The sequence below is a fragment of the Klebsiella scottii genome (assembly GCF_036561945.1).
In the GTDB taxonomy this organism is placed as follows: domain Bacteria; phylum Pseudomonadota; class Gammaproteobacteria; order Enterobacterales; family Enterobacteriaceae; genus Klebsiella; species Klebsiella scottii.
The window spans coordinates 1257634-2174529 of sequence record NZ_JARXNI010000020.1 but is presented as its reverse complement, the minus strand read 5'-3'; the positions used below and the strand labels follow the sequence as shown (position 1 = coordinate 2174529).

The window sequence follows — 916896 nt, the reverse complement described above, 5'->3', positions numbered from 1 at the left end:
GAGAACGGTGCGGGTGCGGCGCTGGCAATGGTTAACGCCATTCGCGATGCGGGCATTGAGCCGGGCCAGATTGCCTACGTCAACGCGCACGGTACTTCGACGCCAGCGGGCGATAAAGCGGAAACTCAGGCCGTTAAGTCAGTCTTTGGCGATGCGGCTCGCCGCGTGATGGTCAGCTCGACCAAATCGATGACCGGGCACCTGCTGGGCGCCGCAGGGGCGGTAGAGTCTATCTACTCAATCCTCGCGCTGCGCGATGGCGTGGTTCCGCCGACCATCAACCTGGATAACCCGGACGATGGCTGCGACCTGGACTTCGTCCCGCACGAAGCTCGTCAGGTTTCCGGCATGGAGTACACCTTGTGTAACTCCTTCGGCTTTGGCGGCACCAACGGTTCGCTGATCTTTAAAAAGGTCTAAGCCGTTAATCTCGTCACCCAGCCATGACTGAGGCCTGCATTTATTGCGGGCCTTCTTTTTTCTTCAGCTTTCTCTGCTTGTCCTGCGTAATTCATCCTGCGACACTGGCGGGCCACCGATAAGGAGCCACTATGTTCTTGATTAATGGCCGCGAACAGGACGTCCTGGCCGCTAACGACCGGGCGATACAGTTTGGCGACGGATGCTTTACCACCGCGCGTATTGTGGAAAATAGCGTGCAGATGCTGCCTGCCCACCTTCGGCGTTTGCAGCAGGCCTGCGAAAAGCTGATGATCCCCTATAGCCACTGGCAAACGCTGGAACAGGAAATGCTGCGCCTGGCGCAGACCGAGAAAAGCGGCGTCCTCAAGGTTATTCTGACGCGCGGTTCCGGCGGCCGCGGCTATAGCGGCACGCTGTGCCAGGCGCCGACCCGCATTCTCAGCGTATCCCCGCTACCGGCGCACTATTCCCGCTGGCGCGAAGAGGGCATCGCTCTGACCCTGAGCCCGATACGGCTGGGGCGCAACCCGTCGCTTGCCGGCCTGAAGCACCTTAACCGCCTGGAGCAGGTGCTGATCCGCTCTCATCTTGAGCAGACGGAGGCTGACGAGGCGCTGGTTCTTGACAGCGACGGGTGGCTTACGGAATGCTGTGCCGCGAATCTGTTCTGGCGCAAGGGAATGGAGGTATTTACGCCGCGTCTTGACCAGGCGGGCGTGAACGGGATTATGCGCCAGTATTGTATCGCGAGGCTGGCACAATCGCCGTTTCGCGTTGTCGAAGTCACCACGGGCCCTGATGCGTTGCGCGATGCCGATGAAGTGCTGATTTGCAATGCCCTGATGCCGCTGGTGCCGGTTCGCCGTTGGGACGAGAGCCGTTGGTCCTCGCGCGAGCTTTATCATTTTTTAGCCCCACTGTGTGAGCTGTCTGGTTAGTCATGAAGAAAATGTTACGTTTTATCCTGCTGTTGTTAGTGGTGTTCGGCATTGCCGCAGGCGTGGGCATGTGGAAAGTCCGCCAGCTCGCTGACAGCAAGCTGCTTATCAAAGAAGATACCATCTTTACCCTTGAAGCCGGCACAGGGCGCATCGCGCTGGGTCAGCAGCTGTACGGTGATAAGGTTATCAACCGGCCTCGCGTCTTCCAGTGGCTGCTGCGGATTGAGCCGGAGCTGTCGCACTTCAAAGCCGGTACCTACCGCTTCACGCCGAAAATGACGGTGCGCGAAATGCTCCAGCTGCTTGGCAGCGGCAAAGAGGCCCAGTTCCCGCTGCGTTTCGTTGAGGGAATGCGGGTGAGCGACTATCTGCGCCAGCTGCGCGACGCGCCGTATGTCAAGCATACGCTGGCCGACGACAGCTATGAAACGGTAGCGAAAACGCTCGATCTTGAACACCCGGACTGGGTGGAAGGCTGGTTCTGGCCGGATACCTGGATGTATACCGCCAATACCAGCGATGTGGCGATCCTCAAGCGGGCGCATCAGAAGATGGTCGCCGAGGTGGACAAAGCGTGGGAAGGGCGGATGGATAACCTGCCGTACCAGGATCAAAACCAGCTGCTGACCATGGCGTCAATTATCGAAAAAGAGACGGCGGTGCCGGAAGAGCGCGACCGCGTGGCGTCGGTATTTATCAACCGCCTGCGTATCGGTATGCGTTTGCAAACCGACCCGACGGTGATTTACGGCATGGGTGAGGGTTATAATGGCAAGCTGACGCGCAGGGATCTCGAAACTCCGACGGCCTATAATACCTATGTGATTAGCGGCATGCCGCCGGGGCCGATCGCCGCGCCCGGAGAGGCCTCGCTGACCGCCGCCGCGCATCCGGCGAAAACGCCGTACCTCTATTTTGTCGCTGACGGTAAGGGCGGGCATACGTTTAATACCAATCTGTCCAGCCACAACCGCTCGGTTCAGGATTATTTAAAAGTTCTTAAGGAAAAAAATGCGCAGTAATTACATCGTTATCGAAGGCCTGGAGGGCGCAGGAAAAACCACCGCACGTAACCTGGTGGTAGAGGCGCTGGAGCAATCCGGCGTCAGCGATCTGCTGTTTACCCGCGAGCCGGGCGGCACCATCCTTGCCGAGAAACTGCGCAGCCTGGTTCTCGATATCCAGTCCACCGGCGATGAAGTGATTAATGATAAAGCCGAAGTGCTGATGTTTTATGCCGCCCGCGTTCAGCTGGTGGAAACGGTAATTAAGCCGGCCCTGGCCCGCGGACAGTGGGTGATTGGCGACCGCCACGATCTCTCGACCCAGGCGTACCAGGGCGGCGGACGCGGCATTGACCAGACGATGCTGGCGACGCTGCGCGACGCGGTGCTCGGCGATTTTCGTCCGAACCTGACGCTCTATCTCGACGTGACGCCTGCGGTGGGCCTCAAGCGCGCGCGCGCGCGCGGCGAGCTCGATCGTATTGAGCAGGAGTCGCTGGACTTCTTCAACCGGACCCGCGCGCGCTACCTTGAGCTGGCGGCGCAGGACCCGACGATCCGCACCATTGATGCCACCCAGCCGCTGGAAGCGGTCGCGCGCGATATCCGCGCAGTTATCAGCCAGTGGGTGGCGGAGCAGCGCGCATGAAATGGTATCCGTGGTTACGCCCGCCTTTCGAGCAATTAGTCACCAGCTATCAGGCCGGGCGGGGTCACCATGCGCTACTGCTGCAGGCCCTGCCGGGAATGGGTGGCGATGCGTTGCTCTACGCGCTGTGCCGCTACCTGATGTGCCGACAGCCGGAAGGACACAAAAGCTGCGGCCACTGCCATAGCTGCCAGCTGATGCAGGCCGGTACGCATCCTGATTACTACACGCTGGTGCCGGAGAAGGGAAAAAGCGCCCTCGGCATTGACGCCGTTCGCGAAGTGAATGAAAAGCTCTACGAACGCTCGCGCCTCGGCGGCGCCAAGGTGGTGTGGATTAGCGACGCGGCGCTGCTGACCGATGCGGCGGCGAATGCCCTGCTGAAGACGCTGGAAGAGCCGCCGGAAAATACCTGGTTCTTCCTCGCCTGCCAGGAGCCGGCGCGGCTGCTGGCCACGCTGCGCAGCCGCTGCCGCCTGTATCATCTTGCTCCGCCTGCTGAATCCTATGGTCTGGCGTGGCTGGAGCGCGAGGTGAGGCTGGAGCAAAACGCGCTGCTGGCCGCGCTGCGCCTGAGCGCCAATGCGCCAGCGGCGGCGCTGGAACTGCTTGAGGAGAGCCGCTGGGCCTCCCGGCAGCAGCTAATCCAGACTCTGGCAAACGTACTAACCGACGGCGACTGGCTAACGCTGCTGCCGATTCTGAATCATGAACAGGCCGCCGTTCGCCTGCACTGGCTGGCATCGCTGCTGCTGGATGCGCAAAAAAGGCAGCAGGGGATCGCCCTGGTGAGCAACCCCGATGCCTGGACGCTGATAAACCAGCTGGCGCATGCGCTGCCGGCCAGCCGCCTGCAGGCTATTGCGCGGGACGTCAGCGCCTGCCGCGAGCAGCTGCTGAGCGTGGTCGGCGTCAACCGCGAACTGCTGCTAACCGAGCGCCTTCTGCGCTGGGAACATTACCTGCAACCTGGGGCGGTTCTCCCCGTTTTCCACCTCTGAGCGAGACATTATGTTTTTAGTCGACTCCCACTGCCATCTTGATGGCCTGGATTATGAAACCCTGCATAAAGACGTGGACGATGTGCTGGTGAAAGCCGCTGCGCGTGACGTGAAGTTCTTCCTTGCCGTTGCCACGACGCTGCCGGGATATCGCGGGATGCGCGAGCTGGTCGGGCGGCGTGACAACGTGGTTTTCTCCTGCGGCGTGCATCCGCTCAACCAGGATGAAGCGTACGACGTCGGCGAGCTGCGCCAGCTGGCCGCGGAAGAGGGCGTGGTGGCGATGGGGGAGACCGGGCTGGACTATTTTTACACCCCGGAAACCATGCCCCGCCAGCAGGAGTCCTTCCGCGATCATATCCGCATCGGTCGTGAGCTAAACAAGCCGGTGATTGTGCACACCCGGGACGCGCGGGCCGATACGCTGACAATTTTGCGGGAAGAAAAAGTGACGGATTGCGGCGGCGTACTACACTGTTTCACAGAGGATAGAGAGACAGCGGGTAAATTGCTGGACATGGGGTTCTATATCTCGTTTTCCGGTATTGTCACGTTCCGTAACGCCGAACAGCTGCGCGACGCCGCGCGCTACGTTCCCCTCGATCGCCTGCTGGTGGAGACCGATTCGCCTTACCTGGCGCCGGTTCCCCATCGTGGTAAAGAGAACCAGCCGGCGATGGTTCGTGACGTTGCCGAATACATGGCGGTTCTGAAGGGCGTTTCGCTGGAGCAGCTGGCGCAGCAGACCACCGATAATTTCGCCAGATTGTTCCATATCGACCCCTCCCGCCTGTAACCTGCCGATCTTCCTATTATTTTAAGGCTCGTAATTAATACTTAAAGCGAGTAAAGTTCACCGCCACAAAAGGGGCGGTGACGTGCTTTTGGTTACATTTAGATACAGCTTATGTAAGTTGATGTAAACTTTCCCACGCCGACTGATTGAAACGTGATAGCCGTCAAACAATCATTCCGCCAATTATTTTACTCTGTGTAATAAATAAAGGGCGCTTAGATGTCCTGTCCACGGCACGGTTCTCCCCCCGTGCCAATGCGTGAAAACGTAAAAAAGTACCAAATACTCAGGAGCACTCTCAATTATGTTTAAGAATGCATTTGCTAACCTGCAGAAGGTCGGTAAATCGCTGATGCTGCCGGTCTCCGTGCTGCCTATCGCAGGTATCCTGCTGGGCGTCGGTTCCGCAAACTTCAGCTGGCTGCCAGAAGTCGTTTCCCACGTCATGGCAGAAGCAGGCGGTTCGGTATTCGCTAATATGCCGCTGATCTTCGCTATCGGTGTGGCGCTTGGCTTCACCAATAACGACGGCGTATCCGCGCTGGCTTCGGTCGTTGCTTACGGCATCATGGTGAAAACCATGGCGGTTGTTGCCCCTCTGGTTCTGCATCTACCTGCTGAAGAGATTGCGGCTAAGCACCTGGCTGATACCGGCGTACTCGGCGGTATTATTTCCGGCGCAATCGCGGCATACATGTTCAACCGCTTCTATCGCATCAAGCTGCCAGAGTATCTGGGCTTCTTTGCGGGCAAGCGTTTTGTGCCGATTATCTCCGGTCTGGCCGCTATTTTCACCGGCGTGATCCTCTCCTTCATCTGGCCTCCGATCGGTACTGCTATCCAGACCTTCTCTCAGTGGGCTGCGTACCAGAACCCGGTTGTGGCGTTCGGTATCTACGGCTTCATTGAGCGTTGCCTGGTACCGTTTGGCCTGCACCACATCTGGAATGTTCCTTTCCAGATGCAGATTGGCGAATACACCAATGCGGCGGGTCAGGTCTTCCACGGCGATATCCCGCGCTACATGGCAGGCGACCCGACTGCGGGCAAACTGTCCGGCGGCTTCCTGTTCAAAATGTACGGTCTGCCGGCTGCTGCTATCGCTATCTGGCACTCCGCTAAACCGGAAAACCGCGCGAAAGTGGGCGGTATCATGATCTCCGCGGCGCTGACCTCGTTCCTGACCGGTATTACCGAGCCGATCGAGTTCTCCTTCATGTTCGTTGCGCCGATCCTTTACGTTATCCACGCAATTCTTGCAGGTCTGGCATTCCCGATCTGTATCCTGCTGGGTATGCGTGACGGTACTTCGTTCTCCCACGGTCTGATCGACTTTATCGTTCTGTCCGGCAACAGCAGTAAGCTGTGGCTGTTCCCGATTGTCGGTATCTGCTATGCGATCGTGTACTACGTTGTCTTCCGCGTGTTGATTAAAGCGCTGGACCTGAAAACTCCGGGTCGCGAAGATTCAACTGAAGACAGCAAAGTGGGCGCAACCAGCGAAATGGCTCCGGCCCTGATCGCGGCGTTCGGCGGTAAAGAAAACATCACTAACCTTGATGCGTGCATCACCCGTCTGCGCGTTAGCGTGGCTGACGTAGCGAAAGTTGATCAGGCTGGCCTGAAAAAACTGGGCGCTGCCGGTGTGGTCGTTGCAGGTTCAGGCGTTCAGGCAATCTTCGGGACTAAATCCGATAACCTGAAAACTGAAATGGATGAGTACATCCGCGCTAACTAAGTTGTGATGTGGGGAGACTAAGGCAGCCGAATGGCTGCCTTTTTTAATGGATTCAGCGAGTAAAAAGGGAGCCGGCTGGCTCCCTGGTTTTTTTATGGTCAGCGCTGAGGATAAATCAGAACTGATAGCTGGCGGTGATGCTGAAGTTGCGCGGTTCGCCGTAAACAATCGAGCCGTCAATGTTGGTATCGTAGGTTTTATCGAACAGGTTGTTGATATTACCCTGTAAGGCGAAGTTTTTGGTGACCTGGTAGCGGCTGAATAAATCAACCAGCGCGTAGCTGCCTTGTTCCGCGCGGAAGGTACCGTACGGCGTGACGGTATCTTTATAGACCCGGTTCTGCCAGTTCACGCCGCCGCCAACGGTCAGCTCGGGCATCGCCGGCAGACGATAGCTGGTGAACACTTTGACGCTGGTACGCGGCAGGTTCGGGTTCACCGCGTTGCCTTCATTATCTTCCGCGACATAGCGCGTGGCCCCGAAGGTCATCTGCCAGTTATCGGTAATCGCCCCGTTAACTTCGAACTCGACGCCTTTACTCACCGTACCGTTGACGGTTTTGTAGGCCGTATCGCCGTTGCTGCCGGCAATCGGGGTTCCGGTAGACTGCCCCAGGTTATCCTGTTCGATACGGAACACGGCCAGCGTCGTGGTCAAACGGCTGTCCATCCAGTCTGATTTCAGGCCAAGCTCATAGTTGTTGCCGGTGATCGGCGTCAGATATTTACCCGAGCTGTCGCGGACGTTCTGCGGCTGGAAGATTGAGGTGTAGCTGGCGTAGGTCGACCAGTTATCATCAATGTCGTAAACCAGGCCGGCGTACGGCGTCGTATGGTTTTTCTCCATGCTGTAGGAGAGGGTGTCGATACGCCAGTTGGTATAGCGCACGCCGAGAATTAAGTGCAGCGGGTCGGCCAGGGAGAAGCGCGTCGCGGCATATAGGGACTTCATCCGGGTGGTGTCGTCCTGGGCGAGGCTTTGCGGGCCCCAGTTCGTTTCAGGGAAACTCCCCGCATTGAAGTTATTAAAGCTGCCGATTTCATCCGGGAACACGTTGGCCCAGGAGCTGAAATAGCGATTATTTTGTTTGCTGTAGCTGCCGCCGACTATCAGGTTATGCTGGCGCCCGAACAGATCGAAGCCGCCATCGGTAAACAGATCTACGGCATCGATTTTACGTTTGCCGCTGTTCCAGCCCGTCCCGCCAACGTAGTCATAGCCTGGGCCATAGTTGCCGTATGGGCCGACCAGCATGCCGGTCTCTTTGTTGACGTACGCATCGACGTACATCATTTTGCTGTCGAATTTGACCTCGGAGTGCGTCGCGGTCATGGTCGCCTGCCAGGTATCGGCAAAGCGCTGCTTCAGCGTGACGAAGACTTTGTTGAACTCTTTATCGTTATAGGCCCAGTCCGGAGAGGTGCTGTGGGCGCGATCGTAGTGGTTCTTGCTGCCGTCGGTATTCCAGCGCGGCAGGCCGCCCCAGGTTGGGCTGTCGACGTCGATGCGCTGGTATTCGTAGCCGGCGGAGAGGCTGGTTGAGGTGCCAAGGTCGGCATCGAGAATGCCGGAAAAGAACGTTTTTTCGCTGTTGTAACGATCGAGCCAGGAGTCATTATTCTGATAGCCAGCGACGATGCGCGCCCGGACGTTACCGTCCTCGGTCAGCGGGCTCTGCACGTCCGCGACGTAGCGCTGCTTGTTCCAGCTGCCGTACTCCGCCGAAAGATTACCTTTAAATTCCCGGCTGGTGGCATGTTTACGAATCATATTGATTGAAGCGGAGGGGTTGCCCGTACCGGTCATCAGACCGTTGGCGCCGCGCACGACTTCAACCCGCTCAAAGAGCGCGGTATCGGAGAGCGCGTCCCCCAGGTTCCAGCGGGATTCAAAATAGGTTGGAATACCATCAACCATATAGTTGTCTATCTGAAAACCGCGGGAGTAATAGCTGCTGCGATCGGAGTCCGCCTGGCTGCGGCTGATCCCGAGCGTGTTGTCCATGACGTCGCCAAGGGTTTGCAGCTGCTGATCCTGCATCCGCTGCTCGCTGATGATGCTGACCGATTGCGGAATATCGCGCTGGGTCATCAGCATTTTTGTTCCGGCTGACGTGGTTTTAACGCTGTAATCCTGCTGCTGTTCGCCGACGCCGGCTGGCGTTGTCCCTTCTACAATGATGGTGTCGTCGGTCGTACCGGCGGCAATGCCGAGGGCGGGGTGGAGCGCCAACGCAATGCCGACGGCGAGTAGAGACGGCGCGCGGCGACCATCCCGTAAGCTGGTAGTGAAAGACATTATTAACCCTTAATTAGGAGACAATCGTTATACGCCGAGGCTCTTTGGCCGCGGTCGAACCATTCCTGAAGTGCGCTGTAACCACATAGTGAATACAAATGAGAAATATACGCATTTATATTTAATGTGTAAACAGAGGTAAGAATGGCGGTCAAAATGGCGTTTATCGGCGTCGGCGGCGGGTCCCGATCCGGGATATGCTTAATCCGTCATCAGCCAGGCCCGCCGCCGCGTAAGAAAAAGTGCATTCGGGTTGAAAGAGGGGGAGTAACTCGCTCATACTCTTAGATGAATCCTGTGCATCCGCGTTTATCTGCAGAGGCAGGCCAGAGCACGGTATAAAAATTAATAAGGAATCAGTCATGGCAGAAGAAACGATTTTTAGCAAAATCATTCGCCGGGAGATCCCGTCGGATATTGTTTATCAGGATGAGCTTGTTACCGCCTTTCGCGATATTTCTCCACAGGCGCCGACCCATATTCTGATTATCCCCAATATCCTGATTCCTACCGTCAACGACGTCACCACGGAGCACGAGCTGGCGCTGGGACGGATGATGACCGTCGCGGCGAAAATTGCGCGTGATGAAGGCCTTGCCGACGATGGCTATCGTCTGATCGTCAACTGTAACCGCCACGGCGGCCAGGAAGTTTACCATATCCATATGCACCTGCTGGGCGGTCGCCCGCTGGGTCCAATGCTGGCTCACAAAGGCTAATCAATGCGCGCAGCTCATTTCGGCACTCTTCTGGCGGCGGCGCTGCTGGCCGGCTGCGGTTCTCACGCGGAAATTCCGGTGGGAGAACAGCAGACGCTGGTGATGGAGTCTAACGTCTTAGCCGCAGGTATCAGCGCCGATGCGCCTGAGGTCACCGCCTCACAGATTCAGGCCACCGCGACTTCAAGGCTGTTCAACGAACGCCAGGAGCCGATCGTCGTGCATTACCGATTTTTCTGGTATGACGCCAGAGGACTGGAGATGCACCCGCTGGAGCCGGCCCGCAGCATAACGGTGCCCGCACGCTCATCCGTGACGCTTTACGGTAGCGCGAATATTTTGGGGGCGCACAAGGCCCGACTTTATCTTTATCTGTAAGAGGTAATTGTGATGATTAAAATGTGTCGCTATGCGTTGATCACAGCACTGGCGATATTCCTTGCCGGGTGCGTCGGGCAGCGTCAGGAACCCGCGCCGGTAGGGGAGGCGCAGCCGAAGCCGGAACAGCCTGCGCAGCCGCAGCCTACGGTGCCGACCGTGCCGGGCATTCCGGCAGTGCCGGCGCAGCCTGGGCCGATTGAGCATGAACAGCAGCCGACGCAGCCGACGCCGCGCGTTCGCCACTATGACTGGAACGGCGCGGTGCAGCCGATGGTCGGGCAGATGCTGCAGGCGGGGGGCGTGAATGCGGGCAGCATTCTGCTGGTCGATAGCGTCAACAACCGCACTAACGGGACGTTGAACGCCGGCGACGCGACCGCGGCCCTGCGCAATGCGCTGACGGGAAACGGCAAGTTTACGCTGGTCTCGCCGCAGCAGCTCGGCGTAGCGAAACAGCAGCTTGGCCTGTCGCCGCAGGATAGCCTCGGTAGCCGCAGCAAAGCGATGGGCATCGCGCGCACCGTTGGCGCGCAGTACGTGCTCTACTCTAATGCCACCGGCAACGTCAATTCACCTGAGCTGAAGATGCAGCTGATGCTGGTGCAAACCGGCGAGATTATTTGGTCAGGTAAAGGTGCAGTTCAGCAACAGTAAGCTTACGCGCGATGAGGTATTGTCGCGCTTTTTCCCCCGCTATTCGCCGCTCGACGATCCGGCCTTTGCCGGTCTGAGCGGCGGTAGCTGCATTATCAGCAACGGCACCCGGCGGCTGGTACTACGCCAGCCGCACGATCCTGCCGCGCCCGCCAGCGATTTCCTTCGTCAATATCGCGCGTTATCCCGGATGCCGGATACGCTTGCACCGTCGCCAGTTTTTTACTCGCCGCGCTGGATGGTGGTGGAATATTGCGTCGGAGAAATGAAAAGCGCGCTTCCGCCGGGCCCGCAGCTGGCCGGGGTGTTGTATCATCTGCACCAGCAGCCGCGCCTGGGCTGGCGTATCGCGCTGGCGCCGCTGCTGGAACACTACTGGCAGCAGAGCGACCGCTCGCGACGAACCCCGCTCTGGCTGCGTTGGTATAAGCGCCTGCTACGGCGCGGAGAGCCTCGCCCGCTGCGCCTGGCGCCGCTACATATGGATGTGCATGCGGGCAATCTTGTCCATACCGAGGGCGGGCTGCGGCTGATCGACTGGGAATATGCCGGCGACGGCGATATTGCGCTGGAGCTTGCTGCCGTGTGGATTGATTCCGCGCAGCATCGGCAGCTGGCAGCGGAGTACGCCCGACAGGCGAACATTAATGAGCGCCAGCTGTGGCGACAAATTCAGCGCTGGCGCCCGTGGGTATTGATGCTAATGGTAGGCTGGTATGAGCGTCGCTGGCAGCAAACCGGCGACCGGCAGTTTATCGCCCTGGCAGATGCGGCCTGGCGTCAGTTAGACAAATAATATAAGAGAGGTCAGTGTGGGTCCGGTAATGTTGGATGTCGAAGGTTTTGAACTGGATGCGGAAGAGCGGGAGATCCTCGCGCATCCCTTGGTTGGAGGGCTGATTCTCTTCACCCGCAACTATCACGATCCGGCGCAGCTGCGCGAGCTGGTGCGGCAGATCCGCGAAGCTTCGCGCAATCATCTGGCGATCGCGGTCGATCAGGAAGGCGGGCGCGTGCAGCGCTTTCGCGAGGGCTTTACCCACCTGCCGGCCGCGCAGTCCTTTGCCGCACTGCTGGGGATGGAAGAGGGCGGCAGGCTGGCGGCGCAGGCCGGCTGGCTGATGGCCAGCGAAATGATCGCTATGGATATTGATATCAGCTTTGCGCCGGTGCTCGACGTCGGCCACATTAGCGCCGCCATCGGCGAGCGCTCCTATCATGACGATCCCGAGAAGGCGCTGGCCATCGCGCGCTGCTTTATTGACGGTATGCATGAAGCGGGAATGAAAGCGACCGGGAAGCATTTCCCGGGCCACGGGGCGGTAACCGCGGATTCTCATAAAGAGACGCCGCGCGACCCGCGCGCTGAGGCGGAAATTCGCGCCCGGGATATGGCCGTTTTCCGCACGCTGGTTGCGGAGCAGCGGCTTGATGCGATTATGCCTGCCCACGTTATTTACACCGACGTCGACCCGCGTCCGGCCAGCGGCTCGGCGCACTGGCTGAAGACGGTGCTGCGCGGGGAGTTAGGCTTTGACGGCGTGATTTTCTCCGACGATCTGTCGATGGAAGGCGCGGCGATTATGGGCAGCTACGCCGAGCGCGGGCAGGCTTCCCTGGACGCGGGTTGCGATATGATCCTGGTCTGTAATAATCGTAAGGGTGCGGTCAGCGTGCTGGATAACCTGTCGCCGATCAAAGCAGAGCGTGTTACGAAATTGTATCATAAAGGTTCCTTTACCCGTCAGGAACTAAGGGATTCCGCCCGTTGGAAGGCGGTCAACGCGCAGCTGGAGCAGCTCCACGCGCGTTGGCAAGAGGCGAAGTCCGCGTAGCAAACCTGAAGGGCGTTGTTGTCTGGTGAGGATACGATGATTATCTATTTACACGGTTTTGACTCTAACAGCCCCGGTAACCATGAGAAGGTGCTGCAGCTGCAGTTTATCGACCCCGACGTGCGGTTGATTAGCTACAGTACGCGGCATCCGAAGCATGACATGCAGCACTTGTTAAAAGAGGTCGATAAGATGCTGCAGCTCAACGCCGACGATCGGCCGCTGATTTGCGGCGTTGGTCTGGGCGGCTACTGGGCGGAACGAATTGGCTTCCTCTGCGATATCCGCCAGGCGATTTTTAACCCGAACCTGTTTCCCGATGAGAACATGGAAGGGAAGATCGATCGGCCGGAAGAGTACGCGGATATCGCCACCAAGTGCGTGAATAACTTCCGTGAAAAAAATCGCGATCGTTGCCTGGTGATGCTTTCCCGCAAGGATGAAGCGCTGGACAGCCAGCGTTCCGCTGAGCTGCTGCATCACTACTATGAAATTATCTGGGATAACGAGCAGAGTCATAAATTCAAGAGTATCTCCCCGCATCTGCAGCGGATAAAGGCCTTTAAGACCCTCGGCTGATCGCCTCCCTCCAGCCCGCTGTGTGAACGCACCGCGGGCTTTTTTTATCCATTCTGTGATTGCTTGCACAAAAAATGTGCGGTAAAACTTGATGCATATCAATTTTGGTATGACCAATGAACCGTTCATGTTATTCTCGATTTCGCTGAATGGTTTCAATGCTGTAACTTGTTGTTAATTAAAGGCTATTTATATAACTTTTAATTAACAATTGGTTAATAATTTTAGGGGGTCACGTGACTACACCATTGAAAAAAATAGTAATCGTTGGTGGCGGTGCCGGCGGACTGGAACTGGCTACTCAGTTGGGTAAAAAGCTGGGCCGTAGCAAAAAAGCGAAAATCATCCTGGTGGATCGCAACCATAGCCATCTGTGGAAACCGCTGCTGCATGAAGTGGCAACGGGTTCGCTCGACGAAGGTGTAGATGCGCTGAGCTACCTGGCTCATGCCCGCAATCACGGTTTCCAGTTCCAGCTCGGTTCCGTCGCGGATATCAACCGCGAAGCAAAAACCATCACGCTTTCCGAACTGCGTGACGAAAAGGGCGAGCTGCTGGTGGCCGAGCGTAAGCTGCCTTACGACACGCTGGTCATGGCGCTGGGCAGTACCTCTAACGACTTTAATACGCCGGGCGTTAAAGATAACTGTATTTTCCTCGACAACCCGCACCAGGCGCGTCGTTTCCATCAGGAAATGCTGAACCTGTTCCTGAAATACTCCGCGGATCTCGGCGCCAACGGCAAAGTGAATATTGCTATCGTCGGCGGCGGGGCCACCGGCGTTGAGCTTTCTGCCGAGCTGCATAATGCGGTTAAGCAGCTGCATAGCTACGGCTACAAAGGGCTGACCAACGAAGCGCTGAACGTCACTCTGGTTGAGGCCGGGGAGCGTATTCTGCCGGCGCTGCCGCCGCGTATTTCCGGCGCCGCACACAGCGAGCTGACCAAGCTCGGCGTGCGGGTGCTGACAAAAACCATGGTCACCAGCGCCGATGCTAACGGCCTGCACACCAAAGACGGCGAGTTTATTAATGCCGATCTGATGGTATGGGCTGCCGGGATTAAGGCGCCGGACTTTATGAAAGAGATCGGCGGTCTGGAAACCAACCGCATCAACCAGCTGGTGGTCGAGCCGACGCTGCAAACGACCCGCGATGCGGATATCTATGCCATCGGCGACTGCGCTTCCTGCGCCCGTCCGGAAGGCGGATTCGTGCCGCCGCGCGCGCAGGCCGCGCACCAGATGGCAACCTGCGCGTTGAATAACATCCTTGCGCAGATGAAAAACAAACCGTTGAAAACTTATACTTATAAGGATCACGGTTCGCTGGTTTCGCTCTCCAACTACTCGACCGTCGGCAGCCTGATGGGCAACCTGATGCGCGGTTCAATGATGATCGAAGGCCGTATTGCGCGCTTCGTTTACATCTCCCTGTACCGCATGCACCAGATTGCGCTGCACGGCTACTTTAAAACCGGCCTGATGATGCTGGTGGGGCGCATCAACCGCATCATTCGTCCGCGCCTGAAGCTGCACTAATTCTCGGGCGCTCTGCTCCCGGATGACGGCGTTAACGCCTTCTCCGGGTTGCGGAGCGCGGCGAGCCGCCGCCCGGTCGGATAACGCGCTGCCGGGCGGTTACCTGGAATATCCTTCTGTAATATTCGCTATATCCTCTCGGATTCCTCTGAATCCCCGCTGTTTGCTGCAGATCCTCGCATTTTTCATCCGCTTTCTGATTTGCAAGCTCCCCGGGTAGATAGCAAAATTATCGCTATCAGCAACAAAGGAGGATGCCCCGTGAATAAATCAATGTTGGCGGGTATAGGGATTGGCGTGGCTGCCGCGCTGGGCGTGGCAGCTGTCGCCGGTCTGAACGTACTGGATCGTGGACCGCAGTATGCGCAGGTGGTCTCCAGTACACCGATAAAAGAAAGTGTTAAAACGCCGCGTCAGGAGTGCCGCAACGTCACCGTCACCCATCGTCGTCCCGTGCAGGATGAAAACCGGATTGCCGGCTCGGTGCTCGGCGCGGTTGCCGGTGGGGTTATCGGCCACCAGTTTGGCGGCGGCCGTGGCCGCAGCGTTGCCACCGTAGTGGGCGCGCTGGGCGGCGGCTATGCCGGTAACCAGATTCAGGGATCGATGCAGGAAGGCGATACCTACACCACGACGCAGCAGCGCTGCAAAACGGTGTACGACAAATCGGATAAAATGCTGGGCTATGACGTCACTTACAAAATCGGCGGACAGCAGGGCAAGATTCGCATGGAACATGACCCCGGCACGCAAATTCCGCTGGATAGCAACGGTCAGCTGATTCTGAATAACAAAGCGTAAAAAAGACGTTTATTGATGTTTGCCCCTCATCACTCAGGATGAGGGGCTTTTTTTATCAGAAGCTCAGGGCGTAGTTCAGACCAAAGGTGCGGCCACGGCCTTTGTACTCATACAGCGAACTGCTGCCGTAGGTTGGGCTGTAAAGCAGCGGTGCGCGCTGGCCCCAGATGGTAACGTAGTCTTCGTTCAGCAGGTTTTCGATGCTGAAGGTGAGCTTACCCAGCGGGAGCGCGTAGCTGCCGATAAAGTCGACGGTGTTGTAGCCATCAAGCTTGTTGCCGCTGGCGTCGCTAAGATCGAACACCTGCTGAGTTTGCACGCGCAGCGACCACGGGTCCGGCGCCCAGCCGACCCAGGCGGTGGCTTTCGACGGAGAGGCCAGGGTCACATCCCATTTCTGCCAGCTGCCGTCGCTCTTCACCTGTGATTTCAGAACGTTGAAGTTAGCTCCTGTGCTCCAGTCGCTCTCCGGGAAGGCGTAATCCACCGCCCCTTCAACGCCGTAAATACGACGCTTATCGGACTCAACGTCAATCGTCATATCGGTGCGGTTGACGACGATGGTTTTATCCGACGTAGAGTAGTAGGCCGCCAGCTGCGTACGCAGGTTGTCGCCGGTGTAGCGCCAGCCCAGCTCGTAAGAGTTGACTTTAATCCCCTGCAGCGGCGAGTCCCCGACGTTGACGCTCGACAGCAACGGAAGGTTGCCGTTAACGGCGGTGCCGTATTTACCAATGCCGTAGTATTTACCCGGATCAGGCAGCTCGACGCCCTGGGAGAAGTTAAACCAGGTCTGCTGACGGTCGGTAATGTGGACGACAATCCCGGCGTTAAACAGGAAGTTATCGTAATCCGTTTTCCCGCCAGGAATGGCATCCGCCGAGCTGGCTTTACCGTTGGCGACGTCCTGCTGCTGCGCGTAGCCGACAAAATCATTAACCCGGTTTTCCGTCCACTGGTAGCGCACGCCGCCGCTGAGGGTGAAGATATCGTTCAGGTCATAGCTGCTCTGCAGGAACGGGGCGAGATTGGTGATGCTGTAGCCCGGGTAGCGGCCGGTGGTGTAGATGGCCTGATTGTTCAGCCCGCCGGAGGCCATCGATTCGTTGAGGTCGAAGAACATCTGGTTGGCGTTGAAGGTTTCATGATCGGCATCGAGCCCCCAGGTCAGATCCCAGCCGTCCAGCGGCTGGCTGTTGAGGGTAATTTTGGCCCCGTACTGATCGGTATCCTGCTTCGAGGAGGAGAAGCTGCTGACCTGGCCCTTAGCGAGGGTCGGGAAGGGGTAAAAGGTCAGGGATTCGTCGCGATAGTAGATCTGGCTGACCAGATTCTGGCCGTAGAAGTCGGCATCGGAATACTGCAGGCTGATCAGATGACGCTCGGTGCCGGGGACGCGGTCGGAATCCAGCCCGTTGGTGGTGTAGGCCTTGCCGTCACCGGTCACCGCCGACATATTTTTCCCGAGGTACAGGCCGTAGTCGTCGCCCTGGCTTTTGTAGTATTGCGTCACCAGCTGGAGCTGACGATTGTCGTCAATGTCGATGGTGCCAGTACCCATCACGTCGAGGCGGTCGGAGTGCTGCAAACCGGTCTGGGTGTTATCGAGGATCAGCGCATCGTTATTGCCGTCATACCAGCCGCCGAAGCGTTGATAAGCCACCGATAATCTGCCGGAGGCGTGCTCGGTACCGCCGCTCACCGCTGCCGCCACGCGTTCATCATGGTCGTTGCTGTTAGCAAAACCCGTTTTGCCGCCCAGTTCGAGATCGACCTGACGATCCTGCTGGCCTTTTTTGGTCACAATATTAATCAGGCCGCCGGTACTGCCGCCGCCGTACAGCGAAGTTGCGCCGGAGATGACCTCGATATGCTCAATATTGAACGGGTCGATCGAGTCCAGCTGACGGCTGTCGGTGCGGGAGGAGTTAAGCCGTACGCCGTCGATCAGCACCACGATGGCGCGACCGCGCATATTCATGCCGTAGTTCGTCCGCCCCTGGCTGCTGACGTCGATGCCTGGAATGAGCTGCGCCAGCACATCTTTGAATTCCTTGCCGCCCTGAACCTGCTGTTCAATTTCGTGACCCTCAATAACCCAGGTGGTCTGCGCCATTTCGGCAACGGTACGGTGCGTACGGTTGGCGCTAACGATAAGATTTTCTTCGGCCGCCTGGGTGGTAAAGACGGGGAGGGTGGTGGCCAGCAGCAGTGGGTTAAGAACCCAGAGACGCGTGTTCATTCGCATTCCTTTTATGAGTTAACGGCTTGGTTGTAAGCGTTGTTGTTTTATTTTTTCGGCGCGGGTGCACCGATTGTTACAGGGTGAAATAAATTGTAAAAACTCAAATGCGAATTCTGCACGTAGTGATTATTGTTATCAATATCATTTACAACAAATTAACACTTAAGGATGTGAAAACATTAGTAAAATTGGGGTTAAGGCGGAGGGGGAACGCAGGCCCGGTGACTTACGTCACCGGACAGGGGAGCGGATTAGTGCTGGAGGATTTGCGGCCACAGGCGCAGGGTGGTGTCGGCAATTTGCATCAATTTAGTGAAATCGGCGCCTTCGCGAGCGCTGATCGACATACCCTGCAGCACGCAGCTTAAGAACTGCGCGAGCTGGCGAACGTCGCCATTTTCCGGGAGCTCACCGCGCAGCTGGCGCTGCTGCAGGAACTGGGTCAGGGTCTGCTCCTGCATAGCGTGCCGCGACTTAATGGTGTTGGCGATATCGGTAGAGGAGGCTGCCAGCGCCGCGGAGGTATTGATCATAAAGCAGCCCGCCGGGGTGTCTTTACTGGTGAAGCAGGTGGCTATCGCGGTGAAATAGTCCCGCAGCGCCTGGTCGACGGACTTCTCTTCGGCAAACAGCTGCGCTTCGTGTCTGGCGGCAAAACGCGAAATATAGCGATCCAGCACCGCGCGAAACAGCCCCTCTTTATTGACGAATTCGGCGTAGAGCGTAGGGGCCTTTGCCCCGGTGGCTTCCACCAGATCGGCAAGGGAGGTTGCCTCATACCCATGCTGCCAGAACAGTGCCATGGCCTTATCCAGCGCCGCTTCCTTGTCGAACACTTTAGGTCGGCCACGGCTTTTTTTTGTGCAACTTTGAACGTCAGTTGTCATGATGCCGCCTGTACCTATGTTGGTTTGTTGAGAGGCCATTATAAAAATAAACGACATAACCTGCCAGCAGAGTCAGTCCAAAAATAAATAATTCATATATATATGAATTTTAAGTTGTTTATAAATAATTAAACGATCGTTATAAAAATGCGTTGACGTGTGATGTGGGTCACATTATTATTTACCTATCGATCGTTAAGTTAATTCTTACGACCCTACTAAAAAAATCATCTGCATAGGTATAATAATCATGAAAAACATCAAAACGCTGACCCTCGCTGCCGTTCTGAGCTCGCTCTCTTTCGCTAGTTTTGCCGCCGTTGAAGTGCAATCCACTCCTGCTGGCCAGCAAAAAATCGGCACCGTTTCCGCTTCCGCCGGCACCAACCTGGGTTCTCTGGAAGATCAGCTGGCGCAGAAAGCTGAAGAAATGGGCGCGACTTCATTCCGCATTACGTCGGTAACCGGTCCTAACACCCTGCACGGGACTGCGGTTATCTACAAATAAGTTGTTCCCTCTGTCATGCCACTGACAAACGCGGTTCTGACCCCTTTATCAGGCCGCGGTAGTACGCAGTAAGCTGTTCCCCCTGTTGTGCCAATATTGCGAAGCGGTCCACCCCCTTATGGGACCGCGACTCGCTGTCTGAATGCTCAGCTATCCCCCAAACAAAGCGCCATAAAGAACCTGTCGGTTAAGCCGATGACGGGAATTTTCTGCTGCGCGGGATAACTGTTTCCTCGTGTATGCCAGGGCAATCTCTCCGCGCCTTTGAGGCTGATGATTCGGTCGTTTCAGCCGCCATTTTCGCGCTGATGAACCCGTACTGAGGGAAAGGCGTACCGCGAGGATTGTTAAGGGGAAGACGGCTGTCTTCCCCTTAACCCGGTCACCTGGCGCCCGGCAGACATGTTCTGCCTGGCGTAGGGCGAACGGAATAGCACTGCACTGTCAGGCAGAAGATAGCGATTACAGCGCCTGCCCGGCGTTCGGGTGGTGACGGGTGACGTCAATCGGCATACCCGAGCGCAGTTCGATCGCTCGATCCATGACCTGCTGGTCGGTCAGCTGCGCCTGCTTAAAGGCCTGCATTGCCGCATCAAGCACGATTGGCAGCGTCTGCGGATCGTCATCAAGATGCTTTGACAGCGGCTGATGAATCTCTACCAGCCGGCTGCCGTTTGGCTCAACGGAGGCCTTAATCGGCGCGTTGATGATATTGACCCTGGTCCCGGGGGTCACTTTATTGAACAGCGTCTTAATATCATTATCGCGCAGGCGAATGCAGCCCGAGCTCACGCGCATACCGATACCGAAATCGGCGTTGGTGCCGTGCAGCAGATAGACGCCGCCGTAGGCCGCCAGGCGGATCGCGTGGTGCCCCATCGGGTTATCCGGCCCGGCGGGAACCACGGCTGGCAGTTCGATACCCATCGCCTTATAGCGTGCGCGAATATTGGCCGTCGGCGTCCAGGTCGGGTTGGCGCGCTTATCTGACACGGTAGTCACCATCGTTGGCGTGAGGGTATCGCCCCCGAGCTGGCCGATACCGATAGGGTAGACGGTCACCTCATTCTTGCCCGGCGGGTAGTAGTAAAGACGAAGTTCGGCGAGATTAATCACCAGCCCTTCGCGCGGCGCGTCCGGCAGCAGCGTCTGCAGCGGAATGGTCAGCACGCTGCCCGCCCGGGGAACGTAGGGGTCGACGCCGGGGTTGGCCTGCAGGAGCGCCAGAAAACCAACGTTATACTTTTTGGCAATGGCCTCCAGCGAGCCGCCGTTATTCTGCACCACGTGGAACTGGTTTTGCCCCACCAGGCGGCTGCCCGGCGGCGGTAAAGGCCAGGTGTTAGCGCGGGCCGGAAGCGCCAGCGCGGCGACAACGGCAAACAGCGTCAGCCACAGAGAGATACGCGAAGAGTTTATGACCATAATAAGTAAGTGGTTATTTTTCTACGAAAACAGAGCCAAATTATGGCGTGGGGGAGTGTGGGGAAACCTTGGTGGATTGCAAAACATTTGTAAAGTTTGCTGAATGTGTCAGGTGAAAAATGGATACGATGAATATCACCGCATCCATTTTCCCGGTCACGGTCAGGCGACGGCGTTCTCTTCCAGCTGGCGCATAAACTGACGAACCCAGTCCATACGCGTTTTACGCTCGGCGAGATCCTGCATAAACTTCAGGCGCGTCGGCCCGTCAAGGCGGAAGTGCTGCGGCTGTTTCTGCAGCAGGCCAATCAGCCACACCGGGTTGACGTGGTTCTTTTCATTAAACTCAATGATGCCGCCTTTTTCATTCCCCTCCAGCTTGCGGATGCCAAGCTTTTGCGCCTTCTGGCGCAGGCGGGCGATATCCAGCAGATTTCTGGCCGCATCCGGCAGCAGGCCGAAGCGGTCGATGAGCTCAACCTTGATCTCTTCCAGCTCGTGCTCGCTTTTGGCGCTGGCGATGCGCTTGTAGAACGAGAGTCGGGTATTTACATCCGGGATAAAGTCGTCCGGCAGCAATGACGGCATGCGCAGTTCGACCTCCGTTTGCTGGCTGGTGAGATCTTCCAGCGACGGCTCGCGCCCGGCCTTCAGCGCATCAACGGCGTTCTCCAGCAGCTCCATATACAGCGAGAAGCCGATGGTGGTCATCTGCCCGCTCTGGTCCTCGCCAAGCAGCTCGCCGGCGCCGCGAATTTCCAGATCGTGGGTTGCCAGGGCAAACCCGGCGCCGAGGTCCTCCAGCGAGGCGATCGCTTCCAGACGCTTTTGCGCATCGGTGGACATCGCCTTCGGATGCGGAGTCAGCAGCCAGGCATAGGCCTGATGGTGTGAACGCCCGACGCGCCCGCGCAGCTGGTGCAGCTGAGCAAGGCCGAAATGATCGGCGCGCTCGATGATGATCGTATTGGCGGTAGGAATATCGATCCCGGTTTCAATAATGGTGGTGCAGACCAGCACGTTAAAGCGCTGGTGGTGGAAATCGTTCATCACCCGCTCGAGCTCGCGTTCGCGCATCTGCCCGTGACCGATGGCGATACGGGCTTCGGGCACCAGCTCGGCCAGACGGTCGGCGGCTTTCTGGATGTTTTCTACGTCATTGTAGAGATAGTAAACCTGGCCGCCGCGCAGTATTTCACGCAGCATGGCCTCGCGTACCACCAGCGCATCGTACTCGCGCACGAAGGTTTTCACCGCCAGACGGCGCGCCGGAGGGGTGGCGATAATCGACAGATCGCGCATGCCGCTCATGGCCATATTCAGGGTGCGCGGGATGGGCGTCGCGGTGAGCGTCAGAATATCGACATCGGCGCGCATGGCCTTGATGCGCTCTTTATGCCGCACGCCAAAGCGGTGCTCCTCATCGACGATCAGCAGCCCAAGATCGCGCAGCTTCACTTCGCTTTGCAGCAGCTTATGGGTGCCGATCAGTATATCGATTTTGCCCTCGGCCGCCTGTTCCAGAATCTGCGCCTGTTCTTTGGCGCTGCGGAAGCGAGACAACATTTCGATGCGCACCGGCCAGTTGGCGAAGCGATCGCGGAAGTTGTCGAAGTGCTGCTGAGCGAGCAGGGTCGTCGGCACCAGCACCGCCACCTGCTTATGGTTTTCTACCGCCAGGAAGGCGGCACGCATCGCAACTTCGGTTTTACCAAAGCCCACGTCGCCGCAGACCAGACGGTCCATTGCCAGCGGCTGGCACATATCGCTCAGCACCGCATTGATGGCCTGTGCCTGATCGGGGGTGGTCTCAAACGGGAAGCCGTCGCAAAAGAGCTGATACTGTTCACGATCGTGCTTAAACGCAAACCCGGATTTGACCGCGCGCTGGGCGTAAATATCCAGCAGCTCCGCCGCCACGTCGCGCACCTTCTCCGCCGCTTTTTGCCGCGCTCGCGCCCAGGCGTCGCCGCCGAGCTTATGCAGCGGGGCGCTCTCTTCCGCGCCGCCGGCATAGCGGCTAATCAGATGGAGCGAGGAGACCGGCACGTACAGTTTGGCGTCATTGGCGTAGGTGAGCATCAGGTATTCACCCTTGATGCCGCCGGCCTCGAGGGTGGTCATTCCCGCATAGCGGCCAACGCCGTGCTCAAGGTGCACCACCGGCTGACCGATGTGCAGCTCCGCGAGGTTGCGAATCAGAGTATCGGGATTGATGGTGCGCCGCGAATCCTGACGTCGGCGCGCCACGCGCTCGCCCAGCAGATCGCTTTCACAAATCAGCGCCAGGCCGCGCGGGCTATCGATAAAGCCGTGCTCGGCGGCGCCGATCATCAGATAGCGGCCGCTGCCGGTTGCCTCTTCAAGACGCCGGATATGCTTCGGCGCAACCTTAATGCGCGCCAGCATTTCGCCCAGCGCTTCGCGGCGGCCCTCGCTCTCTACCGAGAAGATAACCGGGCCGGTGAAGGATTCGAGGAAGCGGCGCAGGTTATCCAGCGGCGCTTTGTTCTGCGCCTGAATCGCCAGATCCGGCAGCTTCTGATAGCCGAGGTTGGTATGGGCCGCTTTCTCCGCCAGGCGGTCGGTTTTTAGCTGCACGCGCGGCCATTTTTTCAGCTCGCTGAACAGCTCTGCGCTGCGCAGCCAGAGCAGCTCCGGCGGCAGCAGCGGGCGCATTGGATCAACGCCGCGGCTTTCAAAGCGGGCGCGCGTTTCGCTCTGGAAACGTTCGGCGCTGGCTTCCAGCTCGCCGGTATTGACGATCAGCGTGTTCGCCGGGAAGTAGCTGAACAGCGGCGGCAGCGGCTCGTTGAAAAACAGCGGCTGCCAGTATTCGATGCCGGTAGGCAGGGTGCCTTTGCTGACCTGCTGATAAATATGTTCGGCATCGCGCTTGACCTCGAAGCGATCGCGCCACTGGCTGCGGAACAGCTCGATGGCGGTCTGATCGGTCGGGAATTCGTGGGCCGGCAGCAGATTGATCGCCGCCACCTCTTCGAGCGTGCGCTGGCTGTCAACGTCAAACAGACGCAGGCTGTCGATTTCATCATCGAAGAAATCGAGGCGATAGGGCTGTTCGCTGCCCATCGGGTAGAGGTCGAGCAGGGCGCCGCGGGTCGCGTATTCGCCGTGCTCCATAACCTGATCGACATGGCGATAGCCCGCGCTATCCAGCTGCTCGCGGAGGGTATCCCGCGACAGGCGCTGGCCTTTTTTCATCACCAGCGCGTGGCCGTGCAGGTAGTTATGCGGACAAACGCGCTGCATCAAGGTGCTGACCGGCACGATCAGCACGCCGCGCTGCATGGTCGGCAATTGATAAAGGGTCGCCAGCCGGGAAGAGATAATATCCTGATGCGGCGAGAAGCTATCGTAGGGCAGGGTTTCCCAGTCCGCCAGGGCGATGACCATGCTGTCGGTAAACTGCCGAATTTCATCATTCAGGCGCAGGGCGTTTTGCATATCGGGGGCGACGAGGATCACCGGGCCGTCGTGACGTTCGGCCATTTCCGCGACCAGGGTCGCGCAGGCCGCGCCGGTTAATTCGCCGAGCTGCCGCTGATCGCCGGGTTTCACCGGCAGTGAGTATCGATATTGTTGAGACATAGCGGTTGTCAGGATCCCTTAGAGCCTATCCCATTAGGCTTTTTTATTTGCCAGCAAAGTACGCCTACCGCAATAGGCTCTGAGTGTTTCGCTCTACGATGTAAGGGCAAATCGCTGATATTCAATGCCTCTGATTATCCGCGATTGGCCTTAATTCGCCAACCCGAATGACAAAAGGAAGTTCGGCTGCGGGGAAAGATTCTGATAGATAAGAACTGACATATCAAATATCCGGTTGATTTATCTTTGTTTTTCCCCCATCTGACGACAAAAACTTACCGTTTCAGTGATTTACGCGTTGTGCTATGACATATATACTCGTGCATCGGCTATCAGCAACCAGATGGAATACATGTACCAACCTGCCGCACTCTTTATCGGCCTTCGCTACATGCGCGGGCGCGCAGCTGACCGCTTCGGTCGTTTCGTCTCCTGGCTCTCAACCATCGGCATTACGCTCGGCGTGATGGCGCTGGTGACCGTCCTGTCGGTGATGAATGGCTTTGAACGCGAGCTGCAGAACAACATCCTGGGGCTGATGCCGCAGGCCATTCTTAGCGCCCAGCAGGGCTCAATCAATCCGCAAACGCTGCCGGAAAGCGCCGTGAAGTTACAGGGCGTCAGCCGGGTAGCGCCGTTGACCACCGGCGACGTGGTGCTGCAAAGCGCGCGCAGCGTCGCGGTTGGGGTGATGCTTGGCATCGATCCGGCGCAAAAAGATCCGCTGACGCCGTACCTCGTTAACGTCAAGCAGAGCGATCTGCAGGCCGGGAAATATAACGTTATTCTCGGCGAGCAGCTGGCCGGCCAGCTCGGAGTTAATCGCGGCGACCAGATCCGCGTGATGGTGCCTTCCGCCAGCCAGTTTACGCCGATGGGCCGGGTGCCGAGCCAGCGCCTGTTTAACGTCATCGGTACCTTCGCCGCCAGTAGCGAAGTCGACGGCTACCAGATGCTGGCCAATATCGACGACGCGTCGCGCCTGATGCGCTACCCGCTGGGGAATATTACCGGCTGGCGCCTGTGGCTCAATCAGCCGCTGCAGGTGGATACGCTCAGCCAGCAAACCTTGCCCGCAGGGACGAAGTGGCAGGACTGGCGCGAGCGCAAAGGCGAGCTGTTCCAGGCCGTGCGGATGGAAAAAAATATGATGGGCCTGCTGCTGAGCCTGATTGTGGCGGTGGCCGCCTTTAATATCATCACCTCGCTCGGGATGATGGTGATGGAAAAACAGGGCGAGGTGGCGATTCTGCAAACCCTCGGCCTGACGCCGCGGCAGATTATGCTGGTCTTTATGGTGCAGGGCGCCAGCGCCGGCATTGTCGGCGCGCTGCTCGGCGCGCTGCTCGGCGTGCTGCTCGCCAGTCAGCTGAACAATTTGATGCCGATTATCGGCGCGTTTCTTGACGGCGCCGCGCTGCCGGTCGCCATTGAACCGCTGCAGGTGGCGATAATTGCGCTGGTGGCTATGGTGCTGGCATTGTTATCTACGTTGTATCCTTCCTGGCGCGCTGCCGCCACCCAACCCGCTGAGGCTTTACGTTATGAATAAGATCCTGCTGCAATGCGACAACCTGTGCAAACGCTATCAGGAAGGCAACGTGCAAACTGACGTGCTGCACGATGTCAGCTTCAGCATCGAGGAGGGCGAGATGATGGCGATCGTCGGCACCTCGGGTTCCGGTAAAAGTACGCTTCTGCATCTGCTCGGCGGCCTCGATACGCCGACCTCAGGCGACGTTATTTTCTCCGGCCAGCCGATGAGCCAGCTCTCCGCTGCGGCCCGCGCCGACCTGCGCAACCGCGAGCTGGGCTTTATCTATCAGTTCCACCACCTGCTGCCGGATTTTACCGCCCTGGAAAACGTGGCGATGCCGCTACTGATCGGCAAGCAGAAGGCTGCCGATATCGAACGTCAGGCCAAAGAGATGCTGCGCGCGGTCGGCCTTGAACACCGCAGCAGCCATCGTCCGTCCGAGCTTTCCGGCGGCGAACGCCAGCGCGTGGCGATTGCCCGCGCGCTGGTCAACAAGCCGCGGCTGGTGCTGGCGGATGAGCCGACCGGCAACCTTGACGCCCGCAATGCCGACAGCATTTTCCAGCTGCTGGGCGAGCTCAATATCGCGCAACGTACCGCTTTCCTGGTGGTGACTCACGATCTGCAGCTGGCGAAACGGATGAACCGTCAGCTGGAGATGCGTGATGGCCACCTGAACGCGGAACTGACCCTGATGGGGGCCGAGTAATGGCCTCTCCGTTATCCCTGTTGATTGCCCTGCGCTTTAGCCGCGGCCGCCGACGCGGCGGCATGGTATCGCTTATTTCGGTGATTTCGACCGTCGGCATTGCGCTGGGAGTGGCGGTGCTGATCGTCGGCCTGAGCGCCATGAACGGCTTTGAGCGCGAGCTCAATAACCGCATTCTGGCGGTGGTTCCCCACGGGGAAATCGAGCCGGTTAAGCAGCCCTGGAGCAACTGGAACGACGCGCTGGCGAAGGTTGAGAAGGTCAAGGGCGTCGTTGCGGCGGCCCCCTATATCAACTTTACCGGGCTGGTGGAGAGCGGCAGCAACATGCGCGCCATTCAGGTGAAGGGCGTCGATCCTCAGCAGGAGAGCCGCCTGAGCTCGCTGCCGACCTTCGTGCAGAATAACGCCTGGGCCGGCTTTAAGCCCGGCGAGCAGCAGGTTATTTTAGGCAAGGGCGTCGCCGATGCGCTGCACGTCAAGCAGGGCGACTGGGTGTCGATAATGATCCCCAACTCCGACGCCGATCACCAGCTGCTGCAGCCGAAACGCGTCAGGCTGCACGTGACCGGGATCCTGCAGCTGAGCGGCCAGCTCGATCACAGCTTCGCCATGATCCCGATGCCGGATGCTCAGCAGTATCTGGATATGGGCAGCAGCGTCACCGGGATCGCGATTAAAGTCACCGATGTCTTCCACGCCAACACCCTGGTGCGCGACGCCGGTGAAGTCACCAACAGCTACGTCTATATCAAGAGCTGGATCGGCACCTACGGCTATATGTATCGTGATATTCAGATGATCCGCGCCATTATGTATCTGGCAATGGTGCTGGTTATCGGGGTCGCCTGCTTTAACATCGTATCCACCCTGGTGATGGCGGTGAAAGATAAAAGCAGCGATATTGCGGTGCTGCGCACGCTCGGTGCGAAAGACGGCCTGATCCGCGCTATTTTCGTATGGTATGGTTTACTTGCCGGCTCGGTCGGAAGCCTGATTGGGGTCGCCATTGGCGTGGTTTGCGCGCTGAAGCTGACGTCGATTATTAACGGCCTCGAATATCTGATTGGGCATAAATTCCTGTCCGGCGACATTTATTTTATTGACTTCCTGCCGTCTGAACTGCACTGGCTGGACGTCATTTATGTGCTGGTGACGGCACTGTTGCTGAGTTTGCTGGCCAGCTGGTATCCCGCCCGCCGCGCCAGCCGCATTGACCCGGCGAGGGTGCTGAGTGGCCAGTAATTTATCGTCATGACCCGTTAATGCGCTTCATTTTGCAAGCTGAAGCGCAGGGTTAGAAAGAGGAATTGCTGAAATGTATTACGGATTTGACATTGGCGGCAGCAAGATTGCGTTAGGCGTATTTAACAAGGAGCGACGGCTGCAGTGGGAAAAGCGCGTCGCCACTCCGCAAGCGAGTTATGAGGATTTTCTCCAGGCGGTAGAAGCGCTGGTGCTTGAGGCGGACGCCCGCTTTGATTGCCAGGGTTCGGTAGGGATAGGTATCCCGGGAATGCCGGAAACCGCGGACGGCACGCTATACGCCGCCAACGTGCCTGCCGCCAGCGGTAAACCGCTGCGCGCCGACCTCAGCGCCCGGCTGGGGCGTGAAGTGCGTCTGGATAACGACGCCAACTGTTTTGCGCTCTCGGAGGCCTGGGACGATGAGTTTACCCGCTATCCGCTGGTGATGGGGCTGATCCTCGGCACCGGCGTAGGCGGTGGCCTGATCCTTAACGGCAAATCGATTACCGGACATAGCTATATCACCGGCGAATTTGGCCATATCCGCCTGCCGGTGGATGCGCTGGAGGTGGTCGGGCGCGATTTTCCGCTGACCCGCTGCGGCTGCGGCCAGCTGGGCTGCATCGAAAACTATCTTTCCGGCCGCGGCTTTGCCTGGCTGTACGAACACTTTTACCAACAATCCCTCACCTCACCAGAAATTGTCGCGCTGTGGCAGCAGGGCGATGAAAAAGCGCGCGCCCACGTCGAGCGTTATCTTGACCTGCTGGCGGTGTGTCTGGGTAATATTTTAACCATCGTCGATCCGGATCTGCTGGTAGTTGGCGGAGGATTGTCTAACTTTACTGCAATAAGCGAAGGGCTGGCGCAGCGCCTGCCGCGTCATTTACTTCCCGTTGCCCGGGTGCCTCGGATTGAGCGGGCGCGCCACGGCGATGCGGGAGGAATGCGCGGTGCGGCCTTCCTTCATTTGACTGATTAATCACAGAGGTAGCTATGTTGTCGCGCCGCTTACATCGATTGAGCCGTTTTCGCCGCAATAAACGTCGCTTGCGCGAGCGCCTGCGTCAGCGAATTTTCTTTAAAGAGGATAAGGTGGCTCCGGAAACGATGGATAAACCCAGGATAGTGGTACTGACCGGCGCAGGCATTTCGGCTGAGTCGGGGATTAAAACCTTCCGCGCGGCCGACGGCCTGTGGGAAGAACATCGGGTGGAAGACGTGGCGACGCCGGAAGGCTTTGCCCGCGACCCGGCGCTGGTGCAGGCATTTTATAATGCCCGCCGTCGTCAGCTGCAGGGGCCGGATATCGCACCTAACGCGGCGCATCTGGCGCTGGCGCGGCTGGAAGAGGCGCTGGGCGATCGTTTTGTGCTGGTGACGCAGAACATCGACAACCTGCACGAGCGCGCCGGCAACCGCCGGGTGATCCATATGCACGGCGAGCTGCTGAAGGTGCGCTGCGCGTGGAGCGGGCAGGTGCTGGAGTGGACCGGGGACGTTACCGTGGACGACAAGTGCCACTGCTGTCAGTTCCCGGCGCCGCTGCGCCCGCACGTGGTCTGGTTTGGCGAGATGCCGCTGGGGATGGACGACATTTATAGCGCGCTGACGGATGCCGATGTTTTCATTGCCATCGGTACTTCCGGGCACGTCTATCCGGCGGCGGGTTTCGTTCACGAGGCCCGCCTGCAGGGGGCGCATACGGTTGAGCTCAACCTGGAGCCGAGCCAGGTGGGCAGCGAGTTTGCCGAAAAACGCTATGGCCTGGCAAGCCAGGTGGTGCCGGAGTTTATCGACCAGCTGTTAAAAGATCTCTGATCGATCGGCGCACCGGCAGGCCGCTGCGGGTGCGCATTTCAGGGCCGGAGGGCGTGACCGGGCCGCGTTCTGCGGCGTATTGCCCGTCGGCGCTCCCGGCATTTTCGTCTGAAGTTGTGGAATTGATGCGATGATGTGACAGGGAAAATGGTATTGCATGCTTTTTTATGACATCTTTCTACATTCTTGTAACGGAAAGGGAGTGTTAGCGTGCACCCGGAGTATTTTGACTACCTGATCCTCGGCGATGAACATCACGGCGAAGTCTACAGCGGGGTTAAAACCCACCGTCTTGCCGTTCGTTCGAAATACCCGCTGGCGAAACATGCCCGTTCCCCTGCCGAAGAGGCCTCAGGCTCCCAGCCGCGCATGGTGAATTACAACGTCCATGAATATCCGGCGCAGGACGGCCGCTTCTATATGGTGGCGACAAACTACCCGCTGAGCGATTTTGACGTGGAAGATGCGTTGATTAAATCGCGGGCGCATCCCGTGCGCGCCTGATCTGTGGCCGCGAAAAAGAACCCGGAAAATTTGCATATCCCATAAGGCGCCCGTACCGGCGCTTTTTTTTGCCCGAAAAGCGCGCCGACGCCGCGGAGAACCTGCCATGCACCCATCGATGATGTATCAGGATTTAACCACCGGAACGTTAATTAACCACGCGGCGCGCTATCATGCCGATAGCGAAATAGTCTCCGTGAGCACGAGCGGGGAGACGGAATACAGCAGCTGGGGAGCGGTGGCGGATAACGCGCGCCGTCTGGCATCCGCCGTCGAACGGCTGGGCATTCCCGCCGGCGCGCGCTGCGCAACCCTGGCGTGGAATAATCGCCGTCATCTGGAGATCTATTTTGCCATCGGATCGGCAGGCCGGGTTACCCATACCCTCAATCCGCGACTGTCGGTTGAGCACCTGACTTTTATCATCAACGACGCCGCGGACCAGGTGCTGTTTTTTGACGCCACCTTCCTGCCGCTGCTGCGCCAGCTGCGGCCCCATCTGCCGACCGTTCGCTACTTTGTCCTGATGGAAGCCCGCAGCGAAGGCGCCCTCAGCGAGCTCGATTCGCTGCTGTTTTACGATGAGCTGCTGGCCTGCGGGGATCCCGGCTACGACTGGCCGGCGCTGAGCGAAACCACCCCCGCATCGCTGTGCTACACCTCGGGCACCACCGGGAAACCCAAAGGAGTGCTCAATACCCATCGTTCGCTGGTGCTGCACGCGCTGAGCGGCAATCAGCCCGATGCCGCCGGTATCTCGGCCCGCGACTCCCTGCTGCCGGTGGTGCCGATGTTTCACGTCAACGCCTGGGGCACGCCCTTTATCGCCGCGATGGCCGGGGCGCGGCTGGTGCTGCCAGGGCCGCATCTGGACGGCGAGAGCCTGCTGCGGCTGCTGAGCGCCGAGCGGGTCAGCGTGGCCTTTGGCGTGCCGGTGATTTGGGCCGGACTGCTGGCGGCGCTGCGAAAATCGGATATCCGCTTGCCCTGCTTTAAACGCTCATTCGTCGGCGGTTCAGCGCTGCCTCCTTCGATGGCGGAGGCGTTTCGTTGCGACTACGGTATCGAGCTGATCCACGCCTGGGGGATGACCGAAACGTCGCCCATCGGCACCATCAATACGCCGCTGGGTAAGCATCAGGCGCTGACGGAGGCGCAGCGCCAGCGGGTGGCCGAGGGGCAGGGAAGGGCTATCTTCGGGATCGATCTGCGGGTGGTGGACGTCGACGGAGAGCCGCTGCCCAGCGATGGTGAAAGCCAGGGGTATCTGCAGGTACGCGGTCACTGGGTGGTGGCGAACTACTTTGGCCGCAGCGAAACGGCGCTCACCGACGACGGCTGGTTTGATACCGGCGATATCGGCACCGTCGATGAGAATGGCTATCTGATCATTCAGGATCGGGCTAAGGATATCATCAAGTCCGGCGGGGAGTGGATCTCAACGGTCGAGCTGGAAAATATTGCGCTTGCCCACCCGGCCATTCGCAGCGCGGCGGCGATTGCCGCCCGGCATCCGCGCTGGGATGAGCGTCCGGTGCTGCTGTGCGTCAGGGCGGAAGGGGCTGAAATCGAGGAGCAGGCGCTGCTGGCGTGGTACCAGCAGCGGGTGCCGAAATGGCAGGTACCGGACCGCGTCGTTTTCATTGACACCCTGCCGGTGAGCGCCACCGGCAAGGTTTTGAAGAATCAGCTGCGGGCCGAATTCGGCCAGATACTGATGGGCGAGGGGCGCGATCCCGGCGGGATTAACGACCGGCCTTGAGCTTTTGATAATACTCTTCGTACAGGGTGCTGGCGCTGCCGACATCGTTCTGCCATTCGCCCTGCTGGATGGTTTCCGCGTCCGGGTAGAGCGATTTATCGTTGGCAACGCTCGGGCTGAGCATCCGGCGCGCGGCGAGGTTCGGCGTCGGATAGCCGATGGTTTCGGCAACCTGTTTGGCTACTTCCGGACGCAGCAGGAAGTTAATCAGCTTCAGCGCGCCGTCGACGTTTTTGGCGTTGGACGGAATCGACAGGCTATCCATCCAGAAGATCCCGCCTTCTTTCGGCCACACCACCTCCAGCGGCGTCCCGGCCTGGCGAGCGACGAACGCCGAACCGTTCCATACCATACCGAGATTCACTTCACCTTCCATATAGGGGTTCGCCGGGTTATCCGAGTTGAACGCCGCGACGTTTGGCATCAGCTTTTTCAACTCGCTATACGCGGCGGCAATCTCTTTGGGATCGGTGGTGTTGCCGGAATAGCCCAGCTTACGCAGCGCAATCTGGAACACTTCCCGGGCATCGTCGGTCAACAGCAGGCTGCTTTTGTACTCAGGCTTCCACAGGTCGGCCCAGCTGCTCACGGTTTTAGGGTCGATGGCCTCGCTGTTGACGCCAATAGCCGTTGCGCCCCAGATGTACGGAATGGAGTAGTCGTTGTTCGGGTCGAACGGCTTATTCAGCATCTGCGGATCGAGGTTGCTGAAATTAGTCAGCTTGCTCTTATCGATCTTCTGCAGCATGCCTTCTTTGCGCATCTTATCGACGAAGTAGGTCGACGGCACCACCAGGTCGTAGGCGCCGTCTTTGTAGGTTTTGAGCTTGGCGTACATGGTTTCATTCGATTCGTAGGTCGAATAGATAACCTTGATCCCGGTCTCTTTGGTGAACTGTTCCAGCAGGCCCGGCGGTACGTATTCGGTCCAGTTATAGAAATAGAGCGTTTTGCTATCGTCCGCGTGCGCGGCGCTCATCCCGACTGCCAGAGCACCCGCCGCGAGCAGGTGGCGTGACCATTTTTTCATTTAACGTCCCCTGGTTTAAGCCTGTTCCACAGGCTGTGGTAGTTGCCGGCCCGGGACGAGGGCCCGAACCGGCTGCAGTTATCAGGCCCGTTTGGGCGAGCTTTTGGTGCCGTCGCGGGCAATGAGCTGGCTGGCGATAACCATCACCAGCGACAGAATCAACAGGATGGTTGCCAGCGCGTTCACTTCCGGCGACACGCCCACCTTGACCATCGAGTAGATCTTCAGCGGCAATATTTCGTAGCCCGGTCCGGTGACGAACGATGACACCACGACGTCATCCATCGACAGCGTAAAGCTCAGCAGCCATCCCGCCGCCACCGCCGGCAGCGCCAGCGGCAGGATAATCTTACGCAAAATGGTTAACTCGCTGGCGCCGAGATCCTTCGCGGCTTCCAGCATCCGCACGTCGAAACCCTTGAGCCGCGAAAATACCGTGACCACCACGAAGGGCAGGCAGAAGGTAATATGCGAGAACAGCAGCGACCAGAAGCCCAGCTGGATGCCAATCAGCATAAACAGCACCAGCAGAGAAATCGCCATCACAATGTCCGGCGACATCATCACCACAAACAGCATTCCGCTGACGAACGGCTTACCGCGAAAGCGGTAGCGGTATAGCGCGACGGCGGTCAGCGAACCGATCAGGGTGGCAAAGGTCGCCGACAGCACCGCCATAGTGAGCGAATGCTGCGCGGCCTGCAGCAGGCTGTCGTTGTTCATCAGCAGGCTATACCAGCTGGTGGTAAACCCCTGCCAGCTAATGCCAAAACGCGAACTGTTAAACGAGTTAACGATCAGAATAATAATGGGAATGTAGAGATACGCGTAAATGGCGGCCATAAAGCCGCCGCGCAGCAGTCGACCGGTCATTCCAGATCCACCTTATTGTTGAGCAGTCTTGCCGCGCGCCAGTAAATCAGCAGCATCAGGCCCATCACGAGGGTTAACGTAATGCTGGTGGCCGCGCCAAACGGCCAGTCGCGAATATTGAGGAACTGGCTCTTAATGACGTTGCCGATCAGCAGGTTCTTCGCGCCGCCCATCAGGTCGGAGACGTAGAACAGCCCCATCGCCGGCAGCATCACCAGCAGGCAGCCGGCGATAATCCCCGGCATGGTCAGCGGAATAATAATGCGGATAAAGGTTTGCAGCCGGCTGGCGCCGAGGTCTTTCGCCGCTTCCAGCAGCGGGCGATCCAGCTTCTCAATGCTGGAGTAGAGCGGCATCACCATAAACGGCAGCAGAATGTAGACCAGGCCGATAATCACCGCCGACGGGGTGTACATGATGCGCAGAGGCGTTTCAATGACCCCCAGCCACAGCAGAAACTCGTTGAGGTAGCCTTTGGTGCTGAGGAAGATTTTCAGCCCGTAGATACGGATCAGCGAGTTGGTCCAGAACGGGACGATCAGCAAAAACAGCAGCAGCGGACGGACCTTCTCCGGCAGCCTGGCGAGAAACCAGGCAAAGGGATAGCCGAGCAGCAGGCAGGCGAGCGTCGCCAGCAGCGCCATATTCAGCGAGTGCAGCAGCACGGCGTAGTAGAGCGGGTCCAGCAGGCGCGCATAGTTATCCAGCGTAAAGACCATTTTGACGAAGTTAGCGTCGTCGCGGGTCAAAAAGCTGGTGCCGATAATCATCAGGTTGGGCAGGAAAACAAACAGCACCAGCCAGCCGACGATGGTGGCAATCACCACATTTTGGAATTTACTGGTGTTCTTCATCAGCCAGTACAACCTCCCAGCTCTCTACCCAGTTAATGGTCATTTTCTGGTCAAGCGGGTGGTCAAAATCAGGATCGTCCTCGTTGAAGAATTCGCTGACCAGCACCATTTTGCCGTTTTCCAGTTCGACCACCGATTCCAGGGTCATGCCTTTGTAATTGCGTTCACGGATGTAACCGATCAGGCCATCGGCTTCGCTGGCGTCGTGGACCTCATCGACGCGCAGGTCCTCAGGGCGCAGCATGACGTTCAGCGACTGCCCCTTCTCAACGGCAAAATTAACGTAGATATTGCATTCGCGCCCTTCAACGCGGGCGCGGACGCGCTGCTCGTCGAGGCGCTCAATCACCGTCGCGTTAAAGATATTGATCTCGCCGATAAAGCTGGCAACGAACAGGTTCTTCGGCTCTTCGTAAATTTCGCGCGGGGTGCCGTCCTGCTCAATTTTGCCGTCGCGCATCACCACGATGCGATCGGACATCGTCAGCGCCTCTTCCTGATCGTGGGTGACGAAGACGAAGGTAATGCCGAGCTTGCGCTGGAGCGCTTTCAGCTCGTTCTGCATCTGCTTACGTAGCTTATAGTCCAGCGCGGAGAGGGATTCATCGAGCAGCAGCAGGCGCGGCTTGTTGACCACCGCTCTGGCAATGGCCACGCGCTGCTGCTGGCCGCCGGAGAGCTGGTGCGGTTTGCGCTGGGCAAACTCTTCCAGCTGCACCATGCGCAGGGCATCGACGACGCGAGGCGCTATCTGCGCCGCCGGCGTTTTTTGCATCCGCAGGCCGAAGGCGACGTTTTCGAACACCGTCATATGCGGGAACAGGGCGTAGCTTTGAAAGACGGTATTGACGTGGCGGTTTTCCGCCGGAACGTGAGTGATGTCGTGGTCTTCGAGATGAATGTGTCCGCTATCGACATTTTCCAGCCCGGCAATAAGACGGAGAACGGTTGTTTTACCGCAGCCAGAAGGGCCAAGCAGAGTGAGAAACTCACCGTTATTGATGGTCAGATTCAGGTCGGAGATCACCGTTTTGCCATCAAAGCTTTTGCCAATTCCCGCCAGTTGAACCAGCGGCGAACGTGAACGCGGTTGTATATTCAATTTTTGACTCTGTCCCATGTAGACGCAGCGGAAGGCTTACCGATGCGGGGTTTGTGGTTAACCACCTTTGGGGCTGCACATAATTAATAAGGGCAAGCATTCTACGGCAAACGCTACCGATCGCCAATCCTTGTCGCCTGCAGATACCTTACCTTTACAACATTACGCGAGTTAATGTATTAAATTCCTGTTTGCCGGGCTAAAAATGACCTGACGCAATATTTGTCTTTTCTGGCTTATGAATAATGTTGTCACAAAAGATGAGGGTGGCCACATGGATAAATTGCTTGAGCGTTTTTTACAGTACGTTTCTTTAGATACGCAGTCGAAGGCTGGCGTGCGCCAGGTTCCGAGCACGGAAGGGCAGTGGAAGTTGTTGCGCCTGCTGCAGGCACAGCTGGAAGAAATGGGGCTGGTTAACGTGACGCTAAGTGAGAAAGGGACGGTAATGGGGACCCTGGCAGCGAACGTGGCGGGTGATATTCCCCCCATTGGCTTTATCTCCCACGTCGATACGGCTCCTGACTTCAGCGGTAAGCACGTCAACCCGCAAATAGTAGAAAACTACCGCGGCGGCGATATTGCGCTCGGCATCGGCGACGAGGTGCTCTCGCCGGTGATGTTCCCGGTGCTGCATCAGCTGCTGGGGCAAACGCTGATTACCACCGATGGTAAAACGCTGCTCGGCGCGGACGATAAGGCCGGTATTGCCGAGATCATGACCGCGCTGGCTACGCTGAAGGCAAAAAATATTGCCCACGGTGATATCCGCGTGGCGTTTACTCCGGACGAAGAGGTGGGGAAAGGGGCGAAGCACTTCGACGTTGCCGCCTTCGACGCGCGCTGGGCCTACACCGTTGACGGCGGCGGCGTGGGCGAGCTGGAGTTTGAAAACTTCAATGCCGCCTCGGTGACCATTAAGATCGTCGGCAATAACGTTCACCCCGGCACCGCCAAAGGCGTGATGGTCAACGCCCTGTCGCTGGCGGCAAGAATTCATGCCGAAGTCCCGGCCGATGAGGCGCCGGAAACCACCGAAGGCTATGAAGGCTTTTACCATCTGTCGAATATCAAAGGCACCGTCGATCGCGCCGAGATGCACTACATTATTCGCGATTTTGACCGCAAGCAGTTTGAAGCCCGTAAGCGCAGGATGATGGAGATCGCCAAAAAGGTCGGCAAAGGGCTGCATCCGGACTGCTATATCGAGCTGGTGATTGAAGACAGCTACTACAATATGCATGAAAAAGTGATGGCGCATCCGCATGTCGTGGAGATCGCCCGCCAGGCGATGGTCGATTGCCACATCGAACCGGAAATGAAGCCCATTCGCGGCGGCACCGACGGGGCGCAGCTCTCTTTTATGGGATTACCCTGCCCGAACCTGTTTACCGGCGGCTACAACTACCACGGCAAGCATGAGTTTGTGACGCTGGAAGGGATGGAGAAGGCGGTACAGGTTATCGTGCGGATAGCCGAGCTGACGGCGAAGCGGGGCGCGCGATAGCGCCATGCTGAACCGGGCTACCGGCAACGCGCAGGGAGCCCGTAGTCCGGCCAGGGCGCTGGGCGCCGCAGGCCGGGGAATGGTGCCTTAGTCTTCGAAGAACCAGTAGCCGCTGTTGACCAGCGCCGCCAGCATCGCGAGGAAGGACGGATCTTCCAGCGCATCGCCGAAGTGCGCCGCGTTGAGCGCCAGGTGCGTAGCCAGCGCGTCCAGCGCCGGACGATGCGGAGAGTTAATCTGCTCGCCGTTGACGAACACTTCGCCGTCAATGCGCACCACGCGCAGCCCGCCAAGCCTCACCAGCTTATCGCCCTGCTGCAGCGCGTCGTAAATTTCATCCGGCTGATAGGGCGGCTCCGCAGGGGCCACGTCCAGCTCGTGACGGGACTGGGTAATAAACTCGCCAAACCACTGTTTGAAATGCTCTGGCTGATTAATCAGGCCCAGCATCATATCGCGCAGGCGATCCAGCTCGACCGGTAAAATATCCGCCGGATGGTCGCGCGACGGCACGTCGGGATCGGCATAGCGCTGGCTGCCGAGCTCGCGCTGCAGAATATAGTCGGCGAAACCGCTGAACAGCTCGCGGGCGTTCGGCGCGCGGTAGCCCACGGAGTAGTTAAGCGAGTTTTCCAGCGAATAGCCTTCGTGCGGGAATCCTGGCGGAATATAGAGGATATCGCCGGGCTCCATCTCTTCATCGATAATCGCTTCGAACGGGTCAACCTGCAGCAGATCCGGATGCGGGCAGTGCTGTTTCATCGGCACCTTGTCGCCCACGCGCCAGCGGCGGCGGCCGGTTCCCTGAATAATAAACACGTCGTACTGATCGAGATGCGGGCCTACGCCGCCGCCGGGAACGGAGAAGGAGATCATCAGATCGTCGATGCGCCAGTCCGGCAGGGCGCGGAAGGGGTGCATCAGCGCCGCAGTCGGCTCGTGCCAGTTGTTGACCGCCTGCACCAGCAGCGACCAGTTGTTCTCGCTCAGGTGATCGTAGCTTTCGAACGGGCCGTGGCTGACCTGCCATTTTCCGTCCTGATGGCTGACCAGGCGGCTATCGACTTCGTTTTCCATCGCCAGCCCGGCCAGCTCATCCGGGCTAATGGGATCGACGAAATTGGCAAAGCCCCGCTTTAATACCACCGGGCGTTTTTGCCAGTAGCGTTCGATAAAGTCAGGCCAGTTAAGCGTTAATTGATAATCCATTTTTATATTCCACAGCAGGTGTCTGTTTGGGATTATACACGCCATCCCTCAAACTGCCTCTTTGTTGGCAGCGTTTGTTCGTCGGGTCACAGAGATCCGCGACGCCCGCGGGACGCAGGCGTCACTGGGAGAGAAAGGCGGTTAGCCTTCGCTCTCGTCGGGCAGCTGGCGGCCGAAAACCACCTCCATACAGGCGCCGCCGAGCAGGCTGTCGCCGGTAAGAATATCGCCGTCATACTGCTCGACAATATCGCGGGCGACGGCGAGGCCCACGCCCTGGCCGGGACGCAGCGTATCGGCACGCTGTCCGCGATCGAACACCACGCTTCGCTGGCTGTGCGGGATCCCCGGGCCATCGTCCTCCACCAGAATGTGCAGGTAATTATCGTTGGTCTGGCGTACGGAGACTTCAACAAACTCCAGACAATATTTACAGGCATTATCCAGCACGTTGCCCATCACCTCCATAAAGTCGTTCTGTTCGCCGACAAAGCTAATTTCGGGAGAGATATCGAGGGTGATGTTGACCCCTTTGCGCTGATATACCTTATTCAGCGCTGAGGTGAGGCTATCGAGCAGCGGGGCAATGGGATGCAGCTCGCGGCTGAGCAGGGTTCCGCCGCTGCGCATGCTGGCGCGATGCAGGTAGTAGCCAATCTGCTGCGAGATGCGGCTGATCTGTTCCAGCATCACCGGCTCCGCCGCGTTGACGTCAATCTTTTCGCTACGCAGCGAGCGCAGGGTGCTTTGCATGACCGCCAGCGGCGTTTTCAGGCTGTGGGTCAGATCGGTCAGCGTCGTGCGGTATTTATCGTAGCGCTCGCGCTCGCTTTTCAGCAGGCGGTTCAGGTTGCTGACCAGCCGCGTCAGCTCCCGGGTGGTATTCGGGTTGAGCATTTCGCGATGGTGCTCTTCCAGCTCGCGGACCTCTTTCGCCAGCGATTCGATGGGCCGCAGGCTCCACCATGCGGCGACCCACAGCAGCGGAATCACCAGCAGCAGGTTGGCGACCAGCACGTAGATAAACCAGCTCCACACCATATAGGAGCGTTTGAGCTCCACCGGGATGGTGTCGACCACCACGATGCTCAGCTGCGGCATCTTGTCGGTTGCCGGATAGATATTGATGGCCACCGAGTGGGTCATCTCGGAACCATCGTCCTGCTGGCGCAATGCGTCCAGCTCCTCCTGCACTTCGTGGTTATTGCGCAGCAGCATGCTGGTGCTGTCGACGTCGGATTCAATTTCGTGAAAGCCGTTGCTTTTCAGCCATTCCGGCTGAATGCGTTTTGTCAGCCAAGGTACGTCGTGCTGGGTCCACAGCAGCTTGCCGCTGGCGTCGTAGATCAGCGTGACCGTCGGGCTCTGCATATTGAGGTTTTCGGGGATATCAACGTCAATACGGTTGTTCTCCCACTTCGCCAGCATATAGAACAAATTACTTTCGCCGCGCAGCAGGCGGAAGGTGGTTTTGTCGAAGCTGACGCTATAGCCGACCAGCGCGACCATGCCGTAGGCCAGCGAGAGCACCAGCACCACGGCAGCCGTCGCCAGCAGAAAGCGGACGCGCAGGGAAAGCGGCAAAATATGCCGTAGCGGACCTTTCATCCGCGCAGTTCAAATAAATAGCCCTGGCCGCGCACCGTGGTAATCACGTCGTGCGGATGCTGGGCCTGGATTTTTTTGCGCAGACGGCCCATCAGCACGTCGATGGTGTGGCTTTCGCGCAGCTCGGCGTCAGGATAGAGCTGCAGCATCAGCGAATCTTTGCTGACCACTTTGCCGCGGTTGCGGATCAGCGTTTCCATAATGGTGTACTCAAACGCCGTCAGCTTAATCGGCTGCTCGTTGACCGACAGCTCGCGCCGCGACAGGTCGACCTGGAAAGGCGGCAGGGAAATAACCTGCGACGCCAGGCCGCTGTTGCGGCGCAGCAGGGCCTGCATGCGGGCGGCGACCTCTTCGATATGGAAGGGTTTGGTGACGTAGTCGTCCGCCCCGGCGCTCAGCACCTCGACCTTATCCTGCCAGCCTTCGCGGGCGGTGAGCACCAGCACCGGCACCGACACCTCGTGGCTGCGCCAGCGGCGGATCAGCGACAGGCCGTCTTCATCCGGCAGGCCGAGGTCGACAATCGCGATATCCGGCACGTGTTCGCCGAGATAGTAATCGGCTTCTTTTGCATCTTCCGCCGCATCGACCTGGTGGCCTAACTCCTGGAGCTGAACTTTCAGGTGATGGCGCAGTAAAGCGTTATCTTCAACCACGAGTACGCGCATGCCGGTTCTCCATATTCATTATTTGATTTGAATAGTTTAGCGCTAATTATACACGTTGAATATAAACGGCTGTTAAATAACGAATTTCAATTGATTTTTCGCGAGTTTTCCCGCTGAGCCGCCATTTTTGTACCAGGTCATTGATAAGCTGGCGGAATATTGAAACGCGCGGCGCCAGCCGTTATCCGTCCGACTGCACTTTGCGGACTTCGGTCGCCGAAGGCGCCAGCGGGGTGCCGTCTTCGGCAGCCGGCGCCATTGGCGGAACCGCCTGCCGCGTGCGCTTATCGATCAGGACGGAATGAGGCTCGCCGCTTGCGAAAAGATAGTGCTCTCCCCACTGACGCAGCGCGACCACCAGGGGAAACAGGCTTTCTCCTTTTGCGGTCAGGACGTACTCCTGATACGCGGTGCCATCCGAGGCGGCCTGGGTCCTGAGAATACCGGCATCAACCAGCTTATGCAGGCGGTCAGAGAGAATATTGCGCGCCATTCCCAGGCTGCGCTGAAAGTCGCTAAACCGACTCATGCCATCAAAGGCGTCGCGCACGATCAGCAGCGACCAGCGATCGCCGATAATATCCACGCTGCGGGCGACGGGACAGGTTTCGTTTTTCATCATTTTACGCGGCACGATGCGCGCTCCTCGGCGTCATGTAATCTGGTTGCATTTTAAAACTACATGTTCTAGCCTTCAAGTGGTTTTATTTTGAAACCAGATTGCCGAGGCCGAGAATCATGAAGACATCCGTCGTATCGCTATCACCCACCGACCCGGCGGCGGCTATGCCCGCCGGCCTGGTATGGCTGTTCGCTATCGCCAGCGGCCTGAGCGTAGCAAACGTCTATTACGCCCAGCCGTTGCTCGATGCGCTGGCGCGGGAGTTTGCGATCAGCGACGCCGCCGTCGGAGGCGTGGTAACGGCGACCCAGATTGGCTGCGCGCTGGCTCTGCTTCTGCTGGTGCCGCTTGGCGATCGGCTAAATCGCCGGCGGCTGATGGGCGCGCAGCTGATCCTGCTAATCGCCGCGCTGATTGCGGTCAGCGCGGCATCTTCTGCGCTTATGCTGCTGGGCAGCATGCTGGCGGTGGGCCTGTTGGGCACCGCGATGACGCAGGGCCTGATCGCCTATGCCGCCAGCGCGGCCAGGCCGCACGAGCAGGGGCGGGTGGTCGGAGCCGCGCAGAGCGGCGTATTTATCGGGCTGCTGCTGGCTCGGGTATTTTCCGGCGGCATTAGCGATCTCTTCGGCTGGCGCGGGGTCTATCTGTTCGCCGCGCTGCTGGTGCTGGGTATTGCCCTTCCGCTTTGGCGACGGCTGCCGGCGCTGGCGGCGGCAAAGAGTACGCTGAGCTATCCCCAGCTGCTGGCATCGATGCTGACTCTGCTGCGTCAGGAGAAAATACTGCAGGTTCGCGGCGTGCTGGCGCTGCTGATGTTCGCCGCCTTCAATATTTTCTGGTGCGCTCTGGTGCTGCCGCTGAGCGCGCCGCCCTACGGCTTTTCCCATACCGCGATCGGCGCTTTGGGGCTGGTGGGGGTTATCGGGGCGCTGGCCGCCGGGCATGCCGGAAAGTGGGCCGACAGGGGCTACGGGCAGCGTACCAGCGCCGCGGCGCTGGTGATACTGCTGCTTGCCTGGTGGCCGCTATCGCTGATGGCGTGGTCGCCGGTAGCGCTGCTTATCGGGATCGTGCTGCTGGATCTGGGGGGCCGGGCGCTGCATGTGACTAACCAGAGTATGATTTTTCGTACCCGACCCGAAGCCCACGGCCGGCTGGTGGGTCTCTATATGCTGTTTTATGCGGTTGGCAGCGGCCTGGGGGCCGCCGGTACGACGGCGGTTTACGCCGTCGCCGGATGACAAGGAGTGTGCATGCTGGGGGCCGCCGTCAGCCTGCTGGCGCTCATTTTCTGGTTTGCGACCCGCCGCGTGGCGTCTGGCAAATAAAATCCATTCCCCGCGCGCGCTTATACGGTTGGGATGGTGCCGCCGTCAATAACGTACTCGGCGCCGGTTATGGCGCTGGCGCGGTCGGAGGCCAGAAAGGCGATCAGACTGGCTATCTCATCTGGCCGACACGGCCGGCCGAGCGGAATGCCGCCGAGGGCGTCCATAATGATCTTTTGTCCGCCGGCATAGTCGGTACCCGCCTGCGCCGCCAGCCGGTTGGCCAGGCCGACGGCGGCTTCAGTTTCAATCCAGCCGGGGGATACGCTAAGCACGCGCACGCCTGCCGGCGAGACCTCTTTGGACAGGCTTTTGCTGTACACCGATAGCGCGGCTTTGGCAGCGGCGTAGGCGGTGGTTGCTTCCGGCAGCGGCAGCGTCCGCTGAATGGACGAGACGTGGATGATCACCCCGGACTTCCTTTCGACCATCGCCGGCAGCAGCAGCCGATCCAGGCGCACCGCCGGAAACAGATTAAGCGCCAGCTCCCGCTGCCACTGCGCGTCGTCCAGCGCGGCAAACCCGCCGGCCGGCGCGGAAGAGCCCCCAAGCATATGCACGATAATATCAACGCCCCCCAGCTGCTCCTGTACGCGCTTTGCCAGCAGGGCGCAGCCCGCTTCCTCGCTCAGATCGGCGGTGACAAAAAGCGCCTCGGCGGGGCCGGCGGGCGGATGGCGGGCGCAGGTTAGCACCCGCGCGCCGAGCTGGCTGAACAGCGCGACGGTGGCCGCGCCCGCGCCTTTGGTGCCGGAGGTGATCAGGACGCTTTTGCCGCTGAAGGTCAGAAAATCAGCCATTATTTAATCTCCAGACGGGCGATGCGCGCATCCGTCAGCTGAAAGCGGTAATCGAGCACCACAGGGCTGCCGGGGAAATTACCGCTCACCTTAGCGCGCACCGTAACGGTATCGTCACGGCTCAGCGCTTCAAAGGGTTCGGCAACGAACTGGTATTGCTCTCTGGCCGCGACCCGCCATGCCCGAATGGCCTGACGTCCGCGGTAGGTATGACCTTCATCGCGGACGACGGCGTCAGCGGTGAAGGCTTCGGCAATCGAATCCGCATCGTCGGCGGTGAAAAAAACCTGTACAGCTGCTGGCATATCCATCGATAAACTCCGGTAATTAAATGACCTGCTTACTCTAAGAAGTCTTTATAATTTAAACAATTGGGCCCAACCGGGATGCCACAATGAAGGAATCGGGATAATGTCGCGTATTGCGCTTACGGATTTAGATGCTGTTATGGCGATTGCCCGCCGCGGAACGTTTCGGGCGGCGGCCATTGAGCTCGGGGTGTCGACCACCGCGCTGAGCCATGCCGTCGCCAAATTTGAGGCTAGCCTCGGCGTGCGGTTATTTAATCGGACCTCGCGCAGCGTGGCGTTGACCGACGCCGGGCAGCTGTTTATTGCGCGAATGGGCCCCTCGCTGCAGGGCGTTCACGACGCGCTTGAAGAGGTTCGTTCGCGGCGGGAGACCCCTTCGGGCGTGCTGCGGATAAACGCGCCGCCGTTTGCCGGGCGCGCGATTCTGACGCCGCTGGTGCTGGAGTTCCTGCGGCGCTATCCGGAGATGCACGTTGATCTGGTGACGGAAGGTCGGCTGATTGATATCGTCGCCGAGGGGTTTGATATCGGCGTTCGCGTCGCGCATTTGATACCCAATGACATGATCGCGCTCTCCCTCGGGCAGCCGCAGCGCTATGCGGTGGTCGCATCTCCGGGCTATCTGATGAACCGCGAGGCGCCGCGCGAGCCTGCGGATCTGCAAAATCATCCGTGCATTCGGGTGCGGCTGCCCGACGGCTCTCTCTATCGCTGGCATCTGGAAAAGCAGGGGGAGGTGGTCCATCCGGAGGTCGATGGCCCGCTGACGCTGGATGAAGCTTCGCTGGCCCGCGCTGCGGTCCTTGAAAACGTCGGGATCGGTTTTTTTCTTGAGCAAAACGTGATTGACGATATTGCCGCCGGGCGGCTGGTTCGGCTGCTATCGGACTGGACGCCGCCGTTTCCGGGGCTGTGTCTTTACTATCCCGGAAGGCGCAATCCGTCTGCCGGGCTGGCCGCTTTTCTGGCGCTGGCGCGCGAGGTCGGAAAACCCTCTTCCCTTGCGGAAAGAGGGTAGCGGGGCTTACTTCAGCTCATCAACCATAGTGGCCGCGCGGCCGATGTAGTTGGCCGGCGTCATGGCCTTGAGGCGCACTTTTTCATCTTCCGGCAGCGGCAGGCTGTCGATGAACTGCTGCATGCCTTCGGCGTCCACGCGCTTGCCGCGGGTCAGCTCTTTCAGCTTTTCGTACGGCTTTTCGATTCCGTAGCGGCGCATCACGGTTTGAATCGGCTCGGCCAGCACTTCCCAGTTGTGATCCAGCTCATCGAGCAGGCGATCGCCGTTGAGCTCCAGCTTGCTGATGCCTTTCAGGGTGGACTGGTAGGCGATCAGAGAATAGCCGATACCCACCCCGAGGTTACGCAGGACGGTGGAGTCGGTCAGGTCGCGCTGCCAGCGGGAGACCGGCAGCTTGCTCGCCAGATGCTGCATCATGGCGTTAGCCAGCCCCAGGTTGCCTTCGGAGTTTTCGAAGTCGATAGGGTTCACTTTATGCGGCATGGTGGAAGAGCCGATTTCGCCGGCGATGGTTTTCTGCTTGAAGTGGTTGAGCGCGATATAGCCCCACACGTCGCGATCGAAATCGATCAGGATGGTGTTGAAGCGCGCCATGCAGTCGAACAGCTCGGCAATATAGTCGTGCGGCTCGATCTGCGTGGTGTACGGGTTCCACTGAATACCCAGGGAGGTGACAAACTCTTCGCTGAACTGGTGCCAGTCAACTTCCGGATAGGCGACGATATGGGCATTGTAGTTGCCGACCGCGCCGTTAATTTTGCCGAGGATCTCGACCTGGTTCAGCTGACGATACTGACGCTCCATGCGGTAAGCGACGTTAGCCATCTCTTTACCCATGGTGGACGGCGTCGCCGGCTGGCCGTGAGTACGGGAGAGCAGCGGCACGTCGCGGTACTGCGTTGCGAGGTTTTTTACCGCGTCAATCATCTGGCGCCAGTAGGGCAGGACCACTTCGTCACGGGCGGTTTTCAGCATCAGCGCGTGGGACAGGTTGTTGATGTCCTCGGAGGTGCAGGCGAAGTGAATGAATTCGGAAACCGCGTGCAGCTCGGCAACGTCGGCCACTTTTTCCTTGAGGAAATACTCTACCGCTTTCACGTCGTGGTTAGTGGTGCGCTCGATGGTTTTGATACGCTGCGCGTCTTCTACGCTGAAATCGGCGACGATTTTATCAAGGAAACCGATTGCGTCGGCAGCAAAAGCAGGAACTTCCTTGATCGCTGCGTGCGCGGCTAGTTTTTGCAGCCAGCGTACTTCTACCTGAACACGGAACTTCAGCAAACCGAATTCGCTGAAGATACCGCGCAGCGCGCTGACTTTATCGCCGTAGCGTCCATCGACAGGGGAAACGGCGGTCAGTGAGGATAATTCCATAGATCACAACTCCGGGGTTAAATGAGCAAGAATTTGTTTTGCCTGGTTAACCAGACGATTACGAGAAAACATGAGCTGCAGACGTCCGCCGCCAACCTGGTTCCACAGCACCGCCGCGCGGATGCCGGCCAGCAGCGAGGCGCGAACTTTCGCCTGCACCTGCGGGCTTTGCAGCACGGCGGGAGAACCGGTGACCTGGATGCGCGGCCCCAGCGGGCTGATGACGTCAACGTAGATGCCCGCCATCGCGCTAAGCAGGGTTTCGGACTGCAGATCGAAATGTTCCAGCTGGCGGTGCAGGCCGGCGATGCGGTTGCCGAGGGTATCCATCGCGCCTTTACCTGCCGCAAGCTTACGTTCAAGCACCATCATGCTTAAGGTGTAGCGGGTCAGTTCGGCGTTCAGCCCCTGACGGCTGCCGGTGTTGAGTACGCCGAGCAGGGTTTCAAGCCCGAGGCGAAGATTGGCTTCACTGCCACCGAACACCGCCAGCGTTGAATCCGGGTTGAGGTCGATGATGCTGTTCAGCGAGACGTGCAGGGCATCGCTATCGCAATGCCCCTGGTGCGCCAGCTGCTGAACCAGACGGGCTGCCTGGCAAACGCCAGCCAGCGCCAGCGTGATGTCATAGTAATTCTTCGCCACACGTACTCCTTGTAAGCCGCCGGTAGCCGGTTCAGCTATCGGCGGTAAAAACTGTCTGTCAGGCCTGCAGCGGCAGGCGCTGTTCGATAATGCCGCCGCCGAGGCACACTTCGCCGCTGTAGAAGACCGCCGACTGGCCCGGCGTTACCGCCGCAACCGGCTCATCAAAGATGACTTCGATGCGGTCGTCGTCCAGCGCCTTCACGGTGCAGGGGATATCGGTCTGGCGATAGCGGGTTTTCACCGTACAGCGCAGCGTGCCTTTCACCGGCTCGCGATCGACCCAGTGCAGCTGCTGGGCAATCAGCCCCACCGACATCAGGCGCGGGTGATCGTGACCCTGAGCGACCACCAGAATATTTTTTTCGACGTCTTTATCGACGACGTACCACGGATCTTCGCTGCCCTCTTTGGTCCCGCCGATGCCGAGGCCCTTGCGCTGACCGAGGGTATGGTACATCAGCCCCTGATGCTCGCCGATCTCTTCGCCGTCCACGGTGAGGATTTTACCCGGCTGGGCGGGCAGGTAGCGGCCAAGGAATTCGCGGAACTTACGTTCGCCGATAAAGCAGATGCCGGTCGAGTCTTTTTTCTTCGCGGTGATGAGGTCCAGCTCTTCGGCGATTTTGCGTACCTGCGGCTTTTCCAGTTCGCCCACCGGGAACAGGCTCTGGGCAATCTGTTCGTGGCCGAGGGTGTAGAGGAAGTAGCTCTGGTCTTTGTTACCGTCGAGCCCGCGCAGCAGCTGGCTTTTACCGTTAACGTCGGCGCGGCGCACGTAGTGGCCGGTGGCGATATAGTCGGCCCCAAGATCTTCCGCCGCGAACTCGAGGAAGGCTTTAAATTTGATCTCTTTATTGCACAGAATATCCGGGTTCGGCGTGCGTCCGGCTTTATATTCAGCCAGGAACAGTTCAAACACGTTGTCCCAGTATTCGGCGGCAAAGTTTACGGTATGAAGCTCAATTCCGAGCTTATCGCAGACGGCCTGAGCGTCGGCGAGGTCGGCGGCGGCTGTGCAGTATTCCTCACCATCGTCTTCTTCCCAGTTCTTCATGAACAGGCCTTCGACCTTGTAGCCTTGCTGGATCAGCAGCCAGGCGGAAACCGAGGAGTCGACGCCGCCGGACATGCCGACGATCACTTTTTTTGGATTTTCTGACATTGGAATACTCACCACATTGAACTTCAAGGCGGCATATTCTAGCACGCAGTCGCGCCTCAGGCACCCCCTCAAGGGGGCATAGTTTGCGTGCCGCTGCGCTGACCGGCCTTATCTCCGCAGGGGTAGCGCGCGTGCGCGACAAATGCGCCGCTGCGTCCCGGGAGCGCCGGCCCCTGTTTTGCGTGTTAAAACGGCCAGTTAAAGGCCCCGATCAGCGACAGCGGGTGGCGCTGATCGTGCTGATAGCTGCGGATACTTTCCGCTACCAGCTGCGAGCGCAGGTTGGGCGCATTGAGAATTTCCTCGGCGCTGAGCCACAGGCAGCGGTCGATATCGCTATCGTGCGGCTCGGTAGCGCACGTATCGTCAAGTTCGATGGCGAACAGAAAGCGCAAAAACGGCGTGCTGTCCGGCGCGATCCACTGATGCATGCGGATAAAGTGCTGCGGAGTGGCGCGGATCCCGGTCTCTTCCCACAGCTCGCGCTCGGCCGCCTGCACCAGGGTTTCATCTGCTTCAAGATGACCGGCCGGCTGGTTCCACAGCGCCTTGCCGTTGATGGTCTCTTCGACCAGCAGAAATTTGTCTTTAGCGTGCACGATGCAGGCTACGGTGACGTGCGGTTTAAACATATTCCACTCCTGGGATGATTATTCGACCTGGCGCCACTGGCCGTTGCTCAGGCCGTCGAGAGTATAGCCGCCCATAGCGTAGCGAATCAGGCGCAGCGTAGGATAGCCCACGTGCGCGGTCATGCGGCGCACCTGACGGTTGCGGCCTTCATAGAGGGTGATTTTCAGCCAGCTGGTGGGGATCGCCTTGCGTTCACGGATCGGGGGAGTGCGCGGCCACAGCCACTCAGGTTCCGCGACCCGTTCAATTTCTGCGGGCAGGGTGGGGCCGTCGTTGAGCGTAATGCCGTTGCGCAGCGCCTCCAGCGCCTCCGAAGTCGGCTCGCCTTCAACCTGAACGTAGTAAATTTTACCGGTGCGTTTGCCCGGCTGCGTGAGCCGCGCCTGGAGCGCGCCGTCGTTAGTTAACACCAGCAGCCCTTCGCTATCGCGGTCAAGCCGGCCCGCGGCGTAGACATCGGACTGCGGAATAAAATCTTTTAGCGTGCTGCGCCCGGCTTCGTCGGTAAACTGTGGCAACACATCGTAGGGTTTATTGAACAAGATCACGCGGGTTGGTTGGCGTTCTTTGCGTTGTCTGGTGACTTGTTGTGAGCTGAATCGCTCAACGCGATGTTTTCTAAATGAAGTTTTCTGCATGGTATTTTCAGGCCCCGTCAATTGCCGCATTATAGCCTAATTACGAATGCCTTTCATGGACGCAAACATTCAGGTAGTATCGACAGGCTCATCACAATTTTTTAACAAAAATATTGCTCAAACTGATTCGCGCTACCAGAAGGCGGCACGGACGCGGATCTCCGGTTAGCGGGATCACCCGGTAGCGGAGTGGGCGGATAAAGCCAACGCTCGGTTAGTGTGAAAAGGAAGAGCAGAACCAGAAGCGCTCGAAGGAGAGGTTAATGGAAAGCAAAGTAGTAGTTCCGGCGGAAGGTCAAAAAATCACCCTGCAAGATGGCAAGCTGAACGTCCCTAATAACCCGATTATCCCGTTTATCGAGGGTGATGGTATCGGTGTTGACGTGACCCCAGCGATGCTGAAAGTGGTGGATGCCGCCGTTGAGAAAGCCTATAAAGGCGAGCGTAAAATTTCCTGGATGGAAGTTTACACCGGCGAAAAATCGACCCAGGTTTATGGCCAGGACGTCTGGCTGCCTGCCGAAACTCTTGATCTGATTCGTGATTATCGTGTTGCTATCAAAGGCCCTCTGACGACGCCAGTTGGCGGCGGTATTCGTTCTCTGAACGTTGCCCTGCGCCAGGAGCTGGATCTTTACGTCTGCCTGCGTCCGGTGCGCTACTACCAGGGTACACCGAGCCCGGTTAAACATCCTGAACTGACCGATATGGTTATCTTCCGTGAAAACTCAGAAGATATCTATGCGGGCATCGAATGGAAAGCTGACTCCGCTGAAGCCGAGAAAGTTATCAAATTCCTGCGTGATGAGATGGGCGTGAAGAAAATTCGCTTCCCGGAACATTGCGGCATCGGCATTAAGCCGTGCTCCGAAGAAGGCACCAAACGCCTGGTTCGTGCTGCTATCGAATATGTCATCACCAATGACCGTGATTCGCTGACGCTGGTACACAAAGGCAACATCATGAAGTTCACCGAAGGCGCCTTTAAAGACTGGGGCTACGAGCTGATTCGCGAAGAATTCGGCGGCGAACTGATTGACGGCGGCCCGTGGCAGAAGGTCAAAAACCCGAACACCGGTAAAGAGATCATCATCAAAGACGTTATCGCTGACGCCTTCCTGCAGCAGATCCTGCTGCGTCCGGCCGAGTATGACGTTATTGCCTGTATGAACCTGAACGGCGACTACATCTCCGACGCCCTGGCGGCGCAGGTCGGCGGCATCGGTATTGCTCCGGGCGCTAACATCGGTGACGAGTGCGCGCTGTTCGAAGCGACTCACGGTACTGCACCGAAATATGCCGGCCAGGACAAAGTGAACCCAGGTTCCATTATCCTGTCCGCTGAGATGATGCTGCGCCACCTGCAGTGGTTCGAAGCCGCAGACCTGATCGTTAAAGGCACCGAAGGCGCTATCGCCGCTAAGACCGTGACCTATGACTTTGAACGTCTGATGGAAGGCGCTAAGCTGCTGAAATGTAGCGAGTTTGGCGACGCGATTATCGCGAACATGTAATCCAGTTTCTGGGTTAGACAAAAACGGGAGCCAATGAGCTCCCGTTTTTTATTATATGCTGTTCATTTTTGACTTTTATTAGTTTCAATTATCCGGTTTTTTTCTTACTTAAAATCATCTTAAAGCGACTTACCTCGCGGGTAAAAGCGTAAAACAATTTCGCATGCTTCCTCTATTAACCCGGTCAGGCATCTCTGCTCAGTTTGCGCTTTATTCAAAATTAAGTTGGCTCACTATATCCACGATAGTGAAAAGGCTATTTGATCCTGGGCCCTGACCGGAAATTCCTGATTATGGGCGAGGCCAGGTCACAACCTCAGATTTAACTGATTCACCCGACCGGTATTACGGCGTTACCAGGCGGTAACCCGTGCACTATTGTTGATGAGGGAACGCATCAGCGAAATAATGACGATCAATGTAAAGGTTTGTATGATCCTGAGCACAGTTTCTCCTCAATTTACCCTCACCCAGGGCCGCTGTTTCAGGCGTAACGCCGAAGTTAAATGAAAAGACCGATAATTTCAATACGTTATTACTATTCCCATCGCTATGATTTATAAGCAGATTAGTGACTTTTTTTTGCCTGCTTATTATAGGTGTCGTTTTGCGATTTTACTTATTAGCGCACTTACGTTTATTTACATATAAAGCGCAAAGCCATCAAATAATGTAGAAAAAAAGGAGGAGCTATTTCACTGTGTGTACAGTGATAATCATTCTCATTATCATAAGCATTTACTTACAAATATTAACTCTTCTGGGGATTATCTAAGTGAATGTAACTTTATGTAAGAAGCGCCCGATTGCGCTGTTTTTGGCTGGCTTCCTCACCTCACCGGCTTTTGCGGAAGAACCCACGGAGAAACTGGCTGACGATGAAACGATGCTCGTCACCGCTGAGCAGGGCCTGAAACAGCAGCCCGGCGTCTCGATCATAACTGAAGAAGACATTCAAAAAAGCCCTCCCGTGAACGATCTCTCCGACATCATCCGCAAAATGCCCGGCGTGAACCTGACCGGCAATGGCGCCAGCGGCAGCCGCGGTAACAACCGTCAAATCGATATCCGTGGCATGGGGCCGGAAAATACCCTGGTGCTGGTTGATGGCGTGCCGGTGAGTTCTCGTAACTCCGTGCGCTACAGCTGGCGCGGCGAACGCGATTCTCGCGGCGATACCAACTGGGTGCCAGCGGAAATGGTGGAACGTATTGAAGTGATCCGCGGCCCGGCAGCGGCCCGCTATGGTTCTGGCGCTGCGGGTGGCGTGGTAAATATTATTACTAAACGCCCCACCAATGACTGGCACGGCTCGCTGTCACTTTTCACCAATCAGCCGGAAAACAGCAAAGAAGGTGACACCCGCCGCGCGAACTTCAACCTCAGCGGCCCGCTGGCGGGTGACGCGCTAACGATGCGTCTGTATGGCAATATCAACCGCACCGATGCCGATGCCTATGACATAAATACCGCACAAAACGGCTCCTATGCTGCCGGTCGCGAAGGCGTGCGTAATAAAGATATCAGCGGCGTGCTGTCCTGGAAAATGACGCCAGCCCAGATCGTTGATTTCTCCTATAGCTATAGCCGTCAGGGCAATATTTATGCGGGTGATACGCAAAACAGCAATGGTAATAGCAGCGCTGGCGGTTTAGTTGAGTCGCTGTATGGCAATGAAACCAACCGTTTATATCGCCAAAACTATGGCATCACCCACAACGGTATTTGGGATTGGGGAACGTCCAGACTTAATTTTAACTATGAAAAGACCAATAACACGCGTTTAAAAGAAGGTACTGCCGGCAGCGTTGAAGGGATGATCAACAGCGATGTCTATTCGACCAGCCGTCTGGAAAGCTATCGCGCGGGCGGAGAAATCAACTTCCCGCTGCAGCTGCTGGTTGATCAAACGGTGACCCTGGGCGCGGAGTGGAACCGCGATGAGCTCAACGATCCGGCCTCTATGCAGTCGTCAAGCACTAACTTCTATTTACCGGGTAGCTCAGGCGATCCTTCTCAACGCAGCAGTAAAAATTCCGCAACGATTAGCTCGCTCTATTTCGAGGATAATATTGCCGCGACCGACAGCACCGAGATTATTCCGGGGCTGCGCTTTGACTATCACGATAATTTCGGCGCGAACTGGAGCCCAGGCCTGAATATTTCGCAGGGACTGGGGGAATATTTCACCATGAAAGCCGGTATTGCACGCTCGTTCAAAGCGCCTAATCTTTATCAGTCAACGCCGGGCTACCTGCTTTCTACGCGCGGCAACGGTTGCCCGATTGGCCTCAGTCAATGTTATTTACTGGGTAACGATAATCTCGATCCTGAAATTAGCGTGAACAAAGAGGTGGGGATTGAATTCAGTCATGCCGGCTACGCCGCTGGCATTACCTACTTCCGCAATGACTACAAAAATAAAATCGTGTCCGGCACCTCGGCCATTTACACCAACGGCACCTATAACGTGCTGCAGTGGGAGAATGGCGGTAAAGCCATCGTTGAAGGGCTGGAAGGCAACCTGACCATTCCTCTGATTGCCGATACGCTGGAGTGGCGCTCTAACGCCACCTACATGTTCCGTTCTGAAAGCAAGAAGACCGGCAATCCGCTGTCGGTGATCCCGGAATTTACCATCAACTCCCAGCTGGAATGGCAGGCCACTGAAGATCTGAGCGCGAACGTTAACTGGACGCAATATGGCCGCCAGAAACCACGCCAGTATGCGGAAACGTCCCTTGAAAACAATAACGGTCTTTCACAACGTGAAATTAGTCCTTATTCCATCGTTGGCCTGAACGTTAACTACGATATCACCAAAAATCTGCGCGCCAATGCGGGTATCAACAACCTGTTTGATAAGCAGATCTACCGTGAGAACGCAGGGGCTTCGACGTATAACGAACCGGGTCGCGCTTATTACGCCGGCGTAACCATGTCGTTTTAATTAATGGTGGGCGGCCTGAGGGCTGCCCCCACTATTATTTACGGTCCGGCCGATTAATGCGCGATAGCGTTCCTGGCGATGGCTCCCGTTTCTTATGCCGCGCAAAAATTCCCCTCAGCCCTGCTAACCAAACTGGCCGCTACTGAGCCTGTTTTCGCGTCAACGATGATTTGCCTGGGTGGCTTTTGTTTTATCGGCCAGCTATTGGCGCGTGAGCTCAATCAGGGCGCTGATCGGATGAAGGGGAGGCGTTATCCGCCGCTTCCTGGTTTATCTCATCGCCATGCGTGCTGATCAGCTGCGTTAGCGCGATTTGCTCATGGAATTTTGTCAAAAGAAGCTCAGCGTCCGTTTTCAGGAGGTCTTCGGAAGATTCAAGAACCGAATTTATCGCCTTAGAGACGCTGCCTACCAGTTCTGATACGCCGCCTTCTTTGCCGATGGCAAGCATTAAGGCGCTGATCAGTAAAGACTGTGCTTCAACCTGAGCCGCAAGCTGTTTGCTCTCCGCGTCCATAGAAGAGATTTTCGCGATGATGCTGAGAATGACATTGTTCATGATACTCCTCAAATCAATAAGATAAACGGGGTTGCCGATGGCTATCTTCGTTGTTGGTGCGGCGAAATACCCATAGCACATAAATATGCCAGAAAAAATATCTTCAGTGTTAGCAGGGCCGCGATCTTGCAGGAATGCCGCAAGGAAACGGGCGAATATGCTTAACCGCGGTTCATCCGCGCGCGAGGGTCAGGAAGCCGCCTTTTTGCGTTCGGCAAAATAGTGCGCCGGCGTGCTGCCCATCATTTTTCTGAACATGGTTATGAAGGCATTAACGGACTCATAGCCTAATTGCGTCGCGACGTTTTGTACGGACGTACCGCTGGCCAGCTCCTGTAGCGCAATAATCAAATGCAGCTGCTGGCGCCAGCGCCCGAAGGTCAGTCCCGTCTCCCGCTGCATCAACCGCGCCAACGAGCGCTCGCTGAGCGCCAGCCGCTTCGCCCACTCTTGCTGCGTGCTGCGATCTTCCGGATGGCTCACCAGCGAATCGGCCATAGCGCGTATTTTGGCATTGGCTGAGACCGGCAGGCTGAAGTTCTGCTGCGGCATAGCGGCTAACTCATCGAGCGTCACCCGGGTCAGCCTGGCCGCATGGCTATCCGCTGGATACCCGACGTCCTCGCGGGTTAACCGCTCGACCAGCTCTTTGATCAGCGGAGAAACCTCGAGGGTACAGCAGCTATCCGGGAGCGCCGCGGCCCCGGGTTCAATAAATAAATAGTTGAGGTGCGCATTCCAGGTGGCTTTAGCGCTATGGGGGATGCCGCCGGGGATCCACACGGCACAGTCGGGGGGGACGATCCACAGGTTATTTTCCGCGCGACAGATAACGGCGCCGTAAAGCGCGATGATCAACTGCCCCTTACGGTGGGTGTGGACCGGCACTTCCGCGGCGTAGTCAACGAAATCAAGATGCCGGGCGACCGCCGGGCACCCGGCGGCGTCAGGATCAAAGAAGGTGGTGGCGTATTGAGGTTGCATCGCATTGGCAGTATTTAGGGATTTTTTGACAGAATATAGTATTTAATGAGATGTACAAGCCGGTAATAATTGCCGGCATGAGCAAAATATACGTTCGTCCTCCCCGCCTGCTGCGGGCTAAAAGCGTGGTCTTCCGTCGTGCGGGAGCGATACTGGCCTCGCCCGCCTTCCTGAGCGATGCCAATGCCTTGCTGTACTCCGCCAGGAGCTTTGCGGCCGCGATGCTGGCTTATTACATCGCCTTATCTATTGGCCTGGAAAGGCCCTCCTGGGCCATCATTACCGTCTATATTGTGTCGCAAACGTCGGTTGGCGCGTCGCTGAGCAGATGCGTCTATCGTCTGACAGGGACGCTGGCGGGCGCCGGGGCAACCGTTTTAATCGTGCCGGTTTTTGTCAATACGCCGATAGTTTGCAGCGTGGTGCTCACCGGCTGGATTACCTTCTGCCTTTTCCTGTCGCTGCTTGAACGCACGCCCCGCGCTTATGCCTATGTATTGGCCGGTTACACCGCCAGCCTGATTGGCTTTCCCGCGGTACTCGCTCCCGGCACAATTTTTGATGTCGCCATCACCCGGGTGCAGGAGATCGCGATCGGCATCCTCTGCGCCGCCCTTGTCCACAGGTACGTTTTGCCAAAACGGCTATCAGGACTGTTTAACGGCAAGGTAGCGGAAACGCTGGGTTCTGTACGCCAGACGATCGCCCGCGCGCTAACGGGTAAACCCGATGAGGCCTCAGAGAGCCTGCGGCTGGCGCTGGCGCTGCAGTTCCTGCAGGGGGTCAATCACCATCTCCCCTATGACTTTGCGCTCCCGGGTTCCGCCCTGAAGGGGAGAAAAGCCATCCATGACCGGCTGGCGCAGCTGCTGGTGGTCAGCGGCGAATTGCGCGATCGCCTGCAGACGATCGATGCAGTACCTGGCGACCTGCAGCGGCTGCTGGACGATGTCATAAAATGGCTGGCCTGCGAGGAGGCGGGAGAGCGAAAAATAGCGGGAGAAGCGCTGGAAGAACGCAGCGCCCGGCTAACGGCGCGGCTCGCTTCGGATGCGCAGACGTTCGCACAAGAGCTGCAGGTGAGCCTGGCCCGTCATCTCCGGCAGGCAATCAGCCTGCTGCTGCACTGCGAACGACTCGCTGACGCCATCCGCCATGCGCAACCCGCGCAAATACCGACCGAAAGCAGGGCGGTAAAGGGCTACGTTTTCCACCGTGACGGCCTCGCGGCTGCGCGTACCGCGCTGGGGGCTTTCACGATAATACTGAGCGGCTGCCTGGTATGGATTTACTCTGCCTGGCCCGATGGCGGCACGGCGGTTTCCATTCTCGGGGTCTGCTGCACGCTGTTTGGCAGTTTCGATACTCCGGCACCCAATATCGTGAAGTATATCGTCGGCTCAGCCTATGGCGTGACGGCGAGCCTGATCTACAGCTTCGTCCTCCTTCCTCAGATTACCGATTTCAACGTGCTGGTTGCGGCGCTTGCTCCGGTCTATTTACTGGCCGGATCGCTGCAGGCGCGGCCGCCCACCACGTTTATGGCTATGGGGATTACGCTGACGCTGCCCATTTTGTGCGAGCTAGGCGCCCACTACAGCGGAGACTTCGCCGTGGCGGTCAATACGGCCATCGCCCTATTTGCCGCGACCGGTTTTGCCGTGGTGAGCATGAGCGCGCTGCAAACGGTGCAGGCAGACTCCGCCATCAATCGCCTGCTGCGCATTTGCCGGCGCGACGTCAGGCGCAGCCTGAAGGGGACTTTTGCGCCGGATGAGGCGCGGTGGACGAATTTGATGATCGACCGAACGGCGCTCCTGCTGCCGCGCCTGCAGCGAAGCCGGCAATCGTCGGGGCAGGCGCTCAACCAAATGCTGCACCATCTGCGCGTGGGGCTCTGCGTTATGCGGTTACGCCGTTTACGCCTTCAGATGGGGAGTGAAGCGGTAACGGAGATTGACGAGCTGCTTTCCCGGCTGGCCCGCAGGGAAAACACCGCGGCGTTACGCCAGCGAATCGAAGCCATAGCTGAGCGTTATTCTCCGACGACGGATGATCCATCGCGCCGGCTGACAGACGAGCTGGTTGATCTGCACTGTGCCTTGAGAGAACAAAACAGGGAGCCATCCGATGATGAGCGACGTTAATTTTGGCGGAGTCTTCGTCCCCGGTCTGCTGGTGGTCGCTCTGGTGGCCTTAGCGTGTACGCTGCTGCTGGTGCCGCTTTTCACTTTCAGCAGGCTGTACCGCAGTTTGCCCGCTCGCCCGCTGATCGGGTTCGCAACTTATATTTTTACCTTTTTCCTGCTTATGCAGGGACTTAACGCGCTGGGGTTATTAGCATGAAGTCATTTCTATCTCTGTTGAGCCGCTACGCACTGACGCTAAGCGCGGTCGCGGCGGCGTCCATTCTGGCTTTCACGATGTGGCAGCATTATGCCGAGAAACCCTGGACCCGGGATGGTCGGGTTCGTGCGGATGTAGTGCGGATTGCGCCGGATGTTTCCGGGCCCGTAAACGGCGTGGCAGTGAGGGATAATCAGTGGGTCAATCAGGGCGATATTCTCTATACGATCGATCCGCACTGGCTGAAGCTGGCGGTGGTAAGCGCCCAGGCCGAAGTTGAAGCCAGGCGCCATGAGATGTCCATGCGCCAGGATGCCGCCCGTAGACGCGTACAGCTCAGAAGCGTGATTTCAAAAGAGGATCTCCAGCAAACGGACAGCGCGGCGAACGTCGCGGCGGCGAACTATCATGGCGCGCTGGCGTCGCTGGAGCTGGCGCAGCTTAACTTATCCCACGCCACGGTTCGGGCGCCGGTCGCGGGCTACGTCACGCATCTCAGGCTGCGTCCCGGTGATTACGCCACCGCCGGAGTGACCACCGTTGCCGTTATCGATGCGCAGAGCTTCTGGATTGTGGGCTATTTTGAGGAGACGAAGCTGCGTCATATTCGCGTGGGCGATACCGCGCAGATCGCGCTGATGGGATTTGAACCGGCCATAACCGGCCACGTTGAGAGTATCGGACGCGGGATAGGCGACAGCAATGACGAGACGGGCGGGCTGGGTCTACCGGAGGTAAACCCGACCTTTAGCTGGGTGCGGCTTGCGCAGCGAGTGCCGGTACGTATCCATATAGACACGCTACCGGCGGGGATCGAGCTCGTCGCCGGCCTGTCCGCGAGTATCGCCATCATCCCTTAATGGCGAATAATCTGGCGATGTTACTTGTTTGCAAGTTCCCGGCGAACGATCTCTGCGCCTGCGCTTAAGGCATGGAGTTTACCCGTGGCTACCCGGCGGGAGAGGGGAGCCATGCCGCAGTTGGTAGAAGGATAGAGCTTGTCGGCATCGACAAACTGCAGCGCCTTACGCAGGGTACCGGCGACCTCTTCTGCCGTCTCGATGGTGTTGGTCGCCACGTCGATGGCCCCGACCATCACTTTTTTACCGCGGATCAGCTCAAGCAGATCCATGGGAACGCGCGAGTTATGGCACTCCAGGGAGATGATATCAATATTAGAGGTTTGCAGTTTAGGAAACGCTTCTTCATATTGGCGCCACTCTGAGCCTAAGGTCTTTTTCCAGTCGGTGTTGGCCTTGATGCCATATCCATAGCAGATATGTACCGCTGTTTCGCATTTCAGCCCTTCAACGGCTCTTTCTAAAGCGGCGATCCCCCAGTCATTGACCTCATCAAAAAAGACGTTAAAGGCGGGCTCATCGAACTGAATAATATCGACCCCGGCCGCTTCCAGCTCTTTCGCTTCCTGATTGAGAATTTTTGCGAATTCCCAGGCGAGTTTTTCGCGGCTTTTGTAGTGGTTATCGTACAGCGTATCGATCATCGTCATGGGGCCAGGCAGGGCCCATTTAATCGGTTGAGTGGTCAGCTGACGTAAAAATCGGGCATCTTCGACAAAAACGGGCTTTTGCCGAGCCACGGCGCCAACCACCGTCGGCACGCTCGCATCATAGCGATTACGAATTTTAACGACCTCGCGTTTCTCAAAATCAACTCCGCTGAGGTGCTCAATAAACGTGGTGACAAAGTGCTGCCGCGTTTGCTCGCCGTCGCTGACGATGTCGATGCCCGCACGCAGCTGGTCTTCCAGGGACAAGCGCAGAGCATCCTGTTTCCCCTCGACGAGCTCCTCATTGTGCAATTTCCACGGCGACCACAGGGTCTCAGGCTGCGCAAGCCAGGAAGGTTTAGGTAAGCTGCCGGCGGTTGAAGTGGGTAATAATGTTTTCATAATGGATGACCTTTTATTTTCGATTAATCAACGAGGGCAGCTAGCAGACCATTGCGCAAGAATATTCTGGTATGGTTTGATGAAATGCTCTTCGGTAAATTTTCCCTGTTCAATAGCCAGCCGGCTACGCTCTTCCCGGTCATAAACGATTTTGGTCAATGAATGATCCTGGTGATTCAGGTTGGGCTGATAGTATTGTCCTGCCGCCGAGTTGGCATTGTAAATCTCCGGGCGGTAAATCTTTTGGAAGGTCTCCATTGTGCTGATGGTGGCGATCAGTTCAAGATCGGTGTAGTCACTCAGCAAATCCCCGGTGAAATAAAAGGCCAAAGGCGCGGCGCTATTTTTAGGCATGAAATAGCGAACCGCTAAGCCCATTTTGCCAAAATACTCTTCGGTCAAAGATGAACCATTTTGCTGGTATTCGATGCCTAATACCGGATGCTGATTGCCGGTCCGCTGATAGGTGTCCTTACTTGAAATACTTAAACAGATGACCGGCGGCTTTTTAAAGTTCGCTTTATACTCGCTGGAATTGACAAAATGTTTAAATATATTGCCGTGCAGGACGCCAAAGTTGTCCGGGATGCGAAACTGCGCCTGGTTCTTATTGTGCTCTAACAGCACGACGCTAAAGTCATAATCTCTCACGTAGGACGAGAAATTATTCCCCGCAATACCGTCAAGGCGTTGCTGGGTCTTTTTATCAATAATATAGGGTTTTAAAATTTCGATCGCCGGGAAGGTTTCGCCATTGGCTTCGAGCTTCATTTCAACAGAAATAATTTCAAGTTCGACGGCATAGCGATCGCCTTTAGGGTTATCCCAATGCGCCAGCGTATTAAAACGATTGTCAATCATCACCAGGGTATTGCGCAAATTCTGCTGACGCTCTTTGCCACGGGCTAAATTCGCGAAGTTGGTGGTAATACGCGTATTTTCAGAAGGGTTATAGTTTTCATCGAAAACAGTGCTCTTAACCGTAAACGTAAAGTCTTTATTCATCGCGATCTTGTATCCCAGGTTCTGACATGAAAACTGAATTTCTTCGGTGGTTTTTCAGCAGCGGTTGGTTTGCTCAGCCACCACTCTTCATGTTGTCAATAAGTTAATATTGTGTATTTTATGCCAGAGGCGTTGGATGAGTGAAAGCGACTTAATTTCATTACAACATGAGCCATCTTCATGATCCGGGATGAGGCCGGGGACGGCGGCGTCGCACGCGCCCCCGGCCTGCAAGATTTCCCCCGGAAATCGACGGGGAAAGGGGCGCTGCGAAGAGATGACGCGGGGATCAGCTTTGGCAGAAACGCAGCCTGTTGCCAAAAGGATCGTGAACCTCAAGGGTTTTTCCCCAATCCTGGTGCGCGATTTCTGGCCGTCCGTAGCCGTAATTTTTGTGCCTTAACTCATCCCTGAACAATTCAATGTTGCGCATCGGTATAAAAATTGTCGCACCCGGGCTGGCGTCGCCGTGATGTTCTGAGAGGTGCAGCTGCAGGCCGTTTCGGCCGATGCCCATATAAAGGGGGAGGTCAGCCGCAAAACGATGTTCAAATTCAACGCTGAAGGCGAGAAAATCCACATAGAATTCCCGCGCTTTGCGCTCGTCAAACATGCGTAAAATGGGAATGCTTTTTTCAAAAGACACGGACGCGGGCGCCGCCGGGGGATCTAACCGTGCCGATGCCGTATTCCAGTCCTTATAGCCCAGCTGCTGCGCCACGATTTCAAGCGCGGAAGAGTGGGTTATTTTGACATTGCGCGACTCAAGCGAGTTGCGCAGTTTTGTCGCCATAAGTTTTGCCTGCTCGATCGAAAACATCTTTTCTCCTGTCGTCAGGGTATTTTGGCGCTCGCATTACCAAACCCCGATCGTCACAAGATGTGAGCTAAGCAACGTGGAATAATGACGTGCTTTCACCCTTTCCCGAAGGAAGCGAGCGGCAGGCAGCACGGGCCGAAGATTAAAATATATAATGAGAGTTAAGGACGCAAGCGCTACGCCAGGCATCCTGGACGTCGGTCCGGGATTAAAGGAGTCGATAAACGCGGGCGTCGCTTTCTTCACCCGACCGGCGCCAGCAGCCTGGTACATCGGCAAAAATTACAGGTATAATCCCACGCATTATTCAACGGGTTCAGAAGCGGAAATGACAAAACTTACCTTACAAGAGCAGATGCTAAAAGCGGGTCTGGTGACCAGCAAAAAAATGGCTAAAGTCCAAAGAACGGCCAAAAAATCACGCGTTCAGGCGCGTGAGGCGAGAGAGGCGGTGGAAGAAAACAAAAAGGCGCAGCTTGAGCGCGATAAGCAGCTAAGCGAACAACAAAAACAGGCCGCCTTATCGAAAGAGTATAAGGCTCAGGTGAAGCAGCTGATTGAAATGAACCGAATCAGCGTCTCAAGAGGCAATATCGATTTTAACTTCACCGATAACAATTTAATTAAAAAAATCGTGGTCGATAAGCCGACCCACGCCCAGCTGATTAGCGGCCGCCTCGCTATTGCGCGCCTGATTGCTGAGGGCAGCGGCGAGAGTGAATACGCGATTATCCCCGCCGTCGTCGCCGATAAAATTGCGCAGCGCGATGCGAACAGTATTGTCTTAAACAGCGCGCTGAGTCAGGAAGAGCAGGATGAAGACGATCCGTACGCCGACTTTAAAGTGCCTGATGATTTGATGTGGTAAGCCGGCTTTTGCCGCGGCTTGCAGATGAAAAGTCCTGCAGGACTTTTCATTCAGTTTTGCGGGCGGAGAGCTTTTGGCGAACGTGGCCCTGGCCCTTCGGCACGGGGCCGCTCCGCGCGATCTCAGACCTTGAGCATTTTCACCGTGGCATCGACGTCTATCTCATCTTCCGAGAAGATTAGCGTCGTTCCCTGGAAGGTGGTGATCGCCAGTTTTTTCAGCGCGCGCATTTCACCCGGCTCGGCGGCTGACTTCGGCCGGATACTCCCCATCAGCGCCCCCACCGAGAGCACCGCATTTTCTTTATCGATACGGATATCGGCAGGCACTTCTTCGCTGTAGACCAGGTAAGACTTGATCGACGTGAGCTTAATGCGCTCGCCGGCGATATAGATATATTTGCTTTCCGGGACGACCTTCACCGCATAGGCCGACAGGCCCTTGTTATTGGTCGTGGGTTCGAAAGTCACCGCCGCATCTTTCTTAATCAGCTCCGGATTGGCGACCTTAATCACATGAAAATAACGGTTATCGCCGTTTTCATCTTTGATAAATCCAAAACCTTTATCTTTAAACCAGGTTGTGATTGTTCCGTTCATCGCCATTACCGCCTACTTAATCGTTTATCTACTGAGTTTTTGCAGCGCGCAGTGTAAAGCACAATGCCTGCGCAGACTACGTCTTTGCTTTAAGTCTGGATGATAAATTTCAGGTATGCGAGCAGGCGGCGGCCGGCTAACGGCGAATCAGCCGCGGCCTGGCTCATTGAGCACGGGTTGACGAGCGCATACGTCGTTCAGGGAATGAGCCTCATCTGGCGAAACCGGGTAAACAGCTGATAGAACATCTGCTCGGTTTCACGGTAATCATGGAAGCCGGCGCGGCGGATCTTGCTGCCATCGGCGAACATGTCGTAGTCCCAGCTAAAAACAAAATCGACGAATTCCCAGCCGGTAATTTGGCCGATATCGCTCTCCCTGAGCCGATATTTTGCCGCCATTTTTTGCCAGATGGCCGCTTTATCCGCCATCACCTCCCGCAGCGACATCGGCAGGGGCGGGGCGACCGGCAGTTCGAACCAGGCCGCAATGCGGGGCCACATCTCCTGCCAGCGGAACAGATCGCCGTTATTGATGTTGAAGGCCTGGTTCTCAGCCGCCTCGCTGGTGGCCGCCCACAGCGTCGCTTTGGCCAGCAGGCCGGAGTCGGTCATCTCAATCAGGCTCTGCCAGGCGCCCGGCCTGCCGGGGAAGCGCAGCGGAATGTTTAACTCCTTGCAAATAGCCGCATATACCGCCAGCGACAGGGCAAGATTCATCGGGTTGCCGGTGGATAGCCCGCCCACTACGGAGGGACGTAACGCCGTCCAGTGCCAGCTTTTCCCTCGCTGACGCTCCTCCAGCAGCCTCTGCTGGGCAACGTTGAACTCCGGCGGCATATGCCCCGCGTCGCTTTCGCGCGCCGGGGTCTTAAACGGGCCAAGATGCGCACCATAGACCTTATAGCCCTGCATCAGGCTGACGTGCGCCAGCCGGGGCGACTGCTCGGCGGCGCTGAGCGCGTTATCCAGCATATTGAGATTCGGCTCCACCAGCCCGGCCCAGCTATCGGCATGCTGATAGGCGGCATAAAACAGATGGCTGACCTCCAGATGCTCCAGCGCCGCCATCGTCGCCTGTCGGTCATGCAGGTCTACCGCCAGGTAGCGCACGCCGGGACGCGAGATGCCTCCCCGCCGCGACAGCCCAATGACCTGCCAGCCGGACTGCTCCAGCTCATCGATAAGCTTGTTTCCGGCGACGCCGTTGGCGCCGGCAACCACGGCCAAACGCTGATGTTGTTGAGTCTTCATGCTAAGCACCTCTTTTCGGGTCGAAAGTGAAGCCAGAGCATGATTCATTAGCGATGAAGGCAGAAGATAGGCATATGTAATAAGATTAATAACAAAACCTTTGAAGTGAAGATGATGAACAAGCTCAAAGCGATGGAAATTTTTATCCGGGTGGCTGAAACCGGCAATCTCTCGGCCGCAGCCCGTAGCCTGGGGCTGACCCAGCCGGCGGTCAGCCAGCAGGTCATGGCACTCGAACAGAGCCTCGGCGTGGCGTTACTGCTGCGCACCACCCGCTCGGTTACCCTCACCGAGCCGGGCGAGCGCTACTATCAGCAGATTCGCCCGATCCTCGATGCGCTGACCGAGACCGAGGAGACCTTGCTCAGCCAGCAGCAAAAACTCAGTGGAACGCTACGCGTGCAGGCGCCCACCGGGATCGGCCAGCATCTTCTGACGCCGATCGTTATCGCCTTTCAGCAGCGTAATCCGCAGCTAAGCGTCGAGCTGATGCTGGAGGACCGGCTTGCCGATGTGGTGAGCGAAGGGATCGATCTTGCCATCCGCCTGGGAGAACCCACCGGGCTCAGCCAGGTCGTCAGACGGCTGGCTAAAGTTCAGCGCGTGCTGGTGGCCGCGCCGCATTATCTGCAGCAGGCAGGGACGCCGTCGCGGCTGTCAGAGCTGGCGCAGCACCGGACGCTTCGCTACAGCGGCCTGGCCGCCGGGGATGAGCTGACGCTGGATGGGCCGGGCGGAAAAGAGACCGTGCGCCTGAACGCCGTTTTCCGCGCCAACAATAGCTTTTCGCTCATTGCCGCGCTGGAAGCGGGAGGCGGGATCGGCGGCATTCAGCAGCCGCTGGTGGCCAGCCAGCTGGCACAGGGAACGCTGATCCCGGTGCTGCCGGATTACCGCTGGCAGCCGCTTGCGCTGTATGCGCTCTATCCCGCCAGGCGCTTTATCCCGCTGAAGGCCCGGATGCTCACCGAGGCCATTATCAGCGGATTGAACAACGTCAGCGGGATAGCAATGCATAGGTCCCTCGACCCTCGCGGTACATCGTTTGCCGGTCTCTGAACGCCCGAGCTGGATACTGCTCCGAACCTGCCGCTGAAAAGCCGGATCGGCAAGCGAGGTTGGCGAACGTTGCTGAGCGGGGATAGGCGACTCGCCGTCAGTCGGTCTTGAGCATCCCGAAGCTGACGATCCGCGAGCGGCCGAGCTCTTTTGCCCGATACAGCGCGGCGTCGGCGGCGCGCAGCAGGCTGTCGCTTTGCGTATGCTGCGGGAAGCTGGCAATCCCGATAGAGACATCTATCTGACCCATCTCGCTCAGGCCGTAGCGCAGCGTCATGTTGCGGACGTTGTTGTAAATATCCTCGGCGCACGCCAGCGCTGACTCTTCGTTGGTGCCGGCGAGCAGGACTAAAAACTCTTCGCCGCCGTAGCGGAAAGCCATGCCGATGTCGCGCACCGCGCGCTGCACGATGGACGCCACGTTTTTAATCACCAAATCACCCGCTTCGTGACCATACCTGTCGTTAATCGCTTTGAAGTGGTCGATATCGATCATCAGGCAGCTCAGCGGCGTGCCGTTGCGTACCGCCAGATTCATTTGGGTATGCAGGGCGTCTTCAAGGTGGTGGCGGTTGCGCAGCCCGGTCAGCGAGTCGAAAAGCGCCTTTTCCAGCAGCGCGTTGCGCAGGCGCTGGTTCGCCAGCGCCAGGCCCAGCGCTTCGGCCATCAGCTCAAGATAGGCGCGTGAAGGGGCCGTGGCCGGCGTGACGTTTCTGAAGGAGAGCAGGCCGATGGCTTCCCCCTGGGCAATCAGCGGGACGCAAAGCGACCACTCCGCGCTCGACTCCGGCAGGTGGTAGCAGGCAATATCCGGCTCGCCGTTAACCGGAGGATGGCTCAGACCGCGCCGCACGGCCCAGCAGTTTTCGGGATGAAAGACCTCCGGTTCATCCGGCGGCGAGAGCCAGCGGGCGACGCAGCGCATCTGCCAGGGGTCGAGGTCGAGAATATACAGCCGCCCGGGGATCTCCGGCGCGATATTGGGCGCGAAAAGCTCGGCCACTTTAATCACATCCTCGAAAGACTCGCATCCCTGCAGGCGCTGGGTCATCCGCGCCAGCAGCTCGCGGATCGCCCAGTCGGCGTCGCGCTCCTGTTCAAGGCGCTGGCGCGCCAGGCCGTTCTCGCGGAAAATGCGGATCGCCTGCGCCATATCGCCAATCTCATCAATCTGGGTGAAATTAGGCGCTTCGACCGCATAATCCTGCGAGGCGAGCCTTTGCACGACATCGCTCAGGCGCACAACCGGATACAGCACCCGGCGTTGCAGAATAAAACCAAGTACAAACAGGAACATCAGCGCCGTCAGTCCAACCATCAGCTCTGACAGGCTGCGCCAGGTATGGGACTTTTCGGTGGCTTGCGCAATAGCGCTGTTGGCCCGGCCTTCCAGCAGCAGCCGGAAGTGGTCGATCTGCGTCTGAACCCGCTCCAGCTCCTGCTCATAAGGCTTACCGTACAGCAGGCCGACCGCGTCTTTATCCTCACCGCGGGCGATATTAGCCAGCGCCGCCTGCTGCTCGTCCTGCAGCTCGTCGGCAATCCGCAACCCCTCGCGCAGCAGCCCCAGCTCCTCGGCGGTCGCGCCGTTATCTTTAAGCTTTCCTAGCCGCTGCTCGATGGCGGTCATCACCTGAGCCTGCTGGCGATACTCCTCCAGGACCTCAGGGCTTTTATTGATGACATAGGTTCGCGCGAGGTCCGAAAGCGCCCAGGCGTCCGTTTCAACTTCTTCGGTGAGCTGGTCGAAAATCTGGCGCTGTTGCACCGCCTGGCGTTCGGCAGTATCCGCGTTTGAGGCCATCAGCATCGCAATGCCTGAGGCGAGGGTCAGGGCGACGGTGATGCCGTAGGCCCAGTTGGTCATGGTGGCGATTCTCACCCGTGTTTTCCTTGCGTGCAGATGAATTTATAATGTCATTTTTTATTATAGAACCCCGTCCTGTCCGCCGGCTGCTGGCAGGTCACGGTGGCGACTGGTCGCGTTTTTTGCCGATAATTTCGCGATGGAGCGTTGCGGCATGCTGGCGTAAAACGGCAAAAACATTCGCATCCAGCGCGCCATTTATAACATCGTTTTCAATCAGCCGTAATGCCTGCTGATAGCTCATCGCCTGGCGATAGGGGCGATTTTCGGTCAGCGCGGTAAAAATGTCGGCGACGGCGATGATTCTGTCCGGCAGATGCAGATAATCCGCGCTCAGATGCAGCGGATACCCGCTGCCGTCGAGCTTTTCATGATGGTTGGCGGCCCAGTTAATAATCTCGCCAAGTTCGCTAAAGGCGCTGAGAAGCTCGCCGGTCATATAGCTGTGTTCGCGCACCTGCAGCCGCTCCTCCGGGGCCAGCTCTCCCTGTTTTTCCAGAATATTTAGCGGGATAAAGATCTTGCCAATATCGTGCAGGTAGCCGGCGGCCTCGATTTTCTTACACTCTTCTACCGGCAGATCCATGTAGCGTGCCAGCTGCCAGGATATTTCGCCGACCATAATACTGTGGCTGGCGGTGAAGCTGCTGTAGGTATCAACGATTTTGGCAATCAATAAGCAAATATCCTTCAGGCCGTCGATATCGATATACAGATCGTTAATCGGGCCGATAATTTCCAGCATCCGCTGGATATGGCCGGGATTAAGATGCAGCCAGAAGTGTTCCTTTTTCGCCAGCTGACACAGGGTACGGCACAGCTGCGGGTCCAGCTCCTGATGCAGGGTGCGGAATTTATCAATAATAATATCAGTCTGATACGCGGTCGCCGTCTCGTCTTCGGAGAGCAGACGTTCGAAGGAGTCGGCAAAACAGACGATATGCTCGTCGAGGCTACCTTTATAGTCCACGCTGAAGTGGTGGTGACGAATAATGGGCAGGATCGGCGCGAAGGTGGCGAGGCCGCTGAGCATTTCCACCCCTCGCTGCTGGTGAGGATCGTCAAGGTTATCTATCGCATTGAGCGAGGTAATCATCCGCTTATCGCCCAGCACGCCGATATCGTGCAGCAGCGCGGCGCAAAAGATGGTCTGCTGCTGCTGACGCGGCAGCCGTAACGCCAGCGAAAGCTCAAGGGCGATGAGGGCCGTTCGCTGCATATGCAGATGGAGTTCGGGATTGATTATCTGTATGACACGAGTGGTAAGCATCAATGCTGATTTTAAGGCGAGACGCATCGTTTTTCCCTCTTCGCGATATCCACATAAAATAGGTCGATCATGGCCGTTACTGTCGTGATAATTTAATGGCAACGCGTCTGAAGTGGGACGACGAAAATAATAAACGCTTAGTCCGGCGGCAATTTCATTGTCAAAACATGCCCATCCTGGAGCATCGCTGCACCAAATCTGCGCGAGAAATGAATGAAAAAGCCTTTACTGCCCGATAGTTAACCATTTTGCCTGTAAAAAGAAAATAAATAGTGGCAAGCCGTTTGCATTAACTCTCCGCCAGTTTGATTAATATCTATTTTGGGGATGAGTGAATATGAATTTTAGAGCATTACTTGCGATTGCGTTACTGACAATGAGTTCGTTGGCTGCCAGTGAAACGCGCCTGCCGCATATCGTGATCCTCGCCACCGGCGGGACCATTGCCGGGTCGGCGGCCAGCAATACCCAAACTACCGGCTATAAAGCCGGCGCAATTGGCGTCCAGACCCTGATTAACGCGGTGCCTGAAATGAGCAAGGTTGCGCGGGTGGACGGCGAGCAGGTGGCGAATATCGGCAGTGAAAATATGACCAGCGATATTATCCTCAAACTCTCTAAGCGGGTGAATGAACTGCTGGCCAGAGACGATGTTGACGGAGTGGTGATCACCCACGGTACGGATACGCTGGATGAAACGCCTTACTTCCTCAACCTGACGGTGAAAAGCAATAAGCCGGTCGTCCTGACGGCGGCGATGCGGCCGGCAACGGCGATAAGCGCCGATGGCCCGATGAACCTGCTGGAGGCGGTCACCGTCGCGGCCGATCCTGAGGCGAAGGGGCGGGGAGTGATGGTGGTGCTGAACGATCGCATCGGCGCCGCGCGCTTTGTGACCAAAACCAACGCCAACTCCCTCGATACCTTCAAAGCGCCGGAAGAGGGCTATCTGGGCGTTATCGTCGGCGGCAAGCCGCAGTTTGAAACGCGCGTCGATAAGATTCATACCCTGCGTTCGGTATTTGACGTTCGTCAGCTGAATACGCTGCCGAAGGTGGTGATCATTTACGGCTATCAGGACGACCCGGAATATATGTACGATGCGGCGATTGCTCACCACGTTGACGGCATTGTCTATGCCGGAACCGGCGCCGGTTCGGTATCCGTGCGCAGCGCCGCAGGGATCGAAAAAGCGCAAAAAGCCGGCATCGTGGTGGTGCGCGCCTCTCGTACCGGCAGCGGCGTGGTCCCGGCCGACGATAGCCAGCCTGGGCTGGTGGCCGACTCGCTGAACCCGGCAAAAGCGCGCATTCTGCTGATGACCGCCCTGACGCAAACGCGTAACCCGGAGGTGATTCAGAACTATTTCCATACTTACTGATCGCCCTGTTAGCCGGAGGCGTGCGCTATTTCATCACGCACATCGGGCGCTTTGAGATAGGGTCGGGGTGAATTTCCGCCTCCAGCTGGAAAACGTTGCGCAGCAGCGCGGGCGTCAGCACCTGCTCCGGCAGGCCCTGGGCCCGCACTTTACCGCTTTCCAGCACCACCAGATGGTCGCAGTAGCGGCTGGCCTGATTAAGATCGTGAAGGACGGTAACCACCGTCTTTCCGCACATCTGCAGCTCGCGCATCAGCTTCATCAGCTCCACCTGATGATTGATATCCAGCCAGGTTGTCGGCTCATCAAGCAGTACCAGCGGCGTATCCTGGGCAAGGATCAGCGCCACAAACGCCCGCTGTCGCTGCCCACCGGAAAGCTCGCTAAGCGGCTGCCCGGCGAGCGGCGTCATGCCGGTACGTTCAAGCGCGTCGGCAACGATCCGCCGATCCTCGGCGTTGAGGCGTCCCCACAGCGGCAGCCACGGGCTGCGGCCGTAGCTGACCAACTCGCGTACGCTAATCCCTTCGGGGGTATGGTGCTGCTGCGGCAGCAAAGCCAAATGGCGGGCCAGCAGGCGCGGGCTAAAGCCCGACAGGGCCCGCTCGCCGAGCCATATTTTACCCGCCGTCGGCGTCAGCAGCCGCGAGAAGCACTTCAGCAGGGTTGATTTACCGCAGCCGTTTGGCCCGAGCAGGGCGCTGATCTGCCCGCCGGGAAGGGTCAGATCCAGCCGGTCGATAATGCGTTTGGCGCCGTAGCCGGCGCTCAGGTTTTCAGTTCTCAGTTCCATTCAACGTACTCTTACCAGCAGCCAGATGAACCATGGCGCGCCGATAACGGCGGTTAATACGCCCGCCGGCAGCTCCATTGGGGGATGAATCGTACGGGCCAGAAGATCGGCCAACAGCAGCACCAGCCCGCCGGTCAGCGCCGAAACGGGCAGCAGGTAGCGGTGGCTGCCGCCCGTTAAGCGGCGCACGAGGTGCGGCACCACCAGGCTAATAAACGCGATCGGGCCGCAGACGGCGACGCTAACCGAAGCCAGGGCTACCGCCAGCAGCAGGCCGCCGCGGTGGAGCAGCCGGAGATTGACGCCGAGGGTCCCGGCCCGCTCATGGCCAAGCGCCAGTAAATCCAGGCTGCGGCTAAGCAGCAGGCTTAACGGCAGCAGGATCGCCAGCACGGGCAGGGCGATAGCGACGAATGAGCCGTCCCGCGCCCACAGGCTGCCTGTCAGCCACAGCAGCGCGTTGTTGATCTCCTGGGGCCGGGAGAGCAGCAGGTAGTCGGTAAGGCTGGCCCAGCAGGCCGACAGCGCCACGCCGGTGAGCGCCAGGCGCATCGGACGGGCAAAACCGGCCAGTGCAATCAGCGCCAGCATTGCCGCCATGCCGCCGCTAAACGCCACCAGCGGTAGCCACAGCACGGACAGTGACGGGATAAAATAGAGCGCGGTGACCGACGCCAGGCTGGCGGCATGGTTGATGCCGAGAATATCCGGCGACGCCAGCGGGTTGCGGACCAGGCCCTGAATCAGCACCCCGGAGACCGCCAGCGCGGCGCCGACGATCTGCGCCAGCACCACCCGCGGCAGGCGATACTGCATCAGGACGTAGTGGTACTCGCTGGTTTTGTGCCAGCCGTCGAACAGCGCCTGCCAGGGCAGCGGAACGGCCCCCATAAGCAGGGAGATCGCGTTTAACGCCAGCAGCGCCAGCAGCAGGCAGGCGATGCGCATTTTCATCCGCGCCTCCTGACCAGCCAGACAAAGCACGGCGCTCCGACCAGCGCCAGCACTGCGCCCGCCGGGAGCTCTCCGGGCCAGGCCAGCGCGCGGGCGAGAATATCCGCCAGCAGCATAAATATGCCGCCCAGCAGCGCCGCCATCGGCAGCAAAACGCGGCAGTCCTGGCCAACCCACAGGCGCGCAAGATGCGGTACCAGCAGGCCGATAAAGGCCACCGGCCCCGCCACGCTGACGCAGGCGCCGGTCAGCAGCAGCACCGCCGCGTTGATCGCCAGCCGCAGCCGGGAGAGATTCACCCCCAGCGAGTGGGCGGTGCTATCGCCGACGTGGAGTAAATTCAGGGAGTTTGCCAGCAGAAATACGCCGGGAATAATCAGCGCCGCAAAGGGAAACAGCTGCCAGAACTCCGGCCAGCGAACGTGCGAAACGCCCCCGGCCAGCCAGTATAAAATTCCGTAGGCGTGATCTTCGGCCAGCAGCAGCGTAACGCGGGTCAGCGCCATGCACAGCGCTGACAGGGCGATCCCGGCGAGGATCAGCCGGTTGCGGTCGAGCTCCTGACGCCAGCCGCCGCCGGCCGCCATCACCAGTAGCCAGCTGACGCCGCCGCCGCAGGCGGCAATCAACGCCAGAGAATAGCCCGCCAACGGCGCCGGGCTGAAGGCGCTGGTTAGCGACATCGCCAGCGCCGCGCCGCTGTTGATGCCGAGCAGGGACGGCGAGGCCAGCGGATTATGGGTTAAGATTTGCAGCAGAGAGCCAGAGAGCGCCAGGCTGCCGCCGAGCGCGATCGCCACCAGGCTTCGCGGTAGGCGAAGATTAAGCACCAGCGCCTGGGCCAGAGAGGGCGTTTTGGGGACCAGCAGCGCCCGCAGGGCTTCCAGCGGCGCAACGGGGATCGCCGAATAGCTAAACAGGCTCAGCCACAGCAGACCGGCCAGCCCGACCAGCGGCAGCCCCCAGACCAGCAAAGCGGAACGGGATGATTTCATTGCTGCACGTCGACCGCCTGGTGGTGAATAATTTTAACCGCATCAGCGGCGATGCGTTCGGCGGCAAACATGCCGCGCATCCGCGCCCAGCTGTTGCTGTCAACGGCGGCCACCTGCTGCTTCTGCTGCGCCTGCAGCATCTGCCATAGCGGGTCCCGCTGCCATTTGCGCACGATGCTTTCCGTCCGATAATGAGCAACAAACAGCCACTGCGGGTTGATGGCCAACAGCTGTTCGAGGCCGATCGTCGCCATCGGCGCGCCGGCGATGGCCGCCGGAACCGACAGCCCCAGCGCGCTCAGCACGCTGCCGGTATAGGTATCGCGCGAATGCAGGTTGAACTGCTGTTCGCGGGAGGTGCCGAATACCACGCTGGCGCCGGCCGGCAGCTGGCCGGCGAAATCAGCCATCCGCTGGCGATGCTGCGCCAGGCGCTGCTGCATAAGCGGGTCCTGGCCGACGACTTTGCCGATAATGGCCGCCGACTGCAGGTTTTCTGCGTAGGTTTCATTGCGCGACTTCAGCAGCAGCACCGGGGCGATTTGCCGCAGGGCGGCGTAAATACCGCGATGGCGGCTGCTATCGGCCACGATCAGGTCCGGGCGCAGGGCGCTAATCGCCTCCAGAGAGGGCTGGGCGCGGGTGCCGACCGACTGCCACGGTTTCAGGTGCGCGCGGACCTCGGGCAAAATGCGCGCGGGGTCGTTATCGTCGGCGATGCCGACGGGGCTGACGTCAACCGCCGCCAGCGCATCGGCGAAGGAGAGCTCCAGCACGACGATCCGCTGCGGGGGGGTATCGAGGGTAAATCGCCCCTGCTGATCCTCGACCGTCACGGCAAAAGCCGCGCCGCTGAGCGCCAGCTGCGCGGCGAATAGAAGACGTAAAATAACCAACATACTCACTCCAGAATGGCGGGACGCCGGGATCGTCCCGCCGATATCATCCACAAACATCACCGCCTCAGGCTGAGGCGGTGAACGGCCATCGTCAGAATTTCATCGACCCCTGCAGGTACAGGGTGCGCGGCTGACCGGCGTAAATGCCTTTGTTGTTATCGTCGTATGAACGGGTGTAGTACTCGTGGTCGAAGATATTCTTCACCCCGACCGCCAGGTTGAGGTTGGCCATTTGTGGACCAAAATCGTAGGCGACGCGCGCGCCCCACAGCATAAAGCCCGGGATGCGGCCGGTGCTGCCGTCGGCGCTTTCCGCAACCGTGTTGGCGTTGTCGGCAAACTGGCTGGACTGGAAATCGCTATTGAGGTTGAAGGTCCAGCTGCCCGGCTTATAGTCCACGCCGAGGGTGCCTTTATGCTTCGGCGAGAACGGGACCTGATTGCCGTAGGTGTCCCCTTTTTCACGGATTTCGGCGTTAACGTACGCGTAGCTGGCGTATACCGACAGGTTGTCGAGGCGCGGCGTGAGATCGCCAAGATCGTAGCGTGCCTGGGTTTCCAGCCCGCTATGGCGGGTTTTACCGCGCGCGGTGACGGTATCGTTGGTCTGGTTGGAGTCGTACTGATTATTGAAGTTAATCAGGAACAGGCCCATTTCCGCGCTCAGCGCGCCGTTGTCGTAGCGGCTGCCGATTTCCCAGGTGCGGGCCTTTTCCGGCTCCACATTGCCGCTCTGCACAGCCTTGCCAATTTGGCTGTACTGTACGGTGCCGAACGATCCTTCGGTGTTAGCATAAAGATTCCAGCTGTCGGTGAGATGATAAAGCACGTTGAGCGCCGGCAGCGGGGCGTTGTAGCTGACCTGCTCGCGGGTGCCCTTCAGGTTATTATCCTGATAGGACTCAATATGTTCGAAGCGCATGCCCGGGGTGATCGTCCAGTCGCCGATATCAATGCGGTCGTCGATATACCAGGCGTGCGCCTCGGTACCGGAACGGGTATCGCGATCGTAAGGGCTGGCGGTGCTCGGCAGCTCGCCGCTGGCGGTCGTGGTGTAGTAGCGCATCTCATGGGTGGATTCATTCACGTAGCGATAGCCGACGCCCACTTCATGCGCGGTAGCGCCGAGCGTAAAGCTCTGGCTGTAGCGCGGCTCGATCCCCCGCACCCAGTATTCGCGCGGAGAAAGCGTAATGCGCTTGCCCTGCTCAAGGTAGCCGCTGCGCAGCGTGTGGGTATAGAAGCCCTGAATATTGAACTTATGCATGGCGTCCGGCTGAAACTGATAGCCGAGGCTGGCGAGCTGGCGGCGCCCCCAGAAGCGGTCGTACGGGCGGGTAGACTGCCAGCGGTCGGCATCATAATCGGCGCGGGAGAGCCCGCCGGGCATGTCGGCCTCGCCGTCATAATATTGCAGCAGGCTGTTAAAGGTATGCACCTCGTTTGGCGCATATTTACTTTTCAGCATCACGTCGTCAATGCGGGTGGCGCTGTGCTCGCGCCAGTCGCTGCCGCGCGTTCCTGAATAGAGCAGCGCGGAGCCAAACCCGTTATCCGCCGTGCCGCCAATCATCAGATTGTGCGTCTCCTTGGGATTGTTCTGCGAGGAGGTTGGGCTTAGCTGGCCTTCGATGCCGCCCTCAATGCCAAAATCCTGCGGAATAGCGCGGGTGACGAAGTTAACGACGCCGCCAACGCTCTGCGGTCCGTAGCGCACGGCGCCCGCGCCGCGAACAACGTCGACGGCATCCATATTGCCCAGCGATACCGGAGCCAGCGACAGCTGGGGCTGGCCGTAGGGGGCGAAGGGCACCGGGATACCGTCCATCAGTACCGTGGAGCGGCTGGCCAGGCGCGGGTTCAGGCCGCGGATGCCAAAGTTCATCGCCAGGTCGTGGCTGCCGGTGCCGGTATTATCCGGGGCGTTGACTCCCGGGATGCGGTTCAGCACCTCACGCATGGTGGCGGCGCCGGTTTTGGCAAACTCGTCGCGGCGGATGACGTCGCGGGCGCCGGCGTGTTCAAAGACATCGTTTTCCCGCGCGTCTCCTAGCCAGTCGCCGATAACCGTCAGCGACGCCTCATTCTCAACGGGTGCGGGCTCCAGCGTCCAGGCGTTATGGCCCAGCGCTTTGAGCCGCAGGCCGCTGCCGTTCAGCAGCGTTTGCAGACCATCCTCAACGTCGTAGCTGCCGTGCAGGCCATCGCTATGCTTGCCCCGCGTCAGGCTGGCGTCGGTTGAGAGGGTGATGCCGCTGCGGGCGGCGTACTGATTGAGCGCGGTATCTAAATCTCCGGCGGCGATATCAAACTGAGCGGCGGCAAAGACCGGCGCAGCGGCCAGCGCCGCCAGCGGCAGCAGGCTTAAACGGATTGCCATCACCAGAGGCATTGGTTTGCGTAGAACGCGTAAAGGCGTCATGTGTTCTCCACGATTGTTTTGGTTGTTTTCACCTGTTAAGTCGAACGAGCAGGGGAAAAGGGACAATGGAGAATGAGAATTTTTTGTATTTTTTTTCTCAGGCGGGGACGACGGTGACCCAATAGCGGGTGGCAAACTGCAGTTTTACCGGCAGCGTTTGCGTAATAACCTGCAAAATCGTCCCGGTATCGTTCAGCGGGAAGGTGCCGCTCAGGCGTAAATCGGCAACGCGGGGATCGCAGCGCAGAATGCCGGGGCGATAGCGGGACAGCGTGGCGATAACCTCGCGCAGGGGGCGGTCGCGAAAGCTGAGCACGCCCTGAGTCCAGCTATCTTCACCGGCGCTCAGCGTCTGTATCGGGGAGAAGGCTTCAGCGCTGAAGCGCAGGCTTTCTCCGGCTTCCACCCTCCGGTACTGGCCGTGCGCTAATCGCACCTCAACGGCGTGCTGCTGTACCGCCAGGCGGGTTTCATCGGCAAACTGGCGAACGGTAAACTCCGTGCCCAGAGCGGTGAGGTTGCCGTCGCGGGTCTGTACGCGGAACGGCCGCTGGAGAGCGTCGCGGGCGGTGCGGATGGCAATTTCGCCGTAGCGCAGGCGCACCAGGCGCTGCTGCGCGTCGAAATAGACGTCGGCGGCGCTGTCGGTGTTCAGGGTCAGAACCGAGCCATCCGCCAGCGGCTGGCGACGCGTCATCCCCTTGGCCGTGCGGTAGTCGGCGCGAAGCCCCTCCGCCAGCTCGCTGTCCCACAGCCGCCAGCTCCCGCCGGCGATCGCCAGCAGCATCAATCCTTTCAGCACCTGACGGCGGGCTGCCCGACCGTCGTTGAGGGCCCGGCTGGCAAGCGCGCCCGGAAGGTGGCCCATCTGCTGACGCAGGTTTTCGACCTGCTGCCAGGCCCAGCGGTGGTCAAGGTCCTGCTCATACCACTGCTGCCAGCGGGCTTCCTGCTGCGGATTGGGGCGCCCGTCGCTTAGCAGGGCATACCAGTGGGAGGCCGACCGCAGGGCCTGGCGACGCGAGTCGGTAAGTTTCGTGGTCACAGGCCGTTCTCCAGGCGAAAGAGCAGGCAGTGCTCGGTCGCTTTGGCCACATATTTTTTCACCGAACTGACGGAGACCGTCAGGCGTACGGCGATCTCGGCGTAGGTCAGGCCTTCCAGCTGCGAGAGTAAAAACGCCTCCCGCGCCTTCTGGCTCAGGCCATCCAGCATCGCGTCGATCTGCTGCAGCGTTTCCAGCTGAATTTGCTGCTGCTCGGCAGAGGGCGCCAGCGCCTCGGGGAGCTGGGCAATCATCTCAAGCCAGGCGCGCTCCAGCGCATTGCGGCGAAACAGATCGATCATCACCCGTTTCGCGATGGTGCACAGAAAGGATTTCGGATCGCGGATGGTCGTTAAGGATTCACCGGCCATCACCCGCATAAAGGTGTCCTGGGCGACGTCATCGGCGTCGAACGAGGATTGCAGTCTGCCGGTCAGCCAGTTTTTCAGCCAGCCGTGATGGGCGTGATACAGCGAAGCAAGCGTCAGCGGTGCGGCGGTGGCGGAAAGTGAGGACATGGCCGAATTCAGAAAAATGGAACGATAGCGCATATGTTAATATGAGAATGTTTCTCATTACAATTAAAACGCAGCGTTAAGTTCGTCTCCAGGCCGGGTGGTTACTTTAAGTAATTGTTATCAATTGCAATTGATTTTACCGGCGCGCGGCGGCGGCTTGCGAACGGTCAAATGCAAATAAAAGTCATTATCAATATTCCCTCGTCAAAGATAATGATGTATTTATAATGCATCTTATAAATCATGAGGTGCTGCAGATGAATGCGAGTGAAAAGGCCGGACACACATTTTTAGCCAGTCTGGGAAAAACCCGGCTGCGGCCCGGCGGCGTAGAGGCGACGGAGTGGCTGTTCCGCCAGGCCGATTTATCCTCCGAGAGTACGGTGCTGGAGGTGGCCTGTAATATGGGAACCACTTCGATAGAGCTGGCGAAACGATTTGGCTGCCGCGTGTACGCCATCGATATGGATAAAGATGCGCTGGCGAAGGCCCGGCAAAATATCGTTCTGGAAGGTGTGGATAATAAGGTGCTGGTGATGGAAGCTAACGCCACCCGGCTGCCGTTTCCCGATGCCACCTTTGATGTGGTGATTAATGAGGCGATGCTGACCATGTATGCCGATAAAGCCAAAGAGAAGCTGGTGGCGGAATACTATCGCGTGCTCAAACCCGGCGGCCGCCTGCTGACCCACGATATTATGTACACTCAGCAGGCGCTGGGGGAGGGGGAGCGCATGGAGCTGCAGGGGGTGGTCAAATCTCACGTCAGCCCCATGAGCCAGGCGCGCTGGCAGTCTCTCTTTGAAGAGGTGGGGTTTGACTCCGTTCGCTGCCACGCGGGGCCGATGTCGCTGATGTCGGCGCGGGGGTTGATCAAAGACGAAGGTTTCAGCCAGGCGCTGAGAATCATCTGTAATGGCCTGCTTAGGCGGGAGAATCGTCCGCGTTTTCTGGCGATGATGCGCTTTTTCCGGCGTCAGCGGCGGCAGCTGAATTTTATTGCCTGCTGTTCGGCGAAAGGCATTGCTGTACATAAATAATGCGGAATAAGCGTTCGAAATAAAAGCAACCTTATATATCTGTCATTATTTGTCAGGAAGATAAAATAAGCCGAGTCTTATTTTTGTTCTCCCCGCCGGCGATAAATTTTTGTTCCAATATGAACGGGGAGAATTATTCGCACCGATGCCGCCCTGGACCTCGCGGCTGCTTACTCTGCGTCCCGGCCCGCGTCATTATTACACCGCGCCAGGGGTCGCTGAACGCGCTGACAGCGCCGGGGCGCTGGGCCTTTGCTGAACGGGCGCGGTGCCGGGTGCGAGGCGAGGAGCGGCGGCACAAAGGGGCTCTTCTGCAGGTGCAGGCCCATCACCTGCATAAATGAATAGCATGGAAATGATTTTACAGAAGAATACTTTTAATTTATTATTCATTTTTAATTTACATTTTGTAACAAGTATGCTGGTATTATGTTTTTTTCCCCTCCCTGTTCATTTTTACTTGCCCGAGTGAATTTAGGCAGATTACTATTGTCGTACTAGCTATATGTACCGCCTAACGACTGATGAAAGGAATCGTTTTTTCCTTAAGCGTTACCTCATTTAGGATGTTTACAGGAAAAATCATGCCTTCCGCTTTTAATAAGAGTCTTTTGCATCCCCGCAATTGGGGGACCTGGTTTGGCCTGGCCATTCTCTGGTCAATCGTGCAATTACCCTATCCGCTCCTGCACAGCATCGGCACCACCGCCGGTAAGGCCTCGCGACGCTTCCTCAAACGCCGGGAGCATATTGCCAGAAGAAACCTTGAGCTCTGTTTCCCCGACATGTCTGCTGAAGCGAGAGAAAAGCTGATCGAGCAGAACTTTATGTCGCTGGGAATGGGGTTGATTGAGACCGGCATGGCGTGGTTCTGGAGCGATGAGCGCGTCAGGAAATGGTTTGACGTAGAAGGTCTCCAAAATCTCGAAAAGGCCATGAATGCTGGTAAGGGCGTAATGGCGGTCGGCGTACACTTTATTTCTCTTGAGCTCGGCGGTCGTACTATGGGCCTGTGTCGGCCGATGATGGCGACCTATCGTCCGCACAACAGCCCGCTGATGGAGTGGGTGCAGACCCGTGGACGCCTGCGCTCGAATAAAGCGATGATCGATCGCCGTAATTTGTCCGGCCTGGTGCACGCGCTGAAGGCCGGCGAAGCGGTGTGGTTTGCCCCCGATCAGGATTACGGCCCGAAAGGCAGCGTCTTTGCCCCGTTTTTCTCCGTGCCGCAGGCCGCGACGACCAACGGTACCTACGTCCTGTCGCGTCTCTCCGGCGCCAAAATGCTGACCATCAGCATGGTGCGTAAAGCGAGCGGCCAAGGCTACACCTTATATATCAGCGAGACGCTGGACGATTATCCTGGCGAAGATAAGCAGGAAGCGGCCGGCTACATCAACAGGGTTATCGAAAGAGAGATTCTGCGCGCGCCCGAGCAATACCTGTGGGTTCACCGGCGTTTCAAAACGCGTCCGCTGGGCGAAGGTTCTTTGTACTAAGCCAACAGGCACCGTAAGCTCTTTCAAAATCACGTTAGTTGCGTTAACGTGAGCGCGATCATATTGTTTGTTGAACGCGAAGGAGTGCAGTGTGTTCGCTGAGTTTGGTGTTTTGAACTATTTGACCTACCTGGTCGGGGCTATTTTTATCATTCTGGTGCCTGGCCCAAATACCTTTTTTGTCCTGAAAACCGGCATCGCGCACGGCGTCCGGAAGGGCTATCTGGCGGCGGCCGGCGTGTTTATCGGCGACGCGGTGCTGATGCTGCTGGCCTTTGCCGGCGTAGCCACGCTGATTAAGACGACGCCGGTACTGTTCAATATTGTGCGCTATCTCGGCGCCATCTATCTGCTGTGGCTGGGCGGGAAAATGCTCTACGCGGTGCTGACGCAGCGGGAAGGTCATGCCGACACCGACGCCGAGCCGGCGAGCGCGATCCTGAAACGTTCGCTGACCCTCAGCCTGACCAACCCGAAGGCTATCCTGTTCTATGTTTCCTTTTTCGTCCAGTTTATCGACGTTACTGCGAAGACGCCGGGCCTGGCCTTCTTTATTCTTGCGCTGACCCTGGAAGTGATTAGCTTTATTTACATGAGCTTCTTAATTGTTTCCGGCTCTTTTGTGACGCGCTACGTTAAAACGAAAAAGAAGCTCGCCAAAATTGGCAACAGCCTGATTGGCCTGATCTTTGTCGGTTTTGCTGCTCGCCTGGCGACGCTGCAGTCGTAAACGGTCGGCCGGTATCGCTGAGCCGGCCTGGCAGCGATAATCTCTGGCTTGTAACAAAAGCCCTTCAATTTTAATTGCGTTGGTGTTACATATACAGCCGATTATCGGTCAGATAAAAGGGAACCCGGATGATTCTGCATAAGCTCATCAGCAATAAAAACAGTAAGAAATTTTTCCTGTCGGTAACGGTGGTGTTTGCCATCGCTCTTGCCGTAGTTGGACGTGCGACGTTTGGCGGCGTGGTGAGTGAGTACAATATGCCGTACTCCGAGTGGACAACCTCGATGTTCTTCCTGCAAGGGGCGATGGTGACGGTCTACAGCATCGTGTTTACGCTGCTTTTCTCCATTCCGCTGGGCTTCGTCTTTTTAGGTTCTGACCGCCAGGACTAAATGAAACAAGGCGAACGCCGGTTCGCCTTGATCCGCCTTTTTTCACCAGCCTCTGCCGTCGTAATGATGGTGGTGGTGTCTGTGATGATAGCCATCATCAACGATACATCCCGATAACAGCGTGCATAGCGCGAGCAGCAACGACAACACGATCGGTTTTTTCATTCTCACTTCTCCGTTAGTCCGCCGTCCGCCCGCGACTGGCGGCGGGTTCGGCTGGTGAAGTGAGTGTATCGCGTTAAGTTATTGAGTGGATAAGACAACTCTGCAATTTAAGCGCGACGGCAAAGGGCGGTTACCACCAGCCAAATTGCACGCCAGCTAGCGCGATAGCGGCGATAATAACCATCAGAATGGTGCTTTTTTTCACGATGCGCCGCCCGGTGCCGCGTAGCCGCCAACAAAGAACCAGCCAAGAAAAATAACGGCGATGATAAAAATTACTACCGGAAAAAGAATACCCAATTTCATTGTGTTGTCCCTGAGCATGCGAGTGATGTCCGCTATCATACTGGAAATACCGGCAGTTTAGTCAATATCCAGGAAGGTCTCTTTACGGCGCGACTTTTTATCCTGATACATCGCATCGTCCGCGGCCCGCAGCGCGCTCTCCATATCCATCGTTTGCGGATTGACGTCAATCACGCCAAAGCTGGCGCCCGGGTAGCTGATACGATGCCCGGCCAGGAAGTAAATTCCGCTGATCTCTTTGCGCAGAGCGGCGATAAACGCCCGCTGCTCTTCGGCGTCGAGACCCGCCCCGACAATCAAAAACTCGTCACCGCCGAGGCGACCCACCAGATCCCCTTCGCGCACGCGGGCGTTTAAGCGTTCGCCGATCTGGATCAGGAAGCTATCGCCGCACGGATGGCCGAACCGATCGTTGATCGCCTTAAAGTCATCGAGATCGATAAAGATCAGTAAAATATTGCGCTGCAGTTCGCGCGCGCGCGGGAACATCGCCGAGAGGTGCTTGAACAGCGCGCGACGATTGGGTAGGCGGGTTAATTCATCGGTGTAAGAGTGCATCTCCAGCGCCGAGTTGGCGGCGCGCAGCTGTTCGACCAGCGTCTCTTTCTCAACGTAATGGGAGATGAGGTTGGCGAACAGGCTCATCACCTGCTCACCTTCCAGGTTGTAGGGCTGTTTCTGACGGCTGGTGGCGCAGAGCGTGCCGTACAATGAGCCGTCGGTCAGGCGAACGGGAATGCTGAAAAAGGTGGCGATACCGAGCTCCTGGGCGGCAATGCACGAGCGCCAGCGGCTGGCAACGTCGTTGCTGAACAGGCAGTTATCATCGATGGCACGTTTGCACAGCGACTCATTCCACGCTATGGAAAATCCTTCTGGGATCGTCATTTCGCTACTGTTGTGCGCATACATAACCAGCTGGCGCTGAGCGCTAAGATCAATACGAGTCAGATAGGTTGACTCCATTCGGGTCACAAGTTCCAGCATTTCAAGCAGTTGTCGCACTAACAGCTCCAGCGAATGTTCGTTGGCGAGCGTTTGCGAGACGCGGGCAAGAATAAAATCTGACATGAATGTACGGCTCCCGATCGCCGAGCGTTATCGCCGGTAAAGAAGGCTGAAAACGGCCAACAGCGAAAAGTAAACATAGATACAACAAATTTAACACATTAGCTGAGGGAATACCTGCGGTCGCAGCGGGAAAAAAGCCCCGTCGGGGGCGACGGGGAAAACTCATTGATTATGGAATGATCTGTTCTCTGGTCAATTAGAGAACAAGCGCTACTCTACGGCGCAAAAGTGTAGTTAAAATGGAGAAACCGTGAAGAATCAGGGCACCATAGCGGCTTTGATCAACAAAAGGAGTCAAAATGAAGTGGATGACCATACTACTGCCTCTGGCACTGGCCGGATGCGCGAAACAGCCGCAGCCGCAGGATGCGCCGCCGCCGCCGAAGTCTATCGGCATGGCGAACCCGGCCTCGGTCTACTGCGGTCAGAAGGGCGGTAAGCTGATACCGGTACAGACGCCGCAGGGCGTACGCAGCGACTGTAAGCTGCCCGGCGGGGAAACCCTCGATGAATGGGAGCTGTGGCGCCGGGATCACCCCGCTAAGGCGTAACCTCGCCGGCAGGCAGGTTTTCCAGCCACTCAGCCAGCACCAGCGCATGGTTTTGCCGGGTATTTTTGGCGGCGTAAATCAGCGTTAGCGGCTGCTGGCGAGCCAGCGCGGCAAGGCGCAATCCTTCGTCACGGTGGCTTTCCAGCTCCCGGCAATACTGCTCGCGGAAGCTGGCGAAATCGATGACTTCACCGTGCAGGGCCTTGCGTAACTCCGCGGAGGGGGTCAGGGTTTTGCACCACTCATCGTAGCGCAGAGCCTCCTTTTTAATTCCCCGAGGCCAAAGCCTGTCGACCAGCACGCGATAGCCGTCGCCGGCTTCAGCCGGATCGTAGACGCGTTTACATTGGATCATCGCTATTCTCCATCTGTTCCATCCAGGCAAGCAGCTGCGGGATCTGCCCGTCGGAAAAAACCGTAATACCGTGTTGGCGCAGCAGGGCGGCCGCCACGCCGGAGCCGGGCTTACGCTGCCCGCTAAAGGTGCCGTCGTAGATAAACTGGCTGCCGCAGGTCGGGCTGCCGTCGGTGAGCAGCGCCGCCTGACAGCCTCCCTCCTGGGCGGCCTTCAGCGCCAGCCAGGCCGCCAGCTGATAGTGCGCGGTGACGTCGTGGCCGTCGCTTTCAACGATGCGCCCGCGATTTTGCATCACCTCCGCGCCCTGGGCATCGAGAATTTCTGCCGGCAGTCTTGGCACCGGTAGCCCGGCGGCCAGCTCAGGGCAGTGGATCACCAGCCGGTTTTCGCGCTGCCAGCGTGCCAGAGTCTCGGCCAGCTGCGCCTTGTCGCTGCCGTTATAGCGTACCTGAAACCCCATCAGGCAGGCGCTCACCAATATTTTACCGCCGGTAATAGCGCCAGGCTGCTCCGGCCGGGGCGAAAGCGAACGGGTCGTCCCGTCATCATCCATAATGGGAAGTGGTTTTAGCATCGGTATCTCCGGTATAAAAAATTCACTGTGATGCCTCAGTGATATCGCGGCAGGCGCGCAAAGCAGTCCGCAGCGTTTGGCAATGCAGATATTATCATCTGCCATGACCGACTGCCAAAGCGTGTCAGGGCGTCGCTGCCGGCAGGGGGTGGTCTTGTTGCAACGGCTGCAATCCCCCTGGAATCAGGAGTGTTATTTTTTTGTGCAACGCATAGAATAGATCAGGACACATTGAGTTGTTATTGCTACAAATGGATTTTGCTCTTGAATCAGCCCGTATCTCTGCGGGTTTTTTTTATTTAAAAAACGGGGCTTTTCTACGCCACGCGGCTCTTGTAATATATTATTTGCACGACTATCTGAAGCTCTTTTTATAATAACGTATTAAAAATGATACCTTAAAAATATATTAAATCTCAGGTGCTATTTTTGATACTTTAAAAGTCCTCGTGATAAATCAGGTTATGTGATCGCCGTATGTACATCAGTTTGGCTTAGTTTAATAAAATAGCAAAACAAACACTGCGATTTATTACCTGAAACAGAGCCCGTTAAATTGGGTTCCACTCTATATTATTGAGGCCATATTATGGAAAGCGTTCAAAATACCCTCGTCGCTCGCGAGAGCAGCGGCTGGAGAAAAAGTGACACCGTCTGGATGCTGGGACTGTACGGGACGGCTATTGGCGCCGGGGTTCTTTTTCTGCCGATTAACGCCGGGGGTGGCGGTTTAATTCCGCTGATCATCATGGCTATTCTCGCATTTCCGATGACCTTTTTTGCCCATCGCGGTTTAACCCGTTTCGTGCTCTCAGGTAAAAACCCTGGCGAAGATATTACCGAAGTGGTGGAAGAGCATTTCGGCATTGGCGCCGGCAAGCTTATTACCTTGCTCTACTTCTTTGCTATTTACCCGATTCTGCTGGTTTATAGCGTCGCGATCACCAATACCGTCGACAGCTTTATAACCCATCAGCTTGGCCTGGTCTCTCCGCCGCGCGCAATTTTGTCGCTGATTTTAATTGTGGGCATGATGGGCATTGTGCGTTTTGGCGAAAAAATGATTGTTAAGGCGATGAGCGTGCTGGTGTTCCCGTTTGTGGCGGCGCTGATGATCCTGGCGCTGTATTTGATTCCACAGTGGAACGGTGCGGTTCTGGATACCCTCTCGCTGAGCAGCGCCTCCGCAACGGGGAACGGCCTGTGGATGACGCTGTGGCTGGCTATTCCGGTGATGGTGTTTTCCTTCAACCACTCGCCGATTATCTCATCCTTCGCGGTGGCGAAACGTGAAGAGTATGGCCAGGACGCCGAGCGTAAATGCGCCCGCATCCTCAGCTATGCGCACATCATGATGGTGCTGACGGTGATGTTCTTCGTCTTCAGCTGCGTGCTGAGCCTCTCCCCGGCAAACCTCGCGGAAGCGAAAGCGCAAAATATCTCCATCCTCTCTTACCTGGCGAACCACTTCAACGCGCCGCTGATTGCATGGATGGCGCCGATTATCGCCATGATCGCGATTACCAAGTCCTTCCTCGGCCACTACCTCGGCGCGCGTGAAGGCTTTAACGGCATGGTGATCAAGTCTCTGCGCAGTAAAGGCAAATCTATCGAGATTACCAAGCTGAACAAAATCACCGCGCTGTTCATGCTGGTGACCACCTGGATAGTGGCGACCCTGAACCCGAGCATTCTGGGTATGATTGAAACCCTTGGCGGCCCGGTTATCGCCATGATCCTGTTCCTGATGCCGATGTACGCCATCAATAAAGTACCGGCCATGCGTAAGTACAGCGGCCACATCAGCAACGCGTTTGTGGTGGTGATTGGCCTGATTGCCATCTCCGCCATCTTCTACTCTCTGTTCAGCTAAGCCCCCGGCGCCTCCTGTCACAGGAGGCGCATTCGTTTTGCTTTGTAACCCTATGGGTGCCACATGATTAGCGTTTTCGATATTTTCAAAATCAGTATCGGGCCCTCCAGCTCACACACCGTCGGGCCGATGAAGGCGGGGAAACATTTTGTCGATACCCTGCAGGAAAAAGGCCTGCTGCATAAAGTGACTCGCCTGGTGGTGGACGTATACGGCTCCCTTTCGTTAACCGGTAAGGGCCACCATACCGATATTGCGATTATTCTTGGACTCTCCGGCTATTTGCCGGATACCGTCGATATCGACGCCATTCCCTCGATTATTCGTGACGTTAATACCCTGCAGCGTCTGCGTATTGAAGAGGGCCAGCGGGAAATTGCGTTCCCGGTGGTGGAATGCATGCGTTTTCATAATGAGTTTCTGCCGCTGCATGAAAACGGTATGAGCATTACGGCGCTTTGCGACGGAAAAATCGTCCACTTCCAGACCTATTACTCCATCGGCGGCGGCTTTATCGTCACCGAGGAGGAGTTCGGCAAGAGCCAGGATGCTGAAGTCGACATCCCTTTCCCGTTCTACTCAGCCCGCAACCTGCTGGCGCACTGCCACGACAACTGCCTGTCGATTTCCGCGGTGATGATGAAAAATGAGGCCGCCCGCCACGGACGAGACAGCGTTGAGCAGAATATGGCGAAAATCTGGGAGACCATGAGAAACGCCATTAACCGCGGCATGAGTACCGAAGGCCTTCTGCCGGGGCCGTTAAAGGTGCCGCGTCGCGCCTCGGCGCTGCATCGCGTGCTGGCTCCCCAAAGCCAGTCAATTACGCCGCTTAGCGCAATGGATTGGGTCAACATGTTCGCGATGGCGGTGGGGGAAGAGAACGCCTCCGGCGGACGGGTGGTCACTGCGCCCACCAACGGCGCCTGCGGCATCGTGCCGGCGGTGCTGGCCTATTATGACCGCTTTATCAAAACGGTGACGCCGGAAATCTATATGCGCTACTTCCTGACCGCCGGCGCGATAGGCATATTGTACAAAATGAATGCCTCTATTTCCGGCGCGGAAGTTGGCTGCCAGGGAGAGGTGGGCGTGGCGTGTTCCATGGCTTCCGCCGGGCTGGCGGAGCTGCTGGGCGGCAGCCCGGAGAAAGTTTGCATTGCCGCTGAAATCGGCATGGAGCACAACCTCGGGCTGACGTGCGATCCGGTTGCCGGTCAGGTACAGGTACCTTGTATTGAGCGCAACGCGATTGCGGCAGTGAAGGCGATCAACTCGGCCAGCATGGCGATGCACCGCACCAGCGATCCGAAAGTTTCGCTGGATAAAGTCATCGATACCATGTTTGAGACGGGGAAAGACATGAACGCGAAATATCGGGAAACCGCCCGCGGCGGGCTGGCGATTAAAGTCGCGGTCTGCGAATCCTGAAGTCCGCCAACGCCGCCTGCGCCGCAGGCGGTTTTTTTTCGGCCCTCCTCCTGAACGACTACTCCAGCCCGCGGGCTGTTTCCCTTATCAGGCTAGCTTTTTTTCTCTGCCTCCGACGGCAGAAAAGACCAGACAACGCTGTGGGACGCTGACGAGGTGTACCATTCGTTAATGGTGGCGTTCGCTTCGCTGGCCTGTTCGGCGACGGCGCATTTCTCTTTTGGCGGCTGCGCTTTTTTGCGAATACGGATGCGGGGAGGGGCGGTGGCATTGATTTGCGCATTAAAAGTTCGAATGTGCGAATCGAATAAAATCGACTCCAGCTGATGCAGCCGATCCAGACCGCGCAATATTCCGATCAGCGTGCTGAGGGTAACGGATTCACCTAATTCTACGCGTTTGATGGTTGCCGCCCCGACCTGCGCGCGCTCGGCGAGTTCAATTTGGGAGAGCCCGAGCTGCATGCGAGTTTCTTTAATTCTGCGGCACAGTTCAGAGATAATTTCGCTATCGGACATCGTACTGAAACGCATCTTGCTGCCTCTACTGCTTAATAAATCGTTACAGATTATTTAACAGGCTAATTTATAAATAAAGCGAATAATTTCTTTTTTGCGATAGTAATAACACTGTTTTTTATTTAACAAAATAGCTACAGAAAAAGGGATAAATAAATAGCGGGAATTGAACAGGATAGTGAAAGACAAGCTATATTTTTTTATTTATTTCTCCCGCGGATAACGCCCCTCATGCCAAACGCCGGTTGTCCGACGGGCGAAAAATAAGGATTGTGTTCCGTGAGGGAGATCGCTAATCTGAGGCTCCTTGTGTTGCCCGAAAATCGTTCTGACATAAGGACCCTGCTATGAACACTCCCCTGCGTATTGCCCTGGTTGGCGACTACAACCCTGACGTTATTGCTCACAAAGCGATTCCCCTCGCCATCGACGATGCTGCTGCCGTGCTGGAACTGCCCCTGCGCTATGACTGGCTGGCGACCAGCGATATCCACGATGCCGAGGCGCTTGCCGGTTACGACGCCATCTGGGTCGTTCCCGCCAGCCCCTATAAAAATGCCGCCGGCGCGTTTATCGCGATCCGCTATGCGCGCGAAAACAGCATTCCGTTCCTCGGCACCTGCGGCGGTTTTCAGCACGCGATCGTCGAGTATGCGCGCAACGTCATGGGCTGGCAGGATGCGGGGCATGCGGAAACGGATAGCGAAGGGCGAATGGTTATCGCGCCCCTGAGCTGCTCGCTGGTGGAGAAAACGGCGGCGATTGAGCTGCGCGCTAATACGCTGATCGCCCGCGCCTACGGCCGCGACAGCATCGAAGAGGGCTATCACTGCAGCTACGGTATTGCCGAGGAGTTTGCCCGCGAGCTTGAGCAGGGCGACCTGCGGGTGACGGGCTGGGACGAAGAGGGTGATACTCGGGCGGTGGAGCTGGTGACGCATCCGTTCTTTGTCGCGACGCTGTTCCAGCACGAGCGCAACGCGCTTGACGGACGTCCTTCGCCGCTGGTACACGCCTTTTTACGCGCGGCCAGCCAATAATTAACCCTGGCCCGCACGACGACCCCGGAACGCCGGGGCCGTCAGGGCGAGGGCAAAAGAGCGCTTTAGCCGTTAATTTCCCTGGCGCGGCCGGCAAGGGCGCCAAATATGGCCATCGCCACGGCGCTCAGCGCCACGGCGATTAACGGAATATGCCAGTCGCCGTTGGCATCATGGATTTTCCCCATCACCGGCGGCCCGCAGGCGGCCAGCAGATAGCCGACGGCCTGCGCCATACCGGAAAGCGCCGCTGCCTGGTGCGCCGAGCTGGCGCGCAGGCCGATAAACGTCAGTCCCAGAATCATCGTCGCCCCGGAACCGAAACCAAAGACCAGCGCCCAGATAACCGCCTGCCCGGGTGCCAGCCACAGCCCGGCGGAGCTGACGGCGCACATTAGCGCCACCAGCACCGCGATGCCGCGCTGGTCTTTCAGTCGGTGCAGAATCAGCGGGATCGCGAGGCCCGGCGCGGCGGTGGCCAGCTGAAGCAGACCGTGCAGGGAGCCGGCCTGCGCTTCGCTATAGCCAAGGCTCTGCAAAATTGCCGGCAGCCAGCCGACTATCACGTAATACACCAGCGAGTTAATGCCGAGGAACAGCGTCACCTGCCAGGCCAGCGCCGAGCGCCAGATCCCGCGGTTGTGCATTGCGCCTGACGCGGTCAGCGGAGCGGCGACCTGCCTGCGCGACTGCGGCAGCCAGAAGAACAGCGCCAGCAGCGGGAAGGCCATCAGCATGAGCAGCGCGCCGCGCCAGCCAAAGCCGGCCAGCGCCAGCGGGACCACCACGGCCGAACCCAGCGCCGCGGCGGCGCCCATGGTGAGCGAATAGGCGCCGGTCATCTTAGCGACGTGCTGCGAAAAATCGCGCTTGATTAAGCCCGGCAGCAGCACGTTCCCTAAGGCGATACCGCAGCCGATCACCGTCGTACCGCCAAAGAGCATCGCGGCGGAAGGCAGCGAGCGCAGACCAATACCGAGGCAAATCAGCCCCAGCGCGATCAGCAGGCTGCGTTCGATACCAAAGCGGCGGGCTACGCCTGCCGCCAGCGGCGAAACCAGACCAAAGGCCAGCAGCGGTAGGGTGGTTAGCAGCCCGGTCTGGGCGGTGGTCAGACCGTACTCCGCGCGAATGGCGTCCAGCAGCGGGGCGGCGCCGGTAAAGGTCACGCGCAGCGTGGTGGCGATCAGTAAAATACCGGCAATCAGCAGCAGATTACGGCGGCCGGCAGTGGGAGGAACAGAACTCATGGCTATCTCAGACCAGTAAACAGGGTGGCTACAATAGCGCGTTTGCCGATTGTTTAAATCAAGCTAAAATGACAGATTATCGCTAATATCGGACAATCTGATGATTGGTTTGAGCCTTGACGGCTATGACCCGGACAGCGGGCGCGAAGCGGCCCTCGCGTTTCATATTCAGGTGGTTGAGGATGAGCAGTTTATTCCGCGCCATCAGCACCGCAAAGGGCAGCTGATCCTGGCGCTGCACGGCGCGCTAACCTGTGAGGTGGAAAACGGGATGTGGATGGTGCCGCCGCAGTATGCGGTGTGGGTCCCGGGCCAGCAGCCCCACAGCAACCGCGCAACGCCGGGAGCGCGGATCTGCTTTTTGTTTATCGAGCCGGGAGCGGCCCCGATGCCGCAGCGCAGCTGCACGCTGAAGATCTCTCCGCTGGTGCGCGAGCTGATCCTGACCCTTGCCGGGCGCAGCGCGACGGAGAGTGACAATCCCACGACCCGACGGCTGGTGCAGGTGCTGTTTGACGAGCTTCCGCAGCAGCCGGAGGAGCATCTGCAGCTGCCGGTTTCCGCGCACCCGAAAATCCGCCAGATGGCGGAGCTGATGGCGGTATCTCCGGCGCAGTGGCAGACCCTCGGCCAGTGGGCGGCGGAGTTCGCGATGAGCGAGCGTAACCTGGCGCGGCTGGTGGTTCGCGAAACCGGCCTCAGCTTTCGCCGCTGGCGGCATCAGCTGCAGCTGATCCTGGCGCTGCAGATGCTGATCCGCGGGCAAACGGTGCAGCAGGTCGCGCACGGCCTGGGGTATGACTCGACGACCGCGTTTATCACCATGTTCAAAAAGGGCCTCGGCCAAACTCCCGGACGCTATCTTGCCAGCCTGACTACGACTTTCCGATAAACAGCGAGATGATCCCCGCGGCGATCAGCGGGCCGACGGGCACCCCGCGGAACAGCGCGACGCCGAGGACGGTCCCCACCAGCAGTCCGGCGACCAGCTGCGGCTGAGAACCCATCAGCGAGACGCCGCGTCCGCCGAGCCAGGAGACAAACACGCCGACGGCGATAGCCAGCAGCGACTTCCAGTTAACGAACGAGTGCAGCAGCGTCGAGGGGGGCAGAGTGCCGCTGGCGATGGGCGCCATCACGCCGATGGTCAAAATGATAATACCGATCGTCAGCCCCTGTTTTTCAATCCACGGGAAAAAGACGTTGAGCGGCGTGACGCGCACGATAATTAAAACCAGGATAGAAATTGCCACGGTGGTGTTGTGGCTGATAAAGCCGAGCGCGGCCAGCCCCAGAAGCACGAACAGGGTGGTATCGAACATGTCAGGAGATCCTTGCCAAAATAATAAGCCCGTCTACTTTACGCATAATAGCGTGAATAAACAGGCTTATTTGTCACGCTGGCGCGCTTTCAGGAGGCAGATAATACGAGACCGCTCAGGCTTCCCGGCGAAAGGCGACCAGTTCGGGGCGGGCGATGCGGAGATAGTCGGCCGTATCGAGGATAATTGACCTGTCCAGCCGTCCGGCGTTAAAGGCGATTTCGCTGAAGTTTTCGAACAGCAGCGGGTCGGCCACCAGGCGCAGAGCCGGATGGAAGCTGAAACGGGGAATGGCGCCAAAGACGCAGGCCGTCAGGGCATCGACTTCGGCGGGGCTGGCCAGCGAGGCTTTGCTGCCGCCAATGTGCAGCGCCAGGCGCGAGAGATCGGCCTGCTGGTCGGCGGCGAGGATCGCCAGCACATGCTGATTTATGCCGTGGCCTTTCACTTTGCAGACCAGCGCCTTCGCCCCTTGTCCGAGAGCGGTGCCGCGAATTTCAGAAACCGCCTCGCATTTTCCCACCGCCTCATGCTCTACCAGCCGGTAGCGGGCCTGGCGTTCGTCGAGTAACGCCAGCAGCCGGCGGTGGGTGTTCGGTTTTTCAGGTGCATTCATGCGCGGTTCTCTCCGGGGACAAAACGGCAAGTTTAATCTTCTCCGCGCCGGATGAAAACCGTCGGCCGTTGCCGCGATCTTCCACATTAAATTCATATTTCACTCATTTTATCTCCGGAACGATATGCTGGAATAGTGAAAAGTATTACTATCCTCCCGCTGCTCAAAGCGAAAGGAATTTATTAATCAAGCGAACTTTTCTCATTTTCTTTAGTCCTTAATCAGACTAACGAGGTGCTGTTGATAGTGGTAACGAGGTTATGATGATGGAAAACGCAGCGGTGCAGGTATCCCCCCGGAAGTTCAAAAAAATAAGGGAACTGAACAGGCGCCGTAATTATTTTATAAAGAAAGTCCGCAACGTGATGCGTGTTTATATTGCTAAAGCGTTCTGGGACAAGCATACCCGTCGGGAGGTCGACGTCAGTTCGGCGAAAACCGTGCTGCTGATGCGTAACGAAGGCGCGGTAGGGGACGTGGTCGTTGATTCCGCGCTGGTCAAATGCCTTCATGAATCCGGCTATATCGTGGATTTCCTGCTGACCAAATCGAATAGTCAGGTGATGCGCCATAACCCGCGAATCCGCCACATTTATGAGGCTGACAATGTCGATTCCGCCGCTTTTCTGCGCAAGTTTACGCACAATGTTCCTCAGTCTGTTATTAATGAGCTGGCGAATAATAAGTACGATATCGTTATTGACCCCTCTTTGTTTGATATGCCCGTACACAGAATGTTGCTTCTCCGACAAATAAAAGCAAAATCAGTGCTCGGCTTTAATAAATGGCCATCAATTAACCATTACACCACCTCGTTTAAATTTGATTGCGAAAACTGGCATGTCAGCAAAACGTTTGATTTTATTGCTGAGCATATGAATCTGGATAAGAAACATCTCACAACCTACGACCTGCATATTCCGCAGGATGTCCACCAGCAGGTTCGCCAGCATCTGGCCGCTATCGACGGACCCAGAGCGGTGGTGAACATTTTTGCCGGCCATCAGGATCGCAGCCTGTCGCAGGAGCAGCTGTCGGCGCTTATCGCCAGGCTGCAGGCGGAGTATCCTCGGGTTAACGTTATTCTGCTCGATCATCGCAACGAAATTCGCATTCCGCTGCCGGAGAAGGTGAGCGTGAATCCGTTTAAAACCCTGCATCATGCGATGGCGCTGATTGCCGAAGCCGACCTGGTTATCTCGCCGGATACGTCGATCGTGCACATGGCGGCGGCGTGGAAGAAACCGCTGGTTGCGGTCTATAAAGATGTGCGGATGAACAACCGGCTGTGGGCGCCGGGGTATGACAACGCGCGGCAGATCATCGTTAAATGCGGCAAGGTACACCAGCAGCACGATATCGCCGATCTGATCGTGGCGCAGATCGATCCTCAGGTGCTGAAAAACCGCTAAGCGCAAAATCGGCCCGGGCTACCGCCCCTCGCTAAAGTTCGGCGGCGGGGCCTACGCCCGACGATGGACGTGCCCGATAGGCCGCCCCGGGGAGATAAAACCTGGGGCAGGCACTCCCGCAATCACGTACGGCAGTTGCCGGTGAATTTACTCCTGCTGCAGATCCCGCAGCGCTGCAAGCAGATGCTGCGTCGATAGCTCGTTTTCACTCTCCCGCCAGGCTAATCCTAGCTCTCTCCACAGCGCCGGCTTTAAGGGACGAATGGCGATACGGCTATCGGCGGAGATCTGGGTACCCGATTCAAGAGGCAGCAACGTGGCGCCATACCCTGCACCCACCAGGCTTTTAATGGCATCGTTGTAATCAAGCTTGATCCGCGGCGTGGGGCTATGGCCCGTATCGGCAAACCAGCCGCTGGTCAGCTGCGACAGGTGGGTGCCGGAGCCGTTCAGCACCAGGGGCTTTGCAATCATCCATTCCGGCGTCACCACGTCCGGCGCCGCCCAGTCCGCAGGCAGGAACGCGACAACGGGATCTCGCCGCCAGGCATCAATTTTCAGGCCGCTGCTCCGGGGCTGTGGAAGCGCCACGATACCGATATCGAGCGAACCGGATTTCAGCTGCTCAAGGGTCTGCTGCGACGTCAGGACGGTAATGTGTACGTCAATACTCGGATGGGACTGCGCCAGTTTTTCAATCGCCCGCGGCAGCAGATAAGCAATGGCTCCGGTCGACGCCCCAAGCCTGACCTGACCGCTCAACCCCTGAGCCTGGCGGGATATGTCGTCAAGCGCATAGGCGACGTCGGCAAGGAGCCGGCGGGCGTGCGCGACCATGTTCTCTCCAATGGCCGTCGGCCTGACTTTGCCGCGGGTGCGGGAGAGCAGCTTAGCCCCGACGCGGCTTTCAAGCTCGGAGATATGCAGGCTGACCGTCGGTGGCGCCAGGTGCAGCAGGCGGGCGGCTTCGTTGAAAGAGCCGGTATCGGCAATGGTGATCAGCGTGCGCAGCTGATCGAGGTTGATCTCCCGCATAGGCGTACCTCAGAAAAACTGAATTTGACGTTAGGATAATTCAACTTTACCAATACTTAAACCAGGCACAACATTCATGCACTGAAGTTCTGTCTGGTTTAAGGAAACGACGATGACTCACGTATTTATTGATGGCGAGCAGGGCACAACGGGTTTGCAAATCCACGATCGTCTGCGCCACCGTTCAGATATTAAACTGATGACTCTGCCCGTATCCCAGCGCAAAGACCGACGGCTTCGGGCGGAGATGCTGAACGGCTGCGACATCGCGATTCTGTGCCTGCCCGATGAGGCGGCGCGCGAGTCGGTCGCGATGCTGGAGAATCCACAGGTGCGCGTTATCGATGCGAGTTCGGCGCATCGCACTCTGTCCGGATGGACGTACGGTTTCCCGGAAATGAGCGCCGACCAGCCCGATCGCATCAGAGCGTCGAAGCGCGTAACCAATCCAGGCTGTTACCCAACCGGCGCCATTGGGCTCCTGCTCCCGCTGGTGAACGCCGGGCTGCTGCCCGCTGATTATCCCGTTTCCATCCATGCCGTATCCGGCTATTCAGGAGGCGGAAGGGCGGCGGTCGAGCTGTACGAAGGCGGAGAGGCGGGCTCCGGGCCTGCTTTTCAGGCGTATGGTTTAGCTCTCAGGCACAAGCATGTGCCGGAGATCGCGCGCTATGCCGGGCTCTCCACGCCGCCGTTTTTCATGCCGGCTTACGGCGCGTACCGTCAGGGGATTATCTTGAGCGTGCCGTTACAGCAGCGCCTGCTGCCTGAACGTGCCGATGCAGCAACAATACACGCCTGTCTGACGCAGCATTATCTCAGTAGCGGGCAGGTAACGGTGCTGGCGCCTGAAGTCGCCGGCGAGACCGAACGCCTCAATCCGGAGCATCTGAACGGCACCAACGATATGGAACTTGGCGTATTTTCAAATCCTGAGAGCGGGCAAATACTGCTGACGGCGGTTTTCGATAACCTCGGCAAAGGGGCATCGGGAGCCGCGGTACAAAACCTGAACCTGATGATCGGCGCCGGCTAACTTTCGCATGGCGCGACACAACGGTGTTCTTCCAATGGTTCGGCAAGGCGAAAGATATCATATCCGGGCCCGTAAGAGGCGTTAAATACCTTTTTTTCAACGAGTTATGAACTAATACGCCCGGCTCATTGTCCGCGTCGGGCGCCGCGTTGTCCTGCGCATCCGCTCTCCTCAAAAAAGCCATCCGCGCTGCATCCATGCGTTAATTCCCAAACGGAATATTTTCGCCGAACAATTAAGTTGACAGATTTCAGTGATGCGATCAAAACTAAACCGTACAGTTCACATTGGGTGTGAATTTGACTGTTTTTACGCAAGGCTGGCCGGTAGGCGCAGCCCTTAACCAAAACGAAAGGATCTGCACATGAAGATGTTAAGGCAAATCGGTGGGCTGGCGGTTATCGGTGTCACCCTGCTGTTGGCGGGCTGTGCCGGTAATGAGCCCGTGCGTTACAGCGGTATCGACTCGGCTTCAAAGCTGACGGCAAACACCGATGATAATGCCGATCGCATGCCATATCGTTATTCGCCTCTGGTGGACTGGCGTAAGTACGACAGCATCATCATTGACCCGGTGAGAATTTATCAGGGCAACGATGGACAGTTTGACGATATGGCGCAGGCCGATCGCCAAACGCTTGCCGCTCACATGCAACAGGAGTTCAGCAAAGCGCTTAGCGCGCGCTTTAAAGAGCTCAAAGAGCCCGCGGCGAATACCTTGCGTCTGAAGTTGACGCTGACCGGGGCTGACACCACCCCGCAGGTGATCGGAACGTTCACCAAATTCGATCTGGCAGGGGGCCCCTACAACATTGTGCAATCGGTGCGCGGCGGTCGGGGGCTGATGAGCGGTTCGGTGGATTATGCCGTCGAAATTTATGACGCAAACAGCCACGAACTGCTGAAAGCCTACGTTGCCCGGCAGTATCCGAATGCCATGAATATCTCTGCCAGCATCGGCTCGCTGAGCGCCGCAGAAGTCGGTATTGAAAAAGGGGCGGAAGAGCTGGCGGAAGCGCTCAGGTAGCCTCAGACACAGTACGCGCAGCCGGAAGCTTTTAAGCGCAACCGGCTGTGATTTTCCCCATTAGCAACGTCCTGGCGGCCCGGCGTTATGAAGACATTCCCTCATCTGATCATCTGCCCACATTGCGACAGCGTTTACCAGAGATTACCCTGCGCGTCGGGCGAAATCGCGCTCTGCCAGCGTTGTTATGCAGTGCTATGGCGTGGTCATCGGCGTGTGCCTGGCCATGTACTGCCCCTGATGCTGACGGCGGCAATCATCCTATTTCTGGCCTGTATTTTTCCGGTTATATCCGTTGGGTTTCACGGGATGGCGAACGACGTCACGCTGTGGAATGTGGCATGGGCGCTGGCTGCCGGAGACGGCAATCCGATTATGGCGGTCTGTACCGCTTTTCTTCTGGTTATTGCCCCTTTCTTGCAGATAACCCTAACGGTATGGCTGCTGAGCTTTGCGTATTTCGCGCGTCCGGCACCGGCGTTTATCTTCATTATGAGAGCGCTCAAGTGGCTGCATCCCTGGAGCATGGTGGAAGTTGGCGTGCTGGGGTTTCTTGTCGCCGGGATAAAGCTCTCGTCACTGCTGGATGTCTCCATAGGGCCGGGCGGTTGGGCGCTGGCCCTATCTTGCGTGCTGGTTGTCCTCATCAACAGCCACGATCTGCGTCCGCTGTGGGATCTGCTTACGGTCGAGGAGAAGGGCCGTGGTGAGTAATCCCCCCTTTGCCCGTCAGATGCAGGTGTGCCGCTGTTCTCTGTGTGGCCTGGTGTGCGCCGACGAAACGGCGTTCGGCGTGCGTGGTAAATGTCCTCGCTGCCAGACGGTGCTGCCCGGCTGCCAGTCCGGGCGTCCGCATTTGAGCTGGGCGCTGCTTTTAACCTCCATGATCCTATACGTACCCGCCAATATTTTCCCGGTAATGTACACAACGCTTCTCGGTCATGGCAGTGAAAGCACGATCCTTTCCGGCATCGTGGCCTTCTGGCGAAGCGGGTCGTGGGGCATTGCGGCGATCATTTTTATTGCCAGCGTGATGGTTCCCTGCCTGAAATTTCTGTCAATGAGCGTATTGCTGATCTCAACTGCCCGAAAGAGCCGCTGGGCCAGATGCGAACGGGCCAGGCTGTACCGGATAACGGAGTGGATTGGCCGTTGGTCGATGCTGGATGTGGTGGTGGTGGCCGCAGTGTGCGGCCTGCTCCGCTTTCATGTGCTCAGCGAGGCCGAACCCCGGGTTGGGATTCTGCTTTTCGGCCTGGTGGTCATTTTGACTATGTTTTGTGCGCTGAGTTTTAAACCAAAAACGCTATGGGAAGACAAGCAATGAAGCCTCCTGTTTCGGGTATTCCTCTTTTTCGTCACGGCCGCTGGCGCAATGCCGTCATCTGGCTGATCCCCGCGGTCGCGTTTGTGGTCGCCGTGTCGATGGTTATCCAGGCACGCCTGTCCGTCGGGCCGGAGGTGGTGATTACGTTTCGCAGCGCCGCCGGTCTCGAAGCCGGAAAAACAGCGGTGAAATATAAAGATGTCACAGTCGGGCTGGTGAAGGAAATCACCCTCAGCCCCGATAACACCCAGGTGTTAGTACGGGTCACGCTTGGCAGAAGCGCTCAGCATCTGGCGCTCGCCGACACCCGATTTTGGGTGGTCAGGCCGCGAGTCGGGATGAGCGGCGTCAGCGGCATTGATACGCTTTTGTCAGGGGCCTACATCGGCGTGGACAGAGGGAAGTCCGATGAAAGTAAATACCAGTTCACCGGAATGGAAACCCCTCCGGCTATTGTCAACGACATGACGGGCAGCCAGTTTATGCTGGAAGCGGACGACCTTGGATCGCTGGATATTAACTCTCCGGTTTACTATCGCCGCATTCCGGTGGGGCGGGTCACCTCCTGGCAGCTGCGCAAAGACGGCAGGGGAATCGATCTCAACATCTTTATTGATGCCCCTTATGACCGCCTGGTCACGGCGGATTCGCGATTCTGGAATGTGAGCGGCGTGGATCTCTCGGTAGGGAGCGACGGTTTTCAGCTTAAAACCCAGACGCTCGCCGCCATCATGGCGGGGGGGATCGCGTTCTCAAGGCCGGATGACCCAACCCGCGGCGTGCTCTATAAGCAAACGCGTTACAAACTGGCAGCGGATCGGGAAAGCGCGATGGCGCCTGAGGATGGTCCGCCGGTGCGTTTTCAACTGCGTTTTGAACACGGCTTACATGGCCTGAACATTGGCGCTCCGGTTGAGTTTTCCAGCGTGCGGATCGGACGCGTTGCCGCCGTCGAGCTTGACTATAACCCCGACGGATATCGCTTTCCGACCATTGTGGATATTGACGTTTATCCCTCGCGGATGGGCAATGTGCTGGAAAAGCTGCCGAAACCAACAGGCGACACGGACCTCAATACGGCCCTTTTCACGCGCGAGATGATCGCGCACGGGCTGCGAGCGCAGGCCACTTCCAGCAGTCTGCTGACGGGGCAACTTTACATCTCGCTCGATTTCTTACCGGATGCGCCAAAAGTGAACTTTGATGCGACCAGGCGCCCGGTTGAGCTGCCCACCGTGAATGGCGGGCTGACAATCCTTCAGGACCAGCTCACGGATATCGCCAGGAAAATAAACAAAATGCCGCTGGATAAGATCGGGACCAACATGAATAACACGCTGGAAGAGCTGAATAAAACTCTGCGAATGGTGAACAATCAGTCTCTGCCCGCCGCCAACCGCCTGATGCAACAGACTCAGAAAACGACACAAGACGCGCGGAACCTGCTGGCGGAAGATTCCCCCCTGATGATTAACCTCCTGCAGTCCTTACAGGAGACCACGCGAACGCTGCGGGCCGTCCGCAGCCTGACAAACCAGCTGGATCGCCAGCCGGAATCGCTATTGCAGGGCCGCTCCGCAGATGCGGAGCTGAACGATCCCCGTTCACTTAAGGCAGGAGAACGACCATGAGAACCGTTTTATGTCTTATCCTCGGCGTCATGTGCCTGCCGGCAGGATGCTCATCTCCCCAGGTGCGCTACCACTCGCTGGTCAATTCTGACTCCGTTTCCCGCGCCGTCGCGCAGGCCGACTTTGTGATTGATCTGCTGCCCGTTGGCGTTCCGGCCCAGCTGGACACTCAACAAGTTGTGGTTCGCCAAAGCGACAGTCGCATCGTCGTTCTGGACAACGATCGCTGGCTAAGCCCGCTGGGCGATGAGCTGCAGACGGCGCTGTCCCTCAGCATGACGCAGCAGCTTAACACTGTGGATGTGGCGGGGCTGGCGCGGGATAACAGCAAACCTGTGGTACGGGTTCTGCTGCAGGTTCGGCGTTTTGATAGCTGGCCCGGCAAGGCCGTCAGCCTGGATGCTGGCTGGAGCCTATCCACGCAGCGAGGGGACGAAAATCGCCGGCTGGTGTGCAAAAGCCACCTGTCGCAAACTCTCTCCGGCGATCAGGCGCAGATGTTTGCTGCCTGGCAGCGCGTGGTTGAGCGCCTGGCGAGCCAGATAGGACAGACCGCGACGGACTGGGTGGCGACGGACGCGGCAGTTTGTCGCCGTGACTAATCTTTCTTAGCGTATAAACAACCGGGTTCGCGGCGGCGAACCCGGTCTTCACATGCCCGCTGGCCGGGCAGGGGCTATTCAGGTTTTTTAAGCGCGCCGTCGAGAAACAGCCGCACGCCATTCCTGACCATCTCACTGACTTTTTCCTGAGTAAAATCGGGCATATTGCGCAAGAAAAACAAGACCTCGGTTTCCGCTTTGATCAGCGATGTAAACTGGATGGCGCGAAGCATTGGCTCCGACGGCGCCAGTTCACCCCGTTCCATCGCCGCCTGCATTTCCTGGGCCAGCGCCTCCATGCTTTGGCGGATGCCGGATTCCAGAAACAGTTTCCCGATATCGGAGTGGCCGGCTTCGCCCAGCACAACGCGATAGATCTGCAGCGCCTGGTTATCGCATGCCACTACCCGCAGCATATCTTCACCAAAGCGGATGAGTTTTTGTTCCAGGGAGAGGTGCTGGTTTTCCGGTTGAGTCAGCCCGCTTGCCGCTTCGGTGAGAAACCTGGCGCTGTAGTTGCGCACAACCGTTTCAAACAACGCCTCTTTTGAAGAGAAGTATTTATAGAGCGTGGCCTTCGAGCCACCGGCACGTCTGGCTACTTCATCCATTGAGGCACGTTCGTAGCCAACCTCCAGAAACACCTCGGCGGCGGCGGCCACGATCCCCTCGCGGCGCGCTTGCGTCAGTACCTTCATGTTGAACCCTTAGCTGGTTAAAAAATGAATAACTATACCGTACGGTATTCACGCATTATGCCACGGTAGCGCGCTGAATGCCTTGACCGGGATCGCTCTCTGCGGGCAGCGCCGTCACGTCGCCGGCGGTATTTGCTGCCCGATATTGCTTTAAACCGTCGTGGCCGGGAATTTCGCGGCCGGTTGAGCTCAACGGACATGTTTCCCGTGGTCATTACCGGGTGAGAAGGTATTGATTGATGCTATAATTGCCGTCACTTGTTGGTGGTACGACAGGGAGTTAGCCATCTTGTCCAGTCAAAAATATATCAGCGCAATCGTACTGATCGTGGTTTGCACTACGGCTCTTTTTACCGCGTTGGCCGTTCGTGAAGGGCGTGCTTTGCAGAATTATATGGGATATGTTGCCGAAAATGGTAAATCAGCACTTTTCCATGAAGAGTCCATTAACCAGAATATTGCCACCCGGCTTTCGCGGGCATTTTATACCCAGGCATTTTCTGCCCCCTCAAGCGAACGTGAACGGAAAAATGTCTGTCAGTCCCTTGAAACTGAAGGCGACATCCACGGCTTCAATCTGCTGAAAAAGAACAGAAATAACCTGCAAGGTACCCTGCAAACCCGCAATGAATCGTGTGAAGAATGGGCGGGTGATATTAATGCGCTGGCGGTTATTCACTCCGCGGAGAGCGCGGCTATATCGAAGTACAGCTTTTCAAACTATGCCGGTTATACTTTCAGGAATATCAGATACTATATCGATCTTTCTCATAACTATATTTATATTAATCATTTGATTAATACTCAGAATTACACTTTTAGTAACTGGTTAGTTGGCGATAATAGCAGCATCAATATTGCGCGCAGCGCGCACACCATTTCTATTGATGACAACGCCCTGAATGACCTGCTTAAAGGTGAAAGCACGTTGTCTCATATCTATCATGATGGATATACCCAAAACAATATTATCAGCATGCTTACCCCGGTGTTTTTGGGGGATAAGGTGAAGGGCATTCTGATTACAGACATCAATATTAACGATCTTGTGGTTTCGTTTAAAACCGTCGATCGCCCGCTGCTGTGGCGCTTCCTCTCGTTGTATGTTACTGATAATGTGACTGGAACGCATATTTTTTTCCATAAACCCTACGTCAAAACTTATGATTTGATCAGCTACGCAGACTCGCTTACCCAGTATTACACCCTCCATGCGAAGCTGGACGCCATCTACGTTATTATTGCCAATTTATGGCTGTTCATGCTTTATATCCTGGGAACCTGGGCGCTATGTCGCTATGCCCGTAAGCAGTTAATCAGGCATGAATCGCTTTCCCGGGATAACGTGACGGATGCGATGACCGGACTGTGTAACAGAAAAATCATGACGCCGGAGTTTGAACAAAAAATCCGCTCCCTCGTTGAGCGAAATATCCCGGTCACGGTTATTGCAATTGACAGCGATGGGCTTAAAAAAATTAATGATACCCAGGGCCATCATATGGGGGATAAAGCGATACAGATGCTGGGTTCAGCGCTGGGGAGCGCCATTCGTAAGAGCGACTACGGAATACGGCTGGGCGGCGATGAGTTCTGTCTGGTTCTTATTGATTATTCCCTGAATAAATCCCGCGATGTTATTGCCCGCGCGCAGGAACATTTGCTCACCATCGATCGTGATAGGCTGGTGGCGTTTTCCTGGGGCGCGTATCAACTTCAGTCGGGGGATACGCTGGCGCAGGCGATGCTCAAAGCTGACGATTTACTCTATCAACATAAACGCAGCAAATATGCCGAACGGAGATGAGGATATTAAGAAGGCGTCGCTGACGATAATAACAGCGACGCTGCTCTGTAAAGTGAAAAGTTAATCAGAAGCAGTGGCTCATGCCGATATGCAGTATCAGGTCTTTATTTTCTCGCCACATGAGAAATATCAGCAGCAGGAGGGCCAGAATGAGGCAAGCCGCTACGGTCCTGAATGAACAATTCATACTTTCAGCCCCGTCAGCGCACGCTTTGAAACTTCCCGAATGGGCCAGTTCAGCGCCGCAGCGATAACGCTGAGAACGATACTTACGTACCAGACAATGCTATAGCTTCCGGTGATATCGTAAAGATATCCTCCCAGCCAGCCGCCAAGAAAAGCGCCTGCCTGATGCATCAGGAAGATAATTCCCCCCAGCATTGATAAGTTCCTTACGCCAAACATTGTTGCTACCGTTCCGTTAGTTAACGGTACGGTTGAAAGCCAGAGAAGCCCCATAGCGATACCAAAACAGTAGGCCGACCAGGTTGTAACCGGGAACGAGATAAACAAGGTAATGATTACCGCCCTGACAATGTAGATCAGACTCAGTAGCTTTGTTTTTGAATAGCGGCTGCCAAGCATCCCGGCGAAATAGGTCCCGAAAACATTAAATAAACCGACCAGAGCCAGCGTGGTGGTTCCGGCGATGACCGGGAGATGGTTATCCATAAGATATGAGGGTAGGTGAACACCAATGAAGACGACCTGGAATCCGCAGACGAAGAACCCGAGGGATAAAAGCCAGAATCCGGAGTGTCCCAGAGCTTCCCGTAATGCTTCGCTCATCGTCTGATGCGGTTCAGAATGCGCCGCTTCCTGACGCTGAAACAGCGCCGCGGCGGGCAGCATTAGCATAGCAATCATGCCGAGAGCGATCAGGGCCGATGCCCATCCCAGCCAGTGGATCAGCACCATGCTGCCGGGCAGCATGGCAAACTGCCCAAATGACCCCGCCGCGGCAGTGAGCCCCATCGCCATGCTACGTTTTTCAGCGGGAACGGCGCGGCCAATCGCCCCGAGGATGACAGAAAATGAAGTACCGGACAGACCAATACCAATCAGTAATCCGGTACTGAGCGAGAGCAGCAGGGGGGTATGCGCAAACCCCATTAGCATCAGTCCCGCAGTATAAAAAATCGCCCCCGTGATGATGGTCCTGCGAGTCCCGAAGCGATCCGCCAGCGCCCCGGCAAACGGCTGCGCAACTCCCCAGATAATATTCTGTATTGCCATCGCAAACGCAAAAACTTCGCGTCCCCAGCCAAACTCAGCGCTCATAGGATGCAGAAAGAGGCCGAATCCATGCCTTATCCCAAGGGAGAGAAAGAGGACCAGCGCCCCGCCAGTAATCAGCCAGAAGCTTTTATTCTGCGAAAATGTCATTAAAAACCCTCGAGGTTAATTGATAAAACGTCATCAACGACTTTATTTTTCACTTCTGACCGCACCCCGTAGCCCGGGATCATTCGTCCGCGTACTGCGCCTCACCGTTGCCGAAGGACCAGTTTTCTTTTTTGACTTCCACCAGACTGATAAAGACATCTTGTTGACGAAGTCCCACCGCGTGGTGGAGTCCGTCTGCAATAGCCCGGTACAGCGCCTTTTTTTGCTGCGTGTTACGCCCTTCGTTCCAGGTTATCTGAATGGCAACGAAGTCATCGGTGCGATTTATGCCGAGGTAGCCCGGATCATAAATCAACCCTGCCGGCTCATATTCACCGATCGCCTGAAAACGGTCATTCTCCGGGACGCCCACGCTCACCAATGCGTCGTAGACCGCGTCAGCCACTTTCTGACGATAGTCGGCGGGCTTCCCTTTACGTAAATCGATGCGAACAAATGGCATAACGTCTCCTCACGGCTGATTGAAAATACGTGCATATGCTCTTATTTGCAATATCAGCATATGCTGGTAAAATCAAGACGTCAACGTTAATCAGGAAGGGGATGTATGTCTCAGAATGAGGGTATCGGCGCGTCGCCTGGCGTAAGTTGTCACTGCACTACCTTGCGCAAAGCCTCCCGACGTCTGTCGCAATATTACGACAGTATTTTGGCTGAAAGCGGGCTCAAGACCACCCAGAGGGCGATTCTGGCCCAGCTGCGGCGAGCTGGCAGCCTGTCGGTCAGCCATCTGGCTGAGGCCCTGGTCATGGATCGGGGAGGACTTGCCCATACGCTCAAACCTCTCCAGCGGGATGGCCTGATAAGCGTCGACGCAGACCCCTCCGATGGGCGCTCGCGTCTGGTGTCACTGACTCCGGCCGGCAGGGAAAAACTCGGCGAGTCGGATGCCAGCTGGGCGCAGGCGCAGCAGCAGTTTGAACAAAAACTTGGGAAGGCGGAGGCGGCGACGCTGCAGGCCCTGTTGTCCCGTCTTGTGGCAGCCGAATTTGAACAGGACAACATCTAATAATGCAGGCAGTCAGGCTGATTCTCCGTCGATCTTTGTCAGAGCGTGGTTATGTCAGAAGTTGCTGAACAGGCGATGCCTGGAGACTGGCTCGATTTTCGTCGTGATGCCGAAACGGGCATTGAAAGCGTTAACGCCCACTTTACGGGTCACGCCTATGATAGCCACGATCATGAAGAGCTACTTCTGGGCGTAACCCTGCAGGGTTCACAGCGCTTCAGCTGCCATCGCACGGTACATACCAGCACGCCGGGCAAGGCCATCCTCATCGAGCCCGGCGCTGTGCATGATGGTTACGCCGCCCAACGCGATGGCTTCACGTATGCCATGTTGTATATTCCGCAACGGTGGGTGTCGGACAGCTTCCGCCAGCGTGGTATGGGGGATATTTCGCTAATACAGGCGGCTTTTCGCCATACCCTCACGGATGACCGCGCGTTAATTGCGTCGATCTCCCGGGCTTTTGATGCGCTACACAACGGCGAGGGGAGGCTTGCGCGGGATGAAAGTCTGGACAGATTGCTGGTTCACCTCACACCCCATGTCGAACTGAAGCCCTCGGAAGAGCTGACCGACTCTCGCATCAAAATGAACCGGGTCAGGGATTATTTGTATGAGCATCTGGCAAGAAATCCCGGACTTGATGAGCTGGCAAAGGTCAGCGGTATCGATCGCTTTCGCTTAAGCCGCCAGTTCAAGGCTGCATTCGGTCAGTCGCCTCATGCCTATCTCGTCAGGCTACGCCTTCGCACCGCGCGCGGGCTGTTGGCCCGAGGATTTGCTCCGTCGCTGGTGGCGTCGCAGACGGGGTTCGCCGACCAAAGTCATTTAGGCCGCTGGTTCAGACGCGCTTACCGCATGTCTCCTGCGGCATTCCAGAACCACTGCTCAAACGTTCTATACTGATATTCCGCCGTCATGTGAACATGCCTGCTTCGTAGTTAAAGACGGGAATATTTGAATGACGTTTGACACCAAAATTGCATTTATCGTGAGAGATGACTTACCTGACTGGCAGCGCCTGAATGTTGTGGCATTTCTGGCTACGGGGATTGCTTCTGCGGCTCCGGAAATTATGGGTAAACCTTACGTCGATTCGCTAGGCCGGCATTATGGCAACATGTCCGGCCAGCCCATGCTGATTTTTGAGGCGGACCTTGAAAAACTGCAGGCGGTTCACCGTAAGGCGCTGGAGCGGGAAGTGACCATCATTCCTTATATTCATGCCATGTTCTCCACCGGGCATGATGAGGCAAATCGCGAAGTATTTATGGCCGCCGATGCGGATAATCTGGACTTCGTCGGTATCGGTATCCGCGGCCATAAAAAAGCGGTGGATAAGGTTATAAAGGGTTTATCCCTGCATAAATAGTTTACCGCCACAGCGGGGCCTGGCAGCGATTCCTTTCCTGAACCTCTGCACTTCGTCAGTCCGAAAGTATCCCGGCCCCGCATCAACATCACTTTTCACCTGATTGCTGCCTGACGGAGATGAAACGCGTTGCTTGCTCTCTTTATGGCCGGTGTTTTCCGCATAGTCAGGCGCCGGCGGCGATTCAAACTGGGGAATGTTCCGTTATGGGCGGCTCAATATGAGCTACTGAGCCGATGTAAAGTCAGAAAATATTTTCGAGCAGCGGAGCCTTCATACTGGCATCGAAGGGAATAATTTCCGCTTTAGCTATTTTTAATTTTTGGAATGGGTCCTGGCTGAGACGTTCTTCCAGAGATTCGAGGCTGTCAGATTTTGCAAGTATGACGCCGCCATTACGGGGAATTCTTCTTCCTGATGCCAGAAACACGCCATCGGAGTAGCCTTGTTTAAGCCACTCAACATGTGCAGGTATTTGAGAATCAACTTCTTCGAGTGGTTTTATATAAGTTAAAACAACTACATAAATGATGCTCATTTTAAAGTCCTTATGGAAAGAAAGCCTTAAAATGCTACCACCGCAGGAAGTAAAGCTGAAGCAGTAAGATAAGCGCCCGGCATATTAGCGTCGCAGACGGGATGGCGACAGCGACGCTATTATGGCGGTGGAAAATTACCGATATAAGGACATATGGGGGTTGGCTATAAAACCGACCTTAATTACTTCTGCAGGATCTGCCCAACATCGATACGATTTCCATCCGGGTCGGCGAAAACAAATGCCCGAATACCATAATCTTTATCTTCCAGGCTTTTAATAATCCTGGCGCCAATTTCCTGACAACGGGCGTACAGGGCATTTGCATCATCAACCAGAAGATGTGCGACAGGCGACGAGGACGCTTTGTGCCGCGGCTGGAGAGTCAAATGTAGCTCAGCCTCTTCACGCTTTATTATCATAAAACCCAGCGGATCTCCGTTTTCAAAAACGGCCTTGAAGTTCAGCCCGTTGATATAGAACTCTTTGGCAATCATGATGTTTTTAACGGGTAACACGGCGGCTATACGACCAAATCTGACAAGATGCTGCATGATCAACCTCAATATTGTTAATCAATGAATAGCATAGCGCTGGGCGGTGCTGGAGCTACGCGGCTGGGCGGTGCCAGATGATTGATGAAGATATAATATTTCCCCTCGGGGTGAAATTGAAACTTTTGCGGCTCGTGACCAGACCTTATTTACCCGCGCTCCGCCGGGTCATTAACGCCGGCCTCCGGCGCTGGGCAGGCTATTTGATAAACCGCGTTCGGCATCCGCGCCGGCTGCGCTTTCCTTGCGGAGCTGGCTGACGCAGGGGCAGGGCGGCCCCTGATGATTATTTAGTAAAAAATCCGCCTTTATCCGGAAGGGGCGGGCAGCGTTTTGGCGCCGTTAGTCCATCCAGTCGTCGATAATCGCCCCGTACAGCCGCTCAGCCTCGTCCAGCCGGCTGAGCAGGCAGTACTCGTCGGTCTGGTGGGCCATCGACGGTTCGCCGGGGCCGAGAATAATGCAGGGCGGATTATCCAGCGCGGGCAGCAGCAGGGAGGCGTCGGTAAAGTAGGGCACAACGCGCGGCTCCAGCGGCCTGTCGTGCAGCGGCTGGCAGCGCCGATAAATCTGCGCTATCCATGCGTGCCTCTCTTCGCTCAGAACCGCGGGCAGATCGACCAGCGTGGAGAGCGTCACGCTCTCGCCAAGCAGCGAGCTCAGCCGCTGTCGAATGGTGGCGTGCTGTAAATTGGGCGCGCTGCGGATATCTACATCAAAACGCGCGCGGTCCGGCACGGAATTAATATTTAGCCCGCCCTCAATGCGCCCGACGTTCAGCGTGGGCTGCTTCATCAGCGGATGCGGCGCACCCGGCGAAAAATGGCGGATCTTACCCAGGGCATCCGCCGCCAGATAGATAGCATTAATCCCCAGCTCCGGCATCGCCCCGTGGGCGGTTTTCCCCCGGGTTTCACAGCGCAGCCACAGCGCCCCTTTATGCCCGATAACCGGGTAGTTGGCGGTGGGCTCGCCGACGATCAGCGCGCCGATCTCCGGCAGCGGAGCGGACTCGATCAGCGCCCGCGCGCCGTCGCAGCCGGTTTCTTCCCCGCCGGTGATGAGCAGCACCGCGCCGCGTCCGGCGCGGATCTCCTCCCGCCGCCGGACGCAGGCGACGGCGAACGCCGCTATCGCCGCTTTCATATCGCTGGAGCCTCGTCCGTAAAGACGCCCGTTCTCGATCTGCGAGCCGAAGGGGTCATACCGCCACCGCGCATTGCCGAGCGGAACGGTATCCAGATGGCCGGTAAAGGCCAGCGGTTTACCGGCCGCCGCTCCCGGCAGCTGAGCAATCAGATTGCTGCGCCCTTCGCCGAACGACGACAGCGAAATCTCGAAGCCGCTATCGCGAAGCCAGTCGGCAAAAAAACGCATGCAGTCGGCTTCGTTTCCCGGCGGATTGATGGTGTTAAAGCCCAGCAGATGCCGGGCCAGTTCGAGGGTGGTGGTCGCCATCAGCTGCGTTCCGTCAGCCAGTCGAGGCAGTTAATCCACAGCTGGCGATAGCCGGGCCATTTGGCAAACTCCTCGGGCAGCCAGTGTGCGGACATATCGCTGGTCCACACCAGCGAACGCCCCTGCTGATATTCGCGCACCGCCAGCAGCGGATGCCCGGTGCCGGCAACGGTCGCCAGCAGCCTGCCTTCCGGGTGCATTTCCACTTCGTTATAGCCCAGCAGCCACGGCCACTCGCCCGGAATATCGTTAAACAGCGCGTGGGATTCGGTCACTTCGGCATAGCAGCCCTCCGGGGTTTCAATGCGATCGTCCCACGCCAGGCAGCGCACCGGCAGAACTTTCTCCACCGCGGTATGGCGATAGCGCGCGCTGCCGTTAATCCCCTGGAAGCTGTAATAGCCGCCAATCATCATCAGCGAGCCGCCGGCAGCAACGTAGTCATGCAGCAGCGTCAGACGGTTGGCGGTACGGCGGCTTTTCAGCCAGGTGTCCGGGTGCAGCAGCAGCGTGTTGGCGCCAATATCCGACAGGATAATCGCATCCCACTGCTGCAGTTCCTCCTGCGTCAGCGGGAACTCGGTTGCCGCCGCGTGGGCCGGCATATAGGTGATGGCATAGTGGCTATCGGCCAGCGCCGCCAGGAAATCCGTCGCGCCGTTGTGCCAGGTAGCGGTAGCAAACTGATCGAAGCCTTTAACGTGCGTTGAGGTGCTGGTCCAGGATTCACCGACCAGTAAAATTTTCTTCTTCATTATGACCTTTCCTTTTTATCCGCCAAATACCCGCTGGGGATTTCTAATCATCAAGGTTTCAAGCTGTTCGCCGCTGACGCCGTGGCGCCGCAAGCGAGGAACAAAATGCTTGAGTATGTAGCCGTAACCGTGGCCGCCGTAGCGGGTGAGCATGGTTTTCAGGAAAACGTCCTGCGACAGCAAAACCTGCTGGATATAGCCGTCGTCAATCAGCTCCCGAATGGCGCGGGCGTTCTCCTCATCGGAGGGCGACTGCGCCGACTCATCGGCGTAGTAGTAGCTCATGCCGATCATGTCGTATTCGAGAAACGCCCCGCGCTGCGCCAGCTCGCGCTGATAGCGCTTATCGGCAAAGCTGGGATTCATATGGCACAGCACCGTATGGCGCAGATCGGCCCCTTCCTGTTCGAGAATATCCAGCACCCGATGACCAAGCCGCTCCCAGCCCGGCAGGTGGACCTCGATCGGTACGCCGGTCGCGGCGCTGGCCCGGCCCGCCGCGCGCAGGGACTTCTCTTCGTCCGGGGTGAAGCGGCTGGAGATGCCGATCTCGCCGATCAGCCCGGCGACGATCTCCGGCTTCTCCTCCGCGCCGCCGAGGTCGTAGATCAGCCGCTCGGTCAGCTGTTCGACGCTGCTGCTCTTCACCCACTCGGGGTGCGACGGCTCCAGATAGAAGCCGGTGCCCATAATAATGTTCAGCCCGGTCAGACGAGCGATGCGCGCCAGCGCCTGCGGATCGCGGCCAATGCCGATATTGGTCGGATCGACCACCGTTTCCCCGCCAAGGGCGCGATATTTCATCAGCTCTTCAATCGCCACGTCGACGTCAAACAGCTGGCAGTTATCGCGGCTGATCAGCGGGTTCAGCGACAGCTCGCCGAGGTTTTCCATCTTCACCGGCATTTCGGCAAGATGGCGATCGCTACAGCAGCAGGGCGGAACCCATTTGCCGGAGGCATCCAGCAGGATATGCTCATGCATCAGCGTTACGCCCATCTCGCTGACCGGCAGCGGGCCAAGCACCGTCATCACGTAGCCGCTGCTGATGCCGACCGGCAGCGGAGTGGGGTGGCGAAAAATTGATCCTTTCATGAGCTATCCTTTCGCCGCTGAGCGCGTGGGGTTAAGAATGCGGGTGTTCAGCCAGATAGCCAGCAGGATAATGGTGCCGGTGGCGATCTGGGTGTAGAACGGCGAGATATGCGACAGGATCAGCCCGTTCTGAATGACCGCAATCGACAGCGCGCCGAGCAGCGTGCCGATAATGGTACCGAAGCCGCCGAACAGGCTGGTGCTGCCGAGTACAACGGCGGCAATGACCTGCAGTTCGAAGCCTTCCCCTTGGTTGGATGAGCCGCTGCCGAGGCGCGCGGTAATAATCATTCCGGCCAGCGCGGCGGCCATTCCGCTGATGATGTACACCCTCATAGTCACCGCTTTGGTGTTAATCCCGCTGCGCCGCGCGCCCTCGGCGTTGGCGCCGATAGCCGTAACGTAGCGGCCAAAGCGCATATGATTCAGCACGATATGCCCGATAACCAGAACCATAACGCCGATCAGCGCCGGCATGGGGATACCCACGACCCAGGCGCGCCCGATAAAGGTAAACAGGCTGTCGGCGGGAACCGGAATCGAATAGCCCTGGGTCACCAGCAGCGCGATGCCACGAACAACGGCCAGGGTGGCGAGGGTGACGATAAACGCCGGAATGCCTTCATAGGCAATAAAGAAGCCGTTAATGGCGCCGACTAATCCGCCGAGCAGCAGACCGCCGAGCAGCACCACCGGCCACGGTAAACCCCAGCTGTTGAGGGCGATGGCGGAGAGCGCGCCCACCAGCGCGAGGGTGGAGCCCACCGACAGGTCGATGCCGCCGGTGGTAATCACCAGGGTCATCGCGGTCGCCACGATCAGCAACGGGGCGCTCTGGCGAATGATATTCAGCCAGTTGGTACCGGTAAGGAAGTTGCTGGTAATGAGCGAAAACACCACGCAGCAGAATACGAAAAACAGCGCGATGCTGACCACGCCCGAGTGGTTATGCAGCAGGCGCCGGGGCAGCGAATGCTGGATCATGCGGGAGCTGCTTAAGTTCATGATACTCATCCTGTTACCTCAGTGTGCAGCCGCAGAGCGGGCGGTGAATTTTTCGCCCACGATCAGGTTAACGATATCGCTCAGGCTGGTGTCGGCCACCCGGCGGTCGGCGACGTTGGTGCCTTCATACATCACCATGATCCGGTCACAGACCAGGAACAGGTCCTGCAGGCGGTGGGTGATCAGAATGACGCTTACGCCGCGAGCGGAAACGCGGCGGATAAGCTCCAGAACCGCTTCCACTTCCGCAACGGCTAGCGCGGCAGTGGGCTCATCCATAATCAGCACCTTGGGGTCAAAAGCCGCCGCGCGGGCGATGGCGATGGCCTGGCGCTGGCCGCCGGAGAGATTGCGTACCAGCAGACGGGTATCGGGAATAGAAATACCCAGCCCCTTTAGCATCTCCCGCGCGTCGGCGTGCATTTTGGCCTCGTCGAGGAAGGGGATGCCGAGCACCGATTTCATCGGCTCGCGGCCCATAAACAGGTTACCCGCGACGTCGACCGTGTCGCACAGCGACAGATCCTGATACACCATCTCGATATGGCAGCGGCGAGAGTCCGCCGGATTGGTAAACTGGTGCTGTTCGCCATCGATGCGGATGGTGCCGCTGGTGGGGATCACCGCCCCGGATAGCACTTTGGTCAGGGTTGATTTCCCCGCGCCGTTATCGCCCACTAAGCCCAGCACTTCGCCCGGAGCCAGCTCCAGGTTCACGCCGCGCAATGAGCGTATCGACCCGTAGGTCTTGGTGATATTGATCATCTCTACCCTTGGCGGGGTAGTTTGTGGCTGCTGCATCCGATCACTCCCATCGCTATTGCCGGGAAAATGTTCGCCCTTCCGGGTAAAAGAACTCCATCCAACACGGCTTACACCCTTGTAAACCGGTTTACCTGCGGAGTGGAGCTTTCACAAGCACGGTCAGGTCAAACGCTATTTAAGATATTTGTTCGCCAGTTAGAACATTGCAGCATCCGTGCCAGGGCAGAAAAAACACAGCAGCCCCATTACTTAACTCTCTGTAAAAGAAAGAATTTATTAACGGTTTATAAGTAAACCGGTTTACTAATTATAATCAACAGATTTTGAGTTGAACGTTTTTTGCGCCAAAACTGGGCGCTTTTGCGCCATTTTGGGACGCGCTTAACAAATCTTGATCGAATCGCGACCGATCCATTCCACCGGCAGGCGGGTTTCCGCCGGGATATCTTTCTCGTTATTCAGCAGGCGCAGCATGATGCTCACCGCGGTGCGGCCCAGCTCGCGCGCGGGCTGGCGAATGGTTGAGATGCGCGGCTGGGTAAAATCGGCATAGTTTGCGTCATCGAAGCCGACCAGCGACAGCGCCTCCGGCGCCTGCAGCCCGCAGGCGCGCAGCCCGTCGAGCAGGCCAAGTACCAGATAGTCGCTGGCGGCGAAGACGGCGGTGGGGCGAAGCGGCTGGCTGAACAGGTGCCGCAGCGCCTGCTGGCCGAACTCGCGCTGGTAGTCGCCGTACATTACCCACTCGGGGGGCCAGCTCAAACCGGCCTGCTCCATCGCGGTGCAGAATCCCTGGTAGCGTTCACGGACGCTCATCAGCTTGTCCGGCCCGCCGACGAAGGCGATACGGCGGTGCCCGGCGGCGATCAGCTTTTCCGTCGCAATCCGCCCGCCCTGGACGTTATCGGCAAAGACTTTCGGCACCTTGCTGCCGGGAATATCCTCGTCCAGCAAAACGATGCGCTCGTGACGCTGGATCTCTTTACGCAGCAGGCCGTTATCGGGGCGGTTGGTGGTGAACAGCAGGCCGTCGACCTGGCAGGTATCCAGCCAGCGAATGAACTGGCACTCTTTTTCCGGATTATTGCGGGTGATGCACAGCACCAGGCTGTAGCCGCTGGCCGAGGCGGCCTCTTCGGCGGCATCGGCCAGTTCGGCGAAGAAGGGGTTGGTAATATCGGGGAGTACCAGCCCGAGGGTTTCGCTGCCCCCTTTGCTAAGGCGGCGCGCCAGGCTATTTCCGCGATAGTCCAGCTCGCGGATCGCCGTTTCAATGCGGTCGATAGTTTCCTGCGGCAGCACAATATTGTTGTTCATATAGCGAGATAAAGTGGCCTTCGACAGTCCCGCCAGCTTTGCCACATCGGATAACAATACGCGTTTTATACTCATTTCCTGCGCCATTTCTACCAGAGTCGGCTATCTGTAACATAGTTAAGCGCGGTCAATACAGCAATTTCTCGGGCAACAACGACGTTAAATAAATGCTTGACAAAATTTAATCGGCGGAGAATTGTATAGGCAGTTTACCGCATCATCCGGGAAGTGATTCCCAAACCCGTTTAAGTCATTCCAGTCGCGCACCGACACGGACCGGTTGCCGGAATGAAATTAAGCAGGTCCAGCCGAACAATCGACGATCGTTCTGGCCATCTGGACGATATTTGCCCGCCAAAAAATAATCCTTCTGCGTTCGCACCGCGGCGCGGAACTCTGCTGGCTATCAACTATTCCCGATGAGGATACTGATGATGTTATTTAACACCGGAAAACTGCGTTCTATTGCTATTGCAACGTCTCTGCTGGCATCGCTTAGTTTTATTTCTTCCGCCAGTGCCGCCAATCCAACCTATGCTTTAGTTCAAATTAATCAGCAGGCTTTGTTTTTTAATCTGATGAATAAAGGCGCGCAGGATGCAGCCAAAGCGAGCGGAAAGGATTTAGTCATTTTCAACTCCAATGATAATCCCGTCGCGCAGAATGATGCGATTGAAAACTATATTCAGCAAGGAGTTAAAGGCATCCTCGTCGCCGCCATCGACGTTAACGGAATTATGCCAGCGGTAAAAGAAGCCGCCGCCGCTAACATTCCGGTGATTGCTATCGATGCCGTATTACCGGCGGGGCCTCAGGCGGCTCAGGTCGGCGTGGATAATATCGAAGGAGGCAGAATCATTGGTAAATACTTCGTTGACTACGTGCAGAAAGAGATGGGCGGCCAGGCGCGGCTGGGTATCGTCGGCGCCTTGAACTCGGCGATTCAGAACCAGCGGCAGAAGGGCTTCGAAGAGACGCTGAAAAGCAACCCGAAAATTACCATCGCCAACGTAGTCGACGGGCAGAACGTGCAGGATAAAGCGATGACCGCGGCGGAAAACCTGATTACCGGCAACCCGGATCTGACGGCGATCTACGCCACCGGCGAACCCGCTCTGCTGGGCGCCATTGCCGCAGTGGAAAACCAGGGGCGCCAGAAGGATATTAAAGTCTTCGGCTGGGACCTGACGGCGAAGGCGATTTCGGGCATTGACGGCGGCTACGTTACCGCCGTGCTGCAGCAGGACCCTGAGCAGATGGGGGCTGAGGCCCTGAAGGCGCTGAACGCGATCGCTTCGGGTAAAACCGTGCCGAAAACCATTCTGGTTCCGGCTACGGTGGTGACCAAAGCGAACGTGGATACCTACCGCTCGCTGTTTAAGTAATCTTCAGGCATCGCCCGTCGCTAACAAGGCGGCGAGTTCCTGGCCGTCGGGGAATGCGCTGAACGTCCCTCGGCGGCTCACGGTGATGGCGGCGGCGCGGCTGGCATGAGCCAGCGCCAGGGCGTCCGGCGCCACTCCGCGCCGCAGCGCGGAGGCCAGCATGACGGCGAGAAAAGTGTCGCCGGCGCCGGTGGTATCAAGCGCCTCGACGGCGGCGGCGGGCGAGAAGCTGCGCTGGCCTTCGCGGACCAGCCAGGCGCCGGCGGCGCCCTGGGTAATGACTAAGGTCTGCACGCCGTACGGCTGTAGCTGCTCCGCCTCTGACTCATTGACGACCGCGATATCGACCAGCGGCCACAGGAGAGAAAAATCAGGATTGACCGGCGAAGGATTAAATACCGTCGTCATACCGCGCGCTTTGGCGAACTGAAACAGAGCCCGCGTTTTTTCCAGCGAGAAATTACCCTGCTGCAGCAAAATATCGCCTGCAGCGCCGTCTGCCAGATGCGGAATAATATCATCGAGGCTAAATGTATCGGCGGCGGCGGTAGTGGTAATAATCGCATTATCGCCGTCGGCGCTATTTAAGATAATCGAGGTGTCGCTATGTTGGTTGAAATGTCCGGTGGGTAGCAGCGTCAGTGGTTCATTTATTAGCTGCTGGCGTATCCAGGCTCCGTTGCTGTCATTTCCCGTGGCCGCAATTAAGCGTGTATCTATGCCGCAGCGGGATAATATAATCGCCTGATTCGCGCCTTTTCCGCCGAGATCCTGCGAAACTTTAATACCATGAATTGAGGCGCCTTTTTTCGGGATATCCGAAATGGACCAGGTTTCATCTACGGTAATATTACCGATAACGTAAACACGCATAGTGTTCCCTTAACAGGATGGATAACATGACTTCTATATCAGCAGAAAAGACCAATGCAATACAAGATATTTTTTCACGTAGTAAAGTAGTCATTGGTGTGATTCACTGCGACCCATTTCCTGGCACGCCTAAATATCGTGGTAAATCAGTAAGTGGTATTATTGAACGGGCGCTTCGTGATGCGGAAAATTATATTGCGGGCGGCGTTCACGGTCTGATTGTTGAAAACCACGGCGATATTCCCTTTTCCAAACCAGAGGATATCGGTCCTGAAACATCGGCGCTGATGGCGGTCATTACCGAGAAAGTTCGCGAGCGCTTCGGCGTGCCGCTGGGCATTAACGTGCTGGCCAACGCCGCTATTCCGGCGCTGGCTACCGCGCTGGCGGGGGGGGCCGATTTCGTCCGCGTAAACCAGTGGGCCAACGCCTATATCGCCAACGAGGGGTTTATTGAAGGGGCGGCGGCGAAGGCGCTGCGCTATCGCAGCCAGCTGCGCGCGGAGCATATTCGCGTCTTTGCCGACAGCCACGTCAAGCACGGCAGCCACGCAATCGTGGCCGACCGTTCGATTCAGGAGCTGACCCGCGACGTGGACTTCTTCGAAGCCGACGCGGTGATCGCCACCGGCCAGCGCACTGGCGATAGCGCCACCACGGAGGAAATCGATGAGATCCGCGCCGCAACCGCGCTACCGCTGCTGGTGGGCTCCGGCGTGACGCCGGCTAACGTCTGCCAGATCCTCGGACGCACCCAGGGAGTGATCGTCGCCAGCACCATGAAGGTGGACGGCGTCTGGTGGAACGATGTCGATCTGGCGCGGGTTAAGCACTTTATGTCGGTCGCCCAGGCCGTGCTGGAGGATGCGTAATGGAAGCGTTTAGCGAGCGCCTGCTGCGTGAACATCAGCAGGTCTGGCAGGCGATGCAGCAGCACCGCTTTGTGGTTGATATTGAGCAGGATCGCCTGCCGGAGACGGTATTTAACCGCTATCTGGTTTTTGAGGGCAACTTCGTCGCTACGGCGATTGCGATTTTTGCCCTCGGCGTCAGCAAGGCGCCGGATATTCACCAGCAGCGCTGGCTGATCGGCGTCCTCAATGCGCTGGTGGACACGCAGATCGCCTGGTTTGAACAGGTACTGGCCGAGCGCCGGGTTAATCCCGCCGACTATCCGGACGATCGGCCCGGGGTGCGCCGCTTTCGCGACGGCATGCTGCGGATAGCCCGGGAGGGGAGCTATGAACAGATTATTACCCTGATGTTCGGCGCGGAGTGGATGTACTACCACTGGTGCCGGCGGGTGAGCGGGGGCAGCCAGAGCGATGCGGACCTCCGGCGCTGGGTAGAAATGCATGCGGAAGAGGAGTTTTACCGCCAGGCCCGCTGGTTGAAGGAGGAGCTGGACCGCTGCGCGATGGCGCTTAATGAAAGCGAAAAGCAGGCGCTGTCAGCGCTGTACGGCGAGGTGCTGCAGTGGGAGATCGATTTCCATACCGCGGCGTATGAGGCGTAGCCGCATCGATAAACACGAGGTGAGCTGAAGCGGCGCCCCGATCCCTGGGGCGTCAAATACCGCATCCGGCGCGTTGTGCGGCAGAGGGGGAAACATATGCCCCTCTGTGCTGACAAACTAAATGCAAACGGACTGCCGGGGCCGTAGCGTGCCGCCAGCTGAGGCTCGGCGCTCTAACGGCGGGTGATATGTTTGACGTTGTATTTGTTGGTATTCTGGTAGATATCGGATAAATCGACGCAGATATTATTCTGCGCATAGCTGAGCGACTGCACCCGCAGCAGGAGGCTGTTTTGCGGCACCTGCAGGAACTCCGCCTGTTCCCGGGTTGCCAGAACCGGCGAATAGCTACGATGGCTCTCGAGAATGGAAATATTGCACTCTTTCTTGAAATAGTTAAATTTCGATCTTTCCAGATTGCCGATGCTTAACCACGGAAAAATCGCCACCGGGATATAGCTGTTTTCAATCAGAATGGGCACGTCGTCGATAAGGCGAATGCGTCGGACGTAATAGACTTTTTCCCCAGGCTCAATTTTTAACTGCTGGGCGATAGCTAGAGGGGCGTTGATCATGGTGAATTCAATCACCTTATTGCGATAATTGGTCACGCCGACGACATGCATCTGGTAGTTAAACCCATCGAGCTCCCCTCCATGATAGTTGCTCTTGCGCGCCACATACGAGCCGCTGCCGTGCCGTTTGACGATCAGTTTTTCCTCTTCAAGCAGCGTTAGCGCCTTACGGATAGTCATCACCGAAGCCTGAAGCTCCTGCGCCAGCGTCTTTTCGCTGGGTAACGCATCCCCGATTTCGTATTCGTCGCTGTTGATGCGATTTTTTAACTCACCTGCAATTGATTTGTATATCACTTATAGATGTCTCTGATGGATGAGTTGCTGCGAGATTATAATTTAATTCATTGATTAATAATAAAATAAATAAATTAACCGTTACAGATATCGAAATGTCATCTAAAAACAGGCTTTTACATATATATCTATTCCATTCAAAGGTATATGACTTTCATCACAAATGATGATTTTGCCGATCTGATTTATTTCGACCCCGACATAAGCTGGGTTCCATGTTCCGCGGCGCTGGCAGGCGCCGGATGGTAAAGGGGTCGATAATGGTTGGGGTTAAAAAGTTACAGGACTTTTCAAAAGCGATGATTGGGCCAGTTTTATATCTGCCGGTTATTGGCCTTTTGATTGCATTGCTCAGCATCACTAGCAATAAAATATGGGTGGCCGAAAGCAGCACGCTTTATCTACTGGGTAAATATGTTTCCAGTATGCTTTGGGCAATCATGAATAATCTCGGCTTTTTCTTTTGCCTGGGGCTGGCCAGCGGGCTGGCGAAAAGCCGTAAAGCGGAAGCGGCTTTCGTTGCATCCATGACCTGGTTTATGTATCTGGCGGCGAATAACAGCTGGCTAACCCTCACTCAACGACTGGCCGCAGGCAGCAGTAATGCGCAGCTATACGGCAGCGGCCAAACCTTTATTTTTGGCTTCCAGGTTATTGATATGGGAGTGTTTCTCGGCATTATTCTTGGCTGTGCCGTGGCGTTTATCCACAACCGATTCGTAGATATCGAGTTTCGCGGCGCATTCTCCATCTATGGCAACAGTAAGCTCGTGCTTATCATCATGATCCCGCTGGTGGGCCTGTTTGCCATCGGTACCGTTTACTTCTGGCCGATTGTTGAACATGGGATATCGGCTCTCACCGGAGTAATGAAAACCTTCGGTGCGGCGGGCGTGTTTCTCTATGGTTTCCTTAATCGTTTCCTTATCCCGACAGGATTACACCACCTGATCTGGTCGCCCTTTGTGTTTACCTCCATCGGCGGGCAGCTGCTGATAGAGGGACAAACGGTGGTCGGCGCGAAACCCATTTTCCTCGCTGAAATCGCCAGTAATACCGGCGGCGCGTTAAGCGATTCGGCGCGTTTTTTAACCTACGGGATGGTGAAAATATTTGGTACAGCGGGCATGGCCCTGGCATTTTATAAAACCGCCAGAGCAGAAAATAAGCAGAAATTAAAAATCACCCTGATTCCATTGATCGTGACCTCGTTTCTGGTCGGCATCACCGAGCCTTTTGAGTTTTTATTTATCTTTACCGCGCCGCTGCTCTGGCTGGTTTATTCGCTGCTGGATGGATTTTTCCAGATGCTTGCCTGGCTTCTTAACGTCCGGGTATGTGCGACCAACGGCATTATCGATTTCATTGTTTATAACATTCCGGCAGGCGCGCACCTGACGCGCTGGCCCATCTTTGTGGCCCTCGGCTTAATGGAAACGGCGACGATGTACTTTGTCGGTAAATTCATGATCACCCGCTTCAGGATGAACACGCCGGGCCAGGAGCAGGGAGAGCCCGTCGGCGAAAAGCAAGCGAGCGCCGCTCCTGCCGGTAAAGCATCCGGTGAACAGGTCGTACTTGGGCTGGGCGGAAAAGAGAATGTCTGCTCCGTCGAGAGCTGCTTTACCCGACTTCGGGTCGACGTGCGGGACCCCGCTTTGATTCAGGAAAGCATACTGAAGAATAGCGGTGGCGCCAGCGTCATTATCAATGGTCATCACGTTCAGGTTATCTACGGCTTAGGGGTAAATAAAGTTCGCAATGCCGTAAATAGCTATTTAGATATTCATGAATAAAGAGGTGGAGAATGAAAGATAAATTTGTTGTCACTATTGCCGGCGGCGGAAGCACCTATACACCGGGTATTGTAATGATGCTGCTGGAAAATATGGACCGTTTCCCCCTGAGTGAGATTCGGCTCTATGACAATAATCACGATCGTCAGCGCGTTATTGGCGAAGCTTGTACCATTCTGGTGGCGGAGCGCTATCCGCAGGTCGCCTTCAGCTTCACCACCGATCCGCAGGAGGCGTTCAGCGGCGTCGATTTTGTGATGGCCCATATTCGCGTTGGCCTCTATGAGATGCGTGAAAAAGACGAAAAAATCCCCCTCAAATATGGCGTTATCGGCCAGGAAACCTGTGGGCCGGGGGGAATTGCCTATGGTATGCGCTCCATCGCCGGCGTGCTTGAGCTGGTGGACTATATGGAAGCCTACTCGCCTGGGGCGTGGATGCTTAACTATTCCAACCCGGCCGCTATCGTTGCCGAGGCGACGCGCCGCTTACGGCCCGCGGCCAAAATCATTAATATTTGCGACATGCCTGTGGCGATTGAAGGGCTGTTTGCCGACATCCTTGGGCTTCCCTCGCGCAAAGAGATGAACGTGAGATATTTTGGCCTGAATCATTTCGGCTGGTGGACCAGTATTACGGATAAAGCCGGCAATGATTTAATGCCCGCCTTGAAGAGTCATGTCGCCGAGCTGGGTTATTGCAGTCCGAAAGAGGATTTTCAGCATAAAGCCCCGAGCTGGATTGAAACCTTTAAAAAGGTGAAAGACGTCTTTGCGCTCGATCCCGAGACGCTGCCAAATACCTACCTGAAATACTATTTCTATGCGGATTACGAGGTTGCCCACTCCGACCCTGACTTTACCCGCGCCAACGAGGTCATGGCGGGAAGAGAAAAAGAGGTGTTCGATATGGCCAGAGAGATAGTCGTTCGGCAGAGCGCGAGGGACGCCCATTTCCATGCCGGCGCGCATGCCACCTTCATCGTCGACCTCGCCTGCGCAATCGCGTTTAATACTCAGGAGCGGATGCTGTTGATTGTGGAAAATAACGGCGCTATCGCTAATTTTGATGATACTGCGATGGTTGAGGTTCCTTGCCTGGTGGGCATTAACGGCCCGGAACCGCTGGCGATGGGGAAAATCCCGCTTTTCCAGAAGGGGATGATGGAGCAGCAGGTGGCCGTCGAGAAGCTGGTTGTTGATGCCTGGGTTGAGGGCAGCTATCAGAAGCTCTGGCAGGCAATAATCTTATCTAAAACGGTGCCGAGCGCCTCGGTGGCCAAAGCTATTCTCGATGATTTAATTGTCGCTAACCGCAGCTACTGGCCGGCGCTGAATTAAGCCCCGCCTGCCGATAATCTTATCTATGCCCGATGAAGCTGGTCGGGCATTTTCATCATGGCTTTGCACAGCAGCGGAGCGCAGGCGGTCGCGATCCGCGATCTTAGCTGGAAAAGGTGCCCAGGGTACCTTGTGAGGATGCATTAACTTGCCCACAAGGCTCGCAAACACAACATACCTGAACTCCGTCCTTAGCCCTTATCGGGGAGCAGGGGGCAAAAAAATCGTGCACCTTACTCCCCCCTCGAGGCCAATTTTTGCAGTGCGGTCCGGATTACCTGAACGGAGAGCTCAGAGGGACTTCTGCGTCGGGTTGGTGAGTAATACGGTTACGCAGATCGCGACGGATCATCTCAATCGCCCAGAACCAAAATATATGTCCGACAAGTTCAGAGATATATTCACTGGCGGGGATATTGAGCAATGATGGCGTCAGGCCCAGTAACGGGAATGAGATCCAGTGAACAGCAATGGTGGCGACGATCCCCGCCCATGCCCCTTGCCATAATTTCACTTTAGGAAATACCTCAGCGACTACACAATAACCAATGGCGAACACCAGAGAGAAAATAATATGCGTAACCATGACCGGGTTAATAATGTGTTCTGAAAAAGTGTAGACCGTATGAGTAGGATCAATGCCAAGATAATCACGCAAGAAAATGTACGGCGGGTTAAACTCATCCCGGCCGCCGGAAAATGTTCTCGGCGGCAAAGGAACCTCTGCTCCCCATTTTACAAACGCCGACATTACCCCGGCAATAATACCTACAAATAACGCGACGCCATAACGACGCCGGCCGGGTTCCGTCTGCACAAAAAAATCTTTAACTGCCATTTCTACCACCTCGGAATTACATAAGTTTACGATTATTCATACTCATAAATATGTAGATTCAATTCTTTGATCTCGATCACGCTAAGCTCATAGAATCGCACTGGTATTTATCATGAAATGAGAGTATATCGAGGGCCAGTAATGGTAGTTGACAAACCCTATGCTGGCGCAATCGTGAATATTCCATCGGAATGGCTTTCGTTCACAGGTGGGCTTATCATGCCCAAACCCGGTGTCTGAAAGGGAGAGAGTTTCAGCGTGGATGGGCTATTTTTCAATCGCGTCAGCCCCCCCTCCAGCGGCGATTTTAATAAATTTAAATAGCTTCCCCGGTACCGTTTTCCATATTATACCGGGGCCGTGCGTTTTATTTAATCACCTCTGGAACATCATCGCCCGCGTATTTTTATGCGTGTCCAATAGCGCAATACATTGCGGAAACATAATGCCGATAATGTCCTGTACAGGCTTACTGTAATTTATATACCCCCGCTTGCCACGGACTCAATGCGATCGCGGTACTTTCTTTTGCTGTATCACGGCGCTGATTCGTCTCGATAACAACCTGCTCAACGGCGTCCTTAGACGGCAGGATATAGCGAACCGGCTGTTCTTTAAAGTTCACCACCACCAGATAACGTTCATTATCCAGGGTTCGGGTATAAGCGTAAACGGTATTATCCTGCGGGTCGAGGTCCTGATACGCGCCATAAACGAGCGCCGGGATTTGATGACGCAGGTGAATCATTTGTTTGTAGTAGTTCAGCACCGATTTATCCTCAGTTAACTCGCGTTCAGCGTTGATTTGCACATAGTTCGGATTGACGTGAAACCAAGGCGTAGCGGACGTAAACCCTGCATTATGGCTGTTATCCCACTGGAAAGGCGTTCTGCTGTTATCCCGGCTGGTCAGGCGCACGTTGTCGAGAAATTCCGCTGCCGTCACTTTCCCGCTTTCGACATAATCATGCCAGAAACCTTTAACTTCAATATCGTCAAATTCGCTTAGCTTTTTAAAAGGATAGTTGGTCATTCCCAGCTCTGACCCCTGATAAATAAACGGCGTCGCCCGCTGGGTGAGGGTGATTGTCGCCAGCGCTTTAGCCGATGCTTCCCGCCACTGCGGTTTGTCATCGCCGAAATGAGATACCGCGCGGGGATTGTCATGGTTATCGAGGAAGAACGTGTTCCATCCGTACTCCCCGACGGTGGTATCCATTTTACTGATGATCTGACGGAACTGAGAGAGCGTCCACGGCTTATGGCGCCAGCGCTCATTGCTGTCGCGGTCAAGACGAATTAAGTCAAACATAAAAGCCATGTTCAGCTCATGGCGCCGGCGGTCAAAAAACTGCGACGAGCGATCCAGCGGCACGCCAAAGATTTCCCCTGCGGTGGCGACATCATAGCGGGAAAGGACCTCCCGGTTCATTTCCTGAATATATTGATGAATATTGGGGCCCATGGTGTATTGTTGGGCAAAATTTTTCTGTTGCTCAGGAGTCAGGTCGGGGAATCCAGGTATTTTTGAATAGGTCGCCACGGTGTCAAAGCGCATCCCTGAAACGCCTTTATCCAGCCAGAAACGGAGCATTGCGTAGAGATCTTCGCGGACCTTCGGGTTATCCCAGTTGAGATCGGGCTGCTGTTTGGCAAAATAGTGCAAATAGTATTGTCCTGACTTCGCCTCTTTTTGCCACGCCGAGCCGCCAAAAAAGGAAGGATAGTTATTCGGTGGCTGATTATCCTTTCCGTCACGCCAGAAGTAGTAGTCACGATAAGGATTGTTTTTATCACTTTTACTTTGAATAAACCACGGATGCCGATCGCTGGTGTGATTGATGACGACGTCGATCATTAAGCGCATATTTCGTTTTTTCATTTCGGCGATGAGCGTATCGAAGTCCGCCATAGTGCCGTACTCTTTCATGATCTGACGATAATTGCTGATGTCATAACCGTTGTCGGTATTCGGCGAGTCATAATGGGGATTTATCCAGATAGCGTCAATGCCGAGTGATTTGAGATAGTCCAGTTTTTCGATAATGCCTCGAATATCGCCAATGCCATCGCCGTTGGTATCTTTAAAAGAACGCGGATACACCTGATAAAAAACCGCCTCTTTCCACCATGCCGGGAAAGTATTTTCCTTATGAACGCCGATATCCTCGGCGAAGGAGGCGGGGGCGCTGAAACCCGGACAAGCCCAGGTCATCATGAGAGATGATAGTGCAACCGCAACCGCCGTGCGGCGTTTAACAAAAGACATAATTTTTTCCTTATGAAGTACGTTGTGAATGCTTAAATTTTTTATCGTTAAATAAAGGCGTAAATCATCAGCAGCCAAAGTATGGCGCCAACGACAATGATAAATTTCAGCAGGAGGTTATTCCCCGGGAAGGTATATACCGGAGGCAGCGACGAGCGTCGGGCCTTAATGAGCAAGGAGGGCGGGAGTAATATACTCCACAGCACTAATGAGAGTCCGCCAAAGGCCAGAGCAGATAAAAAACCTTGCGGGGTGAAAATGCCGGCCAGGGCCGGAGGAAAATATGTCAGAAATATCGCCAGCGGCCGCGAGGCGCGGCGGTACCGGTTATTAAGCATATCCTCAAGACAATCACACAGGCCGATTGAGGCTGACATCAGAGAGGCCAAAACGGCAATGCATCCGAATGATATGAACATCAGACCGGTGCCGGACGCGGGCTGGTTGATTTTGAGGGCCGCCATAAACGCGCCGATGTTTCCACCTTCGTCGCTGACATGCTGAATAGCCTGAGGAGTGAGTACTCCCATGATAATGGTCAGCCAGAAGGCGTAGATGAGCAACGAAACGGCAAAGCCGTAATAGAGAGACCGCGTAATAGCGCGGTGATTGTCCCGTCTGTACATCCTCGTCAGGGAGGGAATGCGGCCATGAAAACCAAAGGCAATAATACATACCGGAATGACTGGCAGGTAGTACTGTAGCGACGTTTCACGGCTGGTTTCCATCAGCCTGAGCAGCTGCACGCCGCCGGCAGCGCCTGCGAACAGCAGCAGAAAGAGGCTAAACTTCACCGCAATCAGGCAGGAGAGAATATAGCCGGGTAGTCTGCCGCCTGCCCACAGAATAAGCGAGGTCGTCAGCGACAGCAGGGCAATCGGGAGCCAGCCGCGGCCCATCCCGGCGGGAGGCAAGAGGCCGTTTAATATTGACGCCGCGCCTGATATATACGCATAGGTGAGCAAATAAAGCACAACACAAAACGCGATACCGATGACTACGCTGGCGCCGGGGCCGAGCAGCGCCTTCGTGAAGGTGTGAAAGCTTGCTCCCTGGGGAAATCGCATATTGATATCGACGAGGATCGGCCACGTCACCAGCATCAGGAGCCCTGTCGCCGAGGGTGCCTGTCTATTTTCTTTTTTTGCCAGTTTTCCATTGTGTTACCTTCATTGAAGTGACTACCAGAAGAGACAGGATCGCCAGCGATAAGCTGCTTACGCCAAGCGTCCTGTCGAAACCAATACCGGTATCCGTCAGTTTTACCGCGAAAAAGCTAATCGTTCCGGCGCTCGCTGTTTGAATAAAGCCGGTGAGGGATGCGGCAACCCCCGTCTTATTGCCTTTAATTTGCAGAGCGATAAAGTTAGCGGTCGGATAATAAGCGCCAAGGCTGAAGTTAAAAACCATCGCGCCGACAATGCATAAAATAAGCGAGTGGCTGCCGAGGATAAATGGCGCAACCGACAGGGCGTTTAGCAAAAATAAAACCCACGGATTGATGAACTGTTCGAATTTCGCAGCCTGATTACCGATAATGAAAAACAACACCGATGCTGAAAACAGCAGGGAATAGTTCATCGTACTCAGACCAAGCTGCTGCATAAAGATCGCCGGCGACAGCGAGATATAACAAAACAGTGAGCTCAGGATCAGCGAAACCAGCAAGGTTCCGTGGATAAATGCCGGAGTGATAAATCCGCCGGTTGAGGAAGTGGCTACGCGATCGTGATGCGCGAGGGCGCGCGGGGACAGTAGCATGGTCAGGACGCTAAATAGCGCCATGACCAGGAAAATCACGTTCCAGCTCAGATGCCCGAGGATCACCGCGCCCGCCAGCGGGGCAATAAGAGGAACGACGGCACTGGCTGAGGATATATCGGAAAGCGCGCGTTTTAGCTTCAGCGGGGGGAACGTTTCTTTGGCGATGGCTTTTGAAAGCACGGGGCCGGCACCGGCGCCCACGGCCTGTAATACCCTGCCAGACAGGAGCATCATTAAATTCTCGGCCATAAAACAGAGGATGCTTCCGGCGAGGAAAATGGCAAAGCTGAGCGTCAGTACCCGTAATTTACCAAATTTATCACCGACAAATCCCGATACTAACTGGCTCGCTGCGTATATCACAAGAAAGCCGCTAATAGTCAACTGGATGGTTGAGTAATCTGTATTAAAGGCCGTTTGTAGGATCGGCAGCGCGGGCACGATCATATCCGTTGCCAGCGCCGATACCGATGCGGCAAGAATAAGATACAGATACATCCTGAGCATAATAAACGCTTCCTTCATTTAGCGGGTTAAATCATCGGGAATTGTTATTTAATTTCTTATGGATTTTTTCTCGACGGAACAGATGCCGATCCCTGTCATTATTAACAGAGCGCTTGCCAGATGATATAAATGCGGTTGGGTATGTAAAAACAGGATGCTTAATATACCGCCAGAAAGAGGGATTATATGAGTGTAAATTTCACCGCGAGTAGCGCCAATCGCGGCAATGCCTTTATTCCAGAATAAATAGGCCAGCCATGAGGGGAAAATAACCAGGTACGCCAGGCCGCTGAGGAAAAAAGCATCGTGATATGCGCTGAAGGAGATGGCCGGCTGTCGCGATAGCCAGACTATCACCACCGGAATCAGAAGAAGGGCGCCAACAAGCGAGCTGACGGCGACGAAAGCGTTCGCAGGGATGCGTCGGTCTTTATTGCGCAGCAGAGAACAGTACAGTGCCCAGCTCAGCGCCGATCCCATAGCCCAGAGATCCCCCGACCTGAAACTCTTCAGTCCCTCCGGGTGCAGCAGGTTGCCCTGCAAAAGGAGGATCAGCACGCCGGCCGTACTGAAGATAACGCCCAACCAGTTACGTGCCGAAACCCGGTCGCGGAAAATAAGACGATTAATAATAAGAACCATGCAGGGGGTCGCGGACATATAGATCGCGGCGTTCAGCGCGGAGGTGGTCTGCAGGCCTATATAGAGCGTTAAGGGGAAACTAACCTGTCCACAGAGCGTTAAGATCAGCAGCGTGGCCGCGTTTTTACGCAGCAGCATGCGACTCTCCCCGATTTGCTGATGATAAAGCACAACCAGCAGCAGCGCCGTCAGCGCCCATCTTGCTTCGGTCATCAGAATCGGATCTGCACCCTGAACGAGAATATGCCCTACGACATAATTCCCTCCCCAGAACAGGGCCGCCAGCGTGAGTAACAGATAAGGCATGCTAATTCCTTGCATCGCTTAAAACTGTACTAAATGGTAACGTTAAAATTTTAATAACATCAACTTTTTTTTAAATGAAAATGAAGTTTTTAATTTTAATTAACATTATCATTTAGTTAACTGTTTTTAATGGAAGTGATAAAAATCTCATTGCAGCATGTTTGGCTGTACTATAACGTATATATACCATGCATTTTACAGGGATAAATTAATGCGTACCATTGAGAATGATGTCACCGGCAACAAGCGTAATTCCTCTCTCTCAATGCCTTCTCTGGATGAAATGATTGACCAGCTCATCCACAGCAATGCACTGTCGCTGAAACTGACGGCCAATCCGCTTCTTGCAGACAGGCTCTGGCATCTTACGGAGAATACCTGCGTCAGGGCTTTTTCCGCTGCCGATCCCGAAGCACGAAAGTGCGCCCACGGCGCGCTGTTCATGCTTTATCAGGCCTGGCTGGCTGAGCCGCTATCCGCGCCGGCGAATAACCAGTTCCACCCTCTGCTCAGCGCAGTAAGGACCTATATTGAGTCAGAGTGGCTTCGGGCGGAAAAGAAACGTTTTATTTCGCATAAGCCCGTACTTAACGCCGGTAATATCGTGGATGAGCTTCGTGATTTATGTCAGAAGCATCCAGCTTCACACCATCCGCTTTTCGACTTTCTCTCCGCTTCAGCTTCCGCAGCGCAAATAGATTATTTTTTCAAAAGCGATAGCGCGCTTAATCTTCTGTTTTTCGATCTGGTCGCGATGGGGCTGGTGGGCTCCCTGCCGGAAACGCGGGCAGAGATTGCCCAAAACCTCTGGGATGAGATAGGGCAGGGAAGTAACGAAATCACTCACGTCAATTTGTATAAGGATCTACTGAAACGCAGAGATATCGCCTTACCCGAAAATCATTTCGCTCACCTGTATGAGTGGCAGGGGCTTGCCGGGTATAACGCGTTCATGCTCGGCGGCGTGAACCGGCAGCATTACTATAAATCGCTTGGCGTGATGGCGATGACGGAGCTACTGGATCCGCCGCAGTATCAGAAACTCGTCGAAGGGTGCCGCCGCATTGGCCTGACGGAACGCGATGTGCATTATTACTCGGAACACATCACGGTGGATATCGGTCATGCCGATGGATGGCTGAATAACGTGATTGTTCCCATCGGCAAAAAATATCCGGCAGCACTGGAGGAAGTCTACGTGGGCGCAGCGCTGCGTCTGCAAACATGCTGCGATTACTACGATTGCCTGCTTGAGTCCCTGCAGGCGCTGAAGGCTTCCGACGCCGTGTGAAGGTCAGAGCGTCCCGCCTTCGGAGTAAATAAGCGCTTTCGCCGCGCTCCAGGCCGTCATTCCCGGGGGGATCTCCCGACACTCTGACGACTCTGCCTGCTGGGCGGCGATTGCGCCATCGATAAGAATGAGCATCATCATCGCCACCCGTTCCGCCGGTTCCGGTTTTAATATCAGCACGAGAATATCGCGGAAAAATTGGTAAAGGCGCGATTTAAACTGCGAACATTTCTCCCGGATTGCCGGGGATGAGGTGCCATATTCGAAGAGCGCGCGGGTAAACATACAGCCATGGAAATCCTCACAGGTGAACCAGTTGTTATAGTACTCAAAAACGGCAAACAGCTTCTCCCGCGGGGAGGATTTATCCGCAGTAATGCTCTGCAGAGCCTGCATAAACTCGTACTCTTTCAGCTGTAAAATGGCAAGGATGAGCGCTTCTTTATCCGGATAGTAGCGATAGAACGTCATTTTGGAGATGCCCGCGCACTCCGAAATACGATCGATGCTTGGCGACTGATATCCCTCCCTGTTAAACAGAGACATGGACTGGCGGATGATTTCCGCTTGTTTTGGCTTCATGCTGGTTCCTGCCGGGTTATTTAACGTCATCTCTGTTCTCTTGTTCCGCGTCATTCACCTTGCGGTATCTTTAGCCGGTTGCGCAAAATTATTCAGGGTGTCACGAAGCGCTTCAAGCTCGGCTTCCGACAGCTGGCTGGCGGATTCTATGCTGCCACTGATGCACCAAAGTTTGTCCTGCAGGGCATTTCCTTCATCGGTCAGGGTGATGAGAACCCGCCTTTCATCCGTATTGTCACGGGTACGACATATGCGCCCTGCGCGCTCAAGACGCTTCAGTACCGGCGTGATGGTCCCGGTGTCCATGCCGAGATTATTACCGATTTCACCCACCGTGCGGGGAGTTATACGAAAGAGTTCAAGCATGACCAGATACTGGGGGAAGGTAAGCCCCAGCGGATCAAGGAAAGGCTTATGCAATCGGTTCATCCGGCTGGCCGCGCCATAAAGCGCGAATGAAAGCTGGGTTCCGATTTCCCGTCGAGTCTGCGTTTTCATGTTCGAGAAAGTTACCTTGCTGTTGATTATCTAGCGCAACAGATAAAATCGTAAAGTAATTTATCTGAGAGATAAAGAGCGACCTCCCGGTATTCTGGCACAAGAGACATCGGCGTTTGCCAGCTGATATCAGGCTAATGGCATCAACTTCGGCAATGACCGCCGCAGGACTTCCATATACAAGGTCACCGGGACCCCGATGGCGCGGAAATGACAAAAGCGATTCAGCGAGCCGTGGCAAGCTATGGCGGCGTGGCTAAAATAAAACCATTTCCCTGGTGGTTCATTTATATGCCCGCGCCTTTCAGGGCGACCTTGCGCGAAATTTTAGAGATGCGCTACCTGGGGCGTCAGCCGGTGCGCCTGCACATAAGTTTCTGGGCTCCGAGCCGCATACTCCTCTTGATGACGCTGTTCACATGACGCTACGAGGCCTGGGCTGGATTGCGGACAGACCCGCAGGAACGGGCGCATAAATCGTTCTTAAACTCTACGGGCTATATCTCAGCTAAAGGAATGATATGTAGCTGCATCCAGGATGAGGTATTCTTCGGCAGTCTGTCATCGGGCCGCTGTTGATAAACGTTATGCCGTCGGCAATCGGCCACTTCAGGAAAAGAGCGAACATGGTGATAATCCTCGGCGTCCCGCAGGAGAGCCCGCGCAACTCCGACGCAAAAAATTTACGGCGGGCTAAAGCCGGGCAAAACCCGGGAGCCGGTGATTTTCTGCGTATCGCGTCCTTATTCAAGCCAGGCGCCGGGAAGTTTGCTGAGCGCCATATGCGGTATAACAGGAAAACGCTATGACCCGAACGCAAAGGCTGCTTGAATTGCTCCAGATACTGCGCGAGCACCGGTATCCGGTAACAGCATTGACCCTTGCAGAAAAATTAGGAATAAGTGTGCGTACCGTGTACAGGGATATTCAAACGCTCCAGCAGCAGGGCGTGTGTATTGAGGGCAGTTCCGGCATTGGATATATTATTAAGTCTGACTATCATTTACCCCCGCTGACTTTTACCCCGCAGGAAATTAACGCCCTCACTCTCGGGCTAAACTGGGTATGTCATAACACCGATTCTGATTTTAAAAAGATCGCCAAAAGCACGCTGGCTAAAATACGCTCAGTTATGCCGGATAAATTAAAGGAGCACATCGAATATCAATCTTTTCTGACCGGGCCGGATGAAAAAGATGAGGCTTTTTTTGCTGAGCTACGTCATGCAATTAACTACAGAAATAAAATTGAAATAACCTATTGCGATAAAAACGATCGGCGATCTTCCCGGGTAATATGGCCGGTGGCGCTGGTCTATATGGAGGAGTGTTGGCTGCTGGCCGGATGGTGTGAGCTGCGAAGCGATTTCCGTCATTTCAGAACCGACAGGATCGTTCGGATCTCGATGCTTGCCGATAAATATAATGAAAGCAGGGTCCACCTGTTGCGAAAATGGAGGAAGCAAGAGGGCCTTAGCCTGGATGATGAGTACTGACAAAAGCTGTCACTGCCATTTTATATGCTGCTGTAGAGCAAAAACATCATGATTCTTTACAGGAGCGAGCATGAATTTTCAGGACAAAGTCGCGGTCATCACCGGAAGCACCGCCGGTATCGGGGAGGTGGTCGCAGAGCAGTTACATAAATCGGGCGCGAAGGTGATCGTGGTCTCCAGATCGCGCGAACAGGCGGAGCAAAAGGCTAAATCGTTGTCACCCGACGGGCGGACCGCCTTGGGCATCGCGTGCGATGTTTCGCAGCCGGCGCAGGTGGAGCGTATGATTGATGAAGCCGTGGGCCGTTTTGGCAGGCTTGATTATGCGGTTAATAATGCAGGTATAACCGGCGATCATAATAAAAATATTACGCAGCAGACCATCGAAAACTGGGAGAGGGTGATCGCGACCTCCTTGAGCAGCGTTTTTTACGGTATGAAATATGAAATTCCGCAGATAGTAAAATCCGGCGGCGGTGCGATCGTTAATTTATCCGCAGTCAATGGGCTGGTCGGTATTCCAGGGTTGGCACCTTATACCACGGCCAAACACGGCGTTATTGGCTTAACCCAAACGGCAGCGCTGGAGTTTGCGGAGCAGGGCCTCCGGGTAAATGCGGTGGCCCCTGGATACGTCAGCACGCCGCGTATTAATGAGCTCCCGGCATCTATTCAACGCGCGTTTGCAAATAGCCATCCTGTAAAGAGAATGGCTAAAATGCAGGAGGTGGCGGATTTTATACTGTTCTTGTTGTCAGAAAAGTCAGGGTTCTGTAACGGAGGCGTTTATCCCATTGATGGCGGCTACCTGGCGGAGTAAATCTCTTACCTGAAATGCGGGTAGCGTAAAAAAGGAGCAGGGCGATGATTTCAAAAGACAACGCCGGGCATTATGTCTGGGGTGATAATTGCGACGGTTGGTATCTGGTAAACCGCCAGGATATGCTGGTCATTCACGAAAAAATGCCGCCAGGCACATACGAAAAGCGACACTATCATTCCGTTTCCAGACAGTTTTTCTTCGTGCTTCAGGGCGTGCTGACAATGGAACTGGCAGGTAAGAGGCACGAGATCTGCGCTCAGCAGGGGTTAGAAATCCCTCCCGGTTCAGAGCATCAGGCCAGAAACGATAGCGTATTTCCCGTCGAATTTATCGTTATCTCTCATCCGACGACACGCGGAGATCGTACGGATCTTCCGCAATCCTGACGATTATTCCGGGACTCTGGATCTGTCGCCGGGCGCGGTGAACCAACGTCGTTAACCGCGCCCGTTCATGACACAAGACGGGCCGTCACCTCGGCTCAGGGTTGCCGGGAGCGAAAGGGTACGCAGCCGATGTTCTCAGCGTCCTGAGCAGCGACTCATACAGACTCCCGACCGCCAAAGAGTCTTTCGATGCCCGGCTTCGGTACAGGGCCACGGCCATCGGCTCCAGCGGCCCCAAAAGCTGCTCCCTTCCCAAAATTTGCAGGTGAGGCGGGGCGCTACACTGGGTAAGGACCGCGACCGCCAGACCGCTCTCCACCGCCGCAATCTGGCCTGAGAGGCTGGAGCTGTTGTACACCACTTTATACCGCCGGCCCTGTAGCGCTAACGCGTTGATAGCGCTGCGCTTTGCCATGCTTGTGCTTTCATATACCGCAACAGGTAGCGGGTCGCGCCTCCAGACCTCAAATTGCGCGGAACCCACCCACACCATCGGTTCATAAAATAATAAAGTCCCCTGGCTGGCATATTCCCGGGAGACCAGCGCAAGGTCTAAATCGCCGCTCTCCACGCGAGGAATAAGCGACGTCGATTGTTCGCAACTTAACTCGATCTCTATCGAGCCAAAGTTTGGCGCAAATCTCTTGAGGGCAGGCGTCAGGTATTTTGCAGCATAGTCATCCGGAACGCCCAGGCAAATGCGCCCCGTTAGTTCCTCGCCGTGAAATGCGGCCTGCGTCTCAGCGTGCAAATCGAGCATCCGCCGGGCATATCCCAGCAGTTTTTGTCCTTCAGGCGTGAGCTGGTTTTGCCGGGGGCCGCGCAGTAAAAGCTGGCAACCCAAAGCCGATTCAAGCTTTTTAAGCTGCATGCTGACCGCCGACTGGGAACGATGAACTTCAGGCGCCGCCGCAGAAAGCGACCCCGCATCCACGACTGCGACAAAGCATTTGAGCCAGTCCATCTGCAGATCCTGACAATGCACGCTGGTTCCTTGTATTCGATAATCAAATAGTATTATCAATTATTATGCGTTTTTGTTGAGTGCGCAATGCCGGCATAGTGACTCTCAGTTCAGGTTTACGCGACCGGAAGAATACGATGCCCGAGATGACAAAAAAGAACCCCGATTTATATCTGCTGAGCCGCTCATCAATTTGCTCTGGTTTTCGCCAGCTGGTGCCGATTTCATTATTTGTGGCTGTTTTTGGCGCCGCCTTTGGGCTCGCTGCGTCGCAGGTAGGGTTAAGCCATCTTACGGCGACCATGATGAGCCTGCTGGTTTTCGCAGGCTATGCTCAGTTCGCCACGCTCGGTCTGTGGGGCGAGCAGGTACCGTTATTCACCCTTATGGCGACCGTTTTTGCGATTAATGCCAGACATCTTTTAATGGGGGCCACGCTGTACCCCTGGTTACGTTATTTATCGCCGGCGAAGCGCTATGGGATCATGATGGTCGCATCCGATGCGAACTGGGCCATGTCCATTCAGGCATTTAGCAGGGGAAAGCCGGGGCTGGGTTTACTCTTTGGCGGCGGTCTGGCGCTGTGGTTTTTTTGGGTTATCGGCACGATGGCGGGGCTTTATTTCGCCAGCGCCATCCGCGATCCCAAAAGCTATGGTCTCGATATGGTGATGGGATGCTTTCTCCTCTCAATGGTGTTTGAGGGGGAAAGAAACCCGCGGACGTTCATTATCTGGGCGGTGGCGGCCGGCGCATCGCTGATGGCCTATAAATGGCTGCCAGCAAATAGCCACGTCATTGCCGGAGCCCTGGCCGGAGGGATCGTTGGGATCGTGCCGGGAGGTAAAAATAGTGAACATTGAGATGTCGGACGCAGGTGCCTTAATTATTATCATCGCGATGGCGCTGGTAACGCTCGCTACCCGCTGGGGCGGCGTATACGTGATGTCTTTTGTGCCGTTCAACAGCAAAATAAAAAACTTTATTCAGGCCATGTCCGGTTCCGTACTCGTGGCAATTCTCGCTCCCACAGCAGCAGCCGGTGACCGCGGCGCGCAGATGGCGTTGCTGACAACCGCCATCCTGATGCTGGTTCTTAAACGGCCCTTAATTGCTATCGCCTGTGGAATCTTTGCCGCAGCGTGGGTGAGGCATTGAAAATATGATGAACAGCGCTGGCATCGCCGCCATTATTTGAGCCGCTGGTCGTTGAAGCATGTCGCGAGCGGCAGAGTGCAGTTAAGATATTCTGCAATAATGGCGTTGTTGAGGATGACGATGGAATATCAGAAGGCGTTACAGAGATTGTTGTCAGAAGATCCCGGGAGGATGAAGGCTCTTTATGCCGTTCAAACCTTAAGGCTCAACGACGGCTGGATCGGCGCCGGATTTGTGCGGGATGCGGTCTGGGATCACCTGCATGGATATGGCCAACGGCCTGTCTGCGGAGACGTTGATGTTGTCTGGTTTGACGCAGCGCGCTGCACTCCTGATTACGATCGCCATCTGGAAGCAACGCTTAGCCAAATGACCTCAACGTTCGACTGGTCGGTGAAGAACCAGGCCAGAATGCATCACCATGGCGGCAATGCGCCGTATCACTCTACGGAGAATGCTATCCGCTACTGGCCTGAAACGGCCACGGCTGTCGCCGTCAGAACCGGCGATACGGGCCTTATTGAGATTATCGCCCCATATGGCCTCGCTGATTTGTTCGAGCTCCGTTTAAGGCCGACGCCTCAGTTTGCGGATGAAAAGTTGCTCGTATTTAAACAGCGGGCTGCCGCCAAAAGATGGTTGGAGCGTTATCCAATGCTGCAGCTTATGGTTCCCACATAGTCAGAACTTGTCGAACGGGTTTTTCATTCTTCAGCAACGCCTGCTGATAGCCGGTGGAGGACGCACTTTATCGGCGGTCACCGAAAGCTCTGCCCGTTACCGTTGTCTTCAGACGTTCAGACCGGGCTGTTCCCGGAAATACAGCATACCCGGACCGATCCCGTGAACACCTGGTACCGTCGGTGGGCCGATGAATTCGACGCGGTAGCGCCTGGACCTGTATTCTGGCGCGGGCAAACGCGGCTCTCATCGCTGGACGTCCCGGCGTGGCTTCACTACCGCCGGGAAGGGTTTACATGTACCAGCATGCAAAGTCTTTGAACTAAACGCTGGTGTTTAAACAAGGGTGTTCCCGGCCTTCAATATGGTGGTTTGTTAAGGTTTACCTTAGGGGTTGGCAACACCGTCGAAAGGGACGGTGCGTTTACCGGGGTGGAGTGCATCAGAAAAGATATCTAAGATGGCTGCCAAATCCGCGAGGATTCATTAACTTTTTATGGTAAGAACTCCATCCTGATATTTTTGAATTTCAGCCAGGTCTCTTCATCCGGCGGGGGCGGGAGCTGAGAGTTTAATACTACGGTTCGGACCATGTTACAAAGCTCAGGGTCACCTTTATTGATGGTTGCATCTTCAACACTGCCATCACGAAATAGTTTAATATTCAGGTCACATTCTTTCCCTTTGTATACTTCGTAGTTTTCTATTTTGCTACGAATGGCGGTTTGTATCTGTATAGAATAGCGATACGGTTTTGATCTGTTTGGTTGGCTGGCTAACCCATTGTTTATAGATAATAAATCATCCAGCTGTCCCTTTTCTATATCGGATTCCTTTGACACGGTTTCATGTGCGTTCTTCACCTCATTCTCTTTTGTGTGTGTGCATGAAGTAATAAATAAACAGGACAGTAATACAACTGAATATAAAGGGGCGCGTATCCGTCTCATTGTCAACTCCAGATATTTAATAGCTCATTTAGTAGATTCTGGTTTAACTTAGCATACATTAATTATGATAGAGAAACACTGTTGGCTGAGGCATTATCAAATCTGTCCGGGCAAATATGGATATTTTTAAAAAGAAATTCGCGAGGGATTTACTGATATACGCATTATGTGTTACCAGCCTTTGCGCGATTTTGGTATCCCCGGAATGGACGATGGCGCGCTGGTTCTCTCCTTAATCCCCCCCAAACAGGGAGGCGTATTTTTATGCCGGGCGTCATATAATAACTTCCGGTTATTATGATGTTATTTGCAGTAAATGGATTTTACGCTCTTGAATCAGCCCGCCCATATCTCTGCGGGTTTTTTTTCGTCCCGTTTAGCCCTGATCGACTATAGCGCTCGATCATCAGGCTGCTTAGCTTTCGGTCAGCTGCGCACCCGTAAGGCTTTGGCGAATCACGTGGTGGTTGGTGGTGGTTTCATCCTACGCCTGTCTTTCACCATGAATTTTCCCCGGCCACTTCACAGGCGCCATTAGGGGAGCGCCTGGAAAATATCTTACGTTAAGCCCGCTGCTCACGCTGGCATGACGGGCTGCTTTGAAGGAGAAGCTGGCTGAGTAATGTGCCAACGGCTCCTCAATTGCATCACTGAACAGCACCTGAGGATAAGGTGATTTTTAAGACAATCAATTAATCTAAAGATCCTTAATTACGATTACTGAGACTGACAGGTTATGACAATTCAAACTCCCCAGGCAGTAACGGAAGCTTTTTTTCATCGTATAGCCACGGCAGAAGATGTTCATGAAATAGCTGAACTGGTTAGTGAAAATGTAGACTGGCTGGTTGCGGGAAATACTCGTGTAGTTCCCTGGATTGGTCGCAAACACGGAAGAAAAGGTGCGGCAGAATTCTATGCGCAAATCAGGGCGCAGATTTCATCAGAACATTTTGAAATTAAAGATATACTTATCAAAGATAAGCGTGTCGTGGCTATCGGTGAGCTTGCATCACGCGTTAAAAAAACAGGTAAGTTGATTGAAACCGAATTTGTATTCGATATGTGCATTGAAGATGGTCTCATTACCCGTTTTCGCATGTTCGAGGACAGCCACGCAGTTTCTGAAGCATGCCTTTGATTTATAAATTAATTTACTCCCTCAGGACATTACATTCAAACGAGCGTACAGCGAACCGTTTAGTTATTGAGAGTTCGCTGTCCTGATACTGTATTCAATACTGACCTGCTCTTGTTCAATGATACATAGCAACGTCTGCGCCTGGCGCAAAGGGCACGGGCCGAGGCGTAAGACGCGTGCTATGGGTAAGAAACCGACGTTGTGCTTACGGTGTCAGGCAGGTGAGGGGGTTTTAATTTTTAGGTGTCGATACAACACCAGAACCACTAAATAGCATTCGAACGCCAAGTGCCACCATGACAACACCTGTAAATCGCTCCTGCCATTTAATAAATGCAGGATGTTTACCTAACCAGTTTCCGAACGTTCCTGACGCCATTGCGACAGAACCCAGAGATATAATCCCGGCCAGCTTTTGTATACCGCCTAAAACAAGCAGCTGTAGCCAGACAGGTCCGGCGGCGGGGTCGACGAACTGGGGCAGAAAAGCAAACATGAATAGAAGAGATTTTGGATTAGTCAGGCTGTTCAGCGCGCCCTCTTTGACCGCATTCCAGTCAGAAATTCTGACTGTTTTCCGCAGTCGGGTATCTGTGCCTGATGTCGCGATCATCTTAAATCCCAACCAGATCAGGTAAGCGGCACCTACCCACCTCAGCAGATCCAGCGCAACCGGCCAGGCGTGAACAACGGTTACAAGCCCCAGAACCAGAAAAGATACCTGCACAGATCCTGCAACGAAAACATTCCCCATGACTGTAAGCAAAGCAATACGCCTTCCCTGACCAACTCCCCTCGCGATGGTCAGCATCATGTCTGGGCCCGGAGAGATCTCCAGAAGTGTAAGAGCTAACAGGAAAGTCATAAACGTTTCGATGGAAGGCATGTTGATTGCGTCCGGTAAAAATATTCCTGTACGTTACCTCACTCCGATCGGAGCCGAAAGCGGAACATATCGCGACGTCCTCTTCAGGCACAATGCCGCCCCCTAAGCGGAAATCTACAGCTCGCTCACAAGCTATACATAAAACGCCCTGCATTTAAGATACCACCCAAAACAGTAATGATAACTATTTACATCGTTGTGGTATGTTAAATGCGCTTATAACAAGACATATTTCTCATGGCAGAAGGTAAGACTCAGCGCATGGGGTATAACCGGTGGCTGCGTTGAGATGCAGCATCAATACAATTTATGGAGATAAGATGAGAAGAATTTCAGTGCGTTCAGTGCTGTTGGCCTCCGCTATTGCGATGTCAACCGCCACAGCGGCATACGCCGATAGCCAATGGGCAACTGCTACCACGACGTTCCCTGGCAGTATCCGTGCCGGGTCACGGGACGTTCCCGTTAAGCCCGGAGATAAAACTGTCATAGCGATTAAGAGCCTGCAGGCGGGCACGACCGTCACCATGCTGAATGGCACTGAAGTCCTGACACCGAAACCATTGACCGCTGACGAAAAGGGAAACCTTACTATTCCGCTAACCGTTCCGGCCGATGCCGCTACAGGCCTTCATCCACTCACTGTTATCACGCAAAATCCCGCGAGCGTTTCGCAGGTCATGTTGAAATTGTCCCAAATTGTTCCCCCGAAAAACACCGAGGCTTTCAGGCTGCAAACAATTCCCGTGGGTGAGCGGGCTTACCAGTCGGCAGTTTCGGCCGACGGGAAGCTGTTCGTGACCTCTGCACGCGGCCCGAAGGATGGTAGCCGCCTGATGAGGCTGAACGCTGGAACGCTGGCTGTCGAAGCGGAGGCTACTCTGCCTAAAGACAAAAAGGGTGAGCAAATTGGTGTCTTCGGCGTCGGTGTTGATAATGTCCATAATCATGTCTGGACGACGAACACGCTTGCCGAGACGGTGACCGTCTATGATGCAAAAACGCTTTCCGTCGTGAAAGTCTTTCCGGAAGGGTCGGTCACACATCCACGCGATGTGGTTATTGATGAAGCCCGCAATCGGGCTTATGTCAGCGCAGCGCTGACCGGTTTTATCGAGGTATATGATACCAAAACGCTGGAACATATCGGTCAGATGGAGTTCGTGACGAACCGCGGCCGCGACCAGTTTTACAGTACAGATCTTGCCCTCGACAGTACCGGTGGGAAACTCTATGGCGTCAGCCGCGATACGCCCTGGGTGGGCTGGATTGATCTCAAAACGGGCAAGAGTACGACGGTGAAAATACCTCAGGCGCAAGGTGCAACCGACATCGCTCGCGATCCGGAGACCGGCCGTCTTTACGTCGCTTCCCAGGAGACAAACAATGTCGTGGTTCTTGATGCGGACGGCAAGGTTCTCGCTGATACTTACATTGGCGCCGGGGGAGTCTCTGTTGCCTGGGATCCCGTGACGTCGCAGGTTTTCGCCGCCACGCGTGCAGGCGGAACCGTTGCTGTTCTGGACAAGGACGGTAAACTGGTCGCTAATATCCCGATGGATGATACGCCAAACCACCTGACCGCCGGGCCTGATGGTGCCGTTTATCTGGTGTCTATGTATGGTACTACCGGGGATAAAGCTCAAACAGGCTCAGTGACGAAAATCACCCCCATAAAATAACGGCTTTAATCCGCTATGTTATTCGCGGGCAGGTCAGCCTGGCATTATTACTAGCTCTCAGCAGCATATGGGATGGGGGTGTGTTCCCGGCATAACTGGCCGGTATTCACATCCTCTTCCCCGAGCCAGGCTGACGTCCATCGTTCTCCATAAACACAAATTTTTAACAATACGCCGTGTGTAATGTCTGCTGCACGAAGCCGCCGCGTGCAACTCTCTAAGAGGCTGCTTTGAGCAAGCAGCAGACATTATTCATGTGCGCCTTTGATTAAGCTGTTAATGGAAATCAGGGAACTTTTCGAACCAACTACCGCCCTCGCCAGATACTTAAACCATCGATGATTTATACTTCTTATCTATACTTCAGCTTAAAAAATCAATGACAGACCTCAGATGATAGCTGATAATTATTAGTTGTTATGTAACATCAGCGTGAAAAATGGCAATGAATCACTATAATAAAGGTGGGAGTCTTAAAAAATCAGGAGTTATGCCTAGATGAAGTTTTATGGAATAAATTATCTACAAATGCAGTCTAATATAAATGATTATTTAAAATATATTATTATATTTAGCACTTTGTTTATCCTCATTGTCGTTTTTAGCCTGTATATGCGTCATCGCCTGCAGACTAAATATCGGGACTTAACGATTATCGCCTTCTTATTTTTACTCTTCATTTCGGGTGTTCAGTATGCAGATTATACAGATAGCCAAAATGTACACTCACAATCATCGCAAATGGTTAATTTTGTGAGGTTGTTATCAAAAGAAAAAGATGTGAGTGTAAACTCGATCTTTCCCAGTTCAGTACAATTATCGGATGGCGTCATTGTTAAAATTAATGATTCCTATTACCGTATTAACTTAAGTGTGGATCAAAAGACTTACAGGTTAGTAGAAGTCTCGTTAATAAATCCCGAAATAGAAATTATAAGAAATTGAGGAATAAAATGATTGTTTACACACCTATCATTATAAAGTTGGGGTTGGGAATACTGTGTTTGATTGTTCAAATAAATCTCATGGGAAAAGGGAATCTGGCCCCCTCATCCGCAATGGATCAGGTTCAAAACTATGTATTAGGCGGGATCATCGGTGGCGTAATTTACAATGAATCGATAACCGTACTACAATTTATACTAGTGTTAATTATCTGGACCTTGCTTGTTTTTGTTCTTAAGTTTTTAAAAGAGAATAATCGCTTCGTTAAACGAATTATTGATGGCAAGCCTATTACCTTGGTACATAATGGCAGCGTTAATGTTAAAGAGTGTTTAAGAAATGGTGTTTCCGCAAATGATTTGATGTTTAAATTAAGAGCAAATGGCATATATGAAGTGGAGCAACTAAAACGCGTGGTTCTCGAACAGAATGGGCAGTTGACTATTATCCAAAGTGGCGATGAAAATATACGTTACCCAATTATAGTAGATGGGTTAGCTAACCATGATCTGCTTGAGATTATTAACAAAGACAGTGATTGGTTAGAAGGTGAAATTGCGGAGCAAGGCTTCAATAAAATCAGTGAAGTATATTTAGGTGAATATTTGTCAGGCAGGATTAATTTATACGGATATGAAAAATGATATCCAAAGTTAACTCTGCCTTACTACCCTTATGCTATTGATAACATTGTTTTTTTGAAGTGTTTGATTATCAGGGGCAGTGATTCCACGTCTGACTCTGTCTAAGGATACTGACATTAACGTCCGCTTCAGGTATGGAGCGGACAGGCCCGAGGCCATATGACGACGGCTATGAGCGAGGAGCGGAAATTACGTCTGTGAGGGGCCGGTCAATGCCGCCGAAGAGGGTATGGCTCGTTTACACCTTGTATCTTTTTTCTTTCATGTGCCTGCATGTTATGGCGCGCAGGATAAATAACGGTAGGGCTAATATTTAACGGCGTATGTTAACGTTGATGATGCTCATCTATTTAAATGGAATCGCCAAAATGCAGAGTTTAGTCAGGGCCAGAAATTATAACTTTTCGGTTTGCATCAGTAAAATATCCCTCTGGGTTATTCTATATATGCCAGTAATGTTCATGGAATTGTCTGGCGGATTCCTTTTCGTCAAGGTATTCAAACCCGAGCAGGCGAATTTTTTCATGGTTGTAAAACCATTCGTTCCCGTGCCGTTCAATGATCTCCCCTGGCGTGAAGCACTGTCCTGATGCTACCCGCACAATCGCATATTTATCATTGCTAAATCTGACTCTGTGAATGCAGAAAGGTTGATTTATTTCGCCGGAAAGACGGCAGCCAATGATATCTCCTTCAATAAGAACAACTTTACTGGTTTTCATAAGCATAACCTTCATTACAGGAGTAAAACAGGTAGGTCGCCATTTTCCCATTTGTGTATCTTTAAAATGCGAGACCGCCGATCAGCCTCCAATACACCAGCATTCTGACGGTCTGAATAATAGCCCGCAGGCGGGGCACTCCAGAACCGCATTTTTCCGTAATTTACCTGCTTTCTGATCGGCCCGGTGGGCACATACCGGGCAAGCCACGTGAACGGGTCTCTCTTTAAAATGCCTGAGTCCATTTGTATAAGACATAAATTGATACTCTATGGAATGTAATATTCATTATACGCCTTTAAACAAGATTATTTAGATAATGTTATGTGGATTTATTACTAAATCAGCAAGTCAGACCCGCAGACCACCTGGGTGATTTGTGATATAATACCCTTCCGTGAGAAATTTATAATGAAATCAGAAGACATCCTCGACTGGTACCCGGCGCAATTGCCGCCAGTGAAAATTATCCTTGGTGAAGCCGTGCTGGCCGTCGGCAAACAGGGCCGCCCCATTAACACCCGGACGTTGCTTGAGTACCTGCAGGTGATGCAGGACAAACAAAAAAGAAGGGATGACAAAACCGCGATGAAGACCGCAATTGATGTTCTCCGGGACAATCAGCGCACTAACGGCAGACGTTAATGCGCACGCTAAGCCAGCGTCAGTTCTGAATGATATCAATGGTATGGAATTGTCCGTCATCCATCAGCGGAATGCTGTCATCGGGGAGGATGATGCCGTCCAGAGTGGTCTGGTATTTCCCGACGCCACGTGAAACGCTAATGTGATACTGACTGTCGCCGTACTGATATGTCATGGAAAACGACGGCCAGTTGTCCGGCAACAGAGAATGAACGGTAAGGGAAGTACCGCAACGTTTTATCCCCAGCAGCTCCTCTGTCAACAAACGGTATGCCCAGCCTGCGGAACCGGTATACCAGCTCCATCCGGCACGACCCGTATGCGGCGCGACGCTGTACACATCAGCGCTCATGACGTAGGGCTCTGCTTTATATTTTTCCACTCCACCGGCATCCAGCGTGTGGTTTATCGGGTTGATCATTGACCACAGCTGCCACGCGCGTTCTGCATTCCCCATCCGGGCAAACGCCATCACCGCCCAGATGGCGCCATGAGTATACTGCCCCCCGTTTTCCCGCACTCCTGGCAGATAGCCCTGGATATATCCCGGATTCAGCCCGTGCCCATCGAAAGGTGGCGTTAACAGTTTGATTAGCCCGGCCTCGTTATCCACCAGATGCTTATCCAGCGCCTGCATCGCCATGACGCTACGCGCCTGGCTGGCGACCCCGGACAGTACCGACCAGCTTTGCGCAATCGCATCAATTCGACAGTCCTGCGACGCTTTTGAGCCCAGGGGAGTACCGTCGTCAAAATATCCTCGCCGGTACCATTCACCGTCCCATGCCGAGGTTTCGAGATTTTTTTGCAGGCGCAGCGCCTCTGAACGACACATTGAAGCGACGCTGGCATCCTGTCGCCGATCGGCAAGCGAAGCGAAGCGTTGTAAAATATCGTACAGGAAGAAGCCCAGCCAGACGCTTTCACCTTTCCCCTCAATGCCAACCTGGTTCATCCCGTCATTCCAGTCGCCGGCCCCCATCAGCGGGAGACCGTGCTGCCCGAAGCGTAATCCATGCTGAATAGCTTTGACGCAGTGTAACCATAGCGTCTCTTCGCTGCTGCTGATGACCGGCGTGTCGTAGACGGACTCTTCACCCGGATGGAGCGGGCGACCTTGCAGATAAGGAATATTCAATTCCAGTATTTCCGTGTCCCCGATCGTTTCGACATAGTGACAGACTGCGAGCGGGAGCCAGAGATAGTCATCCGAACAGCGTGTACGCACGCCGTTACCGTGAGGAGGGTGCCACCAGTGTTGCACGTCTCCCTCAACAAACTGCCGTGTTGCGCACAGCACTATCTGTTCGCGCATCCTTTCCGGGGCGGCGTGACTGAGCGCCAGCGTATCCTGCAGCTGATCGCGAAAACCAAATGCGCCGCCGGACTGATAGTAACCGCTACGCGCCATAAGGCGACTGGCCATCGTCTGGTACAGCAGCCACCCGTTGACCAGTAAGTTCACGGAGGTATCCGGGGTATTGACCACCATTTTATCGAGTACGTGATGCCAATAGCGGTGAACGTTGTTCAGCTCCTGGCGGACGTTATCCTCATTCAGATAGCGGGCCAGGGTCTCCTGAGCCCGGCTATGATTTTCATCCACGCCAAGGACAAAAATAAACGTTCTCTGGTCGCCATCAATTAGCGTGGCCGCGGATTGTACTGCTGCGCAGGGATCCAGCGCGGCCCCCGTTTTCCCCGAGAGCCTGCGCAGCTTCATGGCGTCCGGATTTTGCAATGAACCGTTTCGGCCAATAAACTCGCGGCGGTCGCCCGTCAGCGAGCAGTAGGAGCCGCTGACGGCAAAAAATGCCGTGCGCTCGCCGCCGTTAGCGCCGTAAAAGTTGTTGGCCATCACCCCGCAACCGCCAGAAATGTTGACTGGATACGTAACGATATGGGAGGCCGAACGGGTTCGTAAATCCCCAAGCGTCCACTCCGCATAGCCGGTGACGGACAGTTTACGCGTTCGTCCCGAATTATTACTGAGCGTCAGGATCGCCAGTTTAACCGGTGCCTGTTCGGCGACCAGTATCGTCAACTCACTGTCTATCCCGCTCTCCCGGTGGGCAAACACGCTGTAGCCAAAACCATGACGGGTCAAATAGTCGCCGTGGCCGCGCACCGGCAGTATCGTCGGCGACCAGCACGCACCGCTCTCTTCATCACGCAGATAGAAGGCTTCACCACTGCGGTCGCTCACCGGATCGTTTTCCCAGGGCGTTAAGCGGTATTCATGGGCATTTTCATACCAGCTGTAGGCCTGTCCCGCCTCTGAGATAACGCTGCCAAAATCGGCGTTTGCCAGCACATTTGACCACGGAGCTGGCGTCGGCTCGTTTTCCCTGAGGACAATCTGATACTCCCGACCATCCTGAGAAAAGCCGCCGAGCCCATTGAAATGGCGCAGCTGATGGGTATCAGGCGTCCAGTCGGTATGTCGATTGCCCTCTGTTGCAGGGTGCGGAATTAGCAACCTGGCCTGGGGTTTTAGGGTATGAATGCGCTGGTTAAGCTGTTCACTTAGCCCGCCGGCTCGATCATCAAGGTACAGGCAGGCGACGCTCATCAGAAGCTGCTTATCCTCGGCGGAGAGATGCTCGCCATTACGGACAAAAATCCCGCCTGATTTATCCAGCAGGCTGGCTCCCGACCTGGCATAAATCAAATCCATAATCTGGTTTTGCAGCGCCTGCTGGTAGCCGCCGGGGCTCTCATTGAGGATCACCAAATCGACCTCCAGCCCTTTCTGGCGCCAGTATCGGTGCGCCTGAATAAGTGTTGTTACCGAGGCGATACCCTCTTCGCTGGTGATACTGAACAGCACTATCGGCAGATCGCCTGAAATCGCCCAGCCCCACAGGCCGGACTGACCTCGCCGGTTACGGCTGATAATCTGGCCGTCGGCGCGCAGCTCGTGACAGGGGTAAAGCACCGCGCTGGCGAGACGGTTAAACAGCGTGGCATCATCTTCACTGGCGTTCATCTGGCGTAACACCACCAGACTGTGGGACCAGGCCAGTTCAAAGATGCGGTCAGCAATGGGGTGATCTCTGTATTTTTCAAGCAACGCCAGGCTGTGCTGGCGGCTTTCGCTGATACCGTAAACGATATCGATAGTGACGGGCTGTCCCGGCAGTAGCGTGATAGCGTGGCGAATCGCCAGTATCGGATCAAGTACGGCCCCCGAGGTATTGCTGAGCGGTCCTTTTTTTACGCTTGTCAGCGCATTTGAAGGGGTTCTGCCGCGGCCAATAAATGCTGCCCTGTCGGTTTCAAACGAGATGCTCTTACTGTTATTGCCATGCACGACCACCATGTGAAACATGCACGGGTTCTGTTCGTCCAGCGAACGCGGGCGGCGATGGCACAGGATCGCGTCACGATCGGGGTTAATCTCGGTCTGGATAAATAAATTGCTGAATGCCGGATGGGCCCGATCGCTGGCGTCGGACGCCAGCACCACTTCGGAATAGGTTGTCAGTTCAAGGTCGTGCGGCATTCGCCCCCTGTGTACCAGCGTGAGCCTCCGTAGTTCAATATCATCTTCCGGGGAGACCACAATCTGGGTTCTGACACTCAGCGATCCGAAAGTACGCCTGTATTCAGCGCCGGCATCGGTAAAGATCGCCTCGTCGCCGTTATCGGCGTCTTTGCCGGTGGGATGCCAGGTATTGCTCCAGACTTCGCCCGTTTGCGAATCGCGGATATAGCAGAATGCTCCCCAGTTATCCCGGGTCGTATCGCTGCGCCAGCGCGTGAGGGCAATATTGTTCCAGCGGCTATAGCCACCGCCACCGGGGGTCAACATCAGATGGTAATGGCTGTTGGACAACAGCTGAACTTCAGGCACCGGCGTATCTGCTCCGGTGAAAATACGCGGTTCGTAGCGAACGGGTTTGACCCTTCCTTCATGGGATTCGAAATGACGGCGCGGGCTGTAGAGATCGACCGCATCCGGCACGCGCTCCTGTAACAGCAGGCTCGCCGAGCGGAAGACGGTACTGGACATGAATCGCTCCGTCATCGGGGCGTTAAGCAGCACGTGAGCCAGCGCCTGAAATGCCATCCCCTGATGGTGCGCCATCCAGGACTGCACGACGGCATACAGCTGCCCGGTTGCGAGGCGGGAGGGAGTATAGTCCAGCGCTTCATAAAAACCGTATTCGCCGCGCGCGCCGTTTTTTTCCAGGCTGAGCAGATTCTCGCAGGCTTTCTGCGGAGAGATCGTTAGCGCCAGCAGTGTCGCATACGGGGCGATGACCATATCGTCAGCAAGTCCTCGCCGCAGACCGAGGCCCGGTACGCCAAATGCCTGATACTGATAATTATGTTGAACATCAAAAGCATGATAACCGGACTCCGATACCCCCCACGGCACCCCACGCTCTTTGCCCCAGCGTATCTGACGCTTAACCGCGGACTGGCTCATTTCATCGAGAAGGCTACCGGGCCAGGTGGGCATCACCAGGTTCGGCATCAGGTATTCAAACATCGAACCGCTCCACGACATCAACGCGGTTTCATGGTCAATGGTGGTGAACAACCGTCCCAGGGCATACCAGCTTTTTAACGGCAGCTGGTTAGTCGCGATGGCGAGAAAACTGGTCAGACGGATTTCAGACGGCAGAAGATCGTAATGGCTTTTATCGGGTGTATTTGTATCACAGTTGTAGCCGACGCTGAGCAGGCTGGTCGCCTCGCTGTACAGAAAAGCAAAATCCATTCTCGCATGATCGTTCAGCCGCTGTTCAAGTTCAGTGATAATCTTCAGCCGCATGCGGGCCAGCGCCGTAGCCGATGCCGGAGGCGTTCCTTCGCCGCAATAGCTCGCGCCGGCAAGCCAGCTCAATGTCGGCAGCATCTGTTCGCTATACGTCTGAGGTATCCAGCCAAGCAAATGCGACCATTCATGGCAAAGCTGCACCAGCTGATGCTCAAGGTGTCCTGTCCAGCGCACCACAAGGCTGCTCTCCTGAGCGCACTGCGTCGTCAGATGGTTACACTGGGCGCGCATTTTTTTAAGTTCGCTGAACAGCTGCGCCGGACGCAGCGACGCTGCGTTCAGGCAGTGCTTGCGCAGCAGTCGCAGACCGGTTGGCGCGTTCTGACCCCAGTGTTTTTCCAGAATGATTATCGTATCGTTCAGCCCGGCCAGGATCTGCTCGCTGTTCAAAACCGGCTGATGACGCATGGCGGACAGGCCTTCGCGCAATGTCAGTAAATGGCCGGCCATATTGCCGCTGTCAACGCTCGAAACATAGCGTGGGCTGAGGGGCGCAAGCGTGCGGGTGTCATACCAGTTAAAGAGATGGCCCCGGAAGTGTTCCATTTTATCCATTGAGTCGAGAGTCATCGTCACGCGCTGTAAAACCTCTCCCCCGGGCAGGTAGCCAAAATCCCAGGCGGTCAGATTGGCCATCAGGGAAAGTCCGATATTGGTGGGGGAGGTGCGATGTGCGATGGTTGGCTGCGGTATTTCCTGGTAATTGTCCGGTGGAAGCCAGTTCTCTTTTGCCGTGGCAAAGGTTTCAAAGAAGGCCCAGATTTCGCGACTCGTCTGACGCAGCAGCAGCTTCTGTTCCTGGTTCAGCGAAATCGCCTTACGTTCAGGCTGGCGGCTTAGCCAGCTCAGCAGCAGGGGGGCCAGACACCATAGAACGCCGACGGGCAGAGCGATAGTCAGAAGCCGTGGGGAAAAATGAAAAGTCATCATCGTCAATGCCGCCCCGGCGACAACATTCAGCCACATCGCCCGATAAAAACGAATCACCGAAACGCCGGGCTGATGGCCGTCGGGGCTGTGGCTGGTCCACTGGATGAGATTGCGCTGACTGACGCCAAGACGCCAGAGCGTCACGGCAATGGCGTACAATGAGTATCCGGCCTCATGCGGCAGTATCGCAAAATTGAGCCCGATACGGGAAAACCGTTTCAGCGCCCCGGCCGCGACGAGTGGAATATGCAGCCGCAAAGGGCGGCGAAGAGGTTTATGCAGAAGGTCGTGACTGATGCTCAGCGCTGAAGGCAATAACCACACCAGCGCCAGCGCGCCAAGCCAATAAAGCGGGTTGGGGACCAGCAGCAGGGAGCAAAAAAGAAGCGCCAGCAAAGACGGGCTGACCAGGCTGCGGCGTAAATTGTCGAATAACTTCCAGCAGGAAAGCGCCGATAGCGGATTTTTATCCCGGGTTCCATCCGCTTTTCTGACGTACGGGCTGAGCCAGTTAAGCAGCTGCCAGTCGCCACGGATCCAGCGCGTGCGGCGGGCAACGTCTGACAGATAGTTGTTCGGGTACTGCTCGTAGAGTAAAACTTCACTGAGTAGCCCGGAGCGAGCGTAGCACCCTTCGAGTAAATCATGGCTGAGGACCAGATTTTCCGGGCAGGCGTTGGCGGTGGCCAGGACAAAGATATCGACGTCATAAATGCCCTTACCAACGAACGATCCTTCGCCGAAGAGATCCTGATAGATATCTGAAGACATCATCGAATAGGGATTATTACCCGGCACGCTGCTGCGCATGGCGGCATAGCGTCCCTGTCCGTTGCGCGGCATTTCCTCCGCCAGCCCGGGCTGTAAAATGCCGTACCCTTTGACGACCCTCTGCCGTAGCGGATCATACTCTGGCAGGTTGAGCGGATGCGCCATTGTCGCGACCAGTTTATGCGCCGTGTCGCGCGGTAACACCGTATCGCTGTCCAGGGTGATGACATATTTAATATGACCCGGCAACAGATGCGCTGGCGCATCTGCGACGCTGGAAAATTGCGCCGCGGGATGGCGCAACCAGTTGTTCAGCAACGCCAGCTTTCCCCGTTTGCGTTCATAACCCATCCATTTTTCCTGCGTGGAGGCCCATTCTGGCTGTCGGTGCAGAAGATAAAAGCGTGGGCGGCTGGCTGGATAGCGGCGGTTAAGATCCTCTGTTTCCGCGATGGCCTGTCTGAGCAGCCCGCTGTTTTCTGGCGGTTTTTCAACGGCGGAATCGGCAAAATCGGTGAGAAGGGCGAAGCGGAGGTTTTCGTTCTGATTACCCAGCCAGCACACTTCCAGGCTGGTGAGGAGCTTGCTGATGCTTTCGTGACTTGTCAGCATACAAGGGACCACTACCAGGGTCGCGCAATCAGCCGGAATTCCAGCGGAAAAATCCATTCGCGGCAGCGGTCTGGGTATTCGAAAGCGGGTGGTCGCTTCGCTCAACAAATCGTTCATTAACTGACTGACCGCCAAAATAAGCGGCAACGCCAAAAGTATCAGCATCCAGCCCATTCCCTGCTGCGCGGTTTCGTGCAAAATTCCGGCCGTCACCGCTGTCGTCAGCAGGCTCAGGCTGCCAAGCCATGACAACAAGGGGATTTTGTTGAAACTATGCCGCAGGCGTATCAGCCCTGAGGTATCTGCGGAAAGCTGCACTTCCAGCAGCTCGCGGCCTCCACCGGCCAGATAATAACCAATATGATGCCCCGGCGTGCCGGGCGCATTTTCCACAGAAAGCGCCAGTACCCGGCTGGCTACCTCTGACTCGCTGAAACGACTGTCTCTGGTCAGGATCTCGATGACGTGGCGGTAATGATCCCGGGTATCAAAGTGCATACGGGAATAGGTGCCGGCAGGATCGAGACGCAATGTCTGTTCTACGACGCTGATTGCCTCGGCGAAATCAGCCCAGTTCGTTTCGCTCAGCAAACGCAAGCCCGCGATGCTGTTGCTGACGGAAAGCTGGCTGGCCGCAAGCTGTTGATTGAAGCGGTGAATAAGAACCTCGGTTGTCACGCCCTGTTCAGCAAGACGCTGGTCCACCCAGGTCAGCGGCAGTGCCAGCGCATTGCCGCGCCCCTGCAGGCGGCGTACCAGTTCTGCGACAAACGCACTGCTCAGCGGCGGCCGCGCGCGCGCCATGTCGGCGACCACCATGATTAAGTCTGCCGGAGTATTCTCGGCACATTCGAAAATCCGCGTAATCCATGTATCTGCCAGGCTGCGCTCTTGCTGGGCTTTTACTACTTCCATACTGACGCGACGCAGATTTTCGATCAGAGACAGACGCAGCATGCCCGGTAGCGCCCAGACCTCGCCTAACGTCAGCGGCGTCACCTGCTGATAGGCCGCAATATAGCTGGTCAGGCTGGCCACGTCCCAGCGCCCGTCACCGTGGGCAATAGCTTCAGATGCGATATCGTAAATACGCGGGCAGTGGTGAGGCGATGCCAGGGACGGGAGGCCTTTGCCAAAGCTTTTTGGCAGATGCTGGCGGACAATGCGGATTTGTTCCTCAATCAGGTAGTAATTATCAAGCAGCCACTCACCCGCGGGCATGATGCTCGATTTTTTCCCGGCATTGAGCGCATAACAGTTTTGCGTGATCGCAGCCTCATTATCCCCCAGCCGTTTAAGAAGATAGTAAGGCAGCTTGTCCGGCGACAACTTATGAGTATGCGCCAGTTTCTGGCCGTAACGTTCCATCTGAGGCGTCGAAAACAGCTCTGAGCGCAAGCTATTTTCGCTTGTTGAGTCGTTGGCAGGAAACGGCACCAGTTCAGGGGCTTTCGTAGACATACGGGAGCGGCTAAACCATGCTCGGGGATTCATTTTCATAGCGTTGCTCTGATGCGACATTAACGCGCAGGAGCAGTTGCGAAATCAGTTCAGAAACGTTCTCTCAGGATGGGCGTAAGGCATCAGGGATTTAACAGCTGCCGGTCTTTATTTCAGTATAGAACACCGGTTTGTACGTGAGCCGGCGTAAGGGGTTAGCGTGGCGAGACAAAAAGGGCCTTACATCCCGGGCATAGCATTGCCTGCTTTAACCGAATCTTTGATGCAGGCTGGGGGGATTTTAAGCCGCAGATGGGGCAGGTGGCGGTGGACGTTCCACCGATGAGCTTCATTGCGTAATCGAGAAATGACATGATGATTAACCTTTCAATGAATGTGTTTCAGTCTACCACGTCTGGATAAAATTTAATCTATATAAAAACCTCCCCGTTTATATTTGCTGCTTCTCTCCCTCATCTCAGGCCGCAGCGGTAGTCCACCTCTGCCATAAAACTGCCCGCGACCCTCCTTTGACTTTCCCGAGGGAAGGGCGGACCGTCGTGCACTTCCCGAGAGCAAAGGCTATGATGCTTGCAGAAAATGACCAGCGTCAGCGCTATCCCAACGGAGAACGGGCCTGATGACGCTGAGGTATCATTCATCCCCGGCGAGTCAGTATTCGTTTTAACTAAGAGGCGCGTATGTTAAAAGTCACTGCCGAAGATTTTATAAAACCCGAATGCGTTGAAATCGTTCTCCCTTTGTACCGGGAACTGGTATCGGCAACGAAGAAAGAGCCGCGCTGTATCGCTTATGATTTATATATTGATGAGAAGGATCCCGGACATTTCATTTTTATTGAGGAGTGGCCAGACCACGCGGCCCTTGACGCGCATTGCGCCAGCGAGCATTTCAGACGACTGGTCCCTTTAATCGACCAGCATAAGCGAAAAGACGCCCGCTATATCCTGATGAATTGCCGGGTGAATCCGGAGGAATAGCCAGGCCGGCGGTAATGCGGCGTCATCATTGTAGTTCAGGCGGCCCGCAGCGGGTTAACGCGCATTGATTTAGATTCCGAATTATCTTCCCCGGTGATGGATGGCCTGAGGCGGTTTTGGGCGAAGCGTCACTCACGACCGCCAACGCAACGCCGCTTCCGTTATTCTGCTCCCGCCGGAGCCTTGCGCCTTATTTCAATCATATGGACATAAAAGTCATGGAACTCCTGGTCCTGTTTGGCAACCATTTCAGGAGGCAATGATTTGCGCTCGTCTCTCCACAGCCTGAGCGCTTCCTCGCACTGCCGGTAAGCGGCGTCAACAATCTCAATGGCTGGCTTATCCGTTTTAATGAACGGGACCGTGTGATTATCAAGGCAGATTGATACGGGAGTGCCAAATTGCTCTGCTGATGCGCCGCCCGCGATAGCTCCCAGCAGCCAGCACATGTTCTGAAGCTTTTTTCTCATTACTCTCAACCTCTTAATAAGCCGAAGCAGCAAATTAGCACGGTAGGTCCTCGCTGTCCCCAGGGATAATAACCGTGGCGTTGGCTAAGCGTGATAATGGCGCGACCGAGGACGCGGCGTACGGGAAACGAAAAGGGGAGCATGATGCCGGAACAGGCGCTAACCATTGCGTCAGCGGGAGAATAATATTGCGTGCTAGGGATAGAAAATCAGCCAGAAAATATAATTAACTGGCTGATTTATTTACGTTAGCTGGTGGTATTGGCACTCTGCTTATGGAACAGCTCGCGGAATACCGGATAGATATCTTCCTGGTCGCGTATATGCTGCATGGCGAAGTTTTCAAAGGTCGTCTGCAGGTGTTCATATTCACGCCATAACGTCTGGTGGGCGCGACGGGTGATTTCAATATAGCTGTAGTAACGCACCACCGGCAGGATGTTCTTCGCCAGCAGTTCGTGACACAGCGGCGAGTCATCCGCCCAGTTATCGCCGTCCGACGCCTGCGCGGCGTAGATATTCCACTGCGACGGGTCGTAGCGCGCTTTAACCACTTCATCCATCAGCTTCAGCGCGCTGGAGACGATCGTGCCGCCGGTTTCCTGCGAATAGAAAAACTCGTGTTCGTCCACCTCTTTTGCCTGGGTATGGTGGCGGATATAGACCACCTCGACGTTTTTATAGGTCCGGCTGAGGAACAGATACAGCAGGATGTAAAAACGTTTGGCCATATCTTTGGTGACCTGATCCATGGAGCCGGAAACGTCCATCAGGCAGAACATCACCGCCTGGCTGGAGGGCTCGGGCCGTTTTTCATAATTCTTATAGCGCAGATCGAAGGTATCGATAAACGGCACGCGGTCAATCTTCGCCCGCAGCTCGGCTATCTCCTGACGCAGCCGCTCTTCTTCCAGCAGCTGTGCCGGTTCGCTTTTAGTGATGACGTCCAGATCCGCCTCCAGCGCGCGCAGCTCGCGTCGCTTACCGGCGGTCATGGCGGTACGTCGCGCCAGGGAGTTTTGCAGCGAACGCACCACGCTGATGTTAGCCGGGACTCCGTTAGCGGTAAAACCCGCCCGATGCGTTTTAAACTCGGTAAGCTGCCGCTGCTGGTTTTTCTTCAGATTCGGCAGGGCGAGATCCTCAAACAGCAGGTCGAGATACTCGTCTTTGGATATCTGAAAGACAAACCCATCCTCGCCTTCGCCATCGGCGCTGGCTTGCCCCTGGCCGCTACCTCCGCCGCCGCCACCACCCTGCGGTCGTTCAATACGGTCATTTTGCACAAAATGGTCGTTGCCGGGATGCACGCGATTGCGCAGGCCGCCGCGACCCTGATGAAACATCGGTTCGTTGATATCATCCGTCGGAATAGAGACGGATTCTCCGCTCTCAATATCGGTCACCGAGCGCTTGTTGATCGCCTCGGAGATCGACTGTTTGATCTGCGCCTTGTAGCGACGCAAAAAGCGCTGGCGATTCACCGCACTTTTATTCTTCCCGTTCAGGCGCCGGTCTATAAACCAGGTCATATGCCCCCCGTACTGCATTTGCCAACCATACACGTCATACTTCAAGCCGCATTGTGCGTTGCTTACCCCGGACGCTTACCTGAGTAAACCTCCGGGGCTCCCTGCAACTCGAATTGTTGGTATCTCTTTTTTGCCCCGCAGCGATCGGGCTTGCCGCACGTCAGGACGATTTACGTACGCGCAAATACCATTCGCACAGCAAACGTACCTGCTTACGGGTGTAGCCTTTCTCCATCATCCGGTCGACGAAGTCATCGTGCTTTTTCTGCTCGTCGGTAGAGGTTTTGGCGTTGAACGAAATGACCGGCAGCAGCTCTTCGGTATTGGAGAACATTTTCTTCTCAATAACCGTGCGCAGTTTTTCGTAGCTGGTCCAGTTCGGGTTGCGTCCGCTGTTGTTTGCTCTGGCGCGCAGCACGAAGTTGACTATCTCATTACGGAAGTCTTTCGGGTTGCTGATCCCCGCCGGTTTTTCAATTTTCTCCAGCTCCGCGTTCAGCGATTCGCGGTCGAACAGCTGGCCGGTATCCGGATCGCGGTATTCCTGATCCTGAATCCAGAAATCCGCATAGGTGACATAGCGGTCAAAAATGTTCTGCCCGTATTCGGAGTAGGATTCGAGATAGGCGGTCTGGATCTCTTTACCGATAAACTCGGCATATTTCGGGATCAGATAGCCTTTGAGGAATTCCAGGTAGCGCTCCGACTGCTCCTGCGGGAACTGCTCGCGCTCAATTTGCTGTTCCAGGACGTAGAACAGATGAACCGGGTTAGCGGCAACCTCGGCATGATCAAAGTTAAATACCCGCGACAATATTTTAAAGGCGAAGCGGGTGGAGAGACCGTTCATACCTTCGTCGACGCCGGCATAATCGCGATACTCCTGGTAGGATTTCGCTTTCGGGTCGGTATCTTTCAGGCTCTCGCCGTCATAGACGCGCATTTTGGAGTAAATGCTCGAGTTTTCCGGCTCTTTCAGGCGCGACAGAATCGAGAAGCGCGACAGCGTTTCAAGGGTGCCAGGCGCGCAGGGCGCATGGGTCAGCTCGCTGTTATTCAGCAGTTTTTCATAAATACGCATCTCTTCAGAAATGCGCAGGCAATAAGGCACCTTGACGATATAGACGCGGTCGAGGAAGGCCTCATTGTTTTTGTTATTACGGAAGGTCACCCACTCAGATTCGTTCGAGTGCGCGAGGATAATCCCGTTAAACGGCAGGGCGGAAATCCCTTCGGTGCCGTTATAGTTGCCTTCCTGAGTGGCGGTCAGCAGCGGATGCAGCACCTTAATCGGCGCTTTGAACATCTCGACGAATTCCATAATCCCCTGGTTGGCGCGGCACAGGGCGCCGGAATAGCCGTAGGCATCCGGATCGTTCTGGGCGTAGTGCTCCAGCTTGCGAATATCAACCTTACCGACCAGGGCAGAGATATCCTGGTTGTTCTCATCGCCGGGTTCGGTTTTGGCGATGGCAACCTGCTCCAGAATCGACGGCCACACCTTGATGACGCGGAATTTGGTGATATCGCCGCCAAACTCATGCAGACGCTTGGCCGCCCACGGCGACATGATGGTGCCGAGATAGCGGGTTGGTACGCCATATTCCTTCTCGAGGATCTGCGCATCTTCCCGCGGATTAAACAAGCACAGAGGATGGTCGTTCACCGGGCTGCGCTCGCCGTTCGCGCTCAGCACGTAAACCGGTACGCGCTGCATTAATGATTTCAGACGCTCGGCAAGGGATGATTTACCGCCGCCCACCGGCCCCAGCAGATACAGAATCTGTTTCTTCTCTTCCAGACCTTGCGCAGCATGCTTCAGGTAAGAAACGATCTGTTCAATGGCATCTTCCATACCGTAAAACTCTTCAAATGCCGGATAGCGTGCGACAACCCGGTTTGAAAAGAGACGGGACAGCCTTGGCTCCAGGGCCGTATCGACCATTGCGGGTTCACCAATGGCCATCAGCAGCCTTTCTGCCGCGTTGGCATAAGCACTGCGATCTTGCCGGCAGATGGTAAGAAACTCCTGCAGTGTGAACTCTTCGTCCTTGGCAGCTTCATAACGCTGGCGATAGTGATCGAATATATTCATGGCATGCCGTCCTTTCGTATTTAGCACAAGTTGAGAGCGTTCATATGAATAGTGGGTGCTCCCGGAAGAGGCAAGCAGAGCGCGACGTCTACTGATTCTCCAGCAACCCTTATGCCAGGTTGTCGACAAGATTAAGATAACGTGCCCTGCAATGACATCTTCTAAATTAAAGCGTAGATGCATTTAGAAAACTTGCATGCAGCGAAAAATCAATTTCAATGACATATCAATAACTCATCCTAAAAAAGGCCGCTTTTTCGCACGTCCTGCCGGGGGCCTTCATCGTGTTGTCATGAAGCTGCAGGTCCGAAACCCTGTATTGATGAGCGGGGGAGTCATTTTTTGTAATGACGGGTAAAGAATTTGAGGCATGAGGGCTACGACGTTAAACTGCCTGCGCGGATTATTTGACAAACGGGAATATGGATTGTGAAGAAGATCAAATCTCTGGCACCAGGCGTGTGCCTTTTGGCTTGTGTGTCGGCAGCGCACGCCGACGGGAAGTTAACGCTGGGGGCCGGCGTGGGTATCGTCGAAAGCCCGTATAAGCAATATGACGTCGATGTTTACCCGGTGCCGGCAATCAGCTACGAGAGCGACAGCTTTTGGTTCCGTGGCTTAGGCGGCGGTTACTACTTATGGAATGACGAGAGCGATAAGCTGTCGGTTACCGCCTACTGGTCGCCGATGTACTTTAAGCCGGGCGACAGCGACAGCGAACAGATGCGTAAGCTGGATCGGCGTAAATCGACGATGATGGCCGGGCTGTCTTATGTCCACAACACCCCGTATGGCTTCCTGCGTACCACCCTCGCCGGCGATACGCTGGATAAAAGCAACGGGATTACCTGGGACATGGCCTGGCTCTATCGCTACACCAACGGCAACCTGACCTTAACGCCGGGTATCGGCGTGGAGTGGAGCAGCGACAACCAGAACGAATACTACTACGGCGTTTCGAAGCGCGAATCCGATCGCAGCGGCATGCGCAGCTACGACCCGGATAGCAGCTGGAACCCGTATCTCGAACTGTCGGCAAACTATCGCTTCCTCGGCGACTGGAGCGTATACGGCGCGGCGCGCTACACCCGCCTCTCCGACGAAATCACCGACAGCCCGATGGTGGACAAATCCTGGAGCGGTCTGATCTCCACCGGGATCACCTACACTTTCTGATTGTGCATCTTTATAGACACATCTGTGCATCAAAACAGGGCGTAGCGCCCTGTTTTGCATTACGGTGGTGCAATAAGCGACGGGAGGTAGCGATGACGGTAAAAATGGGCCGCTTTGGCGACCAGCAGGCGGTTCCTGCCATCGGGCAGGGGACCTGGTATATGGGACAAAACGGCGCGCATCGCTCGCAGGAAGTGGCTGCACTGCGAGCGGGCGTTGAGCTCGGGCTGACGGTTATCGATACCGCCGAAATGTATGCCGACGGCGGGGCGGAAGAGGTGGTGGGCGAGGCGCTTCTCGGCCTGCGCGACCGCGTGACGCTGGTTTCCAAAGTCTATCCGTGGCACGCCGGTGGGCGCAGGATGCGCGAGGCCTGTGAAGCCAGCCTGCGTCGTCTGAAGAGCGATTATCTCGATCTCTATCTGCTGCACTGGCGGGGTGATTTCTCGCTGGCAGAAACCGTCGAGGCGATGGAGGCGCTGGTTGCTCAGGGCAAAATTCGCCGCTGGGGCGTCTCCAATCTCGATACCGACGATATGCAGGCGCTGTGGCAGGTGCCCGGAGGCAGACGCTGCGCGACCAACCAGGTGCTGTATCATCTGGCATCGCGCGGCATTGAACACGATCTGCTGCCGTGGTGTCAGCAGCAGCAGCTGCCGGTTATGGCCTACAGCCCGCTGGCCCAGGCCGGTCGCCTGCGCGATGGCTTAATGAATCATCCCGCCCTCAGCAGCCTGGCGCTGGAAAAGGGCGTCACGGTCGCGCAGCTCCTGTTAGCGTGGGTAATCAGCCACAAAGGGGTGATGGCGATTCCAAAGGCCGGAAGCATCGCGCACGTTAAAGAGAACGCGGCCGCGCTCGAGGTGGTGCTGGATGAGAACGATATCGCGGTGATGGAAAGGGCCTTTCCGGCGCCGGGGCGCAAAACGCCCTTAGATATGGTGTAAAGGCGCTGATTTTACAAAGACATCTGCGGGTTTCGTTGATGGATATCAATGCTCAGTTGTGATTATCCTTTTAAAGATAAAAGAAAAAGGAGAATGACATGACTGAACCTAACAAGCCTCTGGACGTGAAGCTGGCTTTTCCCCTCTGGAAAGCCGCCCTGACAATCCTGTTCGGCGCAATTATCTGGTTTACCCCTCCCCCAGAAGGGTTGGCCATTCATGCATGGCAAATGTTTGCTATTTTTGCCGCAACGATCTTTGCCATCATCCTGAAGGTGATGCCGATGGGGGCGGTGACGATGATTGCGCTGATCGTCTCCGCATTTTTAGGGGTGACGCCTCTCTCACCGGGTAAAAGCGACAAAATCGCGGCGCTTTCCGGGTTTGCCAACGGTACGATCTGGTTGATTGGTATCGCGATGTTCATCTCCCGGGCGGTGATTAAGACGGGGCTGGGCAAGCGGGTGGCGCTGTGGTTTATTTCCAAATGCGGTTCAAGCATGCTGGGCGTAGCCTATGGTCTGGCCCTGTCTGACGTTGTCCTGGGGCCGGGCATTCCCTCGGCGTCGGCGAGGGGCGGCGGCATTATGTATCCTATTACGCAGTCCATTGCGACCGCATACCAGTCGGAACCTGGCGCGACGGCCAGAAAAGCCGGCGCCTTTTTAATGCTCTGCGTTTCTCAGATTGACGCCATTGTCTGTACGATGTTTTTAACGGCGATGGCGGGTAACCCGCTGATAGCCGAACTGGCGAGAAGCCAGGGCATTGAAATCACCTGGACGACCTGGTTTGTCGGCGCGATCGTGCCGGGGATTGCCTCTCTGATCCTGCTGCCGCTGGTGCTGTACGCTATTTATCCGCCGCAGCTGAAGAAAACGCCGGAAATTCCCGCGATCGCCAGAGAAGAGCTGCGCAAAATGGGGCCGATGTCGCTGGCGGAAAAAATCCTCGCGCTTGATTTTGTCCTGCTGATCTTGCTTTGGACGGTGGGCGACATTTTCTTTGCCATTCCCGCCACCCTTTCCGCGTTTATTGGGCTGATGGTGCTGCTGGTCAGCAATATCATGTCGTGGAAAAACATTATTGAAGAAAAAACGGCCTGGGATACGATGTTCTGGTTCGCCGTACTGGTGATGATGGCCAACGCGCTCAACAAGTACGGCATGATTAGCTGGATATCGGAGCGGATTGTCGGCTATGTCGGCCACTTCGAGTGGATAACGGTCTTCTTACTGCTGGTCGCGGTCTATTTCTATACCCGCTATTTCTTCGCCTCGGCGATGGCGCATATTTCCGCTATGTACCTGGCGTTTCTGGCCGTTGCCGTTTCCGTCGGCGTGCCGCCGCTTTTCGCCGCCCTGGTGCTGGGCTATACCTCGAACCTGTCGATGGGGCTGACGCAGTACTCTGGCGGCCCGGGGCCCGCTCTGTTTGGTTCCGGCTATAACACCACGGGTCAGTGGTGGGGCGTCAGTTTCGTGGTGTCGATTGCGTCTATCTTCATCTGGCTGGTGCTGGGGGGCGCGTGGATGAAGCTGGTGGGGTTCTGGTAACGGAACAACGTCGCATGCGGCATCAGTAAAAAAACAGGGCGATTGCGCCCTGTTTTTGATCCCGCGTCTCCGGTTCAGGAGCGCAGCGGCATTAGCCTCTTTTCGCGACGCGGATAGTTTGCGCCAGGCGAGACGGTTTTTCTTCGCTGGCTTTCTGCGATCCGGTGACGCAGCAGGTTTCGACGCAAACGAAGGTTTTGTAGCCGTCGTCCGGCATATCGCCCATGCTCACGGAAAGCGCCGGGCCAGGGTTCCAGCCCACCACGTTGCTGTTATGGTGATGAATAACGTCAATGCTGCGGTTCAGCGCGCCGTCGTGAATAACGCTGCAGGCATCCGCGTTCAGATAGACGCGGTCGGTACGATCCGGGAAGGTCTCCTCGCCGTGGCTTAGCACGCCTTCCTGCGCGTTGTTAACCTTATCAATATAGCGATCGCCCAGGCCGCTGACTTTCACCGCCGCAATATCTCCGACGTTGAAGTAGGTATGCAGGGCGGAGGTGGTTTCAAATTCGCCGTGCGCTTCCAGTTCGATTTCGCAGGTTTTACCCAGCTTGAAGCGCGCGTAGAGCGTAAATTCGTGCGGCCAGTACTGCCGGGTCTTATCGCTGCTTTTCAGTTCGAAGGTCAGCATCACGCCGCTTTCATCTTCATTGTGACCTTTCAGCGTCCACGGCAGGTTGCGCGCAAAGCCATGGGCAGGAAGACCCTGCTGCGCCGCCGGGCCAAACCACGGCCAGCAAACCGGCACGCCGCCGCGCAGCGCGATGCCGCTTTTAAACGGGGTGTTTGCGCTGAGCCACAGAACTTCTTCTTCGCCGGCAGGTTTCCAGGAGAGCAGGTGGGCGCCCTGGAAGGCGACGGAAGCTTTAACCTGCGGATGGTCAACGACAATCAGGTCGAGGTCGTCAAGCTGGCGGCGAGAGAGGACAGGAGTAACTTGTTCAATAACCGGGAGAGCAAAAATTTTGTTAATCATGGTGCAATCCTTGGTGTACAGGTACTGAGTTAAGCCATAAAAAAAGGCGACCGAAGTCGCCTTTTTGGATCAGGTTCTCATCTCAACTTATTTGGAGATGTGAGCGATCAGGTCCAGAACTTTGTTGGAGTAACCAGTTTCGTTGTCGTACCAGGAAACCAGTTTCACGAAGTTGTCGTTCAGGGCGATACCTGCTTTAGCATCGAACACGGAAGTGCAAACTTCGCCGTTGAAATCGGTAGATACAACGTCGTCTTCGGTGTAGCCCAGAACGCCTTTCATTGCGCCTTCGGAAGCAGCTTTGATGGCTTTCTTAATTTCTTCATAAGAAGCAGCTTTTTCCAGACGAACGGTCAGGTCCACAACGGATACGTTCGGAGTAGGAACGCGGAACGCCATACCGGTCAGTTTGCCATTCAGTTCTGGCAGTACTTTACCTACTGCTTTAGCAGCACCGGTAGAGGACGGGATGATGTTCTGGGATGCGCCGCGGCCGCCGCGCCAGTCTTTGTGAGACGGGCCATCAACGGTTTTCTGAGTAGCGGTAGTCGCGTGAACGGTGGTCATCAGCGCTTCGACGATGCCGAAGTTGTCGTTGATAACTTTAGCCAGCGGTGCCAGGCAGTTAGTGGTGCAGGATGCGTTAGAAACGATGTCCTGGCCTTCGTATTTGTCAAAGTTAGCGCCTTTAACAAACATCGGAGTGTTGTCTTTGGACGGGCCAGTCAGAACGACTTTTTTCGCGCCAGCAGTGATGTGTTTACGAGCGGTTTCGTCAGTCAGGAACAGACCAGTTGCTTCAGCAACGATGTCAACGCCAACTTCGTCCCACTTCAGGTTAGCCGGATCGCGTTCAGCGGTAACACGGATTTTTTTACCGTTAACGACCAGATGACCGTCTTTCACTTCAACGGTACCGTTGAAACGGCCGTGAGTGGAGTCATACTTCAGCATGTAAGCCATGTAGTCAGCGTCTAACAGGTCGTTGATTGCAACGATCTCGATGTCAGAACGTTCTTGAGCAGCACGGAAAACAATGCGACCGATACGGCCAAAACCGTTGATACCTACTTTGATAGTCATATATTCCACCAGCTATTTGTTAGTGAATAAAAGGTTGCCTGTAAAATTACAAAAACCTTACGCAGCGTCAAGCGGAATCGTGTCAATCATTGCGACAAATCAATCCAGAGCACACCTTTGCGCGATTGATTTGCCTCACTCTCCCTTTGAGCCCAATTCCATATGGGGACTGCGCGCGGAATTTTAAAGGTCATTAAAGATAAAAATGTGATTTATGTCACAATTATCTAGCTGCCTATCGGCATCGAATAAGTTTAGAACAAAAGTCCACGCTTCATTGTTAATGTTTTGTTAGAATCGAGCAGTTAAAGTTGTCCTTTCACAGCGAGAAGCATGCACATGTCGAATAAACCCTCCTCGGACGAGCTCAAAAAAGAGTTGAGCGAGATGCAGTTTTACGTGACGCAGAATCACGGCACCGAGCCGCCGTTCACCGGCCGACTGCTCCACAACAAACGAGACGGCGTCTACCACTGCCTGGTGTGCGACGCGGCGCTGTTTCACTCGCAAACCAAGTACGATTCGGGCTGCGGCTGGCCGAGCTTTTTTGAGCCGGTAAGCGACGAGGCCATTCGCTATCTGAACGATTACTCTCACGGTATGCAGCGCACGGAAATTCGCTGCGGTAAGTGCGATGCTCACCTCGGACACGTCTTCCCGGATGGTCCGCAGCCGACCGGCGAGCGTTTTTGCGTAAATTCGGCCTCGTTAAGCTTCAGCGACGATGATAACGGCGAGCAGATCAAGGGCTAAAGAAACGATTCAGCAAATTATTCCAATGCGGAGTTGAGCGGACGATGGATATCGAGCAAATTATCGACAGTATGACCCCGGAAGTTTATCAGCGTCTGGCCACGGCGGTGGAGCTGGGAAAATGGCCGGATGGGGTGGCGTTAACCCCGGAGCAGAAAGAGAACAGCCTGCAGCTGGTGATGCTGTGGCAGGCGCGACACAACGTCCAGGCCCAGCATATGACGATCGATACCAACGGGCAGATGGTGATGAAGAGCAAGCAGGAGCTAAAAGTGGAGTTCGGCATTTCGCCAGAACCTATTGTGACGTTTAAATCCTGATCGGCTCGCGCGGGTATGCTGCTTACGCAGGCCCGGCGGGTTTCGCCGCCGGGCGCTGAAGCTTTACGGACCGGTTACTTCTTGTTCATCATCGCTTTAAGATCGGCAAAAGGGTTATATTTCGCGTCGCCGACGCTCTTTTGCGCGTCTTCGCCCGCCACCACCGTTGAACCATACTGATCGGCTTCCGTGTACTTGGAATGCTCGTGGTCGTGACAGTACAGGCACAGCATCTCCCAGTTACTGCCATCTTCCGGGTTGTTGCCGTGATCGTGATCGATATGGTGCACCGTCAGCTCACGCAGATTCGAATAGACAAATTCACGGGAACAGCGTCCGCAGACCCACGGGAAGAGTTTTAGCGCCTTTTCGCGATAACCGACTTCCAGACGGGCGTAGTTTTTGGGGATAAAAGCCATAAAGCCCCATGCCTCCTGTAGCAAATGAAAAGCTGCGCCAAACCTGGCGCAGCCGATTGCGACAATCATAACCTATCGCCGGACGCGACACACCTCATCTCCTTCAGGGCGCCGCGTCCCGCGCTGCGGGCGGTAACGATCCTGAGGTTAGTGCTTAATCCCTAACGACTCGGCCAGCTGTTTGACCAGCTGGTTTTGCTCATCGGCGCCGTACTCCCAGAACATCGCGCCTGCCAGCCCCTTACTCTTGATATAGTCGGCTTTGAGCGCAACGGAGCGTGGGTTTTCGTAGGACAGCGCAAACAGCGCCTTGCCGTCCGCCGACTGCACCGACAGCCACGGCACCTTCGCCTGGTCATCCCAGTGCTCGCTAAAGCGCTGGCGCGGATCGTTAAGCAGCTTCGCGACGATATCGTTGTACTTTACGTAGGTATCTTTGCTCAGATCGAAGCCCAGGGATTTGAACAGCGCGATCTGCTCGGTTCCGAACCAGGGCTGAGTCACGGGATTTTTCTGCGCATCGGGTTTGCTCCAGTCGATGCCCGGCTCAACCGCCCGTTTTGGCACCCGACCATAGAAACCAATGCCGAGGTTCATCTGGCCCGGCTTCAAACCGGCGGCAAGATAGTTATTAACCACAAAATCGGCGCTGTACTTATCCGCCGCCACCACCGTCGGCCACCGGGTTGAGTCGTACAGATTAGAGTTGAAGTACTGGGTGCCGTAGGCCATGTCGTAGGTCATCAGGTTGATGTAATCCAGCAGCGGGGCGATAGCTTTGACATCGACCCAGCTTTTGGGGCTTTCGGCGTTGGCTCCCACGGCGATGGTCACCAGCTTTTTCTGGCCAAATGCGGCCCGCAGCTCCTTCAGCAGCGCGGTAAAGTTATCGCGATCGGCCGGCTGGCTGGCAACCAGTCCCCACGCGCCGTTGACCGGATACTCCCAGTCGAGGTCGATACCGTCCAGGCCATACTGCGCGACGATCTCCTGCGCCGAGCGGATAAACGCCGCGCGGCTCTCCTCGCTGGCCGCCGCGCCGGAAAATCCGCGTGCGCCCCAGCCGCCAACGGAAAGCAGAACCTTCAGCTCCGGGTTCTGCTGGCGCAGCGCGGGGATTTTGCGCAAATCAGCCTGTACTTTTGGCGACAGCCAAATTTGATGCAGCCTGGCAGGGTCTTTTAACGCCGCGTTGGTTTCATCCTTTTCGTCGTTGTAGACCAGGCCAAAGGAGTAGTTGAGATGGGTAATCTGGCGCACGTCCAGTTTATCGATATCGCCGCCCGGACCGGCGGTCACGTCGCCGCCGCCGTTAAAATAGCCGACGGACATCAGGGAGTGAGCAGAGACAACTGAGGCGAAAAGCAGGGGTAATGCTGCCAGTAAAGGCAAAAGTTTCATGGACGATCCTCTTTGACATTAAAAAAGCAAACACGCCACGGGAATGGCGTGGCGAAAAAAAAGCCCGCCCACACTATCAGCAATAGCCTGTTGAATCTGCGAGTTTGCTCAATGAATCGCTCAGAGGAGGCGCAAAGAAGTGGCCCGAAGCGGCGGCTTCGGGCGAAGGATCAGGCCTGGGTTTCCAGCCAGTCGCTGAGGGTATAGAGCGTCGCGCCGGCGGCGGCCATAGCCATAAAGGCGTGGGCGCTGTCCTGCGGCTGGATATTGACGCCGCGACAGCCGTCGGTAATCACGTTAACGCGATATCCGAGGTCGAGCGCGTCCAGCACCGTAAACTGAACGCAGTAGTCGGTCGCCAGACCCAGCACGATCAGTTCGGCGATCCCGCGCGCGCGCAGCCAGTCGTCGAGCTGGGTTTTGTGGCGATGACCGTTGTCGAAAAAGGCGCTATAGCTGTCGATCGCCGGATTTTCGCCCTTGTGGAACACGGCGGAGATATCCTGCTGCTGAAGCAGCGGATGCAGCTCCGCCCCGGCGCTATGCTGCACGCAGTGATCCGGCCAGAAGGTCTGCGCAAGGCCATCGAGTTCGCCCTGCGAGTAAGGCTCGGCCTGATGCTGGCTGGCGAAGCTGCCGTGGTTTGCCGGATGCCAGTCCTGGCTGGCAACGACCATTTCGCCGCGCGCCAGGCTCCAGTCGATCAGCCGGTTGGCGACATCAACGGTGCTATCGCCCTGCGGAACGGCGAGCGCGCCGCCCGCGCAAAAATCATTTTGTAAATCAACCAACAGCAGGGCACGATTGGTCATCACAAGCTCCTTACTCATCGGGAGTCAGCTCACCGCGCAGGTTTTCCTGCATCAGGCGGCGAATGGCCTCAACGTTCAGATTCTGGCTCAGCAGGTAGTGCAGCTTGGTCAGCGTCGCCTCGACGGTCATGTCGAAACCGCCGATCACGCCCGCCTGGGCGAGGGCGTTGCCGGTGGCATAGCCGCCCATGTTGACCTTGCCGGACATGCATTGCGTCAGGTTAATCACCACAATTCCGCGCTGGCTGGCTTCGGTCAGAACCCGAATAAACTCGCCGTTCTGCGGGGCGTTACCGACGCCATAAGAGCGTAGGATCAGCGCCTTCACCGGCTGGCGGAGAAAATTGCGCACCACGTCGGCGGAAATCCCCGGATAAATCGTCACCACGCCGATCGGCTGCGGCGTAATCGGGTGCACGATCAGTTCGCCCACGCCGTGCGGCGCCGGCGTCGTCCCGAGGCGGCGGATATGGATCCCGGCCTCCAGCAGCGGCGCCAGGTTCGGCGAAGCAAAGGCGTTGAACCCGTCGGCATGGGCTTTAGTGGTGCGGTTTCCGCGATACAAACAGTTGTTGAAAAACAGCGCCACTTCGTTAATCGGGTAATTTGCGGCGACGTACAGCGCGTTCAGCAAATTGATCTGCCCGTCGGAGCGCAGCTCGGCTAGCGGAATTTGTGACCCTGTCACAATTACCGGTTTGCCCAGATTCTCCAGCATGAACGACAGCGCCGAGGCGGTAAACGCCATGGTGTCGGTTCCGTGGAGGATCACGAAGCCATCATACTCATCATAGTGGGCGCGAATATCTTCCGCGATATGCTGCCAGTCTTCCGGCGTCATGTCGGACGAATCCATCAGCGGGGCATATTCGTGAATAGTAAAGTCCGGCATCTCCGGACGGTGGAACTCAGGCATCAGCGCGAGCTGACGCTGCAGGTGGCCGGAGACGGGAATATAGCCGTGTTCGGAGCGCTGCATACCGATGGTCCCACCGGTGTAGGCAACGTAAATCGATTTCTTGTGCATAGCATCGCTTAGGTTGTACGTAGACAGGCGCAGTATAAAGTGGTCGCGAAAAAAATACAGCGTATATACCCGTACCCGTCATACTTCGAGCTGCAGATGCGTTAGCTGCGCTTACTCACCCCGGTCACATAGTGGCCTATGCTCCCGGGGATTCGCTCACTTGCCGCGTGATTCGGCCTCCGGCCTCACCCCTTCTGGGCCAGCGCAACGAATTATTTAGGGTATACCTGCTATTGCGGGGGAAAAATAAAACCCCGGCCGATAGCCGGGGTTTGTTGTCGAACGGGGCGGGCTAGCGGATATTGGCGCAGGTTAAGCAGAAGGCGTAGCGGTTCTGCGGATCGTTAAATGCCGCCAGCTTGTCGCTTTCGGCCTTCACCGCATCGGCCGCCGCCGCGACGGGGGCGGGCAGCCAGGCCTGCAGCGCTGCCGGCAGCGACGCGCGAACGGAACCGGTCAGGCTATCAACCACCATTGAGAAGAAGGTCGGATCTTCCTGGTAGTAGTTAATGTGCCACTGTTTCAGCTTCGCCAGCTCTGCGGCTTTCGCCACCGCATCATCGAAGTCGCCGAGGCTATCAACCAGGCCGTTGGCCTTGGCATCTTCGCCGGTCCAGACGTGGCCCTGGGCAATCTGGTCAACTTTCTCCGGGGTACTCTTACGCGCGTTAGCCACCAGCGTAATAAAGCGCTTATAGCCGTTCTCAATGCTCAGCTGCATCATTTGCTGCACTTCAGGCGGCAAGGATTTGGTGGTTGAGACATCCGCCAGCGGCGAAGTGGACACGCCGTCGGTATGTACGCCGATGGAGCCCAGGGTATTTTCAACGGTGTTGATCACGCCAAAGATGCCGATGGAGCCGGTGAGGGTGCTCGGGTTCGCCACGATGTAATCCGCCGGGGTGGAAATCCAGTAGCCGCCGGATGCCGCCATGCCGCCCATAGAAACCACCACCGGTTTGCCCGCCGCTTTCGCCGCCGCCAGCTCTTCGCGAATCACTTCCGAAGCGCTGACGCTGCCGCCAGGACTGTTAACGCGCAGCACGATGGCTTTCACCTTCGGATCGAGGCGCGCATCGCGGATCTGGGCCGCCGTGGTATCGCCGCCGACGTTGCCCGGAGTTTCTTCACCGTCCATGATCGCGCCGTTCGCGAAGATAACCGCAATTGCGGCACCCTGGTCGGACGGTGTCTTAACGCTGTAATCGTAATAGCTGATGGCGCGATAGTTGTTATCCGCTTTGCTCCAGCCAAACTGTTTGGTCAGCGCCTTTTCGATATCGGTAGAGGTTGCCAGCTCATCAACCAGCTTGCTGTCCAGGGCGTATTTCGCCGTATCGCCGTCGACCTTGCGCAGGCCGTCGAGCACGCCCTGGGCGCCGGGGAACAGCTGCTGGGCGGTGATCTGCCGGTTGGCGGCGATGGTATTGAGATAGTTCTGCCACAGCTCGCCAATCCAGCGGCTGTCGGCTTCACGGGCGGCCGGGGACATATCGTCGCGGATAAACGGCTCGACCGCTGACTTATAGGTTCCGACGCGGAAAACGTGGGTGGACACCTTCAGCTTATCGAGCAGCGACTTGTAGTACAGGCCGTTGGTGGCAAAACCGTGCAGGTCAACTTCGCCCTGCGGCGAGAGCCAAATTTTATTGGCGAAGCTTGCCAGATAGTACTGCCCCTGGCTGTAGCTGCTGCCGATGGCGTAGACCGGCTTGCCGCTATCGCGGAATTCGCGCAGAGCTTTGCCGATGTACTGCATCGACGGCTGGTCACCGCCGGCAAAATTCTTCAGATCCAGCACGATGCCGGTGATATTGCGGTCGTCTTTCGCCTGACGGATGGTTTGTACGATATCAAACAGCGAGTTTTCCTGCAGGCGGTCCGAGCTGGCGCCAAACAGCTGGCGGCCAATCACGCCAAGCTTGCTGCTGGCCGAAGGCTTGTCGACCACTACGCCGGTAATATCCATCAGCAGCGCGCCGCGAGCGGCATGCTCCGTGGTGGTACTGCTGAACTGCGCCCAGATGCCGATGCAAACCAGCACCAGCAGCAGGAAAACCAGGTTTAGCGCGAGCTGACGAACAAAATTAAGTACTCGCCACGTCCATTTAAAAAATCCGGCAATCAGTCGCCAAAGGGTTCGCATGTATTCTCCCTAACATTATCAAAAGTGGGCTAACCGCAGGGGCTGCCGCGTCTGGCTATCCTAAAGAGACCATCGGCGCTTGTCAGCAGGAATCACCCGTCGGGCTGTAACAAAATTCGTGAGCATGTTAATTTTATGAAAAATAACCTCACAGGAGTCACATAGATGGATGCTCTCGACCTACTGGTTAACCGCCGCAGCGCCTCACGCCTGGCTGAACCGGCTCCGGCCGGCGAACAGCTGGAAAATATTCTCCGCGCCGGCCTGCGCGCCCCGGATCACGGGACATTACAGCCGTGGCGGTTCTTTATTATTGCCGATGAAGGGCGCGAGCGCTTCAGCCAGCTGTTGGAAAAAGGCGCGCTGGCCGCCGGGCAGGATGAAAAGGGCGTAGAGAAAGCGCGCAGCGCGCCGTTCCGGGCGCCGTTGATTATCACCGTGGTTGCCCGCTGTGAAGATCATCCGAAGGTGCCTAAGTGGGAGCAGGAGATGTCGGCGGGCTGTGCGGTCATGGCGATGCAGATGGCCGCGGTCGCTCAGGGATTCAACGGTATCTGGCGCAGCGGGGCGTTAACCGAAAGCGCCATCGTGCGTGAAGGTTTTGCCTGCCGCGAACAGGATAAAATCGTCGGTTTCCTCTATCTGGGCACGCCGCTGCTTAAAGCATCAACCAGCATCGCCGTCGCCGATACCGCGCCGTTCGTCGTGCGTTTCTGAGCATGAATTGCCCGGCAGGCGCTTGCCGCCGGGCTGCCTTACTGACTACTTCTGCTGTTTCGCAAACTCATCTTTCGCTTTCTGCAGCTGCTGCTGGAAAGCCGGATTGGTATGCAGCGTCGCCACTACCGCTGAGCCGACAATGCGCGCGGCATCGACGTCGCTTTGCCAGTGATAGCCGCAGATGACCCGGCTCTCGCCGAGCTCGTAGCCGCGCTTGAGAATTTCATTCTGCCGCTGCGGGTTAACTTCGGCCAGTACCAGCGCCGTGGCCCAGCCGATAGAGGTGTGGCCGGAAGGATAGGAGCCGTTTTTCGACAGCTTATCCTGCTCGGTGGTGTTGCAGGTGGCAACGCCGTAAAACGCGAACGGACGAATGCGCATGTACTTCTCTTTCGCCCCGCGGGTTGCGAGGTCGCCGGCATCTTCAATCATATTGGTCAGCAGCTTGTGCAGCGCCGGCGCGTCTTTTTCGGTGATCGGGGAGCCGAATGCGCCGGAGAAGGCGTTCGCCACGCCGCCTGCGCTAAGGTTTGCGTCCTCTGCCGCCAGCTTACCGCGCTCGGTCGCCCGCAGCAGACGTCCTTTCTCATACATGGCCTGATCGTTTAAAAAGGCAATACTGCCCACTTCCGGCGGTGGCGGCAGGAGCGCCAGGCTATCGATGGCCTGCGCATTTTTCAGGTAATAGAGGTCAGGTTTGGTCGTGGCATCGTTACCCGTTGCCACCAGGGCAAAAGCGTTAACGGAGAAGAGGCCTGCCAGGCAAAGGGCGAGAACGCGCTTTTTCATCAAAATTTCCTTTCGTTGTTATCTGTCCAGAGAGCAGAACGTTTCTTTGTCACATTTCTGTCATCTTTTAGTAAAAGTTAAAATGCCGTTAAAAAAATGGCTCCCTATCGCAAAATCGCATATTTGTGTGCTTAATGAGCAACTATTCGCGATTTCAGACTGTCGTACTTACCACCTCGACGTTTGGGCGCTACCATAGCGGGATTGCAATGACAGGAGATGTCCATGAGCGAGCAAGCTATTCGTTTAACGCAATACAGCCACGGAGCCGGTTGCGGGTGTAAAATTTCCCCTAAAGTGCTGGAAACTATCCTTAAAAGTGACCAGGCAAAATTTATTGACCCGAACCTGCTGGTGGGCAATGAAACCAGCGACGATGCGGCGGTCTATGACCTGGGTAACGGCACGTCCATCATCAGCACGACCGACTTTTTTATGCCGATTGTCGATAGTCCGTTCGACTTTGGGCGCATTGCCGCGACTAACGCCATCAGCGATATTTTCGCTATGGGCGGCAAACCGATTATGGCGATAGCCATCCTCGGCTGGCCGATTAACACCCTGGCGCCGGAAATCGCCCGCGAAGTGGTTGACGGCGGCCGTTTCGCCTGCCAGCAGGCGGGGATCTCTCTGGCCGGCGGCCACTCCATTGACGCGCCTGAGCCTATTTTCGGCCTCGCGGTGACCGGCGTGGTGCCCACCGAACGTATCAAGAAAAACAGCACCGCCGAGGCGGGATGCCGGCTGTTCCTCACCAAACCGCTGGGGATCGGCGTGCTGACGACCGCCGAGAAAAAATCGCTGCTCAAGCCTGAGCATCAGGGGCTGGCCACCGAAACCATGTGTCAGATGAACCTCGTCGGCTCCGCATTTGCCAATATTGATGGCGTGAAGGCGATGACCGACGTCACCGGTTTTGGTCTGCTTGGGCACCTGAGCGAAGTGTGCCGCGGGGCGGGCGTACAGGCGCAGCTGAACTATGCCGACATCCCGAAACTGCCGGGCGTGGAAGAGTACATTCTCGCCGGCGCGGTTCCCGGCGGCACCGGGCGGAATTTTGCCAGCTACGGCCACCTGATGGGCGAAATGCCGCCGGAGTGGCGCGATCTGCTGTGCGATCCGCAAACCTCCGGCGGCCTGCTGCTGGCGGTATCCCCGGAAGCCGAAGCCGAGGTCCGCGCGGCGGCCGAGGCGTCCGGCGTGACGCTGGCCGCTATCGGCGAGCTGGTTACCGCCCGCGGCGGACGCCCCATGATCGAGATCCGTTGATTACATGCGGCTGTTTATTGCAGAAAAACCGAGCCTCGGCCGCGCCATTGCCGAGGTGTTACCCAAGCCGCATCGCAAGGGCGACGGCTATATTGAGTGCGGCAACGGGCAGGTGGTCACCTGGTGTATTGGCCATCTGCTTGAGCAGGCGCAGCCGGATGTCTATGACGGGCGCTACGCGCGCTGGAACCTGGTCGATCTGCCCATTGTCCCGGATAAGTGGCAGCTACAGCCGAAACCGTCGGTCAGCAAACAGCTTAACGTCATCAAGCGGCTGCTGGGCGACGCCGAGGAGGTGATCCACGCCGGTGACCCGGACAGGGAAGGTCAGCTGCTGGTGGATGAAGTCCTCGACTATCTGCAGCTGGCGCCGGAAAAGCGCCAGCAGGTGCAGCGTTGCCTGATCAACGATCTTAACCCGCAGGCGGTCGAGCGGGCGATTTCTCGTCTGCGGGCCAACAGCGAGTTTATTCCGCTATGCGTATCGGCACTGGCGCGCGCGCGCGCCGACTGGCTGTATGGGATCAACATGACCCGGGCCTACACGCTGCTTGGGCGCAACGCGGGCTATCAGGGCGTTCTCTCGGTTGGGCGCGTGCAGACCCCGGTGCTCGGGCTGGTAGTGCGTCGGGATGAAGAGATCGAGAACTTTGTGGCGAAGGATTTCTTCGACGTTAAGGCGCATATCGTCACTCCCCTGCAGGAGCGCTTCGTCGCGACCTGGCAGCCGAGCGATGCCTGCGAATCCTGGCAGGATGAGGAGGGGCGCCTGCTGCATCGCCCGCTGGCCGAACACGTCGTCGCGCGGATTACCGGCCAGCCCGCGATGGTCACGGCCTACAACGATAAGCGGGATTCGGAACCCGCTCCGCTACCGTTTTCGCTCTCGGCGCTGCAGATTGAGGCCGCAAAGCGTTTTGGCTTCAGCGCGCAAAACGTGCTGGATATTTGCCAGAAGCTGTACGAGACCCACAAGCTGATCACCTACCCGCGTTCGGACAGCCGCTATCTGCCGGAGGAGCACTTCGCCGGCCGCCATGCGGTACTCAACGCCATTGGCGTCCACGCGCCGGATTTATTGCCCCAGCCGGTGGTTAACCCGGAAATCCGCAACCGCTGCTGGGACGATAAAAAAGTTGATGCGCACCATGCCATCATTCCCACCGCGCGCAGCAGCCAGGTGCGGCTGACGGAGAACGAGGTCAAGGTCTACGGCCTGATCGCGCGCCAGTACCTGATGCAGTTTTGCCCGGACGCGGTATTCCGCAAATGCCAGATTGACCTTGAGATCGCCAACGGCAAGTTTGTTGCCAAGGCCCGTTTCCTCGCCGAGGCCGGCTGGCGGGCGCTGCTGGGCAATAAAGAGCGCGATGAAGAGAACGACGGTACGCCGCTGCCGGTGGTGGCGAAGGACGATGAGCTGCTGTGTGAAAAGGGTGAAGTGGTGGAGCGGCAAACCCAGCCGCCGCGCTATTTTACCGATGCGACGCTGCTCTCCGCGATGACCGGGATTGCCCGCTTTGTGCAGGATAAGGATCTGAAGAAGATCCTGCGCGCTACCGACGGCCTGGGTACGGAAGCGACCCGCGCCGGAATTATTGAGCTGCTGTTTAAACGCGGGTTTTTAGTCAAAAAAGGGCGCTATATCCACTCCTCGGACGCAGGACGCGCGCTGATTCACTCCCTGCCCGAAATGGCCGCCAGGCCGGATATGACCGCGCACTGGGAATCGGTGCTGACGCAAATCAGCGAAAAGCAGTGCCGCTATCAGGACTTTATGCAGCCGCTGGTGGGAACGCTTTATCAGCTTATCGACCAGGCGCGCAGCACGCCGGCTCGCCAGTTCCGCGGTATCGTTGCGCCGGGAGGCGGTAAGAAGGAGTTCAGCAAAGGCAAGCCGAAAGCCAGGACGAAGGGCAAAAAGCCGGCGGCGGATGCGCCTGCCGACAATCCATAATAAAAGACCCCGCAGGCCGGGGTCTTTATCCGTAGGAACCCATCAGCTGCTCTCCCGGATACGCGCGACCCGGGAAAGCCTGCGGATTAAATCACGCCCTGCGCCAGCATCGAGTCGGCCACTTTAACGAACCCGGCAATGTTGGCGCCGCGCACGTAGTTAGTCTGCTTCGCTTCGCCGCCGTACTCCACGCAGGCGTGGTGAATGTCGAGCATGATGTGGTGCAGACGGGCGTCAACCTTCTCTGCTTTCCAGCTCATTCGCGCGGCGTTCTGCGCCATTTCGAGACCGGAAGTCGCCACGCCGCCGGCGTTAGCGGCTTTACCCGGAGCGAACAGCACGTTGGCTTCGAGGAACAGGTCGGTTGCGGCGATGGTGGTCGGCATATTTGCGCCTTCGGCCACGGCCTTAACGCCGTTGGCGATCAGCAGGCGAGCGGCGTCAACGTCCAGCTCGTTTTGCGTGGCGCACGGCAGCGCAATATCCACCGGCACGGACCACGGCTGCTGGCCTTCGAGATAGTTCAGACCAAACTCGCGGGCATAGTCGGCAACGCGACCGTCGCGGCTGGCTTTAATCGCGCACAGGCGCGCCAGTTTCTCAGGGGTAAAGCCCGCTTCGTCGACCACGGTGCCGCTGGAGTCAGAGGCGGTGATCACGCGCGCGCCAAGCTCCATAGCCTTTTCGATGGCGTACTGGGCCACGTTGCCGGAGCCGGAAACCGCTACGCGCATTCCTTCGAAGCCAAGACCGTGGCGTTTAAGCATCGCTTCGGTGAAATAGACCAGGCCATAGCCGGTCGCTTCCGGGCGAATCAGGCTGCCGCCGAAGGAGAGCCCTTTGCCGGTGAACACGCAGGCGCTGTTGTTGGAGAGCTTACGCATCATCCCGGCCATAAAGCCGACTTCGCGACCGCCAACGCCGATATCGCCAGCCGGTACGTCGGTGTCCGGGCCTAAATGACGATACAGTTCGGTCATCAGCGACTGGCAGAAGCGCATCACTTCGCCGTCGCTCTTCCCTTTCGGGTCGAAATCGCTGCCGCCTTTACCGCCGCCCATTGGCAGGGTGGTCAGGGCGTTTTTAAACGTTTGCTCGAAGCCGAGGAATTTCAGGATCGACAGGTTGACCGACGGGTGGAAGCGCATGCCGCCTTTATACGGGCCGATGGCGGAGTTGAACTGCACGCGCCAGGCGCGGTTAACCTGAACCTGATTGCGGTCATCAACCCATACGACGCGGAACTGGATAGCCCGCTCCGGTTCAACCAAACGTTCCAGCAGATTGAGCTGGCGATAGCGCGGATTTTCCTCAAGGAAAGGCCACAGGGTGGTCATCACCTCGCGGACGGCCTGAGCAAATTCGGTTTGATGAGGATCGCGCTGTTGAACGCGGGCGAGAAAACCTTCCAGAGTGCACGTCTGATCCATAGATATAACTTCCCCTTATGGTTGTGGTTGCGTTTATACATCTCATCCGTCAGGTCTGCCTCTTTGCCGGCCGCGCTCGCTCACCCCCGCCGCTTACCGATGTCAGCCGCCGGGGAGCGACTCTTTTGCCGCCGTGATACAACCTGAATGATTTTATGTATTTTTATTATGGTTCGGCCCTTGAAAAAGCCGATTTTCCGACTATAACACCAGCAATCGTTAGGCAAGCAAGGAAAAGTTATCCTGACAGCAAAATTTATAATCCGCCGGCTGTCATAACTAAAAACGATGATGACGGCAGCGGAGGGGTCAGCGGGGAAGGTCGGCGGCGCTACGGGCGATAAAGGCTTCCAGCAGGGGGATATCCGCCGGCGCGAGGTTGAAGGTTAAGGCTTCCTGCGGCGAGCACCAGCGCAGCTGGCTGTGATAGTGCGCGGTTGGGGTACCGCTAAAGCTGGGCACCCACCAGGCGTGGAGATGAATCAGCCGCCCGGAGACCTCCCGCTGGTGGCTGGCGATGTAGCGGGCGGGAAGGGCGGTGATGCCAAGCTCCTCCTGCAGTTCGCGGGTCAGCGCCTGCGCCTGGCTCTCGCCGGATTCCACCTTTCCGCCGGCAAACTCCCACATTCCCGGCTGGTCAGCGTGCGGCGGACGCTGTGCAAGCAGAATATTGCCATCCTGCTCAATAATGGCGGCGACAACATCAATGGTTTTTAGCATCTGAATCATCGTTCTGTACGGAATAATGGCCTATTATCACCGCCTTTGCGCCGACCAGACAACCCCTTAGCCCGCTGGAGATATGCCGTGCCCGACCGCCCTGGGATCGCTGCCACCAGAACGGCGCCCGGTACCGCGTGGCGATAATATATAACGCGACACCGGGCAGATTGCCGGGGGCGCCGCTTTGTTGATTTTGCTCAGGATAATCAGATTCTCCGGCCAGCCGCGGCCGGAGAGTTGGGGCTGCGGGGGTTACGGCTTAAAGGTAGCCCAGACCGGCGCGTGATCGGAAGGTTTTTCCATGCCGCGGATTTCGTAATCAATTCCGGTTTCTATGCAGCGCTGCGCCAGCGGCGTGCTTGCCAGCAGCAGATCGATACGCAGACCGCGATTATCATCGAAGCCCTTGGAGCGGTAGTCGAACCATGAGAACTGCTCGTTGTTTTCCGGGTTGGCGTGACGCCAGGTATCGACCAGACCCCAATCCAGCAGGCGCTCCATCCACTCGCGCTCTTCCGGCAGGAACGAGCACTTACCGGTGCGCAGCCAGCGCTTGCGGTTCTCTTCGCCGATGCCGATATCGAGATCCGTCGGGCTGATGTTCATATCGCCCATAATCAGCACCGGATTGTCCTTTTTCAGCTCAGTATCGAGGTAGTTTTGCAGGTTCTGGTAAAACGCTGCCTTGGCGGGGAATTTTGTCGCGTGATCGCGGCTCTCGCCCTGGGGGAAGTAGCCGTTGATCACCGTCACGTTACCGGATGCGCAAGGGATTTCCGCCATGATGATGCGGCGCTGGGCCTCTTCATCATCGCCCGGGAAACCGCGGCGCACGCTAACCGGCGTCTCTTTGGTCAGCAGGGCGACGCCGTAGTGACCTTTCTGCCCGTGGTAGAACACGTTGTAGCCGAGCTTTGCCACCTCTTCGAGAGGGAACATATCATCGTGAACTTTGGTTTCCTGTAGGCCAATGACGTCAGGCTGATGCTTGTCGACGATGGCGGCCAGCTGATGCGGGCGCGCACGCAGGCCGTTGATATTAAAAGAGACAAATTTCATAGTCGCTGCCACTGTGCAAGGTGAATAGTGCAGGGATGTTAGCAGAAATTCGGCAGGCTGGCTGCCGGAAGGCATTTTATTGTCCACAACGCCGGGAGTACGGCGGCGAATGGCTAAATCCTGCACCATTCTGGCGCGCCGCGCGCCAAAAAAGGGCGAATATCTACGATAAATTTCGTAGAGGATCACAAATACAGAATTATATCTTACCGATGAATAAACTATCTATTTTATTCACTGTTCATCACCGTTAATCGGATTGTTATTCACTATTTATGCATTTAATGTGAATATTTTGGTTTTATAAGCTATTGATATTCCGCGATCAACTTCAATTTATGCATTTTCTCCTCTGGCTGGCACGATGCGTGCAATCTACATTTACAGCGTAATAACTCATAATATTTAACATTATGCATACTTTTTATTTACCGGAAGAGGTCGATATGTCTCAGTCAATTACGCGTAGCAACTTTGATCAATGGATGATGCCGGTTTACGCGCCGGCGGCGTTTATTCCGGTACGCGGCGAGGGCTCACGCCTGTGGGATCAGCAGGGGAAAGAGTATATCGATTTTGCCGGCGGTATCGCGGTGAACGCGCTCGGGCATGCCCATCCTCGTCTGGTTAACGCGCTGACGGAGCAGGCCGGAAAGTTCTGGCATACCGGCAACGGCTATACCAACGAGCCGGCGCTGCGGCTGGCGAAACAGCTTATCGACGCCACCTTTGCCGATCGGGTCTTTTTCTGCAACTCCGGCGCTGAGGCCAACGAAGCGGCGCTGAAGCTGGCGCGCAAATACGCTCACGATCGCTACGGCAGCCAGAAAAGCGGCATCGTGGCGTTCAAAAATGCGTTCCACGGGCGGACGCTGTTTACCGTTTCCGCCGGCGGGCAGCCGGCCTATTCCGCAGACTTTGCGCCGCTGCCCCCGCAGATCCAGCACGCGGTCTATAACGATCTTGACTCCGCCCGCGCGCTGATTGACGACGATACCTGCGCGGTCATCGTCGAGCCGATGCAGGGCGAAGGCGGCGTGGTGCCGGCAGACCCGGCCTTCCTGTGCGGTCTGCGCGAGCTGTGCGACGCCCATAATGCGCTGCTGATTTTCGATGAGGTGCAAACCGGCGTCGGGCGCACCGGCGAACTCTATGCCTACATGCACTATGGCGTGACGCCGGACGTGCTGTCGACCGCCAAAGCGCTGGGCGGCGGCTTCCCGATTGGCGCGCTGCTGGCCAGCGAAAAATGCGCCGGCGTGATGACCGTCGGTACCCACGGCACGACCTACGGCGGCAACCCGCTGGCCTGCGCCGTCGCCGGAGAGGTGCTCTCCATTATCAATACGCCGGCGGTTTTGAACGGCGTTAAGCAGCGCCACCAGTGGTTCAGCGAGCGGCTGGGGGCGATTAACGCCCGCTATGGCCTGTTCAAAGAGACCCGCGGCCTCGGACTGCTGATTGGCTGCGTGCTGAAGGATGAGTACGCCGGGAAGGCAAAAGCCATCAGCACCCAGGCGGCGGAGGATGGGCTGATGATCCTGATTGCCGGCGCGAGCGTGGTTCGCTTTGCGCCAGCGCTGATAGTGAGTGAGGAAGAGGTTAACGCGGGTCTGGATCGCTTTGAGCTGGCCTGCCGCCACTTTCTCGCGGGAGCGTCATCATGATGGTTATCCGTCCGGTGGAACAGGACGATTTGGCGGGCCTGCTGGCGCTTGCGGGGGTAACCGGCGGCGGCCTGACGTCGCTGCCGGCCGATGAAGCGACGCTGGCGGCGCGCATCGATCGTTCGCAAAAAACCTGGCGCGGCGAGCTGCCGAAAAGCGAGCAGGGCTATGTCTTCGTGCTGGAGGATACGGCCAGCGGGAAGGTTGTGGGGATCTGCGCCGTCGAGGTGGCGGTGGGGCTGAACGATCCCTGGTACAACTATCGCGTCGGCACGCAGGTGCACGCCTCGAAAGAGCTGAACGTCTATAACGCGCTGCCGACCCTGTTTCTCAGCAATGACCACACCGGCAGCAGCGAGCTGTGCACGCTGTTTCTCGACCCGGCGTGGCGTAAAGAAGGCAACGGCTATCTGCTGTCGAAATCGCGCTTTATGTTCATGGCCGCCTTCCGCGAACGCTTTAACGAAAAAGTGGTGGCGGAGATGCGCGGAGTCATCGACGACAGCGGCTACTCGCCATTCTGGGAAAGCCTGGGCAAGCGCTTCTTTGCGATGGAGTTTGCCCGCGCTGACTATCTGTGCGGCACCGGACAAAAGGCGTTTATTGCCGCGTTGATGCCGAAGCATCCGCTCTATATCGACTTTTTATCCGATGAAGCGCGGGCGGTCATTGGCGAGGTGCATCCGCAAACCGCCCCTGCCCGGGCGGTGCTGGAGAAAGAGGGGTTCCGCTATCTTAACTATGTCGATATTTTCGACGGCGGCCCAACCCTCGAGTGCGATATTGACCGGGTGCGGGCGATTCGCAAAAGTCGGCTGGTCGCCGTGGCTGAAGGACAGCCGGCGCCGGGCGAGTGGCCGCTGTGCCTGGTCGCCAACGAGCAGTATCAGCAGTTTCGCGCGATGCTGGTGCATGCCGACCCCGATAGCGATCGTCTGCTGCTGAGCGCCCGCGAGCTGGATGCCCTCAAATGTCACCTCGGTGACCGTATCCGCATGGTGCGCCTGATCCCTGAGGAGAAAAAGTCATGAGTCTATGGATTAACGGCGACTGGCAAACCGGGCGCGGCCCGGCACGCAGTAAAAGCAACCCGGTGAGCGGAGAGCGGCTATGGCAGGGTAATGATGCCGACGTCGGGCAGGTTGCGCAGGCGGTTGAGGCCGCCCGGCGCGCGTTTCCGGCCTGGGCCAAAGAGCCGTTTCGCGCCCGGCAGGCGATCGCCGAAAAGTTTGCCGCCCTGCTGGAGGCCAACAAAGCGCAGCTGACGGCCATCATTGCCGAAGAAACCGGCAAACCGCGCTGGGAGGCGGCGACGGAAGTTGGCGCGATGATCAATAAAATTACCATTTCGCTAAAAGCCTACCACAGCCGTACCGGCGAGGCGCAAACCGTCATGAGCGACGGTTCGGCGACGCTGCGCCATCGGCCGCACGGCGTGCTGGCGGTATTTGGCCCGTACAATTTCCCCGGCCATCTGCCGAACGGCCATATCGTTCCGGCGCTGCTGGCGGGGAATACGGTGGTGTTTAAACCGAGCGAGCTGACCCCGCAAAGCGGTGAGGCGGTGGTGAAGCTGTGGGCCGAAGCGGGCCTGCCGCCGGGCGTACTGAACCTGCTGCAGGGCGGTCGCGAAACCGGCGAAGCGCTGAGCGGTCAACCGGATATCGACGGGCTGCTGTTCACCGGCAGCTCCGCTACCGGCTTTCAGCTGCATCGCCAGCTGGCCGGGCAGCCGGAGAAGATCCTCGCGCTCGAAATGGGCGGCAACAACCCGCTGATCGTTGACGAGCCGCGGGATATTGATGCCGCCGTGCATCTGACCATCCAGTCGGCCTTTATTACCGCCGGCCAGCGCTGTACCTGCGCCCGCCGTCTGCTGGTGAAGCGCGGCGAGGTCGGGGATGCGTTCCTGGCCCGGCTGGTGGCCGTCGCGCAGCGGCTCGTTCCCGGCGCGTGGAACGCTGAACCCCAGCCGTTCCTCGGTGGTTTAATTTCCCCGCAGGCGGCGCAGAAGGTCCATCAGGCCTGGCTGCAGCATGTCGCCAACGGCGGCAGAACGCTGCTGGAGCCGCGGCTGCTGGAGGCCGGAACCTCGTTGCTGACCCCGGGGATCGTCGAGCTTACCGATGTCGCCGAGGTCAAAGATGAGGAGGTCTTCGGTCCGCTGCTGTGCGTCTGGCGCTATGACGAATTTGAGCAGGCGATCGCGCTGGCGAACGCCACGCGTTTTGGATTATCGTGCGGGCTGGTTTCTGCCGAGCGCGAGAAGTTTGATCGGCTGCTGCTGGAAGCGCGGGCCGGGATCGTCAACTGGAACAAACCGCTGACCGGCGCCGCCAGCACCGCACCGTTTGGCGGCACCGGCGCCTCCGGCAACCATCGTCCCGGCGCCTGGTACGCGGCGGATTATTGCGCCTGGCCGATGGCCAGCCTCGAATCGCCGGATCTGACGCTGCCGGAAACCCTCAGCCCGGGCCTCGACTTCCGGCAAGGATCGGCCCGATGAACGCGTGGGAGGTTAATTTTGACGGCCTGCCCGGCCTGACGCACCACTACGCCGGGCTTTCATTTGGCAACGAGGCGTCGACGAAGCATCGCTATCGGGTATCGAACCCGCAGCTGGCGGCGAAGCAGGGGTTAAAAAAAATGAAGGCGCTGGCGGACGCGGGCTACCGGCAGGCGGTGATCCCGCCGCAGGAGCGGCCGAACGTCGCGCTTCTGCGCCAGCTCGGCTTTACCGGCAGCGATCCGCAGGTGGTGGAACGTGCCGCGCGGCAGGCGCCGGACCTGCTGTCCGCGGTCAGCTCCGCTTCTTCAATGTGGGTGGCGAACGCGGCGACGGTGTCGCCCTCCGCCGATTCGCTGGATGGCAGAGTGCATCTGACCGTTGCCAATCTGAACGACAAATTCCACCGCGCCAGCGAGGCGCCGACCACCGAGGCGCTATTGCGCGCCATTTTCCCGGACGAACGGCGGTTTGCCGTGCATCCGGCGCTCCCGCAGGTGGCGCTGTTTGGCGACGAAGGGGCGGCGAACCATAACCGGCTCGGCGGCGAGTACGGCGCGCCCGGCCTGCAGCTGTTTGTCTATGGCCGCGAGCAGGGGGGAGACGGCCTGCCGGTGCGCTATCCGGCGCGCCAGGCGCTGGAGGCCAGCCAGGCCGTCGCCCGGCTGAATCAGGTCAACCCGCGGCAGATTATCTTCGCCCGGCAAAACCCGGCGGTGATCGATAAAGGCGTTTTTCATAACGATGTCATTGCGGTGAGCAATCAGCAGGTGCTGTTTTGCCATGAAGAAGCGTTTGTCGGTCAGCCCCAGCTGCTGCGCCAGCTGGCCGGGCTGGTGGCCGGATTTACGCCGGTCGTGGTGCCGACGAGCGCCGTGAAGGTCGAAGAGGCGGTGGCGACCTACCTGTTTAACAGCCAGCTGTTGAGCAAGCCCGGCGGGGCGATGCGGCTTATTTTGCCCCAGGAGGCGCAGGAGCACGCCGGCGTCTGGCGCTATCTGAACCGGCTGCTGGAGCAGGACAACCCCATCGACGAGCTGCAGGTCTACGATCTGCGGGAGAGCATGGCCAACGGCGGCGGCCCGGCCTGCCTGCGCCTGCGGGTGGTGCTAACGGAAGACGAGCTGCGGGCGGTTAACCCGGCGGTGCTGATGAACGATCGCCTGTTCATCGCGCTCAATGACTGGGTCGAGCGCTACTACCGCGATCGTCTGACGCAGGCGGATCTGGCTGACCCGCAGCTGCTGAGCGAAGGGCGCGAGGCCCTTGACCAACTGACGCAGATTTTGCAGCTCGGTTCAGTTTATCCGTTCCAGCAATAAAGGAGACGCAGTGGACGACTTTCTGGCATTAACCCTGGCGGGGTGTTTGCCCCACCATTTTCACGGCGAAACGGCGCACTTCCGCTGGCACTGGCTGGACTGCGGTATTTTACAGCTCACGCCGCACGCGCGCTGCGAGCGGGCGCTGGTGCTCTCCGCCGGGCTCCACGGCAATGAAACCGCGCCGGTAGAGATGATCGATATTCTGCTGCGGCAGCTGTTCAGCGGCGAGCTGCCGCTACGCTGGCGGCTGCTGGTGGTGTTGGGCAACCCTCCGGCGCTGCGGGCCGACAGGCGCTACCTCGCCAGCGATATGAACCGTATGTTCAGCGGACGCTGGCAGGACTTTCCCGCCAGCGATGAAACGAGGCGGGCGCGGCGGCTGGAAACGGTGCTGACGCGGTTTTATGCCGACGCTGGCGGTGCCCGCTGGCATCTTGATTTACATACCGCGATCCGCGGATCGCATCACCTCCGCTTTGGGGTGCTTCCGGCGCGACAGACTCCGTGGGATGACGGTTTTCTGAGCTGGCTGGGCGCGGCAGGGCTGGAGGCGCTGGTATTTCATCAGCAGCCGGCGGGCACGTTTACCCACTTCAGCAGCGACCGCTTTGCGGCGCTCTCCTGCACCCTTGAGCTGGGCAAGGCGCTGCCGTTTGGCGCGAATGAGCTGGAGCGGTTTGCCGTCACCCTGCGCGCGCTGATGCGCTTACTGGTCGGCGATCTGGCGGTAGAAGAGGGGCACGAAGCGCTGCGTTATCGGGTGGTCCAGCAGATCACCCGTGGCAGCGAACATTTTCAGCTGCATATGCCGGCGCAGACGCTCAACTTTACGCCGTTTAGCGCCGGGACGCTGCTGGCGGAAGATGGTGAGACCCGCTACGTGGTGGAAAAGGCCCTGGAGTATGTCCTGTTCCCAAACCCTTCTGTCGCGCTGGGCCTGCGGGCCGGGCTGATGCTGGAGCGGTTGTCCTGAACATAAATACGCCCGCTGCCCGTCCGCGGCGGCGTAAATTTTCACCGTGAACCGGATCGTATAATCTTATTTTTTCGTGCCCCGACGTTTGATTACAGATTATTCCTGGCTAACCGCTTTGTTTTTAATCTCTGCTGCTTTATAATCTCCATTATTTCTTTATAAAACAGCTTATTAAATATTTTTAGTTGCAATTACCTCCTCATTTTCCTTATTTTCTCCACAATTGGTGAGAAAATGTTTTTTACACTTTCATTGTTTTACGCTTGCTCTGACTAATTGACGATAAACGTCGTAAAGTTTATCTCGTCAACACGGCACCAGGCCGTGAGAATAACTTAAAGTAAGGACTGAATATGAAGAAGATTACTGCTCTGTTTGTTGCCTCTACTCTGGCCCTGGGCGCTGCTAACCTTGCTCACGCCGCGGATACCACCGCGACCCCGACCGACAGCAAGCCAATGATGCACCATAAAGGGATGCCCGGCGGCCAGCACGATATGATGTTTAAAGGCCTGAACCTGACCGATGCGCAAAAACAGCAGATCCGCGACATCATGAAAAGCCAGCGCGAAAATATGAAGCGTCCTTCCCTCGACGAGCGCCGCGCGATGCATGAGCTAATTGCCAGCGATACCTTCGATAAGGCGAAAGCGGAAGCGCAAATCGACAAGATGGAAGCGCAGCATAAAGATATGGCGCTCTCCCGTATCGAAACCCAGAACAAGATTTACAACATTCTGACGCCGGAACAGAAAAAACAGTTCAATGCTAATTTTGAGAAGCATCTGACAGATCGTAAAGCGCCGGAAGGTAAAATGCCTCCATCTGCTGAGTAATTCAGCCCGCGGAATGAAGACCGCCGGTTCTGCCCAACATACGCCGTCAGGCTTTGGGCAGGACCGGCGGTTTTTTCGTTTGTCAGGGCGCCGGCTGAAGCGGGTGGAGCGTAAAATCGCCGCGCAGCAGCGGCTTGCAGAGAATTTTGTAGCCGTCATGATCGAAGCCCGCCGGCAGCTGCGTCAGCGCTTGCGCCTGCGCTAGCGTCTCGACCGCCCCCAGCCACAGCCAGTTATGAATCACATGATAGCGGGTCATATCAGGCCCGGTCTCTTCCAGCGCAACCGGGCCCGGCCAGGGCCAGCATACCAGCCGCATCTGCGCCATACTGGCGTGCAGCCGCGCGTTGTGGGCTTCTACGCTCTCTTTACCGCAGCAGGCGCCGGCGCATCGCCCGAGCGCGGAACGAAAGCAGGCCCGGCCGCGGCTGAGCGGTTCCAGCCCCAGCAGCCCGTAGCACAGCCGGTGTTCATCGGCGAGGCTGGTCAGCGCCTGCAGGGCCGCGCGGCGGTTCGCGAACAGGCCGTGCAGATGCTCCTGGCGGGAAAAGTCCAGCTCACGGGCATACACCACCTGCGGGCGGGAGTCGCTCAGCAGCAGCGAGCAGAGCTGTTTAGTGCGCCGTAGCCGCTTATTGAACAGCGGCTGCTGCTCCTTAATAAGCTGCGCTTCGAGCAGAAGCGCGCCGAGTTCGCCCGCGGTACGATGCCAGCTAATGCGCCGCGCCTGGCGCAGCATGGCGGCTTCATCCGGCGTGCGCAGATGCGATAGCACCCGGCTGCGAATATTGACGCTTTTACCGATATACAGCGGCAGGGTGTCGCTTTCGCCGTGAAACAGATAGACGCCCGGCAGGCTGGGCAGAGACGCCAGCCAGGGACGCAGATGTTCGGGATATGTATAAATTGCCGCCGCTTCAAACTCCAGACGCGGGGCGGATTGCCTTCTGACCACAATGGCTCCTGATGCTGTTTATATAACCAGTATAGCAGTCCGTGGGGGCGGGCGAAAAGAGCAAAAAATAACCCCGGCGGGTGCCGGGGCTGCGGAGAGGATTATTTCTTCCAGAAGTCGTCGAAGACGGTGATCGGCGGCCGACGTTTGTGTTCCGTTTTCAGGTACCAGCCTTCAATAATTTTGGCCGTTTTCTCGTCGAGGGTTTTCCCTTCCAGATAGTCATCGATATTATCGTAGGTGACGCCCAGCGCGGTTTCATCTGGCAGGGAGGGGCGGTCATCTTCCAGATCGGCGGTTGGCAGCTTCTTGTACAGATGCTCCGGACAGCCCAGCCGCGCCAGCAGCTGTTTACCCTGACGCTTGTTAAGGCGGAAAATAGGGTTGATATCGGTGCCGCCGTCGCCATATTTGGTAAAGAAGCCGGTGATCGCTTCCGCCGCATGGTCGGTGCCGACCACCACGCCGTGGGTCATGCCGGCGATGCTGTACTGCGCCTTCATGCGCTCGCGCGCTTTTTCATTACCGCGAACAAAGTCGCTGAGTTCAATCCCGGCTTCCCGCAGCGCCTGCTCGCTGGCCAGCACCGCACCCTTAATATTTACCGTCAGCAGGCGATCCGGCTGAATAAAGGCGATGGCATCCTGACAATCCTGCTCATCCGCCTGCGCGCCGTAGGGCAGGCGGACGGCGATAAACTGGCGGCTGTCGTCGCCCTCCGCCCGCAGCTCATTGATCGCCTGCTGGCACAGTTTACCGGTCAGGGTTGAATCCTGGCCGCCGCTGATGCCCAGAACCAGCGACTTAATAAAGGGATAGGTTTGCAGATAGGACTTCAAAAAATCTACGCTGCGGCGAATCTCACCGTCTGTATCGATCTGGGGTCTGGCCCCCAGCGCCTGAATAATTTCTTGTTGTAGCGTCATCGCGCCCTCCGGAAAGTGAATCTGTTTGGCAACCAGCATGGCTTAAAGCTACCTCTTTGCCGTTGAAACGACAAGGATCGTCGTTTTGAGTGCTGCAAAAGAAGGCAATCAATGACATACGATTTTTTTATGGTACGTACTGCGGCCCGCAGGATGCATTGTGCGGCGGGTGAATCTGGCCCTATCGGCCTGAAATTTAGCTTAAATCCACCTTCGGCTTGAAAAGTAACGATATTTATTCCAGGCTTATTCACACGCCAAATAAAAGAGGACGGAATATGAATAAGAATTTAGCAGGACTTATGGGCGCAGCGGCAGTACTGACCATGCTGGCTGGGTGTACAGCCTACGATCGTACTGCAGACCAGTTCACACAGCCGGTTGTTAAAGATGTCAAAAAAGGGATGTCGCGCTCCCAGGTACTGCAGGTGGCGGGCAAACCGTCATCTGAAGTGACGATGATTCACGCCCGCGGCACCTGTCAGACATACATCCTGGGTCAACGGGATGGTAAAATGGAGACCTACTTCGTCGCTCTCGACGAGACCGGTCACGTAATGAACTCTGGCTATCAGACCTGCTCGGAATACGATACGGACCCGCGCAACAGCAAGTAGTATTTGATACTGAGCCCTACGAAGGCCCGACCATTGGTCGGGTTTTTTTATGCGCGCTGATTCTTATTTAATTGCGCGAATTATTTGAGGGAAATGTGAGGGTAGTCAAAACGCGAGGTCAATGAGAGACAATTTTGTTTAACCAGGAATTATCCAGGCGTCAGGCGATGCCGTATACTCAATGCATAAACAATATCAATTGAACAGTGACATGCCTTACCCGGCTCTTCGGCATAATATTCTGCCAGAAGGCCGCCAGGTTCTACAAATTGAGGAAGCGTTCATGGAAAAGAAACATATCTATCTGTTTTGCTCGGCTGGAATGTCCACTTCGCTGCTGGTATCCAAAATGCGTGCCCAGGCTGAAAAATATGAAGTGCCGGTCATTATTGAAGCATTTCCTGAAACCCTCGCCGGGGAGAAGGGGCCGGAAGCCGACGTTATTTTATTAGGCCCACAGATTGCGTATATGCTTCCCGAGATTCAGCGGCTGCTGTCCAATAAGCCGGTGGAAGTGATCGACTCTGCGCTGTACGGCAAAGTTGATGGTTTAGGTGTTTTGAAAGCGGCCGTTGCGGCCATTAAGAAAGCTGCTGCACAATAATTTAATTTTAAAACTCGACCTTTCGGGTCGCTGGCGAAGCGAATTTTCGGCTTAATGAAATATCTGCCGTGCCGGCCGCCCGAATAATAAAGAGTTTATTTTCCCGTCAAAGAGTAATTTCATCATTATGCCGTAATCGCACAATTACGGCTTTAAAGGGTATTGACTATGAGTAAAGTGATTGACTCGCTTGAAAAGGTACTCCTTCCTTTTGCTGTTAAAATAGGAAAGCAACCGCACATTAATGCGATTAAAAACGGCTTTATTAAATTAATGCCGTTGACCCTCGCCGGGGCCATGTTCGTATTAATTAACAACGTCTTTCTCAGCTTTGGTGAAGGCTCTTTCTTCTATTCAATGGGGGTCCGCCTGGATGCCTCAACCATTGAAAGCTTAAACAGCTTTAAAGCTATCGGCGGTAACGTTTATAACGGTACCTTAGGCATTATGTCGCTGATGGCGCCGTTCTTTATCGGCTCGGCGCTGGCGGAAGAGCGCAAGGTCGACCCGATGGCCGCCGGGCTGTTAGCCGTCGCGGCATTTATGACCGTCACTCCCTATAGCGTCGGCGATGCTTACGCCGTGGGCGCCAACTGGCTGGGCGGGCAAAATATTATTTCGGGGATGATCATCGGTCTGGTGGTGGCGGAGCTGTTTACCTTCGTTATTCGTCGCAACTGGGTCATTACCCTGCCGGACAGCGTGCCGTCATCGGTATCGCGTTCGTTCTCGGCGCTGATCCCAGGCTTCCTGATCCTGTCGGTTTTCGGCATCGTCTCCTGGCTGCTGGCCTCGTATGGCAGCAACTTCCACCAGATTATTATGGACTCCATCTCCACGCCGCTGGCGGCGATGGGCAGCGTTGTCGGCTGGGCGTACGTTATTTTCAACTCCCTGCTGTGGTTCTTTGGCGTACACGGTTCGCTGGCGCTGACCGCGCTGGATAACGGCATCATGACCCCGTGGGCGTTGGAAAACATTGCGCTGTATAACCAGTATGGTTCCGTTGAAGCGGCCATTGAGGCGGGCAAACAGTTCCATTTCTGGGCCAAGCCGATGCTCGATTCGTACATCCTGCTGGGCGGCTCCGGCGCGACTCTGGGCCTGATTATCGCCATCTTTATCGGCTCGCGTCGTGCCGACCATCGTCAGGTTGCTAAGCTGGCGCTGCCGTCAGGCATCTTCCAGATTAACGAACCGATTCTGTTCGGCCTGCCCATTATCATGAACCCGGTGATGTTTATCCCGTTCGTGCTGGTGCAGCCGATTCTGGCAGCCATCACCCTGGCGGCCTACAGCATGGGGATTATTCCTCCGGTGACCAACCTGGCTCCGTGGACTATGCCGACCGGTCTGGGCGCCTTCTTTAACAGTAACGGCAGCGTCGCTGCTCTGCTGGTGGCGCTGTTCAACCTTGGTGTCTCGACCCTGATCTACCTGCCATTTGTCGCGATTTCCAATAAAGCGCAAAGCACCATCGAGCAGGAAGAGAGCGAAGAAGATATCGCTAACGCACTGAAATTCTGATGTCGAGCGGTACGGGAGCTTTCCCGTACCGCCTGAGAAATGAGGGAATAATATGTTTGATTTGGACCATATCGAAGCAGAAGAGATGCCTGAGAATGACCTCGAAGAGGTGGTGATGGGGCTGATTATCAACTCCGGACAGGCCCGCAGCCTGGCCTATGCCGCGCTGAAGCAGGCGAAACAGGGCGACTTCGCCGCCGCTAAAGCGATGATGGAGCAGTCGCGGGTGGCGCTGAGCGAAGCCCACCGCGTACAGACTCAGCTGATTGAAAGCGATGAAGGCGAAGGGAAAATGAAGGTCAGCCTGGTGCTGGTTCACGCGCAGGATCATCTGATGACCTCAATGTTGGCCCGCGAACTGGTCGCCGAATTGATTGAGCTACATGAGAAGGTACAATAGGCCATCTACACGATGAGGCAGCCAAAGATGATGACCACAGAAATCAGTACCGCCCGCGAACAGCAGCTCTTCAACGGGAAAAACTTTCATGTGGTCATCTACAACAAGACGGAAAGCGTTAGCGGGCTTCACCAGCACGACTATTACGAATACACCATCGTTTTAACCGGGCGCTATTATCAGGAAATTAATGGCAAACGGGTGCTGCTGGAGCGCGGGGATTTTGTCTTCATCCCAATGGGGTCGCACCATCAAAGCTTTTACGAGTTTGGCGCGACGCGCATTCTTAACGTCGGCATCAGCAGGAGTTTCTTTGAGAAACACTATCTGCCGCTGCTGCCGTTTGGGCTGGTCGCTTCGCAGGTCTACGCGGTCAAAAGCACCTTTCTCAGCTACATCGAATCGGTGATTGCTTCGCTGAATTTTCGCGAAACTGAATTTGACGAATTTATTGAACTGGTCTCGTTTTACACCATTAATCGTTTACGGCACTACCGCGAGGAGCCGGTGCAGGATGTCATTCCGCAGTGGCTAAAAAATACCGTCGAGGATATGCACGATAAACATAAATTTGGCGAAGGGGCGCTGGAACAGATGGTCGAGCTCTCCGGGAAAACTCAGGAATATTTAACCCGGGCGACCCAACGCTATTATGGTAAAACGCCGATGCAGATTATTAATGACATTCGCATTAACTTCGCCAAGAAACAGCTGGAAATTACCAACTACTCGGTAACCGATATTGCTTACGAATCAGGCTACAGTAGCCCCAGTTTGTTTATTAAAACATTCAAAAAACTGACCTCATTTACGCCAAGCAATTATCGTAAGAAGCTTACCATCGTTAATTAACCGGAGCGGAACCTTCCGCGCTGGAAAATATTCAGATTAACTGTCCGTATTGATACGGAGAGTGGGCTACGCGCAATTCGTGGCGCCACAAGGGAGAATATAATGAGCCAGAAATTAAAAATCGTTACTATCGGCGGCGGCAGCAGCTATACCCCTGAACTCCTCGAAGGATTCCTCAAGCGTTATCACGAGCTGCCGGTTACGGAACTGTGGCTGGTGGATGTGGCGGAAGGGCAGGAGAAGCTCGATATTATCCACGCTCTCTGCGAGCGGATGGTGGAAAAAGCCGGCGTCCCGCTGAAAGTCTATAAAACGCTGGATCGCCGCTCGGCGCTGGAAGGCGCGGACTTCGTCACCACTCAGCTGCGCGCTGGTCAGCTGAAGGCGCGTGAAAAAGACGAGCGTATCCCCCTTAGCCACGGCTATCTTGGCCAGGAAACTAACGGCGCCGGCGGCCTGTTCAAAGGTTTGCGCACCATTCCGGTGATTTTTGATATCGTCAAAGATGTGCAGGAGATCTGCCCGGACGCATGGGTAATTAACTTTACCAACCCGGCGGGAATGGTGACCGAGGCCGTATATCGCCATACGAACTTCCGGCGCTTTATCGGCGTGTGCAATATTCCGATCGGCATGAAAATGTTTATTACCGACGTGCTGCAGCTGAGCCCGGGCGATGAGCTGAATATCGACCTGTTTGGCCTCAACCACCTCGTGTTTGTGCGCGACGTGCTGGTGAACGGCGTATCGCGCTTCGACGAGCTGCTGGACGGCGTCGCGTCCGGGAGCCTGAGCGCCAACTCGGTGAAAAACATCTTCGATTTGCCGTTCAGCGAAGGGCTGATTCGCTCCCTGCGCTTAATTCCGTGCTCCTATCTGCTGTACTACTTCAAGCCGAAAGAGATGCTGGCGATTGAAATGGGCGAGTACTATAAGGGCGGTGCTCGCGCCCAGGTGGTGCAGAAGGTGGAAAAACAGCTGTTCGAGCTGTATAAAAATCCGGATCTCAACGTTAAGCCGAAGGAGCTGGAGCTGCGCGGCGGGGCATACTACTCCGACGCGGCCTGCGAAGTGATCAACGCTATCTACAACGACAAGCAGACCGAGCACTACGTGAATATTCCGCACCATGGCCACATCGATAATATCCCGGCCGACTGGGCGGTGGAAATGACCTGTACGCTCGGCCGCGACGGGGCGAAGCCGACGCCGCGCATCACCCGTTTCGATGAAAAAGTCCAGGGGCTGATTTACACCATCAAGGGCTTTGAAGTGGCGGCGAGCCAGGCGGCGATAAGCGGCGAGCTGAACGATGTGCTGCTGGCGCTCAATCTGAGCCCGCTGATTCACTCCGACCGCGATGCCGAAATGCTGGCGCGTGAAATGATCCTCGCCCACGAAAAATGGCTGCCTAACTTTGCGGCGACGATTGAGAAACTGAAACAGTAACGGGAGCGGCTGATGGAACGCGTGTTAATCGTTAATGCCGACGATTTTGGCCTCAGCAAGGGGCAGAACTACGGCATTATTGAAGCTTGCAAAAACGGGCTGGTGACCTCGACCACCGCGCTGGTTAACGGCGCGGCAATCGGCCACGCGGCCCAGCTCAGCCGCTGCGTGCCGGAGCTGGGCGTCGGGATGCACTTCGTCCTGACGCTGGGCGAGCCGCTCTCCGCGATGCCGGGCCTCACCCGCGAAGGGCGTCTGGGGAAGTGGATCTGGCAGATGGCGGAAGAGGGAAGCCTGCCGCTGGATGAGATCGCGCACGAGCTGGAGTGTCAGTATCAGCGGTTTATCGAGCTGTTTGGCTATGAACCGACGCATATCGACAGCCATCACCATGTGCATATGATTGCGCAGATTTATCCCATCGTGGCGGCATTTGCCCGCGAGAAGGGCGTGGCGCTGCGTATTGACCGTCAGCAGGCGCAGCGCGACGGCCTGGCGCAGGATGCGGCGCGCAGCAGCGATGGCTTTGCCAGCGAGTTCTATGGCGACGCGATTTCTGAAGCGTTGTTCCTGCAGACTCTGGATGATTCAATCCAGCGGGAAGAGGCGTCGCTGGAAGTGATGTGCCACCCGGCGTTTATTGACCACACCATCATGAGCAGCGCCTACTGCTACCCGCGGCTGGCTGAGCTGGAGGTGCTGACCTCCGAGGCGCTGAAATATGCTGTGGCCGAACGCGGCTATCGTCTCGGGACCTACCGCGACGTATAAGGCGCGGATTGGCCCGCGGTAAAGGCCCGTCAGGGGAGACGCTGCCGGGCCTTTTGCTATGCCGGGAGCGCCGCCATCAGGGTTAACACATTAACCATCGCGCCGTTACGACAAACGGTCGTTGCTGAACCCAAACCCCGATGACAATGGAGCGTTACGGCTGTTGCGTTTTGTCGAAGCAAAACGAGTGGCAAGCAGGGGGCGACGCAAAGGGGGATCTTCGGCTATGATGGCGGTTCTGTTCCCGCTTTGTTTAGTGAATCCATGAGCTATGAAAACACTTCGCCAACAAAATCGCCCTGTCATTAGCTACGTGCCTCGAGCGGAGCCAGCGCCGCCGGAACACGCCGTCAAAATGGACGGTTTTCGCGACGTGTGGCTGCTGCGGGGTAAGTACGTGGCCTTTATTTTGCTCGGGGAACGCTTTCGTCGCTCTCCTGCGTTTAGCGTGCCGGAAGCGGCGCAGCGCTGGGCGACGCAAACTCGTCAGGAAAACGAGCTGGCGCCCTGAGCGCATAATTGAGCAATAAAAAAACCGCAGATAGGGCGCTATCTGCGGTTTTTTTTATCCCGACCTGAGGTTAACGGTGCGCCAGTTCGGCGTCGTCTTCGCTCTCAAGAATGGTTTTATCCGTCTGGCGCAGCCACTGGCTGGTCAAGGTTCCGGCGGTCATTGAACCGCTAACGTTCAGCGCGGTGCGGCCCATGTCGATCAGCGGCTCAACGGAGATTAACAGCGCGACCAGCGTCACCGGCAGGCCCATCGCCGGCAGGACGATCAGCGCGGCAAAGGTTGCGCCGCCGCCGACGCCGGCAACACCGGCGGAGCTCACGGTAACAATCCCGACCAGGGTGGCAATCCACAGCGGATCGAGCGGGTTGATGCCGACGGTTGGCGCGACCATCACCGCCAGCATTGCCGGGTAGAGGCCGGCACAGCCGTTTTGACCAATCGTGGCGCCAAACGAGGCGGAGAAGCTGGCGATCGATTCAGGTACGCCCAGACGACGGGTTTGCGCTTCCACGTTCAGCGGAATGGACGCGGCGCTGGAGCGGCTGGTGAAGGCAAAGGTCAGCACCGGCCACACTTTGCGGAAGTATTTCAGCGGGCTCACGCCGTTAACCGCCAGCAGCAGCCCGTGGACCACGAACATGATGCCAAGGCCAAGGTAGGAGGCGACAACGAAGCTACCGAGCTTGATGATGTCCTGCAGGTTGGAGCCCGCCACGACTTTAGTCATCAGCGCCAGCACGCCGTACGGCGTCAGCTGCATCACCAGGCGTACCAGCTTCATCACCCAGGCCTGCAGGGTATCGATGGCGGTCAGCACGCGCTGGCCTTTGGCGACGTCGTCCTTCAGCAGCTTCAGCGAAGCGACGCCGAGGAAGGCGGCGAAGATAACAACGCTGATGATAGAGGTCGGGTTAGCGCCGGTCAGGTCAGCAAACGGGTTCTTCGGCACAAAGGAAAGGATCAACTGCGGAACGCTGAGATCCGCGACCTTACCGGCGTAGTTGCTCTGAATGGCGTTCAGGCGGGCGGTTTCCGCGCTCCCCTGGACCAGCCCTTCGGCGGTCAGGCCAAACAGGTTGGTCACCAGTACGCCAACCAGGGCGGCGATAAGGGTGGTGAACAGCAGGGTACCAATGCTCAGGAAGCTGATTTTACCCAGCTGTGAAGCATTGTGCAGGCGCGCGACGGCGCTCAGAATAGACGCGAATACCAGCGGCATTACGATCATCTGCAGCAGCTGCACGTAGCCGTTGCCAACGATATTGAACCATTGAATGGAATCTTTTAGTACCTGGCTGTCGGAACCGTAAATAAACTGCAGCGCAAGACCGAACACGACGCCAATGACCAGACCGACCAGCACTTTTTTGGCGAGGCTCCACTGTTTGTGGCGAGTTTGGGCCAGCGCAAACAGCAAAATCGCGAACACGATAACGTTCGCTATAAGTGGAAAGTTCATCCCCGTTCTCCTGATATCTTTATTACCTGGGCTGGCCTGTTTACCAGCTCTTATGGCGCAAGGTTAGCAGAAGCGGAATTCATTACTTATATTCAAATGGAATTGATTATAACTAATTTGATATTTCGTTTATTTATCGTCCGGTCTGCTGACTAATGAAGCGATTAAAGGTTATCTGCAGCGTATTAATCATGCCGGATGACCAGCGCACGGCGCTATTTTCGGCGAGAGTTTGCGGCATCCACACCGCGTAGACAAACAGCGCCATGCACAGCGCGCGCTCCAGCTGGTTGCCCTTGCGCGGCGCGAGGATAGGCAGGCGAAAACGCCAGCGACAGGGCCACAGCAGCGGCACGCCGGCGGGGGTCAGCATGTCGGCAAGAATATGGCTGAGATAGCCGAGCACCAGCCCCTGCAGCGCGTCGGCGGGCACAAACCAGCTTTCCGGGACTTTCAGATAGAAAAGGGTGATCGCCGCGAATACCGCCAGCAGGCTGTGGGTGAACCCCCGATGACCAAACGCGCGCGCCACCGGCCTGGAGATCCAGCTCAGCCGCTGGCCCAGAAGTGATTTAGGGTGATCGATATCGGGCAGCAGGCAGGTCAGCACCGCGGAGGGGACGATATGCCACCAGTCGCCCTGCGCCAGCACGGGCGTGAGCTCCGCATTTTTAGCAAATACCGCACAGGCGATAGAAAAGAAGAGATGGCCTTCCGCCGTCATGATAAAAACCCTAAACTGTCGATTCATACAGTATAGGGTTTTTATACAGTGTGCGAAAGAGGTGACGGTGTAACTCTTTGTCACAAAATTGTCAGCGCGCCAGCCATCCGCCATCCACCGCCAGGGTGTAGCCGTTCACGTAATCCGCCGCGGCCGAGGCGAGGAACACCACCGGTCCTTGCAAATCGTCCGCTACTCCCCAGCGCCCGGCGGGGATGCGGTCGAGGATCTCTTTGCTGCGCTCGCTATCGTCACGCAGCTGTTGGGTATTATTGGTCGCCATATAGCCCGGCGCGATGGCGTTAACGTTAATGTTGTGTCCCGCCCATTCGTTGGCCATCAGGCGGGTTAAGCCGAGTACGCCGCTCTTTGAGGCGGTGTAGGACGGGACGCGGATCCCGCCCTGGAAGGAGAGCATCGAGGCGATATTAACGATCTTGCCGCCGCCGCCCTGCTTAATAAACTGCCGGGCGACCGCCTGGGATAAAAAGAACACCGACTTCAGGTTGAGGTTCATGACATCGTCCCAGTCGCGCTCGCTAAAATCGAGCGCATCGGCGCGACGGATTGTCCCGGCGTTATTGACCAGAATATCTATCCGACCCATGGCGGCAACGGCTTTAGCCACGATTTGGCTTATCTCGTCCTGGCGGCTGAGATCCGCCTGAACCGCGCTGAAGCGGCGGCCCAGCGCCTGGACTTTTTCTGCGGTTTCGTGCGGGACCTTACGGTTGACGCTGACGATATCGCACCCGGCCCGGGCAAGCCCCACGGCCATTCCCTGACCCAGCCCAGTGTCACATCCCGTCACGATCGCGACCTTACCCGTAAGATCGAAGGCGTTAAGTACCATATGTCCCTCCGTATGCTGATGTATGCGTGAATACACGCCGTTGCAGCCAGCATAGAGGCACCAGAGGGAAAAAACAATTAAAAATGAAACGGTGTTTTATTTTATGTGATGAGGCAGCCGTTGCTCCCTCATCACTCCGGCCGCTTAGCCGCGCAGGTCGCTGACGCTAAGCGCCGTCAGCGTTGTCAGCTTAACGTCGGCGAGCGCAAATCTCCGGTCATGACTATGCTCCTCGGCCGGGATCACGATTGAGCGCATGCGCGCCGCCTTGCAGGCGATCATGCCGTTAACCGAGTCTTCGAGCGCCACGCAGTTCATCGGGTCAACGCCTAGCTTTGCCGCGCAGTCGAGGTAGACCTGCGGATGCGGTTTGCTGTACGCCAGCAGCTCGGCGGAGGCCAGAGCGTCGAACTGGTCGCGCAGTTCAAACATGGTGAGCACTTTTTCCAGCATCCGCAGCGGCGAGGCGGAGGCGAGACCAATCTTCAGCCCCTGCGCCTTGCACAGCGCAACGGCTTCGCGCACGCCGGGCAGCAGGGGACGCGAGGCTTCCACCAGCTCAATGGCACGGCTGATAATACGCGCGGTGACGTCGGCGCGGTCCGGCCCCGTCCACGGCTGCTGCGCAAACCACAGGTCCACCACTAAATCGATGCGCAACCCGAGAATATCGGGCAGTTCGCCGCGACGGCTGATATCCACACCGAGGCTTGCTATCACCTCCAGCTCCGCCCGATCCCATTGCGGCTCAGAATCAATCAGTAATCCATCCATATCGAAGATTGCGGCATGAATTTGGCGCCTGGCTGACATATGTCCCTCTCCTGTAGCGTAAGTCGATAATCAATTTGCGTTCATGGTATATCATACCGCGCTTTATTGGGCGAAATTCGCCAGTGAAGGTAGACTTAGAACCTGACCGGTTGGTTCTTGGCAGTGAAGGCGTCTTAAACAAGGGGAACCCATGACGTATCAACAAGCTGGACGCATTGCAGTACTTAAACGTATTCTGGGGTGGGTCATCTTTATTCCCGCGGTAATATCGACGCTGATTTCCGTACTGAAGTTTATGTATGAGCATAGCGAGAAGAAGCCGGGTATTGATGCGGTGATGATGGACTTTGCGCACGTAATGATTGAAATGATGCGTTTCAATACGCCGTTTCTTAACTTTTTCTGGTACAACTCGCCGCTGCCGGACTTTAAGCACGGCCTGAATATTGGCTTCTGGATAATCTATATTCTGGTCTTTGTCGGGATGGCGCTGCAGGCCTCCGGCGCGCGGATGGGCCGCCAGGCGAAGTTTCTTCGCGAAGGGGTTGAGGATCAGCTGATTCTGGAACAGGCCAAAGGCGCGGAAGGGCTGACGCGGGAGCAAATCGCTGAACGTATCGTGGTGCCGCGCCATACGATCCTCGTGCAGTACTTCCCGCTGTACGTTCTGCCGGTGGTGATTATTATTATCGGCTACTTCTTCTTTTCGCTGCTCGGCTTCCTGTAAAGCGATAGATTGCCCGGCCTGCCGGGCAATGTTTCACTCGCCGGGGATGGCGCGCGGCTTGCCCTGATTGTCCACCGCTACGTAAATGAATAACGCTTCCGTTGCCTTGTAGCGCTGCCCGATGGGTTCCGATGAGACCTTTTTCACCCAGACTTCAATATTAATGGTGATAGAGGTATTGCCGCGTTTTACGCAGCGGGCGTAGCAGCACACCACGTCGCCGACGGCGACCGGGCGCAAAAAGGTCATGCCGTCCACGCGGACGGTGACGACACGGCCGTGGGCAATCTCTTTGGCCATAATCGCGCCGCCGATATCCATCTGCGACATCAGCCAGCCGCCAAAAATATCGCCATTCGCGTTGGTATCTGCCGGCATCGCCAGGGTGCGTAAAACCATTTCGCCCTTCGGGGCGAGGTCTGTTGTTGTCATTCTGTACTCTGTGTGGTCAATGAAGATCTGGCGCGATGCTACTATGAAAATCGCCGCGTGAGAATAGCCGTCGCCGCGCGGCTATTGGCCGTCAGCTGCCAGGCCGGCTGAATCTTAATGGGTATGGAAAATGTATGACGGCTAAATCATACTCACTCCCTCGGTAATAAGTTGAGGAAGCTAGTATGAACGACGATTTCCAGGCGATAAAAGATGAATTCGAGAAGCATGGGGAAGATGGCGGGGAAGGGATCGCGCAGGCAATGTATGAGGCCTTATCGCAGCGTCTGGCGCCTTACTTCTTTAACCTGGATGACATCAATAAGCGCAGATTTCTCATCAAATTAGATGAGGGAGAAAAAGAGATCGGCACGCGGCAAAAGTATGATTGGTTTGCCGCCCTCAACAGGAACAAACCCTAGCTCGTCAGGCGGCCTCCGTGAGTGCCGTAAACCCGTCGCGAGCAGATCGGGGTCAACGCTCCGCGGCGCAAAAAAAAGCACGCTTCGCGTTATCAGAACCCGCAGCGTGCTTTTTAGTTTTAAATTCACAATCAACGATTTGATCGATAAAGGTTTTTACCTTTATCTATCACTTATCATCCTGTGGCATATGGCGATAGATATAGACGCCGCTCAGCAGAGTGAAAACCAGGGTCAGCGCGGTGAGGCCAAAGACCTTGAAGTTGACCCAAATGTTCTGCGGCAGCCAGAACGCAATGTAAATATTCGCCAGCCCGCAGAGGATGAAAAACACCGCCCAGGCCAGGTTCAAACGTGACCATACGTGCTGCGGCAGCGTCAGCTCTTTGCCGAGCATGCGCTGAATCAGCGGCTTTTTCATGATCCACTGGCTGAACAGCAGGGCGCCTGCGAACAGCACGTAGATGACGGTAACCTTCCATTTAATAAACTCGTCGTTATGGAAGAAAATCGTCAGGCCGCCAAAAACGGCGACCAGCACAAAGGTGATCAGCGCCATTTTTTCAATTTTGCGATAGCGCACCCAGGTGTAGATCAGCACGACCGCGGTGGCGACAATCAGCGCCGTGGTGGCGGCGTAGATATCGTAGAGCTTATAGAATGCGAAGAAGACGACCAGCGGTAAAAAATCCAGAAACTGCTTCATGCATAGGTTCCGTAGTTCAGAGCGGGTCGGGAGGTTTCCCGACCCTGGTTAAATTTAGTTGCGGATAAGCATATACAAGCGGAATAAATAGATCAGCAACAGCGCAGAAATCAGGTTGCTGATGGTATTAATCACCACCGCGCCGACGTTTGGCGTCAGCACCGCAAAGCTGGAAGCCAGCAGCAGCAGCGCGGTTTTGGCCAGCAGCCAGCCGAGAACCGCCGGCGCGACCAGCCGCATATTCGCCCACGCCAGGCGGATGCTGCCGCGCATTGCGCTGAAAATCCCCAGCTTATCCTGTACCAGCATAATAGGGGCAAAGGCCAGCACGATGGCTAACAGGACGCCCGGCACCAGCACCAGCATCATCCCGATCTGCACCACGAAGGTGGTGAACAGGATCAGCAGCAGCAGCTTCGGCAGAACGGGCGCCGCAGCGCCAATCGCGCGCAGAGCGCTGACGCGCTGCCCGGCGGAGACCAGCTGAATCATCAGCAGAACCCCGCCTGCAAGGATGGCGTTGCCCACCAGCCCGGAGAAGGTTGAGGCCGCAGAGGCGCGCAGCAGAACCTGCTGTTGCTCCGGCGTCATGTTCTGCACCAGCTCAAACAAGCCTGCGCTACCCGCCAGATTATCGCCTTCGCTCAGAATCGAGAGCTGCTCTTCGCTGGGTGAAAACGCGTGGCCAAGGACTACCGTTATTAGCGCGCACAACAACGCAACCAGCAAAATGGTAATGAACTGATTACGAAAAAAATTTCCCGTGTCACGGTAGACGGACTTCGCCGTGATAGACATGCACTCTCCTTGAGTATTGCAGGTGTTAACTAGCCGGCGATTGTACCGCAAATCGCTTCAGCGTAGCAGCCTCTGCTCACGCCAGGCTAAGTATATCTTTGTAAAGAGGAGTGAGCGCCGTATCCCGCTGAGTATGGCTTTTGGCACGGTCGCTGTCGCCGCAAAAGCGGGGCGATGGCTCGCCTGGGCCAGAAAATGCCAAAAATTGATCTGCCTAATCATTTGCTTATTACATTCGACCGCAAAAATTAATCTGGATCAACAAATGTTAAAACTAATGATTTTGTGTGATCTATGTTGGATCAAACATAACTCATTGTGGGTATATTCTTCGCGCTTAATAACCATAATGAGGAAGTGGGTATGAAGAAGTTAGCAGCGGTAGGATTAATTTTGAGTACGCTTTCCGGGGGCGTCTGGGCGCACGAAGCCGGAGAGTTTTTCATTCGCGCAGGTTCGGCCACCGTTCGTCCGACGGAAGGTTCTGACAACGTGTTAAATAGTCTGGGTAGTTTTAACGTCAGTAATAACACTCAGCTGGGATTAACCTTCACCTATATGGCTACGGATAATATCGGCATCGAGCTGCTGGCGGCCACGCCGTTCCGCCATAAGGTAGGTACCGGCCCGACGGGAACCATCGCGACGGTGCACCAGCTGCCGCCAACCCTGATGGCGCAGTGGTATTTTGGCGATGCGCAAAGCAAAGTGCGTCCCTATATCGGCGCCGGTATTAACTACACCACCTTCTTTAATGAAGACTTTAACGATACCGGCAAAGACGCCGGGCTGTCCGATCTGAGCCTGAAGGATTCGTGGGGCGCCGCCGGTCAGGTAGGGCTGGATTATCTGATTAACCGCGACTGGCTGCTCAACATGTCGGTGTGGTACATGGATATCGACACCGATGTGAAATTCAAAGCCGGCGGCGTGGACCAGAAGGTCAGCACCCGCATCGACCCGTGGGTGTTTATGTTCTCTGCGGGATATCGGTTCTAAGCCTCTCAACAGCACTGGTCGCTATCTGATCAGTGCTGTTGTGATACCTGCGAACGACTTACGTACGTATCCGCCTTACGGAGCGCCTTCCACCCGTAATGTCGTCCTGTGACGCATTACCACGGAACGGTGCGTCCCTGATAATCCAGATACTCCAGCCCCGGCCGCTGGCGTTTTTCCAGCAGCACCCTGATCAGGCTGGGGATGGTCTCCTCGATGGTCAGCGGCGCATCGCCGCCGCCCAGCGCGGTGCGGATCCAGCCCGGCGCCATTGCCACCATAGGATGCGTCGCCGAAGCCGCACGGGCGGCAAAACTGCGCATAAACATATTCAGCGCGGCCTTGCTGCCTCTGTACAGTTCGCGCTGTCCGCTAAGGTTATTGCCGAGGCTCCCCTGTCCGGAAGACATCACGCCGAGCAATCCCGACGGGGTAACGTGCCGCTGCAGGCGCTCTATGACCCGCATTGGCGCCAGGGCATTGGTCTGCATCACCTGCATAAATTCCTCTGTGGAGACTTCGCCGATGGTCTGCGAAGGATCGCGGTTGGTGGTTCCGGCATTGACAAAGAGCATCTCCAGGCGACTTCCGGAGAGCCTGTGGTCCAGCGCGGCCAGCTGTCCGTCGTCGCAGATATCCAGCGTGTCCAGGCGCACCCGACCGGGGTTGTCCTGCGCGAGCTGATGAAGCGGCGTCGGATGCTGAATATCGCGTACGGTGCCGATCACGTTCCAGCCGTGCTGCAAAAATTCGGCGGCCATGGCGTGGCCCAGCCCGCGAGAGGCTCCGACGATTAAAACGCTGTGATGAGCAAGAGGGGTCATAGTAGAAATCCGCAACAAAGAGTGAGGATCTGACTATAGTCATAGGTTATATCAGGCGGAAGGCGCAGCATATGCACTGTTAACATGCGCCGCACGCCATATCTTACGACAGGATACCTCATGACCGACCCCGATTTTAATCTACTCGTTGCGCTGGAGGCTCTGCTGGCCGAAGAGAGCGTTGCCGGCGCGGCGCGGCGTCTGGGGCTCAGCGCATCGGCAATGAGCCGGACGCTAACCCGCCTGCGCGATGCGACCGGCGATCGGCTGCTGGTCAGGGCGGGGCGTAAAATGGTGTTAACCCCGCATGCGCAAAATATCAAAGCGCGAACCCAGAATGTGCTGTTCGAGATGCGCTCGGTGCTGAATGCTTCCCTTGCGCCGCTCCATCTCCCGACGCTGGAGCAAACTTTCACGTTGCGTACCAACGAAGGCTTCGTCGAAACCTTTGCTCCGGCGCTGATTGCTGCCTGCGCGCGGGATGCGCCGGGGGTGACGCTGACATTTGTGGCTAAGACCGAGAAGGACCCGCAGTTTTTACGCGAGGGGCGCGTGGACCTCGAGATTGGCGTACTCAAGAATATGGGGCCGGAAATCCGCCTGCAGGCGCTGTTTCGCGATCGCTTCGTCGGCGTGCTGGCAAAGAGCCACCCGCTGGCGCAATCGGCAAACATGACCCGGGAAGCGTATATCTCCTGCGGGCACGTGATTACGTCTCGTCATGGCATGGTGCGGGGGCCGGTTGATGATGCGTTGGCCGGGTTTGGCCTGCAGCGTAAGATTGCCGCGGTGGTGCCCAGCTTCGCCGCCGCGCTGGCGGTTGCCCGCCGTTCACGGCTGATTGCGCTGGTCCCGGCGTCCTACATTGGCGATAGCCTTGCGGCCGATGTTGCCGTTTTTGAGCTTCCGGTGCCGACGCCGGAAATTACCGTTTCGCAGATGTGGCATCCCCGACAGGAGCAGGAGCCGGGCCACCGCTGGTTGCGTCAGCAGGTGCTTAGCGTGTGTCGTCAGGCGTCATAAGAGCAAAAAAAAGCCCGCAACGGATGCGGGCGAAAAATACTGGAAGCAATGTGAGCAATGTCGTACCGAATACCTGAGTGTTTTGCTCAACTATTCGGTAATGAGAAAGATAATGTTTCTCATTTAAGATATCAACCCCATCTTTTGTGCGGAAGCGATTTTTTTTACTCGATCACAAAAACGCTGCGCTTCTGGCTGTTGTCGCGAGGCCAGGCCGCCGCCACTTCGCGCAGCGGCAGCGGCGTGGTGGCGATAGTAAACCCGCCGGCCGCGGCGGCCTGCAGCATCTCCCCGGTCGCTGCCAGCAGCTGGGTCATTGACAGGCTGCCGATCCCGCTTCCCAGCAGCTGCAGCGGCGCCGAACGCAGTACCGCGCCGTTGAGTGAGATATCTGCCCCGGAGAGAGAGCCGACCTGGACGTAGCGCACCGGCGCATGGCCGGGGCTGCTTTTTGCCAGCGCCGGTAGCAGCAGTTCGGCGCTGGGGCCCCACAGATAGTCGACGACGACGTCGATCTGCCCCGCAGCAAGCTCGGCGAACTGAGCCCGCAAAGTGGGATCGTCTGCGGTCAGGTTGATGCAGACATCCGCGTCGAGCGTTGCCAGCGTCCCTGCGTTACGTCCGGTGGCGATCACTTTTTTCGCTCCCAGATAGCGGGCGATCTGGATTGCCAGCTGGCCGGCGCTGCCGGTGGCGCCGTTGATCAGCACCGTCTCACCGGCGATAAAGCCCGCGCGTTTCACCAGCGCAGCCCAGGCCGACATCCCGGGGTTGGCCATAGCGGCGGCGGTAACATCGTCCAGCGCATCCGGCAGCGGCAGGCAGTTAGCCGCGGCCACCGGCGCCCGTTGCGCCATGCTGCCCCAGGGGGCGCGAGGGAAGGCGAAGTAAACGCGCTGCCCGTTCGGCAATGTTCCCACGCCGTCGATGCCGACGACAAAGGGCAGACGACCGTCAAAGCTATAGTGTTTGCCGCTCGCCCGGCCCTTGACGACATGGCTGATGGCGGCGGCGCGTACGTCAACCAGGAGATGGTTTTCATCGGCCTGCGGATCGGCAAAGTCCGCCCACACCGGGCCCTGCTGGAGTTCAAATACGACGGCTGCTTTCATGGCGTTACCTCCGGGAAGAAATTACGTGTAAAATGCACATATCAGATGGCGGCACTATACACCGGGTTAAATAATATATGCAATATGCACATAATAATTACGACATCACCGACTTTCACGGGGCGCTGCTGGATATCATCCGCGTGATGAATCTGCCGGTGCGCGATGAGCAGATACTGCAGGCCGCCGAGGTGCAGCTCGATCAGATCCTTTTTCCGCTGCTGGTGGCGATAGGGCGCTATGGGCCGGTTGGCGTGGTTGAGCTAGCGGATAGCCTGGGACGGGATTACACCACCGTTAGTCGGCAGGTGAAAAAGCTGGAGGCGCAGAACCTGGCGCTGAAGCAGCCTAACGTCAGCGATCGACGGATCAGCGAAGTGACCTTGAGCGAGCAGGGTAAGGCGCTGATCGAACGCATTGCGCTAGCCAGAACGCGGCTGATGAATCAGGTGCTGATGGACTGGACGCAGGAGGATGTGCTGGCGCTGTTCCGCCTGACGCGCAAATACGCGGACAGCCTGCAGCAAAAAACAACCGCCTGACGAGCCGCCAGGCGGTAGAGGTGTTACGCCGCTTTAGTGGCGGCTTTAAGGCCCTGCACAAAAGCCTTCAGCTCGGCCAGCATCGTTTGCGGATCGCTGAGGTTACGTTCGATGATTTTGACGATGGCGGAGCCGGAAATCGCCCCGGCGGCACCGGCGTCAATCGCGGCGGTAACCTGATCGGCGGCGGAAATACCGAAGCCCTGCAGCGGCGGCGCGGCGTTATACTCGCGCAGCTTCTCAATGAGATGATGCAGCGGCAGGGCGGCGCGGTTTTCCGCCCCGGTGACCCCGGCGCGCGACAGCAGATAGGTATAGCCGCGACCAAAAGAGGCAATCTGGCGCAGCAGCTCGTCATCGGCATTCGGCGGGCAGATGAAGATGGGCGCGATATTGTGCCGCATCGCCGCCTGGCGGAACGGCGCCGACTCTTCGATGGGGACATCGGCGACCAGCACGGAATCCACGCCAACCCGCGCGCATTCGGCATAGAACGCGTCAATGCCGGGGCTGAACACCAGGTTCGCGTACATCAGCAGGCCGATAGGGATCGTCGGGTGCTTGTGACGGATCGCCGCCAGCATCTCGAAGCACTGCGCCGGCGTTACGCCGGCGGCGAACGCACGCAGGGCTGCGCCCTGGATCGTCGGGCCATCGGCCAGCGGGTCGGAGAAGGGAATACCCAGCTCCAGGGCGTCGGCGCCCGCTTCGATCAGCGTGTCGATGATTTGCAGCGACAGCGCCGGATTTGGATCGCCAAGCGTCACGAAGGGAACAAACGCGCCTTCCTGGCGGGATTTCAGTTGTGCAAACAGCGTCTCATAACGTTCCATCAGATTTCCCCTCGCGCTTTCAGAATATCGTGTACGGTGAAGATGTCTTTATCGCCGCGACCGGACAGGTTAACCACCAGCAGCTGCTCTTTTTCCGGATTTTCACGCATCATTTTTAGCGCATGGGCCAGGGCGTGGGAGGATTCCAGGGCCGGAATAATCCCCTCATGGCGGGAGAGCTCTTTGAAAGCCTCCAGCGCTTCGTTGTCGGTTATCGACACGTAGTCGGCGCGGCCGGTGCTGTTGAGGAACGCATGCTGAGGGCCCACCGACGGGAAGTCCAGCCCGGCGGAGATAGAGTAAGATTCTTCAATCTGGCCGTCATCGGTCTGCATCATCGGCGATTTCATGCCGAAATAGATGCCAATGCGACCGTGCTTCAGCGGCGCGCCGTGCTCGCCGGTTTCAATTCCGTGGCCCGCCGGTTCCACGCCGATCAGGCCGACGTTGGTTTCCTCGATAAAGTCAGCAAACATGCCGATTGCGTTGGAGCCGCCACCGACGCAGGCGATGACCGCATCCGGCAGACGGCCTTCGCGCTCAAGGATCTGCGCTTTGGTCTCTTCGCCGATCATGCGCTGGAATTCGCGGACGATGGTCGGGAACGGGTGCGGGCCGGCTGCGGTACCGAGCATATAGTGAGCGGTATCGTAGCTGCCGGACCAGTCGCGCAGCGCTTCGTTACAGGCGTCTTTCAGCGTGGAGGAGCCGCTGTGCACCGGGATCACTTCCGCGCCCATCAGACGCATGCGGAAGACGTTTGGCGACTGGCGCTCAACGTCTTTCGCGCCCATATAAATGCGGCATTTCAGGCCGAGCAGCGCGCTGGCGAGCGCGGAGGCCACGCCGTGCTGTCCGGCGCCGGTTTCGGCAATGATTTCGGTTTTGCCCATGCGCTTCGCCAGCAGCGCCTGGCCCAGCACCTGGTTGGTTTTATGCGCGCCGCCGTGCAGCAGATCTTCACGCTTGAGGTACAGCGTGGTGCGGGTGCCTGCGGTCAGGTTACGACATTTGGTCAGGGCCGTTGGGCGACCGGCGTAGTTTTTCAGCAGGTCGCTAAATTCAGCCTGGAACTCAGGATCTTTCTGCGCGCTGACGAAAGCTTCTTCCAGCTGGCGCAGGGCGGGCATCAGGATCTGCGGGACGTACATACCGCCAAATTCGCCAAAATAGGGGTTCAGTAAAGTACTCATTATTGCATTGCTCCTTAATATGCGCGCAGCGTCTGGAAAACCGAGGCCAGCTTGCTGGCGTCTTTAATACCCGGCTGCGACTCAACGCCTGAATTAAAATCGAGTCCGGCACAGCCGCTTTTGGCGGCTTCTACGCAGTTATCGGCACCGAGTCCGCCTGCCAGCAGGACGTTACGCAGGTCCTGGTCTTGCAGAAGCGTCCAGTCGAAACGCTGGCCGCTGCCGCCCTGGCCGTTATCGAAGAGATATTTATCGACGTGCTGCAGGTTGCGTTCCGGCAGCGTGTCGCCCACGCTGAGCGCTTTCCAGATCTGGATTTGACCCGGCAGCCGCGCACGCAGCGCGTCGATATAGGCCTGGTCTTCGCTGCCGTGCAGCTGAACCGCAGCCAGCCGGAGGCTCTCTGCGCGGTCAGCCACCTCCTGGAGCGGCGCATCGCGGAACACCCCGACGTAGCGCAGCCCGGCGGCCTGGATAATCTCTTTAGCCTGCGCCTCGTTGACGACGCGCGGTGAGCCAGGGACGAAAATCAGCCCGCCGTAGAGGGCGCCGGATTCATAGGCCACCTGCGCGTCCTGAGCACGGGTCAGGCCGCAGACTTTGTTTTCACCGAGCAGCACGCGCTTAACGGCCGCGTCGAGGTCATCGTGCTCCATCAGCGCTGAGCCAATCAGGAAGCCGTTAGCAAAGTGGCTGAGATCGCGAACTTCGGCGTAGGTATGAATCCCGGATTCGCAGATCACGGTGACGTCATGGCCCAGACGCGGCGCCAGCTGGCGGGTGCGGTTGAGGTCAATCGACATATCGCGCAGATCGCGGTTGTTGATCCCGACCACCTTCGCCTTCAGCGCGATGGCGCGCTCCAGCTCTTCTTCAGTACTGACTTCGGTCAGCACGCCCATGTTCAGACTGTGCGCGACGGCGGCGAGCTGGCGATACTGTTCATCGTCCAGCACCGACAGCATCAGCAGGCAGGCGTCGGCCTGATAGTAGCGCGCGAGATAGATCTGGTAAGGATCGATGGTGAAATCCTTGCACAGTATCGGCTGCGGCGCGATGGCGCTGACGATGGGCAGAAAATCAAAGCTGCCCTGGAAATATTTCTCATCACACAGCACCGAGATCGCCGAGGCGTAGTTTTTATACACTCCGGCGATGGCCGCCGGGTCAAAATCCTGGCGAATCAGGCCCTTCGACGGCGAGGCTTTTTTGCACTCGAGAATAAACACGCTGCGCGTCCCCGCAAGGGCATCGTAAAAGTTACGCTGCGTCGGGACGACCTCGTTTTGAAAACTGGCTAACGGCTGCTGCTGCTTGCGGGCTTCTACCCAAATCGCTTTGTCGGCAACGATTTTTGCTAAAACGGTCTGCATTATTTACCCTCTTGCCGCTAATGCGGTCACTCTGTCATAGGCCGCTCCGCTGCGCAGCACGTCAATCACCTGTCGGGCGTTGGCTTTCAGGTCTTCATGCCCGTGTAAACGCATCAGCATAGCGACGTTGGCGGCGACAGCGGCTTCGTGAGCGGCTTCACCTTTACCTTGTAGTAAGCGCGTCAGAATGTCACGGTTTTCTTCCGGCGTGCCGCCGGCCAGCTGTTCCTGGTGATAAGGCGTCAGGCCAAAATCATCCGCGGTCAGCTGATAGCTTTTGATCTCGCCGTTATTCAGCTCCGCGACCACCGTCGGCGCGTGGAGCGACACCTCATCCATGCCGCCGCTGTGGACGACCGCCGCCCGCTGGTAGCCCAGCACGCGCAGGGTTTCCGCGATAGGCAGCACCAGCTCCGGGCTGTAGACGCCAATCAGCGCCAGCGGCGGATGCGCCGGGTTAATCAGCGGCCCCAGCACGTTGAACAGCGTCCGGGTCTTCAGCTGCTGACGGACCGGCATCGCGTGGCGAAAACCGGTGTGATATTTCGGCGCAAACAGGAAGCAGACGCCCAGCTCATCCAGCGCGGTGCGGGATTTATCGGCGTTCATATCCAGGTTGATGCCGAATGCGGCCAGCAGGTCGGAAGAGCCGGATTTGCTGGAGACGCTACGGTTGCCGTGCTTCGCGACCTTCAGCCCACAGGCTGCGGCGACAAACGCGCTGGCGGTAGAAATATTGATGCTGTTGCTGCCGTCGCCGCCGGTGCCGACGATATCGGCAAACGGGTAGTCAGGACGCGGGAACGGCGCGGCATTTTCCAGCAGGGCGGTGGCCGCTCCGGCAATCTCCTGCGGCTGCTCGCCGCGCACCTTCATGCTGACCAGGGCGGCGGCCAGCTGCTCGGGCTTCACTTCACCGCGCACCACCGCAGAAAACAGCTGGTGGCTCTCCTGCTGGCTGAGGGTTTCCGCCTGATACAGCTTTTCCAGAATCGGCTGGATGGTATTGGTTTGCTCCAGCTTCTGCAGCGCCCAGGCCAGGGTTTGCTCCAGCAGACGCGCGCCTTGGGTGGTAAGAATCGATTCCGGGTGGAACTGGAAGCCGCAAACGCGATCGGCATCATGACGCACCGCCATCACCATCCCGTTATAGTTGGCGTTGATGGTCAGCCCGGCCGGAATATTGCTACCGACCAGCGAATGGTAGCGGGCAACCGGCAGCGGGTTAGTCAGGCCGGCAAACATCGCCTGGCCGTCGTGCTCGATGCTGGAGGCTTTACCGTGCAGAATTTCGCCCGCCTGGCCCACGTAGCCGCCGTAGGCTTCCACAATCGCCTGATGGCCAAGGCAGATGCCGATGATCGGCAGCTTGCCGCGCAGCCGGGTCAGCAGCTCCGGCATGCAGCCGGCTTCGCTCGGCGTGCCCGGGCCTGGGGAGAGCATCAGCACCGGATTGTCCATCGTGCCGATACGCTCAATTAAGGTCTGCGCCGGAACCGAGTTACGGTAAATCACCACGTTATGGCCGTTGGCGCGCAGCTGGTCTGCCAGGTTATAGGTAAAGGAATCGATATTATCGAGCAGCAGAATGTCGGCCATTAGAAAGTCTCCTTAGCGTGGTGGGCCTGGGCAATTGCGCGCAGCACCGCGCGGGCTTTATTTCGGGTTTCATCTGCTTCTGACTGAGGCACTGAATCCAGGACAATACCGGCGCCGGCCTGAACGGTGGCAATGCCGTCCTGCACGTAGGCAGAGCGAATCACGATGCAGGTATCCAGGTCGCCGTGGGCGGTGAAATAGCCGACGGCGCCGCCGTAGCTCCCGCGACGCTTGCCCTCGGCGGCGGCGATAAGCTGCATCGCGCGCACCTTCGGCGCTCCGCTCAGGGTGCCCATATTCATACAGGCGCGATAGGCATGCAAAACGTCGAGGTCGTTACGCAGCTCGCCGACCACCCGGGAAACCAGGTGCATCACGAAAGAGTAGCGGTCGACTTTGGTCAGGTCGGCCACGTAGCGGCTGCCCGGCGTGCAGATGCGGGCGAGGTCGTTACGCGCCAGATCGACCAGCATCAGGTGCTCGGAGAGCTCTTTATGGTCGGTGCGCATTTCGAGTTCGATACGGCTGTCGAGATCGCGATCCAGCGAACCGTCGGCGCGACGACCGCGCGGGCGGGTACCGGCAATCGGGTAGATCTCAATCTGGCGGCTGACGGCATCGTACTTCAGCGAACTCTCCGGCGACGCGCCGAACAGGGTGAAGTCGTTATCCTGCATAAAGAACATGTACGGGCTCGGGTTGCTCTTCTTCAGCACGTCGTAGGCTGCCAGCGGCGACGGGCAGGGCAGAGAGAAGCGGCGCGATGGTACAACCTGGAAAATTTCGCCGGCGCGAATTGCGCGCTGCATTTTGCGGACCACGGCGCCGTACTCGTCGTCGCTCTGGTCGCAGTCGCAGGTCATCTGCTCTACCGCGGTGACCGGCAGCGGCGCCGGCGGTTCGTTGAGCTGCTGGCGAAGCTGGGCGATACGCTGCGTCAGACGCTGCTTTTCGCTCGCCAGCGGCGTGAACAGGCTCGACTGGATGCGGGTGCTTTTGCTCTGGTGATCGATAACCAGCAGCGTTTCCGCCAGGTAGAAGCAGTAGTCCGGGCAGGCGGTGTCGCTTTCCAGAGGCGGCAGGTCTTCGAAACCGGCCACCAGGTCATAGGCAAACAGGCCGCCGAAGAACATCGCTTCGCGCTCGTCGTGCGGAACGGTCACCAGCTCCTGCAGCAGGCGGAAGGCGTCAAAAACCGACAAAGAGCACAGGCGGGCGTCTTCATCCAGCAGGGCGCTGACCGGCGGGAAGGTTAAGGTCCGGCCATTCGGCTGACGCAGATTTTCGATGCCGGAGGGCAGAGCGTTGTCGAGTAAATCCAGCAGCGATGCGCCGTTGCTGGAAAGCGCCTGAATGGTGACAGTGTCACCTAAGGCGGTGATGCGCAGCGCGCTGTCAACCAGCAGCAGGCTCTTTAAATCATCCTTACTGTCGATATCGGCAGATTCCAGCAGCAGGGTTGCCGGACGCGCGCCGCACAGCTGGTGGAACAGCGCCGTCGGGTTTTCGCGATAGATGGCGTCGCTGGTGAGAAGCTCGAGTGCCGGTTTTGATGTTTGCATTATTGTTCTCGCCTGTTCGGTATAATAATTTGTCCAATAAAAAGCCCGCTCATTGGCGGGCCGGGTATCTGTATGCTGAGTGCAAAACGCGATCACGCCGCCCGTTATCAGGAGGTGCGCCACCAGCCGTGCAGAGTGATAATTTGCGTTTTCATCGTGATACCCCTTCATGTGAACTTGCGTACTAGTTAACTAGTCCAGAGGAATAATGTCAACCCCTGTTTGCAGATTTTCTCCGCGAGTCGGTATGATAATGCGCTTATTTAAGTCCATGTCCAGCAGGAGTCATCTTGAGCGATACCCTTTACGCAGTGATTTACGATCTGCATAGCCATACCACCGCCTCTGACGGGCGGCTGACTCCAGAAGAACTTGTCCATCGCGCCCACCAGATGCGGGTCGGGACGCTGGCGATTACCGATCACGATACCGTTGCGGCCATTCCTGCGGCGCGGGCGGAAATTGCCCGCGCCGGCCTGCCGCTGACGCTGGTGACCGGGGTGGAAATTTCAACCCTGTGGGAAAACCATGAAATTCATATCGTGGGCCTGAATATTGATATTGAGCATCCGGCGATGCTGGCCCTGCTTGATGAGCAGAAGGCGCGCCGCCAGCTGCGGGCGCAGATGATTGCCGAGCGGCTGGATAAGGCCCGAATTCCCGGGGCGTGGGAAGGGGCGATGAAGCTTGCCGACGGCGGGGCGGTGACCCGCGGGCATTTTGCCCGTTTCCTCGTGGAGGCAGGCCACGCCAGCAATATGGCCGATGTTTTTAAAAAATATCTCGCCCGTGGGAAAACCGGTTACGTTCCGCCGCAGTGGTGTACAATAAAACAAGCGATTGATGTCATTCATCATTCTGGCGGCAAAGCGGTTGTCGCCCATCCCGGGCGCTACGATCTCTCCGCCAAGTGGCTGAAAAGGCTGTTGGCCCACTTTAGCGAGCAGGGCGGCGATGCGATGGAGCTGGCCCAATGTCAGCAGGCGCCGCATGAGCGCACGCAGCTTGCCGCGTACGCCGTACAGTTTGGTCTTCTGGGTTCACAGGGTTCTGATTTCCATCAGCCCTGCCCGTGGATTGAGCTGGGTCGGAAACTTTGGCTACCCGCAGGTGTAGAAGGGATCTGGCACAGTTGGGAAACGGCCGCAGAATAAAATTGAGAGGGAAGTATGAGCCAGTTTTTTTACATCCATCCGGACAACCCGCAGGCGCGGTTGATTAACCAGGCGGTGGAGATTGTGCGTAAAGGCGGGGTGATTGTCTACCCCACGGATTCAGGCTACGCATTGGGGTGTAAGATTGAAGATAAGGGCGCGATGGAGCGGATCTGCCGCATTCGTCAACTGCCGGACGGCCACAACTTCACCCTGATGTGCCGCGATCTCTCCGAGCTGTCGACCTACGCGTTTGTCGACAACGTGGCGTTTCGCCTGATTAAAAACAATACGCCGGGCAACTACACGTTTATCCTCAAAGGGACCAAAGAGGTGCCGCGTCGCCTGCTGCAGGAAAAACGTAAAACCATCGGCATGCGCGTGCCGTCGAACCCGATTGCCCAGGCGCTGCTCGAGACCCTGGGCGAGCCGATGCTCTCCACCTCGCTGATGCTGCCGGGCAGCGAATTCACCGAGTCCGATCCGGAAGAGATTAAGGATCGGCTGGAGAAGCTGGTCGATCTGATTATCCACGGCGGCTATCTCGGCCAGCAGCCGACCACGGTTATCGATCTGACCGAAGATTCGCCGGTCGTGGTACGTGAAGGCGTTGGCGACGTGAAGCCGTTCCAGTAACGGAATCCCTCCTCCCCGGCAGCATCGCGATCCAGGCTGCCGGGATCGCGACAGGCTTGCCCCATCGGCGCATGATGCAGGTAGCTTTATTTTGACCTGAGTCGAAATAGTCCGCCGGGAATCGTCCTTCTGGCGCCAGAAGGCTCGCCGCGTCGTGCAAAGCTTGCGGAGAGCCGATCCAGCAGGATGGCAATCAGCACCACCACGAAACCACTCTGCAGGCCAGTGCCAATCTCCAGCTGTTGAATGCTGCTCAAAATATCGTTACCCAGCCCACCGGCCCCGACCATCGAGGCGATGATAACCATCGACATGGCCATCATAATCGATTGATTCACGCCGGCCATAATCGAGGGCTGCGCGGCGGGCAGCTGCACTTTCCACAGCAGCTGCCACGGCGTGCAGCCAAAGGCGATGCCTGCCTCGATGCGCGAAGCGTTAACCTGGCGAATGCCTAAATCGGTCAGGCGCACGACCGGCGGCATAGAAAACAGAATCGTGGCGAAGATCCCCGGAGGGCGGCCAAGCCCGAACAAAATCGTCGCGGGTATCAGGTATACAAAGGCGGGCATGGTCTGCATAAAATCAAGCACGGTGCGAATGATGCTGCCGATAGCCGCGCGTCGCGCGCTCCAGATCCCGAGCGGAATACCGATCAGCAGGCTGAAAAACGTGGATGACAGGGTTAGCGCCAGCGTCACCGCCGCGTGCTCGCTGTAGCCGCTGTAAATGATATACAGCGAAGCAAGCAGGGCAAACAGCGCGAAACTTTTGCCAATTCGCCACGCGCCGAGCCAGACCGCGATAATCACCAGCCCCCACGGCGAAAGCGCATTTATTACGCTCTCGATGCCCCCGGCGAAGCTGTCGATAGCATGGGCGAAACCGTCAAAGCCGCCGCCGGCGTGTACCAGCAGGCGCTGCACGGCGGCGTCAATCTGACGACTGAAATCGAGGGGGTAGCTCATGATGGCTCCTGACGCGCTGTCCAGATACCGGCATAGCTTTCGGCGAGCTGCCAGCGCGAAACGTCGACTCCGGAGAAAAAGTGTTGAACATACGCGGTCGCAGGCGCGTTGATCAGCTCTTCCGGTTTGCCAACCTGCACCAGCTTGCCTTTTTCCATAATCGCAATACGCGTACCGAGGCGCAGCGCCTCCTCCATATCGTGGGTGACAAAGACGATCGTGCGCCGGGATTCCGCCTGTAGCGACAGAAGTAGCGTCTGCATGTCACGGCGAATAATCGGATCGAGCGCGGAAAATGCTTCGTCCATTAACAGCACGGTGGGATCCATGACCAGCGCGCGCGCGAGACCGACCCGCTGCTGCATGCCGCCGGAAAGCTGAGGCGGATACTGTTCGGCAACGTCGCCAAGCCCGACTTTTGCCAGCATGTCGCGAGCTTTCCGATAGCGGACATCCCGGGATTCGCCGGCTACTTCGAGGCCGAACGCCACGTTATCCAGCACGCTGCGTTCGTCAAACAGCGCGAACGACTGGAAAACCATGCCGATATGACGGCGACGCAGGGCGATCAGCTCGGACTCCCGGAGGGCGGAAAGCGTTTTACCCTGGAATATCACCGAGCCGGAACTGGCCGGGAGCAGGTGGTTAAGCGTGCGCAGCAACGTCGACTTGCCGGAGCCGGAAAGACCGACAATGACAAAAATTTCTCCGCCATATATCTTTAAATTGATATCGCTCAAGGCATTAATCGCCGCGCTTTTTGGCGTCGTTGAGAAAAAACGTTTATTCCCGGATGAATAATAATTTTTATTAACTGACCGTAACTCAAATATAGGTTGTAACATGGCGTCAAATTTATTTTAGGGTGGCCTTAAAAAGCTAACATATAAAACCGTTGGTAGCGCTAATGTATTTTATTAAATCAATATGCGTTTTTTGCATTAGCTTATTTGTTTTCTGCGATTAGATGACCGGAAGAGTGAAAACTCCAGGCTTCATCCAATAACCACGCCTTGACCTTTTCCTGCTGCGCCGAGGCTGGTTTAGCATTGGCGGAAATCAGGTAATAGCCGCGTTCGGTACGGTGCATCGGGCCGCACTGTACCAGTTGCTTACTGGCCAGAAACGGCGCGATCAGGGGCTGCCAGCCGAGGGCGATCCCCTGGCCTTCCAGAGCGGCCTGGATCACCAGGGAATAGGCGTTGAAGGTCCGGGAAGCGGCCTGGTGTTGCCCGTGCACCTGATGCTGGCGGAACCAGTCTTCCCACGTCATCCAGCGCTGGGGCCGGGATTCCGGCAGCTTCAGCAGGGGATAATTCAGCAGAGATTCGGGGGAGGCGGCTGGCGCCATTTCCTGCTTAATCTTTTGATTGCAAACGGGAATGACAATTTCAGGGAACAGCCGCTGGTTCTGCGTTCCGGCCCAGCTGCCCTGGCCAAAATAGATAGCCAGATCCGCGCTGCTGTCGCGAAGGTTATAGTCGTTGGGCGAGGTGGTTATCTGTACCTCCACCCCCGGAATTAGCGCCTGCAGCCTCTCCATACGGGGTAACAGCCAGTAGCTGGCAAAACCCATATCGGTATCGATGCGCAGGACATTACGCTGCAGGCGCGTGCGTTCGAGCTGCTCGCTGATTTCCAGCAGGCTGCTGCGGACGATCAGATACAGACTATTGCCGGATTCGGTCAGCTGAACGCCGCGATGACGGCGTTCAAATAGCGGTGAATTGACCAGATTCTCCAGCATCTGAATACGCTGACTGACCGCGGGCTGCGATAGCCCGAGTTCATTTCCGGCAGCGGTAAAATTACCTAAACGCGCCGCTGCTTCAAATACCACCAGCGCCTGTAAAGGCGGAAGCTGTAATTTCCCTGCCATAAACTCACCTTATGCCATGATAAAAAAATAGCCCCTTCACAGGGCCTGTCGATACATGAGATAAGGCTAACACGTTTTATTAATTATTTTACTTCGCAGGTAGGTCATGCTTATAAATAAACCGAATATCGTTATTCTGATGGCCGATCAGTTAACTGCCAGCGCCTTAAGAGCGTACGGGAATAACGTTAGTCTGACGCCAAATATAGATAAATTAGCCCGTGAAGGGGTGGTATTTGATTCCGCCTATTGCAACAGCCCGCTGTGCGCGCCATCGCGAGCATCGTTGATGACCGGGCAGTATATTTCCCGTAACCAGGTGTATGACAACGCCGCCGAGTTCCACGCCGACTCGCCGACCTTTTGCCATTATCTGCGCGAACAGGGCTACCGCACCTGGCTGTCGGGGAAAATGCACTTCTGCGGCCCCGATCAGCTGCACGGCTTTGACGAACGGCTGACAACGGATATCTACCCCGCCGATTTCGGCTGGACGCCGGACTGGCAACACCCGGAACGCCGTCTCGACTGGTATCACAACATGAGCTCGGTGCTGGAAGCCGGCGAGTGCGTGCGCACCAACCAGCTCGATTTCGATGATGAGGCATTATTCCTCGCCCGCCAGCGCCTGTATGACGCCGCCCGTCGTCCCGAAGAGCAGCCGTTTATGCTGCTCCTTTCGCTAACGCATCCCCACGATCCCTTCGCGATACCCAAACGCTACCTCGATCGCTTTGCGCAAGAAGATATCGATATGCCCGTCACGCGCGGCAAAGATATTGCAGACGATGCGCATTCGGCGCGGATGCGCGCCATGTATCAGCTGGAACCGGGCTTGATCCACGATGAGCATATTCGGCGCGCCCGCCACGCCTACTACGGCGCCCTGGCCTACGTTGATGATTGCTTTGGCGAAATGGTGCGCACCCTCGAAGAGACGGGGCTGGCCGAAAATACCGTGGTGGTGGTGATTGCCGATCATGGGGAAATGCTCGGCGAGCGCGACCTGTGGTACAAGATGAACTTCTTCGAGAACGCCGTGCGCGTGCCGTTAATCGTGCATAACCCCGCGCGCTTCGCGGCCCGTCGGGTCAGCGAAAGCGTATCGCTGGTGGATCTTTTACCCACCCTTGTCGAGCTTGCCAGCGGCGAAGATCGCAAAGCGCAGGCCATCGCCCCGCTGGACGGCAACAGCCTGGTGCCGCATCTCCAGGGGCTGCCTGGGCCGGACGGCGCGGTGAGCGAATATTTGGCCGAAGGCGCGCTCGGGCCGATGCTGATGTTTCGCCGGGGCGAATGGAAATACATTCATTCCGCCAGCGAGGCGCCGCAGCTGTTCAATTTACGCGACGATCCTCATGAGCGGGTGAACCTGGCGGCGAATGAGCATTACCAAACGGTCGTGCAGGCGTTCGTCGATGAAATCCGGGGGCGCTGGGATCTCGATGCCCTCTACCAGCAGGTGCTCGCCAGTCAGCAAAAACGGCTGTTTTTGACCCAGGTCGCCGGACGGGATGCCATTCCGAACTGGGACTATCAGCCGTTTCAGCGCGCATCAACGCGCTATATCCGTAACCATCAAACCCTGGATGAGCAAGAGGCGTTCGCCCGCTATCCTTCCCCCGTGAAACACCAGGAATCATAATGAAAATGAAACGCATGACCCGACTGATGCTGCTGGCGGTTGCCGGCTGGTTGCCGCTGAGCGGCTTCGCCGCCGATGACGCGCGCTGCGCCACCGTTACGCAGTCCGATCCGGGCTGGACGGATATTGCGGCGACCAACGCCCTTTCCGGGACGATACTGAACGCGCTGGGCTATCAGCAAAAAGTGCAAAACCTGTCGGTGGCGCTGGCGTTTCAGGGGCTGAAAACCGGCCAGGTCGACGTGTTCCTCGGCAACTGGATGCCCGCGCAGGAACCGGTTATCAGTAAGTTCACCGCCGATGGCGCGATTAAGGTGCTCGGCACGAATCTTCCCGCCGCCCGCTTTACGCTTGCCGTACCGGATTACGTCGCCGCCGCTGGCGTAAAAGATTTTGCCGACCTGCAAAAATTTGCCGATAAGTTCGGCCATAAAATTTACGGCATTGCCCCCGGCGCGCCAGCTAACCTCAGTCTGAAGAAGATGCTTGATGCGCATGATTTCGCCCTCGAAAACTGGACGCTAGTCGAGTCCAGCGAAAGCGGCATGCTGGCGCAGGTGGCGCGCGCGGTGGAGCGTCAGCAGTGGATCGCGTTCCTCGGCTGGGAACCGCACGCCATGAACACGCGCTTCCGGCTGGTCTACCTCAGCGGCGGCGACCGGTACTTTGGCGCTAACTATGGCAGCGCTACGGTGAATACGGTGACGCGGAAGAATTTTGCCGCTGAATGCCCGAATCTGAATCGCTTTTACAGCCAGCTGACATTTAACGTCGGGCTGGAAAACGCGGTGATCGCCCGGATGCTGGACCAGCAGCAAACGGCGCAGGAGGCGGCGCGAGAAGAGTTAAAACGCCGTCCGGAGCTGCTGGATAGCTGGCTGGATGGCGTGACCACGCGCGGCGGCGAACCGGCGAAACCCGCGGTTATTCGCTATCTCGGGCTATGAGTCATCATATCAATCAGTTTCAGCTGATGGCGAAGCCGTCGGGGTCGGTGTGCAATATCGATTGCACCTACTGCTACTATCTGGAAAAGCGGCGGCTCTATCCGCAGCAGCAGGCCCGCTGGAAAATGGACGGCGCGACGCTGGAAAACTACGTGCGGAAAAATATCGCCAGCCAGCCGGCGCAAACGGTTCATTTTCACTGGCAGGGCGGCGAGCCGACCCTGCTCGGGATTGACTTTTTCCGCGAGGCGCTGCGGCTACAGGAGCGCTACCGCAGCGGGAAGCGCATCGACAATATTTTTCAGACTAACGGGATAAAGCTCGATGATGACTGGGCCCGGTTCCTGAAACAGCACGGTTTTCTCGTCGGTCTCTCCCTCGATGGCGATCGCCTCAGCAACGATGCGTATCGCCTGACGCGCGGGGGGAAAAGTACCTTCGATGCCGTTATTCGCGGTCTGGAGGCGCTGAAAAGGCACAATGTGGATTTCAACACCTTGACGGTGGTGAATGCGGAAAACGTCAAACGGCCGCTGGAAATCTACCGTTTCCTTAAGCATATCGGCAGCCGCTACATGCAGTTTATTCCGCTGGTGGAGCGGCGAGCCGCACAGCTCGATGCCAACGGTCTGACGCTGATTTCTCCTGATTTTTCCGCGCAGTGCCGGGTGACCGAATGGTCGGTGCCGGCCAAAGCGTACGGGCGCTTTCTCAACGCTATCTTCGATAGCTGGGTGCAAAACGATATGGGAAGCGCGTTCGTGATGAACTTCGAGCAGACGTTGGCAAAAATAGCCGGCAGATCCGGCTCCTGCGTGATGAGCGAAACCTGCGGCGACAATCCGATCGTGGAGTCCAACGGCGATATCTATTCCTGCGATCATTTCGTTTATCCCGAGCATAAGCTGGGCAACATCAACCACGATAGCCTCTCCGCGCTGGTTAACTCGGCGCAGAATATCGCCTTTGCCCAGCGTAAGCGGACCAACATCGGCCGCGAATGTCTTAACTGTTCGCTCCGCCCGGTCTGCAACGGCGGCTGTCCGAAGCACCGCTTCATGCTGTCCGACGATGGACGACCCAATAAGAATTACTTCTGCGACGGCTACATGCTGCATCTGCGCCACGTTTTACCGATTATGCAGACGCTGTTGACATTGATGCAGCAGGGGCTCGCGCCGGAGAGGATCAGGAAAATCCTCGCGCAGCATTATTACCGGCAGAGCGGGGGCGCTGAGGGCGGCGACTGAGTCCCGCAGTCTCCGGAGGGGAGAGCGCCATGCTTGTGGTCGCGTGGCCTGGCGAACAGCAACTACGGGCGGCAGGCTTGCGACATTTTATTGCTGCATAGCGCAGGATTTCGCACCGGGACAGGGATAAATGACCGCGGCTGGTTCATAATCAATGCAGCCCACCTCCGGGCGCCGCTGCCAGAGCGCGGCGAATATAACCTGAAGAAGCATTCATTTTGAAGTTAGTGTAATATGTGCGACCACGTTTGCAGGCGTGTCTCAGTCGTGACGGTTATCAGACTCCGGCTGCGGTACCCCTTCGGGACAAAAGTATTTACCTAACAACAGGGCATGGTTTTATTAACTTGTTGTTTCATAAAGTATATCAGACGCCTGGGAAGGCGACACCTTAAGGAAGCTCAATGAGCGAGAAACTACAGAAAGTGCTGGCACGCGCTGGCCACGGCTCCCGCCGTGAAATTGAATCCAAAATCGAAGCTGGCCGCGTCAGCGTCGATGGCAAAATCGCTACCCTCGGCGATCGCGTAGAAATTGTTCCTGGTTTAAAAATTCGTATCGATGGTCACCTGATTTCGGTGAAAGAGTCCGCTGAGCAAATTTGCCGCGTTCTGGCCTACTACAAACCGGAAGGCGAGCTCTGCACCCGCAACGATCCGGAAGGTCGCCCGACGGTCTTCGACCGTTTGCCGAAGCTGCGCGGCGCGCGCTGGATCGCGGTCGGTCGTCTGGATGTGAATACCTGCGGCCTGCTGCTGTTCACTACCGATGGCGAGCTGGCGAACCGACTGATGCACCCGAGCCGGGAAGTTGAGCGTGAATATGCCGTACGCGTATTCGGCCAGGTCGATGAAGACAAGCTGCGTCAGCTGTCGCGCGGCGTGCAGCTGGAAGATGGCCCTGCGGCCTTCAAAACCATCAAATTCACCGGTGGCGAAGGCATTAACCAGTGGTACAACGTCACGCTGACGGAAGGGCGTAACCGCGAGGTTCGTCGCCTGTGGGAAGCGGTTGGTGTCCAGGTGAGCCGCCTGATCCGCGTGCGCTACGGCGATATTCTGCTGCCGAAAGGCCTGCCTCGCGGCGGCTATACCGAGCTGGATCTGGCTCAGACGAACTACCTGCGCGAGCTGGTGGAGCTGCCGGCGGAAACCGCCTCTAAAGTGGCGGTAGAGAAAGATCGCCGCCGCGTGAAGGCGAACCAGATCCGCCGCGCGGTTAAACGCCATAGCCAGGTGGGTAGCAGCAATAACCGCCGCTCCGCTGGTCGCAGTAAAGATTGATGTCGTGACGTCCGGCGACTCCCGCCGGACGCTTATTTTCCCTCCCGCATGTGATTCCTTTCACACTTCCGTATAAAGACAAAAAACAGGAAATACCCGGACAAATAACGCAAAGTGAAGCGCCGGCGAACGCCATATACTGGCAACACTGATTACAAAAACAGGTAGCCAAAAATGGATACAGCAGGAAAACTATCGGCCAGCTATGTCGTTATCGGGGTCAAAGAGAAAATAGGCTATGGCTTCGGCGACTTTGCTTCTAATTTGTCATTCGGTTTCGTTTCGCTGTTTTTACTCTTCTTTTATACCAATATTTATGGCATCAGCGCGGTGCAGGCCAGCCTGATATTTGTTATTGCCCGGGTAATTGATGCCATTTTTAATATCCTGATTGGTTTTGCTATTGATAAAACGCACAGTCGTTACGGCAAGCTGCGTCCCTGGTTATTATACGGATCGATTCCGCTCGGTTTTCTGACGGTGCTGTGTTTTGTACCGTTTGGCGGCGAAGCGAAATTCTATTTTGCCTTAATCTCTTATACGATATATTGCCTGGCGTATACCGCGGTAAATACGCCGTACTCGGCATTGACTAACCGCCTGACGCAGCATGAAGCCTCGCGCTCGTCATTGTCGGTATATCGCTTTGTATTGGCGATCGTCGGCTATTTAATTGTTTCGACGACCGCCGATCTGCTAATTTCGCCGTTTACGGATAAACAGTCAGGCTACGTTTTCGCGGTTTCGTGCTTTGCGCTGCTGGCCACCTTTCTGTTCCTCGCCTGTTTTGGCATGACCAAAGAGCGGGTGGGCGAAGACGAGGATGAGGCGCCTGCGCCGACGCTGCGCGAGATGCTGCGTGCGGTGACGGGCAATATTCCGCTGCTTAACCTGTCGCTGTTTACGGTATTTTTCTATATCGCCTATACCGTCTGGATGGCGATAGCGATCTACTTTATTAAATATATCATTGGTAGCGAAGGCTATACCGCGACCTTCTTTTTGATTCAGTCTGCGGCATATATCGTCGGGACGGTTATTTCTGAAAAAGTCATTGCCCTGATGGGTAAAAAGAGAATGACGCTGATTGCGCTGGGGATTGGAGTCCTGGGGGTGATGATGCAATATTTTGTGGCCGGGAATAACCTGTGGCTGATTATGACCGGGGTGTGCCTGTATAGCATTACGCTGGGGATGGGCTTTGTGGCGATGTGGTCGATGATTGCCGACACCGTAGAATATGCTGAATGGCATCACGGCGTGCGCAGTGAAGGCGCGATCTACGGCTTCTTTAATTTCATCACTAAAATCGCGATGGCGATTGGCGGCGGCTGCGCGGGATGGATGCTGGACTATTATCATTATGACGCAGGGAATATCACGGCGAGCGCGATTAACGGGATTAATATTTTGATGACATTATTCCCCGGTGCCATGTTTGCTCTCAGCGCCATATTTGTGGCGTGCTATTCGCTGGATGAAAAAACCTACCGCGATATTGTCCATAAAATTAGCCTGCGCAAGCAGAATGCGCTGTAACCTCAGGGAGCCAGAGAGATGAAGAGTGAATTTAATACCGTGATTGCGGCGATGACGGCAGAGGAAAAAGTGGCGCTGCTGACCGGCAGCGGCCTGTGGCGCACGGCATCGCTGCCGCAGCATGACATCAACGATATCGTGATGACCGACGGAACCTACGGCGTGCGCTACAGCAGCGCACAAATCGACGGCAGTGAAAAATGGAGCATGGATGACTTTATTTCGGTCATCACCCAAACCGCTGACCAGGTCAGCGCGGAGGAGCCAGCGGCGAAGGGCGGCAGCGAAGCGCTGTTCAGCGCCTCGCTGCCGGCAACCTGCTTTCCCAACGGCTCCAGCTTAGCCTGTAGCTGGGACGTAGAGCTGGTCTATCAGATGGGCCAGGCGCTGGGCCGTGAATGTCAGCAGATGGGGGTCGGGATCCTGCTGGGGCCCGGCATCAATATTCGCCGCACGCCGCTGGCGGGCAGAGGCTATGAATACTATGCCGAAGATCCGGTTGTCTCCGGCGATATTGCCGCGGCGCTGATCAACGGCCTGCAGCACGAAGGGGTAGGCGCCAGCCTCAAGCATTTTGCCGCCAATAACTCTGAATATCGCCGCACCGAAATGGATTCGATAATCGAAGAGCGGGCGCTGCGGGAAATCTATCTGGCGGGATTCCAGCGGGCGATAGCGAAATCGCAGCCGTGGACGGTGATGTCCTCCTACAACCGCCTTAACGGCGTACAGACTTCGCAGGATCCCTTTTTACTGACCCAGGTATTGCGGGATGAGTGGGGCTACGACGGGCTGGTGATGTCCGACTGGTACGGCATCAAGGACCGTCCGGCATCGCTGCTGGCGGGCAACGACCTGGCGATGCCGGAAACCCGACGCGACAAGCAGACGCTGCTGGCGGCGATCGAGTCCGGAGAGGTGCCTCTGGCGGTAGTCGACCGCGCCTGCCGGAGAATGCTGGCGCTATTAGAGAAGGTGCAGCGCCACCGTCGCCCGGAGACTAAGGCCGATTTCGCGGCCCATCACCAGCTGGCGCAGCAGCTGGCCGGGGAGTCCATCGTCCTGCTGAAAAATGAAGACAATCTGCTGCCGCTGACCCCGGAGCGCAGCCGGCGGATTGCGGTATTGGGCAAGCCGGCCCAGGAGCCGGTGATTCAGGGATCGGGCTGCGCCACCACGGTACCCTATTTGCTGGATCGTCCGCTGGACGAGATCTTCGATCTGGCGGGTGACGACTTTACCGTCACCTGGGCGGTTGGCGCTCCGGACGACGAGCGCTGCGATGAGCAGGCTCTGGCGCAGGCGCGGGCGGTGGCGCAGGAAGCGGATGTGGCGGTTATCTTTGTCAGTACCGCGGTGGGCGAGGATGGCGAAAACGGCGATCGTCATGATCTAAATATTCTGGCGGTACATGAGCGCCTGATCCGCGAGGTGGCGGCGGTACAGCCCAACGTGGTGGTGGTGCTGGCCAATAGCGATGCGGTGGTGATGCCGTGGCTGGTGGATTGTAAAGCGCTGCTGGAAACCTTCTTCGCCGGTCAGGGCATGGGCAGGGCGGTGGCGGAAATTCTCTTCGGCCAGCGTAACCCCTGCGGTAAACTGACGGTGACGGTGCCGAACGCCCTGGAAGAGACGCCGGCGTGGCTGAACTACCCGGGAGAGAACCTGCGCCACCATTATGGCGAAGGGCTGTTTGTCGGCTATCGCTACTATGACAAACGCCGGATGACGCCGCTGTTCCCGTTTGGTTTTGGCCTAAGCTACAGCCGGTTTACCTACGGCCAGCCAGAACTTTCAGCCTCTCGCGTCGGGGCTGACGATACGCTGACCGTGTCGTTCACCCTGACCAACGACGGCGATCGGGCGGGGAAAGAGATCGCGCAGCTGTACGTCAGCGCGCCGGGCGGTGAGCTGCTCCGCGAAGAGCGGGCGCTGAAGGCCTTCTGTAAAGTGGCCCTTGCTCCCGGTGAGCGCCGTCGCGTCAGCCTGCAGCTGCCGGTTGCTGAGCTGGCCTGCTATCACCCGGGGCTGGCGGATTGGGTTATCACTCCGGGCCGCTGGCAGGTGCGAATTGGCGGCTCCTCGCGCGATCTGCCTCTTACCGCCGAAGTCGATGTGGTCTGCCCGCCGCGCTACGTGCCGCTGCGGGATGACAATTCGCTGCAGCAGCTGATTCAACAGCCCGAGGCGCTTGACCGGGTGGTTGCCCTGATTGCGCGCAAGAGCCGGCTGCCGCCGGCGCAGATCCGCGACAGGCTGATCCAGCTGGCGCCGGATCTCTTCTGCGGCCTGCTGATCGCCCTGACGGAGTTTTTGGCGCTCGATATCGACAGCGACGAGCTGAATCGCGTACTTGCCGGGCGCGAATAATCGTCCGACTACAGGAGATGGCGCATGTTTCCCTTTTCAGTCACTCACCCCCGTTCGGCGACCGAGGCCGGGCGGCATACGGTTAACAGCGGCTATGAGCTGATTGCTTTTGATGCCGAGAAGCTGAATGCGTTTGCCGCCGAGGTACGCTACTGCGAACCGCACTGGCACCCGGCGCCGGAGCTGATAACCGTGCTGACGGGACGATTTTCCATCGTTGTCGGCCAGCAGAGCGCGGATCTGGCCCAGGGAGACATGCTGTATATCAATGCCGAGGCGGTGCACTCATTATGCGCGGAGGAAGCCGGCAGCCAGCTGGTGACCGTGCAGTTTTCACCGGGCCTGTTCGATGAGCTGCATCCCGCGCCGGTGCTGAGCTGGTGTACTCAGGGGCGCAGCTGCACCGAGGCCGATGGCGCGGTGCGTCAACGGCTGCTGAGTTTGTTAAGTCAGCTGATTGACAACCGCGCCCCGTTTCAACGCATCGCGACTATCTATCTGCTGCTCGATGCGCTGGTGCTGGCGGGGGAAGCGGTGCCGCAGGCGGAAAGCTCCCTGCGCGAAGATGCGATGATAAAGAAAGGCATCGACTTTATTAACCAGCATTTTGACCAGCCGCTGACCCTGAGCGAGGTGGCGAGCCGCAGCGGAATGAGCTATTCGTGGTTCTCGCGGCTGTTTAAGAAGGTGAGCCGGCATAATTTCAAGGAGTATCTGACGCTGGTGCGGCTGAACAAGGCGAAGACGCTGCTGCGCGATACCCGCACGCCAATTACCGACATTAGCCATAGCTGCGGCTTTCAGGAGCATAAGTACCTGATTGCCGCCTTCAAAAAATACTGCGGGCTGACGCCGACCGAGTACCGTAAGCGCTTTATCTCCCGGCAAAATAGTCTCGAAAGCGTACTGGCTCCGGGCGAGGATTGCCTGTGCCTGGCGCTAAACGACGCGCTGCTGGAAAGGCTGGCGCTTAGTAGTCAATGCCCATCTGCGCCTTGATACCGGCGTCAAAGGCGTGCTTAACCGGGCGTAATTCGCTGACGGTATCGGCAAGCTCCACAATTTCGCGGTGGCAGCCGCGTCCGGTGATAATCACCGTTTGCTGGGCCGGGCGATTGCGCAGCGCGCTAAGCACCTCTTCAAGCGGCAGATAGTCGTAGGCCACCATATAGGTCAGCTCGTCGAGCAGAACCATGTCGAGGCTTTCGTCGCAGAGCATGCGGCGAGCGTGTTGCCACACGGCGAGACAGGCGGCGGTATCGCTTTCGCGATCCTGCGTATTCCAGGTGAAACCGGTCGCCATCACCTGAAACTCGACGCCGTGCGGCTCCAGCAGGTTACGTTCGCCGTTCGGCCAGGTACCTTTAATAAACTGGATCACGCCGGCCTTTTTGCCGTGCCCGATTGCGCGGGTGACGGTACCAAAACCGGCGGTGGTTTTACCTTTACCGTTGCCGGTAAAGACGATAACAATCCCGCGTTCTTCCTGGGCTGCGGCTATGCGGGCGTCGACCTTATCTTTTACCCGCTGCTGACGTTCGCGGTGGCGTTCTTCACTCATTGTGCAATTCCTGGTTTACGCCCTGGCTGGGCATCGAAGGTCATTCCCGTTTTGCGACGGCTATCGTCGCCCATGAGCCACAAATACACCGGCATGATATCGGCGGGGGTCTTAAGCTTTTGCGGATCTTCCGTCGGGAAAGCGTTGGCGCGCATTTGCGTGCGCGTGCCGCCCGGGTTGATGCAGTTGACCCGCAGGTGGCGGCTCTGATACTCCTCCGCCAGCACCTGCATCATCCCTTCGGTGGCGAATTTGGACGCCGCGTAGGCACCCCAGTTGGCGCGACCCTGACGGCCTACGCTTGAGGAGGTGAAAACCAGCGAACCGGACTCGGATTTGAGTAATAAAGGAAGCAGCGCCTGGGTCAGCATAAAGGTGCCGTTGACGTTGACCTGCATAACCTGCTGCCAGACTTCCGGCTTTTGCTCATCCATCGGGCAGACGTCGCCGAGCAGACCGGCGTTGTGCAATACGCCGTCGAGGCGCGGGTAGTGGACGCTTATCTGCTGTGCCAGCTGCTGGCACTCCTGCGGGGTGCAGGTGAGCAGATCGAGGGTAAACCAGGGCGCCGGGATCCCGCCGTCCTGCTCAATTTCCTGCGCCACGCGGCGCAGCTTCTCTTCGCTACGGCCGAGCAGGATAACGCTGGCGCTGTAGCGGGAGTAGGTCAGCGCGGCTTCGCGGCCGATCCCGTCGCTGGCGCCGGTCACCAGGATGATGCGATCTTTCAATAAATGATGCTGCGGCTGATAGTGCACGGTGACTCCTTGGGTGACCTGCTGACGGGTCACGCTTTCTCTTCGGTCGTTCACTTTTGCGTTTTATGCCTGAAACGGCCGGGTATTGCAATCGGCGAAGCGGAAACTCTTTGCGGAATTAATATCTTGCAACGATTTCATCGTCGCTGAAAAAAACAAGAAGGCGCCTCGCACACGACACAAAGCGCAGAGACTTCCCGGCAAAGGCTGATGTACACTGTGCTTCAACGTCAGTGGTTAACACAAGGTGAAAACGTGGAATTACTTGCTCAATATGGCTTATTTTTGGCCAAAATAGCGACTGTTGTCGTCGCTATTGCGGCTGTCGCCGCAATTATCGTTAACCTCGCCCAGCGCAAGAAACAGCGCGGGGAACTGCGGGTCACCAACCTTAGCGAGCAGTATAAAGAGATGCGGGAGGAGCTCGCGGTGGCTTTACTCGACGGCCCGCAGCAGAAGCTTTGGCATAAAGCGCAAAAGAAAAAGCTCAAGCAGGAAGCCAAGGCCGCGAAAGCGCGGGCGAAGCTCGGTTCTACGGAACCAAACGGCAAACCCCGTGCCTGGGTGCTCGACTTTAAAGGCAGCATGGACGCCCACGAGGTGAGCAGCCTGCGCGAAGAGATCACCGCCGTTCTGGCCACGGCGAAAGCGCGCGATCAGGTCATCATCCGCCTGGAGAGCCCCGGCGGCGTGGTGCACGGCTACGGCCTGGCCTCCTCGCAGCTGCAGCGCCTTCGCGACAAACAAATTCCGCTGACGGTGGCGGTAGATAAAGTTGCCGCCAGCGGCGGCTACATGATGGCCTGCGTTGCCAATAAAATCGTCTCGGCGCCGTTTGCCATTCTCGGCTCCATCGGCGTGGTCGCGCAAATTCCTAACATTAATCGTTTCCTTAAAAACAAGGATATCGATATTGAGCTGCATACCGCCGGGCAGTACAAGCGCACCCTGACGATGCTCGGTGAAAACACCGACGAAGGACGGCGCAAGTTTCGGGAAGATCTGAACGATACCCATCAGCTGTTTAAGGATTTCGTCCACAAAATGCGGCCGACGCTGGATATTGAACAGGTGGCAACCGGCGAGCACTGGTACGGCGTTCAGGCGTTGGAGAAAGGGCTGGTCGATGCTGTAGAAACCAGCGATGAGCTGCTGCTGGGGCTGATAGACAGCCACGATGTGATTAGCGTGCGTTACCAGCAGAGGAAAAAGATGTTTGACCGCTTCACCGGCAGCGCCGCTGAAAGCGCCGATCGTCTGCTGCTGCGCTGGTGGCAGCGGGGACAAAAACCGCTGATGTAGACAAAATAACGCGAGGCCCAGGCCTCGCGTTTTCGTTCAGAACCCTGCTGAAAGCAAGGGCTTAATCGACCAGATGATATTTTTCAGACAGCGCATGCGCCAGGTATTTAAACATGTTAAATACCGCCGTGCTCTTCGCCGTAGGCAAACCCTGCTCATCAAGATAAAACTCGCCGCTAAATACCAGAATGCCGTTACGCTGAACGACGTCGGTGGCTTCGATCCCGGCTAGCGTATCTTCATGTTCGCGAATAAGTTTGTTGGCTTTTTCAAGCAGCGTCTGGCGATCGATTGGTTGGGTTGTACCTTGCATAACGGCCTCCTGTGATTCTTCGCGCAATAGTCTACGCCGCACGGCGGGCAGGGGCAAATTTTCCATTGACGCTGCAGGGGTACTGACAACAGCCTAAGAAACATGACTTTACTGGCAGGATTTGCTTTTGCATGCTAATAAAGTTGCGTAACGAATTTTATCAGGTACAGTGTGACGCTTTCAGCGATCTGGCAGCAGATTTGCTTGACATTCGGCCAAAAATTATTCGTGCTATGTCACCTGACTGAACAAAGTCAGTAAACCCGGCTATCTGGTTTTATGGACGTGAGGCCGGACGTGCAGAGGGTTGATATTCTTCGACGACGACGCAACATATGACGGACGTCGCCAGCGGATGGTGAATCAATGTGCGATGTATTCCTGGATGAATCAAATTAGGTAAAGGTGAATATGGGTAAAGCTCTCGTTATCGTTGAGTCCCCGGCAAAAGCCAAAACGATCAATAAGTATCTGGGTAATGACTACGTGGTTAAGTCCAGCGTCGGTCATATCCGCGATTTGCCGACCAGTGGCTCAGCTTCCAAAAAGAGCGCCGACTCTACCGCCACCAAAGGGGCCAAAAAGCCTAAAAAGGACGAACGTAGCGCTCTGGTCAATCGCATGGGCGTCGACCCGTGGCATGACTGGGATGCGCACTATGAAGTACTCCCGGGTAAAGAAAAGGTAGTTTCAGAACTCAAGCAGTTGGCGGAAAAAGCCGACCACATCTATCTCGCAACCGACCTTGACCGCGAAGGGGAAGCCATCGCATGGCACCTGCGGGAAGTTATCGGTGGTGATGAAAAACGCTACAGCCGCGTCGTATTTAACGAAATCACCAAAAACGCGATCCGTCAGGCTTTTGACAAGCCGGGCGAACTGAATATCGATCGTGTTAATGCCCAGCAGGCGCGTCGTTTCATGGACCGCGTCGTGGGCTATATGGTTTCTCCGCTGCTGTGGAAAAAAATCGCTCGCGGCCTCTCGGCAGGCCGCGTTCAGTCCGTTGCCGTGCGCCTTGTGGTCGAACGTGAACGCGAAATTAAAGCCTTCGTACCGGAAGAGTTCTGGGAAATTGACGCCAGCACCACCACGCCAGGCGGAGATGCTTTAGCGCTGCAGGTTACGCACAAGAACGACAAGCCGTTCCGTCCGGTTAACCGCGATGAGACCATGTCAGCCGTCGCGCTGCTGGAGAAAGCCGGCTACAGCGTGCTGGAACGCGAAGATAAGCCAACCAGCAGCAAGCCGGGCGCGCCGTTCATCACCTCAACCTTGCAGCAGGCGGCCAGTACGCGTCTGGGCTTCGGGGTGAAGAAAACCATGATGATGGCGCAGCGTCTGTATGAGGCTGGCTACATTACCTATATGCGTACTGACTCGACGAACCTGAGCCAGGATGCGCTGAGCATGGTGCGCGGCTACATCGGTGATAACTTTGGTAAAAAGTATCTGCCTGAGAACGCCAACCAGTACGCCAGCAAAGAAAACTCGCAGGAAGCGCACGAAGCGATTCGTCCTTCTGATGTGAACGTGATGGCGGAAGATTTAAAAGGCATGGAATCCGATGCGCTGAAGCTCTATCAGCTGATCTGGCGCCAGTTTGTCGCCTGTCAGATGACGCCAGCGCTGTACGACTCCACCACCCTGACGGTGAAAGCCGGTGACTTCAAACTCAAGGCGCGTGGCCGTACCCTGCGTTTTGATGGCTGGACGAAAGTCATGCCTGCGCTGCGTAAGGGCGATGAAGATCGCGTCCTGCCGGTGGTTAATCAGGGCGACAGCTTAAGTCTGGTCGAGCTCAGCCCGGCGCAGCACTTTACCAAACCGCCTGCGCGCTTTAGCGAAGCATCGCTGGTTAAAGAGCTTGAGAAACGCGGTATTGGCCGTCCGTCAACCTATGCGTCGATCATTTCGACTATTCAGGATCGCGGCTACGTTCGGGTGGAAAACCGTCGCTTCTATGCGGAAAAAATGGGTGAGATCGTCACCGATCGTCTGGAAGAGAACTTCCGCGATCTGATGAACTACGACTTTACCGCGCAAATGGAAGACCGCCTCGACCAGGTGGCGAATCATCAGGCCGAGTGGCGGCAGGTGCTGGATCACTTCTTCGGTGACTTCACCGCTCAGCTGGAAACGGCGGAGAAGGACCCGGAAGAGGGCGGCATGCAGCCTAACCCGATGGTGCTGACCAGCATCGACTGTCCGACCTGCGGCCGCGAGATGGGCATTCGTACCGCCAGCACCGGCGTATTCCTCGGCTGCTCCGGCTACGCGCTGCCGCCGAAAGAACGCTGCAAAACCACCATTAACCTGGTGCCGGAAAACGAAGTGCTCAACGTGCTGGAAGGCGACGACGCCGAAACCAACGCGCTGCGTGCCAAGCGTCGCTGCCAAAAATGCGGCACGGCGATGGACAGCTACCTTATCGATCCTAAGCGTAAGCTGCATGTCTGCGGTAACAACCCGACCTGCGACGGCTACGAGATTGAAGAGGGCGAATTCCGCATTAAGGGTTACGATGGCCCGGTAGTTGAGTGCGAAAAATGTGGTTCTGAGATGCACCTGAAAATGGGGCGTTTTGGTAAGTACATGGCCTGCACCAACGACGAATGTAAGAATACGCGCAAAATTCTGCGTAACGGGGAAGTGGCTCCGCCGAAGGAAGATCCGGTTCCGCTGCCGGAGCTGCCGTGTGAGAAATCGGACGCCTATTTTGTTCTGCGTGACGGTGCTGCCGGCGTCTTCCTCGCGGCGAACACCTTCCCGAAATCCCGCGAAACCCGCGCGCCGCTGGTTGAGGAGCTGTTCCGCTTCCGTGACCGCCTTGCGGAGAAGCTGCGCTATCTCGCCGATGCGCCGCAGCAGGATCCGGAAGGCAATAAAACGCTGGTGCGTTTTAGCCGTAAAACCAAGCAGCAGTACGTTGCGTCTGAAAAAGATGGCAAAGCCACCGGTTGGTCAGCCTTCTACATCGACGGCAAATGGACTGAAGCTAAAAAGTAAGCGCCTTACCCCTAAAAAGGGCCGCACACTGCGGTCCTTTCTTTTTCCGCTCGTCGCTGAAATCCTTGAAGTTTTGCCGCACATCTCCGGCCTTATAACCGCCTTATTATTTTCCGTTAGTGTCTATACACTGTAGATATAAATGATATAGTGGTTATAGTTAATCCCTTTTTTATTATTAAATCGTCTTACTACATTCTCGTTTCAGGACGCTTTGCGGCGCCAGCGCGGCGAATCGCCGGGGCGGCATCGGCGCGTAGCCTCTCTGCCGGCGGGCGGCCTGAACGTAAACTGTATCAAGCGAATTCATTTTACGCGTTAACGGATATCAGCCATGAAACTACAGCAACTCCGCTACATCGTTGAGGTTGTTAACCATAATCTGAATGTCTCCTCTACCGCCGAAGGCCTGTATACCTCGCAGCCCGGCATCAGCAAGCAGGTCCGCATGCTGGAAGATGAGCTGGGTATTCAGATTTTTGCCCGCAGCGGCAAGCATTTAACTCAGGTGACGCCTGCCGGTCAGGAGATTATCCGCATCGCCCGCGAAGTGCTGTCGAAAGTTGACGCCATCAAATCAGTGGCGGGCGAGCACACGTGGCCGGATAAGGGGTCGCTGTACGTGGCGACCACTCATACCCAGGCTCGCTATGCGCTGCCTGGCGTGATCAAGGGCTTTATTGAACGCTATCCGCGCGTCTCGTTGCATATGCATCAAGGGTCGCCAACGCAGATCGCCGAGGCGGTCTCGAAGGGAAATGCGGATTTTGCCATCGCTACCGAGGCGCTGCATCTCTATGATGACCTGGTGATGCTGCCGTGCTACCACTGGAATCGTTCGATTGTCGTGACGCCTGAGCATCCGCTCGCCTCCAGAGGCTCGGTGACGATTGAAGAGCTGGCCCAGTATCCTCTGGTGACCTACACCTTTGGCTTTACCGGGCGCTCCGAGCTGGATACCGCGTTCAACCGCGCCGGCCTGACGCCGCGCATCGTTTTCACCGCAACCGATGCCGATGTCATCAAAACCTACGTTCGCCTGGGACTGGGGGTTGGGGTTATTGCGAGCATGGCGGTTGACCCGGTGTCCGATCCGGACCTCGTCAAACTCAGCGCCAACGGCATCTTCAGCCACAGCACGACGAAAATAGGCTTCCGTCGCAGTACCTTCCTGCGCAGCTATATGTATGATTTTATTCAACGTTTTGCGCCGCATCTGACGCGCGACGTGGTGGATACGGCGGTGGCTTTGCGCTCGAATGAAGATATTGAGGCGATGTTTAAGGATATTAAACTGCCGGAAAAATGATTTGTCTAAATATTCGGCATCCCATCCCTGGGATGCCAATACCTATAATGACGCGTAATTAACATTGTAAACCTCGTATAACTCACAAATTTCATTATTCCTTTTAACACGGTTGCAATTATACCTACTCCGATCAAAATAACGGTTAAAGATAATAATTCCGGGCAAAATTCACTGGATTAATAGATGGTCCGTAATTAAGATTTAACTGTACCTGATAATTTCAACGATTGGTGGTGAAGATATGATAAGTGATATCGATTATATGAAGTTGGCGATGTCACAGGCCGGTGACAAGACGGAAGTGGATCCTGTGTTGAGAAGTCGGGCCTGGGGCGCTGTGTTCATCGGGCTTGCAATGTTCTGGAGTATCGTTGCACTAGTCATCTGTAACGTCTGGATCGTGAGCTAAGCGACGCTTTTTCGCCTTTGTAAAAATGTCACTTTTATGACAGTAAGAACCTCGGTGTTTATTTCACTTTAATAAACTAACGGCATTAAGGAGGATATATTTCGCCACGATGGTTTTTAATCAATAATCCATTCCTTTGAACTAATCGTCAGAGAACCGGCGATTAGTTCTTTTTCGCATTTCGCTCCTCAGAGCTCTTCCTGCTAATAATAATATCCCTCGCGATCTCATCTCTTTATAACCACAAAAAACCTGCTGTCTATTTTGGTGCAATATCTTTGTACGATTTCGCCGATTTTAGCAATTCGGGTTGTTATCAAAGTGTTATGCCTGGTATGTGTTATCTTTAATATTAACCCTGAGGAGCATCAGGGCATGCCATCCCTGAGATAAAGGAGGAGCTATGTCGTCAACCCTACGAGCAGCCAGTAAGGACGCGCTACAGGTCAATGATAAAACCTACCACTATTACAGCCTCGCGCTGGCCGCTAAAGAACTGGGCGATCTGACCCGTTTACCGAAATCGCTCAAAGTACTGCTGGAAAACCTGCTGCGCTGGCAGGACGGTGACTCGGTCACCGCAGAGGATATCCACGCGCTGGCAGCCTGGCTCAAGCAGGCCCACGCGGACCGGGAGATTGCCTATCGACCGGCGCGTGTACTGATGCAGGACTTCACCGGCGTGCCGGCGGTGGTGGATTTGGCCGCCATGCGCGAAGCGGTGAAACGCCTGGGAGGTGATACCGCTAAGGTTAACCCGCTTTCCCCCGTCGACCTGGTGATTGACCACTCGGTAACGGTGGACCGCTTTGGTAACGATGATGCGTTTGAAGAGAACGTTCGCCTGGAGATGGAGCGTAACCACGAGCGCTATGCTTTCCTGCGCTGGGGGCAGCAGGCGTTCAGCCGCTTTAGCGTGGTGCCGCCGGGTACCGGCATTTGCCACCAGGTCAACCTGGAGTATCTCGGCAAGGCCGTGTGGAGCGAAGAGCGCAACGGGGAGTGGTTTGCCTGGCCCGACACCCTGGTCGGCACCGACTCGCATACCACGATGATTAACGGCCTCGGCGTGCTCGGCTGGGGCGTCGGCGGCATTGAGGCCGAAGCGGCAATGTTAGGCCAGCCGGTATCGATGCTGATCCCCGACGTCGTCGGCTTTAAGCTGACCGGCAAGCTTCGTGAAGGGATCACCGCGACGGACCTGGTGCTGACCGTCACCCAGATGCTGCGCCAGCACGGCGTGGTGGGTAAATTTGTCGAGTTTTACGGCGACGGACTGGACTCACTGCCGCTGGCGGACAGGGCAACCATCGCCAATATGGCGCCGGAATACGGTGCAACCTGCGGCTTCTTTCCGATCGATGCGGTGACTCTCAGCTATATGCGCCTGAGCGGCCGTAGTGAAGAACAGGTCGCGTTAGTGGAAGCCTACGCCAAAGCGCAGGGAATGTGGCGGATGACCGGCGATGAGCCGGTATTTACCAGCACCCTGGCGCTCGATATGGGCTCGGTAGAAGCAAGTCTCGCCGGGCCGAAGCGTCCGCAGGACCGCGTCGCGTTAGGGGACGTGCCGAAAGCGTTTGCGGCCAGCACGGAGCTGGAGGTCAATCACGCGCAGAAAGACAAACGGTCGGTCGACTATACGCTGAACGGACAGCAATATTCGCTGCCGGACGGGGCGGTGGCCATCGCCGCCATTACCTCCTGTACCAACACCTCCAACCCCAGCGTACTGATGGCCGCCGGCCTGCTGGCGAAAAGGGCGGTTGAGCTCGGCCTGAAGCCGAAGCCGTGGGTCAAAGCGTCGTTGGCGCCGGGATCGAAGGTGGTTTCTGATTATCTTGCGCATGCGGGACTCACCCCTTATCTCGATACGCTGGGCTTTAATCTGGTGGGATATGGTTGCACCACCTGTATCGGTAACTCGGGTCCGCTACCGGAGCCGATTGAAGAAGCGATTAAAAAGGGCGATCTGACCGTAGGGGCGGTGCTCTCCGGGAACCGCAACTTCGAAGGGCGCATTCACCCGCTGGTGAAAACCAACTGGCTGGCCTCGCCGCCGCTGGTGGTGGCCTATGCGCTGGCCGGCAATATGAACGTCAACCTGACCCGCGATCCTCTGGGGGACGGCAAAGACGGTCAGCCGGTCTATCTGAAGGATATCTGGCCGAGCGGCCTGGAGATCGCGCAGGCGGTAGAGCAGGTTTCTACCGACATGTTCCATAAAGAGTATGCCGAGGTCTTTGAAGGTACGCCTGAATGGAAGGCTATCGACGTCGAGCGTTCAGATACCTATGACTGGCAGAGCGACTCAACCTACATCCGCCTGTCGCCGTTCTTCGATGAGATGGGCGTTGAGCCCAAACCGGTAGAGGATATTCGCGGCGCGCGAATTCTGGCGATGCTCGGCGACTCGGTGACCACGGATCATATTTCTCCTGCGGGAAGCATCAAGGCGGAAAGCCCCGCCGGGCGCTATCTGCAAAACCGCGGCGTTGAGCGTATCGATTTTAACTCCTACGGATCGCGACGCGGTAACCACGAGGTGATGATGCGCGGGACGTTCGCCAACATCCGTATTCGCAACGAAATGGTGCCCGGCGTTGAAGGCGGCATGACCCGACATCTGCCGGGCAGCGAGCCGGTGGCGATTTATGACGCGGCCATGCTCTATAAGGACGAAGGCACGCCGCTGGCGGTGGTTGCCGGGAAAGAGTACGGCTCCGGCTCCAGCCGCGACTGGGCGGCGAAGGGCCCGCGTCTGCTCGGCGTCCGGGTGGTGATCGCCGAATCCTTTGAACGTATTCACCGTTCTAACCTGATAGGCATGGGGATTTTGCCGCTGGAATTCCCGCAGGGCGTAACCCGCAAAACGCTGGGGCTAACCGGTGAAGAGCGGATTGATATCAGCCAGCTGCAGGCGCTAGAGCCCGGCGCAACGGTGCCGGTAACCCTAACGCGGGCGGACGGCAAGCAGGAGGTGATTGCCTGCCGCTGCCGTATCGATACCGCTACGGAGCTGACCTATTATCAGAATGACGGCATTCTGCACTATGTGATCCGCAATATGCTGTAAAAAAAGGGCCAGCAATCGCTGGCCCTGAATTAATGGTGCCGAATCAGTTATTCAGCAGATGCCCCATCTTGGCGGCCTTGGTATCCAGATAGTGGGCATTCTTCGGATTGCGTCCGACGATGAGCGGCACGCGCTCCACGATATTGATCCCGGCCTCGGTCAGAATTTCTACTTTTTTCGGGTTGTTGGTCAGCAGGCGGACGCGCTCGACGTTCAGCAGTTTGAACATATCAGCGCACAGCGTAAAGTCGCGCTCGTCGGCGGCAAAGCCGAGCTGATGGTTCGCTTCTACGGTGTCGTAGCCCTGATCCTGTAAGGCATAGGCGCGGATTTTGTTTAACAGACCAATGTTGCGGCCTTCCTGACGATGGTACAGCAGGATCCCGCGACCCTCTTCGGCGATATGCGACAGCGCCGCTTCCAGCTGAAAACCGCAATCACAACGCAGGCTGAAAAGGGCATCGCCCGTCAGACACTCAGAGTGTACGCGAGCCAGGACGGGCGCCTGGCCCGAAATATCGCCGAAAACCAGCGCGACGTGATCCTGCCCGGTTGCCAGTTCTTCAAAACCCACCATCAGGAAATCGCCCCAGGGGGTTGGCAGTTTGGCTTCTGCCACACGTTTAAGCTGCATGTGATTCTCCAGACTTTGTCAGCACCTGAATGTGCTTTCTGTTTGCCGCTATTTTGCCACAAGGCCGTAAGGTTCTCCTAATTACGCACTACTGCCTGCGCGTAAAGCGCACAAACGAACCACTTTCCGTTATGATAGTCGGCAGAAAGGATTAAGGAGATGAAATGCTGTCGATTGCCAGACGAACCGCCACCGGTGCGGCGCTATTAATGATTATGCCCGCAGTGGTTTGGCTAGCCGGCTGGAAGTGGCATCCGGAACTTCCGCAGCGGGGGTTAAAGCTGCTGTACTGGGTTACCGAAAGCGTGACTCAGCCGTGGGGCATCATCACCCATACGATACTTTGCGGCTGGTTCTTATGGTGCTTGCGATTTCGCCTGCGGGCGGCCGTGGTGCTGTTTATGATTCTGGCGGCGGCCATTTTGCTCGGGCAGGGCATTAAGTCCTGGATCAAAGGCCAGGTGCAGGAGCCGCGTCCCTTCGTCATCTGGCTGGAAAAAACGCAGCAGGTTCCGGTCGATCAATTCTACGCGTTAAAACGCAAAGAACGCGCTAAACTGGTGCATGAACAGCTGGTTCAGGAGCAGGGGATTCCTAAATTCTTACGTAAACACTGGCAGAAAGAGACCGGTTTTGCTTTTCCATCCGGACACACCATGTTTGCGGCCAGCTGGGCGCTGCTCGGCGTGGGGCTGCTGTGGCCGCGGCGTCGCCGGCTGACCATCGCGCTGCTGATGGTCTGGGCTACCGCGGTGATGGGGAGCCGGCTGGCGCTGGGAATGCACTGGCCGCAGGATTTGCTCGTCGCTACGCTTATCTCATGGCTGCTGGTGACGCTGGCCACCTGGCTGACTCAGCGGCTGTGCGGCCCGCTGACGCCGCCTGGGGAAGAGGCGCAGGATATTAAGAAACGGGCGCTAAAACAGGGCTAAAGTTGTTTTTCGCGCCATACGACCCCATATCCTGTCGTGGTGTCGTGCTTTTCCATTCCACCTCTGCAGCGAAAATGATACTTTATAGGGCTGAACGCGGGATTTTTTCGCGCAACCCACATAACGGGAAGTAGTGTGAAATATTTACTCATTTTCTTACTGGTACTCGCGATCTTCGTCATCTCCGTGACGCTGGGTGCGCAAAATGACCAACTGGTTACGTTCAACTATTTACTCGCACAGGGTGAATTCCGGATTTCAACGCTGCTGGCGGTTCTCTTTGCGGCAGGGTTTGCGATTGGCTGGCTGATTTGCGGCCTTTTCTGGCTGCGGGTTCGGGTTTCGTTGGCTCGCGCTGAGCGTAAAGTTAAGCGCCTTGAGCACCAGGTTGCGCCTGCGGGCGTAGCGCCAGTCGACGCAGGCACCCCTGCGGTGAAGGAATAATCGTTTATGCTGGAGTTGTTGTTTCTGCTTTTGCCCGTAGCCGCCGCGTACGGCTGGTACATGGGGCGCAGAAGTGCACAACAGTCCAAACAGGACGACGCTAGCCGCCTGTCGCGTGATTATGTGACCGGGGTTAACTTCCTGCTGAGTAATCAGCAGGATAAAGCCGTGGATCTGTTCCTCGATATGCTGAAAGAGGATACCGGCACCGTTGAAGCTCACCTGACCCTCGGCAACCTGTTCCGCTCCCGCGGCGAGGTTGACCGGGCGATCCGCATTCACCAAAGCCTGATGGAAAGCGCTTCGCTGACCTACGATCAGCGCCTGCTGGCCGTGCAGCAGCTGGGGCGCGACTATATGGCCGCCGGCCTGTACGACCGCGCGGAGGATATGTTCAAACAGCTGGTGGATGAAACCGACTTTCGCCTTAGCGCGCTGCAGCAGCTGCTGCAAATTTACCAGGCGACCAGCGACTGGCAGTCCGCCATTGATGTTGCCGAACGTCTGGTGAAGCTGGGCAAAGAGAAGCATCGCGGGGATATCGCCAACTTCTGGTGCGAGCTGGCGCTGCAGCAGATGGCGAACAGCGATATGGACAAGGCTATGTCGCTGTTGAAAAAAGGCGCCGCGGCCGATCGCAACAGCGCCCGGGTATCCATTATGATGGGCCGGGTGTGGATGGAAAAGGGTGATTATCCGAAGGCGGTCGAAAGCCTGGAGCGGGTGATCAATCAGGACAAAGAGCTGGTCGGCGAGACGCTCGAAATGCTCCAGACCTGCTACCAGCAGCTGGGCAAAATCGACGAGTGGGAAACGTTTCTGCGCCGCTGCGCCGATGAAAATACCGGCGCGACCGCCGAGCTGATGCTGGCGCAAATCCTCGAGCAGCGCGAGGGGATTGAAGCGGCGCAAAGCTACGTCACCCGTCAGCTGGAGCGCCATCCGACGATGCGCGTTTTCCACAAGCTGATGGACTACCATCTTAACGAAGCGGAAGAGGGGCGCGCGAAAGAGAGCCTCGGCGTGCTGCGCGATATGGTTGGCGAGCAGGTACGCAGCAAGCCGCGATACCGCTGCCAAAAATGCGGCTTTACCGCCCACACCCTCTACTGGCACTGCCCGTCCTGCCGATCGTGGTCCACCATCAAACCGATTCGCGGCCTTGACGGCCAGTAACATTTAAAAAAAGCCCCTCATTAGTTACAACATACTAATGGCTTTTTTAACCTTCCCACGGTTAAGCCATCGAACCGCCATCGTCGGGCAGGCGCTGAAACGCAGCCTGTTATTTTCCCCTTATCGCAGGTAGAATGCTGCCCGTTTACCTTTTTTGCGCCGAGCCCGGCGCCCATCAACAATTAAGGTCTGGTCATGACGTCTACTGCTACATCTTCTTCTCGCGTTGTCACATCCTCTCCCGTTGTTGTGGCTCTCGATTATGATAACCGCGATAAAGCGCTGGCGTTCGTCGACCGCATCGACCCGCGGGACTGCCGCCTTAAGGTCGGCAAAGAGATGTTTACGCTGTTTGGGCCGCAGTTTGTTCGCGATTTGCACCAGCGTAATTTCGAAGTTTTCCTCGATCTCAAGTTTCACGATATCCCTAACACCACCGCTCACGCCGTTGCGGCGGCGGCCGAACTTGGCGTCTGGATGGTCAACGTCCATGCCAGCGGCGGAGCGCGGATGATGACCGCGGCGCGTGAAGCTCTCCTGCCGTATGGCAAAGATGCCCCGCTGCTGATTGCCGTCACCGTGCTGACCAGCATGGAGGCCAGCGATTTGCAGGAGCTGGGGATCACGCTCTCTCCGGCCGACCATGCGGCAAAACTGGCGGCGTTGACCCAGCGCTGCGGCCTCGATGGCGTAGTCTGCTCGGCGCAGGAAGCGGCGCGTTTCAAACAGGAGCTGGGGCAGGCGTTTAAGCTGGTGACGCCCGGCATTCGCCCGCAGGGCAGCGATGCGGGTGACCAGCGCCGCATTATGACGCCGGAGCAGGCGCAGGCGGCCGGCGTGGACTATATGGTTATTGGCCGTCCGGTGACGCAGTCTGCCGACCCGGCGGCGACCTTACGCCAGATTAACGCATCGCTGAATATGGGGGCATAATGACCGATTCTAACAGCCGTCTGGTTTACTCGACGGAGAGCGGACGTATCGATGAGCCAAAGCGGGTTATTGAGCGCCCGAAAGGCGATGGCGTGGTGCGTATTCAGCGCCAGACCAGCGGCCGCAAAGGCAAAGGCGTATGCCTGATCGTCGGCATTGATGCGGATGATGAAGCGCTGGCGAAGCTGGCCGCTGAGCTGAAAAAGAAATGCGGCTGCGGCGGGTCGGTAAAAGAGGGGGTGATTGAAATTCAGGGCGACAAACGCGACCTGATAAAATCGCTGCTCGAAGCTAAGGGTATGAAGGTGAAGCTGGCCGGCGGCTGATAATAACAACAGGGCCACGGTAAATACCGTGGCCCTGATTTTTTTCCGATGCGTGAGTCAGCAAATCCGCGAGCAATTATTTTTTATTTGAACTGATTTAAAACTTATTTACCCACCTGGTGACCGATAATCCCGCCGACCGCTGCGCCGCCCAGGGTGCCCAGGGTGCTGCCGTCGGTTAATACCGCGCCGCCCAGTGCACCAGCGCCGGCGCCAATGGCGGTATTACGATCGCGTTTTGACCAGTGAGAACACGCGCTCAGGGACATTACCACTGTTACAGCCAGAACTGCCGCAGCCATTTTTTTGCTCATTGAAGTCATCATAATTTTCTCCTGAATAATCTATTCATGGATACAACTTCCTTTAAAGCATAGCGTGAACTATGAGTTAAGGGGTATTCCATGAAGTTTAGTTGCGCAGGTGTTACTTTAATCACGCGGGTGATAGTCACTTCCTGTTATATCGCTAACAATAATTCTACTTTCTTTAAATTTAACCGGCAGGTAAAAAGTCTGAATTGGGGGCTCGGAATACTCTCAGACGTGGCGCCACGCGGCCTGCGCCCACCTGGGTGGGCGACGGAGAAAGGGATCGCCGAGGGGATCAGGAGACGTTGACGATATCGACGGTTAAACCACTTTCAGCCAGCTGCTGGCGGGCGGTATCGTGCAGGTTGCTATCGGTAATGATGCGATTAAAGCGCCCAACCGGGCCGAGCGGGTAAGGGTGCACGACGCTAAATTTTGAACTGTCGCTCAGCACAATCGCCTCACAGCCTTTTTCCAGCACCGCGTTAACCACATCCGCGCGCATCATATCCCGTCCGGTAAAGCCGGTCTCAGGCTGCCAGCCGTCGATGCCAATGAACGCCTTGCTGAAATGGACCTGCTGAATAAACTGCCGGGTCAGCGGGCCGACCATGCTCTCGCTGCGTTTTTGATAGATCCCGCCGAGCAGAATCACTTCTCCCGGCGTCTCTTTCAGCAGGTGGGCGATATAGCTGCTGACGGTAATGATGGTGATATCCCCACGCTCGGCAAGCGTCCTGGCGAGCAGGGCGTTGCAGCTCCCGTTCTCGATAAACACCGTCTCGCCGGGAGAAACCAGCGTAGCGGCCCGCATAGCCAGCTCACGCTTAATGGCGAAATAGGTCATCATTCGCGTCTCTACGTCCTCGCTATCCAGCGGAACGGCAAAACCGTGGGTACGACGCAGATAGCTCTGCTTTTCCAGCAGATTTAAATCCTGACGAACGGTCACTTCAGAGACACCGGTCATCTTCGCGAGATCGGCCACGCTCATGCGGCCTTTATCGATGACCATTTGCAAAATACTTTGTTGTCGGGCGTTCATAGCAACATCACTGTTAGGGGGCTATTTTACGGGCAATCGACGCTGCGCGGTCGCTTGCGGCGCGAAGGGCTGTCAGATTTCCCAGGGGGCTTTCGGCTGACCGGGCTTGTTTTCCGGCTCATCGTTGGCAAGAGCCTGCAGCTCGGCCTTGAGAATCTCCAGATTATGAATCGCGGAGTGATAGTCTCCGGCAACCAGAATATCCAGCACGGTATCGATACGTTGGGCGAGCAGGCGGGCATTCAGATCAGACATAGTATTATCCTGGTTACAAAAGCGAATGAAATCAATGATGCAAAAAACGGATGCAAAAGAGAAGTGAAAAGATCGCACAACCTATCTCATCTGGAGATTTTTAGCGCAGGAGCGGGAAAACGAACGGCTCCCGGAGTCGGGAGCCGCTGAGGAGTGCTATCAGGCGAACGGACGGGCAATAACGCTGCGGGTTTCCATTCTGACTTCGGCAATTTTAACGTCGATAACGTCGGTCACCTTGTAGACGGTTTCACCCTTAATCTGCACGGTGCCGTTTTCCTGGCTGCAGACCAGCTCATCGCGGACGGCGTGCAGGAACGGCGCCGGGATAAAGGCTACAGCGCCGTTATCGACCAGGCGCACGCGCATGCCGCCGCGGCTGATATCGATAATTTCAGCCGCGAAGCGCGCATCGGTGCCGGCTTTCGGGCTCAGGTAACGCGCGTACAGCCAGTCGCCGACGTCGCGCTCTGCCATCCGGTTCAGACGACGGCGTTCCGCCATCTGCACCGCTACGTCATCCTGCGGACGCGCGATGGTTTCACCTTTAATAATTGCTTTCAGCAGGCGATGGTTAATCATATCGCCGTACTTACGAATCGGTGAGGTCCAGGTGGCGTAAGCTTCGAGGCCAAGGCCGAAGTGCGGGCCCGGTTCGGTGCTGATTTCGGCGTAGGACTGGAAGCGGCGGATGCGGCTGTCGAGGAAACCAGACGGCTGCGCGTCCAGCTCACGGCGCAGCTTGCAGAAGCCGTTAAGGGTCAGAACTTCCAGCGGATCGACGTGCACGTCATGGGTCTTCAGCAGCGCGGCCAGCTGTTCAGTATTTGCCGGATCAAATCCGGTATGGACGTTGTAAACGCCAAAGCCCAGCTTGTCGCGCAGCACGCGAGCGGCGCAGATGTTGGCGGCAATCATCGACTCTTCAACGATGCGGTTGGCGATACGGCGCGGCTCGGCAACGATATCCAGCACTTCGCCTTTCTCGCCCAGCACGAAGCGGTAGTCCGGACGGTCCTTAAACACCAGCGCATGGGTTTTACGCCATTCGCTGCGGCGCAGGCACACGTCCTGCAGCAGGGTAATCTGCTGAGCGATGGCTTCGCTTTCAGGCTGCCAGCTGCCGGTGTTTTCCAGCCAGTCGGAGACGTTGTCGTAGACCAGCTTCGCCTTCGACTCAATGGTGGCGGCGAAGAATTCAATATCGTCTTCAATCGTACCATCGGCCGAGAGGATCATGCGGCAGGCCAGCACCGGACGGATTTCGTTGGCGCGCAGCGAGCACAGGTCATCGGACAGTTCGCGCGGCAGCATCGGGATGTTAAAGCCCGGCAGGTAGTTGGTGAAGGCGCGAATTTTTGCCGCGTCGTCCAGCTTGCTGCCTTCGGCAATCCAGGCGGTCGGGTCGGCAATCGCTACGGTCAGGTGCAGCTTACCGTCAGCGGCGGCTTCCACATACAGCGCATCGTCCATATCCTGGGTGCTGGCGCTATCGATGGTCACGAACTCCAGCGCCGTCAGGTCGCGACGCTGCAGCCCTTCGTCCAGCATCTCGGTGGCCACGCCGTTTGGCGCTTCTTTTTCCAGATTATGGCGCGCCAGGGTGACCCACCACGGCACGAAGTGATCGTCGCTGAAGGTGATGAACTGGGTTAATTCAGCATAGAAGCCGCGATCGCCTTTCAGCGGATGACGGCGCATTTCGGCAACCGCCCAGTCACCCTCGCTAAAATCGTGGCTGACGCTGCGATCGGCGCGGCACGGAATGGCATCTTTCAGCAGCGGATGATCGGGAACGATAGACAGGCGATCGTCTTTTTTATGCACTTTACCGACGAAACGAGTCAGGAAAGGCTCAACCAACTCTTCCGGCTCCGCGCTTTCACGTTCTTTTTCGGTATGGACCACGGCGGTAATACGATCGCCATGCATCACTTTTTTCATTTGCGGCGGCGGAATGAAATAGCTTTTCTGCGAGTCAACTTCGAGGAAGCCAAAGCCTTTTTCCGTACCTTTAACGACCCCTTCAACGCGAGGAGTCTGAGAATGCAGTTGCTGTTTAAGCTGCGCTAGCAGCGGGTTGTCCTGAAACATAATTTGGTATTTTCGTGGCTAAAAGAGCGGCTGTCATTTTTACGCGATTATGCCTGTTGCAGCAAGCGCTGTTTGGCATTTTACGTCCGTTGATGAACATTGCCGAGGGCGATTTTCAGCCGGTTGATCCAGCCGCACAGCCCGCACCACGCCAGAATATCGATAACCTGCGTTCGGGAAAGCCCATATTCGGTGAGGGGAGTTAGCTGAGCCGCGCTGAAGCGGTCGGGAGAGCGGGTTAACAGCTGCGCCGCCAGATAAATTGCGCGTTCGGATTGATGCGTCTCGCCCCACGCCTGAAGCGCACGATCGTCATGGCGTAATGCGTCGGGAAACGCCTGGGAGCCGGTCCATGCTCGCTCCCAGGCGTTAAAACAGCTGACGCTGCCGTTGATCCGCGCCGCCATCAGCGCGACCAGCGGAGCAAAGGGCTGGTTTTCACTCAGCCGGGTCAGCAGCTCATCCTGGGCGTTGAGGATCGTATCGTCGACCGCCAGCAGCGGCGCCAGCTCGGCCAGGCCGGGGTGTCGCTGCCAGCCGATCAGCCGCGCCTGCCTCTCGTCGTTAGCATAGCGCAGGTCGCCATCGTTAACGTCGGCCAGCCAGTCGACGTCCGCGGCGGTAAAGCCTTCCGCCGGCGCATCTTCCTGCTGTGGCATTCCCGGCATCCAGCGTACCGGAAAGCCTAGCGTCGCCTGGAAGGTCGCGATTGCGCGGGCCTGGAAGCCCACGAAACCGATAATCTGGTTAATCAGGATAATATCGCGGCTGGTTAAGCCAACTTCGTCCAGCTGGCTGCGGGAGAGCGCGGTAATTACCGAGGGAGAGCCTGCCAGCTGGCGCGCAAATTGCGTAATTTGCGCCAGACGACGATTGCTCTCGCGCGATGAGTCCGGGCCCGGCAGCGGCGCCAGGCGCGCCGCGTAGTGGTTACATAGGCGCTGTACGCCATAGACCTGCGCGACGGTTAGCGCCGTGCTCAGACGATCGTAGGCGCTAAAGGTTTGCAGACGATTCACCGTCACTGACGTCGGAAAGAGCGCGTCGGCCAGACATCGCGCCGGAGCCAGCCAGCCCGCATGCGCGTGGAGCAGCTCTTCGGGCAACGTCAGGTCGAGTAAAAAGCGGTCTTCGACATAAGCGGCTTCAGGGACGAGCGGTAATACATCCACCGGGCAGATTGTTGACTGGGTTTCGTGATACCAGTGGTTTTTGCCATACACGCGGCGTTGCTCCATGGGCGTTCCTTGATCGATATGTGTCCGGCCGCACTTCAGTGGGCCATCTATGCATAACTATCCTGGCGTAACCCTGAAGCAGTAGAAAATATTGATACGTGCTAACAAATAGCTGATTGGAATAACAGAGGGGGAGAGATGTCGCGAAACGTCGTCAGTTGTCGCAGAGCAGGACCCTCCTCACGGCGTGAGGAGGGTAAAGAACTTATTTCAGTTCCAGCTCGTTCATGGCGGCGATGCTGAAACCGCCGTCCACGTGAACCACTTCGCCGGAGATGCCCGCAGAGAGGTTAGAGCACAGGAATGCTGCGCTGTTGCCGACGTCTTCGATGGTCACGGTACGACGAATCGGGGTGACGGCTTCGCAGTGAGCCAGCATTTTACGGAAATCTTTAATCCCGGATGCCGCCAGAGTACGGATTGGACCGGCAGAGATGGCGTTGACGCGCACGCCTTCCGGACCCATTGCGTTCGCCATGTAGCGCACGTTAGCTTCCAGAGACGCCTTAGCCAGGCCCATCACGTTGTAGTTAGGGATTGCGCGCTCTGCGCCGAGGTAGGAGAGCGTCAGCAGGGCGGAGCCCGGGTTCAGCATCTCGCGGCAGGCTTTCGCCATTGCCACAAAGCTGTAGGCGCTGATGTCGTGAGCGATTTTGAAACCTTCACGGGTTACCGCGTTAACGTAGTCACCGTCCAGCTGATCGGCCGGTGCGAAACCGATTGAGTGAACGAAACCGTCGAATTTCGGCCATACTTTGCTCAGTTCGGTGAACAGAGATTCAATGCTCTCATCTTCAGCCACGTCGCACGGCAGTACGATGTTGGAACCCAGTGCCGCAGCAAATTCTTCCACACGACCTTTCAGTTTGTCGTTCTGATAGGTGAACGCCAGTTCAGCCCCTTCACGGTGCATTGCTTGCGCAATACCGTAGGCGATGGACAGTTTGCTGGCAACGCCAGTCACCAGAATGCGCTTACCGGAAAGAAAACCCATAGCTTTAATCCTTATCGTTATTGCTTATTTTTACTTTAACAATCATGTGGTTAGTGTTGTTATTTCAAAATAACTCAAATTTAGCCGAGAATTATATCCCACTGACGACCCCCTGTGTCACGATATTTTTCAGCAATAGCCGACATCCAGCAGGCAATATCGGCGCCGCCGCTGGGTTCACGGGCGTCAACCTTCACGGTCGACGTCGGCGGCCTGTCGCATCCCTGTCATCGCGTACTCTCCAGTATATCACCGGATATCGCAGGCGTTTTGTGCCGTTCTCCAGGCTAAATGCGGCTAACGTACGCTAACGCTAACGCTAGCCAGCAGCAGCCTGGCATCGGCGGAGTGCGGGATCAGCTCCCCCGGAGGCGTCTCCTGCCACCAGATGCCGCTTTGGGCAGCATGCAGCTGCTCCCCCAGCCGCCAGCGTCCTTTCAGAACATACGCGATCCCCGTTGCGCCGGGCCGCTGTGCGGCGGACACCACGCTGACCTGCGCCGTGGCCCGGCTACGCTGGGTCATTATATTGAAGTCCAGCCCCGGCCGCGAAATCCCCTCGCTGGTCAGCGGCCATTCGCCGGCAAAGGCCCACGGTTCCCACAGCCTCAGGCGATGAGCAATATCATCGCCGCGCAGCCACAGCGAACCGCCGTCTAGCAGCGTTATCACCCGATCGACGCCCGGAAAGGGCGAAAACGGTCCGTCGTTCTGTAAGGTGGCGATACTGGCCCGCCAGAGAAACGGCGCATCGGGCGACGGCACGCTGACGATCTCTCGGGTTTCGCCGCCGCCGTTTTTCCACGGCGTGACGGGCAGGGAGGATAACTGAAAGGAGACGATCATCGGGATTCAGGCCTCTGATGGCTGGAGATTAGGGGGCGCGCATCGCACGCGTTTGGTCGCGATGAGATGTTTCTTTTTTGTATATTTCTCTCACACAAAATATTTACATCTTCATCACAAATTTATCATGTGCACGGTGCGTACTGTTGTCAATGCTTGTATATACATGACCTGTCATATATGCGGGCCTACGACAATGCGCGTAGATGCAAGAAACCGGGTCCTGGCAGTTGAAAACCGTTTATAGCGAGGAAACTATGTCTTCTTTTTCGTCAACAGATGGGCAGTCAAAAAGCAGTGAACGGAGCATAACGGAAACGCGCTCGATCGATTTTATCCCCGAAGGCGAGAGACATGGACATCCTTTCAGCCAGTTTACGCTCTGGTTTGGCGGCAATCTGCAAATTACCGCTATCGTTACCGGCGCGCTGGCCGTGGTGCTGGGCGGTGACGTGGTGTGGTCGCTGATTGGCCTGCTGCTGGGCCAGGTTCTTGGCGCGGCGGTGATGTCATTGCACGCCCTGCAGGGCCCGCGCCTGGGGCTGCCGCAGATGATTATCAGCCGCGCGCAGTTCGGCGTTTTTGGCGCGGTGGTTCCGCTGGTGCTGGTCTGCATTATGTACGTCGGCTTTTCCGCCAGCGGCACCGTACTTGCCGGGCAGGCGATGGCCAGGCTGCTGTCGGTCTCCAACGTCGCCGGTATGCTCTTGTTCAGCGCGATTATCATCGTCATTGCCGTGCTGGGCTATCGGGTGATCCATAAGCTGGGCAAAGTGGCGAGCATTGTCGGCGTGCTGGCGTTTGCCTATCTGTTTATTACGCTGCTGCTCGCCGCAGACCTGAAGGCTATCGCGCAAAATAGCCATTTCTCCCTGCCGATGTTCCTGCTGGCCGTGTCGCTGTCCTCGTCGTGGCAGATTGCATTTTGCCCGTACGTCTCCGACTACTCTCGCTATTTGCCGGGCAACGTGTCCGGCGCCAAAACCTTTTTCTACGTCTTCAGCGGCACGGTTCTTGGCACCCAGGCCTCAATGACGCTGGGGGTGCTGACGGCAGCCATTGCCGGCAGCGCTTTCCCCGGGCATGAGGTGAGCTTTATCGTGGGATTAGGCAAAAGCCAGGTGATGGCGATGGTTATCTACTTTGCCATCTGCTTCGGCAAAATCACCTTCACGACGCTGAATGCTTACGGCAGCTTTATGTCGCTGAGCACCATCGTTTCCGGTTTTCGCAGCCAGACGTCGTTATCGCAGAGATCGCGCATCATCTTCGTGGCGCTGATGGTGTCAATATCGTGCATTATCGCCCTGTTGAGCGAGCCGGCGTTCCTGAAGAACTTCACCCATTTCCTGCTGTTCCTGCTGGCATTCTTCGTTCCGTGGAGCGCGATTAGCCTGACCGATTACTATCTTATCTCTTCCGGCGCGGTGGATATTCCGGCCCTGTCTGACCCGAAAAAACGCTACGGCTACTGGAATAGCTACGCTATTACAATTTATGTGGTGGGGGTGCTTATCCAGCTGCCGTTTATTGAGAACCCGCTGTTCCACGGCTCTTTGACGTGGATATTTGCCGGTAACGACGTATCGTGGATTATCGGCTGGTTTGCCACCGGGCTGCTGTACTACTCGCTGCGGCGCTTTGACCGCCGGGTGCTGCCGGCGCAAACCATATTGCCGGACTGAGCGCGCGCCTCGCAGCGCAGATAAGCAACAGGCCCGGGTAGGGCGTCAGCCTTGCCCGGGCGATTGAAGGGATTATTTACCGTCTTTACGCCAGGCGTCAGCGGTCAGCGCTTCGCCAAAGTGGCCGGCGATCAGTCGCTTAGTCAGCTCATGCAGCGGCGAAGCCAGCACGTCGGCGGTGCTGCCGCGTTCCACCACTTCCCCCTGATGCATCACCAGAACCTGATCGCTTATATGCTTCATCATGCCTAAATGCTGGGTAACGTAGATATATGAAATACCCTGTTTTTCCTGCAGCTCCAGCATCAGGTTGATCAGCTGCGAACGCATCGACATATCCAGCGACGCCAGCGCCTCATCGCAGATAATGACCTTAGGCCGCAGGATCAGCGCGCGGGCAAGGCCAAGACGCTGTTTTTGCCCCGGGGCCAGCATATGCGGGTAGTAGCTGACGTGGTCCGGCAGCAGGCCGACCATCCGCAGCGTCTCAATAATCTGCTTCTGCCGCGCCTCCGGTTCGAGCCCGGTATTCAGACGCAGCGGGAAGTCGAGGATCTGCGAAATACGCTGCCGCGGGTTCAGCGAGGTTGACGGGTCCTGGAAAATCATGCGGATACGCTGGCTGCGGAAGGAGTAGTCGCCAAATGCCAGCGGACGGTCGTCAATCAGCAGCTCGCCCGAGCTGGGTTCAACCATGCCGGCCAGCATTTTCGCCAGCGTGGATTTCCCCGAGCCGTTCTCGCCGATGATCGCCAGGGTCTGCCGTTCGCGCAGCGTAAAGCTCAGGGGCTTAACCGCTTCCACCGTCTGACGACGGAACCAGCCGGTACGATAGCGAAAGGTCTTACTTAGATTGCGGACTTCCAGCAATGTTTCGACCATTTCACTCTTTCTCCATGTTCAGCGGGAAATGACAGGCGTACAGATGCGCCCGCGCGCCGGTCAGCCGCGGGGCTTCGATGCATTTGCGCTGGGCGTACGGACAGCGCGGCCCGAGGCGGCAGCCGATCGGCAGCTGCTCCAGCAGCGGAATGGCCCCCGGCATGGTATTCAGGCGGCTTTTGTGCGGCAGCGCGCTGCCAAAATCAGGGATCGCGCGGATTAACGCCTGGGTGTAGGGGTGATGAGGCGTGGTTACCAGCTCTTCGCTCGGCGCGGATTCCACGGTCTGCCCGCAGTACATGACGTTGATTCTGTTCGCCCATTTGCTCAGCATCTGCAGATCGTGGCTGATCAGCAAAATAGTGGTGCTGTTGTTCTGATTCAGTCGCGTCAGCAGGCGGATGATTTGCGCCTGGGTGGTGGGTTCCATCGCGTTAGTCGGCTCATCGGCGATCAGCAGACGCGGCTGGTTGGCAAGGGCGATGGCGATCATCACCTTCTGACACTCCCCGTCGGTTAATTCGTAGGGGAAACTGCGCATCGTGTCCTTATGATCCTTAATCCCCACGCGATGCAGCAGCTCTATCGCCCGACGTTTACGCCAGCCCAGACGCTGCCACCAGCGGCCTTTAAAGGTCCAGCCGGGAATGTTCTGCATCAACTGCTGGCCGATACGTTCCGAAGGGTCGAGACAGGACTGCGGCTCCTGAAAAATCATCGACACGTTGTGGCCAATCAGCTTGCGACGCTCGCGGCCGGAGAGCCGCAGCAGGTCGATATCATCGAAGCGCATGCGGTCGGCGGTGACCCGCCAGTTGTCTTTGGTTACGCCGCATATCGCCTTGGCAATCAGGCTCTTACCGGAGCCTGATTCGCCTACCAGGCCGCGAATTTCTCCTTCGTTCAGGGTCAGGCTGACGCGATCGACGGCTTTGACCCAGCCCTCGTTGGTTTTGAATTCGATGGTTAAATTGCGAATATCGAGTAACGGCATTATTCCACCCCGGCGATAATTGCGCGGCGGATACCGTCGCCCAGCAGGTTGACCAGCAGGACGCTAATCATAATGGCTGCGCCCGGCAGCATCACCGTCCACGGAGCCACGTAGATCAGCTCCAGCGCGTCGCCGAGCATCGCGCCCCATTCCGGAGAGGGAAGCTGCGCGCCGAGGTCGAGAAAGCCCAGCGCGGCAATATCAAGAATCGCCATCGACAGCGCGCGGGTAATCTCGGTCACCAGTCCGGAGGCGATATTGGGCAGGACCGCGAACCAGAGAATATTCAGCGTTGAGGCGCCGTCGAGCCGGGCGGCAATGACGTACTCTTTTTCCAGCTCGTCATGCACCATGCTATAGACCGAACGCACGATGCGCGGCAGCAGCGCCAGCCAGACGGCGAACATGGCGTGGCTCAGATGCGGTCCGGCAAAGGCGACGACGATAATGGCCAGCAGCAGCGAGGGAATTGACAGCAGGGTATCGAGAACATGGTTCAGCATCGCCGACAGCAGGCCGTGGGTTGACCCGGCAATCACGCCGAGCACCAGGCCAAACAACGAGGCGCCGAAGGTGACGACGAACGCGCCGCCTACGGTGGGCGCCGCGCCGCTAAGCAGACGGCTCAGGACGTCGCGGCCAAGATCGTCGGTGCCGAGAAAGAACGAAACCTCGCCGTAGCGCGACCATGAGGGCGGCAGCAGCTGATAGCCGAGGAACTGCTGATCGATGCCGTAAGGGGCAAACCAGCTGCCGAAGATGCACAGCAGCAGCAGCCCGCCGCAGCCGTACAGGCCGATCATGGCGCTGGTGTCGCCGTAGAATTTGCGCCAGACGGTGCGCAGCGCCCCCGGGGGGCGTTTCTCCAGGTAAACGCTATCGTAGGGCATACCATTCCTTATGTTTCAGAGGGTTAGCCATAGCTCCCAGAATATCGGATAGCACGTTCACGGTAATGACCAGCGCGCCGATGACCATCACGCCCGCCGAAATGGCGGCGTAATCCTGCTGACGAATGGCGTTGATCAGCCAGCGGCCCAGCCCCGGCCAGCTGAACACCATTTCGGTGATCATCGCCAGCGTCAGCATGGTGGCAAACTGCAGCCCCAGGCGCGGAATAACCGGCGGCAGGGCGTTATGCAGCACGTGGCGATGTAAAATCGTCCGCCGCGAAACCCCGCGGGTGGCGGCGGCCTTGACGTAGTTAGTGTCATACACTTCGCTGGTGCTGATGCGCATCAGGCGAATCACTTCGGTGGTTGGCGCAACGGCGAGGGTCAGAACCGGCAGCACCATATGGCGTACGGCGCTGACGATCATTTCATGACGCCACGGCGAATCGGAAAGCCACGCGTCGATGAGCGCAAACCCGGTCACCGTTTTGACCTCGTAGAGCAGATCGAAACGCCCGGATACCGGGAACCAGCCCAGCGTCAGGGAGAAGAACAGCGTCAGCAGCAGCGCCAGCCAGAAAACCGGAATCGAAAAGCCGAGCAGCGCCAGGGCGCTAATCAGGGTGTCGGGCCATTTGTTACGCATAATGCCGGCAAGCATACCGACGGGGATACCCACCAGCAGCGCAAAGCCAAAGGCGAGAATGCACAGCTCCATGGTGGCCGGAAAGACCTCTTTGAGCTGCTGTGAAATCAGCTGGCCGTTGATGCTGGAGACCCCGAAATCCCAGTGCAGCAGCCCGGTGAACCAGAACCGCCAGGCGTTCCACAGCGACGCGCCCTGTAGCGGAGCGTGCGGCGTAAAGTAGCTCAGGCTGAAGCCGACGAAGGTCAGAAAAAAGAGCGTGACCAGCAGTAACAGCAGGCGTCGCAGGGTAAAAATGATCATGGTTTTTTCACCTCATCTTTTTTCACGTCGTCTTTTTTCTCCCGCGAGACGCCGGCAAAGGACGCGTTACCGAACGGGCTCAGGATCAAACCTTTCATATCATAGCGGTAGGCCTGTAAACGCAGCGACGAGGCGAGCGGCAGCACCGGCAGTTCGCGGGCGAGAATATGCTGCGCCTCTTTATAGGCTTCAATACGCGAAGCCAGCTGCTGGGAGGTTAACGCCTTTTGCAGCACCTCGTCGAACTCACGGTTGCACCAGTGGGCGAAGTTGGTCTGCGAGGCAATGGCCGCGCAGCTCAGCAGAGGACGGAAAAAACTGTCCGGATCGTTACTGTCCGTTGCCCAGCCGGAAAGGGTCAGATCGTGGTTCATATCCATCAGCCTCGCCTCCTGAAAACGGCCCTCAACCGGAACAATGATCACCTTCACGCCGATCTGCGCCATATCGGCCTGAATCAGCTCGGCGGTTTTCAGCGGGCTGGGGTTCCAGGCCTGCGAGCTGGTGGGAACCCACAGCCGAAGCGTGAGATTTTCCAGCCCCAGCGCTTTTAGCTGGGCGCGGGCGGCGGTCGGGTTGTACTCGGTTATCTTCGCTTCGTTATCGTAGGCCCAGGAGGCGCGGGGCAGCATCGACGCGGCGGTTTCCGCGGTGCCGTAATAGATAGATTGCATCAGACGCTGGTTATTGATTGCCAGCGCCAGGGCATGGCGAACCTGCGGATTATCCAGCGGCGGCTTGGCGGTATTGAACGCCAGCCAGGCGATATTCATCCCCGGACGCAGGGTCAGGCGCAGGCGAGGGTCGTCGCGCAGAATAGTCAGCTGGCTGGCGGCGGGCCAGGCCAGCACGTCGCACTCGCCGGTCAGCAGCTTCGACAGGCGGCCGGTGCCGCCGGAACCCAGATCGACCACCACCTGCGGCATTAGCGGTTTGCCGCGCCAGTAGCCGGGGTGACGCTGCAGGCGAACGTACTGGCCCGCGCGATACTCTTCCAGCTGGAATGGCCCGGTGCCAACCGGCTGGCGGTCGAGCTGCTCCTGACGATCGCTTTTGGTTAGCTGGGCGGCATACTCTGCGGACATAACGGATGCATAGTGGGTTGCCAGGTGCCAGAGGAACGAGGCGTCCGGGCGTTTCAGGCGGAATTCGACGGTTTGGTTATCGAGCTTGCGTAAGCTCTCCACGCTGTCGGCGAACTGCAGGCTGTCGAAATAGGGGAAACTGCTGCCGTTGACGTTATGCCACGGGTGGTCGCGATTAAAAATACGGCTGAAGGTGAAAATGACATCATCGGCGTTAAAGGCGCGACCGGGCTTAAACCATGACGTCGTCTGGAAAGGCACGTGGCTGCGCAGATGGAAGCGGTAGGTGGCGCCGTTGTCCAGCACCTCCCAGCTTTCGGCCAGCTCAGGCACCAGACGGTAGGTATAGGGGTCAACATCGAGCAGACGATCGTAGAGCTGGGCTGCCAGCGTATCGACAATCAGGCCGCTGCTGACTTTCTGCGGGTTAAAGGTATTAACCTGGCCGCTAACGCAGTAGACAAAGCCGCTATCGCGAATATCGGCGTGATCAGGCAGCGCGGGGGCGGCAATGGCCTGCCCACACAGCATAGATACGGCTGCCAGTAGAGAGCATAGTTTCAGGCGCATAGTGGTTTTATGATTTCAGAGCAACGCTCTGTCTTATTAATATTCAATGACATTTCTCATCACCTTTATCGTCCTGAGACGTCGTTAGCCGCTGTGCCTGGCGGTGAACCGCTCAACGCTCTGGCCCGATCCTGACCGCGCCGGGTTTCACCTTGAGTATATCCCGGAAACCACCCTGGCATTCTCATTCCGGGGCAGGACGACGATAAAAAAGGGTTCAGCATCAGCAGTAAAGAGCCCGGCGGGCGGACGTGCGCCTGGCCAGATAAGGCGGTCGGTTTCATCTTTTGCTCTGTTGCGGGCCAGCTACGGGTCAAAACGCAGAGTGCTGGCGTATTTTTGGACACATTCAGGTTCTTTAAATTTTCATGCGAAGCATGGCGGGTCATCCGCTCTGGTTACGCCAACGGCAAATGCCGAAAAATATAAGGCGCTTAAGTTCAGGGTGCGCCGGGCGCAGCCTTGTCTGGTGAGACATGGTATCTTTTTCTTGCTAACTTCTCCAGTTAGCAACGACTTAGGGTTTTGATGGGCCGACCGCGAACGGGATTTTATTGCGCCGGATCGGGCGCCTGCGGATTGCTGGCGGTGGATAAATATCTCTTCAGTTCGCCGGCGCTCATGGGTTTGGCGTAATACCACCCCTGAACGTAGGCCTGCGGTATCCGCCGTTGAAGAAAGCGTTTTTGATGTTCTTTCTCTACGCCTTCGAAGATAACCTGATTGTGCATATTGCTAAGCAGCGTGATGATGTTATTGAGCAAGACGGAATTAATAGAGTCAGTACCAATCGACTCCGTAATGGTGCGATCGACTTTTATTTTATCCACCTCCAGTTTTGATAACCAGTCGAGGTTGGAATAACCGGTACCAAAGTCATCAAGCGCAATCTGATAACCCGCGGCGCGGAAGTGGGCAATTTTCTCCCGTAAGCTGGCAAGGTTTGCCGTCTGCCTCTCGGTTAACTCCAAAGCGATCAGCTGCGCAGGAATATTAAACTTTTGGCTAACGATATCGAGATGGTCTTTAAAGGATTTAGAGAACAGGTCGGAGGAATTGACGTTAATACTCAGGTAGATTTTGTGGTTATTGATAATGTCATGCAGTTCGCTAATTGACTGTTTGACAACATAGCTACTGATTTGGTTAATAACGCCTCGTTTCTCCGCTAAGGGAATAAATACATCCGGGGGAATAATACCCAGCTCATTATCTTTCCAGCGTATTAACGCTTCCACGCCCACCGTCTCTCCGCGATCCAGCGAGACTATCGGTTGATACTCGATGCTGAACCGCTCGTTGCGCAGCGCGAACTGGAGTCTGGTGAGGAGCGAGCTTTTTTTGCGGATGTAGAGGTTAATGCTGATAGAGAGCAGTACGCCAATCAGCGTCGATAGCAGCAGTACGGCGGCCTTTATTGCCCACGGGATATCTTTAATGCCGTGTGGGGACATGCCGGACACCACGCAAAGATCGTACTCCTTGCTGCAAAGTTTAGATAAGGAGTATTTTTTATAATGGCCGCTACCGTGCTCCGTGTCATGCACCGCCGCGGTCTCATTGCCGATAAAGAAGATGTGCTGGCTGTGATCGTAGTTGCCCACGATGGCGCTGATGCTTTTGTTTTCCGGGTCGGAGGTGAAGCGATTGAAAATGAACGGCGAAACGGTGATGGCGAGGTTGCCTTTGGCATAAATGCTGGCTTTGAATTGCTGGTTTATCGCTTTATCGAGATACCATGTTCCGCCGCCATAGCTAATTTCGGCGGGGGTGTCGGCAATATTTTCTGCCGGCGAAAAGGTTCCCCACAGCGCGGAACAGCGCATGCTTTTACCGTCGATGTACGCAATATCTTTCAGCAGCGATTTAGACCATAAAAGCGCCCTGATGCTGCTTAAATAATCTGCAGAACAGGGTGGGCTTTGCGATATTCGATCCTTATCAGCATAAATTTCGTCGATTTGTTTAATGACTAAAATGCTTCTTGATAATATATTTTTAGAATATTGTTCGGTTTTATTTTTATCAAAGGTGTAAAGCGCCAGTTTTGCGCTGAGATAGCCAATAAATAAACAGGAGACAATGCACAGAATGGCGATCTTCTTTTCTTTTATGCTCATTTTTCCACCGTGCGATGTTGTGCCAGGTTCCCTGAAATATGCTGCAGGCGCTATGAGTATAATTGCCCGTGGACGCGAAAGACACCTCCCTTTTTATTAGGGGGCGGCTGGCAGGGCGGCAGTGGCGATCCGCCGCAGGAGAGCATGTTTGCATAGATAAGGCCTGGGAGCAGGGAAAGAAAGCGCAGAGGCTATGCCGATTGCACCGCCGACGGGCGTGACGCTAAATCGGTGCGGATCGCATATCCACTGTCAATCCGCACGGCGTCGCGTATACAAAGCTACGGCGATATTAGAAAAGTGATTGCGGCATATGGGCGATGGCAAACTTCAGGACCTTTTCACCATCAAAAGATGCATAAGGTAAGCTCTCAATAACGGCAATTTCCTGATGATGGTTCAGCGCGTTGGTGAATTCTTTTATTTTATATTGAATGTGAGGAGCGACCAGCACGCAGTCATATGCGGGGGCTACGCTAGGGTAATTCTCAATACCCACGGCGCTAATTAACAGATCCAGATTCTGCGTATCGGCTATTTTTTGCATTCTTTTCGCTAAAATACCCGCCGTTTCGCCAAACAAGCAACATATCAGTAACTTTTTCACGGTTTAACCCTCTATGAAGTCCCGTGTTTACCTTATTACGCTGTTGGCGGCGAAAATGCGTTAGCCATCAATTTTTTGGCTAACGCTTAATCTCTTTACAGGAACTCGCAGACTGCGCCAGGCAGGTGCTAAAAATGGCGCAGGTTGGCTCATTCAGGAAACGACTTTCTTACGTGAAACCACGAAACGATCGTTGTTTCGGGTCAGTTTGGTTCCGTTTGTGCAGTACTCCATAGCAAAGTTAAAAAACGCATCAGAGTCGAGCTCAAAATCGAGCTCGATTTTAATGGGTTCACCGGACTTTAGAAGCTGTTCTGCTTGTTCTAAACTGCTGGCTTTAATTATTCCCACAACTGCACCTCGTCTTAGCTTTGGTGGCGTCCGAGCCCTGTTATACACCCTAAACCTTACAAACATACGACAATCGTCTTTTTTATTTGTATTTTTTTTAGCCGATCGTCGCCGAAGGGCGTGAGGTCAGAAGGCGGTAAAAAAGTCGGGTCAGTCCAGCGGCAGCAGCCGATTATAGCGTCCGATATACTCTCCAGGGGTGATTTCTAACTCGGCGCCGTCGTGATGAATGGCGACGAAGGTGCGCAGCACCAGCCCGCTTCGTTTCTCGGTAATTTTCCAGCCCTGCTGGTGATAAGCGTCGCGGGTTGAGCGAATACACAGATCCGAGAAGATCATCATCACGGAGAGCGCAGGCGAGCGATGGCTTTTCATCGTATGGGTCAAGCTGACATGCGCCGCATAGCGACTAAGGGTATGAATGTTAACCGGAATCATGTGCGTTTTCAGTCCATTGAAAGATGATGGCGCAGATGATAGTTCACATTAGAACATCTTACCAGTTACAAATCGTTAACCGATTTCGCTCGCGCTTTGGAACCGCGAGCATGCCGGCGGCCGGGAAGGGCCGCCGGCATGCGGTAAAGCGGGAAGGCGATAGCGCTTATCGTGACGTTGTCACGCTGCGGTAATCCATATTATGCAGATCGTCAAGCAGCGTTGGGCCCTGCGGATGCCAGTCGAGCTGCTGGCGGGTAAGGGCGGAAGTGGCGCGTAAATCCATATTGGCAAAAGCGGAAAACCAGCCGAAATGCGCCGCAGATTGTTCGGCGGCTAACGATTTAAGCGGAATGCCCAGCTTTTCCGCCACCACTTCGGCAATCAGCCTTGAAGCCACCGCCTCCTCATCAACGGCATGATAGCGCCGGCCTTTTTCACCTTGCTCCAGCACCCGCAGATACAGCCGGGCCACATCGTTAAGATGCGCCGCCGACCAGCAGTTATTTCCGTCGCCGACGATCGCCGCGACTCCTTTTTCGGCGGCAAGCTGAATGTAGTACGTCAGCAGCCCCTGGCGGGTAGTGTCATGGACCTGCGGCAGGCGCACTACCCGCACGTCCACGCCGGCTTCCAGCAGCTGGTTTCCGGCGATCTCTGAGGCCACGCGCGGGTTTGGGTGTCCGGGATTGAAGTTCGCCTCGCTCGCCGGCTGCCCGTCGTCGCCATCGCCCATAGCGGTGCCTGAAGTGATAATCAATGGACAGTGACGGCCCGCCAGCGCGTTGCCGATGGCGAGAATGACGCGGCGGTCTTTTTCGCAGTTGGCGACAAAGCGGCTGAAATCATGATCAAAGGCGGTGTGGATCACCGCATCGGCAGCGCTAACCGCCGCCAGCAGCGTTTCGGGATCGTCCAGCGTGCCGTACTGGACGTCAGCGCCGGCGGCCTTCAGCGCGGCGGCGCTGGCGTCAGAGCGCGCGAGGCCGATGACCTGATGTCCGGCCGCCTGTAGTTCCGTGAGAATACGCGAGCCGATAAAACCGGTCGCGCCGGTGAGAAAAATTCGCATGATCTACCTCCAGAATGAGTATCCAGGCTATGGTAGTCTTAACGGGATACTATAAAAGTAGGGACATTATCAGGGTATAAATACTAACAGGCTAACTATGACCGACACCTCAACCCAGGCACTGGGCGAATTTTTGCGGGCGCGACGTTTACGCCTCGATCCGACCGCGTTCGGCTTTCCGGCCGGTCGGCGACGTACGCCCGGACTGCGGCGGGAAGAGGTCGCCCAGCTCGCTAGTATTAGCCCGACCTGGTACACCTGGCTGGAGCAGGGGCGCGGAGGCGCGCCGTCCCGGGAAGTGCTGAGCCGCATTGCCGGTGGGCTAAGGCTGACGACGCCGGAGCGCGATCACCTGTTTATTCTGGCATTCGGGCATTTGCCGGAGTCCCGGTTGATCGTCAGCGACGATATTACGCCGCGCCTACAGCGCGTGCTCGATGTACTCCACGTTCCGGCCATCATCAAAACGGCGACCTGGGACGTCATTGCGTGGAACCACGCCGCGGCCTGCATCCTGACCGACTACGGGCAGCTGCCGCTGGCCGAGCGTAATATTCTGCGCCGGCTGTTTACCAATCCTCAGGCCCGCGGCGCGCTGGAGGAGTGGCACGCCGTCGCCCGACTTATCGTCAGCGCCTTTCGCGCCGACGTCGCGCGGGTCGGCGCCTCGCCGGACACCGATCGGCTGATTGCCGAGCTTTCCCGCCAAAGCCAGGAGTTTGACGCATACTGGCGGAGTAATGATGTCGCCGGGCACGGTGAAGGATTTAAGCGCATGCACCACCCGCAGATAGGGATGATTGAGCTGGAGTTCTCTACCTTTAGCGTCGAAGGGCGCGCGGATCTGAACATGATGGTTTTCAACCCGGCCAGCGAAGAGAGCCGGATTAAAATCGACGCCCGGATCAAGGAGCAGAGGCTGCAGGCAGAAAACCGATAGGCTATTCACGCAGCGGAGATAGCTCGTACAGCACCAGCGCGTTGCTTTGCAGAGAATCAACGCGATGCCAGCCCGATTGCGGGCTCTCCTCGGCGACGCTCAGCGCCGGGCGCGCGTGGTGCATCAGCCAGCCGAAGTCTTCGTCATCCGGCCCGCTGTGGCTGCGAAACGCCTCAAAAAGCGGAAACAGCGCCCCGTGATGCTGATCGAACAGATGCTGCTTTATCCGCCAGCGCCCGGCCAGGCCAAGCAGCTGAATGCTGTAGGGCTGGCTGAAGCGCTGGGTAAAGGTCTCTTCGCTGGAAAGCCAGGGATTGAACACCACCGTATTACGCAACAGCAGCTGATAGTGCCCGTTATGGCGCAGCAGCAGCAGGTTTTTATCCGCGATCAGCACTTCGCCGCGCAGGCGCCGCCACAGCCACAGAACCCAGTACACCGGACGCGGCAGACCGTGAAGGTAATGCAGGGCCAGGCTGGAGGTATCCAGCCTGCCGTTAGCGCGCGCCTCGCCCTGCAGGCCCGAGTTCAGCCAGAATCCCGCCAGCCACACCCGATCGGCCAGCCCCAGCAGGTTATCCATCAGCAGCGCGCCGCGAAAGAACCGGCCGTTGGTGTCTCGGGTGTTGCCGGTTAGCGTGTTCCACGACAGCAGCCAGATGGGAAGCGTGAGCTGATGCTGGCGCAGGGCGCCCTGGATCTGTCGCAGCTTATGGACCGGATAGCTTTCGCTGGAGGCCAGCCTGCTGCTATCCAGCTGGGCCAGATCCAGCAGCTCGTTGGCGTCGGCCTGGCAGGCGAGAAAATCGGCTTCGGCAAGGATCGGTGAGCGCAGAAAAGGATCGTCGTTAATCGCCTCTTCGCTAAAACGGTGCCAGACTCCCAGCTGCGCCTGCGGCAGTAAAGCCTGCAGCGTTTCACGCTGCTGACGCCAGGCGTGCAGGCGCGCCTCTGCGCTGGCCTGGGCCGACCAGTGCCAGACAAAGCGCCAGCTGGCGAGCGTGGCGGGGGGAAAATGGTTAGCGGCGAGGCGTAAGAAACGCTGGAGCAGGTCGCAGCGGGTGGTCAGCCCGGTATGCAAAATCGCCCCCCAGCCCATTTTTGCCAGCCAGCTAAAAATGCGCTGCAGGTTATACCAGCAGGCGTAGCCCGCCATCTGCGGGTCGTCCCAGCCGGTGCCGAACAGCCGGCTGCTGAGAAAGGGATCGTTAATATCGATGGCGTAAATCGGCAGGCTGCTGTGCAGCTGTTCGAGCTCCCGGCGCACGTCTTCGCGCAGTAAATCGTCGAGTTCGCGAACGGTGACGACCATTCGGGTATGGCGCAGCGGCGCCGCGCGGTTGGGAAACTGGCGGATATCAATCTGGCGCGTCTGCTGGGGATTGAGCAGCAGCGGCGGGCTGTCCCAGCCTTTTATCTCCGGCTCATTTAGCCGGGCGTAGAGCCGCTCGACGGCAACCGGCTGCCAGTCGTCTCCGGCCACGGTCCCGGCGCGCGGGCGCGCGGCCTCCGCCATCGGCTGCGGGTGCTGCTGGCGATACTGTCGCGGCGTCAAACCGTGCTGGCGTTTAAACAGATCGCTCATCATGCGGGTGCTGGCAAAACCGTGATCCTGAGCGACCTGCTGCACCGTTTTACGGGTGCAGATTAGCTGCTCAGCCGCTTTGTTCAGGCGCAGCGCGGTGATGTACTGCACAAAGCTCATGCCGACTTCTTTGTGAAACAGACGCGACAGCCAGGCCTCGGAGACAAACTCGGCGGCGGCGACTTCGTGCAGCGATAGCCGGTGCCGGTAGCTGGCCTCTATGCGGGCGACGACCCGGGCAATTCGCCGGCTCCAGTTTTCCGCTCCGCGCCTCGCGCCGGCGGCGATCGGCTGCGTAAAACGGGTGGCCAGCAGCAGGACGATTTCGCTCAGCCAGCGGTTGGCCTCGAGGCGATAGCGGGGCTGGTGATTAACCAGCTCAATCACCAGCAGCTGACGCATCAGGCGGCGCAGGCTATCGTCGGCATCGCGGGTATCGAGCGAAGTTTGATAGTCGAAGGAGAAGAAATCACCGTCGAGACGCGTCAGCCAGCTACCGGAGAGCGTCAGAATCATCACCGCGTTGGGAACGCGGCTGCTCAGACGCCAGGGGCGGTTGCGGTTCACTATTTTCAGCCGATCGGCATCCAGCAGATGATCCCCATCGCCGTCATGCAGGGTGACGTGCCCCTGTAATGCCCACAGCAGCGTCAGCGCGTCGCCTTCCGGCTGACTGAACTGACGAATATCGCGAACCGCGACGCTAAAGTCGCCTGAATGATGTTCCACCGTCATCTCCTGGCAAGGACAAAAAATAGCGTGTTATTTTTTGTCATAACCGATTTGTATGAAAAACACTTCTCAATATCCCGTCAATATAAAACAAAAAACGGCGTATTAAAGCCGGTCTGGCAGCATAAACTCGAAAGTGTCGCGCAAACACAACAACAGGAATAATAAAAATGACACATCCGCTTATTGAAGCATTACAGGTTAATGAAGCGCAGTTTATTGCCCTGCGTCGCCGCTTTCACCAGCAGCCGGAAATTGGTTTTGCAGAGCATAAAACCAGCGATGAGGTCGCCCGCCTGCTTGGCCAGTGGGGTTATGACGTGCACCGCGGCCTGGCGGGTACCGGCGTGGTGGGTACGTTAAAAGTCGGCAGCGGCGAGCGCCGTCTTGGCCTGCGCGCGGATATGGACGCGCTGCCGATGCAGGAGGCGAGCGGGAAAGCGTGGGCCAGCCAGGTCGACGGCCGCTTTCATGGCTGCGGGCATGACGGACATACCACGACCTTACTCTACGCCGCCGAGTATCTGGCGCGCACCCGTCAGTTCAGCGGGACGCTGCATCTGATTTTCCAGCCGGCGGAGGAGCTGCTGTACGGCGGTCGGGTGATGGTTGAGGACGGGCTGTTCGCTAAATTTCCCTGCGACACCATTTTTGGCCTGCACAACATGCCGGGGCAAGCGCTGGGGAAAATCGGCCTGCGCGACGGCGCGATGATGGCCTCTTCGGACACGCTGCATATCGAGGTAAAAGGCGTTGGCGGCCACGGCGCGGTGCCGGAGCATACCGTCGATGCAACCCTGGTGGCCTGTCACATCACGCTGGCGCTGCAGTCTATCGTGTCGCGCAATATCACGCCGTTTGAACCGGCGGTGGTGACCGTCGGCAGTATTCAGGCCGGGCATGCGCCGAATATTATCAACGACAGAGTGCTGATGAAGCTGACGGTGCGCACGCTGAATGAAGAGGTGCGTGAAACCGTGCTACAGCGGATCCACGATATTGCCGTCGCGCAGGCGGAAAGCTTTAACGCCACCGCCACGCTGACGCACGTCAACGGCAGCCCGGTGCTCAGAAACGATCCTGCCGCCAACGAAAGCGTGCGCAAGGTGGCGACGTCGCTGTTCGGCGCCGGGCTGGTCGGGGAGGTGAAGCCGTTTATGGGCAGCGAAGATTTCGCTTTTATGCTCGAACACAATCCGCACGGCTGCTACTTCACCATCGGCGCCGGGGATGAAGCGGAACGCTGCATGGTGCATAACCCTGGCTACGACTTCAACGACGAGATCCTTCTCCCGGGCGCGGCGCTGTGGTGCGGCCTGACGGAAGAGTATCTGCGTTAATCACCTGCGACGGGAGATCCCTATTATGAGTTCCGTATCTTTGAACGCAACGTCGTTCGTCGGTACCGATCGCCTGCTGGCGGGTATCGTTCTCAGCGTGCTGACGTTCTGGCTGTTTGCCCAGTCGGTGATTAACGTCGTTCCGGCGATGAAAAGCAGCCTCGATATTTCCCTCGAAACCCTGACCCTGGCGGTCAGCCTCAGCGCCCTGTTCAGCGGCTGTTTTGTGGTGGCCAGCGGCGGGCTGGCGGATAAATTTGGCCGGATGCGCATGACCCATCTGGGACTGGGGCTGAGCATTGTCGGCAGCGGGCTGCTGGTTGTAGCCCAGGGCCCAGGGCTGTTTCTGGCGGGCCGCGTGCTGCAGGGGCTATCGGCGGCCTGCATCATGCCGGCCACCCTGGCGCTGATTAAAACCTGGTATGAAGGGAAGGCGCGCCAGCGGGCGGTGAGCTTCTGGGTGATTGGCTCCTGGGGCGGCAGCGGCCTGTGTTCATTCGTGGGCGGCGCGATTGCTACCGGTCTTGGCTGGCGCTGGATTTTCGTCTTTTCCATCGTCGTGGCGCTGGCGGCTCTGCTGCTGCTCCGCGGAACGCCGGAAAGCCGCAGCCAAAGCGCGCAGCGGCAGAAGCTGGATCTCAGCGGTCTGCTGACTCTGATTGTTTCGCTGGTGCTGCTGAATTTGTTTATCAGCAAGGGGCATAGCTGGGGCTGGAGCAGCGGGCTGTCGCTGGCGCTGCTGGCCGGTTCGCTGGTTTCGGGCGGCTATTTTATCCTCAGCGGACGGCGCAAGGGCGACGCGGCGCTGATCGATTTTGCGCTGTTTCGCAATCGCGCCTACGGGGCGGCGGTGCTGTCGAACTTTATGCTCAACGGCGCTATCGGCACCATGATGATTACCAGCATCTGGCTCCAGAAGGGTCACAATATGACCCCGCTGGAGACCGGGATGATGACGCTGGGCTATCTGGTCACCGTGCTGGTCATGATTCGCGTCGGGGAAAAGCTGTTGCAGCGCTACGGCGCGCGGCTGCCGATGATCGCCGGACCCATTTTTACCGCCGTCGGGATCCTGCTTATCTCCTGCACTTTTCTCGATAAATCGCTCTACATCGTAACGGTCTTTTTTAGCAACGTGCTGTTTGGCCTCGGGCTGGGCTGCTACGCGACGCCGTCGACGGACACCGCGGTGGTTAATGCGCCGGAGAACAAAGTTGGAGTGGCCTCCGGTATTTACAAAATGGGCAGTTCGCTGGGCGGGGCGATGGGAATAGCCGTGACAGCGTCACTTTTCGCGCTATTTCTGCCCCTCGGAATGGCCAGCGCCGCGCAGTACGCGCTGTGGTTCAATGCGGCGCTGTGCCTGGCATCGACGGCGGTGAGTGCGCTGATGCTGCCGCGAACGGTTCATAGCTGATGCTTTTTGAGTAACGCCCGCAGCTGGTGGTAGGTGAGCCCAAGCAGCTCTGCCGCCTGCTTCTGATTGTACTTTGCCTGCAGCAGGCTGGACTGCAGCAGGCTCTTTTCCTGCTCCTGCTGAAAAGCGCGCAGATCCAGCGGCAGCGCGGGGCCGTCCGGGGTCTGCTCCGCGACGGCTGGCAGAGGCTGCTGCGGCTGAAAGGGGTTAATAATAATGTTATCCAGCTCGCTGTCGCTGGTGCCGTGGCGATAAACCGAGCGTTCCACAACGTTTTTCAGCTCGCGGATATTGCCCGGCCAGCGGTAGCCTGACAGCGTCGCGCTCGCCCGCTCGCTAAAGCCCGGGAACAGCGGGAGCCCCAGCTCGCGGCACATCTGAATGGCGAACTGGTTTGCCAGCAGCATAATGTCGCTTTGCCTTTGGCGCAGCGGCGGCAGCTGCACCACGTCGAAAGCCAGGCGGTCGAGGAGGTCGGCGCGAAAATGACCGTTTTCAACCATCTGCGGCAGATCGGCGTTGGTGGCGCACACCAGCCGCACGTTGACCTGCAGCGGCTGGCTGCCGCCTACGCGCTCCAGCTCCCCGTACTCAATCACCCGCAGCAGCTTTTCCTGTACCAGCATGGGGGCGGTTGCCAGCTCATCAAGAAAGAGGGTCCCGCCGTCGGCGCGTTCAAAGCGTCCCGGATGGCGCTTGCTGGCGCCGGTAAACGCCCCGGCTTCGTGGCCAAATAGCTCGGAGTCCAGCAGGTTCTCATTCAGCGCGGCGCAGTTGAGGGAGATAAACGGCCCCTGCCAGCGGGATGAGAGAAAGTGCAGACGGTTAGCGATAAGCTCTTTGCCCGTCCCGCGTTCGCCAATCACCAGCACCGGCTTATCGAGCGGCGCCAGCCGTGAGACCTGCTCCAGCACCTCAAGAAAGCTGTTGGCTTCGCCGAGCAGGTTGTCCTTGTATTCCGCCATGATGAAATTCGCCATTTAGTCGTGTGATTCACCAGGTTACTTTAGCAACCCGCTGAGCATATAACAACCATACCTTTTAAAATCAATAAGATAAAAAATTGGCATGCTATTTGTATTAGCCTCTGCACAGGCCGATGCCTGATAACAGAACTATGAGGATTGAAATTATGGGTATTTTTTCTCGTTTTGCCGACATCGTGAACGCCAACATCAACTCTCTGCTGGAGAAAGCGGAGGACCCGCAGAAGCTGGTTCGCCTGATGATCCAGGAGATGGAGGATACGCTGGTTGAAGTCCGCTCGACCTCGGCGCGTGCGCTGGCGGAAAAGAAACAGCTGAGCCGCCGCATTGAACAGGCGCTCGCGCAGCAGGCCGAATGGCAGGAAAAAGCCGAGCTGGCGCTGCGTAAAGATAAAGACGATCTGGCCCGCGCCGCGCTGATGGAAAAACAGAAGCTGACCGACCTTATCGGCAGCCTGGAAAATGAGGCGCAGCTGGTTGATGAAACCCTGGCGCGGATGAAAAAAGAGATCGGCGAGCTGGAGAACAAGCTCAGCGAAACGCGCGCTCGTCAGCAGGCCCTGACCCTGCGTCACCAGGCGGCCAGCTCATCCCGCGATGTGCGTCGCCAGCTGGACAGCGGTAAAATCGATGAAGCAATGGCGCGTTTTGAATCCTTCGAACGCCGCATCGATCAGATGGAGGCGGAAGCGGAAAGCCACGGCTTCGGTAAGCAAAAATCGCTGGACCAGCAGTTTGCCGACCTGAAGGCCGACGACGAAATCAGCGAACAGCTGGCGGCGTTGAAAAGCAAAATGAATCAAAATAACTAATGACATACGCAAAATCCTTCAGGCCGCGCTGCGCGGGAGCTTTGCCCGGCGGGAGAGCGGGGCAGACGATGCCGCCGGTCTGAAGGATGAAGCGTCGCGGCGCCGTAACGCGCCGCCGCTCACTCACTGTAAGGAGTACACATGAGTACGCTTTTTATTGCCATACCCCTGACGTTATTTGTGCTGTTCGTTTTGCCGGTGTGGCTCTGGCTGCACTACAACAATCGCTCTGCCAGCGGCAGCCTGTCACAGAATGAACAGCAGCGCCTGCTGCAGCTGACCGATGACGCAAAGCGCATGCGCGAACGGATTCAGACGCTGGAAGATATTCTTGATGCCGAGCATCCAAACTGGAGAGACAAATAATGGGCGGACTCGATTTGAGTAAAAAATTGTGGCGAATTCCCCAGCGCGGCATGGTGAAGGGCGTTTGCGCCGGGATCGCGCACTACCTTGATGTGCCGGTGAAGCTGGTGCGTTTGATAACCGTACTGGCGATGATTTTTGGTCTCTTTTTCTTTGTGGTGGTGGCATACGTTATCCTGACGTTCGCCCTCGACCCGATGCCGGAAAGCGAGCTGTACGGCGAGAAGGTGCCGGCCAGCGGCGAGCTGCTCGCCGAGGCGGATCGCGAGCTAGCGGCCAGCGAGCGGCGCCTGCGGGAAATGGAGCGCTACGTCACCTCCGACACCTTTACCCTGCGCAGCCGCTTTCGCCAGCTGTAGCTTAACCTGAGGTTACCTATGAACATCAAATGGCAGCAGGCAGGACAAAAAGTAAAACCGGGTCTGAAAATCGCCGGCCGGCTGGTGCTGCTGACCGCGCTGCGCTATGGCCCGGCGGGTGTTGCCGGCTGGGCAATCAAGTCGGTTGCGCGTCGGCCGGTGAAAATGCTGCTGGCGGTTGCTCTTGAGCCGCTGCTCAGCCGCCTGGCAAACCGTTTAACCCGCAACATGAAGTAACGGGCGGGGATGCGCAGTGCCGCACTTTATAACTTCTCGGCTTATCCCCACCTAATGGCTTATGATTAAAGCACTTTCTTCAAAGCACTAGCCTGAAATATCACGGATAGCATGGGATGGCAATGAAGCGACTTAAAACTGAATTCAATGCGCTGGTCAACCGTGGCGTTGACCGGCACCTGCGTCTGGCCGTCACCGGCCTAAGCCGCAGCGGCAAGACCGCGTTTATCACCGCGCTGGTCAACCAGCTGCTGAATATCCACTCCGGCGCGCGCCTGCCGCTGCTCAGTGCGGTCAGAGAAGAGCGCCTGCTGGGCGTCAAGCGCGTCCCGCAGCGCGACTTAGGCATTCCGCGTTTTACCTATGATGAAGGGCTGGCTCAGCTCTACGGCTCGCCGCCGATGTGGCCGACGCCGACCCGCGGCGTCAGCGAGATCCGCCTGGCGCTGCGCTATCGCTCCGGCGAGTCGCTGCTGCGCCACTTCAAGGATACCTCCACGCTGTATCTGGAAATCGTCGATTACCCCGGCGAATGGCTGCTGGATTTACCTATGCTGGCGCAGGACTACCTCGGCTGGTCGCGGCAAATGACCGGGCTGCTGCAGGGCCAGCGCGCGGAGTGGTCGGCGCGCTGGCGTCAGCTGTGCGAAGGGCTGGATCCGCTGGCTCCGGCCGATGAGAACCGGCTGGCGGACATTGCCGCCGCCTGGACCGACTACCTGCACGCCTGCAAGCGCGAAGGGCTGCATTTTATTCAGCCGGGGCGCTTCGTGCTGCCCGGCGATATGGCCGGCGCGCCGGCGCTGCAGTTCTTCCCCTGGCCGGACGTGGACGCCGTCGGCGAAGCCAGGCTGGCCCAGGCGGACAAGCACAGCAACGCCGGCATGCTGCGCGAGCGCTTTAAGTATTACTGTGAGAAGGTGGTTAAGGGTTTCTATAAAGACCATTTTCTGCGCTTTGACCGCCAGATTGTGCTGGTGGACTGCCTGCAGCCGCTGAACAGCGGGCCGCAGGCCTTCAACGATATGCGCCTCGCGCTGACCCAGCTGATGCAAAGCTTTCACTACGGCCAGCGGACGCTGTTCCGCCGCCTGTTTTCTCCGGTGATTGATAAGCTGCTGTTTGCGGCGACCAAGGCCGATCACGTGACCGTCGATCAGCATGCGAATATGGTGTCGCTGCTGCAGCAGCTGATTCAGGACGCATGGCAAAATGCGGCATTCGAAGGGATCAGCATGGACTGCCTGGGGCTGGCGTCGATTCAGGCCACCCAGAGCGGGCTGATTGCGGTCAACGGCGAGAACATTCCCGCCCTGCGCGGCGATCGGCTGAGCGATGGCCAGCCGCTGACCATCTACCCAGGCGAAGTGCCGGCGCGCCTGCCGGGCCAGGCATTCTGGCAGCAGCAGGGCTTTCAGTTTGAGAATTTTCGTCCGCGGGTGATGGATGTCGATAAGCCGCTGCCGCATATTCGCCTGGACGCGGCGCTTGAGTTTTTGATTGGAGATAAATTGCGATGAGCGAACCGTTAAAACCGCGCGTTGATTTCAACGGACCGCTGCAGGCGGAGCAAACCGAAGCGCTGAAATCTGCGCGCGCGTTTGCCGGCGCTGACGCGGAAAAGTTCGCCCCCGCGCGGGTCGACCTGCTGACAGAAGACGAAGAGGGCACGGCGGAAGCGGTGGTGGAATCGGTTCTGCGGCCGAAGCGCAGCCTGTGGCGGCGGATGATCAGCGCCGGGCTGGCGATATTTGGCGTCAGCGTGGTGGCGCAGGGCGTACAGTGGACGATGACCGCATGGCAGACTCAGGACTGGATTGCGCTCGGCGGCTGTGCGGCCGGTGCGCTGATTGTTGGCGCGGGCGTCGGTTCCGTTGCCACCGAATGGCGGCGCCTGTGGCGTCTGCGCCAGCGCGCCCATGAGCGCGATGAGGCCCGCGATCTGATGCACAGCCATGCGGTAGGAAAAGGGCGGACGTTTTGCGAGAAGCTTGCCCAGCAGGCGGGGCTCGATCAGGCGCATCCGGCTCTCCAGCGCTGGTATGCCGCGATCCATGAAACGCAAAGCGATCGTGAAGTCGTGAGCCTGTATGCCCGGCTGGTTCAGCCGGTACTGGATGCCCAGGCGCGGCGGGAAATCAGCCGCTCGGCGGCGGAATCGACGCTGATGATCGCCGTCAGCCCGCTGGCGCTGGTGGATATGGCGTTTATCGCCTGGCGTAATTTACGCCTCATTAACCGAATTGCCACGCTGTACGGTATCGAGCTGGGTTACTACAGCCGCCTGCGCCTGTTCCGTCTGGTGCTGCTGAATATTGCCTTCGCCGGCGCCAGCGAGCTGGTGCGGGAGGTTGGTATGGACTGGATGTCGCAGGATCTGGCGGCCAGGCTATCGGCCCGCGCGGCGCAGGGCATCGGTGCCGGGCTGCTCACCGCGCGGCTGGGGATCAAAGCGATGGAGCTGTGTCGCCCGCTGCCGTGGATCGCTGACGATAAGCCACGGCTGGGGGATTTCCGCCGCGAGCTGATCGGTCAGCTGAAAGAGACGCTGCAAAAAAGCAAAGCCCGCCCGGAATAATCTGCTTAGCCGCAGGCCGTCGCTTCCCGGCGGCCTGCGGCTAATTCTCGCGTTTAATCGCCTGCCTTTACGCCACAACGGCCGTTTTTCCGCCATACTGTCAATATTTGTTGACAGCTATCTTCACGCCAGCAAATAACTGTCCTATTATTCATCCGTCATTGGCCTTTTTAGGGTGAAAACTCCTATGCGTCTTGAAGTCTTTTGTGAAGACCGTCTTGGTCTGACCCGTGAATTGCTCGATTTGCTGGTGCTGCGGGGGATCGATCTCCGCGGCATCGACATCGACCCTATTGGCCGAATCTATCTTAATTTTGCCGAGCTGGAGTTTGCTAACTTCAGCAGCCTGATGGCGGAAATCCGCCGTATCGCCGGCGTTACCGACGTGCGTACCGTACCGTGGATGCCGTCGGAGCGTGAGCATCTTGCGCTGTCGGCGCTGCTGGTCGCGATGCCGGAACCGGTGCTCTCTTTGGATACCAAAGGGAAAGTCGAGCTGGCGAACCCCGCCAGCTGCCAGCTGTTTGCGCAAAGCCCGGAGCGGCTGCGTAATCATCCGGTTGCGCAGCTGATTACCGATTTTAACGTCCAGCGCTGGCTGGAAAGCAGCCCGCTGGAGTCGCATAGCGAACATGTGGTGATCGGCGGGCAGAACTTTGTGCTGGAGATTACCCCGGTGTACCTCGAAGGTGAGCATGGCGAACGCGTGCTGACCGGCGCGGTGGCAATGCTGCGTTCCACCGTACGCATGGGACGTCAGCTGCAGACCATGACCACCCAGGATACCAGCGCGTTCAGCCAGATTCTCGCCGTCGGCCCGAAAATGCGCCATGTGGTTGAGCAGGCCCGCAAGCTGGCGATGCTCAGCGCGCCGCTGCTGATCGTCGGCGACACGGGTACCGGTAAAGATCTTCTGGCGCACGCCTGCCACCTCGCCAGCCCGCGGGCAAGCAAACCCTATCTGGCGCTGAACTGCGGTTCTATCCCGGAAGATGCGGTGGAAAGCGAGCTGTTTGGCGATGCCATTCAGGGCAAAAAAGGCTTCTTTGAGCAGGCTAACGGCGGCTCGGTGCTGCTGGATGAGATCGGCGAAATGTCGCCGCGCATGCAAACTAAGCTGCTGCGTTTCCTTAACGACGGCACCTTCCGCCGGGTGGGGGAAGACCACGAGGTTCACGTCGATGTGCGGGTGATCTGCGCCACCCAGAAAAATCTGGTGGAGATGGTGCAGAAGGGGCTGTTCCGCGAAGATCTTTACTACCGCCTCAACGTACTGACCCTGCATTTACCGCCGCTGCGCGACTGCCCGCAGGATGTCATTCCGCTGACTGAACTGTTCGTCGCCCGCTTTGCCGATGAGCAGGGGATCCCGCGGCCGAAGCTCTCCGCCGATCTCAGTACGGTGCTGACCCGCTATAGCTGGCCGGGCAACGTTCGCCAGCTGAAGAACGCGGTTTATCGTGCGCTGACGCAGCTTGATGGCTACGAAATGCGGCCCCAGGATATCCTGCTGCCGGATAGCGACGTCGCTTCGCTGCCGGTAGGCGAAGAGGCAATGGAAGGCTCGCTGGACGATATTACCCGTCGCTTTGAGCGTTCCGTCCTGACCCAGCTTTATCGTAGCTTCCCGAGCACCCGTAAACTGGCGAAACGTCTGGGGGTTTCTCATACCGCGATTGCCAATAAGCTGCGCGAGTATGGCCTCAGCCAGAAGAAGGGTGAAGAATAGAGCAGCCTCGTTCGCCGGCGGCGCTGACCGTCGGCGAACGCGCTGCAGGCTTATTTTCCAGGAATTCAGATGTTAACTTCGCCTGGCCCGCTGCTGTCGTGGCTGAAACTCCTGACCCTCTCCGCCGCGCTCTCGTTTGTGCTGTTCTGGCTGCACCTGCCCGCGGCGCTGCTGCTGGGCCCGATGATCGCCGGCATCATCTTCAGCCTGCGCGGCGCGACAATCAGCGTGCCTCGGCCCTTTTTTATCGCCGCTCAGGCCATTATTGGCTGCATGATCGCCCAAACCCTGACGCCCTCAATCTTTGGCGTGCTTCTCGGCCACTGGCCGCTGGTACTGTTTATTCTCTTCGCCACGCTGGCCTTCAGCGCGCTGGCCGGGTGGCTGCTGGTGCGCTACAGCTCGCTGCCCGGGGCAACCGGCGCGTGGGGCAGCTCGCCGGGCGGCGCCTCGGCGATGGTGGTTATGGCGCAGGATTACGGCGCCGACGTGCGGCTGGTGGCCTTAATGCAGTATCTGCGGGTGCTGTTCGTCGCCGGCGCTGCGGCGCTGGTGGTACGCTTTGCCCTTGGCGGCGAGGCGCAGGAGATGAACCAGCAGATCGTCTGGTTTCCCGCTATCGGCTGGCAGCTGCCGCTGACGCTGCTGTTGACCGCCGCCGCCGGCTGGCTGGGCCTGCGCATGCGCTTTCCTTCCGGCGTGATGCTGTTGCCGATGCTGGCGGGGGCGCTGGTGCAGGGAGAGGGCTGGCTGATGCTGGAGCTGCCGGAATGGCTGCTGGCGCTGGCTTATGCCGCCATTGGCTGGAGCGTTGGGCTAAAATTTAATCGGGCGATTTTTCTGCTGGCGCTGAAGACCCTGCCGCAGATCCTCGCTTCCATTATCGGCCTGATTTTGCTCTGTTCGCTGATGGCGTTTGGCCTGACGCAGGTGCTGCCGCTCGATTTTATGACCGCCTATCTGGCGACCAGTCCCGGCGGCCTGGATACGGTGGCGATTATTGCGGCGGGAACGCGGGCCGATATGTCGTTTATCATGGCGATGCAGACCCTGCGCCTGTTCACCATCCTGTTGACCGGTCCGGCGATTGCGCGGTTTATTTCCCGTAATGCGCCGCGAAAAGAAAAAAGCCCTCGATAAACGAGGGCTTAGAACATTCGGGCCGGGCGTGGTGCGCGATCCGAGGAAGAGGCCTGATTACGCTTTCAGCGCAGCCAGGGCCGCATCGTAGTCTGGTTCTTCGGTGATTTCATTCACCAGCTGGCTGTAAACAACCTGGTCATTCTCATCAACAACGACCACTGCGCGAGCGGCCAGACCGGCCAGCGGGCCAGCAGCAATGGCAACGCCGTAATCAGCCAGGAACTGCGGTGCGCGCAGCGTGGACAGGGTTACGACGTTGTTCAGGCCTTCAGCGCCGCAGAAGCGGGACTGAGCGAACGGCAGATCGGCTGAGATGCACAGTACAACGGTGTTGTTCAGCTCGGATGCCAGTTGGTTAAATTTACGTACCGATGCCGCGCACACGCCGGTATCGATGCTTGGGAAAATATTCAGTACTTTACGTTTGCCGGCGAACTGGCTCAGCGCGACGTCGGAGAGATCTTTGGCGACCAGCGTAAACGGCTGCGCGCTAGCGCCTGCCTGCGGAATGGTGCCCTGAACGGCAACGGGGTTGCCCTGGAAATGCACGGTTTGTGACATGTTTATCTTCCTGTTTACATATAGTTAACGTCACGGGTAGTGTATGACATCCGTTATCAGCACGGCAAATCCTATTTAATGTTTCCCCTGGAGGAACCTGGGAATGCGAAACCTGCGAGTGTACGAAGAAGCCTGGCCGCTGCATACTCCGTTTGTGATCGCCCGCGGCAGCCGTAGCGAGGCGAAGGTGGTGGTCGTTGAGGTGGAGGAGAACGGCGTTAAAGGCGTCGGCGAGTGCACGCCGTACCCGCGCTATGGGGAGAGCATTGCCTCGGTGATGGCGCAAATTCTGACGATCGGCGAGCAGCTGGAAAGCGGCGCGACCCGCGAGCAGCTTCAGCATCTGCTGCCGGCGGGGGCGGCGCGTAACGCCGTCGATTGCGCGTTGTGGGATCTGCAGGCGCGTAGCGTGGGCAAAGGCATCCCGCAGCTGCTGGGGATTGCGTTGCCGAACCGGGTGGTGACGGCGCAGACGGTGGTGATCGGTACGCCGGAGCAAATGGCGGCCAGCGCTGCGGCGCTGTGGGAAAAGGGCGCGCGCCTGCTGAAGGTCAAGCTGGACGATCGCCTTATCAGCGAACGGCTGATCGCCATTCGCAGCGCGGTGCCGGAGGCCACGCTGATTGTTGACGCCAATGAATCCTGGCACAGCGATGGCCTGGCGGCGCGCTGCCAGCTGCTGTCCGATATCGGGGTGGCGATGCTGGAACAGCCGCTGCCGGCGGATGCCGATGAGGCGCTGGAGAATTTTATTCATCCGCTGCCCATCTGCGCGGATGAGAGCTGCCACACCCGCGACAGCCTGCCGCGGCTGCGCGGGCGCTATGAGATGGTCAACATTAAGCTCGATAAAACCGGTGGCCTGACCGAAGCGCTTTTCCTCGCGCAGGAGGCGGAGCAGCAGGGCTTTGAGCGCATGCTCGGCTGTATGCTCTGCACCTCGCGGGCGATTTCAGCGGCGCTGCCGCTGGCCCCGCTGGCGCGTTTCGCCGATCTCGATGGCCCGACCTGGCTGGCCGTTGACGTGGAGCCGGCGCTGCATTTCAGCACCGGCGTTCTTCATCTTTGAGAGTGCCAGCGTAGCAGGTCGATCATCGCCTGCAGGTACGTTTCCGTGGCCTCGTCGGCGGATATCGGCGGAAACTCTGCGGTGATGCACGGCAGGCCGATATCGGCGCACCAGCTGCCGAAAGAGCCGGGCGTTTCATAGCCCACGCTGCCGACCAGCGGCAGGGCGAACGCGTCGGCCAGCCACCGCCCGAGCTCGCTGTGGCCCGGATCCTCAATGCAGGCCAGCGGATCGTGAAACGAGACCACCCACGCCGGGTGGATCTGGTGGATCAGCTGACACAGGGCCTGGCTTTCCGGCTCCGAGCCGGGCTTTTCGCCGGTCAGCAGTACGACGTCGCGCTGCTCGGCCGCGCTGTTCCAGCGATAGACCGTTTCCCCTTCTTTCCAGTTTGCTGCGGGAAAATTGCGATTGAGATCGACGCCGCGCGCGTTGGCGCGCAGCCCCAGCTGGCAGCCGTCGGGGTTGACCGCCAGCACGACGTGATGACGACGCAGTTCGGGCTTCAGGGTTCGGAGCGCGCAGGAGAGGGTGACCACCGACGAGTTTTCATCGCCGTGAGTGCCGGCAAGAATCAGGCCGCTGCGGCTATCGGCCAGCGGCGCGGGGAACCACAGCAGCGGCGCGCCAAGGTGCGACTGACCGTAGCGCTGGGTGCCGGGCGGAAAGGCGCCGCGCTGGGTACGGGGACGAGAAACGGGCATAGGGCATCCTGTTAGCAGGTTATTTTCAGCAGTGTTGTGTAAAACCGCCCCGGAATCAAATAGTTTCCCTGGACGATGAAATCAGAATACGCGTCAATTTTCTATCACAAGCCGTTTGCAATTTCAGGTGATGAAACAAATAATCATCCTTCTGCCAGCTCTGGTTTTTTTATTTTAAAGGGGATCTTATGAAGTATCCTGTCACATTGACATGCGGCGCGCTGTGGTTAGCCAGCGTTTCATCTCTGGCCTGGGCGGCGGATGTCCCTCCGGGTACCGTCTTAGCCGAGAAACAGGTACTGGTACGGCACATTAAAGATGAGCCGGCCTCATTAGATCCCGCCAAAGCCGTGGGCTTGCCGGAAATTCAGGTGATCCGCGATCTTTTTGAAGGTTTAGTCAACCAGGACGCTAAGGGCAATCTTATTCCCGGCGTCGCGACCCGCTGGCAGAGCAACGATAACCGGGTCTGGACCTTTACCCTGCGTGATGACGCCCGCTGGTCGGACGGTAGTCCGGTCACGGCGCAGGACTTCGTCTACAGCTGGCAGCGCCTGGTCGACCCGAAAACGACGTCGCCCTTTGCCTGGTTTGCCGCGCTGGCGGGCATAACAAATGCGCAAAATATTATCGATGGTAAGGCCGCGGCGGATACGCTGGGCGTTACCGCCGTGGATGCGCGCACGCTGCGGGTGCAGCTGGATAAACCGCTGCCGTGGTTCAGCAATCTGACGGCCAGCTTTGCGTTTTATCCGGTACAGAAAGCGAACGTGGAGAGCGGCGCTAACTGGACGCGTCCGGGCAGTCTTATCGGCAACGGGGCCTACGTTTTAAAAGACCGGGTGGTTAACGAAAAGCTGGTTGTCGTGCCTAATAGCCACTATTGGGATAATGGCAAAACGGTTATCCAGCAGGTGACCTTTGTGCCGATTAACCAGGAGTCGTCGGCGACCAAGCGCTACCTGGCCGGGGATATCGATATCACTGAGTCCTTCCCGAAAAACCTGTACCAAAAATTGCTGAAAGATATTCCGGGACAGGTGTACACCCCGCCGCAGCTGGGAACCTACTACTACGCCTTTAACACGCAGAAGGGACCGACCGCCGACGAGCGCGTGCGCCTGGCGCTGAGCCTGACCATCGACCGTCGCCTGATGGCGGAAAAAGTGCTGGGAACCGGCGAAAAGCCGGCCTGGCACTTCACCCCGGACGTGACGGCCGGGTTTACGCCGCAGCCTTCGCAGGCGGAGAGCATGAGCCAGGCCGAGCTGAACGCCCAGGCCAAGGCGCTGCTGCAGGCGGCGGGCTATGGTCCAGGCCGTCCGCTGCAGCTGACGCTGCTGTATAACACCTCGGAAAACCACCAGAAGATTGCCATCGCGGTGGCGTCAATGTGGAAGAAGAATCTTGGCGTCGACGTCAAGCTACAGAATCAGGAGTGGAAAACGTATATCGATAGCCGAAATACCGGTAATTTCGACGTGATTCGCGCCTCGTGGGTGGGGGATTACAACGAGCCTTCCACCTTCCTGTCGCTGCTGACCTCGACCCATAGCGGTAATATCTCCCGCTTTAACGATCCGACCTATGACAAGATTTTAGCCCAGGCGGCGCAGGAGACTTCGGATAAAGCGCGCAACGACGATTACAACGCGGCGGAAAAGATAATCATGGCCAAAGCGCCTATTGCGCCAATTTATCAGTACACCAACGGACGGTTGATCAAGCCGTGGCTGAAGGGCTATCCGATTACCAACCCGGAAGATGTCGCCTATAGCCGGACAATGTATATCGTCAAGCACCCGTAGTTTCGTCATCTCATCGCCATTCGGTTATGGCGCGGTTCTCCACGCCATAACCGTCTGCCAACGATCTTCCGCCAGCTATTGCTGCTGCAGCACTTCGGCAAATTTCGCCAGCCACTGCGGGTGCGCGGGCCAGGCGGGAGCGGTGACCAGGTTGCCGTCAACATGCGCCTGATCGATACCTATTTCGGCATAATTTCCGCCGCTGAGCCGGACTTCCGGGGCGCAGGCCGGGTAGGCGCTGCAGGTTCGTCCTTTTAGCACGCCGGCCGCGGCCAGCAGCTGGGGGCCGTGGCAAACGGCGGCAATAGGTTTACCCGCGCGGTCAAACGCCTGCACCAGCTTGAGCACCTCCTCATTCAACCGCAGATATTCAGGCGCCCGCCCGCCGGGGATCAGCAGCGCGTCGTAATCTTGTTCCTTCGCTGCGGAAAAATCGGCGTTAAGAATAAAGCGGTGGCCGGGTTTTTCGCTGTAGGTCTGGGCACCGTCAAAATCATGGATCGCCGTCATGATATAGTCACCTTTGGTTTTATCGGGGCAGACCGCGTCAACCTGATGACCAATCATCTGCAGCGCCTGAAACGGCACCATCGTTTCGTAGTCTTCGGCGTAATCGCCGACCAGCATCAGAATCTTCTTGCTCACCATCATCACTCCTGTACGAATAAAGGTGTCTAAGATATAGCCTGGTAGAAGAGGGAATGCGAACCGTCAATCGTCGTCTGGCGGAGCTTCATTCCATCCGGCGGCGGCTGATTTCTGACCTGCCGCCCGCAGATGCGACATTCCGCCATTTATTTGCAATACAATTGTAACGAAAACGATTGCTTACTGGTTTTATATGGTTCTTAATGTTACCCATAACATTAATTAATGGATATAAAGGGACGTTGTGAACGTTGCTGAAACTGGTGCCACCCTGTTATGGCTTGTTGGTGTTATCGTGGTTATTTTCGCCATCGATCTTAAATTTAAGCGTAAGTATCGGCGTAAGCGGACCAAGGATTAGGTTTACCGGCCAGCGCGTCGGCACCCGTAGCGGCCCTGGTCGATAAGTCGGGGGACAGGTTACGGCATGAGAGAGGAGGGGTTGAGCGCGGACGGCGGTAAGCCAGGCGCAATATGCTCTTTCTCCAAAGGAGAGGGCGGCAGAAAGCAACGACAGGGAAAAACGATAATCGCTGATGTGCGGTAGGTAGAATCAGCGATACGGGGTCCAGGAGGTTCGACGATGACCCGAAGAGCAATCAGAATTCGTCGGGGTTATTGGATACAGCGATTCCAACTTTTGCCAGGCTCAATGCCAACAGGCTAAACACGGCAAGCGTTGTTACAACGATCATAAGTGTGGTCACAGCAATCTCGATAGTTTAATACTGACAGTAGTCAGACTGCGTACCTGAGCAATAGTTCCGCAAATAAACAGAACTCGTTCGGGGGACGATGGCCTGACGTGACACAATAATAATATTTTGCGCCTCCCCAGGCATAGGGCAGCGCAATAATTCTGATTATTCAGGATATTTCAAATAGATACCGTCAAGGACGGTCCGTGCGGCCACGCAGCCGCATGGGTTAAAGGGGCTAAACGCGCGCTCGTCCCCCTAACTTTGTTGCCGTTAGCGTCTTTTTTTGAACGTAAACTTTTGTTTCTTGCGATCCCTTATATACGAAATAAGAGAAAAAACAGCGATCAGGAGCAGTGCGACCGCCAGTGCCAGAAAGAGTAAATTCGCCATACGCATTTATTCCCCGAGAAATTTATGGATATTCTTGCTTTTATGCGAAGAAATTTACTCTCGCCTTAAGAAAAATCCTAATGAAATATTTTTCATAGCTAATAAAAAAGATTTTTTAATGACGTTTGTGAGTAGTTATTGAATTTTAATGTCGATAAAACTCGGCTTTATTAGCATAATATTTCAATTAATTGGCGGTATTTTGCTTGAAAATGCTGAGGGGGAGTTTGCGATATTCGGACCCGCAACGAGCCTTATTGGCCCAGTTTTTATGTGCTAACTAACTGAAAAAAATTAGAAACATCGGTTTGCTGTCTGCAGGAAAGCCCACAGGTGCGAAAAATAGCCGTCGATCGGCGCCGTTGGCGGCACACCTGCCGCTCATGGCGTGAATTTTTGCGGCAAAATGTGTTCGCAAAAAACGGCTATGGACAAGAGCGGATCATTTCTCAGCCTCCAGGATTAGGTTAATCTGAAAGACACTTCGTCTTATACGGGTTATCAGCATGGGATTGCGTACTATCCAGGGAATGTTTTTTTCTTTGGCATTGATGCTGCCGCTTGTTTCTCAGGCTTCAGATGAAAGGAATCAGCCTAGCAGTGATTTAAATGATGGCGTTGAAACTTTCAGCATTAGCTGTTTTGGTATGCCGCAGCAGACCACCATCGATATTAATGAGTGCATGGCAAAGAAACTCGCGCAGCTTCGCCGGGTAAAAGATAAATATCTGACGACGGCCGCGAAACGAATAGCGCAGGACAGCAGGGACGATCCGCTTCGTTTACAAAAAATGGCGTCGGCATTTAATGATGAAAGTAAAGCATGGGATAATTTAATTGATAAGGCGTCTACCGCGGCCGGGATTGATTCTGAAGGTGGGACGCTGAGAGGGACTACGGTGGCTTTACGTCAGGAAGGGCTCGTTGAGCTGCAGGTTCATGATATCTGGCAGCACTGGCTGCGCTTTGAGGACACAACCCCATCGGTTTTGCCGGAGCCCAGGTTTAAGTCTGACGAGTAGGGGATGATGATTTAAATCACCGCCGGCGGCGGGGAAAAGATTTACCGGGGAAATTTATGTCCAGGGAACGGTATTGGTTAGTGCTAACGCCGGTCCCCGAAAAAGCCGCTGTTGATATCAGCGCTGCGGCCTGGTTTATTCGTCTGCGCTCATCCACATGTCCGCTTCTTCAAACATCTCCTGGACGGCGCGGCTGATCTGCTCTTTTTCATGCTTGCTGGCATCCGTATTGATTGCGGGCAGCGTCATCATCGGCTTTACGCGAACGTCGGCCTCAGGAAAAATGCGGTGAATTCGTTTCGTGAGTTCAGCCATAATGGTCTCTCTGGCCCCGGCGAACCCTTCAAAATTTCTTTTATCATAAACCAGTTCTACAAACATGCTTCGGCTCCTGTAACTGTAGGCAGTAGTTATACTGTTTTTTTGTACAGTGTCAAGGCGAGAGGGAGAACAGCGCACGTTTTCCGCCTCGCCAGCCGACGAGCGTAGGGCTGGTACGTAATGAGCGGCGGTCGGTTATTCCGTCACTAAACAACCTTTAATCGACGTTGTTGAAATAGTCTCGCGCAACTGCTTCGACGTTCTTCGCGTCAATTCCCGTTTTTTCAGTAATCAACTCGATGAACTGCCTGAACTTGTCGGTCATTACGTTGCCGCCATCCCAGTGGGCAACGTAGAAACGGCACTGATAGCGATAAAAGTGGAGGGTGGTATCTCCTAACGTGTAGTACATAAGAATCTCCCGTTCAGTATGTCGGACGAATCGCCATAGTTTGTGGTTATGGTACCCCACCATAACGCTCTGCTTGCAGCATCTATCCTGCTACTAATTGCGTTAGATTTCCAGAGACGCGTTATTTTTAGCGCCGCCGGGCATGGCGAAGCGCAGCGTCCGTTTAAATATTGCAGAACTTCAAGGTCTTCGCGATAACGTGGCATAAGCGGCTTGATTAACCCGGATGATTTATTAATACTGTATATAAACACAGTTATTATGTCGGGTGAGTTTATGATGACGTTCTACAAGCCGGTTGAGCTGTCGCAGCGGTTTTTGGTGCCGCTGTTTCGCGATCTTGTTCCCTGCGGATTCCCCAGTCCGGCCCAGGATTATGTCGAAGATACGCTTGATTTGAACAAGCTGGCCATTAAGCACCCTAACGCGACCTATTTTGTCAGGGTGAGCGGGGATTCAATGACGGGCGCCGGGATTGATGATGGCGACCTGCTGGTGGTCGATCGCTCGCTGACCGCAGAACATGGAGATATTGTGATTGCTGCCGTTGCCGGCGAGTTTACGGTAAAGGAGCTGCAAACCCGGCCAGTCCTTCAGCTCACGCCGCGCAACCTCAACTATTCCCCTATCGTCTGTCAGCCTGGAGAGGAGCTGCAAATATTCGGCGTGGTCACCTTCACCTTAAAATCACACCGACATGTTCGCGCTTGTTGACGTCAACAGTTTCTACGCCTCCTGCGAAACCGTTTTCCGGCCAGACCTGCAGGGAAAAGCGGTGGTGGTGGTCTCAAATAACGATGGATGTATTATTTCACGCTCGGCGCAGGCAAAGGCGCTGGGCATCCCCATGGGGGCGCCTTACTTCAAAATTAAAGACGATCTGCAGCGTTTGCAGGTGTCCGTTTTTAGCTCGAACTATGCGCTTTATGCCGATCTCAGCCACCGGGTCATGTCGACGCTAACGGAGATGGCGCCGGCGATTGAAATATATTCCATCGATGAGGCTTTTGTTAATTTAGCCGGTATCTCCAGCTATATGCCGCTTGAGACATTCGGTCATCAAATGCGCGATCGGGTCATGAAGCATACCGGGCTAACGGTTGGGGTTGGCATCGCGCCGACCAAAACGCTCGCCAAGCTGGCTAATTTCGCGGCTAAAACGTGGCGCAAAACCGACGGCGTAGTCGAATTATCGAACCGCGATCGCCAGCGTAAGCTGCTCTCTCTGGTACCGGTGCATGAAGTTTGGGGCGTGGGTCGTCGGATCGGGAAAAAACTGGAGCTGATGGGCATCGAAAACGCGCTGCAGCTTGCCGACAGCTCTACCTGGGTGATACGTAAGCACTTTAACGTCGTGCTGGAGCGCACGGTGCGCGAGCTTCGGGGAGAATCCTGCCTGCAGGTGGATGAGTTTGCGCCGACCAAACAGCAGATTATCTGCAGCCGTTCATTTAGTCACCGCATCACCCAATATAGCGATATGCATCAGGCCGTTTGTGCCTATGCTGAACGCGCGGCGGAAAAACTCAGGGCAGAGAAGCAGTACTGCTGCGTGGTCAGCGTCTTTATGCGGACCAGTCCGCATGCCGAAAATGAAGCGTTCTACGCTCCCCAGGCCAGCGGCCGGCTGGCAACGCCCTCTGACGATACCCGGGATATTATTCGCCTCGCTGTCCATGCGCTGGACCGAGTGTGGAAGGAGGGCTTTCGCTATATGAAAGCCGGCATCATGCTGAGTGATTTTTTCAGTCAGGGCGTGGCGCAGCTTAATTTGTTTGATCAATATCAGCCGCAGGCGAACAGCGCCGCGCTGATGCAGGTGGTGGATAGCCTCAATCGTTCGGGCCGCGGCAGCGTGTGGTTTGCCGGGCAGGGCATTCAAAAAAGCTGGGCGATGAAGCGTGAGATGCTATCGCCCGGCTACACGACCCGCTACGCAGATTTGCCCGTCGTCAAATAGGCCGCTTATGCATTCCCGGCGCGACAACCGCTCTGCCGCCGGATCGCTATACCGCTCCGGCGACGTCATGGCTCACCGCACATTATTGGCTACCGATGGCGAGCGTGTGGGAAAACGCCGCCCGGTGCTGAATCCGGGGGGAAGGGCATGACCTGCCAAGCCGCAGGCCATGTTAATTCGAGGATTATTTCAGCGCGGCCAGCTCATCGGCGGTGAGCGTTAACGTCTGCAGCGTGCCGGTTTCGGCGGAGCGAACGGCGGCCTCCAGTACCGCCATCACGGCGAGCGCCTGCAGCGGCTGTACCGGGTTTTCAATCTTGCCGGTGAGCGCATCGCGCACGTTGATGTAGTACTGCCGCTGATCGCCCTGCGGCGCGCTCACTTCCTGAACCTGCGATTGCGCGTCAAAAATGCTCAGGCTGTCGTCATCATGACCCCAGCCTTCGCTGCCGGGAATAACGCCCGCCAGCAGCTGGCTCTCCTGCTGGTCGGCTTTTTGTTTGACCGCGCTGCCTTTGTCACCGTGAACGGTAAAGCGCGCGCTGCCGCCGGCGACCAGCATGCTACAGTGCAGAATGACCTTATGCTGAGGATAATTTAAGACCACGTGCGCCCAGTCATTAATCTCGGCGCCCTGGCGCAGGGTGGCGATGTTACCCTGCACCGACTGCGGCAAGCCGAACAGCTGCAGGGCCTGATCGATCAGGTGCGGACCTAAATCAAACCACAGGCCGCTGCCCGGCACGTTTTGCTCTCTCCAGCGCACGCGAACTTCCGGGCGGAAGCGGTCGAAATGCGACTCAAAGTGCTTAACGGTGCCGATAAGCCCCTGCTCAATAACCTGCCTGATCCCGAGGAAGTCGCTGTCCCAGCGGCGATTGTGGAATACCGAGAGCAGCAGCTGCTTCTCCTGCGCCAGCGCGATAAGCTCGCGAGCCTCCTGCATATCGAGGGTAAAAGGTTTATCAACGACCACGTGCTTACCGGCGTTTAACGCCAGCTTAGCTAGCGGGGCGTGCGTGGCGTTAGGGGAGGCGATCACCACGAGATCGATATCCGGATGCTGGATCGCCTCTTCGGGTGAGGCCACGACGGTAATATCAGGAATATCACGCTTAACCTTTTCCTTATCGCGAGAAGAGACGATGGTCAGCTTCAGGCCGTCAATCGAGCGGATCAGCGGCGCATGGAACGTTTTGCCCACGAACCCATAACCGATCAGCGCAATATTAATGTTCTTACCGTCACCGGCGATAACTTTGTTCATTATTCTCTCCACGTTATTGAGCGTCAGCGATGTTGATGTGCATTGAAATGTCGTCCCCGGCGTCTTCCCAGGCTTTATCCAAAAATAACTGATGAATTTCTGCTAATCCGGCGACCAGATAAGGCTCGCAGTGGTTCAGCTTCATATGGTCGGCAACCAGCCAGCACTCGGTGCTGGCCGCCAGCATGGCGCGCTTGATCTCCGCGTCGGCCTCCTGGCTGGCGCTTAAACCCAGCTGCGCATGCAGCGCGCAGGCGCCGAGGATGGCGATATCAGCCCGATAGCGCGCGAGCAGCGCGAGGGTTGCGCTGCCGGCAAACAGGCGCTGCTGCATATCCCATCTGCCGCCTAACAGAATCAGCTGAATATCCGCCCGGTCGCTGAAGTGCTGGGCGATATCTAAAGAGGTGGTGATAACGGTCATCGGCCCTTTGATGTGGCTGGCGACGGCCAGCACGGTGCTGCCAGCATCTAAAAAGATCGTCGAGCCGGAGGGAATTTTCTCCGCCACCATTTTACCTAAGCGCTGCTTCGTTTTTGGCAGCAGGGCATTTCTGCCCTGGCGGTTCATCGCCGACAGATCGAGGGCGATGGCGCCGCCGTGATTCTTTTGCGCCAGCCCCTGCTTTTCAAGATCGGTCAGGTCGCGACGAATGGTGTCTGCGGAAACCTGCAGCTTATCTACCAGCTCGCTGATGCTGACCTGCCCATTTTCGCTAATAATATCAAGTAGGTATTTTTGTCTGGCGGTTTTGTGCACGGTCTTTAATCCTGCAAAATGCTGCAATAAATCGCATAATACAGCATTTTGCGGCAAAAGAAATCCCGCACCGGCGAAAGCGGGCGCAGCGTGACGGGGGGCGGGGCTTGTTAGTTAAGGGGAAGCGGTTATTTTCCCCTTAGCCCGATCGTCAGGTGCCGGAAAGCGGTGAAAACTCAGTTGAGCTTAATGCGGGCAACGCTGTCCGGGCCCTTGGTGGAATTATCCTCATTGAAATCCTGCTTGATGCTGACGTAAAGAGTGTCCTGATCAGGGGAGAGCAGCAGGCTGTTCGGATGGCTGGCGAACGACCACGCATTTTTCAGCGCATAGGTGGTGGCGTCCAGCTGGAGTACCTTCTTCGATTCGCGCTGGCTGATATAAACCTCATTGCGCTTCGCGCTGAACTTAATACCCAGCGCATCGCCGTCGATACGCTTAATGACCTTACCCGTACGTTCATCAAAGACCAGCGTCGTTTTGGCCTTGGAATCATCGGTAACAAACAGGCGGCCGGTGGCCGGATCTTCCGCCAGATTGAGGAACAGGTACTCTTTGCCGTCGCCCGGGGTCCAGCGCTGCTCAATTTTGTGGCTTGCCGGGTTAATCACCAGAATTTCCCCGCCGCCGTTTGCCGCATAAATGCGATCGGTGAGCGGGGAGTAGATCAGTCCCGTCACCCACTTCCCGGCATTATCAATCCGGCCCTTCAGGGTCATGGTTTTCGCATCTACGATGGAGATAAAACCCGGATCGGCTACGCGGCCAATAAACAGCTGGTTATTGTGGAACAGCACTTCACGGGCGCCGATAGGGTCGCCGTCCTTATCCTGACCGACGAACATCAGGCGCTGTAGCACCTTACCGCTTTGCGCATCCACTTTGGATACCCCGCCGTCCAGCGAGTTGGTGGTGTAGAACGCCTTGCCGTCATCCGCGACCGCCATGCCGAAGTTCTTCAAATCGGTATGGGTTTCAGCCTTAGTGGCCAGCGTGGCGGGATCCAGCCGGTAGATCATGCCGCCGTTAACCGCTTTAAATCCCTGGGCGCTGGCGACAACGAGCGCGCTTTGCGCCGGCAAATAGGCCATCTCGTACAAACCATCGCCCAGCGTACGTTGGCTTAATGACGCGGGCGCTTTGGCAGGCGGCGTCTCCTCGGCCGAAGCCTGCCACGCCGTTAGGGTTAACGCGGAGAGAAGCGCAGCGCACAGCGCTGATTTACGCGGGCCAAATAACGATTTCATTCTGAACCCCATCATTGGATAAATCACTCCCGCAGGGCAAAGCCGCAGCGGGAACGTAAAAAACAAGAATGAGAATCATAATCATTTATGCTGCGGGCGCAAATCATCCCGGCCTCAGGTGCGGCCCTGAGCGCCCGAACCGGCACGAGGATGGACGACGAAGCGGCTATTTTCGCGTTCGTTTCCGCACAGTCCTGCGGCAGATCCGGTTCGCGATGATGTCAGGTTGTTGATTTACAAAAAGTATACACTTGCTTACATTTAACTGACAAAATAGCCTGCGATAAATAAGGCAAATAATTATTATTCCCATTCTCATTTGTTGTTTTCTCGCGCCGTATGCCGCCTTCAATCTGCTGACAAAGAGCGATTTTTCAGCGCTGCGGTGAGCGAGATAACGTCACTCACAATAATAATTCCTGATGGGAAAATTTATGTTTTTCAACGACAGGGGCACAGGCGGTAGACCGCCTGCACAGAGTTTATCTAAACCATTTACCGTTTCACTGCTGGCGCTGGCGATCCAGGCCTTTGCTCACCCCGCGCAGGCGGCGGAGAAGGATGAAGGAACGGCGACCGGGACGCAGCAGGATATGGTGGTCTACGGCAGCGCGGGAAATGCGCCCGAGGAGCAGCAGGATTACGCGGCAAAAACCACCCGTGCGGGGACGAAGATGCTGCTGGCTCCCCGCGATGTGCCGCAGTCGGTTACGATTGTGACCCAGCAGCGCATGAAGGATCAAAATCTGCAGACCATCGACGATGTGCTGACCAACGCGACCGGCGTCTCCTCGCAGCAGATCGACAGCGAGCGTTCGTATTACTATTCGCGAGGGTTTGAAGTCACCAGCTTCGCCTACGACGATATTCCCACCTCGCTAGGCGATGCCTGGAACTACGGCGATGCGCAGGAAGATACCGCTATTTACGATCGCATCGAAGTGGTTCGCGGCGCGACCGGCCTGATGACCGGCGCGGGCGACCCCGGCGCCACGGTGAACATGGTGCGTAAAAAGGCGGACAGCAAAACCCTGACCGGGAACGTGAGCGCCAGCTACGGCAGCTGGAATAAGCAGCGCTACGTTGGCGACCTGTCGGCTCCGCTCAATGCCGACGGCAGCGTGCGTGGGCGAGTGATTGCCGGCTATCAGGATCAGGATAGCTGGCTGGACCGCTACCATAAGAGCAAAAAGTTTCTCTACGGCGTCGTGGATGCCGACCTGACGGATAGTACCCACCTGTCGCTGGGCTGGGACTATCAGAAGTCGAATACCGGCAATCCGACGTGGGGTGGTCTCCCCAGCCTGTATAGCGACGGTTCGCGGACCCACTACGACCGCAGCACCAACACCGCGGCGGACTGGACGCGCTACGCCATTGAATCCCGCAAGGTATTTGCCGGCCTGACGCAGGAGTGGGATAACGGCTGGTCATTCCGCTTCAACGGCACCCACGGCGAACAGACCCTGAACGACACGCTGCTGTATGTGATGGGGAATCCCGATGCCGATACCGGCGAAGGCGCCAGCGGCTGGGGAAGCAAGGATCGCGGCAAGCGAACCCTCGACTCCTTCGATGCCTATGCCAGCGGGCCGTTTGAGCTGCTGGGTCGCCAGCACCAGCTGATGGCCGGCGCCAGCTACAGCCGCCAGCATAACGCCAGCTTTAGCCAGGACGGGCCGATGGATAGCGAGCAGCTCGGGGTCTTTAATAACGGCTGGAACGGCAGCGTGGCGCAGCCGGAGTGGGGGGACTGGTACCTGAATGCGGATGATATCGTGCGGCAGAAATCGGCCTATACCGCCGCCCGGTTCTCGCTCGCCGACCCGCTATCGCTGATCGTCGGCGCGCGCTACACCCAGTACAGCGCCAACGGCAGCAGCGGCGATATGCGTAAATACAACGTGACGCCGTACGGCGGCGTGGTTTACGACATTACGGAGAGCCTGTCGGCATACGCCAGCTATACCTCAATTTTCTCCCCGCAGACCAAACGTTCGGCGGATGGCGGATGGCTGTCGCCGATAACCGGTAAGAACTATGAATCCGGGCTGAAGGCCGACTGGCTGGATAGCCGGCTGACGACCAGCTTCGCCATCTTCCGCATTGAGCAGGAGAATGCGCCCGAGGCGGTAAGCGGCGAGTTTGTGAACGGCTCCAGCGAGCAGGCCTACCGCGCGGCAAAAGGCGCGGTCAGCAAAGGGGCGGAGCTGGAGGTCAACGGCGCGGTCAGCGACAATATGCAGCTGACGTTCAGCGCCACGCGCTATGTCGCCACCGACAGCAGCGGTCGTTATAACAGCTTTGCGCCGCAAACGCAGCTTAAGCTCTTCACGCGCTATCGTATTCCGGCGCTGCCTGAGCTGACCGTAGGCGGCGGGGCCACCTGGCAGAATCGGGTCTACCAGGACGTCAGCGGGCCGGACGGTGAAACGCAGCGCCTGTATCAGGGCAGCTACCCGCTGGTGAGTCTGTTCTCGCAGTATCAGCTGACAAAACAGCTTACCGTGCAGGCCAATATCAATAACCTGTTCGATCGTGAATATTACTCCTATCTGGATGATTCTGCGGTGTACGGGGAGCCGCGCAGCGTCTCGGTGAGCATGAACTATACGTTTTAATTTCCCCCACCCGCAGGCTCCCGCGAGAGGGCCTGCGGGCAGGTAGGCCTGGTGCTGGGGCCTACCTGTGCATAGGTGCGGGCCTTATCGGCGCCAGGCGCGCTGGGGCAGCGGCTTTTGTCAGCGAATTCAGCACCCTGCTTGTTTTAGCTCTTGCTTAACGGAGGCGTCAGGCTAGACTACGAAAATTAAGCATGAGTTAACGGAGGTCTGGTGGAGGCGATTAAAGGTACGGAACTGAATGTGCCGGATGCCGTTTTTGCATGGCAGTTTGACGGACAGGGCGGCGTAAAGCCGCTGACTAATAGCGACACTATCGATAAAGATCATCCCTGCTGGCTACATCTGAACTACACCCATGCCGACAGCGCGCAGTGGCTGGCGCAAACGCCGCTGTTGCCGAATAGCGTGCGGGATGCGCTGGCGGGCGAAAGCACCCGACCGCGGGTGACGCGGGTCGGCGACGGCACGCTGATTACGCTGCGTTGTATTAACGGCAGCACCGACGAACGGCCGGATCAGCTGGTGGCGATGCGCTTATATATGGATGAGCGTTTAATCGTCTCTACCCGACAGCGGCGGGTGCTGGCGCTGGACGATGTGCTCGGCGACCTGCGTGAAGGCACCGGCCCGGTGGACTGCGGCAGCTGGCTGGTGGACGTCTGCGATGCGCTGACCGACCATGCCAGCGAGTTTATCGAACAGCTGCATGACCGGATAATCGACCTTGAGGATAATTTGCTGGATCAGCAGATCCCTCCGCGCGGCTTCCTGGCCCTGCTGCGTAAGCAGCTGATTGTGATGCGCCGCTATATGGCCCCGCAGCGCGATGCCTACTCCCGGCTGGCCAGCGAACGTCTGCCGTGGATGAATGACGACCAGCGTCGGCGCATGCAGGATATCTCCGATCGCCTGGGCCGCGGCCTGGATGAGATAGATAGCTGCATCGCTCGTACGGCGATTATGAGCGATGAGATCGCGCAAATTATGCAGGAGGCGATGTCGCGTAGAACCTATACCATGTCGCTGATGGCAATGGTCTTTCTGCCCAGCACCTTTCTGACCGGCCTGTTTGGCGTCAACCTCGGCGGGATCCCCGGCAACGAGTGGCATTTGGGCTTTTCTATCTTTTGCATAATGTTAGTTGTTCTGATTGGTGGTGTTGCGTGGTGGTTGCATCGTAGTAAATGGCTGTAAATAATCGCCTTTTATCAGCCTCCGGGCGCGAAAACCCGGCAATGTTTGAGCGAAATCAATAAACCATCTACCCGTTCGGGGCAATATCTCTCTCGCAGGTGAATGCAACGTCAAGCGATGGGCGTTGCGCTCCATATTGTCTTACTTCCTTTTTTGAATTACTGCATAGCACAATTGATTCGTACGATGCCGACTTTATTGAGTCGGCTTTTTTTTTGCTCTCCTGCGGCCAGCTTCTACGCTTAATGAGTGGTACACCCGCCCATAACCGGGAGAGTCAAAATGCGATACCAGCCTTTAACGTCAATACCCATTTCACCTGAGCCTAACGACCCGACGCCGGTGCCGGACCCTCGGCCTCGTCCGCATCCTTTACCCGACCCGCCGCCGGATGATGAGCCGATTAAATTGTCGCATCAGAGGCGCAATTCTGCGAGGATACGCGCCTGTCAATTGCGCGCCCTTTAACACGAGAAAAAATTGTGACCGCTTTTTCAACACTGAACGTTTTGCCCGCCGCCCAGCTCGATAATCTGAATGAGCTGGGATACCTTGCGATGACCCCGGTCCAGGCGGCGGCTTTGCCGGCGATTCTGGCCGGTAGAGATGTGCGCGTGCAGGCAAAAACCGGCAGTGGGAAAACGGCCGCATTCGGCCTTGGCCTGCTCCAGCAGGTTGATGCCACGCTGTATAAGACGCAGTCTCTGGTGCTGTGCCCGACGCGCGAGCTGGCCGATCAGGTCGCCGGCGAGCTGCGTCGGCTGGCGCGCTTTCTGCCGAATATTAAAGTTTTAACCCTGTGCGGGGGCCAGCCCTTTGGCGCCCAGCGTGATTCGCTCCAGCATGCGCCGCATATTATCGTCGCCACGCCGGGACGCCTGCTCGATCACCTGCAGAAGGGCACCGTATCGCTGGATGCGCTGCAGACGCTGGTGATGGACGAGGCGGATCGGATGCTGGACATGGGGTTCAGCGACGCCATTGATGAAGCGATTCGCTTTGCGCCCGCCGAGCGGCAGACGCTGCTGTTCTCGGCGACCTGGCCGGAGGCCATTGCGGCGATTAGCGGACGCGTGCAGAACAATCCGCAAACCATCGAGATTGATTCCGTTGATGCGCTGCCGGCGATTGAACAGCAGTTCTTCGAAACCTCGCAGAAAGGCAAAATTGCGCTGCTGCAAAAGCTGCTTAGCCAGCATAAGCCGGCGTCCTGCGTGGTGTTCTGTAATACCAAAAAGGATTGCCAGGCCGTTTGCGATGCCCTCAACGCCGCCGGGCAGAGCGCGCTGTCGCTGCATGGCGATCTTGAGCAGCGCGATCGCGATCAAACCCTGATCCGCTTTGCGAACGGCAGCTCGCGCGTGCTGGTGGCGACCGACGTCGCGGCGCGCGGTCTCGATATTAAATCCCTGGAGCTGGTGATTAACTACGAGCTGGCCTGGGACCCGGAAGTTCACGTACACCGCATCGGCCGCACCGCGCGCGCCGGTGAGAGCGGGCTGGCGATTAGCCTTTGCGCGCCGGAAGAGGCCCAGCGTGCCAATATTCTTGCGGAAATGCTGCAGCTAAAACTGAACTGGATGAACGCGCCGACCGGCGGCACGATCGTACCGCTGGAAGCCGAAATGACGACCCTGTGCATTGACGGCGGTAAGAAGGCCAAAATGCGCGCAGGGGACGTTCTGGGGGCGCTGACCGGAGATTTGGGATTCGATGGCGCCGATATCGGCAAGATCAACGTGCATCCGGCGCACGTCTACGTGGCGCTGCGCCAGGGCGTGGCCCATAAAGCGTTCAAGCTGCTGCAGAACGGCAAGATTAAGGGCAAGAACTGCCGGGTTCGTTTGCTGAAATAGGGCGCGTAAGGGCGTCTCAGAAACCGCGCTGAGACGCCAGTTCGCGGTTTACTTCACTTCCACCACGTTCAGCCGCAGCTCGTCCAGCTGGGCATCATCTTCTTCCGGCTGCCAGCCGGCGGGCTGGAGCGGGATCTCTTCGCGATCGAACGCCAGGTCACCGCCGTCAACCACGTCAGAGCCGTGGGTAATCCCTTTAAAGTCAAACAGGTTGACGTCGCTAAGATGTGACGGCACGACGTTCTGCATAGCGCTGAACATGGTCTCGATACGCCCGGGATAGCGTTTATCCCAGTCGCGCAGCATGTCGCCGATCACCTGACGCTGCAGGTTAGGCTGGGAGCCACAGAGGTTGCATGGGATAATTGGGAAACCTTTCGCCTGCGAGAAGCGCTCGATATCCTTTTCGCGGCAGTACGCCAGCGGGCGGATAACGATATGCTTACCGTCGTCGCTCATCAGCTTCGGCGGCATGCCTTTCATCTTGCCGCCGTAGAACATATTGAGGAACAGCGTCTGCAGAATGTCGTCACGGTGGTGGCCGAGGGCGATTTTTGTCGCGCCGAGCTCGGTGGCGGTGCGATAGAGGATCCCGCGGCGCAGGCGTGAACAGAGCGAACAGGTAGTTTTACCCTCAGGAATTTTCTCTTTGACGATCCCGTAGGTGTTCTCTTCGACAATCTTATACTCGACGCCGAGCTGCTGCAGGTACTCTGGCAGAATGTGCGCCGGGAAGCCGGGCTGCTTCTGATCGAGGTTTACCGCAACCAGAGAGAAAGAAATGGGCGCGCTTTTTTGTAAACTGCGCAGGATTTCCAGCATGGTGTAGCTGTCTTTCCCGCCGGAAAGGCAAACCATAATTCGGTCGCCTTCTTCAATCATATTGAAATCGGCAATGGCTTCGCCGACATTGCGGCGCAGGCGCTTCTGCAACTTATCGATGTTGTACTTTTCTTTCTTTGTAACTTGCTGATTATCAAGCATTATTAACATTCTCTGAAACAAAAAGGGCATGTAGGGCAAAGTTAAATCACAGTTCAAGCCTGGCGTTGAGTATCGATACCCGATCGCCGTTCATTTCTTCAGTCCATGAACTGTAGACTTCAGACACCATTTTCGCGTTTCCATGCCCCATCTGGTTAGCAATAAAAGACGGGTTAGCGCCGGCTGATAGCAGCCAGCAGGCAAAAGTATGTCGGGTATGGTACGGATTCCGACGACGAATGCCAGCGCGTTTTACTGCGACTTCTCATCTACTACCGATACTGCTGTGAGAGTAGTCGGCTTCTGCACCTCGTTCCGCTTCCTGGGTATAAAAACAAAGCGCAGTTTTTGTGGCTCGCGAGCGCCGTACTCACCTGCGGTGAAAAGTAATTTTCGTCAGAGATTGCGAGGTAGTCGGCGCGTGTTGTGCTTGCAAAGCTTCCCGCGCAGGTTCAGGCATCTAATTGCCCGGTAGCAGAATGCAGAGGTGATTGGGGTAGGGGGAAACCATCTATAAATATTTGCCTGAGGTAAACGAGAAGTAATAAAAAACTCGACCTGAGTCGAGGGGCGGTGCTGGCAACTCGATCAGAGAAACTTAAATTTTTCGAGGCTATCTTTTGCCAGTTAAAAGCAGTGCACCAGGATTAAAATATAATTATTAGCACCCTGATAATTTAGTTGTTAAATGATTCGCTATAGATAATTAATAGACCTGCGGGTTGAGTGAGAATCGAGTGAAAAACACAGTTTTTTGCTGCAGCAGGTGATCGATATTAGCCAGCAAATACATCAGGGATATCTGCAAAGTACGGGCTATTCCTCTCTAAAAAAGAGGAATGTAACCCGTCAGGAGGTTGGAATTCCTGGTGACTGAAAAAAACAATTACAAAAATTGACAGTTGCCTCACATTTGTATGAGATTTAAACTTCATCTGCAACTTATGGATTCCCTTTTGATTATGGAAAAAAAAATGAAAAAAAGTACTGTTGCAGTAATGATGATGGCTACTCTTTCAGGAACAGCTTATGCGGAGTCAACGCAGTTAACCCCGAATTTCTCTCCGGAAAGTTTTACTGTATCGACCTCTGCAGGGATGCTAAGCGGAAAATCTCATGAGATGGTTTATGACGCGGATACAGGTCGAAAAGTTAGTCAGCTGGACTGGAAAATAAAGAATGTTGCTATTCTGAAAGGTGACATCTCCTGGGATGCGTACTCCTTTCTGACGCTGAACGCCCGCGGCTGGACGTCTCTGGCTTCGGGATCCGGTCATATGGATGATTACGACTGGATGAATGATAACCAGTCCGGATGGACAGACCACTCATCTCATCCCAGCACGAATGTTAATTATGCCAATGAATACGATCTCAATGTGAAAGGCTGGATATTCCAGGACGAAAACTACAAAGCTGGTGTAATCGCCGGTTATCAGGAAACACGTTTCAGCTGGACGGCTACCGGTGGTTCTTACGACTATGATAACGGTGCTTATACCGGCAATTTCCCAACCGGAGAGCGTGGTATTGGTTACAGTCAGCGATTCTCTATGCCATACATTGGTCTGGCGGGTCAGTATCGTATTAATGATTTTGAATTTAATGCCTTGTTTAAATTCAGTGATTGGGTCCGGGCACATGATAACGATGAACACTATATGCGGGATCTGACCTTCCGTGAGAAAACGACTAATTCGCGTTATTACGGTACGTCGATTGATGCCGGATATTACGTCACGCCTAATGCCAAAGTTTTTGCCGAATTCACATACAGCAAATATGAAGAAGGCAAGGGAGGTACTCAGATTATTGATACCAACAGCGGCGAGTCGGCCTCAATTGGTGGCGACGCTGCCGGAATTTCAAATAAAAACTATACTATTACAGCTGGTCTGCAATATCGGTTCTAAATCAGTACAGATCCTGGGTATACCTTCTGTTGGATATAAAGCCCCTTCTGGGGCTTTTATAGCACTGTGTGACCCACGACTAGCGCGGGCTATTCTGGCGATTCACCGCGATCCTGGCCGGGGATAGTCTGTTGCTAAACTTTCGCCAGGAGTTTTGTGGTGGCAATGAGCGAGAAGCTGACGTCAATTGAATCTGTTCTTGAGAACAGATACCAGCCCAATAGTGACTTTAAGGTACCGGAGAACCACCATGATTTTGTACTAAGAACACATTTTTATGCTGAGTTAATTTTGTAATGCTGAATACATATTTATTCAGATAAAATAGATCTCACTATCTACATGGTATTAGTTTTCCCGATATACTATCACCTGATTATTCGAATAAATGATGGATGGTCCTACTATGCTCACATCTGACGCGCGTTATCAGCTCTTAGCTATGTATAGTGCACAGCATCTACGTGCTGTTGCAAACAGAATTATTGCTCGTACTGAGTTACCCGCACTACATTTTTCTTCACTAGTCTGGCGGGGTATGTGGTTACCGATAATCCCGCCACTTTTACAATCTGACTCATCTAACGAATTCTTTCAAACTACTGGGTTTCACTATCCGTCCACTTCACGCCTTAAGTCCTGGCTCACTCCAGATAATAAGGGTATTCTTGATATCAACTCTTCAGGTAAGCTTATATATCTTGCTGAGTTTATTGAAAAAGACTGGCATCTTCATCAGCAAGAGCCAATATGGAGAAAACATCCGACAAACAGACTTAACGGCTATGCATATAACATTATACAGATCCTAATGTATGATAAAATTTCTGATGATTATCCAACTGAATACTATCGTACAATTCAGTATAATCTTTTAGATTCAACATTAAAAAATAAAAATCTCAATGACTGGATTAATGCATATCAAAAAAATTCAAAAGACCCGTTTTTTGTTGCCACATTAGACTTGACTCGGATATCGAATATGAAGTCAACTTTTTTATGGCAAATTACGCTTGAGACGAGAAATGGACTATACACAACCTTATCTATGGAGGCAGCACCAGGTTCCTCACATTATTCTTACGCACATCCTATTAGACACAAACGGGTTCATTCATTTATAGGATATGTTTGAAAGTTGAGTTTATTGTGCATAAAAAAGGACTGATTACCTATTTTTTTTGCTCTTCCTTTTACATGTGAAAATACTCGACACCGTAACGAGTTGAATATTTAATCCATTTCCTGCATGCAAAAGTCTGCTCCAGGCTCGAAGCAGACTGCTGTAGGGCTAACTATTAATCACAACATTTACAGGAAAGCTATTATTCTGCCAGCAGCGTTGCTGACGGCGGCAACTAATGGCGTCTGACGTTGATGAGTATCAGTCTGTGGCGTGTATGGTACGGATTCGCGCCGGGGATGTCAGCACATTTAAGAGAGTTTAATCGGTGGCGGATTAAGATAAAAAGCCCGCACCGGCGGCGGGCTGAAGAGGTTAGCGGACAACCAGTACGGAGCACTCGGCATGACGCACGACGGCCGCGGCGTTAGAGCCGAGCAGGTAGGTCGTGATATCCGGGCGGTGAGAGGCGATGATGACTAAATCTGCCGGCAGCGACTTCGCCAGCCCCAGAATGTTGTCTTTCGGCGAACCTTCGGCAATATGGAAATGCACCCGGTCTTCAGGGATGGAAAACTGCTTCACCACCTCTTTCAGCCGCGTTTCAGAATCCGCTTTGAACTCATCCATCGGCGGCATCTCTGCGGTATAGGCCATGCCCAGCGAGGCATAATAGGGAAGAGAGGGGATCACGGTCAGAAAGTGGACTTCCGCATCATCAATCCGTGCTTCGGCTTCAACGTGGCTGATAACGCGTTGAGTTAATTCTGTATCGGAAATATCTATGGGTACAAGAATTATTCTGGTCATAAAACCTCCTGTTTAATTAACCTTTAAAAGTGTACGACATTCAGGGGCGATATGTACAATGACCAGGGTCACACTTTGGCTTCAGACCACGGGGCGTTCGGTAAATTTACCTTTGATAACCCCGTCATAAAACCGACCTTTGGAAACCACCTGCAGAAAGTTGTGAAAAACCCGCGGTGGTACGTTGCAGTACTGCAGAGTTTTATTGTCACGAAAACGTATTTCAAGGATGCCGGAGGTTTCGTCGTAGGCGACGGAAGTAATTCGGGATGATTTTACGGGATGATGATGCATTGCTGGCGTCCTTTACGAGCGGTCTTTTAAGCAATATATCATCCACTGGACGACTATTTTAACACAACAGGTATATTGTTTTGATTTGGTTAAAATGTCGGCAGAAAGGGAGGCGCAGACCCGTTGTCGCCAGCGGGCCGCGGCATCAAAACTGGTAGACCAGGCCTGGAGACACGGCATCATCGGTGCCGATGCCGATGCCGATGCCGATGCCGATGCCGATGCCGATGCCGATGCCGATGCCGATGCCGATGCCGCTGTTTGCGTAGAAGCTGTCGTTTTTATCCAGCAGGCTGATTCTGTCATCGACATAGGTGGACATGGCTAAAGTAATCGGTCGCGCCGATATCGGCATACTTCACCAGATCTTTGTCGCCGTCGATGTTGTTCAGACCTCTACCTTCGACATCAGGAAAGAGACGGCCGGACGCAGGCCAAAATCGAACGGATACTGAGCGGTGACTGTAACGTTCTGCGTTTTGTTGGCGATCGCACCGTTCTGGTTGCTGTAAGGGGTCATATTGCGGGTTTCAGAGTAGGGAGATATTGCTGGCGTCATATTTCACGCCGGTGCTCCAGGCGTCGGCCTTGTCGCCGCCGGCGGTAGAGCGGTTGGTCTGCTCGTTGGTACGATCGGCACTCGCCAAATTTCAGACCGGCGAATGCCAGACGGGTCCAGGCGTGGTTAGTCTCTGATTCGCTATTATTGGCCTGAGCGTTATATTCCCATTGGCTGTAGCCGGTCAGCAGACAGCTAATATAAGCTTCGCCTGTGAAGCCAGGACGGATACAGCTCATATCGTCATCAGAATACGTATCATCGGAGAAATAATGTAAGCCATCTACTAATGGTGGTCAGTGCTTTTTTTTCATTTGGATAATCCTTTAATATTTTTTTGACTTCCTGCGAAGAGGTTGAATTATTATAAATGAAGGGTATTAAGTTATGGGGGATATAAAATGCTTCACTATAAGTAAAGTCTAAAATAAATAACGCCGCTGCTGCGGTGATAGTTTTAGTGAATCTATCAATGCAATACATATAAAATAAAAATTATACGGCGGCAGATTAATGAGATATTATTCGCGCGTTATATGCCTTTGTTTATTGTCAGCAGATTCTTGGTTGCCGCATTTTGGTGTCCTGTTACGGACTATTTAAACGATAAAATGACAAGCCCGAATATGTATTCGGGCTTTTTTTATGGCAACGCTCAGGCGCAGTGAAAATTAGCTTTCGACGGTGGGTTTCTCCGCTTTACCGGCCATCCGGGCAAGGAAGTCATAGCGCTTTTGCAGATCCGCCGCGGCATCCTGCCACAGTTGCTCTGCCACCTCCGGCTGCTGCGCGTTGAGGCGACGGAAGCGCTGTTCGTTTAGCAACGTTTCCGCCAGCGCGTCTGACGGCGGGCGAGAGTCCAGCGCCAGCGGGAGCTTACCTTCATCCGCGCGGCGCGGATCGAAGCGGTACAGCGGCCAGAACCCGGTCGCGGTCAGCTGGCGCATCTGATCGTGGCTCAGCGCCAGATCGTAACCGTGCTCTTCGCATGGGCTATAGGCGATAATCAGCGACGGTCCCGGATAGGCCTCTGCTTCCTGAATCGCTTTCACCGTCTGATTAAGCTGGGCGCCCAGCGAAATCTGCGCCACGTAGACGTGGCCGTACATCATCATGCTGACGCCGAGGTCTTTGCGCGATTTACGCTTACCGTGCTCGCCAAATTTGGTGACCGCGCCGAGCGGCGTGGCCTTCGATGCCTGGCCGCCGGTGTTGGAATAGCACTGGGTGTCGAGAACCAAAATATTGACGTTCTCGGTCAGGCTCAGCACGTGGTCGAGGCCGCCGAAGCCGATATCATAGGCCCAGCCGTCGCCGCCGATCAGCCAGATCGATTTTTCCACCAGCGCGTCGGCGTCGGTCAGCAGCTCCTGCGCTCCCTCAACGCCGGCCAGCGCGCGGCGCAGCTCCGCCACCTGCTCACGACGGACGTCAGGAGCGGCCTCGGCGTGCAGGGCAGCGTTCAGCTCCGCCGGGATCGTATCGGCAAACTGCGTCAGCAGGCGCATCACCCGTTGACGATGCTGATCCACGGAGAGGCGGAAGCCAAGGCCAAATTCGGCGTTATCTTCAAATAAAGAGTTGGCCCATGCCGGGCCGCGCCCGTTGGCGTCGGTGGTATACGGCGTTGACGGCAGGTTACCGCCGTAAATAGACGAGCATCCGGTGGCGTTGGCGATCAGCATCCGGTCGCCGTACAGCTGGGTCAGCAGCTTGATGTAAGGCGTTTCGCCGCAGCCGGAGCAGGCGCCGGAGTACTCAAACAGCGGGCTTATCAGCTGAGAGGTACGAATATCAATGCGCTCCAGCGCGTTGCGGTCGATCTCCGGCAGGTTGAGGAAGAAGTCGTAATTGACCTTCTCCTCCTCAACGTGCTCAAGGCGCGACATCATATTGATGGCCTTGATCTCCGGGTTCTGCCGGTCTTTAGCCGGGCAAACCTCAACGCACAGATTACAGCCGGTACAATCTTCCGGCGCCACCTGCAGAACGTATTTCTGTCCGCGCATATCGCGGGATTTCACATCCAGCGAATGCAGGCTGGCCGGGGCCGTTTCCATCGCCTCCGGGGAGATAACCTTGGCGCGGATTGCCGAGTGCGGGCAGGCCGCGACGCAGTGGTTACACTGGGTACACAGCTCCTCTTTCCAGATAGGGATCTCTTCGGCGATATTGCGTTTTTCCCAACGGGTGGTGCCCATCGGCCAGGTGCCGTCCGGCGGCAGAGCGGAGACCGGCAGCGCATCGCCGAGTCCGGCCAGCATGGCGGCGGTGACGGTTTTGACAAAGTCCGGCGCGGAATCGGAGACCACCGGCGGGCGGTTCGGGCTGGCGGCGTTGACCTGCTGCAGCGGCACTTCGGCCAGCGACTCGCGGGCCATCGCCAGCGCCTGCCAGTTGCGCTCAACCAGCTCCTGACCTTTGCTGCTATAGCTTTTGGCAATCGCGCCCTGCAGTTCGGCCAGCGCGCTGTCGCCCGGGAGAATTTGCGTCAGATGGAAGAACGCCATCTGCATCACGGTGTTGATACGCGCGCCGAGGCTGCATTCGCGGGCAATTTTGGCGGCGTTGACGACATAAAAGCGCGCCTGCTTCTGGTTAAGCATCGCCTGCACTTCCTGCGGCAGGCGCGACCACGCCTCATCGGCGGCGTACGGCGTATTCAGCAGGAAAATCCCGCCGGGCTTCAGCCGCTCCACCATCTGATATTTATCGATAAACTGCAGCTGATGACAGCCGACGAAATCGGCCTGCGAGATCAGGTAGGAAGAGCGAATCGGCTTCTCGCTGACGCGCAGGTGCGAAACGGTCAGCCCACCGGCCTTTTTCGAATCGTAGACGAAATAGCCCTGCGAGAACCACGGCGTCGAGTTGCCGATGATTTTGATGTTGTTCTTGGTGGCCGATACGCTACCGTCGCTGCCCAGACCGTAGAACAGCGCTTCCAGCTTCGCCTCCGACGGCAGGGTATTTTCCCCCAGCGGCAGGGAGAGGTTGGTGACATCGTCATAGATACCGACGGTAAAGCGCGGTTTCGGTTTGGCCGCGCTCAGCTCGTTAAACACGGCCAGCACGCACTCCGGGCCGAACTCTTTTGACGACAGGCCATAGCGGCCGCCGATGGTGCGCGGCAGCGTTTCGCGTTCCCCGCGGTTAAACGCCTCCGCCAGCGCGGTCATGATGTCGAGGTACAGCGGCTCTGCCTGGGCTCCGGGCTCTTTGGTGCGGTCCAGCACGGCGACCGCGCGCGCGCTTTCCGGCAGCGCTTCCAGCAGGTGGGCGGCGGAGAAGGGGCGATAGAGGCGCACTTTCAGCACGCCGACCTTTTCGCCGCGGCTGAGCAGTTCGTCCACCACTTCTTCGCAGGTGCCGATGGCGGAACCCATCACCACAATCACCCGTTCAGCCTGCGGATGGCCATAGAATTCGAACGGCTTATAGCGACGGCCGGTGGCGGTAGCGAAATCGTCCATTGCCGTTTCGACATGGTCGTAGACCGCGTCGTACCACGGGTTGGTGGCCTCACGGGACTGGAAATAGGTATCCGGGTTAGCGGAGGTTCCGCGAATTACCGGATGTTCAGGATTCAGCGCGCGCAGGCGATGAGCGTCGATTTCATCCTGCGGCAGCAGGCTGCGGATGGTGTCATCCGCCAGCGGCGCGATTTTGTTGATTTCGTGCGAGGTGCGGAAGCCGTCAAAGAAATGGATGAACGGCACCCGGCTTTTGAGGGTCGCAATATGGGAAATCAGGGCAAAATCCTGCGCCTCCTGGACGTTGCTCGCGCAGAGCATCGCGCAGCCGGTCTGCCGCACGGCCATTACGTCCGAGTGATCGCCGAAAATGGACAGCGCATGGGTCGCGACGGTACGCGCGGCGACGTGCAGGACAAACGGCATCAGCTGACCGGCCAGTTTGTACAGCGTCGGGATCATCAGCAGCAGACCCTGCGAGGAGGTAAAGGACGTCGAGAGGGCGCCGGTTTGTAAAGCCCCGTGCACGGCGCCGATAGCCCCGGCTTCCGACTGCATTTCGACCACCCGAGGTACGTCGCCCCAGATGTTTTTTAGCCCGTTACCGGCCCAGGCGTCGGCCTGCTCGGCCATCGTTGAGCTGGGGGTAATGGGGTAGATGGCGATAACTTCACTGGTGCGAAACGCGACAGAAGCGGCCGCGCCATTACCGTCGATAGTAATCATAAAAAGAGACCCTAACATTGCGCAAACAAAAAGAAGGGACCCGCAAAACGGCGGCGGATCCTGTAATTATAAGTAGTGAGTATAGGGGCTTTCGGTATGCCCTTGAAGTTGTGCGTCTTTCGAGTGCACAAATTGATCCATAAAACTCCCCCCGCCGGCGGGCCGGGCGAGGAGAAGCGGTGATCGATATCCTGCTGATTATTATCCCGTTAGCATAAATTCTCCGGGCACAAGAGCGCTAAAGCGCCAGCGCTGCGCGGAAACAGGCCCCTGGGCCGGATATCGAAGAGCAGCGTGCCTGCGGCTGGCAAAGGCGTCGGTGGTGGAATGGTTATCCAGCGATAATTTTTGCTTCAGCAGGCGTTTCTGCGGCGGCTTATCCGCAGGAACAGGTGTGCCACCTTACTCAAAATCGGCGATCCGCCGGGAAATTTGCTAGAAAATGTTAATGTGGCGCATAAATACCTGTTTCACCTCTCGACGTCGGGCGCCGGGCTGCCTATTATTCTTGGGTTTGTTTATTTTAAGATGTTTCCGAGGGGAGAGACGATGCGAGCTGCGTTTTTAGTTGGATGTGCCGCGTTATTACTGTCGGCCTGCAGTAGTGAACCTGTTCAGCAGGCGACAGCGGCCCACGTATCACCGGGCATGCGTGCTGCGATGAGCAGTACCGGGCAGGCAAACTGCGCGATGATTGGCGGCTCGCTGTCGGTGGCGCGTCAGCTGGACGGCTCGGCGATAGGGATGTGCGCGCTGCCTAACGGCAAGCGCTGCAGCGAGCAGGCTCTGGCCGGCGGCAGCTGCGGTAACTACTAAGCATCAGCCCCATACGGACGTCCTCTGCGGGCATCGTGCCCGCAGCGCCGACGCGCGCCAGCCGGCCCGTAGAATTAGTGAACCAGATCGGCGAGCTTATACACTAACGTCCGATCGGCGGTCGCCAGCGTCAGCTGATTTTCGGTGAGATCGACCTGCGCCCCGTCGCGCAGCATTTTGCCGAGCGTGGCGTCCAGCTCGTTAAGCTGCGGATCGGCGCACAGCATCCGGGTCATCGCCAGCTCTTTGACCTTCAGCTCGCCATCCGATACCTTGCCTTCGCCGCTAAAGCGGTTGCACATATTGCCTGAGACGAACGTCTTCTCGCCAAAGCTCAGCTCCAGCGGCTTCGTGCCGTCCTTAAGCGGCTGACCGTCGACGCTGGTCAGGATAAATCGATGATGCTGAAGCTGCTCCGCGCTGGTGGACACCTTGCTGTTATATACGCAGCCGGAAAGCAGCATTCCTGCCGCCAGCAGTGCAGCAAACTTATTCATTTTTTCTCCAGAAATATTTCACATCTTTAAGGTAGGCAGAGTGTAACTGTACTGCAGGCAAATTCTGTGGGGCTTATCTGAATGTGCCCCCCGCCGGGGGAGGGCACAAAAGGAGAAGGAAATCAGACCAGCGCGTTGGCGCAGGTTTCACCGGCGTCAACCTGGCGCAGGTTATCGAGGGTGGTTTGCGAAATACTGATTAACGCCTCGGCGGTGAGGAACGCCTGATGCCCGGTGAACAGCACGTTATGGCAGGCCGAGAGGCGGCGGAACACGTCATCCTGAATCACGTCGTTGGATTTATCTTCGAAGAACAGATCGCGCTCGTTCTCATAGACGTCCATCCCCAGCGCGCCGATTTTCTGATGCTTCAGGGCGTCGATTGCCGCCTGTGAGTCAATCAAGGCACCGCGGCTGGTGTTGATGATCATCACGCCATCCTTCATCCGATCGAATGCCGCATGGTTCAGCAGATGATAGTTCTCATCGGTCAGCGGGCAGTGCAAAGAGATCACGTCCGACTGCGCGTACAGCGTCTGCAGATCAACGTACTCGACGCCGAGATCCAGCGCGGCGGCGCTTGGGTATGGATCGAACGCCAGCAGGCGCATGCCAAATCCTTTCAGGATCCGCAGGGCCGCCACGCCGATTTTCCCGGTACCGATCACGCCGGCGGTTTTACCGTACATGGTGAAGCCGGTTAAGCCTTCGAGGGAGAAGTTGGCATCGCGGGTACGCTGATAGGCGCGGTGAATGCGGCGGTTCAGCGACATCATCATGCCGATGGCGTGCTCGGCGACCGCTTCCGGCGAATAGGCCGGAACGCGCACCACCCGCAGGCCCAGCTCTTTGGCCGCATCCAGATCGACGTTATTAAAGCCGGCGCAGCGCAGGGCGATGTACTTCACGCCGTGCGACTTCAGCTCTTCCAGCACCGGGCGGCTGCCGTCATCGTTAACGAAAATGCACACCGCCTCGCAGCCGTTGGCCGTTTTCGCGGTTTTTTCGGTTAACAGGAAATCGAAGAACTCGAGTTCAAAGCCATATGTATCATTAACATGCTGAAGGTACTTTTTATCGTACTGCTTTGTACTATACACAGCGATTTTCATAAGACTTTTCTCCAGTGATTATACCGTCACGGTAGCATATTTAAAATAATCGTACAATTCTTAAAAATTAGTTTAAATAACAGGTTATAATCATAATTCTAGAGTATATCTCTGCGCCGAGGTATCGCTTTAAAACATAATGCGTTTTTACCCCAGGCTGAAGCTAAAGGCGCCGGGCGCCAGCAGGATCAGCGGCCACAGCAGGCCGGAGCTGACGTTGGCGAGCTGAAAGCGCCAGAAAGAGGTGCCGCTGGCCCCGCTGGCGAGCGGAAGGGTGGCGCGCAGCGGAGAAAGGAAGCGGCTGAAAAATACCGCCCAGGCCCCGTGGCGGCGCAAAAACAGCTGGCTGCGGGCGAGGCGCTCGGCGCTAAGCCAGCGCAGGCGGTGGAGATGGTGCCGGTAGCGGCGTCCTGCCAGCCAGGAGAGCCAGAATCCGCCGATTGCCCCGAGCCCGGCGCTGAGCCACATTAGCAAAAAATGCCCGAGGCTGGCGGACGCGAGGGTGCCGAGCAGCAGCAGGCCGGACGTGCCGGGCACCAGCAGCGAGACGATGGCGCAGGATTTAATAAACGTCAGCAGGAACACCAGCAGCAGTAGCAGCGCATAGTGGCTCTGTGCCGACTCAATCAGCGAGTAGATAAACGCCACGCTCCCCCTCCGGCCTGCTCTGATGACGAACAGCCAGTGTGACAGGGACTGGCTAAATGAAGGCTAAATCAGCGGCGGGTCAAAAATCGTCGCGACGATGGCGGCGCAGCGGCTATTCTTAGGCAGGACGCAAACTTTAACTCACTGGTCGAACGTGCCACAATAAGCGCTACATTCGGCATATACTATTGTTGATTCAGGATATTAAGCGCCCATGAAGGGTAAATATAAAGCCGCTATCGCGCTGGTGTTAGCTCTCCTTTTGCTCCCGTTGGCGCTACTGTCTACGCTGACCCACTGGGTGCCGACGCTGGCCGGGATCTGGCTCCCGGCGGGGACCCGGATCTCGCTTACCGACAGCCCGCGCCTGACGCGCACCGCGCTGCGTATCCCCGATTTACGTTACATGGTTGGCGACTGCGAGCTGGCAAGAGTCACCAATGCCGAACTTTCCCACCCCAGCCGCTGGCGCCTGCATCTCGATGAACTGGATATCAACAGCGTCTGCCTGAGCAAGCTCCCGGAGAGTGAACCCGCGCCCGGCGCGCCGCGTACCCTGGCGGAATGGCAGTCCATGCTGCCCTATAGCTGGCTGACCATTGAGAACCTGCGCCTGTCGCCGTGGGAAAAATGGCAGGGGCGGCTGGTGATGTCGCTGACGCCGACGCAGCAGGATATCGGCTACAGCGGGCCTGAGGTCAGCGTGCAGGCCCGCCTGCGCGGTCAGGCGCTGACCGTCAGCGACTTCTCCGCGCGGCTGGTTGAAGGTCAGGCTCCGGTAAGGCTGGTCGGCGAGTTCCATATGCCGCTGGTGCCGGACGGTTTCCCGGTTGACGGCCATCTGCTGAGCACCTTTGAATTTCCGCAGGAGCCGGGGCTGGTTGACGCCGAGCTGGAGTGGCAGAAAAACCGCGGGCAGCTGCTGGTGACGCCGCGAGGTGAGGTGCAGCCGATGCTCGACCTGCCGTGGGAAATTACCCCCGAACGCATTGCGATTAGCGATGGTCGCTGGAGCACCGAATATGCCGGCTATCCGCTGAGCGGCCGCTTGGCGCTGGCGGTCGACGACTGGCAGCAGGGAACCGAGAATATGCAGGTCAGCGGGCGCCTGAACGTGCTGACCCAAGGGGAGGCCGGGAAGGGCAACGCGGTTCTGAACGTGGGCCCCGGCAAGCTGAGCATGGATAGCAGCGATATGCCGCTGCGGCTGACCGGCGAGGCGAAGCTCGGGGATCTTATCGTTTACGCCGCGCTGCCGGCCAGGCTGAGCGGCCCGCTCACCGCGCCGGAGCTGACTTTCCACCCCGGCGCGCTGCTGCGTTCGCGCGGGCGGGTGATTGACTCACTGAATATTGATGAAATACGCCTGCCGCTGGCGGGGGTACAGGTTACCCGGCAGGGCGTGGACGGCCGGCTGCAGGCTATTCTGCGCGCTCACGAGCAGGAGATGGGCGACTTCACGCTGCATCTTGACGGCAAGGCCGACAATTTTATGCCCGACCGCGGCCGCTGGCAGTGGCGCTACTGGGGCGACGGCCACTTCACGCCGATGCAGGCGCGTTGGGACGTGAAGGGCGCGGGAGAGTGGGTGGACAGCGCCATCGTCCTGAACAGCCTGTCCACCGGATTTGATAAGCTGCAGTACGGCACTATGCTGGTCAGCTCCCCTCGGCTGACCCTGGAACAGCCGATCCGCTGGCTGCGCGACGAACAGCATCCGAAGCTGACCGGCGCACTGTCGCTGGATGCCGGCAAAACCAGCTTTAGCAGCGGCAGCGAACTGCCGCCCTCGACGCTGAAATTTAGCCTCAACGGGCGCGACCCGACCTGGTTCCAGTTTAACGGTTCGCTGCACGCCGATAAAATCGGCCCCGTGCGGCTGGCCGGCCGCTGGGACGGCGAGCGTCTGCGCGGCCAGGCGTGGTGGCCGAAGCAGTCGCTGACCGTCTTCCAGCCGCTGCTGCCGCCGGAGTGGAAAATGAACCTGCGCGAAGGGTCGCTGTACGCCCAGGTGGCCTTCTCTGCCGCCGCCGATCAGGGCTTTGAGGCCGGCGGGCACGGGGTACTGAAAGGCGGTAGCGCCTGGATGCCGGATAATCAGATCAACGGCGTCGATTTCGTGCTGCCGTTTCGCTTCAGCCAGGGGACCTGGCAGCTCGGCACCCGGCGGCCGGTTTCGCTGCGCATCGGCGAGATAATCAACCAGGTTACGGCGCGTAATCTCTCCGCCGACCTGCAGGGATCATACCCCTGGAGCGAAAGCAACCCGCTACAGCTAAGTAACGTCAGCGTCGATATTCTCGGCGGCCAGCTGACCATGCAGCAGCTGCGCATGCCGCAGCGCGATCCGGCGCTGCTGCGCCTGCGGCACATCTCCAGCAGCGAGCTGGTGAGCGCGGTGAATACCAAACAGTTCGCCATGTCCGGGGCCTTTAACGGCGCGCTGCCGCTGTGGCTGGATAATGACAAATGGATAATCAAGGACGGCTGGTTGAGCAACCCAGGCCCGATGACCCTGCGGCTCGACCAGGATATGGCCGATGCGATGGTTAAAGACAATATTTCGGCGGGCGCGGCGATTAACTGGCTGCGCTATATGGAGATCGCCCGCTCGTGGACGCGCATTAATCTCGATAATCTGGGCGTCCTGACGCTGCAGGCGACGATTAGCGGCACCAGCCGCGTCGGGGAGAGAAGTAATACGGTGCATCTCAACTACTCTCATGAAGAGAACATTTTTGACCTGTGGCGCAGCCTGCGCTTCGGCGACAACCTGCAGGCATGGCTTGAACAGAATGCGGCGCTTCCCGCTCAGCGCTGTAAGGATAAGCAACACTGTACGCCTGTTGGGACAGGCTCTAAGGAACAACGATGATAAAATTGCTAACGATGCTGCTGGCAACGACGGTACTGCTGACGGGCTGTACGCCGCGGATTGAGATTGCGGCATCGAAGGAGCCGATCACCATCAATATGAATGTCAAAATTGAACATGAGATTCATATTAAAGTGGATAAGGACGTTGAGGATCTGCTCAAGTCGCGTAGCGATCTATTCTGAGGTGGCGATGAGAAAACGACTGTTGACGACCGCCCTGGCGCTGGCGCTCTTTAGCACCTCGGCGATGGCCCTGACGCTCGGCGAGGCGCGGGAGCAGGGACGGGTTGGCGAAACGCTCAGCGGCTATCTTGCCCCGCTGCGCCAGGACCGGGAAACCCTGGATCTGGTGAAGCAGATCAACGCCGCGCGCAGCGAAGGCTATCAGCGGCTGGCGGATGATAACAACCTGCCGGTGGATGAGGTGGCGAAAATGGCCGGCCAGAAGCTGGTTACGCGGGCGCAGCCGGGTGAATACGTGCAGGGCCTGAACGGCAAATGGCTGCGTAAATAATCAGCGGCAGCGTTTGCGGTACTCTCCCGGCGAAACGCCGAAGCGCTGCTTAAAGGCGGTCGAGAAGTGGCTATGGTCGCTAAATCCCCAGCGATAGCCGATCCCCGCCAGCTTTTCATCATCGTGGGCGTTGCTCAGCGCCCTGGCGCAAAGATCCAGACGCCGGTTCTTAATATACTGGGCCACCACCAGCCCCTTATCGGCGAACAGCCGGTAGAGGCTGCGCACCGACATCCCCGTTTCGCTGGCCAGCCACTCCGGGCGCAGATGCTCCGCCTGAATCGACTCATCAATCAAAGCCATAATTTTCTGAAACTGCTTCTCCCGACGCGACGGCTGCCCATCGTGATGGTGCAGCATCGGGCGCAGCAGGCAGACGATGGCCTCCAGCGCGGCCTCGCTCTCGCTCTGCGAAAGCGCCGGGCTGCTCATGCTTTCGTGCAGCAGGCGCTGGCTTAGCTGCACCATCGGCAGGGATTTCTCCAGCCGGGTGACGACGCGGATTTCGCTCCCGCGCAGCTGCTGCTCCAGCAGCTGGCGGGGCAGCAGCAGCGACGCCTGGCGCGATGTTTGCTGCCAGAAGATTGAACAGGGGCGGGAGGCATCGATCAGGGTGATATCGCCCGCTTCCAGCACCACCTGACGATCGTCCTGCTCAATGGCCGCCTGGCCGGAGAGCTGGAACACGGTATAAAACCAGGCATCGTTATCGCGCTTGATTTCGTTACGGGTGCGGTAGAGATTGACGCCGCGCGCGGTGACGGTGCTGACCTTGAGATTGCCGGCATAGCTGGCATCTATCTCCCCGTGAAAGTCGCTGTCCAGGGGACGCGCGGCAAAATGTCCGCAGACCTGATTGATTTTCGCCAACCAGTGCTGGTAGTCCTGTCCGTTATCTGCCGCCGCCATAGCTCGTCTCTTGTAATAATAATGTTTTCGCATTGTTGCATTTACGCTGCGCCAAACAAGAGCGAAGCGCGGAGTATATGAAAGAACTATTACCTGAGGCACATTTTTGCCCGCGCAATATGCCTAATTGCGGCGGCTGTCACAGCGGCAAAAACGAATGTCACAGAGAAAAAAGCGTGCAGCCTGAGCGCGTCGTAGACTGAATTCACGATCCGTGAGGAATAAGGAAGCGATATGTCCACAGCACAGGTAGCGCTGCTTGCCAGCGTACAGCAGTTTTTAGACCGGCAGCATGGCGTGTATATCGACGGCAGCCAGCAGGCGGCGCAGAGCGATAAGCGGCTGACCGTCTGGAATCCGGCGACCGGAGAGGCCATCGCCAGCACGGCGGATGCCGGCGCCGCGGACGTTGACCGCGCCGTGATGTCGGCGTGGCGCGCGTTTGTCTCCCGCAGCTGGGCCGGACGCACCCCGGCCGATCGTGAACGTATTTTGCTGCGCTTTGCCGACCTGGTGGAGCAGCACGGCGAGGAGCTGGCACAGCTGGAGACGCTGGAACAGGGCAAATCGATTAACATCTCCCGCGCCTTTGAAGTCGGCTGCACGCTGAACTGGATGCGCTATACCGCCGGGCTGACCACCAAGATCAGCGGCCGCACGCTGGACGTGTCGATTCCGTTCCCGCAGGGCGCGCGCTACCAGGCGTGGACCCGCAAGGAGCCGGTCGGGGTGGTGGCGGGGATCGTGCCGTGGAATTTCCCGCTGATGATCGGCATGTGGAAGGTGATGCCGGCGCTGGCGGCAGGCTGCTCCATCGTGATTAAGCCCTCGGAAACGACGCCGTTGACCCTGCTGCGCGTGGCGGAGCTGGCGAGCGAAGCCGGCGTGCCGGACGGCGTATTTAACGTGGTTACCGGCAGCGGGGCGGAGTGCGGCGCTGCCTTGACCTCACACCCGCAGGTGGCAAAGGTGAGCTTTACCGGCTCGACGGCGACCGGCAAACAGATTGCCCGCGTGGCCGCCGACCGGCTGACCCGCGTAACGCTTGAGCTGGGCGGCAAAAACCCGGCCATTGTCCTGAAAGACGCCAATCCGGAGTGGGTGATTGAAGGGCTGATGACCGGCAGCTTCCTCAATCAGGGGCAGGTGTGCGCCGCCAGTTCGCGGATCTATATTGAAGCGCCGCTGTTCGATACCCTGGTGAGCGGCTTTGAGCAGGCGGTGAAATCGCTGCAGGTCGGCCCGGGAATGCTGGAGTCAACCCACATTAACCCGGTGGTCTCCCGGGCGCACTGCGACAAAGTCGCCGCCTATCTCGATCAGGCGCGGCAGCAGAACGCCGAGCTGATTACCGGCAGCCGCGGGCCGGACGGCAAGGGCTACTACATTGCGCCGACGCTGGTGATTAACCCCGATGCCGGGCTGCGGCTCAGCAGAGAGGAGGTCTTTGGCCCGGTAGTGAACCTGGTGCGCGTCGCCGATGGCGAAGAGGCGCTGCGTCTCGCCAACGACAGCGACTTTGGCCTGACGGCCAGCGTCTGGACCGGCGATTTGAGCCAGGCGCTGAGCTACACCGAGCGCCTGCAGGCGGGCACGGTATGGGTCAACAGCCATACGCTTATCGACGCCAACCTGCCGTTTGGCGGGATGAAGCAGTCCGGCACCGGGCGCGACTTCGGCCCGGACTGGCTGGATGACTGGTGTGAAACCAAATCGGTCTGCGTGCGCTATTAGCCGCTGAGCCCGGCGCCTGCAATCCGGCTACCGGCGCGGATTACAGGCGCGGTATCGCCCTAACGCCCATCTTTGCTCTCCGGCAATAGTGGCAATCACCGCTAATACCGTGAATAAAAGCAATAAAGAGCGTCGGCGCTTTTTTTCACTTTTTTATACCAGAAAATTATATTTTCCTCATATCCGGCGCAGGTTTTAAATATAACCTCCAGCTTTTGCGGCTGGCTTAATGAATTTATTTTGCATAAATCGTTCACCACGACGGCCGGTGAGTTGCTGTCCTCATGATGATCCCCGTAATAACGTTGACTTGATTGACGTGCCAGCCAAATGCTCCGTCGGCGCCTGCTGCTAAACAATCCGGGAGTCGCCGGGCGTTTTTTATTGTTCTCCTGAACCGATTACAGTCTGCTATTTTTAATTTGTTAAACCTACCCCTTCTAACACGGCCTGTCGATGAGGTTCATATGAACTTACTGGTCTTTTGTGACGGTACCTGGAATACGCCCCAGCAGCTTGATGATGGCAAACCCGCGCCGACGAACGTGGTCAAACTGCGCAACGCCGTGGCGGAAAATAGCGGCCAGCGCGTTTATTATCATCCCGGCGTCGGCACCGACGGCGGCATGGTCGATCGTTATATTGGCGGCGGCATAGGCGACGGTCTGGATAAAAATATTATTAGCGCCTATTACTGGCTGGCGACCAACTATCGACCCGGCGATAAAATATGGTTATTTGGCTTTAGCCGCGGGGCTTATACGGTAAGAAGCCTTGGAGGAATGATTTCACGCTGCGGTTTATTAAATGCCGGCGGAGCCGGAACCGGCGACGATAAAGTCTGGGAGGACATCAACGCGTTATTCAGCCTTTACCGCCAGCCGGCGGCCAGCGCGCCGGCGGTGATTGCCAGCGTCGGGCGGCCTTTCTATGAGGTCGCCACGGGAAATCCGACGAAAGGGAGCGTGCCGATCTATTTTATTGGCGTCTGGGAAACGGTGGGCTCGCTGGGGATCCCTGACGATCTGGCCTTAGCCAACCTGCTGGACGACCCGAAAAAGTATGCGTTCCACGATACCTCCTTGAGCCCGATCGTCAAAAACGCCCGCCACGCGCTGGCGCTGGACGAGCAGCGGCAAAGCTTTATCCCGACGCTGTGGGATAACGTGGCGGCAAACCCGCGGGTGAAGCAGCGCTGGTTCGTCGGCGTGCACTCGGACGTTGGCGGCGGCTACGCGCAGTGCGGACTATCGGATATCCCTCTGCAGTGGATGATGTCCGAAGCGCGCGATCTCGGCCTTGAGCTGCACCCTGATATCGCTACCCAGCTGAAGCCCGACGCTCAGGGTCTGCTGCACGATTCGGTGACCGGGGTGTTTAAGCTGCTGCACACCTGCCCGCGCGGGGTGCCGCAGATTGTGGCAGGCAGCGCCGATATTGATGACAGCGTTGTGCGGCGTCAAAGCCAGCCTTCGCTGCTCCACGGAAGCTACCGGCGCCTCAGGGCGCTGACGTCCGGGCATCCGGTGACGCTTGACGTCTTTGCCCGTGAACGCTGGAACGAAACCGGAGTTTGGCTGGAGGCGGGCGTCGAGTACCGGTTCAGCGCTTCTGGAAAATGGATGGACAGCTCGATTCCCTGCGATGCAGACGGCACCGACGACGGGAAGTTTTATCCCGGCGAGGCGGCGCAGATCCTGGCTTCCGTAACCGATAAGCTGGAGATGCTGTGGAAAGGGGCGACGAAAAATCAGGACGTCGATTTTTGGCTGAGCAGACGCGTTGGCACGGCGCCGTGGTTCGCGTTAATTGGCGTGGTCGCCAATAGCGCCGCCGCTCCTGCCGTTCCTCAGCAGCTGCATCAGATCTTTGTCATTGGCAGCGAATGTCGCTTTACGCCGGCCAGGAGCGGCTATTTATACGCCTGGGCCAACGACGCCTGGCAGATGTACGATAACAACCGCGGCAGCGTCTCCCTGACCATCAGCCGTTAAACCGGCCCCGGGCCGTGAATAATCGTTTTCTGCGGACCGGGACTTGCTGAAGGCGGTGATTTGTCGCTACTGTTTGTTTTCTCTTCTCGCCGTCAGGGCGGGAAATACCCATCAGGAGGCGATAGTCATGTCGAAGCAACCTGCAGTTGCGCTTATTGGCCCCGGCGCCATCGGTACCACCATCGCGGCTGCGCTGCATGAGGTCGGGCGTACGCCGGTGGTTTGCGGGCGTACCGCTCATCAGCAGCTATCGCTGCGTTTCGACGGCGGACAGATTAGCGTGCCTGGACCGGTGCTGACCGATCCTGCGGCTATTGCGCGCCCGTTCGATCTGGTTTTCGTTGCGGTAAAGGCGACGCAGATTGACGGTATTGCCGCATGGCTGACGGCGCTGTGCGATAAAAATACGCTGGTATGCGTGCTGCAAAACGGCGTTGAACAGCAGGAGCAGTTTGCCGCCAGGGTTGCGGGCGCCGCGGTGCTGCCTGCCGTGGTGTGGTTTCCGGCGCTGCGGGAAGCTGATGCCTCCGTGTGGCTGCGCGCGGCCCCGAGGCTGACGCTACCCGACACCGCGCAGGCCAGGCTGGTGCAGGAAGCGCTGCAGGGTACCCGCTGCGCCGTGGATCTGGCCGCTGATTTCACCACCGTGGCGTGGCGCAAGCTGCTGCAGAATGCCGTCGCCGGCCTGATGGTGCTGGCGGGGCGTCGCGCCGGCATGTTTGCCCGGGAGGATATTACCGGCGTGGCCTTAGCCTATCTGCGCGAATGCCTGAGCGTTGCGCGCGCCGAGGGCGCAATATTAAGCGATAGCGTGCCGCAGGAGATCGTTGAGGTCTTTCACCGCGCGCCGGCCGATCTGAGTACCTCCATCCTGATCGACCGCGAGGCCGGGCTGCCGCTGGAGTGGGATATCCGCAACGGCGTGGTGCAGCGACGCGGGCGCCAGCACGGCATCCCGACGCCGCTGAGCGATCTTATCGTACCGCTGCTGGCCGCCGCCAGCGACGGGCCGGGCTGAGGGACACAATGACCGCAGGAATTCGAGACGCAGACTCTGCTATTATCCTGCTTTTATTGTGCCGTGCGGAATATGCTCAACCACGCCATCTGCTACCATCGTTACGGGCCGCCTGAGCGCGTGCTGACCCTGCAAACGCAGCCTCTGCCGGCGCTGGCGGCGGGGAAAGTACGCGTGCAAATGCGCTATGCGCCGCTTAATCCTTCCGATCTCATCCCCGTCACCGGCGCCTACCGCCACCGCACGACGCTTCCCGCCGTTGCCGGCTATGAAGGGGTGGGCGTGGTGGTCGCAGCATCGCCGGACTCGGGCGCTGCGCCCGGTCAGCGCGTGCTGCCGCTGCGCGGCGAAGGAACCTGGCAGAGCTATCTGGATATCGCCGGGGAGTGGCTGGTGCCGGTGCCGGACGGGATTGACGACAGGCTCGCCGCGCGGGGCTATATCAATCCCCTGACCGCGCTGCTGATGCTCAGACGCTGGCCGGTGGCGGGGAAGAATATCGTGCTGACCGCCGCCGCCTCATCCTGCGCCAGCCTGCTGGGCCAGTGGGCGCTGCGGATGGGCGCGCGTTCGGTGTGCGGGGTGATTCGTTCCGCGCAGCATCGCGCCGGGCTGGAGCGGCAGGGGGTTTATCCGCTGATGACGACGGATCGCGGCATGCTTGGTCAGGTGCTCCAGCAGACCGATCTGCTGTTTGATGCGGTGGGCGGCGAATCCTCCAGCGAGCTGCTGGCCATGCTGCCGGCATCCTCGACGCTTATCTCCTGGGGCTTACTTTCCGGCGCGCCGCTGACGCAATCGCGCCACGGCGCGCGGGTGAGTAAATTTCATCTGCGCGAGGCGCTGCCGCCGCTGGACGTCGGCGAGTGGCGGGCGGCGTTTAGCGACATCTGGCAGCTGCTGCCGCAGAGCGCCATGCCCGCGGCGCAGGTGCTGTCTTTTAGGCGCTGGCAGGAGGCTATCGTCGCCAGCGAGCGGCAGGGAAGCGCGCGCAAAATCCTGCTCGATTTCAGCGAGCCCGGCGAAGCCTGAGACGAAAAACGCCGCCGGAGAGGGCTCCGGCGGCGCCTGGCTGTCTTGCTTCAGCAGGGCTGCGTCTACTTCTTCTTCTCGCCCAGGGTTGGGGTTTCATCGAAGAAGTTCCACGGCTTCAGCAGCGCGTGGGCCCATTCGGTAGGCATAATCGGCCACTCTTCGGCGCGCGCCACGTGGGTGGTGCCGGTGGTTATCCACACCACGTCATCATGGTTGTCCAGCGACTCGTTATCTTTCGCGTACTGACCAAGGCCGGTATCGTGAATCGAACGGTTAGGATACTTGCCTTCCGGGTAGCGCTCTTCCTGATGATAGCGGGTGACCCACAGCTGCTTATCCATAAAGCTCAGACGATGATAAATCCACTCATCGGGGGCAAACTTGGCGCCGGTCGCCACCGGATGCGTCCCGCCGGCGTAAGGGATTATCTGGTACGACACCGGGTTGCCCATCCGGTTTTCTTTCGTGGTGTTGCTCAGCAGGCGGATCGTGCCCGGATCAAATTTCTGCGCCGCTTTCTGTTCCGTATCGATGGCGTACTGGTTAATCTGCATGGTGCTGGTCCGCGGGCCGCCGGCGGTATTCGGCTTCACTTCCGGGTCCATCGCCACCAGGCTGTTATTCTCGCCGTCGACGTCGAGATCCAGGCGGAAGTTGTAGATATGCTGATGGGTGGTGCCGACGATATTATGGTCGATCAACGTCCCGTAGCGGGTATCCTCCTTGGCGCTCGGATCGTGCATGGTCTTCGCCAGTACGCCCTTCACGGCTTCAATCCCGGTGGCTCCCGCATCGATGCCGATGGTGCCGTTCTCGTGGAATACCCAGTCAAAGATGTAGTCATAGTTGCCGACGGTGCTGATCCAACGCACCACCAGCTCACGGCGCTCGGTGCTGACGTTGGGCTGACCCATCTCCTGATGCTTATATTCAGGCCCGGCATAGCGTTCGAAGATCGCCACGGCGCGTGGGATGGTGGTTGGTGCGCCGGTATAGTCGGCGATGGTTTCATCCAGCAGCACCGAGTTGGCCGGGGCGTCTTTGCCGCGCACGATAGGCGAGGTCAGGGTGCCCATACCGTAATCACCGGAGTCGAGATAGGCCTTAAAGTACCAGCCCACGTCCGGATCGCCGTACGGGACAATCATCCCGCCGAGGGAGCCTTCGTACATCACCTGGCGCTTTTTACCGTTGTCGTTATAGGTCACGGTGGACAAAATTGGCCCGACGCGCGAGTTCAGCCGCAGGTGGAAATCCCAGTTCTGCCAGTGGATCATGTCGCCGGTAATGGTGTAGTTTTTGCCCTCCGGCTCGGTGATATCCAGCGGCTTGACCGCCGGCTTCACGCGGTCGCGGCCGTCGTAAGGGCGGGACTCCATCGGCACCGGGATCACCGGACCCTCCTCAATCTTGATGATTTTCTTCTGCTCAAGGTCGACCACCGCCACCAGGTTCTCAATCGGGTGCGCCCAGTAGTTGCCGTCGCCGGTATCCAGATAGCTCACCACCTTCAGCAGCCGCGCGTCCTGTTTCAGGCCATCTTTGCCGTCAAAGTAGCCGACGGTCAGCGGAGTGGTAATCACCTTTTTGGTGTCGGTGATGCCGTGCTTTTTCAGCACCGCGGCAAACTCATCGCTGGCGTTGATGATGTTTTGCACGCTGGCGAAGTCGTCGAGCAGCACCATGCCGTGGGCGTCTTTAATCGCTTTCCACGAGAGGATTTTCTTGTTCTGTAAATCGACCACGCTCTCGATAACGTGCTTACCGTCGAGCATCACCACGTCGGCGGTGCGCGGGGCATCCACGGCGGTGCCGTTCAGGGCGAAAGCCCACACCGCCGCTTTATCCGGCTCGTGCAGGGAGATTTCGGTGAAGCGCGTATTCGGCTTGAACTCCGGCGCCGCTTTGACGATGGTGACCGCTTCGCTGATTTCCGCCGAGGTTAAGGAGTTGAGCGGGTGGGGGCGTTTTTCAACCTGGAAGGTTTGATCGAGGCCGGACTGGAACACGTCGTTGATAAAGGTCTCGGAAACCCACGCTTTCCCCTCTTTCATCACTACCGGAACCTGCAGGTTAAGCGGCTTGCCGTTGACGATGGCCGTTTTGGCGCCGGGTTTCACTTTGACATAGGCGCCGTCTTTGATCAGCGTAAACATTTGGGCATAGTCGTCCCACTGCACGTCGGCGCCAAACTCCTGCAGCGTCTTGTCCATCGGAACCATATGCGCTTCGCTACCGTGCGCCAGTACCGGCGTCTGCCAGGCGCAAAACAGGGCGACAGCCAGGGCCAAAGCCGTTTTACGCGGGGAAAGAATCGAGCCGTTTGCCATTGTGACCTCGTCTTATTGTTGTGTTGTGCCTTGCCGCTGCGAAAGTCGGCTTCAGTAGCACTAAGCTATCAGCGCCGGGCCATCAGGCGTTTGTTTGCTCTTGCCAGGTTGTTTGTCAGATTTGCCAGTTATGCCCCGGGCAGGGCGTAGCGGCCATGTTCCGGGGCGATGGAGCGGTTGATTTGCCGTCAGGCCGGGAAGTCGCCGTGCTGGCGGGCAACGAGGGTCAGAATGGAGTAGAGCGCCACCGGCTGCTGGTGCTGGTTAAAAATCTCAACCGCCCACTCGACGACGCCGGTGGCTTGCTCTTCCGCCGTACGCTGGCGCTTGACCGTTTTGCGCTTGCAGGTCAGGCGCACCTGGATGGTGTCTCCCGGCTTCACCGGCTCGATAAAGCGCAGGTTTTCCATGCCGTAGTTGGCGATAACCGGCCCGACGCCGGCGTCGACGAACAGCCCGGCGGCCGCGGAGATCAGGAAATAACCGTGCACCACGCGCTCGCCGAAAATCGACTCGGCGGCGGCGATTTTATCCATGTGGGCGTAGAAGTGGTCGCCGCTCAGGCAGGCAAAGTTGACGATATCCGCTTCGGTAAGCGTGCGGCGCGGAGTCAGCAGGCTATCGCCGGGCTGGATCTCTTCGAAATATTTGCGGAACGGATGGATGCGGTCCTCAGCCACCCGCGCGCCGCGAACCCACTGTCTGGAGATGGCGGTCAGCATGGTCGGGCTGCCCTGAACCGCCGTGCGCTGCATATAGTGTTTCACCGAGCGCAGGCCGCCGAGCTCCTCGCCGCCCCCCGCGCGGCCCGGACCGCCGTGAACCAGCTGCGGCAGCGGGGAGCCGTGGCCGGTGGACTCGGTCGACGACTCTTCGTTGAGCACCTGAATACGTCCGTGCGAGCGGGCGGCACCGAGAATAAATTCTCGCGCCAGCTCGCCGCTGGCGGTGACCAGCGTCGCCACCAGGCTACCTTCGCCCGCCCGGGCGAGGGCCAGGGCGTGCTCGCGGTTTTGGTACGGCATCAGGGTCGCCACCGGGCCGAAGGCTTCGATGGCGTGCACCGCCGGGGTTTCATCCGGCTGCGGGCAGAACAGCAGCGTCGGCGGGAAAAAGGCCCCGGCGGCGCTGAGGTCCGCCCGGCCGCCGAGGAGGATTTCGCAGCCGGCCGCAATCAGCTTATTGACCTTCTCCTGCACGTCCCGACGCTGCTCGCCGTTCACCAGTGCCCCCATTTTGACGCCTTCCTGCGCCGGATCGCCAACCACCACCTTCTGCAGGCGGGCGATCAGCGCCTCGCTCACCGCGTTGATCTGCGCCTGCGGCACGATGATCCGGCGGATAGCGGTACATTTCTGCCCGGCTTTGGCGGTCATTTCGCGCACCACTTCGCGAATAAACAGCGCGAACTCCGGCTGCTCCGGGGTGATGTCGTCGCCCAGCACGCAGCAGTTCAGCGAGTCGGCCTCCATGGTGAAGGGAATCGATTTCGCCACCAGGTTCGGGTGCACGCGCAGCTGCTGGCCGGTAGCGGCGGAGCCGGTGAAGGTCACCACGTCCTGGCTGTCGAGATGGTCGAGCAGATCCCCCGCGCCGCCGCAAATCAGGCTGATGGCGCCTTCCGGCACCAGGCCGCTGTCAGCGATAGATTTCACCATCGCCTGGGTCAGCTGAGCGGTGGCGGTGGCCGGTTTGACGATCGCCGGCATCCCGGCCAGCCACGTGGGCGCCAGTTTTTCCAGCATCCCCCAGCAGGGGAAGTTAAAGGCGTTGATGTGTACCGCCACGCCGGACTTTGAGGTCAGCACGTGGCGGGCGGCGAAGCCTCCCTGTTTTGATAGCGGAATCAGCTCATCTTCCGGCCACAGGTTATCGTCCGGCAGCTCCCGGCTGCCCAGCCCGGCGTAGGTAAACAGCGTGCCGATGCCGCCTTCGATATCGACCCAGCTGTCGGCGCGGGTCGCCCCGGTTTGCGCCGAAATAGCATAAAAGTCGGCCTTGTGCTCCAGCAGGTGTTTGGCCACCGCCTTGAGCATCGCGCTGCGCTCAATAAAGGTCATAGCCTGCAGCGCTTTGCCGCCGCGCTCGATGGCAAAGCGGCGCGCCTGCGCCATATCCAGCCCTTCGCTGGTGACGTCCCACAGCGCCTCGCCGCTGATGGCGTGGTGAATAGTACGGGTGCGGCCCCGGCCGGTCTGCCAGGCGCAGGATAAGTAGCTGGCTAACTGCTGCATCGCGAATCTCCAGATGTGTTACGTGAAATATCTATAAATAGTTATTTTATGAATCATTAAATGCAAGCCTATATTTAATAATTTATTAACATTGTGATCGATGATGCCGTAAGGGTGGGCTGTATGTTGCTGTATTTACGCTGGTTACGGAATGTTTTGCGGCGATCGTCACAAAAAGAACAAACAAAATTTGTGGTTTTATTTAACCAGAGTGTAACTTTTATAAAACAAAGTGATTCATAAAAACTGATTTATTGAATTTACAGGAATCATAAAGGTGATGACGTGACAGAACAACAACGCTTTGACCAGCGCATCGCGCAGGATACGGCCATCGAACCGCAGGACTGGATGCCTGACGCCTATCGCCAGACGCTGATCCGCCAGATTGGCCAGCACGCGCACTCCGAAATCGTCGGCATGCTGCCGGAAGGGAACTGGATCACCCGCGCGCCGACCCTGCGCCGCAAGGCGATCCTGCTGGCAAAAGTGCAGGATGAGGCCGGCCACGGCCTCTATTTATACAGCGCGGCGGAAACCCTCGGCTGCGCCCGGGAAGATCTCTATCAGAAGATGCTCGACGGGCGGATGAAGTACTCCTCCATTTTTAACTACCCCACGCTGAGCTGGGCGGATATCGGCGTGATCGGCTGGCTGGTGGACGGCGCCGCCATCGTCAACCAGGTCGCCCTGTGCCGCACCTCCTACGGCCCCTACGCCAGGGCGATGGTCAAAATCTGTAAAGAGGAGAGCTTCCATCAGCGCCAGGGATTTGAAGCCTGCATGGTGCTGGCCCAGGGCAGCGATGAGCAGCGGCAGATGCTGCAGGACGCGATCGACCGCTTCTGGTGGCCGGCGCTGATGATGTTTGGCCCCAGCGATGACAGCTCGCCCAACAGCGCGCGCAGCATGGCGTGGAAGATCAAGCTGCACTCCAACGACGAGCTGCGCCAGCGCTTTATCGACAACACCGTGCCGCAGGTGGCGATCCTCGGCATGCGAGTACCGGACCCCGATTTGCAGTTTGACGAAGCCAGCGGACATTACCGCTTCGGCGAAATCGACTGGCAGGAGCTTCACGAGGTGATCAGCGGCCGCGGGATCTGCAACCACGAACGGCTGGCCGCCAGGCGTAAAGCCTGGGAAGAGGGGGCATGGGTGCGGGAAGCCGCGCTGGCCCATGCGCAAAAACAACACTCCCGCGACGCGGCGTAAGGAGCAACACCATGAGCAACGTTTACTGGCCGTTATATGAAGTTTTTGTCCGCAGCAAACAGGGATTATCGCACCGCCACGTCGGCAGCCTGCACGCCGCCGACGACCAGATGGCGCTGGAAAACGCCCGCGACGTCTATACCCGGCGCAGCGAAGGCTGTTCGCTGTGGGTGGTGAAGGCCAGCGAAATTATCGCTTCGCAGCCGGAAGATCGCGGCGAATTCTTTGACCCGGCGGAGAGCAAAATCTACCGCCATCCCACCTTCTACAGCGTGCCGGACGGCATGGAACATATGTGAGGCAGCGATGAATAACCTGAATCCCGTTGCAACCTATGCCCTGCGTCTGGGCGATAACGGCCTGGTGCTGGCCCAGCGCCTGGGGGCGTGGTGCGGCCACGCGCCGGAGCTGGAGATCGACCTGGCGCTGGCCAATATCGGCCTCGACCTGCTCGGCCAGGCGCGTAACTTTCTCAGCTACGCGGCGGAGCTGGCGGGGAGCGGGGACGAAGACACCCTGGCCTTTGGCCGCGACGAGCGTCAGTTTCACAACCTGCTGCTGGTGGAGCAGCCGAACGGCAGCTTCGCCGACACCATCGCCCGCCAGCTTTTTATCGACGCCTGGCACGTAGAGCTGTTCACCCGCCTGGCGGAAAGCCGCGATGCGCAGCTTGCCGCCATCGCCGCCAAAGGGCTGAAGGAGGTGCGCTATCACCTGCGCTTCAGCCGCGGCTGGCTCGAACGGCTGGGCAACGGCACGCCGCTCTCGGCGCAAAAAATGCAGCAGGCGGTTGAGGGCCTGTGGCGTTTTACCGGCGAGCTGTTTATGGCCGACGCGCTGGAGCTGAGCCTGGTCGAGCAGGGGATTGCCGTCGACCCGCGCGAGCTTCAGGGGCCGTGGCAGAGCGCGGTGCATACCGCGCTGCTGGAGTCGGGTCTGCGGATCCCGCAGGAAGCGGCGTTTCGCAGCGGCGGCAAGCAGGGTTTGCACAGCGAACACCTCGGGCCGATGCTCGCGGAGATGCAGTATCTGCAGCGCGCCTATCCCGGGCAGCAGTGGTAGCGGGAGGCGGCTATGCAACGACTGACCGCGATCGCGCCCGCCGACGTTCACGCTATCTGGACTCTGCTCAGCGCGATCCCCGACCCGGAAGTGCCGGTGCTGACCATTACCGACCTCGGAATGGTGCGCAGCGTGGCGCCGCGCGGCGAGGGCTGGGTGATTGGCTTTACGCCGACCTATTCGGGCTGCCCCGCAACGGAGCACCTGCTGGGCGAGATCCGCGCGGCGATGGCCCGCCACGGCTACTCGCCGGTGCATATCGTCCTGCAGCTTGACCCGCCGTGGACCACCGACTGGATGAATCAGACGGCCCGCGAGCGCCTGCGTCAGTACGGGATCAGCCCGCCGCAGGGTCATGCCTGCCATGCCGGTATGCCGCAGGAGGTGGTTTGCCCGCGCTGCGGCAGCCTCCACACCTCGCTGATTAGCGAATTCGGTTCTACGGCCTGCAAGGCGCTCTACCGCTGCGACAGCTGCCGTGAACCCTTTGATTACTTTAAATGTATTTGAGGTTGCCATGACGACGTTTCATTCGCTTACCGTCGCGAAAGTGGAGCCGGAAACCCGCGATGCGGTGACCATTACCTTTGCGATCCCCGACACGCTGCAGACCGAGTACGCTTTCCGTCCCGGCCAGCATTTGACCGTGAAAGCCCGCCTCGGCGGGGAAGAGCTGCGGCGCTGCTACTCCATCTGCCGCAGCCGCTCCCCGGCCGAAATCAGCGTGGCGGTGAAGGCCATCGACGGTGGCCGCTTCTCCCGCTATGCGCAGCACGATATCCACCAGGGCATGGCTCTGGAGGTGATGGTGCCGCAGGGCCATTTTGGCTATCAGCCGCAGGCCGAACGCCGCGGCGAATACCTGGCGATTGCCGCCGGATCCGGCATTACGCCGATGATGGCGATTATCGGCGCCACGCTCGCCACCGAAACGCAGAGCCGCTTCACCCTGATTTACGGCAACCGCAGCAGCCACAGCATGATGTTTCGCCAGGCGCTGGCGGATCTGAAAGACCGCTATCCGCAGCGGCTGCAGGTGGTGCACCTGTTTAGCCAGGAGTCGATGGACAGCGACCTGCTGCAGGGGCGCATCGACGGCGCTAAGCTGCGCGCGCTCTCCGGCCGGCTGCTGGACTTCAGCCGCTTCGACGAGGCCTTTATCTGCGGCCCGGCGCTGATGATGGATGAAGCGGAAGCCGCGCTGGGCGAGCTGGGGATGGCGGCGCACAGCATTCATCTTGAACGCTTTAATACCCCGGGCAGCAGCGTTAAGCGCGCGACCGGCGTGCAGGCCGGGGGCCGAACCGTCACCATTCGCCAGGACGGTCGCGATCGGCTGGTGGCCCTCAGCGCGGAAGATGACAGCATTCTTGACGCGGCGCTGCGCCAGGGGGCGGATCTGCCGTTCGCCTGCAAAGGCGGCGTCTGCGCCACCTGTAAATGCAAGGTGCTGCGCGGGGAAGTGGCGATGGCGGCAAACTACAGCCTCGAAGCGGACGAGCTGGCGGCCGGATACGTGCTCAGCTGCCAGGCGCTGCCGACCAGCGGCGACGTGGTGGTGGATTTTGACGCCCGGGGGATGGCATGAGCGAACTGTTGATTACCCGCCACGGGCGAGTGCTGCACCTGACTCTCAACCGCCCGCAGGCGCGCAATGCGCTCAATAATGCGCTGCTGACCCGGCTCGCCGAGGCGCTGGAAGCCGCGGCGGCCGACCCGGAAATTAGCGCCTGCGTGATTAGCGGCGGCCAGCGCGTGTTTGCCGCCGGCGCCGACCTTAACGAAATGGCGGAAAAAGATCTTCCGGCCACGTTCGATGATCTTCGCCCCCGGCTGTGGGCGCGAATTGACGCCTTCAGCAAGCCGCTGATTGCGGCCGTGAACGGCTACGCCCTCGGCGCGGGCTGCGAGCTGGCGCTGCTCTGCGACCTGGTGGTCGCGGGGGATAACGCCCGCTTCGGGGTGCCGGAAATCACCCTCGGCATGATGCCCGGCGCGGGCGGCACCCAGCGGCTGATCCGCTGCGTCGGCAAGGCGCTGGCCAGCCGCATGGTGCTGAGCGGTGAAACGATCGACGCCCGGCGGGCGCAGCAGGCCGGCCTGGTGAGCGATATCTATCCGCCGGCGTTAAGCGATGAGTATGCCCTCAAGCTGGCAGCGACCATTGCCCGCCACTCGCCGCTGGCGCTGCGGGCGGCGAAGCAGGCGCTGCGCCAGGCGCAGGAGGTGGGGCTGCAGGCCGGTCTCCAGCAGGAGCGTCAGCTGTTTACGCTGCTCAGCGCGACGGAAGATCGTCGCGAAGGCATCGACGCCTTTTTACAAAAACGTACCCCGCAATTTAAAGGACGCTAATCGTGGAAGCTTTTATTCTCAGCACCGTAGAACAGGGCGTGATGACGATTACCCTTAACCGTCCGGATCGCCTGAACAGCTTTAATGACGTGATGCATCAGCAGCTCGCCGAGTGCCTGACCCAGGCCGAGCGCGACGACAGCGTGCGCTGCCTGCTGATTACCGGCGCCGGGCGCGGGTTTTGCGCTGGCCAGGATCTGAACGACCGCAACGTTGACCCCAGCGGCCCGGCGCCGGATCTGGGGCTGTCGGTGGAGCGCTTCTATAACCCGCTGGTGCGCCGCCTGGCGGCGCTGCCGAAGCCGGTGATTGCGGCGGTTAACGGCGTGGCGGCCGGGGCCGGGGCAACTCTGGCGCTGGGCTGCGACCTGGTGCTCGCCGCGCGATCCGCCAGCTTCGTAATGGCCTTCAGCAAGCTTGGGCTGGTGCCCGACTGCGGCGGCAGCTGGTTTCTGCCGCGGATCGCCGGACGCGCCAGGGCGATGGGGCTGGCGCTGCTGGGCGAGAAGCTCAGCGCCGAACAGGCCGCCCAGTGGGGGATGATCTGGCAGCTGGTGGAGGACGCCGAGCTGGCGGACACCAGCCTTCAGCTGGCCCGTCATCTGGCGACGCAGCCGACCTTCGGCCTCGGCCTGATTAAGCAAGCCCTGCTGGCTGCGGAAACCAACGGCCTTGATGCCCAGCTTGACCTGGAACGCGACTACCAGCGCCTGGCCGGACGCAGCGCCGACTACCGCGAAGGCGTGAGCGCTTTCCTCGCCAAACGTCCTCCACTGTTCAGCGGGAAATAGCCTATGAGCACAACACTGCATCTCGTCGCCGTGATCGGCGGCGGCACTATGGGCTCAGGAATCGCGGAGGTCGCCGCCGGCGCCGGACATCAGGTGCTGCTCTACGATATCGCCGGCGATGCGCTAACCTGCGCGGTGGACGGTATTCGCCAGCGGCTGGCCTCGCGCGTCGCGCGCGGCAGGCTGACGGCAGAGCAGGCCGAGGCGCTGCTGGCCCGCATCGTGCCGACGACGGAACTGGCCGCGCTGGCGCCGGCGCAGCTGGTGATTGAAGCGGCTTCCGAACGTCCTGAGATCAAAAAAGCGCTGTTCAGCCAGCTGGCGGAGATCTGCTCGCCCTCCGCGCTGCTCACCAGCAACACCTCCTCGATTTCGATTACCGCGATTGCCGCCGGGGTGAAGCACCCGGAGCGCGTGGCCGGCCTGCACTTCTTTAACCCGGCGCCGGTGATGCGGCTGGTGGAAGTGGTCAGCGGCCTGGCCACCTCGCCGGAAGTGGTTGAACAGCTGTGCCGGTGCGTTAGCGCGTGGGGTAAGCAGCCGGTGCGCTGCCGCTCAACGCCGGGGTTTATCGTCAATCGCGTGGCGCGCCCGTTCTACGCCGAAGCCTGGCGGGCGCTGGAGGAGCAGGTGGCTCCCGCGCAGGTCATTGACGCCGCCCTGCGCGACGGCGGCGGTTTTCCGATGGGGCCGCTGGCGCTGACCGACTTGATCGGCCAGGACGTCAACTTCGCGGTGACCTGTTCGGTATTTAACGCCTTCTGGCAGGACCGGCGCTTCCTTCCCTCGCTGCAGCAGCAGGAGCTGGCGCTGGCCGGACGGCTGGGCAAAAAGAGCGGGCAGGGGGTATACCGCTGGCCGCTGGACGCCGAGGCGGATCTGAGCCTCAGCGCGGTGGCCGAATCGGCAGGCGCGCGGAAGGTGACGCGGAAAAGTGACAATGTCACCGAACTTGACGAGCTGCTGTTGATGGAGACCGAAGGCCAAACCGCCGAGGCCCTGAGCGCGCAGCACGGCCGTCCGGTGGCGGTCTATGACCACAGCGCCGGGGAGACGGTGGTGCTGGCGAGCGCGGAGTCTAACCCACAGTCGGCCACCGATAAAGCGGTGCGCTATTTTCAGCAGCAGGGCAAAAAAGTGCTGCAGGTTGCCGACTATCCGGGGCTGCTGGTGTGGCGCACGGTGGCGATGCTGGTGAATGAAGCGCTGGATGCGGTGCAGAAAGGTGTGGCCGATCCGGCGGATATCGATACCGCGATGCGCCTGGGGGTGAACTACCCGCACGGCCCGCTGGCGTGGGGCGCCCGGCTGGGCTGGAACCGCATACTGCGCCTGCTGGAAAACCTCCAGCAGCACTACGGCGAGGAGCGCTATCGCCCCTGTTCGCTACTGCGCCAGAAGGCGCTGCTGGAGATGCGCAATGAACGATAAGGCCTGGCGCAACGCGCGCGCAATGTATGAACACGACACCTGCGCCCAAACGCTGGGGATCGACATTATCGAGATGGACGAGGGCTACGCGCAGATGACCATGACCGTCGCGCCGAACATGCTTAACGGCCATCAAACCTGCCACGGCGGGCAGCTCTTTTCCCTCGCCGACACCGCCTTTGCCTACGCCTGCAACAGCCAGGGGCTGGCGGCGGTCGCCTCGGCGGCAAGCATCGATTTTCTGCGTCCGGCCTTCGCCGGCGACCGGCTGGTCGCCACCGCGCGGGTCAGGCAGCAGGGCAAACTGACCGGCGTCTACGACATCGAAATCGTTAACCAACAACAGAAAATTGTCGCCCTGTTTCGCGGTAAATCGCACCGCATCGGCGGCACAATCACAGGAGAAGTCTGATGCGTGACGCCTTTATTTGTGACGGAATTCGTACGCCGATCGGCCGCTACGGCGGGGCGCTCGCCAGCGTGCGGGCCGATGATTTAGCCGCTGTTCCGCTGCGCGAGCTGCTGAGCCGCAATCCGCGCCTCGATCCCGGCTGCATTGACGACGTGATTTTCGGCTGCGCCAACCAGGCCGGAGAAGATAACCGCAACGTGGCGCATATGGCGACGCTGCTGGCGGGCTATCCGCCGAGCGTCTCCGGCACCACTATCAACCGCCTGTGCGGCTCCGGGCTGGACGCGATCGGCTTTGCCGCCCGCGCCATTAAGGCCGGGGATGCCGACCTGATGATTGCCGGCGGCGTGGAGTCGATGTCGCGGGCGCCGTTTGTGATGGGCAAGGCCAGCGCGCCGTACCAGCGTCAGGCGGAGCTGTTTGATACCACCATCGGCTGGCGTTTTGTGAACCCGCTCATGCAGCAGCAATTTGGCACTGACAGCATGCCGGAAACGGCGGAGAATGTAGCCGAGTTGTTAAATATTAGCCGCGCCGATCAGGACGCATTCGCCCTGCGCAGCCAGCGGCTGACGGCGAAAGCCCAGCGTGACGGTATCCTGGCGCAGGAGATCGTGCCGGTACAGATTATTGGCAGGAAGGGGGCGGTCAGTGTCGTTCGCGACGATGAACATCCGCGGGCGGAGACCACCCTGGAGCAGCTTTCTCAGCTAAAAACCCCGTTCCGCAAGGGCGGCGTGGTCACCGCCGGCAACGCCTCCGGGGTCAACGACGGTGCCGCGGCGCTGATTATCGCCAGCGAACAGCAGGCCCTGGCCCAGGGGCTGACGCCGCGGGCGCGCATTGTGGCGATGGCTACCGCCGGGGTTGAACCACGGCTGATGGGGCTCGGGCCGGTACCCGCCGTGCGTAAGGTGCTGGAGCGCGCGGGGCTGAATATCAACGATATGGACGTTATTGAACTGAACGAAGCCTTCGCCGCCCAGGCGCTGGGCGTGCTCAGACAGCTGGGGGTGGCGGATGATGCCGCGCACGTTAACCCCAACGGCGGCGCCATCGCTTTAGGCCATCCGCTGGGAATGAGCGGCGCCCGGCTGGCGCTGAGCGCGAGCCTGGAGCTGCAGCGGCGCGGCGGGCGCTACGCCCTGTGTACGATGTGTATTGGCGTGGGTCAGGGCATTGCCATGATCCTCGAGCGAGTGTGAGCTAATTTACCTGCGAGTACCCTAAAATGATAACTAATACAAAATTAGATCCGATTGAAAGCGCTTCTCGTGATGAATTACAGGCTCTGCAAACCCAGCGTCTGAAGTGGACGCTGAAACATGCTTACGACAACGTTCCGATGTACCGCCGCAAGTTTGACGCGGCGGGGGTGCATCCTGACGATTTCCACGAACTGAGCGACCTGAGCAAGTTCCCGTGCACCACCAAGCAGGATCTGCGCGATAACTACCCGTTCGATACCTTTGCGGTGCCGATGGAGCAGATTGTGCGCATCCACGCCTCGTCCGGGACCACCGGCAAACCGACGGTGGTGGGCTACACGCAAAATGATATCGATACCTGGGCCAATATCGTCGCCCGCTCCCTGCGCGCCGCCGGCGGCACGGCAAAAGATAAAATCCACGTCGCCTACGGCTACGGCCTGTTCACCGGCGGCCTTGGCGCGCACTACGGCGCGGAGCGTCTGGGGGCCACGGTGATCCCGATGTCCGGCGGCCAGACGGAAAAGCAGGCGCAGCTGATCCGCGATTTTCAGCCGGATATGATTATGGTCACGCCCTCCTACTGCCTGAACCTGATTGAAGAACTGGAGCGGCAGATGGGCGGCGATGCCAGCCGCTGCTCGCTGCGGGTTGGCGTATTCGGCGCCGAGCCGTGGACGCTGGCGATGCGGGCTGAAATCGAGCGTCGTCTCGGGATCACCGCCCTGGATATCTACGGCCTTTCGGAAGTGATGGGGCCGGGGGTGGCGATGGAGTGTCTGGAAACCGCCGACGGCCCGACCATCTGGGAAGACCATTTCTATCCGGAAGTAGTCAACCCGCACGACGGCACGCCGCTGGCGGATGGCGAACACGGCGAGCTGCTGTTCACCACCCTGACCAAAGAGGCCCTGCCGGTGATCCGCTACCGTACCCGCGATCTGACCCGCCTGCTGCCGGGCACCGCGCGCAGCATGCGGCGGATGGATCGCATCAGCGGACGCAGCGACGACATGCTGATTATTCGCGGCGTCAACGTCTTCCCGTCGCAGCTGGAAGAGGAGATCCTCAAGGTCGAACATCTGGCGCCGCACTACCAGCTGGAGGTGAATCGTCGCGGGCATCTTGATTCACTTTCGGTACGCGTGGAGCTGAAGGAGAGCAGCCTGTCGCTGAGCCACGAGCAGCGCTGCCAGATCTGCCATCAGCTACGCCACCGCATCAAGTCGATGGTCGGGATCTCCACCGATATCAGCATCGTCAACTGCGGCAGCATCCCGCGCTCGGAAGGGAAGGCCTGCCGGGTGTTCGACCTGCGCAAGGTCGCCGCCAACGGCTAGGTCAGCGCCTCCCGGCCCGGCCGGGCGATGAAATCCCCGGCGGGACGCAGCGCCCCTGCCGGGAGTTCCCTGTGCTATGATTCGTCATGGACTACTAACCGCAACGGAATGAATCAGATGAGCAGGCTTGATAATTTTATTCAACAGGCGGTGACGGCGATGCCGATTAGCGGGACGTCGCTGATCGCCTCCCTGTACGGTGATTCCCTGCTGCAGCGCGGGGGCGAAGTGTGGCTCGGCAGCGTGGCGGCCCTGCTCGAAGGGCTGGGATTCGGCGAACGCTTTGTGCGGACGGCGCTGTTTCGCCTCAACAAAGAGGAGTGGCTGGACGTGGTGCGTATCGGCCGCCGCAGCTTCTATCGTCTGAGCGACAAGGGGCTGCGCCTGACCCGCCGCGCGGAGCACAAAATTTATCGCGCCGGCGCCCCGGAGTGGGACGGCACCTGGCTGCTGCTGCTCTCCGAGGGGCTGGGAAAAAACACCCTCGCGGAGGTGAAAAAGCAGCTTCTGTGGCAGGGCTTTGGCGCACTTGCGCCGAGCCTGCTCGCCTCGCCGGCGCAGAAGCTGGCGGACGTGCAGTCGCTGCTGCATGAAGCGGGGGTGGCGGAAAACGTCATCTGCTTTGAAGCGCACTCTCCGCTGGCGCTCTCCCGGGCAGCGCTGCGCGCGCGCGTCGAGGAGTGCTGGCACCTGACCGAACAAAACGCGATGTACGAAACCTTTATTTCGCTGTTTCGCCCGCTGCTGCCGCTGCTGCGCGACGTCGATAGCGCGGAGCTGACCGCAGAGCGCTGCTTCCAGATCCAGCTGCTGCTAATCCATTTTTATCGTCGGGTGGTGCTAAAAGATCCGCTGCTGCCGGAGGAGCTGCTGCCGGCGCACTGGCTGGGGCAGACCGCGCGCCAGCTGTGCATCAATATTTATCAACGCGTCGCGCCCGGCGCGCTGGCCTTCGTCAGCGAGAACGGGGAGAGCTCGGTCGGCGAACTGCCGGCGCCGGGGCCGCTCTATTTTCAACGTTTTGGCGGCCTGACCGCCGCTTAAGGAGAGCCGATGCCGATTTATCAGATAGACGGTATGACCCCGGTGGTACCGGATGAAAGCTACGTTCACCCCACGGCGGTGCTGATTGGCGACGTGATCCTCGGTAAAGGCGTCTACGTCGGCCCTAACGCCAGCCTGCGCGGTGATTTCGGGCGCATCGTGGTGAAAGATGGCGCCAACATTCAGGATAACTGCGTGATGCACGGCTTTCCCGGCCAGGATACGGTGGTCGAAGAGGACGGGCATATCGGTCACGGGGCGATCCTTCACGGCTGCGTTATCGGCCGCAACGCGCTGGTCGGGATGAGCGCGGTGATTATCGACGGCGCAACGATTGGCGAAAACAGCATCGTCGGCGCCTCGGCGTTCGTTAAGGCTAAAGCCGAGATGCCGGCCAACCATCTGATCGTCGGCAGCCCGGCGAAGGCCATTCGCACCCTGAGCGAACAGGAGATCGCGTGGAAAAAGCAGGGGACGCGGGAGTATCAGGCGCTGGTCGAGCGCTGCCAGCAAACGCTGCATCAGGTGGAGCCGCTGAAAGAGGTGGAGCCGCAGAGAAAGCGGCTGGAGTTTGATGAAAGCCTGCGGCCGAAATCATCATCCTGAACCTGAGCCCTCCGGCATCGAGGGCCTAGTATTTAGCCAGCTCGCGAAAGAGTGCCGGGTTCGCCTGAATCGCCGCCAGCACTTTTGCCGCAAGCCCCGTTGGGTTACGTCGTCTGGACTCCCAGCTTTTAATGGTATCCACGCTGGTTCCCAGCGCTTGCGCCATTTCCGTCTGGGAAACGTTCAGCTGCGCTCGAATAGCTTTTACGTCAGCGATCTCATAGCGAGTCACGCGGGCCGGGGCTTTATCGCCATTTTTGATATCAACGGCTTCTTTGAGGGACGTTTGAAGCTCATCAAAAAAACTCATGTCACACCTCATTTTTCAGTAGTTTAGCTAGTTTTTTGAGCTGGGATTTTTCAGCATCGGTCAGATTATCTTTGGTGCTTTTCGGGTACGCCAAAACCAGATAGATAATCTCAGCGGTGGCGAGGAAATAAATCACCCTTGCGCTGCCGCTTTTCCCCTGAACGCCGGTCGCCATCCTGATTTTCCGTAGTCCACCCGTATTCTGGATGATATCCCCGGCATCCGGATTGCCAATGAGTTCTTTCTGCAGCGCCCGAAGCTCATCGTCAGTAGCAAGCTGTTTTATCTGCCGGGTAAACAGCGGCGTTTCGATAAATTCAATCGCACAGCACATGAGTACGCTCCTTGTTAAGGTACCATGTACACCTGAGCGTGTACATGGTACCTATCGCTGATTTTTCGACATTTTGTCAGGTCAGGCCTGGAGATCGGAGACAGCTGGCCGCAAGCCGTGAGCGCTATCGTATACGTTGGGGGATTTACAGGCAGAATTGGCTGCTGATTTTACGAGGCGTCTCGTAAGGTGGGTGACGGGGAGAAGAAACTCCCACCGGGCGGTGGGAGTGGCAATCTATATTACGCTGCAACCACGCTATCGATGGCCGCTTTCGCGTCGTTCTGCGCTTTGGCAGCCACTTCCGGACCGTAAGCGATACCTTCAGCGAAGACGAAGTTCACGTCGGTGATGCCGATGAAGCCGAGGAAGGTCGACAGGTACGGAGTCACCAGGTCAGTCGGGGTATCTTTATGGATGCCGCCGCGGCTGGTCACAACGACAGCGCGTTTACCGGTAACCAGACCTTCCGGCCCTTTCTCGGTGTAACGGAAGGTGACGCCGGCGCGTGCCACCAGGTCGAAGTAGTTTTTCAGCTGAGTCGGGATGTTGAAGTTGTACATCGGCGCGGCGATAACAATCACGTCATTCGCCTGCAGCTCAGCGATCAGCTCGTCGGACAGCGCCAGCGCTTCCTGCTGACGCGGGGTCAGCGGCGCATCGCTCGGACGCAGAGCACCAACCAGTTCGCCATCCAGTACCGGGATCGGGTTTGCTGCCAGGTCACGCACGGTGATCGCGTCTTCAGCGTGCTTTTCACGCCATTGTTCAACAAAATAGTCGGACAGCTGACCGGATTGCGAGTACCCTGCCAGAATACTGGATTTCAGAACTAATACTTTGCTCATGGGTGTTTCCTTATATGAGATTGACGGGTCGATGCCCTGGTGCTTGCTGACACTTTATTCACAATCATGCCACAGAGAAAGCGCAATAAATCGAACTCTGTGTTCAGTTTTTTTGAACAAGGCACGAAATGCACAGCTGTGGTAATCTACAGCAATACTTCAAAAGAGATTTTTCCTGGCAGAGCACTGCCCGATAACGCTATGACAGAACAACAAATTTTCACCTTCCCCCAGCTCTTCCAGCAGCTTGACGGCCTGATGCTGCGCGACAGGTCTCGCTTTTCCCGCCGTCTGCACGGCGTGAAGAAGGTTAAAAATCCTGAATCCCAGCAGGCTATTCTGCGGGAGATGGCGCAGGAGATTGCGGCGGCGGCAGGGAGAGTCCTGCTGCGCGAAGCGGCGCGGCCGGCGATTACCTACCCGGAAAACCTGCCGGTAAGCCAGAAAAAACAAGAGATTCTCGAAGCCGTGCGCGATCACCAGGTGGTGATTGTGGCGGGGGAGACCGGTTCCGGTAAAACCACCCAGCTGCCGAAAATCTGTATGGAGCTGGGGCGCGGGGTGAAAGGCCTCATTGGCCACACTCAGCCGCGTCGTCTGGCGGCGCGTACCGTGGCTAACCGCATCGCCGAGGAGCTGCAAAGCGAACCTGGCGGCTGCATCGGTTATAAGGTGCGCTTTAGCGACCACGTCGGCGACAACACGATGGTCAAGCTGATGACCGACGGTATCCTGCTGGCGGAAATCCAGCAGGACCGCCTGCTGATGCAGTACGACACCATCATTATCGATGAGGCCCACGAACGCAGCCTCAATATCGACTTCCTGCTTGGCTACCTGCGGGAGCTGCTGCCGAAGCGTCCGGATCTGAAAATCATCATCACCTCGGCGACCATCGATCCGGAACGCTTCTCGCGCCACTTTAACCATGCGCCGATTATCGAAGTCTCCGGCCGCACCTATCCGGTCGAGGTTCGCTACCGGCCGATCGTTGAAGAGGCCGATGACACCGAGCGCGATCAGCTGCAGGCGATTTTCGACGCCGTCGAAGAGCTGGGGCATGAAAGTCCCGGCGATATTCTGATCTTTATGAGCGGAGAGCGGGAAATTCGCGATACCGCCGATGCGCTCAACAAGCTCAACCTGCGGCATACCGAAGTGCTGCCGCTCTATGCCCGGCTGTCGAACAGCGAGCAGAACCGCGTCTTCCAGTCCCACAGCGGGCGGCGCATCGTGCTGGCGACCAACGTCGCGGAAACCTCGCTGACGGTGCCGGGAATTAAGTACGTTATTGACCCGGGCACCGCGCGCATCAGCCGCTACAGCTTCCGCACCAAGGTGCAGCGCCTGCCGATTGAGCCCGTTTCTCAGGCCTCCGCAAACCAGCGTAAGGGCCGCTGCGGCCGCGTATCGGAAGGGATCTGTATTCGTCTCTATTCCGAAGACGATTTCCTGTCGCGCCCGGAGTTTACCGACCCGGAAATCCTGCGCACCAACCTGGCGTCGGTTATTCTGCAGATGACCGCCCTGGGGCTGGGGGATATCGCCGCCTTCCCGTTCGTTGAGGCGCCGGACAAGCGTAATATTCAGGACGGCGTGCGCCTGCTGGAGGAGCTCGGGGCGATTACCACCGACGAGCAGATGACCGCCTATAAGCTAACGCCGATGGGCCGCCAGCTCAGCCAGCTGCCGGTTGACCCGCGGCTGGCGAGGATGGTGCTGGAAGCGCAAAAGCACGGCTGCGTGCGCGAGGCGATGATCATTACCTCGGCGCTGTCGATTCAGGACCCGCGCGAACGTCCGATGGACAAGCAGCAGGCCTCCGATGAGAAGCACCGCCGTTTCCACGATAAAGAGTCGGATTTTCTCGCCTTCGTCAACTTATGGAACTACCTCGGCGAGCAGCAGAAAGCGCTGTCATCGAACCAGTTCCGCCGCCAGTGCCGCGTCGATTTTCTTAACTACCTCCGGGTGCGCGAGTGGCAGGACATCTACACCCAGCTGCGCCAGGTGGTGAAAGAACTGGGCCTGCCGGTAAATAGCGAGCCGGCGGAGTACCGCGAAATTCACACCGCGCTGCTGACCGGGCTGCTGTCGCATATCGGCATGAAGGATACCGACAAGCAGGAATTTACCGGCGCGCGTAACGCCCGCTTCTCGATCTTCCCGGGCTCCGGGCTGTTTAAGAAGCCGCCGAAGTGGACTATGGTTGCCGAGCTGGTGGAAACCAGCCGCCTGTGGGGGCGCATCGCCGCGCGCATCGACCCGGAATGGGTGGAGCCGGTGGCGCAGCATCTGATTAAGCGCTCATACAGCGAACCGCACTGGGAGCGGGCGCAGGGGGCGGTGATGGCGACGGAGAAAGTAACCGTCTACGGCCTGCCGATCGTCGCCGCCCGCAAGGTGAACTACAGCCAGATTGACCCGGCGCTGTGCCGCGAGCTGTTTATCCGCCACGCGCTGGTGGAGGGCGACTGGCAGACCCGGCACGCCTTCTTCCGCGACAATCTCAAGCTGCGCACGGAAATCGAAGAGCTGGAGCACAAATCGCGCCGCCGCGACATTCTGGTCGACGACGAGACGCTGTTTGAGTTTTACGATCGGCGCATCGGCCATGACGTCATCTCGGCGCGCCACTTCGACAACTGGTGGAAGCAGGCCAGCCGCGAGACCCCGGATCTGCTCAACTTCGAAAAGAGCATGCTGATTAAAGAGGGCGCGGAGCAGGTCAGCAAGCTGGACTACCCGAACTTCTGGCACCAGGGCAACCTCAAGCTGCGTCTGACCTATCAGTTCGAACCGGGCGCCGACGCCGATGGGGTGACGGTGCATATTCCGCTGCCGCTGCTCAACCAGGTGGACGAGTCCGGCTTCGAATGGCAAATCCCCGGCCTGCGTCGGGAGCTGATTATCGCCCTGATTAAGTCGCTGCCGAAACCGGTGCGGCGCAACTTCGTGCCGGCGCCGAACTATGCCGAAGCCTTTTTAGGCCGCGCGACGCCGCTGGAGCTGCCGCTGCTGGATTCGCTGGAGCGCGAGCTGCGGCGGATGAGCGGGGTGACCATCGACCGCGAGGCCTGGCAGTGGGATCAGGTGCCCGATCACCTAAAAATCACCTTCCGGGTGGTGGATGATAAGAACAAGAAGCTCGCCGAAGGCCGTTCGCTGCAGGAGTTAAAGGATGCGCTGAAGGGGAAAGTGCAGGAGACGCTCTCCGCGGTGGCCGATGACGGTATCGAGCAGAGCGGGCTGCATATCTGGAGCTTCGGCACCCTGGCGGAAAGCTATGAGCAAAAGCGCGGCAACTATCGGGTTAAGGCCTGGCCGGCGCTGGTGGACGAACGTGACAGCGTCGCGATTAAGCTGTTCGACAATCCGCTTGAGCAGCAGCAGGCGATGTGGCGCGGCCTGCGCCGGCTGCTGCTGCTGAACATTCCGTCGCCTGTCAAATATCTGCACGAGAAGCTGCCGAACAAGGCCAAGCTGGGGCTCTATTTTAACCCCTACGGCAAGGTGCTGGATCTGATTGACGACTGCATCTCCTGCGGCGTCGATAAGCTTATCGACGAGGCCGGCGGGCCGGTTTGGACCGAAGAGGGCTTTACGCAGCTGCACGACAAGGTGCGCGCCGAGCTCAACGATACGGTGGTGGAGATTGCAAAGCAGGTCGAGCAGATCCTCACCGCGGTGTTCAACGTCAATAAGCGGCTGAAAGGGCGCGTGGATATGAGCATGGCGCTGGGGCTGTCGGATATCAAAGGGCAGATGAGCGGCCTGGTTTATCGCGGCTTCGTCACCGGCAACGGCTTCCGCCGGCTGGGCGATACCCTGCGCTATCTGCAGGCGATTGAAAAGCGGCTGGAGAAGATGGCGGTCGATCCGCACCGCGATCGCGCGCAGATGCTGAAGGTTGAGAGCATTCAGCAGGCGTGGCAGCAGTGGCTGAATAAGCTGCCGCCAGCCCGCCGTGACGACGAGGACGTGCAGGAGATCCGCTGGATGATCGAGGAGCTGCGCGTCAGCTTCTTCGCCCAGCAGCTGGGTACTCCGTACCCGATTTCCGATAAGCGGATCCTGCAGGCGATGGAGCAGATCGTTGCCTGATGGTCGTTTTAGGGCAGGGTGAAGGCGTGTTTTCTTAGCTTGCTCTGTGAAGTGTTCGGTGGAATGTTCCGTTCACCATTGGTCCCGCATACTTCTGTTTACTGCGGCATAGGTGAACGGCCCAAGGCCGGTTTCGCCCGGCCCTGGGGACCCGGCATCCCGGCAAGAAAAATCGTCGCTGCGCGATACCTTCGTCTCCGCCGTCTGGCTATTCGGGGACGGCAAGAGGTAACGTCCCTGTAAGGCTTGCCTCCGCCAGGTTATTCGTCCCATCCCTGGGACTCACCCCTTCGGGGCCGACGTCAACGTCGTTCAAAAACGCTCCGGGCGTTTTTGTCCATGCTGGCGGCCCCGGCCAGCCGCCTCCGCCTCAGCGATTTTTAGCCGGCCCAACCCCCCTGCTGCATATCCCGATGCCTCATGCCTGCATGGTCATTGCTGAAAATTCTTTCAGCAATGAAATCGCAACCTAATTGCCACGGGTTGGCAGCGTGGGGCGGGCGAAACGCCCCCGTGCCGTTCACCCGCAGCGGGTGTGGGAAAAACGTCGGATTCAACGTGAACGGAACATTCCACGGAAATGAACGAAATATTCCGCTGAGGTTAATGAGAGAAGTTTCTCTTAGCGAGCAGCCACGTTAATCGGCTGGGGCCGCTGCCGGTAGCGGAGCTACCCGTTGACCCACGCCAGCGTAAATCCATCCCAGCCCTTGCTGCCCACCGTCTGCAGCGCCGTCACCGTCAGGCGCGGGTCGCTACCCATTATCTCAATAAACCGCCGCACGCCCTGGACCCGCTCATCGGCGCTGTGCGGATTGGTCACTTCCCCATCCCGCACCACGTTATCGCCGATAATCAGCGTTCCCGGCCGGGAGTAGCGCAGGGCCCACCGCAGGTAGTGCGGGTTGTTGGGCTTATCGGCATCGATAAAAATCAGATCAAAAGCGGGGCGATCGCCGAGGCTCTCAAGGGTTGCCAGCGCCGGGCCTTCGCGCACCTCGACCCGATCGTCCACGCCCGCCAGCCGAATATTCTGCCGCGCAGTTTGCGCATGGTGCGGGTCGGCTTCCAGGGTCAGCAGCTCGCCGTCCGGCGGCAGCTCGCGCGCCATCCAGATGGTGCTATAGCCGCCGAGCGTGCCGATCTCCAGCACCCGCCGGGCGCGGGTGATGCGCACCAGCAGCGCCAGAAACTGGCCCTGGTTGGCGGCAACGTCGTAGGCCGGAAGGCCGGCGCGCTGGTTATTCTCCAGCACCTGCTGCAGCAGCGGGTCGTGCGGGATCAGCGTTTCAACAAGATAATTATCTACAGCAGACCATTGTTGTTGCATGCAAAATTTCCTGTATTACGTCCCTGATGAATCAGACCAGCCGCCTCCCAGCGACCGATATAAATCAACCTGGGCCAGCAGCAGGTTATTTTTCACCTGCACGACGCTGATTTGCGTCGAGAACAGGGTGCGCTGGGCGTCCAGAACCTCGAGATAAGAGGAGTAGCCGTTACGATAACGGTTTCCGGCAATCCGCAGCGTCTCCTGCGCCACCGCCTCCTGCTCCTGCAGCTCCGTGAGCTGTTCGCCGTAGCGGGTGATGGCGTCCAGGCTATCGTTGACCTCGCGAAACGCGCCGCGCACCGTTTTCTCATAGCCGTACAGCGCCTGGTTACGCTGGGCCATCGACACGTCGACCTGGGCGTTCAGCGCCTGGCGGTTCAGCAGCGGAGCGAGAATACTGCCGCCGATGCTCCACAGCCGCAGCGGATTATCGAGCAGATCCGGCAGCGTACGGTCCTGCATGCTGCCGGTGGCGGTCAAATTGATCGACGGCAGCAGCCGGGCCTGGGAAGAGGCAAGGGTGGCGTCGGCGGCGAGCAGCTGGCACTGGGCCTGCGCGATATCCGGTCGGCGGTTCAGCAGGCTGGAGGGCAGCTGCGACGACAGCGCCAGCGGCGTCAGATGGGCAAAGTCCTGACGCCTGATCTCCTGCGGGTTACTGCCGATCAGCACGCTGAGGGCGTTCTCCTGCTGGGCGATTTGATGCTCCAGCGGCGGGATCTGCGCCCGGGTAGATCTCAGCTCCGAATCGGCCTGCATCAGCTCGAGGCGCGAGGTATAGCCGGTCTCAAACTGGCGTTTAGCCATGCTGTAGGCGTCTTCGCGGGATTTCAGCGTCTGCCGGGTGACCCGCAGCTGCTCGTCCAGAGAGAGCAGCGTCAGATAGCCGACGGCCACCGAGGCGGCGACGGTAAGGTCTGCGGCAGCGGCGGCTGCCTTCTGCGCCTCAAGGCTGGCCTCGGCGGCGCTGGCGGCGCTGCGGTTGGCTCCCCAGATATCGACGTCATAGCTGGCGGTAAGCCCGCCTTTATAGACCGTACTGTGGATGGGCAGGCCGGTGGCAGCGGACTGCGCGCGGGCGCGGCTGCCGCTCAGCGAGGCGTCAAGGGACGGAAACAGGCTGCTGTCGGCGGCATAGGCCCGCGCCTGGTATTCATTCACCCGTTCGCGGGCGATCAGCACATCGCTGTTATAGCGCAGCGCCTGTTCCACGTACTGATTGAGCTGGCTGTCGTGAAAGTTGCGCCACCACACGCCCTCAAGCGGGCTGGCGGGGCCGATTTCGGCGCGCCAGGTGGCGGGGATCTGCAGCGACGACGCTGCGGGCGGCACGTCTGCTGACCGGCAGCCGGCCAGCGCGACGCTCAGCGCCAGCGCAAGGGTGAGCCGGCGCATCATGGCTTCTCTCCCTCACGGGTATCGATGGTGACCTGCACCGACATGCCGGGGCGCAGGTGCTGGCTATTTTTCTGCCCCTCATCGACCGCGATGCGCACCGGAATTCGCTGGGCAATTTTAACAAAGTTGCCGGTGGCGTTATCCGGCGAAATGGCGCTGAATTCAACGCCGGTCGCCGGGGAGATGCTCTGGACGACGCCGCGGAACGCCTCGCCATCGAGCGCATCGACGCTAAAGGTTGCGGCCTGGCCAATGCGAATGTGCGCCAGCTGGGTCTCTTTCATATTGGCGATCACCCAGTGCTGCGGCGGCACCAGCGACGTCAGGTGGGTACCGGCGCTGACGTAGGCGCCGAGACGCACGGAGATCTGCCCCAGCTGTCCGCCGGTTGGCGCGACGATCCGCGTGTTCTGCAGATCGATATCCGCCAGCTCCAGCGCGGCCCTGGCGCTGGCAACGTCGGCTTCCAGCGCGTCGCGGTTGACGATGGTGGATTGCAGATCCTGACGCGACATTTCCAGCGTGGCTTTCGCCTGTTCAATATCGGCGGTGCCCTGCGCGGCGCTGGCTCTTGCCGAGTCGCGCTCGCGAATTGACAGCGAACCGTCGGCGGTCAAATCCTGCACCCGCTTTAAGTCGGCCTGGTTTTTTTGATTCTGCGCGCGGGCGTTTTGCAGCGCGGCCTCATTGCGGGCAATCACCGCCTGGGCGCTTCGGCGCTGCTGTTGGTTATTTTTCAGCGCCGACTCCTTCATCGCCAGAGTAGCCTGCGCCTGGTGGACGCGCTGCCTGTAGATCCGGTCGTCAATCTGGAACAGCGTCTCTCCGGGCTGGACCTCGGCAAAATCCTGGACGTTGACGGCGGTGATATAGCCGCTGACCTGCGGGCTGATAAAGGTGGTCTGCCCGCGCACGTAGGCGTTATCGGTAAACTGGCTGTGGCGGGTAAACGGCGGCAGCTGCCACGCGTACAGAATCACCAGCACCCCAACAAGGCCAATGGCGGCGGCGCTGAAAATAGAGACTACGCGGATATTATTGCGGGTATTGGCCTGTTGCCTGGCGGCATCCTGCTGACTCATAACGACTCCAGAGTAAAAATTATCTTTGTTATTTGTTTCCCGTCGCGCGTTTAAGCGCAATGCGAGCGGTAATACGCAGCCTTATCAGGCGCCAGAACACCCAGATCAGCGTGCCGGCGGAAATCAACGCCGTCAGCAGATAGGTGTCATTGTAGGCAAGAATATTGGCCTGCAGCGTTGAGGCGTTCTGCAAGAGCGTACTGGCCTGCACGCTTAGCAGCGTGCTGTCGCCAATCTGGCTTTGATACATCTGGCTGTATTGCTGCAGGCGCTCGGCAATCAGCGGATTCAGCGTGGTTATCTGGTCGGCGAGCTGGCTGGAGTGAAACTTTTCCCGCCAGGTCTGAAAGGTGCCGAGGATCGCCGACCCCAGCAGGCCGCCGATATTCTGGCTCATGCCAAACAGCACCGAAAAGCTCACCAGGTTGCGCTGGTCGGCAATGACCCCGCCGATCCCGGCCAGCATCGCCGGCGCCAGGAAGAACGCGCTGCCGAAGCCGAGCAGGAACTGGCTGAACATCAGCTGTTCGGGACGCGTCAGGATGGTCGAGCGGCTGTCGAGCAGCGAGGCTATCATGATCAGCGCCAGGGCGGTGGCGGTGGGCCAGTAAAGCCGCTGCGGGTTGAGGGTCAGGCAGCTGGCGACGATGCCGCAGGCGATCCCGGCGAAAATCGACCACGCCAGCTGGGTCATCTGTTCGTTCTGCAACCCCACGTACTGCAGCCAGCCGATAACCCCGGTGTTTTGCTCCGCCAGCACGATCCGCATTAGCAGCATAATTAATCCCAGGCGCAGGATGCTGCCGCTGGAGAGCCAGTGGGTGTTGAGCAGCGGGTTGCTGCGGTTGTGCTCGAAGACGATGGCCGACACAATCAGCACCACCGCGCCCGCCAGCGCCCAGCCGATCCACGGGGCTTCAAACCACCAGTCAAGGCGGCCCAGCGAGAGAACGGCGCAGACCAGCGCCATGCCGGGGGCCAGCAGAATAAAGGTAATGAAGTCCTTTTTCTCGAACACCTTCTTCCGATCGCTGGGGGGCAGCTTGAGCACCATTACGCAGGCGAGAGAGACCAGCGCCAGCCCCAGTTCAAAAAAGTAGAGGCCGCGCCATTCGTCAATCTGCAGCAGCTCCGTGGAGAAGAGGCGGGCGAGAGGGATCGCCAGCGACGAGCCGGTGATCCCGATGGTCAGCGCCTTGAGGCGGTGGCGGGCGGGCCACGCCTGCACCTGATAATAAATGCCCAGCGAGCTGAGCGCCGCCGCCACCATGCCGTGCGCGGCGCGGACCATCATGGCCGAGCTGAGATCGTTGACGAAGAGGTGGAAAAAGGTCACCAGCACGTACAGCACCAGAAAGCCTTCGGTAAAGGCGCGCAGGCCGAACTGCTGGCGAAATTTTACCAGCAGCAGGTTGATCGAGACGTTGGTCATGACGTAGACCGCCGGCAGCCAGGCGATTTCCGTCGACCAGGCGGCGAAGGTTCCCTGCAGGTTCTGCAGGTTGGCGGTCACCACCGCGTTGCCCAGCGCGCCGGTCAGGCAGACCAGCAGCCCGACAATGCCGTAGGCGATACGCTTTGGCGTCGGGTGGATCGGCGTCGAGGGCGAACCGAGGATCGCCGGCTTTTCATGCGGCGCCCATTCATGGGGCACGTAGGGGTTTTCAGGACGGCGAGGCATTACTTTTTCTCCACCTCGCGCAGCAGTTTTTCCAGTACCAGGTGCGTTTGCTGCCGCTCTTCGGGGCTGATGGCGCTTAAAATCTCTTCGCGTAAATCATCGGCCACCGTTTTTACCTGCAGATAAAGCTCAAGGCCTTTGTCGGTGGCAACCAGCAGGCGCTTGCGCCGGTCGCTGTCGGTTTTTACGCGCTCCACCAGCGCTAACTCCACCAGCCGGTTGATCAGCGGGACGATAGTGGCGCTCTCTACGCCCAGCTCCTGGGCCAGCTCGCTTTGCGACAGCGGCTGTTCGTTGCGGGCAATCGCCGAGACGGCGACCCAGCTGGCCTGGCTCATGCCGAGGTCCTTGAGGCGGCGGTTGACCGCCAGCCGCCAGTGATGGGCGGTGAGGTACAGTAAATGGGAAAAGGTAAGCTGTCGGTTATCCATAGTCTTCTGCAAAGTCATTAGAGCTCTAATGAGTTTATGCCCGACGGATTGGCGAATTCAAGGTTAAATAGAAAATTGTTAATGGGTTGTACGAAAAGCGTACGGTTGGCGGTGAAAGAGCAAAAAAAAGCCCGGGCCAGGGCCCGGGCGGTTGTGGCGATCGTCGTCGAGCCTTAGCCCGGATAGATCCCGCGATCTTTACGCGCCATCAGAATACGCTCACAGGCGACGATGTAGGCCGCGGTACGCAGAGAGCACTCTTTGTCGGCGGCTTTCTCGCAGACGTGGACGATCGCATCGGTCATGATGCGGTCCATTTTGGCGTTGATCTCCTCCTCGCTCCAGAAGAAGCTCGCCATATCCTGCACCCACTCGAAGTAGCTGACGGTCACGCCGCCGGCGTTGCAGATAACGTCCGGCACCACGATCACGCCGCGCTCGGCCAGCACATCATCGGCCTCGGGATAGGTCGGGCCGTTCGCGCCTTCCAGCACCAGCTTGCAGCTGATTTTTTCCGCGCGCTCGCGGGTGATCTGACCCTCCAGCGCCGCCGGGATCAGAATATCCATCGGCGTGGTCCAGAACGCTTCTTTGTCGATTTCGCGGGCGCCAGGGAAGCCGGCAATCTGCTTCTTCTCCGCCTGCCATGCGGTCAGGGCGGCCATATCAATCCCGCCCTCGTTGAACAGCGTCGCGGTGTGGTCCTGAATCACCACCACCCGAGCGCCAACTTCGGAGAACAGGCGGGCCGCTTCGCTACCCACGTTACCAAAGCCCTGCAGCGCAACTTTCGCGCCCTCAATTTCAATTCCGAAGCGGCCAGCCACTTCGCGACCGGTGATAAACACGCCGCGGCCGGTGGCCTTTTCACGACCGAGAGAACCGCCGAGGTGGATCGGCTTGCCGGTGACTACGCCGGTGATGGTGGTGCCGTGGTTCATGGAGTAGGTATCCATCATCCATGCCATCACTTTGCCGTTGGTGCCGACATCCGGCGCCGGAATATCTTTTTGCGGTCCGATGATAAGGCCGATTTCACTGGTGTAGCGGCGGGTCAGGCGTTCCAGCTCGCCTTCCGACAGGCTGAACGGGTCGACGCGAACGCCGCCCTTAGCGCCGCCGTAAGGAATATTGACTGCGGCGCACTTGATGGTCATCCAGGCAGAAAGCGCCATCACTTCGTTCAGGTCAACGTCCGGATGGTAGCGAACACCACCTTTACCCGGTCCACGCGAAAGATTGTGCTGTACGCGATAGCCTTCGAAGTGGCGGATGGTGCCGTCATCCATCTGCACCGGAATGTCGACGATCAGCGCGCGTTTCGGGTGGCGCAGGGTTTCCACCCAGTAGGCTAGATCGCCCAGATAAGGCGCTACGCGGTCGATCTGGCGCAGATAGGTTGTCCAGGGAGATGCACTACTTTCAGATGCGTAAGATAACTTTTCCATAAGAGTCCTGTTCTCAATGTTATTTATGTCGTGTAAAACCGTGGAATAGCTACAGCAGTAAACTCTGTGTGATGAATAATATCACCAATTTTATAAAGCAGTATTTGACGGCAATTACGAATTTTACATTTTTGTTAGAAATTTTATTTTTTAAGTGAATAACTACGCACTGAAAACCCGCCTCATGTCGTGCATCAATATGCATATTTTATGCAAATTAGTGAATATAAAAATAAATTATCTATATTTATCATTACCTTGATGATCTTCAAAAAGTGAATAAATTGCTAGCCAACCGTATTGACTTTGTAGCACAGTAGGCGCCAGCATGAGAGCACACAATGCACAAGCTATTAACCATGACTTAACAATTGCCCTTGCGTTTATAAGGCCTTTATTTTTTGCGCTGAATTTCATTTCATCGCAACGGATTCGCTCGCAATAAAAACGGCGCACGGGAATGGTTAATTTCGAATATCCACGACTGACAACATTAATTATTGTCAACAATTGTTCCGGAGAAGTGTTATGTCAGGCAGCATTACTCGTGAAGATTTTGATTCTTATATGGTTCCCTGTTTCGCACCGGCCCCGTTTATTCCGCTGAAAGCGGCAGGGTCGAAAGTTTGGGATCGGCAGGGTAAAGAGTACATCGACCTGGCGGGCGGCATCGCCGTTAACTCTCTTGGCCACTGCAATCCGGCGCTGGCGGCGGCGCTGAAAGAGCAGCTCGACAGCCTGTGGCACATTGGCAACGGCTATACCAACGAGCCGGTGCTGCAGCTGGCTAAAACCCTGGTTAACGCCACCTTTGCCGATAAGGTTTTCTTCTGCAACTCCGGGGCGGAAGCCAACGAAGCGGCGCTGAAGCTGGCGCGCAAATATGCGCACGATAAGTTTGGCGCCGATAAAAGCGAAATTATTGCCTTCAATAACGCCTTCCACGGCCGCACGCTGTTCACCGTGTCGGTGGGGGGACAGCCGAAATACTCCTGTGATTACGCGCCGTTGCCGCCGGATATTACCCATCTGCCGTATAACGATATCGCGGCGCTCACCGCCGCCATCTCAGCGCGAACCTGCGCGGTGATCGTTGAGCCGATTATCGGCGAGGGCGGCGTGGTTCCGGCCGATCCGGCATTCCTCAGGACGCTGCGGGAGCTGTGCGACCAGCATGACGTCACGCTGATTTTTGACGAAGTTCAGACCGGCGCCGGGAGGACCGGCGCGCTCTACGCCTACCAGCACTATAACGTGGTCCCGGACATACTCACCAGCGCCAAAGGGCTGGGCGGCGGCTTCCCGATTGGCGCCATGCTGGTGAAAGAGGCGTGGGCGCAGGTTTTCCAGCCGGGGACCCACGGCACCACTTTCGGCGGCAATCCGCTGGCGGCAACGGCGGCCAACGGCGTTCTGGCGCAGCTGGATGAGGCGCTGCTGGCCGGGGTTGGCGAGCGGCACGACGCTATCGTCGCCGGGCTGAATGCGCTAAACGCGAAGTACGATCTTTTCAGCGCGGTGCGCGGCGTCGGGCTGCTGATTGGCGCCGAGCTGGCGAGCCGCCTGCGCGGCCAGGCCAAAACGCTGACCAACCTCGCGGCGCAGGAGGGGCTGATCGCCCTGATCGCCGGACCTGACGTCCTGCGCTTTGCCCCCGCGCTCAATATTCCGCTGGCGGACATTGAGGAAGCCTTCGTGCGTCTCGATCGCGCCGTCGCCCGCCTGACGCGCTAATCCGGGAGACGGTTTATGATGCTATTTCGTCCCGTCAGGGAAAACGATCTCGACGACATCATTCGCCTCGCCTCGCGGGCGGGGGTCGGCATGACGTCGTTACCGAACGATCCCGCGCGCCTGGCCGCGCGGATCCAGCGCAGCGTCGACACCTTCGCCGGCAGGCTGCCCCGCGGGCAGCAGGGCTTCCTGTTTGTACTGGAGGATACCGAGCTGTCGCGGGCGGTGGGCGTCAGCGCCATTGAGGTGGCGGTGGGGCTCGACGAACCCTTTTATAATTTCCGCCTGCAGCGCACGGTTCGCGCCTCGAAGGAGCTGGGGGTCTATAAAAATCAGGAGCTGCTGAACCTCAGCTACGACCACACCGGCCATAGCGAGCTCTGCACCCTGTTCCTCGACCCGGAGTACCAAAAAAACCGTAACGGCCTGTTCCTCTCCAAAGCGCGGTTTTTATTTATCGCCGCCTTCCGGGAGCTGTTTTCGCCGCATCTGTTCGCCGAGCTGCGCGGACGCAGCGATGAGCACGGTAATTCGCCGTTCTGGGATGCGCTGGGCCACCACTTCTTCGATATTCCGTTTGCCGACGCCGACCGGCTGACCGGCACCGGCATGAAAACCTTTATTGCCGAGCTGATGCCGGCGTATCCGATTTACGTCTCGCTGCTGCCGGAAAACGCCCGCGAAGCGATTGGCGAGGTGCATGCCAATACCTCGCCGGCGCGGGCGATCCTTGAAAAAGAGGGCTTCAGCTGGCGCGGGTCGGTGGATATTTTCGACGCCGGCCCGGTGCTGGAGGCGCAAACCGACAGTATCAGAGCGATCGGCGAGAGCCGGTTTATCCCGGCCATGCACGTCATGGCGCAGCGGGCGGCGCCGATCATCGTCGCCAATAACCGGTTTGAACATTTCCGCGCGGTGCTGCTGACCCCGGAAGAGAACAACGAACGTGCCGCGCTGGACGCCCTCGAGGTTAGCGAGACTGACCGGGTTCATGCGGTAACACTTAATCCGGAGAGCAGAACATCATGGCAATAAACGCACATTTTATCGCAGGCGAGTGGCGGCAGGGTTCGGGGGCACCGTTAACCAAGCTGGCGCCGGAAAACCAGGCGCCGCTGTGGCAGGCGGCCAGCGCGGGAGCGGCGGAGGTGCAGGCCGCCTGCGCGGCGGCGCGCGGCGCCTTTTACGCCTGGTCCCATCTTGCGCTGGCGGAGCGTATTGCCAGCGTGCAGCGCTTTGCCGCGCTGCTGGATGCGCATAAAGAGGCCCTGGCGGAGATGATTTCTCGCGAAACCAGCAAGCCGCTGTGGGAAACCCGCACCGAGGTGCAGGCGATGATCGGCAAAGCGGCGATCTCCATTGACGCCTACGCCGAGCGTACCGGCTATCGCGAATCGCCGATGCCGGACGGCAAAGCACTCCTGCGCCACAAGCCGCACGGAGTGATGGCGGTCTTCGGCCCGTACAACTTCCCCGGCCATTTGCCGAACGGTCATATTATTCCGGCGCTGATCGCCGGCAACACGGTGGTCTTTAAGCCCAGCGAACTGACGCCGGCGACCGCCGAGCTGACCGTGCAGTTGTGGCAGCAGGCCGGGGTTCCGGAAGGGGTTATCAACCTGATTCAGGGCGGCAAGGAGACCGGCCAGGCGCTGCTGGAAAACCGCGATATCGACGGGGTGCTGTTTACCGGCAGCGCGTCAACCGGCTTCCACTTCCACCGCTATCTCGGCGGCCAGCCGGAGAAGATGCTGGCGCTGGAGATGGGCGGCAACAACGCGCTGATCGTCGCCGACGCGCTTGACGTCGACGCGGCGCTGAACGTGATTATCCAGTCGGCGTTTATTTCCGCCGGACAGCGCTGCACCTGCGCCCGCCGGCTGCTGGTCAAACGCGGGGAGCAGGGCGACGCGCTGCTGCAGCGGCTGGTTGCCGCCAGCGCCAGCATTCGCGCCGGCCGCTGGGATGCCGAACCGCAGCCGTTTATGGGCGGCGTTATCTCCCTGCAGGCGGCGCAGGGGATGCTGGCGGCGCAGGACAAGCTTGAGCAGCTGGGCGGCAAGGTGCTGCTGCGCATGACCCAGCCGGATCCCAACTCCACGCTGCTCACCCCGGGAGTTATTGACGTCACCGGGATCGACGTGCCCGACGAAGAGTATTTCGGCCCGCTGCTGACGGTGGTCCGCTATGAGCAGTTTGATGAGGCGATCCGCATCGCCAACAACACCCGCTACGGGCTGGCGACCGGGCTGATTTCCGCCGATCCGGCGCTGTTCGCCAGGCTCGCCGATGAAGCGCGCGCCGGGATCGTCAACTGGAACAAGCCGCTGACCGGCGCCTCCAGCAAGGCGCCGTTTGGCGGCGTGGGCGCCTCCGGCAACCACCGGGCGTCGGCCTGGTACGCGGCGGACTATTGCGCCTGGCCGATGGCCTCGCTGGTCAGCGAAACGCTGACGCTCCCGGCGGCAACGTCGCCCGGTCTGCCATTCTGACAACGGATTCTGTGAGGACACTATGTCTGGTTTTGAAGCTAATTTCGATGGCCTGGTTGGGCCTACGCACCACTACGCCGGGCTGTCGGTCGGTAACGAAGCCTCGCAAAATAACCGCGACGGCGTATCCAACCCGAAAAAGGCGGCGCTGCAGGGCTTATGCAAAATGAAGGCCCTCGCCGACAGGGGCTTTATTCAGGGGATTTTACCCCCGCAGCCGCGGCCGAATATCGCCGCGCTGCGCGGTCTGGGCTTTTGCGGCAGCGATGAGCAGGTGATCGCCCGCGCCGCCGCCGACGCGCCGCATCTGCTCTCGGCGTTTAGCTCCGCATCGTCGATGTGGACCGCCAACGCGGCGACGGTATCGCCATCCGCCGATAGCGCCGACGGCAGGCTGCATTTTACGGTAGCCAACCTGACCAACAAGCTGCACCGCTCCCAGGAAGCGCAGACCACCGCGGCGATTTTACGCGCGACCTTTGCCGACGAAGGCTATTTCGTCCATCACCATGCCCTGGCCCAGCACGGCGACCTGGGCGATGAAGGGGCGGCGAACCACAACCGCTTCTGCTACGACTACGGCCGCCAGGGTCTGCAGCTGTTTGTCTACGGCAGGCGCGCGAGCGGCGGCGTGGCGCCGCAAAAATATCCGGCGCGCCAGACCCTGGAGGCGAGCCAGGCGGTGGCCCGGCTGCACCGGCTGAACCCGGAATATACCGTTTTTGCCCAGCAGGACCCGGCGGCCATCGACGGCGGCGTGTTCCATAACGACGTGATTGCGGTGAGCAATCGCCACGTGCTGTTCCACCATCAGCAGGCCTTTGTGCAGCAGCAGGCGCTGCTGGCGACCCTGCGGGAAAAAGCGGCCCGCCTGGATATTCCGTTTGTCAGCGTCGAGGTTCCGCAGGCCCAGGTGGGGCTCAACGACGCCGTCGCCTCGTACCTGTTCAACAGCCAGCTGCTGAGCAAGCCGGACGGCAAAATGCTGATCGTGGTGCCGGAAGAGTGCCGCCAGCGGGAGAACGTCTGGCAGTACCTGAGTGGGCTGGTGAGCGACAGCGCGTCGCCGATCGACGAGCTGGCGGTATTCGATCTGCGTGAAAGCATGCGCAACGGCGGCGGCCCGGCCTGCCTGCGCCTGCGGGTGGTGCTGAACCACGCCGAGCTGGCGGCGGTGAATCCGCACAGCCTGATGGACGACGCGCGCTATCGGCAGCTCACGCAGTGGGTCGAGAAGCATTACCGCGATCGCCTCCACGCCCGCGACCTGGCCGACCCGCAGCTCCTGAGCGAGGTCTATCAGGCCCTTGATGAACTGACGCAGATTTTGCGCCTGGGCTGTATCTATGACTTCCAGCGCTAAGGGGCCGGGAATGGACAACAAGGTGAATGATTTACTGCACTGTCGGCTGGCGGAGTGGGCGTTTCCCGCAGAAATTGAGGCGCGTTGGCTGGCGGACGGCGTGCTGCAGCTGCTGCCGCAGAGGCCGTGGCGGCAGGCGGCGATCGTTTCAGCCGGCATTCACGGCAACGAAACCGCGCCGATAGAGATGCTGCTGGAGATCGCGCATGCGCTGAGCCAGGGCCGGCAGCCGCTCTCGCAGGCGCTGCTGATCGTCTTCGGCAACCTGCCGGCGATCCGCGCCTCCCGCCGCTATCTGCATAACGACCTCAACCGCCTGTTCGGCGGGCGTCATCTGCGCGCGGCGCCGGGCAATGAGTCCCGGCGCGCGGCGGAGCTGGAGGCGGCGGTCCGGGCGTTCTATACGGCGGCCGATGCCCACGGCCGCGTCGGCAGAGCGCATCTCGATCTGCATACCGCCATCCGCGGCTCGCGCTACCGCCAGTTTGCGCTTCTCCCCGCGCGGGAGGGAGAGTACAGCGCCGGGTTTTATCAGCTGCTCGCCGCCAGCGGTATGGACGCGGTGGTGCGTCATACCGAACCCGGCGGGACCTTTACCCACTTTACCGCCGAGGCGTTCGCCGCCGAAAGCGCGACGCTGGAGCTGGGCAAAGTGATGCCCTTTGGTGAGAACGATCTGCGCCTGTTTGCCGCCGCCGGGGCGGCGCTGCGGGCGACGATCGGTGGCGGCGCGCTGCCGTCGCGCCTCAAGGAGCCGATGCGCCATTTTGTGGTTCAGGAGAGCATCATCAAGGGCGACGATCGCTTCACCTTGCACCTCGATCCGCAAACTGAAAACTTCACCGCGCTTGCCGCCGGGCACGTTATTGCGCGTCAGGCGGAGAAAACGTGGGTTATCGATGCGCAGGCTCCCTACATCCTGTTTCCGAATGCGGGAGTGGCAAACGGGCAACGCGCCGGTTTGCTGCTGAAGTCTGCCGCGCCATGCCTTTCTTTGCCTCTCTGAAGGAATCGACATGACTCAACATCAACGTGAGGGGCAGGAGCATCCTGCCATCGACGGGGAGCGCCCGTCGCAGCTCAAACGCGGCCTTGGCGCCCGGCACATTCAGATGATTGCGCTGGGCGGCGCTATCGGTACCGGCCTGTTTATGGGGGCGGGACGAAATATTGCGGTGGCGGGGACCTCGATCCTGCTGATTTACCTGCTGGTGGGCTTTTTTACCTATATGGTGATGCGGGCGATGGGCGAAGTGCTGCTCACCCGCCTGGACTATCGCTCCTTCGCCGATTTCGTCGGCGATTATCTGGGACCGCAGGCGAGCTTTTACCTCGGCTGGACCTACTGGCTGAGCTGGGTGGTGACCTGTATTGCCGACGTGGTGGTGTGCGGCAGCTATATGCAGTACTGGTTTCCCGAAATGTCGGCGTGGATGCCGGCCCTGAGCACCCTCGGCATTCTGTTCCTGTTCAATTTGCTGTCGGTGAAGATGTTCGGCGAGGCTGAGTTCTGGTTTGCGCTGATCAAGGTGATTACGATTATCGCGCTGATTGTGACCGGCGCGTGGATGATCGCCATCGGCTGGACCTCGCCGGACGGCGTGAAGGCTTCGCTGCACCATATCACCGACCCGGCGGTCTTTATGCCTCACGGCGTCACCGGCTTCCTCGCCGGTTTCCAGATAGCGATTTTCTCCTTCACCGGGATTGAGCTGCTCGGGACGATGACCGCGGAAACCCGCGATCCGCAGAAGATCTTACCTAAGGCGATCAACGCGCTGCCGCTGCGGATTATCATTTTTTATCTGCTGTCGATGGTGGTGATTATTGCCGTGGCCTCGTGGCCGGGCGTATCGCCCGACGCCAGCCCGTTCGTCACCCTGTTCGCCAAAGCCGGCCTGCCCGCCGCCGCGGCGGTGATTAACTTCGTGGCCCTGACCTCGGCGATGTCGTCGGCCAACAGCGGGGTCTACTCCAGCACCCGCATGCTATACGGCCTGTCGGTTGAGAAACACGCCCACGGGCAGTTTCGCATCCTGTCGCGCCATACCCGCATTCCGGTGCGCAGCCTGCTGTTCTCCTGCTTCTGCATGCTCAGCGGCACGCTGCTGCTGTTCCTCGTGCCGAACGTGATGACTCTGTTCACCATCGTCTCGACGCTGGCGGCCATTATGGTGGTCTTCAGCTGGGGAATGATCCTCGTGGCCTACCTGGTGTATCGGCAAAAGCGCCCGGACCTGCATGAAAGCTCGGCCTTTAAGATGCCGGCGGGCGTGGCGATGAGCTGGCTAAGCCTGCTGTTTTTTGCCTTCGCCATTTTTATTATGATCTTCGACCCCGATACCCTGAAGGCGCTGATCGCCACGCCGCTGTGGTTCATCGCCCTGTGGCTGTGCTGGAAAATAAAGCAGAAGCGAGAAGGGCAAACGCGGCTGGAGAAACTTAACGCCTGACAGGATACAATCGGCCCAATCTGCTGCGCGGCGATAAAGAGGGACGTTGTCGCTGCGCAAACTGAAAAGGAGAAGGTATGTCAGATAATTTCCCGGCGCTCTCCGCCGATACGCTGGCGGCAGCGAACCTCGTCGGCGCCTGGCTGGCGCAGGACGATTTTACAACGCTGGCGCAGAAGCCGCCGTTTGAGGTGGTGGTGCTGGCGGGCAACGCGGTGATCCCGACCATTGATGCCGCCTGCCGGTTGGCGGCTGACGCCGAGGTTCCGCTGCTGATAAGCGGCGGGATTGGCCACTCAACTTCATTTCTCTATGAGGCGGTACGCAACGATCCGCGCTATGGTTCGCTGCCGGTAGAGGGACGCGCCGAAGCGCTTATCCTTGCCGATATCGCCCATCAGTACTGGCACATACCGCGCGAGCGGATCGTGGCGGAAGCGCGCTCCACCAACTGCGGCGAGAACGCGCGCTTTACCCGCGAGGTGCTCGAGGCCGAGGGGCTGGCGCACCGCGAGGGCGTGGTTATCCAGGACCCGACCATGCAGCGGCGCACGATGGCGACCTTTGCCCGCGTCTGGCAGGGGGCAGATCCGCTGCCGCGCTGGTACAGCACCCCGGGCTTCGTGCCGCAACTGCGCAATACGCCGGAGCAGGGCCTGGCGTTCAGCGGGGCGGCGCACGGGCTGTGGCCGGTGGGGCGCTATCTGGCGCTGATCCTTGGCGAGCTGCCGCGCCTGCAGAATGGCCCACAGGGATACGGTCCGCTGGGTAAAGATTTTATTGCCCACGTTGATATGCCTCCGCGGATTGTCAGCGCGTGGCGCCAGCTGAGTGAAGACAGCCTCCTGACCCACGCCCTCGGCGAGCGAACCTTAGGCTGATGATTTTTGCCCGTTTGCGCCAGGTTTGTCGCAAACGGGCAGTTTGTGTTGCCTGAATGTAACGTTTCCCCCGGCTTTCGGGGCCGTTTTTATGAAGTAATTCACATAATCAGGCGTGCGGACTGCTCTTATTGCCTCTTATGGATAGATTTTTAACAAATAAATCACTTGTTAAAAACAATAAATCTACAGGAGCAGGCTATGACAGCACCCGTTCAGCACCCGATGTATATTGATGGTCAGTTTGTTGCCGGACGCGGCGACGCCTGGATTGACGTGCTTAATCCCGCTACCGAAGCGCTGCTCTCCCGTATCCCCGACGGCAGCGCCGAAGACGCGCGGCGGGCCATTGATGCCGCGGATCGCGCGCAGCCGGCCTGGGAGGCGCTGCCGGCTATCGAGCGCGCCGGCTGGCTGCGTAAAATCGCCATCGGGGTCCGCGAACGCGCCGGCGAGATTGCGGCGCTTATCGTAGCTGAAGGCGGGAAGACTCAGCAGCTGGCGGCAGTGGAGGTCTCCTTTACCGCCGATTATCTCGACTATATGGCCGAGTGGGCGCGGCGCTACGAAGGTGAAATCGTGCAAAGCGACCGTCCCGGCGAAAATATCCTCGTTTTCAAACGCGCCCTCGGCGTGACCACCGGCATCCTGCCGTGGAACTTCCCGTTCTTCCTGATTGCCCGCAAGCTCGCCCCGGCGCTGCTGACCGGCAATACGATTGTGATTAAACCGAGCGAGTTCACGCCCAATAACGCCGTTGCCTTCGCGCAGATTGTCGATGATATTGGCCTGCCGAAGGGGGTGTTTAACCTGGTGTTAGGCCGCGGGGAGACCGTCGGCCAGGAGCTGGCGGCGAACCCGAAAGTGGCGATGGTCAGCATGACCGGCAGCGTAGGCGCGGGTGAAAAAATCATGGCCGCCGCGGCGAAAAATATCACCAAAGTGTGCCTCGAGCTGGGCGGTAAGGCGCCGGCGATTGTGATGGATGACGCCGATCTTGAGCTGGCGGTCAAGGCGGTGGTTGATTCGCGGGTGATCAACAGCGGGCAGGTATGCAACTGCGTTGAGCGCGTTTACGTGCAGAAAGGGATCTACGATCGCTTCGTTAATCGCCTCGGCGAAGCGCTGAAAGCGGTGCAGTTCGGCGACCCGGCCCTGCGCGATGATATTGCGATGGGGCCGCTGATCAACGCCGCCGCGCTGGAGCGGGTCGAGCAGAAGGTGGCCAAAGCGCTGGCTCAGGGTGCGCGCCTTGCCTTAGGCGGCAAAGCGGTTGCCGGCAGCGGCTATTTTTATCCGCCGACGCTGCTACTGGACGTGCGCCAGGAGATGGATATCGTCCACGAAGAAACCTTTGGCCCGGTGCTGCCGGTGGTGGCGTTTGACACGCTTGAGGAGGCGCTGGCGATGGCCAACGATAGCGACTACGGGCTGACGTCGTCGATCTATACGCGCGACCTGAACGTGGCGATGAAGGCGATTAAGGGGCTGAAGTTCGGCGAAACCTACGTTAACCGCGAGAACTTTGAAGCCATGCAGGGCTTTCATGCGGGCTGGCGCAAATCGGGTATCGGCGGCGCCGACGGCCGCCACGGTCTGAACGAATACCTGCAGACCCAGGTGGTCTATCTGCAGGCCTGAGCCGCGGATGAAAAAGCGGATAGCCGAGGGCTATCCGCTGCGGTTACAACCTATTTAGCAAACTTATCCAGCACGCGGATGAGCTGGGTGACGAAGCCGTATTCGTTGTCGTACCACGCCACGGTTTTGACCAGCTGAACGTCGCCTGCCTCGGCGATTTCAAGCTGGGTGGCGTCGTAAATCGAGCCAAAGTGGCTGCCAATCACGTCGGAAGAGACGATCTCCTCTTCGGTATAGCCGAAGGATTCATTATTCGCCGCCGCGTTCTTCATCGCCTGATTGACCTCTTCGGCGGTCACCTTTTTCTCAAGAATCGAGACCAGTTCGGTGACCGATCCGGTTTTGGTCGGCACGCGCTGGGCGTGGCCTTTCAGCCTGCCGCTGAGCTCAGGAATGACCAGACCTATCGCCTTCGCCGCCCCGGTAGTGTGCGGGATGATGTTTTCCGCCGCCGCGCGCGAGGCGCGTAGATCTTTGCCGCGCGGGCCGTCGACCAGCGACTGGGTGCCGGTGTAGGCGTGAATGGTGGTCATCGTGCCGAGCCTGATCCCGAACGCATCGTGGAGCACTTTGGCCATCGGCGCCAGGCAGTTGGTGGTGCAGGAGGCGACGGAGATAATGGTGTCGTCTGCGGTGAGGGTGTCGTCATTGACGTTGTAGACGATGGTTTTCATCTCCCCGGCGGGGGCGGAGATCAGAACCTTTTTCGCCCCGGCGCTCAGGAACGCCTTGCCCAATCGTCCACCCCGGCGGTTTAGGAGTTAAATGATGTCAAAAAAACGCAGGATCGGCCGGCTGATCGCGGCAGGAAAAACGCCCCCCGCGCGGTTAACTCTTCAGGCAGAGATTGAGGCGCTGAAGATACCGCCCCGCACCAGAGCGGAAGCAAAGCGGCAGCTGGCAATAAAGCTTCGTCTGCTGAAGAGCGGGGTGCTGAACGAACAATCATTAAGAGAGCTGGAGAAAAGGGCGGCACAGGATTTATCATTAGCCAACGCGCGCAGATTTGAAGCGGGGGTTGTCGATGCGGTTACTACAGAAAAAATCTCCTTAGCGCATAAAAAATGGCGCGGCCGGACGGCAGATTAGCGCGGTACGATCTTTCTGCCGCGGGCGAATTTATGGATAAAAGGTGTTAGCAATGAATCTATCGGGCAGCTGTTTTCTGGCTGTATTGACGCTGGGTAGCGCCTCGTTTGCGGTGACGGCGAAAACAACGTCGGTTAAGTGCTCCTACCCGACCTATAGTGACCAAAGCGGCAATCATGTCGCTAAAAACCCGATGGTGTTGACGTTTATCATCGATAGCGGAACAAGCAAGGCCTATATGGCTGGAAACGCCGGTTCGACCGAGGTAGCCATCGTGCCAAACGGCGTAGACGGCATGTCTTTTATTGAAACGTCAGAGGTCGGTAACGTCACCGTTACGACAATGACGAGGAGCGGTGATTCGGTGCATAGCCGCAATACGGTTATGCCGGGAGGCATTTTCGCCTCTCAGCATTATGGAACCTGCGTGGCGCAGTAATTTTCGCCCGTTCAGATGCGGGAAAATCCCCCGGCGTCGTCGATAACCACGGTGTTACGACCGGAACGTTTGGCTTCATAGAGCGCCAAATCAGCTTTGCGAAGGACGGTGTAAACATCGTTTTCGTTATCGCTGAACCCGGCAACGCCGAGGGAAATGGTCACTTTCCCGGCGTGGGGGAAATCGGCATTTTCGATCCCCACCCGGATGCGTTCAGCCGCCGCCGCCGCTGCTGTCAGGCCGGTATCCGGCAGGAACACCACAAACTCCTCACCGCCAAACCGACAGGCAACCTGCCCGTCGGCGCAGAGGTTGCGCAGCTTCTCACTGAATGTGACCAGCACAGCATCGCCGCCGTCATGCCCGTGCAGATCGTTAATCTTTTTAAAATGGTCTATATCAATCGCGATGATGCAGCGCTCGGCGGAATGGAGGGATTGTTTCAGCAGGGTGCTGAAACCTTTGCGGTTATAGAGTCCGGTCAGCGGGTCCGTCATCGTTTCATCGCTGAGGGCGTTTACCCGCCTGGCCATTATTTGCAGATGCAGGCTGAAAGCCTCTTTAAGACGTTCCGCTTCCTTGTACCAGACGTTAATATTGGCCAGCTTTTTGAGCGTGGACTCATTGTTTTCCGCGCGCGTGAATTCTGCGAGTTTCTCCAGCGGAGCCGAAATGATGGCAGCAAAAATCGTTACGGTCGTCACCGTGAGGATGATGATCGCGAGCGTGAACCAGAACGCGTTCACTACCGTCTGCATTAATATACGGGATACGCTTTCCGATGCCCCCGAGATGATAACCTTCCAGTCGGCCTGCTTCAGGCTGGCGTAGCCAACCAGGTTGCCGCCGCTTTTGCCATCGCCAAAAAAGTGCCCGTTTTGCGTTTTGATAATCTGCTCCTGCAGGCCGGGAGCAGAATTAAACCCGCCGCCCACTCGTGTCGGATCGCGATTAAAGATTATTTTACCTTCATTATTAATGACGCTGACGTCCGTTGTATTTTCGTAAAAATGCATGCTTAGAATATCGCTGAGCATGCTCTCTTTTTGCAGATAGATGCTGCCGCCGATATAACCGAGATAGTCGCCGCCGGGGCTAAATAATGGTTGCGAGACAAACACGACGTAATTACCCGCCGCCGATATAAAAGGTTCAGAGATAAAAAGCTTTTTTGAGGCTATGGCCTGCCTGCTAGCGCCAGAGTGCAGCTTTATCCCCACCAGCTTCAGGCTCTCCGGAGAGGCGGCAGCAATAACGGCGTTGGAATTAACAATTACCACCGAGTTGAAAAAGCCGGACTGCAGGCGCAGCCGGTCAGCTTCATTTTGCAGCTGGCGGCGGTCGTTAAGGGCTTTTATCTGCCCGGCGCTGTAGGCCAGCTCCCGCTGCGCCGTCACCAGGTAGCGGTCGGTGGTATCCGCCAGTTTACGGGCGTAGGCGAGGTTGTTCTCGAGTAACCGATCCTCAATGTTGCCCTTCTGGAAAAGCGTCAGGGCGCTGAGCAGCAGCATTGATGTCAGCAGGATCCCTCCGACGGACAACATCAGCATGAGAGTGCGCAGATGCAGTTTTTTCCTTGGCATAAGTTTTCACGTATCTTAAAAATTTTCTGCATTTTATCAGCTTTTTAGCGCAGAACATAAGCAGCTTCTGCTGCTCTATCGCTTGATCGCAAGTTCCGGCTAGCGGGCGGCGGCCGGGATTATGGCGCGCCGTGCTACTGGGCGTCGATCGATTTTGTCCATGCCATATCAGCGATACCTAATCGACGACGCCCTTAGAGACTTACCGTGGGGAACGATACGTTACCCGGCTCCAGTAGCCTGAGCCGGTACCCGCAATTTTTATCCAGCCCAGACGCGTTAATTCCAGCGCAATAAAGGTGTTTAAGAGGCCGTGGCCCATGCTGACAACGTGCCCGTGCTGCGCCGCCGTGTCGATCAGATCCCGCGCCATTTTTGCTGCTCGCGCCCGGACTTCAGCTTTTGATTCAGATCCCGCCGCAAGATCAAAAAACCAGAGCAGGCGGAACAGCATCAGCCAGATACCCGCGGGGAATTTTATTAGCGCTACGTTGATAACGGGCAGCGGCGCTTCGCTGAGGTCGCGGAGTATGGCATCCGGGTTCACCCCCAGCGCAGATAGAGACGAAAGCGCGCGCGGCAGGGGGCTGCAGACAAAATAATCGCCGGCCTCGCAGGCGGATTTTGTCTTCGGAGAGGGCATTTCAGCTACCGTGGCAGCGTTATAATCCGCTATCCAGGCAGGCATTTCGCTGGCTTTAAGCCACAACAAACCCCGGTTCTTTACGCCGTCAGGCTTCCCGTGCCGTATTAAGGTAATGTCCATATTGGCATCGTCTGGTAATGAAATGAGTGGAGGCAATATAACATTGATGATAGTTTTCATATGCCGGTTTCTATCGTAATAAATTATTCTTTTAATATGCTCGGCTGAATAAAAAGACATCAGATGAAATACCTTATCTTCTTCTTTGCCGCGATCGTCATTTTTTGTGCTTTCTTCGTTATTCGCCTGTCAGATTTTGATCTTTCTGGTTATGGAAAACAGAGAGAAATATCATTTCAGCACCATCAGGATATTTTACACGGGACGTTAATTCTTCCTCCTGGTAAAGTTAATCCACCGGTGGTGCTTATCGTTCACGGCGACGGTGCCCAGGATCGCTGGTCCGCAGACGGGTATATTCCGCTTGTTAAGTTCCTGGTGGCCCAGGGAATAGCCGTTTTTTCATGGGATAAACCCGGCGTAGGAACAAGCACCGGGAACTGGCTGGCGCAGACAATGGCGGATCGCGCAGAAGAAGCGGCAATGGCATTACAAAAAATGAAACAACAGCCTGAGTTGAAAGACAGTCGTGCGGGATTTCTCGGATTTTCGCAGGCCGGATGGGTCGTGCCGCAGGCTAGCCAGCTGGCTCTCCCCGATTTTGCCGTGCTGGTCGGTGCGGCGATAAACTGGCGAAATCAGGGCGTATACTATCTGGAGCAACGGCTCAAATTTGCCGGGCGTTCGGCCGTTGAAATTGACCAGACTAAAAAACTTGAAGAAGAGACCTTTGACAGACAGTTTACGGAGGAAGCTGCTGCACATCCTTGCCTGTCGCGCTGTACCCGGCAGGACTTCGAGCGCAGAAATTCCCGCGCGGATGCAACCAAAGAGATCTCCGGGATGCATACTCCCGCGTTAATCATGATGGGAGAGAACGATCGAAATGTGGACCCGAATGAAACAGTCGAGATCTGGGCCAGGAAGTTACCAGAGAGCACTCCCCGATGCATCCAACTGGTTGCCGGTGCGACTCACGGGCTCCTGCGCAGTAGATGGTTTGATTACCAGCTTCCCTCACAGCTGCCGCTGTGGAAACAAGGCCTGTTTCTGTTGTTGGGGCAATATGCGTATTCACCCGCAGCACTCACTGCTGTTTCGCACTGGGTCCTTAACCAGAAATGCGGTTAATGAACTTCACGCTGACGGCTAACTAAATGGTTAACACTTTATGTAAGGGGGATTTGTGCGCACTCGCCCATCATCTCGATTAATAGTTCTTTCGCCTGAAAATCACGTCTTGCTCTTTTGCTTCTGCCATACAGATGACGCTTTGAGCGGCAGGACATATTGGGCAACGCCGGGTGGAGGGCTTGAACACAATGAATCCTTCGAGCAGGCTGCTTTACGCGAATTACTTGAAGAAACGGGTCTGATAAGAACAGCTGCAGGACCGCAGATCGCATCCAGATCCTTCACCATGATGCTAGCTGATGGGGAGACGGTTGTTGCTGATGAGCGTTTCTTCATTATTAATACAAATACATCAGATATCGACCGCTCAAGGTGGAGTAGCAACGAAAAAAAAGTCATTCGCGATCACTACTGGTGGACAATAGAAGAGCTCAGACATACCGATGAAATCATCTTCCCACTCGATTTGATCATCAACATTCTTGAAAGCAGGTTAAGCGACTCCCCGGTATTTAACGTGTCGAAATGACCTTGATGTTCGCTTCTGGCATGCAATGAACATCTGAACTTAGCCCATCACTCCCATAGCAAATGTCGCTTTTACATATTGCGAGCGGATGCTTAGGGCAAACGGCACGTCCCTGACTTTTTTCACCACTAAGCGCCCGGCTGAACTGGACCACAGGGCCATCGGTGACACCAGGCGACGGGGACGCGCCTACGGGCGAGCTGATATTTCCTTAACTGCTCGCCAGCTCGAACAGCCGACGCGTCGCGGGAGTCAATCCTGACATATGAATGCAGGCGTGCACCATGCCCGGCAGTCGCTCGCAGCGTACCGCTACGCCAGCTTCCTGCAGCCGAAGCGCATACCGTTCGGCCTCATCGCGCAGCGGATCGTATTCGCAGCTCAGGATGGTTGCCGGCGGCAAACCGCGCAGTGAAGTCGCGTGCAGCGGTTCGGCATGAGGATGACGGCGTTCTCCCAGATAGCTGTGCCAGCAAAATGCCATCGCATCACGCGTTAAATAATAGCCCTCAGCAAACTCGCGATAGCTCCCGGTTGCCATATCGCGACTTAACGCCGGATACAGCAGCAGCTGATGCTCAATGCGAGGACCGCCGCGATCCCGCGCCAGTAGCGCGGTTGCCGCCGCGAGATTCCCGCCGGCGCTATCGCCGCCCACCGCCAGGCGGTTGCTATCGATGCCCAAACGCTGCGCCTGTGCGTAAACCCAGCATAGCGCCTGATAAACATCCTCTAACGGTCGCGGAAATGGGTGCTCTGGCGCCAGCCGGTAATCCACTGACACTATTATCCGCCCGGTGGCATTGGCCAATGCCTGACAAGGCCGATCGTACAGCGCCAGCGATCCCAGACACCAACCGCCGCCGTGAGCAAACAGCATCGCTGGCTGCGCGGTTTCAGTATTTAAGCCAACGGGCGTATAGGCGCGAAGGGCAATACCGTAGCCATCATCAACGATGGCGACATAATCTTTGAAGCCATCGTTGATTTCCATCTCTCCCTGTAGCTGAAGCAAATCGGCTTCAGCGGCCGCGCGCATCTCGCCCAGCGACGCTGGCGGCGATGCGCTCCTTTGCGATGAAGCGGCGAGGAAGCCGGCAATATGCGGATCAAGCGGCATAGTGAGTCTCCTCTGAAAGAAAGGGGACGATCAGCCCGATAAAATCCTCATGACACTCTTCGGTAATAAAATGACCACACCCGGCCACCGTCTCGCCGCGCAGATCGTGAGCATTGCCCTGCAGCGTTGCCAGCGGCGCATCAGCCGTTGCATATTCTGCTCCCACCGTAAGCACCGGCATTGTTAAAGGCACTTGCTTGCGGAGCTGGTTCTGCCGAATGGTCTCCGGGATCGCGCGATAGTAATCGAAGCCCGCGCGCAGCCCGCCCGGAGCAGAATAGGCGGCGATATAAACCTCTGCGGCTACCCGATCGCGGCGATGAGACCAGCGGTTGAAAATATAGCTGAGATATTGTGATTCACGGCCGTAGGTCAGGGTTTCCGGTAAATCGGCCAGCTGATTGAACATGAAGTGCCAAAGGAAAATATTCTCTTCCGGCGCGACAAAAATCGACGGGGCAGGGGCCAGCCCCGGGATCACCGCTTCTGTCAGCACAAGTCGCTCAATCGCCTGCGGAAAATCGCTCGCTATGGCGTAGCCAATCCACATGCCAATATCGTGGCCCACCAGGCTGTAGCGCGTATGCCCCAGCTGCGCCATGACTGCGTGCAGCACGGCGCCAACGCTTCCGGTATCGTAGCCGCCATGGGGCTTATCGGAATCGCCGATGCCCGGAGGGTCAACGGCGATCGCCTGAAAACCGGCGTCGGCAAGCGCGCGGATGACGTAGCGCCAGGTATACCAGGTCTGGGGCCAGCCGGGTATCAGCAGTACCGGCTGCCCTTTTCCCGCCACGGCGCAGTGGATGCGCTGCCCGTTGACCTTAGGATAGACGTGTTGCACCTCAAGATCCGCGTAGAGGATCTCGCCGTATTGTTGTTCCATGAGGGATTCCTTGAAATATTCTGGCCTAGCGTATGCCGAGTAATTTTTTGATTTGATGAGGATTTACCGGCGCGCCGGCGAAGTCGTCGAACACCTTATCGGTGATGTGAATAATGTGGTTGCTGATGAACTCTGCCCCCTCCCGGGCACCGTCCAGCGGATTCTTCAGGCAGCACTCCCACTCCAGCGTTGCCCAGCCGGCGTAATCGTATTGCGCAAGCTTCGCGAAAATGGCTTTGAAATCAACCTGACCGTCACCCAATGAGCGGAAGCGGCCCGCGCGATCGATCCATGATTGATAGCCGCCGTAGATCCCCTGACGGCCGGTGGGATTAAATTCGGCGTCTTTAACGTGGAACATATTGATGACGTCCTTATAAATATCAATAAATTCCAGGTAGTTGAGCTGCTGTAGCACCATATGACTCGGGTCAAAAAGTACCCGGCAGCGCGGATGTTCGCCCACCCGCTGGTGGAACATTTCGAACGTCACGCCATCGTGTAGATCTTCGCTCGGGTGGATTTCATAGCACAGATTAATACCCTGCTCATCGCAGGCGTTGAGTACCGGCAGCCAGCGCCTGGCAAGCTCGTCGAAGGCGGTTTCGATTAGCCCGGCCGGACGCTGCGGGAACGGAAACAGATAAGGCCAGGCCAGCGAGCCGGAAAAGGTGCCCAGTTCGCTGAGGCCAAGGCGCGCGGAGGCTTTGACGGCCATCAGCAGCTGTTGCCGGGCCCACTCGCCGCGGGCTTGCGGATTGCCGTGTACCTCGGACGGCGCAAAGCTGTCACATAAGCTGTCGTAGGCCGGATGTACCGCCATCAGCTGGCCGAAGATATGGCTGGTCAGTTCGCTGACTACCAGACCGTGTTCCGCCAGCATACCGGTAAGATCGTCGCAGTAGGTCTGGCTTTCTGCCGCGGTTGCCACGTCGAAGAGACGCCGATCCCATGCCGGGATTTGCAATGCCTTAAAACCGGTTTCTGCGGCCCATTGGGCAATCGCAGCCAGGCTGTTGAACGGGGCGACCTCGTCGCTAAACTGAGCGAGATGGAGGCCTGGACCTTTGAGGGTTTTCATCGTAAACTCCTATTGTTTGTCGATTGACAAACAATAGGAGTAAAAACGGATAACCGCAAGCAAAATTATAAATGCGTTGGTAATCTCAACGATTTAAGCGATCCTTGATCGCTAAATATCGGACCAACTGGAGCAACGTAATGGCAGGCAGACCGCGCGAATTCGATCGTGAACTGGCGCTTTTGAAAGCGCGTAATCTATTCTGGCGACAGGGCTATGAAGGGACGTCAATGTCGGATTTGGTGGCGGAACTGGGCATCGCTTCCGCGCGTATTTACAAGGCATTCGGTGCAAAAGAACAGCTTTTCCGGGAAGCGATCGCTGACTACGAAAATCAGGAAGGGGGCTTCGCGGATCGCGCCTTTGCCGCCGAGGGCAACGTGCGGGAGGCAATCAAAACGCTGCTGATGGATGCTGTGCACCTCTACTGCCAACCGGACCTGCCGCAAGGATGTATGGTGGTTGCCTCCGCTGCCAGCGTCAGCGTGGAAAATGACGACATCAAAACCTGGCTGGCTCAGCATCGTCTCCAGCGCACGCAGCAGATTATCGACCGGCTGCGTCAGGCGGTGCATAGCGGCGAGCTGCCTGCCACTACCGATGCTGACAGCCTTGGCGATTATTTCGCCGCCTTTTTGCACGGCCTGTCGGTTCAGGCTCGCGATGGTGTTGCCGAATCGCGATTGCTGGCGGCGGCTAATGTGGCGCTGACCGCACTACCATATACAGATTAAGTTATTTTCGTTGGCAATGGCGTGAAGCAGGCGAACGGCAAGTTTCCCTCGCGTAACTGCGCACGCGGATGGATATCTGCGGCCGTGAGTGGATGATCAACATCATTGGTCTTATTTTTGCTGATGTTAATCTCTCCTGTCTGAAGGTTGATATCTTCTCAAGCCGAAGCACCCCATGCCGCAAACCGGTGTGTACCGCGACAATCCATATCAATGCGTGCCTACGAGAATGTTTGGTAATCAGATGTGCCAGGAGGGGAGCAGGGGTTTTTGGGTTACCTTTAAATTTTTAACATTCTCATGGGGAGAGCGTGTATTGAACGGGCTTTGACTGGCTAAATCAGCATCCGAGAGAAAGACCGCGCAGCGTGCGCGGCAGTCCGCCGCCCGCGAGCGTAAAATTGAACTGGATCTCTACTCATAATTCCCCAGAATGACAGTGAAAGCGCTTTCTGCTCCTCTGGCAGTCCCCATTATGCTAAGTTTTAGGGGCCATCTGTCTTACGAGAGTCTTAACTCAGGAGATAATTCTAAGGAGAGTAAATATGGCCATGTTTGGGAAAGTAACACTTGGCATGTTCTGTCTTGTTTTTGCGAAATTTGCATTCTGTGCAGAAAAAGGGCTCAATTACGAATCAAATAATAAGACATTCACCTTAAAAGAAGAGTGTATTTCATCTTTGGTGATGAATCATTATATGTTTGATTCAAAAGAATATTACTCGCTGAGCGTGCGTTTAAAAAATAGTCGAAATTGTTCTCTGGCGTTAAATGGCATAATAGGAGAAAATATCGGGAATCACTTGCGCATATATTTCAACTCTGATTTGCTGATTGATAGTTATATTGCGGGGAAGCTTAATACTGAAAATGGCTTCAAAATGCCTTTGGACAGTAAGAAGTTGGGCGATAAAATTCTTTCATTTTATCACAAGAATAGTTAAGTGAATGTATCTATGAAATTACAGTCGCCCTGATTTGGGGTGACGGTATGCTTAATCATCTTTTGCGGAAATCTACCGTTACCGTAACGGGAACTGAGTGAGATTTTACTCGTACAGAAGAATGCCCGGCCCAGGTAGCCGTTAACGAGAAATAACCAGGTCCACGGTCCAGATGGTCTTAATCTGATTATGCTCTGGATACTTACATGTGTTCAAACATAAAAATCTTCCCGAAACTCGTGAGGTTGATGGCGAAAATAGGTCGTATTTTAGGGGGGATTGGGGGGCGAAAAGTATCTTAGGGGCGCTTTTGAGGGCGTTAAAAACGCCGCAAACGACCAACAATCTCCTTCAGCCTTACAGCTTAACTTCTTGTATTGCCGGTAAATGCATGATTCCTCGCGATTGTTTCTTATAAGTACGTAAAAGTTAATGAATTTTTAATAAAAGGCCGTTATGTTGTCGGCATCACACTTTTGTTAAGGGTTTTCCCATGCGCGATAAATACTCCGGCCTGCAGATAGGCATCCACTGGCTGGTATTTTTATTAGTGGTTGGCGCCTATGCCGCTATGGAGCTGCGGGGCTTTTTCCCTCGCAGCGACCGGCCGCTGATTAACATGATTCATGTATCCTGCGGTATTTCCATCTGCGTACTGATGGTGGTACGACTGCTGGTGCGCCTGAAATCTCCCGCGCCGCCGATTGTGCCGAAGCCATCGCCGATGATGACCGGTTTCGCGCACCTGGGGCATCTGGTTATCTATCTGCTGTTTATCGCCTTACCGATCGTCGGCATGGTCATGATGTATAACCGCGGCAACCCGTGGTATGCGTTTGGCCTGACGATGCCCTTTGCGGCGCAAAGTAATTTTGAGCTGGTGGATACGCTGAAGGGCGTACACAGCCTGCTGGCGAATACCGGCTACTTTGTCGTTGGCCTGCATGCGCTGGCCGCGCTGATGCATCACTATTTGTGGAAAGACAATACGCTGCTGCGCATGATGCCGCGCAAGCGCTAGCTGTGATTAGCTTTCTACGTTCAGACCCCGCCCTGTGCGGGGTTTTTTATTTCTTTTACCGCGGACTGTGATACATCTGATCGCACCAACGGGAAGAGGGGATAAAGATGAGAGTCAGACTTGCCGCGCCGGATGAAGCGCCAGCGCTATGGGAAATCCGCAATCAGGCGATACGCCACGGCTGTCGTGAAAGCTATGACGCCGAGGTTCTGCAGGCCTGGACGCCGGATCTGATGCCGGAAGGCTATCGCCATGCGGTGCGCGACAACCCCTTTTATGTGATCGAAGAGGCGAACGGGCGCGCGGCAGCGACCGGCTATCTCGACCTTCGCGCCGGCAGCGTCGAGGCGATTTTTACCCGCCCGGAGTGCTTCGGTAAAGGTTACGCCGGGCTTATCGTGACGACGATAATCGCTGAAGCGCGTCGCCGGGGGCTGACGCGAATCACGCTGGAAGCCACGCCCAACGCCGCCGGTTTCTATCTGTACCACGGCTTTGTGGCGCTCGGTGAAAAATGGCTGCCATCAAAGCTGGCCAATGCTGATTTACGCTGTGTGGATATGATGCTGGAGCTGAGCTGAGCCCAAAACTGCGCCGCTGTGCTACGGTTAAAGCGGCGTTTCAATTTGCCATATTGCTTAATTAAATATAGTATACCCCCCTATATGATATGGAGGGCGTCACCGTGCCACATTCACCTGAAGATAAAAAACGCGCCCTGAGCCGCGTGCGCCGTATTCGCGGGCAGGTCGAGGCGCTTGAGCGCGCGCTGGAGTCCGGCGAGTCCTGTATGACAATTCTGCAGCAGATCGCCTCAATTCGCGGCGCAACCAACGGTTTGATGGGGGAGATGGTGGAAATTCATCTCCAGGATGAGCTGGTAAGCGGCGAAACCACCCCCGACCAAAGAGCGATACGAATGGCGGAAGTCGGCCATCTGCTACGATCCTACTTAAAATAAATCATGACGAAGGAAGAGACCCTTATGAAATCACGTGCAGCAGTCGCGTTTGGCCCGGGCCAGCCGCTGAAGATCGTTGAGATTGACGTCGCGCCGCCGAAAAAAGGCGAAGTGCTGGTCAAGATCACCCACACCGGCGTCTGCCATACCGATGCCTTTACCCTCTCCGGGGACGATCCGGAAGGCGTGTTCCCGGCGGTGCTGGGGCATGAAGGCGGCGGCATTGTCGTTGAAGTCGGCGAAGGCGTGACCAGCCTGCAGCCGGGCGATCACGTTATTCCGCTGTACACCGCCGAGTGCGGCGAGTGCAAATTCTGTAAATCCGGCAAAACCAACCTCTGCCAGGCGGTTCGCGCCACCCAGGGCAAAGGCCTGATGCCGGATGGCACCACCCGTTTCTCCTACAACGGCGAGCCGATTTATCACTATATGGGCACCAGCACCTTCAGCGAATACACCGTTTGCGCGGAGATTTCGCTGGCGAAAGTTAACCCCCAGGCTCCGCTGGAGAAAGTCTGCCTGCTGGGCTGCGGCGTGACGACCGGGATCGGTGCGGTTCACAACACCGCGAAGGTGAAAGAGGGCGATACGGTAGCGGTATTCGGCCTCGGCGGAATCGGTCTGGCGGTTATTCAGGGCGCGGTACAGGCGAAAGCCGGGCGCATTCTGGCGGTCGATACCAATCCGGAAAAATTCACGCTCGCCAAAGAGATGGGCGCGACCGACTTTGTCAATCCGCGTGATTACGAAAAGCCGGTGCAGGACGTCATTGTTGAGCTTACCGACGGCGGCGTGGACTTCAGCTTTGAGTGTATCGGCAACGTCAACGTCATGCGTTCGGCTCTGGAGTGCTGTCATAAAGGCTGGGGCGAGAGCGTGATTATCGGCGTTGCCGGTGCGGGCCAGGAGATTAAAACCCGGCCGTTCCAGCTGGTAACCGGCCGCGTATGGCGCGGTTCCGCATTCGGCGGCGTCAAAGGGCGCACCCAGCTGCCGGGCATGGTTGAAGACGCGATGGCGGGGAAAATTCGCCTCGATCCGTTTATCACCCACCGCCTGCCGCTGGATCAGATCAACGAAGCGTTTGACCTGATGCACGAAGGTAAATCAATCCGTACCGTTATTCATTTCGGCGACCAGTAATCACCGGCAGCAGGCACAACGTGCCTGCGAGTGCCGACGCCGATCGTCAGAGGCGCTTCGCTGAGGCAAAAAAATACCTGCCGGTGGCTTCACCGGCAGGTATGAGTGTGACAAGACTCCGTGCTTACTGCTGGTCAGGCAGCGCGTAGGCGATGATATAGTCGCCGCGATCCGGAGACTGACGTGCGCCCCCGGCGTTGATGATGATGTACTGCTTGCCGGTTTTCGGCGAAACGTAGGTCATCGGACCGGACTGGCTGCCGACCGGCAGACGAGATTTCCAGATTTCCTTACCGCTGGCGGTATCAAACGCCCGCAGGTAGAAGTCCTGGGTGCCGGCGAAGAACAGCAGGCCGGACTGAGTAGACAGCGATGCGCCGAGCGTCGGCATGCCGATTGGAATTGGCATATGCATCCGAATCCCCAGCGGGCCGGTATCCTCAACGGTGCCGACCGGCACCTGCCACACCAGCTTCCCGCTTTTCAGATCCACTGCCGACATCGTACCGAACGGCGGCTTCTGGCATGGAATGCCCAGCGGCGACAGGAAGCGTTCGCGCATTGCGCCAAACGGCGTGCCTTCCATCGGCACGATACCCATCTCAATCCCGCTGGCATTTTTGGCGACTTTGGCGCGCGGCACCATATAGTTTGCCAGGCCGAGACGCATATCGTTGACGAACATCAGACCGTTATTCGGGTCGACCGACACGCTGCCCCAGTTCATACCGCCCAGCGAACCCGGATACTGCAATGAACGGTCTTCGCCCGGCGGGGTGAAAATGCCCTGATGGCGCATGGATTTAAAGGCGATACGGCAGATCAGCAGATCGACCGGCGTGGCGCCCCACATATCCGACTCTTTCAGCGTTTCGTTACCGATCATCGGCATGCCGACGGAGTAGGGCTGGGTCGGCGAGTAGCGCTCGCCTTCGACGTTGCCCTGCGGAACCGGGCGCTCCTCCACTTTGGCAACCGGCTCACCGGTTTCGCGGTTGAGCATAAAGATCATGCCCTGCTTGCTGGTCTGTACCAGTACCGGGGTGGTAGCGCCTTTACCATCCGGCAGGTCGTACAGCAGCGGCTGCGACGGCAGGTCAAAGTCCCACAGGTCGTGATGGGTCGTCTGATAGTGCCAGCGCACCTGGCCGGTGGTGGCATCGACGGCAACGATTGACGAGCTGTACTTATCGTCAAGCGCGGTCCGCTCGCCGCCAAAGAAATCCGGCGTGGCGTTGCCGGTTGGCAGGTAGATCAGGTTCAGCTTCGCATCATAGGACATCGCTGACCAGACGTTAGGCGTACCGCGCGTGTAGGTTTGACCTTCCGGCGGCAGACCGGTCAGGTTTGGATTACCCGGATCCCATGCCCACGCCAGCTTACCGCTGTGGACATCATAGGCGCGTACCACGCCCGGGGGCTCGCCGGTGGAGAAGTTATCCGCCACGCGGCCGCCGACCACCACCACGTTCCCGGCCACCAGAGGCGTCGAGGTCTGCTGGTAGTAGCCCGCTTTGATCTCACCCATTCCAACGCTCAGGTCGACGACACCGTGTTCACCAAATTCTTCACACGGTTTGCCGCTATCGGCGTCGATGGCGATCAGGCGCGCGTCGGTTGTCGGCAGGAACAGACGACGGGAGCAGGCGGCGGGCTGAACGTCAGCCGCCGGAGCGGGCTGAGCCTCGCCGTCCGCGTAATAGCCGAGCCCGCGGCAGCGCTGCCAGTTTGGCGCGGTGGCCTTTGAGTCGTAGCGCCATTTTTCCTTGCCGCTATCAACGTCCAGCGCCAGCACCTTGCTGTAAGGGGTGCAGACATACAGCGTATCGCCGATTTGCAGGGGGGTATTCTGATCTTCGGCGCCGGAGCCGTTGCTCTGCGGAATATCCCCGGTATGGGCGACCCACGCCACCTGCAGCTGATTAACATTGTGCTTGTTAATCTGATCCAGCGCGGCGAAGCGATCGCCGTGGGTAGTATTGCCCCAGTGCTCCCAGTTTTTCTGCTGTTCGCCGGCGGCAACCGGCTTAACCGGTACCTCTTCGGTGGCGCTCACCAGCGGCTGCGCCTTGAACATCCAGCCGAAGCTGACGGCCAGCACGACCGCCAGCGCCGCCGCGAGGCCAAAGGCCGGGCCTTTTTTCGTCGCGTTAACCGAGAAGAACGGCCAGACGAGGGCCGAAAGAAGCGCCAGCGCGCCGAAGACAAACAGGCGCGAGAACAGCGGCCAGAAGGTCCATCCGGCATCGCTGATGGCCCAAACAATGGACGCGACAAACGCCAGCGCGTACAGCAGGATGCCGCTGCGGCGGTTGCGGAAGATGAGTACGGAGGCGATAACCATCGCCAGCCCCATCAGGCTGAAATAGAGGCTGCCGCCGAGCGTGGCGAGCTTTATGCCAGGAATACCGATGGCCAGGCCGATTATCAGCATCAGCCCGGCGAGAAGCCACTTCAGGATCCGGGGGAATCCTCGTGGCGCGTGACCCGTTGTCATGTTGTCTCCTTAACCACCCGTTCTCAGGGGTGAACCAAATGAATCAAAAATTTAATGTTTATCTTTTGAGTGAAGCGATAAATGGCTTCATGAAAGAGGGTTGATCGCTGATTTTGATTTCATATGAACCATATGGTGAAATCGTGGCAATGATAAATCTGTTACCGAAGTTTGCGCAATTGTTAATAAATAATTTCGCACTTATTGATTATGCTGCTAAGCAAACGGCGCTATCTGCGGTCGGTCGCCGCCGGCCTGCCGGGGGGAAACGTAGAGAGGACAGGGCGATGTCTGGTGGGGAGGAATAACCGATTTGCCCGGACAGGCGGCGATCTGTCCGGGACCAGGTTCAGGCCGGCATCGATTTTCGAATCGCGCTGAGCAGGATCTGCGCGCCGGAGGTGAGGGTGGCATCGACCCGGGTCAGAATACCGATCGGTTCACCGGCGCCCTGAGTCGGTACCGGCAGCGCGCTAAGCAGGCCGCGCCGCAGGTCGTCCTTCACCGCCCCGGAGGGGACGAACCAGATATAGTCATAATCGACGGTCAGCTGGCGCGACAGCGACGCCGAGAGCGTCTCTATACAGCCAGCGGGAATTTTACATCCCTGGCTTTGCAGCAGCGTTTCGGCATTCTGGCGGGGGATCGTCCCTTTAGGCGAAACGACGACCGGCCAGTCCATCACCCGGCTGAGCGTCACCGTCTCCTGCAGCAGCGGGTGCCCGGGGCGAACCACCAGCTTCAGGGATTCCAGAAACAGCAGCTCATAGTTCAGACCGCTCATCAGCTCCGGGTCGGACATGCGCCCGATGCCGATATCAATCTCCCCCGATTTAAGCCCCGCCAGCAGCATGGTGTTATTCATAGTGGCGACCTGCAGGGTGATATCTTTCTGCTGCTGGTGAAACTGGCCGATGACCGTCGGCAGAATGCCGAGCGCGGCGGTAGGCAGCGCGCCGATGCGCACCACGTCGGGATTCATTCCCTCTTTGCGGTTGAGCGCCTGGCCCGCGGTATTAAGCGCGTCGAGGACCTTTACCGCGTGGGTGAGAAACTGCTCTCCGACCAGCGTCAGCTGTGCGCCAAGCCGCCCGCGCTCAAAAAGCCGCGTTCCGGTCAGCTGCTCCAGCTCGTTCAGCGTTTTTGATAAAGCGGGTTGGCTAAGATTAAGTGTTTCAGCCGCACGCCCCAGCGTTCCCTGTTGAGCGACGGCCACGAAGGTGTGTAGATGGCGCAAGCGAATGCGCTGACTAAAGAGAACGTTTTTTTCCATAATTGATACTAAAAACAGAGCGGTATGAGTGACAAGCGATATTGTTTAAATTTGATAACCCAATGGCAAAATATTATTAACATTTACTCTTGTTATATTACAAATTCTTTTAGCCGACGCTAAAAAGACGATGCCCCGGGCTGTGCCGGGGCAAACGGGGGAAAAATGACCTCAAAGATCGAAAAAGACGGTTTCGTTCTCGCCCTGCAGATGAATATCGAAACGATAGACGATTTCGCCGCCGCGCGCTTCGCGCCGGGCGATTAGCGTCTGGCGGCGCACCTCCCACTCGATCAGGTTGAGCACCGGATCGGTTTGGTTGGCCTCCTGCTCGTCGGCAAAGTACATCCGCGTATTGAGGCCAATGTTGATCCCACGCGCCACCACCCATAAGTTGACGTGCGGCGCCATCACCCGCCCGTCGCGGCCGACAACCGCGCCCGGCTTAATGGTTTCAAAGCGCCAGACGCCGGAGGCGAAGTCGGAGCAGCTGCGGCCCCAGCCGCGAAACGCCGGATCGCGCTTTTTGCCGGTCTGCCGGTCGTCGGGATGCGCGTAGCGTCCGGCGGCGTTGGCCTGCCAGATCTCCAGCAGCACGTCGCGCACCGGAGTGCCGGAACCGTCAATAACCCGGCCCTCAATGGTAATACGCTCGCCCTCGGTATCCGCAGTGGCGAGCTGCGGGCCAAAGTTATTTTCGAAAATGTGGAAGCCCGCGGCCTCTGGCGCAAGCCCGATATGAACATAGGGGCCGGCGGTTTGCGAGGCGGTTTCTGGTAAATAGTCTTTCATCGGGCGGCCCCCTGAGTGCGGTTTTCAAACAGCGTCGCGCGATGGCCGCGCAGCACCAGATCGAAGCGGTACGCCAGACAGTCCAGCGGCACGGCGGCATGGGTATCCAGCTCGGCAATCAAGGTGCGAACGGCATCGTCGTTATTGATGGTTTTGACGATCGGGCACTGCTTAATCAGCGGGTCGCCCTCGAAATACATCTGGGTGATCAGGCGCTGCGCCCACGCATCCCCGGAGAGGGAAAAGTGAATATGCGCCGGGCGCCAGTCGCTGACCTGATTGCGCCACGGATAGGGCCCCGGCTTGATGGTGCGAAAACAGTAGTAGCCGTTTTCGTCGGTCAGTACCCGGCCGCAGCCGCCAAAGTTGGGGTCAATGGGCGCCAGATACTGATCTTTTTTATGCCGGTAGCGGCCGCCGGCGTTGGCCTGCCAGACCTCCACCAGGGTGTTCTTCATCGGGCGGCCAAAGCCGTCGCGAACGTAGCCGTGCACGATAATACGCTCGCCGATCGGCAGGCCTTCTTTGGCATAGTTAAGGATAAGGTCGTTATCCAGCGGCCCGAGGTCATCGTGGCTGAACACCGGGCCGGTAATTTCAGAAAGCGAGTTCTGCAGGGAGATCAGCGCATTGCGCGGCGAGCGCAGGACGCTGGTTTTGTAGCCTGGGGCGTAAGCGGGAGGATGGCTGTTATAGTCGCGATGAAGCACCTCGCGCGGGGACCATTTATCGTTCATAGGGTACGTACTCCGTTTTATTCGGTACAGGGCATCTTGTTTTAATTTCGCCAGAAACAGTGTGTGTAAATGCTTTGTTAATTTAAAGTGAAATTAAAGGGTCTATTTCATAACCCAGGGTTATGTCCTGCGCCGGGCAAAGGGCAGGGGCAGGTTATCCGCATCACAGTTTGTAAATTCTTCCTGCTGGCGCGAGAGGCCTTCTCTACACTCCAGGAAGTATTCACTGGAGGTAAGACATCATGGCGAACACCATCACGGCTGATGAAATTCGGGAACATTTTTCACAGGCTATGTCGGCGATGTATCAGCAGGAAGTTCCGCAGTACGGAACGCTGCTCGAGCTGGTAGCGGACGTCAATCTGGCGGTGCTGGAGCACAATCCCAGGCTGCACGAGCAGCTGGCGAATGCCGATGAGCTGGCCCGGCTGAACGTTGAGCGCCACGGCGCAATCCGCGTCGGCACTGCGGAAGAGCTGGCGACGCTGCGCCGTATGTTTGCCATCATGGGGATGTTCCCCGTGAGCTATTACGATCTCTCCCAGGCCGGGGTGCCGGTCCATTCCACCGCCTTTCGCCCCGTGGATGACGCCGCGCTGGCGCGTAACCCGTTCCGTATTTTTACCTCGCTGCTGCGCCTGGAGCTGATCGCCAGCGACGAACTGCGTCAGCGGGCGGCGGAGATTCTGGCTAAGCGCGATATTTTTACCCCGCGCTGTCGGGCGCTGATTGCGCAGCAGGAAGAGAGCGGCGCTTTCACGCCCGCTGAAGCGCGGGAGTTTGTGCGCGAGGCGCTGGAAACGTTCCGCTGGCATAGCCACGCCACGGTAGATGATGAAACCTATCACGCCCTGCAGAATGAACATCGGCTGATTGCCGACGTGGTCTGTTTCCCGGGCTGCCACATTAATCATCTGACGCCGCGCACGCTGGATATCGACCGGGTTCAGGCCCTGATGCCGGAGTGCGGCATCGTGCCGAAGGCGCTGATTGAAGGCCCGCCGCGCCGCGATGTGCCGATCCTGCTGCGCCAGACCAGCTTTAAAGCGCTGGAGGAGCCGGTGATTTTTGCCGGGGAGCATCGGGGCACCCACAGCGCGCGTTTTGGCGAAATCGAACAGCGCGGGATCGCGCTGACGCCGAAGGGCCGGGCGCTGTACGATCGCCTGCTGAACGAGGCCGGAGTCGGAAAGGACAACCTCCAGCATCAGCGCCACCTGCAGGATGTGTTCAGCCAGTTTCCGGACAGCGAGTTTCTGCTGCGCCAGCAGGGACTGGCGTGGTTCCGCTATCGGCTGACGCCGGCGGGGGAAGCCCACCGCCAGGCCTTCGGTCCCGGCGACGATCCGCAGCCGCTGATTGAGCGCGGCTGGCTGATTGCCCAACCGATTATTTATGAAGACTTTTTGCCGGTGAGCGCGGCGGGGATTTTCCAGTCTAATTTGGGTAACGAAACGCAGGCCCGCAGCCACGGCAACGCCAGCCGCGACGCCTTTGAAGCGGCGCTCGGCTGCCCGGTACTCGACGAGTTTGCGCTCTATCAGCAGGCGGAGGATCGCAGTAAACGGCGTTGCGGTCTGCTCTGAAACCGGTACTCTGCTGGCATAAACCGTAAAAGGAAGCAGGTCATGCAGAATCCGTCTACGCCGCTGGTGAAAACCCGCCAAGGCACGTTATCCGGGATCGCCGAGCAGGGGATCCATATCTGGCGCGGCATCCCCTACGCCGCGCCGCCGGTTGGCGAACTGCGCTGGCGCGCCCCGCGCCCGCCGGAGCGCTGGCAGGGCGTTCGCCGGGCCGACGCCTTCTCCGCCGCCAGCTGGCAGGACATTGAGTACTGCCGCGAGCTGGGAGGCGGCGATCCCGGCAGTTTCTCGGAAGACTGCTTATATCTCAACGTCTGGTCGCCCGCCGTCCGCACCCAGCCGCTGCCGGTGATGGTCTGGCTGCACGGCGGGGGCTTTACCATCGGCGCGGGCAGCCTGCCGCCGTACGATGGGCAGGCGCTGGCGGGCAGGGAGGTTGTGGTGGTGACGGTGAACTACCGGCTGGGGCATCTCGGCTTCTTCGCGCATCCGGCGCTGGAGGGCGAGGAGGGCGAGCCGGTGTATAACTTTGCGCTACTCGATCAAATTGCCGCCCTGCAGTGGGTGCAGGAGAACATCCACGCCTTCGGTGGGGATGCGGCAAACGTCACCCTGTTTGGTGAGTCAGCCGGCGCGCGAAGCGTGCTATCGCTGATGGTCTCGCCAAAGGCCAAGGGGCTGTTCCATAAAGCGATTATCCAAAGCGGCTATACGCTGCCGGACCTCCCGCGCGCCAGGGCGCTGGAGAAGGGGCGACGGCTGGCGGAGCATTTTTCGCTGCCGGACGCCAGCGCCGAGCAGCTGCGGGCGATCCCCGCCGAGGCCTTCTGGCCGCTTACCGCGCCGCTGAGTATCGGCCCGGCGCCAATCGTCGGCGATGCGGTGCTGCCGCAGCCGATGCTGGAGACCTTCTTCGCCGGTCGTCAGCATCCGCTGCCGGTCCTGATCGGCTCGAACAGCGACGAGGCCAGCGTGATGGCGGTCTTCGGCGTTGATATTGCCGGGCAGATCCAGAAGCTGCGCCGCGAGCGGCGCTTCGGCCTCGGGCTGATTAAACTGCTCTATCCCGGCGTTAAGGGCGACGCGGCGCTCGGCCGCGAAGTGTGCCGGGATATGGCGTTCACCACTCTTGGCTATGTGGTGATGCAGGCCCAGCAGCGGGTCGGACAGCCCTGCTGGCGCTACTGGTTCGACTACGTGCCGCAGGCCGCGGATGAAGCCTATCCGCACGGCGCGTGGCACGGGGACGAGGTTCCCTACGTCTTCGATACCCTCGCGCTCGCCGAGCCGGTACGCGGCTATGCCGATGATGGCGATAGGGCCTTTGCGGGGCAGATCGCCGACTACTGGGCCAGCTTCGCCCGCCTTGCCGGCAGCGGCTGCAGCGAGCTGCCGGGCCCGGTGCGCTGGCTGGCCTGCCGGCGCGGTCGCGACCGGCTGCTGCGTATCGGGCTGCATAAAAGGGTGGGGTTCAGGCTGGAGAACCGCTTTATGCGCGCGCGGCTGGCGCTGTTCCGCCGGGTGATGCGCCATCATGTGACTCTGGATTAACCAGCTCCTCGCGAAACCGCGCCAGGCCATCGGCTTTGCTCTGCGATGCCCGCACCAGCAGACGGTAGCTGGCGCCGGTTTTCACGCTGAGGGCGAAAGGGCGCAGCAGGCGGCCAACCCGCAGATCTTCCGCCACCAGCGTCGCATCGGCGATGGCGATCCCCAGCCCCTGCATGGCGGCGGTGATCGCCAGATCCATGGTATCGAAGTGCTGGTTTTTGCGCATCGCCAGCGGCGCATCGGGGGAGAACTGCGTCAGCCACAGCGACCAGTCGGTTTTATCCCGCGTCGGATGTAAAAAAGTCGCGCCGTCGAGGCGGGCGTCGCACGGGGTGCTGCCGCTGATGACCGGCGTCAGCGCCTCTTCGAACAGCAGATCGCCGGCGCTTTGATGGGTGCCAAAAACGATCGCCGCATCGTAGGGCTCCGTTTTGAAGTTAACGCTATGTTCGGTGGTGGTGGTCAGGGCGATCTGCAGCTCCGGGTGGCGCTGCTCTATCGCCACCAGCTTTGGCACCAGCCAGCGGATGGCGCAGGTCGGCGCCTTCAGGCGCACCACCGTTTGCTGCTGTCGGGCCTGTTCGGCGACGGTCACCAGGCGGCCAAACGCCGACTGGAGCTCCGGGTAGAGGGCGCTGCCCTGGGGCGACAGGCGCAGCCCGCGCGCGTGGCGTTCAAAAAGCGGAAAACCGAACCAACCTTCCAGCGCCGCAATCTGGCGGCTCACCGCGCCCTGAGTCAGGCACAGCTCCCGCGCGGCGTGGGTCAGGTTGAGGTGTCTGGCGGTGACCAGAAAGGTCTCGACGGTATTAAAAGGCAGGGCGCTCCGCGACATGTCGTCTCCAGCTATGCATTTTGATCATAGGCAGTATGCCACGCTTCGTTCCGGGAATGGGACAATGCGTTGCACTTTCGCCGACTAATCAGCGGCCCGCGGTTAAACTACTATCAGCCTTATTGCGCAAGCATCTGCCGGAGCGCCCGCTCTGGCAGGGATCGCCTGATGTTGATATGAGGAAAAGATCATGGCTAAACCGTACGTCCGTCTGGATAAGAGTAATGCAGCAGTGCTGCTGGTCGACCATCAAACCGGGCTGCTATCGCTGGTGCGCGATATCGACCCGGATAAATTCAAGAACAACGTCCTCGCCCTTGGCGACCTGGCAAAATACTTCGGCCTGCCCACGATCCTGACCACCAGTTTTGAAAATGGCCCCAACGGCCCGCTGGTGCCTGAGCTGAAAGCGCAGTTCCCGGATGCGCCCTATATCGCCCGCCCGGGCAATATTAACGCCTGGGATAACGAAGATTTCGTCAACGCGGTGAAAGCGACCGGCAAGAAGCAGCTGATTATCGCCGGGGTGGTCACCGAGGTTTGCGTGGCGTTTCCGGCGCTGTCGGCCATCGAAGAGGGCTTTGATGTCTTCGTGATAACCGACGCCTCGGGGACTTTTAATCCGATTACCCGCGATGCCGCATGGGATCGCATGTCGCAGGCCGGCGTGCAGCTGATGTCGTGGTTTGGCGCAGCCTGTGAGCTGCATCGCGACTGGAGAAATGATATTGAAGGGCTGGGGACGCTGTTCTCTAACCACATCCCGGATTATCGCAACCTGATGACCAGCTTTAACACCTTAACCAACAAGTAGTTCCTGCCACGGCCGGCCAGCGGCTGGCCGTTCTTCACTCTCAGCCATGATCAAAGCTCATGGCTACTATGACAACAATTCGTTTGTCGCCGTCAGCACCTTTAGATTGAATGGTTATGCAAATATAATGAGAAAGGATTAACCATGCGTCTCAGTTCTCCGGTGACCACCCGCTCCAAACTACCCGATGTCGGCACGACCATTTTTAGCGTAATCGGCCAGCTCTCCGCGCAGCATAATGCGATCAACCTTTCTCAGGGGGCGCCCAATTTTGCCTGCGATACCCGGCTGGTTGAGGGGGTGACGCGGGCGATGGCCGAAGGGCATAACCAGTATGCGCCGATGACCGGGCTGCGCGTGCTGAAAGAGCGCATCGCCGAGAAAATCGCCGCGCTCTACGGCACCCGCTACCACGTTGACGACGAAGTGCTGATTACCGCCAGCGCCAGCCAGGGGCTCTACTCCGCCATCGGCGGGCTGGTGCATCCCGGCGATGAGGTTATCTATTTCGAGCCGGCGTTCGACAGCTACGGGCCGATCGTCCGCCTGCAGGGCGCCACGCCGGTGGCGATCAAGCTGACGGTGCCCGATTTTGCCATCGACTGGGACGAAGTCGCCGCCGCCATCACGCCGCGGACGCGGATGATCGTGATCAACACGCCACACAATCCCAGCGGCCAGGTGCTCTCCGCCGACGATTTAGCCCGCCTGGCGGCGCTGACCCGCAATACCGATATCGTTATTTTGTCGGATGAGGTGTATGAGCACGTGGTCTTCGACGGGGCGCAGCACCACGGGATGGCCACCCATCCGCAGCTGGCGGAGCGCAGCGTAATCGTCTCTTCCTTCGGTAAAACCTATCACGTGACCGGCTGGCGGGTGGGCTACTGCGTCGCGCCGGCGGCGCTGATGGATGAAATCTGCAAGGTCCACCAGTTTCTGATGTTTTCGGCCGATACGCCGATGCAGTACGCGTTTGCTGAGCAGATGACCGACCCGCAATCCTGGCTGGGGCTGGCGGCGTTTTATCAGCAAAAGCGCGATTTGCTTCAGCGGCAGCTGGCGGATTCGCCGTTCCGCCTGTTGCCGAGCGCCGGCTCCTTCTTCATGCTGGCGGACTATAGCCACTTCAGCGACGAAAGCGACAGCGAGATGGTGAAGAGGCTGATCGTCGACTACGGCGTCGCCACTATTCCGCTGTCGGCGTTTTACGCAGATGGTACTGATAACAAACTGATTCGCCTCTCTTTTGCTAAAGATGAAGCCACGTTACGGGCCGGCGCGCAGGCGCTGTGTCACGTTAAGCCGCGTTAAGGAGCCACACGATGAAAATAAAAGCCCTTACCCTCGCTTTGGGGATGATTTGTACCTTCTCTTCGCTTGCCGCCAGCGAATTACGCTACGGCGTGGAAGCGGAATATCCGCCGTTTGAAAGCCGCAATACGGCCGGGGAGCTGGAAGGTTTCGATATTGATCTCGGAAATGCCATTTGCCAGGCGGCCCAGCTGCAGTGCAGCTGGGTGGAGACCTCGTTTGATGCGCTGATCCCGGGGCTGGTGGCGAAGAAATTCGACGCGATTAACTCGGCGATGAACATTACCGAACAGCGGCGCAAGAGCATCGACTTTACCCAGCCGATTTATCGCATCCCGTCGCAGCTGGTAGGGAAAGCCGACAGCGGCATGCAGGCCACTCCTGAAGGGCTGAAGGGGAAAACCATCGGCGTGCTGCAGGGGTCGATTCAGGAAACCTATGCCAAAGAGCATTGGGAAAAACACGGCGTCAGCGTGGTCTCCTATAAAGACCAGAATATGGCGTGGGCCGACCTGCTAAACGGGCGCATCGACGCTTCGCTGGTGATGTCCGCCGCCGGGCAGGCCGGATTCCTCAGCAAGCCGCAGGGCAAAGGCTTTGGCTTTATCGGCAAACCGGTTGCTGACGATACGATCCTCGGCAGCGGGATTGGCTACGGTCTGCGCAAGGGCGATGAGGCGACGAAAAAGCAGCTCGATGCGGCGATTGATAAAGTGCGCGCCGACGGCACCATCGCCCGGCTGGCGGCGAAATACTTCCCGGGCATCGACGTCAGCGTGAAATAGTGCGTCATTCTCCCGCCGGTTTATCCGGCGGAGAATTCAGTCTGGTCCGGTGGACATATTTTTTTCACGTTTTTTCTGTCGCCAACAATTGGATTATTAATCGTTTTTGTCTAGAGTGAGCGAAATTCACGACGCATCTGTTTGTCGCGTTGCCTCTCAATTGGCACAACAGAAGGACGCTTTCTCAGGCATGAACCGCAGACGTTTTCTTAAATCTTCCATGGCAGTTGCCGCCGTATGCGGGACGTCAGGAGTCGCCTCTCTTTTCTCAAAAGCCGCGCTTGCTGAAGAATCAGGCATCGCCGATGGGCTGACGCGCCGCTTTGACTTCTCCGTGTTACAAGGGATGGCCCACGATCTCTCCCGTCAGCCCTGGGGCGGCGCTCCGCGCGACCTGCCGCCGACGCTGGCGAATCTGACGCCGCAGGCCTATAACAGCATCCAGTACGATGCCGGGCACTCGCTGTGGAACAACATCGAAGATCGCCAGCTGGATATCCAGTTCTTCCACGTCGGAATGGGCTTTCGCCGCCGGGTGCGCATGTTCTCCCTCGATACGCAGAGCCACCAGGCGCGTGAAATTCACTTCCGTCCGGAGCTGTTTAACTACAACGATGCCGGCGTAGACACCAAACAGCTGGTCGGGCAGACCGACCTCGGCTTCGCCGGGTTCCGCGCCTTCAAAGCGCCGGAGCTGGCGCGTCGCGATATCGTGGCGTTCCTCGGCGCGAGCTACTTCCGCGCGGTGGACAGCACTTACCAGTACGGGCTATCCGCCCGCGGCCTGGCGGTGGATACCTTTACCGACACGCCGGAAGAGTTTCCGGACTTTACCTCGTTCTGGTTTGAAACCGTCAAGCCGGGCGCCACCGTCTTTACCGTTTACGCGCTGCTCGACAGCCCGAGCGTAACCGGCGCCTACAAGTTTGTGATCAACTGCCAGGAGACGCAGGTGATCATGGATGTGGAGAACCACATCTACGCCCGCAAGGATATCAAGCAGCTCGGCATCGCGCCGATGACCAGCATGTTCAGCTGCGGCAACAACGAGCGGCGGACCTGCGACACCATCCACCCGCAAATTCACGACTCCGATCGTCTCGCCATGTGGCGCGGCAACGGCGAGTGGGTATGCCGCCCGCTGAACAACCCGCAGAAGCTGCAGTTCAACGCCTTCCAGGATAAAAACCCGCGCGGTTTCGGCCTGCTGCAGCTCGACCGCGACTTCTCGCACTATCAGGATATTATGGGCTGGTACAACAAGCGCCCAAGCCTGTGGGTCGAGCCGCGTAATCAGTGGGGCAAGGGCGCGGTCAGCCTGATGGAGATCCCGACCACCGGCGAGACGCTGGATAATATCGTCTGCTTCTGGCAGCCGGAAAAAGCGATCAAGGCGGGCGATGAGCTGGACTTCAGCTACCGCCTCTACTGGAGCGCGCAGCCGCCGGTCCGTTCGCCGCTGGCCCGCGTGCTGGCCACCCGCACCGGTATGGGCGGCTTCCCGGAAGGCTGGGCGCCGGGCGAGCACTATCCGGACAAGTGGGCCCGCCGCTTCGCGATTGATTTTGTCGGTGGAGACCTGAAGGCCGCGGCGCCGAGAGGCATCGAGCCGGTGATCACCCTCTCTAACGGCGAGGCGAAGCAGGTCGAAATCCTCTACGTCGAACCGTTTGACGGCTACCGCATCCTGTTCGACTGGTATCCGACTAACGACTCCACCGACCCGGTAGAGATGCGCATGTTCCTGCGCTGTCAGGGCGATGCGATCAGCGAAACCTGGCTGTATCAGTATTTCCCGCCCGCTGCGGACGAGCGTCGCTACGTCGATGACCGGGTTATGAAGTAACCGTCCTGCAGGCCGACCGGCCCGAACGCGCGCAGGTCGGCCTGCGCGCAGTGAGTGAGAGAGTGCGATGACCACAGAAAATACCCCCGCCGCGGAAGAGATCGTCGTGAACGACCGGCTGGTGCTGCGCGCCGTCGATGAACGTTACGTCACCGTCCTGCACCAGTTGGTGGAAAAAAACAAACGCTGGCTCCAGCACTCGCTGAGCTGGCCGGCGGCGGTGAGCGGCGAAGATGAAACCCGACGCCACGTGCAGGGCAACGTCATGCTGCATCAGCGCGGCTACGCCAAAATGTTTCTGCTGTTCCTGCAGGATGAGATGGTCGGCGTTCTGTCGTTTAACCAGATTGAACCGATCAATAAGACGGCCTATATCGGTTACTGGATTGACGAAAGCCACCAGGGGCAGGGGCTGCTCTCACAGGCGCTACAGGCCTTTATAGATTACTATGCGCGCAGCGGCGTCGTGCGCCGCTTCGTGATTAAATGCCGGGTGGCTAACCGCAAAAGTAATCAGGTGGCCCTGCGCAATGGATTCACCCTCGAAGGCTGTCTGCAGCAGGCTGAATACCTGAACGGCTCCTATGACGACCAGAATATCTACGGGCGGATTATCGATTGTCACCCCGGCCAGGATTTACGGTGACAGAAATCCGGCCAACGGCGTGCGGGTAATATGCTCGTCGCCGTTGATCACCTTGCGGCCGCGCAGATGAATCGCATCTCCGCTGCTGGCTTCAATCAGCGCATGATCGGTAATTTCCACCTGATGCTCGATCACCACGTCGCCGCTGATGCAGGCGTGGCCCTGAATTAGCACTTCATCATCCAGCAGAATGGGGCCGCCGCAGAGCCGGGCGTGGCCGCCCACCATCACCCGATGCTTGAGCAGGCAGTTGCCCTCAACCACGGCGTTTTCCGCCACCTGAGAGCTGTAGCGCAGGGTCGGGATGGCATCCTCTTCGCGCCCGGCGATAAGCCGCGCATGGTCATACACTCGCGCATTATCGCAAACCCAGACGTCGTTAATCTCATTGCCCTCCAGCCGGGCGTGGTCGAAAATCTCCGCCCGATGCTCAACAAAGGCCCGTTCGACGAAGGCGTCGCCGTAAATTTGCGCCTGATGGACGATCCGCGAGGCGCTGACCGTGGCCCGCTGGTAAATTTGCAGGATTTTATCACCGTCGCCGGTGAGGCCCTGAGCGGCGATAATCAGGCAGCGGGGGAGGATCCGCGCCTCGTCGGCCAGCCGGCAGTGGCCGCGTATCTCGGAACCGGTCACGGTGACGTTGTCACTAATATGGGCGTGGTGGCTGACGCGGGCGTCCTCCAGCCGGGCATTGCCGCCGATGAGGGCGCAGTGGCTGATGGTGCAGGTGCCGCTGAGCCGCGCGTTGCCTTCAACCCGCGCGCCGGCGAAAACGGCGCTGTTGGCGTCGTAGATCCAGCACTCTCCCTCCTGGCTCAGGGCCGCCTCGTCGTCCAGCCAGCCGCCCTCGCTGCCGCTTTTGACGTCGGCGAAATCACGTAAGGCCACAATTTGCCTCAGATTTACGCTATGTTTAACCCCGTCCTGCTGGTAGTGAAACTGGCGAACCTGCGCGCCCAGGCAATATTTATTCATCAGCGGCTCCCTTTACTTTTGCTTAACACAAACATAGCAAAAATCTCCGTAGCGCGTTTTTGAAGGTTCTTTTAAAATGCACCTTAAAGATAAATTGAAAAATTAAATAAAATGAATAAAAAAGAGTCGGAGCAGCGGGTGCTGAATCTACCTGCGGGCTATTTCGGGATGGTTCTGGGCATTATTGGAATGGGTTTCGCGTGGCGCTATGCCAGCACTATCTGGCCGCTAAGCCGCAGCGTTGGCGATGGTCTGGTGCTGCTGGCGGCCGCAATATGGGCGCTGCTGGCGGCCGCTTTTATCACCCGCGCGGTGCGCTTTCCGGGGAGCGTGCGTCAGGAGATGCGCCACCCGGTCGCCAGCAGCTTCGTCAGCCTGTTTCCGGCGACCACCATGCTGGTCTCTATCGGCTTCGTGCCGTGGTGCCGCCCGCTCTCGCTGGGGCTGTTTATCGTCGGCGTGGCGCTGCAGCTCTCCTATTCGGCCTGGCAAAGCGCCGGGCTGTGGCGCGGCAGACACCCCAGCGACGCGACGACGCCGGGTCTGTATCTGCCGACGGTGGCCAATAACTTCATCAGCGCTATGGCCTGCGGCGCGCTGGGCTTTAACGATGCCGGGCTGGTTTTCCTTGGCGCCGGGATTTTCTCCTGGCTGAGCCTGGAGCCGGTCATTTTGCAGCGGCTGCGCAGCGACGGCGAGCTGCCTGCCGCTCTGCGCACCTCGCTGGGCATTCAGCTGGCGCCCGCGCTGGTTGCCTGTAGCGCCTGGCTGAGCGTCAACGGCGGGGAGGCGGACACCTTCGCTAAGCTGCTGTTCGGCTACGGCCTGCTGCAGCTGCTGTTTATGCTGCGGCTGATGCCGTGGTATCTGCAGCAGCCGTTCAACGCCTCGTTCTGGAGCTTCTCGTTCGGCATCTCGGCGCTGGCGACGACCGGGCTGCATCTTGGGCATAGCCAGCCGAACGGCTTTTTCCACTTTTTGGCTATTCCGCTGTTCGTCTTTACCAATCTGATTATCGGGCTGCTGTTGATTCGCACTTTCCTGCTGCTGGTGCGCGGTAAGCTGCTGATCCGCGTCGAGCGCGCCACTCTGTTAAAAAATAAGGATTAAGCATGACTATCCGTGACGAAAACTACTTTACTGAAAAATATGGTATGACCCGCACCCACTCCGAAGTGGTGCACGCCGCGACGCTGATGCCGCCGGGCAAAACGCTGGATCTCGGCTGCGGTAACGGACGCAACAGCCTCTACCTGGCGGCCAACGGCTATGACGTTACCGCCTGGGATAAAAACCCGGCGAGCATCGATAATCTGGAGTCCATCCGGGCGCAGGAGGGGATTGATAACCTGCAGTCGGCAATCAAGGACCTCAATACCCTGAGCTTCGACGGCGAGTACGATTTTATTCTCTCCACCGTGGTGATGATGTTCCTCGAAGCGAAAACCATTCCCGGCCTGATCGCCAATATGCAGCGCTGCACCCGGCCGGGCGGCTATAACCTGATCGTGGCGGCGATGGATACCGAAGATTATCCGTGTACCGTTGGCTTCCCGTTCGCCTTTAAACCGGAAGAACTGCGCAACTATTACGCCGGCTGGACGTTCCTCAGGTACAACGAAGAGGTCGGTGAGCTGCACCGCACCGACGCCAACGGTAATCGTATCAAGCTGCGCTTCGCCACCATGCTGGCGCGGAAACCGGCCTAGCGCGCCGCCAGCAGGCAGAGCTGGAACGCGGTGTGGTAAGAGGCCTCAAAGGCGCGTAGCGGCAGAAACTCAAACCGTGAGTGGAAGTTGTGCGCGCCGGTAAAGAAGTTCGGCGTCAGCAGGCCTTTGGCCGATAGCGCCGCGCCGTCGGTGCCGCCGCGCATCGGCGTCGGCCTGGGCGTAATCCCCAGGCTCTCCATCGCGGTAAACAGCAGGTCGATGGCCCGGCGGTCCTCCCCCAGCGCATTGCTGATATTGCTGTAGGTATCGCTCACCTGGAAGTCAACTTTTGCCGTTGGATACCGCGCGGCGATTTTGGCCGCCACCTCGCCGATCTGCTGCTTGCGGCGGTTAAAGTCGTCGAGGTCAAAATCGCGAATGCTGGCCTGCAGCAGGGCGCTGCTTTGGTCCCCCTGAATACCGTTAAACCACACGTAGCCTTCGCGGCCGGCGGTGTGTTCGGGGGTCTGCTGGCGATCGAAGTGGCTGATGTACTCGGTGGCCATCAGCAGGGGATTGACCAGCACGCCTTTCGCCGACATCGGATGCGCGGTGACGCCGGTAAAGCGGATTTCCGCCGCCGCGGCGTTGAAGTTCTCATAGACAATCTCCCCCAGCTCGCAGCAGTCGATGGTCCACGCGAAATCGACGGCGAAACGGTTAAGGTCGAGCGCCTTGGCGCCGCGCAGGCCGACTTCTTCATCCGGGACGAACGCCACCACGATATCGCCGTGGCGGTCCTGCGGCGTCAGGCTTTCCAGCACCGTCATCACCACCGTCACCGCCGACTTGTTATCGGCCCCCAGCACGCTGGTGCCGTCGCTGAAAATAATCTCTTCCCCAGGATAGGCGAGGATCTCCGGATGTTCGGCAACCCGCAGCCAGATCTCTTTTTCCGCATTCAGGCACAGGTCTTCACCGTTGAAGCGCAGGATCTGCGGGTGAATATCCGGCGACAGCCCGACGTCTACGGTATCGATATGGGTGATAAAACCGATCCTCGGCGCCCCGGGAACGTTGCCTCTCTTCACCGCGGTAACGGTCGCATGCTCATCAATTTCGATATCGTCCAGGCCCAGCAGGCGCAGCTCCTGCGCCAGTTCGCGCGCCATCTCGTGCTGTCCTGCGGTGGTTGGTAGCGTGGTGGCGCGAGGGTCGCTTTGGCTGCTGATCGCGAGGTAGCGGAAGAAGCGCTGGGTGAGCCGTTCGGCGAGTGGAGATGACATAGTCGTTCCTTATTTATTATTTTTTCAGGTGTTTGCAATCAGGCTTTAGTGTTATGTATGGATAAGAAAACAACAAGCTATTCATTAGCTGACAAATTAAAAAGGAAACCCAATGCAACGCAAACTCACAACGCTTGCCCTGGCATTCGCCGCTCTGACGGTTAGTTCCACCGTCGCGGGCAAAACCCTGGTTTACTGCTCCGAAGGATCGCCGGAGAACTTCAATCCTCAACTCTACACCTCCGGTACCAGCGTCGACGCCAGCGCGGTCCCGGTGTATAACCGGCTGGTGGACTTTAAGGTGGGCACCACCGAGCTGCAGCCGAGCCTCGCCGAAAGCTGGGAGGTCAGCGAAGATGGCAAAACCTACACCTTCCATTTGCGCAAGGGCGTGAAGTTTCAAAGCAACAAGTATTTTACCCCCACGCGCGACTTTAATGCCGATGACGTTATCTTCTCCTTTATGCGGCAAAAGGACGCGAAGCATCCTTACCATAACGTCTCCAACGGCAACTATTCCAATTTTGAAAGCCTCGAATTTGGTCAGCTGATTACGGCGATTGACAAGCCTGATGAATATACGGTGCGCTTTACCTTAGCCCATCCCGAAGCGCCGTTTGTTGCCGATCTTGGCTGGTATTTCGCCTCTATTCTGTCGGCGGAGTATGCCGATGCGATGCTTAAAGCGGGCACTCCGGAGCGCGTCGACAACGATCCAATCGGCACCGGGCCGTTTAAGCTCGCCCAGTATCAAAAAGATTCGCGCATTCTTTATACCGCCTTCCCGGAATATTGGCAGGGCAAAGCGAAGATCGACCGCCTGATATTTAGCATTACTCCGGACGCCTCGGTGCGTTACGCCAAACTGGAAAAGAACGAATGCCAGGTTATGCCGTTCCCTAACCCGGCGGATCTGCCGAGAATGAAGGAAAATAATAATATTAATTTGCTGAGTAAGGCGGGTCTGAATACCGGATTCCTTGCTTTCAATACCCAAAAGCCGCCGCTGGATAATGTCAAAGTGCGCCAGGCGCTGGCGCTGGCGATTAATAAACCGGCGATTATCGAAGCCGTATTCCACGGCACCGGTACGGTGGCGAAAAATCTGCTGCCGCCGGGCGTCTGGAGCGCGGACGCGGAGCTGAAAGATTATGACTATGACCCGCAAAAAGCCAAAGCGCTGCTGCAGGAAGCGGGGATGGCCAACGGCCTGACTATCGACCTGTGGGCGATGCCGGTCCAGCGCCCGTATAACCCCAACGCTAAGCGCATGGCGGAGATGATTCAGGCGGACTGGGCGAAAATCGGCGTGCAGACCAAAATCACGACCTACGAGTGGGGGGAATACCTCAAGCGCGTTAAGGACGGCGAGCATCAGGCGGCCCTGATGGGCTGGACTACCGCGACCGGCGATCCGGATAACTTCTTCGGGCCGCTGTTTACCTGCCAGTCGGCCAACGGCGGCTCCAACTCGGCGAAGTGGTGCTATCAGCCGTTCGATAAGCTGATTAGCGAGGCGAAATCGATAAGCGATCGTCCCCAGCGCGAGGCGCTCTACAAGCAGGCGCAGCAGATGATGCACGATCAAATGCCGGCGGTCATGATTGCCCACTCGACTATTTTTGAACCGGTGCGCAAAGATGTTTCCGGCTATGAGATTGACCCTTTTGGTAAGCATATTTTTTATCAGGTTGATATAAAATAAACTCCGCCCGGCCTGGAAACAGGCCGGGCGTTTTTTATTGAAACTGTGAGATGGATTGGTTTCACACCGCTGACTTCTTGCTAAAGCCCGTTTAAAGCAACATGGTGCCCATCTGGAATGCCGGGAACTGCGGGTGAAACGATGTCAGCCAAAGAAAATCTTTATCGCAAACTGAATACCCTTTATCGCGATGGCGTATCAGGATTTACCACGCGTGATTGTGAATCCTTTACGTCCGCGAGCCGCAGCGTTATTAGTCTTTATCTCAATCAGCTTTGCGATGAAGGTTATTTGCGCAAAGAGGCCACGCGCCCCGTGCGCTTCTGGCTAACGGACCGCATACCTTCCGTCGCCGATGATGAGCCGCAGAGCCCCGGCGTATTCCAGTCGCTGATTGGCGCCAACGGTAGCCTGAAACATGCCGTTGAGCTGTGCCTCGCCGCGGTCAGCTATCCCGACGGCGGCCTGCCGGTATTGATTACGGGGGAAAGCGGCGTCGGCAAAAGTTACCTGGCGCAATTGCTGCACCAGCACGCGGGAACGGTGGGGATTATCTCATCGCAGGTAAAATTAATAGAACTAAACTGTGCCGATTACGCTAATAACCCGGAACTCTTGTCCGGGACCCTGTTTGGTTATATCAAAGGTGCCTTTACCGGCGCGGAAAAAAACAAATCCGGCCTGCTCGATGAGGCCGACGGCGGTTTTCTTTTTCTCGATGAAATACATCGTCTGTCGGCGGAGAACCAGGAAAAGCTCTTTTTATTTATGGATAAAGGCTATTTTTATCGTTTGGGGGATAACCGCCAGCCCCATCATGCGAAGGTTCGCTTTTTATTTGCGACGACTGAAAATAGTGAAAACGTACTGCTGACCACCTTCCTGCGGCGTATTCCCGTTACCGTTGAGCTACCCGGCTGGAACGCGCGCCCCTATATGGAACGGCTGGCGCTTATCTCACATTTTTTTGCCCGGGAAGCCCGGCGTTTTAAGCAGCGGGTCCATGTTGACGGTGCGCTGATCCGTCAGCTGCTCGCCACCCCGGCAAAAGGTAATATCGGTGAGCTAAAGAATCGCATCAAAGTTCTTTGCGCCTCGGCATGGGCGCAGCGCGGAGCGGAGGAGATAACTATCCGCAGCGCATCCGGCGTTCGCGGCGAGCACGATACGGTAACGTTTAGCGAGGGAGATGACGGGACGCTACCCGTAGATCTTCTGGCAACCTCCTGGATCACCCGCGATGAACAGCTGCTGGAGAATTTTTGTCGCGCCGCCAACGTGCCGCTGTTCGTCAATAAGCTGGAGGAGCACTCGAGCCTGCCCGGAGGCAATCTGTACCACGGGATCGTCTGGCAGCTGGTGCGGGATACGCTGCAGGAGTTTAGCGAGCTAACCGGTATTTCCGTTCCGGCAACGGCGGAGAAAGCGGTCTTTCATAGCCTGCAGTGGTGCCTGAGCAGGGAGGTCGATCCCGACAGCGTCGCGCGGCTCATCGGCGTGACCGGATATGTTCCTCAGCGGGCCCGGCTGCTGGCGGATGAATGTATTACCCTGTTTGCCAAACAGTTTCCCCGCACGCAGCTCGCCCTGATGAAACCACTGCTCAGCGCTATTTTTTATCATCAGATCGAGTCCGCGCCGCTGATTCAGGGCATCGTTGTCGCGCACGGGCGCGCGACGGCCTCAAGTATTGCCGGTACCGCCAACCGTCTGTTAGGCGGGTTCTACCTTAAGGCGTTTGATATGCCGCTGTCGGTGAATACCCGAGGCATTATTGCCCATCTGACCACCTGGATTAATCAGCTGGAAGAGCAGCACGGCATGATTATTCTGGTCGATATGGGATCGCTGCAGGATATTTATAGCGAAATAAAGCTGCATATCCAGGGCGACCTGCTGGTGATGAACAACGTCAGCACCTCAATGGCGCTGGATATTGCGGGAAAAATTCAGCATCAGCTGTCGATGAAGGCCGTTGTCGATAGTATTAAAGGCGCATGGGAGGTGGAGGCTCGCTACTATTCCGGCCTGCTGCAGGGCAATAAGATTATTATCTCCTGTATTTCCGGTGAGGGCGTATCGCGCCAGCTGCAAGAAATCACCCGCCGCTATATTGCTGATGAAACGCTGGAAATTGTGACCATGGAGTATGACGATCTGAAATGGAAACTCTCGAAAGCCGATAGCGCCTTGTACGGCACGCGTTTACTGATCACCACCACCGAGCTTAATGCCGGCTATATTCCGCAGGTTAATACCCGACAACTGATAAATGATAAGCCGGAACTGCTATGGAAGAACTATTTTTCAGATTTGCTCACCGCCGATGAGCTGCAAAAGATGATTGATGACATCGTCATTCTTTTTACCCTCGAAGGGGTGGTGAGTCATCTTACTTTTCTCAACCCGAATATCATCATTGAGGAAGTGGAGCAGGTTGTTAAGTATTTCGAGCTGAGCTACAGCATTCATTTTGAAAGCTATCTGAGAATCAATCTTTTTATGCATCTGGCGGCGTTAATTGAACGCCTGCTGACCCATGACGGCCTGACCCACCGCGATGCGTTTGAACTTAACGAACGCCAGCAGCGGTTTATGGCCCTGGTTCCGGATGCATTCCGCACGCTGATTAATAAATATCGTATCTCGCTGACAACCACTGAAGCGTTGATGATTTATGAACTGATGGAGCCGTGGATCGCGCTGCCCGAAGAGGAAGTGTTGAAAACAGGGCTGAATAGTGTTTAACGAAAAATCAACCTTAAACACTACCATTAACTTGTTGATAATATTATTTAAATAAACATGGCGCGTTAATTGTATTAGTCATTGCACTGACTCTCAACTGGAGATAATGCAAATGGCATCAACACAGTGGATCGCGCTTGGTCCCAAAGTGGTTATTGTTACCGGCGGCTGTTCAGGAATCGGCGAATGGATCGCCAAAGGGCTTGCCGGCAACGGCGCTCAGGTGGTGGTGGCGGATATTCAGCAGCCGGCGGCGGCGGCGGTTGTTAGCGGCGTTGATTACCGTCAGTGCGATATTACCGACCGGCCATCCGTATGCCGGCTGATCGCCGATGTCGTTGCGCGCTACGGGCGTCTTGATGGGCTGGTGAATAATGCCGCGGTTAATCGCGCGCGTCTGCTCGTCGATTATTACGGCAGCCAGCCTGAATATGAATTAAGCGATGATGATTTTGACTTTATGGTCAGAATTAACCAAAAAGGCCCTTTTATTTTTACCCAGGAAGCGGCGCGGATCATGATCGGGCAAAAATCCGGGGCGATCGTCAATATCGTTTCTGAAGCCGGCATCGAGGGTTCAAAGGGACAAAGCTGCTATGCCGCAACCAAAGCCGCGCTGCACGGCTTTACGCTCTCGTGGGCAAAAGAGCTTGGGGCCTTTGGCATTCGGGTCGTTGGCGTCGCGCCGGGCATCAATGAACCAACGCCGATGGGGAACGCTGTGCACCGTAAAGCGCTGGCCTATACCCGCGGCATGGCGTTCGCCAGTATAGACGAAGACTACAGCCACAAAATTCCCCTCGGACGACCCGGTCGTCTGGAAGAGATCGCCGATCTGGTGAGCTGGTTACTGTCGGACAGGGCCAGCTATATCACCGGAACGACGATTAATATCACCGGAGGGAAATCCCGCGGTTAATTATCTCTATCAGGATTTCTTTATGGATCAAAAGATTGCAGCACCCTGGATTCTGGTGATTTCTCACGGCGGCTTTGGCCGCGAGTTAGTTAAAAGCTGTGAAATGATTTTAGGCAAAATGGACAATGTTTACTGCTTTTCCCTTGAGCCGGGAATGGCGCCGGAGCAGCTCATGGATGATATTTCAGCATTACTTTCTGCTGCCCCGGAAAATATTATTATCTTCACCGATATCTATGCCGGTACGCCATCTAACGTGGCGGCTATTTTTGCCAAGCTCAGAGGCTATCCGGTTATTTGCGGCATGAACTTACCGATGTTAATTGAAGCGGAAATGCAGCGTGAAGAAGTGACTTTGTCAGAGCTTGTCTCGCGAATTATTGAAGCAGGAAACGGCAGTATCAAGAACATCACCTCTATAACTAATGGTAATGAATATGAATAATATAAAACTGGTCCGGGTCGACTTTCGACTGATCCACGGTCAGGTCATTACAAAATGGCGTAACATCATCGCAGCAACTGAAATTGTTATTGTTGATAATAAACTCTCGCAGGATAGCTTTCTGGCGGATATTTATGTGATGGCGGCGCCTCCGGGCGTTGATGTTCACGTGCTGTCAGAAGAGAGTTTCCTTTCGAGGCTTCACGATGGTTATTTTAGCAATGGCAAAAATAATGTGCTGTTGCTTTTTAAATCGATTGGCAACGTTAAGAGGCTGGTTGAGCGCGAGGTGCTATTTAGCTCCGTGCAGATTGGCGGACTTGGCGGTGGCGTGAACCGGCGCAGCGTCGTAAGCGGTATTTCGATCGATGAGCAGGATTTACAAGACCTGAAATATATACGGCAAGGTGGGGCAGAGGTTTATTTCCAGGTGACTCCGGAAGAAGTCAAATTAAGCCTGGATAAAGCCATTGCCCGGCTGGAGGGTTAATCATGGTTGAAGTCGCAATTTTTACCGGCATCTGGTACTGGATTTGTAAAACGGACGTTGGCTATGCCATCACCCACGCGATCCGCCAGCCGCTGTTCGCCTCGGTACTTATCGGCCTGATTATGGGGGATGTCACCCAGGCGGTTATTATCGGCGCCGCGATCCAAATTCTTTACATCGGCCTGGTGGCCGCGGGCTCGAACCTCCCCGCGGATGACTGCCTGGCGGGGCTGGTGGCTATTCCGCTGGCGCTGAATACGGGGCTGTCGCCGACGCTGGCGATCGCTATCGCCGTCCCGGTCGGCGTCATGGGGGTCTTTTTAGACCAGTTCCGCAAAACGGTCAATGCGGTATTTGTGCATATGGCCGACAGGTATGCCGAAGAGGGAAACGTCAGACAGATAAAAATGTGCGCTATCGTCTGGCCGACGGTCCTCGGTTTCTTTATTCGTTTCCCGGTTCCCTTTTTGGCCAACATGTATGGGAAAGACAGCATTACCGCTTTCCTGAATAGCGTTCCGGAGTGGTTGATTCACGGATTTAGCGTCGCCGGTGGGCTGCTGCCCGCGCTGGGATTCGCCCTGACCATTTTTGTGATTGGTAAAGCTGCGCTCCTGCCATGGTTTTTTATTGGTTACTTTCTGGTGCAGTTTAGCGGTATTCCGGTATTTGGCGCCGCTATTTTTGGTCTCAGCGCCGTTCTGCTTATCTCCTATTATCAAAACCAAAAAGGTGCCTGAGGATTAACGCTATGGACTCCAAAAAAATCACTGAAAAAGACGTTAAGAACAGCTGGCTTTATTACTACATCGTTGCTGAGATGGGCATCTCATACGAACGCCTGCAGGCCCTGGGATTCGTCACCGCAATTTTGCCGGTTTTGCAAAAACTGTATCCGGAAAAGGAGGACCTGAAGCAGGCGATTAAGCGTCACCTGGTGTTCTACAATACTGAAGCCGTCTACGGCGCGCCGATTAACGGTATTGTGATCGCGATGGAGGAGCAGAAGGCCAGGGGGGCCGATATTGATGATGACACTATTACCGGTATTAAAACCGGGCTGATGGGGCCGATGGCGGGAATAGGCGATTCAATTGACTGGGCAACCTTAAAGCCGATTATTTTTGGCCTTGCCGTCACCCTGTCAACCAACGGCAGTATTCTTGGCGCATTTTTCTTACTGATGCTGCCGCTGATCCAGATAATCGTCGGGCGCAATCTCGCCGCCTACGGCTACCGGGCGGGCCAGGCGTCAATTCGCGAAATACTGCAGTCGGGGCATATTCGCACCTTGATAAACGGCGCCAGCACCCTCGGGCTGTTTATGATGGGCGCGCTCTCGTCGACTTATGTGAAGTTAAGCACGCCGCTTCAGTTTAGCTTTGGCGACCAAAATAAGCCGTTTATTTTGCAGCAGGTGATTGACAACATTGTCCCCGGTATTTTACCGCTGCTGGCCGTATTCGGTATTTACTGGTGGCTGCTAAAACGCAATCAAAACTTTACGATTATTATGGTCCTGATTATTGCCGTCTCTATTTTTGGCGCTTTATTCGGCATATTCTGACAGGAGGTAAAGATGCGAGCTTTACATTTTGGCGCCGGCAGCATCGGGCGCGGGTTTATTGGCGATCTGCTGGCAGGATCTGGCTATGACATTACGTTCGTTGAGCGTAATGTCGAGCTTAACGCGCAAATAAACGCACAGCATGGCTACAATTTGTATCTTATAGAGAAAGAATACCAAAAAAAATTTATTCCTACCCTGCGCGCATTATCTCCGGAGAGCGACTTCCCGGCGGTTGTTCAGGCTATGGTTGATGCGGACCTGATTACGACCGCGGTGTGGGCGGATAATCTGCCGAAAATTGCCCCGCTGATACTGGCGGGGCTGCTCGCCAGGCGACGCGCCGGCCGCCCGCGCATCAACGTGCTGGCCTGTGAGAACGCGCTCCTCAACGGCGAGATCCTGCGTCGCGAAATTCAGCGCTGCGCCGGTAGCGAGATGGCTGAAATTGATGAGCTGGCCGCTTTTCCCAATACCGCGGTAGACCGCATGGTCCTGACCACCCGGCGGGAAGGGCTTGATGTCGTTGATATCGGCGTCGATTATGAACTGGTTATTGATAAAAACGGCCTCGTCGATGAGGGCGCGTTGCCTGTTAATGATGCTATTTATACCCACGATCTGCTTAAATATCTTGAGCGTAAACTCTATATTATTAACGGCGGACACGCGTGGGCCGGATATATCGGACATCTCAAAGGCTATCAGACGATGCAGGAAATCTTTAGCAATGATGGACTGCGGGCCGAAATACAACAGAGCATGCGCGAAACGGCACGATTGCTGCACCTGAAGTATGCTTTTCCGCTTGTCGAACTGGAGGTGTATATCCGCTTTGTTATCAAGCGTTTTAGCACTCCCGGCATCACGGACACCGTTCGCCGGGTATGCCGTTCGCCGATCCGCAAGCTGTCGCCTGAGGATCGACTGACCGCCCCCTGCGTACAGTGCGAGGCCGCGGGACTCCCCGCAGATTATTTAGTTAAGGGCCTTGCGGCCGCTCTACACTATTTCGATCCGCAAGATGAGCAAAGCGTTACTTTGCAAAAATATATCGCTGAACATAATGCGAGTCAGGCAATAACGCACTTTACCGGAATTCTACAAAATACGCGGCTACATGATGCGATTTTATTTCAATATGCAGCGCTAATGCCGCACTGATATTCTGATTTTTTGAGGTGATTATGTCTTTTACCAACAAAGACGGGCTTGCTATTGCCAAAAATATGATTGCCGTTATTCAGCAAAATAAAACCTGGCTGAGCGAAATAGACGGCGCCGCGGGCGATGGCGACCACGGCATCAATATGAATAAGGGGTTCACGCTGGCCGGACAGGCGCTAACGCCGGCAATGACCATGACCGAGGCTTTTCAGACTATCGGCGAGAAGCTGCTGAACGACATTGGCGGCTCAATGGGGCCTCTGTATGGCTGCTGGTTTGCCGGGCTCAGTCGCGGCGGCGCAGAGGAGGTGATTGACGCCGCCGTACTTCAGCGGATGTTCACTGGCGCGCTGGCCGATCTGCGTGAGCTCACCCCGGCAGGGCCCGGCGATAAAACGCTGCTCGACGTGCTGATCCCCGCCACCGATGCGCTTAGCTCGCTACTGGCTCGCGGGGAAGGCGAGATACGCGCTCTCGAATCAATGCGGCAAACGGCCAAGGACAGTTTTGCCGCGACGAGCGGCCTGGTTTCCCGGGTCGGCCGCGCCAGCCGTCTCGGAGAACGCAGCCGGGGCTGCCCCGATGCGGGAGCCGGCTCATCGATGCTGCTGCTGAGCGCTTTTGCCGACACAGCGATTGTATTAATCAATAAAGGGGAAAACTGATGCAACGATTTATAGATGACCCTGATGACGTCGTGGACGACATGCTGGCGGGCTTTCTGCTTGCGCACGGCAGCGAGGTGCAGCTGAGCGCTGAAAACCATCGCGTGGTGCACCGTCGTTCTGCTGCCGATATTGCCCCCCGCGTGGGGCTGGTCACCGGCGGCGGCAGCGGGCATGAACCGGCATTTTTGGGCTACCTCGGCGCCGGTATGCTGGATGCCGTGGCCGTTGGCGAGGTGTTCTCATCCCCGGTGGCCAACGCTTTCCTGGATGCGATGCGCATTGCCGATCGCGGCAGGGGCGTGGCCTGCCTGTTTGGCAACTATGCCGGCGACTCGATGAACGTCCAGATGGCGCTGAAACAGGCCCGGGAACTGGGCCACAGCGTCGCCATCGTCAAAGCGCGGGATGATATTGCCTCCGCGCCGCCGGAGCGGGCGGAGCAGCGGCACGGTATCGCCGGCGGCATCTTTATGTGGAAGGCGGCCGGCGCGGTGGCCGCGGCGGGCGGCTCGCTGGAAGAGACCGTCGCTGCCGCCAGCCTGGCGGCGAACAACACGCGCAGCGTCTGCGTCGGGCTGGCTCCATGCGCAATTCCGGCCGTAGGTAAGCCTAACTTTGCCATCGCCGACGGCACCTATGAGTTTGGTATCGGCCACCACGGCGAAGCCGGGAGCCACGTTTCCCCCTTAGCCAAAGCAGAAGAGATCGCCGCCGTGATGGTGGAGGCGTTGCTGGATGATTTTTCCCTGGCGGAGGAGCAAAGGGAGTTCGCCGTCATGGTCTCAGGCCTTGGCGCCACGCCGTTGATGGAACAGTATCTGATGGCGGGCCGTATCGGCCATCTGCTTGCTCTGCGCGGCCATCGTCTGTGGCGCAGCTACGTTGGCAACTATGTCACCTCGCTTGAAATGAACGGCCTGTGCCTGACGCTTTTACTGCTCGATGACTCCCTCAAAACCTACCTTGACGCTCCGGCTGCGGCCGTGGGCCTGGCATCTTTATAATCAAAAGGACGATACGATGAAACTGCAATTAGCTTTGGATGAATTACCTCTTGCTGAGGCGCTGGCGCTGGCGGAAAAACTCCGTGAGCACGTGGATATCATTGAAATCGGTACGCCGTTTGTTATTGCCCAGGGCATGGCGGCGGTTCAGCGCTTTCACGAACGCTTTCCCGAGAAGGAGCTGCTGTCCGACGAGAAAATTATGGATGGCGGCTACTTCGAAAGTAAGCTGGCTTTTGATGCGGGGGCAAATTACGTAACGACGCTCGGCGTCACCGATATTCTCACGGTGAAGGCCTGCCTGAGGGCGGCGGAAGAGGCCGGCCGCGATGTGGTGGTTGATATGATTTGCGTTGACGATCTGCCAACGCGTATTCGCGAGCTGGAGGACGCTGGCGTCCGACATCTTGCTGTCCATACCGGCGCCGATCAGCAGGCGGCGGGAAGAGAGCCGCTTGAAGACCTGCGGGTTATCAAACGGCACGCCAGGTATTCGCGCATCTCCGTCGCCGGCGGCATCAACAGCCGGACGATTGCGGACTATGTGGCGCTAAAACCTGACGTGGTGATTGTCGGCTCGGCCATTACCCGCGCCGAGGATCCGCTGGAAGAAGCGCGCCTGATTAAAGCGGCGATGGTTAACGCCTAAGGAGATGATGATGAAAAGCTGCGATAACCTGCTCGCTATTATCTCAGAACTGGCCGACGACGCCCGCCAGGTGGACGGCGATGCGGTGACGCGCCTTGGCGAGATGATCCTCACGGCCGAACGTATCTTTGTCGCCGGCGCCGGGCGTTCCGGATTTGCCGCGCGGGCTTTTTCTAACCGATTAATGCATCTTGGTTTTAGCGTCTGGTTTGTCGGTGAACCGACCACCCCGTCAATTCAGCAAGGTGATTTATTGATTGTCGGGTCGGGGTCGGGAGAAACCGGCAGCCTGGTGACGATGGCGCAGAAAGCCAGCGGGCAGGGCGCGCGGATTGCGACGCTAACCATTTATCCGGACCACACGATAGGCCGGCTGGCGGATGTGGCGATCCGTATTCCCGGCATTACGGCCAAAAGTGCGGAGTCATCGACAAAGGCGGCGACCATTCAACCCACCGGTTCTTCTTTTGAACAATTAAGCTGGCTTATATATGACAGTATAATTATTTATCTCAAAGATAAAACGGCGCAAAGCGATGCCCAGATGTTTAGCCGTCACGCGAATCTGGAATAAATCCGTCAGCTGATGCGCGGCTGCGATCGTGAATAGTATTTTTCTCAAGCCGGAAATAAATCCGCCCACCGTGGCGGATTTATTTTTGCCAACGCCTGGCGTTTCACCCTTTTTGTCACAACACTTACCCTGGTGTTTTGCTATAAACCGTGCCGACAACTGCATTTACAGGGATTCATCATGCGTACTCATTTTATATTTAAAGCCGCTGCTCTTGCTGGCCTGTTAGCCTTAACCGGCTGCGCTGCCAAAATTGCCCAACCGGATCGGTATTCAGGTTTTTTAAAAGATTATTCCAACTTAAAAGAGACGACCTCAGCATCAGGTAAAGCGGAACTGCGCTGGATTTCACCGGATTACAATCCGAAAAACTACGATAACGTGGTCTATAACCCCATCACCTATTACCCAATCCCTAAACCCTCTACCCAGGTTGGGGCCCAGGCGCTGAGCGATATTCTTACCTACGCCAATAAGCAGATGAAGCAGGCGATTGCCGAGCGTAAAACGCTGGCGACAACCGCAGGTCCGCGCAGCCTGATATTCCGCGGCGCCATTACCGGCGTGGATTCCAGCAAAGAGGGGCTGCAGTTCTATGAAGTGGTGCCGGTGGCGCTGGTGGTTGCGGGTACCGAAATGGCAACCGGGCACCGTACGATGGATACCAACCTCTACTTTGAAGGTGAGCTGATCGATGCCGGGACGAACAAGCCGGTGATCAAGATCGTGCGTAAAGGCGAGGGGAAAAAACTGGCCAACGAAAATACGCCGATGACCATTGATACCCTGAAGCAGGTTATCGACGATATGGCTATCGACGCGGTGAAATTCGACCCGACGCAGAAATAATCCCCCCGCGCCGTTCGCCGGCGCGGCTGAACGTCTCCCCGGCGGCATCGCTGCCGGGGAGTGCTGCTGACTCCCGCCAGTTACGCCAGCCTGCGGCGCAGGAACAACTGCTCCGGTCGGGCGAACATCACCAGATTACCCACCAGAATCAACGCCAGCCCGGCGACCGCGTTGCCGTGCCAGACGTAGCCTTCATAAAAGGTGGAGATCGTCAGCGCAACCAGCGGGAACAGCAGGGTGCTGTAGGCGGCCTTGCCGGCGCCGATTCGCCCGACCAGCGTGAAGTAGGCGCCGAAGGCGATAACGGAGCCGAACAGGGCCAGATAGAGCAGCGCGCCCATATAGCTCAGCGTCCACTGGGGCGAGAAATCATCGCCGCGTATCAGGGCGATTGCGCCCATCACCAGGGTTCCGTAGAGCATCGCCCAGCTGTTGGTGGTTAGCGTTTCCAGACCCCGGCGCTGGTGGCGGATGCTGAGCATATTCCCCAGCGAAAAGCCGTAGGTCCCCAGCGCGCTAAGGCCAATCCCCCACAGCAGAGAGGCGTTCAGGCCGTTGCGCGTCAGATCGTCCCAGAACAGCGTCACGATCCCGGCCAGCCCCAGCGCGGCGGCGAGCCAGAAACGACCCGGCGGCTGCTGGCGGAAGAAAATAAAGCCATTGATGGCGTTAAACAGCACCGCCATAGAAAAAATCACCGATTCAAGCCCGGTGTTGATATGCGCCGCAGCGGTATAAAAGCACCAGAAATTAAAACAGAACACGCAGCAGCCCTGCAGGACGCAGAACAGGTGATCGCGCAACGCCAGCGGACGCAGGCGGCGGGTGACCAGCAGAATCGCCAGCATGGTAAGGCTGGCGACGGCGAAGCGCCAAAAAATCGATACCGGCGCGGCAACCGGACCCTGCTGGAGAAAAATGGCAATCCACGTCGTGCCCCAGATAACGACGACCAGCCCATAGAGTAATGCGTTCAAAATATCTCTCCCGTAAGAACACTCGCGGGCAGTGTGGCGGCTTTTCGCCCGCGCCGCTGTCACCATCTTGTTACGGACTTGCAAATTCTTGCGCTTATTTTGTTTTAAGGGGCCGGGAGGTCTGGTATCCGCCGTCGACTCTCCATAGACTACGGGTTTGCGGAATCTGATTTGTGAAGGCTATGGCTTACGGGACTTTCGAAACATTACGTCGACAAAAAGCCGTGCTGCGGGAAACGGTGGAGTTGAACTCCGGCATTCAACTGGCGGCGTGGTACAACAACCTCGATACGGTGACGGTACGCAGCGACCACCACACGCTGAGCCTGTACGTTGCCGACGGTTACGAAAGCTATCAGAAAACGCCGCAGGGCTGGAAAAACGGCGGCGGGCCGGACCGCTTCTGCCTGATGCCAAAGGGCGCTGAAAGTACCTGGGATATCCGGGGAGACCTCTCTTTTGTCCACCTGTACTGCACCGATGCGCATCTCAGACGCGTCGGGGAACAGATCTGGGACCGCAGCCCGGCATCGTTTAGCCTGCAGGAACAAACCTTTTCCCAGGATGATAAAATCACCGCGGTCTATCGCCAGTTTCTCCTCGACTACGACTGGCAGCAGCAGGCCAACCAGCTGACCTTAAGCTCCGCCAGCACGCTGCTGCTGACCCACCTGATCCAGCACTATTCGAACGTCCAGTGGCGCTTACCGACGGTCACCGGCGGCCTGGCGCCGCACGTTCTGCGCACGCTGCTGGCGTGGATTGAGGAGAATCTTGACCAGCCGCTGACGCTGGCCGAGCTGGCGCAGGAGACGGCGCTCAGCGAATATCACTTTGCGCGGATGTTCCGCCAGTCGATGAAAATGGCTCCGCATCAGTACGTGATGCAGCGCCGTATGGTTCGCGCGCAGGAGCTTATCTGCCACAGCGCCCGTTCGCTGACCGACATTGCGCTGGCCTGCGGTTTTAGCTCCGCCAGCCATTTCAGCAACCGCGTTAAAAGCGCCACCGGGCTGACGCCGTCGCAGCTACGCGCGGCGCAGCGCTGACAGCAGAGCGTAGCTCGCCCCGCCCAGCAGCAGGCCCCAGAAGGCCGAACCAATTCCCGCCAGGGTGATACCGCTGGCGGTGACCAGAAAGGTCACCACCGCCGCATCGCGCTCGCTCTCATGATTCAGAGCCTGAAACAGACTCCCGCCGATGGTACCCAGCAGCGCCAGCCCGGCGAGCATCTGGATCCACGCCGTCGGCAGCGCCGACATCAGCGCGGTAATCGAACCGCCGAAAAGACCGGCAAGCAGATAAAAACCGCCCGCCGCCGCCGCCGCAAGCCAGCGGCGCTGAGGATCGGGATGGGCGTCCGGACTTTGACAAATCGCGGCGGTGATCGCGGCAATGCAAATGGAATAAACGCCAAACGGCGACAGCAGCAGCGCCAGGCCGCCGGTCGCCACGATAAGCGGCGACGCCGGCACCGGATAGCCGGAGGCCTGCAGCGTGGCGAAGCCGGGGGCGTTTTGCGACGCCATAGTGACGAGGAAAAACGGCAGCCCGACGCTGAGCAGCAGAGAAGGGGTAAAGTGCGGCGTGATGAACGTCGGCGCAACGAACGAGAGGCTGAGATGTTCCCCGCTTACCTCGCCGCTGGCCCAGGCGATGGCGCCTCCCACCAGCAGCGCGGCGACAACCGCGAAGCGCGGGAGCAGGGCCTTGCAGATAAGCCAGGCGCCGAGCATGCCGCCGCAGAGGGCAAGATTACCCTGCAGGCTGGAGAAGGCCTGCAGGCCAAAACGCAGTAAAATCCCGGCCAGCATCGCCGCCGCCAGCGAGTGGGGGACGATTTTCATCAGGCGGGCAAACAGGCCGGTCACGCCGCAGAGCACGATTAAGGCGTTGGCAAAAACGAATACCCCCACCGCCTGCTCCAGCGTCACGCCCTGCAGCCCGCTTACCAGCAGCGCCGCGCCGGGAGTGGACCACGCGGTGAGGATTGGCACCTTACGCCACAGAGTCAGCGCGAGGGTGCTGACGCCCATACCTAATCCCAGCGCCGTCATCCAGCCGGCGATTTGCGCCGCATCGGCCCCCGCGGCGGCGGCGGCTTGCCAGATAATGGCCGCAGAGCTGGCGTAGCCGACCAGCACCGCGATAAAGCCGGCGAGCAGCGTCGGCAGCGGAAGGGAAAATGAGCGCATGATAACCTCTTGTGCGTTATAACATCCGATAAAATGTACCACCGTGCGCTATAGCGCACAAGGGGGGCAATCGGTAGCGCCTGCCGTCAGCGGAAAATGTGATCGCTATCGACTCCCGATGGCGATAGCAGATTGCTCTATGTTGCCAGCAGCTAATTTCATCCGCTTCTTAAGATTGTGCGTTATGTTTCCGGTAACAAAGAGGAGCGAGAAATGGAAAAGTTTTGGTACGGCGTAGCTTATTATCGTGAATATTTAGCAGAGGAGCGTTTGCAGGAAGATATTGCCCTAATGAAAGAGGCGGGTATTAATTACGTGCGGATTGCGGAAAGTACCTGGAGTACCTTTGAGCCACAGGAAGGGGAGTTTGATTTCAGTTCAGTGACCACGGTTCTCGACGCCATGCATGAAAATAATATTGCGGTAATTATCGGCACCCCGACCTACGCCATTCCCGCATGGCTGGCGAAAAAACACCCGGAGGTAATGGCGACAACTCCCCAGGGGAAAAATAGCTATGGTCACCGCCAAAAAATGGATATTACCCATCCGGCCTATTTATGGTATGCCGAACGGATTATTCGCCAGCTATTAAAGACGACGGCCGCCCATCCGGCGGTGATCGGTTTTCAGATTGATAACGAAACTAAATATTATGACAGCTGCTCTGAAAACGTGCAGATTGAATTTATCAAGCATCTTAAAAAACGCTTTAATAATAACCTGGCGGAGATGAATCGCGCGTTCGGCCTTGATTACTGGAGCAACCGCATTGACGCCTGGGAGGATTTCCCGTCGCTGACCGGGACGATTAACGCCAGCCTGGGCTGCGCATTCAGGACCTTTCAACGTTCGCTGGTCACCCGCTTCCTTGGCTGGCAGGCCGGGCTGGTGCGTGAATATAAAAACGATCGGCAGTTTATTACCCACAACTTTGACTTTGACTGGCGCAACTGGTCGTTCGGGGTCCGCGCGGAGGTCGACCATTTTAAAACCTCCGCGGTTGTGGATATTACCGGGGTTGATGTGTATCACCCCAGCCAGTTTAGCTTAACGGGAGCGGAAATCGCCTTTGCCGGCGATATTGCGCGGGTGACCAAAGATCGCCGCTATCTGGTTCTGGAGACCCAGGCCCAGGCCTTCAAGGAGTGGACGCCGTTCCCGGGACAGCTGCGGCTGCAGGCCTGGAGCCACGTCGCCAGCGGCGCCGGCCTGATTGGCTACTGGCACTGGCATTCGCTGCATAACGCTTACGAAACCTACTGGAAGGGGATTTTAAGCCACGATCTGCTGCCCAACCCGGTTTACCAGGAGGTCTGCCAGACCGGCGCTGAACTGCGTGATTTCGCGGCGCAGGCGATGGCATATTCGCGCAAAAGCCGCATCGCCCTGGTGGTGAGCAACGAATGCCTGACGGCAATCGACTGGCATCCGTGGCGCGGGCATCAGTTCTCCCGCGATGCGCAGCACCAGTACAATGACATCTTCCGTCTGTACTATGACACGTTGTACCGGATGAATATTGAAGTGGATATTCTGGCCGTCGACGATCCGCGAATCTTTCAATACGAGATGCTGATCTTTCCGCTGCTTTATACGGTGAGCGATGAAAAGCTGCTGCAGATTAATGATTATATCAGGCAGGGCGGTCATGCTATTTTCTCATTTAAATCCGGATTCGCGGATGAAAATATGAAAGTGCGCTCCTGCGTGCAGCCGGGAATTATCTCGGCGGCCGTCGGCGCCCGCTATCAGCTTTTTGTTGAGCCGCAGCGCACCGGGCTGACATCGAGCTGCCTGCCGTTATCGGGCCTCGATACCACAGTACATGACTGGATCGAGCTGCTGGAGCCGGAAGCCGACTCGACGGTATTAGCCCGCTACGAACATCCTTACTGGCATAAATATGCTGCCGTAACCTTTAATCGGTTTTATCAGGGGAGCGCAACCTATATCGGCTGTCATTTATCTGGCGAGGTTTTAGCCGCAATATTCCGTCACGTAGCGACTGAAACCGCCTTCTCTGGAATATTTGATGACCATATTACCTTCCCGGTAATTATGCGCCGTGGTTTTGATGAGCATAACAATCAGCTGATTTATTACTTTAACTATAGCGCCGAGCCGCAGCGCGTTAAATTTAGTCAGCCTGCCGGTCGCATGCTTTTTAGCGGTGAAACGATCCACGCCGGCGATGAGATCGATTTAGGCGATTGGGATGTGCAAATTATTCTGCTGGAGAACAAACCATGAGTACCTTATCAATTGCGCGGGAGCACTCCACTGACGATCGGCCTGGCTTTCGCGAGCGCCTGGCATTTGGTTTAGGGGATTACGGAACGAATCTTACCTATACGATGATGGTGACCTTTCTGGCATGGTTTTATACCGATATCGTCGGAATTTCCGCGGCCCTGATTGGCTCTTTAATGTTTTTTGCCCGGGTGGTGGATGGCGTAATCTGCGTGTTTGTCGGTATTCGTATTGATAAAACGGAGACCCGGCTGGGCAAAGCGCGGCCGTGGGTGCTTTGGACCGCCGTGCCTTTCGGCCTGTCGGCATTCCTGATGGCCACCGTACCCGACATTGGCGACAACGGTAAAATAATCTACGTGTGCGTGACCTACCTGCTGGCGAATATTTTTTTCACTGCCAACAATATCGCCTACGGCTCGCTGCTGGCGCTAATCACCCGCGATACCTGGCAACGCGGCGTCCTTAGCGTCTTTCGCAAAGGGCTCTCTACCTGCGGATCGCTGACCGTCGGCGTCTTTACCCTGCCGATGGTGGCGGCTCTCGGCAATAGCCAGACGGCGTGGATCCTGGTCTTTGCGATATTTGGTTTCTTCACCGCCCTGTGCCTGCTGCTGACCGGCGCCTGGACCCGCGAGCGAATTAAACCGGTGAATAAGGAAAACCGGCATCATATTCAAACGCGGGAAGTGGTGCGTTCGATAATCGGCAACCGCTACTGGCTAATGATTTTCTTTTATCTGCTGATAACCTTCACCAGCCTGACGGCGCTATCCACGATCAGCGTCTATTACTCGCGTTATATCCTGCAGGACGTATCGCTGATGTCGTGGATCAGCCTCGCGCAATATACCCCCGGGCTGATCACGCTGCTGGTTATTCCCTGGCTTATTAAGCGCCTCGGCAAGCGCAATCTGGCGCTGCTGGGGCTATCGGTGTGCAGCATCGCCTATCTGCTACCGTTATTCGATAAGACCAACTCGCTATTTATCATCCTGGCAACCGCCGTGCGAAGCGTCGGGTTCTGCGGCATCGGCGCGACGATGTTCGCTTTCCTCGCCGATACCATCGATTACGGCGAGTGGAAAACCGGCCTGCGAATTGAAGGCATCCTGTTTAGCGCCGGGACCCTCGGGCAGACGCTGGGAATGGGGCTGGGCAGCGCGAGCGTCGGCTGGATGCTGGGGGCGGCGGGGTTTATCAGCGGCGGCAATGCGGTGCAGTCGCCGCAGGTGGTGTCGATGATTGAATTTTTATTTATCGCGTTCCCCTTTGGCCTGGCGCTTATCAATATGGCGATCATGTATTTCTATCGTCTGGACACGCTCTACGAGCGGGTAGCGACGGACCTTTCGCAGGGGAAACTGGCGGAGTAATCTGCGGGCGCAATCTCGCGGTTGCGCCCTGTTTTAATGCAGGCAGAATAAGCAACATGGGTTAGACAGCGATGTGGTTGCCGACAATGAAGACAGAGACGATGGATGATGATCTGATTATCTATTCGCCATTAATGCGCAGTTTTACCTTTAACGCCTGGCTGGTGGCGGGCTATACGCCAATATTCCCGGGCAACAGGCTGGATACCTTCATTCAGCGCGAGCGGGGCATGAAGGGGTACATTATTAATATCACTCTCCGTGGCGCAGGGGTGATTCATCGTAATAACGAAACCTTCATCTGCCGTCCCAACGATGTCGTGCTGTTTCCTCCTGGCTGCCCCCATCATTATGGTCGCGAGGCGAAAAGCGATTGCTGGGAGCACCTGTGGATCTATTTTATGCCGCGCCCATACTGGATTGACTGGCTGAAATGGGATCGTCAATGGCACGACGTAGGGATAACCCGGAGCAGCGACGACGATTTTATTCAGCGCTTAAAGAGCGATTTTAAAGAGGTGATCCGCCTTTACTCCTCGGCGGACCGGCTGGATGCGATTCTGGCGGTAAACTGTCTGGAAAAGATTTTACTCCACTGTTTCAAGCTGCAGCCGGGTAGCAACTGCCTCTCGCTCGATCCGCGTATCATCGCCATCTGTCAGTACCTTGATGAGCATCTTGAGGAGAAGATCACCATCAATACGCTGGCCGCGCGGGCATTTCTGTCACCATCACGGCTCGCGCACCTGTTCCGCCAGGAGACGGGAATGACGATTTTCGCCTGGCGAGAAAAACAGCGCATGAATCGCGCGTCGCTGCTTTTACAACACGCGCAGCTGACGATTGCGCACATCGCTCAGCTGGTGGGATACGACGACGCGCTCTATTTTTCCCGCCTGTTTAATCAGCAGTTTGGCGTGGGGCCCCGGGAGTACCGCAAACGCTTTTCGCAATTAAACACCCTGTAGAATCATATTAATACGCGTATAATTTCCGCTGAGAAAATCAGGAGGTGGAATGAATATTGCGCAACATCTTGCAGCGACCCTGAAAACGCTGCGTCAACAGCGCGGCTGGAGCCTGTCGCGGCTGGCGGAGGAGACCGGCGTGTCGAAGGCGATGCTCGGCCAGATTGAGCGCAACGAATCCAGCCCGACCGTAGCGACGCTGTGGAAAATCGCCACCGGGCTGAACGTGGCCTTCTCGACGTTTATCGTTGCCGATGATTCCGTTGCGCCGGCCGCCTTCGACCCGCAGCAGCAGGCGATGGTGGTAACGCCCGTTTTTCCGTGGGACCCGCAGCTGCGTTTTGACCATTTTTCCATCACCCTCGCTCCCGGCGCGCTCAGCGAGTCAACGCCGCATGAAAAGGGGGTGATTGAGCACGTGGTGGTTATCAGCGGAGTGCTGGAGCTGTGCCTTGAGGGGCAGTGGCTGACCCTGCAGCCGGGGGAAGGGCGGCGCTTTGCCGGCGACCTGGCGCATGCCTACCGCAACAGCGGCGCGCAGACCGCCCATTTTCATTCGCTGATCCATTACCCAAAAGAAAAAGCCGCCGGCTGTTAACCCGCGGCCAATCAAGATGACTGATAAAACAATCCACAACGTGACGAGGAAAATCCGGAATACGCAGTGACTTTACCCTGTGGGGTTTTGGCTGGGAAATAGCTTTTCCTTCAATGCTTTGCCAGAATCTGAAAATTCACGCCGCGGCCGCGGTGGAAATTGTTTTCGTCTCTGCCCACTTCTGACTACAATAGCCGCCATTTCGCCCCCTATAACGGATAACAACGATCGTATGCGCCTGCAAAACCATCATCTTGAACTTCTTAGCCCCGCCCGCGATGCCGGGATCGCCCGTGAAGCTATTTTACACGGCGCGGACGCGGTCTATATCGGCGGACCGGGCTTTGGCGCGCGCCACAACGCCAGCAACAGCCTCAGCGATATCGCCAGGCTGGTGCCTTTCGCCCACCGCTACGGGGCGAAGGTTTTTGTGACGCTGAATACCATCCTTCACGATGATGAGCTTGAGCCCGCGCAGCGCCTGATTACCGACCTGTATGAAACCGGCGTTGATGCGCTGATCGTGCAGGATATGGGGGTGATGCAGCTGGATATCCCGCCGATTGAGCTGCACGCCAGCACCCAGTGCGATATCCGTAGCGTCGAAAAGGCAAAGTTTCTTTCCGACGTCGGCTTCAGCCAGATAGTGCTGGCGCGCGAGCTGAATCTGCAGCAGATCAAGGCGATCTACGAACACACCGATGCGACGATTGAGTTCTTTATTCACGGCGCGCTGTGCGTGGCCTACTCCGGGCAGTGCAATATCTCCCACGCGCAGACCGGCCGCAGCGCCAATCGCGGCGACTGCTCTCAGGCGTGCCGTTTGCCGTATACCCTGAAAGATGACCAGGGCCGGGTGGTGGCCTATGAGAAACACCTCCTGTCGATGAAAGATAACGATCAGACCGCCAACCTGGCCCAGCTGATCGATGCCGGCGTGCGATCCTTCAAAATTGAGGGCCGCTACAAAGACATGAGCTACGTGAAGAACATTACCGCCCACTATCGCCAGATGCTGGACGCGATTATTGAAGACCGGGGCGATCTCGCGCGTGCCTCCGCCGGACGCACCGAGCATTTCTTTGTGCCCTCTACGGATAAAACCTTCCATCGCGGCAGCACCGATTATTTCGTCAACGCGCGTAAAGGCGATATCGGCGCGTTCGATTCGCCGAAGTTTATCGGTCTGCCGGTGGGCGAAGTGCTGAAGGTGGGTAAAGACCATCTTGACGTTGAGGTGAGCGAAGCGCTGACCAACGGCGATGGCCTGAATGTGATGATTAAGCGTGAAATCGTCGGTTTTCGCGCCAATACGGTAGAGAAAACCGGTGAAAACCGCTACCGCGTATGGCCCAACGAAATGCCGGCGGATCTCTATAAAGCGCGTCCGCATCAGGCGTTGAACCGCAATCTCGACCACAACTGGCAGCAGGCGCTGCAAAAGACCTCCAGCGAGCGGCGGATTGCGGTGGATATCACCCTCAGCGGCTGGCAGGAGCAGCTGGTGCTGACGATGACCTGCGAGGACGGCGTCAGCGTGACCCACACCCTCGACGGCGAGTTCGCCGAAGCGACCCAGGCCGATAAAGCGCTGGCCAACCTGCGCGACGGGGTGGCGAAATTAGGCCAGACCATCTACTTCGCCCGCGATGTTGAGATAGCGCTGCCCGGCGCGCTGTTTGTGCCCAACGGCCTGCTCAATCAGCTGCGGCGTGAAACGGTAGAGATGCTGGATCAGGCGCGGATTGACGCCGCGCCTCGCGGCCGGCGCAAGGCGGTTTCCGTGCCGCCGCCGGTCTATCCGGAAACCCATCTCTCGTTTCTGGCTAACGTCTATAACCACAAGGCGCGCGAATTTTATCAGCGCTACGGCGTGAAGCTGATTGATGCCGCCTATGAAGCGCATGAAGAGAAAGGCGACGTGCCGGTAATGATCACCAAGCACTGCCTGCGCTTTGCCTTCAATCTGTGTCCGAAGCAGGCAAAAGGCTCGATTAAGAGCTGGAAAGCCACGCCGATGCAGCTTATTCACGGCGACGAGGTGCTGACGCTGAAGTTCGACTGTCGTCCCTGCGAAATGCACGTGGTGGGCAAAATGAAGAACCATATTCTGAAAATGCCGCTTCCGGGAAGCATCGTGGCCTCCGTCAGCCCGGACGAGCTGCTGAAAACCTTGCCCAAACGCAAAGGGGCCTGATCGGCGGCGGGCGGAAGCGTCCACTAACCGGCAGCCCATCTGCCGGTTAGTGGACGGTTAAGATAACAAGTTAGGCTTTTAGCCCCGCGGCGGTCATTAGCAGGCGAAAACCCATGCTCACCGCCGCCAGCGCCAGCACGCTCCCGCCCCACAGCGCCACCATCCAGACTATCTGCTTAAGCCATAATCGATTCATCAATGATACCCCTCACCGTGTTGAACTTTGCCGCGGAATACGTAGTAACTCCAGAAGGTATAGCCGAGGATCACCGGAATAATCAGCGCCGCGCCCACCAGCATAAATCCCTGGCTCTGCGGCGGCGCGGCGGCCTGCCACAGGGTGATGGCGGGGGGAATAATATGCGGCCAGATACTGATCCCCAGTCCGCTAAAGCCAAGGAACACCAGCCCAAGGGTCAGCAGGAAAGGCCGCCCGTGATGGGCGCTGCTGCCTAACGCCCGCCATAGCCAGACGCTGAGAGCCAGCACCAGCAGCGGCACCGGCAGCAGGAAAAAGAGGTTCGGTAAGCTGAACCAGCGCGCGGCGATAGCGGGCTGCGCCAGCGGGGTCCACAGGCTGATAGCGACAATCACCGCCAGCAGCGCCAGCAGCAGGGCCCGCGACGCGCCGCGCATTTTTTCCTGCAGCGGCTCCTCGCTTTTCATCACCAGCCAGCTGGCGCCCAGCAGGGCGTAGGCGATGCTCAGGCCCAGGCCGCAAAACAGGGTGAACGGCGTAAGCCAGTCGAGCATACCGCCGCTAAAGGTGCGGCCGCTGACCGGGAAACCGTTAATGACCGCGCCAACCACCACTCCCTGGGCGAAGGTGGCCAGCAGGGAGCCGCCAAGGAAAGCAACGTCCCAGAAAGGTCGGTGCGATGGCGTGGCCTGAAAACGAAATTCGAAGGCCACTCCGCGGAAGATCAGGCCGACCAGCATCAGCGTCAGCGGGATAGCCAGCGCATCGATAATCACCGCGTAGGCCAGCGGAAAGGCGCCGAACAGCGCCGCGCCGCCCAGTACCAGCCAGGTCTCATTTCCGTCCCACACCGGGGCCACGCTGTTAACCATCACGTCGCGATCCTCGGGGTCACGGATGGTGCAGAATAAAATGCCAATCCCTAAATCGAAGCCGTCCATAACGATATACATCAGGGTGGCGAAAACGATGATGGCAAACCAGATTACCGACAGGTCGATAGCCATTAGTGGGACTCCTTTTGCTCAAAATTGCCGGTGGCGGCGGAAAGCGGGCGCGCCGGGGTGCCGGTGACCGGCGGATTGACCTCCTGTGGGCCTTTGCGGATCAGGCGCAGCATGTAGCTATAGCCCACGCCAAAGACCGAGCTGTAGACCACGAAAAACGTCAGCAGGCTGATGGTCATGTGCAGGTCGCCGTGGGCGGAAACGGCATCGGCGGTGCGCTGCACGCCATAGACGACCCACGGCTGGCGGCCAACCTCGGTGGTAACCCAGCCGGCGAGGATGGCAATCAGCCCCGATGGCCCCATCCAGAGCGCGAAGCGCAGGAAGGGCTTCGAGTGGTACAGCCGCCGGCGGTAGCGCAGCCACAGCGCCAGCGCCCCGAGCAGGATCATCAGCATGCCGAGGCCGGCCATCAGGCGAAATGACCAGAACACAATGGTCGAATTGGGGCGGTCCTCTGGCGCAAACTCCTTCAGCGCCGGAACCTGTTTATCGAGGCTATGGGTGAGGATCAGGCTGCCGAGCGCCGGAATTTCGAGGCCATAGCGGGTGCGCTCCTGCTGCATATCCGGCCAGCCGAACAGCAGCAGAGGCGTCGGTTCCCCTGGCCGGTTTTCCCAGTGGCCCTCGATGGCGGCAATTTTTGCCGGCTGATGCTCAAGCGTATTCAGGCCGTGCATATCGCCAATCATCGCCTGGATGGGGGCGACGATCAGCGTCATCCACAGCGCCATCGAAAACATGGCGCGAATGGCCGGGGTTTGGTTGCCGCGCAGCAGATGCCATGCCGCCGAGGCGCCGACGAACAGCGCGCTGCTAAGAAAGGCCGCGACCGACATATGCAGCAGGCGGTAGGGGAATGACGGGTTGAAGATCACCGCAAACCAGTCGACGGGCACCACCTGGCCGTTGACCACCTCAAACCCCTGCGGCGTCTGCATCCAGCTGTTGGAGGCGAGGATCCAGAAGGTCGAAATAATGGTCCCGGTTGCCACCATGCAGGTGGCGAAGAAGTGCATGCCGGGGCTGACGCGGTTCCAGCCAAACAGCATCACGCCGAGGAATCCGGCTTCGAGGAAGAAGGCCGTCAGCACCTCATAGGTCAGCAGCGGCCCGGTAATGCTACCGGCGAATTCGGAAAACCCGCTCCAGTTGGTGCCGAACTGATAGGCCATCACCAGCCCGGAGACCACGCCCATGCCGAAGTTCACGGCGAAAATTTTCGACCAGAAGTGGTACAGCGAGCGCCAGACGGGATTTTTGGTTTTTAACCACAGCCCTTCCAGCACCGCCAGATAGCTGGCAAGCCCGATGGTGATGGCGGGAAAGATAATATGAAACGATACGGTAAAAGCGAATTGAATTCGCGCCAGGTGGAATGCATCAAGACCGAACATGCAGTGCTCCGCAAAAAAATTGATTCCGCGCAATTTTAGGCGTCGCTTGCTTTCGGTTGCAGAGGCAGAAAGGCTCTTTTTTCCTATAACAGTCAGGTTACTGTTATGGATTTTTCGCCGCCACGGCGCATTATCGCCACGATGCGGAGGGGGAGACGTGCTACAAGATCGGCCGCAGGAGTATGCATAACAGTTTTTATAAACTGCCATTTTTTATCACCTGTTATACTATAGGCCTATACGTTCATCTGCGGACTTACCTATGAAAAAGTACCAACAGCTGGCACAGCAGCTGACCGAACAGATTGCGCTCGGCGTCTGGCAGCCCGGCGACCGCTTGCCCTCCCTGCGCGAGCAGGTGGTCAGCAGCGGAATGAGTTTTATGACGGTCAGTCACGCCTACCAGCTGCTGGAGAGCCAGGGGCGAATTATCGCCCGCCCGCAGTCGGGCTACTACGTCGCGCCAAAACCGGTTAAGTCGCGCCAGCCTGAGCCGCCGGCGCAGGTGACCCGGCATGAATCGGTGGATATCAATACCTACATTTTTGAGGTGCTGCAGGCCAGCCGTCAGGCCTCCATGCTGCCTTTTGCTTCCGCTTTTCCCGACCCGCGCCTGTTCCCTCTACAGCAGCTAAACCGCTCCCTGGCCCAGGTCAGTAAAACCGCGACGGCGATGAGCGTGATTGAAAACCTGCCGCCGGGCAACGACGAACTGCGCCACGCCATTGCCCGCCGCTACGCGCTGCAGGGAATGAATATTTCGCCGGACGAGATCGTGATTACCGCCGGCGCGCTGGAGGCGCTCAACCTGAGCCTGCAGGCGGTTACGGAGCCGGGCGACTGGGTGGTGGTGGAAAATCCCTGCTTCTACGGCGCGCTGCAGGCGCTGGAAAGGCTGCGGCTGAAGGCGCTGTCGGTGGCGACGGACGTCAAAGAGGGGATCGACCTGGCGGCGCTGGAGCAGGCGCTGCAGAGCTATCCGGTGAAGGCCTGCTGGCTAATGACTAACGGCCAGAATCCGCTCGGCTTTACCCTCAGCGCCGGGAAAAAGGCGCGGCTGGTTGAGCTCCTGACGCGCTACAACGTGGTGCTGATCGAAGATGACGTCTACAGCGAGCTCTATTTTGGCCGCGAGAAACCGCTGCCCGCCAAATTCTGGGATCGCCAGGATATGACGCTACACTGCAGCTCTTTTTCCAAATGCCTGGTGCCCGGCTTTCGCATCGGCTGGGTGGCCGCCGGCAAGCACGCCCGGCGAATTCAGCAGCTGCAGCTGATGAGCACGCTGTCGACCAGTTCGCCGATGCAGCTGGCGCTGGTGGACTACCTGTCGACCCGGCGCTACGACGCCCATCTGCGCCGCCTGCGTCGCCAGCTGGCTGAGCGCAAGCAGCAGGCCTGGCAAGCGCTGCTGCGCCATCTGCCCGCCGAAGTCAAAATCCACCATAGCGACAGCGGCTACTTTCTCTGGCTGGAGCTGCCGGCGGGAGCCGATGCCGGGGAGCTGAGCGCGCGGGCCCTGCGCGACAACATCAGCATTGCGCCGGGGAAAATGTTCTCCACCACCGCCAGCTGGACCTCATTCTTCCGTTTTAATACCGCCTGGGGCTGGGGGGAAAGAGAAGAGCAGGGGGTTAAGCGCCTCGGCGAGCTTATTCGCGAGCTGCTGGCTGAGCCGTAGACTTATTTTCTCTGCGGGTAAACGGCTGGTGGAAAATAACTAAATATTATTATCAAACGATACCGGCCATTATTTTTCCGGTATCCATCATAGGAAATTCGCATACCCGCTTCCTGTCTCTAACTCCTTGTCTATAATCCATATTGTCGTTCAGCTGTTGTTGTTTTTTGCGGAATGCGCCCCTTGTCACAACCTGAATAAATTTCCCGTGAGGGGCATAGCACGCCGTCTACTGTTATTAAGGGAGATATTTTTACGGCACGGCTGCCGCTAATTTTGTTGTGACAGGAGTAACACCCGATGAGCAAAAAAATTGCCCGTGGCAGCCTGTGTGTGCTGGGTATGGCCTTCCTGACCGCGCAGGCCGCCGAGCCGCCGACCTCGTTGGATAAAGGCGAAGGCCGGCTCGATATCATCGCCTGGCCGGGATATATCGAACGCGGTCAGACGGATAAAAACTACGACTGGGTCACCCAGTTTGAAAAAGAGAGCGGATGCCAGGTGAATGTGAAAACCGCCGCCACCTCTGATGAGATGGTCAGCCTGATGGCAAAAGGGGGCTATGACCTGGTGACCGCTTCCGGCGACGCGTCGCTGCGCCTGATTATGGGGAAACGCGTGCAGCCGATTAACCCGGCGCTGATCGCCAACTGGAAGACGCTCGATCCGCGGGTGGAGAAAGGCGCCTGGTTCAACGTGGGCGGTAAAGTCTACGGTACGCCATACCAGTGGGGGCCAAACCTGCTGATGTACAACACCAAAGTGTTCCCGACCCCGCCGGATAGCTGGAACGTAGTGTTTGTAAAACAAAATCTTAGCGACGGTAAAAGCAACCAGGGACGGGTTCAGGCCTACGACGGCCCGATCTATATCGCCGACGCGGCGCTGTTTGTCAAAGCCACCCAGCCGCAGCTCGGTATTACCGACCCCTACCAGCTTACCGAGGCCCAGTATCAGGCGGTCCTGAAGGTGCTGCGCGACCAGCGGGGGCTGATTCACCGCTACTGGCATGACACCACCGTGCAGATGAGCGATTTTAAAAACGAAGGCGTGGTGGCTTCCAGCGCGTGGCCGTATCAGGCCAACGGGCTCAAAGGCGAAGGCCAGCCCATCGCCACCGTCTTCCCGAAAGAGGGAGTGACCGGCTGGGCGGATACCACCATGCTGCACAGCGACGCTAAGCATCCGGTCTGCGCCTACAAATGGATGAACTGGTCGCTGACGCCGAAGGTTCAGGGCGATGTGGCGGCGTGGTTCGGCTCGCTGCCGGTGGTGCCGCAGGGCTGTAAAGCCAGCCCGCTGCTGGGAGACAAAGGCTGCGAAACCAACGGCTATAACCAGTTCGCCAAAATCGCCTTCTGGAAGACCCCGATTGCGGAAGGCGGCAAGTTCGTCCCTTACAGCCGCTGGACCCAGGACTATATCGCGATTATGGGCGGCCGTTGACCGGCCGGAGGCATGAAATGACGTATGCGGTAGAGTTTCATAATGTCTCGCGGCTGTATGGCGACGTGCGCGCGGTGGATGGCGTAAGCATTGCCATCCGCGACGGCGAGTTTTTCTCAATGCTGGGGCCGTCCGGCTCCGGCAAAACCACCTGCCTGCGGCTGATTGCCGGTTTTGAACAGCTTTCCGGCGGGGAGATTACCATTTTTGGCCGGCAGGCCAGCGAGCTGCCGCCGTGGCAGCGCGACGTCAATACCGTCTTCCAGGACTACGCGCTGTTTCCCCATATGTCGATCCTCGATAACGTCGCCTACGGGCTGATGGTGAAGGGAATCGCTAAAAAAGAGCGCCACCGCCGCGCCCAGCAGGCGCTGGAGAAGGTGGCCCTTGACTTTGTCCATGCGCGCAAACCGTCCCAGCTTTCCGGCGGCCAGCGGCAGCGGGTAGCGATTGCCCGCGCGCTGGTGAACGAGCCGCGGGTGCTGCTGCTGGATGAGCCGCTGGGGGCGCTGGATTTAAAGCTGCGCGAGCAGATGCAGCTGGAGCTGAAAAAGCTGCAGCAGGCGCTGGGGATCACCTTTATTTTTGTCACCCACGACCAGAGCGAAGCGCTGTCGATGTCCGACCGGGTGGCGGTGTTCAATCACGGGCGCATCGAGCAGGTCGACGCGCCGCACGATCTCTACCTGCGCCCGAAAACGGCCTTCGTTGCCGGGTTTGTCGGCACGGCCAACGTCTTTGACGCCGAGCTCTCCGCCCGGCTGTGTGGTATGCCGGGCAGCTGGTCGCTGCGTCCGGAACATATCCGGCTGCACGGCGGCGGAGAGGTTCAGGTCGAGGGCGTGGTGCAGGCGGTGCAGTATCAGGGCGCGGCAACGCGAATCGAGCTAAGGCTGGCCGACGGCGACCGGCTGCTGGTGAGCCAGGCGAATAGCGACGGCGGCGCGGCGCTGAGCGCCCCGCAGGCGGGACAGCGGGTGCTGGCGTCCTGGTCGCGGGCGGCGATGGTCCCTCTGGATAACGGTGGCTGATATGGCAACGCTTATCGCGAACGCTCCCTCCGGCCGCCTGTCTGGGCTATTCTGGCGCCGGCCGTCGCTGGGGCTGTTTTTGCTGCTGCTCGGCCCGCTGATGTGGTTTGGCATCGTCTATCTGGGCTCGCTGCTGACGCTGCTGTGGCAAAGCTTCTATACCTTCGACGACTTCACCATGTCGGTCACTACCGACCTGACGCTGGCTAATCTCAAGGCGCTATTTAACCCGGCCAACTACGACATTATTATCCGTACGCTGGTGATGGCGCTGACGGTCACGCTGGCCAGCGCTGTTCTGGCCCTGCCGATGGCGTGGTATATGGCCCGCTACACCAGCGGCAAAATGAAGGCATTTTTCTATATTGCCGTGATGCTGCCGATGTGGGCCAGCTATATCGTTAAGGCCTACGCCTGGACGCTGCTGCTGGCAAAAGATGGCGTGGCGCAGTGGTTTCTGCGCCATCTTGGGGTGGAAGGCGCGCTGAATCTGCTGCTGGCGATCCCGGCGGTGGGCGGCAATACGCTGTCGACTTCGGGGCTGGGCCGCTTCCTGGTCTTTGTCTATATCTGGCTGCCGTTTATGATCCTGCCGGTGCAGGCGGCGCTGGAGCGCATACCGGCGTCGCTGCTGCAGGCGTCGGCCGATCTCGGCGCCCGGCCGCGGCAAACCTTTCGCTATGTGGTGCTGCCGCTGGCTATCCCCGGCATTGCCGCCGGGTCGATTTTTACCTTCTCGCTGACGTTGGGCGATTTTATCGTGCCGCAGCTGGTGGGGCCGCCGGGCTTTTTTATCGGCAATATGGTCTATTCCCAGCAGGGGGCGATTGGCAATATGCCGATGGCGGCAGCGTTTACCCTCGTGCCGATTGTCCTGATTGCCCTGTATCTGGCGTTTGTTAAACGCCTGGGAGCGTTTGATGCACTCTGAACGGGCACCGCTGTTTCTGAAAGTCGCGACCTGGGGCGGGGTGATCTTCCTGCATTTCCCGCTGCTGATCATTGCCCTGTACGCCTTTAACACCGAAGACGCCGCCTTTAGCTTTCCGCCGCAGGGCCTGACGCTGCGCTGGTTTAGCGAAGCGGCCGGGCGGGGCGATATTATCGAATCGGTGACACTGTCACTGAAAATTGCCGCGCTATCGACCGCTATCGCGCTGGTACTTGGCACGCTGGCTGCAGGGGCTCTGTGGCGCAGCGCCTTTTTTGGCAAAAACGCCGTGTCGCTGCTGCTGCTGTTGCCCATCGCGCTGCCGGGGATCATTACCGGCCTGGCGCTGCTGACGGCGTTTAAGGCGATTAACCTCGAACCGGGTTTCTTCACCATCGTGGTGGGGCACGCCACCTTCTGCGTGGTGGTGGTATTTAACAACGTTATCGCCCGCTTTCGCCGGACTTCCTGGAGCCTGGTGGAGGCGTCGATGGATTTAGGGGCGACGGGCTGGCAGACCTTCCGCTACGTGGTGTTACCCAACCTGGGGTCGGCGCTGCTGGCCGGGGGAATGCTGGCGTTCGCGCTGTCGTTTGATGAAATTATCGTCACCACCTTTACCGCCGGGCACGAGCGCACGCTTCCGCTGTGGCTGCTGAATCAGCTGGGACGCCCGCGCGATGTACCGATAACCAACGTTGTCGCTCTGCTGGTGATGCTGGTGACGACCATTCCGATTTTAGGGGCCTGGTGGCTAACCCGTGACGGCGACATAAGCGCTGAAAACGGCAAATAACTGACGTGTACAGGATAATACTATGCAACATAACCTTTTGATCAACGGCGAATTAGTGGCGGGTGAAGGCGAACTGGTGCCGGTATTCAATCCTGCTAATGGCGAAGCGCTGCTGGAGATTGCGGAGGCGACGGCGGCCCAGGTGGATGCGGCGGTTGAGGCGGCGGATCTGGCCTTTGTCGGCTGGAGCCAGACTACGCCGAAAACCCGCGCGGAGTGCCTGCTCAAGCTGGCGGAGGTGATTACCGAGCATGCGGAAACCCTCGCCAAACTGGAGTCATTGAACTGCGGCAAACCGCTGCACTGCGTGATTAACGACGAGCTGCCCGCGGTGGCGGATGTGTTTCGCTTCTTTGCCGGCGCCGCGCGCTGCCTGCCGGGGATGGCGGCCGGTGAGTACCTGGAAGGGCACACCTCGATGATCCGCCGTGACCCGGTTGGGGTGGTGGCCTCCATCGCGCCGTGGAACTATCCGCTGATGATGGCGGCCTGGAAGCTGGCTCCGGCGCTGGCGGCGGGGAACTGCGTGGTGATTAAGCCTTCAGAGATCACGCCGCTGACGGCGCTGAAGCTGGCCGAGCTGGCAAAAGATATTTTCCCGGCTGGAGTCATCAACGTACTGTTTGGCCGAGGTAAAACCGTGGGCGATCCGCTGACCGGCCATCATAAGGTGCGGATGGTATCGCTGACCGGGTCGATAGCCACCGGGGCGCATATTATTGGCCATACGGCCTCCTCGATTAAGCGTACGCATATGGAGCTGGGCGGCAAGGCGCCGGTGATCGTCTTTGACGATGCGGATATTGATGCGGTCGTTGAGGGCGTGCGGACCTTCGGCTTCTATAACGCCGGCCAGGACTGTACCGCCGCCTGCCGCATCTACGCCCAGCAGGGCATTTACGACCAGCTGGTGGAGAAACTGGGGGCGGCGGTTGCCAGCCTGAAAATCGGCCCGCCGGAAGATGCCGCGACGGAGCTGGGGCCGGTTAGCTCGCAGGCGCATCTGGAGCGGGTGAGCGCCGCCGTTGATGCCGCGCGCGCGCTGGCGCACATCAAAGTGGTGACCGGCGGCAGCAAGGCGCCAGGGAAGGGGTACTACTACCAGCCGACGCTGCTGGCCGGGGCGAAGCAGGAGGATGATATTGTCCAGCGCGAGGTGTTTGGTCCGGTAGTGAGCGTCACCGCGTTCAGCGATGAGGAGCAGGCGCTGGCCTGGGCCAATGATTCGCAGTACGGTCTGGCCTCGTCGGTGTGGACCCGGGACGTTGGCAGAGCGCACCGTCTTAGCGCCCGCCTGCAGTATGGCTGCACCTGGGTGAATACCCACTTTATGCTGGTGAGCGAAATGCCGCACGGCGGGCAAAAGCTGTCGGGCTACGGGAAGGATATGTCGATGTATGGCCTGGAGGATTACACCGTCGTGCGCCACGTGATGATCAAGCACTAAACGCAGCATGCCGCCGACGGAGCGAGTTCAGGCCCGTCGGCGGCGGTATCTGGCAATCAGTGGCGTCATAGATGAATATCCTAGCCGAGGCGCATCCTACCGCCGACTTTTTTATCGCCGCTTCTACCTTCCAGTAAGAGTTTCCTGCCGGGCCGGGAGAATCTATCACCGGTACCAGAACGGGTTTAGAGGAGGGGGATCTGTTCTGAGAATTGCAGCGGCCGTGAATCATTCGGCGGCACATGCTCATAGAGATGGCGACAGCAGCGGGATTGACTATGCAGCGCAATAATCACCCTGCAATCAGGTTAGCCTGCTAATAATCATCGATGGCAGGAATTGCTAAGACAGAAGGCGGCTGATATGAGAATATTCTTATGCCCCTTCAAGAGCTAAGCCATGATGAGTGCCGGAGATAAGCGCCGGATGGGGCTCGCAAATATCCCCGCCCCTGCACTAACTAATAGTGCAGGGGCTTTTTTTGCCCATGCAGCAGGCGGCAGCGTTAACGCGGAAATAACAGAAGCGGGCAGCAGGGGCAGGGAAGGGGGCGGTCTACACCATCGGTTTCGACAGAGGTTACATCGCTGTAACGCCCTGACGCAGCTAAGCGCGCGAGCTAATACGCACAAGATGAGAATGGTAAATAAATTTTTCGCTATTGCCGATACTATTCAGGCAGATAAATGCATTAGCCTAGCGTTTATTCTTTTTACTCGGTAAGCTCGACTGGCGGCGTTCACGCACGTAAGAAATAAGGTTATAAACTGCGATAACCAGTAATATTAACGCCACAATAAGCACGGCAATCCCGGACATATTCCACCTCAAATTTAAAATGAGCAACAGAAAAAGTATTCATAACCAATGTTTATGAATGTAAATTCATCCTTGAGATAACGCAAATAGTATTTGTTCTCTTTCAAATGAAGTGCCGCCAGCCTGGGAGAGTAAGGATCGGCCTAAGGCCGCACCAAGCATGGGGTTGTCGGCATGATTACCGTTCTGCCAGCAGCACGAGATTTAAGAAGTATCGCATTTTCCGCTAATAGAACTCTTCGTCATACATTATTGTTAGTTATCTGTAGACGTGAGTTTATGCTGATTTTTTAAGCATAATCTGATACTTCCTGACGGCAGATAGTGGATTTGTAGCAGCGGAGGATCGTTTTCCTGAAGAAGTAAGGTTAATTTATTTTCTTCGCGCCGGCATAAACTATATCCATTCTGTTTGTGGTGCTATTTGCCAGGCCATGCTCGGGACCGAACTCTCTTTTTAAGAGTCCCGGCAGTGTTGCCGAAATGTATTTCAGATTTATTTCGTCGCACTCACTTTATTAATTAAAGTTAATGTTTAATTAATGTTAATGGTTAGATAAAATTTGTATCTATTGAATGTGGGAGGTCGTTTGGCGTTTGACTTTGGCGGGGCGGCCATGCGAACATTTGTCATAATTTGTTACTGTGAAGTTGATTTTGTTTTGAAAAACATAGCATTTTTTCTGCTGGTGGCTACCGCTACCGCCATTCTCTATGGAAATTTGCCCGCTCAGCGCGTTCTGGATTGTGAAAAGCAGGGGGCGAGTGAAGCCGTTTGTCTCTCCGCTGAATGGGATAGCGAAAAGGTCAATCCGTTGCCGGAGTATAACCCTGATAACCTCAAGGCTACTGCCGTATTGCAGGCTACGTCCCAGGTGGACACAACCCGTACGGTCGCTATTAAATCGTAAAAAAGCAGCCCTTTAAGGCTGCTTTTTTAGGTTTCTTTGCTGAGAAAAAATCAGTAAAACCAACCAAAACGAACGGATAGCAGGCTAATAAGCGCAAATGCTGCGCCGACATTAATCAGAATTACGGTTTTGCTGGAAACATCCATAACGCCACCTTTATGAGTAAGCCTCTACAGGTATAGTACGAGGTCAAAGGATGTGCTATCAGACAAGGATGAATCGGGCGTTTTCTGTTGGCTACGCGCAGTATTTTACTTTGTTATGTATTAATCTCTGGCCCGCTTTCCGCTGCTGAAAGAGGCGCGTCGTAAAGGCGTTTCAGGGAAGGACTAAGAATGACCCTATATCAAAAGATGCTGATTTTTTATGCGGTGATGGGATTTATCTGCGCAGTTATCAGCTGGTTTTTAACCAAAGAAAGTCGCCTGATTCGCCTGCTGGCGGCGCTGCTGATCGGCGCAACCTGGCCGTTTAGCTTTCCGACAGCGCTCCTTATTTCTCTATTCTGAGACATTCTGAGACGAAGAAAGCGTTGGCATCCGTTAATAATGACTGTATAAAAACACAGTTCAATTAACGGGAGCTTATCTATATGAACGGTTTCTTCTCCTCTCTGGCCGGCGCCACCGTGCGCTGGTTCGATCTGCCCGGTAGCGGCGATCCGATCGTGTTTATCCACGGTCTGGGATGCGCCTCTTCGTACGATTATCCTCGAGTGGCTGCCGATCCCGCGCTGAGCGGGCGCCGGGTCGTGCTTATCGATCTACCTGGCTACGGCTATAGCGATAAACCCGTTGAGTTTGGTTACAGTACTACGGAACAGGCGCAGGTGGTGGTAGAACTCCTTGACCACCTGCAGCTGTCGCGCTGCTATTTGTACGGCCATAGCATGGGCGGCAGTATTGCCATTGAAGCGGCTGTACGGTTAGGCGAACGCGTGCTTGCGCTGCTGGTGGCCGAGCCCAATCTGTACGCCGGCGGTGGGGTATACAGCCGGGCGATTGCCGCGCAGACGGAAGCGAAGTTTGTCGCCGGAGGCTATGCCGACATGCTGGCGGCGGAATCTTCGCCCTGGGCTGGGTGCCTACAGAACAGCGCGCCCTGGGCCGTCTGGAGAGGAGCAAACAGCCTGGTATCCGGCGTAACGCCATCGTGGTTTACCCTTTTTCGTCAGCTCTCTTGTCCGAAGACGCTTATCTATGGCGCGCTGTCGCTCCCTGCGCAGGAGGCCGAAAACGCCGTCGCGGAAGGGATTATGCTGCGGGTTGTGCCCGATGCCGGCCACTCGATGGCCTGGGAAAATCCTGCCGCGCTGGCGGCAGCGATCGCCAGCCGCTGCTGAGGCGAACAACGCGCGCTGCCCTTAGGGTTAAAACGGCAGTTCGCGAGGCTGCATTTGCATTGTTATCCAGCGTAGTTCGGTAAATTCGGCAACGCCTGCGCGCCCGCCGAAGCGCCCGTAGCCGGAGGATTTGCAGCCGCCGAACGGCATCTGGGCCTCATCGTGAACGGTGGGGCCGTTAATGTGGCAAATCCCCGTTTGTAAGCGCTGCGCGACGTTCCATGCCCGGGCGCTGTCGCGGCTGTATACCGCCGACGAAAGCCCATATTCGCTCTCATTCGCGACGGCCAGCGCCTCCTCTTCTCCGCCGACGCGGATAATCGCCTTCACCGGTCCAAACGACTCCTCGCTCCAGATGCGCATGTCGCGCGTGACGCCATCCAGCAGGGTGGCGGCCATCTGCACGGACGTGGCCTTGCCGCCGCTTAACAGCCGGGCGCCTTTTGTCAGCGCATCGTCAATCAGTGCATTGCAGCGCGTGACGGTCTTCATATCGACAACCGGCCCGATCAAACCTGCGGGTAGGCTCGCCGCGCGGCGGCTGATAAGCGCGACAAACTCATCGGCAATCGCGTGGTCGACGATAATACGTTCGGTTGACATACAGATTTGCCCGGCGTTGGCGAAAGCGCCAAATATGGCGCCCGCCGCCGCTTGTTCAGGATCGGCGTCATCGAGCACCAGCAGCGGGGCTTTCCCGCCCAGTTCTAGCACCGCAGGCTTCAGATGCTGACCGCAGGTGCGGGCAATGATCCTGCCCACCGGCGTTGAGCCGGTAAAATTGATCCGACGCACCGCGGGATGGGCGATCAGCGATTCGACTAACGCCGGCGCATCCGCAGGCGCGCAGGTCAGATAATTGATAACGCCGTCCGGGAATCCGGCAGCGGCGAGGGCCTCAATAATTAATCCCTGAGAGGCGGGCGACAGCTCGGCGCCCTTGAGGATCACCGTATTGCCACAGGCCAGGGGGGTGGCAATCGCCCGCGTCGCCAGAATCAGCGGCGCGTTCCACGGCGCCATTCCGAGGACGACGCCGGCGCCCTGACGCACGGCCATCGCCAGGTTCCCCACCACGTTCGACGGCACTATCTGCCCCTCAATCTGGGTCGTGAGCGCGGCGGCTTCGCGCAGAATATCGGCGGCCAGATGGACGTTAAAACCGGACCAGTGGGCCGTTGCGCCGGTTTCCGCCGCCATAGTGGCGATAAACCGGGCTTCGCGCAGCAGCATCTGTTCGGCGGCGTTCAGCAGCAGGCGACGGCGTTCGCCAGGGGAGGTATCGCGCCACTGTGGAAATGCGGCGGCCGCGGCCTCAACGCTGCGTCGGGCGTCGGCGAGGCTTGCGGCAGCAGCGGTGGAGGCCGCCGCTTCGTTCAGCGGATGGCTGCGGGTAAAGGTGGCGCCGTCGTCAGCGTCGTGCCACTGGCCGTTGGTGTACAGGCTACAGGTTAAGCTCATCGGTGGAACCTCATCTTTTGCTGTTTTTCCGAGTGTACCGGTCAGGGAGACGACGGGGGGCCGGGAGGGCGGTTATCGCACGATTTTTTTCAGGCTTTTTAGGCAGTTCACAACTTCAGCCGATTAAATGGTGCAAAAAGGCGGCGAGTGTTGAATAAATCGGCAAAAACGGCGTTTTCAGCATAACCTGATACCGATTGATTATTTGCCGGTTGATTCCTGCTGTGCTGTTATTAGAGGGCATATAACAAATTTATAAGGTTTATAACCATGTCTACAGGGAAAACACGTCTTGCTCTGGCGCTCGGCGCACTGCTGCTGCCAGCCGCTGCGTCCTGGGCGGCCGGTAACGATACGCTGGTCTACTGCTCCGAAGCCTCTCCGGAATCCTTCAACCCGCAGATTGCCAGTTCCGGTCCCTCGTTTGTGGCCAGCTCGCAGGTGCTCTACAACCGCCTGATTACGTTCGACCCGCAGAAAAACACGCCGGTTCCTTCGCTGGCTACCGACTGGACCGTCTCGCCGGATGGCAAAACCTGGACCTTTACCCTGCGTAAAGGCGTGCAGTTCAACAGCAACAAATACTTCAAGCCGACCCGCGATTTCAACGCCGATGACGTGCTTTTCTCGGTGCTGCGCCAGCAGGATGCAAAACATCCGTACCATAACGTTTCCCAGGGCAGCTACGAGTACTTCCACGACGTCGGGCTGGATAAGCTGATCAAAGAGGTTAAAAAGCTTGACGATTATCACGTCCAGTTCGTACTGGCGGAGCCGAATGCGGCGTTCCTCGCCGACTGGGGGATGGATTTCGCCTCAATTCTCTCTGCGGAGTATGGCGACGCGATGCTGAAAAAAGGCACGCCGGAGTATGTCGATACCTGGCCTATTGGTACCGGCCCGTACGCGCTGCAGCAGTATAAGGTGGATTCACAGATCCGCTATATTGCCAACCCGCACTACTGGGAAGGCGAGGTGCCGACAAAGCATCTGATCTTCTCGATCACGCCAAACGTTGAGACGCGGCTGGCGAAGCTGCAAACCAATGAGTGCCAGATTATTCCGGCGCCTTCACCGGTACAGTTCCCGGTGATCAAAGGCAATAAGGATCTGGCGCTGCACTCGGTCGAAGCGCTGAACGTCGGCTATCTGGCGTTTAATACCGAGAAAAAACCGTTCGATAATCTGCTGGTGCGTCAGGCGCTGAACTACGCGACCGACAAGCAGGCGATCGTTAAAGCGGTGTTCCTGGATTCCGGCTCCGTGGCGAAATCGCCGCTGCCGGCCAATATGCTCGGCTATAAGAAAGATCTCCCGGACTACGACTACGATCCGCAGAAGGCCAAAGCGCTGCTCAAGCAGGCGGGGCTGGAAAATGGCGCAGAGGTAACCCTGTGGTCGATGCCGGTTCAGCGGCCTTATAACCCGAACTCCCGCCGCATCGCGGAGATGATTCAGAGCGACTGGAGCAAGGTCGGCGTTAAGGCCAAAATCGTCACCTATGAGTGGGGCGAATATCTCGCCGGGATGCGCAAAGGCGAACACGATAGCGCTCTGTTCGGCTGGATGTCGGATAACGGCGATCCGGACAACTTTGCCGGGACGCTTTTGAGCTGTGATAACATCAAAACCGGCTCTAACGTCGCCCGCTGGTGCGACAAGTCCTACGACGCGCTGGTGAAGAAAGCGCTTCTGGTCAGCGATCCGCAGGCGCGGGCGAAGCTGTACGGCCAGGCGCAGGAGATTTTTTATCAGCAGGCGCCGTGGATCACCCTGGCGACGGGAAAAACCTTCTATGCCACGCGCAGCAACGTCAGCGGCTATAGCGTGAGCCTGATGGGCAGCGATTTTTCAAAGGTAAAACTGAATTAAGCCGAAAGGAGAGCAGGATGGCACATCTGGATGAGGTTATCGCCCGCGTGGACGCGGCGATTGCCGAAGGGGTGATTACCCACATGAACGAGCTGCTGATCGAACTTAGCGATGACGCCGGGCTGGATCGCGACGATCGCTATATCCAGCAGCAGCGTTTACGCACCACGATTGCTCATCATGGACGCCAGCACCAGGAAGAGCAGGAAGGGCGGCGTGAGCAGTTGACCAAGGGTGGATCTATCCTCTGATATCCGCGTCAGAACTGGCGTCTGGCAACCAGCCAGGCGCCTGCCACCAGCATTGCCGCTCCGCAAAGCGGCCCCACCAGTGCGCGAAACGGCACTCCGTGGGCGCGCACTAAATCGATGATCAGGCCGCCGACCAGCTGGCTGGCGATGAGCACCGCAATGGTGGTCGCCGCGCCGACGTTCTGGTACCCGCTGATGCTGGCAAAGACAAAAAATGACCCCAGCAAACCCGGAATTAGCGTCCACCACTTCACGCTTTCCGCCAGCTCATGAACGCCCGCCGCGCCGTGACGCAGGAGCAAAATAGTGACGAAGATTACAATCCCGACCAGCGAATTAAGCAGCATCGCAATCAGGATTGTGGAGGCGGACTGGGTGATTCGCACCATCAGTGTATTCTGCACCACCAGCCCGATCCCGGCGGCGATAAGGCAGGCCAGCGTCAGCGACTGGTTCATGCGTCGGGATCCGGATCGCGGCGATCGTCGAGCTGGAGCTGCATAAAGGTCAGATCCAGCCAACGGCCGAATTTGGTGCCGACCTGTGGCATCTGGCCGGTGGTCACAAAACCGAGGGTTTCATGGAGATGCAGCGAGGCGTGGTTCTGCGCCTCAATTCCGGCGACCATCACGTGTTTCTTCAGGCGGCGGGCCTCTTTAATCAGCGCCACGAGCAGGGTACGGCCAAGCCCTTTTCCCTGGTGATCGGGGTGCACGTAGACCGAATGCTCGACGGTATGGCGAAAGCCGTCGAATGTGCGCCAGTCGCCAAAGGATGAATACCCGGTCACCACGCCGTCCTCTTCACTCACCAGCACCGGGAAACCGGCTATCTGGCGCGCTTCAAACCAGGCAATGCGGTTATCGGTGTCGACGGTTTTATCATTCCAGATAGCGGCGGTGTGCAGCACCGCATGGTTGTAGATCCCGGCAATCGCCGCACAATCCTCTTTACAGGCATAGCGGATGGTCATAGCAAACCTCAAGTTTCGTACACTATAGTAGTACGATATTATTACAATAATGTACGCAATGCTGTCATCTGTTTTAGGCAAAATTTTTTACTAAGGTACGCCAGGGCGCTACGACAAGCGGATGGAGGGAATCAGAGCCGTAGAAACAGCTTCACTTTCACCACCTTGTTACGCCGCATTTCATACACTATAGTACTACGCTATGAATACTATCGAAGACAACATCAATCAGCGCATCAGCGCCCGCATTCGCATCGAACGGGAGTCCCGAGGCTGGTCTCTGAGCGAGCTGGCGGAACGGGCCGGCGCATCGCGGGCGATGATCCACAAAATCGAACGCGGTGAGAGCAGCCCGACGGCTTCGATGCTCGGGCGTCTGTCCGGCGCCTTTGGCATCAGTATGTCGACGCTGATCGCCCGCGCGGAGATGCAGGAAGGCAAGCTGCTGCGCTTTGCCAACCAGCCGGTGTGGCGCGATCCGCAGAGCCACTATCTGCGCCGTCACGTCTCGCCGCGCAGCGACCTGCCTATCGATCTGGTGCAGGTGGAGCTTCCCGCCGGCAGCGATGTCCCGATGCCCGCGGCCTCCTATGCCCTGGCGCGCCAGCTGATCTGGCTGCAGCAGGGCGAGCTGGTCTTTGTTGAGGGCGCCACGCGCCATGAAATGCAGGCGGGAGATTGCCTGGAGCTGGGGCCGCCGAACGACTGCCGTTTTATCAATGAATCCGCCACTTCCTGCATCTATCTGGTCGTGAGGCTGAATCAATCTGCCTCATAATGCCAATGCGCGCGCTGATAATTGCGGCTAGCCTCAGTACAGGTCTTTAAAAGAGGAGTTTGCTATGGCTTTTAATTCGCAACGTCACCGTCGCTGGGTGCTGGCTTCTCGTCCACACGGCGAGCCGACCGGAGAAAACTTTCGTCTGGAAGAGGGCGATGTGCCGTCTCCGGGCCCGGGACAGGTGCTGTTACGCACCGTGTTTCTCTCTTTAGATCCCTATATGCGCGGCCGCATGAGCGATGCTCCGTCCTACTCGCCGCCGGTCGCCATCGGCGCGGTTATGGTGGGCGGCACGGTGAGCCGGGTTGTCGCGTCAAATCATGCTGACTTTACCCCCGGAGAGTGGGTGCTGGGCTACGGCGGCTGGCAGGATTATGAGCTGTCCGACGGCAGCGGGCTGGTGAAGCTGGGCGCACAGCCGGAGCATCCATCCTGGGCGCTCGGCCTGCTGGGCATGCCTGGTTTTACCGCCTATATGGGGCTGCTGGATATTGGGCAGCCGAAGGCCGGCGAGACGCTGGTGGTCGCTGCCGCCACCGGGCCGGTGGGCGCAACGGTAGGGCAGATTGCTAAGCTCAAAGGCTGCCGCACGGTCGGTATTGCCGGCGGCAGTGAGAAATGCCGCTACGCGGTCGAGACGCTGGGCTTTGACGTCTGCCTCGATCACCGCGCGCCTGATTTTGCCGAACAGCTGGCGCAGGCCTGCCCGCAGGGCATTGACGTTTACTATGAAAACGTTGGCGGCAAGGTGTTCGATGCGGTGCTGCCGCTGCTTAATACCTCGGCGCGGGTGCCGGTGTGCGGCCTGGTCAGCGGCTACAACGCGACCGCGTTGCCCGATGGCCCGGACCGTCTGCCGCTGCTGATGGGCACGCTGCTGAAAAAACGGATTCGGATGCAGGGCTTTATTATCGGCCAGGATTACGGCCACCGTATCGCCGAGTTCCAGCAGGAGATGGGGCGTTGGGTGCAGGAAGGTAAAATCAAGTACCGCGAGCAGCAAATCGACGGCCTGGAGAGCGCCCCCCGCGCGCTGATCGGCCTGCTGAAGGGCGAGAACTTCGGTAAAGTCGTGGTCCGGGTTTCGCCAGACGAGTAACGCTTATGCCCCGGCGGCGCCGAGCGCCGGGGCGAGGATCTGCAAGGCGCATCCCTTCGTTAACTCCCTGCTTTACTACTCTTCCCCGATCGTGAATTCCTGGTTTAAGCAACGCATCTTGTGGCGCGATGCTGGTCTGTTCAGATGAGCGCTAATGCGCAATATTGAATTTTTAATGGACATTTTTATTGCTGCAGAAGGCTTTATCAGAGATGTACTTAATGATAAAAGTGTCGTACGAAAAAGCTTATCAGGTGGCGCAGTGGAGTACCGGTTACCAAATTAAAGAGACAGGGCGTGCACAGTATATGGAAGGTTTAATAAACGATGGTCGCTGGAATTATAATGCTAATAAGGGATTTAAAGCAGGGTACATTGTTGGTGCTTACAAAAAATGTGAAACAGTATGGCCCAATGGAGTTAAAAAATGACTAGTACATTACATTCTGGATGGAAACCTGGTTTTGGTATTGTATATACATGGTTTGGCATGGACAAAAATGGGAAAATTGGTGTTTTTGTTAATAATTGTTGGGGGGAGCTACCTTCTGTTCTTTTAAAACAAGACTCCGTCGAACATATACTTGATTCTATATCTGAATATATACATGAAGAATCAGAGGTTTTTACCATCATTCCACCTGATAAAAATGGTGATTTTAGTGTTGATATGTTTCCTGCCTGGACTGGTCCTAAAACAAAAGAAAAGGTAAAGCAGCTCTATGATGAGATTTCTAGCCAAAAAAAACCATTGAGTTATGGTAATCTACCTAAAAATAAAGGTCTGTATGTTTACTTTGCTGTAGAAGGTAGTTTTCCTGGGGAGGATTATCCTGTTGGATATAATGGGAGTACTGAGATGGGGGACTATTATCGATATCTGATTCCTGGTGTATTCGGCAGTATCGAAGACTTTCCTGATGGGCTGAGGGGAGGAGTCGTAGTATCAAAAACTATTGATTTCAATATTGATAGAGTAATACCTAATTGTTGCATAGATAAGCATTTCAATTCTATGTATGCCCGTGATCAATGAAATTCCTTGATGGCCAGGAAGTTGGGAAATGGTTTAAAAGTTTCCTGACCATGCATTTCTCCCGGAGGTATCATGATGGCATGTGGCCGAGAGACTTATTCTAAGCATACCTGTTTTTGTTCCACTCGTTTTTTGAGACCTCCGGGTTTTCAGCCATCAGTCGATACTCTTCCTGCGTCAGATTATCCAGGAGATTCATGGGGGCGCTCGCTGTTTTATCATTGTTGACTCCTGTAAAAAAATTGATAACATGGGGTATTAAATAATTAGAGGTCCTTTTAATGGTGCGACTGGCATACGTGCAGATATTCTTGAAAAAGCGATGAATTTTAATGGGGTGACATTGAAATGAAAAGTATAAATGAATTAACTCTTTTTTCGCTTGATGAGCAAGAAATAACATTTGAGGGTTACATTGTTTATCTGGATGATAGTGACCTTTATATTATTGGATTGGATTATGGTGATGATTATACTACGAGTCCTTCCATTGCTGTTAAAAATAAAAACCTGTCTGATAATCTGGAAGCTAATGTCAGCTTGTATGGCGGGGGAAAGACGCGATTATTTCATCATGTAAAGTTGAAAGGTGTATTAGAAAAAGATAATCTAACAGGTGAAATAAGTATCCTTGTAAAAGAGTTGAGTGTGGAAGATAACGGGCAATGGATATCAATTGATGTAGATAAATATTATGAGCCGAGGAACGGAAAAGGTTCTAATTGGCATGATCTGTTTAATAACTAATATTAACTTTATCCGCTGTTGAAAGATGTATTAAAAAAGAATGATACATGTCTGAGGGGCTAGGTAAAATGCATTATTTAACAGAAAGGCAATACTAGTGACACTGTGGCAAAAGGAGGTGATAAACTTATCATCTCCTTTTGCTGACGGAGCAGCACATGAACCCATTCAAAGGCTGGCATTTTCAGCGTGACATTATCCTGTGGGCCGTACGCTGGTACAGGGGTTTGAGGGGCAATGGAACGAAAACGCACGAGAATGACATAATTAATCGTTTGTATTGAAATTTATCGGTATTGCCTGGTGGGTTCATCCACGGCAGTTCGCCATTCCTGAGCCGTGATTTCTCTGAACGCCTGCGAACCCACAGACGCACTTGAAATCACCATGGCCGAAGCCAGCGCCTTAAGGCGTTTCAGACCCTTAACCAGTGCAGCCTGGGAACCGCCATCTGAGCTGTTTATACGTGACTCCCAGACCCCATTTTTCATATAGGTGGTATCGCCCGTGAAAAGGTGATTTTTTCCAGACGGGGATTTGGCGTAAAAACAAACACTGCCGTCTGTATGTCCAGGTGTTGGAATAATTTCAATATTTCCTTGAACCCATTCTCTTTTCTCAAAAAGAAAATCGACTGCTGAATAACGATGAATAGAAATTTCCTCAAACTGGTGACAGCATAATTTAGAGTTAAATTCTTGTTTGATTGTGTTCCGAGCATTCCCGGCTTCATCTCTGTGACTTCAGTATTGACCACCGTCATGCCCTGGGTGTATTTCCTTGTGTTTCCACGCCGACCCCGCGCTCAAGACTGGTAAACAGCTGCGGCTTCAGCAGCCAGACGATGATGCAGGTGGCACGTACTGACGATCCCCGATACTCCACTGAATGATTAAGAGCGCGAGTTGCGGCATCTGCAGGAAGCGCTAAACGGTAATGAGGCAAAAGGAGCAGACGGCACGCGTGATTGGTGCGTTGACCGGCGCGCTGACCACGCTTACGCCCGAAGGCGCATATAGCGGAGCGGACAGTGCGCAAAATGCTTACCGTTATCCAGAAAACCAATACTGACCAGTTAGTTAAAGTGTTTGATCCAAAACAGAGTAGCGATAAGCCCAATGTGTTCGGGAAGAAGTTTGCGCAGGTGTTGGGGGATGGAGGGAGTAACATACAGGGGAATACTAAGGTGTTTGCAACTGAGGGACTTTCGCAACAACAAATATTCGATTATGCCCAGTCACTAACTGGGGGGAGACCTTTAATTGAAATCCCCACAGGTTCTATGCCAAGTTAGATGATGGTAGTACTATAAATCTGAGGAACTACTCTGAAAGCTCGGATAAAACAAAGGCTCGCTGGACGATAGATATTATTGGGAATCAAAAGCTAAGTGAGAATAAGGGAAAGGTAAAGAGAAAATTGAAATTAAATTTAGGTGAGGTTGTATGCTTTATAATAAAGAAAAGTATAATTTACTTGCCCGGGAATTGGAAGGCTCTTCTATAAGTACTATATGGTCGGCAATTGTTTCAGAAAATTTTGAGGGCATAGAACTATCGTATGAAGAAAGGGTTGATATTTTTCTAAAGTTAATTAAATATCTGATTTCTGAAGGGAGAGTGAAACTAGGAAAGCACGATAAATTTCTGGATGGAACTATCGAGGAGCAAATAGAACGATATAGAAAGGCGCTACCTAAATGCGAAGAGGACTTATACTCTGGCTTGTGGTTCACATTTGAGGAATGTCCAGGAGGGATTGTCTGGACCCATGGAGATGGATGTGAATACTGGACCTGATACACCGCTAGTCATAACGGCTCTTCGGAGCCGTTATCCTTGTATACCTTTCCTGTATAGACACTTTTTGTCGGTGACGATATTGAATTTAACGCTCTGATCGATCCAACCCGGACAGACCAAAGGCAGGGTCATTGACGAACGACAGACAGGACCTGCGCCTGACAAACTCATCGCCTGATACGCTGCAAACTGCCGACGCTTCCGGTCGGCTCGTCTTTATCCAGAAGGCAGTATCGCAATTCTTAACGTCTTGCAGCACCCTGATTCAGCCATAAAACGCCAGCCGCTCGGCTAGCAGGTCGACAAAACCCTCCCGGTCGACATCCAGCAACACCGTGGTATTCGGCTGCTTGCCGGTCAGGAAGTAATAATCAACCACCGTCATGCCTTGGGTATATTTCCCCTGGGTTTCCACGCCTACCCAGCGCTCAACGCAGGTGAACAGCTCCGGCTTCAGCAGCCAGGCGATGGTGCAGGGGTCGTGCAGCGGGGCGCCGGTGAATCCCCATTTAGCATCCTTGTGATACTCCATAAAGAAGTCGAGCAGCTCGGCAACGATGGTGGCGACCGGGTTGCCGACCCGGCGGAAACGTTCGATATCCATATCATGAATCTGCGCCCGATGCGTGACGTCCAGCCCGGCCATCACCACCGGAATACCCGACTGGAAGACGATCTCCGCCGCTTCCGGGTCGACGTAGATATTAAACTCGGCGGCGGGCTGCCAGTTGCCGAGCACCATTGCGCCGCCCATCATCACGATGCGCGCGATCTTGTCACGCAGTTCCGGGTGGCCGTTCAACAGCAGGGCGACGTTGGTTTGCGGGCCGGTGGCGATAATCGTCACCGGCTGCGGGCTTTCGCGCAGCGTTTTCGCCATCAGCTCGACGGCGGTACAGTTCTGTGGGGCAAAATCAGGCTCCGGCAGCGCCGGGCCGTCGAGCCCGCTTTCGCCGTGAACGTTGTCAGCGATGATCAGCTCCCGCATCAGCGGCTTACGCGCGCCGCCGGCCACCGGAATATCCTGGCGTTGCAGCAGCGTCAGCATGCGCAGCACGTTACGCAGGGTTTTCTCCGGCGTCTGGTTGCCGGCGGAGGAGGTGATGGCTTTGACGTCAAGTTCGGGTGAGGCGAGGGCGAGAACGATAGCGATGGCGTCATCATGACCCGGGTCGCAATCAAGGATGATTGGCAGTGCCATAGCGGCTCCTTTTTATGGGCGATATTTGTGATAAGGGTAACGCCAGGGAGCACAACAGACGAGAGAGGATAAAACAAAGCGTGATGCACGCCGCATTATAAAGGCAGGAGGGAAGAATATTTTCCCGACTGCGGGCGGGTTTCCCGCCCGGTCCGCGCTTGCCTGGGCGACGCAGGACGATGAGGCCGTGGCCGGAATGGGGACATTAACGCCGCCGCCCGGCGGACTCCCTGGGCGGCGGCTGCGGCGTGTTACTCAAATCGCCAGGCGAGGTTGAGGCCAACGCCGTAGTTACGTCCCGGCGCCGGCTCGTAGTAGCGGCCGTTGGACTCGTTGACGATCACCGAGCCCGCGTAGCTGCGGTCAAACAGGTTATCGATACGGCCGAAAACGTCCATATCCATGTTGCCGTAGCTCCACTTATAGCCGCTGGTGAGCCCAACGACGGTCCACGACGGCGCCTTAGCGGTGTTCTCATCGTTAGCCATGATATTGCTCATATAGCGGATATCGCTGCCCGCGTACCAGCCGCGATCCGGCTGATAGCCAAACGAGGCGTAGCCCATGTTGCGGGCGATCCCCGGGATGCGGTTGCCGTTGCAGCTGGCGTCATCGCAGACGTTGGTCCGGTAGGTGGCGTCCAGCCAGGTCCAGGCGGCCTTCAGGCGCCAGTTTTCAGCGAACTGCTGATCCAGCCCCAGCTCCATCCCCTGACGGCGGGTTTTGCCGGCGTTTTTATAGCTGGTGCGTCCGCCGCTGCTGGCGTCAACCACAATTTCGTTATCGGTATTGGTCTGGAACAGGGCGGCGGTGAACAGGCCGTTGCCGATCCGCGTTTTGCTGCCGATTTCAAACGTCTCGTTGGTTGAAGGCTGCAGACCGAAGTTCAGGCCGCCCTGGTTGCCGGAGCGATAGGAGAGCTCGTTGATGGTCGGCGTTTCAAAGCCGCGACCGGCGGAAGCGTAGACGTTCCATGCATCGGTCAGCGCATACTTCAGTGAACCCGCCGGCAGCCATTTGTGGTAGCTGGCGTCGCCGCTATCGTCCCCGTTGCCCGGAGTAATGTAGTAATCGTTTGAATCGAACCACACCGAGCTGTAGCGCACCCCGGCATCGAGGGTGAGCTTCTCCGTCAGCTGCCACTGGGTCTGCAGGTAAGGGTCGATATTCCACATCAGGTTACGTTCATTACGGCGCAGGTTGCCCTCTTCGCCGTACTGCGGCGCGCCGTTGACCATGACGAAGTTTTCAAACCCTTTGCGGCGCTCGCTCATGGTTTCGTAATCAAGCCCGGTGGTAAAGGTCACCGGCACCAGCAGTTCGCCGCGGTGGGTCCAGCGGGTATCGATACCCTGATAGTGGCGGGTGAGGTCAATCACGCCCCCTGCGTGGCTCGGGTTAAGCTGCGGCGCGCGCGGAATCGACTGATACTGCGTGGTTTCACGCTCGCCGGCGTACATCATCACGCTCAGGTCGTCGCGCTCGCTCAGCTGGCGCTCGTAGCGTAAACCGGCCTGGGTCTGCCTGGTCGATTTGCGGGTGTTGTACTGATCGCCGCGCGGCGACTGGCGCGGGTTGTTTTGCCACTCGTCGTAGCTCAGGCCGCCGGCATCGTTGGCTTTGATATCCACGCTGTTGAACAGCAGCGTCAGCTTACTGACGTCGTTGATGCGCACGCCGAGCTTCGCGTTGGCGAGGTTTTTCCGCGCCCCGCTGTGGTCGCGATAGCCGTGGGTGGTGAAGCGGTTGGTCGAGACGGTGTAATCGACGTCCCCGGCGTGGGTACCGTCGCCGACGGCGCCGGTGGCCTTCATGCCGTAGTGCCAGGTACCGAAGCTGCCGTAATAGCTGCTGGCTTCGATGGTCGGCGGCTGGCTGCCGCTCTGGCTGGTGACGTTAATCACCCCGCCGGAGGAGTTGCCGTACAGCGCGGAGAAGGGCCCGCGCAGAACCTCCAGCGAGTCTACGCTGCCGATATCGATATTGGAGGTTTGCCCCTGGCCGTCGGGCATGGTGGCCGGAATGCCGTCCACATAAATACGCAGTCCGCGCACGCCGTAGGTGGAACGAGAGCCGAAGCCGCGAATCGAGAGCTGCAGGTCCTGAGCGTAGTTCTGCCGGTTTTGCACCTGCAGGCCGGGCACCGCACCCAGCGACTCGGAAAGGTTGACCCGCGGCGCGGCCTGGCGCATTTCGTCGCCGTTGACCACGCTGACGGCGGCGGGAGTATCGAGTTCGGAGACCGTCGTCGGGGAAGCGGTAACGACCATCGTCTGCTCGCCTTCAGGGCTGGACTGAGCCATAGCGACCAGCGGGAAGAGGAGGGCGGGAAGCGCAACCGTGCGCACGGAAAGGATTTTCATGGAAACACTCGCAAAACGAACCAAACGGAACATATCTCCATATGTTAACTCTTTTGTAATTTTTTGAAAATTATTAACGGAAGTTTAGTTAAATAATGGCATGTATTGGCTATTTTTTTAGTCAGCAAGCGCAATTAACGCTCCACTTTACGTTAAATAATGATTACTATTCTCATTTATAAAATAGCGTAAAGCCATGACTTTACGCCACGGAAGCACTGTCGAGCAGGCACATATTTGTTTTATCAAAGGGAGTCGTCATGTCATTACGTCATCTGTCCACGCCGCGTCTGCGCCGTTCACTGTTGTTAACTTCACTGCTGCTGGCGGGGAGCTTCAGCGCTCACGCGGCGGAAGAAATGCTGCGCAAGGCGGTTGGAAAGGGCGCATACGAGATGGCTTATAGCCAGCAGGAAAATGCGCTATGGGTCGCGACTTCGCAAAGTCGTTCGCTGGATAAAGGCGGGATCGTATATCGCCTCGACCCGACGACGCTGGAGGTGACTCAGGTTATCCATAACGACCTGAAGCCGTTCGGCGCGACGATCAATAACGCCACCCAGACGCTGTGGTTTGGCAACACCACCGACAGCACCGTCACCGCGATTGATGCCAAAACCGGCGCGGTAAAAGGCCGTCTGGTGCTTGACGACCGCAAGCGCAGCGAAACCGTGCGTCCGCTGGCGCCGCGCGAGCTGGCGGTGAATGAGAAGACCAATACCATTTATATTACCGGCCTGGGTAAAGAGAGCGTTATCTGGGTAGTTGATGGCGAAAAACTGACCCTGAAAGAGACCATTACCAATACCGGCGCTATGGCTACCGGGCTGGCGGTTGATGCTGACGCGAAGCGTATCTACACCACCAACGCCGATGGAGAACTGCTGACTATCGACAGCGACAGCAACAAGATTCTGAGCCGTAAAAAGCTGCAGGATGACGGTAAAGAGCACTTCTATCTGAACCTGAGCCTCGATACCGCAGGCCATCGCGCCTTCATCACCGACAGCAAACAGCCGGAAGTGCTGGTTGTTGATCTGCGCGACGGCAAAGTGCTGCAGAAAATCGCCGCCCCGGAATCGCTGGCGGTGCTGTTCAACCCAACGCGTAATGAAGCCTACGTGACGCATCGTAAGGCCGGTGAAGTCAGCGTGATCGATGGCAAAACCTATAAGGTTGTTAAAACTATCAAAACGCCAACCTATCCTAACAGCCTGGCGCTCTCCGCCGACGGTAAAACGCTGTACGTCAGCGTGAAGCAGGAATCAACCCGTCAGAAAGAAGCCACTCAGCCGGATGACGTTATCCGCATCGCGCTGTAAAGATTTACAGGAGGGGGAGACCCCTCCTGCTCGCCTGAATCACCCTCTGTTACAAACACCTGTTAGCCGTATTAACCTAATGGCTTTACAATCAGCGCTTTCCCGCCTGCTGCGGGAGATGGGTAATCATTCTGGAGACGATATGAATAAGCCATTTATGGTTCTGTGCGCCGGCGCGATGCTGGCTTTACTGGCGGGCTGTACGTCAAACTATGTGATGACAACGAAAAGTGGGCAGACCATTGTGACCCACGGCAAGCCACAGCTGGATAAAGACACCGGCATGACCAGCTATACCGACGAGTCGGGCAACCAGCGTCAAATTAACAGCAGTGACGTTTCGCAGCTGGTTAAAGATAACTAAGATCGGGCCGGTAGTTGAAAAATGCGGTTTGACCGGCTTCGGCCAAACCGCAGTAGCGCTATTTTTGCGCCGTCTGAGCACCCGGCGCGGTGCGATGAATCGCCTCAACGCGACGGCGAACGCCAAACCAGCCGGCGACCAGCAGCACCGCAATCAGCGGAATTGAACCAATGGTGTAGGTGCCGTTCGGATAATCGAAGGCCATCAGCACCAGCACGCTGAGCAGGAACAGCAGGGTCAGCCAGGAGGTAAACGGCGCGCCCGGCATTTTGAAGCTTACGTCCGCCGCTCTTCCTTCCTTAATCGCTTTACGCAGCCGCATCTGGCAAACCACGATAAAGCCCCACGACGCAATAATCCCCAGCGAAGCCACGTTGAGGACGATCTCAAAGACCTGCGACGGCACCAGATAGTTGAGGAATACGCCGATGACGTATACCGCCAGCGTCGCCAGAATCCCGGCGTAAGGCACCTGATGGCGGCTCATCTTCGACATAAACTGCGGTGCGGAACCGCCCATCGACATCGAACGCAGAATGCGCCCGGTGCAGTAGAGGCCCGAGTTCAGGCTGGAGAGCGCCGCGGTTAAGACCACGATATTCATCACGCTGCCAATGTACGGCACGCCGAGTTTGGAGAAGAAGGTGACGAACGGGCTTTGCCCCGCCTGATAGGCATTCCACGGCAGCAGCAGCACCAGCAGCAGCACGGAGCCGACGTAGAACAGGCCGATACGCCAGATCACGCTGTTGATTGCGCGCGGCACCATAGTCTGCGGCTCTTTGCACTCCCCTGCGGCGGTGCCGACCAGTTCGATGGAGGCGAAGGCGAACACCACCCCCTGCACCAGCACCAGCGCTGGCATCAGGCCGTGCGGGAACAGGCCGCCGTTATCGGTAATCAGGTGGAAGCCGGTGGCGTTGCCGTCCAGCGGTTTTCCGCTGCCGAGAAAAATGGTCCCGACCACGAGGAATGCCACAATCGCCAGCACTTTGACTAAGGCAAACCAGAACTCCATTTCGGCAAACCACTTCACGCCGATCATATTCATGGTGCCGACGATCGCCAGCGCGCCGAGGGCGAAGACCCACTGCGGAACGTCGCCGAATGCGCCCCAGTAGTGCATATACAGCGCCACGGCGGTGATGTCGACAATGCCGGTCATCGCCCAGTTGATAAAGTACATCCAGCCGGCAACGTAGGCCGCTTTTTCACCGAGGAATTCGCGCGCGTAGGAGACGAAGCTGCCGCTGGAGGGCCGGTGCAGCACCAGTTCGCCCAGCGCGCGGAGGATAAAGAACGAGAACAGGCCGCAGACCAGGTAAACCAGGGCCAGCGCGGGTCCCGCCATCTGCAGGCGCGCGCCGGCGCCGAGGAACAGACCGGTACCAATCGCGCCGCCGATGGCGATCATCTGGACCTGACGGTTGCCCATTGCCTTGTGATAACCCGATTCCTGCGAGTTGAGCCAGTGACGTCTTGCGGCCTGATGTTCGGCCGCGGCGTTGTGTTTTGTATTCATTGATGTACCCATTTTCCTGTCAATGTCCATGAGTGGTTCCTCGCACCGCCGATTGGCAGCACGTTATGCTGGCTTTCTCATCATTCTGACGTAGGAGATAAGCAGAGCATGGCGCAGCATCCTACACGCAACGTGATAGTGACGCACGTAAAACATGTTTGCACCGCACTTGCTTATATATCAATGGGTTCAACGCCGCAGCGCGTCCACGAGCAGAGAAAAGGCGGCGGGGTGCTGGCGACGGCTGGGGTAATAAAGATGGTAGCCGGTGAAGGAGGGGGTCCACGCCTCAAGAAGCCTTATCAGCCGTCCGTCGGCGATCGCCTCGGCGACGGAATCCTCCGGGACATAGGCCAGCCCGAGGCCGGATTCGGCGGCATCTATGCGCTGAGGAAGGCTGTTAAGAGTGATTTGTCCGTCAACGCGTACCCGCACTTCTCGCCCCTCCTGCTCAAACTCCCAGGCATAAATGCCGCCGAGGGTCGGTAAACGCATATTAATGCAGCGGTGCCGTTCGAGCTCATAGGGGGTTTGCGGCGTGCCGAAGCGCGCGAGGTAGTCCGCCGAACCGACGACGGCCATGCGCATATCGGGGGCGATCCGTACCGCAATCATATCCTTGGCCACCTGTTCGCCGAGACGGATCCCGGCATCAAAGCGTCCATCGACGATATCAGTCAGGCCATTATCAACGGTAATTTCGATATTAATGTCGGGATATTGCCGCATAAAGGGTTTCAACGTCGGCCAGAGCACGGCGCTGACCGCGTGCTCGCCCGCGGTCAGGCGGATATTGCCGGCCGGATGCTCGCGGGTGTCGCGCAGCGCGCTGAGCTCCTGCTCAATTTCCTGCAGATGCGGGCCGAGGCGCTGAAGCAGCCTCTCTCCCGCCTCGGTAGGCGCGACGCTGCGGGTGGTGCGGGTCAGCAGGCGAACGTCGAGCCGGGCCTCCAGATTCCGCATGGCGTGGCTCAGCGCCGACTGAGAAACGCCAAGCTGGGCGGCAGCGCGGGTAAAGCTGCGCTCGCGGGCCACCACCATAAACGACAGCAGGTCGTTAATATTGTCTTTAAGCATCGTTTTTCCGGATTAATGAATTTGGCTCATGGTTCCTTTCTTATTTTGCAGTCTAATCGCGGCCCCGCGCTTGCGCTATCTTTAGTGCAACACATAAGAGGAGAGCAGCATGAATATTAGCCACAGCGGTTCACAGCCATCAAGAAAAGGCCCCGCGGACTGGTTTACCGGCGACGTGCGCATCGACGCGCCTTTTCAGGCCACCGAGCCGGCGAAAGTGGGCGGCGCGACGGTGACCTTCGAGCCCGGCGCGCGCACCGCCTGGCATACGCATCCGTTGGGTCAGACGCTGATCGTTGTCCAGGGACGCGGCTGGCTGCAGGAGTGGGGTAAAGAGCCGCAGGCGCTGAACCCGGGGGATATCGCGTGGATCCCGCCGGGCGTGAAGCACTGGCACGGCGCCAGCAGCACTAACGCGCTGGTGCATATTGCCATCGCCGAAGCGGAAAACGGCAGCGTGGTCACCTGGCAGGAGCACGTCAGCGACGAGCAGTATCAGGGGTGCTAAAACGGCACTTATCGCCGTTCAGCCCATGCGCCGCGCCGCTATTTTCCTCACCCGGCGCGGCCGTTTGTCGGCTATTATTCTCAGCCCCACACCAAGACATGGCTGAGCGCAGACGATGAAAATCAACGTAGTAGGGACCAGCGGCGTCGGCAAATCGACCCTCGCCCGGCGGCTTGCCCGCCAGCTGGCGCTTCCCTGTATCGAAATGGACCGGCTCTACTGGCTGGCGCAGTGGCAGGGAACGCCGGACGATGAGTTCTTCGTAAAGATCGCCGCCGCCACCGACGCCCCCGGCTGGGTGCTGGACGGCAATTACAACCGCAGTCGCCCGGTCAAGTGGCGCGAGGTCGATCTGGTGGTCTGGCTGGACTACGGTTTCTGCCGCACGCTGCGGCAGGCGGTGTGTCGCGCCGCCGCCCGCGCCAGCCGCCATCAGGAGCTGTGGCCGGGGACCGGCAACCGTGAGAGCTTCCGTCGCTCCTTTTTTAGCCGCGAATCCATTATCTGGTGGACCATCAAAACCTGGAAACAAAATCGCCAGCGTTATCAGTCTGATATGAGCGACCCGGCGTATCGGCACATTCGCTTTGTGCGCCTGCGCAACCCGCGGCAGACGGAGGATTTTATCCGCCAGCTGACCCCGCAGCCTGCTCAGCATTAAGCCTGTATATCTATTTTCCGGCAGAGTACATGTAAATAAATTGTTTCTCAGTCGCCGCCCCAGATTCTAATAATGCAGACATGTTAGTTAATACGAGTCTGCGAAATGTCTTATCGAATCAGTATTCTGGATAAAAGTCCGCTTGCGGCTGGGGAAACGGCCGCTCAGGCCCTGAACCGAACTTTAACCCTTGCGCAACAGGCGGAGGCCTGGGGATATCATCGATTCTGGATCGCCGAACACCATAATACCGATCAATTAGCCAGCCCGTCGCCGGAGCTGGCAATCGCCTGGATCCTCGGCCAGACCCGGCAGATTCGCGTCGGGTCCGGCGGGGTGATGCTCCAGCACTACAGCCCCTATAAAGTTGCAGAAAACTTCAACCTGCTGGCCTCTATTGCGCCGGGCCGGGTGGATCTTGGCGTCGGGAAAGCTCCCGGCGGCCTGCCGCTCTCTACCCGCGCGCTGCAGCAGGGGCTGAATCAGGAAGATAAAGGCACCTTTGCCGACCAGCTGGCGCAGCTTGATAACTGGCTGTCGCTTACCGATGCTGAAGGAGAAGAGAGCGTGCGGGCAACGCCGATCCCGCCGCGGCGGGCGGACGGTTTCCTGCTCGGCGCCAGCCTTGAGAGCGCCCGGCTCGCCGCCCAGCTGGACTGGAACTTTGTTTTTGCCGCCCACCTTAACGGCGATAAAGCGCTGCTTCGCGAGGTGCTGACCCGCTGGCGGGCGCTGAGCCGCCGGGATGCCATTATCGCCGTCCAGGCGATCGTCGCCGAGGATAGCGCAGCGGCGAGCGAACTGGCGAAACAGGTTGAGATCTGGGGCGTCGAGCTGGAAAACGGCCAGCGGGTGACCGTCGGCAGCGAGGCCCAGGGCATCGCCTTTGCCCGCCAGGCGGGCAGCGCGCCGACGCGTATCGCCCGCCGCGAATCGTCGCTGCTGGCCGGTACCGCTGATGAGGTAAAAGCGCAGCTGGACGAGCTGCACGTGGAGTGGGGAATCGACGAATTTATTATCGACACCCCGGTCGCCGAGGGAGAGGCCCGGGTGAATTCATTGCGCCTGCTGGCTCAGGCCCATCAGGGTGCGGAGGTGCTGCTATGAGCTTTGCTGAACAGCTGATCCGCTGGCGGCGCGAGCTGCACCAGTACCCGGAGCTCTCCCTGCAGGAGGTGGCCACCACCGCGCGTATCCGCGACTGGCTGCAAAGCGGCGGCCTGCGTCCGCTGCCCTACGATCTGAAAACCGGCCTGGTTGTGGAGGTCGGCAGCGGTGATAAGGTGATTGCCCTGCGGGCGGATATCGATGCGCTGCCGATTGAAGAAGCGACCGGGCTGTCCTATCGCTCGCAAAACGAAGGCGTGATGCACGCCTGCGGCCACGACATCCACACCAGCGTGATGCTGGGCGCAGCGCTGCTGCTCAAAGATCGCGAAGCGCAGCTGCCGGGTCGGGTGCGGATCCTGTTCCAGCCGGCGGAAGAGAATTTTGGCGGCGCCAAAACGCTGATCCGCGCCGGCGCTCTGGAAGGGGTGACGGCCATTTTCGGGATGCATAATGAACCGGGGCTGCCGGTGGGGGAATTCGCGACCCGCGGCGGCGCCTTTTATGCCAACGTCGATCGCTTCGTCTTTAAGGTCACCGGCAAAGGCGCGCACGCCGCGCGGCCCCACGAAGGCAAAGACGCCATTCTGCTCGCCAGCCAGCTGGTTACCCTGCTGCAGAGCGTCGCCAGCCGGGAGGTTAACACCCTCGATTCGGTGGTGCTGAGCGTGACGCGGATCCAGGGCGGCAACACCTGGAACGTTCTGCCGGAGAGCGTGGAGCTGGAGGGAACATTGCGCACCCACCGCAGCGAAGTGCAGCAGCGGGTGAAGGCGCGGGTGAGCGAAATCGCCGCCGGTTTTGCCAGCGCCTTCGGCGTGCAGATCGACGTTTTCTGGTACTCCGGGCCGACGGCATTGGTCAACGATGAGAGCTGGGCGGCGTTTGCCAGCGACGTTGCCGACGACGTCGGCTATCGTACTCATCACGCGGACCTGCATATGGGCGGCGAAGATTTTGCCGTCTACCTGCAGCATATTCCCGGCGCGTTTGTCAGCATTGGCAGCGCCAGCGAATTCGGTCTCCACCATCCCGGCTTTAATCCGGATGAGAATTTAATCGCCCCGGCGGCGCGCTATTTTTCGACCCTGGCGGAACGAGCTTTACAACAAATTTAAATTTTAATTATCGGCAAGGGAAGGGTGAACTATGTCTGAAAAACGACAGCTGCGGCTTGGCACGATATTACACGGCGCCTCGGGGAATATGTCCGCCTGGCGTCACCCGCTAGCGCAGGCGGATGCCAGTATTAATTTTGAATTTGTTAAACAAACGGCGTTAAAAGCGGAAGAGGGTAAGCTCGACTTTATATTTGTCGCCGATGGCCTGTATATTAATGAAAAATCAATTCCGCATTTTTTAAACCGCTTTGAGCCGCTGACGGTGCTTTCAACGCTGGCGGCGGTGACCCGCAACCTGGGCCTGGTTGGCACGCTCTCAACCTCCTACAGCGAGCCTTTTACCACCGCGCGCCAGTTCGCCAGCCTCGATCATCTCAGCCAGGGCCGGGCCGGCTGGAACGTCGTCACCTCGCCGCTGGAGGGCTCGGCAAAAAACTTCTCCCGCGCTCAGCACCCCGACCATGCGCTGCGCTATCGCATCGCGGATGAATATTTAAAGGTGGTCAAAGGCCTGTGGGATTCATGGGAAGAGGACGCCTTCGTGCGCAATAAGGCCAGCGGCCAGTTCTTTGATAAAAATAAACTGCATACCCTCGATCATCATGGCGACTTTTTTAAGGTTGCCGGTCCGCTGAATATTGCCCGGACCCCGCAGGGGCGCCCCATTATATTTCAGGCGGGCGCCTCTGATGATGGTAAAAAGCTGGCGGCGAGCCATGCCGACGCCATTTTTACCCATCAGGAATCTCTTGAGGAGGCGCAGGCGTTTTATCGCGATGTTAAAGGCCAGCTCGCGGCGTACGGTCGGCAGGACGATTTGCTGCATATTTTCCAGGGCGTCAGCGTCATCGTGGGTGATAGCGCCGAAGACGTGGAGCAGCAGTATCAGACCACCGCCGCGCTGGTGTCGATCGAGGATGCCCTTAACTACCTCGGACGCTATTTCGAGCATCACGACTTTGCGCAGTATCCGCTTGATGAGCCGTTCCCGGATATCGGCGATCTCGGGCAAAACAGCTTCCGCAGCACCACGGATGAGATTAAGCGCAACGCCCGCGAGCGCGGCCTGACCCTGCGCCAGGTGGCGCTGGAAGCCGCCAGCCCGCGTCCGCGCTTTTCCGGAACGCCGCAGCAGGTCGCCGACGGTCTGCAGGAGTGGTTTGAACAGCGCGCCGCCGACGGTTTTATTATCCAGGGCGGCACGCCGGACGCCTTCCCGCGCTTTGTTGACCAGGTCGTGCCGGTTCTGCAGCAGAGAGGGCTGTTCCGCGAGGCGTATCCCGGCACCACGCTGCGCGCAAGCTTAGGGCTGGCTGAGCCGGTCAATCAATTCCAACAACAATAATAAGAGAACAGCCGCTATGCAGAAAAAGTCACTCATCCTTGCGCTGGCGCTGGCCGCAAGCGCCTCGTCATGGGCGCAGAACGTCAATATCAACGGCACCGGGGTGAGCCTCGAAGCCAATAAGGCGCCGGTTCATACGGCAAAAAATCCGCAGGCTATTGCCCTGTTACCGAAGGATCTGCACCTCGCGGTGCCGGGAAAATTCACCGTCGCGGTCGCGGCGCTGAACTCGCCGCCGCTCACCGTCTTCTCTGACGATAACAAAACCCTGCTCGGCAGCGAGGTGGATATCGCTCGCCTGGTGGCCGATAGCCTCGGCCTGCAGCTGAACGTGATCCCGACCTCGTGGGAAGACTGGCCCCTCGGCGTGGTCTCCGGCAAATATGATGCCGCGATCAGCAATATTACGGTGACCAAAGAGCGCAAAGAGAAGTTTGATTTCGCCACCTACCGCAAGGATTCGCTGGGTTTCTACGTCAAAAGCAGCAGCCCGCTGAGTAAAATTGACCAGGCGGAGGACATTGCCGGCCTGCGCATTATCGTCGGCTCCGGCACCAACCAGGAAGCCATTCTGCTGGCGTGGAACGCGGAAAACCTGAAGAAGGGGCTGAAGCCTTTTACCCCGGTCTATACCAAAGATGACGCCGCTCAGACCCTGGCGATCCAGTCCGGCCGCGCCGACGCCTTCTTTGGCCCCAACGTGATTGGCGCATGGAAAGCGGCGCTAACCGGAAAAACCAAACTGGTTGGCAGCGTCGACGGCGGCTGGCCGAAGGCGGCCCATATCGCCGTCACGGTGAAAAAGGGCAGCGGCCTGGTCACTCCGGTGCAGACGGCGCTGAACGGCGTCATCCACAGCGGCGATTACGCCAGGGTGCTTAACCGCTGGGGGGAAGGCGTCGAGAGCATTCCGCAGTCAGAGATTAACCCGGCCGGACTGGGCGATTAAAGGAGTCAGTATGAGCGACGTATTCCGCGATGTTTCACCCGAAGCCCTTGAGCTGCAGCCGATCATTGACGGCCTGTTTGCCGAGTACGCTTCGCGCTACGGGGACTATTTTTCCCGCGATGTCGAAGTTGAGCTAACCGAATGGTATCTGGCGCCGCAGGGGCTGTTTATCGTGCTCGAGCGCGAGGGGGAGATTATCGCCACCGGCGCCTATAAGCCGAAGGACGCCAATACCGCCGAAATTAAACGCATCTGGACCCATCACGCGCTGCGGCAGCAGGGGCTGGCGGGGAAGGTGGTGCAGGAGCTGGAGCGCCGGGCGGTGCTGGCGGGCTACAGCCATATCTACCTGACCACCGGCTTTCGCCAGCCGGAGGCGGTGAAGCTCTATCTAAGCCAGGGCTATGAGCCGCAGTTCGACCTCGAACGCAACCCGGAAGAGTACAGCCAGCCGCCCTATGACGGACGGCTGCGGTTTAGTAAAGCGCTGGCGGTCAGCGCGCTAAGCCAGAGTGCCTGAGGAGCAACGATGAAAACATCAGAAACGATAAAAGTTATCCCGGCGCGCTATCCGCTGCGCGCCGTCGGCGCGGTGCTGGCGCTGCTGGTACTGGCCGTCGTCGTGCAGTCGGTGGCCTTTAACCCGCGCTGGGAGTGGGCGGTCTTCGCGCGCTGGTTCTTTGACCCGGTGATCCTTGAAGGGCTCGGGCAAACGCTGCTGCTGACCCTGCTCGGCACCGTGCTGAGCGTGATTTTCGGCGGCCTGCTGGCGCTGGCCCGGCTCTCCTCCTCATGGCTGCTGAGCAGTCTTTCCTGGGGATATATCTGGCTGTTCCGCTCGCTGCCGCTGATCGTGGTCCTGATTATTCTCTACAACTTCTCCTATCTGTACGACACGCTGTCGCTCGGCATTCCGTTTACCGGCATCAGCTGGGGCAGCTATCAAACCATCAACGTGCTGGGGCAGTTTTCCACGGCGGTGGTCGGGCTGACGCTGGTGCAGAGCGCCTACACCGCTGAAATTATTCGCGGCGGCTTCCTCGGCGTCGATCACGGTCAGTATGAAGCGGCGGCGGCGCTCGGCCTGCCGGCGTGGCGGCGTACGCTGCGCATTATTCTGCCGCAGGCGCTGCGCACCATTTTACCCTCCGGCTTCAATGAAATTATCAGCCTCGCCAAAGGGACGGCGATGGTCTACGTCCTGGCGATGCCGGAGCTGTTTTACACCATCCAGATGATTTACAACCGCACCCAGGAAGTGATCCCCCTGCTGATGGTCGGGGCGGTGTGGTACCTGGCGATCACCAGCGTACTGTCGCTGATCCAATATCTGGTCGAACGTGCTCTGGCGCGCAGCGAGCGCCGCTCGGCGGTGAACAGCCCGCGCCGCAGCCGCCTTGCCGAACCGTCTCGTTCATCGCAGCCGCAGGAGCCCGTCCATGCCCAACTCTCATAACGGCCATATCTCGATTACCGGCGTCAGCAAATATTTTGGTCGCCATAAGGCGCTGGACGATGTCTCTCTTGAGATCGCGCCCGGCACGGTAACGGTGATCCTCGGCCCTTCCGGATCGGGAAAATCCACCCTGCTGCGCGCCATTAACCATCTGGAGCGGGTTGATGAAGGCTTTATCCAAATCGATGGCGACTATATCGGCTATCGCCGCCAGGGCGACAGGCTGTACGAACTGAAGGAAAAAGAGATCCTCCGCCAGCGCGTGAACGTCGGCTACGTATTTCAAAACTTCAACCTGTTCCCGCACCTGACGGTGCTGGAAAATCTGATTGAGGCGCCGATTGCCCACAAGCGGGCCAGCCGCAAGGAGGCCATCGAGCAGGCCTACGATCTGCTCGATGTGGTGGGGCTGCGCAACAAAGCCGACGCCTGGTCGCGGCATCTTTCCGGCGGTCAGCAGCAGCGCATTGCCATCGCGCGGGCGCTGGCTCTCAAGCCGAGGGTTATTCTGTTTGACGAACCGACCTCGGCGCTGGACCCGGAGCTGGTGGGCGAAGTGCTTGACGTTATCAAGAAGCTGGCGCGTTCCGGCACCACGCTGGTGGTGGTGACGCATGAGATTGGTTTTGCCCGCGAGGTCGCCGACCAGGTGGTCTTTATGGTCGATGGCAAAATCATTGAACAGGGCAGCAGCGATGAGGTCCTTAACCATCCGCAGCATCAGCGTACGCGGCAATTTTTATCGAAGGTGCTTCCGGCATGAGAAAAGGACTTTTGGCGTTAATGATCGGCATTATCCCGGCGGGGGCGCAGGCGGAAATTGACCTGCGGGCCAACGAGCAGCCGCTGCCGGTGACGGTTGACAAGCAGGCGATTGCGCAGATCCCGGCGAACTATCGCTTCGTTGAACCCGGGACGCTGACGGTGGCTATCTCGGCGCTGAATTCACCGCCGCTGGCGCTGCTGGCGAGCGATAACCGCACGCGTATCGGCAGCGATCCGGATATCGCCCGCCTGCTGGCCGGCAGCCTTGGGCTCAAGCTCCGGCTGGTGCCGACGGCGTGGGAGGACTGGCCGCTGGGCATCACCTCCGGGCGTTATGACGTCGCGCTGGTCAATATCGCGGTGACCGAACAGCGCAAGCAGAAATTCGATTTCGCCACCTACCGCGTCGATTCGCTGGCCTTTTCCGTCAAATCCACCAGCCCGATAGCCAGGGTGAGCGGCGCGGCGGATCTTGCCGGGCGGAAGGTGATTGTCGGCTCCGGCACCAATCAGGAGCGTATTCTGCTGGGCTGGAACGCCGAGAACGAAGCGGCGGGGCGCCAGCCGGCGCTGCCGGTGTACCTGACCGATGACGCCTCCGGCAATCTCTATATTCAGTCCGGACGCGCCGATGTGTTCTTTGGCCCGCAGTCGGTGGCGGCCTATAAAGCGGCGCTGACCGGCACGACCAAAGTCGTGGGCCTGGGACCGAAAAAAGCCTGGGTTGCCACCACCACCAAAAAGGGCAGCGGCCTGGTTTACGCGCTGCAGGCGGCGCTCGACGGGGCGATAGCCCGCGGCGAGTATCAGCAGGTGCTGGCGCGCTGGGGAGAGCAGGGGGAGGCGGTGACGCAGTCGGTGGTCAATCCGCCGGGGATCGCCTACTAAAAAGCCGCTGTTTCGCAGGAGTGTGTTGCGAAACAGCGGGGGCGAAGTCTCGCCAGGTGCAATAATCAGGCAGCGCGAGGCGTCAGATTGATGCGATCCAGCGGCCCGACAATAAACAGATAGGAGAGCAGGCCGAGTACGCCCATTGAGCCGACGTACAGAATGGCGTAATCAAAGGAGTGGGTATTGGCAATAATGATCCCAATGACCAGCGGGGTGATGATGCTTGCGAGATTACCGCACATATTGAAGACCCCGCCGGCGATGCCCAGCATCTCTTTCGGCGACGTATCGCTGAGGATACACCAGCCGAGATTGCCAAAGCCTTTTGCAAAGAAGGCCAGGCTCATGGCGGCGATAACCACCACCTCAGAAGCGGTATAGTTAGCGATAACGATGACGCAGGAGAGCAGCATGCCGCAGATCACCGGTATCTTGCGGGCAGTGGTCAGACTATAGCCGCGCTTAAGGAGCCAGTCGGAAAACAGCCCTCCGAGCAGGCCGCCGATAAACCCGGCAATCGCCGGAATACTGGCGACAAAACCGACTTTCAGTATCGACATCCCCTTCGCCTGGTAGAGGTAGGTCGGGAACCATGTCAGGAAGAACCAGGTAATCGAGGTGACGCAGAACTGGCCGATATAGACGCCGATCATCATGCGGTTTACGCACACGCTTTTGATCTGCGCGAGGGTTAATTTGTGCTGCGTTTTTTGGCTGCCTAATTCCGGTTCGCCGCCGCCCTCGCGAATATATTCAAGCTCCTGCTGGTTTATTTTCGGATGATGCAAAGGGTCCTTGACCTTAATCAGCCAAAATATCCCCAGGACCACCCCGATGGCGCCAATATAATAGAAGACATAATGCCAGCTTAAATTATGCAGGATGATGGTCATTAGCGGCGTGATAATACCCAGGGAGATATACTGCGCCGCCTGATATACCGAGGTGACAAACCCGCGCTCTTTATTCGGGAACCACTGCACGCTGAGGCGGCTGTTGGCGGGGAAGGCCGGGGCTTCTATCGCGCCCATCATCAGGCGCAGAATAACCAGCACCACCAGCGGGCTGGCAAACAGAAAGATCGTCCCCTGGAACATAGTCACTACCGACCAGCCGATCAGCGCGCAGCCATATACCAGCCGCGAACCGTATTTATCCAGCAGCCAACCGCCGGGAATTTGCATTATCACATAAGAAATACCAAAGACGGAAAAAGCCAGACCCATAGCTTCCGGGTCGAATCCTAGTTCCTTACTCATAATCGGTGCGACGACCGATAGCGTCGCGCGGTCAGCATAATTAAATACGGTAGCCAAAAAAAGAAATAATAAGATGCCGTAACGCACGTTGCTGCGTTTTATTGGTGTATTCACTTTTCAACTCCATTGCAGGGTTGGGTATGTGGGTACAGCGAGTCAGGGGCGGGAGGGGCGACAAGGGTGTTCCCGCCGGTCGTTAATAACATATCCCCGGTCATGAGCTGACCGGACTACGGGATGGTGGAGGAATCGATTATCCGCCAGCCCGGACCCGGCGCGTTCGCTCCCGGTCCGGGAAAATAGCCTGCACAAGCATCAGGGGCGTTTGCCAAACTCGCAGCTGTGCTGGGTCCAGCGGCGCGCCTGTTCACTCAGGGTGAAGCCCAGCCCGTGGCGTTCAGAAATCCACATCCGCCCGTCGCGCAGCTCAAGCTGTTCATTAAACAGCGGGTTCAGCCACTCGAAGTGCTCCAGCCACGGCTCTAGCGGGTAGGCGGCGGCGAGGTGCAGATGCACTTCCATCGCAAAATGCGGGGCCAGCTTGCGGCCATGCTTCGCCGCCAGATCCATAATCTTCAGGAAGGGGGAGATACCGCCGACGCGCGGGGCGTCCGGCTGCACGAAGTCGCAGGCGTTGCCGAGGATAAGCTGTTCGTGTTCGCGGAAGCTGGTCAGCATCTCGCCGGTAGCAATCGGCGTATCCAGCGCGGCGGCCAGCTGCGCGTGGCCTTCGATATCGTAAGCGTCGAGCGGCTCCTCAATCCAGATCAGGTTAAACTGTTCCATTTTACGCCCCATGCGAATGGCGGTTTCCCGGTCCCACTGCTGGTTGGCGTCAACCATCAGCGGGAAATCCGGGCCCAGCGCTTCACGCACCGCCGTCAGGCGACGGATATCCTCGGCGGTGTTCGGTTGGCCCACCTTCAGCTTGATCCCGCCGATTCCGTTTTCCCGCGAGATGGCGACGTTTTTCAGCACCTGATCCAGCGGCGTATGCAGGAAGCCGCCGGAAGTGTTGTAGCACTGTACCGAATCGCGATGGGAGCCGAGCAGCTTCGCCAGCGGCAGCCCGGCGCGTTTGGCTTTCATATCCCACAGCGCAATATCAAGAGGGGAGATGGCCTGTACCGCCATGCCGCTGCGCCCTACGGAAGCGCCCGCCCACAGCAGTTTGGTGTAGATCTTGTCGATATCGTTGGGGTCTTCGCCGAGCAGGTTATCGGCAATCTCTTTGGCATGGGCATAGATCCCCTGACCCCCCGCGCGTTTGGAATAGCTAAAGCCTACCCCTTCGAAACCGTCGCGGGAGCGGATTTCAGCGATAATAATCGCGACTTCGGTCAGCGGCTTTTGCCGCCCGGTGAGGACTTTGGCATCGCTGACCGGCGTGGCCAGGGGGAGAAAGGCCAGGGAGAGTTTAACGTGCTCAATGCGGTCGCCGGTTTCGGCGGCAGTTTTCACGCCGGTGGTTTTGGCGTAGGTCACGGAGCTGGAATTGGCGCTGGCGGTCATGGCAAGTTCCTTATAGGTTATGAAATGTTTGCGCTAACATTTTTAAATCAGCTTTGGTTTTTATGCCACAGGACTGCCTTTAATTTGTACAAATGATCACAACTTTAGGTTATTAAGGGTAAAATTATGGAGGCGACATCACGATTCAAAAGAGTTTGTGAAATAGCACAATTATCAATGATAGCGATAACATTTTATCTCTCAGGTTATTGATTCTCATGCGGATGCGCGGGCGGGCGCTGGCAATTGGCCGGGCCATCATCAATAATGCTCGCTGGGAACGACTCAACACAGGGGCTTAGTCGTGAAAAGCAGAAAACCGACGCGCGTGCCGACGCTGGATGATGTTGCCCGCACGGCGGGGTTATCATCCATGACGGTCAGTCGGGCATTGAATACGCCGCAGCTGGTGCGTCCGGCAACGGTGGAAAAGGTGCTGCATGCGGTGCAGGCCACGGGCTACATTCCCAATGCGCTGGCCGGCGGACTGGCTTCACGACGCAGCAGGCTGATTGCCGTGGTGGTACCGCAAATCAACAACAATATGTTTGTCGACACCATCCAGGCTCTGAGCGATACCCTTGCGGCGCGCGGCTATCATATGCTGCTGTGCGTGGCGGGCTACAGTCGGGAAACCGAAGCGGAGCTGGTGGCAACCTTGCTCTCCCGTCGCCCGGATGGCGTAGTGCTGACCGGAATTCAGCATGCCCCGGCATTAAAGAAAACTATCCTCAACGCCGCGATCCCGGTGGTGGAAATTTGGGACCTGACCCCGACGCCGCTGGATATGCTGGTGGGCTTTTCACATGAAAAAGTTGGCGAGACGATAGGCGAGTTTTTGCTGCAAAAGGGCTACCGGCGCCCGGGACTATTGTGGGCAGGGGACGCGCGAGCAGCGCTGCGTAAGCAGGGGCTGTGCGCCCGGCTGGTCAAAAATGATATTCGCGATGTGCCTCAGGTGGAAGTGCCGCTCCCGGCCTCGCTGGCGCTGGGGCGCAGCGGCCTGGCCCAGCTGCTTGGCGCTGGCGAGTACGATATTATCGTATGCAGTTCCGATACCCTGGCGCAGGGGGCGATAATGGAGGCCGAAAGTCGTGGCCTGCGCGTGCCGAAGGATTTAGCGGTGATGGGCTTTGGCGATCTGGATTTTGCCGCCAGCAACCGACCGGCGATTACGACCGTGAGCGTCGATCGCCATGCGATTGGCGAACGCGCGGCAACCCTCCTCGCCGACCGCATTGAAGGCGTTGGGGAAGGGAACGCGATTGTGGATCTGGGCTATCATTTGCTGGAGCGAGAGTCGGCGTAGCACGCCGTTAAATAGCGTGCTGCCTGCTTATTTTCCCGGCTTTTACCCGACGCAGACGTTTACCGTGGAGGCTGAGCATGATTACCGTCTATGGCGTACCGGGCTGGGGGTCGGCAATCAGCGAGCTGATGCTGACGCTGGCCGAAATCCCGTACCATTTTGTTAACGTTGAAGGCTTTGATAAACCCGGACCCCAGCGCGACAGCCTGATGCAGATAAACCCGCTGTGTCAGGTACCCACCTTTAAGCTGGCGGACGGCAGCGTGATGAGCGAATCCGCGGCGATGGCCTTAACGATCCTCGACCAGCGGCCGGATCTCGCGCCAGAGCCCGGGACGCCGCAGCGCCACCGGTTCCAGCACCTGCTGATTTGGCTGGTCGCCAACGTCTATCCCACCTTCACCTATGCGGACTACCCCGAGCGCTGGACGGCGGATGCCCCGCAGCAGCTGCGGGAAAACTGCGTGAACTATCGCAAGTCGCTCTACCTGTGGCTGGAGCAGCAGCTTGCCGCTGCGCCCTATGCGCTGGGCGCGCAGATCGGCCTGCTGGACTGTTATATCGCGGTGATGTGTTGCTGGGGGCCGCGGCGGGAATGGTTCGAAGCGCACACGCCGAAATTTGTCGCCGTCGCGGATGCCGTATATCGACGTTCTGAGCTGGAACAGGTGTTGCGGCGCAACGAGCTGATTTAAGGCACAAAATGAAAACCGACGCGCCCGGGCTGTGGTAGTTTTATCGTTCTGACAATAAGGAGTCCGCTATGCCGCATGTTGATATTAAGTGTTTTCCTCGCGAGCTGAATGATGAGCAAAAAGCGGCGCTGGCCGCCGATATCGCCGCCGTACTGGTGCAGCACCTGAACAGTAAGGACAGCTCGGTGAGCGTGGCTCTCAAGCAGGTTGACCCGAGCGACTGGCAGCAGGTGTGGGACAGCGAAATCGCCCCGCAGATGGAGCAGCTGATTAAAAAGCCCGGTTATAGCATGTAGCGGCTTCGGGCTGCCGGAGGAGGCGCTTTGCGCCCGTCCGGGCTACAAAAGCCGGCGGTCTTTGTAGCCCGGACAAGGCGTCGCCCCAGCAGAAGAACGGTTCGGTGCCTTATCCTGGGCTCCCCCCTTAGAACCAGATCTCGGTTTGCACGCCGAAGTTCCAGTTGCCGCCGGCGGTAAAGCCTTTGCTGCCGAAATCATCGTTAATGGCGTAGCGATCCAGCGCCTTATCCCAGTTCATCCACGTAACGAAGAATCGAATCTCCGGCCGCGCTTTAATATCAAACACATCGCCCACCTTAAACGTCGGGGCGAAGGTCAGCTTATAAAAATCGCCGCTCACCGCCTGATACTGATGGACATCGTCGTTGTAGCGATAGGTTCGCCCGTTGGGGTTCAGGTCCATATACTGCCAGGACGCTTCGTACAGGAGCGCGAAATTGCGGGTGATGCCTTGAGAAAGCCGCAGGTTGAAGGTCGCCCAATCGTAGCGGTCGCCATCGCGATAGCGGCTTTCGCTATGCTGGGCGATAACTGACGGGGCCAGCTCCCAGTTTTTGCCCAGCGGCAGAATACCCCAGGAGGCAAAACGCAGGGATTTGGCGTTCTCGGTTAAATCCCCGTCGCTGCCCGGCTGGCGCGCCTCGGCGCCTAAACCGCTGCCATACTGCAGCGCGCTCTCCGAAACGCCCGGCGCCAGGCCATAAAACCGCTGCTTATCGCGATAGGCCAGCATCGCGTAGTAGCCGTTCTTCGCCGTGTTGTCGCTACGCAGAGCGTAGCTGCCGGTGGTGGAGGTGTTATCCTTCAGCGAATCGTTGCCCTGAGCGGTCATCGCGGTAGTCATCAGCTGCCAGTTGTGCCAGAAGTGGTTGGCCGTGAACATCAGGTTCTGAATATCGTTATCTTCATAATTGTCGCTACCCAGATCGCCAAAGTTGCGCGCATAGACCGAATAATCACCGCGCAGATTGCTGCCCCAGCTGACGTCGTTGATGCCGCCGCCGGTACCGCCGAGGAACATAATGTCGCTGTCGGTAAAGTGGATATCGAAATTGTCGCGATCGAAACGCTTGCCCGCCCAGATTGAGGCGTGCTTAAAGGGCCCGGAAAAATCGGCAAAGTTGCCCATTTCGACGTATAGCTGCCGCACGTTCAGATGGTGGCTGTCGTTATCCTGTACCCACGGGTCCGGGTTGGTGGCGCCATCGGCGAGCATGGTTTTGAAGTGCGCCCACGAACCGTCGCTAAAGGTCATTTTCTTGCCAAAGCTGAGCTCCACGTAGTTATCCTTCTCGTTGCCGAGACGGCCGACGTGGGCATCACCGTTGAGCGAGCTGGCCGGAGAGATCCCCGGGCCGCCGCGGGCGCCTTTGCCGTGGCTATCTACCAGCATGCCGGAACGGGCGTAGGCGTTAAACTCAAAGCCGTCGCCGGGAGCGGTTTTCGCCAGCTGGCTGCTGAGATGCTGGTTCGTGGCCTGCTGTTTTTGCTCGCTGGCGGCGGTCCGCTGGCTGAGGGCCTGCACCTGTTTCTCCGCCGCCGCCGCGCGCTGTTCCGCGGCAGTGGTTCGCTGTTCCGACAGCTGCGCGCGGCGGTTGGCGTCACCCGCTTCCTGCTCCGCATGATTGAGCCGGGCTTCGAGCTGCGCCAGCCGTTGTTCGATAGTCAGCGGCGCTGCACTGATGCCGTAGGCCGAAAAAAGGGCGCAGCAAACCGCTGCGCTAATCACAGAGATACGCATAAGAATCCTTATTTCTTTCAGAGGTAAAGAGGTGAGGACGCCTTACATGGCGTGATGTTCTCCGCAGGCCGACGGGCTTTCCGGCGGCGCGCGGCGGCCGGCGTCAAGATCGGCGCGGATCTGCTCGTAATCATCGTCGAGGCGATAGAAGCGGCCGATCCACAGCATCGAGGCGACAATCAGCAGCGCCGGAATATAGAGATAGCAGGCTTTAATCGCCAGCATCGCGCTCTCGCTCTGCGCCTGATTGGCGACATAGCCGCCCGAAGAGAGCAGCACGCCGGTAATCGCGCCCGCGCCGGCCATAGCAACTTTGCCGAAGAAGCCGTTGATTGAGGTTAAAATCCCCGCGGTGTTGATGCCGGTTTTCCACACGCCGTAATCCACCGGATCGGCCTGCATGGAGAAGTAAATGGCGGTACGCTGGCCCGCGCCAAGGGACAGCACAATCGCCCCGGCAATCAGCCCCCAGCTATTGACGCCGGCGGCCATCATCATGCCCATGCCGACAAGGTTAATGGCGCTGGCAATCAGGTAGACGTGGCGCTTTTTCATCCGGCTGGCGAGTAGCGGCACGGTGAGGGTGCCCAGCAGCGGAACGAAGGTGGAGATCCCGGCGACAATGGCCGTCAGATCGTTATTGCCAACGTAGTAGTGGAAGAAGTAAACCAGCGCGCCGGTCTGGAAGAAGAACGCCCCCCACATCAGGAAGATATTGCTGGCGAACACCCACCACGGACGGTTGGCGCGCAGGCTGACCCAGGCGCGTTTCAAGGTCATTCGCTCCTGGGTAATGCTGATGTTCTCTTTAACGTTACGGAAACTCACCAGCAGGAAGAACGTCGCAATTACGCCGAAAATGACCGCGGTGTAGAAGAAGCCGTGGGCCTGGCTGCCCTTGCCCAGCGCGCCAACCAGCGGCAGAGTCGCAACGGCGACAATCGTTGCGCCGAGGGAGCCCAGCAGAATTCGCACCGCCGAGAGGGTGGTCCGCTCACGCGAATCGCTGGTCAGGAACGGCAGCATCGCGCAGAACGGGATGTTGACCAGGGTATAGAGAAACGACAGGCACAGGTAGGTGATGAAGGCGTAAAGCAGCTTGCCGGTAGTACCGAAATCCGGCACATAGAAGGCCAGAATGCACAGCAGCCCAAAAGGTACCGCCCCAAGCAGCAGATACGGACGGCAGCGCCCCCAGCGGGTGGTGGTGTTATCAATCACCAGCCCCATCAGCACGTCGGCGACGCCGTCCACCAGGCGGGTAACGAGGAACATCAGGCCGACATAGTAGGCGGGAAGGCCCATCACGTCGGTGTAAAAGAACATCAGATACAGAGAGATAAGCTGCCACACGAGGTTGCAGGAGAGGTCGGCGATGCCATAGCCAAGGCGCTGCCGCCACCGGGTAAAGGTTGTTTCTGCCATAAAATATGCTCGCTTATTGTTGTTGTTAAAGTCCGTACTGGCGAATAAACCAGGCCGGGGTACAGCTCCACGCATGGCAGTAACTGTTTATCAGCGTACTGCCATAAGGGGAAAAGTCAGGATGCGCCGGGTCAAAAATCTCCCAAAAGGTATCGGCGCCGTAATCGACCATCGCGCCCCAGTAGGCTTTGATCTCCGCGACGGCCTCATCGCGTAGCCCGCACTGCAGCAGAGCGGCGACAAAGTGGTGGCGCAGGTAGGGCGTATTCATGGCGATAGCCGGGGGATTTTGTTGCAAATTACGCATGACTTCCCGGCGCTGCCCGGCGCTGCCGGTTTCCGCCAGCACCAGCCAGATCTGCGAGGCCCAGGAAACCTGTCGCCCGGCGCCGCTAACGTAAAAACCCAGCTCCGGGTCCCAAAGCTCGCGCTGGGCCGCTGCTTTTAGCGCCTGCAGGCGCGCGCTGAGCGTGGGGGCCAGCTCGGGTTCAAAACGCCCGGCCAGCCAGATCGCGCGCTGCAGACAGTAAATCAGCACCCCCTGCGCCGCGGCCTGTTTATTCAACGACTCCTGCCAGTCGATAAATACCCACCAGTCGTCGCTATCGCGCACCAGGCCGGCGTCATCGCAGCGGGTCAGCGCCAGCTCAACCTGGCGGCGCGCCGTTGGCCACAGCTGCAAAGCGGTGGCGCTATCGCCGGTGCTTTGCAGATAGCTGTAGAGAACATCGACGAAAAACAGCGAGTAATCAAAGAGAAAAGTATCGTCGGCGATGACATCAGGCTGGACGAACACGTTGGCGGAGACCATGCCGTCTTCCCGGGTATGGCCGGCAAAGAGGTACAGACAGCGGCGAACCAGATCGTGGCGGGTGAAGGTGACGTCGTTAACCAGCGCCTGCAGGCGCAAATCGCCAAGCCACAGGCGGCGGTCCCGTTTAGGTCCGTCTTCAAAAACCTCCTGCATACAGTTTTTTAAGGTCAGTACCGAGACCCGGTCGATAGCCTGCAGCTGCGGGTCCGCCGTGGTACCGGGCAGGCAGGTTTCGCTCGCAGAGGTAACGGCATTCAGCCGAATGTGCCCAATCCGCAGGCGGAATTTCTGCGACACGGCCTTAACCTCCACCTTCAGGTAGCGAAAACAGTAGCGGCGGGGCAGGTTAACCTCTGCGGGCAGCACATCGAGCCATACGTCCTGCTGCTGCAGCCAGCTGCTGCTCAGCCAGCCCTGATATTCGCTGAATGGCTCACAGACTTCGCTGAGGGTTTCACCGAAGGTAAAGTGCAGGTGGGCCGGGGCATCCGGCGGGCTGCCGACGCCAGAGCAGGCGAAATGCAGGTAGCCGACGTAGTGGCTGCCGAAATCAATAATAAAGCTGTCGCCGCTGGTCAGATCGCGCTGATATAGCGCCTCGGGCGTGCTGACCGGCCGCGCCCGCCAACCAAAGATGGCCTGCGGATCGGCGCTAGCAGCGATAACCGCCGCCGGCGCGTGAGTCCGGCTGCTGAGCGTCGGCCTGAGGCTCTCGGCGGTGCGTAAAAAATCCTCGTGGCGGGTCATCGTGACCCCGGAGTTGTGCTGAATAGCCTGTGACATACTGCGTCCTCTACGTTTATTTATCCGCAGCATAAGACGTCGTAACCCGCGCCAACCACTCTGGCAATGCCAACGCACCGGTGGAAATGGCACTGATGGTGGGATGGGCTGGTTGGCGATCACAATTCCATAAATCTGGCTCGTGGGCGCCGGTAAAATGCATTATCGTGCCACTGCGCCGTATGCCGTTTTGGACTTCGCTAATGATGACACTGACCGTTGAGTATTATTTCGCCCATCCCCAGGACAAGCTGGCGATGTACGCCAGCGACCCCGAAGATAACAGCCATGAACATAGCCACGAGTTTGCCGAACTGGTCATTGTCGAGCAGGGACATGGTTTACACGTTATTAATGGCCGGCCGCTCTATATTCAGCAGGGGGACGTTTTTTACGTGCAACCGGGCGACGTTCATTATTATGACGAGCTCGGGACGCTCAAGTTAATCAACGTGCTGATTAACCCTTCAGTTGAATTTAATTATTTGCAGAATCTCGATGCGTTATTACGCAAATTCTCCGCACAGCAGGCTTCCTGCTACGGCTGGCTGGCCCCCGATACCCGCCATATCTGTAAGGGGCTGGTTGAGAAGATATTCTCAGCTGATTTTCAGCGTGGTGAAAACAGCGCTCTGCGCGAGGCCGCCTTTTTTCAGCTGGCGACGACGATATTGCATGCCGAAAGCGAAGCGGAATATAGCAATACTAAATATAAATTACATAAATTACTCACCTGGCTGCAGGACCACTGTTTTGAAGAGCATAACTGGCAGGTGCTGGCCGATAAATTTCATCTGACCACGCGCACTGCCTTCCGCCATATTAAAGAGGCGACCGGTTTAACCCCGGATAATTATATAAAACGCCTGCGTCTGGTCTCTGCGAGGGTAAAACTACGCGAAACCGATATGACTATTACCGAAGTGGCCTATTTATGCGGCTTCGCGAACAGCAACCACTTTACCACCCTTTATAAAAAGGTCTTTGGCTTGACCCCCAGCGAGGACCGGCGCCGGCTGCAGCGCTGAGGCCGCCGCCAGGCGCTCGCTTAGCGTCAAACCGGAGCGTGCGCCGAGCATAAAACAGCCCCAACGCGAACCGTATCCGCCGGGTGCGTCAGGCAGCGGTTGATGGCCGCCGGTTGCGCCTCACTTAGCAGCAGGTGAGCGATCCCCACCAAATGCCCTGTGCGCCCTCAACCAGCCTGCCGTGAGCCGCGGGATTACTCTTCCGGCGTGTTCGCCCGGACGTGCCGGCCGCTGGCGACAAAGTTGCCGGTGCCGAGATGATGCAGCGTATTGAGCTTATCATCGTCGAACTGCCAGCGTCCGGTGACGAAAACCCGCTCATCGGCGGCGGCGGAAACCACTTCGCCGAACAGGGTATCGTACTGCTCCTGGGCGGCGGTGGGCGGCAGCAGCCGACACTCCATCCACGCCAGACACTTTTCTTCAATTAACGGCAGGCCGAGCTCCGGACCGTTAACCACCGGAATGCCGTAGGCGTTGAATTTATCCTCATCGCGTCCGCTGATGCTGCCGACCGCGTAGGTCCAGCTGGCGGCAGCCACGCCCGGCACCACGATGCCGAAGGTCCCGTTGCGCTCGACGATCTCCCGTGTCCAGGCGCTCTTATCGACCACGATGGCGACGCGGGGCGGCGCGAACTCCACCGGCATCGACCATGCGGCGGCCATCACGTTGCGGCGCCCGGATTGAGCGTCGTAGCTGGTTATCAGAATGGTGGGGCCGTGATTGAGCAGGCGACTGGCGTACTGAAGTTCGACGTGGCGAAAGCGGCTCATATGCGTTCCTTGGTAAATGGGTCTGATGCCAGACAACAAGTTAAGCCGCAATGAAAATGTAATCAATACGTCATCCAGGCTCCCTATAGTTGGCGGCACTAAGTCCCAAAGAGGATAACAACATGTTAGCTCCCCTGTATTTATCGCAGGTGGGCGCGGCCCGGCGGGTTTCAACCGCCGGTAGAGCATCGCTTTCCCGATGGGGAGGGCGATAATGCGCGCGCTTACCGGCATCAAGCTTGACGGCGTTTCATTCGCTTTCGGCGCCAACACCGTTCTCAATAATATCGATCTGCATATCGAAGCGGGTAGTATCGTCGCGCTGCTGGGGCCATCCGGCTGCGGCAAAAGCACGCTGCTGCGCCTGCTGGCCGGGCTCACCGTTCCCGCCAGCGGCGAGATCCGCTTTGGCGACCGCCTGGTGGCGAAAGCCGGCTGGGGGATGGCCCCGGAGCAGCGCGATATCGGCATGGTTTTCCAGGATTACGCCCTGTGGCCGCATATGACCGTGGCGCAAAACATCGCCTTTCCGCTGCGCATGCGCGGGGTGCCTCGCGGCGAACGCCAGCAGCGGGTCAGCGCCGCGCTGGCGCGGGTCGGGCTTACCGGCTTCGCCGAGCGTAAACCCTCCGGCCTGTCCGGCGGCCAGCAGCAGCGCGTCGCCCTCGCGCGGGCAATTGTCGCCGAACCTCGCGTGCTGCTGTTTGATGAACCCCTCTCTAACCTTGACAGCGAGCTGCGTGAGTCTCTGTGCATCGAGATGAGCCGTCTGCTGCGCCAGCTTGGCATCACCGCCGTCTACGTGACCCACGACCGCCGCGAAGCAGAGCTGCTGGCTGACCGTATTGTGCATTTATCAGCGGGCAGCGTTGCCGCCGTCCGCATTGTTACTTCATCCTCAGGGGAACCCGCATGAAATCCGTTATGACCTTTAAGAAAGGAGCTGTGCTCGCGATGATGCTGTCGGCCACGATGATGTCCAGCGCCCACGCGCTAACCGTTTACACCGCCGGTCCCGGCACGCTGGCGAAAGGTCTCGCCAGCGGCTACGAAAAGAAAACCGGCGTGAAGGTCAATATTTTCCAGGCCACCACCGGTAAGGTTATGGCGCGCCTTGAAGCCGAGCAGGCCAACCCGCAGGCGGATGTGCTGATCTCGGCCTCGTGGGACACCGCGGAAGATCTGCATTCCCGCGGCTGGCTGCTGGCGTATCAAAGCGCCAACGCCGATAAGGTGCCGGCCAATCTGAAATCGGCTGATTACGTTGCGCAGGGCATTTCGGCGCTGGGGATCGTCTGGAACAGCAAAAGCGGCACGCCGGAACCGAAGGAGTGGCGCGACCTGACGGAAGCGGCGTTTAAGGACAAAGTGACCACCCCGGACCCGGCGCTGTCCGGCGCATCTCTGGATTTGCTGATCGGGCTGCAGAACGGGATGGGCGATAAGGCCTGGGCCCTGTTCGATGAGCTGAAAAAGAACGGAATGGTGGTCAGCGGGCCGAATGCGCAGGCGGTGACGCCGGTGATGCAGGGCGCCAAGGCGGCGGTATTCGGCGCGGTGGACTACGTCTCTTACGGCAATATTAGCCAGGGCGAATCGCTGAAGGTGATTTTCCCGGCCAGCGGAACGGTAATTGCGCCGCGTCCGATGATGATCCTGAAAACCACCCAGCATGCTGACGATGCCAAAGCCTTTGTCGACTACGTCCTGTCGCCGGAAGGTCAGGCGATGGTCGCGGACGCCTGGCTGATGCCGGCGCGATCCGACGTCCCGGCGAAGCGCCCGCTGCTTAACGAGCTGAAGGTCCTGCCGACCAGCGGCGACGGCAGCAGCGAACGCCGCGCGGTACTGACCCGCTTCAACACGCTCTTCGCGCAGTAATCTGCTTTCCCCCTTGCCGTGCCGGCCTGACGTTGGCCCGAGCGCGGCGGGGGGAATCCCTCGCTTGCAGGTACATACGGTGAATCAAAAACTTATTTCTGGCGTTACGCTAGCGGCGCTGCTGGTGCTGGTGGCGCTGCCGCTGTTTTTTATCGTCTTACAGGCGATATTTCCCCACTTCAGCGCCGGTTCGCTGGCCGGGGCGTTTAGCGGCGTCGCGACGCTGTTTGCCGATCCGCAGCTGCCGGCGATGCTCGGCGGCACCCTGTGGATCGCCTGCGGCGTGGCGCTGGTCAGCGTCGCCATCGGGCTCCCGCTCGGGGTGCTGCGCGGGCTGTTTAATCTGCCGCTGCCGCGCCTTTGGGATCTGCTGTTCTTAATTCCTTTTCTCACGCCGCCCTATATCGCCGCCCTGTCGTGGATGCTGGTGCTGCAGCGCAACGGCTATCTGCAGCAGCTCACCGGCTGGGATCTCAACGATCTGCTGTTCAGCCGCAGCGGGATCGTGCTGGTGATGGCGCTGAATATTTTCCCGGTGGTCTATTTTGCCGTCTCCCGGAGCCTGCTGGCGAGCGGGCAGCGGCTGGCTATCGTGGCGCGCGTGCACGGCGCCAGCGCCTGGCGGGCATTCTGGCATATCACCTTGCCGATGCTCTCTCCGGCGCTGGCGGCGGGCATGCTGCTGGCGTTTACCCTGGCGATTGAGGAGTATGGCGTCCCCGCGGCGCTAGGCTCCCGCGCGGGAGTGGTGATGCTGACCGTCGGGATTGAGAAGAAGCTTGCCGACTGGCCCATCGATCTGAACGGCGCATCGCTGCTCTCGCTGCTGCTGATCGTCGTCGCGCTGCTGGCCTGGTGGCTGCAGCGCCGGCTGGTGGGGGATAAAGAAGTGACCAGCGTGACCGGCAAACCGGGTGAAAATAGCGGGGCGACGGCGGGCTGGTTTACCCTCCCGGCGCTGCTGCTGATGGCGACGGTCGCCGGGCTGGCGGTGGTGCTGCCGGTGGCATCGACGGTTGTCACCAGCCTGATGGGCACGCTGTCGGGCGGAATCAGCGCGGATAATTTTACCTTTAACCACTTTATCGCGCTGTTTAACCAGCAGGGCGACGCGCTTTCGGCGCTGGGGACCAGCCTTTCTCTGGCGCTGGCCTCGGCGCTGATTGTTGGCCTGCTGGGGCTGGTGGCGGCGTGGCTGGTGCTGATCCAAAAAATAAGGGGTAGCGCCATTGTCGATGCTCTGTCGCTGATGCCGGCGGCGCTGCCCGGCGTGGTGGTCGGGGTGGGGCTGATTCTGCTGTGGAACCGCCCGTTCTGGCCGGTTTCGCCGTATAACACCTGGTTTATGCTGCTGCTCTCCTACTGCTGCCTGCTGCTGCCGTGGCCGGTGCGCTACGTGGGCAGCGCGCTGCGCCAGCTCGGTAATAATCTGGAACCGGCGGCCAGGGTGCACGGCGCCTCGCCGCTGCAGGCGCTGCGCCTGATCGTGCTGCCGCTGGTGTTTCCGGCGCTGCTGGCGGCGATGCTGATGGTGTTTGCGGTCGCCTCGCGGGAGCTGGTGACCTCTCTGCTGCTGGCCCCGGCGGGCACGCAGACCGTGGCGGTGTTTATCTGGCGTCAGTTTGAGCAGGGCTCGGCGGGACAGGGAATGGCGATGGCTACGCTGACCCTGCTGACCGGCCTGACGCTGATGCTGAGCGCCCTGGCGCTGATGCAGCGCAGCGCGCGCTGAGCCTCACGACCGCACAAAAATACCGGTGGGACGGAAAAAATACGCTATAAATGACGCACACCGATTGCTGGAGACATTGATGAGCCCATTTTTACGTGCCTATTTTTCTCGTCTGGGCTGGACGGGAACCCCGGATGTGTCGATTAACACCCTGCGGACGCTGCATATCCATCACAACAGCGCGATCCCGTTTGAGAACCTCGATGTTCTGCTGCCGCGGGAGATTCACCTTGACGATCGGTCGCTGGAGGAGAAGCTGATTAATGCCCGCCGCGGCGGCTACTGCTTCGAGCAGAACGGCCTGTTTGAGCGGGCGTTGAGCGAGATTGGCTTTTCGGTACGCAGCCTGCTGGGCCGCGTGGTGCTGGCGAATCCGCCGCAGATGCCGCCGCGAACCCACCGCCTGCTGCTGGTGGAGGTCGACGGCGAGCGCTGGATTGCCGACGTCGGCTTCGGCGGGCAAACGCTGACTGCGCCCATCAGGCTGCTGGCGGACGTTGCGCAGCAGACCCCGCACGGCGTCTATCGCCTGCTGCATGAAGGCGAGCGCTGGACGCTGCAGTTCAGCCATCATGATCACTGGCAGTCGATGTATCATTTCGATTTAGGCTGCCAGTTTGCCGCCGATTACGTGATGGGCAATTTCTGGTCCGCCCACTGGCCGCAGTCGCATTTCCGCCACCACCTGCTGCTGTGCCGCCACCTGACTGACGGCGGGAAGATGACCTTAACCAACTTCCACTTCACCCACTGGGATAACAGCCGGGTGGTGGAAAAGGTCGATTTGCCCGACGTCGCCGCGCTGTATGACACGCTGCAAACGCGCTTTGGCCTCGGCGTGAATGACGCGAAGCACGGCTTTAGCGAGACGGATCTCGCGGCGGTGATGGCGGCGTTTGACACCCATCCGGACGCGGGTAAATAGCGGGACTACTTAAGCGCCGGCATTGCTGCCGGCGCTTAACGCTGCTGCTCTCCCGGGAGAGAGACTCAGCGCCTTGAACGCACCACCTGGTAGCGGCGGGTCAGGTACTCGATCGGCGCGCTCCAGACGTGGACCAGGCGTGTGAACGGGAATATCAGGAAGATAGTCATCCCCAGCACCAGATGGACGCGGTAGATAAACGCCACGCCCTCAAGATGCGCCGAAGCGCCGGCGTGGAAGGTCACCACCGCCTGCGCCCAGTCCACCAGTTTGAGCATTTCGCTGCCGTCCGGATGCCGGGCGGAGAAGGGGATCGTCGTCAGGCCAAGAAGGCACTGAATCAGCAGGATGCTGAGGATCATAATATCCGCCGTCGACGAGGTCGCGCGAATGCGCGGGTTGGTCAGGCGGCGGATCAGCAGGCCCGCGCCGCCGATAAGCGTCAGCACGCCGCAGGCGCCGCCGAGGATCATCGCCATCAGCTGCTTTTGCGACATCGGCAGGAACCACGAATAGACCCAGTGCGGCGTCAGCATGCCGAACAGGTGGCCGAAGAAGATGCCGAGGATGCCGATGTGGAACAGGTTTGACCAGAGCACCATACCGCGTTTGTCGAGCATCTGGCTGGAGGCAGCGCGCCAGGTGTACTGGCCGTAATCGTAGCGCAGCCAGCTGCCGAGCAGAAACACCGTGCCGCAGAGGTAGGGGTAGATATCGTAAAATAAGACGTTGAGGTACTGTATCATTTCGGGCCTCCGGCACGGACGTCGACGTACTGCGGCGCGACGTCCTGGCTAAAGCGTCGTTGATAGTTTTGCAGCGGAGAACTGTCGCAGGCGGTGGCTTTATCTTCGATAAATTTCACCTGCTCCTCTTCCCACACCGCATCCAGCGCCTGGCGGGTATCATCGCGCTTTTCACCCGCCACCTGCTTAGTGACACTGTCACTATTGAGTTTGCTGCCGGCCAGCGCCAGCAGCGCGTCAAACAGCCGATAATACTCGCACTGCCGCTGCTTGAGCCGCCCGCCGAGCAGCGCCAGAATCGGCGCGACGTTCTGCAATCCTTCGCGGCTGCCCTCCGCCGGCAGGGTGCTGAGATACTCCAGATACAGCGGTAGATGGTCCGGCAGCTCGCGGCAGTCGATCTGCAGGCCGGCCTGCTCGTACTGATTCATCAGGTCGACCATCGCCTGGCCGCGGTCGCGGGACTCCGCGTGCACGTGCTCGAACAGCAGCAGCGAGGTGGCGCGCCCGCGCTCAAAGACTTCGCACCACTCGGCCTGACGGTCGAGCAGCGGGGCGGCCAGCAGCGGTTCAACAAACGGCAGCAGCGCCGGCGCATCGGCGCTGACCAGCGCCAGCGCCTCCTCGCGGTTGTCCCACAGTACTTCGTCCGGGTACTCCAGCAGCAGGCCGATCGCTTTGAGGATGCGCATTAGTCTCTCTCCCCGATATTGATCGCATCAATGCGTTGGCTGTTGAACAGGTTGAATTTGGTATCCGAGCCGTGGCAGCCGTCGCCGAAGGTGAAGCCGCAGCCGTTGCGTTCCGGGAAGGCGTCTTCCGCCATTTCGCGATGGCTGGTGGGGATCACGAAGCGGTCTTCGTAGTTAGCGATCGCCAGATAGCGGTACATATCCTCAACCTGCTCGACGCTGAGGCCGACTTCCTCAATGGCGCGGGTATCGGTGACGCCTTCTACGGTCTGCGAGCGCTTGTAGTGGCGCATCGCCATCATACGCTTCAGGGCGCGCAGCACCGGACCGGTGTCGCCGGCGCTCAGCAGGTTGGCCAGATACTGGACCGGAATACGCAGGCTTTCGACCGCCGGCAGAATGCTGCCGTTGTTCGGCAGGCCGCCGGCGTCGGCGACGGACTGGATCGGCGACAGCGGCGGGACGTACCAGACCATCGGCAGCGTGCGGTATTCCGGATGCAGCGGCAGCGCCAGCTTCCAGTCCATCGCCAGCTTATAGACCGGTGATTTCTGCGCGGCGTCGATGACGTTATGCGGGATACCCTGCTTCAGGGCCTCTTCAATTACCGCCGGATCGTGCGGGTCAAGAAATACGTCGCACTGACGTTCGTAGAGGTCGGTTTCATGCTCGGTGCTGGCCGCTTCTTCGATGCGGTCCGCGTCATACAGCAGCACGCCGAGATAGCGAATACGCCCGACGCAGGTTTCCGAACAGACCGTTGGCTGACCGGATTCGATGCGCGGATAGCAGAAGATGCATTTTTCCGACTTGCCGCTTTTCCAGTTGAAGTAGATTTTTTTGTACGGGCAGCCGCTGATGCACATCCGCCAGCCGCGGCATTTGTCCTGGTCGATCAGCACGATGCCATCCTCTTCACGCTTATAGATGGCGCCGCTCGGGCAGGTGGCGGCGCAGCTCGGATTGAGGCAGTGCTCGCACAGGCGCGGCAGGTACATCATGAAGGTGTTTTCGAACTGGCCGTACATCTCTTTCTGCATCGCCTCGAAGTTGCGATCGCGGGCGCGCTTTTCAAACTCGCCGCCGAGCAGCTCCTCCCAGTTGGGACCCCAGGTGATTTTATCCATCCGCTTGCCGCTGATCAGCGAGCGCGGGCGGGCGGTGGGCAGGTGTTGGCCTTCGGGGGCGGTATGCAGGTGCTGATAGTCGTAGGTAAAGGGCTCGTAATAGTCGTCGATCCCCGGCAGCACCGGGTTGGCGAAGATTTTCGATAGCACGCCGACGCGGCTGCCGAGGCGCGGCGTGAGCTTGCCGGTAATTCCTCGGATCCAGCCGCCTTGCCACTCCTCCTGGTCTTCCCAGTTTTTCGGATAGCCGATGCCGGGCTTGGTTTCGACGTTGTTAAACCAGGCATACTCCATGCCTTCGCGCCCGGTCCAGACGTTCTTGCAGGTGACCGAACAGGTATGACAGCCAATGCATTTGTCGAGGTTTAGCACCATCCCGACCTGTGAGCGTATTTTCATTTTTTCGCCTCCTGTACCCGATCGGAACCTTCGTCATCCAGCCAGTTAATATTTTTCATTTTTCGAATCATGATGAACTCGTCGCGGTTAGAGCCGACGGTGCCGTAGTAGTTAAAGCCGTAGGCCAGCTGCGCGTAGCCGCCGATCATATGGGTCGGTTTCGGGCAAATACGGGTCACCGAGTTATGGATCCCGCCGCGCAGTCCGGTGACTTCAGAACCCGGAATATTCATGATTCGTTCCTGGGCGTGGTACATCATTGTCATCCCAGGCGGCACGCGCTGGCTGACCACCGCGCGGGCGGTGAGGGCGCCGTTGGCGTTGAACGCTTCAATCCAGTCGTTATCCTCAATCCCCAGCTCCCTGGCGTCGGTTTCGCTGAGCCAGACGATCGGCCCGCCGCGCGACAGGGTCAGCATCAGCAGGTTTTCGCTGTAGGTGGAGTGGATGCCCCATTTCTGGTGCGGGGTCAGGAAGTTGAGCGCTTTTTCCGGGAAGCCGTTGGGCGGGATCGCCTTCATATGGCTGACGCTGCGGGTATCTATCGGCGGCCGATAGACCACCAGGCTTTCGCCGAAGGCGCGCATCCAGGGGTGATCCTGATAGAGCTGCTGGCGGCCGGAGAGCGTGCGCCACGGGATCAGCTCATGCACGTTGGTATAGCCGGCGTTGTACGAGACGTGCTCGCTCTCAAGGCCGGACCAGGTGGGGCTGGAGATGATTTTGCGCGGCTGGGCCTGAATATCGCGAAAGCGGATCTTCTCGTCTTCTTTATTGATCGCCAGGTGGCTGTGCTCGCGGCCGGTAAACTCGCCGAGGGAGTGCCAGGCCTTTACCGCCACCTGACCGTTGGTTTCCGGCGCCAGGCTGAGGATCACCTCGGCGGCGTCTATCGCGCTGTCGATGCGCGGGCGGCCTTTGGCCGGGCCATCGAGCTTGACGTAGTTGAGCTTGCCGAGGAAATCGACCTCGTCCTGGGTATTCCACGAAATCCCTTTGCTGCCGTTGCCCAGCTTGTCCAGCAGCGGGCCAAGGGAGGTAAAACGCTCCCAGGTCGCCGGGTAGTCGCGCTCAACTACCGCGATGGTCGGGGCGGTCTTCCCGGGGATCAGATCGCACTCACCCTTATGCCAGTCGAAGACGTCGAAGGGCTGCGACAGCTCCCCCGGGGAGTCATGCTGCAGCGGCAGCAGCACCACGTCGGTCTCTTTATCAAGATGGCCGACGCAGACCTCGGAGAAGGCCTTAGCGATATCTTTGTAGATTTCCCAGTCGCTTTTCGCATCCCAGGCCGGGTCAACGGCGGCGGAGAGCGGATGGATAAACGGGTGCATGTCCGAGGTATTCATATCGTCTTTTTCGTACCAGGTGGCGGTCGGCAGGACGATATCGGAGAACAGGCAGGTGCTCGACATGCGAAAATCGAGGGTCACCAGCAGGTCGAGCTTGCCCTCAATGGCGGCGGTCTGCCACTCCACCTCTTCCGGCTTCACCTCATCCGTCGCCCCCAGCTCATCGCCCTGAATACCGCTGTCGGTCCCCAGCAGATATTTGAGCATGTACTCGTGGCCTTTCCCGGACGAGCCCAGCAGGTTGGAGCGCCAGATAAACATGTTTCGCGGATGGTTTTTGCCGTTATCCGGCTGCTCGCTGGCAAAGCGGATATCGCCGGATTTCAGCGCCTGGGCGGTGAAGTCGGCGGGAGAGAGTCCGGCAGAATCGGCCTGCTGCTTAATGGTCAGCGGGTTGACGCTCAGCTGCGGCGCCGACGGCAGCCAGCCCATGCGCTCGGCGCGGACGTTAAAATCAATCAGGTGGCCGCTAAAGCGGCTGGCATCCGCCAGCGGGGAGAGCAGCTCCTGCGCGGTCAACTTCTCATAGCGCCACTGACAGGAGTGATTGTAAAAATACGAGGTGCTGTTCATCTGGCGCGGCGGGCGGTTCCAGTCGGTGGCGAAGGCCAGCGGCAGCCAGCCGGTTTGCGGGCGCAGCTTCTCCTGACCAACGTAGTGCGACCAGCCGCCGCCGCTTTGCCCGATGCAGCCGCAGAACACCAGCATGTTGATCATCCCCCGGTAGTTCATATCCATGTGGTACCAGTGGTTGACGCCGGCGCCGAGGATAATCATCGAGCGCCCGTGGGTTTTATGCGCGGTGTCGGCGAACTCCCAGGCGATCTGCTCGATATGTCGGCGCGACACGCCGGTGATCTGTTCGGCCCAGGCCGGAGTGTAGGCTTTGAGATCGTCAAAATCCTGCGCCGCGCTGGCGTCATCCAGGCCGCGATCGAGGCCATAGTTGGCGAGCACCAGATCGTAAACGCTGGCCACCAGGCCGCTTTCGCCGTTTGCCAGCGCCAACTGCTTAACCGGCAACTGATGGATCAGCACCGGCTCCTGCTTAACGCTGCGAAAATGCGGGTTTTCGTTACCGCCAAAGTAGGGGAAGCCCACCGCGGCGACGGAGTCCTTGATATCCAGCAGCGAGAGCCGCAGCTCGGTCTCTTTGTCGGCCGCCAGCGGTTCGAGGTTCCATTTCCCTTTCTCGCCCCAGCGGAAGCCGATCGAGCCGTTAGGCGCCACCAGCTCCCCTGCGGCATTGAAGGCGACGGTTTTCCATTCCGGGTTATTGCTTTCACCCAGCCCGTCCAGCAGGTCCGACGCGCGCAGCATGCGCCCGGGCACCCAGCTGCCGTCGTCGCGCCTGTCGAGCATCACCAGCATCGGCATATCGGTGTAGTGGCGACAGTAGTTGAGGAAGTAATCGCTGGGGTTATCGAGGTGGAAGCGCTTAAGGATCACGTGGCCCATCGCCATAGCCAGCGCGCTGTCGGTGCCCTGTTTGGGCGCCAGCCACTGGTCGCAAAGCTTGGCGACTTCCGAATAGTCCGGAGTAATAGCGATGGTTTTGCTGCCTTTATAGCGCACTTCGGTGAAGAAGTGGGCATCCGGCGTTCGGGTCTGCGGGACGTTGGAGCCCCAGGCGATGATGTAGCTGGAGTTGTACCAGTCGGCGGATTCCGGCACGTCGGTCTGCTCGCCCCAGGTCATCGGCGAGGCGGGCGGCAGGTCGCAGTACCAGTCATAGAAGCTCAGGCAGGTTCCGCCGATCAGCGACAGATAGCGGGTACCGGCGGCGTAGGAGACCATCGACATCGCCGGAATGGGCGAGAAGCCGACCACGCGATCCGGACCATAGTTTTTAATGGTCCAGACGTTGGCGGCGGCGATCAGCTGGTTGAGCTCTTTCCAAGTCGAGCGAATAAATCCGCCTTTCCCGCGCGCCTGCTTGTAGCTCAGGCATTTCTGCGGGTCCTGCATGATGCTGTTCCACGCGTTCACCGGGTCCGGGTGCTGCGCCAGCGCCTCGCGCCACAGCTCAATCAGCCGCTTGCGCGCCAGCGGGTATTTCAGGCGGTTGGCGCTGTAGAGGTACCATGAGTAGCTGGCGCCGCGCGGGCAGCCGCGCGGCTCATGGTTCGGCAGGTCAGGGCGGGTGCGGGGATAGTCGGTCTGCTGGGTTTCCCAGGTGACGAGCCCGTTTTTAACGTAGATTTTCCAGCTACATGAGCCTGTACAGTTTACGCCGTGCGTGGAGCGGACAATCTTATCGAACTGCCAGCGCTGGCGGTAGCTATCCTCCCAGTCACGGTTGGTGTTGTACACCTGACCGTGGCCGTTGGCAAAGCTCTCGCCCTTTTGCTTAAAGTAGCGAAAGCGATCCAGTAGTTTGCTCATGACATTATCTCCTGACGGGGGATTGCGCCCCCGTGGTTACATTGCTCAACATTTATTTATTATTTTGTTTATTTCGTCGCCGGCCTGCGGCGCCCGTAGACCAGCCAGGTCACCAGCACGCAAACCACGTAAAACACAAAAAAGATCTTCATGGCGCCGACCGGGGAGCCGGTCATGGCCAGCGAGGTGCCGAAGGCTTTGGGGATGAAGAAGCCCCCCACGGCGCCAATGGCGGAGATAAAGCCGAGCGCGGCGGCGGTATCGGTCACCGCCTCATGCTGGGCCTGTTCGTCGGTACCGCCGCGCTTTTTGACGCTATCGACGGTGATTTGGCGAAAGATCACGGCGATCATCTGGAAGGTGGAGCCGCTGCCGAGGCCGGCGGTCAGGAACAGCCCCATAAACACCACGTAAAAGGCGAGGAAGCTGCCGGAACCGGAGCCCGGCAGGGTGAGAAACAGCAGGCCGGTAAACAGCGCCATCAGGATAAAGTTGGCGAGGGTCACGTTAACCCCGCCGAGGCGGTCAGAGATAATGCCGCCAAATGAACGGGCCAGGGCGCCGATAAACGGCCCGAAAAAGGCCAGCTGCAGGATATTGACGTCCGGGAACTGGGTTTTCGCCAGCATCGCAAAGCCCGCGGAAAAGCCGATAAACGAGCCGAAGGTCGCGAGATACAGCAGGCTCAGCAGCCACATATGCGGACGTTTTAGCACCGGCAGCTGATCGCGAATGGAGGTTTTGGAACCAGCGATATCGTTCATGCCGAACCAGGCGGCCGCGGTGGCGATCAGCAGCAGCGGGACCCAGATAAGCGGCGAGTTGCCCAGCCACAGGGTTGAGCCGTCCGGCTGCCCGGCGCCGCGCACGCCGAGGAAGGTAAACAGCGGGAGGAAAACGAAAACAGGCGAGAGCAGCTGCATCACGCTGACGCCGAGGTTGCCCAGCCCGCCGTTCACGCCCAGCGCGCTGCCCTGTTTTGCTTTCGGGTAGAAAAAGCTGATATTGCCCATGCTGGAGGCAAAGTTGGCGCCGGCGAAACCGCACAGCAGAGCGATGATGATAAATATCCAGTACGGCGTAGCCGGGTTCTGTACCGCGAAACCGAGCCACAGGCATGGCACCACTAATATAACGGTACTGATTACCGTCCAGTAGCGCCCGCCAAATATTGGCACCATAAACGAATAGGGCACGCGTAATATTGCCCCGGAAAGCGAAGGAAGGGCGGTTAATAAAAAGAGCTGGTCGGTAGTGAAATTAAATCCTACTTTATTAAGATTCACCGCTACTGCGCTAAATAACATCCATACGCAGAAGGCGAGTAGCAGACAAGTTACTGAAATAAAAAGGTTTCTCCGCGCGATCTTTTTACCTTTATTTTCCCAAAATGCCGGGTTTTCGGGTCGCCAGTCTTTTAAAAGGTAATGATTATCTTTCTCATTTTGTATTGACATATTGCCCTCGATTGCACCGTGACCAAACAAAAATAGAGATGAGAAAACAGAAAATTAAGCTGAGGCTGTTATGAAGGCTGGTCGTTTTAATTATTGTAATGTTTGAAAGAATAGATAAAAAAAACGGTGCAGAAGAAAACACGCGGCGAATAGAGGGTTGTTATTTGTTACAAAATGTAAATAATATGTTGCATGAAAGGGCGCTGCTGGCCGCATCAGCAGGAGGGCCGCGCTGGGTGAACCGTCTCCCACCCGCGCGGGCGGGAGACGTCGGGCCTGCCGGTTATTCAGGAAGGGCGAAAAAGCTCCATCGTTATATAATAGTTTATATATCGACTAAAGGCAGCGTCATCAATCTCTTTCATTCCCAGCGCGTAAATACCGTCTAATCCGCAGACGAGGGCGATGAGCCGCCACGCAATATTCTCCGCGCTATCGCCCGGGTGAAACTCCCCGGCCGCGGTTCCGTGCTGAATAATGTTGACCGTCTCTTCGTGCCACAGGCTCATGGTGAGCAGGTAGGCCGCTTTGATATCGCGATCGCTGCTGGAAAGCAGCTGCCCCTCGCGCCACAGGCGAATGTACGGCTCCAGTCGGCCATCTTCGCTGCCCAGCATCGAAAACAGACGCTCGTTCCAGCTTGCCGCGTCATCAACCAGCTGGATGGCCAGCATATCCCGAATCAGCTGGACGAAGGCGTGGGCCTTAAGCTCGCCGATGGAGGTGAAGTGGTGGTGCAGCTGCCCGGTAGCAACGCCGGCCTCGCTGGCTATTTGCCGGACGGTCATCGCGCCAAGGCCGCCGCGCAGGGCCACGCGCATCGCCGCCTGCAGGATAACTTCCCGACGATCTTCCCGACTTAAATAGTTCATATTCTCCCGCCGTGCAGTGGTTTTCATTGATAGTAACAAAAAGTTGGACAGTCGTTCAACAATCCGGCAGGATCGCAATCCTGGACGCGTGTCCAATTTAGTTAATTGAGGAAATGTAGTATGTCTCGGCAATGGTTAACGCTAATAGCGATTTTGCTGGTTTATCTTCCAGTGGCGATCGATGCCACGGTGCTGCACGTGGCGGCGCCAACGCTTAGCGTATCCTTGAGTACCAGCAGCAACGAGCTGCTGTGGATCATTGATATCTATTCATTAGTGATGGCCGGCATGGTGCTGCCGATGGGCGCGCTTGGCGACAAAATCGGCTTTAAGCGCCTGCTGCTGCTCGGCAGCGGAATTTTCGGCCTCGCATCGCTGGCGGCGGCCTTTTCCCCCAGCGCGATGGCGCTGATTGCCTCCCGGGCGCTGCTGGCCATCGGCGCCGCGATGATTGTCCCGGCGACGCTGGCCGGCATTCGTAACACCTTTGCCGAAGCCCGCCACCGCAATATGGCGTTGGGCCTGTGGGCGGCGATTGGCTCCGGCGGCGCGGCTTTCGGCCCGCTGGTGGGCGGAATGCTGCTGGAACATTTCTACTGGGGATCGGTATTCCTGCTCAACGTCCCCATCGTGCTGGTGGTCATGGCCTTCAGCGCGCGGATGGTGCCTCGCCAGCCCGCGCGACGCGAGCAGCCGCTGAATATGCTGCAGGCGTTGATGCTGATTACGGCGATCCTGATGCTGGTCTTTAGCGCCAAAACGGCGCTGAAAGGGCAGCTTGAGCTGTGGATCACCGGGCTGGTGGCCCTTGCCGGGGCGGGGATGCTGTTCTCCTTCGTGCGCCGGCAGCTCTCATCGGCGAGGCCGATGGTGGATATGCGCCTCTTCACGCACCGCATTATTTTAAGCGGCGTGATGATGGCGATGACGGCGCTGATTACGCTGGTGGGTTTCGAGCTGCTGATGGCGCAGGAGCTGCAGTTTGTGCACGGTAAAACGCCGTTTGAGGCCGGGCTGTTTATGCTGCCGCTGATGGTGGCAAGCGGATTTAGCGGGCCGATCGCCGGGATGATGGTCTCGCGTCTCGGCCTGCGCCAGGTGGCCACCGGCGGGATGCTGCTGAGCGCGTTCAGCTTCCTCGGACTGTCGTTGACCGACTTCAGCAGCCAGCCGTGGCTGGCGTGGGGGCTGATGACCCTGCTTGGCTTCAGCGTTGCCAGCGCGCTGCTGGCCTCCAGCTCGGCGATTATGGCCGCCGCGCCAAAAGAGAAGGCGGCCGCGGCGGGAGCGATTGAAACGATGGCCTACGAGCTCGGCGCCGGGCTGGGCATTGCGCTATTTGGCCTGATCCTGACCCGCAGCTACAGCTCGTCGATTGTGTTGCCGACCGGCGTCGACGGCGGCGCGGCGGCGCAGGCCGCATCCTCTATCAGCGAGGCGATAAAGCTGGCCCAGTCGATGCCCGCTATTCCGGCCCATGCGCTGGTTGAGGCGGCCAAAACGGCGTTTATCAGCGCCCACAGTATCGTCCTGGCGACCGCCGGCGTCCTGCTGCTGCTGCTGGCGGTAGGGATCTGGCGCAGCCTGGGGAAAGCGCCGCCGGTGAATGGCGCCCTATAGCCGAAGAGAGAGCTCCTTTGCGGCCCGGCGCCTGTCGCGGCCGCAGGTACGCCAACGTTGAGCGCCGCCAGCGGGGAGGCTAGCGGCGGGTCGCGTACCAGCAGAGCAGGGAGCCGGCGCATACCATGCCGGCTCCCTGCCAGAACGACCACGAGAGGGACGCGCTCAGCAGCACCGCCGCCAGCGCGGATGAGAGCACCGGCGTAAAGTACGATGCCGCCGCCAGCAGGCTGACGTTGCCGTGCAGAATTCCCACGTTCCACGCCGCATAGGCCAGCCCCAGCGCCACCGCGACCATCACCAGCTTGATAACCACCGGCCAGCTAAAGACCATCGGCGGCTGCTCGCTGAACAGGAATTTCAGCCACAGGGTCAGGGCCGTTAATAATACAAACAGGGTGATGCCGTTTTTGCCCTTCGCATATTTGGCGGTCACCGTGCAATAGGCCGCCCAGATAAAGGCGCCGACGAACGCCAGAATATAGCTCAGGGGGCTGGAGACGACGTTGCTGATAATTTCATCGCTATTCAGGCCGTGCTCACCGCCTAATACCCAAACGACGCCAAACAGCGCAATAAATAAGCCGGGAATAACCAGCCAGGTGCTTTTCTGCTGATTAAAGAGAATGGCGAATAAAATCGTCAGGCTGGGCCACAGATAGTTGACCATACCCACTTCGATCGCCTGCTGGCGGGTGCCGGCAAAGCCCAGCGAAAGCGCGAGGCAGATTTCATAGCTGACAAACAGCAGGCTGCCGGCCAGTAAATAGCGGCGCGGGATCTGACGCAGCTGCGGGAAACCGACGGTAAACACCAGCAAAATACCGCTCAGGCTGTAGATCATTGCCGCGCCGCCCACCGGGCCTAACCCTTCACTCACTCCGCGAATCAAACCGACCATCGTGCTCCACAGCACAATAGCCACCAGTCCGGTTAATGTTGCCTTCTTCTTTTCCATCTTAAACCTGATGCCAATAGCAGTTCAGCTTGGATTTATAACACTTTTCTATTCCGCGAGGCCGATATTTTCATCAGCGGTTAATACTAAGGAGGTAATTAAACTCGCGAGGCCTGACTATTAAGGGGGCGAGCGTTTTCGACATTGATTTGACGCAATAAAAACAGGGTCATTGCTGTTAGTTTCCCCTCCGCAATGAACAAAATTCCTGCATGGAGAAAATCAATGGACGTCAGCCGCAGAAAGTTTTTCAAAATCTGCGCAGGCGGTATGGCCGGAACAACAGCTGCTGCCCTGGGTTTTGCACCCAAAATGGCGCTGGCTCAGGCGCGTAGCTATAAGCTATTGCGCGCCAAAGAGATCCGCAACACCTGCACATACTGCTCCGTGGGCTGCGGGCTATTAATGTATAGCCTGGGCGACGGCGCGAAGAACGCGAAAGAAGCGATTTATCATATCGAAGGGGACCCGGATCATCCGGTGAGCCGCGGCGCGTTGTGCCCGAAAGGGGCCGGTTTGCTGGACTACGTGCACAGCGAAAACCGCCTGCGCTACCCGGAATATCGCGCGCCGGGTTCCGACAGGTGGCAGCGTATTTCGTGGGATGACGCCTTCGAGCGCATTGCCAAATTAATGAAAGCCGACCGTGACGCTAACTTTATTGAGAACAACGAACAGGGCGTAACGGTTAACCGCTGGCTTTCCACCGGGATGCTGTGCGCATCCGCGGCGAGTAATGAAACCGGCATGCTGACGCAGAAGTTTGTTCGCTCTCTCGGCATGCTGGCGGTAGACAACCAGGCGCGCGTCTGACACGGACCAACGGTAGCAAGTCTTGCTCCAACATTTGGTCGCGGTGCGATGACCAACCACTGGGTTGATATCAAAAACGCTAACGTCGTGATGGTGATGGGCGGCAACGCCGCAGAAGCGCATCCGGTGGGATTCCGCTGGGCGTTAGAAGCGAAGAACAGCAACGACGCGACGCTTATCGTCGTCGATCCGCGCTTTACGCGTACGGCATCGGTGGCCGATATCTATGCGCCGATCCGCTCCGGTACCGACATCACTTTCCTGTCGGGGGTGCTGCTGTACCTGATTGAAAACAACAAAATTAACGCCGAATACGTGCAGCATTACACCAACGCTAACCTGCTGGTGCGCGATGATTTTGCCTTCGATGACGGCCTGTTCAGCGGCTATGACGCTGAAAAACGCCAGTACGATAAGTCCTCCTGGAACTACCAGTTTGATGAGAACGGCTTTGCGAAACGCGATGAAACCCTGACCCACCCGCGCTGCGTCTGGAACCTGTTGAAACAGCACGTCTCCCGCTATACGCCGGACGTGGTGGAGAACATCTGCGGGACGCCGAAAGCGGACTTCCTCAAGGTGTGCGAAGTGCTGGCCTCCACCAGCGCGGCGGATCGCACCACAACCTTCCTCTACGCGCTGGGCTGGACGCAGCACACCGTCGGGGCGCAGAACATCCGCACTATGGCGATGATCCAGCTGCTGCTCGGCAATATGGGGATGGCGGGCGGCGGAGTGAACGCCCTGCGCGGACACTCCAATATCCAGGGGCTGACCGACCTCGGGCTGCTGTCGACCAGCCTGAGCGGCTATCTGACGCTGCCGTCGGAAAAGCAGACGGATCTGCAAAGCTACCTGCAGGCCAACACGCCAAAAGCGACGCTGGATGAGCAGGTGAACTACTGGGGTAACTATCCTAAGTTCTTCGTCAGCCTGATGAAATCCTTCTACGGCGACGCAGCGCGCCAGGAGAACGACTGGGGCTTTAACTGGTTACCGAAATGGGATCAGGCCTACGACGTCATCAAATACTTCAATATGATGGATAGCGGCAAAGTTAACGGCTACATCTGTCAGGGCTTTAACCCGGTGGCGTCCTTCCCGGACAAAAACAAGGTGGTGCGCAGCCTCAGCAAGCTGAAGTACATGGTGGTTATCGATCCGCTGGTGACCGAAACCTCCGTCTTCTGGCAGAACCACGGCGAGTCCAACGACGTCGACCCGGCGGCGATCCAGACGGAAGTCTTCCGCCTGCCGTCCACCTGCTTTGCCGAAGAGGATGGCTCCATCGCCAACTCCGGACGCTGGCTGCAGTGGCACTGGAAAGGCCAGGATGCGCCGGGCGAAGCGCGCAACGACGGCGAAATCCTCGCCGGTATCTACCACCGTCTGCGCGAAATGTACCGCGCCGAGGGCGGTAAGGGCGCCGAGCCGCTGCTGCAGATGGGCTGGAACTACAAACGGCCGGACCACCCGGAATCGGAAGAGGTGGCGAAAGAGAACAACGGCTACGCGCTGGCGGATCTCTATGACGCCAGCGGCGCGCTGGTGGCGAAAAAAGGCCAGCTGCTGGACAGCTTCGCGCTGCTGCGCGATGACGGTTCAACCTCATCCTCCTGCTGGATTTATACCGGCAGCTGGACCGAGCAGGGCAACCAGATGGCCAACCGCGACAACGCGGACCCGTCGGGCCTTGGCAACACGCTGGGCTGGGCGTGGGCGTGGCCGCTGAACCGCCGCGTGCTCTATAACCGCGCGTCGGCGGATATCAACGGCAGGCCGTGGGATGCGAAACGGATGCTGATCCAGTGGAACGGCGCTAAGTGGGTCGGTAACGACATTCCGGACTTCAACACCGCGCCGCCGGGGAGCAAAACCGGTCCGTTTATCATGCAGCAGGAGGGCCTCGGCCGTCTGTTTGCGCTGGATAAGCTGGCGGAAGGTCCGTTCCCCGAGCACTACGAGCCGATGGAGACGCCGCTGGGCACCAACCCGCTGCACCCGAACGTTATCTCCAGTCCGGTGGTGCGTCTGTACGAAGAGGATGCCGTGCGTTTAGGTAAGAAAGATAGGTTCCCGTACGTCGGCACGACCTATCGCCTGACCGAGCACTTCCACACCTGGACCAAGCACGCGCGGCTTAACGCCATCGCGCAGCCGGAACAGTTCGTCGAAATCAGCGAGGGGCTGGCGAAAGCCAAGGGGATTGCCAACGGCGATCGCGTGACGGTCAGCAGCATGCGCGGCTTTATTCGCGCGGTGGCGGTGGTGACCCGCCGCCTGCGGACCCTCAACGTCAACGGCCAGCAGGTGGAAACCGTCGGAATTCCGCTGCACTGGGGCTTTGAAGGGGTGGCCCGTAAGGGCTACATCGCCAATACCCTGACGCCGAACGTCGGCGATTCCAATTCGCAAACGCCGGAGTATAAGGCGTTTCTGGTCAACATCGAGAAAGCGTAAGGGGCGATTCAATGGCGATGGAAACACAGGACATTATTAAACGCTCCGCGACTAACCCTATGACTCCCGCGCCCCGCGCGCGGGACTTTAAGGCGGAAGTCGCCAAGCTTATCGATGTTTCATCCTGCGTGGGCTGTAAGGCCTGCCAGGTGGCCTGTTCCGAGTGGAATGATATCCGCGATGAAGTGGGGCACTGCGTCGGGGTTTACGATAACCCGGCGGATCTCAGCGCTAAATCCTGGACGGTGATGCGCTTTAGCGAAACCGAACAGAACGGCAGGCTGGAGTGGCTGATTCGTAAAGACGGCTGCATGCACTGCGAAGATCCGGGCTGCCTGAAGGCATGCCCCTCCGCCGGGGCGATTATTCAGTACGCTAACGGCATCGTCGACTTCCAGCAGGAAAACTGTATCGGCTGCGGCTACTGCATCGCCGGCTGTCCGTTTAACGTCCCGCGCCTCAATAAAGAGGATAACCGGGTCTATAAATGCACGCTGTGCGTTGACCGCGTTAGCGTGGGCCAGGAGCCGGCCTGCGTAAAAACCTGTCCGACCGGCGCTATCCATTTCGGCAGCAAGAAAGAGATGCTGGAGGTGGCGCAGGAGCGGGTCAACAAGCTGAAGGCGCGCGGCTATCCGCACGCCGGGGTGTACAACCCGCCGCGCGTTGGCGGCACGCACGTGATGTACGTGCTGCATCACGCCGACCAGCCGGAGCTGTACCACAAGCTGCCGAACGACCCGACAATCGATACCAGCATCAATCTGTGGAAAGGGGCGCTGAAGCCGCTCTCGGCGCTGGGCTTTGTCGCCACCTTTGCCGGGCTGATTTATCACTACATCGGGATCGGGCCGAACAAGGAAGTGGATGACGATGAGGAGCAACATGATGAGTAATTCGAAGATGATTGTGCGTACGAAGTTTATCGACCGCGCCTGTCACTGGACGGTGGTTATCTGCTTCTTTCTGGTTTCACTCTCCGGGATCGCGTTCTTCTTTCCGACCCTGCAGTGGCTGACGGAAACCTTCGGTACGCCGCAGATGGGACGCATCCTGCATCCCTTCTTCGGGGTGGTGATTTTTATCGCCCTGATGTTTATGTTCGTCCGTTTTGTGCACCACAACATCCCCGACAGGCAGGATATTCCGTGGCTGAAGGGGATTGTTGAGGTGCTGAAAGGCAACGAGCACAAGGTGGCGCGGGTTGGGAAATATAACGCCGGGCAGAAGATGATGTTCTGGACCATTATGAGCATGATTTTTGTGCTGCTGGTGAGCGGGGTGATTATCTGGCGGCCGTACTTTGCCCACTATTTCCCGATTCAGGTCATTCGCTACGGCCTGCTGATCCACGCGGCGTCGGCGATTGTGCTGATCCACGCCATCCTGATCCATATGTATATGGCGTTCTGGGTGAAAGGGTCGATTAAGGGCATGGTTGAAGGCAAGGTGAGCCGCCGTTGGGCGAAAAAGCACCATCCGCGCTGGTACCGCGATGTCGAACGTCTGGAAGCGAAGAAAGAGAGTTCGCAGGGGATGAAATAGGCCTGCCGCTGAATTGTGGATGGCGCGACCGATGTCGCGCCATTTTTTTAGCCTTTGCCGCGCATGACCTCCAGACCCACGCGCTGGCCGTAAGAGAGCTCGAGGGTATTGCCATCCGGGTCGGCGAAGAATACGTAGTAGCCCACCGGCTCGCCGAGCTGTTCAGGCTCGCTGCGCAGCACTCCCTCCCGACGCGCCATCGCGGTTTTTTCATCGATCTCCTGCCGCGTCGCGCACGCGACCCCGAGATGACCGAACGGCCCAAGCGTGGTATCGGTGTGGCTATCCGTCTGCACCAGCACCAGCGCGAACGGGCGGGTGCGGTCGCTCAGCCAGGCCACGTGGCGGGCGGAAGGCAGATCGGGCGAACGCCGGTGGATCACCTGCATCGCGGTGTAGCGGCTATAAAAATCGATACTCTTTTGCAGATCGCGAACCATAAAGGCTACGTGGGTAAAACCGCTGTCAACTTCCTGCATAGCGCTGCTCCTTATTGGTCGTTTTGCTCTGCCGACAACGGTAATACCTCAGGTTAACCTGAGGTAAAGAGCGGATTGTGCCATCTGTGCCCGCCATTACGGGTAGCGGTGGTGAGGCTCCCGCCGGTGCGGGAGCCAGCGGGAGCCAGCGGGAGCCAGCGGGAGAGGCTAGAAGTGTTCCTTGATAAAACGGAAGGGGTATTCGATGGATTTGGCCTTGCCCGTTTTGCGTTTGGGCAATTTAACCGGCTCGATATGCGGGTTCTTGTAGGGGATCTGCGTCAGCAGGTGGGTAATGATATTCAGGCGAACGCGCTTCTTCTCCTCCGAGCGGGCGACAAACCACGGCGCCCAGGCGGTATCGGTGGCGGCGAACATCGCGTCCCGGGCGGCAGTGTAGTCGTCCCAGCGGTTAAACGACTTGATGTCCATTGGCGACAGCTTCCAGATTTTGCGTCCGTCGTTGATGCGGTCGCGCAGGCGGCGCTCCTGCTCCTCCGGGGTAACTTCAAGCCAGTATTTCAGCAAAATGATCCCCGATTCCACCATGGCCCGTTCGACCATCGGCGCGCCTTCGAGGAATTTGTCGGTCTGTTCGGGGGTACAAAAGCCCATCACCCGCTCGACGCCGGCGCGGTTGTACCAGCTGCGGTCGAAGATCGCTATCTCTCCGGCGGCGGGTAAAAAGGGAATATAGCGCTGATAGTAGAGCTGGCTCTTCTCGCGCTCGGTGGGCGCCGGCAGGGCGACAACCCGAAACACGCGCGGGCTGACCCGCTCGGTGATGGCTTTGATGGTGCCGCCTTTCCCGGCGCCATCCCGACCTTCAAACACGATACAGACCTTCAGCCCCTGGCTGACGACCCACAGCTGCAGCTTGACCAGCTCAACGTGCAGCTTGCGCAGCGCTTTTTCATACTCTTTATCGCTGAGCGGCTCGGTTTTACCGACGCGATCGATGGCTTTGCTTTTTTTCTTGTTTCCCATGAGCTCTTCTCCGTCGTCTATCGCGCCAGGGTGAGCGCTTTACTATGAAGTGTAATAACCGCGCCAGCGGCCGGCGGAAAATATTAATCGCCGCGCGGGGCGTTAATTAAGCAACGGAGGAGATATTCATGCAGCTATCGCGCCGTTATATGGATAAAAATGTCACTTTACGTTTTTGGCTGGCCTGCCGCCGTCGAATGGTCAATAATGCCGACCGAAAGTAAAAACAAAGGGTTATACCGCCAGGGATTGACCTGTTTGCCACGTTGCCCGGCCTGCCGTCTCGCCCGCCTGGGGCCTGGGCAAGCCTGTATTATTTAAGGTTCAGAAGTATGAAAAAAACTATTTTTTCGTTAGCGCTTGGCACCTTTGGTCTGGGTATGGCGGAATTTGGCATTATGGGCGTACTGCCGGAAGTGGCCCACGACGTGGGAATATCGATCCCCGTCGCCGGAAATATGATCTCTTATTACGCCTGCGGGGTGGTGATCGGCGCCCCGGTGATGGCGCTGGTCTCAAGCCGCTTTTCGTTAAAATCGATCATGCTATTTCTGGTCGCGCTCAGCGTTATTGGTAATGCCGTTTTTGCCTTTTCTTCGAGCTATTCCATGCTGGCGGTCGGCCGGCTGGTCTCCGGTTTTCCCCACGGCGCTTTTTTTGGCGTTGGCGCGATTATCCTGTCGAAAATTGCCCCACCGGGAAAAGTCACCGCGGCGGTCGCCGGGATGATAGGCGGGATGACGGTAGCGAATCTCATTGGCGTGCCTGCCGGCACCTGGATCGGCCACCAGTTTAGCTGGCGCGACACTTTCCTGGCTCTGTCTATATTTAACGTCGCGGTATTTCTGTCTATTATCCGCTGGGTGCCGACGCTATTTGATAAATCCGCGACGCGATTACGCGAACAGTTTTACTTTTTAAAATCCCCCGCGCCGTGGCTGATATTTGCCGCCACGCTGTTTGGCAACGCCGGCGTATTTGCGTGGTTCAGCTATATCAAGCCGTTTATGATTAACGTTGCCGGTTTTTCCGAAGGCGCGATCATCTTTATTATGATGCTGGTTGGCCTGGGGATGGTGCTGGGCAACGTGCTCAGCGGCAAAATTTCCTCCCGCTTTAGCCCCTTGCGTATTGCCGCCGCCACTGACGGCACGATCGCCGTGGTGCTGCTGCTGATGTTTATCTTCGGCGATCGTCCACCGGCGGCGCTGCTGCTGGCCTTTATCTGCTGTACCGGTCTGTTTGCGCTGGCGGCGCCGCTGCAAATCCTGTTGCTGCAAAACGCCCGCGGCGGGGAGATGCTGGGGGCGGCGGGGGGACAGATTGCGTTTAACCTCGGCAGCGCGATTGGCGCCCTGTGCGGCGGAATGATGCTGACGTTGGGCTTTGGCTGGAGCTCGGTTGCGCTGCCGGCCGCCGGGCTCTCCTTCCTGGCCATGAGTTCGCTGCTGATTTACGCCCGCTATCAGCGCAGCCTTCGCTAGCCGCTGCGCGCCATTCTTATCGCGGCGCGCAGGGCTGATGACTCAATCCGCAAACGGCTCGCCGAGGGTCAGCATCAGGCGATTTGCCCAGGCGAAAAATGCGGCGGATTGCAGCAGGTCGAGCTGGGCGAGGGTATCGAGCCCCTGGCGTTCAACGGCGGCCAGATGACCGGGGCCGAGCGCCGACGGGGTGACCGAGATCGCCGCGGCAAAATCAATTTCCGCCTGCCAGCGCGCCGACTGGCCGTCGCTGAGATTATCGCCCGGCGTTACCGCCAGCAGCGTTTCCACCGCCGTCGCCTCTTTTGCCAGCTGGGCCGCCTTGCGGGCGTGCACCGACGCGCAATAAATACAGCCGTTAACTTTGCTGGCCACCGTAGCCGCCAGCTCCCTTTCCGCGCGCGGTAGCCCGCCCGGCGTGTAGAAGATGCCCTTGTCGGTTAGCGTGCGCTGCTCCAGCAGCGGCTGGTTGCGGGCAAGCAGGCGAAAGTAGGGCGAGTCGCTGTGGCCATATTTCGCCAGAATACCCTGTTCGGCTGCGCTGAATTCGTCCAGCGGTTTGGCGGCGATCCACGGTTCCCAGCTCAGCTCGTCGCGGGTGAAGTGCACCGGCGCACGCTTACCGCTGACCGTCTGCGGCGCGGTATGCCAGAAGCCGGCAACCACCGGCGTCTCCGCGCTGACCACCGGCTTACCGTTTAGCAGCCGCAGCCCGGCGATCAGCCGGCTCTGGAAGCTCACAAAGGCGATCAGCTGGGCGAGGGTGACCACCGCCCGCAGGCTCCAGCCGGCGTGAGTTAACGTCTGCAGCGCCGCAGGCGTGGCCTCAATCGGGGTAAAGGTCAGCAGGCGGGCAAACCCCAGCGCGGGGATCAGCCGCGGCGAGGTCGGGTCGGCAAGACCAAATCCGGCGTAGTGGGCGGCGAGGGCGTCGGCCTGGTGCAGCTTGGCCACCTTCGCCGCGACCGCAAAGCGCTCGTTCAGGGGGAAATCCTCCTCCTCCTGGCCGAACAGCGTTTCATAGCTGCCCTGGGCATGGCGGGTGGCTGCATCGCGCACGGCTCGGGCCTGGGCCAATGCGGAATCCGGGGCAATATCGGCCAGCTCAGCCAAAATATCCTGACTCAGTGTCATGGTGACTCCTTACTGTAGTTGCGGGGCAATATGCTGAGCGATCAGCTCAATGGAACGCAGCGTGTCGCGATGCGAAGGTTCAACGGAGTGGACCTGGAACGAAATATCGGTCACCCGCGCCAGCACGCTATCCTGCGCCAGCGAAGCCTTCACCTGTTCGACATCGCCGACGTGGGCATCCAGCTGAGAGAGATAATCTGTGACAGTGTCACCAACAAGCTGATGTCCGGCAGCGCGGTGCGCCGCTGCCTGACGACGCAGGCCTGGCTCCGCCACCTGCAGGGCGTACTGCCGGCTGTCGGCAACAAACGCGGTGCGTGAGGCGAGGATCCTCGGTGCGACCCCCGCCGGGAGCGCGCTGAGGTAGGCGTCGATAATCGGATTCTGGATGGCGTCCAGCGGCAGCTGCGGCTGACCGACGGGGCGCGGCTGGGTGCGGGAGAGCATCAGTCCGTGCCCGGCCTGGCCCGCGCGGATCGCCCCTTCGGCGGAAAACGTGGCAATCCATATGCGCTCGGCGAGCTGCGGCGCCGGCGGGTAGAGATGGTTATCCGGATGGGCCAGCGAATCGCCGCGCCAGGCGCTGTGGATCAGATGCAGGTGTTCGGCGAAGACCTCTCCCCGCCGTTCGCTGGTGAGGCCAAAGGGTAAAAACGAGGTCGGCGTGCCGCCCGAACCAAAGCCTACTTCCAGCCGCCCGTCTGCTAACAGATCCAGCACCGCCGCGTCTTCGGCAACGCGCAGCGGATTTTCCATCGGCAGGGTAATGATGGCGGTGCCAAGGCGAATACGCTCGGTATGCGCGGCGGCATGGGCGAGAAACACCAGCGGTGACGGCAGGCCGCCCTCATGCTCATGGAAATGGTGCTGCGCAATCCACGCGCTATCGAAGCCGAGACGTTCGGCGTGGCGGATCTGTTCGGTCGCCAGGCGGTAGCGCTCCTTTGGCGCCGCGTCGTCCAGCAGACGGGTGAAAAAGCCCAGACGTTTACGCGTCATGCAACCTCCTTGCTTGAGGTGGAAAGTGGGGAATAGCGGCGATAAGCTCGCGGGTGTAATCGTGCTGCGGCGCGGCGAACAGACGGTTAACCTCACCGTGTTCGACAACCTGTCCGGCGCGCAGGACCGTCACGCTGTGGGCGATGCGGCGCACCGTGGCCAGATCGTGAGTAATAAACAGATAGGTCAGCCCCAGCTGCTGCTGGAGCTGCTGCAGCAGGGCCAGAATTTGCGCCTGAACCGTGACGTCGAGCGCCGAGGTGGCTTCATCCAGCACCAGGATGGTCGGCTCCAGCACCAGCGCGCGGGCAATAGCCACCCGCTGGCGCTGGCCGCCGGAGAGCTCGCGGGCGGTTCGTCCCAGCAGCTCGGGGGCGAGGGCAACCCTGGCGGCAACCGCCTCGACGCGGGCGCGCCGCTGGGTCGGGCTGAGCCGGCCAAAGTTTTTCAGCGGCTCTTCGATAATTTCCAGTAGCGTCTGGCGCGGATCGAGCGAGGCGAACGGGTTTTGATAGACGAACTGAATTTTGCGCCGCAGCTGGCGCTGCGCTTCGCGGCTTAAATGTCCGGCATTGATGCCGTCAATGGCAATCTCGCCGCTATCGGCGCGCTCAAAACCGAGCAGGATCCTCGCGAGGGTGGTTTTCCCTGAACCGGATTCGCCGACCAGCGCGTGGGTGCTGCCGCGCCGCACCTCAAAGCTCACGCTATCCAGCGCCTGCAGATGCGAATGGCCCAACGAAAAGCGCTTGCTGACGCCTTCGAGGCGGATGGCCGGCGTCGCCAGCCCGCGTCCGCCCGCCGGGGCGATAGTCAGGCTTTGCCCCTGCAGGTCGCTGAGCAGCTGGCGGGTGTAGGCGTGCTGCGGCGCGCGGATCACGTCGGCCGTAGCGCCGTGCTCCTGAATTTCGCCGTGGCGAAACACCAGCAGGCGGTCGGCGCGCTGCGCCGCCAGCGCCAGATCGTGGGTGACAAACAGCACCGCGGTGCCGGATTCCCGGCGCAGGGTATCGAGCAGGTCGAGAATGCGCTTTTGTACCGTGACGTCGAGGGCGCTGGTGGGCTCGTCGGCAATGATTAAATCGGGCTTCAGGGCGATGGCTATCGCGATCAGTACCCGCTGCTTCATGCCGCCGGAGAGCTGATGCGGGTACTGGTTAAAGCGCTGCTCGGGATGGCTCAGGCCGACTTTCTCCAGCAGCGCCAGCACCTGATTCTTGCGCTCGGCGGCGCTGTGCTTTTGATGCAGGCGGAGGATCTCCCCGACCTGGGCGCCGATGGTCTGCACCGGGTTCAGCGAGTTGCCCGGGTCCTGAGGCACCAGGCTGATGCGCGCGCCGCGCAGGCTATCGAGCCGCTTTGCCGACCAGCCGCTGATATCCTCGGCGTTAATGATGACCCGCCCGCCGTCGCGGCGGGCGTTATCCGCCAGCAGGCCGATAATCGCCTGGGCGGTGGTGGTCTTGCCGGAGCCGGACTCGCCGACAAATGCCAGCATTTCGCCCCGCCTGACGCTAAAGCTGACGCCATGCACGACCTCGCGCCACTGCTGCCGGGAGCGGTAGCTGATGCGCAGGTTTTCGACGCTTAATACGTTCATGCGCGTTCTCCGCTGAATTGACGGCTGATGCGGTTGGCGGCGAGCACCACCGCAACGACCGCCACGCCGGGGAAGGTGGTCAGCCACCAGGCGGTTGAAAGATAGTTGCGCCCTTCGGCAATCAGCAGCCCCCATTCCGGGACGGGGGGCGGAGTGCCGTAGCCGAGGAAGCTCAGGGTGGAGAGCGCGAGGATCGCCTGGCCGAACTGCAGGGTGGCGAACGCCAGCACCGCGGTCAGCGAATTCGGCAAAATATGTCGCCAGAAGACGGCGAAGAAGGTCCCGCCGCTGCCGTAAGCCGCCTCGACATAATCGCTATGGCGCACGCGAACCACCTCCGCCCGCGCCAGGCGGGCAAAGCTGGCAATCGCGGCGACGCCAACGGCCACGGCGGCGTTGACGGTGCCGAAGCCGAGGATAATGATCACCGTGAGCGACAGCAGCAGCGAAGGGATCGCCAGCAGAACGTCAACCAGCCGCATCACCACCGACTCCACGCGTCCGGCGGCGGCTCCGGCAAGGGTGCCGAGCGCACTGCCGACGATCAGCCCGATGGCGACCGCCGCCAGCGCCGCGCTGAGGGAGTGCACGGCGCCGTAAACAATTCGCGCCCACAGGTCGCGACCCAGCTGGTCGGTGCCGAGCCAGTGCCCAGCCTGAGGCGCCAGGCGCTGGGCGCCGGGTATCCCTTCCAGCGGATTCCAGGAGGTAAAAAGCTGCGGCGCGACGGCCAGCAGCGCGGCGGTAACGATGACCGCCCAGGCCAGCCACAGCCCCGGCTGCAGGCGCAGGCTGCGCCGGCTAAACGTCCGGCGGCGGGCGGCGATGGCGTAATCGACCAGACTCATGCAGCACCTCCGGCAAGCGGTTTCAAACGAGGGTCAAACAGCGGCATCAGCAGATCGACCAGCAGGTTAATCAGCACGAAGCCAAGGGCCGAGATCATCACCACCGCCTGCAGCACGGCGATATCCTGATTATTCACCGCCTGCTGGGTTAGCTGCCCGAGCCCGCCGCGGCCAAATACGGTTTCGGTAATGAGCGCGCCGGCGATCAGTTCGCCAAGCAGCAGGCCGGCGATGTTCAGTACCGGCAGCAGGGCGTTACCGATGACGTGTCGCCACAGCACGCCGGTTTCGCTCATTCCTTTGGCCCGGGCGACGGCGACGAACGGCAGCGCGGCAACCTGGTCCATACTACGCAGCAGAATCTGCGCCAGCGGCGCGGAGATGGGCACCGCCACGGCAATAATCGGCAGAATCAGCCCCTGTAGCGGGCTGGGGTTGATCACCGGGATCCAGCGCAGCTGGAAGGAGAACAACTGAATCAGGGCGATGCCGAGCCAGAAGGTGGGCAGGGAGATAAACAGCACCGGCAGCGATTGCAGGGCGTTGCTCAGCCAGCGTAGCCCCGGCAGCCGCGCAGCGAAGGCGAGGGTAAACGCCAGCGCGATCGCCGCGATAAAGGCCGGAAACGCGAGGCTCAGGGTTTGCGGAAGATTGCTGGCGAGCAGCGCGTTGACCGCGATCCCCGCCTGCAGCGAGTAGCCAAAATCTCCGCGCAGCATCGCCAGCAGGCTGTGCACATACTGTCGCCACAGCGGGCTATCGGCGCCGTAGGCGAGGCGCATTTCGGCAATTTGCGCCGGGCTGAGGCCAAGATCCGGATTCTGGAACTTGATCAGCACCGCATCGCCCGGCAGAACCTGCAGCAGCACGAAGGAGAGGGTGAACGCCGCCCACAGCACCAGTAAACTCTGGCCCAGCCGGCTTAGAAGATAGCGGCTCATCGTCGGCTCCTTAATGCTTTTCGAGCCACGCGCCGTAGAACGACGGGCGGCCAACCGCTTCAAAACTGACGCCTTTCACCCATTTCGCTCCGGCAAAGACCTGCGGCTCCTCAAAAATAGGGATCACATAGGCGTTATCCAGCAGATAGCGCTGGGCGTCGCCGGTGAGCTGCAGGCGCTTCTGCGCATCAACTTCGGCAGAGATGGCGGTGAGCAGGGCGTTGAGCTTATCGTCGCGGAAGCTCTGCACCTTGTCGCTGGAGCCGCCTTTTTGCAGCAGAGCATCGCGGTTGCCCGGGAAGAACATGCTTTTCACCACGTCCGGGTCGGCGCGACCGACCTCGGAAACGGTGAGCGGAGTTTTAAGCGGATCGAGGTTATCGAGGGTCCGGCTGCCGGCGTCTCCGGCCTTGACGCTGAGCGCCACGCCGACCTGCCGCCACTGTTGAGCAACCAGCTGCAGCACCTCTTTATTTTGCGGCTGCGGCAGCGATTCATAGACCGTTAGCGCCAGCCGCTGGCCATCTTTGGCCCGAATACCGTCGGCGGCCGTTTTCCAGCCCGCTTCGTCCAGCAGGGCGTTGGCCTTCGCCGGGTCGAAGGTTAGCCTGTCGCTGAGGTTGACATAACCCGCCGCCGAGCTGGCGATGGCCGACGTGGCCTGCGGGTAGTTGGCGGAAAACAGGGTATCGACGACCTGCTTCGCGTTAGTGGCATGCAGCAGCGCCTGGCGAACGCGCAGATCGGAAACCAGCGGGTTATCCGGACGGAAGCTGAGGCTATCGTTCACTCCGCGAGTCGGCGCGGCGTAGATCGTAAAGCCCTGGTCGGTGGCCTGCTTTTCATCGTAGGCCTGAACCTGGCGGATAAAGTCGGCCTGGCCCGCCAGCAGCGCGCCGATGCGCACGCTATCTTCCGGGGTGACGATAAAGGTAATACCGTCGAGGTTCGCCGGCCCCTGCTGCGGCAGGTTTTTTGGCCCCCACCGGTAATCTTTGCGGGCAACCAGCGTCAGCTCGCGGCCCGGTTTTTCATCTTTAACGCTGAACGGGCCGGAGCCGATAATATTGCGCGCGTCGCCGAGCTCTTCGAAGTTGCGCTGCAGCGTGCTAAGCGACACCAGCCCGGAGCCGATGGTCGCCGTGCCCTGCAGGAAGCCGGGGGAGGTTTTTTTGAAATAGAACTTTACCGTCAGCGGGTCGATGACCTCGCTACGATCGTAGTTGTTTATCACCTCTGAGACCGGCAGGCGGTGGGCCTTATTCCCCAGCCCGTAGGTATCAAAGTTTTTGGCAACCGCGTTGGCGTCCAGCGGAGTGCCGTCGGAGAAGGTGACGCCGGGGCGTAGCCTGAACGTATATTCGGTTTTGTCGGCGTTAGTGCTCCAGCTTTCGGCAATCCACGGCTCAACCTCTAAGGTTTTGGGGTTCTGCCAGGTCAGCTTATCGGTGATCTGGTTGAGGATCCCGCCGTTAGGATAGAAGCCCCCGGCGGGCGGATAAAGGTTGGTATGCGGCTGCTGCTCAAGATAAATTAAGGTGCCGCCTTTAACCGGCGTATCGGCGGCCCAGGCTGAAAAGGCGCCTGATAAAAAAAGTGCTGCCAGCGCGGGCAGACGAAAACGGCTTTGCATGGTGAATTCCTTTGTTATCTATTGTGTTGTCATCATCCGGCGCGGTTATTGACAAAGGAACGAAGCATTTGCGCTAAGCATGTGCATAAAAAGCATTAATACCTGGGATAATTCAAACTGCGCCTGCGTTGACGGCAGTCACTTACTTAGGGAATTCTCTCCTGGCCGCCTTGGTGCCGGGTTAATTTTATTTTTTTCGGCTGGCACTAATCTCATAATTTGATAAAAAGATTGAGATGATACTTAAGGTTGATAAATTAATGGCCGACAAATGAATGTCGCTAAACGGGAAAAGGGTAATGCTGAAATATTTACTGGGGCTGGCGGTGGTGTTATTGACCGGCTGCACCGCGGCGCCGAATTTACCGCCGACCGATACCATAACGAAAGTTAAGCCGATCTCGGCCGGTATTATTGCGGTGTCCAATAAATACACCTATCGGTTTTATCGGGACGGCGTCCCGCAGGAGTATCAGCGCTATAACACCTTCTACCAGCGTTTTAATAAAGTCGCCGCGGGCGTGCGGGTAAACTTTGCGGTTAAGCAACATGAGGTGGTGGCGGAATATCTGGTGGTGATTGATAAGCGTAAACTGGACGCAGCGCAGCAGACGATATTAACCAATGAATATAAAGCGACGGCGCTGGATAGTGAACATCTCGGCGTGTTGTTTAAAGCTTCCGGCTACTGGACGGCAGGGAATCCGAACGAGCTTGAAGAGTCCTGGCGACTCTCCAGCCCGGTGGTGGTGTCGATCAACGATCGGACGCAAACTCTTTCTACCCTCGGAACCATCGCGCTGATCCCGCTGGTGCCGCTATTTCCGCTGTACATGATGTACGGATGCGCGACCGGGCCGTGCGTATAGCCTGAGCAGACGCCTCTCCCTGATTCGGAAGAGGCGCAAAGATCAGCGACGGAAGTCGATAACCATACGGCCGCGGATCTGCCCCTGTTCCATCTCTTTAAAGATGGCGTTGATATCGCCCAGCGGGCGCAGCGTCACTTTTGGCACCACTTTCCCTTCGGCGGCAAACTGGAAGGCCTCAATCAGATCCTGACGGGTACCCACCAGCGAACCCACCACTTCGATACCGTCCAGCACCAGACGCGGAATGTCGAGGCTCATGGCTTCCGGCGGCAGGCCAACGGCCACCACGCGGCCACCGGCGCGCACGGCGTCGACGGCAGAGTTGAACGCGGCCTTCGCGACGGCGGTCACCACGGCGGCATGGGCGCCGCCGGTCTTCTCCTGAATAACCTTCGCCGCGTCTTCGCTGCGGGAGTTGACGGTCAGGTCGGCGCCCATCTCTGCGGCCAGCTTCAGCTGCTCATCGTTGACGTCGATGGCGATAACTTTGGCATTGAAGACGTTTTTCGCATACTGCAGCGCCAGATTGCCCAGGCCGCCAAGGCCGTAAATCGCGATCCACTGGCCCGGCTTGACGTGGGAGACTTTCACCGCTTTGTAGGTCGTTACGCCGGCGCAGGTGATGCTGCTGGCGGCCGCGGAGTCGAGGCCATCCGGGACTTTTACCGCATAGTTGGCGGTGACGATACACTCTTCCGCCATGCCGCCGTCAACGGTATAGCCGGCGTTTTTTACCGAGCGGCAGAGCGTTTCGTTGCCGCTGTTACAGTAATCACAGTGGCCGCAGCCTTCAAAGAACCATGCCACGCTGGCGCGATCGCCGGGTTTCAGTGAATTTACGCCGGGACCGACCTGCAGAACCACGCCGACGCCCTCATGCCCGAGGATAACGCCGGTTTTATCACCAAAATCGCCGTTTTTGACGTGCAGGTCGGTGTGGCAGACGCCACAGCAGTCCATTTTCAGCAGCGCTTCGCCATGTTGCAGGGGACGCAGCGTTTTTTCCGTTACATTGACCTGATGATCGTGAGTGACAACGGCAGCTCTCATGTTTTCTCCTTGATATTAGTGACAAATCACGTCGTGTTCTTTGTGAATAATACTCATTAAGGATTAACTGTTGTGCCGTTAAATGCAAGTTTTGTAGTGAAAAGTGTGGTTTAAATCAGGCGTCGTGGCTAAAAGAACGTTTTTTGCTCAATATTATAGCTGTTAATATTTATGCCATGAATCGGTCATATTCCTTTCATTGCTTACCGGCAGGCTGTTATTGGACAATTTCTTATAACAACAGAGTGATAACCCAATGCATCTGGTAAAAAACATCATCGCCGCAACGCTGCTCTTCTCCGCCGCCGCTCAGGCCGATAACGTGCTGGATTTCCCGCAGCCGGAAAACAATCCGGAGGAGTTTTACGCGGTCACCGAAATTCCCGCCGGCGGCATTATCAAATATGAAACTGACGCCAAAACCGGGTTTATCATCGCCGATCGTTTCCAGTCGATGCCGGTGACTTATCCGGCCAACTACGGCTCGCTGACCCAGTCGCTGGCCGGTGATGGCGATCCGCTTGATGTGGTGTTCTATACCCGCGCGCCGATGGCGCCCGGAACCTTGATTAAGCTGCGGGCGATTGGCGTGCTGAAGATGATCGATGGCGGTGAGAAGGACGATAAAATCATCGCCGTGCCGGCCAGCAAAATTGATCCGACTTATGACGATATTAAAAGCATCAGCGATCTGCCGAAAATGGAGCAGGAGCGTTTGCAGGCCTTCTTCCGGGTTTATAAGCAGCTGCCGGATGGCCGTAAAAAGGTGGAGCTGAACGGCTTTAACGATGCCGAGACGGCGAAACAGGAAATTAAACAGGCATGGGATGCCTGGAAAGCGAAAAAGCCGCAGTAACCGGCTAAACGAAGCCCGGCTCAGGCTTGACGCCGCGAGCCGGGCTGGTTTGGTTTTAACTCAGTCGGGCATTAATTTCTGCGATCTCCTTACGCCACTGCGCCTGCTGCTGCGGTTTCTGATGCTTCGGCTTACGCGCAAGATCTTCAGCCAGGCGCTGTTCCAGGCTAATCAGCCGTTCCAGCAGCGCATCGCCGTCCTCTGCGGGCGTTGCCGCCGCCGGCACCTGCGCTGGCCGTTCGCACTGGCCGGTAACATTCTGCAGCCGCGCATAGACCTCGTCGACGTCGTGCCATTCGCTGAGGCCCTGGTCGTCGATCAGCCAGAAGCGGTTACAGCTTCGGGCGATCAGCTGACGGTCATGGCTGACCAGCAGCAGGCCGCCGGGATAGTCCCGCAGCGTAGCCGCCAGCGCCTCTTTGCCTTCCATATCAAGATGGTTGGTGGGCTCATCTAACAGCAGCAGGCTATAGCGCGCCAGCGACAGCCCGACAAACAGCAGCCGGGAGCGTTCGCCTCCGCTCAGGGTGCTGACCTTCTGCCCGTGACGGGCCCAGCCGAAGCCGGCGGAAATCAGCGCGCGCTTACGCGCCTCCGGGGCCGGCGCAAAGGCTTCAAGCGCCTCCAGCAGGCTGTGGCTATCGGCCAGCTGATGCAGCGTCTGATCATAGTAACCCGGGCTGAGGCGGGGGTGCAGACGTAGCCCGGCGTCCGGTGCCGCCTGCTGCAGTTGCCGCCACAGCAGGCGCAGCAGCGACGATTTTCCGCCGCCGTTGCGGCCCATTATTGCGACCCGATCGCCGCTTTTCAGCCGCGCCAGCCCGGTGGTGAACAGGGCGGGCAGCCCCGGCGCCGGCGGGACCGGTAGTCGTTCCATTTCCAGCAGACGGTCGGCCTGCACCGCGTCGCCATGCAGCGCCAGCCGCCACGGCGTCCCGGCGGTCACGCTGGTTTGACTCTCCTTGAGACGCAGCACCTGTTTTTCCATCTGTTTGGCTTTGCGCGAGAGATCTTCGTTGTCATAGACCTGCCCCCAGGTAGCTAACCGCCTGGCGCTGGCGGCGACGCGGTCGATCTCCTTTTGCTCGGCCTTATGGCGCAGGGCGTCGCTTTCATCCTGCTCCTGCAGCGCCCGGCGAGCCGCGCTGCAGGGGAGAGAGAAGGCGTGCAGGCTGCTGTCGCGCAGGATCCAACTGGCATTAGTTACAGCATCCAGTAAGAAATTGTCGTGCGACACCACGACGAAGCTCCCCTGCCAGGTTTGCAGGAAGCTTTCCAGCCACAGCAGGGTTGGCAGGTCGAGATGGTTGCCGGGTTCATCAAGCAGCAGCAGATCGGGCTGCTGAATCAGGGCCCGCGCCAGCAGCAGCCGGGTATGCTGGCCGCCGCTGAGGTTGGCCGCCTGCTGCCCGAAGCTGGCGGCGTCAAAGCCCATTTCGGCCAGCAGGCGCTCCGCCTGCCAGCGATGGTTTTCGCGACCCGCAGCGGGGAGGCGAGCCAGTACCGCCTGCACCAGCGATTGCGCTAATACCGCCTCCGGCAGATGCTGCTCCACGCGGGCCAGCAGGCAGTGGTTAGCCAGCGCCACGCGGCCGGAATTGGGCGTAAGCGTACCGTCGAGTACCTGCAGCAAGGTGCTTTTCCCGCAGCCGTTATAGCCCATCAGGCCGATGCGGTCGCCTTTTTTGAGGGTGAAGGAGAGATCGTTGAATAACGGGCCAAATGCCGTTTCAACGTACAGAGATTGTGCGGTTAAGAGTGTGCTCATTGTGACTTACTCAAGAGTTACAGGCATGAGAATGCCTCGTCAAACATCGCTGACGATAACCCGGTAAGCCCGAGGGAAGGGAATTAAGGTTTGGTTTCTTCGCTCAAGCTAAAGTTATCGCAGCACGATACCGATAACGCTTGAGGGGGTACGATCGCCAAATGTATGTGAAAAAATAAACATTTCACAGTACAGCATGGGGTCCTCCTTTTTTATTCAGTTAGTTGACAGGTGCAGGCAGTGTAGAAGGAGAACGTCGATTTAGCTAGCGGCTAAATCCAGGAGGGATGCGGGGCAAAAAAGCGGGCCCCGTAGAGGCCCGCCGCGTTCGCCGTTATCCAGATGGCGTGTCGCTTGTCGAGACCAATCGCGATTAAATCGACGTCCGACGGTAGTTGCGATACTCCGGCTGCCAGAAGTTATCGCTGATCGACTGCAGCAACGCCTCAGCGGAGGTTTTCACCGCCACGCCCTGTTCCTGAGCGACTTTACCAACCGCAAAGGCGATAGCGCGCGACACGGTCTGAATATCCTTCAGCTCCGGCAGCACCGGGCCTTCGCCGTTGTTCACCAGCGGGGAGTGCTTCGCCAACGTTTCGCTGGCGGCCATCAGCATATCCTCGGTGACCCGCGAGGCGCCGGAGGCGATGACCCCGAGACCAATTCCGGGGAAGATATAGGAGTTATTGCACTGGGCGATCACGTACTGCTTGCCTTTCAGCGTCACCGGCGCAAACGGGCTGCCGGTGGCGACCAGCGCTTCGCCGTCGGTCCAGCTAAGAATGTTCTGCGGCGTCGCTTCCACCCGGGAAGTGGGGTTCGACAGCGGCATCACGATCGGCCGCGGGCAGTGCTTATGCATCTCGCGAATAATTTCTTCGGTGAACAGCCCCGGCTGGCCGGAAACGCCGATCAAAATATTGGGCTTGACGTTGCGCACGACGTCCAGCAGAGAGAGAACGTCGCTGGTGGTATCCCACTGCTGCAGGTTTTCCCGCTTCTGCACCAGCTTGCTCTGGAACGGCAGCAGGTTCGGCATCGCGTCGGTGAGCAGACCGAAGCGATCGACCATAAAGACGCGCTGGCGCGCGGCCTCTTCACTTAGGCCTTCACGCTGGATCTGGGCGACGATCTGCTCGGCGATACCGCAGCCGGCGGAACCGGCGCCGAGGAAGACAATTTTCTGTTCGCTCAGCTGGCTGCCGGCACCGCGGCTGGCGGCGATCAGCGTACCCACGGTGACCGAAGCGGTGCCCTGGATATCATCGTTGAACGAGCAGATTTCATTCCGGTAGCGGTTAAGCAGCGGCATGGCGTTCTTCTGCGCAAAGTCTTCAAACTGCAGCAGCACGTCCGGCCAGCGATGCTTAATGGCCTGGATAACGTCATCAACGAACTGATAGTACTCGTCATCGGTGATACGCGGGTGACGCCAGCCCATATACAGCGGATCGTCGAGCAGCTGCTGATTGTTGGTTCCGACGTCCAGCACCACGGGCAGCGTGTAGGCCGGGCTGATCCCGCCGCAGGTGGTGTACAGCGACAGCTTCCCGATAGGGATACCCATTCCGCCGATGCCCTGATCGCCAAGGCCCAGGATACGCTCACCGTCGGTGACCACGATCACCTTAACGTTGTGGTTAGGCACGTTTTGCAGGATATCGTCGAGGTTATGTCGGTTCTGGTAGGAGATAAATACGCCACGGGCGCGGCGATAGATCTCGGAGAAACGTTCGCAGGCGGCGCCGACCGTCGGGGTATAGATGACCGGCATCATCTCTTCAAGATGGTTGCCAATCAGGCGATAAAAGAGCGTTTCGTTGGTGTCCTGAATATTACGCAGGTAAATGTGCTTGTCGATCTCGGTTTTGAATCCCTGATACTGGATCCACGCGCGCTCGGCCTGCTCTTCGATGGTTTCGACCACTTCCGGCAGCAGGCCCAGCAGGTTGAAGCTGCTGCGCTCTTCGATGCTGAAGGCGCTACCTTTGTTAAGTAGCGGAAACTCAAGCAGGACGGGACCCGCGTAGGGGATGTACAGGGAACGGTTTTTTTTATGGGTGAATTGCATCGCACTAACTCCTTGATAATCGCATCAGGCCCGGCGCGGCGATAGACGGGCGGGCTGGCATGGAATGCAGCGGGCAGAGTATAGAGCAGTTGCTGTTAAAGAGGGGAGATAGTGCTAAAAAAACACCATCCTGGCAAAAGGACGGTGTTTTTATCATCACTCAGTCGAGAAATTAGCCGGCGCGGCGTTTGCGGCCGGTGGCATGCGCGTGGTTGATGGTGGTTTCCACATCGCCGTCCAGCACCACTTTTTTCTGCTGGGACAGCTTATAGTTCAGACCGAGAAGATGACGTGCCTGATGGTTCGATTTCATTCTTACTCCTTAATCCACTTCTGTTTCAAGGACAAGCCCGGCGAAACCGGACGAAATATAACCCTAACGGCGGCCCGTTAACCGAACCGCGCTATCTATGGTGGGCTATATTTTCACCAATGGCAACCTCATGTTCGCGGATTAGGAACAGTCTGCGCTTACCACTTCATCTCGCCGGTGTTTACCTTAGCGCTAAGCTCCAGCGAGCTCTCTTCCGCAAGTTTCGGCCAGTGCTGCTTCATCTCTTTAATCACGCCGGCTGAATCCTTATGGTTCTTCAGCGCCTGCTCAAACTGCTGCAGATAGTCGCGGGTAAAGAGGATCGCGCGGTCGCCTGCCGGCGGCGTGCCGAGATAGTGCCCCGGAATTACCTGCTGCGGATGCAGCGCGGCCATATCGTCGAGGGTTTTGCGCCACTGCAGGCGGCTTTCAGCGGTCTGGGTATCGGCGGTCCAGACGTGCATATTCCAGGCGACGCCGGTACCGCCCAGAATGGCCTTGTTACCCGGGATCCACACGAAGGCGGCGTAGCCGTTCGGCTCGCGGATTTCGACCTTCTCGCCGTCGATGGTAAAGGTGCTGGCTTCAATGACCTGCGGAGCATAGACCTGCTGCGGGGCGCCGTCTTTCATCTGCGGACCCCAGTAGGCCAGCTTCGCGGCTTTAGTGGCGTTAATGTGATTAACCACTTCCTGCGTCGCGACAATTTTTGCCTGCGGGAAGGCTTTAACCAGCGGCTCAAGGCCGAAGTAGAAATCCGGGTCGCCGGAGGTGATCACAATCCGGCTCAGCTTCTTGCCGTTTTTGCGGATCATCTCAACCAGCTTCTCGCCGTCCTTGACGCTGAACTGGGCGTCAAACAGCACCGCTTCGTGGGGGCCGGACGCCAGCGTTGAGTTGACGGCGAAAATCCCTTTATCCTGCGGGTTGTAGGTTTGCAGCTGCAGCGGTGCGGCGAAGGCGGCGCTGCTGAACAGGGCAGTGGCGATGGCAAGAGTCGATAGTTTCATGATTGTTTTCTCAATGTCGGGTGAATAACGCTATTTTACGCATTTCCCGATTTGCGAAAATTCCTGAAAAAAGAGATGCTGAGTTTCATAAATCGTGCAGATGGAAACGACGTATGGATCGCATTATCGCCGCCAGGGTATATATCCGCATTTGCGAGCTGGGCAGCCTCAGCGCCGCGGCGCGGGCGCTGGGCATGTCGCGGCCGATGGTCAGCCGCTATCTTGAGCAGATGGAGCACTGGGCCGGCAGCCGCCTGATCCACCGCTCTACGCGCCGGCTAACGCTTACCGCCGCCGGGGAGAAGGTGCTGCAAAAAACCCGCAGCCTGACGCAGCTGTCGGACGAAATTGCCGGGCAGACCGAGCGGGCGGTGCCCAGCGGTACGCTGCGGGTGGCCTGCGCCCACTTTACCGCCATGCAGCTCATTTCCCCGCTGCTGCCGGATTTTCTTGCCCGCTATCCGCAGCTGCGGCTTGAGCTGGATATCAACAACCATCCGGTCAGCCTGATCGGCGAACGCATCGACGTGGCAATCCGCATCACCGATAACCCGGAGCCGGGAGCCATCGCCCGCCGGCTGGGGGTCTGCCGATCGGTGCTCTGCGCCTCGCCGCGCTGGCTGCAGCTGAACGGACAGCCGCAGACGCCTGACGACCTGAGCCGGCACAACTGCCTGCATTACAGCCATTTCGCCACCCAGACCTGGCAGTTTATCTCGCCTGAAGGGGAGAGCGCGGCGGTGGCGGTATCGGGAAATTTAAGCGCCGGGATCTCCTCCCTGCTGCTGGAGGCCGCGGTGGCCGGCTGCGGCATCGCGATGCTCCCCGAGCTTGAGGCGCAGCGCGCGCTGAGCGGCGGGGCGCTGAAGCAGATACTGCCCGGCTGGACGCCGAAGCCGCTGAGCGTTTTCGGTCTCTATCTCTCGCGCGACTACCAGCCCAGCGCGCTGCCGCTGTTTCTCGACGACATTCAGCAGCGTCTGGCGCAGCCTGCGAACGGCTAGCATTTTTCACTAAAGGAATGGAACGATGATGATATTCAGAACGATGCAGGAGGCCGACTATGCGGCCTGGCTCGCCTACTTTATCCCTGATTACGCCGCCGAAATTGCTGAGAACTATGGTCTTTCAGCTCAGGACGCCCGGGCTCAGGCGCAGCAGGAGATCGCCGAGAGTCTCCCCGACGGCGCGAGCACGCCGGGCCAGGTGTTACTCTGCCTGATTGAACGCGTCGGGGATGCAGAGCAGCACGTTGGCTACCTGTGGTACAAGCCGGACGCCAAAATGCGCTCCGCCTTTATTTGCGACTTTTATATTCACGCCGCGAGTCAGGGGAAGGGGCTGGGCAAACAGGCGATGGCGGCGCTGGAAAACGATCTCAGGCAGCAGGGGTTTGTGCAGATAAAGCTGCGGGTCGCCGGAGATAACGCGCGCGCCCGCCGCCTGTACGAGGCCAGCGGCTTTGGGGTAACCGGCGTCAATATGAGTAAGAATATCGGCGCCGGATCGTGGGGCAAAATGACGACGGGAGGTAAATGACGCAGGCCGAATCCGCCATCCGCTCCTATACTTAATCCTTTAACGTCAAAAAAGGAGCGAATCCATGGCAATTCATAAGAAAGGTCAAGCGCACTGGGAAGGGGATCTGAAAAGCGGTAAAGGAACCGTCTCAACGGAGAGCGGGGCGCTGAACCAGCAACCTTATGGCTTCAACACCCGCTTTGAAGGCGTCAAGGGCACTAACCCGGAAGAGCTTATCGGCGCGGCCCACGCGGCCTGCTTCTCAATGGCGCTATCGCTGATGCTGGGTGAAGAAGGGTATACGCCAACCTCGATTGATACGGTCGCCGTTGTGACCCTCGATAAATCCGCCGGCGGCTTCGCCATTACCAAAGTGGCGCTCCAGAGTCAGATCGTCCTGCCGGGTATTGCCGATGCGGCGTTCGAAAGCATCATTCACAAAGCGAAAGCGGGCTGCCCGGTTTCGCAGGTGCTCAATGCCGAAGTGAGCCTGGAATATCAGCTCAATCCGTAAACGCGCTTCCCGCCACAGCGTGCCCGCGACCTGCGGGCACAACGTATTTTGCCTGAAAGCCGCTGCCGGCAAATGAGTCCGGCGTTAAATAATGGTATGTTTTGTCTGTTACGCAAAGGAACAGGCACAGTAATGACCAGCATACGCGGCATGATTGAAGCGCAGGTATTGGGTTTAACCGGCATGGCGCTGAAAGAGATTGATTTTGAACACCCGCCCGGCGAACCGGGGCTGTTTGGCCCACGCTCGGCTATCTGGCCGGTGCACGGCGATTTTACCTCTATGCTCTGCGGCGGTATCAGCGCGCTGCTTCTGCAGATGCTCCACCCGCTGGCGCTGGCCGGCGTCTGGGATCACTCTAACTTCCGCGAAGACATATTTGGCCGCCTGCGGCGCACCAGCCAGTTCATTTCTGCGACCACCTTTGGCACCGCCGCGGATGCCGAGCGGCTGATCGCGAAGATAAAGGATATTCATCTGCGGGTGAGCGGGCGGGATCGGGACGGCACGCCGTACGAAGCCAGCGATCCGGCGCTGCTAACCTGGATACACGTTGCCGAGTGCAGCAGCTTTATGGCCTCGCATTTGCGCTACCGGCGAACCGTGGTGAGCGAAGCGCGCCAGGAGCAGTATTTCGCGGAGGCCGGAGAGATTGCCCGCCGCCTCGGCGCGCGGGATATTCCCGTCACGCCGCGGCAGGTGGCGGAGTATTTGCAGGATATGCGTCCGCGCCTGCGCTGCGACGAACGCACTCAGGAGGTCGCCCGGGTGCTGTTTGCCACCCGCCTGCCAGGGAAGCTGAGCCAGCCCGTTGGCCGGCTGATGATGCGCGCGGGGGTCGATCTTCTGCCGCCCTGGGCGCAGGAGATGCTCTCCCTCAGGATGAGCCGCCTGCAGCGGCAGTCCACGCGGCTGGCGGTGCACGGCATTGCCCGCGTGCTGCGCGCCTCGGTGCGTAACGGCGCCTGGCACTGCGCGATGCGCCGGATGAACGGCGGCGTTTTGTAACCCGCCGGCCCGCTCCACGGCGTGCTGATAATTAACCCTGTTAATAGAGCGGTAATTAGCTCTGCCGCTTTATTACTGCGGGGAGCGCGGTTCCGCATATTGCCGGACAAATAAAAAGGGACCATAATTAGCGGGCCATTAATCCATCGCTTATTAGTGGTAAATAATTAACGCATTGTCGTGTTGGTGCTCAATAAAATAAGCCAATGGCGTAATAGATAATATTAAGCCATGCCCAATGGCGTTCATCAGGAAGTAATACAATGATTATCCGACCAGAACAACACTGGTTTCTCCGTCTGTTTGACTGGCATGGCTCGGTGCTGTCAAAAATCGTCTTTCGCCTGCTGCTCAATGTGCTGATGTCGATTATCGCGATTATTAGCTATCAGTGGTACGAGCAGCTGGGGATCCATTTAACCGTCGCCCCGTTTAGCCTGCTGGGGATCGCTATCGCGATTTTTCTCGGCTTTCGCAACAGCGCCAGCTACAACCGCTTTGTCGAGGCGCGTAACCTGTGGGGAACGGTATTAATTGCCGAGCGCACGCTTATGCGCCAGCTAAAAAATATTCTGCCCGCCGCCGCAGAAACGCATAAAAAAATAGCCAGCTACCTGATTGCCTTTAGCTGGAGCCTGAAGCACCAGCTGCGTAAAACCGATCCCAGCGCCGATCTTTATCGTCTGCTGCCGCGCGATGTGGTGACGGAAATTATCGCCAGCTCGATGCCAACTAACCGGATTCTACTGCTGGTGGGGCATGAGTTAGGCCAGCTGCGCGAAGCGGGGAAGATCAGCGATATCACCTACGGCCTGATGGATAATAAGCTCGATGAGCTGGCGCACGTGCTGGGCGGCTGCGAACGTTTAGCGACGACGCCGGTGCCTTTTGCCTACACCCTTATTTTACAACGTACCGTCTATCTGTTTTGCACGCTGCTGCCTTTTGCGCTGGTTGGCGATCTGCACTACATGACGCCATTTGTCTCGGTCTTTATCTCCTACACCTTTTTGTCATGGGATTCGCTGGCGGAAGAGCTGGAGGACCCGTTCGGCGTCGCCGCCAACGATCTGCCGCTCAACGCGATGTGCAATACCATCGAGCGCAATCTGCTGGACATGACCGGCCAGCATCCGCTGCCGGAAAAAGTTCAGCCCGACCGGTACTACAATCTGACCTGATCCACCGCAGGCTGCTAATGTTAAATAAGTTAAATCTAATGCGTGATAGATAACATTGATTATACAGCTTCGGTCCTGATTGTTATTCTTTCGTTAACAAAACCCTCGCCGGCGTCGGGTATCAGCCCACGTCGGCGAGCGGCCATAAAAATAGTGCCGATCGCTCTGATAAGGCTATCTGACGCACGCATTTACCTGCATATCGACGGTGCATTCAGGAGTTAGCATGAACAAGAAAAGACGCGCAGTGCCGGGGGTTCATCCCTATGACGGCCCGGCCGGCGGCTGGGGCGCATTGAAAGCCACCGCCATCGCCGTTCGCACCCAGATGGATGCCCTTGATGCCCCCGCGACGCTGCTGCGCACCAATCAGCCGGACGGTTTTGACTGCCCGGGCTGCGCATGGCCGGATAAAGAACACAAATCGACCTTCCAGTTTTGCGAGAATGGCGCCAAGGCGGTGACCTGGGAAGCGACCAGCAAGCGCGTCACCGCCGAATTTCTGGCGGCCAATACGGTAAGTTCGCTGCTCGCGAAAAGCGATTTTGAGCTGGAGGGCTACGGTCGCTTAACCGAACCGCTGGTCTACGATCGCGCCAGCGACACGCTGCGTCCGGTCTCCTGGGACCGCGCCTTTGCGCGGATCGGCGAGATTGTCAGCCGCATGCAGCCGGATGAGGTTGAATTTTACACCTCCGGACGCGCCTCCAACGAAGCCGCCTGGCTGTTCCAGCTGTATGCCCGCGAGCTGGGCACCAACAACTTCCCGGACTGTTCCAATATGTGCCACGAGGCAACCAGCGTTGGGCTGCCGCAGTCCATTGGCATTGGGAAAGGGACGGTTTCGCTGGATGATTTTGACAAAACCGAGCTGGTCATTTCCATCGGCCACAACCCGGGAACCAACCACCCGCGGATGATGGGAACCCTGCATGAACTGTCCCGGCGCGGCGTGCCGATTATTGTCCTCAATCCGCTAAAGGAGAGGGCGCTGGAGCGTTTTGCCGACCCGCAGAACGTGATCGAAATGGCGACCTATAGTTCAACCAACATTGCCTCGACCTATTTCCAGGTCAAGGCCGGCGGCGATGCCGCGGCGCTGAAGGGGATTGCCAAAGCGCTGCTGCAGATGGATGACGATCTGGATAATGTCCTCGACAGCGCATTTATTGCCGAACATACGCAGAACTTTCCGGCCTTTGCCCAGGATTTGCGCCTGACCAGCTGGCACGATATCGAACGTGAGTCGGGTCTGACCCGCGACGACCTGCAGCGCGTTGCCGCGGCCTATGCCAAATCCAACGCCACCATCGTCACCTACGGCATGGGGATCACCCAGCATAACAAGGGCACCTCAAACGTCCGCCTGATCGCCGACCTGCTGCTGATGCGCGGCAATATCGGCAAGCCGGGGGCCGGGATCTGTCCGCTGCGCGGGCACTCCAACGTGCAGGGCAACCGTACCGTCGGCATTACCGAAAAGCCGAGCGCCAGCTTCCTCGCCAACCTGCAGCGAGAGTTCGGCTTTGTTCCGCCGCAGGCGCATGGGCACGACGCGGTGAAAGCGCTGGAGGCGATGATTGAGGGGAAATCGAAGGTGCTGCTCTGTCTGGGCGGCAATTTTGCCGTCGCCATGCCCGATCATCAGCGGGCCTTCCCGGCGATGCAGAGGCTGGAGCTGAGCGTACACGTTGGCACCAAGCTCAACCGCTCGCACCTGCTGATGGCCAAAGAGACCTATATTCTGCCCTGTCTCGGACGCACCGAGCTCGACCTGCAGGAAAGCGGCCGTCAGTCGATTACCGTTGAGGATTCGATGTCGATGGTTCACGCGTCGTCGGGCAAGCTGAAGCCGGCCTCGGCGCAGCTGCGTTCCGAACCGGCCATTGTGGCCGGGATGGCGATGGCGACGCTGGCGAACAGCAAAGTTGACTGGCTGGCGCTGGTGGCAAACTACGATCGCATCCGCGAGCTGATTGAACGCACCGTTCCCGGCTTTGAAAACTACAATCAGCGCATTCGTCATCCGGGCGGTTTCCGCATGCCGCTGCCGCCGACCGAGCGTATCTGGCCGACGCCAACGGGTAAAGCGATGTTCTCGGTTTTCGACGGCGTTCATGAAAACGTGCAGGTGGACGGAGAGGACGTTATGCGCCTGGTGACGCTGCGCAGCCACGATCAGTACAACACCACGATTTATGCCCTCGATGACCGCTATCGCGGAGTCTTCGGCCGCCGCGACGTGCTGTTTATGAACGAGCAGGACATGGAAAATATGGGGCTGGAGCACGGCGACCGGGTTGATATCAGTACTGCGCTGCCGGACAGCCACCAGCGGCTTGAGAACATTACGGTGGTGGCCTACAGCATTGCGCCGGGCACCGTGGGCGCCTATTACCCGGAGGCTAACGTCCTGGTTCCGCTAAACTATCTTGATCAAGAGAGCGGCACGCCGTCCTACAAATCGGTGCCGATTCGCCTGACGCTGCGCTCGAAAGAGATCCTGCCGCTTGCGGGTATGCGCTAATACCTTCCGCACTTCGTCGCCGGCGAGCGCTGGCGACGAGGCCCCATCAGCGCGGCGTCAGGTTTGGCGACACCGCGGCGAACATCTTCCGGTCTTAAAATAACATTTGGCTAACATATTTGGGCTACAATAGCGCTCTGTATCGCGTTAGCGCGCCTTCAGGCGCGGGCGCAAATAGAGTGAATCAATAATGGATATTAAACAGCTCAAGTATCTGATCGCCCTCGATCGAACCCGCCATTTTGGCCAGGCCGCGGCGGCCTGTCATATCACCCAGCCGACGCTATCCATGCGCATTCGCAGCCTGGAAGAGGAGCTGAACCTCGTGCTGATCCAGCGGGGACAGCGCTTCGAGGGGTTTACCCCCGAAGGCGAACGCATTCTGGCGTGGGCGCGGGCGCTGCTTGCCGCCCACGACGGGCTGGAAGCGGAGGCGGCCATTTGCCGCGGGCAAATGGTGGGCCAGCTGCGGGTCGGCATGGTGCCGCTGGCCAGCCTCAATCCGATGCAGCTGATTAAGCCCCTGACGGAGAAGTATCCCGAGCTGCAGTTTAGCCTGCTGTCGCTGACCTCGGAGCAGATTATCGATGGCGTGAGCCGTAATCAGCTCGACCTGGGGATCTGCTACCTGCACCACGTCGATAGCCAGCTGTTTAACGTGCAGTGGCTGCCGGCGACGCGGATGGGGCTGCTGCACGATAAGCGGCATTTTTGCTTCGCGCAGGGGACGCCCGATTGGGAAAACCTGGCTTCTCTGCCGCTCGGTTTCCTCACCAAAGGGATGTACTACCGCGAATCGATCGAGATGAGCTTTAAAGCGAAAGGGCTAACGCCGAAATACGTTTTTGAAAGCGACTCTACCTTTCAGATAATCCAGGCGGTACAGGCGGGGATCTGCTGCGCCATTATGCCGCTCAATAATGGCCTGGAGGAGCTGAGCGACAATCTGGAGATTATCCCGATTGCCGAAACGGAGGTAGATTCGATGCTGGCGCTGATTATGCGCAATAAAGAGCCGGTGTCGTCGCTGGCGGAAAAATGCTTTGCCGATGCGCAGGCGATATTTGGCTAATTCTTTAGCAGAATATAATGTATGAATTAGCGCTCCGAAGAGGTTGGGGCGTTAATTAACATCATCGCGGAACCGTTGCGTAATTAATGACAGCCGTAGGCGGTTATTCTGCTATAAAGATCCTGGAACGACTCTTCCGTCAGCACATCGCCCCGCAGCACCGAAACGGTAAAATGAAAGAACGGCGTGAAGATGCTATCCATGTCGCTATATTCTTGCTGTTTTAAACCACAGGCGGCATACAGCCTGCCTGCCAGGGTGGTTGACGGGAAACGGGCGATATCAAGCAGCTTCTTCGTAGCGTCCGGAGATGAGACAACCATTACTAGCGCCTGCTCCCCGGCGCTTTTATGCGCGATAAAGCCGTTATAACCGGTGGAGAAATACTGCGAACTGGCGATGGTTTTTACAGCATCAGGTAATTCAATCTTCGCGCCGACTGCCTGAGCCGAGCAAGCTATTAATAGCGTAACCAGTAATTGTACAATGAGGTTTGTTTTTTTAAGCATCGGGCTTGAGCCATAAATAATTCATTGGACATCTATAGCACGCGAAAAAATAGCGATCAATAAATAGCGCTGATTATCCGTTTTGCCATTGATATTTATCAGGTCAGTGAATGTGGGGTTTTTATTATATTGGTGACGGAGGGATTTTATAAATCAGGACACAGGCTCTGCCGTCGCCGCCGGGAGAGATCCGGCGACGCGGCGTGAGGTTAGATTTTTTCCAGGCTGATGCCGCGAGTTTTCGGCCCGAAAATACCGACCGAGAGCATCACCATCAGCATGCTGACCACGATAAAGCCGATCACTCCCGGCGCACCGGCGTATTGCAGAATGATGCCGATCAGGATGCTGGTGATTGCCGTCGACAGGCGGCTGAACGAGTAGCAGAAGCCTACCGCGCGGGCGCGAATATGGGTCGGGAAAACCTCGGCCTGATAGGCGTGATAGCTGATGGTGAGCCAGGCGTTGGACCAGGTGATCATAAACCCGCAGATAACCAGCATCACCGGACTATTTTGTAGTGCGAACAGGGTGCCGAACACCACCGTCATCAGCGCGGAGAGTACGATTTGCCATTTGTTCTCAAAGCGGTGAACAAAGCGGGTGCAGAACAGGCAGCCAATCGGATAGGCGAGGGTAATGAAAAAGGCGTACAGCAGGCTATGGGTAATGCTGGTGCCCTGGCCTGACAGCAGCGCCGGCAGCCAGTTTCCGAAGCCAAAGAAGCCGATAGCCTGGAAGAAGTTCATTACCATCAGCATGATGGTGCGTCGGCGATATTCCGGCGCCCAAATCTCTTTAAAGGTGCCGGTCTGCGTTTTGGTGGTCCCGGGCTGCGTAAGGTGCTGCGGCGAGGGGGCAATACCGCAGCGTTGCTCCATCTCACACATCACCGCGTGCGCATCGTCGTTGCGGCCTTTAACCTCCAGCCAGCGGGCCGATTCCGGCAGCTTCTTGCGGATGACCCAGATAACCAGCGAGCACAGCGCGCCGAAGATAATGACCCAGCGCCAGCCGCTCAGGCCGAACAGGGTGATGGGCACCAGCATCCATGACATCAAGGCGACGGCGGGCACCGAGAGAAACTGAATGAAGAAGGCAAAGGCGAAGGCTTTGTTACGCAGATGGGTCGGAACCCATTCGCTCAGGTAGGTGTCGATGGTGACCAGCTCAATGCCGAGGCCAATGCCAACGAGGAAGCGGAAGAAAATAACCCCCTCCGCGCTGCTCTGAAAGGCCATCAACAGCGAGAATACGCCGTACCAGGCAAGCGCAAACATAAAGGTCAGGCGGCGGCCGAGCTTATCCGCCAGCGGCGCGAGAAGGCTGGCGCCGATAAACAAGCCGAAAAAGGTCGCCGAGGCGAAGGCGGCCTGATCCGATATGCCGAAAACTCCCTGCTCGCCGACATGAAAAATATTCTCTGCCAGCAGGCCGGTGCTGATGTATCCGGTCTGAAAAAGATCGTACAGCTCGAAGAAACCACCGAGCGCCAGCAGGGTGATAAATGACCACAGGCCGAAGGAGGCGGGCAGCGCATCGATACGGCTGGTTAAGCTGGAGTGGGGTTGTCCTGCGGAAGCAAAGGGCGCATCCCCCAGAACGTGGGTGGTAGACATATTATTATTTCCCTCAGAAAAAATGTTCGCCTGCTAATGTTAATTGATTGTTAATAGTTTTAAATTTTTAATCGCCCGCTCTATATCAATTCTTCAGACAGATATCTGGTAAATCGTCTCCGGGTCTGTGGAATACGCTGGTTTTTGGCGGCCGGGCGCGGCAGATTTGAATGAAATGACTAACAGGCCGCTAGCGCAGACTTTCAGAGGGGATGACGGGAGAGGGGACGGGCGTCACGGAGCGTATTTATGACGTTATCGCCGGCGTTCCGGCTTAACCGCCGCCGGCGCTTGTCATTAAGAAAACCGGCGACGGGTCTGGCAGACCCGGAATACCGGCGCATGAAGATGATTAATCCATGCTTATTTCACGCAGACGTTTACTTTAAGCTGATATTATTCTCTTTCGCCCACTTTCTTAATCGTGCGCACGCGTTAGCATAAGGGGACGATGTGTTAAATGAGATCATTCGTCCCATTGTCCATTTTGTGTACCAGGGTTTGCCATACAAAATTTCATCGCTGCGCTCATCAATCAGCTGCGTTATTTCATTTTTTACCCTCTGCAGCTCAGCGATTAGTGCGCTATAGCTTAATCCCCTGTAGTCTGCGTAAAACTTTTGCGCCAGAAGACCAAGCTGATTCCATTTATAGCCAGCCTCCGGAAAATCGACAGCCAGCCCTTTGGCGTCAGAAACGATCCACTTTACAACCAGAGCATTCCATCCCAGCAGATACGAAACCAGGTCCCGAACGCTCATCTGGCTGCCTTTGGCGTGACCATCCATTGCGTTATCCGCAGTAAGTTCTGCCGGTATTGCATGGAGATAGCCCATTAATTTATCGAAGTTTTTATCAATAGCGCTAAGTAATTCAGATTTTGTTTGCGGCACACTCATAAAGAATTCCCTCTCACTCAAGGTTCGGTATCCGGAGCGGTATCAGCGCGCATTAAGATAAGTTTCTGCCGCACGCGCCCGGCTCATTAAGCGGATAGTAGCGCTGAAAATGAGCCCAGGCGCATGGCGAGGCCGCAAATTTGTGAATGCCGCACCGTTCTCCGGGTTCTGTGGCCTATTTTCCATCCTTTCGCTGCGGCGGTAGCGCCTGCAGTATTCTGCTGGCCTCTGATTCGCTCAGCGGGTAATCGAAAAAGCGCTGATAAAAGTCGCGGGTGACCGCGAGCATATCAATATCGGCGAAGCGCTGAGGCTGGATCTGCTTTGCCGCCCACTGAATTTGCAGCGCGCTTTCGGTCCCGTAGCGATCCCACGGGAAAACCCCCGCCGGGTTTTGCCGCACCTGCTGGTTTTTGACCGCCTGCAGGGTGGAGAAGAGGTCACGATAGGCGGAGTGCGCTAAATCGCCGCAGCCCGCGCCGAGGATAATAATATCCGGCTGCCAGACCAGCACCTTCTCCGGAGAAATCTCCTGCATATTGCCCTCGATCCCGGCGGCAGCGTTCTGGCCGCCGGCCAGCCGGATCCAGGTATCGATCAGCGTATGGCTGCCGTCGACCTTGAGCGGCTTCAGCGACTGGATATGCAGCACGCGCGGGCGTTCGGCGTCGGTCAGCGCGGCGGTTCGCTGGCCGATACGCGCGATAGTCTGCTGTAAATACCGGTTGTAGGCCTGCGCTCTGGCCAGCGCCTGCGGCGTCCCGAGAACCTCGGCGGTGGTGGTGACGGAACGCGCCAGCGACGGGTAATCGGTAAAGCTCATCTCCATAACCGGCAGACCGGCCTGCCGGTACGCTTCGGCATCGCCGTTACCTTGGGCGACAAAGACCACTTCGGCTCCGCGCGCCAGCAGCGCCTCGCTGGTAAAGTGCGGGCCGCGGCTGATAAGCGCCTGGTTGAGGCGAGGATCGAGGTGAAACATCCACGGGCGGCTGTCCGGGCGATTAACCGTTGCCACAATGTTATCGCCCGCGCCGAGGGTCATCAGCAGCGAGTGGTGGGCGAACCATCCCTCGGCGATGCGATCAACGCGATCCGGCAGGGTGACGCTATGCCCGGCATCGTCCGTCAGCTGGCGGCTGGCGAGAGCCGGCAAAGCGAGCCAGGCGCAGAGTAAAGCGGCAGCTATTTTTTTCATTATGATCCTTAGAAATCAAACTGTACCGAGGCCGTCGCTTCACGCGGCGCGCCGAGCTGCGCGCTGGCGTAGCCGGCGCCGGTGTAGCCGGTCAGGGCCCCCGGAACGATATTGCTCCAGTAGCGGCGGTTGGTCACGTTAGTGACTGCCAGCCTGAAGGTGGTGTCGGTACCGAACAGTCGGGTGCGATAGTTGCTGCCGACATCCAGGGTGGTATAGCTACCGACCCAGCCGTCGTTGGCGCTATCGGTCGCCCGGCGGCCGACGTAACGGATATTGCTATTCATATCCAGTCCCGGTAGCGCAGCGATGCTGTAAATGACCAGCATGTTGGCGGTGAAGCGAGGCAGACCGACCACCTGTTTGTCGTCAGCGCTGGCGCTGGAGGTGTTGTGCAGACGCGGATCGAGCCAGCTGCCGCCGCCGAACACGCGCAGATTGGGCGTGATGCGTCCATCGGCCATCAGCTCCAGCCCCCGGTTTTTCTGCGTTCCGTCTTCGACGAAATCTCCGCTGTCGTTGGTATAGGCAAACGGGCGCTCGGCCTGGAACAGCGCGGCGGTCAGCAGCAGATCGCTGTGCACGGCGTACTTCGCCCCGGCCTCAAGCTGATGGCTGCGGTAGGGATTGAGAACGTCGCCTGCGTTATTGGCGCCGGCCGGGGCGGTGTCGCCCTGCTGCATGCTGTTGGCCCAGGTGGTATAGAGCGTCAGGTTATCGACCGGCTTATACATCAGGCTGGCGGAACCGCTGGTACCGCGATCGTCATGGCTGCTGCTGCGCCGGCTGTTTTTACCGTAGTTGTCGACGGTAAACAGGCTTTCGCTGCCGGAAAGCAGCAGGCTCCACTGGGGGCTGAAGGTCAGGGTGTCGTTGAGCAGGAATACGTGCTGGGTGGTGGTCGCGGAATGATAGCGATCGGTGAAATCCGGATAGGCCGGGCGCGGATAGTCAGGGCTGTCGTCGAGGGTCGAGCTGCCGAGCTTTTGCGTCCCGCCATCGCGAGGGTTGTAGTTTTTCCACACGAAGCCGCGCGCGCCTATCGCCAGATCGTGCTGCAGCCAGCCCGTTTCAACGCTCCCGGTCAGGTTGGCGAGATAGCTATTGATGGTAAAGCGGCTGGCCGCGGAGTTCGAGGTGGTGGTGGCGTAGCTGCCTTTATTATCGGTTAGCGTATTGGTCACGGTGGTGGATTCGCGATCCGCAATCTGGCGCAGGACCCCAACGTCCAGCAGCCAGTTGCCGTCAAAGTCGTGTTTGAGATGCAGGCTGCCGGTGGTCGTGGTGTCGTCATTGCCGGCGTAATACTGACCGTACTTGCTCCTGGTCGGATCGAGCGGCGACGGGAAATGGGTGCCTTTGGCTAAAGCGAAGGAGCCGGGCAATCCCTTTTGATAAAAGTGGTAGTAGCTAAAGTTGCTCTCCAGTACCGTCTGGTCGGTGAGCTGAAAATCAAGCGCCAGACCCGCATACTGGTTGCGTTGACGGCTGCCGTGGGTATAGCCGCTGCCGTCCTGGTTCATCAGGTTCAGGCGATACTTCACCCGGTCGCCTGAGTCCAGCGGGCCGCTGAGATCCAGCGCGGCGTTGGCGCCAGAGCCGGTTCCTCCGCCCACCGTGACCCGGCGCAGCGGCACGTCGCTGGCGCGTTTGGAGACGAGGTTAAACATGCCTGCCGGATTCGCCGGGCCATACAGCGCGCCGGCCATGCCGCTAAGGACTTCAATGCGCTGAAACTGCTCGGCCGGGTATTCGGTTGTCGAGACCGCGTTCAGCCCGTCGATAGTGCTGTTCTGCACCACGCTGCCCTGCATGCCGCGGGTCTGCGGACGAACGCCATCGCCCTGAACCGAGGGCAGATAGCGATAGACGTCCTTCACGCTGCCGGCCTGCACCTGGCGGGTCAGTGAATCCGACAGGGTCTGTACCGACCACGGGACGTCAATCAGCTTGCGTTTGCCGAGGCTGCCGAGCGTTGCCTGCTGTTCGGCGGCAGGCGTGGCGCTATCCAGCGTTTCGGCGGGGGATTCAGCGGTGACGACCAGGGTTTCTGCGGCGTCAACGGGCAGAGTCAGCAGCAGAGAAGAACAGGGGATCATCCCGGTTAATAGAACGAGTTTATATGAGTGCATTGATTTAATTTCAGACGAATGAAAAACGGAATGAGGCGGGAGAGATCTCGCTTCTGTCTGAAGGGTACGGGTTTTATTTGTATGACAAAAAGATAGAGCCATTCGCTATGTATGTCAATATATAACGAATGGTTTCTTTACTTAAGAAAAACGAGGCCAGCGGCCGGGCGGGATGTCGCGCTAATCTTCAGGCCTGCTGATACACCATCCGGTAACCGCCGTCGATGGTCTTCAGGTAGGCAAAACCGGCGCCGGCGAGGTGCATGCCGGCAATCAGCCACTGCTCGCTTGCCGCCTGCGCCAGAATCCGTTTCCGCGTGCTTGCAGCCTCGGCGGGGTCGGCGTCAAAGGCGATAGCGACGGCCGGCAGGGCTGACTGAATGTGCGGGAAATGCACAATGTCGCCCCAGATCAGCAGGGGCTTATCCCCGGCATCGATACGAAACCCGGTATGACCCGGCGTATGGCCGGGTAGCCAGATTGGACGAATGCCGGCGAGCACCTCATCGTCCGTCAGCAGGTTCACCCGCTGCCCATAGGCCGCCAGCGTGCGGCGGAACAGCGTAAAATTGCGCCGGACGCGTTCGCTGGCCCGCATGAACAGGGCCTCATCCTGCCAGTAATCGATCTCCCGCGGGTGCAGATACAGCCGCGCATTTTTATAGACGGCCTCGCCGTCGGCGTCGAGCAGCCCGCCGATATGATCGGGATGGCCGTGCGTCAGCAGTAGCGTATCGACGTCGGCCGCAGCGATACCCTGCTCACGAAGGCGCGCGGGGAGCTCGCCTCCGGCGTTATTCAGGCCGCCGGCGCCGGAATCAACGAGGATCGTGCGTCCCCGGCCGCGGATCAGATAGGCATTGATATGCAGAGCCGCCGGGTCAGCCATGCCGGCGGCGCGTTGCATTTTGTCGGCTTCTGCGGGGTCAATGCCTGAGAGTATCCCCAGGCTGACGGACATATTTCCGTCGCTCAAGGCGCTCACCAGATAATCGCCAACCTGACGGCTGATAGGGTTAACGGTGCGCACGATCGCCTCCTTTTTGGGGACGCAGCTGCCCGGTTAGCGGTTGATACAGGCGGATATCCGCCATTGTAGAGAGCAGGGCGGCGTTGTCTGCGGGAATGACGTACGCCAGCCGACCTTCAGGGAAGCTATCCAGACCGGCGGCCCGCAGCTGCCACGGCCGATAGCCCAGCTCATTGGCAATAAAGTCGACGGGCTGCGCCGCCAGCAGCAGGATCTGGTCGGCGGATACCGCCGGAGCCGGGTCCGCGCACTGATACAGACTGCGCCGCCAGTCGCTGATGTTGGCCTGCCAGCGGGCAAAGCTGCCGCCGCCCTTCTGGCGGTACTCCGCGCTGGTGAGAACCGCGGCGTCGCGGACGGTGTGGATGGCCAGCCAGGCCGGGCAGCCCGGCGTTGTGGCCCTGAAGCGTTGGGAGGTACTGAAGCCATCAACGCTAAGCAGCGCCGGGAGCTTCTCCCGGTTGTAAAAATCATTCCACCCGGCTTCGCTTTGCGGGTCGGTATAGGTGCATTCTACGATATACAGCATAAACGGGCCTCTGCATGAAGGTGTCATCAGCGTATTGCTGATAATTCATCATGTTACTGGCTGTATTTCGCCGCCTGAATCGATATTATCTCATCGGTTAGTGACATTCTGTCACTGAACACACTCGCAGCCGAAGGGGCGCTATCATGCGAAGAAAACTGCCCAGCAGCGCGTCATTACAGGCGTTTGAAGCGGCGGCAAGGCACGGTAATTTTGCCAGAGCGGCAGAGGAGCTCTCCCTGACCGAAGGGGCGATCAGCCGGCAGATTGGGCGGCTTGAAGCCTTGTTGAACTGCAAATTATTCGACCGCACGGGAACCCGCGTGCAGCTGAACCCTAACGGCGCGCGCTACGCCCACCGCGTGCGCGAGACGCTTGAGCGCCTCGACAGGGATACCCAGTACTTAACGGGCATGGCCGACGGCAGCCGCAGCCTCGAAATTGCCGCACTGCCCACCTTCGCCAGCCGCTGGCTGATCCCGCGCCTCAGCGGCTTTAACCGCCGGCACCCGGATATCACGCTGAATATTGCGGTCCGTACGGACCCTTTTATCCTGACCGGCAGCGGGTTTGACGCGGCGGTTCATTTTGAGCACCCGGCGTGGAGCGGAATGCGTATTCGCTTTCTGCTGCAGGAAAGGCTGGTCCCGGTGTGCCATCCCTCGCTGCTGACCGATCGCGACGGCGGGGAGCAGCTGAACGCGCTGCCGCGTATCCATCGGCGGCAAAACCCGGATGCATGGCGCCTGTACTCCCAGGAGAGCGGCATCGCGCTGGATAATCCGTCCCAGGGCGTGTGCTACGATCTGCATGAGATGGCTATCTCCGCCGTGCAGGCCGGGCTTGGCGTCGCGCTGGTGCCGCAGGTGTATGTCGAAAAAGAGCTCAGCAGCGGGGCGCTGGCCGCTCCCTGGCCGGTTTCTGCCCGGCTGAACAAAAATTTCTGCCTGGTTAAACCGGTTGAAACGGGCATTAACGAGAGCGCTTTAGCGGATTTTGAGCGCTGGCTGCTGGCCGAAACTGGCGGCGGCGCGGCATAAAGATCGCTAATTTTTGCCGCCGCTGACTCAGGAAAGAGAGGGGCGCGGGGGCGAGCGGGAAGATATTCAGCGTACCTACAGTCGGCTGCTGCAGCTGCGGCAAAGATAGGGCGGGAAGAGAAAAGCCCCGGCGGGCGAGAAGCCTGCCGGGGAGGGAGATTACAGATCGAAACGGTCGAGGTTCATGACTTTGGTCCAGGCCGCCACGAAGTCGGTGACCAGCTTCTGCTGCGCATCCTGGCTGGCGTAAACTTCTGCCAGCGCGCGCAGCACCGAGTTAGAACCAAACACCAGGTCGGCGCGGGTGGCGGTGAACCGGCTCTCGCCGCTCTTACGATCGCGGCCCTCAAACAGTTCGCCCCGTTCGTCGGTGGCTTTCCATACGGTCGCCATGCTCAGGAGATTGACGAAGAAGTCATTGCTGAGAACGCCCCGGCGGTCGGTGAAGACGCCGTGCTGGCTGCCGTCGAAGTTGGCGCCCAGTACGCGTAAACCACCTACCAGCACGGTAAGCTCCGGCGCGGTCAGCGTCAGCTGCTGGGCCTTATCCAGCAGCAGCGTCTCGGTTGAAACGCCCCCTTCAATGCGACGATAGTTGCGGAAACCATCCGCCAGCGGCTCCAGCAGACCGACGGATTCGATATCGGTCTGATCCTGACGCGCGTCCACGCGGCCCGGCGCAAACGGTACGGTGACCTGCACGCCCGCGGCAGCGGCGGCCTGCTCAACGCCGACCGCGCCCGCCAGCACGATAATATCCGCCAGCGATGCTTTACCGGACGCTTTTTGAATCGCCTGCAGCGTTGGCAGAACCTTCGCCGCGATGGCGTTGACCGGCCAGTCTTTCTGCGGCGCCAGCGCCAGACGCGCGCCGTTGGCCCCGCCGCGCTTATCGCCGCCGCGGAAGGTGGAAGCCGAAGCCCAGGCAACGGAAACCAGTTCGCTAACCGACAGGCCCGCATCGGCAATGGCGGTTTTCAGGGTGGCGATATCCGCTTCGCTCGGGCTGTGGATCGCCTCCGGGAGCGGGTCCTGCCAGATCAGATCTTCTTTCGGTACTTCCGGTCCGAGGTAGCGGGATTTTGGCCCCATATCGCGGTGAATCAGCTTGAACCAGGCGCGGGCAAAGGCTTCATTAAACGCCTGCGGATCGTTGAGGAAGCGGCGGGAAATCTTATCGAATTCCGGGTCGAAGCGCAGCGTCAGGTCGGTAACCAGCATCGTTGGCTTACGCTTTTTCTCCGGGTCAAACGGATCGGGGATCAGATCCGGAGCGTCTTTGGCTTCAAACTGAATGGCGCCAGCCGGGCTGCGGGTCTGTACCCACTCATATTTGTACAGGTTTTCGAAGAAGTAGTTGCTCCACTGGGTCGGCGTCTGGGTCCAGACGACTTCAAGGCCAGAGGTGATAGCGTCCGCCCCGGCGCCGCTGCCGTAGGTGCTGGACCAGCCGAGGCCTTGGGCCTCAATTGCGGCCGCTTCCGGCTCGGCGCCTACGTGGCTGGTGACGGCCGCGCCGTGGGTTTTACCCAGCGTATGGCCGCCGGCAATCAGGGCCACGATCTCTTCATCGTCCATCCCCATGTTGCCAAAGGTGGCGCGAATCGCCGCCGCTGCGGAGAGCGGCTCGCCGCTGGCGTTCGGGCCTTCCGGGTTGACGTAAATCAGGCCCATTTCGGTTGCGCCCAGCGGCTGCTGCGCCAGGCTTTCCGGATGACGGTGCTCAAGCCAGGCTTTTTCATTCCCCCAGTCAACGTCGAGGTCCGGTTCCCACACGTCTTCACGTCCGGCGCCGAAGCCAAAGGTACGGAAACCGGCATTTTCCAACGCCACGTTCCCCGCCAGCATATAGAGGTCGGCCCAGGAGATTTTCTGGCCATATTTTTGTTTGACCGGCCACAGCAGGCGGCGGGCCTTATCCAGGCTGACGTTGTCCGGCCAGGAGTTCAGCGGAGCGAAACGCTGCTGGCCGCGGCCGCTGCCGCCGCGCCCGTCAACGGTACGGTAGGTGCCGGCACCGTGCCAGGCCATACGAATAAACAGCCCAATGTAGCTGCCCCAGTCCGCCGGCCACCACTCCTGGGAGTCGGTTAGCAGGGCCCGCAGGTCGGCTTTTAGCGCAGAATAATCGAGCTTTTTAAACTCTTCCCGGTAGTTAAATTCTTCGCCCAGCGGATTTGAGCGGTTGGAGTGTTGGTTCAGCAGATCCACGCGCAGCTGGTTTGGCCACCAATCTCGGTTGGCTGTGCCGCCACCGGCGCTTTGCGTGGGCGCCGCGGTGTGAAAAGGACACTTCCCTGCGGATGCGTTGTTAGATGAATCGTTAGACGTGCTCATATCAGGCTCCGTTTACTTTTGTGAATGCCATTACGATATACACTGCTTCCAATAAGCGATACTTGAATAAATCTACGGAATTAATAGTTATATCCTTTTAACAGCGAGTGATAAAGAAATCCATATTTTATTTGTGGTTAAGGCCCAAAATACGTAAAAGCGACTTACTAACCATAGTATTAACGTATTAGTTTAGGAAATCGCAGCGGCGCGTTTGGCGATAAAAGCGTCATTCCGCCAGCAAAAATCTTATGCTCCGGCGGCGGCGGGCAACATGGGCATTACCCATGACGCGAAGCCGGGCATCAGCGGCGAAATTTGAGGGGTTGCTGAGCGGTGAGCGACAGGCTATTACTATTCATGGCCATGTAACTGGCGCCTTGAGACAGAATACTGTCGGGGAGCATGGTCGCGACCGCCGCGCGCCTGGGCATAACTTTGTCTGGTGGAGATAAGCTATGCCTGAATTGAGCTCGTTAATGACATTCGCGTTCGTTGCCCTGGGGCTGGTGCTGACCCCTGGGCCGAATATGATCTACCTGACCTCGCGCTCGATCTGCCAGGGCAAACGCGCCGGCCTGATCTCATTAGGCGGCGTGGCGCTAGGGTTTGTCTTTTATATGCTGTGCGCGGCCCTGGGGATTACCGCGCTGATTTTTGCGGTGCCCTATGCCTACGATATTTTGCGCATCAGCGGGGTCGTCTATTTACTCTACCTGGCCTGGCAGGCGATAAAACCGGGCGGTCGTTCGCTCTTTGCCGTGCGCGACCTGCCGGCAGACAGCGGCCGTAAGCTCTTTCTGATGGGCTTTATTACCAACCTGGCGAATCCTAAAATCGCCATTATGTATCTGTCGCTATTACCGCAGTTTATCTCCCCCGGCCACGGCAGCATTCTCAGCCAGTCTTTGGTGCTTGGCTTCACCCAGGCATTGATCAGCGTGGCGGTAAACGCGCTGATTGTGGTGATGGCCGGTGAGGTTTCGCTGTTTCTTACCGCTCGTCCGCTCTGGCAGCGCTTTCAGCGCTGGCTGATGGCGACGGTGCTGGCAGGGATGGCGGTTAAAATCGCCTTTGAGACGCGTAAATAGCGCCCGGGCAGGCGCGAGCCTGCCTTCTTCTGCACCAAATCTACGCACTGCCCCAAAACGACTCCCCATCCTGGTGTGCTGGCGCCGATAAATATTCCATCCTTTTGATTTTATACTAATTATTATTTTGGCATATGCTTTGCAAGATAAAATCAGAAGGCAGCGCACCATACAATTTAGATGATCAAATAGCTGGCTAGGGTTCCGGTTCACCCAGGTGAATGACTGGTCCGAGAGCTGGCGACCTCTGCGAGGTTACACGGCGGGACAAAAGCCCGGGAGACAGCAGCACCAGTAGGTGTCGCGCTGCTCCTGTTTTTTGTGCCAACCAGAGGTTCATCATGAAGCGATCGCCACTACTCCGTTCTTTTGTTCTGTCACTGGCGCTGTTGGCCAGTTTCCCCTCTTTTGCCGCGGTGAAAAAAGAGTTCAACGTCTGCTGGACGATTTATGCCGGCTGGATGCCCTGGGGCGCCATCAGCAACGAAAAAATCATCGATAAATGGGCCAGTAAGTACGGTATCAAGATCAATATCGTGCAGCTCAACGACTACATCGAATCGATTAACCAGTATACCGCCGGCCAGTTCGACGGCTGCACCATGACCAATATGGATGCTCTGACCATTCCTGCCGCCGGCGGGGTGGATACCACCGCGTTGATTACCGGCAGCTACTCGGACGGCAACGATGGCGTGGTGCTGAAGGGCGCGGACAAAAAGCTGAGCGACCTGAAAGGGATGCAGGTTTATCTCCCGGAGCTGTCGGTTTCCCACTATCTGCTGGTTCGCGGACTGGAAAAGGCGGGGCTGCAGGAGCGAGACGTCAAAGTGGTCAATACCTCTGACGCCGATATTGTCTCCGCCTTCGGCACCAGCAGCGTGCGCGCCGCCGTAGCGTGGAACCCGCAGCTGTCGGTTATCAAAAAGACCCCACAAACCAGCGAAGTTTTTAGCTCATCCCAGGTACCGGGCGAGATCATCGACATGATGGTGGTCAACAGCCAAACCCTCAAGGACAACCCTGCGTTCGGCAAGGCGCTGACCGGCGCGTGGTTTGAAATGATGAGCAAAATGCAGGCCGGAGATAAGCCGGCGCTGAGCGCGATGGCGGCGGATTCCGGCACCGACCTCGCCGGCTATCAGGGGCAACTGAAAACCACCCATCTGTTCTGGACCGCTGCCGACGCGCTGAGGTTCATCTCCAGCCCCGATCTGGCAAAAACCATGCAGCGCGTGGCGCAATTCTCCTTCGATAAAGGGCTGCTGGGCGAGGGCGCCCAGAGCGCCGACTTTATCGGCATGAGCTTCCCGGGCAAGGTTGCCGTCGGCGACGCGGGGAACGTCAGGCTGCGTTTCGACGATAGCTACCTGAAGATGGCCGCCGCGGGCCAGCTGTAATGATTGCTGACGGGAGTCAACGCCATGCGACAAATTAACCGCCATCCACAGCAGGGTATGCGGCTGATGCTGATGCTGATGCCCTTCGTGCTGCTGATCGCCGCCTGGTTCATCGGCTCTGCGCTGCGGCTGGAGGCCAATCCGCAGGACAAGCTGCTGCCCGGACTGTCGCAGATGGTCGCGGCCATCGAGCGGATGGCGTTCACGCCGGACAAACGCAGCGGCGAGTACCTGCTGTGGGCCGACACGCTGATCAGCCTGGGGCGCCTGCTGACCGGGCTGGCGCTATCCTCGCTGATTGGGCTGAGCATCGGCATCGCCGCCGGCGTTTTTCCGCTCTACCGCGCCGCGCTGTCGCCGCTGATGACCGTTATTTCGATGATCCCGCCGCTGGCGATCCTGCCGGTGCTGTTTATCGTCTTTGGCCTCGATGAGCTCTCCAAGGTGATGCTGATTGTGATCGGCGTGACGCCAATGCTGGCGCGCGATCTGGAACAGCGGGCGCGGGAAATTCCGGCGGAGCTGTTTATTAAAGCGCAGACCCTCGGCGCCAACAGCTGGACGCTGGTGCTGCGGGTGGTACTGCCGCAGCTGCTGTCGCGCTTGATCGTCTCCCTGCGCCTGCTGCTGGGCTCGGCGTGGCTGTTTCTGATATCGGCGGAGGCCATTTCCGCCACCGCCGGTCTCGGGTACCGCATTTTCCTTGTCCGCCGCTACATGGCGATGGACGTCATCATCCCCTACGTCATCTGGATAACCCTGCTGGCCTGGCTGATGGATCTGGCCCTGCGGCAGCTGCACAAAGCCTGCTTCCCGTGGGCGGAAGGAGGCCGGGCATGAGCTTTATTGCCATTAAAAATATCTGGCAGGAGTACGGCGACCACGTGGTGCTGGAGCGCATCAATCTCGAGGTCAGAGAGGGGGAGTTCTGTTCAATGGTCGGGGCCTCCGGCTGCGGAAAATCGACCTTTTTGCGCCTGCTGCTGGGCCAGGAAAAACCGACCCGCGGCGCAATTACCCTCGACGGCCAGCCGCTGGCCGTCGAGCCGGACCGCAGCCGCGGCGTGGTGTTCCAGCGCTATTCGGTATTTCCGCATCTCAACGTGCTGGATAACGTCGCGGTGGGCCTCGAGCTGCCGGCCTCGCCGCTGCTTGGCCGTCTTTTTGGCGCCCGCAGGCGCAACGCCCGCGAACGGGCGGCGCAGATGCTGGAGAAAGTCGGCCTCTCCCACGCGCTCGATAAGTACCCGGCGCAGCTCTCCGGCGGGATGCAGCAGCGGCTGGCGATCGCCCAGGCCTTCGTGATGCAGCCGCGCATCCTGCTGCTTGATGAGCCGTTTGGCGCGCTCGATCCGGGTATCCGCAAGGATATGCACGGGCTGCTTTTGCAGCTGTGGAGCGAAACGCGGATGACGGTCTTTATGGTCACCCACGATTTGGCCGAAGGCTTCAATCTCGGGACCCGGCTGCTGGTCTTCGACAAGGTGCGCCACGACCCTCAGGCGCCCAACGCCTACGGCGCGCGCATAACCTACGACATACCGCTTAACGAAGCCCGCATGTCGCAGATGCTCGGCACCGGCAGCGATAACAACGTTTATGCATTAAGGAGATAGTCAGATGAAGCCACTTTTTCATTCGTTACCGAGCCTGCGCGAAGAGTTTGTCCCGGGCGGCGGCCATACCTCGTTTATTCTGCGCCGCGGGCAAATTCTGCGCCTGACCGATATCGACGGCGAGGCCAACGTCAGCATGATGATGCTCAATCCACATGAAAAGAGCGAACGCCTGAACCTGCCGGATACGCTGAAAGGTCAGCATACCGCGCGCCTGACGGCCGGGCACTGTTTTTACTCCGATATGGGCCGCGTGCTGGCCGGGATCGTCGCCGATAGCAGCGGCTGGCACGATCCGTTCGGCGGGGTGCTCAACGCCGAAGAGACCTTAGAAAAGTACGGCGCGGGACGCTACCAGGAGCTGCGTAACGGCTACTACCGCAACGGCGTCGATAACCTGCTGGTTGAAATGGGCAAATGGGATCTGGGTCTGGAAGATCTGCTGATGGTGGTCAACTTCTTCAGCAAGGTCACCGTGGCCGCCGACGGCAGCTTCCATTTCTGCGCGGGTCACTCCGTTCCGGGCAGCTACGTCGAGCTGTTCGCGCCGATGGACGTGCTGATTGTCCTCACCGCGCTGCCGCATCCGCAGGACCCCGCCACGGAATATGCGCCGCGTCCGGTCCAGCTGAGCTGGTACCAGGCCGATGATGAAGCGGCGGCGGTCGCCTCGCTATTGACCCGCGATGAAAACCAGCGCGCGTTTGCGAATACCCAACTTTTTGCCCTCTGAGGAGCCGATCATGAGCCTTGTTACCAGTACCCGCAACCCGGCTGATGCCGTTTATCGTCACGTGATCCCGGCGGGCGAACCCTGGCTGTTCGAAGTGAAGAAAGGGCAAACCCTGCGGCTGCTCGATCTTGAAGGCAATCAGGCGATCGATACCCTGTTTTATAACGCCGATAACCCGCGTGAACGCTACGATCCGCAGCGCACGCTGCGTCGCCAGGGGAATGCCTATCTGACGACCGGCAGCGTGCTGTTCTCCAATCTCGGTCGGCCGCTGCTGACCATCGTTGCCGATACCTGCGGCCGCCACGATACCCTCGGCGGCGCCTGCGCCCAGGAGAGCAATACCGTGCGCTACGCTGCGGATAAGCGCTATATGCACAGCTGCCGGGATAATTTCCTCTGCGCCTGCCTGCACGACGGCCGCCTGCACAAGCGCGATATCGGCGCCAATATCAACTTCTTTATGAACGTGCCGGTGACGGAAGAAGGCGGGCTGACCTTTGAAGACGGCATTTCTGCCGCCGGGAAATATGTCGAGCTGCGCGCGGAGTGCAACGCGATGGTGCTGATTTCCAACTGCCCGCAGCTGAATAACCCCTGCAACGGCTGGAATCCAACCCCGGCAGAGGTGCTGGTATGGAACTGACCCGCTGGCAGCGCTGGCGGCTGATGGCCTATCGCCTGTTTGCCGTACGCGCCGATCGCCTGAACAGTACGCCGTCGCGTAAATCGTAACGCCGGCGCTCCCCGGGGACGACCCCGGGGAAGAACGCTATTTTGCTGCGGGACGACCCGCCCTGATGTGAGTCCCGTTTATGTTCAATACCCTACTTATTGCCAACCGCGGCGCCATCGCCTGCCGCATTCTGCGCACGCTGCGCGCTATGCGGGTTAAAGGCGTTGCCGTCTATTCCGATGCCGATCTGAGCAGCCTGCATATCCGCGAGGCCGATGAAGCGCTAAGCCTCGGCGACGGCCCGGCGGCGCAAACCTATCTGGTGGTGGAAAAAATCATCGCCGCCGCGCGGCAAAGCGGCGCCGAGGCGATTCACCCCGGCTACGGCTTCTTATCGGAAAACGCCGCCTTCGCCGAAGCCTGCGAAGCCGCCGGGCTGGTATTCGTCGGCCCGACGCCGCAGCAGCTGCGGACCTTTGGCCTTAAACATACCGCCAGGGCGCTGGCTAAAGCGCAGGGCCTGCCGCTGCTGGAAGGCACCGGGCTGCTGGCCGATAGCGCCGAGGCGTGCCGCGCCGCGCAGGAGATTGGCTATCCGGTGATGCTGAAAAGCACCGCCGGCGGCGGCGGGATCGGCATGCGGGTGTGTCACGATGCCGACGAGCTGGCGGAGGCCTTTGAAACCGTTCGCCGCCTCGGGCAGAACAACTTTAGCGATGCCGGCGTGTTCGTCGAAAAATATATTTCCCGCGCCCGTCACCTCGAAGTGCAGATCTTTGGCGACGGGCAGGGGGAGGTTATCGCCCTCGGCGTGCGCGACTGTTCTATTCAGCGACGTAACCAGAAGGTTATCGAAGAGACGCCGGCCCCCAACTTGCCTGAGGGGATGGCGCAGGCGCTGTGCGAGGCGGCGATCGCCCTGGGCAAAGCGGTGAGCTACCGCAGCGCCGGGACGGTGGAATTTGTTTACGATAGCCTGGCGCAGCGCTTCTATTTTCTTGAGGTTAATACCCGCCTGCAGGTTGAGCACGGGGTGACCGAGCAGGTCTGGGGCGTCGATCTGGTGCGCTGGATGGTCTCCCTGGCGGCGGGGGATTTGCCGCCGCTGTCCCGGCTGATGGCGGATCTGCAGCCGCGCGGCCACGCGATTCAGGCGCGGATCTACGCCGAAGATCCCGGCCGTCAGTTCCAGCCGTCGCCGGGGCTGCTCAGCGAAGCGATCTTCCCGCCGGCGGATGGGGTAAACCTGCGGATTGACCGCTGGGTGGAGGCCGGCTGTGACGTGCCGCCGTTCTTCGACCCGATGCTGGCAAAAACCATCGCCTGGCAGCCTGACCGCGATCGGGCCATTGCCCACCTCGGCGAAGCCCTGGCGGCAACCCGGCTGTACGGCGTGGAAACCAATCGTCTCTATCTGCAGCAGATTCTGGCTTTCGCCCCCTTTGCCGGCGGCGAACCCTGGACCCGCTGCCTTGAGCAGCTGGATTATCAGACGGCGACCGTCGAAGTCCTGAGCGCCGGGACCCAGACCAGCGTTCAGGACTATCCGGGGCGCCTCGGATACTGGGCGGTGGGCGTACCGCCTTCGGGGCCGATGGACGACCGGGCGCTGCGCCTGGGTAACCGGCTGCTTGGGAACCCGGAGGGCGAAGCGGCGCTGGAAATCACCCTCAGCGGGCCAACGCTGAAGTTTAACTGTCTCGCCCAGGCCGCGATATGCGGCGCAGCGGCTGCGGTGACCCTCGACGGCGTGGCTCAGCCGATGAACCGCGTCTTTACGATTCCTGCCGGAGCGACGCTGAAAATAGGCCCGGTGACCGGCGCGGGCGTGCGCAGCTATCTCTGCCTGCGCGGCGGTATTCAGGTGCCGGACTATTTAGGCAGCAAAAGCACCTTTACTCTCGGACAGTTTGGCGGCCACGCCGGACGCGCGCTGCGCGGCGGAGACGTTCTGCACCTGGCCTACTGCAGCGCGGACAGCGTCGGCGCCGCGCTGCCCGCCGCGCTGCAGACCTCGCTGGACGCGGTGCGAACGCTGCGGGTCATCTATGGCCCCCACGGCGCGCCGGAATTCTTTGCCGCAGAGTATATCGCCACCTTTTTTGCCACCGACTGGGAAGTGCATTTCAACTCCAGTCGTACCGGCGTCCGGCTGATTGGCCCGAAACCGCTGTGGGCCCGCGACAGCGGCGGAGAGGCGGGACTGCATCCGTCGAATATTCACGATAATCCCTATGCTATCGGCGCGGTCGACTTTACCGGCGACATGCCGGTGATCCTCGGCCCGGACGGCCCGAGCCTCGGCGGATTTGCCTGCCCGGTCACGGTGATTGAGGCCGACCTGTGGCAGCTCGGCCAGCTGAAAGCCGGAGATAAAGTGCGCTTTGTGGCGGTCGATTTAGCCACCGCCCGTCGCCTGGCGCAGGGCCGCCGCGAGGAGCTGGCAACCCTTGAGCCCGCGGCTATCGCCTGGCAGCCTGCGCCGCTGGCGTCGCCGGTGGTGATGTCCTGCGGGGAAGCCAATAAGCGTCTGGTGGCGCGACTCTCCGGCGATACCCATCTGCTGCTGGAGGCCGGAGAGGCGGAGCTGGATCTGGTTCTGCGCTTTCGCATCCACGCGCTGATGCAGGCGCTGGAGGGCCAGGCCCGGGTTGGCGTGATTGATCTGACGCCGGGGATCCGCTCTTTACAGGTTCACTTCCAGCCGGAAACTCTGCCCCTCGAAGCGCTGCTGGCATGGGTGCGCGCGGAATGGGCGACAGTGTGCGTCAGCGATGACCTTGAGGTTCCCACGCGGGTGGTGCACCTGCCGCTGTCGTGGGACGATCCGGCCTGCCGCAAGGCGATCGACAAATATATGACCACCGTTCGCCGCGACGCGCCCTGGTGCCCCAGCAATCTTGAATTTATCCGGCGGATTAACGATCTGCCCGACGAACGGGCGGTATGGGATACGGTGTTTGACGCCAGCTACCTGGTGATGGGGCTGGGGGATGTCTATCTCGGCGCGCCGGTGGCTACGCCTCTCGACCCGCGCCACCGGCTGGTGACCACCAAATACAACCCGGCGCGCACCTGGACGGCGGAAAACTCGGTCGGGATTGGCGGCGCCTACCTGTGCGTGTACGGCATGGAAGGTCCAGGCGGCTATCAGTTTGTCGGCCGCACGCTGCAAATGTGGAATCGCTATCACGAGGTGGCTGATTTTGCCGGCAAGCCGTGGCTGCTGCGCTTCTTCGACCAGCTGCGCTTCTATCCGGTCTCTGCCGAAGAGCTGCTGCAGATCCGCCGTGATTTTCCGCTCGGCCGCTATCCGCTGCGCATTGAGCACAGCACCCTGCGGCTGGCGGAGTATCAGCAGTTCCTTGCGCGCGAGGCCACGAGCATTGACGCTTTCCGCCAGCACCAGCAGCGCGCGTTTAATGAGGAGCGCGATCGCTGGATAGCCAGCGGCCAGGCGCATTTCGAGAGCCAGGAGGCGGCGGTCGAAGAGGGTGAGGACGCGCCGCTGCAGCACGGGCAGCAGGGGGTAGAAAGCCCCGTTTCCGGCAACCTGTGGCAGGTGCAAACCGCCCCGGGCAGCCGGGTTCACGCCGGAGATGTTCTGCTGGTGCTGGAGTCGATGAAAATGGAGATCCCGCTGCTGGCCCCCTGCGACGGGGTGATCGCCGAGGTTAACGTTCAGCCTGGCGCCTCGGTTCGCGCCGGGCAGCGGGTGGCGGTAATTATTGAGGAAAACGTATGAATCAGCAGAATTTTGATTTACGCCTGAGCTCCCTGGCGACAGGCTATCGCGACGGCCGGCTGACGCCCCGGGCGCTGATGGCGGAGCTGCGCCAGCGTGCCGCCGCGCTGAATCCGCAGTATCAGCTGTTTATTCATATCCTGACGGCAGAGGAGCAGGAGCCCTGGCTGGCGGCGCTGGACGGCGTGGCGCCGGAGACCCTGCCGCTGTACGGCGTGCCGTTTGCGATTAAGGATAATATCGATCTCGCCGGGATCGTCACCACCGCAGCGTGTCCGGCGTTCGCCTATACCGCCGAGCGGGACGCGACGATTGTGGCCCGGCTGATTGCGCTGGGCGCGGTTCCGGTCGGTAAGACTAACCTCGACCAGTTTGCCACCGGCCTCAACGGCACGCGCTCGCCCTACGGACGCTGTCGTAACGCGGTGCATGCGGAGTATCCGGCGGGCGGTTCGAGCGCCGGTTCGGCGCTGGCGGTGGCGCTCGGCGTCGCCAGCTTTGCGCTAGGTACGGATACCGCCGGCAGCGGGCGGGTTCCGGCATCGTTAAATAACCTCGTGGGGCTGAAGGCCAGCAAAGGGCTGATTTCGACCGCCGGGGTGGTGCCGGCCTGCCGGACGCTCGATTGCACGACCTTTTTTACCGCCACCGCCGCCGAGTCCAGCCGGCTGCTGGCGCTGACCGCCGCCGTCGATCCGCGCGATGCCTACAGCCGACGCAATCCGCAGTGGAACGGGGAGCAGGCCTTCGGCGCGCCGGCGCCGGGATTTCGCTTCGGCGTTCCGCAGACGCTCAACTTCCTCGGCTGCGCGCAGAGTGAAGCGCTGTTTTTACAGGCTAAAGCGCGGCTGCTGGCCCTCGGCGGCGTGGCGGTGAATATCGATATGGCGCCGTTTCTCGCCGCCGCCAGCCTGCTATACGATGGGCCCTGGGTGGCGGAACGCTACGCGGTGGCGGGGCCGCTGATTGAACGGCAGCCGGAGGCGGTTCTGCCGGTGATCCGCGACGTGCTGGCGAAGGCGCCGCAAACCGATGCGGTCGCCGCGTTTAAGGCCATGTATCAGCTGCAGGCCTATAAAGCACAGGGCGACGCGCTGCTCGACGGCGTGGATTGTGTCCTGACGCCGACCTATCCGCGTCCGGTCACGCTTGCCGAGCTGGAAGCGGAGCCGGTGAAGCGCAACGCCGACCTCGGTTACTACACCAACTTTATGAATTTACTCGATTATGCAGCCGTCAGCGTGCCGGCAGGATTCTTGTCGAACGGCCTGCCTTCCGGCGTTACGCTATTTGGCCGGGCGTTTACCGACCAGTATCTCCTCGGGCTGGCCGATGCCTTCCAGCGGGCGCAGCCGCTGCCGCTGGCTGGCGGGGCGCAGATAGCGCCTGCGCCGCCGGCGAGCGTAGCCAGCCACGATCGTCAGGCGCTGGTGGTGTGCGGCGCGCATCTCGACGGGCTGGCGCTGAACGGACAGCTGCGGGAGCGGGGCGGACGCCTGCTGGCGGCGACGGAAAGCGCGGCCTGCTATCGCCTCTACGCACTGGCCGACGGCAGGCGTCCGGGGATGGTGCGGGATGAAAACGGCGGGGCGGCCATTGCGGTGGAGGTGTGGGAGCTGCCCTCCGCCGAGCTGGGATCGCTCCTGGCGGCGATTCCGGCGCCGCTGGGGTTAGGCAAGGTGGAGCTGGCGGACGGGCGCTGGCTCAGCGGCTTTATCTGCGAGGCGTACGGCCTGCAGGGCGCGACCGATATTACGGCCTACGGCGGATGGCGGGCCTGGCTGGCGCGCTAGGTGACGGTGTCACATATTCTGAAAAAAATAGCGTCGGCCCGCCCTGGGCCGGCGCTACTCACATGCTGAAACATTTCTGCCAATTCATTAGCAACCTTTCCGTAGGGCTACCGCGCCGATAAGGCTATCCTTCCCCGCTTTTAATTTTTTGGCTTCTTATTGAAACTCAGGTGAATTACCGCCAATGACTCTATTGAGAGATGAAATTCGCGATCACTCAGCGGAAGAGATGCTGTTTATTCGCCGGGCCGTGGTGGCTTTTATTCTGGTGGTGGTCTGCTTTAGCATTCTGATCGTTAACCTCTATCGGCTGCAGGTCAAACAGCACGATTTCTATCAGACCCGCTCGAACCAGAACGATATCAAAATGCTGCCTATTGCCCCGAGCCGCGGGCTCATCTTCGATCGCAACGGTATCCCGCTGGTACAGAACATCACCCTCTATCGCCTGCAGGTGATCCCCAGCAAAATCGCCGATATGAAAGCGCTGCTGCAGCAGCTGACGCCGATCGTTGATCTGACTCCCGATGATATCGCCAGCTTCCGCGACGATATGCTGCACAACAGTCGCTACAAAGAGGTGACGTTAAAATCCGCGCTGAGCGATGTCGAAGTGGCGCGCTTCGCGGTGAACGAATTCCATTTCCCCGGCGTAACCGTAGAGAACTACCAGCAGCGCGACTATCCCTACGGCGCCGAGCTGGCGCACGTTGTCGGCTACGTCTCGAAAATTAACGATAACGACCTGCAGAGGCTGGCAAAAAATGGCGAAGCCGAGAATTATGCCGCCGACCATAATATCGGCAAACAGGGTATTGAAGGCTATTACGAACAGGAGCTGCACGGTACCACCGGCTACCAGGAGGTCGAGGTGGATAACCACGGGCGGGTGGTGCGCCTGCTGAAAGAGGTGCCGCCGGTCGCCGGCAAAAATATCTATCTGACGCTCGATCTGCATCTGCAGCAGTATATTGAATCGGTGCTCAAGGGGCAGCGCGCGGCGGTGGTGGCGGTCGATCCGCGCGACGGCGGGGTGCTGGCGATGGTTTCCAGCCCCAGCTACGATCCCAATCCCTTTGTGAAAGGCATTGGCTATCAGGCCTACCGCTCGCTGCTCGATAACGCCGACCGGCCGCTGATCAACCGCGTGACCCAGGGCCTCTACCCGCCGGCCTCGACGGTTAAACCCTATATGGCGCTATCGGCGCTCTCTGCCGGGGTGATTACGCCCACCACCACCTTCTTCGGCGCGCCGACCTGGACGCTGCCGGGCACCCAGCGCCGCTACCGCGACTGGCTGAAAACCGGGCACGGCATGCTCAACGTCACCAAGGCCATTGAAGAGTCGGCGGATACCTTCTTCTACCAGGTGGCGTTTGAAATGGGGATCGATCGGATTCACAGCTGGTTAAGTAAATTTGGCTACGGTCAGCCGACGGGGATCGACCTCAACGAAGAGTATTCGGGGGTGCTGCCAAGCCGTGAATGGAAGCAGCGGGTTCATAAGAAGCCGTGGTATCAAGGGGATACCATCTCGGTCGGCATCGGCCAGGGCTACTGGATTGCCACCCCGATTCAGATGGTGAAAGCGCTGACGACGCTGATCAACAACGGCAAGGTGAAGGACCCGCATCTGCTCTACTCCATGAAGCGCGGCAATAAGGTTGAGCGCTATCAGCCGCCGCAAAACACGCCGCAGGTGGGCGATCCGAAATCGCCGTACTGGGGGATTGTGCGCAACGGGATGTACGGCATGGCTAACCTGCCAAACGGCACCGGCTACAAGCTGTTCCACACCGCGCCGTATCAGATTGCCGCGAAGTCCGGGACCTCGCAGGTCTTCAGCCTGAAGGAGAACCAGACCTACAATGCGAAAATGATCCCGGTCAGGCTGCGTGACCATATTTTCTATACCCTGTTTGCCCCGTATCAGCATCCGCGGGTGGCGATGGCGCTGATTCTTGAGAACGGCGGCGGCGACGGAGTGGTGGCCGGCCCTACGGCGCGCGCCATTCTTGACCATATCTTCGACCCGGCCAACGCGCCGGCGGCGGCAGAGGGCGGCGCAGAGGCTAACGTCCCGCAGATCGATAGCGCCGACGCGCAGTAGAGAAGAAAACGCTCCCCGGACGGTTATGCCGTCCGGGAATAATCGCCGGTAAATTGATTATTTGCCGCCGACGGGGCTTTTCTCCATAGTGAAGCCTTACGCAAATCTGAGAAATAAGAAAGGTATCGCCATGTCGTTGAGCAGAAAAACGCTTCTTTTGGTGCAGACCGGCACGCCGCCGCAGGAGATTGTCGCCGATCACGGCGACCTGCCGCGCTGGTTCGCCGATCTGCTGGCACCGTGGCGGGAGCAGATGAAAGCGGTGCGCGTATTTGCCGGCGAGACGCTCCCGGCGCCGGATAACGACACGGTGGCGGTGATCACCGGCTCCTGGGATATGGTGACGGACCGCCTGGCGTGGAGCGAGATGACCGCGGAGTGGATCCGCGCCGCGATGGCCATCGAGATGCCGCTGTTTGGCGTCTGCTACGGCCATCAGCTGATGGCCCACGCGCTGGGCGGCGAGGTGGATTACCATCCGGCAGGGCGTGAAACCGGCAGCAAAACCATATCGCTCTCGGCCGCTGGCCTTAGCGATAGCCTGGTTGCCGACCATCCCGCGACCTTCAGCGCTCATCTGACGCATCTGCAAACGGTGACCAAACTGCCGCAAGGGGCGGCGGTGCTGGCCTCGTCCGAGCACGATCCGCATCAGATTGTCCGCTATGGCGCCCACGCGCTGTCGACTCAGTTCCACCCTGAAATCACCCCGGAGATTGCCCGCTCGCTGATTTACTATCGTCAGGCGGTACTGCGCAATGAGGGCCTTGACCCGGACAGGCTGAGCCGCGCGGTCGAGGAGAGCCCCGTGGCCTCGGCGATTTTGACCCGCTTTGTGGCGAACTATCTGACCCCGGCCCCGAGGACGGCTTAACTCTGCGGCGCTTTCTCCTGTAGCCAGGCCGCGGTTTCGCGAAGAATTTCGTCCGACAGCGCCGGGTCACAGGTCATTCGCGCCAGAATCACCGCCCCGACCATCGCCGACCAGCTGCCGACGGCCGCGCGGCGCCTCGCCGCGTCATCTTCCCCGGGAACGGTCTTGCTGAGATTGGCTATCTGCTGCTTGAGCCCGGCGCTCATTTCACTCCGCGCCGGCTCCGACTGGCGGATAGTGTCCGCAGCCAACGCCGCCAGCGGGCAGCCGCTGGCAAAATTATCCCGATGCTCAGGGGAAAGGTAGCGTTCGATTTGCGGCGCGCTACCGTTTTCGGTGGCGCCGCTGGCTGTCTGCAGCTCCGCAAGGGTCAGGGCGATCAGCTCATCCTTCGATTTGAAGTAGCCGTAAAATCCGCCGTGGGTAAGACCCGCTGATTTCATGATATCGGTGACCGTGACCGCATCAAAACCCCGTTCACGAAACAGACGACCGGCGGCGGCAAGGATTGTCTGCTTATTCTCTTCGACCTGTTTTCTGCTCACTCTCATGGCATCATCCCGCGCTGAAATTATTTATGATGACTATCATATAACATTATTTACACCATACCCAGCCTGTGACATTATTCATGACGGTCATCATGTATAAATTCAGGAGAGCGAATATGAGCAGCAAATCAGCGGTACTGGTAACCGGAGCATCGACCGGCATTGGCGCAGTCTACGCCGAACGCTTTGCCCAACGCGGCCACGACCTGGTCCTCGTCGCGCGAAATACCGAGCGCCTTACCGCGCTGGCCCAGCGCCTGCGTAGCGAAGCGGGGGTGCAGGTCGACATTTTAACCGCCGATCTGACTAACGATGACGACGTTGCCGCCGTCGAGCAGCGTCTGCGGGAAGATACGCGCATCGGCATTCTGATTAACAATGCCGGCACCGCCATTCCCGGCGACTTTCTCAGCCAGAGCGGCGAGGAGCTCTCCCGGCTGATTGCGCTCAACGTAACGGCGGTGACCCGCCTGGCCCATGCTATCGCTCCCCGGCTGGCGGCCGTGGGGGAAGGGGCTATTGTCAACATTGCCTCGGTTGTCGGGCTGGCTCCGGAAATGGGCCTGACGGTGTATGGCGCAACTAAAGCCTTTGTGCTGTTTCTCTCTCAGGCTCTCGACGTGGAGCTGGCCGCGAAAGGGATTTACGTCCAGGCGGTGCTGCCTGCGGCGACCCGCACCGAGATCTGGCAGCGCAGCGGCCAGGACGTTGATGCCATTCCCGGCCTGATGGAGGTGGATAAACTGGTGGATGCGGCGCTGGTGGGTTTCGACCGCCGCGAATTAGTCACCATTCCGCCGCTGCACGATGAAACGCAGTGGGGGGCCCTGAACGCGGCGCGCCAGGCGATGCTGCCCGGCTTCGCGCAGTCGGAACCGGCGCCGCGCTACCGCGCCTGACGCCTTCGCGTGACGTTGTCACCTGAGCGTCAGCCCGCCCAGCGCCTCGGCCATCAGCTGTCCGAGCATCGCGCAGGCGGCGGTATTCCGCGCCTGAAGCGGATTCTCTTCGAGACCGATAGCCAGGGCGCCGGGGGATGGCAGCAGGGCGCCTGCGGCATGCAGATTCTCCGGCATGCCGATTTTGGTTCTGACCGTCAGGCCTAATCCGGCCTGCACCGCCGCCCAGACGCCGCTGAGGCTATGGCTAACAAACATCACCTGCCACGGAATGGCGGCCGCGTCGAGAGCGGCGATAGCCCTTGAGCGCATCAGGCACGGGCTTTCAAACATCACCAGCGGAAGCGGCTCGCCCGCGGCCAGCAGGGCGGCGACGTCGAGGTCCGGATGATGAATCCACTCCAGCTGGCACTGACCCAACGTTGGGCCGCTATCGTCGGTTTGCCAGAGCAGCGCCATATCCAGCGTGCGTTCGGCCAGCGCCTGGCGCAGCGGGAGATTGCGGTCCACTCTGGCGACGATCCGCAGCTGCGGGTGGTGACGTTTAAACTGGCCGAGGATCCCCGGCATCAGGGATTCGCCAAAATCCTCCTGCATCCCAATGCGGATCTCACCGGTAAGCCGTTCGCCTTTTAGAGCGCGTAGGGTCTCATCGTTGAGCTCCAGCATGCGCCGGGCATAGCCCATCAGCTTTTCTCCCTCGGCGGTGAGCGCCAGGTGACGACCCTGTTTCACCACCAGCCCGGCGTCGCACTGCATCTCCAGCTTCTTAAGCTGAGCGCTGACCGCGGAGGTTGAGCGCGAAAGACGTACCGCCGCCTGGGCAAAGCTGCCGCACTCGATCCCGGTGACAAAGGTGCGTAGCGCATCGAGATCCAGCGCCGGAGTAAGCTTTTCCATAATCATCCTCTTATTCAGGATGATGACTCCTGAATTATTCGATTTTCAGGAAGATACTGTGGCATCACACTGGGCTCAACGTCAACATTACCTTCCGGAGTTACCATGATCGTTATGCAGTATCGCTTTACGCTGCCCGCTGACTATGACATGTCGATTATTGAGCGCCGCATTCGCCACGGCGGCGCAAAGCTGGACGGCTTTCCCGGCCTGTTATTTAAAACGTACCTTTACTCTCGCAGCGATGACCGCGCCGGGGCTATAAAGGAGAACCGCTATGCTCCGCTGTACGTCTGGCAAAACGCAGAGGCGATGGCGCGCTTTCTGCAGAGTCCGGGGTTTGCCGGCCTGTGCGCAGACTTTGGCTGGCCGCGGATCGAAAGCTGGCTGGCGCTGCGCGTCCCGGCGGTCGGGGAGGTGATGGATAAGTCCTGGCTGAGCGTCAAAAAGCGCGCCATCGCTCCGTTTAGCGATCTGGCAAACCTCGATCTGCAGGGGCAGCTCTGCGCATGGGACCTGAGCCGCTGGCAGCTGCTGGAGGTCAGCTTTGGCGATGCGCCCTCGGATGAAGGAGAGAGTTATCGCATCGGCTACGTTGCGCGAGGAGAGGCGTAAAAAAAAGCCGATAAGGTGAGTTATCGGCTTTCGGGAGGAGGCGGGGCGGCAAGGGCCGCTATCCCGGATCGGGCGCAGGCGCCGCAGTCCGGGAGTTCAGCTTACTTTGCCAGCACTTCCTGGGCGGTGCGTTCAACCAGATTCAGCAGCACCTTGACGTCATCGAGGGTGACGATCGGGTTGAGCAGCGTCAGCTTCAGGCAGGTCACGCCGTTGTGCTCGGTGACGCCGACGTTGGCGCGACCGGAGTCCAGCAGCGCGTCGCCGATGCGCTGGTTAAGCAGGGCGATAGCCGCATCGTCGCTGCCCGCCGTCTGCTGCGGGCGCGAACGAAACAGCACGCTCGCCAGCTGCGGCTCCATAACCAGCTCCAGCGTCGGCTGGCTGGCAACGTATTCAGCGACGTTTTTCGCCATCGTCACGCCGTGATCGATAATTTCCGCGTACTGTTTCTGCCCCAGCGCTTCCAGCGCCATCCACAGCTTCAGCGCGTCGAAGCGGCGGGTGGTCTGCAGCGATTTGGACACCAGGTTCGGTACGCCGTTTTCTTCATCGAACTCGGAGTTCAGGTAGGCCGCCTGATAGCGCATCAGCTCGTAGTGGCGCGCGTCTTTTAGCAGGAACGCGCCGCAGCTGATGGTCTGGAAGAACTGCTTGTGGAAGTCCAGGGTGATGGAGTCCACGCACTCAATGCCGTCCAGGTAATCGCGGTAGTGCCCGGAAAGCAGCAGCGCGCCGCCCCAGGCCGCATCCACGTGCAGCCAGATCTGATGCTCCGCCGCAATGCCGGCAATCACGCGCAGCGGGTCGATAGCCCCCGCGTCGGTGGTGCCTGCCGTCGCCACGATCGCCATGATCTGCTCGCCGTTGGCCTGCGCTTCGGCAATTTTCGCCTTCAGATCTTCGACGTCCATGCGCGCAAAGCGGTCGGTTTTGACCAGGGTGACCGAACGGTAGCCGAGGCCCATCAGCGCCATGTTCTTCTGCACCGAGAAGTGGGCGTTTTCAGAACAGAACACTTTGTATTTGCGGATATCGCCCGGCAGACCATCCTGCTGAATCGAGTGCCCCTGGCGGGCGAAGAAAGCATCGCGCGCCAGCATCAGGCCCATCAGGTTACTCTGGGTGCCGCCGCTGGTGAAAACGCCGGCGTCGCCTGCCCGGTAGCCCACCTGGGCGCGCAGCCATTCGATCAGCTTCATCTCAATGATGGTGGCCGACGGGCTTTGGTCCCAGGAGTCCATACTCTGGTTGGTGGCGTTAATCAGCACTTCCGCCGCCTGGCTTACCACCAGGCTTGGGCAGTGGAGATGCGCCACGCACTGCGGGTGATGCACCGACAGGCTGTCTTTCAGGAAGTACTCGATCGCACGTTCAATCGCCGCCTGGTTGCCCAGACCCTGTTCGGTGAACTCAAGGGTAATGCGCTCGCGCAGCTCGGCGACGCTTTTGCCTTGATACATCTCAGGCTGCTTGAGCCACTGCGCGACGGCCTGGCTGGTCTGAGCGATAACCTGCTGATACGCCTCAATGCTCTGCGGCGAACCGGCAAGGATCGGATTCAATTGGGACATGGCGGTCACTTACTCCACTCAGACCGGTTTTACGCCGGCGGCCAGCAGGGCCTGTTCAAATTTGTCGAAGAAAATCTCCAGCTCAGCGTTGCTGATCAGCAGCGACGGCAGCAGGCGCAGGACGCAGCCGTTACGGCCGCCGCGCTCAAGGATCAGGCCCGCTTCGAAGCATTTTTTCTGCAGCAGGGCAGAGAGCGCGCCGTCTGCCGGGTAGCAGCCCATGTGATCCTGAGCTTCGTTCGGCTTAACGATTTCGATGCCGATCATCAGACCGAGACCGCGAACGTGACCAATGACCGGGTAGCGTTTTTGCATTTCGGCCAGCTTGCCTTTCAGCCACTCGCCCTGGGCCGCAACTTTACCGGCGATGTCGTTCTCTTTCAGGTGACGCAGGGTGGTCAGGCCGGTTGCCATTGCCAGCTGGTTGCCGCGGAAGGTGCCGGTGTGGTGACCAGGTTCCCAGGCGTCAAACTGCTTCTTGATACCAAGAACGGCCAGCGGCAGACCGCCGCCTACGGCTTTGGACATCACGATGATGTCCGGCTCAATGCCCGCGTGTTCGAAGGCGAACAGCTTACCGGTACGCGCGAAGCCGGCCTGGACTTCATCGATAATCAGCAGAATGCCGTGCTCCTGGGTCACTTTACGGATGCGCTGCAGCCACTCGACCGGCGCCGGGTTCACGCCGCCTTCGCCCTGAACGGCTTCAAGGATCACCGCCGCAGGCTTACGCACGCCGCTTTCAACGTCGTTGATCAGGTTTTCGAAGTAGTAGGTCAGCGCCTTCACGCCGGCTTCACCACCAATGCCCAGCGGGCAGCGGTACTGATGCGGGTACGGCATAAACTGCACTTCCGGCATCATGCCGTTAACCGCTTCTTTCGGTGACAGGTTGCCGGTCACCGACAGCGCGCCGTGGGTCATCCCGTGGTAGCCGCCGGAGAAGCTGATGACCGAAGAACGGCCGGTGTATTTTTTCGCCAGCTTCAGCGCCGCTTCAACGGCGTCAGCGCCGGACGGGCCGGTGAACTGCAGGCAGTATTCTTTACCTTCGCCCGGTAATAAAGAGAGCAGGTATTCGGAGAAGCGATCTTTTAACGGAGTTGTCAGATCGAGGGTATGTAACGGCAAGCCGCTGGTAATGACACTTTGGATGCTCTGCAGCACGTCAGGATGGTTATGACCAAGAGCCAGGGTTCCAGCACCGGCAAGGCAGTCCAGGTACTGTTTGTTATCCGCATCGGTCAGCCATACGCCTTCCGCTTTGGTAATGGCCAATGGCAGCTTGCGCGGGTAACTCCTGACGTTCGATTCGAATTCGGCCTGACGGGCCAAAAAGGTTTCGTTGTTTGCGTCCAATAAATCTGCACTTAAAGTATCAATACGGACTTTATCCGTCATCATATCACTCCCACAACCAGCGTTACGGTTGAACCCTGGTTGAATAATTGGTTTAAGAAAATGAATCGCCATTCATAAAGCGCGCACAATATATGGCTTTTTAAATCCGCATTCAACGTTTTATTTATTGCGCTATTTTTACGTTATTTTTACATTGTTAAATTTAATGATAAATGGCTGATTTTTATCCGTTATTTTAACGTTCATAAAACCATAAAAAGTGTAATTATTAGTGTAGGATTTTACCCTGTTTTATTACCGCTTCGCTGACGCCGCTGGCGGAAATAGTTCCGCCAGCGGTAAGGTTACTCAACGCAGTTCGATAGCGTACTGCGATAAAGGTGTGATTTTTTTAACCAACTTATTGTTAAACAAAAACTGTTCGTAGGCTTCGTAGCGCGGCTTATCAAGCGCCGCCGGATCGGTGGCGAACAGCGGTATCGTTTGCAGCCACGCCTGCTTGTTGAGCTCGGTATTCAGCTCCGGGTGAGCGGCGGCGAAGGCCTGCCAGGTCTCCTGCGGGTGGGCGCGTAGCCAGGTCACGCCTTTTTGCAGCGCGACGAGGAATTTTTTGATTTTCGCCGCGTGCGCTTCATCCCGGTTGGCGACAATCACCAGCTCGTCGTAGGCCGGCACGCCGTAATCCTCTACGTTCATGACCTGCGGCTCTTTGCCCTGCAGCTTCAGCTCCAGCGCCTCAATATTGCGGTAGCCGCCGATAACCGCGTCGACCTGGCCAGCAAGCAGGGCGCTGGTCAGCTGGAAGTTAACGTTGATCAGCTTGATACTTTGCGGATCGATATGCGCCGACTGCGCCATAGTTGCCAGCGTCGCCTGTTCGATGCCGCTCACCGAGTAGCCAACCTTTTTCCCCTTCAGGTCGGCGGGCGTTTTGATGCTCTTATCCAGCGCAATAATAGTGTTTAACGGCGAGTTAATCAGCGTCCCGACGCGCACCAGCGGCAGGCCCTCATCGGCGAAAAAATGCACCTGCGGCTGGTAGGTTATGGCCAGGTCGGCCTGGCGAGCGGCCACCAGCCGCGGCGGCAGCGCCGGGTCGGATGGCGGAATGATTTTGACGTCGAGGCCCTGTTCTTTAAAGGCGCCAATCTGTTCCGCAACCATAATCGGCGCGTGATCCGGGTTGATATACCAGTCCAGCACCAGGGTTAGCTTCTCGTTCGCCGCAGCGTGTGCGCTGATAGCCGCGCTGAGGGCCATCGCGGCAAAAATACGTTTATTCATGGTATTCCTTATTATCCGTACAGGTCATTATTCCGGCGTCCAGTCGATCAGCCGGTGCAAGAAAGCGTCGACCGCCAGCCACAGCAGGACGGTCAGCAGCACTAAAATAAACAGGGCCGCAAAGCAGATGTCGGTCTGCAGCCGGGCGTTGGCGTTGAGCATGACGTAGCCGAGCCCTTCGGCTGAGCCCACCCATTCGCCGATGATGGCGCCAATCGGCGCGACGGCGGCGGCCATCCGCAGGCCGGACCCCAGCGCCGGCAGCGCGGCCATCAGCCGCACGTGGCGCAGCTGTGCGCCAAAGGAGGCGCCCATCGTGCGGGCCAGATCGAGATAGTCGTGATTGACCCGCCGCAGGCCGTCAAAGAACGCGGAGGTGACGGGGAAGAAGATCACCAGCACCGCCATCATCACCTTGGCGCTCATTCCGAAGCCAAACCACAGCACCAGCAGAGGGGCGAGAGCGAACACCGGGATGGCCTGGCTGGTCAGCACCAGCGGCATCAGCCAGCGCTGCAGCCGCGGCGAGACGATCATGCAGAGCGCCAGCACCACGCCGAGCAGGACCCCGAGCAGCAGTCCGCTGAGAATTTCGCTTAGCGTCACCAGGGTATGCCAGCCCAGATACGCGCGGTTGAGCCACAGGGCGCCGGCGACCGCCGATGGCGAAGGCAGCAGAAAGGCGGGGATCCCGCTGCGGGTCACCAGCCACCAGACCAGCAGCAGGCCGCCAAACACCACCGGGCCGCGCAGGAGTTTGCCCCTCATCCGTCGGCCCTCATCAGTTGCTGCAGCAGTTCCGCCTGGCTGGCAAGCAGCGCGGGATCGTCCGCCGCCCGCGGCGGCAGGCCAGACAAATGGTGCGAATCGTCGATCCCGCCCGCGGACGGCGCGAGCACCAGCAGACGGTGGCTCAGGCGGCAGGCTTCCATCGGATCGTGGGTAATCAGCACCACGGTCCGGTCGGCCAGCAGCTCAGCCGCCAGGGTTTGAATACGCGTGCGGGTGATGGTGTCGAGGGCGGAGAAGGGTTCATCCATTAAGACCACGGGGCGGTCTTCATACAGCGTGCGGGCCAGCGCCGCGCGCTGACGCATTCCGCCGGAGAGCGACGCCGGGCGATCGTCGGCGCACTGCTCCAGCCCGACCTGGCGTAATAAGGTTGTCACGCGCGAACGGTCAACGCGCTCCCCGCGCAGGCGCGCGCCAAGCGCTACGTTATCGCGCACGTTCAGCCATGGATAGAGCAGGTCCTTCTGTCCCATCCACGCCAGCCGTTTCGCCACGGGCAGCCCGTCGCTGGCGTAGACCTGGCCGGACGTCGGCGCCGCGAGGCCGGCGATGATGCGCAGCAGGCTGGTTTTTCCGGCGCCGCTGGCGCCCAGCAGGGAGACCCACTGCCCGCCGGGGATATCGAACGATAAATCCTCAAAAACGACCCGCGAACCGAAGCGTAACCCCAGTCCCCGGACGTGGATGGCCGGGGGAGTCACGCCGACGCCTCCGTTACCGCATTCAGCCCCATCTGCCAGAAGTTGGCCTCCAGCCGCGTGGCGGTGGTGAAGATGGCGCTGAGCTCAGCGAATCTCGACTCGCCGCCGCGCTGCTGCCAGAGGGTTTCCAGCAGGGCGATCGCCGCGTTGACGCCGTTGAGATAGCCTTCGTCGCCATAGTTGCGGATCCACGAGGCGTAGGGATTATCGCTCAGGCGGGTCTGCGGACTATGCAGCAGCCCGAGCCCAATTTCTGCGTAACCGGCCACGCAGGGCATCAGCGCGGCCAGCAGATCCAGGGCGTCGCCGGAGTGGCCGATATCCAGCACGTAGCGCGTGTAGTTGACCGTCTCAGACGCCTCCGGCTCGGCGGCCATGATCGCTTCATCCAGCCCCCAGCCGGCGCAGTAGCCGACGTGCAGCGGCAGCTCGCTGAGGATGGCGTTCATCGAGGCCGCCGCGGCGCGCATCTCCGGCAGCGTGCGCAGCTTGCTGACCAGCAGGGCATAGCTGCGGGCAAAGTGGATCAAAAACAGATAGTCCTGCGTCAGGTAGCGGCGGAATGCGCGTTCGGGCAGGGTGCCGTCAGCCAGCTGATGTAAAAAGGGATGGGCGACGTAGTGCTGCCAGTCGCGTCCCGCCTGCTGGCGCAGACGACCGTAGATACCTTGAGTAAATGCGGGAAGAATCACAGGACCTCCTGATTAAGGGGAGATCCGGGCGTGCAGAAGTATGAACAGGCAATGGCGGAAAACTGGCAAAATTGCCGACCCGTCCCTTCGCTGGCATGACCCAGATCAGGTTCAAAGGGTTCGGCTTACGCCATCTCAGCCCTCACGGGACACCCCTCGGTAGGGCCATGTTATACGGCATTCACTTTTTGATTACAATCCCGGCTTCGGGTCATTGCGCCAGGGGATTGCGCTCCGTTTAAGTGACGGTGTCACGTGGTCATTAGCTGAAAAGTGCACGACGGCCACGGGCAGGGAAATTTTTATAGCTAATTAGTGTGATTTATCGCGCTTTTTTATCTAAAAGTAAGGCGAAAACCGGCCGCCGGCAGTGGGGACCTCCGCGGCGCGTACTATATATTCTCATAGGCTGAAAGCCATTATTCTTCAGTGACCTGGGGAGTAAAAAACCATATCGCCTGGAGAGTGCATGAAGCCGCTATTCCCCCGGCAGCAGCTGGCGCCGGGCAGCCCCTTGAACGCAGAGAAAAACAGGCGTCCGGCGAGAGAAAAAGCTCGCGGAAAGAGGTAAAGTGACCCGCAGAAGATGGACAGAAAAGATACGACTAACTCTGTTGGTTTCCTCTCTCCATTTGAAATGAATTGAATAATAGGTACCAATGCTGGTCGGGAGCGGTGAGTCACGTTTTTTGCCTGCTCAGACACCGTCTGTGATTAAAAATGGGTCTATAATTGGCGCTTCTGCGTCATCCCTTTGAACTCTCTGATTAATTTGATTTTGCGCCAGCAGGCGATAAATGCTCATGTGACTGGATTACAGATAGACGATGTATAGAGGGTGGAGGGCGGCATGCTATTAAAAGAATTAATTATTTTCGACCTGTTAGCCACCCCCGTCTGGGTGGTTCATCCTTTCAAAGAGCGCATCCTCTACAGCAACCAGGCCTCCAGAACCCTCAGCGGCGATATGTCGCTGGATGAGATGCGCAAAGGGACATTCTCCACCTGCCCGGAAGTGAGCCTGCAGAATTACCTCTATTACTGCAAAAATATTGCCGAGATTTTTGAAGTCTGGACAATTAATTCCGCCGACGGCCAGACCTCGATTTACTGTAAAACCACGCTGATTAAATCAGAAGAATATGACACGCTGATTCTCTTCGAAGCGGTAAAGCTGCTGCAGCAAAATGAGTCTATCAATACCTCCTCCCGGCATTACCAGCGGCGCAGTAACGGTTTTTTCTCCCGCTTTTTTATGACCAACTCCGCGCCCATGTTATTAATCGATCCTCACCGGGACGGCAGAATTATTGATGCCAATATTGCCGCGCTGCGCTTTTATAATTACACCTCGGATGAAATGCGGGCGAAGCATACCTGGCAGATTAATACTTTGGGCCGCGATGTTCTGCCGATCATGCGCAACGTCGCAAGCCTGCCTGGAGGCCATAAGCCGCTCAATTTCACCCATATTCTCGCCGATGGCTCCATTCGCCACGTTCAAACCTACGCCGGTCCGGTGGTGCTATACAATATTCGCCTGATGCTCTGCATCGTGCATGACGTAACCGAAGAGGTGCATTTAAGGCGCGAGCTTGAGTTTTCAGCTTCGCACGATCCGCTGACCGGTCTGCTTAACCGGCGTGAGTTTTATCGCATCGTTGATTCCGCTTCGTTTACAGCTGGCGGCTTCTGCCTGCTGCTGGTTGATGTCGATAACTTTAAGGCCATTAACGATAGCTACGGCCATCAGAAAGGCGATGAGGTTTTACTGGCGATTTCCCGGATCCTTGAATCGACGGTGACGCATCAGGACAAAATATATCGCTGGGGAGGCGAGGAGTTTCTGTTATTTCTTCCCGAACGCTCCATCGCGATGGCGCTGCAAATGGCGGAAACCATTCGCCTTGCGGTTAGCGGCCATCAAATGCCGGATCATCCCAGCCCGGTTACCGTCAGCATCGGCGTCGCCGATCGTCAGGATGATGAAGAGATCGACCAGCTGTTCAATCGCGTCGATAAGGCGCTGTATGCGGCGAAGAAAGAAGGGCGAAACCAGGTGAAGCTGCACCTGGTGGAAAAATATTGAGGCGCGGCGCGATGGGCCCCGCAATAAAATATTCGCCGCATAAATATATTTAGCCGTTTTTTTTAAATTCTTAGCAATATTTCTCCGGCTCATTCGTCTACCTCATCAGCAGTCACTTTTCACGACAGTCATGAGGTAGCAAGAAGATGAGAAATTTAGATATGCATGAAAACCGCCGTCATTGCGGCTTTGGTCGCCACCGGATGGGCAAACCGCTGATCGTTGGCGTGGCGATCGTCGCGATACTCGGGCTGGTGGTGATGTCGCTGTGGAACGCGCTGCTGCCGGCCATTCTTGGGGTTAAAAGCATCGGCTTCTGGCAGGCTTTAGGTCTGCTGGCGCTGTCGCGGATCCTCTTCGGCGGCCTTGGCTTCCGCCCGGGCATGTTCGGGATGGGTCGCGAGCGTCGGCGCATGCATGAACGCTGGATGCAGATGAATCCCGAACAGCGCGAAGAGTTTATGCAGCGCTTTGGTCGCCGCGGCCATCGCGGGCATTGCGGCTGGCGCGATCGCCGTAACGACCCCGCCCAGCCGGCAGACGATGCGTCTAAAACGACGCCGACCGAGTGAGCGAAATGAAAGGCGCAACGACGGGAGAGTCACTGCTCGTTTCGGCGCTCAACGCCTGCCGCTCCCGGCTGAAGGCCTTTATCCGCGGCCGCGCCTCGGTACGCGACGAGGCTGACGATATTCTGCAGGAAGTGACCTGGCAATTAATGAAGGTCGAGCAGCCGGTGGAGAACGTCGCCGCCTGGCTGTTCCGCGCCGCGCGTAACGAAATGACCGACCGGGCGCGCAAAAAACGCGAGCTGCCGCTGGCGGACTACTTCAGCGGGGATGAGGAAGGAGAGTTCCCGGAAGATGAGCTGGCGGAGACCCTGTTCGGCGTGCCGCAAACGCCGGAGGACGAGTACCTGAAAGAGCTGCTGTGGGAGGAGCTGAACCAGGCGTTATCCGAACTGCCCGCCGCCCAGCGGGAGGTCTTTGAAAAGACCGAGCTGCTGGGCTACAGCTATAAAGAGCTGGCCGCCGAGTGCGGGGCCAGCGAGCAGGCCCTTCTTTCGCGCAAGCATAAAGCCGTGCTCTATCTGCGTACGCGCCTGCGCGCCCTCTATGATGAGCTGATAACCGACTAAGGCCTGGCCCAATCGCCGGGCACCGCGGTCAATATCCTCAGGTGAGGATATTTCATGATTTATCCCCACTAAAGGATATCGCAGTCTTTATCCTCTTGTGGGGATATTTACGGCGAGCGTTGACATTATCCTCACCAGGGTATAAACAGAGTCTTATCCCCACAAGAGGATAGATAAAGACGATGATAACGCCCCCGACGATCTACAGCCCGGCCCAGCTGGCAAACCATATCAAGCTGGTCCGGCAAAAAAACCAATGGACGCAAAGCGATCTGGCCCGCCGGATAGGCATTAAGCAGGCGACGATCTCGAACTTCGAAAACCATCCGGATAAAACCACCTTAACGACGCTGTTTAAGATTTTACAATCTCTGGAAATGACGATGACGGTGTGCGAAAAGGGCGCGGCCTTTGAGCAAAACGATAGCCAACCGGATCTGGAGTGGTAATGGCAACGCTCGTGACGTGGATGAACAATGAACGCGTCGGGGAGCTGATCAAGCTGAGCAACGGCGCGCATCAGTTCCGTTATGATCGACGCTGGATACAAAACCCGCGCGCGCGACCGCTTTCCCTGTCGCTGCCGCTGCAGTTCGGCAACATCACCTCGGATGCGGTGTTTAACTACTTCGACAACCTGCTGCCCGATAGCCCGCTGGTGCGCGATCGCATTGTCAAGCGCTACCAGGCCCGCTCGAAGCAGCCCTTCGATCTGCTGGCCGAGGTGGGGCGGGATAGCGTCGGGGCGGTCACCTTACTCCCCGTTGGCGACGCACCGGCGACCGGCGGCCTGACCTGGGAACCGCTCGACGACGTCCGGCTTGACGCGCTGCTGACGGCCTATCGCGCGGATATTCCGCTCGGCATGATTAACGGCCAGGAGGAGTTCAGAATATCGGTCGCCGGCGCTCAGGAGAAAACGGCGCTGCTGAAGATGGACGGCCGCTGGTGCATACCGACGGCGACAACGCCAACGACGCATATTATCAAGCTGCCGATCGGCGAGATAAGGCAGCCGGACGCGGTGCTGGATCTTAGCGAAAGCGTGGACAACGAATATTTATGTCTGGCCCTGGCGCGGGAGCTGGGCTTTGCCGTTCCGCAGGCTGAAATTATCACCACCCGCAGCACCCGGGCGCTGGCCGTTGAGCGCTTTGACCGCCGCTGGGCGCAGGAAAACACGCGGCTGCTGCGCCTGCCGCAGGAGGATCTGTGCCAGGCGTTCGGGATGCCTTCCTCGATGAAGTACGAGTCGGACGGCGGGCCGGGCGTGGCGCAAATTATGGCGTTTCTGCTGGGCTCCAGCGAGGCGCTGAAGGATCGCTACGATTTTATGAAGTTCATCGTTTTTCAATGGCTGATCGGCGCCACCGACGGGCATGCGAAGAATTTTTCCATTTTTCTTCAGCCCGGCGGCAGCTACCGCCTGACGCCTTTCTACGACATCATCTCGGCTTTTCCTGTGCTGGGGGGCGCGGGTTTGCATATCAGCGACCTGAAGCTGTCGATGAGCCTGAAAGCAACCAAAGGGCGGAAAACGGAGATCCAAACGATCTATCCGCGTCATTTCCTCGCCACGGCGAAGGAGGTGGGATTTGCGCAGCAGCAGATGCTGGAGATCCTGCGCTATTTTGCCGATAACCTGCCGCGGGCGGTCGATGCGGTAAGGGCCTCGTTGCCGGGAGATTTTTCGCCGACGGTTTACCAGGCCATTATTTCTCACACCCTCAGGAACCATGCGCGGCTGCAAAGCGGGCTGGCGGGTTAGCGGACGCTAACCCAACGCTTGCCGACAATCACCGTCAGCGCGACGATCGTCGCGATCGCCGCCAGATGCAGCGCAAAATCCAGCAGGTGCAGATGCACCGGATGACAAAACGCCAGCAGGCTTACCGCAAGGCTGGCGACGCCGAGCCCCGCCATCGCCAGGCTGCGCGCGGGATAGAGCGCCCGCGTGCGCCGCAGGCTGGCGATCATCAGCGCCATCATCGGCGTACTGACGACCAGCAGAAAGGTGAAACAGCTGACGCTGTCGTCATCGTGCAGCGGCGGCGCGTCGCCGGGAATGCTGCTGATGCTCAGACCGAGCCACATCAGGCCAATGGGCAAAAGGGCCTTCCAGCTGATGCTCCGGCGCCCGGCAATGCTCATGGTGAACGCGCGGCGAATGGTTAACGTCCCGAGCAAAAATGCCAGCGCCAGCTGCACCACGGCCAGGCTCGCGCCGGGCTGGGACCAGTCGGTCAGGCCGCGCCGTACGAGGAAGCTGGCGGCGTAGGCGCAAGGCAGGGCAACGGCCAGCCAGCCCGCGACGCGCCAGCCGATCGGCCACGGACGTTTTACCGGGCGCATTTCGCGGCCCAGTTTTTCAATAAGCAGATTATGATCGGTCATGATGAGCTCCAAATCGGCGCAGGTTTTTCAACGCCCGATGCAGCAGCGATTTCACCGCCGCTACGCTTAGATTGTTATGGGTGGCCGCTTCCGTCAGGCTCATTTCTCGCAGATGAACGTGCTCGACAATTTCGCGCTGGCGCAGGGGAAGCTGCTGCAGATAGCCCGCCAGCTCCTCCCGGCTGTCCTGGCGCGGCGGATCGGCAGTTGCCGCCTCGGGCAGCACCTCGTCAGAGAGTTCCCAGTGCTGATAGCGCCCGCGCCGTCGCAGCGCGTCAACGGATCGGGCGGAGATAATCGCCAGCAGCCAGGGCAGAAAGGGAAAGGCCGGATCGTAGGTGTGACGTACCCGATGTACGCTGAGCAGTACATCCTGGATAACATCTTCCACCAGCGCCTCGTCGGCGATCCGTTTCCGCACCTGCGAACGGATCACCGGCACCAGCGCTTTGAGCAGGCGGGTGTAGGCGAGCTGATCCCCCGCCTGCGCCTGCTCCATTAGCGCGGGCCAGCTGTCGCGCGCGCTATCGTTTGTTTGCATAATCCGCCTTGTTATTACGCCTTTTTGCCGGCGGCCTGGGTCAGGGCGTTGACCACGATCCCCGGCGTCAGCACCTGCGGCAGGACTTTCGGCGGTCCGCCGTCGGCCGGATAAACCACATACAGCGGCAGTCCGCCCTGGCCGAACTGGTTGAGCGCATCGTCTACGTCCGGATTAAATTTAGTCGAGTCCGCCACCATATAGACGGTATCGGTTTTTGCCAGCGCCTCTTTCACCGCCTGGGTGGAGAGCGACGTTTTCTCATTCACCTGGCAGGTAATACACCAGGAGGCGGTAAAGTTGACGAAGATAGCCTTACCGTGACCGCGCTGCGCGGCGACGGTTTGCGGCGTCCAGCGCTGGGACGACACCTCCGCCGTTTGCCCGACATCCGGCGAGGAGGCGGCGGGTTTAACCAGCCCCGGCAGCGGCGCAATGACCGCCACAATCAGCGCGGCGGTAACCGCAAACAGGGCCTTGTGTCCCTTGCCCTGGAAGGCGCGACGTTGCGCAATGCCGTACAGCCAGGCGGCGAAGCTGAGCACCACCGAGGCGGCAAGCAGGGCGGCTAACGCCGCGCTCCCGGCCTGCTGGGCCAGGACCCACACCAGCCATGCCCAGGCGCCAAACATCGGAAAGGCGAGCGCGCGTTTAAGGATATCCATCCACGGACCGGGGCGCGGCAATATTCTGGCGAGCGCCGGAAAGAGCGACACCAGGGTAAATGGCGCGGCGAAGCCGAATGCCAGCGCGAGGAAGATGGTTAACGATACCGCCGGCGGCTGGACCAACGCGTAGCCAATCGCACTGGCCATAAAGGGCGCGGCGCAGGGCGTGGCGACCACGATCGCCAGCGCGCCGGTTAGCGCCGAGCGGATAAAAGCGCCGCGGCCGATATCCAGCCCGCCGACGCGCTGCGCCGTCAGCCCGACTTCAAAGACGCCAAGCAGGTTAAGCGCCGCGCCGAGGATCGTCAGGGAGAGCAGCGCGATCACCAGCGGCGACTGCAGCTGGAAGCCCCAGCCGACGGCGGTGCCGCCGGCGCGAATCGCCAGCAGAATGCCCGCCAGCGCCATCATGGTGATAACGACGCCGAGCAAAAACGCCAGGCCGTCACGGCGGGCGCTGGCGGCGTTATCAGAGTGACGCAGCAGCCCCAGCGCCTTCAGGGAGATCACCGGAAAAACGCAGGGCATAAAGTTGAGAATGATGCCGCCAATAAAGGCGGCCAGCATCGCGGTTAACATCGCTGGCCTCTTTACTTAATGGGTTTGCGGGTGAGAAGCGTCGTACTGCTTCACGGCAGCGAGCGTTTTCTCAATATGTGCATCCGGGTTTCTATCAGTGTAACTCAGCAGGATGTTGCCATCCGGCGCAATCACGTACGAAGTGCGATCGGAGAGCGTTTTACCTTTCATCTCCATCAGCGTCTGATACTGCGCGGCGACTTTAGCTCCCGGGTCCGCCGCGACGGCGAACTTATCGCGACACTCCAGTTTGGAGAAGTCGCTGACCTGGTCGGTATTACCCGCGGTCACGCCAACGACGGTGGCCCCCATTTTAGTGAAGCTGTCGGTAGCTTCCGCGAAGTCATGAGCTTCAATGGTACAGCCGGCGCTAAAAGCCGCCGGGAAGAAATAGAGCACCACCGGCCCCTTTTGCAGCGCCTGCTGCAGGGAGAAGGTCAGCGGTTTACCGGCGAGGGCGCCCTGCAGCTTAAAGTCCGGCGCTTTAGCGCCCACGGGCAGCGCCGCGCCGGCGTTGAACGCGGTGGCGGACAGACCCAGCGCGGCGGTCATAGTCAGGGTACGGATGAGGTTTTTAATGCGTGTCATTATCTGCTCCTGCGATTTTGGGGAGTGCCGGTTTGGCCAAACTCGTTCATCTCAGCTATTCAATTCGCCGCAGCGGAGGGAAAAGTTGCGCGCAGGTGAAAAAAAAGTGCGCCCGGCCGATGACGTGATGAGCCGGGCGCAGAACGCAGGGAGAGAACGCCGGCTAAAGGGGTTCAGCCGGCGGGATGGGCTAACTTCCCCAGCGGTTCTGCAGATAGTTGACGGCCTGCCGGGTCTGCGGCTGGTTCAGGTTGTTCTCGCGGAACAGAATGGTGCCCTGGATTTCGGGAATCGACTCGTTGAGGTCCAGCTGCTTTTTCAGCTCCGGCACGCCGCCGTTAACCATCCAGTCGGGTTCATTTTTTGACGGTTCGCCGACTTTGTAGAGCGCCACGCCGATATAGAGCCGCGTACGGGTAGGCTTGACGACCTCCGCCCACCATTTCGCCAGCACGTCGTAGCGGGCGGCGTCGCGCGCAAAGGGCCAGTACAGCTGAGGCGCGATGTAGTCGAGCAGCCCCTGCTGTACCCAGCTGCGGGTATCGGCGTAGGACTCATCATAGGTCGCCGCGCCGCGCGTGTCTGAGCCGGCGGGATCGTGGGAGCGGTTGCGCCACACGCCGGCCGGGCTGACGCCAAACTCAACGTTGGGGTTAATCTGCTTAATCGTGCGCGACACCTGCGCAATCAGCTGCTGCGTATTGTGCCGGCGCCAGTCCGCTTTGCTGGCGAACCCCTGGCCATACTGTTGGAAGGTTTGATTGTCGTTAAGGGATGAGCCCGCCGTCTCGGTGTAGAAATAGTCGTCAAACTGCACGCCGTCGACCGGGTAGCGCTGCACGACTTCGGCGACGATGCCGGTTATCCAGTCGCGAGCCTGCGGAATGCCCGGGTCGAGGACAAAGCGGTCGCTTGCGGTGCGGATCCAGTCGCGATGCAGCACAAATACGCTGGCCGGACTTTGCGACTGCGTGCGGTTCAGCTCGGCGACGGTTTTCGGGCGGGTGTTCACCGAGACGCGGTAGGGGTTAAACCAGGCGTGAACCCGCATCCCGCGCTTATGCGCTTCATCCAGCATAAACTGCAGCGGATCGTAGCCCGGGTCCTCGCCGATGGCGCCGGTCAGCATATCGGACCACGGTAAAATCTTTGAGGGCCACAGCGCGGTGCCGTCGGGTTTGACCTGGAAGAACACGGTGTTAATCCCGAGGCGCTGCAGATTATCGAGCTTGGCGATCAGCGCCACCTTTTGCTGGCTAATCCGGCTTTCCGGGCTGCTGGCAATGATCGAGCCCACCGGCGGCCAGTCGAGGCGTGAGACCGTCGTCAGCCAGACCCCGCGTACCGGCCCATGCGTTTTGGGCAGCGCCGGCTGTTTAACCGCTGGCGGCAGCGGCGTAACCAGCGAGCGAGGCGGCTGGCTGCTGCAGCTGGCGAGGATAAAGGCGGTCGCCACCAACGCGGCCGATGCGGCCACGGTAGCCATAAAAAAGCGACGAGAGCGGATAGTCATAGACGTGGGCTTATTCTGTGAGTCGCGTAAAAGAAGCATTTTCGTATTATGCGCATTTAAGTCAATCCTTAGTATGGGGAATTATCTGGGCCTGGGGTCGGCGCTTTTTACGATTGCCGCAGGCGTAATCTATTTTTTTAACTGCGTATTAAAACAACGCGACGAAACAATCGCTCTTGCTATCTCGTTCACAATATTGCAACAGAATTTTTCACGCTCATGATCATTTTCGCACTTTTGCACCAGGCCAGTGCGCAACGTCAGCAAAGAACAACTATGTTTAGCTCGCGGGTCGGAACGGATGCCGCAGTCCTCAATTCGCCACGTGATGGCAACATATCTCCTGACCTGTCCTGAAATGCACGTTGGTCGGTGGCGGTAACCGCGGCTGTTACGCGTTGCTCTCATCTATTAGTAAGCGATCTGTCATGTCATTTCTTCCTGGCGGGATTTTTGCTTCTTCCACCTTTAGCCGCTGCGGCTGGATAACGGCCTTCGGCAAACAAAACGGTAAGTGATATTTTCCGCGCCATTTAATGGCGCCAGGTTATAAATCGCTGAGGAATATCTGAATGTCTCTGAAACTGAAAAAGTTGACTCTTCATTTTGCGATTGCAGGTTGTATGAGTGTGGCATTTTGCGCACAGGCGGATGTGAAGATTGGCGTTGCCGGGCCGTTCACCGGACCTAATGCCTCCTATGGCGCTCAGTACTGGAAAGGGGCATCGCAGGCGGTAGCAGACATTAACGCGGCGGGAGGAATTAAGGGCGAAAAAATTGTGCTGGTGCAGGGGGATGACGCCTGCGAACCGAAGCAGGCCGTCGCGGTAGCCAACCGCCTGGTTGATGAGTCGGGGGTTTCCGCGGTTGTCGGACACTTCTGTTCGTCATCGACGATGCCGGCATCCGAAGTGTACGACGAGGCGGGGATCCTGACGATTACGCCGGGGTCGACTAACCCGCTGATCACCGAGCGCGGGATGAAGGATATGTTCCGTATGTGCGGCCGCGACGATCAGCAGGGGGCGATCGCGGCGGACTATATGCTTGATGTGCTGAAGGCGAAGAAAATAGCCGTCATTCATGACAAGGACACCTACGGTCAGGGGCTGGCCGACGCCACCCGCGCGGCGCTGGCAAAACGCGGTACCAAAGAGGTGCTGTACGAAGGGCTATCGCGGGGTGAGAAAGACTTCAACGCCCTGGTCACCAAAATTGGCGCGCTGAAGCCTGACGTGGTCTATTTCGGCGGCTGCCATCCGGAAGCCGGCCCGCTGGTGCGTCAGATGAGGGAGCAGGGGCTGCAGGCGAAATTCTTCTCCGGCGACTGTGTCGTTACCGAGGAGCTGGTGACTACTGCCGGCGGCCCGCAGTTTACCAACGGCGTACTGATGACGTTTGGTAAAGATCCGCGAACCATTCCTGAGGGCAAAACGGTTATTGAGAAATTCCGCGCCAGCGGCTTCGAGCCGGAAGGCTATACCCTGTACGCCTACGCGTCTATCCAGGCTATCGCCGCGGCCTATAACGCGGTGGGTGCCGACAACACCAAGGCCAGCGAGTGGCTGAAAAATCACAGCGTTGATACGGTTATGGGCAAAAAGGCCTGGGACGGTAAAGGCGATCTGAAGGTGTCGGATTATGTGGTCTACGCATGGGATGACAAGGGCAAATATCACCAGCTTTAACCGTTTGCTGAACTCTTTGTCCCTATAAAAAAGGGCGTCGTACTACTGAAGGCAGCGCGCGGCGGGAGCTTTGCCGGTCGCTGCCTGCTTACTGGCAGGATGGTTTCTATGGAAGCGTTTTTTCTGCAACAACTGATTAATGGGCTGACGCTGGGAGCCGTTTACGGATTAATTGCCATCGGCTATACCATGGTTTACGGCATTATCGGGATGATTAACTTCGCGCATGGCGAAGTGTATATGGTTTCCGCCTACCTTTGCGCCATCGGCCTGGCGCTACTCTCCTGGTTTGGCATTCACTCTTTTCCGGTTTTGATCTTCGGCACGCTGGTGTTCACCATTGTGGTGACCGGCGTTTACGGCTGGACTATTGAGCGTATCGCCTATCGGCCGCTGCGCAATTCAACCCGCCTGGCGCCGCTAATCTCGGCTATCGGCATGTCGCTTATCCTGCAGAACTATGTGCAAATCAGCCAGGGACCGAACCAGCAGGGCATCCCGACCCTGCTGACGGGGGTGCTGCGCTTCGAGGTTGGCGACGGCGTGGTGCAAATTACGTGGACCAAAATATTTATTCTCGTCGCCGCGCTGGTGGGGATGATGATCCTCTCGTGGGTCATTAATCATACCCGGCTGGGGCGGGTATGCCGGGCGACGCAGCAGGATCGGCGCATGGCCGCAATCCTCGGCATTAATACCGACCGGGTTATCTCGCTGGTCTTTATGATCGGCGCCGCGATGGCCGGGCTGGCCGGGGTGCTGGTGACGATGAATTACGGCACCTTCGATTTTTATATCGGCTTCATTATTGGCATTAAGGCCTTTACCGCAGCGGTGCTGGGAGGGATTGGCTCCCTGCCGGGAGCGATGCTGGGCGGTCTGCTGCTGGGCGTGGCTGAAGCCCAGTTTGCCGGGATGGTGAACTCTGATTACAAAGACGTGTTTTCCTTCGCTCTGCTGGTGGCAATTTTGATATTTCGCCCTCAGGGGCTGCTGGGTCGTCCGATGGTCGCAAAGGTTTAAGGGGTAAAGCATGGGTGAAGCATCGCGCAAGCAAGGGCTGGATATTAAAAAAAGCCTGATTGATAGCGTTCTGGCGGGGCTATGTGCGCTGATAGTGTTTGGACCGATCGTCGGCATTGTGCTGAAAGGCTACAGTTTTGAACTCTCCACCCAGCGGGTGGTGGTCATCGTCGCGGTGGTGATGGCCGGCAGGCTGCTGCTGAGCCTGCTGCTGCAAAGCCGCGGCGGACGCAAATTTATCGCCCGTTTTGAAGGGGCCGATGACGGGGTCTACGTCCGTCCGGTCGGCTACCGCTCGCGGCTGCGCTGGATAGTACCGCTGCTGCTGGTGGCGGCGGCGATTTTTCCGGCTATCGCCACCAAGTATCTGCTGACGGTGGCCATTCTTGGGCTGATTTACGTGCTGCTCGGGCTTGGGCTGAATATCGTGGTGGGGCTCGCCGGCCTGCTTGATTTGGGCTACGTGGCGTTCTATGCGATTGGCGCCTATGGCCTGGCGCTGGGCTACCAGTATCTGGGGCTCGGATTTTGGGCGATGCTGCCGCTGGGGGCCATCATGGCGGCGCTGGCGGGGGCGCTGCTCGGCTTTCCGGTGCTGCGAATGCACGGGGACTATCTGGCGATCGTCACCCTGGGGTTTGGCGAAATTATTCGTCTGGTGCTGAATAACTGGGTCAGCTTTACCGGCGGGCCGAACGGCGTTTCCGTGCCGGCGCCCACGTTGTTCGGGCTGGAGTTCGGGCGCAGGGCGAAAGACGGCGGGGTGCCGATCCATGAGTTTCTGCACGTTAGCTACAACCCCAACCTGAAGTTTATCTTTATCTATGGCGTGCTGTGCCTGGTGGTGGTGCTGGTGCTGTTTATCAAACACCGCTTAACGCGGATGCCTATCGGCCGAGCGTGGGAAGCGCTGCGCGAGGACGAAATTGCCTGCCGCGCGATGGGGCTCAACCACGTGCTGGTTAAGCTTTCGGCCTTTATGCTCGGCGCGTCTACCGCCGGTATTGCCGGGGTCTTTTTCGCTACCTACCAGGGGTTTGTTAACCCGACGTCATTCACCTTTTTTGAGTCCGCGCTCATCCTGGCCATTGTGGTGCTGGGCGGCATGGGTTCAACGCTGGGGGTGGTGCTGGCGGCCTTTGTGCTGACCGTCGCGCCCGAACTGCTGCGCGGTTTCGATGAGTATCGCGTCCTGCTGTTTGGCGTGCTGATGGTACTGATGATGATCTGGCGGCCGCGCGGGCTGGTGCGAACCAGCCGCATGGGGGTTACCGTGCGCAAGGGAGTGGCACCATGAGCGACAGCATTCTGCGGGTAGAGCATCTGATGATGCATTTTGGCGGTATCAAAGCGCTTAACGACGTTAACCTCGATGTGGAAAGGGGCTCGATTACCGCGCTGATCGGCCCCAACGGCGCGGGGAAAACCACGGTTTTCAACTGCCTGACCGGGTTTTATCGCGCCACGGGCGGGGCGATTGTGCTCAACGCCCGCGCCGCGATGACCGACGTTATTCAGGTCCTCGGGCAAAAAATACGTCCCGATGATTTGCTCCACCCGGCGCGTCTGGGGTCGCGGATCTACTACAAAATGTTCGGCGGGACGCATCTGGTGAACCGGGCCGGGCTGGCGCGGACCTTCCAGAATATCCGCCTGTTTCGCGAGATGTCGGTGATCGAAAACCTGCTGGTGGCCCAGCATATGCAGGTAAACCGTAATCTGGTGGCCGGCATCCTGAACACCCGCGGCTATCGTAAGGCCGAAAACCAGGCCCTCGACCGCGCCTTCTACTGGCTGGAGGTGGTGGATCTGGTGGATTGCGCCAACCGGCTGGCCGGCACGCTCTCCTACGGTCAGCAGCGGCGGCTGGAGATTGCCCGCGCCATGTGCACCGGCCCGGAGATGATCTGCTTAGATGAGCCCGCCGCGGGGCTGAACCCTGCGGAGACGCACGCCCTGAGCCGAATTATCCGCTTTCTGCGCCAGCATCACGGCATCACCGTTTTGCTGATTGAGCATGATATGGGGATGGTGATGGAGATCTCCGATCATATTATCGTCCTCGACCGCGGGGACGTGATCGCCCGCGGCGCTCCGCAGGAGATCCAGTCGAATATCAGCGTTATCGCCGCTTATCTGGGCGCGGATGAAGAGGAGATTGCGGTATGAGTCAGCCGTTGCTTGAGTTTCGCCAGGTGGACGTCTTTTACGGTCAGATTCAGGCGCTGAACCAGGTCTCGCTGACGGTCAATGAAGGAGAGACGGTGGCGCTGATCGGCGCCAACGGCGCCGGTAAATCCACGCTGCTGATGTCCATCTTTGGTCAGCCGCGCATCGCGGAGGGGCAGATCCTCTATCGTGGGGAGGATATCAGCCGAAAATCCACCCATTTTATCGCCGGAAACGGCATCGCTCAGGCGCCGGAAGGGCGGCGTATTTTTGCGGATATGACGGTAGAAGAGAACCTGCTGATGGGGACCATCCCGATTGGCAGCCGCTATCAGGAAGAGGATAAGCGACGCATGTATCAGCTTTTTCCCCGGCTTGAAGAGCGGCGGACGCAGCGGGCGATGACGCTTTCCGGCGGCGAGCAGCAGATGCTGGCGATTGCCCGCGCGCTGATGAGCAGGCCGAAGCTGCTGCTGCTCGACGAGCCGAGCCTCGGGCTGGCGCCGCTGGTGGTTAAGCAAATCTTTCAAATACTGCGCGAACTGACGGCGCAGGGAATGACGCTATTTCTGGTGGAACAAAACGCCCACCACGCGCTTAAGCTTTCCGATCGGGCGTACGTGATGGTTAACGGCCAGATCCGGCTTAGCGGAACCGGGAGCGAGCTGCTCGACAATCAGGAGGTCCGGAACGCCTATCTGGGGATGGTGTGACAGGTGACGCTGTCACGAATCATGGGGCGTTATTGATTCGTGGCGGCAATAATTACCCCTTTTAGCTATTCATATCAAAGAATAGCGAATCCACTGCGGCTATGTTCAAGGTTGCGCCTGAAAAATTGATTCAGGTTTATGACACGCTTGTTGTACAGGGGGAACTTTACAGGATGGCCACTAAACCGCTAACGCTTACTTTCGATGGGCAACAGCCTATTCCCCTGGAGACGGTTTCCGGGACTCTGGGCCGCGTGGGCATTGATATCCGCGCGCTAAATCAGTCAGATCTATGCAGCTTCGACCCTGGTTTTACCAATACCGCCGGCTGCCGGTCGGCCATCTCCTATATTGATACCGAAAACAGCACGCTGCTACACCGTGGCTACCCGGTAGACCAGCTGGCGCGGCAGTGCGAGTTCCTTGAGGTGGCGTATATTATGCTGCGGGGCGAGGCGCCGGATGAAGCCAGCTATCAGGTTTTCCGCAATACGATCACCCGCCACACGCTGGTGCATGAACAGATGTCGCGGATGTGCAGCGGCTTTCGCCGCGACTCCCATCCGATGGCCCTGATGTGCGCGATGGTTGGGGCGCTGGCGGCGTTTTACCATGATGTGCTGGATGTAGAAAACCCTGAACACCGCGCCCTTGCGGCCACGCGTCTGCTGTCAAAAATGCCGACGCTGGCGGCGATGAGCTATAAATACGCCATCGAGCAACCCGCGCCATATCCGCGCAACGATCTCTCCTATGCGGGGAACTTCCTGCATATGCTGTTTGCGGTTCCGGCGGAGAAATATGTGGTGAATCCGGTTATTGAGGAGGCGATGAACCAGATTCTGGTGCTGCACGCCGACCACGGCCAGTGCGCTTCCACCACCACGGTGCGGGCCGCCGGCTCCTCGGGGGCAAACCTGTTTGCCTGCGTTGCGGCGGGCCTCGCTTCCCTGTGGGGGCCGATGCACGGCGGAGCCAACGAAGCCAGCATGCGGATGCTGGAAGAGATTGAAACCGTGGATCAGGTGCCCGTTTTTCTGAGTAAGGCGAAGCGCGATCCGCAGGCGTTCCGCCGCCTGGGCTTTGGTAACTCGCGTTACCGCCACCTGGACCCGCGCGCCGCTATTCTCCGCGAAACCTGTCACCGGGTGCTTGCGGAGCTGGGAATGTCAGACCAGCTGCTGCAGGTGGCGATGGCCCTTGAAGAGGTGGCGCTGACCGATCCCTACTTTATTGAAAACGGCCTGTCGCCCAGCGTCGATTTTTATACGGCAGCGATCCTCAAGGCGATGAAGCTGCCTTCGTCAATGTTTGTGGTGGTAACCGCCGTCGGCCGCACGCTGGGCTGGGTGGCCCACTGGAATGAGATGCATGAAGAGCCGCTGAGTATTTACCGCCCGCGGCAGATCTACACCGGCGAAGCCCCGCGAGATTACGTCTCCCGCCGCGAGGTGTAATCCCACGCCGTCCCGTGAGCGGGGCGGCGTCCGTTAAATATCACGATCGCTCATCCGCTGCGGCCAGGCGCTCGGTCAGCCACGGGAGGATCTCCTTTTTTCTGCTGGTCATGCCCGGGAGAGAAACCTGATGGCTGCGGATAAGGTCGTTGGGCGAAAAATAGAGGATGGAATGGCGATGGGTAATGTCGGTTAGCATCAGAACAACCATCTCCAGTCCCATTTCACGCCTGGCTCGCTCCATCTCCTGTTTCAGTCCGGGCAAATGCGGGTTGATATCCGACATATCGCGAACCTCAATTTGCGCTAACAGGAGAGAGACGCCGTGGATCTGGTAATTTTTTGCATCGCGATGCAGCAGCTGCGCCGCGGACTGGCCCGCCAGGGCGGTTTTCGCCGCCAGCAGCCCGGCGACGAAGGCGTCGTAATCAACGCCGGCAATATCGCGCAAAATCGCCACCGACTCGCGGTCCCGCGGCGTAGTGGTGGGGCCGCTGAGGGCGACCGTATCGCTGAGTATGGCTCCCAGCAGCAGGATCGCCTGGGCCGCGCTGAGCGGCATCGGGCTCTCCGTCGTCAGGATCGTGAGAATAACCGTCGCGCAGCATCCTACCGCGCGGATCCAAACGTCCGGCGGATTTTTGGTCACAATGGTGCCCACGCGATGGTGGTCAATAATGCCGATCACATCGCTGTCGGGGAGCGTTAGCGGGCCTTGTTCAACGTCGGTGAAATCAACCAGCCAGACCTTTTTATTCGTCAGATCGTCGGCGAGTAAATCCGGCTGTGTGACCCCCGCAACCTGCAGAATATACCGCGTTTCCGGGGTTAACTCCCCCAGACGGAAAGGGCGCGCCGGCCTGGCGGTATAGTTGAGCCAGTCGGCCACAACCAGCGCGCTGCAGATCGTGTCGCTGTCAGGGTTCCGATGGCCAAAGACGTGGATAATGGACTCTTGCGCTGAGGTAAGAGGCAGAGATAAAGCGCGTTGATTGTGCATAGCAACTCCTGACATACATGCCCGTAGGGGAACAGCAATAATTGTACATCAGGCGTCATCATCCGGTTCGACAGAGCCGGCGGTTGGGAAAGGTGGAACACCATCACCTTGTCGCCAAACCTTATCCAAGGCGCAAAGAGAAATCAATAACCAGTGGTGATGAATCAGAATCGATCCAGCACACCGATCCGCGATTTCTCAGCGAAATAGCGCGGCGGCGGCTCTGCCCGACGAGCTTAAATGAGGCTATATTTTGGGGACGCTAACCGCATTTAGCCTGATTCAGGCGCTTAATACCCGGTAGCCGGCAGGTCGGTGAAATTCAGCACCTCAATATTATCGCTTCAGGGAGACACCGCATGAGCGCCGCTAAACCAATACGTTTTGCGATTAACCTCGGCAACGCTGTTCTGGCAAAGACGCTGGCGGACGGGCAGCCGGGCGGGATTACGCCGGAGATTGCCGGGCGTATTGCGGCAGAGCTGGGGGCTACGCCGCAGTTTGTTACCTATCCGGCGGCGGTTAAGGTGGTGGACGATGCGCAAAATGACGTCTGGGATATTGCCTTTCTGGCGATAGATCCTCAGCGCGAGGAAACCCTGCGCTTCACCCAGCCCTACATCACCATTCAGGGTACCGTGCTGGTCAAGGCGCGGAGCCGCTGGCAGAGCGTCGCGGAGATGGATAAAGAGGGAGTGGTGATTAACGTCGGCAAGGGCGCGGCGTACGACCTGCACCTGACGCGTCAGCTCCGCTTTGCCACACTCAACCGTCTGAGCTCATCGCAGGCGGCCATCGATGCGTTTATCAACGGCGAGGGGGATATGGCTGCGGGCATCCGCCAGCCCCTCGAACGTGCCGCCGCCGGGCACGCCGGCTTGCGCGTACTGGCCGATAATTTCGGTCAGATAAATCAGGCGATTTGCGTTCCTCGAAGCAGGGACGGGTCCTATCAACGGCTGGTTGCTCTGCTGACGCAATGGCAGCAGGACGGCTCGGTCCAGCAAATTATTGACCGCCACCTGGCCGAGCAGTAAGCCCGCCTGACGCAGCGGCGTAGAGAATGCAGCGCAAAGCTGCCGCCTGAAGTGTATTATGCTCGCAACCACATGAGTATAAAGAGGTTCAGCTAATGACCACCCCCGTATTGCGCCAGGCTACGCTCGCCGATGCCAATCGCTGCTACGCGATTGAAATCACCTCTTATGAAGGCGATGAAGCCGCGACGTTAGAAAAAATCACGACCCGTATCGCCAGATATCCGCAAGGCTTCCTGTGTATGGAAATCGCGGGTGAAATCGTCGGTTTCATCAACGCAGGCTGCGCCTGGGAGGTGGTGATGTCCGATGAAGAGTTTAAGGAGCTGGTCGGGCACGATGCCGCCGCGCCCAACGTGGTGATTATGTCGGTGGTGGTGCACCCCGATTTCCAGGGTAAGGGCTATTCATCTCTGCTGATGCGCGAATTTTTATCGCAGATGAGGTCGATGAATAAGAAGACCGTTCATCTGATGTGCAAGGATCGCCACGTCGATCTCTACGCGCACTTTGGTTTTCAATATATCAAGCCGTCGGCATCCGATCATGGCGGCATGGCGTGGCATGAAATGATGCTGGCGCTGTAATATTGCTTGTCGGGAAAACCGCCCCCGAGCGGTTAATATTGTGGGCCGTGCGCCCGTGAATTATAGGGTAGAATCGTCTGACGGGCCGTAAACCTGCGCCGAATAAGAGCGGCAGGTTTGCGCGTCGGGAGTTCAGTCAATCAATATCAAGCCATGAGGAAAGACGTAATGACCAATGAAATACCGCTGAAATTTTATGACATCGTGGATGAGTATGCGACTGAATCAGCCAAACCGGTCAATGAATCAGAACGTCAGCCGCTGGCCGCCTATTTCCAGGCGCTGATTACCCGCTTAATGGCAAACGAAGAGATCAGCGAAAACACGCAGAAAGAGCTGGCCGCTGAGGCCGGGATCGCAGCGTCGCGGATCGATGATATTGCGGAGTTTCTGAATCAGTGGGGCAACGAGTAAACGCGGTCTGAGAGGGCGAGCGCGGGGCGGACTACGGGACGCGTGTATTTACGACTTAAGGCGAGTATCACAGCGGAAGGGGATCTTTTTTTACGCTTGCCGCCCGGTCATCGCCTGGCAGAGCTGGCGTATCCTCGCGGGCCTGGTCGTCAGCACCGGCTCGTCCGGTACATCAATGCTCAGCAGCGTGAAATCTGCGGAGCATTGAGTAGCAGGCCACGACGCGGTGGCCTTTATAACGATTATGCGCCAAACGCGCCGTCGATTGTGTGCATGGCTCCCGTGACGAAGGAAGCCTCCGGGCCTGCCAGCCAGGCGACCATTCCCGCCACTTCTTCAGGACGCCCGTGCCGTTTAATGGCCATAAAGCTGTGCATCAGCTCCTTCATCGGGCCGTTCTCCGGGTTAGCATCGGTGTCGATAGGGCCGGGCTGAACGACGTTGACCGTGATCCCGCGCGGGCCAAAATCACGCGCTAATCCGCGCGCCAGCCCCTGCAGAGCTGATTTGCTGACGGCGTAAGATGCCATTCCCGCGATGGGCATGCGATCGCCATTCACCGAGCCGATAACAATAATGCGTCCGCCATCCGGCATTTTACGGGCAGCCTCGACCGCAGCATGGTAGGGCGTATGAATGTTGATCCGAAACAGACGGTCGACGGCATCACTGTCCTGTTCCAGCGCATCGCCGAAGAGGACGATACCCGCGTTGACCACCAGCAGATCCAGCGGCCCGCTATCACGCACCAGCTTGATCACCGCATCGCGATCGGCGCTGTCCGCCCGTACCGCTACGCTACCGGTTTCTGCCGCCAGTTCCGCCGCCGCGTCCGGCGATCCGGCGTAGCTGAAGACAATCGACGCGCCATCCGCAGAAAAGCGGCGCACGATAGCCGCGCCGATACCGCGACTTCCGCCCAAAACCAGTACCGATTTGTTCTCAAATGCAGCCATTGCCTGTTCCTCATGATATTGTAGTGAGGATTACAATATGCTTCGGCAAATCACGCTGTCAAGGAGTAATGTAGTGAGTACTACAAAACAGGTTCGCACCCCGGGGCGTCCCCGCCAGTTTGATCCGGTGCAGGCCGTTGAAATTGCGCAATATCTTTTTCATTCCCGGGGTTATGACGCGGTCAGCATTGCCGACCTGACAAAGGCATTCGGCATCAATCCGCCCAGCTTCTATGCCGCGTTTGGCAGTAAGCTCGGCCTGTACACCCGCGTGTTAGATCGCTACAGCCACACCGGAGCGATTCCTTTTGCGGAACTTCTGCGCGCTGACCGTTCGGTGGCTCAATGTCTGATCGATGTGTTGAACGAGGCGGCCAGGCGCTACGTTGCCGACCCGACGGCAGCGGGGTGCCTGGTTCTGGAAGGTATCCATTGCAACGATCGCCCTGCGCGCGAGGCCGCGAGCGAATTGCATACTGCCGCGGAAGATAACATCCGGGCATATATAGCCCAGCGATATCCGCAGGATGCGGTGAGACTGGCAGACTTTATCAGCACCCTGATGGCCGGCCTTTCCGCGAAAGCGCGGGCGGGGGATAGCCTGGAGCGTCTTCAGGAAACCGTACGCCTGGCGGGTCTGGCGCTGGAGCAGCTGCTGCCTAGCTGAGGCCAGACCCTGTTGGCAGGAGTTAGGGGCTAGATGGTCTGCCCGCCCGACACCTCGATACGCTGTGCGGTCACCCACCGGTTATCGTCCCGCAGCAGGCTGGCGATCATCGGCCCGATATCGTCGGGAACGCCAACGCGGCCGAGCGCGGTCATGGCGGCAAACCGGGCGTTGACCTCGGCGTTGTCGCGCACCAGTCCGCCGCCGAAATCGGTTTCAATTGCGCCAGGCGCGATGGTATTGACGGTAATGCCGCGCCAGCCCAGCTCGCGCGCCATGTAAACGCTCAGCATTTCCACCGCCGCTTTTGCCGCCGCGTAGGCGGAAAATCCTGGATATGAGACCCTGGTCAGACCGGATGAAAAATTAACGATCCGTCCGCCGTCGGCCAGCAGCGGCAAAAGCGCCTGAACCAGGAAAAACACCCCTTTGACGTGCACGCTGAACAGCCCGTCGAACTGCGCTTCGGTAGTATCGGTCACGGCGGCAAACTCGCCGTGACCGGCGTTGTTAATCAGGCGATCGAAGGTGTCGCGCCCCCAGACCTCGGCAAGCTGTATGCGCAGCGTTTCGGCGAAGGCCGGGAAGCTTGCCGTCTGCGCCACGTCAAGCTGGAGAGCAACCGCCTTGCGGCCAAGGACGCGGATCTCTGCCACAACCGCGTTAGCCTGGTCCTCGTTTCCTCTGTAGGCGACGATGACATCGCCTCCCTGTTGCGCAATGGCGAGCGCGACGTTGCGGCCAAGGCCGCGGTTAGCGCCAGTGATGAGTGCGATTTTGCTCATGATATGTCCTTTCTGTTTGGTGGTGTCCCTACAATAGAACCTGGCCGCCCGTCCAAATTGCCCGATCCTTGTTATTATTTGCTCATTTCTCTTTTAGCCGTTCGCTCTGCCGCGAATTACCGCATACTATCGCTTAAAAACTTGCCTGAAAGGATGTTATGCGTACTGCTCTGTTCGATCTCTGTCGCCGTTATGCCGATGCTCATGCCGACCGTAACGGGCTTGTCGTTACGCCAGTTTCGGGGCTGACGATTATCCGGGCTTTACACCCCGCCGAATTACAGGCGGCCATTAACAAACCTCTGATTGCGATGCTGTTGCAGGGGCGTAAACGCGTCACCACCGGCAGCAGGAGTTTTGAATATGGTCCGGGCGAGGCTATGGTCATTGCCGCCGATGTTCCGACCAGCAGCCAGATTATCGAGGCCAGCCTGCGCCATCCTTACTATTCCCTGGTGCTGGAACTGGATACCGCGATCCTGCGTGAGCTTCAGGATGCTGCGCCAGCAGAGCAGGGGGATACGCCCTGCGTCGGGATTGAACCGATCAATGCCGAGGTTACGGACGCGGCTTATCGGCTGGCCAGGCTGTTTGAACAGCAGGAGGCGATGGCCATTCTGGGAGACGGATTACGACGTGAACTGCATTACTGGCTGCTCCGCAGCGTACACGGCCCCGCGATTCGCGCCCTCGGCGCAGTGGATAGCCATTCAGGGCGAATTAGTCGTGCGGTCGCTATTCTGCGTAAAGATTTTACGCGCACGATAAGCGTTGAAGAACTTGCCAGCGCGGCGGGCATGAGCGTTTCCGTGTTCCATCAGCATTTTCGGGCTATCACCACGACCTCGCCTCTCCAGTTCCAGAAACAGCTGCGCCTGATTCACGCCCGCCATCTGATGCTGACCGACGGCACGGGCATCGCACAGGCGGCGTATGCGGTTGGTTACGCCAGTATTCCGCAGTTCACTCGTGAATATGCCCGTATGTTTGGCGCGCCGCCGGGACGTGATATGCGAGTTGCGAAAGCCAGCATTTGATTCGAAGCGGGTTAAACGCTCAACGCGCTCGGGAGGCGGGGCAGCCGTAGGCCGGTGATGCCTTTGGCTTTCGGCTGAAAAGTACGATTTATCAGCGGTTGTGGCTCCGTTTGCCCGCGGGGGCGGACATTTTTCATGCGTTGAATTATCATTACCACAAGCGTACCGGTGTTAAAAAATAACTTCCCGCTCAGACCGTTTACTGGAACCTCTCAATGAAAAGACCTCCGGCATACCATAGCCCTCTGCTTCTGGTGTTTTTCCTGCTGGTTATGAGTCTGGGTATCGCGCTGTGCTATCTGCAGATGCAGTACTCTCTGGATAAAGATATTCATTCCCGCCTGAAACAGGCTATCACCAGCCTCGACGTCACGCTCGGCCACGCCGAGCTGGCGGCCGAGCGCGCCAGAGGATATCTGGGCGAAAGCTGCGGTGAGGAAGTATTGACGGGCCTGCGCACTATTGTTGCCACCATTCCGGACGTCAGGACGGTGAGCATGGCAAAGCGTGATGAAATATACTGTACCTCCGTTTTTGGCGGTAAGACATTTAGCCTCAATCAGGCCGCCTATCCGGACGGCTCGCTGATCCTGATGGGCGGCAATCAGATCACGCCTTCCAAATCGCTGGTTGTCTACACTCTGCAGGACCGAAGCGGCAACAGCGTGCTGATCGGTATTGACGGCTACTACCTGTATAACGTCCTGCGGGTGCTGGATGGCGACTCGCACCTGTATTTGAAGGTGGGAGACCGCTACCTGGACCGTAATGGTCAGGTCAGCACGGCTGCGCGTATCGCCATCCCGGTGCCGCTCGAATCCGGGGAGTTCCGATATAGCGTCATTGCCGACCGCGGCGGCCTGGCTGGCCTCTCCGCGTTTATCCATTATGAGCAGAACCTGTTTATTGCCATTCTTGTGGTGTCGGCGCTGCTGACCTGGTTATTCAGAAGCTATCTGGGCTACCGCGGCACGTTAGAGTTTATGCTCCGCAAAGCGATACAGCATAAACAGCTGAAGCCCTATATCCAGCCGATTGTGGAAGGTGAGCAGGGGCGGATTGTCGGCGGAGAGGTGCTTGTGCGCTGGGAACATCCGAAGCTCGGCTTTATTCCCCCGGACAAATTCATCTCGGTGGCCGAGCAAACCGGTCTGATTAAAGGCGTGACGGCCATCTGCTTCAACGAGGCGATCCGCCAGCTGCGTGAACATGAGTCGCTGCTGCCGGAAGGGCTTTATATCTGCTTTAACGCCTGCGCCGTTAACTTCCAGGACGATGACATCGTGGCGCTGTGCACACGATTTCAGTCGCAGCTAAAGGGCGCGGACGTTCGGGTGGTCCTCGAAATTACAGAACGTGAATCGATCGAAAACACGCTGCAAACTGACGCGGTGACCGGGAAGCTCCGCCAGCTCGGGGTGCAGTTTTCCCTCGATGATTTTGGTACCGGCTACGCGAACTACAGCTACCTGCAGCAGTTTCAGCCGGAGTTCATTAAGGTGGACAAGGTCTTCACGTCCAACGTCGGGACGAACGAGGCCTCGGCGCTGGTCGTTAAAAATATGGTGAACCTGGCGCAGAAGTTTAATTGCCACATCATTGCGGAAGGGGTCGAGGATAATAATCAGCTGCAGGTTCTGCGGGCCCTGGGGATAGAGATATTTCAGGGGTACTATTTTTCCCGACCCGTGCCGGTAAGCGACTATATCCGCGCATTAGGCGCAGCACCGAAAACCAGGGCTTAAGGGAAGTTCTTTGGCTCTCATGATTCTTCACCTGCGGCGATGAACATGGGCCCAGAACTAACATGAGATTCACGCCGCCCACGATCTCAATGATTATTTTTGCCCGAAATTTAAATGCATGAGAAAGGTCTGATACCCGCCGGGACTGACTGACCCCACAACCATAGACCTCTCTTGTCCTCGCGACCATACCTGTTCTTCGGTAAATCGTGCCGCTTCATCATGGCGAAATTTACTTTCTGAGTGGGCACAGGATGCCAACACGAAAAGTTAGTGTGACGAGCGTAATAATATCATTGCTTGCTTTTCCGTTAATTTAGAAATGCGTGTTTACTCACAGAAAGAAAATCAGGAGTAATTATTCTGAAGGTAGATAATACAAAATACGTACGGCACATTTAATTCACTTTTCAGGAGGTTAATCACTCTATATTGGTGGACGACCGACATGTCTTAAGGCTCTGGAATAACGGGTTGATATTTCGATGCGTAGCATCGCTGCGGGATATTACCGGATCAATAAAGCAGGAAGAGACGTTTTAATTCTTTCCGCAGGATGATAGTAGGGTGACTGACATGTCTGATTATAATGATAAAAGTGTGATTTCAGCACTTCTTGCAGGCCGTTGTTCCGATCCATTCTCCGTGCTTGGCATGCACGCCACCGATGCCGGGCTGGAAGTACGCGCATTATTACCCGATGCCACCGACGTGTGGGTGATTGAACCGAAAACCGGACGCAAAGTCGGCAAGCTTGAGTGCCTCGATTCGCGCGGTTTCTTTAGCGGCGTTGTGCCGCGTCGAAAAAATGCTTTCCGCTATCAGCTGGCCGTTACCTGGCACGGTCAGCTCAATCTGATTGATGACCCTTACCGCTTTGGCCCGCTGCTGCAGGACCTGGACGTATGGCTGCTCGCTGAAGGCACCCATCTGCGGCCCTATGAAACCCTCGGCGCCCACGCCGCTACGATGGACGGCATCACCGGCACGCGCTTCTCGGTGTGGGCGCCGAACGCCCATCGGGTTTCCGTCGTCGGCCAGTTCAACTACTGGGACGGCCGCCGCCACCCGATGCGCCTGCGTAAAGAGTCGGGGATTTGGGAGCTGTTTGTGCCCGGGGCGCAGAACGGTCAGCTGTATAAATTTGAGATGATCGACGCGCACGGCCACCTGCGGGTGAAGTCCGACCCCTACGCCTTTGAAGCGCAGATGCGCCCGGATACCGCCTCGCTGATCTGCGGTTTACCGGACAAAATTACCCAGCCGCAGGCGCGCAAGCAGGCGAACCAGTTTGATGCGCCGGTTTCGATTTATGAGGTCCATCTTGGCTCCTGGCGTCGCCATACCGATAACAACTTCTGGCTGAGCTATCGCGAGCTGGCGGACCAGCTGGTGCCTTATGCCAGATGGATGGGCTTTACCCATCTGGAGCTGCTGCCGGTTAACGAACATCCGTTTGACGGCAGCTGGGGCTACCAGCCAACCGGACTGTACGCGCCCACCCGACGCTTTGGCACCCGCGAAGACTTCCGCTACTTCATTCATGCGGCGCACGCCGCGGGCCTCAACGTGATCCTCGACTGGGTGCCGGGCCACTTTCCCGCCGATGATTTTGCCCTCGCCGCATTTGACGGGACCTCGCTGTATGAGCACAGCGACCCGCGCGAAGGCTATCACCAGGACTGGAATACGCTGATCTACAACTACGGCCGCCGTGAGGTCAGCAACTTCCTGGTGGGCAACGCGCTGTACTGGATTGAGCGCTTCGGCATTGACGCCCTGCGCGTCGATGCGGTGGCGTCGATGATCTATCGCGACTACAGCCGTAAAGAGGGCGAGTGGGTGCCGAATGAGTACGGCGGACGGGAAAACCTGGAAGCGATTGAGTTCCTGCGTAATACCAACCGCGTGCTCGGCGAACAGACTCCCGGTGCGGTCACCATGGCGGAAGAGTCCACCGACTTTGCCGGCGTGTCGCGTCCTTCCTCGACGGGGGGGCTCGGCTTCTGGTTCAAATGGAACCTCGGCTGGATGCACGACACCCTCGACTACATGAAGCTCGATCCGGTTCACCGCCGTCATCACCATGACAAGATGACGTTCGGCATGCTCTACAACTACACCGAGAACTTCGTCCTGCCGCTGTCCCACGATGAAGTCGTGCACGGCAAAAAGTCGATTCTGGACCGCATGCCCGGCGATGCGTGGCAGAAGTTTGCCAACCTGCGCGCCTACTACGGCTGGCTGTTTGCCTTCCCCGGTAAAAAGCTGCTGTTTATGGGCAACGAGTTTGCCCAGGGGCGGGAGTGGAACCACGACGCCAGCCTCGACTGGCATCTGCTGGACGGCGGCGACAACTGGCACCACGGCGTCCAGCGTCTGGTTCGCGATCTGAACCATACCTATCGCCGCCACAAGGCGCTGCACGAGCTTGATTTTGACCGCTACGGCTTTGAATGGCTGGTCGTGGACGACCACGAGCGCTCGGTGTTTGTCTTCGTCCGTCGCGATAAGGCGGGGAATGAGATTATCGTCGCCAGCAACTTCACGCCGGTGCCTCGTCACGGGTATCGCTTCGGGATTAACCAGCCGGGGCGCTGGCGCGAAGAGCTGAATACCGACTCGATGCACTACCACGGCAGCAATACCGGCAACGGGGGAGTGGTGGAAAGCGACGCGATCGCCAGCCACGGGCGCGAGAACTCGCTCTCGCTTACCCTGCCGCCGCTGGCAACCATCTGGCTGGTACGGGAATCTGAAGGCGAATAAAACAGAGCGCTGATTTACTGCAATCCAGTTATTACCCGAGGAGATCACTTCTGCATTTATTTACAGAAGAGTAATGCTTTTTCTTCATTATTTTCTTTGATGGCTTTTCATTAATCGCAGGACATAATTATGAGTAAAATTGAATATACTGACAACTTAATGCTGTCGCGCCAGTTACCGCTTAAATCCGTGGCCCTGATCCTCGCCGGAGGACGTGGCACACGATTAAAAGACCTGACTACTATTCGCGCAAAACCTGCGGTGCATTTCGGCGGTAAATTCAGAATTATTGATTTTGCCTTATCGAATTGTATTAACTCAGGCATAAGACGTATTGGGGTTATTACTCAATATCAGTCGCACTCACTGGTTCAGCATATTCAACGGGGCTGGGCATTCTTTAATGAAGAAATGAATGAGTTCGTGGATCTATTACCGGCGCAGCAGCGGGTGCATGGTGAGAACTGGTATCGAGGTACGGCGGATGCCGTGACGCAGAACCTGGATATTATCCGCCGCTATGATGCTGAATATGTCGTTATCCTGGCCGGTGACCATATCTATAAACAAGATTACTCGCGGATGCTGCTCGATCATGTCGAAAAAGGGGCGCGCTGCACCGTAGCCTGCCTGCCGGTGCCGGTAGAAGAGGCGACCGCGTTTGGCGTCATGGCGGTTGATGAGAATGACAGGATCATTGAATTTGTTGAAAAACCGGCTCATCCGCCCACCATGCCTGGCGATGAAACCCGCTCGCTTGCCAGTATGGGCATTTATATATTTGACGCGGAATATCTCTACCAGCTGCTGGCAGAAGACGATCGGGATGAACACTCCACCCATGATTTTGGCAAAGATATTATCCCCAGAATTACGGCGGCAGGTGAAGCCTATGCGCATCCGTTCCCGCGCTCCTGTGTCCAGTCAGATAATAATGCCGAGCCCTACTGGCGGGATGTCGGAACCCTTGAAGCGTACTGGAAAGCAAATCTTGATTTAGCCTCCGTGGTGCCTGAGCTGGATGTTTATGACCGTAACTGGCCGATCCGTACTTATGTCGAATCGCTGCCCAGCGCCAAATTTGTTCAGGACCGTTCCGGCAGCCACGGCATGACCATGAATTCTCTGGTCTCCGGCGGCTGTATTATTTCTGGCTCGGTGGTGGTGCAGTCGGTTCTATTTTCCAAAGTTCGGATTAACTCGTTCTGTAATATAGATTCGTCGGTTGTATTGCCGGGCGTGTGGATTGGCCGCTCATGCCGGATAAGGCGCTGCGTGATCGATCGCGGCTGCGTGATCCCGGAGGGAATGGTTATTGGCGAAAATGCCGTTGAAGATGCGCGGCGCTTTTATCGTTCGGAAGAGGGTATCGTTCTGGTTACCAAAGAAATGCTGGAAAGACTTGAAGTATGAGCCCATTTGCGGAAAAAGCGCGTCCGTCGGCAGGGACAATATTGCCCTGTCGCGGGTCGTCTCTGTGGCTGAATAATAAGGAGCATACATGCAAGTTTTACATGTAGGAGCAGAGATGTTCCCGCTGTTAAAAACGGGCGGGCTGGCCGACGTCACCGGCGCGCTCCCGGCGGCGCAAATTGCCGATGGGCTGGATACCCGCGTGCTGCTGCCAGGGTTTCCGGCGATCCGCAACGGGATACAGGAGCCGCAGGTGGTAGCCAGCAGGGAGACATTCGCCGGGCCGATGACGCTGCTGTTCGGCGACTTTAACGGCGTGGGCATCTATCTGATTGATGCCCCGCATCTCTATGACCGACCGGGTAATCCTTATCATGACCAACAGATGCAGGATTATCCCGATAACGTACTGCGTTTCGCATTGCTGAGCTGGGTCGGAGCCGAGCTTGCCGGCGGTCTGGACCCGTTCTGGCGACCTGAAATCATCCACGCCCATGACTGGCACGCGGGCCTCACGCCGGCGTATCTGGCCGCCCGCGGCAACCCGGCCAAATCGGTGTTTACGGTGCACAACATTGCCTATCAGGGGCTGTTCCAGGCCCGGCATATGGCGGAGATCGCTTTACCGGGGGCATTCTTCCAGATGCACGGAGTGGAGTTTAAAGGGCAGATCTCCTTCCTCAAGGCGGGCCTCTATTTCGCTGACCATATCACCACAGTCAGCCCGACCTATGCCCGTGAAATAACCGAACCGCAGTATGCGTTCGGTCTGGAAGAGCTGCTGCGGCAGCGTCAGCGAGAAGGGCGGCTGTCGGGGATCCTTAACGGGGTCGATGAAAGCATCTGGGATCCGCGCAGCGATTCATTGCTGGCGGCGCATTACGACCCGGCCTCGCTGGCTGAGAAGGCGAAGAACAAGCAGCAGCTGCAAACGACGCTGGGGCTGAAAGAGGACGCTCGGGCGCTGTTGTTCACGGTAGTCAGTCGCCTGACCAGCCAGAAGGGGCTGGATCTGCTCCTTGACGCGCTGCCGGGGTTAGTTGAGCAGGGAGGGCAGCTGGCGCTACTGGGCTCCGGGGACCCTGATTTGCAGGCCCGTTTTCTTGCCGCCGCGGCGCAATATCCCGGGCAGGTGAGTATCCGGATCGGCTACGACGAGGCGCTGTCGCATCAGATGATCGGCGGTGCCGACGTCATCCTGGTTCCCAGCCGTTTTGAGCCCTGCGGCCTGACCCAGCTTTATGGCCTGCGCTACGGCACATTGCCGCTGGTTCGCCGCACCGGCGGACTGGCCGATACCGTCGCCGATTGTTCTCTCGAAAACCTTGCTGACGGCCTCGCGACCGGATTTGTGTTTACCGACAGCGAGACAGCGTCGTTATTACGTGCCATCCGCCGGGCCTTTGTTCTGTGGTCCCGTCCATCGCTGTGGCGGTACGTGCAACGTCAGGCAATGAGCATGGATTTTAGCTGGCAGATTGCCGCAAAGTCTTTCCACCAGCTGTATCAGCGCATTATTTAATTACTACGGATAAGAAAAATGGAACCACGCGTAAGTTATATTTCACCCAGGCTGAATGAAGAAGCGCTGCAGCATGCTATCGCTTATAAGCTCATGTTTATCCTTGGTAAAGACCCTTCACTTGCCAATAAACATGAGTGGCTCAACGCCACGCTGTTCGCCGTGCGCGATCGGCTGGTAGAGCGCTGGCTGCGGGCGCATCGGGCACGGATCTCGCAGCAGGCAAGGCAGGTTTATTATCTGTCGATGGAGTTTCTCATCGGTCGTACCCTCTCTAATGCCTTACTGTCGCTGGGCATCTATGAGGATGTGAAAACGGCGCTGGCAGGAATGGGGCTGGATCTGGAAGAGCTGATTGATGAGGAGAACGATCCGGGCTTGGGCAACGGCGGTCTCGGTCGTCTGGCGGCCTGTTTTCTCGACTCCCTCGCCACGCTGGGGTTGCCAGGACGCGGCTACGGCATCCGCTACGACTACGGCATGTTTAAGCAAAATATCATCGACGGCCGGCAGATGGAGTCACCGGACTACTGGCTGGAATACGGTAACCCGTGGGAGTTCGAGCGCCATAAAACCCGCTATACCGTCCGCTTTGGCGGGCGCATTCAGCATGAGGGCAAAAACTCACGCTGGCTGGAAACCGAAGAGATTATTGCGGTGGCCTACGATCAGATTATCCCGGGTTATGAAACCGATGCGACCAACACCCTGCGTTTGTGGAGCGCCCAGGCCAGCAGCGAAATTAACCTCGGTAAATTTAATCAGGGGGACTATTTCGCCGCCGTGGAGGATAAGAACCATTCCGAGAACGTTTCCCGGGTGCTCTACCCGGACGACTCGACCTATTCCGGGCGCGAACTGCGTCTGCGTCAGGAGTATTTCCTCGTCTCGGCGACGGTGCAGGACATTCTCACCCGCCATTACCAGCTGTATCAAACCTATGACAACCTGGCGGATAAAATTGCTATCCACCTCAACGACACCCATCCGGTGCTGTCGATCCCGGAGCTGATGCGCCTGCTGATCGACGAACACAGCTTCAGCTGGGATGACGCTTTTGAGGTGACCTGCCAGGTCTTCTCCTATACCAACCATACCCTGATGAGCGAAGCGCTGGAGACCTGGCCGGTCGATATGCTGGGGAAAATCCTGCCGCGCCATTTGCAGATTATCTTCGAGATTAATGACTATTTTCTGAAAACCATGCAGGAGCACTATCCCGATGATATTGCCTTGCTGAGCCGGACCTCGATTATCGATGAATCCAACGGCCGCCGCGTGCGGATGGCCTGGCTGGCGGTGGTGGTCAGTCACAAGGTTAACGGCGTGTCGGAACTGCACTCCCGGCTGATGGTGGAGTCGCTGTTTGCCGATTTCGCCAAAATCTTTCCGCGCCGCTTCACCAACGTGACTAACGGCGTCACGCCTCGCCGCTGGCTGGCCGCCGCGAATCCGGCGCTTTCCGGGGTACTGGACCGTTATATCGGCCAGACCTGGCGTACGGATTTAAGCCAGCTGAGCGAACTGGGCGAGTATCAGGATTATCCGCTGGTTAACCAGGCCGTCAGCGAAGCCAAACTGGCGAATAAGCAGCGGCTGGCCGATTATATCGCCCGTCAGCTGGGCGTGGTGGTCAACCCGAAGGCGCTGTTTGATGTGCAAATTAAGCGTATTCATGAATACAAGCGCCAGCTGATGAACGTCCTGCACGTGATCACCCGCTATAACCGCATCAAGGCGGACCCGCAGGCCGAATGGGTGCCGCGAGTGGTGATTTTCGCCGGCAAAGCCGCGTCCGCTTACCACACGGCAAAACAGATCATCCATCTGATTAACGACGTGGCCAAAGTCATCAACGGCGATCCGCAGATTGGCGACAGGCTAAAGGTGGTGTTTATTCCCAACTACAGCGTCAGTCTGGCGCAGATGATCATTCCGGCCGCGGACCTTTCTGAACAGATTTCGCTGGCAGGGACCGAAGCCTCCGGGACCAGCAATATGAAATTCGCCCTGAACGGCGCGCTGACTATTGGCACCCTGGACGGCGCCAACGTTGAGATGCTGGAGCACGTGGGCGAGGAGAACATCTTTATCTTTGGTAATACCGCTGCAGAGGTCGAGGCGCTGCGCAGCAACGGCTATCAGCCGCGCGATTACTACGAGCAGGATGAAGAGTTGCGCCAGGCGCTGACCCAGATGGGGACCGGGGCGTTCAGCCCACAGGAGCCGGGCCGCTATCGTGGTCTGCTGGATTCGCTGATTAACTTTGGCGACCACTATCAGGTTCTGGCCGATTACCGCAGCTATATTGACTGTCAGGACAAGGTGGATGCGCTCTACCGAACCCCGGAAGAGTGGACCGCAAAAGCGATGCTCAACATTACCAACATGGGCTACTTCTCTTCGGATCGCACCGTGCGCGAGTACGCGCAAAAGATCTGGTATATCGACAAAACCCAACTCTAAGCCCGCATTCACAATCCTGGAAGCGCCGGGGGCCCGGCGCGACGGGAAATACATTGATGGGACTGACGGAGATCGCAGGAGGGAAACGCAGGGGCTTATTTTTTCATAAGCCCCTGTTTATTTAATATATCTCGGGAACAATCATATTATCCGGAACCGGGTTACGGTGGTATTCCGGGTTGCGCTTACGCTGTGGCAGGGTGATAACGCTGCCATCGCCTTCCGTGTAAGGAATTTGCTGCAGAAGATGGCTGATGCAGTTCAGTCGCGCCTTTTTCTTGTCAACGCCCTGGACCACCCACCAGGGCGCCTCTGGAATGTTAGTGCGTTCTAACATCACCTCTTTCGCCTCGGTATAGTCCTCCCAGCGGCAGCGGCTCTCTAAATCCATAGGGCTAAGCTTCCACTGTTTGAGCGGATCGTGAATGCGGCTGAGGAAACGCAGCTCCTGTTCGTCATCGGTGATTGAAAACCAATATTTGACGATCTGAATGCCGCTGCGGGTCAGCATTTTTTCGAACTCCGGTACGCTACGGAAGAACTCTTCGTACTCTTCATCGCTGCAAAAGCCCATCACCCGCTCCACTCCGGCACGGTTGTACCAGCTGCGGTCGAACAGTACCATCTCGCCGGCCGCCGGTAGGTGGGCGATATAGCGCTGGAAATACCACTGCGTGCGTTCGCGATCGTTCGGTGCCGGCAATGCCGCCACGCGGCAGGTGCGAGGGTTCAGGCGCTGAGTTATACGCTTGATCACGCCGCCTTTGCCGGCGGCGTCGCGCCCTTCGAAGACAATCACCAGTCGGTGACCGGTGCGCATGACCCAGTCCTGCAATTTTACCAGTTCGCCCTGCAGACGCAGCAATTCGCGGAAGTATTGCTTGCGCCAGGCCTTTTTCTGATCGCTGTCGACTTCGGCGTTGTTAAAACGCAAATCGTCCAGTTCCATCTCCAGCTCTTCATCATAGCTGTCGTAGAACTCCTGCAGCAGGCGCTGGTTGAAGGTTTCGTCGCGGTCAAATTCATGCATAGACATAATCGTTTTCCGTCTTAGTCTTTTTAGAAATTGGTGAAGACCCAGTAAAGCGTTGCCGACAGCAATATCGAGACCGGCAAGGTGAGCACCCAGGCCATCAACAGGTTGCGTAACGTGGACATCTGCAAGCCGGAGCGGTTGGCTGCCATGGTGCCGGCGATGCCAGAGGAGAGCACGTGGGTGGTTGAAACCGGTAGACCGAAGGCGTCCGCCGCGCCGATGGTGGTCATGGCGACCAGCTCGGCGCTGGCGCCCTGGGCATAGGTCAGGTGGGATTTACCTATTTTCTCACCAACGGTCACGACGATCCGCCGCCAACCGACCATGGTGCCGAGGCCCAGGGCGATAGCCACCACAACTTTTACCCAGAACGGGATAAAGCGGGTGGCGCTGTCCAGCTCGCCCTTGAGCGCGTCGAGGTTGTGCTGTGAATTAGTGGAAATCTGCAGCTGGTTTTCAGATTTAAGATGTTTGATGGTTTCCGACGCCAGATACATATCGTTACGGGTGTTGGATACCGACTGCGCGGGGATCTTATCGACCGAGCCGTACTGGCGGATCTGATCGCCGATAGCGCCGGTCAGCTGGGCCAGGGCCGGCACCACTTCCGGGGTTAGCTCCCTGGTACGCACGTAGCTGGTCAGTACCTCGCGTGGAGGCCGCTGGCCGACCGCCGGAAATTGCTGCAGCAAATCGTTTTTGGTGACTTCTGCCAGTGCCGCCACCCGCGGAATTTGCTCCGGAGGCATCGAGCGGTTCAGGGCATAGGCAATCGGCATGGTGCCCACCAGGATCAGCATGATGAGCCCCATGCCTTTCTGGCCGTCGTTGGACCCGTGAGCGAAGGAAACGCCAGTGCAGGTGAGGATCAACAGGCCGCGGATCCACAGGGGAGGCGGCATATTCCCTTTAGGGGCGGTGTACAACTGACGGTTCTTAACGAACGCTTTCAGCACCAGCAGCAGCAGGGCGGCGAACACAAAGCCGATCACAGGCGATAGCAACAGCGCATAGCCCACCTTTATTGCCTGCCCCCAGTCAACGCCGCTGGTGCCGGTACGGCCGTGGATCAGGGCATTCGCCACGCCGACGCCAATAATCGAGCCAATCAGCGTGTGCGATGAGGAGGCGGGTAGCCCGAGCCACCAGGTGCCGAGGTTCCAGATGATGGCGGAGAACAGCAGGGCATACACCATCGCGAAGCCGTTGCCGGTACCGGCCTGCAGGATCAACTCAACCGGCAGCAGCGAGATGATGCCGAAGGCCACCACACCGCTGGACAGCAGCACGCCGAGAAAGTTAAAGAAGCCGGACCAGACTACCGCCACCATTGGCGACAGCGAGTGGGTATAAATTACGGTCGCCACTGCGTTAGCCGTGTCGTGAAAACCGTTAACAAATTCAAAGCCTAATGCAATCAGGAGCGCTAATCCGAGCAACAGGAAAGGAATATAACTTGTATATACTGCGCCGGCGTCATGTACATCATTAAATAAATTTATCCCTGCAAATGCTATGCCTATAACTAATAATAAAACAAAAAAAAGAACAGCTAACCTGCTGTTCTTCTGATGTATTTTAGGAAGGCCGCTGGCGGTTTCCATTTTAGATTGAATAGCGCTGTTATCACTCATAAGTTACCTTTTTAAAATCACGCCCACATATGCTTTTAAAGCGATCTGCACGCCAGATTATTATTAAGTAACATTGCTGTTTTATTTCAGAAGGATTAATCGCGCATAAAAATCATGCTGAGCCGTCAGCTCCTGATTGAATGACGTGAATATGCGTATGGTATTAATATTTACCACCGTGATGTAGTAAGCCGTTGGGCTAATAATCTTATTGTTAAATAAAAATCAGCCGTACGTGTTAAGTCATGCCGATCAGGCAGCTGTAATGTTCAAGACGCTAGCCGCGCTCAATGCGAAACGACAAGCCAGGAGAAGATATTGGTATGCTGCTGGAACCGCTGGGCATCGCTTCCCCGACGACCCGCTATCGCCGTCGTCGGGGCCTGTTTGATGAATGATTATGCCAGCGCCAGCTCCTGCTCTTTGGCCGCCTGCTGACGCTTGCGTTCCAGCTCCAGCGCGCCGCGATGCGACAGATAGCAGAACAGGATGCAGCAAATGACGCCGCCCATCAACAGATAGAAACCGCCGTGCCAGCCCAGATTATCCACCATTACCCCGAACAGACTGGTGCCCAGCGAGGCGCCGAAGATATAGCTCATAAAACCGCGTAGACCTACGGCGGAGCCGACCGCGAAGCTCGGAACAATCTCCATGGTCTGTACCGAAGCCAAAAATTGCGGCACGTAAATCAGGCAGCCGACGATGGCGGCAAAAACCGTGACCATAAACAGTGAGTCGCTTTTCCAGTAACCAATCAAACAGAAGAAGATCAGCGTCATGCAAATCATTGCGAGCGGCATCCTGCGGCCCTTAAATACCTTATCCGACAACCAGCCGGCCAGCAGGGTAGACGGAATGGCCGCCCATTCAAAAAACAGAAACGCGACGCCCATCTCCTCTTTGGAGAAGTGTTTCACCGACAATAAGTAGATTGGCAGCCAGCTGATCATGCCAAAGCGCACCATATAGACGAAGACATCGACCATCGATACATACCAGGCGTTTTTATTCCTTAGCACGTAGGTACAAAAAATCTGCCATGCGCTCATGTTTTCCGGCGCTTTGTCGATATTACCGGTATTCAGCAGCACTTTCTCTTCTGGCAACATTTCGTCCAGTGCCGGCAAGCCTTCGCTGCGCGGTGAGCCTTTACCGAGAACCAGTACCACGAGCGCAAACAGTACCGCCACCGCCGCAGGTACGATATAGCTGGCGGTTTGCCAGTGTTCTGAACCCAGTAGCGCAAACGCGGTGCCGACGATAGGGGCGACAATTCCGCCGCCGACGTTATGCGAGATATTCCAGAACGCGCCGACACGGCCGCGTTCGCGGCGTGGAAACCAGTTGGCGATGGTAATGAATGAGGGCCCTACGCCCATCCCCTGAAACAGCCCGTTGATCACGACCAGCACCACAAAAATCCAGAACGCGCTGCTGAAACCCAGACCGACGTTAACAATGGCGCACATGACCAGGCCAAAGGCCATAAAGACCTTTGGGCTGGCCTTGTCTGCCAGGCTGCTCATCACGCCTTTGCTGATACCGTAGGCAATCAGCATACAGCTGCTGAGCATCCCTATCTGGGTGGCGCTGAGATCGAGCTGCTCTTTCAGATACGGCGTCGACAGGGTGAAGTTATTGCGCACAATGTAGTAGGCAAGGTAGCCGAGAAACACGCTTAATAACGCCTGGAGACGATAGCGTTGGTAAGTGGGTCTTATTTGTTGCGCAGGAACCGCAGCTGCGGCGACTTTTTGTTTTAATAATGAAAACATGTTTAAGTACCTATATTATGTTATCGGTAGTGAATCATGGTGTGCAAATTTGGCGGAGTGGCATGCGAAATAGATTGTGGTAAAAATAAACCAACAAAACAATTCAGTGTATTTGAGTCATATTTGACTCAAATACAAAATCGGATATCTATTTTTTGACTCAAATGTATTTTTGCCTTCACTCTATAATTCGGTGATAATTGGTCCGGATTCAGCGCTCCGTCATATCCTTGCGGGAAACAGTCGGTGCTTGTTAGCTTGATCATCTTAACACTATGATTTTAATGAGGATGATAAGCTATGATCTCTTTTCGGGGATTAAACAGAATGTTGACTTACTCCGCGGTTTAATCGAGGCGTTATCCATAAATGAACTTTTTTGTCACAAACCGGGGCGGGGTTTTATTTATTATTTTTCCTGTTTTATGAAAATGATCACAAAACAATTGCAGCGAAAAGGACGTAGCATGGATAAGCGGTCAAATAAACAGCAGCGAGGTATGATGGTCGTCGGTTTATTTCTCAGCCTGATAACGGTATTTTCTGTTCAGGCCAAAAAGAGTGAGCTGGTGATTGCCACAACGTTTTCGCCCGATGCCACCGCCTATATCATCAGCCGCTGGCAAACTCAGCCGCAGTCGGTGATTATCCGTACCCTCAACCGTACCAGCGCATCGCTGGAACAGCTGCTGGATAGTGCAGGGGGTGAGAATATCGATCTGGTGCTGACCTCTTCGCCGATGCTGCTGCAGCATCTGCAGGAACATCAACGTCTGGCGGCCTACCCGGATGCGCCTGCGCAGTCCCAGCAGCTGGTACCGGAATCAATCCGCAGCACAGCCGTCGCCGTGGCCATCTCCGGCTTTGGGTTGTTAATCAACCAGCGTAATCTCAGCGAACGCCACCTGCCGCTGCCCGCCAGTTGGGATGACCTGATGCAGGCGCGCTATCAGGGAACCTTGTTGATGAGCAGTCCTTCCCGTTCCGATACTAACCATCTGATGGTGGAGTCGCTGCTGCAACAGGAGGGATGGCAGCGGGGGTGGGAAACCATATTGAGCGTGGCAGGGAACCTGATCACTATTTCCAGCCGCAGTTTTGGCGTGGCGGATAAAATCAAAAGCGGTTTGGGGTCGGTCGGTCTGGTCATCGATAACTACGCGAACCTGCTGCTTGACGACCCGAACCTGACGTTCCACTATTTTCCCCACTCGGCAGCCTCGCCAACCTATGTGGCGTTGATCCGCCATAACACGTACCCGGCGGAAGCCCGGCGCTTTATTCAGTTTCTGCTGAGCCCGGAAGGGCAGCAGGCGCTGTCGGATACCAATACCGGGAAGTATTCGATTATCCCCGCCCCTGGCAACGGCGCGCGTGCGCGGCAACAGCATCAGCTACTGAGCGAACCCTCTCTCAATTATCAGCTGATTTTGCAACGTCAGCGTCTGGTGCAAAAGCTGTTCGACACCGCCATCAGTTTTCGCTTGTCCCAGCTGAAAGACGCCTGGCGCGCGCTGCACAATGCCGAATCCCGACTTAAGACGCCGCTGCCGGAGATCCGCGCCTTGCTGACCGCCATGCCGGTGAGCGCTCAGCAAAGTCGGGATCGGCGCTACCTCCAGCAGTTGGATAACAAAGATCAGGCCGAGCAGTTGATGATGGAATGGCAGCTGTTTTTTCAGGAGCAGCAGCGACAAGCGATTGAGAAACTGGAGAATCTGAAATGAGGCTCCCCGGTTTTATTAAAAACCTGACCATCAGCGCCAGCCTGCGCGGCGCCTTTCTCACCGGGGCGCTGCTGACGCTGATTGTCAGCGGCGTCAGTCTATATTCCTGGCACGAGCAAAGTTCGCAAATCCGCTATGCCCTGAATGACTATTTTCCGCGGATACAGACCTCATTTCTGATTGAAAACAACCTGAATACCGTGGTCGATCAGCTCAACGAATTTTTGCTGGCGGCCAATACCACCTCACGCCTGCAGTTGCGCAACCAGATCCTGCAGCACCTCGATCAAATCGCCACTCTTAGCCAGCGTCTCGACACACCGGAGCGCCAGCAAATTGAACTGACGCTGCGGGACAGCCGCCAGCTCCTCGCGAGGCTTGACCGTTCGCTGTACAACATGTTCATCGCCCGTGAGAAGGTCAATGAGACCACCGCGCGGATTAACTGGCTGCATGAAGATTTCACCACCGAGATGAACTCTTTGGTGCAGGATTTCAGCTGGCAGCAGGGCGCGCTGCTCGATCAGATGGAGGCAAAACCGGGGAATGCCATCCCCCGACTACAGGCCAATCTTCGTGCGGTGCAGGGGGAGCAGCAGCAGGTCTATACCCTGGCGCGTATTGAAAATCAGATTATCAGCGACCTGCGCGACCGATTGATCGAGGTGCAGTCCAGCACAGAGGGCAATGGCAATATTGAAGGGCATATTCGCTATCTGGCCTATCTGAAAAAAACCGCTGGCGACAATATGCATCTGCTGGAAAGCTATCCCAGTACGATAACCCTGCGCCAGACGATTGATGAGCTACTCGATATCGGTATTGCCGAAAATAAAATGCCGGCGGCGATCCGCGAATATATTCAGGCACAGGACTCGCTATCGCAGGTGACGCAAGACAAAGAAACGACGCTGGCCCGCTTTCGCGCCCAGCTGGAGTCCCAGCTCAGCGACAGCCACAGCAAAATGCGCGCCTTTAATCAGCGCCTCGAACATACCATGTGGTTCAGCGGTAGCCTGATTCTGATTGCCACGCTGCTGGCATTGATCCTTGCCTATTTGCTCAACCACTATTTTATCCGCTCGCGGCTGGTTAAACGCTTTAACCAGCTTAACCAGACGGTGGTCCGTATCGGGTTAGGCGACGTTAACGCCGACATTCCGGTTTACGGCGAGGATGAACTGGGGCGCATTGGTAAACTCCTGCGCCATACCCTCGGCCAGTTAAATCAGCAGCGTCAGCTGTTGGAGCGGGAAATTACTGAGCGAAAAAGGGTGGAAACGCATCTGCGCACCACCCAGGATGAACTGGTTCAGACCGCCAAGCTGGCGGTGGTTGGGCAGACCATGACCACTCTGGCGCACGAAATAAACCAGCCGCTCAACGCGCTGTCGATGTATCTCTACAGCGCACGTAGCGCCATCAGAAACGGACAAGCGGATAACGCCGGTCAGACGCTGAGCAAAGCCGAGGGACTGATTGGCCGCATTGACGCCATTATCCGCAATCTGCGGCAGTTTACGCGGCGGCCGGAGGTTGATGCTCCCGCCAGCCCCGTCGATCTGCGCCATGCTTTTATCGCCGCCTGGGAGCTGTTGTCCCTGCGTCATAAGCCGCTGCGCGGCTCGTTGCACCTGCCCCCTGGCGCAGCGCAGGTGCTGGGAGATGAGGTGCGGATCCTGCAGGTGCTGGTCAACCTGCTGACCAACGCGCTGGATGCGGCACAGGGTGCACCCAGCATTACGGTTGCATGGGGGCAGTCAGCCGAAGGCTGGACGGTAACCATCACGGATAACGGCTGCGGCTGGCCGCTGGAGCTGGCCGACTCACTGCTGAAACCGTTTGTCACCAGCAAGCAGCTGGGGCTGGGGATCGGCCTGTCAATCAGCGAATCCTTGATGCGACAGATGGGCGGGCATTTACGGCTGGCGTCGACGCTGAGCCATCATGCCTGCGTTGTTTTGCAATTTTTACCAACGGATGTCAACCATGCTCACTCATCAACATAATATTCTGCTGATTGACGACGACAGCGACGTGCTGGACGCCTACACTCAGCTGCTGACGGAGGCCGGACACCGGGTGTATGCCTGTCGCGATCCGCTGCTGGCGCAGGATCTGGTGAGCGAGGAGTGGGGGGGGATCGTGCTGAGCGATGTCTGCATGCCGCATTGTTCCGGTATCGATTTGCTGAAGATCCTGCTGAAACATGACCCCCATCTGCCGGTGATGCTGATTACCGGCCACGGCGACGTCCCGATGGCCGTCGATGCCGTCAAAAAAGGGGCATGGGATTTTTTGCAAAAACCGGTTAACCCGGAGCAGCTGTTAGGCCTGGTCGATAAAGCGCTGGCCCAGCGCCAGACGCAGGTCGTGCGTCGGCAATGGCAAAAGGAGCAGCTGGAAGACAACCTGATCGGCCGTAGCGAATGGGTCATTCAGATGCGGCATACGCTCCAGCAACTGGCAGAAACCGATATCGCGGTCTATTTCCATGGTGAACGGGGCACCGGGCGTACGCTGGCAGCGTGCTATATGCATCGCCTTAGCTCACGTCATTCGCAGCCGATTATCTTCGGCGATATCCTCGAAGAGCAGGACACGCCGCTCAATGAATGGATCGCGCAGGCGCAGGGTGGGACGCTGGTCCTGCGCAATATCGAGTATCTGACCCAGGCGCAGCAGCATATGCTGGCGCACCTGCAGGGACAAGATGAGCTGCCATTTCGCCTGGTCGGCATCGGGCTACAGCCGCTGATTGCCATGGCCGGCAATAACCGCATTATCCCCGATCTCTACTACTGTTTCGCCATGACCCAGCAGTATTGCCCGCCGCTGGCGCAGCGGCTTGACGATATCGAGCCACTATTCATGCACTATCTGCAACAGGCCTGTTTGCGCCTGAATAACCCTGTACCTGAACTTCCAGCGGCGCTGGCTAAAAAACTGATCGCGCGTCCCTGGCCGAATAACGTCCGCGAGCTGGCCAATGCCGCCAAACTGTTTGCCGTCGGGGTGATGCCGCTGGCCGACATCCCGAACCCCATGCTGCACTCCGTTGAGCCCGTTCAGCTCGACCAGCGGGTCGAAGATTACGAGCGGCAGATTATTGTCGAGGCCCTGAATATCCACCAGGGCCGAATTAACGATGTCTCCGAATATCTGCAGATCCCGCGCAAAAAACTCTATCTGCGGATGAAAAAGTTTGGTCTGAACAAACATCACTACCGTTAACGGGTCAAAGCGGCGTATCGGTTCAGCCTTTTAGGCGCACGGCGGCCCGCTTTTCGCTCACCAGGAATAACGAGTTGACGACGATCGCGGTGAGGGTACCCGCCGCCATGCCGTTACCCAGCACCATCTGCACTCCGACGGGGAAATTCTGGTACAGGCCAGGCACGAGGATCGGCAGCATCCCCATCGCCAGACCAGTGGCTAAGGCATAGGTTTTCCCCGGCTTGTGCAGCGGCTCGCGGGCAATCATATCGATGCCGATGACCCCGATGATGCTGAAGACAATCACCGCCGTCCCGCAGACCACCGGACCGGGCAGACAGGTGGCAAGGCGCACCAGCGGCGAGAATAACGCAATCAGGATTAACAGCAATCCGGCAATCGCCGTGACGTGGCGTGATTTGACGTTAGTGGTCCGCACCACGCCGATATTCTCGCCGGAGGTGATGATCAACGAAGTACCGAAAACGCCGCCCAGCAGCGAGATAACGGCGTCGCCGCGGATGGTGCGGGGAATGGCCTGATGGACGTTTTGTGTCGCTTTGACGATCTCTGCGGTGGCAATCGTTTGCCCGGTTGCTTCAGCCATAGAAATCACCGCATAAATCAGCAGCGGTAGAGACGCTGACAGATTGAAGATTGGCCAGCCGAACGGAAACAGCTGCGGCAGGCTGAACAGCGGCCCGTGGCTGACGCCGCTAAAATCGGCGCTGCCCAGCAGCATTGCCAGCAGCGTGCCCGCCAGCAGGCCGAACATGACCGACAGCTGACGTAGGATGCCGCTGAACGCCAGAGCGAAGATCAGTGTAATCAGGATGGTGACCAGCGCCAGAATAATGTTCGTGGGCTGCGCAAAGTGGCTGCTCCCCGGCTGACCGATAATGAGCCCGCCGTACAGGCGAATCAGGTTGATGGAGACCAGCAGCAGCATAATCCCGATGATAAACGGCGGGAAATGGTGCAGAAAACGGCGAAAAACGGGTAGGGCAATAAAATAAAACAGCGATGTTAAGATCACCGCGCCAATTGCCGTTTGGATATTGGTCTGTAAAGCGATAGCGATGAAGATCGCGATAGGGGCACCGCCCGGAACCATAATAAACGGCAGGCGCGCGCCGAAGCTGCCGATACCGAGGCTTTGCAGGATGGCCCCCAGCCCGCACATCAGAAAGGTGGCGCTTAGCAGCGATGTGGTGACGCCATCGCTGAAGTGAAGCGCCTGGGCAATAAGAAAAACGGCGGCGATCGGCGTAGCGGCCACAACCAGCACATGCTGAAGGGCCAGCAGCAGCTTAGTTTGCCAGGGCAAGGCTTCGTTTTCCGGCACGGCGGAGTCAGAATACGGCATAAATTCCTCCCAAAGACGTGAGAACATCCCCGCCGACCCGCGTCGGCGAAGAGCGATTATTTCAGCCACGGTAGCGCATCGGCCGCGTAGCGGTGCGCGCGGAAGGCGCTGTTTTGCTTACCGGGGATGATCCCCTTGCTAAGATGCTCCGGGTATTCATTGAAGTAAGGAATAATGTATTCCCATACCGTCTCCCCCTGTGGAGTCACTTCAAACAGGCGGCCGAAGGCGGATTCGCAGATAAAGGTATTGCCGTTGGCCAGGCGCTGAGCGCTGCCCATATAGGGTGAGAAAAAGGCCGGCGGGAAAATATCGCGATATTGCCAGCGAATAGCCTGGGTGTGCGGGTCGAACTCCAGCACCGTCGAGTGTGGCGAGGTTACGCCGGTGCGCAGGTTACCGTTATCGAACACCAGAATCGAACCATTTTCCATCTCAATCGGGGTGTGCTGTTGGGCGACGACATCCGGCCCCACGTGCCAGACCATGCTGCCGGTCTCTTTATTGACGGCAATTACCCCGGAGGTGGTGCGCAGGCTCATCAGCACCAGGCCGTCGCGGGTGACCGACAGACCGTTGATCATCGGCCAGTGGCGGCGGTCGAAGATCTCATGAACCGGAAAATCTTCCGGGGCCAGATGCTCCCATGCGCGCCATTCCCATACCACTTCACCGTCGCGATTGACCTCTTTGACGATATCGCTCTGTATGACTCCGTCCGGCGCATCGCGGCGCGGATCGCCGCCGGTGATGCGAGCGGCAATTTCCGCCGGCAGCGGCGCCGCCGCGGTATACAGCAGGTTACCGTTCGCCAGCCACTGCGCGTCGTGGTGATGGAAGATATCCTCATAATGCCAGACCACTTCGTTATCCGGAGTGACTTCATAAAAATCGCCGCCGTGCCAGAGATCCCAGGCCGGATAGAGGTTGGCTGAGATGCTGTGGCTACCGTTATAGCCGAGGTTACCGTTAGGCAGCAGCACGGCATCGCGTCCGGCACGAACCGGGAGCTGCCACTGGTGCGCCACTTTTCCACGCTCATCAACCAGATATACCCGGCCTTCGGCAGTTTGTGGGGCGAAGAGCGTATAGCCGCCGAAGCTTTTCTCCATATCGGAGAAGGTCAGCCCGCTCGGACGACGCCCGAGGGTGAATGCAGGATCCTGAGATAAGTGTGCCACGTAGCCTCCTGAAGCGATTATTTTCTGGCAAAATACACCATTAAAACGTTTTAATGAAACAACATTAGATAGGAATGCTCGCCAGAGAGCTACGGTAAACGGCCACTTTTTTAATATGATTTTGTTATGTAATAGTGCCGAAATTCATACCCTGGAAATGTGCTACCCTGAGCGTAAATTCTCGGGAGGGAACGCCAGCCAGATGACTGCTCAAGATAAAAAACGCGCCAGACTCATTGATGTTGCACGCCTTGCCGGCGTATCGCCTGGCACCGTGTCTAATGCGTTACATCACACCCGTTTTGTCGAACCTGAGACCCGGCAACGTATTGAGGAGGCGATTCAGGCACTGAACTACACGCCGAATATTCGCGCCCGCCAGCTGCGTACCGGCAAAACCAACACTATTGCGCTTCTTTCTTCCTTGCCGCTGACCATCGCTTCCGGAGCATCGAAGCTGGGTTTTATGATGGAGGTCGCGCTTACGGCGGCGATTATGGCGCTGGAGAAGCAGCATGCGCTGATCCTGGTCCCGCCCGGGAAGAACCCGCTGGACATGGTGACCTTTGATGCCGCCATTCTGCTGGAACCCGCCGAAAACGATCCGCAGCTGCAGGCTCTGCAACAGGCGGGGATCCCATGCATCACTATTGGCCGCACGCCTGGAACACCGACGCCGGTACCGTGGGTGGATCTGCATTCGGAAGCGACGGCGAAACTGTTGCTGAGCCACCTGCAGACAGAAGGCGCCGATTGTTGCGCGCTCTTTGTCGGGCATACGCCGCGGACCTCCGCGCTGGAAACGGAGGTCGCTTATCGCCACTGGTGCGAAGGGCGGCAGACGCCGGTGATCTATTACCTTGATGAGCATGAAGGGGAAACGGCTGGCTATCAGGCGGCGCGTCAGATGTTGCAGGAACATCCCGAAATCAATGGCGTCCTGGTACTGGTTGATACCTTTGCCAGCGGCGCCGTGCGCGCTTTTCACGATGCGGCGATCGCCATGCCGCAGCGGATGCGCTTAGCCACCCGTTATGACGGTATTCGCGCCCGGGAATCCTTGCCGCCGCTGACGGCGGTGAACATGCACCTCGATGAGGTTGCCCGTCAGGCCGTCACGCTACTGTTTGAAGTGCTGGCCGGACATAACGTGATCGGCAGCCGCGGGCAGATGCCGGAACTGGTGGTCAGAGCCTCGAGCAAATTGTCGTAAGGGTCGTCAACCGCCGCGCTAGCGGCGGACGGCCGGCTTCTTAAACAATGAAAAGGTGAGGGATGCTTTAACTGCACATGAGTAAATAGCAAATAGAAGCTGCGGCAAAACGTGACCCGATGCTTTTACTGCCTTCGCAGTCAATTTAACATAATATACATTATGCGCACCTAAGTTGTAGGGGCTCAATGCTAAGTCTGTTTGTGGCTAACTGGCGTAACTCTCTTTCTCTATATCTATATAGGAATACCTGGCTATAGTTTTCAAACCTGTATGTCTGGTCAACGACTCACTTTTCCTGATGAGGCATTTTCTATGGCTATACCTGATGCCGAGGTTTTCTCCGTGAAAGAAATCAACTGCCTCAAAATCCTTCACTTCACGATGTTATCAATCGCAGCTCACGTCCTGGTCAGGCAGCGAAAATGCTCCGGTATCACGCCGCGCCATTGCAACCGACTGCTGCAACGCCGCCTGGAATGAATAACCAAAGTCGCGGCCGCGCTGGTAATCGCTCAATCGCCTGTTGCCCGAATCACTGACCTAACTGGCGCTGAGTATCATTCTGGAACGTTACTCAGATTTTGGCCCCACACTGGCGCGAGAAAAGCTGGCTGAAAATCACGGCATTGTCATTGGTATGGAAACGCTCAGACGTCTCATGATAAAAACCGGGCTCTGAGGACAAAAAAAGCCCCTTCAGGGGCTTTAATAAGATTAAGAACAACGCCGCGGTCTTACTCTTACGGCGACCAGTCCGGTAGTTCCCTCGATTATTTGGTCAGTTCCGCCGTCATATGAACGCCGTTATTGAAGCTGGCCTCGGTAATTTTGTACGACGTACCGCTCTGTTTTGCCTGTGCGGCGATCTGTGCTTCAGCGCTGTCAATCGTTGATGCCGTGGCGGTCACGCTCTGGGCAAAAGCGCCGAAAGACATCATGGAAAAAGCAGAAACTACAACTAAAGTTTTGATGGATTTCATGGTCGTATTCCTTAAGTCATTTGTTCAGTATTGGGCGATGTTGCCCTGATGTGATAAATGATAAGACGACCATGGAGTGATTAAAATCGAAACCATTTGTGGATGTTATTCAAAAAAACAGAATGAATTTCGCACGCCCTTCTCCACTGTTTCTTTATCAACCTGTCTGCTTTTGCTGCACCGTATTTTTGCAGCTCCATGCCTCGTCACCTGTAATCGATAAAGCTCAGGATGGCCTCGTTGAACTCTTTCGGCGCCTGAATAAACGCGAAGTGGCTGGTGTTTGGTAAAATCAACAATCCGGCATTCGGGATGGTGTTGGCAATATATTCCAGATGCTCCCGCACAATGGCCTCGTCATGGTCGCCATCGACAATCAGTACCGGGGTCGTGATTTTCTTGAGATCGTCATCGCTCCAGTTGGGCTGTGTTGCCCACATATGGCTTATCTGATCGACAAAGGCATCGTACTGGTCGGGAGTTTTTGAAAGCTTGCGATATTCATTGCCCGCCCGTTCGATATAGCTGGCAAAGACCGGGTTTTTCTCGGTATCAGGTTTTACGCCGCTGGTTTTCGTATTGGGGGCAAAGGAGAAAATGCGGTTCACTCTGGTCGGGTGGCGAATAGCCAAATCGATACCAATAATTCCCCCATCGCTCCAGCCGACAATATCCGCTTTCTTAATGTTCAGATGATCGAGCAGCGCAACCACATCATCACTCATCAAGTCGTAGCTGTAAGGGCGCTCGTCACGCGTGCTGCGTCCATGGCCCCGACTATCAACCACAATGACCTTATGATGCTTCGCCAGCGCTGCAACCTGTTGACCCCAGTAATCGGAATTCGCCAGCCCGCCGTGGAGCAAAACCACCGGCGTTCCCTCTCCGGTGGTGGCGTAATAGAGCTGTATTCCGTTTACGCTGGCATACGCCGGTTTCAGCGCGGCGACAGGCGCTGGTGTTCGCGGCAGATTTTTCCAACGTTCCCCCCAGGCTATGGGGGATTGAGGGGTGACCGACCAGGCCGCAGAGGTGCTCAACGTCCCCATCACGCAGAGCAGTCCGGCGAGGAATAGCGTATTTTTTCTCTTCATAGCGATCGCTCCTGATAACGTTTACTGTGCCTCACCCAACTCACGGGTGCGTTTCACCGCCGCAAGCACGCTGCGTTGCAGGCCTGCAGCGAAATCGCTGTTGTTAAGCTCATACAACCCATGAATCCCGACTCCCGCCGGGGAGTTGTTGATATCGAGTAGCTGCCTCGGGTGTTTCTGGCTCAGGCGCAGCATCTCTATCGCCCCCTGCAGATTTTCCAGAACCACCTCAGCTGCCTGCGCGCGCGACAGACCGGCCAGCACGCCCGCATCGGTAAACGACTCGATAAAGTAATAAATATAGTTCGGCCCGGCGACGCCGAAGCCGGTAAAGATATCAATAAGCCGTTCCGGCAGGTAAAGCACCTTGCCAAAACCGCTCAGAAAAGGCTCCACCTGTTCGGGAAGCGCCTGCGCGTTCAGAACCACCCCGCTGTAGCCAAATCCGGTATCGGTAAGCGTATTAGGGATAACCCGGGCAATGGGTTTTCCCGTCCCCAATACGGTTTCGAGTTTGTGCAGCGTCACCCCGGCAATCAGGGAGATCACCGTCGTTGCGGCAGAAAGATGGGGCCGAATATGCTCTGCCACACTCGATAAATCGTCCTGTGGGCGGATCCCCAGCACCACCAGGGCGGCCTCGCGCAACACATCCTCGCGCTGCTGCTGCACCAGGCCATAACGTTCAGTGAGCGCTGCGATGCGACCCGAATCGATATCCTCCAGCGAAATCTCTTCCGCGCGAAGCGTCCCCGCCGCCAGCGAGGCTCGAATAATGGCCTCCGCCATTTGTCCGGCACCAATAAAATGTACATTTGCCATGCGCAGTGACTCCTTATTGAAAGCGATATTCGCCGTTGCCTACGCGAAAACGTTGGCCTTTCAGCGCCGGGTCAGCGACGTTAAAGACCAGTTCGACTAAGCGGTTGGCCTGCCCCTGGAGAAAAACAAAGCGCTGTTGGCCCACTGCCAGCCCCTCAGGCAGTTCATTGAACCCAAATAGCGCGTGCCAGTGCGCACGCGCGGCCTGCGGGTCTTGCACCGCAAAAATAGCGCTCTGCAACGTTACCTCGCCTGCGGGATGTGGCCCGTCGAGCCCCTGAGCACGTAGCCGCGCCAGCCGCGCGCTATCGCCCTCTCCCCATTGCAAAATAAAGGGATACGGCAGACCGTTAAAATCCCCATCGATAGTGAAAATACGCCAGCTAATGGTATTACCCTGCGGATCGTTACGCCGGCCGTCGACAATCGGGGAGACATTCAGCCCCTTGCTGCGCAGGTCGGCATGCGTCTGGTCAATATTATCCGTGCGCAGCGCCACCCGATGCAGCGCCTGGTTTTCCGGCAACAGCTGCGCCGCGTCACGGGAGAGCAAAAAATCGGCCTGCGCCGACGCCAGCTCGGCGCGATCGTAGATGGCGAGAAATTCGATATAGGTCAGTCCGAAATAGCTGAGCGCATTCCAGGTCCCCCAGCCAGGGTGACGCCCACCGGCAAGCGCGCTGAGCTGCTGCCCGGCAAACGCGGCAATCGCTTCGTCCGGCTGGTTCACAAACTGAACGGCGTGATCCCATTTTAATGTTGTCATTAAGCCTCCTGAGTCTGGTAGAAACGCAGCCGGCAGGCGGCATCCCCCCGCGCCAGCGCGGTCTCAACCGCTAACTGCATGCCCTCGAATGCATCGGTTAACGCATGATCCCCTTCCATGCAGATGTCGCACAGCGTCTCAATCTGCCGGGCATCGCGTCCCTGCTGACGCCAGCAATTGACGTAAGGGCAATAATGGAACAGCACAATAAACTCTGACGGGCTGGTCGATACGGTCTCCATTTCGTAAACCTGCGATTCCAGCCCACGGGTAAACACAGCAGCAAATTCCTGCAAATCGTTGTCACAACGCATCTTCGCGCGTACGGAACGCCCGATATCACGGCCATAACGGCGGATAGCGTCGCGCGCATAATCGTCGGGCTGATTGCGTAGCCGGGATTCATCAAGTAAATAGCCAAGCGTCGCGGCGCGCTTTTCGGTGATAGCCCGTAGCGCAAGAGTAACCTCGTCGTCCAGGGTCGGCGCGTTGTGCGCCGAAGCGGGCTGTTTTGTATTCATCAGACAGCACTCCCCTTAAACGACTATTCCCAGTCGGTGTTTACTTTGACGCTTTCCGCACCCGGCAGACCGTAAACATCTTCGTCATACCACTTGCGAGACAGTGCGGCCAGCGTGCCGTCTTTTTTAAGGGCTTCAAGCTCGTGGTCGATGGCCTCAATCAGTTTCGGGTCGGCATTCTTTTTGTATAAATAGACGTTGGGGAACAAACCGACCGACCCGGAGGCTTTCAGGTTCAGATTCAGGGCTTTGTTTAACGCCAGTAATGCGCCAATCGGATATATAGCCGCATCGTACTCTCCGGAGGCGACGGCTTTGAAAATGTCCGCCGCAGATTGCTCACCGTTCGGCTGCAGATTGATTTGCTGACCTGGGTGCTTTTTGTTGTAGTTATCAATAACGGTATAGCGTGCGTCAGACGTATGGATCGGCACCAGTTTTTTCTTACCGCTCGCCAGATCTCCCAGCGTATGAATATCATTTTCATTGTTACGTATAATTAAACGCAGGTCGCTGATGCCCGAAGGCTGGCCAGAGTACGCGTATTGTGCCGCGCGCTCTTTCGTCAGATAAAAATGGTCAGCCGCCAGAGTATACGCGCCGGTGGATAACCCGATGATCATCGCATCACGAGAGACCGCATTAAAATGGAACTTATAGTTGGCGAGCTTCTGGTCAATGACTTTTAATAACTCACCATCGTAACCGGTAATATTGTTATTATCATCCACAAAGCTAAACGGGAACCCGTTCGCATTCACCACCACTTCAACAGTTTCTGCATTCGGGCTTTTTTCGACCGCCTGAACCACCGCTACCTGCATTGCTAACAGCAACGAACCGATCATTAACACCTTATTTTTGAACATACTTCTTTCCCCAAAATGAGTGAGATGGAACCACTTTTCGTGCATGGCTTTTCCACCGGTTACTGAGATACGCCTCGATATGTCGCAATATCCGGGTAAGGACCAGACAGAGCGCAATATAAATAATCATGACGATGCAATAGGCCTCCACATAATGAAAACCACGTGCCGCCGCGATATTCGCCTTTGCCATCACATCGATCACGGTGATGGTATAAACCAGCGACGTATCCTTGATCAGGTCAATCAGGACGCTGGTGTAGTTAGGTAAAGCGGATACCGCCGCCTGCGGCAAAATAATGCGTCGAAACTGGGTAAAACCGGTCAGGCCAATCGACCATGCAGCTTCTCGTTGCCCTTTTTCCACCGCATTCCACGCCGAACGAAACGTCTCTGCGAAGTACGCGCTGAACACCACTGAAAAAGCAGCTACTGCGGCTACCAGAGGCGAGAGCTTGTAGGTGAACGGCGTCTCCTGCGGACCGCCAAAAAGCCCGCTGGCAAGCCACGGCCAGACATAAAAAATAAAATAGAGCATCACCAGCATGGGGATGGAGCGCCCAAAAGAGATAAACACCGCAACCAGATATTTCACGTAAGGCACATCGCGAATGACCACCCAGGCCAGGACGCCGCCTAATAGCGTCGAAAAAAATAACGATAAAATGGTGATCAGCAACGTGATCGGTAGTGCACTTAGTATAAAGGTGAAATTATCCCGGATAAAATCGATGCTAAACATAGTCGTATTTTACTCCAGTAAATATTGATACTTTTTCTCAATACGGGTAGTGAGATAAAAGATAATTATGTTAAGAAACCAGTAAATGAGGATAACGCTAATAAATGCCGCAACCTGCTTGGTACCATAGCTGTTTTGCGAGATTTTCTGCGCCCGACCAAAAATATCGACAATGCCAATAATATTAACCAGCGACGTCATCTTAACGAGGTTGATTAAAATATTGCCAAAATTCGGAATGGCGATAATGAGTCCTTGCGGGAAAATGATGCGCGCGATCCCAATATGCCAGGGAATATTCAGGCTGCGTATTGCCTCTTTTTGTCCTGGATCCACGGCATTCCATGCCGAGCGCATCATTTCTGCAAAATAGGGGCTAATGCCAACAGAAATAGACAATATGGCAAAGGTCATATCGCTAATCAGTAACGCCGGTAGTTCCAGCGCTGAGAGAATCAGTTTTCCGCCGAAGAAAAAGAGCAGGATCAGCAGAGCCAGCGGCGCTCCGCGCAGCACATCGGTGTACGCTTTCGCAAACACACTCAACACCGGTGAACGGCTAAACTGCAATACCGCAGCCAGCAGGCCAAGCGCCAGGCCGAGAAGCAGAGATGCAAGCGTAATACCCAGCGTGATCGGCAGGTTTTCCAGTAATTTCGGCACAATGAAAAGCAGATCGTCGGAACTCAATAACGGATGTGGATTCATCAGCGTGGCCTCAGGCGTGGTAACGTAATCGGGCAAGAAACGCCTGGGTCCTCGCGTGCAACGCCGCGCCAAAAATTTGCTCAGGCGGCCCCTGCTCCACGATCTCCCCGTTTTCCATAAACACCACCCTGGAGGCGACCTGGCGGGCAAACTCCATTTCATGAGTCACGATAATCATCGTTTGCCCGTTGGCGGCAATGTTCTGAATCAGCGTCAGGATTTCGCCTACTTTTTCCGGGTCCAGAGCTGATGTCGGTTCATCCAGTAACAGCACTGCCGGGTTAATTGCCAGCGCACGGGCAATGCCGATACGCTGTTTCTGCCCGCCAGAAAGGCTGTTCGGGTAATGGTCTTTTTTATGCAACAGCCCGACCTGTTTTAGCAGACGCTCGGCTACAGCCACTGCCTCCTGACGAGGGCGTTTTTGCGCATAAATCAGGCCTTCGGTAATATTTTGCAATGCGGTGAGATTGTGAAACAAATTCCAGGATTGAAAGACCATCGCGGTTTTCGCGCGTATTTTTTCAATCTCTTTTTTTCCGGCTTTCGCGCAGTCAACAACCGCATCATCGATTTCTATTTTCCCGCTGTCGGCAGGCTCCAGAAAATTTAAGGTGCGCAATAATGTCGTTTTCCCCGAGCCGCTTGGACCAATAATGCAGATAACTTCCCCTGTATTAATGGAAAGCGAAACCTCTTTTAGTATTTGTTCGCCAGTAAAACTTTTACTGATCTTATCAATAGCAATCATTATTTTATTTTCGCAGCGAGCTATCCCTGATAAATGCGCAACACTGGCATTTATTTCTTTACTAAAACTATATTGCTGCGGGGTCTATAAAGACAAACAAGAAAAACACATATCCAAAGTTGAAAAACACATTTCCGACACAGGGCATTTTTCCTGAAACTGGAATATTCAAACTGTTGAGAGAATATAAAAGGCGGGGAAAAGAATGATCCGCTATTTATCGCCGCGGATCATTCTTTACATTCTTTTTTAGCAGCCCACTCCTGCGCCCGCTAAGGTTCACCCAGTGTCAGCGAAGGCGATCAATCCAGGCAAAGAGTGATTTAGCAGCCACGCTATCGCCGGGCTGCGGTGATAAACCGCTCCGGATGGGCGAAAAGAGCCCCGACTTAACGGGAGTCCTCTTCCCTGCCCCGCCTGTCTGGTTCTTTTATATGCAACGCACCTGGATCTGACATTTGCACCTTTGCAGTGCCACCGCACGACGAAATCCCACCCGCCACCTCCATTCGATTTCAGTTTAACATGTTGATTATACTCATATTTTATAATTGGCTTATTTGTTGCATTGGTATGTGTATACACATATGTCGACAAGGTGTTATGCAATGAATCAGATGAAGTCAGTAAAATGCACGCAGGGGATGGCTGTTGCGCCGCACGCGATGGCAGCAGAAAGCGCTGTCGCTGTTTTAAGAGACGGTGGCAACGCTATTGAAGCGATGGTTGCCGCCGCAGCCACTATCGCCGTTGTCTATCCGCATATGAACGGCATTGGCGGCGATGGTTTCTGGTTGATCTCGGCGCCGGGTAAAGAGCCGGTAGCGATTCAGGCATGTGGATATGCGGCACAAAAAGCTGATATCCCTTTTTATAAAAAGGCGGGTTTTCAGCAAATTCCGTCGCGGGGTCCGCATGCCGCCAATACCGTGGCCGGGGCGGTGGCAGGTTGGAGCCTGGCGCTGGAATGGGCGGAACAGAACCTCACTGAACCAGCGCGCCTGCCGTTATCCCGTCTGCTGAAGGATGCTATTCACTATGCTCGTTATGGCGTTCCGGTCAGTGATGGGCTGCACCAGCAAATCGCATCCAGGCTAAACCAGCTGCGGTTATTCCCCGGCTTTACCTCGCTATTCGCTCCCTCAGGCGAGGCGCTGAACACGGATGAATTGCTGCACCAGCCTGCGTTAGCCAACACGCTGGAAAAGCTGGCCATAAACGGCCTGGATGATTTCTATCACGGTGATATCGCTCGTCTTATTGCCAGTGAACTTAACGCCGCCGGCTGCCTGTTGCAATTCAGCGATCTGGATAGCTTCGGCGCTTCTCTGGTCAAACCGCTGGCGCTGGAAATATATGCCGGCACGGTTTATAACCTGCCCCCGCCGTCCCAGGGCCTGGTCTCGCTGCTTATCACCGGGATCATCGAATATCAGCGTAAAAAAGGCGCCATTGTTGACGAAGCTGATTTCATTCATCAGTGCGTGGAAGCGATCAAGCTCGCGTTTGATTTGCGGGATCGTCATATCACCGACCCGGCGCATATGAAAGTCGACCCACAATCCCTGCTCGCGCCGGAAAACATCGAAATGCTCAGCCAACAAATCGCGGCCGATCGAACGCGAGCGTGGGAAGGTGGCCGCGGTCCGGCGGACACGATCTGGATGGGGGTCGTCGATAGTTCTGGTACGGCAGTGAGCTATATCCAGAGTATTTATCATGAATTCGGCAGCGCCGTTATTCTGCCGGACAGCGGCATTATCTGGCAGAACCGGTGCAGCAGTTTTTCGCTTGACCCCGCCGCGACTAACCCGCTTCAACCAGGTCGTTTGCCATTCCATACGCTCAACCCGGCGCTGGTGCGCCTGGTAAACGGTGACGTGATGGTTTACGGCAGCATGGGCGGCGACGGCCAGCCGCAGACAATGGCCGCCGTTTTCGACCGTATTCTTCATCAAGGCATGTCTCCGCAGGCAGCGGTAGCCGCGCCGCGCTGGCTGCTGGGCCGCACCTGGGGCGAAAGCAGCGACACGCTCAAGATTGAGAGCCGCTTAAGCCCGGCGACAACCGACATCCTCAGGCGTTACGGCCATGACGTCGAAATCTATCCCCCTTATGACGACATCATGGGTCATGCCGGCGCCATCATCCGCCGCCGCAACGGCATGCTTGAGGGGGGGAGCGATCCGCGCAGCGACGGCGGCGTGGCGATCTGGTAACGCTCATTTTTTCTATTCGACATTTTTCAACGGCGGGCGATATCCCCTGACGGACGCCCTCTACCGAATGATTTTACACTGCGATCGGAGATTATTATGACTACTCTCAGCGAACCCTTTATCACACCTAAATATGGGAAATGGGGACAGCTCGTTCTTGGTTTGATCTGTATGGCTGCCATTTCAAGTCCGCAATATGTCTGGACGCTGCTGACGAAGCCGTTAGCCGCGAAACTGGGCGTGGGATTACCGGAACTGCAGGTCACCTTTTCTCTGCTAATCATACTGCAGACTTTCTTTTCACCGTTTCAGGGGCGGCTGGTTGAAAAATTCGGCCCCAGGCTGCTGATTTCGATCGGCACCGTAATGGCCGGGATGAGCTGGGTACTTTCAGCGCATATTCATGGTCTGACCGCGCTGTGGTTGATCTATGGCTGTATGGGCGGGCTTGGTACCGGGATTGTTTACATCGGCGTTGTCGGCCTGATGGTGAAATGGTTCCCGCAGCACCGTGGATTCGCCGCAGGCTCGGTGGCCGCCGGATACGGTATGGGCGCCGTATTGACCACTTTCCCCATCTCAATGTCGCTTGGCAGCTACGGTCTTGAACAAACGATGACCGTTTTCGGCATCATTTTTGCCGCTATAGGTTTTCTGGCAAGTCAGGGGCTGAGGCTGCCGCCGAACACGGTATCGATCCCCGTCAGCCAGAAGCTGGCGCAGAGCAGCAAGCAATTCACCTCACGCGAAATGCTGCGCCAGCCGCTGTTCTGGCTGATGTTCGCCATGATGGCGATGATGTCCACCTCCGGGTTGATGGTTACCTCGCAGATGGCGGTTTTCGCAGAGGATTTCGGCATCAGTAAGGCGGTGGTATTTGGTATGGCGGCTTTGCCACTGGCTCTGACGATTGATCGTTTCACTAACGGTCTGACCCGCCCGCTATTTGGCTTTATCTCCGACCGTTTTGGCCGCGAGCAAACCATGTTCATCGCATTCGCGCTTGAGGGCGTTGCCATGACGTTATGGCTGGCGTGTCGAGAAGATCCAATGCTCTTTGTGCTATTGTCTGGTGTAGTGTTCTTTGGCTGGGGAGAGATCTTTTCACTCTTCCCGTCGACCCTGACTGACACCTTTGGCAGCGAAAATGCCGCGTCAAACTATGGCTGGCTGTACATTTCGCAAGGCATCGGTTCGATTTTCGGCGGCCCGCTTGCGGCGCTCTTGTATCAATACACTCAGGGGTGGCACGTTGTCTTCAGTTGCGCAATTGGCCTGGATTTTGTTACCGCCGCTCTCGCCTTGTGCGTTTTAAAACCCTGGCGTGCGCGATTCATCCGCCAGCATAGCTAATCTCAGAACTTTTCAGGAATAACGGCAATGACATCTGAACCTACACAGCTTCTTCCGCATTCGGAGCGCGTCTGTCTTCGACTGCGGCAGGAAATTTACCAGTTTGTTCTTCTGCCAGGAGATCGGTTCACGGAGGTGGACATTGCCCGTCGCCTTGGATGCTCGCGTACGCCTGTGCGCGAAGCGCTGCTGATATTACAAAACGAAAACCTGGTCAGGCGCTGCGTTCGTAACGGGTGGGAGGTATTTCCCATTGATTTCGATACGTATGAAGATCTGTACGAAACGCGCGCGCTGATTGAAGCGAATACGGTCAGGCATCTGTGCAACTCAACTTCGCCGAAAGTGAACCGGGCCGTTCTCGCCGAACTTAAAGCAGTCTGGTGCGTCGCGCCTGAGGCGAGACTATTAGAGTGCGATAAAGTTTTGGAACTTGATGAGCAGTTTCATATTGCCCTGACGGAAGCCGCAGGCAATCGCGAACTGACGGCAATTCTGACCAATATTACCGACAGGATCCGCATTATGCGCCGGCTCGATTTTGAGTATGAGGCGCGTATTGCGCAGACCTATGAAGAGCATGCTGAACTGCTGGAGGCTATAGAATGCCGGCTGGAGGAGCGAGCGGTAGAGTTGATTATTCTGCATATCAAAGACGCCCACCTTGGCGCCAGTACCATTACGCTGCGCCGCCTGCAGCGCGTCCGGGCTAAAGCCCTTTCCTGAGTTGACCCTGCTCCCTTCTTGTAAAAGGGAGCAGGTCAGGAGCCGCGCCATTTTCGGGAAAAGAAAATAACCGCAGTTAAAGGTTGAACCATACGATCGCGCTAACCTGACCCGTATTTCTTCTGTGGTTCGCGCAATACTATGATGCTAAACAGGCTGCCGCGGGAAATATTATCTCCGCGTCTCCTGTTTCATTGAATTAACTAAATCGTGGGTTTATTCCCGGTCCAGTCAAATGCCAGCTGTTTCGCGGTAAGCTCCGCAAGCGCTCTATCAGAAAAGCGTTCGACTAAATGTAGACTCATATCAATACCCGCGGAAATCCCGGCAGAGGTTACAATTGGTCCCTCATCTACCCAGCGTAATTCTTCTTTTACGAAGACTTGTGGAAACATCATTCGGAAATCGGGAATATCCTCCCAATGCGTGGTGGCGGATTTACCGGACAAAATACCCGCTTTAGCGAGTAAAAAAGAGCCGGTACACACTGAAGAGGTAATCACCGTTTTTAACGATTGCTGGTATATCCATTCAATTACATTATTCTTTGCAAGCTCCGCATCGACAACCCCGCCAGGAATAATCAAGCAATCTATTGGTGGATGATTATCTATCGTGGCTTCAGGGGTAAGTTTCAGTCCTGCTCGCGCACGTATGGTCTCCAGGGTTTCGCCTACCGTAAAGACGTTAAACAGTGGTTTTTCTCCCCGATGAACCCTGGAAGCACAGGTGAAGACTTCATAAGGTCCAGCAAAATCGAGGACTTCAACATTATCAAAAATATAGATCCCGACTTGTACCGGCATAGATTCACTCCCTCGCTAGTGCGTAAAAACAGAAAAATACTTATCAGGCCAAAGCATATTATTACGATGGCCAACGCCAGGCTAAAACCCACAATCCAAACCGAATTCCAGTGTCGTCCTTTGAACTCACGCACTTGTCGGAGACCTGCGATCCGCTACCTGTATTATTACCAGTCGGGGCTGAACGTTGCCAATACGAATTAAACATTACCCTGCCGCTTTCAGCATTAACGGGTTTCCGTTATCCACGGGGATACCCGGCGTTTTGCCACGTTTGCATTCGCAACTAATGAAACAGTTACCCGCTTGATGGTAACGATAGTTGCAGTTAATACCGTGAGATTTTACCGGTAAATCTCACACTCCCGTCAGGGATATTACCCAACTCGTCCCCCTTCCCTCATCCTGCTATCCCTTGAGACCGCGGCTGTATGCGAGTGAATCGTTTCGTCATTAAATGCCAAACCCATCAGCATGCGCCCTTCTTCTCCACGCCCGCTGCTTTCTTATCGTGAAACTTTTGCACTATTTTTGCCCACGATGACTCGTATTGTTCCCTTTTAGTGCTCAATAGTAACCGTAACTTTCTTGATGATTCAGATGATGAAGAACTCTTCCTATAAATTTCAGTGATCTGAAAACATGGCATCAAAATTGCCTTAACGGAAATGGCGGACCGCCACAGGAAAAAACGCACGGTACAGTGCTCAACACAACCACATAACACCACGATTTATCCACACAGGATGATTTATGAAAAAAATAATGTTCTCCACCCTGGTCGCCGCGGCGTCTCTGTTCGCCGTCGCGCAGCAAGCACATGCTGGCACCACTTTGGATGCAATTAAGAAGAAAGGGTTTGTTCAATGCGGTATCAGTGATGGTCTGCCGGGCTTCTCTTACGCCGATGCGAACGGTAAATTCACCGGTATTGATGTGGATGTCTGTCGCGCTACTGCGGCGGCTGTGTTTGGCGATGCCAGCAAGGTCAAATACACCCCGCTGACGGCAAAAGAGCGTTTTACCGCCCTGCAATCAGGTGAGGTGGACATTCTGTCCCGTAATACCACCTGGACTTCTTCACGCGACGGCGGGATGGGGTTCTTATTCGCGGGAGTCAACTATTATGACGGTATCGGCTTCCTGACCCATCAAAAGGCTGGCCTCAAAAGCGCTAAAGAGCTGGATGGCGCCACCGTGTGTATCCAGGCAGGTACGGATACCGAGCTGAACGTCGCCGATTACTTCAAAGCCAACAAAATGCAATACACGCCGGTGACCTTTGACCGCTCTGACGAATCGGCTAAGGCCCTCGACAGCGGCCGCTGCGACACCCTGGCTTCCGATCAGTCTCAGCTGTACGCGCTGCGTATTAAGCTGGGCAAACCGGATGAATTCATCGTTCTGCCGGAAGTTATTTCGAAAGAACCTCTGGGGCCAGTTGTGCGCCGCGGCGATGACGACTGGTTCACTATCGTTAAATGGTCTCTGTACGCAATGCTGAACGCTGAAGAAATGGGGATCAGTTCGAAAAACGTCGATCAGCTGGCGGCAAAACCCTCCAACCCGGACATGGCTCACCTGCTGGGTTCTGAAGGCGACTTTGGCAAAGACCTGAAGCTCGACAATAAATGGGCGTTCAACATTATTAAACAGGTCGGTAACTACCAGGAGAGCTTTGACCGCAATGTCGGTAAAGACAGCGCGCTGAAAATCGCGCGCGGCCAGAATGCGCTCTGGAACCAGGGCGGCATCCAGTACGCACCGCCGGTACGCTAATCTGCCTTCCAGTCGGGTACCGCACCCTGCGGTACCCAATGCGCTTTTTTCATTGAGGTTTCAACATGTCTCAACGCCCAACCGTAAAAAGGGATTTTTCGTTCGGTAATCCCACGGTTCGCGCCTGGCTTTACCAGATAGTCGCCATTGTGGCCGTGTTTGCTGTTGTGGGATATCTGATCCACAACACGGTGATCAACCTGGCCAATCGCGGTATTACATCCGGTTTTGGTTTTCTTGAACGTGGTGCCGGTTTCGGCATCGTCCAGCATCTGATTGATTACACTGAAGGCGATACTTACGCGCGCGTCTTCCTTGTGGGGTTAACCAATACCCTGCTGGTTTCCGCGCTGTGCATTGTTTTCGCCTCCATTCTCGGTTTCTTTATCGGCCTCGCCCGTCTGTCTGATAACTGGCTGCTGCGCAGGCTCTCAACCATTTATATCGAGACGTTCCGCAACATCCCGCCGTTGTTGCAGATTTTCTTCTGGTATTTTGCCGTTCTGCGTAATCTCCCCGGCCCACGCGAGGCATTAAGCGCATTCGATCTGGCGTTTGTCAGCAACCGCGGCCTTTACATCCCGTGGCCCACCTATGCGCCAGGCAGCTGGCCATTCGTTATCGCCCTGGCGCTGGCGATCGCAGGCAGCATCGGGTTACGGCATTACAACCGCCAGCACCAGTTGAAGACCGGTCAGCTGCGGCGGACCTGGCCCACAGCCGCCGCGATGATTATCGTCTTCCCGCTGATAGCCCATACGCTGTTTGGCGCCGCCACCCACTGGGATGTCCCGCAGCTTCGCGGATTTAACTTCCGTGGCGGATTCGTCATGATCCCGGAGCTGGCTTCGCTGACGCTGGCGCTGTCGATCTACACGTCTTCGTTTATTGCTGAAGTGATTCGCTCCGGTATCCAGTCGGTCCCGCATGGACAGAGTGAAGCGGCCCGTTCGCTAGGTTTGCCGAATCCCGTGACCATGCGGCAGGTGATCATTCCCCAGGCAATGCGGGTCATCATTCCACCGCTGACCAGCCAGTATCTCAACATCGTGAAAAACTCCTCGCTGGCGGCGGCCATCGGCTATCCGGATATGGTCTCGCTGTTTGCCGGTACGGTGCTGAATCAGACCGGTCAGGCGATCGAGACCATTGCTATCACCATGGCGGTCTATCTGATCATCAGTCTGGTTATTTCGCTGCTGATGAATATCTACAACCGCAAAATCGCGCTGGTTGAGCGTTAAGAGAACGGAATGATTATGTCTGTTACCACACATGAAACACCCCCGGCACCAGCAAACCCGGCGAGTAAAGCCTGGGCCTGGGCACGTAAACATCTGTTCTCCAGCTGGTTCAATACGCTGCTGACGCTGCTGTGTCTGTGGATTATCTGGACCGTGATCCCCCCGGCGCTGAACTGGCTGGTCTTCAAGGCAAACTGGCTGGGTACAACCCGCGCCGACTGTACCAAAGAAGGCGCCTGCTGGGTGTTTATCCATGCGCGCTTTGGCCAGTTCATGTATGGGCTCTATCCGCATGAACTCCGCTGGCGTATCAACCTCGCGCTGGTGATTGGTCTGCTGTCCATCATCCCGATGTTTATCAAATCAATGCCGCGCCGAGGCCGCTATATCGCCTGTTGGGCGGTGGCCTATCCCATCATCGTCTGGGTCCTGATGTACGGCGGTTTTTTGGGCCTCGAACGCGTCGAGACCCGCCAGTGGGGAGGTCTGACGCTGACGCTGATTATCGCCTCCGTCGGGATTGCCGGGGCGTTGCCGTTGGGGATTTTGCTGGCGCTGGGACGCCGCTCAACGATGCCGGTCGTTCGCACTCTGTCGGTGATTTTTATCGAGTTCTGGCGAGGCGTGCCGCTGATTACCGTGCTGTTTATGTCATCGGTGATGCTGCCGCTGTTTATGGCCGAAGGAACCACTATCGATAAGCTGGTGCGTGCGCTGGTCGGGGTTATTCTGTTCCAGTCGGCCTATATCGCGGAAGTGGTGCGCGGTGGATTGCAGGCGCTGCCCAAAGGGCAATATGAAGCGGCTGAATCGCTGGCGCTGGGCTACTGGAAAACACAGTTTCTGGTCATTCTTCCCCAGGCGCTCAAGCTCACCATCCCCGGCCTGGTCAACACCATCATCGCTTTGTTTAAAGACACCAGCCTGGTGATCATCATCGGCCTGTTCGATCTTTTCAGTAGCGTACAACAGGCGACGGTTGACCCCACCTGGCTTGGCATGTCGACAGAGGGCTACGTTTTTGCCGCTCTCGTCTACTGGATTTTCTGTTTTAGCATGTCGCGCTACAGCCAGTATCTGGAAAAGCGCTTTCACACCGGGCGTAAATCGCACTGAGGTTTTACATGACACACACGATGACTAATTCTGCTGACGCAATGATGATTTCGCTCGAAAATGTGAACAAATGGTACGGTCAGTTCCACGTATTGAAAGATATTAACCTGCAGGTGAAGCCCCGCGAACGTATTGTTCTCTGCGGGCCCTCAGGCTCGGGTAAATCGACCACGATTCGTTGCATCAACCACCTGGAAGAACACCAGCAGGGGCGTATCGTCGTTGACGGTATTCATCTCAACGATGATGTTCGCAATATAGAACGCGTGCGAACTGAAGTCGGCATGGTATTTCAACACTTTAATCTTTTCCCTCACCTGACCGTTTTACAGAACTGTACGTTGGCGCCGACCTGGGTGCGTAAGATGCCAGTGAAGGAAGCGGAAGCGCTGGCAATGCACTATCTGCAGCGAGTACGTATTGCTGAACATGCGCATAAATTCCCGGGACAGCTGTCCGGTGGTCAGCAGCAGCGCGTGGCCATTGCCCGTTCACTGTGCATGAAACCCAAAATCATGCTGTTTGATGAACCCACTTCGGCGCTGGACCCGGAGATGGTAAAAGAGGTGCTCGATACCATGATTGGCCTGGCGGAAGATGGTATGACGATGCTCTGCGTCACCCATGAAATGGGCTTTGCGCGCACGGTGGCTGACCGGGTTATCTTTATGGACCGCGGCGAAATCGTAGAACAGGCCCCGCCGCAGGAGTTTTTCGCCCATCCAAAATCAGAGCGTACCCGCGCGTTTCTGTCGCAGGTTATTCACTAAACGCTCAAGGAACGCCGCAAGCTTAAATACCCCTCAGCCGAGGTTGAGAGGGTATTTAAGCGTTCGTTTATCGCATCACGATCAATCAGGGGAGCACTCGCGCTGCACATCTACCGCCACCTGCAGGGCGAGCGTTGCTCCACCATCGAAAATAACCCCCTGTAACGGGGTGACATCGGCGTAATCTCTCCCCCATGCCGTCACGATGTGCTGCCCCTGCGGCATGAGGTCATTGGTGGGATCAAATTCCAGCCAGCCTAAATCGGGGATAAAAATAGCAAACCACGCATGCGACGCATCGGCCCCCGCTAATTTTTCCTGCCCCTCAGGCGGCAGCGTTTCAATATAACCGCTGATATAACGCGCGGGTAACCCGACGGAACGCAGGCAGGCGATCGCCAGATGCGCGAAATCCTGACAGACGCCGCGCTTTTCCTGCAACACCTGCTCGGGTGGCGTAGTGACGCTGGTCGCAACCGGGTCGAAAGTGAACTCCGTAAAAATACGATGCGTAAAGTCCATCGCCGCCTGAATTACCCCGGCATTATCGTGAAAAATATCGGCAGCATAGCTGGCCAGCCGTTCGGAACGGAGGATTAGTTCGGAATCCAGCACATACTCTTTCGCCATCCGCAGCTCCGGTGTCCCAGACTCATGCAGCAATCGACGATACTCTCCGCAGGTCAGCGGGTGGTTATATAGCAGGTCGGCGTGGTTTGTTTCGTCGATATCAAAGTAGCTTTCCATCTCAATGGTTAGCGTATCGTGCGGAACCTGAATCGAGAAATAAAACGTCAGATTGCCGAAATAATCACTCCCCTCGCTCTGATAAACGGGCATCGGGGTGACTGTAATTCGGCGTAGCAAACAGCGTTGATTAGCCGTATCGCGCGGCAGAAGATGCGTCATGTTGTAGCATAACGTCACGGGGGAATTGTACTGGTACTCCGTAAGATGACGTACCCGATATTTCATAAGTCGGTCTTCCATTGCGCGTTAATCAACTGCTGCGGTCCATCTGCGTGATCGAAATACTTGTCGCTCAGCAAGGTCGTGAATTGCTCCAGCTGGCTGATTATCTGCGTCATGAGCGCATCCAGTTGTCCCCGCAGCTCCGTTTGTTCATCGACCTGCGCCAGCATGTCCAGCTCGGCCAGTTGAATATCAGTCAGTGATTTCATTATCGGACGCATGTCGGACGTCAGGCTGGAAGTCTGACCCTCCTGTCGCGGCAGATCGAGCAGATATTTGCGCAGCCGATCGATCTGATAAATCAATGAACGCGGGTTGCTACCGTCCAGCATCAATAAATCCAGACCGGAAATGATGTTCATTCGTCCTCGATAGCGGCGACGGAAAGAGATCAATGCCTCCACGCTCATCAGTACCGATTCTAAAATTTGCTGTTGCTGCAGGCCAGGAAGAGCGCGGGTCAACGTGTGTTTTAGCAAAATGGCGGTTAGACGCGCCCGTTCGGCGCGGCGGCCAATCTCCTGAAAACGCCAGTCCATTCCGCGCAGCATGCTCTCATGATTTAGCCCGGACAATGCCAGTAAAGAGGTGACCAGGTTATCCAGTGACTCTTCCGGCAGTTCCGGAAGCCCATCCTGATACGCCACCTCCACCGTCCGGATGCAATCGCGTAACTCATTGAGAATAATTCGGGTATCGGCCGAGAGCATCTCTTTTACCTGCTCGCCGCATGTCAGCATGCTTTGGATATTAAATTTAATGGACCCGACGCGTTGACCATCGCAAACCAGCGAAGAAAGCTCATGACTCTGGTCGCCGATGGCGTCTCTTTCAGGTAACGTGCCGGTGAGCGAGAATAATGCCCCCAGCAGGACTTCGCGGCTTTCAGGCATAAACAACTCAACTCCGTTAAGTTGTTTGAAAAGAGTACGAATCACGCGCAGGCTCATTTCAGCGCGTTCCGCATAGCGGCCAAACCAGAACAGGTTCTCTATAACGCGGCTGGGCAGATTTCCCTCATCACGAGGAATGGAATCCGTCAGCGGCTGCTGCGCGATGTCGGGTTTTTCCCCCAGTATCCACGTATCTTTGCTGCGGGCGCCGGATAAATCGCTGACAATAAATTCATCAGCGGACTCAGCCACCCGTGATAGCGTTCCGGGCATTACGCAGTAGCCCTCCGGGGCGGCAACGGTAAACGCGCGGAAAATACCGGGGCGATACTCAATTTGTTGCTTATCCCAGACCGGTACGCGCGAGCCCGGTACATATACCTGAGCCACGTAGTTGTGCGGGTTGGCTATGATTTGCTGAATAATGAGCGTCCGATTGCTGTCATCCAGGCTATGGCCGTAAATGCTTTTGCTATCAAAACTACGCCAGGACGGTTTGATTATCAGATGCTCAAGGTTACGGATCACAAAATCGCGATCCTCAGCGCGGCCGCACCACCAGGTCTTAACCGTCGGGATCAATAGCGGTTCGCCAAGCAAACACTGACTAATTTCTGCGAGAAACGCCAGTAACGCCGGCGCTTCAAGAACCCCCGAGCCCAGAGGGTTTGCCAGCACGACATTACCGCTGCGTACTACTTCCAGCAGTCCCGGCACGCCCAGTCGTGAGTCGGAGCGTAGTTCCGTTTGGTCGCAATAAGCATCATCCATACGGCGCAAAATCACATCGACTTCCGACAGGCCATTAAGGGATTTCAACCATACCCTGCCGTTACGCACGGTCAGATCGCCTCCCTGTACCAGCTGAAAACCGAGATAGTTCGCGAGGTAAGCATGCTCAAAATAGGTGCTGCTGTACGCACCGGGCGTCAGCACCACGATCCGCGGGGTATCGGTTTTGTGGCTGGCGAGGCTGGCTAACGTATGCCGTAGTGCATGAAAGAAGCCGGAAAGCCGCCGGACGTTGCTGTTGCGAAACAGCGACGGCAGCACGCGAGAAACTGCGATTCTGTTTTCCAGAACATAACCGGTGCCGCTCGGCGCCTGGGTGCGATCGCCAATAGCCACAAACTGTCCATCGCCGCTGCGAACTAAATCGACAGCGTGGAAGATTAGATTGTGCGCCCCCGGCAGACGTATACCGTGGCACTGACGCAGGAAGCCTGGGTGAGAGAACACGATTTCTGACGGGACAATTCCCTCTTTCAGCAGCCGCTGTTCGCCGTAGAAATCCTTAAGCATCAGGTCGAAAAGCAGCGAACGCTGCGCCAGCCCGCGTTCAACGGTTAACCACTCGTCTTCCGCCAGCAGATTTGGAATGATATCCAGCGACCAGACGTTCGGCGACAGCGGATCGCCATTGAGGTTATAGGTTGCGCCATCATCGCGCAAAATACGCCTGGCCTGACGAAGACGGTTTTCCATCCCGTCCACGCCCATCTCGCTGACGCTGTTCATGACCTCAGTCCATTGCGGGCGGATGATGTTCGCCGGATCGCAAGCTTCGTTATAAACGTCTGTCGCAGAGAGATCGACAGAGAAAGACGCCGGCTCACAGGCCGGCGTGATTGATTCAGAAAAAGAAGCTGTCATGTATTCTGATTACCCGGCTCAAAGCTAAATCCTAGTATACTTCCTGCGAAGATCCAAAGTATGCGGGTATTCGTCGCCGGGCTCTTCTTCCGGCGGAGCCATAGGGCGTGGAACCTGCTCATGCTCATAGAATGTCCTTAACGCGCTAAATGCCGGTGGAGGGGTCAGGACGCCTTGGGTGAAGCCATGATCCCAGAATCGATTGACGCGCCTCGCCTCAGCTTCATTGCTGTTGACCGGTAGCGTCTCATAGTGACGTCCGCCAGGGTGGCTGACGCGATAGCTGCAGCCGCCAATGGAAAGACCGTTCCAGGTATCAATCAGGTCAAACACCAGGGGGGTATTCACCCCAAGAGTCGGATGCAGCGCCGATGGCGGCGCCCAGGCTCGATAGCGCACCGCCCCTACCATCTCCCCTTTTTTGCCGGTCGCTCGCAGCGGTACGCGGCGGCCGTTGCACGCCAGCACATAGCGTCCTTCAGTCAAACCGGACAGGCGCACCTGCATGCGCTCGACGGAGGAATCAACATAGCGAGAGGTCCCGGACTGAGTGACTTCCTCGCCCAGTACATGCCACGGTTCGATCGCCCAGCGAAGCTCCAGCTCAATATCATCAATTTGCTGACGGCCATAGTGCGGGAAGCGAAACTCCTCGAACGGCAGCAGCCAGGCCAGCTTGAACGGGTAGCCATGTTGTTGCAGGTCATCCACCACTTCTTTAACGTCCTGCCAGACGAAATGCGGCAGCATAAATTTATCGTGCAGCTGTGTCCCCCAGCGGACCAGCGGCTTGTGATAGGGTGTTTTCCAGAAACGCGCCACCAGACAACGGAGCAGCAGCAGCTGCACCAGCGACATGCGCGCGTGAGGAGACATTTCGAAGCCGCGAAACTCCAGCAGCCCCAGACGCCCGCTGCTGCTGCCCGCCGCGTAGAGTTTGTCGATACAAAATTCGGAGCGATGGGTATTGCCGGTGATATCCACCAGCAGGTTGCGCATCAGCCTGTCCACCAGCCACGGGGTATCAACCAGCCCTTCCGGCATGTTCTGGAAGGCTATCTCCATTTCATACAGGGCTTCATCCCGACCTTCATCCGGGCGCGGAGCCTGACTGGTTGGGCCAATAAACATTCCTGAGAATAAGTAGGAAAGCCCCGGATGGTGCTGCCAGTATGTCACCAGGCTACGCAGGAGATCGGGACGCCGCAGTAGAGGACTGTCAGCAGGTGTGATTCCGCCCAGGGTAACGTGGTTGCCTCCCCCGGTTCCGGTATGCCGCCCATCGATCATAAACTTCTCTGCCCCCAGCCGAGCCTGGTGCGCCTGTTCATAGAGGGTTTCAATATTATGGACCAACTCATCCCAGCGGCTGGCCGGGTGAATATTGACCTCAATCACGCCCGGGTCCGGGGTCAACAGCAGCTTCTGCAAGCGATGATCTTTTGGCGGTTCATAGCCTTCAATCACCACGGGCAATTGCAGCTCGCCGGCCGCCGCCTCGACGGCATGAATCAGCGCAACATAATGCTCCAGGTGGGTTACCGGCGGCAGGAACAGATGTAGCTTGCCATCGCGCGGCTCAAGACACAGGGCGGTGCGGATCACACTTTTGCGCCGATTTCGTGCCGGCTGTTGTTGTTGCACCGCCTGCCGGGCGATAGTCGTTGGCGTATATTTATCCGGAGTAAAGACAGGCAGCGGTTCACGCGGTTCAAAAGGATCGCGTTCGGCGGCGAACTCATCTTCGGCTAGCGGAGGCAGCGCATTCAGCGGCAGACGATAACCCATCGCGCTATCGCCGGGGATCAGCGTAATAAGCCCGGCGCGCATTGACCAGCGGCTACTTTGCCACCGTATGCCATCAAATTCGACAGGCAGGATATAGCCCGCTGCGTTTTCCATACCGCGGCTGAGTAAACTGGCCAGCCTCCGCCGTTCAAGGTCATCGGTCAGATTCGCCGTTCTCGGATCAACCTCTTCCGGCAGCGAGCGCTCCAGCCACAGATAGTAGAGTGAATCTTCATAAGCCGGCTGCAGGTAGGTTGGCGCAACGCCTAATTGCCGACAGAGCGCCTGTCCAAAGCGTTCGGCATCTTCGACGCTATGCCCATAATCCCGATCGATGCGGGCAAACAGCGACGGATCGCGCCACAGGGCTTCGCCATCGGTGCGCCAGAAGCAGCCCAGCGCCCAGCGCGGTACTTCCTCGCCCGGATACCACTTACCCTGACCATAATGCAGTAAACCATTGTGACCGAACTGCGCTTTTAGCCGTAGTAACAGGTCTTTGGCCAGCCGTAGCTTATCCTTACCCAGCGCCTCTGTATTCCACTGCGCGGAATCCATATCGGTGGTAGAGACAAATGTCGGCTCGCCCCCCATCGTCAGGCGCACATCGCCAGATTGCAGGTCGGCATCAACGGCGCGTCCCAGGGCGTTGATATTAAGCCACTCTTCTTCGCTGTAAGGGCGCGTGACCCGCGGGTCTTCATGAATTCGCGTAACAATATTCGAGTAGCTGAACTCGCATTCGCACGGGTCGGTTCCGCCAGTAATCGGCGCGGCAGAGAGCGGGTCTGCCGTGCAGGCTAAAGGAATATGCCCTTCCCCCGCGAACAAACCACTCGTCGGGTCGAGCCCCACCCACCCGGCACCGGGCAGATAGACTTCACACCAGGCGTGCAGATCGGTGAAATCCTGCTCCGGGCCAGACGGACCGTCGATCGCTTTTACATCGGCGGCCAGCTGCACCAGATAACCCGAGGCAAAGCGAGCCGCGAGGCCCAAATTCCGGAGTATCTGTACCAGCAGCCAGGAGGTGTCCCTGCAGGAGCCTTTTTTCAACGTCAGCGTTTCCTGACAACTCTGTACGCCGGGCTCCAGGCGAATGCCGTAGTCAATTTCGTTCGCCATGCGGCTATTTAACTGCACCAGAAAAGGCACGATGGGCATCTTTTCTTTGCGTTCAACGGTTGCCAGCCACTCTTCCAGCTCAGGACTCTGCTCAGACGTCTTCAGATAGGGCGTAAGCTCTTCGTGCAGTAAGGCATCGTAAACAAATGGAAAATTCTCGGCATACTCTTCAATAAAGAAGTCAAACGGGTTGATCACGGTCATATCCGCAATCACCTCCACCTCAAACTCCAGCCGGTTCATTTTTTCAGGGAAAACCAGCCGCGCCTGATAGTTGCCGAAAGGGTCCTGCTGCCAGTTAATAAAGTGACTTTCCGGCGTCACTTTCAGGGAGTAGCCATGAATATGCGTGCGTGAATGAGGGGCCGGCCGCAGTCGTAAAATATGTGGCGCCACGTTAATAACACGATCGAACTCATAGATAGTTTTATGCTGTATCGCAACCCGGATAGTCATGCAGCATCTCCTTGCAGGAAATGAAACCAGTTATCGGTAATCAAATGATGTAGCGCAATCAGGCTGAGCTGGATTTCATTTAAATAGTGGCTAAATTCCTGATTCAGATCGTGAGAATTATCGACGCCTCGGGTAGCAAGCAACAGACTATCGATGTGCGCCGAAACGACCGCCGCCCGCGGCAGCTCAGCGGCGGCGAGCTTGATCTGTTCCAGGCAATAGCGCTGCGAACGGGGGAAATGAGCATCTGTGAGCAGCAGAGTGACCGCCAGGGAGCCTTTAATCGAGCAGCGCATAACCCGGCGAAAGCTTAGATAGGCGCTTTGCGACTTCAGCACTTTAGACCACACTACCTGCCCAAGCTTGACGCTCTCCTCCTCGCGAGCCTGCATCATCAGCGAATTAGCCGCGTCAAGAATGCGCGTATTCATATCAGCGCGCTCCAGATAGCGCCCCATGTTCAGAAAATGCCAGCCGGCATCGCGGCTCATAGAACCGGTAAGCAGGCCGCTAATTTTTTGGCACCCTTCAATGACGGTATTAATATACGTATGCCGCTCAGAGCGGTTAATACCCAGGCGGATGTTTTGCCTCGCGTATAAATCCAGTTCATTAATCAGTTCCCACATCTCTCCCGGCACAACATCACGGCTGGTACGGATATTTTCACGGACCATTTTTAATGACGAAAGTAAAGAATCGGGATTGGTATCGTCAGCCAGCAAAAACTTCAGAACATTGCGTTCGTCTTTAATTTTATAGCGCTGGCTAAACAGCTCCACCCCGCTGTTAATTTCAATCAGGTTATACCAGGAAACGGCAATATCCCGTGGCAGATCGTATAGCAGATCGTCGTACACGCTGACTAACCGCGCGATATTTTCCACTCGCTCCAGATAACGCGCGCTCCAGTAAAGACGCGCGGCAACTCTTGATAGCATGTTCATTATCTCTTGCTCTCCACGATCCAGGTATCCTTACTCCCGCCGCCCTGCGATGAATTAACCACTAATGAGCCCTTTTTCATCGCAACCCGCGTTAACCCTCCGGTCGTCACGTACGTCTCTTTGCTCTGTAAAATAAAAGGGCGCAAATCAAGGTGCCGTGGCTCCAGAGAATCTTTAGCGATGAGTGCCGGCGCGGTGGACAGTTTCAGCGTCGGTTGAGCGATATAATTACGCGGATTAGCCTGTATCAGTTCGGCAAACAGCTGCTGCTCTTTTTTGGTCGAATGCGGACCCACCAGCATGCCGTAACCGCCAGATTCGTTGGCCGGTTTCACCACCAGCTTGTCCAGATTTTGGAGGACATAATCGCGCTCGTCATCATTCTGACAGAGGTAGGTTTTGACGTTAGGCAGAATCGGCTCTTCGTCCAGATAGTAGCGAATCAGCGCCGGAACGTACGCATAGACGACTTTATCATCCGCAACCCCTGCCCCTGGCGCATTGGCCAGCGCGACGTTTCCGGCTTTCCACGCCCGCATCAGGCCGGGAACCCCGAGTACGGATTCAGGATGAAAGACTTCCGGATCGAGAAATAGATCGTCAATACGCCGGTAAATGACGTCCACCCGTTCCGGGCCGTAGATCGTTTTGGTATAAACGCAGTCGTCGCTGCCGACAAACAGATCGGCGCCTTCCACAAGCTCCACCCCCATCTGCTGGGCAAGGAAAGCGTGTTCGAAATAGGCGGAATTATAGATCCCCGGCGTCAGCACCACGATTTCCGGGCGCGCAACCTGCCGGGGCGACAGGGCTGTCAGGGTTTCCAGCAGTTGTGCAGGATAGGCGTCAATCGGCTTGATATCGTCACTTTCAAACAATTCAGGCAGAACACGCTTGGTAATCGCGCGGTTTTCCAGCATATAGGAGACGCCGGATGGTACCCGGAGATTATCTTCCAGTACGTAGAACTGCCCCGTTTCATCACGCACTAAATCGGTGCCGCAGATATGAGCCCATACGCCATAGGGAGGCGACATACCTATACACTCAGGGCGGAAATTTTTTGATTCCTTAATAATATATTCAGGAATTATGCCATCTTTGATGCAGCGTTGCTCATGATACAGGTCTTCGATAAAACGGTTCAGGGCGGTAAGTCGCTGCTTCAGGCCGGTCTCCGCTATCGCCCAGTCTTTGGCATCGATGGTGCGAGGAATAATATCGAATGGCCAGGTCCTGTCGATATTTCCTTTGTCGGTATATACCGTAAAACTAATTCCCATTTCCTGCACCGTCGCCTCTGCGGTCAGGCGACGTTTTTCCAGTTCGTCCGGCGGGAGAGAATCAAGGCATTGAATCAGGCGCTGTGCGGAAAGGCGGGGGTTGCCCTCGTGGTCAATTAGCTCGTCGAAATAAATGTCGGCTTCGTAGTTTTTTATGAGTTTATGCATCAGCATTGTATCCTTATCAAACCGCCGATCGGGGCAGTATATGCTTTACTTTCACAGAACTAAGCCTCTTGCCTTTCGTTTCGCAAAACAAAGGAGGTATTATTTTTGCAGCACAAATCAATTCCAGCATAATAAATGCCGTTATCTCTGCATGAACTTTGGGTTTATCAATGCGGATTATATTATGTACCGGACGCCCCCTTGAAAATCATCGTCAACGTGAACATTAAATCGGTTGCGAGTTAAATAATGACCGCATTGAAAATTCTTTGCCGGCCTGTCGTATCGGTACTGATATAATGCAAGCTGCAGATTATCGTCGCTGGTTCCTGAGTTTACCTGTGTATACCTTTCGATTTTTACGCTGGTGTATAGATATAAGCACAAAGCATGCCATTAATTTATTCATTAACTATCAATAAGATATCCGAATGAATGAGCGCCCCCCGCAATGGGTCACGGATCATCATGATGCATCACCGATACCGGAAAGCACCAAAATGAGACATTGCCTTTCTTTTATCTGACGTAGCCTGAGATTAACCTTGCACCATACCGCAGGTTACTTTCGGTGCAAGCCGTTCACTACCTGACTAATTTATTAACAGCTTTACCGTCAATCCGCCTGTTATTTTTTTCGCGCGTGGGTGGGGAATGTTTTCATCCCATTAAATTATCCGCTACCGGATGAATTTCACTATATTTAATTGCGGAGATGACTGCTTTCTTTACCGTTGCAGAATTTACCGGACCATTACCGGAGAGAGCGTTTACCCCGAAGCAGGCCCCTTTCCGGGGGACAACCCTTTTATGCGTAATGCGCTGATGGTAATTTTTTAGTATCTAATGTTGAAATGAAAATCATTCTCATGTAAATTTTTATGTCTAAATATTTCTTAACTTACCCTCCTCTGGCGGTTAGAGCGACATGTCATCTCCTGGTTTTAGTTCAGCTGAAAATATGGTGCTGCTGTTCTCCGAGCATAATAACTGGCTTCAAAAGTTGCTCAGACGACGCCTTGGGAATGCCAGCGATGCCGCCGACCTCGCGCAAGACGTATTCCTGCGGTTGCTGATAAAACCGCGAAGCTTTGACACTCTTGCCGGCGCGCGCGCCTACCTCGGTTCGATGGCTCATGGCATGTGTATCGACCTGTGGCGCAGAAAAGAAATTGAGCGCGTCTGGCTGGAAACATTAGCGGCGCAGCCGCTGTCCACCGCGGTTTCAGCGGAACACTGCGCGATCGTCCTGGAAACCCTGTTTCAGGTGGATGCCATGCTGCAGGCGCTGCCGGAGAAAGTCCGCGCGGCGTTTTTGATGTCGCAGATCGGTGGCCTGACTTACGCGAACATCGCCGCCGAACTCGCCGTCTCCGAGCGCATGGTGAAGAAGTATATGGCTCAGGCCATGCTCCACTGCCTGAGCCTTGAAATCGAGTATCTCGATGCATTACCCCCCGCCGCGGGCAGATACGATGAGCAATAAGCCCGGCTTCGCCGCGTTGCAGCAGGCGGCAAACTGGTACGCCGAAGTCCAGGACATCTCGTCGCCGCAGACATATCCCGCCGCACTGCAACGCTGGCTTGACGAGAGTCAGGAGAATCAGCTGGCGTGGCAGTACGTGTTGAACATCAGCCAGCGCTTTTCGCCGCTGCGGGAAAACGGTGAGCGACAAGCGGCGGCGCTCACCGCGCTGACCCAGCGAACGCACAGCGCCGGGCGGCGCCAGGTGCTGAAAATGGCGGCCTGGATTTCCGTCGGCACCCTGCTCGCCTGGGGCAGCTGGCGTCATACGCCGCTGCGCAATCAGGTACTGGCATGGCACGCCGATTATCACAGCCCCCACGGCGAAATAACGTCGTTCACGCTGGCTGATGGCTCGCGGATCTGGCTTGACACCGACAGCGCGCTGAACGTCGATTACTCCCCGACGCAGCGCGCGCTGCAGCTGCTGAACGGCCGGGTGATGATCGAAACCGCCGCCGATCCGCGCCGCCCGCTGACCATCGTCACCGCGCAGGGCAAAATGCGCGCCCTCGGCACGCGTTTCAGCGTGCAGGCGCTCGGCGATACCACCGTGTTGCAGGTGTATCAGGGGGCGGTGGAAGTCTCCCCGGCGGCTATCAGCGACGCACCGATCGTGCAGGCCGGTCAGGCGATGACCTTCCGGCGGGATGCCTTTGGCCCGGTTTCGCCGTTGCGCAATGCGGAGCCTGCCTGGCCGCTCGGGTTGCTACAGGCCGATAATCTTCCCCTCGGTGAGTTTATCGAACGGCTGTCGGCATATCGCCGCGGCTATCTGGGATGCGATCCGGCCGTGTCAGCGCTGACCGTTACCGGTACGTTCCCGCTGCACGATACCGATATGGCGCTGGATATGCTCACCAACGCGCTGCCTGTGCAGCTCAACCGCCGCTTCTCATGGTGGCTGACGGTCGCCCCGCGCGATAAATAACAAATAAATTCGCCTCATCGGTTCCCCTTTACGGGCCCTCATCCGATTAACCCTATGCAGCACTTTTACTTTTGGGAATTATCAGGGGAATCTATGTCATCAGCACCACGCACCAGCCAGCCGCGGATTTTCCGTCGTACGCCGACGGCCGCCCTCCTGCGCATGATGTTCTGCGCACCGGGACTGACGTTTGCCGCCGCCATCGCGCCGGCTGCTCAGGCCGCCGAAACGGCGACGGATAAGCACGTTTATGCGATCCCGGCCGCGCCGCTGGCGACTCAGCTGAATCAGTTTGCCGCGCAGTCGGGTATTTATCTGGCGAGCGATGCGCAGCTGACTGCCGGGAAATCCTCTCCGGCGCTCAACGGCACCTACAGCCTTAGCGAAGGCTTTTCCCGGCTGTTGACCGATCAGGGGCTGCTGGCAGAACGTCAGCCCAACGGCAGCTACACCCTGAAAAAGATCCCTGAAGGGGACGAAATGGTGGTGGTCGGTGACATTAACTACGGCTCGATGACTGAAGATACCGGCTCTTACACCACCCGCAGCATGTCGGCGGCGACTCGCCTGAATCTCTCTCCGCGGGAAACGCCGCAGTCGGTCAGCGTGGTTACCCGCCAGCGGATGAACGATCAGAATATGAGCTCGCTGGACGACGCTATGCGCCAGGTCACAGGGGTGAACGTCATCAACGAAAGCTCCTATCAAACCCGTTACCAGTCGCGCGGTTTCACGATGGATAACCTTCAGGAAGACGGTATCAGCTCCTCGTTTCAGAACAGTCTCGCCGGAATGGGGTATGCCGAAGCGTCCACCGAATCGCCGGATCTGGCTATTTACGATCATCTGGAAGTCCTGCGCGGCGCGTCAGGTCTGACCCAGGGCAGCGGCGAACCGGGGGGCTCGGTGAATATGGTGCGCAAGCGGCCGACTTACGATTTTCGCTCTTCCATCAGCGCCAGCGCCGGCAGCTGGGATAACTACCGCAGCGAAATGGATATCTCCGGGCCGCTGAATGACGATGCCTCGCTGCGCGGCCGCGCGGTTGGCGTACTGCAAAAGAGAGACAGCTTTACCGATTACGTGCACAGCGATCGTCAGGTGCTCTTCGGTACCCTGGCCTATGATTTGACGTCGCAGACCACGCTGACCACCGGTATTTCCTGGCAAAAAACCGATACGGTGCCCAATCTTTACGGCGTGCCGATGTCCACCAGCTACTCCAGCCTGGGTCTGCCCCGCTCGACCTTTCTCGGCGCCAGCTGGAATAACATCACCTTCGAGAAAACTAACGCCTACGCCGAGCTCGAACACTATTTTGATAACGAATGGGTCGCCAAAGGCTCGCTGAACTACACGGCCGCCAGCGCGCAGGGAAAATTCATCGGCGTTTACGGCAACGGCACTCAGGGCGTGGATGATTCAGGCAGCGCGAAACTCAATAACTACCTGCAACGACACAACCGCAGCAGCCAGTACGGCGTTAACCTCAACCTGAGCGGGCCGTTCCAGCTGCTGAATCGCGATCACCAGCTGGTGTTCGGCGGTGATTATCAGAAAGAGAACTTCAATAATTTATTTGGTTCGCTGAGCAATACCAGCGAGGTGAATATCTATAGCTGGGACCCTGAAAGCCTCTCCGAACCCGACTGGGATTACACGCGGCGCTATCAGTACAACGTCTATCAGCGCGGCCTGTACGCCACGACGCGGCTGAGCCTGACCGACGACTGGAAGCTGATCCTCGGAAGCCGTTACAGCAGCTTTACCTACGACTCCTATTTCACCAATCTCACCACCGGGGCGATGACCGCGCACAGCAATTACAAGGTGAAAGGTAAAATCATCCCCTACGGCGGCCTGCTGTGGGATTTCGCCAAAGACTACACCTGGTATCTGAGCTACGCCGAAATCTACAAACCGCAAAGCTCGCTGGATGCCAGCGGCAACTTCCTGCCGCCGGTCACCGGCAGCAACTACGAAACCGGCGTCAAAGGGGAATTCTTTAACGGCGGGCTGAACGCCTCCGTCGCCCTGTTCCGCATTATTCAGGCCAATAACGCCATGAGCGGGGTGGACTGCGATGACTGCTACGTCGCTGACGGCAAGGTGCAGAGCCAGGGCATTGAAATGGAGATATCCGGGCAGCTTGCGCAGGGCTGGCAGGTCTACGCCGGGTACACGCTTAATAACAGCAAATATCTCGAAGCCGCCGCCACGCAGAAAGGCACCAACTACAGCAAACACACGCCGCAGCACCTTTTCCGTCTGTATAACAGCTATCGCCTGCCGGGAGAATGGGATAAATGGTCCGTCGGCGCAGGGCTGACGGCGCAGACGGATACCACCACCAACTACAACGTGTCGCAGGGCGGATACACGCTTTTCAACGCCAATATCGGTTATCAGTACAGTAAACATATAAGCCTGAGCCTGAACGGCAACAACCTGACGGATAAAGAATACTATCTCGGCGTTTCCAACCGTCACCGCGGGGGCAACAACTTCTACGGCGATCCGCGTAACTTCATGTTCAACGTGAAATGGGCTTATTAAGCGCAAAGGATAATGGACAGCCGTCCGCGAGGGCGGCTGTCACGCTTTTTACACACTCTGTGCGACCTTCTTTATGCAAAGTTTGAAACGGTTTTATCAGCTGATAGCCCCCTGTTGGCTGCACCCTCGCGAATGGTTTTCATGGCTTTTATTGCTGACGCTGATCGCCCTCACGTTAGGCGTGGTATGGGTCAGCGTGCAGTACAACGACTGGAGCCGGGAATTTTACGATGCCCTCACCGACTATTTTCAGCATGCGTCGATCGGCCTGCTGGCGCTCTCCTACGCCGGATATACCGCCCTGTTTGTGTCGTTTATTATCAGTACGAACTGGCTGAAAAAATTATTGATCATCCGCTGGCGCCAGAAGATGACCATGAGATTTCACTACCTGTGGCTGCGACGACACAACCATTATCATCTGAGCCTCCATGCGGAACCCGATAATCCCGATCAGCGTATTGCCGAGGATATCCGCCTGCTGGTTGAGCAGAGCCTTGGGTTATTTTTATCGCTGCTAAAAAACATCACGGGACTTTTATCGTTCATTTTTATTCTGTGGCAGCTCTCGGGCACGCTCAGCCTTACCGTCGCTGGCCACGACGTCACGCTGCATGGCTATCTGGTGTGGGTGGCGCTGGGATATGCGGTCATTAGCAGCCTGCTGGCCCACCGGATCGGCCGCCCGCTGCATCAGCTGAATATGGATCGGCAAAAAACCGAGGCTGACTACCGCGCCAGCCTGCTGCGCATCCGCGAAAATACCGAACAGATTGCCTTCTATGGCGGCGAGCGTGCCGAACTGCGCCGCGTGCACCGTCATTTTTCGGCGATTGCGCGGAACTGGCAGCTGTTGATGTCCCGCGAGTTTCGCTTAGATACGTTCACCACTTCCTATTTCCGCCTGAGCCTGATGATCCCGATTTTTGCAGTCCTGCCGCTGTACATCGCCAAAAAGATCTCGCTTGGCGGCGTCATGCAGGCGCGCGCCGCTTTCGGCTACGTCCTTGACGCCTTCGGCTGGTTTATCGACTCCTACCGCCAGATAGTGGCCTGGTCAGCGACGGTAGAGAGGCTATGGCAGTTTGAGCAAGGCCTAATCGCGCTGCCGGCGAAAGCGAAATATCCCCGTCAGCCCGGAAAATTACGCTGCCGTAATCTGGTCGCCCGTCACGCTCATGGCGCGCCCCTGTTTAACCCCATAAATCTCGACTTACAGCACGGCGAGGCTATTGCTATTACCGGCGCCAGCGGCTGCGGGAAAACCACCTTCTTAAGGGTACTCTCCGGGCTGTGGCCTTACAGTAGCGGGGTCTATCACCACCCGACAGGGAAAAGCCTGTTCGTCCCGCAAAAACCGTATCTGCCTGACGATCTCCTGACCCACGCGTTGACGTATCCTGGCTTAGCCAAAGTCAGCAATGAACGACTGGAGAGCTGTCTGAAGAGGGTTGGGCTGCAGCATTTGTGCCAGCAGCTGAATGAGCGCCAGTCATGGAGCGGTATCCTTTCCGGCGGCGAGCAGCAGCGTCTTTCGTTTGCCCGCATCCTGTTGAATCAGCCGGATCTTATCTGCCTTGATGAATCAACCAGTCACCTGGACGATATGACGGCCATCGAGCTGATAAGAGCGATCCGCAGCGAACTCCCGCACAGCATCATCATGGTCGTCAGCCACCAACGAGCGGTTATAGAATCACTGAATATGCAATATCTTATTGAAGAATATGGTTAAAAATTATTCCTTTGCGATTTAGCATTGGGCGTAAAAAGAGCACGGCGCGCCTCTCCTCCCTGGCGTTATGCCGTGCGGTCAATAGATTCTAAGAGGCCGGGTTACCTAAGCTAAAGCTGGAATGTAACTCGCCAACAGGTACCTGGCCTTGAAGCTGCCGATAGCGCAGGTGACAACGTCACAATTTTCTCGCTCGGGGATTACGGGCTAGCGGCGTCATACGGGGGCTGTTTACCGCCCCGCTTCGGCGACGGCGGCCAGCACGCGCTCCACGGTATCGATGGTCGCCTGAGTCTGCGAATCAATTTCAATATTCACCTGGTCCCCCACCTTTTTCGCACCAAGCGTGGTGCGTTGCAGCGTCTCCGGGATCAAATGGACGCAAAAGCGCAGCGGCATAACTTCACCGACGGTCAGGCTGATCCCATCCACGCCGATATAGCCTTTGTAGAGAATATATTTCATGGCCGCCGGGTTTTGCAGCTTAAACCACATCTGACGGTTATGCTCAGACGCCACGATTTGCACCACTTCGGCGGTCGTCATAATATGACCAGACATCAGGTGTCCGCCTATTTCATCATTGAATTTAGCGGCGCGCTCAACGTTGACGCTATCACCCGCCCTAATCGCCCCGAGGTTGGTGACGCGCAGGGTTTCGTCCATTAAATCAAAGCTTACCCGCGCCCCGTCAATGCGCGTGACCGTCAAACAGCAGCCATTATTCGCCACCGAACTCCCGGCTTCGAGCCCCGCCAGCATCTCTGCGGGCAACTCTATTGCGTGGGTGCGAAAATGGCTTTTTTCTTCAATGGACAGCACTTTCGCCATCCCCTGGACAATACCGGTAAACATATCGTTCCCCTGTCAACATTCGCTACGTGAAGTCATTATTGGGCAAATCCCTCTGCATTTTCTCCTTTCCGCCCTGCTCTGCGGCTTGGCAAAATAAGCGTTACTGGTCGCCGGCCAGCGACTGATACTTCCTGAACCTGTCCCGGGCGTCCTCCTCCGTCCTTTCGAAAAGCGCGTCCGCGAGCTGTGGCGAGCTTTTGTGCAGGGAGGCATAGCGCACCTCGCCGAGCAGGAAGTCGCGGAAGCTCTCTTCAGGCTCTTCGGAATCAAGAACAAACGGCGTCCGGCCTTCCGCCTTGCGCTGCGGATGATAGCGCCACAGATGCCAGTATCCCGCCTCCACCGCGCGTTTCGCCTCCCGCTGGCTGCAGCTCATGCCGGCTTTCAGCCCGTGGTTAATGCAGGCGGCATAGGCAATCACCAGCGAGGGTCCAGGCCAGGCCTCGGCTTCCGCAATCGCCCGCAGGGTCTGATCTTTATCGGCCCCCATTGCAATCTGCGCGACATAAACGTTGCCGTAGCTCATCGCCATCATCCCGAGGTCTTTCTTACCGGTGCGTTTGCCCTGAGCGGCAAATTTGGCGATGGCCGCCGTCGGGGTCGATTTCGACGACTGCCCGCCGGTGTTGGAATAGACCTCGGTATCAAACACCAGGATATTGACGTCCTCGCCGCTGGCCAGCACGTGATCGAGGCCGCCGAAACCAATGTCGTACGCCCAGCCGTCGCCGCCGAATATCCACTGCGAGCGCCGGGTAAAATAGTCCCGGTTCTGCCAGAGCTGCTCCAGCAGCGGTGAGCCCTCTTTTTCCAGCGCCAGTCGTTCGCTTAAGCGGTCCGCGCGATCGCGGGTTCCCTCCCCCTCATCCTGCTGCGCCAGCCACTGGCCCATCACCTCCTTTAGCTCCTCGCTTATCGGCAGCGCCAGCGCGGAGGCTATGTCATCGGCGATCTGTTTGCGGATCGCCTGCCCGCCCAGCATCATGCCGAGGCCAAATTCAGCATTATCTTCAAACAGCGAGTTCGCCCACGCCGGGCCATGACCGCGATGGTTGGTGGTATAAGGGATTGATGGCGCGCTGGCGCCCCATATAGAGGAGCAGCCGGTGGCGTTGGCAATCAGCATCCGGTCGCCAAAAAGCTGGGTTATCAGACGCGCATAGGGCGTCTCTCCGCAGCCCGCGCAGGCGCCGGAAAACTCCAGCAGCGGCGTCTCAAACTGGCTGCCTTTGACCGTCGTTTTACGAAACGGATTGCTTTTCGGGGCCAGCGCCAGCGCGTAGTCCCAGACCGGCGCCATCTGGCGCTGGCTATCGAGAGACTGCATTTTCAGCGCCTTGCCGCGTGAAGGACAGTTATCGACGCAGTTACCGCAGCCGGAGCAGTCCAGCGGCGAGATCGCCAGATGATAGTGGTACTCCTTCGCCCCCTGCGCGGGCTTGCTCAACAGCGCGGCCGGAGCCGCATCCTGCTCGTCCCGGCTCAGCAGCGCCGGGCGGATCGCCGCATGCGGGCAGATGAACGCGCACTGATTACACTGCGTACAGCCGTCGGGATGCCAGACCGGCACTTCCAGCGCAATGCCGCGCTTCTCCCACGCGGCGGTTCCCGGAGGAAAGGTGCCGTCTTCCATCCCGACAAAGGCGCTAACCGGCAGCTGGTCGCCGCGCTGGCGGTTCATTGGCTGCAGAATATCGCGGATGAAATCCGGCATCAGGGGCGAAGGCTGCGGCGAGGCTTCCTCCTGCGTCGCCCAATGGGGCGGTACCGTCACCTGATGCAGCGACGTCATGCCCAGGTCAATCGCCCGCTGGTTCATCTCAATGACGCTGGCCCCTTTGCTGCCGTAGCTTTTTTCGACCGCCTGTTTGAGATAGTTCGCGGCGGTCTGCGGATCGATAATCGCCGCCAGCTTAAAGAACGCCGCCTGCATCAGCATATTAAACCGCCCGCCAAGCCCCAGCTCGCGGGCAATATCAACGGCGTTGAGGGTGTAAAAGCGGATATTTTCCCGCGCCAGATAGCGCTTAAAGCCGGCGGGCAGGTGCTGCTCAAGTTCGGCATCGGACCAGCTGCAGTTGAGCAAAAAGGTTCCTCCCGGCTTTAGCCCATCCAGCAGCTCATAGCGTTCAACATAGGACTGCTGCGAACAGGAGATAAAATCCGCCCGGTGGATCAGGTATGGCGAGGTAATGGGCCGGTCGCCGAAGCGCAGGTGCGAAACGGTAATGCCGCCGGATTTTTTCGAGTCGTAGGAAAAATAGGCCTGCGCGTAGAGATCGGTCCTGTCGCCGATAATCTTAATCGCGCTTTTATTGGCCCCTACCGTGCCGTCCGAGCCCATCCCCCAGAATTTACAGGCGGTGATGCCCGCGTGAGAAACCTCCAGCGTCTGCGGGCGCGGCGGTAATGAGGTAAAGGTGACATCATCGATAATCCCCAGCGTAAATCCATCCATCGGCAGCGGCTTGTTGAGATTGTCAAAAACGGCAGCGATATCGTTGGGCAGAACGTCCTTCCCGCCCAGGGCGTAGCGACCGCCGACAATCAGCGGCGGATCGTCGTGATGATAGAAGGCGTTTTTAATGTCCAGACACAGCGGCTCGGCCTGGGCCCCGGGCTCCTTAGTGCGATCGAGTACGGCAATGCGCCGGACGGTTTTCGGCAGCCGGGCAAAGAAGTGCGCCAGCGAAAAGGGGCGGAACAGATGGACGCTGAGCAAACCGACCTTCTCTCCCGCCGCATTCAGCGTCTCCACCACCTCCTGGATGGTGTCGCATACCGACCCCATCGCGACGATCGCCCGTTCGGCATCCGCCGCGCCGGTATAGTTAAACAGGTGGTACTCACGTCCGGTGATGGCGCTGATTTGCGCCATATAGCCTTCGACAAGATCGGGGAGAGCCTGGTAAAAGCGGTTGCCCGCTTCCCGCTCCTGAAAGTAGATATCCGGGTTTTGCGCGGTGCCGCGAATGACCGGGTGATCCGGATGCAGCGCGTTACGGCGAAAGCTGTCCAGCGCGGGCCGGTCCAGCAGCGTTGCCAGCTGCTCATACTCCAGCACCTCAATTTTTTGAATTTCGTGCGAGGTGCGAAAGCCGTCGAAGAAATTAATAAACGGAATACGGCCCTTTATCGCCGCCAGATGCGCCACGGCGGAGAGGTCCATCACCTGCTGCACGTTGTTCTCCACCAGCATCGCGCAGCCGGTCTGACGTACCGCCATCACGTCCTGATGATCGCCAAAAATATTCAGCGAGTTGGTCGCCAGCGCCCGGGCGCTGACGTGAAAGACTCCCGGCAGCAGTTCACCGGCAATTTTGTAGAGGTTGGGGATCATCAGCAGCAGCCCCTGCGACGCGGTATAGGTGGTGGTGAGCGCCCCGGCCTGCAGCGCGCCGTGTACCGCGCCTGCCGCACCGGCTTCTGACTGCATCTCCATCAAGCGTACCGGCTGACCAAACAGATTCTTTTTCCCCTGCGCCGCCCATTCATCGACGTTTTCCGCCATCGGCGTGGAAGGCGTGATGGGATAGATAGCCGCGACATCGGTAAAGGCATAGGAGATCCAGGCCGCCGCGGCGTTGCCATCCATTGTTTTCATTTTTCCGGACATTGTTCATTCCTCGAAGGTGAGAGGCATCTTCGCCGCATCGGCTGGCGGCAAACCCTGTCTGTGCCTCAAGCACAGCCCATGCCAGCTCTCGCGTAGCTAAATAGTTCGATTGAATTCAGCAGGTTATGCAGCGGCGGGCGCCTCATGACGTCAGGAGATTGCGTGGAATAAGACACAGACCGCGACAAGCTGTTGAACAGTCGACAAAGCGCCGCTCCTGGCCTGGCGAGCAGAATTGTTCTGTTTCCCACATTTGGTGGCCTGATTGTGCCGTTTTGTTTTACGGACGCACCGGCCGTCGAAATTTAATTACATATTTATCATCAAGTTAAATGATATGGCCCGGCTGGTATGTTCCCTGCACTTCTCTGGTGGCAAACACTCAACAACAGGAGAAGTCACCATGACCATGCGTCAATGCGCTATCTACGGTAAAGGCGGTATCGGCAAATCCACCACCACGCAGAACCTCGTCGCCGCGCTGGCCGAGATGGGTAAGAAAGTGATGATCGTCGGCTGCGATCCGAAGGCGGACTCCACCCGCCTGATCCTGCACGCCAAAGCACAGAACACCATTATGGAGATGGCCGCGGAAGTGGGCTCGGTGGAGGACCTTGAGCTCGAAGATGTCCTGCAAATCGGCTATGGCGACGTGCGCTGCGCCGAATCAGGCGGCCCGGAGCCGGGCGTCGGCTGCGCGGGGCGCGGGGTGATCACCGCAATCAACTTTCTCGAAGAGGAAGGCGCCTACGAGGACGATCTCGATTTCGTGTTCTATGACGTACTCGGGGATGTGGTCTGCGGCGGCTTCGCGATGCCAATCCGTGAAAATAAGGCCCAGGAGATCTATATCGTCTGCTCCGGGGAGATGATGGCGATGTACGCCGCCAACAATATCTCCAAGGGGATCGTTAAATACGCGAAATCCGGCAAGGTGCGTCTCGGCGGGCTGATTTGTAACTCGCGTCAAACCGACCGTGAAGATGAGCTGATCGTGGCGCTGGCGGAGAAGCTCGGCACCCAGATGATCCATTTCGTGCCGCGCGACAACATCGTCCAGCGCGCGGAAATCCGCCGGATGACGGTCATCGAGTACGACCCGAACTGCCAGCAGGCCAATGAGTACCGCACTCTGGCAACCAAGATCGTCAACAACACCATGAAGGTGGTACCGACGCCCTGCACCATGGATGAGCTGGAATCGCTGCTGATGGAATTCGGCATCATGGAAGAAGAAGACACCAGCATCATCGGTAAAACCGCCGCCGAAGAAAACGCGGCCTGAACACAGGACAATCATCATGACCAACGCCACAGGCGAGCGTAATCTCGCGCTAATCCAGGAGGTCCTGGAAGTCTTTCCCGAAACTGCGCGTAAAGAGCGCAGAAAGCACATGATGGTCAGCGATCCGCAAATGGAGAGCGTCGGCAAGTGCATCATCTCGAACCGTAAATCGCAGCCCGGCGTGATGACCGTGCGCGGCTGCGCCTACGCCGGCTCCAAAGGAGTGGTATTCGGGCCGATTAAGGATATGGCCCATATCTCCCACGGGCCGGTCGGCTGCGGCCAGTACTCGCGCGCCGGGCGCCGCAACTACTTCACCGGCGTCAGCGGCGTCGACAGCTTCGGCACCCTGAACTTCACCTCCGATTTTCAGGAGCGCGACATCGTCTTCGGCGGTGATAAAAAGCTCAGCAAACTGATTGAAGAGATGGAGCTATTGTTCCCGCTCACCAAGGGCATCACCATCCAGTCGGAGTGTCCGGTCGGGCTCATCGGCGATGATATCAGCGCCGTCGCCAACGCCAGCAGCAAGGCGCTGGATAAACCGGTGATCCCGGTGCGTTGCGAAGGATTTCGCGGCGTGTCGCAGTCGCTGGGGCACCATATCGCCAACGACGTGGTTCGCGACTGGGTCCTCAATAACCGTGAGGGGCAGCCGTTTGCATCCACCCCTTACGATGTGGCGATCATCGGCGATTACAACATCGGCGGCGATGCCTGGGCCTCGCGCATCCTGCTCGAAGAGATGGGGCTGCGGGTGGTCGCCCAGTGGTCCGGCGACGGCACCCTGGTGGAGATGGAGAACACCCCTTTCGTGAAGCTGAATCTGGTCCACTGCTACCGTTCGATGAACTACATCGCCCGGCACATGGAAGAAAAGCATCAGATCCCGTGGATGGAGTACAACTTCTTCGGTCCGACCAAAATCGCCGAATCGCTGCGCAAAATTGCCGACCAGTTTGACGACGCCATTCGCGCCAACGCCGAGGCGGTGATCGCCAAATATCAGGGGCAAACGGCGGCGATTATCGCCAAATACCGCCCGCGGCTGGAGGGGCGCAAGGTGCTGCTCTATATGGGCGGCCTGCGGCCACGGCACGTTATTGGCGCCTATGAGGATCTCGGCATGGAGATCGTCGCCGCCGGCTATGAGTTTGCCCATAACGATGACTACGACCGCACCCTGCCGGATCTGAAAGAAGGCACCCTGCTGTTCGATGACGCCAGCAGCTATGAGCTGGAGGCGTTTGTCAAAGCGCTGAAGCCTGACCTTATCGGCTCCGGGATCAAGGAAAAGTATATCTTCCAGAAAATGGGGGTTCCGTTCCGCCAGATGCACTCGTGGGACTACTCCGGCCCGTACCACGGCTACGATGGTTTCGCCATTTTTGCCCGCGATATGGATATGACCTTAAACAACCCGGCGTGGAACGAACTGATCGCCCCGTGGCTGAAGTCTGCGTGATTGCCCATTTATTGTCCCGTCTGTTCACCGATTTGTGGCGCGGGAGGAGAACACCATGAGCCAAACGATTGACAAAATTAATAGCTGTTATCCGCTATTTGAACAGGATGAATACCAGGAGCTGTTCCGCAATAAGCGGACGCTGGAAGAGGCGCACGACGCCCGGCGCGTGCAGGAGGTATTCGCCTGGACTACCACCGCCGAGTATGAAGCGCTGAACTTTCAGCGCGAGGCGCTAACCGTTGACCCGGCAAAAGCCTGCCAGCCGCTGGGCGCGGTGCTCTGTTCGCTAGGGTTTGCCAACACCCTGCCCTATGTTCACGGCTCCCAGGGATGCGTGGCCTATTTTCGTACCTATTTTAACCGCCATTTCAAAGAGCCGATCGCCTGCGTTTCCGATTCGATGACCGAAGACGCGGCGGTCTTCGGCGGCAACAACAATATGAACCTCGGGCTGCGGAACGCCAGCGCGCTGTACAAACCGGAGATCATCGCGGTCTCCACCACCTGCATGGCGGAGGTTATCGGCGACGATCTGCAGGCGTTTATCGCCAACGCCAAAAAAGACGGTTTTGTCGATAGCAGCATTGCCGTGCCGCACGCCCATACGCCAAGCTTTATCGGCAGCCACGTCACCGGCTGGGACAATATGTTCGAAGGGTTCGCCAAAACCTTTACCGCCGACTATCAAGGGCAGCCGGGCAAACTGCAAAAGCTCAACCTGGTCACCGGCTTTGAGACCTATCTCGGCAACTTCCGCGTGCTGAAGCGGATGATGGCGCAGATGGCGGTGCCGTGCAGCCTGCTCTCCGATCCGTCGGAGGTCCTTGATACCCCCGCCGACGGCCATTATCGGATGTATGCGGGCGGCACCACCCAGCAGGAGATGAAGGAGGCCCCGGACGCCATCGATACGCTGCTCCTGCAGCCGTGGCAGCTGCTGAAAAGTAAAAAAGTGGTGCAGGATATGTGGAATCAGCCGGCGACCGAGGTGGCGATCCCGCTGGGGTTGGCCGCCACCGACGAGCTGCTGATGACCGTCAGCCAGCTCAGCGGCAGGCCGATTGCCGACGCCCTCACCCTTGAGCGCGGACGGCTGGTCGACATGATGCTCGACTCCCACACCTGGCTGCATGGCAAGAAATTTGGCCTGTACGGCGACCCGGACTTTGTGATGGGGCTGGCCCGCTTCCTGCTGGAGCTCGGCTGCGAGCCGACGGTGATCCTGAGCCATAACGCCAACAAGCGCTGGCTGAAGGCGATGAAGAAAATGCTGGAAGCCTCGCCCTACGGTCGCGACAGCGAAGTGTTCATCAATTGCGACTTGTGGCACTTCCGTTCGCTGATGTTCACCCGCCAGCCGGACTTTATGATAGGCAACTCCTACGGCAAATTTATCCAGCGCGATACCCTGGCGAAGGGCAAAGCTTTTGAGGTACCGCTCATCCGTCTCGGCTTTCCGCTGTTCGACCGTCACCACCTGCACCGTCAGACCACCTGGGGTTATGAAGGCGCCATGAACATCGTCACGACGCTGGTGAACGCCGTGCTGGAGAAACTGGATAACGACACCGGCCAGTTAGGCAAAACCGATTACAGCTTCGACCTCGTCCGTTAACCATTAGCCGCCCCGCGAAAGCGGGGCCTGGAGGGGCTATGCCTATCGTGATTTTTCGTGAGCGCGGCGCGGATCTGTATGCCTATATCGCCAAACAGGATCTGGAAGCACGGGTGATACAGATTGAGCATAACGACGTTGACCGCTGGGGCGGCGCGATTTCGCTGGAGGGCGGCGGGCGCTACTACGTCAACCCGCAGCCTGAGCGGCCCGCCTTCCCGATAAGCCTGCGGGCAACCCGCAGTACGCTGATATAAGGAGCTGGAGATGTCCGACAACGATACCCTTTTCTGGCGCCTGCTGGCGCTATTCCAGACGCTGCCGGATCTGCCGCCGGCGCAAATACTAGACTGGCTGGCGCAGGAAAGCGGCGAAACCCTGACCCCGGAGGGGTTGGCCACCTTAACGCAGCCGCAGCTCGCCGCCGCCTTTCCGTCAACGACGGCCGTTATGTCCCCGGCCCGCTGGTCGCGGGTGATGGCCAGCCTGCGGGGCGCGCTGCCCGTTCATCTGCGTATTGCCCGTCCCGCTCAGCGGACGCCGCAGCTGCTGGCCGCATTTTGCTCCCAGGACGGCCTGCTCATTAACGGCCATTTCGGCCAGGGACGCCTGTTTTTTATCTATGCCTTCGATGAGCAAGGCGGCTGGCTGTACGATCTGCGCCGCTATCCGTCAGAGCCGGGCCAGCAGGAGGCCAGCGAAGCGCGCGCCCGGCTGCTTGATGATTGCCAGCTGCTGTTCTGCCAGGAGATCGGCGGACCCGCCGCCGCCCGACTGATTCGCCACCAGATCCATCCGATGAAAGCGCAGCCCGGCACCGCGATTCAGGCCCAGTGCGAGGCCATCAACGCGCTGCTGGCCGGGCGTTTGCCGCCGTGGCTGGCGAAGCGGCTTAACAGGGATAATCCGCTGCAGGAACGCGTCTTTTAGCCCCCCTGCTGTTTGCCCGTTGCCCGCTGACCCCGCGGGCTTTTTTTCTTCCCCGGCCACAACCCACAATATTCCCGTCCGATTGTTGGCTTTGTCGCAAAGCTGACAAGGCTTTCCCTTTAAAAATCAATAGCCCCTGGGTGGAGCGCGAATTGCATTTCCATCATCATCCCCCACGTTCTACGAGGTCACTATGAAGGGAAATGAAATTCTGGCGCTGCTGGATGAGCCCGCCTGCGAACATAACCATAAACAGAAGTCCGGATGTAGCGCGCCAAAACCCGGCGCCACCGCCGGCGGCTGCGCGTTCGACGGCGCCCAGATCGCTCTGCTACCCATCGCCGACGTGGCGCACCTGGTGCATGGCCCCATCGGCTGCGCCGGCAGCTCATGGGATAACCGCGGCAGCATAAGCTCCGGGCCGAACATTAACCGGCTGGGGTTCACTACCGATCTCAACGAGCAGGATGTGATTATGGGCCGCGGCGAGCGCCGCCTGTTTCACGCGGTTCGCCATATCGTTACGCGCTACCGTCCGGCGGCGGTCTTTATCTACAACACCTGCGTGCCGGCAATGGAGGGCGACGATCTTGAAGCGGTATGCCAGGCCGCGCAGACCGCCACCGGCGTGCCGGTTATCGCCATCGACGCCGCCGGTTTTTACGGCAGCAAAAACCTCGGCAACCGGCTGGCCGGCGAGGTGATGGTCAAGCGGGTCATCGGCCAGCGCGAACCGGCCCCCTGGCCGGAGGCATCCCCGTTCGCCCCGGAGCATCGCCATGACGTTGGCCTGATTGGCGAGTTTAATATCGCCGGCGAGTTCTGGCATATTCAGCCGCTGCTCGATGAGCTGGGGGTCCGCGTGCTCGGCAGCCTCTCCGGCGACGGGCGCTTTGCCGAAATCCAGACCATGCACCGGGCGCAGGCCAATATGCTGGTCTGTTCGCGGGCGCTAATCAACGTCGCGAGGGCGCTGGAGCAGCGCTACGGCACGCCGTGGTTCGAAGGCAGTTTTTACGGCATCCGCGCGACCTCCGACGCCCTGCGTCAGCTGGCGGCCCTGCTGGGCGATGACGACCTGTGCCGCCGCACCGAAGCGCTGATTGCGCGCGAAGAGCGGGCGGCGGAGCTGGCGCTCAGGCCGTGGCGCGAACAGCTTCGCGGACGCAAAGCCCTGCTCTACACCGGCGGCGTCAAATCCTGGTCGGTGGTGTCGGCGCTGCAGGATCTGGGGATGAGCGTGGTGGCGACCGGCACGCGCAAATCCACCGAGGAAGATAAACAGCGGATCCGCGAACTGATGGGCGAAGAGGCGGTCATGCTGGATGAAGGCAACGCCCGCACGCTGCTGGACGTGGTCTACCGCTATCAGGCCGACCTGATGATCGCCGGCGGGCGCAATATGTACACCGCCTACAAGGCCCGGCTGCCGTTTCTCGATATCAATCAGGAACGCGAGCACGCCTTCGCCGGCTATCAGGGCATCGTCACCCTCGCCCGCCAGATCTGCCAGACCATCAACAGCCCGATCTGGCCGCAAACTCATTCCCGCGCCCCCTGGCACTAAGGAGCACAGCATGGCAGAAATTTTCCGCACCGATAAACCGCTGGCGGTCAGTCCGATCAAAACCGGCCAACCGCTCGGCGCAATCCTCGCCAGCCTCGGGATCGGACACTGCATCCCGCTGGTCCACGGCGCGCAGGGATGCAGCGCCTTCGCTAAGGTCTTTTTTATTCAGCACTTCCACGACCCGGTGCCCTTGCAGTCGACGGCGATGGACCCGACCTCGACGATTATGGGCGCGGACGGCAATATCTTTACCGCGCTCGATACCCTGTGCCAGCGCAACGCTCCGCAGGCCATCGTGCTGCTCAGCACCGGGCTGTCGGAGGCTCAGGGCAGCGATATGTCCCGGGTGGTGCGCCAGTTTCGCGAAGAGCATCCCCGGCACAAAGGGGTGGCGATACTGACGGTCAACAGCCCTGATTTTTATGGCTCTATGGAAAACGGCTTCAGCGCCGTGCTGGAGAGCGTCATTGAGCAGTGGGTGGCGCCGACGCCCCGCGCCGGCCAGCGTAATCGTCGGGTCAATCTGCTGGTCAGCCACCTCTGCTCCCCCGGCGATATCGAGCTGCTGCGCCGCTACGTTGAAGCCTTTGGCCTGCAGCCGGTGATCCTGCCGGACCTGGCGCAATCGATGGACGGGCACCTCGCGCAAGGGGATTTTTCGCCGGTGACCCAGGGCGGGACGCCGCTGCGCCTGATAGAGCAGATGGGGCAGAGCCTGTGCAGCTTCGCCATCGGCGCCTCGCTGAGTCGGGCGTCGTCCCTGCTGGCCCAGCGCAGCCACGGCGAGGCGATCGCCCTTCCGCACCTGATGACCCTTGAGCACTGCGATACGTTCATTCATCAGCTGGCGAAAATTTCCGGACGCGGCGTTCCGCAGTGGATTGAACGCCAGCGTGGACAGCTTCAGGATGCGATGATCGACTGCCACACGTGGCTCCAGGACCAGCGCATGGCGATGGCGGCAGAAGGCGATCTGCTGGCGGCATGGTGCGATTTTGCCAGCAGCCAGGGAATGCGGCCAGGTCCGCTGGTCGCCCCCACCGGCCATCCCAGCCTGCGCCAGCTGCCGGTCGAACGCGTCGTGCCGGGGGATCTGGAGGATCTGCAAAACCTGCTCTGCTCGCAGCCCGCCGACCTGCTGGTAGCCAATTCTCACGCCTGCGACCTCGCGGAACAGTTTGCGCTACCGCTGATCCGCGCGGGTTTCCCTCTCTTTGACAGGCTCGGCGAGTTCCGGCGGGTGCGGCAAGGCTATGGCGGTATGCGCGATACGCTGTTTGAACTGGCAAACCTGATGCGCGAGCGTCACCGCCAGGTCGCCCTCTACCGCTCGCCGCTGCGCCAGAATGCCGAACCGCCCTTCACCACAGGAGCCGCTTATGCCGCCCATTAACCGCCAGTTTGACATGGTCCATTCCGATGAGTGGTCCATGAAGGTCGCCTTTGCCAGCTCCGACTATCGCCATGTCGACCGCCACTTCGGCGCCACGCCGCGGCTGGTGGTGTATGGCGTCAAGGAGGATCGGGTCACCCTGATCCGGGTGGTTGATTTCTCGGTCGAAAGCGGCCATCAGGCGGAGAAGATTGGTCAGCGCATCCATGCCCTTGAGGATTGCGTCACCCTGTTCTGCGTGGCAATCGGCGATGCGATATTTCGCCAGCTGCTGCAGGTTGGCGTCCGCGCCGAACGCGTGCCCGCCGACACCAAAATTGTCGATTTACTCCAGGAGATCCAGCTCTACTGGTACGCCAAAGAGCAGCGCAAAAGCGCCCGCAGGTGCGACCCTGAGCGCTTTACCCGCCTGCTTGAGGAGCAGGAGTGGCGGGAGGAGCGGGACCCGCGCGGCTAACCGTGTCGTTTCTGTGACAAACCCCACAATAAATAACGACACTGTCGGCCCGTATTGTCAGGGGAAAATCCTAACCCTCTAAAAATAAACGTATTTACGCATTGGTATTGCATTTGCTTGTTCATCACCACCACCGCGCTTTTAGCGGTGGAACGCGCCCCGGCGTTTTCCGTCATCATCCCTGGAGCTGACAGCATGTGGAATTACTCCGAGAAAGTGAAAGACCATTTTTTTAATCCCCGCAACGCGCGCGTGGTGGACAACGCCAACGCGGTGGGCGATGTGGGTTCATTGAGCTGCGGCGACGCGCTGCGCCTGATGCTGCGCGTCGACCCGCAAAGCGAAATAATCGAGGAGGCCGGATTCCAGACCTTTGGCTGCGGCAGCGCGATCGCCTCCTCTTCCGCGCTGACGGAGCTGATCGTCGGCCGCACGCTTACCGAAGCTGGAGAGGTTACCAACCAGCAGATCGCCGATTATCTCGACGGACTGCCGCCGCAAAAAATGCACTGCTCGGTGATGGGCCAGGAGGCGCTGCGGGCGGCTATCGCCAACTTTCGCGGCGAGAGCCTCGAAGAGGAGCATGAAGAAGGCCGGCTGATTTGCAAATGCTTCGGCGTCGATGAAGGGCATATCCGCCGCGCGGTGCTCAACAACGGCCTGACCACCCTTGAAGAGGTGATTAACTACACCAAAGCGGGCGGCGGCTGCACTTCCTGCCATGAGCAGATCGAGCTGGCGCTGGCGGAGATCCTCGCGCAGCAGCCGCCGAGCCCCCTTCCCGCCGCCAGCGGCAAAGATCCGCACTGGCAGAGCGTGGTCGACACCATCGCCGAACTGCGCCCGCATATTCAGGCCGACGGCGGCGATATGTCGCTTCTCAACGTCGCCAACCACCAGGTCACCGTGAGCCTTTCCGGCAGCTGCAGCGGCTGCATGATGACCGATATGACCCTGGCCTGGCTGCAGCAGAAGCTGATGGAACGTACCGGCTGTTATATGGAAGTGGTGGCGGCATAGCCGCGGTTAACTGACCCAAGGGGGACAAGATGAAACAGGTTTATCTCGATAACAACGCCACCACCCGTTTAGACCCGATGGTCCTCGAAGCGATGATGCCCTTTTTGACCGATTTTTACGGCAATCCCTCGTCCATCCATGACTTTGGCATTCCGGCCCAGGCCGCCCTCGAGCGGGCTCATCAGCAGGCCGCGGCGCTGCTCGGGGCGGAGTATCCCAGCGAGATAATTTTTACCTCCTGCGCCACCGAGGCCACCGCCACCGCCATCGCCTCGGCGACGGCGCTGCTGCCGGAACGCCGGGAGATCGTAACCACCGCGGTCGAACATCCGGCGACGCTGGCTGCGTGCGAACACCTGGAGCGCCAGGGCTATCTGATCCACCGTATCGCGGTAGACGGCAACGGCGCGCTGGATATGGCGCAGTTCCGGGCGGTGCTCAGCCCGCGGGTCGCGCTGGTCAGCGTGATGTGGGCGAATAACGAAACCGGCGTCATTTTCCCTGTGGTCGAGATGGCGGAGCTGGCTCATGAACAGGGCGCGCTGTTCCACTGCGACGCGGTGCAGGTGGTGGGCAAGCTGCCGATAGCGGTCGGCAAGACCGCCATCGATATGCTCTCCTGCTCGGCGCATAAGTTTCACGGTCCGAAAGGCGTCGGCTGCCTGTATCTGCGCCGGGGAACGCGCTTTCGCCCGCTGCTGCGCGGCGGCCATCAGGAGTACGGACGACGGGCCGGAACGGAAAACATCACCGGGATCGTCGGCATGGGCGCGGCCTGCGAGCTGGCGCAGATCCATCTGCCGGGAATGGAGCAAACGGGCCAGCTGCGCGATCGCCTCGAACGGCGCCTGCAGGCCTGCGTCCCTGCGGTCATGGTGATGGGCGGCGGCCAGCCGCGCGTGCCCGGCACCATGAATCTGGCCTTTGAGTTTATTGAAGGGGAAGCGATCCTGCTGCTGCTGAATCAGGTCGGGATTGCCGCCTCCAGCGGCAGCGCCTGCACCTCAGGTTCGCTGGAGCCCTCGCACGTGATGCGGGCGATGAATATTCCCTACACCGCTGCCCACGGCACCATCCGTTTTTCCCTCTCGCGCTACACCCGGGAAAAAGAGATTGATTACGTCATTGCCATGCTGCCGCCGATCGTTGACCGGCTGCGGGCGCTGTCGCCCTACTGGCAGGACGGCAGGCCGCATCCGGCGGCAGACGTCTTCACCCCGGTTTATGGCTAAGGCGGAGGCGACGATGAGACGCGTGCTGATCAACGACACCACGCTGCGCGATGGCGAACAGAGCCCCGGCGTGGCCTTTCGCCCCAGCGAGAAGGTGGCCATTGCCGAGGCGCTGTATGCGGCGGGGGTTACGGCGATGGAAGTGGGCACCCCGGCAATGGGGGATGAGGAGATCGCGCGGATCCAGCTGGTGCGCCGCCAGCTTCCCCAGGCCACGCTGATGACCTGGTGTCGGATGAATGCGCTGGAGATTCGCCAGAGCGCCGATTTGGGCATCGACTGGGTGGATATCTCCATTCCGGCCTCGGACAAGCTGCGGCAGTACAAGCTGCGCGAACCGCTGGCGGTGCTGCTGGAGCGGCTGGCGACGTTTATTCAGCTCGCCCGGAGCCTCGGCCTGCAGGTGTGCATTGGCTGCGAAGATGCCTCCCGCGCCGGCGGGCAGAACCTGGGCGATATCGCCAGGGTGGCGCAGCAGTCCGGCGCGTCCCGCCTGCGCTACGCCGATACGGTCGGCATACTCGACCCGTTTACCACCTTCGAGCAAATCTCGGCCCTGCGCGAAGCGTGGGCTGGTGAAATAGAGATGCATGCCCACAACGATCTCGGTCTCGCCGCCGCTAATACGCTGGCGGCGGTGCGCGCCGGAGCCTCCAGCGTGAATACCACCACCCTCGGCCTCGGCGAACGCGCGGGCAACGCGGCGCTGGAAACCGTGGCGCTGGGCCTGGAGCGCTGCCTCGGCGTCGAGACCGGCGTTTACTTCCCGGCGCTTCCGGCGCTCTGCCAGAAAGTTTCGGCGGCGGCGCAGCGCCCTATCGACCCGCAGCAGCCGCTGGTCGGCGAGCTGGTCTTTACCCACGAATCGGGAGTCCACGTGGCGGCGCTGCTGCGCGATCGCGAGAGCTATCAGGCGATCGACCCGGCGCTGGTCGGCCGCAGCTACCGGCTGGTGCTGGGAAAACACTCCGGGCGCCAGGCGGTCAACGGCATTTTCGATCGGATGGGCTATCACCTCAGCTCAGCGCAAATTAACCAACTGCTGCCCGCCATCCGCCGCTTTGCCGAGAGCGGGAAGCGCAGCCCGCGGGACTATGAGCTGGTCGCGATTTATGACGAGCTGTGCGGCGCAGCCGCGCTGCGAGCAGGGGGATAATCATGGAGTGGTTTTATCAAATTCCCGGCGTGGACGAACTTAGCTCCGCCGAATCGTTCTTTCAGTTTTTCTCCGTGCCCTATCAGCCAGAACGGCTTGGCCGCTGCTGCCTGCCGGTGCTGGCGACGTTTCACCGCAAGCTGCGTGCCGAAGTCCCGCTACAGAACCGGCTGGAAGAGAACGCCCGCGCCTCGTGGCTGCTGGCGCGGCGGCTGCTCGCGGAGAGCTACCAGCAGCAGTTTCAGGAGGACGACAGATGAGGCCAAAATTCACCTTCAGCGACGCGGTGCGGGTGGTGCGCGCGATTCGTAACGATGGCACCGTCGCGGGCTTCGCCCCCGGCGAGCTGCTGGTCAGGCGCGGCAGCACCGGCTTTGTCCGCGACTGGGGCGTCTTTTTACAGGATCAAATTATTTACCAGATCCACTTCCCGGAGAGCGACCGGATCATCGGCTGCCGCGAGCAGGAGCTGATCCCCCTCGCCCGGCCCTGGTTGGCCGGAAACTTGCAGTATGGAGATACCGTCACCTGCCGGATGGCGCTGGCCGTCGGCGGCGAGGTGGTGGTTAACGTTGGCCAACAGGGGCGCATTGAGGCAACCGATCGGGGCGAACGCGGCGACAGCTATACCGTCGACTTTAGCGGCCGCTGGTTTACCGTGCCGGTACAGGCCATCAGCCTCGTCGAGGAGAGATAATCATGAACGCATGGGAACGGTTTGGCCGGCAGCGCCTGGCGCGCAGCCGCTGGAACAGTGAACCGGCCGCATTGAATGCCGCCGATACGCAGGCCTTTGAGCAGGCCTGGCAGCGCCAGCGTGAGATGGAGCTGGCTATCGTCGCCCTGGTTCCCGCGCACGATATTGCGCCGGAGCTGAGGGATAACGTTGCCGCTTCGCTCGGGATCTGGCTTAGCGACGGAGGCTTTACCCCCGACGAGCGCGCGGCCATCGTGCTTCATCACACCCGGCTGGAGATCGCGTTTGCCGAACTGGCGCAGCAGGTGCCGCAGCCGGACCCGTCGACGGTGCAGGCCTGGTATCTTCACCATCAGGCGCATTTTATGCGCCCGGAACAGCGCCTGACCCGCCATCTGCTGCTGACGGTCGATGGCGACCTCGAGGCGGTTCATGAGCAAATCCAGGGGCTGCACCAGCAAATCAGCGCCTCCCGCGATGCGTTTGCGCCGCTGGCGCAGCGCTATTCTCAGTGCCCGAGCGCGCTGGAGGGCGGGCGCTTAGGCTGGATTAGCCGGGGATTGCTCTATCCGCAGCTGGAGACGGCGCTGTTTGCGCTCGCGGAAAATGCGCTGAGCCCGCCCGTCGCCAGCGAGCTGGGATGGCACCTGTTATGGTGTGAAGCGATTCGCCCCGCCGCGCCGATGGATCGGCATAAGGCGCTGGAGAGCGCCCGCGATTATCTGTGGCAGCAAAGCCAGCAGCGCCATCAGCGCCAGTGGCTGCAGCAGATGATTTCACGCCAGCCGGGGCTGTGCGGGTAGCCTTTGCGGCTACCCGCGAAAACTCACAGCACGATGCGTTTAATCTCTTCAAGCCAGGCCGTCAGGCGCTCTTCGGTGCGATCGAACTGGTTATCCTGGTCGAGAACCAGTCCCACAAACCGCTCGCCTTCCAGCGCCGATGAGGCGCTAAATTCATATCCCTCATTCGGCCAGCTGCCGATAATCTGCGCCCCGCAGGCGTCGAGAACGTCATACAGCGGGCGCATTCCGCTGGCGAAGTTGTCGGGATAGCCCTGCTGATCGCCAAGGCCGAACAGCGCCACGGTTTTACCGCTCAGGCTGATGCCGTCGAGCGTATGGATAAATTCGCCCCATGATTCACTCTCGCAGCCGGCCGCAAGGCCCGGTAGCTGGCCGTCGCCCAGCGTTGGGGTTCCCAGCAGCAGTACCGGATAGGCCATAAACTCATCCAGCGTCGCGCGGTTAATGTTTACCGGGGCATCCGCTACGTCGCCCAACTGCTTGTGGATCAGCTTCGCAATTTTGCGCGTTTTGCCGGTATCGGTGCCGAAGAAAATGCCAATGTTCGCCATATTACGCTCCTGTCGGGAAAGGTGTTTAAAACACGAGTTATCGCCAGGGGTATTGCGAAGGCTGTGCCAGGTTTATTTGCACTATCGCGGCTCACGCCTGCCCCATAACGATCGCTCATTGCCCCTTCTCGCGCCCGCAGCCGGGCCTGTCCGGGCCTGAAAAACGCCAAAATAGCCTGATTTCCCGCTGTCGGATCAATGTTTCATCAGGTCGTTTGGATAAGGGCGCACGGTTTGCATGGTTATCCGCATGCGGATAAAACCGCGGCGTTGGCGTCGCGGTGTCGGACAAATTGTCATAACTGCGACACAGGAGTTTGCGATGACCCTGAATATGATGCTCGATAACGCCGTGCCGGAGGCGATTGCCGGCGCGCTGACTCAACAACATCCGGGGCTGTTTTTTACCATGGTAGAACAGGCGTCGGTGGCGATTTCACTCACCGATGCGAGAGCCAATATTATTTACGCCAATCCGGCGTTTTGCCGCCAGACCGGCTATTCGCTGGCGCAGCTGTTGAACCAGAACCCGCGGCTGCTGGCCAGCAGCCAGACGCCGCGCGAGATCTACCAGCAGATGTGGCAAACGCTGCTCCAGCGCCAGCCCTGGCGCGGCCAGTTGATCAATCAGCGCCGCGACGGCGGCCTGTATCTGGTGGATATCGACATCACGCCGGTGCTGAATCCCCAGGGCGAGCTGGAGCACTATCTGGCGATGCAGCGGGATATCAGCGTCAGCTACACCCTGGAGCAGCGCCTGCGCAATCACATGACGCTGATGGAGGCCGTGCTCAATAATATTCCCGCCGCCGTGGTGGTGGTCGACGAACAGGATCGGGTGGTGATGGATAACCTCGCCTACAAAACCTTCTGCGCGGACTGCGGCGGGAAAGAGCTGCTGGTCGAACTGCAGGTTTCGCCGCGTAAAATGGGGCCCGGCGCGGAGCAAATCCTGCCGCTGGCGGTACGCGGCGCGGTGCGCTGGCTGTCGGTGACCTGCTGGGCGCTGCCCGGCGTCAGCGAAGAAGCCAGCCGCTACTTTGTCGACAGCGCCCCGGCGCGGACGCTGGTCGTCATTACCGACTGCTCGCAGCAGCGCCAGCAGCAGGAGCAGGGCCGCCTCGATCGGCTCAAACAGCAGATGACCGCCGGTAAGCTGCTGGCCGCCATTCGCGAGTCTCTGGACGCGGCGTTAATTCAGCTAAACTGTCCGATCAACATGCTGGCAGCGGCCCGCCGGCTCAACGGCGAAGGCGGCGGTAACGTGGCGCTGGAGGCGGCGTGGCGCGAAGGTGAAGAGGCGATGGCCCGCCTGCAGCGCTGCCGGCCCTCCCTGGAGCTGGAAAGCAACGCCGCCTGGCCGCTGCAGCCCTTCTTCGACGATCTGTGCGCGCTCTATCGTACCCGCTTCGACGATCGCGGCCTGCTGCTGGTCGATATGGCCTCCCCGCACCTGATCGGCTTTGGCCAGCGCACGCAGCTGCTGGCCTGCCTGAGCCTGTGGTTCGACCGCACGCTGGCGCTCGCCGCCGAGCTGCCCTCCGTGGCGCTGGAGATGCAGCTCTACGCCGAAGAAGAAGAGGGTTGGCTTTCGCTATACCTTAATGACAATGTGCCGCTGCTGCAGGTGCGCTATACCCACTCCCCGGACGCCTTAAACTCTCCCGGCAAAGGGATGGAGCTGCGGTTAATCCAGACCCTGGTCGCTCATCATCGTGGCGCCATCGAACTAACTTCCCGCCCGCAGGGGGGAACCTGTCTTGTTCTGCGTTTCCCCCTCTTCAATACCCTGACCGGAGGTGAGCTATGACCCACAAACCCGACTCAGACACCACCGTCAGGCGCTTTGATCTCTCTCAGCAGTTCACCGCCATGCAGCGCATCAGCGTTGTGCTGAGCCGCGCCACCGAGGCCAGCAAGACGCTCCAGGAGGTGCTGAGCGTGTTATACAACGATGCCTTTATGCAGCACGGCATGATCTGCCTTTACGATAGCGAGCAGGAAATTCTCAGCATCGAAGCGCTACAGCAAACCGAGCATCAGACGCTGCCGGGCAGTACGCAGATCCGCTACCGGCCGGGGGAAGGATTAGTCGGCACCGTGCTGGCCCGGGGCCAGTCGCTGGTGCTGCCGCGCGTCGCCGACGATCGGCGGTTTCTCGATCGCCTCAGCCTGTATGATTACGATCTGCCATTTATCGCGGTGCCGCTGATGGGGCCCAATTCTCAGCCCATCGGCGTGCTGTCGGCGCAGCCGATGGTGCGTCAGGATGAGCGTCTCCCGGCCTGCACGCGGTTTCTCGAAACCGTCGCCAACCTGATAGCCCAGACCATTCGCCTGATGATCCTCCCGGCGCCCGGGCAGCAGCCGCCTCAGATGCTCTCAAGGGCCGAGCGGCCGCGCACCTGCGCGCCGTCGCGCAGTTTTGGCCTTGAGACGATGGTCGGCAAAAGCCCGTCGATGCGCCAGATTATGGAGATTATTCGTCAGGTCTCCCGCTGGGATACCACGGTACTGGTACGCGGTGAGAGCGGAACCGGGAAAGAGCTGATTGCCAATGCCATTCACCATAATTCGCCGCGCGCCGCCGCCGCGTTCGTAAAGTTTAACTGCGCGGCGCTGCCGGATACCCTGCTGGAGAGCGAGCTGTTCGGCCATGAGAAAGGCGCGTTTACCGGGGCGGTGCGTCAGCGCAAGGGGCGCTTTGAGCTGGCGGACGGCGGCACCCTGTTTCTCGATGAGATTGGCGAAAGCAGCGCCTCGTTTCAGGCCAAGCTGCTGCGTATCCTGCAGGAGGGAGAGATGGAGCGCGTGGGCGGCGATGAAACCCTGCGCGTGAACGTGCGCATCATCGCGGCGACCAACCGTCATCTGGAGGAGGAAGTGCGGCTGGGGAATTTCCGCGAGGATCTCTACTATCGCCTGAACGTGATGCCTATCGCCCTGCCCCCGCTGCGCGAACGCCAGGAAGATATCGCCGAGCTGGCGCATTTTCTGGTGCGCAAAATCGCCCAGAACCAGGGCCGGACGCTGCGGATCAGCGACGGCGCGATCCGCCTGCTGATGGAGTACAGCTGGCCGGGAAACGTGCGCGAACTGGAAAACTGCCTTGAGCGTTCGGCGGTGATGTCGGAGAGCGGGCTGATCGACCGGGACGTGATTTTGTTCAATCATTACGACACGATGCCGAAAGCGTTGCCCGCCAGCGGTCCGTCAGAAGATGGCTGGCTCGACAATACGCTCGATGAGCGCCAGCGGCTGATTGCCGCGCTGGAAAAGGCGGGCTGGGTTCAGGCTAAAGCGGCGCGCCTGCTCGGGATGACGCCGCGCCAGGTCGCTTACCGGATCCAAATCATGGACATCACCATGCCGCGAATCTGACCCGCCGTGTGAGGTTCAGGACATTGTCAGCACCGGGGCGGAATTGCGACAATTTATCGCCAGACATTATCTTTAAATTTCAGTAACTTGACAATTAAACGTTTGGTACAGCATTTGCAGCAGGAAGGTATCGCCCAACCATGAAGGTACGACCATGACTTCCTGCTCCTCTTCCCCTGCCGGTAAAGCCTGTCACGCTGCGGACAACGGCGCGTTAACGCCTTTTGTTGCCGATAAGGTCGCCGCGCACCCCTGCTATTCCCGCAGCGGGCACCACCGTTTTGCGCGGATGCATCTGCCGGTCGCGCCCGCCTGCAATTTGCAGTGCAACTACTGTAATCGCAAGTTCGACTGCAGCAACGAATCCCGCCCCGGCGTATCGTCGACGCTGCTGACGCCCGAGCAAGCGGTGCTCAAAGTACGCCAGGTCGCCCAGGCTATCCCGCAGCTTTCAGTGGTCGGGATCGCCGGTCCAGGCGACCCGCTCGCCAACCTCACTCGCACCTTCCGCACCCTCGAACTGATACGTGAACAGCTGCCGGATTTGAAGCTCTGCCTGTCGACGAACGGCCTGATGCTGCCCGACGCGGTGGATCGCCTGCTGGACGTCGGCGTTGACCACGTCACGGTCACCATTAATACGCTGGATGCGGATGTCGCCGCGCAAATTTATGCCTGGCTATGGCTGGACGGCGAGCGCTACAGCGGGCGCGAAGCCGGAGAGATCCTCATCGCCCGCCAGCTGGAGGGCGTCAGCAGGCTAACCGCCAAAGGGGTGCTGGTGAAGATAAATTCGGTGCTGATCCCGGGGATTAACGCCAGCGGCATGGCCGACGTCAGCCGTCGGCTGCAGGCCAGCGGCGCTTTTATTCATAATATTATGCCGCTGATCGCCAGACCGGAGCACGGCACGGTATTCGGCCTTAACGGCCAGCCGGAGCCGGATGCCGAAATGCTCGCCGCCACCCGCAGCCGCTGCGGCGAAGTGATGCCGCAGATGACCCACTGCCATCAGTGCCGCGCCGACGCTATCGGTATGCTGGGGGAAGATCGCAGCCAGCAGTTTACCGAACTGCCGTCCGCGGCGAGCCTCCCGGCCTGGCTGCCCATTCTCCATCAGCGCGCCCAGCTTCATGCCAGCATCGCCACCCGCGGCGAGTCCGAGGCCGACGACGCCTGCCTGGTTGCCGTTGCGTCAGGCCGCGGCGACGTCATTGACAGCCACTTTGGCCACGCCGACCGTTTCTATATTTACAGCCTGTCGGCCGCCGGCATGGTGCTGGTCAATGAGCGGTTTACGCCGAAATATTGCCGCGGAAGCGACGACTGCGAACCGCAGGATAACGACGCCAGGTTCGCCGCGATCCTTGCGCTGCTGGCGGACGTTAAAGCCGTATTCTGCGTGCGTATCGGCCATACGCCGTGGCAAAAGCTGGAGCAGGCGGGAATTGAGCCCTGCGTCGAGGGCGCATGGCGACCGGTTTCCGAGGTGCTCCCCGACTGGTGGCGGCAGCGCCGAGGCAGCTGGCCCGCCGCGCTGGCGCATCAGGGGGTCGCCTGATGCCGCCGCGCGCCTGGTTAAACCGCCTGTGGCTGCTGTATCACGCGGGGAAAGGCAGCTTTCCCCTGCGGATGGGGCTCAGCCAGAGCGACTGGCAGGCATTAGGCCAGCGTCTGGCTCAGGTCGAAACGCCGCTGGACGGCGAGACGCTAACCCGCCGCCGCCTGATGGCGGAGCTGAACGCCATCCGCGAAGAGGAGCGCAGGCAGCTCGGCGTGTGGCTGGCGGACTGGATGCGGCAGGAGGCCGAACCTATGGCGCAGATCGTCGCCGAGGTTTCTCTGGCCTATAACCATCTCTGGGAGGATCTTGGCCTTGAGTCGCGGGCCGAGCTGCGCCAGCTGATGAGCGACTGCTTTCCGCAGCTGGTGGTGATGAACGAACACAATATGCGCTGGAAAAAGTTCTTCTATCGCCAGCGCTGCCTGCTTCAGCAGGGCGAAGTCACCTGCCGCTCACCGAGCTGCGACGAGTGCCGGGAACGCAGCGTTTGTTTTGAGTAGCCGGTTGGATGGGCCGTTTATGCCGGCGTCGCCGGCGGCTTGATGCATGCGGCCTGCATACGCAGCGCCTGATGGTCGCGATATCCGCTAGCGGTACCGTTCGGCTTCCACCGCCTCACGGACCTGAACGAGCGCGCGCCGCAAATTATCCAGCGTGACCGACCCCAGCGCCAGCCTGATGGCCTGAGGGACGCTTTGCGCGGTACTGAAAGGCTCCGCCGTAGAAACGGAAATATTCTTGTCCATCAGCGCCTTGACCACCCGATCCGCCCTTGCCTCGTCCGGCAGCGGAAGCCAGGCGAAATAGGATTCCGGATGGCTCACGCAGGGGAGATCCCCTAGCGCCTCTCGTAACAGAACCTGCCGCTGGCGCGCATCGCGTCTTTTCAGCATTTCAAAGCGGCTGACGGTGCCATCCTGGATCCAGCCGCAGACCAGGGCCGTCATCACGGAGGGGGTATTCCAGGTCGTGGCGCGCACCGCCCTTTCCAGCGCGGGACGATACGCTTCAGGGCAGATAACCGCCCCGACCCGCAGGCCGGTCGCCACGTTTTTTGAAAATCCGCTGATATAAACGGTGCGCTCTGGCGCATAGCTCGCCATCGGCGGCGGCGGCCGACGCGCCAGGTAGGCATAGGCGCCGTCTTCGACGATCAGCAGATCGTGAGCCCGGGCAATCTCTGCCAGCGCTTTGCGCTGGGCGCGGCTAAGTACCCAGCCCAGCGGATTGTGCAACGTCGGCATAACGTATACTGCCCGGACGCGCCTTTTTTGACAGAGCTGCCTGAGGGCCGCTAAATCCGGGCCATCGGCCAGGGATGGAATGGCGATAAGCTCAAGATGATAGAGCTCGGCCAGCGCTTTGAATCCCGAATAGGTCAGCGCATCCACGGCCACAACGTCTCCCGGTCTCAGCAGCCCCATGACCGTAACGGTCAGCCCATGCTGGGTGCCGTTGACGATCAGCAGATTGTCCGCCGTCGGCCGAAATCCGTGCCTGGAAAAATGCCCGGCCATAATCTCGCGCTCGTTGAGCCTGCCGGCATGGGGCTGATAGCGCAGATGCGACTCGATATCGCCGGCCGTCGATAGCCGCCGCAGCGCGTCCCGCAGCCGCTCTCCCTGCCCGGGCAACGCCGGATAGTTAAAGTTCAGGTCGATAACGTCCGTCGCCACCGTTTGCTGATCGACGCCATGACCGGGGGGCAGCGACGTCTCTCTGACGAAGGTGCCGCGCCCGGTTTCGCCGCTGACCAGCCCCATCGCCTCCAGCTCGCTATAGACCCGCGTTGCCGTCGCCAAAGAAATATGCTCCTGCGAGGAGAGCCTGCGGTGCGTCGGCAGGCGGGTTCCCGGTGACATCTCGCCGTTTCGAATCCACTCCGCGAATTTATCAACAATGCCTTTGTAGCGGGCTTTCATCAAATGTATCCATGACAATAATTTGATTGTATCGGATTGGCGAGGCTACCATCCGCTGACCAAATGCTCAAGTCCGCAAACGTTAAGCAACAGATGAGGTTACAGTGGAGAATTCAGCGGTACACAAAGCCGATCCCGGCGCAATTTCTGGCTGGCTCAACGGCCTGCTGGGCGTCATTATTTTCAGCGGTTCTTTACCCGCCACCCGCGTGGCGGTGCTTGAGATGCCTCCCTTCTTCCTGACGTTTCTGCGCGCCTCCATCGCCGGAATCGTGGCCTGCATGCTGATTTGCTGTTTACGGCAACGGCGCCCTCACGCCTCGCAAATCGTCCCGCTGATGGTCGTAGCGCTGGGCGTTGTCGTTGGTTTCCCTCTGCTGACCGCCCTGGCGCTGCAGCATGTTACCTCCGCGCACTCGATCGTCTTTCTCGGCCTTCTGCCGCTCACCACGGCCATTTTCGGCGTCGTGCGCGGCGGTGAACGCCCGAAAACGGCCTTCTGGATCTTCTCGGTCATCGGCAGCCTGCTGGTTGTGGGCTTCGCGCTTTCGCAAAACGCCTCGGCGTCGCCGACCGGCGATCTGCTGATGCTCGGCGCGGTCATTGTCTGCGGCCTGGGCTACGCCGAGGGCGCAAAGCTCACCCGGGCGATCGGAGGCTGGCAGGTTATCAGCTGGGCGTTGATTATCTCCCTGCCGCTGATGCTGATCGCATCCTTTATCACCATGCCCGCGACCTTCAGCGGCATTGGGCCGTCGGCCTGGGCGGCGCTGGGGTACGTTTCGCTTTTCAGTATGCTGATCGGCTTTATTTTTTGGTACCAAGGGCTCGCTATCGGCGGGATTGCCGCCGTCGGCCAGCTTCAGCTGCTGCAGCCATTTTTTGGTCTTGCGCTGTCGGCTATCCTGCTGCATGAAACGGTCAATCCGATGATGGTTTTCGTCACGTTGGGCGTTATCCTGTGCGTTATCGGATCGAGAAAATTTGCCAGATAAAACGCAATCGCCGTTGCGTATTGCCACCATTTTCTTATGAGGAATCAACGATGTTTACAGGCCTGAGCGCATTCCCTCTCACCCCGCTGGCCGGCGCAGAGATCGACGAAAAGTCGTTTGTTTCACTGCTTGAGAACCTTGTCGATGCCGGCGTGGATTCGATAGGCGCGCTGGGGTCTACCGGCAGTTACGCCTACCTGACGCGGGAGCAGCGGCTGAGGGTCACAACGCTGGCGGTCAGCGCCGCGTCGGGTATCCCGGTGATGACCAGCATTAGCAGCATCAGCGCAGACGAAGTTATGAGGCTGGCGGAGGATGCGCAAACAGCCGGCGTCCGCGGCGTGCTGCTGGCGCCGCTGTCGTATCAGAAACTGAGCGCCGACGAGGCGTATCGCCTATACGAGCGCGTCACCGCCGGGCTATCGGTTCCGCTGTGCATCTATGACAATCCGGCAACAACCGGATTTGTCTTTTCCGACGAGCTGTTAGTCGCCCTGTCGAATCTTAGCCACGTCCGGTCGATAAAACTCGGCGACCTTCCGGCGGACTGGAGCGCGGCCTGCCGACGCATCGCCGCCCTGAAGGGCCGGATCGCCGAACGGGTCACTCTCGGCATCAGCGGCGACACCCGCTCCGCGGCCGGCCTGATTGCCGGCTGCGACGTCTGGTATTCCGTCCTTGCAGGGCTGTTTCCCCGCTACTCCCGGAGCCTGACCCAGGCGGCCTCAGGCGGAGAGAGTGGCGAGGCGCAGCGGCTTAGCGCGGCCCTTGAGCCGCTGTGGGCGTTCTATCGTCGCCACGGGAGTCTGCGGGTAATTGCGACCGTGGCCGAGATCCTTGGAGCCGCGCCGGCGCCGTGCCTGCCGTTCCCCCTCCGGACGCTTGGCGGTCAGGAAAGGCGCGATCTGCAGGAGATCCTCGGCCAGCTGCCGTTCCTGGATTGACCCGCAGCGGGAGCGTCACTCATTCAGGCGCCTGGCGAGCACGATGGCGATCGCCCCGGCCATCATTACGCCAGCAAGCAGGAAGGTGTACCGCATGGCGCCGGCGATAGCCGACGCCGATGCATGGACGAAGTCTTCCGTGCCGGCGCCAAACGCAAAAACGCTCCCCATCGCGGCGGCCCCCGCGATCAGCCCCATATTACGCGCAAGGCTGAGTAATCCGGACACCGTGCCCTGCTGGCCCGGCATCACGTCGAGCAGCGCGGCGGTATTGTTGGCGGCCTGAAAGAGCTGGTAGCCGGGGGTCAAAACCATAACGGACAGCACGTAGCCGATAATGCCAATCTGGTTCGGCAGGTATGCCAGCATAAAAGCCCCTGCCGCTAACAGGATCAGTCCCATATTAAGCGTGCGGCGGGTGCCCCAGCCATCAACCAACCGGCCGGAAGGCACGCCGCAAAAGATAGAGATCACGGGGCCGATCGCCATCACGAAGCCCACTGCCGCGGTCTTCAGGCCAAGCGCGATGCTCAGATAAAACGGCCCAACCACCAGGGTGGTCATCATCACCGCCGCCACCAGAAGATTCACCAGCAGCCAGGGCGCCAGACGCCTGGCCAGCGCCGACCGCTGGCCGACCTGAACCTCGGAACGACTGCATAAATCGGCGGGTAAGACGATAAAAATCAGCAACAGCGCCAGGCAGGCGATCGGCAGCTGAGCCCAGAAAATGCCGCGCCATCCCGCCCAGGCTATCAGCAGCCCGCCGAAGGAGGGGCCGAGCGCCGTTCCCAGCGCCGAAGTGGTACCCAGCAGCCCCATCGCCCGTCCGATACGCTCCTTCCCGGCGGCCTGCCTCATAAGGGCCATACTCAGCGTCATCAGGAAAGCGGCGCCCGCTCCCTGTAGCGCCCGCGCGGCGGTCAAAAACCACAGGCTGGCGGCCAGGGCGCAGAGCAACGACGCCACGATAAACAGGCCGAGGCCGACCATCAGCATCGTCTTCAGCCCCCATTTATCGCCCAGACGACCGGCAACAAGCACCGAGATCGTCAGCGCCGCCAGATAGACGGTCACCACGGCCTGGACCTGCGAGAAAGGCGCGGAAAAGGCCGCCGCCAGAGTGGGCAACGCAATGTTGGCGATGCTGGTGCCCAGCGAGGCCAGCAGCATGCATAACGCGAGCGCAGCCGTTACTGCCGCCGGTTTGTTTGTCGGGATCGGTATTTCTGCTTGCGCCACTGTTTTGCCCTCTTGCCGGAAATTTGGTTCGGGAGCATGCTACGACTTCAAGTCGAATTGAGGTCAAGCATGAAATTTCTGGATATCGGCGAAGTTTCGGCACAGAGCGGGATCAAACCCTCGGCGCTGCGCTACTACGAAGAGATCGGGCTGATTTCTTCTATTTCTCGGCACGGGCTGCGCAGGCAGTTCCCGCATGACGTGCTTTTGCACCTTAAACTCATCACCATGGGCAAAGCGGCGGGTTTTTCGCTCGATGAGATCGCGAGCATGTTCGGCAAACAGGGAACGCCCGAGCTGCCGCGCGGGGAGCTGCACCAGAAAGCCGAGCGCATTGACCGCCAGATTCAGCAGCTAACCGCCCTGCGCGATACGCTTCGCCACGTTGCCGACTGCCCGGCGCCTTCGCATATGGAGTGCCCTACCTTCAGGCGTCTTGTTGAGCTGGCGGGGAAAAGCGGCGCCAGGGCTGCCAGGAAAAAAGATCCGACCGGCCGATCGCTGAAGCGTGCCGGCTGACGGCGAAACGAAAAAAGCGCCCGCAGGCGCTTGCTTTACTCTCCGTTCGGCACCGGTTTTACCCGGACGCCGACCAGGACAATGATCATCGCGCTGAGCAGCAGCACCCCGCTGCCGGTAAAGACCCCGCTGGCGCCGGTGATGTCGAACACCGCCCCGCCGCCGGCTGCCCCGGCGCTGATGGCCAGCTGTATGGAGGCAACCAGCAGCCCGCCGGCGCTTTCGGCCTCATCCGGCACCGTGGTGGCAAGCCAGGTTGACCAGCCCACCGGCACCAGGCCAAAGGCGAAGCCCCACATGGCTACCATCAGACCATCAAGCAGCATCAGATGTCCGAATGTCACCATCATCAGCGCCAGAATGCTCATCGCAAACGGCACCAGCGCCAGCGTCAGGCGCAGGCTGCGGGCCAGTAAATGCCCGGCAATGGAGGTCCCGACAAAGTTGGCCAACCCAAAGCCTAGCAGGATCAGTGAAACCCCTTCCACGCTCGCCTGGGCGACGGTTTCCAGAAACGGCCGCAGGTAGGTAAAGAACGCGAAATGGCCGCTGAAGATCAAAATGGTTGCCAGCATGCCGCCCAGCATCCCCGGCCGGCGCAGCACCTTAAATAGCGTCGCAAAGCTGCCTGCGCTTTCCGGGCGCATTGAGGGCAGAACCCACAGCTGCCAGAACAGAGCCGCCAGGCTCGGCAGCGCGCAGATGATAAATACGTTGCGCCAGCCGATCAGGCCGCCTAAATAGCTGCCCAGCGGCGCGGCCACGACGGTCGCTATCGATACGGCGGAGAAAATGATGGCCAGCGCTTTTGGCACATACGCGGCGGGAACCAGACGCATTGCGGTAGCGGTGGACATCGACCAGAACCCGCCGATCGCAACCCCCAGCAGCAGACGGCCGAGGAGTAATAACTCAAGCGAAGGCGCAAATGCGACCATCATGCTGGAGATAATTTGCAGCAGCGAAAAAAACATCAGCACCCAGCGGCGGTCGATATTTCTGGTCGCCGGGGTGATTAGCAGCCCGGTAACCAGCGCCACCAGAGCCGTGGCGGTCACCGCCTGCCCCGCCATTCCTTCACTCACGCCCAGGCTTGCCGCCATCGGCGTTAACAGACTGGCGGGAAGAAACTCTGCAACAATCAGGCCGAAAACGCCCAGCGCCAGCGCATAAACGGCCCGCCATGCGGGTTTTGCGTTTAGCTGGCTCTCATCGGCTACAATGCAGGAACTCATATACATCTCTCCAGAACAGTTAACAATCCGACACAGCTTAGAAACTTCTCTTCGGACGATCTATGATGCATACTCTGCCATTATTGATAATTCGTCCGGGATTCGCGTTATGACTCATCAGGCCCTCGATCTCACCAGTGAACTGCTGCGCGGCATGCGCCTTTCAGGCGTCAACTACCGGCGCATTGAATCCGGACGGCCGTTCGGGGTGGAGTTCAGCTATGTGCCGGGCAAGGCGCAGTTCCATTTTGTCAGCCGCGGCCCGGTTCTGCTGCGCATGGCCAGCGGGCAGCAGCTCAGGCTGGAGAGCGGCGATGCGCTGTTTATTCCCAACGGCGACGGCCACGTGCTGATGTCCGACGCGCAGGCGCAGATCGTCAACGTCCGGCAGCTGCCCACCGAGCCGGTGTGCAGTACGGTGTGCTGCATCAAAAACAAGGGTCCGCAGCCGGAGCAGGACAACGCCATTATTTTCAGCGGCTGTATGGACTTTGAGCTCGGCGGCATGCAGCCGCTGGTAAAAGCGATGCCGGAGGTGATGATGGTGAGCAGCCTGCTGAACACCCGGCCTGAGATCCAGCCTCTTCTGGCGGCAATGGAGCGAGAAACCCTCACCCGCCAGGCGGGCTATGCGGGTATCCTGGCGCGGCTGGCGGACGTGGTGGCGGCGCTGATCGTTCGCGGCTGGGTGGAGTGCGGCTGCGGCAATGCCACCGGCTGGGTGCAGGTGCTGCGCGACCCGAAGCTGGCGCGGGCTATCTACGTGATGCATCAGCAGCCGGGGGTTAACTGGAAGGTTGAGGATTTGGCCCGTGAGGCCGGCACCTCGCGTTCGGTGTTTGCCGAACGCTTTCTGGCGGCGACCGGCACGACGCCCGCGCGCTACCTGACCGAATTACGCATGCGTCTGGCCGTTCAGTACATTTCCCATGAAGGCCAGGCTCTGGAAAAGGTGGCCTTTAAGCTGGGCTACAGCTCCCATGCCGCATTTAGCCGCGCTTTCAAGCGTATTACCGGCAAAGCGCCAGGCGCCCTGCGCGCTATTTCGCCCGGGGAAGAGATATAGGCAGAATATCCGCCTCCCGTTTTTTGGCAGTGCGGCTGAATTATATTTGCTCAATTCGCCGGTTAATATCACTATGGGGCATGCGCTATTGCGTCCCGGCTAAGCAGGATAATTAACAGGAAGTGAGCAGAAAAAACAGCCACCGCCGATCGCGGAAAACGGGAAGCCGCAGGCCGCGGCAGCGCGCGGTCCGCATCGTGCATCCGGCGGTGCTTTTTATTAAGCGTCCGGATTTTATCGGTAAGCTGGCGTGGGGCGTTTTCCTTTTCGGCCTGCTTATTTACGACCTCTATGATGAGGTCGGCTGGCCGCTTATTGCGCTCGGCTGGCTCTCTATTTTGCTGTTCCCCTTTGCGAAACGCGGGGCCGATGACACGCTTCTTCACCTGACGTCGGAGCGCACATTTGAAACGATTAACGGCGGGGGAATGGGCCGATTTGGCGCGCTGTATCTCTTCGCATTAGTGCCCCTGACGCTGCCTTTAGCCGCCGGCTATTTTATTTATCACACCGTGAAGTGGCGGCAGATGCGCAGGCAGGCGCCTTAACCGCCGCTAGCGCGGTTCCTTCTTACTTTGCCAGTTTGCCCACGGGCCGTCGGTGGGCATATCCTCCCGTTCATCGGCAATATCTTCCAGGCTATCAATATAGAGTTCTTCCACTTCCTTGCGCGCCCAGGGCGTCCGGCGTAAAAACTTGAGGCTGGATTTGACGCTGGGATCGCTCTTAAAGCAGTTAATATTGATGCGCTTTGCCAGCTCCGCCCAGCCATATTTCGCCACCAGAGCGTTGAGTAACGCCTCAAGAGTTACGCCGTGCAGGGGATCTTTTGAAGGCTGCATAATGTCCTGTCCTGAAATACCTGAGAAATTGCGCACACCATACTGACTCCTTTCGCCCCGCGCAACTCGCGAGGCGGACTTAGCGCGCTATCGCCCTTATCTACTATTCGCAAAAGCACTGAACCCCCGACGGTCATAAATTAGAAAAGAAGGTTATTGGTTGATTATTTTCGCTTAGGGCAAGCTGTGTTTGACCACCTGACTGAGGAAATGATTATGCGCTGTTGTTGTCCCCGAACCCTGAATCTGGATACACGAAAATATATGCACACCGCCTTCGGAGAACACAATGAACGCAACCACGCTGCCGATTCTCGATCTTGCTCGCTACGCGGACCCCGCTGAAAAGTCCGCTTTTCTCGCCGACCTGCGCCACGCCGCGCGCGATATCGGCTTCTTTTATCTGATCAATCATGGAGTGGATGACGAACTGCAGCGCAGCGTGCAGCAGCTCTCCCGCCGCTTCTTCGCGCTGGCCGATGAGCAAAAGCAGCCGGTCGCCATGATCCACTCTCCGCACTTTCGCGGCTATAACCGCGCCGCGTCTGAGCTCACCCGTGGGCAGCCGGACTGGCGCGAACAGTTCGATATTGGCGCCGAGCGCCCCGCTCTGACGCTGAGTGACGATGCGCCGCGCTGGCAGCGCCTGCAGGGGCCTAACCTGTGGCCGGAAGCATTACCTGACCTGAAACCGACGCTGCTGAGCTGGCAAAGCGCGATGACGCAGGTCGGTATTACCGTGCTGCGCGCGTTTGCCGAAGCCTTGAATTTGCCCAATGACGCCTTTGATACCCTGTACGGCCAGCAGCCCAATGAGCATATCAAACTGATCCGCTACCCCGGCCAGCAGGAGACGCAGAGCACCCAGGGCGTTGGCGCCCACAAAGACTCGGGGTTCCTCAGCTTTTTACTCCAGGATGAGCAAAAAGGGCTGCAGGTTGAGGTTTCCCCCGGCCGCTGGATCGATGCGACCCCGCTGGCCGGCAGCTTTGTCGTCAATATCGGCGAACTTCTTGAGCTGGCGACCAATGGCTATCTGCGCGCTACGGTGCATCGCGTCGTGTCGCCGCCGGCGAACCAGCAGCGCCTCTCTATCGCCTTCTTCCTCGGCGCGCAGCTGGACGCCGTGGTTCCGGTCTACACCCTGCCGCCTGAGCTGGCGCAGGAGGCCCTTGGACCGGACAGCGATCCGCAAAACCCGCTCTTGCGCGAGGTGGGCTGGAACTACCTGAAGGGGCGCCTGCGCTCGCATCCGGACGTTGCCGAACGCTACTACCAGGATGTGTTTCGCGAACGCGCCGAACAACTGATCGTTTAAACATAACAATAAAGGAAAACACCATGAAAAATGCCGCTTTTAAACTGGCAGGGGTAGCACTGTCTCTTTCTCTGGCATGGACGTCGGCGCAGGCCGCCGCGCTGCGCGTCGCCGCTGACCCGGTTCCGCATGCGGAGATATTGAATTACATCAAGAAAATCGATCCGAGCCTCGATCTGAAGATCGTGGAGCTGACCAGCGGCGTTAACGCTAACGAGCTGCTGGCTAACGGCGACGTGGATGCCAACTATTTCCAGCACGTTCCCTACCTGAAAGACCAGGAGAAAGCGCTGGGTAAAACCTTTACCGTCGCGGCAACGGTACATATTGAACCGCTGGGTATTTATTCGCGTAAACATAAAGATTTCAAATCCCTGCCGGAGAATGCCACCGTCGCGGTGCCGAACAACACCACCAACCTGAGCCGAGCGCTGTTCCTGCTGCAGAGCCAGGGGCTGATCAAGCTGGCGGCGAAATTTACCGATCCGGCCACCACTCTGGCAACGCCAAAGGATATTGTGGAGAATCCTAAGCATCTCAAAATTCTTGAGATTGAATCACCGCAAATCCCCCGTTCGCTCGACGACGTCGACCTGGCGGTGATTAACGGCAACTATGCGCTGGAAGCGGGGCTGACTCCGGCAAAAGATGCGCTGGGCCTGGAAAGCGCGGAGCATAACCCCTACGCCAATATCCTCGTCACCAACCCCTCTTTGGCTAACGATCCGCGGATCAAGCAGCTGGCGAAGGATCTGACTTCGCCGCAGGTGGCGGAATTTATCCGCAAACAGTATAACGGCTCGGTGATACCGGTCGCGCCGCAGTCATGATTGAGGTGCAGGGGCTGAGTAAAACTTATGCCGGAACGGGCCGACCGGCGCTAAACGATGTCTCGCTGCACGTTCCTAAGGGCGCCGTGTACGGCATCCTCGGGCGCAGCGGCGCGGGCAAAAGTACGCTGATACGCTGTCTGAATCTGCTGGAGCGGCCCACTACGGGCCGCATTATTGTGAACGGGCATGATATTACGCAAATGGACAAACCGTCCCTGCGCGCCTATCGCCTGCGAACCGGCATGATCTTCCAGCATTTTAATCTGCTCCATGCGCGCAGCGTCGCCGACAACATTGCGGTGCCGCTGGAAATCGCCGGCATGGCGAAGGCCGACCGCCGGGCCCGGGTGGAGGAACTGCTCGATTTGGTGGGGCTCAGCGATAAGGCCGAGGCCTTTCCCTCCCAGCTTTCGGGCGGGCAAAAACAGCGCGTAGGGATCGCCCGGGCGCTGGCCGCGAGGCCGGACGTGCTGCTGTGCGATGAAGCAACCAGCGCGCTGGACCCGGAAACCACCGCCTCGGTGCTGGCGCTGCTGGCGGATATCAATCAGCGCCTGCATCTGACCATCGTGCTGATCACCCACGAACTTGAAGTGGTTAAAACCCTGTGCGATCACGCCGCGCTGCTGGAAAAAGGAGAAATTGTTGAAAGCGGTAAAATTGCCGATCTGCTGGTGGCGCCGTGGTCAAAACTGCGTCAGTCGCTGCTGCACGATCCGCAAACGGAGCGTGATTTTCTGGCGCGTCACGGCTTTCACGGGAGGCCTTTATGCGGAGTAGCATGAGCTGGGAAGACCTCTGGCCGCTGCTGGTGGGCGGCACGTTGGATACCCTTTATATGGTCGGGCTGGCGGCATTTTTTACCGTCCTGCTCGGGCTACCGACCGGGATTATCCTGTTTATCTCGCGCAAAAACGGCCTGCTGCCGATGCCAAAACTCAACGCGCTGCTGGGGGCGGCGATCAATTTCGGCCGTTCGCTGCCGTTTATTGTGCTGCTGATTGCGCTGATCCCGTTTACCCGACTGATTATCGGCACCACCCTGGGAAGCACCGCCGCGGTGGTTCCGGTGACTATCGGCGCCTTTCCCTTCTTCGCCCGGCTGACGGAAAACGCGCTGGACGAGGTGGACTACGGGCGGATTGAGGCGATTTTATCGATGGGCGGCAACATCTGGCACGTGATTTTTAAATCCCTGCTGCCGGAAGCGCTACCGACCCTGCTGGCCGGAGTAACGCTGACGATCGTTATGCTGATTGGCTTTTCGTCGATGGCCGGAGTGATTGGCGGCGGCGGACTGGGCGACCTGGCGATCCGCTACGGCTATCAGCGCTTTAATAACGAGGTGATGGTAGGCACGGTATTGATCCTGGTGGCGATGGTCCAGGGCGTACAGATGACCGGAGACCGTCTGGTTCGCCGCCTGGCGCACCGCCGTTAGACTCAGCAAGGGCGATGATCCCCCATCGCCCTTTTTCCCCGCCGCTAGCGGAAGCCGCACTCGTGAATTAAGGTCTGCATCAGCTCCGTCGCCGACAGCTCGCGGATCAGACCAACCCCCTGTCCTGCCCAATGGGCGCCGTAGCCCTCATCGCCCTGGGCCTTAGCCGCGGTCGCCAGTGCTTTACCGACATCATAGGCCAGCGGATAAGCCGGGATCGCCGAGGCGTCAACCTTTTGCGCCAGCGCGCTCCAGGCATTATGCACGCAGCGCGCCGGACGGCCGGAGATGGCCGCGGTCAGCACCGTTTGCTGGTCAGGACTGTTTTTAATCGCCCGCCGATAGCCGCTATCCGCTGCCGATTCCGGGCACAGCAGAAACGCGGTCCCCAGCTGCGCGCCCTCGGCGCCGAGGCTTATGGCGCTGCAAATTCCCGCGCCGTCCATAATGCCGCCGGCGGCAATAATCGGCAGGCCCACCGTCCGCTTCAGCCTCTGGACCAGCGTAAAGGTGCTCAGCTGCTGGTCGTCGCCGCGCGGGTCAAAGATCCCGCGATGGCCGCCCGCTTCGTAGCCCTGAGCTATAACGATATCCACTCCCTGCGCCTCTATCTGCCGGGCCTCCTGAACGCTGGTCGCGCTGGCCATAGTGACAATGCCTCGCTCCTGCAGGCGCAGAATGACGCTGCGTGGCGGAATACCGAAGTGAAAACTGACCACCGGCGGCGCCAGTTCGAGCAGCAGCTCAAGCATCGGCTGGTACCCGAGGAAAGTTTGATAAATCTCCCTCAGCGCCTGCGGCGGCTGGCTTCCCGCCTGGGCAAACGCCGGACGTAGCCGCTCAATCCACTGCGCTTCGACCTGCGGATCTCTGCGTGCCGGAAGGTGGCAAAAAAGGTTAACGTTAAACGGTCGGGCGGTGAGCTGGCGCGTTTTGCCGATCAGCGCCCGCGCCTGAGACACCGAGGAAGCGCCTAATCCCAGCGAACCCAGGCCGCCGGCATTGCTGACCGCCGCCGCCAGTTCAGGCGTGGACACGCCGGCCATCGGGGCCTGTATAATGGGATAGACAATATCAAGCTGCTGCGTCAGGCGGTTCATGATGATTGATCCTGCGTAAATTTGTGATATCCGGTGCTTAACATCTCTTTTTGAGATGTTAAGATCAATATTATTTCCATATTTAGAAGAAAAACATGAACCACAGCACGCTGGAAATCTTTAAAATTGTGGCGCAGGAGCAAAGCGTAACCCGGGCGGCAAAAAGGCTGGGCCGCGCGCAATCGAACATCACCACGCGCATTCAGCAGCTTGAGGAAGAGCTCAGCGTTGAGCTGTTCGTTCGCGGCAATAAAAAGATGGTGCTCTCCGCCGCCGGAGAACGCTTTCTTGACTACACGCTGCGGATCCTGAGCCTGGCCGAAGAGGCGAAACAGGCGCTGCATCCGACGCAGCCCGCCGGAAGCCTGCGGATGGGGGCAATGGAGGCCGCCGCCGCCAGCCGCTTAACCTCGATTCTGCCGCGCTTTCACCAGCAGTGCCCGGCGGTCGCCCTGACCTTACAAACCATGCCTACCCAGCAGCTGGTCGAACGCGTGCTTAGCGCCGCGCTCGACTGCGCACTGGTGAGCCTGCCGCTGAACGCCAGCGGCCAGCCGGAGTGTCCCGAGGCGCTGGAATACCTGCCGATCTTCGCCGAGGAGCTGATGTTGATAAGCCCCGCGGGACGGGAGGAGTTCAGGCTGGCGGCGTTTGCGCAGGGCTGCAGCTATCGCAAGCGGGCGGAATCATTTTTGTCCGCAATGAAAAACGTTGAAATACAGGAGATCGGTTCGTATCACGCGGTCATTGCCTGCATTGCCTCCGGCGGATATGCCGGGATCGTCCCGCAGAGCGTGCTGGCGCTAATGACGTTACCGGAAGGCTGCGATTCGCAGCCGGTCGGCACGGCGATAACCCAGCTTATCTGGCGCCAGGGCTACGTTTCGCCGGCGCTGGATGCCATGCGCCAGCAGCTGCTGCTGGCGGCCGATAGTTAACTCCCCCGCTGTTGCCCGGCGGGTTTGCCGATCGTCACCAGTGCGGCGGCCACAAACAGCGCCACGCCCGCGGCGCCGAGGGCGGCATTAAAAGATCCGCTCAGACCGTACAGAACGCCGGCCGCCAGCGGGCCAATAATCTGGCCGATGCCGTAAGTAGCGGTCATGGCGGCGATCATGTTGAATGTCACCAGATGATTCAGCCGCCGCCCTTCAGGAAGGGCAAGGGTAACGGTGCCCATAAAGGTGAAGCCAACCAGCAGGGCGCTCAGCATGCAAAACGCTAACGAGTGGCTCCAGGCGGGCAGGATCACGCCTGTCGCCTGCACCATCAGGTTGATGGTAAACGCTCGCCGGTAGCCGAGCTTGAGCGCCAGCTTGTGCCAGACAAAACAGGACGGTACCGCCGCCAGGCCAAACAGCGCCCACAGCTGCACCGGGTCGATGCCGGTGAGCGAGCCGGAGAGAAACAGCGGCAAATAGGTGGCGGTGATGATATAGCCGAATCCGGCTAAGCCGTAGATAATCAATAACTTCCATGCATCCCCGCGCTGGCCTTCTGCGCCTTGCGCCTGAGCCGATACCGTCGGCTTATAGGCAATAAGGTAATCAGACGGGCTGAGCAGCAGGCGCAGAACCAGCGCAAATAAGAGCCCGGCGCTGGCGGCGCAGATTAGCCAAATCTGCGGGCTGGTAAACGCGTGGCTTTTGGCGAGCGAAATAAACTCCGCCGACAGAAAAATCCCCATCCCGACCCCTGAATAGAGGATCGGCGCACCGTTATGATGCTTCATGTGCTGTAGCAGCCAAAGCGAGGCGGCGATCAGGGTGACCGCGCTCAGCACGCCGGCAATGCCTCTCAGCGCAATAATCGCCAGCGGCGACCGTAGCCAGGCAATCGCCGCCAGGCAGAGCACGGTTAAGAGTACCGACGCGAGGTTTAACCATTTCGCATCGGCCGGCCTGGCCTTAGCCAGCATCAGCGCCCCCAGCAGGTAGCCCGCGTAGTTCGCCGACGCGGCGAGATTCCCTTCGCGCAGGGTTAAAATGTGCTCATCCAGCATCAGCGGCAGGATCCCGGTGAACGCAAAGCGCCCGTATCCCATCCCGACGATCAGCACCACCGAACCGGCCAGCGCCAGCAGGAAAGCCTTAAGTTCTGGCCTGTATTCAGTCACCTTGCGCACTCCTCTTAGATCATTAATCTCAAATAAAGAATCATTGTTAATTTAAATTCTCAATTTGGTATGGTTATAAATTAACGGGCAGGCAAGCGGCATTGGGCCAGCGCCGGGTATCGTCAGCAGAGAAGACTAGAAGGAAATGCAGGCGGATACTTCGTCGGTTAACGAAATATGTCAGATATTAAGAGGGCCCCGGTGCTGCCGCCAACAAGCGGCGGCAGCCGACGGATGGCAGCAGAGGAGGAACGGACGACATCTACTCACGCAGCCACGGCGTAATGGTCACGCCGGTGAGCAGCCCTTCCGGACTGAGCAGCCGCGTCACCGTCTGCCCCCACGGCTCCACGCGGTTCGCGATAAGCAAGCGATAGCCCTTCGCCAGCAGGCTGTCGCTCGCCGCCTGAATATCACGCACCTCAAACTCGATCCACGCCTGAGGCTGCGGGAGATCCGCCGGCCAGCGGGCAACGCCAAAACATGATTGCGCCGCCTGCTCCAGCGGCCACAGCGCAAAGTGCTTAACTCCGGCCAGCGCATCCTGCTCCGTCAGCAGGTAGTCGGCGTTACCCGCCATCTCTTTCAACGGCAAACCCAGCGCCTCGGCGTAAAAGGACCGGCTACTTTCGGTGCTGCGGGTTATCGGCCCAAACCCGGCGACGAACAGAACCTCAATCCCTGCTAAATCGGCTGTCATACTCCCTCCTGACGTTAATGGTTAATATGCTGCGACGAGATAAATCTTATACCGCGAACAGGCGCTTCTGCACAGGCCATCAGGGATGCGAGCGTCGGCCCGATCGAGACCCGGGGCTAGCGTCAGCAGCCGTGCGGCAAATGAAAAAAGCGGTGACGAATATTGCCTGACTGCGAAAGCGCGGATTCTGAATAAAACTAGCGGCATAGATTTCATCTTACCGGCATAGTAAGTGAAACGTGCGGAAATCACATCCCGCGCTCGTGCTGGCCGCAGGGTCTGCGCTATGCTAACCCCCCTTTTGTTTTAAATACCTGACGTTATGACTCCTTCAGCCACTCAGACTCAGCTAAATCTGCGCATCATTTCGATCGTTGTATTCACCTGCATTTGCTATCTGTCGATCGGCCTGCCGCTGGCGGTTTTACCCGGCTATATTCACTATCAGCTGGGCTATAGCACCTTTGTTGCTGGCGTGGTGATCAGTCTGCAGTACATTGCCACCCTCTTCAGCCGGCCGCACGCGGGGCGCTACGCCGATATCTGGGGGCCGAAAAGAGTCGTCAGCCTCGGTATCGTCTGCTGCCTGCTGAGCGGGGTTTTTACGCTGGCTGCGGTGCTGCTGCAGTCCGTTCCGCTGCTGGCGGTGGCCGCTCTGCTCATTGGCCGAATACTCCTTGGCGTCGGCGAGAGCTTTACCGCCACCGGGGCGACGCTGTGGGGAATTAAAACCGTCGGTGCGATCCATACCTCCCGGGTGATCTCCTGGAACGGCGTGGCGACCTACGTGGCGATGGCGGTCGGTGCCCCGCTGGGAGTTCTGCTCAACGGCTATTTTGGCATTAGCGGTTTTGCCGTCGTAGTGGTGCTGGTGGCCTTTATCGGCCTGCTTTTTGCCCGCACCCGCCAGGACGTCAGCGTCAGCGGCGGCGTTCGCGCCCCCTTCCACGTGGTGGTGCGCAAAATCTGGCCTTACGGTCTGGGGCTGGCGCTGGGGACGGTGGGCTTCGGGGTGATAGCAACCTTCATTACCCTCTATTTTTCCGCCCACGACTGGCAGGGCGCGGCGTTTACGCTGTCGCTGTTCAGCGTCGGTTTCATCTGCATTCGTCTGATACTGGGCAACACCATCACCCGCTACGGCGGCGTTCCGGTATCGCTGGCCTGCTTTGTTATCGAATGCATCGGCCTGCTGATTATCTGGCAGGCCTCTTCTGCGTGGGTTGCCGGCATCGGCGCGTTCCTGACCGGTTCCGGTTTCTCGCTGGTCTTCCCGGCGCTGGGCGTCGAGGCGGTGAAACAGGTCGAGGAGCAAAACCAGGGCACCGCGCTAGGCACCTACTCCGCGTTCCTCGATCTGGCTCTCGGGCTCACCGGCCCCGTTGCCGGCTGGGTTGCCGGGTATTACAGTCTGGGAACTATTTATCTGCTGGCCGCGGCGGTTGTGGTCATGGCGTTTATCTTGATATTACGCGTATATCTGCAACAACGCGCCGGTTTGCGGCGGGCGTAAGGAATTGTGTTCCGCGGGCCGCCCCGCTGAAAAAGGTAAAAAAGTAATCAAGAATTGACTGTTATTCGGCATCCGTGACACCATCCGAACAGCGCCTGGCAACGGGCGTACTGGCGAAACGGGTGATATATCAGAGATCGAATAACAGACGATCCGTGCCCGTTATCATGCCCAATCCGAATCACTGGCCTGGACGGTGAATTCCTGACTCTGGCGGGAAATACATACATGCATCAAAGTTTTAATCAGCGGGTTCATTTCTATTACTGCATATTAGTCGCGCTGAAAATACACGGAAAATCTAAGAAAGCGGGCGGGATCAGAGGAAAAAATAACTTCCTGCTGAAATGGCTGCGTAAAGCGCAGGACAATAATATTTTCCATCCGGATATCACCAGCGAAATTGAGTGGCTGCGGGGGAAAATAATCCAGGCCGGATACGATACCGATCTTGAGCCGATGCTGGATTTTGTCTATGCCACCGCCAAACGCGCGGAGTCGTTAAAGGACGCCGATTAGGCCTGCGGACTGGCGAGAACCCTTCGCTCTATATTGCGTTACGTGACGCCGTCACGTAACTAATAAAATGCGTAAAGTCATTTTACCTGCGGTCAATGCCATCTATGCTGATGAACGAGTTTATCTAACCCGGAGTCACCGATGGCAGACTGGAATCCCTCGCTGTATCTACAGTTCGGCGCCGAGCGTACGCGCCCCGCCGCCGAACTGCTCGCTCGTATCGCCCATCATCCCGTTACGCTCGCCGTTGACCTTGGCTGCGGGCCGGGAAACAGTACCGCGCTGCTGCATCATGCCTGGCCCGCGGCGACGGTTGTCGGAGTGGATAATTCGCCCGCGATGCTGGAAGAGGCGGCCCGGGCGCTGCCCGCATGCCGGTTCGTCGCCGCTGATATCCGGGAATACCGGCCCGAACGTCCGGCGGATGTGATCTACGCAAACGCCTCCCTGCAGTGGCTTACCGAGCACCAGACGCTGTTCCCGCAGCTCGTCGAACGGCTGGCGGATAACGGCATTCTGGCGGTGCAGATGCCGGATAACTGGCAGGAGCCTTCCCATACCCTGATGCGTCAGGTAGCTCAGGAGCTTGGGCATGCGGAAAGCGGACGCCACCCGCTTCCCACCGCCCGGCAGTATTACGATATCCTGACGGCCAGCGGCTGCGAGGTCGACATCTGGCGCACCACCTATTATCATCAGCTCGATTCCCATCAGGCAATTATTGACTGGCTGCAGTCCACGGGATTGCGTCCGTACCTGCAGCGACTCGATGACAGCCAGCGCGACGCGTTTCTCAGCCGTTATCTGACGCTACTGCAGGCGCACTATCCGTTACAGTGTAACGGGAAGGTGCTGCTGCTGTTCCCTCGCCTGTTTATCGTCGCCCGTCGCCAGATCGCAGCCTGATAGCGCTTGCCGGGCACGCAGGACGTCGCCCGGCTTTTATCGCTGACCATCCTGTTTTTCAGGATGGACTATCCAAAATGTTGCGATATTAAGAAGAATTTCCCTGTGCCACTCTCTGTTCATCCTCTCTCATGGCAACCGGAGATATGAACGATGGCATCACCTACCCGCAATAACCTGGCCGGGATCGCGCCAAAACTCGCCCAGCTGACTGAAGACGTGCTTTTCGGCGATATCTGGGCCCGAGGCGAGCTGTCGCCCAGGGAAAGAAGTTTGATAACCCTTGCTGCCCTGACGGCGCTTGGCAGAGAACGACAGCTGCCGTGGCATATTGAGTTTGCGGCTAACAACGGCCTGACCCGCGCCGAAATAACCGAGGTTTTTACCCACCTGGCCTTTTATGCCGGCTGGCCGGCGGCCGTCACCGCGCTCTCCTGCATACCGCCGGAGGGATCAGCATGCCTTTGACCCGGATAACGCTGCGCGCCGGCTATGACGATGAATGGATTGCGCGGCTTTCAGCGCTATTCCATCAAACGCTGGTGGACGAGTTTGCGGTTCCCCCGGCGGATAAATTCCAGTTTATCGACGCTCTGCCCGATGCCCGGCGCATCGTCGATCCGCACTACCTCAGCGGCGGGCGCAGCGGCGACTTTGTGCTGTTTCATATTTTTGCCGGCAAAGCCCGCAGCGCGCAGCAGAAAAAGCGCCTCTACCGGCGACTGTGCGATCGGCTGCAGGCGGAGCTCGGTATTGCCCCCGATGATGTGATGGTGGTCATTCAGTTTAATCATACCGAGGACTGGAGCTTTAGCCGCGGCGAGATGCTGCCGGGATAGTTCAAGGGATAATTAACGGCGCCACAGCAGGCGCCGTACTGCCGGATTTACCAGGGGAGATGGTGCACCAGGGAGAGATCCCAGGCGGTAGCCAGCAGGGAAAGAAAGATGATCAGATTAACGGTTGTCTCGATTCGTTTTTCCATATTTGATTCTCCTGAGTCGTTTTCCGCTATTAGACAGGGAAAATCTTAATAACTTCTTATCTCTGACGGCTTATAGCATCACACGATAGCGGACGTAATCATCCGCAGGGGTGAATTCATCATACAGCCTGCGAGCAGGATTATCAGCGCGCGTATGCCAGTATAAGCGCGACCACCCTTTCGCTTTACCTTCCGAATGCAGGGCCTGCACCAGCGCTCTGGCGACTCCGCGCCCGCGCATTTGCGGGTCGACGAACAGATCTTCCAGATAACAAACGGGCGTTTTCACCCAGGTGCCTTCGTGAAGAACGCCAATCGCAAACCCGACCACCCGGCTATCGACCACCGCAACCCGGCCAATAACGGGAGAGGCGCTGTCCAGCAGGCGCTGCCAGGTGTATTCCGTCACATCGTCAGGCTGCGGGCTGCCGTAGAAACTGGTATAGCCCTCCCACAGCTGCAGCCACTGCGATTTGTCATGCGAATGCAGCTCGCGTATATCGATGACCATCGTGCCCTCCCACCTCATGCGAATAAGCCATTATTTTCCCGGAAGGAAATTACTTCAAGCGCTACGGACGCAATTTGCCATCCCAGGAGGGTTAACGGCTATTGCTTCCCTTACTACGGCCGCTAAAAGCGATGAGGGTCACAAACCTTGCCCGATAACGAGCCGGAAACGCGATCGACAGCGCTTTAGTCTGCCTATGTGCCTGGTCGTTAAGGTATAATGCGGCTTCTCAAGGGGAGAGGGATGATGAAGCGGAAAAACAAAGTAACGATGAACGATATCGCCCGTACGGCGGGCGTCTCACAGGCAACGGTATCGTTGGTCCTTAATCAATCCCGGAATATCAAGCTTAGCGAGGAGACCCGTCAGCGGGTGATCGCCGTTGCGACTGAGCTCGGCTATGACCGCCTTCCGGCGATTCACGCTCCGCGGAATCAGGAAGAAGTGGCGCTGCTGGTCAGCACGCTGCAAAGCTACGACCCCTTTATCGATGCTATCAGCCAGGCGCGAGAAGCGGCCTGGCGCAATGAAGTGCTGCTGACCGTATATGATTACGGCGACGACGTGGAACTGGCGATCAATATTATCCGTCAGCTGGAGCAGCGTAACTGCATCGGAATTATTCTCGCCTCCCCGGTGACCACGCTTGTGGATATGACCGATTTTCAGGACTGCACCCGCCTGCCGCTGGTTTTGCTCAACCAGCGGGACCCGGACTCGCCGCTGCTGCCCTCATTTGTCCCCGACGACTACGCCAACGCGTTTCAGGTGACCCGTCATCTGATTTCCATGGGCGCCAGGCGCATCGCGCACATCACCGGAGAAAGCTGGATGGAGGCAACCCGCCAGCGGCTGGCGGGATATCAGGCGGCGCTGGAGCAGGCCGGACAGGCGTACGATGAGAGCCTGGTGCGCCGGACAAACTGGCAGTTCAGCGAGTCCTTTACGGCCACCTGCTCTCTGCTGGAACAGCAGGATCGCCCGGACGCCATCTTTTGCGCCAGCGACTGGCTGGCGATCGGCTGCTATCAGGCGCTGGCGGTCAACGGCATACGGCTGCCGCAGGATCTTCTGCTGGCGGGATACGACGATCAGAAAATATCGGAACAGCTCACCCCGCCGCTCACCAGCATTCAGCTGCCCTACAGTGAATTAGGGCGGCTGGCGGTGGAGTATCTGTGCAATCAGGAAGATGCGGCGACGCACGTTATGCTGGCCGGCAGGCTAAAGGTCAGATCCTCCAGCAGCCGGAAATAAAGCCCTTCATAAAGGCCAGCGTTACAGAACGTCACGTCAGAGGCGACAGCGCGCCGGGATATGTGTAAATATTCCCGGTAACTTTTCGTTGTGGTACGGCTGACATGCTTTCGGTTCCTTTTCCGCTTATTACCTTATCCGCCCTGCTTTTTCTGCTGGCAATGGCTCTGTTTGCGCACAAGCAGCGCCACGCGGGTACCCTGCGTTTTCTGCTTTCCTGTATCGTCCTTATTGCCGTCAGCACGCTGCGCTGGGAATATGAGTCCAGCATGTTGCGCAATCTCCAGTCCGGGCTGGCCATAATGCTGCCGCCGATCGCCTGGCACTGTTTTATCTCGCTGACTGAAATCAGCCGGCGGCGTCACCTGATGCTGCTGTTCGCCCCCGCCGTTCTCGCCGTCGCTATCAGGATACTCTGGCCGCCAGCGACGGATTCGATCCTCTTTTTCCTTTTTGCCGGCTATGGATACAGCCTGCTGCGGCTCGCCTGGCGCGGTGAGCACCGCTTTACCCTCAGCCGACTCACAGAGTCGCCGCATACGACGAAAATGGCCTTTTTTGCCGGCTGTTTTCTCTGTATATCGGCGCTGACCGATCTCGCGGTGACGTTTGACTTCAGCATAACCGGCGGCAAGCTGACTCCGGCGATCGTGATGGGTTTTCAGGCCGCGCTCCTTCCGCTTATTGGCGCGGCGATCGTCTGCGCGGGGCGGCCGGCTGCGGTTGCGCAGTCTGATAGCCGGGAGGCGCCACCGACGCGGGCCGCGCTTCCTGCGGGAGAGCTGGCGGGAATTTACGCCACCCTTGAGAAGCTGGTTCGGGAAACGGAGATCTATCTCAATCCCGACCTTACGCTCAGCCTGCTTGCCCGAAAAACGGGGATCCCCGCGCGTCAGCTCTCAGGCGCGGTCAACGCTATCAGTCAATGTAATGTCTCGCAGTGGATTAACGGTTTAAGGATTGAACGGGCGCAGGCGCTGCTGCGAAGCACCCCGCTGCCCGTTACCGAAATCATGTTCGAGTCGGGATTTACCACCAGGTCCAATTTTAACCGCGAGTTTCAGCGCATTAGCGGCCTGTCGCCGACCTCGTTCCGTCAGCAGGCGCGTGATAATCCAGCGCCGAATTGAGAAACATGCCGATCTTAGGTATCAGCGCCTGGTGAATAGCGGAGCGGTTTCCTCCGCTTGCGTCCTGGCAAACGATGCCATCACCGGGCGTTTCCTCCTCGATAAGCGCCTCGCCGGCAGGCTTGCATAGCTGCATGAAGCTGAAATGGGTGGCCCCTTCAACGACCTCGTATTGCCTGTTCATGCCGGCCGCAAGGTAGCCGGATTCCTGTTGCGCATCAAGATCCGCCAGCTTGTCCGCCTGGGCCGCAAGAATCAGCGTCGGAACGCTGACCGCGCGAAGGCTCTGCGGGGTAAAGCCGGGGGCGAAGCCGAGATCCAGAGAGACTACCGCCTTGATTCTGGCATCCCGCAGATCCGCAAAGCGCGCATCCTGCGAGCGGGCGCCATCGATGCCGAGCTTTTGCGTTAGCCGGCAGTCGCCCCGCTGCGCATGGTGCCGGCAGTCGCGCAGCATGCGGGCGGAATCGAAGCGCGCTCCCGCCAGAGACATGACCGTCCATCCGCCGAGGGAGTGCCCTAAAGCGGCAATTCGCCCGGCGTCCGCTTCCCCGAGCAGAGCGGAGGAGCGCAGAGTGAAATCAATCACCTGGGTAAGATCCTGCGGGCGTCGCCACAGGCGCTTAGCGTCGAGCGGATTCTGATTAAAAGTGGTGGTGCCGGGATGATCCGGGGCGGCGACAATATATCCCTGCGTGGCCAGGGCCGCCGCAATCCATGACAAATTGCGCCAGTTGCCGTTATAGCCGTGGGAGATAACCAGCAGAGGGTGCGATCCGGGCCGCGGAGGCGCATTGCGAATAACGGTGACCCCTTCGAAAGCGGGATTCGCGCCGACATTTTCCGTTTTTCCTTCTGCAGACGTTGGATACCATACGGCGACATCCAGCTTTTCCCCCTGCGGGTCGCTTAACGCCAGCTGACGAAAACCCGGATATGCGTGGACCTGTATACAGACCAGTAAAGCCGATAATAAAACAAACCCTCTTCTGAACATCATGATCGCTCCTGCGGTGCTGAATTGAGGCTCATTTATAGATGAGCCGCGGCGTCAGGGCGTCCCAAAACACGATCGAGGTCGTAAATTCGCACATTTTCAGTGTTTTTCGTCATCCGCAGGATGCCGCGCGACCTCGGCAGAAAGCGCCTCCCTCCGTTCTGCATGACGAAGCGGGTAAGAAGCATCAGGCCTGGCAGGGTTATTTACCTGTTGCTCAAAAGTATGTTGTAACTAATAAGGCGGGATAAATAACCCGGAACGCGCCGGGTCAAATTTGAATTAGCAGAGCGGCTTCACCGCCGCGCGCATTCCGCCGAGCAGTATGGCATCAAGGTCGAGAGTCACCTGCTCCACCAGACCGCTGATTTTGGTTAAATCCTGCTGCCAGTGCGCCTCAACCGACAGTACGGCTTTCACCAGTTCACTGGTACTCAACTGCGCATCCCGATGCGCGGACCACAGGGCCCGATAGCGCTCCATCCATTCGGCATCGTCCTGCACCGGATAGTTTTGCTCATTGCGCTCCCCGCGATAGAACGCAATCAAGGCCGCCAGCGCAAAGGTTAGCCTGGCCGCGAGTTTACCGTTTTTCGCCTGCCCCGCCAGCAGCTGCGGCAGAATGCGGGTGCGGTATTTCGTCATGCCGTTAAGCGCAATCGACAGAAGCTGATGCTTTATATAGGGATTGCGGAAGCGCCCGGTAACCGCGCGGGCGAAAGTCTCCAGCTCTTCGCGCGGCAAATCCAGCTGCGGAATAATTTCCTCATAAATCGCTTTTTCGACGAAAGAGCAGATCTCGCGATCGTTCATGGCTTCACCGACGGTATCCAGCCCGGCCAGGAAGGCAACCGGCACCAGCGCGGTGTGCGCGCCGTTGAGAATCGCCACTTTACGCTCTTTGTAAGGCTTAATATCGTCGACAATCAGGACGTTAAGCGGCAGTTTATCGAGGCGCAGCTCCGCTGCCAGCGATTTAGGCCCCTGAATAACGAACAGATAGAAGTGTTCCGCGGTGGCCAGGAAGGCGTCTTTATAACCGAGCTGCTGCTCGATTTGCAGCGCTTCATCGCGCGGATAGCCGGTGACGATACGGTCCACCAGCGTCGAGCAGAAGGTATTCGCCTCATTCAGCCACGCGGTAAAGGCTTCCGGCAGCGCCCACTCTTCGGCGTAGCGCAGCACCAGTTCACGCAGGGCTTCGCCGTTATAGTCGATAAGCTCGCATGGTATGATCACCCAGCCTTTATCGCTGGCGCCAGAGAAGCGGCTGTAGCGCTCAAACAGCAGGCGAGTCAGCTTAGCCGGATAGCTCACCGCCGGCGCATCGTCAAAACGATCTCCCGCGTGGTAGCTAATTCCCGCTTCGGTGGTATTAGAAAACACAAAGCGGATATCCGGGTTGTGCGCCAGGCGCAGGTATTCGGCATAGTCCGCATAGACGCTGATTTCCCGGGTGACGCTGCGGATCATTCGCGCATCGCTAACCGCATCGCCCTTCTCGTTAAGCCCGCGAATAATCGTGGTATAGAGACCGTCCTGAACGCTCAGCGACGGCGGGAATTCGCTCTCAATGGGGCGCACGATGACTACGCCGGCATTCAGGTCGGTGTGCTCGTTGAGCAGATCGACCTGCCAGTCGATAAAGGCGCGTAAGAAGTTGCCTTCACCGAACTGGATAATGCGTTCAGGATACTGCGCGCCGGGAAAATCGCGACGGTTGAGTGTTTTCACAATGGGTTCCCTCATAGAGTAGTCATACAGCCTGAGTAATTGGTGTAATAACTTATCAGCTTTCTCTACCAGTAAAACCCCGTTTTGATCAAACCATCGGCAGTTATTGCAGGAACTTATAGAACAACGAGGTGGCGGTCATCTTTCCGTCCGGCATCAGCGCATAGCGCGGAATTTCCCCGGCTTTTTCCCAGCCACACTGAACGTAGAAGCGCTCTGCGCCGCTCCCTGTCGCGGTATCCAGTACCAGCACGGACTTGCCCTGGTCGCGGGCGACCTCTTCGAGATAGTTCATCAGCGCGTTAGCCAGCCCCTGACGCCTGGCATTTTGGTGAACCAAAAGTTTGGCCACGTCGGCGCGATGAGGCTGGTTTTCCGGCTGGCTGACAATGAGCTGGACGGTACCGACGATCTGATGGCGTTCATTTTCTGCCACCATCACAATACGCTCTCCCGCGGCAACGCTCTGAGCCGTACGGTTCCAGAAGTCGCTGGCAGTTTGCGGTGAGAACGGCAGCATAAAGCTGACCGACGCTCCGCCGTTCACGCAGCTGGTCAAAATGTCGCTTAACGGCTGAAGCTGTTCGAGGATTTCTTCACGCGAGAGCGTGCGCAGGGAAAAGGATGTGGCCATGATCAGTTCCTTAAAATTGACCACATCACTATGTTTTTAACCTAAATTTAACTCAAGCAAAATCACTATCGTATTTTCTTATTACCGCTTTCAGACCAGCCCGGGCGTACAAACCCGATTGCGTCCCGCTTTCTTGGCGCTCACCAGATAGTCGTCAGCGGCCATCAGCAGCTGATTAAAGAGCTCGGTTATCCGCTCGCTCCCCACCGGACGAGACTCCAGCCCCATGCTCACGGTAAGGCGGATCTTGTTCTGCCCCCAGACAAAGGTTTGCGCCTCGACGCCCTGGCGGATTTTCTCCGCCAGCGCCTGACTCTCCTGCATCGACGAGCTCAGGGTTGCCACGGCAAACTCCTCCCCGCCAATCCGCGCTACCAGCCCCTGCTCGCCCGCCAGCTGGCGCACCTGTTGCGCAAACTGCGTCAGGACGCAATCGCCGCACTCATGCCCCCAGCTGTCGTTGACCCGCTTAAAGCCGTCAATATCCAGCACCATCACGGTCAGCAGCTGCCCTTCAGCCAGCGTCTGACGTTTGAGCGCCTCGCCGAGCCCGGAGCGTGAGTAAACGCGGGTCTGGAAATCAAAATCGGCGCGCAGCGCCAGCTGTTTCACCAGGTTATTAATCGCTTCTACGCTCGAGGCGACAATCACCGGGCTAATCAGCATCGCGGCGATCCCCAGACGGGTGGAGAAGAGCTGCCACGGCTGCATCCGCGCGTCGGGAGAGAGATGAATCAGCGAGTTTGCCACCAGCAGAATTTCGCTGATGCCGGTGATAAACGTCAGCAGACAGGTCAGCGGCAGCGGATAGCGAATGGCGCACCAAATCAGCGCCGGCAGCGGGAAAGTGATGCTCCCCGCTCCGCCGACGCTAACCCCGAGAATAATCGACAATACCAGCGCGATAACCGGCAGCAGCTGGCGGAAACGGAAGGCGCCGAGCGCCGAAGGCAGCGTCAGGGTCAGAATAAACGGCAGGATCAGCACCGCGGTCGAGAACTGCTCGCTAAACCAGTCCGCCAGCTGAGGAATAAAGGTGGCGCGCTCGACGTCCACCGAACCCAGCGCGCCGACGGCAGCGCACAGCAGCGCCGCCAGCAGGCAATAACAAAACAGGTTCAGCGCATTAATTGGCCCCGGCATAGAATCAGCGCGTCGCTTATCCCACAGCACCAGCTGCGCCAGGATCACAATAAAAACAATATTGGAGAAGTTAATCAGCAGCGAAGCGAAGCCCATTCCCCAGCGCGACGTCAGGCCGTCATAAACCAGCATCGCGGCAAAACAAACCGCATAAAAATAGCTGCGGTTTAGCCAGACGTAACGCGCAAAGATCCCCGCCATCACGGCATTAAGCGGCCAGAAAAACGAGAGTTCCTGCACCAGACGCAGCATGGCGCCAAAGAAATGAAGCAGCAGCGTTAACGTGAATAACACCAGCGCATCACGCACGGGCTGCTCCTCACGAAACAGCGTGAATGACCGAATCGACAGTGAAGACATTCAGTAATTATCCGTCTAATTGTTTCAGGCAATTATTATGTTAATAATTAGTTAGCGGATTATCATAGCATGAGAATATTTATCAGGCATACATATGCCTGATTGTTGCTCACTATCAATGGCCGGAAGAATTCATCTGCAGCACCAGCCAATGGTGAATAACCTGCACGACGTACCGCTGCTCGTCGGCGCTCAGCGCCCGGCCTGGAGGGATCGCGTGCCACTTTTCGAGGCAGCCGCGACAGCAGGTGGCGGTGGCGTGCTGGGCGATAAAGACCGGATGGCCGCGCATTGGCGTTTGCTTGCCGTCATTGGGGATATTCGCTGGCGCCAGGCGGCGGGCAATAAAATCCGCCGCGTGCTGGTCAATGGTCTCCGCCCCTTTATCGAAACAGTATTGCCGCTCTTTAATTCCCAGCTTAAAACGGGAGCGAAACGCGGAACGCTCCAGCCGGCTAAATAAACTGTTCATGTTAACCATCAGAATACCGACCTTCCCACCTGCTGAGTGAGTTTTTCCAGCACCGCAACCCCGGCCAGCGAGTTCCCGGCCTGATCCAGCTCCGGACTCCATACGGCAATAGCCATCTCCTGGGGAACGATCGCCACGATCCCTCCGCCAACGCCCGATTTTGCCGGCAGCCCGACGCGCCAGGCAAACTCCCCGGCGTTTTGATACATTCCGCTGGTCATCATCAGGGCATTCACCTGACGCGACTGAATCGGCGCAATCACCGGCGTATCGAGGTGCGGCGCGATACCGCGATCGGCGAGGAACAGAAAGGTCCGCGCCAGCTCAACGCAGCTCATCTCCAGCGAACAGTAGTGGAAATAGTTGTGCAGCACCGTGGCGACGTCGTTATGGAAATTGCCGAAGGACTTCATCAGCCAGGCAATCGCCGCATTGCGCGCCGAATGCTCAAACTCGGAACGCGCCACCAGCGGGTCGTAGGCGATATCCGCCACTCCGCTCAGCCGCCGGACAATTTCCAGCATCCGCTGGCGCGGCGCGCTGAGGCGGCTTTGCAGCATATCGCAAACCACCAGAGCCCCGGCATTAATGAAAGGGTTGCGCGGTTTTCCCTGCTCGATTTCCAGCTGCAGGAGCGAGTTAAACGGCTGGCCGGAGGGATCTTTCCCCACCCGCTGCCAGATCTCGTCTTCCTGATAGTGGTTCATCGCCACCACCAGGCTGAGCACTTTAGAGATGGATTGAATGGAAAAACGCTCATGGGCGTCACCGGCAAAATAGTGCCGCCCGTCAACCGTGCTGATCGCGATGCCAAGCTTATTGCCGCTCACGCTGGCCAGCGCCGGAATATAGTCCGCCACCTTACCGCGCCCAATCAGCGGCCTGATTTCTGCCAGAATCGCATCCAGCATTACATTATTGATGACCGTCGCCACGCCCGGCTCCTTGCCCACATCCAAATTCGGGCTGCGAGTATAGCAGAGCGCGGCGACGGGCGTCAGGCGCTAACGTCGATTAGCGGCGGTCTTTCCATACGGTCTGCACGTTACAGAACTCATGCAGCCCAAAGTGCGAGAGCTCGCGGCCGAAACCGCTTTTTTTCACGCCGCCAAAGGCCACCCGCGCGTCGCTGGCGCTGTAGCCATTGATGAAGACCCCGCCGCACTCCAACTGACGGGAGAAGCGGTCGGCCTCTTCGGCGCTGGCGGTAAAGACGGTGGCCGACAAGCCAAATTCGCTGTCATTAGCCAGCTCCAGGGCATGCGCGGCGTCGCGAGCCACGGTTATCGTGGCGACCGGACCAAACAGCTCCTGGCGGAAGCCGGTCATTTCAGCGGTCACGTTACCCAGCACCGTCGGGGCATAGTAGTTACCGGCGCCGGCAACCTTTTCGCCGCCGAGCAGCAGGGTCGCCCCTTCCGCCAGCGTCGCCGCCACCTGCTGATGGAGCTCGTCACGGAGGTCGAAACGCGCCATTGGCCCCAGATAGTTGGCCTCATCGCGCGGGTCGCCCATTTTCAACGCCTCAACGGCGGCAACGAATTTTTTGCTGAACGCATCGGCAATCCCGGCTTCGACAATAAAGCGCTTCGCTGCCGCACACACCTGTCCGGTGTTCTGATAGCGTCCGATTACCGCCGCTTTCACCGCCTCGTCCAGGTTGGCATCGTTCAGCACGATAAACGGGTCCGATCCCCCCAGTTCGAGGACGCACTTCTTCAGCGCGGCTCCGGCCTGGGCGCCAATCGCCTTCCCGGCGCGAACGCTACCGGTCACCGTCACGGCGGCTATGCGCTGATCGTTAATGGTCTGCGATACGCCTTCATTGGTGGCGTTGACCCAGCCGAATACGCCGGCTGGCAGCCCCGCCTGCGTGAAGATGTCGCCGATCAGCGCCGCGCTGCCCATGACGTTCGGCGCATGCTTGAGCAGATAGCTGTTGCCTGCCAGCAGGATCGGTACCGCGCCGCGCAGTACCTGCCACAGGGGAAAGTTCCACGGCATAATCGCCAGAATGGCGCCCAGCGGGCGGTATTCGATAACGGCTTTATTATCTTCGACCTGGGTGGCTTCGGTTTTCAGCATTGCCGGACCGTGCTCGGCATACCAGTCGCAGAGATTGGCCGATTTGGTCACTTCGCCGCGGGCCTGGGCAATCGGCTTACCCATCTCCAGGCTTATCATCTGCGCCATCTCTTCCGCCCGGCTACGCAGGACGCTGCCGACCTGACGCAGCGCAGCGGCGCGCTGGTCTACGCCTGTCGCGCGCCACTGGCGATAGCCCAGCTCCGCGAGAGCAATAGCCGCATCGACCTCCTGTTCAGTAGCCCAGGGCAGAGACGACACAATTTCACCGGTGGTCGGGTTCAGGGAAACCGCATGAGTTGCAGATAAATTCATCGTTATTCTCTCTGTGTTGATGGCGAATGTTGATTGCGAACTGACCTCATTCTGGCTTACGCTTCCATTCATTGAAAATGAATAATATTAAGCAACCTGTTCACAAAAGAAGAAGACTATGGACCTGACCCAGCTTGAGATGTTTAACGCCGTCGCCGCGACGGGCAGCATTACCCAGGCCGCTCAGAAGGTGCATCGCGTCCCTTCTAACCTCACCACCCGCATTCGCCAGCTGGAGGCCGACCTCGGCGTTGAGCTGTTTATCCGCGAGAACCAGCGCCTGCGCCTTTCTCCTGCCGGCCATAGCTTTCTGCGCTACAGCCAGCAGATCCTGGCGCTGGTCGACGAGGCGAGAATGGTGGTTGCCGGCGATGAGCCGCAGGGGCTGTTTTCGCTAGGGTCGCTGGAGAGCACCGCCGCGGTAAGGATCCCCTCGGCGCTGGCGCTCTATAACCAGCGCTATCCGAAAATCCATCTGGCGCTCTCGACCGGCCCTTCCGGCAATATGATTGACGGCGTGCTCGAAGGCACCCTGAGCGCGGCATTTATCGACGGCCCGCTGGTGCACCCCGGCCTTGAAGGCCTGCCGGTATTCCCGGAGGAGATGATGATCGTCGCGCCCGTGGGTCATGCCCCCATTACCCGCGCCAGCGAGGTGAACGGCGTCAACGTCTACGCGTTTCGCGCCAACTGCTCCTACCGACGGCATTTTGAAAGCTGGTTTCACGCCGATCGCGCCACGCCCGGGCGGATCCATGAGATGGAGTCCTATCATGGCATGCTGGCGTGCGTGATTGCCGGGGCCGGGCTGGCGCTGATCCCGCGCAGCATGCTGGAGAGTATGCCCGGCCATCAGCAGGTTTCCGCGTGGCCGCTTGCCGAAGAGTGGCGCTGGCTAACTACCTGGCTGGTGTGGCGCCGCGGGGCGAAAACCCGCCAGCTGGAGGCGTTTATAGCGCTGCTGAACGAAGATCGGCAACGAGCAGTTTCTCCATAAACAGGCTCAGCGGATCGGGCTGATAGGGAGCAAAAGCGCTGCGCGTTTGATAGCCGCTGCGGGTATAGAGCCTGACGGCGGCCTGCTGATAGATGCCGGTCTCAAGACGCACGGTGTGGCAATCGCGCCGGCGGGCCTCTTCTTCCAGCGCCTGCAGCAGCTTTTCACCCAGCATCTGTCCGCGATGGCTGGGGTCGATAAACACCCGCTTCATTTCGCCAAAGCCATCGTCGCCGAGGACGATAGCTCCGCAGCCCACCGCCTGCTGGTTTTCATCCCGGATAAGCAGCACGATAACCGACTCCGCCTTTAGCTGGCTCAGGTCAACGAGGTGGTTACTCTCCGCCGGATAGAGCGACTCCTGGAAAGCGTCCAGTTGGGCAATAAGGGCGGTGAGATCGGGATGGGACAACGAGGTCGGGGCGATGGTGTACATAGGCGAGCTCCTTTTTTTGAGCCACTGTAGCGCAACGCGTACAGCCGTTTCTCATAGCATTAACTTATACCTCCGGCATCCTCTTGCGCTAACCAATTGAGCCGCAGTAATTTTATGCCATGACGGTTGATATCAGGAGCGGACCATGAATAGCAAAGCGCGCAAGGTGATGATCATCGGCGCAGGCAACGTCGGCACCTCGGCGGCCTATGCATTATTAAACCAGAATATCTGCGAAGAGCTGATCCTCGTCGATCTCGATAAAACGCGGGCCCAGGCGCACGCTCAGGACCTTAGCGACGCCGCCGCCTATATGCCGGGAATGATGGCCATTTCAGTACGCGATGCAAGCGACTGCGCCGATGTGGATATCGCGGTGATCACCGTCTCCGGCGGCGCGCTGAAAGAGGGCGAAAGTCGCCTGGACGAGCTGGCCCGTACGGCGAAAATCGTCCGCAGCATTGTCCCGCGGATGATGGACAACGGTTTCAACGGTATCTTCCTGATTGCCACCAACCCCTGCGATATTATTACCTGGCAGGTGTGGCAGCTTTCCGGCTTGCCGCGCGGCCAGGTGATTGGTACCGGCGTCTGGCTGGATACCACCCGCCTGCGCCGCCTGCTGGCGCAGGCGCTGGATATTGGCGCCCAGAGTATCGATGCTTTTATTCTCGGCGAACATGGCGATACCCAGTTTCCGGTGTGGTCCCACTCGTCGGTGTACGGCTCGCCGATTGCCGAGGTTTACCAAAAACATACCGGTAAGGCGCTGGACCGTCAGCAAATCGCCGACCGGGTTCGCAAACTCGGGTTTGAGATCTATGCCGGTAAAGGCTGCACCGAATATGGCGTCGCCGGAACCATCGCCGAGATTTGCCGCAATATCTTTACCGGTAGCCACCGCGCGCTGGCCATCTCCTGCATTCTCGATGGCGAGTACGGTATTCGCGGCGCAGCGGTCGGCGTACCGGCCGTGCTGGCGCAAAACGGCGTGCAGCAGATTATAGAATTGCAGCTAGCGCCGGAGGAAAGTGAGAAGTTCCGTCATTCAGTGGCGGTGATAAAAGCCAATATCGCCCGCCTCGAATAAGATATGGCCTGGCGCCACAGGCGTCGCGAGCGGCCCCCGCGACGCCACTCAGCGCAGAAAGAGCCTGCCGCCAGGAGACATTGCAGCCTCTTTCACGATTTTCCTTAGCGTAGGGTGATGGTGCCAGTCAGATAGATTATCGCCTGACCGCCGATCAGCACCCTCTCCCCCTGCCACTGGCAGCGCAGATCGCCACCGCGAGCCGATACCTGACGCGCCTGCATCTGCGTTTTGCCAAGCCTTTCGCCCCAGTAAGGGATCAGCATGCTGTGAGCAGAGCCGGTGACCGGATCTTCGGCAACCCCTTCGCCAGGACAGAAGAAACGGCTGACAAAGTCATATTCCTCATCCGCCGCGCTGATACAGACCATTTTGCCAAGCCGCTGGAGCTGGTGCATATCCGGACGGACGGCTTCGACCTGCTGGCGATCGGCCAGCACCACCAGGTAGTCGCGCCCAACCCGCACGTCCACCGCGTGGCTGATTCCCAGCCCGGCAAACAGCTCGGCGGGCGGCGCGGCGACTTCCTCCGCTGACCACGCCGGAAAGTCCAGGGTCAGCCAGTCGCCGTTGCGCGTAACCCGCAGCTCGCTGACAAAACGGGTGCTGAAAACGATGGTGGTAGAGGGATAGTCAAGATATTCAAAAATAACGTGCGAGGCCGCCAGGGTGGCGTGGCCGCAGAGGTTTATCTCATACTGCGTCGTGAACCAGCGCAGCTCATAGCCTTCATCGGTGCGCACGAAAAAGGCGGTCTCCGACTGATTGTGCTGCTGGGCCATTTTCAGCAGCGTCTCGTCCGGCAGCCACTCGGTTAACGGGCATACCGCCGCGGCGTTGCCGCCAAAGTTACGATCGCTGAAAGCATCCACCAGATAAAAATCAATTTTTTGCATTGTCGTAGTCCTTTTTTTTTACTTATCCTCAACATGACATAAAAGCGGGATATGCACACGATCTATATAAAAATTAATCTGTTAGCCATTTTATTTCCGCGACGGCATAATGAGACGCAGATCACAAAATGATTGTATTTTCAGCAGCAATCGTTTTAAGATCGCCTTCTCTTCTTCTTCTAAGCACTCAGTTCAGAACCTATGATTACAAACACGGTTTCACGCAAGGTCGCGTGGCTTCGGGTAGTCACGCTGGCGATCGCCGCTTTTATCTTTAATACCACTGAATTCGCGCCGGTCGGCCTGCTGTCAGATATTGCCGACAGCTTCGGCATGGAAACCGCGCAGGTCGGCATAATGCTGACTATTTACGCGTGGGTCGTGGCCCTGATGTCGCTGCCGTTTATGCTGCTCACCAGCCAGATGGAGCGCCGCCGCCTGCTGATTGGCCTGTTTATTCTGTTTATCGCCAGCCACGTGCTGTCGTTTTTTGCGTGGAGCTTTAACGTGCTGGTGATCAGCCGTATCGGTATCGCCTTTGCGCACGCGGTGTTCTGGTCCATTACCTCGGCGCTGGCGATCCGCATGGCGCCAGCGGGAAAACGCGCCCAGGCGCTGAGCCTGATTGCTACCGGCACCGCGCTGGCTATGGTCTTCGGTATTCCAATCGGCCGCATCGTTGGCCAGTATTTCGGCTGGCGCACGACCTTCCTGGTCATCGGCCTCGGCGCGCTGGTGACGCTGGTGTGTCTCTACAAGCTGCTGCCGAAGCTGCCCAGCGAGCACTCCGGTTCGCTGAAAAGCCTGCCGCTGCTGTTTCGCCGCCCGGCGCTGCTCAGCATCTATCTGCTGACCGCTATCGTGGTGACGGCGCACTACACCGCCTATAGCTACATCGAACCGTTTGTGCAGACGGTGGCCGGTCTGAGCGGTAATTTCGCCACCGTGCTGCTGCTGGTGCTCGGCGGCGCGGGGATTATCGGCAGCGTGCTGTTCGGTAAACTGGGCAATCAGCACGCTTCGGGCCTGATTAATGTCGCGATTGGCCTGCTGCTGGCCTGTCTGCTGCTGCTGCTGCCGGCATCGCAAAATGCCAACCACCTGATGCTGCTGAGCATCTTCTGGGGCGTGGCGATTATGATAATCGGCCTGGGAATGCAGGTTAAGGTACTGGCGCTGGCGCCGGATGCTACCGACGTGGCCATGTCGCTGTTCTCGGGGATCTTTAATATTGGCATCGGCGCCGGCGCGCTGGTCGGCAGCCAGGTGAGCACCCATATGTCAATGGCCTCCATCGGCTACGTCGGAGCCATTCCGGCGCTGGTGGCGCTGGTCTGGTCGGTGATGATCTTCCGCCGCTGGCCGGTGTCGCTGGAAGAGCGGCCTCACCACTCCTGATAGCCACCATAAAAAAGCCGGGCAGCGCGACGCTGCCCGGCTTTTTTTATCCATTCACCGGTCAGACATGATAGGTGGTAATGATCTCCAGCACCCCGTTAATAATAAACTGCACACCCATGCACACCAGCAGGAAGCCCATCAGGCGGGAGATCGCCTCGATGCCGCCCTTCCCGACCATGCGCATAATCGCCCCGGAGCTGCGCAGGCTGACCCACAGAATCAGCGCCACCAGCGCAAAGGTGATCGGCGGCGCCGCCAGCACCACCCATTCCGGAAACTCAACGCCGTGTTTCACCGTCGACGCCGTACTGATGATCATCGCGATGGTACCCGGCCCGGCGGTACTCGGCATAGCCAGCGGGACAAAGGCGATATTGGCCGTCGGTTCGTCCTGCAGCTCTTCCGATTTCATTTTGGCTTCCACGGAGTCATGCGCCTTCTGCTGCGGAAACAGCATCCGGAAACCAATAAAGGCCACGATCAGCCCGCCGGCGATACGCAGACCGGGGATTGAGATACCGAAGGTATTCATCACCACCTGGCCGGCATACCACGCCACCGCCAGAATGATAAAGACATATACCGAGGCCATCAGCGATTGTCGGTTACGCTCGGCGTTGTTCATGTTGCCCGCCAGCCCGAGGAACAATGCGACGGTCGTGAGCGGGTTTGCCAGCGGCAAAATCACCACCAGCCCCAGACTTATCGCTTTAAAAAGTTCCATCATGATTAATTAAGCCCCTGTTAATATTAAACAATTAAAAATTTTACTCTCTGAGTATAACGTTGGTCGTCGGTATCATACCAGCGCTGATATTTTCCTCGCAGCGCCTGCGCGGGCGTGCTTTAGCAAATCGTGTCATCGCCGAATCCATCAGGTTGACTTATTGTTGCCTGGGCAATAATATCCACAGCAATTAAATAATTGCCTGGGCAACCATTGTGAAAAGCACAAGTGACCTGTTTAACGAAATGATCCCCCTCGGTCGCTTGATCCAGATGGTTAACCAGAAAAAAGATCGCCTGCTCAACGAGTACCTCTCACCGATGGATATCACTTCCACCCAGTTCCGGGTGCTCTGTTCCATTCGTTGCGAAGTATGCATTACCCCCGTTGAGCTGAAAACCGTGCTCTCGGTCGACCCAGGCGCAATGACGCGCATGCTCGATCGCCTGGTCTGTAAAGGCTGGATTGAACGGTTACCCAACCCCACTGACAAACGCGGCGTGCTGGTGCAGCTAACGCCAGACGGCGCGGCGCTATGTGAGCAATGTCATCAGGTTGTGGGTCAGAAATTGCACCAGGAGTTAACAAAAAATCTGTCGGCGGATGAAGTGGTCACCCTTGAGTATTTACTCAAGAAAGTCCTGCCGTAATAAGAAGAGGTAAGATGATGTCCAGACGCAATAACGACGCCATCACTATCCATAGTATTTTGTCGTGGATTGAAGATAACCTGGAATCGCCGCTGTCGCTGGAAAAAGTGTCTGAGCGCTCAGGTTACTCTAAATGGCACCTGCAAAGAATGTTCAAGAAAGAGACCGGTCACTCCTTAGGCCAGTACATCCGCAGCCGCAAGCTGACCGAGATCGCGCAGAAGCTCAAGCAGAGCAACGAGCCGATCCTCTATCTGGCGGAGCGCTACGGTTTTGAATCACAGCAAACGCTGACCCGAACCTTTAAAAACTATTTCGACGTTCCGCCGCATAAATATCGCATGACAAATATGCCGGGTGAATCCCGCTATCTGATGCCACTGAACAACTGTTGTTAATCGCCTGCAAAAAGACGTATTGAGGAAATCATGAAACTATTCGCTTCCGCCGCCCTTGTGCTGGTAGCGCTGACCTCTGGTCAGAGCTATGCGGAGCAAACCACTACTCCGGTTCGTCATAACCACCGCGATGCGATGATAATGCCTTCCGAACATAACGATTCGCCGTTTGATTTCAATCATATGGCTGCCGGTAGCGACAAGTCAGATGAGCTAGGCGTGCCCTACTACAACTAACCGCACGACTCCGGTTTTTTAGCCCCGATATTCGGGGCTTTTTTTTATCCCCGCGCCGCGCCGACGCGAATGCGCCGCAGGCCAAACACGTTAATATACAGCCCGGCCATAATCAGCACCGCCCCGACGAGCTGCAGTCCGCTCAAGGTTTCGCCAAGCAGCAGCGCGGCGCTGGCCATCCCGACCACCGGCACCAGCAGCGAGAGCGGCGCCACCCGCCAGGTCTCATAGCGCCCGAGCAGCGACCCCCAAATCCCGTAGCCGACAATCGTGGCGATAAACGCCAGATAGAGCAGCGAAAGCACGGTCAGCAGATCGATCTGCAACAGGCTGGCGACCATTTTTTGCGGGCCGTCGAGCAGGTATGAGGCCAGCATAAACGGCAGCACCGGGATCAGCGCGCTCCACACCACCAGCGACATGATCTGCGGCTTCTCCTGCCGGGACATGATTTTTTTATTGAAGATATTCCCGCAGGCCCAGCTCAGCGCCGCCGCGAGGGTCAGCATAAACCCAACCACCGGCACATGCTGCGGGCCGAGGCTCGCCTCTATCAGCACCAGCACGCCGAAAATCGCCAGCGCGATGCCGGCCAGCTGCTTGCCCTGCAGACGTTCGCCAAAGGTAAACACCCCGAGGATGATGGTGAAGAACGCCTGCGCCTGCAGCACCAGCGAAGCCAGCCCGGCGGGCATGCCGAGGCCGATGGCGCAGAACAGAAAGGCGAACTGCCCAAAGCTGATCGTCAGGCCGTAGCCCAGCAGCAGGCGCAGGGGAATTTTTGGCCGCGCCACAAACAGCAGCGCCGGGAAGGCGACCAGTAAAAAACGCAGCCCCGCCAGCATCAGCGGCGGCATATTGTGAAGCCCGAGCTTAATAACCACAAAATTAAGCCCCCAAACGACCACCACCAGCAGTGCCAGCAGCCCGTCTTTACGTGTCATACCCCGCCTCGGTTACTACGCTAATTTTTATCAATGAAATCAAAGTAACGAAAAAATCGTCATCCGGATAGATCATTATTTTTAGCAGGGTCGTAATGCCCCTTCCGACATAGGGGAATGCTATACAAGCCTGAAAGACCATGTTATTTGTGAATAGCACCACAAAAAATAACATTTATCAGGCAAGGAAAAAATGATACCGACCCTCAGGCGCTCAACGATAGCGCTGCTGGCCTCATCGCTGCTGCTCACCATCGGCCGCGGCGCGACGCTTCCTTTTATGACCATCTTTCTTACCCGCCAGTATCAGCTGGAGGTAGATAAAATCGGCTATGCCATGTCTATCGCCCTGACGGTCGGCGTGGTGTTCAGCATGGGGTTCGGCATTCTGGCCGATAAGTTCGATAAAAAGCGCTATATGCTGATTGCCGTGACGGCCTTTATCTGCGGCTTTGTAGCGATACCGCTGGTGAACAGCGTCTCTCTGGTGGTCTTTTTCTTCGCTCTGATCAACTGCGCCTATTCCGTCTTCTCCACCGTGCTAAAGGCGTGGTTTGCCGACGTTCTGTCGCCGGAAAAAAAGGCGCGGATCTTCTCGCTCAACTATACCTTCCTCAATATCGGCTGGACCGTTGGCCCCCCGCTTGGCACCCTGCTGGTGATGCACAGCATTAACCTGCCGTTCTGGCTGGCCGCGGCCTGCGCCGCGTTTCCGCTGGTGTTTATCCAGCTCTTCGTCCAGCGGACATCGGCGGCTATCGCTGCGGATACTGGCAGCCAGTGGTCGCCCTCGGTTCTGCTGCGCGACCGGGCACTAATGTGGTTTACGCTCTCCGGGCTGCTGGCGTCGTTTGTCGGCGGCTCTTTCGCCTCCTGTATTTCCCAGTATGTACTGGTGGTCGCCGATAGCGACTTTGCTGAAAAAGTGGTGGCGGTGGTTTTACCGGTTAACGCCGCCGTGGTGGTGGCGCTGCAGTACGCCGTCGGGCGCAGGCTGAACGCGCGCAATATCCGCCCGCTGATGACCTTTGGCACGCTATGCTTTGTCATCGGGCTGGGCGGGTTTATTCTTTCCGGCAGCAGCCTGCTGCTGTGGGGCGTGTCGGCGGCGGTCTTTACCCTGGGGGAAATTATTTATGCTCCCGGGGAATATATGCTGATCGACAACATTGCGCCGGCGGGCATGAAGGCCAGCTATTTTTCCGCCCAGTCGTTAGGCTGGCTTGGCGCCGCGTTTAACCCGATGATCACCGGGGCGATCCTGACCCACATGCCGCACTGGTCGCTGTTTGTGGTGCTGATGGTGGCGATTATCGCCGCATGGCTGATGATTTTCCGCGGCATGAACAATCCTCCCCGGCAAAAAGGTTATCCGGTCGCCAGCGCCTGAAGCCTGCCGTCATGCGGCTGTCGGGTCGGTGTCGGGTTACTGTCGGCAGGAGATCGTGGCGGCCGACGGCGGAAAGCATCACGCTGCATCTCAGGTTTCACCCGGAGATAGATATGATGAACAGCATTAATCAGGTTAAACAGTTACGTCTGCAGCGCGCATGGTCTCAGGAGCAGCTGGCCGAACTGGCCGGCGTCAGCGTGCGCACCATTCAGCGCATCGAAAACGGCGATCGGCCGGGCCTGGAAACGCTCAGCGCCCTCGCCGCCGTGTTTGAGGTTAACGTAGCCGAACTGAGCGGCGACGCCCCCGTCGGGCACGAAGAATCCCTTGATTTACGTATTGAGGAAGCCAAAGAGCGGGTCCATCAGGAGAGCCGCTTCTTCCGCTCGCTGTCGGTGGCGGTGGTGGTTTGCGTTCTGCTGGCGGTGCTAAACCGGGTCACCAGCCCCGAAAACTACTGGTCCGCATGGGTAGCCGCTATCTGGGGCGCGCTGCTGCTGGTGAGAGCGGCACGGCTGTTTGTCTTCGGCGGATTGACCCGCAGCTGGCGCCAGGCGCGGCTGCAGCGATTGTTGCGTAAGTAGACTCCGTTAAGCGCGACGCCCGGCGCCGCGCTTAACGGCTATTGCGGCTTAGATAGCCACCATTCCGCGCACGCCCTCGGCTTCCATATCCGCGCCCTTTCCTTGCTGAATAATCACTCCTCGCGACATCACCAGGTAGTGGTCGGCAAGAGCTGCGGCAAAATCATAGAACTGCTCGACCAGCAGGATCGCCATATCGCCACGGTTCGCCAGCTGGCGGATGACTTCGCCGATTTCCTTAATCACCGAGGGCTGAATACCTTCCGTCGGCTCGTCGAGGATCAGCAGCTGCGGCCGGCTGGCAAGCGCCCGACCAATCGCCAGCTGCTGCTGCTGACCGCCGGAGAGATCGCCCCCGCGCCGCTGCTTCATCGTTTTTAACACCGGAAACAGCTGATAGATCTCCTCCGGAACCTGCCGGGCGTCGCGGGCGGCAAAGCGCGAAAGGCCCATCAGCAGGTTCTCTTCAACGGTGAGGCGCGGAAAAATCTCCCGCCCCTGCGGGACATAGGCGATCCCCGCCTGTACGCGCTGATGGGGTTTGCGCGCCGTGATGGTCTTATCCTGCCATATCACTTCGCCGCTGCGCGCCGGGACCAGCCCCATCAGGCACTTCAGCAGCGTGGTTTTACCTACGCCGTTGCGCCCCAGCAGGCAGGTAATCTCCCCCGGTCGGGCAGCAAAATCAACGCCGCGCAGAATATGGCTGCCGCCATAGTATTGATGTAACTGGTTAACCTGCAGCATCGGCGCTCCTTAGCGTCCAAGATAAACTTCAATCACCTGTTCGTTGGCCTGCACCTCGCGCAGCGAGCCTTCCGCCAGCACCTGTCCCTGATGCAAAACGGTCACCCGGTCGGCAATCGTTTCAACAAATCCCATATCATGCTCGACCACCATCAGCGAATGCTCCCCGGCGAGGGTGCGGAACAGCTCGGCGGTGTATTCGGTTTCGGCGTCGGTCATACCAGCGGCGGGCTCATCCAGCAGCAGCAGATGCGGCTCCTGCACCAGCAGCATGCCGATCTCAAGGAACTGCTTCTGTCCATGCGACAGCAGCCCCGCCTGCCGGCCGCGTTCGGCGTCCAGACGCAGCAGGCGCAGGGTCTCGCTGATGCGATCCTCCTGCTCCCCGCTCAGCCGCGCGCGCAGGCTGGCCCAGACCGATTTATCGCTTTTCAGCGCCAGCTCAAGATTTTCAGCCACCGTCAGCGCTTCAAAGACCGTCGGCTTTTGAAACTTGCGCCCAATCCCCTGACGGGCAATGGCGATCGGGTCAAGGGACATCAGGTCGATGGACTGATCGTACAGCGCCCTGCCGCTCTGCGGCCGGGTTTTGCCGGTAATCACGTCCATCAGGGTGGTTTTCCCGGCGCCGTTGGGCCCGATAATACAGCGCAGTTCGCCAACGCCAATCTGCAGCGAGAGGTCGGTCAGCGCCTGGAAGCCGTCAAAATTGACGTTAATCTTTTCCAGCTGTAGCACCGGATCGGTTTGCTCACGAAAACGATCCGTCGGCTGCTGGCGGGTAAACAGGCCTTCATCCGGTTGCATCAGCGATCTCCTTTACGCAGCAGGCCAATCACCCCACGCGGTAAAAAGAGGGTGACGATGATAAAAATCAGTCCAAGAAACAGCTGCCAGTACTCCGGGATCGCCATCGTGAAGTAGCTTTTCGCGCCGTTGACCAGCCCCGCGCCCAGCACCGGGCCGACTAAGGTTCCGCGGCCGCCGAGCGCCACCCAGATAGCGGCCTCAATCGAGTTGGTCGGCGACATTTCGCCAGGGTTAATAATCCCCACCTGCGGGACGTACAGCGCCCCCGCCAGCCCGCACAACACGGCCGAGAGCGTCCACACCAGCAGCTTAAAGCTGCGCGGATCGTAGCCGCAGAACATCAGCCGGTTTTCGGCGTCGCGCACCGCGGTCAGAATGCGGCCGAACTTGCTGGTGGCGAGGCGAAAGCCTATCCACAGCGTTAACAGCAGCAGCAGTACCGTCGCCATAAACAGCGCCGCACGGGTGCCGGTGGCGGTGACGGAAAAGCCGAGCAGCGTGGTGAAACCGGTAAAACCGTTGTTGCCGCCGAAGCCGGTCTCGTTGCGGAAAAAGAGCAGCATTCCGGCGTAGGTCAGCGCCTGGGTCATTATCGAAAAGTAGACCCCTTTGATTTTGGAGCGAAAGGCAAACCAGCCGAAAACCAGCGCCAGCAGCCCGGGAACCAGCACCACCAGCAGCATCGCCCAGGCAAAGTGCTGGGTTCCCCACCAGAACCACGGCAGCTCGGTCCACGACAGGAATGACATAAACGCCGGCAGACCGTCGCCGGCCGCCTGGCGCATCAGATACATGCCCATCGCATAGCCGCCCAGCGCAAAGAAGATGCCGTGGCCCAGCGACAACATGCCGGCATAGCCCCACACCAGATCCAAGGCCACCGCGACAACGGCGTAGCAGAGGATCTTACCGGTCAGGGTCAGCAGCCACGTAGGCACCGCCAGCGGGTGTGACTGAGGCAGCAGCGCCAGAAACGGCATGCTCAGCAGCGCGATTAGCACCAGCAGCCCAAGCCACTGCAGAGGCCGGGGCGCTTTGCGCGCAAGTCGTAAGGTCATCGGTTGGCTCATCAGTCAATCACCCTGCCTTTTAACGCGAACAGCCCCTGCGGGCGTTTCTGGATAAACAAAATAATCAGCACCAGGATCAGAATTTTGCCCAGCACCGCCCCCAGCTGCGGTTCGAGGATTTTGTTAAAGATCCCGAGGCCAAATGCCGCCACCACGCTTCCCGCCAGCTGACCGACGCCGCCCAGCACCACCACCAGAAACGAGTCGATGATATAGCCCTGACCGAGCTCCGGCCCGACGTTGCCGAGCTGCGACAGCGCGACGCCGCCTAAGCCCGCGATCCCGGAGCCGAGGCCAAACGCCAGCATATCCACTCGGCCGGTCGGCACGCCGCAGCAGGCGGCCATTGCCCGATTCTGCGTGACCGCCCGCACGTTCATGCCCAGACGGGTTTTATTCAGGATCAGCCAGGTAAAGAACAGGACGAGGATCACAAAGCCTAGGACCGCCAGCCGGTTCCACGGCAGGATCAGGTTGGGCAGTACCTGCATGCCGCCGGATAGCCACGCCGGGTTCGCCACCTCGACGTTTTGCGCGCCAAACAGCATGCGCGTCAGCTGGATGAGCATCAGGCTGATCCCCCAGGTCGCCAGCAGCGTTTCCAGCGGGCGTCCGTAGAGATGGCGAATAATGGTACGCTCCAGCGCCATGCCGATCCCGGCGGTGACCAGAAAGGCCACCGGCAGCGCAATCAGCGGATAGAGCGCCAGCCACTGCGGGGCGAACTGGGACAAAGCCTGCTGCACCAGCCAGCAGCTGTAGGCCCCTATCATCAACATTTCGCCGTGGGCCATATTGATGACCCCCAGCAGCCCGTAGGTGATCGCCAGCCCCAGCGCCGCCAGCAGCAGTACCGAACCGAGCGACAGCCCCATAAAGGCCTGGCCGAGGATTTCGCCGAGCAGCAGCCGCTGTTTGATCTGGCTCAGGCTCCCGGCCGCCGCGCTGCGTACGCGAACATCAGGTTCATGCTGCGCATCGGTAAACGGCATCAGCAGCGCCTGAGTTTCAGGGTCGGAGGAGCGCCCCAGCCGCTCAACGGCCGCCAGCCGCTGTTCGCCGTCTGCGCTGCTCAGCTGAAGGCGAGCAAGCGCCATCTCCAGCTGCGTCTTGATGCCATCATCCATTTCTGCCGCCAGACGCTGTTGCAGCAGACCGCTCATTTCGGGGGTAGCTTCCCGCTGGAGGATCTTCACCGCCGCCGCTCTTTCAGTGACACTGTCACTCACCAGCAGGTGCGTGGCCAGCGCGCCGGCGGCCAGGTTGCGCAGGCGGTTGGTGAGCCGCACCGGTTTGGGGGTGCCTGAAGGTTCCGCCGCCGCGCCCAGCGCCTGCTGGTTGCTGAAGGCGTGGCCGCTGCTATCAACCTGCAGCGTTTCCGCCGCTAAGGCGCGCAGCAGCGGCAGACGCTGGGCCTGCGGAGCGGCGGCCCACTGCTCGAGCAGTCGCGCCTGCTGGCTGCGATTTGCCGTCACGAAATCATCCGCGTCCGCCGCCTGCGCGCGCCACGGTAAAATCATCACCAGCAGCGCGAAGTAGTAACCCATGATGCGCAGCGCCTTCATGATTGCTCTCCTTGTGGCGTTCCGGGTCACCCGTACGCTCGTTAATGCACGTTCCACCCGCCCGGGCCGTAGCCCGGGAAGGTGACGCTAAGTGACGTTTAGTTGCTGACGGTTTTTACCGGATGGTCGGGCTTCTTATCGTTACCGGCGATCCACGGGCTCCACGGCTGGGCGCGAACCGCATCGTCGGTCTGCCAGACGACGTTGAACTGACCGTTGCCTTCGATTTCACCGATCATCACCGGCTTATGCAGATGATGGTTGGTAGCATCCATGGTCAAGGTAAAGCCGGACGGCGCTTTAAACGTTTGCCCGGCCATCGCCGCGCGAACCTTATCAACATCGGTCGTGCCGGCCTTGGTCACCGCCTGAGCCCACATATGCAGCCCGACCCAGGTGGCTTCCATCGGATCGTTGGTGACGACGGTATCGGCGTTCGGCAGCTTATGGGCCTTGGCATAGGCGCGGTAGTCGGCCACGAACTGCTTATTGGTCGGGTTATCGACCGACTCAAAGTAGTTCCACGCCGCGAGGTTGCCGACCAGCGGTTTGGTATCGATGCCGCGCAGCTCCTCTTCCCCTACCGAGAACGCGACGACCGGGACATCGGTGGCCTTCAGTCCCTGATTCGCCAGCTCCTTATAGAACGGAACGTTGGAGTCACCGTTGATGGTTGAGACCACCGCGGTTTTTCCGCCGGCAGAGAATTTCTTAATATTGGCGACAATCGTCTGGTAATCGCTGTAGCCGAACGGGGTGTAGACCTCTTCGATGTCCTTATCCTGAATCCCTTTGTCGTGCAGGAAGGCGCGCAGGATCTTGTTGGTGGTGCGCGGATAGACGTAGTCCGTCCCGAGCAGGAAGAAACGCTTCGCGCCGCCGCCGTCCTCGCTTAACAGGTATTCCACCGCCGGGATAGCCTGCTGGTTTGGCGCCGCGCCGGTATAGAAGACGTTCGGCGACATCTCTTCGCCCTCGTACTGTACCGGGTAGAACAGCAGCCCGTTGAGCTCTTCGAAGACCGGCAGAACCGATTTACGCGACACAGAGGTCCAGCAGCCAAAGACCGCCGCAACCTTGTCCTGAGTCAGCAGCTGGCGGGCTTTTTCCGCAAACAGCGGCCAGTTCGAGGCCGGGTCCACCACCACCGGTTCGAGCTTTTTGCCCAGCACGCCGCCTTTGGCGTTAATATCGTCGATCGCCATCAGCGCGACGTCTTTTAGCGGCGTTTCGGAAATGGCCATCGTCCCGGAGAGCGAATGCATAATGCCGACCTTAATGGTGTCGGCGGCGAAAGCCGGAAACGTGTAGCCCATGCTGATGACAGAGGCGGAGAGTGCAAAAGCTTTTAATAGTGTTCGACGCTGCATGTTCACTCCTGAATATCGCAAAAACAAAAAATGAATTAACGACTAACCGGAAGTGATAAGGCAAAAAAGATGCCAGGTTGCTGAACAACCTGAAGGCGCGGCGCGCGGCGGGAGCGTAAAACTGGAGGCGCAGCGTTGCCTCAAAATAGTGCAACGCTGCGCTAAGAAGAGAGATTACCAGACCTGAGCGGCCACCCCGGTGACGAGGCGGACTTTATCCCACTGCTGCGACTCGGTCAGCGCATTTCCTTCCTCGGTCGAGGCAAAGCCGCACTGCGGGCTGAGGCAAATCTGCTGCAGCGAAACGTACTGCGCCGCCTCCGCCAGCCGCGCCTTAACCCCTTCGGGATTTTCCAGCTCGCCATTTTTGGTGGTAATCAGCCCCAGCACTACCTGCTGATGGCCCGGGCGGATAAAGCGCAGCGGCGCAAAGTCGCCGGAGCGGTCGTTATCGTACTCAAGGAAGAACGCGTCGACATTCACGCTGCCAAACAGCACTTCCGCTACCGGCTCGTAGCCGCCTTCGGAGATCCAGGTGGAGCGGAAGTTGCCGCGGCAGACGTGCAGGCCGATGGTTAAATCATCCGGCTTGCCTTCCAGGGCCTGATTCAGCACCCTGGCATAGATCCGCGCCAGCTCGTCCGGGTCCTCCCCACGGTCGCGTACCTGCTGGCGCTGTTCGTCGGAGCACAGGTAGGCCCAGACGGTATCATCCAGCTGCAGATAGCGGCAGCCCGCGTCATAAAACGCGCGAATCGCATCGCGCCAGGTGGTCGCCAGGTCCGCAAAATAGTCGGCGAGGTCCGGATAGACGGTGGAATCAATATCTTTACGCCCGCCGCGGAAATGCAGCACGCTCGGGCTGGGAATGGTCATTTTTGGCTGCGCGTCGCCGCTGATGCTTTGCAGAAAACGAAAGTCTTCCAGCATCGGATGTTCGCCAAACCCCAGCTTACCGGTCACCCGGATACCGTGCGCCCTGGTCTGCACGCCGTTGAACTGGATGCCGTGATCCGAATCGTAGCGCTCGACGCCCTGCAGGCCGTCAAAGAAATCAAAGTGCCACCACGCGCGACGAAACTCCCCGTCGGTCACCACGTGCAGGCCGCAGTCACACTGCTGCTGTACCAGCTGGCGAATCGCTTCATCTTCCACCCGCCGCAGCTGCCCGCTATCAATGGCGCCTTCGGCAAACTGCTGGCGCGCCAGCTTGATCGCATTCGGACGTAAGAAGCTGCCGACGATATCAGCGCGGAACGGGGCCTGTGAACGTTGCATGGTGTCTCCTTAGCGGCGGGCCGGTTTAGTTGCCCACCGTGATAGTTCATTATTTGAATTTATAGACTTCTGGATGGCTATATGTCCAAATAGTGGCACGCGATATGGCGATCGGCAAACGAGAAAATTTCATGGCTGATGAAATAATTTCATCCAGCGGTCAGCTTTATCTGCGCAGGCTGACCGCCGCTCGCCTCAATCCGCGAAAGGCAGCCCTTCGTCCTGCCAGCCGGTCAGGCCGCCGATCATCAGCTTCACCGGCCTCCCCAGCAGCGCCAGCCGCAGCGCCGCGACGTCCGCGCCGTTACAGTGCGGGCCGGCGCAGTAAACCACGAACAGCGTCTCCGCCGGCCATTCGCTCATTCTGGCGGCATCAATTTGTCGATGCGGGATATGCAGCGCGCCGGGAAGATGGCGGCGGGCAAAAGCTTCCGCGCTGCCGACGACGTGCAGCAGGACAAAATCGGCTTCGCCTTCGCTCATCGCCCGGTAGACGTCAGCACAATCGGTTTCAAGACCCAGCTTTTTGCGGAACCAGGCGGCGGCTTCGGCGGGTGCGGCAGGGGTAAATTCGGTAACAACACTCATGGCGTATTCTCCTTGTCTGTGATACCACTAATTTAATGACACCTTCTCTTTGTTATCCGCTGGCAACCATGACAGAAAACGCTGAAATCATGCCAATCTCCGCCGTGACGTTGTCACGCCATCGGGTGGTTGCGCTGGCCTACGATGGCCTCTGTACCTTTGAATTTGGCGTGGCGGTAGAGGTCTTCGGCCTGCCGCGCCCGGAAATGGGCGCCGGCTGGTATCAGTTTGCGGTAGCGGCCGTCGACAGCGGCGAGCTTCGCGCGACCGGCGGTATACGGCTGGTGGCCGATGGCGGCATGGATTTACTCAACACGGCGCAGACCATTGTGGTACCCGGCTGGCGCGGGATTGATGCCCCGGTTCCCGCAGAGCTCTGCGCGGCGCTGGTTGCCGCCCGCGCCCGCGGCTGCCGCATCATCTCGATTTGTTCCGGCGTGTTCGTGCTCGCCGCCGCCGGCCTGCTTAACGGCCGCCGGGCGACAACCCACTGGCGCTATACCGACCAGCTGCGCCAGCGCTACCCGCAGGTGGAGGTCATCGACGATGTGCTGTACGTGGGCGACGAGAACGTGATGACATCGGCAGGCAGCGCCGCGGGCATCGATCTATGTTTGCATCTGGTGCGCGAAGACTACGGCATTGATGCGGCGAATACGGTTGCCCGCCGGCTGGTTATCTCGCCGCACCGCGACGGCGCCCAGGCCCAGCAGGTTGTCCGCCCGGTGGCGAAAGCGCGGGAAAGCCAGCGCCTGGGCCTGCTGTTCGACTTCCTGCATCAGCAGCTGGCGGTCAGCCATAGCGTCGCCTCGCTGGCGCAGCGCGTCGGCATGAGCCCGCGCACCTTTTTACGCCGCTTTGAGGCGGCAACCGGCAAAACCCCCGCGCGCTGGCTGCTGGATGAACGTTTGCAGCGCGCCACGCAGCATCTCGTCGATACCCGTCTTAGCGTGGAGAAGATCGCCGAGCTTTGCGGCTTCGCCAATGCCGGCGCCCTGCGCCATCATTTTCGCCAGCAGTTTGCCCTCAGCCCGCTGCAGTACCGCAAGAAGTTTTCTCCCCCCGCGGTTGTAAAACCGTAGCGACAGAGCACAATGGCTTCACTTTATATAGCTAGCGCAAAGAGCTTGCCCCGATGAAAAAAGAGTGTCGCGTGGTTCTTTATAAGGAAGGGATACTGGGAAGTATGTTTTTCGGTGAGGCAAAAGCGGACCCCGATAAAATGAGCCGTTTCCTGAATGAGTACACCATGCAAGGCTGGGAAGTGAAAACGATGTCCGTGGAAAGGCGCCGTACCGGCCTTTTCTGGTCGCGGGAAGCCTATCTTTTCATACCTGAACGCGCCCTCTGATCCCCCTCTTCGCCCGCCCGCCGCTGGCGCGGGCTATTTATTTAGATCGTAAATAATACCTTTTGTTAACATCCGGTTGAAGTTTCGCCGGCTACTCTATGCTCAACAACCGTACACCCTGTTCAATAAGGACAACTTAGCGCAAATCGAAACTTTATGGAGGTTAATCATGCTGGGAAATATGCATGTATTTATGGCAGTACTGGGAACAATCCTGTTCTTTGGTTTTCTTGCCGCGTATCTAAGCCACAAATGGGATGACTGATGAACGGCGATAATCCCCACCCTTAAACGCCCCTTGCTGCTTATGCATCAAGGGGCGTTCTGCTTTTTGCTTCACGATCATAGCGTTACACTCATCACGAAAAATTCAGCGTTGCGTTATTTAGCCTGAGCATCAGAGCAGCGCTGGCGGATGCGCTAAACAAATGACGGACATTGGCAGGCAACTCCACATCAAACCATCAGCCAGAAACGGTACTGTCGCTACGGCAGGGATAAGACTTTTTCCGTCTGCGTATCTTCTGTTGACTTACTCTGTAAAAAGATTACTTTTCAGGACATGAAGAAAATACTCATCATTGTCCCCGACGGCGGCATGCTGTTTGAATCCGCCGGTATTGCCGACATTCTGATGCAGGCCAACCGCCTGCACCCGGAAGGCGCTATGGATATCTGTTACCAGGTTCAGTTAGCGACAACCCAGCCGCATCAGGTGATTCATGGTCAGTCCGGCTTAAATCTACTGGCAGATCATCGCCTGCATGAAATAGACCCACGCGAGCCACTCGATACCATCATTATCACCGGCAGAGGTCAAAACCCGCAGGAAGGGATTGCAGTGGTTGACTGGCTGCGCCTTGCCGCTCCCCATGCCCGCCGCATTGCATCCATTTGCGGCGGTGCGATGCTGCTGGCGCAAACCGGGCTGCTGGACGGCAGACGAGCCACCACCCACTGGAAGCTGCTGGAAACCATGCAGGCAGAATTTCCTCAGGTGCGCGTCGAAGGCGGTCCGCTGTACGTTCAGGACGAACGCATCTGGACCTCAGGCGGGGTCAGTTCCGGCTTTGACCTGACGCTGGCGCTGGTTGAAGAGGACTACGGCTTCAATCTGGCGCGCGACATCGCCCAGGACTTCGTCATGTTCCTGCGCCGTCCCGGGGGCCAGCTGCAGTTTAGCCGCTACAACCTGCAGCAGACCAGCACCCTGGGCCCCATTAGCGATCTGCAGGCCTGGTTGCTCGAGAACCTTACCGCCCACCTCAGTGTGGATAAACTGGCGGAAAAAGTCGCCATGAGCCCACGTAATTTCACCCGCGTGTTTACCCGGGAAACCGGCGCTTCGCCGGCGCGCTACGTCGCCGAAGCCCGTCTGGCCGCTGCCCGGCAGCGTCTGGAGCAGACCAACGAGACGCTGGATCGTATCGCCGAACAAACGGGATTTGGCAGCAGCATTAACCTGCGACGGCTGTTTGAAAAACAGCTTCACATCACGCCTGGTGAATATCGCCAGCGCTTTCACTGTCGTAAAATGGCGTAAAGTGATCCTTTTTTGTCATTTACGCCAACTGGTGACCGGCCTACATTAGCTTCAGAGACAACAGATAAGGAGTTGATCATGGTAAAGGTCGGTATTAACGGTTTTGGCCGTATCGGACGTAACGTACTGCGTGCTGCACTGGGTAACCCGGATATTCAGATTGTGGCAATCAACGATCTGACAGACAGTAAAACCCTGGCGCATCTGCTGAAATACGACTCGCTGCTCGGTAAACTCGACGCCGACGTCACCGCTGGTGAGGGGCAGCTTGTGGTTGACGGTAAATCCATTACCGTGTTCAGCGCACGCGACCCGGCCAACATCCCGTGGCGTCAGAGCGAAGTCGATATCGTCATTGAAGCAACCGGCCTATTCACCGACCGGGACAAGGCGGCGGTACATATCCACAGCGGTGGCGCAAAACGAGTGATTATCTCCGCCCCCGGTAAAAACGATGATTTAACCATCGTGATGGGCGTTAACGATGGCCTCTACTCTCCGGATAAACACTACGTGGTGAGCAACGGTAGCTGCACAACCAACGGTCTGGCACCTGCCGCGCAGGTTCTGCACCAGCATTTCGGTATTAAGCATGGTCTGATGAACACCACCCACGCCTACACCAACAGCCAGGCACTGCACGACCAGCCGGAAAAAGACCTTCGTGGCGCCCGCGCCGCCGCGCTGTCGATTGTGCCTTACTCCAGCGGTGCCGCGAAGGCGCTTGGCAAAGTCATCCCTGAAGTAGCGTAGGGCTTTCGTTCTATGCCTTTTTTGCCAATAAAAATGACGATCCCGAACTGCTGATGGAGGTTGCGCGCTGGTGGATTATGGAGATGAAGCTGGATCATTTTGAAAAGGCGGAAAAGATAAAATCCCTCGTTGTAGAGATGTGACGAACGATTCCGGCTCTGGCTGAGGCCGTTCGTCGCCCTTTCAACATTTCATCGGGTCAGGCTAAGTTGTCGAGCGGCGTTGTATCGATGCTTCATCGCGGGAGCGGAAAAATTGAAAATTGACTGGCATAGCGCATTACTCACACGTACTACCGTTATTGATAAAGACTATAAAAACACGCAAAACGTTCGTCGCTTTATGCTCGCGGAGTGTGGGAAGGACTTTCGATTTAACCGTGAATTCATGGCCTGGATCCGTAACGATATCCCCAAAAATTTGGGTGACGCTGTCGATGAGTGGAAGCGCAGGCATTTACGCTAGAAAGCGAGCGCCCGTGCTTCGCTGACCGCTTTTACGATCGTGCGAATGCGCGCAAAAGGCGCTGGCGCATCCCGGACACGTTTTTATTTGCCGGCGGCATAAATTTTTTGGTACATCGCCGGGCTCATTCCCGTCACTTTGATAAACGCCCTGCGCATGACGTCGCTGCTGCTGTATCCACACATTACGGCGACTGACTTGATCGGTTGCCGTTCGCTAAGCAGCTCCCTGGCGCGGGATATTCTCGCCTGCTCCAGCCACTCTCCCGTACTCACGCCCATTTCCTGTTGAAACACCCTGTTCAGATGGCGAACGCTGAGGTTGATATGATTTGCCATCTCCGCGACGGTAGCCGTTGTATCCAGATTCGTCAGCACCCAGCGCTGTAAATCCTGCAGAGCTGCCCGCCCGGTGGTCGACACCTGCTGCTTGCGCGTGAAATGACCCTGTCCGCCGGGACGGCGAAAAAACATCACCAGGTTCGCCGCGACATCTAACGCGATTTCGCGCCCCACGTCTTCTTCAATAAATCTCAGCGCCAGATCCATACCCGAAGTGACTCCGGCGGCCGTTCTCACCGGGCCATCAGCAACGTACAGGGCATCGGCATTAACCTGAATTTCCGGATGACGTCTGGCAAGCTCCCCGGCGACGGACCAGTGGGTGGTGACCTGACGGTGGTTGATTAACCCGGTTTGCGCCAACAATAGCGCGCCGGTACACACTGAACCGTACCGACGGCTGAGCCGGCAAAGCGCCGTTATTGCCTGACTCTGTTTTTCAGAGAGCTCGCGATCGGCCATATCCGGCGATCCGGCGATAAGAAACGACGTCGGCCCGTTGACGGCATAGTCAGAAAGAGAGCCGTTCGCGCTGAGGGTAACCCCGGAAGACGCGTGAATAGTCTCCCCATCAATCGATATGACGACCGAATGGTATATTTGCCGACGGAGAATGCGGTTTACCTCAGCGAAGGCATCCAGCGGCCCCGCGACGTCGAGCAGCTGTACTCCTGGAACGGCCAAAATGACAATATTGTGCACTATTCTTTCTCTCCAGGTCCGAATTAAACCGGATGTCCTAAATTGCATGAAAATGACCATTATAGACATAAGCGCGATTGCTTAGAATGGTGGCGAAACGTTCCAAAGGAGATTAATCATGCAGTTTACCGTACAGGGTATCCGTATACCCGACACGCAGATGGCCCGTGACGCCACGGCATTCATCCGTGATACCGAATCGGATTTACTCTTCAACCACTCCAGCAGAGTCTACTACTGGGCGGCCCTGGCGGCCCGCAGGCGTGACGCAAAAGTCGATCATGAGCTTTTATACGTGGGATGCATGTTCCACGATATTGGTTTAACGCATGAGCACTGCAGCTGTGACAAACGTTTCGAGGTGGATGGCGCAAATGCGGCCCGCGAGTTTATGCAAAGCTATGCGGTGAAGCAGGAGGATATGGATAAAGTGTGGACCGCTATCGCCCTGCACACCACGCCGGGCATCCCGGAGTTTATGGCCCCGGAAATTGCGCTTGTCACCGCAGGGGTGGAAATGGACGTTTTGGGAATAGGCTACGATACGTTCGGCGATGAGGAGAGAATGGCCGTCGTTAGCCAGCATCCGCGCCCTGACAACTTCAAGGAGGAGATTATTCAGGCCTTCTATGACGGTATCAAACACCGCCCTGAAACGACGTTTGGCAACGTGAAGGGGGATGTCCTGAAAGACAAAGACCCCGCCTTTGCGCCGTTCGATTTCTGTCGCATCATTCGTCAGTCGCCCTGGAAAGGCTAATCTTCCTCCGGCGCTACCCGGGCAGTTTAACTATTGCCCGGCGTATTAAGAACCGATTTGCTCCATTCATAGAACGAGCGCACCGCTGGGGGAAGATACCTGTTCTGCGGGTAGATCAAAGACAGCGGTAAATCGAAGGAGAGATCATTCAGGCAGGCAACCAGCGTTTCATTTTTTAGATAGGGAGCAACCAGATAGCTCGCTACCCTAATTAATCCAATCCCCTCAATACCGGCCTGTATATAGGCATCAGTATCATCAACGACGAAGGTTTCTTGCATACGCACCGCCCTCTCTTCGCCATCCAGGGTAAATAGCCACTCCGTGGTACGCCCGGTTCGATGATTCAGGAACCCAACCGCCCGGTGGTTCTCCAGATCGTCCAGCGATTCAGGCCTGCCATGCGCCTCGATATATTTCGGCGAGGCCATCACTGCCCATTTGAAGTTTGCGAGCGGGCGGGCAACCAGGGTCGTCGAATCCTCGACTCTTCCCGCTCGGATCGCGCAGTCATACCCTTCCTGCACCAGATCCTCAATATTGTCGCTTGAGCAAAGGATCATCTCCAGCTCGGGATACAGCTGCAAAAATTCATCCACCCTGGGAATAAAGCTGGACCTCGCAAGGGACTGAGGCATACCCACCTTAAAGCGCCCTCGCGGCTGGCCAGCCCGGCCGGGAAAAGAAGATTCAACCGTAGCAATATCTGCCAGGATCCTTTTGCACTCTTCGTAGTATCTGCGTCCGTCGGCCGTGACGCTCAGCTTGCGCGTGGTTCGCTGTAAAAGCTGAAGCCCGAGATAGGTTTCCATCTCCTTTATGACGCGAGACACGGTCGATCGCGGCAGGCCCAGAACTTCCGCCGCCCTCGCGAAACTGTGCGTATCCACCACGTGGACATATACCTGCATTGAATCCAGCTTATCCATCATTTCACCCGCAGCCTGAGAAGCGACTATCCCATTTTCGCTAACAGTTTAACCTGTATTCGTATACTTATCGAATGACCTTAGCGCCAGTAAACTTGCCCTCATCGCAGTAAATTCGCTGCTTTATAGGCTGAGGAATCAAAATGCAAGATCGTAAACTCACTTCTCCAGAAAACGTATTGGTGCTAGGAGCGGGACAACTTGGCGATGCCATACTAAGCGCGCTGGTACCTGCGGTGGCGCAGCTTCATGGTTCGGTCACCGTCATCGTTTCTCCTGAATCATGGGATGCACAGGGCCACCTTCGTTCTGCAGGTCATCAAAAACACGCAGCTGCGGGGGCTAAATTTATTCCGCTTGATATGGCCGGCGCCGCGGCAGAGTCGCTGCGAGAAACATTCAAAAGGTATGACACCATCATAAACTGCATGGGCTTTGTCGCTGGCCCTGGCACACAGGTGAAGATCACGAAGGCAGCGCTGGCCGCCGAGGTGAAGCGTTATTTTCCCTGGCAGTTCGGCGTTAACTACGATGTGGTGGGTAAAGGAAGCGGACAGCCGGTGTGGGATGAGCAGTATGATGTCAGAAGCCTGCTACGCGCACAAAACGCAACGGAATGGGTCATTGTTTCAACCGGAATGTTTACCAGCTTTCTTTTTGAGCCGGCATTTAATGTCGTGAACCTCGCCGAAAAAACAATTAACGCCCTCGGGAGCTGGGATACTCGGGTCACGGTCACCTCACCCGCAGATATTGGGCGTCTGACTACCGCCATTTATTTGCACCAGCCCCGAATCAAGAATGAAGTGGTGTTTGTTGCAGGCGACACGATCTCCTACGGGCAGCTCGCTTCGACGGTAGAACGCGTGACGGAACAAACGTTTAGAAAAAGCGTATTGACCCTGCCTGCGCTGCTTGATGAGCTCCGCGCTGATCCGGATGAACAAATGCTGCGCTACCGTACCGCATTTGCACGTGGAGCCGGCATGTGGTGGCCAATGAGCGAAACGTTTAATGCGAGAAATAATATCAGCACGCAAAACGTTGAAGACTGGCTGAAGGCATTTATTTAATTCCCTGGTTCTAAGGAGCAACATTCTCGATGAAAACCTTAATTTCCGTTTTATTTATCTATTTAATTCTGCCATTTTCGGTATTCGCCAAAACGGTAACCGCCACCAGCGATACGCTGGAAAATGCTGAAAACAAAATCCGCCAAATCACGAAACAACAAGGGGCAAAAGAGTATAAAATAATCGAGGCGAGGATGGGCAATAAAGTACATATTACGGCAGAAATAAAACCCTGAAAAAAATCAGAGGGGCAGCGGCCCCTCGGTGTATTTATTTTCTTATACCGCCACGCCAAAGATGGAATCAGGGGCAAGGCAGCTTGCGCTTAGCGCTGTTCGGTTGCGTAGTCGCTGACATGGACTCCAGCAATTATGAGTATTTCCCTTATATGCAGACCTTTCAGAAACCTCAATCTCCAGGCCATACCGATGTTCAGCGGCGCAGAAACGATCTTCACGAATGCCGGGGTGCCAGTAAGCTATGGCTTAAACTCCTAGGATGAAAAATGGTAATATTTTCATCACGCCCCCGATAAATCTAAGACTCGTTGCCACTATACGCTATTGCGCTGGAGGCTCCGGGACGACATTTCTTAGCGGCCCATACCGAACTTAAAGCGCCTGCGCCAGACGGCGAATTCCCTCCTCGAGGGTCTCGGGCGAATGGTTGGCAAACCCCAGCAAAACCCCCTCCCGCTGCATCGGCCGCTGGCAGTAGCGCGCAAACGTCTGCACCCCCATTCCTAGCTGGCGGGCTTTATCCACCACGTACTTCGCCGTCAGGCCGCCGTGCAGCCAGCACACCAGATGCACGCCAGAATCCGTCGGATGAACGGTCATTTTCTCCGGCAAATAGCGTTCAACGGCGGCGGCCAGCGCCAGCTTACGTTCATAGCAGGCTTTACGCACCCGGCGAACGTGGCTGGCGTAGTGGCCCTCCTCGATAAAACGGGCCAGGACCGCCTGTTCAAGATAGCCACTGCACAGATCGGAGAAATATTTAGTCGTGGCAAACTGTTCGCGTAAATGGCCCGGAACGACCAGGAAACCGAGGCGAAACTCCGGGTACATCATCTTCGAGAACGTTCCGGCATAGATGACCCGGTTATGCTTATCCAGCCCCTGCAGGGCCTGCAATGAACGCGCGGCGTAGCGAAATTCGCTATTGTAATCGTCTTCGAAGATCCACGCCTGCCGGGACTCGGCCCACTCCAGCAGGGCGAGCCTGCGCGCGAGGCTAAGGGTTCCGCACAGCGGAAACTGGTGCGAGGGAGCGGTATAGGCCAGCCGGGCATGGGGATAATGCGTTATTCCGTCGTCAACATCCATTCCCTGACTATCGACTCTCACCGGCCTGATCGTTGCCCCTACCGAGGCGAAAGCGCCGCGCGCGCCGTTATAGCCGGGATCGTCGAGCCACACCTCATCCCCGCGCGAAAGCAGCGAACGCGCGGTGATATCCAGCGCCTGCTGGATACCGTTGACGATAATCACGCGATCTTCGCTGCAGTTAACCCCTCGCGTCGACTGAATATACTGGCATATCACCCGCCGCAGAGGTTGATAACCATTGGGGCTGGCATGGAGGCCGATCTCGCGGCGCGACTGCCGCCAGACCCGCCCCAGCAGGCGGCCCCATAAATCATAGGGGAAGAGGTCGGTGCAGCCGACCCCCACGGCAAAAAGGCGGTTTGCTGCGCCCCCGGCCTGACTTTCTGACCACAGAGGCCGCAGCACGGTGATGTCCGGATTAAGCGCCCCGACCGACGGCGGATCGTCATCCCGCCCGGCGCCCGCGCTGTCCGTATGGATGAGCCAGTCGGGGATATGCGTGACGACAAACGTCCCCGCCCCCTCCCGCGTGACCAGATAGCCCTCATCGCTCAGCCGCTCAAAGCCGGCAATGACCGAGTTACGCGCGATCCCCATCACTTCGGCCAACGCGCGGCTGGAGGGGATTTTTGCGCCCGCCGGCAGGCGGCCGTCGAGGATGGCGCGGCGGATAGCATGATAGACCTGATCCTTGATGGTCCCGCTATGCAACAACAGCTCCTGAAACAGAGGAGAAACGGCTTTTTTCACAGGTGCCCGCGACCTTTGCAGTAAAAGTGGTTCCTGTAAATATACAAAAAGTGTGCCTTACCTGGAACCAAAATTCCACCTAACATCAGCGATGTAGAGACAATCAGGTCATGAAACAATAAGGAAAAGAGATGCATAGAGCAGAAATGAGCCGCGATTCAGACAATATCACTGTCGCCATCGTCGCCGAAGATGATTACCCGCAGTGGCTCCCGTTATGGAAAAACTATCAGACGTTCTATCGCGTCGATATCCCGGAAAGTACGACCCGACTGACGTGGAACCGTTTCTTCAATCCCATCGAGCCGGTGTACTGCGCCGTCGCCAAAGAGAACGGAACCGTTGTCGGACTGGTGCACTACCTGTTTCACCGCTCGACCTGGGCCGACACGGATTACTGCTATCTGGAAGACCTGTTTGTCAGCGCCGACGTGCGCGGCCAACAGATCGGCAAACGGCTGATCGAGTACGTTCAGCGGCAGGCGCGAAAGCGGCACTGCGCCCACCTTTACTGGCACACTCATGAAACGAACCTGCGCGGGCAGCGGCTTTACGACTGGATCGCCAACAAAAGCGGGATGATCGAATACCGTATGCCAATCCGCTAGCACCGGGCGGAATTAGCGGCGGTGGCTCCAACTCGGCCGGAAAAACCATCATAAAAGCCCGGCGGCGCGCCGGGCAGAGAGTGAGCGCAGCGCCTTCGCCGCGAACCACAAACGATTGTCCGCCTCTGCTACCGGGCGGGATATTTCGCAAACTGCGGCAACCCCTCAAGCTCCCGGGAAATCGCCTGCAGGCGGGGATAGCCGCTGGCATTGACCACCTCTGGAATCATCATCTGAATGAACCCCCACACCACGGCGCTGGTAATGGCGACCTGGTCCAGCTTTGCCGCGTTGACCTGACGATGCCGCCATCCGGCCTCCCATGCGGCGCAATCCGCCAGCAGCTGCCGGGTGATGCGATCTATCCACGGCTGGTGCCTTTTTTCCTCCGGCCGCAGCCGATGCTCGTAGACGTGCTGCACCGCTTTCTCACTCGCCGCCAGGGCCAGCCCGAGCAGGCGGCTATCCTCCGCCAGCGCCGCAATATCCGCGGGCAGCAGCCTGGAAGCGTCATCCGCCTGCGCTTCGAGATAGTGCAATATCAGCGTGGAATCCATTAACACCGTGCCATCGTCCAGCAGCAGCGTCGGGGCCTTAACCGCCGGATTCAGCTCGGCAAAGGCCGCATAGTCGCTAAACACGGAGAGCGGCTGGTGTTCAAAAGCCAGACCGTAAGCCGCCAGCGATATCGCCACGCGCCGTACATAGGGTGAATCCAACATGCCAATTAGCTTCATTACGACTCCTCATTAATTTGTGGGTGCATACGTTGCGCGGCAGCGGACGCGCGTGCCCGGAGAGTTTCCCTCAAACGCCAGCCGGAACTAAGATAAACATGGAATACCGCTCCGTTCAGGGTAAAGTAAGCGACTCTCAGTGTGATAGCGGCAGTCTCAAATGCCGGGCTTCACGGCCTGATGATTGGCAAAGGCATGAACACCGTACCCGCTAAGGTCAGAGGACCTCGGGCCAGGATTTATTCCCTCGCGCAGACTGGTACCCATTAGTCCGATCCAACAAGGAAATATATGCTGACCACACTGATCTACCGGAGTCAGTTAGCTCCCACCTGGCGGCCGAACGGCCTGAGCAATCTTGTCAGCCGGGCACGACAGAAAAACACAAACCTCCACGTCACGGGTATCCTGATTTTTAGTGGTTCCCAGTTTTTTCAGGTTCTGGAGGGAGATGAGCAGGTGGTCGATGCGCTTTTCGACCAAATTCGCAACGATCCGCGCCACACCGACGTGGTGGAGCTGATGCGCGATTACTCTGCCTACCGGCGGTTTCGCGATATCGGTATGCACCTGTTTGATTTGCAGCTAAAGAAGCCGGGAGCGTTGACGGAAGAGATCCTCCATTTGGGCGAGTTCCGAAACGCGCTCTCTCCGGATGACCGGATGTTCAAATTTATCAAGGCCTTTATCGCTCACGGCGGGCGCTATATCCTGCCGAAAGCATTAAACCCCGCGCTGTGGACGATGGAAAGCCGGGGAGCGCCCTCGCGCTGCTCGTCGCCGGGATTATCGTCCGGCCAGCCCTGCCAGTTTGCGCTTCAGCCGATTGTAGAGCCGGAAAGCGGCCATATCTCATCGTTTGAGGCGCTGATCCGCAGTCCATCAGGCGGCTCGCCGGCGGAGATGTTCTCCTCCGTCCCGGAAAAGAAGCGCTACGATTTCGACCTCGAAACCAAGGCCTACGCCTTTTCGCTTGCGGGCAGCATTAATCTCGGGGAGCAGCGGCTGGCGGTTAATCTGCTGCCGGGCTCGCTATATAATCGTTCGGGCTCGGTGGCGTTTTTACTGGATAAAATCCGCGACGCCGGGCTGAAGCCAGAGCAAATTATAATAGAAGTCACGGAAACCGAGGTTATCTCCGGTTTTACCGAGTTTCAGCAGGTGCTGAAGGATATCCGCGTGGCCGGCATGAGCCTGGCCATTGACGATTTTGGCGCCGGCTATTCCGGGCTCTCGCTCCTGACCCGCTTCCAGCCGAATAAAATCAAGATCGATGCCGAACTGGTGCGCAATATTCATATGAGCGGAGCGAAGCAGGCGATTGTGGTGTCCATTGTCAGATGCTGCGAAGACCTCGGGATCACCGTCGTCGCCGAGGGCGTGGAGAGCATTGCGGAGTGGTGCTGGCTGCACGCCATCGGAATTCGTCTTTTCCAGGGCTTTTTATTTTCGCGGCCCCAGCTGAACGGCGTAGGAGAAGTCCGCTGGCCGGTAAGACTCCCCGGCAAAGGGTTGCCAACGGCCGAACTGACGCCATAACCGGCGAGAAGCATCCGCTCTCGCGCCGTCATCAGCGCGCCTTTTTTCAGCGACGGAGGCAAGATAATTCCTTGCCTCTTTTCTGATGATAAAAGGCTCACACTACGGGCGATCTTTCGCCGCGCGGAATATGGCCGGCTCGGGAGCGGTCACCCTGAATGTGTCGCGTAATACCTGCGGGATCTCGCCCCCGGAGAGCATCCGCTGCCGCGTCTCCTGGCCGCGGATCGTCTTAAGCGCGCGGCCGGAGAGAATGCTTCTGCCGTCAGGGTGGTGTAATACGACCACTAACTGCCTGACGAATATGGTCTCCGGATGGGTTGAATTCAGATAGTTGGCGGGCTCAAAATCGATCAGCTCGTGGCGGGAGAGATCGAAGCTATATTGGCTGTGCCAGCCGTTATCCACCCGCGCCTGCAGCGTATACACGCCGGCAGAATCGAGGCTGAGACGGAAGGTATCCGGGCTCTGCCGCTGCTCAGTATCAAGAATAGCGAGGTCGACGGGCGCCCGGATGCCATAATGGCCAAACCCGAGATCGCACAGCCAGCGCCTGCCGCCGACAAAAGCAATCACCACCATATGCGTCCGCGGCCGACGGGCTGGATAGAACATAGGGCGCGCGGCGGCAAACTGGTAGGGAACCCCCAGCGCGTCAAGCGCCATAGCAAACAGCGCGTTGACTTCGTAACAATATCCGCCCCGCTGCCGGCCGATCAGTTTTTCTACAATATCTTCCGGGACCAGCGAGACGCCTTTCCCGTCCCGCACGTCAATATTCTCAAACGGGATTGAAAACAGCTGTTTCTGCATTATTTCATACAGCGTGGCGGCATCCGCTCCCGGCGAACCGTGATAATCAATACGCTGAAAATAGGCGGCGAGGTCAAAATTTTTAGCTTTCATAGCAATCTCCGTGTCTTCGTCATCTGCAGCCGAGAATAGCGTTGCGGGCGCTAAGCGGATATATTCAGATTTATTGAAAACCAGCCTGTACAGATCCCATGCTTCCCCGCTATCAGCGCATTGCTCTTTCGCTTCGACAGGCCATTATTGCCGGCGCGCTGCATCCCGGCGACCGTCTGCTTTCGGTACGCAAGCTGGCTGAACGTGAACAGGTCAGCATCCCTACGGCTCAGGAAGCCTTGCGTTTTCTGGAAGCCGAAGGCCTGATCGTCGCCCGCCCGCGCTCCGGGTACTATGTCAGCCTCGCCCCGCCCGTGGCCTCTTCCAGCGCCGTCCCCAACGCCGCTCCGGTCTCGGTGGATATGTCGACCCTGGCCAGAACGCTGTTTAGCCGCCAGGAGAGCCGCCTTATTCCGCCGGGCGCCGCGCAGCCCGATCCGGCCTGGCTGCCGGCGGCCAGGCTGCAGCGGGTCCTGCAGTCCGCAAGCCGGCGCCTGGAAGCCTACGGACAGACCTACAGCATGCCGCCGGGAAGGTCCGATCTGCGTTATCAGATAGCCCGCAGGGCCGTTCAGTGGGGCGCGACCTTTGGCCCCGACGAACTGATCGTGACCGCCGGCGCCACCCAGGCCGTACGTCTGGCGTTGCAGGCCGTCTGCGTTGCCGGCGATGTTGTGGCGATTGAACGTCCTGCCTGGTTTGGCGCACTACTTCTTCTGGAATCAATGGGCCTCAAAGCGCTGGAAATCACCACCGATCCTCAGGAAGGCATCTCCCTTACGGCGCTGAATGAGGCCATCATAAAGTATCGCCCAGCGGCGGTGCTGGTCTCCCCCAGCGCACAGAATCCCACGGGCGCCGTGATGCCGGTAGCGGCCAAAAGGGAGCTGGTCGCGATGCTGGAGAGACACGACGTCCCGCTGATTGAAGATGACGTCTACGGCGATCTGGCCGGGGATGCCGTTCGTCCGCCGGCCTGTAAGGCATTTGATCGCAGCGGCTCCGTTCTCTACTGCTCCTCGGTGTCGAAAGCCCTGACGCCAGGCTGGCGCACCGGTTGGATTGCGCCGGGCCGCTACTATGAAGAGGTGATGAAAATTCGGCTGGCAAGCGACTGGGCGGGCTCGCCGCTAACGGAGGCGGCGGTAAGCGATTTTATGTCCCGAGGGGACTACGATCGCCACCTTTTACGGCTGAAGAGCCGGATCCAAAAAAGCGTCGATATCATATCCCGCACGGTCGCGGCTCACTTTCCCGAACCGACCCGGGTCGTTATCCCTCAGGCCGGATTTCTGATGTGGCTGGAGCTGCCTAAAACAATTAATGCGCTCGACGTGCACCGCGCCGCGCTCGAAGCCGGAATTGGCGTGAGTCCGGGACAGCTTTTTTCACCACGGCAGGATATGGCCCATTGTCTCCGGCTGAATTGTGCCTGCGAACCGACGCCGCAGCTGCTGGCGGCGGTAATAGAGCTTGGCGCAATTTGTCGGCATGCGGAGAATAAAAATCAATAGCGGTTGGGGGCGGCATTTATAGGCCGTGATGCAAAATATTTGATGCCGGCGTTGAGCAAAAAAGGAGTTCACTCCAGCCATCGCGGTTACCCGTAGACAGGCAGCCTGCTGTTCAGAACGCCCCCTGCTGCCGCTACATCAAGGGGCTTACTGCCGGAGGGCTAAAAGATTAACCCGATGCCGGTTTACTCGCTCTCTTCGAGAGCATCCTGAATAGCGTCAGCTAAGGAGGAAACCTCCTGCGCCACGTTGCGCAGATCCATCTGGCTGCGGATCCCTGCATTCGCGGTTGATGAAGAGACGGCTGCTTTCGAGATTTCTAAGGCGGCCTGGACGGCAAGGAGTCGTTTCTTCTCTTCTGCCGTGGCATCATTACCAAAATATTCTTCTAACATCCTTTCATCCCTATGAGCGTTTGTGGAGCCCCATAATAGCACAGGAAACCGGCGGCATTATATGAACGGCAGGAAGTCGATGCCCTCCTCCTTTAAAGATTGCCGCACCGCCGGTCGCGCAAGCACCCGCCGGTACCAGGCGGCAATATTTTTATATTCCGTCAGGTTAATATCGAGGTTATAAACCGATATCAGCCAGTCCGCTTTCGCCCAGCCGACCAGCGCAAACAAATACCCATCGGCAATGGAGAAGCGCGCTCCGGTAATATATTTTTTATCCGCCAGCTGCTGGTTGATCCACGCAAAACGAGAAAGTAATTTCTGTCGCGCAATATCGATATAAGCTCCGCCGAGCTCGGTATAAAAGAGTGGAATAAACGCTTTATGAATTTCGCTATTGAAAAAAACCAGCCACTCCTCAAGACGATAGCGTGCGATAGTTCCGCTGGCGGGAGCCAGCCCGGCCTCGGGCGCTAAATCAGCGATATATTGAATGAGCGTGACGCCCTCACGGAATATGTCACCCTGCGCGGTCTCTAATGCCGGGACATAGCCCAGCGGATTAATATCATAATAGTTTTGTCCGCCGCCGTAGGTATGCGTTTTGGTATCGACGCGGATAAGTTCAAAATCAAGGCCAGCTTCACGCAAAGCAATATGAGGAGAAAGAGAGCAGCTGCCCGGGGAATAATATAGTTTCATTCTGTAATACCCTCGCCGTTTAAGTATGTCGGGAGGTTAACAAAGTTGGTTGATACTTTAAAGAAGGCACATTATTGTAGGGTAGGTACATAAATTATACTGAGAATTAAAATGAAGGACGTTATCTCCGGCTGTTCCGTCGAAGTCGCGATGAACCTTATCGGCGGCCGCTGGCGTTTGCTTATTGTGTCGTACCTGCTGGAAAGGCCGAAAAGATTCAGCGACCTCCGTCGGGATATACCCGCAATCTCTCAGCGGATGCTCACCATGGATCTCAGGGCGTTAGAAGAGGCGGGCGTCGTGCAGCGTACCGTTTATCCCGAAGTGCCGGTTAAGGTTGTTTACAATCTGACGGAGGACGGTCTCAGGCTGGTTAAAGTTGTCGAGGTCGTTCAGGAGCTGGGGCTGTGGCTGAAACAGAAGCAGGGTTCCGCGCATAGCTGACGGGATCGTTTTCATCGCCGGCCCCCTCCTCATCGATAAGAGATGGCCGGCGCAGCGGTTCTGTCAAAGCAGCTGCTCTTCTCCCTGACGCAGCGTCAGAACTTCAAAGCCGGTGTCGGTCACCGCAATGGTGTGTTCCCACTGCGCCGAAAGCTTCTTGTCGCGGGTCACCACCGTCCAGCCATCTTTCTTGAGCTTAGTTTTGCTGCCGCCCTGATTGACCATCGGCTCGATGGTAAAGACCATTCCCTCGCGCAAAACGGCCCCTTCGCCGGGTTTACCATAGTGCAGCACCTGCGGGTCCTCATGCATCTCTTTGCCCACGCCGTGGCCGCAGTACTCCCTGACGACGCTGTAGCCATTTTTTTCCACATGGGATTGAATCGCATGGCCGATATCGCCCAGCGTGGCGCCGGGCTTCACGACCTTGATTCCCTTCCACATCGCTTCATAGGTCGTTTTCACCAGCCGGCGGGCCAGCGGAGAAACGTCGCCGATCAGGTACATTTTGCTGGAGTCCGCGATCAGCCCGCCCTTCTCAAGGGTAATATCGACGTTAACAATAGCCCCCGATTTCAGGTGCTCCGTCTCCTTCGGCATCCCGTGGCACACGACCTCATTGATGGACGTATTCAGCACATAGGGAAAATCATATTGTCCCTTGCTGGCCGGGCGGGAATGCAGCTGGTTGACGATGAAATCCTCGGCGCGATTGTTAATCTCCATCGTGGTCACGCCCGGCTGAATAAACTCGTCCAGCATCGCAAAAACGGCGGCTAGCAGTTCGCCGGCATGGCGCTGCAGGGCGAGCTCTTCGGCGGTTTTAATGGGAATTGATTGCATTAATCACCTCCAGCAGACGATCGGACCCTGACTTAAGCATCAGCAGCTTAATCTGTTGGTGGTTCAGCTCGGGATAGAGCTCGCTCAGCATACCCACGCGGATCCAATATTCGGCCTGGGCGTTCACCGACCGCGACATGGCCCGGCTGGCATCGCGGATATCGTCATGCAGCAGATCTGAAATTTTTACGATTCCCATATATATATACCGTTATAAAACATATACGCATCGTATACTTTCTGGCGCCTGAAGTCACGCGGTTCGGCGCTGCCGTCAACGTCGAAAACGGTCGGACGGAAGACCGACATCCCCCGCCACTGCATAAACCATACAAAACATAAATGGGATAACTGTCACATTTTTAGTGTAGGGTACTAAAAATTGAATTGACCGCCAGGATAGCCATAAAGTGAAGACCTCGCTCGCGTTCCCGCTGCTGACCCTTTTCGTGGGGCTTATCGTCAGCGCTTTGTTTAACTCTTCGTCATCCCATCGCGGGCGCAGTCAATGCCAGTGGTCCGATAGCGTGATGCTGACCTGCCTGAGCAAACAGCATGGCGCAGTCGGGCGCATAAATCCCCTGGTCAAGCGCGTCAATATTTTACGATAACCGGAAGCTCCGGCCCCTGCGGCCGGGACCGTCCGCCTGACCGTCGTCTCCACAGCATTTTATGTTGGGTTAAAAACTATGGCCCGGGAAGGTCGGCGCACCGCCCCCTCCAGAAACAGAGCATTTATTCCAGAAACAGGATAATAAACGCTCAATCAGCAGAGTTAAATAAAATACGGCCCGGCGAGATGGACAAAACGCAGGCAAAAAAAAACCGCCAGTGAAATGGCGGTAAATAAATGCTTGCATGGATAGATTGTGTTTTGCATTGTACGCAAAGTAAGAGTCCATCTTTCTTTACGCCTGCCGCCCACTTTAGCATCCCCTACTTCAATGAAGATTAAACCAACCCGGCTTAAAGCTTTTCCACCAGCGTTTTTAGCTCCGCGATCAGCGGATCGCGGGCGGGCTCCGCGCCGTACGCCCAGGTCGACTGGCGTACAATCAGCGTGGTCGGCAGGAGTTCACGAATGCGCAGCTGCGGCGTCGCCATCTGCTCAGCCAGCAGCTCCACGGCCCTTTTACCCAGCAGATCGAAATCCTGCGCGACGGTAGTCAGCGGCGGCTGAAAATAGAGGCTATCCGCGGTATCGTCGTAGCCGGTCACCGAGATGGCGCTGCTGCCGGTGCGGTTAAGCTGCGCCAGCGCGCTGAGCACCCCCAGCGCCATCTGATCGTTGGCCACCACAATGGCGCTGATCCGCGGCTGAAGATGCAGCAGCTCAAAAGTCTTTTGCCAGCCGCTGGCCGCGCTCCAGTCGCCGAAGACCGTCACCGCCCTGCTGATGCCCAGACGATGCAGCGCCTCGCGCCAGCTGCCGAGGCGCATGCGCGCAGAAACAGAGCTTTCCGGCCCCGCCAGCAGGCCAAATTCCCGATGCCCTGATTCCCAAAGATGACGCACGCAGGCGCCGCAGCCATCGCGATGATCGAACCGCACGCAGGAAACGTCCGTTTCAGGAGAGACGTCGAGAAACAGGCAGGAGATATCGGGATTCTCGGCGGCCAGGCGCTCGGCGGTGCTGCTCTCCAGCGGCAGGCTCACGATGGCCCCGCGAATATGCTGGGCGCGGAACTCATCCAGCCGCGCCTGCAGCGACGAATAGTCGGTCTGCTCCGGCATCGCGATCGACACCTCCAGCCGGTGCATTCCGGCATGACGCTTCACCGCCGCGGCAATTTGCGATGGCGCATGCAGCGTCAACGACGCGGTGATCAGCCCTATGGACGGCGCCGCCTTCCCCGCCAGCAGCTGGGCGGAGCGGTTAGGCACATAGTGCAGCGCCTGCATCGCGCGAATCACCTTATCGCGGGTGCGTTCAGAGACCACGTCCGGGTTATTCAGCACCCGGGAAACCGTCTGCTGAGACACCCCGGCCTCTTTAGCCACATCATCTAAGGTTGCCGAACGCCGCTGCATGCTCATCTCCTGGTCGCCAAAATTGAGTCCGAATGCGTTAAATGTCTCACGCTAACATTTTATGTCTAATTCACGACAAAAATCAGCTCTAATTCCGGCATTTCGTGATCGTTAATGGGTTTCATTTCCAACAATATTGCGGCATAAGAAAAAATATCTGATAACACGTTCATTCTTGTCTAGCGAATGACATTTCCTTCACTTATCCGTCAGGTATGCGTATGCAACAACACGACTCAACCGCCGCCCGCTCTCCGCTGTTCCACGAAGTGCTGGCCCGTGAAGATTGGCAAAACCAGACCATTACTCAGCTTAACCGCTTAGCGGCTCACCCGACGTTTGCCAGCTGGCGAAGCATCGCCGACGCGCGCGATAACCTGCCCGGCGATCGCCGTCGTCTGCTGGACGGACGGTGGCAGTTTTCCTACGCCCGCAGCCCGTTTGCCGTTGACGCCAGCTGGATCGAAGCCGATCTGCCGGACAGCCGCAGCACCCCGGTTCCCTCAAACTGGCAAATGGAAGGCTACGACGCGCCGATCTATACCAACGTCCGCTATCCTATCGACACCACGCCACCGCGCGTGCCGGAAGATAACCCGACGGGCTGCTACTCGCTGATCTTTACCGTTGACCAGCAGTGGCTGGACGAAGGCATGACCCAGGCGATCTTCGACGGCGTCAACTCGGCCTTCCACCTGTGGTGCAACGGCGCGTGGGTCGGCTACTCCCAGGACAGCCGTCTTCCTGCCGCTTTTGACCTCTCGCCGCACCTGCGGCCCGGCGATAACCGCCTGTGCGTGATGGTGATGCGCTGGAGCGCCGGAAGCTGGCTGGAAGATCAGGATATGTGGCGCATGAGCGGCATTTTCCGTTCGGTGTGGCTGCTCAACAAGCCCCATCAGCACCTGAGCGACGTCCAGCTGACCCCACGGCTGGACGCGCTGTACCGCGACGGCGAGCTGGCCGTGGATCTGACCATTGCCGCGCCTGCCGGGGAGCTCGAGGCGCTGATCGCCGAAGTCAGCCTGTGGGAAGGAGATAAACAGGTTGCCAGCGTCCGCCAGCGTCCCGGCTCGCCGGCCATCGACGAACGCGGTAACTATGCCGAACGGGCCAGCCTGACCCTGGCGGTCGAGCGCCCGTCGCTGTGGAGCGCCGAAACGCCGCACTGCTACCGCGCGGTCGTCTCGCTGTGGCACGGCGATCGGCTGATTGAGGCTGAAGCCTGGGACATCGGTTTTCGCCGGGTCGAGATCGACAACGGGCTTTTGCTGCTTAACGGCAAACCGCTGCTGATCCGCGGCGTTAACCGCCATGAGCACCATCATCAGCGCGGCCAGGTGGTGACCGAAGAGGATATGCTGCAGGATATCCTGCTGATGAAGCAGAACAACTTTAACGCCGTGCGCTGCTCGCACTATCCGAACGTCTCCCGCTGGTACGAACTGTGCAACCGGTACGGCCTGTACGTGGTCGATGAAGCCAATATCGAAACCCACGGCATGGTGCCGATGAACCGCCTTTCCGACGACCCGTCGTGGCTGCCGGCGTTTAGCGCCCGCGTGACGCGAATGGTGCAAAGCAACCGCAACCATCCGTCGATTATTATCTGGTCTCTGGGCAATGAATCCGGCGGCGGCGACAACCATCAAGCCCTCTATCACTGGCTCAAACGCAACGATCCTTCGCGGCCGGTGCAGTATGAGGGCGGCGGAGCGGATAGCAGCGCCACCGATATTATCTGCCCGATGTACGCCCGCGTTGAGCGCGACCAGCTCATTCCGGCGGTACCGAAATGGGGCATCAAAAAGTGGATCAGCATGCCGGGCGAGCAGCGCCCGCTTATTCTCTGCGAATACGCGCACGCGATGGGCAACAGCCTGGGCAACTTTGCCGACTACTGGCAGGCGTTCCGCGAGTATCCGCGCCTGCAGGGCGGTTTTATCTGGGACTGGGCGGATCAGGCGATTAGCAAAACTTTCGATGACGGCAGCACCGGCTGGGCCTACGGCGGTGACTTTGGCGATAAACCCAACGACCGTCAGTTCTGCATGAACGGGCTTGTTTTCCCCGATCGCCGCCCGCACCCGTCGCTTATCGAAGCCAAACACGCGCAGCAGTTCTTCCAGTTCGCGCTGCTGGCGCAGTCGCCGCTGCGGGTCAGCGTAAATAGTGAATACCTGTTCCGCGCGACCAACAATGAAGTGCTGCGCTGGCAGGTTCAGTCAGCGGGCGAAACCTTCGCCAGCGGCAGCGCCGCCCTCGAACTCACGCCGCAGGGCCAGGCGGAGCTTACGCTGTGCGATACCCTGACCCTGCCTGCGGGAGCAAAAGAGGTCTGGCTGCTGCTGGAGGTGGTTCAGCCGCGGGCTACCGCCTGGTCGCCAGCCGAACACCGCGTGGCCTGGGAGCAGTTTGCCCTCGCCGCCCCGCTCGCGCTCGCCAAACCCGAGCCTGCCGGTAGCGCGCCGACGCTGGAGATCGATGAAGGGATCTATGTCGTCAGCCTGGGATCGCAGCAGTGGACCGTCGATCGTCACAGCGGGCTGCTCAGCCAGTGGCGCGCGGATGGCGTGGAGCAGCTGCTCACTCCGCTGCGCGACCAGTTTGTCCGCGCCCCGCTGGATAACGATATCGGCGTCAGCGAAGTGGAACGCATCGACCCTAACGCCTGGGTTGAGCGCTGGAAAAGCGCCGGTCTGTACGATCTTGAAGCGCGCTGCGTTCACTGCGAAGCCCAGCGTCTGGCCCATGAGGTGGTTATCGACAGCCGCTGGCACTATCTGCGCGGCGATGAAGCGGTCATCGTCAGCCGCTGGCGCATGACCTTTGATAGCGAAGGCCGTTTACATCTGGCGGTAGACGGCGAGCGCGCCGGCACCCTGCCGCCGCTGCCGCGAGTCGGCCTTAATTTCCAGGTCGCCGATCAGCAGCAGCCGGTCTCCTGGCTCGGCTACGGCCCCCATGAAAACTACCCGGATCGCCGGAGCAGCGCGGAGTTCTCCCGCTGGCAGCTGCCCCTTGAGGAGATGAGCACGCCGTACATCTTCCCCACCGAGAACGGCCTGCGCTGCGATAGCAAAGCGCTGGACTGGGGACGCTGGCACGTCGCGGGCAACTTCCACTTCTCGGTGCAGCCCTACGGCACCGGGCAGCTGATGGCGACGGATCACTGGCACCGGATGCGCCCGGAGAGCGGCGTCTGGATTACCCTCGACGGCCAACATATGGGCGTCGGCGGCGACGACTCCTGGACCCCGAGCGTTCTGCCGCAATGGCTGCTGCAGGAGACGCATTGGCAGTATCAGATAAGCATTCATTTCCAATAATAAACCCTGAATAATCGGGCCGCGCCGCGGGTGATTCGTCAAGTGAATCGCCCGTCGGCCGCCTGGAGCATGACGGTATGTACTCTCATAATTCGGGTTGCAGGCAGGCGGCGACGCAGGAATTCCCCGGAGCTTACTGAAGTCAGCGGCTGGGGTGAGCAAGGAAAAGCAACGCGCATGCGATCTGAGGTATGACGGGTATAAACGGGGCGTTACTTCCCCAACCTTACAGGCATAATAAAAATGGAACCTCTCTATGAAATTCTCTGAACTCGCGCCGCGAGAACGGCATAACTTTATTTATTTCATGCTGTTCTTTTTCTTCTATTACTTCATTATGTCGGCCTATTTTCCCTTTTTCCCGGTGTGGCTGGCGGACGTTAACCACTTAACCAAAACGGAAACCGGGATCGTCTTCTCCTCAATTTCGCTGTTCGCCATTATCTGCCAACCGATATTTGGCCTGATTTCCGACAAGCTCGGGCTGCGCAAGCATCTGCTGTGGACGATCGTGGTTTTATTAATCCTGTTCGCCCCGTTCTTTATATTCGTTTTTTCACCGCTGCTGCAGATGAATATTATTGTCGGCGCGCTGGTGGGCGGAGTCTATCTGGGGATCGTCTTTTCCAGCGGCTCCGGCGCGGTCGAGGCCTATATCGAACGCGTCAGCCGCGCCAACCGTTTTGAATACGGCAAGGTGCGCGTCGCCGGCTGCGTCGGCTGGGCGATCTGCGCGTCAATTACCGGGATTCTGTTCGGCATCGACCCGAATATTACCTTCTGGATTGCCTCCGGTTTCGCGCTGGTGCTAGGGGGACTGCTGTGGTTTTCGCGTCCGGAAAGCAGCAATAGCGCCCAGGTGATGGACGCGCTGGGCGCAAACCGCCAGGCCTTCTCACTGCGCGTTGCCGCCGAGCTGCTGCGCATGCCGCGGTTCTGGGGGTTTATTATCTACGTCGTCGGCGTTGCCAGCGTTTATGACGTCTTCGATCAGCAGTTTGCTAACTTCTTTAAAGGCTTCTTTGCCAGCCCGCAGCGCGGAACCGAAGTCTTTGGCTTTGTCACCACCGGCGGCGAACTACTTAATGCGCTGGTCATGTTCTGCGCCCCGGCAATTGTTAACCGCATCGGGGCGAAAAATGCGCTGCTGACCGCGGGGGTAATTATGTCGGTGCGCATTCTCGGCTCCTCATTCGCCACCACCGCGGTCGAAGTCGTCATATTAAAAATGCTGCATATGTTTGAAGTTCCGTTCCTGCTGGTCGGCACCTTTAAATATATCTCTTCCGCGTTTAACCCGAAGCTCTCCGCCACCCTGTTCCTGATTGGTTTTAACTTATCGAAACAGCTCTCCGGCGTGGTGCTGTCGGCGTGGGTGGGACGCATGTACGACACCGTAGGATTCCATCAGGCCTATCTGATCCTCGGTTCGATTACGCTCTGCTTTACGATTATTTCGCTGTTTACCCTGAAAGGCAGTAAAACCCTGCTGCCGGCCCCGGGATATAACAACGCCGCCTGAGGCGCAGAGCGCGTCGCCCGCCGCCTGCGGCGGGCTTTTATGTCCTGATCCGGGTCTCGCCGCCGCTGTTTTCCAGCTCGTAAATTTGGCTTTCCGCCAGCGACGAGATGAGCTCGGTCAGCTCTGCCGAGTGGCTGGTCAGCCAGATTTGGCTATAGCGCGATGCTTCGACAATCAGCCGCGCCAGCGCCGGAAACATCTGCCGGTGCAGGCTATTTTCCGGCTCGTTGATCGCCAGAAATGCCGGCGGCCTTGGGCTCAGCAGCGCCACCGCCAGGCACAGAAAGCGCAGGGTGCCGTCAGACATTTCCGCCGCCAGCAGCGGCCGGTAAATGCCGTCGCGCCGCATCTTTATCGAAAAGCGCGAATTCTCATTTTCACAGAAGAAACGGCACTCCGGAAAGGCGCTCTCGAGGATTTCGTGCAGCAGCTCCTCGGCGCCAATTTCGACAATCGTCTGAAACGCGGCGGCCAGGTTATGCCCGTCGCTATCCAGCACCGGCGATCGGTAGCCCACCGCCGGATGGCGCAGCGCGGAATGGCGGCCGATGTTGAATTCGTGATAAAAGCGCCACTGGCGCATGGTCTCCCGGACCCGGGATATTTCCGGGAAGCGATGGGGTTCACCAAGCTGGCCGAAGATCGATTCATTCTCGTAGATGGTGTCGGTAAAGGTGTTTTTCTCGCCGTGCACGTCAATCAGGAACGCCGCCTGGTTTTTGCGCTGCAGCACTCTGGCCGAGGGGCGGCGGGAGAAGCCGGCCAGCCAGATAGACTCCTCTTTCACAATCGGATCGAGCATAAACTGGGTGGGATACGGCAGCTTCTCCGGGAATCCAACCTGCAGCTCATAGTCGAACTGTTCCGTCAGGCAGGAGATCTGCAGCCGTTTCGGGTAGCGGGCCGTGGGCGCGCTCTTCCCGGACCACATAATATTTTCCAGGCCGCCTTCCTCGCTGATGTAGCTGGAAAATTTACCGTCCGCGGAGGCGGTGAGAAGATGGATGGCTTTGTAGATATTGGACTTGCCGCAGCCATTTGGGCCAAAGACGATATTCAGCGCCCCCAGCTCCAGCTCGATATCCCTGACCGATCTGAAATTTTGTATGCGGAGATGGTGGATCATGGTGCTCCCTAAGATCGCGAAATTATTTGCCGCCGCCGGGAGAACGCCGCCTGCCCGGACGACGATCGGTCGTCCGGTACAGGCTCAGCATAGCGATTTCTTCATACCCCGGGTCAGCGCAACTCGCGTTAGCTTATCCGTATCGTCGTGAGTATCGCTAAACACGCCAAAAAAGTAACGCTCATTATCGATAGTCTGCGAGACGATCCGATAACTCAGCGGCTGCCCGGATTTCGCGCCATATTGCGCGGCGGTGACGGAAAGTTCCGTCGCGGTATCGGCGACGCTGACCAGCAGGCCATCCGCCTTCCCCCCCACCAGCATGACCTTAATTAGCGGGTCCACCATGTTCCTCCCGGATTGGGGTCAATGATTAACGTTCGATAGCCGACGTCTGGTAGCAATAACGCTACCTTCAGTACATTCTTATAGTTCATACCGGCCTTAAATAAAAAAACTCTTTCTTATATTGAGCTAAGCATTGATTATTACGACTAAAAGCTGACGAATGATGAAGGAAAAAAGGGTAATTGTGAATCTTCACATCTCTTATTTCGCATTATTTGTATGAGAGTCGCCGGGCTACGCCCAGCGCGGCGTGAAGAATTAAAAACTAAGGAACAGTACCCGGAATGCGCCACTATCGTTTTGCCCTGATCCCCCTGCTCGCCGTATTCGCCCTGCCCGGCTGGGCTCATGACGCTACGGTGAATAAAGTCAAAGCCGCGGAGAGCCAGCTCAAGGCCAGAGTGGGCTATGCGGAACTGGATTTAGCTAGCGGGCAACTGCTGGCCAGCTATCGCCCTGACGAACGATTCCCGATGATGAGCACCTTTAAAGTGCCGCTCTGCGCAGCGGTGCTCGCGCGCGTGGATGCCGGAGAGGAAAAGCTCGACCGCCGCGTCCGCTATCGCCAGCAGGATCTGGTTGAATACTCCCCGGTGACCGAAAAGCACCTCGCCGACGGCATGACGGTCGCCGAGCTGTGCGCTGCGGCAATCACCCTCAGCGATAACAGCGCCGCTAACCTGCTGCTGGCGAGCGTCGGTGGCCCGGAGGGGTTAACCGCCTTCCTGCGCCGCAGCGGGGACCAGACTTCACGGCTCGACCGCCTGGAGACCGAGCTTAATGAGGCTCTGCCCGGCGATGCGCGTGATACCACCACCCCGCAGGCGATGGCAAAAACCCTGCGCAACCTGCTCACCGGCAGCGTGCTCTCCGCTTCATCACGGCAGCAGCTGCGCCGCTGGATGGTTGATGACAAGGTCGCCGGCCCGCTGCTGCGCTCGGCGCTGCCGAACGGCTGGTTTATCGCCGACAAAACCGGCGCGGGCAATCGCGGCTCGCGCGGTATTATCGCCGCCCTCGGCCCGGACGGGCAGCCCGCGCGCATCGTTATTATTTATTTAACCGGCACCGAGGCATCGATGGAAGAGAGAAACCGGGAGATTGCCGGGATCGGCGAGACGCTGATTAAGCACTGGTAAGGCAAGCGCTGTCGCTGGCGAGGCGGCAGCGGCCAACGGATGCCCGTCGCGCCTGGCGAGCATAACGGGCATATGACTGCTGCCCGCGCCGCGACGTGGACGGCGTCTGCTATACCGTCAGCGAGTTTAAGCGGAGTCCGCCAATCGGGAAAGTCATGTAAGCCATTATTTTTTATTACATTACATCTATAGGGAATCGGTTCTTCGCTGCCGTACTGCACATTTAAGGTTTAAGTAACCGCGAAAGATCGGTGGTTATAAAGCAAGCTATTTTCTCTCCAATGGTATATGGTTAGTAACCGCTCACCAGGACAAATATCATGTCTATTCTCAAAGATAAGGTACGTACATTACGACCGTTAAAAAGTACCTGCCCCCACTGCTCTCGCCAGTCAACGCATAGCCTGTCGAGAATTAAAAACGATATAACGTTAATCTGCCCCTACTGCGGCAATATTTTCCTTCCTTCTGAAAGTAAACCAATCAAATAATTGATTGATGACCCGCCAGCTGAAGTTTGAGTCCGCTCTCAGGCTTCAGTAAACAGAAGGCTCAAGCGCGATACCTTATTTTGGGTCAGGATCGGCTTATTCGGACGTCCCCTCCAACTGGTCAGCCTTATCACCGGTATCGCCGGGCGCCCGGCTGCGGCCCCCTTCGGGCGATCGACACGCTCGTCCTCTTCAGCGGATGCGAATGCCAACGTCAGCGCTCCACACAATAGCCCCTGAAGAAACATCTTTTCCAACTACAGAATGAATATCGTTCTGTCGGCACAAATAAAAAAGCTGCCGCAGGGCAGCCTTAAACTAATAAAAGTCGATTAATATCGCTTCATTGTATTGATCGGCGTTCTTTCTGACCAGTCAGGCCGCTCACCAGCCATAATCGCGCGCTGTTGCGATGGCGTCACCGACTGGGTTATTTCAGGCATTGGCTTGTAAACAGGCTTTGTCGCTGGAGCGATCGCAATATCAGAACTACACCCAGATAGCAGGAAAATAGCCAGTGCAGATATATTAAACTTAATCATTTTCAACCCTTCCATTGGGATAAAATATTACAGAAATGCTGTGGTGCCGGGTGCCTCCCGGTGAGCCTTTGCCTGACCGACTATGACCCGCGTTATCATCAGCTGGCAATACCTTCTGCGACATTACCTGGTCAGTACGCCCCTCCGCATAGGGGGATTCACCACATAGTAAAATTATCCAGTAGATAATAATTTCGTCAATCTATTTCACGGGATTGTCGCATAAGAAACGCGCCGTAGCGGATTGAAATGATAGCAATTTTTAGCCGTCATACGCTGGGCGCACGGGTCACCGGCAGGTCAAGCCACTCACCGGGAAACGGAGAAAAAAGTGTGACATTGATCAAAAACAAAAAATATTTATGTCAAAGGTGTATTTGTATTACATCCGCTTGTGAACTATGGACCTGATTGTTAAGCGGATTTTTATACCCAGACATTAAGAGGAGAAATAACCATGATCACTTATGATCGTAATCGTAACCCTATTACCAATGGCAGCCAGGTTATGATTAATGGGACTCGTAGAACAGGTAAGATCGTTGCCATACATTCTAATGGGTTAACTCCAGCCCAGTTGCGCCGCGGTAAAACCGTCGAAGTGGAAGGCTGTGAAGGCCAGTTTGAACCCGTTGAACTGATTCGCCTCGGTTTCCACTAACGATAAGAATGCCGCTGCGGCGGCATTCATGAATCAAACAGATTTAATTAAAGTCTCTACCTATCATCGTATTCTTCCCACAGGCAAGGCTTAGGCTAACCGACGCGCATTCCCCCCTCCTTCTACCTTTTCGAGATGGTCAGCATATAAACCGCTAACTCCACCGCTAAACCTATATCATCTTCCTGCCACGTCCCCTTAATCTTCTCGGCGATAGATTCCTTCGATATATCAGCCTTTTCCTCCACTAGCTGCACTACCGCAGTCCCTATCACGTTAATAATTTGAGGTCGCATTCGCATAAAAAACACATTTTCTTTTAACATAACCACACACCTCCTGCGGTCTTTTAGCAGGATAACATGGCGTATTATTAGAGGGATCGAAATTTATGCCCTCATTCCCGTATTCAAATGAACTCATTGTCGCCCTGTAGCGCCACTCTGAATATGGCAAGTATTTTGCAAAATCACCTCTTACTAAGATGCAAATGGCAGGAGGTGATGATGTTTCGGAAAATTTCCCCGAGCGAACAAGGGCTAATGACGTTGCTGAAACTGGGGCGACTATGTTGGTGCGACCCGCTCGGCCCCCCGCCGCCTGCATATGCAAACAACAGCAGCTACTTTCGGTACGTGGGACTACATCCGAATCGAATAGATATCGATGAGCAGACGCTGCTCCGCTGGGCGGAAAACGCAGAGTTATACGAATATATGAAAGAAAAACTCAACGCCCCGCCCACAGAGAAATGGGGCTAGAACAATCCTGTTTTTCGCCCTGCCGATAAGATTGCTCCGTACGTCATTTAGACAATAACCCCCCAGAGAATGGCTGCGGGGTTTTGAGCGATGAATTGAATTACTGCGTTCCCTTGACGATCTGCGAACGGGTCGGGTGCGCATCATTGCACCTTAACAGTGCAATGATGGACGGTTGAAGGATTCCCGGTGGCTAGGCACTCAACCCGCGATTCGCCAGCATCGGTTCAATCTTTGGATCGTGCCCACGCCACTGGCGATACAGTTCAGCTAAATCAGTGCTGTTGCCGCGCGACAGAATAGCCTCGCGGAAGCGCTGGCCGTTTTCGCGGGTCAGGCCGCCCTGTTCAACAAACCACTGATAGCCGTCGTCCGCCAGCATCTGCGTCCACAGATAGGCGTAATAGCCCGCGGCGTAGCCGCCGCCGAAAATATGTGAAAAGAAGCTGCTGCGATAGCGCGGCGGTACGGCGGCAAGATCGCAACGCTCCGCGCCCAGGGCCGCAGCCTCAAACGCATCAACATCCTGCGGGACGTTCGCCGACGACAGGCTATGCCAGTGCATATCCAGCATCGCCGCCGCCAGCAGTTCGCTCATGTCGTAGCCTTTGTTAAACTTCGCCGCACGGTACATGCTCTCACGCAGCGCGTCGGGCATCGCTTCGCCGGTTTGATAATGGCGCGCGTAGTGGGCGAATACCTGCGGCTCGCTGGCCCAGTGCTCAAAGATTTGCGACGGAAACTCGACAAAATCACGCGGCGTATTGGTTCCCGACAGGCTGGCATAGCGCTGGCTGGCGAACAGCCCGTGCAGCGCGTGGCCGAATTCGTGGAATAAGGTGATGGTTTCATCCCACGACAGGAGCGCGCTGTGGCCCGCAGCGGGCTTTTGATAGTTACAGACGTTGTAGATAACCGGCTGCTGCTTCAGCAGCGTGGATTGCTCAACGAATACGTCCATCCACGCGCCGCCGCTTTTCGAATCTCGCGCGTAATAGTCGCCGTAAAATAGCGCAATACCGGCGCCGTTAGCGTCGAAAATTTCCCACACCCGCACATCCGGATGATAGAGCGGAATATCGAAACGCTCGACGAAGCGCAGGCCAAACAGCTGCGATGCGGCCCAGAATACGCCATCCTGCAGCACGCGATCGAGGGCAAAATAGGGCCTGAGCTGCGCCTCATCGATAGCAAACCTGGCGCGCCGCACCTGTTCGGCATAATAGGGCCAGTCCCAGGCGGCGGCGGTGAAATCCTCGCCTTCATCATCAATAACCTGCTGAATATCCGCCAGCTCCTGCTCCGCTCTGGCGCGCGCCGCCGGAGCAATTCGGCGCATAAACGCCAAGGCCTGCTCGGGCGTGCCCGCCATCTGATCGGCCATTGACCAGCTGGCATAGTCAGCGGCCCCCAGCAGCTCCGCCTTCTGCGCCCGGATCGCCACCAGCCGCAGCAGCAGTTCGCGGGTATCGTTAGCATCCCCCTTCTGATTGCGCGTCCAGCCTGCGGCAAAGAGGTTCTCACGGGTCTGGCGACTGCGCAGTGAGAGCAGCGCCGGCTGCTGGGTGGTGTTGAGCAGCGGCAGCAGCCAGCAATCGCGGAGGCCCTTTTCAGCAGCCGCGTTTGCGGCCTCGCTAATCTCCTCCGCGCTGAGCCCGTCCAGCTGGTGCAGATAATCAATCACCAGCCCGCCGGATTTTGCCGCGCTCAGGAGCCGCTGCTGGAACTGGCTCTGTAGCGCTGCGCCCTGGGTATTCAGCCCCCGCAGCACCGATTTTTGCTCCTCCGCTAACCGCGCCCCCGCCAGCATAAACCGCTGCCAGGTGACCTCAAGCAGGCGCCTGGATTCTGCATCAATGCGCAGATTATCGCGCTCCTCCCACACGCGTTTCACGCGTTCAAACAGCGCCGTGTTAAGCCAGATATCGTTGCCTGCCTGCGCAAGCTCGGCGGAAAACTGCTCGTCAAGCTGCTGCAGAAGCGGATTGGTATGCGCCCCGGCCATCGCAAAAAAGACCCGGGTCACGCGCGACAGCAGCTGTCCGCTCAGCTCCAGCGCCACCAGCGTATTGGCAAAATCCGCGGGCGCCGGATTATTCACTATCGCGGCAATCTCTTCGCGCTGGCGCCGCATCCCTTCATCGAAGGCCGGACGGTAGTGTTCATCCTTGATCAGATCGAAATGCGGCGCCTGATAAGGCAGCAGGCTGACGCTTAAAAAGGGGTTATTTTCCGACATTATTATCTCCAGGCAGCGGGCATCAGGTTAGATTAGGCAACTCATTGATTGACCGCAATCATTTATCGCGGAAGCGCCTGGCCGCGCCTCATTTTTCATCGTCGCTAACCGCATCAGGCGCAATGATTTCCGTTACCGGTCCTCGTTAACGCATGCTATGGTATGACGACACAAAAGCGTTGAGGAACAGTAAGATGATTATCCTGGTTACCGGAGCAACAGCAGGTTTTGGTGAAAGCATGACCCGCCGCTTTGTCGCGAATGGTCATAAAGTGATCGCCACCGGACGTCGTGACGAACGTCTGCAAACGCTGAAAGATGAGCTCGGCGACGGCATTTACACCGCCCGGCTCGACGTGCGTAATCGCGCGGCCATCGAAGAGATGATCGCCGGTCTGCCCGCGGAATGGCAGGCCATCGACGTGCTGGTCAATAACGCCGGTCTGGCGCTGGGGCTGGAGCCTGCGCACAAGGCCAGCGTTGAAGACTGGGAAGATATGATCGATACCAACAACAAAGGGCTGGTCTATATGACCCGCGCCGTGCTGCCGGGAATGGTTGAGCGCAACCGCGGTCATATTATCAATATCGGTTCAACCGCCGGCCGTTGGCCCTATGCGGGCGGTAACGTCTACGGGGCGACCAAGGCCTTCGTTCGCCAGTTTAGCCTCAACCTGCGTACCGACCTGCACGGCACGGCGATTCGCGTCACCGACATCGAGCCTGGGCTGGTGGGCGGGACCGAGTTTTCCAACGTCCGCTTTAAAGGCGACGACGCCAAAGCCGGTAAAGCCTATGAAAATACCCAGGCGCTGACGCCGGATGACGTGACGGAAGCCGTGTGGTGGGTCGCCAACCTGCCCCAGCACGTCAATATCAACACGCTGGAAATGATGCCGGTCAGCCAAAGCTTCGCCGGCCTCAGCGTGCACCGCCAGGGCTAATCCCGTTGCCCGGCCTGCGGGCCGGGTATGGGCGCAAAGGCAAAAAACGCGTAAAATAGCGCACATAATCCATTAAAAAGTAATCATCAATGGCCGCAGAATCACAGCTCAATCCAACACAGCCTGTAAATCAGCAAATTTATCGGATCCTTCGCCGGGATATCGTCCATTGTCTGATCCCACCCGGCACGCCGCTGTCTGAAAAGGAAGTCTCCGTGCGCTTTGACGTTTCCCGTCAGCCGGTGCGTGAGGCGTTTATTAAGCTGGCGGAAAATGGTCTGATCCAAATTCGCCCCCAGCGCGGCAGCTACGTGAATAAAATATCCCTTTCTCAGGTCCGCAACGGCTGCTTCGTGCGCCAGGCTATCGAGTGCGCGGTAGTTCGTCGGGCGGCGGGAATGGTGAACAGCGAGCAAATTTATCAGCTTGAGCAAAATCTTAACCAGCAGCGCACGGCGGTTGAGCGCCAGCAGCTTAATGATTTCTTCCAGCTGGATGATGAATTTCATCAGAAGTTGTCGCTTATTGCCGACTGCCAGCTTGCCTGGGACACCGTTGAGAATATTAAAGCGACGATTGACCGGGTGCGCTATATGAGTCTCGATCACATCAGCTCGCCGGAAATGCTGCTACGTCAGCATCACCAAATTTTTCAGGCGCTGGAAAATCGCGATGCGGATGCGGTAGACGCAGCGATGAATCTGCATCTGCATGAAATTAGCGAATCCGTATTATTAATTCGCCAGGAAAACCGTGACTGGTTTAGCGAAGAGTAGTTGAACCAGCGGCAGGCGCTCTCTCCTGCCGCTACAGATGCAGATCGGCGCCGTTATCGAACCACCAGCACCGGTATTTTAGCGTAGCGTAAAATAGACTCGGCGTTAGAGCCCAGCAGATGGGTGGAAATACCCGGCTTGCGCGAGCCGACAACAATCACATCATACTCATCGCTATTGCTGATAGCTAATATTTCATCACGCACGTTGCCAAACACGACCCGGGTATGAAGACGCTCTGGCGGAATTGAAAACAGACGCGACAAGGTCTTCATTTTCTTCTCAGACTCCTCTTTCATAAACGCTTCGAATTTATGAATATCTGCCGCAAAACCGCGCAAAATAGAGCGACTGCTGTTTGGCAGAACGTTTAATAACGTAATTTCGCCGTTTTCCGCTGATGCTAAAAATTCAGCGTGACGTACGGCCTTATCGCTTAAATCCATTTCAAAAACATCTACAGGCAATAAAATTTTTTTGTACATAGCCCGCTCTCCTTTTTCCCGAGGAAGTGTATTTCAGTAGCCTCACTATGACATAACTATCCTAAATGGAGAACAAACAATCCGCCGAATAAATATTTAATCCATTAAAACAGATGCAAATTATATTTATTTAGTTATGGATAGCTATAGTTATGTATATTCAATGGTCTCGATCATATTTATTACAGAAAGAGTGAAGATCGGCAGAATTACGTACGGGTAAGAGGCGCCGGCCGGCTCTATTACCCGTAGCAGCGTTAATGCCGCCGGAGCCGGCGGCATTAAAGAGCGGTTACTGCGCCAGCGCCCAGGCCGCAACGGTCGCTTTAGCTCCCTGACGCTGCAGCGAAAGATAGGCCTGAGTCACCGCGTCGACAAAGCGCGCATCCTGCGCCAGGCTGGCGCCGAAAATCGCCTCGATGCCGAGCAGCGCGTTCACCCGCGCTTCGCCATCGGCGCTCTCGCGCACGGCCTGCTGGATCACCGGCAGCAGCGGGTCGCAAATCTCAATCGCCTCTCCCCGGTCGTCGACGCCGCTGACGTAGCGCATCCAGCCGGCCACGCCCAGCGCCAGCAGGCTAAAGTCGCTCTGCTGCGCCAGATGCCAGCGTACCGAATCCAGCATCCTCTGCGGCAGCTTCTGGCTACCGTCCATCGCAATCTGCCACGTCCGGTGCTGAAGCGCCGGATTGCTATAACGATCGATCAGCAGCCCGGCGTAGCGAGCCAGGTCAACGCCCTGCACTTTCAGCGTCGGCGCCTGTTCGTCCAGCATCAGGCTGCGGGCGGCGCGACGATAGTTTTGGTCCTGCATACAGTCGTTAATGTGCTGATATCCGGCCAGGTAGCCGAGGTAGGCAAGGAAAGAGTGGCTGCCGTTGAGCATGCGCAGCTTCATCTCTTCAAACGGCACAACGTCCGCCACCAGCTCCGCGCCGGCCTTTTCCCATTCCGGGCGACCGGCGACGAAATTATCTTCAATCACCCACTGGCGGAACGGTTCGCAGGCGACGCCGGCCGGATCGCGCACGCCGGTCAGCTGTTCGATTTTATCCAGGGTCGCTGGGGTCACCGCAGGAACAATACGATCGACCATCGTTGACGGGAAGGTCACGTTAGCGGCGATCCAGTCGGCAAGCTCGCCATCAATCGCCCGCGCCAGGGCGCAGACGACGTTGCGCAATACGTGGCCGTTTTCCGGCATATTGTCGCAGGACATCACGCTGAATGCCGGTAAACCGGCGGCTTTACGCCGCGCCAGCGCTTCCACGATAACGCCGGGCGCAGACTTCGGCTGATGCGGGTTTTGGACATCGGCGACAATCAGCGGATGATCCAGCTGCAGCTCACCGGTGGCCGGCGAATGACAGTAGCCCTTTTCCGTGATGGTCAGCGAAACAATCGCCACCTGCGGCTCACACATTTTTGCCAGCACGCTTTCCAGCCCCTCGACCTGGGCGTGCATCGCCTGCTTAACGACGCCAACCAACCGCGCCGTCCAGGCATCCGCCGACATTTCGGCGACGGTATACAGCAGGTCCTGCTGTTGCAAATCGGCAATTTGCTGCTCGCCGCCAATCAGGTTTACTTCGGTGTATCCCCAGTCGCTGCCATGTTCCGCGGCCAGAATATCGGCATAAACCGCCTGGTGCGCGCGGTGAAAGGCGCCGAAACCGAGGTGCACAATACGGGAAATCAGTTTTGTACGATCGTAGTCAGGAAGTGCAGCCTTTGCCGCCAATAGCTTGTTTTGCATTATATAACCTACTTATAAATGAAATCAGGACTGTCTCAGAGTAACGCCTGTATGGTTGTATGTTTTGATTTGAATTAAGTTTTGCAGTATTGGTATGACATCATTTTGAAGTTATGTACCACACGGAGAGGTTTTGGCGGCATTGAAGCCGCCAGGGATTGTTAGTGTTTTTGCCACTGCTGGTATTCACGCTTGAGCCGCTGTGGTGCAGTTTCTGGCATCATCAGCAAGCCAATTATTGAGATAACACCCAAAACAATGACGTAGGTTGCAAGTCCGTAATAATGGCCACCTGTAACTTGCAGAATCTTCACCGCCACCAGGCCAAGGATCCCGCTACCAATAAGAGATCCCATCTGCCAAATCAATGCAATACCGCTACAACGAATATGGGTCGGGAACAGTTCAGGGAAATATGATGCCTGTGGGGCATAACACATACTGTGCCCTACGCTCAGAACCAAAATCATCACTAACTGAGTAAGCCAGAAACTATCCTGATTAATAGCAAGGAAGAATGGAACAATCATAATAACTTGAATCAACGCCCCAATAATATAAACTGGTTTGCGCCCGATTTTATCACATAGCGATCCCATCAGCGGTATTGCAATAATTTCTATTATTACAGCAACAATCATTGCTTCCATCAAAATATTAGCATCGAGATTATTTGCCTTACCATAGGCCAAAACAATGACTGTAAACATCGCAAATGTACACGCTTCGATCAATTTTGCGCACACTCCCTTTACAACAATTCCGGGGAAATCACGAATAACTTCAACCAATGGGCGAGATTCTTCAGCCTTGGTCTCACGAATTTGAGCGAACACTGGCGATTCATCAATTTTTAAACGAATAAACAACCCTACAATAACCAGTAGCAGACTTAACAGGAACGGTATACGCCACCCGTAGTCCATCATCGCCTCTGGAGAGAGCGTGGCATTCAATAAAGCAAACAGAGCTAATGGAAGCAGAAAACCAACTGGTGCACCGATTTGAACCCAACTGGAGAAGAATCCACGATGCTTTGGTTCAGAATATTCAGCTGTCATCAATACCGCACCGGCCTGCTCACCGCCAACACCAAAGCCTTGTAACACACGAATAAAGATAAGCAATGCTGGAGCCCAAATACCAATTTTTTCATACGTCGGTAACAGCCCAATACAAAACGTACCTAACCCTACAATTAATATTGTAATCACCAGCGCTTTTTTACGGCCAACCTTATCGCCGATATGACCAAAAACAATTCCACCTAATGGCCGCGCTAAGAAACCAACTGCATATGTTGCAAAAGCAGCAAGAGTACTAATTAAAGGATCGTCACTTGGGAAAAATAGATGTCCAAAAAAGAGTACCGCTGCCGTTCCGTATGCAAAAAAGTCATAATATTCTGCAGCGGTCCCAATTGCAGATGCACTGGCTACTCGGCGAATAATAGTTTTATTACCTGCACCACTTTTAACTTCGACTGAACTAACCATCGGTTTTTTTTACCTTTTATAGGGTATTGGGTTAATCAACATCTTTCGTGCGTACACATTATGCTTACCCGTTTCCCAGGGTGCCGTCTCCTATCCGGGTAATCGGTAGACAGTCCGGGTCGGACGGGTATTTTTCCCTCAGCACTCGTCAAACTTATTACTCAGCCCGGATGTCACTAAGGTGCGTACAGCCATTATCTAAGGTTTAACTACGGGAAAAAACGTCGAGCATCTGTTCGGAATAGCGCTTGTACTCCCGGAAGCCAAAGTTCGGTACCCACAGGTCAAATTAGCCTTAGGCGAAGTGCGTTCTACGACCGGGAGGCCATTTTTAATATCAATAAATACATTTCAGATATAAACAGAGATGATAATGGCGCGGAGCCTGACTCTGTTTTTAAATATACTGACCGGATTTCTGTTCTTCACGCAACAGGGCAGTATCAGCCGCATCGTTAGCCAGGCTCAGATCGCGGTCGCGTACTTCCGGCATCAGGGATGCGGCAAGCAGGCCGATAACCGAATAACTCACCAGCATCACCACGATGGGCAGCCACGAGTCGGTCATATTACAGAAAATACCCGCCAGCACCGGGCCGAAGCCAACGGCAACCAGTCCCCCCATCTCTTTTGAGATAGCCATTCTGGTGAAGCGATTGCGCGATCCAAACAGCTCGGCCATCGTAATATTTTCGAGCGCAAACAGACCCAGCACCGCCACGTTATGGATCACAACCAACGAGGCCATAATGGTGCTCACGCTGTGGCTTTTATCCATGATAATCGCCAGCATCGGATAGGCTAAAATAATCGCCGAGATATTCACGATAATATATGGAATGCGCCGCCCTACCTTATCTGAAAGCCAGCCCAGCAGCGGAATCGTGATAAAACCAATCACCGAACTAATCATTAACGCATCTGTTGGGATCGCTTTATCAAACAGCAGGGTTTGCACCAGATAGCCCGCAAGAAAGGTTTGAATCAGCCCCGAGTTGCCCGCCTGGCCGAAGCGCAGGCCCGTTGCCAGCCAGAACGATTTACTCTTCAGCATCGCTCCGAAGGTATTCTCCTGGATGCTGGCGGCGCTCTGCCGGCTGCCGCCCTCGGCGACTTTTTCGAATACCGGGCTTTCTTTGAGGTTTAAACGCAGCCAGATGGCGAAGATCATCACCACCACGCTGGCAAGGAACGGAACGCGCCAGCCCCACGCCACCAGCTGCTCGCGGTCGAGCAGGAAGAACATCACCGCCCAGATAGCCGTGGCGCTGAGGGTGCCGCAGTTGGTTCCCATCGCCACCAGAGAGGAGATAATCCCGCGCTTACCTTTCGGCGCATATTCTGCCAGCATCGTGCCGGCCCCGGATATTTCCGCTCCGGCCCCCAGCCCCTGAATCACGCGCAGGGTAACCAGCAGCACCGGTGCCAGGATCCCCACCTGGGCATAGGTCGGCAAAACGCCGATTAGCGTCGTACATATACCCATCATGGTGATCGTAATAAAAAGCACTTTCTTCCGGCCGATGCTATCGCCCATTTTGCCGAAAATAAACGCCCCGACGATGCGGGCAACATATCCTGCGCCGTAGGTCCCCATCGCTAAAATCAGCGCCATCGCCGCGGATTGCTCGGGGAAGAATATTTCATGGAATACCAGCGCGGCGCCTAAAGAGTAAAGCTGGAAATCCATAAACTCCAGCGCGGTGCCTAACCAGCCGGATACAGCCGCGCGGATGAGATCGGAGGTTGTTCTCTCATTCTTTACTGTCGTCATCTTTATAATCTCTAATTGTGTAGGATATAGAGTCTGGCGTTGTATTGAGTGTCAGAAGGTTAATAAAACCTTACAGCAGCTCTTCCTGTCATTTTCAAATAACTCAATTGCCTCAGCGACCTGTTGATAGTCAAAGGCATGGGTAATTAACATCTCTGGATTAATGAGCCCCTGCTCCAGCCATTGCAGAACAACCGGGAATTTATTGGCGTTAAGCCGCGAGGAAAATATCGACAGCTCTTTACCGGTAATACCCTGTTGCGCCACCTGGGACGGTTCAGTGGAGAACCCCATCAGGACAATTCTGGCCGCCGGCGACGCCAGCGTAACCGCCTCCTGGAGAATTGTCGGGTGGCAGGCGGCGTCGATAATCAGCGTTGGCTTCACCTGTAATACCTCAGCTAATGACGCTTCGCCGTTATTGATCGCGCGGTCCGCGCCGTTGCGTTTTGCCATCTGCAAACGCTCTTCGATTCGGTCAACCACAATGACCTGGCCGACTTTGTACACCTGCTTGAGTACCTGGATGGTGGTTAAGCCCATCGGGCCGGCGCCGTAAACCAGCGCCACATCCTGCCCGGTCGGCGTCACTTGCCCGGTCACGTTGGCGGCGATAGTGAAGGGTTCAACCATCACCGCATGCCTGTCCGGAACGCTGTCCGGCACCCGCCAGGCGTTTTTCGCCGGCACCACCGCATACTCGCTGAAGCCGCCGTCCCGATGCACGCCGAGCACCACCAAAGAGGTGCAGACGTTCGGTTTGCCTACCGAGCAGGGATAGCAGTGTCCGCAGCTGATAACCGGGTCCACGCACACCCGCTGACCTATGGCTTTATCCGCCACATCGGCGCCGACGGCATCGATAATGCCGAAAAACTCATGGCCGATAACGCGCGGGTATTTTGCAAAGGGGTTGTGGCCGCGATAGATATGGCTATCCGAACCGCATATTCCCGCCAGCTGCACCTTGACCCGAACTTCCCCTGCGGCAGGCTGTGGAAGCGTGCGCTCTTCGATAACCAGCTCATTTGGCTGGCGAATAACGATACTTTTCATTTTATTCTCCTTACCAGTTCCACAAGGTGCCGTCTTCTAACCGGGCAACCGGCAGGCAGGCCGGATCGTAGGGATATTTCGCCGCCAGCTTCTCGTCAAACTCAATTCCCAGCCCCGGCTTTTCCCCTGGGTGCATATAGCCACTGTCGTACGTCCAGCTATGAGGGAAAACGTCGAGCATCTGTTCGGAGTAGCCCATGTACTCCTGCACGCCAAAGTTCGGTACCCACAGGTCGAAGTGCAGCGCCGCCGCCATACAGACTGGCGACAGGTCGGACGGCCCGTGGGAGCCGGTGCGCACCTGATAGAGTGAAGCAAAATCGGCGATACGGCGCATGCCGGTGATCCCGCCGGCGTGGGTCACGGTGGTACGGATATAATCAATCAGCTGCTCCTCTATCAGCTGCTTGCAGTCCCAGATGCTGTTAAAGACTTCCCCCACCGCAATGGGCGTCACGGTATGCTGGCGGATCAGGCGGAAGCACTCCTGGTTTTCTGCCGGAGTCGGGTCCTCCATCCAGAACAGGCGATACTCCTCGATGCTCTTGCCAAAGCGCGCGGCTTCGATCGGCGTCAGGCGATGGTGCATGTCATGTAACAGGTGTTCATTGAAGCCAAATCTTTCGCGCACGGCGGCGAACAGCTGCGGGGTAAAATCAAGATACTTCTCCGTCGACCACAGCTGCTCTTCCGGCCACAGGCCCTTGGTCGCCGGCTCGTAGGCCTGCCCTTTACCTTTTGCCATCCCGTAGGTGGTCTTCATTCCCGGAATACCGCACTGCACGCGGATGGCCTTAAAGCCCATCTCTTTGTGGCGGGCATAATCATCCAGCACTTCGTCAATGGAGTGGCCCGTGGTGTGGCAGTAAACCATTACCCCTTCACGGGATGCCCCGCCCAGCAGCTGATACAGCGGCATCCCCGCCGCCTTCGCTTTAATATCCCACAGGGCCATATCGACGGCGGAGATGGCCGACATGGTCACCGGGCCGCGGCGCCAGTAGGCTCCCTTGTAGAAGAACTGCCAGATATCTTCGATACGCTGGGCATCGCGGCCGATAAGCTGCGGGCAGAGGTGATCCTGCAGGTACGATGCGACGGACAGCTCACGGCCGTTTAAGGTGGCATCCCCCAGCCCGACGATCCCGTCATCGGTCGTAATTTTTAGCGTAACAAAGTTACGTCCGGGACAGGTGACGAAAACTTCAGCGGCAACGATCTTCATCTTTTTTTATTCCTTACATCTCTGCGGTTAGTGAATAAAATTAAATCACCAGACCTACTACCATACAAGTATGATGATCGAAAAAGATGTCATCGATCACATTAATGCCCGGGCGTGACGCGGCGGTCATTTGCGAAAGAAAGGCGGAAAACAGAGGAGGAAACGGGCACAATGCCGCGCGAACGGCGCGGCGTTTGCCCGACGCCGCAGCTGACGATTGGGCTAGGCGCGGCCCCACCCGGCGACGATAATCAGCATTCCGCACAGCGCAATAACGGCGCCGGCCCAGTCATAATGGCTGAGCTTAACGCCGTCAACGAAGCGCAGCCACAGCAGCGCGGTGCAGACATATACTCCGCCGTAGGCGGCGTAAACACGCCCGCTCGCCGCCGGGTGCAGGGTCAGCAGCCAGACGAACATAACCAGCGCGAGCCCGGCGGGGAGCAGCAGCAGCGGCGTGGCGCCCCGCTTTAGCCAGAGCCAGGGTAAATAGCAGCCGAGGATTTCGCACAGGGCGGTCGCAAAAAAGAGCAGCGTGGTTTTAAGCATTAAAGATACGTAAATAGCGCAGAGAATGGCGCCATTCTACGCGATAATTGCTCCGCTCCCACTTCCTTTTGCCGGGTATGCCGTAGAAAAGAGATGTAGTAAACTCATATTAAGGGCTAACCCTTTTTATCACTCAAAGGAAACCGTGATGAAAATGACACTGAATAAACGCTGGTGCCTGACCGCCATGCTGGCGCTGAGCGCCGCGGCTTACACCGCATCGTCTTTTGCCAAAACTGACACGCTGGTGATTGAATCCGGCGATAGCGCGCAGAGCCGTCAGCACGCCGCCATGGAAAAAGAGCAGTGGAACGATACCCGCTCTTTACGCCATAAGGTCAACACCCGCACCGAGAAAGAATGGGATAAGGCCGACGTCGCTTTTGATGCCCAGGATAACTGCCAGAAAAGCGCGAACGTCAACGCGTACTGGGAGCCGAACACCCTGCGCTGCCTCGATCGCCGCACCGGCCGCGCGGTAGCACCGTAACCCGTCACGCATGGCGCCTGCGGGCGCCATAATCCACTATTATCTCCAGCATTGCTGCACAGGAACTCCCATGACTGACGCTCATACCGTCAAGCTGCGCCCGCTAGAGCGCGAAGATCTCCGTTTTGTTCACCAGCTCGATAACAACGCCAGCGTCATGCGCTACTGGTTTGAAGAGCCGTATGAGGCCTTTGTCGAGCTCTCGGACCTCTATGACAAGCATATTCACGATCAGAGCGAACGCCGGTTTGTGATTGAGTGCGACGGTGAAAAAGCCGGACTGGTCGAGCTGGTTGAAATTAACCACGTCCACCGCCGCGCCGAGTTTCAGATTATTATCTCCCCGGATTATCAGGGGCGAGGTCTTGCTACCCGCGCCGCTAAGCTGGCGATGGACTACGGCTTTACGGTACTCAACCTCTATAAGCTGTACCTCATCGTCGACAGCGAAAATGAAAAAGCGATCCACATCTACCGCAAGCTTGGGTTTATGGTGGAAGGCGAACTCATTCACGAGTTTTTCATTAACGGCGAATATCGTAATACCATTCGGATGTGCCTGTTCCAGCACCAGTATCTTAGCGAACATCGCACGCCGGGCCCGACGCTGCTGAAGCCAACCGCTCAGTAGTATTCGATGCTATTTTTGATGGTGTAGCGGCGCGTTAACGGCGGCTGCACGCTTTCATCGACAACCTGCAGCTCGCACTTCACCGGGTTGTCGTGACCATCGTAGTCGCAGGTCTGCCGCACGCTGCCAAGCTCACGATCGTTAAAGGTGCTCACCGCCGTGTAGTCCAGCTTTTTACGCGGATCGGCCGCCGGCGTTGAGACCACCGTAAAGCGCTGATCTTTGGCGGTGGTGGTTTTGCCTAGCGGATAGCCTTCGTCATCGTACCGGTAGCTGGCCGTGGTCTCTTTGCCTCGCGCGGTCACCACGAAGCCATTATCATCCGTTTCCCAGCTCATCCCCGCCGACGGCATTTCGGCAAGCTGACACTTACCCTGCAGACGCAGGCGCTTTTCCCGCGTTTGCGCATCGAGATAGTAGTTCGCGTCAAGCAGCAGCGTCGCGCCGGTGTTGTTTTCGCGATCCTGGAAAGCCAGCAGATCGAAGCAGCCCTCGCTGGATAATCGTCCGCTGACCTGTTTCACCACTTCATCATGTTCATCGAGCAGCGTCTGGCTGAAATCTTTCACCGGGCCACGCAGCGGATCAAATTCAAATTCGTTGGAGAAACTCGCCATTTCAGGCGTAAAAGCCTGCGGCGCGGATTTATTGTCGCAGGCGCTGAGCGCCACGGCCGCCAGTACCAGTAAAAACAGTTTGTTCACGCCCGGTTCCTTCTGTGTACATATGCAATCATATTAGCAAATACAATTGTTTACACCAGGTCTGCTATGCTTAGATCTGGATGACGTTAATAAGGAGTTTATGATGAAAATATCACCCTGGCTATGCGCGGCTCTGCTGCTGGGTTCGACATCAGCGCTTGCCGCACCGGATTCCTGCGAACGCGTAAAAAACGATATTCAGCAGAAAATTATCAATAACGGCGTACCGGCGACGGGCTTTAGCCTGAGCATTGTCCCCAGCGACCAGCCTGACCAGCCCGGCACCCAGGTTGTCGGACATTGCGCCAACGACGCCTATAAAATTACCTATACCCGCAGCGCCGGTACCGACAGCGAAGCGCAGTAGCTCTCCGCTGCTTCAAGTGAAAGATATTATCCCTGGGTTGACCAGGGATAATATCCACCTACCTCTATATAAGTATTATTACTCTCCCGTCCGCACGAATTAAGCCACCGGCGGAATTTCATCATAATAACAATCAGGGAGTGAGTAATGTCTGATCCGGAATATGATGGCGGCCTCAGCCGTCGTACCCTAATAAAATCCTCAGCGATCGGTTCACTGGCATTAGCGGCCGGCGGACTGTCGCTTCCGTTTAGCCTGCGCGGCGCGGCGGCGGCCGTTCAGCAGGCCGCCCAGGGCGAAGAGCGGGTGGTGTGGGGAGCCTGCTCGGTTAACTGCGGCAGCCGCTGCGCCCTGCGTCTGCACGTCCGCGATGACGAAGTGGTGTGGGTTGAGACCGATAACACCGGGCAGGATATTTATGGCGATCATCAGGTGCGTGCCTGTCTGCGCGGCCGCTCTATCCGCCGGCGCATCAACCACCCTGACCGCCTGAACTATCCGATGAAACGAGTAGGTAAACGCGGCGAAGGAACGTTTGCACGCATCAGCTGGGACGAAGCGCTGGACACCCTGGCGAGCAGCCTGCAGCGGATCGTTAAGGAGTACGGTAACGAGGCGGTCTATATCAACTACTCTTCCGGGATCGTCGGCGGCAATATGACCCGCTCGTCGCCCTCCGCTTCCCCGGTGACCCGCCTGATGAACTGCTACGGCGGCTCGTTGAACCAGTACGGAACCTACAGTACCGCCCAAATTGCCTGCGCCATGCCCTACACCTACGGCACCAACGAAGGCAACAGCACCTCCGACATCGAGAACAGCAAGCTGGTGGTGATGTTCGGCAATAACCCGGCGGAAACCCGCATGAGCGGCGGCGGGATAACCTATTATCTCGAACAGGCCCGCGAGCGCTCCAACGCCAGAATGATCGTTATCGATCCGCGCTATACCGATACCGCCGCCGGGCGTGAAGACGAATGGATACCCATTCGCCCCGGAACCGATGCGGCGCTGGTGGCCGGTATCGCCTGGGTGCTGATTACTGAAAACCTTGTCGACCAGCCGTTCCTTGATATCTGCTGCGTGGGCTACGATGAAAAAACGCTGCCCGCAGGCGCGCCGGCAAATAGCCATTATAAGGCCTACATCCTTGGCGAAGGTGATGACGGAACCGCTAAAACGCCGCACTGGGCGTCGCTGATTTGCGGCGTTCCGGTCGATCGTATCGTCAAGCTGGCGCGAGAAATCGGCAGCACCAAACCGGCCTGTATTTGTCAGGGCTGGGGGCCGCAGCGCCATGCCAACGGCGAGCTGACCGCAAGGGCGATCGCTATGCTGCCCATTCTGACCGGTAACGTCGGAATCAGCGGCGGCGGCAGCGGCGCACGTGAATCAACCTATACCATCACCATCGAGCGCCTGCCGGTGCTGACTAACCCGGTGAAAACCGCCATCTCCTGCTTTAGCTGGACCGACGCCATCGAACGCGGGCCGGAAATGACCGCCCTGCGCGACGGCGTACGCGGGAAGGATAAGCTGGACGTCCCGATCAAGTTCCTGTGGAACTACGCCGGGAATACCCTCGTCAATCAGCACTCTGACATCAACAGGACCCACGAGATTCTGCAGGACGCGACAAAGTGCGAAACCATCGTGGTGATTGATAACTTTATGACCTCATCGGCTAAGTATGCCGATATCCTGCTTCCGGACCTGATGACCGTCGAGCAGGAGGACATTATTCCTAACGATTACGCCGGTAATATGGGCTACCTGATCTTTATTCAGCCCGCCACGTCGCCGAAGTTTGAGCGAAAACCGATTTACTGGATCCTCAGCGAAGTGGCAAAACGCCTTGGCGATGATGTCCTGCAAAAGTTCACCGAAGGACGAACCCAGGAGCAGTGGCTGCAGCACCTTTACGCCCTGATGCTGGCGAAAGACCCCGCGCTGCCCGGCTACGACGAACTCAAAGCAATGGGGATCTATAAGCGTAAGGATCCCGCAGGACATTTTGTCGCCTACCGGGATTTCCGCCGCGACCCGCTCGCCAATCCGCTCAAGACGCCTTCCGGTAAAATTGAGATCTACTCCAGCCGGCTGGCCGACATCGCCGCCAGCTGGCAGCTGGCGGCGGATGAAACCATCAGTCCGCTGCCGGTGTACGCCTCCACCTTTGAAGGCTGGGATGACCCGCTGTGCAGCCAGTTTCCGCTGCAGCTTTTTGGCTTCCACTATAAGGCACGTACCCACTCAAGCTACGGCAATGTCGATATTCTCCAGGCCGCCTGCCGCCAGGAGGTGTGGATTAACCCGCTGGACGCGGAACCGCGCGGGATTAAAAACGGCGATCTGGTACGCGTCTTTAACCAGCGCGGCGAGCTGCGCATTCCGGCGAAAGTGACGCCGCGCATTATGCCCGGCGTATCGGCAATGGGTCAGGGCGCGTGGCATGACGCCAACATGCTCGGCGATCGTATCGACCGCGGCGCCTGCATTAATACGCTGACCACCCATCGTCCGTCGCCGCTGGCGAAAGGTAATCCGCAGCACACCAACCTGGTTGAAATCGCCAAAGTCTGAGGAGGACGAGTATGGGAAACGGATGGCATGAATGGCCGCTGGTGCTGTTTACGGTGCTGGGGCAATGCGCCGCGGGGGCGCTTATTGTGAGCGGTCTGGGCTGGCTGTCGCTGAAAAATAACTCCGAGGCCCGGCAGCGCCTGGTGCGCAGCATGTTTTATATCTGGCTGCTGATGGGGGTCGGTTTTCTCGCCTCCACGCTGCACCTCGGTTCACCGCTGCGGGCGTTCAATTCGCTCAATCGCCTCGGCGAGTCGGCGCTGAGTAACGAAATCGCCAGCGGGATGCTCTTCTTTGCCGTCGGCGGCCTGTGGTGGCTGCTGGCAATAACGCAAAAAATGCCCGTCGCGTTGAGCACGATATGGCTGGCCGCGAGCATGCTGCTGGGGGCGTTTTTGTCTTTGCGATGACCCGGGTTTACCAGATTGATACCGTCCCGACATGGTATAATGGCTATACCACCTGCGCCTTTTTTCTGACCATGCTGCTCTGCGGCCCGCTGTTTGCCGCGCTGCTGCTGCGCGCCGCCAACGTGGAGTTTGACGGCCGCGTCTTCGCCTCGCTGAGCGTTCTGGCGCTGCTGGCCAGCATCGCCATCGTCGTGCTGCAAGGTTTTGGCCTCGGCGATATTCAGAGCCCGGTGCAGCGCGCCGACGCCTTGGTTCCCGGGTACGGGAGCTGGCAAATCTGGCGCATCGCGCTGCTGGCTCTTGGCCTGGGCTGCTGGCTGTGCCCGCTGATCCGACGTACCCGCCCGCGTATCGGCGGGTTATCCCTCGGGCTGCTGCTGGTACTGGCCGGAGAGCTGATTGGCCGCGGCCTGTTTTATGGCCTGCATATGATCGTCGGCACGGCGGTTGCCGATTAATTTTTCGCGCGTAAGGAACATGAGCATGATGCAACCCCCATTCCGCGACGCCGTCGCGCTGAGCGCCCGCACTCTGGGCGCGCTATTTTCATTTGCCCCGCAGAGCGAGCAGGCCGCCCCGCTGGTCAACGCCCTGCGCGACGGAAGCTGGCAGAGCCAGTGGCCCTATACGGTGCCCGCTACGCTGGTTGCCCGGTTCGCTGAAGAAAACGACGAGCCGCTAGCCGAGGCGTGGCAGCGCCTGTTTATCGGCCCCTGGGCCCTGCCGGCGCCGCCGTGGGGTTCCGTCTGGCTGGATAAAGAAAACGTCCTGTTTGGCGACTCGACGCTGGAGCTCAGGGAGTGGATGCGGCTGAACGGCATCGCCCGCGCCGCGCAGAATAACGAGCCGGAAGATAGTTTCGGCACCCTTCTGCTGCTGGCCGCCTGGCTATGTGAGTCCGGGCAGGACGAGGCCTTTTCGCAGCTGCTGGCCCGGCATCTGCTGCCCTGGTCGGGCCGCTTCCTGGCGGTTTTCGTCAGCGAAGCCGGACATCCTTTCTACCAGGCCCTGGGTCAGCTAAGCCAGGCAACGCTGGCGGAGTGGCAAAACGCGCTGACTCTTGCCGTCGCCGATAAACCGCTGTATCGCTAGCCTTATGACCATGCCGACGACCTCGGCATGGTCAACCCATGAGTGACAACGTCACATAAAAACTTTCCATCTCCCCCGGTGGCGGCGGCTCGGGAGCGCCTGGCGGCGTGTTTACGCCGACGCTGTTCGTCGGGCTGGCAATGGGATGCTGTTCGCCAGCTTCAGCGGCCTGTGGCGGCATAGCTCTGCAGCGGCAATTATGCTGGGTCTGGCTGGAATGGCGACGTTTCTGGCGGCAACAAGGCATGCCCCCGATTATGTCGACCCTGATGATTTGTGAAATGACCGGGCAATATGCGCTCCTGCCCGGTTTGTTGAAGGCCGGCGTGCTGGCATCGGCGCTTTCCCGGACGCTACGCCAGGACTCGATCTACCGCCATCACCTCGCCTAGCCGCGCCAGGTCAATATACTGGCTCAGCTCGCGCTGCTCGGGGCGCGGCAGATAGGGCAGTTCGCCAATCAGCGGCCCCGGCAGCTTTTTGCTTAATACGTCGATGATTTCAGCGTAGTGCGCCAGCCCCGGATTAATGCGGTTGGCGACCCAGCCGATAAGCGGCAGGCCGTCATTGGCGATGGCCTGGGCGGTCAGCAGAGCGTGGTTGATGCAGCCTTCCTGAATGCCCACCACCATCAGTACCGGTAGCTGCTCCTGCACCACCCATTCGGAAAGCGGACGCAGATCGTTCATCAGGCTGCGCCAGCCGCCGGTCCCTTCAACGACCACGTGGTCAACCTGACCGCTCAGGCGCTGCAGGCCGTCAGTCAGCAGCCCGTAGTTGATCGGCCCGCTGTGCGCCACGCTACTTTCATCTTCGCTTAACGCTATGGGATTGACAGCATCATAGGGTAACGCCAGCGTCGACACGCTTTGTAAAATCAGCGCGTCTTTGTTACGCAATCCGTCCGGCGTCTCTTTGCTGCCCTTCGCCACAGGTTTATACCCGGCTACGCTTTTGCCATCAGCGGCCAGTGCCTGCAGCAGCGCACGCGAAACCACCGTCTTCCCGACGGCAGTGTCAGTACCTGTTATAAAGAAACGCTTAAACATCACTAACCCCACAGTTATATTGATGAAATATATATCCGTCAGCCCTCAGGCGGCATTGCGGTAAGCGTCCTCGCTCCCCCTGGACGCTTACCGGAGTAAGGGTCGGGATTCCCTGCGTGGCGGCCTTCCTGCTGCGTGATTTTTGCGGATATATACAGAAAATGGATACTAAACTGTGGGAAAAGTCTACGCGAAGCCGATGAATGCCAGCTTGAGATAGCGCAATTTTTAGTGTGACTATGAAAAAATGTTAACCCTGTAACAGTCGTATCAGCAGCGATCCGTTATAGAGGGCATCTTTGACCAGCGCGGCACCGGCCATGGTTCCGCGGTTGGAGAACTGGGTGCTTTCGACGGTAATATGTCGGCTATAGGCCGGCAGCGACTGTTGACGAATACAGTCAGAAATAGCCGGAAACAGAATATCCGCCGCGAGGCTAAACGGAGAGCCGATAAGAATTTTTTGCGGATTGAAGAGGTTAACCATGATCGCCAGAATCCGTCCTACGTGCTGACCAACGCCGCTAATAATATCCCGGGCCAGCAAATCCCCCTGCAGCGCGGCCTGACAGAGCCACTCAACGCTCAGCGGCTGCTGGTGCAGCATTGAGCTCATCGATTTGGTCATCCGCACCTGGGTGAGTTCCAGCACGCTCTCCACGCTGGCAATGGTTTCCAGACAGCCGTGGTTGCCGCAGTAGCAGCGTTTGCCATAAGGGTCGACCTGAGTATGACCTATTTCCACCAGGCTGCTGCTCCCGGCATGCAGCAGGCGACCGTCGGTAATCACCCCGGCGCCGACGTTGTGGTCGATAACCACCTGAATCACGTCCCTCGCCCCTCTGGAGGCGCCAAACAGCGATTCCGCCATAGTCCAGGCGCTGATATCGTGCTGAATATAAACCGAAACCCCGGTATGGTTGGCCAGCACTTCGCCGAGCGGCAGATCCTTCACGTCATCATAAAACGGCATCCGATGAATGATGCCATTTTCGGTATCGATAATTCCCGGCATGGTGACGGCAATCGCGGTCAGGCGTTCCAGTTTCTTTTGATGGCGGATAAAAAAACGATCGATATGCTCAACGACCCGCGTCAGAAAAGGCTGCTCATGCTGCAGCGCCAGCTCGAGCTGCTCTTCGACCACCAGCTTGCTGCTTAAGTCCCGCAGCGCGAGGTGAATCTCTCCCCGGCTGATGCGCACGGAAAGATAGTGCCAGGCCTCGGTTTCAACCATCAGGCCCACCGCCGGGCGCCCGCGGCTGCCCGGGTCCTGGATTTCCGTTTCCTGCACCAGATGCGCTTCCAGCATCTCGCGGACAATTTTGGTAATACTGGCGGGGGCCAGCTGAGCAAAACGGGAGAGATCGATGCGCGATACCGGGCCAAGCTGATCAATCAGGCGATACACTGCTCCTGCATTGGTCTGCTTTATTTGATCGATATGGCCAGGCTGACTATCCGCTACCACCGTTGACTCCCTTTATTTTCGCGCTTCGAAATAAACTTTCAGCTATGGTGAAGCACTTCGACGGTGCACGTCAAATTTTTGCTTAGCCTTGTGATTTACTGCACAATTTTGAGCTGATTTTGTCCTAATTATGCCTTACGGCGGCGTGAAGAAGCTGTTCCCGGAAGCGCTGTGCCGCCTGCCCCTGCTCGCGATGCTTTGACCAGACCAGCCACATTTCGGACACAGCATCCTGCTCGACGATCGGCAGCCAGCGCATTTCATTGAGCTGAACCCGCTTAAATGAGGCTGGCAGAATGGATACGCCAAGCCCGGACGACACCAGACCAATAATCGTCATCGCCTCGCCCACTTCCTGAGCTATCGTCGGCGTTAAGCCATAGCGGCGCATCAGCCCCAGAATATCGTCGTACAGCCCGGTGCCCACGTGCGGGTCGAAGAAGACAAACGGCTGACGCGCCAGCTCCGCCAGGCTGACCGCATCCTGGCGCGCCAGGGGATGATCGCTGGGCACCATTGCCAGCAGCGGTTCGCGCAGAATGCACTGCCACACCAGCGTTTCCGGCAGCTGGGTGTTGCGCATCAGCCCCAGGTCGAGCGCCCCTTCGTTAAGCGGCACAATCTGTTCCCGGGTATTGGTTTCCCGGGTCTGGATGTGCACGTCCGGATAGCGGCGGCGAAAGGTCGACAGGGTATCGGAGACGGCCTTAATAAACGGCGCCGAGGAGGTAAAGCCGATATGCAGCTCGCCGGTTTCGCCGTGGTGCAGACGCCCCGCCCGCGCGGCGGCATCCTCAACCTGGGTGAGGATCTGGCGGCTATCGGCAAGAAACTGTTTTCCCGCCGCCGTCAGGCTTACGCTGCGGTTGGTGCGGGCAAAAAGCCGGGCGCCGATCTGCTGCTCAAGGATCTGAATCTGCTGGCTGAGCGGCGGCTGAGAGATATTCAGCCGCGCCGCCGCATGACCAAAGTGGAGCTCTTCGGCAACGGCAATAAAGTAGCGCAGGTGGCGCAGCTCGATATTCATATTTAAAACGTCTTATTTGAGATTATTAATATATTAGACAGAATATTTACATTTTCATACCCTAAAAATGTGATCTGTGAGGTCACATAACCCCCGAGTTTCTCAGCAAGGATTTTCCGTGAGTCGCACAACTACCGTTGACACCGCGCCGGCAAGCGAGGTCATCGACAATGTCGTATCCCAGCCAAATCAGTTCATCAAACGCGGTACCCCTCAGTTTATGCGCGTCACCCTGGCGCTCTTCTCTGCCGGTCTCGCAACCTTTGCCCTGCTCTATTGCGTTCAACCGATCCTTCCCGTGCTGTCGAGCGAGTTCGGCATCACCCCGGCCAGCAGCAGCGTATCGCTATCGATCTCCACCGCCATGCTCGCCGTCGGGCTGCTGTTTACCGGTCCTGTCTCCGACGCCATCGGGCGTAAAAAGGTGATGGTCACCGCGCTGGTACTGGCTTCCTGCTGCGCCCTGCTGTCAACGGTAATGACCACCTGGCACGGGATCCTTATCATGCGCGCGCTGATCGGCCTGTCGCTCAGCGGCGTGGCGGCCGTCGGCATGACCTACCTGAGCGAGGAGATCCACCCCAGCGTGGTGGCCTTCTCGATGGGGCTGTACATCAGCGGCAACTCTATTGGCGGGATGAGCGGACGTTTGCTCACCGGGGTGTTTACCGATTTCTTCGGCTGGCGCGTGGCGCTGGCGGCAATCGGCTGTTTTGCCCTCGCGTCAGCCATTATGTTCTGGCGAATTTTGCCGGAGTCGCGCCATTTCCGCCCGACCTCGCTGCGGCCAAAATCCTTGCTGATTAACTTCCGCCTGCACTGGCGCGATCGCGGTCTGCCGCTGCTCTTTCTCGAAGGGTTCCTGCTGATGGGGTCTTTCGTGACGCTGTTTAACTACATCGGCTATCGTCTGATGATGTCGCCGTGGTCGCTGAATCAGGCGGTGGTCGGCCTGCTCTCGGTCGCCTATTTGACCGGAACATGGAGCTCGCCGAAGGCCGGGGCAATGACCGCCCGCTACGGGCGCGGCCCGGTGATGCTGCTCTCCATCTCGGTAATGCTTGGCGGCCTGCTGCTGACGCTTTTCGCCTCGCTGTGGCTGATATTCAGCGGCATGCTGCTCTTTTCGGCCGGTTTTTTTGCCGCGCACTCGGTCGCCAGCAGCTGGATTGGCCCACGCGCCCGACGCGCCCGCGGGCAGGCATCGTCGCTGTATCTGTTTAGCTATTATCTGGGGTCAAGTATTGCCGGGACCTTAGGCGGAGTGTTCTGGCATAACTACGGCTGGAATGGCGTTGGCGGCTTTATCGCCCTGATGTTAACGGCAGCACTCATTACCGGCGCTTGTTTGCACAACCGTCTCAAATAGCAAGTCATCACGTGGCCTTCACGGCCACGCTGCTCACCACATTCCTAGCACCGATGACGCCCCCAGCAGCTCCCTGACGGCATCGATTGAAAGTAGTGCGATAAACAGCAAGGTGAACGGATTCATATTTACCCCGCAGCAGCGGCCCTGGCTCTTGATGAGTTTAGCCGCTGGCTCAGAAAGAATCTGCTATCCTGGCCACATCACGATGACATTATGATGACTGACCGCCGCGGCGATGCGGGTCGTAGGCGGACACCCTGGTGGTTTCAGTTGCCGCAGCGGCAGGCCGTCGCCGCGCTTATCCCGGGAGGCAATTCACGCTCATCCCTCGACCCGTGCGGAGGATCAGGATAGTGTAGGAGTCAACAGGCTATGCCTTTCGTTCACTTGCAACAGGTCCGAATTTACTATGGCAGAAAATAAAAACTATCAGCAGCTTACCCGTACTTTCCAACGTCTGTCGCGCTTTTCGCATCTTGGCGCCATCGCCGGATGGGATATGTTCGCCATGATGCCGCCGGGCGGCAGCGCGGCGCGCGGCGAGGCGCTGGCGGAGCTGGGCGTGCTGCAGCACCAAATCCTGACCGATAAGAGCGTGACTCAGGCGCTCCAGGACGCCCGTCAGGAAGATCTTAACGATGTTGAGCAGGCCAACCTGCGCGAAATGACCCGCCAGCACGCCCAGGCGGCCCTGCTGCCGGAGAGCCTTGTTGAGGCTAAATCTCTGGCCGGCAGCCGCTGCGAACACGCCTGGCGCAGCCAGCGACCGGCCAATGACTGGGAGGGCTTCGCCGAAAACCTGCGCGAAGTCGTCAGGCTCAGCCGCCAGGAGGCAGCCCTGCGCGCCGAAGCTAAGGGCTGTTCGCCGTACGACGCCCTGCTGGATATTTTCGAGCCCGATATGACCAGCGCCCGGCTGGACGTGCTGTTTGCCGACCTCAAATCCTGGCTGCCGTCGCTGCTGGCTAACGTCGTTGAAAAACAGGCGCAGCATCCGCTAATCGAGCCGCGGGGCCCGTTCCCCATCGCCGACCAGCGCGAGCTGGGGCTGGAAGCGATGCGCGTACTGGGCTTTGACTTCAACGCCGGGCGTCTGGATATCAGCGCCCATCCATTCTGCGGCGGCGTGCCGCAGGACGTGCGCATCACCACCCGCTACAACGAAAGCGATCTGCTGAGCGCGCTGTTTGGCGTTATCCACGAAACGGGTCACGCCCGCTATGAGCAGAATTTACCGCGCAAATGGCTCGACCAGCCGGTCGCCCTCGCCCGCTCAACGGCGATCCACGAATCACAAAGCCTGTTTTTCGAAATGCAGTTGGGCCGCAGCGACGCGTTTTTAAACCGTCTGCTGCCTGCCGTTCGCCAGCGTTTCGGCGAGCAGCCGGCGTTCGGCAGCGACAATTTCATCGCCTGGAATCAGCGCGTCAAGCCCGGGTTTATTCGCGTGGATGCCGATGAGGTCAGCTATCCGGCGCACGTTATTCTGCGCTATGAGATTGAGCGGGCGCTGATTGACGGCGACATCGAGGTTGAGGATATTCCGGCGCTTTGGGATGAAAAAATGCAAAGCTGGCTGGGCCTGTCCACCACCGGTAACTATCGCAACGGCTGTATGCAGGATATCCACTGGACCGACGGCGGCTTTGGCTACTTCCCTTCTTACACGCTGGGGGCGATGTACGCAGCGCAGCTGATGGCGGCCGCCAGACGCGCTTTACCGCAGCTGGAGAGCCAGATTGCCAGCGGTGATTTCTCCAGCCTGTTCGGCTGGCTGCAGCAGAACATCTGGCAGCACGGCAGCCGTTTCACGACCTCCCAGCTGATCCGCAACGCCACCGGGGAAGATTTGAACAGCGACTACTTCCGCCAGCATCTGACCTCCCGCTATCTGTAAAACTCCGCGCCGGGCAACGTCCCGGCGCATTATTTCTGCATGATGAACCGCGTCGTACATTCGGTTACACGCCGATACCAAACACTCACGGAAAGCTCGAAAAGAGAAGCATATAGTTCTTTCACCGGCCCCGCAGTGGGGTTGAATGAAAAAAACCTTTTCGAGGATATCAGAATGAAAAAAGTATTAGCTCTGGTCGTTGCCGCTGCTATGGGTCTGTCTTCTGCTGCTTTCGCCGCTGACGCGGTAAGCACCACTCAGGCTCCGGCTGCTGCAACTCACAGCACCACTGCCAAGACCACTCATCACAAAAAACATCACAAAGCCGCCGCTAAACCGGCCGCAGAGCAGAAAGCTCAGGCTGTGAAAAAACACAAAAAAGCTGAAGCTAAACCGGCTGCCGCTCAGAAAGCCCAGGCCGCTAAGAAACACCACAAAGCTGCAGCTAAACCAGCCGCTGCTCAGAAAGCCCAGGCCGCAAAGAAACACCACAAAGCCGCTGCTAAACCGGTAGCGCAGAAAGCTCAGGCTGCTAAAAAACACCACAAAACTACCAAGCACCACGCTGCGGCTAAACCAGCTGCACAGCCGGCTGCATAATTACCCCGGTTAGTCTGGTATCGTAATAAATCGGCGCTGCTTCAGCGCCGTTTTTTTCTGGAGGATACTATGCTGCGGCGCTACCGTTTCGAGCTTATTCTGATCCTGCTGATTATCTGTGCGCTGGTTGCGACGCGCTTTTTCCTCTACTAACGCGGCCCCGCTTAATCATCCCCTTCGATCGGATAACCCGCCAGGCGGATCGCATTTCGACAATCGCTGACCCCTGCCGCATAGCCCGCTTCAATTTCACATACCGGACTCGCACAACAGACGGGCAGCCTGACCGGCGTTGCCAGCTGCCGCTCCAGCTGCGTAATTCTCTCCCTGGCAGCCAGGAGCCCGGCGGCGAATACCGCAGGCGCAATATCGTCTCTTTCACCGTTCGCAGCTGCGCGAAGCGCGTCGTTCTCTATCATCGTTTTTTCTCCTCTCTTTCGAGCATAGCCGCTTTCTTATACCCGGCTACCGATCAGCTGCCAGAGATTGTAACCAAAACCGTAAAGGGCCAGGGCCAGCAAAAAAGCGGCTGAAATCGTCGTCAAACGCCGGGTATGCGCCAGCGTCAGCCAGCGATGAATGGCGAGAATATAAAGTGAGAGTACGCTGAGGTCGATAACGACCCAGAGCGCGGTGAGTATCCCAAGGCTTACGCCGGTATCAGCGGTGATATGAATAAACTGCGGAAAAAACGCGACAAAAAACAGGATATCTTTTGGATTAGCCAGCGCGGTGATAAATCCCACCGCCAGCCCACCACTGCGGCGGGCCGCCGGGTGAGCGGCTGAGGTTGCGCGCAGCATCCCTATCGCCAGAAAGGCAATGTACAGCGATCCGCCGATGGCCACCAGCGCCAGCGCCTGGGGGTCGAGGTGCAGCGCGCCGGTCAGCATTGCCGCCGCTACGGCAATCAGCAGCAGCGAGGCCAGATTTCCGCCGACCATCGTACGTACCGCGCGGGCGTAGCCCTCCCGCGCTGCCGTACCGGTCACCAGCAGCACCACCGGACCCGGAGTCGCAATCAGGGCCACAACCGTCAGACAATATCCCGCCACCAGCACGTAGTTCATGAAAATAACTCACTCAATTATTCAGATTGATGCATTCTGTCCTTTGATTTCCTGGTTGAAAAACGAGAAATGGTGAGTTTGAATGTGAGTATTACTCACCATAGAGATCCATAACGATGTCAACGCCTCCGCTGTATGCTCTGCGCGCGTTTGAGACCGCCGCGCGGCTGGGTTCATTTAGCCAGGCCGCCGCCGCGCTGCACGTTACCCCCGGCGCCGTCAGCCGGCATATCAGCACCCTGGAAGCCTGGTTCGAATGCCGACTTTTTATTCGCCAGGGGCCAAAAGTGATCATCACCGATGCCGGGCGGCAGCTGGCAAACGCGCTGGAGGAGAGCTTTTCGGCTATCGACAGAGCCTGTCATACGCTGCGCCGACAGGCGGGAAAACTGCGGCTGAAGGCCCCGTCCACGCTAACCATGCGCTGGCTGCTGGACGTACTGCGGCAATTTCGCCAGCAGCATCAGCGCCCTGAAATCGAGCTCAGCAGCGTGTGGATGGACAAGGATAGCGTGGATTTTGCTCTGGAACCGTACGACTGCGCCATCCTCCTCGGCGACGGGAATTTTGGCGCGGATAAGCGCCAGACGCTGCTGTTCGCGGAGTGGCTGATCCCGGTCTGTTCGCCGGCAATGGCCTCAGCGGCGCGTGAAGACTTAGCCTCCTGCCCGCTGATTCATCCGACCACCGATCGCCGCGACTGGCGGCGCTGGCTGCAGCATAGCGGGCAGCAGCCGGCGGTAGATCTTGCCCAGGGGCTGGTTTTCGATAGCCTTGAACAGGGCAATATGGCGGCCATGAGCGGCCACGGCGTTTCGGTGGGGGATCTGCTGCTTAGCCAACAGGCGCTGCAGGCGGGATTGCTGACGCTACCGTTCAGGCAGGCCGTCGCGACCGGTGAGGGATACTATCTGGTGTGGTCCGCAAATACGCTCAGCCCGCAGCCCATCGCCCTGCTGCAGGCGTTTTTACTCGCTCACCTCCCGGGGCCTTTCCCCGACGGGGTCCTTCGTCGGGGAAAGGTGCCGCGATAACGTGCCGCGATTGGGGCGGTGGTTTACAAAACGCTAACCGCCTGCGCCACCAGATACCCCGCCGCCCCCCAGATAAAGACGGAGACAACGGAAACATAAACCAACGCACGAATACCTTTTTTTGACATATGTCCTCCCGAGACAGGAACCAGAAATCACCGATATCATCGCGGGGACAACATCTCTGCTTGCTCAACGGCAGCTATCAATAACAGCATTTTGAGTGAGAAAATGTTTCGTTTTGCAAGTAAGCACAAATGGTGTAAAAATGGGCGGGTTTTTGTGAAGTTGTTTGTTTTCTATGACATTAGTTGACTAATTATCATGAACAAACGCTGGCAAAACGCATCATGCCCTTGCGTACACGGCGTCCTCTTTTTGGTACTTTCTGTAACCCGATATCTGTTGCTTCCGGAGCCGGTTTCTGCGGAAATGACAGCAGCAAGAAATGCGCGCTAACTGGTTGAGTTATCGACCTTCTTTGCGTGAAAAAAGGGACTTTTCTGAATGCTGACGGCCTGCTGGTTTAATTAAAATTACTGTTAACTTTCATAAACTTAAATCTCCTGCTACTTTCAATATAGCCAAAATCATCCCCGCCGCGCTCACTAAGGTGTCCTGCAGGATGGTGAGTATAATTATCTCCTCAGAGAGTGATATGCGTAGAGACGTACTGTTATTACTGTGTTCATTTTGCCTGTTTCCTCTGTTTGCGCACGCTGACGATGACGGCATGAGCGCGAAAGATATCAAGACCCTGTTTTTTGGTCATGATGACCGCAAGCCGGTAAGCAACCCCGCCGAAGCCCCTTGGGACGCCATCGGCCAGCTGGAAACGGCCAGCGGCAATTTGTGCACCGCCACCCTGATCTCCCCCAACCTGGCGCTAACCGCCGGGCACTGCCTGCTGACGCCGCCGAAGGGTAAACCGGATAAGGTCGTTGCGCTGCGCTTTATCTCGCGTAAAAACGGCTGGGTTTACGAAATTCACGGCGTCGAGGGTCGCGTAGACCCGTCGTTAGGCAAGCGCCTGAAGGCCGACGGCGACGGCTGGATCGTCCCCTCCGCCGCAGCGCCCTCGGACTTTGGTTTAGTGGTACTGCGCTACGCGCCTTCGGGAATCGACCCGATCCCCGTGTTTCCCGGCAGTAAGGCCGACCTGACCGCCGCGCTAAAGGTCGCCGAGCGCAAGGTGACCCAGTCCGGCTACCCGGAAGATCACCTCGATAATCTGTACAACCATCAGGACTGCATCGTTACCGGCTGGGCGCAGACCTCGGTTCTGTCACACCAGTGCGATACCTTACCCGGCGATAGCGGTTCGCCGCTGCTGTTAAAAACCGATAGCGGCTGGCAGGTGATTGCCGTCCAAAGCTCGGCTCCGGGGCCGAAAGATCGCTGGCGCGCGGATAATCGGGCCATTTCGGTGACCGGTTTTCGTGACAAGCTGGAGACGCTTGCCAGCGAGTAACCGTTAGCCCTGCTGCTGGCGCAGCTGAAGCAAAGAGGCAATCGGCATGGGCTCGCTGAAATAGTAGCCCTGCAGCTTGTCGCATCCCGCACGACGCAGTAGCGCCAGCTGCTGCTGATTTTCCACCCCTTCCGCCACCACCGTCATTCCCAGCGCGCCGGCAATGCGCACGGTACCGCGCACCAGCTCCGCCGCCTGCGGATCGGTATCTACCAGCCCGGCCAACGATTTATCAATCTTCAGACTGTCAAAACTGAAGCTGCGCAGATAACCGATACTGGAGTAACCGATGCCGAAATCATCCAGCACAACGGCCGTACCCAGCGCCTTCAGGTTTTCAATGGCCGCGCGGGCGCGATCGGGGTTCTCCATCACGTAGCTCTCGGTCACTTCAATCTGCAGGCGGCGGGCCGGGAAATGGCAGCGGGCGAGCACCTGCACCACCCGCGACTCGAACTCCGGGTCGCGAAACTGCGCCGGCGAGATATTCACCGACAGCATCAGATCCCCCATCGGCTGCAGGTCGCAGCAGGCGCGATGGAGCACAAACTGACCGAGCGCGTAAATCAGGCCGCTGCTCTCGGCGATGCTGATAAACGCGTCCGGCGGCAGCGCGCCCTGGGGCCGCCGCGGCCAGCGTATCAGCGCCTCCACGCCTTCGATGGTCAGCGTCCCGGCGTTGACTATCGGCTGATACCAGACGTCAAACTCATCATTTTCCAGCCCCTGACGGATGCCGTTTTCCAGATTCAGCTGATATTGCCTGGCGTCGCTCAGCGCCTCGTCGTACCAGGTCGTGCGCCCCTTTCCGGTCTTCTTCGAATGATACATGGCGATATCGGCGCGGCGAAAAAGCTCGGTGCTGGAGCAGGCCGCCGGCGTTCCGCTGGCGATCCCCAGGCTGGCGCTGATATAGATTTTGCGATCGCTCAGGTCAATCGGTGATTTCAGCATTTCCAGCACCGCCCATGCGAACGCCGACGCCTGAATTACCGCCTGCTCGCCGCCGACGGTCATGGCAAACTCATCGCCGCCCATCCGCGCCAGCATTCCCCCGACGGGCACCCTCTCCTGCAGCTCGCGGGCTATATGGGTAATCAGCGCATCGCCGACGTCATGCCCATAGTTGTCATTAACATCTTTAAAGCCATCGAGGTCGATAAACACCACGCTCTGCATCTGGTGCTGCGAACGCTCGCACAGCGCGTTGAGCCGCTCAATCAGCGCCCGCCGGTTGGGCAGCTGGCTCAGCCAGTCGGTCATGGCGATTTTACGCGCCAGCTTTTCGCCGCGCGCCAGCTTATACAGCCCAAGGCAGCTAAAGAGGATGAACAGCAGGATCAGGCTGGCAGCCACCAGCGCGATCAGGCGAATGCTGCCGGAGGCCGCCTGAGCCGCTTCCACCCCCGGCAGCCGCGGCTGCCAGCTTAGATAGCTAATAGTCTCACCGGCGTTGGTGCGCAGCGCCACGCTATAGTCGCCGCGGGTTTCGCTGGTATGCAGATGACGAATTTGAAACGTATCCCCGAGCTTTTGCAGCATATCGGGGTTAATGTGCCGGGTAATGACCAGATAGCGCCGCGTATCGTCGTACACCTGCAGGCGGCCCATAGTCGGGCGAATCAGGCCAATACCAATAAAAGCAATGCCCTCCCGGGTACGGGTGATCCCGGCGTAGGCGCTTTTTCCGCTACGCAGCGCCTCGGCGTGCTGAGCGATCATTGTCTGCAGGCCGCTGCCGAAAAAGCGGATATCCGTTTCATTAAAGGACTGACTACGAAACGATCCCCACAGCACCCGGTAGTGCTGATCGAGGACAAAGGTACCGTCGTAGAGGTTATTTATTTTGAACCCCGAACCCCAGGAATCAAACAGCCATTTGCTATCCAGCGTTGGCGCGTAGGTCTGCTTCACGGCGTCGTCCCAGATGGAGTTATCCAGCACCAGCGACATCACCCGATTCACCGAGGTCTGCACCGCGCCGTTAACCGACAGTACCGAGCGATGGCGATCGATCTCATTCGCCTTGATGCCAATCAGGTGCTGCGACAGATAAAGCAGAGAAATAACGGAAGCGATCAGGCCCATCCCGGCCAGGAGAATAATGACCGAAAGCGTTTTGGCCGAAGGAAGATGACGCCAACCAGGCAAATTAACCATTATCTATCCTCATCGCGGCTGGGGAAAAACGCACCGAATATACTCTTTTTTAAAGAGTAATACAGAGAACAGATTTTGCCGCCCGCGGACGCAGGCGGCGTTAGATCAGGCCAGTTTTATTAACACCATTCCGACGATCAACAGCATCACGCCGATCCAGCCTTTACTATTCAAACGCTGGCCGAACAGTACCCAACCGGCGGTGATGGTTGCCGCGATGCCGAAGCCGCCCCAGAGGGCGTAGGCCACCGACAGCTCAATCCCCTTCACCGCCTGCGATAGCGCGCTGAACGCGCCCAGCACGGCGAGCAGTGACATCACGCCGTAGATCTTGCGACGAAAACCATCGGAAAACTTTAAAAAGACGTTAGCGACAATTTCCAGCACGATAGCCAGCGCCAGCCAGGCCGCATGAACCCACTCAAACTGCTGCATGGGTCCTCTCTTCAGGCTGCTTTACCGCCTTCTGGGTCCCGGACTTGATTAAGACAATCCCGACCACCAGCGTCGCCAAACCCGCCATTTTGACCACCGAGAGCGTCTCATCAAACAGCAGCACGCTGAACAGAGTGATCAGCAAAATACCGATACCTTCCCACAGAGCGTAGGCCACCCCAAGGGCAATCTTTTTAACCGCGAAGGCCAGAAAAATATATGAAAGCGCAATCATTGCCAGCATCAAAATAAAACCTGTATGGCCGCCGCTGACGCTCGCCCATTTCATCGAAAGGGTCCCGGTAATTTCTGCAATGATGGCCAGGGCTAATAAAACCCAATAAAACATGATCCCTTCTCCTGCTTGAGAATATAATCCATGACGGCCTACAGCAAAGGTAAACCGAAAAAATTCTGACGTAGATTTAGCCGTGCGCATGCTGCGCCAGCTCAGGCAGAGAGAGAGGGTCTAAAGCGCCGAGCGCCAGTGCTGTTCGCCAACAAAGCGGGAGTTTGTGCGGGAAAATGCAGGGTGATTAGAAATATACATACTGAACTGATTGTCCATAAAATTACAATTATCCGCGGTATTGCTTCTCGTCATTGCGGATGAAAATTGTCCTCGGTAGTTATACACAGTTAATTTGTAGCATAATGCTACATTATACTCAAAGCCTTTGCATTTCTTTACTTCGACTATTTGATTTGGATTAGCTTTTTCTGATGCCGATCGCCATTATGATTACGCGTCATTATTTTAATTTGGTCGCGTGATGATTTTATCGCCACCGACAGAAGCATGGCGAACAATTACTCCACGGTCTGCACGCAAAAAAGTCGTGATTTTTTATCCGCATCTGCGTCTACACTGTGAGGAAAACCAGGCTCTATTTTCAGGGATTCGTATGGCCAAACCCATCATCACTCTTAACGGATTAAAGATTGTCATCATGCTGGGCATGCTGGTCATCATCCTTACCGGCATCCGCTTCGCCGCGGATATCATCGTACCTTTTGTTCTGGCGCTGTTTCTCGCGGTGGTCCTTAACCCTCTGGTGCAGCTGCTGGTGCGCTGTCGGGTGCCGCGCGTGCTGGCGATCTCGCTACTGATCAGCGCCATCGTTATGCTGGCGGTGGTTCTGCTGGCCTCGCTGGGCACCTCCCTGAACGAGCTGGCGCGCACCCTGCCGCAGTATCGCACGTCGTTATCAGAACCGGTGCAGACCATCACCCCGTGGCTGCAGAGGTTCGGCTTTACCGTTTCCGTCGTCGAGCTGAACAAATATATAGACCCCAACGCGGTCATGACGATGGTGACCGGCCTGCTTACCCAGCTCTCGAACGCCATGTCCTCGATCTTCCTGCTGCTGCTGACGGTGGTATTTATGCTGCTGGAGGTTCCGCAGCTGCCGGCCAAGCTGCAGCAGCTGATGACCCGCCCGGTTGAGGGCATGGGCGCAATCCAGCGCGCGCTCGACAGCGTCTCGCACTACCTGGTGCTAAAAACCGCCATTAGCCTGGTTACCGGGCTGGTGGTCTGGGGCATGCTGGTACTGCTGGACGTGCGCTTTGCCTTTATGTGGGGGCTGCTGGCTTTCGCACTCAACTATATTCCCAATATCGGCTCGGTGCTGGCGGCCATTCCGCCTATTTTGCAGGTGCTGGTATTCGGCGGCCTGTATGACGCGCTGATCGTGCTCGCGGGCTATCTGGTGATCAATCTGCTGTTCGGCAATATCCTCGAACCGCGGATTATGGGGCGCGGGCTCGGGCTCTCGACGCTGGTGGTGTTCCTGTCGCTGATTTTTTGGGGCTGGCTGCTGGGACCGGTGGGGATGCTACTTTCGGTGCCGCTGACCATCATCGTTAAAATTGCCCTTGAACAGAGCGAGAGCGGACAGAGCATCGCCTTCCTGCTTAGCGACCTCAGCAAGGATTAGCTCCCGACTCCCCACTACGGGCTAACCGGCCCGTAGACCACTACTCCTTTGGCATTATTGATCCTCGTCACATCTCACGTCCGTCATTCATTACTCTGAAGCTAACAATCTGCCCGCGGGCTTAATTGATGCCCTGCGCCTCGCGTCGCACACTAACTTCCACACCATGACAGTCAAAACGATTTGTCGAATCAGGAGGTTAATAATGAATGCCGAACAAACGACGGGACGGGTCTGGAACCGCCGCCGTACGGAAAAGCAGCGGCGAGTGACCGCCGCCAACGTCTCCGGTAAGGTTATCCCCACCGCACAGCTGGTGGACGCGCTGGAACATCTGCTCGCCCCCGGCGATCGCGTGGTGCTGGAAGGCAACAACCAAAAGCAGGCTGACTTCCTCTCCCGCATGCTGGCGGAAGTGAACCCGCAAAAAGTCCACGACCTGCATATGATCATGCCGAGCGTCGGGCGCAGCGAACATCTGGATCTCTTTGAAAAGGGTATCGCCCGCAAGCTCGACTTCTCCTTTTCCGGCACCCAGAGCCTGCGTATTTCGCAGCTGCTGGAGGACGGCCTGCTGGAAATCGGCGCGATCCACACCTATATCGAGCTCTACTCCCGCCTGTACGTCGATCTTTCGCCGAACGTCGCGCTGATTGCCGGCTACAAAGCGGATCGCAAAGGCAACCTCTATACCGGACCGAGTACCGAAGATACCCCGGCGCTGGTTGAGGCTGCGGCCTTCCACGACGGTATCGTTATTGCCCAGGTTAATGAGCTTGTCGACGACGAGTGCGACCTGCCCCGCGTTGACATTCCGGGTTCGTGGATCGATTACGTGGTGGTCGCCGATAAGCCGTTCTTTATTGAGCCGCTGTTTACCCGCGACCCGCGGCTGATCAAGCAGGAGCATATCCTGATGGCGATGATGGCGATTAAAGGCATCTACGCCGAGCATCAGGTGCAGTCTCTTAACCACGGTATCGGCTTTAACACCGCCGCCATTGAGCTGCTGCTGCCCACCTACGGCGAGCAGCTCGGCCTGAAGGGCAAAATTTGTAAACACTGGACGCTAAACCCGCACCCGACGCTTATTCCCGCCATTGAAAGCGGCTGGGTGGAAAGCGTGCACTGCTTCGGCGGCGAGCTGGGGATGGAGGAGTACATTCGCGCGCGTCCGGACGTGTTCTTCACCGGCGCCGACGGTTCAATGCGCTCGAACCGCGCCTTCTGCCAGCTGGCGGGGCAATATGCGGTCGATATGTTTATCGGCTCGACCCTGCAGGTCGACGGCCTGGCAAACTCGTCCACGGTAACCCGCGGCCGGCTGTCAGGCTTTGGCGGCGCGCCCAACATGGGCCACGATCCGCACGGCCGCCGCCACGCGACTCCGGCCTGGCTGAACATGATAACCGAGCCCGACCCGATGCAGCGCGGTAAAAAGCTGGTAGTGCAGATGGTCGAAACCTTCCAGGCCGGCGTGAAGCCCACCTTCGTCGAAAAACTCGATGCTATCGAGGTGGCGAAAGCCTCCGGCATGCCGCTCGCGCCGGTGATGATCTACGGCGATGACGTCACCCACGTGCTCACCGAAGAAGGGATCGCCTACCTCTACCGCGCTGAAAGCCTGGAAGAGCGCCGGGCGATGGTCGCCGCGGTGGCCGGGATCACCGATATCGGCCTTGGCGTCGACGCTAAGCGCGTTGCCGCGCTGCGCCAGAGCGGCAAGGTGGTTTATCCGGAAGATATCGGCATCCGCCGTAGCGATGCGACCCGCTCTCTGCTGGCCGCCGGCAGCGTAGCCGATCTGGTGGAGTGGTCCGACGGACTCTATAACCCACCGGCAAAATTCCGGAGCTGGTAATGAAACGACTCTCCCCCCGGCGCGCTGAAGCGCAAACCGGCTGGCTTGCCCGCACCGCCAGCGAGTGCCTGATTGACGAAGCGCGGCTCAGCCCCAAACCGGGGCTGGTCGACAGCCGCGGTAACGGCGCGCATCTCGATTTAAGCCTTGCGCTGATGGAGCGTTCGGCCCGCAGCCTGCTCCCCACCTTTCAGGTGCTCGCCGAACAGAGCTGGCAGCGGCCGGCGGATATTGCGCTGCGCGAAACCATCGGCCGCCTGGGCCGGGAAGGCGAGCGGCAGATGATGCTGGCTACCGATGGGGTGAATACCCATCGCGGAGCAATTTGGGCGCTAGGCCTGCTGGTTAGCGCCGCGGCGATGCTGGGCGGGACGGGTCATTCACGGTCGATAGCGGAGACCGCCGCGCTTCTCGCCGCCCTGCCGGACGCCGCGGCGCCCAAAACCTTCAGTAAAGGCCTGCGCGCCAGCCGCCGCTGGCAGGTGCCGGGCGCTCGCGAAGAGGCGCAGCGCGCGTTTCCGCATATCACCACCCTTGCGCTACCGCAGCTGCGGCGCAGCCGGACCGAGGGCGCCAGCGAAGACGAGGCCCGCCTCGACGCGCTGATGGCGATCATGACCTCGCTGAGCGACACCTGCGTGCTTTCCCGCGCCGGCATGTCCGGCCTTGAGGCCATGCAGCACGGCGCCCGCCTGGTGCTGGCCGCCGGCGGTTGCGCCACGGCGTGCGGACGCCGGGCGCTGGCGCAGCTTGACGCGCAGATGCTGGCGCAAAACGCCTCGCCGGGCGGCGCCGCCGATCTTCTTGCCGCCACCCTGTTTCTCGATCGGGTTGCCGGCTAACGCATTCAGAGGATGTTATGGAACAGATTAATTTGTCATTCCCTGCCAACCGCGCCCTCAGCGGCAAAGCCCTGGCAGGCGTAGTAGGCTCCGGCGATATGGAAGTGCTCTATACCGCCGGGCAAAACGCCACGCTTGAGGTTGATATCACCACCTCGGTGGACAACAGCCAGGCGCGCTGGGCCGCGCTGTTTGAGCGGCTCAATCTAATCAACGGCCTGCCCGCCGGACGGCTGGTCATTCATGATTTTGGCGCCACGCCGGGCGTCGCACGTATTCGCATCGAACAGGTTTTTGAGGAGGCCGCCCATGCGTAACGATCGCAGCTTTATCGAACTCCGCGCCCGTGAACGCGCCCGCACGCTGCTGGATGACGGCAGCTACCGCGAGCTGCTGGACCCGTTCGAAGGCATCATGTCGCCGTGGCTAGGCGCCCAGGGCATCGTCCCGCAGTCCGATGACGGCATGGTGGTGGCGAAAGGCACCATTAACGGTCAGCCGGCGGTGGTCATCGCCATCGAAGGCACCTTCCAGGGCGGCAGCATGGGCGAAGTCTCCGGCGCCAAAATGGCCGCCGCGCTGGAGCTGGCGGCAGAAGATAACCGCAACGGCATCCCGACCCAGGCGGTGCTGTGCCTGGAAACAGGCGGCGTGCGCCTGCAGGAAGCCAACCTTGGCCTGGCGGCGATTGCCGACATCCACGCCGCGATTGTCGACCTGCGTCGCTATACCCCGGTGGTCGGCATTGTCGCCGGCACCGTGGGCTGCTTTGGCGGGATGTCGATTGCTGCCGCGCTGTGCAGCTACCTGATCGTCACCCGCGAAGCGCGCCTTGGGCTCAACGGCCCGCAGGTCATCGAGCAGGAAGCCGGGATCGAAGAGTATGACTCCCGCGATCGCCCGTTTATCTGGAGCATGACCGGCGGCGAGATCCGCTATGAGAGCGGCCTGGTTGATGCGCTGGTCAACGACGGCGTCAACGCCGTAAAAACCGCCATGAACGACGCCATCGCCAAAGGCGTTCCGGCCCAGCATCGCAGCGACAAATATGCCGACTTCCTGACCCGTCTGAGCAACTTTGACACTCGTCAGCAGGCTGATACCGCGCAGATTAAACGGCTTTTCGCCGGGGAGGTGAAATGATGACTCAGTCCAATAGCCGTGGAGCCCTGTGGCTGGAAAAACTGGCGCCAAATGCGCCGCGCATGAACGGCCTGTGCCCTTCAGTACAGGTCGCCGACGGTGAACTGAACGGCGAGAGCGTGCGCTTCATCGCCGTGGTGGCGGACGCCAATAACCACTACCCGCGCGCCGCTAAAGGCGAAGTGGGCCTGCTGGAAGGCTGGACGCTGGCAAAAGTGGTGAATGAAACCATCGATGCCGACGCGAACAGCGACGTAAAGCGCCCGATTGTGGCGGTCATCGACGTCCCAAGCCAGGCCTATGGTCGTCGGGAAGAAGCGTTCGGCATTCACCAGGCGCTGGCCGGAGCCGCAGGGGCTTACGCGAAAGCGCGCCTGGCGGGCCATCCGGTAATCGGGCTGATCGTCGGCAAGGCGATGTCCGGGGCGTTTCTCGCCCACGGTTATCAGGCCAACCGACTGATTGCCATCAACGATAAAGGCGTGCTGGTGCACGCGATGGGCAAAGAGTCCGCCGCCCGTATCACTCTGCGTACCGTCGATGCGCTGGAAAAACTGGCGGCGACCATTCCGCCAATGGCCTATGACGTCAGCAACTACGCCACCCTCGGCCTGCTCTCCGACCTGCTGAACCTCAGCAACCCGGACGCGCCGTCCGATGCCGATCTGGCGCTGGTGGAACTCACCGTGCAGAAGGCCATCTCGGATGCACGTAAAGACCCAAGCCTGAAAAACCGTCTCGGCGCGGAGAATCGCCGCAGCTCTGCCCTGGTACGCGAACGGATGCGCGCCAGCTGGTAACGGGCAACATCAGAAGTACGTAAAAAAAGACCTGCCGAAAGCGGCAACCGTCGGGCGCAGCATAGCGCCCACGGCAAGCCGCTTTTAGAAAAATAAAAACATCGCAATTAGCCCAATACGCTAAATCATTCAAGTTGGATCAAGGCGGCAACTGAGTGAATCCCCAGGAGCTTACTTGAGTAAGTGACTGGGGTGACAAATCTGTCAGGAACAGATTTGAACGCTGCTCGCAGCGGCCCTGATAAGGGTGAGGCTCACGGATGAGCCGAATAAGGAAGGCAGCCAACGCAGAGGCAGCTTGAAGGATGACGCGTATTTCTTTTTCTTACTACAGGTGATCTATGACTTATGTAATTGTTCATGCCCTTGCGCCGATTTTTCTCATCATGCTGCTGGGCTTCTGGGCCGGCAAAGCCAAAATGGTCGACAACAAAAACGTCTCTTTGCTTAATATTTTTGTGATGGATTTTGCCCTGCCCGCCGCGCTGTTTAGCGCCACCGTGCAGACGCCGTGGGCCGGTATTGTTGCCCAGTCGCCGCTGATTGTAGTGCTGACGGGCGCGATGTGGATCACCTACGCGGCGATCTACTTCCTCGCCACCAGCGTGTTTAAAAAGTCCCCGCAGGATGCCGCCGTGCTGACCCTCACCGTGGCGCTGCCGAACTATGCCGCGCTAGGCCTGCCGATTCTCGGTAGCGTACTGGGTGAAAGCTCCGCGACGTCTCTCTCCGTCGCCGTCTCCATCGCCTGCGGTTCGGTGCTGATGACGCCGTTCTGTCTGCTGATTCTGGAGCGTGAAAAAGCGCGCGCCGCCGGTGAAAACAGCGGTTCAACGCTGGCTATGCTGCCGGTTCTGATGTGGCGTTCGGTGAAAAAACCTATTGTCTGGGGTCCGCTGCTCGGCGTGGTGCTCTCCGCTATCGGCATCAAAATGCCGGAGCTGCTGCTGGCGGCAATCAAACCGCTCGGTCTTTCAGCCACCGCGGCGGCGCTGTTCCTGACCGGGGTGATCCTCTCCGCGCGTAAGCTGCAGCTGAACGCGATGGTGAGCATTGCGACCATTGCCAAACTGCTGATCCAGCCGTTTATCGCCTGGGCTATCGTTCTGGCTTTCGGCCTGCACGGCTCCGTGGCGATCACCGCTATCCTGATGATTGCGCTGTCTGCCGGTTTCTTCGGCGTGGTGTTCGGCAACCGCTTTGGCGTTCAGTCGCCGGATGCGGAAGCGGTGCTGCTGTTAAGCTCGGTTCTGTGTATCCTGTCGCTGCCGCTGTTCATCACCTTAACTTCAGGTATCTGATATGACATTCACTTCGCGCCCTCACGATTTACTGTGGCTGAAAAGCCGCGACGCCCTGCTCAACGTTGAGGAGGCGTGGGTAGCCAGCCAGTGGCAGCCGGGTCTGCCCGTAGTCGTGCGGCGTGACGTGAATGACAATGGCGATATTCCGGTAGGCGTGCGCGGCATAAAGCGCGAACAGCGCGCCGCCGGATGGGTTAAGCCCGAGGCCGTTTCCCGCATTATCACGCCGGAAGCGCTGGTCGAGCGCCAGCGCCTGCTGCACTCGCCGTTTGTTTCCCAGCCGCCCGTTCAGGCGGCTATTTTGCTGACCACCTTTGCGTGGCCGTGGATCTGGGGCATTACCGGCAGCACGGCCTACGCCCTCGCCACCGAAATTCCCGTCCTGCACGCCGACAGCGATCTTGATCTACTGATTCGCGCCCCTGAACCGCTGACCGATGACGAACTGCGGCAGTGGCAGGCGCAGGTGGAAAAGCTGCCGTGCCGCGCCGACACCCAGATTGAAACGCCCTTTGGCGCGTTTGCGCTCAACGAATGGCTGCGCGAAGGACGCGTTCTGCTGAAAACCGCCACCGGGCCGCAGCTCACCGCGACGCCGTGGCACAGGGAGTCATGATGAAAATCCTCTTTACCTTTCCCGGCCAGGGCACCCAGCGCCCGGGAATGCTGCAAAACCTGCCCGACGGCGATGCCGTTCTTACTGAAGTCCGCGCGGTGCTTGGCGACGAAGCCAATACGCTCGACGCGCCAGATGCGCTGAAGCACACCCGAGCGGTGCAGCTTTGCCTGCTTATTGCAGGCGTGGCGTGGGCACGTGAACTGATGCGTAACGGCGTGACGCCCGATATCGTCAGCGGCCTGTCGATTGGCGCTTACCCTGCGGCGGTGGTGGCTGGCGCGCTGGATTTTCGCGACGCGCTGCGGCTGGTGGCCCTGCGCGGCGATTTAATGGAGCAGGCGTATCCCCACGGCTACGGCCTGACGGCGATTGTCGGCCTCACGCTGAATCAGGTTGAAAAGCTGATGACAGGTAGCGGCACTTACATCGCCAACCTTAATGCCGAAACGCAGATAGTGATTGCCGGCCGGGATGAGGATATGGCGGAGGTCGCGAGAAAAGCGCTAGCTGCCGGAGCCAACAAGGCTGCCCGGCTTGCGGTAAGCGTGCCGTCGCACTGTGCTTTGCTGGATAATCCGGCGGCAGAATTAGCTCAGGCGTTTGAATCAGTGACATTGTCACGCCCTCTGCTAGCCTACCTTAGCGGATCTACCGGTCGTGTGCTGTGGGAAGCGCAGAAAATCGCCGAAGATTTAGCCTTCAACATGGCGCGGACGGTACAGTGGCAGGACGCAATGGTTTCCGCCAATCAGCGCGATGCGCGGCTGGCGATTGAGATGCCGCCCGGTAGCGTGCTGACCGGGTTAACGCACCTCGCAGGCTGGCAGGGCGATGCCATCTGCATGGAGCGTAACAGCGTTGAAGTAGCACAGCATCTGGCGAAGCGCCTCAGCCGTTAAGACTGCGGGCGTACATCCGCCCTTCTGCCGCCAGCGCCAGCAGGTCCGCATCGCGTTCGCGATGGTGGGAATAGACGATCGAAATCAGCTGACGCATCTGATACGGCTCCGCCAGCTTTAACAGCTGTACGTCGTTTTCGTAGACCTTTTTCATCCGGCCGGGCAGCAGCGCGAAGCCGACCCCGGCCTGCACCAGGCTGATCATCGAAAAGATATCGTTGACCCTGGTGACAATTTCAGGCTCGAAGTCGGCCACCTGAAAAGCTTCTCGGAAGCCCGCGTAGGTCGCGAAGCCCTCCGCAAGCGAAACGAATTTACGGTCGGCGTAGTCGCGAAGGTCGGCGGGTTTTGTCGTATCCAGCCGTTCAGCCGCCGGAGCGGCGAGAAAAATGTCGTCTTCAAACAGCGGCACCACGTCAAACGCCGAGTTGCTGAACTCCCCTGCGTTGGTGGCGATCAGGATCGCGTCCAGGGCGTCGTCTTCCAGCATATCCAGCAGCATCTGGTTGGAGCCCATCGTCAGATCCAGCTCCAGCTCCGGCCGCCGCAGCTTCATCCCCATGATGATCCGCGGGACGGTCTCCAGCGTGAGCGAATAGAGCGTGCCGATCCGCAGTCGCCCCTGGCCGACGCCGGCGACCTTTCGCGTCGCCTCCAGCCCGCGCGCCATCAGGGTGGTGACGTCCTGACAATACTCCAGCAGCGTCCAGGCCGCCGGCAGCGGCAGCAGGTTGCGTCCCTTATGGACAAACAGCGGGCAGCCCACCCCCTCTTCCAGGGTATGCAGGGCCCGGTGGACGCTGACGCCGCTGAGCTGCATCGCTTCGGCGGTTCTGGCGATATTGCCTTTGGTCATAAACATCATAAATACCGCCAGCTTACGGAAGGTAATATCCTGGTTAATGTCGTCTTTCATGGCGCTGCACTCCCTCTTTCCGCCGCGGCTCGTTATTTCTTGTGTGAATTCAAGCCAGTATAACCGTAACGCCGGTAAATGTTTTAACGCAGCGCAAGGAACCAGCCGGTGCTGTCGGGCATCAGGGAGCAGCGCAATAGCGGATAGGCAAAAAAAATGCCGGTCAGCTGCTGAGCTGACCGGCATTACGCACGCGGGCGGGGTTAATACGGCGACTACAGCGCCATATCGTGCTGCGGAGAGTCCGCAGGCTTGAGTTCCGCGGACGGCGCGGCGGCAGGCTTCGTGCCGCTCATATTAATCACCGGCGGTTTGGTCAGCTGCAGCGTCGCGGCGGTGTCGTCCCACACCTGCTGGGTCAGCGCCGGGCTATCGTTCAGCTTCTGGCCATAGCTCGGAACGATCGCGTGGATGCGGCTCTGCCACTCCGCGGAGCTGAACTGCTGCGGGAACATCTGCTTCAGCACGTTCAGGGTAATCGGCGCGGCGGTAGAGGCGCCCGGAGAGGCCCCAAGCAGCGCGGAGATGGTTTTCTGCTCGTCGACCACCACTTCGGTCCCCAGCTTCAGCACTCCGCCCTTATCGGCGTCTCTTTTAATGATCTGCACGCGCTGGCCGGCCTGAATCAGCTTCCAGTCCTCTTTACGCGCGTCCGGATAGTACTCTTTCAGCGCCGCAAAGCGGTCATCGTCGCTGAGCATCACCTGGCTCACCAGGTATTTGACCAGATCGAAGTTGTCGAGACCGACGTGGGTCATCGGCAGAACGTTATCGGTGGTGGTAGTGCTCAGCAGGTCGAAGATAGAACCATTTTTGAGGAACTTCGTCGAGAAGGTCGCGAACGGCCCGAACAGCACCACGCGCTTGCCGTCAAGGAAGCGGGCGTCAAGATGCGGAACCGACATCGGCGGAGCGCCGACCGAAGCCTGGCCGTAGACTTTTTGCAGATGCTCTTTAGTCACCGCCGGGTTTTCGGTCATCAGGAAGGAGCCGCCCACCGGGAAGCCCGCATAGTTGTCGGCTTCCGGAATACCGGTCTTTTGCAGTAATTTCAGCGCGCCGCCGCCGGCGCCGATAAAGACATATTTCGCGTCAATCGTCTGCTCGTCGCCGCTATTGACGTTTTTAATCGTCACGTGCCACGAATTATCGGCATTACGCTTAAATGCGGTTACCTCAGAGGAGGTTTGCAGCGAGAAGTTATTATTTTTCTTCAGGCTGCCGATCAGCTGACGGGTTATTTCGCCGTAGTTGACGTCGGTCCCGACCGGGGTCCAGGTGGCCGCCACTTTTTGCTGCGGATCGCGCCCTTCCATCACCAGCGGCGCCCACTGTTTAATTTGCGCATGGTCGGTGGAGAATTTCATCCCCTGGAATAGTGTGGTTTGCTGCAGAGCGGTATAACGTTTTTGCAGATAATCAACGTTATCGCCCCAGACAAAGCTCATATGCGGGGTGGAATTAATAAATGAGTGCGGGTCATGCAAAATGCCGCGCTTTACCTGCGCCGTCCAGAACTGACGGGAAATCATAAACTGCTCGTTGATATCCAGCGCCTTACTGACGTCAATAGAGCCGTCCGCACGCTCTGGCGTGTAGTTCAGCTCCATGTTTGCCGAGTGGCCCGTACCGGCATTGTTCCAGCCGTTAGAGGACTCCAGCGCAACGCCGTCAAGCTTCTCTACCATCACCTGCTTCCAGTCCGGCTGTAATTCCTGCAGCCAGGTGCCGAGCGAGGCGCTCATGATCCCGCCGCCAATCAGCAGAAAATCGGTTTTCTTTGCGGCGTCGGTATTTGCGTAGGTTGCCGTACTGACGAACAGCGCCAATGCGGTCACGGATAAGATCGAGTTTTTTATTGCAGGCATAATAGAATTATCGCATAGCATAATGAAATAAGTGCCAACATGTTAACGCACTTTCATTATATTTTAAAATATCATTTACATTTTTCGCACAGTTAATCAATTATTTGAATTTACTTTTTTAACTTAAAAAAGTGAAAAGTGATTAATAAAATTAAAATGCGTCAACGTATAGCGATAATTAAAGGGCTGACGGCGCTCCCCGCCGGTTTCTTTAGTTACATAAGGTAAAAGCAGCGGCGCGCGGGAATATGGCGCGCCGCCGGGAATTAACTCTGCGACCCTGCCAGCTGATGCGTTTTATCCTGTAACGCAATGCGCAGATGATCGTTATTTTCCATCAGCAGCTCGCGCGCCCGCCATGCGTCAAGCCCGCTAAGCAGCATCAAAATCGCCGTCCGGCAGTGCTGATTGCAGCCGGTAAGCGCGGCTTTCGCCTCACTGCGCGAACAGCCGGCGGCCTCCATTACGATGGCGATTTGGCGTTCAGCCCAGCGCGGGCTGGTGGCCTGCAGATCGACGCGCAGGTTGCTAAAGACCCTGCCGCCGCGAATGGCCAGCCCGGTGGTCAGCATGCTGAGGAGCTGCCGCTGCGCCAGCTGGGCTTTCGGGTTACCAAACCCCGCCACCGCTTCCGGACCGGTTTGCGGCGCAACGATAATATCCGCCAGCTGCGCCGCTTCGCTATCCGCCTGCTGGGTCAGCACCGCGATCGGCGCGCCGAGCGACCAGGCGTGGCGCATCGCTCCCCATACCCACGGCGTTTTGCCGCTGACCGTCAGCGCCAGCAGCATATCGTTATTGCTAAAGCGCAGCGCCTGCAGCTCGCAAGCGCCAAGATCGTAGTCGTTGGCGGCCGTTTCCATCTCCTGCAGCGCCGCCGCTGGCCCACCGGCGATGAGCCCCACCAGCGAATGTTTCTCCTCAGGCGCAAACTCGTTGACGGCCTGCAGGGCCGCGCGTCCGGATGCGCCGGCGCCGACAATCACCAGCCGCCCTCCTCGGCTAAGGGTCGCCGCGGCGTTATCGACCAGGCGGGTCATTTCCGGCAGGCAGGCGTCGATGGCGTTGGCAATCTGCCGACCGTCTGCGTGCAGCATCGTCAGCATGTCGTAGGTGGTGAGACTATCGATGCGGCGGGTATCAGGGTGGCGTCGTTCCGTCATTGAAGCGGTTGGCTTACTGCTCATAAAAACCTCCATTTAAATAACTCCGCATTCACTATAGGGATATTTACCGCCGTCTCCTGCGAGTGGGGTCACGCTTCCCGGTTCCCGGCGAATCGTTTATTGCTTTTTTACATGCCTTTAAGAAATTCACACCATCAGCGATAATAGGCCTTCGCTGTTTACCCTGGGGTTGTTATGAATGAGTTAGCGGAGCAGGAACCGCCCGCGCGCAAACGCCGTAAGAGCATGAAGCTGAGTACCGCCGTGACGCTGATGATTGGCAGCGTGCTGGGTTCGGTACTGCTGCTTGTCTACGCGCTGTGGTTTATCCAAATCAGTGATACCACCCGCGACGGGCTGAAAGACACCGCCCTGGCGGTGGCGCGGACGCTTGCCGATATGCCGGAAGTGAAGCGCGGCCTGACCCACCCGGCGGACAGCGATATTATTCAGCCGCTGGCGCAGGCGATCGTCCGGCGCAACGATCTGCTGTTTGCGGTGGTCACCGATATGCAGGGTATTCGCTACTCGCACCCCAACAGCCAGATTATCGGCAAGCGGTTTATTGGCGATGACATTAACCCCACGCTGCAGGGAAAGGAGAACGTTGCCGTCAACCACGGCGTGCTGGCCCCGGCCCTGCGCGCCTTTACGCCGGTCTTTGACGCTAACCACCGGCAAATTGGCGTCGTGGCAATCGGTATTTCGCTTAGCAAGGTGGATACCCAGATTGCCAACAGCCGCTGGGACGTCCTCTTTACCGTGCTGTTCAGCGCCCTGGTCTGCGGTCTCGGAACCTGGAGCCTGGTTCGCGGCCTCAAGCGCGTGCTGCTCGGCCTGGAGCCGCAGGAGATCTCCACCCAGTACCAGCAGCGCCAGGCGATGCTGCACTCGTTAAAAGAGGGCGTGGTGGCGGTCGATACCGAAGGGCAAGTGACCCTTATCAATCCGGCCGCGCGCGAAATTTTGTTCAGCGGCCCCGATAAAACCCTCGGCCATACGCCGCTGCTCGCCGATTTACAGGAGGTCCTGCGCACCGGGACGCCAATTTACGACCGCGAGCTCGGCTGCAACGGTCTGCTGCTTATCAGCAATACCGTACCGGTGCGCAGCCAGAACGCCACCGTCGGCGCCATCAGCACCTTCCGCGACAAGACCGAGGTCAGCCAGCTGCTGCAGCGACTCGACGGCATGGTCAACTATGTGGATGCGCTGCGTACCACTTCCCACGAGTTTATGAATAAGCTGCACGTCATCCTCGGCCTGCTGAATATGAAAAGCTATGACAAGCTTGAGGAGTACGTGCTACAAACCGCCCATACCTATCAGGCCGACATCGGCGAAATCCAGCACCGCATAAAATCGCCGGTGGTCGCCGGCTTTTTGATTGGTAAAATCCAGCGTGCGAAAGAGCGTGGGTTTAGCCTTAACCTCGCGGAGGAGAGCCTCGTCCCCGACTGCCCCAACGAAAAGCAGATTACCGTCCTGGTCACCGTACTGGGCAATTTGATTGAGAATGCGCTCGACGCCATGCACGAGCAGCACGAGGGTGAAGTCAGCCTGCTGTTACATTATCAAAATGGCTGGCTAAGCGGCGAAGTGAGCGACGACGGCCCGGGGATCCCGGAGGCGAATATCGATGCCATCTTTAATAAAGGCTTCTCCACCAAAGGCGAGAATCGCGGCGTCGGCCTGTTTCTTGCCAGCCAGCAGCTGCGCGAACTGGGCGGGACGCTTGCCGTCGAGTCCGAACCCGGCGTATTTACCCAATTTTTTGTCCACCTACCCTGGGATAGTAAAAGGAACAGTGCGTGATAAATGTATTAATTGTTGATGACGATGCCATGGTAGCCGAACTGAACCGCCTGTACGTGGCGCGGATTTCCGGCTTCAGCTGCTGCGGCACCGCATCTACGCTGAATAAGGCCCGGGAGATGATTAACGACGACGAGCTGGAGATCGATCTGGTACTGCTCGACGTCTATATGCAGCACGATAGCGGGCTGGATCTGCTGCCGACCATCCGCGCCTCCGGCCGCGCCATCGACGTGATTATGATCACCTCCGCCGCCGATGCCGCCACCGTACAAACGTCGATGCACTACGGCGTTGTCGATTATCTGATTAAGCCCTTCCAGTTCCCGCGTTTTGAGGAGGCGTTAACCGCCTGGCGCGAGAAAAGAAAGCTGATGACCGGACAGACTTATTATGAGCAGGCGGACGTTGACCGCCTGCTGCACGGCGACGCGCCGGAAGCAACCGACGCGCGTAAGCTGCCGAAGGGGCTCACCTCGCAAACGCTGCGCACGCTCTGCCAGTGGATCGATGCGCACCCGGCGACCGAGTTCTCCACCGACGAGCTGGCGGTCGCGGTGAACATTTCCCGCGTCTCCTGCCGCAAATATCTGATTTGGCTGGCGCAGATTAATATCCTCTACACCAGCATTCACTACGGCGCCACCGGCCGGCCGGTCTATCGCTATCGGCTGGTGGCGGAGCAGTACAGCCTGCTCAAGCAGTACAGTCAGTAAGCCGATAGCCGCTATCCAGCAGCTGAAAGCGAAAGCGGCGCTGCGATGAGAGGATCACTTCGCGATTTTTAGTCACAAAAATCGCTTCAATATCCTCACGTTGACGCAGCGCTGCGCGCCCTTTCTCAACGCCCAGGCCGTAGATCAGGGTGGTCCAGATATCACCGTCGAGAGAGTCATCAGAAATGATGGTCACGCTCTCCAGCTCGTTTTCCAACGGATAGCCGCTGCGCGGGTCGAGAATATGGTGCCAGCGCCTGCCGTCCTGCTCAAAATAGCGCTCATAGACACCGGAGGTCACTACCGACTGGCCGGTAACCGCAATCGTGCCGACCAGCTCGTCGGCGGCGGCAAACGGTTTTTTCAGACCAATGGACCACTCCCCGAGGGTATGCACGTTTCCCCCGAGATTAATCAGCGCCGCGTCGACGCCCTGCCGCCGCAGGTCATCGCGCACCCGATCGGCAATGTAGCCTTTGGCAATGGCGCCAAGATCGATCTCCATACCCGGCTGAGCAAGAAACACGCTGCCCGCCGCCTCATCAAGGATCACATCCTGCGGCCGGGTCAGCGGCAGGCGGGCGGCAATCTCTGCCGCCGCCGGAACGCTGCGCCCCTGAAAGCCGATGCGCCAGAGCTTTACCAGCGGGCCAATCGCCAGGTTGAACGCGCTATCCCGCACCATGCTGGCGGCTTTTGCGCATTTGATCAGCTGATACACCGGACGGCTGACGGCCACCGCATGGCGACCGGCGGCATGGTTAATATCCATGACCTGCGAGCGCGCGCGGTTTACGGTAAGCAGATCTTCGTAGCGTTTAATCAGCTGGAAGGTACGGGAGGCGAGCGCGTCATCGTGACGGAACAGTTTAAGCAAAATGGGCGAACCCATTAAAACGGCGGAGTAGCTATAGACGCGACTATCGTCAGACATGGTTGCAGCTCCTGTGGATGACCCCGGCTCGCGGCCGGGGTATATCGCGAAGGGTTATCCTCTGGCGCGTTTTGCCGCCTCATGGCCCGCCAGGGTGCCAAAGATAATGATATCCGCCACCGCATTGCCGCCGATACGGTTGCCGCCGTGGATGCCGCCGACCACTTCCCCGGCGGCATAGGCGCCGGGAATCGGCTGCTGAGCGGTATTTAACACCGCGGTCGCGGTATTAATCGTCACCCCGCCCATAGTGTGGTGAACGCCCGGGGCGATGCGGATCGCATGGAACGGCCCTTCGTTAATCGGCGCCCGCAGCGCGGTGGTCCGGCCAAAATCATCGTCACGCTGGTTTTCAACAAAGCCGTTGTAGCGTTCGAGGGTGGCAAGGAAGGCATGGTAATCCATCCCCAGCGTCTCCGCCAGTTCGCGCGGGGAGCTGGCGCTGGTGGCCAGGCCTTTGGCGATATATTCATCTGCCGCTTTGTTTTTTGCCCGCACATGCTCGTCAAAGACGATCCAGGCGTACTGCTCCGGCAGCGCGATAATCGCCGCCGATACTTTATCGCGGGTCGCCATTTCGTTAAAGAAGCGCCGCCCCTGCTGGCTCACCAGAATGGCTCCGCCGCCGCGAATCGACTCCGAAATCAGGTATGAAGTCTTCTGCTCAACGGTCGGGTGGATCTGGATTTCGCCCATATCCACGGTGCCGGCGCCGATGCGTTCCAGCAGCGCGATGCCGCCGCCGGTCGCCCCTTTATGGTTGGTGGTGACAAAACCGGCGAGATCCGGACGGTACTTCACCACCATCGCGCTGTTGGCGCTGAAGCCGCCGGTGGCGACCACGATGCTCTTCGTCTGCACGTCGAAGCGCTCCTGCTCATCGTTGAGCAGACGTACGCCGCTCACTTCGTCGTTTGCCATCAGGATCTCTTTGACCGAGGTGTCCAGCATCACGTCAATCCCGCGTTTGCTGATATTGCGCACCAGGCCGCTAATCAGATAGCCGCCGACCGCCGACCCGTCGCGCGGACGGTGGGTACGATCAATGCTCATCCCGCCGGTGGTGGTGATATCGTTAAGCATGATCCCGCGGCGGGCCAGCCACTCAATCGCCTCCGGGGCGTTTTCGACAAAGCGGCGCAGCAGCTCAGGGTTGTTTTTGTTATGCCCACCCTTCAGGCTTTCCTGATAGAACAGTTCTTTGCTGTCCACGATCCCTTTTACCCGCTGGAAGCGCGTTTCCGCGGCGTTCATCCCGGCGGAGGCTTTAATGGTATTGCCGCCGATAGTCGGCATTTTTTCAACGAGCAGCACGCTGGCGCCTTCATCATGGGCCTGAATCGCCGCCGCCAGACCCGCACCGCCGCTGCCCACCACCACCACATCGTAGCTTTTCACCGCGCGATCGTCGCCGCCCTCTTCAATCGCCAGCGCTTTGCTGGATTTCAGCATCGCTTTGGATACCGCTTTTTTCACCGCCTCGCTTTGGCTGGTGGCGCCGGATATGGCGTCAACGTGCGGAGTATTGGCGGTCAAAATGCGCTCGCGGATCTCTTCAAAGCTGGTGGTGAACTCCACGGTCTGTACCGCGCTGGAGGCCAGCTCCACGTCGGCAATGCGATCGCTCTCAAGGCTGACGTGGATAACCAGCTCGCTGGCCTCGTCCTGTACGGTTTCAACAAAGACGCCGGGCTTAAACTTCGCATCGCCCATGCTCATATCGCGGATCATCGCTTCCACCAGCGAGAAGCGCCACAGCGGCTCCGGAATATGCAGGGCTTCACGCCGGGTGCTGTCGATAAACAGCTCCAGATTTTCGCCATCGGCAACGCGGTCGGTCCAGTCAGGATAGGCAATGCAGGCCCGCCCAACGGCGATCAGATCGTAGCCGCGATCCAGCCCCTGCTCGGCATCTGCGGCGTTAACGATCCCGCCAACGCCCATCACCGGAACCTGCGCGAGGTTAGCGGAGCGCAGCGCGCAGTATTTTTCAATCAGCGGCGTCGGATCGCAGGTATCGACGATGGAGGGGCGCAGCGAGGCACCCACCGAGAAGTGCAGATAGTCGAGGCCCCGCGCCGCCAGTTTTTCCAGCAGGTAGAGGGTGTCGTCAAAGCGGATGCCCGGCTCTTCCAGCTCTTCCGGCGAGAAACGGTAGCCGATAATAAAAGCGTCGTCCGCGTATTGGCTGACCATTTTATGGGTGATATCCAGCACCGCCAGCGGGAATCTGGCGCGATTATCGCGGCTGCCGCCCCAGCAGTCGTCACGCTGGTTAGAGTTAGGGGAATAGAACTGCTGGATAAGATAGGTATTGGCGCCGTGAATTTCGACCCCGTCAAAACCGGCCTGAATCGCGCGGCGGACGCCGTCACCAAATTTCGCGATCGTCTCCTCTACTTCCTCAGCGCTTAGCGCGCGCGGCATCGCGGCGCCGTCGCGCGGAGCGGCCAGCGCGCTCGGCGCTACCGGCTGTCGGCCGCCGATAAGCTGCGGGTCGACCATGCGGCCGCCGTGATAGATCTGCAAAACGGCTTTCGACCCTTCCGCCTGGATGGCTTCGGCAATTTTGGCGAGGCCGGCAATTTTGTCATCATTGTCGATGCCTATGGCGCCAGGGAAAGCCAGGCCATAGTCATCGATAAAGCAGCACTCGACAATAATGGTACCGATGCTGCCCGCTCGGGCGCGGTAGTACTCCACCAGCTCGCTGGTGACGGAGCCGTCAAAATAGCCGGTGCAGGTGGTCATCGGTGCCATAAACAGGCGGTTTTTTAGCTCAGTTCCGTTTGGTAAGGTAAAGGGCTGCAAAATACGTTGATTACTGGTCATAGTAATACTCCAGATTTTAAATATTGAAATTCAGAATTCGGTAAGGAATTTATTTTTAGTTGTGCTTTTAATTCCTGTTGTCATGCTAATAATATAGCGAATTTTTTAGTTACCAAATCACTTACGTTAGTTAAAAAACTATTTAATACCAACAATAACATCACTACCTCTATCGTATTATTTTTTTAAAATACAACGTTTACATAAAGCATAATATCGATAACAAATAAGATACTTTTGTTAATAATAAATAAAATGATCGTCAATATTATAACCAATAAAAATCAACACGTTAAAAGATAATCCCGTTTCATCAAGACTCTAAAAACCGACTTACTTTTAACATTTAGCGATATTTCGCACAAATAACCACCCTCTCCCGTAGGGTTATTGCGCGAAGTAAAAAAAACGCCACACCCCTGGATTTATTGATCTCAATCAATTGCAATTCGACATCAAAGAGCAATATATAAATAACCAACAGATTTAATTTAGCGCCCTAAAAAATGCGTTAAATAACCGTCGCGGTGATAATAAAAGCCAATGATTAATAACTAAAGAAAGTTTTGAAATTAAAGAAATCAGAAGTCACCGATGACTAAACCTTATTTTTAACTACTTGCAGATACTCATTATGAAAGAGAAAAAGACAACCACGCCGCCTGCCGGTGCAGCCAGTCCTAAGGCTGTTGATAAAAGTCGTCTGCTGATGATGGCGCTGCCCATTATCGTGGCCGTACTGCTACTTTTCATCCCGGTGCCTGATGGCCTGCCGCCATATGCCTGGCACTACTTTGCCATTTTCGTCGGCGTGATCGTCGGTCTGATTTTCGAACCCCTTCCCGGGGCGGTGATCGGGATCACCGGGGTGGTGGTTATCGCCCTGTGCAGCCAGTGGCTGCTATTCGATCCGGCGCAGCTGGCGGACCCCAAATTCAAGCTTGCCGGCGCCTCGTTTAAGTGGGCGGTAAGCGGCTTTGGTAACTCTACCGTGTGGCTGATTTTCGGCGCCTTTATGTTTGCCGCTGGCTACGACAAAACCCAGTTTGGACGCCGTCTGGCGCTGATTCTGGTAAAATACCTCGGCCGCCGCAGCCTGACGTTGGGCTACGCCATCACCTTTGCCGACCTGCTGCTGGCCCCCTTCACTCCGTCGAATACCGCCCGTAGCGGCGGGACGATTTACCCGATTATCGCCAACCTGCCGCCGCTGTATGGCTCTAAGCCTAACGACCCTAGCGCCCGGCGGATCGGTTCCTATCTGATGTGGGTGGCTATTACCGCCGCCTGTATTACCAGCTCGATGTTCCTCTCGGCGCTGGCGCCTAACCTGCTGGCCCTCGCGCTGGTGAAAAGTATTGTCGGTATCAATATCTCCTGGGGCACCTGGTTTATCGCCTTCCTGCCGGTGGGCGTGCTGCTGATTCTGGTGATGCCGCTGCTGGCCTACTGGTTCTATCCGCCGGAGGTGAAGGTGAATGATGAGGTGCCGCTGTGGGCCGCGCGTGAGCTGGAAAAACTGGGTCGGCTGTCGCGTAATGAAATTCTGCTGCTGGTGTTCGTCTGCTTCGCGCTGACGATGTGGATCTTCGCCGCCGAGTGGATTGAACCGGCGCTGGCGGCGCTGCTGGTCATCGTCCTGATGCTGTGGACCGGCGTTCTGTCATGGAGCGATATCACCAATAATAAAGCGGCGTGGAATACCTTCGTCTGGTTCGCCACCCTGGTGGCGCTGGCGGATGGCCTCTCCTCCACCGGCTTTATCGCATGGCTGGGTAAAGAAGGCGGCGCGCTGATGAGCGGTATCTCTCCGGGAGTCGCCACCATCTTGCTGCTGCTGGCGTTCTACCTGCTGCACTACCTGTTTGCCAGCACCACCGCCCATACCACCGCGCTGCTGCCGGCCATGCTGACCATCGCCTCCACCATTCCGGGTATGAATATGCAGGTATTCGTACTGCTGATGGTCACTTCGCTGGGCATTATGGGGATCATCACCCCGTACGGTACCGGCCCCAGCCCGATCTACTACGGCAGCGGCTATCTGCCGACCAAAGACTACTGGCGCCTCGGCACCATCTTCGGCGCCATCTTCCTGGCCGCCCTGCTGCTGATTGGTTATCCGTGGATGTCCATGATGTTCTGATTCACAACCGTCGGGGTCACTCCCGGCGGTTTTACTCTTAGGGAGCTTAAACAATGTCGACTAAACCGTTTGTTTATCAGGAAGCTTTTCCGCTGGCGAAAGATAAGACTGAATACTATCTGCTGAGCAAAGAGCACGTCAGCGTCGCCGGGTTCGAGGGCGAGGAAATTCTCAAGGTTGCGCCTGAAGCGCTCACCCTGCTGGCCCAGCAGGCATTTCACGACGCGGCCTTTATGCTGCGCGTTTCCCACCAGCAGCAGGTAGCGGCCATTCTGCTCGATCCCGAGGCCAGCGAAAACGACAAGTACGTCGCCCTGCAGTTCCTGCGTAACTCAGAGATTGCCGCCAAGGGCATTCTGCCCACCTGCCAGGACACCGGCACCGCCATCATCATGGGCAAGAAAGGCCAGCGGGTGTGGACCGGCGGCGGCGACGAAGCGGCGCTGGCGCGCGGCGTCTACAACACCTATACCGAAGATAACCTGCGCTATTCGCAAAACGCCGCGCTGGATATGTATAAAGAGGTCAACACCGGCACCAACCTGCCGGCGCAGATCGATCTGTACAGCGTTGACGGCGACGAATACAAATTCTTGTGCATGGCAAAAGGCGGCGGTTCGGCCAACAAAACCTATCTCTATCAGGAAACCAAGGCGCTGATTACCCCGGCGAAGCTGAAAAACTACCTCGTCGAGAAGATGCGTACCCTCGGCACCGCCGCCTGCCCGCCGTACCACATTGCTTTTGTTATCGGCGGGACCTCTGCGGAATCGACGCTGAAAACCGTTAAGCTGGCCTCCACCCACTATTACGACGACCTGCCAACCGAAGGCAACGAGCACGGCCAGGCGTTCCGCGACGTGCAGCTGGAGCAGGAGCTGCTGCTGGCCGCGCAGGATCTCGGCTTCGGCGCGCAGTTTGGCGGCAAGTACTTTGCCCACGACATCCGCGTGATTCGCCTGCCGCGCCACGGCGCCTCCTGCCCGGTCGGGATGGGGGTTTCCTGCTCCGCCGACCGCAACATCAAGGCGAAGATCAACCGTCACGGGATCTGGATTGAGAAACTGGAGAGCAACCCCGGCCAGTACATCCCGGAAGCGCTGCGCCGGCAGGGTGAAGGCCAGGTCGTCAGCATTGACCTCAATCAGCCGATGAACGATATCCTCAAGCAGCTTTCGGCCCATCCGGTTTCAACCCGCCTGACGCTGAACGGCACGATTATCGTCGCCCGCGATATCGCCCACGCTAAGCTCAAGGAGCTGCTGGATAACGGTAAAGCGCTGCCGCAGTATGTGAAAGATCACCCGATCTACTACGCCGGTCCGGCGAAAACTCCGGAGGGTTATGCGTCAGGTTCGCTGGGGCCGACCACCGCCGGAAGGATGGACTCCTACGTCGATCTGCTGCAGTCCCACGGCGCGAGCATGGTGATGCTGGCGAAAGGCAACCGCAGCCAGCAGGTGACCGATGCCTGCCATAAGCACGGCGGCTTCTATCTCGGCAGCATCGGCGGCCCGGCGGCGGTGCTGGCGCAGCAGAGTATTAAGAGCCTTGAGTGCGTGGCTTATCCGGAGCTGGGAATGGAGGCTATCTGGAAAATCGAGGTGGAAGACTTCCCGGCGTTTATTCTGGTGGATGATAAAGGCAACGACTTCTTCCAGCAGATTCAGAACCAGCAGTGTAACGGCTGTGCCCAGCGGTAATGTTGCCGGCTAAAGCCGGGCGCTGCGTGGTATCATTTAGCTAAGAGGTATTCCGTTCACCCTACGTCAGGCAGAACATGCGGCCTCAGTGCGAAGTGACCGGGTTAAGGGGAAGATAACCGTCTTCCCCTTAACAATCCCCGCGGTCCCGCACGGAAATCGGTGCTGCGCACGGCCTGCAGCCTGCGATCGGCTCAACTCGACTTGCTCGCCCGTTCCGGGGCTCGCTCCTGTCTCGATTCGCCTCTTGCCGCCATACCTGGCGGCCAGCCCTTGTCTTCCGGCCTTCGGTTCGCCGATTTCAGCGGGGTCCAGGGCCCCGCTGCACGCCTTTTCATCCCAAAATGTCCATCACTGCGGAGAGCAACAACGATCGAGGAAAAAGCAGGCAACGATCGAATTGACAGGCGCAGCTCGGGCACGTTTTTTATCACCCCGCGGCTAGTGACCGGCCGAGGGGGCGCCCGGCGCTCCGGCGCGGCTGAACGGCGGACGGGCAAACCAGATAACCACAATCAGCGCCATAAAGCCCCAGCCTAAAACCCAGAAGTAGTCGATGGTCGACATCATATAGGCCTGTTGCTCAATGGTTTTATCGATCAGCGCCATATGCTGCTGGGTCGCTCCGCCCATCTTCTCCACGTAGTCCACCGCCGCAGGATTATAAGCAGAGACGCTTTCGGTCAGGTTGGCATGGTGGAACACCTCCCGCCGCGACCAGATCCAGGTGGTCAGCGAAGACGCAAACGAGCCGCCCAGCACGCGGAAGAAGGTCGCCAGACCGGAGCCTTCCGCCACCTCCGCCCCGTTGAGGTTCGACAGCACGATAGTGGTGATCGGCATAAAGAAAAACGCCACGCCAATCCCCATAAACAGCTGCACTTCGGCGATAGTGCGAAAATCGACGTCGGTGTTGAACTGCGCGCGAATAAGGCAGGAAGCCCCCATCGTCAGGAACGAGAGCGAAGCCAGAATACGCAGGTCGAAATTATTGGCGTAGCGGCCAATAACCGGCGTCATCACCAGCGGCAGCACGCCCATCGGCGCGGCGGCAAGCCCGGCCCAAATGGCGGTATAGCCCATCTGCGTTTGCAGCCACTGCGGCAAAATAATATTGATGGCAAAGAACGCCGCATAGCCCAGGGTCAGCGAAAGCGTACCGATCGCAAAGTTACGGTCCTTAAACAGGCGCAGGTTGACGATCGGATGGCGCTCGCCCAGCTCCCAGATGACAAACGCAACCAGCGAAATCGCCGAAATCGTCGACATCACAACGATGTGAATTGAGGCGAACCAGTCGAGATCGTTGCCTTTGTCCAGCACCACCTGCAGCAGCCCGACGCCAAGCACCAACAGCGCAATGCCGATGTAGTCAATCGGCGCATGGGTGGTGGTCTCTTCCCGCGCGCGCATCTGCGTCCAGACGACGATCGCGGCGAAGATGCCGATCGGCACGTTGATGTAGAAAATCCACGGCCAGGAGTAGTTATCGGTGATCCAGCCGCCGGTTATAGGCCCGACAATCGGCGCCACCACCGTCACCATCGACAGCAGCGCGAGCGCCATGCTGCGCTTGCTCGACGGGAAGATAACCAGCAGCAGCGTCTGGCACATCGGGAACATCGGTCCGGCGAAAAAACCCTGCAGGGCGCGAAAGATAATCAGCTCGCTCATGCTGTGGGCAAAGCCGCACAGGAACGACGTCAGGGTAAACAGCACCACCGAGCCGATAAACAGCTTTAGCTGGCCGAAGCGCCGGGTAAACCAGCCGGTCAGCGGCAGCGCAATGGCGTTACACACCGCAAAGGAGGTGATAACCCAGGTCCCCTGATCGGCGCTCACCCCGAGGTTGCCGGCAATCGTCGGCAGCGCCACGTTGGCAATAGTGGAGTCCAGCACCTGCATAAACGTGGCCAGCGACAGCGCGAGCACCGCCAGCCACATATTGGGCGGCGTAAATGCGGCCTTATCTTGCATAACGTCTCTCTTAACGGGCGCCGGCGGCTACCGCTTTGCTGTTGTCATGAAGGATTTTAGCCACCAGCTGGTCCGCCTGTTCCAGCGGGTTCTGATACACATCCGTGGTGAAACGCGGGGCGCTAACGGTTTGCTGCGGCAGCAGATGGCCATCGGTATCGCGAATATCAACGCGAACGTTCATCGACAGCCCCACCCGCAGCGGGTTTTTCTGCATATCGTGCGGGTCCAGCGTGATGCGTACCGGCAGACGCTGGACGATTTTGATCCAGTTGCCGCTGGCGTTCTGCGCGGGGAGCAGCGAGAACGCGCTGCCGGTGCCAATGCCCAGGCTTTCAATGGTGCCGTGATATTCCACGTCGTCGCCGTAAAGATCCGCGCTGAGCGTCACTTTCTGCCCCAGGCGCATCGCGTTCATCTGACTCTCTTTGAAGTTGGCGTCGACCCAAACCTCATTCAGCGGCACGATAGCCATCAGGGTGGTCCCCGAATCGACGCGCATGCCGAGCTGGACCGCGCGTTTGGCTACAAAGCCGCTGACCGGCGCAACGATGGTGCTGCGCGAATTATCCAGATAGCGCTGACGCAGCGTGGCCACCGCGCTTTTGATTTCGGGATGACTGTCGATAACCGTGTCATCAACCATCGCCGTGTTGGTGCGTAACGCCTCCTGAGCGGCGGCTAAGTCGCTCTGCGCGCTGGTGACCGCGTCGCGATAGTGGGAGAGATCTTCCGCAGCGATGGCGCCGCTCTGGAAGATTTTCTGCCGCCGGGCGTAGTCGTTTTGCGCCGTCTGCAGGGCGACCCTTTTCGCCGCGACCTGGGCACGGTAGTTATCCGCCGTGCTGTAGAGGCCGCGAACCTGACGCACGGTGTTGGCCAGATTGGCTTCCGCCTGCTGCAGCGCAATTTCGGTATCGCTCGGATCGAGCAGCACCAGCGGCTGCCCCTTCTGCACAAAGTCGCCCTCATCCACCGTAACCTGGGTCACCGTACCGCCGATTTGCGGGGTCAGCGTTACCTGGTTGCCGTTGACGTAGGCATCGTCGGTCGATTCATAGTAGCGGGCGTACAGCAGGTACCATGCCAGGCCGCCTGCGGCGGCCAGAAGCAGAATAATCAGTAAAATAATAAAGTTGCGTTTGCGCTTGCTGCCGCGCTCGGCGTGCTGTGCAGGTGTGGTTTCCATCTTGTCCGGACCTTCTTGAATACGTTAGCGATGAGGGGCAACAATTTCGTCTGGCAGCATTTTTGTCATTAGCTCTACCAGTAAACGAGACTCGTCGGGGGTCAGTCGGGCGGTAAGGTCGCTGATGATTGACGCCAGCGCTTCATTAACAAAGCGCTCGCAAATCAGCTCGCCTTTGCCGGTCAGCGCCAGCACGACCTGCCGCTTATCCTGCGGATTAGGCGAACGGCTGATGAGATCGCGCTTAACCATGCGATCCACCATGCGGCTCATCGCCCCGGCATCCATGACCAGATTTTTGCTGATCTCAACCGGACTGGTGACGCCCTTATAGATGCTGATCAGCACCTTAAACTGGGCGGCAGTAATATCCATGCCGGAGAAGTACTGGCTGATTAGCTGGTCTTTATACTGGTTTGCCAGATGAATTAATAAACCCAAGTGGAACTTGTTATTGATAATACCCGGATGGTTACTCATGATATTTGCCTGGTCAGTAATTGCAGATGAAATTACTGACCAGGCATCTATTTGTCAACGCCGTGTCAAGAAGATCGCACATTTTGTCAGGACGAGCGCCGACGGTTGCGCCGGAAGAGGTCAACAAAATAGAGGGTTAACGCGAGGAAAGCCGGGCGCAAACGCCCGGCCCGAGAACGCTTGCTTACGCCTGCTGCGCGTCCAGCTCGTCAAACACCTGCTGCGCCAGGTGCATCGTGGCGTTGGCCGCAGGCAGACCGCAGTAGAGCGCGGAGTGCATAATCAGCTCCTTGAGCTCATCGCGGGTCACGCCGTTATTAAACGCAGCGCGCAGATGCATTTTGAGCTCCGCTTCGCGGTTAAGCGCTATCAGCATCGCGATGGTGATCATACTGCGAGTATGGTGATCCAGCCCCGGCCGGGTCCAGGTTTCGCCCCATGCGTAGCGGGTAATAAAATCCTGAAACTCGGCATTAAGCGGGGTCAGCTTGTCCAGCGTGCGGTCGACGTGCGCATCGCCCAGCACCTTGCGCCGTACGCCCATTCCCTCCTGATAACGCGCTTTATCATCCATGCCGTTCCCCCCGGAAGAACCCCAGCAATGCGGCGCTGAATACCCCTGCCGCTTCGATATTAGACAGATGCGATGCGGCCACTACCACCACCTGCGAGGCGGGGATCTGCTGATGCAAAAAGTTAGCATCCGCCACCGTCGTGACAGGGTCACTTTCCCCGGCGATAATCAGGGTTGGAAGACTAATGTGCCCCACTTCGCTACGCAGGTCGGCCGCCGCCAGCGCTTCGCAACAGGCGGCATACCCTTCGGCATCGCTATGGGTCAGCTGATGGCATAGCGACTCCACCACCTCCGGCGCTTTCTGACGAAAGGCGTGGGTAAACCAGCGATCCGCCGCGCCGGCGGCGACGACATCCATCCCCTCCTGACGGACGGCCCGCGCCCGCGAGAGCCAGCTGGCCTGGTCGCCAATCCGCGCGGCGGTATTGGCCACCGCGATGGCGTAAAATCGTTCCGGGGCAAAGCGTCCCAGCCATAGTCCGGTCAGCCCGCCCATCGAAATCCCGCAAAACCAGGCTTTCTCAATTTGCAGATGATCGAGCAGCGCAATAACGTCTTCGCCAAGCTGGGCGAGGGTCACTTTACCGCTTTTAGCGGTTTGACCATGACCGTGGGTGTCGTAACGCAGCACGCGAAACTGCGCGGTTAGGGCAGCCAGCTGCGGCTGCCACATCGATCGGGTGGTGCCCAGCGAGTTGGACAGAACGATAACCGGCGCACCTTCCGGCCCGTCAATCTGGTAATCAAGGTTCATCACGTTGTTCCTTGTAACGCGCCACGACCTGGCGCACAAAAATTTCCGCACTGCCGGTCGCCGTTGTCGGGTCCAGCAGCTGGGTTAAACGGCTTGCGCTAAAGTGCTGGCTCACCAGAGGATCGCTTTCCAGCAGCGCCAGCAGCGGGCGCGACTGGTCAATCGCCTGACGGCACAGCGCCTCTACCCGATGATGGGCGTCGGCCTTACCGATAAACTCCGCCAGCGCCAGAGTGACCGCTTCAGCCATAATCAGGCCGTGGGTCATATCAAGATCGGCGCGCATTTTTTGCGGGAAAACCTGCATATCGCGCACCAGATCGACGCTTTGTTGCAGCGCGCCGCCGACGAGGGTAATCAGCTCCGGCAGCGTTTCCCACTCCGCCTGCCAGCCGCCGAGCGCGCGCTCGTGCTGCTGGATCTGGCCGGCATACAGGCAGGCCACCAGGCCCGGCGTGCGCTGGGCCGCAGTCAGAATCGCCGCGCAGGCGATCGGATTACGCTTGTGCGGCATCGTCGACGAGCCGCCGCGGCCTTCCCCTACCGGCTCCGCAACTTCGGCAACTTCCGTTTGCATCAGCAGCGAAAAGTCGTTGGCAAATTTTCCCAACGTCCCGCAGACCCCGGCGTACCAGGCGCCCACTTCCAGCAGCCGATCGCGCTGGCTGTGCCACGGGGCGTCCGGCAGCGCCAGGCCAAGCTCGGTCGCCAGCTGCCCGGCGACCTCCGGCCCACGCCCTTTTAACGCGTCCAGCGTGCCCGCCGCGCCGCCAAACTGCAGCACCAGGACGCGGGCGCGCATTTCTCGCAGCCGCAGCTGCCAGCGCAGCAGCGCATCGAGGGTGCCCGCAAGCTTGAGGCCAAAGGTCACCGGCAGCGCGTGCTGCATCCAGGTGCGCCCCGGCATGACCGTATGCTGATGCCGCTGCGCCTGCAGCGCAAACTCAGCCGTCAGGCGCTGCAGCAGCAAGTCGGTCTCCGCCAGCGCGCCGCGCAGCTGCAGAACCAGACCGCTGTCGATAGCATCCTGGCTGGTGGCTCCCCAGTGCACGTAGCGAGCGGCCTGCGGGTCCGCGGCGTTAACGCAGGCGGTGAGCTGTTTGACCAGCGGGATCGCCAGGTTACCGGCGCGGGTCGCCGCCTGTCCCAGAGCGGAAAAATCGATCTGCGAATGGCGGCAGGCGTTGACCACCGGCGCGACGGCGAACTGCGGCACAATGCCACAGGCGGCCTGGGCACGAACCAGCGCGGCTTCAAAATCCAGCATCCCCTGTACCCGCTGCGCATCGCTAAACCAGGCGGTTAGCGGGCTGGTGCGCATCATCGGGGTCAGCAAACTCATTTTGGCTCCTTAAACACGTTCAATAATCAGCGCAATTCCCTGGCCGACGCCGATGCACATGGTGCACAGCGCGTAGCGGCCGCCGGTGCGCCGTAGCTGATAGGCGGCGGTCAGCGCCAGCCGCCCGCCGGATGCGCCCAGCGGATGGCCTAAGGCAATCGCCCCGCCGTTAGGGTTAACGTGCGCGGCGTCGTCCGGCAGGCCTAAATCGCGCGTCACCGCCAGCGCCTGCGCGGCAAAGGCTTCGTTGAGTTCAATAACATCCATCTGCGCCAGCGTCAGTCCGGTCAATGCCAGCACCTTGCGCACTGCCGGAGCCGGGCCGAAGCCCATAATTCTTGGCGCGACCCCGGCCGTCGCCACGCCGACAACGCGCGCCAGCGGCTGCAGGTCGTTCGCCATCAGCGCCTGTTCGCTTGCCAGCAGCAGCGCGCAGGCCCCGTCGTTGACCCCCGAAGCGTTGCCGGCGGTCACCGAGCCGTCGGCACGCACCACGCCTTTTAGCTTCGCCAGCGCCTCCAGCGAGGTGCTGCGCGGGTGCTCATCGCGGGTGAACAGCAGCGGCTCGCCCTTGCGCTGCGGGATTGAGACCGCGATGAGCTCATCGGCAAAGCGCCCGGCCTCCTGCGCCTCTGCGGTTCGCCGCTGGCTGCGCAGGGCGAAAGCGTCCTGGTCTGCGCGCGAAATCGCGAAATCAGCGGCCACGTTTTCGGCGGTTTCCGGCATCGAATCGACGCCATACAGCGCCTTCATCCGCGCGTTGATAAAGCGCCAGCCGATAGTGGTATCTTCAATCTGCATGCTGCGGCTATAGGCGTTTTCAGCTTTACCCATGACAAAGGGCGCGCGCGACATGCTCTCTACCCCGCCGGCGATCATCAGCTGAGTCTCGCCGCTTTTAATCGCCCGCGCTGCGACGCCGATCGCATCAAGGCTCGAGCCGCACAGACGGTTAATGGTGCTTCCGGGAACCGTTTCCGGAAGGCCGGCCAGCAGCAGCGCCATGCGCGCGACGTTGCGGTTATCCTCACCGGCCTGGTTGGCGCAGCCGTAAATCACGTCATCGATGCGTGAAGGATCCAGCCCCGGATTGCGCTCCAGCAGCGCTTTTAGCGGCAGCGCGCCTAAATCGTCGGCGCGCATCGGCGCCAGAGCGCCCGCAAAGCGACCGAAGGGTGTACGTACCGCATCACAGATAAATGCCTGATTCATCATAGGTTCCTTATGCGCTTTTCGCCAGATGTTCGCAGGTCAACGCCACCGGCGTGATGCGCTGCAGCTCTTCAAAAGAGAGGCCGTTGAAAATTTCCCGTACTACCGGGCCGCCGGGGGTGATATCGATAACCGCAAGATCGGTGTAGATGCGGCTGACGCAGCCAACGCCGGTCAGCGGATAGCTGCAGCGTTCGACCAGCTTGCACTCGCCGTCGCGGGTCAGATGATCCATCATCACGAAGACCTGTCGCGCGCCGATGGCCAGATCCATCGCCCCGCCGACGGCCGGAATCGAGTCCGGCGCGCCGGTGCTCCAGTTGGCGAGGTCGCCGCAGGCAGAGACCTGATAGGCTCCCAGCACGCAGATATCAAGATGGCCGCCGCGCATCATGGCGAAGGAGTCGCCGTGGTGGAAGAAACAGCCGCCTTTCAGCAGCGTGACGTACTCTTTCCCGGCGTTAATCAGCTCCGGGTCCTCTTCGCCCGGCTGCGGCCTGCCCCCCATTCCCAGCAGGCCGTTTTCGCTGTGCAGGAACACTTCTTTATCCGCCGGCAGATAGTTGGCGATGCGGGTCGGTAAGCCGATACCGAGGTTCACATAGGCCCCTTCCGGAATATCGAGAGCCACGCGCTGGGCCATTTCATCACGAGTTAATTTTTGCATCGTTGGCTCCTCAGGCGCTCTGTGCGGTAATGGCTTTTTCCAGCGAGAAGACGCGCTGGACAAAAATCCCCGGGGTAATGATATTTTCCGGGTCCAGTTCGCCAAGAGTGACCAGGCGGGAGACCTCAGCGATGGTGGTTTTGGCGGCGGTCGCCATAATCGGGCCGAAGTTGCGCGCCGCTTTGCGATAGACCAGGTTGCCCCAGCGATCCGCGTGGTGGGCCTTGATCAGCGCAAAATCGGCCTTAATCGGATATTCGAGAACGTAGTGCCGCCCGTCGATTTCGCGGGTCTCTTTGCCTTCCGCCAGCGGCGTGCCGTAGCCGGTCGGGGTAAATATCGCGCCCAGCCCGGCGCCGGCGGCCTGGATGCGGGCCGCCAGATTGCCCTGCGGAACCAGCTCCAGCTCAACCTTGCCGCGACGGTAGAGATCGTCAAAAATTTGCGAGTCAACCTGACGCGGGAAAGAGCAGATCATCTTGCTCACCCGCCCGGCCTTCAGCAGCGCCGCCAGGCCCACCTCACCGTTGCCCGCGTTGTTGTTGATAATGGTTAAGTCGCGGGCGCCCTGCTCAATCAGGGCATCAATCAGGTACGTTGGCTGACCGGCGGGACCAAAACCGCCGATCATGATGGTCGCGCCGTCGTGGATCCCGGAGATGGCATCGCTTAGCGTCGACACGCTTTTATCAATCATCAGGTCGCTCCTTTATGTGCGGTAATCGCACTTATATACGTTGTTCGCACAAAATGTGACCCGCTTAACGATGTTGGTCAAGGGCGATAATCGAAATATGGTGCGATAATCGAACATCGTATATCTTTAGCGAAAGAATGTGATCGATGGCAAATATGGAGAACAAAATGGAGAAGCATCCAGACGATTTACTGACCGGCGATAGCGACCCGTTTAAGGGCGATCCGAACTTTATGGCCTCGCTGGCCCGCGGGCTGGAGGTGATCCAGGCATTCACCCCGCAGCGTCCGGTGCTGTCGATCTCACAGATCAGCCAGAAGACCGGCATTCCGCGCGCGGCGGTGCGCCGCTGCCTCTACACGCTGGGCAAGCTGGGGTTTGTCTATGCCGAAGATGGTAAGAATTTTCAGCTGCGCCCGCGCATCCTCGCCCTTGGCCACGCCTGGCTCGCCTCAACCCCGCTGGCGCGTTCTGCCCAGCCGGTGCTCAAGCATCTGAGCGAAATGCTTAATGAATCCTGCTCAATCGCCACCCTCGACGGCGACGATATTCTGTACATTGCCCGCGCCTCCAGCTCGCGCATTATGACTATCGATCTGGATATAGGCAGCCGGCTGCCGGCCTGGGCAACCTCGATGGGCCGGGTGCTGTTAAGCCATCAGCCGGAGGAGAAACTGAACGATATGCTGGGTCGGGTGACGATGATTCGCTATACCCCGCAGACGGTGGATTCGGTGAATAAGCTGCGCGCCGAGCTCAAGCGCGTCCACCAGCAGGGCTATGCGCTGAACGATCAGGAGCTGGAGATGGGGCTGCGCTCGCTGGCGGTGCCGCTGTTTAACCCACAGGGACAGGTTCAGGCGGCGCTGAACGTCGGCGTCCATGCCGGACAGGTTTCCACCCGCGAAATGCTGGATCGGGTGCTGCCCGAGCTGCAAAAGGCGGCCCGGGAGCTGACGCTGCTGCTGCGCTAGCGGCTGCGTTTGGCGTGGCGTTCCCAGTTTTCCTGCTTTGCCTCGGCCGATTTGCGCAGGGCGACATAGCACGCCCCGCTGCCGCCGTGATGCGCAGAGGCGACGCAAAACGCCTGCACCTCGGGAAGTTCTTCCAGCCAGCGCGCCAGGTAGCTGCGGATAATATTGGGGTGAGCGTTGTCGTCGCGCCCTTTGCCATGAACAATCAGCACGTTGCGCAGCGCCTCTTTCTGCGCCTGAACCACAAAGGCAAACAGCATTTGCCGGCACTGTTCGACCGGCCGGCGCAGCAGATTGAGGCTCGCCTGCTGGCTATATTTCCCCTGCCGCAGCTTGTCCAGCACGCCGTTTTGTAACCCCTCGCGCCTGAACTCCAGCGGTGTCGTCAGCGGCAGCACGTCGAGATAGCCGGTGGTCAAAAAGTTATCCAGCTGCAGCGCGTCGATGCGCTGCGGGGTACGGGCGTGGCGCTCGGGATGCCACAGCACGTCGTTGCCGCTCTTAAGCGGCTGGACATCCTCCATGGCATCCAGAAATAGCGATTTGTCGTCAAGGTTCATCTGCACTCCTCCGGCTGCTACCGGAGGCTACTATAGCCGCCGCAACGCGCGCCCTCAACGCGTTTGTCGGCGGGCGAATAGCGACGTTAATCGCCCGTCCCGCCGCGCTGAAGATCGGTTACGCCAAAGGAAGTGCCAGAAAATAACGGATAATCTGCTGAATATTTGTATTGCTGGCGGGAATAACAGGTCGGCAAGCGTTCGTCGTTAAAACGCTTGCCGAACCTGCTCAGGCACCTAAAGATGTTTTTTCTTTAAGTGCATATCTTTCATTAACTTATAAAGCGATTCGATCATAATAGAGACAGCATTTAACAGCAAACCACTGATAATCAATATCAAAACGCCAGTCAGCATATATTGCATACCATCACCTTTCTCGTTAACAAAAAAAAGCCAGCACTGAAGTGCTGACAAATAATTGATTCAAGGAGTGCCTGTATAGCGTATTGCGGCGTCGGGTGCCTCCCGATGAATTAGCCAGTGCAAACTAGTCCGCGTGCGGATGACAAACTGCATAAAGGGGTGAACCGGACGCTCCTTCGCAGGGGGGAATTTACCGCCCGGAGAAAGTAGTAAAATCCATTTACCACCGCGCGGCGTAGTGAATACAAAATTAAATATCACGCACTTCGTTGCGTATTGATTTTGCTTCTGCTCAGCAGGCAGATGCAAAATGGAAAACTTTCTCATTGATTCGCCCCCTCAGCCGCACCGTTCACCGTTTACCTTTATGGAGTATAGTTGCCCACCCGGATGGCGTGATATCTTGTGCTCAGGCTGCAGTAATAATCATTTGAATCAGGTAATAAGGAAAAACGATGCTGGTACTGCTTCAGGACAAAATCGATACCCCGGTCGGGCCGCTATGGATCATTTGCGACGAACAGTTCCGCCTGCGTGCCGTTGAGTGGGAGGAACATAGCGATCGGATGGAGCAGCTGCTTGAGCTGCACTATCGCCATGAAGGGTTTCAGCGCGTGGATTCCCGCGATCCGGGCGGGCTGAGCAGCAGGCTCGGCGACTATTTCGCCGGTGACCTTGCGATTATCGAGACGCTGCCGACGGCAACGGCGGGCACCCCGTTTCAACGCGAAGTCTGGAAAACGCTGCGCACCATTCCCTGCGGTCACGTCATGCATTACGGCCAGCTGGCAGAGGCATTGGGTCGGCCGGGCGCTGCGCGGGCGGTCGGGGCGGCCAACGGCTCTAATCCGGTCAGTATCGTGGTTCCCTGCCATCGCGTCATTGGACGTAACGGCACCATGACCGGATACGCGGGCGGCGTTCAGCGTAAAGAGTGGTTATTGCGCCATGAGGGGTATTTGCTTCTTTGACCGTAAGTGCCTTTTATCGGAAGCATCAGGCAACTTTACAATCAGCTATGTTCGGACATCTTATTTCTTATCAATGAGATAAATGGTGTAATTGCTTTACCCTTTTAATATTACGTGTTTCATCGGTTCGAGGCTTACCTGCTCACCAAAAAGATGTTAAAATTGACCAATATCAATTAAGGCTTGAGCAGACTTATGATCCCGGAAAAGAGAATTATACGACGCATTCAGTCTGGCGGTTGCGCAATCCATTGTCAGGATTGCAGCATCAGCCAGCTTTGCATCCCTTTTACTCTGAACGAGCACGAGCTTGATCAGCTTGATAATATCATCGAGCGAAAAAAGCCTATCCAGAAAGGACAGACCCTGTTCAAAGCCGGCGATGAGCTGAAGTCGCTGTACGCCATTCGTTCAGGCACCATCAAAAGCTACACCATTACCGAGCAGGGCGACGAGCAGATTACCGGCTTCCACCTGGCGGGTGATTTGGTCGGTTTTGACGCTATCGGCACCGGTCTCCACCCGAGCTTCGCTCAGGCGCTGGAAACCTCAATGGTTTGCGAAATCCCCTTCGAAACGCTGGATGACCTCTCAGGTAAGATGCCGAATCTGCGTCAGCAGATGATGCGCCTGATGAGCGGCGAGATCAAAGGCGATCAGGACATGATCCTGCTGCTTTCCAAAAAGAACGCCGAGGAGCGCCTGGCGGCCTTTATCTATAATCTCTCCCGCCGTTTTGCCCAACGCGGCTTCTCGCCTCGTGAATTCCGTCTGACCATGACCCGCGGCGATATCGGTAACTACCTCGGCCTGACCGTAGAAACCATCAGCCGCCTGCTGGGCCGTTTCCAGAAAAGCGGAATGCTGGCAGTTAAAGGTAAATATATCACCATCGAAAACAGCGACCTCCTCTCTCAGCTGGCAGGTCAAGCGCGTAACGTCGCCTGATTGCCCGATCCCTTCGCCAGATCGCTAATTTTTTTCTTATTTGTTGATCTGGCCAGGGTCATCCCCTGTTTCAATCCATCTATATAGGTTATCTTTTTAATTACAGACTGCAGTTACAGTTGTAAGGAGACCCTGTATGGCGAAGTATCAGAACATGCTGGTAGTAATCGACCCTAATCAGGACGACCAGCCCGCATTACGGCGTGCGGTATACCTACACCAACGGATTGGTGGCCGCATTAAAGCCTTTTTGCCAATCTATGATTTTTCATATGAGATGACGACCCTGCTGTCGCCCGACGAGCGAACGGCTATGCGCCAGGGCGTTATCAGCCAACGCAGCGCCTGGATCAAGGAGCAGGCCCGGTTCTATATCGAATCCGGGATCCCGATTGACATCAAGGTGGTATGGCACAACCGCCCCTTCGAAGCCATCATTCAGGAAATCCTCAGCGACAAGCATGATTTAGTGCTGAAAATGGCGCACCAGCACGACAAGCTGGAAGCGGTGATCTTCACCCCGACCGACTGGCATCTTCTGCGCAAATGCCCGTGCCCGGTGTGGATGGTTAAAGACCAGCCGTGGCCTGAGGGCGGCAGAGCGCTGGTGGCGGTGAACCTTGCCAGTGAAGAAAACTACCACGATGCTCTGAATGAGAAACTGGTAAAAGAGACGCTTGAGCTGGCGGAACAGGTTAACCACACCGAGGTCCACCTGGTGGGCGCCTATCCGGTTACGCCAATCAATATCGCCATTGAGTTACCTGATTTCGATCCCAGCATCTATAACGACGCGATTCGCGGCCAGCACCTGCTGGCGATGAAAACGCTGCGGCAAAAGTTTGGTATTGATGAGAGCCGCACCCACGTAGAGAAGGGTTTACCGGAAGAAGTGATTCCCGATCTGTCGGAGCATCTGCAGGCGGGGATTGTCGTGCTCGGCACCATCGGACGTACCGGACTGTCGGCGGCCTTCCTCGGCAATACCGCCGAGCAGGTGATCGATCATCTGCGCTGCGATCTGCTGGCGCTGAAGCCGGACCAGTACAAAACGCCGGTTGAAATGGACGATGAAGACGACGACTAACCTCCAGCAGGCCGGCCGCCAGTCGTAGCCACTCCCCACTCCCCACTCCCCTGCAGCCGCGGGGGATTTTTTTGCCCGTCGCCTGGCGTAGCGCGCAAAAAAGGGCCTTCCGGCCCCCTTCATCAGCGATGCATGCAGGCTGAAGTGTGGCTTTTAATGGATACCCAAACGCCAGGCGTGATCGATCTCTTCTTTCAGTTCGATAGAGGAGAGCGACATTAAATCGGCAAATTCCAGCTCGAGAAGTTTAAATTTTTTCAGGTACTGCGCGGGGGTTAAAGCGGTAGGGTCGCGACGCAGAAATTCGATGGCCATTTGCGCGGGGGTTAATTCGGTATCCATAATATCCTCAGTGTGATGAAAAAACGTTTTTAGTATAGCACTCCAGGGCGATTAATTTATGAGCGATTCATGGGCTGGCGCTATATATAAAAAAGCCGTCTCAACGGAGACGGCTTCAGAAGCAAACGTTGTATAGCGACTCTCGTCTGCTCTCTTCAGGGCATCACAGCGCTTTCAGAATCGCATCCACGCTGGCTTTGGCATCGCCAAACAGCATATGGGTGTTCTCTTTGAAGAACAGCGGGTTCTGTACGCCGGCGTAGCCGGTGTTCATCGAGCGTTTGAAGACCACCACGTTCTGCGCTTTCCAGACCTCCAGCACCGGCATACCGGCGATAGGGCTTTTCGGATCGTCCTGCGCGGCCGGGTTCACGGTATCGTTAGCGCCGATAACCAGTACGGTGTCGGTATCGGTGAAGTCATCGTTGATTTCATCCATTTCGAGCACCACGTCGTAGGGAACCTTGGCTTCCGCCAGCAGCACGTTCATATGCCCAGGCAGACGACCGGCAACCGGGTGAATACCAAAGCGCACCTTGATACCACGGGCGCGCAGACGCTCGGTGATTTCCGCAACCGGATACTGAGCCTGCGCTACCGCCATGCCGTAGCCCGGGGTAATGATCACCGAGTGCGAGTTTTTCAGCATTTCAGCCGTATCTTCTGCGCTAATTTCACGGTGCTCGCCAACTTCATCATCGCTGCCGGAAGAGGAACCATCGGTACCAAATCCGCCGGCAATGACGCTGAAGAAGGAGCGGTTCATGGCCTTACACATGATGTAGGACAGAATCGCACCGGAAGAGCCTACCAGCGCGCCGGTTACGATCAGCAGATCGTTGCTCAGCATAAAGCCCGCCGCCGCCGCCGCCCAGCCTGAATAGGAGTTCAGCATTGATACCACCACCGGCATGTCCGCGCCGCCGATGGAGGCAACCAGGTGCCAGCCAAACGCCAGAGCGATAACGGTCATCACCAGCAGCGCCAGCACCTGCGTCGCGGTGCTATCGGTGCGAACAAAGGCAATCAGCAGCACAAAAGAGACGACCAGCGCGGCAAGGTTCAGCTTGTGACGGTTCGGCAGCATCAGCGGTTTAGAGGACATCTTGCCGCACAGCTTGCCAAAGGCCACGATGGAGCCGGTAAAGGTCACCGCACCGATGAAGATGCCGAGGAACACTTCGGTCAGATGAATATTGACCAGGATCTGCTCCATACCGGTTTCATGCTGCAGGTAGCTGTTAAAGCCCACCAGCACCGCCGCAAGGCCGACGAAGCTGTGCAGAACCGCCACCAGCTCCGGCATTTCGGTCATTTCGACTTTCTTCGCCAGACGGATACCGATAGCGCCGCCGATAACCATCGCCAGCAGGATCCACGCGACGTTGCTGCTGTCCGGACCCAAAATGGTCGCGATCAGCGCAATCGCCATCCCGGCAACGCCGAAGTAGTTGCCCTGCTGCGATGACTCATGTTTGGAAAGCCCTGCCAGGCTAAAAATAAAGAGGATCGCGGCAACAATGTATGCAGCTGTAACTAATCCACCAGACATTTGTTACCCCTTATCCTTTGCGGAACATTTTCAGCATGCGCTGAGTGACGGTGAAACCACCAAAAATATTAATGCTGGCGATCAGCACCGCGATAAAGCTCAGCACGCTGACCCAGCCGCCGTGGCCTATCTGCAGCAGCGCCCCGACAACGATAATCCCCGAGATGGCGTTAGTTACCGACATCAGCGGCGTATGCAGCGCATGGGACACGTTCCACACCACGTAATATCCGACCACGCAGGAGAGCGCAAAGACCGTAAAGTGACCGAGGAACTCCTTCGGCGCGACGCTTGCCAGCCAGCCAAAGAGAATAATCGCCAGCGCCATCAGCGCGTATTTGCGCCACGGCGAAACCGGTTTTTTCGCTTCAACAGGGGCTTCCACCTTCTTCGCGGCAGCCTGCGGCTGGGCGGATACCTGAATCGGCGGTGCCGGCCAGGTCACTTCCCCATCGCGGACAACCGTTACGCCGCGTACCACGACGTCGTCGAAATCGATGGCAATGTTGCCATCTTTCTCTTTGCACAGCAGCTTGATCAGGTTGACCAGGTTGGTGCCGTAAAGCTGGGATGACTGGGTCGGCAGGCGACCCGGCAGATCGGTATAGCCGATAATTCTCACCCCGTTGGCGGTCGTTACCACTTCGCCAGGCACGGTGTATTCACAGTTGCCGCCGTTCTGCGAGGCCAGATCAACCACCACGCTGCCTGAGGTCATCGAGTCAACCATTTCGCGGGTAATCAGCTTCGGCGCAGGTTTGCCGGGGATCAGCGCCGTGGTGACGATAATGTCGACCTCTTTCGCCTGCGCGGCAAACAGCGCCATTTCGGCTTTAATAAAGGCTTCGGACATCACTTTGGCATAGCCGTCGCCGCTGCCCGCCTCTTCTTTAAAGTCCAGCTCAAGGAACTCGGCGCCCATGCTCTGCACCTGCTCTTTGACCTCAGGGCGAGTGTCGAACGCGCGGACAATCGCCCCCAGGCTGTTGGCGGCGCCAATCGCGGCCAGACCGGCAACGCCGGCGCCAATCACCATCACCTTGGCCGGCGGCACTTTACCCGCGGCGGTGATCTGCCCGGTGAAGAAGCGGCCAAATTCGTGAGCGGCCTCAACGATGGCGCGATAGCCGGCAATGTTGGCCATCGAGCTTAAGGCATCCAGCGACTGGGCGCGCGAAATACGCGGCACCGAATCCATCGCCATGACGGTCACATTGCGGGCAGAAAGTTTTGCCAGCAGCTCCGGATTCTGCGCCGGCCAGATAAAGCTCACCAGCGTGGTGCCTGGATTCAGTAACGCAATTTCATTATCGTCAGGCGCATTCACCTTGAGAATAACAGGCGACTGCCAGACTTCGGCGCCGTCCACAACCTCAGCGCCTGCCTGAGCAAACGCCTCGTCATCGAAACTTGCCAGCTGGCCCGCGCCGCTTTCAACTGCGACGGTAAACCCCAGTTTGAGCAGCTGCTCCACCGTTTTCGGCGTGGCCGCTACGCGGGTTTCATTGGCTAACCGTTCTTTTGGTACCCCGATACGCATAGTTTTCCCTTTCATCGGTTTTTGATGATGGTTTTCTCTTCTTACAGCCGACTATCCGCCGGCAAAACCCGCCGGCTCAGATATTCGACTGAAAAAATGAAACAGTAACAAACTTTTTATAACCTACTGAAAATCCCGATTGTGATCTACTGCGATAAAACAGAATTTTTGATTTTATTGGTAAAACGCGCGCCAAACTGCGTCAGGCAGCAATATTTACCTTAAATTTATAAGCGAGCCTGATAATTCGCTTAGCTTATCCACTAATACGCAATTAATCGCCAGCCAGAACATGGCATTAACATTACATTAACTTATTAAAGCGATATCGATTATCGATTTTGCTGGTCAAGAGGCTGTTTTTTCAACATATCGCAAAATGTTATATTATTGTGACGCGCGTTTCGGGCGGTTAGCAAAAATTGACGCAGACAGTCACTCCTTTTAAATGCAATAATCGAGCGTTTTCAGTCAACAACAATACCAGTACATGGTTTGCGCAAGGCAAAGGACTATTTTTATGAAGCTTAAGAACTCACTCCTGGCGTCTGCTCTCCTGGCTACGACCGCGCTGTCTGCCCATGCAGCGACCGAGCTGACACCGGAGCAGGCGGCGGCGCTGAAGCCCTACGATCGCGTGGTCATCACCGGCCGCTTTACTGCGATTGGCGATGCTGTTAAAGCGGTCTCCCGCAAAGCCGACAAAGACGGCGCGGCCTCCTTTTATGTTGTCGACACCTCAGACTATGGCAACAGCGGTAACTGGCGCGTAACGGCAGATTTTTATAAAGACAACGCCCCGCAGGCAGATGCTCCAAAAAATCGAATGATTAATGGAGTCATGGAGCTGCCGAAAGACCAGGCCGTTGAGCTGGAACCGTTTGACACCGTTACCGTGCAGGGTTTCTACCGCAGCCAGCCTGAAGTGAACGATGCCATCACCAAAGCGGCAAAAGCGAAAGGCGCGGCCTCTTTCTTTATCGTTCGTCAGGTTGATGCTAACCAGGGCGGCAACCAGCGCATCACCGCTTATGTTTATAAGGCCGATGCCAAAAAACGCGTTCTGCAAAGTCCGGACGCAATTCCTGCCGATTCTCAAGCCGGGCGCGCAGCGCTGGCTGAAGGCGGCGCGGCGGCCAAAAACGTTGAAATCCCCGGCGTGGCGACCACCGCAGCCGTCGGCTCCGGTACCGGCGTAGGCCGCTTCTTCGAAACGCAGTCCTCTAAGGGTGGGCGTTACACCGTCACGCTTCCTGACGGCACCAAAGTCGAAGAAGTGAACAAAATCACCGCGGCGCAGATGGCCCCGTTCGATAGCATTAAGTTCACCGGTAACTACGGCAATATGACCGAAATTTCTTACCAGGTGGCCAAACGTGCGGCGAAGAAAGGCGCGAAGTATTACCACATCACCCGTCAGTGGCAGGAACGCGGCGGTAACATAACTATCAGCGCTGACCTGTATAAATAACGGGACTTCAGCTGAACAAAAAGGCGGCGCTTTGCCGCCTTTTTGCTTTTTTTCATCCGCCGCCATTGCATGCGCACAAGACACTCCGTAAAATCCCGCGCCTTAGCGTAATCGTCCATTTTATGCGATTTCGCCAAATAAATATTCTTTACTTCACGGTTGTCACTTCGGGAATGCAATGGAAAAGAGACTGGGCCTGAGCGCCCTGACCGCCCTGGTCCTCAGCTCAATGCTGGGCGCAGGCGTATTCAGTTTGCCGCAAAATATGGCCGCCGTGGCCAGCCCGTCCGCCCTGCTGATCGGCTGGGCCATTACCGGCGTCGGCATCTTATTCCTCGCCTTCGCCATGCTCCTGCTGACCCGCATTCGCGCCGACCTCGACGGCGGTATCTTTACCTACGCGCGCGAAGGATTCGGCGAGCTGGTGGGCTTTTGCTCCGCCTGGGGCTACTGGCTTTGCGCGGTTATCGCCAACGTCTCCTATCTGGTTATCGTGTTTGCGGCGCTGAGCTTCTTCACCGACGCGCCCGGCTCGGTTATTTTTGGCAACGGCAATACCTGGCAGGCAATCGTCGGGGCATCGATTCTGCTGTGGGTCGTTCATTTCTTAGTGCTGCGCGGCGTGCAGACGGCGGCCGGCATCAACCTGGTCGCGACGATGGCCAAGCTAATACCGCTCGGCGCGTTTATCGTTCTCGCCGCGATGGCCTTCCGTTTAGAGACCTTCACTCTCGATTTCAGCGGCCTGGCGCTCGGCGTGCCGGTGTGGGAGCAGGTGAAAAATACCATGCTGATTACCCTGTGGGTGTTTATCGGCGTAGAGGGCGCGGTGGTAGTGTCGGCGCGAGCGCGGAACAAGCAGGACGTTGGCCGCGCGACGCTGCTGGCCGTACTTTCGGCGCTGGCGGTTTATCTTCTGGTCACGCTGCTCTCGCTGGGCGTTGTCGCGCGTCCGGAGCTCGCGGAAATGCGTAATCCGTCGATGGCCGGGCTGATGGTCAGAATGATGGGGTCCTGGGGCGAGGTGGCGATCGCCGCCGGACTGATCGTTTCCGTCTGCGGCGCCTATCTAAGCTGGACCATCATGGCTGCAGAAGTTCCCTGGCTGGCCGCCACCCACAAAGCGTTTCCGCGCCTGTTTGCCCGGCAAAATCGCCACAATGCGCCGTCGGCTTCGCTGTGGCTGACCAATATTAGCGTCCAGGTCTCGCTGGTGCTGATTTGGCTGACCGGTTCGGATTACGGTACGCTGCTCACCATCGCCTCCGAGATGATCCTCGTTCCCTATCTGCTCGTCGGCGCCTTCCTGCTGAAAATTGCCGTACGCCCGCTGCATAAGGCCGTAGGCGTCGGGGCCTGCGCTTATGGCTTATGGTTATTATATGCGTCGGGCCCTGTGCATTTATTGCTGTCAGTGATACTTTACGCTCCGGGTCTTCTGGTTTTCCTGTACGCCCGCCGTACGCACCAGCACGATCGCATGCTTAAACGCCGTGAATTAGCCTTAATTGGTTTATTGCTGGTTGCCGCTGTACCGGCAACGTGGATGCTGGTGGGGTAAGCGGTTGCCCTGCCGCGGAACTCAAAGGAGATACCCATGGCTGAACTACAGCCCCGCCCGGTCCTTATAACAGGAGGAGGCCGCCGAATCGGCCTCGCTCTGGCACACCATTTTCTTCAGCGGCAGCAGTCCGTTATCGTCAGCTATCGTACCCACTATCCGGCTATTGACGCGCTGCGCGCGGCAGGCGCCGTTTGTCTGGAGGCGGATTTTAGCACCGACGATGGGATTTTAACCTTCGCCGAGGCGGTGAAATCCCACGCCGGCCAAGGCCTGCGCGCCGTTATCCACAATGCCAGCGGCTGGATGGCGGAAAAGCCGGGGACGCCTCTCAGCACGGTGCTCGCCAGCATGATGCAAATTCACGTCAATGCGCCCTATCTGCTCAATCACGCGCTGGAAGCGCTGCTGCGCGGCCACGGTCACGCGGGCAGCGATATTATTCATATTACGGACTACGTGGTTGAGCGCGGCAGCGATAAGCACATCGCCTATGCCGCCAGTAAAGCGGCGTTGGATAATATGACCCGCTCCTTTGCCCGCAAGCTGGCGCCGGAAATAAAGGTCAACGCCATCGCCCCGTCGCTCATTATGTTTAATGACGGCGACGACGCCGAGTATCGCCTGCAGGCGCTGGATAAATCGCTGATGAAAATAGCGGCGGGCGAAACGGAAATCATCGAATTACTCGACTATTTGTTTAGCAGCCATTTTGTTACCGGCCGCTCCTTCGCCGTCGACGGCGGCCGCCACCTGCGCTAGTGGAACCGGCTCCAGCCGAGGATCAGCAGCCAGGCACACAGGCTCCAGCAAACAACGGCGCCCGCCAGCGCGTACGGCAGGCGCATCGTTGCGGTGAAGTACCACAGCGACAGCAGGTAGATAAAATAGGGAATGATTGACCACATCCCAAATACGATAGTCGTACGCAGGGCTTCAATACCGCGCTCGCTGGCGACAATATAGTGAGCGATCAGGGCGAATGTCGGAAATAGCGGAATGAGCCCGGCAATATAATAATTTTTGGTTTTGGAAAGTACGCCAATCAGTACAACCACCAGCGCCCCGAGCAGCGCTTTAATCAACAGCCCCATGCCTTTTGCCTTAACATTTAAACAACAAGTTACGCCAGCATAGCGGAAGAACATTTGTTTATAAAAGAGTAATGGCAGGCAATTTGCTGGCGGTGTATGTTTAACCTTTTACATATACATATAAAATATGAATAAGATCGTGTTTGTTGAGGATGATCCGGAAGTTGGCGCACTGATTGCCGCCTATCTGGGTAAGCATGATATGGACGTGGTGGTTGAACCACGCGGTGACCGGGCGGAAGAGGTTATTGCCCGGGAAAAACCCGATCTGGTGTTATTAGATATCATGCTGCCGGGCAAGGACGGAATGACGATTTGCCGCGACCTGCGCGGGCAGTGGCAGGGTCCGATCGTGCTGCTGACCTCCCTTGACAGCGATATGAACCATATTTTGTCGCTGGAGATGGGGGCGAGTGATTACATCCTCAAAACCACCCCGCCCGCCGTGCTGCTGGCGCGGCTGCGCCTGCATTTGCGCCAGCACGTTGCCGTTCCGCTCACCCCGGCGCCCGCCTCGCTGACGCCACATAAAACCATCGCCTTTGGCTCACTCTCCATCGATCCGGTGAACCGCCAGGTGCTGCTCGCCGGCGACAGCGTCGCGCTCTCTACGGCGGATTTCGAACTGCTGTGGGAGCTTGCGACCCATGCGGGACAAATTATGGATCGCGATGCGCTGCTGAAAAACCTGCGCGGCGTCAGCTACGATGGTATGGACCGCAGCGTCGATGTGGCCATTTCACGCCTGCGTAAAAAGCTTCTCGATAGCGCAACGGAACCCTACCGTATCAAAACGGTACGCAACAAAGGCTATCTGTTTGCTCCCCATGCCTGGGACAATTAATTAACGGGTCCGGCTATGAAAAAGCTGTTTGTGCAGTTTTACCTCCTGCTGTTCGTCTGTTTTCTGGTCATGACCATGCTGGTCGGTCTGGTGTATAAATTTACCGCCGAGCGCGCGGGCCGCCAGTCGCTGGACGATCTGATGAAAAGCTCGCTGTACCTGATGCGCAGCGAATTGCGGGAAATTCCGCCGCGTGACTGGAGCAAAACGCTCAAAGAGCTGGATCTCAACCTGTCGTTTGATCTGCATATTGAACCGCTGAGCAAATTCAAGCTGGCGGAGAGTTCGATGCAGCATCTGCGCGCCGGCGATATCGTCGCCCTGGACGATCAATACACCTTTATTCAGCGCATTCCGCGCAGCCACTACGTGTTGTCGGTAGGCCCGGTCCCTTATCTCTATTTTTTGCATGAGATGCGCCTGCTGGACGTCGCGCTGATGGCCTTTATCGCCATTTCGCTGGCGTTCCCGGTCTTCGTCTGGATGCGCCCGCACTGGCAGGATATGCTGCGCCTTGAGACCGCCGCCCAGCGTTTCGGCGAGGGACATTTTAGCGAGCGCATTCATTTCGATAGCATGTCCAGCTTTGAGCGGCTCGGCGTGGCCTTTAACCAGATGGCCGATAATATCAACGCTCTGATCGCCAGTAAAAAGCAGCTGATCGACGGGATTGCGCACGAGCTGCGCACGCCGCTGGTGCGCCTGCGCTACCGCCTTGAGATGAGTGAAAATCTGACCACCGCGGAATCACAGGCCTTAAACCGCGATATCGGACAGCTGGAAGCCCTTATCGAAGAGCTTTTAACCTACGCCCGCCTTGACCGGCCGCAAAATGAGCTGAGCCTGACCACCCCTGACTTCCCGGCCTGGATTAAGGCCCACGTGGAAGACGTTCAGATGGTTAACCCGCAGCGCGAGGTGACGCTTCACGAGGTGGTCGCCGGCGACTACGGCGCGCTGGATATGCGCCTGATGGAGCGCGTGCTCGACAATCTGGTCAATAACGCGCTTCGCTACAGTAATCAGCAGATTCAGGTGAGCCTGACGCTCGCGGGATCGCGGGCGACTCTCCAGGTCAATGACGACGGCCCGGGCATCGACCCTGCCGAGCGCGAACGGGTGTTTGAGCCGTTTGTCCGGCTTGACCCTAGCCGCGATCGGGCGACCGGCGGCTGTGGGCTCGGCCTGGCTATCGTCCACAGCATCGCCCAGGCGATGTCCGGCGAGGTGAGCTGCCGCACCAGTCCGCTGGGGGGCGCCAGCTTCAGCTTTAGCTGGCCGATTTACCACCAGCTGCCGAATTTTACCTCTGGCTGACCCCCTTGCGCAGGCGCTGCGGCCTGCGTATAGTTAAAAATCGATTAGTATGTTGTAACTAAGGTGGCGCAGATGGCAAATTACGACCTCGTTGAACGACTCAATGGCACCTTTCGCCAGCTTGAGCGGGAGCTGCAGGAGCTGAAGCTGGCGCTAAGCTGCTGTCGCCTGCTTGCCGCGCGGGTATTTGAGCTACCGGCGGTGAGCAAAGATGCCGAACACGACCCACTTGAGACGATTCAGGTCGTGCAGCATATCGGTAAAACGGCGCTGGAGATGGCCCTCAGGCACTACGGCCATCTGTTTATCCAGCAGCAATCGGAAAGCCGCAGCAGCAAGGCGGCGGTGCGCCTTCCCGGGACGATCTGCCTGCAAACCAGCGCCGAGGAGCAGGCCGACCTGCGGCAAAAAATCGCCAGCATCAACGCGCTAAAGGCCACCTTCGAAAAAATCATTACCGTCGACTCCGCCCTCCCCGCCGCGGCCCGCTTTGAGTGGGTGCATCGTCATCTGCCGGGATTAATCACCCTTAGCGCCTACCGCACGCTGACGCCGCTGTTCGATCCCAGCAGCATCCGCTTTGGCTGGGCCAATAAGCACGTGATTAAGAATTTAACCCGCGATGAGGTGCTAATGCAGCTGGAAAAAAGCCTGCAGTCGCCGCGCGCGGTGCCGCCGTGGACGCGCGAGCAGTGGCAGAGCAAGCTGGAGCGGGAGTATCAGGATATTGCCGCCCTGCCGCAGCGGGCGAAGCTGAAGATTAAGCGACCGGTCAAAGTCCAGCCTATCGCCCGCGTCTGGTACGCCGGCGAGCAAAAACAGGTGCAGTACGCCTGCCCTGGGCCACTCATTACGCTGATATCCGGCACTCAGGGGGTCAGCGTGCCGGATATTGGCGAGTTACTGAATTACGATGCCGACAATGTCCAGTATCGCTATAAACCCCAGGCGCAGTCGCTCAGATTACTGATCCCGCGCCTGCACCTGTGGCTGGCTAGCGAGTAGCCATGCTGCCGACCATCTCTTCCGGGCGCACCCAGCTGTCGAACTCGGCCTCCGTCAGGTAGCCGAGCGCCAGCGCCGAGGCTTTCAGCGTCAGCCCCTCTTTATGCGCTTTTTTGGCAATTTCCGCCGCTTTGTCATAGCCGATATGGGTATTCAGCGCCGTCACCAGCATCAGAGACTCGTTGAGCAGCTGGTTGATTCGTTCCCGATTAGGCTCGATCCCGACCGCGCAGTGTTCGTTGAAACTCTCCATGCCGTCGGCCAGCAGCCGCACCGACTGCAGGAAGTTATGGATCACCATCGGGCGATAGACGTTGAGCTCGAAGTTACCGGAAGCACCGCCGATATTCAGCGCCACGTCGTTACCCATCACCTGACAGCACAGCATGGTCAGCGCTTCGCACTGCGTCGGGTTGACCTTGCCCGGCATGATCGATGAACCCGGCTCATTCTCGGGAATCGCAATTTCGCCGATACCGCAGCGCGGGCCCGAGGCCAGCCAGCGCACGTCGTTAGCAATCTTCATCAGCGACGCCGCCAGCCCCTTCAGAGCGCCGTGGGCATGGACCAGCGCGTCGCAGGTCGCCAGCGCCTCAAACTTGTTCGGCGCGGTAACAAACGGCTGGCCGCTACTCTCCGCCAGCTCTGCCGCGACCCGCACCGCGTATTCGGGGTGGGTGTTCAGTCCGGTTCCCACCGCCGTACCGCCCAGCGCCAGCTCGCTCAGATGCGGCAGGCTCAGCTCAAGGTGGCGGAGGTTATGTTCGAGCATGGCGACCCAGCCGGAGAACTCCTGCCCCAGGGTCAGCGGCGTGGCGTCCTGCAGGTGCGTGCGGCCGATTTTAACGATATCGCTGAACGCGGCGGATTTGTCGCTAAGCGTTTTTTTCAGCACCTTAAGCTGGGGAATGAGCGTCTCCCGCAGCGCGATAATGGCCGCCACGTGCATCGCCGTCGGGAAGACGTCATTGGAGCTTTGGCTCTTGTTGACGTCATCGTTCGGATGCACCTTGCGCTCCATGCCCCGCACGCCGCCCAGCAGCTCGCTGGCCCGGTTTGCCAGCACCTCATTCATATTCATATTGCTTTGGGTACCGGAGCCGGTTTGCCAGATAGCCAGCGGAAATTCTGCGCTATGCTTTCCCGCCAGCACTTCATCGGCGGCCTCGACGATAGCCTGCGCTTTTTCGCCGGCCAGCAGGCCTAAATCCTGATTCACCTTCGCCGCCGCGCGCTTGGTCAACGCCAGGGCGTAGATAAGTTCGCCCGGCATTTTTTCCGTTGAGATACGGAAATGCTCCAGCGAACGCTGGGTTTGCGCGCCCCATAGCCTGTCGGCAGGAACCTCAATCGCGCCCATAGAGTCTTTTTCACTGCGATGCGTTGTCATTACTGTCTCCTTGAATAAAAAGTACGTAATTTCGACAAAGCCCACTGGCTTAAAAGCGTTAAGTATTGGTCAGATTTATAATTAGTTTTAGTCGTTCGTGCCGCTAAGCGACACAAATAACCGCCCCGCAGAGCGCAGCGGCGGCGTGTTAAAAATACCTGCCGGTGGATTCGCCGGCAGGCGCTCACCCGACGATCGGGGCGATTATTTCACGCAGCTCGCGCACTGCGAGGTCTGGATCTGCTGGAAGAAGTCGTTGCCTTTATCATCCACCAGAATAAACGCCGGGAAGTCTTCCACCTCGATTTTCCAGATAGCCTCCATTCCCAGCTCCGGATAAGCCACGCACTCAAGGCTCTTAATACTCTGCTGCGCCAGCACCGCCGCCGGCCCGCCGATGCTGCCGAGATAGAAGCCGCCGTGCTTGTGGCAGGCGTCGGTCACCTGCTGGCTGCGGTTGCCTTTCGCCAGCATCACCATGCTCGCGCCGTGCGACTGCAGCTGATCGACGTAGGAATCCATGCGCCCGGCGGTAGTCGGCCCCAGCGAACCGGAAGCGTAGCCGTCCGGCGTTTTGGCCGGACCCGCGTAGTAGATCGGGTGATCTTTGACGTACTGCGGCAGCGCCTCGCCGTTATCCAGCAGCTCCTTGAGCTTCGCGTGGGCGATATCGCGGGCGACGATAATCGTGCCGCTCAGCGACAGGCGCGTTGACACCGGATACTGCGACAGCAGCGCCCGAATCTCGCTCATCGGCTGGTTGAGGTTAACCTTCACCGCCTCCCCTTCGCCCGCCTGGCGCAGCGCCTGCGGAATATATTTGCCCGGATTGCTTTCCAGCTTCTCCAGCCAGATCCCGTGGCGGTTGATTTTCGCCTTGATGTTGCGGTCGGCGGAGCAGGAAACCCCCATCCCAACCGGGCAGGAGGCGCCGTGGCGCGGCAGGCGCACAACGCGGATGTCGTGGGCAAAGTACTTGCCGCCAAACTGCGCGCCGAGGCCGAGATCCTGCGCGGCCAGCAGCAGCTCCTGCTCCAGCTGCACGTCGCGGAACGCCTGGCCGTGCTCATTGCCTTCGGTTGGCAGACCGTCGTAATAGTGGGTGGAAGCCAGCTTAACGGTCTTCAGCGTCGACTCCGCAGAGGTCCCGCCGATGACAAAAGCAATGTGGTACGGCGGGCAGGCGGCGGTACCGAGGGTACGCATCTTCTCGACGAGGTAGTCCTTCAGCTTCGCCGGGGTAATCAGCGCCTTGGTCTCCTGATAGAGATAGGTTTTGTTGGCCGAACCGCCGCCCTTGGCGATGCAGAGGAATTTATACTCGTCGCCGTCGGTGGCGTAGAGGTCAATCTGCGCCGGCAGGTTAGTGCCGGTGTTAACCTCTTTATACATATCCAGCGCGGCGTTCTGCGAATAGCGCAGGTTGTCCTGAATATAGGTATTGTAAACGCCCTGCGACAGCGCCGCTTCGTCGCCGCCGCCGGTCCACACCCGCTGGCCCTTTTTACCCGTAATAATGGCGGTGCCGGTGTCCTGGCAGGTCGGCAGAATGCCCTTGGCGGCGATATCGGAGTTACGCAGGAACTGCAGGGCGACGTATTTGTCGTTTTCGCTGGCTTCCGGGTCGCTGAGGATATCGGCCACCTGCTGCTGATGCGCCGGGCGCAGCATAAAGGAGGCGTCGTGGAAGGCGTGCTGGGCCAGCAGGGTTAGCGCCTGGGGTTCAACTTTAAGGACTTCCTGACCGGCGAATTCGCTAACGGAGACGTAGTCACTGCTGAGGAGATAATACTCGGTGTCATCCTTTTTGAGGGGAAAAGGATCCTGATAAACAAACGGTTTATTCGACATTGTGCTCTCACTTACTGCTTGGCTGATTATATTTCAGGCAGACACTCCATTTGCCTGTAGAAAAGCGAGTCGATCGATTTTACACAATTTTTTAACAAAAACTGAGACAAGGTCGACTTTTTCTTTCAGCAGTTGCTTCTCAGGCGTTTACTGGTTTAATAGAGCGATGACTATCAAGTGGAAACAGGGATTGAGAATGCAGAAGCTCATTAACTCAGTACAGAACTATGCCTGGGGAAGTCACACCGCATTAACCGAACTTTATGGGATCGCTAACCCCAACAATCTGCCGATGGCAGAGCTGTGGATGGGCGCGCACCCGAAAAGTAGCTCACAGATCCCCGATGCCAGCGGCACCCCGCGCTCTTTGCGCGAGATTATCGATGGCGACAAAGCCCGCCTGCTCGGCAGCAAAGTGGCCGAACGCTTCGGCGAGCTGCCGTTCCTGTTCAAAGTGCTGTGCGCCGACCAGCCGCTGTCTATTCAGGTGCATCCGAATAAGCAGGCCTCTGAAATCGGCTTTGCCAAAGAGAATGCCGCCGGGATCCCACTTGATGCCGCAGAGCGCAACTACAAGGATCCAAACCACAAGCCGGAGCTGGTATTTGCCCTGACGCCGTTCCTCGCCATGAACGCCTTCCGCGAGTTTGCGGAAATCGTCACGCTCCTGCAGCCGGTTGCCGACGCCCACTCGGCCATCGGCGACTTCCTCAGCAGCCCGGATGCTGAACGTTTAAGCCAGCTGTTTGCCAGCCTGCTGAATATGCAGGGCGATGAAAAATCTCACGCGTTGAGCGTACTGCAGTCAGCGCTCGACGCCGAGCAGGGCGAACCCTGGCAGACGATTCGCCTGATCGCCGAATTCTATCCGGACGATAGCGGCCTGTTCTCTCCCCTGCTGCTCAACGTGGTGAAGCTGAACCCCGGCGATGCCATGTTCCTGTTTGCTGAAACTCCGCACGCCTACCTGCAGGGCGTCGCCCTGGAAGTGATGGCCAACTCTGATAACGTGCTGCGCGCCGGCCTGACGCCGAAATACATCGATATTCCGGAGCTGGTCGCCAACGTTAAGTTCGTAGCCAAACCGGCAGCCGAGCTGTTGACGCAGCCGGAGCAGCACGGCGCCGAGCTGGACTTCCCGATCCCGGTGGATGACTTTGCCTTCTCCCTGCACGCGCTGTCGGCGCAAGAGTCCACCATCGCCCAGCAGAGCGCCGCGATTGTTTTCTGCGTCGAAGGCGAAGCGGTAATTCGCAAAGACGAGCAGCGCCTGACCCTGAAGCCCGGCGAGTCGGCGTTTATTGCCTGCGACGAATCGCCGGTACAGGTGAGCGGCACCGGCCGCCTGGCGCGCGTCTTCAATAAGCTCCAGTAAGTTACTGAACTTTTTAGCCGCTCTTGCTAGACTTTCACCCATCATGACAGCATCGCCAGGCGTCTTATTGCGCCTGGTTTTATTTATGGACAAATACTATGAAGAAATCGCTGGTCGCAGCAGGAATTATCGTGGCCCTGGGCGTGGTCTGGACCGGAGGCTCCTGGTATACGGGCAAGCAGCTGGAAAACCGGATCGCCGAGGTGGTTCAGCAGGCCAATGCTCAGCTACAAAACAGCGCCCCGGAAGCCGGGCTTGAGCTGGGCTGGCAGAACTATCAGCGCGGTCTGTTCAGCAGCCACCTGCAGCTGGTTGTGAAGCCGGCCGCGGGTAAAGAGAGCAGCTGGCTCGCTGCCGGGCAGCCCCTGGTTTTTGACGAAGTCGTCAGCCACGGGCCGTTTCCGCTGGCGGCGCTGAAAAGCGGCCAGTTTGGCCCATCGATGGCGTCGGTCAAAACAACGCTGGTCAATAATGAAGCCAGCAAGGCGCTGTTTGATATCGCTAAGGGCAGCACGCCGTTTACCATCGATACCCTGATCGCCTATAGCGGCGACAGCCGGTCGGCTATCGACCTGAAGCCCCTGGATTACAGTAAAGGCGACGAAAAAGTCACCTTTAGCGGCGGCCAGTTCCAGCTGAATGCCGATCGCGACGGCAAGGCCATTGCGCTGACCGGCGAAGCGGGCAGCGGCCAGATCAACGCGGTCAACGAGTACAACCAGAAAGTGCAGCTGAACTTCAGCAATCTGAAAACCGACGGCACGACCGAGATGACCAGCTTTAACGAGCGCATCGGCAAGCAAAAAGTTTCGCTGGAGAAACTGTCGATTGGCGTAGAAGGCAAAGAGCTGGCCCTGCTGGAAGGGATGAACATCGACGGGAAATCTACGCTGACGGAAGATGGCAAAGGCATCAACAGCCAGCTCGATTACACCGTTAACAGCCTGAAGCTGCAAAACAAGGATCTGGGTAGCGGCAGGCTGACCGTGAAGCTGGATAATCTCGACGGCCAGGCGTGGCACCAGTTCAGCCAGCAGTACAATAGCGAAGCGCAGGCGCTGATGGCGAAGCCGGAGCTGACCCAGAATCCGGAGCTTTACCAGCAGGCGATGACCGAGACCTTCTTTAAGGCGCTGCCGGTGCTGCTGAAAGGCAACCCGTCGCTGACCATCGCCCCGCTGAGCTGGCGCAATGCGAAGGGCGAAAGTACCTTTAATCTGTCAATTTTGCTGAAAGATTCGACCGTGGTGACCGCTCCGGCGCAAACCCTGGCTGACGAGATTGACCGCAGCGTGAAGTCTCTTGATGGCAAGCTGGTCGTTCCGCTAGACATGGCGACCGAATTTATGACGCAGATTGCGGGTCTGGAAGGCTATCAGCCGGCTGACGCGGCGAAGCTGGCGGACCAGCAGGTCAAAGGCCTGGCGGCAATGGGGCAGATGTTCCGCATCACCGCCATGGAAAATAACGCCATCACCTCCAGCCTGCAGTATGCCGACGGCCAGGTGACCCTGAACGGGCAGAAAATGCCCCTGGATGAGTTCGCCGGTATGTTCGGCCTGTCGGTTCCCGCGGCGCCGGAGCCCGCCCCGCAGAGCGCGGAGCCGGAAGAGCTGGTCCCGCCGGTCACACCTCAGCAGTAAGATGCGAAATAGCCCTCTTCGGAGGGCTATTTTCTGGTCACCAGCCGCGGCGGCATGATTTGGTTGCGCGCTGATTCCGGCCCCTTTTCAAGACGACGCAAAATGCACCCGGCCAGGCTTTTGCCCATCTCTCTCGCCGGCGTGGTCACCCAGGTTAAGGGCACGTCATCCAGCGCGGCCTCCGGCACTTCGGCAAACGCCGCCAGCGCCACCCGCTGCTCAAAATAGCTTTCAACGCTGTCTTCACCGCTCTGGCGCCCTGCCCGCATCAGGCCAAACCACGCGCCGGTGGCAATGACGCTGTTGTAGCACAGCACCGCGGTGATGGTCGGATTTTGCCGCAGCAGCGAGGCCATCGCCTCCGCCGCCAGCTTCTGGCTCGATTCGCACTCCAGCACCCATTCGCTGTGAAACGGCAGACCATACTTCAGCAGCGTCGCGCAGTAGCCGCCCACCCGCTCGGCGCGGGTTAAGGACGAGCTTTGCCCGCCCAGCCAGGCGATACGCTGATGTCCGCGGCGGATCAGATGCTCGGTGATCATCTGCGCGGCCTGCATATTATCCGGGCGGATTAAATCAATATCCTCGAGGTAGCTGGCCCGGGAGGCAAACACCAGCGGCATCCCGACCTCCGCCGCCCGGTCGCGCAGCTCGCCGCCCCGATCGATAGCGCCGGCGATAATCACCCCATCGACCCCCTGTGAAACCAGAGTTTCAAAACGCTGGAGCATTTTTTCGCCCCGATGTCCCCCTTGAGTGAGGAAGACCATCTTACCTTCGGATTCGAGGGCATCCGTCAGCCCGGCGGTTAGCTCCGCGTAGAAAGGCTTCGAGAGGTCGCTGACGATCAGGCCTATTACGTCGCTCTGCCCGCCGCGCAGCGATGCCGCCTGGCGGTTGCGGACAAAACCCAGATGCTCGATGGCCTGATTGACGCGTTCGCCGGTGGCTGACGAGATGCGTCCTTTGCCGCTCAGCACCAGCGAAACCGTGCTGACCGAGACGCCCGCAGCCTGGGCAACGTCGTTGATGGTGATTTTTCTTGCGATAGCCATGCCTGCAACCGACTCCCTGTGGCTGTCGATAAAACGTTTTATCAATGAGTGACCTTTATAAACGTTATTATCGCTTGGTTATGTGATTTTTATCGCACTAAAAAGTGGTAAAACGTTTTATCTTTCCGTGACGTTACATCCTACCAATAACCTAAGCAGCAGGATTCGTGTTATGACGGCGAAAACAACTCCAAAAATTACGTTGTGGGAATTTTTCCAGCAGTTAGGGAAAACCTTTATGTTACCCGTGGCCCTGCTCTCATTCTGCGGGATCATGCTGGGGATCGGCAGTTCCTTAAGTAGCCATGATGTCCTCACCCTGCAGCCGTGGCTGAATACCCCGCTGCTGCAGGCCGTGTTCGTGTGGATGAGCAAGATCGGCTCTTTCGCCTTCAGCTTCCTGCCGGTGATGTTCTGTATTGCCATTCCTCTTGGTCTGGCCCGCGAAAATAAAGGCGTCGCCGCCTTTGCCGGTTTTGTCGGCTATGCGGTGATGAATCTCGCGGTCAACTTCTGGCTGACGGCGAAAGGCATTCTGCCGACCACCGACGCGGCCATCCTTAAAGCCAACAATATCCAGAACGTTATCGGCATTCAGTCGATCGATACCGGGATCCTCGGCGCGGTCATCGCCGGGATTATTATCTGGATGCTGCATGAGCGTTTTCATAACATCCGCCTGCCGGATGCGCTCGCCTTCTTCGGCGGCACCCGCTTTGTGCCAATTGCGACTACCGTGGTTATGGGGCTGGTCGGCCTCGCAATCCCGCTGGTCTGGCCGATCTTTGCGATGGGTATCAACGCGCTGGGCAGCGTCATTAACAGCGCGGGCAACTTCGGCCCGATGATTTTCGGCACCGGCGAGCGCCTGCTGCTGCCCTTCGGCCTGCAGCATATTCTGGTGGCGCTGATCCGCTTTACCGAAGCGGGCGGTACCATGGACGTTTGCGGCCACAGCGTCAGCGGCGCGCTGACCATCTTCCAGGCGCAGCTCAGCTGTCCGGAAACCCACGGTTTCTCAGAAAGCGCCACCCGCTTCCTCTCCCAGGGCAAAATGCCGGCGTTCCTCGGCGGCCTGCCGGGCGCGGCGCTGGCCATGTACCACTGCGCCCGCCCGGAAAATCGTCACAAAATTAAGGGCCTGCTGATCTCCGGCGTGATCGCCTGCGTCATTGGCGGCACTACGGAGCCGCTGGAATTCCTGTTCCTGTTCGTCGCCCCGGCGCTGTACCTCATCCACGCGCTGCTGACCGGCCTCGGGTTCACCATCATGGCGGTGCTCGGGGTGACCATCGGCAATACCGACGGCAACGTCATTGATTTCGTGGTCTTTGGCATCCTGCACGGTCTCTCTACGAAGTGGTATCTGGTTCCGGTCGTCGCCGCCATCTGGTTCGCGGTGTACTACGGCATCTTCCGCTTCGCCATCACCCGCTTTAACCTCAAAACGCCGGGCCGCGATAGCGAAAATAGCGCCGCGTTTGAGAAAGCCACGGCCGGTAGCGTCGGGAAGTCCGGCTATAATGTGCCGGCGATCCTTGCCGCGCTGGGCGGCGCAGAAAACATCACCTCGCTGGATAACTGCATTACCCGCCTGCGTCTGTCGGTAAGCGACATGAGCAAAGTCGACGCCGCCGCGCTGAAGGCCAACCGCGCCATTGGCGTCGTTCAGCTCAACCAGCATAATCTGCAGGTGGTCATTGGGCCGCAGGTGCAGTCGGTGAAGGATGAGATGAGCGTGCTGATGAATACCGTCCAGGCATAAACGCCGCGCCCCCTCCCGCCCGGAGGGGGTTCAGATAAAGGGAGTTCCGATGTTTGATTTCTCAACGCCCGTCGATCGCCACGGTACCTGGTGTACGCAGTGGGATTACGTCGCCGACCGCTTCGGCACCGCCGAGCTGCTGCCCTTCACCATCTCCGACATGGATTTTGCCGCCGCGCCCTGCATTCTTGATGCCATCAGCCAGCGTCTGGCCCACGGCGTGCTGGGCTACAGCCGCTGGAAAAACGATGAGTTTCTCGGCGCCGTTAGCCACTGGTTCTCCAGTCGATTTCAGAGCCCCATCGATCGCGATACTATCGTCTACGGGCCATCGGTGATTTACATGGTGGCGGAAACCATTCGCCAGTGGTCCGATGCGGGCGACGGCGTCGTGGTACATACCCCGGCCTACGATGCTTTCTATAAGACCATTGCCGGCAACCAGCGGCGGCTGGTTCCGGTTCCGCTCGTCGTTCGCGATAGCCAGTGGCGCAGCGATATGGCTCAGCTGGAGCGGGCGCTGGCCGAGCCGCGCAATAAAATCCTGCTGCTCTGCAGCCCGCATAATCCGACCGGAAAGGTCTGGAGCCGCGATGAGCTGGCAACGATGGCCCGGCTGTGCGAAAAGCACGGCGTCAAGGTTATCAGCGATGAGATTCATATGGATATGGCGTGGGAAAACCACCGACATACGCCGTGGTGCGACGTCGCCCGCAGTCCGTGGGCGCTGTTCACCTCCGCGTCGAAAAGCTTCAATATTCCGGCGCTAACCGGCGCCTATGGCCTGATTGACGACGCAGCCGCCCGCGATGGCTACCTCAGCGCGCTGAAATCACGGGATGGCCTCTCCTCACCCAGCGTACCGGCGCTGGTTGCCCATATTGCCGCCTATCGCGAAGGCGCCGGCTGGCTGGACGCCCTGCGGGACTATCTGCAGGAAAACCTGCGCTATATCGCCCGGGAGCTGAATCAGGCTTTCCCGCAGCTGAACTGGCGTCCGCCGGAAGCGACCTATCTTGCGTGGATTGACCTGCGGGCGCTCAAGGTTGACGATAGCGCCCTGCAGCACGCGTTAATCCACGAGCAAAAGATTGCCATCATGCCGGGCTCGACCTACGGCGAAGAAGGCGCGGGGTTTGTGCGCCTCAACGCCGGGTGTCCGCGGGTGAAGCTTGAGAGAGGGGTTCAGGGGCTGATTGCCGCCCTGCGTTCGCTGACGTAGGACTTCCGGGGCCGCTGCGTAACGCTCATCCACGCGCTTTCACTGGCCGGGCGGGTTGAGCTGCGCGAGGCGGAAGTTAAAGCGCATCTCCAGATCCTTGTAGGGTTTATTCTTCTCGAACTCCCACTGCGCCATCGCCCGCACCACCTCCTCATCAAACAGATAGCGGGGCTGCGAGTCCACAATCCGCAGCTCCGCAACTTTGCCCTGCGCGTTGACATCATAGGCAACCCGGACGTAGCCCGTCAGATGGTTGGCGCGAGCCACGATCGGATAGGCAGGCTGGCTCCTTTTCAGCGGCTTCGGCTGCGGTAACGGTTTTTTTACGCCGTCGGAGGCGCAGCCCGACAGCAGCAACAGCAGCAGGCCCGGAGCAAGCATTGCGCTTAGTCTCGTCATCCCATAACTCCTTATTGATAATTCCTCTCAATAAGGTAGCGCAAGCTGGCGCCGCGGTCTTCTACCGAAAATCATAGCTGGCGCCTAAAGATCGTCCCGCCGCCGAAAGGCCAGATAGCCGGCGCCGATCGTAAAGACGCCGACAATGAGCACCAGTAAAATGAAGCCATGATGGTTGGTCGACAGCGGGATCCCGCCGACGTTCATGCCGAAGAAACCGGCCACAATGTTAATCGGCAGCGCCAGGACGGTAATCACCGTCAGGGTATACAGCGTGCGGTTGCTTTGCTCCATTTGCCTGGCGCTAATCTCTTCCTGGAGCAGGCTAATACGCTCAATCAGGCCGGACAAATCATTCAGCACCACCGTAAACTCCTCCGTGAACTGGCGAAACTCCTGAACTACCGCGCGGTCGATCCATGCCGGGGGCCGATTCAGCAGACGGAACATCGCCGCCGGTTCCGGCGCCAGCAGGCGCTGAAAGCGCAGCAGCATGCGCCGCAGGCGCGCCAGATCGGCACGGTTGCGCTGAACGTGGTTACTTAACAGGCGCTCCTCAATAGCATCGACGTGGCGGCTTGCCTGCCTGACGACCTGTTCCAGCACCTCTTCCTGCTCTTCCAGCAAAAAGGCCAGCAGCTCGGTAGAGGAGTTCACCTTTAGCGTTGCCAGCCGCGGCAGCATCCATTCAATAAAGCGCAGCGGTTTATAGCGCGCCGTCACCACCAGCTTCTGGCTGCAATACAGCCACAGCGTTGATGTTTCAGAGGTGGTCTCTTTGGGGTTAAACAGCACATCGTTGAGGACGGCAAACAGGTTATCGCCCTGACGTTCGATGCGCGTAGTGTGGGAACCATCGCGAATTTCCTCAAAGAAGAAGTCGTCGACGGGAAAATGCGCCATCAGCCATTTTTCGGCAGTGGCATGATTCAGGTTGAGATGCAGCCAGACGAAATCATTTCCTCCGACCAGCTCATGATATTGGGCGCAGACCTCATTCGAGGATATTTGCCGCGGCGCATTGCCTTCGCGGAACAGATAGCCATAAACCAACCCGGACACTTCCATATCAAAATCGGGCTTTAACATTTTTAACGTAACGTCTTGACTCATATATCCCTCAGGATCTCATTGAGCAGTATTCAGGCCCGAACGCGGTCATCTTTCGCTATTTTATCCACCTTGGCAAGGTTAATGATTTGTTCATAAAACAGTAACCTGGCTGACATATTTGCTTTATCAACCAGGCGCTAATTCCGCGCAGGAAAAATATTCCTTTTGATCCCGTCGAGCGTTTTGTCATGCCGGTCAGCGTATTATTCCCTCCTCTTAAACCCCGCCAGGGGTGATTTACCTTCTGAGTTCAGAGGCAGCTCTATGACATGGCAACAATTTAAACAAACCTACCTGATTAAATTCTGGGCTCCCGCCCCGGCGGTTATTGCCGCAGGTATTCTTTCTACTTACTACTTTGGTATTACCGGCACCTTTTGGGCCGTTACCGGCGAATTTACCCGCTGGGGCGGGCAATTACTGCAGCTTGCCGGCGTACATAGCGAGCAGTGGGGCTACTATAAGCTCATTCACCTCGACGGGACGCCGTTAACCCGCATTGATGGAATGATGATTATTGGCATGTTTGGCGGCTGTTTTGCCGCCGCGCTCTGGGCTAATAACGTTAAGCTGCGTATGCCGCGTAGCCGAATCCGCATTATCCAGGCCGTCGCTGGCGGTATTATTGCCGGATTCGGCGCCCGCCTGGCGATGGGCTGTAACCTGGCGGCATTTTTCACCGGGATCCCACAGTTCTCGCTGCACGCCTGGTTTTTCGCCATCGCCACCGCGATTGGGACCTGGTTTGGCGCCCGCTTTACCCTGCTGCCGATTTTTCGTATCGCGGTGAAGATGCAGAAAGTCTCCGCGGCCTCGCCGTTAACCCAAAAACCTCAGCAGGCACGGCGCCGTTTTCGCCTCGGGATGCTGGTCTTTTTCGCCATGATTGCCTGGGGACTGCTGACCGCGGTCGACCGGCCGAAGCTGGGCCTGGCCATGCTGTTTGGCGTCGGTTTCGGTCTGCTGATCGAACGGGCGCAGATCTGCTTTACCTCGGCGTTTCGCGATATGTGGATAACCGGCCGGACCTATATGGCCAAAGCCATTATTTTCGGTATGGCCGCCAGCGCAATAGGCATCTTTAGCTACGTGCAGCTCGGGATGGAGCCGAAAATTATGTGGGCCGGCCCTAATGCGGTCATCGGCGGTCTGCTGTTCGGTTTTGGGATTGTTCTCGCCGGAGGCTGTGAAACCGGCTGGATGTATCGCGCCGTTGAAGGCCAGGTTCACTACTGGTGGGTCGGCCTGGGCAACGTTATCGGCTCAACCATTCTGGCCTACTTCTGGGACGACCTGTCGCCGGCGCTGGCCACAAGCTGGGATAAGGTCAATCTGCTGAGCACCTTCGGTCCTTTCGGCGGCCTGCTGGTAACCTATCTCCTGCTGTTTATCGCCCTGATGCTGGTCATTGCCTGGGAGAAACGCTTTTTCCGTCAAAAATCCGCTGCCCTTGCCGGCGCTAAGGAAACCGCATGAAAACTATCGTTCCTGATTATCGCCTCGATATGGTCGGCGAGCCCTGCCCCTATCCTGCCGTCGCGACGCTTGAAGCGATGCCGTCGTTAAAGAAAGGGGAAATTCTCGAAGTGGTCAGCGATTGCCCGCAGTCGATCAACAACATTCCGCACGATGCAAAAAACTACGGCTATACCGTTCTGGATATTCAGCAGGACGGGCCCACAATCCGCTACCTGATTCAGAAATAGATCAGCCAAAAGGCCGGCTGGCGCCCCGCCGTCGGCCGGCAGATCGGCCAGAAAATTAGCAACGTCGAACAATAAGCGGCTATTTTTTGGCTACGATATGACTTCGATCGTTATTCCCCCGCATTATTTCCGCCCCTCAGGCAATTCGCACGGCGGGCGGACGTAAATAAGACGCCACGCGCGCGGCAACCTCGACGTACAGCGGCCTGAAGGCGTTCCTCAGGTATTTACCCGAAGCCTGGTTGTAATACAATTATCTTACTTTTAGTGTGAGGTACGTAATGAACATATTTCAAGCTCAGCCCCAGGACGTCGATAAAATTTTGCCGCTGTATCTAGGCTATCGTCATTTTTATCAGGTTGAGGCGCAGCCGGCTCAGGCCCGTGACTTTATTCTCAAACGTTTAGAGCTTAATGAATCGGTTATCTTTTTCGCGGAAATTGACGGCCAGCCCGTCGGCTTCGCGCAGCTCTATCCCCTGTTCTGCTCATTAGAAATGAAAAGGATCTGGCTGCTTTACGATCTCTTCGTCGATGCCAAATCGCGTAAACATGGCGTCGCGCAGAAGCTGATTGAGCGCGCCGAGCAGCTGGCTGCGGAAACAGATTCCGCATTTATCATGCTCAGCACCGCGACCGACAACGTCCCGGCGCAGGCGCTGTACGAGCGCAACGGCTTTGTGCGAGATAGGGACTTTTTTGTCTACAATAAAATGCTGAACAAATAGGCGATATTCGATATCAGGGCCTCGCCCTGATATCGAAAGAGAGATTACCAGCCCTTAACCGCATCGCCTTTATACAGTTCCGCCGCCGCCGCGGCCACCTCATCGGTCTGATACGCTTTCACCAAATTTTTTACCTTATCGCTATCTTTATTATCGACGCGGCTGGCAAAAATATTGACGTACGGCGAGTTCTTATCTTCGACGAATAGCCCGTTACGGCTCGGCGATAGTCCGATCTGGCTGGAAAACGTCGTATTGATAACCGCGAGAGATATTTGCCGATCGTCCAGCGCCCGCGTCAGCTGCGGAGCCTCAATCTCAACAATTTTTAAGTGCTTCGGATTGTTGACGATATCCAACGCGGTCGGCAGGAGACCAACGCCCTCTTTAAGGGTAATCAGCCCCTGCTTTTGCAGCAGAAGCAGCGAGCGACCAAGGTTAGTCGGATCGTTCGGTACGGCAACCTGCGCGCCGTCCGGCAGCTGGTCAATAGCGGTAATTTGCTTTGAATAGGCGGCGATGGGGTAAACAAAGGTGGTACCCACCTCTACCAGCTTGTAGCCGCGCTCCTGAATCTGCTTATCCAGATACGGCTTATGCTGAAAAGCGTTAATGTCGAGATCGCCGTTATTGAGCGCCTCGTTCGGCAGCACGAAATCGTTAAAGGTCACAACTTCGACGTCGAGGTTGTACTTCTCTTTCGCCACCTTTTGCACCACCGACCACACCTGCTGGTCAATACCGGCGCTGATCCCAACCTTGATATGATTAGGGTCCTGTCCGGCGGGTCCGCAGGCGGTCAGGAGCAGCGAGCCGGCAACGGCCAGCGAAACAGCAAATTTTTTTAGAGTGAATACCATAGTCCCAGGGTCCTTTTTAAAATAGCCTGCCAGTCATTGCAGGAAAAGTAGCGCCAGGAACTATAAAAAATCTCATCTCTGAAATTAAATACTGATTCACTATGATTAATAGCGTTTTGCTATGAGCCCGGCCGCCAGGCCTCTGTTGACCCGCACGCTCTACGCGCAGCCTACGCCGATCGCTAAAATAGCAAAGCCCCGGCGATGGCCGGGGCTTGATGTACGGAGGGCGCAGAAGCGCATCAAATGCGCGGGCGTTAACGCCTCGAGAGCAGATTTCATGATGCTGTGGACAAACCCAGCGCCGCCGCACGGATATTAAAAGACCCCTTCCGGGGCCTTCTGCTTAATTGCGTAATCCAGTTACGGCTGCTTTTGCCGAAATATAGGGGGCAATATTATCAAATGTAATCATCGAGGATTTACAAAAGATACACTTCGCACCGAATGGATTGCTTTCAGATACATCGTAGTTTGATGTTCTGTACTGTGACCCATGGCAGCATGGGCACCTGAAATGAATGTGGTCAGTCATGATGTTAGCCTTTTATTTGCTACAACATTCACTACCGCAGGGGCATTTAGCCATATTTAACTGAAGGCTCTTCTTGACCTTCAATGACAGCGGAAATCACTGTTCGAATGGTTGGTAGAACAAAGACATCATTGTCATTATTTCTTAACGCTAAATCTGAAAACCATTTCAGATAAAACCATGTTACTTTATCAGCGATTATTTTGGATGTTGTTGGTTTTTAATTTGCCCGCAGGCATACGAAATACAAAAAATTACACAATGTACTGCTTCAGGAGGCGGTCACTCCTTCGATGCATGGTCGCTCGGGGTAATGATTTAGAGTGCATCAGCCCGTAAAACGCTTCATGCCACAGCACCCATACGACGTTTAGCCTGCTGAAATTCCAGACAAAAGCCAACCTGCCGCAGGTATTAAAGCCGGTAGACGCTACCGACTTCACGATGACCGCACGCGTTTTTTATCAATCTGACTACTCAGGATTACACCGTCATCGTTATCGCAGATTCATAAAAACGCAAAATTAATTAATCACGCAGAACGACATTACCGGCAGCAGGGCCTTTAGCACCGCTCTCGATAGTAAACTCGACCTTCTGCCCTTCAAACAGGGTTTTAAAGCCATCGCCCTGCAGCGCAGAAAAATGCACAAAAACATCTTTGCTGCCGTCTACAGGAGAAATAAAGCCAAAACCTTTACCTTCGTTAAACCATTTTACTAAACCAATCATCTTACCAGACATAAGTATTATCCCAATGTTCAAAGCCTTGCGGCGAAAAAGTTCGCATCACAGAAATTAATTAATAACGATAAGGAGGCTCGAAAAAAGGATTATTTAGGAATAACGCTTGAGATGAGGACTGCTTTACTAAACCGCTTTATTGGTTCTGTGTACCAAACCGACCTGCTATTGATCACATAGATAACCATCGATAGCAAGCATTATTTTCCGTCACCGCCGGGAAGCCGTTACCATTTAGCGCAGCGTGCAGGTAAACTGCTGCTCCATGACAAGGGTTCCCCACTGGTCGCCCTGCCACTCTTTTACCAGCTTAAAGCCAAACGATTCATATAGCCGACGAGCGGCCGTAAGTTTATTAAACGTCCATAGCTGAACGGTACTGAAGCCGCTCTCTGCGCAGAATTTCATCGCTTCGGCGAGCAGCTTTCTGCCCACGCCGCTGCCACGACATCCATCGTCGAGTATAAACCAGCGCAGATGCGCCTCACCGTTGCCAGGATCGTCGCCGTCAATCGCGGCCGAGCCAACAATACGCCCGTTCAGCATGGCCAGCCAGATCTGATTGCATGCCCTATCCAGACGGCCTGAAAAATCAGCCAGCCCAGCGGCAACCCTGGATTCAAAGAAGATGCCGAAATGATGCTCTCTGGCATAGTAGCTGCCGTGCATTTCAGCGATGCGGCCAATCATTCCCGGATGATAGCCGGGGATAATGTCAAAGCTATCCCGGGTAACGTTCTCGCTGTTTTCACGACAGGCGGCTAAGGCGTTAGCGTAATATTTAAGCCCTTGCGCCACGGTCTGCTGCTGGTGGGGATGCATTTTTTTCAGCGCGGCAAGCACCTGTTCGTTACCATAGCTATTAATTTTCGCCACCGTATCCCTGCCTTTTACCGTCAGCCTCAGATACTTGACCCTGGCATCTTCAGCCGACAGAACTTCTTCCAGCTCATTGGCGCGAACCAGTTTTGCCAACATGCGGCTAACGCTGGACTTCTCAAGACCCAGAACCTGCACCAGCTGCGCCGCCGTCATTAGCTCCTGCGCGTGCACTTCGAGCAAAGCGTGGACTACGGAGGGGGAGTAATCGCTCGCTGCCAGAGTGCTGTTCATGAATCCGAGCTCCCGCACCATCTGACGAGAAGCCACGCGTATTTCTTCAACGATCTGCATTTCGCTATTCATAAACAACCGCTCCTGACAGCATAGTTGTATAATACAACCATATCCTGCAGCGGACTGTCAACGCGGCGGGACGGGCCGCAGCCTGGCTGGATCTTAAATTGAGCTAAGCGTTGCCGTTATGCCCCCAGATGCTTGTATAGACAGGTTTTTTTCAATACTTTTAAACAGTTATAACCCTGATGTATAATGATGTGCACTTTTACTAAAAAATGAGTGCGACCATGATTGATTCAACTTTGCCATTAACCGACATTCATCGCCATCTTGACGGCAATATCCGGGCCCAAACGATTCTCGATCTTGGCCGCCAGTTTAACATCGCGCTCCCGGCAACCACTCTCGACGCCCTTCGTCCACATGTCCAGGTCACCAGCAATGAACCCGATCTGGTGAGCTTCCTTGCCAAACTTGACTGGGGTGTAAAGGTTCTCGCTTCGCTGGAAGCGTGCCGTCGCGTGGCGTATGAAAACGTCGAGGACGCGGCCCGCAATGGCCTGCACTACGTTGAGCTGCGCTTTTCCCCGCGCTATATGGCGATGACCCACCGGCTGCCGGTTGACGGCGTGGTTGAGGCGGTGATTGCCGGCGTGCGCGACGGGAGCCGCGATTTTAACGTTGAGGCGCGGCTGATTGGTATCCTGAGCCGAACCTTCGGCGAGGCCGCCTGCCAGCAGGAGCTTGACGCGCTGCTTGCCCACCGCGAAGGCATTACCGCTCTCGACCTCGCCGGTGACGAACTCGGTTTCCCCGGGGCCCTGTTTATGGAACACTTTACGCAAGCCCGCGACGCCGGCTGGCGTATTACCGTTCACGCAGGGGAAGCGGCTGGCCCGGAAAGCATCTGGCAGGCCATTCGTGAGCTGGGCGCGGAGCGTATCGGCCACGGGGTGAAAGCGGTGCAGGACCCGGCGCTGATGGACTTTTTAGCCGCGCAGCGTATCGGGATTGAATCCTGCCTGACCTCGAATATTCAGACCAGCACCGTCGCATCTCTGGCCGAGCATCCGTTAAAGACGTTCCTCGAACACGGCGTGCTGGCCTCTATTAATACCGACGATCCGGCGGTACAGGGCATCGATATTATTCATGAATACAACGTGGCCGCCCCGGCCGCGGGCCTGAGCCGGGAGCAAATTCGCCAGGCGCAAATCAACGGTCTGGAGCTCGCCTTCCTCAGCGCACAGGAAAAAGCGGCGCTGATTCAGCGCGTGCAGCGCGCCTAGGTTCCTGCCCGGCGGAACTCCTGCCGGGCGTTTCCCCTCAAATCAGGCACAGCGTGGCCCGATGCTTTGCTGATTCAATCCCCAGCTCGATCAGTTCCATAATCTGAATAGCCTGACCCGCCGGTACCGGATTTTCGCCCTCTCCGTTTAGCGCATCGCGGATGGCGGCGTAGTACGCCGGATAGTGGCCCGGCAGCGTTAGCCAGCTCTCCTCGCTGCGATCCGCGCCGTCTACGCGCGTCAGGGTCCCGTCGCGCATATCGTATCCCCAGTCTTCCTGCGGAAGGCGCTCGCCGTTTTTTAGCCGCTCCTCCTGCGGGTCCAGACCATATTTGATATAGCTTCCCCGCGATCCGTGCACGATATAGCGCGCCGTTTCCGCCGCTGCCAGCAGAGTGGCGTGCAGGATCACCCGACGCTGCGGGTAAACCAGCACCGCATGGAAATAGTCGGTAGATTGCGCTCCCGGGCGCAGCTGGGCGAGATCGACGGTCATGCTGACCGGCAGGCCGAACAGGTTGATTGCCTGATCGAGAAGATGAGGTCCAAGATCAAACCAGATCCCGCTTCCAGGACCGCCCTGTTCACGCCAGCGGTTGCGTATCTGGGGACGGTAGCGGTCGAAGTGCGATTCGAAATAGCAGACTTCGCCCAGCAGCCCTTCGTTAATCAATGATTTGACCGTCAAAAAATCGCTGTCCCAGCGGCGATTATGGAACACCGATAGCAGCTGCCCCCGGCTTCTGGCAATGGCGTCAAGCTCCCGCGCCTGTGACAGTGTCACGGTAAAGGGTTTATCAACCACCACATGTTTGCCCGCCTCCAGCGCGGCCTTCGCCAGCGGGAAATGGGTATCGTTCGGCGTAGGGATCACGATCAGGTCGATGTTGGGGTCGTCTAACAGCTGGTGGGGTTCGGCGACAACGCGCACCGTCGGCCAATCGATCCGCACCTTACTTTCATCGCTACTCGACACTGCGGCCAGCGTCATTCCCGGCGTACCGCCGATCAGCGGCGCGTGGAACGTTTTACTGGCGTACCCGTAGCCGATTATTGCGACGCGAATATTGTCACTCATCTTGCAACCTCTCTGACGAAAAGTTCGGGGATTCACCATAACTATAAGACTCAAATGTCTTATTAGCTTTACTTATGCATTATCGACCGCTCACTCTTGCATCAATCACCAAAACAACGCCAGCTAATACTTGCGTTGTTCGCCTCATTTAGTAACATTTACCTCTGTTTTAACTTTCAATAGCAGAACTATGGCAGCCGTTTTCAGCAGAATTGTCGAGCTTATAGGTTGGGTTGTTTTTGGCGTTTCAGCCCTGCTTTTAGTTATCGCTCATCACATTGATAACTACCAATCCCCGCCTCCCGCTAACGTTGTGCAAACAAAATAGCGTTAACGCTAAAGAGTGACCCGCTTCGCAAGTATGCAACCGGTTTCTGAAACCGGTTGCATGTGCGTATAGCCCTTCATTACACTCTCCTTATCATTTGCTAAGGAGCTTTCTGATGGCCGCATTTCCGCAAAATTTTCTATGGGGCGCCGCTACCGCAGCCTATCAGGTTGAGGGCGGCCACGATGCCGACGGGAAAGGACCGTCGATCTGGGACATCTATTCTCACCAGCCGGGCACCACTTTCCAGGAGACTAACGGCGACGTTGCCGTCGATCACTACCACCGCTTTCGCGAAGACGTCGCGCTGATGGCCGAATTGGGCCTGCAGAGCTACCGCTTTTCCATCTCCTGGCCGCGCCTGTTGCCCGGCGGCCGCGGTGAGGTAAATGAAGCCGGCATTCAGTTTTATAGCGATCTGATCGACGAACTGCTGGCGCACAATATCGAGCCCATGATTACGCTGTACCACTGGGATCTGCCGCAGGCGCTACAGGATGAAGGCGGCTGGGAAGCCCGCAGCACGGCGGAGGCCTTCGCCGAATACGCGCGCTTGTGCTACGCGCGTTTCGGTTCGCGGGTCAAACTGTGGGCCACCTTTAACGAGACCATCGTTTTTATTGGACATGGCTACATTAACGGCTGCCATCCGCCGGCGGTCCGCGACCCGGCCCGCGCAATTCAGGCCTGCCACCACGTTTTTGTGGCCCACGCGATGGCGATTAAAGCGTTTCGTGAAATGGGCGTTAAGGGTGAAATTGGTTTCGTCAACGTTCTCCAGCCGCATACGCCGCTCACCGATAGCGATGAGGATCGTCGGGCGACCGAGCTGGCGGACGCCATCCATACCCACTGGCTATACGACCCGGTATTGAAAGGCACCTATCCCGAGGGGCTGCTGCAACAAACCCAGGCGCTGTGGGGCGTCCCGCGCTTTGCCCCCGGAGATGACGCGCTGCTGCGAGAAAACCACAGCGATTTTATCGGCCTCAACTACTATCGCCGCGAAACCGTTTCTGCCCATCCGCAGGAAGGATTAAGCGGCGGCGAGCCTGGCGTAGAGGGCCTGTTCTGTTTCGTCCGTAATCCGCAAAGCACCTATACCGAATGGGGCTGGGAAATTTGGCCGCAGGGGTTAACGGACGGCATTATGATGATTAAGGAGCGCTACGGCGATATTCCGATTTACATCACCGAAAACGGTTTAGGAGCCAAAGACCCGATTATTGACGGCGAAATTGTCGACGATCCGCGTATCGACTACCTCAGCGCCCACATTGATGCGCTGGAAAAAGCGCTGGACGCCGGGGCCGACGTGCGCGGCTATTATCCCTGGTCCTTTATCGATCTGCTGAGCTGGCTGAACGGCTATCAGAAGCAGTACGGCTTCGTTTTTGTCGACCATCAGCAGGGGCTCGCCCGCAAACGGAAAAAGAGCTATTTTTGGTATCAAAACGTTATTGCCACCCGCGGCCAACAGCGTTAATCTTCTCCTCCAGGCGCCGTCCGGCGCCTGATTCAGCGCTAGAATATTCTTAAATTTCTTATTACTACACCAGGAATGTAATCAGTTCTTGTCTTTAGTATTTACAACCGAAATAATTCCGCCCAGGCCCGTTAACAAGGTGCCGCTGGTTGAGAACAGGTTTACTGAAAGCTGGTAATATTCGACTTAGAAGCTATCCCACCAAGGGTCATTGTTGCCGCCAGTTTGGAAGCCGGGAACGTGGAACAACCGCAGCGTACGCGCAGTACGTGAGGATGCTAGCGCGGCCCTGAGCCAAAATGGCAAACAGAATAGCCCGATGGGATAGGCTTATATTTATTCCGATTATAAAATGGATACGCAAATGACCGTTCAGGACTATTTATTAAAATTTCGTAAAATCAGCTCGCTGGAAAGTCTGGAAAAACTTTTTGACCACCTTAACTACTCCCTGACCGATAACGAAGAGATTGTTAACATGTACCGCGCCGCTGACCATCGCCGGGCCGAGCTGGTTTCTGGCGGTAAACTGTTCGATATTGGACAGGTTCCTAAGTCAGTCTGGCGTTACGTGCAATAAAGACTGTTCTGAAGCACGCCAGTTGCTTATACTCCCGCCCTTGATTTTGATCTGTACCTGAATAAATTGAGCGCTGGCCCGCCGGGCGAGCAGCACGAATATGCGGACGCTTGCTCAGGCAAGCGCGTGCAGCCTGACGCTCAACGAGTATATCACTGGCGTTAAATCCGGGAGAAAGTATGTCCTCTGACTCTGCAGAACGAATTGGCGGATGGCTGCTGGGGCCGCTCGCGTGGCTGCTGGTGGCGCTATTAAGCGCTTCGCTATCGCTGCTTATATTTGCCAATGCGTTAATGGCGCCCCAAACGTTCTCCTTGCTGGGCGCAATGAGCGCCGGGAATCTTATCCTTTGGATTGCGTCTCTGCTGTTCGCCGTTGCCATGTGGTACTACACCCTGTGGCTGACGCTGGCTTTTTTCAAACGGCGAAAGATTGTGCCGAAGCACTATATTATCTGGCTGCTGATTTCACTGCTGCTGGCGATTAAAGCCTTTGCCTTCTCGCCAATATCGGACATTCTGGCCCTGCGCCAGCTGCTGTTCCCACTCCTTGCTGCCGCGCTGCTGGTTCCTTACTTCAAGCGCTCCGAACGGGTTAAACGGACCTTTGTCAATCCGTAATAACCCCACAGTTAACCTGTTGTCGCCGGTATCGTTTTATTCGATAATAGGCGGCTTTTTCCGTTTCAGGTCGAATTGATGGCTGATTATTTACTGCTCTTTATTGGTACCGTCCTCGTTAATAACTTCGTGCTGGTGAAGTTTCTTGGGCTGTGTCCGTTTATGGGGGTTTCCAAAAAGCTGGAGGCCGCTATGGGAATGGGGCTGGCCACCACCTTTGTGATGACGCTAGCCTCTATCTGCGCCTGGTTAATTGATACCTGGATTCTCATCCCGCTGGATCTGGTCTATTTACGCACGCTGACCTTTATTCTGGTCATTGCGGTGGTCGTGCAGTTCACTGAAATGGTGGTGCGCAAAACCAGCCCGGCGCTGTATCGCCTGCTGGGTATCTTCCTGCCGCTGATCACCACCAACTGCGCCGTGCTCGGCGTGGCGCTGCTGAATATTAACCTTGGACATAATTTTCTGCAGTCTGCGCTGTACGGTTTTGCGGCGGCGGTCGGCTTCTCTCTGGTAATGGTGCTGTTTGCCGCCATTCGCGAGCGTCTGGTGGTTGCGGACGTCCCGGCGCCGTTTCGCGGTAACGCCATTGCGCTGGTGACGGCAGGTTTAATGTCGCTGGCATTTATGGGCTTTAGTGGTTTGGTGAAGTTGTAATATGAGTGCTGTCTGGATAGCCGTCATTGCTATTAGCCTTCTCGGGCTGATTTTCGGCTTAATTTTGGGTTATGCCTCCCGCCGTTTTGAGGTGGAAGACGATCCGGTCGTTGAAAAGATCGACGAACTTCTTCCGCAAAGCCAGTGCGGCCAGTGCGGCTACCCCGGCTGCCGTCCCTATGCGGAAGCGGTAGGCCTGCAGGGTGAGAAAATCAACCGCTGCGCCCCCGGCGGCGAAGCGGTGATGTTAAAAATTGCCACCCTGCTGAACGTCGACCCGCAGCCTGCTGACGGCGATGCGCAGGAGGCCGAGCCCGTGCATATGCTGGCGGTCATCGACGAAAAAAACTGTATTGGCTGCACGAAATGCATCCAGGCCTGCCCCGTTGACGCCATTGTCGGCGCGACCCGCGCGATGCATACGGTGATGAGCGACCTCTGTACCGGCTGTAATCTTTGCGTCGCCCCCTGCCCGACGCAGTGTATAGAGATGGTTCCGGTTGCGACGACCACCGCAACCTGGAAATGGGATCTACACACCATCCCGGTGCGCATCATTCCTGTGGAACAACATGTTTAAGCTATTTTCCGCGTTCAAAAAAGACAAGGTCTGGGATTTCAACGGCGGTATTCATCCGCCGGAGATGAAAACCCAGTCAAACGGTACGCCGCTGCGCCAGGTCTCCCTTGCGCAGCAGTTTGTTATTCCGCTGAAGCAGCATATTGGCGCGGAGGGCGAGCTGTGCGTGCAGCCTGGCGATCGCGTCCTGCGCGGCCAGCCGCTTACCCGCGGCTGGGGAAAAATGCTGCCCGTACACGCCCCGACGTCAGGTATCGTCAGCGCCATCGCTCCGCATTCGACGGCGCATCCCTCCGCGCTGGCGGAGATGAGCGTTATCATTGATGCCGATGGCGAAGACCGCTGGATTGAACGCGACGGCTGGAGTGACTACCAGAGCAAATCCCGGGATGAGCTTATCGAGCGCATCCATCAGTTCGGCGTTGCCGGGCTGGGCGGCGCCGGCTTCCCCACCGGGATCAAGCTGCGCGGCGGCGGCGACAAAATCGACACCTTAATTATTAACGCCGCCGAGTGCGAGCCCTACATTACCGCCGACGATCGCCTGATGCAGGACTGCGCGGTGCAGATTATCGACGGCATTCGCATCCTGGCCCATATATTACAGCCGAGCCAGGTGCTGATCGGCATTGAAGATAACAAACCGCAGGCTATCTCCATGCTGCGTGCGGTACTCAGCGACGCGCACGGCATCTCCCTGCGCGTGATCCCGACCAAATATCCCTCCGGCGGCGCTAAGCAGCTGACGCAGATCCTCACCGGTAAGCAGGTTCCCCACGGCGGCCGTTCTTCCGATATCGGGGTCCTGATGCAAAACGTCGGCACCGCCTACGCGGTTAAACGCGCGGTGATTGATGGCGAACCGCTGACCGAACGCGTAGTGACTTTAACCGGGGAAGCGGTTTCGCGCCCGGGCAACGTCTGGGCCCGCCTGGGAACGCCGGTGCGCCACCTTTTGGATGACGCCGGTTTCTGCCCCAGCGCTGAGCCGATGGTGATTATGGGCGGCCCGCTGATGGGCTTTACCCTCCCGTGGCTCGACGTGCCGGTTGTCAAAATCACCAACTGCCTGCTGGCCCCGTCGGCCAGCGAAATGGGCGAGGCGGAAGAAGAAAAAGGCTGCATCCGCTGTAGCGCCTGCGCCGATGCCTGCCCTGCCGATCTGCTGCCGCAGCAGCTGTACTGGTTCAGTAAAGGCCAGCAGCACGACAAGGCCACGACCCACAATCTGGCCGACTGTATTGAATGCGGCGCCTGCGCCTGGGTCTGCCCGAGTAATATTCCGCTGGTGCAGTACTTCCGTCAGGAGAAGGCCGAGATCGCGGAGATTCGCCTGGAAGAGAAGCGCGCGGCCGAAGCCAAAGCCCGTTTTGAAGCCCGCCAGGCGCGTCTGGAGCGCGATAAGGCCGCGCGCCTTGAACGGCATAAGCAGTCTGCAGTACAGCCCGCCGCGAAAGATAGCGAGGCGATTAACGCCGCCCTCGCCCGCGTGCGGGAAAAACAGCAGGATGCGGCGCAGCCGATTATCATTCAGGCGGGCGCTAAGCCGGATAATAGCGAAGCCATCGCCGCGCGCGAAGCGCGTAAAGCCCAGGCTCGCGCCCGTAAAAGCGAACAGTCTGAGATCGCGCCTGAGCAGCCGGCCAGCGCAGGTCTCGATCCGCGCAAAGCTGCGGTAGAAGCCGCTATTGCCCGCGCCAAGGCTCGCAAAGCCGAACAGCAGCAGGCTGACGTCGCGGCCGCGCCGGCGACTGAGGGCGTAGACCCGCGCAAAGCTGCGGTAGAGGCCGCCATCGCCCGCGCCAAGGCCCGCAAAGCCGAACAGCAGCAGGCTGACGTCGTCGCGGCCGCGCCGGCGGCTGAGGGCGTAGACCCGCGCAAAGCCGCGGTAGAGGCCGCTATCGCCCGCGCCAAGGCCCGAAAGGCCGAACAGCAGCAGGCTGACGTCGCGGCCGCGCCGGCGGCTGAGGCCGTAGACCCGCGCAAAGCCGCGGTAGAGGCCGCCATCGCCCGCGCCAAGGCCCGCAAAGCCGAACAGCAGCAGGCTGACGTCGTCGTGGCCGCGCCGGCGAATGAGGCCGTCGATCCGCGCAAAGCCGCAGTAGAGGCCGCTATCGCCCGCGCCAAGGCCCGCAAAGCCGAACAGCAGCAGGCTGACGTCGCTGCCGCGCCGGCGGCTGAGGCGGTCGATCCGCGCAAGGCTGCAGTCGCAGAAGCAATCGCCCGAGTTCAGGCCAGGAAAGCATCCCGGCAGGCAGTTAACGAGGATTAAATGGTTTTCAGAATCGCAAGCTCTCCCTATACCCACAACCAGCGTCAGACCTCGCGGATTATGCTGCTGGTGCTGCTCGCCGCCGTACCCGGCATCGTGGTGCAGACCTGGTTTTTCGGCTGGGGCACCGTGCTGCAGCTTATCCTGGCGGCCTTAACCGCCTGGGGAACCGAAGCCGCCATCCTCAAACTGCGAAAACAGAATATTGCCGCCATTCTGGCCGACAACTCCGCGCTGCTGACCGGCCTGCTGCTGGCCGTCAGTATTCCGCCCCTTGCGCCCTGGTGGATGGTTGTCCTCGGTACCGCCTTTGCCGTTATCATCGCCAAGCAGCTGTACGGCGGGCTGGGGCATAACCCGTTTAACCCGGCCATGATTGGCTACGTCGTGCTGCTGATCTCCTTCCCGGTGCAGATGACCTCCTGGCTGCCGCCGCAGGAGATTGCGGCCCACATTCCAGGCTTTACCGACGCGCTGCGGGTCATTTTCACCGGCCATACCGCCTCCGGGGGCGATATGAACGCCCTGCGCCTCGGGGTCGACGGTATCAGCCAGGCCACGCCGCTGGACACCTTTAAAACCTCCCTGCACGCCGGCCATAAGGTGCAGGAGATCCTCCAGTACCCGATATTCGGCGGCACGCTGGCGGGGCTTGGCTGGCAGTGGGTTAATATCGCTTATCTGGTCGGCGGGCTGTTCCTGCTGTGGCAGAAGACGATTCGCTGGCATATTCCGCTCAGCTTCCTGCTGAGTCTGGCCGTATGCTCCGCGCTCGGCTGGTTTTTCTCGCCGCAGAGCCTGGCCGCGCCGCAGATACATCTGCTGTCCGGCGCCACCATGCTCGGCGCGTTCTTTATTCTGACGGATCCGGTAACCGCCTCCACCACCAACCGCGGACGCCTTATTTTCGGCGCGCTGGCGGGTCTGCTGGTCTGGCTCATTCGCAGCTTCGGCGGCTATCCTGACGGCGTTGCCTTCGCCGTGCTGCTGGCGAACATTACCGTTCCGTTGATTGATTACTACACGCGTCCCCGCGTGTATGGCCACCGCTGAGGACCCGTCATGTTAAAAAGCATGCGCAAACACGGCATCACGCTGGCGCTTTTCGCCGCCGGCTCCACCGGCCTGACGGCGGCTATCAATGAGCTGACCAAATCGACTATTGAAGATCAGGCGGCTCAGCAGCAAAAGGCGCTATTTGACCAGGTTCTGCCCGCAGATCTGTATAATAACGATCTGCTGAAGAGCTGTTATCTGGTCTCCGCCCCGGCGCTGGGGAAAGGACAGCGTAAGATCTGGGTTGCTAAAAATAACGACATCCCGGTGGGTGCGGTAATGGAAACCACCGCGCCGGACGGCTACTCCGGGGCGATTCAGCTGCTGGTCGCCGCCGACTTTAAAGGTACCGTCCTCGGCACCCGGGTGACCGAACATCACGAAACGCCGGGCCTTGGCGATAAAATTGAGCTGCGTCTTTCTGACTGGATCACCCATTTTGCCGGCAAAGTTATCCACGGGCAGAATGACGGCCGCTGGGCGGTTAAAAAAGACGGCGGCGATTTTGACCAGTTTACCGGCGCGACCATTACGCCGCGCGCGGTCGTCAACGCGGTTAAGCGCGCTGGCCTGTATGCACAAACGCTGCCAACGCAGATTCCCGAATTCACCGCCTGTGGAGACTAGAGCATGAGCGAAGTAAAAGACGTTATTGTTCAGGGGTTGTGGAAAAACAACTCCGCGCTGGTCCAGCTGCTGGGGATGTGCCCTCTGCTTGCCGTGACCTCCACCGCCACCAACGCGCTGGGATTAGGGCTGGCAACCACCCTGGTTCTGACCCTGACCAACCTGACTATCTCCAGCCTGCGCCGCTGGACGCCGGCCGAGATCCGTATTCCAATTTACGTGATGATCATCGCCTCGGTGGTGAGCGTCGTGCAGATGCTGATTAACGCCTACGCCTATGGCCTCTATCAGTCGCTGGGGATTTTTATCCCGCTGATTGTAACTAACTGCATTGTCGTCGGCCGCGCCGAGGCTTTTGCGGCCAAAAAGGGCCCGGCTCTGTCGGCGCTGGATGGTTTCGCAATTGGCATGGGGGCCACCTGCGCCATGTTTGTGCTCGGCTCGCTGCGTGAGATCATTGGTAACGGTACTCTGTTTGACGGCGCGGATAGTCTGCTCGGCGGCTGGGCAAAAGCGCTGCGCATCGAGGTCTTCCATACCGATACCCCCTTCCTGCTGGCGATGCTGCCGCCGGGGGCGTTTATCGGCCTCGGAATGATGCTGGCGGTCAAATATCTTATTGATGAGCGAAGCAAGCAGCGCAAGGCCCGGGCGGTAAGCGCCGAAACCCCGGTCGTTGCGCCCTCTGACGCCACCGGGAAAGCCTGATGAATAAGAGCAAACGTCTGGAAATTCTGACCCGCCTGCGGGATAACGACCCGCATCCCACCACGGAGCTCAATTTCAGCTCGCCGTTTGAGCTGCTGATCGCCGTACTGCTCTCGGCGCAGGCGACCGACGTCAGCGTCAATAAAGCGACGGCGAAGCTCTATCCGGTTGCCAACACCCCGGCGGCGATGCTTAGCCTGGGCGTCGATGGGGTCAAGTCGTATATCAAAACCATCGGCCTGTTTAACAGCAAAGCGGAAAACGTCATTAAGACCTGCCGGATCCTGCTGGAGCAGCATAATGGCGAAGTCCCAGAGGACAGAGCCGCGCTGGAAGCGCTGCCCGGCGTCGGGCGCAAAACCGCCAACGTGGTACTCAATACCGCCTTCGGCTGGCCGACGATTGCGGTAGATACGCATATTTTCCGCGTTTGCAACCGGACACAATTTGCCCCCGGTAAGAACGTCGAGCAGGTTGAAGAGAAGCTGCTGAAGGTGGTTCCCGCCGAGTTTAAGGTGGACTGCCACCACTGGCTTATTCTCCACGGCCGCTATACCTGCATCGCCCGCAAGCCGCGCTGCGGTTCCTGCCTGATCGAGGACCTCTGCGAGTTCAAAGAGAAGGTCTACGCTGCCTGATGTCCGCTCCCTGAACAAAACCATTACCCTGTCTGTGGTAATGGTTCTGTTCATACCCTTTCATCCCTGCCACTTTCGCCATAATTTCGCCAGTTAACAGGGCGATCGTCTGCTCATATAACTCTCAGCCAGGTTAATCATTTTTTACGAAGAAAAAATTTCTATACATTTGTGATCCAGATCATCCATGCAACTCAATGTTAATTTATTGTTGCTTATTTGATAGTTAAAGCCAGCAATTGCAATATCTGAGCCCTGCTTATCAGGACAATACCCCATCATTTTTTAGGATTATAGCCTATATCACTGGGTTCAAGGCTGATCAGCAGAATATATCGCCTTTATGCACCGCCATGCGGATGCAGACAGATAAAAATATCACCAATGGCGAAACGGTGAAGTTTAACTCTGCATAACATTTGAATGACCGGCGTATTATAACGCCTCGGTTATGTGTAACAGAGTATTACAAAGCTATTGCCTGAACGGTCAGGATAGTGAACATTACCTGCCGTTTTCCCTCCAGAATAACTATAAAGGCGGCGGTCATCGAAGATTGCGCCCCGAACACCCCCCGTTAATATGGGATGTAAAAAAAGAGGTATATGTGTCAACTGCAAACAATAAACCAGCAGAAAGCGTGAGTTTGAACGCTTTCAAGCAGCCGAAATCGTTCTACCTGATCTTCTCGATCGAATTATGGGAGCGTTTTGGTTATTACGGCCTGCAAGGGATCATGGCCGTTTACCTGGTAAAACAGCTGGGTATGTCAGAAGCGGATTCTATTACACTCTTCTCCTCCTTCAGCGCGCTGGTCTACGGCCTCGTGGCTATCGGCGGCTGGCTGGGCGATAAAGTGCTCGGCACCAAGCGCGTCATTATGCTGGGTACGATCGTACTGGCGATCGGCTATGCGCTGGTCGCGTATTCCGGACATGACGCCGCTATCGTTTATATGGGTATGGCGACTATCGCCGTCGGTAACGGCCTGTTTAAGGCTAACCCGTCCTCCCTGCTGTCTACCTGTTATGAGAAAGACGACCCGCGTCTGGACGGTGCATTTACCATGTACTATATGTCCATCAACATCGGTTCGTTCTTCTCGATGCTGGCTACCCCGTGGCTGGCAGCGAAGTTCGGCTGGAGTATCGCCTTCTCCCTGAGCTTTGTCGGCATGTTGATTACGCTGGTGAACTTTATGTTCTGCAAGAAATGGGTGAAAAACTACGGTTCTAAACCCGACTTCGCCCCGGTTCATTACGGCAAACTGCTGGCCACCCTCGTCGGCGTGGTTATCCTGGTGGTTATCGCTACCTGGCTACTGCATAACCAGGGCATCGCTCGTATGGTTCTGGGCGTGGTTGCGCTGGGCATCGTCATCATCTTCGCCAAAGAAGCTATCGCCCTGAAGGGCGCCGCGCGTCGTAAGATGGTTGTGGCCTTCATTCTGATGGTGCAGGCGATCGTCTTCTTCGTCCTTTACAGCCAGATGCCGACGTCCCTGAACTTCTTCGCCATCCGCAACGTTGAGCATGCCATTATGGGCATCAGCTTCCAGCCGGAGCAGTTCCAGGCGCTGAACCCGTTCTGGATTATGATCGGTAGCCCGATTCTGGCCGCCATCTATAACAAGATGGGCGACCGTCTGCCGATGCCGCACAAGTTTGCTATCGGTATGATTCTCTGTTCCGCCGCATTCCTGGTGCTGCCGCTGGGCACCAAATTCGCCACCGATGCCGGTATCGTGTCGGTAAACTGGCTGATTCTGAGCTACGCGCTGCAGAGTATTGGCGAGCTGATGATTTCCGGCCTCGGTCTGGCAATGGTTGCCCAGCTGGTTCCGCAGCGTCTGATGGGCTTCATCATGGGCAGCTGGTTCCTGACCACCGCGGGCGCAGCAATTATTGCAGGTAAGATTGCTAACCTGATGGCCGTTCCGGAAAACGTAACCGACCCGCTGGTTTCTCTGAACGTTTACGGTCACGTATTCATGCAGATTGGTATCGTGACGGCCGTAATCGCCGCGCTGATGCTGCTGACGGCGCCGAAGCTGAATCGTATGACTCTGGACGACGATAGCGTCGCTAAAGATCGCGAGACGGCAACAGCCTAAGCGCTTCGGGAAAACCACTTAATTTAGCCGCTAACCTGCCGTTAGCGGCTTTTTTTTTACCCCTGCGCGGACTACCATACAGAAAACTGCAGCCACAAGGAGTTACCGATGAAACTGTTCTACAAACCCGGCGCCTGTTCTCTTGCTTCGCATATCGCCCTGCGCGAAAGCGGGCTGGATTTCACCTTGCAGGGCGTGGACGTAATGAAAAAGCGTCTTGAAAACGGGGATGATTACCTGCTGATTAACCCGAAAGGCCAGGTTCCGGCGCTGCTGCTTGACGACGATCTCCTGCTGACGGAAGGCGTGGCGATTATGCAGTACATTGCCGATCGCGTCCCGGATCGACAGCTGCTGGCCCCGGTGGACACCATCGCCCGCTACCAGACGCTGGAGTGGTTGAACTACGTCGCAACGGAGCTGCACAAAGGCTTCACCCCGCTGTTTCGTCCGGACACGCCGGAAGATTACAAACCGACGGTACGCGCGCAGCTGGAGAAGAAGCTGCAGTATATTGACGAATCACTGGAGGATAAGCAGTGGCTGAACGGCCATCGTTTCACCATCGCCGATGGCTATCTGTTTACCGTACTGCGCTGGGCGTACGCGGTGAAGCTGAATATGGCAGGCTATCGCCATATCGAGGCGTGGATGAAGCACATCGCCGCGCGCCCGTCGGTGGCGGCGGCGCTGGAAGCGGAAGGTCTGAAGTAAGGTCGATTGCCCTGCCCGGGCGCGGCTCCGGGCAGGCTGTCAGCGCCTACAGCTGCGTGGCGCTGAAGAGATGCTCAGGCAGCGCAATGCGATCCTGCGCCGCCACGACCTGCAGCTCATACTCCTGCATTGCTTTGGTCGCCAGCATGATTTCGTACACCGCGGCGGTGACGTGCTCCAGCGCATCGCGCAGGCTCGCTCCCTGCAGAAGCTTCACCAGCAGCAGGCCGCTGGTCACATCCCCCACCCCCACCGGCTGACGCAGGCCAAAATCCACCAGCGGACGGCTGATATGCCAGGCTTCGTCGCGCGTCACCAGCAGCATTTCAAAACGGTCCATGCTAATCCCGGCGCGCGACAGGTGCTTCACCAGCACCACTTCCGGCCCCTGGGCAATGAGCTCCCGCGCGGCGGCCACCGCTTCGCCGACGTTGGCCACCGGATGCTCGCAGAGAATTTCCAGCTCCAGCAGATTCGGGGCAATAATATCGCTGGCAGGCAGCGCATGGCGCACGTGAAACTCGGCTACGCCAGGTGCTACGATGCAGCCCTTTTCAGGATGGCCCATCACCGGATCGCAAAAATATTTTGCCGCCGGATTGGCCGCTTTCACCTGACGCACAATCCCGAGAATATGTTCGCCCTGTTCCGCCGATCCCAGATAACCGCTGAGCACCGCGTCGCAGCGTTGAAGCTGATTAATATCAGCGATGCCCTGTACAATCTCGGTCAGATGCGCTGGCGGCATAACGCAGCCGGTCCATTTACCGTACTGAGTATGGTTTGAGAACTGCACGGTATTGAGGGGCCAGACGTTCGCGCCAAGGCGGCGCATCGGAAACTCGGCAGCGCTATTGCCGGCATGGCCAAACACAACGTGAGACTGGATGGCGAGGATATTCTTCATCTTGGATACCTGACAGCAAAAAATAAGGGGCGTGGTTTCCCACGCCCCTGCCTTTACGCAATTACTTCCAGCAGACCAGACAGTAATTTTTCTTACCGCGGCGCAGTAAGGTATAGCGACCAAACAGGCGATCGCCTTCGCCGAAGACATACTCCGGGTCGGCCTGTTTTTCACCGTTGATGGTCACCGCGTTGGAGGCGATGGTTTTACGCGCCTGGCCACGGGATGGCTGCAGCTCGGAATCCACCAGCGCCTGCATCAGGTCGGCGCCCTGTTCCATTTCAATCATCGGTACGCCGTCCTGCGCCAGCTGCTCGAAGTCCGCTTCGCTCAGCTCGCTCAGGTTGCCGTTAAACAGGCTCTCGGTAATGCGTTTTGCGGCGATCAGGCCCTCTTCACCATGCACCAGACGCGTCACCAGTTCCGCCAGCACGTACTGCGCGCGCGGAGCCTTACCGCTGTTTTTGTCTTCTTCCTCAAGGGCATTGATCTCGTCAATTTCCATAAAGGTGAAGAACTTCAGGAAGCGATAAACGTCGGCATCCGCGGTGTTGATCCAGAACTGGTAGAATTTATACGGACTGGTTTTCTTCGGATCCAGCCATACCGCGCCGCCTTCGGTCTTACCGAACTTGGTGCCATCCGCTTTGGTGATCAGCGGAACGGTCAGACCAAATACCTGGTTCTGATGCAGGCGACGGGTCAGGTCGATACCGGAGGTAATGTTACCCCACTGATCCGAACCACCGATTTGCAGCGCAACCCCGTGCAGTTCATTCAGGCACGCGAAGTCGTAGCCCTGCAGCAGGTTATAGGAGAACTCGGTAAAGGAGATGCCCTGATCGTCACGGTTCAGACGCTGCTTAACCGCTTCTTTATTGATCATCTGATTGACGGAGAAATGCTTGCCGATATCACGCAGGAAGGTCAGCACGTTCATGCCGCCAAACCAGTCGTAGTTATTCGCGGCAATGGCCGAGTTGTCTCCGCAATCAAAGTCGAGGAAAGGCGCGACCTGTTTACGAATTTTATCAACCCACTCCTGCACGGTGTCTTCGGTGTTCAGTTTACGCTCGGCGGCTTTGAAGCTCGGGTCACCAATCAGACCGGTCGCACCACCCACCAGCGCCACAGGCTTATGGCCTGCCTGCTGGAAGCGTTTCAGGCATAACAATGGAACAAGATGCCCCAAGTGCAAGCTGTCGGCGGTAGGATCGAAGCCGCAATAGAGCGCGATCGGGCCTTGCGCCAGTCGCTCTGCTAACGCTTCCTCGTCCGTCACCTGGGCTACCAGCCCCCGCTCTTGCAATTGTTTAATCAAGTTACTGCTTGCCATCAAATTCTCCATGTATAAACGACTGCACCTTTGCCGGTACACGACTTTTCGCCAGACGCGAAAAAATACTACACAAAATGATTCAGGCTGCATCAAAGCGGCAAGCATGGGAAGCCTCAGGCGCTTACGCGGGTAAGCTACCGGATGAGCAGGCATGGCCAGCTACGATGCAGCGTGAAAAATGAAGCCTATAGAATAAAGCGCCGGGGAACGTAGTACCAGCGCTTAAAACAACATTTTGCGTCCTTTATGGCGCCAGGCGGTCGATTTGCCAGCCGTCGTTTTGCCGCTGGTACAGAAAACGATCGTGCAGACGATGCTCGCCGCCCTGCCAGAACTCCATCTGTTCGATATTGACGCGGAACCCGCCCCAGAAGCTCGGCAGCGGCACTTCGCCCTGCTGGAATTTTTGCTTCAGCTCAAGGAACTTGCTTTCAAGAATACCGCGGGCAGAAATGCGGCTGGACTGGCGGGAAACCCAGGCACCGATCTGGCTATCGCGCGGGCGGCTGTGGAAATACTTAATCACTTCCAGCGTCGACAGACGTTCAGCTTTGCCGCTCACCATCACCTGGCGCTCCAGCATATGCCACGGAAACAGCAGGCTCACGCGGGGATTTTTTTCGATCTGGTGCGCTTTGCGGCTGCCGAGGTTGGTGTAAAACACCAGCCCCTTTTCGTCATAGTGCTTTAACAGCACGATACGCTGATAGGGCTGGCCGCTTTCATCAACGGTGGCCACCACCATCGCCGTGGGGTCAGCCAGCCGGGCATCGCAGGCCTGTCGGAGCCAACGCTCAAACAGCGTCAGCGGTTCGGCGGGAAGATCGTGGCGACGCAGGCCGCCACGGGTATACTCTCGGCGCAGATGCGCGATTTGCTGCAATTCGTCGTTGTCTGACATGGCAATTGAGAAAATAGTCGTCGGGTGGCGTCATTGTGCGCCCCCGGGAGAGAAATCTCAACGTTTGGCGGTTTGCAGCTGGCAGTTTTCCAGCACCACGCGGTCGTGTTTGTAGACCGTGGCACCGTCGCCTTTTGACCAGAAGACGTATACGCCGTCGGTATAGCGCGCCCCCGACGCCGATAGCCCCTGCTGCAGATTCAGCTGCTGGTTATCGTAAATGAAGCTTACCTGCTGGCGGGCGTTATTGAGATGAACGGTCAGCGGTTTCTGATCGCACTGATACTCCAGCGTATCGGTCTGCATGCGCTCGACAAACTGGTTGTAATAGCTACAGCCTGCGAGCATAAAAGGTATCGCTGCGATAAGGATTTTTTTCATTTGGTTGCCTTCGACTTTCCCGGTCCAGGAGGGTACTGACCCTCCACTCACTTCATCCAGTTTACCGGTTAATAAAATATAGCGAATTCAGTTAACTCTGATTCTGCGGCGCATTCGCCGGGAAAATCGCGCCAAGGATGGAGGCTTCTGCGGCACCGGTCACCGACGGCAGGTTGCCGGGCAGCCCGGACATAGTCCGCCACGCCAGCCACGCAAAGGCCAGCGCTTCCATATCGTCACCGCTGATCCCCGCCGCATCGGTGGTAGAGACCTCCGTACCCGGCAGCAGCGCCGCCAGCCGCGCCATCAGCAGCGGATTACGGGCCCCGCCGCCGCACACCAGCAGCCGCTCGCAGCCGCCGCTGAGCATCACCTGTTCACTAATCGTGACCGCGGTAAGCTCCGTCAGCGTGGTCTGAACGTCCTGCGGGCTAACGCCGGGATAGCGGGCCAGATGCCGCTGCAGCCAGCCGTAGTTGAAGTATTCCCGCCCGGTACTTTTCGGCGCGGGCAGCGCGAACCACGGATCGCTGAGCATATCCTGCAGCAGCGGCAGCAGCACCTTGCCTCCGCTGGCCCAGTGGGCATCTTTATCGTAGGGTTTACCGCACTGACGCCAGATCCACGCGTCCATCAGCATATTGCCAGGACCGGTGTCGTAGCCGCGGACCGGCAGACCGGGCGCCAGCAGCGAGAGATTAGCGATGCCGCCAACGTTTAGCACCATCCTGCGCTCAACCGGATGCGCCAACAGCGCGTGGTGGAAGGCCGGAACCAGCGGCGCGCCCTGGCCCCCAAGAGCCATATCGCGACGGCGGAAATCACCCACCACCGTGATGCCGGTATGGGCGGCAATCTGGTTATTGTCACCGATTTGCAATGTGTTAGGCGCATCGCCCATCGGCTCGTGCCAGACCGTCTGACCGTGGCAGCCAATCGCAACGATCTCCGAGGCCTGCAAATTCTCCTGGCGCATTAGCGCCCGTACCGCATCGGAAAACAGCCGACCAAGGCGCGTATCAAGCTGTCCTAACTGCGATAAGGTGAGCGGCTGCCCCTGACAGATAGCCAGAATCTCTTCTTTTATTGCGATAGGGATGGGATAGGTCAGGCTGGCCTGCTGGGCCACAATACTTTCGTTAATTACCGCCAGAACCACATCGATGCCATCCAGGCTGGTGCCAGACATTACGCCAATAAAGCGACCTGATTTCATACGCCTTCCTTCATTCCATGACTCTCGTATAGCGACACTCCATCATAAAGACGGGGTCATTGCTATGGGACAATAATTTTTTTTAACACTAAAACGGATAAACCTTAAATCATTCCGGCTGTCAGATAATCAGGTTTTAGCCGCTTTAAAACGGCGCCAAAGCCTGAACAGAGAAGCCCGAAGCCTCGCAGTTATAAACGCGACGCTTCGCGTAAAGCGCTTACGTTTAGCTGCGGTTAAGACGTTTTTGCTTATTATTTTTCATATTGTCCATGCGGAAGCTATGCCAGCTGGCGCTTAAATGCCATATAATTGACCACATGGAAGTTCAACAGAACGCTATTTGGTGAAGGAGATTCATAAATGATTTTACGTGTTTTGGCTGTCTCGATGATTGGTTTTACTCTTGCGGGCTGCGTCAGCAGCAGCGGCCTTTCCGGTGATGTTTACTCCGCATCCGAAGCCAAACAGGTCCAGAGCGTAACTTACGGAACCATCGTTCATACCCGCGCGGTTCAGATCCAGGGCGGCGATGACAGCAATGCCATCGGTGCTATCGGCGGCGCAGTTCTGGGTGGATTCCTCGGTAACACCATCGGTGGCGGCACGGGCCGTTCGCTGGCAACGGCAGCAGGCGCAGTTGCGGGCGGCGTAGCCGGCCAGGGCGTCCAGGGCGCAATGAATAAAACCCAGGGCGTTGAGCTGGAAATCCGTAAGGATGACGGCAACACCATTCTGGTGGTCCAGAAACAGGGCAGCACCCCGTTCTCCGTTGGCCAGCGCGTCGCGATTGCCGGCAGCGGCAGCCAGGTCACCGTGTCCCCGCGTTAATATTCTTTCATGCGGCCTTTCGGGGCCGCATTATTCACTAAAGATCAAGATATTGTATCCGGCCATATCGTTTTGCGGTTCAGCCGCCCCTGACGTTAAAGAGCATAGCTTTGCGCCGGCGCAATATTAAACGCTCGAGCTGCTATATTATATATCCCTGCCCCACATCATCATTTTCGAAAATGACGTCGCCCGTACTGTTTTATTTTACAGGGATGAAGAAGATGCTGATTAACTCACGGACTTTATTAAACCAAGGTCTTGCTCTATTTACTTACCTGCATTATTGCCATTGGCCTGATACATTTATTTGCCGCCTCATTAATTAGCCGCACATCGACGTCCAGCCCGGTGCTGTTGCCGGTATTGACTATATTTTTATTGATCTTACATCTCACTATGTCCGGCTTCATGATGATGAAGTACTGGTGCGTTCGGGAGCGCCTGCATCTGACCGCCATTGCCTGCGCCTACGGCGGATCGGCGCTGCTGGTGCCGGGAAGGTTTAGCGGCCATTCGGACTGGCTTCTCTGCAATCAGGGCCATACCTGACGCTAGCGCCGCTTTGATTTTCTTTATCTTCCGCGCAACGCGATGCTGGTCATACTCTTTACTCCCGCGATTATTTTATATCACTTCCGCCATAGCCCGCGCCTCACCAGAAAGGTTCATACCGTTATTCTGACGAGCTGCCCGAGTTTTACGACGCTGATAATTACTCCGTCATGGCTTTATTCAAGTAATCATCCGCTCTGGCATAACCGTATTGGCCGGGTTATAGTCGCCAGTTGGTTAATAACGCTAATGCTGCTGGTTTATATAAGCCGATTGCGCAATATATTCTGGTACAGCAGCGCCTTCTTTTGTTCGGCCTATATATTTACGCTACCGGTGCTAATCCCGCAGAGTGACATGCTGTATTCGTGGTATCACGCGCGGCGTATTTACCGCCGTTGACGGTCGCCTGACGACCGAAGAGTGCGGATGCGGCAATGTACGAAGCGAAAAACCGCGTCGTCGTGTGGCATGAGTCGAAGTAGAGAATGAAGGGCCTTGAGAGTTCAAGGCCCTGAACAGGTTAATCTTTTGCCTGGAGGTCCAGAATATTGTGTTCCAGTTTGCGGATCAAACCGAGCAGCATTTCAACCTCTTGCGTCGAGACGCCAGCCAGAATTTCATCGCGCGTTTTGCTGATAACCTCTTCCATCTCATTGATCAGCGGCTCCGCTTTTTCCGTCAGCCGAATACGCTTCGCCCGCCGATCGTTGGCGCAGGTCTGGCGAGAAATGAGACCTTTCTCCTCCAGCTGATCCAGCGTACGCACCAAAGAAGGCTGCTCAATTCCGATGGCTTTCGCCAGTTGAATCTGCGACTGCTCAGGCGGCAGCTGATGGATGTTATGCAGCGTGACCCAGTGCGTCTGCGTTAACTCCAGAGGTTTCAGGCGATGGTCGATCAGCGCGCGCCAGACGCGCACTAAACGTGCCAGATCAGAACCCAGTGGCGATTCCAATTTCATCTCCTTATAATTAGCTTGCTAAGTTATTATACTGATTTTAGAATAGTGTGCAGCATTTAAATAATCAAAACAAATGAATTACCTGATTCACTAATATGAAAACAATGATTTACAATGCAAATAATAGCATTACCTGACATTCTCCCTGCAACGGCAAAGGATTTTTGCTTGTGAAACTGAGTCTTAACTCTTGCGGATTGTCGCTCCAGGACCTGGTGTTTGGCGCTTCTATCTATTTCCCCCCTCTGTTTAAAGCCGTCCTGCTGGGGTTCTTTATCTGGCTGGTGCTTCATCGTCAGCTGCGCGACTGGATGTACGCCGGCGATATCTGGCACCCGCTGCTGATGGATCTCTCCCTGTTTGCGCTTTCAGTGTGTCTGGCACTGGTTCTGTTGACCGTCTGGTAATGTTAACTCGATGAAAAAAATAAAATATTTCTCAACCCTACTGATTGCGGCGCTGGCGATTATTGCCGCCTGGCTGGTCTGGAACTACTACACGCAATCGCCGTGGACCCGTGACGGCAAGGTGCGCGCCGAGCAGGTCAGCATCACGCCTCAGGTATCCGGCAGCATCCTGCAGCTTAACGTCCGCGATAACCAGCTGGTGAAAGCCGGAGACGTGCTGTTTAAGATCGATGACACCCCCTATCGTATTGCCTTGCTCGACGCCGAGGCACAGCTGGCCAAAACCCGGGCCGATCTGGCGAAGGCCCAGGTGGAACAGGCAAAAGCCGCCAGTGACGCCGCCCGCCGCCGAAATCTGTCGCGAAACGTGATTTCCGCCGAAGATCTGGAAAGCGCCGGCACCGCGCTGAATACGGCCAACGCGGTCCTCGAAGCGGCCAAAGCCGTGATGGGCGTCGCGCAGGCCAGTCTCGAACGCGCCCGCTGGCAGCTCAGCCAGACCGTGATTAAGGCGCCGGTTGACGGCTGGGTCACCAATCTCTCCACCCGCGTTGGCGACTACGCCTCCGTCGGCCGCCCCCAGTTCGCGCTGGTGGACAGCCATTCGTTCTACGTCATTGGCTATTTTGAAGAAACCAAGCTGCGTCATATCCGCGCCGGGGATAGCGCCGAGGTGATTCTCTATAGCAGCAAGCAAAAGTTACAAGGTCACGTTTCCAGCATTGGCCGCGCCATTGTTGACCAAAGCGTTGAAAACGGCGCCGCGCTGGTGGCGGATATTAAACCGAATATTCCCTGGGTACGCCTGGCCCAGCGGGTGCCGGTACGCATTGAGCTGACCGGCCTGCCGCAGGAGATCACGCTTATCTCCGGCACCACCTGTACCGTTTCTATCGGCCGGCCATAGTGAAGGTGCAGGCCCTGACGTGGCGCGCGCTTCCCTGGGTTAAGGCCAGCCGGGCGCAGTGGCGATACGCGCTGCGCAACGGCATTGCCATGTGCCTGGCGCTGAGCGTCGCCTACTGGCTGAACCTGGATGAGCCCTACTGGGCGATGACCTCAGCGGCGGTGGTCAGTTTTCCTACCGTCGGCGGCGTGATCAGCAAAAGCTTTGGCCGCATCGCCGGCAGCCTGCTCGGCGCTTGTGCCGCCCTGCTGCTGGCCGGCCATACCCTGAACGATCCGTGGCTGTTCTTATTCAGCATCTCGGCATGGATCGCGCTTTGCACCTGGGCCTGCGCGATGTACACCAACAACGTGGCCTACGCTTTCCAGCTTGCCGGCTATACCTGCGCCATTATTGCTTTCCCGGTTATCAACGTTACCGACGCCAACGAGCTGTGGAGCATTGCCCAGTCGCGCGTTTGCGAAGTCATCGTCGGGATCCTTTGCGGCGGGGTCATGATGATGATCCTGCCCAGCACCTCCGACGGCACCACGCTGCTGACGGCGTTGAAAAATATGCATGCGCGCCTGCTGGAGCATGCCAGCCTGCTGTGGGTGCCGGAAACTACCGATGCGATTCGCACCGCCCACGAAAGCGTTATTGGCCAGATCCTGACCATGAACCTGCTGCGTATTCAGGCCTTCTGGAGCCACTACCGCTTCCGCCGGCAGAATCCGCTGCTGAACTATTTGCTGCACCAGCAGCTGCGTATGACCAGCGTCATCTCCAGCCTGCGCCGGATGCTGCTCAACTGGCCCGATGCCCCCAGGAATACCCGCGCGGTGCTGGAGACGCTGCTGAGCGAGCTGGCCAGCCCGCGCGCCGATCTCTACTCCGTCGCCCGCATTATCGCCCCGCTGGCGCCCGGAGCCGCGGCCGACTACCGGCACCTGGCGTTCTGGATGCGCCTGCGCTACTTCTGCCGCCTGTATCTGCAGAGCAGCCGCTGGATAGCCCGGGTGGAGAACGCGACGGCGGTGACCGAATTCAACGTTCCTTCGGCGCCCGCGCTGGCCCGCCACACCGATCAGGCGGAAGCGCTGTGGAACGGCGTGCGAACCTTCTGCGCGCTGGTGATGGTCGGGGCGTGGGGCATCAGCACCCAGTGGCAGTCCAGCGCCGCCGCGCTCACCCTCGCCGCCATCTGCTGCGTGCTCTACTCCATCTCGCCCTCGCCGTTCAAATCGCTGACGCTGCTGATGCGCACGCTGGTGCTGCTCTCTCTGTTCAGCTTTGTGGTCAAATTCGGCCTGATGGTGCAGATAACCGATTTATGGCAATTTTTGCTGTTCCTCTTCCCGCTGCTCACTACCATGCAGCTGCTCAAGCTGCAGATGCCGAAGCTGGCGGGTCTGTGGGGGCAGCTGATCGTTTTTATGGGTTCGTTTATTTCGGTGACCAACCCGCCGGTCTACGACTTTGCCGCATTTCTCAACGATAACCTGGGGAAAATCATCGGCGTAGGCCTTGCCTGGCTTGCCTTCGCGGTGATAAGTCCGGGCTCGGATGCACGCAAGAGCCGTCGTCACATCAGAGCGTTACGGCGTCACTTTGTCGATCAGCTTAGCCGCCATCCGCAGCATAGCGAGCACGAGTTTGAGTCTCTGGTTTACCACCATATCAGCCAGCTGAGTAACAGCCAGGATGCCCTGGCGCGCCGCTGGCTGCTGCGCTGGGGGGTTGTGCTGCTTAACTGCTCCCACGTGGTGTGGCAGCTTCGGGAATGGGAAACCCGCTCCGATCCGCTCTCTCAGGTGCGCGACCTGTGCATTAGCCTGCTGCGGGATGTGATGAGCGAGCGCGGCGTTCAGCAGCGGCCGCTGGCGTCGACGCTGCAGGAGCTACAGCGCATTTGCGACACGCTTAGTCATCATCATCAGCCGGCGGCGAAGGAGCTGGCGGCGGTTATCTGGCGCCTCTACTGCGCGCTGTCGCAGCTGGAGCAGGCGCCTGTCGCCGGAACGATAGAAGAAAGGACGGCGTGAGGCGTTGGCGCTGAAAGAAAAAACCCGGAGAGCGGCGCGGGCCGTATCCGGGTTTATCGGGGCGCATCACGAGCGCCGGTAGCGCTCTTGCGTTGCTTACGGGACGTCGTATCCCAGCGCGGCTTTGCGGATGCGGAACCACTGCTGACGGGACATATTCAGCTTTTCCGCTACCAGCGCGGAGCGGACGCGCTCAATCTTGCCGGAGCCAATAATCGGCAGCGGCTGCGACGGCAGGCGCAGGATCCACGCGTAGACCACCTGCTCGATGCTTTCGGCATTCAGCTCCCTGGCAACCTGGGCCAGCTCATCGCGCAGCGGCTGGAAGCTTTCATCATTAAACAGACGGCCGCCGCCCAGGCAGGACCACGCCATCGGCCTGATCCGCAGCTGCTGCAGCTGATCTAAGGTGCCGTCCAGCAGCAGCGGCTGGTGCACCGGCGAGATTTCCAGCTGGTTAGTCGACAGCGTAAACGGCAGGCGCGATTGCAGGAGGGTAAACTGGGCCGGCGTGAAGTTTGAGACGCCGAAGTGGCGCACCTTGCCGCTGTGGTGCAGCGCGAGGAAGGCTTCCGCCACCTCATCGGCATTCATCAGCGGATCCGGGCGATGAATCAGCAGCAAATCGAGATGGTCGGTAGCCAGATTACGCAGCGACTGCTCGGCGCTGAGCACAATATGGTCGCGATCGGTAATATAGTGGCCAATGGTATTTTCCGCCCGCGCCATCGTGGCGATGCCGCATTTGCTGACGATCTCCATCCGGCTACGCAGATGCGGAGCCAGCTTCAGCGCTTCGCCAAACGCCGCCTCGCACTGATAGTCACCGTAAATATCCGCATGATCGACGGTCGTGACGCCAAGATCCAGGTGCTGCTCAATAAAGCTGACCAGCTCTTTCGCGGACATATTCCAGTCCATCAAACGCCAGTAGCCCATAACAAAACGCGAGAATTCCGGCCCCTGCGGAGCCATAGCAATACGCTGAACCATAACAACGTCCTCAACAAAAAAGTGCTTTGAGTATACCCATTTTTGCAATTAAAACAGTGAGGGTTGCTGCGGTTCTTCCGCTGTTTCCGCCTTAGCCGCGCGTAATTTGCGCAACAGGCGCTGGCGACACAGCCGCAGAACGTCCTGCTTTTGTACGTCGCTCATCGTTTGCCAGGCAAAACGCTCCTCTCGGCTACGCAAACAGCCGCGACAATAGCCGCGTTCGTCCGACTGACAAATTCCCCGGCACGGACTCTGTACCGGGAAAAACTCCAGCTGCTCTGCCACCTCACGCCTCCGGTTGCCTCTTTCTCTCTCTCATTGAAGACGTTTCATCCGCGGTTGGCAACTTTTGTTGCTCAGCCTCTGCGCCACACATCATTTAAATTTATCACTTGCATTAGACCAATCGGTCTACTACAGTGAGCGGCATGAACAAACATAGCGAATGCGATACCCGCGAACATATCCTGGCCACCGGCGAACAGCTGTGCATGCACCGCGGCTTTACCGGCATGGGCCTGAGCGAACTGCTGAAAACGGCGGAAGTGCCGAAGGGCTCTTTCTATCACTATTTTCGCTCAAAGGAAGCTTACGGGGTTGCGCTGCTGGAACATCACTACGCCGGCTATCTGCAGCGGCTGGTGGAGCATTTCGCCCACGGCGAAGGCAACTATCGCGATCGCCTGCTGGCTTACTATCAGCATACGCTTACCCAGTTTTGCCAGCAGGGCATTATCAGCGGTTGCCTGACGGTGAAGCTGTCGGCGGAAGTTTGCGATCTGTCGGAGTCGATGCGTACCGAGATGGACAAAGGGGCCAGCCAGATTATTACCCTGCTTGGCGAAGCGCTGGACAAGGGGCGTCAGGAAGGCAGCCTGGTTTTCAGCGGCGACGCGTTAACCCTGTCGCAGGTGCTCTACTCCTTATGGCTGGGCGCCAACCTGCAGGCCAAAATTACGCGCAGCGCAACGCCGCTTGAAAGCGCCCTTGCCCATGCCAAAAGTATTATTGCCGCGCCTGGCGTTTGACAGGCGTTTTTATTTAACCCATTTCAAGACGACCGGTCTACTCAGGAGTCATTATGTCCGAATCAAAATTGTTTACCCCGTTGAAAGTGGGTGCGGTCACCGTACCTAACCGCGTGTTTATGGCTCCGTTAACCCGCCTGCGCAGCATTGAGCCCGGCGACATCCCTACTCCGCTGATGGCCGAGTATTACCGTCAACGCGCCAGCTCGGGACTGATTATTTCGGAAGCAACGCAGATCTCCGCCCAGGCTAAAGGCTATGCCGGCGCCCCGGGTCTGCACAGCCCTGAACAGATCGCGGCCTGGCAGAAAATCACCGCCGGCGTTCACGCCGAAGCGGGACATATTGCCGTACAGCTGTGGCATACCGGTCGTATCTCACATAACAGCCTGCAGCCAGGCGGCGCGGCGCCGGTTGCGCCGTCCGCAATCAGCGCCGGCACCCGTACGTCGCTGCGTGATGAGAACGGCCACGCCGTTCGCGCCGATACCTCCATGCCGCGGGCGCTGGAGCTCGATGAGATCCCAGGGATCGTCAACGACTTCCGCCAGGCGGTAGGCAACGCGCGCGACGCCGGCTTCGATCTGGTGGAACTGCACTCCGCCCACGGCTACCTGCTGCACCAGTTCCTCTCTCCGACCTCTAACCATCGTAGCGATCGGTACGGCGGCAGCGTTGAAAACCGCGCTCGCCTGGTGCTGGAAGTGGTGGAGGCGGTCAGTAAAGAGTGGAGCGCCGATCGCATCGGTATCCGCGTATCGCCAATCGGCAGCTTCCAGAACGTCGATAACGGCCCGAATGAAGAAGCCGATGCGCTGTATCTGATTGAAGAGCTTGCTAAACGCGGTATCGCTTACCTGCACATGTCCGAGCCGGACTGGGCCGGCGGCCAGCCGTACAGCGATGAGTTCCGTCAGAAGGTTCGCGCGCGCTTCCCGGGCGCCATTATCGGCGCGGGCGCCTATACGGTTGAAAAGGCCAACGATCTGATTAGCAAAGGCCTGATTGACGCCGTCGCTTTCGGCCGCGACTTTATCGCCAACCCCGATCTGGTTGCCCGCCTGAAGCATAAAGCGGCGCTGAACCCGCAGCGTCCGGAGAGCTTCTACGGCGGCGGCGCGGAAGGCTATACCGATTATCCGACGCTGTAACGCCCTCTTTTACAGCGGCCAAAGAAATAGCGGCGGAGTACCGCCGCTATTTTTCGTATATCGGCCGTTAATCCGCTCACGCCGGCTGCTGCAGCTGGTATCCTCCCTGCTCCCGCGCTATAAGAACCGGCAGGCAGCTTAGCAGCCGCTGCGTATAGGGGTGCTGAGGATTATCCAGAACGTCATCACTCCACCCGCTCTCGACCAGGCTCCCCTTTTCCATCACCAGCACTCTGTCCGCTATCTGCTCGACGGCACCGAGATCGTGCGTAATAAACAAACAGGCAAACCCGTAATGCTGCTGGAGCCGCTTGAGCAGTTCGAGAATTTGTTTCTGCACCGTCATATCCAGCGCTGAAGTCGGCTCATCGGCAATGATAAAGGCCGGACGCCGGACAATCGCCCGCGCAATCGCCACCCGCTGGCGCTGGCCTCCCGAAAGCTGATGGGGATAGCGGGACATAAACAGGCTTCCCAGCCCAACCTCATCCAGCACCTCGCGAACACGCTGTTCGCGAGCGCTGCGGTTCATCGTCGCCACCAGCAGCAGCGGCTCTTCAATAAGTTGCGCGACGCGCATCCGCGGGTTAAGCGAGGAGAACGGGTCCTGCTGGATCATCTGACACTCCCGTCGCCAGGTGGTCATCAGCGCCTTATCCGCTGGATCCAGCGCCCGCCCCCGAAACGCCAGCACGCCCTGGCTGGCCTTCAGCATTCCCGCTATAAGCTTGCCGATGGTGGTTTTACCGGAACCGCTCGCGCCGACCAGCGCCACCGTCTCACCGGCGCGCACGTTAAAGCTGATCCCTTTTACCGCGTGCGTCACCTTTGCCGGGCGGAACCAGGACTTACGTCCTACGTAGCGGATATCGACGTCCGTCAGCGCAATGACGCTTTCCGCCGCCAGCAGGCGCTGGCGGTCCGGCGCCGGCTGGCGTACCGGCAGCGCTTCCAGCAGACGCCGGGTATAGGCGTGCTGCGGTTCGGCCAGCAGCCGCTGGCTGCCGTTCTGCTCAACCACTTCGCCTTGCTCCATCACCATAATGCGTGATGCATAGCGCGCAACCATCGACAGATTGTGGCTAATCAGAATCACGGCGCTGCCCTTTTCGGCGGTTAGCCCCAGCATCAGATCCATAACCTCATGCTGTACCAGCACGTCCAGCGCGGTGGTCGGCTCGTCGGCAACAATCAGTTTCGGCTCAAGCAGCATGACCGCGGCGATCATCACCCGCTGACGCATCCCTCCCGAAAACTCATGGGGATAAGAGCCTAATAATTTCCCGGCATCAGCCAGACCGACGCGCTCCAGCATCGCAACGATCTTTGCCCTTCGCGCGGGCTCGCTAAGGCGAGTGTGTAACGCCAGCCCTTCATCAAGCTGACGGCCAATCGTCATAGCCGGATTTAGCGACGTCATTGGCTCCTGAAAAACCATGCCAATGCCCGCGCCGCGCAGGTCGCGCAGCTGCTCCGCGGCGAGGTGATTGAGATCGTGGCCGTCAAAGATTAGCGAATCGGCAAAGCTGGTTACCCCCGTCGGCAGCAGCGAAATTAAGGAGCGCATCGCCAGGGTTTTACCGCTGCCGGACTCCCCGACCACCGCCAGCACTTCGCCGGGAGCGAGCGTAAACGAGATGCCTTTTACGACTTCACGCCCCGCGACGCTAACCCGCAGGTTGCTGACCTGCAATAATGCGGTTGTGTTGTTCATCACTGCATCCTCGGATCGAGATAATCACGTAACGCGTCGCCCAGCATGTTGACCCCCAGCAGCGCCAGCGATATACAGACGCCCGGCAGGAGCGCAAGCCACGGCGCCTGGGCGAGATAGCTGCGGCTGGCGGCCAGCATATTGCCCCACGTCGGCTCCGGAGGCGGCACGCCGAGGCCGAGAAAGGAGAGCGCGCTTTCGGAAATCAATACCCAGCCCAGCATCGAGGTAGCCAGCACCGTCAGGGGCGCCAGGCAATTAGGAAGAATATGACGGCGTAGGATCGCCCATTCATTGTGCCCCATGACCCTCGCCGCGGAGACAAACTCCGCCTCGCGTAGCCCCAGCACGGTGCCGCGAACGATGCGCACCACCGAGGGGGTGTAGGCCAGACCCAGCGACAGAATAATGCCGTAGCGGTTGTTGCCGAGAATGCTCAACAGCGCCAGCGCCAGCAGAATGCCGGGAAAGGCCAGCAGCGCATCGGTCAGCATCATAATCAGCCGGTCCACCGCGCCGCGCAGGTAGCCGCTGATCAGCCCCAGCGTAATACCGACCAACAGCGCAAAGCCAACCGTCACCAGAGAGATAGTCATACTGGCATTGGCTCCGGCCAGCAGGCGACTCAGCACGTCGCGACCGTATTCGTCGGTGCCCAGCAGGTGACCCGCTCCCGGGGACTGCAGGCGCGCCAAAATATTGATCCGCGACGGGTCCTGCGGGGTCCAGAAGAAGCCCACGATGCCGGCCAGCGCGATGGTGCCAATCAGCGCTATTCCCAGCAGCGCGTTTGGCGCGAGGACGATATGTTTTCTCTTCACGCAGAAACCCTCGGATTGAACAGTGGATAGAGCGCATCAATCAGCAGATTGGTGAGCACATAGAGCGTGGCGATAAACAGCATACATCCCTGAATAACCGGATAGTCGCGGGCATAAATGGCATCCACCAGCAGGCGGCCGAGCCCCGGCAGGCTGAAGACCGTTTCCGTCACCGCCACCCCGCTGAGCAGGTTGCCGAGCGTCAGGCCAATCAGCGTCCACGTCGGCCCAAAGGCATTCGGGAACACGTGGCGCGTCAGGACCGCGCGCTCGCGCAGCCCCTTCGCCCGGGCGTGGGAAACATAATCAAGCCGCAGCACCTCCAGCGTACTGGCCCGCATCATGCGGACCAGCGCGCCGATCTCCACCAGCACCAGCGTCATCACCGGCATCAGCAGATACAGCAGCCCCGCCTTCAGGTCATCGCTCAATGAGACGTAGCCGACAACCGGCAGCCAGCCGAGCTTCAGGCCGAGCAGCAGCAGGATAAGCAGCCCCATCCAGAAGCTCGGGATCGACAGCAGAAACGTGGAGAACATCACCAGCCCGGTATCCAGGGAGGAGTTCTGTTTCCACGCCGCCAGCATTCCCGCAGGCACCGCCAGCAGCGAAGCGATAACAATGGCTACCAGCACCACGCTTAGCGTCACGCCGAAGCGCTGCAGAATCAAAGGCAGCACCGCCTGACCGCTCTGAATTGAGTGGCCAAAGTCGCCGTGCAGCACGTTAGCGGACCAGATAAAGAACTGCTGCACTATCCCCTGATCCAGCCCCATGCTATGGCGCAGATCGGCAAGACTGGACTCCGTCGCCATATCCCCCAGCATCAGCAGGGCCGGGTCGCCCGGCACCATGCGCGTCAGCAGAAAGACCAGCACGGTCACCAGCAGCAGCGTCGGAATAGCGGTCAAAATACGGGTAAGCAGAAACTGCAACATGCGCGTCTCCTTATCTCATCAGGCTTTGCTGACGTTCCACAGCCGCGCGGCGGCAGCCAGCCAGGATTTATAGCCGCTGATAGCCTTACGGTGCGCGACAATATCCAGCCCAGGATAAAAGATGATTAGCGGGACATCAGCAATCATCTGCTGGTGCAGCTTATCGGTGATGGCCTGGACCCGCGCCGGATCGTCGACGGTTGCCAGCTCATCGGTCATAGCGATCGCCTGCGGATCTCCCCAGACCTTGCGTTTCTGTTTAGTTTTATCCCCCACCAGCTGCTCGAAGGCCAGCGCCGGGTTAAAGCGGGCGGAGTAGGTGAAGGTCATCATCTGATAGCGCCCGGACTGATAGCGCTCAAGCTGGGTCGCCCACTCCATCGTGGTGACGCGGGCGTTAATTCCCGCCGCCTGCAGCATCGCCTGGATAATAATGGCCATATCAAAACTCGGCACGGTGGCGCGCTTGTTGGCGATAATCTCCAGCGGCTCGCCTTTATAGCCCGCCTCTTTCAGCAGTTGGGCCGTGCGGGCCGGATCGTACTTATAGCCCTGCTTTTGGATATTGCTGTAGAACGCGGAGGCCACGGAAATGTTGGAGTTGGACGCCTGCGCCAGATTCTGGCTGGTTCCCAGCGCGATCTGTTCGCTATCCAGCGCAGAGGCTATCGCCTGACGAAGCTTGACGTTTTTCAGCAGCGGATCGTCGGTCTGGATCAGCATCACGTGACGCTGGGCGTTCGGCGCCACTTCGAGGGAGATATTGGGGTCTTTTTTCAGGTCGATGCCGTCAATCGGGCTCACCTGCGCCAGATCCACGGCTCCCGACTGCAGGCCCGCCTTCACCGTTGCCGCATCGGGGATCGCCATAAAGCGCACTTCCTCCACCAGCGCTTTTTTCCCGCCGACAAAGCCGTCCTCTTTCCCCGCCAGCGCGCTGTAGTCGGCAAAACGCTTCAATGAAACGTACTCGCCATGCTTCCACTCCCCAAAGCTGAACGGCCCGGTGCCGATCGGCGCGATCCAGGTTCCGTCCGCGGCAACCGATTTAGAGCTGATAACCGCGGCAGCGCCGCAATCGGTGCGCGCCAGCGTGTCCAGAAACAGCGCCACCGGTTTCTCCAGCGTCATGACCACGGTATGCGCATCCGGCGCGCTGACGTCGGTAACATGAATCAACCCGCTGCCGTCAAATTCGCGCAAACATCGCCACTGGGTTTTCGGGTCGTTCCAGTGCTTCCAGCTCCACACCACGTCCTGCGCCGTCATGGCGTCGCCGTTGTGAAACTTCACCCCTTCGCGCAGATGGAAGGTATAGGTTTTGCCTTCATTACTCACATCCCACGATGACGAGAGCATCGGCCCAACGGTACCGTCCTCGCGGTAGCCCACCATGCCTTCCACCACGTGCATCAGGACATCATCGGTGTTTCCGTCCCGGTTGACGCCCGGCTGGCTGCTGCGGATATCCTGATTCAGCGCAAAACGGATAACTTCGCCATCGGCCGCCTGCGCCACCATGCCCGGCAGTAACAGGGCAACAGCTGATAATAATTTTTTCATAGCGATCTCTCTGTTAATCGAGCGTGTAGCGCGTGAAGTCGCGGTTAAGTGCCGGAAGCTGTACTACATCCATCATCCCCTCAGCGGGAGTCATCACGATCATCGCCACCGTGGCGGATAAATCGCTGCTGAACCCCGGCCGCGGCGGACGACATACGGAATAGGGGGAGCCGAAGTCATCGAAAAAGGCGTTTTTCATCTCCTCTGCGCCCGGTTTTGCATGGGCGTTGAGTAATTCATGGACGCGCCAGCCGCGATACAGCGAATCCGGCGAGGCATCGACGCCCTCCTCGCGAATTTTGCAGCGCGCGGGCAGGCTCTCCCAGTGGTTGGCATGCACCAGCAGGCCATTTTGCGGGTAGAGGGTGAAGCTTTCGTCCGGAGCGCATTCAAAATCGATAGCAAAGCCCTCTTTTGTGCTGAGGATCATATTGTTAGAGCACGACTTTGGCGTGGTGGCGACCACCTTCATCGCCAGCGCCATATGCTGCTGTTCCAGCGCTTTACGCCGGATCAGCGACAGCGGAACGCCCTGCTGCTGATAATCGCGCTCACACCGCAGATAGTTAGCGGTGATGGCGATCCCGGCGCTGTTCATCCCGCTGCGGCCAAGCCCTCCGGCCTCCACGAAAGTCAGGACATCCGGTCCCTGCTGACGCTTAATTTTCACCACCACCGAACTCTCCGCGCACTCCGCGCGCCAGTCCCAGTTTTGACCATGAATCAGTTTGCCGTGCGGGCTGCGCTGCGGCAGGATCACCGCGCCGGTACAGCCATCTTTTATGTTGTCATCATGCGGCGTCGGGCAGTGCTGCAGGCTACGCGCCTGAGCGATAACTTCGGTACGGGCGTTGATCATCACAATCGCTTCCAGCGAAACGCCGGATGCGCTGGCAATGCCGCGCATTTCGTCGAGATAGTCCGCATCAAACTCGCGGATGATGGCGCTGAAGCTATTGATCAGGCGGTCACGCTGTTCCTGACCGATCCGCAGGGCGTTCAGCTGGTCGCCATAAATGGCCACGCTGGCGTGGATCCGAGCCTTAGCCTGCTCACCGTACTGGCAGCCCCGCTCGTACGGCGTGCCGGAGATTTCGATTAAGGGAAAAGGTTGCGTCACGTTGTTCGCTCCTCAGCGATTTGCCTGCAGTACGCGCAGGAAGAAGTCTTTCACCTGATCCAGCACTTTCATGCCGTCGTGGCCGACGTTTGGCACTATCTCTTGTTCAGCTTTCACGCCGTGCTCGCGTAGGCTGTTGAGCAGCGCGGTATTCCGTTCGATTCGGGTGATACCGGCATCATTACATCCCGGCTGATAATACCGGCCGCCGGGCTGATGGGTGATTTCCCAGGTTTCGAGATCGACTTTGCCGACCACCAGCTGCACCGCTACCTGTTTTAAGGCGTGATAATCCAGAGGTTTGCCAAAGATTTGCTCAAAGTTCTGCACCCCCGGCCACCAGGCCTTGCTGTCGTCCAGCAGCGTGACGGAACCCGGGGCGCCAATGGAGACTCCCAGCAGCTTTTCCGGGTGAATGTAAAGGAAGCGATGGGCGAAATGACCGCCTCCCGAGTAGCCGAACAGCAGAAACTTGCCAAAGTCGCGATCCAGCAGCTCGCTAACTTCATCGATCATCGCCAGCAGCGCCAGGTCATAGCGAATATCCTGCTCAATAATGTATTTAAAGCCGTGTGAATTGCCGTCACCTAGCGGCCCGACGGGAAACAGCGGGGCCAGAACAACGCAGCGGTTATAGCGGGCAAACTCGGTAAAAGCATCCCGGTATTGCACCATCGAACGGCCGGTGCCGTGCATCGCCACGACCAGGCGATAATCGGTTTTGTCGCCATCGAATCCGGGCGGAACGTACAGGCAATACTGGAAGCGGGGATCGTGCCGGCTGGAAAAAATAGTCGTGCTGCCGCGATAGTAAAGCGCCTGGCTACGCCCGGCGGCATGCTCAGAATCATTTTTAATTACTGATAGTTGCATAAATTGTTTTCTCGTTGATCGGCTGTTCAAAATTGATTCAAACACAAAACCAAAATTGGCGCCAATTTAATAAACAATTTATTAACAAAAGATCTGGTTCATGTCACAATTCAGCTTTGGGTCAGAGCAAAAGCCAATAGACCGACGGTTTAAACTGGTGCCAAAGCCGGGAACCGTTCATTATCAGGCTGCAAAAAATCGCGGGAACCAGGACAAGGAGCTGAGGATATGATGCAAGGTAAAAGCACTCTGGTGCACGTTGCCAACCTGCTGGCGATGGATATTAATACCGGGGTTTTCCAGCCAGGCGCCTGGCTGAAACAGGTCGAGCTGGCTGAGCGCTATGAGTGTACGCGCAGCGATGTTCGCCGCGCCCTCGATCAGCTGGTCATTGAACGGCTGGTGCAGCATGTTCCCAATCGTGGGTACCATGTTTATTCGCCTGACGTGCAGCAGCGTAGGAATATTTCGCGCATCCGCGCGGTGCTGGAAAGCGCATCGGCCAGCGATATCGTGGAGCATATCCAGCCCGCGCAGTTAGCCGCCCTGCGCCAGTGCGCCGAATTGTTTGACCACTACACTCAGTTCGGCACGATCCTGCAACAGTATGAATCCAACCTCGCCTTTCACCGCGCGCTGCTTGCTCCGTGTTCGAACAAAGACATGATTGAACTGATTTTCGAACTCCGCAGCCGGGTTCCCTCCGCGGCGCTGGGGCAATGGAACTCGCATGCGAGGATCGTCCAGTCCTCACAGGAACATTTCGCGATGGTCGAGGCGATAGAGCGAGGCGATCCTTCTACCCTGGCGACGCTGCTGCGCCAGCATATCTTACAGGATGACGATGTGCCGGCCCCGGCGGACGGCTCAATGCGATGAGATAAACGCGGAGGGCGTAACCGGGGCGGGCAGAGAAAAATTGTGCTTCATGCGCTCAACTTCGCGCACCGGCGTCAGGCCAAAAAGGCGCTTAAACTCGCGGCTGAACTGAGAAATGCTCTCATAGCCGACCCGCACGCCGGCGGCGGAGGCGGTCAGGTTGTTGCGCAGCATCAGCAGCCGGGCCTGATGCAGGCGCGTTGATTTCAGGTACTGCATCGGCGAGGTGTTGGTTACCGCCTTGAAGTGGCTGTGAAAGGTCGGAACGCTCATTCCGACCTCTTTCGCCAGGGCGGTGACGTCAAGGCTCTCGGCATATTGCGCATGAATTTTTCGTAATGCTTTCGCCACTTTGCCAAACTGCCCCTGCATCCGCAGGGCGCTGCGCAGCGCCGGCCCCTGCTCGCCGGTAAGCACCCGGTAATATATCTCCCGCAGCATCGACGGCCCGAGCATTTCCGCGTCCAGCGGCAAAGACATAATCTGCAGGAAGCGTAACACCGAGCCGCCGATCTGCGCATCCATCAGGCTCGACATCATGCTTCGCGGCGCGGCGACGACGGGGGCGCCGCGACCGTCGAGCTCCAGCAGCAGATCTGCCGCTAAGGTGAAATCCAGCCGAATGTAAATAGCCAGCATCGGCTCGGCGGCGCTGGCGTCGGTTTCCATGGTGAACGGCACCGGCACGGAGACCATCAGATAATGCCGGGCGTCATACAAATAGACATCATTCCCAAGAAACCCCTGCTTTCTTCCCTGCACCACAATAACGATCCCCGGCTCGTATAAAACCGGCGTGCGCAGCAGCGGTCGGTTAGATCGCAAAAAGCGAACGTCAGGTAAAACCGTGAGGTTGTAGCCCTCCTGTGGGGTCAGGTGGTCCAGCAGCGTCACCATTTGCCGATCAGCGGTAGTTGTCATAAAGCCTGCGTTAAAGAAGCCGGAACGTAGGTGAAGTGTGGCACTCACGGCCCGCCGCGTCCAGACGGCTCATAGGAACAGGCAAAGACCGAAGAGGATCGGGGCTACGCCAGAGCGCCGTTCGGCCCTATTCTGCCTGCTCAATTTAATGAAGGAGAGTTGGTATGCACTCAGCAAAACTATTTTTCATCACCGGCGTCAGCAGCGGATTTGGCCGGGCGCTGGCCGAAGAGGCGCTCAGCACGGGGCATCGGGTGGTCGGAACGCTACGAAACGAGAGAGATCGGCAGCAGTTCGAGGCCCTGTCGCCGGGCCAGTGCTTTGGCAGAGTCCTGGACGTCACCGATTTTGCCGCCATTCCGCCGCTCGTTGAGGCCGTAGAGCGGGAAATTGGCGCGGTTGACGTGCTGGTCAATAACGCCGGCTACGGCCACGAGGGCATCATGGAAGAGTCGCCGATTGAGGAGCTCGTGGCGCAATTCAACGTTAACGTATTTGGTGCGGTCGCGGTAATTAAAGCTTTCTTACCCTGGTTCCGCGCGCGCCGCGCCGGCCACATTCTGAATATCACCTCGATGGGGGGATTCATCACCATGCCCGGCATCAGCTACTACTGCGGCAGCAAATTCGCTTTGCAGGGGATTTCTGAAACGCTAAGCAAAGAGCTTAAGCCCTTTAATATCGCCGTGACGGCGGTGCAGCCGGGATCGTTTCGAACCGACTGGGCCGGGCGCTCAATGGTGCGCGCTGCCCGCAGTATTGACGATTACGACAGCAGCTTCGGCCCCATTCGCGAAACGCGAATGCAGCGCAGCGGCCATCAGCCGGGCGATCCGCGCCGGGCGGCGCGGGCGATGCTGGAGCTGATTAACCATCCGGCCCCTCCGGCGTCGCTGCTGCTGGGAAGCGATGCCGTGACGTTGGTTAAAGAAAAGCTGCAGCAGATGAGCGCCGGGATCGACGCCTGGGAGGAGGTCAGCCGCTCCACGGATGGCTAAAAAATACGCCGGATCTCTGTCCAGGGAAGGACGAGAACCCGCCCGCCGTTTGACGCTCCCCAGCTCCCGCCCTTCTCCGCATGACTCCTGCCGCTCTCTGCGACGTTTTGGTTAAAACCAGAGCATTAATGATAATGCGAATGATCTTGATAATCATTATCATTGTTACATATAATTCTGTGAAAAATTTTAGCATAAAAATAAATGCTATCAATGAAACAGAAAATGGATATTTATGTTTAATATGGAATGCTTGTTAAAATCTCTGGTTGTTAGCAGCGCTCTGGCCCTGGCGGCATGCCAAAGCGCGTCCTCGACGACATCAGCCCCCGCCGCCGCATCGGTGGAAGCGTGCGCATGTATTGTGGATACGGCCTCCGGCAGCACCCTGACGCCGGCGCAGCTTATCGCCAGGATACGCAACGCCTCGATAGTTATCGTCGGCGAAGAGCACACCAACGTGCGCCACCATCAGATTGAGCAGTGGCTGCTAAAAAATCTGAACCAATCCCGCCCCCAGGGCAGCGTGCTGCTGGAGATGATCGATATCAGCCAGCAGGATGCGGTCAACCGCGTCAAGCAGGCCAGCGCGTCCGGAACGTCGGTCAGCGCCACCCGTGCGGCGGAAGCGATGCGCTGGAACAGCGGCTGGCCTTGGGATCTGTATCGTGACCTGGTGATGACCGCGCTGGAGGGTCCCTGGCCTCTGCTGGCCGCCAATATCAGCCGCCAGCAGGTCAACGAACTGTACCAACGCCCCACTTTCCCGAGCGGAGAACGCTCTTCCCGCCCGCAGGTACATGAAGCCCTGTCGGCGATCATCTACCTGATGCACGACGGCAAAATTAGCGGCGAACAGGTCACCGCGATGATGGCCATTCAGCAGAATCGCGATCGCTTTATGGCCCAACAGCTCATTCAAGCGCCGCGCCCGGCGCTGCTGATTGCCGGCGGCTACCACGCCGCCAAAGATACCGGCGTGCCCCTGCATCTGGCCGACTTAGGCGCGGAAAAACCGCGGGTGGTGATGCTCACCACCGACGGCACCACGCTGACGGCAAAACAGGCCGACTATATCTGGTCAGTACCGGCGGCCAAATGAAGATCGCAATGAACACGCCACCGATCCTCTCGCGCGCGCCGTGGATAAAGGGCTCCGCCGGCAGCGTGCTGTTCCACGCGGCGCTGGTGCTGCCGTTTATGCTTCATTTTTCCCTCAACCAGCCCGAGTCGACGCCTGCCGCAGTGATGCTTGAATATGCGCCTGAGTTTGAGGTCTCCTTCATTCGCCCCGAACTGCCGCCAGGCGTCAGCCAGCAGCGCAAGGTAGAAGCCATGACCGAACGCGAGTCGCTCCATAATAAAGAGCTGCCGAAGCTGCGCGAGCACGAGGACGCTGAGCTTAAGCTGGCGGCAGCAACGCCGGAAAAAGAGCGCAAAAAGAAAACGGAAAGAAAGAAGAAATCGTCGCAGGAGCGTAAAGAAGAGCAGGGAAACTCGACCATCACCAGCCTGGCCGCCCCGCCGGTACAGTCCGCGCGGACTCAGCGCAATACGGCACCGCTGGATACCGACGCCGCCAGAATCAGCCAAAGTAAAATCAGCTGGGAATCGCTGGTAAAGGGCAAAATCAACAAAATGCGCAACTACCCGGACGATGCAAGGCGGCGTAAACGCACCGGGACGGCCGTCATCGCCTTCAGCGTCGATGAGCGCGGCGAAATACTTAGTACAAAACTGGTCACCTCATCCGGCACTCTGTCACTGGATCGGGCGGCGCTCATTGCGCTTGAAAGCGCGCGACCGCTGCCGCCGCCGCCAAAAGAGATGCTCAAAAACGGCGTCCAGAAGGTCACGCTACCGGTGGAGTTCGGGCTGTTAAAAATATAACAATGAGCGTTACCTGTATTAACCGTTGGTCGGTTAACAAACTTAAATAGCGTCATTTAGATTATTCATTTCTGAATAACCGGCCGCTGCGGGGAGAGTATTCTCGGGCGGCGGCGGAGCTTTTATTTTTATTTATGAGCAATTTATCGTAGCGCAGCCGTTCGGCTGCGCGGGGTAATTTTGTTCATTTGGTGCATTGATAAAATACAAAAACAGGAATTGATTATGGAAAAATCGCAAATAGCCAAAGGGATTATGGCCGGGCTTATTATTGTCCACGGCCATACCTTTGCGGCAGAAAATGAGGGGGAATCGGTCTTTTCTCCGCTCACTATTACCGATAACCCGCTGGCTGAAAAAAATCAGGTCGGCTCCTCTGAGGAGAGCTATACCCGCCCCGGAGCCTACAGTTCGCGTACGCTAAATAAAAACTTGCAGAGCCTGGATGCGTCGCTGCGCAGTATGGCGGGGACCTATACGCAAATCGATCCGCTGCAGGGTTCGATCAGCGTGAATATTCGCGGCATGAACGGGCTGGGCCGGGTGAATACGATGGTCGATGGCGTCACCCAGACCTACTTCGGCATGGCGCCCGCCAACTATCACGGCGGCGCCAACACCGCCGCCGGCGTCCCGCTCGACCCGAACTTTCTTGCCGAAGTTGACGTGACGCGCGGCAGCAGCGCCGGCTCTCAGGGCGTTAACGCCCTCGCAGGCAGCGCCAATATGCGCACCATCGGCATCGATGACGTTCTGCGGGAGGGACGCCAGGCGGGGGTACTTTCCCGCTTCTCGGTGGGCGATAACGGCCTGGGGCGCACCGGGATGGTGGCGGTGGCCGGTAAGACCGATACCTTCGAAAACGGCGGCGCCCTCGGCGCGCTGGTCGGCGTCAGCGGTAGACGAACCTATGCGACCTATAAAAACGGCGGCGGGCGCAGCAGCGAAGATTTTATCGGCGAAGATAATAAATATTTGCGCCAGGAGCCCCGCTCCCAGCTTTATAAGCTGAACTTCAATCCGGACCAGTTCAATAAAATTGAGTTTTCCGGCCGTAATTACAGCAACAGCTTTACCCGTCGCGACATCACCAGCGACGATTACGCCCTGCGCTATAATTACGCCCCGCTGAATGAGCTGGTGGAATTAAACCTGCTGGCCAGCACCAGCCGCGGAAATCAGGCGTACAAGCCGGAATCGCTGTATAACTTCAACAGTTCTTCGACCACCAATAAATCCAACGCTATCGATATTAGCAACACCAGTCGATTTAAAATGAGTGAGGATCTGTTTACCGTATTGCAGGTCGGCGGGAAATTAATGGATACCCGCTATACCCGGCGCTTTGTGCAGAATACTGAAACCGATCACAACGCCTTTGCTCCCGCCGGCAAACAAAAGATATCGTCCTTATACAGCAGCCTGACGCTGAACAAAGATATTTATCAGCTGGATCTCAACCTTAACTACACCCGCAGCCAGGTTACAGGCTACAAGCCGGCCTGCGGCGATAACGAGAAGTGTTTCCCGCAGGGGGAAAGCCATCTCAAGCTGGATAATACCGACGTTAATCCATCGGCAACGTTTTCCGCCCAGGTCACCCCGTGGCTACAGCCCTTCGTCAGCTGGAGCCGATCTTCCCGCGCGCCAAACGTGCAGGAGGTCTTCTTCGCTAACGAGGGCGGCGCCTCGATGAACCCGTTCCTCAAACCGGAAAAAGCGGAGACCTGGGAGGCCGGCTTTAATATCAATAAGCAGGGCCTGCTGCACGAGCAGGACAGCTTTCATTTAAAGGCGCTGGCGTACCGCTCGCGGATTAAAAACTATATCACCAGCGAATCCTTTTTCCTGTGCCACGACGGCAGGCTCTGTCAGGATATCGATAACGCATCCGACAGCTTCAACGCCAACATCTACATCAACGTACCTTCGACGGTAACCGCCACAGGTTACGAAATTGAGGCCGGATATGATATCGGCTTCGCCTATGCGAACCTCTCATGGAGCAAGCAGCACACCGATCAGCCCACCTCGATTGCCAGCACGGTTTACAGCTTTGCCTACAGCGACCTCAGCGACCTGCCCGATAGCTACGCCACGCTCGACGTCGGCGGCCGCCTCTTCGACCGGCGTCTGACCGTCGGCAGCCTGGTCAAATTCACCGGTAAAACCAAACGCCTGAGCACCGAGGGCATCAGCCTCGACAGCAATACCGTACCGAAAGAGGACATGCCGAATATCCCGACCATCATCGACCTCTACAGCACCTGGCAGGCGACCGACAACGTCCAGCTGCGCCTCAGCGTGCAGAACGTCACCAACCGCGATTACGCCGAAGCGCTGAACCGCATGAATCAGAGCGTCGATTACGCCCGGGCGGGCACGTCGGTGAATACCACCGCCCGCGGACGAACCTGGATCTTCGGCGGAGAGATCCAGTTCTGAGTTAAAACCCGGCGCGGGGTAATGCCCCGGGTTTTATCCCGCGCCCCCACTTTTCATATCAGGAATAAAAAATGAATCGATTCAATTTAAGAACACGACTGGGATGCCTGCTTATTGCGGCTCTCCTGCCGGCCTCGGCGTTAGCCATTGACCCACCGCCGCGCGAAACCTCGCGCTTCGCCCTGAAGACCAATTACCTTCAGCAGGCGGATGAAGGGATTTACGAACTGGCCTTCGATAACGCCAATCAGTACGTGTTTGCGGCGGTAACCGACCGCGTGAACCGCGAGGCGAACAGAGGCTATTTATACGCCTTTAACCCGACGTCATTGAAAATTGAACATCGCTACGATATGCCGTACCGGGCGTTTTCCCTGGCGATGAATCAGCCGCAGCACCGGCTCTATATCGGTCATACCCAGTCGGCCTCGCTGCGGATAAGCATGCTTGATACCACCACAGGGAAGCTAACCAAAACCAGCGACAGGCTCAGCTTTAAAACGCCTAACGCCGCCGATTCTCGCTTCGAGCACCTGCGCCATATGGTCTACAGCCCGGATGCCGATACCCTGTTCGTGAGCTACAGCAATATGCTGAAGACGGCGCAGGGTACGCAGCCGCTGCATAAGCTGCTGATGCTCGACGGCACGACGCTGGCGCTAAAAGGCGAGGTCAAAGAGGCTTATAAGGGCACGGCCTATGGGCTGACGATCGATGAAAAAACGCAGAAAATCTACGTTGGCGGCCGGGATTACATCAACGAGATTGACGCGAAAAAGCAGCAGGTGCTGCGCACCATTACCCTCCAGAATACGCAGCCGCAGCTGCCCAGCGCGCAGAATCTGGCGGTGGATTCCGACTCCGGCAGGATCTTTGTCGTGGCCTTCGACCATGACGATCGCAGCGGCCCCCGCGACGGGCTCTATATTTTCGATCTGCGCGACGGCAGGCAGCTGGGCTATGTGCGTACCGGCGCCGGGGCCAACGCGGTAAAATACAATCCGAAATATAACGAGCTCTACGTCACCAATTTCACCAGCGGCACCCTCAGCGTAATCGATGCCGCGACCTACAGCGTGACCCGTGAATTCCGCACTCCGGTCTATCCAAACCAGATGGTGCTATCGCCGGATATGAATACCCTGTTCGTCGGTATAAAGGAAGGCTTCAACCGCGACTGGGACCCGGACGTCTTTGTCGAAGGCGCGAAGGAGCGCATCCTGAGCATCGATTTGACGAAATCGTAGCCGACCGGCGCGCGGTCAGGACAAGGCAGCCAATCGTTTTTAGCGCATGATGCCTCTGATTGTATGGGCGGCCTGAAAAGGTCGCCTTTTTACGTTATAGTGCTCCGGTGCCGGAAACGCCTTGTCCGTTTCTGATGCCATTCTGGCCATTTTCAAATACGGCGGCTAACAGGCTGTTGTAAAACAGGAGTATACAAACATGCGCTTACTTCACACCATGCTGCGCGTTGGCGATCTGCCGCGTTCTATCGAGTTTTACACCAACGTGCTCGGCATGAAGCTGCTGCGTACCAGCGAAAACACCGAATATAAATACTCGCTGGCCTTCGTTGGTTACGGCGAGGAGAGCGATACTGCGGTTATCGAGCTGACCTATAACTGGGGCGTGGACAAATACGATCTCGGCAGCGCCTACGGCCATATCGCCCTCAGCGTGGATAATGCGGCAGAAGCCTGCGAGCGTATTCGTCAGAACGGCGGCAACGTGACCCGCGAAGCCGGTCCGGTTAAGGGCGGCACCACGGTTATCGCCTTCGTTGAAGATCCGGATGGTTACAAAATCGAACTGATCGAAGAGAAAGACGCCGGCAAAGGCCTCGGCCACTAACGGTTGCGGGCGCCCGTCGGCGCCCGCTGTTTTATCCCCTGACTGCTGCAAGGCGCGGCAAAATTTGCCATAATGCGCGCTACTTTTTTCCAGTAAAGAGAATCTGATGTCCGAGAACGTTCAACTTAATGGTCTGTGCGACCGTTTTCGCGGTTTTTACCCTGTGGTTATCGATGTCGAAACCGCCGGGTTCAATGCCAAAACCGACGCCCTGCTTGAGATCGCTGCCATTACGCTGAAAATGGATGAGCAGGGCTGGTTGATGCCGGACGAAACGTTGCATTTTCATGTTGAACCTTTCGAGGGTGCGAACCTGCAGCCCGAAGCGCTGGCATTTAACGGCATCAACCCTAACGATCCGGAACGCGGGGCGGTAAGCGAGTACGACGCGCTGCACGCGATTTTCAAAATGGTCCGCAAAGGGATGAAGGACAGCGATTGTAATCGCGCCATCATGGTGGCGCATAACGCCACTTTCGATCTCAGTTTTACCATGGCTGCCGCCGAGCGCGCCGGGCTAAAACGCAATCCGTTCCACCCTTTCGTCACCTTTGATACCGCCGCGCTGAGCGGGCTGGCGCTCGGTCAGACCGTGCTGTCTAAAGCCTGCCTTGCCGCCGGTATGGCGTTTGATGGCACCAAGGCGCACTCTGCGCTGTACGATACCGACCAGACCGCCCGGCTGTTCTGCGAGATAGTCAACCGCTGGAAGCGTCTTGGCGGATGGCCGCTACCGCAGCCTGAAGCGGAATAAGAGACAAAAAAAAGCGACTTCACTGGAAGTCGCTTTTTTACTGGCAGCAAAATTATTCTGCTTTCGGCTCGTCGGCCTTGTACTTCGCCGCCGTTTCTTTGATCAGCTGCTGTAGCTCACCGCGCTGATACATTTCAATCACGATGTCGCAACCGCCAACCAGCTCACCATCAACCCACAGCTGCGGGAAGGTCGGCCAGTTTGCATACTTCGGCAGCTCCGCGCGGATGTCCGGATTCTGCAGGATATCTACGTAGGCAAAGCGTTCGCCGCACGCAGACAGCGCCTGCACGGTCTGAGCGGAAAAGCCGCAGCTTGGCAGTTTCGGCGATCCTTTCATGTACAGCAGGATCGGGTTTTCAGCGATTTGACGTTCGATTTTTTCTACAGTAGTACTCATTGTCATGCTTCCTTAACTTCTATACGGCAGTAATTTGTCATTGTAGCGTCCTGAACGCAGGACAGATAATAACATTTTGTTCACTCGTTCTATTTTATCTTCTGTGGACTGAAGTTGCCTTAAAAATATTACTTCATCAGCCAGCGCGCCGTCCTGCCGCGCACTTTCTGTACAAGGCGGTCAATGTCTGGCATATTTTTTTGCAATTGTTAATCAAACGACACTTTAGATACAAAAGAGTATTAACTTTCAGGGTTTTTATGCATTAGAATCGTTGGGTTTTGTCATTCATGGTCAGGTATGTGTACATGTCTGTAATTAATCAGGGGAGTGCTCGGTGGCGCGGCTAAACAAAATCGCGATTTCGCTCTGCGCATTACTGTTTACATCTATCTCATTTACACCACTGGCGCATGCTTCAGGGCATACGCACGCCTCCGCCGCGTCAAAAGCGCATCAGGCAAAGGGCACCACCGAACGCAAGAAAAAAGTCTCCGGTCAGAAAACAAAATCCAGCGCCAAAACCTCCAGCAAGAAAGCATCGACCTCCTCCCGCGCCAAACACCCTACCCGCACCACCGCCTCCAGCCAAACGGCATTAAACCGTCAGGCCGCCGGCGGAACCAAAAAGTGCGTGTTGCGCAAGGGCTATAAAAAGCAGTGCGCGACGTCGGCTAAGTCAAACATCGAACCGACGCGGGCGATGGCCAACGTGCAGCAGAAATGCGTCGTGCGGAAAGGCTACAAAAAGCGCTGTAAGCCGGTGGTTGAAGAGGAAGTGCCGCTGACGCTGGCCGATGCGCATAAGGTGCGGGTGCAAAAAGCGCAGAGCACCGCCATGTCGAAGCTGATGGGCCAAATTGGCAAGCCCTACCGCTGGGGCGGCACCTCGCCGCGCACCGGCTTTGACTGCAGCGGGCTGGTTTATTACGCCTATAAAGACCTGGTGAAAATTCATATCCCGCGGACGGCGAACGAGATGTACCACCTGCGCGATGCTCGCCCCGTAGATCGCGGTGAGCTGCAGAGCGGCGATCTGGTCTTCTTCCGCACCCGCGGCCGCGGCACGGCGGATCACGTCGGCGTGTACGTCGGTAACGGTAAATTTATTCAGTCGCCGCGTACCGGACGCGATATTCAGATTACCTCGTTAAGCGAAGATTACTGGGTTCGCCACTACGTTGGCGCCCGCCGCGTGATGACGCCTAAAACCATCCGCTGACGACCACCTGCCGCGCCTGCGGCAGGTTAACTCTCTCTTTTGCCACATCTTTTAATTTGCTACTATCTCCCTGTGCATTACATGGTTATTGCACGCATTAATATAATAAGGAGAGTAGCAATGTCGTTCGAATTACCTGCATTACCATATGCGAAAGACGCCCTGGCGCCGCACATTTCCGCTGAAACCCTGGAATACCATTACGGTAAGCATCACCAGGCCTACGTCACTAACCTCAACAACCTGATCAAGGGCACCGCTTTTGAAGGCCACTCTTTAGAAGAGATCGTTCGTTCTTCCGAAGGCGGCGTCTTTAACAACGCGGCCCAGGTCTGGAACCACACCTTCTACTGGAACTGTCTCGCGCCGAATGCCGGCGGTGAGCCGGAAGGCGAACTGGCGGCAGCAATCGCCAAATCCTTCGGCAGCTTTGCTGATTTTAAAGCGCAATTCACCGATGCTGCGGTGAAAAACTTCGGCGCTGGCTGGACGTGGCTGGTCAAAAATGCCGACGGCAGCCTGGCGATTGTCTCCACCAGCAACGCCGGTACGCCGCTCACCGGCAATGCCGCACCGCTGCTGACCGTGGATGTCTGGGAACATGCTTATTACATTGACTACCGTAACGCCCGTCCAAACTATCTGGAGCACTTCTGGGCGCTGGTAAACTGGAAGTTTGTCGCGGCTAATCTGGCGGCATAAAACTCTACCGCAGAAGGGTTTCCCCTTCTGCGGTAATTATTAGCGGCTGGCTAAGGCCTCTTCCGGCCGCGAGCGACCGCTGAACAACACCAGCATCAGCGCCACCCCGGCAATGATAGCGCCCATCACCGGAACAAATGCGTAGCCCAGGCCAGAAGAAATCACCGCCCCGCCGGCCGCCGCGCCGAGCGCATTCCCAAGGTTAAACGCTCCGATATTCACCGAAGAAGAGAGCCCCGGCGCTTCGTGAGCCACGCGCATCACGCGCATTTGCAGCGGCGGCACCACGGCAAACGTCGCCGCGCCCCACACCACCATGCTGATGGCCGCGCCAATCTGCGACTGCGCCAGCAGCGGGATCGCCAGCATGATAACCATCAGCAGCAGTAAAAAGCCCTTCAGCGTGCCGGAAACCGAGCGGTCGGCAAATTTTCCGCCAAGATAATTGCCCAGAGAGAAGCCGACGCCAATCAGTACCAGCATCGCGGTGACGAACAGCGGCGAGGCGTGGGTAATGGTATGCAGCACCGGCGAAATATAGGTATAGAGGGTGAACATCGCCCCGGCTCCGAGCACGGTGGTCAGCAGCGCGGAGAGCACCTGCGGCCGCATCAAAACCGACAGCTCCTCCTTCACGTTCGGCCGCTGCCCTGCGCTGCCTTTTGGCAACGAGAACCACAGGCCGATCATCGCCACCAGGCCAAGACCCGCCGTGGCAAGAAAGGACATGCGCCAGCCGATGGTTTCACCCAGCCAGGTCGCCGCCGGGACGCCGCCAATGTTGGCGATGGTCAGCCCCATAAACATAGTTGCCACCGCGCTGGCCTGCTTGTGTTTAGGGACCACGCTCGCGGCCACCACCGAGCCGAGGCCGAAGAAGGCGCCGTGGTTCAGGCTGGTGATAATGCGCGAAAGCAGCAGCGTGGTGTAATCCGGCGCCATTGACGAGAGGACGTTGCCAAGGGTGAAAATAGCCATCAGGAAAATCAGCGCACTGCGGCGCGCGCGATGCGACAGCAGCAGCGTCATCAGCGGTGCTCCGACCATCACGCCGATAGCATAGGCGCTGATCAGCATCCCCGCGGCGGGAATAGACACATCCACGCCTTTAGCGATAACCGGCAGTAATCCCATCGGGGAAAATTCGGTCGTACCGATACCAAACGCCCCAACGGCCAGCGCTAACAGGGGAAAGTTGATTTTCATTCAATGACTCCAGCAAACCGTCCTCAGCGACGGTATCTCATCAGAAGTCAAAAGCATGACATCAATCACAGAAAAACAAAAGTAAACGAAATGGCAAAAGATTTTTGCGAATTTGATAATAATGCGCGGGAACGGGGGGAAAGGAGCCTCTCCCCCGAAAAAATTAGTGCAGTACGGCGGTCAGCCCTGCGGCCACGATCAGACCCAGTACAATAATCGTCGTGGTCAGCGAAAACTTTAAATCTGTATCCATCAATTTTCCCCCTGATTATCCCCACAAGAAAAGTGAGCCTGCTCATTTTTGCACAATATTGCACAAAAATCTTCTGAGATTTAGGGTGATGCACATTTTTACTCTTCCCCTTTGCCGCAAGATCGGACAAAATCCCACGCTAATTTGAAAGCGTATCGGCCATTGACCCCTTCCTGTCGTTCTGTGTCGTTTCCCGACGTGATGCAATGTTGAACATTGTGCTCAGGGTGTGTATAGGCAAACGTTTCCGTATCGATAATCAGACGATCAGGTCAAGGTCTGGAGAGAGAAGTAATGGCAACAATTAAAGATGTAGCGAAGCGCGCAAACGTTTCCACTACAACAGTTTCACATGTAATTAACAAAACCCGTTTTGTGGCTGAAGAGACCCGCAACGCGGTATGGGCTGCCATCAAAGAGCTGCACTACTCTCCGAGTGCGGTGGCGCGCAGCCTGAAGGTTAATCACACTAAATCGATCGGTCTGCTGGCTACCAGCAGCGAAGCGGCCTATTTCGCCGAGATTATCGAGTCCGTTGAGAAGAGCTGCTTCCAGAAGGGCTACACCTTGATTCTGGGCAACGCCTGGAACGATCCGGAAAAGCAGCAGGCCTACCTGTCGATGATGGCGCAAAAGCGCGTCGACGGCCTGCTGGTGATGTGTTCCGAATATCCGCAGTCGGTGCTGTCCATGCTGGAAGAGTACCGCAACATCCCGATGGTCGTCATGGACTGGGGTGAGTCCAAGGCTGATTTTACCGATTCGGTGATCGATAACGCCTTTGAAGGCGGCTATATGGCCGGTCGCTACCTCGTTGAGCGCGGCCACCGTGAAATCGGCGTGATCCCGGGCCCGCTGGAGCGCAATACCGGCGCCGGACGCCTGGCCGGTTTTATGAAAGCGATGGAAGAAGCGCAGATTAGCGTCCCGGAAAGCTGGGTTGTTCAGGGCGACTTCGAGCCGGAATCCGGCTACCGCGCCATGCAGCAGATCCTCAGCCAGCCGCATCGCCCGACCGCCATATTCTGCGGCGGCGATATCATGGCAATGGGAGCCATCTGCGCCGCCGACGAAATGGGCCTGCGCGTCCCGCAGGATATTTCGCTCATTGGCTATGACAACGTGCGCAACGCCCGCTACTTCAGCCCGGCGCTGACCACCATCCATCAGCCGAAGGATTCACTCGGCGAAGCCGCATTCAATATGCTGATGGACCGTATCGTCAATAAGCGCGAAGAGTCGCAGTCTATCGAAGTTCACCCGCGACTGGTCGAGCGTCGCTCGGTGATCGACGGCCCGTTCGTCGACTACCGCCGCTAATCCTGCCGTGGCGCCGGCTATTCCGGCGCCCGCAGCCACTCCCGATTTAACGTTTCGCTGTCGCCAAGATAGTCCAGCAGCCAGGAGAGAGCCGGTGAGATATCGCTCTGCTGCCAGGTCAGGCAGCACGCGGCGTCCGGGAACGGATTTTCCAGCTCCAGCGCCGTCCACTCGCCGCTATCGATCCGCGGGCGGGCAAAGTGCGACGGCACCATGCCGATGCAGAGTCCGGCCGACAGGCAGGTGGCCGAGGCGTCCCAGTCCGGCACCACCACTCTCTTCTGGTTATCCAGCAGCCACGTCGTGCGCTTGGGCAACGAACGCGACGTATCCTCCCTGACCAGCGACGGCCAGTTGCGCAACGTGTCATCGCTCAGCGGGCCGCTCATTTTCGCCAGCGGATGGTGGCTGGCCACCACGCAGTGCCAGCTCAGCATGCCCATATCACGAAAGGCGTAGCGTCCGCCGACCGGAATCGAGCGGGTCGCGCCGATGGCCAGCTCCACGCGGCCGTCGGCCAGCGCATCCCAGACGCCGTTAAACACCTCCTGAAAGACAATCAGCTCGACGTCCGGAAAGTGACGATAAAAATCGACAATCATCTGCCGCATCCGCGCCGGCTTAACGATATCGTCAACCGCGATCGAGAGCTGCCCGCGCCAGCCGTTGGCGATCTGCTGGCACTGACGGCGGGTGATCTGCATTTTTTTGATAACAGAACGCCCTTCCTGTAAAAACCACACGCCGGCCGGCGTGAGCTCAACGTCCCGGTGGCGTCGCTCAAAGAGCGGAACGGCCAGCCATTCTTCGAGCTGACGCACGGTGTAGCTGACCGCCGAGGGTACACGATGCAGCTCCTGAGCCGCCGCGCTGAAGCTGCCGTTGCGCGCAACCGCATCAACCACTTCAAGAGAGTATTCGGACCACATATTCTGCCTGCAAATTTTTTGAACGCATGTAACAAATATTAGCGTTTCACAAGCCAGAATGCACTCCCTACACTCAGCGGCATCTTACCTGCATCAGAAGAAAGAGAACTTTATGCAACAACCTGGGAAAGGATTTTTGGTTTGGCTGGCGGGCCTCAGCGTGCTCGGCTTCCTGGCAACCGATATGTATCTGCCGGCGTTTTCGGCGATCCAACAGGATCTCAACACTTCGGCGGCTTCTGTCAGCGCCAGCCTCAGCGTGTTTCTCGCCGGTTTCGCCATTGGTCAGCTGTTCTGGGGCCCGGTCTCCGATCGCTACGGGCGCAAGCCGGTGCTGCTCAGCGGCCTGGCGATCTTCGCCGTCGGCTGCCTTGGCATGCTGTGGGTGCAGAACGCGACCCTGATGCTGGCGCTGCGATTTGTGCAGGCCATCGGCGTCTGCGCGGCGGCGGTAACCTGGCAGGCGATGGTCACCGACTATTATCCAGCCCAACGTACTAACCGCATCTTCGCCACCATTATGCCGCTGGTAGGTCTATCGCCGGCCCTGGCACCGCTGCTCGGCAGCTGGCTGCTCGCCCATTTCGACTGGCAGGCTATCTTCGCGACCCTGTTGGTCATCGCCCTGCTGCTGATGCTGCCCGCGTTACGCCTCAAGCCGGTGAGCAAGCCCGAGAGCGGTACGCAGAAAAAACTGACCTTCCTGGCGCTGCTGCGCTCACGCGAATATAGCGGCAACGTGCTGATTTACGCCGCCTGCTCCGCCAGCTTTTTCGCCTGGCTGACCGGCTCGCCGTTTATTCTGCATGACATGGGCTACGGGCCAACCGCAATCGGCCTGAGCTACGTGCCGCAGACTATCGCCTTTTTAATCGGCGGATACGGCTGCCGGGCGGCGCTGCAGAAATGGCAGGGGCAGCAGCTGCTGCCGTGGCTGCTGGTCATTTTTGCTATCAGCGTTGCCGCCACCTGGCTGGTGGGACTGCAGCAGGATGTCTCCATCGTGGCGCTGATGGCACCGTTCTGCGTGATGGCTATCGTTAACGGCGGGATTTACCCGATTGTCGTCGCTCAGGCCCTGCGGCCATTCCCTCAGGCCACGGGTCGCGCCGCCGCGCTGCAGAATACCCTGCAGCTCGGACTGTGCTTCCTGACCAGCCTGCTGGTGTCGACGCTGATTGCCACCCCGCTGCTCACCACAACCAGCGTGATGCTGGCCTCCATCGCGCTGGCCGGGCTGGGGTATGTCATGCAGCTGCATACAACCCGTCTGAGCACCGAGTCGTCACACGCATAAAAGGGTTTCAGTGATGTTACGGTCCAGTAATTAGCCTGCTAATATCTTTTTATTGAAAGCCTTAAAATAGGGGCCTATACTGGATCCCGTATCACATAAATAGAAAGTTTATCGATATTAACGGGGGCAGGATGCCTCCCGTTTAACCATGGAAGGCCTTTCGGCAAGGGTTATCTCCCTTCCTCTGTTCTACGTCGGATAGCAGCTTCACGGATTTTTCCGTGAGATTTCTCACAATGCCAAAAAAAGCGTCTACGCTGTTTTAAGGTTCTGATCACTTGGGCGTGATGGAGAAGCTATGAGTTCATCGTGTATAGAAGAAGTAAGTGTACCAAATGATGACTGGTACCGAATTACAGCTGAGTTACTCGGTCGTGCGGGTATTGAAATTAATGGCCCCGCTCCCGCCGATCTACGGATAAAAAACCCCCTCTTTTTTAAGCGCGTACTACAGGAAGGGTCTCTGGGGTTAGGTGAAAGCTATATGGACGGCTGGTGGGACTGCGAGCGTCTGGATATTTTCTTCCACAAGGTGCTGCGCGCCGGGCTGGAAAACCAGCTTCCCCGCCATATCAAAGACACGCTGCGTATTGCTGCCGCTCGCCTGTTCAATCTGCAAAGTAAAAAACGTTCCTGGATAGTCGGCAAAGAGCACTACGATCTTGGCAACGATCTTTTTAGTCGGATGCTCGATCCCTATATGCAATATTCCTGTGCTTACTGGAAAGAGGCGCAATCTCTGGAAGAGGCCCAGCAGGCTAAATTAGATCTTATTTGCCGTAAGCTGCAGCTTGAGCCCGGGATGCGGGTGCTGGATATTGGCTGCGGCTGGGGCGGTCTGGCCTATTACATGGCAAAAAATTATCACGTTAGCGTGGTTGGCGTGACCATTTCTGCCGAACAGCAAAAAATGGCCCAGCAGCGGTGTGAAGGATTAGACGTCACTATCCTGCTGCAGGACTATCGCGACTTACATGATAGTTTTGACCGGATAGTTTCCGTCGGTATGTTTGAGCACGTGGGGCCGAAAAACTACGCAACCTATTTCGATGTAGTCGACCGAAATATGAAAGCGGACGGTCGTTTTTTACTGCACACCATCGGTTCAAACAAAACGGACCTGAGCGTCGATCCGTGGATCAATAAATATATCTTCCCTAACGGCTGCCTGCCGTCGGTACGCCATATTGCGCAAGCCAGCGAAACGCATTTCGTTATGGAAGACTGGCACAATATAGGCGCCGATTACGATACCACGCTGATGGCCTGGTACGAGCGGTTCCTCGCCAGCTGGCCGGATATTGCCGATAACTATACCGAGCGTTTCAAGCGCATGTTCAGCTATTATCTGAACGCCTGCGCCGGCGCCTTCCGCGCGCGCGATATTCAGCTGTGGCAGGTGGTGTTTTCTCGCGGCGTTGAGAACGGCCTTCGCGTTGCGCGCTAAGCCTGCATCCACCTATCACGCCTGCCGGTGGCTGCACCGGCAGGCTTTTTTTTGCCCCATCCTGTCTTTATTTCCGCGATGCTGCACGTTAGGCGCGGAAAACGCCCGCAGCGGGGCCTGGCACCCCGCTGAATCCGGCAGAAAGAACGCATAGCAGACGACCCGGGACTATTACTCTTCCGTCGCCTTTTGCACGGCCTCTTTCGCCGCCAGCACGCGCTCAACGGTATCGACCACCGCCTGCGTCTGCGGATCAATTTCGATATTCACCCGGTCACCCAGCTTTTTCACGCCCAGGGTGGTGCGCTGCAGCGTTTCCGGGATCAGGTGCACGCAGAAGCGCGTCGGCGTGACTTCGCCAACCGTCAGGCTGATGCCATCAACGCCGATAAAGCCTTTATACAGAATGTACTTCATCAGCGTCGGATCCTGGACCTTGAACCAGATCTGGCGGTTATTTTCCGAGGTCAGGATCTTAACCACCTCCGCGGTGGTCATAATATGGCCGGACATCAGATGGCCGCCGATTTCGTCACTGAACTTCGCCGCGCGCTCGACGTTCACCACGTCACCTTGACGCACGGCGCCGAGGTTAGTGATACGCAGGGTTTCTTTCATCAGGTCAAAACTGATGCGCGCGCCGTCAATCTCGGTTACCGTCAGACAGCAGCCGTTGTGCGCAACCGACGCGCCGGTTTCAAGTCCGTCGAGCATGTGCTCAGGCAGTTCCACCACGTGGGTACGAAAGTTGGGCTTCTCATCGATGGACACCACTCTAGCGGTCCCCTGCACAATGCCAGTAAACATGCTTTGCTCCTGTAGAAATGCTCACAATATATTAATCGGGAACAATAACAGGTGGTAAATAAGGTTGCCAGCACGCATCGTGCCCTACCATTTTTTCACTGGCTTAATGGCTAATCCTCGCTACAATAGACTGGCTAATCCCTCTGTTTTTTCTTCTCGCTGCCATTTACGGCGGCTTTTTTAGTCTCAAAATAACAACAATATAAAGGTGTACAGGTGCAGAAGTACTTCATTGAAGCGCGTCAGTTGTTAGCACTGGCTATTCCCGTCATCCTTGCGCAGGTGGCCCAGACGTCAATGGGCTTCGTCGATACCGTCATGGCGGGCGGCTATAGCGCCACCGATATGGCGGCAGTTGCTATCGGAACCTCCATCTGGCTGCCGGCGATCCTCTTTGGTCACGGCCTGCTGCTGGCGTTAACCCCGGTCGTCGCTCAGCTCAACGGCTCCGGGCGCCGTGAGCGCATCGCGCACCAGGTGCGCCAGGGTTTTTGGCTGGCGGGGTTCGTCTCCGTGCTGGTGATGGTGGTGCTGTGGAACGCCGGCTATATCATCAGCTCAATGCATAATATTGACCCGTCGCTGGCGGATAAAGCCGTCGGCTACCTGCGCGCGCTGCTGTGGGGGGCTCCAGGCTACCTCTTCTTCCAGGTTGCGCGTAACCAGTGCGAAGGCCTGGCGAAAACCAAGCCGGGGATGGTTATGGGCTTCATCGGCCTGCTGGTGAACATCCCGGTAAACTACATCTTTATCTACGGCCATTTCGGGATGCCGGAACTGGGCGGCGTTGGCTGCGGCGTGGCAACGGCTTCCGTTTACTGGGTGATGTTTTTCAGCATGATCTCCTGGGTTCGCCGGTCGCGCTCAATGCGTGATATTCGGGGCGCCGAGGGGTTCAGCAAGCCGGATTTCGCCGTCCTCAAGCGTCTGGTTCAGCTTGGGCTGCCGATCGCGCTGGCGCTGTTTTTCGAAGTGACCCTGTTTGCGGTGGTTGCGCTGCTGGTGTCTCCGCTGGGCATTGTCGATGTCGCCGGCCATCAGATTGCGCTTAACTTCAGCTCGCTGATGTTCGTTTTACCGCTATCGCTGGCGGCGGCGGTGACTATTCGCGTCGGTTTTCGCCTCGGTCAGGGCTCAACCCTGGATGCGCAAACCTCCGCCAGAACCGGCGTCGGCGTTGGCGTCTGTATGGCCGCGATCACCGCGATTTTCACCATCCTGATGCGTAAACAAATCGCGCTCCTCTATAACGACAACCCGGAAGTAGTGGTGCTGGCTTCCCAGCTGATGCTGCTGGCGGCGATATATCAGATTTCTGACTCCGTCCAGGTCATTGGCAGCGGGATCCTGCGCGGCTATAAAGATACGCGATCAATCTTCTTTATTACCTTCACCGCCTACTGGGTTCTGGGGCTGCCGAGCGGCTACGTGCTGGCATTAACCGATATGGTCGTTCCGCGTATGGGGCCTGCCGGCTTCTGGTGTGGATTTATTATCGGGTTAACCTCCGCGGCGATCCTGATGATGCTGCGGATGCGCTTCCTCCAGCGTCAGCCGTCGAACGTCATTTTACAGCGCGCTGCGCGCTAGCCTCCTGCGGCGCCCCGTTTGTGGGGCGCCGTTTCTCAGCGATAGCCGGGTCCGCGCGGACCTAGCGCCTTTCTCAGCGCCTCCACGAAGCATTTTATTTTGGTCGTTCGTCGGCGTCCGGCCGGCACCAGCACATGCATCGGCCGCGAAGGGCCGGAAAATCCCGATAAAACCTGCACCAGCCTCCCCTGCTCAACTTCAACTCTCAGCACCTCTTCAGGCCCGAGGGTGATGCCGTGCCCGGCGAGAGCGGCGTTCATCAGCGCTTTCCAGTCGTTCGAGCGGAAGCGCCCGGCGGGTTTCACTTCTACCGTGGTTCCCTCCCTGGTGAACTGCCAGCGGCAGGCGTTCATGGCCGACCAGTGGCCGTAGACCAGGCAGGAGTGTTGCTGCAGATCGGCCGGCGTCTGCGGCTCGCCGTGGCGCAAAATATAGTCAGGAGAGGCGCAGGCAATTAGCCGGTAAGGGAGAAGCGGCCAGGCGACCATCGTGCTGTCGGCCAGATCGCCGATGCGAATAATGACCTCGAACTCCTCTTCTATCGGGTCGACGATACGATCGCTGAGCGTCAGCTCAACCTGAACATCGGGGTAGCGGGCGAGATAGTCGGTGATAAACGTCGATAGCGCATGCGAGCCGAAGGTGACCGGCGCATTGACTCTGATGATGCCTGAGGGGGTCGCTTTCATCTCCAGCGCCAGCGCGTCCGCCTCGGCGACTTCGTCCAGCACGACGCGGCAGCGTTCATAATAGCTGCGGCCGATATCGGTAAGCGTTTGCCGTCGCGTCGTCCGCGCGATGAGTGAGGTGCCGAGATGCGCCTCCAGCGCGGCCACGTGGCGGGCAACCATCTGCGGCGAAAGCTGCAGCTGCTCGGCGACGGCGGCAAATGAGCCGGTTTCCGCCGCCTTGACGAAAACCTTCATGCTGGTGAGCTGGTCCATGATTCACTCATTTTAGTTGTTTATCATGCAACCATCTTACGATTTATCTTCTGTGATGAGGGAATTAAATTTATTCACTCAACGAGGCAATTTGTCAGGAGTGAAAGATGAAGATCGGAATAATAGGTGCCGGGTTTGTGGGGCGATCTATCGCGAAACTTGCCCTGCAGGCCGGGCATGAAGTCATGCTCAGCAACTCGCGGGGGCCGCAGACGCTGTTCAGCCTGCGGCCGATGATCGGCTGTCAGGTTGGCAGCGCAGACGAAGCCGCCGAATTTGGCGAGGTGGTGGTGATTGCCGTCCCTCTCAGCGCCGTAAACGCGCTGCCGGTCGCCGGTATTAAAAATAAACAGGTCTTGGATGCGGTCAATTACTACCCTGACCGGGACGGCGAAATCGCCGAGCTCGATAGCGGGCAAACCACCACCAGTGAATTACTGGCGCGTATCCTGCCCGCCGCCAGAATAACCAAAGCCTTTAACGCCATTCCGATGACGCAGCTGGAAAGCGATGGCTTACCCGCAGGGGCGGAAAATCGCCGGGCGCTGCCGCTGGCGGGCGATGACGCAGAGGGGAAAGCCATCGCCGCCGCGCTGTACGAAGCCTTTGGTTTTGATGCCGTTGACGCCGGGCCGCTGTCCGAGGGGTGGCGCTTTGAACGCGGCACACCCGCCTATTGCGTACGCATGACCCGCCAGGAGCTTGTCTCAACGCTTGCCCGAACGCCGCGCGGCTAAGCTATGCTCCACCTCCGCTAACGCTTTCTCGTTAGCGGATAACCTCTTACGCTCTCCCGCCACCTCATCGTACATTCGGTTACCTGCCGATACCAAACACTCACTGAACTCCCGCAATGACCAGCATATAGTTGTTTCAACAGCCCCGCAGTGGGGTTAACTGAAGAAACATTTTCGAGGATATCAGAATGAAAAAAGTATTAGCTCTGGTCGTTGCCGCTGCTATGGGTCTGTCTTCTGCTGCTTTCGCCGCTGACGCGGTAAGCACCACTCAGGCTCCGGCTGCTGCAACTCACAGCACCACTGCCAGGACCACTCATCACAAAAAACATCACAAAGCCGCCGCTAAACCGGCCGCAGAGCAGAAAGCTCAGGCTGTGAAAAAACACAAAAAAGCTGAAGCTAAACCGGCTGCCGCTCAGAAAGCCCAGGCCGCTAAGAAACACCACAAAGCAGCCGCTAAACCAGCCGCTACCCAGAAAGCCCAGGCCGCTAAAAAACACCACAAAGCAGCCGCTAAACCAGTAGCGCAGAAAGCTCAGGCTGCTAAAAAACATCACAAAACCACCAAACACCATGCTGCGGCTAAACCTGCTGCACAGCCGGCTGCATAATTAATCGGGTTAGTCTGGTTTCGTAGTAAATCGGCGCTGCTTCAGCGCCGATTTTTTTAGGAGAGCACTATGCTGCAACGCTATCGTTTTGAGCTCATTCTGATCCTGTTGATAATCTGCGCACTCTTCACCCTTCGCCTTATATTTAAATAACATTCACGCCTGCTAAAACCATAAAAAGGCCGCAGCGGCGATCTTGGGAACATCAATACTATAAACGGCCCGCGCAGATGCTTTTAATTAAGTGCGACGCGTCACGTCTAATACCCCAGGCGCAACGTCAATGACTACGAACTGGCCGTATGAAGTACCGGTAGAGGTATCCGGCTTCGCCTGAACGCCCCGCTATTCAATGGACTCCCCTCCGGGCAAGGTAAAGCCCCCCTGACGACCGGTCGATAAAGCCTGCCGGGCGGAACGGGACAACAAATATCCTTTATCATCAGTAAAATATAGGCAATATGAGTAAAACTTCCGCAATCGCGTGCGATCTGCAAGAAAAGTGACGTTTGCCTCTTGCCACAACCTCTCCCGATCGCTAATATGCGTCCCCGTTGTCACCACAACATTGCGTTCATAGCTCAGTTGGTTAGAGCACCACCTTGACATGGTGGGGGTCGTTGGTTCGAGTCCAATTGAACGCACCATAAAGCGTTTATAGCTCAGTTGGTTAGAGCACCACCTTGACATGGTGGGGGTCGTTGGTTCGAGTCCAATTAAACGCACCAAATGCGTCCGTAGCTCAGTTGGTTAGAGCACCACCTTGACATGGTGGGGGTCGGTGGTTCGAGTCCACTCGGACGCACCAGATTTTCTTAATCTGGTGCATTTTCCTCGAAAGAAGCCCTTCCTGCAGCCGTTCAGCCTTACGCAACGCCCCCTTATTCCACGGCATTTAAACTCATTTAATCCCTTACGCCTGCTGCCAACCTGATATCCCAGAGCCCCGGATTCTTGATCGGACCTGTGGGCAGCACGGACCGCAAGCGCTTTCAGCGCCAGCAATCCGCCCGGCAAACGCTACGGACAAGTCGTGAAGCTTCCCTCTGCCGTTTTAGCTGGCGGCAAAAAAAAGCCGGAATAGCAAATATTCCGGCCCGCGATGAATGACGCCTTAGAAATGCGTATTCACGCCCACATAGAACGTCCGCCCCGACTCGTTGTAGGTTTCCGCGCCGGCACCATACAGATAAGCCCCGGTTGTCGAGTTCCCCGTCGTCTGCGCATTACCGGCGCGATAGTGGCGAATATCAAAAAGGTTATCCACGCCGCTGGTCAGGCTGAGGTTTTTATTCACGTCCCAGGTCGCGCTCAGCCCAACGATGCTGTATGGACTGACTTCGTTTAGCTCGCTTGCGGACACCGCCTCACCTTTATAGTTAAAGCGCTTCGGCTTCTGGCGGCCATACCAGGTGAAGGTGCTCTGTAAAGAGAGATCGTCACGCACCTGCCAGCTCACGGTCGAGTTCAGCGTGAACTGCGGGATCACCGACAGGCGATCGCCGGTGGTCTTGTTCTTGCTCTGCAGCATCCACGTCAGGTTATTGCTCCAGCTGACCGTTTCGCTCACCGGCAGACTTAGCGAGCCTTCCAGCCCTTCTACCAGCGCCTTCGGCACGTTTTCCCATTGATAAATATTGGTCGTGCCGTTGCTGGCCGTGCCTACCGCCGAGTAGCCGGATTCAATCTTATTGCGGTAGTCGTTGCGGAACCAGGTCAGCCCCGCCTGATAACCCTCGTGCTTATACTCAAGGCCGATCTCTTTGTTGACGCTGGTTTCTGCCTTCAGATCGCTATTACCCATCAGGTAACAGGCGGAACTGCTGGCGTAGCAGCCCTGGCCGTTACTGTACAGAATATAGTTCGGGTTGAGCTGGTAGAGATTCGGCGCTTTATAGGCGCGGGCAATTCCCAGCTTCAGCGTCCAGTCATCTGAGAGCCCCTGGGAGAGGTTCAGCGATGGGCTCCAGTTATTGCCGACAATACTATGGTGGTCAAAGCGCAGGGCTGGCGTCAGCATGGTGCTATCCGTCAGCGCGATATTGTCTTCGGTAAACAGCGAGAAAATTTCGGCGCTGGAGTACGGACTGCGCCCGGTTGCCGAGATGCCGTCGATGGAGCCATAGGAGAGAGACTGGGTGGTCGACACGCCATCCTTCATCCGCTGTTGGTTCCACTCGGTGCCCAGCGTCAGATTCTGCTCAACCCCGAGGGTAAACGGAATATTCACTTCACTGTGCAACAGCACGTCCGACAGGTCGATATCCGAGAATTCGCTGCTGGAGAAGATGCCCTCCGTTCCGCCCGCCAGCCCTTCGTTCATCCGGGAGTTGCGGGTATGTTCATACTGGGCGTAGCTGTTGCTGGTCACCCCGTTATCCCAGCCGCCGGTCCACGTCACGCCATAAGTCTGGCGATAGAGGCGGTTGGTCTCCTTGCCGTACATACTTTTTACCAGCGTGCTGGTGTTGGTGTTCTGGGTGTCGCCGGCGTACAGGTTGCCCTGACGGCTGTAGCCGGTTTCGAACTCCAGCGCCTGCATCGGCGCAAACTCCCAGCGCAGCTTGCCGTGGATATCTTTATTCACAACGCCTTCGCGCCCTGCAGGATAGGAGCCCGCATAGGTACCGGTTCGTGCCGCTTCATGGCCGGAGTTAATATCCTGGGCATCGGCCTGCGTCTTGCTCAGATTGCCCCATAGATTAAAGCTTACCTCATCCGACAGCGGACCGTTCAGGCTGAAGTTCGTGCGCTTCGTCGAACCCTCTTTACGGTGCTGAGGGGCGTTCATATAGGTATTCCAGGAACCATGCCACTCGCTGCTGGTCGGTTTAGTGACGATATTGACCACGCCCCCCATTGCGCCATTGCCGTAGCGGGCCGCCGCCGGGCCGCGAATAACGTCGATATGATCGATCATTTCCGCCGGTACCCAGCTGGTGTCACCGCGCGTGTCGCGGTCACCGCGCCAGCCGTAGCGCACGGAGTTACGGCTGGTCACCGGTTTACCGTCCACCAGAATCAGCGTGTTCTCAGGCCCCATCCCGCGAATATCGACCTGGCGGTTATTGCCGCGCTGACCGCTGGTGGAGTTGCCCGTCAGGTTGACGCCGGGCTGGGTGCGAATCAGTTCGGAGACGTCGCGTGCGGGTGGATGTTTGCGGATTTCATCGGCAGTGATGGTGGAAACGCCGGGGGCCTGGAGAGTCTGCGCGGCGGCGGTAACGACCATCGTTTCGTCGTGATTCTCCGGTGCGGTTGCCGCAGCGGATCTCTTCGTTTCGTCTGGAGTGCTGTCGTCAGCGGCCTGCGCCGGCAACCCCACTCCCCAGATAGCCATATGAATCAGCACGGCCAGCGAGTAGTGTGAATAATGTTTCATGGAATATGCCCTGTTTTCTTTTATTGCCGTCGGGGCACGCCTTCTTCATTCGTCAGATAAACACCGGCAGCGACTTCCAGGCACAGAACATCTTCTCTGGTTTGGGCGTAAGCAAAGCCCCCCGAGGTCATATCGGGATATTAATTAACCATTTGCACCGAAAAAATTCCGCCCTGGAAAAATGAAGAAATAAACGCGCCACGCTATTCTTTGATAGCGTATTCCGATCGGCAGCCAATCGGATTATTGTGCCGCTCTACGTTATTAGAAATGAGATTTATTATCAAGCCGATAATTAAGCGGCAGATTGCTATATTTAAATATCACAACAAAATCAATCAGATACATGATTAACATTTAAATTTTAAACGCATTAAAATAAATGAATTACATCTACATCAAATAAGCACAATTTAATCATAATATCCCCACAATTGTTAAAATCGACACGCCTTTATTATTGCCAGAAAAATGCCGCGCCGGTTATTATTCACGCCCGTTCACTCGATGATATGCAGTGCCTGGTACCGGCTTACCGGGCAAGATGATTTTAAGCCCTCTTTAATGACATGGCGCTCCCCGCAGCTTCAGCCAACCATTCGCTATCAGCAACAGGCACTTTACCGCTGCCCCGCCATCCCTCGTTTATACTTCGGGTAGTGCCCTTAGGGACACCTTCAGCGGCAGCCCGCTAATGGATGGCTGCGCCTAAAACAACGAGCCCATATCAATGAAGAAAATTGCGATTATCGGCGCCGGACCGACGGGGATTTATACTTTTCACGCGCTTTTACAGAGCGCGGTACCGCTTGCCGTCTCCATCTATGAACAGGCCGATCGGGCCGGCGTCGGGATGCCCTATAGCAAGGAAGACACCGCGCGGATGATGCTGGCGAACATTGCCAGCATCGAAATCCCCCCCATTTTCTCGACCTATATTGAGTGGCTGCAGGGGCTGAGCGCTGAGCATCTGGCGCGCTACGGGGTGCGTAAAGAATCCCTGCATGTCCGCCAGTTCCTGCCGCGCCTGCTGCTGGGCGAATATTTCCATGACCAGTTTCAGCAGCTGGTTGCCGCAGCCCGCCAGCGCGGGTTTGCGGTCGCGATCCACGAATCCTGCCAGGTAGAGGATCTGCAGGTCACTCCCGCAGACGTGATGCTTTCCGCCCAGGGTGTGGCAGAACCCGCGCGTTTTGACCTTGCGGTCATCGCCACCGGCCACGTCTGGCCTGATGACGATACCACGCCGCGCGCCCACTTCCCGAGCCCGTGGTCAGGGCTAATGAGCGCGCGTATCGCGCCCTGTCGGGTCGGAGTCATGGGAACGTCGCTCAGCGGTATCGATGCCGTCATGGCGGTGGCCGCGCAGCACGGGGAGTTTGTGGAGGCCGAGGACCAGTCGCTTAGCTTCAGACTGGATCGCGGCAGCGAGGAGCTGAAGATGGTGATGATGTCCCGCTCCGGGATCCTACCTGAAGCAGATTTCTACTGCCCCATCCCCTATGAGCCTTTAGCCATCGCCAGCGACGAAGCTATTCAACAGCAAATCGCCGCCGGACCCGAGGGGCTGCTCGACCGGGTCTTTGCGCTGATGGCGCAGGAAATTGACGCAGCCGACCCGCGGTGGAGCCGGGAGATAGCCCTTCACGCGCTCAACGCCGACAGCTTCCACGATGCCTGGTTCGCCGCGCGCAGGAAATGTGACCCTTTCCGCTGGGCTGAGGAGAATCTCATTGAGGTGGAACGCAACAAGCGTGACAGGCGCACCGTAGCCTGGCGCTACGCGATCCTCAGACTGCACGAAGCGGTCCAGGCCATCGTTCCCCACCTCGACTCCCGGGACAGCAAGCGGTTTAGCGCCGGCCTGGCCCGGGTATTTATCGATAATTACGCGGCGATCCCTTCACAATCCATTCGCCGGCTGCTGGCGCTGCGCGAGGCAGGCGCGATCGACATTCTCCCCCTTGGCCCCGATTACGCCATCGCCATTGAGGATAACCTGACGGAAATTACCGTTGGGCAATCCACGTACGCCTTCGATGTATTTATCGATGCCCGCGGGCAAAAGCCGCTTAAGACTAAAGACCTGCCTTTCCCGACGCTGCGCGGGCAGATCCTCGCCGCCGGAGACGCTATCCCCGAAGTCGGTGAAGACTACACTCTGCTGCAGCCGGACATCGTTCGCGGGCGTATTGCGTTTGGCGCACTGCCCTATCTGATGCACGACCGCCCGTTCGTTCAGGGGCTTACGGTGTGCGCGGAGATCGGTGCGGCGATGGCCAAAGCCGCGTCGCAGCCGGCAGCGCGTCCGCGGCGGTGGCTGCCGTTTATCGAGCGCTAGCCGCCATAGACGCGTTTCACCAGCGGGCAGGCGACGCCTGCCCTTAGCGCCGCTCGGGGGCCGGATGCCAGGGATCTCTTTTCCGATCCTCGCTATCATCCCTTTTACGCGGTATTTCCCCCCGCTCGCGGGGATCGTCTTTTGCCGGATGCTGACCGGCTTTATCAGGGTCATTCATGGTAGACAGGGACATATTATTTATCCTCCGTTGCGGGCGGCGGTAATATAAAATGATCCGCAATGGCAAATCATCGCCGTCGAGCGTTAACAGTAAGTGATATAAGGCCGGTGTCAAACCGTCGCGCCGTATTCTCGGCGGTTCAGGACGAAAAGATACCGCGAGAAATAAATTTAAACATCTCACTCCATCCTGCGTAACCCGCTGCTGGATAACAAACAGAGCAGGGCTGAACTCTATTTTCAGCGGTAAAATACGGGAGTTTGTAAAGAACATAAAATTAATACCATGCGGGTTTTTCGGTTAATTTCGCGGGCGCGCGCTGCGCGCAGGGAAATTCCCCCCATCGCGCCAGCAATAAATTTCCGCCCCTGCCGCCGGAACAATCCTAAAAATAACCGCAGTCCGCTCCGACCACATATATAAAACTTGATGGATTATCAGATAATTACGGAAACATACTCCAGAGGATAGCATAATAATTTTTGCAACACGGGTTAATTGACTCGTTAAATATCTTTAGCTGGCCGTCACAGAGCCTATGCTTAATATTTAGCTGGAGGAACTTCATATGAGCGACAACGCCAGACACAGCGCAAACTATCCCCGTCCCCCCTTTGCTGACCAGCCGCAAACGCCCCCCGGCCTGGCATCAGAAATGCTGCCCGTTGCGGATCATGGCGAGGAAAGCTACGTCGGATCTGCCAGGCTTGCCGGCAAGAGGGCGCTGATTACCGGCGGCGATTCGGGTATCGGCCGCGCGGTGGCCATTGCTTTTGCTCGTGAAGGAGCGGACGTGGCGATAAACTATCTGCCGGAGGAAGAAGCCGACGCCGAAGAGGTCATCGCTCTGATTGAGGCCGCCGGGCGCAAAGCGGCGGCTATTCCCGGCGATATTCGCAGCGAATCCTTCTGCGAAGCGCTGGTTGAAAAGGCCGCCAGAGAGCTGGGCGGTCTGGATATTGTGGTCAATAATGCCGGACGTCAGCAGTACTGCGAGTCGCTGGCGGAACTCACGACGGCGGATTTTGACGCCACCTTCAAAACCAACGTCTACGCGCCGTTCTGGATAACCAAAGCCGCGCTGCGCCATCTCAAAGAGCATAGCGCTATCATCAACACCTCCTCGGTTCAGGCCTTTAAGCCCAGCCCGATACTGTTTGATTACGCCCAGACCAAAGCCAGCCTCGTGGCCTTCACCAAATCATTAGCCAGGCAGCTGGGTCCAAAAGGGATCCGCGTCAACGCCGTTGCGCCCGGTCCTTACTGGACGGTTCTGCAATCCAGCGGCGGCCAGCCTGAGGAGAAGGTCCGCCAGTTTGGCGCGGATACTCCGCTCGGTCGCCCGGGACAGCCGGTGGAAATCGCCCCGCTGTACGTGACGCTGGCCTCTGACGCCTGCTCGTTCACCTCCGGCCAGGTCTGGTGCTCGGACGGCGGCGACGGCGTGCTGTAAGGCGCCCGGCGCATAGCCTGGCTTCCGATAGCGTTGTCAGCGCCCGGCGTTGACAACGCTACAAATATGCAATATTAAATTAACACATTCACTCATCCCCGCCGGACCCTTGGTTATGTAATGTCCTGAAATAAGCCCGATGACAATCGTATTAATTTTTCAGCTAACGGCAGCTCGCCCGTGGCTGGAAGGGTAATTTTTCGCTTATTACGGACATGACAATGATTCGAATCCTTCTCCGGACCGTGGCGGACAAGCCGTGGCTGCGTCTGCTCGCTCTCGCGTTTCTTATCTCCTCGATAGGCAACGGCATCACCTGGATCGTCGTTTTTAGTGAACTGATCCGCCTGTCGGCCCCCGTCGCGTCGCTGGCTCTCGCCTACGTTCTTTCCACCGTCCCCGGACTCCTCGGCAGCATCGCGGGGGAACGCTTTTGCCAGCGCCTGAGCCCCTTTACGATCCTGATACTCGGCGAGGGGCTCGGACTTATCGGCCTGGCGGCACCGTTTTACGCCGTGGCGATGGATTCCATCCCGCTGCTTCTCATCGCTCAGGCAATCGGGGCGTTCACCACCGGCATGACCTTCCCGGCGCTGAGTAAAATATTCAAAACCGGCCTTGCCGAAGATGAGCTCCCGGTCGCCACTACCCTCGAAAGCATTATTTTTGCCGGTAACGTGCTCTGCGGCGTTGGCCTGGGGTTAGCCCTGCTCGGATATATGAGCGCGGCTTATCTGCTGGTTATCGATCTGCTGAGCTTCGCCGCCGCCGTCCTCATACTCGGACGGGCGAAAACGCACTTCAGCGCGCATTTTGTCAATCACATCCGCAGCGTATCCCCGCTGCGCTGGCAGACCCTGACCCATTCCCAGCGCCGCGCGATGCTGCTGCTGCCTCTGCTGGCCGCTGCGGGCGCGCCGGCAATGGCGCTGCTCCCGGGGCTCGCTCCCAGGGGGCTTTCAGGATCGCCGGAACAAACGATCGCCCTGGCGCTGCTTTTTACCCGCAGTCTCGGCCAGCTGATTGGGCCACTGCTGCTCAATCCCGCGCGTTTTGAAAAAAACAGCAGCAGCAACAGGCTGTCGATCGGCTGCCTGGCGATTTTTCTGCTGTGCTACGGGCTGCTCCCCTTCTCACCGTCGCCCTACCTGGCGCTGGCGCTGGTCTTTGTGGCGCACGTTTTCTCCAACGTCGTGTTTTCTCTCGCCGTCTATACGCTGCTCAGAAGCTTCGATCAACAGCAGGTTCCGACCGCGATCGCCAGAAGCTACCGATTGCAGATGGCGATCTCGGCTTTGGTGTCGATCGGCGCGGGATACTGTTCTGATGCTATCGGAGTCACCGGCTCGCTCTATCTGTTCAGCGGGACGGGGTTCGTTTTGATTGTCGCGCTGCTGGTGATTGGCAAAGCCGGTATCAGGCCAGCGCGGGCGTAACGGAGAGTGGCGACGCGGTGCGGGATGCAGGGCTTCCATGCCCTGTTGAAGAATTACTCGAAGAAAACTTCAGGGTTTTCAGAGAGCGAGACGAAGGATTTGGTGTTTTTATCCAGGGCGCCAATCGCGCCGCTTTCGATATCATATACCCAGCCGTGCAGGCGCAGCGCGCCGTCGCGCAGGCCGACGGCTACCGACGGGTGCGTTTTGATATTGTTAAGCTGGGCGATAACGTTCTCGCGCACCATCGCATTCACTTTATCGATTTCGCTATTCCAGGTTTTGCTGTCAACCACCGCTCTGGCCGCATCGGCGTAGTGCAGCCAGTGGGAAACCGCCGGCATGGAGTCCAGACACTGACAGGTTGCAACCGCCGTCATCGCGCCGCAGTTCGAATGGCCGCAAATCACGATATCGGTCACCCCGAGGGCAACAACCGCATACTCAATGGTAGCTGAGACCCCACCCGGCTCCGGCCCGAAGGAAGGAACGATATTACCCGCATTACGAATAACAAAGAGCTGTCCAGGTTCCTGCTGGGTCACCAGTTCTGGTACCAGACGGCTGTCGGAGCAGGAGATGAAAAGCGCTTTGGGATTCTGGCTGGAAGCCAGGCTGCGGAAGAGCTCTTTACGCTGGGGAAAGATCTCTTTTTGGAAGTTGAGGAAACCCTCAATGATATGTTGCATAGCAGTGTCTCTTTTCTCTGTTTTAATTACGGTATGACAAAGATCACAGTATGTAGTGTATCACCGACGGGTCGAATGGGAATTATTTTGATAAACGGCGATTTAGCGAGCACCCGGCCGATGCCCCGGCGGGCGCTTGCCTGACGGATAGCTACATAAAGAACTTCACCGCCTGTTGGAAGGTGCTCCCTATTCCCCACAGCAGCGGCACCCCTACAGCAAACCAGCTCAAGGCCATCAGCGCCCGCGACGGCCGCGGCTCCCAGCTGAGCTGCGCGTTTTCATTCACCGTATACAGCCCCTTCGCCTGCTGCTGTTCCTGGGCGGACATGGCATATTTTTGCGGTATCGGGCGGATCAGCTGATTGCAGATCAGGCCGATAACCAGCAGCCCGGTGAGGACCATCAGCGTAATATCGTACACCCGCTGTGGAGCAAGCCCTTGGGCCAGCTGATATTCGCGTAAATAATTCACTAAAACCGGGCCGCTAATACCGGCGGCGGACCATGCCGTCAGCAGACGCCCGTGAATCGCCCCCACCATCTGCGCGCCGAAGATATCGGCCAGATAGGCGGGGATAGTGGCAAAGCCGCCGCCGTACATTGAAATGATAACGCACAGGGCGCAGACGAAAATGGCGACGTAGCCGCCGTGGTTGATCAGCGGCAGGGAGCCGTACAGCGCGGCGCCAAGAAGAAAAATCATGGCAAAGGTCATTTTCCGGCCGCAAAGATCCGAAACCGAAGCCCAGAAGAAGCGGCCGATGATATTAAACAGGCTCAGCAGCCCGGTAAAGCCTGCCGCCATAGTCGCGATGCGCCGCAGCTGGTCGGCGTTAAGCTCGTGCCATTGCAGACTCGTCGCCAGCAGCTTGCCGGCAAAAATCTCCTGCAGCATGGGTGAGGCCATCCCTAAAATACCGATCCCCGCCGTCACGTTCAGCCACAGCACCAGCCACAGCAGCCAGAACTGCGGCGTGCGCCAGGCTACGCTGACGTGTACCTGAATGGTGGAATGCCCGCTCATCACTTTTAGCGCCTTCTCCCCGGCAGGATGCCAGCCCATCGGCGGCAGACGATAGCCGAAGGTACCGCAGAGCATAAACAGGGCATAGATGGCTGACAGCGCCAGAACGCTCTGCCAGACGCCGTTACCCGTCGCGTCGGCGAAAAAATTCATCAACGCGTTTGCCAGAGGTGCCCCCACCAGCGCGCCGCCGCCAAAGCCCATTATCGCCATGCCGGCGGCCATTCCGCGCTTATCGGGGAACCAGCGCAGCAGGGTCGAGACCGGTGAAATATAGCCCAGCCCAAGGCCGATTCCGCCAATAACCCCTGCCCCCAGCCACAATAGCCAGAGCTGATGAAAATAGATGGCGACGCTTGAGAGCAGCAGCCCGCCGCACCAGCATAGCGTTGCGATGAAGCTCACCAGCCGCGGCCCGACCTTTTCCAACCAGCTTCCCCACAGCGCCGCGGAGCAGCCAAGAAAGACAAAAAACAGCGTATAGGTCCAGCCTAGCAGCGAGATTTTCCAGTCGCATTCGCGGGTAAAAAGCTGCTGCCAGAAGGACATCGTGACCGGGCACTGCAGCGATCCGCTGCCGCCAACCAGCTGCGACATCGGCAGCCAGAAAACGGAAAAACCGTAGGCCATCCCAATACAGAGATGCACCGCCAGCGCGGCCGGCGGCACCAGCCAGCGGTTAAATCCCGGTCGCGCGATAATGCGCGGTTTTGAAAAAAAAGCGTGTCGCGAGGGTACGGATGAGGGAGCGATATTGTCATTGGTTTGCGCCATGTTCCTGTCCTTATCATGTTTGCTACCGGCCGCCGCGGCGGCCGAAGAGAACATCACAAGGCAAGAACGGTGCCATTCATCCCGTTAAGACTATGAAATGGCGACTGAAGCGAGCAAGCACGACGGCGGATCGCTTTGAACATTATGCTCAAAAAACGAACAACCCCAAATTCATCAAATAGCGGCAACGCAGCGGGCGCCCGGTAGCGATTTTGATAACCGGACTCTCAGAGTGATACGCGGGGCGCTTTCAGCCCCTGCGGCCGGCGCTTTTACAGCCCCACCAGCTCATACTTTTTAATCTTACGATACAGCGTGGCAATGCCAATACCCAGCTCATCTGCCGCCTGCTTCTTATTGCTGTGGCGGGTTAGCGCTTCGCGGATCATCTGCCTTTCCATCTCATCCAGCGCCGTGACGCTCTCCTCTTCTCCCGGCACGCTCAGCGGACCGGCGGCGGCCGGCTCACGCTCCGCCAGCCTGGCGCTGCTGATGATATTGGGCGGCAGCAGTGAGGCGTCGATAACCTCGCCTGAGGGAACCACGTTGACCAGATACTCCATCAGGTTGCTCAGCTCGCGAATATTACCCGGCCAGCGGTAGCCCTTGAGCATGGCGACGACCTCCGCAGCCACGCCGGGGTAGACCAGCTCCAGGCGCCTCGTATGCAGCTGCAGAAAGTAGTGAATCAGCAGCTCGATATCATCCTGACGTTCCCGCAGCGGCGGCAGCATCAGAGGGATAACGTTGAGCCGGTAGTAGAGATCTTCGCGGAATTTGCCGGCAACGATAAACTGTTCGAGATTCTGGTTAGTCGCCGAAATAATGCGGATATCGACGGGCACCGGATGGCTGGCGCCGACGGGCTGGATTTCTCGCGACTCAATGGCCCGCAGCAGCTTAGCCTGCAGCGTCAGCGGCATATCGCCAATCTCGTCGAGAAACAGCGTGCCGTGGTTCGCCGCCTGGATTAGCCCGGTTTTGCCGTTCGCCGAGGCGCCGGTAAAAGCGCCCTTGACGTAGCCAAAGAGCTCGCTTTCCAGCAGCTGGTCAGGAATGGCCGCGCAGTTGATGGCGATAAAAGGTTTGGCCTGACGATCGCTGAGCTTATGTATCGCTCTGGCGACCACCTCCTTCCCGGTGCCGCTTTCGCCGGCAATCATGACGCTTGAGGGGCTGGGCGCAATGCGCCTGATCAGCTTTTTCAGCTGGCGCATCGACCGGCACTCTCCCACCATCTGCTCAATCTGCGGCTCTTCCACAGAGGCGCTTAAACTTGAAGATGAGTGCGATTGATGGAAGGCCATTAAAAACAGCCACTGATCCTGAACCGCGTGCAGCTGGCCAATAATCATTTCGGTCTTGTTATCGAATGAGATCACGTGCTGCATATGGCCGCGAGTAAAATTATGCTCAAAAGTCAGCGGCCTAAAATTGATGGGTTTACCGATCATATTTCCCTGGTTCACCCCGAGAGTTTTTAACGCCGTGTGATTAGCAAACTTGACCTTCTGATCGTGACCAATAACCAGGACCCCCTGATCCATATTTTCGATCATCGTTAAAAACATTTTCTGGATATTATCGCTGCCGCCCTGGTCCTCCAGCAGCCGGGAAACAAATATCGAGGAGACGTGGCGGACATAATCGGAAAACTCGCGCAGGTTGTCATTAATACGCTCCTGCTGCTCGCAGGTTAATGCCACCAGGCTAATGACTCCGACGCACCGATCCTGATAAATAACCGGCGTACCAAGAAAGGCTTTCTCTTTACAGCTATCTTTACTGGTGCACTCTTTACATAAAGGGTCAAAGCGGGAATGGGTCACCACCTTCTCTTTTTTTGTTTCAATAATGTAGCGCAAAAGTCGCGAATCTGTATTTAATTTGCGCCCCAGCGATTTGGCATACACGCCGGTCCCGGCAACCCGGCATAGCGTGTTATCGACAATTTCAACTTCGAGCTGAAGCACGCTGGATAGCATCCTGGCAAAACGCTGAATGGTCGGCTGAATCTGCATCAAAACGGAAAATGTGTTCGAGGTCATCATAATAAACCTTTTAATATCACTAACCAGCTGAGATATCTGGCAATGTGACTGCTCTTATTCTTCGGTCATGATACTAACCCAGCCGCCAACAATATTTGACTGAGGCAGGTTTCTTTTTCATTCCTTGACGAAAATATGTAAGAAGTATCACATTTTCATATCAATATGAGAATAGACGCGCCGCCTTTATCACTTTGGTGGGTTTTAACGTCGCTGCCGCTGGTATATCTCGCCGGATGCGGGAAGTGCTTTCACTCCCCTCCTGACAGGATCGCCCGGTTATTATTTCCCGCCCCCATTCGAAACTATATTTCGTGACATCCCTCGCATAATTTTCGCCACCTCAGCCATATTACGCCTGGGGCTGTATGAACTGGCATGCTTATTGTTAGTAGAAATATAGCGCTGGCAGTCGCTATTCAGTCACCACCCTTTTCCGACCGCACAGCAATCATTAAGCCGTCACTCACTCCAGGATTTAAAAAATGAAAACTGTTAACGACCTGATTAAGGATATCAACAAGCTGAACTCGCATCTTCATCAGAAGGACTTCCTGCTGACGTGGGAGCAGTCCCCGGATGAGCTAAAACAGGTACTGGACGTTGCGGCGGCATTGAAAACTCTGCGCGCGGAAAATATCGCCACCAAAGTCTTCAATAGCGGTCTGGGAATTTCGGTTTTTCGCGACAATTCAACCCGTACGCGCTTTTCCTACGCCTCGGCGCTGAACCTGCTCGGACTTGCGCAGCAGGACCTGGACGAGGGGAAATCGCAAATCGCCCACGGCGAAACCGTGCGTGAAACGGCCAATATGATCGCCTTCTGCGCTGACGCTATTGGCATCCGCGACGATATGTACCTTGGCGCCGGCAACGCCTATATGCGCGAAGTGGGCGAAGCGCTCGACGACGGCTATCGTCAGGGCGTGCTGCCGCAGCGCCCGGCGCTTATCAATCTGCAGTGCGACATCGATCACCCAACGCAGGCAATGGCCGACCTCGCCTGGCTGCGGGAGCATTTCGGATCGTTAGAGAATCTCAAGGGCAAAAAAATCGCCATGACCTGGGCCTACTCACCCAGCTACGGCAAACCGCTTTCGGTTCCGCAGGGCATCATCGGCCTGATGACCCGTTTCGGTATGGATGTCACCCTCGCCCACCCGGAAGGCTACGATCTGATCCCCGACGTTATCGAAGTGGCGAAAAACAACGCCGAGGCCTCCGGCGGCAGCTTCCGCCAGGTCACCGAGATGGCAGAGGCCTTCAAGGATGCGGATATCGTCTACCCGAAATCCTGGGCGCCGTACAAAGTGATGGAAAAGCGTACCGAACTGCTGCGCGCCGAGGATCGCGAAGGGCTGAAAGCCCTTGAGGCGGCCTGTCTGGCACAGAACGCTAATCATAAAGACTGGCACTGCACCGAAGAGATGATGGCGCTAACCGGCGACGCTCTGTATATGCACTGCCTGCCGGCCGATATCACCGGCGTCTCCTGTGCTGAAGGCGAAGTCACCGAAGCGGTCTTCGAAAAATATCGCATCGCCACCTACAAAGAGGCGAGCTGGAAGCCGTACATCATCGCCTCGATGATCCTCTGCCGTAAATATGCCAAACCCGGCCTGCTGCTGGAACAACTGCTCGTCGAAGCGCAAAAACGAATCAAATAACCCCTCAGGCCGGCCTGCTGGCCGGCTCTCCGCTCACGCCATGAAGGATAAGGAAAGAGTATGTCTGCTTTCTCATTGAAAATGGATATTGCCGATAATCGGTTTTTTAACGCCATCAGTTCGCCGCTTTTTTCTCGCCAGCAGGCGAAACAGGCGCGCCATTTTCATCAAAAAATCACCGGCTATAAACCCACCCCGCTGTATGCCCTGAACGACCTTGCCGCCCTCTTTGGCCTGGGCCGGATTCTGGTCAAAGACGAATCGCAGCGCTTCGGCCTGAACGCATTCAAGATGCTCGGCGGCGCCTGGGCCATTGCGCAGCTGCTGTGCGAAAAATACCGCCTGGATATCAACGAATTTTCCTTCGACACGTTCAGGCCCGGTATGACGGAGAAGATGACCTTCGCGACGACCACCGACGGCAACCACGGCCGCGGCGTGGCGTGGGCCGCCCAGCAGCTGGGGCAGAATGCGGTGATCTACATGCCAAAAGGGTCTGCTCAGGAGCGCGTCGACGCCATCCGACGCCTCGGCGCCGAATGTATCGTCACCGAAATGAACTACGACGATACCGTGCGCTTCACTCTGCAAACGGCGCAGCAAAACGGCTGGGAGGTGGTGCAGGATACGGCCTGGGAAGGATATACCCGCATCCCGACCTGGATTATGCAAGGCTACGCCACCCTTGCCGACGAAGCGGTCGAGCAGATCTCCTCGATGGGAATTGCCCGCCCCACTCACGTGTTCCTGCAGGCCGGCGTCGGCGCGATGGCGGGCGGCGTGCTGGGCTACCTGGTCGACGCCTATGGCGCCAACAATTTGCATTCGGTGATTATCGAACCTGAGCTGGCCGACTGCTTATACCGCTCCGGCGTTAAAGGCCAAATCGTCAACGTCGGCGGCGAAATGGCTACCATCATGGCCGGCCTGGCCTGCGGCGAACCCAACCCGCTGGGCTGGGAAATTCTGCGCAACTGCGCCACCCAGTTTATCTCCTGTCAGGACGCCGTTGCCGCCCTCGGGATGCGCGTGCTGGGTAACCCTACCGGCGACGATCCGCGGGTGATTTCCGGCGAGTCCGGCGCCGTCGGTCTCGGAGTGCTGGCCGCCGTACATTTTCATCCCCAGCGCGAAGCGCTAATGCACAAGCTCAGGCTGGACAGCGACTCCATCGTGCTGGTCATCAGCACCGAAGGTGACACCGACGTGAAGCACTACCGGGAAGTGGTCTGGGAAGGCAAACACCCGGCGACGCGATAGGCCTCAGCATACTTTTCAACTCATCCCGCGCGGCGGGAAAACAGGACCGGAGAACGAATCCATGGCAAAGCAAATTCCATTCAAACTGATTCTCGAAAGAGCCAACCACTACCAGCAGGACATGACCCGCTTTTTACGCGATATGGTGGCCATACCCAGCGAAAGCTGCGACGAAAAGCGCGTCGTCCAGCGAATAAAAGAAGAGATGGAGAAGGTCGGTTTCGACAAAGTTGAAATCGACCCGATGGGCAACATACTCGGCTATATCGGCCACGGCCCGCGCCTGGTGGCAATGGATGCGCATATCGATACCGTGGGCATCGGCAATATCAAAAACTGGAATTTCGACCCCTACGAGGGTATGGAGACCGACGAGCTGATCGGCGGGCGCGGGACGTCGGATCAGGAAGGCGGCATGGCCTCAATGGTGTATGCCGGAAAAATCATCAAAGACCTGGGCCTGGAGGATGAGTATACCCTGCTGGTGACCGGCACCGTCCAGGAAGAGGACTGCGACGGCCTCTGCTGGCAGTACATCATCGAGCAGTCCGGCATTCACCCCGAGTTCGTGGTCAGCACTGAGCCCACCGACTGCCAGATATACCGCGGCCAGCGCGGGCGCATGGAGATCCGCGTGGACGTACAGGGGGTCAGCTGTCACGGCTCGGCGCCGGAACGCGGCGATAACGCTATTTTCAAAATGGGGCCGATTCTTAACGAACTGCAGGACCTTTCCCGACATCTGGGCAACGACGACTTCCTCGGCAAAGGTACCCTGACCGTTTCGGAAATCTTCTTTACCTCGCCAAGCCGCTGCGCGGTCGCCGACAGCTGCGCCGTCTCCATCGACCGCCGCCTGACCTGGGGAGAAACCTGGGAAGGCGCGCTGGACGAAATCCGCGCCCTGCCGGCGGTACAAAAAACGGGGGCCGTGGTGTCGATGTACAACTACGATCGCCCTTCCTGGACCGGCCTCGTCTACCCCACAGAGTGCTATTTCCCGACCTGGAAAGTAGAGGAGAACCACTTTACCGTCCAGGCGCTCAGCAACGCCTATGAAGGCCTGTTCGGCAAAGCGCCGGTGGTCGATAAATGGACGTTCTCTACCAACGGCGTTTCGATCATGGGCCGTCACGGGATCCCGGTCATTGGCTTTGGCCCCGGCAAAGAGCCGGAAGCCCACGCCCCGAATGAAAAAACCTGGAAATCGCACCTCGTGACCTGCGCCGCAATGTACGCCGCTATCCCGCTTAGCTGGCTGGCAACAGAATAATAATGATCCGCAATCCCTCCCGCCGCCTGCGACGGGAGTCTGGAGCTTTTTATGCGCGTACTGATTAAAAATGGCACCGTCGTCAACGCTGACGGCCAGGCCAAACAGGACCTGCTGATTGAAAACGGGTTAATCAGCCAGCTGGCGGCAGACATCGCCGTGGAGCAACCCTGCGAAATAATTGACGCCGAGGGATGCTACGTGATGCCGGGGGGCGTGGACGTCCACACGCATTTCAATATTGATACCGGCCTCGCCCGCAGCTGTGATGATTTTTTTACCGGTACCCGCGCCGCCGCCTGCGGCGGAACAACGACCATTATCGATCATATGGGCTTCGGGCCAGCCGGCTGCCGGCTGCACCATCAGCTCGAAGCCTACCACGGCTACGCCGCCTACAAAGCGACAATCGATTACAGCTTTCACGGCGTTATTCAGCATATCAACCACGCCATTCTTGATGAAATTCCGTCGATGGTTGAGGCGGGGATCAGCAGCTTTAAGCTCTATTTAACCTACCAGTACAAGCTGAACGATGACGAGTTGCTTCAGGCGCTAAAGCATCTGCATCACGCCGGAGCGCTCACCACCGTCCACCCGGAAAACGATGCCGCCATTGCGCAAAAGCGCGCCGAATTTCTCGCCGCCGGCAAAACCGCGCCCCGCTACCACGCCTTGAGTCGTCCGCCGGAGTGCGAGGCCGAAGCCATCGCCAGGACGATCAACCTGGCCCGGCTTGCCGGCAACGCGCCGCTGTATATCGTGCACCTGTCTAACCGACTGGGGCTCGATTATCTCCGCCTTGCCCAGGCGCGTCGACAGCCGGTTTGGGTCGAAACCTGCCCGCAGTATCTGCTGCTCGACGATCGCTGCTATGAGCGTGATGACGCGCTGCAGTTTCTGCTCAGCCCGCCGCTGCGCAACGCCAGCAACAACGACGCGCTGTGGTGCGGCATAGCCGATGGCGCCATTGACGTGGTGGCAACCGATCACTGCGCCTTCTCGATGGCCCAGCGGCGGCAGCTATCCGGCGGCGATTTTAGCCGCTGTCCAAACGGCCTTCCCGGGGTTGAGAACCGCCTGCTGCTGCTGTTTTCGCACGGCGTGATGAGCGGAAGGATCTCGCCGGAGCGCTTCGTGGCGCTCACCAGCGCCACTCCGGCGAAGCTGTTTGGCCTCTGGCCGCAAAAAGGCCTGCTGGCGCCCGGCGCGGATGCCGATGTGGTCATTATCGACCCGCGACGAACCACCACCATCCGCCACCAGCAGCTCCACGACAACGCCGACTACTCGCCGTGGGAGGGGTTTATTTGCCAGGGCGCCATCCGCCAGACGCTGTCTCATGGCAGGGTCATTTTCAGCAACGGCACCTTTACCGGCAGCGCCGGACAAGGCCGTTTTATACGCCGTAACCCTTTTTCAACCGCGCAGGCATTGGCGCGCGGCGCACGCCTTTAAAGAGAGGAATCCATGAGTAAGAAAATTGTTCTCGCCCTCGGCGGGAATGCCTTAGGGGACGATCTTGCCGGACAGATGCAGGCCGTTACGCAAACGGCGCAGGCGATTGTGGATCTCATTGCCCAGGGGCATCAGGTCGTGGTGACGCACGGCAACGGCCCGCAGGTCGGGATGATCAATCTGGCCTTCGAGGCCGCCGCCAAAACCGAGGCCCATACCCCGATGCTGCCGATGTCGGTCTGCGTCGCGCTCAGCCAGGGGTATATTGGCTACGATCTGCAAAATGCGCTGCGTGAGGCGCTGCTCGCGCGCGGGATGCCCGTTCCGGTCGCCACGGTGATCACCCAGGTTGAGGTTGACGCCGCCGATGAAGCTTTCCGCGATCCCAGCAAACCCATCGGCTCATTCTTCAGCGCAGCGGAAGCCCAGGTCCTGATCCGCCAGGGCTACACGCTGAAAGAGGATGCCGGGCGCGGCTATCGTCGGGTGGTGGCCTCCCCGCAGCCCGTCGATATTATCGAAAAAGAGACGGTGAAGGCGCTGATGGATGCCGGACAGGTGGTGATTACCGTCGGCGGCGGCGGTATCCCGGTGATCCGCGAGGGGAACCACCTGCGCGGGGTTAGCGCGGTCATTGATAAGGACCGGGCCAGCGCCAGGCTCGCCGCCACGATCGATGCCGATATGCTGATTATCCTCACCGCGGTGGAAAAAGTGGCGATCAACTTTGGCCAGCCTAATCAGCAATGGCTGGACAGGCTCTCGCTTAACGATATCGACCGCTTTATTGCCGAAGGTCATTTCGCCAAAGGCTCTATGCTGCCGAAAGTCGAAGCCGCCGCGGCGTTCGCCCGCTCGCGGCCTGGGCGCCGGGCCTTAATTACCATGCTAAGCAAGGCCCGGGAAGGGATAGAAGGAAAAACGGGGACGCTGATTGAGGGGTAGCCAACCCGGCGCCAGCGGCCCCTCGCCTCCGTCGCGGGGGAGTCGCATCATGCGGTCGTCAGCGCTTTTTGTCCCTCAATTTCCGGATGTACAGACATCATCAGACCGCCGGGAGCCTGATTTTTAATCTGCAGGATCTCGGCCAGTACGCTGACGGCAATCTCGTGCGGCGTTTCGGCGCCAATGTTGTAGCCCACCGGCGCATGGAGACGCGCAATATGCTCTTCCGCCACCCCGCTTTCCCGCAGCTGGCGTAAAAAAACCTGCACCTTGCGGCGGCTGGCCAGCAGCCCCAGCCAGGCCACCGGCCGGGCGATCAGCTTATCCAGCGCTTCACGATCTTTGTTATTCGTGGCGATCAGGACAAAATCATCATGACGAACCGCCAGCTGTTCAACGGCTGCGGCGAAGCTGTCGGCATGCAGCAGCCGGGTCGTCGGCGGAAACAGCTGCGGATCGAGGCTGGCAGAATGGATATCGGCGACGACAACTTCGAATCCCAGCAGCGCGGCGCCCTGCGCAACTGCGCGATTAACGTGCCCGCCCCCGACCAGCACCAGCCGCGGTCGCTGGCAGTGGACGCTGATAAACACCGACATTGCCCCGCCGCAGTCGGAACCCACGGCGTCGGTGCCGCTGCGCGCCATCCGGCCATGAAACATGCGCGAGGCCTTTTCAGCCAAGGCCTCCAGCGCTTCATCAATGACCTTGCGTTCGACCATCCCACCGCCGATGGTGCCAATAATGCTCCCATCAGCGCGGATCAGCATCTGCGCGGAGTGCCTGGGCGTTGAGCCGCGGCTCTCGACGATTTGCGCCAGCGCAAACGGGCAGTTTTGTGCTTCAAGCCTTGCGGCTTCTGAGAAAATGTTCATAACAACCTCAATGGCTATTCCTGTGGTCAGCCCGACCGGGCCGGGTCCTTTACTCTCCAATGCATCGTCTGCGGGCTGGCCGCCCATTCTCACTTTGAGACAGCTGATTCAACAACCACATCGGCGACGCCCTGCCGGCGCGCCTGAACCGGCGGGCAGCGTTGACGACAACGGCCTGACGGCAGAATTGAGTATGCAAGGTTCATGCTCAGCCGCGGCTTTTAGCGCAAATTCGTGAACAGCGTCGCGGAAAGCGAAGTCAGACGGACGGCTTTATTTGCCGACGGAATGTCCGTTATTCATTTACCTGAATAATTCGCGCGCAGCATAATAAAGCCGCTAAAAAAATATTATCATTGTGATAGCTCGCGGATAATTTTTAACAATACTCTCCCGACATTTTATTGAGTGATTTTAATTCCCATTTAGACCGACGTCATCGCGACAATAACCACCTTTAATTTAGAGTTCCTTCACAAATTTATGCCTAATCCTGCCACCTGTGAAATAACTGGTGCGAATGTTGCTGTTCCTTTTCCATCCGTCGGAATTAATGCGACGCCCGCTATTTTTCCGTCGCTCGCAAAGCGGCAGCCTTAAAAATAACGAGCCCGTACCGGCAACGTTGATCTCATAAATGAATCTAAGGAGAGGGTTATGGGTGATATTATGCGTCCCGTCCCGTTTGAGGAACTTTTGACGCGTATTTTTGATGAGTATCAGCACCACCGTTCAATTTTTGGTATCCCGGAACAACAGTTTTATATCCCGGTGACATCCAGACGAGTGAGCGTATTTGGCGAGAGCTGCGCCACGCCCATCGGCCCCGCCGCCGGGCCGCACACCCAGCTGGCGCAAAATATCATCACCTCATGGCTCACCGGCGGAAGGTTTATTGAGCTGAAAACCGTGCAGATACTCGACCGTCTTGAGCTGGAAAAGCCCTGCATTGACGCCGAAGATGAGTGTTTTAACACCGAATGGTCCACCGAATTTACGCTGCTCAAAGCCTGGGATGAATATCTGAAGGCCTGGTTTATCCTCCATCTGCTGGAAGAGATATTCCCGTTCACGCCGTCAAAATCCGGCAAGTCGTTTATTTTTAATATGAGCGTCGGCTATAACCTCGACGGCATTAAGCAGCCGCCGATGCAGCAGTTTATCGACAATATGATGGATGCCGGATCTCATCCGAAATTCGCGCAGTATCGCGATACGCTTTACCGCTGGACGCATAGCGACCGCTTTGTGGTCGGCAATCAGCTTGAGGACATTCGTCCGCAGCTGGCGACGCTGGCCCAGCGGGTCCCGGGCAGGCTGGTTAGCGGCGTCACGCTCTCGACCATGCACGGCTGTCCGCCTGATGAAATTGAGGCCATCTGCCGCTATATGCTGGAAGAGAAAGGGCTTAATACCTTCGTGAAGCTCAATCCGACGCTGCTTGGCTATCCGCGAGTGCGTGAAATCCTCGATACCTGCGGCTTTAGCTATATCGGCCTCAGTGAAGAATCCTTCGATCACGACCTGAAAATCGGTCAGGCGCTGGAGATGCTTCATCGCCTGATGGCGCTGGCGAAAGAAAAAGCGCTAGGTTTCGGCGTCAAGCTGACCAACACCCTCGGGACGATCAATCGCAAAGGCGCTTTGCCCGGCGATGAGATGTATATGTCCGGACGGGCGCTCTTCCCCCTCGCCATCAACGTCGCCGCCCTGCTGTCGCGCGAATTTAACGGCAGGCTGCCTATTTCCTACTCCGGCGGCGCCAGTCAGCTGACAATCCGCGAGATATTTGAAACCGGGATCCGCCCAATTACTATGGCCACCGACCTGCTAAAACCGGGCGGCTATCTGCGGCTAAGCGCCTGCATGCGCGAGCTGGAACAGGCCAACGGCTGGGAGCTGCAGCAGGTGGACGTCGGGCGCCTCAGCGCGCTGGCCGAAAAGGCCATCAGCATGGAGTACACCCAGAAGCACTGGAAACCTCAGGACCGCATTGTGGTCGCAGAGCCGCTGCCGCTCACCGACTGCTACGTCGCGCCGTGCGTGAGCGCCTGCGCGATTAAGCAGGATATTCCCGAGTATATTCGCCTGCTGGGCGAGCAGCGCTATGCCGACGCCCTTGAGCTTATCTATCAGCGTAACGCGCTGCCGGCCATTACCGGCCATATTTGCGATCATCAGTGCCAGCATAACTGTACCCGCCTTGACTACGACAGTTCGCTCAATATTCGCGAACTGAAGAAAATCGCGCTCGAGAAAGGCTGGGAAGAGTATCAGCGGCGCTGGCACAAACCGGCCGGTTCCGGTGCGATGAACCCGGTGGCGGTGATCGGGGCGGGCCCGGCGGGGCTTGCCGCAGGCTACTTTCTGGCCCGCGCCGGACACCCGGTGACCCTGTTTGAGCGCGAGGCCAACGCGGGCGGCGTGGTGCGCAATATCATTCCTCAGTTCCGCATCCCCGCCGAGCTTATCCAGCACGATATCGACTTCGTGATCGAGCACGGCGTTAATATCGTCTACGGCTGCGATCCGCTGCTGACGGTGGAGAAACTTCGCCGCGAGGGCTACCGCTACGTGCTGGTCGGCACCGGTACCGACAAAAACAGCGGCGTAAGCCTCGGCGGTGATAACCCTAACGTGCGCAAATCGCTGCAGTTCTTACGCGAATATAATCGCGGTGACGCCCTCCAGCTCGGCAAGCAGGTGGTGATTATCGGCGCGGGCAATACCGCCATGGACTGCGCGCGCGCCGCGATGCGGGTGCCGGGCGTGGAAAAAGTCACCATCGTCTACCGCCGTTCGCAGCAGGAGATGCCGGCATGGCGCGAAGAGTATGAAGAGGCGCTGCGTGACGGCGTGTCGTTCGAGTTTCTGAGTAATCCTGAGCAGTTCTACGCCGACGGAACGCTGACCGTCCGGGTGATGCAGCTCGGCGACGCCGATGAACAGGGCCGCCGTCGCCCGCTGGCAACCAACCAAACCCGCACCCTACGGGCGGACACGGCGATCGCCGCCATCGGCGAACAGCAGGACGTTGAGGCGCTGGCGGCGATGGGCATTCCGCTGGACGGCAGCGGCTGGCCGGCGGTCGATCTCAGCGGCGAAACCGCGCTGCCGGGCGTCTTTCTTATCGGCGACGTCCAGCGCGGCCCGTCATCCATCGTCTCGGCTATCGGCAACGCCCGTCGGGCAGCGGATGCTATTCTGGCGCGAGAAAACATTGCCACCCGCTATCAGCATAAGCAGTGGAATAACGTCGATCCGGCGGACATTTACCAGCGCAAAGGGACAATCGCCGTCGCGGAGGTGGCCAGCGATGACCGCGAGGCGTTCGTTGCTCAGGAAGCGACCCGCTGCCTGGAGTGCAACTACGTGTGCAGCAAATGCGTGGACGTGTGCCCAAACCGCGCCAACGTCTCTATTGCCGTGCCGGGGTTCCAGAACCGCTATCAGACGCTGCATCTCGACGCATACTGCAACGAATGCGGCAACTGCGCGCAGTTCTGCCCCTGGCAGGGCAAGCCCTACAAAGACAAAATTACCGTCTTTAGCCTGGCGCAGGATTTCGCCAACAGCAGCAACCCCGGCTTCTTCGTAGAGGACGACAGCGTCCACGTACGGCAAAACGAACAAACCTGGCTGCTAAAAATCGACGATAGCGGCCATATCGCTGACGTTCCCCCTACCGTTGCCGATCTTTGCCGCATCATTAGCCATGTTCATCTTAACCACCGCTACCTGCTGGGAGGCGTCGAAGTATGAGTATCTTAATTCTGAAAAATGCCACCGCCGCGCAGCTCTATCCGGCGAAGGTCACGGAAAGCGTCGATATTGCGATCGAAAACGGCGAAATTCTCGCTATTGCCCCGGGTCTCGCTCAGCGCTATCCGCAGGCCACGGTCAAAGAGATGCACGGTCGTCTGGTGATGCCGGGGATAGTGTGTTCGCATAACCACTTCTATTCCGGCCTGTCGCGAGGGATTCAGGCCAATATTGCGCCTAGCCCTAACTTTATCTCGACGCTGAAAAATATGTGGTGGCGGCTCGACCGCGCGCTGGATGAAGAATCCCTCTATTACAGCGGGCTGATTTGCGCTATGGAAGCCGTGCGCAGCGGCTGTACCGCGGTGATTGACCACCATGCTTCGCCCAACTATATCGCCGGATCGCTCAGCCAGCTGCGCAACGCCTTCCTGCGGATCGGCCTGCGGGGAATGACCTGTTTTGAAACCACCGATCGCAACGGCGGGATTAAAGAACTGCGGGCCGGCGTCGAGGAGAACATTCGCTTTGCCCGCGAAATCGACCTGGCGCGAAAACAGGGTCGCGAACCCTACCTGGTTGAAGCGCATATTGGCGCCCACGCGCCCTTTACGGTGCCGGATGAGGGGCTGGCGATGCTCAGCGAGGCGCTGAGCGCCACCGGCCGCGGCCTGCATATCCATGCGGCGGAGGACCGCTACGATGTCAGCCACAGCCATCATCGCTACGCAAAAGACCTGCTGGTCAGGCTGGCGGAGTTTAACCTGATTGACCGCAGGACGCTGGTTGCCCACGGCCTGTATCTCTCCGATCAAGATATTGAGATCCTCAATTCTCAGGATGGGTTCCTGGTGCATAACGCGCGCTCCAATATGAACAACCACGTCGGCTATAACCAGCGGCTGGTCGACTTCCGCAACCTGGCGCTGGGCACCGACGGCCTGGGATCTGATATGTTCGAAGAGCTCAAGTTTGCCTTCTTTAAGCACCGTGACGCCGGCGGGTCGCTGTGGCCGGACGGTTTTGCCCGTGCCTTAAGCAACGGCAACGAGCTGCTCAGCCGCAACTTTAACGCCCGCTTTGGCCGCCTTGAGGCGGGATATAAAGCCGACCTGACGATTTGCGACTACCCTGCGCCAACGCCGCTGATGGCCGAAAATATCGCCGGGCATATCGCCTTTGGTCTCGGCAGTCATCACGTCCATAGCGTGATGGTCAACGGGGAGATGATTTACGAGAACCGACAGTTTACCTTCGATCACGAACCGCTCTTTGCCGAGGCGCGGAAGGCGGCGGTGAAAATGTGGGCGCGGATGGACGCGCTGCCTTAAGGCGGCGCCGGCATGCATCGGAGCGGGTTATTCCACGAGGTCTCAAGCCGGTCAGCAGAGCAGCTGACCGGCTTTTTTACCTGCTCCGCGAGTGCACCGCTTGCTGCCTGACTCAACCGCGACGACGCGCGTCCCGTAGCGAAAAGGCGTGCAGCGGGGCCCTGGCTCCCCGCTGAAATCGGCGAACCGAAGGCCGGAAGACAAGGGCTGGCCGCCAGGGATGGCGGCAAGAGGCGAATCGAGACAGGAGCGAGCCCCGGAACGGGCGAGCAGGTCGAGTTGGGCCGAGCGCAGGCTGCAGGCCGGGAGGTGAGAGCAGTGCGCAGCACCGATTTCCGTGCGGGACCGCGGGGATTGTTAAGGGGCAGACGGTTATCTTCCCCTTAACCCGGTCACCTGGCACCGAGACCGACACCGCATGTTCTGCAAAGCGTCCGGTGAACGGAATACCCCCCTGCTGGCCCGCATGAAAGCTGCTCCTCACCCTTCGGGGCGGGAATCGTTTGGCAAGCCGCTATATCCCCGACGCGCCGGCGGCCTCTTTACGCTGTTTTAGCAGCGCCGCCAGCCGCTCGGGGGTCATGATGCTGAGTGCCGCCGTGGGGCAAACCTCCACGCAGGCGGGGCCGCGCTCGCGTTCTGCGCACAGATCGCATTTGATAATCAGCGGCGGATGCGCGGCAGCGCTCTCAACGGTGATGGCCCCAAATGGGCAAACCACCGCGCAGCTCTGGCAGCTGATGCAGCGCGACGCATCCGCCTCAACCCGCGCCTCGCCGATGGTCAGCGCCGCCACCGGACAGGCCGAGACGCAGGGGGCGTTTTCACACTGGTGGCACATAATCGGGACGCTGAGGCTATCGAGACGCTGGACCTTCAGACGCGGCTGAAACATGGCCGCGGATGTGGAATGCTCCAGCGCGCAGGCGACTTCGCAGGTCCGACAGCCGATACAGGCCTGCGCGCTGGCCAGGATAAATCGGGTCATATCCCCCCCTTTTGATCCGCAAAGAGGGCCAACATTTCATTCGCAGCCTGGCGTCCGGCGGCCATTGCGGTCACCACCAGATCGGCACCGTGTACCGCATCGCCGCCGGCAAAAACTTTATCATTGCTGGTTTGCGTGCTGGCCCGGCCCTCTCCGCCCGTGCCAATTTGCCCCCAGCGGTCGAGCTGGACCCCGTGACCGCGCAGCCAGGGCATATCGTGCGCCTGGAAGCCAAACGCCATCACCAGCACGTCGGCCGTCAGCTCAAATTCAGAACCGGCAACCGGCCGCGGGCGACGTCGCCCGTCCGGCCCCGGTGCGCCCATTTCGGTGCGGATCATACTCACCGCGCGCACCGCCCCTTTACGGCCGCGAAGGATCCGCTGCGGCTGCACGTTAAACCGGAACTCCACGCCCTCTTCCCTGGCGTTCAGCACCTCTTTTTTCGAACCCGGCATGCTTGGCTCATCCCGGCGATAGGCGCAGGTCACGCTCGCCGCGCCGCGTCGAACGGCGGTGCGCAGACAATCCATCGCCGTATCGCCGCCGCCGAGGACCACAACGTGCTTACCTTGAATTTCGGTCAGCGGATACTCTTCGGTCGCCTCGAGTCCCATCACTTCGCGGGTGCTGGCGATCAGAAACGGCAGCGCCTGAATCACCCCGGGCGCATCTTCCCCCTCCAGACCGGCGGCCATCAGGCCATAGGTGCCGACGCCGAGGAATACCGCATCGTAGCCGGCCAGCAGGTCGGCGAACGCCACGTCGCGCCCCACGTCGTGGTTAAGATGGAACTGAATGCCCATGGCGCTGAAAATCTCTCTTCTCACCGCCAGCACGCTCTTATCCAGCTTAAACGGCGGAATACCGAAGGTGAGCAGGCCGCCGATTTCCGGATGCCTGTCGAAAACGTCGACCTGCACCCCCGCGCGCGCCAGGATATCGGCGCAGCCCAGGCCTGCCGGCCCGGCGCCAATCACCGCCACCCGCTCCTCGCGAGGGCTGACGTCCCCGGTCTGCGGCCGCCAGCCCATCGCCAGCGCGCTATCGGTGATATAGCGCTCAAGGTTGCCGATCGTCACCGCCCCGCCCCGCTCCTTCATGGTACAGGCGCCTTCGCATAGCCGGTCCTGCGGGCAGACCCGGCCGCAGATTTCCGGCAATGAGCTGCTTTGGTGGCACAGCTCTGCGGCCTCAATAATCTTTCCTTCATTCACTAACCGAATAAAATCCGGGATGGCGTTATGCAGCGGACAGGTCCAGTTGCACCACGCTTTCTGCGCGCAGTAGAGACAGCGATCGCTCTCATATTCGGCATCGCAGGCGCCGAGTCGGTGATAGATCTCCTCGAAATGCGCTTTGCGCTCCTCGGCGGCGATCTTCGTCGCGCCCACCCGAGGCGGTTTGCTGAGGAATGCCGCGCGACGGTCGCTGCGCCGCACCTGTACCGGTTGCCCCTGGGCGGCGCGAATTTGTCTTTCCCGGCGCAGGCGGCTGAGCCCGGCCTCATCCATCAGCCGCAGCGCCTGCGTCGGGCAGCTGGCGACGCAGGCCTGCAGACCCGACGGATGCTGCTGACAAAGATCGCATTTCTGCGCCAGCTGCGGCGCATCCTCTCCGACGGCCACCATCTCGATGGCGCCAAAAGGACAGGCAATTGCGCAGTTTTTACAGCCAATACACTTCGCCTGCTTCAGCTGGATACTGTCGTTGGCGAAACAGAGCGCCTGAGTCGGGCAGGAGGTCACGCAGGGGGCATCGTTGCAGTGACGGCAGGTGGTCACGCGGCTGGCGTCACGATCAGAGACGAGGTGAATGCGCGGCAGGAAATCATGACGCCGCTGCGGCCAGCAATCCTCGCTGTGGGCGATAGCACAGGCCACTTCGCAAACATGGCAGCCAATACAGCTCGCGGCATCGGCAACAATAAATCGGTTCATTGGCTTCCCTTTTTATTATTCTGAAATTGACAAAGGGTCGCGATGCAATAATCAGGCGCTTTTTACATTCTCAATCAGGGCAAACTTATTTTTGCGAGCAGCCTCAAAAAAATATCCCCTTCAACGCTAATAAATATCAGTCAGACGCGCCTCAGAATCATATTGTGAGTCAGAATGATTATATCCCTCTCATTATGAGACGCTATTTTCTCTCCGCCGTTTTTTCTCCCGCCGCTCGCCGCCGTTATCGTCTCTTTCTGTGATAGTTGACTCATTTCAACATTATTTTGCCTGCAGGAAGAAAAACTGGCACTGCCTAAGCATAGGTAATAGCGAGCTTTGCACTCTCTCTATTCACCCCCCTCCCGGTTGGCTCCTGAGCCCGCCGTTGGATATTAAGGAGAAATACATTATGAGCGCCATTGATTCTCAACCACCATCGGTCACTGGTAGCCCCCACACAATTGATGAGGTGGATCGCGTCTTATCCCCGGGGAAGCTGGTCGTTCTTGGTTTGCAACACGTTCTGGTTATGTATGCCGGCGCCGTCGCCGTCCCTTTAATGATTGGAGACCGGCTGGGGCTAAGCAAAGAAACGGTCGCGCTGCTGATCAGCTCCGATCTGTTTTGCTGCGGCGTCGTAACCCTGCTGCAGTGTATCGGCGTCGGGCGTTTTATGGGCATTCGTCTGCCGGTCATTATGTCGGTAACCTTCGCCGCCGTGACGCCGATGCTGGCCATCGGCATGCATCCCGATACCGGACTGATGGGTATTTTCGGCGCGACGATTGCGGCCGGGATCATTACCACCCTGCTGGCGCCGCTGATCGGACGACTGATGCCGCTTTTTCCCCCGCTGGTCACCGGAGTCGTCATCACGTCCATCGGCCTGAGCATTATGCAGGTCGGGATCGACTGGGCGGCAGGAGGGAAAGGTAATCCGGAGTATGGCAGCCCCATCTATCTGGGCATTTCGTTTGCCGTACTGCTGTTTATTCTGCTGGTCACCCGCTTTGCCAAAGGCTTTATGTCTAACGTCGCCGTACTGTTAGGCATCGTTTTCGGCTTCGGCCTGTCGATGATGATGAACGAGGTTAACCTCAACGGCCTGCATGACGCCCACTGGTTCGCCGTGGTCACTCCGCTGGCCTTAGGTACGCCCGTCTTCGATCCGATATCAATCATCACGATGACCGCCGTCATGATCATCGTTTTCATTGAATCAATGGGGATGTTTCTGGCGCTTGGCGAAATTGTCGGCCGCAAGCTGACGCCGCAGGATATCATTCGCGGCCTGCGCGTTGACGGCATCGGTACCCTGTTTGGCGGGCTGTTTAATAGCTTTCCGCACACCTCCTTTTCGCAGAACGTTGGCCTGGTCAGCGTCACCCGCGTCCATAGCCGCTGGGTCTGCGTCGCATCTGGCGCCATTCTGATTATATTTGGCATGGTGCCGAAGATGGCGGTGCTGGTGGCCTCTATTCCGCAGTTCGTGCTGGGCGGTGCGGGGCTGGTCATGTTCGGCATGGTGCTGGCAACGGGGATACGCATTCTCGCGCGCATCAACTACTCCACCAATCGCTACAACCTCTATATCGTCGCCATCAGCCTTGGCGTCGGCCTGACGCCAACGCTGTCGACGCAGTTTTTCTCTAAATTCCCCGAGGTACTGCAGCCGCTGCTGCACAGCGGGATCATGCTGGCCACGTTTAGCGCCGTCACCCTGAACCTGTTTTTCAACGGCTACAACAAGCACACCGGTCTGGTGCCGGAAGCCCAGGGGGCGCAGCGTGCGCCGCGCACGGTGCGCATGTGGCTATTAATGCGCAAGGTTAAAAAGCAGCAGCATGAGGAATAGCGCTAACCAGAGCGGCATCGGGCTCCCCCGCTGCCGTGCTTCATGTTGCGAATAAGCACCCTCTTTTTCAGGAGAAACCACCATGCTACTTCGCCTGACCCTCGCCGCGACCCTGCTGCTGCTGATGAGCCTTCCGGTTATACAAGCGGCGATCGATCTCGCTATCAGCAGCCGGTTTGGTTTTTTTTTGTTTTTTTAATCGCGACATCGCTGCCGCATGATTAAAGGAGTCTTATCCCAATGAAAATGGTGATGACCGTATGCCCGTACTGCGCCGCCGGCTGCAAAATAGGGCTGGTGACTGAAGCGGGGAATATTATCCGCGCCGAGCCGGCGATGGGGAAAAACAACCAGGGAACCCTGTGCCTGAAGGGCTACTACGGCTGGGACTTTATTAACGATACCCAAATTCTCACCCCGCGCCTGAAAACTCCGATGATCCGCCGCCAGCGCGGCGGCAGGCTGGAATCCGTCTCCTGGGACGAGGCCCTCGACTACGTCGCCACCCGCCTCAGCGCGATTAAAGAGAAGTACGGCCCGGATGCCATCCAGACCACCGGCTCCTCCCGCGGAACCGGGAATGAAACCAACTATGTGATGCAAAAATTCGCCCGCGCCGTTATTGGTACCAATAACGTCGACTGCTGCGCTCGCGTCTGACACGGCCCTTCGGTTGCAGGTCTGCACCAGTCGGTCGGTAACGGCGCTATGAGCAATGCCATCACCGAGATTGATAACACCGATCTCGTCTTTATCTTCGGCTACAACCCGGCCGACTCACACCCCATCGTGGCGAATCACGTGATTAACGCCAAACGCAACGGGGCGAAGATTATCGTCTGCGATCCGCGCAAAATTGAAACCGCGCGCATTGCCGATATGCATATTGCGCTGAAAAACGGCTCCAACATCGCGCTGCTCAACGCCATCGGCCACGTCATTATCGAAGAGGATCTCTACGATAAATCCTTCGTCGCCAGCCGTACCGAGGGCTTCGAGGAGTACCGTAAAATCGTTGAAGGCTATACGCCGGAGTCGGTGGAAGAGATAGCCGGCGTCAGCGCCCGGGAGATCCGCGCCTGCGCCCGGATGTACGCCGGCGCCAAATCCGCCGCCATCCTGTGGGGCATGGGCGTCACCCAGTTCTATCAGGGCGTGGAAACCGTGCGCTCGCTGACCAGCCTGGCGATCATGACCGGCAACCTCGGCAGGCCGGGCGTCGGAGTGAACCCGGTGCGCGGGCAGAACAACGTCCAGGGCGCCTGCGATATGGGCGCCCTGCCGGATACCTATCCGGGCTATCAGTACGTTAAGTTCCCGGAAAACCGGGAGAAGTTCGCCAAAGCCTGGGGCGTGGAGAGCCTGCCGGCGCACACCGGCTACCGCATCAGCGAGCTGCCGCACCGGGCGGCCCACGGCGAAGTGCGGGCGGCCTATATTATGGGCGAAGATCCGCTGCAGACCGATGCCGAACTCTCGGCGGTGCGCAAAGCCTTTGCAGAGCTTGAGCTGGTTATCGTGCAGGATATTTTCATGACCAAAACCGCGGCGGCGGCGGACGTCATCCTGCCCTCCACCTCGTGGGGCGAGCATGAAGGCGTTTATACCGCCGCGGACCGCGGCTTCCAGCGCTTCTTTAAGGCGGTGGAGCCGAAGTGGGATCTGAAAACCGACTGGCAGATTATCAGCGAGATCGCCACCCGGATGGGCTACCCGATGCGCTACCGCAACACCCAGGAGATCTGGGACGAGCTGCGCCATCTGTGTCCGAACTTTTACGGCGCCACCTACGAGAAGATGGGCGAGCTGGGCTACATCATGTGGCCGTGCCGCGACGAATCCGCCGCCGACCAGGGGACCTCTTATCTGTTTAAAGAGCGGTTCGATACCCCCAACGGGCTGGCGCAGTTCTACACCTGCGACTGGGTTGCGCCGATCGACAAGCTTACCGAGGAGTACCCGATGGTGCTCTCCACGGTGCGCGAAGTCGGCCACTACTCGTGCCGTTCGATGACCGGTAACTGTGCGGCGCTGGCCGCGCTGGCGGACGAGCCGGGCTACGCGCAAATCAATACCGCCGACGCCGCGCGTCTGGGCATCGAGGATCAGGCGCTGGTGTGGGTGAACTCGCGTAAGGGGCGCATCATCACCCGCGCGCAGGTCAACGAGCGGCCGAATAAAGGGGCGGTGTATATGACCTACCAGTGGTGGATTGGCGCCTGCAACGAGCTGGTGACCGAGAACCTGAGCCCGATAACCAAAACGCCGGAGTACAAGTACTGCGCGGTTAACGTTGAGCGTATTGCCGACCAGCGGGCCGCCGAGCAGTACGTGATCGATGAGTACAGCAGGCTAAAAGCCCGCCTGCGCGAAAGCGCGATGGGTTAAGTCAGACCGTTTTCCCGGGTAGCGGCGTAAACGCCCTGCCCGGGCAACGAGATCGTCGAGAATTTGTCGCCGCCAGGGAAAGGAAGCGCAGGTTTCAGCATACGCCGGCCGGGGATTACACCGTATAGATGCGGATGTCGTGCTCGCGAAACGTGGCGCTATACTCGCGGCTGACGTTCTCTTCCACCACCAGCACATCGATAGCGCTGCTTTCAACCACCACAAAACGGGCCACTGCCGGGATTTTGTCAGACGTCAGGCCGACGATAATTTCGCTACACTGCCCGATCACCGCTTTCTTAAATTCGCAGTCCGCGTAGTCAAATCCCGTCAGGCCGGACTCCGGCGCCATCGCGCAGCCGCCGATAAACCCCTGATCAAACAGAATGCCCTGCAGCTGCGCAACCGCCGAGGTGCCGACGCATCCCCCGGATGCCCGCTGTATCTGCCCGCCGAGGATCACCACGTCATACAGCGGTTTTTTTAGCAACACGGCGGCGATTTCCGGCGAGTTGGTGACCACCGTCAGCGCCAGCTCGGCGGGTAGGGCCTCGGCCATCGCCAGGTTGGTGGTTCCGGTATCGATAAAAATACAGCCGCCGGGCTTCACCAGCCTTGCGCATTGTTGCGCGATCCTGATTTTTGTTGCCGTATTTTTATCTTTGCGTTCGCTATAGTCTCCGGCCTCCGGCAGATTCATCACCGCACCGCCGTAGACCTTTTTGCAAAACCCTCCTTTGCTAAGCTCATGTAAATCACGGCGAATTGTATGCTCTGAAACGTTCAGTCTGGTCGCCAGTTCGGCGCATACCACCCTGCCGTTCTCCTGCAGAATCTGGCAAATAAGCGCTTGTCGCTGTTGAGGGAATGCCGCATAATCGAGCACATTAAATCCTTACATTAATATAATCGAGCATTAGTGAGCATGATCATGCATCTGCTCTCCCTCTGTCAACACGCCGTCAGGAGATATTCACGATGAAAGTAGCCCATATCGCGCTTTGGACCCGTCAGCTTGAGCAGCAGGCCCGCTTCTGGGTCGACTTCTTTGCGGGCGACATTAACGATAAGTACTGCAGCCAGACTAATCACGGCTTTGCCTCCTACTTTGTGAAGATCGGCGACAATATTGCCATTGAGCTGATGACCAAACCGGGGCTCAGCGCAGGTACGCCGGATAATAACCACACCGGCTGGGTGCATCTGGCCATTGCGGTAGGCGGCGCAGAAAAAGTCGATTTACTGGCGCAGCGCGCCGACGCGCAGGGTATTTTGGTCTCTCCGCCGCGCACCACCGGCGACGGCTACTATGAGGCGGTGATCAAAGACCCCGATGGCAATCTGATTGAAATCGTCGCATAGTCGTCTCTGACATCCGAACCAACCAGGAGCGCGCCGTGCCCGCCTACCACGTTATCGACAGAGAAACCTGGCATCGCCGGGAGCATTTCGAATTTTATCGCACGTTTGCCAACCCCAGCTTTAACCTCTGCGTACCGCTTGAAGCGCAACGGCTGTACGAATGCGCCAAAGACCGGCAGGTCTCCTTTTTCCAGCTGGCGCTCTACGCCCTGCTGCGGGCGGCCAACGCTATTCCTGAGCTCAAACAGCGGATGCTGGGCGACGAGATTATTGAATACGATGAGATAGCAGTGATGACGCCGGTGATGACCGCTCAGGAGGGGTTTCGCCAGGTGTGGTGCGACGGCGCCGCCGATTTTTCCGCCTTCAGCCAGGCGGCAACGCCGAACATTGAGGCGGCAAAAACCACCGATCCGGCGCCGCTTATCGTCAACGGGGAGCACTTCTTCTGCGCCAGCTGCCTGCCGTGGCTGCATTTCAGCGCCATAACCCATGCCGAATATTACGTCGGCGCCGCGGTGCCCGCCCTCACCTGGGGCAAACTGAAAAACGGCGTAATACCGGTCGCGGGTAAGTTCAACCACGCCTTCGTTGACGGCCTGCACGCCAGCCGCTTCTTCGCCGCGGTGGAAGCGGGCTTTGCCGATCCGGATGCGCTATGGCGGCCGCAGCCCTGAAACGCCATTCCGCCCGCTGACGCCCCTCAGCGGCTTCGGCGCGGGGCTAGCGCCCGATCGGCTGGTAGCCCTGCCATTCAGGTTTCGCCGCCGTTCCCGCCGCGTTGGGCGTCAGGTGCAGATACCAGTCGCCCACCTTATCCAGCAGCAGGCAGTCATCAACCTCTTTGAGATTATCTTTATGCTGCTGATCCACGCCCCGCAGCAGCGTGCGCAGCGCCTTCTCCTTCGCCTCGCGCGGCCCCTGCGCCACGAAAAGATCAAACTCGTGCAGCTCCGCCAGCGTATCCGGCCGATAGCCTCCGGCATTAACAAAGAACAACCTGACGTCGGCCGCCGGGGGCTGCTTCGCTAATACCACGTCGTAGCCATCAGCCCAGGTAATCTGACTGTAGCCATCGATATGAATTTTATCGGCATCACCAAACCACGCCGCGCGCAGAGCGGGCCAGGCATCCTCGGGTTTTTCCGCCGCCACAAACTGAATATCGTGCACTTCAATATTCGATTTTCCCGCATTGCCGCCAACATAGAACATAAATAGCTTCACTTCAGATCCCCTGCATCGTTATTTTCGTTATATATCAAACTATATAACGAAGATTTCAGCAAGCCGGCTGTCGCAAATGCAGCAGCCCCCATTCAGCGCAGCTGCATTTGCAGCATCTTCTCTGCAGACACAAAAACCTAACTCATTGATTATAAATCAAATAAAAATTTAATTTTCTGGCACAGCCTTTGCTAATGATTATATAACTCATTGGAATTATAGATTATTTAGTTATCTATTTTTTGCATATAGAACTTCGTTAATCAGGATGGAATCAGCATGCCAGAAAGCACACAGCCGGTTAGTTACACGCGTTACGCACCGCAAGCGCACGTCATCAGCAGCGATGAAGAAGCGGTGGCCATCGCCCATGAGATAGCGCTGGTGCTGCAGCCCGGCGCCGCCGAGCGCGACCGTAGCGGCATTGTGCCACCCGAGATCGTCGATACCTTTTCCAATAGCGGGCTATGGGGCATTACGGTACCGCGCCGCTGGGGCGGAGCCGAAGTCTCAGCCGCCACGCTGGCTCAGGTTATCGCCATTATCTCCGCCGCCGACCCGTCGCTGGGGCAAATTCCGCAGAACCACTACTGCCTGCTGGAGGATATTCGCCTGCAGGGCAGCGATGAGCAGCGCGCCTTCTTTTTTAACCTCGTCCTGCAGGGGCACCGCTTTGCCAACGCCCTCTCAGAAACCGGGGGTAAAACGGTTCTCGATATCCGCACCCGGCTTGAAGCCCGCGCGGAGGGTCTGTATATCAACGGCCGCAAAGGCTACTGCACCGGCTCCCTCTACGCCCACTGGATCGGCATTTTGGCGTTAGATGCCGACGACAAAGCACAGCTGGCGTTTGTCCCTCGCGACAGCGCAGGTCTGACCGTGGTCGACGACTGGGCCTGCCTCGGCCAGCGCAACACCGCCAGCGGGACGGTGCTGGCCGAGGATCTGGCGGTCCAGCCGTTCCATCTGTTTCCGACGTGGCAATCCTACGCCACCCCAACTCTCGCCGGGCCCTTCGCGCAGCTCACCACCGCCGCCATCGATGCCGGCATCGCCCGGGCGGCCCTGAACGACACGGTGGCTTTCGTGCGCGAGTTCGCCCGGCCGTGG

At 57.8% G+C, this 916896-nt stretch carries 841 protein-coding genes, 3 tRNA genes, 14 pseudogenes, 4 riboswitches and 1 other annotated feature (2 of these 863 cut by a window edge); of the genes and pseudogenes, 478 read left to right on the top strand and 380 right to left on the bottom strand.

Features of this window, described 5'->3' with window-relative positions; translation table 11 throughout:
- From fabF to ptsG, 7 genes are all read left to right on the top strand, one after another.
- On the top strand, positions 1–420 hold the end of the coding sequence (gene fabF, locus QFI97_RS17870) for a beta-ketoacyl-ACP synthase II (RefSeq protein WP_095096408.1). 822 nt of this gene lie to the left of the window's left edge; 420 of the gene's 1242 nt are visible here — the last part of the coding sequence; its start codon lies off the left edge, out of view; its stop codon occupies positions 418–420.
- Between the two features lie 131 nt (positions 421–551).
- On the top strand, positions 552–1361 hold the full coding sequence (gene pabC, locus QFI97_RS17865) for an aminodeoxychorismate lyase (RefSeq protein WP_095096411.1): 810 nt from the start codon (positions 552–554) through the stop codon (positions 1359–1361).
- A gap of 2 nt (positions 1362–1363) precedes the next feature.
- A complete protein-coding gene (yceG, locus tag QFI97_RS17860) occupies positions 1364–2386 on the top strand; it encodes a cell division protein YceG (RefSeq protein ID WP_346431720.1) in 1023 nt (340 codons plus the stop codon).
- On the top strand, positions 2376–3017 hold the full coding sequence (tmk, locus tag QFI97_RS17855; protein WP_095096417.1) for a dTMP kinase: 642 nt from the start codon (positions 2376–2378) through the stop codon (positions 3015–3017). Before yceG ends, tmk begins: the two co-directional genes overlap by 11 nt.
- Complete coding sequence (gene holB, locus QFI97_RS17850; protein ID WP_346431719.1) at positions 3014–4018, top strand: DNA polymerase III subunit delta'; 1005 nt, start codon at positions 3014–3016, stop codon at positions 4016–4018. Before tmk ends, holB begins: the two co-directional genes overlap by 4 nt.
- A 10-nt stretch (positions 4019–4028) precedes the next feature.
- On the top strand, positions 4029–4814 hold the full coding sequence (locus QFI97_RS17845; protein ID WP_346431718.1) for a metal-dependent hydrolase: 786 nt from the start codon (positions 4029–4031) through the stop codon (positions 4812–4814).
- A gap of 304 nt (positions 4815–5118) precedes the next feature.
- Positions 5119–6552, top strand: a complete 1434-nt coding sequence (ptsG, locus tag QFI97_RS17840; RefSeq protein ID WP_095096426.1) for a PTS glucose transporter subunit IIBC — start codon at positions 5119–5121, stop codon at positions 6550–6552.
- A gap of 115 nt (positions 6553–6667) precedes the next feature.
- Here the strand turns inward: ptsG and fhuE (QFI97_RS17835) are convergent, their stop codons facing one another.
- Positions 6668–8851, bottom strand: a complete 2184-nt coding sequence (fhuE, locus tag QFI97_RS17835; RefSeq protein WP_346431717.1) for a ferric-rhodotorulic acid/ferric-coprogen receptor FhuE — start codon at positions 8849–8851, stop codon at positions 6668–6670.
- A gap of 362 nt (positions 8852–9213) precedes the next feature.
- Between fhuE (QFI97_RS17835) and hinT the strand changes: the two genes are divergently transcribed.
- From hinT to QFI97_RS17795, 8 genes are all read left to right on the top strand, one after another.
- Complete coding sequence (gene hinT / locus QFI97_RS17830) at positions 9214–9570, top strand: purine nucleoside phosphoramidase (RefSeq protein WP_041144975.1); 357 nt, start codon at positions 9214–9216, stop codon at positions 9568–9570.
- Between the two features lie 3 nt (positions 9571–9573).
- Positions 9574–9948: a YcfL family putative periplasmic lipoprotein gene (locus QFI97_RS17825; RefSeq protein WP_045854851.1), complete on the top strand. Its 375-nt coding sequence runs from the start codon at positions 9574–9576 to the stop codon at positions 9946–9948.
- 21 nt (positions 9949–9969) lie between these two features.
- Complete coding sequence (lpoB, locus tag QFI97_RS17820; protein WP_189339837.1) at positions 9970–10605, top strand: penicillin-binding protein activator LpoB; 636 nt, start codon at positions 9970–9972, stop codon at positions 10603–10605.
- Positions 10586–11401, top strand: a complete 816-nt coding sequence (gene thiK / locus QFI97_RS17815; protein ID WP_346431716.1) for a thiamine kinase — start codon at positions 10586–10588, stop codon at positions 11399–11401. The genes lpoB and thiK overlap by 20 nt, the downstream gene beginning before the upstream one ends.
- 28 nt (positions 11402–11429) lie before the next feature.
- The gene (gene nagZ, locus QFI97_RS17810; RefSeq protein WP_157349077.1) at positions 11430–12440 is read left to right on the top strand and encodes a beta-N-acetylhexosaminidase; all 1011 of its coding nucleotides are present in this window, start codon (positions 11430–11432) and stop codon (positions 12438–12440) included.
- Positions 12441–12476: 36 nt separating this feature from the next.
- Positions 12477–13019 carry an alpha/beta hydrolase YcfP gene (ycfP, locus tag QFI97_RS17805; RefSeq protein ID WP_095096443.1) on the top strand — a complete coding sequence of 181 codons (543 nt, stop codon included), beginning with the start codon at positions 12477–12479 and terminating at the stop codon, positions 13017–13019.
- A gap of 236 nt (positions 13020–13255) precedes the next feature.
- Positions 13256–14560 carry an NAD(P)/FAD-dependent oxidoreductase gene (locus QFI97_RS17800; protein ID WP_346431715.1) on the top strand — a complete coding sequence of 435 codons (1305 nt, stop codon included), beginning with the start codon at positions 13256–13258 and terminating at the stop codon, positions 14558–14560.
- Positions 14561–14821: 261 nt separating this feature from the next.
- Entirely contained in the window at positions 14822–15361 is a 540-nt protein-coding gene (locus QFI97_RS17795; RefSeq protein WP_052698707.1) for a glycine zipper 2TM domain-containing protein, read from the top strand.
- Between the two features lie 55 nt (positions 15362–15416).
- Here QFI97_RS17795 and QFI97_RS17790 read toward each other — a convergent pair whose 3' ends face one another.
- Together QFI97_RS17790 and QFI97_RS17785 are read right to left on the bottom strand one after the other, a co-directional pair.
- Positions 15417–17603 carry a TonB-dependent siderophore receptor gene (locus tag QFI97_RS17790; RefSeq protein ID WP_095096449.1) on the bottom strand — a complete coding sequence of 729 codons (2187 nt, stop codon included), beginning with the start codon at positions 17601–17603 and terminating at the stop codon, positions 15417–15419.
- 254 nt (positions 17604–17857) lie between these two features.
- Positions 17858–18493, bottom strand: a complete 636-nt coding sequence (locus QFI97_RS17785) for a TetR/AcrR family transcriptional regulator (protein ID WP_346431714.1) — start codon at positions 18491–18493, stop codon at positions 17858–17860.
- A 250-nt stretch (positions 18494–18743) separates the two neighbouring features.
- On the opposite strand from QFI97_RS17785, the gene bhsA reads away from it, so the two are divergent.
- Positions 18744–19001: a multiple stress resistance protein BhsA gene (bhsA, locus tag QFI97_RS17780; RefSeq protein ID WP_095096452.1), complete on the top strand. Its 258-nt coding sequence runs from the start codon at positions 18744–18746 to the stop codon at positions 18999–19001.
- A 462-nt stretch (positions 19002–19463) separates the two neighbouring features.
- Here bhsA and ldtC read toward each other — a convergent pair whose 3' ends face one another.
- Both ldtC and mfd read right to left on the bottom strand, forming a co-directional pair.
- Positions 19464–20426 carry a L,D-transpeptidase LdtC gene (gene ldtC, locus QFI97_RS17775; protein WP_346431713.1) on the bottom strand — a complete coding sequence of 321 codons (963 nt, stop codon included), beginning with the start codon at positions 20424–20426 and terminating at the stop codon, positions 19464–19466.
- Between the two features lie 162 nt (positions 20427–20588).
- Entirely contained in the window at positions 20589–24035 is a 3447-nt protein-coding gene (gene mfd, locus QFI97_RS17770; RefSeq protein WP_346431712.1) for a transcription-repair coupling factor, read from the bottom strand.
- A gap of 352 nt (positions 24036–24387) precedes the next feature.
- Between mfd and lolC the strand changes: the two genes are divergently transcribed.
- The 7 genes from lolC to QFI97_RS17735 all read left to right on the top strand — a co-directional run bounded on the left by lolC (position 24388) and on the right by QFI97_RS17735 (position 31615).
- A complete protein-coding gene (gene lolC / locus QFI97_RS17765; protein ID WP_346431711.1) occupies positions 24388–25587 on the top strand; it encodes a lipoprotein-releasing ABC transporter permease subunit LolC in 1200 nt (399 codons plus the stop codon).
- Positions 25580–26281 (top strand): lipoprotein-releasing ABC transporter ATP-binding protein LolD, encoded by a 702-nt coding sequence (gene lolD, locus QFI97_RS17760; RefSeq protein WP_041144989.1) that lies wholly within the window; start codon positions 25580–25582, stop codon positions 26279–26281. Before lolC ends, lolD begins: the two co-directional genes overlap by 8 nt.
- A complete protein-coding gene (gene lolE / locus QFI97_RS17755) occupies positions 26281–27525 on the top strand; it encodes a lipoprotein-releasing ABC transporter permease subunit LolE (RefSeq protein ID WP_095096460.1) in 1245 nt (414 codons plus the stop codon). Before lolD ends, lolE begins: the two co-directional genes overlap by 1 nt.
- A gap of 73 nt (positions 27526–27598) precedes the next feature.
- Positions 27599–28510 carry an N-acetylglucosamine kinase gene (gene nagK / locus QFI97_RS17750; RefSeq protein WP_331835518.1) on the top strand — a complete coding sequence of 304 codons (912 nt, stop codon included), beginning with the start codon at positions 27599–27601 and terminating at the stop codon, positions 28508–28510.
- A gap of 14 nt (positions 28511–28524) precedes the next feature.
- Positions 28525–29349 carry a Sir2 family NAD+-dependent deacetylase gene (gene cobB / locus QFI97_RS17745; protein WP_346431710.1) on the top strand — a complete coding sequence of 275 codons (825 nt, stop codon included), beginning with the start codon at positions 28525–28527 and terminating at the stop codon, positions 29347–29349.
- Positions 29350–29559: 210 nt separating this feature from the next.
- Complete coding sequence (locus QFI97_RS17740) at positions 29560–29853, top strand: hypothetical protein (RefSeq protein WP_346431709.1); 294 nt, start codon at positions 29560–29562, stop codon at positions 29851–29853.
- 106 nt (positions 29854–29959) lie between these two features.
- Entirely contained in the window at positions 29960–31615 is a 1656-nt protein-coding gene (locus QFI97_RS17735; protein ID WP_346431708.1) for a long-chain fatty acid--CoA ligase, read from the top strand.
- Here the strand turns inward: QFI97_RS17735 and potD are convergent.
- From potD to potA, 4 genes are all read right to left on the bottom strand, one after another.
- Entirely contained in the window at positions 31599–32645 is a 1047-nt protein-coding gene (potD, locus tag QFI97_RS17730; RefSeq protein ID WP_346431707.1) for a spermidine/putrescine ABC transporter substrate-binding protein PotD, read from the bottom strand. The two genes, QFI97_RS17735 and potD, sit on opposite strands and share 17 nt — an antisense overlap.
- A gap of 81 nt (positions 32646–32726) precedes the next feature.
- Positions 32727–33518, bottom strand: a complete 792-nt coding sequence (gene potC / locus QFI97_RS17725; RefSeq protein ID WP_346431706.1) for a spermidine/putrescine ABC transporter permease PotC — start codon at positions 33516–33518, stop codon at positions 32727–32729.
- A complete protein-coding gene (potB, locus tag QFI97_RS17720; RefSeq protein WP_095096476.1) occupies positions 33515–34372 on the bottom strand; it encodes a spermidine/putrescine ABC transporter permease PotB in 858 nt (285 codons plus the stop codon). The genes potC and potB overlap by 4 nt, the downstream gene beginning before the upstream one ends.
- Entirely contained in the window at positions 34356–35492 is a 1137-nt protein-coding gene (gene potA, locus QFI97_RS17715) for a spermidine/putrescine ABC transporter ATP-binding protein PotA (RefSeq protein ID WP_346431705.1), read from the bottom strand. Before potA ends, potB begins: the two co-directional genes overlap by 17 nt.
- 256 nt (positions 35493–35748) lie before the next feature.
- Between potA and pepT (QFI97_RS17710) the strand changes: the two genes are divergently transcribed.
- Positions 35749–36981, top strand: coding sequence for a peptidase T (gene pepT / locus QFI97_RS17710; RefSeq protein WP_095096482.1), 1233 nt, complete (start codon positions 35749–35751; stop codon positions 36979–36981).
- Positions 36982–37068: 87 nt separating this feature from the next.
- On the opposite strand, the gene QFI97_RS17705 is transcribed toward pepT (QFI97_RS17710), so the two are convergent.
- The 4 genes from QFI97_RS17705 to QFI97_RS17690 form a co-directional block, all read right to left on the bottom strand.
- On the bottom strand, positions 37069–38190 hold the full coding sequence (locus QFI97_RS17705; protein WP_095096484.1) for a ribosomal protein uL16 3-hydroxylase: 1122 nt from the start codon (positions 38188–38190) through the stop codon (positions 37069–37071).
- 141 nt (positions 38191–38331) lie between these two features.
- A complete protein-coding gene (gene phoQ / locus QFI97_RS17700) occupies positions 38332–39798 on the bottom strand; it encodes a two-component system sensor histidine kinase PhoQ (RefSeq protein ID WP_346431704.1) in 1467 nt (488 codons plus the stop codon).
- On the bottom strand, positions 39795–40469 hold the full coding sequence (gene phoP, locus QFI97_RS17695; RefSeq protein WP_041145006.1) for a two-component system response regulator PhoP: 675 nt from the start codon (positions 40467–40469) through the stop codon (positions 39795–39797). Before phoP ends, phoQ begins: the two co-directional genes overlap by 4 nt.
- A 181-nt stretch (positions 40470–40650) precedes the next feature.
- Positions 40651–41091: a winged helix-turn-helix transcriptional regulator gene (locus tag QFI97_RS17690; RefSeq protein WP_375215108.1), complete on the bottom strand. Its 441-nt coding sequence runs from the start codon at positions 41089–41091 to the stop codon at positions 40651–40653.
- A 116-nt stretch (positions 41092–41207) separates the two neighbouring features.
- On the opposite strand from QFI97_RS17690, the pseudogene QFI97_RS17685 reads away from it, so the two are divergent.
- Positions 41208–42422, top strand: a pseudogene (locus QFI97_RS17685) (MFS transporter).
- Between the two features lie 20 nt (positions 42423–42442).
- Here QFI97_RS17685 and QFI97_RS17680 read toward each other — a convergent pair.
- Together QFI97_RS17680 and QFI97_RS17675 are read right to left on the bottom strand one after the other, a co-directional pair.
- Complete coding sequence (locus QFI97_RS17680) at positions 42443–43222, bottom strand: SDR family oxidoreductase (RefSeq protein ID WP_346431703.1); 780 nt, start codon at positions 43220–43222, stop codon at positions 42443–42445.
- Complete coding sequence (locus QFI97_RS17675; RefSeq protein ID WP_095096497.1) at positions 43222–43533, bottom strand: nuclear transport factor 2 family protein; 312 nt, start codon at positions 43531–43533, stop codon at positions 43222–43224. Before QFI97_RS17675 ends, QFI97_RS17680 begins: the two co-directional genes overlap by 1 nt.
- 100 nt (positions 43534–43633) lie before the next feature.
- Between QFI97_RS17675 and QFI97_RS17670 the strand changes: the two genes are divergently transcribed.
- Entirely contained in the window at positions 43634–44551 is a 918-nt protein-coding gene (locus QFI97_RS17670) for a LysR family transcriptional regulator (protein WP_346431702.1), read from the top strand.
- A 6-nt stretch (positions 44552–44557) separates the two neighbouring features.
- Here QFI97_RS17670 and purB read toward each other — a convergent pair whose 3' ends face one another.
- The 5 genes from purB to rluE form a co-directional block, all read right to left on the bottom strand.
- Complete coding sequence (purB, locus tag QFI97_RS17665; protein ID WP_346431701.1) at positions 44558–45928, bottom strand: adenylosuccinate lyase; 1371 nt, start codon at positions 45926–45928, stop codon at positions 44558–44560.
- 3 nt (positions 45929–45931) lie between these two features.
- Positions 45932–46573, bottom strand: coding sequence for a high frequency lysogenization protein HflD (gene hflD / locus QFI97_RS17660; protein ID WP_041145013.1), 642 nt, complete (start codon positions 46571–46573; stop codon positions 45932–45934).
- Positions 46574–46631: 58 nt separating this feature from the next.
- Complete coding sequence (gene mnmA / locus QFI97_RS17655) at positions 46632–47738, bottom strand: tRNA 2-thiouridine(34) synthase MnmA (protein ID WP_143350133.1); 1107 nt, start codon at positions 47736–47738, stop codon at positions 46632–46634.
- A gap of 185 nt (positions 47739–47923) precedes the next feature.
- Positions 47924–48370, bottom strand: a complete 447-nt coding sequence (locus QFI97_RS17650; protein WP_095096510.1) for an NUDIX hydrolase — start codon at positions 48368–48370, stop codon at positions 47924–47926.
- An 18-nt stretch (positions 48371–48388) separates the two neighbouring features.
- Positions 48389–49039: a 23S rRNA pseudouridine(2457) synthase RluE gene (gene rluE, locus QFI97_RS17645; RefSeq protein ID WP_331835509.1), complete on the bottom strand. Its 651-nt coding sequence runs from the start codon at positions 49037–49039 to the stop codon at positions 48389–48391.
- Positions 49040–49272: 233 nt separating this feature from the next.
- On the opposite strand from rluE, the gene icd reads away from it, so the two are divergent.
- Together icd and QFI97_RS17635 are read left to right on the top strand one after the other, a co-directional pair.
- Complete coding sequence (gene icd, locus QFI97_RS17640; protein WP_095096514.1) at positions 49273–50523, top strand: NADP-dependent isocitrate dehydrogenase; 1251 nt, start codon at positions 49273–49275, stop codon at positions 50521–50523.
- Between the two features lie 775 nt (positions 50524–51298).
- Positions 51299–53473: a TonB-dependent siderophore receptor gene (locus QFI97_RS17635; RefSeq protein ID WP_331835493.1), complete on the top strand. Its 2175-nt coding sequence runs from the start codon at positions 51299–51301 to the stop codon at positions 53471–53473.
- Positions 53474–53690: 217 nt separating this feature from the next.
- Here QFI97_RS17635 and iraP read toward each other — a convergent pair whose 3' ends face one another.
- Positions 53691–54032: an anti-adapter protein IraP gene (gene iraP, locus QFI97_RS17630; RefSeq protein WP_095096587.1), complete on the bottom strand. Its 342-nt coding sequence runs from the start codon at positions 54030–54032 to the stop codon at positions 53691–53693.
- 189 nt (positions 54033–54221) lie between these two features.
- Positions 54222–55016, bottom strand: coding sequence for an AraC family transcriptional regulator (locus QFI97_RS17625; protein WP_346431700.1), 795 nt, complete (start codon positions 55014–55016; stop codon positions 54222–54224).
- A 77-nt stretch (positions 55017–55093) separates the two neighbouring features.
- Between QFI97_RS17625 and QFI97_RS17620 the strand changes: the two genes are divergently transcribed.
- From QFI97_RS17620 to QFI97_RS17610, 3 genes are read left to right on the top strand one after another with little or no spacing between them, the layout of a single operon-like run.
- Positions 55094–57163: an FUSC family protein gene (locus QFI97_RS17620; RefSeq protein WP_346431699.1), complete on the top strand. Its 2070-nt coding sequence runs from the start codon at positions 55094–55096 to the stop codon at positions 57161–57163.
- On the top strand, positions 57147–57362 hold the full coding sequence (locus QFI97_RS17615) for a DUF1656 domain-containing protein (protein ID WP_095096593.1): 216 nt from the start codon (positions 57147–57149) through the stop codon (positions 57360–57362). Before QFI97_RS17620 ends, QFI97_RS17615 begins: the two co-directional genes overlap by 17 nt.
- On the top strand, positions 57359–58222 hold the full coding sequence (locus QFI97_RS17610) for an efflux RND transporter periplasmic adaptor subunit (RefSeq protein ID WP_346431698.1): 864 nt from the start codon (positions 57359–57361) through the stop codon (positions 58220–58222). The genes QFI97_RS17615 and QFI97_RS17610 overlap by 4 nt, the downstream gene beginning before the upstream one ends.
- Before the next feature lie 20 nt (positions 58223–58242).
- Here QFI97_RS17610 and QFI97_RS17605 read toward each other — a convergent pair whose 3' ends face one another.
- The 3 genes from QFI97_RS17605 to QFI97_RS17595 all read right to left on the bottom strand — a co-directional run bounded on the left by QFI97_RS17605 (position 58243) and on the right by QFI97_RS17595 (position 61099).
- On the bottom strand, positions 58243–59274 hold the full coding sequence (locus QFI97_RS17605; protein WP_331850504.1) for a methionine synthase: 1032 nt from the start codon (positions 59272–59274) through the stop codon (positions 58243–58245).
- A gap of 27 nt (positions 59275–59301) precedes the next feature.
- Positions 59302–60279 carry a DUF1852 domain-containing protein gene (locus QFI97_RS17600; RefSeq protein ID WP_346431696.1) on the bottom strand — a complete coding sequence of 326 codons (978 nt, stop codon included), beginning with the start codon at positions 60277–60279 and terminating at the stop codon, positions 59302–59304.
- A gap of 289 nt (positions 60280–60568) precedes the next feature.
- Positions 60569–61099 (bottom strand): glyoxalase superfamily protein, encoded by a 531-nt coding sequence (locus QFI97_RS17595; RefSeq protein WP_331835487.1) that lies wholly within the window; start codon positions 61097–61099, stop codon positions 60569–60571.
- A 328-nt stretch (positions 61100–61427) separates the two neighbouring features.
- Between QFI97_RS17595 and QFI97_RS17590 the strand changes: the two genes are divergently transcribed.
- Complete coding sequence (locus QFI97_RS17590) at positions 61428–61967, top strand: DUF2058 domain-containing protein (protein WP_331835486.1); 540 nt, start codon at positions 61428–61430, stop codon at positions 61965–61967.
- Between the two features lie 122 nt (positions 61968–62089).
- Here QFI97_RS17590 and QFI97_RS17585 read toward each other — a convergent pair whose 3' ends face one another.
- Complete coding sequence (locus QFI97_RS17585; RefSeq protein ID WP_095096609.1) at positions 62090–62572, bottom strand: cold-shock protein; 483 nt, start codon at positions 62570–62572, stop codon at positions 62090–62092.
- 191 nt (positions 62573–62763) lie between these two features.
- Positions 62764–63819: an SDR family oxidoreductase gene (locus QFI97_RS17580; protein WP_346431695.1), complete on the bottom strand. Its 1056-nt coding sequence runs from the start codon at positions 63817–63819 to the stop codon at positions 62764–62766.
- Positions 63820–63930: 111 nt separating this feature from the next.
- Here QFI97_RS17580 and QFI97_RS17575 point away from each other — a divergent pair, with 111 nt between their 5' ends.
- A complete protein-coding gene (locus QFI97_RS17575) occupies positions 63931–64878 on the top strand; it encodes a LysR family transcriptional regulator (RefSeq protein ID WP_346431694.1) in 948 nt (315 codons plus the stop codon).
- Between the two features lie 97 nt (positions 64879–64975).
- Here QFI97_RS17575 and QFI97_RS17570 read toward each other — a convergent pair whose 3' ends face one another.
- Together QFI97_RS17570 and QFI97_RS17565 are read right to left on the bottom strand one after the other, a co-directional pair.
- Entirely contained in the window at positions 64976–66760 is a 1785-nt protein-coding gene (locus tag QFI97_RS17570; protein ID WP_095096618.1) for a diguanylate cyclase, read from the bottom strand.
- Positions 66761–66842: 82 nt separating this feature from the next.
- On the bottom strand, positions 66843–68042 hold the full coding sequence (locus QFI97_RS17565) for an HD-GYP domain-containing protein (protein ID WP_346431693.1): 1200 nt from the start codon (positions 68040–68042) through the stop codon (positions 66843–66845).
- A gap of 310 nt (positions 68043–68352) precedes the next feature.
- On the opposite strand from QFI97_RS17565, the gene fraE reads away from it, so the two are divergent.
- Positions 68353–69396, top strand: a complete 1044-nt coding sequence (gene fraE / locus QFI97_RS17560) for a fructose-asparagine asparaginase (RefSeq protein WP_076945267.1) — start codon at positions 68353–68355, stop codon at positions 69394–69396.
- Positions 69397–69421: 25 nt separating this feature from the next.
- Here fraE and fecE read toward each other — a convergent pair whose 3' ends face one another.
- The 7 genes from fecE to fecI form a co-directional block, all read right to left on the bottom strand.
- On the bottom strand, positions 69422–70189 hold the full coding sequence (fecE, locus tag QFI97_RS17555; protein ID WP_346431692.1) for a Fe(3+) dicitrate ABC transporter ATP-binding protein FecE: 768 nt from the start codon (positions 70187–70189) through the stop codon (positions 69422–69424).
- Entirely contained in the window at positions 70190–71137 is a 948-nt protein-coding gene (fecD, locus tag QFI97_RS17550) for a Fe(3+) dicitrate ABC transporter permease subunit FecD (protein WP_346432105.1), read from the bottom strand. It lies immediately after the preceding gene.
- Between the two features lie 2 nt (positions 71138–71139).
- Positions 71140–72138, bottom strand: a complete 999-nt coding sequence (gene fecC, locus QFI97_RS17545; protein WP_331835480.1) for an iron-dicitrate ABC transporter permease FecC — start codon at positions 72136–72138, stop codon at positions 71140–71142.
- Positions 72135–73037 carry a Fe(3+) dicitrate ABC transporter substrate-binding protein gene (locus QFI97_RS17540; protein ID WP_346431691.1) on the bottom strand — a complete coding sequence of 301 codons (903 nt, stop codon included), beginning with the start codon at positions 73035–73037 and terminating at the stop codon, positions 72135–72137. Before QFI97_RS17540 ends, fecC begins: the two co-directional genes overlap by 4 nt.
- 91 nt (positions 73038–73128) lie before the next feature.
- Positions 73129–75459: a TonB-dependent Fe(3+) dicitrate receptor FecA gene (gene fecA / locus QFI97_RS17535; protein ID WP_331835478.1), complete on the bottom strand. Its 2331-nt coding sequence runs from the start codon at positions 75457–75459 to the stop codon at positions 73129–73131.
- Between the two features lie 97 nt (positions 75460–75556).
- Complete coding sequence (gene fecR / locus QFI97_RS17530; protein ID WP_346431690.1) at positions 75557–76504, bottom strand: ferric citrate uptake sigma factor regulator FecR; 948 nt, start codon at positions 76502–76504, stop codon at positions 75557–75559.
- Positions 76501–77022: a ferric citrate uptake sigma factor FecI gene (fecI, locus tag QFI97_RS17525; RefSeq protein WP_331850503.1), complete on the bottom strand. Its 522-nt coding sequence runs from the start codon at positions 77020–77022 to the stop codon at positions 76501–76503. Before fecI ends, fecR begins: the two co-directional genes overlap by 4 nt.
- Before the next feature lie 257 nt (positions 77023–77279).
- Here fecI and QFI97_RS17520 point away from each other — a divergent pair, with 257 nt between their 5' ends.
- The 4 genes from QFI97_RS17520 (at position 77280) to QFI97_RS17505 (ending at position 80683) form a co-directional block, all read left to right on the top strand.
- Positions 77280–78062 (top strand): class I SAM-dependent methyltransferase, encoded by a 783-nt coding sequence (locus tag QFI97_RS17520; protein ID WP_346431689.1) that lies wholly within the window; start codon positions 77280–77282, stop codon positions 78060–78062.
- A 584-nt stretch (positions 78063–78646) separates the two neighbouring features.
- Positions 78647–79561: a kdo(2)-lipid IV(A) palmitoleoyltransferase gene (lpxP, locus tag QFI97_RS17515; RefSeq protein ID WP_346431688.1), complete on the top strand. Its 915-nt coding sequence runs from the start codon at positions 78647–78649 to the stop codon at positions 79559–79561.
- A gap of 91 nt (positions 79562–79652) precedes the next feature.
- Positions 79653–80291, top strand: a complete 639-nt coding sequence (gene leuE / locus QFI97_RS17510; RefSeq protein ID WP_095096648.1) for a leucine efflux protein LeuE — start codon at positions 79653–79655, stop codon at positions 80289–80291.
- Between the two features lie 128 nt (positions 80292–80419).
- Positions 80420–80683, top strand: a complete 264-nt coding sequence (locus QFI97_RS17505) for a DUF2534 family protein (protein ID WP_095096650.1) — start codon at positions 80420–80422, stop codon at positions 80681–80683.
- 42 nt (positions 80684–80725) lie between these two features.
- Here the strand turns inward: QFI97_RS17505 and QFI97_RS17500 are convergent, their stop codons facing one another.
- From QFI97_RS17500 to QFI97_RS17490, 3 genes are all read right to left on the bottom strand, one after another.
- Entirely contained in the window at positions 80726–80848 is a 123-nt protein-coding gene (locus tag QFI97_RS17500; protein WP_095096653.1) for a hypothetical protein, read from the bottom strand.
- A gap of 201 nt (positions 80849–81049) precedes the next feature.
- Positions 81050–81154, bottom strand: coding sequence for a YoaK family small membrane protein (locus QFI97_RS17495; protein ID WP_041145046.1), 105 nt, complete (start codon positions 81152–81154; stop codon positions 81050–81052).
- Between the two features lie 57 nt (positions 81155–81211).
- Entirely contained in the window at positions 81212–82225 is a 1014-nt protein-coding gene (locus tag QFI97_RS17490) for a GGDEF domain-containing protein (RefSeq protein WP_331850502.1), read from the bottom strand.
- A 299-nt stretch (positions 82226–82524) separates the two neighbouring features.
- Here QFI97_RS17490 and QFI97_RS17485 point away from each other — a divergent pair, with 299 nt between their 5' ends.
- On the top strand, positions 82525–82776 hold the full coding sequence (locus tag QFI97_RS17485) for a putative hemolysin (protein ID WP_095096659.1): 252 nt from the start codon (positions 82525–82527) through the stop codon (positions 82774–82776).
- On the opposite strand, the gene QFI97_RS17480 is transcribed toward QFI97_RS17485, so the two are convergent.
- On the bottom strand, positions 82766–83131 hold the full coding sequence (locus QFI97_RS17480; RefSeq protein WP_346431687.1) for a DUF488 domain-containing protein: 366 nt from the start codon (positions 83129–83131) through the stop codon (positions 82766–82768). The two genes, QFI97_RS17485 and QFI97_RS17480, sit on opposite strands and share 11 nt — an antisense overlap.
- Positions 83118–83594 (bottom strand): 2-thiouracil desulfurase family protein, encoded by a 477-nt coding sequence (locus QFI97_RS17475; protein WP_255430876.1) that lies wholly within the window; start codon positions 83592–83594, stop codon positions 83118–83120. Before QFI97_RS17475 ends, QFI97_RS17480 begins: the two co-directional genes overlap by 14 nt.
- A 703-nt stretch (positions 83595–84297) precedes the next feature.
- Between QFI97_RS17475 and QFI97_RS17470 the strand changes: the two genes are divergently transcribed.
- Together QFI97_RS17470 and QFI97_RS17465 are read left to right on the top strand one after the other, a co-directional pair.
- The gene (locus QFI97_RS17470; RefSeq protein ID WP_095096668.1) at positions 84298–85581 is read left to right on the top strand and encodes an HAAAP family serine/threonine permease; all 1284 of its coding nucleotides are present in this window, start codon (positions 84298–84300) and stop codon (positions 85579–85581) included.
- 63 nt (positions 85582–85644) lie between these two features.
- Positions 85645–87012 carry an L-serine ammonia-lyase gene (locus QFI97_RS17465; protein ID WP_095096671.1) on the top strand — a complete coding sequence of 456 codons (1368 nt, stop codon included), beginning with the start codon at positions 85645–85647 and terminating at the stop codon, positions 87010–87012.
- 92 nt (positions 87013–87104) lie between these two features.
- Here QFI97_RS17465 and QFI97_RS17460 read toward each other — a convergent pair whose 3' ends face one another.
- Positions 87105–87545, bottom strand: a complete 441-nt coding sequence (locus QFI97_RS17460; RefSeq protein ID WP_095096673.1) for a helix-turn-helix domain-containing protein — start codon at positions 87543–87545, stop codon at positions 87105–87107.
- Positions 87546–87877: 332 nt separating this feature from the next.
- Between QFI97_RS17460 and QFI97_RS17455 the strand changes: the two genes are divergently transcribed.
- Positions 87878–88570, top strand: coding sequence for a CTP synthase C-terminal region-related (seleno)protein (locus tag QFI97_RS17455; RefSeq protein ID WP_346431686.1), 693 nt, complete (start codon positions 87878–87880; stop codon positions 88568–88570).
- Positions 88571–88635: 65 nt separating this feature from the next.
- On the opposite strand, the gene QFI97_RS17450 is transcribed toward QFI97_RS17455, so the two are convergent.
- Positions 88636–89820 (bottom strand): CynX/NimT family MFS transporter, encoded by a 1185-nt coding sequence (locus QFI97_RS17450; protein WP_346431685.1) that lies wholly within the window; start codon positions 89818–89820, stop codon positions 88636–88638.
- A gap of 97 nt (positions 89821–89917) precedes the next feature.
- Here QFI97_RS17450 and QFI97_RS17445 point away from each other — a divergent pair, with 97 nt between their 5' ends.
- Positions 89918–90712, top strand: coding sequence for an AraC family transcriptional regulator (locus QFI97_RS17445; RefSeq protein WP_189339838.1), 795 nt, complete (start codon positions 89918–89920; stop codon positions 90710–90712).
- Here the strand turns inward: QFI97_RS17445 and QFI97_RS17440 are convergent.
- Both QFI97_RS17440 and QFI97_RS17435 read right to left on the bottom strand, forming a co-directional pair.
- Positions 90696–91142 (bottom strand): DUF441 domain-containing protein, encoded by a 447-nt coding sequence (locus QFI97_RS17440; protein ID WP_045854946.1) that lies wholly within the window; start codon positions 91140–91142, stop codon positions 90696–90698. The two genes, QFI97_RS17445 and QFI97_RS17440, sit on opposite strands and share 17 nt — an antisense overlap.
- Positions 91143–91257: 115 nt before the next feature.
- Positions 91258–91758 (bottom strand): YbaK/prolyl-tRNA synthetase associated domain-containing protein, encoded by a 501-nt coding sequence (locus QFI97_RS17435; protein WP_346431684.1) that lies wholly within the window; start codon positions 91756–91758, stop codon positions 91258–91260.
- Positions 91759–92021: 263 nt separating this feature from the next.
- On the opposite strand from QFI97_RS17435, the gene QFI97_RS17430 reads away from it, so the two are divergent.
- Positions 92022–93170 carry a glycosyltransferase family 9 protein gene (locus QFI97_RS17430; RefSeq protein WP_095098081.1) on the top strand — a complete coding sequence of 383 codons (1149 nt, stop codon included), beginning with the start codon at positions 92022–92024 and terminating at the stop codon, positions 93168–93170.
- Between the two features lie 147 nt (positions 93171–93317).
- On the opposite strand, the gene QFI97_RS17425 is transcribed toward QFI97_RS17430, so the two are convergent.
- A complete protein-coding gene (locus QFI97_RS17425; protein ID WP_346431683.1) occupies positions 93318–94205 on the bottom strand; it encodes a LysR family transcriptional regulator in 888 nt (295 codons plus the stop codon).
- A gap of 112 nt (positions 94206–94317) precedes the next feature.
- Here QFI97_RS17425 and argC point away from each other — a divergent pair, with 112 nt between their 5' ends.
- The 6 genes from argC (at position 94318) to QFI97_RS17395 (ending at position 99828) form a co-directional block, all read left to right on the top strand.
- Complete coding sequence (gene argC, locus QFI97_RS17420) at positions 94318–95241, top strand: N-acetyl-gamma-glutamyl-phosphate reductase (protein ID WP_346431682.1); 924 nt, start codon at positions 94318–94320, stop codon at positions 95239–95241.
- A gap of 364 nt (positions 95242–95605) precedes the next feature.
- A complete protein-coding gene (locus QFI97_RS17415; RefSeq protein ID WP_095096693.1) occupies positions 95606–96268 on the top strand; it encodes a DUF3313 domain-containing protein in 663 nt (220 codons plus the stop codon).
- Between the two features lie 87 nt (positions 96269–96355).
- Positions 96356–96982, top strand: coding sequence for a paraquat-inducible protein A (locus QFI97_RS17410; protein WP_095096695.1), 627 nt, complete (start codon positions 96356–96358; stop codon positions 96980–96982).
- The gene (locus tag QFI97_RS17405; RefSeq protein WP_346432104.1) at positions 96975–97595 is read left to right on the top strand and encodes a paraquat-inducible protein A; all 621 of its coding nucleotides are present in this window, start codon (positions 96975–96977) and stop codon (positions 97593–97595) included. The genes QFI97_RS17410 and QFI97_RS17405 overlap by 8 nt, the downstream gene beginning before the upstream one ends.
- Positions 97592–99226 (top strand): PqiB family protein, encoded by a 1635-nt coding sequence (locus tag QFI97_RS17400; RefSeq protein WP_095096700.1) that lies wholly within the window; start codon positions 97592–97594, stop codon positions 99224–99226. The genes QFI97_RS17405 and QFI97_RS17400 overlap by 4 nt, the downstream gene beginning before the upstream one ends.
- The gene (locus tag QFI97_RS17395; protein WP_331835469.1) at positions 99223–99828 is read left to right on the top strand and encodes a PqiC family protein; all 606 of its coding nucleotides are present in this window, start codon (positions 99223–99225) and stop codon (positions 99826–99828) included. Before QFI97_RS17400 ends, QFI97_RS17395 begins: the two co-directional genes overlap by 4 nt.
- Before the next feature lie 74 nt (positions 99829–99902).
- Here QFI97_RS17395 and QFI97_RS17390 read toward each other — a convergent pair whose 3' ends face one another.
- On the bottom strand, positions 99903–100526 hold the full coding sequence (locus QFI97_RS17390; RefSeq protein WP_095096705.1) for a TetR/AcrR family transcriptional regulator: 624 nt from the start codon (positions 100524–100526) through the stop codon (positions 99903–99905).
- Between the two features lie 289 nt (positions 100527–100815).
- On the opposite strand from QFI97_RS17390, the gene dgcJ reads away from it, so the two are divergent.
- The gene (gene dgcJ / locus QFI97_RS17385; protein ID WP_346431681.1) at positions 100816–102333 is read left to right on the top strand and encodes a diguanylate cyclase DgcJ; all 1518 of its coding nucleotides are present in this window, start codon (positions 100816–100818) and stop codon (positions 102331–102333) included.
- 183 nt (positions 102334–102516) lie between these two features.
- Here dgcJ and QFI97_RS17380 read toward each other — a convergent pair whose 3' ends face one another.
- Together QFI97_RS17380 and QFI97_RS17375 are read right to left on the bottom strand one after the other, a co-directional pair.
- On the bottom strand, positions 102517–103719 hold the full coding sequence (locus tag QFI97_RS17380; protein WP_159236351.1) for an MFS transporter: 1203 nt from the start codon (positions 103717–103719) through the stop codon (positions 102517–102519).
- A 79-nt stretch (positions 103720–103798) separates the two neighbouring features.
- Positions 103799–104182 carry a tautomerase family protein gene (locus tag QFI97_RS17375; RefSeq protein ID WP_095096711.1) on the bottom strand — a complete coding sequence of 128 codons (384 nt, stop codon included), beginning with the start codon at positions 104180–104182 and terminating at the stop codon, positions 103799–103801.
- A 105-nt stretch (positions 104183–104287) separates the two neighbouring features.
- Here QFI97_RS17375 and QFI97_RS17370 point away from each other — a divergent pair, with 105 nt between their 5' ends.
- From QFI97_RS17370 to QFI97_RS17360, 3 genes are read left to right on the top strand one after another with little or no spacing between them, the layout of a single operon-like run.
- On the top strand, positions 104288–104749 hold the full coding sequence (locus QFI97_RS17370; RefSeq protein ID WP_346431680.1) for a MarR family winged helix-turn-helix transcriptional regulator: 462 nt from the start codon (positions 104288–104290) through the stop codon (positions 104747–104749).
- Between the two features lie 51 nt (positions 104750–104800).
- Complete coding sequence (locus tag QFI97_RS17365) at positions 104801–105655, top strand: AraC family transcriptional regulator (protein WP_346431679.1); 855 nt, start codon at positions 104801–104803, stop codon at positions 105653–105655.
- A 55-nt stretch (positions 105656–105710) separates the two neighbouring features.
- Positions 105711–106121 carry a DUF2000 domain-containing protein gene (locus tag QFI97_RS17360; protein ID WP_133597636.1) on the top strand — a complete coding sequence of 137 codons (411 nt, stop codon included), beginning with the start codon at positions 105711–105713 and terminating at the stop codon, positions 106119–106121.
- 244 nt (positions 106122–106365) lie between these two features.
- Here QFI97_RS17360 and QFI97_RS17355 read toward each other — a convergent pair whose 3' ends face one another.
- From QFI97_RS17355 to QFI97_RS17320, 8 genes are all read right to left on the bottom strand, one after another.
- The gene (locus QFI97_RS17355; RefSeq protein ID WP_133597638.1) at positions 106366–106659 is read right to left on the bottom strand and encodes a YciI family protein; all 294 of its coding nucleotides are present in this window, start codon (positions 106657–106659) and stop codon (positions 106366–106368) included.
- A gap of 182 nt (positions 106660–106841) precedes the next feature.
- Positions 106842–107213 carry a VOC family protein gene (locus QFI97_RS17350; RefSeq protein WP_346431678.1) on the bottom strand — a complete coding sequence of 124 codons (372 nt, stop codon included), beginning with the start codon at positions 107211–107213 and terminating at the stop codon, positions 106842–106844.
- 342 nt (positions 107214–107555) lie between these two features.
- Positions 107556–108671: a M20 family metallopeptidase gene (locus tag QFI97_RS17345; protein WP_346431677.1), complete on the bottom strand. Its 1116-nt coding sequence runs from the start codon at positions 108669–108671 to the stop codon at positions 107556–107558.
- The gene (locus QFI97_RS17340; protein ID WP_346431676.1) at positions 108671–109426 is read right to left on the bottom strand and encodes a glutamine amidotransferase; all 756 of its coding nucleotides are present in this window, start codon (positions 109424–109426) and stop codon (positions 108671–108673) included. Before QFI97_RS17340 ends, QFI97_RS17345 begins: the two co-directional genes overlap by 1 nt.
- 15 nt (positions 109427–109441) lie before the next feature.
- Positions 109442–110521, bottom strand: a complete 1080-nt coding sequence (locus QFI97_RS17335; RefSeq protein ID WP_346431675.1) for a phosphotriesterase family protein — start codon at positions 110519–110521, stop codon at positions 109442–109444.
- Positions 110522–110524: 3 nt separating this feature from the next.
- A complete protein-coding gene (locus tag QFI97_RS17330; RefSeq protein ID WP_189339824.1) occupies positions 110525–111526 on the bottom strand; it encodes an ABC transporter permease in 1002 nt (333 codons plus the stop codon).
- Between the two features lie 18 nt (positions 111527–111544).
- Positions 111545–112291 carry an ATP-binding cassette domain-containing protein gene (locus tag QFI97_RS17325; protein ID WP_161795676.1) on the bottom strand — a complete coding sequence of 249 codons (747 nt, stop codon included), beginning with the start codon at positions 112289–112291 and terminating at the stop codon, positions 111545–111547.
- A gap of 381 nt (positions 112292–112672) precedes the next feature.
- Positions 112673–113695: a LacI family DNA-binding transcriptional regulator gene (locus QFI97_RS17320; RefSeq protein ID WP_095096741.1), complete on the bottom strand. Its 1023-nt coding sequence runs from the start codon at positions 113693–113695 to the stop codon at positions 112673–112675.
- A 344-nt stretch (positions 113696–114039) separates the two neighbouring features.
- Between QFI97_RS17320 and QFI97_RS17315 the strand changes: the two genes are divergently transcribed.
- On the top strand, positions 114040–114993 hold the full coding sequence (locus QFI97_RS17315) for an ABC transporter substrate-binding protein (RefSeq protein WP_095096744.1): 954 nt from the start codon (positions 114040–114042) through the stop codon (positions 114991–114993).
- Between the two features lie 3 nt (positions 114994–114996).
- Here the strand turns inward: QFI97_RS17315 and QFI97_RS17310 are convergent, their stop codons facing one another.
- Positions 114997–115866, bottom strand: coding sequence for a ribokinase (locus tag QFI97_RS17310; RefSeq protein WP_095096747.1), 870 nt, complete (start codon positions 115864–115866; stop codon positions 114997–114999).
- Between the two features lie 26 nt (positions 115867–115892).
- Here QFI97_RS17310 and QFI97_RS17305 point away from each other — a divergent pair, with 26 nt between their 5' ends.
- Positions 115893–116738, top strand: a complete 846-nt coding sequence (locus QFI97_RS17305; RefSeq protein ID WP_331835460.1) for a BtpA/SgcQ family protein — start codon at positions 115893–115895, stop codon at positions 116736–116738.
- On the top strand, positions 116738–117382 hold the full coding sequence (locus tag QFI97_RS17300; RefSeq protein WP_331835459.1) for a TenA family protein: 645 nt from the start codon (positions 116738–116740) through the stop codon (positions 117380–117382). Before QFI97_RS17305 ends, QFI97_RS17300 begins: the two co-directional genes overlap by 1 nt.
- A gap of 173 nt (positions 117383–117555) precedes the next feature.
- Here QFI97_RS17300 and QFI97_RS17295 read toward each other — a convergent pair whose 3' ends face one another.
- A complete protein-coding gene (locus tag QFI97_RS17295; protein WP_095096755.1) occupies positions 117556–118254 on the bottom strand; it encodes a GntR family transcriptional regulator in 699 nt (232 codons plus the stop codon).
- Positions 118255–118514: 260 nt separating this feature from the next.
- Here QFI97_RS17295 and QFI97_RS17290 point away from each other — a divergent pair, with 260 nt between their 5' ends.
- Both QFI97_RS17290 and QFI97_RS17285 read left to right on the top strand, forming a co-directional pair.
- On the top strand, positions 118515–120050 hold the full coding sequence (locus QFI97_RS17290; protein ID WP_331835458.1) for a PTS transporter subunit EIIC: 1536 nt from the start codon (positions 118515–118517) through the stop codon (positions 120048–120050).
- An 11-nt stretch (positions 120051–120061) separates the two neighbouring features.
- On the top strand, positions 120062–121390 hold the full coding sequence (locus tag QFI97_RS17285; protein WP_346431674.1) for a 6-phospho-alpha-glucosidase: 1329 nt from the start codon (positions 120062–120064) through the stop codon (positions 121388–121390).
- Positions 121391–121664: 274 nt separating this feature from the next.
- Here QFI97_RS17285 and QFI97_RS17280 read toward each other — a convergent pair whose 3' ends face one another.
- The 5 genes from QFI97_RS17280 to QFI97_RS17260 all read right to left on the bottom strand — a co-directional run bounded on the left by QFI97_RS17280 (position 121665) and on the right by QFI97_RS17260 (position 127716).
- Positions 121665–122228, bottom strand: coding sequence for a YagU family protein (locus tag QFI97_RS17280; protein ID WP_095096765.1), 564 nt, complete (start codon positions 122226–122228; stop codon positions 121665–121667).
- Between the two features lie 469 nt (positions 122229–122697).
- Positions 122698–124446: a glycoside hydrolase family 13 protein gene (locus QFI97_RS17275; protein ID WP_438943444.1), complete on the bottom strand. Its 1749-nt coding sequence runs from the start codon at positions 124444–124446 to the stop codon at positions 122698–122700.
- 98 nt (positions 124447–124544) lie between these two features.
- Entirely contained in the window at positions 124545–125600 is a 1056-nt protein-coding gene (locus tag QFI97_RS17270; protein WP_346431672.1) for an aromatic amino acid transport family protein, read from the bottom strand.
- 28 nt (positions 125601–125628) lie between these two features.
- On the bottom strand, positions 125629–126768 hold the full coding sequence (locus QFI97_RS17265; protein ID WP_346431671.1) for an MFS transporter: 1140 nt from the start codon (positions 126766–126768) through the stop codon (positions 125629–125631).
- 48 nt (positions 126769–126816) lie between these two features.
- Complete coding sequence (locus QFI97_RS17260; RefSeq protein ID WP_346431670.1) at positions 126817–127716, bottom strand: DMT family transporter; 900 nt, start codon at positions 127714–127716, stop codon at positions 126817–126819.
- 211 nt (positions 127717–127927) lie between these two features.
- Here QFI97_RS17260 and QFI97_RS17255 point away from each other — a divergent pair, with 211 nt between their 5' ends.
- On the top strand, positions 127928–129007 hold the full coding sequence (locus QFI97_RS17255) for an iron-containing redox enzyme family protein (RefSeq protein WP_346431669.1): 1080 nt from the start codon (positions 127928–127930) through the stop codon (positions 129005–129007).
- Positions 129008–129010: 3 nt separating this feature from the next.
- On the opposite strand, the gene QFI97_RS17250 is transcribed toward QFI97_RS17255, so the two are convergent.
- On the bottom strand, positions 129011–129589 hold the full coding sequence (locus QFI97_RS17250) for a TetR/AcrR family transcriptional regulator (RefSeq protein WP_095096782.1): 579 nt from the start codon (positions 129587–129589) through the stop codon (positions 129011–129013).
- A gap of 54 nt (positions 129590–129643) precedes the next feature.
- Positions 129644–130087: a MarR family winged helix-turn-helix transcriptional regulator gene (locus tag QFI97_RS17245; RefSeq protein WP_346431668.1), complete on the bottom strand. Its 444-nt coding sequence runs from the start codon at positions 130085–130087 to the stop codon at positions 129644–129646.
- Between the two features lie 171 nt (positions 130088–130258).
- Here QFI97_RS17245 and QFI97_RS17240 point away from each other — a divergent pair.
- The 4 genes and pseudogenes from QFI97_RS17240 to QFI97_RS17225 all read left to right on the top strand — a co-directional run.
- Positions 130259–130563: pseudogene (locus tag QFI97_RS17240) on the top strand (NAD-dependent epimerase); the annotation flags it as partial.
- 329 nt (positions 130564–130892) lie between these two features.
- Complete coding sequence (locus QFI97_RS17235) at positions 130893–131582, top strand: helix-turn-helix transcriptional regulator (protein WP_095096787.1); 690 nt, start codon at positions 130893–130895, stop codon at positions 131580–131582.
- 70 nt (positions 131583–131652) lie between these two features.
- Positions 131653–132402: an SDR family NAD(P)-dependent oxidoreductase gene (locus tag QFI97_RS17230; RefSeq protein ID WP_346431667.1), complete on the top strand. Its 750-nt coding sequence runs from the start codon at positions 131653–131655 to the stop codon at positions 132400–132402.
- 44 nt (positions 132403–132446) lie between these two features.
- On the top strand, positions 132447–132791 hold the full coding sequence (locus QFI97_RS17225; RefSeq protein ID WP_095096793.1) for a cupin domain-containing protein: 345 nt from the start codon (positions 132447–132449) through the stop codon (positions 132789–132791).
- 85 nt (positions 132792–132876) lie between these two features.
- Here the strand turns inward: QFI97_RS17225 and QFI97_RS17220 are convergent, their stop codons facing one another.
- On the bottom strand, positions 132877–133755 hold the full coding sequence (locus tag QFI97_RS17220) for a LysR family transcriptional regulator (RefSeq protein WP_346431666.1): 879 nt from the start codon (positions 133753–133755) through the stop codon (positions 132877–132879).
- Between the two features lie 137 nt (positions 133756–133892).
- Here QFI97_RS17220 and QFI97_RS17215 point away from each other — a divergent pair, with 137 nt between their 5' ends.
- The 3 genes from QFI97_RS17215 to QFI97_RS17205 all read left to right on the top strand — a co-directional run bounded on the left by QFI97_RS17215 (position 133893) and on the right by QFI97_RS17205 (position 135594).
- The gene (locus tag QFI97_RS17215) at positions 133893–134618 is read left to right on the top strand and encodes an AzlC family ABC transporter permease (RefSeq protein ID WP_346431665.1); all 726 of its coding nucleotides are present in this window, start codon (positions 133893–133895) and stop codon (positions 134616–134618) included.
- Positions 134608–134913: an AzlD family protein gene (locus QFI97_RS17210; protein WP_095096799.1), complete on the top strand. Its 306-nt coding sequence runs from the start codon at positions 134608–134610 to the stop codon at positions 134911–134913. Before QFI97_RS17215 ends, QFI97_RS17210 begins: the two co-directional genes overlap by 11 nt.
- A gap of 120 nt (positions 134914–135033) precedes the next feature.
- Complete coding sequence (locus tag QFI97_RS17205) at positions 135034–135594, top strand: nucleotidyltransferase family protein (RefSeq protein WP_346431664.1); 561 nt, start codon at positions 135034–135036, stop codon at positions 135592–135594.
- A 494-nt stretch (positions 135595–136088) separates the two neighbouring features.
- Here the strand turns inward: QFI97_RS17205 and QFI97_RS17195 are convergent, their stop codons facing one another.
- Complete coding sequence (locus QFI97_RS17195) at positions 136089–136457, bottom strand: cell envelope integrity TolA C-terminal domain-containing protein (RefSeq protein WP_157349084.1); 369 nt, start codon at positions 136455–136457, stop codon at positions 136089–136091.
- Positions 136458–137280: 823 nt separating this feature from the next.
- Here QFI97_RS17195 and QFI97_RS17190 point away from each other — a divergent pair.
- On the top strand, positions 137281–137685 hold the full coding sequence (locus QFI97_RS17190; RefSeq protein WP_095096805.1) for a nuclear transport factor 2 family protein: 405 nt from the start codon (positions 137281–137283) through the stop codon (positions 137683–137685).
- A 232-nt stretch (positions 137686–137917) separates the two neighbouring features.
- Here the strand turns inward: QFI97_RS17190 and QFI97_RS17185 are convergent, their stop codons facing one another.
- The gene (locus QFI97_RS17185) at positions 137918–138571 is read right to left on the bottom strand and encodes a LysE family translocator (protein ID WP_331835444.1); all 654 of its coding nucleotides are present in this window, start codon (positions 138569–138571) and stop codon (positions 137918–137920) included.
- Positions 138572–138891: 320 nt separating this feature from the next.
- On the opposite strand from QFI97_RS17185, the gene QFI97_RS17180 reads away from it, so the two are divergent.
- The 3 genes from QFI97_RS17180 (at position 138892) to QFI97_RS17170 (ending at position 141842) form a co-directional block, all read left to right on the top strand.
- The gene (locus QFI97_RS17180) at positions 138892–140253 is read left to right on the top strand and encodes a YncE family protein (protein ID WP_095096810.1); all 1362 of its coding nucleotides are present in this window, start codon (positions 138892–138894) and stop codon (positions 140251–140253) included.
- A gap of 498 nt (positions 140254–140751) precedes the next feature.
- Positions 140752–141198 (top strand): DUF3290 domain-containing protein, encoded by a 447-nt coding sequence (locus tag QFI97_RS17175; protein WP_095096813.1) that lies wholly within the window; start codon positions 140752–140754, stop codon positions 141196–141198.
- An 8-nt stretch (positions 141199–141206) separates the two neighbouring features.
- Positions 141207–141842 carry a DUF421 domain-containing protein gene (locus QFI97_RS17170; protein WP_346431663.1) on the top strand — a complete coding sequence of 212 codons (636 nt, stop codon included), beginning with the start codon at positions 141207–141209 and terminating at the stop codon, positions 141840–141842.
- A gap of 440 nt (positions 141843–142282) precedes the next feature.
- Here the strand turns inward: QFI97_RS17170 and QFI97_RS17165 are convergent, their stop codons facing one another.
- A complete protein-coding gene (locus tag QFI97_RS17165; protein ID WP_346431662.1) occupies positions 142283–142564 on the bottom strand; it encodes a hypothetical protein in 282 nt (93 codons plus the stop codon).
- Between the two features lie 81 nt (positions 142565–142645).
- Entirely contained in the window at positions 142646–142822 is a 177-nt protein-coding gene (locus QFI97_RS23475; RefSeq protein WP_218029264.1) for a YnfU family zinc-binding protein, read from the bottom strand.
- A 153-nt stretch (positions 142823–142975) separates the two neighbouring features.
- On the opposite strand from QFI97_RS23475, the gene QFI97_RS17160 reads away from it, so the two are divergent.
- On the top strand, positions 142976–143209 hold the full coding sequence (locus QFI97_RS17160) for a YnaE/YdfK family cold shock protein (RefSeq protein ID WP_095096819.1): 234 nt from the start codon (positions 142976–142978) through the stop codon (positions 143207–143209).
- Between the two features lie 19 nt (positions 143210–143228).
- Here QFI97_RS17160 and QFI97_RS17155 read toward each other — a convergent pair whose 3' ends face one another.
- Together QFI97_RS17155 and QFI97_RS17150 are read right to left on the bottom strand one after the other, a co-directional pair.
- Positions 143229–151811, bottom strand: a complete 8583-nt coding sequence (locus QFI97_RS17155) for a glycoside hydrolase family 94 protein (protein ID WP_346431661.1) — start codon at positions 151809–151811, stop codon at positions 143229–143231.
- Between the two features lie 155 nt (positions 151812–151966).
- Positions 151967–152125: a YnfU family zinc-binding protein gene (locus tag QFI97_RS17150; protein ID WP_218029263.1), complete on the bottom strand. Its 159-nt coding sequence runs from the start codon at positions 152123–152125 to the stop codon at positions 151967–151969.
- 327 nt (positions 152126–152452) lie between these two features.
- On the opposite strand from QFI97_RS17150, the gene QFI97_RS17145 reads away from it, so the two are divergent.
- Positions 152453–152752: a putative quinol monooxygenase gene (locus QFI97_RS17145; protein ID WP_095096825.1), complete on the top strand. Its 300-nt coding sequence runs from the start codon at positions 152453–152455 to the stop codon at positions 152750–152752.
- Positions 152753–152913: 161 nt separating this feature from the next.
- Here QFI97_RS17145 and QFI97_RS17140 read toward each other — a convergent pair whose 3' ends face one another.
- The 3 genes from QFI97_RS17140 to yeaG all read right to left on the bottom strand — a co-directional run bounded on the left by QFI97_RS17140 (position 152914) and on the right by yeaG (position 156849).
- Positions 152914–153222, bottom strand: a complete 309-nt coding sequence (locus tag QFI97_RS17140) for a hypothetical protein (protein ID WP_331835439.1) — start codon at positions 153220–153222, stop codon at positions 152914–152916.
- 248 nt (positions 153223–153470) lie between these two features.
- A complete protein-coding gene (locus QFI97_RS17135; RefSeq protein WP_346431660.1) occupies positions 153471–154754 on the bottom strand; it encodes a YeaH/YhbH family protein in 1284 nt (427 codons plus the stop codon).
- A gap of 160 nt (positions 154755–154914) precedes the next feature.
- Positions 154915–156849 carry a protein kinase YeaG gene (gene yeaG, locus QFI97_RS17130; protein WP_095096834.1) on the bottom strand — a complete coding sequence of 645 codons (1935 nt, stop codon included), beginning with the start codon at positions 156847–156849 and terminating at the stop codon, positions 154915–154917.
- Between the two features lie 429 nt (positions 156850–157278).
- On the opposite strand from yeaG, the gene QFI97_RS17125 reads away from it, so the two are divergent.
- From QFI97_RS17125 to QFI97_RS17115, 3 genes are all read left to right on the top strand, one after another.
- On the top strand, positions 157279–158025 hold the full coding sequence (locus tag QFI97_RS17125; RefSeq protein WP_095096837.1) for a MipA/OmpV family protein: 747 nt from the start codon (positions 157279–157281) through the stop codon (positions 158023–158025).
- A 92-nt stretch (positions 158026–158117) separates the two neighbouring features.
- Positions 158118–158972: an aldo/keto reductase gene (locus tag QFI97_RS17120; RefSeq protein ID WP_346431659.1), complete on the top strand. Its 855-nt coding sequence runs from the start codon at positions 158118–158120 to the stop codon at positions 158970–158972.
- Between the two features lie 98 nt (positions 158973–159070).
- Complete coding sequence (locus tag QFI97_RS17115; protein ID WP_095096843.1) at positions 159071–160528, top strand: DASS family sodium-coupled anion symporter; 1458 nt, start codon at positions 159071–159073, stop codon at positions 160526–160528.
- Positions 160529–160619: 91 nt separating this feature from the next.
- Here the strand turns inward: QFI97_RS17115 and QFI97_RS17110 are convergent, their stop codons facing one another.
- Both QFI97_RS17110 and gapA read right to left on the bottom strand, forming a co-directional pair.
- Positions 160620–161507: a D-hexose-6-phosphate mutarotase gene (locus QFI97_RS17110; protein WP_346431658.1), complete on the bottom strand. Its 888-nt coding sequence runs from the start codon at positions 161505–161507 to the stop codon at positions 160620–160622.
- Between the two features lie 87 nt (positions 161508–161594).
- Positions 161595–162590, bottom strand: a complete 996-nt coding sequence (gene gapA, locus QFI97_RS17105; RefSeq protein WP_045855008.1) for a glyceraldehyde-3-phosphate dehydrogenase — start codon at positions 162588–162590, stop codon at positions 161595–161597.
- A 339-nt stretch (positions 162591–162929) separates the two neighbouring features.
- On the opposite strand from gapA, the gene msrB reads away from it, so the two are divergent.
- Both msrB and QFI97_RS17095 read left to right on the top strand, forming a co-directional pair.
- Positions 162930–163343 (top strand): peptide-methionine (R)-S-oxide reductase MsrB, encoded by a 414-nt coding sequence (gene msrB / locus QFI97_RS17100; protein WP_095096848.1) that lies wholly within the window; start codon positions 162930–162932, stop codon positions 163341–163343.
- Positions 163344–163387: 44 nt separating this feature from the next.
- Entirely contained in the window at positions 163388–163663 is a 276-nt protein-coding gene (locus QFI97_RS17095; protein ID WP_095096852.1) for a YeaC family protein, read from the top strand.
- Positions 163664–163737: 74 nt separating this feature from the next.
- On the opposite strand, the gene yajD is transcribed toward QFI97_RS17095, so the two are convergent.
- The 5 genes from yajD to sppA form a co-directional block, all read right to left on the bottom strand.
- A complete protein-coding gene (yajD, locus tag QFI97_RS17090) occupies positions 163738–164082 on the bottom strand; it encodes an HNH nuclease YajD (protein WP_095096855.1) in 345 nt (114 codons plus the stop codon).
- Between the two features lie 147 nt (positions 164083–164229).
- Positions 164230–165483: a chitinase ChiD gene (chiD, locus tag QFI97_RS17085; protein ID WP_346431657.1), complete on the bottom strand. Its 1254-nt coding sequence runs from the start codon at positions 165481–165483 to the stop codon at positions 164230–164232.
- Between the two features lie 170 nt (positions 165484–165653).
- Positions 165654–166295 carry a bifunctional nicotinamidase/pyrazinamidase gene (gene pncA / locus QFI97_RS17080; RefSeq protein ID WP_331835434.1) on the bottom strand — a complete coding sequence of 214 codons (642 nt, stop codon included), beginning with the start codon at positions 166293–166295 and terminating at the stop codon, positions 165654–165656.
- A 10-nt stretch (positions 166296–166305) separates the two neighbouring features.
- Positions 166306–167322: an asparaginase gene (gene ansA / locus QFI97_RS17075; RefSeq protein WP_346431656.1), complete on the bottom strand. Its 1017-nt coding sequence runs from the start codon at positions 167320–167322 to the stop codon at positions 166306–166308.
- A gap of 292 nt (positions 167323–167614) precedes the next feature.
- The gene (sppA, locus tag QFI97_RS17070; protein ID WP_331835433.1) at positions 167615–169468 is read right to left on the bottom strand and encodes a signal peptide peptidase SppA; all 1854 of its coding nucleotides are present in this window, start codon (positions 169466–169468) and stop codon (positions 167615–167617) included.
- 165 nt (positions 169469–169633) lie between these two features.
- On the opposite strand from sppA, the gene QFI97_RS17065 reads away from it, so the two are divergent.
- Positions 169634–170185, top strand: coding sequence for an NAD(P)H nitroreductase (locus QFI97_RS17065; RefSeq protein ID WP_346431655.1), 552 nt, complete (start codon positions 169634–169636; stop codon positions 170183–170185).
- A 45-nt stretch (positions 170186–170230) separates the two neighbouring features.
- Here QFI97_RS17065 and phoC read toward each other — a convergent pair whose 3' ends face one another.
- Positions 170231–170977: an acid phosphatase PhoC gene (phoC, locus tag QFI97_RS17060; RefSeq protein WP_095096873.1), complete on the bottom strand. Its 747-nt coding sequence runs from the start codon at positions 170975–170977 to the stop codon at positions 170231–170233.
- A 225-nt stretch (positions 170978–171202) separates the two neighbouring features.
- On the opposite strand from phoC, the gene selD reads away from it, so the two are divergent.
- Both selD and QFI97_RS17050 read left to right on the top strand, forming a co-directional pair.
- Complete coding sequence (gene selD / locus QFI97_RS17055; RefSeq protein ID WP_095096876.1) at positions 171203–172246, top strand: selenide, water dikinase SelD; 1044 nt, start codon at positions 171203–171205, stop codon at positions 172244–172246.
- A gap of 4 nt (positions 172247–172250) precedes the next feature.
- Positions 172251–174203, top strand: a complete 1953-nt coding sequence (locus QFI97_RS17050; protein ID WP_346431654.1) for a DNA topoisomerase III — start codon at positions 172251–172253, stop codon at positions 174201–174203.
- An 86-nt stretch (positions 174204–174289) separates the two neighbouring features.
- On the opposite strand, the gene gdhA is transcribed toward QFI97_RS17050, so the two are convergent.
- The 3 genes from gdhA to xthA all read right to left on the bottom strand — a co-directional run bounded on the left by gdhA (position 174290) and on the right by xthA (position 177415).
- Positions 174290–175633, bottom strand: coding sequence for an NADP-specific glutamate dehydrogenase (gdhA, locus tag QFI97_RS17045; RefSeq protein ID WP_346431653.1), 1344 nt, complete (start codon positions 175631–175633; stop codon positions 174290–174292).
- A 309-nt stretch (positions 175634–175942) separates the two neighbouring features.
- Complete coding sequence (locus QFI97_RS17040) at positions 175943–176353, bottom strand: pyrimidine (deoxy)nucleoside triphosphate diphosphatase (protein ID WP_095098102.1); 411 nt, start codon at positions 176351–176353, stop codon at positions 175943–175945.
- 255 nt (positions 176354–176608) lie between these two features.
- Positions 176609–177415, bottom strand: coding sequence for an exodeoxyribonuclease III (xthA, locus tag QFI97_RS17035; RefSeq protein WP_095096885.1), 807 nt, complete (start codon positions 177413–177415; stop codon positions 176609–176611).
- Between the two features lie 446 nt (positions 177416–177861).
- On the opposite strand from xthA, the gene astC reads away from it, so the two are divergent.
- The 6 genes from astC (at position 177862) to spy (ending at position 184725) form a co-directional block, all read left to right on the top strand.
- A complete protein-coding gene (astC, locus tag QFI97_RS17030) occupies positions 177862–179082 on the top strand; it encodes a succinylornithine/acetylornithine transaminase (RefSeq protein ID WP_331835430.1) in 1221 nt (406 codons plus the stop codon).
- The gene (gene astA / locus QFI97_RS17025; protein WP_331835429.1) at positions 179079–180113 is read left to right on the top strand and encodes an arginine N-succinyltransferase; all 1035 of its coding nucleotides are present in this window, start codon (positions 179079–179081) and stop codon (positions 180111–180113) included. Before astC ends, astA (QFI97_RS17025) begins: the two co-directional genes overlap by 4 nt.
- Positions 180110–181588, top strand: coding sequence for a succinylglutamate-semialdehyde dehydrogenase (gene astD, locus QFI97_RS17020; protein WP_346431652.1), 1479 nt, complete (start codon positions 180110–180112; stop codon positions 181586–181588). Before astA (QFI97_RS17025) ends, astD (QFI97_RS17020) begins: the two co-directional genes overlap by 4 nt.
- On the top strand, positions 181585–182910 hold the full coding sequence (gene astB / locus QFI97_RS17015; RefSeq protein WP_095096901.1) for an N-succinylarginine dihydrolase: 1326 nt from the start codon (positions 181585–181587) through the stop codon (positions 182908–182910). Before astD (QFI97_RS17020) ends, astB (QFI97_RS17015) begins: the two co-directional genes overlap by 4 nt.
- A gap of 10 nt (positions 182911–182920) precedes the next feature.
- A complete protein-coding gene (gene astE, locus QFI97_RS17010) occupies positions 182921–183886 on the top strand; it encodes a succinylglutamate desuccinylase (protein WP_346431651.1) in 966 nt (321 codons plus the stop codon).
- A 356-nt stretch (positions 183887–184242) separates the two neighbouring features.
- Entirely contained in the window at positions 184243–184725 is a 483-nt protein-coding gene (spy, locus tag QFI97_RS17005; RefSeq protein WP_095096907.1) for an ATP-independent periplasmic protein-refolding chaperone Spy, read from the top strand.
- 82 nt (positions 184726–184807) lie between these two features.
- Here the strand turns inward: spy and cho are convergent, their stop codons facing one another.
- Together cho and nadE are read right to left on the bottom strand one after the other, a co-directional pair.
- Positions 184808–185680 carry an excinuclease Cho gene (gene cho / locus QFI97_RS17000; RefSeq protein ID WP_346431650.1) on the bottom strand — a complete coding sequence of 291 codons (873 nt, stop codon included), beginning with the start codon at positions 185678–185680 and terminating at the stop codon, positions 184808–184810.
- Between the two features lie 101 nt (positions 185681–185781).
- Positions 185782–186606: an NAD(+) synthase gene (gene nadE, locus QFI97_RS16995; protein ID WP_346431649.1), complete on the bottom strand. Its 825-nt coding sequence runs from the start codon at positions 186604–186606 to the stop codon at positions 185782–185784.
- 278 nt (positions 186607–186884) lie between these two features.
- On the opposite strand from nadE, the gene osmE reads away from it, so the two are divergent.
- From osmE to cedA, 8 genes are all read left to right on the top strand, one after another.
- On the top strand, positions 186885–187223 hold the full coding sequence (gene osmE, locus QFI97_RS16990) for an osmotically-inducible lipoprotein OsmE (protein WP_041145135.1): 339 nt from the start codon (positions 186885–186887) through the stop codon (positions 187221–187223).
- A gap of 283 nt (positions 187224–187506) precedes the next feature.
- Positions 187507–187827 carry a PTS N,N'-diacetylchitobiose transporter subunit IIB gene (gene chbB / locus QFI97_RS16985; RefSeq protein ID WP_041145136.1) on the top strand — a complete coding sequence of 107 codons (321 nt, stop codon included), beginning with the start codon at positions 187507–187509 and terminating at the stop codon, positions 187825–187827.
- 168 nt (positions 187828–187995) lie between these two features.
- A complete protein-coding gene (gene chbC / locus QFI97_RS16980; RefSeq protein ID WP_346431648.1) occupies positions 187996–189354 on the top strand; it encodes a PTS N,N'-diacetylchitobiose transporter subunit IIC in 1359 nt (452 codons plus the stop codon).
- 52 nt (positions 189355–189406) lie between these two features.
- Positions 189407–189754 carry a PTS N,N'-diacetylchitobiose transporter subunit IIA gene (chbA, locus tag QFI97_RS16975; RefSeq protein ID WP_095096918.1) on the top strand — a complete coding sequence of 116 codons (348 nt, stop codon included), beginning with the start codon at positions 189407–189409 and terminating at the stop codon, positions 189752–189754.
- A 12-nt stretch (positions 189755–189766) separates the two neighbouring features.
- Positions 189767–190606 carry a transcriptional regulator ChbR gene (gene chbR / locus QFI97_RS16970; protein WP_255430873.1) on the top strand — a complete coding sequence of 280 codons (840 nt, stop codon included), beginning with the start codon at positions 189767–189769 and terminating at the stop codon, positions 190604–190606.
- A gap of 102 nt (positions 190607–190708) precedes the next feature.
- Positions 190709–192055: a 6-phospho-beta-glucosidase gene (locus QFI97_RS16965; protein ID WP_346431647.1), complete on the top strand. Its 1347-nt coding sequence runs from the start codon at positions 190709–190711 to the stop codon at positions 192053–192055.
- A 12-nt stretch (positions 192056–192067) separates the two neighbouring features.
- Complete coding sequence (gene chbG, locus QFI97_RS16960) at positions 192068–192826, top strand: chitin disaccharide deacetylase (RefSeq protein ID WP_331835424.1); 759 nt, start codon at positions 192068–192070, stop codon at positions 192824–192826.
- 271 nt (positions 192827–193097) lie between these two features.
- Positions 193098–193337, top strand: coding sequence for a cell division activator CedA (gene cedA / locus QFI97_RS16955; protein ID WP_095096931.1), 240 nt, complete (start codon positions 193098–193100; stop codon positions 193335–193337).
- Between the two features lie 70 nt (positions 193338–193407).
- Here cedA and QFI97_RS16950 read toward each other — a convergent pair whose 3' ends face one another.
- The 4 genes from QFI97_RS16950 to hxpB form a co-directional block, all read right to left on the bottom strand.
- The gene (locus QFI97_RS16950) at positions 193408–194799 is read right to left on the bottom strand and encodes an L-cystine transporter (protein WP_095096933.1); all 1392 of its coding nucleotides are present in this window, start codon (positions 194797–194799) and stop codon (positions 193408–193410) included.
- Between the two features lie 133 nt (positions 194800–194932).
- Entirely contained in the window at positions 194933–195523 is a 591-nt protein-coding gene (locus tag QFI97_RS16945) for a metal-dependent hydrolase (RefSeq protein WP_095098108.1), read from the bottom strand.
- 91 nt (positions 195524–195614) lie between these two features.
- Positions 195615–196376, bottom strand: coding sequence for a 2-dehydro-3-deoxy-D-gluconate 5-dehydrogenase KduD (gene kduD, locus QFI97_RS16940; protein ID WP_346431646.1), 762 nt, complete (start codon positions 196374–196376; stop codon positions 195615–195617).
- Between the two features lie 144 nt (positions 196377–196520).
- Positions 196521–197189, bottom strand: a complete 669-nt coding sequence (gene hxpB, locus QFI97_RS16935) for a hexitol phosphatase HxpB (RefSeq protein ID WP_346431645.1) — start codon at positions 197187–197189, stop codon at positions 196521–196523.
- Between the two features lie 151 nt (positions 197190–197340).
- Here hxpB and QFI97_RS16930 point away from each other — a divergent pair, with 151 nt between their 5' ends.
- Complete coding sequence (locus QFI97_RS16930) at positions 197341–197877, top strand: YniB family protein (protein WP_095096942.1); 537 nt, start codon at positions 197341–197343, stop codon at positions 197875–197877.
- Positions 197878–197910: 33 nt separating this feature from the next.
- Here QFI97_RS16930 and yciA read toward each other — a convergent pair whose 3' ends face one another.
- Positions 197911–198309, bottom strand: coding sequence for an acyl-CoA thioester hydrolase YciA (gene yciA, locus QFI97_RS16925; protein WP_095096945.1), 399 nt, complete (start codon positions 198307–198309; stop codon positions 197911–197913).
- Between the two features lie 185 nt (positions 198310–198494).
- On the opposite strand from yciA, the gene QFI97_RS16920 reads away from it, so the two are divergent.
- Positions 198495–198731 (top strand): hypothetical protein, encoded by a 237-nt coding sequence (locus QFI97_RS16920; protein WP_095096948.1) that lies wholly within the window; start codon positions 198495–198497, stop codon positions 198729–198731.
- A gap of 169 nt (positions 198732–198900) precedes the next feature.
- Here QFI97_RS16920 and QFI97_RS16915 read toward each other — a convergent pair whose 3' ends face one another.
- Positions 198901–199437, bottom strand: coding sequence for a septation protein A (locus QFI97_RS16915; RefSeq protein WP_346431644.1), 537 nt, complete (start codon positions 199435–199437; stop codon positions 198901–198903).
- A gap of 54 nt (positions 199438–199491) precedes the next feature.
- Positions 199492–200235, bottom strand: coding sequence for a YciC family protein (locus tag QFI97_RS16910; RefSeq protein ID WP_346431643.1), 744 nt, complete (start codon positions 200233–200235; stop codon positions 199492–199494).
- A 363-nt stretch (positions 200236–200598) separates the two neighbouring features.
- On the opposite strand from QFI97_RS16910, the gene ompW reads away from it, so the two are divergent.
- Positions 200599–201234, top strand: coding sequence for an outer membrane protein OmpW (gene ompW / locus QFI97_RS16905; protein WP_095096954.1), 636 nt, complete (start codon positions 200599–200601; stop codon positions 201232–201234).
- Between the two features lie 116 nt (positions 201235–201350).
- On the opposite strand, the gene QFI97_RS16900 is transcribed toward ompW, so the two are convergent.
- On the bottom strand, positions 201351–202058 hold the full coding sequence (locus QFI97_RS16900; protein WP_346431642.1) for an SDR family NAD(P)-dependent oxidoreductase: 708 nt from the start codon (positions 202056–202058) through the stop codon (positions 201351–201353).
- A 120-nt stretch (positions 202059–202178) separates the two neighbouring features.
- On the opposite strand from QFI97_RS16900, the gene QFI97_RS16895 reads away from it, so the two are divergent.
- Positions 202179–203081, top strand: coding sequence for a LysR family transcriptional regulator (locus QFI97_RS16895; RefSeq protein ID WP_346431641.1), 903 nt, complete (start codon positions 202179–202181; stop codon positions 203079–203081).
- Between the two features lie 164 nt (positions 203082–203245).
- On the opposite strand, the gene QFI97_RS16890 is transcribed toward QFI97_RS16895, so the two are convergent.
- On the bottom strand, positions 203246–204193 hold the full coding sequence (locus tag QFI97_RS16890) for a quinone oxidoreductase family protein (RefSeq protein WP_095096964.1): 948 nt from the start codon (positions 204191–204193) through the stop codon (positions 203246–203248).
- Positions 204194–204270: 77 nt separating this feature from the next.
- On the opposite strand from QFI97_RS16890, the gene QFI97_RS16885 reads away from it, so the two are divergent.
- The gene (locus QFI97_RS16885; RefSeq protein ID WP_346431640.1) at positions 204271–204735 is read left to right on the top strand and encodes a MarR family winged helix-turn-helix transcriptional regulator; all 465 of its coding nucleotides are present in this window, start codon (positions 204271–204273) and stop codon (positions 204733–204735) included.
- A 23-nt stretch (positions 204736–204758) separates the two neighbouring features.
- Here QFI97_RS16885 and trpA read toward each other — a convergent pair whose 3' ends face one another.
- The 6 genes from trpA to trpL all read right to left on the bottom strand — a co-directional run bounded on the left by trpA (position 204759) and on the right by trpL (position 211450).
- Positions 204759–205568: a tryptophan synthase subunit alpha gene (gene trpA, locus QFI97_RS16880; RefSeq protein ID WP_133597785.1), complete on the bottom strand. Its 810-nt coding sequence runs from the start codon at positions 205566–205568 to the stop codon at positions 204759–204761.
- Positions 205568–206761, bottom strand: coding sequence for a tryptophan synthase subunit beta (trpB, locus tag QFI97_RS16875; RefSeq protein WP_095096973.1), 1194 nt, complete (start codon positions 206759–206761; stop codon positions 205568–205570). The genes trpA and trpB overlap by 1 nt, the downstream gene beginning before the upstream one ends.
- Positions 206762–206775: 14 nt before the next feature.
- On the bottom strand, positions 206776–208134 hold the full coding sequence (gene trpCF / locus QFI97_RS16870) for a bifunctional indole-3-glycerol-phosphate synthase TrpC/phosphoribosylanthranilate isomerase TrpF (protein WP_346431639.1): 1359 nt from the start codon (positions 208132–208134) through the stop codon (positions 206776–206778).
- A 3-nt stretch (positions 208135–208137) separates the two neighbouring features.
- Entirely contained in the window at positions 208138–209733 is a 1596-nt protein-coding gene (gene trpD / locus QFI97_RS16865) for a bifunctional anthranilate synthase glutamate amidotransferase component TrpG/anthranilate phosphoribosyltransferase TrpD (RefSeq protein ID WP_095096979.1), read from the bottom strand.
- Entirely contained in the window at positions 209733–211295 is a 1563-nt protein-coding gene (locus tag QFI97_RS16860) for an anthranilate synthase component 1 (RefSeq protein WP_331835393.1), read from the bottom strand. The genes trpD and QFI97_RS16860 overlap by 1 nt, the downstream gene beginning before the upstream one ends.
- A 35-nt stretch (positions 211296–211330) precedes the next feature.
- Positions 211331–211426, bottom strand: a sequence feature (Trp leader region).
- Entirely contained in the window at positions 211403–211450 is a 48-nt protein-coding gene (trpL, locus tag QFI97_RS23470) for a trp operon leader peptide (protein WP_143350152.1), read from the bottom strand. (Overlaps the previous feature by 24 nt.)
- Positions 211451–211585: 135 nt before the next feature.
- Between trpL and rnm the strand changes: the two genes are divergently transcribed.
- Positions 211586–212449, top strand: a complete 864-nt coding sequence (gene rnm, locus QFI97_RS16855; RefSeq protein WP_076945376.1) for an RNase RNM — start codon at positions 211586–211588, stop codon at positions 212447–212449.
- A 15-nt stretch (positions 212450–212464) separates the two neighbouring features.
- On the top strand, positions 212465–213085 hold the full coding sequence (locus tag QFI97_RS16850) for an L-threonylcarbamoyladenylate synthase (RefSeq protein WP_095096985.1): 621 nt from the start codon (positions 212465–212467) through the stop codon (positions 213083–213085).
- An 86-nt stretch (positions 213086–213171) separates the two neighbouring features.
- On the opposite strand, the gene QFI97_RS16845 is transcribed toward QFI97_RS16850, so the two are convergent.
- From QFI97_RS16845 to QFI97_RS16835, 3 genes are all read right to left on the bottom strand, one after another.
- Entirely contained in the window at positions 213172–214053 is an 882-nt protein-coding gene (locus QFI97_RS16845) for an ABC transporter permease (protein WP_095096988.1), read from the bottom strand.
- On the bottom strand, positions 214050–214793 hold the full coding sequence (locus QFI97_RS16840; RefSeq protein ID WP_346431638.1) for an ATP-binding cassette domain-containing protein: 744 nt from the start codon (positions 214791–214793) through the stop codon (positions 214050–214052). The genes QFI97_RS16845 and QFI97_RS16840 overlap by 4 nt, the downstream gene beginning before the upstream one ends.
- Before the next feature lie 206 nt (positions 214794–214999).
- The gene (locus QFI97_RS16835) at positions 215000–215932 is read right to left on the bottom strand and encodes a LysR substrate-binding domain-containing protein (protein ID WP_133597795.1); all 933 of its coding nucleotides are present in this window, start codon (positions 215930–215932) and stop codon (positions 215000–215002) included.
- A 106-nt stretch (positions 215933–216038) separates the two neighbouring features.
- Here QFI97_RS16835 and betC point away from each other — a divergent pair, with 106 nt between their 5' ends.
- The 7 genes from betC to QFI97_RS16800 all read left to right on the top strand — a co-directional run bounded on the left by betC (position 216039) and on the right by QFI97_RS16800 (position 225965).
- Entirely contained in the window at positions 216039–217577 is a 1539-nt protein-coding gene (gene betC / locus QFI97_RS16830) for a choline-sulfatase (RefSeq protein ID WP_095096997.1), read from the top strand.
- On the top strand, positions 217577–218524 hold the full coding sequence (choX, locus tag QFI97_RS16825) for a choline ABC transporter substrate-binding protein (RefSeq protein ID WP_227503018.1): 948 nt from the start codon (positions 217577–217579) through the stop codon (positions 218522–218524). Before betC ends, choX begins: the two co-directional genes overlap by 1 nt.
- Entirely contained in the window at positions 218521–219774 is a 1254-nt protein-coding gene (locus QFI97_RS16820) for an anaerobic sulfatase maturase (RefSeq protein ID WP_346431637.1), read from the top strand. Before choX ends, QFI97_RS16820 begins: the two co-directional genes overlap by 4 nt.
- A 404-nt stretch (positions 219775–220178) precedes the next feature.
- The gene (rluB, locus tag QFI97_RS16815) at positions 220179–221057 is read left to right on the top strand and encodes a 23S rRNA pseudouridine(2605) synthase RluB (RefSeq protein WP_095097037.1); all 879 of its coding nucleotides are present in this window, start codon (positions 220179–220181) and stop codon (positions 221055–221057) included.
- Between the two features lie 174 nt (positions 221058–221231).
- Positions 221232–222596, top strand: a complete 1365-nt coding sequence (locus tag QFI97_RS16810; protein WP_331835389.1) for an MFS transporter — start codon at positions 221232–221234, stop codon at positions 222594–222596.
- 18 nt (positions 222597–222614) lie between these two features.
- Positions 222615–224966, top strand: coding sequence for a beta-glucosidase family protein (locus tag QFI97_RS16805; protein WP_346431636.1), 2352 nt, complete (start codon positions 222615–222617; stop codon positions 224964–224966).
- Positions 224967–224990: 24 nt separating this feature from the next.
- Positions 224991–225965: a helix-turn-helix transcriptional regulator gene (locus QFI97_RS16800; RefSeq protein WP_095097045.1), complete on the top strand. Its 975-nt coding sequence runs from the start codon at positions 224991–224993 to the stop codon at positions 225963–225965.
- On the opposite strand, the gene cobO is transcribed toward QFI97_RS16800, so the two are convergent.
- Both cobO and QFI97_RS16790 read right to left on the bottom strand, forming a co-directional pair.
- Positions 225937–226527, bottom strand: a complete 591-nt coding sequence (cobO, locus tag QFI97_RS16795; RefSeq protein WP_095097048.1) for a cob(I)yrinic acid a,c-diamide adenosyltransferase — start codon at positions 226525–226527, stop codon at positions 225937–225939. The two genes, QFI97_RS16800 and cobO, sit on opposite strands and share 29 nt — an antisense overlap.
- On the bottom strand, positions 226524–227285 hold the full coding sequence (locus tag QFI97_RS16790; RefSeq protein WP_095097051.1) for a YciK family oxidoreductase: 762 nt from the start codon (positions 227283–227285) through the stop codon (positions 226524–226526). Before QFI97_RS16790 ends, cobO begins: the two co-directional genes overlap by 4 nt.
- A 255-nt stretch (positions 227286–227540) precedes the next feature.
- Between QFI97_RS16790 and sohB the strand changes: the two genes are divergently transcribed.
- The gene (gene sohB, locus QFI97_RS16785; RefSeq protein WP_095097054.1) at positions 227541–228587 is read left to right on the top strand and encodes a protease SohB; all 1047 of its coding nucleotides are present in this window, start codon (positions 227541–227543) and stop codon (positions 228585–228587) included.
- Between the two features lie 61 nt (positions 228588–228648).
- Here the strand turns inward: sohB and QFI97_RS16780 are convergent, their stop codons facing one another.
- Complete coding sequence (locus QFI97_RS16780; protein WP_041145184.1) at positions 228649–228900, bottom strand: YciN family protein; 252 nt, start codon at positions 228898–228900, stop codon at positions 228649–228651.
- A 411-nt stretch (positions 228901–229311) separates the two neighbouring features.
- Between QFI97_RS16780 and topA the strand changes: the two genes are divergently transcribed.
- The 4 genes from topA to acnA all read left to right on the top strand — a co-directional run bounded on the left by topA (position 229312) and on the right by acnA (position 236706).
- On the top strand, positions 229312–231909 hold the full coding sequence (gene topA, locus QFI97_RS16775; protein ID WP_095097060.1) for a type I DNA topoisomerase: 2598 nt from the start codon (positions 229312–229314) through the stop codon (positions 231907–231909).
- Between the two features lie 334 nt (positions 231910–232243).
- Positions 232244–233218, top strand: a complete 975-nt coding sequence (gene cysB, locus QFI97_RS16770; RefSeq protein WP_095097063.1) for an HTH-type transcriptional regulator CysB — start codon at positions 232244–232246, stop codon at positions 233216–233218.
- Positions 233219–233462: 244 nt separating this feature from the next.
- On the top strand, positions 233463–233630 hold the full coding sequence (locus tag QFI97_RS16765) for a YmiA family putative membrane protein (RefSeq protein ID WP_071844914.1): 168 nt from the start codon (positions 233463–233465) through the stop codon (positions 233628–233630).
- Between the two features lie 403 nt (positions 233631–234033).
- Positions 234034–236706 (top strand): aconitate hydratase AcnA, encoded by a 2673-nt coding sequence (gene acnA, locus QFI97_RS16760; RefSeq protein WP_346431635.1) that lies wholly within the window; start codon positions 234034–234036, stop codon positions 236704–236706.
- Positions 236707–236749: 43 nt separating this feature from the next.
- Here the strand turns inward: acnA and ribA are convergent, their stop codons facing one another.
- Positions 236750–237340, bottom strand: a complete 591-nt coding sequence (gene ribA, locus QFI97_RS16755) for a GTP cyclohydrolase II (RefSeq protein WP_041145188.1) — start codon at positions 237338–237340, stop codon at positions 236750–236752.
- A 164-nt stretch (positions 237341–237504) separates the two neighbouring features.
- Here ribA and pgpB point away from each other — a divergent pair, with 164 nt between their 5' ends.
- The 5 genes from pgpB (at position 237505) to yciH (ending at position 241151) form a co-directional block, all read left to right on the top strand.
- Positions 237505–238272: a phosphatidylglycerophosphatase B gene (pgpB, locus tag QFI97_RS16750; protein ID WP_095097069.1), complete on the top strand. Its 768-nt coding sequence runs from the start codon at positions 237505–237507 to the stop codon at positions 238270–238272.
- 135 nt (positions 238273–238407) lie between these two features.
- A complete protein-coding gene (locus tag QFI97_RS16745; RefSeq protein WP_346431634.1) occupies positions 238408–238716 on the top strand; it encodes a LapA family protein in 309 nt (102 codons plus the stop codon).
- A 6-nt stretch (positions 238717–238722) separates the two neighbouring features.
- Positions 238723–239892, top strand: coding sequence for a lipopolysaccharide assembly protein LapB (gene lapB / locus QFI97_RS16740; protein WP_095097072.1), 1170 nt, complete (start codon positions 238723–238725; stop codon positions 239890–239892).
- Positions 239893–240087: 195 nt separating this feature from the next.
- Complete coding sequence (gene pyrF, locus QFI97_RS16735; RefSeq protein ID WP_331835384.1) at positions 240088–240825, top strand: orotidine-5'-phosphate decarboxylase; 738 nt, start codon at positions 240088–240090, stop codon at positions 240823–240825.
- Positions 240825–241151 (top strand): stress response translation initiation inhibitor YciH, encoded by a 327-nt coding sequence (gene yciH / locus QFI97_RS16730; RefSeq protein WP_346431633.1) that lies wholly within the window; start codon positions 240825–240827, stop codon positions 241149–241151. Before pyrF ends, yciH begins: the two co-directional genes overlap by 1 nt.
- A gap of 104 nt (positions 241152–241255) precedes the next feature.
- Here the strand turns inward: yciH and osmB are convergent, their stop codons facing one another.
- From osmB to QFI97_RS16695, 7 genes are all read right to left on the bottom strand, one after another.
- Positions 241256–241474: an osmotically-inducible lipoprotein OsmB gene (gene osmB / locus QFI97_RS16725; protein WP_026612282.1), complete on the bottom strand. Its 219-nt coding sequence runs from the start codon at positions 241472–241474 to the stop codon at positions 241256–241258.
- Positions 241475–241757: 283 nt separating this feature from the next.
- Positions 241758–242507: a DNA-binding transcriptional regulator YciT gene (gene yciT, locus QFI97_RS16720; protein WP_095097083.1), complete on the bottom strand. Its 750-nt coding sequence runs from the start codon at positions 242505–242507 to the stop codon at positions 241758–241760.
- A gap of 72 nt (positions 242508–242579) precedes the next feature.
- On the bottom strand, positions 242580–242762 hold the full coding sequence (locus QFI97_RS16715) for a YciZ family protein (RefSeq protein WP_095097086.1): 183 nt from the start codon (positions 242760–242762) through the stop codon (positions 242580–242582).
- Positions 242763–242921: 159 nt separating this feature from the next.
- Positions 242922–244856 (bottom strand): exoribonuclease II, encoded by a 1935-nt coding sequence (locus tag QFI97_RS16710; protein ID WP_346431632.1) that lies wholly within the window; start codon positions 244854–244856, stop codon positions 242922–242924.
- An 80-nt stretch (positions 244857–244936) separates the two neighbouring features.
- On the bottom strand, positions 244937–246094 hold the full coding sequence (locus QFI97_RS16705) for a CMD domain-containing protein (RefSeq protein WP_346431631.1): 1158 nt from the start codon (positions 246092–246094) through the stop codon (positions 244937–244939).
- A gap of 205 nt (positions 246095–246299) precedes the next feature.
- The gene (gene fabI / locus QFI97_RS16700) at positions 246300–247088 is read right to left on the bottom strand and encodes an enoyl-ACP reductase FabI (RefSeq protein WP_045855073.1); all 789 of its coding nucleotides are present in this window, start codon (positions 247086–247088) and stop codon (positions 246300–246302) included.
- A gap of 297 nt (positions 247089–247385) precedes the next feature.
- The gene (locus QFI97_RS16695; protein WP_346431630.1) at positions 247386–247934 is read right to left on the bottom strand and encodes a HutD/Ves family protein; all 549 of its coding nucleotides are present in this window, start codon (positions 247932–247934) and stop codon (positions 247386–247388) included.
- Positions 247935–248242: 308 nt separating this feature from the next.
- Between QFI97_RS16695 and QFI97_RS16690 the strand changes: the two genes are divergently transcribed.
- Positions 248243–249619, top strand: a complete 1377-nt coding sequence (locus QFI97_RS16690; protein ID WP_346432102.1) for a purine-cytosine permease family protein — start codon at positions 248243–248245, stop codon at positions 249617–249619.
- A 72-nt stretch (positions 249620–249691) separates the two neighbouring features.
- Here the strand turns inward: QFI97_RS16690 and sapF are convergent, their stop codons facing one another.
- From sapF to QFI97_RS16645, 9 genes are all read right to left on the bottom strand, one after another.
- Positions 249692–250501, bottom strand: coding sequence for a peptide ABC transporter ATP-binding protein SapF (sapF, locus tag QFI97_RS16685; RefSeq protein WP_095097098.1), 810 nt, complete (start codon positions 250499–250501; stop codon positions 249692–249694).
- A gap of 1 nt (position 250502) precedes the next feature.
- Positions 250503–251495 carry a putrescine export ABC transporter ATP-binding protein SapD gene (gene sapD / locus QFI97_RS16680; protein ID WP_331835379.1) on the bottom strand — a complete coding sequence of 331 codons (993 nt, stop codon included), beginning with the start codon at positions 251493–251495 and terminating at the stop codon, positions 250503–250505.
- Positions 251495–252385 (bottom strand): putrescine export ABC transporter permease SapC, encoded by an 891-nt coding sequence (sapC, locus tag QFI97_RS16675; RefSeq protein ID WP_095097104.1) that lies wholly within the window; start codon positions 252383–252385, stop codon positions 251495–251497. The genes sapD and sapC overlap by 1 nt, the downstream gene beginning before the upstream one ends.
- On the bottom strand, positions 252372–253337 hold the full coding sequence (sapB, locus tag QFI97_RS16670) for a putrescine export ABC transporter permease SapB (protein ID WP_095097107.1): 966 nt from the start codon (positions 253335–253337) through the stop codon (positions 252372–252374). The genes sapC and sapB overlap by 14 nt, the downstream gene beginning before the upstream one ends.
- The gene (gene sapA, locus QFI97_RS16665) at positions 253334–254992 is read right to left on the bottom strand and encodes an ABC transporter substrate-binding protein SapA (protein WP_095097110.1); all 1659 of its coding nucleotides are present in this window, start codon (positions 254990–254992) and stop codon (positions 253334–253336) included. Before sapA ends, sapB begins: the two co-directional genes overlap by 4 nt.
- A gap of 551 nt (positions 254993–255543) precedes the next feature.
- Positions 255544–257112, bottom strand: coding sequence for an EAL domain-containing protein (locus QFI97_RS16660; RefSeq protein WP_095097113.1), 1569 nt, complete (start codon positions 257110–257112; stop codon positions 255544–255546).
- Between the two features lie 292 nt (positions 257113–257404).
- Positions 257405–257719 carry a PTS sugar transporter subunit IIB gene (locus tag QFI97_RS16655; RefSeq protein WP_095097116.1) on the bottom strand — a complete coding sequence of 105 codons (315 nt, stop codon included), beginning with the start codon at positions 257717–257719 and terminating at the stop codon, positions 257405–257407.
- Positions 257720–258220: 501 nt separating this feature from the next.
- Entirely contained in the window at positions 258221–258508 is a 288-nt protein-coding gene (locus QFI97_RS16650; protein WP_095097122.1) for a hypothetical protein, read from the bottom strand.
- Positions 258509–258674: 166 nt separating this feature from the next.
- A complete protein-coding gene (locus tag QFI97_RS16645; protein ID WP_346431629.1) occupies positions 258675–259580 on the bottom strand; it encodes an SDR family oxidoreductase in 906 nt (301 codons plus the stop codon).
- 97 nt (positions 259581–259677) lie between these two features.
- Between QFI97_RS16645 and QFI97_RS16640 the strand changes: the two genes are divergently transcribed.
- Entirely contained in the window at positions 259678–260520 is an 843-nt protein-coding gene (locus tag QFI97_RS16640; RefSeq protein WP_346431628.1) for a helix-turn-helix transcriptional regulator, read from the top strand.
- Between the two features lies 1 nt (position 260521).
- On the opposite strand, the gene QFI97_RS16635 is transcribed toward QFI97_RS16640, so the two are convergent.
- Positions 260522–262834, bottom strand: coding sequence for a helix-turn-helix domain-containing protein (locus QFI97_RS16635; protein ID WP_346431627.1), 2313 nt, complete (start codon positions 262832–262834; stop codon positions 260522–260524).
- A gap of 173 nt (positions 262835–263007) precedes the next feature.
- Between QFI97_RS16635 and QFI97_RS16630 the strand changes: the two genes are divergently transcribed.
- The gene (locus QFI97_RS16630; protein ID WP_346431626.1) at positions 263008–264177 is read left to right on the top strand and encodes a M20 aminoacylase family protein; all 1170 of its coding nucleotides are present in this window, start codon (positions 263008–263010) and stop codon (positions 264175–264177) included.
- Between the two features lie 25 nt (positions 264178–264202).
- Positions 264203–265594: an MFS transporter gene (locus tag QFI97_RS16625; RefSeq protein WP_346431625.1), complete on the top strand. Its 1392-nt coding sequence runs from the start codon at positions 264203–264205 to the stop codon at positions 265592–265594.
- On the opposite strand, the gene pspF is transcribed toward QFI97_RS16625, so the two are convergent.
- Positions 265585–266574, bottom strand: coding sequence for a phage shock protein operon transcriptional activator (gene pspF / locus QFI97_RS16620; RefSeq protein ID WP_189339826.1), 990 nt, complete (start codon positions 266572–266574; stop codon positions 265585–265587). The genes QFI97_RS16625 and pspF overlap by 10 nt on opposite strands.
- 152 nt (positions 266575–266726) lie before the next feature.
- Between pspF and pspA the strand changes: the two genes are divergently transcribed.
- From pspA to QFI97_RS16580, 8 genes are all read left to right on the top strand, one after another.
- Positions 266727–267392, top strand: coding sequence for a phage shock protein PspA (gene pspA / locus QFI97_RS16615; RefSeq protein WP_041147594.1), 666 nt, complete (start codon positions 266727–266729; stop codon positions 267390–267392).
- 141 nt (positions 267393–267533) lie between these two features.
- Positions 267534–267758 (top strand): envelope stress response membrane protein PspB, encoded by a 225-nt coding sequence (gene pspB, locus QFI97_RS16610; RefSeq protein WP_041145218.1) that lies wholly within the window; start codon positions 267534–267536, stop codon positions 267756–267758.
- Entirely contained in the window at positions 267758–268117 is a 360-nt protein-coding gene (pspC, locus tag QFI97_RS16605; RefSeq protein ID WP_095097137.1) for an envelope stress response membrane protein PspC, read from the top strand. The genes pspB and pspC overlap by 1 nt, the downstream gene beginning before the upstream one ends.
- Before the next feature lie 18 nt (positions 268118–268135).
- Positions 268136–268354 (top strand): phage shock protein PspD, encoded by a 219-nt coding sequence (pspD, locus tag QFI97_RS16600; protein ID WP_095097140.1) that lies wholly within the window; start codon positions 268136–268138, stop codon positions 268352–268354.
- A 122-nt stretch (positions 268355–268476) separates the two neighbouring features.
- Positions 268477–269874: a YcjX family GTP-binding protein gene (locus tag QFI97_RS16595; protein WP_346431624.1), complete on the top strand. Its 1398-nt coding sequence runs from the start codon at positions 268477–268479 to the stop codon at positions 269872–269874.
- Positions 269871–270932, top strand: a complete 1062-nt coding sequence (locus tag QFI97_RS16590; protein ID WP_346431623.1) for a TIGR01620 family protein — start codon at positions 269871–269873, stop codon at positions 270930–270932. The genes QFI97_RS16595 and QFI97_RS16590 overlap by 4 nt, the downstream gene beginning before the upstream one ends.
- Positions 270933–271119: 187 nt before the next feature.
- Positions 271120–272661, top strand: a complete 1542-nt coding sequence (gene tyrR, locus QFI97_RS16585) for a transcriptional regulator TyrR (protein WP_346431622.1) — start codon at positions 271120–271122, stop codon at positions 272659–272661.
- Positions 272662–272730: 69 nt separating this feature from the next.
- A complete protein-coding gene (locus tag QFI97_RS16580) occupies positions 272731–273801 on the top strand; it encodes an AbrB family transcriptional regulator (RefSeq protein WP_189339827.1) in 1071 nt (356 codons plus the stop codon).
- A gap of 57 nt (positions 273802–273858) precedes the next feature.
- On the opposite strand, the gene tpx is transcribed toward QFI97_RS16580, so the two are convergent.
- Positions 273859–274365 (bottom strand): thiol peroxidase, encoded by a 507-nt coding sequence (gene tpx / locus QFI97_RS16575; protein WP_095097151.1) that lies wholly within the window; start codon positions 274363–274365, stop codon positions 273859–273861.
- Between the two features lie 103 nt (positions 274366–274468).
- Here tpx and ycjG point away from each other — a divergent pair, with 103 nt between their 5' ends.
- A complete protein-coding gene (ycjG, locus tag QFI97_RS16570; protein WP_095097155.1) occupies positions 274469–275434 on the top strand; it encodes an L-Ala-D/L-Glu epimerase in 966 nt (321 codons plus the stop codon).
- On the opposite strand, the gene mpaA is transcribed toward ycjG, so the two are convergent.
- Entirely contained in the window at positions 275425–276138 is a 714-nt protein-coding gene (gene mpaA / locus QFI97_RS16565; RefSeq protein ID WP_346431621.1) for a murein tripeptide amidase MpaA, read from the bottom strand. The genes ycjG and mpaA overlap by 10 nt on opposite strands.
- Before the next feature lie 188 nt (positions 276139–276326).
- Between mpaA and QFI97_RS16560 the strand changes: the two genes are divergently transcribed.
- Positions 276327–277946 (top strand): peptide ABC transporter substrate-binding protein, encoded by a 1620-nt coding sequence (locus QFI97_RS16560; protein ID WP_346431620.1) that lies wholly within the window; start codon positions 276327–276329, stop codon positions 277944–277946.
- Between the two features lie 75 nt (positions 277947–278021).
- On the opposite strand, the gene QFI97_RS16555 is transcribed toward QFI97_RS16560, so the two are convergent.
- The 3 genes from QFI97_RS16555 to QFI97_RS16550 all read right to left on the bottom strand — a co-directional run bounded on the left by QFI97_RS16555 (position 278022) and on the right by QFI97_RS16550 (position 279685).
- Positions 278022–278594 carry a DJ-1/PfpI family protein gene (locus QFI97_RS16555; protein WP_346431619.1) on the bottom strand — a complete coding sequence of 191 codons (573 nt, stop codon included), beginning with the start codon at positions 278592–278594 and terminating at the stop codon, positions 278022–278024.
- A gap of 599 nt (positions 278595–279193) precedes the next feature.
- Positions 279194–279289, bottom strand: a complete 96-nt coding sequence (locus tag QFI97_RS23465; protein WP_369125009.1) for a YnaM/YnfT family protein — start codon at positions 279287–279289, stop codon at positions 279194–279196.
- 276 nt (positions 279290–279565) lie between these two features.
- Positions 279566–279685 carry a small membrane protein gene (locus QFI97_RS16550; protein WP_143350140.1) on the bottom strand — a complete coding sequence of 40 codons (120 nt, stop codon included), beginning with the start codon at positions 279683–279685 and terminating at the stop codon, positions 279566–279568.
- A gap of 506 nt (positions 279686–280191) precedes the next feature.
- Between QFI97_RS16550 and QFI97_RS16545 the strand changes: the two genes are divergently transcribed.
- The gene (locus QFI97_RS16545) at positions 280192–280707 is read left to right on the top strand and encodes a hypothetical protein (protein WP_346431618.1); all 516 of its coding nucleotides are present in this window, start codon (positions 280192–280194) and stop codon (positions 280705–280707) included.
- Positions 280708–280842: 135 nt separating this feature from the next.
- Here QFI97_RS16545 and QFI97_RS16540 read toward each other — a convergent pair whose 3' ends face one another.
- Both QFI97_RS16540 and QFI97_RS16535 read right to left on the bottom strand, forming a co-directional pair.
- On the bottom strand, positions 280843–281088 hold the full coding sequence (locus QFI97_RS16540) for a DinI family protein (RefSeq protein WP_095097172.1): 246 nt from the start codon (positions 281086–281088) through the stop codon (positions 280843–280845).
- A gap of 157 nt (positions 281089–281245) precedes the next feature.
- Positions 281246–281440 carry a hypothetical protein gene (locus QFI97_RS16535; RefSeq protein ID WP_076945414.1) on the bottom strand — a complete coding sequence of 65 codons (195 nt, stop codon included), beginning with the start codon at positions 281438–281440 and terminating at the stop codon, positions 281246–281248.
- A 279-nt stretch (positions 281441–281719) separates the two neighbouring features.
- On the opposite strand from QFI97_RS16535, the gene umuD reads away from it, so the two are divergent.
- On the top strand, positions 281720–282154 hold the full coding sequence (gene umuD, locus QFI97_RS16530; protein ID WP_095098126.1) for a translesion error-prone DNA polymerase V autoproteolytic subunit: 435 nt from the start codon (positions 281720–281722) through the stop codon (positions 282152–282154).
- Positions 282138–283400 (top strand): translesion error-prone DNA polymerase V subunit UmuC, encoded by a 1263-nt coding sequence (gene umuC, locus QFI97_RS16525; RefSeq protein ID WP_346431617.1) that lies wholly within the window; start codon positions 282138–282140, stop codon positions 283398–283400. The genes umuD and umuC overlap by 17 nt, the downstream gene beginning before the upstream one ends.
- Before the next feature lie 184 nt (positions 283401–283584).
- Here the strand turns inward: umuC and QFI97_RS16520 are convergent, their stop codons facing one another.
- The 3 genes from QFI97_RS16520 to QFI97_RS16510 form a co-directional block, all read right to left on the bottom strand.
- Positions 283585–284667, bottom strand: a complete 1083-nt coding sequence (locus QFI97_RS16520) for an oxidoreductase (protein ID WP_346431616.1) — start codon at positions 284665–284667, stop codon at positions 283585–283587.
- Positions 284668–284680: 13 nt separating this feature from the next.
- Positions 284681–285427, bottom strand: a complete 747-nt coding sequence (locus QFI97_RS16515) for a DeoR/GlpR family DNA-binding transcription regulator (protein ID WP_346431615.1) — start codon at positions 285425–285427, stop codon at positions 284681–284683.
- Between the two features lie 176 nt (positions 285428–285603).
- Complete coding sequence (locus QFI97_RS16510; protein ID WP_346431614.1) at positions 285604–286674, bottom strand: YncE family protein; 1071 nt, start codon at positions 286672–286674, stop codon at positions 285604–285606.
- A gap of 434 nt (positions 286675–287108) precedes the next feature.
- On the opposite strand from QFI97_RS16510, the gene fhuE (QFI97_RS16505) reads away from it, so the two are divergent.
- The 4 genes from fhuE (QFI97_RS16505) to dbpA all read left to right on the top strand — a co-directional run bounded on the left by fhuE (QFI97_RS16505) (position 287109) and on the right by dbpA (position 292348).
- Positions 287109–289295, top strand: coding sequence for a ferric-rhodotorulic acid/ferric-coprogen receptor FhuE (gene fhuE, locus QFI97_RS16505; protein WP_346431613.1), 2187 nt, complete (start codon positions 287109–287111; stop codon positions 289293–289295).
- Between the two features lie 213 nt (positions 289296–289508).
- Positions 289509–290492, top strand: coding sequence for a zinc transporter ZntB (gene zntB / locus QFI97_RS16500; protein ID WP_095097190.1), 984 nt, complete (start codon positions 289509–289511; stop codon positions 290490–290492).
- A gap of 282 nt (positions 290493–290774) precedes the next feature.
- Positions 290775–290960: a proline-rich small protein YnaL gene (ynaL, locus tag QFI97_RS23525; RefSeq protein WP_095097193.1), complete on the top strand. Its 186-nt coding sequence runs from the start codon at positions 290775–290777 to the stop codon at positions 290958–290960.
- Between the two features lie 14 nt (positions 290961–290974).
- Entirely contained in the window at positions 290975–292348 is a 1374-nt protein-coding gene (gene dbpA / locus QFI97_RS16495) for an ATP-dependent RNA helicase DbpA (RefSeq protein ID WP_346431612.1), read from the top strand.
- 48 nt (positions 292349–292396) lie between these two features.
- Here dbpA and ttcA read toward each other — a convergent pair whose 3' ends face one another.
- On the bottom strand, positions 292397–293332 hold the full coding sequence (gene ttcA / locus QFI97_RS16490) for a tRNA 2-thiocytidine(32) synthetase TtcA (RefSeq protein WP_346431611.1): 936 nt from the start codon (positions 293330–293332) through the stop codon (positions 292397–292399).
- A gap of 46 nt (positions 293333–293378) precedes the next feature.
- A pseudogene (locus QFI97_RS16485) lies at positions 293379–293786 on the bottom strand (tyrosine-type recombinase/integrase); the annotation flags it as partial.
- A 520-nt stretch (positions 293787–294306) separates the two neighbouring features.
- On the opposite strand from QFI97_RS16485, the gene QFI97_RS16480 reads away from it, so the two are divergent.
- Together QFI97_RS16480 and QFI97_RS16475 are read left to right on the top strand one after the other, a co-directional pair.
- On the top strand, positions 294307–295245 hold the full coding sequence (locus QFI97_RS16480; protein WP_346431610.1) for an omptin family outer membrane protease: 939 nt from the start codon (positions 294307–294309) through the stop codon (positions 295243–295245).
- A 406-nt stretch (positions 295246–295651) separates the two neighbouring features.
- Positions 295652–296383: a hypothetical protein gene (locus QFI97_RS16475; RefSeq protein WP_346431609.1), complete on the top strand. Its 732-nt coding sequence runs from the start codon at positions 295652–295654 to the stop codon at positions 296381–296383.
- Positions 296384–296746: 363 nt separating this feature from the next.
- Here QFI97_RS16475 and uspF read toward each other — a convergent pair whose 3' ends face one another.
- From uspF to nifJ (QFI97_RS16455), 4 genes and pseudogenes are all read right to left on the bottom strand, one after another.
- Positions 296747–297181, bottom strand: coding sequence for a universal stress protein UspF (gene uspF, locus QFI97_RS16470; protein ID WP_095097205.1), 435 nt, complete (start codon positions 297179–297181; stop codon positions 296747–296749).
- Positions 297182–297262: 81 nt separating this feature from the next.
- The gene (locus QFI97_RS16465) at positions 297263–297475 is read right to left on the bottom strand and encodes a KTSC domain-containing protein (protein WP_095097208.1); all 213 of its coding nucleotides are present in this window, start codon (positions 297473–297475) and stop codon (positions 297263–297265) included.
- Between the two features lie 145 nt (positions 297476–297620).
- Positions 297621–298321 (bottom strand): annotated as a pseudogene (locus QFI97_RS16460) (porin); the annotation flags it as partial.
- A gap of 384 nt (positions 298322–298705) precedes the next feature.
- The gene (nifJ, locus tag QFI97_RS16455) at positions 298706–302233 is read right to left on the bottom strand and encodes a pyruvate:ferredoxin (flavodoxin) oxidoreductase (RefSeq protein ID WP_346431608.1); all 3528 of its coding nucleotides are present in this window, start codon (positions 302231–302233) and stop codon (positions 298706–298708) included.
- A gap of 549 nt (positions 302234–302782) precedes the next feature.
- On the opposite strand from nifJ (QFI97_RS16455), the gene QFI97_RS16450 reads away from it, so the two are divergent.
- Positions 302783–303049 carry a putative hemolysin gene (locus tag QFI97_RS16450; RefSeq protein WP_041145253.1) on the top strand — a complete coding sequence of 89 codons (267 nt, stop codon included), beginning with the start codon at positions 302783–302785 and terminating at the stop codon, positions 303047–303049.
- Between the two features lie 74 nt (positions 303050–303123).
- Here the strand turns inward: QFI97_RS16450 and hslJ are convergent, their stop codons facing one another.
- From hslJ to QFI97_RS16435, 3 genes are all read right to left on the bottom strand, one after another.
- A complete protein-coding gene (gene hslJ, locus QFI97_RS16445) occupies positions 303124–303546 on the bottom strand; it encodes a heat shock protein HslJ (RefSeq protein ID WP_095097226.1) in 423 nt (140 codons plus the stop codon).
- Between the two features lie 122 nt (positions 303547–303668).
- Entirely contained in the window at positions 303669–304658 is a 990-nt protein-coding gene (locus QFI97_RS16440; RefSeq protein WP_095097230.1) for a 2-hydroxyacid dehydrogenase, read from the bottom strand.
- Between the two features lie 147 nt (positions 304659–304805).
- Positions 304806–305306, bottom strand: coding sequence for a DedA family protein (locus tag QFI97_RS16435; protein WP_095097233.1), 501 nt, complete (start codon positions 305304–305306; stop codon positions 304806–304808).
- A 214-nt stretch (positions 305307–305520) separates the two neighbouring features.
- Here QFI97_RS16435 and QFI97_RS16430 point away from each other — a divergent pair, with 214 nt between their 5' ends.
- The 3 genes from QFI97_RS16430 to QFI97_RS16420 are packed head-to-tail and all read left to right on the top strand — an operon-like array spanning position 305521 to position 308697.
- Entirely contained in the window at positions 305521–308181 is a 2661-nt protein-coding gene (locus QFI97_RS16430; protein WP_346431607.1) for a YdbH family protein, read from the top strand.
- A gap of 14 nt (positions 308182–308195) precedes the next feature.
- Positions 308196–308366, top strand: a complete 171-nt coding sequence (locus tag QFI97_RS16425) for a YnbE family lipoprotein (protein WP_370525527.1) — start codon at positions 308196–308198, stop codon at positions 308364–308366.
- 7 nt (positions 308367–308373) lie between these two features.
- Positions 308374–308697, top strand: coding sequence for a YdbL family probable chaperone protein (locus tag QFI97_RS16420; RefSeq protein WP_331835360.1), 324 nt, complete (start codon positions 308374–308376; stop codon positions 308695–308697).
- Here QFI97_RS16420 and feaR read toward each other — a convergent pair whose 3' ends face one another.
- On the bottom strand, positions 308698–309606 hold the full coding sequence (gene feaR / locus QFI97_RS16415) for a transcriptional regulator FeaR (RefSeq protein ID WP_095097245.1): 909 nt from the start codon (positions 309604–309606) through the stop codon (positions 308698–308700).
- 234 nt (positions 309607–309840) lie between these two features.
- Between feaR and QFI97_RS16410 the strand changes: the two genes are divergently transcribed.
- The 4 genes from QFI97_RS16410 to QFI97_RS16395 all read left to right on the top strand — a co-directional run bounded on the left by QFI97_RS16410 (position 309841) and on the right by QFI97_RS16395 (position 315384).
- Positions 309841–311340 (top strand): aldehyde dehydrogenase family protein, encoded by a 1500-nt coding sequence (locus tag QFI97_RS16410; protein WP_331835359.1) that lies wholly within the window; start codon positions 309841–309843, stop codon positions 311338–311340.
- Between the two features lie 467 nt (positions 311341–311807).
- A complete protein-coding gene (locus QFI97_RS16405; RefSeq protein ID WP_346431606.1) occupies positions 311808–313334 on the top strand; it encodes a T6SS phospholipase effector Tle1-like catalytic domain-containing protein in 1527 nt (508 codons plus the stop codon).
- 127 nt (positions 313335–313461) lie between these two features.
- Positions 313462–314352: an oxidoreductase gene (locus tag QFI97_RS16400; protein WP_346431605.1), complete on the top strand. Its 891-nt coding sequence runs from the start codon at positions 313462–313464 to the stop codon at positions 314350–314352.
- A 72-nt stretch (positions 314353–314424) separates the two neighbouring features.
- A complete protein-coding gene (locus tag QFI97_RS16395; RefSeq protein WP_346431604.1) occupies positions 314425–315384 on the top strand; it encodes a zinc-dependent alcohol dehydrogenase family protein in 960 nt (319 codons plus the stop codon).
- Between the two features lie 65 nt (positions 315385–315449).
- On the opposite strand, the gene tynA is transcribed toward QFI97_RS16395, so the two are convergent.
- Positions 315450–317717 carry a primary-amine oxidase gene (gene tynA, locus QFI97_RS16390; RefSeq protein ID WP_095097260.1) on the bottom strand — a complete coding sequence of 756 codons (2268 nt, stop codon included), beginning with the start codon at positions 317715–317717 and terminating at the stop codon, positions 315450–315452.
- A 188-nt stretch (positions 317718–317905) separates the two neighbouring features.
- Positions 317906–319951 (bottom strand): phenylacetic acid degradation bifunctional protein PaaZ, encoded by a 2046-nt coding sequence (paaZ, locus tag QFI97_RS16385; protein WP_346431603.1) that lies wholly within the window; start codon positions 319949–319951, stop codon positions 317906–317908.
- A 285-nt stretch (positions 319952–320236) separates the two neighbouring features.
- Here paaZ and paaA point away from each other — a divergent pair, with 285 nt between their 5' ends.
- The 13 genes from paaA (at position 320237) to paaY (ending at position 331412) form a co-directional block, all read left to right on the top strand.
- Positions 320237–321166, top strand: coding sequence for a 1,2-phenylacetyl-CoA epoxidase subunit PaaA (gene paaA, locus QFI97_RS16380; protein ID WP_095097265.1), 930 nt, complete (start codon positions 320237–320239; stop codon positions 321164–321166).
- 11 nt (positions 321167–321177) lie between these two features.
- Positions 321178–321465: a 1,2-phenylacetyl-CoA epoxidase subunit PaaB gene (paaB, locus tag QFI97_RS16375; RefSeq protein WP_095097268.1), complete on the top strand. Its 288-nt coding sequence runs from the start codon at positions 321178–321180 to the stop codon at positions 321463–321465.
- A 7-nt stretch (positions 321466–321472) separates the two neighbouring features.
- The gene (gene paaC / locus QFI97_RS16370; protein WP_346431602.1) at positions 321473–322228 is read left to right on the top strand and encodes a 1,2-phenylacetyl-CoA epoxidase subunit PaaC; all 756 of its coding nucleotides are present in this window, start codon (positions 321473–321475) and stop codon (positions 322226–322228) included.
- Between the two features lie 12 nt (positions 322229–322240).
- Entirely contained in the window at positions 322241–322738 is a 498-nt protein-coding gene (gene paaD / locus QFI97_RS16365; protein ID WP_346431601.1) for a 1,2-phenylacetyl-CoA epoxidase subunit PaaD, read from the top strand.
- A 7-nt stretch (positions 322739–322745) separates the two neighbouring features.
- Positions 322746–323816 carry a 1,2-phenylacetyl-CoA epoxidase subunit PaaE gene (gene paaE / locus QFI97_RS16360; RefSeq protein WP_346431600.1) on the top strand — a complete coding sequence of 357 codons (1071 nt, stop codon included), beginning with the start codon at positions 322746–322748 and terminating at the stop codon, positions 323814–323816.
- Positions 323813–324580, top strand: a complete 768-nt coding sequence (gene paaF, locus QFI97_RS16355; RefSeq protein WP_331835348.1) for a 2,3-dehydroadipyl-CoA hydratase PaaF — start codon at positions 323813–323815, stop codon at positions 324578–324580. The genes paaE and paaF overlap by 4 nt, the downstream gene beginning before the upstream one ends.
- Before the next feature lie 2 nt (positions 324581–324582).
- Positions 324583–325371, top strand: coding sequence for a 2-(1,2-epoxy-1,2-dihydrophenyl)acetyl-CoA isomerase PaaG (gene paaG, locus QFI97_RS16350; protein WP_095097283.1), 789 nt, complete (start codon positions 324583–324585; stop codon positions 325369–325371).
- A 3-nt stretch (positions 325372–325374) separates the two neighbouring features.
- Positions 325375–326802, top strand: coding sequence for a 3-hydroxyacyl-CoA dehydrogenase PaaH (paaH, locus tag QFI97_RS16345; protein ID WP_346431599.1), 1428 nt, complete (start codon positions 325375–325377; stop codon positions 326800–326802).
- Positions 326792–327214: a hydroxyphenylacetyl-CoA thioesterase PaaI gene (gene paaI / locus QFI97_RS16340; protein ID WP_346431598.1), complete on the top strand. Its 423-nt coding sequence runs from the start codon at positions 326792–326794 to the stop codon at positions 327212–327214. The genes paaH and paaI overlap by 11 nt, the downstream gene beginning before the upstream one ends.
- Complete coding sequence (pcaF, locus tag QFI97_RS16335) at positions 327214–328419, top strand: 3-oxoadipyl-CoA thiolase (protein WP_331835344.1); 1206 nt, start codon at positions 327214–327216, stop codon at positions 328417–328419. Before paaI ends, pcaF (QFI97_RS16335) begins: the two co-directional genes overlap by 1 nt.
- Positions 328420–328445: 26 nt before the next feature.
- Entirely contained in the window at positions 328446–329762 is a 1317-nt protein-coding gene (gene paaK, locus QFI97_RS16330; RefSeq protein WP_331835343.1) for a phenylacetate--CoA ligase PaaK, read from the top strand.
- A 117-nt stretch (positions 329763–329879) separates the two neighbouring features.
- A complete protein-coding gene (gene paaX / locus QFI97_RS16325; RefSeq protein ID WP_346431597.1) occupies positions 329880–330806 on the top strand; it encodes a phenylacetic acid degradation operon negative regulatory protein PaaX in 927 nt (308 codons plus the stop codon).
- Between the two features lie 9 nt (positions 330807–330815).
- Complete coding sequence (paaY, locus tag QFI97_RS16320; protein ID WP_004861325.1) at positions 330816–331412, top strand: phenylacetic acid degradation protein PaaY; 597 nt, start codon at positions 330816–330818, stop codon at positions 331410–331412.
- 25 nt (positions 331413–331437) lie between these two features.
- Here paaY and nadS read toward each other — a convergent pair whose 3' ends face one another.
- The 3 genes from nadS to azoR all read right to left on the bottom strand — a co-directional run bounded on the left by nadS (position 331438) and on the right by azoR (position 332904).
- Complete coding sequence (gene nadS / locus QFI97_RS16315; RefSeq protein WP_095097303.1) at positions 331438–331722, bottom strand: NadS family protein; 285 nt, start codon at positions 331720–331722, stop codon at positions 331438–331440.
- 1 nt (position 331723) lies between these two features.
- Positions 331724–332056: a type II toxin-antitoxin system RelE/ParE family toxin gene (locus tag QFI97_RS16310; RefSeq protein WP_346431596.1), complete on the bottom strand. Its 333-nt coding sequence runs from the start codon at positions 332054–332056 to the stop codon at positions 331724–331726.
- Between the two features lie 242 nt (positions 332057–332298).
- On the bottom strand, positions 332299–332904 hold the full coding sequence (gene azoR, locus QFI97_RS16305) for an FMN-dependent NADH-azoreductase (protein WP_095097309.1): 606 nt from the start codon (positions 332902–332904) through the stop codon (positions 332299–332301).
- Positions 332905–333105: 201 nt separating this feature from the next.
- Here azoR and hrpA point away from each other — a divergent pair, with 201 nt between their 5' ends.
- Entirely contained in the window at positions 333106–337008 is a 3903-nt protein-coding gene (hrpA, locus tag QFI97_RS16300) for an ATP-dependent RNA helicase HrpA (protein ID WP_499843346.1), read from the top strand.
- Positions 337009–337678: 670 nt separating this feature from the next.
- Here the strand turns inward: hrpA and QFI97_RS16295 are convergent.
- The 6 genes from QFI97_RS16295 to QFI97_RS16270 all read right to left on the bottom strand — a co-directional run bounded on the left by QFI97_RS16295 (position 337679) and on the right by QFI97_RS16270 (position 344381).
- Positions 337679–338338, bottom strand: a complete 660-nt coding sequence (locus tag QFI97_RS16295) for an O-methyltransferase (protein WP_346431595.1) — start codon at positions 338336–338338, stop codon at positions 337679–337681.
- A gap of 15 nt (positions 338339–338353) precedes the next feature.
- Positions 338354–339739: an efflux transporter outer membrane subunit gene (locus tag QFI97_RS16290; protein ID WP_346431594.1), complete on the bottom strand. Its 1386-nt coding sequence runs from the start codon at positions 339737–339739 to the stop codon at positions 338354–338356.
- Positions 339736–340821 (bottom strand): HlyD family secretion protein, encoded by a 1086-nt coding sequence (locus QFI97_RS16285; protein WP_095097321.1) that lies wholly within the window; start codon positions 340819–340821, stop codon positions 339736–339738. The genes QFI97_RS16290 and QFI97_RS16285 overlap by 4 nt, the downstream gene beginning before the upstream one ends.
- 28 nt (positions 340822–340849) lie before the next feature.
- Positions 340850–342502: an MFS transporter gene (locus tag QFI97_RS16280; RefSeq protein WP_346431593.1), complete on the bottom strand. Its 1653-nt coding sequence runs from the start codon at positions 342500–342502 to the stop codon at positions 340850–340852.
- Positions 342502–342933, bottom strand: coding sequence for a MarR family winged helix-turn-helix transcriptional regulator (locus tag QFI97_RS16275; RefSeq protein ID WP_041145284.1), 432 nt, complete (start codon positions 342931–342933; stop codon positions 342502–342504). Before QFI97_RS16275 ends, QFI97_RS16280 begins: the two co-directional genes overlap by 1 nt.
- A gap of 173 nt (positions 342934–343106) precedes the next feature.
- A complete protein-coding gene (locus QFI97_RS16270) occupies positions 343107–344381 on the bottom strand; it encodes a Glu/Leu/Phe/Val family dehydrogenase (RefSeq protein ID WP_241721606.1) in 1275 nt (424 codons plus the stop codon).
- A gap of 528 nt (positions 344382–344909) precedes the next feature.
- On the opposite strand from QFI97_RS16270, the gene QFI97_RS16260 reads away from it, so the two are divergent.
- The 8 genes from QFI97_RS16260 to aldA all read left to right on the top strand — a co-directional run bounded on the left by QFI97_RS16260 (position 344910) and on the right by aldA (position 354945).
- Complete coding sequence (locus tag QFI97_RS16260; protein WP_331835336.1) at positions 344910–346115, top strand: bifunctional succinylornithine transaminase/acetylornithine transaminase; 1206 nt, start codon at positions 344910–344912, stop codon at positions 346113–346115.
- 18 nt (positions 346116–346133) lie between these two features.
- On the top strand, positions 346134–347150 hold the full coding sequence (astA, locus tag QFI97_RS16255) for an arginine N-succinyltransferase (protein ID WP_346432100.1): 1017 nt from the start codon (positions 346134–346136) through the stop codon (positions 347148–347150).
- Positions 347141–348607: a succinylglutamate-semialdehyde dehydrogenase gene (gene astD, locus QFI97_RS16250; RefSeq protein WP_346431592.1), complete on the top strand. Its 1467-nt coding sequence runs from the start codon at positions 347141–347143 to the stop codon at positions 348605–348607. Before astA (QFI97_RS16255) ends, astD (QFI97_RS16250) begins: the two co-directional genes overlap by 10 nt.
- Positions 348608–348629: 22 nt before the next feature.
- On the top strand, positions 348630–349970 hold the full coding sequence (gene astB / locus QFI97_RS16245; RefSeq protein WP_346431591.1) for an N-succinylarginine dihydrolase: 1341 nt from the start codon (positions 348630–348632) through the stop codon (positions 349968–349970).
- 10 nt (positions 349971–349980) lie between these two features.
- A complete protein-coding gene (gene astE, locus QFI97_RS16240) occupies positions 349981–350976 on the top strand; it encodes a succinylglutamate desuccinylase (RefSeq protein WP_346432099.1) in 996 nt (331 codons plus the stop codon).
- A gap of 10 nt (positions 350977–350986) precedes the next feature.
- Positions 350987–352423 carry an amino acid permease gene (locus tag QFI97_RS16235; RefSeq protein WP_346431590.1) on the top strand — a complete coding sequence of 479 codons (1437 nt, stop codon included), beginning with the start codon at positions 350987–350989 and terminating at the stop codon, positions 352421–352423.
- 77 nt (positions 352424–352500) lie between these two features.
- On the top strand, positions 352501–353304 hold the full coding sequence (locus tag QFI97_RS16230; protein ID WP_346431589.1) for a YdcF family protein: 804 nt from the start codon (positions 352501–352503) through the stop codon (positions 353302–353304).
- A gap of 201 nt (positions 353305–353505) precedes the next feature.
- Positions 353506–354945: an aldehyde dehydrogenase gene (gene aldA, locus QFI97_RS16225; protein ID WP_331835330.1), complete on the top strand. Its 1440-nt coding sequence runs from the start codon at positions 353506–353508 to the stop codon at positions 354943–354945.
- A gap of 50 nt (positions 354946–354995) precedes the next feature.
- On the opposite strand, the pseudogene QFI97_RS16220 reads toward aldA, so the two are convergent.
- Positions 354996–355676: pseudogene (locus QFI97_RS16220) on the bottom strand (type I glyceraldehyde-3-phosphate dehydrogenase); the annotation flags it as partial.
- Positions 355677–355713: 37 nt separating this feature from the next.
- On the opposite strand from QFI97_RS16220, the gene QFI97_RS16215 reads away from it, so the two are divergent.
- Both QFI97_RS16215 and QFI97_RS16210 read left to right on the top strand, forming a co-directional pair.
- On the top strand, positions 355714–356034 hold the full coding sequence (locus QFI97_RS16215; protein WP_346431588.1) for a hypothetical protein: 321 nt from the start codon (positions 355714–355716) through the stop codon (positions 356032–356034).
- Positions 356035–356086: 52 nt separating this feature from the next.
- Positions 356087–356473, top strand: a complete 387-nt coding sequence (locus QFI97_RS16210) for a hypothetical protein (protein ID WP_095097362.1) — start codon at positions 356087–356089, stop codon at positions 356471–356473.
- Between the two features lie 11 nt (positions 356474–356484).
- Here the strand turns inward: QFI97_RS16210 and QFI97_RS16205 are convergent, their stop codons facing one another.
- Together QFI97_RS16205 and QFI97_RS16200 are read right to left on the bottom strand one after the other, a co-directional pair.
- Entirely contained in the window at positions 356485–358056 is a 1572-nt protein-coding gene (locus QFI97_RS16205; protein ID WP_346431587.1) for a sensor domain-containing diguanylate cyclase, read from the bottom strand.
- Between the two features lie 202 nt (positions 358057–358258).
- A complete protein-coding gene (locus QFI97_RS16200) occupies positions 358259–358942 on the bottom strand; it encodes a phosphoglycerate mutase family protein (protein WP_346431586.1) in 684 nt (227 codons plus the stop codon).
- A gap of 3 nt (positions 358943–358945) precedes the next feature.
- Here QFI97_RS16200 and QFI97_RS16195 point away from each other — a divergent pair, with 3 nt between their 5' ends.
- Complete coding sequence (locus tag QFI97_RS16195) at positions 358946–359953, top strand: alpha/beta hydrolase family protein (protein ID WP_331835327.1); 1008 nt, start codon at positions 358946–358948, stop codon at positions 359951–359953.
- A 55-nt stretch (positions 359954–360008) separates the two neighbouring features.
- Positions 360009–360485, top strand: a complete 477-nt coding sequence (locus QFI97_RS16190; RefSeq protein WP_331835326.1) for an NUDIX hydrolase — start codon at positions 360009–360011, stop codon at positions 360483–360485.
- A 211-nt stretch (positions 360486–360696) separates the two neighbouring features.
- Here QFI97_RS16190 and QFI97_RS16185 read toward each other — a convergent pair whose 3' ends face one another.
- From QFI97_RS16185 to QFI97_RS16175, 3 genes are read right to left on the bottom strand one after another with little or no spacing between them, the layout of a single operon-like run.
- Positions 360697–361605, bottom strand: coding sequence for an alpha/beta hydrolase (locus QFI97_RS16185; RefSeq protein WP_331835325.1), 909 nt, complete (start codon positions 361603–361605; stop codon positions 360697–360699).
- Positions 361595–362491 carry an alpha/beta fold hydrolase gene (locus QFI97_RS16180; RefSeq protein WP_346431585.1) on the bottom strand — a complete coding sequence of 299 codons (897 nt, stop codon included), beginning with the start codon at positions 362489–362491 and terminating at the stop codon, positions 361595–361597. The genes QFI97_RS16185 and QFI97_RS16180 overlap by 11 nt, the downstream gene beginning before the upstream one ends.
- Positions 362492–362516: 25 nt before the next feature.
- Positions 362517–363572, bottom strand: a complete 1056-nt coding sequence (locus QFI97_RS16175; RefSeq protein ID WP_346431584.1) for a sugar phosphate isomerase/epimerase family protein — start codon at positions 363570–363572, stop codon at positions 362517–362519.
- 140 nt (positions 363573–363712) lie between these two features.
- On the opposite strand from QFI97_RS16175, the gene QFI97_RS16170 reads away from it, so the two are divergent.
- From QFI97_RS16170 to QFI97_RS16145, 6 genes are all read left to right on the top strand, one after another.
- Positions 363713–364306: a TetR/AcrR family transcriptional regulator gene (locus QFI97_RS16170; protein WP_346431583.1), complete on the top strand. Its 594-nt coding sequence runs from the start codon at positions 363713–363715 to the stop codon at positions 364304–364306.
- Positions 364307–364851: 545 nt separating this feature from the next.
- Complete coding sequence (locus QFI97_RS16165; RefSeq protein ID WP_346431582.1) at positions 364852–365250, top strand: hypothetical protein; 399 nt, start codon at positions 364852–364854, stop codon at positions 365248–365250.
- A gap of 493 nt (positions 365251–365743) precedes the next feature.
- Positions 365744–366271, top strand: coding sequence for a cytochrome b561 (gene cybB, locus QFI97_RS16160; RefSeq protein WP_331835321.1), 528 nt, complete (start codon positions 365744–365746; stop codon positions 366269–366271).
- A 107-nt stretch (positions 366272–366378) separates the two neighbouring features.
- The gene (locus QFI97_RS16155; protein WP_346431581.1) at positions 366379–366852 is read left to right on the top strand and encodes a GNAT family N-acetyltransferase; all 474 of its coding nucleotides are present in this window, start codon (positions 366379–366381) and stop codon (positions 366850–366852) included.
- 104 nt (positions 366853–366956) lie between these two features.
- Complete coding sequence (locus tag QFI97_RS16150) at positions 366957–367232, top strand: metal/formaldehyde-sensitive transcriptional repressor (RefSeq protein WP_041147608.1); 276 nt, start codon at positions 366957–366959, stop codon at positions 367230–367232.
- A 24-nt stretch (positions 367233–367256) separates the two neighbouring features.
- Positions 367257–368375 carry an S-(hydroxymethyl)glutathione dehydrogenase/class III alcohol dehydrogenase gene (locus tag QFI97_RS16145; RefSeq protein ID WP_095097398.1) on the top strand — a complete coding sequence of 373 codons (1119 nt, stop codon included), beginning with the start codon at positions 367257–367259 and terminating at the stop codon, positions 368373–368375.
- Between the two features lie 124 nt (positions 368376–368499).
- Here QFI97_RS16145 and QFI97_RS16140 read toward each other — a convergent pair whose 3' ends face one another.
- From QFI97_RS16140 to pcaH, 4 genes are all read right to left on the bottom strand, one after another.
- The gene (locus QFI97_RS16140; protein ID WP_095097401.1) at positions 368500–370872 is read right to left on the bottom strand and encodes a membrane-bound PQQ-dependent dehydrogenase, glucose/quinate/shikimate family; all 2373 of its coding nucleotides are present in this window, start codon (positions 370870–370872) and stop codon (positions 368500–368502) included.
- A 349-nt stretch (positions 370873–371221) separates the two neighbouring features.
- Positions 371222–372145, bottom strand: a complete 924-nt coding sequence (locus QFI97_RS16135) for a LysR substrate-binding domain-containing protein (RefSeq protein ID WP_095097404.1) — start codon at positions 372143–372145, stop codon at positions 371222–371224.
- 171 nt (positions 372146–372316) lie between these two features.
- Complete coding sequence (pcaG, locus tag QFI97_RS16130; protein ID WP_095097407.1) at positions 372317–372937, bottom strand: protocatechuate 3,4-dioxygenase subunit alpha; 621 nt, start codon at positions 372935–372937, stop codon at positions 372317–372319.
- Positions 372934–373674 carry a protocatechuate 3,4-dioxygenase subunit beta gene (pcaH, locus tag QFI97_RS16125; RefSeq protein WP_095097410.1) on the bottom strand — a complete coding sequence of 247 codons (741 nt, stop codon included), beginning with the start codon at positions 373672–373674 and terminating at the stop codon, positions 372934–372936. The genes pcaG and pcaH overlap by 4 nt, the downstream gene beginning before the upstream one ends.
- A gap of 242 nt (positions 373675–373916) precedes the next feature.
- Between pcaH and hglS the strand changes: the two genes are divergently transcribed.
- Positions 373917–375260, top strand: a complete 1344-nt coding sequence (hglS, locus tag QFI97_RS16120) for a 2-oxoadipate dioxygenase/decarboxylase HglS (protein WP_346431580.1) — start codon at positions 373917–373919, stop codon at positions 375258–375260.
- Positions 375261–375302: 42 nt separating this feature from the next.
- Positions 375303–376811, top strand: a complete 1509-nt coding sequence (locus QFI97_RS16115; protein WP_346431579.1) for a carboxylesterase/lipase family protein — start codon at positions 375303–375305, stop codon at positions 376809–376811.
- Here the strand turns inward: QFI97_RS16115 and QFI97_RS16110 are convergent.
- On the bottom strand, positions 376750–377646 hold the full coding sequence (locus QFI97_RS16110; RefSeq protein ID WP_095097419.1) for a LysR family transcriptional regulator: 897 nt from the start codon (positions 377644–377646) through the stop codon (positions 376750–376752). The genes QFI97_RS16115 and QFI97_RS16110 overlap by 62 nt on opposite strands.
- A gap of 190 nt (positions 377647–377836) precedes the next feature.
- On the opposite strand from QFI97_RS16110, the gene ycaC reads away from it, so the two are divergent.
- The 5 genes from ycaC to rimL all read left to right on the top strand — a co-directional run bounded on the left by ycaC (position 377837) and on the right by rimL (position 383051).
- Positions 377837–378460 (top strand): isochorismate family cysteine hydrolase YcaC, encoded by a 624-nt coding sequence (gene ycaC, locus QFI97_RS16105; RefSeq protein ID WP_095097421.1) that lies wholly within the window; start codon positions 377837–377839, stop codon positions 378458–378460.
- A gap of 144 nt (positions 378461–378604) precedes the next feature.
- Positions 378605–379774 (top strand): pyridoxal phosphate-dependent aminotransferase, encoded by a 1170-nt coding sequence (locus QFI97_RS16100; RefSeq protein ID WP_346431578.1) that lies wholly within the window; start codon positions 378605–378607, stop codon positions 379772–379774.
- 11 nt (positions 379775–379785) lie between these two features.
- A complete protein-coding gene (locus QFI97_RS16095) occupies positions 379786–380559 on the top strand; it encodes an ABC transporter substrate-binding protein (protein ID WP_331835315.1) in 774 nt (257 codons plus the stop codon).
- A 190-nt stretch (positions 380560–380749) separates the two neighbouring features.
- The gene (locus QFI97_RS16090; RefSeq protein WP_095097430.1) at positions 380750–382405 is read left to right on the top strand and encodes a glucan biosynthesis protein D; all 1656 of its coding nucleotides are present in this window, start codon (positions 380750–380752) and stop codon (positions 382403–382405) included.
- 67 nt (positions 382406–382472) lie between these two features.
- Complete coding sequence (gene rimL / locus QFI97_RS16085) at positions 382473–383051, top strand: 50S ribosomal protein L7/L12-serine acetyltransferase (protein WP_331835314.1); 579 nt, start codon at positions 382473–382475, stop codon at positions 383049–383051.
- Here rimL and ydcK read toward each other — a convergent pair.
- Complete coding sequence (ydcK, locus tag QFI97_RS16080; RefSeq protein WP_346431577.1) at positions 383043–384029, bottom strand: YdcK family protein; 987 nt, start codon at positions 384027–384029, stop codon at positions 383043–383045. The genes rimL and ydcK overlap by 9 nt on opposite strands.
- Before the next feature lie 111 nt (positions 384030–384140).
- Here ydcK and tehA point away from each other — a divergent pair, with 111 nt between their 5' ends.
- Together tehA and tehB are read left to right on the top strand one after the other, a co-directional pair.
- Entirely contained in the window at positions 384141–385139 is a 999-nt protein-coding gene (gene tehA / locus QFI97_RS16075; RefSeq protein ID WP_346431576.1) for a dicarboxylate transporter/tellurite-resistance protein TehA, read from the top strand.
- Between the two features lie 2 nt (positions 385140–385141).
- Positions 385142–385738 carry a tellurite resistance methyltransferase TehB gene (gene tehB / locus QFI97_RS16070; RefSeq protein ID WP_346431575.1) on the top strand — a complete coding sequence of 199 codons (597 nt, stop codon included), beginning with the start codon at positions 385142–385144 and terminating at the stop codon, positions 385736–385738.
- On the opposite strand, the gene pepT (QFI97_RS16065) is transcribed toward tehB, so the two are convergent.
- Positions 385735–386964: a peptidase T gene (gene pepT, locus QFI97_RS16065; protein ID WP_346431574.1), complete on the bottom strand. Its 1230-nt coding sequence runs from the start codon at positions 386962–386964 to the stop codon at positions 385735–385737. The genes tehB and pepT (QFI97_RS16065) overlap by 4 nt on opposite strands.
- 112 nt (positions 386965–387076) lie before the next feature.
- Between pepT (QFI97_RS16065) and QFI97_RS16060 the strand changes: the two genes are divergently transcribed.
- The 13 genes from QFI97_RS16060 to QFI97_RS16000 all read left to right on the top strand — a co-directional run bounded on the left by QFI97_RS16060 (position 387077) and on the right by QFI97_RS16000 (position 399749).
- Positions 387077–388669 (top strand): ABC transporter substrate-binding protein, encoded by a 1593-nt coding sequence (locus QFI97_RS16060; protein ID WP_095097448.1) that lies wholly within the window; start codon positions 387077–387079, stop codon positions 388667–388669.
- A 141-nt stretch (positions 388670–388810) separates the two neighbouring features.
- The gene (locus QFI97_RS16055) at positions 388811–391417 is read left to right on the top strand and encodes a sigma 54-interacting transcriptional regulator (protein ID WP_346431573.1); all 2607 of its coding nucleotides are present in this window, start codon (positions 388811–388813) and stop codon (positions 391415–391417) included.
- A gap of 112 nt (positions 391418–391529) precedes the next feature.
- On the top strand, positions 391530–392336 hold the full coding sequence (locus QFI97_RS16050; protein ID WP_428983850.1) for a sorbitol-6-phosphate dehydrogenase subunit: 807 nt from the start codon (positions 391530–391532) through the stop codon (positions 392334–392336).
- 22 nt (positions 392337–392358) lie between these two features.
- Positions 392359–392781 carry a PTS sugar transporter subunit IIA gene (locus tag QFI97_RS16045; RefSeq protein ID WP_095097455.1) on the top strand — a complete coding sequence of 141 codons (423 nt, stop codon included), beginning with the start codon at positions 392359–392361 and terminating at the stop codon, positions 392779–392781.
- On the top strand, positions 392774–393271 hold the full coding sequence (locus tag QFI97_RS16040; protein WP_095098129.1) for a PTS sugar transporter subunit IIB: 498 nt from the start codon (positions 392774–392776) through the stop codon (positions 393269–393271). Before QFI97_RS16045 ends, QFI97_RS16040 begins: the two co-directional genes overlap by 8 nt.
- Positions 393272–393273: 2 nt before the next feature.
- Positions 393274–394011 carry a PTS mannose/fructose/sorbose/N-acetylgalactosamine transporter subunit IIC gene (locus QFI97_RS16035; protein ID WP_095097458.1) on the top strand — a complete coding sequence of 246 codons (738 nt, stop codon included), beginning with the start codon at positions 393274–393276 and terminating at the stop codon, positions 394009–394011.
- 11 nt (positions 394012–394022) lie between these two features.
- Positions 394023–394838 (top strand): PTS system mannose/fructose/sorbose family transporter subunit IID, encoded by an 816-nt coding sequence (locus QFI97_RS16030; protein WP_128878286.1) that lies wholly within the window; start codon positions 394023–394025, stop codon positions 394836–394838.
- Between the two features lie 12 nt (positions 394839–394850).
- A complete protein-coding gene (locus QFI97_RS16025; protein ID WP_346431572.1) occupies positions 394851–396002 on the top strand; it encodes a mannitol dehydrogenase family protein in 1152 nt (383 codons plus the stop codon).
- A gap of 23 nt (positions 396003–396025) precedes the next feature.
- Entirely contained in the window at positions 396026–396670 is a 645-nt protein-coding gene (locus tag QFI97_RS16020; RefSeq protein WP_346431571.1) for a DAK2 domain-containing protein, read from the top strand.
- Positions 396670–397677: a dihydroxyacetone kinase subunit DhaK gene (locus QFI97_RS16015; protein ID WP_346431570.1), complete on the top strand. Its 1008-nt coding sequence runs from the start codon at positions 396670–396672 to the stop codon at positions 397675–397677. The genes QFI97_RS16020 and QFI97_RS16015 overlap by 1 nt, the downstream gene beginning before the upstream one ends.
- A gap of 16 nt (positions 397678–397693) precedes the next feature.
- The gene (hxlA, locus tag QFI97_RS16010) at positions 397694–398326 is read left to right on the top strand and encodes a 3-hexulose-6-phosphate synthase (protein WP_331835302.1); all 633 of its coding nucleotides are present in this window, start codon (positions 397694–397696) and stop codon (positions 398324–398326) included.
- Between the two features lie 10 nt (positions 398327–398336).
- On the top strand, positions 398337–398900 hold the full coding sequence (gene hxlB / locus QFI97_RS16005; RefSeq protein WP_095097476.1) for a 6-phospho-3-hexuloisomerase: 564 nt from the start codon (positions 398337–398339) through the stop codon (positions 398898–398900).
- Between the two features lie 180 nt (positions 398901–399080).
- Positions 399081–399749, top strand: a complete 669-nt coding sequence (locus QFI97_RS16000) for a DUF3313 domain-containing protein (RefSeq protein WP_095097479.1) — start codon at positions 399081–399083, stop codon at positions 399747–399749.
- Positions 399750–399829: 80 nt separating this feature from the next.
- Here the strand turns inward: QFI97_RS16000 and QFI97_RS15995 are convergent, their stop codons facing one another.
- A complete protein-coding gene (locus QFI97_RS15995) occupies positions 399830–400726 on the bottom strand; it encodes a DMT family transporter (protein ID WP_095097482.1) in 897 nt (298 codons plus the stop codon).
- 182 nt (positions 400727–400908) lie between these two features.
- Here QFI97_RS15995 and QFI97_RS15990 point away from each other — a divergent pair, with 182 nt between their 5' ends.
- On the top strand, positions 400909–401775 hold the full coding sequence (locus QFI97_RS15990) for a helix-turn-helix domain-containing protein (protein ID WP_331835758.1): 867 nt from the start codon (positions 400909–400911) through the stop codon (positions 401773–401775).
- Here the strand turns inward: QFI97_RS15990 and QFI97_RS15985 are convergent.
- Positions 401755–402921 carry a benzoate/H(+) symporter BenE family transporter gene (locus QFI97_RS15985; RefSeq protein ID WP_095097488.1) on the bottom strand — a complete coding sequence of 389 codons (1167 nt, stop codon included), beginning with the start codon at positions 402919–402921 and terminating at the stop codon, positions 401755–401757. The genes QFI97_RS15990 and QFI97_RS15985 overlap by 21 nt on opposite strands.
- 213 nt (positions 402922–403134) lie before the next feature.
- Here QFI97_RS15985 and QFI97_RS15980 point away from each other — a divergent pair, with 213 nt between their 5' ends.
- The 5 genes from QFI97_RS15980 to QFI97_RS15960 all read left to right on the top strand — a co-directional run bounded on the left by QFI97_RS15980 (position 403135) and on the right by QFI97_RS15960 (position 410313).
- A complete protein-coding gene (locus QFI97_RS15980) occupies positions 403135–405174 on the top strand; it encodes a beta-galactosidase (protein WP_346431569.1) in 2040 nt (679 codons plus the stop codon).
- Positions 405171–406550, top strand: coding sequence for an MFS transporter (locus tag QFI97_RS15975; protein WP_331835299.1), 1380 nt, complete (start codon positions 405171–405173; stop codon positions 406548–406550). The genes QFI97_RS15980 and QFI97_RS15975 overlap by 4 nt, the downstream gene beginning before the upstream one ends.
- A gap of 86 nt (positions 406551–406636) precedes the next feature.
- Positions 406637–407518: an arabinose operon transcriptional regulator AraC gene (araC, locus tag QFI97_RS15970; protein ID WP_095097497.1), complete on the top strand. Its 882-nt coding sequence runs from the start codon at positions 406637–406639 to the stop codon at positions 407516–407518.
- Between the two features lie 49 nt (positions 407519–407567).
- On the top strand, positions 407568–408116 hold the full coding sequence (locus tag QFI97_RS15965) for a helix-turn-helix domain-containing protein (protein WP_095097500.1): 549 nt from the start codon (positions 407568–407570) through the stop codon (positions 408114–408116).
- A gap of 232 nt (positions 408117–408348) precedes the next feature.
- On the top strand, positions 408349–410313 hold the full coding sequence (locus tag QFI97_RS15960; protein ID WP_346431568.1) for a peptidase U32 family protein: 1965 nt from the start codon (positions 408349–408351) through the stop codon (positions 410311–410313).
- Positions 410314–410383: 70 nt separating this feature from the next.
- Here QFI97_RS15960 and QFI97_RS15955 read toward each other — a convergent pair whose 3' ends face one another.
- From QFI97_RS15955 to QFI97_RS15945, 3 genes are read right to left on the bottom strand one after another with little or no spacing between them, the layout of a single operon-like run.
- Positions 410384–410509, bottom strand: a complete 126-nt coding sequence (locus QFI97_RS15955) for a DUF2474 domain-containing protein (RefSeq protein WP_095097506.1) — start codon at positions 410507–410509, stop codon at positions 410384–410386.
- Positions 410509–411519, bottom strand: a complete 1011-nt coding sequence (gene cydB / locus QFI97_RS15950; RefSeq protein ID WP_346431567.1) for a cytochrome d ubiquinol oxidase subunit II — start codon at positions 411517–411519, stop codon at positions 410509–410511. Before cydB ends, QFI97_RS15955 begins: the two co-directional genes overlap by 1 nt.
- Positions 411519–412916 (bottom strand): cytochrome ubiquinol oxidase subunit I, encoded by a 1398-nt coding sequence (locus QFI97_RS15945; RefSeq protein WP_346431566.1) that lies wholly within the window; start codon positions 412914–412916, stop codon positions 411519–411521. Before QFI97_RS15945 ends, cydB begins: the two co-directional genes overlap by 1 nt.
- A 262-nt stretch (positions 412917–413178) precedes the next feature.
- Here QFI97_RS15945 and QFI97_RS15940 point away from each other — a divergent pair, with 262 nt between their 5' ends.
- From QFI97_RS15940 to patD, 6 genes are all read left to right on the top strand, one after another.
- Positions 413179–414597 carry an aminotransferase-like domain-containing protein gene (locus QFI97_RS15940; protein ID WP_095097514.1) on the top strand — a complete coding sequence of 473 codons (1419 nt, stop codon included), beginning with the start codon at positions 413179–413181 and terminating at the stop codon, positions 414595–414597.
- 300 nt (positions 414598–414897) lie between these two features.
- The gene (gene ydcS / locus QFI97_RS15935) at positions 414898–416043 is read left to right on the top strand and encodes a putative ABC transporter substrate-binding protein YdcS (RefSeq protein ID WP_095097518.1); all 1146 of its coding nucleotides are present in this window, start codon (positions 414898–414900) and stop codon (positions 416041–416043) included.
- 17 nt (positions 416044–416060) lie between these two features.
- Positions 416061–417074: an ABC transporter ATP-binding protein gene (locus tag QFI97_RS15930; RefSeq protein ID WP_095097521.1), complete on the top strand. Its 1014-nt coding sequence runs from the start codon at positions 416061–416063 to the stop codon at positions 417072–417074.
- 1 nt (position 417075) lies between these two features.
- Positions 417076–418005: an ABC transporter permease gene (locus QFI97_RS15925; RefSeq protein ID WP_095097524.1), complete on the top strand. Its 930-nt coding sequence runs from the start codon at positions 417076–417078 to the stop codon at positions 418003–418005.
- Positions 417995–418801, top strand: coding sequence for an ABC transporter permease (locus tag QFI97_RS15920; protein ID WP_331835292.1), 807 nt, complete (start codon positions 417995–417997; stop codon positions 418799–418801). Before QFI97_RS15925 ends, QFI97_RS15920 begins: the two co-directional genes overlap by 11 nt.
- A gap of 22 nt (positions 418802–418823) precedes the next feature.
- Positions 418824–420248, top strand: a complete 1425-nt coding sequence (gene patD / locus QFI97_RS15915; protein ID WP_095097530.1) for an aminobutyraldehyde dehydrogenase — start codon at positions 418824–418826, stop codon at positions 420246–420248.
- A gap of 696 nt (positions 420249–420944) precedes the next feature.
- Here patD and QFI97_RS15910 read toward each other — a convergent pair.
- Positions 420945–421067 carry a small membrane protein gene (locus QFI97_RS15910; RefSeq protein WP_095097533.1) on the bottom strand — a complete coding sequence of 41 codons (123 nt, stop codon included), beginning with the start codon at positions 421065–421067 and terminating at the stop codon, positions 420945–420947.
- 617 nt (positions 421068–421684) lie between these two features.
- Between QFI97_RS15910 and QFI97_RS15905 the strand changes: the two genes are divergently transcribed.
- A complete protein-coding gene (locus tag QFI97_RS15905) occupies positions 421685–421978 on the top strand; it encodes a hypothetical protein (protein WP_095098132.1) in 294 nt (97 codons plus the stop codon).
- 50 nt (positions 421979–422028) lie between these two features.
- Here the strand turns inward: QFI97_RS15905 and yncL are convergent, their stop codons facing one another.
- On the bottom strand, positions 422029–422124 hold the full coding sequence (yncL, locus tag QFI97_RS15900) for a stress response membrane protein YncL (RefSeq protein ID WP_071844919.1): 96 nt from the start codon (positions 422122–422124) through the stop codon (positions 422029–422031).
- A 189-nt stretch (positions 422125–422313) separates the two neighbouring features.
- Between yncL and QFI97_RS15895 the strand changes: the two genes are divergently transcribed.
- Complete coding sequence (locus QFI97_RS15895; protein ID WP_095097536.1) at positions 422314–422487, top strand: GhoT/OrtT family toxin; 174 nt, start codon at positions 422314–422316, stop codon at positions 422485–422487.
- Positions 422488–422570: 83 nt separating this feature from the next.
- On the top strand, positions 422571–423320 hold the full coding sequence (locus tag QFI97_RS15890) for an alpha/beta fold hydrolase (RefSeq protein WP_346431565.1): 750 nt from the start codon (positions 422571–422573) through the stop codon (positions 423318–423320).
- A 27-nt stretch (positions 423321–423347) separates the two neighbouring features.
- On the opposite strand, the gene QFI97_RS15885 is transcribed toward QFI97_RS15890, so the two are convergent.
- The gene (locus QFI97_RS15885) at positions 423348–424781 is read right to left on the bottom strand and encodes an aldehyde dehydrogenase (protein ID WP_346431564.1); all 1434 of its coding nucleotides are present in this window, start codon (positions 424779–424781) and stop codon (positions 423348–423350) included.
- Between the two features lie 270 nt (positions 424782–425051).
- Here QFI97_RS15885 and QFI97_RS15880 point away from each other — a divergent pair, with 270 nt between their 5' ends.
- Entirely contained in the window at positions 425052–426653 is a 1602-nt protein-coding gene (locus QFI97_RS15880) for an ABC transporter substrate-binding protein (RefSeq protein WP_095097545.1), read from the top strand.
- Between the two features lie 17 nt (positions 426654–426670).
- Positions 426671–426904 (top strand): YdcY family protein, encoded by a 234-nt coding sequence (locus tag QFI97_RS15875; RefSeq protein WP_095097548.1) that lies wholly within the window; start codon positions 426671–426673, stop codon positions 426902–426904.
- Between the two features lie 8 nt (positions 426905–426912).
- Here QFI97_RS15875 and QFI97_RS15870 read toward each other — a convergent pair whose 3' ends face one another.
- Both QFI97_RS15870 and QFI97_RS15865 read right to left on the bottom strand, forming a co-directional pair.
- Complete coding sequence (locus tag QFI97_RS15870) at positions 426913–427362, bottom strand: DMT family transporter (RefSeq protein ID WP_095097551.1); 450 nt, start codon at positions 427360–427362, stop codon at positions 426913–426915.
- Positions 427359–427877, bottom strand: coding sequence for a GNAT family N-acetyltransferase (locus QFI97_RS15865; protein ID WP_095097554.1), 519 nt, complete (start codon positions 427875–427877; stop codon positions 427359–427361). Before QFI97_RS15865 ends, QFI97_RS15870 begins: the two co-directional genes overlap by 4 nt.
- A gap of 202 nt (positions 427878–428079) precedes the next feature.
- On the opposite strand from QFI97_RS15865, the gene QFI97_RS15860 reads away from it, so the two are divergent.
- From QFI97_RS15860 to QFI97_RS23620, 6 genes and pseudogenes are all read left to right on the top strand, one after another.
- Positions 428080–428655: a helix-turn-helix domain-containing protein gene (locus QFI97_RS15860; RefSeq protein WP_095097557.1), complete on the top strand. Its 576-nt coding sequence runs from the start codon at positions 428080–428082 to the stop codon at positions 428653–428655.
- 64 nt (positions 428656–428719) lie between these two features.
- Positions 428720–429757, top strand: a complete 1038-nt coding sequence (gene curA / locus QFI97_RS15855) for an NADPH-dependent curcumin/dihydrocurcumin reductase (RefSeq protein ID WP_095097561.1) — start codon at positions 428720–428722, stop codon at positions 429755–429757.
- Positions 429758–429978: 221 nt separating this feature from the next.
- Positions 429979–430188, top strand: coding sequence for a hypothetical protein (locus QFI97_RS15850; protein WP_133599897.1), 210 nt, complete (start codon positions 429979–429981; stop codon positions 430186–430188).
- Entirely contained in the window at positions 430185–430793 is a 609-nt protein-coding gene (locus tag QFI97_RS15845) for a hypothetical protein (RefSeq protein WP_346431563.1), read from the top strand. Before QFI97_RS15850 ends, QFI97_RS15845 begins: the two co-directional genes overlap by 4 nt.
- A 348-nt stretch (positions 430794–431141) precedes the next feature.
- Positions 431142–431540, top strand: coding sequence for a hypothetical protein (locus tag QFI97_RS15840; RefSeq protein WP_346431562.1), 399 nt, complete (start codon positions 431142–431144; stop codon positions 431538–431540).
- 158 nt (positions 431541–431698) lie between these two features.
- Positions 431699–431761 (top strand): annotated as a pseudogene (locus tag QFI97_RS23620) (hypothetical protein); the annotation flags it as partial.
- Between the two features lie 527 nt (positions 431762–432288).
- Here the strand turns inward: QFI97_RS23620 and rihA (QFI97_RS15830) are convergent.
- Positions 432289–432392 (bottom strand): annotated as a pseudogene (rihA, locus tag QFI97_RS15830) (pyrimidine-specific ribonucleoside hydrolase RihA); the annotation flags it as partial.
- A gap of 178 nt (positions 432393–432570) precedes the next feature.
- On the opposite strand from rihA (QFI97_RS15830), the gene QFI97_RS15825 reads away from it, so the two are divergent.
- Positions 432571–432834, top strand: a complete 264-nt coding sequence (locus tag QFI97_RS15825; protein WP_346431561.1) for a hypothetical protein — start codon at positions 432571–432573, stop codon at positions 432832–432834.
- Between the two features lie 151 nt (positions 432835–432985).
- Positions 432986–433339: a DUF596 domain-containing protein gene (locus tag QFI97_RS15820; protein ID WP_346431560.1), complete on the top strand. Its 354-nt coding sequence runs from the start codon at positions 432986–432988 to the stop codon at positions 433337–433339.
- Positions 433340–433607: 268 nt separating this feature from the next.
- Here the strand turns inward: QFI97_RS15820 and rihA (QFI97_RS15815) are convergent, their stop codons facing one another.
- Together rihA (QFI97_RS15815) and pqqU are read right to left on the bottom strand one after the other, a co-directional pair.
- A complete protein-coding gene (rihA, locus tag QFI97_RS15815; RefSeq protein ID WP_346431559.1) occupies positions 433608–434543 on the bottom strand; it encodes a pyrimidine-specific ribonucleoside hydrolase RihA in 936 nt (311 codons plus the stop codon).
- A gap of 251 nt (positions 434544–434794) precedes the next feature.
- Positions 434795–436906 (bottom strand): TonB-dependent receptor PqqU, encoded by a 2112-nt coding sequence (gene pqqU / locus QFI97_RS15810; protein ID WP_346431558.1) that lies wholly within the window; start codon positions 436904–436906, stop codon positions 434795–434797.
- 260 nt (positions 436907–437166) lie between these two features.
- On the opposite strand from pqqU, the gene yncE reads away from it, so the two are divergent.
- Positions 437167–438228, top strand: a complete 1062-nt coding sequence (yncE, locus tag QFI97_RS15805) for a 7-bladed beta-propeller protein YncE (protein ID WP_331835281.1) — start codon at positions 437167–437169, stop codon at positions 438226–438228.
- A gap of 142 nt (positions 438229–438370) precedes the next feature.
- Entirely contained in the window at positions 438371–438592 is a 222-nt protein-coding gene (locus QFI97_RS15800; RefSeq protein WP_041145366.1) for a YgdI/YgdR family lipoprotein, read from the top strand.
- Between the two features lie 58 nt (positions 438593–438650).
- On the opposite strand, the gene ansP is transcribed toward QFI97_RS15800, so the two are convergent.
- Together ansP and QFI97_RS15790 are read right to left on the bottom strand one after the other, a co-directional pair.
- Positions 438651–440114, bottom strand: coding sequence for an L-asparagine permease (ansP, locus tag QFI97_RS15795; protein WP_346431557.1), 1464 nt, complete (start codon positions 440112–440114; stop codon positions 438651–438653).
- Positions 440115–440303: 189 nt separating this feature from the next.
- Positions 440304–441191 (bottom strand): LysR family transcriptional regulator, encoded by an 888-nt coding sequence (locus QFI97_RS15790; RefSeq protein WP_095097582.1) that lies wholly within the window; start codon positions 441189–441191, stop codon positions 440304–440306.
- 109 nt (positions 441192–441300) lie between these two features.
- On the opposite strand from QFI97_RS15790, the gene QFI97_RS15785 reads away from it, so the two are divergent.
- The 10 genes from QFI97_RS15785 (at position 441301) to QFI97_RS15745 (ending at position 449991) form a co-directional block, all read left to right on the top strand.
- Positions 441301–441699, top strand: coding sequence for a (R)-mandelonitrile lyase (locus QFI97_RS15785; protein WP_346431556.1), 399 nt, complete (start codon positions 441301–441303; stop codon positions 441697–441699).
- A 115-nt stretch (positions 441700–441814) separates the two neighbouring features.
- On the top strand, positions 441815–442360 hold the full coding sequence (locus tag QFI97_RS15780; protein ID WP_346431555.1) for a P-loop NTPase family protein: 546 nt from the start codon (positions 441815–441817) through the stop codon (positions 442358–442360).
- A gap of 105 nt (positions 442361–442465) precedes the next feature.
- Complete coding sequence (locus tag QFI97_RS15775) at positions 442466–443467, top strand: LLM class flavin-dependent oxidoreductase (protein ID WP_346431554.1); 1002 nt, start codon at positions 442466–442468, stop codon at positions 443465–443467.
- Positions 443464–444585 carry a M20 peptidase aminoacylase family protein gene (locus QFI97_RS15770; protein ID WP_346431553.1) on the top strand — a complete coding sequence of 374 codons (1122 nt, stop codon included), beginning with the start codon at positions 443464–443466 and terminating at the stop codon, positions 444583–444585. Before QFI97_RS15775 ends, QFI97_RS15770 begins: the two co-directional genes overlap by 4 nt.
- A gap of 31 nt (positions 444586–444616) precedes the next feature.
- The gene (locus QFI97_RS23615) at positions 444617–445933 is read left to right on the top strand and encodes an LLM class flavin-dependent oxidoreductase (protein WP_499843345.1); all 1317 of its coding nucleotides are present in this window, start codon (positions 444617–444619) and stop codon (positions 445931–445933) included.
- Positions 445934–445949: 16 nt separating this feature from the next.
- Entirely contained in the window at positions 445950–446882 is a 933-nt protein-coding gene (locus QFI97_RS23610) for an ABC transporter substrate-binding protein (RefSeq protein ID WP_095097599.1), read from the top strand.
- 10 nt (positions 446883–446892) lie between these two features.
- A complete protein-coding gene (locus QFI97_RS15760; protein ID WP_346431552.1) occupies positions 446893–447402 on the top strand; it encodes a GNAT family N-acetyltransferase in 510 nt (169 codons plus the stop codon).
- Between the two features lie 9 nt (positions 447403–447411).
- Positions 447412–448338 (top strand): amino acid ABC transporter permease, encoded by a 927-nt coding sequence (locus tag QFI97_RS15755; RefSeq protein WP_095097604.1) that lies wholly within the window; start codon positions 447412–447414, stop codon positions 448336–448338.
- On the top strand, positions 448322–449101 hold the full coding sequence (locus tag QFI97_RS15750; protein ID WP_095097607.1) for an amino acid ABC transporter ATP-binding protein: 780 nt from the start codon (positions 448322–448324) through the stop codon (positions 449099–449101). Before QFI97_RS15755 ends, QFI97_RS15750 begins: the two co-directional genes overlap by 17 nt.
- Positions 449102–449121: 20 nt before the next feature.
- Entirely contained in the window at positions 449122–449991 is an 870-nt protein-coding gene (locus QFI97_RS15745) for a transporter substrate-binding domain-containing protein (RefSeq protein WP_095097610.1), read from the top strand.
- Positions 449992–450056: 65 nt separating this feature from the next.
- Here QFI97_RS15745 and QFI97_RS15740 read toward each other — a convergent pair whose 3' ends face one another.
- Positions 450057–451367 (bottom strand): MFS transporter, encoded by a 1311-nt coding sequence (locus tag QFI97_RS15740; protein ID WP_095097613.1) that lies wholly within the window; start codon positions 451365–451367, stop codon positions 450057–450059.
- A gap of 201 nt (positions 451368–451568) precedes the next feature.
- A complete protein-coding gene (locus QFI97_RS15735; protein WP_331835275.1) occupies positions 451569–452765 on the bottom strand; it encodes an L-talarate/galactarate dehydratase in 1197 nt (398 codons plus the stop codon).
- A gap of 304 nt (positions 452766–453069) precedes the next feature.
- On the opposite strand from QFI97_RS15735, the gene QFI97_RS15730 reads away from it, so the two are divergent.
- The 3 genes from QFI97_RS15730 (at position 453070) to pptA (ending at position 455065) form a co-directional block, all read left to right on the top strand.
- Positions 453070–454074: a LacI family DNA-binding transcriptional regulator gene (locus QFI97_RS15730; protein ID WP_346431551.1), complete on the top strand. Its 1005-nt coding sequence runs from the start codon at positions 453070–453072 to the stop codon at positions 454072–454074.
- Between the two features lie 77 nt (positions 454075–454151).
- The gene (locus QFI97_RS15725) at positions 454152–454769 is read left to right on the top strand and encodes a glutathione S-transferase family protein (RefSeq protein ID WP_095097622.1); all 618 of its coding nucleotides are present in this window, start codon (positions 454152–454154) and stop codon (positions 454767–454769) included.
- A gap of 68 nt (positions 454770–454837) precedes the next feature.
- Positions 454838–455065: a tautomerase PptA gene (pptA, locus tag QFI97_RS15720; RefSeq protein WP_095097625.1), complete on the top strand. Its 228-nt coding sequence runs from the start codon at positions 454838–454840 to the stop codon at positions 455063–455065.
- A 127-nt stretch (positions 455066–455192) separates the two neighbouring features.
- Here pptA and QFI97_RS15715 read toward each other — a convergent pair whose 3' ends face one another.
- From QFI97_RS15715 to QFI97_RS15705, 3 genes are read right to left on the bottom strand one after another with little or no spacing between them, the layout of a single operon-like run.
- Positions 455193–456809, bottom strand: a complete 1617-nt coding sequence (locus QFI97_RS15715) for a carbohydrate porin (protein WP_346431550.1) — start codon at positions 456807–456809, stop codon at positions 455193–455195.
- Positions 456810–456851: 42 nt separating this feature from the next.
- On the bottom strand, positions 456852–458234 hold the full coding sequence (locus QFI97_RS15710; protein ID WP_095097631.1) for an MFS transporter: 1383 nt from the start codon (positions 458232–458234) through the stop codon (positions 456852–456854).
- Positions 458235–458259: 25 nt separating this feature from the next.
- A complete protein-coding gene (locus QFI97_RS15705; protein WP_346431549.1) occupies positions 458260–459831 on the bottom strand; it encodes an alpha-L-rhamnosidase-related protein in 1572 nt (523 codons plus the stop codon).
- 203 nt (positions 459832–460034) lie between these two features.
- Between QFI97_RS15705 and QFI97_RS15700 the strand changes: the two genes are divergently transcribed.
- The gene (locus QFI97_RS15700) at positions 460035–460859 is read left to right on the top strand and encodes a helix-turn-helix domain-containing protein (RefSeq protein WP_346431548.1); all 825 of its coding nucleotides are present in this window, start codon (positions 460035–460037) and stop codon (positions 460857–460859) included.
- 194 nt (positions 460860–461053) lie between these two features.
- On the opposite strand, the gene QFI97_RS15695 is transcribed toward QFI97_RS15700, so the two are convergent.
- Positions 461054–461635, bottom strand: a complete 582-nt coding sequence (locus tag QFI97_RS15695; protein WP_095097637.1) for a flavin reductase family protein — start codon at positions 461633–461635, stop codon at positions 461054–461056.
- Positions 461636–461846: 211 nt separating this feature from the next.
- Between QFI97_RS15695 and QFI97_RS15690 the strand changes: the two genes are divergently transcribed.
- The 4 genes from QFI97_RS15690 (at position 461847) to nhoA (ending at position 466173) form a co-directional block, all read left to right on the top strand.
- The gene (locus tag QFI97_RS15690; protein ID WP_346432098.1) at positions 461847–462551 is read left to right on the top strand and encodes an ABC transporter ATP-binding protein; all 705 of its coding nucleotides are present in this window, start codon (positions 461847–461849) and stop codon (positions 462549–462551) included.
- On the top strand, positions 462548–463516 hold the full coding sequence (locus tag QFI97_RS15685; RefSeq protein WP_331835270.1) for an ABC transporter substrate-binding protein: 969 nt from the start codon (positions 462548–462550) through the stop codon (positions 463514–463516). The genes QFI97_RS15690 and QFI97_RS15685 overlap by 4 nt, the downstream gene beginning before the upstream one ends.
- 79 nt (positions 463517–463595) lie before the next feature.
- A complete protein-coding gene (locus QFI97_RS15680; protein ID WP_095097646.1) occupies positions 463596–465248 on the top strand; it encodes an ABC transporter permease in 1653 nt (550 codons plus the stop codon).
- A 79-nt stretch (positions 465249–465327) separates the two neighbouring features.
- Positions 465328–466173, top strand: coding sequence for an N-hydroxyarylamine O-acetyltransferase (gene nhoA / locus QFI97_RS15675; protein WP_346431547.1), 846 nt, complete (start codon positions 465328–465330; stop codon positions 466171–466173).
- 65 nt (positions 466174–466238) lie between these two features.
- Here the strand turns inward: nhoA and narI are convergent, their stop codons facing one another.
- The 6 genes from narI to QFI97_RS15645 form a co-directional block, all read right to left on the bottom strand.
- Positions 466239–466919 (bottom strand): respiratory nitrate reductase subunit gamma, encoded by a 681-nt coding sequence (gene narI / locus QFI97_RS15670; RefSeq protein WP_346431546.1) that lies wholly within the window; start codon positions 466917–466919, stop codon positions 466239–466241.
- Positions 466916–467611, bottom strand: a complete 696-nt coding sequence (narW, locus tag QFI97_RS15665; RefSeq protein WP_346431545.1) for a nitrate reductase molybdenum cofactor assembly chaperone — start codon at positions 467609–467611, stop codon at positions 466916–466918. Before narW ends, narI begins: the two co-directional genes overlap by 4 nt.
- Positions 467611–469137 (bottom strand): nitrate reductase subunit beta, encoded by a 1527-nt coding sequence (gene narH, locus QFI97_RS15660; RefSeq protein WP_346431544.1) that lies wholly within the window; start codon positions 469135–469137, stop codon positions 467611–467613. The genes narW and narH overlap by 1 nt, the downstream gene beginning before the upstream one ends.
- Positions 469134–472874 (bottom strand): nitrate reductase subunit alpha, encoded by a 3741-nt coding sequence (locus tag QFI97_RS15655; protein WP_346431543.1) that lies wholly within the window; start codon positions 472872–472874, stop codon positions 469134–469136. The genes narH and QFI97_RS15655 overlap by 4 nt, the downstream gene beginning before the upstream one ends.
- Positions 472875–472942: 68 nt before the next feature.
- Positions 472943–474331: a NarK family nitrate/nitrite MFS transporter gene (locus QFI97_RS15650; protein ID WP_095097662.1), complete on the bottom strand. Its 1389-nt coding sequence runs from the start codon at positions 474329–474331 to the stop codon at positions 472943–472945.
- Positions 474332–474618: 287 nt separating this feature from the next.
- The gene (locus tag QFI97_RS15645) at positions 474619–475203 is read right to left on the bottom strand and encodes a TetR family transcriptional regulator (protein ID WP_346431542.1); all 585 of its coding nucleotides are present in this window, start codon (positions 475201–475203) and stop codon (positions 474619–474621) included.
- Positions 475204–475323: 120 nt separating this feature from the next.
- Here QFI97_RS15645 and QFI97_RS15640 point away from each other — a divergent pair, with 120 nt between their 5' ends.
- On the top strand, positions 475324–476823 hold the full coding sequence (locus QFI97_RS15640; protein WP_346431541.1) for a SmvA family efflux MFS transporter: 1500 nt from the start codon (positions 475324–475326) through the stop codon (positions 476821–476823).
- 79 nt (positions 476824–476902) lie between these two features.
- Here QFI97_RS15640 and yddG read toward each other — a convergent pair whose 3' ends face one another.
- On the bottom strand, positions 476903–477781 hold the full coding sequence (yddG, locus tag QFI97_RS15635; protein WP_095097668.1) for an aromatic amino acid DMT transporter YddG: 879 nt from the start codon (positions 477779–477781) through the stop codon (positions 476903–476905).
- Positions 477782–478006: 225 nt separating this feature from the next.
- Here yddG and fdnG point away from each other — a divergent pair, with 225 nt between their 5' ends.
- The 3 genes from fdnG to fdnI are packed head-to-tail and all read left to right on the top strand — an operon-like array spanning position 478007 to position 482599.
- A complete protein-coding gene (gene fdnG / locus QFI97_RS15630) occupies positions 478007–481054 on the top strand; it encodes a formate dehydrogenase-N subunit alpha (protein WP_346431540.1) in 3048 nt (1015 codons plus the stop codon).
- Between the two features lie 11 nt (positions 481055–481065).
- Positions 481066–481950, top strand: a complete 885-nt coding sequence (fdxH, locus tag QFI97_RS15625; RefSeq protein WP_346431539.1) for a formate dehydrogenase subunit beta — start codon at positions 481066–481068, stop codon at positions 481948–481950.
- The gene (gene fdnI / locus QFI97_RS15620; protein WP_346432097.1) at positions 481943–482599 is read left to right on the top strand and encodes a formate dehydrogenase-N subunit gamma; all 657 of its coding nucleotides are present in this window, start codon (positions 481943–481945) and stop codon (positions 482597–482599) included. The genes fdxH and fdnI overlap by 8 nt, the downstream gene beginning before the upstream one ends.
- Positions 482600–482646: 47 nt before the next feature.
- Here the strand turns inward: fdnI and QFI97_RS15615 are convergent, their stop codons facing one another.
- Together QFI97_RS15615 and ppk2 (QFI97_RS15610) are read right to left on the bottom strand one after the other, a co-directional pair.
- Positions 482647–483078 carry a VOC family protein gene (locus QFI97_RS15615; RefSeq protein ID WP_346431538.1) on the bottom strand — a complete coding sequence of 144 codons (432 nt, stop codon included), beginning with the start codon at positions 483076–483078 and terminating at the stop codon, positions 482647–482649.
- A gap of 168 nt (positions 483079–483246) precedes the next feature.
- A complete protein-coding gene (gene ppk2, locus QFI97_RS15610) occupies positions 483247–484065 on the bottom strand; it encodes a polyphosphate kinase 2 (protein ID WP_346431537.1) in 819 nt (272 codons plus the stop codon).
- Between the two features lie 332 nt (positions 484066–484397).
- Between ppk2 (QFI97_RS15610) and araJ the strand changes: the two genes are divergently transcribed.
- Positions 484398–485549, top strand: a complete 1152-nt coding sequence (araJ, locus tag QFI97_RS15605) for an MFS transporter AraJ (protein WP_095097687.1) — start codon at positions 484398–484400, stop codon at positions 485547–485549.
- A gap of 42 nt (positions 485550–485591) precedes the next feature.
- Here the strand turns inward: araJ and QFI97_RS15600 are convergent, their stop codons facing one another.
- The 6 genes from QFI97_RS15600 to QFI97_RS15575 are packed head-to-tail and all read right to left on the bottom strand — an operon-like array spanning position 485592 to position 492704.
- Positions 485592–486683: an alkylhydroperoxidase domain protein gene (locus QFI97_RS15600; RefSeq protein ID WP_346431536.1), complete on the bottom strand. Its 1092-nt coding sequence runs from the start codon at positions 486681–486683 to the stop codon at positions 485592–485594.
- A gap of 9 nt (positions 486684–486692) precedes the next feature.
- Positions 486693–487682, bottom strand: coding sequence for a putative FMN-dependent luciferase-like monooxygenase (locus QFI97_RS15595; protein ID WP_095097693.1), 990 nt, complete (start codon positions 487680–487682; stop codon positions 486693–486695).
- Positions 487672–489282, bottom strand: coding sequence for a dipeptide ABC transporter ATP-binding protein (locus QFI97_RS15590; protein ID WP_346431535.1), 1611 nt, complete (start codon positions 489280–489282; stop codon positions 487672–487674). The genes QFI97_RS15595 and QFI97_RS15590 overlap by 11 nt, the downstream gene beginning before the upstream one ends.
- On the bottom strand, positions 489279–490130 hold the full coding sequence (locus QFI97_RS15585) for an ABC transporter permease (RefSeq protein WP_346431534.1): 852 nt from the start codon (positions 490128–490130) through the stop codon (positions 489279–489281). Before QFI97_RS15585 ends, QFI97_RS15590 begins: the two co-directional genes overlap by 4 nt.
- Entirely contained in the window at positions 490127–491071 is a 945-nt protein-coding gene (locus QFI97_RS15580) for an ABC transporter permease (RefSeq protein WP_346431533.1), read from the bottom strand. The genes QFI97_RS15585 and QFI97_RS15580 overlap by 4 nt, the downstream gene beginning before the upstream one ends.
- Before the next feature lie 10 nt (positions 491072–491081).
- On the bottom strand, positions 491082–492704 hold the full coding sequence (locus tag QFI97_RS15575; RefSeq protein WP_346431532.1) for a TIGR04028 family ABC transporter substrate-binding protein: 1623 nt from the start codon (positions 492702–492704) through the stop codon (positions 491082–491084).
- Positions 492705–493003: 299 nt separating this feature from the next.
- On the opposite strand from QFI97_RS15575, the gene QFI97_RS15570 reads away from it, so the two are divergent.
- The gene (locus QFI97_RS15570; RefSeq protein WP_346431531.1) at positions 493004–493573 is read left to right on the top strand and encodes a hypothetical protein; all 570 of its coding nucleotides are present in this window, start codon (positions 493004–493006) and stop codon (positions 493571–493573) included.
- Positions 493574–493615: 42 nt separating this feature from the next.
- Here QFI97_RS15570 and adhP read toward each other — a convergent pair whose 3' ends face one another.
- The gene (gene adhP / locus QFI97_RS15565) at positions 493616–494626 is read right to left on the bottom strand and encodes an alcohol dehydrogenase AdhP (RefSeq protein ID WP_346431530.1); all 1011 of its coding nucleotides are present in this window, start codon (positions 494624–494626) and stop codon (positions 493616–493618) included.
- A 256-nt stretch (positions 494627–494882) separates the two neighbouring features.
- Here adhP and QFI97_RS15560 point away from each other — a divergent pair, with 256 nt between their 5' ends.
- Positions 494883–495482, top strand: a complete 600-nt coding sequence (locus QFI97_RS15560) for an inorganic diphosphatase (RefSeq protein ID WP_346431529.1) — start codon at positions 494883–494885, stop codon at positions 495480–495482.
- A 55-nt stretch (positions 495483–495537) separates the two neighbouring features.
- Here QFI97_RS15560 and QFI97_RS15555 read toward each other — a convergent pair whose 3' ends face one another.
- From QFI97_RS15555 to QFI97_RS15540, 4 genes are all read right to left on the bottom strand, one after another.
- Entirely contained in the window at positions 495538–497250 is a 1713-nt protein-coding gene (locus QFI97_RS15555; RefSeq protein WP_346431528.1) for an ABC-F family ATP-binding cassette domain-containing protein, read from the bottom strand.
- Between the two features lie 373 nt (positions 497251–497623).
- Entirely contained in the window at positions 497624–499321 is a 1698-nt protein-coding gene (locus tag QFI97_RS15550; protein WP_095097720.1) for an NAD-dependent malic enzyme, read from the bottom strand.
- Positions 499322–499493: 172 nt separating this feature from the next.
- Complete coding sequence (gene sra / locus QFI97_RS15545) at positions 499494–499634, bottom strand: stationary-phase-induced ribosome-associated protein (RefSeq protein WP_004861775.1); 141 nt, start codon at positions 499632–499634, stop codon at positions 499494–499496.
- Positions 499635–499792: 158 nt separating this feature from the next.
- A complete protein-coding gene (locus tag QFI97_RS15540) occupies positions 499793–500644 on the bottom strand; it encodes a Vmh family MBL fold metallo-hydrolase (protein WP_346431527.1) in 852 nt (283 codons plus the stop codon).
- A 113-nt stretch (positions 500645–500757) separates the two neighbouring features.
- On the opposite strand from QFI97_RS15540, the gene QFI97_RS15535 reads away from it, so the two are divergent.
- From QFI97_RS15535 to QFI97_RS15505, 7 genes are all read left to right on the top strand, one after another.
- Positions 500758–501648: a LysR family transcriptional regulator gene (locus QFI97_RS15535; protein ID WP_095097726.1), complete on the top strand. Its 891-nt coding sequence runs from the start codon at positions 500758–500760 to the stop codon at positions 501646–501648.
- A 25-nt stretch (positions 501649–501673) separates the two neighbouring features.
- Positions 501674–502183: a GNAT family N-acetyltransferase gene (locus QFI97_RS15530; protein ID WP_346431526.1), complete on the top strand. Its 510-nt coding sequence runs from the start codon at positions 501674–501676 to the stop codon at positions 502181–502183.
- A 64-nt stretch (positions 502184–502247) separates the two neighbouring features.
- Positions 502248–502679 carry an OsmC family protein gene (locus tag QFI97_RS15525; protein ID WP_095097732.1) on the top strand — a complete coding sequence of 144 codons (432 nt, stop codon included), beginning with the start codon at positions 502248–502250 and terminating at the stop codon, positions 502677–502679.
- 132 nt (positions 502680–502811) lie between these two features.
- Complete coding sequence (locus QFI97_RS15520) at positions 502812–503687, top strand: oxygenase MpaB family protein (protein WP_346431525.1); 876 nt, start codon at positions 502812–502814, stop codon at positions 503685–503687.
- 263 nt (positions 503688–503950) lie between these two features.
- A complete protein-coding gene (locus QFI97_RS15515) occupies positions 503951–504868 on the top strand; it encodes a bestrophin family protein (RefSeq protein ID WP_095097737.1) in 918 nt (305 codons plus the stop codon).
- Positions 504869–505094: 226 nt separating this feature from the next.
- Positions 505095–507395: an FdhF/YdeP family oxidoreductase gene (locus QFI97_RS15510; RefSeq protein ID WP_346431524.1), complete on the top strand. Its 2301-nt coding sequence runs from the start codon at positions 505095–505097 to the stop codon at positions 507393–507395.
- Positions 507396–507585: 190 nt separating this feature from the next.
- Positions 507586–508467, top strand: coding sequence for a LysR family transcriptional regulator (locus QFI97_RS15505; RefSeq protein ID WP_346431523.1), 882 nt, complete (start codon positions 507586–507588; stop codon positions 508465–508467).
- 83 nt (positions 508468–508550) lie between these two features.
- Here the strand turns inward: QFI97_RS15505 and QFI97_RS15500 are convergent, their stop codons facing one another.
- From QFI97_RS15500 to QFI97_RS15470, 7 genes are all read right to left on the bottom strand, one after another.
- Positions 508551–508976 (bottom strand): hypothetical protein, encoded by a 426-nt coding sequence (locus QFI97_RS15500; protein ID WP_346431522.1) that lies wholly within the window; start codon positions 508974–508976, stop codon positions 508551–508553.
- A gap of 209 nt (positions 508977–509185) precedes the next feature.
- Positions 509186–510595 (bottom strand): MFS transporter, encoded by a 1410-nt coding sequence (locus QFI97_RS15495; protein ID WP_346431521.1) that lies wholly within the window; start codon positions 510593–510595, stop codon positions 509186–509188.
- Between the two features lie 380 nt (positions 510596–510975).
- Entirely contained in the window at positions 510976–511494 is a 519-nt protein-coding gene (locus QFI97_RS15490; RefSeq protein WP_095097749.1) for a ClbS/DfsB family four-helix bundle protein, read from the bottom strand.
- A gap of 175 nt (positions 511495–511669) precedes the next feature.
- Positions 511670–512692 carry an ABC transporter substrate-binding protein gene (locus QFI97_RS15485; RefSeq protein WP_346431520.1) on the bottom strand — a complete coding sequence of 341 codons (1023 nt, stop codon included), beginning with the start codon at positions 512690–512692 and terminating at the stop codon, positions 511670–511672.
- Positions 512693–512700: 8 nt separating this feature from the next.
- Positions 512701–514824 carry a TonB-dependent receptor gene (locus QFI97_RS15480; RefSeq protein WP_346431519.1) on the bottom strand — a complete coding sequence of 708 codons (2124 nt, stop codon included), beginning with the start codon at positions 514822–514824 and terminating at the stop codon, positions 512701–512703.
- Between the two features lie 187 nt (positions 514825–515011).
- Positions 515012–515785 carry an MBL fold metallo-hydrolase gene (locus tag QFI97_RS15475; RefSeq protein ID WP_346432096.1) on the bottom strand — a complete coding sequence of 258 codons (774 nt, stop codon included), beginning with the start codon at positions 515783–515785 and terminating at the stop codon, positions 515012–515014.
- A gap of 55 nt (positions 515786–515840) precedes the next feature.
- Complete coding sequence (locus tag QFI97_RS15470) at positions 515841–516383, bottom strand: sugar ABC transporter (protein ID WP_346431518.1); 543 nt, start codon at positions 516381–516383, stop codon at positions 515841–515843.
- Between the two features lie 146 nt (positions 516384–516529).
- Between QFI97_RS15470 and QFI97_RS15465 the strand changes: the two genes are divergently transcribed.
- Entirely contained in the window at positions 516530–517423 is an 894-nt protein-coding gene (locus QFI97_RS15465) for a LysR substrate-binding domain-containing protein (protein ID WP_346431517.1), read from the top strand.
- Positions 517424–517582: 159 nt separating this feature from the next.
- Here the strand turns inward: QFI97_RS15465 and katG are convergent, their stop codons facing one another.
- Complete coding sequence (gene katG / locus QFI97_RS15460; RefSeq protein WP_346431516.1) at positions 517583–519760, bottom strand: catalase/peroxidase HPI; 2178 nt, start codon at positions 519758–519760, stop codon at positions 517583–517585.
- Positions 519761–520118: 358 nt separating this feature from the next.
- A riboswitch (ZMP/ZTP riboswitch) is annotated at positions 520119–520199 on the top strand.
- 19 nt (positions 520200–520218) lie between these two features.
- Between katG and QFI97_RS15455 the strand changes: the two genes are divergently transcribed.
- The 10 genes from QFI97_RS15455 to QFI97_RS15410 all read left to right on the top strand — a co-directional run bounded on the left by QFI97_RS15455 (position 520219) and on the right by QFI97_RS15410 (position 533798).
- Positions 520219–520851 (top strand): LysE family translocator, encoded by a 633-nt coding sequence (locus QFI97_RS15455; protein WP_095097767.1) that lies wholly within the window; start codon positions 520219–520221, stop codon positions 520849–520851.
- A 185-nt stretch (positions 520852–521036) separates the two neighbouring features.
- Positions 521037–521135: riboswitch (guanidine-I (ykkC/yxkD leader) on the top strand.
- A gap of 57 nt (positions 521136–521192) precedes the next feature.
- Complete coding sequence (locus QFI97_RS15450) at positions 521193–522251, top strand: putative urea ABC transporter substrate-binding protein (protein ID WP_346431515.1); 1059 nt, start codon at positions 521193–521195, stop codon at positions 522249–522251.
- A gap of 24 nt (positions 522252–522275) precedes the next feature.
- Positions 522276–523091, top strand: coding sequence for an ABC transporter permease (locus tag QFI97_RS15445; protein WP_095097773.1), 816 nt, complete (start codon positions 522276–522278; stop codon positions 523089–523091).
- On the top strand, positions 523088–523867 hold the full coding sequence (locus tag QFI97_RS15440) for an ABC transporter ATP-binding protein (RefSeq protein ID WP_346431514.1): 780 nt from the start codon (positions 523088–523090) through the stop codon (positions 523865–523867). The genes QFI97_RS15445 and QFI97_RS15440 overlap by 4 nt, the downstream gene beginning before the upstream one ends.
- Before the next feature lie 4 nt (positions 523868–523871).
- On the top strand, positions 523872–524600 hold the full coding sequence (locus QFI97_RS15435; RefSeq protein ID WP_331835235.1) for an urea amidolyase associated protein UAAP1: 729 nt from the start codon (positions 523872–523874) through the stop codon (positions 524598–524600).
- 10 nt (positions 524601–524610) lie between these two features.
- The gene (locus QFI97_RS15430) at positions 524611–525246 is read left to right on the top strand and encodes an urea amidolyase associated protein UAAP2 (protein WP_159237737.1); all 636 of its coding nucleotides are present in this window, start codon (positions 524611–524613) and stop codon (positions 525244–525246) included.
- A gap of 169 nt (positions 525247–525415) precedes the next feature.
- Entirely contained in the window at positions 525416–529021 is a 3606-nt protein-coding gene (gene uca / locus QFI97_RS15425) for an urea carboxylase (protein ID WP_346431513.1), read from the top strand.
- Positions 529018–530814 (top strand): allophanate hydrolase, encoded by a 1797-nt coding sequence (atzF, locus tag QFI97_RS15420; RefSeq protein WP_346431512.1) that lies wholly within the window; start codon positions 529018–529020, stop codon positions 530812–530814. The genes uca and atzF overlap by 4 nt, the downstream gene beginning before the upstream one ends.
- 184 nt (positions 530815–530998) lie before the next feature.
- Positions 530999–532924 carry a penicillin-binding protein 2 gene (gene mrdA / locus QFI97_RS15415; RefSeq protein ID WP_346431511.1) on the top strand — a complete coding sequence of 642 codons (1926 nt, stop codon included), beginning with the start codon at positions 530999–531001 and terminating at the stop codon, positions 532922–532924.
- Positions 532925–533060: 136 nt separating this feature from the next.
- Positions 533061–533798: a glutamine amidotransferase gene (locus tag QFI97_RS15410; protein WP_370525529.1), complete on the top strand. Its 738-nt coding sequence runs from the start codon at positions 533061–533063 to the stop codon at positions 533796–533798.
- Here QFI97_RS15410 and QFI97_RS15405 read toward each other — a convergent pair.
- On the bottom strand, positions 533795–534349 hold the full coding sequence (locus tag QFI97_RS15405) for a TetR/AcrR family transcriptional regulator (protein WP_095097797.1): 555 nt from the start codon (positions 534347–534349) through the stop codon (positions 533795–533797). The genes QFI97_RS15410 and QFI97_RS15405 overlap by 4 nt on opposite strands.
- Positions 534350–534465: 116 nt before the next feature.
- Here QFI97_RS15405 and QFI97_RS15400 point away from each other — a divergent pair, with 116 nt between their 5' ends.
- Positions 534466–535248 carry an SDR family NAD(P)-dependent oxidoreductase gene (locus tag QFI97_RS15400; protein ID WP_346431510.1) on the top strand — a complete coding sequence of 261 codons (783 nt, stop codon included), beginning with the start codon at positions 534466–534468 and terminating at the stop codon, positions 535246–535248.
- 18 nt (positions 535249–535266) lie between these two features.
- Here QFI97_RS15400 and QFI97_RS15395 read toward each other — a convergent pair whose 3' ends face one another.
- The gene (locus QFI97_RS15395; RefSeq protein ID WP_346431509.1) at positions 535267–536154 is read right to left on the bottom strand and encodes a LysR substrate-binding domain-containing protein; all 888 of its coding nucleotides are present in this window, start codon (positions 536152–536154) and stop codon (positions 535267–535269) included.
- A 99-nt stretch (positions 536155–536253) separates the two neighbouring features.
- Between QFI97_RS15395 and QFI97_RS15390 the strand changes: the two genes are divergently transcribed.
- Positions 536254–536763, top strand: coding sequence for a DUF4865 family protein (locus QFI97_RS15390; protein WP_346431508.1), 510 nt, complete (start codon positions 536254–536256; stop codon positions 536761–536763).
- 101 nt (positions 536764–536864) lie between these two features.
- Here QFI97_RS15390 and QFI97_RS15385 read toward each other — a convergent pair whose 3' ends face one another.
- The 6 genes from QFI97_RS15385 to QFI97_RS15360 all read right to left on the bottom strand — a co-directional run bounded on the left by QFI97_RS15385 (position 536865) and on the right by QFI97_RS15360 (position 543168).
- Positions 536865–538346 carry a pyridoxal phosphate-dependent decarboxylase family protein gene (locus tag QFI97_RS15385; protein WP_189339830.1) on the bottom strand — a complete coding sequence of 494 codons (1482 nt, stop codon included), beginning with the start codon at positions 538344–538346 and terminating at the stop codon, positions 536865–536867.
- Positions 538347–538355: 9 nt separating this feature from the next.
- A complete protein-coding gene (locus QFI97_RS15380; RefSeq protein ID WP_095097810.1) occupies positions 538356–539741 on the bottom strand; it encodes a diaminobutyrate--2-oxoglutarate transaminase in 1386 nt (461 codons plus the stop codon).
- A gap of 306 nt (positions 539742–540047) precedes the next feature.
- Positions 540048–540983, bottom strand: coding sequence for an ABC transporter substrate-binding protein (locus QFI97_RS15375; protein WP_346431507.1), 936 nt, complete (start codon positions 540981–540983; stop codon positions 540048–540050).
- Between the two features lie 27 nt (positions 540984–541010).
- The gene (locus tag QFI97_RS15370; protein ID WP_346431506.1) at positions 541011–541751 is read right to left on the bottom strand and encodes an ABC transporter permease; all 741 of its coding nucleotides are present in this window, start codon (positions 541749–541751) and stop codon (positions 541011–541013) included.
- Positions 541748–542476, bottom strand: a complete 729-nt coding sequence (locus QFI97_RS15365; protein WP_331835226.1) for an ABC transporter ATP-binding protein — start codon at positions 542474–542476, stop codon at positions 541748–541750. Before QFI97_RS15365 ends, QFI97_RS15370 begins: the two co-directional genes overlap by 4 nt.
- Complete coding sequence (locus QFI97_RS15360; protein ID WP_346431505.1) at positions 542473–543168, bottom strand: TenA family protein; 696 nt, start codon at positions 543166–543168, stop codon at positions 542473–542475. The genes QFI97_RS15365 and QFI97_RS15360 overlap by 4 nt, the downstream gene beginning before the upstream one ends.
- Before the next feature lie 65 nt (positions 543169–543233).
- Positions 543234–543335: riboswitch (TPP riboswitch) on the bottom strand.
- Between the two features lie 683 nt (positions 543336–544018).
- Between QFI97_RS15360 and QFI97_RS15355 the strand changes: the two genes are divergently transcribed.
- The 5 genes from QFI97_RS15355 to QFI97_RS15335 all read left to right on the top strand — a co-directional run bounded on the left by QFI97_RS15355 (position 544019) and on the right by QFI97_RS15335 (position 548163).
- Positions 544019–545257 (top strand): GGDEF domain-containing protein, encoded by a 1239-nt coding sequence (locus QFI97_RS15355; RefSeq protein ID WP_095097824.1) that lies wholly within the window; start codon positions 544019–544021, stop codon positions 545255–545257.
- Between the two features lie 146 nt (positions 545258–545403).
- Complete coding sequence (locus QFI97_RS15350) at positions 545404–545829, top strand: hypothetical protein (protein ID WP_095097827.1); 426 nt, start codon at positions 545404–545406, stop codon at positions 545827–545829.
- A 5-nt stretch (positions 545830–545834) separates the two neighbouring features.
- Positions 545835–546395, top strand: a complete 561-nt coding sequence (locus QFI97_RS15345) for an RNA polymerase sigma factor (protein WP_095098149.1) — start codon at positions 545835–545837, stop codon at positions 546393–546395.
- 182 nt (positions 546396–546577) lie between these two features.
- Positions 546578–546844: a type II toxin-antitoxin system antitoxin HipB gene (hipB, locus tag QFI97_RS15340; protein ID WP_095097830.1), complete on the top strand. Its 267-nt coding sequence runs from the start codon at positions 546578–546580 to the stop codon at positions 546842–546844.
- On the top strand, positions 546844–548163 hold the full coding sequence (locus tag QFI97_RS15335) for a type II toxin-antitoxin system HipA family toxin (protein WP_346431504.1): 1320 nt from the start codon (positions 546844–546846) through the stop codon (positions 548161–548163). The genes hipB and QFI97_RS15335 overlap by 1 nt, the downstream gene beginning before the upstream one ends.
- On the opposite strand, the gene QFI97_RS15330 is transcribed toward QFI97_RS15335, so the two are convergent.
- From QFI97_RS15330 to QFI97_RS15310, 5 genes are all read right to left on the bottom strand, one after another.
- A complete protein-coding gene (locus QFI97_RS15330) occupies positions 548160–548789 on the bottom strand; it encodes an NrsF family protein (RefSeq protein ID WP_095097836.1) in 630 nt (209 codons plus the stop codon). The genes QFI97_RS15335 and QFI97_RS15330 overlap by 4 nt on opposite strands.
- Positions 548776–549330: a sigma-70 family RNA polymerase sigma factor gene (locus tag QFI97_RS15325; protein WP_095097839.1), complete on the bottom strand. Its 555-nt coding sequence runs from the start codon at positions 549328–549330 to the stop codon at positions 548776–548778. Before QFI97_RS15325 ends, QFI97_RS15330 begins: the two co-directional genes overlap by 14 nt.
- A gap of 14 nt (positions 549331–549344) precedes the next feature.
- A complete protein-coding gene (locus QFI97_RS15320; protein ID WP_346431503.1) occupies positions 549345–550577 on the bottom strand; it encodes a protein-disulfide reductase DsbD family protein in 1233 nt (410 codons plus the stop codon).
- A 15-nt stretch (positions 550578–550592) separates the two neighbouring features.
- Positions 550593–551165: a peroxiredoxin gene (locus QFI97_RS15315; protein WP_095097845.1), complete on the bottom strand. Its 573-nt coding sequence runs from the start codon at positions 551163–551165 to the stop codon at positions 550593–550595.
- Between the two features lie 190 nt (positions 551166–551355).
- Positions 551356–552651, bottom strand: coding sequence for a glycoside hydrolase family 10-like protein (locus QFI97_RS15310; RefSeq protein ID WP_346432095.1), 1296 nt, complete (start codon positions 552649–552651; stop codon positions 551356–551358).
- 656 nt (positions 552652–553307) lie between these two features.
- Between QFI97_RS15310 and QFI97_RS15305 the strand changes: the two genes are divergently transcribed.
- The 6 genes from QFI97_RS15305 to QFI97_RS15280 all read left to right on the top strand — a co-directional run bounded on the left by QFI97_RS15305 (position 553308) and on the right by QFI97_RS15280 (position 559728).
- On the top strand, positions 553308–554366 hold the full coding sequence (locus tag QFI97_RS15305) for a branched-chain amino acid ABC transporter substrate-binding protein (RefSeq protein ID WP_331835750.1): 1059 nt from the start codon (positions 553308–553310) through the stop codon (positions 554364–554366).
- A 108-nt stretch (positions 554367–554474) separates the two neighbouring features.
- Complete coding sequence (locus QFI97_RS15300; RefSeq protein WP_095097854.1) at positions 554475–555389, top strand: ABC transporter permease subunit; 915 nt, start codon at positions 554475–554477, stop codon at positions 555387–555389.
- 10 nt (positions 555390–555399) lie between these two features.
- On the top strand, positions 555400–556686 hold the full coding sequence (gene livM / locus QFI97_RS15295) for a high-affinity branched-chain amino acid ABC transporter permease LivM (RefSeq protein ID WP_095097857.1): 1287 nt from the start codon (positions 555400–555402) through the stop codon (positions 556684–556686).
- Complete coding sequence (locus QFI97_RS15290; RefSeq protein WP_095097860.1) at positions 556683–557558, top strand: ABC transporter ATP-binding protein; 876 nt, start codon at positions 556683–556685, stop codon at positions 557556–557558. Before livM ends, QFI97_RS15290 begins: the two co-directional genes overlap by 4 nt.
- On the top strand, positions 557555–558271 hold the full coding sequence (locus QFI97_RS15285) for an ABC transporter ATP-binding protein (RefSeq protein ID WP_346431502.1): 717 nt from the start codon (positions 557555–557557) through the stop codon (positions 558269–558271). Before QFI97_RS15290 ends, QFI97_RS15285 begins: the two co-directional genes overlap by 4 nt.
- Positions 558272–558444: 173 nt before the next feature.
- Positions 558445–559728, top strand: coding sequence for a citrate synthase (locus QFI97_RS15280; RefSeq protein WP_346431501.1), 1284 nt, complete (start codon positions 558445–558447; stop codon positions 559726–559728).
- Positions 559729–559768: 40 nt separating this feature from the next.
- On the opposite strand, the gene QFI97_RS15275 is transcribed toward QFI97_RS15280, so the two are convergent.
- Entirely contained in the window at positions 559769–560728 is a 960-nt protein-coding gene (locus QFI97_RS15275) for a DHHA2 domain-containing protein (protein WP_346431500.1), read from the bottom strand.
- 42 nt (positions 560729–560770) lie between these two features.
- Positions 560771–560845: riboswitch (Fluoride riboswitch) on the bottom strand.
- Positions 560846–561087: 242 nt separating this feature from the next.
- Between QFI97_RS15275 and QFI97_RS15270 the strand changes: the two genes are divergently transcribed.
- The 3 genes from QFI97_RS15270 (at position 561088) to QFI97_RS15260 (ending at position 562766) form a co-directional block, all read left to right on the top strand.
- On the top strand, positions 561088–561765 hold the full coding sequence (locus QFI97_RS15270; protein ID WP_346431499.1) for a transporter substrate-binding domain-containing protein: 678 nt from the start codon (positions 561088–561090) through the stop codon (positions 561763–561765).
- Positions 561766–561860: 95 nt separating this feature from the next.
- Positions 561861–562352 carry a GNAT family N-acetyltransferase gene (locus tag QFI97_RS15265; RefSeq protein WP_095097875.1) on the top strand — a complete coding sequence of 164 codons (492 nt, stop codon included), beginning with the start codon at positions 561861–561863 and terminating at the stop codon, positions 562350–562352.
- Positions 562353–562520: 168 nt separating this feature from the next.
- Positions 562521–562766: a DUF2543 family protein gene (locus QFI97_RS15260; RefSeq protein WP_095097878.1), complete on the top strand. Its 246-nt coding sequence runs from the start codon at positions 562521–562523 to the stop codon at positions 562764–562766.
- Between the two features lie 242 nt (positions 562767–563008).
- Here the strand turns inward: QFI97_RS15260 and bdcA are convergent, their stop codons facing one another.
- Entirely contained in the window at positions 563009–563722 is a 714-nt protein-coding gene (bdcA, locus tag QFI97_RS15255) for an SDR family oxidoreductase (RefSeq protein WP_346431498.1), read from the bottom strand.
- A 73-nt stretch (positions 563723–563795) separates the two neighbouring features.
- Here bdcA and QFI97_RS15250 point away from each other — a divergent pair, with 73 nt between their 5' ends.
- Entirely contained in the window at positions 563796–564389 is a 594-nt protein-coding gene (locus QFI97_RS15250) for a TetR/AcrR family transcriptional regulator (RefSeq protein ID WP_346431497.1), read from the top strand.
- Positions 564390–564418: 29 nt separating this feature from the next.
- On the opposite strand, the gene QFI97_RS15245 is transcribed toward QFI97_RS15250, so the two are convergent.
- Entirely contained in the window at positions 564419–565174 is a 756-nt protein-coding gene (locus QFI97_RS15245) for an SDR family NAD(P)-dependent oxidoreductase (RefSeq protein ID WP_346431496.1), read from the bottom strand.
- A gap of 158 nt (positions 565175–565332) precedes the next feature.
- Here QFI97_RS15245 and QFI97_RS15240 point away from each other — a divergent pair, with 158 nt between their 5' ends.
- From QFI97_RS15240 to glgP, 6 genes are all read left to right on the top strand, one after another.
- Positions 565333–566211 carry an AraC family transcriptional regulator gene (locus QFI97_RS15240; RefSeq protein ID WP_346431495.1) on the top strand — a complete coding sequence of 293 codons (879 nt, stop codon included), beginning with the start codon at positions 565333–565335 and terminating at the stop codon, positions 566209–566211.
- 215 nt (positions 566212–566426) lie between these two features.
- Positions 566427–567956, top strand: coding sequence for an EAL domain-containing protein (locus QFI97_RS15235; RefSeq protein ID WP_346431494.1), 1530 nt, complete (start codon positions 566427–566429; stop codon positions 567954–567956).
- 576 nt (positions 567957–568532) lie between these two features.
- Entirely contained in the window at positions 568533–570725 is a 2193-nt protein-coding gene (gene glgB / locus QFI97_RS15230) for a 1,4-alpha-glucan branching enzyme (protein ID WP_346431493.1), read from the top strand.
- A 129-nt stretch (positions 570726–570854) separates the two neighbouring features.
- Positions 570855–572138: a glucose-1-phosphate adenylyltransferase gene (gene glgC, locus QFI97_RS15225; protein WP_049100407.1), complete on the top strand. Its 1284-nt coding sequence runs from the start codon at positions 570855–570857 to the stop codon at positions 572136–572138.
- 88 nt (positions 572139–572226) lie between these two features.
- On the top strand, positions 572227–573660 hold the full coding sequence (gene glgA / locus QFI97_RS15220) for a glycogen synthase GlgA (RefSeq protein WP_346431492.1): 1434 nt from the start codon (positions 572227–572229) through the stop codon (positions 573658–573660).
- Between the two features lie 18 nt (positions 573661–573678).
- The gene (glgP, locus tag QFI97_RS15215) at positions 573679–576126 is read left to right on the top strand and encodes a glycogen phosphorylase (RefSeq protein WP_346431491.1); all 2448 of its coding nucleotides are present in this window, start codon (positions 573679–573681) and stop codon (positions 576124–576126) included.
- A 121-nt stretch (positions 576127–576247) separates the two neighbouring features.
- Here glgP and ppk2 (QFI97_RS15210) read toward each other — a convergent pair whose 3' ends face one another.
- The 3 genes from ppk2 (QFI97_RS15210) to pgtP all read right to left on the bottom strand — a co-directional run bounded on the left by ppk2 (QFI97_RS15210) (position 576248) and on the right by pgtP (position 580574).
- A complete protein-coding gene (ppk2, locus tag QFI97_RS15210) occupies positions 576248–577162 on the bottom strand; it encodes a polyphosphate kinase 2 (RefSeq protein WP_095103563.1) in 915 nt (304 codons plus the stop codon).
- Positions 577163–577185: 23 nt separating this feature from the next.
- The gene (locus tag QFI97_RS15205) at positions 577186–578796 is read right to left on the bottom strand and encodes an inorganic phosphate transporter (protein ID WP_346431490.1); all 1611 of its coding nucleotides are present in this window, start codon (positions 578794–578796) and stop codon (positions 577186–577188) included.
- 398 nt (positions 578797–579194) lie between these two features.
- Complete coding sequence (gene pgtP / locus QFI97_RS15200; RefSeq protein WP_346431489.1) at positions 579195–580574, bottom strand: phosphoglycerate transporter PgtP; 1380 nt, start codon at positions 580572–580574, stop codon at positions 579195–579197.
- 500 nt (positions 580575–581074) lie between these two features.
- Between pgtP and QFI97_RS15195 the strand changes: the two genes are divergently transcribed.
- Genes QFI97_RS15195 through pgtA form a run of 3 tightly spaced genes read left to right on the top strand, consistent with a single transcriptional unit; the run spans position 581075 to position 585535 of the window.
- Entirely contained in the window at positions 581075–582301 is a 1227-nt protein-coding gene (locus tag QFI97_RS15195; protein WP_438943443.1) for an ABC transporter substrate-binding protein, read from the top strand.
- Positions 582298–584310 (top strand): two-component system sensor histidine kinase PgtB, encoded by a 2013-nt coding sequence (pgtB, locus tag QFI97_RS15190; RefSeq protein WP_346431488.1) that lies wholly within the window; start codon positions 582298–582300, stop codon positions 584308–584310. Before QFI97_RS15195 ends, pgtB begins: the two co-directional genes overlap by 4 nt.
- On the top strand, positions 584291–585535 hold the full coding sequence (pgtA, locus tag QFI97_RS15185; protein ID WP_346431487.1) for a two-component system response regulator PgtA: 1245 nt from the start codon (positions 584291–584293) through the stop codon (positions 585533–585535). The genes pgtB and pgtA overlap by 20 nt, the downstream gene beginning before the upstream one ends.
- Positions 585536–585557: 22 nt before the next feature.
- Here the strand turns inward: pgtA and QFI97_RS15180 are convergent, their stop codons facing one another.
- Positions 585558–586883, bottom strand: coding sequence for a uracil-xanthine permease family protein (locus QFI97_RS15180; protein WP_346431486.1), 1326 nt, complete (start codon positions 586881–586883; stop codon positions 585558–585560).
- Between the two features lie 56 nt (positions 586884–586939).
- Positions 586940–588064, bottom strand: coding sequence for an aryl-sulfate sulfotransferase (locus QFI97_RS15175; RefSeq protein ID WP_346431485.1), 1125 nt, complete (start codon positions 588062–588064; stop codon positions 586940–586942).
- 202 nt (positions 588065–588266) lie between these two features.
- Here QFI97_RS15175 and QFI97_RS15170 point away from each other — a divergent pair, with 202 nt between their 5' ends.
- Complete coding sequence (locus QFI97_RS15170; protein WP_346431484.1) at positions 588267–589277, top strand: LacI family DNA-binding transcriptional regulator; 1011 nt, start codon at positions 588267–588269, stop codon at positions 589275–589277.
- A 550-nt stretch (positions 589278–589827) separates the two neighbouring features.
- Positions 589828–589956 (top strand): annotated as a pseudogene (locus QFI97_RS23520) (ISNCY-like element ISTde1 family transposase); the annotation flags it as partial.
- Positions 589957–590050: 94 nt separating this feature from the next.
- Here QFI97_RS23520 and QFI97_RS15165 read toward each other — a convergent pair.
- The 9 genes from QFI97_RS15165 to QFI97_RS15125 all read right to left on the bottom strand — a co-directional run bounded on the left by QFI97_RS15165 (position 590051) and on the right by QFI97_RS15125 (position 596488).
- Positions 590051–590260, bottom strand: coding sequence for a YdgH/BhsA/McbA-like domain containing protein (locus QFI97_RS15165; protein WP_095103531.1), 210 nt, complete (start codon positions 590258–590260; stop codon positions 590051–590053).
- A 206-nt stretch (positions 590261–590466) separates the two neighbouring features.
- Entirely contained in the window at positions 590467–591354 is an 888-nt protein-coding gene (locus QFI97_RS15160; protein WP_223261810.1) for an alpha/beta fold hydrolase, read from the bottom strand.
- Positions 591355–591375: 21 nt separating this feature from the next.
- A complete protein-coding gene (locus QFI97_RS15155; RefSeq protein WP_346431483.1) occupies positions 591376–592176 on the bottom strand; it encodes a pyrroline-5-carboxylate reductase family protein in 801 nt (266 codons plus the stop codon).
- A 13-nt stretch (positions 592177–592189) separates the two neighbouring features.
- Entirely contained in the window at positions 592190–592942 is a 753-nt protein-coding gene (locus QFI97_RS15150; protein ID WP_346431482.1) for a VOC family protein, read from the bottom strand.
- Positions 592942–593463 (bottom strand): L-2-amino-thiazoline-4-carboxylic acid hydrolase, encoded by a 522-nt coding sequence (locus tag QFI97_RS15145; RefSeq protein WP_095103522.1) that lies wholly within the window; start codon positions 593461–593463, stop codon positions 592942–592944. The genes QFI97_RS15150 and QFI97_RS15145 overlap by 1 nt, the downstream gene beginning before the upstream one ends.
- A gap of 23 nt (positions 593464–593486) precedes the next feature.
- Complete coding sequence (locus QFI97_RS15140) at positions 593487–594332, bottom strand: transporter substrate-binding domain-containing protein (protein WP_095103521.1); 846 nt, start codon at positions 594330–594332, stop codon at positions 593487–593489.
- On the bottom strand, positions 594319–595074 hold the full coding sequence (locus QFI97_RS15135; protein ID WP_095103519.1) for an amino acid ABC transporter permease: 756 nt from the start codon (positions 595072–595074) through the stop codon (positions 594319–594321). The genes QFI97_RS15140 and QFI97_RS15135 overlap by 14 nt, the downstream gene beginning before the upstream one ends.
- A gap of 9 nt (positions 595075–595083) precedes the next feature.
- Positions 595084–595782: an ABC transporter permease subunit gene (locus tag QFI97_RS15130; RefSeq protein ID WP_095103594.1), complete on the bottom strand. Its 699-nt coding sequence runs from the start codon at positions 595780–595782 to the stop codon at positions 595084–595086.
- 10 nt (positions 595783–595792) lie between these two features.
- Positions 595793–596488: an amino acid ABC transporter ATP-binding protein gene (locus QFI97_RS15125; protein ID WP_346432093.1), complete on the bottom strand. Its 696-nt coding sequence runs from the start codon at positions 596486–596488 to the stop codon at positions 595793–595795.
- Between QFI97_RS15125 and QFI97_RS15120 the strand changes: the two genes are divergently transcribed.
- From QFI97_RS15120 to QFI97_RS15105, 4 genes are all read left to right on the top strand, one after another.
- Positions 596397–596690: a hypothetical protein gene (locus tag QFI97_RS15120; protein WP_346432115.1), complete on the top strand. Its 294-nt coding sequence runs from the start codon at positions 596397–596399 to the stop codon at positions 596688–596690. The two genes, QFI97_RS15125 and QFI97_RS15120, sit on opposite strands and share 92 nt — an antisense overlap.
- A gap of 460 nt (positions 596691–597150) precedes the next feature.
- Positions 597151–598752: a gamma-glutamyltransferase family protein gene (locus QFI97_RS15115; RefSeq protein ID WP_346432092.1), complete on the top strand. Its 1602-nt coding sequence runs from the start codon at positions 597151–597153 to the stop codon at positions 598750–598752.
- 96 nt (positions 598753–598848) lie between these two features.
- The gene (gene oxlT, locus QFI97_RS15110; RefSeq protein WP_095103516.1) at positions 598849–600105 is read left to right on the top strand and encodes an oxalate/formate MFS antiporter; all 1257 of its coding nucleotides are present in this window, start codon (positions 598849–598851) and stop codon (positions 600103–600105) included.
- Positions 600106–600132: 27 nt separating this feature from the next.
- On the top strand, positions 600133–600831 hold the full coding sequence (locus QFI97_RS15105) for a GntR family transcriptional regulator (protein WP_095103515.1): 699 nt from the start codon (positions 600133–600135) through the stop codon (positions 600829–600831).
- 203 nt (positions 600832–601034) lie between these two features.
- Here QFI97_RS15105 and QFI97_RS15100 read toward each other — a convergent pair whose 3' ends face one another.
- Entirely contained in the window at positions 601035–601637 is a 603-nt protein-coding gene (locus tag QFI97_RS15100; protein ID WP_095103513.1) for a DJ-1/PfpI family protein, read from the bottom strand.
- 753 nt (positions 601638–602390) lie between these two features.
- On the opposite strand from QFI97_RS15100, the gene QFI97_RS15095 reads away from it, so the two are divergent.
- From QFI97_RS15095 to QFI97_RS15080, 4 genes are all read left to right on the top strand, one after another.
- Entirely contained in the window at positions 602391–603416 is a 1026-nt protein-coding gene (locus tag QFI97_RS15095) for an amino acid ABC transporter substrate-binding protein (protein ID WP_095103512.1), read from the top strand.
- Between the two features lie 65 nt (positions 603417–603481).
- Entirely contained in the window at positions 603482–604660 is a 1179-nt protein-coding gene (locus QFI97_RS15090) for an amino acid ABC transporter permease (protein ID WP_095103510.1), read from the top strand.
- 15 nt (positions 604661–604675) lie between these two features.
- Positions 604676–605776: an amino acid ABC transporter permease gene (locus tag QFI97_RS15085; RefSeq protein ID WP_095103509.1), complete on the top strand. Its 1101-nt coding sequence runs from the start codon at positions 604676–604678 to the stop codon at positions 605774–605776.
- Positions 605777–605784: 8 nt separating this feature from the next.
- Positions 605785–606546: an amino acid ABC transporter ATP-binding protein gene (locus QFI97_RS15080; protein WP_095103507.1), complete on the top strand. Its 762-nt coding sequence runs from the start codon at positions 605785–605787 to the stop codon at positions 606544–606546.
- 81 nt (positions 606547–606627) lie between these two features.
- On the opposite strand, the gene QFI97_RS15075 is transcribed toward QFI97_RS15080, so the two are convergent.
- The 5 genes from QFI97_RS15075 to QFI97_RS15055 all read right to left on the bottom strand — a co-directional run bounded on the left by QFI97_RS15075 (position 606628) and on the right by QFI97_RS15055 (position 615831).
- Positions 606628–607521 (bottom strand): transglutaminase family protein, encoded by an 894-nt coding sequence (locus tag QFI97_RS15075; RefSeq protein WP_346431481.1) that lies wholly within the window; start codon positions 607519–607521, stop codon positions 606628–606630.
- Positions 607518–609929, bottom strand: a complete 2412-nt coding sequence (locus QFI97_RS15070; protein ID WP_346431480.1) for a circularly permuted type 2 ATP-grasp protein — start codon at positions 609927–609929, stop codon at positions 607518–607520. Before QFI97_RS15070 ends, QFI97_RS15075 begins: the two co-directional genes overlap by 4 nt.
- A gap of 159 nt (positions 609930–610088) precedes the next feature.
- Positions 610089–613433: a transglutaminase family protein gene (locus QFI97_RS15065; RefSeq protein ID WP_346431479.1), complete on the bottom strand. Its 3345-nt coding sequence runs from the start codon at positions 613431–613433 to the stop codon at positions 610089–610091.
- Positions 613430–614380, bottom strand: a complete 951-nt coding sequence (locus QFI97_RS15060) for an alpha-E domain-containing protein (protein ID WP_223261808.1) — start codon at positions 614378–614380, stop codon at positions 613430–613432. Before QFI97_RS15060 ends, QFI97_RS15065 begins: the two co-directional genes overlap by 4 nt.
- Complete coding sequence (locus QFI97_RS15055; RefSeq protein ID WP_095103588.1) at positions 614380–615831, bottom strand: circularly permuted type 2 ATP-grasp protein; 1452 nt, start codon at positions 615829–615831, stop codon at positions 614380–614382. The genes QFI97_RS15060 and QFI97_RS15055 overlap by 1 nt, the downstream gene beginning before the upstream one ends.
- Before the next feature lie 961 nt (positions 615832–616792).
- Between QFI97_RS15055 and QFI97_RS15050 the strand changes: the two genes are divergently transcribed.
- From QFI97_RS15050 to QFI97_RS15035, 4 genes are all read left to right on the top strand, one after another.
- The gene (locus tag QFI97_RS15050) at positions 616793–617317 is read left to right on the top strand and encodes a sigma-70 family RNA polymerase sigma factor (RefSeq protein ID WP_095103502.1); all 525 of its coding nucleotides are present in this window, start codon (positions 616793–616795) and stop codon (positions 617315–617317) included.
- Positions 617307–618287, top strand: a complete 981-nt coding sequence (locus QFI97_RS15045) for a FecR domain-containing protein (RefSeq protein ID WP_095103501.1) — start codon at positions 617307–617309, stop codon at positions 618285–618287. The genes QFI97_RS15050 and QFI97_RS15045 overlap by 11 nt, the downstream gene beginning before the upstream one ends.
- A 93-nt stretch (positions 618288–618380) precedes the next feature.
- The gene (locus tag QFI97_RS15040) at positions 618381–620843 is read left to right on the top strand and encodes a TonB-dependent siderophore receptor (protein ID WP_346431478.1); all 2463 of its coding nucleotides are present in this window, start codon (positions 618381–618383) and stop codon (positions 620841–620843) included.
- Between the two features lie 73 nt (positions 620844–620916).
- Positions 620917–622578 (top strand): ABC transporter ATP-binding protein/permease, encoded by a 1662-nt coding sequence (locus QFI97_RS15035; RefSeq protein WP_346431477.1) that lies wholly within the window; start codon positions 620917–620919, stop codon positions 622576–622578.
- 231 nt (positions 622579–622809) lie between these two features.
- Here QFI97_RS15035 and QFI97_RS15030 read toward each other — a convergent pair whose 3' ends face one another.
- Complete coding sequence (locus QFI97_RS15030; RefSeq protein ID WP_346431476.1) at positions 622810–623433, bottom strand: riboflavin synthase subunit alpha; 624 nt, start codon at positions 623431–623433, stop codon at positions 622810–622812.
- A 100-nt stretch (positions 623434–623533) separates the two neighbouring features.
- Positions 623534–627049, bottom strand: coding sequence for a pyruvate:ferredoxin (flavodoxin) oxidoreductase (gene nifJ, locus QFI97_RS15025; RefSeq protein WP_346431475.1), 3516 nt, complete (start codon positions 627047–627049; stop codon positions 623534–623536).
- 403 nt (positions 627050–627452) lie between these two features.
- Here nifJ (QFI97_RS15025) and nifH point away from each other — a divergent pair, with 403 nt between their 5' ends.
- The 14 genes from nifH to nifM all read left to right on the top strand — a co-directional run bounded on the left by nifH (position 627453) and on the right by nifM (position 640675).
- Complete coding sequence (nifH, locus tag QFI97_RS15020; protein WP_095103495.1) at positions 627453–628334, top strand: nitrogenase iron protein; 882 nt, start codon at positions 627453–627455, stop codon at positions 628332–628334.
- A gap of 16 nt (positions 628335–628350) precedes the next feature.
- Positions 628351–629799: a nitrogenase molybdenum-iron protein alpha chain gene (nifD, locus tag QFI97_RS15015; protein ID WP_331834215.1), complete on the top strand. Its 1449-nt coding sequence runs from the start codon at positions 628351–628353 to the stop codon at positions 629797–629799.
- 55 nt (positions 629800–629854) lie between these two features.
- Positions 629855–631417, top strand: a complete 1563-nt coding sequence (gene nifK, locus QFI97_RS15010; RefSeq protein WP_346431474.1) for a nitrogenase molybdenum-iron protein subunit beta — start codon at positions 629855–629857, stop codon at positions 631415–631417.
- Between the two features lie 38 nt (positions 631418–631455).
- The gene (gene nifT, locus QFI97_RS15005) at positions 631456–631674 is read left to right on the top strand and encodes a putative nitrogen fixation protein NifT (protein WP_095103491.1); all 219 of its coding nucleotides are present in this window, start codon (positions 631456–631458) and stop codon (positions 631672–631674) included.
- 10 nt (positions 631675–631684) lie between these two features.
- Positions 631685–632347: a NifB/NifX family molybdenum-iron cluster-binding protein gene (locus QFI97_RS15000; RefSeq protein ID WP_331834217.1), complete on the top strand. Its 663-nt coding sequence runs from the start codon at positions 631685–631687 to the stop codon at positions 632345–632347.
- A gap of 193 nt (positions 632348–632540) precedes the next feature.
- Positions 632541–633914 (top strand): nitrogenase iron-molybdenum cofactor biosynthesis protein NifE, encoded by a 1374-nt coding sequence (gene nifE / locus QFI97_RS14995; protein ID WP_095103488.1) that lies wholly within the window; start codon positions 632541–632543, stop codon positions 633912–633914.
- Between the two features lie 10 nt (positions 633915–633924).
- The gene (nifN, locus tag QFI97_RS14990) at positions 633925–635310 is read left to right on the top strand and encodes a nitrogenase iron-molybdenum cofactor biosynthesis protein NifN (RefSeq protein ID WP_346431473.1); all 1386 of its coding nucleotides are present in this window, start codon (positions 633925–633927) and stop codon (positions 635308–635310) included.
- The gene (locus tag QFI97_RS14985) at positions 635297–635767 is read left to right on the top strand and encodes a NifB/NifX family molybdenum-iron cluster-binding protein (protein ID WP_346431472.1); all 471 of its coding nucleotides are present in this window, start codon (positions 635297–635299) and stop codon (positions 635765–635767) included. Before nifN ends, QFI97_RS14985 begins: the two co-directional genes overlap by 14 nt.
- Before the next feature lie 195 nt (positions 635768–635962).
- The gene (nifU, locus tag QFI97_RS14980; RefSeq protein ID WP_095103482.1) at positions 635963–636787 is read left to right on the top strand and encodes a Fe-S cluster assembly protein NifU; all 825 of its coding nucleotides are present in this window, start codon (positions 635963–635965) and stop codon (positions 636785–636787) included.
- A 29-nt stretch (positions 636788–636816) separates the two neighbouring features.
- The gene (gene nifS / locus QFI97_RS14975) at positions 636817–638019 is read left to right on the top strand and encodes a cysteine desulfurase NifS (protein ID WP_346431471.1); all 1203 of its coding nucleotides are present in this window, start codon (positions 636817–636819) and stop codon (positions 638017–638019) included.
- 13 nt (positions 638020–638032) lie between these two features.
- Complete coding sequence (gene nifV / locus QFI97_RS14970; RefSeq protein ID WP_346431470.1) at positions 638033–639175, top strand: homocitrate synthase; 1143 nt, start codon at positions 638033–638035, stop codon at positions 639173–639175.
- Entirely contained in the window at positions 639175–639435 is a 261-nt protein-coding gene (locus QFI97_RS14965; protein WP_095103586.1) for a nitrogenase-stabilizing/protective protein NifW, read from the top strand. The genes nifV and QFI97_RS14965 overlap by 1 nt, the downstream gene beginning before the upstream one ends.
- The gene (locus QFI97_RS14960; RefSeq protein ID WP_346431469.1) at positions 639432–639872 is read left to right on the top strand and encodes a nitrogen fixation protein NifZ; all 441 of its coding nucleotides are present in this window, start codon (positions 639432–639434) and stop codon (positions 639870–639872) included. Before QFI97_RS14965 ends, QFI97_RS14960 begins: the two co-directional genes overlap by 4 nt.
- 2 nt (positions 639873–639874) lie before the next feature.
- On the top strand, positions 639875–640675 hold the full coding sequence (gene nifM / locus QFI97_RS14955) for a nitrogen fixation protein NifM (RefSeq protein ID WP_331834221.1): 801 nt from the start codon (positions 639875–639877) through the stop codon (positions 640673–640675).
- A gap of 23 nt (positions 640676–640698) precedes the next feature.
- On the opposite strand, the gene QFI97_RS14950 is transcribed toward nifM, so the two are convergent.
- Positions 640699–641229, bottom strand: coding sequence for a flavodoxin (locus QFI97_RS14950; protein WP_095103474.1), 531 nt, complete (start codon positions 641227–641229; stop codon positions 640699–640701).
- A 322-nt stretch (positions 641230–641551) separates the two neighbouring features.
- On the opposite strand from QFI97_RS14950, the gene nifL reads away from it, so the two are divergent.
- From nifL to QFI97_RS14930, 4 genes are all read left to right on the top strand, one after another.
- A complete protein-coding gene (gene nifL / locus QFI97_RS14945; RefSeq protein WP_095103472.1) occupies positions 641552–643039 on the top strand; it encodes a nitrogen fixation negative regulator NifL in 1488 nt (495 codons plus the stop codon).
- A complete protein-coding gene (nifA, locus tag QFI97_RS14940; protein ID WP_346431468.1) occupies positions 643036–644610 on the top strand; it encodes a nif-specific transcriptional activator NifA in 1575 nt (524 codons plus the stop codon). Before nifL ends, nifA begins: the two co-directional genes overlap by 4 nt.
- A gap of 154 nt (positions 644611–644764) precedes the next feature.
- Entirely contained in the window at positions 644765–646171 is a 1407-nt protein-coding gene (gene nifB, locus QFI97_RS14935) for a nitrogenase cofactor biosynthesis protein NifB (RefSeq protein WP_346431467.1), read from the top strand.
- The gene (locus QFI97_RS14930; RefSeq protein WP_095103466.1) at positions 646171–646674 is read left to right on the top strand and encodes a nitrogen fixation protein NifQ; all 504 of its coding nucleotides are present in this window, start codon (positions 646171–646173) and stop codon (positions 646672–646674) included. Before nifB ends, QFI97_RS14930 begins: the two co-directional genes overlap by 1 nt.
- Positions 646675–646761: 87 nt before the next feature.
- Here the strand turns inward: QFI97_RS14930 and QFI97_RS14925 are convergent, their stop codons facing one another.
- A complete protein-coding gene (locus QFI97_RS14925; RefSeq protein ID WP_095103464.1) occupies positions 646762–648096 on the bottom strand; it encodes an aminotransferase-like domain-containing protein in 1335 nt (444 codons plus the stop codon).
- 104 nt (positions 648097–648200) lie between these two features.
- On the opposite strand from QFI97_RS14925, the gene QFI97_RS14920 reads away from it, so the two are divergent.
- Both QFI97_RS14920 and QFI97_RS14915 read left to right on the top strand, forming a co-directional pair.
- On the top strand, positions 648201–649091 hold the full coding sequence (locus tag QFI97_RS14920) for a DMT family transporter (protein ID WP_095103462.1): 891 nt from the start codon (positions 648201–648203) through the stop codon (positions 649089–649091).
- 50 nt (positions 649092–649141) lie between these two features.
- Entirely contained in the window at positions 649142–650035 is an 894-nt protein-coding gene (locus tag QFI97_RS14915; protein WP_346431466.1) for a dihydrodipicolinate synthase family protein, read from the top strand.
- Positions 650036–650050: 15 nt separating this feature from the next.
- Here QFI97_RS14915 and QFI97_RS14910 read toward each other — a convergent pair whose 3' ends face one another.
- Positions 650051–651277, bottom strand: coding sequence for an MFS transporter (locus QFI97_RS14910; RefSeq protein ID WP_346431465.1), 1227 nt, complete (start codon positions 651275–651277; stop codon positions 650051–650053).
- A 69-nt stretch (positions 651278–651346) separates the two neighbouring features.
- Here QFI97_RS14910 and QFI97_RS14905 point away from each other — a divergent pair, with 69 nt between their 5' ends.
- Positions 651347–651796 (top strand): helix-turn-helix domain-containing protein, encoded by a 450-nt coding sequence (locus QFI97_RS14905; RefSeq protein WP_346432724.1) that lies wholly within the window; start codon positions 651347–651349, stop codon positions 651794–651796.
- A 35-nt stretch (positions 651797–651831) separates the two neighbouring features.
- Here the strand turns inward: QFI97_RS14905 and QFI97_RS14900 are convergent, their stop codons facing one another.
- The gene (locus QFI97_RS14900; RefSeq protein WP_095103454.1) at positions 651832–653031 is read right to left on the bottom strand and encodes an MFS transporter; all 1200 of its coding nucleotides are present in this window, start codon (positions 653029–653031) and stop codon (positions 651832–651834) included.
- Positions 653032–653140: 109 nt separating this feature from the next.
- Here QFI97_RS14900 and QFI97_RS14895 point away from each other — a divergent pair, with 109 nt between their 5' ends.
- Positions 653141–654097: an AraC family transcriptional regulator gene (locus QFI97_RS14895; RefSeq protein WP_095103452.1), complete on the top strand. Its 957-nt coding sequence runs from the start codon at positions 653141–653143 to the stop codon at positions 654095–654097.
- A 122-nt stretch (positions 654098–654219) separates the two neighbouring features.
- Positions 654220–654645: a hypothetical protein gene (locus QFI97_RS14890; RefSeq protein WP_095103450.1), complete on the top strand. Its 426-nt coding sequence runs from the start codon at positions 654220–654222 to the stop codon at positions 654643–654645.
- A 6-nt stretch (positions 654646–654651) separates the two neighbouring features.
- Here QFI97_RS14890 and QFI97_RS14885 read toward each other — a convergent pair whose 3' ends face one another.
- The gene (locus QFI97_RS14885) at positions 654652–654939 is read right to left on the bottom strand and encodes a VF530 family protein (protein WP_095103584.1); all 288 of its coding nucleotides are present in this window, start codon (positions 654937–654939) and stop codon (positions 654652–654654) included.
- A gap of 289 nt (positions 654940–655228) precedes the next feature.
- Between QFI97_RS14885 and QFI97_RS14880 the strand changes: the two genes are divergently transcribed.
- From QFI97_RS14880 to QFI97_RS14865, 4 genes are read left to right on the top strand one after another with little or no spacing between them, the layout of a single operon-like run.
- Entirely contained in the window at positions 655229–656257 is a 1029-nt protein-coding gene (locus tag QFI97_RS14880; RefSeq protein WP_346431464.1) for an isopenicillin N synthase family dioxygenase, read from the top strand.
- 23 nt (positions 656258–656280) lie between these two features.
- Complete coding sequence (locus tag QFI97_RS14875; RefSeq protein WP_095103446.1) at positions 656281–657087, top strand: MetQ/NlpA family ABC transporter substrate-binding protein; 807 nt, start codon at positions 656281–656283, stop codon at positions 657085–657087.
- Positions 657084–657875, top strand: coding sequence for a methionine ABC transporter ATP-binding protein (locus tag QFI97_RS14870; RefSeq protein WP_095103444.1), 792 nt, complete (start codon positions 657084–657086; stop codon positions 657873–657875). Before QFI97_RS14875 ends, QFI97_RS14870 begins: the two co-directional genes overlap by 4 nt.
- Positions 657872–658531 carry a methionine ABC transporter permease gene (locus QFI97_RS14865; protein WP_166646187.1) on the top strand — a complete coding sequence of 220 codons (660 nt, stop codon included), beginning with the start codon at positions 657872–657874 and terminating at the stop codon, positions 658529–658531. The genes QFI97_RS14870 and QFI97_RS14865 overlap by 4 nt, the downstream gene beginning before the upstream one ends.
- A 44-nt stretch (positions 658532–658575) precedes the next feature.
- Here the strand turns inward: QFI97_RS14865 and QFI97_RS14860 are convergent, their stop codons facing one another.
- Entirely contained in the window at positions 658576–659631 is a 1056-nt protein-coding gene (locus QFI97_RS14860) for an NAD(P)H-dependent flavin oxidoreductase (RefSeq protein ID WP_346431463.1), read from the bottom strand.
- A gap of 95 nt (positions 659632–659726) precedes the next feature.
- On the opposite strand from QFI97_RS14860, the gene QFI97_RS14855 reads away from it, so the two are divergent.
- The gene (locus QFI97_RS14855; protein WP_346431462.1) at positions 659727–660569 is read left to right on the top strand and encodes a LysR family transcriptional regulator; all 843 of its coding nucleotides are present in this window, start codon (positions 659727–659729) and stop codon (positions 660567–660569) included.
- On the opposite strand, the gene QFI97_RS14850 is transcribed toward QFI97_RS14855, so the two are convergent.
- Positions 660566–661675, bottom strand: a complete 1110-nt coding sequence (locus QFI97_RS14850) for a YbfB/YjiJ family MFS transporter (protein ID WP_346432091.1) — start codon at positions 661673–661675, stop codon at positions 660566–660568. The genes QFI97_RS14855 and QFI97_RS14850 overlap by 4 nt on opposite strands.
- A 334-nt stretch (positions 661676–662009) precedes the next feature.
- Positions 662010–662447: a VOC family protein gene (locus QFI97_RS14845; protein WP_095103436.1), complete on the bottom strand. Its 438-nt coding sequence runs from the start codon at positions 662445–662447 to the stop codon at positions 662010–662012.
- 322 nt (positions 662448–662769) lie between these two features.
- On the opposite strand from QFI97_RS14845, the gene QFI97_RS14840 reads away from it, so the two are divergent.
- From QFI97_RS14840 to QFI97_RS14820, 5 genes are all read left to right on the top strand, one after another.
- A complete protein-coding gene (locus QFI97_RS14840; protein ID WP_331834235.1) occupies positions 662770–663960 on the top strand; it encodes an MFS transporter in 1191 nt (396 codons plus the stop codon).
- A 228-nt stretch (positions 663961–664188) separates the two neighbouring features.
- Positions 664189–664479 (top strand): hypothetical protein, encoded by a 291-nt coding sequence (locus tag QFI97_RS14835; protein ID WP_095103433.1) that lies wholly within the window; start codon positions 664189–664191, stop codon positions 664477–664479.
- A gap of 141 nt (positions 664480–664620) precedes the next feature.
- The gene (gene tam / locus QFI97_RS14830; protein WP_095103432.1) at positions 664621–665385 is read left to right on the top strand and encodes a trans-aconitate 2-methyltransferase; all 765 of its coding nucleotides are present in this window, start codon (positions 664621–664623) and stop codon (positions 665383–665385) included.
- A gap of 153 nt (positions 665386–665538) precedes the next feature.
- Positions 665539–665853, top strand: coding sequence for a carboxymuconolactone decarboxylase family protein (locus QFI97_RS14825; RefSeq protein ID WP_095103430.1), 315 nt, complete (start codon positions 665539–665541; stop codon positions 665851–665853).
- Entirely contained in the window at positions 665844–666224 is a 381-nt protein-coding gene (locus QFI97_RS14820; RefSeq protein WP_095103429.1) for a tautomerase family protein, read from the top strand. The genes QFI97_RS14825 and QFI97_RS14820 overlap by 10 nt, the downstream gene beginning before the upstream one ends.
- Before the next feature lie 216 nt (positions 666225–666440).
- On the opposite strand, the gene QFI97_RS14815 is transcribed toward QFI97_RS14820, so the two are convergent.
- Entirely contained in the window at positions 666441–666881 is a 441-nt protein-coding gene (locus tag QFI97_RS14815) for a GNAT family N-acetyltransferase (RefSeq protein ID WP_346431461.1), read from the bottom strand.
- Positions 666882–667127: 246 nt separating this feature from the next.
- On the opposite strand from QFI97_RS14815, the gene QFI97_RS14810 reads away from it, so the two are divergent.
- Positions 667128–668138, top strand: a complete 1011-nt coding sequence (locus tag QFI97_RS14810; protein WP_331834349.1) for a LacI family DNA-binding transcriptional regulator — start codon at positions 667128–667130, stop codon at positions 668136–668138.
- A gap of 104 nt (positions 668139–668242) precedes the next feature.
- Positions 668243–669268: a helix-turn-helix domain-containing protein gene (locus QFI97_RS14805; RefSeq protein ID WP_346431460.1), complete on the top strand. Its 1026-nt coding sequence runs from the start codon at positions 668243–668245 to the stop codon at positions 669266–669268.
- Here the strand turns inward: QFI97_RS14805 and QFI97_RS14800 are convergent.
- The 7 genes from QFI97_RS14800 to sad form a co-directional block, all read right to left on the bottom strand.
- On the bottom strand, positions 669207–670265 hold the full coding sequence (locus tag QFI97_RS14800) for an alpha/beta hydrolase family protein (protein ID WP_428983837.1): 1059 nt from the start codon (positions 670263–670265) through the stop codon (positions 669207–669209). The genes QFI97_RS14805 and QFI97_RS14800 overlap by 62 nt on opposite strands.
- 282 nt (positions 670266–670547) lie before the next feature.
- Positions 670548–671999 (bottom strand): tagaturonate reductase, encoded by a 1452-nt coding sequence (locus QFI97_RS14795; RefSeq protein ID WP_331834239.1) that lies wholly within the window; start codon positions 671997–671999, stop codon positions 670548–670550.
- A 103-nt stretch (positions 672000–672102) separates the two neighbouring features.
- Positions 672103–672633, bottom strand: coding sequence for a GNAT family N-acetyltransferase (locus QFI97_RS14790; protein WP_331834240.1), 531 nt, complete (start codon positions 672631–672633; stop codon positions 672103–672105).
- A 90-nt stretch (positions 672634–672723) separates the two neighbouring features.
- A complete protein-coding gene (locus QFI97_RS14785; RefSeq protein ID WP_157349308.1) occupies positions 672724–674136 on the bottom strand; it encodes a GGDEF domain-containing protein in 1413 nt (470 codons plus the stop codon).
- 115 nt (positions 674137–674251) lie between these two features.
- Complete coding sequence (locus QFI97_RS14780; RefSeq protein WP_095103413.1) at positions 674252–674617, bottom strand: DUF4186 domain-containing protein; 366 nt, start codon at positions 674615–674617, stop codon at positions 674252–674254.
- Positions 674617–675543 carry a glutaminase B gene (glsB, locus tag QFI97_RS14775; RefSeq protein ID WP_346431459.1) on the bottom strand — a complete coding sequence of 309 codons (927 nt, stop codon included), beginning with the start codon at positions 675541–675543 and terminating at the stop codon, positions 674617–674619. The genes QFI97_RS14780 and glsB overlap by 1 nt, the downstream gene beginning before the upstream one ends.
- A gap of 79 nt (positions 675544–675622) precedes the next feature.
- The gene (gene sad, locus QFI97_RS14770) at positions 675623–677008 is read right to left on the bottom strand and encodes a succinate-semialdehyde dehydrogenase (RefSeq protein ID WP_346431458.1); all 1386 of its coding nucleotides are present in this window, start codon (positions 677006–677008) and stop codon (positions 675623–675625) included.
- Between the two features lie 118 nt (positions 677009–677126).
- Between sad and ptrR the strand changes: the two genes are divergently transcribed.
- Positions 677127–678005 carry a putrescine utilization regulator PtrR gene (gene ptrR / locus QFI97_RS14765; RefSeq protein WP_095103407.1) on the top strand — a complete coding sequence of 293 codons (879 nt, stop codon included), beginning with the start codon at positions 677127–677129 and terminating at the stop codon, positions 678003–678005.
- Here ptrR and QFI97_RS14760 read toward each other — a convergent pair.
- Positions 677959–678441, bottom strand: coding sequence for a GNAT family N-acetyltransferase (locus QFI97_RS14760; protein ID WP_095103405.1), 483 nt, complete (start codon positions 678439–678441; stop codon positions 677959–677961). The two genes, ptrR and QFI97_RS14760, sit on opposite strands and share 47 nt — an antisense overlap.
- A gap of 145 nt (positions 678442–678586) precedes the next feature.
- Between QFI97_RS14760 and QFI97_RS14755 the strand changes: the two genes are divergently transcribed.
- Complete coding sequence (locus QFI97_RS14755) at positions 678587–679531, top strand: L-lactate dehydrogenase (RefSeq protein WP_346431457.1); 945 nt, start codon at positions 678587–678589, stop codon at positions 679529–679531.
- Between the two features lie 104 nt (positions 679532–679635).
- Here QFI97_RS14755 and QFI97_RS14750 read toward each other — a convergent pair whose 3' ends face one another.
- Positions 679636–680427 (bottom strand): PhzF family phenazine biosynthesis protein, encoded by a 792-nt coding sequence (locus QFI97_RS14750; protein ID WP_346431456.1) that lies wholly within the window; start codon positions 680425–680427, stop codon positions 679636–679638.
- Between the two features lie 201 nt (positions 680428–680628).
- On the opposite strand from QFI97_RS14750, the gene QFI97_RS14745 reads away from it, so the two are divergent.
- Positions 680629–681825, top strand: coding sequence for a sugar transporter (locus QFI97_RS14745; RefSeq protein WP_095103394.1), 1197 nt, complete (start codon positions 680629–680631; stop codon positions 681823–681825).
- Between the two features lie 61 nt (positions 681826–681886).
- Here QFI97_RS14745 and QFI97_RS14740 read toward each other — a convergent pair whose 3' ends face one another.
- A complete protein-coding gene (locus tag QFI97_RS14740) occupies positions 681887–682555 on the bottom strand; it encodes a MarC family NAAT transporter (protein WP_095103389.1) in 669 nt (222 codons plus the stop codon).
- Positions 682556–682770: 215 nt separating this feature from the next.
- Here QFI97_RS14740 and marR point away from each other — a divergent pair, with 215 nt between their 5' ends.
- From marR to marB, 3 genes are read left to right on the top strand one after another with little or no spacing between them, the layout of a single operon-like run.
- Positions 682771–683205 carry a multiple antibiotic resistance transcriptional regulator MarR gene (marR, locus tag QFI97_RS14735; protein ID WP_041145638.1) on the top strand — a complete coding sequence of 145 codons (435 nt, stop codon included), beginning with the start codon at positions 682771–682773 and terminating at the stop codon, positions 683203–683205.
- A gap of 17 nt (positions 683206–683222) precedes the next feature.
- Positions 683223–683603, top strand: coding sequence for an MDR efflux pump AcrAB transcriptional activator MarA (gene marA / locus QFI97_RS14730; protein ID WP_004862191.1), 381 nt, complete (start codon positions 683223–683225; stop codon positions 683601–683603).
- A 30-nt stretch (positions 683604–683633) separates the two neighbouring features.
- On the top strand, positions 683634–683840 hold the full coding sequence (gene marB / locus QFI97_RS14725) for a multiple antibiotic resistance protein MarB (protein WP_095103387.1): 207 nt from the start codon (positions 683634–683636) through the stop codon (positions 683838–683840).
- 44 nt (positions 683841–683884) lie between these two features.
- Here marB and eamA read toward each other — a convergent pair whose 3' ends face one another.
- Positions 683885–684784, bottom strand: a complete 900-nt coding sequence (gene eamA / locus QFI97_RS14720; protein ID WP_095103386.1) for an O-acetylserine/cysteine exporter — start codon at positions 684782–684784, stop codon at positions 683885–683887.
- Positions 684785–684977: 193 nt separating this feature from the next.
- Here eamA and ydeE point away from each other — a divergent pair, with 193 nt between their 5' ends.
- Positions 684978–686174, top strand: a complete 1197-nt coding sequence (gene ydeE, locus QFI97_RS14715; RefSeq protein ID WP_095103383.1) for an efflux MFS transporter YdeE — start codon at positions 684978–684980, stop codon at positions 686172–686174.
- 116 nt (positions 686175–686290) lie between these two features.
- Positions 686291–686761: a helix-turn-helix domain-containing protein gene (locus tag QFI97_RS14710; RefSeq protein WP_346432090.1), complete on the top strand. Its 471-nt coding sequence runs from the start codon at positions 686291–686293 to the stop codon at positions 686759–686761.
- A gap of 48 nt (positions 686762–686809) precedes the next feature.
- Here the strand turns inward: QFI97_RS14710 and urtE are convergent, their stop codons facing one another.
- From urtE to QFI97_RS14675, 7 genes are all read right to left on the bottom strand, one after another.
- Positions 686810–687508, bottom strand: a complete 699-nt coding sequence (gene urtE, locus QFI97_RS14705; RefSeq protein ID WP_346431455.1) for an urea ABC transporter ATP-binding subunit UrtE — start codon at positions 687506–687508, stop codon at positions 686810–686812.
- A gap of 9 nt (positions 687509–687517) precedes the next feature.
- The gene (urtD, locus tag QFI97_RS14700) at positions 687518–688315 is read right to left on the bottom strand and encodes an urea ABC transporter ATP-binding protein UrtD (protein ID WP_346431454.1); all 798 of its coding nucleotides are present in this window, start codon (positions 688313–688315) and stop codon (positions 687518–687520) included.
- The gene (urtC, locus tag QFI97_RS14695) at positions 688315–689388 is read right to left on the bottom strand and encodes an urea ABC transporter permease subunit UrtC (protein ID WP_346431453.1); all 1074 of its coding nucleotides are present in this window, start codon (positions 689386–689388) and stop codon (positions 688315–688317) included. The genes urtD and urtC overlap by 1 nt, the downstream gene beginning before the upstream one ends.
- Entirely contained in the window at positions 689388–690953 is a 1566-nt protein-coding gene (urtB, locus tag QFI97_RS14690; RefSeq protein ID WP_346431452.1) for an urea ABC transporter permease subunit UrtB, read from the bottom strand. The genes urtC and urtB overlap by 1 nt, the downstream gene beginning before the upstream one ends.
- Before the next feature lie 98 nt (positions 690954–691051).
- On the bottom strand, positions 691052–692323 hold the full coding sequence (gene urtA / locus QFI97_RS14685) for an urea ABC transporter substrate-binding protein (RefSeq protein ID WP_346431451.1): 1272 nt from the start codon (positions 692321–692323) through the stop codon (positions 691052–691054).
- A gap of 174 nt (positions 692324–692497) precedes the next feature.
- A complete protein-coding gene (locus QFI97_RS14680) occupies positions 692498–693601 on the bottom strand; it encodes a cobalamin-independent methionine synthase II family protein (protein WP_346431450.1) in 1104 nt (367 codons plus the stop codon).
- A gap of 195 nt (positions 693602–693796) precedes the next feature.
- Positions 693797–694189, bottom strand: coding sequence for a rhodanese-like domain-containing protein (locus tag QFI97_RS14675; protein ID WP_095103367.1), 393 nt, complete (start codon positions 694187–694189; stop codon positions 693797–693799).
- A gap of 68 nt (positions 694190–694257) precedes the next feature.
- Here QFI97_RS14675 and ftrA point away from each other — a divergent pair, with 68 nt between their 5' ends.
- The 7 genes and pseudogenes from ftrA (at position 694258) to QFI97_RS14640 (ending at position 698301) form a co-directional block, all read left to right on the top strand.
- Positions 694258–695271, top strand: a complete 1014-nt coding sequence (ftrA, locus tag QFI97_RS14670; protein ID WP_438943433.1) for a transcriptional regulator FtrA — start codon at positions 694258–694260, stop codon at positions 695269–695271.
- Between the two features lie 53 nt (positions 695272–695324).
- A complete protein-coding gene (locus QFI97_RS14665; RefSeq protein ID WP_346431449.1) occupies positions 695325–695540 on the top strand; it encodes a DUF4177 domain-containing protein in 216 nt (71 codons plus the stop codon).
- 169 nt (positions 695541–695709) lie between these two features.
- Complete coding sequence (gene mgtS / locus QFI97_RS14660; RefSeq protein WP_004102377.1) at positions 695710–695805, top strand: protein MgtS; 96 nt, start codon at positions 695710–695712, stop codon at positions 695803–695805.
- Between the two features lie 297 nt (positions 695806–696102).
- Positions 696103–697083, top strand: a complete 981-nt coding sequence (locus QFI97_RS14655; RefSeq protein ID WP_346431448.1) for a GlxA family transcriptional regulator — start codon at positions 696103–696105, stop codon at positions 697081–697083.
- Positions 697084–697161: 78 nt separating this feature from the next.
- A pseudogene (locus tag QFI97_RS14650) lies at positions 697162–697830 on the top strand (type I glyceraldehyde-3-phosphate dehydrogenase); the annotation flags it as partial.
- Positions 697827–697979, top strand: a pseudogene (locus tag QFI97_RS14645) (DUF6500 family protein); the annotation flags it as partial. The pseudogenes QFI97_RS14650 and QFI97_RS14645, both read left to right, overlap by 4 nt.
- Before the next feature lie 112 nt (positions 697980–698091).
- Positions 698092–698301 (top strand): DUF6434 domain-containing protein, encoded by a 210-nt coding sequence (locus tag QFI97_RS14640; RefSeq protein WP_095103355.1) that lies wholly within the window; start codon positions 698092–698094, stop codon positions 698299–698301.
- 83 nt (positions 698302–698384) lie between these two features.
- On the opposite strand, the gene QFI97_RS14635 is transcribed toward QFI97_RS14640, so the two are convergent.
- Entirely contained in the window at positions 698385–699344 is a 960-nt protein-coding gene (locus tag QFI97_RS14635) for a GlxA family transcriptional regulator (protein ID WP_346431447.1), read from the bottom strand.
- Positions 699345–699462: 118 nt separating this feature from the next.
- Between QFI97_RS14635 and QFI97_RS14630 the strand changes: the two genes are divergently transcribed.
- Positions 699463–700104, top strand: coding sequence for an HD domain-containing protein (locus QFI97_RS14630; RefSeq protein ID WP_331834258.1), 642 nt, complete (start codon positions 699463–699465; stop codon positions 700102–700104).
- Between the two features lie 26 nt (positions 700105–700130).
- On the opposite strand, the gene QFI97_RS14625 is transcribed toward QFI97_RS14630, so the two are convergent.
- Positions 700131–701033, bottom strand: coding sequence for a LysR family transcriptional regulator (locus tag QFI97_RS14625; protein ID WP_331834351.1), 903 nt, complete (start codon positions 701031–701033; stop codon positions 700131–700133).
- Positions 701034–701176: 143 nt separating this feature from the next.
- Here QFI97_RS14625 and QFI97_RS14620 point away from each other — a divergent pair, with 143 nt between their 5' ends.
- Both QFI97_RS14620 and QFI97_RS14615 read left to right on the top strand, forming a co-directional pair.
- Entirely contained in the window at positions 701177–702106 is a 930-nt protein-coding gene (locus QFI97_RS14620; protein WP_331850408.1) for an aromatic alcohol reductase, read from the top strand.
- 29 nt (positions 702107–702135) lie between these two features.
- A complete protein-coding gene (locus tag QFI97_RS14615; RefSeq protein ID WP_346431446.1) occupies positions 702136–702342 on the top strand; it encodes a YdgH/BhsA/McbA family protein in 207 nt (68 codons plus the stop codon).
- Between the two features lie 375 nt (positions 702343–702717).
- On the opposite strand, the gene pdxR is transcribed toward QFI97_RS14615, so the two are convergent.
- Complete coding sequence (gene pdxR, locus QFI97_RS14610; RefSeq protein ID WP_346431445.1) at positions 702718–704187, bottom strand: MocR-like pyridoxine biosynthesis transcription factor PdxR; 1470 nt, start codon at positions 704185–704187, stop codon at positions 702718–702720.
- A 146-nt stretch (positions 704188–704333) separates the two neighbouring features.
- Between pdxR and QFI97_RS14605 the strand changes: the two genes are divergently transcribed.
- Entirely contained in the window at positions 704334–704795 is a 462-nt protein-coding gene (locus tag QFI97_RS14605) for a GNAT family N-acetyltransferase (protein WP_095103320.1), read from the top strand.
- A 128-nt stretch (positions 704796–704923) separates the two neighbouring features.
- Here the strand turns inward: QFI97_RS14605 and QFI97_RS14600 are convergent, their stop codons facing one another.
- Positions 704924–705532: a glutathione S-transferase gene (locus QFI97_RS14600; RefSeq protein ID WP_346431444.1), complete on the bottom strand. Its 609-nt coding sequence runs from the start codon at positions 705530–705532 to the stop codon at positions 704924–704926.
- 291 nt (positions 705533–705823) lie between these two features.
- Between QFI97_RS14600 and QFI97_RS14595 the strand changes: the two genes are divergently transcribed.
- Positions 705824–707071, top strand: coding sequence for a diguanylate phosphodiesterase (locus QFI97_RS14595; RefSeq protein WP_331834272.1), 1248 nt, complete (start codon positions 705824–705826; stop codon positions 707069–707071).
- 102 nt (positions 707072–707173) lie between these two features.
- Here the strand turns inward: QFI97_RS14595 and QFI97_RS14590 are convergent, their stop codons facing one another.
- The gene (locus QFI97_RS14590) at positions 707174–707977 is read right to left on the bottom strand and encodes an arylamine N-acetyltransferase family protein (protein WP_346431443.1); all 804 of its coding nucleotides are present in this window, start codon (positions 707975–707977) and stop codon (positions 707174–707176) included.
- 98 nt (positions 707978–708075) lie between these two features.
- Between QFI97_RS14590 and QFI97_RS14585 the strand changes: the two genes are divergently transcribed.
- Positions 708076–709491, top strand: a complete 1416-nt coding sequence (locus tag QFI97_RS14585) for an aminotransferase-like domain-containing protein (RefSeq protein WP_346431442.1) — start codon at positions 708076–708078, stop codon at positions 709489–709491.
- 185 nt (positions 709492–709676) lie between these two features.
- On the opposite strand, the gene QFI97_RS14580 is transcribed toward QFI97_RS14585, so the two are convergent.
- Together QFI97_RS14580 and gstA (QFI97_RS14575) are read right to left on the bottom strand one after the other, a co-directional pair.
- On the bottom strand, positions 709677–709886 hold the full coding sequence (locus QFI97_RS14580) for a hypothetical protein (RefSeq protein WP_095103311.1): 210 nt from the start codon (positions 709884–709886) through the stop codon (positions 709677–709679).
- A gap of 57 nt (positions 709887–709943) precedes the next feature.
- Positions 709944–710588 (bottom strand): glutathione transferase GstA, encoded by a 645-nt coding sequence (gene gstA / locus QFI97_RS14575; RefSeq protein ID WP_346431441.1) that lies wholly within the window; start codon positions 710586–710588, stop codon positions 709944–709946.
- 111 nt (positions 710589–710699) lie between these two features.
- Here gstA (QFI97_RS14575) and QFI97_RS14570 point away from each other — a divergent pair, with 111 nt between their 5' ends.
- A complete protein-coding gene (locus QFI97_RS14570) occupies positions 710700–711032 on the top strand; it encodes a winged helix-turn-helix transcriptional regulator (RefSeq protein ID WP_095103307.1) in 333 nt (110 codons plus the stop codon).
- 63 nt (positions 711033–711095) lie between these two features.
- On the opposite strand, the gene map is transcribed toward QFI97_RS14570, so the two are convergent.
- Entirely contained in the window at positions 711096–711875 is a 780-nt protein-coding gene (gene map / locus QFI97_RS14565; RefSeq protein WP_331834276.1) for a type I methionyl aminopeptidase, read from the bottom strand.
- Positions 711856–712074 (bottom strand): ParD-like family protein, encoded by a 219-nt coding sequence (locus QFI97_RS14560; protein WP_095103302.1) that lies wholly within the window; start codon positions 712072–712074, stop codon positions 711856–711858. The genes map and QFI97_RS14560 overlap by 20 nt, the downstream gene beginning before the upstream one ends.
- A 211-nt stretch (positions 712075–712285) precedes the next feature.
- On the opposite strand from QFI97_RS14560, the gene QFI97_RS14555 reads away from it, so the two are divergent.
- A complete protein-coding gene (locus QFI97_RS14555; RefSeq protein ID WP_095103300.1) occupies positions 712286–712486 on the top strand; it encodes a hypothetical protein in 201 nt (66 codons plus the stop codon).
- 355 nt (positions 712487–712841) lie between these two features.
- Here the strand turns inward: QFI97_RS14555 and QFI97_RS14550 are convergent, their stop codons facing one another.
- Positions 712842–713906 (bottom strand): LacI family DNA-binding transcriptional regulator, encoded by a 1065-nt coding sequence (locus QFI97_RS14550; protein WP_331834277.1) that lies wholly within the window; start codon positions 713904–713906, stop codon positions 712842–712844.
- Between the two features lie 221 nt (positions 713907–714127).
- On the opposite strand from QFI97_RS14550, the gene QFI97_RS14545 reads away from it, so the two are divergent.
- A complete protein-coding gene (locus QFI97_RS14545) occupies positions 714128–717235 on the top strand; it encodes a beta-galactosidase (protein WP_346431440.1) in 3108 nt (1035 codons plus the stop codon).
- A 256-nt stretch (positions 717236–717491) separates the two neighbouring features.
- Positions 717492–718757 (top strand): MFS transporter, encoded by a 1266-nt coding sequence (locus QFI97_RS14540; protein WP_095103296.1) that lies wholly within the window; start codon positions 717492–717494, stop codon positions 718755–718757.
- Between the two features lie 37 nt (positions 718758–718794).
- Here the strand turns inward: QFI97_RS14540 and QFI97_RS14535 are convergent, their stop codons facing one another.
- Both QFI97_RS14535 and QFI97_RS14530 read right to left on the bottom strand, forming a co-directional pair.
- Positions 718795–719883: an AAA family ATPase gene (locus QFI97_RS14535; RefSeq protein WP_095103294.1), complete on the bottom strand. Its 1089-nt coding sequence runs from the start codon at positions 719881–719883 to the stop codon at positions 718795–718797.
- An 84-nt stretch (positions 719884–719967) separates the two neighbouring features.
- Entirely contained in the window at positions 719968–720228 is a 261-nt protein-coding gene (locus tag QFI97_RS14530; RefSeq protein ID WP_045859573.1) for a hypothetical protein, read from the bottom strand.
- A gap of 287 nt (positions 720229–720515) precedes the next feature.
- Between QFI97_RS14530 and bla the strand changes: the two genes are divergently transcribed.
- The gene (gene bla, locus QFI97_RS14525) at positions 720516–721370 is read left to right on the top strand and encodes a PLA/ORN/TER family class A beta-lactamase (protein ID WP_331834279.1); all 855 of its coding nucleotides are present in this window, start codon (positions 720516–720518) and stop codon (positions 721368–721370) included.
- A 320-nt stretch (positions 721371–721690) separates the two neighbouring features.
- Positions 721691–721861, top strand: a complete 171-nt coding sequence (locus QFI97_RS23460) for a YnfU family zinc-binding protein (RefSeq protein WP_223261804.1) — start codon at positions 721691–721693, stop codon at positions 721859–721861.
- Between the two features lie 332 nt (positions 721862–722193).
- On the opposite strand, the gene QFI97_RS14520 is transcribed toward QFI97_RS23460, so the two are convergent.
- A complete protein-coding gene (locus QFI97_RS14520; RefSeq protein ID WP_133599647.1) occupies positions 722194–722403 on the bottom strand; it encodes a hypothetical protein in 210 nt (69 codons plus the stop codon).
- A 457-nt stretch (positions 722404–722860) separates the two neighbouring features.
- On the opposite strand from QFI97_RS14520, the gene ydfZ reads away from it, so the two are divergent.
- Positions 722861–723064 carry a putative selenium delivery protein YdfZ gene (gene ydfZ, locus QFI97_RS14515; protein WP_346431439.1) on the top strand — a complete coding sequence of 68 codons (204 nt, stop codon included), beginning with the start codon at positions 722861–722863 and terminating at the stop codon, positions 723062–723064.
- A gap of 122 nt (positions 723065–723186) precedes the next feature.
- Here the strand turns inward: ydfZ and QFI97_RS14510 are convergent, their stop codons facing one another.
- Positions 723187–723390: a hypothetical protein gene (locus QFI97_RS14510; RefSeq protein ID WP_095103286.1), complete on the bottom strand. Its 204-nt coding sequence runs from the start codon at positions 723388–723390 to the stop codon at positions 723187–723189.
- 628 nt (positions 723391–724018) lie between these two features.
- Positions 724019–726064, bottom strand: coding sequence for a peptidyl-dipeptidase Dcp (gene dcp / locus QFI97_RS14505; protein WP_346431438.1), 2046 nt, complete (start codon positions 726062–726064; stop codon positions 724019–724021).
- Between the two features lie 194 nt (positions 726065–726258).
- Between dcp and ydfG the strand changes: the two genes are divergently transcribed.
- Together ydfG and QFI97_RS14495 are read left to right on the top strand one after the other, a co-directional pair.
- On the top strand, positions 726259–727008 hold the full coding sequence (gene ydfG, locus QFI97_RS14500; RefSeq protein WP_095103279.1) for a bifunctional NADP-dependent 3-hydroxy acid dehydrogenase/3-hydroxypropionate dehydrogenase YdfG: 750 nt from the start codon (positions 726259–726261) through the stop codon (positions 727006–727008).
- Positions 727009–727097: 89 nt separating this feature from the next.
- Positions 727098–727784, top strand: a complete 687-nt coding sequence (locus QFI97_RS14495) for a GntR family transcriptional regulator (protein WP_331834281.1) — start codon at positions 727098–727100, stop codon at positions 727782–727784.
- A gap of 53 nt (positions 727785–727837) precedes the next feature.
- Here QFI97_RS14495 and QFI97_RS14490 read toward each other — a convergent pair whose 3' ends face one another.
- The 7 genes from QFI97_RS14490 to QFI97_RS14460 form a co-directional block, all read right to left on the bottom strand.
- Positions 727838–728269, bottom strand: coding sequence for a universal stress protein (locus tag QFI97_RS14490; RefSeq protein WP_041145735.1), 432 nt, complete (start codon positions 728267–728269; stop codon positions 727838–727840).
- A 292-nt stretch (positions 728270–728561) separates the two neighbouring features.
- Entirely contained in the window at positions 728562–730025 is a 1464-nt protein-coding gene (locus tag QFI97_RS14485; RefSeq protein WP_346431437.1) for a mannitol dehydrogenase family protein, read from the bottom strand.
- 161 nt (positions 730026–730186) lie between these two features.
- On the bottom strand, positions 730187–731521 hold the full coding sequence (locus tag QFI97_RS14480) for an MFS transporter (RefSeq protein ID WP_095103275.1): 1335 nt from the start codon (positions 731519–731521) through the stop codon (positions 730187–730189).
- A 397-nt stretch (positions 731522–731918) separates the two neighbouring features.
- Positions 731919–733295 carry an MFS transporter gene (locus QFI97_RS14475; RefSeq protein WP_331834283.1) on the bottom strand — a complete coding sequence of 459 codons (1377 nt, stop codon included), beginning with the start codon at positions 733293–733295 and terminating at the stop codon, positions 731919–731921.
- A 51-nt stretch (positions 733296–733346) separates the two neighbouring features.
- On the bottom strand, positions 733347–734351 hold the full coding sequence (locus QFI97_RS14470) for a Zn-dependent oxidoreductase (protein WP_331834284.1): 1005 nt from the start codon (positions 734349–734351) through the stop codon (positions 733347–733349).
- Positions 734352–734361: 10 nt separating this feature from the next.
- Entirely contained in the window at positions 734362–735576 is a 1215-nt protein-coding gene (gene manD, locus QFI97_RS14465) for a D-mannonate dehydratase ManD (protein WP_346431436.1), read from the bottom strand.
- A 222-nt stretch (positions 735577–735798) separates the two neighbouring features.
- Positions 735799–736125, bottom strand: a complete 327-nt coding sequence (locus tag QFI97_RS14460) for a YnfA family protein (RefSeq protein WP_290018672.1) — start codon at positions 736123–736125, stop codon at positions 735799–735801.
- A gap of 148 nt (positions 736126–736273) precedes the next feature.
- On the opposite strand from QFI97_RS14460, the gene QFI97_RS14455 reads away from it, so the two are divergent.
- The gene (locus tag QFI97_RS14455) at positions 736274–736615 is read left to right on the top strand and encodes a DUF1283 family protein (protein WP_095103264.1); all 342 of its coding nucleotides are present in this window, start codon (positions 736274–736276) and stop codon (positions 736613–736615) included.
- 70 nt (positions 736616–736685) lie between these two features.
- Positions 736686–737246 (top strand): spermidine N1-acetyltransferase, encoded by a 561-nt coding sequence (speG, locus tag QFI97_RS14450; protein ID WP_095103262.1) that lies wholly within the window; start codon positions 736686–736688, stop codon positions 737244–737246.
- On the opposite strand, the gene QFI97_RS14445 is transcribed toward speG, so the two are convergent.
- Positions 737240–737950 carry a YnfC family lipoprotein gene (locus QFI97_RS14445; RefSeq protein ID WP_095103260.1) on the bottom strand — a complete coding sequence of 237 codons (711 nt, stop codon included), beginning with the start codon at positions 737948–737950 and terminating at the stop codon, positions 737240–737242. The two genes, speG and QFI97_RS14445, sit on opposite strands and share 7 nt — an antisense overlap.
- A 103-nt stretch (positions 737951–738053) precedes the next feature.
- Here QFI97_RS14445 and QFI97_RS14440 point away from each other — a divergent pair, with 103 nt between their 5' ends.
- The 5 genes and pseudogenes from QFI97_RS14440 to QFI97_RS14420 all read left to right on the top strand — a co-directional run.
- Complete coding sequence (locus QFI97_RS14440; protein ID WP_346431435.1) at positions 738054–738317, top strand: DUF1161 domain-containing protein; 264 nt, start codon at positions 738054–738056, stop codon at positions 738315–738317.
- A gap of 147 nt (positions 738318–738464) precedes the next feature.
- Entirely contained in the window at positions 738465–740900 is a 2436-nt protein-coding gene (gene ynfE / locus QFI97_RS14435) for a selenate/tellurate reductase subunit YnfE (RefSeq protein ID WP_346431434.1), read from the top strand.
- Between the two features lie 11 nt (positions 740901–740911).
- Positions 740912–741768, top strand: a pseudogene (locus QFI97_RS14430) (DmsC/YnfH family molybdoenzyme membrane anchor subunit).
- Positions 741769–741793: 25 nt separating this feature from the next.
- Complete coding sequence (gene dmsD / locus QFI97_RS14425) at positions 741794–742402, top strand: Tat proofreading chaperone DmsD (protein WP_346431433.1); 609 nt, start codon at positions 741794–741796, stop codon at positions 742400–742402.
- A gap of 83 nt (positions 742403–742485) precedes the next feature.
- Positions 742486–742794 (top strand): annotated as a pseudogene (locus QFI97_RS14420) (chloride channel protein); the annotation flags it as partial.
- Here the strand turns inward: QFI97_RS14420 and bioD are convergent.
- The 3 genes from bioD to ynfL all read right to left on the bottom strand — a co-directional run bounded on the left by bioD (position 742756) and on the right by ynfL (position 745949).
- Positions 742756–743451 (bottom strand): dethiobiotin synthase, encoded by a 696-nt coding sequence (bioD, locus tag QFI97_RS14415; RefSeq protein ID WP_095103253.1) that lies wholly within the window; start codon positions 743449–743451, stop codon positions 742756–742758. The pseudogene QFI97_RS14420 and the gene bioD sit on opposite strands and share 39 nt — an antisense overlap.
- A 250-nt stretch (positions 743452–743701) precedes the next feature.
- Positions 743702–744922 carry a sugar metabolism global transcriptional regulator Mlc gene (mlc, locus tag QFI97_RS14410; protein WP_095103577.1) on the bottom strand — a complete coding sequence of 407 codons (1221 nt, stop codon included), beginning with the start codon at positions 744920–744922 and terminating at the stop codon, positions 743702–743704.
- Between the two features lie 124 nt (positions 744923–745046).
- A complete protein-coding gene (gene ynfL, locus QFI97_RS14405) occupies positions 745047–745949 on the bottom strand; it encodes a multidrug efflux transcriptional activator YnfL/SxtR(Kp) (RefSeq protein ID WP_331834291.1) in 903 nt (300 codons plus the stop codon).
- 118 nt (positions 745950–746067) lie between these two features.
- On the opposite strand from ynfL, the gene ynfM reads away from it, so the two are divergent.
- Positions 746068–747318: a multidrug efflux MFS transporter YnfM/SxtP(Kp) gene (ynfM, locus tag QFI97_RS14400; protein ID WP_095103251.1), complete on the top strand. Its 1251-nt coding sequence runs from the start codon at positions 746068–746070 to the stop codon at positions 747316–747318.
- A gap of 33 nt (positions 747319–747351) precedes the next feature.
- Here the strand turns inward: ynfM and QFI97_RS14395 are convergent, their stop codons facing one another.
- Positions 747352–747444 carry a KPN_01571 family protein gene (locus QFI97_RS14395; protein ID WP_223261803.1) on the bottom strand — a complete coding sequence of 31 codons (93 nt, stop codon included), beginning with the start codon at positions 747442–747444 and terminating at the stop codon, positions 747352–747354.
- Between the two features lie 286 nt (positions 747445–747730).
- Here QFI97_RS14395 and QFI97_RS14390 point away from each other — a divergent pair, with 286 nt between their 5' ends.
- The 3 genes from QFI97_RS14390 to ydgU (QFI97_RS23605) all read left to right on the top strand — a co-directional run bounded on the left by QFI97_RS14390 (position 747731) and on the right by ydgU (QFI97_RS23605) (position 749971).
- Positions 747731–749218, top strand: a complete 1488-nt coding sequence (locus QFI97_RS14390) for a carboxypeptidase M32 (RefSeq protein WP_346431432.1) — start codon at positions 747731–747733, stop codon at positions 749216–749218.
- A gap of 174 nt (positions 749219–749392) precedes the next feature.
- Complete coding sequence (gene asr, locus QFI97_RS14385; protein WP_331834294.1) at positions 749393–749818, top strand: acid resistance repetitive basic protein Asr; 426 nt, start codon at positions 749393–749395, stop codon at positions 749816–749818.
- Positions 749819–749887: 69 nt separating this feature from the next.
- On the top strand, positions 749888–749971 hold the full coding sequence (gene ydgU, locus QFI97_RS23605; RefSeq protein ID WP_095103248.1) for a small membrane protein YdgU: 84 nt from the start codon (positions 749888–749890) through the stop codon (positions 749969–749971).
- Between the two features lie 11 nt (positions 749972–749982).
- On the opposite strand, the gene QFI97_RS14380 is transcribed toward ydgU (QFI97_RS23605), so the two are convergent.
- Both QFI97_RS14380 and QFI97_RS14375 read right to left on the bottom strand, forming a co-directional pair.
- Positions 749983–750237 carry a hypothetical protein gene (locus QFI97_RS14380; protein WP_346431431.1) on the bottom strand — a complete coding sequence of 85 codons (255 nt, stop codon included), beginning with the start codon at positions 750235–750237 and terminating at the stop codon, positions 749983–749985.
- Positions 750238–750273: 36 nt separating this feature from the next.
- Complete coding sequence (locus QFI97_RS14375; RefSeq protein WP_095103245.1) at positions 750274–750888, bottom strand: LysE family translocator; 615 nt, start codon at positions 750886–750888, stop codon at positions 750274–750276.
- Between the two features lie 116 nt (positions 750889–751004).
- Here QFI97_RS14375 and QFI97_RS14370 point away from each other — a divergent pair, with 116 nt between their 5' ends.
- Both QFI97_RS14370 and QFI97_RS14365 read left to right on the top strand, forming a co-directional pair.
- The gene (locus tag QFI97_RS14370) at positions 751005–751922 is read left to right on the top strand and encodes a LysR substrate-binding domain-containing protein (RefSeq protein ID WP_346431430.1); all 918 of its coding nucleotides are present in this window, start codon (positions 751005–751007) and stop codon (positions 751920–751922) included.
- 658 nt (positions 751923–752580) lie between these two features.
- Complete coding sequence (locus QFI97_RS14365; RefSeq protein ID WP_095103243.1) at positions 752581–753393, top strand: trypsin-like serine peptidase; 813 nt, start codon at positions 752581–752583, stop codon at positions 753391–753393.
- A 3-nt stretch (positions 753394–753396) separates the two neighbouring features.
- Here the strand turns inward: QFI97_RS14365 and QFI97_RS14360 are convergent, their stop codons facing one another.
- The 4 genes from QFI97_RS14360 to QFI97_RS23600 all read right to left on the bottom strand — a co-directional run bounded on the left by QFI97_RS14360 (position 753397) and on the right by QFI97_RS23600 (position 756538).
- The gene (locus QFI97_RS14360) at positions 753397–755553 is read right to left on the bottom strand and encodes a putative bifunctional diguanylate cyclase/phosphodiesterase (RefSeq protein WP_346431429.1); all 2157 of its coding nucleotides are present in this window, start codon (positions 755551–755553) and stop codon (positions 753397–753399) included.
- A gap of 105 nt (positions 755554–755658) precedes the next feature.
- Positions 755659–755988: a multidrug/spermidine efflux SMR transporter subunit MdtI gene (gene mdtI / locus QFI97_RS14355; RefSeq protein ID WP_346431428.1), complete on the bottom strand. Its 330-nt coding sequence runs from the start codon at positions 755986–755988 to the stop codon at positions 755659–755661.
- Entirely contained in the window at positions 755975–756337 is a 363-nt protein-coding gene (mdtJ, locus tag QFI97_RS14350; RefSeq protein ID WP_095103237.1) for a multidrug/spermidine efflux SMR transporter subunit MdtJ, read from the bottom strand. The genes mdtI and mdtJ overlap by 14 nt, the downstream gene beginning before the upstream one ends.
- 120 nt (positions 756338–756457) lie before the next feature.
- Positions 756458–756538 carry a protein YdgV gene (locus tag QFI97_RS23600; protein WP_499843352.1) on the bottom strand — a complete coding sequence of 27 codons (81 nt, stop codon included), beginning with the start codon at positions 756536–756538 and terminating at the stop codon, positions 756458–756460.
- A gap of 355 nt (positions 756539–756893) precedes the next feature.
- Between QFI97_RS23600 and QFI97_RS14345 the strand changes: the two genes are divergently transcribed.
- The 9 genes from QFI97_RS14345 (at position 756894) to mdcH (ending at position 765396) form a co-directional block, all read left to right on the top strand.
- Positions 756894–757928 carry an AI-2E family transporter gene (locus tag QFI97_RS14345; protein WP_331834300.1) on the top strand — a complete coding sequence of 345 codons (1035 nt, stop codon included), beginning with the start codon at positions 756894–756896 and terminating at the stop codon, positions 757926–757928.
- Positions 757929–758133: 205 nt separating this feature from the next.
- The gene (gene mdcA, locus QFI97_RS14340) at positions 758134–759789 is read left to right on the top strand and encodes a malonate decarboxylase subunit alpha (protein WP_346431427.1); all 1656 of its coding nucleotides are present in this window, start codon (positions 758134–758136) and stop codon (positions 759787–759789) included.
- Complete coding sequence (locus QFI97_RS14335; protein ID WP_346431426.1) at positions 759789–760631, top strand: triphosphoribosyl-dephospho-CoA synthase; 843 nt, start codon at positions 759789–759791, stop codon at positions 760629–760631. The genes mdcA and QFI97_RS14335 overlap by 1 nt, the downstream gene beginning before the upstream one ends.
- A 17-nt stretch (positions 760632–760648) precedes the next feature.
- The gene (gene mdcC, locus QFI97_RS14330; RefSeq protein ID WP_346431425.1) at positions 760649–760948 is read left to right on the top strand and encodes a malonate decarboxylase acyl carrier protein; all 300 of its coding nucleotides are present in this window, start codon (positions 760649–760651) and stop codon (positions 760946–760948) included.
- Positions 760941–761774: a biotin-independent malonate decarboxylase subunit beta gene (locus QFI97_RS14325; RefSeq protein WP_346431424.1), complete on the top strand. Its 834-nt coding sequence runs from the start codon at positions 760941–760943 to the stop codon at positions 761772–761774. The genes mdcC and QFI97_RS14325 overlap by 8 nt, the downstream gene beginning before the upstream one ends.
- A complete protein-coding gene (mdcE, locus tag QFI97_RS14320; RefSeq protein WP_095103575.1) occupies positions 761774–762574 on the top strand; it encodes a biotin-independent malonate decarboxylase subunit gamma in 801 nt (266 codons plus the stop codon). The genes QFI97_RS14325 and mdcE overlap by 1 nt, the downstream gene beginning before the upstream one ends.
- Positions 762575–762915: 341 nt before the next feature.
- Complete coding sequence (locus tag QFI97_RS14315) at positions 762916–763875, top strand: AEC family transporter (protein ID WP_095103224.1); 960 nt, start codon at positions 762916–762918, stop codon at positions 763873–763875.
- Position 763876: 1 nt separating this feature from the next.
- Positions 763877–764494, top strand: a complete 618-nt coding sequence (locus QFI97_RS14310; protein WP_346431423.1) for a malonate decarboxylase holo-ACP synthase — start codon at positions 763877–763879, stop codon at positions 764492–764494.
- Positions 764494–765396: a malonate decarboxylase subunit epsilon gene (gene mdcH / locus QFI97_RS14305; RefSeq protein WP_346431422.1), complete on the top strand. Its 903-nt coding sequence runs from the start codon at positions 764494–764496 to the stop codon at positions 765394–765396. The genes QFI97_RS14310 and mdcH overlap by 1 nt, the downstream gene beginning before the upstream one ends.
- Here the strand turns inward: mdcH and QFI97_RS14300 are convergent.
- From QFI97_RS14300 to QFI97_RS14290, 3 genes are all read right to left on the bottom strand, one after another.
- Positions 765386–766312 carry a LysR family transcriptional regulator gene (locus tag QFI97_RS14300; RefSeq protein WP_346431421.1) on the bottom strand — a complete coding sequence of 309 codons (927 nt, stop codon included), beginning with the start codon at positions 766310–766312 and terminating at the stop codon, positions 765386–765388. The two genes, mdcH and QFI97_RS14300, sit on opposite strands and share 11 nt — an antisense overlap.
- A gap of 215 nt (positions 766313–766527) precedes the next feature.
- On the bottom strand, positions 766528–768180 hold the full coding sequence (mqo, locus tag QFI97_RS14295; protein WP_331834306.1) for a malate dehydrogenase (quinone): 1653 nt from the start codon (positions 768178–768180) through the stop codon (positions 766528–766530).
- Positions 768181–768446: 266 nt separating this feature from the next.
- Positions 768447–769367 (bottom strand): N-acetylmuramic acid 6-phosphate etherase, encoded by a 921-nt coding sequence (locus QFI97_RS14290; RefSeq protein WP_346431420.1) that lies wholly within the window; start codon positions 769365–769367, stop codon positions 768447–768449.
- A gap of 174 nt (positions 769368–769541) precedes the next feature.
- On the opposite strand from QFI97_RS14290, the gene QFI97_RS14285 reads away from it, so the two are divergent.
- The gene (locus QFI97_RS14285) at positions 769542–771161 is read left to right on the top strand and encodes a sensor histidine kinase (RefSeq protein WP_346431419.1); all 1620 of its coding nucleotides are present in this window, start codon (positions 769542–769544) and stop codon (positions 771159–771161) included.
- Positions 771158–771877 (top strand): two-component system response regulator DcuR, encoded by a 720-nt coding sequence (dcuR, locus tag QFI97_RS14280; RefSeq protein WP_095103214.1) that lies wholly within the window; start codon positions 771158–771160, stop codon positions 771875–771877. Before QFI97_RS14285 ends, dcuR begins: the two co-directional genes overlap by 4 nt.
- Here dcuR and QFI97_RS14275 read toward each other — a convergent pair.
- Together QFI97_RS14275 and QFI97_RS14270 are read right to left on the bottom strand one after the other, a co-directional pair.
- Positions 771858–772811 (bottom strand): FAD:protein FMN transferase, encoded by a 954-nt coding sequence (locus tag QFI97_RS14275; protein WP_346431418.1) that lies wholly within the window; start codon positions 772809–772811, stop codon positions 771858–771860. The two genes, dcuR and QFI97_RS14275, sit on opposite strands and share 20 nt — an antisense overlap.
- Before the next feature lie 54 nt (positions 772812–772865).
- Complete coding sequence (locus tag QFI97_RS14270; protein ID WP_346431417.1) at positions 772866–775643, bottom strand: flavocytochrome c; 2778 nt, start codon at positions 775641–775643, stop codon at positions 772866–772868.
- Between the two features lie 634 nt (positions 775644–776277).
- Here QFI97_RS14270 and QFI97_RS14265 point away from each other — a divergent pair.
- Both QFI97_RS14265 and fumA (QFI97_RS14260) read left to right on the top strand, forming a co-directional pair.
- Positions 776278–777789 carry an anion permease gene (locus tag QFI97_RS14265; protein WP_095103208.1) on the top strand — a complete coding sequence of 504 codons (1512 nt, stop codon included), beginning with the start codon at positions 776278–776280 and terminating at the stop codon, positions 777787–777789.
- A 53-nt stretch (positions 777790–777842) separates the two neighbouring features.
- Positions 777843–779492: a class I fumarate hydratase FumA gene (gene fumA / locus QFI97_RS14260; protein ID WP_346431416.1), complete on the top strand. Its 1650-nt coding sequence runs from the start codon at positions 777843–777845 to the stop codon at positions 779490–779492.
- 441 nt (positions 779493–779933) lie between these two features.
- On the opposite strand, the gene QFI97_RS14255 is transcribed toward fumA (QFI97_RS14260), so the two are convergent.
- The 9 genes from QFI97_RS14255 to QFI97_RS14215 form a co-directional block, all read right to left on the bottom strand.
- Positions 779934–781469: a DHA2 family efflux MFS transporter permease subunit gene (locus tag QFI97_RS14255; RefSeq protein WP_346431415.1), complete on the bottom strand. Its 1536-nt coding sequence runs from the start codon at positions 781467–781469 to the stop codon at positions 779934–779936.
- Between the two features lie 10 nt (positions 781470–781479).
- On the bottom strand, positions 781480–782658 hold the full coding sequence (locus QFI97_RS14250; RefSeq protein WP_095103203.1) for an HlyD family secretion protein: 1179 nt from the start codon (positions 782656–782658) through the stop codon (positions 781480–781482).
- Positions 782659–782682: 24 nt separating this feature from the next.
- Positions 782683–783138: a MarR family transcriptional regulator gene (locus QFI97_RS14245; RefSeq protein WP_095103202.1), complete on the bottom strand. Its 456-nt coding sequence runs from the start codon at positions 783136–783138 to the stop codon at positions 782683–782685.
- 184 nt (positions 783139–783322) lie between these two features.
- Positions 783323–783712, bottom strand: a complete 390-nt coding sequence (gene pcaC / locus QFI97_RS14240) for a 4-carboxymuconolactone decarboxylase (RefSeq protein ID WP_331834312.1) — start codon at positions 783710–783712, stop codon at positions 783323–783325.
- Positions 783705–784469 carry a 3-oxoadipate enol-lactonase gene (gene pcaD, locus QFI97_RS14235; protein ID WP_095103199.1) on the bottom strand — a complete coding sequence of 255 codons (765 nt, stop codon included), beginning with the start codon at positions 784467–784469 and terminating at the stop codon, positions 783705–783707. Before pcaD ends, pcaC begins: the two co-directional genes overlap by 8 nt.
- The gene (locus QFI97_RS14230) at positions 784459–785811 is read right to left on the bottom strand and encodes a 3-carboxy-cis,cis-muconate cycloisomerase (protein ID WP_331834313.1); all 1353 of its coding nucleotides are present in this window, start codon (positions 785809–785811) and stop codon (positions 784459–784461) included. Before QFI97_RS14230 ends, pcaD begins: the two co-directional genes overlap by 11 nt.
- 9 nt (positions 785812–785820) lie before the next feature.
- The gene (gene pcaF / locus QFI97_RS14225) at positions 785821–787023 is read right to left on the bottom strand and encodes a 3-oxoadipyl-CoA thiolase (RefSeq protein ID WP_346431414.1); all 1203 of its coding nucleotides are present in this window, start codon (positions 787021–787023) and stop codon (positions 785821–785823) included.
- A gap of 10 nt (positions 787024–787033) precedes the next feature.
- A complete protein-coding gene (locus QFI97_RS14220; RefSeq protein WP_346431413.1) occupies positions 787034–787690 on the bottom strand; it encodes a 3-oxoacid CoA-transferase subunit B in 657 nt (218 codons plus the stop codon).
- A gap of 10 nt (positions 787691–787700) precedes the next feature.
- Positions 787701–788387, bottom strand: a complete 687-nt coding sequence (locus QFI97_RS14215) for a 3-oxoacid CoA-transferase subunit A (RefSeq protein ID WP_346431412.1) — start codon at positions 788385–788387, stop codon at positions 787701–787703.
- Positions 788388–788554: 167 nt separating this feature from the next.
- Between QFI97_RS14215 and QFI97_RS14210 the strand changes: the two genes are divergently transcribed.
- A complete protein-coding gene (locus QFI97_RS14210) occupies positions 788555–789361 on the top strand; it encodes an IclR family transcriptional regulator domain-containing protein (protein WP_041145790.1) in 807 nt (268 codons plus the stop codon).
- On the opposite strand, the gene smrA is transcribed toward QFI97_RS14210, so the two are convergent.
- Positions 789358–789921: a DNA endonuclease SmrA gene (gene smrA, locus QFI97_RS14205; protein WP_346431411.1), complete on the bottom strand. Its 564-nt coding sequence runs from the start codon at positions 789919–789921 to the stop codon at positions 789358–789360. The genes QFI97_RS14210 and smrA overlap by 4 nt on opposite strands.
- A gap of 821 nt (positions 789922–790742) precedes the next feature.
- Between smrA and ogt the strand changes: the two genes are divergently transcribed.
- The 3 genes from ogt (at position 790743) to uspE (ending at position 793293) form a co-directional block, all read left to right on the top strand.
- Positions 790743–791258 (top strand): methylated-DNA--[protein]-cysteine S-methyltransferase, encoded by a 516-nt coding sequence (gene ogt / locus QFI97_RS14200; RefSeq protein ID WP_346431410.1) that lies wholly within the window; start codon positions 790743–790745, stop codon positions 791256–791258.
- 195 nt (positions 791259–791453) lie between these two features.
- A complete protein-coding gene (fnr, locus tag QFI97_RS14195; protein ID WP_095103185.1) occupies positions 791454–792206 on the top strand; it encodes a fumarate/nitrate reduction transcriptional regulator Fnr in 753 nt (250 codons plus the stop codon).
- Positions 792207–792342: 136 nt separating this feature from the next.
- Entirely contained in the window at positions 792343–793293 is a 951-nt protein-coding gene (uspE, locus tag QFI97_RS14190) for a universal stress protein UspE (RefSeq protein WP_095103182.1), read from the top strand.
- A gap of 153 nt (positions 793294–793446) precedes the next feature.
- On the opposite strand, the gene QFI97_RS14185 is transcribed toward uspE, so the two are convergent.
- The 3 genes from QFI97_RS14185 to pntA all read right to left on the bottom strand — a co-directional run bounded on the left by QFI97_RS14185 (position 793447) and on the right by pntA (position 796727).
- Entirely contained in the window at positions 793447–793635 is a 189-nt protein-coding gene (locus tag QFI97_RS14185; RefSeq protein ID WP_041145794.1) for a YdiH family protein, read from the bottom strand.
- 163 nt (positions 793636–793798) lie between these two features.
- Positions 793799–795187, bottom strand: a complete 1389-nt coding sequence (pntB, locus tag QFI97_RS14180; RefSeq protein WP_095103180.1) for a Re/Si-specific NAD(P)(+) transhydrogenase subunit beta — start codon at positions 795185–795187, stop codon at positions 793799–793801.
- A 10-nt stretch (positions 795188–795197) separates the two neighbouring features.
- Positions 795198–796727, bottom strand: a complete 1530-nt coding sequence (gene pntA / locus QFI97_RS14175; protein ID WP_095103178.1) for a Re/Si-specific NAD(P)(+) transhydrogenase subunit alpha — start codon at positions 796725–796727, stop codon at positions 795198–795200.
- A 520-nt stretch (positions 796728–797247) separates the two neighbouring features.
- Here pntA and ydgH point away from each other — a divergent pair.
- The 3 genes from ydgH to folM all read left to right on the top strand — a co-directional run bounded on the left by ydgH (position 797248) and on the right by folM (position 800521).
- The gene (gene ydgH / locus QFI97_RS14170; protein WP_095103176.1) at positions 797248–798198 is read left to right on the top strand and encodes a DUF1471 family protein YdgH; all 951 of its coding nucleotides are present in this window, start codon (positions 797248–797250) and stop codon (positions 798196–798198) included.
- Positions 798199–798376: 178 nt separating this feature from the next.
- Positions 798377–799759 carry an amino acid permease gene (locus tag QFI97_RS14165; protein WP_346431409.1) on the top strand — a complete coding sequence of 461 codons (1383 nt, stop codon included), beginning with the start codon at positions 798377–798379 and terminating at the stop codon, positions 799757–799759.
- A 36-nt stretch (positions 799760–799795) separates the two neighbouring features.
- On the top strand, positions 799796–800521 hold the full coding sequence (gene folM / locus QFI97_RS14160; protein ID WP_095103172.1) for a dihydromonapterin reductase: 726 nt from the start codon (positions 799796–799798) through the stop codon (positions 800519–800521).
- Here the strand turns inward: folM and QFI97_RS14155 are convergent.
- Positions 800518–800853 carry a GlpM family protein gene (locus QFI97_RS14155; protein WP_045858494.1) on the bottom strand — a complete coding sequence of 112 codons (336 nt, stop codon included), beginning with the start codon at positions 800851–800853 and terminating at the stop codon, positions 800518–800520. The two genes, folM and QFI97_RS14155, sit on opposite strands and share 4 nt — an antisense overlap.
- Before the next feature lie 127 nt (positions 800854–800980).
- Here QFI97_RS14155 and rstA point away from each other — a divergent pair, with 127 nt between their 5' ends.
- The 3 genes from rstA to tus all read left to right on the top strand — a co-directional run bounded on the left by rstA (position 800981) and on the right by tus (position 804019).
- The gene (rstA, locus tag QFI97_RS14150; RefSeq protein ID WP_095103170.1) at positions 800981–801697 is read left to right on the top strand and encodes a two-component system response regulator RstA; all 717 of its coding nucleotides are present in this window, start codon (positions 800981–800983) and stop codon (positions 801695–801697) included.
- A gap of 15 nt (positions 801698–801712) precedes the next feature.
- Complete coding sequence (gene rstB, locus QFI97_RS14145; RefSeq protein WP_095103168.1) at positions 801713–803014, top strand: two-component system sensor histidine kinase RstB; 1302 nt, start codon at positions 801713–801715, stop codon at positions 803012–803014.
- A gap of 72 nt (positions 803015–803086) precedes the next feature.
- Positions 803087–804019: a DNA replication terminus site-binding protein gene (tus, locus tag QFI97_RS14140; protein WP_346431408.1), complete on the top strand. Its 933-nt coding sequence runs from the start codon at positions 803087–803089 to the stop codon at positions 804017–804019.
- Here the strand turns inward: tus and fumC are convergent.
- The gene (fumC, locus tag QFI97_RS14135) at positions 804009–805409 is read right to left on the bottom strand and encodes a class II fumarate hydratase (protein WP_095103164.1); all 1401 of its coding nucleotides are present in this window, start codon (positions 805407–805409) and stop codon (positions 804009–804011) included. The two genes, tus and fumC, sit on opposite strands and share 11 nt — an antisense overlap.
- A gap of 204 nt (positions 805410–805613) precedes the next feature.
- Positions 805614–807260 (bottom strand): class I fumarate hydratase FumA, encoded by a 1647-nt coding sequence (fumA, locus tag QFI97_RS14130; protein WP_346431407.1) that lies wholly within the window; start codon positions 807258–807260, stop codon positions 805614–805616.
- 196 nt (positions 807261–807456) lie between these two features.
- Here fumA (QFI97_RS14130) and manA point away from each other — a divergent pair, with 196 nt between their 5' ends.
- Positions 807457–808635, top strand: coding sequence for a mannose-6-phosphate isomerase (gene manA / locus QFI97_RS14125; RefSeq protein WP_346431406.1), 1179 nt, complete (start codon positions 807457–807459; stop codon positions 808633–808635).
- A gap of 98 nt (positions 808636–808733) precedes the next feature.
- A complete protein-coding gene (locus QFI97_RS14120) occupies positions 808734–810278 on the top strand; it encodes a YdgA family protein (RefSeq protein ID WP_331850193.1) in 1545 nt (514 codons plus the stop codon).
- Between the two features lie 26 nt (positions 810279–810304).
- Here the strand turns inward: QFI97_RS14120 and QFI97_RS14115 are convergent, their stop codons facing one another.
- Positions 810305–811333, bottom strand: a complete 1029-nt coding sequence (locus tag QFI97_RS14115; RefSeq protein WP_331834322.1) for a Mal regulon transcriptional regulator MalI — start codon at positions 811331–811333, stop codon at positions 810305–810307.
- Between the two features lie 172 nt (positions 811334–811505).
- On the opposite strand from QFI97_RS14115, the gene malX reads away from it, so the two are divergent.
- Both malX and QFI97_RS14105 read left to right on the top strand, forming a co-directional pair.
- On the top strand, positions 811506–813098 hold the full coding sequence (gene malX, locus QFI97_RS14110; RefSeq protein ID WP_095103154.1) for a maltose/glucose-specific PTS transporter subunit IIBC: 1593 nt from the start codon (positions 811506–811508) through the stop codon (positions 813096–813098).
- A gap of 49 nt (positions 813099–813147) precedes the next feature.
- Positions 813148–814320 (top strand): MalY/PatB family protein, encoded by a 1173-nt coding sequence (locus QFI97_RS14105; RefSeq protein ID WP_095103152.1) that lies wholly within the window; start codon positions 813148–813150, stop codon positions 814318–814320.
- A gap of 39 nt (positions 814321–814359) precedes the next feature.
- Here QFI97_RS14105 and QFI97_RS14100 read toward each other — a convergent pair whose 3' ends face one another.
- Both QFI97_RS14100 and QFI97_RS14095 read right to left on the bottom strand, forming a co-directional pair.
- The gene (locus tag QFI97_RS14100) at positions 814360–814719 is read right to left on the bottom strand and encodes a TonB family protein (protein ID WP_346431405.1); all 360 of its coding nucleotides are present in this window, start codon (positions 814717–814719) and stop codon (positions 814360–814362) included.
- Positions 814720–814803: 84 nt separating this feature from the next.
- Positions 814804–815832 carry a CorA family divalent cation transporter gene (locus tag QFI97_RS14095; RefSeq protein ID WP_095103148.1) on the bottom strand — a complete coding sequence of 343 codons (1029 nt, stop codon included), beginning with the start codon at positions 815830–815832 and terminating at the stop codon, positions 814804–814806.
- A 264-nt stretch (positions 815833–816096) separates the two neighbouring features.
- Between QFI97_RS14095 and yedE the strand changes: the two genes are divergently transcribed.
- The 3 genes from yedE (at position 816097) to QFI97_RS14080 (ending at position 818266) form a co-directional block, all read left to right on the top strand.
- Entirely contained in the window at positions 816097–817308 is a 1212-nt protein-coding gene (gene yedE, locus QFI97_RS14090) for a selenium metabolism membrane protein YedE/FdhT (RefSeq protein WP_346431404.1), read from the top strand.
- On the top strand, positions 817305–817538 hold the full coding sequence (yedF, locus tag QFI97_RS14085; RefSeq protein WP_041145813.1) for a sulfurtransferase-like selenium metabolism protein YedF: 234 nt from the start codon (positions 817305–817307) through the stop codon (positions 817536–817538). Before yedE ends, yedF begins: the two co-directional genes overlap by 4 nt.
- Before the next feature lie 281 nt (positions 817539–817819).
- Complete coding sequence (locus QFI97_RS14080; RefSeq protein ID WP_346431403.1) at positions 817820–818266, top strand: GNAT family N-acetyltransferase; 447 nt, start codon at positions 817820–817822, stop codon at positions 818264–818266.
- 44 nt (positions 818267–818310) lie between these two features.
- Here the strand turns inward: QFI97_RS14080 and metQ are convergent, their stop codons facing one another.
- From metQ to QFI97_RS14060, 4 genes are all read right to left on the bottom strand, one after another.
- Entirely contained in the window at positions 818311–819126 is an 816-nt protein-coding gene (gene metQ, locus QFI97_RS14075; protein WP_095103142.1) for a methionine ABC transporter substrate-binding lipoprotein MetQ, read from the bottom strand.
- A gap of 346 nt (positions 819127–819472) precedes the next feature.
- On the bottom strand, positions 819473–819661 hold the full coding sequence (gene ymcF / locus QFI97_RS14070; protein WP_346431402.1) for a cold shock small protein YmcF: 189 nt from the start codon (positions 819659–819661) through the stop codon (positions 819473–819475).
- A 528-nt stretch (positions 819662–820189) separates the two neighbouring features.
- On the bottom strand, positions 820190–820405 hold the full coding sequence (gene cspA, locus QFI97_RS14065) for an RNA chaperone/antiterminator CspA (protein WP_041145816.1): 216 nt from the start codon (positions 820403–820405) through the stop codon (positions 820190–820192).
- Positions 820406–820639: 234 nt separating this feature from the next.
- Positions 820640–821590, bottom strand: coding sequence for a bifunctional helix-turn-helix transcriptional regulator/GNAT family N-acetyltransferase (locus tag QFI97_RS14060; protein WP_346431401.1), 951 nt, complete (start codon positions 821588–821590; stop codon positions 820640–820642).
- A gap of 221 nt (positions 821591–821811) precedes the next feature.
- Between QFI97_RS14060 and add the strand changes: the two genes are divergently transcribed.
- Complete coding sequence (add, locus tag QFI97_RS14055) at positions 821812–822813, top strand: adenosine deaminase (RefSeq protein WP_095103136.1); 1002 nt, start codon at positions 821812–821814, stop codon at positions 822811–822813.
- Between the two features lie 37 nt (positions 822814–822850).
- Here add and QFI97_RS14050 read toward each other — a convergent pair whose 3' ends face one another.
- Entirely contained in the window at positions 822851–823891 is a 1041-nt protein-coding gene (locus QFI97_RS14050; protein WP_346431400.1) for an oxidoreductase, read from the bottom strand.
- Between the two features lie 190 nt (positions 823892–824081).
- On the opposite strand from QFI97_RS14050, the gene blr reads away from it, so the two are divergent.
- The 13 genes from blr (at position 824082) to gstA (QFI97_RS13985) (ending at position 836273) form a co-directional block, all read left to right on the top strand.
- Complete coding sequence (gene blr / locus QFI97_RS14045) at positions 824082–824219, top strand: division septum protein Blr (protein WP_072051871.1); 138 nt, start codon at positions 824082–824084, stop codon at positions 824217–824219.
- Between the two features lie 115 nt (positions 824220–824334).
- Positions 824335–825705: a GH1 family beta-glucosidase gene (locus QFI97_RS14040; protein WP_346431399.1), complete on the top strand. Its 1371-nt coding sequence runs from the start codon at positions 824335–824337 to the stop codon at positions 825703–825705.
- A 364-nt stretch (positions 825706–826069) separates the two neighbouring features.
- Entirely contained in the window at positions 826070–826285 is a 216-nt protein-coding gene (gene ydgT, locus QFI97_RS14035; protein ID WP_041147653.1) for a transcription modulator YdgT, read from the top strand.
- A gap of 179 nt (positions 826286–826464) precedes the next feature.
- Positions 826465–826905: a DUF2569 domain-containing protein gene (locus QFI97_RS14030; protein WP_095103130.1), complete on the top strand. Its 441-nt coding sequence runs from the start codon at positions 826465–826467 to the stop codon at positions 826903–826905.
- 78 nt (positions 826906–826983) lie between these two features.
- A complete protein-coding gene (rsxA, locus tag QFI97_RS14025) occupies positions 826984–827565 on the top strand; it encodes an electron transport complex subunit RsxA (protein ID WP_095103128.1) in 582 nt (193 codons plus the stop codon).
- 1 nt (position 827566) lies between these two features.
- Positions 827567–828145 (top strand): electron transport complex subunit RsxB, encoded by a 579-nt coding sequence (gene rsxB / locus QFI97_RS14020; protein ID WP_095103126.1) that lies wholly within the window; start codon positions 827567–827569, stop codon positions 828143–828145.
- Entirely contained in the window at positions 828138–830417 is a 2280-nt protein-coding gene (rsxC, locus tag QFI97_RS14015) for an electron transport complex subunit RsxC (protein WP_346431398.1), read from the top strand. The genes rsxB and rsxC overlap by 8 nt, the downstream gene beginning before the upstream one ends.
- Positions 830418–831470, top strand: coding sequence for an electron transport complex subunit RsxD (gene rsxD, locus QFI97_RS14010; protein WP_346431397.1), 1053 nt, complete (start codon positions 830418–830420; stop codon positions 831468–831470).
- Between the two features lie 9 nt (positions 831471–831479).
- Complete coding sequence (gene rsxG, locus QFI97_RS14005; protein WP_346431396.1) at positions 831480–832100, top strand: electron transport complex subunit RsxG; 621 nt, start codon at positions 831480–831482, stop codon at positions 832098–832100.
- Between the two features lie 3 nt (positions 832101–832103).
- Positions 832104–832808 (top strand): electron transport complex subunit E, encoded by a 705-nt coding sequence (locus QFI97_RS14000; RefSeq protein ID WP_095103117.1) that lies wholly within the window; start codon positions 832104–832106, stop codon positions 832806–832808.
- Positions 832808–833446 (top strand): endonuclease III, encoded by a 639-nt coding sequence (gene nth / locus QFI97_RS13995; protein ID WP_095103115.1) that lies wholly within the window; start codon positions 832808–832810, stop codon positions 833444–833446. The genes QFI97_RS14000 and nth overlap by 1 nt, the downstream gene beginning before the upstream one ends.
- A 607-nt stretch (positions 833447–834053) precedes the next feature.
- Positions 834054–835559: a dipeptide/tripeptide permease DtpA gene (gene dtpA, locus QFI97_RS13990; RefSeq protein ID WP_095103113.1), complete on the top strand. Its 1506-nt coding sequence runs from the start codon at positions 834054–834056 to the stop codon at positions 835557–835559.
- 108 nt (positions 835560–835667) lie between these two features.
- Positions 835668–836273: a glutathione transferase GstA gene (gene gstA, locus QFI97_RS13985; protein ID WP_095103110.1), complete on the top strand. Its 606-nt coding sequence runs from the start codon at positions 835668–835670 to the stop codon at positions 836271–836273.
- A 46-nt stretch (positions 836274–836319) separates the two neighbouring features.
- On the opposite strand, the gene pdxY is transcribed toward gstA (QFI97_RS13985), so the two are convergent.
- From pdxY to anmK, 5 genes are all read right to left on the bottom strand, one after another.
- Entirely contained in the window at positions 836320–837180 is an 861-nt protein-coding gene (gene pdxY, locus QFI97_RS13980) for a pyridoxal kinase PdxY (RefSeq protein ID WP_095103105.1), read from the bottom strand.
- A gap of 61 nt (positions 837181–837241) precedes the next feature.
- The gene (tyrS, locus tag QFI97_RS13975) at positions 837242–838516 is read right to left on the bottom strand and encodes a tyrosine--tRNA ligase (RefSeq protein ID WP_095103101.1); all 1275 of its coding nucleotides are present in this window, start codon (positions 838514–838516) and stop codon (positions 837242–837244) included.
- A gap of 247 nt (positions 838517–838763) precedes the next feature.
- Positions 838764–839420 carry a pyridoxamine 5'-phosphate oxidase gene (pdxH, locus tag QFI97_RS13970; protein ID WP_095103099.1) on the bottom strand — a complete coding sequence of 219 codons (657 nt, stop codon included), beginning with the start codon at positions 839418–839420 and terminating at the stop codon, positions 838764–838766.
- 57 nt (positions 839421–839477) lie between these two features.
- The gene (mliC, locus tag QFI97_RS13965; RefSeq protein WP_095103098.1) at positions 839478–839801 is read right to left on the bottom strand and encodes a C-type lysozyme inhibitor; all 324 of its coding nucleotides are present in this window, start codon (positions 839799–839801) and stop codon (positions 839478–839480) included.
- A gap of 91 nt (positions 839802–839892) precedes the next feature.
- Positions 839893–841017 (bottom strand): anhydro-N-acetylmuramic acid kinase, encoded by a 1125-nt coding sequence (gene anmK / locus QFI97_RS13960; protein WP_095103096.1) that lies wholly within the window; start codon positions 841015–841017, stop codon positions 839893–839895.
- Positions 841018–841380: 363 nt separating this feature from the next.
- On the opposite strand from anmK, the gene slyB reads away from it, so the two are divergent.
- Both slyB and QFI97_RS13950 read left to right on the top strand, forming a co-directional pair.
- Positions 841381–841848: an outer membrane lipoprotein SlyB gene (slyB, locus tag QFI97_RS13955; RefSeq protein ID WP_095103095.1), complete on the top strand. Its 468-nt coding sequence runs from the start codon at positions 841381–841383 to the stop codon at positions 841846–841848.
- 351 nt (positions 841849–842199) lie between these two features.
- Positions 842200–842805, top strand: a pseudogene (locus QFI97_RS13950) (MASE4 domain-containing protein).
- A 121-nt stretch (positions 842806–842926) separates the two neighbouring features.
- On the opposite strand, the gene slyA reads toward QFI97_RS13950, so the two are convergent.
- Positions 842927–843367, bottom strand: a complete 441-nt coding sequence (slyA, locus tag QFI97_RS13945; RefSeq protein WP_071844932.1) for a transcriptional regulator SlyA — start codon at positions 843365–843367, stop codon at positions 842927–842929.
- 170 nt (positions 843368–843537) lie between these two features.
- Between slyA and QFI97_RS13940 the strand changes: the two genes are divergently transcribed.
- The 3 genes from QFI97_RS13940 to QFI97_RS13930 are packed head-to-tail and all read left to right on the top strand — an operon-like array spanning position 843538 to position 846705.
- On the top strand, positions 843538–843774 hold the full coding sequence (locus QFI97_RS13940; protein ID WP_346431395.1) for a DUF1656 domain-containing protein: 237 nt from the start codon (positions 843538–843540) through the stop codon (positions 843772–843774).
- A 10-nt stretch (positions 843775–843784) separates the two neighbouring features.
- Complete coding sequence (locus QFI97_RS13935) at positions 843785–844681, top strand: efflux RND transporter periplasmic adaptor subunit (RefSeq protein ID WP_095103088.1); 897 nt, start codon at positions 843785–843787, stop codon at positions 844679–844681.
- Positions 844681–846705 (top strand): FUSC family protein, encoded by a 2025-nt coding sequence (locus QFI97_RS13930; protein ID WP_346431394.1) that lies wholly within the window; start codon positions 844681–844683, stop codon positions 846703–846705. Before QFI97_RS13935 ends, QFI97_RS13930 begins: the two co-directional genes overlap by 1 nt.
- Before the next feature lie 96 nt (positions 846706–846801).
- Here the strand turns inward: QFI97_RS13930 and QFI97_RS13925 are convergent, their stop codons facing one another.
- Both QFI97_RS13925 and QFI97_RS13920 read right to left on the bottom strand, forming a co-directional pair.
- Complete coding sequence (locus tag QFI97_RS13925; RefSeq protein WP_331834335.1) at positions 846802–847698, bottom strand: aldo/keto reductase; 897 nt, start codon at positions 847696–847698, stop codon at positions 846802–846804.
- A gap of 48 nt (positions 847699–847746) precedes the next feature.
- The gene (locus tag QFI97_RS13920; protein ID WP_076946795.1) at positions 847747–847986 is read right to left on the bottom strand and encodes a DUF1289 domain-containing protein; all 240 of its coding nucleotides are present in this window, start codon (positions 847984–847986) and stop codon (positions 847747–847749) included.
- A gap of 143 nt (positions 847987–848129) precedes the next feature.
- On the opposite strand from QFI97_RS13920, the gene QFI97_RS13915 reads away from it, so the two are divergent.
- Together QFI97_RS13915 and QFI97_RS13910 are read left to right on the top strand one after the other, a co-directional pair.
- Entirely contained in the window at positions 848130–848729 is a 600-nt protein-coding gene (locus QFI97_RS13915) for a TetR/AcrR family transcriptional regulator (RefSeq protein WP_095103083.1), read from the top strand.
- Positions 848730–848782: 53 nt separating this feature from the next.
- Entirely contained in the window at positions 848783–849880 is a 1098-nt protein-coding gene (locus QFI97_RS13910; protein WP_095103081.1) for an alkene reductase, read from the top strand.
- A gap of 76 nt (positions 849881–849956) precedes the next feature.
- On the opposite strand, the gene QFI97_RS13905 is transcribed toward QFI97_RS13910, so the two are convergent.
- Genes QFI97_RS13905 through QFI97_RS13880 form a run of 6 tightly spaced genes read right to left on the bottom strand, consistent with a single transcriptional unit; the run spans position 849957 to position 856909 of the window.
- Complete coding sequence (locus QFI97_RS13905) at positions 849957–851594, bottom strand: dipeptide ABC transporter ATP-binding protein (RefSeq protein ID WP_346431393.1); 1638 nt, start codon at positions 851592–851594, stop codon at positions 849957–849959.
- The gene (locus QFI97_RS13900; RefSeq protein WP_346431392.1) at positions 851594–852415 is read right to left on the bottom strand and encodes an ABC transporter permease; all 822 of its coding nucleotides are present in this window, start codon (positions 852413–852415) and stop codon (positions 851594–851596) included. Before QFI97_RS13900 ends, QFI97_RS13905 begins: the two co-directional genes overlap by 1 nt.
- A complete protein-coding gene (locus QFI97_RS13895; RefSeq protein WP_045858579.1) occupies positions 852412–853353 on the bottom strand; it encodes an ABC transporter permease in 942 nt (313 codons plus the stop codon). The genes QFI97_RS13900 and QFI97_RS13895 overlap by 4 nt, the downstream gene beginning before the upstream one ends.
- A gap of 18 nt (positions 853354–853371) precedes the next feature.
- Complete coding sequence (locus QFI97_RS13890; protein WP_346431391.1) at positions 853372–854916, bottom strand: ABC transporter substrate-binding protein; 1545 nt, start codon at positions 854914–854916, stop codon at positions 853372–853374.
- A 13-nt stretch (positions 854917–854929) separates the two neighbouring features.
- A complete protein-coding gene (locus QFI97_RS13885) occupies positions 854930–856036 on the bottom strand; it encodes a C45 family autoproteolytic acyltransferase/hydrolase (RefSeq protein ID WP_346431390.1) in 1107 nt (368 codons plus the stop codon).
- A 12-nt stretch (positions 856037–856048) separates the two neighbouring features.
- Positions 856049–856909, bottom strand: coding sequence for an alpha/beta hydrolase (locus QFI97_RS13880; RefSeq protein ID WP_331834340.1), 861 nt, complete (start codon positions 856907–856909; stop codon positions 856049–856051).
- 228 nt (positions 856910–857137) lie between these two features.
- On the opposite strand from QFI97_RS13880, the gene QFI97_RS13875 reads away from it, so the two are divergent.
- Positions 857138–857788, top strand: coding sequence for a GntR family transcriptional regulator (locus QFI97_RS13875; protein ID WP_095103069.1), 651 nt, complete (start codon positions 857138–857140; stop codon positions 857786–857788).
- On the opposite strand, the gene QFI97_RS13870 is transcribed toward QFI97_RS13875, so the two are convergent.
- Positions 857777–858709 (bottom strand): AraC family transcriptional regulator, encoded by a 933-nt coding sequence (locus tag QFI97_RS13870; protein ID WP_346431389.1) that lies wholly within the window; start codon positions 858707–858709, stop codon positions 857777–857779. The genes QFI97_RS13875 and QFI97_RS13870 overlap by 12 nt on opposite strands.
- A 164-nt stretch (positions 858710–858873) precedes the next feature.
- Between QFI97_RS13870 and QFI97_RS13865 the strand changes: the two genes are divergently transcribed.
- The 7 genes from QFI97_RS13865 (at position 858874) to rnt (ending at position 866650) form a co-directional block, all read left to right on the top strand.
- Positions 858874–859707, top strand: coding sequence for an oxidoreductase (locus QFI97_RS13865; protein ID WP_346431388.1), 834 nt, complete (start codon positions 858874–858876; stop codon positions 859705–859707).
- A gap of 235 nt (positions 859708–859942) precedes the next feature.
- Positions 859943–860809 (top strand): ChaN family lipoprotein, encoded by an 867-nt coding sequence (locus tag QFI97_RS13860; protein WP_346431387.1) that lies wholly within the window; start codon positions 859943–859945, stop codon positions 860807–860809.
- 8 nt (positions 860810–860817) lie between these two features.
- A complete protein-coding gene (locus tag QFI97_RS13855; protein ID WP_346431386.1) occupies positions 860818–861597 on the top strand; it encodes an energy transducer TonB in 780 nt (259 codons plus the stop codon).
- 225 nt (positions 861598–861822) lie between these two features.
- A complete protein-coding gene (locus QFI97_RS13850; RefSeq protein ID WP_346431385.1) occupies positions 861823–864042 on the top strand; it encodes a TonB-dependent receptor domain-containing protein in 2220 nt (739 codons plus the stop codon).
- Positions 864043–864113: 71 nt separating this feature from the next.
- Positions 864114–865289, top strand: a complete 1176-nt coding sequence (locus tag QFI97_RS13845) for a YncE family protein (protein WP_346431384.1) — start codon at positions 864114–864116, stop codon at positions 865287–865289.
- Between the two features lie 199 nt (positions 865290–865488).
- Entirely contained in the window at positions 865489–865896 is a 408-nt protein-coding gene (gloA, locus tag QFI97_RS13840) for a lactoylglutathione lyase (RefSeq protein ID WP_095103056.1), read from the top strand.
- A 106-nt stretch (positions 865897–866002) separates the two neighbouring features.
- Positions 866003–866650, top strand: a complete 648-nt coding sequence (gene rnt, locus QFI97_RS13835) for a ribonuclease T (protein ID WP_095103054.1) — start codon at positions 866003–866005, stop codon at positions 866648–866650.
- Positions 866651–866702: 52 nt separating this feature from the next.
- Here rnt and QFI97_RS13830 read toward each other — a convergent pair whose 3' ends face one another.
- Positions 866703–867050 carry a Grx4 family monothiol glutaredoxin gene (locus QFI97_RS13830; RefSeq protein ID WP_095103052.1) on the bottom strand — a complete coding sequence of 116 codons (348 nt, stop codon included), beginning with the start codon at positions 867048–867050 and terminating at the stop codon, positions 866703–866705.
- Between the two features lie 337 nt (positions 867051–867387).
- Here QFI97_RS13830 and QFI97_RS13825 point away from each other — a divergent pair, with 337 nt between their 5' ends.
- A complete protein-coding gene (locus QFI97_RS13825; protein ID WP_095103050.1) occupies positions 867388–868272 on the top strand; it encodes a C40 family peptidase in 885 nt (294 codons plus the stop codon).
- Between the two features lie 120 nt (positions 868273–868392).
- A complete protein-coding gene (gene sodB, locus QFI97_RS13820; protein WP_331850373.1) occupies positions 868393–868974 on the top strand; it encodes a superoxide dismutase [Fe] in 582 nt (193 codons plus the stop codon).
- A gap of 39 nt (positions 868975–869013) precedes the next feature.
- Here sodB and QFI97_RS13815 read toward each other — a convergent pair whose 3' ends face one another.
- Together QFI97_RS13815 and cydH are read right to left on the bottom strand one after the other, a co-directional pair.
- Positions 869014–870180, bottom strand: a complete 1167-nt coding sequence (locus QFI97_RS13815; RefSeq protein WP_095103046.1) for an MFS transporter — start codon at positions 870178–870180, stop codon at positions 869014–869016.
- Positions 870181–870343: 163 nt separating this feature from the next.
- A complete protein-coding gene (gene cydH, locus QFI97_RS13810) occupies positions 870344–870433 on the bottom strand; it encodes a cytochrome bd-I oxidase subunit CydH (protein ID WP_004862736.1) in 90 nt (29 codons plus the stop codon).
- A gap of 294 nt (positions 870434–870727) precedes the next feature.
- Here cydH and purR point away from each other — a divergent pair, with 294 nt between their 5' ends.
- Complete coding sequence (gene purR / locus QFI97_RS13805; protein WP_095103044.1) at positions 870728–871753, top strand: HTH-type transcriptional repressor PurR; 1026 nt, start codon at positions 870728–870730, stop codon at positions 871751–871753.
- A 17-nt stretch (positions 871754–871770) separates the two neighbouring features.
- Here purR and punR read toward each other — a convergent pair whose 3' ends face one another.
- The gene (gene punR, locus QFI97_RS13800; protein WP_123708176.1) at positions 871771–872682 is read right to left on the bottom strand and encodes a DNA-binding transcriptional activator PunR; all 912 of its coding nucleotides are present in this window, start codon (positions 872680–872682) and stop codon (positions 871771–871773) included.
- A gap of 112 nt (positions 872683–872794) precedes the next feature.
- Between punR and punC the strand changes: the two genes are divergently transcribed.
- Positions 872795–873979 (top strand): purine nucleoside transporter PunC, encoded by a 1185-nt coding sequence (gene punC / locus QFI97_RS13795; RefSeq protein ID WP_346431383.1) that lies wholly within the window; start codon positions 872795–872797, stop codon positions 873977–873979.
- 298 nt (positions 873980–874277) lie between these two features.
- Positions 874278–875426 (top strand): cyclopropane fatty acyl phospholipid synthase, encoded by a 1149-nt coding sequence (cfa, locus tag QFI97_RS13790; protein WP_095103037.1) that lies wholly within the window; start codon positions 874278–874280, stop codon positions 875424–875426.
- Between the two features lie 171 nt (positions 875427–875597).
- Here cfa and QFI97_RS13785 read toward each other — a convergent pair whose 3' ends face one another.
- Positions 875598–876233: a riboflavin synthase subunit alpha gene (locus QFI97_RS13785; protein WP_095103035.1), complete on the bottom strand. Its 636-nt coding sequence runs from the start codon at positions 876231–876233 to the stop codon at positions 875598–875600.
- Positions 876234–876449: 216 nt separating this feature from the next.
- Between QFI97_RS13785 and mdtK the strand changes: the two genes are divergently transcribed.
- Positions 876450–877823: an MdtK family multidrug efflux MATE transporter gene (gene mdtK / locus QFI97_RS13780; RefSeq protein ID WP_095103033.1), complete on the top strand. Its 1374-nt coding sequence runs from the start codon at positions 876450–876452 to the stop codon at positions 877821–877823.
- Positions 877824–877858: 35 nt separating this feature from the next.
- On the opposite strand, the gene QFI97_RS13775 is transcribed toward mdtK, so the two are convergent.
- A complete protein-coding gene (locus tag QFI97_RS13775) occupies positions 877859–878767 on the bottom strand; it encodes a LysR family transcriptional regulator (protein WP_331850370.1) in 909 nt (302 codons plus the stop codon).
- A 107-nt stretch (positions 878768–878874) separates the two neighbouring features.
- Here QFI97_RS13775 and QFI97_RS13770 point away from each other — a divergent pair, with 107 nt between their 5' ends.
- The 6 genes from QFI97_RS13770 to QFI97_RS13750 all read left to right on the top strand — a co-directional run bounded on the left by QFI97_RS13770 (position 878875) and on the right by QFI97_RS13750 (position 880926).
- Positions 878875–879504 (top strand): NADPH-dependent F420 reductase, encoded by a 630-nt coding sequence (locus QFI97_RS13770; RefSeq protein WP_346431382.1) that lies wholly within the window; start codon positions 878875–878877, stop codon positions 879502–879504.
- Positions 879505–879692: 188 nt separating this feature from the next.
- Positions 879693–880118, top strand: coding sequence for an acid resistance repetitive basic protein Asr (gene asr / locus QFI97_RS13765; RefSeq protein WP_346431381.1), 426 nt, complete (start codon positions 879693–879695; stop codon positions 880116–880118).
- Positions 880119–880187: 69 nt separating this feature from the next.
- A complete protein-coding gene (gene ydgU / locus QFI97_RS23595; protein WP_455430947.1) occupies positions 880188–880271 on the top strand; it encodes a small membrane protein YdgU in 84 nt (27 codons plus the stop codon).
- A gap of 417 nt (positions 880272–880688) precedes the next feature.
- Positions 880689–880765: transfer RNA gene (locus tag QFI97_RS13760), tRNA-Val, on the top strand.
- A gap of 4 nt (positions 880766–880769) precedes the next feature.
- Positions 880770–880846 (top strand) — tRNA-Val (locus QFI97_RS13755).
- Positions 880847–880849: 3 nt separating this feature from the next.
- Positions 880850–880926 (top strand) — tRNA-Val (locus QFI97_RS13750).
- A gap of 306 nt (positions 880927–881232) precedes the next feature.
- Here the strand turns inward: QFI97_RS13750 and QFI97_RS13745 are convergent.
- The gene (locus tag QFI97_RS13745) at positions 881233–883500 is read right to left on the bottom strand and encodes a TonB-dependent siderophore receptor (protein ID WP_346431380.1); all 2268 of its coding nucleotides are present in this window, start codon (positions 883498–883500) and stop codon (positions 881233–881235) included.
- A gap of 730 nt (positions 883501–884230) precedes the next feature.
- Here QFI97_RS13745 and QFI97_RS13740 point away from each other — a divergent pair.
- Positions 884231–885841, top strand: coding sequence for an FAD-NAD(P)-binding protein (locus QFI97_RS13740; protein WP_095103023.1), 1611 nt, complete (start codon positions 884231–884233; stop codon positions 885839–885841).
- Positions 885842–885884: 43 nt separating this feature from the next.
- Here the strand turns inward: QFI97_RS13740 and QFI97_RS13735 are convergent, their stop codons facing one another.
- Complete coding sequence (locus QFI97_RS13735) at positions 885885–886034, bottom strand: hypothetical protein (RefSeq protein ID WP_331850402.1); 150 nt, start codon at positions 886032–886034, stop codon at positions 885885–885887.
- A gap of 556 nt (positions 886035–886590) precedes the next feature.
- Between QFI97_RS13735 and QFI97_RS13730 the strand changes: the two genes are divergently transcribed.
- Positions 886591–887475, top strand: a complete 885-nt coding sequence (locus tag QFI97_RS13730; protein WP_095103020.1) for an SDR family oxidoreductase — start codon at positions 886591–886593, stop codon at positions 887473–887475.
- Between the two features lie 221 nt (positions 887476–887696).
- Positions 887697–888911 carry an MFS transporter gene (locus QFI97_RS13725; RefSeq protein ID WP_346431379.1) on the top strand — a complete coding sequence of 405 codons (1215 nt, stop codon included), beginning with the start codon at positions 887697–887699 and terminating at the stop codon, positions 888909–888911.
- A 53-nt stretch (positions 888912–888964) separates the two neighbouring features.
- On the opposite strand, the gene QFI97_RS13720 is transcribed toward QFI97_RS13725, so the two are convergent.
- The 3 genes from QFI97_RS13720 to QFI97_RS13710 form a co-directional block, all read right to left on the bottom strand.
- Positions 888965–889600: a carbonic anhydrase gene (locus QFI97_RS13720; RefSeq protein ID WP_095103016.1), complete on the bottom strand. Its 636-nt coding sequence runs from the start codon at positions 889598–889600 to the stop codon at positions 888965–888967.
- Positions 889601–889751: 151 nt separating this feature from the next.
- Positions 889752–891401, bottom strand: a complete 1650-nt coding sequence (locus tag QFI97_RS13715; RefSeq protein WP_331850364.1) for an OFA family MFS transporter — start codon at positions 891399–891401, stop codon at positions 889752–889754.
- A gap of 272 nt (positions 891402–891673) precedes the next feature.
- Positions 891674–893452 (bottom strand): sigma 54-interacting transcriptional regulator, encoded by a 1779-nt coding sequence (locus QFI97_RS13710; RefSeq protein WP_346431378.1) that lies wholly within the window; start codon positions 893450–893452, stop codon positions 891674–891676.
- A 485-nt stretch (positions 893453–893937) separates the two neighbouring features.
- Here QFI97_RS13710 and ygeW point away from each other — a divergent pair, with 485 nt between their 5' ends.
- From ygeW to arcC, 5 genes are all read left to right on the top strand, one after another.
- Positions 893938–895119 (top strand): knotted carbamoyltransferase YgeW, encoded by a 1182-nt coding sequence (gene ygeW / locus QFI97_RS13705; RefSeq protein ID WP_095103007.1) that lies wholly within the window; start codon positions 893938–893940, stop codon positions 895117–895119.
- Between the two features lie 60 nt (positions 895120–895179).
- A complete protein-coding gene (gene dpaL, locus QFI97_RS13700; protein WP_095103005.1) occupies positions 895180–896379 on the top strand; it encodes a diaminopropionate ammonia-lyase in 1200 nt (399 codons plus the stop codon).
- Positions 896380–896440: 61 nt separating this feature from the next.
- Entirely contained in the window at positions 896441–897652 is a 1212-nt protein-coding gene (locus tag QFI97_RS13695) for a YgeY family selenium metabolism-linked hydrolase (RefSeq protein WP_346431377.1), read from the top strand.
- Positions 897653–897703: 51 nt separating this feature from the next.
- Entirely contained in the window at positions 897704–899110 is a 1407-nt protein-coding gene (hydA, locus tag QFI97_RS13690) for a dihydropyrimidinase (RefSeq protein ID WP_095103003.1), read from the top strand.
- A gap of 12 nt (positions 899111–899122) precedes the next feature.
- Positions 899123–900055, top strand: a complete 933-nt coding sequence (gene arcC, locus QFI97_RS13685) for a carbamate kinase (RefSeq protein ID WP_331850362.1) — start codon at positions 899123–899125, stop codon at positions 900053–900055.
- 83 nt (positions 900056–900138) lie between these two features.
- On the opposite strand, the pseudogene QFI97_RS13680 reads toward arcC, so the two are convergent.
- Positions 900139–900930: pseudogene (locus QFI97_RS13680) on the bottom strand (XdhC family protein); the annotation flags it as partial.
- 657 nt (positions 900931–901587) lie between these two features.
- Here QFI97_RS13680 and ygfK point away from each other — a divergent pair.
- On the top strand, positions 901588–904692 hold the full coding sequence (gene ygfK / locus QFI97_RS13675; RefSeq protein WP_346431376.1) for a putative selenate reductase subunit YgfK: 3105 nt from the start codon (positions 901588–901590) through the stop codon (positions 904690–904692).
- A complete protein-coding gene (gene ssnA / locus QFI97_RS13670) occupies positions 904689–906023 on the top strand; it encodes a putative aminohydrolase SsnA (RefSeq protein ID WP_346431375.1) in 1335 nt (444 codons plus the stop codon). The genes ygfK and ssnA overlap by 4 nt, the downstream gene beginning before the upstream one ends.
- A gap of 514 nt (positions 906024–906537) precedes the next feature.
- Here ssnA and QFI97_RS13665 read toward each other — a convergent pair.
- Both QFI97_RS13665 and ygfT read right to left on the bottom strand, forming a co-directional pair.
- Entirely contained in the window at positions 906538–907011 is a 474-nt protein-coding gene (locus tag QFI97_RS13665) for a 4Fe-4S dicluster domain-containing protein (protein WP_346431374.1), read from the bottom strand.
- Entirely contained in the window at positions 907008–908951 is a 1944-nt protein-coding gene (ygfT, locus tag QFI97_RS13660; RefSeq protein WP_346431373.1) for a formate-dependent uric acid utilization protein YgfT, read from the bottom strand. Before ygfT ends, QFI97_RS13665 begins: the two co-directional genes overlap by 4 nt.
- Positions 908952–909363: 412 nt before the next feature.
- Between ygfT and QFI97_RS13655 the strand changes: the two genes are divergently transcribed.
- Both QFI97_RS13655 and fdhF read left to right on the top strand, forming a co-directional pair.
- On the top strand, positions 909364–910809 hold the full coding sequence (locus QFI97_RS13655; protein ID WP_095102995.1) for a nucleobase:cation symporter-2 family protein: 1446 nt from the start codon (positions 909364–909366) through the stop codon (positions 910807–910809).
- A 240-nt stretch (positions 910810–911049) separates the two neighbouring features.
- Positions 911050–913197, top strand: a complete 2148-nt coding sequence (gene fdhF, locus QFI97_RS13650) for a formate dehydrogenase subunit alpha (protein ID WP_346431372.1) — start codon at positions 911050–911052, stop codon at positions 913195–913197.
- Between the two features lie 115 nt (positions 913198–913312).
- On the opposite strand, the gene QFI97_RS13645 is transcribed toward fdhF, so the two are convergent.
- Complete coding sequence (locus QFI97_RS13645) at positions 913313–914083, bottom strand: DeoR/GlpR family DNA-binding transcription regulator (RefSeq protein WP_095102250.1); 771 nt, start codon at positions 914081–914083, stop codon at positions 913313–913315.
- Between the two features lie 92 nt (positions 914084–914175).
- On the opposite strand from QFI97_RS13645, the gene QFI97_RS13640 reads away from it, so the two are divergent.
- Complete coding sequence (locus QFI97_RS13640) at positions 914176–914559, top strand: VOC family protein (protein ID WP_331850355.1); 384 nt, start codon at positions 914176–914178, stop codon at positions 914557–914559.
- A gap of 35 nt (positions 914560–914594) precedes the next feature.
- A complete protein-coding gene (locus QFI97_RS13635; RefSeq protein ID WP_346431371.1) occupies positions 914595–915236 on the top strand; it encodes a CatA-like O-acetyltransferase, family 1 in 642 nt (213 codons plus the stop codon).
- Between the two features lie 46 nt (positions 915237–915282).
- On the opposite strand, the gene QFI97_RS13630 is transcribed toward QFI97_RS13635, so the two are convergent.
- On the bottom strand, positions 915283–915786 hold the full coding sequence (locus QFI97_RS13630; RefSeq protein WP_346431370.1) for a DUF1543 domain-containing protein: 504 nt from the start codon (positions 915784–915786) through the stop codon (positions 915283–915285).
- Between the two features lie 279 nt (positions 915787–916065).
- Between QFI97_RS13630 and QFI97_RS13625 the strand changes: the two genes are divergently transcribed.
- A protein-coding gene (locus QFI97_RS13625) for an SfnB family sulfur acquisition oxidoreductase (RefSeq protein WP_095102242.1) crosses the window boundary here: on the top strand, positions 916066–916896 show its 5' portion. 393 nt of this gene lie beyond the right edge of the window; the window shows 831 of its 1224 coding nt (coding positions 1–831); it begins with the start codon at positions 916066–916068; its stop codon lies beyond the right edge, outside the window.

Coding starts and splice junctions, on each gene's coding strand:
- pabC (WP_095096411.1), top strand. CDS start 552: ATGTTCTTGATTAATGGCCGCGAACAGGACGTCCTGGCCGCTAACGAC.
- yceG (WP_346431720.1), top strand. CDS start 1,364: ATGAAGAAAATGTTACGTTTTATCCTGCTGTTGTTAGTGGTGTTCGGC.
- tmk (WP_095096417.1), top strand. CDS start 2,376: ATGCGCAGTAATTACATCGTTATCGAAGGCCTGGAGGGCGCAGGAAAA.
- holB (WP_346431719.1), top strand. CDS start 3,014: ATGAAATGGTATCCGTGGTTACGCCCGCCTTTCGAGCAATTAGTCACC.
- QFI97_RS17845 (WP_346431718.1), top strand. CDS start 4,029: ATGTTTTTAGTCGACTCCCACTGCCATCTTGATGGCCTGGATTATGAA.
- ptsG (WP_095096426.1), top strand. CDS start 5,119: ATGTTTAAGAATGCATTTGCTAACCTGCAGAAGGTCGGTAAATCGCTG.
- fhuE (WP_346431717.1), bottom strand. CDS start 8,851: ATGTCTTTCACTACCAGCTTACGGGATGGTCGCCGCGCGCCGTCTCTA.
- hinT (WP_041144975.1), top strand. CDS start 9,214: ATGGCAGAAGAAACGATTTTTAGCAAAATCATTCGCCGGGAGATCCCG.
- QFI97_RS17825 (WP_045854851.1), top strand. CDS start 9,574: ATGCGCGCAGCTCATTTCGGCACTCTTCTGGCGGCGGCGCTGCTGGCC.
- lpoB (WP_189339837.1), top strand. CDS start 9,970: ATGTGTCGCTATGCGTTGATCACAGCACTGGCGATATTCCTTGCCGGG.
- nagZ (WP_157349077.1), top strand. CDS start 11,430: ATGTTGGATGTCGAAGGTTTTGAACTGGATGCGGAAGAGCGGGAGATC.
- ycfP (WP_095096443.1), top strand. CDS start 12,477: ATGATTATCTATTTACACGGTTTTGACTCTAACAGCCCCGGTAACCAT.
- QFI97_RS17790 (WP_095096449.1), bottom strand. CDS start 17,603: ATGAACACGCGTCTCTGGGTTCTTAACCCACTGCTGCTGGCCACCACC.
- QFI97_RS17785 (WP_346431714.1), bottom strand. CDS start 18,493: ATGACAACTGACGTTCAAAGTTGCACAAAAAAAAGCCGTGGCCGACCT.
- bhsA (WP_095096452.1), top strand. CDS start 18,744: ATGAAAAACATCAAAACGCTGACCCTCGCTGCCGTTCTGAGCTCGCTC.
- ldtC (WP_346431713.1), bottom strand. CDS start 20,426: ATGGTCATAAACTCTTCGCGTATCTCTCTGTGGCTGACGCTGTTTGCC.
- mfd (WP_346431712.1), bottom strand. CDS start 24,035: ATGTCTCAACAATATCGATACTCACTGCCGGTGAAACCCGGCGATCAG.
- lolC (WP_346431711.1), top strand. CDS start 24,388: ATGTACCAACCTGCCGCACTCTTTATCGGCCTTCGCTACATGCGCGGG.
- lolD (WP_041144989.1), top strand. CDS start 25,580: ATGAATAAGATCCTGCTGCAATGCGACAACCTGTGCAAACGCTATCAG.
- lolE (WP_095096460.1), top strand. CDS start 26,281: ATGGCCTCTCCGTTATCCCTGTTGATTGCCCTGCGCTTTAGCCGCGGC.
- nagK (WP_331835518.1), top strand. CDS start 27,599: ATGTATTACGGATTTGACATTGGCGGCAGCAAGATTGCGTTAGGCGTA.
- cobB (WP_346431710.1), top strand. CDS start 28,525: ATGTTGTCGCGCCGCTTACATCGATTGAGCCGTTTTCGCCGCAATAAA.
- QFI97_RS17735 (WP_346431708.1), top strand. CDS start 29,960: ATGCACCCATCGATGATGTATCAGGATTTAACCACCGGAACGTTAATT.
- potD (WP_346431707.1), bottom strand. CDS start 32,645: ATGAAAAAATGGTCACGCCACCTGCTCGCGGCGGGTGCTCTGGCAGTC.
- potC (WP_346431706.1), bottom strand. CDS start 33,518: ATGACCGGTCGACTGCTGCGCGGCGGCTTTATGGCCGCCATTTACGCG.
- potB (WP_095096476.1), bottom strand. CDS start 34,372: ATGAAGAACACCAGTAAATTCCAAAATGTGGTGATTGCCACCATCGTC.
- potA (WP_346431705.1), bottom strand. CDS start 35,492: ATGGGACAGAGTCAAAAATTGAATATACAACCGCGTTCACGTTCGCCG.
- pepT (WP_095096482.1), top strand. CDS start 35,749: ATGGATAAATTGCTTGAGCGTTTTTTACAGTACGTTTCTTTAGATACG.
- QFI97_RS17705 (WP_095096484.1), bottom strand. CDS start 38,190: ATGGATTATCAATTAACGCTTAACTGGCCTGACTTTATCGAACGCTAC.
- phoQ (WP_346431704.1), bottom strand. CDS start 39,798: ATGAAAGGTCCGCTACGGCATATTTTGCCGCTTTCCCTGCGCGTCCGC.
- phoP (WP_041145006.1), bottom strand. CDS start 40,469: ATGCGCGTACTCGTGGTTGAAGATAACGCTTTACTGCGCCATCACCTG.
- QFI97_RS17690 (WP_375215108.1), bottom strand. CDS start 41,091: ATGATGAAAAACGAAACCTGTCCCGTCGCCCGCAGCGTGGATATTATC.
- QFI97_RS17680 (WP_346431703.1), bottom strand. CDS start 43,222: ATGGCTGATTTTCTGACCTTCAGCGGCAAAAGCGTCCTGATCACCTCC.
- QFI97_RS17675 (WP_095096497.1), bottom strand. CDS start 43,533: ATGGATATGCCAGCAGCTGTACAGGTTTTTTTCACCGCCGACGATGCG.
- QFI97_RS17670 (WP_346431702.1), top strand. CDS start 43,634: ATGTCGCGTATTGCGCTTACGGATTTAGATGCTGTTATGGCGATTGCC.
- purB (WP_346431701.1), bottom strand. CDS start 45,928: ATGGAATTATCCTCACTGACCGCCGTTTCCCCTGTCGATGGACGCTAC.
- mnmA (WP_143350133.1), bottom strand. CDS start 47,738: ATGTCAGAAAATCCAAAAAAAGTGATCGTCGGCATGTCCGGCGGCGTC.
- QFI97_RS17650 (WP_095096510.1), bottom strand. CDS start 48,370: ATGTTTAAACCGCACGTCACCGTAGCCTGCATCGTGCACGCTAAAGAC.
- rluE (WP_331835509.1), bottom strand. CDS start 49,039: ATGCGGCAATTGACGGGGCCTGAAAATACCATGCAGAAAACTTCATTT.
- icd (WP_095096514.1), top strand. CDS start 49,273: ATGGAAAGCAAAGTAGTAGTTCCGGCGGAAGGTCAAAAAATCACCCTG.
- iraP (WP_095096587.1), bottom strand. CDS start 54,032: ATGAACAATGTCATTCTCAGCATCATCGCGAAAATCTCTTCTATGGAC.
- QFI97_RS17625 (WP_346431700.1), bottom strand. CDS start 55,016: ATGCAACCTCAATACGCCACCACCTTCTTTGATCCTGACGCCGCCGGG.
- QFI97_RS17620 (WP_346431699.1), top strand. CDS start 55,094: ATGAGCAAAATATACGTTCGTCCTCCCCGCCTGCTGCGGGCTAAAAGC.
- QFI97_RS17615 (WP_095096593.1), top strand. CDS start 57,147: ATGATGAGCGACGTTAATTTTGGCGGAGTCTTCGTCCCCGGTCTGCTG.
- QFI97_RS17610 (WP_346431698.1), top strand. CDS start 57,359: ATGAAGTCATTTCTATCTCTGTTGAGCCGCTACGCACTGACGCTAAGC.
- QFI97_RS17605 (WP_331850504.1), bottom strand. CDS start 59,274: ATGAAAACATTATTACCCACTTCAACCGCCGGCAGCTTACCTAAACCT.
- QFI97_RS17600 (WP_346431696.1), bottom strand. CDS start 60,279: ATGAATAAAGACTTTACGTTTACGGTTAAGAGCACTGTTTTCGATGAA.
- QFI97_RS17595 (WP_331835487.1), bottom strand. CDS start 61,099: ATGTTTTCGATCGAGCAGGCAAAACTTATGGCGACAAAACTGCGCAAC.
- QFI97_RS17590 (WP_331835486.1), top strand. CDS start 61,428: ATGACAAAACTTACCTTACAAGAGCAGATGCTAAAAGCGGGTCTGGTG.
- QFI97_RS17585 (WP_095096609.1), bottom strand. CDS start 62,572: ATGGCGATGAACGGAACAATCACAACCTGGTTTAAAGATAAAGGTTTT.
- QFI97_RS17580 (WP_346431695.1), bottom strand. CDS start 63,819: ATGAAGACTCAACAACATCAGCGTTTGGCCGTGGTTGCCGGCGCCAAC.
- QFI97_RS17575 (WP_346431694.1), top strand. CDS start 63,931: ATGATGAACAAGCTCAAAGCGATGGAAATTTTTATCCGGGTGGCTGAA.
- QFI97_RS17565 (WP_346431693.1), bottom strand. CDS start 68,042: ATGCGTCTCGCCTTAAAATCAGCATTGATGCTTACCACTCGTGTCATA.
- fraE (WP_076945267.1), top strand. CDS start 68,353: ATGAATTTTAGAGCATTACTTGCGATTGCGTTACTGACAATGAGTTCG.
- fecE (WP_346431692.1), bottom strand. CDS start 70,189: ATGGAACTGAGAACTGAAAACCTGAGCGCCGGCTACGGCGCCAAACGC.
- fecD (WP_346432105.1), bottom strand. CDS start 71,137: ATGCGCATCGCCTGCCTGCTGCTGGCGCTGCTGGCGTTAAACGCGATC.
- fecC (WP_331835480.1), bottom strand. CDS start 72,138: ATGAAATCATCCCGTTCCGCTTTGCTGGTCTGGGGGCTGCCGCTGGTC.
- QFI97_RS17540 (WP_346431691.1), bottom strand. CDS start 73,037: ATGTTGGTTATTTTACGTCTTCTATTCGCCGCGCAGCTGGCGCTCAGC.
- fecA (WP_331835478.1), bottom strand. CDS start 75,459: ATGACGCCTTTACGCGTTCTACGCAAACCAATGCCTCTGGTGATGGCA.
- fecI (WP_331850503.1), bottom strand. CDS start 77,022: ATGTCCTCACTTTCCGCCACCGCCGCACCGCTGACGCTTGCTTCGCTG.
- QFI97_RS17520 (WP_346431689.1), top strand. CDS start 77,280: ATGAATGCGAGTGAAAAGGCCGGACACACATTTTTAGCCAGTCTGGGA.
- lpxP (WP_346431688.1), top strand. CDS start 78,647: ATGCCTTCCGCTTTTAATAAGAGTCTTTTGCATCCCCGCAATTGGGGG.
- QFI97_RS17505 (WP_095096650.1), top strand. CDS start 80,420: ATGATTCTGCATAAGCTCATCAGCAATAAAAACAGTAAGAAATTTTTC.
- QFI97_RS17500 (WP_095096653.1), bottom strand. CDS start 80,848: ATGAAAAAACCGATCGTGTTGTCGTTGCTGCTCGCGCTATGCACGCTG.
- QFI97_RS17495 (WP_041145046.1), bottom strand. CDS start 81,154: ATGAAATTGGGTATTCTTTTTCCGGTAGTAATTTTTATCATCGCCGTT.
- QFI97_RS17490 (WP_331850502.1), bottom strand. CDS start 82,225: ATGTCAGATTTTATTCTTGCCCGCGTCTCGCAAACGCTCGCCAACGAA.
- QFI97_RS17485 (WP_095096659.1), top strand. CDS start 82,525: ATGAAGTGGATGACCATACTACTGCCTCTGGCACTGGCCGGATGCGCG.
- QFI97_RS17480 (WP_346431687.1), bottom strand. CDS start 83,131: ATGATCCAATGTAAACGCGTCTACGATCCGGCTGAAGCCGGCGACGGC.
- QFI97_RS17475 (WP_255430876.1), bottom strand. CDS start 83,594: ATGGGGTTTCAGGTACGCTATAACGGCAGCGACAAGGCGCAGCTGGCC.
- QFI97_RS17470 (WP_095096668.1), top strand. CDS start 84,298: ATGGAAAGCGTTCAAAATACCCTCGTCGCTCGCGAGAGCAGCGGCTGG.
- QFI97_RS17465 (WP_095096671.1), top strand. CDS start 85,645: ATGATTAGCGTTTTCGATATTTTCAAAATCAGTATCGGGCCCTCCAGC.
- QFI97_RS17460 (WP_095096673.1), bottom strand. CDS start 87,545: ATGCGTTTCAGTACGATGTCCGATAGCGAAATTATCTCTGAACTGTGC.
- QFI97_RS17455 (WP_346431686.1), top strand. CDS start 87,878: ATGAACACTCCCCTGCGTATTGCCCTGGTTGGCGACTACAACCCTGAC.
- QFI97_RS17450 (WP_346431685.1), bottom strand. CDS start 89,820: ATGAGTTCTGTTCCTCCCACTGCCGGCCGCCGTAATCTGCTGCTGATT.
- QFI97_RS17440 (WP_045854946.1), bottom strand. CDS start 91,142: ATGTTCGATACCACCCTGTTCGTGCTTCTGGGGCTGGCCGCGCTCGGC.
- QFI97_RS17435 (WP_346431684.1), bottom strand. CDS start 91,758: ATGAATGCACCTGAAAAACCGAACACCCACCGCCGGCTGCTGGCGTTA.
- QFI97_RS17430 (WP_095098081.1), top strand. CDS start 92,022: ATGATGGAAAACGCAGCGGTGCAGGTATCCCCCCGGAAGTTCAAAAAA.
- QFI97_RS17425 (WP_346431683.1), bottom strand. CDS start 94,205: ATGCGGGAGATCAACCTCGATCAGCTGCGCACGCTGATCACCATTGCC.
- argC (WP_346431682.1), top strand. CDS start 94,318: ATGACTCACGTATTTATTGATGGCGAGCAGGGCACAACGGGTTTGCAA.
- QFI97_RS17415 (WP_095096693.1), top strand. CDS start 95,606: ATGAAGATGTTAAGGCAAATCGGTGGGCTGGCGGTTATCGGTGTCACC.
- QFI97_RS17410 (WP_095096695.1), top strand. CDS start 96,356: ATGAAGACATTCCCTCATCTGATCATCTGCCCACATTGCGACAGCGTT.
- QFI97_RS17400 (WP_095096700.1), top strand. CDS start 97,592: ATGAAGCCTCCTGTTTCGGGTATTCCTCTTTTTCGTCACGGCCGCTGG.
- QFI97_RS17395 (WP_331835469.1), top strand. CDS start 99,223: ATGAGAACCGTTTTATGTCTTATCCTCGGCGTCATGTGCCTGCCGGCA.
- QFI97_RS17390 (WP_095096705.1), bottom strand. CDS start 100,526: ATGAAGGTACTGACGCAAGCGCGCCGCGAGGGGATCGTGGCCGCCGCC.
- QFI97_RS17380 (WP_159236351.1), bottom strand. CDS start 103,719: ATGACATTTTCGCAGAATAAAAGCTTCTGGCTGATTACTGGCGGGGCG.
- QFI97_RS17375 (WP_095096711.1), bottom strand. CDS start 104,182: ATGCCATTTGTTCGCATCGATTTACGTAAAGGGAAGCCCGCCGACTAT.
- QFI97_RS17370 (WP_346431680.1), top strand. CDS start 104,288: ATGTCTCAGAATGAGGGTATCGGCGCGTCGCCTGGCGTAAGTTGTCAC.
- QFI97_RS17365 (WP_346431679.1), top strand. CDS start 104,801: ATGTCAGAAGTTGCTGAACAGGCGATGCCTGGAGACTGGCTCGATTTT.
- QFI97_RS17360 (WP_133597636.1), top strand. CDS start 105,711: ATGACGTTTGACACCAAAATTGCATTTATCGTGAGAGATGACTTACCT.
- QFI97_RS17355 (WP_133597638.1), bottom strand. CDS start 106,659: ATGAGCATCATTTATGTAGTTGTTTTAACTTATATAAAACCACTCGAA.
- QFI97_RS17350 (WP_346431678.1), bottom strand. CDS start 107,213: ATGCAGCATCTTGTCAGATTTGGTCGTATAGCCGCCGTGTTACCCGTT.
- QFI97_RS17345 (WP_346431677.1), bottom strand. CDS start 108,671: ATGGCGACCACCACCCTCGAACTGGCCCGGCATCTGCTGGGCTTTAAC.
- QFI97_RS17340 (WP_346431676.1), bottom strand. CDS start 109,426: ATGAAGAAGAAAATTTTACTGGTCGGTGAATCCTGGACCAGCACCTCA.
- QFI97_RS17335 (WP_346431675.1), bottom strand. CDS start 110,521: ATGAAAGGATCAATTTTTCGCCACCCCACTCCGCTGCCGGTCGGCATC.
- QFI97_RS17330 (WP_189339824.1), bottom strand. CDS start 111,526: ATGAACTTAAGCAGCTCCCGCATGATCCAGCATTCGCTGCCCCGGCGC.
- QFI97_RS17325 (WP_161795676.1), bottom strand. CDS start 112,291: ATGATCAATATCACCAAGACCTACGGGTCGATACGCTCATTGCGCGGC.
- QFI97_RS17320 (WP_095096741.1), bottom strand. CDS start 113,695: ATGGCGCAGGAAATGAGTATAAAACGCGTATTGTTATCCGATGTGGCA.
- QFI97_RS17315 (WP_095096744.1), top strand. CDS start 114,040: ATGATGTTATTTAACACCGGAAAACTGCGTTCTATTGCTATTGCAACG.
- QFI97_RS17310 (WP_095096747.1), bottom strand. CDS start 115,866: ATGCGTGTTTACGTTATCGGTAATATTACCGTAGATGAAACCTGGTCC.
- QFI97_RS17305 (WP_331835460.1), top strand. CDS start 115,893: ATGACTTCTATATCAGCAGAAAAGACCAATGCAATACAAGATATTTTT.
- QFI97_RS17300 (WP_331835459.1), top strand. CDS start 116,738: ATGGAAGCGTTTAGCGAGCGCCTGCTGCGTGAACATCAGCAGGTCTGG.
- QFI97_RS17290 (WP_331835458.1), top strand. CDS start 118,515: ATGGTTGGGGTTAAAAAGTTACAGGACTTTTCAAAAGCGATGATTGGG.
- QFI97_RS17285 (WP_346431674.1), top strand. CDS start 120,062: ATGAAAGATAAATTTGTTGTCACTATTGCCGGCGGCGGAAGCACCTAT.
- QFI97_RS17280 (WP_095096765.1), bottom strand. CDS start 122,228: ATGGCAGTTAAAGATTTTTTTGTGCAGACGGAACCCGGCCGGCGTCGT.
- QFI97_RS17275 (WP_438943444.1), bottom strand. CDS start 124,446: ATGATGACCTGGGCTTGTCCGGGTTTCAGCGCCCCCGCCTCCTTCGCC.
- QFI97_RS17270 (WP_346431672.1), bottom strand. CDS start 125,600: ATGCTGGTGACGTGGCCGATCCTCGTCGATATCAATATGCGATTTCCC.
- QFI97_RS17265 (WP_346431671.1), bottom strand. CDS start 126,768: ATGCTCAGGATGTATCTGTATCTTATTCTTGCCGCATCGGTATCGGCG.
- QFI97_RS17260 (WP_346431670.1), bottom strand. CDS start 127,716: ATGCCTTATCTGTTACTCACGCTGGCGGCCCTGTTCTGGGGAGGGAAT.
- QFI97_RS17255 (WP_346431669.1), top strand. CDS start 127,928: ATGCGTACCATTGAGAATGATGTCACCGGCAACAAGCGTAATTCCTCT.
- QFI97_RS17250 (WP_095096782.1), bottom strand. CDS start 129,589: ATGAAGCCAAAACAAGCGGAAATCATCCGCCAGTCCATGTCTCTGTTT.
- QFI97_RS17245 (WP_346431668.1), bottom strand. CDS start 130,087: ATGAAAACGCAGACTCGACGGGAAATCGGAACCCAGCTTTCATTCGCG.
- QFI97_RS17235 (WP_095096787.1), top strand. CDS start 130,893: ATGACCCGAACGCAAAGGCTGCTTGAATTGCTCCAGATACTGCGCGAG.
- QFI97_RS17230 (WP_346431667.1), top strand. CDS start 131,653: ATGAATTTTCAGGACAAAGTCGCGGTCATCACCGGAAGCACCGCCGGT.
- QFI97_RS17225 (WP_095096793.1), top strand. CDS start 132,447: ATGATTTCAAAAGACAACGCCGGGCATTATGTCTGGGGTGATAATTGC.
- QFI97_RS17220 (WP_346431666.1), bottom strand. CDS start 133,755: ATGGACTGGCTCAAATGCTTTGTCGCAGTCGTGGATGCGGGGTCGCTT.
- QFI97_RS17215 (WP_346431665.1), top strand. CDS start 133,893: ATGCCCGAGATGACAAAAAAGAACCCCGATTTATATCTGCTGAGCCGC.
- QFI97_RS17205 (WP_346431664.1), top strand. CDS start 135,034: ATGGAATATCAGAAGGCGTTACAGAGATTGTTGTCAGAAGATCCCGGG.
- QFI97_RS17190 (WP_095096805.1), top strand. CDS start 137,281: ATGACAATTCAAACTCCCCAGGCAGTAACGGAAGCTTTTTTTCATCGT.
- QFI97_RS17185 (WP_331835444.1), bottom strand. CDS start 138,571: ATGCCTTCCATCGAAACGTTTATGACTTTCCTGTTAGCTCTTACACTT.
- QFI97_RS17180 (WP_095096810.1), top strand. CDS start 138,892: ATGAGAAGAATTTCAGTGCGTTCAGTGCTGTTGGCCTCCGCTATTGCG.
- QFI97_RS17175 (WP_095096813.1), top strand. CDS start 140,752: ATGAAGTTTTATGGAATAAATTATCTACAAATGCAGTCTAATATAAAT.
- QFI97_RS17170 (WP_346431663.1), top strand. CDS start 141,207: ATGATTGTTTACACACCTATCATTATAAAGTTGGGGTTGGGAATACTG.
- QFI97_RS17165 (WP_346431662.1), bottom strand. CDS start 142,564: ATGAAAACCAGTAAAGTTGTTCTTATTGAAGGAGATATCATTGGCTGC.
- QFI97_RS23475 (WP_218029264.1), bottom strand. CDS start 142,822: ATGTCTTATACAAATGGACTCAGGCATTTTAAAGAGAGACCCGTTCAC.
- QFI97_RS17160 (WP_095096819.1), top strand. CDS start 142,976: ATGAAATCAGAAGACATCCTCGACTGGTACCCGGCGCAATTGCCGCCA.
- QFI97_RS17155 (WP_346431661.1), bottom strand. CDS start 151,811: ATGAAAATGAATCCCCGAGCATGGTTTAGCCGCTCCCGTATGTCTACG.
- QFI97_RS17150 (WP_218029263.1), bottom strand. CDS start 152,125: ATGTCATTTCTCGATTACGCAATGAAGCTCATCGGTGGAACGTCCACC.
- QFI97_RS17145 (WP_095096825.1), top strand. CDS start 152,453: ATGTTAAAAGTCACTGCCGAAGATTTTATAAAACCCGAATGCGTTGAA.
- QFI97_RS17140 (WP_331835439.1), bottom strand. CDS start 153,222: ATGAGAAAAAAGCTTCAGAACATGTGCTGGCTGCTGGGAGCTATCGCG.
- QFI97_RS17135 (WP_346431660.1), bottom strand. CDS start 154,754: ATGACCTGGTTTATAGACCGGCGCCTGAACGGGAAGAATAAAAGTGCG.
- yeaG (WP_095096834.1), bottom strand. CDS start 156,849: ATGAATATATTCGATCACTATCGCCAGCGTTATGAAGCTGCCAAGGAC.
- QFI97_RS17120 (WP_346431659.1), top strand. CDS start 158,118: ATGACGGTAAAAATGGGCCGCTTTGGCGACCAGCAGGCGGTTCCTGCC.
- QFI97_RS17115 (WP_095096843.1), top strand. CDS start 159,071: ATGACTGAACCTAACAAGCCTCTGGACGTGAAGCTGGCTTTTCCCCTC.
- QFI97_RS17110 (WP_346431658.1), bottom strand. CDS start 161,507: ATGATTAACAAAATTTTTGCTCTCCCGGTTATTGAACAAGTTACTCCT.
- gapA (WP_045855008.1), bottom strand. CDS start 162,590: ATGACTATCAAAGTAGGTATCAACGGTTTTGGCCGTATCGGTCGCATT.
- msrB (WP_095096848.1), top strand. CDS start 162,930: ATGTCGAATAAACCCTCCTCGGACGAGCTCAAAAAAGAGTTGAGCGAG.
- QFI97_RS17095 (WP_095096852.1), top strand. CDS start 163,388: ATGGATATCGAGCAAATTATCGACAGTATGACCCCGGAAGTTTATCAG.
- yajD (WP_095096855.1), bottom strand. CDS start 164,082: ATGGCTTTTATCCCCAAAAACTACGCCCGTCTGGAAGTCGGTTATCGC.
- chiD (WP_346431657.1), bottom strand. CDS start 165,483: ATGAAACTTTTGCCTTTACTGGCAGCATTACCCCTGCTTTTCGCCTCA.
- pncA (WP_331835434.1), bottom strand. CDS start 166,295: ATGACCAATCGTGCCCTGCTGTTGGTTGATTTACAAAATGATTTTTGC.
- ansA (WP_346431656.1), bottom strand. CDS start 167,322: ATGCACAAGAAATCGATTTACGTTGCCTACACCGGTGGGACCATCGGT.
- sppA (WP_331835433.1), bottom strand. CDS start 169,468: ATGCGAACCCTTTGGCGACTGATTGCCGGATTTTTTAAATGGACGTGG.
- QFI97_RS17065 (WP_346431655.1), top strand. CDS start 169,634: ATGGATGCTCTCGACCTACTGGTTAACCGCCGCAGCGCCTCACGCCTG.
- phoC (WP_095096873.1), bottom strand. CDS start 170,977: ATGAAAAAGCGCGTTCTCGCCCTTTGCCTGGCAGGCCTCTTCTCCGTT.
- selD (WP_095096876.1), top strand. CDS start 171,203: ATGAGCGAGCAAGCTATTCGTTTAACGCAATACAGCCACGGAGCCGGT.
- QFI97_RS17050 (WP_346431654.1), top strand. CDS start 172,251: ATGCGGCTGTTTATTGCAGAAAAACCGAGCCTCGGCCGCGCCATTGCC.
- gdhA (WP_346431653.1), bottom strand. CDS start 175,633: ATGGATCAGACGTGCACTCTGGAAGGTTTTCTCGCCCGCGTTCAACAG.
- QFI97_RS17040 (WP_095098102.1), bottom strand. CDS start 176,353: ATGCTAAAAACCATTGATGTTGTCGCCGCCATTATTGAGCAGGATGGC.
- xthA (WP_095096885.1), bottom strand. CDS start 177,415: ATGAAATTTGTCTCTTTTAATATCAACGGCCTGCGTGCGCGCCCGCAT.
- astC (WP_331835430.1), top strand. CDS start 177,862: ATGTCTCAGTCAATTACGCGTAGCAACTTTGATCAATGGATGATGCCG.
- astA (WP_331835429.1), top strand. CDS start 179,079: ATGATGGTTATCCGTCCGGTGGAACAGGACGATTTGGCGGGCCTGCTG.
- astD (WP_346431652.1), top strand. CDS start 180,110: ATGAGTCTATGGATTAACGGCGACTGGCAAACCGGGCGCGGCCCGGCA.
- astB (WP_095096901.1), top strand. CDS start 181,585: ATGAACGCGTGGGAGGTTAATTTTGACGGCCTGCCCGGCCTGACGCAC.
- spy (WP_095096907.1), top strand. CDS start 184,243: ATGAAGAAGATTACTGCTCTGTTTGTTGCCTCTACTCTGGCCCTGGGC.
- nadE (WP_346431649.1), bottom strand. CDS start 186,606: ATGACGCTACAACAAGAAATTATTCAGGCGCTGGGGGCCAGACCCCAG.
- osmE (WP_041145135.1), top strand. CDS start 186,885: ATGAATAAGAATTTAGCAGGACTTATGGGCGCAGCGGCAGTACTGACC.
- chbB (WP_041145136.1), top strand. CDS start 187,507: ATGGAAAAGAAACATATCTATCTGTTTTGCTCGGCTGGAATGTCCACT.
- chbC (WP_346431648.1), top strand. CDS start 187,996: ATGAGTAAAGTGATTGACTCGCTTGAAAAGGTACTCCTTCCTTTTGCT.
- chbA (WP_095096918.1), top strand. CDS start 189,407: ATGTTTGATTTGGACCATATCGAAGCAGAAGAGATGCCTGAGAATGAC.
- chbR (WP_255430873.1), top strand. CDS start 189,767: ATGAGGCAGCCAAAGATGATGACCACAGAAATCAGTACCGCCCGCGAA.
- QFI97_RS16965 (WP_346431647.1), top strand. CDS start 190,709: ATGAGCCAGAAATTAAAAATCGTTACTATCGGCGGCGGCAGCAGCTAT.
- chbG (WP_331835424.1), top strand. CDS start 192,068: ATGGAACGCGTGTTAATCGTTAATGCCGACGATTTTGGCCTCAGCAAG.
- cedA (WP_095096931.1), top strand. CDS start 193,098: ATGAAAACACTTCGCCAACAAAATCGCCCTGTCATTAGCTACGTGCCT.
- QFI97_RS16950 (WP_095096933.1), bottom strand. CDS start 194,799: ATGAACTTTCCACTTATAGCGAACGTTATCGTGTTCGCGATTTTGCTG.
- QFI97_RS16945 (WP_095098108.1), bottom strand. CDS start 195,523: ATGACGGCGGAAGGCCATCTCTTCTTTTCTATCGCCTGTGCGGTATTT.
- kduD (WP_346431646.1), bottom strand. CDS start 196,376: ATGGTACTTAACGCCTTCGATCTTACGGGTAAGGTCGCGATCGTGACG.
- hxpB (WP_346431645.1), bottom strand. CDS start 197,189: ATGTCAGCCAGGCGCCAAATTCATGCCGCAATCTTCGATATGGATGGA.
- QFI97_RS16930 (WP_095096942.1), top strand. CDS start 197,341: ATGACGTATCAACAAGCTGGACGCATTGCAGTACTTAAACGTATTCTG.
- yciA (WP_095096945.1), bottom strand. CDS start 198,309: ATGACAACAACAGACCTCGCCCCGAAGGGCGAAATGGTTTTACGCACC.
- QFI97_RS16920 (WP_095096948.1), top strand. CDS start 198,495: ATGAACGACGATTTCCAGGCGATAAAAGATGAATTCGAGAAGCATGGG.
- QFI97_RS16915 (WP_346431644.1), bottom strand. CDS start 199,437: ATGAAGCAGTTTCTGGATTTTTTACCGCTGGTCGTCTTCTTCGCATTC.
- QFI97_RS16910 (WP_346431643.1), bottom strand. CDS start 200,235: ATGTCTATCACGGCGAAGTCCGTCTACCGTGACACGGGAAATTTTTTT.
- ompW (WP_095096954.1), top strand. CDS start 200,599: ATGAAGAAGTTAGCAGCGGTAGGATTAATTTTGAGTACGCTTTCCGGG.
- QFI97_RS16900 (WP_346431642.1), bottom strand. CDS start 202,058: ATGACCCCTCTTGCTCATCACAGCGTTTTAATCGTCGGAGCCTCTCGC.
- QFI97_RS16895 (WP_346431641.1), top strand. CDS start 202,179: ATGACCGACCCCGATTTTAATCTACTCGTTGCGCTGGAGGCTCTGCTG.
- QFI97_RS16890 (WP_095096964.1), bottom strand. CDS start 204,193: ATGAAAGCAGCCGTCGTATTTGAACTCCAGCAGGGCCCGGTGTGGGCG.
- QFI97_RS16885 (WP_346431640.1), top strand. CDS start 204,271: ATGCAATATGCACATAATAATTACGACATCACCGACTTTCACGGGGCG.
- trpA (WP_133597785.1), bottom strand. CDS start 205,568: ATGGAACGTTATGAGACGCTGTTTGCACAACTGAAATCCCGCCAGGAA.
- trpB (WP_095096973.1), bottom strand. CDS start 206,761: ATGAGTACTTTACTGAACCCCTATTTTGGCGAATTTGGCGGTATGTAC.
- trpCF (WP_346431639.1), bottom strand. CDS start 208,134: ATGCAGACCGTTTTAGCAAAAATCGTTGCCGACAAAGCGATTTGGGTA.
- trpD (WP_095096979.1), bottom strand. CDS start 209,733: ATGGCCGACATTCTGCTGCTCGATAATATCGATTCCTTTACCTATAAC.
- QFI97_RS16860 (WP_331835393.1), bottom strand. CDS start 211,295: ATGCAAACATCAAAACCGGCACTCGAGCTTCTCACCAGCGACGCCATC.
- QFI97_RS16850 (WP_095096985.1), top strand. CDS start 212,465: ATGAGCCAGTTTTTTTACATCCATCCGGACAACCCGCAGGCGCGGTTG.
- QFI97_RS16845 (WP_095096988.1), bottom strand. CDS start 214,053: ATGAGCTACCCCCTCGATTTCAGTCGTCAGATTGACGCCGCCGTGCAG.
- QFI97_RS16835 (WP_133597795.1), bottom strand. CDS start 215,932: ATGGCAGGGAAATTACAGCTTCCGCCTTTACAGGCGCTGGTGGTATTT.
- betC (WP_095096997.1), top strand. CDS start 216,039: ATGCTTATAAATAAACCGAATATCGTTATTCTGATGGCCGATCAGTTA.
- choX (WP_227503018.1), top strand. CDS start 217,577: ATGAAAATGAAACGCATGACCCGACTGATGCTGCTGGCGGTTGCCGGC.
- QFI97_RS16820 (WP_346431637.1), top strand. CDS start 218,521: ATGAGTCATCATATCAATCAGTTTCAGCTGATGGCGAAGCCGTCGGGG.
- rluB (WP_095097037.1), top strand. CDS start 220,179: ATGAGCGAGAAACTACAGAAAGTGCTGGCACGCGCTGGCCACGGCTCC.
- QFI97_RS16810 (WP_331835389.1), top strand. CDS start 221,232: ATGGATACAGCAGGAAAACTATCGGCCAGCTATGTCGTTATCGGGGTC.
- QFI97_RS16805 (WP_346431636.1), top strand. CDS start 222,615: ATGAAGAGTGAATTTAATACCGTGATTGCGGCGATGACGGCAGAGGAA.
- QFI97_RS16800 (WP_095097045.1), top strand. CDS start 224,991: ATGTTTCCCTTTTCAGTCACTCACCCCCGTTCGGCGACCGAGGCCGGG.
- cobO (WP_095097048.1), bottom strand. CDS start 226,527: ATGAGTGAAGAACGCCACCGCGAACGTCAGCAGCGGGTAAAAGATAAG.
- QFI97_RS16780 (WP_041145184.1), bottom strand. CDS start 228,900: ATGCAAGGTACAACCCAACCAATCGATCGCCAGACGCTGCTTGAAAAA.
- topA (WP_095097060.1), top strand. CDS start 229,312: ATGGGTAAAGCTCTCGTTATCGTTGAGTCCCCGGCAAAAGCCAAAACG.
- cysB (WP_095097063.1), top strand. CDS start 232,244: ATGAAACTACAGCAACTCCGCTACATCGTTGAGGTTGTTAACCATAAT.
- QFI97_RS16765 (WP_071844914.1), top strand. CDS start 233,463: ATGATAAGTGATATCGATTATATGAAGTTGGCGATGTCACAGGCCGGT.
- acnA (WP_346431635.1), top strand. CDS start 234,034: ATGTCGTCAACCCTACGAGCAGCCAGTAAGGACGCGCTACAGGTCAAT.
- ribA (WP_041145188.1), bottom strand. CDS start 237,340: ATGCAGCTTAAACGTGTGGCAGAAGCCAAACTGCCAACCCCCTGGGGC.
- pgpB (WP_095097069.1), top strand. CDS start 237,505: ATGCTGTCGATTGCCAGACGAACCGCCACCGGTGCGGCGCTATTAATG.
- lapB (WP_095097072.1), top strand. CDS start 238,723: ATGCTGGAGTTGTTGTTTCTGCTTTTGCCCGTAGCCGCCGCGTACGGC.
- pyrF (WP_331835384.1), top strand. CDS start 240,088: ATGACGTCTACTGCTACATCTTCTTCTCGCGTTGTCACATCCTCTCCC.
- yciH (WP_346431633.1), top strand. CDS start 240,825: ATGACCGATTCTAACAGCCGTCTGGTTTACTCGACGGAGAGCGGACGT.
- osmB (WP_026612282.1), bottom strand. CDS start 241,474: ATGACTTCAATGAGCAAAAAAATGGCTGCGGCAGTTCTGGCTGTAACA.
- yciT (WP_095097083.1), bottom strand. CDS start 242,507: ATGAACGCCCGACAACAAAGTATTTTGCAAATGGTCATCGATAAAGGC.
- QFI97_RS16715 (WP_095097086.1), bottom strand. CDS start 242,762: ATGTCTGATCTGAATGCCCGCCTGCTCGCCCAACGTATCGATACCGTG.
- QFI97_RS16710 (WP_346431632.1), bottom strand. CDS start 244,856: ATGTTTCAGGACAACCCGCTGCTAGCGCAGCTTAAACAGCAACTGCAT.
- QFI97_RS16705 (WP_346431631.1), bottom strand. CDS start 246,094: ATGGAGCAACGCCGCGTGTATGGCAAAAACCACTGGTATCACGAAACC.
- fabI (WP_045855073.1), bottom strand. CDS start 247,088: ATGGGTTTTCTTTCCGGTAAGCGCATTCTGGTGACTGGCGTTGCCAGC.
- QFI97_RS16695 (WP_346431630.1), bottom strand. CDS start 247,934: ATGATCGTCTCCTTTCAGTTATCCTCCCTGCCCGTCACGCCGTGGAAA.
- sapF (WP_095097098.1), bottom strand. CDS start 250,501: ATGGTCGAAACATTGCTGGAAGTCCGCAATCTAAGTAAGACCTTTCGC.
- sapD (WP_331835379.1), bottom strand. CDS start 251,495: ATGCCGTTACTCGATATTCGCAATTTAACCATCGAATTCAAAACCAAC.
- sapC (WP_095097104.1), bottom strand. CDS start 252,385: ATGCCCTACGATAGCGTTTACCTGGAGAAACGCCCCCCGGGGGCGCTG.
- sapB (WP_095097107.1), bottom strand. CDS start 253,337: ATGATCATTTTTACCCTGCGACGCCTGCTGTTACTGCTGGTCACGCTC.
- sapA (WP_095097110.1), bottom strand. CDS start 254,992: ATGCGCCTGAAACTATGCTCTCTACTGGCAGCCGTATCTATGCTGTGT.
- QFI97_RS16660 (WP_095097113.1), bottom strand. CDS start 257,112: ATGAGCATAAAAGAAAAGAAGATCGCCATTCTGTGCATTGTCTCCTGT.
- QFI97_RS16650 (WP_095097122.1), bottom strand. CDS start 258,508: ATGATTCCGGTTAACATTCATACCCTTAGTCGCTATGCGGCGCATGTC.
- QFI97_RS16645 (WP_346431629.1), bottom strand. CDS start 259,580: ATGCGAATTTTTCTCACCGGCGCGACCGGTTTTATCGGCTCGCGTATT.
- QFI97_RS16640 (WP_346431628.1), top strand. CDS start 259,678: ATGACCGACACCTCAACCCAGGCACTGGGCGAATTTTTGCGGGCGCGA.
- QFI97_RS16630 (WP_346431626.1), top strand. CDS start 263,008: ATGACACATCCGCTTATTGAAGCATTACAGGTTAATGAAGCGCAGTTT.
- QFI97_RS16625 (WP_346431625.1), top strand. CDS start 264,203: ATGAGTTCCGTATCTTTGAACGCAACGTCGTTCGTCGGTACCGATCGC.
- pspF (WP_189339826.1), bottom strand. CDS start 266,574: ATGGCGAATTTCATCATGGCGGAATACAAGGACAACCTGCTCGGCGAA.
- pspA (WP_041147594.1), top strand. CDS start 266,727: ATGGGTATTTTTTCTCGTTTTGCCGACATCGTGAACGCCAACATCAAC.
- pspB (WP_041145218.1), top strand. CDS start 267,534: ATGAGTACGCTTTTTATTGCCATACCCCTGACGTTATTTGTGCTGTTC.
- pspC (WP_095097137.1), top strand. CDS start 267,758: ATGGGCGGACTCGATTTGAGTAAAAAATTGTGGCGAATTCCCCAGCGC.
- pspD (WP_095097140.1), top strand. CDS start 268,136: ATGAACATCAAATGGCAGCAGGCAGGACAAAAAGTAAAACCGGGTCTG.
- QFI97_RS16595 (WP_346431624.1), top strand. CDS start 268,477: ATGAAGCGACTTAAAACTGAATTCAATGCGCTGGTCAACCGTGGCGTT.
- QFI97_RS16590 (WP_346431623.1), top strand. CDS start 269,871: ATGAGCGAACCGTTAAAACCGCGCGTTGATTTCAACGGACCGCTGCAG.
- tyrR (WP_346431622.1), top strand. CDS start 271,120: ATGCGTCTTGAAGTCTTTTGTGAAGACCGTCTTGGTCTGACCCGTGAA.
- QFI97_RS16580 (WP_189339827.1), top strand. CDS start 272,731: ATGTTAACTTCGCCTGGCCCGCTGCTGTCGTGGCTGAAACTCCTGACC.
- tpx (WP_095097151.1), bottom strand. CDS start 274,365: ATGTCACAAACCGTGCATTTCCAGGGCAACCCCGTTGCCGTTCAGGGC.
- ycjG (WP_095097155.1), top strand. CDS start 274,469: ATGCGAAACCTGCGAGTGTACGAAGAAGCCTGGCCGCTGCATACTCCG.
- mpaA (WP_346431621.1), bottom strand. CDS start 276,138: ATGCCCGTTTCTCGTCCCCGTACCCAGCGCGGCGCCTTTCCGCCCGGC.
- QFI97_RS16560 (WP_346431620.1), top strand. CDS start 276,327: ATGAAGTATCCTGTCACATTGACATGCGGCGCGCTGTGGTTAGCCAGC.
- QFI97_RS16555 (WP_346431619.1), bottom strand. CDS start 278,594: ATGGTGAGCAAGAAGATTCTGATGCTGGTCGGCGATTACGCCGAAGAC.
- QFI97_RS23465 (WP_369125009.1), bottom strand. CDS start 279,289: ATGATCGTTGTAACAACGCTTGCCGTGTTTAGCCTGTTGGCATTGAGC.
- QFI97_RS16550 (WP_143350140.1), bottom strand. CDS start 279,685: ATGGCGAATTTACTCTTTCTGGCACTGGCGGTCGCACTGCTCCTGATC.
- QFI97_RS16545 (WP_346431618.1), top strand. CDS start 280,192: ATGGGATTGCGTACTATCCAGGGAATGTTTTTTTCTTTGGCATTGATG.
- QFI97_RS16540 (WP_095097172.1), bottom strand. CDS start 281,088: ATGTTTGTAGAACTGGTTTATGATAAAAGAAATTTTGAAGGGTTCGCC.
- QFI97_RS16535 (WP_076945414.1), bottom strand. CDS start 281,440: ATGTACTACACGTTAGGAGATACCACCCTCCACTTTTATCGCTATCAG.
- umuD (WP_095098126.1), top strand. CDS start 281,720: ATGACGTTCTACAAGCCGGTTGAGCTGTCGCAGCGGTTTTTGGTGCCG.
- umuC (WP_346431617.1), top strand. CDS start 282,138: ATGTTCGCGCTTGTTGACGTCAACAGTTTCTACGCCTCCTGCGAAACC.
- QFI97_RS16520 (WP_346431616.1), bottom strand. CDS start 284,667: ATGAACAAAGTTATCGCCGGTGACGGTAAGAACATTAATATTGCGCTG.
- QFI97_RS16510 (WP_346431614.1), bottom strand. CDS start 286,674: ATGAAATCGTTATTTGGCCCGCGTAAATCAGCGCTGTGCGCTGCGCTT.
- fhuE (WP_346431613.1), top strand. CDS start 287,109: ATGTTTTTCAACGACAGGGGCACAGGCGGTAGACCGCCTGCACAGAGT.
- ynaL (WP_095097193.1), top strand. CDS start 290,775: ATGCGATACCAGCCTTTAACGTCAATACCCATTTCACCTGAGCCTAAC.
- ttcA (WP_346431611.1), bottom strand. CDS start 293,332: ATGCTTGATAATCAGCAAGTTACAAAGAAAGAAAAGTACAACATCGAT.
- QFI97_RS16480 (WP_346431610.1), top strand. CDS start 294,307: ATGAAAAAAAGTACTGTTGCAGTAATGATGATGGCTACTCTTTCAGGA.
- QFI97_RS16475 (WP_346431609.1), top strand. CDS start 295,652: ATGCTCACATCTGACGCGCGTTATCAGCTCTTAGCTATGTATAGTGCA.
- uspF (WP_095097205.1), bottom strand. CDS start 297,181: ATGACCAGAATAATTCTTGTACCCATAGATATTTCCGATACAGAATTA.
- QFI97_RS16465 (WP_095097208.1), bottom strand. CDS start 297,475: ATGCATCATCATCCCGTAAAATCATCCCGAATTACTTCCGTCGCCTAC.
- nifJ (WP_346431608.1), bottom strand. CDS start 302,233: ATGATTACTATCGACGGTAATGGCGCGGCCGCTTCTGTCGCGTTTCGC.
- QFI97_RS16450 (WP_041145253.1), top strand. CDS start 302,783: ATGCGAGCTGCGTTTTTAGTTGGATGTGCCGCGTTATTACTGTCGGCC.
- hslJ (WP_095097226.1), bottom strand. CDS start 303,546: ATGAATAAGTTTGCTGCACTGCTGGCGGCAGGAATGCTGCTTTCCGGC.
- QFI97_RS16440 (WP_095097230.1), bottom strand. CDS start 304,658: ATGAAAATCGCTGTGTATAGTACAAAGCAGTACGATAAAAAGTACCTT.
- QFI97_RS16430 (WP_346431607.1), top strand. CDS start 305,521: ATGAAGGGTAAATATAAAGCCGCTATCGCGCTGGTGTTAGCTCTCCTT.
- QFI97_RS16425 (WP_370525527.1), top strand. CDS start 308,196: ATGCTGCTGGCAACGACGGTACTGCTGACGGGCTGTACGCCGCGGATT.
- QFI97_RS16420 (WP_331835360.1), top strand. CDS start 308,374: ATGAGAAAACGACTGTTGACGACCGCCCTGGCGCTGGCGCTCTTTAGC.
- feaR (WP_095097245.1), bottom strand. CDS start 309,606: ATGGCGGCGGCAGATAACGGACAGGACTACCAGCACTGGTTGGCGAAA.
- QFI97_RS16410 (WP_331835359.1), top strand. CDS start 309,841: ATGTCCACAGCACAGGTAGCGCTGCTTGCCAGCGTACAGCAGTTTTTA.
- QFI97_RS16405 (WP_346431606.1), top strand. CDS start 311,808: ATGAACTTACTGGTCTTTTGTGACGGTACCTGGAATACGCCCCAGCAG.
- QFI97_RS16400 (WP_346431605.1), top strand. CDS start 313,462: ATGTCGAAGCAACCTGCAGTTGCGCTTATTGGCCCCGGCGCCATCGGT.
- QFI97_RS16395 (WP_346431604.1), top strand. CDS start 314,425: ATGCTCAACCACGCCATCTGCTACCATCGTTACGGGCCGCCTGAGCGC.
- tynA (WP_095097260.1), bottom strand. CDS start 317,717: ATGGCAAACGGCTCGATTCTTTCCCCGCGTAAAACGGCTTTGGCCCTG.
- paaZ (WP_346431603.1), bottom strand. CDS start 319,951: ATGCAGCAGTTAGCCAGCTACTTATCCTGCGCCTGGCAGACCGGCCGG.
- paaB (WP_095097268.1), top strand. CDS start 321,178: ATGAGCAACGTTTACTGGCCGTTATATGAAGTTTTTGTCCGCAGCAAA.
- paaC (WP_346431602.1), top strand. CDS start 321,473: ATGAATAACCTGAATCCCGTTGCAACCTATGCCCTGCGTCTGGGCGAT.
- paaD (WP_346431601.1), top strand. CDS start 322,241: ATGCAACGACTGACCGCGATCGCGCCCGCCGACGTTCACGCTATCTGG.
- paaE (WP_346431600.1), top strand. CDS start 322,746: ATGACGACGTTTCATTCGCTTACCGTCGCGAAAGTGGAGCCGGAAACC.
- paaF (WP_331835348.1), top strand. CDS start 323,813: ATGAGCGAACTGTTGATTACCCGCCACGGGCGAGTGCTGCACCTGACT.
- paaH (WP_346431599.1), top strand. CDS start 325,375: ATGAGCACAACACTGCATCTCGTCGCCGTGATCGGCGGCGGCACTATG.
- paaI (WP_346431598.1), top strand. CDS start 326,792: ATGAACGATAAGGCCTGGCGCAACGCGCGCGCAATGTATGAACACGAC.
- pcaF (WP_331835344.1), top strand. CDS start 327,214: ATGCGTGACGCCTTTATTTGTGACGGAATTCGTACGCCGATCGGCCGC.
- paaK (WP_331835343.1), top strand. CDS start 328,446: ATGATAACTAATACAAAATTAGATCCGATTGAAAGCGCTTCTCGTGAT.
- paaX (WP_346431597.1), top strand. CDS start 329,880: ATGAGCAGGCTTGATAATTTTATTCAACAGGCGGTGACGGCGATGCCG.
- paaY (WP_004861325.1), top strand. CDS start 330,816: ATGCCGATTTATCAGATAGACGGTATGACCCCGGTGGTACCGGATGAA.
- nadS (WP_095097303.1), bottom strand. CDS start 331,722: ATGAGTTTTTTTGATGAGCTTCAAACGTCCCTCAAAGAAGCCGTTGAT.
- QFI97_RS16310 (WP_346431596.1), bottom strand. CDS start 332,056: ATGTGCTGTGCGATTGAATTTATCGAAACGCCGCTGTTTACCCGGCAG.
- azoR (WP_095097309.1), bottom strand. CDS start 332,904: ATGAGCAAAGTATTAGTTCTGAAATCCAGTATTCTGGCAGGGTACTCG.
- hrpA (WP_499843346.1), top strand. CDS start 333,106: ATGACAGAACAACAAATTTTCACCTTCCCCCAGCTCTTCCAGCAGCTT.
- QFI97_RS16295 (WP_346431595.1), bottom strand. CDS start 338,338: ATGCAACAACAATGGTCTGCTGTAGATAATTATCTTGTTGAAACGCTG.
- QFI97_RS16290 (WP_346431594.1), bottom strand. CDS start 339,739: ATGATGCGCCGGCTCACCCTTGCGCTGGCGCTGAGCGTCGCGCTGGCC.
- QFI97_RS16285 (WP_095097321.1), bottom strand. CDS start 340,821: ATGAGTCAGCAGGATGCCGCCAGGCAACAGGCCAATACCCGCAATAAT.
- QFI97_RS16280 (WP_346431593.1), bottom strand. CDS start 342,502: ATGCCTCGCCGTCCTGAAAACCCCTACGTGCCCCATGAATGGGCGCCG.
- QFI97_RS16275 (WP_041145284.1), bottom strand. CDS start 342,933: ATGGATAACCGACAGCTTACCTTTTCCCATTTACTGTACCTCACCGCC.
- QFI97_RS16270 (WP_241721606.1), bottom strand. CDS start 344,381: ATGGAAAAGTTATCTTACGCATCTGAAAGTAGTGCATCTCCCTGGACA.
- QFI97_RS16260 (WP_331835336.1), top strand. CDS start 344,910: ATGTCAGGCAGCATTACTCGTGAAGATTTTGATTCTTATATGGTTCCC.
- astA (WP_346432100.1), top strand. CDS start 346,134: ATGCTATTTCGTCCCGTCAGGGAAAACGATCTCGACGACATCATTCGC.
- astD (WP_346431592.1), top strand. CDS start 347,141: ATGGCAATAAACGCACATTTTATCGCAGGCGAGTGGCGGCAGGGTTCG.
- astB (WP_346431591.1), top strand. CDS start 348,630: ATGTCTGGTTTTGAAGCTAATTTCGATGGCCTGGTTGGGCCTACGCAC.
- astE (WP_346432099.1), top strand. CDS start 349,981: ATGGACAACAAGGTGAATGATTTACTGCACTGTCGGCTGGCGGAGTGG.
- QFI97_RS16235 (WP_346431590.1), top strand. CDS start 350,987: ATGACTCAACATCAACGTGAGGGGCAGGAGCATCCTGCCATCGACGGG.
- QFI97_RS16230 (WP_346431589.1), top strand. CDS start 352,501: ATGTCAGATAATTTCCCGGCGCTCTCCGCCGATACGCTGGCGGCAGCG.
- aldA (WP_331835330.1), top strand. CDS start 353,506: ATGACAGCACCCGTTCAGCACCCGATGTATATTGATGGTCAGTTTGTT.
- QFI97_RS16215 (WP_346431588.1), top strand. CDS start 355,714: ATGTCAAAAAAACGCAGGATCGGCCGGCTGATCGCGGCAGGAAAAACG.
- QFI97_RS16210 (WP_095097362.1), top strand. CDS start 356,087: ATGAATCTATCGGGCAGCTGTTTTCTGGCTGTATTGACGCTGGGTAGC.
- QFI97_RS16205 (WP_346431587.1), bottom strand. CDS start 358,056: ATGCCAAGGAAAAAACTGCATCTGCGCACTCTCATGCTGATGTTGTCC.
- QFI97_RS16200 (WP_346431586.1), bottom strand. CDS start 358,942: ATGTCTTTTTATTCAGCCGAGCATATTAAAAGAATAATTTATTACGAT.
- QFI97_RS16195 (WP_331835327.1), top strand. CDS start 358,946: ATGAAATACCTTATCTTCTTCTTTGCCGCGATCGTCATTTTTTGTGCT.
- QFI97_RS16185 (WP_331835325.1), bottom strand. CDS start 361,605: ATGCCGCTTGATCCGCATATTGCCGGCTTCCTCGCCGCTTCATCGCAA.
- QFI97_RS16180 (WP_346431585.1), bottom strand. CDS start 362,491: ATGGAACAACAATACGGCGAGATCCTCTACGCGGATCTTGAGGTGCAA.
- QFI97_RS16175 (WP_346431584.1), bottom strand. CDS start 363,572: ATGAAAACCCTCAAAGGTCCAGGCCTCCATCTCGCTCAGTTTAGCGAC.
- QFI97_RS16170 (WP_346431583.1), top strand. CDS start 363,713: ATGGCAGGCAGACCGCGCGAATTCGATCGTGAACTGGCGCTTTTGAAA.
- QFI97_RS16165 (WP_346431582.1), top strand. CDS start 364,852: ATGGCCATGTTTGGGAAAGTAACACTTGGCATGTTCTGTCTTGTTTTT.
- cybB (WP_331835321.1), top strand. CDS start 365,744: ATGCGCGATAAATACTCCGGCCTGCAGATAGGCATCCACTGGCTGGTA.
- QFI97_RS16155 (WP_346431581.1), top strand. CDS start 366,379: ATGAGAGTCAGACTTGCCGCGCCGGATGAAGCGCCAGCGCTATGGGAA.
- QFI97_RS16145 (WP_095097398.1), top strand. CDS start 367,257: ATGAAATCACGTGCAGCAGTCGCGTTTGGCCCGGGCCAGCCGCTGAAG.
- QFI97_RS16140 (WP_095097401.1), bottom strand. CDS start 370,872: ATGACAACGGGTCACGCGCCACGAGGATTCCCCCGGATCCTGAAGTGG.
- QFI97_RS16135 (WP_095097404.1), bottom strand. CDS start 372,145: ATGGAAAAAAACGTTCTCTTTAGTCAGCGCATTCGCTTGCGCCATCTA.
- pcaG (WP_095097407.1), bottom strand. CDS start 372,937: ATGAAAGACTATTTACCAGAAACCGCCTCGCAAACCGCCGGCCCCTAT.
- pcaH (WP_095097410.1), bottom strand. CDS start 373,674: ATGAACGATAAATGGTCCCCGCGCGAGGTGCTTCATCGCGACTATAAC.
- hglS (WP_346431580.1), top strand. CDS start 373,917: ATGGCGAACACCATCACGGCTGATGAAATTCGGGAACATTTTTCACAG.
- QFI97_RS16115 (WP_346431579.1), top strand. CDS start 375,303: ATGCAGAATCCGTCTACGCCGCTGGTGAAAACCCGCCAAGGCACGTTA.
- QFI97_RS16110 (WP_095097419.1), bottom strand. CDS start 377,646: ATGTCGCGGAGCGCCCTGCCTTTTAATACCGTCGAGACCTTTCTGGTC.
- ycaC (WP_095097421.1), top strand. CDS start 377,837: ATGGCTAAACCGTACGTCCGTCTGGATAAGAGTAATGCAGCAGTGCTG.
- QFI97_RS16100 (WP_346431578.1), top strand. CDS start 378,605: ATGCGTCTCAGTTCTCCGGTGACCACCCGCTCCAAACTACCCGATGTC.
- QFI97_RS16095 (WP_331835315.1), top strand. CDS start 379,786: ATGAAAATAAAAGCCCTTACCCTCGCTTTGGGGATGATTTGTACCTTC.
- QFI97_RS16090 (WP_095097430.1), top strand. CDS start 380,750: ATGAACCGCAGACGTTTTCTTAAATCTTCCATGGCAGTTGCCGCCGTA.
- rimL (WP_331835314.1), top strand. CDS start 382,473: ATGACCACAGAAAATACCCCCGCCGCGGAAGAGATCGTCGTGAACGAC.
- ydcK (WP_346431577.1), bottom strand. CDS start 384,029: ATGAATAAATATTGCCTGGGCGCGCAGGTTCGCCAGTTTCACTACCAG.
- tehA (WP_346431576.1), top strand. CDS start 384,141: ATGAATAAAAAAGAGTCGGAGCAGCGGGTGCTGAATCTACCTGCGGGC.
- tehB (WP_346431575.1), top strand. CDS start 385,142: ATGACTATCCGTGACGAAAACTACTTTACTGAAAAATATGGTATGACC.
- pepT (WP_346431574.1), bottom strand. CDS start 386,964: ATGTCATCTCCACTCGCCGAACGGCTCACCCAGCGCTTCTTCCGCTAC.
- QFI97_RS16060 (WP_095097448.1), top strand. CDS start 387,077: ATGCAACGCAAACTCACAACGCTTGCCCTGGCATTCGCCGCTCTGACG.
- QFI97_RS16055 (WP_346431573.1), top strand. CDS start 388,811: ATGTCAGCCAAAGAAAATCTTTATCGCAAACTGAATACCCTTTATCGC.
- QFI97_RS16050 (WP_428983850.1), top strand. CDS start 391,530: ATGGCATCAACACAGTGGATCGCGCTTGGTCCCAAAGTGGTTATTGTT.
- QFI97_RS16045 (WP_095097455.1), top strand. CDS start 392,359: ATGGATCAAAAGATTGCAGCACCCTGGATTCTGGTGATTTCTCACGGC.
- QFI97_RS16040 (WP_095098129.1), top strand. CDS start 392,774: ATGAATAATATAAAACTGGTCCGGGTCGACTTTCGACTGATCCACGGT.
- QFI97_RS16035 (WP_095097458.1), top strand. CDS start 393,274: ATGGTTGAAGTCGCAATTTTTACCGGCATCTGGTACTGGATTTGTAAA.
- QFI97_RS16030 (WP_128878286.1), top strand. CDS start 394,023: ATGGACTCCAAAAAAATCACTGAAAAAGACGTTAAGAACAGCTGGCTT.
- QFI97_RS16025 (WP_346431572.1), top strand. CDS start 394,851: ATGCGAGCTTTACATTTTGGCGCCGGCAGCATCGGGCGCGGGTTTATT.
- QFI97_RS16020 (WP_346431571.1), top strand. CDS start 396,026: ATGTCTTTTACCAACAAAGACGGGCTTGCTATTGCCAAAAATATGATT.
- QFI97_RS16015 (WP_346431570.1), top strand. CDS start 396,670: ATGCAACGATTTATAGATGACCCTGATGACGTCGTGGACGACATGCTG.
- hxlA (WP_331835302.1), top strand. CDS start 397,694: ATGAAACTGCAATTAGCTTTGGATGAATTACCTCTTGCTGAGGCGCTG.
- hxlB (WP_095097476.1), top strand. CDS start 398,337: ATGAAAAGCTGCGATAACCTGCTCGCTATTATCTCAGAACTGGCCGAC.
- QFI97_RS16000 (WP_095097479.1), top strand. CDS start 399,081: ATGCGTACTCATTTTATATTTAAAGCCGCTGCTCTTGCTGGCCTGTTA.
- QFI97_RS15990 (WP_331835758.1), top strand. CDS start 400,909: ATGGCTTACGGGACTTTCGAAACATTACGTCGACAAAAAGCCGTGCTG.
- QFI97_RS15985 (WP_095097488.1), bottom strand. CDS start 402,921: ATGCGCTCATTTTCCCTTCCGCTGCCGACGCTGCTCGCCGGCTTTATC.
- QFI97_RS15980 (WP_346431569.1), top strand. CDS start 403,135: ATGGAAAAGTTTTGGTACGGCGTAGCTTATTATCGTGAATATTTAGCA.
- QFI97_RS15975 (WP_331835299.1), top strand. CDS start 405,171: ATGAGTACCTTATCAATTGCGCGGGAGCACTCCACTGACGATCGGCCT.
- araC (WP_095097497.1), top strand. CDS start 406,637: ATGAAGACAGAGACGATGGATGATGATCTGATTATCTATTCGCCATTA.
- QFI97_RS15965 (WP_095097500.1), top strand. CDS start 407,568: ATGAATATTGCGCAACATCTTGCAGCGACCCTGAAAACGCTGCGTCAA.
- QFI97_RS15960 (WP_346431568.1), top strand. CDS start 408,349: ATGCGCCTGCAAAACCATCATCTTGAACTTCTTAGCCCCGCCCGCGAT.
- QFI97_RS15955 (WP_095097506.1), bottom strand. CDS start 410,509: ATGAATCGATTATGGCTTAAGCAGATAGTCTGGATGGTGGCGCTGTGG.
- cydB (WP_346431567.1), bottom strand. CDS start 411,519: ATGGCTATCGACCTGTCGGTAATCTGGTTTGCCATCATCGTTTTCGCC.
- QFI97_RS15945 (WP_346431566.1), bottom strand. CDS start 412,916: ATGTTCGGTCTTGATGCATTCCACCTGGCGCGAATTCAATTCGCTTTT.
- QFI97_RS15940 (WP_095097514.1), top strand. CDS start 413,179: ATGAAAAAGTACCAACAGCTGGCACAGCAGCTGACCGAACAGATTGCG.
- ydcS (WP_095097518.1), top strand. CDS start 414,898: ATGAGCAAAAAAATTGCCCGTGGCAGCCTGTGTGTGCTGGGTATGGCC.
- QFI97_RS15930 (WP_095097521.1), top strand. CDS start 416,061: ATGACGTATGCGGTAGAGTTTCATAATGTCTCGCGGCTGTATGGCGAC.
- QFI97_RS15925 (WP_095097524.1), top strand. CDS start 417,076: ATGGCAACGCTTATCGCGAACGCTCCCTCCGGCCGCCTGTCTGGGCTA.
- QFI97_RS15920 (WP_331835292.1), top strand. CDS start 417,995: ATGCACTCTGAACGGGCACCGCTGTTTCTGAAAGTCGCGACCTGGGGC.
- patD (WP_095097530.1), top strand. CDS start 418,824: ATGCAACATAACCTTTTGATCAACGGCGAATTAGTGGCGGGTGAAGGC.
- QFI97_RS15910 (WP_095097533.1), bottom strand. CDS start 421,067: ATGTCCGGGATTGCCGTGCTTATTGTGGCGTTAATATTACTGGTTATC.
- QFI97_RS15905 (WP_095098132.1), top strand. CDS start 421,685: ATGCGAACATTTGTCATAATTTGTTACTGTGAAGTTGATTTTGTTTTG.
- yncL (WP_071844919.1), bottom strand. CDS start 422,124: ATGGATGTTTCCAGCAAAACCGTAATTCTGATTAATGTCGGCGCAGCA.
- QFI97_RS15895 (WP_095097536.1), top strand. CDS start 422,314: ATGACCCTATATCAAAAGATGCTGATTTTTTATGCGGTGATGGGATTT.
- QFI97_RS15890 (WP_346431565.1), top strand. CDS start 422,571: ATGAACGGTTTCTTCTCCTCTCTGGCCGGCGCCACCGTGCGCTGGTTC.
- QFI97_RS15885 (WP_346431564.1), bottom strand. CDS start 424,781: ATGAGCTTAACCTGTAGCCTGTACACCAACGGCCAGTGGCACGACGCT.
- QFI97_RS15880 (WP_095097545.1), top strand. CDS start 425,052: ATGTCTACAGGGAAAACACGTCTTGCTCTGGCGCTCGGCGCACTGCTG.
- QFI97_RS15875 (WP_095097548.1), top strand. CDS start 426,671: ATGGCACATCTGGATGAGGTTATCGCCCGCGTGGACGCGGCGATTGCC.
- QFI97_RS15870 (WP_095097551.1), bottom strand. CDS start 427,362: ATGAACCAGTCGCTGACGCTGGCCTGCCTTATCGCCGCCGGGATCGGG.
- QFI97_RS15865 (WP_095097554.1), bottom strand. CDS start 427,877: ATGACCATCCGCTATGCCTGTAAAGAGGATTGTGCGGCGATTGCCGGG.
- QFI97_RS15860 (WP_095097557.1), top strand. CDS start 428,080: ATGAATACTATCGAAGACAACATCAATCAGCGCATCAGCGCCCGCATT.
- curA (WP_095097561.1), top strand. CDS start 428,720: ATGGCTTTTAATTCGCAACGTCACCGTCGCTGGGTGCTGGCTTCTCGT.
- QFI97_RS15850 (WP_133599897.1), top strand. CDS start 429,979: ATGATAAAAGTGTCGTACGAAAAAGCTTATCAGGTGGCGCAGTGGAGT.
- QFI97_RS15845 (WP_346431563.1), top strand. CDS start 430,185: ATGACTAGTACATTACATTCTGGATGGAAACCTGGTTTTGGTATTGTA.
- QFI97_RS15840 (WP_346431562.1), top strand. CDS start 431,142: ATGAAAAGTATAAATGAATTAACTCTTTTTTCGCTTGATGAGCAAGAA.
- QFI97_RS15820 (WP_346431560.1), top strand. CDS start 432,986: ATGCTTTATAATAAAGAAAAGTATAATTTACTTGCCCGGGAATTGGAA.
- rihA (WP_346431559.1), bottom strand. CDS start 434,543: ATGGCACTGCCAATCATCCTTGATTGCGACCCGGGTCATGATGACGCC.
- pqqU (WP_346431558.1), bottom strand. CDS start 436,906: ATGAAAATCCTTTCCGTGCGCACGGTTGCGCTTCCCGCCCTCCTCTTC.
- yncE (WP_331835281.1), top strand. CDS start 437,167: ATGTCATTACGTCATCTGTCCACGCCGCGTCTGCGCCGTTCACTGTTG.
- QFI97_RS15800 (WP_041145366.1), top strand. CDS start 438,371: ATGAATAAGCCATTTATGGTTCTGTGCGCCGGCGCGATGCTGGCTTTA.
- ansP (WP_346431557.1), bottom strand. CDS start 440,114: ATGAATACAAAACACAACGCCGCGGCCGAACATCAGGCCGCAAGACGT.
- QFI97_RS15790 (WP_095097582.1), bottom strand. CDS start 441,191: ATGCTTAAAGACAATATTAACGACCTGCTGTCGTTTATGGTGGTGGCC.
- QFI97_RS15785 (WP_346431556.1), top strand. CDS start 441,301: ATGAATATTAGCCACAGCGGTTCACAGCCATCAAGAAAAGGCCCCGCG.
- QFI97_RS15780 (WP_346431555.1), top strand. CDS start 441,815: ATGAAAATCAACGTAGTAGGGACCAGCGGCGTCGGCAAATCGACCCTC.
- QFI97_RS15775 (WP_346431554.1), top strand. CDS start 442,466: ATGTCTTATCGAATCAGTATTCTGGATAAAAGTCCGCTTGCGGCTGGG.
- QFI97_RS15770 (WP_346431553.1), top strand. CDS start 443,464: ATGAGCTTTGCTGAACAGCTGATCCGCTGGCGGCGCGAGCTGCACCAG.
- QFI97_RS23615 (WP_499843345.1), top strand. CDS start 444,617: ATGTCTGAAAAACGACAGCTGCGGCTTGGCACGATATTACACGGCGCC.
- QFI97_RS23610 (WP_095097599.1), top strand. CDS start 445,950: ATGCAGAAAAAGTCACTCATCCTTGCGCTGGCGCTGGCCGCAAGCGCC.
- QFI97_RS15760 (WP_346431552.1), top strand. CDS start 446,893: ATGAGCGACGTATTCCGCGATGTTTCACCCGAAGCCCTTGAGCTGCAG.
- QFI97_RS15755 (WP_095097604.1), top strand. CDS start 447,412: ATGAAAACATCAGAAACGATAAAAGTTATCCCGGCGCGCTATCCGCTG.
- QFI97_RS15750 (WP_095097607.1), top strand. CDS start 448,322: ATGCCCAACTCTCATAACGGCCATATCTCGATTACCGGCGTCAGCAAA.
- QFI97_RS15745 (WP_095097610.1), top strand. CDS start 449,122: ATGATCGGCATTATCCCGGCGGGGGCGCAGGCGGAAATTGACCTGCGG.
- QFI97_RS15735 (WP_331835275.1), bottom strand. CDS start 452,765: ATGACCGCCAGCGCCAATTCCAGCTCCGTGACCTACGCCAAAACCACC.
- QFI97_RS15725 (WP_095097622.1), top strand. CDS start 454,152: ATGATTACCGTCTATGGCGTACCGGGCTGGGGGTCGGCAATCAGCGAG.
- pptA (WP_095097625.1), top strand. CDS start 454,838: ATGCCGCATGTTGATATTAAGTGTTTTCCTCGCGAGCTGAATGATGAG.
- QFI97_RS15715 (WP_346431550.1), bottom strand. CDS start 456,809: ATGCGTATCTCTGTGATTAGCGCAGCGGTTTGCTGCGCCCTTTTTTCG.
- QFI97_RS15710 (WP_095097631.1), bottom strand. CDS start 458,234: ATGGCAGAAACAACCTTTACCCGGTGGCGGCAGCGCCTTGGCTATGGC.
- QFI97_RS15705 (WP_346431549.1), bottom strand. CDS start 459,831: ATGTCACAGGCTATTCAGCACAACTCCGGGGTCACGATGACCCGCCAC.
- QFI97_RS15700 (WP_346431548.1), top strand. CDS start 460,035: ATGATGACACTGACCGTTGAGTATTATTTCGCCCATCCCCAGGACAAG.
- QFI97_RS15695 (WP_095097637.1), bottom strand. CDS start 461,635: ATGAGCCGCTTTCGCCACGTCGAACTTCAGTACGCCAGTCGCCTGCTC.
- QFI97_RS15685 (WP_331835270.1), top strand. CDS start 462,548: ATGAAATCCGTTATGACCTTTAAGAAAGGAGCTGTGCTCGCGATGATG.
- nhoA (WP_346431547.1), top strand. CDS start 465,328: ATGAGCCCATTTTTACGTGCCTATTTTTCTCGTCTGGGCTGGACGGGA.
- narI (WP_346431546.1), bottom strand. CDS start 466,919: ATGATACAGTACCTCAACGTCTTATTTTACGATATCTACCCCTACCTC.
- narW (WP_346431545.1), bottom strand. CDS start 467,611: ATGCGCATCCTCAAAGCGATCGGCCTGCTGCTGGAGTACCCGGACGAA.
- narH (WP_346431544.1), bottom strand. CDS start 469,137: ATGAAAATACGCTCACAGGTCGGGATGGTGCTAAACCTCGACAAATGC.
- QFI97_RS15655 (WP_346431543.1), bottom strand. CDS start 472,874: ATGAGCAAACTACTGGATCGCTTTCGCTACTTTAAGCAAAAGGGCGAG.
- QFI97_RS15650 (WP_095097662.1), bottom strand. CDS start 474,331: ATGTCAATACAAAATGAGAAAGATAATCATTACCTTTTAAAAGACTGG.
- QFI97_RS15645 (WP_346431542.1), bottom strand. CDS start 475,203: ATGAACTATTTAAGTCGGGAAGATCGTCGGGAAGTTATCCTGCAGGCG.
- QFI97_RS15640 (WP_346431541.1), top strand. CDS start 475,324: ATGTCTCGGCAATGGTTAACGCTAATAGCGATTTTGCTGGTTTATCTT.
- yddG (WP_095097668.1), bottom strand. CDS start 477,781: ATGGAAAAGAAGAAGGCAACATTAACCGGACTGGTGGCTATTGTGCTG.
- fdxH (WP_346431539.1), top strand. CDS start 481,066: ATGGCGATGGAAACACAGGACATTATTAAACGCTCCGCGACTAACCCT.
- fdnI (WP_346432097.1), top strand. CDS start 481,943: ATGAGTAATTCGAAGATGATTGTGCGTACGAAGTTTATCGACCGCGCC.
- QFI97_RS15615 (WP_346431538.1), bottom strand. CDS start 483,078: ATGCAGGAAGTTGACAGCGGTTTTACCCACGTAGCCTTTATGGTTCGC.
- ppk2 (WP_346431537.1), bottom strand. CDS start 484,065: ATGGGAAACAAGAAAAAAAGCAAAGCCATCGATCGCGTCGGTAAAACC.
- araJ (WP_095097687.1), top strand. CDS start 484,398: ATGAAAAAAACTATTTTTTCGTTAGCGCTTGGCACCTTTGGTCTGGGT.
- QFI97_RS15600 (WP_346431536.1), bottom strand. CDS start 486,683: ATGACACTGAGTCAGGATATTTTGGCTGAGCTGGCCGATATTGCCCCG.
- QFI97_RS15595 (WP_095097693.1), bottom strand. CDS start 487,682: ATGACGCGTAAACGTCTGGGCTTTTTCACCCGTCTGCTGGACGACGCG.
- QFI97_RS15590 (WP_346431535.1), bottom strand. CDS start 489,282: ATGAACGTATTAAGCGTCGAAAACCTGCGCATCAGCTACCGCTCCCGG.
- QFI97_RS15585 (WP_346431534.1), bottom strand. CDS start 490,130: ATGAGTCTGGTCGATTACGCCATCGCCGCCCGCCGCCGGACGTTTAGC.
- QFI97_RS15580 (WP_346431533.1), bottom strand. CDS start 491,071: ATGAGCCGCTATCTTCTAAGCCGGCTGGGCCAGAGTTTACTGGTGCTG.
- QFI97_RS15575 (WP_346431532.1), bottom strand. CDS start 492,704: ATGCAAAGCCGTTTTCGTCTGCCCGCGCTGGCAGCACTTTTTTTATCA.
- QFI97_RS15570 (WP_346431531.1), top strand. CDS start 493,004: ATGCTGAAATATTTACTGGGGCTGGCGGTGGTGTTATTGACCGGCTGC.
- adhP (WP_346431530.1), bottom strand. CDS start 494,626: ATGAGAGCTGCCGTTGTCACTCACGATCATCAGGTCAATGTAACGGAA.
- QFI97_RS15560 (WP_346431529.1), top strand. CDS start 494,883: ATGCATCTGGTAAAAAACATCATCGCCGCAACGCTGCTCTTCTCCGCC.
- QFI97_RS15555 (WP_346431528.1), bottom strand. CDS start 497,250: ATGAGCACACTCTTAACCGCACAATCTCTGTACGTTGAAACGGCATTT.
- QFI97_RS15550 (WP_095097720.1), bottom strand. CDS start 499,321: ATGCAATTCACCCATAAAAAAAACCGTTCCCTGTACATCCCCTACGCG.
- sra (WP_004861775.1), bottom strand. CDS start 499,634: ATGAAATCGAACCATCAGGCACGTCATCTTCTCGGTCTGAACTATAAG.
- QFI97_RS15540 (WP_346431527.1), bottom strand. CDS start 500,644: ATGAAACTATCGACTCTTGCCATCGCCACTGCCCTGTTCAGCAGCGCC.
- QFI97_RS15535 (WP_095097726.1), top strand. CDS start 500,758: ATGGATCGCATTATCGCCGCCAGGGTATATATCCGCATTTGCGAGCTG.
- QFI97_RS15530 (WP_346431526.1), top strand. CDS start 501,674: ATGATGATATTCAGAACGATGCAGGAGGCCGACTATGCGGCCTGGCTC.
- QFI97_RS15525 (WP_095097732.1), top strand. CDS start 502,248: ATGGCAATTCATAAGAAAGGTCAAGCGCACTGGGAAGGGGATCTGAAA.
- QFI97_RS15520 (WP_346431525.1), top strand. CDS start 502,812: ATGACCAGCATACGCGGCATGATTGAAGCGCAGGTATTGGGTTTAACC.
- QFI97_RS15515 (WP_095097737.1), top strand. CDS start 503,951: ATGATTATCCGACCAGAACAACACTGGTTTCTCCGTCTGTTTGACTGG.
- QFI97_RS15510 (WP_346431524.1), top strand. CDS start 505,095: ATGAACAAGAAAAGACGCGCAGTGCCGGGGGTTCATCCCTATGACGGC.
- QFI97_RS15505 (WP_346431523.1), top strand. CDS start 507,586: ATGGATATTAAACAGCTCAAGTATCTGATCGCCCTCGATCGAACCCGC.
- QFI97_RS15500 (WP_346431522.1), bottom strand. CDS start 508,976: ATGCTTAAAAAAACAAACCTCATTGTACAATTACTGGTTACGCTATTA.
- QFI97_RS15495 (WP_346431521.1), bottom strand. CDS start 510,595: ATGTCTACCACCCACGTTCTGGGGGATGCGCCCTTTGCTTCCGCAGGA.
- QFI97_RS15490 (WP_095097749.1), bottom strand. CDS start 511,494: ATGAGTGTGCCGCAAACAAAATCTGAATTACTTAGCGCTATTGATAAA.
- QFI97_RS15485 (WP_346431520.1), bottom strand. CDS start 512,692: ATGAAAAAAATAGCTGCCGCTTTACTCTGCGCCTGGCTCGCTTTGCCG.
- QFI97_RS15480 (WP_346431519.1), bottom strand. CDS start 514,824: ATGCACTCATATAAACTCGTTCTATTAACCGGGATGATCCCCTGTTCT.
- QFI97_RS15475 (WP_346432096.1), bottom strand. CDS start 515,785: ATGTCCGTCAGCCTGGGGATACTCTCAGGCATTGACCCCGCAGAAGCC.
- QFI97_RS15470 (WP_346431518.1), bottom strand. CDS start 516,383: ATGCTGTATATCGTAGAATGCACCTATACCGACCCGCAAAGCGAAGCC.
- QFI97_RS15465 (WP_346431517.1), top strand. CDS start 516,530: ATGCGAAGAAAACTGCCCAGCAGCGCGTCATTACAGGCGTTTGAAGCG.
- katG (WP_346431516.1), bottom strand. CDS start 519,760: ATGAGCACGTCTAACGATTCATCTAACAACGCATCCGCAGGGAAGTGT.
- QFI97_RS15455 (WP_095097767.1), top strand. CDS start 520,219: ATGCCTGAATTGAGCTCGTTAATGACATTCGCGTTCGTTGCCCTGGGG.
- QFI97_RS15450 (WP_346431515.1), top strand. CDS start 521,193: ATGAAGCGATCGCCACTACTCCGTTCTTTTGTTCTGTCACTGGCGCTG.
- QFI97_RS15445 (WP_095097773.1), top strand. CDS start 522,276: ATGCGACAAATTAACCGCCATCCACAGCAGGGTATGCGGCTGATGCTG.
- QFI97_RS15440 (WP_346431514.1), top strand. CDS start 523,088: ATGAGCTTTATTGCCATTAAAAATATCTGGCAGGAGTACGGCGACCAC.
- QFI97_RS15435 (WP_331835235.1), top strand. CDS start 523,872: ATGAAGCCACTTTTTCATTCGTTACCGAGCCTGCGCGAAGAGTTTGTC.
- QFI97_RS15430 (WP_159237737.1), top strand. CDS start 524,611: ATGAGCCTTGTTACCAGTACCCGCAACCCGGCTGATGCCGTTTATCGT.
- uca (WP_346431513.1), top strand. CDS start 525,416: ATGTTCAATACCCTACTTATTGCCAACCGCGGCGCCATCGCCTGCCGC.
- atzF (WP_346431512.1), top strand. CDS start 529,018: ATGAATCAGCAGAATTTTGATTTACGCCTGAGCTCCCTGGCGACAGGC.
- mrdA (WP_346431511.1), top strand. CDS start 530,999: ATGACTCTATTGAGAGATGAAATTCGCGATCACTCAGCGGAAGAGATG.
- QFI97_RS15405 (WP_095097797.1), bottom strand. CDS start 534,349: ATGAGAGTGAGCAGAAAACAGGTCGAAGAGAATAAGCAGACAATCCTT.
- QFI97_RS15400 (WP_346431510.1), top strand. CDS start 534,466: ATGAGCAGCAAATCAGCGGTACTGGTAACCGGAGCATCGACCGGCATT.
- QFI97_RS15395 (WP_346431509.1), bottom strand. CDS start 536,154: ATGATTATGGAAAAGCTTACTCCGGCGCTGGATCTCGATGCGCTACGC.
- QFI97_RS15390 (WP_346431508.1), top strand. CDS start 536,254: ATGATCGTTATGCAGTATCGCTTTACGCTGCCCGCTGACTATGACATG.
- QFI97_RS15380 (WP_095097810.1), bottom strand. CDS start 539,741: ATGATGACGGATAAAGTCCGTATTGATACTTTAAGTGCAGATTTATTG.
- QFI97_RS15375 (WP_346431507.1), bottom strand. CDS start 540,983: ATGAATAAACGTATTTTTGCCGCGATGGCCCTCAGCGCGGCTATCAGC.
- QFI97_RS15370 (WP_346431506.1), bottom strand. CDS start 541,751: ATGAGGGGCAAACTCCTGCGCGGCCCGGTGGTGTTTGGCGGCCTGCTG.
- QFI97_RS15355 (WP_095097824.1), top strand. CDS start 544,019: ATGCTATTAAAAGAATTAATTATTTTCGACCTGTTAGCCACCCCCGTC.
- QFI97_RS15350 (WP_095097827.1), top strand. CDS start 545,404: ATGAGAAATTTAGATATGCATGAAAACCGCCGTCATTGCGGCTTTGGT.
- QFI97_RS15345 (WP_095098149.1), top strand. CDS start 545,835: ATGAAAGGCGCAACGACGGGAGAGTCACTGCTCGTTTCGGCGCTCAAC.
- hipB (WP_095097830.1), top strand. CDS start 546,578: ATGATAACGCCCCCGACGATCTACAGCCCGGCCCAGCTGGCAAACCAT.
- QFI97_RS15335 (WP_346431504.1), top strand. CDS start 546,844: ATGGCAACGCTCGTGACGTGGATGAACAATGAACGCGTCGGGGAGCTG.
- QFI97_RS15330 (WP_095097836.1), bottom strand. CDS start 548,789: ATGACCGATCATAATCTGCTTATTGAAAAACTGGGCCGCGAAATGCGC.
- QFI97_RS15325 (WP_095097839.1), bottom strand. CDS start 549,330: ATGCAAACAAACGATAGCGCGCGCGACAGCTGGCCCGCGCTAATGGAG.
- QFI97_RS15320 (WP_346431503.1), bottom strand. CDS start 550,577: ATGTTAACCGCGATGCTGGCCGCCTTTATTGGCGGCATCATTCTCAAC.
- QFI97_RS15315 (WP_095097845.1), bottom strand. CDS start 551,165: ATGACACGCATTAAAAACCTCATCCGTACCCTGACTATGACCGCCGCG.
- QFI97_RS15310 (WP_346432095.1), bottom strand. CDS start 552,651: ATGGCTACCGTGGCCGCATCGGCCGCGTTGGTGGCGACCGCCTTTATC.
- QFI97_RS15300 (WP_095097854.1), top strand. CDS start 554,475: ATGGAAGCGTTTTTTCTGCAACAACTGATTAATGGGCTGACGCTGGGA.
- livM (WP_095097857.1), top strand. CDS start 555,400: ATGGGTGAAGCATCGCGCAAGCAAGGGCTGGATATTAAAAAAAGCCTG.
- QFI97_RS15290 (WP_095097860.1), top strand. CDS start 556,683: ATGAGCGACAGCATTCTGCGGGTAGAGCATCTGATGATGCATTTTGGC.
- QFI97_RS15285 (WP_346431502.1), top strand. CDS start 557,555: ATGAGTCAGCCGTTGCTTGAGTTTCGCCAGGTGGACGTCTTTTACGGT.
- QFI97_RS15280 (WP_346431501.1), top strand. CDS start 558,445: ATGGCCACTAAACCGCTAACGCTTACTTTCGATGGGCAACAGCCTATT.
- QFI97_RS15275 (WP_346431500.1), bottom strand. CDS start 560,728: ATGCACAATCAACGCGCTTTATCTCTGCCTCTTACCTCAGCGCAAGAG.
- QFI97_RS15270 (WP_346431499.1), top strand. CDS start 561,088: ATGAGCGCCGCTAAACCAATACGTTTTGCGATTAACCTCGGCAACGCT.
- QFI97_RS15265 (WP_095097875.1), top strand. CDS start 561,861: ATGACCACCCCCGTATTGCGCCAGGCTACGCTCGCCGATGCCAATCGC.
- QFI97_RS15260 (WP_095097878.1), top strand. CDS start 562,521: ATGACCAATGAAATACCGCTGAAATTTTATGACATCGTGGATGAGTAT.
- bdcA (WP_346431498.1), bottom strand. CDS start 563,722: ATGGCTGCATTTGAGAACAAATCGGTACTGGTTTTGGGCGGAAGTCGC.
- QFI97_RS15245 (WP_346431496.1), bottom strand. CDS start 565,174: ATGAGCAAAATCGCACTCATCACTGGCGCTAACCGCGGCCTTGGCCGC.
- QFI97_RS15240 (WP_346431495.1), top strand. CDS start 565,333: ATGCGTACTGCTCTGTTCGATCTCTGTCGCCGTTATGCCGATGCTCAT.
- QFI97_RS15235 (WP_346431494.1), top strand. CDS start 566,427: ATGAAAAGACCTCCGGCATACCATAGCCCTCTGCTTCTGGTGTTTTTC.
- glgB (WP_346431493.1), top strand. CDS start 568,533: ATGTCTGATTATAATGATAAAAGTGTGATTTCAGCACTTCTTGCAGGC.
- glgC (WP_049100407.1), top strand. CDS start 570,855: ATGAGTAAAATTGAATATACTGACAACTTAATGCTGTCGCGCCAGTTA.
- glgA (WP_346431492.1), top strand. CDS start 572,227: ATGCAAGTTTTACATGTAGGAGCAGAGATGTTCCCGCTGTTAAAAACG.
- glgP (WP_346431491.1), top strand. CDS start 573,679: ATGGAACCACGCGTAAGTTATATTTCACCCAGGCTGAATGAAGAAGCG.
- ppk2 (WP_095103563.1), bottom strand. CDS start 577,162: ATGTCTATGCATGAATTTGACCGCGACGAAACCTTCAACCAGCGCCTG.
- QFI97_RS15205 (WP_346431490.1), bottom strand. CDS start 578,796: ATGAGTGATAACAGCGCTATTCAATCTAAAATGGAAACCGCCAGCGGC.
- pgtP (WP_346431489.1), bottom strand. CDS start 580,574: ATGTTTTCATTATTAAAACAAAAAGTCGCCGCAGCTGCGGTTCCTGCG.
- QFI97_RS15195 (WP_438943443.1), top strand. CDS start 581,075: ATGATGGTCGTCGGTTTATTTCTCAGCCTGATAACGGTATTTTCTGTT.
- pgtB (WP_346431488.1), top strand. CDS start 582,298: ATGAGGCTCCCCGGTTTTATTAAAAACCTGACCATCAGCGCCAGCCTG.
- pgtA (WP_346431487.1), top strand. CDS start 584,291: ATGCTCACTCATCAACATAATATTCTGCTGATTGACGACGACAGCGAC.
- QFI97_RS15180 (WP_346431486.1), bottom strand. CDS start 586,883: ATGCCGTATTCTGACTCCGCCGTGCCGGAAAACGAAGCCTTGCCCTGG.
- QFI97_RS15170 (WP_346431484.1), top strand. CDS start 588,267: ATGACTGCTCAAGATAAAAAACGCGCCAGACTCATTGATGTTGCACGC.
- QFI97_RS15165 (WP_095103531.1), bottom strand. CDS start 590,260: ATGAAATCCATCAAAACTTTAGTTGTAGTTTCTGCTTTTTCCATGATG.
- QFI97_RS15160 (WP_223261810.1), bottom strand. CDS start 591,354: ATGAAGAGAAAAAATACGCTATTCCTCGCCGGACTGCTCTGCGTGATG.
- QFI97_RS15155 (WP_346431483.1), bottom strand. CDS start 592,176: ATGGCAAATGTACATTTTATTGGTGCCGGACAAATGGCGGAGGCCATT.
- QFI97_RS15150 (WP_346431482.1), bottom strand. CDS start 592,942: ATGACAACATTAAAATGGGATCACGCCGTTCAGTTTGTGAACCAGCCG.
- QFI97_RS15145 (WP_095103522.1), bottom strand. CDS start 593,463: ATGAATACAAAACAGCCCGCTTCGGCGCACAACGCGCCGACCCTGGAC.
- QFI97_RS15140 (WP_095103521.1), bottom strand. CDS start 594,332: ATGTTCAAAAATAAGGTGTTAATGATCGGTTCGTTGCTGTTAGCAATG.
- QFI97_RS15135 (WP_095103519.1), bottom strand. CDS start 595,074: ATGTTTAGCATCGATTTTATCCGGGATAATTTCACCTTTATACTAAGT.
- QFI97_RS15130 (WP_095103594.1), bottom strand. CDS start 595,782: ATGAATCCACATCCGTTATTGAGTTCCGACGATCTGCTTTTCATTGTG.
- QFI97_RS15115 (WP_346432092.1), top strand. CDS start 597,151: ATGAAGTCAGTAAAATGCACGCAGGGGATGGCTGTTGCGCCGCACGCG.
- oxlT (WP_095103516.1), top strand. CDS start 598,849: ATGACTACTCTCAGCGAACCCTTTATCACACCTAAATATGGGAAATGG.
- QFI97_RS15105 (WP_095103515.1), top strand. CDS start 600,133: ATGACATCTGAACCTACACAGCTTCTTCCGCATTCGGAGCGCGTCTGT.
- QFI97_RS15100 (WP_095103513.1), bottom strand. CDS start 601,637: ATGCCGGTACAAGTCGGGATCTATATTTTTGATAATGTTGAAGTCCTC.
- QFI97_RS15095 (WP_095103512.1), top strand. CDS start 602,391: ATGAAAAAAATAATGTTCTCCACCCTGGTCGCCGCGGCGTCTCTGTTC.
- QFI97_RS15090 (WP_095103510.1), top strand. CDS start 603,482: ATGTCTCAACGCCCAACCGTAAAAAGGGATTTTTCGTTCGGTAATCCC.
- QFI97_RS15085 (WP_095103509.1), top strand. CDS start 604,676: ATGTCTGTTACCACACATGAAACACCCCCGGCACCAGCAAACCCGGCG.
- QFI97_RS15080 (WP_095103507.1), top strand. CDS start 605,785: ATGACACACACGATGACTAATTCTGCTGACGCAATGATGATTTCGCTC.
- QFI97_RS15075 (WP_346431481.1), bottom strand. CDS start 607,521: ATGAAATATCGGGTACGTCATCTTACGGAGTACCAGTACAATTCCCCC.
- QFI97_RS15070 (WP_346431480.1), bottom strand. CDS start 609,929: ATGAACAGCGTCAGCGAGATGGGCGTGGACGGGATGGAAAACCGTCTT.
- QFI97_RS15065 (WP_346431479.1), bottom strand. CDS start 613,433: ATGACTATCCGGGTTGCGATACAGCATAAAACTATCTATGAGTTCGAT.
- QFI97_RS15060 (WP_223261808.1), bottom strand. CDS start 614,380: ATGAACATGCTATCAAGAGTTGCCGCGCGTCTTTACTGGAGCGCGCGT.
- QFI97_RS15055 (WP_095103588.1), bottom strand. CDS start 615,831: ATGCATAAACTCATAAAAAACTACGAAGCCGACATTTATTTCGACGAG.
- QFI97_RS15050 (WP_095103502.1), top strand. CDS start 616,793: ATGGTGCTGCTGTTCTCCGAGCATAATAACTGGCTTCAAAAGTTGCTC.
- QFI97_RS15045 (WP_095103501.1), top strand. CDS start 617,307: ATGAGCAATAAGCCCGGCTTCGCCGCGTTGCAGCAGGCGGCAAACTGG.
- QFI97_RS15040 (WP_346431478.1), top strand. CDS start 618,381: ATGTCATCAGCACCACGCACCAGCCAGCCGCGGATTTTCCGTCGTACG.
- QFI97_RS15035 (WP_346431477.1), top strand. CDS start 620,917: ATGCAAAGTTTGAAACGGTTTTATCAGCTGATAGCCCCCTGTTGGCTG.
- QFI97_RS15030 (WP_346431476.1), bottom strand. CDS start 623,433: ATGTTTACCGGTATTGTCCAGGGGATGGCGAAAGTGCTGTCCATTGAA.
- nifJ (WP_346431475.1), bottom strand. CDS start 627,049: ATGTCCGGAAAAATGAAAACAATGGATGGCAACGCCGCGGCGGCCTGG.
- nifH (WP_095103495.1), top strand. CDS start 627,453: ATGACCATGCGTCAATGCGCTATCTACGGTAAAGGCGGTATCGGCAAA.
- nifD (WP_331834215.1), top strand. CDS start 628,351: ATGACCAACGCCACAGGCGAGCGTAATCTCGCGCTAATCCAGGAGGTC.
- nifK (WP_346431474.1), top strand. CDS start 629,855: ATGAGCCAAACGATTGACAAAATTAATAGCTGTTATCCGCTATTTGAA.
- nifT (WP_095103491.1), top strand. CDS start 631,456: ATGCCTATCGTGATTTTTCGTGAGCGCGGCGCGGATCTGTATGCCTAT.
- QFI97_RS15000 (WP_331834217.1), top strand. CDS start 631,685: ATGTCCGACAACGATACCCTTTTCTGGCGCCTGCTGGCGCTATTCCAG.
- nifE (WP_095103488.1), top strand. CDS start 632,541: ATGAAGGGAAATGAAATTCTGGCGCTGCTGGATGAGCCCGCCTGCGAA.
- nifN (WP_346431473.1), top strand. CDS start 633,925: ATGGCAGAAATTTTCCGCACCGATAAACCGCTGGCGGTCAGTCCGATC.
- QFI97_RS14985 (WP_346431472.1), top strand. CDS start 635,297: ATGCCGCCCATTAACCGCCAGTTTGACATGGTCCATTCCGATGAGTGG.
- nifU (WP_095103482.1), top strand. CDS start 635,963: ATGTGGAATTACTCCGAGAAAGTGAAAGACCATTTTTTTAATCCCCGC.
- nifS (WP_346431471.1), top strand. CDS start 636,817: ATGAAACAGGTTTATCTCGATAACAACGCCACCACCCGTTTAGACCCG.
- nifV (WP_346431470.1), top strand. CDS start 638,033: ATGAGACGCGTGCTGATCAACGACACCACGCTGCGCGATGGCGAACAG.
- QFI97_RS14960 (WP_346431469.1), top strand. CDS start 639,432: ATGAGGCCAAAATTCACCTTCAGCGACGCGGTGCGGGTGGTGCGCGCG.
- nifM (WP_331834221.1), top strand. CDS start 639,875: ATGAACGCATGGGAACGGTTTGGCCGGCAGCGCCTGGCGCGCAGCCGC.
- QFI97_RS14950 (WP_095103474.1), bottom strand. CDS start 641,229: ATGGCGAACATTGGCATTTTCTTCGGCACCGATACCGGCAAAACGCGC.
- nifL (WP_095103472.1), top strand. CDS start 641,552: ATGACCCTGAATATGATGCTCGATAACGCCGTGCCGGAGGCGATTGCC.
- nifA (WP_346431468.1), top strand. CDS start 643,036: ATGACCCACAAACCCGACTCAGACACCACCGTCAGGCGCTTTGATCTC.
- nifB (WP_346431467.1), top strand. CDS start 644,765: ATGACTTCCTGCTCCTCTTCCCCTGCCGGTAAAGCCTGTCACGCTGCG.
- QFI97_RS14930 (WP_095103466.1), top strand. CDS start 646,171: ATGCCGCCGCGCGCCTGGTTAAACCGCCTGTGGCTGCTGTATCACGCG.
- QFI97_RS14925 (WP_095103464.1), bottom strand. CDS start 648,096: ATGAAAGCCCGCTACAAAGGCATTGTTGATAAATTCGCGGAGTGGATT.
- QFI97_RS14915 (WP_346431466.1), top strand. CDS start 649,142: ATGTTTACAGGCCTGAGCGCATTCCCTCTCACCCCGCTGGCCGGCGCA.
- QFI97_RS14905 (WP_346432724.1), top strand. CDS start 651,347: ATGAAATTTCTGGATATCGGCGAAGTTTCGGCACAGAGCGGGATCAAA.
- QFI97_RS14900 (WP_095103454.1), bottom strand. CDS start 653,031: ATGAGTTCCTGCATTGTAGCCGATGAGAGCCAGCTAAACGCAAAACCC.
- QFI97_RS14895 (WP_095103452.1), top strand. CDS start 653,141: ATGACTCATCAGGCCCTCGATCTCACCAGTGAACTGCTGCGCGGCATG.
- QFI97_RS14885 (WP_095103584.1), bottom strand. CDS start 654,939: ATGCAGCCTTCAAAAGATCCCCTGCACGGCGTAACTCTTGAGGCGTTA.
- QFI97_RS14880 (WP_346431464.1), top strand. CDS start 655,229: ATGAACGCAACCACGCTGCCGATTCTCGATCTTGCTCGCTACGCGGAC.
- QFI97_RS14875 (WP_095103446.1), top strand. CDS start 656,281: ATGAAAAATGCCGCTTTTAAACTGGCAGGGGTAGCACTGTCTCTTTCT.
- QFI97_RS14870 (WP_095103444.1), top strand. CDS start 657,084: ATGATTGAGGTGCAGGGGCTGAGTAAAACTTATGCCGGAACGGGCCGA.
- QFI97_RS14865 (WP_166646187.1), top strand. CDS start 657,872: ATGAGCTGGGAAGACCTCTGGCCGCTGCTGGTGGGCGGCACGTTGGAT.
- QFI97_RS14860 (WP_346431463.1), bottom strand. CDS start 659,631: ATGAACCGCCTGACGCAGCAGCTTGATATTGTCTATCCCATTATACAG.
- QFI97_RS14855 (WP_346431462.1), top strand. CDS start 659,727: ATGAACCACAGCACGCTGGAAATCTTTAAAATTGTGGCGCAGGAGCAA.
- QFI97_RS14850 (WP_346432091.1), bottom strand. CDS start 661,675: ATGGGATACGGGCGCTTTGCGTTCACCGGGATCCTGCCGCTGATGCTG.
- QFI97_RS14845 (WP_095103436.1), bottom strand. CDS start 662,447: ATGACAGCCGATTTAGCAGGGATTGAGGTTCTGTTCGTCGCCGGGTTT.
- QFI97_RS14840 (WP_331834235.1), top strand. CDS start 662,770: ATGACTCCTTCAGCCACTCAGACTCAGCTAAATCTGCGCATCATTTCG.
- QFI97_RS14835 (WP_095103433.1), top strand. CDS start 664,189: ATGCATCAAAGTTTTAATCAGCGGGTTCATTTCTATTACTGCATATTA.
- tam (WP_095103432.1), top strand. CDS start 664,621: ATGGCAGACTGGAATCCCTCGCTGTATCTACAGTTCGGCGCCGAGCGT.
- QFI97_RS14825 (WP_095103430.1), top strand. CDS start 665,539: ATGGCATCACCTACCCGCAATAACCTGGCCGGGATCGCGCCAAAACTC.
- QFI97_RS14820 (WP_095103429.1), top strand. CDS start 665,844: ATGCCTTTGACCCGGATAACGCTGCGCGCCGGCTATGACGATGAATGG.
- QFI97_RS14815 (WP_346431461.1), bottom strand. CDS start 666,881: ATGGTCATCGATATACGCGAGCTGCATTCGCATGACAAATCGCAGTGG.
- QFI97_RS14810 (WP_331834349.1), top strand. CDS start 667,128: ATGAAGCGGAAAAACAAAGTAACGATGAACGATATCGCCCGTACGGCG.
- QFI97_RS14805 (WP_346431460.1), top strand. CDS start 668,243: ATGCTTTCGGTTCCTTTTCCGCTTATTACCTTATCCGCCCTGCTTTTT.
- QFI97_RS14800 (WP_428983837.1), bottom strand. CDS start 670,265: ATGTTCAGAAGAGGGTTTGTTTTATTATCGGCTTTACTGGTCTGTATA.
- QFI97_RS14790 (WP_331834240.1), bottom strand. CDS start 672,633: ATGGCCACATCCTTTTCCCTGCGCACGCTCTCGCGTGAAGAAATCCTC.
- QFI97_RS14785 (WP_157349308.1), bottom strand. CDS start 674,136: ATGTCTTCACTGTCGATTCGGTCATTCACGCTGTTTCGTGAGGAGCAG.
- QFI97_RS14780 (WP_095103413.1), bottom strand. CDS start 674,617: ATGGTTAACATGAACAGTTTATTTAGCCGGCTGGAGCGTTCCGCGTTT.
- sad (WP_346431458.1), bottom strand. CDS start 677,008: ATGAATTTATCTGCAACTCATGCGGTTTCCCTGAACCCGACCACCGGT.
- ptrR (WP_095103407.1), top strand. CDS start 677,127: ATGGACCTGACCCAGCTTGAGATGTTTAACGCCGTCGCCGCGACGGGC.
- QFI97_RS14760 (WP_095103405.1), bottom strand. CDS start 678,441: ATGTACACCATCGCCCCGACCTCGTTGTCCCATCCCGATCTCACCGCC.
- QFI97_RS14755 (WP_346431457.1), top strand. CDS start 678,587: ATGAATAGCAAAGCGCGCAAGGTGATGATCATCGGCGCAGGCAACGTC.
- QFI97_RS14750 (WP_346431456.1), bottom strand. CDS start 680,427: ATGCAAAAAATTGATTTTTATCTGGTGGATGCTTTCAGCGATCGTAAC.
- QFI97_RS14745 (WP_095103394.1), top strand. CDS start 680,629: ATGATTACAAACACGGTTTCACGCAAGGTCGCGTGGCTTCGGGTAGTC.
- QFI97_RS14740 (WP_095103389.1), bottom strand. CDS start 682,555: ATGATGGAACTTTTTAAAGCGATAAGTCTGGGGCTGGTGGTGATTTTG.
- marA (WP_004862191.1), top strand. CDS start 683,223: ATGTCCAGACGCAATAACGACGCCATCACTATCCATAGTATTTTGTCG.
- marB (WP_095103387.1), top strand. CDS start 683,634: ATGAAACTATTCGCTTCCGCCGCCCTTGTGCTGGTAGCGCTGACCTCT.
- eamA (WP_095103386.1), bottom strand. CDS start 684,784: ATGACACGTAAAGACGGGCTGCTGGCACTGCTGGTGGTGGTCGTTTGG.
- ydeE (WP_095103383.1), top strand. CDS start 684,978: ATGATACCGACCCTCAGGCGCTCAACGATAGCGCTGCTGGCCTCATCG.
- QFI97_RS14710 (WP_346432090.1), top strand. CDS start 686,291: ATGAACAGCATTAATCAGGTTAAACAGTTACGTCTGCAGCGCGCATGG.
- urtE (WP_346431455.1), bottom strand. CDS start 687,508: ATGCTGCAGGTTAACCAGTTACATCAATACTATGGCGGCAGCCATATT.
- urtD (WP_346431454.1), bottom strand. CDS start 688,315: ATGCAACCGGATGAAGGCCTGTTTACCCGCCAGCAGCCGACGGATCGT.
- urtC (WP_346431453.1), bottom strand. CDS start 689,388: ATGAGCCAACCGATGACCTTACGACTTGCGCGCAAAGCGCCCCGGCCT.
- urtB (WP_346431452.1), bottom strand. CDS start 690,953: ATGAAGGCGCTGCGCATCATGGGTTACTACTTCGCGCTGCTGGTGATG.
- urtA (WP_346431451.1), bottom strand. CDS start 692,323: ATGCAGCGTCGAACACTATTAAAAGCTTTTGCACTCTCCGCCTCTGTC.
- QFI97_RS14680 (WP_346431450.1), bottom strand. CDS start 693,601: ATGCAACGTTCACAGGCCCCGTTCCGCGCTGATATCGTCGGCAGCTTC.
- QFI97_RS14675 (WP_095103367.1), bottom strand. CDS start 694,189: ATGAGTGTTGTTACCGAATTTACCCCTGCCGCACCCGCCGAAGCCGCC.
- ftrA (WP_438943433.1), top strand. CDS start 694,258: ATGACAGAAAACGCTGAAATCATGCCAATCTCCGCCGTGACGTTGTCA.
- QFI97_RS14665 (WP_346431449.1), top strand. CDS start 695,325: ATGAAAAAAGAGTGTCGCGTGGTTCTTTATAAGGAAGGGATACTGGGA.
- mgtS (WP_004102377.1), top strand. CDS start 695,710: ATGCTGGGAAATATGCATGTATTTATGGCAGTACTGGGAACAATCCTG.
- QFI97_RS14655 (WP_346431448.1), top strand. CDS start 696,103: ATGAAGAAAATACTCATCATTGTCCCCGACGGCGGCATGCTGTTTGAA.
- QFI97_RS14630 (WP_331834258.1), top strand. CDS start 699,463: ATGCAGTTTACCGTACAGGGTATCCGTATACCCGACACGCAGATGGCC.
- QFI97_RS14625 (WP_331834351.1), bottom strand. CDS start 701,033: ATGGATAAGCTGGATTCAATGCAGGTATATGTCCACGTGGTGGATACG.
- QFI97_RS14620 (WP_331850408.1), top strand. CDS start 701,177: ATGCAAGATCGTAAACTCACTTCTCCAGAAAACGTATTGGTGCTAGGA.
- QFI97_RS14615 (WP_346431446.1), top strand. CDS start 702,136: ATGAAAACCTTAATTTCCGTTTTATTTATCTATTTAATTCTGCCATTT.
- QFI97_RS14605 (WP_095103320.1), top strand. CDS start 704,334: ATGAGCCGCGATTCAGACAATATCACTGTCGCCATCGTCGCCGAAGAT.
- QFI97_RS14600 (WP_346431444.1), bottom strand. CDS start 705,532: ATGAAGCTAATTGGCATGTTGGATTCACCCTATGTACGGCGCGTGGCG.
- QFI97_RS14595 (WP_331834272.1), top strand. CDS start 705,824: ATGCTGACCACACTGATCTACCGGAGTCAGTTAGCTCCCACCTGGCGG.
- QFI97_RS14590 (WP_346431443.1), bottom strand. CDS start 707,977: ATGAAAGCTAAAAATTTTGACCTCGCCGCCTATTTTCAGCGTATTGAT.
- QFI97_RS14585 (WP_346431442.1), top strand. CDS start 708,076: ATGCTTCCCCGCTATCAGCGCATTGCTCTTTCGCTTCGACAGGCCATT.
- QFI97_RS14580 (WP_095103311.1), bottom strand. CDS start 709,886: ATGTTAGAAGAATATTTTGGTAATGATGCCACGGCAGAAGAGAAGAAA.
- gstA (WP_346431441.1), bottom strand. CDS start 710,588: ATGAAACTATATTATTCCCCGGGCAGCTGCTCTCTTTCTCCTCATATT.
- QFI97_RS14570 (WP_095103307.1), top strand. CDS start 710,700: ATGAAGGACGTTATCTCCGGCTGTTCCGTCGAAGTCGCGATGAACCTT.
- map (WP_331834276.1), bottom strand. CDS start 711,875: ATGCAATCAATTCCCATTAAAACCGCCGAAGAGCTCGCCCTGCAGCGC.
- QFI97_RS14560 (WP_095103302.1), bottom strand. CDS start 712,074: ATGGGAATCGTAAAAATTTCAGATCTGCTGCATGACGATATCCGCGAT.
- QFI97_RS14550 (WP_331834277.1), bottom strand. CDS start 713,906: ATGCAGCGGCGTTCGGCAACCTTAGATGATGTGGCTAAAGAGGCCGGG.
- QFI97_RS14545 (WP_346431440.1), top strand. CDS start 714,128: ATGCAACAACACGACTCAACCGCCGCCCGCTCTCCGCTGTTCCACGAA.
- QFI97_RS14540 (WP_095103296.1), top strand. CDS start 717,492: ATGAAATTCTCTGAACTCGCGCCGCGAGAACGGCATAACTTTATTTAT.
- QFI97_RS14535 (WP_095103294.1), bottom strand. CDS start 719,883: ATGATCCACCATCTCCGCATACAAAATTTCAGATCGGTCAGGGATATC.
- bla (WP_331834279.1), top strand. CDS start 720,516: ATGCGCCACTATCGTTTTGCCCTGATCCCCCTGCTCGCCGTATTCGCC.
- QFI97_RS23460 (WP_223261804.1), top strand. CDS start 721,691: ATGTCTATTCTCAAAGATAAGGTACGTACATTACGACCGTTAAAAAGT.
- QFI97_RS14520 (WP_133599647.1), bottom strand. CDS start 722,403: ATGATTAAGTTTAATATATCTGCACTGGCTATTTTCCTGCTATCTGGG.
- ydfZ (WP_346431439.1), top strand. CDS start 722,861: ATGATCACTTATGATCGTAATCGTAACCCTATTACCAATGGCAGCCAG.
- QFI97_RS14510 (WP_095103286.1), bottom strand. CDS start 723,390: ATGTTAAAAGAAAATGTGTTTTTTATGCGAATGCGACCTCAAATTATT.
- dcp (WP_346431438.1), bottom strand. CDS start 726,064: ATGTCGGAAAATAACCCCTTTTTAAGCGTCAGCCTGCTGCCTTATCAG.
- ydfG (WP_095103279.1), top strand. CDS start 726,259: ATGATTATCCTGGTTACCGGAGCAACAGCAGGTTTTGGTGAAAGCATG.
- QFI97_RS14495 (WP_331834281.1), top strand. CDS start 727,098: ATGGCCGCAGAATCACAGCTCAATCCAACACAGCCTGTAAATCAGCAA.
- QFI97_RS14490 (WP_041145735.1), bottom strand. CDS start 728,269: ATGTACAAAAAAATTTTATTGCCTGTAGATGTTTTTGAAATGGATTTA.
- QFI97_RS14485 (WP_346431437.1), bottom strand. CDS start 730,025: ATGCAAAACAAGCTATTGGCGGCAAAGGCTGCACTTCCTGACTACGAT.
- QFI97_RS14480 (WP_095103275.1), bottom strand. CDS start 731,521: ATGGTTAGTTCAGTCGAAGTTAAAAGTGGTGCAGGTAATAAAACTATT.
- QFI97_RS14475 (WP_331834283.1), bottom strand. CDS start 733,295: ATGACGACAGTAAAGAATGAGAGAACAACCTCCGATCTCATCCGCGCG.
- QFI97_RS14470 (WP_331834284.1), bottom strand. CDS start 734,351: ATGAAAAGTATCGTTATTCGCCAGCCAAATGAGCTGGTTATCGAAGAG.
- manD (WP_346431436.1), bottom strand. CDS start 735,576: ATGAAGATCGTTGCCGCTGAAGTTTTCGTCACCTGTCCCGGACGTAAC.
- QFI97_RS14460 (WP_290018672.1), bottom strand. CDS start 736,125: ATGCTTAAAACCACGCTGCTCTTTTTTGCGACCGCCCTGTGCGAAATC.
- QFI97_RS14455 (WP_095103264.1), top strand. CDS start 736,274: ATGAAAATGACACTGAATAAACGCTGGTGCCTGACCGCCATGCTGGCG.
- speG (WP_095103262.1), top strand. CDS start 736,686: ATGACTGACGCTCATACCGTCAAGCTGCGCCCGCTAGAGCGCGAAGAT.
- QFI97_RS14440 (WP_346431435.1), top strand. CDS start 738,054: ATGAAAATATCACCCTGGCTATGCGCGGCTCTGCTGCTGGGTTCGACA.
- ynfE (WP_346431434.1), top strand. CDS start 738,465: ATGTCTGATCCGGAATATGATGGCGGCCTCAGCCGTCGTACCCTAATA.
- dmsD (WP_346431433.1), top strand. CDS start 741,794: ATGATGCAACCCCCATTCCGCGACGCCGTCGCGCTGAGCGCCCGCACT.
- bioD (WP_095103253.1), bottom strand. CDS start 743,451: ATGTTTAAGCGTTTCTTTATAACAGGTACTGACACTGCCGTCGGGAAG.
- ynfL (WP_331834291.1), bottom strand. CDS start 745,949: ATGAATATCGAGCTGCGCCACCTGCGCTACTTTATTGCCGTTGCCGAA.
- QFI97_RS14395 (WP_223261803.1), bottom strand. CDS start 747,444: ATGAATCCGTTCACCTTGCTGTTTATCGCACTACTTTCAATCGATGCC.
- QFI97_RS14390 (WP_346431432.1), top strand. CDS start 747,731: ATGGCAGAAAATAAAAACTATCAGCAGCTTACCCGTACTTTCCAACGT.
- asr (WP_331834294.1), top strand. CDS start 749,393: ATGAAAAAAGTATTAGCTCTGGTCGTTGCCGCTGCTATGGGTCTGTCT.
- ydgU (WP_095103248.1), top strand. CDS start 749,888: ATGCTGCGGCGCTACCGTTTCGAGCTTATTCTGATCCTGCTGATTATC.
- QFI97_RS14380 (WP_346431431.1), bottom strand. CDS start 750,237: ATGATAGAGAACGACGCGCTTCGCGCAGCTGCGAACGGTGAAAGAGAC.
- QFI97_RS14375 (WP_095103245.1), bottom strand. CDS start 750,888: ATGAACTACGTGCTGGTGGCGGGATATTGTCTGACGGTTGTGGCCCTG.
- QFI97_RS14370 (WP_346431430.1), top strand. CDS start 751,005: ATGTCAACGCCTCCGCTGTATGCTCTGCGCGCGTTTGAGACCGCCGCG.
- QFI97_RS14365 (WP_095103243.1), top strand. CDS start 752,581: ATGCGTAGAGACGTACTGTTATTACTGTGTTCATTTTGCCTGTTTCCT.
- QFI97_RS14360 (WP_346431429.1), bottom strand. CDS start 755,553: ATGGTTAATTTGCCTGGTTGGCGTCATCTTCCTTCGGCCAAAACGCTT.
- mdtI (WP_346431428.1), bottom strand. CDS start 755,988: ATGCAGCAGTTTGAGTGGGTTCATGCGGCCTGGCTGGCGCTGGCTATC.
- mdtJ (WP_095103237.1), bottom strand. CDS start 756,337: ATGTTTTATTGGGTTTTATTAGCCCTGGCCATCATTGCAGAAATTACC.
- QFI97_RS23600 (WP_499843352.1), bottom strand. CDS start 756,538: ATGTATATTTCTAATCACCCTGCATTTTCCCGCACAAACTCCCGCTTT.
- QFI97_RS14345 (WP_331834300.1), top strand. CDS start 756,894: ATGGCCAAACCCATCATCACTCTTAACGGATTAAAGATTGTCATCATG.
- mdcA (WP_346431427.1), top strand. CDS start 758,134: ATGAATGCCGAACAAACGACGGGACGGGTCTGGAACCGCCGCCGTACG.
- QFI97_RS14335 (WP_346431426.1), top strand. CDS start 759,789: ATGAAACGACTCTCCCCCCGGCGCGCTGAAGCGCAAACCGGCTGGCTT.
- mdcC (WP_346431425.1), top strand. CDS start 760,649: ATGGAACAGATTAATTTGTCATTCCCTGCCAACCGCGCCCTCAGCGGC.
- QFI97_RS14325 (WP_346431424.1), top strand. CDS start 760,941: ATGCGTAACGATCGCAGCTTTATCGAACTCCGCGCCCGTGAACGCGCC.
- mdcE (WP_095103575.1), top strand. CDS start 761,774: ATGACTCAGTCCAATAGCCGTGGAGCCCTGTGGCTGGAAAAACTGGCG.
- QFI97_RS14315 (WP_095103224.1), top strand. CDS start 762,916: ATGACTTATGTAATTGTTCATGCCCTTGCGCCGATTTTTCTCATCATG.
- QFI97_RS14310 (WP_346431423.1), top strand. CDS start 763,877: ATGACATTCACTTCGCGCCCTCACGATTTACTGTGGCTGAAAAGCCGC.
- mdcH (WP_346431422.1), top strand. CDS start 764,494: ATGAAAATCCTCTTTACCTTTCCCGGCCAGGGCACCCAGCGCCCGGGA.
- QFI97_RS14300 (WP_346431421.1), bottom strand. CDS start 766,312: ATGAAAGACGACATTAACCAGGATATTACCTTCCGTAAGCTGGCGGTA.
- mqo (WP_331834306.1), bottom strand. CDS start 768,180: ATGCCTGCAATAAAAAACTCGATCTTATCCGTGACCGCATTGGCGCTG.
- QFI97_RS14290 (WP_346431420.1), bottom strand. CDS start 769,367: ATGAGCAGTAAGCCAACCGCTTCAATGACGGAACGACGCCACCCTGAT.
- QFI97_RS14285 (WP_346431419.1), top strand. CDS start 769,542: ATGAATGAGTTAGCGGAGCAGGAACCGCCCGCGCGCAAACGCCGTAAG.
- QFI97_RS14275 (WP_346431418.1), bottom strand. CDS start 772,811: ATGTCTGACGATAGTCGCGTCTATAGCTACTCCGCCGTTTTAATGGGT.
- QFI97_RS14270 (WP_346431417.1), bottom strand. CDS start 775,643: ATGACCAGTAATCAACGTATTTTGCAGCCCTTTACCTTACCAAACGGA.
- QFI97_RS14265 (WP_095103208.1), top strand. CDS start 776,278: ATGAAAGAGAAAAAGACAACCACGCCGCCTGCCGGTGCAGCCAGTCCT.
- fumA (WP_346431416.1), top strand. CDS start 777,843: ATGTCGACTAAACCGTTTGTTTATCAGGAAGCTTTTCCGCTGGCGAAA.
- QFI97_RS14255 (WP_346431415.1), bottom strand. CDS start 781,469: ATGCAAGATAAGGCCGCATTTACGCCGCCCAATATGTGGCTGGCGGTG.
- QFI97_RS14250 (WP_095103203.1), bottom strand. CDS start 782,658: ATGGAAACCACACCTGCACAGCACGCCGAGCGCGGCAGCAAGCGCAAA.
- QFI97_RS14245 (WP_095103202.1), bottom strand. CDS start 783,138: ATGAGTAACCATCCGGGTATTATCAATAACAAGTTCCACTTGGGTTTA.
- pcaC (WP_331834312.1), bottom strand. CDS start 783,712: ATGGATGATAAAGCGCGTTATCAGGAGGGAATGGGCGTACGGCGCAAG.
- pcaD (WP_095103199.1), bottom strand. CDS start 784,469: ATGAACCTTGATTACCAGATTGACGGGCCGGAAGGTGCGCCGGTTATC.
- QFI97_RS14230 (WP_331834313.1), bottom strand. CDS start 785,811: ATGAGTTTGCTGACCCCGATGATGCGCACCAGCCCGCTAACCGCCTGG.
- pcaF (WP_346431414.1), bottom strand. CDS start 787,023: ATGAATCAGGCATTTATCTGTGATGCGGTACGTACACCCTTCGGTCGC.
- QFI97_RS14220 (WP_346431413.1), bottom strand. CDS start 787,690: ATGCAAAAATTAACTCGTGATGAAATGGCCCAGCGCGTGGCTCTCGAT.
- QFI97_RS14215 (WP_346431412.1), bottom strand. CDS start 788,387: ATGATTGATAAAAGCGTGTCGACGCTAAGCGATGCCATCTCCGGGATC.
- QFI97_RS14210 (WP_041145790.1), top strand. CDS start 788,555: ATGGAGAAGCATCCAGACGATTTACTGACCGGCGATAGCGACCCGTTT.
- smrA (WP_346431411.1), bottom strand. CDS start 789,921: ATGAACCTTGACGACAAATCGCTATTTCTGGATGCCATGGAGGATGTC.
- ogt (WP_346431410.1), top strand. CDS start 790,743: ATGCTGGTACTGCTTCAGGACAAAATCGATACCCCGGTCGGGCCGCTA.
- fnr (WP_095103185.1), top strand. CDS start 791,454: ATGATCCCGGAAAAGAGAATTATACGACGCATTCAGTCTGGCGGTTGC.
- uspE (WP_095103182.1), top strand. CDS start 792,343: ATGGCGAAGTATCAGAACATGCTGGTAGTAATCGACCCTAATCAGGAC.
- QFI97_RS14185 (WP_041145794.1), bottom strand. CDS start 793,635: ATGGATACCGAATTAACCCCCGCGCAAATGGCCATCGAATTTCTGCGT.
- pntB (WP_095103180.1), bottom strand. CDS start 795,187: ATGTCTGGTGGATTAGTTACAGCTGCATACATTGTTGCCGCGATCCTC.
- pntA (WP_095103178.1), bottom strand. CDS start 796,727: ATGCGTATCGGGGTACCAAAAGAACGGTTAGCCAATGAAACCCGCGTA.
- ydgH (WP_095103176.1), top strand. CDS start 797,248: ATGAAGCTTAAGAACTCACTCCTGGCGTCTGCTCTCCTGGCTACGACC.
- QFI97_RS14165 (WP_346431409.1), top strand. CDS start 798,377: ATGGAAAAGAGACTGGGCCTGAGCGCCCTGACCGCCCTGGTCCTCAGC.
- folM (WP_095103172.1), top strand. CDS start 799,796: ATGGCTGAACTACAGCCCCGCCCGGTCCTTATAACAGGAGGAGGCCGC.
- QFI97_RS14155 (WP_045858494.1), bottom strand. CDS start 800,853: ATGGGGCTGTTGATTAAAGCGCTGCTCGGGGCGCTGGTGGTTGTACTG.
- rstA (WP_095103170.1), top strand. CDS start 800,981: ATGAATAAGATCGTGTTTGTTGAGGATGATCCGGAAGTTGGCGCACTG.
- rstB (WP_095103168.1), top strand. CDS start 801,713: ATGAAAAAGCTGTTTGTGCAGTTTTACCTCCTGCTGTTCGTCTGTTTT.
- tus (WP_346431408.1), top strand. CDS start 803,087: ATGGCAAATTACGACCTCGTTGAACGACTCAATGGCACCTTTCGCCAG.
- fumC (WP_095103164.1), bottom strand. CDS start 805,409: ATGACAACGCATCGCAGTGAAAAAGACTCTATGGGCGCGATTGAGGTT.
- fumA (WP_346431407.1), bottom strand. CDS start 807,260: ATGTCGAATAAACCGTTTGTTTATCAGGATCCTTTTCCCCTCAAAAAG.
- manA (WP_346431406.1), top strand. CDS start 807,457: ATGCAGAAGCTCATTAACTCAGTACAGAACTATGCCTGGGGAAGTCAC.
- QFI97_RS14120 (WP_331850193.1), top strand. CDS start 808,734: ATGAAGAAATCGCTGGTCGCAGCAGGAATTATCGTGGCCCTGGGCGTG.
- QFI97_RS14115 (WP_331834322.1), bottom strand. CDS start 811,333: ATGGCTATCGCAAGAAAAATCACCATCAACGACGTTGCCCAGGCTGCG.
- malX (WP_095103154.1), top strand. CDS start 811,506: ATGACGGCGAAAACAACTCCAAAAATTACGTTGTGGGAATTTTTCCAG.
- QFI97_RS14105 (WP_095103152.1), top strand. CDS start 813,148: ATGTTTGATTTCTCAACGCCCGTCGATCGCCACGGTACCTGGTGTACG.
- QFI97_RS14100 (WP_346431405.1), bottom strand. CDS start 814,719: ATGACGAGACTAAGCGCAATGCTTGCTCCGGGCCTGCTGCTGTTGCTG.
- QFI97_RS14095 (WP_095103148.1), bottom strand. CDS start 815,832: ATGAGTCAAGACGTTACGTTAAAAATGTTAAAGCCCGATTTTGATATG.
- yedE (WP_346431404.1), top strand. CDS start 816,097: ATGACATGGCAACAATTTAAACAAACCTACCTGATTAAATTCTGGGCT.
- yedF (WP_041145813.1), top strand. CDS start 817,305: ATGAAAACTATCGTTCCTGATTATCGCCTCGATATGGTCGGCGAGCCC.
- QFI97_RS14080 (WP_346431403.1), top strand. CDS start 817,820: ATGAACATATTTCAAGCTCAGCCCCAGGACGTCGATAAAATTTTGCCG.
- metQ (WP_095103142.1), bottom strand. CDS start 819,126: ATGGTATTCACTCTAAAAAAATTTGCTGTTTCGCTGGCCGTTGCCGGC.
- ymcF (WP_346431402.1), bottom strand. CDS start 819,661: ATGACTGACCACATTCATTTCAGGTGCCCATGCTGCCATGGGTCACAG.
- cspA (WP_041145816.1), bottom strand. CDS start 820,405: ATGTCTGGTAAGATGATTGGTTTAGTAAAATGGTTTAACGAAGGTAAA.
- QFI97_RS14060 (WP_346431401.1), bottom strand. CDS start 821,590: ATGAATAGCGAAATGCAGATCGTTGAAGAAATACGCGTGGCTTCTCGT.
- add (WP_095103136.1), top strand. CDS start 821,812: ATGATTGATTCAACTTTGCCATTAACCGACATTCATCGCCATCTTGAC.
- QFI97_RS14050 (WP_346431400.1), bottom strand. CDS start 823,891: ATGAGTGACAATATTCGCGTCGCAATAATCGGCTACGGGTACGCCAGT.
- blr (WP_072051871.1), top strand. CDS start 824,082: ATGGCAGCCGTTTTCAGCAGAATTGTCGAGCTTATAGGTTGGGTTGTT.
- QFI97_RS14040 (WP_346431399.1), top strand. CDS start 824,335: ATGGCCGCATTTCCGCAAAATTTTCTATGGGGCGCCGCTACCGCAGCC.
- ydgT (WP_041147653.1), top strand. CDS start 826,070: ATGACCGTTCAGGACTATTTATTAAAATTTCGTAAAATCAGCTCGCTG.
- QFI97_RS14030 (WP_095103130.1), top strand. CDS start 826,465: ATGTCCTCTGACTCTGCAGAACGAATTGGCGGATGGCTGCTGGGGCCG.
- rsxA (WP_095103128.1), top strand. CDS start 826,984: ATGGCTGATTATTTACTGCTCTTTATTGGTACCGTCCTCGTTAATAAC.
- rsxB (WP_095103126.1), top strand. CDS start 827,567: ATGAGTGCTGTCTGGATAGCCGTCATTGCTATTAGCCTTCTCGGGCTG.
- rsxC (WP_346431398.1), top strand. CDS start 828,138: ATGTTTAAGCTATTTTCCGCGTTCAAAAAAGACAAGGTCTGGGATTTC.
- rsxD (WP_346431397.1), top strand. CDS start 830,418: ATGGTTTTCAGAATCGCAAGCTCTCCCTATACCCACAACCAGCGTCAG.
- rsxG (WP_346431396.1), top strand. CDS start 831,480: ATGTTAAAAAGCATGCGCAAACACGGCATCACGCTGGCGCTTTTCGCC.
- QFI97_RS14000 (WP_095103117.1), top strand. CDS start 832,104: ATGAGCGAAGTAAAAGACGTTATTGTTCAGGGGTTGTGGAAAAACAAC.
- nth (WP_095103115.1), top strand. CDS start 832,808: ATGAATAAGAGCAAACGTCTGGAAATTCTGACCCGCCTGCGGGATAAC.
- gstA (WP_095103110.1), top strand. CDS start 835,668: ATGAAACTGTTCTACAAACCCGGCGCCTGTTCTCTTGCTTCGCATATC.
- pdxY (WP_095103105.1), bottom strand. CDS start 837,180: ATGAAGAATATCCTCGCCATCCAGTCTCACGTTGTGTTTGGCCATGCC.
- tyrS (WP_095103101.1), bottom strand. CDS start 838,516: ATGGCAAGCAGTAACTTGATTAAACAATTGCAAGAGCGGGGGCTGGTA.
- pdxH (WP_095103099.1), bottom strand. CDS start 839,420: ATGTCAGACAACGACGAATTGCAGCAAATCGCGCATCTGCGCCGAGAG.
- mliC (WP_095103098.1), bottom strand. CDS start 839,801: ATGAAAAAAATCCTTATCGCAGCGATACCTTTTATGCTCGCAGGCTGT.
- anmK (WP_095103096.1), bottom strand. CDS start 841,017: ATGAAATCAGGTCGCTTTATTGGCGTAATGTCTGGCACCAGCCTGGAT.
- slyB (WP_095103095.1), top strand. CDS start 841,381: ATGATTTTACGTGTTTTGGCTGTCTCGATGATTGGTTTTACTCTTGCG.
- slyA (WP_071844932.1), bottom strand. CDS start 843,367: ATGAAATTGGAATCGCCACTGGGTTCTGATCTGGCACGTTTAGTGCGC.
- QFI97_RS13935 (WP_095103088.1), top strand. CDS start 843,785: ATGAAAAAAATAAAATATTTCTCAACCCTACTGATTGCGGCGCTGGCG.
- QFI97_RS13925 (WP_331834335.1), bottom strand. CDS start 847,698: ATGGTTCAGCGTATTGCTATGGCTCCGCAGGGGCCGGAATTCTCGCGT.
- QFI97_RS13915 (WP_095103083.1), top strand. CDS start 848,130: ATGAACAAACATAGCGAATGCGATACCCGCGAACATATCCTGGCCACC.
- QFI97_RS13910 (WP_095103081.1), top strand. CDS start 848,783: ATGTCCGAATCAAAATTGTTTACCCCGTTGAAAGTGGGTGCGGTCACC.
- QFI97_RS13905 (WP_346431393.1), bottom strand. CDS start 851,594: ATGAACAACACAACCGCATTATTGCAGGTCAGCAACCTGCGGGTTAGC.
- QFI97_RS13895 (WP_045858579.1), bottom strand. CDS start 853,353: ATGTTGCAGTTTCTGCTTACCCGTATTTTGACCGCTATTCCGACGCTG.
- QFI97_RS13890 (WP_346431391.1), bottom strand. CDS start 854,916: ATGAAAAAATTATTATCAGCTGTTGCCCTGTTACTGCCGGGCATGGTG.
- QFI97_RS13880 (WP_331834340.1), bottom strand. CDS start 856,909: ATGCAACTATCAGTAATTAAAAATGATTCTGAGCATGCCGCCGGGCGT.
- QFI97_RS13875 (WP_095103069.1), top strand. CDS start 857,138: ATGATGCAAGGTAAAAGCACTCTGGTGCACGTTGCCAACCTGCTGGCG.
- QFI97_RS13870 (WP_346431389.1), bottom strand. CDS start 858,709: ATGACAACTACCGCTGATCGGCAAATGGTGACGCTGCTGGACCACCTG.
- QFI97_RS13865 (WP_346431388.1), top strand. CDS start 858,874: ATGCACTCAGCAAAACTATTTTTCATCACCGGCGTCAGCAGCGGATTT.
- QFI97_RS13860 (WP_346431387.1), top strand. CDS start 859,943: ATGTTTAATATGGAATGCTTGTTAAAATCTCTGGTTGTTAGCAGCGCT.
- QFI97_RS13855 (WP_346431386.1), top strand. CDS start 860,818: ATGAACACGCCACCGATCCTCTCGCGCGCGCCGTGGATAAAGGGCTCC.
- QFI97_RS13850 (WP_346431385.1), top strand. CDS start 861,823: ATGGAAAAATCGCAAATAGCCAAAGGGATTATGGCCGGGCTTATTATT.
- QFI97_RS13845 (WP_346431384.1), top strand. CDS start 864,114: ATGAATCGATTCAATTTAAGAACACGACTGGGATGCCTGCTTATTGCG.
- gloA (WP_095103056.1), top strand. CDS start 865,489: ATGCGCTTACTTCACACCATGCTGCGCGTTGGCGATCTGCCGCGTTCT.
- rnt (WP_095103054.1), top strand. CDS start 866,003: ATGTCCGAGAACGTTCAACTTAATGGTCTGTGCGACCGTTTTCGCGGT.
- QFI97_RS13830 (WP_095103052.1), bottom strand. CDS start 867,050: ATGAGTACTACTGTAGAAAAAATCGAACGTCAAATCGCTGAAAACCCG.
- sodB (WP_331850373.1), top strand. CDS start 868,393: ATGTCGTTCGAATTACCTGCATTACCATATGCGAAAGACGCCCTGGCG.
- QFI97_RS13815 (WP_095103046.1), bottom strand. CDS start 870,180: ATGAAAATCAACTTTCCCCTGTTAGCGCTGGCCGTTGGGGCGTTTGGT.
- cydH (WP_004862736.1), bottom strand. CDS start 870,433: ATGGATACAGATTTAAAGTTTTCGCTGACCACGACGATTATTGTACTG.
- purR (WP_095103044.1), top strand. CDS start 870,728: ATGGCAACAATTAAAGATGTAGCGAAGCGCGCAAACGTTTCCACTACA.
- punR (WP_123708176.1), bottom strand. CDS start 872,682: ATGTGGTCCGAATACTCTCTTGAAGTGGTTGATGCGGTTGCGCGCAAC.
- punC (WP_346431383.1), top strand. CDS start 872,795: ATGCAACAACCTGGGAAAGGATTTTTGGTTTGGCTGGCGGGCCTCAGC.
- cfa (WP_095103037.1), top strand. CDS start 874,278: ATGAGTTCATCGTGTATAGAAGAAGTAAGTGTACCAAATGATGACTGG.
- QFI97_RS13785 (WP_095103035.1), bottom strand. CDS start 876,233: ATGTTTACTGGCATTGTGCAGGGGACCGCTAGAGTGGTGTCCATCGAT.
- QFI97_RS13775 (WP_331850370.1), bottom strand. CDS start 878,767: ATGGACCAGCTCACCAGCATGAAGGTTTTCGTCAAGGCGGCGGAAACC.
- QFI97_RS13770 (WP_346431382.1), top strand. CDS start 878,875: ATGAAGATCGGAATAATAGGTGCCGGGTTTGTGGGGCGATCTATCGCG.
- asr (WP_346431381.1), top strand. CDS start 879,693: ATGAAAAAAGTATTAGCTCTGGTCGTTGCCGCTGCTATGGGTCTGTCT.
- ydgU (WP_455430947.1), top strand. CDS start 880,188: ATGCTGCAACGCTATCGTTTTGAGCTCATTCTGATCCTGTTGATAATC.
- QFI97_RS13745 (WP_346431380.1), bottom strand. CDS start 883,500: ATGAAACATTATTCACACTACTCGCTGGCCGTGCTGATTCATATGGCT.
- QFI97_RS13740 (WP_095103023.1), top strand. CDS start 884,231: ATGAAGAAAATTGCGATTATCGGCGCCGGACCGACGGGGATTTATACT.
- QFI97_RS13735 (WP_331850402.1), bottom strand. CDS start 886,034: ATGTCCCTGTCTACCATGAATGACCCTGATAAAGCCGGTCAGCATCCG.
- QFI97_RS13730 (WP_095103020.1), top strand. CDS start 886,591: ATGAGCGACAACGCCAGACACAGCGCAAACTATCCCCGTCCCCCCTTT.
- QFI97_RS13725 (WP_346431379.1), top strand. CDS start 887,697: ATGATTCGAATCCTTCTCCGGACCGTGGCGGACAAGCCGTGGCTGCGT.
- QFI97_RS13720 (WP_095103016.1), bottom strand. CDS start 889,600: ATGCAACATATCATTGAGGGTTTCCTCAACTTCCAAAAAGAGATCTTT.
- QFI97_RS13715 (WP_331850364.1), bottom strand. CDS start 891,401: ATGGCGCAAACCAATGACAATATCGCTCCCTCATCCGTACCCTCGCGA.
- QFI97_RS13710 (WP_346431378.1), bottom strand. CDS start 893,452: ATGATGACCTCGAACACATTTTCCGTTTTGATGCAGATTCAGCCGACC.
- ygeW (WP_095103007.1), top strand. CDS start 893,938: ATGAAAACTGTTAACGACCTGATTAAGGATATCAACAAGCTGAACTCG.
- dpaL (WP_095103005.1), top strand. CDS start 895,180: ATGTCTGCTTTCTCATTGAAAATGGATATTGCCGATAATCGGTTTTTT.
- QFI97_RS13695 (WP_346431377.1), top strand. CDS start 896,441: ATGGCAAAGCAAATTCCATTCAAACTGATTCTCGAAAGAGCCAACCAC.
- hydA (WP_095103003.1), top strand. CDS start 897,704: ATGCGCGTACTGATTAAAAATGGCACCGTCGTCAACGCTGACGGCCAG.
- arcC (WP_331850362.1), top strand. CDS start 899,123: ATGAGTAAGAAAATTGTTCTCGCCCTCGGCGGGAATGCCTTAGGGGAC.
- ygfK (WP_346431376.1), top strand. CDS start 901,588: ATGGGTGATATTATGCGTCCCGTCCCGTTTGAGGAACTTTTGACGCGT.
- ssnA (WP_346431375.1), top strand. CDS start 904,689: ATGAGTATCTTAATTCTGAAAAATGCCACCGCCGCGCAGCTCTATCCG.
- QFI97_RS13665 (WP_346431374.1), bottom strand. CDS start 907,011: ATGACCCGATTTATCCTGGCCAGCGCGCAGGCCTGTATCGGCTGTCGG.
- ygfT (WP_346431373.1), bottom strand. CDS start 908,951: ATGAACCGATTTATTGTTGCCGATGCCGCGAGCTGTATTGGCTGCCAT.
- QFI97_RS13655 (WP_095102995.1), top strand. CDS start 909,364: ATGAGCGCCATTGATTCTCAACCACCATCGGTCACTGGTAGCCCCCAC.
- QFI97_RS13640 (WP_331850355.1), top strand. CDS start 914,176: ATGAAAGTAGCCCATATCGCGCTTTGGACCCGTCAGCTTGAGCAGCAG.